This is a genomic window from Maribacter algicola (assembly GCF_003933245.1).
GTDB classification, from domain to species: domain Bacteria; phylum Bacteroidota; class Bacteroidia; order Flavobacteriales; family Flavobacteriaceae; genus Maribacter; species Maribacter algicola.
The window spans coordinates 115,344-1,038,089 of record NZ_QUSX01000002.1; the positions used below are offsets into that span (position 1 = coordinate 115,344).

823 protein-coding genes, 4 tRNA genes, 1 other RNA gene, 3 pseudogenes and 1 riboswitch (2 of these 832 running past the window's edge) are annotated in these 922,746 nt (G+C 40.9%); of the genes and pseudogenes, 451 read left to right on the top strand and 380 right to left on the bottom strand.

Annotated elements, in window-relative coordinates; all coding sequences use genetic code 11:
- A protein-coding gene (locus DZC72_RS09675) for a tetratricopeptide repeat-containing sensor histidine kinase (RefSeq protein ID WP_125222738.1) crosses the window boundary here: on the bottom strand, window positions 1–64 show its start. Its footprint begins 1,868 nt before the window's first position; only the first 64 of its 1,932 coding nucleotides appear in the window; its start codon is at window positions 62–64; its stop codon lies off the left edge, out of view.
- Between the two features lie 227 nt (window positions 65–291).
- Entirely contained in the window at window positions 292–1,629 is a 1,338-nt protein-coding gene (locus DZC72_RS09680) for a DUF1593 domain-containing protein (RefSeq protein WP_243641711.1), read from the bottom strand.
- A gap of 229 nt (window positions 1,630–1,858) precedes the next feature.
- Between DZC72_RS09680 and DZC72_RS09685 the strand changes: the two genes are divergently transcribed.
- The 4 genes from DZC72_RS09685 to DZC72_RS09700 all read left to right on the top strand — a co-directional run bounded on the left by DZC72_RS09685 (window position 1,859) and on the right by DZC72_RS09700 (window position 5,347).
- Window positions 1,859–2,446, top strand: coding sequence for a DUF4202 domain-containing protein (locus DZC72_RS09685; protein WP_125222739.1), 588 nt, complete (start codon window positions 1,859–1,861; stop codon window positions 2,444–2,446).
- 20 nt (window positions 2,447–2,466) lie between these two features.
- A complete protein-coding gene (locus DZC72_RS09690) occupies window positions 2,467–3,051 on the top strand; it encodes a precorrin-2 dehydrogenase/sirohydrochlorin ferrochelatase family protein (RefSeq protein ID WP_125222740.1) in 585 nt (194 codons plus the stop codon).
- Window positions 3,048–3,416 (top strand): DUF7009 family protein, encoded by a 369-nt coding sequence (locus tag DZC72_RS09695; RefSeq protein ID WP_125222741.1) that lies wholly within the window; start codon window positions 3,048–3,050, stop codon window positions 3,414–3,416. Before DZC72_RS09690 ends, DZC72_RS09695 begins: the two co-directional genes overlap by 4 nt.
- Window positions 3,417–3,478: 62 nt before the next feature.
- A complete protein-coding gene (locus DZC72_RS09700) occupies window positions 3,479–5,347 on the top strand; it encodes a feruloyl-CoA synthase (protein ID WP_125222742.1) in 1,869 nt (622 codons plus the stop codon).
- A 507-nt stretch (window positions 5,348–5,854) separates the two neighbouring features.
- Here the strand turns inward: DZC72_RS09700 and DZC72_RS09705 are convergent.
- Window positions 5,855–6,556: a MopE-related protein gene (locus DZC72_RS09705; protein ID WP_125222743.1), complete on the bottom strand. Its 702-nt coding sequence runs from the start codon at window positions 6,554–6,556 to the stop codon at window positions 5,855–5,857.
- A gap of 457 nt (window positions 6,557–7,013) precedes the next feature.
- Between DZC72_RS09705 and DZC72_RS09710 the strand changes: the two genes are divergently transcribed.
- From DZC72_RS09710 to DZC72_RS09725, 4 genes are all read left to right on the top strand, one after another.
- Window positions 7,014–8,441: a DUF1593 domain-containing protein gene (locus tag DZC72_RS09710; protein WP_125222744.1), complete on the top strand. Its 1,428-nt coding sequence runs from the start codon at window positions 7,014–7,016 to the stop codon at window positions 8,439–8,441.
- Window positions 8,442–9,122: 681 nt separating this feature from the next.
- Complete coding sequence (locus DZC72_RS09715) at window positions 9,123–10,397, top strand: ribonucleotide-diphosphate reductase subunit beta (protein ID WP_125222745.1); 1,275 nt, start codon at window positions 9,123–9,125, stop codon at window positions 10,395–10,397.
- Window position 10,398: 1 nt separating this feature from the next.
- Complete coding sequence (locus DZC72_RS09720; protein ID WP_125222746.1) at window positions 10,399–12,204, top strand: ribonucleoside-diphosphate reductase subunit alpha; 1,806 nt, start codon at window positions 10,399–10,401, stop codon at window positions 12,202–12,204.
- A gap of 204 nt (window positions 12,205–12,408) precedes the next feature.
- Entirely contained in the window at window positions 12,409–13,239 is an 831-nt protein-coding gene (locus DZC72_RS09725) for a DMT family transporter (protein ID WP_262707263.1), read from the top strand.
- A gap of 15 nt (window positions 13,240–13,254) precedes the next feature.
- On the opposite strand, the gene DZC72_RS09730 is transcribed toward DZC72_RS09725, so the two are convergent.
- Window positions 13,255–13,446 (bottom strand): hypothetical protein, encoded by a 192-nt coding sequence (locus DZC72_RS09730; protein WP_125222747.1) that lies wholly within the window; start codon window positions 13,444–13,446, stop codon window positions 13,255–13,257.
- A 262-nt stretch (window positions 13,447–13,708) separates the two neighbouring features.
- Between DZC72_RS09730 and DZC72_RS09735 the strand changes: the two genes are divergently transcribed.
- The 6 genes from DZC72_RS09735 to DZC72_RS09760 all read left to right on the top strand — a co-directional run bounded on the left by DZC72_RS09735 (window position 13,709) and on the right by DZC72_RS09760 (window position 22,304).
- Window positions 13,709–14,962, top strand: coding sequence for a PD40 domain-containing protein (locus DZC72_RS09735; RefSeq protein ID WP_125222748.1), 1,254 nt, complete (start codon window positions 13,709–13,711; stop codon window positions 14,960–14,962).
- Between the two features lie 129 nt (window positions 14,963–15,091).
- Window positions 15,092–16,804, top strand: coding sequence for a PorP/SprF family type IX secretion system membrane protein (locus DZC72_RS09740; protein ID WP_125222749.1), 1,713 nt, complete (start codon window positions 15,092–15,094; stop codon window positions 16,802–16,804).
- 627 nt (window positions 16,805–17,431) lie between these two features.
- On the top strand, window positions 17,432–18,052 hold the full coding sequence (locus DZC72_RS09745) for a response regulator transcription factor (RefSeq protein WP_125222750.1): 621 nt from the start codon (window positions 17,432–17,434) through the stop codon (window positions 18,050–18,052).
- A 264-nt stretch (window positions 18,053–18,316) separates the two neighbouring features.
- Entirely contained in the window at window positions 18,317–19,804 is a 1,488-nt protein-coding gene (locus tag DZC72_RS09750; protein WP_125222751.1) for a xylulokinase, read from the top strand.
- Between the two features lie 10 nt (window positions 19,805–19,814).
- Complete coding sequence (xylA, locus tag DZC72_RS09755) at window positions 19,815–21,131, top strand: xylose isomerase (protein WP_125222752.1); 1,317 nt, start codon at window positions 19,815–19,817, stop codon at window positions 21,129–21,131.
- A gap of 156 nt (window positions 21,132–21,287) precedes the next feature.
- Window positions 21,288–22,304 (top strand): LacI family DNA-binding transcriptional regulator, encoded by a 1,017-nt coding sequence (locus DZC72_RS09760; protein ID WP_125222753.1) that lies wholly within the window; start codon window positions 21,288–21,290, stop codon window positions 22,302–22,304.
- Here the strand turns inward: DZC72_RS09760 and DZC72_RS09765 are convergent, their stop codons facing one another.
- Entirely contained in the window at window positions 22,305–23,684 is a 1,380-nt protein-coding gene (locus DZC72_RS09765; RefSeq protein WP_125222754.1) for a Gfo/Idh/MocA family protein, read from the bottom strand.
- A 144-nt stretch (window positions 23,685–23,828) separates the two neighbouring features.
- On the opposite strand from DZC72_RS09765, the gene DZC72_RS09770 reads away from it, so the two are divergent.
- From DZC72_RS09770 to DZC72_RS09790, 5 genes are all read left to right on the top strand, one after another.
- A complete protein-coding gene (locus tag DZC72_RS09770; protein WP_125222755.1) occupies window positions 23,829–25,205 on the top strand; it encodes a sialate O-acetylesterase in 1,377 nt (458 codons plus the stop codon).
- Between the two features lie 142 nt (window positions 25,206–25,347).
- Complete coding sequence (locus DZC72_RS09775; protein WP_125222756.1) at window positions 25,348–27,069, top strand: GMC family oxidoreductase; 1,722 nt, start codon at window positions 25,348–25,350, stop codon at window positions 27,067–27,069.
- Between the two features lie 4 nt (window positions 27,070–27,073).
- A complete protein-coding gene (locus DZC72_RS09780) occupies window positions 27,074–27,796 on the top strand; it encodes a gluconate 2-dehydrogenase subunit 3 family protein (protein ID WP_125222757.1) in 723 nt (240 codons plus the stop codon).
- A 10-nt stretch (window positions 27,797–27,806) separates the two neighbouring features.
- Window positions 27,807–28,625 carry a sugar phosphate isomerase/epimerase family protein gene (locus tag DZC72_RS09785; RefSeq protein ID WP_125222758.1) on the top strand — a complete coding sequence of 273 codons (819 nt, stop codon included), beginning with the start codon at window positions 27,807–27,809 and terminating at the stop codon, window positions 28,623–28,625.
- Between the two features lie 98 nt (window positions 28,626–28,723).
- Window positions 28,724–30,349 (top strand): sulfatase family protein, encoded by a 1,626-nt coding sequence (locus DZC72_RS09790; protein ID WP_125222759.1) that lies wholly within the window; start codon window positions 28,724–28,726, stop codon window positions 30,347–30,349.
- A 28-nt stretch (window positions 30,350–30,377) separates the two neighbouring features.
- Here the strand turns inward: DZC72_RS09790 and DZC72_RS09795 are convergent, their stop codons facing one another.
- From DZC72_RS09795 to DZC72_RS09805, 3 genes are read right to left on the bottom strand one after another with little or no spacing between them, the layout of a single operon-like run.
- The gene (locus DZC72_RS09795; protein WP_125222760.1) at window positions 30,378–31,367 is read right to left on the bottom strand and encodes a sugar phosphate isomerase/epimerase family protein; all 990 of its coding nucleotides are present in this window, start codon (window positions 31,365–31,367) and stop codon (window positions 30,378–30,380) included.
- Window positions 31,368–31,405: 38 nt separating this feature from the next.
- A complete protein-coding gene (locus tag DZC72_RS09800; RefSeq protein ID WP_125222761.1) occupies window positions 31,406–33,190 on the bottom strand; it encodes an arylsulfatase in 1,785 nt (594 codons plus the stop codon).
- 6 nt (window positions 33,191–33,196) lie between these two features.
- Entirely contained in the window at window positions 33,197–34,318 is a 1,122-nt protein-coding gene (locus DZC72_RS09805) for a glycoside hydrolase family 130 protein (RefSeq protein WP_125222762.1), read from the bottom strand.
- Window positions 34,319–34,465: 147 nt separating this feature from the next.
- Between DZC72_RS09805 and DZC72_RS09810 the strand changes: the two genes are divergently transcribed.
- The 3 genes from DZC72_RS09810 to DZC72_RS09820 all read left to right on the top strand — a co-directional run bounded on the left by DZC72_RS09810 (window position 34,466) and on the right by DZC72_RS09820 (window position 36,397).
- A complete protein-coding gene (locus DZC72_RS09810) occupies window positions 34,466–35,188 on the top strand; it encodes a M15 family metallopeptidase (protein WP_125222763.1) in 723 nt (240 codons plus the stop codon).
- 50 nt (window positions 35,189–35,238) lie between these two features.
- Window positions 35,239–36,150, top strand: coding sequence for an alpha/beta hydrolase (locus tag DZC72_RS09815; protein ID WP_125222764.1), 912 nt, complete (start codon window positions 35,239–35,241; stop codon window positions 36,148–36,150).
- A 173-nt stretch (window positions 36,151–36,323) separates the two neighbouring features.
- Window positions 36,324–36,397, top strand: a tRNA-Pro gene (locus DZC72_RS09820).
- 407 nt (window positions 36,398–36,804) lie between these two features.
- On the opposite strand, the gene DZC72_RS09825 is transcribed toward DZC72_RS09820, so the two are convergent.
- On the bottom strand, window positions 36,805–37,605 hold the full coding sequence (locus DZC72_RS09825) for a membrane metalloprotease (RefSeq protein ID WP_243641712.1): 801 nt from the start codon (window positions 37,603–37,605) through the stop codon (window positions 36,805–36,807).
- A 496-nt stretch (window positions 37,606–38,101) separates the two neighbouring features.
- Between DZC72_RS09825 and DZC72_RS09830 the strand changes: the two genes are divergently transcribed.
- The 5 genes from DZC72_RS09830 (at window position 38,102) to DZC72_RS09850 (ending at window position 42,668) form a co-directional block, all read left to right on the top strand.
- The gene (locus DZC72_RS09830) at window positions 38,102–38,503 is read left to right on the top strand and encodes a response regulator (RefSeq protein WP_125222765.1); all 402 of its coding nucleotides are present in this window, start codon (window positions 38,102–38,104) and stop codon (window positions 38,501–38,503) included.
- Window positions 38,504–38,580: 77 nt separating this feature from the next.
- Window positions 38,581–39,123 carry a heme NO-binding domain-containing protein gene (locus DZC72_RS09835; protein WP_125222766.1) on the top strand — a complete coding sequence of 181 codons (543 nt, stop codon included), beginning with the start codon at window positions 38,581–38,583 and terminating at the stop codon, window positions 39,121–39,123.
- Window positions 39,116–41,494, top strand: coding sequence for a PAS domain S-box protein (locus DZC72_RS09840; RefSeq protein WP_125222767.1), 2,379 nt, complete (start codon window positions 39,116–39,118; stop codon window positions 41,492–41,494). Before DZC72_RS09835 ends, DZC72_RS09840 begins: the two co-directional genes overlap by 8 nt.
- A 140-nt stretch (window positions 41,495–41,634) precedes the next feature.
- Window positions 41,635–41,955: an Hpt domain-containing protein gene (locus tag DZC72_RS09845; protein ID WP_125222768.1), complete on the top strand. Its 321-nt coding sequence runs from the start codon at window positions 41,635–41,637 to the stop codon at window positions 41,953–41,955.
- Window positions 41,956–41,957: 2 nt separating this feature from the next.
- Window positions 41,958–42,668, top strand: a complete 711-nt coding sequence (locus DZC72_RS09850; RefSeq protein ID WP_125223701.1) for a LytR/AlgR family response regulator transcription factor — start codon at window positions 41,958–41,960, stop codon at window positions 42,666–42,668.
- A gap of 370 nt (window positions 42,669–43,038) precedes the next feature.
- On the opposite strand, the gene DZC72_RS09855 is transcribed toward DZC72_RS09850, so the two are convergent.
- The 7 genes from DZC72_RS09855 to DZC72_RS09880 all read right to left on the bottom strand — a co-directional run bounded on the left by DZC72_RS09855 (window position 43,039) and on the right by DZC72_RS09880 (window position 49,368).
- Window positions 43,039–43,878 (bottom strand): universal stress protein, encoded by an 840-nt coding sequence (locus DZC72_RS09855; protein WP_125222769.1) that lies wholly within the window; start codon window positions 43,876–43,878, stop codon window positions 43,039–43,041.
- Window positions 43,879–44,027: 149 nt separating this feature from the next.
- On the bottom strand, window positions 44,028–44,441 hold the full coding sequence (locus DZC72_RS09860) for a DUF6691 family protein (RefSeq protein ID WP_125222770.1): 414 nt from the start codon (window positions 44,439–44,441) through the stop codon (window positions 44,028–44,030).
- Between the two features lie 4 nt (window positions 44,442–44,445).
- On the bottom strand, window positions 44,446–45,003 hold the full coding sequence (locus DZC72_RS09865) for a YeeE/YedE family protein (protein ID WP_125222771.1): 558 nt from the start codon (window positions 45,001–45,003) through the stop codon (window positions 44,446–44,448).
- 224 nt (window positions 45,004–45,227) lie between these two features.
- Window positions 45,228–45,365, bottom strand: a complete 138-nt coding sequence (locus DZC72_RS17780) for a hypothetical protein (RefSeq protein ID WP_165776607.1) — start codon at window positions 45,363–45,365, stop codon at window positions 45,228–45,230.
- Window positions 45,366–45,394: 29 nt separating this feature from the next.
- A complete protein-coding gene (locus tag DZC72_RS09870) occupies window positions 45,395–46,849 on the bottom strand; it encodes an NAD(P)/FAD-dependent oxidoreductase (RefSeq protein ID WP_125222772.1) in 1,455 nt (484 codons plus the stop codon).
- Window positions 46,850–46,964: 115 nt separating this feature from the next.
- Complete coding sequence (gene cydB / locus DZC72_RS09875; protein ID WP_125222773.1) at window positions 46,965–48,002, bottom strand: cytochrome d ubiquinol oxidase subunit II; 1,038 nt, start codon at window positions 48,000–48,002, stop codon at window positions 46,965–46,967.
- A 10-nt stretch (window positions 48,003–48,012) separates the two neighbouring features.
- On the bottom strand, window positions 48,013–49,368 hold the full coding sequence (locus DZC72_RS09880) for a cytochrome ubiquinol oxidase subunit I (RefSeq protein WP_125222774.1): 1,356 nt from the start codon (window positions 49,366–49,368) through the stop codon (window positions 48,013–48,015).
- Window positions 49,369–49,632: 264 nt separating this feature from the next.
- On the opposite strand from DZC72_RS09880, the gene DZC72_RS09885 reads away from it, so the two are divergent.
- Both DZC72_RS09885 and DZC72_RS09890 read left to right on the top strand, forming a co-directional pair.
- The gene (locus tag DZC72_RS09885; protein ID WP_125222775.1) at window positions 49,633–50,010 is read left to right on the top strand and encodes a hypothetical protein; all 378 of its coding nucleotides are present in this window, start codon (window positions 49,633–49,635) and stop codon (window positions 50,008–50,010) included.
- A gap of 79 nt (window positions 50,011–50,089) precedes the next feature.
- Window positions 50,090–52,387 carry a TonB-dependent receptor gene (locus tag DZC72_RS09890; RefSeq protein ID WP_125222776.1) on the top strand — a complete coding sequence of 766 codons (2,298 nt, stop codon included), beginning with the start codon at window positions 50,090–50,092 and terminating at the stop codon, window positions 52,385–52,387.
- A 47-nt stretch (window positions 52,388–52,434) separates the two neighbouring features.
- Here the strand turns inward: DZC72_RS09890 and DZC72_RS09895 are convergent, their stop codons facing one another.
- Together DZC72_RS09895 and DZC72_RS09900 are read right to left on the bottom strand one after the other, a co-directional pair.
- Window positions 52,435–53,034: a class I SAM-dependent methyltransferase gene (locus tag DZC72_RS09895; RefSeq protein ID WP_125222777.1), complete on the bottom strand. Its 600-nt coding sequence runs from the start codon at window positions 53,032–53,034 to the stop codon at window positions 52,435–52,437.
- A 9-nt stretch (window positions 53,035–53,043) separates the two neighbouring features.
- Window positions 53,044–53,559 carry a DsrE family protein gene (locus DZC72_RS09900; protein ID WP_165869305.1) on the bottom strand — a complete coding sequence of 172 codons (516 nt, stop codon included), beginning with the start codon at window positions 53,557–53,559 and terminating at the stop codon, window positions 53,044–53,046.
- A 211-nt stretch (window positions 53,560–53,770) separates the two neighbouring features.
- On the opposite strand from DZC72_RS09900, the gene DZC72_RS09905 reads away from it, so the two are divergent.
- A complete protein-coding gene (locus DZC72_RS09905; protein WP_125222779.1) occupies window positions 53,771–54,811 on the top strand; it encodes a c-type cytochrome in 1,041 nt (346 codons plus the stop codon).
- Window positions 54,812–54,817: 6 nt separating this feature from the next.
- Window positions 54,818–56,155, top strand: coding sequence for an OprD family outer membrane porin (locus DZC72_RS09910; protein ID WP_125222780.1), 1,338 nt, complete (start codon window positions 54,818–54,820; stop codon window positions 56,153–56,155).
- Here the strand turns inward: DZC72_RS09910 and DZC72_RS09915 are convergent.
- The 3 genes from DZC72_RS09915 to DZC72_RS09925 all read right to left on the bottom strand — a co-directional run bounded on the left by DZC72_RS09915 (window position 56,152) and on the right by DZC72_RS09925 (window position 58,616).
- Window positions 56,152–56,769 (bottom strand): DUF2202 domain-containing protein, encoded by a 618-nt coding sequence (locus DZC72_RS09915; RefSeq protein ID WP_125222781.1) that lies wholly within the window; start codon window positions 56,767–56,769, stop codon window positions 56,152–56,154. The two genes, DZC72_RS09910 and DZC72_RS09915, sit on opposite strands and share 4 nt — an antisense overlap.
- A 179-nt stretch (window positions 56,770–56,948) precedes the next feature.
- On the bottom strand, window positions 56,949–58,256 hold the full coding sequence (locus DZC72_RS09920) for an NAD(P)/FAD-dependent oxidoreductase (RefSeq protein ID WP_125222782.1): 1,308 nt from the start codon (window positions 58,254–58,256) through the stop codon (window positions 56,949–56,951).
- Window positions 58,257–58,412: 156 nt separating this feature from the next.
- Window positions 58,413–58,616: a YgaP family membrane protein gene (locus tag DZC72_RS09925; RefSeq protein WP_099544558.1), complete on the bottom strand. Its 204-nt coding sequence runs from the start codon at window positions 58,614–58,616 to the stop codon at window positions 58,413–58,415.
- Window positions 58,617–58,819: 203 nt separating this feature from the next.
- On the opposite strand from DZC72_RS09925, the gene DZC72_RS09930 reads away from it, so the two are divergent.
- A complete protein-coding gene (locus DZC72_RS09930) occupies window positions 58,820–59,701 on the top strand; it encodes a sterol desaturase family protein (protein ID WP_125222783.1) in 882 nt (293 codons plus the stop codon).
- 249 nt (window positions 59,702–59,950) lie between these two features.
- Here the strand turns inward: DZC72_RS09930 and DZC72_RS09935 are convergent, their stop codons facing one another.
- From DZC72_RS09935 to DZC72_RS09980, 10 genes are all read right to left on the bottom strand, one after another.
- The gene (locus DZC72_RS09935) at window positions 59,951–60,961 is read right to left on the bottom strand and encodes a c-type heme family protein (protein ID WP_125222784.1); all 1,011 of its coding nucleotides are present in this window, start codon (window positions 60,959–60,961) and stop codon (window positions 59,951–59,953) included.
- Window positions 60,962–61,098: 137 nt separating this feature from the next.
- Window positions 61,099–61,365, bottom strand: a complete 267-nt coding sequence (locus DZC72_RS09940) for a heavy-metal-associated domain-containing protein (RefSeq protein WP_125222785.1) — start codon at window positions 61,363–61,365, stop codon at window positions 61,099–61,101.
- Window positions 61,366–61,389: 24 nt separating this feature from the next.
- Window positions 61,390–61,737, bottom strand: a complete 348-nt coding sequence (locus tag DZC72_RS09945) for a rhodanese-like domain-containing protein (protein WP_125222786.1) — start codon at window positions 61,735–61,737, stop codon at window positions 61,390–61,392.
- 373 nt (window positions 61,738–62,110) lie between these two features.
- Complete coding sequence (locus DZC72_RS09950; protein ID WP_125222787.1) at window positions 62,111–63,520, bottom strand: MBL fold metallo-hydrolase; 1,410 nt, start codon at window positions 63,518–63,520, stop codon at window positions 62,111–62,113.
- Between the two features lie 124 nt (window positions 63,521–63,644).
- The gene (locus tag DZC72_RS09955) at window positions 63,645–65,060 is read right to left on the bottom strand and encodes an MBL fold metallo-hydrolase (RefSeq protein ID WP_125222788.1); all 1,416 of its coding nucleotides are present in this window, start codon (window positions 65,058–65,060) and stop codon (window positions 63,645–63,647) included.
- Window positions 65,061–65,193: 133 nt separating this feature from the next.
- Window positions 65,194–66,006, bottom strand: a complete 813-nt coding sequence (locus tag DZC72_RS09960) for a sulfite exporter TauE/SafE family protein (RefSeq protein WP_125222789.1) — start codon at window positions 66,004–66,006, stop codon at window positions 65,194–65,196.
- Between the two features lie 71 nt (window positions 66,007–66,077).
- Window positions 66,078–66,710, bottom strand: coding sequence for a Crp/Fnr family transcriptional regulator (locus tag DZC72_RS09965; protein WP_125222790.1), 633 nt, complete (start codon window positions 66,708–66,710; stop codon window positions 66,078–66,080).
- An 8-nt stretch (window positions 66,711–66,718) separates the two neighbouring features.
- Window positions 66,719–67,108, bottom strand: coding sequence for a DUF983 domain-containing protein (locus DZC72_RS09970; protein WP_125222791.1), 390 nt, complete (start codon window positions 67,106–67,108; stop codon window positions 66,719–66,721).
- A gap of 138 nt (window positions 67,109–67,246) precedes the next feature.
- Entirely contained in the window at window positions 67,247–67,606 is a 360-nt protein-coding gene (locus DZC72_RS09975; RefSeq protein ID WP_125222792.1) for a DUF2200 domain-containing protein, read from the bottom strand.
- Between the two features lie 28 nt (window positions 67,607–67,634).
- On the bottom strand, window positions 67,635–68,435 hold the full coding sequence (locus DZC72_RS09980; RefSeq protein WP_207891741.1) for a 3-keto-disaccharide hydrolase: 801 nt from the start codon (window positions 68,433–68,435) through the stop codon (window positions 67,635–67,637).
- 268 nt (window positions 68,436–68,703) lie between these two features.
- Here DZC72_RS09980 and DZC72_RS09985 point away from each other — a divergent pair, with 268 nt between their 5' ends.
- The 3 genes from DZC72_RS09985 to DZC72_RS09995 are packed head-to-tail and all read left to right on the top strand — an operon-like array spanning window position 68,704 to window position 75,498.
- Complete coding sequence (locus DZC72_RS09985; RefSeq protein WP_125222793.1) at window positions 68,704–72,027, top strand: transglutaminase family protein; 3,324 nt, start codon at window positions 68,704–68,706, stop codon at window positions 72,025–72,027.
- Between the two features lie 13 nt (window positions 72,028–72,040).
- Window positions 72,041–74,605: a circularly permuted type 2 ATP-grasp protein gene (locus DZC72_RS09990; RefSeq protein WP_125222794.1), complete on the top strand. Its 2,565-nt coding sequence runs from the start codon at window positions 72,041–72,043 to the stop codon at window positions 74,603–74,605.
- Between the two features lie 2 nt (window positions 74,606–74,607).
- Complete coding sequence (locus DZC72_RS09995; protein WP_125222795.1) at window positions 74,608–75,498, top strand: transglutaminase family protein; 891 nt, start codon at window positions 74,608–74,610, stop codon at window positions 75,496–75,498.
- Here DZC72_RS09995 and DZC72_RS10000 read toward each other — a convergent pair.
- Window positions 75,495–76,379, bottom strand: coding sequence for a dienelactone hydrolase family protein (locus DZC72_RS10000; RefSeq protein ID WP_125222796.1), 885 nt, complete (start codon window positions 76,377–76,379; stop codon window positions 75,495–75,497). The genes DZC72_RS09995 and DZC72_RS10000 overlap by 4 nt on opposite strands.
- Before the next feature lie 12 nt (window positions 76,380–76,391).
- Window positions 76,392–77,258: an MBL fold metallo-hydrolase gene (locus DZC72_RS10005; protein WP_125222797.1), complete on the bottom strand. Its 867-nt coding sequence runs from the start codon at window positions 77,256–77,258 to the stop codon at window positions 76,392–76,394.
- A gap of 335 nt (window positions 77,259–77,593) precedes the next feature.
- Between DZC72_RS10005 and DZC72_RS10010 the strand changes: the two genes are divergently transcribed.
- The 4 genes from DZC72_RS10010 to DZC72_RS10025 all read left to right on the top strand — a co-directional run bounded on the left by DZC72_RS10010 (window position 77,594) and on the right by DZC72_RS10025 (window position 82,340).
- A complete protein-coding gene (locus tag DZC72_RS10010; protein ID WP_165869306.1) occupies window positions 77,594–78,157 on the top strand; it encodes a YceI family protein in 564 nt (187 codons plus the stop codon).
- Window positions 78,158–78,383: 226 nt separating this feature from the next.
- Window positions 78,384–80,417, top strand: a complete 2,034-nt coding sequence (locus DZC72_RS10015) for a transketolase family protein (RefSeq protein ID WP_125222798.1) — start codon at window positions 78,384–78,386, stop codon at window positions 80,415–80,417.
- Between the two features lie 12 nt (window positions 80,418–80,429).
- A complete protein-coding gene (gene fsa / locus DZC72_RS10020) occupies window positions 80,430–81,083 on the top strand; it encodes a fructose-6-phosphate aldolase (protein WP_099545192.1) in 654 nt (217 codons plus the stop codon).
- 129 nt (window positions 81,084–81,212) lie between these two features.
- Complete coding sequence (locus DZC72_RS10025; RefSeq protein ID WP_125222799.1) at window positions 81,213–82,340, top strand: formylglycine-generating enzyme family protein; 1,128 nt, start codon at window positions 81,213–81,215, stop codon at window positions 82,338–82,340.
- A gap of 6 nt (window positions 82,341–82,346) precedes the next feature.
- Here the strand turns inward: DZC72_RS10025 and DZC72_RS10030 are convergent, their stop codons facing one another.
- Complete coding sequence (locus DZC72_RS10030; RefSeq protein ID WP_125222800.1) at window positions 82,347–83,045, bottom strand: LytR/AlgR family response regulator transcription factor; 699 nt, start codon at window positions 83,043–83,045, stop codon at window positions 82,347–82,349.
- Window positions 83,046–83,238: 193 nt separating this feature from the next.
- On the opposite strand from DZC72_RS10030, the gene trxB reads away from it, so the two are divergent.
- On the top strand, window positions 83,239–84,222 hold the full coding sequence (gene trxB / locus DZC72_RS10035) for a thioredoxin-disulfide reductase (protein ID WP_125222801.1): 984 nt from the start codon (window positions 83,239–83,241) through the stop codon (window positions 84,220–84,222).
- Window positions 84,223–84,291: 69 nt separating this feature from the next.
- Here the strand turns inward: trxB and DZC72_RS10040 are convergent, their stop codons facing one another.
- The 8 genes from DZC72_RS10040 to DZC72_RS10075 form a co-directional block, all read right to left on the bottom strand.
- Complete coding sequence (locus DZC72_RS10040) at window positions 84,292–84,738, bottom strand: hypothetical protein (RefSeq protein WP_125222802.1); 447 nt, start codon at window positions 84,736–84,738, stop codon at window positions 84,292–84,294.
- 110 nt (window positions 84,739–84,848) lie between these two features.
- The gene (locus tag DZC72_RS10045) at window positions 84,849–85,898 is read right to left on the bottom strand and encodes a PLP-dependent aminotransferase family protein (RefSeq protein WP_125222803.1); all 1,050 of its coding nucleotides are present in this window, start codon (window positions 85,896–85,898) and stop codon (window positions 84,849–84,851) included.
- A gap of 5 nt (window positions 85,899–85,903) precedes the next feature.
- Window positions 85,904–86,914 carry a dipeptide epimerase gene (locus DZC72_RS10050; protein WP_125222804.1) on the bottom strand — a complete coding sequence of 337 codons (1,011 nt, stop codon included), beginning with the start codon at window positions 86,912–86,914 and terminating at the stop codon, window positions 85,904–85,906.
- A 126-nt stretch (window positions 86,915–87,040) separates the two neighbouring features.
- On the bottom strand, window positions 87,041–87,772 hold the full coding sequence (locus tag DZC72_RS10055; protein WP_125222805.1) for a head GIN domain-containing protein: 732 nt from the start codon (window positions 87,770–87,772) through the stop codon (window positions 87,041–87,043).
- A 115-nt stretch (window positions 87,773–87,887) separates the two neighbouring features.
- Window positions 87,888–89,708 carry a PspC domain-containing protein gene (locus DZC72_RS10060; protein ID WP_125222806.1) on the bottom strand — a complete coding sequence of 607 codons (1,821 nt, stop codon included), beginning with the start codon at window positions 89,706–89,708 and terminating at the stop codon, window positions 87,888–87,890.
- A 2-nt stretch (window positions 89,709–89,710) separates the two neighbouring features.
- Window positions 89,711–90,046, bottom strand: coding sequence for a PadR family transcriptional regulator (locus DZC72_RS10065; protein ID WP_125223704.1), 336 nt, complete (start codon window positions 90,044–90,046; stop codon window positions 89,711–89,713).
- 171 nt (window positions 90,047–90,217) lie between these two features.
- Window positions 90,218–90,670, bottom strand: coding sequence for a nuclear transport factor 2 family protein (locus DZC72_RS10070; protein WP_125222807.1), 453 nt, complete (start codon window positions 90,668–90,670; stop codon window positions 90,218–90,220).
- The gene (locus DZC72_RS10075) at window positions 90,670–91,152 is read right to left on the bottom strand and encodes a DUF4870 domain-containing protein (protein WP_125222808.1); all 483 of its coding nucleotides are present in this window, start codon (window positions 91,150–91,152) and stop codon (window positions 90,670–90,672) included. The genes DZC72_RS10070 and DZC72_RS10075 overlap by 1 nt, the downstream gene beginning before the upstream one ends.
- Window positions 91,153–91,344: 192 nt before the next feature.
- Between DZC72_RS10075 and DZC72_RS10080 the strand changes: the two genes are divergently transcribed.
- The 3 genes from DZC72_RS10080 (at window position 91,345) to DZC72_RS10090 (ending at window position 93,613) form a co-directional block, all read left to right on the top strand.
- Window positions 91,345–91,800, top strand: a complete 456-nt coding sequence (locus DZC72_RS10080) for a DUF4442 domain-containing protein (protein ID WP_125222809.1) — start codon at window positions 91,345–91,347, stop codon at window positions 91,798–91,800.
- A 155-nt stretch (window positions 91,801–91,955) separates the two neighbouring features.
- On the top strand, window positions 91,956–92,756 hold the full coding sequence (locus DZC72_RS10085) for a TIGR00266 family protein (RefSeq protein ID WP_125222810.1): 801 nt from the start codon (window positions 91,956–91,958) through the stop codon (window positions 92,754–92,756).
- Window positions 92,757–92,959: 203 nt separating this feature from the next.
- Entirely contained in the window at window positions 92,960–93,613 is a 654-nt protein-coding gene (locus DZC72_RS10090; protein ID WP_125222811.1) for a DUF2461 domain-containing protein, read from the top strand.
- A gap of 5 nt (window positions 93,614–93,618) precedes the next feature.
- On the opposite strand, the gene DZC72_RS10095 is transcribed toward DZC72_RS10090, so the two are convergent.
- Entirely contained in the window at window positions 93,619–95,187 is a 1,569-nt protein-coding gene (locus DZC72_RS10095; protein ID WP_125222812.1) for a M81 family metallopeptidase, read from the bottom strand.
- A gap of 114 nt (window positions 95,188–95,301) precedes the next feature.
- Between DZC72_RS10095 and DZC72_RS10100 the strand changes: the two genes are divergently transcribed.
- Window positions 95,302–97,002 (top strand): GMC oxidoreductase, encoded by a 1,701-nt coding sequence (locus DZC72_RS10100; RefSeq protein WP_125222813.1) that lies wholly within the window; start codon window positions 95,302–95,304, stop codon window positions 97,000–97,002.
- 4 nt (window positions 97,003–97,006) lie between these two features.
- Window positions 97,007–97,600, top strand: coding sequence for a gluconate 2-dehydrogenase subunit 3 family protein (locus DZC72_RS10105; protein ID WP_125222814.1), 594 nt, complete (start codon window positions 97,007–97,009; stop codon window positions 97,598–97,600).
- A gap of 27 nt (window positions 97,601–97,627) precedes the next feature.
- On the opposite strand, the gene DZC72_RS10110 is transcribed toward DZC72_RS10105, so the two are convergent.
- Genes DZC72_RS10110 through DZC72_RS10125 form a run of 4 tightly spaced genes read right to left on the bottom strand, consistent with a single transcriptional unit; the run spans window position 97,628 to window position 102,139 of the window.
- The gene (locus DZC72_RS10110) at window positions 97,628–97,981 is read right to left on the bottom strand and encodes a TIGR04076 family protein (protein ID WP_125222815.1); all 354 of its coding nucleotides are present in this window, start codon (window positions 97,979–97,981) and stop codon (window positions 97,628–97,630) included.
- The gene (locus tag DZC72_RS10115) at window positions 97,959–99,383 is read right to left on the bottom strand and encodes a Na+/H+ antiporter NhaC family protein (RefSeq protein ID WP_125222816.1); all 1,425 of its coding nucleotides are present in this window, start codon (window positions 99,381–99,383) and stop codon (window positions 97,959–97,961) included. Before DZC72_RS10115 ends, DZC72_RS10110 begins: the two co-directional genes overlap by 23 nt.
- Window positions 99,384–99,385: 2 nt before the next feature.
- A complete protein-coding gene (locus DZC72_RS10120) occupies window positions 99,386–100,429 on the bottom strand; it encodes an aldo/keto reductase (RefSeq protein ID WP_125222817.1) in 1,044 nt (347 codons plus the stop codon).
- 3 nt (window positions 100,430–100,432) lie between these two features.
- Complete coding sequence (locus DZC72_RS10125) at window positions 100,433–102,139, bottom strand: DUF885 family protein (RefSeq protein ID WP_125222818.1); 1,707 nt, start codon at window positions 102,137–102,139, stop codon at window positions 100,433–100,435.
- A gap of 73 nt (window positions 102,140–102,212) precedes the next feature.
- Here DZC72_RS10125 and DZC72_RS10130 point away from each other — a divergent pair, with 73 nt between their 5' ends.
- Window positions 102,213–102,806 carry an NUDIX domain-containing protein gene (locus DZC72_RS10130; protein ID WP_125222819.1) on the top strand — a complete coding sequence of 198 codons (594 nt, stop codon included), beginning with the start codon at window positions 102,213–102,215 and terminating at the stop codon, window positions 102,804–102,806.
- Window positions 102,807–102,912: 106 nt separating this feature from the next.
- Here the strand turns inward: DZC72_RS10130 and DZC72_RS10135 are convergent, their stop codons facing one another.
- Window positions 102,913–104,181, bottom strand: coding sequence for a D-alanyl-D-alanine carboxypeptidase/D-alanyl-D-alanine-endopeptidase (locus tag DZC72_RS10135; protein WP_125222820.1), 1,269 nt, complete (start codon window positions 104,179–104,181; stop codon window positions 102,913–102,915).
- Between the two features lie 185 nt (window positions 104,182–104,366).
- On the opposite strand from DZC72_RS10135, the gene DZC72_RS10140 reads away from it, so the two are divergent.
- Both DZC72_RS10140 and DZC72_RS10145 read left to right on the top strand, forming a co-directional pair.
- Window positions 104,367–104,564 carry a hypothetical protein gene (locus DZC72_RS10140; RefSeq protein WP_125222821.1) on the top strand — a complete coding sequence of 66 codons (198 nt, stop codon included), beginning with the start codon at window positions 104,367–104,369 and terminating at the stop codon, window positions 104,562–104,564.
- Window positions 104,565–104,645: 81 nt separating this feature from the next.
- Window positions 104,646–105,047, top strand: a complete 402-nt coding sequence (locus DZC72_RS10145) for a hypothetical protein (RefSeq protein ID WP_125222822.1) — start codon at window positions 104,646–104,648, stop codon at window positions 105,045–105,047.
- 1 nt (window position 105,048) lies between these two features.
- Here the strand turns inward: DZC72_RS10145 and DZC72_RS10150 are convergent, their stop codons facing one another.
- Complete coding sequence (locus DZC72_RS10150; protein ID WP_125222823.1) at window positions 105,049–105,987, bottom strand: LysR substrate-binding domain-containing protein; 939 nt, start codon at window positions 105,985–105,987, stop codon at window positions 105,049–105,051.
- A 122-nt stretch (window positions 105,988–106,109) separates the two neighbouring features.
- On the opposite strand from DZC72_RS10150, the gene DZC72_RS10155 reads away from it, so the two are divergent.
- A complete protein-coding gene (locus tag DZC72_RS10155; RefSeq protein ID WP_125222824.1) occupies window positions 106,110–106,589 on the top strand; it encodes a Dps family protein in 480 nt (159 codons plus the stop codon).
- A gap of 23 nt (window positions 106,590–106,612) precedes the next feature.
- Here DZC72_RS10155 and DZC72_RS10160 read toward each other — a convergent pair whose 3' ends face one another.
- Window positions 106,613–106,984 (bottom strand): iron chaperone, encoded by a 372-nt coding sequence (locus DZC72_RS10160; RefSeq protein WP_243641713.1) that lies wholly within the window; start codon window positions 106,982–106,984, stop codon window positions 106,613–106,615.
- Between the two features lie 87 nt (window positions 106,985–107,071).
- Window positions 107,072–107,491 (bottom strand): DUF2141 domain-containing protein, encoded by a 420-nt coding sequence (locus DZC72_RS10165; protein WP_125222825.1) that lies wholly within the window; start codon window positions 107,489–107,491, stop codon window positions 107,072–107,074.
- 216 nt (window positions 107,492–107,707) lie between these two features.
- On the opposite strand from DZC72_RS10165, the gene DZC72_RS10170 reads away from it, so the two are divergent.
- A complete protein-coding gene (locus tag DZC72_RS10170; RefSeq protein ID WP_125222826.1) occupies window positions 107,708–109,867 on the top strand; it encodes a TonB-dependent receptor in 2,160 nt (719 codons plus the stop codon).
- Here the strand turns inward: DZC72_RS10170 and DZC72_RS10175 are convergent.
- On the bottom strand, window positions 109,864–110,349 hold the full coding sequence (locus tag DZC72_RS10175; RefSeq protein WP_125222827.1) for a DoxX family membrane protein: 486 nt from the start codon (window positions 110,347–110,349) through the stop codon (window positions 109,864–109,866). The genes DZC72_RS10170 and DZC72_RS10175 overlap by 4 nt on opposite strands.
- Before the next feature lie 173 nt (window positions 110,350–110,522).
- Here DZC72_RS10175 and DZC72_RS10180 point away from each other — a divergent pair, with 173 nt between their 5' ends.
- Window positions 110,523–111,575, top strand: coding sequence for an NAD(P)-dependent alcohol dehydrogenase (locus tag DZC72_RS10180; protein ID WP_125222828.1), 1,053 nt, complete (start codon window positions 110,523–110,525; stop codon window positions 111,573–111,575).
- Between the two features lie 79 nt (window positions 111,576–111,654).
- Here the strand turns inward: DZC72_RS10180 and DZC72_RS10185 are convergent, their stop codons facing one another.
- The 3 genes from DZC72_RS10185 to DZC72_RS10195 form a co-directional block, all read right to left on the bottom strand.
- Window positions 111,655–112,557 carry a DUF4382 domain-containing protein gene (locus DZC72_RS10185; protein ID WP_125222829.1) on the bottom strand — a complete coding sequence of 301 codons (903 nt, stop codon included), beginning with the start codon at window positions 112,555–112,557 and terminating at the stop codon, window positions 111,655–111,657.
- 157 nt (window positions 112,558–112,714) lie between these two features.
- Window positions 112,715–114,079, bottom strand: coding sequence for a glycoside hydrolase family 113 (locus tag DZC72_RS10190; protein WP_125222830.1), 1,365 nt, complete (start codon window positions 114,077–114,079; stop codon window positions 112,715–112,717).
- 2 nt (window positions 114,080–114,081) lie between these two features.
- Window positions 114,082–114,687 carry an FMN-binding negative transcriptional regulator gene (locus DZC72_RS10195; protein WP_125222831.1) on the bottom strand — a complete coding sequence of 202 codons (606 nt, stop codon included), beginning with the start codon at window positions 114,685–114,687 and terminating at the stop codon, window positions 114,082–114,084.
- Window positions 114,688–114,791: 104 nt separating this feature from the next.
- Here DZC72_RS10195 and DZC72_RS10200 point away from each other — a divergent pair, with 104 nt between their 5' ends.
- From DZC72_RS10200 to DZC72_RS10240, 9 genes are all read left to right on the top strand, one after another.
- Window positions 114,792–115,622, top strand: a complete 831-nt coding sequence (locus DZC72_RS10200; RefSeq protein ID WP_125222832.1) for an alpha/beta fold hydrolase — start codon at window positions 114,792–114,794, stop codon at window positions 115,620–115,622.
- A 119-nt stretch (window positions 115,623–115,741) separates the two neighbouring features.
- Complete coding sequence (locus tag DZC72_RS10205; RefSeq protein ID WP_125222833.1) at window positions 115,742–116,269, top strand: DinB family protein; 528 nt, start codon at window positions 115,742–115,744, stop codon at window positions 116,267–116,269.
- A 135-nt stretch (window positions 116,270–116,404) separates the two neighbouring features.
- A complete protein-coding gene (locus DZC72_RS10210) occupies window positions 116,405–116,794 on the top strand; it encodes a hypothetical protein (protein ID WP_125222834.1) in 390 nt (129 codons plus the stop codon).
- Between the two features lie 192 nt (window positions 116,795–116,986).
- Entirely contained in the window at window positions 116,987–117,364 is a 378-nt protein-coding gene (locus DZC72_RS10215) for a DoxX family protein (protein WP_125222835.1), read from the top strand.
- A gap of 201 nt (window positions 117,365–117,565) precedes the next feature.
- Complete coding sequence (locus DZC72_RS10220) at window positions 117,566–118,912, top strand: amidohydrolase family protein (RefSeq protein ID WP_125222836.1); 1,347 nt, start codon at window positions 117,566–117,568, stop codon at window positions 118,910–118,912.
- Between the two features lie 236 nt (window positions 118,913–119,148).
- Complete coding sequence (locus DZC72_RS10225; protein ID WP_125222837.1) at window positions 119,149–119,694, top strand: DUF2975 domain-containing protein; 546 nt, start codon at window positions 119,149–119,151, stop codon at window positions 119,692–119,694.
- Between the two features lie 3 nt (window positions 119,695–119,697).
- The gene (locus tag DZC72_RS10230) at window positions 119,698–119,904 is read left to right on the top strand and encodes a helix-turn-helix domain-containing protein (RefSeq protein WP_125222838.1); all 207 of its coding nucleotides are present in this window, start codon (window positions 119,698–119,700) and stop codon (window positions 119,902–119,904) included.
- 333 nt (window positions 119,905–120,237) lie between these two features.
- Window positions 120,238–121,203, top strand: coding sequence for a hypothetical protein (locus tag DZC72_RS10235; protein WP_125222839.1), 966 nt, complete (start codon window positions 120,238–120,240; stop codon window positions 121,201–121,203).
- A gap of 210 nt (window positions 121,204–121,413) precedes the next feature.
- The gene (locus DZC72_RS10240) at window positions 121,414–121,866 is read left to right on the top strand and encodes a hypothetical protein (RefSeq protein WP_125222840.1); all 453 of its coding nucleotides are present in this window, start codon (window positions 121,414–121,416) and stop codon (window positions 121,864–121,866) included.
- A gap of 54 nt (window positions 121,867–121,920) precedes the next feature.
- Here DZC72_RS10240 and DZC72_RS10245 read toward each other — a convergent pair whose 3' ends face one another.
- Window positions 121,921–122,763 (bottom strand): endonuclease/exonuclease/phosphatase family protein, encoded by an 843-nt coding sequence (locus tag DZC72_RS10245; protein WP_394340639.1) that lies wholly within the window; start codon window positions 122,761–122,763, stop codon window positions 121,921–121,923.
- A 442-nt stretch (window positions 122,764–123,205) separates the two neighbouring features.
- Window positions 123,206–125,230 carry a S9 family peptidase gene (locus DZC72_RS10250; RefSeq protein ID WP_125222841.1) on the bottom strand — a complete coding sequence of 675 codons (2,025 nt, stop codon included), beginning with the start codon at window positions 125,228–125,230 and terminating at the stop codon, window positions 123,206–123,208.
- Window positions 125,231–125,401: 171 nt separating this feature from the next.
- On the opposite strand from DZC72_RS10250, the gene DZC72_RS10255 reads away from it, so the two are divergent.
- Together DZC72_RS10255 and DZC72_RS10260 are read left to right on the top strand one after the other, a co-directional pair.
- Complete coding sequence (locus DZC72_RS10255) at window positions 125,402–125,791, top strand: glyoxalase superfamily protein (protein ID WP_125222842.1); 390 nt, start codon at window positions 125,402–125,404, stop codon at window positions 125,789–125,791.
- 198 nt (window positions 125,792–125,989) lie between these two features.
- On the top strand, window positions 125,990–126,979 hold the full coding sequence (locus tag DZC72_RS10260) for an SDR family oxidoreductase (RefSeq protein ID WP_125222843.1): 990 nt from the start codon (window positions 125,990–125,992) through the stop codon (window positions 126,977–126,979).
- A gap of 17 nt (window positions 126,980–126,996) precedes the next feature.
- On the opposite strand, the gene DZC72_RS10265 is transcribed toward DZC72_RS10260, so the two are convergent.
- From DZC72_RS10265 to DZC72_RS10345, 17 genes are all read right to left on the bottom strand, one after another.
- Window positions 126,997–128,331 carry a YfcC family protein gene (locus DZC72_RS10265; protein WP_125222844.1) on the bottom strand — a complete coding sequence of 445 codons (1,335 nt, stop codon included), beginning with the start codon at window positions 128,329–128,331 and terminating at the stop codon, window positions 126,997–126,999.
- Between the two features lie 36 nt (window positions 128,332–128,367).
- The gene (locus tag DZC72_RS10270) at window positions 128,368–129,105 is read right to left on the bottom strand and encodes a DUF6090 family protein (protein ID WP_125222845.1); all 738 of its coding nucleotides are present in this window, start codon (window positions 129,103–129,105) and stop codon (window positions 128,368–128,370) included.
- A gap of 38 nt (window positions 129,106–129,143) precedes the next feature.
- A complete protein-coding gene (locus tag DZC72_RS10275; protein WP_125222846.1) occupies window positions 129,144–129,890 on the bottom strand; it encodes a DUF6090 family protein in 747 nt (248 codons plus the stop codon).
- The gene (locus tag DZC72_RS10280) at window positions 129,883–130,686 is read right to left on the bottom strand and encodes a DUF6090 family protein (protein WP_125222847.1); all 804 of its coding nucleotides are present in this window, start codon (window positions 130,684–130,686) and stop codon (window positions 129,883–129,885) included. The genes DZC72_RS10275 and DZC72_RS10280 overlap by 8 nt, the downstream gene beginning before the upstream one ends.
- Entirely contained in the window at window positions 130,683–131,432 is a 750-nt protein-coding gene (locus DZC72_RS10285) for a DUF6090 family protein (protein WP_125222848.1), read from the bottom strand. The genes DZC72_RS10280 and DZC72_RS10285 overlap by 4 nt, the downstream gene beginning before the upstream one ends.
- Window positions 131,429–132,142 (bottom strand): hypothetical protein, encoded by a 714-nt coding sequence (locus DZC72_RS10290; RefSeq protein ID WP_125222849.1) that lies wholly within the window; start codon window positions 132,140–132,142, stop codon window positions 131,429–131,431. The genes DZC72_RS10285 and DZC72_RS10290 overlap by 4 nt, the downstream gene beginning before the upstream one ends.
- A 704-nt stretch (window positions 132,143–132,846) precedes the next feature.
- Window positions 132,847–134,508, bottom strand: coding sequence for a PLAT/LH2 domain-containing protein (locus DZC72_RS10295; RefSeq protein ID WP_125222850.1), 1,662 nt, complete (start codon window positions 134,506–134,508; stop codon window positions 132,847–132,849).
- 164 nt (window positions 134,509–134,672) lie between these two features.
- The gene (locus DZC72_RS10300; protein WP_317127131.1) at window positions 134,673–135,401 is read right to left on the bottom strand and encodes a LytR/AlgR family response regulator transcription factor; all 729 of its coding nucleotides are present in this window, start codon (window positions 135,399–135,401) and stop codon (window positions 134,673–134,675) included.
- A gap of 12 nt (window positions 135,402–135,413) precedes the next feature.
- Window positions 135,414–137,357, bottom strand: coding sequence for a sensor histidine kinase (locus tag DZC72_RS10305; protein ID WP_207891742.1), 1,944 nt, complete (start codon window positions 137,355–137,357; stop codon window positions 135,414–135,416).
- Between the two features lie 145 nt (window positions 137,358–137,502).
- Window positions 137,503–138,501, bottom strand: coding sequence for a metallophosphoesterase family protein (locus tag DZC72_RS10310; RefSeq protein ID WP_125222852.1), 999 nt, complete (start codon window positions 138,499–138,501; stop codon window positions 137,503–137,505).
- A gap of 23 nt (window positions 138,502–138,524) precedes the next feature.
- Entirely contained in the window at window positions 138,525–140,021 is a 1,497-nt protein-coding gene (locus DZC72_RS10315; protein WP_125222853.1) for a M28 family peptidase, read from the bottom strand.
- Between the two features lie 34 nt (window positions 140,022–140,055).
- Entirely contained in the window at window positions 140,056–141,555 is a 1,500-nt protein-coding gene (locus tag DZC72_RS10320) for a serine hydrolase (RefSeq protein ID WP_125222854.1), read from the bottom strand.
- A gap of 17 nt (window positions 141,556–141,572) precedes the next feature.
- On the bottom strand, window positions 141,573–143,261 hold the full coding sequence (locus DZC72_RS10325; protein WP_243641715.1) for an N-acyl-D-amino-acid deacylase family protein: 1,689 nt from the start codon (window positions 143,259–143,261) through the stop codon (window positions 141,573–141,575).
- 145 nt (window positions 143,262–143,406) lie between these two features.
- Window positions 143,407–144,099, bottom strand: coding sequence for a Type 1 glutamine amidotransferase-like domain-containing protein (locus tag DZC72_RS10330; RefSeq protein ID WP_125222855.1), 693 nt, complete (start codon window positions 144,097–144,099; stop codon window positions 143,407–143,409).
- 156 nt (window positions 144,100–144,255) lie between these two features.
- A complete protein-coding gene (locus tag DZC72_RS10335; RefSeq protein ID WP_125222856.1) occupies window positions 144,256–145,572 on the bottom strand; it encodes a DEAD/DEAH box helicase in 1,317 nt (438 codons plus the stop codon).
- A 210-nt stretch (window positions 145,573–145,782) separates the two neighbouring features.
- The gene (locus DZC72_RS10340) at window positions 145,783–147,336 is read right to left on the bottom strand and encodes an NAD(P)/FAD-dependent oxidoreductase (RefSeq protein ID WP_125222857.1); all 1,554 of its coding nucleotides are present in this window, start codon (window positions 147,334–147,336) and stop codon (window positions 145,783–145,785) included.
- A 31-nt stretch (window positions 147,337–147,367) separates the two neighbouring features.
- On the bottom strand, window positions 147,368–148,237 hold the full coding sequence (locus tag DZC72_RS10345) for an AraC family transcriptional regulator (RefSeq protein ID WP_125222858.1): 870 nt from the start codon (window positions 148,235–148,237) through the stop codon (window positions 147,368–147,370).
- A gap of 174 nt (window positions 148,238–148,411) precedes the next feature.
- Here DZC72_RS10345 and DZC72_RS10350 point away from each other — a divergent pair, with 174 nt between their 5' ends.
- From DZC72_RS10350 to DZC72_RS10410, 13 genes are all read left to right on the top strand, one after another.
- A complete protein-coding gene (locus DZC72_RS10350) occupies window positions 148,412–151,915 on the top strand; it encodes a PVC-type heme-binding CxxCH protein (RefSeq protein ID WP_125222859.1) in 3,504 nt (1,167 codons plus the stop codon).
- Between the two features lie 24 nt (window positions 151,916–151,939).
- Window positions 151,940–152,797, top strand: coding sequence for a sugar phosphate isomerase/epimerase family protein (locus DZC72_RS10355; RefSeq protein WP_125222860.1), 858 nt, complete (start codon window positions 151,940–151,942; stop codon window positions 152,795–152,797).
- Window positions 152,798–152,808: 11 nt separating this feature from the next.
- Entirely contained in the window at window positions 152,809–153,936 is a 1,128-nt protein-coding gene (locus tag DZC72_RS10360) for a Gfo/Idh/MocA family oxidoreductase (RefSeq protein WP_125222861.1), read from the top strand.
- A gap of 172 nt (window positions 153,937–154,108) precedes the next feature.
- A complete protein-coding gene (locus tag DZC72_RS17785) occupies window positions 154,109–154,528 on the top strand; it encodes a DUF2141 domain-containing protein (protein WP_165869307.1) in 420 nt (139 codons plus the stop codon).
- A gap of 13 nt (window positions 154,529–154,541) precedes the next feature.
- Window positions 154,542–155,165 carry a hypothetical protein gene (locus tag DZC72_RS10370; protein ID WP_125222863.1) on the top strand — a complete coding sequence of 208 codons (624 nt, stop codon included), beginning with the start codon at window positions 154,542–154,544 and terminating at the stop codon, window positions 155,163–155,165.
- Window positions 155,166–155,174: 9 nt separating this feature from the next.
- Window positions 155,175–156,539 (top strand): 2TM domain-containing protein, encoded by a 1,365-nt coding sequence (locus DZC72_RS10375; RefSeq protein WP_125222864.1) that lies wholly within the window; start codon window positions 155,175–155,177, stop codon window positions 156,537–156,539.
- 206 nt (window positions 156,540–156,745) lie between these two features.
- Window positions 156,746–157,024, top strand: a complete 279-nt coding sequence (locus tag DZC72_RS10380; protein WP_125222865.1) for a 2TM domain-containing protein — start codon at window positions 156,746–156,748, stop codon at window positions 157,022–157,024.
- Window positions 157,025–157,072: 48 nt separating this feature from the next.
- Window positions 157,073–157,375: a 2TM domain-containing protein gene (locus tag DZC72_RS10385; RefSeq protein WP_125222866.1), complete on the top strand. Its 303-nt coding sequence runs from the start codon at window positions 157,073–157,075 to the stop codon at window positions 157,373–157,375.
- Window positions 157,375–157,710, top strand: coding sequence for a 2TM domain-containing protein (locus DZC72_RS10390; RefSeq protein WP_125222867.1), 336 nt, complete (start codon window positions 157,375–157,377; stop codon window positions 157,708–157,710). Before DZC72_RS10385 ends, DZC72_RS10390 begins: the two co-directional genes overlap by 1 nt.
- The gene (locus DZC72_RS10395; protein WP_125222868.1) at window positions 157,700–158,065 is read left to right on the top strand and encodes a 2TM domain-containing protein; all 366 of its coding nucleotides are present in this window, start codon (window positions 157,700–157,702) and stop codon (window positions 158,063–158,065) included. The genes DZC72_RS10390 and DZC72_RS10395 overlap by 11 nt, the downstream gene beginning before the upstream one ends.
- Window positions 158,065–158,403: a 2TM domain-containing protein gene (locus DZC72_RS10400; protein ID WP_125222869.1), complete on the top strand. Its 339-nt coding sequence runs from the start codon at window positions 158,065–158,067 to the stop codon at window positions 158,401–158,403. The genes DZC72_RS10395 and DZC72_RS10400 overlap by 1 nt, the downstream gene beginning before the upstream one ends.
- Before the next feature lies 1 nt (window position 158,404).
- Window positions 158,405–159,055 carry a DUF2306 domain-containing protein gene (locus DZC72_RS10405; RefSeq protein ID WP_125222870.1) on the top strand — a complete coding sequence of 217 codons (651 nt, stop codon included), beginning with the start codon at window positions 158,405–158,407 and terminating at the stop codon, window positions 159,053–159,055.
- Window position 159,056: 1 nt separating this feature from the next.
- A complete protein-coding gene (locus tag DZC72_RS10410; protein ID WP_125222871.1) occupies window positions 159,057–159,812 on the top strand; it encodes a LytR/AlgR family response regulator transcription factor in 756 nt (251 codons plus the stop codon).
- Between the two features lie 86 nt (window positions 159,813–159,898).
- Here the strand turns inward: DZC72_RS10410 and DZC72_RS10415 are convergent, their stop codons facing one another.
- A complete protein-coding gene (locus tag DZC72_RS10415; RefSeq protein WP_125222872.1) occupies window positions 159,899–161,092 on the bottom strand; it encodes an LETM1-related biofilm-associated protein in 1,194 nt (397 codons plus the stop codon).
- A 252-nt stretch (window positions 161,093–161,344) separates the two neighbouring features.
- Between DZC72_RS10415 and DZC72_RS10420 the strand changes: the two genes are divergently transcribed.
- The 3 genes from DZC72_RS10420 (at window position 161,345) to DZC72_RS10430 (ending at window position 164,210) form a co-directional block, all read left to right on the top strand.
- Window positions 161,345–162,055 carry a DUF4331 family protein gene (locus tag DZC72_RS10420; protein WP_125222873.1) on the top strand — a complete coding sequence of 237 codons (711 nt, stop codon included), beginning with the start codon at window positions 161,345–161,347 and terminating at the stop codon, window positions 162,053–162,055.
- Window positions 162,056–162,078: 23 nt separating this feature from the next.
- Window positions 162,079–162,849: a DUF4331 family protein gene (locus DZC72_RS10425; protein ID WP_243641716.1), complete on the top strand. Its 771-nt coding sequence runs from the start codon at window positions 162,079–162,081 to the stop codon at window positions 162,847–162,849.
- Window positions 162,850–162,932: 83 nt separating this feature from the next.
- Window positions 162,933–164,210 (top strand): tetratricopeptide repeat protein, encoded by a 1,278-nt coding sequence (locus tag DZC72_RS10430; RefSeq protein ID WP_125222874.1) that lies wholly within the window; start codon window positions 162,933–162,935, stop codon window positions 164,208–164,210.
- Between the two features lie 352 nt (window positions 164,211–164,562).
- Here the strand turns inward: DZC72_RS10430 and DZC72_RS10435 are convergent, their stop codons facing one another.
- Complete coding sequence (locus DZC72_RS10435) at window positions 164,563–166,812, bottom strand: efflux RND transporter permease subunit (protein WP_125222875.1); 2,250 nt, start codon at window positions 166,810–166,812, stop codon at window positions 164,563–164,565.
- Window positions 166,813–166,874: 62 nt separating this feature from the next.
- The gene (locus tag DZC72_RS10440) at window positions 166,875–167,663 is read right to left on the bottom strand and encodes a DUF547 domain-containing protein (protein WP_125222876.1); all 789 of its coding nucleotides are present in this window, start codon (window positions 167,661–167,663) and stop codon (window positions 166,875–166,877) included.
- Between the two features lie 188 nt (window positions 167,664–167,851).
- Here DZC72_RS10440 and DZC72_RS10445 point away from each other — a divergent pair, with 188 nt between their 5' ends.
- Together DZC72_RS10445 and DZC72_RS10450 are read left to right on the top strand one after the other, a co-directional pair.
- Window positions 167,852–168,553 (top strand): TIGR04283 family arsenosugar biosynthesis glycosyltransferase, encoded by a 702-nt coding sequence (locus DZC72_RS10445; protein ID WP_125222877.1) that lies wholly within the window; start codon window positions 167,852–167,854, stop codon window positions 168,551–168,553.
- The gene (locus DZC72_RS10450) at window positions 168,519–169,607 is read left to right on the top strand and encodes a VOC family protein (RefSeq protein WP_125222878.1); all 1,089 of its coding nucleotides are present in this window, start codon (window positions 168,519–168,521) and stop codon (window positions 169,605–169,607) included. The genes DZC72_RS10445 and DZC72_RS10450 overlap by 35 nt, the downstream gene beginning before the upstream one ends.
- A 102-nt stretch (window positions 169,608–169,709) precedes the next feature.
- On the opposite strand, the gene DZC72_RS10455 is transcribed toward DZC72_RS10450, so the two are convergent.
- The 7 genes from DZC72_RS10455 to DZC72_RS10485 form a co-directional block, all read right to left on the bottom strand.
- Window positions 169,710–169,895: a hypothetical protein gene (locus DZC72_RS10455; RefSeq protein ID WP_125222879.1), complete on the bottom strand. Its 186-nt coding sequence runs from the start codon at window positions 169,893–169,895 to the stop codon at window positions 169,710–169,712.
- A gap of 54 nt (window positions 169,896–169,949) precedes the next feature.
- A complete protein-coding gene (locus tag DZC72_RS10460) occupies window positions 169,950–170,750 on the bottom strand; it encodes an anti-sigma factor (protein WP_125222880.1) in 801 nt (266 codons plus the stop codon).
- Window positions 170,751–171,287: an RNA polymerase sigma factor gene (locus tag DZC72_RS10465; protein WP_125222881.1), complete on the bottom strand. Its 537-nt coding sequence runs from the start codon at window positions 171,285–171,287 to the stop codon at window positions 170,751–170,753. It abuts the gene before it with no gap.
- A gap of 73 nt (window positions 171,288–171,360) precedes the next feature.
- Window positions 171,361–171,951 (bottom strand): superoxide dismutase family protein, encoded by a 591-nt coding sequence (locus tag DZC72_RS10470; RefSeq protein ID WP_125222882.1) that lies wholly within the window; start codon window positions 171,949–171,951, stop codon window positions 171,361–171,363.
- A gap of 120 nt (window positions 171,952–172,071) precedes the next feature.
- Entirely contained in the window at window positions 172,072–172,776 is a 705-nt protein-coding gene (locus DZC72_RS10475) for a DUF2490 domain-containing protein (protein WP_125222883.1), read from the bottom strand.
- Between the two features lie 64 nt (window positions 172,777–172,840).
- Window positions 172,841–174,778 (bottom strand): S9 family peptidase, encoded by a 1,938-nt coding sequence (locus tag DZC72_RS10480; protein WP_125222884.1) that lies wholly within the window; start codon window positions 174,776–174,778, stop codon window positions 172,841–172,843.
- A gap of 152 nt (window positions 174,779–174,930) precedes the next feature.
- The gene (locus tag DZC72_RS10485; protein WP_125222885.1) at window positions 174,931–175,521 is read right to left on the bottom strand and encodes a methyltransferase domain-containing protein; all 591 of its coding nucleotides are present in this window, start codon (window positions 175,519–175,521) and stop codon (window positions 174,931–174,933) included.
- 127 nt (window positions 175,522–175,648) lie between these two features.
- On the opposite strand from DZC72_RS10485, the gene DZC72_RS10490 reads away from it, so the two are divergent.
- From DZC72_RS10490 to DZC72_RS10515, 5 genes and pseudogenes are all read left to right on the top strand, one after another.
- Window positions 175,649–178,891: a S41 family peptidase gene (locus DZC72_RS10490; protein ID WP_125222886.1), complete on the top strand. Its 3,243-nt coding sequence runs from the start codon at window positions 175,649–175,651 to the stop codon at window positions 178,889–178,891.
- A 143-nt stretch (window positions 178,892–179,034) separates the two neighbouring features.
- A complete protein-coding gene (gene arsN2, locus DZC72_RS10495; RefSeq protein ID WP_125222887.1) occupies window positions 179,035–179,451 on the top strand; it encodes an arsenic resistance N-acetyltransferase ArsN2 in 417 nt (138 codons plus the stop codon).
- A gap of 302 nt (window positions 179,452–179,753) precedes the next feature.
- A complete protein-coding gene (locus tag DZC72_RS10500) occupies window positions 179,754–180,290 on the top strand; it encodes a helix-turn-helix domain-containing protein (RefSeq protein ID WP_125222888.1) in 537 nt (178 codons plus the stop codon).
- A 114-nt stretch (window positions 180,291–180,404) separates the two neighbouring features.
- Window positions 180,405–182,078, top strand: a complete 1,674-nt coding sequence (locus DZC72_RS10505) for a serine hydrolase domain-containing protein (RefSeq protein WP_125222889.1) — start codon at window positions 180,405–180,407, stop codon at window positions 182,076–182,078.
- A gap of 317 nt (window positions 182,079–182,395) precedes the next feature.
- Window positions 182,396–183,396, top strand: a pseudogene (locus DZC72_RS10515) (serine hydrolase domain-containing protein).
- A gap of 235 nt (window positions 183,397–183,631) precedes the next feature.
- Here the strand turns inward: DZC72_RS10515 and DZC72_RS10520 are convergent.
- The 7 genes from DZC72_RS10520 to DZC72_RS10550 all read right to left on the bottom strand — a co-directional run bounded on the left by DZC72_RS10520 (window position 183,632) and on the right by DZC72_RS10550 (window position 191,339).
- Complete coding sequence (locus DZC72_RS10520; RefSeq protein WP_125222892.1) at window positions 183,632–184,564, bottom strand: hypothetical protein; 933 nt, start codon at window positions 184,562–184,564, stop codon at window positions 183,632–183,634.
- A 107-nt stretch (window positions 184,565–184,671) separates the two neighbouring features.
- Complete coding sequence (locus DZC72_RS10525) at window positions 184,672–185,334, bottom strand: class I SAM-dependent methyltransferase (protein ID WP_125222893.1); 663 nt, start codon at window positions 185,332–185,334, stop codon at window positions 184,672–184,674.
- Window positions 185,335–185,592: 258 nt separating this feature from the next.
- On the bottom strand, window positions 185,593–186,861 hold the full coding sequence (locus tag DZC72_RS10530; RefSeq protein WP_125222894.1) for a metal-dependent hydrolase family protein: 1,269 nt from the start codon (window positions 186,859–186,861) through the stop codon (window positions 185,593–185,595).
- Window positions 186,845–188,218 (bottom strand): amidohydrolase family protein, encoded by a 1,374-nt coding sequence (locus DZC72_RS10535; RefSeq protein WP_125222895.1) that lies wholly within the window; start codon window positions 188,216–188,218, stop codon window positions 186,845–186,847. The genes DZC72_RS10530 and DZC72_RS10535 overlap by 17 nt, the downstream gene beginning before the upstream one ends.
- A gap of 189 nt (window positions 188,219–188,407) precedes the next feature.
- Window positions 188,408–189,817: an amidohydrolase family protein gene (locus tag DZC72_RS10540; protein WP_125222896.1), complete on the bottom strand. Its 1,410-nt coding sequence runs from the start codon at window positions 189,815–189,817 to the stop codon at window positions 188,408–188,410.
- 38 nt (window positions 189,818–189,855) lie between these two features.
- On the bottom strand, window positions 189,856–190,623 hold the full coding sequence (locus tag DZC72_RS10545; RefSeq protein ID WP_125222897.1) for a CDP-alcohol phosphatidyltransferase family protein: 768 nt from the start codon (window positions 190,621–190,623) through the stop codon (window positions 189,856–189,858).
- A 134-nt stretch (window positions 190,624–190,757) separates the two neighbouring features.
- A complete protein-coding gene (locus tag DZC72_RS10550; RefSeq protein WP_125222898.1) occupies window positions 190,758–191,339 on the bottom strand; it encodes a YdeI/OmpD-associated family protein in 582 nt (193 codons plus the stop codon).
- Window positions 191,340–191,461: 122 nt separating this feature from the next.
- On the opposite strand from DZC72_RS10550, the gene DZC72_RS10555 reads away from it, so the two are divergent.
- Window positions 191,462–194,854, top strand: a complete 3,393-nt coding sequence (locus DZC72_RS10555; RefSeq protein WP_125222899.1) for a ThuA domain-containing protein — start codon at window positions 191,462–191,464, stop codon at window positions 194,852–194,854.
- A 72-nt stretch (window positions 194,855–194,926) separates the two neighbouring features.
- On the opposite strand, the gene DZC72_RS10560 is transcribed toward DZC72_RS10555, so the two are convergent.
- The 6 genes from DZC72_RS10560 to DZC72_RS10585 form a co-directional block, all read right to left on the bottom strand.
- The gene (locus DZC72_RS10560; protein ID WP_125222900.1) at window positions 194,927–195,388 is read right to left on the bottom strand and encodes a GAF domain-containing protein; all 462 of its coding nucleotides are present in this window, start codon (window positions 195,386–195,388) and stop codon (window positions 194,927–194,929) included.
- Between the two features lie 126 nt (window positions 195,389–195,514).
- Window positions 195,515–197,119 carry a M1 family metallopeptidase gene (locus DZC72_RS10565; RefSeq protein WP_125222901.1) on the bottom strand — a complete coding sequence of 535 codons (1,605 nt, stop codon included), beginning with the start codon at window positions 197,117–197,119 and terminating at the stop codon, window positions 195,515–195,517.
- A 9-nt stretch (window positions 197,120–197,128) separates the two neighbouring features.
- Window positions 197,129–198,460 (bottom strand): M28 family metallopeptidase, encoded by a 1,332-nt coding sequence (locus tag DZC72_RS10570; protein ID WP_125222902.1) that lies wholly within the window; start codon window positions 198,458–198,460, stop codon window positions 197,129–197,131.
- 39 nt (window positions 198,461–198,499) lie between these two features.
- Complete coding sequence (locus DZC72_RS10575; protein WP_125222903.1) at window positions 198,500–199,666, bottom strand: MFS transporter; 1,167 nt, start codon at window positions 199,664–199,666, stop codon at window positions 198,500–198,502.
- Between the two features lie 8 nt (window positions 199,667–199,674).
- Window positions 199,675–201,198, bottom strand: a complete 1,524-nt coding sequence (locus DZC72_RS10580) for a nuclear transport factor 2 family protein (RefSeq protein WP_125222904.1) — start codon at window positions 201,196–201,198, stop codon at window positions 199,675–199,677.
- Window positions 201,199–201,220: 22 nt separating this feature from the next.
- A complete protein-coding gene (locus DZC72_RS10585) occupies window positions 201,221–203,434 on the bottom strand; it encodes a bifunctional alpha,alpha-trehalose-phosphate synthase (UDP-forming)/trehalose-phosphatase (RefSeq protein WP_125222905.1) in 2,214 nt (737 codons plus the stop codon).
- 102 nt (window positions 203,435–203,536) lie between these two features.
- Between DZC72_RS10585 and DZC72_RS10590 the strand changes: the two genes are divergently transcribed.
- Complete coding sequence (locus DZC72_RS10590; protein ID WP_125222906.1) at window positions 203,537–205,342, top strand: glycoside hydrolase family 15 protein; 1,806 nt, start codon at window positions 203,537–203,539, stop codon at window positions 205,340–205,342.
- Here the strand turns inward: DZC72_RS10590 and DZC72_RS10595 are convergent.
- From DZC72_RS10595 to DZC72_RS10635, 9 genes are all read right to left on the bottom strand, one after another.
- A complete protein-coding gene (locus DZC72_RS10595; protein WP_125222907.1) occupies window positions 205,329–206,780 on the bottom strand; it encodes a pyridoxal phosphate-dependent decarboxylase family protein in 1,452 nt (483 codons plus the stop codon). The genes DZC72_RS10590 and DZC72_RS10595 overlap by 14 nt on opposite strands.
- A gap of 97 nt (window positions 206,781–206,877) precedes the next feature.
- A complete protein-coding gene (locus tag DZC72_RS10600) occupies window positions 206,878–208,278 on the bottom strand; it encodes a S8 family peptidase (protein ID WP_125222908.1) in 1,401 nt (466 codons plus the stop codon).
- A gap of 110 nt (window positions 208,279–208,388) precedes the next feature.
- Window positions 208,389–210,194 (bottom strand): acyl-CoA dehydrogenase family protein, encoded by a 1,806-nt coding sequence (locus tag DZC72_RS10605; protein ID WP_125222909.1) that lies wholly within the window; start codon window positions 210,192–210,194, stop codon window positions 208,389–208,391.
- A gap of 122 nt (window positions 210,195–210,316) precedes the next feature.
- Entirely contained in the window at window positions 210,317–211,507 is a 1,191-nt protein-coding gene (locus DZC72_RS10610) for an acetyl-CoA C-acyltransferase (RefSeq protein WP_125222910.1), read from the bottom strand.
- 2 nt (window positions 211,508–211,509) lie between these two features.
- Window positions 211,510–213,915 carry a 3-hydroxyacyl-CoA dehydrogenase/enoyl-CoA hydratase family protein gene (locus DZC72_RS10615; RefSeq protein WP_125222911.1) on the bottom strand — a complete coding sequence of 802 codons (2,406 nt, stop codon included), beginning with the start codon at window positions 213,913–213,915 and terminating at the stop codon, window positions 211,510–211,512.
- A 15-nt stretch (window positions 213,916–213,930) separates the two neighbouring features.
- The gene (locus tag DZC72_RS10620; RefSeq protein WP_125222912.1) at window positions 213,931–214,383 is read right to left on the bottom strand and encodes a MarR family winged helix-turn-helix transcriptional regulator; all 453 of its coding nucleotides are present in this window, start codon (window positions 214,381–214,383) and stop codon (window positions 213,931–213,933) included.
- 277 nt (window positions 214,384–214,660) lie between these two features.
- Window positions 214,661–216,433: an AMP-dependent synthetase/ligase gene (locus DZC72_RS10625; protein ID WP_125222913.1), complete on the bottom strand. Its 1,773-nt coding sequence runs from the start codon at window positions 216,431–216,433 to the stop codon at window positions 214,661–214,663.
- Between the two features lie 149 nt (window positions 216,434–216,582).
- Entirely contained in the window at window positions 216,583–220,275 is a 3,693-nt protein-coding gene (gene purL, locus DZC72_RS10630; RefSeq protein WP_125222914.1) for a phosphoribosylformylglycinamidine synthase, read from the bottom strand.
- A gap of 113 nt (window positions 220,276–220,388) precedes the next feature.
- Window positions 220,389–220,757 carry a hypothetical protein gene (locus DZC72_RS10635; RefSeq protein WP_125222915.1) on the bottom strand — a complete coding sequence of 123 codons (369 nt, stop codon included), beginning with the start codon at window positions 220,755–220,757 and terminating at the stop codon, window positions 220,389–220,391.
- A 164-nt stretch (window positions 220,758–220,921) separates the two neighbouring features.
- Here DZC72_RS10635 and DZC72_RS10640 point away from each other — a divergent pair, with 164 nt between their 5' ends.
- Both DZC72_RS10640 and DZC72_RS10645 read left to right on the top strand, forming a co-directional pair.
- Window positions 220,922–222,508: an amidohydrolase gene (locus DZC72_RS10640; protein ID WP_125222916.1), complete on the top strand. Its 1,587-nt coding sequence runs from the start codon at window positions 220,922–220,924 to the stop codon at window positions 222,506–222,508.
- Between the two features lie 104 nt (window positions 222,509–222,612).
- On the top strand, window positions 222,613–222,981 hold the full coding sequence (locus DZC72_RS10645) for a winged helix-turn-helix transcriptional regulator (protein ID WP_207891743.1): 369 nt from the start codon (window positions 222,613–222,615) through the stop codon (window positions 222,979–222,981).
- Here DZC72_RS10645 and DZC72_RS10650 read toward each other — a convergent pair.
- Complete coding sequence (locus DZC72_RS10650; RefSeq protein ID WP_125222917.1) at window positions 222,978–224,198, bottom strand: RsmB/NOP family class I SAM-dependent RNA methyltransferase; 1,221 nt, start codon at window positions 224,196–224,198, stop codon at window positions 222,978–222,980. The genes DZC72_RS10645 and DZC72_RS10650 overlap by 4 nt on opposite strands.
- A gap of 71 nt (window positions 224,199–224,269) precedes the next feature.
- Here DZC72_RS10650 and DZC72_RS10655 point away from each other — a divergent pair, with 71 nt between their 5' ends.
- Window positions 224,270–225,307, top strand: coding sequence for a WD40/YVTN/BNR-like repeat-containing protein (locus DZC72_RS10655; RefSeq protein WP_125222918.1), 1,038 nt, complete (start codon window positions 224,270–224,272; stop codon window positions 225,305–225,307).
- Window positions 225,308–225,355: 48 nt separating this feature from the next.
- Here DZC72_RS10655 and DZC72_RS10660 read toward each other — a convergent pair whose 3' ends face one another.
- The 7 genes from DZC72_RS10660 to DZC72_RS10690 all read right to left on the bottom strand — a co-directional run bounded on the left by DZC72_RS10660 (window position 225,356) and on the right by DZC72_RS10690 (window position 232,201).
- On the bottom strand, window positions 225,356–225,790 hold the full coding sequence (locus DZC72_RS10660) for a hypothetical protein (RefSeq protein ID WP_125222919.1): 435 nt from the start codon (window positions 225,788–225,790) through the stop codon (window positions 225,356–225,358).
- A complete protein-coding gene (locus tag DZC72_RS10665) occupies window positions 225,783–226,304 on the bottom strand; it encodes a hypothetical protein (protein WP_125222920.1) in 522 nt (173 codons plus the stop codon). Before DZC72_RS10665 ends, DZC72_RS10660 begins: the two co-directional genes overlap by 8 nt.
- 33 nt (window positions 226,305–226,337) lie before the next feature.
- Window positions 226,338–226,880: an RNA polymerase sigma factor gene (locus DZC72_RS10670; RefSeq protein ID WP_125222921.1), complete on the bottom strand. Its 543-nt coding sequence runs from the start codon at window positions 226,878–226,880 to the stop codon at window positions 226,338–226,340.
- A gap of 224 nt (window positions 226,881–227,104) precedes the next feature.
- Window positions 227,105–228,928, bottom strand: coding sequence for an ABC transporter ATP-binding protein (locus DZC72_RS10675; protein WP_125222922.1), 1,824 nt, complete (start codon window positions 228,926–228,928; stop codon window positions 227,105–227,107).
- Entirely contained in the window at window positions 228,928–230,637 is a 1,710-nt protein-coding gene (locus DZC72_RS10680) for a phospho-sugar mutase (RefSeq protein WP_125222923.1), read from the bottom strand. The genes DZC72_RS10675 and DZC72_RS10680 overlap by 1 nt, the downstream gene beginning before the upstream one ends.
- Before the next feature lie 30 nt (window positions 230,638–230,667).
- Entirely contained in the window at window positions 230,668–231,642 is a 975-nt protein-coding gene (locus DZC72_RS10685; protein ID WP_125222924.1) for a glycosyltransferase family 2 protein, read from the bottom strand.
- Window positions 231,643–231,682: 40 nt separating this feature from the next.
- Window positions 231,683–232,201 (bottom strand): DUF4199 domain-containing protein, encoded by a 519-nt coding sequence (locus DZC72_RS10690; RefSeq protein ID WP_125222925.1) that lies wholly within the window; start codon window positions 232,199–232,201, stop codon window positions 231,683–231,685.
- Between the two features lie 181 nt (window positions 232,202–232,382).
- Here DZC72_RS10690 and DZC72_RS10695 point away from each other — a divergent pair, with 181 nt between their 5' ends.
- The 3 genes from DZC72_RS10695 to mtaB all read left to right on the top strand — a co-directional run bounded on the left by DZC72_RS10695 (window position 232,383) and on the right by mtaB (window position 235,334).
- On the top strand, window positions 232,383–232,655 hold the full coding sequence (locus DZC72_RS10695; protein ID WP_125222926.1) for a type B 50S ribosomal protein L31: 273 nt from the start codon (window positions 232,383–232,385) through the stop codon (window positions 232,653–232,655).
- Between the two features lie 141 nt (window positions 232,656–232,796).
- The gene (locus tag DZC72_RS10700) at window positions 232,797–233,972 is read left to right on the top strand and encodes a GlmU family protein (protein WP_125222927.1); all 1,176 of its coding nucleotides are present in this window, start codon (window positions 232,797–232,799) and stop codon (window positions 233,970–233,972) included.
- A gap of 33 nt (window positions 233,973–234,005) precedes the next feature.
- Window positions 234,006–235,334, top strand: coding sequence for a tRNA (N(6)-L-threonylcarbamoyladenosine(37)-C(2))-methylthiotransferase MtaB (gene mtaB, locus DZC72_RS10705; RefSeq protein ID WP_125222928.1), 1,329 nt, complete (start codon window positions 234,006–234,008; stop codon window positions 235,332–235,334).
- Window positions 235,335–235,359: 25 nt separating this feature from the next.
- On the opposite strand, the gene DZC72_RS10710 is transcribed toward mtaB, so the two are convergent.
- Entirely contained in the window at window positions 235,360–235,653 is a 294-nt protein-coding gene (locus tag DZC72_RS10710; RefSeq protein ID WP_099546469.1) for a GNAT family N-acetyltransferase, read from the bottom strand.
- Window positions 235,654–235,799: 146 nt separating this feature from the next.
- On the opposite strand from DZC72_RS10710, the gene DZC72_RS10715 reads away from it, so the two are divergent.
- Both DZC72_RS10715 and DZC72_RS10720 read left to right on the top strand, forming a co-directional pair.
- Window positions 235,800–236,477 (top strand): alpha/beta fold hydrolase, encoded by a 678-nt coding sequence (locus tag DZC72_RS10715; RefSeq protein WP_394340640.1) that lies wholly within the window; start codon window positions 235,800–235,802, stop codon window positions 236,475–236,477.
- A 44-nt stretch (window positions 236,478–236,521) separates the two neighbouring features.
- Window positions 236,522–237,481 (top strand): lytic transglycosylase domain-containing protein, encoded by a 960-nt coding sequence (locus tag DZC72_RS10720; protein WP_125222929.1) that lies wholly within the window; start codon window positions 236,522–236,524, stop codon window positions 237,479–237,481.
- 12 nt (window positions 237,482–237,493) lie between these two features.
- Here the strand turns inward: DZC72_RS10720 and DZC72_RS10725 are convergent, their stop codons facing one another.
- Window positions 237,494–238,009, bottom strand: coding sequence for a DUF2892 domain-containing protein (locus tag DZC72_RS10725; protein ID WP_125222930.1), 516 nt, complete (start codon window positions 238,007–238,009; stop codon window positions 237,494–237,496).
- 243 nt (window positions 238,010–238,252) lie between these two features.
- Between DZC72_RS10725 and rpmH the strand changes: the two genes are divergently transcribed.
- Both rpmH and carB read left to right on the top strand, forming a co-directional pair.
- Window positions 238,253–238,414, top strand: coding sequence for a 50S ribosomal protein L34 (rpmH, locus tag DZC72_RS10730; protein ID WP_084696363.1), 162 nt, complete (start codon window positions 238,253–238,255; stop codon window positions 238,412–238,414).
- A gap of 103 nt (window positions 238,415–238,517) precedes the next feature.
- Complete coding sequence (gene carB / locus DZC72_RS10735; RefSeq protein WP_125222931.1) at window positions 238,518–241,370, top strand: carbamoyl-phosphate synthase large subunit; 2,853 nt, start codon at window positions 238,518–238,520, stop codon at window positions 241,368–241,370.
- Window positions 241,371–241,440: 70 nt separating this feature from the next.
- Here the strand turns inward: carB and DZC72_RS10740 are convergent, their stop codons facing one another.
- The 4 genes from DZC72_RS10740 to gndA form a co-directional block, all read right to left on the bottom strand.
- Entirely contained in the window at window positions 241,441–242,955 is a 1,515-nt protein-coding gene (locus DZC72_RS10740; protein ID WP_125222932.1) for an NADP-dependent isocitrate dehydrogenase, read from the bottom strand.
- A gap of 194 nt (window positions 242,956–243,149) precedes the next feature.
- Window positions 243,150–244,679 (bottom strand): M20/M25/M40 family metallo-hydrolase, encoded by a 1,530-nt coding sequence (locus DZC72_RS10745; RefSeq protein WP_125222933.1) that lies wholly within the window; start codon window positions 244,677–244,679, stop codon window positions 243,150–243,152.
- A gap of 174 nt (window positions 244,680–244,853) precedes the next feature.
- A complete protein-coding gene (locus DZC72_RS10750) occupies window positions 244,854–245,195 on the bottom strand; it encodes a GIY-YIG nuclease family protein (RefSeq protein ID WP_125222934.1) in 342 nt (113 codons plus the stop codon).
- A gap of 15 nt (window positions 245,196–245,210) precedes the next feature.
- Window positions 245,211–246,623, bottom strand: coding sequence for an NADP-dependent phosphogluconate dehydrogenase (gndA, locus tag DZC72_RS10755; protein ID WP_125222935.1), 1,413 nt, complete (start codon window positions 246,621–246,623; stop codon window positions 245,211–245,213).
- Window positions 246,624–246,755: 132 nt separating this feature from the next.
- Here gndA and zwf point away from each other — a divergent pair, with 132 nt between their 5' ends.
- Both zwf and pgl read left to right on the top strand, forming a co-directional pair.
- Complete coding sequence (gene zwf / locus DZC72_RS10760; RefSeq protein WP_243641717.1) at window positions 246,756–248,291, top strand: glucose-6-phosphate dehydrogenase; 1,536 nt, start codon at window positions 246,756–246,758, stop codon at window positions 248,289–248,291.
- 11 nt (window positions 248,292–248,302) lie between these two features.
- A complete protein-coding gene (pgl, locus tag DZC72_RS10765; protein WP_125222936.1) occupies window positions 248,303–249,016 on the top strand; it encodes a 6-phosphogluconolactonase in 714 nt (237 codons plus the stop codon).
- Here the strand turns inward: pgl and DZC72_RS10770 are convergent.
- The 6 genes from DZC72_RS10770 to DZC72_RS10795 form a co-directional block, all read right to left on the bottom strand.
- Window positions 249,013–249,561: an acyl-CoA thioesterase gene (locus DZC72_RS10770; protein ID WP_207891744.1), complete on the bottom strand. Its 549-nt coding sequence runs from the start codon at window positions 249,559–249,561 to the stop codon at window positions 249,013–249,015. The genes pgl and DZC72_RS10770 overlap by 4 nt on opposite strands.
- Entirely contained in the window at window positions 249,561–249,926 is a 366-nt protein-coding gene (locus tag DZC72_RS10775) for a 6-phosphogluconate dehydrogenase (protein WP_125222938.1), read from the bottom strand. The genes DZC72_RS10770 and DZC72_RS10775 overlap by 1 nt, the downstream gene beginning before the upstream one ends.
- An 11-nt stretch (window positions 249,927–249,937) precedes the next feature.
- Window positions 249,938–251,290, bottom strand: a complete 1,353-nt coding sequence (gene rmuC, locus DZC72_RS10780; protein ID WP_125222939.1) for a DNA recombination protein RmuC — start codon at window positions 251,288–251,290, stop codon at window positions 249,938–249,940.
- A gap of 117 nt (window positions 251,291–251,407) precedes the next feature.
- On the bottom strand, window positions 251,408–252,202 hold the full coding sequence (locus tag DZC72_RS10785) for an ABC transporter ATP-binding protein (RefSeq protein ID WP_125222940.1): 795 nt from the start codon (window positions 252,200–252,202) through the stop codon (window positions 251,408–251,410).
- Window position 252,203: 1 nt separating this feature from the next.
- Window positions 252,204–253,235: a FecCD family ABC transporter permease gene (locus tag DZC72_RS10790; RefSeq protein WP_125222941.1), complete on the bottom strand. Its 1,032-nt coding sequence runs from the start codon at window positions 253,233–253,235 to the stop codon at window positions 252,204–252,206.
- Window position 253,236: 1 nt separating this feature from the next.
- The gene (locus DZC72_RS10795; protein WP_125222942.1) at window positions 253,237–254,394 is read right to left on the bottom strand and encodes an ABC transporter substrate-binding protein; all 1,158 of its coding nucleotides are present in this window, start codon (window positions 254,392–254,394) and stop codon (window positions 253,237–253,239) included.
- A 214-nt stretch (window positions 254,395–254,608) separates the two neighbouring features.
- Window positions 254,609–254,825: riboswitch (cobalamin riboswitch) on the top strand.
- Window positions 254,826–254,895: 70 nt separating this feature from the next.
- On the opposite strand from DZC72_RS10795, the gene DZC72_RS10800 reads away from it, so the two are divergent.
- On the top strand, window positions 254,896–256,794 hold the full coding sequence (locus DZC72_RS10800) for a TonB-dependent receptor plug domain-containing protein (protein WP_125222943.1): 1,899 nt from the start codon (window positions 254,896–254,898) through the stop codon (window positions 256,792–256,794).
- A 50-nt stretch (window positions 256,795–256,844) separates the two neighbouring features.
- Here the strand turns inward: DZC72_RS10800 and DZC72_RS10805 are convergent, their stop codons facing one another.
- Window positions 256,845–258,317 carry a S41 family peptidase gene (locus DZC72_RS10805; protein WP_125222944.1) on the bottom strand — a complete coding sequence of 491 codons (1,473 nt, stop codon included), beginning with the start codon at window positions 258,315–258,317 and terminating at the stop codon, window positions 256,845–256,847.
- A gap of 22 nt (window positions 258,318–258,339) precedes the next feature.
- Complete coding sequence (locus DZC72_RS10810; RefSeq protein ID WP_125222945.1) at window positions 258,340–259,866, bottom strand: S41 family peptidase; 1,527 nt, start codon at window positions 259,864–259,866, stop codon at window positions 258,340–258,342.
- 204 nt (window positions 259,867–260,070) lie between these two features.
- Here DZC72_RS10810 and DZC72_RS10815 point away from each other — a divergent pair, with 204 nt between their 5' ends.
- The 6 genes from DZC72_RS10815 (at window position 260,071) to DZC72_RS10840 (ending at window position 263,814) form a co-directional block, all read left to right on the top strand.
- Window positions 260,071–260,583 (top strand): RNA polymerase sigma factor, encoded by a 513-nt coding sequence (locus DZC72_RS10815; protein WP_125222946.1) that lies wholly within the window; start codon window positions 260,071–260,073, stop codon window positions 260,581–260,583.
- Window positions 260,570–261,019 (top strand): hypothetical protein, encoded by a 450-nt coding sequence (locus DZC72_RS10820; RefSeq protein ID WP_125222947.1) that lies wholly within the window; start codon window positions 260,570–260,572, stop codon window positions 261,017–261,019. Before DZC72_RS10815 ends, DZC72_RS10820 begins: the two co-directional genes overlap by 14 nt.
- 76 nt (window positions 261,020–261,095) lie before the next feature.
- Window positions 261,096–261,644 (top strand): DUF4252 domain-containing protein, encoded by a 549-nt coding sequence (locus tag DZC72_RS10825; protein ID WP_125222948.1) that lies wholly within the window; start codon window positions 261,096–261,098, stop codon window positions 261,642–261,644.
- A gap of 32 nt (window positions 261,645–261,676) precedes the next feature.
- Entirely contained in the window at window positions 261,677–262,222 is a 546-nt protein-coding gene (locus DZC72_RS10830; RefSeq protein ID WP_125222949.1) for a DUF4252 domain-containing protein, read from the top strand.
- Window positions 262,223–262,314: 92 nt separating this feature from the next.
- A complete protein-coding gene (locus DZC72_RS10835; RefSeq protein WP_125222950.1) occupies window positions 262,315–262,854 on the top strand; it encodes a DUF4252 domain-containing protein in 540 nt (179 codons plus the stop codon).
- A gap of 156 nt (window positions 262,855–263,010) precedes the next feature.
- Complete coding sequence (locus tag DZC72_RS10840; protein ID WP_125222951.1) at window positions 263,011–263,814, top strand: mechanosensitive ion channel family protein; 804 nt, start codon at window positions 263,011–263,013, stop codon at window positions 263,812–263,814.
- 31 nt (window positions 263,815–263,845) lie between these two features.
- Here the strand turns inward: DZC72_RS10840 and purB are convergent, their stop codons facing one another.
- Both purB and DZC72_RS10850 read right to left on the bottom strand, forming a co-directional pair.
- The gene (gene purB / locus DZC72_RS10845) at window positions 263,846–265,189 is read right to left on the bottom strand and encodes an adenylosuccinate lyase (protein WP_125222952.1); all 1,344 of its coding nucleotides are present in this window, start codon (window positions 265,187–265,189) and stop codon (window positions 263,846–263,848) included.
- Between the two features lie 115 nt (window positions 265,190–265,304).
- Window positions 265,305–265,865 (bottom strand): adenylosuccinate lyase, encoded by a 561-nt coding sequence (locus tag DZC72_RS10850; RefSeq protein WP_125222953.1) that lies wholly within the window; start codon window positions 265,863–265,865, stop codon window positions 265,305–265,307.
- A 112-nt stretch (window positions 265,866–265,977) separates the two neighbouring features.
- Between DZC72_RS10850 and DZC72_RS10855 the strand changes: the two genes are divergently transcribed.
- Window positions 265,978–266,451, top strand: a complete 474-nt coding sequence (locus DZC72_RS10855; RefSeq protein ID WP_125222954.1) for a heme-binding domain-containing protein — start codon at window positions 265,978–265,980, stop codon at window positions 266,449–266,451.
- Here DZC72_RS10855 and DZC72_RS10860 read toward each other — a convergent pair.
- Entirely contained in the window at window positions 266,414–267,106 is a 693-nt protein-coding gene (locus DZC72_RS10860) for an SIR2 family NAD-dependent protein deacylase (RefSeq protein WP_125222955.1), read from the bottom strand. The two genes, DZC72_RS10855 and DZC72_RS10860, sit on opposite strands and share 38 nt — an antisense overlap.
- Window positions 267,107–267,151: 45 nt before the next feature.
- Between DZC72_RS10860 and DZC72_RS10865 the strand changes: the two genes are divergently transcribed.
- Both DZC72_RS10865 and DZC72_RS10870 read left to right on the top strand, forming a co-directional pair.
- Window positions 267,152–267,808, top strand: coding sequence for a TrmH family RNA methyltransferase (locus DZC72_RS10865; protein ID WP_125222956.1), 657 nt, complete (start codon window positions 267,152–267,154; stop codon window positions 267,806–267,808).
- A gap of 44 nt (window positions 267,809–267,852) precedes the next feature.
- Window positions 267,853–268,380 carry an SRPBCC family protein gene (locus DZC72_RS10870; protein ID WP_125222957.1) on the top strand — a complete coding sequence of 176 codons (528 nt, stop codon included), beginning with the start codon at window positions 267,853–267,855 and terminating at the stop codon, window positions 268,378–268,380.
- A gap of 7 nt (window positions 268,381–268,387) precedes the next feature.
- On the opposite strand, the gene DZC72_RS10875 is transcribed toward DZC72_RS10870, so the two are convergent.
- The 6 genes from DZC72_RS10875 to DZC72_RS10900 all read right to left on the bottom strand — a co-directional run bounded on the left by DZC72_RS10875 (window position 268,388) and on the right by DZC72_RS10900 (window position 274,991).
- Window positions 268,388–269,209 carry a metallophosphoesterase gene (locus DZC72_RS10875; protein ID WP_125222958.1) on the bottom strand — a complete coding sequence of 274 codons (822 nt, stop codon included), beginning with the start codon at window positions 269,207–269,209 and terminating at the stop codon, window positions 268,388–268,390.
- A 34-nt stretch (window positions 269,210–269,243) separates the two neighbouring features.
- Window positions 269,244–270,929: an alpha-amylase family glycosyl hydrolase gene (locus DZC72_RS10880; protein WP_125222959.1), complete on the bottom strand. Its 1,686-nt coding sequence runs from the start codon at window positions 270,927–270,929 to the stop codon at window positions 269,244–269,246.
- 51 nt (window positions 270,930–270,980) lie between these two features.
- Window positions 270,981–271,751, bottom strand: a complete 771-nt coding sequence (locus DZC72_RS10885; RefSeq protein WP_125222960.1) for a carboxypeptidase-like regulatory domain-containing protein — start codon at window positions 271,749–271,751, stop codon at window positions 270,981–270,983.
- 78 nt (window positions 271,752–271,829) lie between these two features.
- Window positions 271,830–273,611 (bottom strand): DEAD/DEAH box helicase, encoded by a 1,782-nt coding sequence (locus tag DZC72_RS10890; RefSeq protein WP_125222961.1) that lies wholly within the window; start codon window positions 273,609–273,611, stop codon window positions 271,830–271,832.
- Between the two features lie 161 nt (window positions 273,612–273,772).
- On the bottom strand, window positions 273,773–274,417 hold the full coding sequence (locus DZC72_RS10895) for a DUF4337 domain-containing protein (protein ID WP_125222962.1): 645 nt from the start codon (window positions 274,415–274,417) through the stop codon (window positions 273,773–273,775).
- On the bottom strand, window positions 274,404–274,991 hold the full coding sequence (locus DZC72_RS10900; RefSeq protein ID WP_125222963.1) for a non-canonical purine NTP diphosphatase: 588 nt from the start codon (window positions 274,989–274,991) through the stop codon (window positions 274,404–274,406). The genes DZC72_RS10895 and DZC72_RS10900 overlap by 14 nt, the downstream gene beginning before the upstream one ends.
- Window positions 274,992–275,165: 174 nt before the next feature.
- On the opposite strand from DZC72_RS10900, the gene DZC72_RS10905 reads away from it, so the two are divergent.
- From DZC72_RS10905 to serA, 5 genes are all read left to right on the top strand, one after another.
- Window positions 275,166–275,507 carry a methyltransferase family protein gene (locus tag DZC72_RS10905; RefSeq protein WP_317127137.1) on the top strand — a complete coding sequence of 114 codons (342 nt, stop codon included), beginning with the start codon at window positions 275,166–275,168 and terminating at the stop codon, window positions 275,505–275,507.
- A 91-nt stretch (window positions 275,508–275,598) separates the two neighbouring features.
- Window positions 275,599–276,204, top strand: coding sequence for a SatD family protein (locus tag DZC72_RS10910; protein WP_125222965.1), 606 nt, complete (start codon window positions 275,599–275,601; stop codon window positions 276,202–276,204).
- 2 nt (window positions 276,205–276,206) lie between these two features.
- Window positions 276,207–276,908 (top strand): DUF3307 domain-containing protein, encoded by a 702-nt coding sequence (locus tag DZC72_RS10915; RefSeq protein ID WP_125222966.1) that lies wholly within the window; start codon window positions 276,207–276,209, stop codon window positions 276,906–276,908.
- Window positions 276,909–276,914: 6 nt separating this feature from the next.
- Window positions 276,915–277,697 (top strand): alpha/beta fold hydrolase, encoded by a 783-nt coding sequence (locus DZC72_RS10920; RefSeq protein ID WP_125222967.1) that lies wholly within the window; start codon window positions 276,915–276,917, stop codon window positions 277,695–277,697.
- A gap of 157 nt (window positions 277,698–277,854) precedes the next feature.
- Entirely contained in the window at window positions 277,855–279,747 is a 1,893-nt protein-coding gene (gene serA, locus DZC72_RS10925; protein ID WP_125222968.1) for a phosphoglycerate dehydrogenase, read from the top strand.
- A 15-nt stretch (window positions 279,748–279,762) separates the two neighbouring features.
- Here the strand turns inward: serA and rlmH are convergent, their stop codons facing one another.
- Complete coding sequence (gene rlmH, locus DZC72_RS10930; RefSeq protein ID WP_125222969.1) at window positions 279,763–280,236, bottom strand: 23S rRNA (pseudouridine(1915)-N(3))-methyltransferase RlmH; 474 nt, start codon at window positions 280,234–280,236, stop codon at window positions 279,763–279,765.
- Window positions 280,237–280,299: 63 nt separating this feature from the next.
- On the opposite strand from rlmH, the gene nadC reads away from it, so the two are divergent.
- The 4 genes from nadC to priA are packed head-to-tail and all read left to right on the top strand — an operon-like array spanning window position 280,300 to window position 285,022.
- Window positions 280,300–281,157 carry a carboxylating nicotinate-nucleotide diphosphorylase gene (gene nadC / locus DZC72_RS10935; protein WP_125222970.1) on the top strand — a complete coding sequence of 286 codons (858 nt, stop codon included), beginning with the start codon at window positions 280,300–280,302 and terminating at the stop codon, window positions 281,155–281,157.
- Complete coding sequence (locus DZC72_RS10940) at window positions 281,158–282,126, top strand: YihY/virulence factor BrkB family protein (protein ID WP_125222971.1); 969 nt, start codon at window positions 281,158–281,160, stop codon at window positions 282,124–282,126.
- On the top strand, window positions 282,123–282,563 hold the full coding sequence (locus DZC72_RS10945) for a DUF2147 domain-containing protein (protein ID WP_125222972.1): 441 nt from the start codon (window positions 282,123–282,125) through the stop codon (window positions 282,561–282,563). The genes DZC72_RS10940 and DZC72_RS10945 overlap by 4 nt, the downstream gene beginning before the upstream one ends.
- 5 nt (window positions 282,564–282,568) lie before the next feature.
- Complete coding sequence (priA, locus tag DZC72_RS10950) at window positions 282,569–285,022, top strand: replication restart helicase PriA (protein ID WP_125222973.1); 2,454 nt, start codon at window positions 282,569–282,571, stop codon at window positions 285,020–285,022.
- A 53-nt stretch (window positions 285,023–285,075) separates the two neighbouring features.
- Here priA and DZC72_RS10955 read toward each other — a convergent pair whose 3' ends face one another.
- The gene (locus tag DZC72_RS10955; protein ID WP_125222974.1) at window positions 285,076–285,768 is read right to left on the bottom strand and encodes a LytR/AlgR family response regulator transcription factor; all 693 of its coding nucleotides are present in this window, start codon (window positions 285,766–285,768) and stop codon (window positions 285,076–285,078) included.
- A gap of 235 nt (window positions 285,769–286,003) precedes the next feature.
- Here DZC72_RS10955 and rpsF point away from each other — a divergent pair, with 235 nt between their 5' ends.
- The 5 genes from rpsF to hisS all read left to right on the top strand — a co-directional run bounded on the left by rpsF (window position 286,004) and on the right by hisS (window position 289,096).
- On the top strand, window positions 286,004–286,345 hold the full coding sequence (rpsF, locus tag DZC72_RS10960) for a 30S ribosomal protein S6 (RefSeq protein ID WP_099546515.1): 342 nt from the start codon (window positions 286,004–286,006) through the stop codon (window positions 286,343–286,345).
- 5 nt (window positions 286,346–286,350) lie between these two features.
- Window positions 286,351–286,647 carry a 30S ribosomal protein S18 gene (rpsR, locus tag DZC72_RS10965; protein ID WP_125222975.1) on the top strand — a complete coding sequence of 99 codons (297 nt, stop codon included), beginning with the start codon at window positions 286,351–286,353 and terminating at the stop codon, window positions 286,645–286,647.
- A gap of 12 nt (window positions 286,648–286,659) precedes the next feature.
- The gene (gene rplI, locus DZC72_RS10970; protein ID WP_125222976.1) at window positions 286,660–287,112 is read left to right on the top strand and encodes a 50S ribosomal protein L9; all 453 of its coding nucleotides are present in this window, start codon (window positions 286,660–286,662) and stop codon (window positions 287,110–287,112) included.
- A gap of 74 nt (window positions 287,113–287,186) precedes the next feature.
- Window positions 287,187–287,657, top strand: coding sequence for a DUF6495 family protein (locus DZC72_RS10975; protein WP_125222977.1), 471 nt, complete (start codon window positions 287,187–287,189; stop codon window positions 287,655–287,657).
- 62 nt (window positions 287,658–287,719) lie between these two features.
- On the top strand, window positions 287,720–289,096 hold the full coding sequence (hisS, locus tag DZC72_RS10980; RefSeq protein WP_125222978.1) for a histidine--tRNA ligase: 1,377 nt from the start codon (window positions 287,720–287,722) through the stop codon (window positions 289,094–289,096).
- Here the strand turns inward: hisS and DZC72_RS10985 are convergent.
- Together DZC72_RS10985 and DZC72_RS10990 are read right to left on the bottom strand one after the other, a co-directional pair.
- Complete coding sequence (locus tag DZC72_RS10985; protein WP_125222979.1) at window positions 289,080–289,637, bottom strand: NUDIX hydrolase; 558 nt, start codon at window positions 289,635–289,637, stop codon at window positions 289,080–289,082. The genes hisS and DZC72_RS10985 overlap by 17 nt on opposite strands.
- A 35-nt stretch (window positions 289,638–289,672) precedes the next feature.
- Window positions 289,673–290,761: a M42 family metallopeptidase gene (locus tag DZC72_RS10990; protein WP_125222980.1), complete on the bottom strand. Its 1,089-nt coding sequence runs from the start codon at window positions 290,759–290,761 to the stop codon at window positions 289,673–289,675.
- A gap of 215 nt (window positions 290,762–290,976) precedes the next feature.
- Between DZC72_RS10990 and DZC72_RS10995 the strand changes: the two genes are divergently transcribed.
- Window positions 290,977–291,654, top strand: coding sequence for a DUF4294 domain-containing protein (locus DZC72_RS10995; RefSeq protein ID WP_243641718.1), 678 nt, complete (start codon window positions 290,977–290,979; stop codon window positions 291,652–291,654).
- Here DZC72_RS10995 and DZC72_RS11000 read toward each other — a convergent pair.
- From DZC72_RS11000 to DZC72_RS11045, 10 genes are all read right to left on the bottom strand, one after another.
- The gene (locus DZC72_RS11000; protein WP_125222982.1) at window positions 291,651–291,890 is read right to left on the bottom strand and encodes a DUF6095 family protein; all 240 of its coding nucleotides are present in this window, start codon (window positions 291,888–291,890) and stop codon (window positions 291,651–291,653) included. The genes DZC72_RS10995 and DZC72_RS11000 overlap by 4 nt on opposite strands.
- A complete protein-coding gene (locus DZC72_RS11005) occupies window positions 291,887–292,741 on the bottom strand; it encodes a DUF4249 domain-containing protein (RefSeq protein WP_125222983.1) in 855 nt (284 codons plus the stop codon). The genes DZC72_RS11000 and DZC72_RS11005 overlap by 4 nt, the downstream gene beginning before the upstream one ends.
- A gap of 3 nt (window positions 292,742–292,744) precedes the next feature.
- A complete protein-coding gene (locus DZC72_RS11010; protein ID WP_125222984.1) occupies window positions 292,745–295,135 on the bottom strand; it encodes a TonB-dependent receptor in 2,391 nt (796 codons plus the stop codon).
- Between the two features lie 270 nt (window positions 295,136–295,405).
- Window positions 295,406–297,625, bottom strand: coding sequence for an NADP-dependent isocitrate dehydrogenase (locus tag DZC72_RS11015; protein WP_125222985.1), 2,220 nt, complete (start codon window positions 297,623–297,625; stop codon window positions 295,406–295,408).
- A 647-nt stretch (window positions 297,626–298,272) separates the two neighbouring features.
- Window positions 298,273–298,623 (bottom strand): 50S ribosomal protein L19, encoded by a 351-nt coding sequence (gene rplS, locus DZC72_RS11020; RefSeq protein WP_099546525.1) that lies wholly within the window; start codon window positions 298,621–298,623, stop codon window positions 298,273–298,275.
- 132 nt (window positions 298,624–298,755) lie between these two features.
- Window positions 298,756–299,430 carry a tRNA (guanosine(37)-N1)-methyltransferase TrmD gene (gene trmD / locus DZC72_RS11025; RefSeq protein ID WP_125222986.1) on the bottom strand — a complete coding sequence of 225 codons (675 nt, stop codon included), beginning with the start codon at window positions 299,428–299,430 and terminating at the stop codon, window positions 298,756–298,758.
- Window positions 299,431–299,443: 13 nt separating this feature from the next.
- On the bottom strand, window positions 299,444–299,884 hold the full coding sequence (locus DZC72_RS11030; RefSeq protein WP_125222987.1) for a GNAT family N-acetyltransferase: 441 nt from the start codon (window positions 299,882–299,884) through the stop codon (window positions 299,444–299,446).
- A 33-nt stretch (window positions 299,885–299,917) separates the two neighbouring features.
- Entirely contained in the window at window positions 299,918–300,538 is a 621-nt protein-coding gene (locus DZC72_RS11035) for a tRNA (guanine-N1)-methyltransferase (RefSeq protein ID WP_125222988.1), read from the bottom strand.
- Between the two features lie 133 nt (window positions 300,539–300,671).
- The gene (locus DZC72_RS11040; RefSeq protein ID WP_125222989.1) at window positions 300,672–302,120 is read right to left on the bottom strand and encodes a glyceraldehyde-3-phosphate dehydrogenase; all 1,449 of its coding nucleotides are present in this window, start codon (window positions 302,118–302,120) and stop codon (window positions 300,672–300,674) included.
- Window positions 302,121–302,235: 115 nt separating this feature from the next.
- Entirely contained in the window at window positions 302,236–303,633 is a 1,398-nt protein-coding gene (locus DZC72_RS11045; RefSeq protein WP_125222990.1) for a S1C family serine protease, read from the bottom strand.
- A 127-nt stretch (window positions 303,634–303,760) separates the two neighbouring features.
- Between DZC72_RS11045 and dapF the strand changes: the two genes are divergently transcribed.
- The 4 genes from dapF (at window position 303,761) to DZC72_RS11065 (ending at window position 306,873) form a co-directional block, all read left to right on the top strand.
- Window positions 303,761–304,537: a diaminopimelate epimerase gene (dapF, locus tag DZC72_RS11050; RefSeq protein WP_125222991.1), complete on the top strand. Its 777-nt coding sequence runs from the start codon at window positions 303,761–303,763 to the stop codon at window positions 304,535–304,537.
- On the top strand, window positions 304,531–305,055 hold the full coding sequence (locus tag DZC72_RS11055; protein ID WP_125222992.1) for a GNAT family N-acetyltransferase: 525 nt from the start codon (window positions 304,531–304,533) through the stop codon (window positions 305,053–305,055). The genes dapF and DZC72_RS11055 overlap by 7 nt, the downstream gene beginning before the upstream one ends.
- The gene (gene mltG / locus DZC72_RS11060) at window positions 305,055–306,098 is read left to right on the top strand and encodes an endolytic transglycosylase MltG (RefSeq protein ID WP_125222993.1); all 1,044 of its coding nucleotides are present in this window, start codon (window positions 305,055–305,057) and stop codon (window positions 306,096–306,098) included. Before DZC72_RS11055 ends, mltG begins: the two co-directional genes overlap by 1 nt.
- Before the next feature lie 145 nt (window positions 306,099–306,243).
- A complete protein-coding gene (locus DZC72_RS11065; protein WP_125222994.1) occupies window positions 306,244–306,873 on the top strand; it encodes a hypothetical protein in 630 nt (209 codons plus the stop codon).
- A 53-nt stretch (window positions 306,874–306,926) separates the two neighbouring features.
- Here DZC72_RS11065 and DZC72_RS11070 read toward each other — a convergent pair whose 3' ends face one another.
- Genes DZC72_RS11070 through dnaA form a run of 3 tightly spaced genes read right to left on the bottom strand, consistent with a single transcriptional unit; the run spans window position 306,927 to window position 309,538 of the window.
- Window positions 306,927–307,649, bottom strand: coding sequence for an SAM-dependent methyltransferase (locus DZC72_RS11070; RefSeq protein WP_125222995.1), 723 nt, complete (start codon window positions 307,647–307,649; stop codon window positions 306,927–306,929).
- Between the two features lie 6 nt (window positions 307,650–307,655).
- Window positions 307,656–308,108, bottom strand: coding sequence for a low molecular weight protein-tyrosine-phosphatase (locus DZC72_RS11075; RefSeq protein ID WP_125222996.1), 453 nt, complete (start codon window positions 308,106–308,108; stop codon window positions 307,656–307,658).
- Window positions 308,109–308,113: 5 nt separating this feature from the next.
- Entirely contained in the window at window positions 308,114–309,538 is a 1,425-nt protein-coding gene (gene dnaA, locus DZC72_RS11080) for a chromosomal replication initiator protein DnaA (RefSeq protein WP_125222997.1), read from the bottom strand.
- A gap of 205 nt (window positions 309,539–309,743) precedes the next feature.
- On the opposite strand from dnaA, the gene DZC72_RS11085 reads away from it, so the two are divergent.
- Window positions 309,744–310,139, top strand: coding sequence for an acyl-CoA thioesterase (locus DZC72_RS11085; protein ID WP_125222998.1), 396 nt, complete (start codon window positions 309,744–309,746; stop codon window positions 310,137–310,139).
- Window positions 310,140–310,142: 3 nt separating this feature from the next.
- On the opposite strand, the gene DZC72_RS11090 is transcribed toward DZC72_RS11085, so the two are convergent.
- Genes DZC72_RS11090 through ribD form a run of 4 tightly spaced genes read right to left on the bottom strand, consistent with a single transcriptional unit; the run spans window position 310,143 to window position 313,313 of the window.
- Window positions 310,143–310,766 carry an IMPACT family protein gene (locus DZC72_RS11090; RefSeq protein WP_125222999.1) on the bottom strand — a complete coding sequence of 208 codons (624 nt, stop codon included), beginning with the start codon at window positions 310,764–310,766 and terminating at the stop codon, window positions 310,143–310,145.
- A 9-nt stretch (window positions 310,767–310,775) separates the two neighbouring features.
- Window positions 310,776–311,666: a DMT family transporter gene (locus DZC72_RS11095; RefSeq protein ID WP_125223000.1), complete on the bottom strand. Its 891-nt coding sequence runs from the start codon at window positions 311,664–311,666 to the stop codon at window positions 310,776–310,778.
- On the bottom strand, window positions 311,666–312,268 hold the full coding sequence (locus DZC72_RS11100) for an HAD family hydrolase (RefSeq protein WP_125223001.1): 603 nt from the start codon (window positions 312,266–312,268) through the stop codon (window positions 311,666–311,668). The genes DZC72_RS11095 and DZC72_RS11100 overlap by 1 nt, the downstream gene beginning before the upstream one ends.
- Window positions 312,246–313,313 (bottom strand): bifunctional diaminohydroxyphosphoribosylaminopyrimidine deaminase/5-amino-6-(5-phosphoribosylamino)uracil reductase RibD, encoded by a 1,068-nt coding sequence (gene ribD, locus DZC72_RS11105; protein ID WP_125223002.1) that lies wholly within the window; start codon window positions 313,311–313,313, stop codon window positions 312,246–312,248. Before ribD ends, DZC72_RS11100 begins: the two co-directional genes overlap by 23 nt.
- 131 nt (window positions 313,314–313,444) lie before the next feature.
- Between ribD and DZC72_RS11110 the strand changes: the two genes are divergently transcribed.
- The 5 genes from DZC72_RS11110 to DZC72_RS11130 are packed head-to-tail and all read left to right on the top strand — an operon-like array spanning window position 313,445 to window position 318,336.
- The gene (locus DZC72_RS11110; RefSeq protein ID WP_125223003.1) at window positions 313,445–313,930 is read left to right on the top strand and encodes a GNAT family N-acetyltransferase; all 486 of its coding nucleotides are present in this window, start codon (window positions 313,445–313,447) and stop codon (window positions 313,928–313,930) included.
- A gap of 1 nt (window position 313,931) precedes the next feature.
- A complete protein-coding gene (gene prmC / locus DZC72_RS11115) occupies window positions 313,932–314,774 on the top strand; it encodes a peptide chain release factor N(5)-glutamine methyltransferase (RefSeq protein ID WP_125223004.1) in 843 nt (280 codons plus the stop codon).
- A gap of 8 nt (window positions 314,775–314,782) precedes the next feature.
- Entirely contained in the window at window positions 314,783–316,777 is a 1,995-nt protein-coding gene (gene ligA, locus DZC72_RS11120) for an NAD-dependent DNA ligase LigA (protein ID WP_125223005.1), read from the top strand.
- Between the two features lie 9 nt (window positions 316,778–316,786).
- Entirely contained in the window at window positions 316,787–318,025 is a 1,239-nt protein-coding gene (locus tag DZC72_RS11125) for a cation:proton antiporter (RefSeq protein ID WP_125223006.1), read from the top strand.
- The gene (locus DZC72_RS11130) at window positions 318,022–318,336 is read left to right on the top strand and encodes a hypothetical protein (protein WP_125223007.1); all 315 of its coding nucleotides are present in this window, start codon (window positions 318,022–318,024) and stop codon (window positions 318,334–318,336) included. Before DZC72_RS11125 ends, DZC72_RS11130 begins: the two co-directional genes overlap by 4 nt.
- A 34-nt stretch (window positions 318,337–318,370) precedes the next feature.
- On the opposite strand, the gene DZC72_RS11135 is transcribed toward DZC72_RS11130, so the two are convergent.
- From DZC72_RS11135 to DZC72_RS11210, 16 genes are all read right to left on the bottom strand, one after another.
- Window positions 318,371–318,895 carry a DUF421 domain-containing protein gene (locus DZC72_RS11135; protein WP_125223008.1) on the bottom strand — a complete coding sequence of 175 codons (525 nt, stop codon included), beginning with the start codon at window positions 318,893–318,895 and terminating at the stop codon, window positions 318,371–318,373.
- Between the two features lie 379 nt (window positions 318,896–319,274).
- Window positions 319,275–319,928: a DinB family protein gene (locus tag DZC72_RS11140; protein WP_125223009.1), complete on the bottom strand. Its 654-nt coding sequence runs from the start codon at window positions 319,926–319,928 to the stop codon at window positions 319,275–319,277.
- Between the two features lie 97 nt (window positions 319,929–320,025).
- Entirely contained in the window at window positions 320,026–320,634 is a 609-nt protein-coding gene (locus tag DZC72_RS11145) for an SET domain-containing protein (RefSeq protein WP_125223010.1), read from the bottom strand.
- A 362-nt stretch (window positions 320,635–320,996) separates the two neighbouring features.
- Entirely contained in the window at window positions 320,997–322,310 is a 1,314-nt protein-coding gene (locus DZC72_RS11150; protein ID WP_125223011.1) for a nuclear transport factor 2-like protein, read from the bottom strand.
- Window positions 322,303–323,634, bottom strand: a complete 1,332-nt coding sequence (locus DZC72_RS11155; protein ID WP_125223012.1) for an ADP-ribosylglycohydrolase family protein — start codon at window positions 323,632–323,634, stop codon at window positions 322,303–322,305. The genes DZC72_RS11150 and DZC72_RS11155 overlap by 8 nt, the downstream gene beginning before the upstream one ends.
- 357 nt (window positions 323,635–323,991) lie before the next feature.
- Window positions 323,992–324,876 (bottom strand): pirin family protein, encoded by an 885-nt coding sequence (locus tag DZC72_RS11160; RefSeq protein WP_125223013.1) that lies wholly within the window; start codon window positions 324,874–324,876, stop codon window positions 323,992–323,994.
- 293 nt (window positions 324,877–325,169) lie between these two features.
- Window positions 325,170–325,799, bottom strand: coding sequence for a GyrI-like domain-containing protein (locus tag DZC72_RS11165; protein WP_125223014.1), 630 nt, complete (start codon window positions 325,797–325,799; stop codon window positions 325,170–325,172).
- Window positions 325,800–325,920: 121 nt separating this feature from the next.
- Window positions 325,921–326,424, bottom strand: coding sequence for a hypothetical protein (locus DZC72_RS11170; RefSeq protein ID WP_125223015.1), 504 nt, complete (start codon window positions 326,422–326,424; stop codon window positions 325,921–325,923).
- A gap of 39 nt (window positions 326,425–326,463) precedes the next feature.
- Window positions 326,464–327,006: a DUF7010 family protein gene (locus DZC72_RS11175; protein ID WP_125223016.1), complete on the bottom strand. Its 543-nt coding sequence runs from the start codon at window positions 327,004–327,006 to the stop codon at window positions 326,464–326,466.
- 116 nt (window positions 327,007–327,122) lie between these two features.
- On the bottom strand, window positions 327,123–327,701 hold the full coding sequence (locus DZC72_RS11180; protein WP_125223017.1) for a DUF7010 family protein: 579 nt from the start codon (window positions 327,699–327,701) through the stop codon (window positions 327,123–327,125).
- Between the two features lie 122 nt (window positions 327,702–327,823).
- Window positions 327,824–328,345 (bottom strand): GNAT family N-acetyltransferase, encoded by a 522-nt coding sequence (locus DZC72_RS11185; protein WP_125223018.1) that lies wholly within the window; start codon window positions 328,343–328,345, stop codon window positions 327,824–327,826.
- Window positions 328,332–328,949 (bottom strand): DUF998 domain-containing protein, encoded by a 618-nt coding sequence (locus tag DZC72_RS11190; protein ID WP_125223019.1) that lies wholly within the window; start codon window positions 328,947–328,949, stop codon window positions 328,332–328,334. Before DZC72_RS11190 ends, DZC72_RS11185 begins: the two co-directional genes overlap by 14 nt.
- A 60-nt stretch (window positions 328,950–329,009) precedes the next feature.
- The gene (locus tag DZC72_RS11195; RefSeq protein ID WP_125223020.1) at window positions 329,010–329,585 is read right to left on the bottom strand and encodes a Crp/Fnr family transcriptional regulator; all 576 of its coding nucleotides are present in this window, start codon (window positions 329,583–329,585) and stop codon (window positions 329,010–329,012) included.
- A gap of 119 nt (window positions 329,586–329,704) precedes the next feature.
- Window positions 329,705–330,652 carry an alpha/beta fold hydrolase gene (locus tag DZC72_RS11200; RefSeq protein ID WP_125223021.1) on the bottom strand — a complete coding sequence of 316 codons (948 nt, stop codon included), beginning with the start codon at window positions 330,650–330,652 and terminating at the stop codon, window positions 329,705–329,707.
- Between the two features lie 125 nt (window positions 330,653–330,777).
- Window positions 330,778–331,134, bottom strand: a complete 357-nt coding sequence (locus DZC72_RS11205) for a hypothetical protein (RefSeq protein ID WP_125223022.1) — start codon at window positions 331,132–331,134, stop codon at window positions 330,778–330,780.
- A gap of 54 nt (window positions 331,135–331,188) precedes the next feature.
- Window positions 331,189–331,641 carry a hypothetical protein gene (locus DZC72_RS11210; protein ID WP_125223023.1) on the bottom strand — a complete coding sequence of 151 codons (453 nt, stop codon included), beginning with the start codon at window positions 331,639–331,641 and terminating at the stop codon, window positions 331,189–331,191.
- Between the two features lie 114 nt (window positions 331,642–331,755).
- Here DZC72_RS11210 and DZC72_RS18110 point away from each other — a divergent pair.
- A pseudogene (locus tag DZC72_RS18110) lies at window positions 331,756–331,866 on the top strand (IS110 family transposase); the annotation flags it as partial.
- A 378-nt stretch (window positions 331,867–332,244) separates the two neighbouring features.
- Here the strand turns inward: DZC72_RS18110 and DZC72_RS11215 are convergent.
- The 3 genes from DZC72_RS11215 to DZC72_RS11225 all read right to left on the bottom strand — a co-directional run bounded on the left by DZC72_RS11215 (window position 332,245) and on the right by DZC72_RS11225 (window position 336,617).
- Complete coding sequence (locus tag DZC72_RS11215) at window positions 332,245–332,883, bottom strand: hypothetical protein (protein ID WP_125223024.1); 639 nt, start codon at window positions 332,881–332,883, stop codon at window positions 332,245–332,247.
- Window positions 332,884–333,221: 338 nt separating this feature from the next.
- Window positions 333,222–335,438 carry an Ig-like domain-containing protein gene (locus DZC72_RS11220; protein WP_125223025.1) on the bottom strand — a complete coding sequence of 739 codons (2,217 nt, stop codon included), beginning with the start codon at window positions 335,436–335,438 and terminating at the stop codon, window positions 333,222–333,224.
- Window positions 335,439–335,801: 363 nt separating this feature from the next.
- Window positions 335,802–336,617 carry a DUF1853 family protein gene (locus DZC72_RS11225; protein WP_125223026.1) on the bottom strand — a complete coding sequence of 272 codons (816 nt, stop codon included), beginning with the start codon at window positions 336,615–336,617 and terminating at the stop codon, window positions 335,802–335,804.
- A 154-nt stretch (window positions 336,618–336,771) separates the two neighbouring features.
- On the opposite strand from DZC72_RS11225, the gene DZC72_RS18035 reads away from it, so the two are divergent.
- The 3 genes from DZC72_RS18035 to DZC72_RS11240 all read left to right on the top strand — a co-directional run bounded on the left by DZC72_RS18035 (window position 336,772) and on the right by DZC72_RS11240 (window position 339,724).
- Window positions 336,772–336,894: a hypothetical protein gene (locus tag DZC72_RS18035; RefSeq protein ID WP_262707264.1), complete on the top strand. Its 123-nt coding sequence runs from the start codon at window positions 336,772–336,774 to the stop codon at window positions 336,892–336,894.
- A gap of 40 nt (window positions 336,895–336,934) precedes the next feature.
- Entirely contained in the window at window positions 336,935–338,095 is a 1,161-nt protein-coding gene (locus tag DZC72_RS11235; protein ID WP_125223027.1) for a vWA domain-containing protein, read from the top strand.
- Window positions 338,096–338,254: 159 nt separating this feature from the next.
- Window positions 338,255–339,724: a MoxR family ATPase gene (locus DZC72_RS11240; RefSeq protein WP_125223028.1), complete on the top strand. Its 1,470-nt coding sequence runs from the start codon at window positions 338,255–338,257 to the stop codon at window positions 339,722–339,724.
- A gap of 56 nt (window positions 339,725–339,780) precedes the next feature.
- Here DZC72_RS11240 and DZC72_RS11245 read toward each other — a convergent pair whose 3' ends face one another.
- Both DZC72_RS11245 and DZC72_RS11250 read right to left on the bottom strand, forming a co-directional pair.
- Complete coding sequence (locus tag DZC72_RS11245; protein ID WP_125223029.1) at window positions 339,781–340,269, bottom strand: hypothetical protein; 489 nt, start codon at window positions 340,267–340,269, stop codon at window positions 339,781–339,783.
- A 137-nt stretch (window positions 340,270–340,406) separates the two neighbouring features.
- Window positions 340,407–340,844 (bottom strand): hypothetical protein, encoded by a 438-nt coding sequence (locus DZC72_RS11250; protein ID WP_125223030.1) that lies wholly within the window; start codon window positions 340,842–340,844, stop codon window positions 340,407–340,409.
- A gap of 88 nt (window positions 340,845–340,932) precedes the next feature.
- Here DZC72_RS11250 and truA point away from each other — a divergent pair, with 88 nt between their 5' ends.
- Together truA and corA are read left to right on the top strand one after the other, a co-directional pair.
- The gene (truA, locus tag DZC72_RS11255) at window positions 340,933–341,718 is read left to right on the top strand and encodes a tRNA pseudouridine(38-40) synthase TruA (RefSeq protein ID WP_125223031.1); all 786 of its coding nucleotides are present in this window, start codon (window positions 340,933–340,935) and stop codon (window positions 341,716–341,718) included.
- A gap of 42 nt (window positions 341,719–341,760) precedes the next feature.
- On the top strand, window positions 341,761–342,852 hold the full coding sequence (corA, locus tag DZC72_RS11260; protein ID WP_125223032.1) for a magnesium/cobalt transporter CorA: 1,092 nt from the start codon (window positions 341,761–341,763) through the stop codon (window positions 342,850–342,852).
- A 12-nt stretch (window positions 342,853–342,864) separates the two neighbouring features.
- On the opposite strand, the gene cysM is transcribed toward corA, so the two are convergent.
- Together cysM and epsC are read right to left on the bottom strand one after the other, a co-directional pair.
- Entirely contained in the window at window positions 342,865–343,749 is an 885-nt protein-coding gene (gene cysM / locus DZC72_RS11265; RefSeq protein ID WP_125223033.1) for a cysteine synthase CysM, read from the bottom strand.
- The gene (gene epsC / locus DZC72_RS11270) at window positions 343,742–344,533 is read right to left on the bottom strand and encodes a serine O-acetyltransferase EpsC (protein ID WP_099544967.1); all 792 of its coding nucleotides are present in this window, start codon (window positions 344,531–344,533) and stop codon (window positions 343,742–343,744) included. Before epsC ends, cysM begins: the two co-directional genes overlap by 8 nt.
- A gap of 93 nt (window positions 344,534–344,626) precedes the next feature.
- Here epsC and DZC72_RS11275 point away from each other — a divergent pair, with 93 nt between their 5' ends.
- Window positions 344,627–345,307, top strand: coding sequence for a DUF2461 domain-containing protein (locus DZC72_RS11275; protein ID WP_125223034.1), 681 nt, complete (start codon window positions 344,627–344,629; stop codon window positions 345,305–345,307).
- On the opposite strand, the gene DZC72_RS11280 is transcribed toward DZC72_RS11275, so the two are convergent.
- Window positions 345,299–345,706, bottom strand: coding sequence for a glyoxalase (locus DZC72_RS11280; protein WP_125223035.1), 408 nt, complete (start codon window positions 345,704–345,706; stop codon window positions 345,299–345,301). The genes DZC72_RS11275 and DZC72_RS11280 overlap by 9 nt on opposite strands.
- A gap of 382 nt (window positions 345,707–346,088) precedes the next feature.
- Here DZC72_RS11280 and DZC72_RS11285 point away from each other — a divergent pair, with 382 nt between their 5' ends.
- Entirely contained in the window at window positions 346,089–346,490 is a 402-nt protein-coding gene (locus DZC72_RS11285) for an acyl-CoA thioesterase (protein WP_099544960.1), read from the top strand.
- Window positions 346,491–346,494: 4 nt separating this feature from the next.
- Here the strand turns inward: DZC72_RS11285 and DZC72_RS11290 are convergent, their stop codons facing one another.
- Window positions 346,495–347,778: a dipeptidase gene (locus DZC72_RS11290; protein WP_125223036.1), complete on the bottom strand. Its 1,284-nt coding sequence runs from the start codon at window positions 347,776–347,778 to the stop codon at window positions 346,495–346,497.
- Window positions 347,779–347,919: 141 nt separating this feature from the next.
- On the opposite strand from DZC72_RS11290, the gene DZC72_RS11295 reads away from it, so the two are divergent.
- From DZC72_RS11295 to DZC72_RS11320, 6 genes are read left to right on the top strand one after another with little or no spacing between them, the layout of a single operon-like run.
- On the top strand, window positions 347,920–349,695 hold the full coding sequence (locus tag DZC72_RS11295) for a response regulator (protein WP_125223037.1): 1,776 nt from the start codon (window positions 347,920–347,922) through the stop codon (window positions 349,693–349,695).
- Window positions 349,695–350,060, top strand: coding sequence for a response regulator transcription factor (locus DZC72_RS11300; RefSeq protein ID WP_125223038.1), 366 nt, complete (start codon window positions 349,695–349,697; stop codon window positions 350,058–350,060). The genes DZC72_RS11295 and DZC72_RS11300 overlap by 1 nt, the downstream gene beginning before the upstream one ends.
- Window positions 350,061–350,100: 40 nt before the next feature.
- A complete protein-coding gene (locus tag DZC72_RS11305; RefSeq protein ID WP_125223039.1) occupies window positions 350,101–352,644 on the top strand; it encodes a HEAT repeat domain-containing protein in 2,544 nt (847 codons plus the stop codon).
- A complete protein-coding gene (locus tag DZC72_RS11310; RefSeq protein ID WP_125223040.1) occupies window positions 352,637–354,067 on the top strand; it encodes a glycosyltransferase family 2 protein in 1,431 nt (476 codons plus the stop codon). The genes DZC72_RS11305 and DZC72_RS11310 overlap by 8 nt, the downstream gene beginning before the upstream one ends.
- A gap of 2 nt (window positions 354,068–354,069) precedes the next feature.
- Window positions 354,070–356,454, top strand: coding sequence for a sulfatase-like hydrolase/transferase (locus DZC72_RS11315; protein WP_125223041.1), 2,385 nt, complete (start codon window positions 354,070–354,072; stop codon window positions 356,452–356,454).
- Window positions 356,451–357,668, top strand: a complete 1,218-nt coding sequence (locus tag DZC72_RS11320; RefSeq protein WP_125223042.1) for a YaiO family outer membrane beta-barrel protein — start codon at window positions 356,451–356,453, stop codon at window positions 357,666–357,668. The genes DZC72_RS11315 and DZC72_RS11320 overlap by 4 nt, the downstream gene beginning before the upstream one ends.
- A gap of 620 nt (window positions 357,669–358,288) precedes the next feature.
- On the opposite strand, the gene DZC72_RS11325 is transcribed toward DZC72_RS11320, so the two are convergent.
- Complete coding sequence (locus DZC72_RS11325) at window positions 358,289–359,152, bottom strand: sigma-70 family RNA polymerase sigma factor (protein WP_099544945.1); 864 nt, start codon at window positions 359,150–359,152, stop codon at window positions 358,289–358,291.
- Between the two features lie 175 nt (window positions 359,153–359,327).
- Here DZC72_RS11325 and DZC72_RS11330 point away from each other — a divergent pair, with 175 nt between their 5' ends.
- The 5 genes from DZC72_RS11330 to DZC72_RS11350 all read left to right on the top strand — a co-directional run bounded on the left by DZC72_RS11330 (window position 359,328) and on the right by DZC72_RS11350 (window position 366,125).
- Entirely contained in the window at window positions 359,328–359,837 is a 510-nt protein-coding gene (locus tag DZC72_RS11330; RefSeq protein ID WP_125223043.1) for a DUF6155 family protein, read from the top strand.
- An 11-nt stretch (window positions 359,838–359,848) separates the two neighbouring features.
- The gene (locus tag DZC72_RS11335; RefSeq protein ID WP_125223044.1) at window positions 359,849–360,778 is read left to right on the top strand and encodes a 2-hydroxyacid dehydrogenase; all 930 of its coding nucleotides are present in this window, start codon (window positions 359,849–359,851) and stop codon (window positions 360,776–360,778) included.
- Between the two features lie 125 nt (window positions 360,779–360,903).
- Window positions 360,904–362,415 (top strand): DEAD/DEAH box helicase, encoded by a 1,512-nt coding sequence (locus DZC72_RS11340; protein ID WP_125223045.1) that lies wholly within the window; start codon window positions 360,904–360,906, stop codon window positions 362,413–362,415.
- A gap of 245 nt (window positions 362,416–362,660) precedes the next feature.
- Window positions 362,661–364,862 (top strand): hypothetical protein, encoded by a 2,202-nt coding sequence (locus DZC72_RS11345; protein WP_125223046.1) that lies wholly within the window; start codon window positions 362,661–362,663, stop codon window positions 364,860–364,862.
- A gap of 24 nt (window positions 364,863–364,886) precedes the next feature.
- Window positions 364,887–366,125 carry a glycosyltransferase gene (locus tag DZC72_RS11350; RefSeq protein ID WP_125223047.1) on the top strand — a complete coding sequence of 413 codons (1,239 nt, stop codon included), beginning with the start codon at window positions 364,887–364,889 and terminating at the stop codon, window positions 366,123–366,125.
- A gap of 2 nt (window positions 366,126–366,127) precedes the next feature.
- On the opposite strand, the gene DZC72_RS11355 is transcribed toward DZC72_RS11350, so the two are convergent.
- A complete protein-coding gene (locus DZC72_RS11355; protein ID WP_125223048.1) occupies window positions 366,128–367,264 on the bottom strand; it encodes an amidohydrolase in 1,137 nt (378 codons plus the stop codon).
- A gap of 44 nt (window positions 367,265–367,308) precedes the next feature.
- The gene (locus DZC72_RS11360; RefSeq protein WP_125223049.1) at window positions 367,309–368,037 is read right to left on the bottom strand and encodes a phosphatase PAP2 family protein; all 729 of its coding nucleotides are present in this window, start codon (window positions 368,035–368,037) and stop codon (window positions 367,309–367,311) included.
- Between the two features lie 145 nt (window positions 368,038–368,182).
- Between DZC72_RS11360 and DZC72_RS11365 the strand changes: the two genes are divergently transcribed.
- A complete protein-coding gene (locus tag DZC72_RS11365) occupies window positions 368,183–369,025 on the top strand; it encodes a 1,4-dihydroxy-2-naphthoyl-CoA synthase (RefSeq protein ID WP_125223050.1) in 843 nt (280 codons plus the stop codon).
- A 245-nt stretch (window positions 369,026–369,270) separates the two neighbouring features.
- Here DZC72_RS11365 and DZC72_RS11370 read toward each other — a convergent pair whose 3' ends face one another.
- Window positions 369,271–370,605 carry a serine hydrolase domain-containing protein gene (locus tag DZC72_RS11370; protein WP_125223051.1) on the bottom strand — a complete coding sequence of 445 codons (1,335 nt, stop codon included), beginning with the start codon at window positions 370,603–370,605 and terminating at the stop codon, window positions 369,271–369,273.
- A 98-nt stretch (window positions 370,606–370,703) separates the two neighbouring features.
- On the opposite strand from DZC72_RS11370, the gene DZC72_RS11375 reads away from it, so the two are divergent.
- The 3 genes from DZC72_RS11375 (at window position 370,704) to DZC72_RS11385 (ending at window position 373,346) form a co-directional block, all read left to right on the top strand.
- Window positions 370,704–371,135 (top strand): 3D domain-containing protein, encoded by a 432-nt coding sequence (locus tag DZC72_RS11375; RefSeq protein ID WP_125223052.1) that lies wholly within the window; start codon window positions 370,704–370,706, stop codon window positions 371,133–371,135.
- Complete coding sequence (locus DZC72_RS11380; RefSeq protein WP_125223053.1) at window positions 371,132–371,785, top strand: peptidoglycan recognition protein family protein; 654 nt, start codon at window positions 371,132–371,134, stop codon at window positions 371,783–371,785. The genes DZC72_RS11375 and DZC72_RS11380 overlap by 4 nt, the downstream gene beginning before the upstream one ends.
- Window positions 371,786–371,876: 91 nt before the next feature.
- A complete protein-coding gene (locus DZC72_RS11385) occupies window positions 371,877–373,346 on the top strand; it encodes a M14 family metallopeptidase (RefSeq protein ID WP_125223054.1) in 1,470 nt (489 codons plus the stop codon).
- A gap of 1 nt (window position 373,347) precedes the next feature.
- Here the strand turns inward: DZC72_RS11385 and DZC72_RS17790 are convergent, their stop codons facing one another.
- The 3 genes from DZC72_RS17790 to DZC72_RS11395 all read right to left on the bottom strand — a co-directional run bounded on the left by DZC72_RS17790 (window position 373,348) and on the right by DZC72_RS11395 (window position 375,821).
- The gene (locus tag DZC72_RS17790) at window positions 373,348–373,515 is read right to left on the bottom strand and encodes a hypothetical protein (protein ID WP_165869311.1); all 168 of its coding nucleotides are present in this window, start codon (window positions 373,513–373,515) and stop codon (window positions 373,348–373,350) included.
- Window positions 373,516–373,689: 174 nt separating this feature from the next.
- Window positions 373,690–374,526, bottom strand: a complete 837-nt coding sequence (locus DZC72_RS11390; protein ID WP_125223055.1) for an OmpA/MotB family protein — start codon at window positions 374,524–374,526, stop codon at window positions 373,690–373,692.
- 203 nt (window positions 374,527–374,729) lie between these two features.
- The gene (locus DZC72_RS11395) at window positions 374,730–375,821 is read right to left on the bottom strand and encodes a vWA domain-containing protein (RefSeq protein ID WP_243641756.1); all 1,092 of its coding nucleotides are present in this window, start codon (window positions 375,819–375,821) and stop codon (window positions 374,730–374,732) included.
- A gap of 175 nt (window positions 375,822–375,996) precedes the next feature.
- On the opposite strand from DZC72_RS11395, the gene DZC72_RS11400 reads away from it, so the two are divergent.
- From DZC72_RS11400 to DZC72_RS11410, 3 genes are read left to right on the top strand one after another with little or no spacing between them, the layout of a single operon-like run.
- Window positions 375,997–377,004: an XdhC family protein gene (locus DZC72_RS11400; protein WP_125223056.1), complete on the top strand. Its 1,008-nt coding sequence runs from the start codon at window positions 375,997–375,999 to the stop codon at window positions 377,002–377,004.
- Window positions 377,001–377,618, top strand: coding sequence for a nucleotidyltransferase family protein (locus DZC72_RS11405; protein WP_125223057.1), 618 nt, complete (start codon window positions 377,001–377,003; stop codon window positions 377,616–377,618). Before DZC72_RS11400 ends, DZC72_RS11405 begins: the two co-directional genes overlap by 4 nt.
- Before the next feature lie 10 nt (window positions 377,619–377,628).
- Window positions 377,629–378,720, top strand: coding sequence for an amidohydrolase family protein (locus DZC72_RS11410; protein WP_125223058.1), 1,092 nt, complete (start codon window positions 377,629–377,631; stop codon window positions 378,718–378,720).
- Between the two features lie 4 nt (window positions 378,721–378,724).
- On the opposite strand, the gene DZC72_RS17795 is transcribed toward DZC72_RS11410, so the two are convergent.
- Window positions 378,725–378,862, bottom strand: coding sequence for a hypothetical protein (locus tag DZC72_RS17795; RefSeq protein ID WP_165869312.1), 138 nt, complete (start codon window positions 378,860–378,862; stop codon window positions 378,725–378,727).
- 144 nt (window positions 378,863–379,006) lie between these two features.
- Between DZC72_RS17795 and DZC72_RS11415 the strand changes: the two genes are divergently transcribed.
- The gene (locus DZC72_RS11415; RefSeq protein WP_125223059.1) at window positions 379,007–379,495 is read left to right on the top strand and encodes an RNA polymerase sigma factor; all 489 of its coding nucleotides are present in this window, start codon (window positions 379,007–379,009) and stop codon (window positions 379,493–379,495) included.
- A 4-nt stretch (window positions 379,496–379,499) separates the two neighbouring features.
- Entirely contained in the window at window positions 379,500–380,102 is a 603-nt protein-coding gene (locus tag DZC72_RS11420; protein WP_125223060.1) for a hypothetical protein, read from the top strand.
- Here DZC72_RS11420 and DZC72_RS11425 read toward each other — a convergent pair whose 3' ends face one another.
- A complete protein-coding gene (locus tag DZC72_RS11425) occupies window positions 380,103–380,732 on the bottom strand; it encodes a GntR family transcriptional regulator (protein ID WP_125223061.1) in 630 nt (209 codons plus the stop codon). It abuts the gene before it with no gap.
- Between the two features lie 282 nt (window positions 380,733–381,014).
- On the opposite strand from DZC72_RS11425, the gene DZC72_RS11430 reads away from it, so the two are divergent.
- From DZC72_RS11430 to DZC72_RS11440, 3 genes are all read left to right on the top strand, one after another.
- On the top strand, window positions 381,015–381,809 hold the full coding sequence (locus DZC72_RS11430) for a hypothetical protein (protein ID WP_125223062.1): 795 nt from the start codon (window positions 381,015–381,017) through the stop codon (window positions 381,807–381,809).
- Between the two features lie 1,345 nt (window positions 381,810–383,154).
- Entirely contained in the window at window positions 383,155–383,613 is a 459-nt protein-coding gene (locus DZC72_RS11435; RefSeq protein WP_099544926.1) for a cold-shock protein, read from the top strand.
- 18 nt (window positions 383,614–383,631) lie between these two features.
- A complete protein-coding gene (locus DZC72_RS11440; protein WP_125223063.1) occupies window positions 383,632–384,558 on the top strand; it encodes an EamA family transporter in 927 nt (308 codons plus the stop codon).
- Here DZC72_RS11440 and DZC72_RS11445 read toward each other — a convergent pair.
- Entirely contained in the window at window positions 384,529–385,137 is a 609-nt protein-coding gene (locus DZC72_RS11445; RefSeq protein ID WP_125223064.1) for a pseudouridine synthase, read from the bottom strand. The genes DZC72_RS11440 and DZC72_RS11445 overlap by 30 nt on opposite strands.
- A 210-nt stretch (window positions 385,138–385,347) precedes the next feature.
- Here DZC72_RS11445 and DZC72_RS11450 point away from each other — a divergent pair, with 210 nt between their 5' ends.
- Together DZC72_RS11450 and DZC72_RS11455 are read left to right on the top strand one after the other, a co-directional pair.
- Complete coding sequence (locus DZC72_RS11450; RefSeq protein WP_125223065.1) at window positions 385,348–386,901, top strand: DEAD/DEAH box helicase; 1,554 nt, start codon at window positions 385,348–385,350, stop codon at window positions 386,899–386,901.
- 63 nt (window positions 386,902–386,964) lie between these two features.
- Complete coding sequence (locus DZC72_RS11455) at window positions 386,965–388,212, top strand: NAD(P)/FAD-dependent oxidoreductase (protein ID WP_125223066.1); 1,248 nt, start codon at window positions 386,965–386,967, stop codon at window positions 388,210–388,212.
- A 3-nt stretch (window positions 388,213–388,215) separates the two neighbouring features.
- Here the strand turns inward: DZC72_RS11455 and DZC72_RS11460 are convergent, their stop codons facing one another.
- Window positions 388,216–390,393 (bottom strand): DUF5916 domain-containing protein, encoded by a 2,178-nt coding sequence (locus tag DZC72_RS11460; RefSeq protein ID WP_125223067.1) that lies wholly within the window; start codon window positions 390,391–390,393, stop codon window positions 388,216–388,218.
- A 275-nt stretch (window positions 390,394–390,668) separates the two neighbouring features.
- On the opposite strand from DZC72_RS11460, the gene DZC72_RS11465 reads away from it, so the two are divergent.
- Window positions 390,669–391,790: an alkene reductase gene (locus DZC72_RS11465; RefSeq protein ID WP_125223068.1), complete on the top strand. Its 1,122-nt coding sequence runs from the start codon at window positions 390,669–390,671 to the stop codon at window positions 391,788–391,790.
- Between the two features lie 34 nt (window positions 391,791–391,824).
- Window positions 391,825–392,241: an OsmC family protein gene (locus tag DZC72_RS11470; RefSeq protein ID WP_125223069.1), complete on the top strand. Its 417-nt coding sequence runs from the start codon at window positions 391,825–391,827 to the stop codon at window positions 392,239–392,241.
- 70 nt (window positions 392,242–392,311) lie between these two features.
- Here DZC72_RS11470 and DZC72_RS11475 read toward each other — a convergent pair whose 3' ends face one another.
- A complete protein-coding gene (locus DZC72_RS11475) occupies window positions 392,312–392,596 on the bottom strand; it encodes a hypothetical protein (RefSeq protein WP_125223070.1) in 285 nt (94 codons plus the stop codon).
- 202 nt (window positions 392,597–392,798) lie between these two features.
- Here DZC72_RS11475 and DZC72_RS11480 point away from each other — a divergent pair, with 202 nt between their 5' ends.
- From DZC72_RS11480 to DZC72_RS11525, 10 genes are all read left to right on the top strand, one after another.
- Entirely contained in the window at window positions 392,799–393,428 is a 630-nt protein-coding gene (locus DZC72_RS11480; RefSeq protein WP_125223071.1) for an SDR family oxidoreductase, read from the top strand.
- 150 nt (window positions 393,429–393,578) lie between these two features.
- Window positions 393,579–394,250 carry a ferredoxin reductase domain-containing protein gene (locus tag DZC72_RS11485; protein ID WP_125223072.1) on the top strand — a complete coding sequence of 224 codons (672 nt, stop codon included), beginning with the start codon at window positions 393,579–393,581 and terminating at the stop codon, window positions 394,248–394,250.
- A 278-nt stretch (window positions 394,251–394,528) separates the two neighbouring features.
- Entirely contained in the window at window positions 394,529–395,719 is a 1,191-nt protein-coding gene (locus DZC72_RS11490) for a PQQ-dependent sugar dehydrogenase (protein ID WP_125223073.1), read from the top strand.
- A 4-nt stretch (window positions 395,720–395,723) separates the two neighbouring features.
- On the top strand, window positions 395,724–396,572 hold the full coding sequence (locus DZC72_RS11495) for an aminotransferase class IV (RefSeq protein WP_125223074.1): 849 nt from the start codon (window positions 395,724–395,726) through the stop codon (window positions 396,570–396,572).
- Window positions 396,573–396,657: 85 nt separating this feature from the next.
- Complete coding sequence (locus tag DZC72_RS11500) at window positions 396,658–397,941, top strand: prolyl oligopeptidase family serine peptidase (protein ID WP_125223075.1); 1,284 nt, start codon at window positions 396,658–396,660, stop codon at window positions 397,939–397,941.
- Window positions 397,942–398,090: 149 nt separating this feature from the next.
- On the top strand, window positions 398,091–401,084 hold the full coding sequence (locus tag DZC72_RS11505) for a WD40/YVTN/BNR-like repeat-containing protein (RefSeq protein WP_125223076.1): 2,994 nt from the start codon (window positions 398,091–398,093) through the stop codon (window positions 401,082–401,084).
- A 31-nt stretch (window positions 401,085–401,115) separates the two neighbouring features.
- Window positions 401,116–402,390 carry an aminotransferase class V-fold PLP-dependent enzyme gene (locus DZC72_RS11510; protein WP_125223077.1) on the top strand — a complete coding sequence of 425 codons (1,275 nt, stop codon included), beginning with the start codon at window positions 401,116–401,118 and terminating at the stop codon, window positions 402,388–402,390.
- A 95-nt stretch (window positions 402,391–402,485) separates the two neighbouring features.
- On the top strand, window positions 402,486–404,399 hold the full coding sequence (locus DZC72_RS11515; RefSeq protein WP_125223078.1) for a hypothetical protein: 1,914 nt from the start codon (window positions 402,486–402,488) through the stop codon (window positions 404,397–404,399).
- Between the two features lie 2 nt (window positions 404,400–404,401).
- Window positions 404,402–405,232, top strand: coding sequence for a DUF2490 domain-containing protein (locus tag DZC72_RS11520; protein ID WP_125223079.1), 831 nt, complete (start codon window positions 404,402–404,404; stop codon window positions 405,230–405,232).
- A 33-nt stretch (window positions 405,233–405,265) separates the two neighbouring features.
- On the top strand, window positions 405,266–406,111 hold the full coding sequence (locus tag DZC72_RS11525) for an MORN repeat-containing protein (protein WP_125223080.1): 846 nt from the start codon (window positions 405,266–405,268) through the stop codon (window positions 406,109–406,111).
- A 12-nt stretch (window positions 406,112–406,123) separates the two neighbouring features.
- Here the strand turns inward: DZC72_RS11525 and DZC72_RS11530 are convergent, their stop codons facing one another.
- Window positions 406,124–406,990, bottom strand: coding sequence for a DUF808 domain-containing protein (locus DZC72_RS11530; protein ID WP_125223081.1), 867 nt, complete (start codon window positions 406,988–406,990; stop codon window positions 406,124–406,126).
- 339 nt (window positions 406,991–407,329) lie between these two features.
- Between DZC72_RS11530 and DZC72_RS11535 the strand changes: the two genes are divergently transcribed.
- From DZC72_RS11535 to DZC72_RS11570, 8 genes are all read left to right on the top strand, one after another.
- Entirely contained in the window at window positions 407,330–408,100 is a 771-nt protein-coding gene (locus DZC72_RS11535; RefSeq protein ID WP_125223082.1) for a 3-keto-disaccharide hydrolase, read from the top strand.
- 279 nt (window positions 408,101–408,379) lie between these two features.
- A complete protein-coding gene (gene ggt, locus DZC72_RS11540) occupies window positions 408,380–410,083 on the top strand; it encodes a gamma-glutamyltransferase (RefSeq protein ID WP_243641719.1) in 1,704 nt (567 codons plus the stop codon).
- Window positions 410,084–410,089: 6 nt separating this feature from the next.
- Window positions 410,090–410,818 (top strand): class I SAM-dependent methyltransferase, encoded by a 729-nt coding sequence (locus DZC72_RS11545; RefSeq protein ID WP_317127138.1) that lies wholly within the window; start codon window positions 410,090–410,092, stop codon window positions 410,816–410,818.
- A gap of 22 nt (window positions 410,819–410,840) precedes the next feature.
- Entirely contained in the window at window positions 410,841–411,749 is a 909-nt protein-coding gene (locus tag DZC72_RS11550) for a hypothetical protein (RefSeq protein WP_125223083.1), read from the top strand.
- 100 nt (window positions 411,750–411,849) lie between these two features.
- Window positions 411,850–412,626: a hypothetical protein gene (locus tag DZC72_RS11555; RefSeq protein WP_125223084.1), complete on the top strand. Its 777-nt coding sequence runs from the start codon at window positions 411,850–411,852 to the stop codon at window positions 412,624–412,626.
- Between the two features lie 565 nt (window positions 412,627–413,191).
- The gene (locus DZC72_RS11560; protein ID WP_317127139.1) at window positions 413,192–414,544 is read left to right on the top strand and encodes a sensor histidine kinase; all 1,353 of its coding nucleotides are present in this window, start codon (window positions 413,192–413,194) and stop codon (window positions 414,542–414,544) included.
- A gap of 95 nt (window positions 414,545–414,639) precedes the next feature.
- On the top strand, window positions 414,640–416,229 hold the full coding sequence (locus DZC72_RS11565; RefSeq protein WP_125223085.1) for an L-serine ammonia-lyase, iron-sulfur-dependent, subunit alpha: 1,590 nt from the start codon (window positions 414,640–414,642) through the stop codon (window positions 416,227–416,229).
- Between the two features lie 307 nt (window positions 416,230–416,536).
- The gene (locus DZC72_RS11570) at window positions 416,537–417,412 is read left to right on the top strand and encodes a sulfite exporter TauE/SafE family protein (protein ID WP_125223086.1); all 876 of its coding nucleotides are present in this window, start codon (window positions 416,537–416,539) and stop codon (window positions 417,410–417,412) included.
- A gap of 49 nt (window positions 417,413–417,461) precedes the next feature.
- Here the strand turns inward: DZC72_RS11570 and DZC72_RS11575 are convergent, their stop codons facing one another.
- The 5 genes from DZC72_RS11575 to DZC72_RS11595 form a co-directional block, all read right to left on the bottom strand.
- A complete protein-coding gene (locus DZC72_RS11575) occupies window positions 417,462–419,108 on the bottom strand; it encodes a M1 family metallopeptidase (RefSeq protein ID WP_125223087.1) in 1,647 nt (548 codons plus the stop codon).
- A gap of 29 nt (window positions 419,109–419,137) precedes the next feature.
- Window positions 419,138–420,589, bottom strand: a complete 1,452-nt coding sequence (locus tag DZC72_RS11580) for a M24 family metallopeptidase (RefSeq protein ID WP_125223088.1) — start codon at window positions 420,587–420,589, stop codon at window positions 419,138–419,140.
- Between the two features lie 208 nt (window positions 420,590–420,797).
- Complete coding sequence (locus DZC72_RS11585) at window positions 420,798–421,796, bottom strand: NADP-dependent oxidoreductase (protein WP_125223717.1); 999 nt, start codon at window positions 421,794–421,796, stop codon at window positions 420,798–420,800.
- 143 nt (window positions 421,797–421,939) lie between these two features.
- Window positions 421,940–423,337 carry an NAD-dependent succinate-semialdehyde dehydrogenase gene (locus DZC72_RS11590; RefSeq protein WP_125223089.1) on the bottom strand — a complete coding sequence of 466 codons (1,398 nt, stop codon included), beginning with the start codon at window positions 423,335–423,337 and terminating at the stop codon, window positions 421,940–421,942.
- Window positions 423,338–423,531: 194 nt separating this feature from the next.
- Complete coding sequence (locus DZC72_RS11595; protein ID WP_125223090.1) at window positions 423,532–424,272, bottom strand: SDR family oxidoreductase; 741 nt, start codon at window positions 424,270–424,272, stop codon at window positions 423,532–423,534.
- Between the two features lie 302 nt (window positions 424,273–424,574).
- Between DZC72_RS11595 and DZC72_RS11600 the strand changes: the two genes are divergently transcribed.
- From DZC72_RS11600 to DZC72_RS11625, 6 genes are all read left to right on the top strand, one after another.
- Window positions 424,575–427,223 (top strand): sensor histidine kinase, encoded by a 2,649-nt coding sequence (locus tag DZC72_RS11600; protein ID WP_125223091.1) that lies wholly within the window; start codon window positions 424,575–424,577, stop codon window positions 427,221–427,223.
- Window positions 427,216–429,495, top strand: coding sequence for a hypothetical protein (locus DZC72_RS11605; RefSeq protein WP_125223092.1), 2,280 nt, complete (start codon window positions 427,216–427,218; stop codon window positions 429,493–429,495). The genes DZC72_RS11600 and DZC72_RS11605 overlap by 8 nt, the downstream gene beginning before the upstream one ends.
- Window positions 429,485–430,654: a DNA cytosine methyltransferase gene (locus DZC72_RS11610; protein WP_125223093.1), complete on the top strand. Its 1,170-nt coding sequence runs from the start codon at window positions 429,485–429,487 to the stop codon at window positions 430,652–430,654. The genes DZC72_RS11605 and DZC72_RS11610 overlap by 11 nt, the downstream gene beginning before the upstream one ends.
- Complete coding sequence (locus DZC72_RS11615) at window positions 430,641–431,195, top strand: HNH endonuclease (protein ID WP_125223094.1); 555 nt, start codon at window positions 430,641–430,643, stop codon at window positions 431,193–431,195. Before DZC72_RS11610 ends, DZC72_RS11615 begins: the two co-directional genes overlap by 14 nt.
- A gap of 207 nt (window positions 431,196–431,402) precedes the next feature.
- Window positions 431,403–434,444: a WD40/YVTN/BNR-like repeat-containing protein gene (locus tag DZC72_RS11620; protein ID WP_243641720.1), complete on the top strand. Its 3,042-nt coding sequence runs from the start codon at window positions 431,403–431,405 to the stop codon at window positions 434,442–434,444.
- 87 nt (window positions 434,445–434,531) lie between these two features.
- Window positions 434,532–435,131, top strand: coding sequence for a DUF6642 family protein (locus DZC72_RS11625; RefSeq protein ID WP_125223095.1), 600 nt, complete (start codon window positions 434,532–434,534; stop codon window positions 435,129–435,131).
- A 52-nt stretch (window positions 435,132–435,183) separates the two neighbouring features.
- On the opposite strand, the gene DZC72_RS11630 is transcribed toward DZC72_RS11625, so the two are convergent.
- Window positions 435,184–435,849, bottom strand: coding sequence for a hypothetical protein (locus tag DZC72_RS11630; RefSeq protein WP_125223096.1), 666 nt, complete (start codon window positions 435,847–435,849; stop codon window positions 435,184–435,186).
- 75 nt (window positions 435,850–435,924) lie between these two features.
- Window positions 435,925–436,995, bottom strand: coding sequence for a serine hydrolase domain-containing protein (locus tag DZC72_RS11635; RefSeq protein ID WP_125223097.1), 1,071 nt, complete (start codon window positions 436,993–436,995; stop codon window positions 435,925–435,927).
- Between the two features lie 346 nt (window positions 436,996–437,341).
- On the opposite strand from DZC72_RS11635, the gene DZC72_RS11640 reads away from it, so the two are divergent.
- The 22 genes and pseudogenes from DZC72_RS11640 (at window position 437,342) to DZC72_RS11745 (ending at window position 464,176) form a co-directional block, all read left to right on the top strand.
- On the top strand, window positions 437,342–439,111 hold the full coding sequence (locus tag DZC72_RS11640; RefSeq protein WP_125223098.1) for a helix-turn-helix domain-containing protein: 1,770 nt from the start codon (window positions 437,342–437,344) through the stop codon (window positions 439,109–439,111).
- Window positions 439,112–439,211: 100 nt separating this feature from the next.
- Window positions 439,212–440,291 carry a serine hydrolase domain-containing protein gene (locus DZC72_RS11645; protein ID WP_125223099.1) on the top strand — a complete coding sequence of 360 codons (1,080 nt, stop codon included), beginning with the start codon at window positions 439,212–439,214 and terminating at the stop codon, window positions 440,289–440,291.
- Between the two features lie 21 nt (window positions 440,292–440,312).
- Window positions 440,313–440,771, top strand: a complete 459-nt coding sequence (locus DZC72_RS11650) for a hypothetical protein (protein WP_125223100.1) — start codon at window positions 440,313–440,315, stop codon at window positions 440,769–440,771.
- A gap of 25 nt (window positions 440,772–440,796) precedes the next feature.
- Window positions 440,797–441,669: an SDR family oxidoreductase gene (locus DZC72_RS11655; protein ID WP_125223101.1), complete on the top strand. Its 873-nt coding sequence runs from the start codon at window positions 440,797–440,799 to the stop codon at window positions 441,667–441,669.
- Window positions 441,666–442,052, top strand: a complete 387-nt coding sequence (locus DZC72_RS11660) for a hypothetical protein (RefSeq protein ID WP_125223102.1) — start codon at window positions 441,666–441,668, stop codon at window positions 442,050–442,052. Before DZC72_RS11655 ends, DZC72_RS11660 begins: the two co-directional genes overlap by 4 nt.
- Complete coding sequence (locus tag DZC72_RS11665; protein WP_125223103.1) at window positions 442,049–442,666, top strand: CatB-related O-acetyltransferase; 618 nt, start codon at window positions 442,049–442,051, stop codon at window positions 442,664–442,666. Before DZC72_RS11660 ends, DZC72_RS11665 begins: the two co-directional genes overlap by 4 nt.
- 216 nt (window positions 442,667–442,882) lie before the next feature.
- Window positions 442,883–443,527: a hypothetical protein gene (locus tag DZC72_RS11670; protein WP_125223104.1), complete on the top strand. Its 645-nt coding sequence runs from the start codon at window positions 442,883–442,885 to the stop codon at window positions 443,525–443,527.
- A gap of 92 nt (window positions 443,528–443,619) precedes the next feature.
- A complete protein-coding gene (locus DZC72_RS11675; RefSeq protein WP_125223105.1) occupies window positions 443,620–444,579 on the top strand; it encodes an alpha/beta fold hydrolase in 960 nt (319 codons plus the stop codon).
- A gap of 162 nt (window positions 444,580–444,741) precedes the next feature.
- Window positions 444,742–445,347 carry a hypothetical protein gene (locus DZC72_RS11680; RefSeq protein WP_125223106.1) on the top strand — a complete coding sequence of 202 codons (606 nt, stop codon included), beginning with the start codon at window positions 444,742–444,744 and terminating at the stop codon, window positions 445,345–445,347.
- Window positions 445,348–445,394: 47 nt separating this feature from the next.
- Window positions 445,395–446,534, top strand: a complete 1,140-nt coding sequence (locus DZC72_RS11685; RefSeq protein WP_125223107.1) for a serine hydrolase domain-containing protein — start codon at window positions 445,395–445,397, stop codon at window positions 446,532–446,534.
- A 116-nt stretch (window positions 446,535–446,650) separates the two neighbouring features.
- Window positions 446,651–447,538, top strand: a pseudogene (gene ypfJ, locus DZC72_RS11690) (KPN_02809 family neutral zinc metallopeptidase).
- A 264-nt stretch (window positions 447,539–447,802) separates the two neighbouring features.
- Entirely contained in the window at window positions 447,803–448,168 is a 366-nt protein-coding gene (locus DZC72_RS11695) for a DUF664 domain-containing protein (RefSeq protein ID WP_125223108.1), read from the top strand.
- Window positions 448,169–448,240: 72 nt separating this feature from the next.
- Window positions 448,241–449,050, top strand: a complete 810-nt coding sequence (locus tag DZC72_RS11700; RefSeq protein ID WP_125223109.1) for an ATP-binding protein — start codon at window positions 448,241–448,243, stop codon at window positions 449,048–449,050.
- Between the two features lie 354 nt (window positions 449,051–449,404).
- A complete protein-coding gene (locus DZC72_RS11705) occupies window positions 449,405–449,974 on the top strand; it encodes a DUF4255 domain-containing protein (protein ID WP_125223110.1) in 570 nt (189 codons plus the stop codon).
- Window positions 449,975–450,052: 78 nt separating this feature from the next.
- Complete coding sequence (locus DZC72_RS11710) at window positions 450,053–451,054, top strand: hypothetical protein (protein WP_165869313.1); 1,002 nt, start codon at window positions 450,053–450,055, stop codon at window positions 451,052–451,054.
- Between the two features lie 47 nt (window positions 451,055–451,101).
- Window positions 451,102–452,697, top strand: coding sequence for a phage tail sheath C-terminal domain-containing protein (locus DZC72_RS11715; protein ID WP_243641722.1), 1,596 nt, complete (start codon window positions 451,102–451,104; stop codon window positions 452,695–452,697).
- Between the two features lie 35 nt (window positions 452,698–452,732).
- Window positions 452,733–453,185: a phage tail protein gene (locus DZC72_RS11720; protein WP_125223113.1), complete on the top strand. Its 453-nt coding sequence runs from the start codon at window positions 452,733–452,735 to the stop codon at window positions 453,183–453,185.
- A 6-nt stretch (window positions 453,186–453,191) separates the two neighbouring features.
- Complete coding sequence (vgrG, locus tag DZC72_RS11725; RefSeq protein WP_125223114.1) at window positions 453,192–454,985, top strand: type VI secretion system tip protein VgrG; 1,794 nt, start codon at window positions 453,192–453,194, stop codon at window positions 454,983–454,985.
- 15 nt (window positions 454,986–455,000) lie between these two features.
- A complete protein-coding gene (locus DZC72_RS11730; RefSeq protein ID WP_125223115.1) occupies window positions 455,001–455,300 on the top strand; it encodes a PAAR domain-containing protein in 300 nt (99 codons plus the stop codon).
- A 4-nt stretch (window positions 455,301–455,304) separates the two neighbouring features.
- Entirely contained in the window at window positions 455,305–455,733 is a 429-nt protein-coding gene (locus tag DZC72_RS11735; protein WP_125223116.1) for a hypothetical protein, read from the top strand.
- 768 nt (window positions 455,734–456,501) lie between these two features.
- Window positions 456,502–460,896, top strand: coding sequence for a hypothetical protein (locus DZC72_RS11740; protein WP_125223117.1), 4,395 nt, complete (start codon window positions 456,502–456,504; stop codon window positions 460,894–460,896).
- A gap of 1,054 nt (window positions 460,897–461,950) precedes the next feature.
- Window positions 461,951–464,176 carry a carbohydrate binding family 9 domain-containing protein gene (locus DZC72_RS11745; RefSeq protein ID WP_243641723.1) on the top strand — a complete coding sequence of 742 codons (2,226 nt, stop codon included), beginning with the start codon at window positions 461,951–461,953 and terminating at the stop codon, window positions 464,174–464,176.
- Window positions 464,177–464,209: 33 nt separating this feature from the next.
- Here the strand turns inward: DZC72_RS11745 and DZC72_RS11750 are convergent, their stop codons facing one another.
- Together DZC72_RS11750 and DZC72_RS11755 are read right to left on the bottom strand one after the other, a co-directional pair.
- The gene (locus DZC72_RS11750; RefSeq protein WP_125223118.1) at window positions 464,210–467,344 is read right to left on the bottom strand and encodes a WD40/YVTN/BNR-like repeat-containing protein; all 3,135 of its coding nucleotides are present in this window, start codon (window positions 467,342–467,344) and stop codon (window positions 464,210–464,212) included.
- Between the two features lie 189 nt (window positions 467,345–467,533).
- Window positions 467,534–467,962: an FKBP-type peptidyl-prolyl cis-trans isomerase gene (locus DZC72_RS11755; protein ID WP_125223119.1), complete on the bottom strand. Its 429-nt coding sequence runs from the start codon at window positions 467,960–467,962 to the stop codon at window positions 467,534–467,536.
- A 268-nt stretch (window positions 467,963–468,230) separates the two neighbouring features.
- Between DZC72_RS11755 and DZC72_RS11760 the strand changes: the two genes are divergently transcribed.
- Window positions 468,231–469,739 (top strand): SMP-30/gluconolactonase/LRE family protein, encoded by a 1,509-nt coding sequence (locus DZC72_RS11760; RefSeq protein ID WP_125223120.1) that lies wholly within the window; start codon window positions 468,231–468,233, stop codon window positions 469,737–469,739.
- Between the two features lie 22 nt (window positions 469,740–469,761).
- On the opposite strand, the gene DZC72_RS11765 is transcribed toward DZC72_RS11760, so the two are convergent.
- A complete protein-coding gene (locus tag DZC72_RS11765) occupies window positions 469,762–470,331 on the bottom strand; it encodes a DUF4251 domain-containing protein (RefSeq protein ID WP_125223121.1) in 570 nt (189 codons plus the stop codon).
- Window positions 470,332–470,339: 8 nt separating this feature from the next.
- Complete coding sequence (locus DZC72_RS11770) at window positions 470,340–470,678, bottom strand: hypothetical protein (protein WP_125223122.1); 339 nt, start codon at window positions 470,676–470,678, stop codon at window positions 470,340–470,342.
- Between the two features lie 182 nt (window positions 470,679–470,860).
- On the opposite strand from DZC72_RS11770, the gene hpf reads away from it, so the two are divergent.
- Window positions 470,861–471,166 carry a ribosome hibernation-promoting factor, HPF/YfiA family gene (gene hpf, locus DZC72_RS11775; RefSeq protein WP_099546928.1) on the top strand — a complete coding sequence of 102 codons (306 nt, stop codon included), beginning with the start codon at window positions 470,861–470,863 and terminating at the stop codon, window positions 471,164–471,166.
- 87 nt (window positions 471,167–471,253) lie between these two features.
- On the opposite strand, the gene DZC72_RS11780 is transcribed toward hpf, so the two are convergent.
- Window positions 471,254–471,856, bottom strand: a complete 603-nt coding sequence (locus tag DZC72_RS11780; protein ID WP_125223123.1) for a nitroreductase family protein — start codon at window positions 471,854–471,856, stop codon at window positions 471,254–471,256.
- A 176-nt stretch (window positions 471,857–472,032) separates the two neighbouring features.
- Between DZC72_RS11780 and DZC72_RS11785 the strand changes: the two genes are divergently transcribed.
- Window positions 472,033–472,971, top strand: coding sequence for a TerC family protein (locus tag DZC72_RS11785; RefSeq protein ID WP_125223124.1), 939 nt, complete (start codon window positions 472,033–472,035; stop codon window positions 472,969–472,971).
- A gap of 124 nt (window positions 472,972–473,095) precedes the next feature.
- Here DZC72_RS11785 and DZC72_RS11790 read toward each other — a convergent pair whose 3' ends face one another.
- From DZC72_RS11790 to DZC72_RS11840, 11 genes are all read right to left on the bottom strand, one after another.
- Complete coding sequence (locus tag DZC72_RS11790; RefSeq protein ID WP_125223125.1) at window positions 473,096–473,536, bottom strand: hypothetical protein; 441 nt, start codon at window positions 473,534–473,536, stop codon at window positions 473,096–473,098.
- Between the two features lie 2 nt (window positions 473,537–473,538).
- Complete coding sequence (locus tag DZC72_RS11795) at window positions 473,539–473,793, bottom strand: acyl carrier protein (RefSeq protein WP_125223126.1); 255 nt, start codon at window positions 473,791–473,793, stop codon at window positions 473,539–473,541.
- A 15-nt stretch (window positions 473,794–473,808) separates the two neighbouring features.
- Window positions 473,809–475,083, bottom strand: a complete 1,275-nt coding sequence (locus DZC72_RS11800) for a beta-ketoacyl-[acyl-carrier-protein] synthase family protein (protein ID WP_125223127.1) — start codon at window positions 475,081–475,083, stop codon at window positions 473,809–473,811.
- On the bottom strand, window positions 475,076–475,525 hold the full coding sequence (locus DZC72_RS11805) for a 3-hydroxyacyl-ACP dehydratase FabZ family protein (RefSeq protein WP_125223128.1): 450 nt from the start codon (window positions 475,523–475,525) through the stop codon (window positions 475,076–475,078). The genes DZC72_RS11800 and DZC72_RS11805 overlap by 8 nt, the downstream gene beginning before the upstream one ends.
- Before the next feature lie 3 nt (window positions 475,526–475,528).
- Entirely contained in the window at window positions 475,529–476,308 is a 780-nt protein-coding gene (locus DZC72_RS11810) for an enoyl-ACP reductase FabI (RefSeq protein ID WP_207891745.1), read from the bottom strand.
- A 14-nt stretch (window positions 476,309–476,322) separates the two neighbouring features.
- Window positions 476,323–477,378, bottom strand: coding sequence for a type III polyketide synthase (locus DZC72_RS11815; RefSeq protein ID WP_125223130.1), 1,056 nt, complete (start codon window positions 477,376–477,378; stop codon window positions 476,323–476,325).
- Window positions 477,375–478,088: a methyltransferase domain-containing protein gene (locus DZC72_RS11820; RefSeq protein ID WP_125223131.1), complete on the bottom strand. Its 714-nt coding sequence runs from the start codon at window positions 478,086–478,088 to the stop codon at window positions 477,375–477,377. The genes DZC72_RS11815 and DZC72_RS11820 overlap by 4 nt, the downstream gene beginning before the upstream one ends.
- A complete protein-coding gene (locus DZC72_RS11825) occupies window positions 478,088–479,209 on the bottom strand; it encodes an NAD(P)/FAD-dependent oxidoreductase (protein ID WP_125223132.1) in 1,122 nt (373 codons plus the stop codon). The genes DZC72_RS11820 and DZC72_RS11825 overlap by 1 nt, the downstream gene beginning before the upstream one ends.
- Before the next feature lie 72 nt (window positions 479,210–479,281).
- On the bottom strand, window positions 479,282–479,977 hold the full coding sequence (locus DZC72_RS11830) for an OmpA family protein (protein ID WP_125223133.1): 696 nt from the start codon (window positions 479,975–479,977) through the stop codon (window positions 479,282–479,284).
- A 33-nt stretch (window positions 479,978–480,010) separates the two neighbouring features.
- Window positions 480,011–480,493 carry a lipocalin family protein gene (locus DZC72_RS11835; RefSeq protein WP_125223134.1) on the bottom strand — a complete coding sequence of 161 codons (483 nt, stop codon included), beginning with the start codon at window positions 480,491–480,493 and terminating at the stop codon, window positions 480,011–480,013.
- A gap of 144 nt (window positions 480,494–480,637) precedes the next feature.
- Window positions 480,638–482,614: an alpha-ketoacid dehydrogenase subunit alpha/beta gene (locus DZC72_RS11840; protein ID WP_243641724.1), complete on the bottom strand. Its 1,977-nt coding sequence runs from the start codon at window positions 482,612–482,614 to the stop codon at window positions 480,638–480,640.
- 124 nt (window positions 482,615–482,738) lie between these two features.
- Here DZC72_RS11840 and DZC72_RS11845 point away from each other — a divergent pair, with 124 nt between their 5' ends.
- The 5 genes from DZC72_RS11845 to DZC72_RS11865 all read left to right on the top strand — a co-directional run bounded on the left by DZC72_RS11845 (window position 482,739) and on the right by DZC72_RS11865 (window position 486,786).
- Complete coding sequence (locus DZC72_RS11845; RefSeq protein ID WP_125223135.1) at window positions 482,739–483,689, top strand: isopenicillin N synthase family dioxygenase; 951 nt, start codon at window positions 482,739–482,741, stop codon at window positions 483,687–483,689.
- A 2-nt stretch (window positions 483,690–483,691) separates the two neighbouring features.
- Complete coding sequence (locus DZC72_RS11850) at window positions 483,692–484,018, top strand: translation initiation factor (RefSeq protein WP_125223136.1); 327 nt, start codon at window positions 483,692–483,694, stop codon at window positions 484,016–484,018.
- Window positions 484,019–484,131: 113 nt separating this feature from the next.
- On the top strand, window positions 484,132–485,064 hold the full coding sequence (locus DZC72_RS11855; protein ID WP_125223137.1) for a DUF1835 domain-containing protein: 933 nt from the start codon (window positions 484,132–484,134) through the stop codon (window positions 485,062–485,064).
- Window position 485,065: 1 nt separating this feature from the next.
- The gene (locus DZC72_RS11860; RefSeq protein WP_125223138.1) at window positions 485,066–485,938 is read left to right on the top strand and encodes a nucleoside phosphorylase; all 873 of its coding nucleotides are present in this window, start codon (window positions 485,066–485,068) and stop codon (window positions 485,936–485,938) included.
- Window positions 485,935–486,786, top strand: a complete 852-nt coding sequence (locus DZC72_RS11865) for a substrate-binding domain-containing protein (RefSeq protein ID WP_125223139.1) — start codon at window positions 485,935–485,937, stop codon at window positions 486,784–486,786. Before DZC72_RS11860 ends, DZC72_RS11865 begins: the two co-directional genes overlap by 4 nt.
- Here the strand turns inward: DZC72_RS11865 and DZC72_RS11870 are convergent.
- Window positions 486,783–487,214 (bottom strand): response regulator, encoded by a 432-nt coding sequence (locus tag DZC72_RS11870; protein ID WP_125223140.1) that lies wholly within the window; start codon window positions 487,212–487,214, stop codon window positions 486,783–486,785. The two genes, DZC72_RS11865 and DZC72_RS11870, sit on opposite strands and share 4 nt — an antisense overlap.
- 58 nt (window positions 487,215–487,272) lie before the next feature.
- The gene (locus DZC72_RS11875; RefSeq protein ID WP_125223141.1) at window positions 487,273–487,938 is read right to left on the bottom strand and encodes a uracil-DNA glycosylase; all 666 of its coding nucleotides are present in this window, start codon (window positions 487,936–487,938) and stop codon (window positions 487,273–487,275) included.
- Between the two features lie 157 nt (window positions 487,939–488,095).
- Between DZC72_RS11875 and DZC72_RS11880 the strand changes: the two genes are divergently transcribed.
- Window positions 488,096–488,524: a hypothetical protein gene (locus DZC72_RS11880; protein ID WP_125223142.1), complete on the top strand. Its 429-nt coding sequence runs from the start codon at window positions 488,096–488,098 to the stop codon at window positions 488,522–488,524.
- A gap of 52 nt (window positions 488,525–488,576) precedes the next feature.
- On the opposite strand, the gene DZC72_RS11885 is transcribed toward DZC72_RS11880, so the two are convergent.
- A complete protein-coding gene (locus DZC72_RS11885) occupies window positions 488,577–489,644 on the bottom strand; it encodes a DUF6340 family protein (RefSeq protein ID WP_125223143.1) in 1,068 nt (355 codons plus the stop codon).
- Between the two features lie 175 nt (window positions 489,645–489,819).
- Here DZC72_RS11885 and DZC72_RS11890 point away from each other — a divergent pair, with 175 nt between their 5' ends.
- A complete protein-coding gene (locus tag DZC72_RS11890; RefSeq protein WP_125223721.1) occupies window positions 489,820–491,991 on the top strand; it encodes an endonuclease MutS2 in 2,172 nt (723 codons plus the stop codon).
- 289 nt (window positions 491,992–492,280) lie between these two features.
- Here the strand turns inward: DZC72_RS11890 and DZC72_RS11895 are convergent, their stop codons facing one another.
- Together DZC72_RS11895 and DZC72_RS11900 are read right to left on the bottom strand one after the other, a co-directional pair.
- Window positions 492,281–494,305, bottom strand: a complete 2,025-nt coding sequence (locus tag DZC72_RS11895) for a thiol-activated cytolysin family protein (RefSeq protein WP_125223144.1) — start codon at window positions 494,303–494,305, stop codon at window positions 492,281–492,283.
- Window positions 494,306–494,492: 187 nt separating this feature from the next.
- Window positions 494,493–496,085: a thiol-activated cytolysin family protein gene (locus DZC72_RS11900; protein WP_125223145.1), complete on the bottom strand. Its 1,593-nt coding sequence runs from the start codon at window positions 496,083–496,085 to the stop codon at window positions 494,493–494,495.
- A 310-nt stretch (window positions 496,086–496,395) separates the two neighbouring features.
- Here DZC72_RS11900 and DZC72_RS11905 point away from each other — a divergent pair, with 310 nt between their 5' ends.
- The 4 genes from DZC72_RS11905 (at window position 496,396) to DZC72_RS11920 (ending at window position 501,302) form a co-directional block, all read left to right on the top strand.
- Window positions 496,396–498,285: a tetratricopeptide repeat protein gene (locus DZC72_RS11905; protein ID WP_165869314.1), complete on the top strand. Its 1,890-nt coding sequence runs from the start codon at window positions 496,396–496,398 to the stop codon at window positions 498,283–498,285.
- On the top strand, window positions 498,285–500,006 hold the full coding sequence (locus DZC72_RS11910) for a tetratricopeptide repeat protein (protein ID WP_125223147.1): 1,722 nt from the start codon (window positions 498,285–498,287) through the stop codon (window positions 500,004–500,006). The genes DZC72_RS11905 and DZC72_RS11910 overlap by 1 nt, the downstream gene beginning before the upstream one ends.
- A gap of 40 nt (window positions 500,007–500,046) precedes the next feature.
- The gene (locus DZC72_RS11915) at window positions 500,047–500,451 is read left to right on the top strand and encodes a thiol-disulfide oxidoreductase DCC family protein (RefSeq protein WP_243641725.1); all 405 of its coding nucleotides are present in this window, start codon (window positions 500,047–500,049) and stop codon (window positions 500,449–500,451) included.
- 71 nt (window positions 500,452–500,522) lie between these two features.
- Window positions 500,523–501,302 (top strand): DUF1206 domain-containing protein, encoded by a 780-nt coding sequence (locus DZC72_RS11920; RefSeq protein ID WP_125223149.1) that lies wholly within the window; start codon window positions 500,523–500,525, stop codon window positions 501,300–501,302.
- Window positions 501,303–501,347: 45 nt separating this feature from the next.
- On the opposite strand, the gene DZC72_RS11925 is transcribed toward DZC72_RS11920, so the two are convergent.
- The 3 genes from DZC72_RS11925 to aroC form a co-directional block, all read right to left on the bottom strand.
- Window positions 501,348–502,520, bottom strand: coding sequence for a flavohemoglobin expression-modulating QEGLA motif protein (locus tag DZC72_RS11925; RefSeq protein ID WP_125223150.1), 1,173 nt, complete (start codon window positions 502,518–502,520; stop codon window positions 501,348–501,350).
- A gap of 188 nt (window positions 502,521–502,708) precedes the next feature.
- Window positions 502,709–504,034 carry a dicarboxylate/amino acid:cation symporter gene (locus DZC72_RS11930; RefSeq protein ID WP_125223151.1) on the bottom strand — a complete coding sequence of 442 codons (1,326 nt, stop codon included), beginning with the start codon at window positions 504,032–504,034 and terminating at the stop codon, window positions 502,709–502,711.
- Between the two features lie 59 nt (window positions 504,035–504,093).
- Window positions 504,094–505,158 carry a chorismate synthase gene (aroC, locus tag DZC72_RS11935; protein ID WP_125223152.1) on the bottom strand — a complete coding sequence of 355 codons (1,065 nt, stop codon included), beginning with the start codon at window positions 505,156–505,158 and terminating at the stop codon, window positions 504,094–504,096.
- Window positions 505,159–505,442: 284 nt separating this feature from the next.
- Here aroC and DZC72_RS11940 point away from each other — a divergent pair, with 284 nt between their 5' ends.
- Window positions 505,443–506,297 (top strand): UDP-2,3-diacylglucosamine diphosphatase, encoded by an 855-nt coding sequence (locus DZC72_RS11940; RefSeq protein ID WP_125223153.1) that lies wholly within the window; start codon window positions 505,443–505,445, stop codon window positions 506,295–506,297.
- Here the strand turns inward: DZC72_RS11940 and DZC72_RS11945 are convergent, their stop codons facing one another.
- Complete coding sequence (locus DZC72_RS11945; protein ID WP_125223154.1) at window positions 506,298–509,204, bottom strand: FAD-binding and (Fe-S)-binding domain-containing protein; 2,907 nt, start codon at window positions 509,202–509,204, stop codon at window positions 506,298–506,300. It lies immediately after the preceding gene.
- Between the two features lie 95 nt (window positions 509,205–509,299).
- On the opposite strand from DZC72_RS11945, the gene DZC72_RS11950 reads away from it, so the two are divergent.
- Both DZC72_RS11950 and DZC72_RS11955 read left to right on the top strand, forming a co-directional pair.
- Window positions 509,300–509,794, top strand: coding sequence for a hypothetical protein (locus DZC72_RS11950; protein WP_125223155.1), 495 nt, complete (start codon window positions 509,300–509,302; stop codon window positions 509,792–509,794).
- 105 nt (window positions 509,795–509,899) lie between these two features.
- Window positions 509,900–511,033: a TlpA disulfide reductase family protein gene (locus tag DZC72_RS11955; RefSeq protein ID WP_125223156.1), complete on the top strand. Its 1,134-nt coding sequence runs from the start codon at window positions 509,900–509,902 to the stop codon at window positions 511,031–511,033.
- 70 nt (window positions 511,034–511,103) lie between these two features.
- On the opposite strand, the gene DZC72_RS11960 is transcribed toward DZC72_RS11955, so the two are convergent.
- Window positions 511,104–512,756 carry an LVIVD repeat-containing protein gene (locus tag DZC72_RS11960; protein ID WP_125223157.1) on the bottom strand — a complete coding sequence of 551 codons (1,653 nt, stop codon included), beginning with the start codon at window positions 512,754–512,756 and terminating at the stop codon, window positions 511,104–511,106.
- 133 nt (window positions 512,757–512,889) lie between these two features.
- A complete protein-coding gene (locus DZC72_RS11965; RefSeq protein WP_125223158.1) occupies window positions 512,890–513,543 on the bottom strand; it encodes a rhomboid family intramembrane serine protease in 654 nt (217 codons plus the stop codon).
- 37 nt (window positions 513,544–513,580) lie between these two features.
- On the opposite strand from DZC72_RS11965, the gene DZC72_RS11970 reads away from it, so the two are divergent.
- The 3 genes from DZC72_RS11970 (at window position 513,581) to DZC72_RS17975 (ending at window position 515,578) form a co-directional block, all read left to right on the top strand.
- Window positions 513,581–514,498: a lysophospholipid acyltransferase family protein gene (locus DZC72_RS11970; protein WP_317127141.1), complete on the top strand. Its 918-nt coding sequence runs from the start codon at window positions 513,581–513,583 to the stop codon at window positions 514,496–514,498.
- A 90-nt stretch (window positions 514,499–514,588) separates the two neighbouring features.
- On the top strand, window positions 514,589–515,029 hold the full coding sequence (locus DZC72_RS17970) for a sterol desaturase family protein (RefSeq protein WP_243641726.1): 441 nt from the start codon (window positions 514,589–514,591) through the stop codon (window positions 515,027–515,029).
- Window positions 515,030–515,032: 3 nt separating this feature from the next.
- Entirely contained in the window at window positions 515,033–515,578 is a 546-nt protein-coding gene (locus DZC72_RS17975; protein WP_243641727.1) for a sterol desaturase family protein, read from the top strand.
- On the opposite strand, the gene glmM is transcribed toward DZC72_RS17975, so the two are convergent.
- Window positions 515,575–516,963: a phosphoglucosamine mutase gene (glmM, locus tag DZC72_RS11980; protein ID WP_125223159.1), complete on the bottom strand. Its 1,389-nt coding sequence runs from the start codon at window positions 516,961–516,963 to the stop codon at window positions 515,575–515,577. The two genes, DZC72_RS17975 and glmM, sit on opposite strands and share 4 nt — an antisense overlap.
- Window positions 516,964–517,056: 93 nt before the next feature.
- Between glmM and DZC72_RS11985 the strand changes: the two genes are divergently transcribed.
- The 4 genes from DZC72_RS11985 (at window position 517,057) to DZC72_RS12000 (ending at window position 520,806) form a co-directional block, all read left to right on the top strand.
- Window positions 517,057–517,662 (top strand): acyl carrier protein phosphodiesterase, encoded by a 606-nt coding sequence (locus DZC72_RS11985; RefSeq protein WP_125223160.1) that lies wholly within the window; start codon window positions 517,057–517,059, stop codon window positions 517,660–517,662.
- Between the two features lie 10 nt (window positions 517,663–517,672).
- Entirely contained in the window at window positions 517,673–519,358 is a 1,686-nt protein-coding gene (ggt, locus tag DZC72_RS11990) for a gamma-glutamyltransferase (protein WP_125223161.1), read from the top strand.
- Window positions 519,359–519,567: 209 nt separating this feature from the next.
- Window positions 519,568–520,275 (top strand): hypothetical protein, encoded by a 708-nt coding sequence (locus DZC72_RS11995; protein WP_125223162.1) that lies wholly within the window; start codon window positions 519,568–519,570, stop codon window positions 520,273–520,275.
- Window positions 520,276–520,377: 102 nt separating this feature from the next.
- Complete coding sequence (locus DZC72_RS12000; protein WP_125223163.1) at window positions 520,378–520,806, top strand: GNAT family N-acetyltransferase; 429 nt, start codon at window positions 520,378–520,380, stop codon at window positions 520,804–520,806.
- Between the two features lie 2 nt (window positions 520,807–520,808).
- On the opposite strand, the gene DZC72_RS12005 is transcribed toward DZC72_RS12000, so the two are convergent.
- Window positions 520,809–521,573 (bottom strand): XRE family transcriptional regulator, encoded by a 765-nt coding sequence (locus tag DZC72_RS12005; protein WP_125223164.1) that lies wholly within the window; start codon window positions 521,571–521,573, stop codon window positions 520,809–520,811.
- 99 nt (window positions 521,574–521,672) lie between these two features.
- On the opposite strand from DZC72_RS12005, the gene DZC72_RS12010 reads away from it, so the two are divergent.
- Together DZC72_RS12010 and DZC72_RS12015 are read left to right on the top strand one after the other, a co-directional pair.
- Window positions 521,673–522,932 carry a putative DNA modification/repair radical SAM protein gene (locus DZC72_RS12010; protein ID WP_125223165.1) on the top strand — a complete coding sequence of 420 codons (1,260 nt, stop codon included), beginning with the start codon at window positions 521,673–521,675 and terminating at the stop codon, window positions 522,930–522,932.
- 12 nt (window positions 522,933–522,944) lie between these two features.
- Window positions 522,945–523,718 (top strand): TIGR03915 family putative DNA repair protein, encoded by a 774-nt coding sequence (locus tag DZC72_RS12015; protein WP_125223166.1) that lies wholly within the window; start codon window positions 522,945–522,947, stop codon window positions 523,716–523,718.
- 9 nt (window positions 523,719–523,727) lie between these two features.
- Here the strand turns inward: DZC72_RS12015 and DZC72_RS12020 are convergent, their stop codons facing one another.
- Window positions 523,728–524,255: a hypothetical protein gene (locus tag DZC72_RS12020; RefSeq protein ID WP_125223167.1), complete on the bottom strand. Its 528-nt coding sequence runs from the start codon at window positions 524,253–524,255 to the stop codon at window positions 523,728–523,730.
- A gap of 154 nt (window positions 524,256–524,409) precedes the next feature.
- Here DZC72_RS12020 and DZC72_RS12025 point away from each other — a divergent pair, with 154 nt between their 5' ends.
- Window positions 524,410–525,462 (top strand): ThuA domain-containing protein, encoded by a 1,053-nt coding sequence (locus tag DZC72_RS12025; protein WP_125223168.1) that lies wholly within the window; start codon window positions 524,410–524,412, stop codon window positions 525,460–525,462.
- Between the two features lie 17 nt (window positions 525,463–525,479).
- On the opposite strand, the gene DZC72_RS12030 is transcribed toward DZC72_RS12025, so the two are convergent.
- Window positions 525,480–525,947 (bottom strand): nuclear transport factor 2 family protein, encoded by a 468-nt coding sequence (locus tag DZC72_RS12030; protein ID WP_125223169.1) that lies wholly within the window; start codon window positions 525,945–525,947, stop codon window positions 525,480–525,482.
- A 127-nt stretch (window positions 525,948–526,074) separates the two neighbouring features.
- On the opposite strand from DZC72_RS12030, the gene panB reads away from it, so the two are divergent.
- From panB to DZC72_RS12050, 4 genes are read left to right on the top strand one after another with little or no spacing between them, the layout of a single operon-like run.
- Entirely contained in the window at window positions 526,075–526,893 is an 819-nt protein-coding gene (gene panB / locus DZC72_RS12035; RefSeq protein ID WP_125223170.1) for a 3-methyl-2-oxobutanoate hydroxymethyltransferase, read from the top strand.
- A gap of 5 nt (window positions 526,894–526,898) precedes the next feature.
- Window positions 526,899–527,402 (top strand): signal peptidase II, encoded by a 504-nt coding sequence (lspA, locus tag DZC72_RS12040; protein WP_125223171.1) that lies wholly within the window; start codon window positions 526,899–526,901, stop codon window positions 527,400–527,402.
- 5 nt (window positions 527,403–527,407) lie between these two features.
- Window positions 527,408–528,112, top strand: coding sequence for an RluA family pseudouridine synthase (locus DZC72_RS12045; protein WP_125223172.1), 705 nt, complete (start codon window positions 527,408–527,410; stop codon window positions 528,110–528,112).
- A 34-nt stretch (window positions 528,113–528,146) separates the two neighbouring features.
- On the top strand, window positions 528,147–528,668 hold the full coding sequence (locus DZC72_RS12050; protein ID WP_243641728.1) for a DUF4252 domain-containing protein: 522 nt from the start codon (window positions 528,147–528,149) through the stop codon (window positions 528,666–528,668).
- On the opposite strand, the gene DZC72_RS12055 is transcribed toward DZC72_RS12050, so the two are convergent.
- The gene (locus tag DZC72_RS12055) at window positions 528,652–529,530 is read right to left on the bottom strand and encodes a DMT family transporter (RefSeq protein ID WP_243641729.1); all 879 of its coding nucleotides are present in this window, start codon (window positions 529,528–529,530) and stop codon (window positions 528,652–528,654) included. The two genes, DZC72_RS12050 and DZC72_RS12055, sit on opposite strands and share 17 nt — an antisense overlap.
- Before the next feature lie 6 nt (window positions 529,531–529,536).
- A complete protein-coding gene (locus DZC72_RS12060) occupies window positions 529,537–531,081 on the bottom strand; it encodes a hypothetical protein (protein ID WP_125223174.1) in 1,545 nt (514 codons plus the stop codon).
- 146 nt (window positions 531,082–531,227) lie between these two features.
- Between DZC72_RS12060 and DZC72_RS12065 the strand changes: the two genes are divergently transcribed.
- Both DZC72_RS12065 and leuB (DZC72_RS12070) read left to right on the top strand, forming a co-directional pair.
- Window positions 531,228–532,400 carry a 2-isopropylmalate synthase gene (locus DZC72_RS12065; RefSeq protein WP_125223175.1) on the top strand — a complete coding sequence of 391 codons (1,173 nt, stop codon included), beginning with the start codon at window positions 531,228–531,230 and terminating at the stop codon, window positions 532,398–532,400.
- Window positions 532,401–532,402: 2 nt separating this feature from the next.
- The gene (gene leuB / locus DZC72_RS12070; protein ID WP_125223176.1) at window positions 532,403–533,521 is read left to right on the top strand and encodes a 3-isopropylmalate dehydrogenase; all 1,119 of its coding nucleotides are present in this window, start codon (window positions 532,403–532,405) and stop codon (window positions 533,519–533,521) included.
- A gap of 13 nt (window positions 533,522–533,534) precedes the next feature.
- Here the strand turns inward: leuB (DZC72_RS12070) and DZC72_RS12075 are convergent, their stop codons facing one another.
- Window positions 533,535–534,758, bottom strand: a complete 1,224-nt coding sequence (locus DZC72_RS12075) for a peroxiredoxin family protein (protein ID WP_125223177.1) — start codon at window positions 534,756–534,758, stop codon at window positions 533,535–533,537.
- A gap of 125 nt (window positions 534,759–534,883) precedes the next feature.
- Here DZC72_RS12075 and pheT point away from each other — a divergent pair, with 125 nt between their 5' ends.
- Window positions 534,884–537,316, top strand: a complete 2,433-nt coding sequence (gene pheT / locus DZC72_RS12080) for a phenylalanine--tRNA ligase subunit beta (RefSeq protein WP_125223178.1) — start codon at window positions 534,884–534,886, stop codon at window positions 537,314–537,316.
- A 3-nt stretch (window positions 537,317–537,319) separates the two neighbouring features.
- On the opposite strand, the gene DZC72_RS12085 is transcribed toward pheT, so the two are convergent.
- On the bottom strand, window positions 537,320–537,892 hold the full coding sequence (locus DZC72_RS12085) for a fasciclin domain-containing protein (RefSeq protein WP_125223179.1): 573 nt from the start codon (window positions 537,890–537,892) through the stop codon (window positions 537,320–537,322).
- Window positions 537,893–538,099: 207 nt separating this feature from the next.
- Here DZC72_RS12085 and DZC72_RS12090 point away from each other — a divergent pair, with 207 nt between their 5' ends.
- Window positions 538,100–538,825: a hypothetical protein gene (locus tag DZC72_RS12090; protein ID WP_125223180.1), complete on the top strand. Its 726-nt coding sequence runs from the start codon at window positions 538,100–538,102 to the stop codon at window positions 538,823–538,825.
- Between the two features lie 5 nt (window positions 538,826–538,830).
- On the opposite strand, the gene DZC72_RS12095 is transcribed toward DZC72_RS12090, so the two are convergent.
- Both DZC72_RS12095 and DZC72_RS12100 read right to left on the bottom strand, forming a co-directional pair.
- Window positions 538,831–539,955 carry a hypothetical protein gene (locus tag DZC72_RS12095; RefSeq protein WP_125223181.1) on the bottom strand — a complete coding sequence of 375 codons (1,125 nt, stop codon included), beginning with the start codon at window positions 539,953–539,955 and terminating at the stop codon, window positions 538,831–538,833.
- A gap of 26 nt (window positions 539,956–539,981) precedes the next feature.
- Window positions 539,982–541,610 (bottom strand): ABC-F family ATP-binding cassette domain-containing protein, encoded by a 1,629-nt coding sequence (locus tag DZC72_RS12100; protein ID WP_125223182.1) that lies wholly within the window; start codon window positions 541,608–541,610, stop codon window positions 539,982–539,984.
- A gap of 180 nt (window positions 541,611–541,790) precedes the next feature.
- Between DZC72_RS12100 and DZC72_RS12105 the strand changes: the two genes are divergently transcribed.
- Window positions 541,791–543,176: a transaldolase gene (locus DZC72_RS12105; protein ID WP_125223183.1), complete on the top strand. Its 1,386-nt coding sequence runs from the start codon at window positions 541,791–541,793 to the stop codon at window positions 543,174–543,176.
- A gap of 25 nt (window positions 543,177–543,201) precedes the next feature.
- Here DZC72_RS12105 and DZC72_RS12110 read toward each other — a convergent pair whose 3' ends face one another.
- Together DZC72_RS12110 and ffs are read right to left on the bottom strand one after the other, a co-directional pair.
- Window positions 543,202–544,011: an SDR family oxidoreductase gene (locus tag DZC72_RS12110; protein WP_125223184.1), complete on the bottom strand. Its 810-nt coding sequence runs from the start codon at window positions 544,009–544,011 to the stop codon at window positions 543,202–543,204.
- A gap of 187 nt (window positions 544,012–544,198) precedes the next feature.
- An RNA gene (ffs, locus tag DZC72_RS12115) (signal recognition particle sRNA small type) lies at window positions 544,199–544,297 on the bottom strand.
- Between the two features lie 113 nt (window positions 544,298–544,410).
- Here ffs and DZC72_RS12120 point away from each other — a divergent pair.
- The 8 genes from DZC72_RS12120 to DZC72_RS12150 all read left to right on the top strand — a co-directional run bounded on the left by DZC72_RS12120 (window position 544,411) and on the right by DZC72_RS12150 (window position 552,487).
- Window positions 544,411–545,466 (top strand): glutaminyl-peptide cyclotransferase, encoded by a 1,056-nt coding sequence (locus DZC72_RS12120; RefSeq protein WP_125223185.1) that lies wholly within the window; start codon window positions 544,411–544,413, stop codon window positions 545,464–545,466.
- A gap of 1 nt (window position 545,467) precedes the next feature.
- Window positions 545,468–545,854, top strand: a complete 387-nt coding sequence (locus DZC72_RS12125; RefSeq protein WP_125223186.1) for an acyl-CoA thioesterase — start codon at window positions 545,468–545,470, stop codon at window positions 545,852–545,854.
- A gap of 113 nt (window positions 545,855–545,967) precedes the next feature.
- Window positions 545,968–547,509: a hypothetical protein gene (locus tag DZC72_RS12130; RefSeq protein WP_125223187.1), complete on the top strand. Its 1,542-nt coding sequence runs from the start codon at window positions 545,968–545,970 to the stop codon at window positions 547,507–547,509.
- A 143-nt stretch (window positions 547,510–547,652) separates the two neighbouring features.
- The gene (locus DZC72_RS12135; protein ID WP_125223188.1) at window positions 547,653–548,384 is read left to right on the top strand and encodes a LytR/AlgR family response regulator transcription factor; all 732 of its coding nucleotides are present in this window, start codon (window positions 547,653–547,655) and stop codon (window positions 548,382–548,384) included.
- A 146-nt stretch (window positions 548,385–548,530) separates the two neighbouring features.
- Window positions 548,531–548,707 carry a hypothetical protein gene (locus DZC72_RS17800; protein ID WP_165869315.1) on the top strand — a complete coding sequence of 59 codons (177 nt, stop codon included), beginning with the start codon at window positions 548,531–548,533 and terminating at the stop codon, window positions 548,705–548,707.
- 114 nt (window positions 548,708–548,821) lie between these two features.
- Window positions 548,822–550,897, top strand: a complete 2,076-nt coding sequence (locus DZC72_RS12140) for a tetratricopeptide repeat-containing sensor histidine kinase (RefSeq protein ID WP_125223189.1) — start codon at window positions 548,822–548,824, stop codon at window positions 550,895–550,897.
- Window positions 550,898–551,005: 108 nt separating this feature from the next.
- A complete protein-coding gene (locus DZC72_RS12145; RefSeq protein WP_125223190.1) occupies window positions 551,006–551,674 on the top strand; it encodes a response regulator in 669 nt (222 codons plus the stop codon).
- Between the two features lie 150 nt (window positions 551,675–551,824).
- Complete coding sequence (locus DZC72_RS12150) at window positions 551,825–552,487, top strand: hypothetical protein (protein WP_125223191.1); 663 nt, start codon at window positions 551,825–551,827, stop codon at window positions 552,485–552,487.
- On the opposite strand, the gene glyA is transcribed toward DZC72_RS12150, so the two are convergent.
- On the bottom strand, window positions 552,484–553,773 hold the full coding sequence (gene glyA, locus DZC72_RS12155; RefSeq protein ID WP_125223192.1) for a serine hydroxymethyltransferase: 1,290 nt from the start codon (window positions 553,771–553,773) through the stop codon (window positions 552,484–552,486). The two genes, DZC72_RS12150 and glyA, sit on opposite strands and share 4 nt — an antisense overlap.
- Before the next feature lie 257 nt (window positions 553,774–554,030).
- Between glyA and DZC72_RS12160 the strand changes: the two genes are divergently transcribed.
- Window positions 554,031–555,215, top strand: a complete 1,185-nt coding sequence (locus tag DZC72_RS12160; protein ID WP_125223193.1) for a hypothetical protein — start codon at window positions 554,031–554,033, stop codon at window positions 555,213–555,215.
- 31 nt (window positions 555,216–555,246) lie between these two features.
- Here the strand turns inward: DZC72_RS12160 and ytxJ are convergent, their stop codons facing one another.
- Window positions 555,247–555,648 (bottom strand): bacillithiol system redox-active protein YtxJ, encoded by a 402-nt coding sequence (ytxJ, locus tag DZC72_RS12165; RefSeq protein ID WP_125223194.1) that lies wholly within the window; start codon window positions 555,646–555,648, stop codon window positions 555,247–555,249.
- Window positions 555,649–555,806: 158 nt separating this feature from the next.
- Between ytxJ and clpB the strand changes: the two genes are divergently transcribed.
- Entirely contained in the window at window positions 555,807–558,407 is a 2,601-nt protein-coding gene (gene clpB, locus DZC72_RS12170; protein WP_125223195.1) for an ATP-dependent chaperone ClpB, read from the top strand.
- Between the two features lie 108 nt (window positions 558,408–558,515).
- Window positions 558,516–559,106, top strand: coding sequence for a TetR/AcrR family transcriptional regulator (locus tag DZC72_RS12175; RefSeq protein ID WP_125223196.1), 591 nt, complete (start codon window positions 558,516–558,518; stop codon window positions 559,104–559,106).
- 57 nt (window positions 559,107–559,163) lie between these two features.
- Here DZC72_RS12175 and DZC72_RS12180 read toward each other — a convergent pair whose 3' ends face one another.
- A complete protein-coding gene (locus DZC72_RS12180) occupies window positions 559,164–560,765 on the bottom strand; it encodes a PorP/SprF family type IX secretion system membrane protein (protein WP_125223197.1) in 1,602 nt (533 codons plus the stop codon).
- Between the two features lie 85 nt (window positions 560,766–560,850).
- Between DZC72_RS12180 and DZC72_RS12185 the strand changes: the two genes are divergently transcribed.
- Window positions 560,851–561,393, top strand: a complete 543-nt coding sequence (locus DZC72_RS12185; RefSeq protein WP_125223198.1) for a histidine phosphatase family protein — start codon at window positions 560,851–560,853, stop codon at window positions 561,391–561,393.
- Here DZC72_RS12185 and DZC72_RS12190 read toward each other — a convergent pair.
- Window positions 561,371–562,120 carry a DUF6503 family protein gene (locus tag DZC72_RS12190; RefSeq protein ID WP_125223199.1) on the bottom strand — a complete coding sequence of 250 codons (750 nt, stop codon included), beginning with the start codon at window positions 562,118–562,120 and terminating at the stop codon, window positions 561,371–561,373. The genes DZC72_RS12185 and DZC72_RS12190 overlap by 23 nt on opposite strands.
- 98 nt (window positions 562,121–562,218) lie before the next feature.
- Between DZC72_RS12190 and smpB the strand changes: the two genes are divergently transcribed.
- Window positions 562,219–562,680 (top strand): SsrA-binding protein SmpB, encoded by a 462-nt coding sequence (gene smpB / locus DZC72_RS12195; protein ID WP_099543144.1) that lies wholly within the window; start codon window positions 562,219–562,221, stop codon window positions 562,678–562,680.
- A 4-nt stretch (window positions 562,681–562,684) separates the two neighbouring features.
- Here the strand turns inward: smpB and DZC72_RS12200 are convergent, their stop codons facing one another.
- Window positions 562,685–563,326, bottom strand: a complete 642-nt coding sequence (locus tag DZC72_RS12200) for a protein-L-isoaspartate(D-aspartate) O-methyltransferase (RefSeq protein ID WP_125223200.1) — start codon at window positions 563,324–563,326, stop codon at window positions 562,685–562,687.
- Between the two features lie 140 nt (window positions 563,327–563,466).
- Between DZC72_RS12200 and DZC72_RS12205 the strand changes: the two genes are divergently transcribed.
- From DZC72_RS12205 to DZC72_RS12235, 7 genes are read left to right on the top strand one after another with little or no spacing between them, the layout of a single operon-like run.
- On the top strand, window positions 563,467–564,447 hold the full coding sequence (locus tag DZC72_RS12205; RefSeq protein ID WP_125223201.1) for a Gfo/Idh/MocA family protein: 981 nt from the start codon (window positions 563,467–563,469) through the stop codon (window positions 564,445–564,447).
- A gap of 45 nt (window positions 564,448–564,492) precedes the next feature.
- Window positions 564,493–565,380 (top strand): 3-hydroxyacyl-CoA dehydrogenase family protein, encoded by an 888-nt coding sequence (locus DZC72_RS12210; protein WP_125223202.1) that lies wholly within the window; start codon window positions 564,493–564,495, stop codon window positions 565,378–565,380.
- 5 nt (window positions 565,381–565,385) lie between these two features.
- Window positions 565,386–566,045 carry a YggS family pyridoxal phosphate-dependent enzyme gene (locus tag DZC72_RS12215; RefSeq protein ID WP_125223203.1) on the top strand — a complete coding sequence of 220 codons (660 nt, stop codon included), beginning with the start codon at window positions 565,386–565,388 and terminating at the stop codon, window positions 566,043–566,045.
- A 44-nt stretch (window positions 566,046–566,089) separates the two neighbouring features.
- A complete protein-coding gene (locus DZC72_RS12220; RefSeq protein ID WP_125223204.1) occupies window positions 566,090–567,451 on the top strand; it encodes an exonuclease domain-containing protein in 1,362 nt (453 codons plus the stop codon).
- Window positions 567,452–567,457: 6 nt separating this feature from the next.
- Window positions 567,458–568,318: an ion transporter gene (locus tag DZC72_RS12225; RefSeq protein ID WP_125223205.1), complete on the top strand. Its 861-nt coding sequence runs from the start codon at window positions 567,458–567,460 to the stop codon at window positions 568,316–568,318.
- On the top strand, window positions 568,311–569,234 hold the full coding sequence (miaA, locus tag DZC72_RS12230; protein WP_125223206.1) for a tRNA (adenosine(37)-N6)-dimethylallyltransferase MiaA: 924 nt from the start codon (window positions 568,311–568,313) through the stop codon (window positions 569,232–569,234). The genes DZC72_RS12225 and miaA overlap by 8 nt, the downstream gene beginning before the upstream one ends.
- Window positions 569,227–569,721 (top strand): gluconokinase, encoded by a 495-nt coding sequence (locus tag DZC72_RS12235; RefSeq protein ID WP_125223207.1) that lies wholly within the window; start codon window positions 569,227–569,229, stop codon window positions 569,719–569,721. The genes miaA and DZC72_RS12235 overlap by 8 nt, the downstream gene beginning before the upstream one ends.
- Before the next feature lie 45 nt (window positions 569,722–569,766).
- Here the strand turns inward: DZC72_RS12235 and DZC72_RS12240 are convergent, their stop codons facing one another.
- The 13 genes from DZC72_RS12240 to DZC72_RS12300 all read right to left on the bottom strand — a co-directional run bounded on the left by DZC72_RS12240 (window position 569,767) and on the right by DZC72_RS12300 (window position 582,366).
- Window positions 569,767–570,480: a response regulator transcription factor gene (locus DZC72_RS12240; protein ID WP_125223208.1), complete on the bottom strand. Its 714-nt coding sequence runs from the start codon at window positions 570,478–570,480 to the stop codon at window positions 569,767–569,769.
- Between the two features lie 5 nt (window positions 570,481–570,485).
- The gene (locus tag DZC72_RS12245; protein WP_125223209.1) at window positions 570,486–572,066 is read right to left on the bottom strand and encodes a sensor histidine kinase; all 1,581 of its coding nucleotides are present in this window, start codon (window positions 572,064–572,066) and stop codon (window positions 570,486–570,488) included.
- Window positions 572,067–572,139: 73 nt separating this feature from the next.
- The gene (gene coaE / locus DZC72_RS12250) at window positions 572,140–572,733 is read right to left on the bottom strand and encodes a dephospho-CoA kinase (RefSeq protein WP_125223210.1); all 594 of its coding nucleotides are present in this window, start codon (window positions 572,731–572,733) and stop codon (window positions 572,140–572,142) included.
- An 85-nt stretch (window positions 572,734–572,818) separates the two neighbouring features.
- Window positions 572,819–573,778, bottom strand: coding sequence for a CdaR family protein (locus tag DZC72_RS12255; protein WP_125223211.1), 960 nt, complete (start codon window positions 573,776–573,778; stop codon window positions 572,819–572,821).
- Window positions 573,775–574,791, bottom strand: a complete 1,017-nt coding sequence (locus DZC72_RS12260; RefSeq protein ID WP_125223212.1) for a glycosyltransferase — start codon at window positions 574,789–574,791, stop codon at window positions 573,775–573,777. Before DZC72_RS12260 ends, DZC72_RS12255 begins: the two co-directional genes overlap by 4 nt.
- 47 nt (window positions 574,792–574,838) lie before the next feature.
- Window positions 574,839–575,645 (bottom strand): enoyl-ACP reductase FabI, encoded by an 807-nt coding sequence (locus tag DZC72_RS12265; protein ID WP_125223213.1) that lies wholly within the window; start codon window positions 575,643–575,645, stop codon window positions 574,839–574,841.
- A gap of 74 nt (window positions 575,646–575,719) precedes the next feature.
- Window positions 575,720–577,372, bottom strand: coding sequence for a DNA repair protein RecN (gene recN / locus DZC72_RS12270; RefSeq protein WP_125223214.1), 1,653 nt, complete (start codon window positions 577,370–577,372; stop codon window positions 575,720–575,722).
- Between the two features lie 185 nt (window positions 577,373–577,557).
- Window positions 577,558–578,445 carry a type IX secretion system protein PorD gene (porD, locus tag DZC72_RS12275; protein ID WP_125223215.1) on the bottom strand — a complete coding sequence of 296 codons (888 nt, stop codon included), beginning with the start codon at window positions 578,443–578,445 and terminating at the stop codon, window positions 577,558–577,560.
- Window positions 578,438–579,643: a bifunctional phosphopantothenoylcysteine decarboxylase/phosphopantothenate--cysteine ligase CoaBC gene (gene coaBC, locus DZC72_RS12280; protein ID WP_125223216.1), complete on the bottom strand. Its 1,206-nt coding sequence runs from the start codon at window positions 579,641–579,643 to the stop codon at window positions 578,438–578,440. Before coaBC ends, porD begins: the two co-directional genes overlap by 8 nt.
- A gap of 5 nt (window positions 579,644–579,648) precedes the next feature.
- Window positions 579,649–579,981, bottom strand: coding sequence for a DNA-directed RNA polymerase subunit omega (locus DZC72_RS12285; RefSeq protein WP_394340648.1), 333 nt, complete (start codon window positions 579,979–579,981; stop codon window positions 579,649–579,651).
- A gap of 12 nt (window positions 579,982–579,993) precedes the next feature.
- Window positions 579,994–580,818, bottom strand: a complete 825-nt coding sequence (locus DZC72_RS12290) for an outer membrane protein assembly factor BamD (protein WP_243641730.1) — start codon at window positions 580,816–580,818, stop codon at window positions 579,994–579,996.
- A 122-nt stretch (window positions 580,819–580,940) separates the two neighbouring features.
- A complete protein-coding gene (dapA, locus tag DZC72_RS12295; RefSeq protein ID WP_125223219.1) occupies window positions 580,941–581,831 on the bottom strand; it encodes a 4-hydroxy-tetrahydrodipicolinate synthase in 891 nt (296 codons plus the stop codon).
- 1 nt (window position 581,832) lies between these two features.
- Window positions 581,833–582,366 carry a DUF6913 domain-containing protein gene (locus DZC72_RS12300; RefSeq protein ID WP_125223220.1) on the bottom strand — a complete coding sequence of 178 codons (534 nt, stop codon included), beginning with the start codon at window positions 582,364–582,366 and terminating at the stop codon, window positions 581,833–581,835.
- A 117-nt stretch (window positions 582,367–582,483) separates the two neighbouring features.
- On the opposite strand from DZC72_RS12300, the gene DZC72_RS12305 reads away from it, so the two are divergent.
- The 3 genes from DZC72_RS12305 (at window position 582,484) to DZC72_RS12315 (ending at window position 584,718) form a co-directional block, all read left to right on the top strand.
- Window positions 582,484–583,197 (top strand): 5'-nucleotidase C-terminal domain-containing protein, encoded by a 714-nt coding sequence (locus tag DZC72_RS12305; protein ID WP_243641731.1) that lies wholly within the window; start codon window positions 582,484–582,486, stop codon window positions 583,195–583,197.
- Window positions 583,198–583,346: 149 nt separating this feature from the next.
- Window positions 583,347–584,252 carry a metallophosphatase gene (locus tag DZC72_RS12310; RefSeq protein ID WP_125223222.1) on the top strand — a complete coding sequence of 302 codons (906 nt, stop codon included), beginning with the start codon at window positions 583,347–583,349 and terminating at the stop codon, window positions 584,250–584,252.
- Between the two features lie 4 nt (window positions 584,253–584,256).
- Entirely contained in the window at window positions 584,257–584,718 is a 462-nt protein-coding gene (locus DZC72_RS12315; RefSeq protein ID WP_125223223.1) for a GNAT family N-acetyltransferase, read from the top strand.
- Between the two features lie 36 nt (window positions 584,719–584,754).
- Here the strand turns inward: DZC72_RS12315 and DZC72_RS12320 are convergent, their stop codons facing one another.
- On the bottom strand, window positions 584,755–585,360 hold the full coding sequence (locus DZC72_RS12320) for an MCP four helix bundle domain-containing protein (protein WP_125223224.1): 606 nt from the start codon (window positions 585,358–585,360) through the stop codon (window positions 584,755–584,757).
- 293 nt (window positions 585,361–585,653) lie between these two features.
- Here DZC72_RS12320 and DZC72_RS12325 point away from each other — a divergent pair, with 293 nt between their 5' ends.
- Together DZC72_RS12325 and DZC72_RS12330 are read left to right on the top strand one after the other, a co-directional pair.
- Window positions 585,654–586,199 (top strand): pyridoxamine 5'-phosphate oxidase family protein, encoded by a 546-nt coding sequence (locus tag DZC72_RS12325; RefSeq protein WP_125223225.1) that lies wholly within the window; start codon window positions 585,654–585,656, stop codon window positions 586,197–586,199.
- Between the two features lie 36 nt (window positions 586,200–586,235).
- Complete coding sequence (locus DZC72_RS12330; RefSeq protein ID WP_125223226.1) at window positions 586,236–586,964, top strand: 3-keto-disaccharide hydrolase; 729 nt, start codon at window positions 586,236–586,238, stop codon at window positions 586,962–586,964.
- Window positions 586,965–586,978: 14 nt separating this feature from the next.
- On the opposite strand, the gene hisIE is transcribed toward DZC72_RS12330, so the two are convergent.
- The 20 genes from hisIE to DZC72_RS12430 all read right to left on the bottom strand — a co-directional run bounded on the left by hisIE (window position 586,979) and on the right by DZC72_RS12430 (window position 606,456).
- Entirely contained in the window at window positions 586,979–587,578 is a 600-nt protein-coding gene (gene hisIE / locus DZC72_RS12335) for a bifunctional phosphoribosyl-AMP cyclohydrolase/phosphoribosyl-ATP diphosphatase HisIE (RefSeq protein WP_125223227.1), read from the bottom strand.
- Between the two features lie 9 nt (window positions 587,579–587,587).
- Window positions 587,588–588,283: an aspartate/glutamate racemase family protein gene (locus DZC72_RS12340; protein ID WP_125223228.1), complete on the bottom strand. Its 696-nt coding sequence runs from the start codon at window positions 588,281–588,283 to the stop codon at window positions 587,588–587,590.
- A gap of 20 nt (window positions 588,284–588,303) precedes the next feature.
- Window positions 588,304–589,059, bottom strand: a complete 756-nt coding sequence (gene hisF, locus DZC72_RS12345) for an imidazole glycerol phosphate synthase subunit HisF (RefSeq protein WP_125223229.1) — start codon at window positions 589,057–589,059, stop codon at window positions 588,304–588,306.
- Window positions 589,060–589,083: 24 nt separating this feature from the next.
- On the bottom strand, window positions 589,084–589,599 hold the full coding sequence (locus DZC72_RS12350; RefSeq protein ID WP_125223230.1) for a DinB family protein: 516 nt from the start codon (window positions 589,597–589,599) through the stop codon (window positions 589,084–589,086).
- Window positions 589,592–590,371 carry a 1-(5-phosphoribosyl)-5-[(5-phosphoribosylamino)methylideneamino]imidazole-4-carboxamide isomerase gene (gene hisA, locus DZC72_RS12355; RefSeq protein WP_125223231.1) on the bottom strand — a complete coding sequence of 260 codons (780 nt, stop codon included), beginning with the start codon at window positions 590,369–590,371 and terminating at the stop codon, window positions 589,592–589,594. Before hisA ends, DZC72_RS12350 begins: the two co-directional genes overlap by 8 nt.
- 2 nt (window positions 590,372–590,373) lie before the next feature.
- A complete protein-coding gene (hisH, locus tag DZC72_RS12360) occupies window positions 590,374–590,967 on the bottom strand; it encodes an imidazole glycerol phosphate synthase subunit HisH (protein ID WP_125223232.1) in 594 nt (197 codons plus the stop codon).
- On the bottom strand, window positions 590,964–592,106 hold the full coding sequence (gene hisB / locus DZC72_RS12365) for a bifunctional histidinol-phosphatase/imidazoleglycerol-phosphate dehydratase HisB (protein WP_125223233.1): 1,143 nt from the start codon (window positions 592,104–592,106) through the stop codon (window positions 590,964–590,966). The genes hisH and hisB overlap by 4 nt, the downstream gene beginning before the upstream one ends.
- 2 nt (window positions 592,107–592,108) lie before the next feature.
- Entirely contained in the window at window positions 592,109–593,155 is a 1,047-nt protein-coding gene (gene hisC, locus DZC72_RS12370; protein WP_125223234.1) for a histidinol-phosphate transaminase, read from the bottom strand.
- Between the two features lies 1 nt (window position 593,156).
- A complete protein-coding gene (gene hisD, locus DZC72_RS12375; protein WP_125223235.1) occupies window positions 593,157–594,470 on the bottom strand; it encodes a histidinol dehydrogenase in 1,314 nt (437 codons plus the stop codon).
- 81 nt (window positions 594,471–594,551) lie between these two features.
- The gene (hisG, locus tag DZC72_RS12380; RefSeq protein WP_125223236.1) at window positions 594,552–595,409 is read right to left on the bottom strand and encodes an ATP phosphoribosyltransferase; all 858 of its coding nucleotides are present in this window, start codon (window positions 595,407–595,409) and stop codon (window positions 594,552–594,554) included.
- A 233-nt stretch (window positions 595,410–595,642) separates the two neighbouring features.
- A complete protein-coding gene (locus DZC72_RS12385) occupies window positions 595,643–596,458 on the bottom strand; it encodes a prohibitin family protein (RefSeq protein WP_099544620.1) in 816 nt (271 codons plus the stop codon).
- An 11-nt stretch (window positions 596,459–596,469) separates the two neighbouring features.
- Window positions 596,470–598,479, bottom strand: a complete 2,010-nt coding sequence (locus DZC72_RS12390) for a VWA domain-containing protein (RefSeq protein ID WP_125223237.1) — start codon at window positions 598,477–598,479, stop codon at window positions 596,470–596,472.
- 50 nt (window positions 598,480–598,529) lie between these two features.
- Window positions 598,530–599,279 (bottom strand): 3-oxoacyl-[acyl-carrier-protein] reductase, encoded by a 750-nt coding sequence (gene fabG / locus DZC72_RS12395; protein ID WP_099544618.1) that lies wholly within the window; start codon window positions 599,277–599,279, stop codon window positions 598,530–598,532.
- 96 nt (window positions 599,280–599,375) lie between these two features.
- Window positions 599,376–600,248 carry a succinate--CoA ligase subunit alpha gene (sucD, locus tag DZC72_RS12400; protein ID WP_125223238.1) on the bottom strand — a complete coding sequence of 291 codons (873 nt, stop codon included), beginning with the start codon at window positions 600,246–600,248 and terminating at the stop codon, window positions 599,376–599,378.
- A gap of 161 nt (window positions 600,249–600,409) precedes the next feature.
- The gene (locus DZC72_RS12405) at window positions 600,410–601,345 is read right to left on the bottom strand and encodes a UDP-3-O-(3-hydroxymyristoyl)glucosamine N-acyltransferase (RefSeq protein WP_125223239.1); all 936 of its coding nucleotides are present in this window, start codon (window positions 601,343–601,345) and stop codon (window positions 600,410–600,412) included.
- A 10-nt stretch (window positions 601,346–601,355) separates the two neighbouring features.
- A complete protein-coding gene (gene efp / locus DZC72_RS12410; protein WP_125223240.1) occupies window positions 601,356–601,922 on the bottom strand; it encodes an elongation factor P in 567 nt (188 codons plus the stop codon).
- A gap of 68 nt (window positions 601,923–601,990) precedes the next feature.
- Window positions 601,991–602,776: an acyl-ACP--UDP-N-acetylglucosamine O-acyltransferase gene (lpxA, locus tag DZC72_RS12415; RefSeq protein ID WP_099544614.1), complete on the bottom strand. Its 786-nt coding sequence runs from the start codon at window positions 602,774–602,776 to the stop codon at window positions 601,991–601,993.
- A gap of 10 nt (window positions 602,777–602,786) precedes the next feature.
- The gene (locus DZC72_RS12420; RefSeq protein WP_125223241.1) at window positions 602,787–604,184 is read right to left on the bottom strand and encodes a bifunctional UDP-3-O-[3-hydroxymyristoyl] N-acetylglucosamine deacetylase/3-hydroxyacyl-ACP dehydratase; all 1,398 of its coding nucleotides are present in this window, start codon (window positions 604,182–604,184) and stop codon (window positions 602,787–602,789) included.
- On the bottom strand, window positions 604,181–605,203 hold the full coding sequence (gene lpxD / locus DZC72_RS12425) for a UDP-3-O-(3-hydroxymyristoyl)glucosamine N-acyltransferase (protein ID WP_125223242.1): 1,023 nt from the start codon (window positions 605,201–605,203) through the stop codon (window positions 604,181–604,183). Before lpxD ends, DZC72_RS12420 begins: the two co-directional genes overlap by 4 nt.
- A gap of 23 nt (window positions 605,204–605,226) precedes the next feature.
- Window positions 605,227–606,456, bottom strand: a complete 1,230-nt coding sequence (locus DZC72_RS12430; RefSeq protein WP_125223243.1) for an HD domain-containing protein — start codon at window positions 606,454–606,456, stop codon at window positions 605,227–605,229.
- Between the two features lie 224 nt (window positions 606,457–606,680).
- Between DZC72_RS12430 and porX the strand changes: the two genes are divergently transcribed.
- The 6 genes from porX (at window position 606,681) to DZC72_RS12455 (ending at window position 611,487) form a co-directional block, all read left to right on the top strand.
- Window positions 606,681–608,225, top strand: a complete 1,545-nt coding sequence (porX, locus tag DZC72_RS12435) for a T9SS response regulator signal transducer PorX (protein WP_125223244.1) — start codon at window positions 606,681–606,683, stop codon at window positions 608,223–608,225.
- Between the two features lie 6 nt (window positions 608,226–608,231).
- A complete protein-coding gene (gene tsaE / locus DZC72_RS12440; protein ID WP_125223245.1) occupies window positions 608,232–608,645 on the top strand; it encodes a tRNA (adenosine(37)-N6)-threonylcarbamoyltransferase complex ATPase subunit type 1 TsaE in 414 nt (137 codons plus the stop codon).
- A 216-nt stretch (window positions 608,646–608,861) separates the two neighbouring features.
- Window positions 608,862–608,999 carry a hypothetical protein gene (locus tag DZC72_RS17805; protein WP_165869316.1) on the top strand — a complete coding sequence of 46 codons (138 nt, stop codon included), beginning with the start codon at window positions 608,862–608,864 and terminating at the stop codon, window positions 608,997–608,999.
- Between the two features lie 80 nt (window positions 609,000–609,079).
- Window positions 609,080–609,742 carry a hypothetical protein gene (locus DZC72_RS12445; protein WP_243641732.1) on the top strand — a complete coding sequence of 221 codons (663 nt, stop codon included), beginning with the start codon at window positions 609,080–609,082 and terminating at the stop codon, window positions 609,740–609,742.
- Between the two features lie 91 nt (window positions 609,743–609,833).
- Window positions 609,834–611,033, top strand: a complete 1,200-nt coding sequence (locus DZC72_RS12450) for an alanine dehydrogenase (protein ID WP_125223247.1) — start codon at window positions 609,834–609,836, stop codon at window positions 611,031–611,033.
- 70 nt (window positions 611,034–611,103) lie between these two features.
- A complete protein-coding gene (locus DZC72_RS12455) occupies window positions 611,104–611,487 on the top strand; it encodes a DUF4258 domain-containing protein (RefSeq protein WP_125223248.1) in 384 nt (127 codons plus the stop codon).
- Here the strand turns inward: DZC72_RS12455 and DZC72_RS12460 are convergent, their stop codons facing one another.
- Window positions 611,488–612,654: a proline dehydrogenase family protein gene (locus DZC72_RS12460; protein ID WP_125223249.1), complete on the bottom strand. Its 1,167-nt coding sequence runs from the start codon at window positions 612,652–612,654 to the stop codon at window positions 611,488–611,490.
- A gap of 119 nt (window positions 612,655–612,773) precedes the next feature.
- Here DZC72_RS12460 and aroB point away from each other — a divergent pair, with 119 nt between their 5' ends.
- Window positions 612,774–613,835 (top strand): 3-dehydroquinate synthase, encoded by a 1,062-nt coding sequence (gene aroB, locus DZC72_RS12465; RefSeq protein WP_125223250.1) that lies wholly within the window; start codon window positions 612,774–612,776, stop codon window positions 613,833–613,835.
- 109 nt (window positions 613,836–613,944) lie between these two features.
- A complete protein-coding gene (locus tag DZC72_RS12470) occupies window positions 613,945–614,283 on the top strand; it encodes a hypothetical protein (protein ID WP_125223251.1) in 339 nt (112 codons plus the stop codon).
- A gap of 1 nt (window position 614,284) precedes the next feature.
- Here the strand turns inward: DZC72_RS12470 and DZC72_RS12475 are convergent, their stop codons facing one another.
- From DZC72_RS12475 to DZC72_RS12485, 3 genes are all read right to left on the bottom strand, one after another.
- Window positions 614,285–614,800, bottom strand: coding sequence for a DinB family protein (locus DZC72_RS12475; protein ID WP_125223252.1), 516 nt, complete (start codon window positions 614,798–614,800; stop codon window positions 614,285–614,287).
- A gap of 75 nt (window positions 614,801–614,875) precedes the next feature.
- Window positions 614,876–615,355 (bottom strand): Lrp/AsnC family transcriptional regulator, encoded by a 480-nt coding sequence (locus tag DZC72_RS12480; RefSeq protein WP_027066901.1) that lies wholly within the window; start codon window positions 615,353–615,355, stop codon window positions 614,876–614,878.
- Between the two features lie 109 nt (window positions 615,356–615,464).
- The gene (locus DZC72_RS12485) at window positions 615,465–616,571 is read right to left on the bottom strand and encodes a M14 family metallopeptidase (protein WP_125223253.1); all 1,107 of its coding nucleotides are present in this window, start codon (window positions 616,569–616,571) and stop codon (window positions 615,465–615,467) included.
- 273 nt (window positions 616,572–616,844) lie between these two features.
- On the opposite strand from DZC72_RS12485, the gene DZC72_RS12490 reads away from it, so the two are divergent.
- Window positions 616,845–617,222: a hypothetical protein gene (locus DZC72_RS12490; protein WP_125223254.1), complete on the top strand. Its 378-nt coding sequence runs from the start codon at window positions 616,845–616,847 to the stop codon at window positions 617,220–617,222.
- 334 nt (window positions 617,223–617,556) lie between these two features.
- Window positions 617,557–619,023 (top strand): Gfo/Idh/MocA family protein, encoded by a 1,467-nt coding sequence (locus tag DZC72_RS12495; RefSeq protein ID WP_125223255.1) that lies wholly within the window; start codon window positions 617,557–617,559, stop codon window positions 619,021–619,023.
- A gap of 16 nt (window positions 619,024–619,039) precedes the next feature.
- On the opposite strand, the gene DZC72_RS12500 is transcribed toward DZC72_RS12495, so the two are convergent.
- From DZC72_RS12500 to DZC72_RS12525, 6 genes are all read right to left on the bottom strand, one after another.
- On the bottom strand, window positions 619,040–619,996 hold the full coding sequence (locus DZC72_RS12500) for a sterol desaturase family protein (protein WP_099544598.1): 957 nt from the start codon (window positions 619,994–619,996) through the stop codon (window positions 619,040–619,042).
- A gap of 96 nt (window positions 619,997–620,092) precedes the next feature.
- Window positions 620,093–620,527, bottom strand: coding sequence for a large-conductance mechanosensitive channel protein MscL (mscL, locus tag DZC72_RS12505; RefSeq protein WP_125223256.1), 435 nt, complete (start codon window positions 620,525–620,527; stop codon window positions 620,093–620,095).
- A gap of 12 nt (window positions 620,528–620,539) precedes the next feature.
- Window positions 620,540–623,224: a DNA gyrase/topoisomerase IV subunit A gene (locus tag DZC72_RS12510; RefSeq protein ID WP_125223257.1), complete on the bottom strand. Its 2,685-nt coding sequence runs from the start codon at window positions 623,222–623,224 to the stop codon at window positions 620,540–620,542.
- 23 nt (window positions 623,225–623,247) lie between these two features.
- Window positions 623,248–625,110: a DNA topoisomerase IV subunit B gene (locus tag DZC72_RS12515; RefSeq protein WP_125223258.1), complete on the bottom strand. Its 1,863-nt coding sequence runs from the start codon at window positions 625,108–625,110 to the stop codon at window positions 623,248–623,250.
- A gap of 299 nt (window positions 625,111–625,409) precedes the next feature.
- Complete coding sequence (gene ychF, locus DZC72_RS12520; protein WP_125223259.1) at window positions 625,410–626,504, bottom strand: redox-regulated ATPase YchF; 1,095 nt, start codon at window positions 626,502–626,504, stop codon at window positions 625,410–625,412.
- 157 nt (window positions 626,505–626,661) lie between these two features.
- Window positions 626,662–627,015, bottom strand: a complete 354-nt coding sequence (locus DZC72_RS12525; protein ID WP_125223260.1) for a 4Fe-4S dicluster domain-containing protein — start codon at window positions 627,013–627,015, stop codon at window positions 626,662–626,664.
- Window positions 627,016–627,144: 129 nt separating this feature from the next.
- Here DZC72_RS12525 and DZC72_RS12530 point away from each other — a divergent pair, with 129 nt between their 5' ends.
- The 9 genes from DZC72_RS12530 (at window position 627,145) to DZC72_RS12570 (ending at window position 635,281) form a co-directional block, all read left to right on the top strand.
- Complete coding sequence (locus DZC72_RS12530) at window positions 627,145–628,218, top strand: acyl-CoA reductase (RefSeq protein WP_125223261.1); 1,074 nt, start codon at window positions 627,145–627,147, stop codon at window positions 628,216–628,218.
- A gap of 61 nt (window positions 628,219–628,279) precedes the next feature.
- The gene (gene serC, locus DZC72_RS12535) at window positions 628,280–629,344 is read left to right on the top strand and encodes a 3-phosphoserine/phosphohydroxythreonine transaminase (RefSeq protein ID WP_125223262.1); all 1,065 of its coding nucleotides are present in this window, start codon (window positions 628,280–628,282) and stop codon (window positions 629,342–629,344) included.
- Window positions 629,345–629,348: 4 nt separating this feature from the next.
- On the top strand, window positions 629,349–630,299 hold the full coding sequence (locus DZC72_RS12540; RefSeq protein WP_125223263.1) for a D-2-hydroxyacid dehydrogenase: 951 nt from the start codon (window positions 629,349–629,351) through the stop codon (window positions 630,297–630,299).
- Between the two features lie 66 nt (window positions 630,300–630,365).
- On the top strand, window positions 630,366–630,998 hold the full coding sequence (locus DZC72_RS12545) for a DUF937 domain-containing protein (protein WP_125223264.1): 633 nt from the start codon (window positions 630,366–630,368) through the stop codon (window positions 630,996–630,998).
- A 67-nt stretch (window positions 630,999–631,065) separates the two neighbouring features.
- Window positions 631,066–631,533, top strand: a complete 468-nt coding sequence (locus DZC72_RS12550; RefSeq protein WP_243641733.1) for a DUF6146 family protein — start codon at window positions 631,066–631,068, stop codon at window positions 631,531–631,533.
- A gap of 30 nt (window positions 631,534–631,563) precedes the next feature.
- The gene (locus tag DZC72_RS12555; RefSeq protein WP_125223265.1) at window positions 631,564–631,884 is read left to right on the top strand and encodes a DUF6787 family protein; all 321 of its coding nucleotides are present in this window, start codon (window positions 631,564–631,566) and stop codon (window positions 631,882–631,884) included.
- A gap of 46 nt (window positions 631,885–631,930) precedes the next feature.
- Entirely contained in the window at window positions 631,931–632,233 is a 303-nt protein-coding gene (locus DZC72_RS12560; protein WP_125223266.1) for a hypothetical protein, read from the top strand.
- A 63-nt stretch (window positions 632,234–632,296) separates the two neighbouring features.
- On the top strand, window positions 632,297–634,690 hold the full coding sequence (locus DZC72_RS12565; protein WP_125223267.1) for a TonB-dependent receptor: 2,394 nt from the start codon (window positions 632,297–632,299) through the stop codon (window positions 634,688–634,690).
- Window positions 634,691–634,705: 15 nt separating this feature from the next.
- Window positions 634,706–635,281: a type 1 periplasmic binding fold superfamily protein gene (locus tag DZC72_RS12570; protein WP_243641734.1), complete on the top strand. Its 576-nt coding sequence runs from the start codon at window positions 634,706–634,708 to the stop codon at window positions 635,279–635,281.
- Between the two features lie 146 nt (window positions 635,282–635,427).
- On the opposite strand, the gene DZC72_RS12575 is transcribed toward DZC72_RS12570, so the two are convergent.
- From DZC72_RS12575 to folE, 4 genes are all read right to left on the bottom strand, one after another.
- The gene (locus DZC72_RS12575; RefSeq protein ID WP_125223268.1) at window positions 635,428–635,871 is read right to left on the bottom strand and encodes a monoheme cytochrome C; all 444 of its coding nucleotides are present in this window, start codon (window positions 635,869–635,871) and stop codon (window positions 635,428–635,430) included.
- 16 nt (window positions 635,872–635,887) lie between these two features.
- On the bottom strand, window positions 635,888–637,108 hold the full coding sequence (locus tag DZC72_RS12580) for a sulfite oxidase (RefSeq protein ID WP_125223269.1): 1,221 nt from the start codon (window positions 637,106–637,108) through the stop codon (window positions 635,888–635,890).
- Between the two features lie 50 nt (window positions 637,109–637,158).
- Window positions 637,159–637,458, bottom strand: a complete 300-nt coding sequence (locus DZC72_RS12585) for a hypothetical protein (RefSeq protein WP_125223270.1) — start codon at window positions 637,456–637,458, stop codon at window positions 637,159–637,161.
- A 208-nt stretch (window positions 637,459–637,666) separates the two neighbouring features.
- Window positions 637,667–638,266, bottom strand: a complete 600-nt coding sequence (gene folE / locus DZC72_RS12590) for a GTP cyclohydrolase I FolE (RefSeq protein WP_099546447.1) — start codon at window positions 638,264–638,266, stop codon at window positions 637,667–637,669.
- 207 nt (window positions 638,267–638,473) lie between these two features.
- Between folE and DZC72_RS12595 the strand changes: the two genes are divergently transcribed.
- The 3 genes from DZC72_RS12595 to DZC72_RS12605 are packed head-to-tail and all read left to right on the top strand — an operon-like array spanning window position 638,474 to window position 640,477.
- A complete protein-coding gene (locus tag DZC72_RS12595) occupies window positions 638,474–639,154 on the top strand; it encodes an ABC transporter ATP-binding protein (RefSeq protein WP_125223271.1) in 681 nt (226 codons plus the stop codon).
- A 4-nt stretch (window positions 639,155–639,158) separates the two neighbouring features.
- Window positions 639,159–639,713, top strand: a complete 555-nt coding sequence (locus DZC72_RS12600) for a CPBP family intramembrane glutamic endopeptidase (protein ID WP_165869317.1) — start codon at window positions 639,159–639,161, stop codon at window positions 639,711–639,713.
- Window positions 639,713–640,477: a TIGR02757 family protein gene (locus tag DZC72_RS12605; protein WP_125223273.1), complete on the top strand. Its 765-nt coding sequence runs from the start codon at window positions 639,713–639,715 to the stop codon at window positions 640,475–640,477. The genes DZC72_RS12600 and DZC72_RS12605 overlap by 1 nt, the downstream gene beginning before the upstream one ends.
- Here DZC72_RS12605 and DZC72_RS12610 read toward each other — a convergent pair.
- From DZC72_RS12610 to DZC72_RS12620, 3 genes are all read right to left on the bottom strand, one after another.
- On the bottom strand, window positions 640,474–642,303 hold the full coding sequence (locus DZC72_RS12610) for a cytochrome-c peroxidase (protein ID WP_125223274.1): 1,830 nt from the start codon (window positions 642,301–642,303) through the stop codon (window positions 640,474–640,476). The two genes, DZC72_RS12605 and DZC72_RS12610, sit on opposite strands and share 4 nt — an antisense overlap.
- Before the next feature lie 73 nt (window positions 642,304–642,376).
- A complete protein-coding gene (locus DZC72_RS12615; RefSeq protein WP_165869318.1) occupies window positions 642,377–643,999 on the bottom strand; it encodes an alkaline phosphatase PhoX in 1,623 nt (540 codons plus the stop codon).
- Window positions 644,000–644,159: 160 nt separating this feature from the next.
- Window positions 644,160–645,296: a Gfo/Idh/MocA family protein gene (locus tag DZC72_RS12620; protein ID WP_125223276.1), complete on the bottom strand. Its 1,137-nt coding sequence runs from the start codon at window positions 645,294–645,296 to the stop codon at window positions 644,160–644,162.
- Window positions 645,297–645,433: 137 nt separating this feature from the next.
- On the opposite strand from DZC72_RS12620, the gene DZC72_RS12625 reads away from it, so the two are divergent.
- A complete protein-coding gene (locus tag DZC72_RS12625) occupies window positions 645,434–646,924 on the top strand; it encodes a S10 family peptidase (protein WP_125223277.1) in 1,491 nt (496 codons plus the stop codon).
- Here DZC72_RS12625 and DZC72_RS12630 read toward each other — a convergent pair.
- Window positions 646,921–647,379 carry a hypothetical protein gene (locus DZC72_RS12630; protein ID WP_207891746.1) on the bottom strand — a complete coding sequence of 153 codons (459 nt, stop codon included), beginning with the start codon at window positions 647,377–647,379 and terminating at the stop codon, window positions 646,921–646,923. The genes DZC72_RS12625 and DZC72_RS12630 overlap by 4 nt on opposite strands.
- A 182-nt stretch (window positions 647,380–647,561) precedes the next feature.
- On the opposite strand from DZC72_RS12630, the gene DZC72_RS12635 reads away from it, so the two are divergent.
- The 3 genes from DZC72_RS12635 to DZC72_RS12645 are packed head-to-tail and all read left to right on the top strand — an operon-like array spanning window position 647,562 to window position 650,436.
- The gene (locus DZC72_RS12635) at window positions 647,562–648,029 is read left to right on the top strand and encodes a hypothetical protein (RefSeq protein WP_125223278.1); all 468 of its coding nucleotides are present in this window, start codon (window positions 647,562–647,564) and stop codon (window positions 648,027–648,029) included.
- A 7-nt stretch (window positions 648,030–648,036) separates the two neighbouring features.
- Complete coding sequence (locus DZC72_RS12640; RefSeq protein ID WP_125223279.1) at window positions 648,037–648,726, top strand: SGNH/GDSL hydrolase family protein; 690 nt, start codon at window positions 648,037–648,039, stop codon at window positions 648,724–648,726.
- Window positions 648,727–648,729: 3 nt separating this feature from the next.
- A complete protein-coding gene (locus tag DZC72_RS12645; protein WP_125223280.1) occupies window positions 648,730–650,436 on the top strand; it encodes a phytoene desaturase family protein in 1,707 nt (568 codons plus the stop codon).
- Here the strand turns inward: DZC72_RS12645 and DZC72_RS12650 are convergent.
- The gene (locus DZC72_RS12650; RefSeq protein WP_125223281.1) at window positions 650,433–651,305 is read right to left on the bottom strand and encodes a phytanoyl-CoA dioxygenase family protein; all 873 of its coding nucleotides are present in this window, start codon (window positions 651,303–651,305) and stop codon (window positions 650,433–650,435) included. The two genes, DZC72_RS12645 and DZC72_RS12650, sit on opposite strands and share 4 nt — an antisense overlap.
- Window positions 651,306–651,601: 296 nt before the next feature.
- Here DZC72_RS12650 and DZC72_RS17980 point away from each other — a divergent pair, with 296 nt between their 5' ends.
- Both DZC72_RS17980 and DZC72_RS12660 read left to right on the top strand, forming a co-directional pair.
- Window positions 651,602–651,814, top strand: a complete 213-nt coding sequence (locus DZC72_RS17980) for a Cif family virulence factor (RefSeq protein WP_243641735.1) — start codon at window positions 651,602–651,604, stop codon at window positions 651,812–651,814.
- Between the two features lie 53 nt (window positions 651,815–651,867).
- A complete protein-coding gene (locus DZC72_RS12660) occupies window positions 651,868–653,427 on the top strand; it encodes a M28 family peptidase (RefSeq protein ID WP_125223282.1) in 1,560 nt (519 codons plus the stop codon).
- A gap of 349 nt (window positions 653,428–653,776) precedes the next feature.
- Here the strand turns inward: DZC72_RS12660 and DZC72_RS12665 are convergent.
- Window positions 653,777–653,852: transfer RNA gene (locus DZC72_RS12665), tRNA-His, on the bottom strand.
- A gap of 340 nt (window positions 653,853–654,192) precedes the next feature.
- On the opposite strand from DZC72_RS12665, the gene DZC72_RS12670 reads away from it, so the two are divergent.
- Together DZC72_RS12670 and DZC72_RS12675 are read left to right on the top strand one after the other, a co-directional pair.
- Window positions 654,193–656,157: a tetratricopeptide repeat-containing sensor histidine kinase gene (locus tag DZC72_RS12670; RefSeq protein WP_125223283.1), complete on the top strand. Its 1,965-nt coding sequence runs from the start codon at window positions 654,193–654,195 to the stop codon at window positions 656,155–656,157.
- Between the two features lie 279 nt (window positions 656,158–656,436).
- Window positions 656,437–658,434, top strand: a complete 1,998-nt coding sequence (locus DZC72_RS12675; protein ID WP_125223284.1) for an ATP-binding protein — start codon at window positions 656,437–656,439, stop codon at window positions 658,432–658,434.
- Here the strand turns inward: DZC72_RS12675 and bshB1 are convergent.
- Complete coding sequence (bshB1, locus tag DZC72_RS12680; RefSeq protein WP_125223285.1) at window positions 658,431–659,147, bottom strand: bacillithiol biosynthesis deacetylase BshB1; 717 nt, start codon at window positions 659,145–659,147, stop codon at window positions 658,431–658,433. The genes DZC72_RS12675 and bshB1 overlap by 4 nt on opposite strands.
- A 27-nt stretch (window positions 659,148–659,174) precedes the next feature.
- The gene (locus DZC72_RS12685) at window positions 659,175–660,347 is read right to left on the bottom strand and encodes a trans-sulfuration enzyme family protein (protein WP_125223286.1); all 1,173 of its coding nucleotides are present in this window, start codon (window positions 660,345–660,347) and stop codon (window positions 659,175–659,177) included.
- 207 nt (window positions 660,348–660,554) lie between these two features.
- Here DZC72_RS12685 and DZC72_RS12690 point away from each other — a divergent pair, with 207 nt between their 5' ends.
- Window positions 660,555–661,841 carry a M14 family metallopeptidase gene (locus DZC72_RS12690; protein ID WP_125223287.1) on the top strand — a complete coding sequence of 429 codons (1,287 nt, stop codon included), beginning with the start codon at window positions 660,555–660,557 and terminating at the stop codon, window positions 661,839–661,841.
- A 41-nt stretch (window positions 661,842–661,882) separates the two neighbouring features.
- Here the strand turns inward: DZC72_RS12690 and ccsA are convergent, their stop codons facing one another.
- Window positions 661,883–665,068, bottom strand: coding sequence for a cytochrome c biogenesis protein CcsA (gene ccsA, locus DZC72_RS12695; protein ID WP_125223288.1), 3,186 nt, complete (start codon window positions 665,066–665,068; stop codon window positions 661,883–661,885).
- Window positions 665,069–665,205: 137 nt separating this feature from the next.
- Between ccsA and DZC72_RS12700 the strand changes: the two genes are divergently transcribed.
- The 8 genes from DZC72_RS12700 to galK all read left to right on the top strand — a co-directional run bounded on the left by DZC72_RS12700 (window position 665,206) and on the right by galK (window position 674,268).
- Complete coding sequence (locus DZC72_RS12700) at window positions 665,206–665,973, top strand: Rossmann-like and DUF2520 domain-containing protein (RefSeq protein WP_125223289.1); 768 nt, start codon at window positions 665,206–665,208, stop codon at window positions 665,971–665,973.
- Window positions 665,957–666,484, top strand: coding sequence for a KdsC family phosphatase (locus tag DZC72_RS12705; RefSeq protein ID WP_125223290.1), 528 nt, complete (start codon window positions 665,957–665,959; stop codon window positions 666,482–666,484). Before DZC72_RS12700 ends, DZC72_RS12705 begins: the two co-directional genes overlap by 17 nt.
- Before the next feature lie 2 nt (window positions 666,485–666,486).
- Window positions 666,487–667,074, top strand: coding sequence for a Maf family protein (locus DZC72_RS12710; protein WP_125223291.1), 588 nt, complete (start codon window positions 666,487–666,489; stop codon window positions 667,072–667,074).
- 35 nt (window positions 667,075–667,109) lie between these two features.
- The gene (locus DZC72_RS12715; RefSeq protein WP_125223292.1) at window positions 667,110–668,060 is read left to right on the top strand and encodes a septum formation inhibitor Maf; all 951 of its coding nucleotides are present in this window, start codon (window positions 667,110–667,112) and stop codon (window positions 668,058–668,060) included.
- Window positions 668,061–668,063: 3 nt separating this feature from the next.
- Entirely contained in the window at window positions 668,064–668,621 is a 558-nt protein-coding gene (locus tag DZC72_RS12720) for a mechanosensitive ion channel domain-containing protein (protein ID WP_125223293.1), read from the top strand.
- A gap of 85 nt (window positions 668,622–668,706) precedes the next feature.
- On the top strand, window positions 668,707–671,238 hold the full coding sequence (locus tag DZC72_RS12725) for a PIG-L family deacetylase (RefSeq protein WP_125223294.1): 2,532 nt from the start codon (window positions 668,707–668,709) through the stop codon (window positions 671,236–671,238).
- 111 nt (window positions 671,239–671,349) lie between these two features.
- A complete protein-coding gene (locus DZC72_RS12730) occupies window positions 671,350–673,083 on the top strand; it encodes a sodium:solute symporter (RefSeq protein ID WP_125223295.1) in 1,734 nt (577 codons plus the stop codon).
- A 27-nt stretch (window positions 673,084–673,110) separates the two neighbouring features.
- Window positions 673,111–674,268, top strand: coding sequence for a galactokinase (gene galK / locus DZC72_RS12735; protein WP_125223296.1), 1,158 nt, complete (start codon window positions 673,111–673,113; stop codon window positions 674,266–674,268).
- 242 nt (window positions 674,269–674,510) lie between these two features.
- Here galK and DZC72_RS12740 read toward each other — a convergent pair whose 3' ends face one another.
- A complete protein-coding gene (locus DZC72_RS12740) occupies window positions 674,511–675,353 on the bottom strand; it encodes a DUF2911 domain-containing protein (protein ID WP_125223297.1) in 843 nt (280 codons plus the stop codon).
- A gap of 88 nt (window positions 675,354–675,441) precedes the next feature.
- On the bottom strand, window positions 675,442–676,620 hold the full coding sequence (locus DZC72_RS12745) for a T9SS C-terminal target domain-containing protein (RefSeq protein ID WP_125223298.1): 1,179 nt from the start codon (window positions 676,618–676,620) through the stop codon (window positions 675,442–675,444).
- Between the two features lie 201 nt (window positions 676,621–676,821).
- On the opposite strand from DZC72_RS12745, the gene DZC72_RS12750 reads away from it, so the two are divergent.
- From DZC72_RS12750 to DZC72_RS12760, 3 genes are read left to right on the top strand one after another with little or no spacing between them, the layout of a single operon-like run.
- The gene (locus DZC72_RS12750) at window positions 676,822–677,319 is read left to right on the top strand and encodes an SRPBCC family protein (RefSeq protein WP_125223299.1); all 498 of its coding nucleotides are present in this window, start codon (window positions 676,822–676,824) and stop codon (window positions 677,317–677,319) included.
- Complete coding sequence (locus DZC72_RS12755; protein WP_125223300.1) at window positions 677,320–678,006, top strand: SDR family NAD(P)-dependent oxidoreductase; 687 nt, start codon at window positions 677,320–677,322, stop codon at window positions 678,004–678,006.
- On the top strand, window positions 678,007–679,323 hold the full coding sequence (locus DZC72_RS12760; protein ID WP_125223301.1) for a cryptochrome/photolyase family protein: 1,317 nt from the start codon (window positions 678,007–678,009) through the stop codon (window positions 679,321–679,323).
- On the opposite strand, the gene DZC72_RS12765 is transcribed toward DZC72_RS12760, so the two are convergent.
- Window positions 679,324–680,379 carry a DUF6340 family protein gene (locus tag DZC72_RS12765; protein ID WP_125223302.1) on the bottom strand — a complete coding sequence of 352 codons (1,056 nt, stop codon included), beginning with the start codon at window positions 680,377–680,379 and terminating at the stop codon, window positions 679,324–679,326.
- A 258-nt stretch (window positions 680,380–680,637) separates the two neighbouring features.
- Between DZC72_RS12765 and DZC72_RS12770 the strand changes: the two genes are divergently transcribed.
- From DZC72_RS12770 to DZC72_RS12790, 5 genes are read left to right on the top strand one after another with little or no spacing between them, the layout of a single operon-like run.
- Complete coding sequence (locus tag DZC72_RS12770) at window positions 680,638–682,065, top strand: amidohydrolase (protein ID WP_125223303.1); 1,428 nt, start codon at window positions 680,638–680,640, stop codon at window positions 682,063–682,065.
- Window positions 682,066–682,076: 11 nt separating this feature from the next.
- Window positions 682,077–682,241 carry a Lacal_2735 family protein gene (locus tag DZC72_RS12775; RefSeq protein WP_125223304.1) on the top strand — a complete coding sequence of 55 codons (165 nt, stop codon included), beginning with the start codon at window positions 682,077–682,079 and terminating at the stop codon, window positions 682,239–682,241.
- Between the two features lie 52 nt (window positions 682,242–682,293).
- Window positions 682,294–682,707: a VOC family protein gene (locus DZC72_RS12780; RefSeq protein WP_125223305.1), complete on the top strand. Its 414-nt coding sequence runs from the start codon at window positions 682,294–682,296 to the stop codon at window positions 682,705–682,707.
- A 52-nt stretch (window positions 682,708–682,759) separates the two neighbouring features.
- Window positions 682,760–683,164: a GNAT family N-acetyltransferase gene (locus DZC72_RS12785; protein WP_243641736.1), complete on the top strand. Its 405-nt coding sequence runs from the start codon at window positions 682,760–682,762 to the stop codon at window positions 683,162–683,164.
- 52 nt (window positions 683,165–683,216) lie between these two features.
- Window positions 683,217–684,221, top strand: a complete 1,005-nt coding sequence (locus DZC72_RS12790; protein WP_125223306.1) for a pirin family protein — start codon at window positions 683,217–683,219, stop codon at window positions 684,219–684,221.
- Window positions 684,222–684,226: 5 nt separating this feature from the next.
- On the opposite strand, the gene murA is transcribed toward DZC72_RS12790, so the two are convergent.
- The 3 genes from murA to DZC72_RS12805 form a co-directional block, all read right to left on the bottom strand.
- Entirely contained in the window at window positions 684,227–685,534 is a 1,308-nt protein-coding gene (gene murA, locus DZC72_RS12795; RefSeq protein ID WP_125223307.1) for a UDP-N-acetylglucosamine 1-carboxyvinyltransferase, read from the bottom strand.
- A gap of 15 nt (window positions 685,535–685,549) precedes the next feature.
- Window positions 685,550–686,200, bottom strand: a complete 651-nt coding sequence (locus DZC72_RS12800) for a DUF4290 domain-containing protein (protein ID WP_099546416.1) — start codon at window positions 686,198–686,200, stop codon at window positions 685,550–685,552.
- A gap of 82 nt (window positions 686,201–686,282) precedes the next feature.
- Window positions 686,283–686,570 carry a DUF493 family protein gene (locus tag DZC72_RS12805; RefSeq protein ID WP_125223308.1) on the bottom strand — a complete coding sequence of 96 codons (288 nt, stop codon included), beginning with the start codon at window positions 686,568–686,570 and terminating at the stop codon, window positions 686,283–686,285.
- Window positions 686,571–686,660: 90 nt separating this feature from the next.
- On the opposite strand from DZC72_RS12805, the gene DZC72_RS12810 reads away from it, so the two are divergent.
- The 5 genes from DZC72_RS12810 to DZC72_RS12830 all read left to right on the top strand — a co-directional run bounded on the left by DZC72_RS12810 (window position 686,661) and on the right by DZC72_RS12830 (window position 691,185).
- Entirely contained in the window at window positions 686,661–687,221 is a 561-nt protein-coding gene (locus tag DZC72_RS12810) for an AAA family ATPase (RefSeq protein ID WP_125223309.1), read from the top strand.
- Window positions 687,222–689,129, top strand: a complete 1,908-nt coding sequence (locus DZC72_RS12815; RefSeq protein ID WP_125223310.1) for a RecQ family ATP-dependent DNA helicase — start codon at window positions 687,222–687,224, stop codon at window positions 689,127–689,129.
- Window positions 689,117–690,064 (top strand): methionyl-tRNA formyltransferase, encoded by a 948-nt coding sequence (gene fmt / locus DZC72_RS12820; protein ID WP_125223311.1) that lies wholly within the window; start codon window positions 689,117–689,119, stop codon window positions 690,062–690,064. The genes DZC72_RS12815 and fmt overlap by 13 nt, the downstream gene beginning before the upstream one ends.
- Before the next feature lie 176 nt (window positions 690,065–690,240).
- Entirely contained in the window at window positions 690,241–690,513 is a 273-nt protein-coding gene (locus DZC72_RS12825) for an HU family DNA-binding protein (RefSeq protein ID WP_125223312.1), read from the top strand.
- A 111-nt stretch (window positions 690,514–690,624) separates the two neighbouring features.
- Window positions 690,625–691,185, top strand: a complete 561-nt coding sequence (locus DZC72_RS12830; RefSeq protein WP_125223313.1) for a YqgE/AlgH family protein — start codon at window positions 690,625–690,627, stop codon at window positions 691,183–691,185.
- Here DZC72_RS12830 and DZC72_RS12835 read toward each other — a convergent pair.
- Complete coding sequence (locus DZC72_RS12835; RefSeq protein ID WP_125223314.1) at window positions 691,182–692,027, bottom strand: aminotransferase class IV; 846 nt, start codon at window positions 692,025–692,027, stop codon at window positions 691,182–691,184. The genes DZC72_RS12830 and DZC72_RS12835 overlap by 4 nt on opposite strands.
- 52 nt (window positions 692,028–692,079) lie before the next feature.
- Entirely contained in the window at window positions 692,080–692,463 is a 384-nt protein-coding gene (locus tag DZC72_RS12840; RefSeq protein WP_125223315.1) for an START-like domain-containing protein, read from the bottom strand.
- A gap of 133 nt (window positions 692,464–692,596) precedes the next feature.
- Between DZC72_RS12840 and DZC72_RS12845 the strand changes: the two genes are divergently transcribed.
- Window positions 692,597–692,670, top strand: a tRNA-Met gene (locus tag DZC72_RS12845).
- Window positions 692,671–693,340: 670 nt separating this feature from the next.
- Here the strand turns inward: DZC72_RS12845 and DZC72_RS18115 are convergent.
- Complete coding sequence (locus tag DZC72_RS18115; protein ID WP_125223727.1) at window positions 693,341–693,613, bottom strand: helix-turn-helix transcriptional regulator; 273 nt, start codon at window positions 693,611–693,613, stop codon at window positions 693,341–693,343.
- A gap of 1,077 nt (window positions 693,614–694,690) precedes the next feature.
- On the opposite strand from DZC72_RS18115, the gene DZC72_RS12855 reads away from it, so the two are divergent.
- The 6 genes from DZC72_RS12855 (at window position 694,691) to DZC72_RS12880 (ending at window position 702,209) form a co-directional block, all read left to right on the top strand.
- Window positions 694,691–696,259, top strand: coding sequence for a sulfatase family protein (locus DZC72_RS12855; protein WP_394340650.1), 1,569 nt, complete (start codon window positions 694,691–694,693; stop codon window positions 696,257–696,259).
- Between the two features lie 33 nt (window positions 696,260–696,292).
- A complete protein-coding gene (locus DZC72_RS12860) occupies window positions 696,293–697,285 on the top strand; it encodes a TRAP transporter substrate-binding protein (protein ID WP_125223317.1) in 993 nt (330 codons plus the stop codon).
- A 4-nt stretch (window positions 697,286–697,289) separates the two neighbouring features.
- Window positions 697,290–697,757, top strand: coding sequence for a TRAP transporter small permease (locus DZC72_RS12865; RefSeq protein ID WP_125223318.1), 468 nt, complete (start codon window positions 697,290–697,292; stop codon window positions 697,755–697,757).
- Entirely contained in the window at window positions 697,754–699,028 is a 1,275-nt protein-coding gene (locus DZC72_RS12870; RefSeq protein WP_125223319.1) for a TRAP transporter large permease, read from the top strand. Before DZC72_RS12865 ends, DZC72_RS12870 begins: the two co-directional genes overlap by 4 nt.
- 346 nt (window positions 699,029–699,374) lie before the next feature.
- On the top strand, window positions 699,375–700,655 hold the full coding sequence (locus DZC72_RS12875; RefSeq protein WP_125223320.1) for a glycoside hydrolase family 117 protein: 1,281 nt from the start codon (window positions 699,375–699,377) through the stop codon (window positions 700,653–700,655).
- Window positions 700,656–700,790: 135 nt separating this feature from the next.
- The gene (locus DZC72_RS12880; RefSeq protein ID WP_125223321.1) at window positions 700,791–702,209 is read left to right on the top strand and encodes a sulfatase; all 1,419 of its coding nucleotides are present in this window, start codon (window positions 700,791–700,793) and stop codon (window positions 702,207–702,209) included.
- A 320-nt stretch (window positions 702,210–702,529) separates the two neighbouring features.
- Here DZC72_RS12880 and DZC72_RS12885 read toward each other — a convergent pair whose 3' ends face one another.
- Window positions 702,530–703,369 carry an AraC family transcriptional regulator gene (locus DZC72_RS12885; RefSeq protein WP_125223322.1) on the bottom strand — a complete coding sequence of 280 codons (840 nt, stop codon included), beginning with the start codon at window positions 703,367–703,369 and terminating at the stop codon, window positions 702,530–702,532.
- Between the two features lie 142 nt (window positions 703,370–703,511).
- Between DZC72_RS12885 and DZC72_RS12890 the strand changes: the two genes are divergently transcribed.
- The 16 genes from DZC72_RS12890 (at window position 703,512) to DZC72_RS12965 (ending at window position 722,044) form a co-directional block, all read left to right on the top strand.
- Entirely contained in the window at window positions 703,512–704,678 is a 1,167-nt protein-coding gene (locus DZC72_RS12890) for a cytochrome P450 (RefSeq protein ID WP_317127144.1), read from the top strand.
- Between the two features lie 5 nt (window positions 704,679–704,683).
- Window positions 704,684–704,992: a 2Fe-2S iron-sulfur cluster-binding protein gene (locus tag DZC72_RS12895; protein WP_125223323.1), complete on the top strand. Its 309-nt coding sequence runs from the start codon at window positions 704,684–704,686 to the stop codon at window positions 704,990–704,992.
- 6 nt (window positions 704,993–704,998) lie between these two features.
- Entirely contained in the window at window positions 704,999–706,255 is a 1,257-nt protein-coding gene (locus tag DZC72_RS12900) for an NAD(P)/FAD-dependent oxidoreductase (protein ID WP_125223324.1), read from the top strand.
- Between the two features lie 527 nt (window positions 706,256–706,782).
- Window positions 706,783–707,457: a bifunctional 4-hydroxy-2-oxoglutarate aldolase/2-dehydro-3-deoxy-phosphogluconate aldolase gene (locus DZC72_RS12905; RefSeq protein ID WP_207891747.1), complete on the top strand. Its 675-nt coding sequence runs from the start codon at window positions 706,783–706,785 to the stop codon at window positions 707,455–707,457.
- A gap of 50 nt (window positions 707,458–707,507) precedes the next feature.
- The gene (locus DZC72_RS12910; protein WP_125223325.1) at window positions 707,508–708,599 is read left to right on the top strand and encodes a sugar kinase; all 1,092 of its coding nucleotides are present in this window, start codon (window positions 707,508–707,510) and stop codon (window positions 708,597–708,599) included.
- Between the two features lie 159 nt (window positions 708,600–708,758).
- On the top strand, window positions 708,759–710,654 hold the full coding sequence (locus DZC72_RS12915; protein ID WP_125223326.1) for a sulfatase family protein: 1,896 nt from the start codon (window positions 708,759–708,761) through the stop codon (window positions 710,652–710,654).
- Between the two features lie 11 nt (window positions 710,655–710,665).
- Window positions 710,666–712,216, top strand: coding sequence for a sulfatase family protein (locus DZC72_RS12920; RefSeq protein WP_125223327.1), 1,551 nt, complete (start codon window positions 710,666–710,668; stop codon window positions 712,214–712,216).
- Between the two features lie 156 nt (window positions 712,217–712,372).
- Entirely contained in the window at window positions 712,373–713,167 is a 795-nt protein-coding gene (locus tag DZC72_RS12925; RefSeq protein WP_125223328.1) for an IclR family transcriptional regulator, read from the top strand.
- A gap of 279 nt (window positions 713,168–713,446) precedes the next feature.
- The gene (locus DZC72_RS12930) at window positions 713,447–714,154 is read left to right on the top strand and encodes a helix-turn-helix domain-containing protein (protein ID WP_125223329.1); all 708 of its coding nucleotides are present in this window, start codon (window positions 713,447–713,449) and stop codon (window positions 714,152–714,154) included.
- Between the two features lie 9 nt (window positions 714,155–714,163).
- Window positions 714,164–715,399 (top strand): glycoside hydrolase family 117 protein, encoded by a 1,236-nt coding sequence (locus tag DZC72_RS12935; RefSeq protein ID WP_125223330.1) that lies wholly within the window; start codon window positions 714,164–714,166, stop codon window positions 715,397–715,399.
- Window positions 715,400–715,426: 27 nt separating this feature from the next.
- Window positions 715,427–716,443 (top strand): zinc-dependent alcohol dehydrogenase, encoded by a 1,017-nt coding sequence (locus DZC72_RS12940; RefSeq protein ID WP_125223331.1) that lies wholly within the window; start codon window positions 715,427–715,429, stop codon window positions 716,441–716,443.
- A gap of 31 nt (window positions 716,444–716,474) precedes the next feature.
- On the top strand, window positions 716,475–717,239 hold the full coding sequence (locus tag DZC72_RS12945) for an SDR family oxidoreductase (protein ID WP_207891757.1): 765 nt from the start codon (window positions 716,475–716,477) through the stop codon (window positions 717,237–717,239).
- A gap of 73 nt (window positions 717,240–717,312) precedes the next feature.
- Window positions 717,313–718,767, top strand: a complete 1,455-nt coding sequence (gene aldA / locus DZC72_RS12950) for an aldehyde dehydrogenase (protein WP_125223333.1) — start codon at window positions 717,313–717,315, stop codon at window positions 718,765–718,767.
- The gene (locus DZC72_RS12955) at window positions 718,768–719,862 is read left to right on the top strand and encodes a mandelate racemase/muconate lactonizing enzyme family protein (RefSeq protein ID WP_125223334.1); all 1,095 of its coding nucleotides are present in this window, start codon (window positions 718,768–718,770) and stop codon (window positions 719,860–719,862) included.
- A 6-nt stretch (window positions 719,863–719,868) separates the two neighbouring features.
- Window positions 719,869–720,912: an aldose epimerase family protein gene (locus tag DZC72_RS12960; protein WP_125223335.1), complete on the top strand. Its 1,044-nt coding sequence runs from the start codon at window positions 719,869–719,871 to the stop codon at window positions 720,910–720,912.
- A gap of 112 nt (window positions 720,913–721,024) precedes the next feature.
- On the top strand, window positions 721,025–722,044 hold the full coding sequence (locus DZC72_RS12965) for an L-rhamnose/proton symporter RhaT (protein ID WP_125223336.1): 1,020 nt from the start codon (window positions 721,025–721,027) through the stop codon (window positions 722,042–722,044).
- Window positions 722,045–722,197: 153 nt separating this feature from the next.
- Here the strand turns inward: DZC72_RS12965 and DZC72_RS12970 are convergent, their stop codons facing one another.
- The 5 genes from DZC72_RS12970 to DZC72_RS12990 all read right to left on the bottom strand — a co-directional run bounded on the left by DZC72_RS12970 (window position 722,198) and on the right by DZC72_RS12990 (window position 734,370).
- Window positions 722,198–723,403 carry a DUF6786 family protein gene (locus DZC72_RS12970; RefSeq protein ID WP_125223337.1) on the bottom strand — a complete coding sequence of 402 codons (1,206 nt, stop codon included), beginning with the start codon at window positions 723,401–723,403 and terminating at the stop codon, window positions 722,198–722,200.
- A gap of 15 nt (window positions 723,404–723,418) precedes the next feature.
- Window positions 723,419–724,915: a sulfatase family protein gene (locus tag DZC72_RS12975; protein ID WP_125223338.1), complete on the bottom strand. Its 1,497-nt coding sequence runs from the start codon at window positions 724,913–724,915 to the stop codon at window positions 723,419–723,421.
- Window positions 724,916–725,002: 87 nt separating this feature from the next.
- On the bottom strand, window positions 725,003–729,235 hold the full coding sequence (locus tag DZC72_RS12980; RefSeq protein ID WP_125223339.1) for a hybrid sensor histidine kinase/response regulator transcription factor: 4,233 nt from the start codon (window positions 729,233–729,235) through the stop codon (window positions 725,003–725,005).
- A gap of 227 nt (window positions 729,236–729,462) precedes the next feature.
- On the bottom strand, window positions 729,463–731,211 hold the full coding sequence (locus DZC72_RS12985; protein WP_125223340.1) for a RagB/SusD family nutrient uptake outer membrane protein: 1,749 nt from the start codon (window positions 731,209–731,211) through the stop codon (window positions 729,463–729,465).
- Window positions 731,212–731,238: 27 nt separating this feature from the next.
- Window positions 731,239–734,370: a SusC/RagA family TonB-linked outer membrane protein gene (locus DZC72_RS12990; RefSeq protein ID WP_243641738.1), complete on the bottom strand. Its 3,132-nt coding sequence runs from the start codon at window positions 734,368–734,370 to the stop codon at window positions 731,239–731,241.
- A gap of 430 nt (window positions 734,371–734,800) precedes the next feature.
- Between DZC72_RS12990 and DZC72_RS12995 the strand changes: the two genes are divergently transcribed.
- From DZC72_RS12995 to DZC72_RS13015, 5 genes are all read left to right on the top strand, one after another.
- Window positions 734,801–738,145 (top strand): FG-GAP-like repeat-containing protein, encoded by a 3,345-nt coding sequence (locus tag DZC72_RS12995; protein WP_125223342.1) that lies wholly within the window; start codon window positions 734,801–734,803, stop codon window positions 738,143–738,145.
- A gap of 112 nt (window positions 738,146–738,257) precedes the next feature.
- A complete protein-coding gene (locus tag DZC72_RS13000; protein ID WP_125223343.1) occupies window positions 738,258–740,090 on the top strand; it encodes a CRTAC1 family protein in 1,833 nt (610 codons plus the stop codon).
- A gap of 51 nt (window positions 740,091–740,141) precedes the next feature.
- On the top strand, window positions 740,142–741,437 hold the full coding sequence (locus DZC72_RS13005; protein ID WP_243641739.1) for an MFS transporter: 1,296 nt from the start codon (window positions 740,142–740,144) through the stop codon (window positions 741,435–741,437).
- A 158-nt stretch (window positions 741,438–741,595) separates the two neighbouring features.
- Complete coding sequence (locus DZC72_RS13010) at window positions 741,596–742,759, top strand: mandelate racemase/muconate lactonizing enzyme family protein (RefSeq protein WP_125223344.1); 1,164 nt, start codon at window positions 741,596–741,598, stop codon at window positions 742,757–742,759.
- Between the two features lie 121 nt (window positions 742,760–742,880).
- The gene (locus DZC72_RS13015; RefSeq protein ID WP_165869319.1) at window positions 742,881–743,570 is read left to right on the top strand and encodes an SMP-30/gluconolactonase/LRE family protein; all 690 of its coding nucleotides are present in this window, start codon (window positions 742,881–742,883) and stop codon (window positions 743,568–743,570) included.
- A 72-nt stretch (window positions 743,571–743,642) separates the two neighbouring features.
- On the opposite strand, the gene DZC72_RS13020 is transcribed toward DZC72_RS13015, so the two are convergent.
- Window positions 743,643–743,909 (bottom strand): VOC family protein, encoded by a 267-nt coding sequence (locus tag DZC72_RS13020; protein WP_125223346.1) that lies wholly within the window; start codon window positions 743,907–743,909, stop codon window positions 743,643–743,645.
- Between the two features lie 72 nt (window positions 743,910–743,981).
- Here DZC72_RS13020 and DZC72_RS13025 point away from each other — a divergent pair, with 72 nt between their 5' ends.
- Window positions 743,982–744,257, top strand: a complete 276-nt coding sequence (locus tag DZC72_RS13025) for a transposase (RefSeq protein WP_125223347.1) — start codon at window positions 743,982–743,984, stop codon at window positions 744,255–744,257.
- Window positions 744,258–744,397: 140 nt separating this feature from the next.
- Window positions 744,398–745,096 carry an IS3 family transposase gene (locus DZC72_RS13030; RefSeq protein WP_125223348.1) on the top strand — a complete coding sequence of 233 codons (699 nt, stop codon included), beginning with the start codon at window positions 744,398–744,400 and terminating at the stop codon, window positions 745,094–745,096.
- A gap of 842 nt (window positions 745,097–745,938) precedes the next feature.
- On the opposite strand, the gene DZC72_RS13035 is transcribed toward DZC72_RS13030, so the two are convergent.
- The 4 genes from DZC72_RS13035 to gntA form a co-directional block, all read right to left on the bottom strand.
- On the bottom strand, window positions 745,939–746,370 hold the full coding sequence (locus tag DZC72_RS13035; RefSeq protein WP_165869320.1) for a response regulator: 432 nt from the start codon (window positions 746,368–746,370) through the stop codon (window positions 745,939–745,941).
- Window positions 746,371–746,390: 20 nt separating this feature from the next.
- Window positions 746,391–747,248 carry an SDR family oxidoreductase gene (locus DZC72_RS13040; RefSeq protein ID WP_125223350.1) on the bottom strand — a complete coding sequence of 286 codons (858 nt, stop codon included), beginning with the start codon at window positions 747,246–747,248 and terminating at the stop codon, window positions 746,391–746,393.
- 540 nt (window positions 747,249–747,788) lie between these two features.
- A complete protein-coding gene (locus tag DZC72_RS13050; RefSeq protein ID WP_125223352.1) occupies window positions 747,789–748,391 on the bottom strand; it encodes a DUF1989 domain-containing protein in 603 nt (200 codons plus the stop codon).
- A gap of 1 nt (window position 748,392) precedes the next feature.
- On the bottom strand, window positions 748,393–749,124 hold the full coding sequence (gene gntA / locus DZC72_RS13055) for a guanitoxin biosynthesis heme-dependent pre-guanitoxin N-hydroxylase GntA (protein WP_165869321.1): 732 nt from the start codon (window positions 749,122–749,124) through the stop codon (window positions 748,393–748,395).
- A gap of 347 nt (window positions 749,125–749,471) precedes the next feature.
- Between gntA and DZC72_RS13060 the strand changes: the two genes are divergently transcribed.
- Window positions 749,472–749,777, top strand: coding sequence for an alpha/beta fold hydrolase (locus tag DZC72_RS13060; protein WP_207891748.1), 306 nt, complete (start codon window positions 749,472–749,474; stop codon window positions 749,775–749,777).
- Window positions 749,778–750,068: 291 nt separating this feature from the next.
- On the opposite strand, the gene DZC72_RS13065 is transcribed toward DZC72_RS13060, so the two are convergent.
- The gene (locus DZC72_RS13065; protein ID WP_125223354.1) at window positions 750,069–750,749 is read right to left on the bottom strand and encodes a hypothetical protein; all 681 of its coding nucleotides are present in this window, start codon (window positions 750,747–750,749) and stop codon (window positions 750,069–750,071) included.
- Between the two features lie 380 nt (window positions 750,750–751,129).
- Here DZC72_RS13065 and DZC72_RS17810 point away from each other — a divergent pair, with 380 nt between their 5' ends.
- The 4 genes from DZC72_RS17810 (at window position 751,130) to DZC72_RS13080 (ending at window position 754,493) form a co-directional block, all read left to right on the top strand.
- Complete coding sequence (locus DZC72_RS17810) at window positions 751,130–751,288, top strand: hypothetical protein (protein ID WP_165869322.1); 159 nt, start codon at window positions 751,130–751,132, stop codon at window positions 751,286–751,288.
- A 20-nt stretch (window positions 751,289–751,308) separates the two neighbouring features.
- A complete protein-coding gene (locus DZC72_RS13070; RefSeq protein ID WP_125223355.1) occupies window positions 751,309–752,952 on the top strand; it encodes a tetratricopeptide repeat-containing sensor histidine kinase in 1,644 nt (547 codons plus the stop codon).
- Window positions 752,953–752,958: 6 nt separating this feature from the next.
- Window positions 752,959–753,624, top strand: coding sequence for a response regulator (locus tag DZC72_RS13075; protein ID WP_125223356.1), 666 nt, complete (start codon window positions 752,959–752,961; stop codon window positions 753,622–753,624).
- A gap of 170 nt (window positions 753,625–753,794) precedes the next feature.
- Entirely contained in the window at window positions 753,795–754,493 is a 699-nt protein-coding gene (locus DZC72_RS13080) for a hypothetical protein (protein ID WP_125223357.1), read from the top strand.
- On the opposite strand, the gene DZC72_RS13085 is transcribed toward DZC72_RS13080, so the two are convergent.
- Window positions 754,490–755,308, bottom strand: coding sequence for an endonuclease/exonuclease/phosphatase family protein (locus tag DZC72_RS13085; RefSeq protein ID WP_125223358.1), 819 nt, complete (start codon window positions 755,306–755,308; stop codon window positions 754,490–754,492). The genes DZC72_RS13080 and DZC72_RS13085 overlap by 4 nt on opposite strands.
- Before the next feature lie 367 nt (window positions 755,309–755,675).
- Here DZC72_RS13085 and DZC72_RS13090 point away from each other — a divergent pair, with 367 nt between their 5' ends.
- On the top strand, window positions 755,676–756,599 hold the full coding sequence (locus DZC72_RS13090; RefSeq protein ID WP_125223359.1) for a hypothetical protein: 924 nt from the start codon (window positions 755,676–755,678) through the stop codon (window positions 756,597–756,599).
- 53 nt (window positions 756,600–756,652) lie between these two features.
- Here the strand turns inward: DZC72_RS13090 and DZC72_RS17815 are convergent, their stop codons facing one another.
- Window positions 756,653–756,826 (bottom strand): hypothetical protein, encoded by a 174-nt coding sequence (locus DZC72_RS17815; RefSeq protein WP_165869323.1) that lies wholly within the window; start codon window positions 756,824–756,826, stop codon window positions 756,653–756,655.
- Between the two features lie 305 nt (window positions 756,827–757,131).
- Here DZC72_RS17815 and DZC72_RS13095 point away from each other — a divergent pair, with 305 nt between their 5' ends.
- The 27 genes from DZC72_RS13095 to DZC72_RS13220 all read left to right on the top strand — a co-directional run bounded on the left by DZC72_RS13095 (window position 757,132) and on the right by DZC72_RS13220 (window position 788,088).
- Entirely contained in the window at window positions 757,132–757,587 is a 456-nt protein-coding gene (locus tag DZC72_RS13095; protein WP_125223360.1) for a hypothetical protein, read from the top strand.
- 211 nt (window positions 757,588–757,798) lie between these two features.
- Complete coding sequence (locus DZC72_RS13100) at window positions 757,799–758,545, top strand: hypothetical protein (RefSeq protein WP_125223361.1); 747 nt, start codon at window positions 757,799–757,801, stop codon at window positions 758,543–758,545.
- Between the two features lie 161 nt (window positions 758,546–758,706).
- Window positions 758,707–758,985 carry a helix-turn-helix domain-containing protein gene (locus DZC72_RS13105; protein ID WP_125223362.1) on the top strand — a complete coding sequence of 93 codons (279 nt, stop codon included), beginning with the start codon at window positions 758,707–758,709 and terminating at the stop codon, window positions 758,983–758,985.
- A complete protein-coding gene (locus tag DZC72_RS13110; RefSeq protein WP_125223363.1) occupies window positions 758,982–762,242 on the top strand; it encodes a helicase-related protein in 3,261 nt (1,086 codons plus the stop codon). The genes DZC72_RS13105 and DZC72_RS13110 overlap by 4 nt, the downstream gene beginning before the upstream one ends.
- Window position 762,243: 1 nt before the next feature.
- The gene (locus DZC72_RS13115) at window positions 762,244–765,825 is read left to right on the top strand and encodes an Eco57I restriction-modification methylase domain-containing protein (protein WP_125223364.1); all 3,582 of its coding nucleotides are present in this window, start codon (window positions 762,244–762,246) and stop codon (window positions 765,823–765,825) included.
- Complete coding sequence (locus tag DZC72_RS13120) at window positions 765,822–767,762, top strand: ATP-binding protein (protein WP_125223365.1); 1,941 nt, start codon at window positions 765,822–765,824, stop codon at window positions 767,760–767,762. Before DZC72_RS13115 ends, DZC72_RS13120 begins: the two co-directional genes overlap by 4 nt.
- A gap of 609 nt (window positions 767,763–768,371) precedes the next feature.
- Entirely contained in the window at window positions 768,372–768,530 is a 159-nt protein-coding gene (locus DZC72_RS17820) for a hypothetical protein (RefSeq protein WP_165869324.1), read from the top strand.
- Window positions 768,531–768,568: 38 nt separating this feature from the next.
- Window positions 768,569–772,576, top strand: coding sequence for a hybrid sensor histidine kinase/response regulator transcription factor (locus tag DZC72_RS13125; protein WP_165869325.1), 4,008 nt, complete (start codon window positions 768,569–768,571; stop codon window positions 772,574–772,576).
- Between the two features lie 90 nt (window positions 772,577–772,666).
- Complete coding sequence (locus tag DZC72_RS13130) at window positions 772,667–773,542, top strand: helix-turn-helix domain-containing protein (protein ID WP_125223367.1); 876 nt, start codon at window positions 772,667–772,669, stop codon at window positions 773,540–773,542.
- 72 nt (window positions 773,543–773,614) lie between these two features.
- Window positions 773,615–774,193 carry a hypothetical protein gene (locus DZC72_RS13135; protein ID WP_125223368.1) on the top strand — a complete coding sequence of 193 codons (579 nt, stop codon included), beginning with the start codon at window positions 773,615–773,617 and terminating at the stop codon, window positions 774,191–774,193.
- A gap of 111 nt (window positions 774,194–774,304) precedes the next feature.
- A complete protein-coding gene (locus DZC72_RS17890) occupies window positions 774,305–774,904 on the top strand; it encodes a hypothetical protein (RefSeq protein ID WP_207891749.1) in 600 nt (199 codons plus the stop codon).
- Between the two features lie 190 nt (window positions 774,905–775,094).
- Entirely contained in the window at window positions 775,095–775,283 is a 189-nt protein-coding gene (locus DZC72_RS13145) for a hypothetical protein (protein WP_125223369.1), read from the top strand.
- A 74-nt stretch (window positions 775,284–775,357) separates the two neighbouring features.
- Window positions 775,358–775,987: an SIMPL domain-containing protein gene (locus DZC72_RS13150; RefSeq protein WP_125223370.1), complete on the top strand. Its 630-nt coding sequence runs from the start codon at window positions 775,358–775,360 to the stop codon at window positions 775,985–775,987.
- Between the two features lie 50 nt (window positions 775,988–776,037).
- Complete coding sequence (locus DZC72_RS13155) at window positions 776,038–776,751, top strand: hypothetical protein (RefSeq protein WP_125223371.1); 714 nt, start codon at window positions 776,038–776,040, stop codon at window positions 776,749–776,751.
- Window positions 776,752–776,991: 240 nt separating this feature from the next.
- On the top strand, window positions 776,992–777,315 hold the full coding sequence (locus DZC72_RS13160; RefSeq protein ID WP_207891750.1) for a helix-turn-helix domain-containing protein: 324 nt from the start codon (window positions 776,992–776,994) through the stop codon (window positions 777,313–777,315).
- Between the two features lie 490 nt (window positions 777,316–777,805).
- Window positions 777,806–778,993, top strand: a complete 1,188-nt coding sequence (locus DZC72_RS13165) for a serine hydrolase domain-containing protein (protein ID WP_125223372.1) — start codon at window positions 777,806–777,808, stop codon at window positions 778,991–778,993.
- A gap of 114 nt (window positions 778,994–779,107) precedes the next feature.
- Window positions 779,108–780,097, top strand: a complete 990-nt coding sequence (locus tag DZC72_RS13170) for an AraC family transcriptional regulator (protein WP_125223373.1) — start codon at window positions 779,108–779,110, stop codon at window positions 780,095–780,097.
- Between the two features lie 105 nt (window positions 780,098–780,202).
- The gene (locus DZC72_RS13175) at window positions 780,203–780,430 is read left to right on the top strand and encodes a hypothetical protein (RefSeq protein WP_125223374.1); all 228 of its coding nucleotides are present in this window, start codon (window positions 780,203–780,205) and stop codon (window positions 780,428–780,430) included.
- Window positions 780,431–780,546: 116 nt separating this feature from the next.
- Complete coding sequence (locus DZC72_RS13180; RefSeq protein WP_125223375.1) at window positions 780,547–781,041, top strand: anthrone oxygenase family protein; 495 nt, start codon at window positions 780,547–780,549, stop codon at window positions 781,039–781,041.
- 39 nt (window positions 781,042–781,080) lie between these two features.
- Window positions 781,081–781,485: a DUF5367 family protein gene (locus DZC72_RS13185; protein ID WP_125223376.1), complete on the top strand. Its 405-nt coding sequence runs from the start codon at window positions 781,081–781,083 to the stop codon at window positions 781,483–781,485.
- A gap of 62 nt (window positions 781,486–781,547) precedes the next feature.
- Complete coding sequence (locus DZC72_RS13190; RefSeq protein ID WP_125223377.1) at window positions 781,548–782,372, top strand: NmrA family NAD(P)-binding protein; 825 nt, start codon at window positions 781,548–781,550, stop codon at window positions 782,370–782,372.
- A gap of 25 nt (window positions 782,373–782,397) precedes the next feature.
- Window positions 782,398–784,080: a serine hydrolase domain-containing protein gene (locus tag DZC72_RS13195; RefSeq protein WP_165869326.1), complete on the top strand. Its 1,683-nt coding sequence runs from the start codon at window positions 782,398–782,400 to the stop codon at window positions 784,078–784,080.
- Entirely contained in the window at window positions 784,077–785,012 is a 936-nt protein-coding gene (locus tag DZC72_RS13200; RefSeq protein ID WP_125223379.1) for a TolB family protein, read from the top strand. Before DZC72_RS13195 ends, DZC72_RS13200 begins: the two co-directional genes overlap by 4 nt.
- A gap of 5 nt (window positions 785,013–785,017) precedes the next feature.
- Entirely contained in the window at window positions 785,018–785,473 is a 456-nt protein-coding gene (locus tag DZC72_RS13205; RefSeq protein ID WP_243641740.1) for a GNAT family N-acetyltransferase, read from the top strand.
- Window positions 785,474–785,839: 366 nt separating this feature from the next.
- A complete protein-coding gene (locus tag DZC72_RS13210) occupies window positions 785,840–786,385 on the top strand; it encodes a carboxymuconolactone decarboxylase family protein (protein WP_125223380.1) in 546 nt (181 codons plus the stop codon).
- Window positions 786,386–786,753: 368 nt separating this feature from the next.
- On the top strand, window positions 786,754–787,182 hold the full coding sequence (locus tag DZC72_RS13215) for a nuclear transport factor 2 family protein (RefSeq protein ID WP_125223381.1): 429 nt from the start codon (window positions 786,754–786,756) through the stop codon (window positions 787,180–787,182).
- An 18-nt stretch (window positions 787,183–787,200) separates the two neighbouring features.
- A complete protein-coding gene (locus tag DZC72_RS13220; RefSeq protein ID WP_125223382.1) occupies window positions 787,201–788,088 on the top strand; it encodes a helix-turn-helix domain-containing protein in 888 nt (295 codons plus the stop codon).
- A 690-nt stretch (window positions 788,089–788,778) separates the two neighbouring features.
- On the opposite strand, the gene DZC72_RS13225 is transcribed toward DZC72_RS13220, so the two are convergent.
- Window positions 788,779–788,964, bottom strand: coding sequence for a LytTR family DNA-binding domain-containing protein (locus DZC72_RS13225; protein WP_125223383.1), 186 nt, complete (start codon window positions 788,962–788,964; stop codon window positions 788,779–788,781).
- Window positions 788,965–789,072: 108 nt separating this feature from the next.
- Here DZC72_RS13225 and DZC72_RS17990 point away from each other — a divergent pair, with 108 nt between their 5' ends.
- The gene (locus DZC72_RS17990; RefSeq protein ID WP_243641741.1) at window positions 789,073–789,234 is read left to right on the top strand and encodes a hypothetical protein; all 162 of its coding nucleotides are present in this window, start codon (window positions 789,073–789,075) and stop codon (window positions 789,232–789,234) included.
- Between the two features lie 45 nt (window positions 789,235–789,279).
- Window positions 789,280–789,414, top strand: coding sequence for an N-6 DNA methylase (locus DZC72_RS17995; RefSeq protein WP_243641742.1), 135 nt, complete (start codon window positions 789,280–789,282; stop codon window positions 789,412–789,414).
- A 228-nt stretch (window positions 789,415–789,642) separates the two neighbouring features.
- Here the strand turns inward: DZC72_RS17995 and DZC72_RS13235 are convergent, their stop codons facing one another.
- Window positions 789,643–789,897, bottom strand: a complete 255-nt coding sequence (locus DZC72_RS13235; protein ID WP_125223384.1) for a hypothetical protein — start codon at window positions 789,895–789,897, stop codon at window positions 789,643–789,645.
- A gap of 271 nt (window positions 789,898–790,168) precedes the next feature.
- On the opposite strand from DZC72_RS13235, the gene DZC72_RS13240 reads away from it, so the two are divergent.
- The 9 genes from DZC72_RS13240 (at window position 790,169) to DZC72_RS13280 (ending at window position 805,011) form a co-directional block, all read left to right on the top strand.
- Window positions 790,169–791,071 carry a DnaJ C-terminal domain-containing protein gene (locus DZC72_RS13240; RefSeq protein ID WP_125223385.1) on the top strand — a complete coding sequence of 301 codons (903 nt, stop codon included), beginning with the start codon at window positions 790,169–790,171 and terminating at the stop codon, window positions 791,069–791,071.
- A gap of 9 nt (window positions 791,072–791,080) precedes the next feature.
- Window positions 791,081–791,371 (top strand): chaperone modulator CbpM, encoded by a 291-nt coding sequence (locus DZC72_RS13245; RefSeq protein ID WP_125223386.1) that lies wholly within the window; start codon window positions 791,081–791,083, stop codon window positions 791,369–791,371.
- A 251-nt stretch (window positions 791,372–791,622) separates the two neighbouring features.
- Window positions 791,623–793,071 carry a BLUF domain-containing protein gene (locus tag DZC72_RS13250; protein ID WP_125223387.1) on the top strand — a complete coding sequence of 483 codons (1,449 nt, stop codon included), beginning with the start codon at window positions 791,623–791,625 and terminating at the stop codon, window positions 793,069–793,071.
- A gap of 153 nt (window positions 793,072–793,224) precedes the next feature.
- Window positions 793,225–796,059, top strand: a complete 2,835-nt coding sequence (gene uvrA, locus DZC72_RS13255) for an excinuclease ABC subunit UvrA (RefSeq protein ID WP_125223388.1) — start codon at window positions 793,225–793,227, stop codon at window positions 796,057–796,059.
- Window positions 796,060–796,068: 9 nt separating this feature from the next.
- Complete coding sequence (locus DZC72_RS13260) at window positions 796,069–796,755, top strand: LOG family protein (RefSeq protein ID WP_125223389.1); 687 nt, start codon at window positions 796,069–796,071, stop codon at window positions 796,753–796,755.
- Window positions 796,756–796,813: 58 nt separating this feature from the next.
- Window positions 796,814–799,612: a M1 family aminopeptidase gene (locus DZC72_RS13265; RefSeq protein ID WP_243641743.1), complete on the top strand. Its 2,799-nt coding sequence runs from the start codon at window positions 796,814–796,816 to the stop codon at window positions 799,610–799,612.
- A 155-nt stretch (window positions 799,613–799,767) separates the two neighbouring features.
- Complete coding sequence (locus tag DZC72_RS13270; protein ID WP_125223390.1) at window positions 799,768–802,182, top strand: alpha-ketoacid dehydrogenase subunit alpha/beta; 2,415 nt, start codon at window positions 799,768–799,770, stop codon at window positions 802,180–802,182.
- Between the two features lie 149 nt (window positions 802,183–802,331).
- A complete protein-coding gene (locus DZC72_RS13275) occupies window positions 802,332–804,596 on the top strand; it encodes an aminotransferase class III-fold pyridoxal phosphate-dependent enzyme (RefSeq protein WP_243641744.1) in 2,265 nt (754 codons plus the stop codon).
- A gap of 52 nt (window positions 804,597–804,648) precedes the next feature.
- Complete coding sequence (locus tag DZC72_RS13280) at window positions 804,649–805,011, top strand: DoxX family protein (RefSeq protein WP_125223391.1); 363 nt, start codon at window positions 804,649–804,651, stop codon at window positions 805,009–805,011.
- On the opposite strand, the gene holA is transcribed toward DZC72_RS13280, so the two are convergent.
- Window positions 805,012–806,013 (bottom strand): DNA polymerase III subunit delta, encoded by a 1,002-nt coding sequence (gene holA / locus DZC72_RS13285; protein ID WP_125223392.1) that lies wholly within the window; start codon window positions 806,011–806,013, stop codon window positions 805,012–805,014. It abuts the gene before it with no gap.
- 26 nt (window positions 806,014–806,039) lie between these two features.
- On the opposite strand from holA, the gene DZC72_RS13290 reads away from it, so the two are divergent.
- From DZC72_RS13290 to DZC72_RS13300, 3 genes are all read left to right on the top strand, one after another.
- Window positions 806,040–806,486, top strand: a complete 447-nt coding sequence (locus DZC72_RS13290) for a type I restriction enzyme HsdR N-terminal domain-containing protein (protein ID WP_125223393.1) — start codon at window positions 806,040–806,042, stop codon at window positions 806,484–806,486.
- A 12-nt stretch (window positions 806,487–806,498) separates the two neighbouring features.
- On the top strand, window positions 806,499–807,503 hold the full coding sequence (locus tag DZC72_RS13295) for a glycosyltransferase family 2 protein (protein ID WP_125223394.1): 1,005 nt from the start codon (window positions 806,499–806,501) through the stop codon (window positions 807,501–807,503).
- A 93-nt stretch (window positions 807,504–807,596) separates the two neighbouring features.
- Complete coding sequence (locus tag DZC72_RS13300; protein WP_125223395.1) at window positions 807,597–808,454, top strand: OmpA family protein; 858 nt, start codon at window positions 807,597–807,599, stop codon at window positions 808,452–808,454.
- A 57-nt stretch (window positions 808,455–808,511) separates the two neighbouring features.
- Here DZC72_RS13300 and DZC72_RS13305 read toward each other — a convergent pair whose 3' ends face one another.
- Genes DZC72_RS13305 through DZC72_RS13320 form a run of 4 tightly spaced genes read right to left on the bottom strand, consistent with a single transcriptional unit; the run spans window position 808,512 to window position 812,617 of the window.
- Window positions 808,512–808,697: a hypothetical protein gene (locus tag DZC72_RS13305; protein ID WP_125223396.1), complete on the bottom strand. Its 186-nt coding sequence runs from the start codon at window positions 808,695–808,697 to the stop codon at window positions 808,512–808,514.
- 36 nt (window positions 808,698–808,733) lie between these two features.
- On the bottom strand, window positions 808,734–809,354 hold the full coding sequence (locus DZC72_RS13310; RefSeq protein ID WP_125223397.1) for an L-threonylcarbamoyladenylate synthase: 621 nt from the start codon (window positions 809,352–809,354) through the stop codon (window positions 808,734–808,736).
- Between the two features lie 9 nt (window positions 809,355–809,363).
- The gene (locus tag DZC72_RS13315) at window positions 809,364–810,248 is read right to left on the bottom strand and encodes a glycoside hydrolase family 16 protein (protein WP_243641745.1); all 885 of its coding nucleotides are present in this window, start codon (window positions 810,246–810,248) and stop codon (window positions 809,364–809,366) included.
- Between the two features lie 44 nt (window positions 810,249–810,292).
- Window positions 810,293–812,617: an ATP-dependent helicase gene (locus DZC72_RS13320; protein ID WP_125223398.1), complete on the bottom strand. Its 2,325-nt coding sequence runs from the start codon at window positions 812,615–812,617 to the stop codon at window positions 810,293–810,295.
- Between the two features lie 171 nt (window positions 812,618–812,788).
- On the opposite strand from DZC72_RS13320, the gene DZC72_RS13325 reads away from it, so the two are divergent.
- From DZC72_RS13325 to DZC72_RS13345, 5 genes are all read left to right on the top strand, one after another.
- Window positions 812,789–813,298, top strand: a complete 510-nt coding sequence (locus tag DZC72_RS13325) for a DsrE family protein (RefSeq protein WP_243641746.1) — start codon at window positions 812,789–812,791, stop codon at window positions 813,296–813,298.
- A 122-nt stretch (window positions 813,299–813,420) separates the two neighbouring features.
- Window positions 813,421–814,728 carry an amidohydrolase gene (locus tag DZC72_RS13330; RefSeq protein WP_125223399.1) on the top strand — a complete coding sequence of 436 codons (1,308 nt, stop codon included), beginning with the start codon at window positions 813,421–813,423 and terminating at the stop codon, window positions 814,726–814,728.
- Window positions 814,729–814,734: 6 nt separating this feature from the next.
- Window positions 814,735–816,288 carry an FMN-binding glutamate synthase family protein gene (locus tag DZC72_RS13335; RefSeq protein WP_125223400.1) on the top strand — a complete coding sequence of 518 codons (1,554 nt, stop codon included), beginning with the start codon at window positions 814,735–814,737 and terminating at the stop codon, window positions 816,286–816,288.
- Between the two features lie 13 nt (window positions 816,289–816,301).
- On the top strand, window positions 816,302–817,072 hold the full coding sequence (locus DZC72_RS13340) for a hypothetical protein (RefSeq protein WP_125223401.1): 771 nt from the start codon (window positions 816,302–816,304) through the stop codon (window positions 817,070–817,072).
- Window positions 817,073–817,165: 93 nt separating this feature from the next.
- A complete protein-coding gene (locus DZC72_RS13345) occupies window positions 817,166–817,684 on the top strand; it encodes a DUF7935 family protein (RefSeq protein WP_099543017.1) in 519 nt (172 codons plus the stop codon).
- A 185-nt stretch (window positions 817,685–817,869) separates the two neighbouring features.
- On the opposite strand, the gene DZC72_RS13350 is transcribed toward DZC72_RS13345, so the two are convergent.
- Both DZC72_RS13350 and DZC72_RS13355 read right to left on the bottom strand, forming a co-directional pair.
- Window positions 817,870–818,784: a patatin-like phospholipase family protein gene (locus tag DZC72_RS13350; protein ID WP_125223402.1), complete on the bottom strand. Its 915-nt coding sequence runs from the start codon at window positions 818,782–818,784 to the stop codon at window positions 817,870–817,872.
- Complete coding sequence (locus tag DZC72_RS13355) at window positions 818,781–820,871, bottom strand: M1 family metallopeptidase (RefSeq protein ID WP_125223403.1); 2,091 nt, start codon at window positions 820,869–820,871, stop codon at window positions 818,781–818,783. The genes DZC72_RS13350 and DZC72_RS13355 overlap by 4 nt, the downstream gene beginning before the upstream one ends.
- 81 nt (window positions 820,872–820,952) lie before the next feature.
- Between DZC72_RS13355 and recG the strand changes: the two genes are divergently transcribed.
- The 5 genes from recG to leuB (DZC72_RS13380) all read left to right on the top strand — a co-directional run bounded on the left by recG (window position 820,953) and on the right by leuB (DZC72_RS13380) (window position 828,025).
- Window positions 820,953–823,085 carry an ATP-dependent DNA helicase RecG gene (recG, locus tag DZC72_RS13360; RefSeq protein ID WP_125223404.1) on the top strand — a complete coding sequence of 711 codons (2,133 nt, stop codon included), beginning with the start codon at window positions 820,953–820,955 and terminating at the stop codon, window positions 823,083–823,085.
- Window positions 823,086–823,192: 107 nt separating this feature from the next.
- Entirely contained in the window at window positions 823,193–824,611 is a 1,419-nt protein-coding gene (gene leuC, locus DZC72_RS13365) for a 3-isopropylmalate dehydratase large subunit (protein ID WP_125223405.1), read from the top strand.
- A gap of 36 nt (window positions 824,612–824,647) precedes the next feature.
- Window positions 824,648–825,244: a 3-isopropylmalate dehydratase small subunit gene (gene leuD, locus DZC72_RS13370; RefSeq protein WP_125223406.1), complete on the top strand. Its 597-nt coding sequence runs from the start codon at window positions 824,648–824,650 to the stop codon at window positions 825,242–825,244.
- A 121-nt stretch (window positions 825,245–825,365) separates the two neighbouring features.
- Window positions 825,366–826,877: an alpha-isopropylmalate synthase regulatory domain-containing protein gene (locus DZC72_RS13375; protein WP_125223407.1), complete on the top strand. Its 1,512-nt coding sequence runs from the start codon at window positions 825,366–825,368 to the stop codon at window positions 826,875–826,877.
- 92 nt (window positions 826,878–826,969) lie between these two features.
- Window positions 826,970–828,025, top strand: a complete 1,056-nt coding sequence (gene leuB, locus DZC72_RS13380) for a 3-isopropylmalate dehydrogenase (RefSeq protein ID WP_125223408.1) — start codon at window positions 826,970–826,972, stop codon at window positions 828,023–828,025.
- 72 nt (window positions 828,026–828,097) lie between these two features.
- Here the strand turns inward: leuB (DZC72_RS13380) and DZC72_RS13385 are convergent, their stop codons facing one another.
- The 13 genes from DZC72_RS13385 to DZC72_RS13445 all read right to left on the bottom strand — a co-directional run bounded on the left by DZC72_RS13385 (window position 828,098) and on the right by DZC72_RS13445 (window position 843,886).
- Window positions 828,098–829,360, bottom strand: coding sequence for a serine hydrolase domain-containing protein (locus DZC72_RS13385; RefSeq protein WP_125223409.1), 1,263 nt, complete (start codon window positions 829,358–829,360; stop codon window positions 828,098–828,100).
- Between the two features lie 97 nt (window positions 829,361–829,457).
- Window positions 829,458–830,657, bottom strand: a complete 1,200-nt coding sequence (locus DZC72_RS13390) for an MFS transporter (protein WP_125223410.1) — start codon at window positions 830,655–830,657, stop codon at window positions 829,458–829,460.
- Window positions 830,658–830,965: 308 nt separating this feature from the next.
- Complete coding sequence (locus tag DZC72_RS13395; RefSeq protein WP_125223411.1) at window positions 830,966–832,558, bottom strand: NADP-dependent glyceraldehyde-3-phosphate dehydrogenase; 1,593 nt, start codon at window positions 832,556–832,558, stop codon at window positions 830,966–830,968.
- Window positions 832,559–832,568: 10 nt separating this feature from the next.
- Window positions 832,569–833,819 carry a threonine ammonia-lyase IlvA gene (gene ilvA / locus DZC72_RS13400; RefSeq protein WP_125223412.1) on the bottom strand — a complete coding sequence of 417 codons (1,251 nt, stop codon included), beginning with the start codon at window positions 833,817–833,819 and terminating at the stop codon, window positions 832,569–832,571.
- Between the two features lie 33 nt (window positions 833,820–833,852).
- On the bottom strand, window positions 833,853–835,328 hold the full coding sequence (gene ilvC, locus DZC72_RS13405) for a ketol-acid reductoisomerase (RefSeq protein ID WP_125223413.1): 1,476 nt from the start codon (window positions 835,326–835,328) through the stop codon (window positions 833,853–833,855).
- A 64-nt stretch (window positions 835,329–835,392) separates the two neighbouring features.
- Window positions 835,393–835,920 (bottom strand): acetolactate synthase small subunit, encoded by a 528-nt coding sequence (gene ilvN / locus DZC72_RS13410; protein WP_125223414.1) that lies wholly within the window; start codon window positions 835,918–835,920, stop codon window positions 835,393–835,395.
- Window positions 835,921–835,987: 67 nt separating this feature from the next.
- Complete coding sequence (locus DZC72_RS13415) at window positions 835,988–836,569, bottom strand: O-methyltransferase (RefSeq protein WP_125223415.1); 582 nt, start codon at window positions 836,567–836,569, stop codon at window positions 835,988–835,990.
- A 3-nt stretch (window positions 836,570–836,572) separates the two neighbouring features.
- Entirely contained in the window at window positions 836,573–838,306 is a 1,734-nt protein-coding gene (ilvB, locus tag DZC72_RS13420) for a biosynthetic-type acetolactate synthase large subunit (RefSeq protein ID WP_125223416.1), read from the bottom strand.
- 26 nt (window positions 838,307–838,332) lie between these two features.
- Entirely contained in the window at window positions 838,333–840,015 is a 1,683-nt protein-coding gene (gene ilvD / locus DZC72_RS13425; protein ID WP_125223417.1) for a dihydroxy-acid dehydratase, read from the bottom strand.
- Window positions 840,016–840,383: 368 nt separating this feature from the next.
- Window positions 840,384–841,223: a 5-oxoprolinase subunit C family protein gene (locus tag DZC72_RS13430; RefSeq protein ID WP_125223418.1), complete on the bottom strand. Its 840-nt coding sequence runs from the start codon at window positions 841,221–841,223 to the stop codon at window positions 840,384–840,386.
- Window positions 841,216–841,953, bottom strand: coding sequence for a 5-oxoprolinase subunit PxpB (pxpB, locus tag DZC72_RS13435; protein ID WP_125223419.1), 738 nt, complete (start codon window positions 841,951–841,953; stop codon window positions 841,216–841,218). The genes DZC72_RS13430 and pxpB overlap by 8 nt, the downstream gene beginning before the upstream one ends.
- Entirely contained in the window at window positions 841,950–842,693 is a 744-nt protein-coding gene (gene pxpA, locus DZC72_RS13440; RefSeq protein WP_125223420.1) for a 5-oxoprolinase subunit PxpA, read from the bottom strand. The genes pxpB and pxpA overlap by 4 nt, the downstream gene beginning before the upstream one ends.
- On the bottom strand, window positions 842,693–843,886 hold the full coding sequence (locus DZC72_RS13445; RefSeq protein WP_125223421.1) for an Nramp family divalent metal transporter: 1,194 nt from the start codon (window positions 843,884–843,886) through the stop codon (window positions 842,693–842,695). Before DZC72_RS13445 ends, pxpA begins: the two co-directional genes overlap by 1 nt.
- 221 nt (window positions 843,887–844,107) lie before the next feature.
- Between DZC72_RS13445 and DZC72_RS13450 the strand changes: the two genes are divergently transcribed.
- The 6 genes from DZC72_RS13450 to DZC72_RS13475 all read left to right on the top strand — a co-directional run bounded on the left by DZC72_RS13450 (window position 844,108) and on the right by DZC72_RS13475 (window position 848,317).
- Window positions 844,108–844,554, top strand: a complete 447-nt coding sequence (locus tag DZC72_RS13450) for a hypothetical protein (protein ID WP_125223422.1) — start codon at window positions 844,108–844,110, stop codon at window positions 844,552–844,554.
- An 11-nt stretch (window positions 844,555–844,565) separates the two neighbouring features.
- Window positions 844,566–845,129: a hypothetical protein gene (locus tag DZC72_RS13455; protein ID WP_125223423.1), complete on the top strand. Its 564-nt coding sequence runs from the start codon at window positions 844,566–844,568 to the stop codon at window positions 845,127–845,129.
- Window positions 845,130–845,293: 164 nt separating this feature from the next.
- Window positions 845,294–846,412 carry a pyridoxal phosphate-dependent aminotransferase gene (locus DZC72_RS13460; RefSeq protein ID WP_125223424.1) on the top strand — a complete coding sequence of 373 codons (1,119 nt, stop codon included), beginning with the start codon at window positions 845,294–845,296 and terminating at the stop codon, window positions 846,410–846,412.
- Between the two features lie 115 nt (window positions 846,413–846,527).
- A complete protein-coding gene (locus tag DZC72_RS13465; protein WP_125223425.1) occupies window positions 846,528–847,067 on the top strand; it encodes a Cif family virulence factor in 540 nt (179 codons plus the stop codon).
- 112 nt (window positions 847,068–847,179) lie between these two features.
- Window positions 847,180–847,608, top strand: coding sequence for a DUF6526 family protein (locus DZC72_RS13470; RefSeq protein WP_125223426.1), 429 nt, complete (start codon window positions 847,180–847,182; stop codon window positions 847,606–847,608).
- Between the two features lie 229 nt (window positions 847,609–847,837).
- Window positions 847,838–848,317: a hypothetical protein gene (locus tag DZC72_RS13475; RefSeq protein WP_125223427.1), complete on the top strand. Its 480-nt coding sequence runs from the start codon at window positions 847,838–847,840 to the stop codon at window positions 848,315–848,317.
- Window positions 848,318–848,564: 247 nt separating this feature from the next.
- Here DZC72_RS13475 and DZC72_RS13480 read toward each other — a convergent pair whose 3' ends face one another.
- From DZC72_RS13480 to DZC72_RS13530, 11 genes are all read right to left on the bottom strand, one after another.
- Entirely contained in the window at window positions 848,565–848,762 is a 198-nt protein-coding gene (locus DZC72_RS13480) for a hypothetical protein (RefSeq protein ID WP_125223428.1), read from the bottom strand.
- Window positions 848,763–848,908: 146 nt separating this feature from the next.
- Window positions 848,909–850,444, bottom strand: a complete 1,536-nt coding sequence (locus DZC72_RS13485) for a YifB family Mg chelatase-like AAA ATPase (RefSeq protein ID WP_125223429.1) — start codon at window positions 850,442–850,444, stop codon at window positions 848,909–848,911.
- Between the two features lie 48 nt (window positions 850,445–850,492).
- Window positions 850,493–852,280 carry a hypothetical protein gene (locus tag DZC72_RS13490; RefSeq protein WP_125223430.1) on the bottom strand — a complete coding sequence of 596 codons (1,788 nt, stop codon included), beginning with the start codon at window positions 852,278–852,280 and terminating at the stop codon, window positions 850,493–850,495.
- Between the two features lie 11 nt (window positions 852,281–852,291).
- Window positions 852,292–853,608 (bottom strand): DUF4249 family protein, encoded by a 1,317-nt coding sequence (locus DZC72_RS13495; protein ID WP_125223431.1) that lies wholly within the window; start codon window positions 853,606–853,608, stop codon window positions 852,292–852,294.
- Window positions 853,609–853,683: 75 nt separating this feature from the next.
- Window positions 853,684–854,922 carry a DUF4249 domain-containing protein gene (locus DZC72_RS13500; protein WP_165869327.1) on the bottom strand — a complete coding sequence of 413 codons (1,239 nt, stop codon included), beginning with the start codon at window positions 854,920–854,922 and terminating at the stop codon, window positions 853,684–853,686.
- Window positions 854,923–854,993: 71 nt separating this feature from the next.
- Window positions 854,994–857,777, bottom strand: coding sequence for a TonB-dependent receptor (locus tag DZC72_RS13505; RefSeq protein ID WP_125223433.1), 2,784 nt, complete (start codon window positions 857,775–857,777; stop codon window positions 854,994–854,996).
- 138 nt (window positions 857,778–857,915) lie between these two features.
- A complete protein-coding gene (locus DZC72_RS13510) occupies window positions 857,916–860,306 on the bottom strand; it encodes a penicillin acylase family protein (RefSeq protein ID WP_125223434.1) in 2,391 nt (796 codons plus the stop codon).
- 70 nt (window positions 860,307–860,376) lie between these two features.
- Entirely contained in the window at window positions 860,377–862,362 is a 1,986-nt protein-coding gene (locus DZC72_RS13515) for a protein-disulfide reductase DsbD family protein (protein ID WP_125223435.1), read from the bottom strand.
- A complete protein-coding gene (gene tilS / locus DZC72_RS13520; RefSeq protein WP_125223436.1) occupies window positions 862,359–863,663 on the bottom strand; it encodes a tRNA lysidine(34) synthetase TilS in 1,305 nt (434 codons plus the stop codon). Before tilS ends, DZC72_RS13515 begins: the two co-directional genes overlap by 4 nt.
- Window positions 863,664–863,699: 36 nt before the next feature.
- Window positions 863,700–865,001 (bottom strand): anthranilate synthase component I family protein, encoded by a 1,302-nt coding sequence (locus tag DZC72_RS13525; protein WP_125223437.1) that lies wholly within the window; start codon window positions 864,999–865,001, stop codon window positions 863,700–863,702.
- 5 nt (window positions 865,002–865,006) lie between these two features.
- Window positions 865,007–865,543 (bottom strand): NADPH-dependent FMN reductase, encoded by a 537-nt coding sequence (locus tag DZC72_RS13530; protein ID WP_125223438.1) that lies wholly within the window; start codon window positions 865,541–865,543, stop codon window positions 865,007–865,009.
- 131 nt (window positions 865,544–865,674) lie between these two features.
- Here DZC72_RS13530 and DZC72_RS13535 point away from each other — a divergent pair, with 131 nt between their 5' ends.
- Together DZC72_RS13535 and DZC72_RS13540 are read left to right on the top strand one after the other, a co-directional pair.
- A complete protein-coding gene (locus DZC72_RS13535) occupies window positions 865,675–866,859 on the top strand; it encodes a heparan-alpha-glucosaminide N-acetyltransferase domain-containing protein (protein ID WP_125223439.1) in 1,185 nt (394 codons plus the stop codon).
- 56 nt (window positions 866,860–866,915) lie between these two features.
- Window positions 866,916–867,146: a CDGSH iron-sulfur domain-containing protein gene (locus DZC72_RS13540; RefSeq protein WP_125223440.1), complete on the top strand. Its 231-nt coding sequence runs from the start codon at window positions 866,916–866,918 to the stop codon at window positions 867,144–867,146.
- 50 nt (window positions 867,147–867,196) lie between these two features.
- Here the strand turns inward: DZC72_RS13540 and lpdA are convergent, their stop codons facing one another.
- Both lpdA and DZC72_RS13550 read right to left on the bottom strand, forming a co-directional pair.
- Window positions 867,197–868,603 (bottom strand): dihydrolipoyl dehydrogenase, encoded by a 1,407-nt coding sequence (gene lpdA / locus DZC72_RS13545; protein ID WP_125223441.1) that lies wholly within the window; start codon window positions 868,601–868,603, stop codon window positions 867,197–867,199.
- 136 nt (window positions 868,604–868,739) lie between these two features.
- On the bottom strand, window positions 868,740–869,198 hold the full coding sequence (locus DZC72_RS13550) for an Lrp/AsnC family transcriptional regulator (RefSeq protein ID WP_125223442.1): 459 nt from the start codon (window positions 869,196–869,198) through the stop codon (window positions 868,740–868,742).
- A 154-nt stretch (window positions 869,199–869,352) separates the two neighbouring features.
- On the opposite strand from DZC72_RS13550, the gene DZC72_RS13555 reads away from it, so the two are divergent.
- The 8 genes from DZC72_RS13555 to ribB all read left to right on the top strand — a co-directional run bounded on the left by DZC72_RS13555 (window position 869,353) and on the right by ribB (window position 879,025).
- Window positions 869,353–870,573 carry an aminotransferase class I/II-fold pyridoxal phosphate-dependent enzyme gene (locus tag DZC72_RS13555; protein WP_125223443.1) on the top strand — a complete coding sequence of 407 codons (1,221 nt, stop codon included), beginning with the start codon at window positions 869,353–869,355 and terminating at the stop codon, window positions 870,571–870,573.
- A gap of 69 nt (window positions 870,574–870,642) precedes the next feature.
- Complete coding sequence (gene nhaC, locus DZC72_RS13560; RefSeq protein ID WP_125223444.1) at window positions 870,643–872,115, top strand: Na+/H+ antiporter NhaC; 1,473 nt, start codon at window positions 870,643–870,645, stop codon at window positions 872,113–872,115.
- Between the two features lie 172 nt (window positions 872,116–872,287).
- Entirely contained in the window at window positions 872,288–872,794 is a 507-nt protein-coding gene (gene tpx / locus DZC72_RS13565) for a thiol peroxidase (RefSeq protein WP_125223445.1), read from the top strand.
- A 10-nt stretch (window positions 872,795–872,804) separates the two neighbouring features.
- The gene (locus DZC72_RS13570; protein ID WP_099543173.1) at window positions 872,805–873,170 is read left to right on the top strand and encodes a diacylglycerol kinase; all 366 of its coding nucleotides are present in this window, start codon (window positions 872,805–872,807) and stop codon (window positions 873,168–873,170) included.
- 157 nt (window positions 873,171–873,327) lie between these two features.
- Entirely contained in the window at window positions 873,328–875,703 is a 2,376-nt protein-coding gene (locus tag DZC72_RS13575; protein WP_125223446.1) for an FtsK/SpoIIIE family DNA translocase, read from the top strand.
- 28 nt (window positions 875,704–875,731) lie between these two features.
- Window positions 875,732–876,376: a LolA family protein gene (locus DZC72_RS13580; RefSeq protein WP_125223447.1), complete on the top strand. Its 645-nt coding sequence runs from the start codon at window positions 875,732–875,734 to the stop codon at window positions 876,374–876,376.
- 74 nt (window positions 876,377–876,450) lie between these two features.
- The gene (locus DZC72_RS13585) at window positions 876,451–877,893 is read left to right on the top strand and encodes an LptF/LptG family permease (RefSeq protein WP_243641747.1); all 1,443 of its coding nucleotides are present in this window, start codon (window positions 876,451–876,453) and stop codon (window positions 877,891–877,893) included.
- Window positions 877,883–879,025, top strand: a complete 1,143-nt coding sequence (ribB, locus tag DZC72_RS13590; protein ID WP_125223449.1) for a 3,4-dihydroxy-2-butanone-4-phosphate synthase — start codon at window positions 877,883–877,885, stop codon at window positions 879,023–879,025. Before DZC72_RS13585 ends, ribB begins: the two co-directional genes overlap by 11 nt.
- 1 nt (window position 879,026) lies before the next feature.
- Here the strand turns inward: ribB and DZC72_RS13595 are convergent, their stop codons facing one another.
- Both DZC72_RS13595 and DZC72_RS13600 read right to left on the bottom strand, forming a co-directional pair.
- Window positions 879,027–880,226 (bottom strand): DegT/DnrJ/EryC1/StrS family aminotransferase, encoded by a 1,200-nt coding sequence (locus DZC72_RS13595; RefSeq protein WP_125223450.1) that lies wholly within the window; start codon window positions 880,224–880,226, stop codon window positions 879,027–879,029.
- Between the two features lie 26 nt (window positions 880,227–880,252).
- Window positions 880,253–880,603, bottom strand: a complete 351-nt coding sequence (locus DZC72_RS13600) for a pyruvate kinase (protein ID WP_125223451.1) — start codon at window positions 880,601–880,603, stop codon at window positions 880,253–880,255.
- A gap of 172 nt (window positions 880,604–880,775) precedes the next feature.
- Between DZC72_RS13600 and DZC72_RS13605 the strand changes: the two genes are divergently transcribed.
- The 7 genes from DZC72_RS13605 (at window position 880,776) to DZC72_RS13635 (ending at window position 889,766) form a co-directional block, all read left to right on the top strand.
- Window positions 880,776–881,174 (top strand): hypothetical protein, encoded by a 399-nt coding sequence (locus DZC72_RS13605; protein WP_125223452.1) that lies wholly within the window; start codon window positions 880,776–880,778, stop codon window positions 881,172–881,174.
- A 72-nt stretch (window positions 881,175–881,246) separates the two neighbouring features.
- Window positions 881,247–885,584 carry a CusA/CzcA family heavy metal efflux RND transporter gene (locus tag DZC72_RS13610; RefSeq protein ID WP_125223453.1) on the top strand — a complete coding sequence of 1,446 codons (4,338 nt, stop codon included), beginning with the start codon at window positions 881,247–881,249 and terminating at the stop codon, window positions 885,582–885,584.
- A 10-nt stretch (window positions 885,585–885,594) separates the two neighbouring features.
- Window positions 885,595–886,731: an efflux RND transporter periplasmic adaptor subunit gene (locus DZC72_RS13615; RefSeq protein ID WP_125223454.1), complete on the top strand. Its 1,137-nt coding sequence runs from the start codon at window positions 885,595–885,597 to the stop codon at window positions 886,729–886,731.
- A gap of 65 nt (window positions 886,732–886,796) precedes the next feature.
- Complete coding sequence (locus DZC72_RS13620; RefSeq protein WP_125223455.1) at window positions 886,797–887,240, top strand: thioredoxin family protein; 444 nt, start codon at window positions 886,797–886,799, stop codon at window positions 887,238–887,240.
- A 31-nt stretch (window positions 887,241–887,271) separates the two neighbouring features.
- The gene (locus DZC72_RS13625; RefSeq protein ID WP_125223736.1) at window positions 887,272–888,222 is read left to right on the top strand and encodes an FAD:protein FMN transferase; all 951 of its coding nucleotides are present in this window, start codon (window positions 887,272–887,274) and stop codon (window positions 888,220–888,222) included.
- Window positions 888,219–888,431 (top strand): DUF4266 domain-containing protein, encoded by a 213-nt coding sequence (locus DZC72_RS13630; RefSeq protein WP_125223456.1) that lies wholly within the window; start codon window positions 888,219–888,221, stop codon window positions 888,429–888,431. Before DZC72_RS13625 ends, DZC72_RS13630 begins: the two co-directional genes overlap by 4 nt.
- 24 nt (window positions 888,432–888,455) lie before the next feature.
- Window positions 888,456–889,766 (top strand): DUF3570 domain-containing protein, encoded by a 1,311-nt coding sequence (locus DZC72_RS13635; RefSeq protein ID WP_125223457.1) that lies wholly within the window; start codon window positions 888,456–888,458, stop codon window positions 889,764–889,766.
- 23 nt (window positions 889,767–889,789) lie between these two features.
- Here the strand turns inward: DZC72_RS13635 and DZC72_RS13640 are convergent, their stop codons facing one another.
- The 4 genes from DZC72_RS13640 to DZC72_RS13655 form a co-directional block, all read right to left on the bottom strand.
- The gene (locus tag DZC72_RS13640; protein WP_125223458.1) at window positions 889,790–891,097 is read right to left on the bottom strand and encodes a TolC family protein; all 1,308 of its coding nucleotides are present in this window, start codon (window positions 891,095–891,097) and stop codon (window positions 889,790–889,792) included.
- Between the two features lies 1 nt (window position 891,098).
- Window positions 891,099–894,179 (bottom strand): efflux RND transporter permease subunit, encoded by a 3,081-nt coding sequence (locus DZC72_RS13645; RefSeq protein WP_125223459.1) that lies wholly within the window; start codon window positions 894,177–894,179, stop codon window positions 891,099–891,101.
- Window positions 894,179–895,258, bottom strand: a complete 1,080-nt coding sequence (locus DZC72_RS13650) for an efflux RND transporter periplasmic adaptor subunit (protein WP_125223460.1) — start codon at window positions 895,256–895,258, stop codon at window positions 894,179–894,181. Before DZC72_RS13650 ends, DZC72_RS13645 begins: the two co-directional genes overlap by 1 nt.
- Before the next feature lie 404 nt (window positions 895,259–895,662).
- A complete protein-coding gene (locus tag DZC72_RS13655; protein ID WP_125223461.1) occupies window positions 895,663–896,154 on the bottom strand; it encodes a RidA family protein in 492 nt (163 codons plus the stop codon).
- A gap of 686 nt (window positions 896,155–896,840) precedes the next feature.
- Between DZC72_RS13655 and DZC72_RS13660 the strand changes: the two genes are divergently transcribed.
- A complete protein-coding gene (locus DZC72_RS13660) occupies window positions 896,841–897,179 on the top strand; it encodes a hypothetical protein (protein ID WP_125223462.1) in 339 nt (112 codons plus the stop codon).
- Between the two features lie 155 nt (window positions 897,180–897,334).
- On the opposite strand, the gene DZC72_RS13665 is transcribed toward DZC72_RS13660, so the two are convergent.
- The gene (locus tag DZC72_RS13665) at window positions 897,335–897,838 is read right to left on the bottom strand and encodes a carboxypeptidase-like regulatory domain-containing protein (protein WP_125223463.1); all 504 of its coding nucleotides are present in this window, start codon (window positions 897,836–897,838) and stop codon (window positions 897,335–897,337) included.
- A 297-nt stretch (window positions 897,839–898,135) separates the two neighbouring features.
- Window positions 898,136–898,220: transfer RNA gene (locus DZC72_RS13670), tRNA-Ser, on the bottom strand.
- Window positions 898,221–898,350: 130 nt separating this feature from the next.
- Here DZC72_RS13670 and DZC72_RS13675 point away from each other — a divergent pair.
- From DZC72_RS13675 to DZC72_RS13695, 5 genes are all read left to right on the top strand, one after another.
- Window positions 898,351–899,358 (top strand): glycosyltransferase family 2 protein, encoded by a 1,008-nt coding sequence (locus DZC72_RS13675; protein ID WP_125223464.1) that lies wholly within the window; start codon window positions 898,351–898,353, stop codon window positions 899,356–899,358.
- 181 nt (window positions 899,359–899,539) lie between these two features.
- Window positions 899,540–901,459, top strand: coding sequence for a BatA domain-containing protein (locus DZC72_RS13680; RefSeq protein ID WP_125223465.1), 1,920 nt, complete (start codon window positions 899,540–899,542; stop codon window positions 901,457–901,459).
- 7 nt (window positions 901,460–901,466) lie between these two features.
- Entirely contained in the window at window positions 901,467–902,726 is a 1,260-nt protein-coding gene (locus tag DZC72_RS13685; RefSeq protein ID WP_125223466.1) for a dihydroorotase, read from the top strand.
- Between the two features lie 4 nt (window positions 902,727–902,730).
- The gene (locus DZC72_RS13690) at window positions 902,731–903,057 is read left to right on the top strand and encodes a hypothetical protein (RefSeq protein WP_125223467.1); all 327 of its coding nucleotides are present in this window, start codon (window positions 902,731–902,733) and stop codon (window positions 903,055–903,057) included.
- A gap of 3 nt (window positions 903,058–903,060) precedes the next feature.
- Window positions 903,061–903,720 carry an alpha/beta hydrolase gene (locus tag DZC72_RS13695; protein WP_125223468.1) on the top strand — a complete coding sequence of 220 codons (660 nt, stop codon included), beginning with the start codon at window positions 903,061–903,063 and terminating at the stop codon, window positions 903,718–903,720.
- On the opposite strand, the gene DZC72_RS13700 is transcribed toward DZC72_RS13695, so the two are convergent.
- Complete coding sequence (locus tag DZC72_RS13700; RefSeq protein ID WP_125223469.1) at window positions 903,717–904,211, bottom strand: hydrolase; 495 nt, start codon at window positions 904,209–904,211, stop codon at window positions 903,717–903,719. The two genes, DZC72_RS13695 and DZC72_RS13700, sit on opposite strands and share 4 nt — an antisense overlap.
- 3 nt (window positions 904,212–904,214) lie before the next feature.
- Window positions 904,215–904,991 carry an MBL fold metallo-hydrolase gene (locus DZC72_RS13705; RefSeq protein ID WP_125223470.1) on the bottom strand — a complete coding sequence of 259 codons (777 nt, stop codon included), beginning with the start codon at window positions 904,989–904,991 and terminating at the stop codon, window positions 904,215–904,217.
- Window positions 904,992–905,157: 166 nt separating this feature from the next.
- Between DZC72_RS13705 and DZC72_RS13710 the strand changes: the two genes are divergently transcribed.
- Entirely contained in the window at window positions 905,158–906,636 is a 1,479-nt protein-coding gene (locus tag DZC72_RS13710; protein WP_125223471.1) for a nucleotidyl transferase family protein, read from the top strand.
- 265 nt (window positions 906,637–906,901) lie between these two features.
- Here the strand turns inward: DZC72_RS13710 and bcp are convergent, their stop codons facing one another.
- The gene (gene bcp / locus DZC72_RS13715) at window positions 906,902–907,354 is read right to left on the bottom strand and encodes a thioredoxin-dependent thiol peroxidase (RefSeq protein ID WP_125223472.1); all 453 of its coding nucleotides are present in this window, start codon (window positions 907,352–907,354) and stop codon (window positions 906,902–906,904) included.
- 53 nt (window positions 907,355–907,407) lie between these two features.
- On the opposite strand from bcp, the gene DZC72_RS13720 reads away from it, so the two are divergent.
- Entirely contained in the window at window positions 907,408–908,070 is a 663-nt protein-coding gene (locus DZC72_RS13720) for an endonuclease III domain-containing protein (RefSeq protein ID WP_125223473.1), read from the top strand.
- A 13-nt stretch (window positions 908,071–908,083) separates the two neighbouring features.
- On the opposite strand, the gene DZC72_RS17825 is transcribed toward DZC72_RS13720, so the two are convergent.
- The 3 genes from DZC72_RS17825 to DZC72_RS13730 form a co-directional block, all read right to left on the bottom strand.
- Window positions 908,084–908,227, bottom strand: coding sequence for a hypothetical protein (locus DZC72_RS17825; RefSeq protein WP_165776651.1), 144 nt, complete (start codon window positions 908,225–908,227; stop codon window positions 908,084–908,086).
- Window positions 908,228–908,298: 71 nt separating this feature from the next.
- Window positions 908,299–908,880: an RNA polymerase sigma factor gene (locus DZC72_RS13725; RefSeq protein ID WP_125223474.1), complete on the bottom strand. Its 582-nt coding sequence runs from the start codon at window positions 908,878–908,880 to the stop codon at window positions 908,299–908,301.
- Window positions 908,881–909,422: 542 nt separating this feature from the next.
- Window positions 909,423–910,004: a sigma-70 family RNA polymerase sigma factor gene (locus tag DZC72_RS13730; protein WP_099547221.1), complete on the bottom strand. Its 582-nt coding sequence runs from the start codon at window positions 910,002–910,004 to the stop codon at window positions 909,423–909,425.
- A 242-nt stretch (window positions 910,005–910,246) separates the two neighbouring features.
- Between DZC72_RS13730 and uvrA (DZC72_RS13735) the strand changes: the two genes are divergently transcribed.
- The 3 genes from uvrA (DZC72_RS13735) (at window position 910,247) to DZC72_RS13745 (ending at window position 915,649) form a co-directional block, all read left to right on the top strand.
- Window positions 910,247–913,027 carry an excinuclease ABC subunit UvrA gene (gene uvrA, locus DZC72_RS13735; protein ID WP_125223475.1) on the top strand — a complete coding sequence of 927 codons (2,781 nt, stop codon included), beginning with the start codon at window positions 910,247–910,249 and terminating at the stop codon, window positions 913,025–913,027.
- Between the two features lie 145 nt (window positions 913,028–913,172).
- On the top strand, window positions 913,173–914,369 hold the full coding sequence (locus DZC72_RS13740; protein ID WP_125223476.1) for a hypothetical protein: 1,197 nt from the start codon (window positions 913,173–913,175) through the stop codon (window positions 914,367–914,369).
- A gap of 188 nt (window positions 914,370–914,557) precedes the next feature.
- Window positions 914,558–915,649 (top strand): AI-2E family transporter, encoded by a 1,092-nt coding sequence (locus DZC72_RS13745; protein ID WP_317127157.1) that lies wholly within the window; start codon window positions 914,558–914,560, stop codon window positions 915,647–915,649.
- Window position 915,650: 1 nt separating this feature from the next.
- Here DZC72_RS13745 and DZC72_RS13750 read toward each other — a convergent pair whose 3' ends face one another.
- The 4 genes from DZC72_RS13750 to DZC72_RS13765 form a co-directional block, all read right to left on the bottom strand.
- A complete protein-coding gene (locus DZC72_RS13750) occupies window positions 915,651–917,108 on the bottom strand; it encodes an oligosaccharide flippase family protein (protein WP_125223478.1) in 1,458 nt (485 codons plus the stop codon).
- Between the two features lies 1 nt (window position 917,109).
- Window positions 917,110–918,381: a glycosyltransferase family 4 protein gene (locus tag DZC72_RS13755; protein WP_125223479.1), complete on the bottom strand. Its 1,272-nt coding sequence runs from the start codon at window positions 918,379–918,381 to the stop codon at window positions 917,110–917,112.
- A gap of 125 nt (window positions 918,382–918,506) precedes the next feature.
- Window positions 918,507–920,966, bottom strand: coding sequence for a YfhO family protein (locus DZC72_RS13760; RefSeq protein WP_125223480.1), 2,460 nt, complete (start codon window positions 920,964–920,966; stop codon window positions 918,507–918,509).
- A 28-nt stretch (window positions 920,967–920,994) separates the two neighbouring features.
- Window positions 920,995–921,258: a DUF4834 family protein gene (locus DZC72_RS13765; RefSeq protein ID WP_125223481.1), complete on the bottom strand. Its 264-nt coding sequence runs from the start codon at window positions 921,256–921,258 to the stop codon at window positions 920,995–920,997.
- 86 nt (window positions 921,259–921,344) lie between these two features.
- Between DZC72_RS13765 and DZC72_RS13770 the strand changes: the two genes are divergently transcribed.
- Window positions 921,345–922,430, top strand: a complete 1,086-nt coding sequence (locus DZC72_RS13770) for a transporter (protein ID WP_125223482.1) — start codon at window positions 921,345–921,347, stop codon at window positions 922,428–922,430.
- An 88-nt stretch (window positions 922,431–922,518) separates the two neighbouring features.
- Window positions 922,519–922,746: the 5' portion of a GTP cyclohydrolase gene (locus DZC72_RS13775; protein ID WP_125223483.1), read on the top strand. 891 nt of this gene lie beyond the right edge of the window; only the first 228 of its 1,119 coding nucleotides appear in the window; it begins with the start codon at window positions 922,519–922,521; its stop codon lies beyond the right edge, outside the window.

Sequence of the window (922,746 nt, forward strand, 5' to 3'; positions counted from 1 at the left end):
AAAGAATTAATAGGAAAACGAATTTCTTGGACCGTATTCCAGTTAGAAAACCACAAGTGTTCATATTTCCGGGGGATTTGTAGGAAATTATTTATAAGTGAACGGTTGCCCTTTTAAAATAGTATGTTCAACCGTTTAATATAAATAAATATTGTTTCGTTGCCCAAAAGAAACTCATTCGGACAAATTTGAAAAGTTAAATTTTTGGATTTTGAGCTACAATACAGAAACAATGACTCTTTAATATCGTGTCAATGCTGGAAACCCGGTTTCCTTACCCTCAATAATAATCTAATTGTGATACCCTTTTTTCGCAGTTGAAGGTATTTGTACAATGGCCAAATTATTTGTCATTTCGACCTCCGTATGGCCATCCCCAGCTTCCTCGTAACACCATGCTTTGGCGGTAACTGGATGATTGTCATTATCATTTGAAGAAACATGAAGGGTTGTACTTTCACCTGCCTTTGCAGCAATGGATAGCCCTTCCTTTATCTTAATTTCAGGGGCATGGTTGGCCTCCTCAAAGGGTTTTACACACCAATCTGTACGCGCTGCAAAATCTAATTGCAGGGCCTTTATCCATCGCGTTTGAGGGTAACTTTTGTCCATATTTCCGGTTTCTGGATTAAGGTCCGTCTCATTGCCCCCATCTTCATAGCGGTAAGGTTTTTTTTGGGAAAGCACAAAACGACCGCTCCAACCGCCTCTAGATGGGTCCCAGTAGTTGTTCAATCCTACGTCGACCAAGTGCAAAAATGCGGGAGTGTCACCTTCCGATATAAAGTCATATCTTGAGAAAATTCCTCTTTCAGTATTGATGATTTTTGAAATATCGCCCTCAAAATGGTTGGGGTCACCTTCTTGTTTTTGCCCATCCCCATAGGAATAATATCTTTTGAGAAGTGGTCCATGGTCGTTGATAAAATTAGCGCCCATAAAGCTTCCCTCGAGAAAAGGTTGCTGACTTTTGGGAACTACTTGTTTCCAAGGATAGGCAAAACACCAGAATTGGTTGGTATTGTAAAAAACCCTAATCTTTGGCCAATTGGGTCCTATATAGTTTTTGTAGGTGGCATCTTGGTCCATAATGGTATAAATAATGGCCTTTTCAGAGACTTTTTTCTTGATATCTTTCCAGTCCTGGGTGTCCTTGTAATCCTCCTCAATGGATTTTAAGGCCATGGCAATGGTATTAGTACCGCCCCATGCCTGTAAAAACAGCTCTCTATCGTCATCATCAAGCAACTTTTCTCGTATCAATTTTGAACCTAATGTGCGTAGGGCCATTTCCCCTTCAAAATCAATATTTCTTACTTTGACCAAACCCAATAGCTTCTGGGTCGCTGGGTAGTTCTTATCATGTAAGATCAAGTTTGGGTAGACCTTGGCATATTCTTCAAGTAATTCCTCTATCCATTGGGTTCCAGGCCATCGTAGGTCCGTATGGTCCTTCCCATAGATTTTTTTGGTCATCTCCATTTCCAAGGTGAATTTGGTCCCCTTACCATCTCCCTTCCAATGCCACATAGAGCTTGAGTACACCAAACCTTGGGTTTCAAATTCATTGGAGTAGAGGAGATATGTGATGAAAGTGTCCACATCATCAATTTCACCATCGGTAGTCAAGATGGTGCGTTTAGGTAGATCTTGGGATACTATAGGAGCAAGTATTGGTAGAAATAATATGATTGTTAAAAGTCGTTATATTTTTAAAAATTTGAAAGCTTAGATTACGAAAGCGGTATCGCATTAATTTATTCAAGTTTAAAATATAACCCGATAAGATAAACCAATAAACCAAGGGGATGGGAACATAGCTGTATCCAATATTGTATCTTAGTTTAAAAATTGACCCATGCCTACTTCGGACAAAACCTATAAGGCTTTTGAACTGTTTGATGAAGCGAACAAAAAAGACCCCAACAGGGAAACCTATCTGGGGAAAGAATATCCCAAAGAGGTTTTGTATTCGATTCGCATGACCGAAAAACTGAACGAATTTGCCCCGGAGGCATCGGAGGCATTACGTTTAACGGCGAGGGCGCAACACATTTGTAGATGGGAGATTCCTAGGGAATCCTATGAAATGAATCGGGAGGGATATTTGAGATGGCGACAGGATTTAAAGAAATTCCATGCCGAAAAAGCCTCAGAAATATTGGAGAAAGTTGGATATGATCCGGAAACGATCGACAAGGTGAAATTTCTGTTGGAAAAAAAGCAGCTGAAACGAAACGCGGAAACCCAAACATTGGAGGATGTCATTTGTTTGGTCTTTTTGGAATTCTATTTTGAACCGTTCGCCAAGGAACATCCGGAGGAAAAAGTGGTGGATATTTTACAAAAGACCTGGCGTAAAATGTCGGAAAAAGGACAGGAGGCTGCCTTAAGACTTCCTTTGTCCCAAAAATCAAGGAAGCTAGTGGAAAAGGCATTGTCATAAATAAGAATAAATGAGAGCACATGGAGCGAAATGAACTATATCCCATTTTTTTAAAGGTTTCCAACCTTAAAATATTGATTGTGGGCGGCGGTAATGTGGCCTTGGAGAAATTGACCTTTCTTTTAAAATCGAGTCCCAATGCGCAGGTGGAGATGGTTTCGCCCATGTTTAGGGAGGAGACCGTGCAATTGGCTAAAAGTGCAAACATAATCATGCATGAGGATACGTATAATCCCAATTTTTTGAACGGCAAGCATTTGGTGGTTGCCACAACGGATAACGTTGCCGTGAACGAGCAAGTGTACCATGATTGCAGGGAACGCAGTATTTTGGTGAATGTGGCGGACAACCCTCCATTCTGTGATTTTTATATGGGAGGTATCGTCACGAAGGGGAACGTAAAAGTGGCGATTTCCACGAATGGAAAATCGCCCACGACCGCCAAAAGACTCCGACAGTTTTTTGAGGACGTCATCCCCGAGAATATTGATGATTTGGTCAAAAACCTCAATGAATTCAGAAAGACCATCAAGGGCGATTTTGAGGAGAAAGTGGAGACGTTAAATGAATTTACCAAGGGTTTGGTTGAAAAGAAGAATAAATGAAAATCAGGATACAAGGAAATTCCATACGCTACCGTCTTACAAAAAGTGAAGTGGAAACGTTAGCCCTAAAAGGTTACTATCAGGAGGAAACACAATTTGGAGAGAAAAGTTTCACCTATGCCCTAAAAGCGGATACGAACGTCCAAGTGTTGAGTGTTGATTTTAAGTCGGATACTATTACCTTGTATCTGAACAAGACCAAAAGTTTGGAATGGCCAAATAATGAGATAGTGGGTTTTAGTTCGAAGCTAAAAACTTCAAAGGGCACCACCTTATCACTTTTGTTGGAGAAGGATTTTGTGTGTATGGACAATACCGTTGAAGACCAATCGGATAATTATCCAAACCCCAAATTGTCAAAATAGGACCTGATTTCCTATTTTTACCCCCTCTGGACCGTCAGGCAGATGGCCAATTCAATTACGTTATGAGCGAACAGACCTGGGTGACCGATAACATTCCCTATTTGGAGGTACCAACAATTGCCGTTGATATAGAGAGACAAGTCGGGGCAAAGGGTGTCCATTATCTGAAATCCAAAATTGCTTTGGGGCAGCACCCGGTAAAGACAACTGAACGTTTACAATATTGGGCACATACAACACCCAATGCCATTTTCTTGGCGCAACGCGCAGATGGTGGAGACTGGAGAACGCTTACCTATGTGGAAGCCTGGCAGAAAATTCAGGCAATCGCGCAGTATCTCTTGGATACCGTGACATCAAAAGACAGGCCAATTGCTCTATTTTCCGGCAATAGTATTGAACATGGACTATTGGCAATGGCCGCTATGCACATTGGTATACCTTATGCGCCCATTAGTCCCGCGTACTCTTTGAAATCGGACAGTTTTGATAAACTGAAGCATTGTTTGGACATTCTGGACCCCCAATTGATTTTTGTCCAAGATGGAAATGCTTATAAAAAGGCGTTGGATGGCATAGCCAGCAACACCCGGAATTCCCGATTGGTTTTTGTTGAAAATGGGATGCGGGATTCGGACAGATTCGAGGATATCGTAAAAACCAAACCGACACTAAACGTTGCCGAAGCCCACGATAAAATAGGTAGGGATACCTTGGCAAAGGTATTGTTCACCAGTGGTTCCACAGGGCTGCCAAAGGGGGTCATGAATACCCATGGAAATCTTACGGCAAATTGGCAGCAGATTACCCAGACTTTCCCTTTCGTACAGAACGGTGCCTTGCAATTAATGGATTGGTTGCCTTGGAACCATACCTTTGGTAGCAATCATAATTTTGGGCTGGTCATGTACAATGGAGGCTCCCTGTATATTGACGAGGGCAGCCCGACTCCCAAGGGCATATTGCAATCCATTAGAAATCTCAAGGAATTTGCACCAACGGTTTATTTCAATGTACCCAAAGGGTTTGAGGAGCTCATTCCCTTTTTAAATGCCGATGAAGCTTTACGGCAGACGTTCTTCTCCAGACTAAAGATGCTTTTTTATGCCGGAGCCAGTATTTCGCAAAAAGTCTGGGACGAACTTGAAAGGCTTTCCATACAAACTACGGGAAAGCGGATATTGATATCTTCCGGTTTTGGAATGACGGAATCTAGCCCGTCCGCCATGTTTTGTACCGCGTATGACAGCAAGGCCGGATTTTTGGGGGTGCCGGTTCCTGGCTTGGAAATGAAACTGGTCCCCATGGGGAATAGGTGGGAGGCAAGGTTCAAGGGACCCAATATCACTCCGGGCTACTGGAAAAATGAAGTCGCCACGACCCATGCTTTTGACCGAGAAGGATTTTATAAAACTTCGGAAGCTTTAAAATTCATTGATGAGCGTGACCCCAATTTAGGCATGCGCTACGATGGTAGGATAGCGGAAGATTTTAAATTAAGTACCGGAACTTGGGTCAATGTGGGGAATCTTCGAAAAAACATCATTGCGGAAGGCAATGGTTTGGTCAAGGATGTTGTCATTACGGGGCATGACAAGGATTTTGTGGGGGCCGTTTTATTTCTGAATGTAGGATATTGTTCGGATTTTTTGGGCAGCGGACTTCCAATAACCCTAAGTGAAGTAGCAAATTCTCTCCCAATAAGGGACTATTTACAAAGGATCGTAGATACCCTAGCACAAAAAAGTACCGGTAGTTCAACTAAAATAAAGCGTGCCTTAATTGCAGATTTTGAACTTTCACCTGAACAAGGGGAAATAACGGAAAAGGGATCCATCAATCAGTATGCCTTCTTAAAGCACAGAAGTTCCTTGGTGGCCAAACTATACGGGCACAACTTGGAACCCGGAATTTTGGAAACAAACTACTAGCGGACCAAGAATGTACCTCAGGTACTTTATGGCTCCTTATGTTTTTTGGCATGTCAGATTGAGTGATTTTCGATAGCAAATTGTATCGAGAACCGTATGCTGAACTAGAATATTCTATCCTAGATATGTGCCCGAAAGGAGAGCGGGCTAATTTTACGGGCAGTACCCGTAAAATTCATTGGGATTGAAAAATGTTACTTTCAACAACCAACAACTGTCACACTGTGCGGCCTGCCCTGTGCCTTTCGGCTATGCTCAAGGTAAACTTTGTCGAAGGGGAGTCGAGAACCTAAGAACACGTACAATCCAACCCTCCAACAATCCATCCGTGTTCCTTCGAGCGTCCAGGGGCTTCGCGAGAGAACTTAGAAACACGGAAAACTCGATAAACAAAAAAATCCCTTCTAAATCAGAAGGGATTTTTTTGTTTACCAGGTAACTACGCTAACTTAAATTTGGCAGTACCTTCATGTTAAAGTACCCGTTTCAGCTACGCACATACTTTATCTATTGTTTTTCGAGAACCGCCATAAGTAGGTTATCGCCATTGACTACTGTCAAAGTGGTTCCGCTCAGGCTTAGTGTCCAATTTGGGTTTGTAGTGCATGATGATAAGCGATTTAGATACACGCTATAAATTCCATCGCTACCGGAACGAAAATCCATTGACCACTTACAATCATCAAAATCAATACGTACCGTAGCAGCGCAATCTTCTATAGCCATATTAAAGGAAAAATTTGGGTTTTGGTAAAAGACACCTGACCAGTTTCCTATTAATTCCGCAGGAGAAGGTGTTTGGCAACAATCCTCATCCTCTGCATCTATAAGACCATCACAATCATCATCCACACCATTTCCGCAAATTTCCTCGGCTCCGGGATTCACCGCCGGGTCGGTATCGTCGCAATCGCCCATCTCTCCAAAACCACATTCATTAAAGGGTACGTAGCCATCACCGTCTTGATCATCCAATCGAACATCCCCATGACCTTCATGGGCAGACAATGCGTTAAGGTTTACGTTGATCATGTGCCAAGAATCATCTTCAACGGAATAGTGACATATATCAACTTTTCCTTTCTTAGCTTTCAGATTCGCCGGTGCGTTATTCAATGTGCCCTGCGTTTCCTCGTAAGTGGTGTTTTGGTCGCTTTCACAGCCTACTAGAAAAAGGACTGCAACAGCAAAAAATAGTATTCTTTTCATTTTATAAGGTTTATAGGATTATTATAGCCTAATACTAACGCTTCCAAGCCCATAAATGAAATGCATTAGGACGAACACCTCTAAATACTGTCCGAATGGCCGTTATTTTCTATCCGGGAGGGCGTAATACTAACCAATCCAACAGTATGGATTTATCACCTCGAGCAGCCTGCCCTGAGCGTGGACACTGAGCGTAGCCGAAGGGAGTCGAAGTGAAGTATAAGGGAACAACCAACAACCAACAACCAACAACCAATAACCAATAACCAATAACCAATAACCTACATCAACCCTCCCGAAATTGCACAAGGCGCTACGCCCATCCTCTTTTTCAGGCAAAGAAACAGTAACGCTATTAATTCGGTTTTGTTAACTTTAGCATCCATTGATAAAATCTAGACCAATAGAAGCAACCCTAAACGGGGTACATTTTCACTACACCGGTAACCTTATTCCTATGAAGATATTCTTGAGCTTAATTTCCTTTTATTTGCTCGTCAGTAATTCATTACTCGCCCAAACAACTCAAAAACAAAGAGTTATCATCCTAACGGATATTGAAGCGGATCCAGATGATACGCAGTCCTTGGTGCGCTTGCTGCTCTATTCCAATCAAATCGATATCCAAGGACTGGTGGCCACCACCTCCTGCTGGATGCAAAACAGAATAAATCCGGAGTCCATTGCCAGGGTGCTACGCGCGTATGGAGAAGTACAGCCCAACCTTTTAAAACACGAATCCGGCTATCCGGAATCGGAAGCCTTGTTATCCTTGATCAAAGAGGGACTTCCGGTGTACGGTATGAACGGTGTGGGCGACGGTAAAGATTCCGAGGGTTCAGATTGGATCATTAAGGTCTTGGAAGAAAAGGATGATCGCCCGTTATGGATTTCGGTTTGGGGCGGTGTAAATACCTTGGCGCAATCTCTACATAAAATAAAACAGACGAAAAGTAAAAGCGAAGCCAAGCGATTGGTCTCAAAACTGCGGGTATATACCATTTCCGATCAGGATGACAGCGGCCTTTGGATACGCAACACGTTTCCGGAGCTGTTTTATATCGTTTCCCCGGGAGATCACTATGCCTCGGCGACTTGGACGGGCATTAATAGCTATATCAACGGAATCGATAACAACACCATAAGTAATGCGTGGATCGCCGAAAATATTCAGCAGGACCATGGGCCTTTAGGTGCGGAATATCCCGATGTGGCCTGGGGCGTAGAAGGGGATACGCCCGCTTTTTTGTCCTTGATACCCAACGGGCTTAACGAACCCGAACGTCCGGATTGGGGGGCTTGGGGCGGCCGATATGCCCTCTACAAACCAGAATTTGACAAGACCAAAAAAGGAGGTTCTATCGTAACCATTGCTCCCGAAACCAGGGCTATTTGGACGAATGTCGATGATGCCTATACGCCTTATGTACCCCAAGAATATGGGCGGACCGTAAAAAGGGATACTGTTACCTTCAAGGATAATAAGGTCACCTTATGGCGATGGCGGGATGATTTTCAAAATGATTTTGCCGCCCGTATGGACTGGTGTTTCATGAACTATGAAGAAGCGAACCATCCGCCGGTCCCCGGGTTGACCCATCCGGAGGAGTTTACCGTAAAATCGGGCGAAGCTTTTAGTCTGGATGCTTTTAATTCTACCGACCCAGATGGGGATAACCTGAGTTATTTATGGTTTTACTATCCGGAGGAAAGCACGTATAAAAACGAAGTCAATTTAGGGGCGGAGAACGTCCATATCGTGAACCTTACGGCGCCCAAGGTTGATAAAAAGGAGACCCTGCATTTTATTTTGAAGCTCTCCGATAAAGGCAGCCCTTCCTTAACTAGATACAAGCGTGTTATCGTTACGGTGGTGCCTAAATAGCGGATGCGGCCACCTTCGCACTGGTGTAAGAGGTGTGCAAATTTTATCATATAAAGCATATACATTTTGCATACCTAATTATATGTTACATCTTGCCAATGGAACGAACCACTATGAACGACTCGTTTAAGTAGTTGAGACCCTAAATTGGTCGTAACGCTTACATAAGACACTAGACGGGAATCGCAAAGCACGTAGCCAACAATCAAACGCTGGAATTGACAAAAAAATTCCTTTTGGTCAAACCAATGTAGAGTGGATTTGTTTCTGTTCACCTAAAAAAATACACGAGGATTATTTTTATTTTCTTCGAATTTTAATCCATCCATTTGTTAAAATTTAGAAGTTCATCACGCATATTTCCCATGCTATTTGCCAGTAATTTAGTGGTCTAGCCTATCCTATCTTTTAGCCGTCTTTAGATCTTGATTCTTTCTTGAAGTTCAGGATGTTGATCAACCAAAAAAATGTAACCAAAGATGATTTATAACTTTATTTGTTTAATTTTAAATTATTGTAATACAAATACTTGCATATTATTTTCTAGTTCTGGTTTTTAGTTTTCATTTTTCATTGTTGATAAAAGTGTTGAAAAAGTTAAGAGGTTCATCCACTATGGAAGGGGTAAAAATTTGACCTTTATACCTCTCAAAATAGTTTCATTTTTAACCTTTTATTAACATGGAGATAACGGAAGTCATCAAAAGGGACTTTACTACCAAACCCTTTCAATTACACAAGATCACGAATGCAATTTTGAAGGCCATGACCGCTGTGGAATTAGGTGGTCCAGGTGATGCCGAAAAAATTTCCGATACCGTCTATGCGGCCCTTTTGGAAAGAAAGAAAGCGGATTCCGCTTACAAGCCAACGGTAGAGGAGGTACAGGATTTTGTAGAGAAAAAGTTAATGGAGGGTGGCTTTTTTGAAGTTGCCAAGGCATATATATTATATAGGAATGAACAGGCCCAAAAAAGGAAATCAAATATTTTTGAGAAGCGTATCAATCTAAAGCCTTATGAATATCCTGCTTTATACGAATATGTGCCGGCGATCAGGCATTCCTATTGGATTCATACGGAATTTAATTTCACAAGTGATATTCAGGATTTTAAGACCCGTCTCACAGATACGGAACGCAGTGCCATAAAGAATACCATGCTGGCCATTTCCCAGATAGAAGTGGCGGTAAAAAGCTTTTGGGGCGATATCTATCACAAAATGCCCAAACCTGAAATTGGTTCTGTAGGGGCCACTTTCGCCGAAAGTGAGGTAAGACACCATGATGCCTATTCCCATCTTTTGGAAATCCTTGGGTTGAACCAAGAGTTCAAGAACCTGAAGAAAAAGCCAGTTATTATGAAGCGCGTCCATTATTTAGAGACCGCCTTAAAAAATGCAAAAAGTGAGGACAATAAGGAATACGCAGAGTCCATTCTTCTATTTTCCCTGTTCATTGAACATGTATCCTTGTTTTCGCAGTTCTTGATCATCATGGCCTTCAACAAATACAAGAACATGCTAAAAGGTATTTCCAATGTAGTGGAGGCTACCTCCAAGGAGGAGCAGATACATGGGGATTTTGGTATCGATATTATCAACATCATCAAAGATGAGAACCCAGATTGGTTCGATGTGGAATACCACAGCATGGTTCAAGATATGTGTAAGGACGCTTTTGAGGCCGAAAGCGATATCATCGATTGGATTTTTGAAGCTGGAGAAATTGACTTTTTACCCAAGGTTCTGGTAAAAGAGTTCATAAAAAAGAGATTTAACGATTCCTTGGACAGTATAGGTATCGACAAAATATTTGAGGTAGATGAGAATCTTTTAGCCCAGACCGAGTGGTTTGACGATGAGATTATCGGTACCAAACATGGGGACTTTTTTGTAAAGAGATCCATTAACTACAGTAAAAGAACACAAAGTATAACCAGCGACGACTTATTTTAACATGAACGAGACAAAACTAAACCTACAAAACGAAGTAGTACAAGAAGGAAAAGTATTAAAGGGCTCTGACCAACTGGTGCAAGCCAGAAAAGAGGCAATAAAGAACTTGTCCGAAGGTAAGGGGCAAGGAAAGGGATTTGCCTGGTTGAACGACCATAGCCGAAATTTTTTGGCATCGGGTTACCTTACAAAAGGAGTTACCCCGGAGGAACGAATCCGTGAAATTGCGGATAGGGCAGAGGCTATCTTGAATATGCCAGGATTTTCCGATAAGTTCTACGGCTACATGAGCGAAGGCTTTTTCTCGTTGGCCTCTCCGGTGTGGTCGAACTTTGGTAAACAGAGAGGGCTTCCCATTAGTTGCTTTGGGTCGCACATCGATGACGATATGGGCAACATCCTTTACACCCAGTCTGAAGTGGGCATGATGTCCAAATTGGGTGGAGGAACTTCAGGTTATTTCGGAAAAATAAGACATCGTGGTGCCGAGGTAAAAAATAACGGTCAGGCTTCCGGTGCCGTCCATATCATGCAACTTTTTGAGAGTATGGTGGATGTGGTAAGCCAAGGGTCTGTGCGTCGCGGTAGGTTTTCCCCGTATTTACCCGTGGAACATCCGGATATTAAAGAATTTTTGGAAATAGGAACCGAAGGAAACCCCATTCAAGAGTTGACCCACGGAGTAACGGTTACCAACGAATGGATGCAGGAGATGGTAGACGGTGATACAGATAAGCGCGCCATATGGGCCAAAGTACTGCAGCGTAGGGGAGAAATGGGCTATCCTTATATTTTCTTTAAGGACAACGCCAACAACGGTGCAGCCGATGTATACAGGGATAAAAACCACCCTATTTACGCAAGTAATCTGTGTACGGAAATCATGTTGCCATCCAATGAAAATTGGTCCTTTGTATGTGTATTGTCCTCAGTGAACCTATTACACTATGATCAATGGAAAAATACCGATGCCGTGGAAACCATGGTCTATTTCTTGGATGCCGTGATTACGGAGTTCTGTGAAAAATTGGAGGTATACCGTGATTCCGATAGTAGGGAAGATCGTCAAACATTCCTTTTTATGGAACGTGCCTATAACTTTGCCAAGGATAACCGTGCCTTGGGGCTTGGGGTGTTAGGCTGGCACTCCTTATTACAGTCAAAAATGTTGGCGTTCGATAGTCAGGAGGCCTATAACCTGAACAGTGAAATATTCAAGACCATTAAGGAAAAGTCCTATAAGGCTTCCGAGGAATTGGCACAAAAATTTGGTGAGCCTCAAGTATTGAAAGGGTACGGTAGACGAAACGCCACGTTGAACGCAATCGCTCCAACAACCTCTTCAGCGTTCATATTGGGTCAAGTATCCCAAGGAATAGAGCCCATTTGGTCCAACACCTATGTCAAGGATATTGCCAAGGTGAAAACGACGATTAGAAATCCTTATTTGGAGGACTTATTGGAGGAGAAAGGCAAGAATACGACCGAAGTTTGGAGAAGTATCCGCGATTTTGATGGTTCCGTACAACACTTGGATTTCTTGACCGATGAGGAGAAGGCCGTATTTAAAACATACTCGGAAATAGACCAGATGGATATCATCTATCAGGCGGCCAATAGGCAAAACCATATTGACCAAGGTCAGTCCGTGAACATCATCGTCCATCCGGAAATGCCCGTCAAGGAAATCAACAAAATCCACGTAACTGCTTGGAAACTGGGATTGAAGTCGCTATACTATCAGCATAGTATGAACGCCGCCCAAAAATTCAAACAAAAGAAGGAATGTGCGAGTTGTGAAGCATAAATTTTTCAGATAGCAACATGTTGAAACTAAAAGACCTGCTCAAAAGCAGGTCTTTTTTTGTATACCAGGTAATTAAAATCAATTCGTCAAAAATTAAAACTTCGCAGAGCGGGAAGGCATAATCCTGTAAAATCTTGGAGAATACAGAGTTGTATATGTTATCCGGTTTCCTTCCCGTAACTTTGTAGAAAGTAAAACCAGCCTTTGAAGAAAGCCATCCTGTACATGGTAATAAGTACCTTCTCGTTCACCCTAATGAACGCGTTCGTAAAATACTTAAGCCATTTCCCCACGTTTGAAATCGTTTTTTTCAGGTCAATAGGCTCGCTTTTCTTGGCTACCTCCTACATTCTTATAAAAGGCATACCCATATTAGGGAACAACAAAAGACTCATGCTCTATAGGTCGTTTGCAGGCTTGATTGCAATGAGCCTTTTTTTTATGTCCTTAAAATATATTCCCGTGGGTACGGCCGTCTCCCTTAGATATATTGCCCCCATCTTTGCCACCTTTTTTGCGGTCTTCTGGTTGAAAGAAAAGTTGCGGGCGGTACAGTGGTTGCTTTTTTTGATAGCATTTTGTGGGGTCCTGGTCATAAAGGGTTTTGGGGATGCATTGGATACTACAGGTTTGTTACTCGTCTTAACGGCTTCGGTATTTAGTGGTATGGTCTATGTACTCATTCGTAAAATAGGTAAGGGAGACCATCCCCTGGTGGTTGTAAACTATTTTATGTTTACGGGTACCGTGGTTGGGGGCGTTTTGAGTATTCAAAATTTCACCCTTCCCCATGATGATGAATGGTTTTTGTTGTTGAGCCTCGGATTTTTTGGATTTTTTGGACAATTATTTATGACCAAAGCATTTCAAGTGGCCAAAACCAGCTTGGTAGCCCCTCTAAAATATATAGAGGTTATTTTTACACTGACCGTGGGTGTATTCTGGTTCGGGGATTATTATTCCTTTTTTAGTCTTTTGGGAATATTGATGATCATTGGCGCGTTGGTGGCCAATGTATTTGTTGGAAAACGATAGTCTATTAAGGAAAACTTATCTACCCGTCCTCGTATTTGCTATACTGTTGTTGATATCATTCATAGAATTCAGTACAGCGGTGGTAATTTCATTTTCTATTTCATGGGAATACTGTAGGAACAGTATAGCGGATACTATCAGCATGCATAGTACAATGACGTCCGTCATTAATTTTAGGTCGAGGCTATTTTTTGAGGAAGTGTTCATCTGTTTAAAGGTTTGGTTCCTATTAGGTCAATTTACAAATCTTTAACATAATTAACAAATAATTAAGAAAAATATCCTGCTCCAAATTGATGATGTCCTCCGATGAAATGAATTTCTAGGATGAACGGATAGAATTATTCGATGAAATACCTGAAATTTTAAGAAAAAAGCCAAAAACCTGTCAAAACCTATGAATTTTTAATAAGTGTTCAGTGGTAAGCATTTAGGAACTTTGTCATGTTGAACCCCAAAACCAAGTATTATGAGAAATACGCTAGCTTACAGAATGGTAATCGGGTGTAGCCTAATCATAGGTTCTTATACACTAAATGCCCAGGACGGTTTGGTGGTTTCCAATGGAACCCATCAATTGACCGAAACAGAAAAACGCCTCCAGAATTATGAGGATCTAAAGTCTTTGGGTTATTCTGAAGAGGAAATCTATCAAGATTTGGGTAATGCCCATTTTTTGTCACACAATTATGAAACCGCCTTGTTCTGGTATCAGAAATTGATTGAAATCAGCCCGGACGGTCAATTGGATAGTTCCTATCAGAAGCGCTATGATTATGCCCTATCAAAACTTGGTGATGCGGCAAAATCCGTGGAAGAGGACGAGAATTGGACGGAGCTTGTAAAGTCAGACTACCATATGACCGATGCTTCCTCAAAAACGGGGAACAAACTGTCTAGAAGGAAAAACTTTAAAGCGCTATCCATTAACCCAGAATATAGCACCGCATCCCTAGGCAATGAAATGTCGTATTTTTTGGAGCTACAGGAAAACCCCAAGGTAAAGGATTTTACCTATGAAAGCCCTGCCGTGTTGACCAAGGACGGGAAAACGGCCTACTTCAGCAAAGAGGTTTGGGTAAAACCAACAACGGGGATATTTTCAAAAAAACAAAAAGTTCATAGGATTTATAGGGCCGATAAGGTCAACGGGGAATGGAAATCCATTAAGGAACTGGCATTATGTCCCACGGAATACTCCGCCTTGCATCCGGCAATTTCCAAGGACGGCACGAGGCTATTCTTTGCTTCCAATATGCCAGGAACCTTTGGAGCGTTTGACATTTATGTCACTACCATAAAATCCAATGGTATCGTTGGTGTGGCCAAGAACTTGGGCACCAAAGTAAATACGGCAAAGAATGAAATGTATCCCAAGGTTATGGAAGGAAACACCTTGGTTTTTGCCTCTGAAGGCCATCAAGGATATGGTGGATTGGATGTCTTTATGGTAGAGGTCGAAAAAAGAAACGTAGGCTTGGCCATGAACATGGGCAGTTCCATAAACAGCCCAAGCGATGACTTTTCCATACAGTTTACCAACGGCCAAATGGGATATGTGATGTCCAACAGAGGTGGAAATGGCACCGCCCTGGAAATGGTCGCGTTCTCCTACTTTGGTGAAAATAATACCAAGAATGTTAGGGATTTCCACTTGATGGAAGCCATGAACACGGAAACAAGGACCCAATACTCAACATCGGTTTTTGAGGATGAAAATTAATTGGATATAATCCTTCCCCTAATTCCATGAAGAACTATACAAAGGAAGTTAACCCACATTCCTAGAATGTGATGTTAATACCCCCAATCCTTTGAAGATAATTTTACTCGAACGTTAAACCCTACTCAAATGAAATATATTCATAAAATATCGGCAAAAATAGGACTCCCCCTAATCCTATTCATGTTTATGGGAAGCCTAAATGTACTTGGACAAGAGACTGGAACCAATTTAAACTCCAGCAGTACCTATCATAACCAGTTGTTCTTTAATAGATATTTGATCAATCCAACCTTTTCCTTGGTAAGGGAGAACAAATCCTATCTAAATATTTTACATAGAAACCAGTATGCCACTTTTGATGACAACAGCCAGAACTACTTTTTAGGTTTCAGTAACATGTTAAACGATAGAACTGCCATAGGAATTGGTATTTACAGCCAATGGTCCGGTGTAGTACAGGAATTCGGTTTTAATGCCAATTATGCCACCGCGGTAAAACTTGGAAACAAAAGCACACTTACTTTTGGTTCGAATGTTACTTATTTCAATCAAGGATTGGATAAAAACCGAGTGGTAATTTCTGAAGCCGATCCAGAAATTACAGAATCCAGAAAAGAGAGTAAAATTGCCGTACAACCGGGAATCAACCTTTCCATAGGAAAATTCGACTTTGGACTGTATGCAGAGGATTTATTGCGCTACAACCAAACCACGGACGAGTTCCTTACCAATCTTTCCACACGAAGTGTTAAAGCATCCATGCAGTACACACATTCCTTTAATGCTGGTAGGGGATTGTTTGAAAATGCCCGTTTGATGCCTTTGGGCCAAGTGGGTAAAAACGAGGATGGAAGTATGTACTATTTAGGTTCCCTATTATTGGACTTGCCAAATTACGGATGGTTGCAGACAACCATAGACCAAGAGTATGGCATGTCTGCCGGAGTAGGGTTCAATTTCAGTAAAAAAATGTCCTTGGGATATTTAATAGAAAAGGATCTTTCCCAAAATGAATCGAACCTAGGTTGGAACCACGAGGTATCCTTGGCCTATAAGTTCAAGGATGAGGATATGTCAATTACCATTGCGGATCGTTCCAATGATAGTAAGATAGATGCCATTGTTCGCAACTATGAGGAGCAGATTGCCGATTTAATATCGGAAAGGGACAAAACAAGGAAAAAGGAAAAAAGGGAGGCGGAAAAAGAAGCAGCCAATAGAAACCTTGCTTCGGAACCCATTGAAAATGTGGACCCCACCGACTTGGCCTATCAAAACCGATTAATTCTAGATGAACTCATTCTGAGACAGGATTCCATTGAGGAAGCGCGAACGTTGGCCTTTGAAAAAAAGTTTGAGACCATTGTGAGACTATTACGTAACGATATCAAAAATAGTGTGGATTCCAACATTCAAAACTTCAAGTTGGAGGAAAGGACCATGATGGCCGCCAAGAAGATGGAGGAGGAGCATGCGCGTATGGCCGCTGAGGAGGATTTTGAAAAATATAACAAACTGCCCATTAAAATGTTGGGAAGCTCAGATATCTTGGGAGTAAAATCCGGGTATTACGTAATCGCCAATGTATACAGCAACAAAAAGTATTTGAACGCCTTCATGCAAAAATTAAAGGACCAAGGACTGGATGCCAAGCAGTTTTATAATAAGGAAAACGGTTTGTATTATGTCTATCTGGCGGATTACGATTACAAAAGCGAAGCACATAATGCCTATGTATCAAATTTGGGTGGCAAATACAATGATGAAAAGTGGATCATGCAGGTGGACGAGCATACGGCTACCGTATCCAACACTTTTGAGGATGGAGATTCGTATTAAGAAGATTAACAAAAATATAGTAAGGATTGCATACTAGAATCGATATATAAAAGTTTGAGTATTTCTATGTTTGAGTAAATTGTCGACAGAAGGAGGGGTAGTATCCGGGGGGATAACTGGGGCCCCTCCTTTTTATTTTTGACATCATATTTCGATGAAATACATCCAAATTGTGCATTTTAACGAAAAAATACAGGAGTTTATCAGGTATAGTTGTTAAAGAAGTATATTTCGGAAACAAACAGAAATAAACCATTCTTTAACCCCAAATCCCCCAGATTATGGATAAATTTTACCTACAGCTTGCTACCCACAAGCAATCCTTCTTAACGACAAGCCCAAAGCATTTGCTCAACGTGCTTTATTTTTTGAAATGTATTCTGAAACCTATTTGGCATGGACCGTTGCTTGACACAGGGCAACAACGCTGCTAAGACAATTTCGACCTACGCCTTTATTTTTTTCTTTTTTGATTCCAGATGTACCCAGTTTGGACAGGAAGTTCATTTATGGGCTATCCCAAAATAAAAAAGTAAATAACCGCCGTAGGCTACCCAGATTTTACCCAATTATTAACCCCCGGATTTGGTTTCCAAAAGAAACCGAACAGGACAATTTAACTTACTTATGAAAACTCAGGATTTAAAATTTATTATTGTAGAAAAAAACGAACATGAACATGTTAGCTATCTAAACTATCTAAAAGGAGTGGATGGTTTTCAACTTATGGGCATTTATACCTCCGCCAGCAAGGCCCTTAAGGATTTCAATAGAACCAGGCCCCATATCGTTTTAACGGAGGTCGATTTGCATGAGACCAATGGTTTGGATACCATTAAGCTATATCGGAAAAAAGACTGGAACGTAAAGGTGGTGATGATCAGTGAAAACAATGACTTCGAACTTATTAAAAAGAGTTTCAAAAAAGGAGCAAATGGCTATTTGACCAAACCCATGTCCGCAGATAAGTTTAGCCATGCACTGACCAGCGTCAGGGAGGAAGGAGCAACCATCAGTAACGACATCGTTAAACAGGTTGTGTCCAATTTCAATAGGAAATCCTATAGTTTCTTTTCGGAAAGAGAGAATCAAATCGTAGACTATTTATGCAATGGGGCAACCTATAAAATGATAGCTGACAAACTATTTGTTACTACCAGTGCCGTCAATTTTCACATTCAGAATATCTATCTAAAGTTGGACGTAAATTCAAAGTCCGAAGCGTTGAGCAAGCTTGAAAGTCTATAATACCTACTTATGCTTTGGGTAAAGGTCCTTGGAAACAAATCTGGTTTCCTTGGGCCTTTTTCTTTACGAAAAGGGTTTCGATAAATTTTCGTAATTCACGAAAAAATGTAAATATCTAAAAATCAAACTCATAATATTATAAAATGTTGGATTTTCATGGTTTTTAATTGATGTATTGTTAACTAAACTTCCTCCCTATATTCTTTAAGAAGCTAACTTATAGTACTTTTAGGAGACAAAAATCATGTAAAGCACTGTCTGCATATGTACTATTTAGGTTTGGATATTGGTAGTTCCTCAATAAAGATTGCATTGGTCGAAACTGACACTGGCAAAAGTGTAGGCGTTGTCCAGGAACCAGAGACCGAGATGTCCATGCTGGCAATAAAAAATGGGTGGGCAGAGCAAAATCCGGAAGATTGGTGGGGCCATGCCTGCCTTGGTATCAAAAGACTGATCAAAACCCACGATATTTCTTCGGAAGAAATTATCGGGATTGGTATTTCTTATCAAATGCACGGGTTGGTGGTTGTGGACGCGGACAACAAAGTACTGCGCAATTCCATTATCTGGTGCGATAGCCGGGCTGTACCAATCGGTCAGAAAGCTTTTGAAGTGATAGGCGAGGAAAAATGTTCGGAATATCTATTGAACTCTCCTTCTAATTTTACGGCCAGTAAGCTTAAATGGGTAAAGGACAATGAACCTGATATCTTTTCGAAAATCCATAAGTTCATGTTACCTGGGGATTATATAGCCATGCGGTTTTCAGGAAAAATAAATACGACGGTATCCGGACTTTCAGAAGGTATTTTTTGGGACTTTAAGAAAAAGGAAATAGCTTCTTTTTTAATGGACTATTACGGCTTAGATGCCAGTTTGGTACCTGATATTGTGGAGACTTTCGGTATACAATCACGCGTTGATGCAAAAGGGGCGTCTGAAAGTGGTTTACAAGTTGGGACTCCAATATTATATAGAGCTGGGGACCAACCCAACAATGCCTTGTCCTTAAATGTCTTTAATCCGGGCGAAGTAGCCGCTACCGGCGGTACATCCGGTGTGGTATATGCCGTTACCAATAGTCTTTCTGTCAAAGAAAGTGCCAGGGTGAATAATTTCGCGCACGTAAATTATAGTCCCGGAAACGACTCCAGGATAGGAAAGCTCCTTTGTATCAATGGCTCTGGGATTCAGTACCGATGGTTGCTTAATAATCTGGATGTAGCGTCCTATGACGAAATGAACAAATTAGCCGAAGAAGTTCCTGTAGGCTCTGATGGTGTGGTAATCATACCTTTTGGAAACGGTGCGGAACGGATGCTTAACAATCAGGAAGTTGGTACGAGGCTGTTGAACATTAACTTGAACAATCATGGCAAGGGGCATCTATGCAGGGCAGCCTTGGAAGGCATTGCCTTTTCATTTGTATACGGGATGGAAATTATGGAATCCGACGGTATAGAGGTCAATGTGATGCGGGCAGGAAACGACAACCTTTTTAGGTCAAAGATTTTTTCGGAAACCGTGGCCACACTAATTGGATATGATATTGAAATTTATAATACCACGGGTGCCATAGGAGCGGCCAGGGCAGGACTTTTAAAGGATGGCGATTATGAGGTTTTTGGAAAAGCTATCATAGAAAACGATTATATAATGACATTTAAGCCTTTAAGAAATAAGGCAGAATACCAAAGGGCGTATCAGCTTTGGAAGAAGGAATTGGAAATAACAATAAACTACATATAAATCAGTAATAATGGCAGAAAAAGTATATTTCAAAGGAATTGATGCAATTAAATTTGAAGGCAAGGATTCAGATAACCCTTTGGCGTTCAAATATTATAATCCTGAGCAAGTGGTGGCGGGAAAAACCATGCGAGAACATTTTAAATTTGCCATAGCCTATTGGCATACCTTCTGCGGCCAAGGGTCCGATCCATTTGGTCCGGGAACACAGAATTTTGAATGGGACCAATCTTCCGACCCTGTTCAGGCGGCAAAGGACAAGGCAGATGCGGCCTTTGAGTTTTTTGAGAAAATCGGTTTTGACTATTTCTGTTTTCATGATTTTGATCTTATTCAGGAGGGTCCCACTTTTTTGGAGTCGGAAAAAAGATTGAATACCATTGTAGACTACATTAAGGAAAAGCAGAAGGCTAGCGGCAAAAAATTACTATGGGGAACGGCAAACTGTTTCTCCAATCCGCGCTATATGAATGGTGCGGCGACCAACCCTGAATTTAATGTAGTGGCAAGGGCAGGTGCGCAAATAAAAATGGCTTTGGACGCTACCATGGAACTAAATGGTGAAAACTACGTATTCTGGGGCGGTAGGGAAGGTTATATGTCGCTTTTGAATTCCGATATGGGCCGCGAATTGGACCATATGGGACAATTCTTGACTATGTGCAGGGATTACGCCCGTGGGAAAGGATTTAAAGGGAATTTCTTTATAGAACCGAAACCGATGGAGCCCATGAAGCATCAATATGACTTTGATTCCGCAACTGCTATTGGTTTCCTGCGTGAATATGGATTGGAAAAGGATTTCAAGATCAATATCGAGGTAAACCACGCGACTTTGGCGCAGCATACCTTCCAACATGAATTGGCGGTTGCCGGAAAAGCCGGAATGTTGGGTAGTTTGGATGCAAACCGTGGCGATTATCAAAACGGATGGGATACGGACCAGTTTCCAAACAATATCCTAGAAACTACCGAGGCCATGTTGGTATTCTTGGAAGCAGGAGGCCTTCAAGGTGGCGGTATAAATTTTGACGCCAAGATCAGACGAAATTCTACGGATTTGGAAGATATATTCCTTGCCCATATTGGTGGGGCAGATACTTTTGCAAGAGCCCTTATTACAGCCGATAAAATAATAACCTCCTCTGCGTACTCAAGCTTGAGAAAAAAGAGGTACAGTTCCTTCGATTCAGGAAAAGGGAAGGATTTTGAGAACGGTAAATTGGACCTGAACGATTTGTATGCCATTGCCAAGGAGAACGGAGAATTACCTTTAATAAGCGGAAAGCAGGAGCTGTTTGAAAATATTATCAATCAGTATATATAATTCAAGGAATTTTTAATTTAAGAAGGTCTTGATATTCTTCAAGACCTTTTTAGTTTAATGTAAATTAACTCGGGGCAAGCACGCGAGACATTGAAAGATACATTTATTTAAATTTCTACGTATGCGTTTGAGCATCCAAATCTCGATTATCGAGCAATGAAGAAGATCACCCTTAAGGACATAGCGCTTTATTTTGATGTTTCTATATCTACGGTATCCAAGGCTGTAAATGATAGTCATGAGATAAGTAGGGAGCTAAAGCAACGCATTCAGGAGTATGCCAAGGCCCATCATTATAAACCGAACAAACTTGCCCTGAATCTTCTAAATAGGAGCACCAAGACCATTGGGGTCATCGTTCCCAATATTTTGAACTATTTTTTTGTTCAGGTTTTATACGGGATAGAAAAGGTTGCCAATGAAAACGGCTATAATATCATCAGTTGTATAAGTGATGAATCTTATGAGAAGGAGTCCAAAACCCTAGAGTTCTTGGACTCAGGTACCGTGGACGGATTGATTATTTCTTTGGCCGAGGAAACCCAGGTAAAGGAACGGATGGAAGGGCTGCGGGAAATCACGGAGAGTCAGATTCCATTGGTGTTGTTCGATAGGGTTTCCGATCTAATTGAGTGTGACAAGGTAATCGTAGATGATTTTGAAGCTGGGTATAAAACGACCAAATTTTTTTTCAATTTAGGATGTAGGAACGTTGCTTTTGTATCCCCAATTGGTAAATCGAGTGTTGGTAAACTACGGTTGTCTGGTTATAAGAAGGCCCTGGAAGAAGCCGGAATACCTTTTGATGAAAAGTTGGTAGTCAACTTTACCCCAAAAGATGACCTAGACCTACTCATGTCCTTTCTTTTGAACTATAAATCCATAGACGGAATCTTGGGATTGGACGAAATCACGGCGGTGAAAATTCTGCATATCGTAAAATCCCGGGGCTATAATGTACCCAAGGATGTTTCCATAGTTGGTTTCACGAACGGACAACTATCACAATACGTAACGCCATCACTGACCATGGTGAGTCAGCATGGGAAATTCATAGGGGAAAAGGCCGCGGAATTATTAATAAAACGCATCCAAAACCCCGATAGACCTTTCGAGACCAAAGTGGTAAAAACGAGCCTTTTGGTAAGGGACTCCACAAAAAAGTTGCAATAGCTATACCGTATCTGGATGTGGATGCTTCCATTGACCTCTATAAGCGCGCTGCAATTTATCGGTCGCCTCTTGGTCGTCAACAACAGACATGCTGCTTGGGTCATAAATCAATGGTCTACCTAAATCCATGGATAGGTTTGCCAAAATGCAACTTGCAGTGGAAATATGACCTTCCTCAATGTCGGCAACAGGTCTGGTTCCATTGGCAATAGCTTCTAAAAAGTTGATCATATGCCGTCTTGTGGCGGGTGCTGCATTTAATTCATTATCCTTTTCAACCAAATCTTCTGGATACTTTTCTTTTTCATACAATACATCAAAATGCACGGGTTCACCTTCTTTTCCATAGGGGATAAAATCGGCCTTCATGGTACTTCCTTTTAAAACACCTTTTTCCCCATAAATGATAAAGGCCCAAGGGTATTCCGGATCCGCAGGATTTCCCCAACTTCGATGTTGCCATATGCAGTTTATGCCATCATATTCAAAAACGGCGGTCTGGGTGTCTGATATGTTCGACTTTCCATCTTTTTGTACATAAATACCTCCTTCGGAACTAATTCGTTTGGGCCAGCCCAAATCCAACATCCATCGCACGGTATCCAGCATGTGCACGCACATATCGCCCATAATCCCGTTTCCATATTCCCTAAAGGTTCTCCACCATCTTCTGTGCGGAATTCCATCATAAGGTCGCCATGGTGCAGGTCCCGTCCACATTTCATAATCCAAAAAATCCGGCACAGGTTGTACGGGAGGGTTTCCATTGGCCCGCATGTGATAATAACAGCACATTTCAACATGGCCTATTTTTCCCAATAGTTCTTTATCCACAATTTGTTTCTTGGCATCTATCAAATGTGGTGTGCTTTTTCGTTGGGTGCCAACCTGTACTACTTTGTTATATTTTCTCGCAGCGGCCACCATAGCTTCTCCCTCAATGACATCCACACTTATTGGTTTTTGAACATAGACATGTGCACCCGCCTTGAGGGCATCAATGCACATTAGGGCATGCCAGTGGTCAGGAGTTCCAATCAGTACAATATCCAGTTTTTCCTTTTTTAGCATTTCCCTGTAATCAGAGTATAACTTTGGGACTTTTCCGTTTTTTTGCCTTTGCGAAACCAATTCTCCAACTTCGTTTAGAAAATTGGAATCTACATCACATAGGGAAACAACTTCTACGTTGGCGACCTGTATGAGTTTGAACAAATCACTGGTACCGTACCAACCAGTTCCAATGAGGGCCACTTTTTTTGGTTTTTCATCGGCAAAGAATTCAAAACCATAACTACCCATGGATGTCAGAAGGAGGGAAGCGGCTGAAGCACTTTTGATAAAATTTCTTCTCGCTAAAAACTGTTTATCGGTATTCATAATTAGTCGCTTAATAGTATTATGGAGTGAAAAAGTTTTTCGTAAGTTATCAGTTTAAACTTATAATTTGAAGCAAGTCCGTATAAAATTAATCTTTACATTATTAAATATTTATATTTGATTCGTTTAAATTAACAATTCATCATGAGGCGACTGTTTTTAATATTTTTTATATGTTGTGTTTCCGTTGTCAAGGCTGATATAACCCTTCCCAACATATTCTCTAGCAACATGGTCTTGCAAAGGGAATCTTCCGTTGACCTTTTTGGATGGGCTAATCCCGGGGAAGAATTTACCATTACTACCGGATGGGACAAAAAGGAACATTCCATAAAAACACCTATTACCGGAAAATGGAAATTATCCGTGGAAACGCTTGGTGCAGGAGGACCTTTTAGTATTCAATTTAAAGGAGGTTCCAACGAGATTCTTTTAGAGAATGTTCTAATTGGTGAAGTATGGCTATGTTCCGGGCAATCCAACATGGAATGGAGCGCCAATAGCGGTTTGGATAATAAAGAGGAAGCGATAGCCAATTCAGATAAACCAACAATTAGGCTATTTACCGTAGAAAAGAGAACGGCCGAGTATCCCCAAGATGATTTGGACGGGACGTGGCAGGTTTGTTCACCCGAAACCATGCCCGATTTCAGTGCCGTAGCTTATTTCTTTGCCGAACGCCTACAAGAGGAAATGGAGGTGCCCATTGGCTTGATAGACTCCTCTTGGGGAGCTTCCTGTGCCGAAGTCTGGACACCGGAGGAGGAGTTCGTTAAGAACCCGGCCCTACAAGAGTCCTACGGACTTATAAAGCCTAACCCTTGGGTCCCCATTGAAAAGTCGATTCTGTACAACGCCATGATTGCACCCTTAACGGACTTCAAAATAAGCGGTACACTTTGGTACCAAGGGGAATCCAATACGGCCAATGCCGAAACCTATGAAAACACCTTTGGCACGCTTATAAATTCTTGGCGAGATAAGTGGGGGTATGATTTTCCATTCTATTATGTGCAAATAGCTCCTTATAAGTATGGCAGGGAATATGAAGGCGGCATCGTTCGGGATCAACAAAGAAGGATCTTGTCACTTCCCAACACGGGTATGGCCATGACCAGTGATATTTGTACCGTGGACGATATTCATCCTAGAAATAAAAAGGATGTGGGTATCCGTTTGGCAAACATTGCCCTTAAACAACATTACAACGCTTTGGATACAACTGTCTATGGACCTGTGTTCGATAAGGCCGAAGCGATGGCAGATAAGGTAATGGTTCATTTTTTACATAATGAAGGGCTTACCGTAAAAGGAAAAAACCTGGAGCATTTCGAGGTATTGTCTCAGGATGGAATCTGGTATCCGGCAAAAGCGAAAATCAAGAATGGCATTGTAACGGTACAAGCAAAAGAGGTAAAGGAGCCAAAAAGGGTTCGATATGCTTATGGAAGCACGGAAATCGCCAATCTGTTCAATGCCCAAGGTTTGCCCGCTTCTACTTTTATAAGCACGGAGTTGTAATCCCAATTTAATAGTATTCCCAAGATTTTATGAATTAGGGTTAAAAACATCAGGATTCATGAATTTATACCTCCAATCCGTTAAATCGGCCATTAGATTTTGAATTATTCTTTAAATTGTACCATAAACCAAATACCAAGTTATGCAGATAAAAGAATCCTCCGAAGTGTATGATGTAATTATTGTAGGCTCAGGGGCCGGTGGTGGAATGGCCACCAAACAGTTAGCGGATGCAGGATTGAATGTAGCCGTTGTAGAAGCGGGTCCGTTTTTTGACCCCGCTGATCCAAAAACCATGACCCAATTAAAATGGCCATACGATTCGCCAAGAAGAGGGGCCGGTACGGATAGGGCCTTTGGTGAATGGGACCAGTCTTGGGGCGATTGGGAAGTTGAGGGCGAACCATATACCCATGAAGAAGGTACTGAATTTAAATGGTGGCGCGCTAGAATGCTTGGTGGGCGTACCAACCACTGGGGGCGTATTTCGCTTCGGTTTGGACCAAAGGATTTTAAGGGAAAATCCAGAGATGGTCTTGGGGATGATTGGCCCATAGGTTATGAGGACATTAAACCTTATTACGATAAATTGGATAAGTTGATCGGGGTTTTTGGAACCAAGGAAGGTAGGGAGAACGATCCTGATGGGTTTTTCCTTCCACCTCCTAAACCAAGATTACACGAATTATTCTACATAAATGGAGCCAAGAAAACCGGTATTCCTGTAATTCCCGGAAGACTTTCCATGTTGACCAAAAGAATCAACAACGAAAGGGGCGTATGCTTCTATTGTGGCCAATGTGGTCGCTCCTGTCAGGTTTATGCCGATTTCTCCGCAGGAAGTTGCCTCATCTTTCCGGCTCAAAAAAATGGAGGCAAGGTAAAACTCTTTGTCAATTGTATGGTGCGCGAAGTGACTACCAATGAGGAGGGCAAAGCGACGGGTGTTTCTTACATCAATAAGGAAGATAGAAAGGAATACAAATTAAAAGGTCGGGTGGTCGTTTTAGGGGCGTCTGCATGTAGTTCTGCGCGGATACTTCTTAATTCCAAAAGCAAACAACATCCCAATGGATTGGGCAATAGTAGTGATGTAGTGGGTAGGTATTTGCACGATTCCACCGGTGCTAGTGCTGCAGGTGTGATTCCTGGTTTATTGAACCGAAAGGTCTCCTACAATGAAGATGGCGTGGGAGGTATGCACGTTTATTCTCCATGGTGGGGAGACAATTCCAAACTGGATTTCCCAAGAGGATATCACATAGAGGTCTGGGGAGGTATGGGCCAACCCAATTACGGTTTCGGCTTTGATCCCAACGGCATGAATAAGTTTTTTGGTCTAAAGGTGGGAGGATATGGTGATAGTTTACGGGACGATGTGAAGAAATATTATGGATCGGTCATTGGCTTTGGAGGCCGCGGTGAGGCTATTGCCTTTAGGGAAAACCGATGCGAAATAGACCCCACCACCGTGGATAAATATGGTATTCCCGTACTGAAGTTCAATTATAAGCACTCACAGTATGAAATCAATCAAGCCAAGCACATGCAGGACACTTTTGAGGAGCTTATCCATAATATGGGCGGTATTCCGTTGAGTGAAAAACCTGGTAAGGACCAAAACTATGGACTCTTGGCGCCCGGTCAGATTATACATGAGGTGGGAACTACCCGTATGGGAGATGACCCAAAAACTTCGGTCACTAATAAATTCCAACAATTGCATGACTGTGATAATGTTTTCATTGTGGATGCAGGGCCGTTCGTTTCGCAAGCGGACAAAAACTGTACCTGGACCATTATGGCCTTATCTTGGAGGGCATCGGACTATATCATTGATCAATTGAAGAAACAAAATATTTAAGAATATGGACAGAAGAAAAAGTTTACAGACCTTAATTCTTGGTGGTGCCGCTGCCAGTTCCGGTTTGGTTTTCAATGCATGTAAAACGGACAAAACGGAAGCCGTAGACCAGGCGATCACGGAAAGTAGCGATAAATATTTTGGAAGGACACCTGAAGAGCTGGAACGTTTGGAAAAGCTTCAAGCAGAGCAACTGTTCAACGAACATGAAATGGAGACTATTGCTGCCTTAAGCGTAGTTATTCTTCCTCCAAAAGAGCCCCATGGTGGCCCAATAGAGGCAGGCGTTCCAGAGCTGGTGGAATTTATGGGCAAGGATATCCCTGAAATGGCTCCAACACTTCTGGGAGGTCTTATGTGGCTGGATCATAAAAGCAATACGGAGTTCGGCACCGAGTTCAAATCGGCCACCTTGGAGCAGAAAAAACAAATCTGTGATGCCATTTGCTGGCATGATACGGAGAAACCTTTGGATGAACAACCTTTGGAAATCCAGTTTTTCTACATGATGCGTGGCTTAACGGTAACAGGTTACTATACATCAAAAGTGGGAATTGCAGATTTAGGTTACAAGGGCAACCAGCCCAATGTCTGGGACGGGGTTCCACAGGATGTCTTGGATCAGCACGGCGTTGCGTACGACCCGGAATGGATTGCGAAATGTGTGGACCAAAGTAAACGAAATGAAATCGCGGAGTGGGACGATGAAGGCAATCTACTCACGTAAATAAAAGATAATGAAAAAGTATCTTACGCTACTGGTAATTGGCTGTATAGCTATCACTACGAATGCTCAGGAAGTCGGGTTGCAATTGTATAGCCTTAGAAATCAATTCAAAGACGATGTCCCAGGTACTTTGAAGCTTATCAATTCTTGGGGTATTTCAAAAATTGAAGGAGGTGGGACCTATGGCATGCCCATGGAAGACTTTCAAAAGCTTTTGAAAGACAACGATTTACAGGTTGTGAGCATTGGAGCGGATTTTACTGATTTGGAAAACAATGTGGAAAAAGTCATACAGAACGCCAAGGATTTTGGAGCGAAGTATGTCATGTGTGCATGGGTCCCTCATGACGGAAATAATTGGGGATTGGAAGAGACCAAACATGCCACGGATGTTTTCAATAGTGCCGGAAAGCGATTAAAGGAAGAAGGGCTTACTTTGGCCTACCATGCCCACGGTTATGAATTCAGGCCCTATGATGAGGGTACCTTCTTCGACTATATGGCCAAAAATGCCACCGATTTTACCTTTGAGCTCGATGTATATTGGGCGAAGCACGGCGGTGCAGATCCCGTGGCCCTCATGAAAAAGTATCCAGGGAAAATGACCTTGTTGCACCTAAAGGATATGGAACATGGGGTAAAGGGTAATAATACCGGTCATGAGGACGTGGAAACGAATGTGGTGCTGGGTACCGGTCAGGTGGATATTGCCGGAGTGGTGGCTGAAGCCAAAAAATTGGGTCTGGAATACATGTTCATTGAGGATGAATCAAGCCGAGTGGTGGAACAGGTTCCAGAAAGTTTAGAGTATTTGAAAAGTTTAAAGTAGTCCAAAATTAATAGATTGAGTTAAAGCCGTTCAATGGAAACTTTGAACGGCTTTTTGTTTGTAAAATCATATATTTATGGGAATATCGATTTAATTCTATGCCTCCTAAATATCTGATTACCCCTTTACTAGCTTTTTTATTTTTTGGTTGCGCCGATAAGGCAAAGGAAGATCCAAATATGGACTCCCATAACCTACCCAACATTGTTTGGTTGGTGGCGGAGGACCAATCCCCGGAATGGTTTCCCATGTATGGGGATTCTACGATTTCCTTGCCAAATTTGGAATCCCTTGCCAATGACGGGGTCGTATTTACGAATGCCGTCGCCCCGGTTCCCGTTTGTGCTCCTGCCCGAAGTGCCTTGATAACGGGCATGTATCCCACAACCTTGGGAACCCATAATATGCGGACGTATACACCTTGGCTGGCGGTTAATCAGCCAACATTGGACAGTTTACCCAGTTATTCCCCCATCGTTCCCGAAGGTGTAAAGATGTTTCCGGAATACTTACGAAAAATTGGATATTATACCGCCAATGGCCCCAAGGAGGATTACAATTTTGAAAAGACCGATGCCGCTTGGGACGAGAGCAGCGGGGAACGCCATTGGAGAAAACGAAAAGAAGGTCAGCCATTTTTTGCCGTTTTCAATTATTCGGTTTGTCATGAGTCCCAAATTTGGGCCAGGGGCAAGGATTCCCTTTTTGTCGACCCAAATGCATTGACTGTGCCAACCTACTTTCCGGATACCGATGTGGTACGTCATGATTTGGCAGTTAACTACAGCAATCTCAAAAGATTGGATAATCAGGCAGGAAAAATTTTGGACCAATTAAAGGAGGACGGATTGTATGAAAACACGATCATTTTCTTTTACGGGGACCATGGAGGGCCCTTTCCTCGTCATAAAAGGGCATTGTACGATACCGGGGTAAAAGTACCATTAATCATAAAATTCCCTAATAATAAAAATGCTGGAAACTATGATGACCGTTTGATAAGTTTTATCGATTATGCCCCAACACTACTTTCGCTAGCAGGTATTGAACCGCCAAAAGTCATGCAGGGCGTGGCACAGTTTGGTCAATATCAGGTTGAGAAAAAGCCAAAATATACATTTCACACATCGGATCGGTTTGATGAGATTTATGACCGATTACGCGCCGTTCGTAGCAAGCGTTTTAAATATATCAAAAGCTATAATACCCATTTGAGCCATGCTTTGCCAGTTTCGTATAGGGAGCAAATGCCGATGATGCAGGAATTACGAAAACTATTTGATGCCGATAAATTAAATGGAGAGCAAGCGGCTTGGTTACAACCGAATAAACCTGGGGAAGAACTGTACGACTTGCAAAAGGATCCATATGAACTGTACAACCTTGCAGGAAATCCGGATATGCGGGATACATTAACTTTCTACAGGAATATCCTGAACGAGTGGATTAGGGAAAGCAAGGATTTGGGCGATATACCAGAGCGGGAACTTATCGCCAAATGGCTTCCCGATGGAAAAGCAAAGCGTTTACCTCCCTTAGAAGTAGTAATGAAAGATTCCGTCCTCCAATTGATTTCCCCACAAAGGGACGCGACGATTGTCTGGAAAAATCCCCAAGATTCCATTTGGAATGTCTACACAAAACCATTACCCAAAGATTTGATTTTTGAGGCCAAAGCGGAACGGATTGGTTATCTGGATAGTGATGTTTTGAGAATAGAATAGGTTCGCTCTATTCAGTTCATAAGATTTGTTAATAATACCCTGCTTTTTGTAAGGCCGAACTCAATACCAAGACACTACTTTCAAAACTTTTTTTGAGCAAGGTATCGGCATCCATGGTATCCCAATAGCCTTTATTGAATAGTTCTACAGAAAATCCACCCCTAAATCCCGCTTCATACAGTTTTGGAATGATGGAATCGTACGGGCAAACCCCTACTCCGGGTAGAACACGGTCGGCATCCGTTAATTTATCATAGGAGGGTTCAGAGGGATAGTCGTTCATGTGCATTACGGGCAATTTGGCACCGTTGAGTACATCGACCGTATCCCAGGAATTTCCACCGCGGTGCACGTGATAGAAATCCAAAAGTAGGGATGCCTTGGGATGGCCCGTTGCTATAATGATCTGTGCACAGTCAGACACCTTATGCAAGGCCCCCATGCCCCAAAGTTCTAGGACAGGAATCACCCCGGTTTCCGCCTCCAAATCGAGAATAGCCCTATAACGTTCCGCATATTCGCCCATCTTGGAAGGTTCCAACTTGGAAATTCCCATAACGGGTGCCGCGATATGTTCGCCGCCCAATTCCTTTATGATCGTCATCTCCTTTCGGAGTTGTTCCAGGGCGTTCTTCCTTTTTTCAGGGTCATCACTGCACCATTCCGAAAAACCAATGATATTTTCGAGTTTCAGGTATCCGACCTGCAATTTTTCCTTTAAGGCTTGCGTGGTGCCGCCTTTTTCCAAATAAGCCATAACGTCGCGCATCCAAAGTTCTATACCATCAAACCCAGCGGCCGCTACCTTTTCAATCTGCACATCAACAGGTAACTTGTAAGCCATTAAGGTGGAAGTGTTTAGGCTTACCCTGAAAGGTAGGGAATGTTTGGGTTCCTTTGCACCCCAACCGGCCTCCGGTACAAAGGAATTGCCAAAGGCCAATCCTGATGAAGCCGAAACGGCGAATAGGGTTCCTGTTTTCAATAGGTTTCTGCGGGAAATATTGTTTGACGACATAAAAATGGTTTAAGTGAGCACAAAATAGAAAAAAGGATTCACTCTATGCGTTCAAAATGTAAGAGACGAACATCTGGACCTGTACTTTTTATTCGATCTAGTTTTAGGACTAGGGGCATTCTACCGGCATCCAATTCCAGTACGCCCAAATTCAACGGTTTAAAATCCTTTACATAGGATTCCATACGGGCTACCCTGTCGTTTTCCATGCCTTTGAGCGGCGGGTCGTAGACTTCTGAAATTGTGGTCTTTAAGGTTTTTTTTCCTTGTTGTAGCAGGATTTCGGTACCCTCATTTCCCTCCGGTAGGGTATAATATAAGGTAACCTGATATTTGCCCTTTTTCAAGGTTTCAATATCCCAGTAAATCGAATCCTTGATCTGGGTCCAATTCGTGAAGAACGTGTTGTTGGGGAATCGGTTACTTCGCTCAATTTCTCCCGTTGCCATTGCATCCCTGGCGGGTAGTTGGGTAAACTTAAAATTGGGATGGCCTAAGGTAAAAGGTCGGTCGTCGGTTTCCTTGGTGAGCGGCGGATATTTTGACAGCCATTTCAGTTTTTCTTGTAGCAACGAATCCTGAATTTTGGGTAGTTTTTCGGCAATATCCAATTTTTGTCCGGGGTCGTTTACCATATCGTACAATCGGTTTTCATCATCCAAACGGTATTTTTGGGATCTGAGACTGGTGCGACCGGCCCAGTGGTTGTAAATGATACGGTCCTTGTAGGCCGAATTTGGTTCGAAAATCCAAGGGGCAAGATTTACACCGTCGGCTTTAAATTCATTTTCGGATAAATCCAACAACCCCAATAGGGTAGGGGTAATATCTACGGACCCACCGATTCTGTCTACTCTGATACCCGGTTTGATATGGTCTTTCCATCGAATATAAAAGGGCGTTTTAACACCGCCTTCATCGGTTGCACCTTTCTTGCCCCGCAATCCCCCGTTCCACCGCCATCCATTGGGACCATTATCGGATAGATATATGACAATCGTGTTTCCCTCCAACCCAAGCGTTTTCAAATGCTCTGAAATCCGACCGACATTGACGTCAATATTTTCCACCATGGCCAAAGCGGCCCATGTAAATTGAGTGTCTTCCTCCTCTGGATTTTGGTAGGCCATGTTCAGTTCCTTGTCTTTAAATCGGTTCCAATACGCATCCGGTACCTGCATGGGACTATGGGGCGTATTCAAAGGAAGATAGACAAAGAAGGGTTCATTTTTGTGGGTTTGAATAAAGGAGATGGCATGATCGGTAAGGTCGTCTGCTAAAAAACCGTTTCCTCTAACCACTGCTCCGTTATGTTCCAACATAGGGCTAAAATAGTTGCCCCAGTGCCCCGAAGCGAATCCATAAAATTCATCAAAACCCCTAGCGTTGGGATGATATGGCGGTTGCATGCCGTTGTGCCATTTTCCAAAGGCGGCGGTTTTATATCCGTAGTTTTTTAAAATATCGGCAATTGTAGGAACCCCAATGTCCATCCGCTCTCCGCCTGCCGAGGTATCATGCACCCCAAGTCGGGTAAAGTATTTTCCAGTCAAAAGTTCCGCTCGGGTAGGGGAGCAGACAGGTTGTACAAAGAAATTGGTAAAGGACACCCCATTCCTGGCAATGGCATCGATATTAGGGGTGTTCAGATTGGTATTGCCATGAAAGCTCAAGTCGCCCCATCCTTGGTCATCTGCCATGATAAGGATTACATTAGGTCTCTGAACTTTTTTTTCAGAGGCATCCTGAGTCACTTCCTTACAATTGGTCAAAAGTAAAAGAAGCAAAATAACGGAGGTACCTATTTTTAAAATCCTGCACATGCCATATTATTCCTTAATCGCCAATCCCACCATGGAATCTGCCGTTCCATAATATAGAAACCATTGGTCCTTAAAATAGACCAATCCTTGAATAAAGGTGGTTCCAGCTTTGTACTGCCCGCTAACTTCATGTGGGAGACTGGGGCAAATGAAAGGAGTTTCGAGTCGTGCCAACAACTGGGAAGGATTGTCCTTGTCAAATAACACCTGGCCGCCGCAGTAGGTGCCTTCCGGATATTGGTCGGTTGCACCTTCCCCCGATAGATTCTTTCCGTTGTACAATAATAGAATACCATTTTCAGTAAATAAGGCTGGTGGCCCAGGTTCCGTTAAGTGACTATCGAATTCGTTCAAGGTCGGTTTAAAAACATGTAGCAGCTCCCCATTTTCATCGAGTAGGGGTGTCCAGTCTATGCCGTTTTCACTTTCGGCAAGGTTTACAAAAAGTTCCCCCCAATACATGAGGTATTTGCCATCGAATTTTTTTGCGATCAGGCGCCCATTGATTAGTTCGGTGACCACGGAACCGGATTTACTCCATATATCCAAGAATTTACCGTCGTAGGCCTTTTGAAATATGGGGCCATGGTTGGTCCAATTTTTCAAATCATCTGAAGACGCTACGGAAAGTCGGGCTACATCCTGGTTCCAACTAGTGTAGTACATTAGATACTTGCCATCAGGTGTTTCTACGATCCTTGGGTCTTCCATGCCCCCAGGATAATCCCATTTCTTGAATTCGTCATCTAATGGAAAAAAAACGGGTTCCGGGTATTTGGTAAAGTCGATTCCATTGGTGCTATAGGCCAGCCCAATTCTTGAAGTTCGTCCACCCAAGATAGCATCGGGGTTGTCCTCTGCTCTAAATAGCAGAAATACGGTATCGTTCTTTACAATGGCCCCAGGATTGAATACATCCGCTTTTTGCCATTGAACCTCATTCCCTGTCATCGGGTCCGTAAATACAAATGTAGAGTCCGGAATCATGATGGGGTTTTTATCGGCTTTTTCAAAACCCAGCATCCATTTGGATAGGGGTTCCGGTTCGTCTTGTTTTGTTTCGGTGGATTTGTTTTTACAACAGGTAAGCAAAGCAAGCAGTACTACGGGGAGAATTCTAGAAGACATGTTTTAGGTTTTTGTTTGACTGTGAGTTGTTAAGGTACTAATAATTCGATGTAGGCCGAAGGAACAATTTGGAAATCAGTTTTGAATACTTTGATCTTCTAGGAAGTTGATCTAAATAAATGTATTTTAAACTCCTCAAAACCGAAGATGAAACATTTTTTTTACAGCTTTGTTCTACTCTCTTTTTTATCCTGCAAAAATGGTGTAAAGTCCGAAAAGGAAGAAACATCCAACATAGTAGAAAAGAAGGAGGTTAAGGAAATCATCCAGGACGAAACAACAGAATCTCCACAAGTACATTTAAAGTCCTTTGATGGATTGGCGGATACCACCTTTATTCGTTTGGCGGACTTTAGTGATGATTTTGCCTATGACATGCGCTATGCCACTGAAAATAACTTCTTAAAGGCCAAGGTGTATGAATGTGCCGAATGCTACACCCGTGTAAAGACGGCCAAGGCGTTAATTGCCGCGAACAAGGACTTTATGGATAATGGAGTAAAAATAAAGTTTTACGATTGCTATCGACCAAACTCCGTGCAGTACAAAATGTGGAAGATCGTTCCCAATCCCCAATATGTGGCAAATCCTGTAAAGGGATCCATACACAATAAGGGAGGGGCCGTTGACATTACCTTGGTAAATATGGAGGGAGAAGAATTGGATATGGGAACCGATTTCGATTTTTTTGGTAAAAGGGCCTATCATGACAATATAGACCTTCCCCAAGAGATTCTGGACAACAGAAAGCTCCTTAAGGAAACCATGGAAAAACATGGATTTTGGTCCATTAGAACGGAATGGTGGCATTATAATCTTGCATCGGCATCCAACGAAAAAATAGCCGACTTTAAATGGGATTGCGAATAAATAATTCTAAAAACAATTGGACAAGACGGACAATAACCAATTTTAAACACATGAAAAATATATTTTATAGCGCCTTACTGTTTATGGCCTTAACAGTACAGTCTCAAGACACCATAATGCCTTTATGGCCCGATGGAAAAATTCCGAATCAACTAAAAACGGATGAAAAGGAAATCCATAAAAATGAAGGTATTTTAATAATCAGTAAGGTACAGAAACCTACCATAGAGGTATATCTGCCTTCACAAAGAAATGCTACGGGAGAAGCTATGCTGATATTTCCTGGTGGGGGCTACGCTGTTTTGGCCTATGATTGGGAAGGTAGGGATATCGCAAAGTTCTTGAATAGTAAGGGAATCGCAGGCATCGTTGTTAAATATAGACTTCCATCTGATGCTACCCAGACGGATAAGCAAAATGTTCCCTTAATAGATGCGCAAAGAGCCATGCGACTTGTTCGTTCCAAGGCCGAAGCATGGAACATAAAAAAGGATAAAATTGGGATTATAGGATTCTCTGCGGGCGGACATTTGGCTTCTACCCTGGGTACTCATTTTGACGAGAAGGTATATGCTATAGTAGACGAGGCGGATAATGAAAGTGCGCGCCCGGATTTTATGGCGTTGGGGTATCCTGTGATTACTTTTGGACTCAACACCCACGGTGGATCTAAGAAAAATTTAATTGGAGAAAACCCATCGGAAGCAATGGTGGAACACTTTTCCAATGAAAAGCACGTATCTTCTAATACGCCACCTACCTTCCTGATTCATGCTGCGGATGATGGGGCGGTACCTGTAGAAAACAGCTTATTGTTCTTTCAAGCCTTAAGGGATAACGGTGTCTTTGCTACCATGCATATTTATCCAAAGGGTGGACACGGTTTTTCGTTGGCTAGGAATGATAATCACTTGAGGGGCTGGACGGAGCGACTGTTTGAATGGATAGAAAGTCTACGTTAGGCTAAAATTTACAAAAAGATAGGGAGTAATCTATTTTACTTTTTTATTTTTGCCATCCAATTTCGGGATGTAGCCCTTCGACTGCGCTCAGGATAAACTGCACTACAGGATGTTCTAAGTCATTTGAAAAACTACGGGACCAACCCAAAAGTTGGTGTTTACTTATTGAAATTCGGGATGTAGCGCAGTCCGGTAGCGCACTCGGCTGGGGGTCGAGTGGTCGCAGGTTCAAATCCTGTCATCCCGACTTAATGTAAAAGTGAACTGTGAAAACAGTTCACTTTTTGCTTTCAAAGGGGTCCCAAACTAAATTTGTGTACGAATTTGAAAGCAAAAAGTACAGAGGCGTGAGCCTTCACTTTGTAATTTGCAATAGCGACGTAAAAGGATTCTGTAAATCCTACTAAATGGAAAACATCGATGTTTCTATTCCCAGTATTTGATGTAAAAAAATTCTGTAAACCCTGCTATTTCTAAAACATCCAAAGCTTTCTGTGTAATCAGTTTTATTCGGTTTTATGTTGTAATAAATTGATTTTAAGGCTTATAAAAACGGAGATTACAAATGTATTAATTGTAAGGCGTCGTAGAATGCATATAGTAACGATGAGTTACTTCAAAAAGTAATTTTAAAGGAAGCGTGCAAATGATAGGTCACTTCCCACCATTCGCCTGTAAATCAGCAATACAAAATGTATCCAAAGAGGGAATGGAACCTCCAGTTAACATGTTTAATAACCCTTCTCCTGTTTCGGCGGTCCAGAACATAAGACAGTTATCATCTGTACAATGCCTTCCATGCGCTGTATCTTGGTGATTCGTCTGCATATCTGTTCCTGCATTGACCAAACCAAGTAAGTGTCCTACCTCATGATTGACTACTACAGATTCTAAAGTGGTCAAACTTGGAGCCAACGGCTGGTTGCTAAATTCTCTAATGGTCTGCCCGAAGATTACAAAGGAGGTGTTTCGATAGGCCACACCTAGAACCGAACCGTTTTCCGTGTTTTGATCATACTCACCATCCAAGAATAATCCGCTAACCGTAATCGTTCCTTGCTCATTGAATTTACTACGATGGGTATCCTCTATATTTCTAATATCCTGTATGGAATATACTTCTTGGCTTTCGTTTTCAACCTGTCTTTGAACAATTTCAACACCCTGTGGTTTGTTCAAACGGGCTTCCAAGAAGTCCTTGAAATTAACCAAGGTTGAAGCGGTAGGTTGTAAATTGTCTACATACAGTATTTCCACAACCAACTTCTCAAAACTGTTGGATGATAAAAGGTCGTTTGCGGAATCCCCTACACCTTTTTTATTTGCGGAAGTGTCCACTTCTATAGGGTTTCCATTTTCATCTTCAACAACTACCGTGTTATTCTCCGAATCTTTTGAGCAGGAAATCGTTACAGCAAACAATAGGAGGAATAATTTTAGATTTTTAGTGTTCATAGAAATTGAATTAGCAGCGTAGACATATAAATAGCAGTTGTATTCCAAACGTGATTCATCCACTGAAATTGTATCTGTGTTCTAATTCAAAAAAGACAAAGAATCCCAGTCCCGGTCAGGTCACCATTAGATGTTCATCAGGTTGCAATGGTAAGATTTTAGGTTGGAACTTTTATAGAGCTAGGCAGGTCGTTGTTTATATTATCTTTTGGATAATAAGCGCCTAAATATTTTTTAAAGAATTCAGTTGCGTCCTTTATCTGGAATTTTTTAGGATAAGGTGGAAGGGCTGTTTTTAGGTATTCTCCATGGCATGCCATTCCTTAGTTACAACAATGATCCCATTGTAAACCAAATTTTCCATTAGCATGATTTTGTAGTTATGTTCGTCTATCTTTATTTTTCATTCATCTACAGTAAAATACCATCGGTCGAAAGCTATTCATAATTATGGTATCTTCATAGGATATTTGTTCGCTACGCTAAACATACACTTATGCACATTTTACTAATAGAAGATGATTCTATAGAAATCATGAAGTTGGAGCGCACCGTGAGTAAGCTAGAGGTAAATCATAAAATAACCCAAGCTAAAAATGGAGAGGAGGCGCTCCAGTTTCTTAATTCTGATAACAGGTTGCCCGATATTATTTTGTTGGACCTGAATATGCCCCGGATGAGCGGCATAGAGTTTCTGAAAATTCTTAAGGAAGATGATAAGTTACGTTATATACCAACCATCGTTCTTACAACATCGGAAAACAGGGTCGATTTATTGGAGTGCTATAAAGTAGGTATCGCAGGATACGTAATAAAGCCTCTAAAATATGAGGACTATGAGTATAAGCTTAAGCGCGTTCTTGAGTATTGGGACATCAATGAATTGGTCAAAGCCTAGTTAAAAAGACCATTTCACAACAAAATTTTAGCACCCTGTATTACTTTTCTTACTTTTAAACTGAATTAATCAGATACATGAAAGGAATTGTTTTTACAGAGTTCTTGGAAATGGTTGAGACCGCTTATGGTCTCGAGGTAGTCGACTCAATCATCGAAAAGTCCAACTTGCCTTCGGAAGGAATCTACACATCCGTTGCAACCTACGAATTTAATGAAATGGTCAGCCTTATTACGGAGTTAAGTAAAGAGGTTGACATTCCCCCCGGTGACTTAATATATACTTTTGGACATTACTTGTTTTCCAGTTTGGGCAATGCACATCCAGAGGTGATCCAGAATTATAACAGCCCTTTAGGACTTTTGTATTCTATAGAGGACCATATTCATGTCCATGTAAAAAAACTCTATCCGGATGCGGAACTGCCTTCTTTCAAAATTTTGGAAAAAACCGATAATTCACTTACCATGGTCTACACCTCTTCAAGAGGACTCTACCGCTTGGCCCATGGTCTTATAGAAAAAACCTTTGAACATTTTAATGGCAAGGCAGATGTTACCTATGAACTTATAAAGGAGAACGGAACGGAAGTCAAATTTAAGATTGTCCAATATGGATAACAAGGAGGTCCTACTTCTTAAAAAAGCCTTGGAGCGCCAAAAAAAAGCGCGCCAGCAGGCTGAGAGGATTCTTGAAAGTAAATCCAAGGAGCTTTATGACGTTACGCGTCACTTAAAAGAGACCAATACTAAGTTAGAGGGCCTTTTAAGTGAAAGAACATCTGAATTGGATGGAGTGTTTATGAACATTTTGGACCCTTATATATTAATGGATCTGCAGTTCAATGTTATCAATATGAACACTTCCGCGAAGGAACTGTTGCAAAAAGACCACACCAAAGAAAATGTAAATCTGGCACGTTTTGTACATCCAGATTTTCAACAGTATACCATGGAATCCATGCAATCCTTATTGGATGTGGGCACCCTTAAAAACTATAGGGCGAAAATAAGGATAGCCCATGATAGGGAGATTTGGGTTCAAATAAACGCCAGTCTCATTTTTAATAATAAAAGAAAACCAATTGCGGCCCAAGGGATAATTAGGGATATAACCGGGGAAATGGAAGTAAAGGAACTGTTGGCGGAACAGAAAAAGCAACTGGATATAATTGTTGAAAATTCTCCTTTGGGCATTCTATTGGCCAAGGATAATAGGATAATTAAGGCGAACAAAACTTTTATAGATATGTTGGGGTATTCCCATAATGAATTAAAGAATATTTCCTTGAAGGATATATCCGCCCCGGAAGAACAATCGGATTCATGTATGCTTCTCGATCAAATGAACGAAGGTATCTTGGAGGAGTTTACCGCCATAAAAAGATTCTTTAAAAAGGATGGGTCGTTCATTTTGACCAAGACCAGAATGAATGCCGTGACCAACCATCATGGGGAGATAAATTATCAGGTAGGGATTATTGAGGACATTTCAAAGGAGCGAAAGGCCGAAATGGAGTTGAAGGCATCTGAGAGTAGGCTTTCCACCTTAATTTCCAATCTGCATTCCGGTGTTTTGTTGGAGGATGAGGACCGAAGAATTGCGCTTACCAATAAAATGTTCTGCAATCTTTTCAGCATTCCCGCAAATCCTAATGATTTGAAAGGTGCGGATTGCAGTGAATCCGCTGAACAGAGCAAGATTTACTTTAAAAATCCCGACGCATTCGTAAAAAGAATAGAGGAAATACTTGAACAGAGGGAAACCGTTCTTTCTGACGAGCTTGAGTTGGTCGATGGTAGGGTGCTTGAACGGGACTATATTCCAATTTATAACGACGGCATCTACAAGGGACACCTTTGGGCATACCATGATGTGACCATCGGCAAAAATTATAAAAGGAATCTGGAGGCCCAAAGGGAGAAGTATAGCAGCATCATTGCAAATATGAACCTTGGTCTTGTGGAAGTGGACAATAACGATGTCATCCAAATGGTGAACCACAGTTTTTGCCAGATGAGCGGTTTTGAAGAACATGAACTTGTTGGCAAGGTGGCGAGCGAAGTAATTCACATTACCAATAAGGAGGTTATTTCCGCAAAAAATAAAACACGACTGGCCGGAGCATCTGATTCCTACGAAATTGAGGTGCAAAGAAAGGATGGTAGAAATAGACATTGGCTCATTAGCGGGGCACCAAGATATAATGAATCCGGTACCGTCATTGGATCTATAGGGATTCACTTGGATATTACGGACCAAAAGAATTTGGAGTTCCAAAAGGAAAAACTTTTAAAGGAATTGGAAATAAGCAATACAGGGTTACAGGAATACGCCCATATTGTTTCCCACGATTTAAAATCCCCTTTGAGAAGTATCAGTTCCTTGGCCACGTGGCTCAACGAGGATTATAAGGATGTTTTGGACGATGGGGGAAAGCAACAATTGCATTTGATGCAGGAAAAAGTAGCTTCCATGGATAAATTGATCCACGGCATCTTGGAATATTCTACCGCAAATAGTTCAGAATTGGATAATACCTGTGTAAACCTCAATGAGGTGATAACAGAGATACAGGAAGTCATATATATACCAGACCACGTGGAAATATGTGTGGCCCAAGACTTACCGACCATCATTGCCGATAGGACCAAAATGCATCAGCTTTTCCAAAATATCATAGGGAACGCCGTGGTACATATTGAAAAGGAAAAGGGCCTCGTAGAAGTATTCGCCCAAGATAAAAACGACTACTGGCAATTTACAGTAAAGGACAACGGCGTAGGAATCCCTAAAAAGTATCATGAGAAAATATTCAAGATATTCCAGTCTGTTGGGGAAAATCAAAGGTCAACAGGTATTGGTTTATCCATCGTTAAAAAAATCGTGGATAGATATGAAGGCGAAATATGGATAGAAAGTGAAATAGGGGAGGGAACCGAGTTCCATTTTACGCTGAAGAAGAATTTAAATAACCATAAGAAAGAATAAAGTATAGGCTACAAGCCGAAGAAAATTGCCTCATGAGTTCAAACATAGCAGTGTTCTATAGAACTCTTACAAAATTACACTTTGAATAAAACGAAAGAAAATAGAGGCGTCACTTTTCACCTTGCCTTTAAAGAAATTATATGCAGGAAAAACCTAATTTAAGCTATGTGGACCAATTGTCCGGCGATGATACCGAGTTTAAGAACTCCTTCATTTCCATTATAAAACAGGAATTTCCAAAGGAAATGGAGCTGTATTTGGATTGCGTGGACAAACAACTGACCAAACAGACCGCCGATATCGTTCATAAAATAAAACATAAGTTCAGTATTCTAAGTATGCAGGATTCTTATAGACTGGCCGTTGCCTATGAAATGGAACTCTTGGAAGGAAACACAACTTCAGAATCCGAATTCAAATCTGTATTGAAAATTATGGAGAACTACTTAAAAACCATTTGATGATGAATTGTATTATTATTGACGACGAAGCCGCAGCAAGGGCCGTAGTAAGGCAGTTATGTTCCAAAACACCTGAGCTGAATGTTATTGACGAGTTTGAAAATGCCATTGATGCCATCAAGTTTTTGAACCATCAAGATATCGATATCGTCTTTTTGGACATTCACATGCCAGGTTTTACAGGTGTTGACTTTGTGCAGACCTTAAAAAATCCCCCTAAAATTGTCCTAACCACTTCCGATACTGATTTTGGTATTGCTGCCTATGAATACGAGGCCATCGTGGATTATTTGGTCAAGCCTATAACACCTGAACGATTCGAAAAAAGTGTCCAAAAAATTATAAATGCTAAAAACTCCCGACAAAAAAATGTCAAACCTGAAGGGCCCGGACCTTCTGGGGACGAGGATTTGTACATCAACATAGACCGTCGTTTGATTAAATTGAAACTCGAAGAGATTTTGGTCATAGAGGCAAAAGGGGACTATATCGATATCAAGACGATTAAGGAACAATTTAGAGTACATACCACGTTAAAGAAAATCAAGGAAAAATTACCGGAGAAATTGTTCCTTCAAATACATCGTTCCTTCATCATAAATTTTACCAAGATTATTGATATTGAGGACAACAGTGTACTTATTGAAAAAAATGTTATTCCCATAAGCCGCTCCAACAGACCTGAACTCATGAGACGACTAAATTTATTATAGACGGTCCCCGTAGGTATTCAACCACCGGTCTACAGTATTGGGTGTTTTAACCTCAAAACCAATGGAATAGCTAAACCATGAACTAAATTTGTGGGTATAGTTATTAGTCGAACCTAAAATTATCACTCATGAAAAGTTCAATCTTGCTAGTACTTACTTTGAAGACTTTGGTAACCAGTTTAATTGGTGTTTTGCTTTCCGTGGTTTTTGCCGCCTCTTTTTCCATATTCGGTATTTTTTAGAAACTAAGTCTGCGGTTGTCTGTGGAAGGATACTTATAAGGAATTATGGGATTCTATTCCTATAAAATATTATAAAGTAAAATGGAAATAACGGATTCTTCAATACGGAACTGTGTTTCCTTAAATCTTTAAATCGATGTATGATTGATGGACATAATCGGGATTTTTATTTCTGATTCCATGGTTTTGATTACATCTTTATGGAATAATTTTTTGAAAATGGAATCCTCTTGCCGTTCCAATAAGACGACCATATTGGGATTTTCATTGCCTATGAACATCCGTAGGCCAAGGGGAACTGTTTCTGCTTTGATGACGTGAAAGGAAATATGATCTCCGTGCATTTTTTCATGCAGTATTTCGCTGAACCATTCCATTTGTTCTTCTCCTTTGGTATTTGTACCTGTATCCACATGGGCAATCTTTATGGAAACGTCCATGTTATTGAATAACTGCCCTAATTGGAAAATGGCCCGGGCATCCGCTTCCTCAAAGTCGGTTGCATAGACAAGGGACGTTATCGTTGAGAATACAAAACCATTTGGAACGATCAATAATTTAGAGTTTATATGTTTGAGCAGCCCATTGGCAATATTCCCTGAAAACAGCCCTCTTTTGGTATGTTCGTCCTTCATACCCACAATAACAAGATCACAGTCCAGATGTACGGTATACTCCAAAATGGTATCGGGAATTGAAACGCCAAATTCAGCCCTAGGGTGTATTTTTAATCCGTTCATTTTTTGGATCCCCTTTTCCGTATAGTAATTTACTAAATGCTGCAATTTCTCCGTTTTCAGGCTTCGTTGAATCTGCTTCTCCGTTTTAATGGTTCTTGCGGCAACCGGGGGAATGTCATAGACATAGAGCAATACCAATTGTGCATTTAGCTGCAGGGATAGTTTTTGGGCATATTGCAGGGTAGGAACGGAGTACACGCTGCAATCCGTCGCATATAGAATAGTCATCGGGCTATTTTTGGGTTCCCATGAAACTATCGAAAACAATTGGATTTAAGTATGATATAAATCATACTTAAACAATCCGTATTTGGTTAATTTAGAAGTTTCCTCTGTCCCTTAGTATTTCGGGAACATTCGCCATCCTTAAAGCGATATCAATGCGGTAATTTATCCTTTATCAAACCGTACAAAAAAGTACCGAAAATCGAGGCGATTATGACTACAATGATGGGAACATAACCTACGCCTACTAATGTAAACATAGGACCTGGGCAAGCACCGGCCAAGGCCCAACCCAATCCAAAAAGTATTCCACCGAACATATATCTGCTAAAACTCTTGGCCTTGGGTGGAATTTGTATAGTTTCCCCGTAAAATGATTTAATAGGCACTCTTTTTATCAGTTGCACCAATACAATTCCAATAATCACCGTAGAACCAATGATTCCGTACATATGGAAGGATTCGAACTTGAACATCTCATAGATCCTGAACCATGAGGCAGCTTCGGATTTGAACATGGTGATTCCAAATACGATTCCGATCAATAAATAGGACACTGTTCTCATACTTCTAAAATATTAGAGGGAAAATAAGGTGGATCATGGTCAAACCCCCGATAAAAAACCCGAAAACGGCAATCAGGGAAGGAAACTGAAGGTTGCTGAGGCCTGAAATAGCATGGCCAGAGGTGCAACCCCCAGCATAACGTGTTCCAAAGCCTACCAATATACCGCCTATGATCAATAGTCCAAGACTTTTGATATCGGTCAAGGCATTCATATCGAAAAGTTCCGTGGGCAAATAGGCCTTGCCCGCACTTTCAAATCCAAGTCCCTTAAGGTCCGTAACCGTATCCGGATTGATAGCAACGGCAGCATCCGTTGTCATAAAATGTGAACCAATAAAACCACCAATGATGGCGCCCAGAACAACAACTAGGTTCCAGCGTTGCGCCTTCCAATCGAATCTAAAAAAATCAGATGTCTTTCCTGCACCACAAATGGTGCACATGGTTCTAAGGTTGGATGACATTCCAAAATTCTTCCCCACCATCAAAAGCAGAAACATGACCAAGGCAATCATAGGCCCGGAGACATACCAGGGCCAGGGTTCATAAATCCAGTCCATATCAATTTTTAAGTCACAAATATATGACTTTGATCAGGTTTATGTATGTAACAATGGTTACATAGGTCTTAATCAGGTTTGAGAAGCCGTTTATTTAGCTTTTATAGAACACCATGGATTCTGAAAACATATTCTGAGCAAAAGTTCACTATAGCTTTAAACCGGTAATCAGACCATACAATTTTGACCGGATACAATGGATGGTACGGAAGTTTTTTGGGGGATTACGAGGCGTTTCTGGTTCCACCATGACCCCCGGCAACTATTACCAATATTTTTAGGCTTAGCCAGATGAACTTAAAAAACTGAATAATGGGGTTCATCATAAAGAAACGCTTTGATTTTGAAATTCGCTGTGTCATTATCGTTTTGTTTGGATTTTATGAAATTCTTATTCTGGAATGAGCCACCAAAAGGGTCTCATTTTAGCTTTGTAAAGAAATGCATAGTGTAGGGCAAGTTTTAGCCAATGACCTGCCAAACCAATTTCTCCAAAGGTTTTTTTCAATTGCCTGCCTTGGGTATCTGGGTATTTTTTGTAATCGGGCACAATGGGATAGGTGGTGATACTTATGCCACTGCCTTGGGTCATTCCGTATCCTGCTGAAGCAATGCAGGCCGCCCCCATGTTTCCTAGGGACCCTTTGTGGTGCAGTTCCTTCTTGCCATGGATGGTATCTATGATATTGTCCGCAACCAACTTTGCCGTAATTCCAGATGGCATTCCGGTTCTTGGTGGGGCAGGGGAAATAGCCGTTCCGTTTTTACTGACCCTAGGTTTTGAAATGGCATGGGGTGGCGCAAAGGCAATGCCCGGGGCAAATATATTTTTATAGGAAGGGTTTTGATAGGTTTCCGGCCAGTCCTGCACGCTCCATTCCTCGTAAGGTTTTGGTGTATAATCTGCATCCACAATCATAAAACCTTTGAATAGTTTCTCAGTAATATCATTGTCATTTTTATCATAGGCTTTGAACCCATGACCAGAAAAGGCAGGTATGAGCATCGCAAAATCATAGGTTTCTGATTTGAACTCACCTTCAAGATTTTCATAATGTGCGACCCCGTCTTCAATTTTGTTCACGCCTGCGCCCAATATCCATTTTATGCCGCGGTCCTCAAAAACCATTTCCACCATTTCATTGGATTTCATGATATTACTTCCATAGCTCAAAAGCATTCCGTCCATGCCAAAATCGCCCAATTTGGATTCATTGGATATCCAGACGATTTCTGCCATTTGCCGAACCTTATGCCGCCGGAGTTCTTGTTCCACATTTAAAATATATTCAAATGCTGCGCCTTGGCAGGTTGACTTTGCATGTCCGGTTCCAATTAAGATTTTGGCTTTTTTACCTTTTTTCATTTGTTGAATAAGGTCATCCAATGCATGCCAAGCATGTTCCGCATGGGAATAGGTACAAACGGAATATGCTTTGTTGGTGCCAGGGTTTAGTCCTTCGGTCATATCAAAAGCGAGCTTTGGACCGGTAGCGTTTATCAAATAGTCGTAAGTAACCTTTTCTTTTTGTCCCTTATTTTCTCCAACTATATATTCAATGCTTACAAAGGGCTTGTCGGTTTCCTCGTCGCCTTCCGGATAAAAGGTCGTTACCTTGGCCTGTTTATAGCGAATACCTTTTTTCTTATACAGAGGCTCAAGCGGAAACAGAATTTCCTTTGATTCCATTCTTCCAATTCCTACCCAGATATTGGAGGGAATCCATTGGTAATTGCTGTTTGGTGATATGACAACAACCTCATGTGCTTTTGACAATTTCCTTCGCAGGTGGGTCGCTGCCACGTGACCTGCAATACCGGCACCTAATACGACTATTTTGGACATGGATATAATTTTGTACTAAATTTAAAGCCTACTTTAATTACCCACAGTTACCAATGTTACACAAAAATAGAGCACCCAATTGGGTGCTCTTCGAAATACAGTTATCGCTCATACCTTAATAACTGGTATCGTCCAATTTTACCTTACCATGAAAGGTTTTGTATAAAAATAGAAAGTAGCCCGCTAATAGAGGCGCACCGATCAATACGATGGTCAGCATGATGCCCAATGATTTTTGTGAAGATGCCGCATTATATATAGTAACGCTATACTTTGGATCAATAGTTGATGGCAACAACACGGGATACAATTGAAAGGCTACCAGCATTAACAAAAATGCCATGATCAACGATGAAAAGACCAAGGCTTGAGAATATCGCTTTTTGGATACCAATCTGGGAACGTTGGCAACTGCCAAAAAAGCTAGAACTGGTAGTATAAAAAATATAGGCTGTTCCTTAAATTTATCGGTTACTCCATGTAGAAAAGTGAGCGTATATAATGAGGTAGTGGCAAAGCTTATGATAAAGAAAACCATACCCTTTTTTAAGAGGTAATTAAGTCTATCGTGCAGTTTGCCTTCGGTCTTCAATAACAGAAAGATTGCACCCTGTGTCATAAAAATGGATAGGGTGGTAAGGCCCGTCATCAGGGCATACGGATTTAAAAAGGTTAAAAAGATACCGCCCTTGTATACAAAATTCTCATGTAGTTCAAAACCTTGTAGAATGTTGCCTAGAACAACACCCAATAAAAAGCCTATCAGGGTGTTGGATACGAAATAAACGATATCCCATATTTTTCGCCACCATGTCATTTCTTCCGAGCTTCTAAATTTTATGGCTGCCGAACGCAGTACGAGCAGCATCAAGAATAACATAAAGGGAATGTACATGGCGGATAGCATGGTGGCATACATAACCGGAAAACCCGCGAACAAGGCACCCCCACCTATAATCAACCAGACCTGGTTGGCATCCCATAACGGGCCGATAGCATTTATCGCGATGCGCCTGCTCATATCTTTTTTAAAAAACAGATGCCATGCGCCTGCGCCGTAATCAAAACCTTCTAAAATTGCATAGCCGGAAAATAAAAGCCCAACGACCAAGTACCATAAGGTGGGATAATCAATACCTAAAATTGTTTCCATGATGTCGCTTTTACGTGTATTTTAAAAATTCGTTCGGATTTTTGGACTCTTCATAGGGTCCGTGTTTTATCTTTTTGTTCAAGGAGTACAAAAACAATAAAAACAAGATGGCATAAACGACTAAAAATAAAATCAGGGAGAAAAGAATTTGATTTGATGAAACTTCCTGTGAAAATGCCTCACTAGTTTTTAAGTGGCCATAGACCACCCAAGGTTGCCTTCCCATTTCAGCGGCAAACCAGCCCACTTGGTTGGCTATCTGTGGTAGCAAAACTGAAAACATGAAGATTCGCAACAGCCATTTTTTATCGAACAACGTCCCCCGCCACCATAAAAAGCTTGCATAAAGGGTCAACAAGATCAAAAACATTCCAATGGAGACCATGATATGGTAAAATTGAAATACCGCATTGACCTGTGTAGGTATTTCGTCCTTGGGAAAGGCATTCAAACCCTTTATGGGCGCCTCAAAATCCTGATGTACCAAATAGGACAATCCACCGGGAATCGCTAGACCGGTCACTTCTTGTTTTTCATTATTTACCCACCCCAATAAATATAGGTCAGCCGCTTTTGAAACATCATAATGACCTTCCATCGCGGCTAATTTAGCGGGTTGGTTTTTGGCGACGCCATCCGCAGAACTGTGTCCGGATACCAATTGCATTAGAGATATTATGGTCGCTATAAGCAATGAAATCTTGAATGCTTTTTTGGATATTTCAACGAACCTGCCCTTTAAAAGATAATAAGCATGTACACTTAGTACCATAAAGGCCCCTGCCAAAAATGCCCCTTGCCAAACATGAACAATTCTATCTATGCTCGAAGGATTAAAAACCATGGCCCAAAAATCTGTCACCTCTGCCCGGGCGTTGAGTCCTTCGCCTACAATATGATATCCCGCTGGGGTCTGTTGCCAACTATTTGCCACAACGATCCAAATTGCTGAAAACATGGAACCCAAAAAAACACCTATAGTAGAGATAAAATGGACTTTTGGTGAAACACGGTTCCAGCCAAAAATCAAAATACCCAAAAAGGTACTTTCCAGGCCAAAGGCGAACAAGCCCTCCGCTGCCAAGGCACTACCAAAAATATCTCCTACGTATTTAGAGTACACGGACCAGTTGGTGCCAAACTCAAACTCCATAATAATTCCCGTAGCCACACCAATTCCAAAAGTTATGGCGAATATTTTTAACCAAAAACGGGTGAGAACTTCGTATTGTTTGTTTCCTGTCTTAAGATAAAGACCTTCCAAAACAACCATGATCAGACCAATTCCTATGCTTAGCGGGGGATAAATATAATGGAATGCTACGGTGAAGGCGAATTGGATACGGGCGAGAATCTCTACATCCATAAGAAAAGTTTTTCCAAAAATATATACTGATCTAATGATACTTGGTAACCCTGGTTACATAAATTTTATTTTAACATTTGGTATCTGTTCCAAGTATTCCGCTGAAACATCCTTACAGGGCCTATACTCCTTCAGTCATTAATCTATTTTGACTATAAATATATTTGTGATTTCATGTGCTGATTAAGAAATGCCCAAGCATTTATAATTCATAATGTGACTTTAGTCACATTATGATAGTCTTTTACTAGCTAGATTTGCACCGTGAAAACAAAGGGTCTATTTATAGCTATTGTATTCTTGGCCATTACCATGACCAGTAGCCTCAAAATTGCAGCTACATTGGGATATTATGCCCTATTTACCCAGGACTTCATTGAACGCTATTGTGAAAACAAGGAAAGACCTGAATTGAAATGTGATGGTAAATGTACGCTCTCCAAAATGTTACAACAGAAAAAGCAGGAGGAAAACAAGCCCATAAATATAGATTGGCTCAAAACGGAGACGATACTCTTTTTAGGAAGCGTATGTTCCATTAAATTTGAAGCTTTTCCTATTAATAAAACAAACGGGTTTCTTCACACCGATTTATATCGTTTTCATTACATCCAAAAAATGATTATACCACCCTGGAATTAGGTTTCATTTACCATTCCCAGTTACCGGAGTACTTAAGACTCACGGTACATGTTCTATGTATAATTATTAAAGCTTAAAGATGAATCTTAAGTATTTTAGGTTGCTAGTGGCGTTGCTTCTGGTAAACCTTCTGAACGCGCAAAATTTTAAAGGTAAAATAGTATCCGAAAACACTAAGGAGGCACTGTCCGGGGCCCATATTCAAGTCAAAGAAGGGGAGGCCACTTACACCAATATGCATGGCGAATTCCAAATGCACTTGAAGCAAACAGGGCAAAAAATCATTATATCCTTTATGGGGTTTGAAACCAAGGAAATCCAAGTAAGCCCCTCGGACGAAATCATGGTAATTTCCTTACATGAAGCTCCCATACAAATCCAGGGCGTATTGGTAACCGGACACATTAAGAATGATCCCGCATTTACCATGGAATCCAATGACTATGTTAAGAAAATTGTACAACCAAGAAATGTGGCGGACCTATTCGCCGATGTCAATGGTTTTTCCTTGATAAAGCGGGGAAACTACGCCATCGATCCTAGTTATAGGGCTACGCAATATGAGCAGTTAAATGTTCAGTTTGATGGGGGAACCAAAGTCATGCATGCCTGTCCCAATAGAATGGACCCTATTACTACCCATGTCAATCCAGAGGAAATAGAAAAGATTGAAATCATTAAAGGACCCTATACGGTGCGTTATGGTGCCACTTTTGGAGGCGTAGTGAACATGGTGACCCAAAAACCATCGGCAAAGGATTTTGGATCAAGCGGACAAATAAATGCGGGCTATGAAAGTAACGGTGGCTCGATGGTTTCCTCGGCCAAAATTCAACAGGTCACTTCAAAATATGACATTGGCGGTACCGTTGGCTATAGGGTTTTTGGAAATTATAAGGATGGTGATGGTACGGAAATTCCTTCCGCTTTCAGAAGTCTGGAATACGGGTTTATAGCGGGTTATAATTTTAGTGAGAAACAAAGATTGCAGGTCAATTGGAGACAATCATATGGCAGGGACGTCTTACATGCCGGTCTTCCCATGGATACGGACGAAGATAACAGCAGCATGCTTTCCTTGGACTACGGGCTTACTGGCATGGATGGATTGGTAAAGGATATAACCGCTAAGGCCTATTATAGCTATGTGGACCATATTATGTCCAATACCAACAGGCCCTCTTTTATGATGACGGAAGCCCTTTCCGAAATCGATGCTACCACGGCCGGTGGTAAAATGGAGTTTAAACTCGTGCCCAATAATAGACTTTCGTTATATACAGGTTTGGATGTGTTGCATATTGCCCGTGATGGGGCCCGTACCCGTTTGGTGAAACGGAATATGATGGGACCTTTGCCCATGCCCATGGAATTTGTGGACAAAGTTTGGCAGGATTCCTATATTAACGACCTTGGTGTTTTCACTGAAAGCAAGTACCTGATAACTTCCAATACGATTTGGACCGCAGGTATGCGGTACGATAACGTAACCTCTGAAATTAAAGATCCGGAGTCCGATTTTGCAGCCTTATATCCTGATTTGGATAAACGTACAGAACATAATATCAGTGCCACGACCTCTTTAAAATATGCCCCTACAACGGAATTTATTATGGAGGTGGCCTACGGTAGGGGCGTGAGATCTGCCAATATGATAGAACGTGTCATCAATCATTTTACGGTGGGGCAGGACCCTTTTGAATATATAGGAAACCCCAATTTGGATGCCGAAGTGAACAACCAGTTCGAACTTGGGTTTAAAGGGAAATTGCCCTTTTCCGATACCCACACTAACAGCTTCAATTACAGTACTTCTTTTTATTACTCGGTATATGAAAATTATATTGTTCCCATTATTGACGAATCCCAGACCCGAAAATTTATGCCTGCCAATGAACCCGTTAATCCCAAGGTCTTCCGTAATTTGGACAATGCCTATAAAACGGGGTTTGAGCTCATGGCCGGACTGGATTTTTGGACCAATTTCAATTTCAACACGCAACTGGCCTATGTATACGCCAAAAACAAGGACTTGAACGAATCCCTACCCTTGGTGCCCCCGTTGACGACGAGGATTAGATTGGGGTACGAGACGGAGAAATTTTGGGCAAATGCCAATTATACCATTACTTCCAAACAGGAGGACATTGCCCCGTCTTTTGGGGAACAGGTTACGCCCGGTTATGAAGTGTTGGATATCCGTCTAGGAGTTATACCTATCAAGAACGTTTCCTTGGGAGTAGCCGTACTGAACTTGTTCGATGCCACGTACAACAATCATTTGAACTTTACCTTTAATAACCAGGCAGATTTTGGAAGGGTGCCAATCAATGATCCTGGTAGAAATTTCTCTGCATTTTTGCAGTATAAATTCTAGATCAGTTTCCAGGCAATCCAATTATAACTTTTAATAAAGGGGCTAATTCAGTTAGCCCCTTTTGTACCTGTAAACCTTATTACACTAGCCTCACCTACATGATAAAGCCCTTCCTTTAAGTAGGTGGTCAATTCCTCCAGGTAGGAAAATGATATCCCCTTAAATTCTTCTTTAATTTCTGCGAGGGTAAAAAGCATCTCCAAGTTCTTGGGTCCGCCAGAGGCCTTCCCCAATTGGGATTTTGCAAATGCCTCAAAAATCACCGTTCCTCCAGGTTTTAAAAATGTGATGAGGTGTTGATGGGCCTTTAGCCTGATTTCCTTTGGAAAATGGACATAACTGAATCCAAGGACATCAAACTGTTTTGCGGAAGTATAGTCCAAAACATCGGATATCTGATAATCCACATCAAAACCAAACGGAGCGATTAAGTCGAGGGCTTTTTTTCGGGCGGATTCGCTATAATCAAAACAACTTGTTTCCCAACCTTTTTGTAGGGCATACAGGGCGTTTCTTCCCTCGCCTTCGGCAGGGAGCAAAAGGGAACCTGGCTCCAAAATATCTAATTCCTGTTTAAAGAATTGGTTTGGCTCGGTGCCATATGCAAAGGATTCCTCAGCATATCTCTGGTTCCAAAAATCCTTCATTCGAAAATATTAAGGCATCAAGGCGTAGCCCTGCAACTGATAATTGGCAAGAACGGTCATCGCGGATAGGGCCAATTCCGTATTTGGGTTGAGGTCTTCCGCCATGATATTTCGGGCAGCCGTGGCCTGTGCACAGACAAAAAGTTCCACCCCGTACTCTTTCAATAATTTCAACAACTCCGTATTTGGATTGGCCTTGCTGTACATTTCTTGGTGTTTGGTATCGTTCAATGTGGCAAAAGTGGCAGCTCCATGAAGCGCGGCAACTATATGGACCTTATTCGATGGTATGTCAGCGGACCCCAACATGTTGATGACCCTTGCAATTTTCCACAAACCCTTGTTTACACCGTCCATTTCAGAATCACTCGTAATATCAAAAACCAATTTGTATTCCAAGGAGGCATCGGGCTGTACGGCCACATTCTTGAAATTCTTGATTTTGCCATAACCTGTGATAATGGGCGTTTCCCATTCCTGTGCCGTGGAAATGGCCATACATAAAATGGCGGTAAGTAAGCTCATTGTTGATCTCATATTGTACATGTCTTTTTTTGATTTCATTGACTGGTTTCAAGTTGATGGATGACGGCTCACTGCTCGTTCCATCGATAAATTTCTCGATAAGTTTACGAAAATATCGTTTCTTTTTGGGTTTATTTGTAACAATTGTTACTGTGTTTTCTAGAGTCGAGTACTAATTTCGTTGGTCTTTTAAAAGTTTGTACACCAAGTTATGGAGCATTTTGGATATTTGGTAAGACGTCTTTTCTGGCTCTTTGCTACAGTTCTCATCTTGGTTACCCTACTTTTTATTACACTTTTGACCTATCGACCCGGACCTTCGGAAACCACCAACTCCCTTCTTGTGGAAGAAAAGGCGGAGGAATGGTATCCTAAGGATGTAGTAGACGCTTTGGCCAATGGTAGTATGCCCCCCCAAGTGAAGAAGGGTTTTTTATTTGTTTCGGAAACGCCCGGTCAAATGGGTCCTCAGGCTGATGCCCCAAACAAAAGATTTACCGGGAATAATCTCACTTGTACCAACTGTCATTTGCAATTTGGGACCCAGGCGGGCTCTGGATCATGGGTGGGAGTAGCAAATCGGTTTCCCCAATTTGGAGGAAGGGCCAATGCTTTGGGCGATTTAAAAGATCGTATCAATGGGTGCATGGAGCGTAGTATGGACGGTAAGAAGTTGCCCAAAGATTCCGAGGAAATGCTGGCCATTGTCGCTTACATGGAGTGGTTGGGTGAAGACTTGCCCAAAGAAAAGGAAAACGAGTATAAAGGATATCCAAAAATAAAAATTCCGGAAGAGAGGGTTGATTTGGATAGAGGAAAATTGGTGTATGATAAGGAGTGCCTGGTTTGTCACGGAGCCGACGGTCAGGGAATTAAAAAACCCGATGCCTCCAAGGGGTATCTATATCCACCTCTTTGGGGCGCGGATAGTTTTAACAATGGCGCAGGCATGCACCGGGTGATTACGGCCGCTGAATTCATTAAGAGCAATATGCCCTTTGGATTGGCCACCTATAAAAATCCAAAACTTACGGATGAAGAGGCCTATCATGTAGCCGGTTATATCAACAGTTTTGACCGACCCATAAAAGCGAATACAGAGGCGGACTATCCCGATAAAAAACTAAAGCCAGTATCCACATCCTACGGACCATGGGTAGACGATTTTCCCCTGGAACAGCACAAGTTCGGTCCCTTCCAGCCCATTATGGAATATTACAAAAGGAACTATAATATAGAAAAGTCCAAATAAGGGTACATGAGAAAATTTTGTCTTTTATTGTTAGTACCCATTTTAGTGTGTTCCCAAGATAGGACCAAGACCAAAGTATATGGAAGCTTTTCCGGACAATGGCGGAATTATTTTATGCATACATCCAATAAAGGTGGGTTGAAGGATTTTAGTGCCTTGTCCACAGGAGGTCATTTGAAATACACATTGAATTTGGGAAGTCGTTTTACCCTTGGCACCGCAGTCTATAATTCCACAAATATGGGACTTCAGGATTTGACCGTTCCCGATGGCGTCACAGGAAGGTTAAGTAGGTATGAGGAGGGTCAGTTTGACAGATTGGACCTGGAAAACGATGCCGTTTTTATCCTCGGGGAATTGTATGTGGACTATCGGAATGAAAAAAACCGATTCACTCTGGGACGAATGAAAATCAATACGCCCTTGATCAATCCCCAGGATGGCAGGATGATCCCTACATTGGTACAAGGATTTTGGTACAGGCACCAACAAAGCTCACAGAATACCTTTCAATTGGGGGTGCTCAATGAAATAGCCCCACGTTCTACGGGTGGTTTTTTCAACATCGGTGAGAGTATTGGCACCTATCCGGTAGGAAGGTCCGTTTTTGGTTCAGAAAGTCTGTATGGCGGGAATACGGAATCGGATTTTATCCTCATTTTTAATTCCGATGTAAAACTGACCGAAAACCTACAAATGGATGTTTGGAATTACTATGTGGACAATGTATTCAATACGGTTTATGTAAAGCCCAGTCTCCGTTTGAATGAAAAATGGTTGTTGGAGGCGGAATGGTTGCACCAAAACAGGGTAGGGAACGGGGGAAATGCATTGCAGGAATTTAGGTATTTCGCCAAGTCCTCCTCTGATATTATCGGTCTGCAATGGCGCTTTACAGCCCAGAAAACCCACCTTTCCTTAGGGTATGATTACATATTGCCCCGCGGACAGTTCCTATTCCCACGGGAGTGGGGCAGGGAAGACCTTTTCAGTTTCCAAAAAAGGGAACGTAGCGAGGGTACCGCCAACAATCATGCGCTCGTATTTACCTATGATGATACCTTTGCGCTTTTAAGGGAAAAGATGGATGTCAGGACCATCTTCAGTTTGGGAAGGCACTGGAAGCCAACCGTCACAGATGCTGAAACCAACAAGTATGCGATGCCGGATTACACCCATGTGAACTTGGACCTTTTTTTTAATATAAAAGGGTTAAGGAATTTAAAACCAGAACTTTTGGTCACAAGTAAAATCGGCAATGGGGACATTCCTGACAATCCCAATTTTGTCTTTAACAAGGTGGATATGCTCCATGTGGATTTTATCCTCAACTACAATTTTTAATTACAGCGTTCATTGCTACTTTCTAAAATGTTGAGGTATTCTTCCATGGATAAATATTGAGGAGTATAGTTACCGCCCATTTGATTAATCGCACCTACAAAAGCTCTTAGATGATTTCTTGAACCACACTGTAAGCTTTCGAAAACATTTAAAATATCACCGTTCGAAATCGATTGCATTTGGTCTTCAAGATCGACAATATCCAAATCCTCAATGGTAGCACCAATGAGTAGTGCATTCAATTGTGATTTGCTTCCGTCTATAACGAATTGGTTGTATAGTCCTTGAAGCTCCTCATTCATAAATTCCCCTTCCGGTAAGCTGGAATATGTTAGGTTGTAACGTTCTATTAGAATGGATACCGCATTTACATGGGATTGTTCACTTTTTTGGATATTCAAAAATTGATTAATACCCCACAATTCACCTAAATAGGTGTAGGTATCCAAGGCCAATTTTTCTTCTTCTACCATAAAAATTAAAGCATTCTCTTCTGTTTTTGATAGGGAATCATTAATTACGGCATTGTTTTCTTCTTTATCGCAGGAGGTTGCCAATAATAACAGGACAACACTCACTAAACCTGATAAGCAGTTCTTTCTAAAACCTTTCATGACATTTTTTTATTTATTTCATGAAATTCTTGAATTTGAGGGAGGATTACTGTGACTAGGGTTGCATAACAGCTTATTTATGAATTTTTTAGCATTTTTTTATTGCCCTATATAAATTAAAAAATTCCCTAGGTGTTTTGCCTAAGGAATTAATTTGAGTTAGTTAAAATTCAGTTTTTTTAAACGTCTTGGCCTTTCATCATCTTGTTCCAGTATAAATAAGGGAGTCCGTATTTTTTTAGCATCCATAGTCTCCAATGCTCTTTGGAGGAATCAAAAACCAACATCTGTTTTAATTTGGGATCCGGTGTAAAATTGTTGTTATAGTCAAATTCTGCCAAGACCATCTTACCATAATCGGTTACTAAGGGACAGGAAGAATATCCATTGTAGGCTTTTGAGCCCATGGATTTTGTTTTAATCAGTTTATCGATGTTATCCACAACTATGGGAACTTGTTTGCGAATGGCAGCTCCGGTTTTTGCCGTTGGTAAGGCCGCTACATCACCCAATCCAAAAATATTGGGATATTTGGTATGCTGCATGGTTTTATGGTCTACATCCAACCATCCGGCATCGTTCACCAAAACAGAATTTTTGACAAATTCAGGAGCAACGGAAGGGGGAGCGGTATGCAACATATCGTAATGGATACCGTATCGGTTTCCGTCTACGGTTACCTTAACGTCCTTGTAGTTGTATTGGAAGGAGTCGTCCAAAAGCCTGTCATCGTCCTCACCGGCCATCACCACACAACCACCTGCAGTGATATCCTTTCCAAGCTCGTACCAAGCGATTTTTTTGTCTCCATCCACGGCCACCAATTTATGGTAAAACCGCAGATTGATATCCTTTCTATCCACAACTTCCATTAATGTTTTGGCCACTTCCTTAACCCCAAATATGACCGTTCCACTGGTTGCAAAAACGACATCGGTTTTGTCCCTTACACCACTTTTTCTAAAATGGCTTTCCGCTAGATACATTATTTTTTGTGGAGCCCCACCGCATTTGATCGGGGTTGTAGGCTGGGTAAACAGGGCAGTTCCTCCCTTAAAGTTTTTGATTACGTTCCAAGTGTGTTTCGGATCCGTATAATTACTGCACACCACACCTTTGTCCATGGCCTCTCCTAGACCTGGAACCAAGCTATAATCGTAGGCCAATCCTGGAACCACTACTAAATAGTCGTAGGATATATCCCCTTGGGTAGCCGTATGTACTATATTATTTTCAGGATCGAACCCTGTCGCCTTGTCCTTGATCCATGTAGCTTCCTTGGGCATAACGGTCGACATGGGTCTAGCGGTTTTGTCAAAATCATAGGTGCCTGCACCTACCAAGGTCCATGCCGGCTGGTAATAATGGGTGTCAGATGGTTCAATGACCGCTACATCCCTGAGTTTTTTTTGCTTTATCAATTGCGATGCCACCATGATTCCGGCCGTTCCCCCTCCAATAACAAGTATTTGATGATGTGAGCTCATTCTTAAGTTTTTTTGTTCAACTTGTTAAATATATAGGGTAATTTTTATGAATTGTGTAACATTGGTTACAGAACCATGAATTAATATGATATTGATCATAAAAAAGCCGATCCCTACCAAAGGAACCGGCCTAAAATCCATTGTTGATATTGGGAATTACTTTGTTTTGCAGGTATTAATTCCGAAGAGTGTATACAGCGGACAAAAACTGATGAAACTGGTCAATAGAAAAATGGCGGCCAAGGCCATCAATACATAGGCCAATGTTCCTCCAATGACATTGAAGTAATACAAGGCAAAAACTGCCAATGCGATTATGATTCGGATGGTTTTATCCGCACTACCCATATTTTTTTTCATGATAAAAAGATTAATTGGTTATTACTATTACTAAAAGGGCAATAAATTATGTAAGTTGCCGCTTCTTACTTTACAATTTGGTTGTTAATACGTTATGTGCCAAAATGAACTACAATATAGTGATATTGTCACTATAGTTCTGTAACTAAAGTTACCAAACCTTATGCTGCAAGGAACTATCTTTGAAAATGTAAACAAAGGCGATGGAATATTTAAAGGCTTTTTACAATTCTTTTTTGGGCACCCTAAACTGGACTTGGAAATCCATATTATTTGAGGTGCCCTGGTATACGAACTTTTTTTGGGGTCTTATCTTGATATCCTTGGTAGTTTGGGCATTGGAAATTGCCTTTCCCTGGCGTAAGGAACAAGGGATCTTCAGGAAGGACTTTTGGTTGGATGCCTTTTATATGTTTTTCAACTTTTTCCTTTTTGCGATTGTTGTCAGTGGTGTTTATAAGATACTTCAATTGTTTTTTGCTGATATGGGAATTACGGCCAAAAGTTTGGCCTTAATTGATTTTACGGCTTGGCCCTCTTGGACCCAATTGTTGGTTTTCTTTTTGATATTGGATTTTGTCCAGTGGTTTACACATATTCTTTTACACCGGTTTGAGGTGCTTTGGAATTTCCATAAGGTACACCACAGTGTAAAGGAAATGGGGTTCGCCGCACATTTGCGCTACCATTGGATGGAAAACATCCTATACAAACCTTTAAAGACTTTTGGGGTGATGATCTTGGGCGGTTTTGAGCCGGAACAAGCGTATATCGTCCATTTTTTTGCCATAGCTATTGGGCATCTGAACCACTCAAATATCAAGATTACCTGGGGACCTTTGAAATATCTTTTGAACAATCCGGTAATGCATCTGTACCACCACGCCTACAACCTGCCATCGGATAAGCGATATGGTGTCAATTTCGGAATCAGTTTAAGTCTGTGGGATTATATTTTTAAGACCCATTATATTCCGGAGGATAGCGGTACAGTCAAATTAGGATACCCGGGCGATGAGGATATGCCACAGGATTTTATTGGCCAGAATATTTCTGGCTTCGGATTACATAAAAAGAAATCTTGACAAATGACGTTTCAGAAGTAGGTGAAAACTTTTCCAGACTTCGATATTTAAATAACAAGTATCAAATCTCAAGCAATTAAATGAAATTTTGAAAAAAAGTTATCTGCTGATAACCTTCATTTTTCCATTTAGGCCGAAGAATAAGTAAAGCTTGTTCCGGGTCAATATCATTTAAATCAGGATAAACTTTATTGAAGTAAGGGCTGTTTTAAGCTTATGAATATTTAATTGGGTTTAATTCTGAATACCCTAATTATTCGTATTTTCCAAAACGATACTCCATATTCCCCGTACTTCATTGGTGGAATAGCCGGTTGCGGCATCACTAGGGTAGCGTTCCCTCAGGATGGAGACTACCTCAGTGGCAATATCCTCGCCTGGTTTTCCGTGACATTTTAAGCACATATCGTTGGTAACGATAGGGTAGTAGAATTGCGTTTTGTCGCCGTTCTCGATTACTATAGGTTCGTAGTCCTCTTTTGCACCGATTTTTTCCTTGAAATAGGCGATTTGTTCCATTTCTTGGGAGTTTGCCTTATTTAGGGGATTTCGGGCCTTTTCCGATACCCTTTTAATTTTGGCCCCATGCACTGTTGCCATGCTGTCCGTTAACGGATAGGCCCTTTCATTGCAAAACTTCAATGCGGCGACCGGACCTTCTTTTTGCATTGAGCCCATAAGGTTTTTACCCAACACCTTTTGGGTACTTTGGGCCATTTCCAATCCTAGTTGTTTAATGGATTTTTCTGCAGGTTCGGCGCCATTATGGAAGACCTTTCCTTGTTGTTGATAATCACCCTTTCCGCCGTGGCCTTTCTCCCAATGTTCCTTGAAGCAGTCCGGCTCTTCTATTTTAAATTCATAGATGTAATCCGATAGGAGTCGTATTTCTTCTTCCTTGTAAGGTTGATAGGGCATAACCCCGAACCTTTTTAGGGCACCCTTCATTTTGCCTTTCTCAAGGCTAGGTTTTTCAACAAACTTCCAAATGGCATTGGCGAATTCCTCCTTGTTGGGGTTGTCCATGAGGTATCTTGCCTTAATGGCCACCATTGGAGGGGCGATGCGGGCATTCTCGCTGGCATCGGGACCATGACAGACATAACATTTTGCTTCCAAGAGTTCCTTACCCCTTAAAGCTTCTTGTTGGGTAAAAGCTGGTTTTTCTATTGCTACCTGGGAAATCGATTTTTCAGTTTCCCCTGAATTTTTGCAGCTTGCCAAAAATATAAGCGGGATTATCAATAGGATTTTTTTCATCGGTTTGGATTTTTTGAATTAAATCGGCTTGTACCAGTGCCATCGATTTTTGTGGGGAGACTAAAAACTTCCTTATGTTGATATGGGTAATGGTCAGTCCAATTGAAACATCGGCCTCGAAATACCATTTTAAAGCGCTATTTCATTTTGCCAGTAGCACAGCTCAAATAGGAAATTAACTTGGCCGCTGTGGTGTTTTCCATATCTACGGATGGGTACCCTATTTTTTGAAGTTTCTCCTTAACTTTTAGGGCATCCTCCAAATCCTGATATACAAAGGAAACCGAAGAGTTTTCAACATCTACGGCTACGTCCGATATATTTTCCAATTCCGACACTTTGTTAACGATCGTTTTTGCGCAGCCCCCACATTTAAGGTTCTGAACTATGAGCGTTGTTTTCATAAATATATCGATTTTATGGCCCGGTTAATTCCAGGCATTATAACCTCCCCGTAAGTCATATATTTGGTTAAAACCCATGGCTACAAGCTTGCGGGCCGCTTTTTGGCTTCTTGCCCCAGATCGGCAATACACATACACAGGTTTGGTCTTATCCATTTTTTCAAAGGCCACTTTGAAGTTCGAGGCATTGAAAAAATCGATATTGATGGCTTTTTTGATATGGCCTCCATTGTATTCCGAGGGTGTTCTTACATCCACCAATTGTACTTTAGGGCCGCTAATGGCCGTTGCATAGTCGGTTTTGTCCAAAATGACAATGTTTCCCGTTTCGGTAGTATTTTTGGAACCAAATAGTGCGCTTAGAAATGACATGTTTTTAGAATTTTAAAGTGAGTACTTTTAAAAGGAGACAGACTTTTTGGCCTGTCTCCTTTAAACAACCAACCAATTAAAAACAATCCGATCAATACCTATCCCTAAATACCGATCGATGTTGTTACTACGGCCTTTTTACCATAGTACCGTAAAGGTAGCATGTGTATTGGCCACCTACAGTAACTATGGTTACATAAGCGAAAAATTCCTGAAAAAGAGAAATGTAGGATCTACGGGATAAAAAAGACCCACAAAAATTATCGAATGAACTCTTTCCATGGGTCTCTAATTAACTAAAAATTAAAGCTAATGTATTTGATTTTCTAACGTTTAAATTTTATTAATGCTCGATTAATCAAATTACCAAGTTTTATAAGGTAGATGGGCAAACATATTCGGAAACCGGTATTCCTGCCTCATTGATGGCCTTAAAACCACCTTTTACATCGATTAAATTATGTATGCCCCTACTTTTAAGTATGGAAGCGGCGATCATGCTCCTATAACCTCCGGCACAATGTACGTAAAAGGTTTCCTTTTCAGGAAATTCGGATAGGTGATCGTTCAAATAATCCAAGGGCGTGTTATACGCTTCCAGCACATGTTCTGATAGGTATTCACTACTTTTTCGTACATCGAATACGGGTGCATTGTCGTTTTCCAGTTCATTTTTCAATTCTACAGCATCCACCTGACTTACGGTATCATATTCCATGGAGGCCTTTTTCCAGGCCTCGAATCCACCTTCCAAGTATCCTAGGGTATTGTCAAAACCTACTCGGGACAATCTGGTTACGGCTTCCTCTTCCAGTCCTTTTGGGGCGACCAATAAAATGGGTTGTTGCACATCTGCTATCAAGGCACCTACCCAAGGTGCAAAGCTACCATCGAGACCTATGAATATGGACCTAGGGATGTGTCCTTTGGCAAAATCGGCAGCATTACGCACATCCAGTACAATGGCGCCGGTTTCATTCGCGGCCACTTCAAAGGCTTTTGGTGACAAGGCCCTAGTGCCCCTTTCAAGCACCTGTTCTATATCCTCATAACCCTCTTTATTCATTTTTACGTTCAGAGGGAAGTATTGTGGTGGTGGCAACAAACCGTCCGTAACTTCTTTTATAAATTCCTCTTTGGTCATATCCGCGCGTAGGGCATAGTTCATTTTTTTCTGGTTGCCAAGGGTATCCACGGTTTCCTTCATCATATTCTTTCCACAGGCGGAACCTGCCCCGTGTGCGGGATAAACGATAACATCATCGGCAAGGGGCATTATTTTCTCCCGAAGGCTATCGTATAGAAATCCGGCAAGGTCTTTTTCTGTCAAAACACCCATTTTTTGCGCGAGGTCAGGTCTGCCAACATCACCCAGGAACAAGGTGTCGCCACTAAAAATGGCATGATCCTTTCCATCTTTGTCCTTTAAAAGATAGGTGGTACTTTCCATGGTATGCCCCGGAGTATGAAGTACCTTTATGGTTACCTCGCCCAGTTTGAATTCCTGATTGTCCTCTGCTATTATCGCTTCAAAATTGGGATTGGCGTTGGGACCAAAAACAATGGGCGCCCCCGTCTCTTTGGCCAACGTAACGTGACCGCTCACAAAGTCGGCATGAAAATGTGTCTCAAAAATATACTTGATCTTAGCATCATCCAGTTTGGCCCTGTTGATATAAGGCTTTACCTCCCTTAAAGGGTCGATGATAGCAACTTCACCTTTACTTTCTATATAATAGGCTCCCTGGGCCAGGCAACCTGTGTAAATCTGTTCTACTTTCATACAAACACAGTTTTTAATTGAACACAAAACTACTAATTGCAATTTACTAAAACAGTAACATAAGTTACATTTCACCCAATCAAAAAAGCCCCTTTATAGGGGCTTTATCTTTAATCTAACCAGATTATAACATAGTGGACGGACACACATAATCCGATTTTGGAAGTTTTGTTTTGGAAAGATCTGCAAAACCACCCTCTACGTCCGCAAAATCCTGCCATCCGCGTTGTTTCAGAATGGATGCGGCAATCATACTTCTATAGCCACCGGCGCAATGCAGGACAAAAGTGGTGTCCTTTGGAAATTCTGCCAAATGTTGGTTTATTTCATTAAGCGGGATGTTGATGGCACCAAGGAGATGCTCGGAATCAAATTCGCTTTTTTTGCGAACGTCTATAATCAATGGCCTTTCATCTTTCATAGCTTTTTCCAGTTCCGCGGCCGAAATGCGATTGACCATTTCAAATTCCTTACCGGAGTCCTTCCAAGCCTCAAAGCCCCCCTTCAAAAAGCCCACGGTGTTGTCATAGCCCACCCTGGATAAGCGGGTAATGGCCTCTTCCTCTTTTCCATCGTAGGTCACCAGAAGAATTTCCTGTTTAATATCCGGAATCATTTCACCTACCCATTGGGCAAAACTTCCTTCCAAACCTATATTGATACTGTTGGGTATAAAGCCCTTTGCAAAATCGGCCGCATCCCGCGTATCGAGTACCAAAGCTCCGGTTTCATTGGCCACGGCTTCAAACGCCTCGGGGGAGTAGGGTGTAGTGGCCCTGTCCATGATATTGTCCAGACTCTCGTATCCTTTAATGTTCATTAAAACATTTTTGGGAAAATAGCCGGGTGGTGTGGTTAGTCCAGTAAGCAATTCCTTGATGAATTCCTCTTTGGTCATATCTGCTCGAAGGGCATAATTTACTTTTTTTTGATTCCCTAACGTATCAGTAGTTTCCTTGCTCATCATTTTGCCACAAGCGGAACCAGCTCCATGGTTGGGATATACAATCAGTTCGTCGCTCAATGGCATGATTTTGTTTCGAAGGGAATCGAATAGATGTCCCGCCAATTTTTCCTCGGTCAATTCCGATACCACATGCTGTGCCAAATCAGGTCTGCCCACATCTCCAATAAACAAGGTGTCGCCAGTGATAATTCCATGTTCGTTTCCTTTTTCATCAATTAGTAAATAGGTAGTACTTTCCATAGTATGTCCCGGTGTGTGGATTACCTTTACCTTGTAGTCACCAACCTCAAAAATTTGACCGTCTTCCGCGGTAATCGCTTCATAGGCAGGTTTGGCTCCCGGTCCAAACACGATTTTTGCTCCGGCTTTTTTCTGGAGGTCCAAGTGCCCGCTGACAAAATCCGCATGGAAATGGGTCTCAAAAACATATTTGATCTCGGCGTTGTCCTTTTTTGCCCGATCCAAATAAGGCTGAACTTCACGTAGTGGGTCAAATACGGCAGCTTCGCCTTTGCTTTCAATATAATATGCCGCATGTGCCAAGCACCCTGTATAAATTTGTTCTACTTTCATAATCGCTGATTTTAATGGTTCAATTATTTAAAAGTACCCATTCCAAAAAATGTATACAGTTACTTATGTTACATAAGGAATACAAAAACCCTGATGAATGGGGGAAAGGCTTTAAATTTGCGGAAAGTGTGATTTATGGAATGGAAAAAAACTCCATATAAAAAATGAAAACGGCCATTACCAGTATAAAATATCCGAAGCCCTTCTTTAATTTATTGCCATCGATGTAGTTTCCAATATAACTACCAATGAAAATTCCTAAAAAAGAGAGACCGGTGAACAGGAGAAGGAAGGACCAGTTGATTTCCATGGTCAAGGCATCCCCCAAGAAAAAGCCCATCAAGGATTTTACCGCAATAATTATCAAAGAGGTGCCCACGGCGACCTTCATTTCTACATTGGCCAAAATGACCAGGGCCGGAATGATCAAAAAACCTCCGCCAGCACCAATTAATCCGGTAATGCCTCCAACCAGCAGGCCTTCGGCCAAGATGAGCGGGTAGTTATATTTAACCTCTCCACCTACTTTTTTAGGGACTTCCTTTTTTGTTCTTAACATAGAGTATGCGGCCGGTATCATCAAGAAGGCGAACAGCCCGAACATACCCATACGGCGGGTAAATTGAAAACCGCCCATTTCAAATAAAACGTCGGGTAATACGGGAACTAGATAATGTCTAACCAAGCTTACCCCAACAATGGCCGGTATGCCAAACACAAGGGCAGTCCTCCAATCAACATAGCCCTTAAGGTGTTGTTTCCATCCGCCCACAAGGGCACTGGCCCCAACTATAAAAAGCGAATAGGCCGTGGCCACTTTTTCATTTACGGAAAAAAGGTAGGCGAGAACGGGTACAGCCAAAATGGAACCGCCACCACCAATAAGGCCTAAGGATATTCCAATGATCAATGCGCTGATGTAACCAAATATGTGGAGTACTTCCATGTGGGTTTTTTAATTATAGCGCGAAGCTATGACACCCATGGAAGCCTTGCAGTAACTTTGGTTACAAAGGATTATAAATCCAAAATTTTTATGTAGTTGCGGTGTAATTCAATGGAACCCATCTGTTCCAGCTTTTTTAGCAGTCTGGAAATCACCACCCTGGAACTATGCAGTTCATAAGCTATTTCTTGGTGGGTATTGTGAATAATGTCGCCCTTATTGATCCTGGCTTTTTCCTTAAGGTAATTGATCAGGCGGGCATCCATTTTATCAAATGCAATGCTATCCAAGGTACTCAACAGTTCGTTCAATCGTTCATGATAGCTGTTAAAAACAAAATTTCGCCAAGATTTATATTTAACGGTCCATTCCTCCATTTTTTGCATGGGAACCATAATTAGTTTGCTATCGGTTTCCGTTATTGCCCTAATTTCACTTTTTGAATCGCCCATGCAGCAGGCCATAGTCATGGAACACGTATCTCCTTTTTCCAGATAATACAATAACAATTCATCGCCGTCATTATCTTCTCGAAGGATTTTGATGGCTCCAGAAATTAAAAGGGGCATTCCTTTGATATAGTCGCCAATTTCGATGAGTTTGTATCCTTCTGGAACCTCTTTAAAGGTGCCTACCTGTGCGATTTCATTGATGAGGTCCTTTTCAAAGATAGTCCCATAGCTTTCTGTAAGTTCCTGTATCATGTACGAAATTATTTAACTTTCTCGGCAATTTCCTTATTATAGTGGAAGAAGAAATTCGCCCAAATCAACTTTGATACGGCCGCAATCCATGGCATGGCCAATACCAATACGCCTACGATAGCCCCAAAAATTCCAAGAATACTTAAATCCAGGCCAAATAACAACGTAAGAACATAAACCGCCACGGCTACCGCTACGCCCACAGCATAGGAAACATACATGCTTCCGTAATAAAAACTGGGTTCTATACTGTATTTTAGATTACATTTTGGACAGTTCTCCTTTACTTTGTTGAAGTTACTCAATTTATAGGGATTAGCCTCCAAAAAGGCCCCTTCATGGCATCTTGGGCATTTTAAAAAAAGAATACTGTACAATTTGGAACCTTTGCCGAACATACCTTGAATTTTGGGACAAAAATAAAATTTCTTAACGATTATCTGGGTAACTATTGTTACAGAGGTTTTCTATTTCAATTTTATATTAGCTGAAGCCTTGAATTTCATCTGGTTACTTTTTGTTGTAAAAGGACCCATTTATTGCCGTAAAATTTTTTCCATGGATTTTCCTTTGGCCAATTCGTCTATCAGTTTATCCAAGTAGCGTACTTTCCGTATGAGCTCGTCCTCTATATCTTCAACTCTGTGCCCACAAATGACCCCGGTTATTTTGGAAACATTTGGATTGAGTCTGGGAGCTTCTTCGAAAAAGGCCTCAAAGTTTATCTTATTCGAAATTATTTTGTCCAATGAAGCCTTATCATACCCTGTCAACCAGAAAATAATGGTGTCAACTTCTTTCCTTGTTCTACCCTTTTTTTCTGCTTTTGTTACATAATGGGGATATACCCCTGCGAAGGTCATGGTATAGATGCGATGTTTTTTAGGTTCGGACATTGGCGGTAATTTATTTATATTAAGCGAATTACAGTTCCCTAAGCCATATATTTCTAAAACTGATGGGTTCACTGGGATCCCCATGGGCCTGAAGACGAATAGGGGAAGCACCATGCTTTCTATAACTTGGTGGACCTATCCAAGGTGTTATGCCTTTTAATTCATAATTGTTTTGTACTAGAACACCATTGTGCAGGGCGGTAACGCTGGCGGGTGATGCTACACTGCCATCTTCATTAAAACGAGGGGCTCTCCAGACGATATCATAGGTCTGCCATTCACCCGGTGCCTTTGCGGCATTGGCCAAGGGAATGGACTGTTTGTACATAGAGCCCACTTGTCCATTTACGTATGTTTCGTTATTGTAATTGTCCAATATTTGGATTTCATATCCCTCCTCGAACAACCCGCTTTCATCAAGGCCTAAATAGGCTAAAAAAATACCGCTATTTCCCCTGCTTTGTCCCTCGCCCGTTATATCCTTGGGGATTTGATATTCCAAATGGAGTTGGTAGTCCATGTATGTATCCTTTGTGGTAAGACTACCGGCTTTTTTGTCAACGGTCAAGATACCGTCGACTACTTTCCAGGATTCTGGATTTTTGGGATTGTCATAGGTCCACTTGCCCAAATCGGTTCCATCAAAAAGGATAAGGGCATCCGATGGTGCCTCCCCAAAAAAATTCCCGGGAACCACTTTGGGAGGAACAGGTTGGTAGACCTCCGTTTTTTGGGATTCCTTATACATTTTTTCCCAGTCTGGTTCCTGGGCAAAACCCACTATGGAAAATGATAAAGTGGTTACGGTAAGCGCTAATGTTGTTTTCACAAATGTAATTTTTTAGGTTATTTTAAATACGTTCCTTCGGTCGTCATGAATTCAAAATAATGATAAAGGCAACAATTTGGGTTTACAAGATAACCATTCCGGATTTTAACAAGGGTGTATTATTTTAACTTCTGCTATTCGAATTATGATTAATTCAAAAAAAATCCCGAGAACTAGGATTTGGATAAAAATATCAAGGAAACAGTCTTTAAAACCTATAATTGACAATTAAGTTTCTATCTTAGTTAGGCTTGAAATATTTGAATTTATGGCTTTAAAAGTTGCGATCAAACATAGTACCCGATATAAATACGACAGGAGGGTTAATCTTTCTCCCCACATATTCCGGTTAAGACCCGCTCCACATAGCAGAACACCTATTGAAGCGTATTCCATCAAGATAAAGCCTGAAAACCATTTTTTCAATTGGCAACAAGATCCCTTTGGGAATTATCTGGCCCGCTTGGTCTTTCCAGAAAAAACGGACGAGCTTTCCGTTGATGTAGAAATCATTGCGGATATGAAGACCATCAATCCCTTCGATTTTTTCGTTGAGGAATCGGTCGAAAATTTTCCTTTCACCTATAAACCTGAACTTAAAAAGGAACTATTGCCCTATCTCGAAATTACTGAGAATGGACCTATGCTGCAGGAATGGTTGTCCACAATTGACAGAACCCCCAGACGCAGTATCGATTTTTTGACCAGTCTTAATCAAGGCCTTTACAAGTATCTGAACTACACGATCCGTATGGAACCCGGGGTACAGACTTGTGAGGAAACCTTGGACAGAAAATTGGGTTCCTGTAGGGATTTTGCATGGCTCCTTGTTCAGACTCTGAGGCATTTGGGCTTGGCAGCTCGTTTTGTTTCGGGGTATTTGGTACAGTTAAAGGCCGATGAAAAATCGTTGGATGGTCCCTCTGGCCCCGAAGAGGATTTCACAGATCTCCACGCCTGGGCGGAGGTATATCTACCCGGAGCGGGCTGGATAGGCTTGGATGCCACTTCCGGTCTATTGGCGGGGGAAGGCCATATCCCGCTCGCCTGTACGCCATCCTTTGAGAGTGCTGCACCTGTGTATGGTCTCACCGACCCCTGCGAAACCCAATTTGAGTTTGAGAATTCCGTAACCCGAATTTTTGAATCCCCCCGCGTAACCAAGCCGTACACGGAAGAACAGTGGCGGGTCATATATGATTTAGGGTTTAAGGTAGAGGAGGAGTTGGAACAAAATGATGTGCGCTTAACTATGGGGGGTGAACCCACATTTGTTTCCATAGATGATATGGAATCCGAGGAATGGAATACGGCCGCGGATGGGGATCATAAGCGTCAATTGGCAAGTTCGTTGTCCCAGCGCTTATTGGAAGTATTTGGCAAGGGAGGCATGTTGCACCATGCCCAGGGAAAGTGGTATCCGGGAGAACCCTTGCCCAGATGGTTGATCGGTATCCATTGGCGAAAGGATGGGGAGACCGTTTGGAAGAATACGGAGCTATTGGCGTCTTTTACCAAAGAATACAAGCTCCCGGAAAATATTACCTCTGAATTTTTAGAAACCTTGGCAGATTTTTTGAAATGTCCAAAGAACTCCATTACTCCAGCCTATGAAGATGCCTTTTATTTTCTGTGGGAAGAAAGAAAATTACCTGTTGATATTGATCCCAAGGAGTATAATGAAAAGGATACTGCCTTGCGAAAAAAGCTTAGTGAAGTTTTGGAACAAGGGGTTGGTAAAACAGTAGGACATGTAATGCCCTTGAACAAAAAGGGTGATCGATGGATAACCAATACGTGGGAATTTAGGGGCACTCATCTGTTCTTAAGCCCAGGGAACTCGCCCATTGGATTGCGCTTGCCCTTGGAGTCGTTGCCAAAGCATCCTGATGTTCCATCAGAACCTACGGCGGAACCCGAACTCTTTGAACCCAAACCATCCTTAAAACCGTATGCCGCTGATTTGAAGGAACGTATGGATGGTAATTTCAATCATGAAACTAAAAATCAGCCCTATGTGAGAACGGCCATCTGCGCAGAAGTTCGGGACTCAAAACTGTTCTTGTTCTTGCCCCCGTTGGATCGTGCTGATGATTTTTTGGATCTCGTTGCCAGTATTGAAGCGACGGCCAGGGAATTGCAAGTGCCCGTTATTCTGGAGGGCTATGAACCTCCAAGGGACAACCGCTTGGAAGTATTAAAAGTGACTCCCGATCCCGGTGTTATAGAGGTCAATGTGCATCCCGCCGCTAATTGGAAAGAACTGACGGAGAATACCCTAAAACTGTACGAGGAGGCCAAGAAATCGCGTTTGGGTACGGAAAAATTTATGTTGGATGGTAAACATACGGGAACTGGAGGGGGGAATCATGTAACCCTGGGAGGAACTACGCCTGCGGATAGTCCGCTATTGCGAAATCCACAATTGTTGCGGAGCTTACTGACCTTTTGGCAACATCATCCAGGGCTTTCCTACCTCTTTTCCGGAGCGTTCATTGGCCCCACGAGTCAGGCACCAAGGGTGGACGAGGCGCGCTTGGAAAATTTGTACGAGTTGGAAATCGCCTTTTCCCAAATTCCAGAGGACAAGGAAGTGCCATTTTGGTTGACAGACCGACTCTTCAGGCATTTATTGACCGATATTACGGGAAATACCCACAGGGCGGAATTCTGTATCGATAAACTATACTCCCCGGATTCTTCCTCAGGTAGGTTAGGCATTTTGGAACTACGTGCCTTTGACATGCCGCCACACGCCCAAATGAGCCTCATGCAGATGTTGCTGGTGCGTACCTTGGTGTCCTGGTTTTGGAAAAAACCGTATAAACATGACTTGGTACGATGGGGCACGGAACTGCATGATAAATTCCTGTTGGAACATTATGTAAAGGAGGATATCAAAGACATTGTAGATCAATTGAACGATGCTGGCTACCCTTTTAAATTGGATTGGTTCGACCCGTTTTTCGAGTTCCGTTTTCCCCTTTACGGCATGGTAGAAATCAACGGAATACAATTGGAACTGCGAATGGCTATTGAGCCTTGGAACGTTTTGGGAGAAGAGATGTCCGGCAGGGGAACGGCACGGTATGTGGATTCCTCCTTGGAACGGGTTCAGGTAAAATTGAAGAACTTTACTGAACAACGTTACACCCTAACATGCAATGGCATAAAGGTAGAATTGAGTCCAACTGGAACCAAAGGGGAATATGTTGCAGGTGTGCGGTTCAAGGCGTGGCAACCTTGGTCCGCCCTTCATCCCACCATAGGTGTGGATACCCCTCTGGTTTTCGATATAGTGGATGATTGGAACAAAAAATCTATCGGGGGCTGTACCTATTTTGTTTCCCATCCGGGAGGACGTTCTTACGATACTTATCCCGTGAATAGTTATGAGGCTGAGTCCAGAAGAATCAACCGTTTTTGGGAGTTTGGACATACCCAAGGAGAGGTAACACCGATAGAAATGACTCCTTCAACAAATTTTGCAGGTAGAATTGTACAACCTAAGGTTGCTTCGAATACTTTTGCCTATAAGGAGATACCCATAAATCCTGAATATCCTCATGTAACGGATTTAAGAAAGAAGTAATTAGCAGAATTTAATGTCAATAACTACGAAGGCGAGCTGGTTAAATACCTACACTACCAAATTTGGAAACGATGAGTTGTTTAACGCGAACAATGATGTAAAGGCCTATTGGAAAAAACTGTTCACCGGTTTTGATAAATTAGGAGAAAATGCACTTTCTGGACGCCAGAAGGATATTGATTGGTTGCTGTTGGAAAATGGGGTCACCTACAATGTATATAATGATCCCCAAGGAATGCATAGGCCTTGGAACCTGAATGTGGTTCCCCTGGTAATGCATCTAAACGAATGGCAAAATGTGGAGGCCGGACTAAAGCAACGGGCCGAGCTATTGAACCTGGTACTTAAGGATGCCTATGGCGACCGAAGGTTGATAAAGGACGGAATCATACCTCATGAAATAATTTATGGGCATAGAGGTTTTCTTCGTCAATGCGATGGAATCGAATATAATACCGATAAGCTTCTTTCTATATATGCGGCCGATTTGGCGCGGGGAACGGACGGACGTTTATGGGTGGTGAACGATAGGACCGAAGCACCCTCTGGTATGGGTTATGCACTCGAAAACCGATCCACTACCAGTAGGACGCTTCCAGAAATGTACGCAAAGATGAACGTCACCCGTTTATCTGCCTTTTTTAAGGAATTCCATCAAATGTTGATCGATGCCGCACCCCGTAAAAAAGACAACCCCAATATCGTTATCTTAACCCCGGGTTCACACAATGAAACCTATTTTGAACACGCCTACTTGGCTTCCTTCTTGGGATACCCACTGGTACAGGGAAATGATTTGGTGGTTCGCGATGGGTTCCTATGGATGAAATCCCTCCAAGGTTTAAAAAGGATCGATGTGGTGTTGAGACGGGTAGACGATGCTTTTTCAGACCCATTGGAGCTTAGGGAGGATTCCCATTTAGGTGTTGCGGGACTTCTGGATGTAGTCCGAAGAAAAAATGTATCGGTCATTAATCCTGTAGGAAGTGGTGTAATCGAAAATCCCGGTTTGATACCTTTCATGCACGCCATTGCCAAATATTTTTTAAACGAAGAATTGATCCTACCACAAATCGCATCCTGGTGGTGCGGGCAGGAAAAGGAAAAGAATTATGTGCTCAACAACCTTTCCAATTTGGTGGTAAAGCGTATCGATAGGACCAACAGGGAAAGTATCTACTTTGGCAAGTTTTTGAACGACAGGGACTTGGAATCTCTAAAGGCGCAGATATTGGAAAGACCTTATAGGTTTGTGGCCCAAGAACAGATCAATTTTTCTACTGCCCCAAATTTATCGGGGAACATTTTGGAACCTAGGAATGTGGTTACGCGCGCCTTTTCCATTGCTTCGGGCGACCAATACAATGTTATGCCAGGAGGATTGGTGCGAGTAGCTCCGGATAGTAAAACCGTACGTGTATCCAATCAAAGGGGAGGAACCAGTAAGGATTTTTGGGTGGTTGAAGATCAGGTTGTTAGAGAGGATAAAAATAAGAACTGGGAACAGAAGTCGGCCATTGCCATATCCGGTTTGGACGATTTGCCCAGTTTAACGGCGGAAAATCTTTTTTGGGCCGGTCGCTATGTGGGCCGTACCTTGGTAAATGCCCGGTTTATCAGAACGGTGATGCGCCAAATGGCCATGGTTCAAAATAGGGATGAAAAACCGGAGGCCCTAAAACTTCAGGTTCTATTAAAAACGGTAACCCACTTAACGGGCACTTATCCCGGCTTCACCGAAAAAAACAAGGAAGGGCATCCTGCTATGGATAGTCCCTATGAAGAAATGCTTTCCGTCATACGGGATAAAAATAGGGTAGGTAGTTTGGCCCACACAATTGGCATGTTCAGTCATTCCTATTATTCCATTCGAAACCTATGGTCCTCGGATATGTGGCGGGTCTTTGAGAATATCCAAAAACTATGGCAAAATTTCCAGGAGGAGGAAAATCCTTCCATTTTGAGAATACTTAAAGTTCTTAATCAATTAATAACCCAATTGATTGCCTTCATGGGGCTTATTGAGGAAAGTATTATGGTGAAACAAGGACTTTTACTTTACTTCATTGGTCTGCAATTGGAACAAAGCATGTTGACCATAACAAAGTGTCGTTCCCTGTTGGCCATAAAATATGATCCACAAGTAGAATATGATCTATTGGAATATCTACTTACCAGCCATGAAAGTTTGAATATCTATAGATACAGTTATCGTTCCCATATTCAATTGGAGCATGTGCTGGATTTGGTGATTTTGGATGTGGAATATGCCAGATCCCTCACCTTTATGATCAAAAGACTGCAAAAGGATATAGCTAGATTGCCGCATTCCAGAAAAGATCAGCAATTGACTAGTTACCAGAAATACGTTTTTAGTGTATTTTCCAAGTTGCGCCTATCCGAGTCTTCCAAATTGTGTATGACCAAGTCAAAGAACGATGTGGTAAGGGAAGATCTGGATACCCTGCTTGGCGAGCTATCGGATCTGTTGTATAAAACCTCCCAATCCTTAACGGGTACCTATTTTAACCACACGGATAGACAAACCCAAATGTTCACCCAGTCTTTTCCAATTTGACCATGGTTTTTAACGTAACACATACCACAACCTATAAATACAACGCCCCGGTCAATTACTGCCATAATATTGCCACGTTACGGCCAAGAAAGTCGGAAGGACAGGAGTTATTGGACTACAAAATCAACATTAGTCCCAAACCCGCCGAGATTACCGAGCGCATCGATTTTTTTGGGAATTACATCACCCGATTTTCCATACAAGCGGAGCACGATACGCTTAAGGTAACTACCAAGAGTAAGATTATAAGGCATTATGGGGCCATTTATGATTCCTTTTTTTCTGATGCCTGTAGAAAAATTACCATGAACGAGGCACTTCATGCCTTGAGCGGCAATGATCCTATCGTTATGGATGCCAAACAGTTTGTTTTGGAATCTATATTCATACGACGTACCGATAAGAATATCAAGGAATATGCAGAGCGTTCATTTAAGGGAGATCGGTCCGTTTTTGATGCCTCACATGAACTAATGCAGCGAATTTATACTGATTTTGATTTTGTCTCAGGTTTTACAAGTATTTCCACGCCTGTGGAAGAGGTTATGAAAGAGAAAAAGGGAGTTTGCCAGGATTTCGCCCAAATTGCCATTGCCTGTATACGATCTGTTGGGCTACCAGCTCGCTATGTAAGCGGATATATAGAGACACTTCCACCACCCGGCAAAGAAAAACTTGTAGGTGCGGACGCTTCCCATGCATGGTTCTCCGTCTTCATTCCTGGTTTTGGATGGGTGGATTTTGACCCTACAAACAACCAAATTCCCAAGGACCAACATATTGTGGTGGGGTGGGGTAGGGACTATTATGACGTACCACCTTTAAAGGGAGTGGTCTATGGTAGTGGAAAAAGCAAGCTTAAAGTTTCCGTAGATATTTCCCGTTTCGATTAGGACAAATGTTTATTAAAAAAATCTATGGTCCTTTTCCAAGCCAATTCGGCCGCCTCCCTATCATATCTGGGCGTAGTATCATTATGGAAGCCATGATTTGCATTTTCATAGATAAACGCCTCATATTTTTTACCATGTTTCTTTAAGGCCGTTTCATAAGCCGGCCAACCTTCATTGACCCGCTTATCCAATTCCCCAAAGTGTAGCAATAAAGGTGCATTTATTTTATCGATATCTTCCGTGGGCTGACCTCCGTAGAATGGTACAGCGGCACCAAGGTCCGGTACCTTTACGGCCATCATATTTGAAATCCATCCGCCAAAACAGAAGCCAACAACCCCTACTTTTCCATTGCATTCCGGATGGTTTTTAAGGTACTCAAAGGCAGCGATAAAATCTTCCAACATTCCATCCCTGTCCCGTTTTCTTTGTAGTTCCCTGCCATCATCGTCATTACCGGGATAACCGCCCAATGGAGTAAGGGCATCCGGGGCTAAGGAGATGAATCCAGCCAATCCGGCCCGTCTGCCAACATCCTCAATATGGGGGTTCAAGCCCCTGTTTTCATGTACGACTACGATACCGGGGAGTTGTTCTTTTGCATCGGCCGGTCTAGAAAGCAGTGCCTTTATGGAACCACCACCTTTAGGTGAATCGTAATTAATGTATTCCGATTTTAAATTGGGGTCATCGGCCTGTATCTGAATTTTCTTAACGTAATCCGGAGATATAAAACCCAGCAAGGAGGATACCGTAATGCCACCCACGGCATAGATAGATAGCTTGTCTAGGAACAGTCTTCTGCTCACCCTGTTGTGGGCATAGTCGTCATATAGGTCAAATACCTCCTGTTTGATGTCTTCTTTGCGTAACTCTTTCATATTACTAAGTTTTTAATCGGCAGATTTGTAAATGAATTCCACAATTCTGTCTGCATTGATGAAGCCTTGTCCGTGGGATTCGTCCCATTCTTTGGAAATTCCCATTTTTTGGACCTCCTCCAAAGATTTTCCAGAATCTCTGGCTTCCTTGATACGTTCCCTTAAAGTAATCAAAATTTCCGTATACTCCTTTAAATCGGACTTAGAGGAAACTGCCCCGTGACCAGGGATGATTTTAGTTTCGTCATCAATAAGTTCCAAAGCCATTTTTGTATTGGATATCAACCCATCAATATCGCCACCAGAACCCAAATCGATATAAGGGTAGCGACCACTAAAAAAGTTGTCTCCCATATGGATAACATTGTCATTGGGAAAGTAATAATATGTGTCCCCATCAGTATGGGCAGGATTAACATGCATGGCATGCACACTTTTTCCATTTTTTAGGTATAAGGTCATTTTGTCGTTAAAGGTAACCACGGGCCAGGCTTCCTTGGGCTGGGGTTCTTCGGCTCTCGCCATACGCTCTCTTACGTTTTCATGTGCAATGATTATGGCCCCGGCATTCGCCAAATTTTCATTGCCACCCGTATGATCGCCGTGCATATGTGTGTTGAGCACAAAATTGATAGGCTTGTCCGTTATCGTTTGGACATGGGCGACAATTTTTTCCGTAAGAGGGCCAAATTGATCATCGATGAGATAGGCGGCATCCTGTCCAATGGCTAGGCCAATGTTGCCCCCGGCACCAAAAAGTACGTAAACGTTTTCGGTCAGTTTTTCCGAAGTAATTTCAACATCGCTAAAATCACGTTGCGCATGTGCAATCGGGAAACAAAGTAAAAATACCATCAAGGAATGTTTAATTTTTTTCATAATATTTTGAAGGGTTTATGGGATATTTGCTTATTCTGTCATCTTAGGAAAACAATCGGACGATCACGGTTAAAAAATTGGACTATTTAAACTCATATTGATGGATGCACAAACTTCACAAATACTGATACATCATCCCTAAAGTTACTATTTTAAAATTGAAGTTTTACAGGTATAAATCCCATCTTTTTAGGTAGGATTGGGTTTTGGTTAAAATGTTGGTTACTAGTAGCATTAAAATATTTTCTTATGAAAATTTTAACATATTTCCATTAAACCATTGATAGAGTGCGTGGTCTTAAATAGATAATTAAATTAACAACTAACATTTATTGATGATGAAAACAACACTATCCTTGGTAGCCCTATTTTTTTGCTCCCTACTTGCTGCTCAGTCCACTTGGACGGCGGACAAAGCGCACTCAAAAATCGGTTTTGAAGTTACACACCTTTTGATTTCGTCCGTAGACGGAAATTTTGACGAATTTGATATTTCCGCTACTGCCGGCGATACTTTTATGAACCCCTCTTTTGATGTAACCATAAATACAGCCAGTATAGATACTGATAATGAAAAAAGGGATGGTCATTTAAAAAGTGCCGATTTCTTTGATGCAGAAGCACATCCAACCATTACCTTTAAAAGTAAGTCTGTTGAAAAAACAGGAGATACTACTTTTGATTTGACTGGAGACCTTACCATGCGTGGGGTTACCAAAACGGTTACTTTGAAAGGGAAGGTCAATGGAGTTATCACGGACCAACGTAGTCAAAAACTAAAGGCGGGATTAAAGCTGACCGGAACTCTTGATAGAACGGAATATGGTGTTGGAGAAGCGAGTGCAGCCATTGGAAACGAGGTAGATCTCGTTATCAATTTGGAAATGGCCCAACAATAAACTTGCCCACGTACTTTAGAAAACCCACTTTCTGTGGGTTTTTTTATGGCCAAGTTTCAGGGTAGTGATGTCAAAAAAAAATACAATTTTCAACAGTGATTATTTAGTTTTTAATATACACCCAGTAATTGTGATATATGGAATATTAATTTTAAATAGCGCTCCAAATGGGGTATCTTTGCGACGAAAAGATTAAAAGTAAATATTCAAACAACCTTTTTAATACATGAACCAACAAATAGATCAATTGGCAGCGGATAATATTAGGGCATTGGCCGTGGCCATGGTGGAAAAGGCAAATTCAGGACACCCGGGAGGACCTATGGGTGGGGCAGATTTCATGCATATATTGTATTCAGAATTCTTTAATTACGATCCTGCGGATATGCATTGGCCGTTCCGTGACCGATTTTTTATGGATGCTGGTCACCTCTCCACCTTGATGTACGCACAATATTATTTGTTGGGAAACTACAAAAAGGAGGATATTGCAAATTTTAGGCAATGGGAGTCGGTAACACCGGGACATCCCGAAGTAGATGTGGCCAGAGGTGTAGAAAATACCTCCGGACCTTTGGGACAAGGACATACTATGGGCGTTGGTGCCGCCATTGCGGCAAAATTCCTTCAGGCCCGTTTTGGGGATTGGATGAATCATAAGATTTATGGATTTATTTCTGATGGTGGTGTTCAAGAGGAAATTTCACAAGGTGCCGGGCGTATTGCGGGGCATTTAGGCCTGAACAATTTCATTATGTTCTACGATGCCAACGATGTGCAGCTTTCATCCAAGACCGATGAAGTAACCTCTGAGGATACGGCCAAAAAATACGAAGCTTGGGGTTGGAAAGTGGTGACCATTGACGGTCATGACCATGATCAAATTAGAAAGGCCCTTTCAGATGCCAATGCCGAGACCGAGAAGCCAACGCTGATAATTGGCCATACTATCATGGGCAAAGGTTGTGTTACCGCAAATGGCGAATCCTATGAAGGGCATACGGAACTGCATGGTAAACCTATAGGCGATACGGGTGCCGATTACGAAATGACCCTTAAAAACTTGGGAGCGGACGTTGATAATCCCTTTGACATTTTTAGGAACGTGGCCGAGTTTTATGAGGATGTTCTTGGAAGAAAAAGAGCGGCTGCTCATGCCAAGAAAAAGGAAATCGATGCCTGGAGGGCTGAGAACATGGAGCTTTCCAGCAAATTGGATAGCTTTTTCGATGGTAAGCTGCCCGAGTTGGATTTTGGTTCCATCGCCCAGAAGGAGGGTCAAGCTACAAGGGCCGCGTCGTCCAATGTTTTGGCCTATTTAGCGGAAAACGTGGAAAATATGATTGTTTCCTCTGCAGATTTATCCAATAGTGATAAAACAGATGGTTTTCTAAAAAAGACGACCATTCTTAAGAAGGGAGATTTCTCCGGTGCTTTTTTACAGGCCGGGGTAGCTGAGTTGACCATGGCTGCCATTGCCAACGGAATTGCCCTTCATGGAGGAATTATTCCCGTAGTAGCTACGTTCTTTGTATTCTCGGATTATATGAAGCCGGCAATTCGTTTGAGTGCTATCCAGGAATTACCGGTAAAATTTGTTTGGACCCACGATGCCTTTAGGGTTGGGGAGGATGGTCCCACGCACCAACCTATTGAACAGGAAGCGCAGATACGTCTGTTGGAAAAATTGAAAAACCACAGTCATGAGCAAAGCTTTGTTGCCTTGCGCCCAGCGGATTCCCAAGAAACCAATGTGGCTTGGAAAATGGCCATGGAAAATAAAAAAACTCCTACGGGACTAATACTGTCCAGACAGAATATAAAAGATGTGCCCGCGCAATCCGGTAATCGCTATGAAGAAGCATTGGGTGCGGAAAAAGGTGGATATCTGGTACAGGAAGTCAATGATCCAGATATTATCCTGATTGCCAATGGTTCAGAAGTATCTACTTTAGTGGATGCATCAAAGCTTTTGAAGGAAAAGAAAGGGCTTAAAGTCAATATAGCCTCGATTCCATCCGAAGGAATTTTTAGACAGCAATCAAAGGAATATCAGGAAAAAGTCATTCCCGGAAATAAACCTGTTTTTGGATTGACTGCCGGTTTACCCGTTAATCTTGAAGGTTTGGCAGGTCCCAATGGTAAGGTGTTTGGTCTTGAACACTTTGGATATTCCGCTCCGGCGACGGTTTTGGACGAAAAATTTGGTTTTACCGGAGATCAGGTATATACGGAAGTAATAGAATTTTTAAACAAGTAAAACAGAAAGAAAATGAAATTTTTTATAGATACAGCAAACTTAGATGAAATAAGGGAGGCCCAGGATATGGGGGTATTGGATGGTGTTACCACAAACCCTTCCCTAATGGCCAAAGAAGGAATTACAGGTGCCGAAAATATTCTCAATCACTACAAAAAAATATGTGATTTGGTAGACGGACATGTAAGTGCCGAGGTCATTTCAACGGATTTTGACGGAATGGTCGAGGAAGGAGAGAAATTGGCGGCTTTAAATCCACAAATTGTCGTTAAGCTTCCTATGATAGCCGATGGTGTAAAAGCGTGTAAGTATTTTTCGGACAAGGGAATCAAGACCAATGTAACCTTGGTATTCTCTGCCGGACAGGCCTTACTGGCCGCAAAAGCGGGAGCTACCTACGTTTCCCCATTCATTGGCCGTTTGGACGATATTTCCACGGATGGCCTAGGTTTGATATCGGACATTCGATTGATCTATGATAACTATGGTTTCGAGACAGAAATATTGGCAGCATCCGTAAGGCACGTAATGCACGTGTTGGATTGTGCCAAAATAGGGGCAGATGTAATGACCGGTCCTTTGTCCGCCATTAAGGGCTTATTAAAACATCCTTTGACAGATAGTGGTTTGGCCAAGTTCCTTGAGGATTATAAGAAAGGTAATTAGAGTTTTTGTTCTAATTGTGAAAAATGGACACCTGGCTTTGCTAGGTGTTTTTTGTTTGATTTAATAAGGTAGTGCTATTGTCATCCCACGGCAGAATATGTAGTTTTACGGAAGATTAATACATTTGAGATGCAGAAATTCTTCAAAGTTTATATCCCGATAGTAATCGCACTAATTCTGACTGGATGCAAAGAGGAGGTAAAAAAGCCTGCAGACAGCCCAATAAAGGAAAATGAACCTTCCTCTATCGCCGTAACAACCGCAAGTATACTGAAAGAAAAGCCCAAAAATCTTGCCGCTCCAGAGGGGATGGTTTGGATTCCTGGTGGGGAGCTAAAACAAGGTGCCGTTCCCCAGGACAAGATGGCCATGCAGCATGAAAAGCCGGCCATAGATGTTTTGGTCGATGGATTTTTTATGGACATCACAGAAGTTACCAATGCCCAATTCAAAAAATTCGTTGCCGAAACGGGCTACATCACTACTGCGGAACGGGCCATTGATTGGGAAGAATTAAAAAAGCAGGTGCCGGAAGGCACGGAGAAACCCCATGATTCGGTTTTGCAGCCAGGTGCGTTGACCTTCAAAAAAACAAAAACGTCCGTACCCAATCTATATGATTTTTCACAATGGTGGCATTGGACAATAGGTGCGGATTGGAGGCATCCCAATGGACCCGATAGTTCCATTGAGGGAAAGGACGACTATCCGGTGGTACAAATATCCTTTGAGGATGCTTTGGCCTATTGCGAATGGGCCGGAAGACGCTTACCTACAGAGGCCGAGTGGGAGTTGGCCGCAAGGGCGGGGAAGAAGGGTACCACATTTTTTTGGGGAGATGATATTTCGGTTCTTCAACAAAGGGCGAATACTTGGGAAGGTGAATTTCCCGTTACAAACACCAAAACGGATGGATTTGAATTAAGGGCCCCTGTAAAGTCGTATTCACCTAACGAATATGGATTGTACGATATGGCAGGTAATGTATGGGAGTGGACAAGTGATTGGTACAACAACAATTATTATAAGGAAGTTAACACTACGGGTGAAGTTCAAAAAAATCCCCAGGGCGCTACAATCCCCTTTACCCCCAATAACCCCTATGCCAAGGAAAAGGTCATTAAAGGAGGATCCTTTCTTTGTAGCGCGTCCTACTGTGCCAGTTATCGCGTTTCCGCCAGAATGGGCTCCAGTATGGATTCCTCCTTGGAACATACAGGATTTAGAACAGTTGCCACCGTAGCTATGCTCGAATAGTCGTAACTAGTTCAATAAATTTAACTTTTTGTCCAAAGCCAGATTGTTATTTCTTCTCATAGGCAGTTTTTTGTCCTTCACTTGGACATGCCTATGATTGTAAAACTCTATTTTTTCTATATTCACAATATAGGACTTATGTATCCGTAGGAATTTGTCTTGGGGCAGTTTTTCCATAAAGGCCTTCATGGACGAAAGAACAATGAGTATCTTATCTGGTGTGACGATTTTAACATAGTCCCCCAACGCTTCCACCCAAAGTATGTTTTTCAAATATAACCGTACTTCCCTTAAATTGCTTCGTACCAGTATGCAGTTATCGTCGATCTTATTATTTCTTGACAAATTGATTTTGTACATAACCTTATCAATCGCTTTGTTGAATCGCTCAATAGAAAATGGTTTCAACAAATAATCGTCAACATTATAATCGAACGCCTTGGTAGCATGGTCCGAATTGGCCGTTGTTATAATCTTAAATAGATTTTGATTAAGACTTTTTAAAACCTCAAATCCGTTGATATCCGGTAATCCAATGTCTAGAAATAAAAGATCTACTTGGTTTTCTTTCAAATAATCCAAAGCTTCTTTTCCAATTCTAAACGTTTTTGTAAGCTCAAGATAGGGGTTCATTTTGATGCTTTTTTCCAATATATTGATATGGGTTTGGGAATCCTCCACTATGGTACAACGTAACTTTTTCATATTACTTTCAAATAGGTTTCTGAACTACCTACGAGGTTTCGATGCCATGGTTCACTTTTTCATTTGGAAGGCTGTTTTAACATAGGTTTTCATACATTGATACAGTTGTAGTCTGTGAAAACTTTTAATAACTTCGATGTAAGTTTGTTATCCAAAAACCTACTTTTGTAAAACAATATGAAAGCGTAATACTATGTCGGAAGTAATAGAGCGAGTGAAAACATTGATTATAGGATCCGGTCCTGCCGGATACACAGCTGCCATCTATGCGGCTAGAGCAGACTTGAAACCAGTTTTGTACACTGGCTTGGAGCCGGGCGGACAACTTACCACTACTACCGAGGTGGATAATTTTCCCGGATATCCTGAAGGTATAGACGGCCCCACTATGATGGTGCAATTGCAGCAACAAGCGGAGCGTTTTGGAACAGATGTACGAATCGGGATGGTTACCAAAGCGGAATTTGGTAAAAAGGAGGGTGATATTCACAAAATTACTGTGGACCATGAAAAGCAAATAGAAGCTGAAACCGTGATAATCTCGACCGGAGCTTCGGCCAAGTATTTGAATATTCCAAGTGAACAAAGATTACGAGGAGGCGGAGTTTCCGCCTGTGCGGTTTGTGACGGTTTTTTCTATAAAGGACAGGATGTGGCCATTGTAGGTGCAGGGGATACCGCTGCAGAAGAAGCCTCCTATTTGGCAAATATTTGTAATAAGGTTACTATGTTGGTCAGAAAGGACCATATGAGAGCATCGAAAGCTATGCAGCACAGGGTTCAGAGCCTTAAGAATATCGAGATAAAATATAATACTGAAGTTGACGAAGTTTTAGGCGACCAAGTGGTTGAGGGTCTTAGAATGGTGAACAACCAAACAGGGGAAAAAGAAGAGATTGCTATCACCGGATTGTTCATTGCCATCGGTCATAAACCTAATACGGATATTTTCAAAGGACAGTTGGATATGGACGAAACGGGTTATATCATAACTAAAGGTAAATCCACGAAAACCAATATTCCAGGTGTATTTGCTTCAGGTGACGCTCAGGATAAAGAATATAGACAGGCTGTAACGGCTGCGGGAACTGGTTGTATGGCTGCCTTGGATGCCGAACGTTATTTGGCCACTATAGGTTCTATAAAGGAGACTATAGCGGATAATTACAACATTTAAATAAATTATATAGAATGAAAAAGCGCCTCTTTTGAGGCGCTTTTTTTATGGTGTCAAAGTGCTAGTATTTTAATCGATTCGAATATAATTTTCTGCGTATACCCTATTTCCGTCGTCGTCCAAGGTTATCTGGCTGTAATTGTTTTCTTCCAATACTAGTTCAAACTTAAATACTTTAACGGTGTCCTGTACTTTCATCATCTCGGCGGAAGCAAATTCCAACCGTTCTTCCAGCTCGTTTTCCGTATTGGTGTAAGATCCATAGCCGAACCATTCCACTGGATCGTCAGGTGAATAGCGCGTCCACATTACTTTGCCCTTGCTGTAAATTTTTACTTGTCGGTAACCGTTTACGTTCAGTAAGGTATCGGAAACACCTTGTTCATCATAATTATATCTGTTGATAAGCTCCCAGGTTCCCTCTAAGGAATTCCGGGTTTGCAGTTTTGTGGAGGTAATACTGGTAAGGGTAACCAATAAAAACATCAAAAAAACCGACCCAATTATTTTTTTCATGGCCAAATTATTTAATGGTTATTAATACCATAAAAGATACAAATAATATTAATAATTTAACAAAATTTATATATAATATTTATGAAATTATCAGTATGATATCAATCTTTCTAATGTCTAAAATTGTTGAGGACATCTGTTAAGAAATCGATATCCGAACTACGATGTGATGCTGAAAGAACAATTCGGCTCATGGTTTCTGAATTTTCCTTTGGATAGTTGAAGTTGGTAACTATGATTTGATTTTTTTTCAAAAATTCGACCAATTCAGAATTCATAAAGGTAAAAGTAGGGTGTCCTTTCATATACCTATAATGCTTCAAAGTTTCCATTTTTTCCAAAAAATAGTCTAGGTTGGTATGGAGGTTCCTTCTTCTTTCCGAATAGATGGGGGCCGCTTCCAAGAATGTGGCCATGGCAGCGGGACTTGCGGGACTGGCGCCCCAGTAAAATGCGGTGTTTTCCATTTGTAGCAGGTCTTCCCTGTTTCCAAAAATGGCCCCCGCCTGTATACCGAAGCCCTTTCCCAAGGAGCAACACACGAATATCTTTTTGGGATTCAGTGACTGTAGGGAGCGATAGACACCGCTGCCGTTTTTTCCAATTATTCCAATGCCATGGGAATCGTCCGCCACTAAAATAATTTCGTTTAGTGGAAGGATTTTTAAACTTTCAAAATTGGGAAAACTACCACCTGAAAAGTCTATGGCATCCATAAAGAGCACCGGCGTTTTTGAATTTGGTTCGTTCAGGTAATTCCGCAGAGCTATATTCAAGCTAGCGTAGGTCACATAATTCTTGACCTTATTTCTAAATAAGGCCGAATGTGTGTTGGGGGCAAAAAAGGGCTTGTAGGATTTTTTATGGATATAGTCCGATAAAAACTGTCCCGCCAAATATCCGGAGGATTGTGTGATACAGGCTTCACTGCCCACCAAATCGGCCAAATAGTCCTCTGCCAACTCAAAGACGGAAAACCGTACGTTCGATTTTCTGGAAGCACTGTAATTGGTACCGTATTTTCTAATGTTTTGTATAAAGAGCTCTTGAAAGGGGGCATAATCCTGAAGCCCTAGATAGGAAGTGCCTCCAAAGTACAGGTACTTTTGTCCCTCATAAATAAGTTCCCTCCCAGGGAAAGAATCGATAAAAAATGCCATAGAATTTATATCAGCGTTACGCCACTACCGGCCAGTTCTGGAAAGATTACCTTTCCGTTCTCCTGTATCTCGACCCCTTTGGCAATATCCTTCTTTAAAAGTAGGGCACCATCCATGTCAACGTAGTCCAATTGAGGCAACAATTGGGCAATTGCCGATATACCCACAGTGGATTCTGTCATGCAGCCTACCATTACCTTTAGGCCTAGCTCCTTTCCTTTTCTTATCATACGCAGGGCAGGGGTAAGGCCACCACACTTCGTAAGCTTAATGTTGATTCCGTTAAAATGCATGGCGCATTTTTCCACATCTGCTTCAACAATACAACTTTCGTCGGCTATAATAGGCAGTACGCTTTGATGCACTACCTTTTCCATACCTTCCCAATCATCTGCCTTTAAGGGTTGTTCCAAGAACTCTACACCCAATTCTTTTAATAGCGGGGCATTCTGTATCGTTTCTTCAGCGGTCCAAGCACAATTGGCATCGATCCTAAAAATAGCATCCGTATGTGTTCTTAGTTCCCTTACAATGGCCACATCGTCTTCCGTTCCCAATTTGATTTTATAGATGGGCCATGGCATTTCTATCATTTTTGAGACCATTTCATCAACAGGTGCAATACCAATGGTGTAATTGGTAAGCGGATACCGGTCTTTTTGGGTCCCCCAAAGTTCATATAATGGTTTTCCTTTCAATTTTCCATAAAGGTCATGGGCGGCCAAATCCATGGCACACAATGCAAAATTGGAGAGGCCTTTGGCTTTTAGGAAATCGTGAAATGTAACTGGATCACTAAAATCGTACGCCTCTATTTCCTTTTGTACGGCCTCAATCTCGGACATCATGCTTTCCACGGTTATTTTGTAATACGGATTGCTTGTGGCTTCACCAAACCCTGTATGCCCGTTTAGGTTCAATCCAACAATCAAGGTGTCCTGAAAATCATGGGATTCCCTAGAAATACTAAAGGTGTGCCGTAAGGCCAATGTATGCTTTTGTAGCTGTATCTGCATGAATTAAAACTTTCTACTAAGATGCAAAAGACCATTCAGGATTCCAAAACCAAATCGGTAGAAATACAAAGAAAAACCCATTGATTTTTCAATGGGTTCGTAGATTGAAAGGTTATTGATATACCCTTAATATTTATGCACGCTACCGGAAACCGATTTGTTCTTTTTAACCGTTGGATCGCCCTTGTAGGAAATGTTTCCCCCGCTACTGGCATCCGCTGTAAGAAGATCGGACACATTAACGCTAATATTGGATCCGCTGCTGGCCTCCGCACGGCACTCCTCGGTAACGAGGTCCTTTGCCCTAATGTTGGCACCGCTGCTCCCATCCACATATACTTCCTTGGCATTTCCGGTGATTTCGATATTGGCACCACTGCTCGCGTCAATTTCCAAGTGATCGGCGTTTACCTCAATGTTCAAAATGGAACCGCTACTGGAGTCAACATTAATGTTATCTCCAGCTATCCGGTTTTGAGAGGTCAAGTGTGCCCCGCTGGAACTTTCCAAAGAGGTAATGGTAGGTAAGGAAACAAACACCTTTTTGGTGGCCCTTCCGATGTTCTCTATGGCATGGATTTTCAGTTTTCCATTTCGGATATCGGTTCCGATGAGGTCAATGATATTTTCATCCCCTTCTACGGAAATGGAATAGTCCGACGCCTGTGTTACATAGACCTGTATACCTTCCGAAGCATGTACTACATTGAAATCTTCCGTTACTTCCCTGGTTTCTTCCACTACTACGCCGTTACCGGCCTTTCCCGTTCCAAAGTCCCCAAAGTTAACGTCGAAGCCACAGGAGCTTAGGAAAAGTGCAAGAACAAATGCGATGGTTACTCTAACTAGTGTTGTCATGATGGTCGTTTTTAGATTGTTGTTTTTGATGATGTAAAATTGTATTATTTGTAAGTCTTGTTTAAATGTTTTCTACCGAGTTGTCGTTTTCCCTTCCCGAATCGTAATTACCCCGTTAATTTTGTGATATCGTCTTTCGCATGGTGGTATCGCCGTCCTGGGCCTTGATATCAATGGTGCTGTCATTTGCATCGATATTTATATCCACCTTTTCGTCATCGTTGTCCTTTGCATTGATCCGCACACCGTTTTCATCGATTTTCATTTTGAAGTATTCACCATTCGTGTCATTGATATTGATGTCAATACCTTCCTCATTGATGCGTACCCTATTGTTGGAATCTTCATCATATTCCATTTCGGCGGGGCAATCCAAGCACTTTAGCTCATTGTCACTCCCCATTTCCCAGGTATATCCGTCCAAATCGTTGGTATCCCTATCAGTATCCGCCCTCATGACCCAGCTGCGGCCTTCTCCACGATCATAGGTGAGGACGGTCCCTATTGGAACAAATAGATTTACCCTAACTTCCTGATCATTGAACTTGCTGTTTCCAGGAATCTGTAGATAATTGTTGAATATAATCCCGTTACCTTGTAGGGTGTAATCATATTCGATGGCCTCTGCAGTTTCCTTGGCCCGTGCAAAAGACGGTCCGTTGGCTTCTTTGCGAATTTCGACCCTAAAAATGGTATCGGTGGATTTTCTAATCCTGAACCTAACATCTTCAGATACTAAAATTTTTTCGCCGTTATCATCATGGGTAATGATCATATTGCCCATATGCATTTCACGGTCCCTGTTGTAATCAAAAGTAGCCAAGCTTATATTCAAAGTATCAACAGGGCTTTCAAAGTATATTTCCCTTTCCGATGTGGTACTGCCGGAGTATGCATGAGCCGCAGCTTCCCTTACTCCGAATATGACCAATAATATGATGGATATCAACCAAAGTCCCAAAAGACTGAACTTGGCAATATTCCCAATGGATTTTAGATTGTTAACCAAAATCTTCAAACCAAAATAGAGAAGGAAAAAGAACGGGATTCCTATAGCGAAAAAGGCCAATAGGGAAACCAACCAGATGGGCATGTTGCTGGAGTTGATTACGTTGTAGAAGTCTATTCCCGGTACGTTGACCATATCCAGGATACCTACGGAAATCAATCCTACGAATAAACCGATCAAGGTTGAGGCACCTATAATGATCAGTAAGATGCCTATAAATTTTCCAAAGATTTTGAAAAGGAACATGATAATGTCCCCAAGCGTATCAAAAAATGTCTTTCCTCCTTTTTTGACGGTATTGCCTACTTTTTCGTAGTCAACACTTTTTACACGATCCGCAACGTCCTCAAAACCCTCTTTGACTTTACGCTCAATATTGCTAATATTTACGGCCTCACCACGCATGTCCAGTTTTTGGGCCGTAGTGGTTGCTTCCGGAATCAATATCCAAAGCAGACCGTAAAGTAAAATAAATCCACCACCTGATCCTATGGTCAAGAAGACCCAAAGAATACGGATCCATAACGGATCTATTCCAAGATAGTGTGCCAGACCGGAAGAAACCCCTGCAACATATTTTTGCTCTGTATCGCGGTACAATTTCTTTACCCGTGGGGCCGGGCCCGTGGTCTTCGTTTTTGGTTCGTCTTCAAAAATATCTTCATCAACCATGTAGTCTTCTGGTTGCCCCATGATGGCAATTACCTCGTCTACTTGTTTCTGGGTGATTACTTGTCTTTCGTTCTCCAATTTTTCGTAAAAGAGTTCGGCAATCCTGGCTTCGATATCGGCCAAAATCTCGTCACTCCCAGGCGTATTGGCAAAGGAGCGTTTCACACTTTCCAAATACCTACGCATTTTGTTGTACGCATCTTCGTCTATATGGAAGAGCGTATTCGCTAGATTTATATTTACTGTCTTGTTCATTGTTAGCTGTTTTTTGTGTTGGTTACCAGATTGGTGGCTTTTCTCAATTCATCCCAGGTAGAATCCAATTCCTTCAGGAAAAGTTTACCGGTTTCAGTTAGGGTATAGTATTTTCTTGGTGGTCCAGATGTGGATTCTTCCCAACGATAATTGAGAAGACCTGCATTTTTTAACCGAGTCAATAGCGGGTAAATGGTTCCTTCCACTACCAGCATTTTGGCGTCTTTAAGCGTATCTAGGATTTCAGAGGCGTACTTGTCTTGTCCGTTCAAAATGGACAGGATGCAGTACTCTAGAACTCCCTTACGCATTTGCGCTTTTGTATTTTCTACATTCATAATGTCTGTTTTCTTTTTATGCGGCCACCTACCATGGGGAGATTGCTCTGTCCGCTTTGTTGTGGTCTGCATGGATTAACGGTTCGTTTTTTGATCGATGAATAAACATCCTTGATTGATTTTTGATTGATTAGTAAACTCCTAAGGGTGTGATGAATACCCTTTTTTATTTTAATGTAAACTTATAACCCTGTGCATGAGCCAACGGTCGTTTGTCTTTTTCCATATGGAAATAAATTTTGATGGTTTGGATACGGCATTGGGTTCCTCCTTGTTAAAAAAACTATGTAGGCCTATCTGCACCGCCCCAAAACCGGGAATGTCGTGGACTTCCACACTTTCTTCAACTAGGTTTCGGGTTACTTTTCCACAAATATTTTTTTTGATACTTTCCAAAAGTGCAACCTTGTCCGTGGCCAACCCTCCCTTGTCATGATAAAATTCCAAGTCTTCATCATAGAATGCTTCTTGTGTATCCATATCACATTCATTATAAGCGGTGAAGTAGGTCTTGTCCAGTTCCAAAATGGTCTTGTATAATTCAGAGTCTTTGGAGACCTGTCCAAATGCCAAGCTGGAAAAGAAGGCAACCACGACGTATATGATAATTTTTAATAGGGTCATTATTTAATGAATTTTATGGTTAGGGGGTATTGAAACGTTTGTCCTTCGTTGGTTCTTATGGTCGCCAAAATGGTGTAGACAATGTTCACTACGAACAATGCTCCTTGGAGTAGTCCGGAAATCCCCACAGGCAACAACCAAGTCCCAAACCTAAAATCGTCACTATCTATGTGAAAGTTTAGACGGTTCCAGTTGTTCAAATGGCCAAAACCCAAAAAGTCAAAATCAAAAATATTTGGAAAAAAACCAATGAAAAAAGGAATACTGATTATTCCAAGGATTATAGAATAGAGTAGGAGGCTGATTTGAAAATTGAGGGCCTGTTTTCCGTTATGATCTACAAACTCATATTCTTTTTTATTGGCCGTCCATAAAATCAATGGCACAATAAAATTCCCGAACGGAACAAAGAATTTAGAGAACGTACTCGCATGTATCAATGCGGATAAATTTCTTTCGTGTTTGGATAATGATTCTGTCATGGCTCGTTCTTTGATTGATGAAATATTAGCTACTGTGCTTTAACGATATACATTGATAGCATAATAACTTACTATGCAAATATATATCTAAAAGAAGGTACTATGCAACACATAGTACTAATATTTAACATTATATTAACATTTTAAGATATTGATTTTTATCAATACATTTAAGAAATAAATAGAACGAAAATGGCCGTTAGTACTAGTAAATTCAATACGTTTACTTTTTTTAAGTTACCTTCTGCCTGGTGGTGCGGCGTACGTTTGAGACATTTGGACCAACAGAAAGCTGTTGTGACCGTAAAACACAAATGGTTCAATCAAAATCCTTTTAATTCCATGTTTTGGGCCGTTCAAGGAATGGCCGCAGAACTTTCTACAGGGGCCATGATGATCGATCAGATCAATGCAACGGGCAAGAAAATCTCAATGCTTGTTGCCAATAATAAGGCCAATTTTTCTAAAAAGGCCACGGGAGAAATCACCTTTACCTGTGAGGACGGACATTTAATAAAGGATGCATTGGAGAGAACTATGGCCACGGGTGAGGGGCAAACAGTTTGGATGAAATCAGTAGGTATCAATACCGATGGGGTAGTGGTAAGTACTTTTCATTTTGAGTGGACGGTAAAGTTGAAGCAATAGATTGAAAGCTTCTTGCTTTATATGCTTTGTAGTTAGTTTAAGAATCCCCACATAATTATTTTAATAATGTTCATTGAGCTTTCTATCGAGTACCTTCTGTAACAAATCCTTATAATTAACAACAAATATCTATCAACAAAAAACAAATCAAAAAAATGAATGCACACGAAATAGATTACGAGATTTTTGGCGAGGAAATGCAATATGTGGAGATAGAGCTAGACCCCCAAGAGGCCGTTGTGGCCGAGGCCGGAAGCTTTATGATGATGGACACCAATATTAAAATGAATACTATTTTTGGGGATGGGAGCAATCAGGACAACAGCGTATTGGGAAAGATTTTCTCCGCAGGAAAACGTATGCTTACCGGCGAAAGTCTTTTTATGACGGCCTTTCTTAATATTGGGCAAGGCAAAAAGAAGGTGAGTTTTGCATCGCCCTATCCTGGAAAAATTGTTCCTATAGATTTATCAGAACTCGGAGGAAGGTTCATTTGTCAAAAGGATGCCTTTCTCTGTGCGGCCAAAGGCGTATCCGTCGGCATTGAATTTTCAAAAAGACTGGGTCGCGGACTCTTTGGTGGTGAAGGTTTCATCATGCAGAAACTGGAGGGAGATGGAATGACTTTTGTTCATGCAGGAGGTACTTTGGCCAAAAAGACTTTGGGACCTGGGGAGGTTTTGAAAGTAGATACGGGTTGTATAGTTGGTTTTACCAAGGATGTGGATTATGATATAGAATTTATTGGCGGTATACGAAATACGGTGTTTGGCGGCGAAGGACTCTTTTTTGCTTCCCTGCGTGGCCCTGGAACGGTTTATATACAATCCTTGCCTTTTAGCCGATTGGCTGGTCGTGTTTGGGCGGCTGCGCCCAGAGGCGGTGGTAAGGATAAAGGAGAGGGTAGTATTCTAGGTGGTCTTGGCGATTTGTTGGACGGCGATAATAGATTCTAAAGGTCAAATATAACCTCAAGAATCAAGTTGAAGTTCAAGTTTTTTGAGTTTAGAATTCAGAGGGTTGAGTGCAGGGTTGTTTGTTTGAGCGGTTGGCAATTAACAATAAACAAATATAAATTCGTGAATGGCGTTCAGCGCATGGCGCTTAGCCAAAATGCCAACAATCAACAACTAACAACGAAGAACTAACAACGAAACAAGTGGATTTCAAAAACCTAATAACCTTCCTAGAAGAACTTAATAAAAACAACAACAAAGAGTGGATGGATGCCCATAGAAAGTGGTACCATTCGGTCAGGGATGAGTTCATTGATTGGCTCGATGTGTTGAATACGCATTTGTTGAAAGTATATGATGCGTATTACGATACCCCTGGCAAAAAGGGAATCAACAGAATTAACAACAACCTTTTATACCATCCAAACCGACCCATTTATAAAGATCATTTTGGGGCCGGTTTGGACAAAAGACCCAATACGGGCGATTTTTACATTGAAATCGGTTTGGAGGAATCCATGTTCGCCGGTGGTCTTTGGCGACCAGATCCCAAAAGATTGGCCAGTATTCGTGATGCCATTGATTATAATGGGGAGGAACTAAAAGCCATTCTTGAAAAACCATCTTTTAGAAAGACTTTCGGTGGTCTAGTTGAGGATGTAACATTGACAAGGCCTCCAAAAGGTTTTTCTGATGACCATCCCCATATCGATTTGCTCAAGCAGAAAACCTTTGCCGTTATGGTAAAATTTGACAATGAGGAACTGTTCCAACCTAATTTTAACGAAAAGGTTTTCGAGATTTATCGGGAAATGTTACCCTTTAGAGCTTATTTAAACCAAGCGATTTCGGTGTAAAACCCCTATTCATTAGAGGCTGGAATCAATCTTGCGCTTAAGTCCGGAGTTGCCATATCGGCATCCAATGGAAACATTGGCCGTTTGATATTCTGATACCCCAATCGTTCCAAATCTTGGTCCACCCCCCCAGGAGTTAGTGCCATGATCCAATCCCCACGCATATCGTATAATTCCGGTACCAAATAACCGATTTTAACCACGATAATATCTGATTCTGTAGGCTTTAGTCCCAAATTCGTAAAATCGCTTTTATGGTGATACGGCTTTCGTTTTTTGGTTACGATGACGTGAACACTTCCTACTTTTACTACCACTTCCACTTCGGCGTCACGGTCTCCTTCCTGAATCGCTTCTATGGTCCCGGAAAGCTCCAAAGGCGGAGCAAATCGATTATCCACTGCAGATCCCGCTTTACCAGTAATCGTACCGCCAACACCAACTTCCAGAGCTTTTTCCACAAGTTCCGGTCCCGGGATGGAGGCATAAATCAAAGTTGGCCCGTCTCCCGATTTAAATTCGGGTCGCTGTAAGATTTTATCCAAGGTCCAAGTAACATCCCCTGCGCCACCTGCCGTTGGGTTATCGCCCATATCGCTTATTATATAAGGTTTTTTGTCACTTTCAAGCGCCAATTTCAGGCTCTCTTCCAAAGTTCCCACGGGGGCTACAAATTCAAATTCGTGCCGAACGTCCCAAAAGGCCTTCGCCAATTTTTCAGCACCCATAGTAACCTTTTCCTTATCGTCACCCGTAACCATGACCACGGCATGGTTTCTGGGTTCATCCGCCCAGGCATAACCGATCCAGATTGCGGCATCTATGACGCCTTCTTGGTCTGCGACTTCAGGAACTTTGGCATATAGACTTTTACCGGGCTCGATACGGGTGCTTGTTTTTTCCCCTGGCAGCAAAATAGGAACGGGAATCCATGCCTTGTATGCAGGTTTTCCTTTACCATTTTCCAAGCGTTCCAAAAGGAGACGTATGGAACGCTCTTTAGATTCCAAAGCATCCTCATGCGGAGCCATGCGATAACAGGTTATCAAATCACTATGTTTAGCCAGCCTTTCTGAAACGTTCCCATGGAGATCCATAGAGGTCGAAATCAACACATCGGGTCCCACAACTTCTCTTATACGCTTGATTAAATCACCTTCGGCGTCCTCAAGTCCCACAACGCTCATGGCCCCGTGGATATCAAAGAAGAGTCCGTCGTAGGGCATGTTCTCCTTAAGCATTTTCAAGGTTTTTTCTACCATGGATTCATAAGCCTCTCTCGTAACAATACCTCCTGGAAGGGATTTTCCCAACAAGGTAGGCACCCACTCCGCACGTTTACGTATATCACTATCGGCATCAAAAAAAGAATATCTTCCAAAAATAGAATCTCCTATTCTAGCATGAAAAGCGGCTTCCTCGGTTTGTGCCGGGGAAAATGTACTGGATTCAATGCCTAAACCGGCAATGGCGATTTTTGGTAGCTCTTTTTGTTCTGTTTTCTCTTCGGACTGATTTTTGCACCCAAGAAAACTAAAAAGGGAAAGGACAAATAAGAGGACAATTTTTTTCATAAGGGTATCTTAAGTTTCGTTAAAAATACTACTAATTTTTGTTTGATGGATGGGCATTCTCTTGTCATATCCTCGAATAACCCTATCTTTATTGGGTTAATTTTATAATTTTTTATGGCCAATTTCAATATAGACGCAAAAAAGGACATGACCTACGATGCCATAGTGGTAGGATCAGGAATCAGTGGTGGATGGGCCGCAAAGGAACTTTGTGAAAAAGGGCTTAAAACCCTGGTTCTTGAACGAGGCCCCATAGTGGAGCATGTAGTGGATTACCCCACCATGAATTGGGATCCTTGGGACATGGAATACCGCGGCGGTCTTACTCCTGAAGAAAAAAAGAAGCATTACAAGAACATCCGTTCAGGATGGGTGGGCAAGGATACCGAACATTTTTGGGCGGATGATGAAGCCAATCCTTATACGGAAGAGAAGCCATTTTTATGGTTGAGGGGTCACCAAATGGGAGGTAAATCCCTTCTTTGGGGTAAACAGACGTATCGTTGGAGCGATTTGGACTTTGAGGCCAATGCAAAAGATGGCCACGGTGTAGACTGGCCTATACGATACAAGGATATTGAACCTTGGTACACCTACGTGGAGAAATTTGCGGGAATTAGTGGGGAAGCCTTAGGATTACCACAATTGCCCGATAGCCATTTTCTTCCTCCCATGGAACTGAACTGTGTTGAAAAACATGTGAAGGAACGAATCGAGAAGAATTTTGAAGGTAGAAACATGATTATTGGTAGGGTCGCCCATTTGACCCAGCCCCATAATGGAAGGGGACAGTGTCAAAACCGTAATAGATGTAGTAGGGGATGTCCTTATGGGGCCTACTTCAGTAGTAATGCGGTAACCTTGCCAGCGGCTAACGCCACAGGAAATTTGACCATTAGGCCATATTCAATTGTGCAAGAAGTTATTTATGATGATGCCAAAGGGAAGGCCACGGGAGTTCGTATCATTGATGCGGAAACGAATGAGGTAATCGACTATTCTTCCAAGATTATTTTCGTGAATGCATCGGCACTTAGTACGGCACATATACTTATGAATTCTACCTCAAAACGTTTTGAGAACGGTTTGGGTAATGATAGCGGAGAATTGGGCCATAACTTAATGGATCATACCTACAGGGTTGGTGCCATAGGCAAGGTTGATGGTTTTGAGGATAAATACTACAAGGGAAGAAGACCTAATGGTATCTACATCCCCAGATATTGGAATATCGACGAGAAGTCCAAGTCCGATAAATTTCTACGTGGATTTGGCTATCAAGGGGGCGGATATCGTGGAGGCAACCCGGCAAACGAGGAATCTTTTGGGGCCGCCTTTAAGGACAGTATCCTAAAACCTGGAGGATGGGAATTCTTCATTACCGGTTTTGCGGAATGTTTACCGTATCATGACAACAAAATCAGTCTTAATAAAGATGTGTTGGACAAATGGGGACAACCTACCTTGACCATAGATGCCGAGTTTAAGGAAAATGAAAAGGCCTTGAACAAGCAGATTCAAGAGGACGCGGTTGAAATGTTGGAAACAGCCGGACTCAAAGATGTGATGGGCTTTGATAAGGAACACCCGCCAGGATATGGGGTACATGAAATGGGAACTGCAAGAATGGGTAGGGACCCAAAAACGTCCGTTTTGAACGGATTCAATCAAGTACATGCTGCAAAAAATGTGTTCGTCACCGATGGTGCCTGTATGACCTCTTCCTCATGTGTCAACCCATCATTGACTTATATGGCCCTTACGGCAAGAGCGGCAGATCATGCAGTATCCGAATTGAAAAAATTTAATATCTAAGAACATGGATAGAAGAAAAGCACTTAAGAAAGCGGGCCTATTGGCAGGGGCAACGATTGCGATGCCCTCTCTTTTTTCCCTTTTACAATCTTGTAAAAATGAAACAAGGCTGGATTGGCAACCTGAGTTCTTTACCGAGGACGAAGCCAAGACCATTTCCGCTTTAATAGATACTATTTTACCAACTACCGATACCCCTGGTGGATTGGATGTAAAGGCCGATATGTTCATAGACAAAGTTGTTGCCCAAACGTATGATGCCGAAGGACAACAAAATATGCGCAATGCGATTGCCGAGTTTAATGCTTCCTGTAAGGGAAAATATGGAGCTATTTTTCCGGAACTAAGTGATGCCGACAAAACGGCCGTGCTGAAAGAGGCAGAAGCGAGCTCTCCAAAGTTCAATCCCGGTGTTTGGGGAACTACGGTTGGGGACCAACAACCAGTAGGATTTTACAGATCTTTGAAATCCATGGCTATTTGGGCTTATTTTACATCTGAGGAAATGGGCGAGAATGTATTGAGCTATGACCCCATTCCAGGAACGTTTGAGCCTTGCAAGCCACTATCTGAAGTTGGAAACCGCTGGAGTCTGTAGGATTAGCTGCTTTGTACTTTTCAGGCATTATTTTTCCCATTTAATTGGGCTCACATCGTCATGATTTAAAACCCTTAGATTATCACGGTCGATTCGCATGATAAGTTTGCATTCCGGATCGGGGCAGACCACACGAGCGTCGGTTTCCATCCAGTCGGCCGGATGATTTTTTCGTTGTTTGGCGGGTAACAGGGGTAGGGTGGATTGTAGGGCATACAAACAAAAATCGGCGGTATCCGGCAAGGATAATTTTCCACCTTTTAGGTGAAATTTATCGCTGACTTTCATATTACATGTGCAGTTACCGCTAATGCTCTCAACGACCACGGTTAAATCATAGAGTTCAAACTGATCATCCCTAAGTTTTGTATCTTTTTTCATCGTTATCTTTTCTTTCGTTAAACTTTCCCCAGCCAAAAATTAAGGTTATTACAGTCATGATCAAAAGACCCCATGACATGAAATTAAACAAACCTACTTCCAAGGGACTCACTTGCGGAATATCATATTCTTGGCCCGTTTTCGTCATGTTCGCCATTAATATTACAGGAATGAAATAAGGTATTATAAAGGGGAATATACAGGCAATCAAACTCAAGAGATTGGCGCGTCGTATTTTAGATACTCCCAATCGTTCGCCCGTTTTTTTTGTAAAGTCGGCCACCATTAAAATAGCGACAATGCTGTGGGTAGTCAATAACACGGCCATACTCATGACCGTAACGATCCAACCTTCGGCATGCTTTTCGGTTTTTGCTTGGGCAGTGGCAAAATCTACCAAACGGTTCATAAGTCCACTGGCCTTTAACGTTGCTACCAGACCCATTAAGAGTATGGTAAAAAAACTGAGTCCAACGGCCCTGTTGATTCCATCGATAATAAAACTTTTGGTGGTGAAATTTTCGATATCCAGGGCAATGACCTTATCGAATGGTAAAAGTCCAAATACTAGACTCAAAACTGTTCCGAAAAGTAACCCAAATAAGAGTCCGTGCAAAAGGTGTTTTCCTTTCAGGAAAAGATAGATGATGAATGCGGGCACCAATAACATAGGGAGTCCTTTTGGATTGCCCAACCCACCTATATCAGCAATACTTGATGTACCTACGTTGTTGTAGGCCATAACGCTATAGGAGACCAAAGCAAACAATGCTGCAGGAAAAACATATTTCAATCGGCTTTTTATGGTAGGGCCAATTTTAGCATCTTGGCTTAGGGCGCTGGCAATGGTCGTGTCCGAAATAGGAGCAATAAAATCCCCAAACGTGGCTCCGCCAATAATGGCCCCTGCCAAGGAAGGTAAATGTGCCCCTAAAACACCGCCAGTAGGGTAGAGTAGTGGACTACAAATCAATATGGTAGCGAAACTTGAACCCGTAGACAAAGAAACGATACAACAAATGATGAACGTAGCGATAATAAAACCTGGGCCCGAAAGTTTTACCTGATCGGTAAGCCAGATCAAGGCTTCCACAAAACCCGTAAGTGTCAAAAGGACTCCTATAATAGATGCCAAGATCCAAGCGGTGATCATGATCATCACTATTTTTTGGGACATTCCAGCAATCACGACTTCGGAAAATGCGGTTCGGTCCTTACAAAGCAAAAGACCTAAACCTAAGGCCAATATTAAAATGGGCCAAAATCCACGTTCATCCGGAGCACCGGAGAGGGCAATGCCAATCACTCCGGAAACGAAAACGAAAAAGGGCAACAAGGTCCCTAAGGTGCCACCATAGAATTCAATTTTTGGAAGGGCTTCCTGTGTTTCGTCAAGTTTCAAACTTAGTCTTCGTTAAGGTTATATTTCATGATGGAACCATGTTTGCCGGTCTTATCGCGTTCCAATTCATAAAAGGGCCCGTTGGGGCCTTTGCGTCGGGAAACAACAGATTCTATTTTGACAAGGTCATTCTGGTTTAAGGTAAAACTGTCCAATCTCTGTAGACTTTCTAGATGATTACGGTTTCTTGCACCAACGATGATACCACCCACCATTGGCTTTTGTAAAATATAGTTACAAGCAACTTCGGCGATACCTACCTGATATTGGTCGGCAATCGTTCTAAGCACCTGAAGTACCTCTTGAAAAAGGTCATAACCTCCAAATTCATCAATAATCAATCTGTATTTGGTCAGGGAACGATTTTCATAAGGGGGTACAGGGTCCGGAGCGTTCAGATAACGGTCACTTAGGAACCCACCTGCCACGGTGCCGTAGCAGAGATAGGGAATGTTGTGTTCTTTGGCCAGTGCGGTCATATCCTTTTCAACACGCTGATCCAGTACGGAATATTGCACTTGATTGGATGCAATGGTTACACCGGCATCCAGCATTTCCTGAATGTGCTTCGTATCAAAATTGGTAACCCCTAGAAATCGTATTTTTCCGCTTTTTTGCAATTCCGAAAGGTGCACAGCAGTTTCTAAGTATTTTGGGAATTGATAATCCCACCAAGCGAATTGTACCAAATCCAGTTGTTCTACACCAAGGCGTTTAAGCGAACGGTCAATTATCCGAATCGTATCCTCCTTCTTGAGCGTTGCCAGGGCATTATAGTCCGGAACATATTTAGTGTGCACTTGAATCGGTAACAATTCTCCCGAACGAAATTCATCTTTATATTTTTTTCTGAACTTGCCGATGAGTTCTTCTACCCCTGTGTAAATATCCGCACAATCGAACGTGGTTATACCTGCTTTTACGAAGTGTCGCATATCGGCCAAGGCCTGTTCTTCCGAGATATTCCCGTGACCTCCCGCCAAGTGCCATCCCCCTTTAATCACCCTTGAAATGGTATATCCGGGTTGTAATTCTATTCGTTTCATGGATTAATTGGGGCTTGTATTATTTAAAATGTCATAAAATTCTTCAATGGGTATAGGTCCTGCCTTCATAATGGTATCCATAAAATATTTCAAATCGAAATTGTCGCCCAAGCGTTCCTTTTCGGTTTTTAGTAATTGAGTGAATTGGGCACCTCCCAAAAAGTAGGAGGTAAGCTGCAAGGGGCTGTTTATGATTCGTCCCCAAAGACTTTTGGCGAACTGTGGTGCCAATAAGGAGGTTTCTGTCGAGAATTCTAAAACTTGATCTTGGTTCCAGCCGTTACAATGCACTTGTACGGACGTGTAAGCCCTATTTGCATTTTCCAGGCGTTTACGCAAGTGTGCCAAAAGGGTCAGTTTATTTTCAGCTTCCCACCCGGCATCCAATAGCACTTTTTCTGTAAACGTGGCCCAACCCTCAATGAAAATACCATAGGGGAAAAGCAACCTTAGGCTATGCGGAGTTTCCCGACTGATTTTTAATTGCATGTAATGCCCTGGGAAAAGTTCATGGATAACGATCATGCGGTTAAAGGGCTTGTTGAACGAGGCCCAAAAATCCACCTGTTCCTGTTGGGGGAGGGTATCTGGAATGGAAGGCAAATTGAGCGTGGTCATGGGATTGGGGTCGAATGGCGGCGCACTCGCCACCCAGCCGATACGTGCTGCGGGACCGGCGCTCTCAGGGGCCGTTTTAATACGTAAGGTCTGATTTTGGGGTAGGGTGGCAATATTGTTTTTTTGAATGAAAGCGACGGCACTATCGGCCAGTTGTTGCCAAAATTGAAGGTAATCGGCACTGTTCAAGGGAGCGTCCTTTTCCATATCGGCCAAGGCCAAATCAATTATTTCCAGGTCATTTTTTGGAAGGTTTTTAGTTCGATACGTTTCTAGAAGGTATTGTTTTGATACTTGAGCCATTAAATCACGAACCGTCCCAATTTCGTTCAAGGCCATTTCGGCCAATTCGGTTGAAGTTAAATCGCTGTCCGTGTACAATTTTAACCTTCGATCATATTCCTGTTTTCCTAGAATGGATGTCTTAGGTAACGTGTTGTCCTCAAATTTTTCCAGCGCAAATGCCTTTAAGGATTCCATACTTTGTATAGCGGAATCCATCGCAGGGCATTCCCTTGAAATTGAATTCGGACCTCTATTTTTGAAGTCATGCTGAGTCAGATAGGTAAGGGATTTTGATAAATTTTCGAGGCCTTGTTCCAAATCTTCTTTTGAAATGTATTTTAGACTTTTTTGCGCAGCCGATGCCAATTTTTCCATAAATACAAACCGATTGCAAATTAGGTCATCTTTCTCATGGTCCAGAAGATAATCGGCTTTTATGACCGTTGGGATTGCATCCGAAATAAGTTCCGCGTACAAATTGAGAGAATTGGTATGCTTGCTTAGGTTCTTCCACGTATCAACTTCAGACTGTGCCTGAACCCTTAGTAATCTCCCGTCAATAGGGTCAATTTGGGCATTGGGTTGGGTAAGTAAGGTTAGAATTTGTTCGTTGAATTCCAGCCATTTGTCAATCGTATTTTCTGATAGGTCTTCATAATGAAATACAGAAGGCCGCATACCCGCTTCCAGTGCCTGGGAAGGGTAAAATGCCTTCCAAGCTGAAATATATTGTTCGCCCAAGTCTTGGGCTGAGGTGGAGAAGGTTAACAAGAAAAAAAGCAGCCAATGGCCAACATAGGTCTTCATACCTTTTCATATAGGTTTGGTCTTGCTGGGAAAGATAGCAATTTATGGGGATAATCTTCGTTAAATTTAGAGCATGGAAAACGGTAGAATTAAAAATATAAAACGACAGATTCTTTCTGATAATTGGTACACCCTTAACAAATATACTTTTGAATATCAAAAGTTTGATGGTAGCTGGGAAGTTCAAAAACGGGAATCTTATGACTGTGGCGATGGGGCGGCCGTACTTTTGTACAATACCCGGAAAGGAACCGTGGTGCTTACCCGTCAATTTAGAATGCCCACGTATGTAAATGAGAATACGGATGGAATGATGGTGGAGGTATGTGCGGGTCTATTGGACGGACTTACGCCCAAAGAGTGTATTTTAAAGGAAATATTGGAAGAAACCGGGTATCAGCTAACGGAAGTGAAACAGGTATTGGTCACGTATATGTGTCCGGGTTCCGTAACCCAGAAGCTCTATTTGTTCATTGGGGAATATCAAGACGCTATGAAGGTTGAATCAGGAGGCGGTGCGGACGATGAAACGGAAAATATCGAAGTTTTGGAAATGCCCTTTGAAAATGCATTGCAGATGATGGTTAGTGGTGCAATCCGTGATGCCAAGACCGTGATGCTGTTGCAATATGCGCAGATCAATAAGCTGATAGAAGTTAATAGTTAGTTTTATTACCTACAACCAACAACCAACAACCAACAACCAACAATCAACAACCAACAACCAACAACCAACATCCAACAACGAACAACGAACAACCAACAACGAACATCTAATACCCCTCCCGTAGTGCCTCAAAAATAGTTTGCATTCGCTCTTTTACTTCGGATGGGGAGTGTCTAAAGTGATTGTTCATAAAACTAAAAATCAATAAACGGCCTTTTTTCGTCCTGAGATAGCCGCTCAGACAATAATTATTGCTAAGACTTCCCGACTTTGCAAAGATGTAGGGCGCTTCCTTTCCACCATACCACGAGTCCAAGGTACCCGAAACTCCGCCAGCTGGAAAAATACTAAAAAGCCGTTCTTCTGGAACTTCTTGATACATTTCATTTAACACATACACCATGGATTTGGGTGTAAACAGGTTGTATCTTGATAATCCCGAACCGTCAACCCACCTAGGATGTTGTGGAAGGTCCTTCAATTGGTTTTTTAAGATATGGTTTCGGGCATTTTCCGAGTTCAGGGTATCCGTCAATATTCCAGATGCCACTATCAGCAGTTGTTCGGCAATGAAATTATCGCTTTCATGCATCAATCTAACATATAGGGAATCCATCTCGATTCCGTAGAGGGTTTCTTTCTTGCCCTGGGGCATTTTATCGACTAGGGCGACCGAATTTGAAAACAGTCGCTCCAAAATGTTTTTGATGGTGTGTGCGTCCGTTTTATAGGGAATTTCCAAGGTATCCCTTTCTGTAGAATCAAAATAGAAAGTGTTCTTGTCTTTTTCACGGTTCCATGTATTTTGAACCTGTACCACACTGTCTTTAAAATAATCCGGGGAAACTTTGAAATTTGGTGTTTGTTGGATTAAGACTGTATTTCCAAAAAGAGGGAAAGCACTTCGCTCCGGGGAATAATACCACGCAAAATCGTCCCATGACCAACCCTGACCCATGGGGGTATCCTGAAAATTGGCATGTGAGAATGCCAGATTGCTACTCTTTTTTAGAAAGGAATAGGTCGTGCTGTCCTGTAGATAATGGTGCAAAAAGGAAGGATCGCCAGTTCCCTCAAAAAATAGGGTATCGTTTTTTTGAAGATAATTAAGTGCGGGTGCCTTTTTTGGCAATGTTTTTAGGGCCGTGTACAAGGTGAAAATCTTGGTATTACTTGCCGGCGTAAAATATTTATCGCCGTTGTAATCATAAAGCGTATCCTTGGAGCTTGGATCTAGTACCACAAACCCGGTAAATTGGTTATCGAAAAAAGGGGAATCCAAGATTGTACCAATCGCTTTTTCCGTTCTTTTTTTAACGCTGGCGCAACCAAACACAAGGGCTGACAGTAGGAACAGAAGGATAGTTTTTTGCATGTAACTCTATTGTATTTTGTTGTTAACCAATGTTCTAGGATTTTATTTTCGGTTTTCGTAAATTTTGTCAAATCAAATCCTGAAGCGATTTAACACTTTTTAGTCGTTTTTAACTTTTTGACTACAATATTATATTCGCTTTGGGGTTTAAATTTACACAACAACTAATTTAAAAACGTGTTTAGATGAAAAGAACAATGTTGGAGTATAGTAAGACGGTACTCCAAAAGGTTAGTTTTGATGCCAAATTGTTTTATAAGGAGCTTAAAAAGGCCCTTGAGAGATTGCTACCGGAGGAAGTAGCTGAATTAAAGGTCTGGTTGGAAACCTTCGTGGTCGATAAACCGGAACTTAGACCAAGTTTAACGTACCTTAATAAATAAGTAAAAGCCACTGGGAAGTGGCTTTTTTCGTTTTGTGATGCAACCATTTTTAAATTTTGGTATCTTTTCTAAAAAAGTTCCATGAAATACTTTCTTCCATTCATTTTGTTCTTTGCTTTTGTAGGTTGCGATAATGATTCCAATGAAATTAACCCTACCGAAAGCAAGATTCTTGGTAGTTGGAAAATGGTGCGTCAACAGTACAGTATTGGTGGACCGCCCTTTTGGGAAGAGGTGCTTGATGGTGAAATCCTTGAATTCCAAAAGAACTTCGTTTTTAAAGTAGTGAAAGATAATTCTGAGTCGGGCATAGGGATCTTTGACCTGCGAAACGATTCCCTCATAAGAACGTTTTCCAACGATACTGATAGCATTAAGTATATCTCGCAGATTCAATTGAAGGGAAATAAAATGCTGCTTATCCCGGTTAGCCCCAATAGATGTATAGAAGGATGTTCCTTCGAGTATCTGAAAATGGAATGAATTACTTAGTAAGGGGACTAATGATTTTCACGTCCTGAAAGGCAATTGCACCTCTTACAACTGAGGAAATAACATCCCTCAATGCCTCCGTAATCTGGATTTTGAGTTCACTTTTATGATAGATTAAACTTACTTCCCGGGCCGGCGAGGGCTCCTTGAAGTATTTGAGATTTTGCTTTTTATCGGCTTCCAATTCCAATGTATTTAGGAAGGGCAGAAGGGTCATGCCAAGGCCTTCGTTGGAAAGATTGATCAAGGTCTCAAAACTTCCACTCTGCAATTGAAAGTGGTCGCCTCCTAGTTTCTTTGGAGCCTTACAAAGATTTAAAACACCTTCCCTAAAACAATGCCCGTCCTGTAATAATAGGATATCCGAAACGTCAAGATCTTCTACCTCAAGTGTGGAAAAAGTACCCAATCTATGGTTTTTTGGAACGTAACCAACAAATGGCTCATAATACAAAGGCCTTTCTATGATGGTGTCCACCTCCAAGGGTGTGGCAGCAATGGCGGCATCCAAGTGACCGTCCTGTAGGTTATCAATAAGGTTTTCCGTGTTTTGTTCCTTGATGATGAGATTTACTTTGGGATATTTGTTGATAAATGTTTTTAGGAACATGGGTAAAAGGGTGGGCATGATGGTAGGAATGATTCCCAAAGTGTAATCACCCCCAATATAGCCTTTTTCCTGATCTACAATATCCTTTATCCTGTTGGCTTCGTTTACGATATTCTTTGCTTGGGCTACAATTTTTTGGCCTACTTCGGTGACCGTAATCGGTTTTTTTCCACGGTCAAATATTTGTACATCCAATTCATCCTCAAGCTTTTGAACCTGCATACTTAAAGTAGGTTGGGTCACAAAGCTTTTCTCTGCAGCCAAGGTGAAGTTTTGATATTCGGCGACTGCCAATACGTATCTTAATTGGGTAATTGTCATGCTAATGATTTTAATGATAAAGGTATTAAAACTATCAATATTATTTATGACTATCGTCATTTTTATTCAATATCTTTATACTTAGTATTGCAATCAATAACTTAATATATAAATAAACAGATATGAAATTAAATAGTATAGGCTTAGAAACCGACAAATCCGAAGAGATTAGTAAGGACTTAAATTTGCTTTTGGCCAATTTTCAAAGGTATTATCAAAACTTACGTGGAATACATTGGAATATTAAGGGTAAAAGATTCTTTGACTTGCACTTAAAGTTTGAAGAGTTATACACCGACGCAAACGCTAAAGTAGATATGCTGGCAGAGCGTATATTAACCTTGGGCGGTGTTCCTATGCATACTTTCGAGGACTACATTGATATGGCCTCGGTACCGGTAGGCAAGAATATTACCAAGGATGATGAAGCAATTCGGTTGATTGTCAATTCGTTAAAGGAATTGCTAACCATAGAAAGAGGTATTCTAAAAGTCTCGGGCGAGGCCGATGACGAAGGAACTAATTCCATGATGAGCGACTTCATTACGGAACAGGAAAAAACGGTTTGGATGATGAAGGCTTGGCTTGCAGAAGATATTTAATGGATATAAAGCCTGCGAAATGGTCAGTTACTAAGTTCCCGAACTTTATAACTGACCATTTTTTTTATGAGCCCCAAAGGAAGTTTTTCGTCAAAGGGAAACTGAACGGAACCTTTCCCTTTCTTGTAGCCTGCCAATTCCGTCTCAAATGCCGCATGTGCGGAAGGGGTGGCATAAAACCCAAAATGCTTCTTCTGGGCCGCGAAGTATACCAAAGGCTTCCCGTTCAGTTTGTACGCCGGCATTCCATAACTTATTCCTTCCACGGCCTTCGGAGCGGTTTCTTTGACCAGTTTCTGCAGTACCCGCAATTGCTCCTGTATTTCCATAGGGAAATGGGCAACATAGCCCTCAAAATCGGAAGCCTTGATCATGGTCGGCATAGGAAGGTGCATCTAGGTTATCGATTTAAAATTAGGAAATTCATTCCATAAAAAAGACCTCCAAATGGAAGTCTTTTTGTTTATGATCGCTGTTTTATTTTAGAACCGTATCCTGAATTCCAAATCGGTATCGGCTACTTCAAATTTGGAACCATCAAAACTTGGTGGGCCAAAGGTCATTTCTCCCGTGGTGGCATAGCTTTCCTTGGGCATGCCGGTAGGTTCAAAATCCATTCGTTGGTTTCCGTTGGCATCGTGCATCAACATTAAGGCAAAAGTTCCCGGTTCCACATCTGAAAATGTGAGGGTCACTTCCCCGGTTGTGGCATCCACACTTTGGTTCTGGATGCCGGCTCCTTTCATAAAGGTATCGGCAGTATGCAGGGAGCCAATGATTTGACCTTCGTTGGACAATACGTTCTCAATGGTTACGGTTACGTTGACGCCCTTTTTTTCTTGGGCATACCCAGTCAATACACTTGTTAGTACCAATCCTAAAATAATTCCTAAATTTTTCATGTTTGCGGTTTTAAAAGTTATTCGATGTCCCAAAATTGCGGTATATCACAACCACAAAAAAAACACATCTACCCAATTGTGGAATTTTTGGAGTGAGTTGTAACACTGCTTTTCGACTTCAATTCAGGGGACTTATTCCACAATTCGGTCAGCCTAAATTTGACATCCATTTCTCTTGGTGGAGTTTTGCTCCGTAATCAATCGGAATAAAATACCATGAGAATTTTCTATCAGTTTATATTTATTTGTTTTACCACGGCCACCTATGCACAAACTGTTGTTTCTGGGGTGGTGCTGGATACTAGGAACCATCCTATAGAAGGGGCCAATGTCTATTTGGAAGGCACCTATGATGGTGCCTCTACGGATGCCCATGGAAATTTCAGCTTTGAGACCACGGAAACCGGTACTCAAAACTTGTTGGTTTCCATGCTTTCCTTTGAACCTTTTTCACAAGCAGGGGATGTTTCCTATTTTAAGGACCTTAAGATAACTTTATATGAGGCGTTAAACGAATTAACGGGCGTTACCTTGACCGCTGGAAGTTTTCAAGCAGGTGATAATTCAAAGGTGTCCGTTTTAAAACCACTGGATATCGTCACAACGGCCGGGGCGGCAGGCGATTTTGTGGCCGCATTACAGACCCTTCCAGGTACCAGTACGGTAAATGAGGATGGTAGGTTGTTCGTTAGGGGAGGGGCTGCCGGTGAGACCCAAGTATTTATTGACGGTCTACGGGTTTTTCAACCTTTCAATGCTACTGCGAACAACATTCCCACTCGGGGCAGATTCTCTCCTTTTTTGTTCAAGGGGATAACCTTTAGTACCGGAGGGTATTCCGCTGAATATGGCCAGGCCCTTTCGAGTGTCCTTTTGCTGAATACAACGGATATCCCAGAACAGGAAAAAACGGATATTTCCCTTATGTCCGTAGGTGGAGGATTAGGGCATACGGAAATATGGGGCCAAGAATCCCTAAGTGTGAATGCCAATTATATAAACTTGGCCCCCTATCAGGTGTTGGTTCCTTCCAATCAGGACATGCGGTGGAACAAACCTTTTGAATCCATTTCTGGGGAGGCGGTTTTTCGAAGCATGGGGGACAAAAGTATGTTCAAGCTCTATACAGGATTCAATCATTCCAGTTTGGACATCGCGCAGGCCGATATCAATTTTGAGGAATTTGTGCCCTTTAGTCTGCAAAACAACAACTTGTACCTGAACGCTTCTTACAAGCATTTTTTCGATAAGGAATGGACGCTTGGCACGGGCGCCAGTATCTCCAATGATACCAACGATGTCAATGTATTGAACAACGACATAGATTCCCGTGAGATGGCCCTTCACCTTAAGGTCAAAATGGGCAAGAATTTTACAAATAGACTGCAATTGAATTTTGGTACGGAATATTTTGTACAAGACTTTGATGAAACGTTCCGCAGTGCCGGAATAGATCCTTTCCCTTATGGTTTTACCGATGGATTATGGGCTGGTTTTGCAGAAACCGATGTTTATTTTAGCAATCGGTTTGCCATGAAACTCGGGGGACGAATGGAACATAGCATGCTTTTGGGGCAGACAACGCTATCACCCCGACTTTCATTGGCCTATAAAAGTGGGGATAAGGGACAGTTTTCCTTGGCTTATGGGGATTTCTATCAAAACCCTTGGGCGGAATACTTGAAATTTGACCAAAACCTGGAATCGGAAAAAACGTCGCACTACATTTTAAACTATCAATATTTGGATAACGGGAAAACCTTTAGGGCAGAGGGGTATTATAAGAATTATGACGGATTGGTGAAGTTCGATACGGATATGCCCCAATTCAATTCCGTCTTCAACAACAATGGCGGTGGCTATGCAGCGGGACTGGACCTTTTCTGGCGGGACAATAAAAGTTTTGACAATCTCGATTATTGGGTGTCATATTCCTTTTTGGACACGGAACGGGATTATCGAAATTTTAGGGAAAGGGCCACACCAAACTTTGCGCCAAAGCACAGCTTTTCCCTGGTCACCAAATATTGGGTCGAAGATTGGCGTTCCCAAGTGGGTTTTTCCTATAATTTTGGTTCTGGAAGGCCCTATAACGATCCCAATAAGACCGAATTTTTAAGTGAAAGGACAAAATCCTTCAATAACTTGAGCATCAATTGGGCCTACCTACTGTCCCAACAAAAAATCCTGTATTTTTCAATCAGCAATGTGGCAGGATTCAATAATGTCCACGGATATCAATATGCGGATTCGCCCAATGATATTGGTGCTTTTGAAAGACGTACCATACGGCCCAATGCCGATAGCTTCTTTTTTGTAGGCTTCTTTTGGACCATCAGCCAGGATAACAAAAGCAACCAGTTGAACAATCTTTAATTGACATAACGTTTTGCTATATAATAATCCAAGCTGAATTTACCCGCCCCGAAGCCCATGTAGAAAAAACTCACACAAAAGAAGATAAAAACGGGCAAAATATCCCAAGAGCCGTCCCATTTGCGGACAAATATACCCATAGCCATAGTTAGGAACACAAAAAACGACGTAACGCGGGTATTTAGCCCCAGAATGAGCAATAAGCCACCCACTGCTTCCATAAATCCAATTGACCAAGCAAAAAGGTTAGGCATAACGTCGAAGGGATAGCCCTGATATGCTATGTGGTTAACAAATTCCTTAGATACTTCAAACCAAGATAAATCCATGCTATCTGGTGTCCAAGGGGTGCCAAATTTGTTTGGTGCGTATATGAATGACAGAGAATAGCCTGTTAAAATCCTAGGCACCAATAGTATTAGGTTGGGTAAATGACCACTAACCTCAAAAGGTCTTATAATTATCTTGAAATAATACTCCATGGAAATAAAATATCATGAGAATTATGTGATTCACAGGTTAGTGCTCCTTGAAATTAGCAAATAGCAACATTCTATCCAATTTTATATTTAGAAAGAGTCAGGTTTTTATTCAAATTCGTCAAAGAATACTAGAGAATTTTTTCAACTTTAGAAAATAATTTAAAAAAGTAAAAATGACAGCTATAAAAGCCTATGCCGCTGCCTCCAAGGAAGCGGATCTTAAACCTTTGAATATTGAGAGAAGGAGTACAAGATCAGACGATGTTAAAATTGACATTCTATACTGTGGGGTGTGTCATAGTGATTTACATCAGGTACGGAATGATTGGAAAAATTCCATATATCCGGTCGTGCCCGGTCATGAAATCATTGGTAAGGTGTTGGAAGTAGGCAGCAATGTATCGGATTTTAAAGAAGGTGATTTGGTTGGCGTAGGCTGTTTGGTTGATTCATGTAAGACCTGTGGTGCTTGCAAAGACGATTTGGAACAATTTTGCGAAAATGGGGCCACCTTTACCTACAACGGCGAGGACAAACATTTGGGCGGGCATACCTTTGGTGGCTATTCCGAAAGCATTGTGGTCGATAAGGATTTTGTCTTGCGGATTCCTGAAAATTTGGATGCCAAAGCAGCCGCTCCTTTGCTCTGTGCAGGTATTACCACGTATTCGCCATTGGCGCATTGGGGCGTAAAAGAGGGTGACAAGGTTGGCGTAATCGGTTTAGGAGGTTTGGGACATATGGGAATTAAGTTTGCCCATGCCATGGGAGCCCATACGGTCATGATTACAACCTCTCCGGATAAAAGCAGCGATGCCAAAAAATTAGGAGCCGATGAAGTCCTTATTTCCAAAAACGAGGACGACATGAAAAAACATGCCGGAAGTTTTGATTTTCTATTGAATACCATTCCTGTAGGACACGATATGAATCCGTATGCCAATCTTTTAAAAAGGGATGCCACGATGGTCATTGTTGGTGCAGTGGAGCCTCTGGACCCCTTGCATGGTGGAAGTTTAATAATGGGTAGAAAGCGTATTGCCGGATCTTTGATCGGGGGTATTAAGGAAACCCAAGAGATGCTCGACTTTTGTGGGGAGCATGATGTAGTGTGCGATATTGAAATGATCAACATCCAAGATATAAATGAGGCCTATGACCGTCTTCAAAAATCGGATGTGAAATATCGATTCGTTATCGATATGAAATCGCTTAAGGAAAGTTGATTCTGGAAAGGAGCATACGGAAATAATAAAGACGGTCATTGACCGTCTTTTTATTTTATCCCATGCAAACTGAAGGTGTTTAATTACCTTCGTCTACTATTGGCTCCGCTGCCAACAGAAAATCCTGAACCGTGCTGTTGGCAGCATTTATATCTGCGGATAGGGTATCGCTTTGAACATAGGTCTCCAAACCTGCAGTGGTTCTGTAGCTACCGGCCGGAATTCCCATAATCATATAGTTTCCATCTATATCGGAAAAGGTCGTCAATGTATCGGTTTCATTGAATATCTCAACCAATGCACCTTCCAGTCCCAAAGGAGTTTCTTCCACGAGTGTTGAAACGTTGCCTTTAAGGGTTCCTGCCTTAGATATATTTGATGCTTTGATCACCGGTTTGAAGTTAAACCCGTTAATACCTCCGGCTATTTTTGTGTTTCCTTTGGCTACAAAGGATTTACTTACATCAAAATCCAATAATAGATCTGCTGATAAACCACCCACCACGGTTAGTCCCGGATTGATAAAAACCTTGATACCCGTCTGATCTCCACTTGGCACTTTGAGTTCATATTCAGTGCCATCCTTTAGAACTACGTTTACTCCTTTAACATAGACCCTAACCAAATCATAGGTACCGGCAGGAACATCCAAATTGGCCATGTTAGCCGTTGTTCCATTCACCAAGGTCAAAAGGTTTAAGGGAATTTCCTCTTCCATCAATACGATAAAAGGAGAGGACAATTCCTCAGAATCCTCCACTAGACTTTGATCATCATCAGATACCCTCGTACCTTCCTTCAACCGGGCATCGATTTTAAAAACTGTTACGTTAGCCTCAGCCACTTGATCAAAAGGAAAGGGGGCATCGACCATTTGTACACGTAGCCTTCCCGTTCCATCCATGTTTGGAGAGTCATCTGAACAACTAGTAGCTAAAAATAGGGTACATGCGAGTAGGGTGAAAAAAAGATTTGTTTTCATTTTAAAATGTTTTTTATGGTTCCCAAAGAATCAGGGAACCTTGTTATTTTAAAAAGTTGGGCGCTGCGAAATTGCAAAAAAATGAAGATAGAAACGATAAAGAAATCACAAATTCGACGAACTGCATGTGTCCAAAACCGAAAAAATACTGACTCTTTCAGTTATTGGGGCTGGTGCCGAACCACTTGGCAATCACATTTTCGGCAGGTTTGTAACGGGGAGAGAAATCAAGATCGGTTTTTGCACTTTCTGAAGTGGTCCTATTTTGCCATTCCCAGATATAAATGCCCGCAAACCAAGGTTTGTCCCAATTTTTTTTGAACATGGCCTCATAGGCCAGTTGCTGGGTCCGGTCCGATTTCTTCATGGTATACTTATTAAAATAAGAACCCCATTCCCATGGTTTTATGGTAGCATCCGGGGTGCTTTTATAGCCCACTTCCGTAAAAAGAATGGGCTTGTCATACTTTTCATGTATATCCTCCAAAGCGGTCAAATGTCTGTCCCAGCCTTTTTCAATGCTTTCCAAAGTGGGGTGTTCCTCTTTCGTAAGAGGAAAATAGGCTTGTATGCCAATGTAGTCGAGTTGGTCCCAAAAAGCGATATGTTCATATTCGTCGTGCCAGTTGGCAGCGTAGGTGAGTTTGCCATCATACATGGAACGAATTTCCGAAATGAGTAATCGCCATTTTTCGGGTTGTTTTTTTATTGAGGTCTTTAGTTCCGTTCCCACACAGAATAGTTCCGTGTTCGTTTCTTGGGCTATTTTGGCGTACTTGAGCATGTTCTTGCGGTAACTTTCAAACCATAGGTCCCAAGCCTCGTCATCCTTTAATTGGATGTTTGCCCGCCAACCTTCCATCATCCACAAATGGGGTTTTAAATGCACGTGCAGCCCGTTTTTATGTAGGTCGTTGATAGCCCTCACGATGCTGGAATCCCTTCGGCTGTAGGTTTCCATGGATTCCGGAACGTCCATCTGGGAGGTTTTTTCGTTTTCCTGATGTAAAAACGGAATGACCGCAACCCATTCCACATTGGCCCTGATCAAGTTGTTTATCGCTTCGGTATTGTCGTCCGACCAACCAAAAACGCTGGCTCCCCTGTGCTTTTGGTCACTTTCATAATAGTGATTTGCCTTTCCCGATGTGTTCATGGCGCCATGGTCCCATTGAAAATCGTGCCCCTCGTTGGCATTGATGAAGACCACGGTCTTAAATCCTACGATCAAAAGTACTATGGGCAATATAAAACGTAGTGAAAACTGTCGCCATGCCGTAGCGCTTCCCTTTTTTTGTCCCACTTTTATAAAATGTACGATTACAAAATAAAGTAGGCCAAAAAGTATAAAAAGAACATGAAAACCTATGAGGATGAACTTGCGGGAAGCCAGTTCAAAGAAAAAGATGATATATTCAGAAAGGCTTTCATTTCTCCTGGTAAACCGGACTAGGAAATACACAAAAGTTGCTGCCCATAGGACTAGGTACAGCAAAACCAAATGTATACCACGCTTTTGCATTATTACTTCTTTTTTTCCATTTCAACCGCAATTGCCCTGGCACCCGCATCACGTTCCTTAAGCTCAGTTATAATCTTGGCATGGTCCTTTACCCTTCCCTGTGATAGTTTGTAGGTAGCCTGGATATCCGTTATCCTTATCTTAAATCCCACAACGCCCCTGATCTGAGACATGGTTTTATCGGACATGTCGTGCAATGAAATGGGATGTTTGGAATCCTTTTCATATTTGTCCACCAGCTTGTGCATGGAAGCCAACACTTCATCTTCCGACAAAATTCGAATATTTCCGTATACATGCACTGCGATATAGTTCCAAGTGGGTACTTCCTCATCGGTATACCAAGAGGAGGAAACATAACTGTGCGGCCCGTTAAAAATGCAAAGTACTTCATCACTGCCGTTAAAACTTTTCCATTGCGGATTGGCTTTGGAGATATGGCTGAACAAAAAATCGGTTCCATGCGTATCAGTGACCAATTCCAAAGGAATATGGGTGGCCCAAGGTTTTCCATCGACCTGATTCACCAAAATACCAAAACCGTTGTTTTTGATAAAATCCTTCACTTGGGAAATGTCCTCGTTTTTATAGTGGTTGGGCGTATACATGGTATAAAGTTAGTAAAACATCAATTCAGGCAAGAATCAAATTAAAAGCGTCAAGGTGTTTGGCAAAGGAAAGGTAAATTCAATGGAACTTAAAAAAAATTAAAATGCCATTTATAACAAATAAGAAAGGAAAGGAAGCCGTTGATATCTTCTATGAGGACTACGGAGAAGGACAACCGGTTATTTTAATTCACGGATGGCCCCTGAGCAGAAAATCCTGGGAACAGCAAGTATGGAAAATTGTACAAGAAGGATATCGATGTATATCCTATGATCGTAGGGGATTTGGAATATCCTCGGCACCATGGGGCGACTACGATTATTCCGCACTGGCGAGCGATCTAGATACTCTTATTGAAGGCCTGGAATTGGATAATGTTGTTATTGTTGGATTCTCCATGGGAGGTGGCGAAGTAGTCCGATATTTAACGGATTATGGAAGCGGTAAAATCGCCAAAGCGGCCCTAATCAGCTCCATCATTCCATTGGTAAAGAAAAAGGAGGACAATCCTCACGGTGTACCGGAAAATGTATTGGATAACATTAAGGATGCCCTGCAAAAGGATCGGGTAGGGTTTTTAAAAACCTTCCATACCGGTTTCTACAACTACGATGATAATAAAAACAAGGTGAGCGAGGGCCAATTGGAGTATGATTTTATCATTGCCTCCCACGCCTCCCCAAGAGCTACGATTCAAACGGCATTGGCCTGGATGCATACCGATTTTAGACCAGAGCTGAAGAACGTGGATGTACCTACCTTAATCGTCCACGGAGATGCAGATGAAACTGTACCTATCGAAACCTCTGCAGAACAGGCGGCCAAGGGAATAAAGGACAATACCTATGAAGTGATTAAAGGAGCTCCCCATGGTTTGAATATTACGCATTCTAAGGAGTTGAACGATATATTGATTTCTTTTTTGAAGAACTAAAATTTATAGAAAAGAAGAAGTAAAAAGGGCCTTTTAAAAAGGCTCTTTTTTTGTTAGTGGAATTAAGTAATTTATACTTAATTAATAGTTTGAATAAATTTGATTACAAAATATAAAACATGACCGAAGTAGAAATCCTCAAAAAGCAGACGATGTCGGCCTATGAATGGACAAACAAACTCATAGCCTCCGTTCCTTCCGATAAGTGGGAAATCATCCCGGAAGCTTTAGGTTCAAATCTTAGTTGGCAAATAGGGCATCACATTATAAGCATATATTTCCATTCCATCATGACCACGGTAGGGCACCTTCCGGAACTTCTTGAAAAGCTGGATTTAAGGTTGTATACCAAACTTTGTGGTTATGGCACCTTTGCCCAAGAAATGAAGGGAGCTTGGACCCCAGATGCCCTTACGTCCGATTTACAACGCATGCAAGATACATCCTTGGAGGTCATCAACTCGTTGTCGGAATCCGACCTGTGGCAACCCGTAGAACCGACCAAAGTGCCGCACCCCGTGGCCAAGACCAAGTTTGAAGCCATCGATTGGAACATAAAACACACCATGTGGCATTGTGGACAAATGGCGACCATCAAGAGATTGGTGGATAAACCGTACGACTACGGACTTCAAAAGCGGGTTTGAAACTTCAAAACCTTTCGGTGTCTTTGCTCCCCCATATACCGGTAATACCGAGTTCTTACAATTGATAATAATAAATTCGCTATTTTAAGTGGTGTTTTTTAGAACTTAGTTGTTTTATCATAAAGCGACCATCCCATGAAAAAAATATACCTGTTGTTTTTGGTACCCTTTTTATTCTCTTTTCAGTGTGAGGATGAAATTGATCCCCTTTATAGCTCGGAATTTTACATTCAAAACAATTCAAGTATCCAACTAATTTGGTTAAATGTTGATATGGAAGAAATTCCTATTGAGAGTATGTCGGACCAGTTTATTGGTGTTTCCACAGATAAGGATTTTCTTGTACCCCCATCCAAAACATTGGCTTTTAATGCCATTACCCTTTATAAAAAAGAAAGGTCCGGAGACCTTACCATGGTCTACTTGCAGCGGCCCATTGAGGATAATTTATGGAGCTTTGATAAATTATCCCAGTATGAAGGCATATACCAATTGATAATAACGAATGCTTCTCTAGCCCCGTAATCCCACGTTAAGGACTATTCTTTGAGTTCGATTATTTGCCTAATTGATAGTATTGATGCGAGAATTCTGGGGTTGAAACCTTTTCACATCTTTTTTTCTTAAAATTCAAAAACACAGGTAATTGGTGTGAAAAATTTCGGGCCAACGTATTACAATCTGGATTATATTTGGATACAACCTAAAACCAATACCATGGCATCTACAAAAACCAACAAAATTGTCTTTTGGACCACTACAATTATTATTTTTTTAATGGAAGGGGTCATGCCCGCATTGACCTTCCAGACAGAACTCGCCAAAGAGGGCATACGACATTTGGGCTACCCGGAGTATTTTGGTAATGCCTTGGTCGTTTTTAAGGTATTGGGTGCCTTGGCATTGATCATTCCACAAGTACCAAAGCGCATCAAGGAATGGGCCTATGCCGGTTTTGCGTTCGACTTTATATTTGCCAGTATCAGCCATTTTGCGGTAGATGGGATGGATTTCCAGTCCTTTTTCCCTTTAATAATTTTGGGAATACTCATCGCCTCTTACCTGTCCCTTCATAAACTACAAAAAACCGACTAAGTAAAACTTTGGGTATTCTGTCACTAAGCAGTTTTTCCTGAGTACAGTAGAAGGCGCTCGAAGGGGAGGCGATACCCACATAGTTTCCCGTTTTCTTGCCCAAAACAATTTTTTGTGAGAAATTTAGGGGACTTCCCCCTTACAGAAGAATAAGTACACTTACATCTTCTCAAAATTAGTACCGGTTCTAATATATTAATTATGAGACACCTATCATTTCTAGTATTGGTCTTTTGTCTGGCTGCATGCAATTCCAGCAAGTTGGATCAATTGTCTTTGGTTATTTCAAATGTGAATCTGATTGATGGAACGGGCATGCCCATGAAAGCAAATGTTTCCATTGGTATTCGAGATGGTAAAATAGTTGTCATTGATTCCGTACTTAATCATAACGCAGAGAGAGAAATAGATGCCTCTGGAAAATATCTCATTCCTGGATTATTTGATTGTCACGTCCACACCACGGATTTTAAAAGTGATTTTTCCAAATATGTGCACTATGGTATAACATCCGTATTCATCACCGGTGGAAGTTTATGCACTAATCAATATTATGCCAGTATGCGTTCTTTTGGCAATCAGGACACGTTACCAGCGCCCATAGTATTTCATACAAGTCAACATTTTACCTTGGAGGGTAGGCACCCGTTGAAAACATATAAAGGAAACTGGGAAGATGGTAAATCAGTTTTCCTACTTAAAGACACGCTTCAAATAGAAAATTTGATAAAAGAGGTAACCCGGTACCCCATTGTTGGAATTAAGCTTACAATTGAAGATGGACCCCATCCTCCTTGGGTGGAGCGAATGCCGCAAGCTTTCATCAACAAGGTTCAGAAAGAGGCAATGAATAACGATACAGAGGTTTTTGCCCATGTTAGTGACAATATGGAACTTGAAATGGCCATGGATGCGGGTATTCAAAACATTGTTCATTGGACAGGCATAGATATTGATTTTCAAAGAGATACGGTTCTTTTGGAAAAATTGTACCAGGTGAGGCCGTCCTTTATTACCACATTGATGATAGATAAGGGTTTCTTATATCCTTTGTATCCAGAATGGGTAGCCGACCTTCGGCATGAAAATGTATTTGATGAAGCATATTTTGAAAATGTGAACAAACCAGAGTTTTTGGCACGTGCCAATGAAAATATGGGATTTTGGAGAGACTATTTTCAGAAGGATGATGTACAGTTGGAGGATATTGCCCGCTTTCAGGTCGATGATATAAAAGTCTTGTATAAAAGCGGTATACAGTTCGCTTTGGGTACCGATACCGGCTTTTTTGTAATGCCAGGATATAGCTTGCACGAAGAAATGCAACTCTTTGAATTGGGAGGGATGGATCAATTGGATATTATCAAAATGGCTACCTCCAACGCCGCTGAAATGATGCATGCCCAGGATAGTTTAGGAACGATCGAAATTGGAAAAATAGCCAATATGGTGTTGTTGGACAGAAATCCATTGAAAGAGATTCGCAATACATTGGCCATTAATACCGTCATCAAAAGAGGAAAGGTGCAAAAACGAATTGAAAAATAAGTCGAACGATATATGATTTAAATAATTACGCAAGAATTGGTACCTCAGTAGCTTTTTGAAATAGGCGCTTGAGCGGAGCCTAAGTAAAAGCGAACCCACATGTTTCCCCTTTTCACAGCCAAGACCCAAATCTAGCTCAAAATAATATCATTATTAATATTTATCATAAAGTGAAAATTATTTATTGTTTATCAATAAATAATTATCTAATTTTATTCCATCTAATAATATTAATCATGAAAACACGGGTTAAAGCAAATAATCTCATATTTAAAGGTTTGAAAATCATTTCTTGGGTAATCTTTGTGGGGCTATCGGTGGAAGCAGGAGGCCTGCTCGTCAATTTTATTTTTAGTCTTGTCCGGCCAGAATTTATCCAGAACCTTTATCAGAAACTGGATCTGAGTCAGTTATATCAAAATAGTAAGTGGGCTTTTTTTGGAATGTATGGATTTGTACTGACCATATCCATTTTAAAGGCGGTCCTATTCTACCAGGTTGTTTTATTGGTAACTAAAATTGACCTGTCCAAACCGTTCAATAGTTGGGTTTCCAAACAAATTCTTAAAATTAGCTATTATACCCTCTCCATTGGATTATTAAGTTTTATTGCGAGGCAGTTGGCAAAGGACTTGGGACACAATGGTTTTGTTTTGAATCAGTTGGAGGCGTTCTGGGCAGATAGTCAGGCATTCATTTTAATGGCGGCTGTTATTTATGTTATTGGAACAATATTTTCCAAAGGAGTGGAGTATCAAGAAGAACTGGAAGAAACGGTATAGATTATGGCAATTATTGTAAACTTGGATGTAATGATGGCAAAGCGAAAAATGTCGCTCAATGATTTGTCCGAAAGGGTCAATATTACCTTGGCAAATCTTTCAAAACTTAAAACGGGAAAGGTAAGGGCCATTCGATTTAGTACCTTGGAAGCTGTGTGCGAGGCCTTGGATTGCCAACCCGGTGATTTATTGGAATACTCCAAGGAATAAACGACCCAAATTAATCAAAGTATCTGCAGGGCGTTAAATATTTGATGCCCGAAGTGCCTGCCCTGTACCTTTCGAAAATGCTCAAGGGAAACTAAAGTCGAAGGGGCATCGCTCTCGGTGGTTGAGCAGCCTGCCCTGAGCCTTTCGGCTACGCTCAAGATAAACTAAAGTCGAAGGGGAGTCGAAACCATATCTCTGGAAAGCGATGTCACACATATTTCCCCATTTCCTTGCCTAACTCATTTTTTTGTAGGATTTTTAATTCACTTCCCCTGAAATTTAATAGGTGTAATTGTACACATATCCAATTATTGGAAATAAGCTGAAAAAAATATGAGCGAATATTTAGCCTATATAAAATACGAAGGAGAACTCGTCAAAGATGGATACTTGGATGCTCGAAAATCAGCGGAAATTCTAATTGGAATTGATGAAGTAATCCGCTTTTTCTTATTTCAAGAGCATAAGAATTCCTCTAAACTGGATATTGAAATTCCAATTAGAGTAGAAAAAGGAAGTTGGATGGCATTAATTCCACCTGACTTTTCATCATGGATTCTTGCTGCTCTTGGTGGTCTTGTAACTGCATACGGAGCGACTGCATTAAATACAATCGCAAAAAACGATTTTAAAAATGTTACATCTAAGGACATTGCTAAGAAAATTGTCAAGGGTATTAAATGGACAATTGAAATTATAAAACACCTGAAAAAGAAAAAGGTTAAACAATTTCCAGATGCTAAAATAAAATTAGAACAAGGAATTCAAATGGTCGGAATCACAAATGAGAACGGAGATATACTTTATGTTCCATTGGAATATTTAGAGTTATACACAAAAGTTCCCGAGAAACTATTAGATAAACTGACCAAGCAAATTGAGGAAGAAAGAGAATTAGAAATTGATTTCAGTAATGAAAACAAAGGCGATAAAGACGACACAGGTTCGCCTGCTAAAATAACGTACGGTCAAAAATCATTGTTCTACGAGGATAAAGACGAAGACGATATTTTGTTTCCCGAACTTAAACACGGAACGTATATTGAATTACAAGGTCATTTAACAAGAGGAAACGAAAAAACGAATACGCTTGGATTTGAATATGAAAATCACATTTTGACTTGTATTCCTTATGAAGGTAGTATTAGAAGTGAAAAGCAAACATTGTTTTCAAATTGCACAATAAAAGGTTATGTCGATAGATTGTCTAAAGATGGAACTTTTAAAGAAAAAAGACCAATAATTAGATACTTGGAAATTGAAAATAACGATGAAGAGAAACCAAACCTATTTGGATAAAAGCCAGCAGGTAACAATGTATAACCGCAATTACGGCGGATTCGACTACGTCCGAATGCACTCGGAATAGCTAAAGTTTTTGCCAAATTTAAAATTAACGCATATTAACCGGTAACTGAAGGTTTTACGAGACAGTTCGGTGTAAAACAGACCTCAAATTTTTTAAAAAACATTAGAATTAAGGCGATTAGAATTAAAAAAAACGAAATCATGAAAAAGATTTTTTTTGTATTGCTATTTGTGTCCATACCAACACTTCTATCCGCTCAATTAAATGATAACGGAAAATCGAGCAATAACTCGATCAAAGGAAAAGTGTCTCCAGAATTCAAAAATACTTTGATGTATTATTCTCATATTCCATATAGCCCATATGGTATTAAGTATTCATATTGTAAATCTTGGGGATTTTACATAAGTGCAACATACGATTTTGAGACGGTGGATGGTGATGCATTTCTAAATGCTGGCGTCGTTAAATCTATTACTGATAAACTACGTGGTTATCTTGGCTCAGGTTATAATCCTCTTTGGGATGAGGCCAGCGTAGAAACTGGGGTGACTTTCGTTTTTGGAAATTTTGCTTTGGATACAGGAGGAGGATTTAACTTTGTTGAACCTGAATATAGTTACATAAATTTAGGGGTTGGATTTAATTTCTAACCGATAGTTGCACCTAAAACATTGTATTGAAAATCCTTAATTTTATATCCACATTCATTCCATCCCCAACTCCGCCAACACAGGCAAATGATCCGAGATATGCATGTTATTTTTCATACGGTCATCAATATGGAGATAGCTTTCCACCTCTAGATTCTCCACAAAAATATAGTCGATACGCCGGTCCAACACCATATTTGGGTCAAACCCATTAAAGGTGCCCGTAGGGCCGTAAAATGGTTGTTGTGTCGCGTGCTGGGCGTCTGTCATCCCTGCTTGCATCAACTGTATGGGTTCGGAGTCTGGCTCCAGGTTAAAATCCCCCGTCACCACCACGGGCAGGTTTTGGGTATTTACCGCCTTGATCTGTTGTAAGATGAGGTTTACGCTCTGTTTTCGGGCTTCGGTGCCTATATGGTCAAAATGGGTATTGAATACATAGAGTTCCTTGCCCGTACTTTTTTCTTTAAAGAGTCCGTAGGTACAAATCCTTTCCAAGGCAGCATCCCAACCCTTGGAAACCTTTTCCGGGGTGGGGGACAACCAAAAAGTGTTGGTACGTAATAGTTCAAAATATTGACTATTGTATAAAATAGGGGAGTACTCGCCCTTTTGTTTGCCATCGTCCCGGCCCACACCTATATAAGCGTAGTTTGGGAGCTGTTGGTCCAGATATGCCAATTGGTGGTGCAAGACCTCCTGCATGCCCACAAATTGGGGGCCATAGTGCTGCACGAGCCGCACCATGGCCTCCTTTCTAAAATTCCAGTTGTTTACGGTATCGTTGACGTTGTCATACTTGATGTTGTAGGACATCACCTTAAACTCTTGTGCGGAAAGGCCGTTGACCAATACTGCCAGTAAAATCGTGCAGTATAATTTATTCAATATTACCATCTGTTTATTATCTGGTTAAAGGTTATAACACTGCTCCCGACAACTATCGGGATGTATTGCGGTTACTTTTAGTTTTCATAAACTTTTCAGCGTATTTGTCATTTCGAACGTAGTGAGAAATCTCATTACAAATGTGACATAATTAGATTCCTCGTCGCCCTGACGCTTTGGTCAGGGCTTTGTCGGAATGACTTACACTCAAAAAAGAACTTCATTCTTTCTAATAAAAAGCTATGTATTAAAAAATTCATGTTGGTTTATTTTCTGTAAGCTTTTCAGCGTATTTGTCATTTCGAACGTAGTGAGAAATCTCCTTTTAAATGTAATACCATGAGATTCCTCGTCGCCCTGATGATTTGGTCAGGGCTCTGTCGGAATGACTTGCTCTCAAAAAAGAACTTCATTCTTTTAAGTAAGACAAGGATTTAAAATCCATAGCCGTTTATTCCGTTTTGTATTTGTTGAACCATGCCAATACCGAGGCGATTTTAGCGACCAAATTACTGGGTCGATTCGCGATGCCATGTCCTGCGCCGGGAATACGTACCATGGCGGTTTCCACGCCTTCCAGTTTTAGGGCGGTGTAGAATTGCTCGGATTCCGCAATAGGAGTCCTATAATCTTCCTCGCCCGTCAGCAGCATGGTGGGCGTGGTCACATTCGCGACGTAGTTCAGCGGCGAACGTCTAAAATAGTTCTCAGGGTCTTCCCAAGGTTTCTTCCCAAACCAGTATTTGGAGAAGAAAGCGGCCCCATCGGCATAGAGCACAAAGCTTGTCCAGTTGATAACGGGCTTGGCCACCACGGCGGCCTTAAAACGGTCCGTTTTGCCCACGATCCACGCCGTAAGCACTCCACCACCGCTACCTCCGGTAACAAATAGGTTATTGGTATCCACATAGCCTTTTCCGATCACGGCATCCACGCCGCTCATGAGATCCTCATAATCATGGTTGGGATAATCGTGGTGGATGAGGTTGCCAAATTCGGCCCCGTAACTGGTACTCCCACGCGGATTTGAATACAACACCACGTAACCTGCTGCGGCATAGGCCTGAATCTCGGCACTGTATACGGAACCATAACTTTGGAAAGGTCCGCCGTGGATTTCCAGGATAAAGGGATATTTTTTGTTCGGGTCAAAATTAGGTGGGGTTACGATCCATCCTTGTATTTTTCGGTCGTCAAAAGAGGAATTCCACCAGATTTCCTCCACTTCGCCCACATTACGGAAAGAAAACAGGTCATCGTTTAAAAAGGTGAGTCGTTGGCTTCCTTTTTTATCGGCCACGGCCAGATCGGACGGATGTTGTGTACCACCCAAGGTATAGGCAAACTTGCCGTTGTTGGACACGGTAAAGTCGGCCTGATTGTAGGGCCTGCCCAGGGAAAGTCCGCCAAGTCCTTCGGCGATGGTCGTAACCTTTCCATACAAGGTGATGTGGCCTATTTTGGAATCTCCTTCGGAATCATACTGAAAATAGAGTCCTTTCCCGTCCGAAGCCCATTGTACATTGCCAATATCACGATCAAAATCCGCCGAAAGCAATTGGGAATTGCTACCATCGGCATTCATTACATACAATTGGGTCAATTCATAGCCCTGAAAGGTATCATCATTCCCCGTATAGGCAATTTTTCTACCGTCGGGGGAAAGTGTGGGAGAACCATCGGGACCAAAGCGGTCCGTCAGTGCGGTTACGCTATTATCGTTAAGGTCTAATTTGTAGACTTCGCTGTTTGCGGGTTCAAAATCTGATTCAGGATGAAAATTGGCGGAGAAATACAGGCTTTTGCCATCGTTGGACCAAACAGGCGCACCGTGGTCAAATTCGGCTGTGGTCAGTTGCTTGGGCGTGCCTCCATTGACCGATAATATAAATAGTTGGTCATTCCCACTTTTGATATATCCCTGTCCATCACCACGGTAGTTGAGTTTGTCAATATAGGTAGGGGGGGTGTTCCATTTGGCACCTTCGGGCTTGGCGGGCATTTTGACAAGGGATTCGTCCGTTGCGGGCACGAACATATTGAAGGCCACATAACGGTCATCTTGCGACCAGCTTACGGCTCCGGGTGCCATAGGCGTATTGGTCAGTGGTGCGGTTTCTTTGGTGTCCAACCACATGAGGTAGAGTTTCATCTTGTCGTCCGCCATATTGGATTTAAAGATGATTTTTTTACCGTCGTGCGACCATCTAGGATAGTAATCGTTCTGGTTCCCGGTTGTTAACGGTCGGTTTTGGCTGCCGTCAAAATTTACGATCCAGAGATTGGATAGGTTTTTGTCCGTCATAATGTCCTTAAAGTTCCGCACATAGATGATTTTGGAGCCATCCGGCGATATCTGGGGATCTGATACAAACTCGTAATTAAAGATATCCGTAAGTTCGAGGTTGGTTTTGGTCTGTGCCGATACGGTCGTTACACAGAGGAGAAAGGCGATGATGCCGATACAATTCTTCATAGGGTGGTGCTTGTTTAGTTTGAGCCATGAATTTACGGATTTTGTCTTTAAGAGTTATTAGCTCTAAGTTAATAGTTATAAGTTGCAAGAAATTATAACGGTGAATGAATCACGAACCCACCAACCGCTAGTTCATTAATTACTAACTACTATTTTACTTACCTTAAGGCTATGAAAGAGAAAATACATTTACATCAAATACATCCGGTGCTTCCCGTATGGGACGTTTTGGATGCGTTGGACTTTTATGTAAACCGATTGGGATTCCGGATCGCCTTTGCGGACGATTCCAAAAATCCCAAGTATGCAGGCATCATTCGGGACGATGTGGAGATACACTTGCAGTGGCACGATAAAAAAGATTGGGATTTTGATATCGACCGGCCCATGTTGCGGATTGTCACCCAAAATATTGAAGGACTGTACGATGAATATGCCGAAAAGGATGTGTTCCACTCCCATACTTTGTTACGGGAAACGGCTTGGGGAACGAAGGAATTCGCATTCTACGATCCATTTAAAAATGGCCTGACTTTTTATCGGGATACGCCGAGTATGTAGCAATTTAATTAGAGGTTGGTCATTTAGTTGATAATTTGTCCATTCAAGTATTTTTTCTGGGCTTCGACAACGCTCAGCATTACAGAAAAAACTCGAACTTACGGTTTTGTGAGTGATTGATATTAAGTTGAACAAAGAGTTGAATTTTATTACATAACTGATTGATAATAAGTATTTAAATTAAATAAAAATATTAGAATGAAAGTATTATTTATTGGGGGAACGGGAAATATCAGTACCCCTTCCAGTCGTTTGGCCGTTTCAAAGGGAATGGAGTTGTACCTACTGAACAGAGGCAAGTCCAAAGTAGACATAGCAGGTGCCCATTCCATCATTGGCGACATCAACAAACCTGCATCGTTGTCTGAATTAAAAAAGCACGAATGGGACGTGGTAGTGAACTGGATCGCCTTTACCCCGGCGGATATTGCCCGTGATCTGGACCTGTTCTCAGGAAAAACGAAACAGTATATCTTTATCAGTTCGGCCTCATGCTATCAGACCCCATTGACCTATCCGGTCATTACGGAATCCACTCCGCTAAGTAATAACCTGTGGGACTATTCCAATAATAAAATAAGATGTGAGGAACTGTTGACCAAGGCCTACCAAGAGCAGGGCTTTCCCATGACCATCGTAAGGCCCTCGCATACCTACAACACCATGACGCCCTTGGCCATAGGTGGGTTCGACAAGTACAATACGATAGACCGTATTCTTAAGGGAAAGGAAATCATTGTACACGGCGATGGAACTTCCTTATGGACAGTTACCCATGCGGACGATTTTGCCAAGGGATTTGTTGGGCTTTTGGGACTCAGCACGGCCGTTGGTCACGCCTTTCATATTACTTCGGATGAGGTCCTCAGTTGGAACATGATCTATAAAATAACCGCAGAGGCACTGGGCAAAGAGGCGAATATCGTTCATATTGCTTCCGATTTTATTTGCCAGATAGAACCTTCCTTTACCGGGAGTTTATTAGCAGACAAGAGTGAAAGTGTACTTTTCGACAATACCAAGATTAAGACTTTTGTGCCAGGCTTCAAGGCGACTATTCCCTATTCCGAAGGAATCAAGCGTACCTTAAAATGGCTACAGGAAAAGCCGGAACGGCAATGGATAGACCCGGACACTGAGGCGAAAATCGAAAATGTACTAAGGGCCTATAAATCCATTGGAGGCTAAAGAAAATGTCAGCACCTTTAGTTATACCCAATGTGGACAGCCGTTAAAATACTGATGGCTCCTATAAGTAACATGATTACCGTAGGTTTCCAGGCAAATCGGAACCATTTGTTATACGGAATTCCGCAAATGGCCAAAATAGCCATCAATGCCCCGTTTGTGGGAACTATCATGTCGCCCATAATGGCGCCATATTGGTAGGCCAGTACACATGTCTGTCTCGAAATCCCGATCAAATCCGAAAGCGGAACCAAAATGGGCATGGTCAAAATGGCCTGCCCGGAATAACTGGGGATGGGAAAATGTAAAATGGAATGGGCGACCATCATCAACACTCCGGAGACAGAGGCCGATAGGTATTGTAGGGGACCAAATAGTCCATATACAATGGAATCGATAATCATACCTTCTTTAAGGACCATGGAAATACTGTTTGCCAAGCCGATGATCATGGCCGCAAAGATCATTTCCTTAAATCCGTTGACATAGGCTTCTCCTGTACCGTTCACACCCAATTTTCCCAGAAGACCGGAGACCACGCCCAAGGTAAAAAAGGAGGCGGACATTTCCATAAAGCCCCAATCCAGCTGTAGAAGCCCATACATGACGATGATAAACGTTAAACCTAATAGGGTGAGAATGATCTTGGAATTAAGGGACATTTTTTCGTGGGGAGTGGATACTTCAACTTTTTCCATCCTGTTTTTGGTATTATAGCGGATCAGGTAGATGACCCAAACTAAAAAGGCAATCCCGAGAACTACCAGTCGGTAACCGCTTCCCGAAAGTAAAGGGACACCTGCTTCCTGTTGAGCTATAATAACACCAAACGGGTTTGAGGGACTAAATGAACTGCCCAACACCGTGGATCCGTAGCTCATATATATGGTTGTATAGGTGTTGAAGCCCAAACTTTTTCCAAAAATGAGCAATACGGGCATCATGGCAATCACTTCCTCTTGCATGCCAATACTGACCCCTGCTGCCGTAAACAGTAAGGAGACGATGAATAATGATAAACCTTCCCTTCCCTTCAATACCTTGACCAGTCTATTCAGCCCTTGGGACAGGGCCCCCGTTTTTTCGATAACATAGAAACATCCGCCCAATAATAAGATCAATACAATGACATCGGCTCTGTCTGCAATACCCCTGGGGATGGTCAACATCACCTCAAAAGCCGATAAATGCTTGCCTTGCGCTTCTTCATAAGAATCACTGACCACCCTGGTAATTCCGGAAGCTTCATCCGTAATACGTTCATAGCTGCCCTGGGGCACCACGAAGGTAAGTACCCAGGCGAACAGTATCGCGCCGATAATAATGACAAAGGCATTGGGAAAACTTTTCATGGGTTTAGTGGTTTATTTTTTTCGGCGCCGTATGCTTTATTCTACGGTGGTTTCGTTCAAAATTTTCTGTATTAATATTTTGGCTTGCGAATAGGCAATTTCAGACTCTTTAAGGACATAGAGTTTGTCATCGATATAGTTTTCAAATTGAATATTTTGGAGCAACAGTGCATTGTCCATTTGAAGCTGGGAGGGTTCGTATGGAAAGGCATCGGATTGTGTATCGATGTTTCTAAGCGAACCATGTTCCCGAATATATTCGATCAAATTGATATTCGTTTTTTCGGTTTGATCCATCGTTTCCTGTAATTCCTTAAAAAATCGGGACCAATTGAACAATAGAATTTTAAGTTCCGTATTGTTCAATTTTGAGAGTCCGCCAGAGTTTTGCAGGTCGTTCAAAACAAATTCACTGGGCTTCCAGGAAGGACTTTCTATGACATGGTGCAAAAGGCTGTCTATTTGGTCGGTTTCTTTAAAACCCTCTTCCTTGAACTTTCCAAAAATGGTTTCCGTAGCCAAAATGGTGCGTTTCAAAATGGTGTTTATGGAATCCAAGTCCCTCAAATTTTCCTGGAATTCAGTATTTAGATTTTGCACGGTGATTTTTTCCCGATTATTCTCCAAACGTTCCTCATTCCAGTTATTTATTTGGAGAGCAATCAAAATACCGATGACTACGAGTATAATCTCGCCAATAGCATACTTCAAGTATTTACTGGTTTTGCCCTCTTCTAAAAGGTTTTGACGAATTTTACGGAAGAATTTAATCATTGGTAAAAAATTTTATAGATGGTGTTTTGCAAATCATATTAATTGGAATTTTTGTTTTTTAAGTATTCCTCTATTTTATGGTATAAAAGGGAAGACTCTTTTTTTAATCTCTCTAGCCGGCTCAATGTTGAATAAACGTAGGTTAATTCTCTATTGGTGAGTTCATAAAATTCATCTTTTCGCATCTTTTTCAAGAGAATAGGAATTTCATCACTATTGATATTGTCACGAGATTTTGGATTGTACACCTTATAAGAATTTATAAAATGCGGGTAACCACTTTGTAAATTTGATGCATAACTGGATAAAAAATCTATATTGAGATAGTAATCCACTATTTGTTCACGGATGTCTTGATTAGTGATCAGACTAATATTTCCAGTGCTTACCAACTCCTTGTACGTTCTGGAGTTTGGGGTTATTGTACCAATACCATAAATACCACCATATGAAATATCGTTTATGAATGATATAGTATCAAGGGGTACTATGCCATCTAAATAATAGTTTTTCGCTTTCGTTAGTCCTTCTATTTTTTTTCCAACGTTTGTAAACCAACTTCTTTCGAAATATAGGGAGTCCGATTTTACGTCTTCTTTTAGATTCTTAAGATAGCTGATTTCTAAATTTTTGCTTTTTCGTTCCTCGTTCCAATTATTAATCTGCAACGCAATAAGGATACCTATGACTACAAGGACAATTTCGCCAATAGCATACTTCAAGTATTTACTGGTTTTGCCCTCTTCTAAAAGGTTTTGACGAATTTTACGGAAGAATTTAATCATTGTTTATGCCTTCTAATAACATATTTAGATTCTCAAGTTGTACCATGGTAGACATTAAATCATTTTTTTTACCTTCCTCATTGCCAATTAAATAGCGCAAATCATTTTTTAGACTTTCATCTTTAAGCAATACTTCAACAATCGATTTGGCGTAATTATGGTCCAGTTGTATATTACATTCCTCTGGTAGCTTGGGGAAGTAACTATTTCCGGTTTTTACATAAGTATCTCCACAGGCTGATCTAATCTTTGCCTGAACGTCATCAGGCATTTTTCCTCTTAGATTCTTTCTATAGGTGTTTTCAAGTATAGCAACACCAGATTCTGACCACTCAATATCATAATATCTAATTAATGCGGTCTTTATACTATCGTTTTGGATGAGGTTGATTTGACCTGAAGCAATTAACTCCTGATAGGTTGATGACGCAGAATAAGGGTCTAGAAGCTGGCTAGCCTGATACATATCTACAAGATTGGCAACAGGATCAGGATTAGCATAGGAAGAATTTTCAAAAACGGCGACAGCAGATTTGGCATGTTCACTAACCTGTTTGGAATAGTTTAAAGTGGCTTCAATAATTAATTTTTCTTCCCCAACATCATCTAAAAGACGCTCATAGTATTGAAATTCTAAATCCTTGTTGAGACGATCTTGGTTCCAATTATTGATCTGCAGGGCAATCAAAATACCGATGACCACCAATACAATCTCGCCAACGGCATAAAGCAGGTATTTTGAAAACCTGTTTTCCTGAAGTAGCTTTTGTCGGATTTTTCTAAAGAATTTTATCATTTTATTGCAGGTTTGGTTTCCTGAAGAATTTCTTCAATCAACATTTCCGTTTCATCCAACCTATCCATTATATTTTGATGCAGCCATAAGGAATTATCCAACAAATTTTCAAATTCCACTTTCTGAAACAAGGGATAGTAGACCGGTTTCACCTTGGATTTCCCAGACCATGGATAATGGGCGTTACTGTCCATTTCCCTAAATGAAATATAAGGTAACAAAAAGGGCAAAAGATGTTCATTGTTCCAGGCGTCCAATTTGTCAAAACGTGTTTGCCTAATTTCAGATAGTGAATTCCAGTGGTATAAAAGTGAGGTGATGGAATCGTTTTCAAAAAGGTTAAGACGTCCGTTTTGCACGATATTGTTTACCGAATTGTTGGCAAATGCCAGTTCGTTAGAGGGAAAGGATTCAAAAAATAGGCTGTCTAAATTATGATTTGCGAGCTCTTCTTTTGTGGCACCGATCAAACCAATCAATTTACTGGAAGATTTTATGGCCCTTTGTTCTTCAAGCCTAAAATTCTCTACCAGTTTTTTATTGGTTTTGAACTCTACATGTAGTTTAGAAAGTAAAGCTTTTTTTTCGATATTGTTGATTCGGTCCTGGTTCCAATTATTGATCTGTAAGGCAATCAAAATACCGATGACCACTAGTACAATCTCGCCAACGGCATAGAGTAGGTATTTGGAAAACCTGTTTTCTTTTACCAGTTGTTGACGAATTTTACGGAAGAATTTAATCATATATCCTTGCTTTTGATATAATTCCTAATTTCCGAAATCTTATCCATGGCTTCTTGAATTCTTCGAACACTACCTTCCCGATTATCCTGATACAGTTTAATCAAGGTTACGGAAGATGGTTTTGTATAGAAGTCTTTGGCGTCAATGGGTTGGCAGGATATGCGCCATTGAAAATCCTTGAAATCCGATTTTATTACTGGAATCCAATCAATATTGAAGGAACTTTCAACATCATTTAGTGATTGGTCTACATTGTACAGGCTCTCATCATAATAGGATATTAGTTCTTGCTGGATGTTATTATCTGAAATGATTTCAATACCCTTGGCCTTTAAAACTTCAAAAGCGCTTGATTTTGATTTAAACCTTTCGAAACAGACGATTTTTCCAAGCCAATTACTTAAGCTATCGTTATAATTTCCGGCAGAGACTTGTACAAGTAGCCGGTCTGTAGTCGTAATGGCCTCTTGCGCTTTTTGTAGCTCAATGGATAATGCCAGCGAATCACTTTGTAGGTTCTTATCTATTAAAAACAGTATCTCCTCTTCGTTCTGTTTTCTTTTTTGTTGGTCGTTCCAATTATCCAGTTGCAACGCTATTAAAATACCGATAACCACTAGTAAGATTTCCCCAATCGCATAGAGCAGGTATTTGGAAAACCTGTTTTCTTTAAGTAGCTGCTGACGGAATTTTCTAAAGAATTTGATCATTTGTCAAGTTTGGTGCTTTAATATTTTCGTATTTGGCATTAGATTAAGGCAACGGATATACCTAATAAAAATGTAAAAACAAAAAGTTTGGTTTTCAGTACTACGTGAAAATTTTGGAAAACTGAGATTCCAGAAAATAAGGGATATACTAACAAAAAATCTTGATGGGTATTCACGCGAGGTGTCAATAAACATTAGGAATTTGATTGGTTTCATCAATTTAACAGGTCTTTGTCTGTACTGGTAACTCTTAAAGATATTGAAATAAGTTGATTTAGAATACCAACAGGTTCAAAGGGAAATCTGAAATTAATTTCGGGTTATGCCTTAGTAGTTTTAAAAAAGAAACAGGCAGATGAAGTTTGGCGGCAACTATAGTTTAATTGATAAAATATAAACACAGGTCATACGGTTCAACCATGAATTGCCAAAGGTAAATTCTCTTTCTACATTTTCACCTACCCGTTCCTAACTCATTTTGTTCTTGGGTTTCTACCAGCCTTCGGTATGCAAATACCGAGTTTAATATACTTCTGTTGGACTGTAATGCGTTTTAGTTGAATATCAAAAAAAATACTTGAATTAAACGGTGTTACTTATATTATAAGCGGGCCTATGTCTAATACAACGTACATTTTATGAAAGCCCGGTAAAACATTTGGAATGTTTTACCGAGTATTTCAATACCTGTCAATTAATCAATACTATTCCAATTTCCAAAGTGCGGACGCCCAATTGTTTTCTATAGGTCCTACCTCTATTTTACCATTTTGGTTATGAATGTATTGGTCTGGTTTCCATTTATTCTGAATTCTAACCCAACCACTATGTGCAGGAATTATTTTCCACTGACCGCTCCACCAATTCGGTTGAATGGGACCAACTTCAATTGCGCCATTTTGGTTATGGATGAATTCTTCCGGTTTCCATTTGTTTTGAATGGTTACCCAGCCACCCGCCACGGGATTAATTTTCCATTGACTGCTCCACCAGTTAGGTTGTATCTCCCCTTGTTCTATTTTTCCGTTCTCGTTGTGGATATAGTTTTTCTTATACCAATTGTTTTGTATACAAACAAAATCATTTATCAAATCAACATCAGAATTTACCACAGGTGTTAATGCTGGTGTTGAAGTTGTAGTTGGTATTGAGACCGTTTGTTGGGTATTAGTGCTTGGTGTGGGAGGCGTATTTGGAATTGGAAGTGTAGTTGTTGATGTTTCCTGTTGTACAATTGGATTTGAAACAGGTGCAATATAACAAGGGTCTGAACTATCCAGAAGGGCACGACTTGCCAAGGTTGGTCCGTCTGGCATAGTGCTTAGGGACCTTCCAGATTCAATCCATAGTTCTTTAAAGGTAGGACAGTTGGTGCAATCGCCATTGGCCTTATCGTCTACCGCCCTGAAAACATATTTATCCATTTTGTCCTTCAATAAGACCGTCCCCTCTGATTTTTCATATCTGATATCTTCATTGAATCCATTTTCAAAGGTTCCAAAAACAATTACTTTTTGCTGCGGAATTCTATAGAAGGTAGCACTGCACTTTTCTCCAATGAAAACATCTTCTTTTTCCAACAAAGTTTCTTTTTGTTGAAGTCGCTCTTTTGCCTTATCGAAAGAATCTGAAACTTCACCAGCATAGGAAGCCTTAACATCTGTTTCCGGTATGACAATACCATCCCCAAAACTTGTAGAAACCTCTATGGCCCAGGCATTTTTGGTGGTTACATTACTGGAAGTGGTTTCGGTAAAAGACTCAGAATCCTTGATCGAAACTTTCTCAGAAGAGTTTTGACTTTCTCTTGCTGAAAATAATATGTAGGAATATATCTTTCTTTCATCGATAGCTATTTTATCCGAGCCCTCTTTGACTATTGGAGATTTTTTAAATTGTTGTGCGCGTAGTTTTGTTATTGTTTCTGGCCCATTATTAAAAATAGGAGTATGGGAAAAAGTAGTAATCTTACCTGGGTACAATGGATTTTCGACCTTGATCCATTCCATTTTCCAATTATCAACGCTTAATCCACCGCCTCGGGGTTTTATTCTAATATCGGTTATAATTCCAATATCAATTTGAGAATATAGCGTAAATGTATTTATTTGGTTGGGTTCAAAATCATCCACGTTTGGGTTGTCCATTAAAACATAATCTTCAATAGCTCCTTTTGAGCCAATAAGTAAAATGGTAATGTCGGCATTAGTTCCTTTCCAACCGGTTTTCACCTTTACGGTATACGTATATTCTGCTTTTGCAAAGCCCGGCAGTAATAGGAACGCTACAAATATTGGGAGGACGTGTTTTAAGGTAGGTCCAAAAATCTTGCAATTGATTTTAGTAAGGCTTTTTAATTTTTTCATAACTCTAGTGTTTTGTGGTTATTTTATCTTATCAGTCAGTAAGTAACTATAATCAGAATAATAACACTAGTGGGTTAGGATGGAGAAGATGCTTTTTTGTCCGAACCTCTTCTTTTATTTATCGAAAGGATTGTTAGGAATCAAAGGATGAGGAAAGAGAAGGTCTAAATGGTTTGTAAACGCTTCATTAATTCTTCCCGTAGCGTTTTGCTAATGGGAATGGCTTTTTTTGAAATTACAACGTGACTATTGGCAACTTCATCAACTTGGGCAATATTGATGATGAACGATCTGTGTATTCTTAAAAAATGTTCGTCTGGTAGTTTTTCGTCCATATCCTTCAAGGTCATAACCAATAGGTATTCCTTTCCTTTGGAATGGATTCTGCAATAGTTTCGTTCGGCTTCAATGTAGAGGATATCTTGAATTACCACTTTTACCATCTTTTCGTGGTGCCTTACAAAAATACTATCACTCAGGATATAAGGTGAGGACGCGCCTCCCGTTTCTTTCTCCAAAACCTGCTCTTTTTGAATTTGGTTTATCGTCAATTCTACGGCGCGCTGCAAGTCCAGTTTTTTGTAAGGTTTTGAAATGAAAGCATAGGGTTTGGTCGCCTTGGCCCTGTTAAAATGAGCTTCATCCGCATTTGCGGTCAAGTAAATAATAGGAATTGGATACTCTTTTTGCATTTCTATGGCAGTCTCAATACCATCAAGTTTCCCCTTAAGATTAATATCGAGCAATACCAAATCAGGTTGGTTCTCATTGATATGTATAAGCGCTTCTTCGCCGCGGGGAATGATTCCGGTAACCTCATACCCCAATGTACTCAGCTGCAAGGAAATATTTGCACCGATGATCATTTCATCCTCAACGATCAATATTTTCATTGGTTGTTCCATTTATGCCGCTCTGTCCATTTTAAATTCAAAGGAAACGGTAGTGCCTTTTCCTATTTCTTCTTGTATACTTCCATTGAGCTGCTGCGTCAACAATTGAATCAATTGCGTCCCAAAACCCGTGCCCTTAGCCGGTTGGTCTGAAATTTTCCCTATGCCGTTATCGGTGACCTTAAGTCTCAGGGTGCGGCTATCCGTTCTAGAGAGAATAATTTCAATTTGCCCTTTCGTGTTTTCCGGAAAGGCATATTTAAGGGCGTTCGTCAATAATTCGTTTACTATGAGCCCAATGGGTACGGCCGTGTCTACATCCAATTCCAAATTATCCATAGCGCAGGTAATTTTTACTTTATCCTCTGCATTAAAAGTATCTAAAATACCTTCCCCTAGGTTCATAAAATAATCTCTCATTTCAATACTTCCCAAATTTGTGCCTTGATATAACTTCTGATGAATTATTCCCATGGATTGTACTCGATTTTGACTGGCAATCATAGCATCCTTGGTAGCGGAATCCTCTAATTGGGCAGATTGGAGAGAAATAAGACTTTTTACCATTTCCAGATTGTTCTTCACACGATGGTGGATTTCTTTAAGTAGAAGCTCGTTCTCCGCATTTTTTGCCAAAATCAGTACGTTAGCTTTTCGGCTTCTGCGAAGGAAAAAGAATACAAGACCTAATAACACTAAAAGTAAGGCCCCTATGGCCATACTTAAATTTTGAACACGTGTTTTCTGTTCCAATAAAATTGATTGCGCTGCTAAGGCTTCATCCTTTTTACCGGTCTCATATTTAATCAAGGCTTCGCTCTCCAAATTGGCAATTTGTTCTTCATGGATTTTATCCCGAATCTTTCTTGATTTTTCAAAATAATATAGGGCCATTTCCGAATTGTTTAGATTGCGATAACAGTCCGCAATTTGCTCATATAGCGGCCAAATACGCTCGTTTTCATCATCTTCATACGCTTTAATGCCAATAAGTAAATTCTCGAGGGCCAAACCATATTTTCCTTGAAGTCGATAAGTGTTGCCAATTTCGGTTCGGTACGTAGCTGATCTTTCCTCTCCAATTTCTGCTACACAAAGCTCCCAAGCTTTGGTGTAATCCTTTAATGCTTGATCGTAATCCTTTGTTGCTATAGAAACATCTCCCCTATAAGAATACGCACGAACAAGGACAAAGACTTCGTCCTGTGCTTTGGTTTTTACTATATTGATACAATTGTCAGCAGCTTGATATGCGTTGTCAAATTGTCCTAATCTTATATATCCTTTGATAAGATCAAAATGTGCAACGGCTATGGATGTGTGGTCATTCGCCTTTTTGAAAAGGTTAATAGCCTGTTTTGCGTATTTGATGGATTCCAAGGGTTTGTCCATTTCTCCCAACAATACGCCTAAAACCCGATATACGGCGGCCATGCCTTGCTCGTCGTCCAGTTCCTCATAAATTTCCAAAGCTTTAAAAAGAAACTCTTGGGAAGTACGCTGGGAATTTTTCCTGAGATAATCGATGGCAAGGGTTCTATAAGTTGCCGCTATCTTCTTTTTATTCCCCGTCAATTTATAATACTCCAAGCTTTTTTCGCCGTGATAGATGGTGGAGTCCTGAGGAAAAATTCCATGATATCCGTACCAATTTGCCATTTCTTCATGAACTTCTGCAATTTTCAGTACATCTTCATGTTTTAGGGCTCTTTTTAAAACAGTCAAACCAATTTTCTGATAGGTGTCAATGTTTGTATTCTGCTCACTTCGCATCCATGATAACACTGAATCTATAGGAAGAGCAAGCAAGCTATCTACCTCTTTATTAGCCTCGGACGCTGTTTGAGCATTGGTAAATGCGGCATTGCAAAATAGTATCAGGAAAAATATGCAATTCTTTGATAGCCATGTATTGCTAGTCCTATTTTGAATCTTATCATAAGGAAAAACACTCATAAACAAACCTTTTGGTTGGTAAAAGGAAAATAAAGTTTGATTTTGATTTTTATCAAAATACATCAAATTTTCAATATAATAGGTCTTTGGTTGACATAAGCATTCGATAATGCCAATAGTGGGCAGGTTTTAATGAACTCTTACTTCAATGTATCAGCGCACCGCTTTTTGGCAATTCCCCTTTCTTGTTCAGGATTCCATCCATTTTCAAATGGGTTATTTTAGGTTCCTTAGCCATTCGAACCAAGGAAATATGATCAAAGGACATTGAATCTTGGGCGTTCTGTCCGCCGCCCGTGGTGCCCAAAATAATGTAATCGCGATTCTTCCGAATTCGGTGCGAAAAGGAATGGATATGGCCATTGATTACGGTATAGGGTCTATCGGCCAAAAGATTTTCCAAGGGATTCAAACCCTTTTCATCTTCCCGTTGCCATAGCGGTTTGTGCATAAGTACAAACGTCCATTTAACATCAGGGTTTTCTTCCAGAACCTTTTTGAAATATTCAAATTGTTCCAAACCCATACCACCTAGTTGACGCTCCTGCATGCTATAATATTCCGTCTCCTCATACACGCCTTTTATTTCCCCGGCGATGACTTTGAGGGCTTTTGCACGTGCCTCGTAGATTTCCATCATCCGTTTTTCCTCATAATCCTCGGAATCCATCATGAGGAAGAGCACATTATCGTACAGAAAATGATAGTATCTGGGACCAAAACGTTGCTTCCAAATGCTACGCATCGTGGGGTTGGTAAGGTCATGGTTGCCACCCAGATGGAAGAAGGGCATTTTTAATTTTGACGTCCTGTTTTCAAAGGAGTTCCATTCTTTGGCCAATTGCAAAGTATCCTCCGTTCCGCCATCGATGAGGTCGCCCACACTCAGGACAAAGGTTGGGTCCAAGGCATTTAATTGTTCTACGGCAGCAATGTACACCCCGTCGCGTTCACCCCCGTTTAAATCCGAAATAATGGCAAAGGTAAAGTCGTCTTCCGTGGGCTCAAAAATAGCACTGGTCCATGGAGTAGGTCCTTCGACAATGGTGTGCTCAAAAATGGATTTATCTGTTTTTGCGTTGTGCTTCTTGCAACTGGAAAGTACAAGGAGCATAACAATCGTCCGAATCAGATAGCTTTTCATAAAAATGCGATTGTGGTAACTATTTAGTTTTTTAAAGGGGCCTCAGGAACTTTACCGTACAATACATTCGCATCGGCTTCATATTTGTCCCCCTTTATCCAATAAGGCCTTTCCGGGTCGTTGGCAATGGACCGTCCTGAAAGGATATACCCTTGGTAGAACTTCACCAAATAATCATAATCAATACTATCAGCCTCATCCGTGGCTTGGTGGTAGTATTTGTTGATCTCATCATCAAAGGCATCAAAACCAGTGGAGTAGGTGGGGGCGGGAATGCCTACTTTAGCAAAACTTACATTATCACTTCGGTCAAAAAGGCCTTGTTCAGGCGCAGGATCATCAATAGCCTTTAGCCCAAAGGTGGCAGCACCGTCAACAATGTGTTTTTTAGCAGTTGTTCTATCCAGTCCAATTACGGTTGCCAAACTAGTATTGTTGTACCCACCACCGTCGGTATTAAAACCATAAACGATTTGCTCTAAGGGAAATATGGGGTTTTGTACATAGTACTGACTGCCCAAAAGGCCTTTTTCTTCCCCGGTAAAAAATATAAAAAAGGCAGAGCGTTTTGTAGGATACTTTCCAATATTTTCTGCCATGCTTAAGACAGCGGTGGTTCCAATAGCGTTATCACGTGCGCCATTGTAAATACTATCTCCTTCTGTATTTGGCGTACCGATGCCCACATGGTCATAGTGCGCCGAGTACATGATGTATTCGTCCTTTAGTTTTGGGTCAGTACCTTCCATAAAGCCTATAACATTTTGCGTAATAAGGGTCGTCTCTTTAATACCATCGGTTTCAATGGAATAGGAACCTTTGGATTTCATCAATGCATCCAATTGTTCCGCCGAGGTATTCACCCAGAGATGTAAAAATTCGTTCGTAGGATTTTCAGGGTCTTCCGGGTCGGGAATCTTTACACTTTCTCCCATAAAATGTGAAATACGTGACCACCAATCTTCTTCAAGCAAGGTCATTTCTATTAGTCCGATAGCCCCATTGGCAATGGCCAATTCCTGCTTCTGCTTATGGGCCATATAGGTCGCCCTAGCATCATAGGCTTCCGCAGTTCCAGCCCTAACAATTATGAGTTTTCCTGTAACATCTTTGCCCTTGTAATCTTCGGCCTGACCAAATCCTAGAAATACGGCCTCCCCGGAAAGTGAGGTGGCCTTGGCGTTCACTGCAATAGTATGTGGATAATCCGCCCCATTAATAGAAACCTTGAGCATGTTGGGTGGTGCTGTTTGTAATAGGCTAAATGTTTGATAATAGGAATTGCCATTGGCGGGATGAGGTTTTACTCCGTAACCACGTAAGGTATTTGCCAAATAGGATGCTGCGATCTTTAGTTCTGGAGAGCCCGTGGCGCGCCCTTTAAGGACATCGTCGGCCAGAAAATAGATATGACCTTCAATTTCGTTTTTATCAACGGTTTGCTCGGCGATTTCAGCATCTGTTTGAGCGGACAATACACTTGAGAAGACAAGCGCAATTAGTAGTGTATAGTTTTTCATTTCGTTGTTTTTTGTATCGACTGATATTTTAAATTTATTTCTCTTTTGTAAATTTTTCCCCCATAATGTGAAACTGACTGATTTTACCTGCCTCGTTGATGTCAAAATTCACTTTTGATTTCTCGTAAAACCGGGAGTCCTTATTGGTGATAAAAGTATCATAGTGCCAATGTTCTAAGCTATAGGTTATAAAGTCATTAAAGTTCATCTGCAGTTGACCTTTGAGCATGGTCACTTGGGCGTTGCCTAACATGTTGTTCGTGTACGTGCCTTCGTACTCTGCCAAAGACAAACTTGGTTGAGTATTTTTTACCCGTTCGTCTTTGTCTCTCTTGAAATTCTCAATTCGTTTATCCTTAAAACCTTCATACAAATTGAAAACCTCGGTATGCCAATCGCGGCTGTCATCGTCAAAGGCATAGAGGTCCAACGCCTTATAAAGAATGGCATGTCGTAATTCTGCATGGTCTAGATTGGCAAACACATAGACGGCCGTATTTTTATCGTGCATGATTCCAGCAATGGCCACCAACCCGAAGAGACTCCCGGTATGAAAATCCAACTTATGTCCTTTATAGTCCTGTTGAAACCATCCCAGACCATAGGTATTCCAATTAGGTTTGGTGAGGGCATTGGTAGGGTAGATTCCAGTGGTTCCCAAGAAGGAATGGGGCTCGAACAGTTTTTTAAAGGTTTTGGGTTGAACAAGCGTGTCCAACTTATACACACCATCATTCACTAAAAATGTTAAGTAATTGGAGATATCATGAGCCGTGGAACATATCATCCCGGCCGGACCAATTTGGTCCGAGAATCCGTAATCTACCTCAACCATGCCGTCCTCATAATCGTTCAAATAAGGTGTTACGTAGTTGCCCGTTTTAAAGATATTTGCGGCGATGGCCTGTGTACGGGTCATCTCCAAAGGATCAAAAATGCGTTCCTGTACAAATTCGTGCCAAGGTTTTCCGCTGGCCGCTGCAATTACCTCTCCTGCTACTGCGTACATAATATTCTGGTAGGTAAATCCGCCGCGTAACGGAGAGGTTTTTTCTGCAAACCGAAAGTGTTGTATCGTTTCTTTAGTACTAAGACTGTCTAGTGTCCATAGGGCATCGGCATTGCCGATACCTAGATTGTGGGTCAATAAATCCTTTACCTGGGCGTCATCGGTAATATAGCTATCCGACAATTTGAAATAGGGTACATAGTCCGTTACCTTATCATCCCATTCCAATTTGCCATCATCCACCAACATCCCCATGGCAATCGCTACAACGGCTTTCGTAGTTGAGGCCATGTTGAACAAGGTATTTTCATCAATCGGCTCTTTGGTCTCTAAGTTTTTGACCCCATAGGTTTTTTGAAATACCACTTCACCATCTTTAACCACAATGGCAGCCAACCCAGGTACCTTCCAATCGTTCATGCCCTGAACGATCATGGCATCCAGTTTTTTGTTGTTGGCCTTTTTTTGGGCGGAAACCATTTGAGAACAGCATCCAATTAGGAATACTACTATTAATTTTTTCATTTAGTTGGTTTTTGAATTTAGTTATGGCCTTTCCATCCCGGTCCGCGTACCACCCTGCCTGGCGTGGCGCCGGTATGTTCGCCATCTTTCAAAACTTGTTCGCCATTCACGAACACATGTACCATACCTTCGGCAAATTGGTGGGGTTCATCAAATGTAGATTTGTCGATAATGGTTTTGGAATCAAAAATGGCCAAATCCGCAAAATGGCCCACTTGCAAAAAGCCCCGTTTTTTGAGCTTTAAATTGGTGGCCGGGAGGCCGCTTAGCTTATAAATGGCCTCTTCCAAGGGAATTACTTTTTCCTCCCTCACGTATTTGCCCAGGAGTCTAGCCACATTGCCGTAGGCTCTAGGGTGAGGGCTGTAATTGGTGAACGGTTCTACTGGTGCAATACTTGCTGCGTCCGATCCAAAACTCATGTAGGGCAGGGCTATCTGTTTTTTCACATTCTCTTCGGACATTAGAAAATAGACCGTACCTACACGGCTACTGTCCTGAACGACCAGGTCAATAGCGGTTTCTTCCGGACTTGTACCCCGTAATTTTGCAACCTCTCCCAAGGTTTTGCCCGTAAGGTACCTAAGACTATCATTTCTAAAATCATTTAAAATAAGTTTTTCAGGACTACCGGCAGCAAAATAAAGGTTCTCCCAACCATCCCCTTTAGCCTTCATTTCTTCAATTACTTTTTTACGGATAGCCGGGTCTTGCAAGCGTTCGGCCCATTTTCCATAACCACCTTCCTGAACCCAAGGAGGCATAGAAGCGTCTAAACCGGTGGCTCCTGCTGTATAATTATACATATCTGTAGTAATTTTCAGTCCGGTAGAACGAGCTGAGTCTATTTTGGCAATTGCAGATTCCCATTTCTCCCAATTGTCTTTTCCGCCAGCTTTTAAATGATAGATTTCCGCAGGAATATTCGCTTCTTTTGCAATTAGTATCAATTCATCAATTGCTTCCAACCAATAGTCGCCCTCACTGCGCATATGTGATATATACATACCATCATAGGCTGATGCGACCTTGCACAATTCAATCAGCTCTTCGATATCCGCATAAAAAGCAGGAGCATAAATCAATGAAGAACCAATACCCATAGCTCCCTCTTCCATGGCTGTTTTCGCCAAGGCTTTCATATTTTCCAATTCGGCAGGGGTGGGAGGGCGGTTAGCTTCCCCTAGTTCATGAACACGTAAAGTGGTAGCACCTACGAAGGAAGCCACATTGGGAGCAATGCCTCGTTTTTCTAAAAATTCTAAATATTCCCCAAGCGTTGTCCATTCTATAGGATATTTGACATCTTTTTGGCTACTTTGCTCTTGTTGGCGCATTTTATCGCTTAACGGACCCATAGACCAACCTTCACCCATAACCTCTAAAGTGACTCCTTGACGAATATCACTTTCTGATTTTCCATCAACAATAAGAGATTCGGTAGCCCAGCTAAGCATGTTGATGAAGCCAGGGGCAACGGTTAATCCGGTGGCATCTATCTCTTGTAGGCCTTTGGCATTTTCCAGGTTTCCGATTGCGGCAATAGTATCTGCATTAATGCCGATGTCGCCCATGAATATGGGCTGACTAGTACCATCTGCGATTTGACCATTTTTGATGAGGATATCAAAGGTTTCTTGATTGGAACATCCAATCATGCAGAAAATCAATAGTACATAGGGAAGAAGGTTTGAAAGGATTTTCACAGTTGGTTGGTTTGGTTTTCCCTAAATGTAAGAAATAAATTGGTGGTCAATTTATTAAATTGATCTGTAACAAAGCAGAAAAGCCAAAAACTTAAAACCTGAAGCTTTTTTTATTGATTTGATAATAAATGAGCGCAGTAGTTTTTTATCCGATTACCTTGGATTCCAATCGCTCTTCCTTGATCGAACAATTTTTTGAATAGACATAATAGCTATGATTCCGCTCATCCAAAGAAACGGAAGTATGCACTTCTTCGTTGATAAAATGAATGGCCGAGCGGTCGTCACAGGCGTAGCCGTCGCTAAGCTTACCAGAGCGAATATTATTGTGATACAAAGGACGTCTTGAAGTTTCAGAATTGTAATGCGGACAATGGCTTTTGTCAATGAAAGACATCCCGTTTACTATACTAAGTTCCTTAGGTCTTGAATCCGTAGTACCCGCATTGAACCAACAGAGTGAGCCCGCACTGCCACCACCCATGACCACCCCAGTATCATAGGCCTTTTTGAGGGCTATGTCTATACCTTGGGCCTTCCAAATGGCCAACATGTTCAAAGTGTTGCCACCGCCAACCACAATGGCATCCATTTTTTGGATGATTTCCTCAAAGCTTTCTTTTTGGTCGTAGGAATTGATCCAAACGCTCATAACATAGGGTACAACATCGATTTGGGAACAGACCTCATAAAAAGACTTTATATACTCTGGATCTTCTCCACTGGCCGTGGGAATAAAACAAAGATTGGGGGTTTCCTTACCGGTAGCTTTGGCCATATAGTTCAAAAAGGGAACCGTATGCCTTCCACTACCATAAACGAGTAACTGTCTTTTCATTTGGAGCGTTTATAATTTCAAAGATACACAGATGATTTACAAACTGTAAAAACCGACAGTTTTACTCGATAATCAAGATTTAAATGCTCTGACGGGTGCGTCCAAACCTAATGTAAAGGTTGTTTTCAATACCCCGTGGGCTTACTCCGAGGTGGTTCACTGGGAATCCGAATTTCTATGCCCCTTAGGTTTACTACCCCTAAACTTGGATGTACCGGAGCTATTCCTATTCTTGTTCCGGTTTCTATTTCGGTTCCTATTATTGTTTTGATTGGTTTGTGAAGTTTTGTTCGGTTTCTGACGTACAGGCTGTGCGTCCTTTTCGGTCTCGGAATCATCATCCACAAATTGATGTTCCGGCATACGTGGAACGGGCTGTTTGATCAGTTTTTCTATATCTCGAAGATAAGGACGTTCCTCCTTGTCACAAAACGACAATGCAATTCCGCTGGCACTGGCCCTTCCGGTTCTTCCTATTCTGTGTACGTAGGTCTCAGAAACATTGGGAAGGTCATAATTTATCACCAATGAAAGTTCGTCCACATCAATGCCCCTTGCCGCAATATCGGTAGCAATCAAAACCATTAATTTACCGTCCTTAAAATCCCCCAAGGCCTTCTGCCTTGCGGTCTGGGATTTGTTCCCATGTATGGCCGCCGATTTGATACCGGCCTGCGATAATTTTTTTACAATTTTATTGGCACCATGCTTTGTCCTGGAAAATACCAATACCGAATCTTTGGGGCGTTCCTGGAGCAGATGTGTCAACAGTTTTGGCTTGTTCTTTTTACTCACAAAATAGACGCCTTGCTCCACCTTTTCGGCAGTGGCCTGTTGAGGTTTAATGGTTACGCGTTCAAAATCGCCTAACATAGCCTTGGAAAGTTCCACGATATCTTGGGGCATCGTGGCAGAAAAAAATAGCGATTGCCTTTTTGGGGGCAATTTGGCGATGATCTTTTTTACATCGTGGATGAAGCCCATATCCAACATTTGGTCCGCTTCGTCCAACACAACAAATTCTAGATCCTTAAAAGTGATATACCCCTGGTTCATTAAGTCCAATAGCCTACCTGGTGTGGCAACGAGGATGTCCACGCCACTTTTTAGGGCATTTACTTGTTTACCTTGTTTTACACCACCAAAAATCACGGTGTTTTTGAGTCCTGTGTATTTGCCATAGGCCGTAATACTTTCCCCAATCTGTATGGCCAATTCCCGTGTTGGGGTCACGATCAAGGCCTTGACCTTTCTGCTGTTATCCCTCAGGCTTATTCCCTCGTAAAGATGATGTAAGATAGGAATACTAAAGGCTGCTGTCTTACCGGTGCCCGTTTGGGCAACTCCTAGTAAGTCTTTCCTTTTAAGTAAAATGGGAATCGCTTGTTCTTGAATGGGAGTGGGGTGTGTGTACCCTTCTTTTTGTAAGGCCTCCAAAATAGGTTCTGCAAGGCCAAGTTCTTTAAATGTCATTTATTTTAAATAAGTGGCAAAGGTAGGGTTATTTGTGTTAGTGCGATTGCTGGTTGTTCGTTATTGGTTGTTCGTTGTTAGTTGTTCGTTGCTAGTTGCTCGTTGATTGATGTTGGTTTGGGGGTATTCAACCTATTTAATTTAAATTCTGAACTTTAACTTGAGTTTGAACTTGCGCTTGGACTTTGAACTCCGAACTTGAACTTCCCTTCAAAGCCCCACAACGGCAGCTTCGGCACAGCGTTCCCCGTCCATGGCCGCTGAAACGATACCCCCTGCAAAACCACCACCTTCACCACAGGGGAAGAGTCCCTTTATTTGAACATGTTCCAAAGTTTTGGTTCTTGGGATGGTAACGGGGGAAGAGGTTCTAGATTCTACGCCAACGATATTTGCCTCTGCAGTGTAATAGCCATGCATTTTTTCTCCGAAGGCCTTGAATCCTGTTCGAAGGCGACTTCCAATAAGTTTGGGTAGCAGGGAATGCAAGGGTGCGGATTTTAAACCAGGCTGGTAGGAAGTCGGGTTTAAATCAGTAGAAAGTCGTCCTTCAACAAAGTCCGTCAGTCGCTGCGCCGGTGCTGTCTGTGTCCTTCCCCCTGACGTAAAGGCCAAGCGCTCCAAGTCCTTTTGATATTCAAGTCCTTTTAATGCCCCAAAGTGTTCGTATTTGGGAATGTCCTTGTCCACATTAATCTCCACCACAATGCCCGAATTGGCAAAGAGGTTGTTGCGTTTGGATGGGGACATCCCATTCACCACAACTTCACCTGGGGCGGTCGCAGCCGGTACTATGAAGCCACCGGGACACATACAGAACGAATACACTCCACGGCCTTTCACTTGTTCCACCAAACTGTAGGAGGCAGCGGGTAGTAAAGTATTCCTGTGACCGGAACAATGGTATTGAATACTGTCGATGATTTCTTGGGGATGTTCCACCCGTACACCCATCGCATAGCTCTTCGCCTCCAAGGCAACTTTCTTTTTGTGGAGTAGTTCAAAAATGTCTCGAGCGGAATGTCCGGTGGCCAGAATGACCCGTTCCACCGCTATTTCACTTTCGTTTTGTAATACAATGGATTTTAATCGGTTGTCCCTAATGTTGAAATCGGTGACCCTAGTATTAAAATGGACTTCGCCCCCAAATTTCAAGATGGTTTCCCGCATGTTCTGAACGATTTTAGGCAATTTGTTCGTACCGATATGCGGATGCGCATCCACGAGGATATCTTCCTTAGCACCGTGATGGACAAGGCTTTCGAAGATACGTCTTACATCACCGCGTTTTAAGCTACGGGTATAGAGCTTACCGTCCGAATAGGTACCCGCACCACCTTCGCCAAAACAGTAATTGGAATCCTCGCCTACTACATGGTCTTGATTGATGGCCTTGAGGTCACGTCTTCTGTCCTGTACATTTTTGCCACGTTCAAAAACAATAGGTTTAAAACCAAGTTCCAGACAACGCAGGGCCGCCCACATGCCTGCGGGTCCAAATCCTATGATATGGATGGCTTTGGCCTTGGAAACATCTTGATAGTCAAATGTATATTCGGTTTTATCCAAGGTTTCGCCCTTCATGTAAACCGCCAGTTTATAATTAAAGTAAATGGTGGGCTTACGAGCGTCTATGGATTTCCGAAGGATTTTAAAGGTAAATTCACTGGCGGGCAGCCCCAAATGAAGGGCAATTTTTTGCTCGAGCATATTTTCAACCTCCGCTTCCTCTAGGCTGAGCCGCACCTGAATATTTCTGATCATGATGGCAAAATTACTCCAAAGAAATGGATACTTAGTGCGGTGCGAATTCCTTTTTGTAAGCCGAAGGTGTTCTACGGGTGATGGACTTAAATTGTTTGTTAAAGTTGGATAGGGTCTGAAAACCGCTTGAATAACAGGCCTGGGAAGCGTTCATCTTTTCTTCCAATAGCAATTTGCATGCATGCCCGATTCGTATTTCACTAACAAACTCTGAAAAGGTTTTGTTGGCATGTACCTTAAAATAGCGGCTAAAAGAAGTAGGCGTCATATTGGTCAATTGCGCCAATTCATCCAATGAAATTTTATTTCGAAAATTTTTCATGACGTAGGCGTATACGGTATTCATGCGTTCCGTATCTCCTTGCTTTAAGGAATTAATGTATCCCGGACTCGCCAAGAACTCTATTTCCTTGGTTTCGCTCATTAGGTTTAAAATCCTTAATAGCCCAAGCACGCTTTCCAAACCTTCCAGTTTTACTAGGTTTTGCATACCCCGTTGAACTTCCTGTGCGGTTTTTCCCTTGATCAAAATTCCCCTGACGCTTTTTTCTAAGAGCTGTTTTAGTTTAAGGCCTTCTTCCTTTTGCAATAGGTTTTCCCCAATAGCATTTCCATTAAAATAAACTACAATACCTTCAGAATACGCATCTTGTCTATTTTTTTGTGACTCAACATCGCTTCTCCATAAATGGGGCAAGTTTGGACCGGTAAAGGTGATTTCCCCCTCTTTATACGGCCGTATACTGTCCCCAATAAACTGTGTGCCCCTACCTTTCACGACCATAAATAACTGGTACTCGGGATGAAAATGCCAATTGGGGTCGAACAAGGGTTGTTTTAAACGCTTGGTTAACAAGGCATGGGTTTTAGGGATAGGGGATTTTTCTAACGCTAATTTCAAACTTCGATTTGGTTAAGAGATTTGGTTTTAACGAAAACAGAACACTTATTTATCAGTAAAAATACTGTTTTGTTTTTAAACATGACAAAATACAGTCAGTATGAGACAAATGAAAGGAATTTAATGTGTCAAATTATGATTAAAATTGGTACTTAATTTAATATCTGGCATTTTATGAAGACGTTTTATAAGATTTGTGCAGTATTTTTTGGTGTTTTTATACTGATAACAAGTTGCAAATCGGAAAAGAAGGAAAAGGCATATAAGGACGATGCTCCCCGAAGAATAGAAATGTTATTTCTAGGGCATTCCATTGAACATCACAATTCTGGTGCTTACTTTCCCATATTGGCTTCGGCTTTAACCAAAGAAGGCATCAATATTACGTACACGGAAGATGTAAACGACTTAAATCCAGAGGAATTATCGCTTTACGATGGACTGATAATTTATGCCAATCACGAAGAAATAACAGATGCACAGGAAAAAGCCTTGTTGGATTATGTTCGGGAAGGCCATGCATTTATTCCTATTCATTCGGCCAGTTTTTGTTTTAAAAATTCACCGGAATATATAGACTTGGTCGGGGCTCAGTTCATGAGTCACGAGACGGGCACCTTCACGGCTGAAATTGTAGATAAGGAGCATCCGATCACAAAGGATTTAAAACCTTTTGAAACATGGGATGAAACCTACGTACACGATAAAATTGCGGATGATATTCACGTTTTAATGGAACATGTGGAGGGCGACCATAGGGAACCATGGACCTGGGTTAAGAATTATGGGGAAGGAAAAGTGTTCTACACGGCATACGGACACGACGAGCGCACTTGGAACAACCCTGGTTTCCAAAATTTGGTCAAGGAGGGAATTCTTTGGGCCGTTCCGGAAAATGCAAAAGAGAATTGGATGGCTTTCGCTACCGATATTCCTACCTTGAAATATGAGGATAGGGAAAATATTCCTAATTACGAGAAAAGGGACCCCGCTCCTAAGTACCAATTACCCTTATCCCCTGAAGAATCCCAGAAATTCATTCAGGTGCCCGCTGGCTTTGAAGTCGAATTATTTGCATCGGAGCCGGATATCATTAACCCTATTGCCATGAACTGGGATGAAAAAGGCCGGCTTTGGGTGATTGAAACGGTGGATTACCCAAATACAGTACGAAACGATGATAGTATAGGTGATGATAAAGTAAAAATTCTAGAGGATACTGATGGTGATGGTAAGGCCGATAAGGTAACAGTCTTTGCGGATAAACTGAACATCCCTACCAGTTTTGCTTTTTACGATGGCGGTATCGTAGTCTCCCAAGCACCGGAATTCATCTTTTTAAAGGATACGAACGGGGACGACAAGGCAGACGTTCGGGAGACCCTAATAGAAGGCTGGGGTACTTTTGACACGCATGCAGGTCCTTCCAATTTACAGTATGGTATAGACAATCAATTGTATGGGGTAGTTGGCTATTCCGGATTTGAAGGCAAGATTTTTGGACAGGATTTTAAATTCAACCAAAACGTGTATAGGTTCAATCCTAAAAAAAGCACCTTTGAAGTATTGACTAACACCTCCAATAATACGTGGGGATTGGGATTGACCGAGGATAATTCAATCTTCGCATCCACCGCAAACAATACGCACAGCGTTTTTGTGGGCATTCCCAATGCCAATTTCACCCATGTTAAAGGGATTGGTACGGATGGTAGTGCCAAAATAGACGGTCACTATGAGATGCAACCTATTACCCCCAATTACAGACAGGTCGATGTTTTTGGTGGCTTTACCGCCGCTGCCGGACATCATTTTTACACCGCTAGAGAATATCCAAAGAAATATTGGAACAAGATAGCGTTTGTGTGCGAGCCCACGGGGGGCTTGGTGCACCAAGCAAGAATCGTAAAGGATGGCGCAGGATATGTAGAGGAAGATGCCGGTAATCTTTTTGCGTCAGCCGATGAATGGTCTTCCCCAGTGGAAGCCAAAGTGGGTCCGGATGGTGTGGTCTGGGTCGCGGACTGGTACAATTTTATCGTGCAGCACAATCCCACCCCAAATAAGGATAGGGGCGGTTACGATGCAGAAAACGGGGATGGAAATGCTTATGTGAATCCATTACGTGATAAGTCCCACGGAAGAATATATAGGATAGTTCCCAAGTACGTTTATGACTATGAACCGATGCAATTGTCCAAGGAAGACCCAGATGCTTTAATAGAGGCCCTGAGTAACGATAATCAATTTTGGAGATTGACCGCTCAACGGCTTTTGGTGGAACGAGGAGAAACAGATGTTTTGAACGACCTGTATAAGTTGGCGAATACAAAAGAGGTTGACAGCGAAGGCTTGAATAATGCTGCGTTACATGCACTTTGGACAATTGATGGCCTAGGTGCATTGGAATCGGATAGTAATGCCCTAGGGGTTGTGAAAGGAGCACTGTACCATAAGGCTGCCGGCGTTCGTAAAGCGGCCATTCAGTTATTGCCCCGAAATGATGATTCTGACGATGCCTTGTTCAAGGCGAATACCCTGAACGATCGCGAACCGAATGTACAGCTAGAGGCGCTGCTTTATTTTTCGGAAAGGCCGTCCTCACAAAAGGTAGGTTCTTTGCTATATGATCTTGGCAGAAACGAAGCTGTTCTAAACGATGAATGGATGTTCAAAGGCATATATGCTGCAGCTGCCCAACATAGTGATGGGTTTTTAAACGCCTTTACAAAGGACAACCCAACGTATAAAATGCCTGAAACAACTACCAGTGATATGGGATCAATGGATTACAGTGATTCGGATTGGGAGATTATGGATTTACCGCAATACATAGAGGATGCAGGATTGGATATAGACGGGGTCATCTGGTTTAGAAAGGAAATCTCTTTACCATCCTCGGCTGCGGGTAAAGTAGGTACAATTTCCTTGGGTCCCGTTGATGATTCCGATGTAACCTATATCAACGGAACCGAAGTTGGAAGTATGGCGGCCAGCTATAAATCCATGCGAAGTTATGATATCCCAAAAGGGGTTTTAAGAGCAGGGAAAAATGTAATAGCCGTACGTGTTGATGATACGGGGGGTGAAGGCGGAATTTATGGTAGAAGTTGGTCAATGAACATCAGGGTTGGTGAAGAACGGTACTCATTGGCCGGACCATGGAAGTATAAAGTGGAAAAGAATTATTCCAACAAGATTGTAAAAACATATACAGAAGCGGATTTGGCCGTATTGCTCATGAAGAATTATGGAAGTGAAGGTGGTGTTTCTGCCGATATGACTGATGAAGATTTTTCCAATGCGAAAAAAATCGTTATAAAAACAATAACGAACGAGATGAAATACGATGTTACCAAGTTTGAAGTGAATGCTGGTGAACAGGTGGAATTGATATTGGAAAACCCTGATTTTATGCAGCATAACCTCATTATAACCAAACCTGGTAAAAAGGAAGTGGTAGGTGCAGCAGCGGATAAAATGGCAGCGGACCCAGATGCGGCGGAACTCTTTTACATTCCACAGACTGATGATGTATTGTTTGCAACTCCGTTGTTAAATCCAAACGACACCTATTCGTTGAAATTCACGGCACCAACAACGCCCGGTGAATACCCGTTTATATGTACGTTCCCTGGTCACTGGAGAATCATGCAAGGGGTAATGGTCGTAAAATAGTATCCAAGATTTAGAATGGGAAGTATGAAGAACAAGATAAATTTTGGTGTAAGTACGTGGCTTTGGCAATCGCCCTTTACTACGGAATCGATATCGTTATTTCCTAAAATCAAGGCCATGGGTTTTGATGTTGTGGAAATTCCCGTCGAGGCCCCTGCTTTAATTGACGTAAAAATTGTAAAACAAGCTTTGGACGCAAATGGCCTTGAACCAACCATATGTATCGTTTTTGGAGATGATAAGGATTTGACCTCTGAAGATAAGAGCCTGCACAAAAATTGTTTTGAACATGCGGAACAGTGTTTTTCCTTAGCTTCAGAGCTTGGTGTATGTTTTGTCGCGGGCCCGTTATATGCGGCGGTAGGGAAGGCACGGTTGGCCCCTGCCGACAAAAAAAAACGGGAATGGGAACGTTCCGTTTCCAATCTTAGGAAGCTTTCGGCCATCGGTAAAAACCATGGTCTTGAAATTGCCTTGGAACCGCTGAACCGATTTGAATCGGACTTAATCAACACCACAGAGGACGTGGTACGCCTCTTGGATGCCATCAATGAGGACAACATGAAAATCATTCTGGACAGTTTTCACATGACCATTGAGGAACGGGATATTCGCAAGGCCATTAATTTGGCCGGTGATAGATTGATTCATGTTCAGGTATCCGAAAACCACCGGGGGATTCCCGGCACGGGTTTGACACCTTGGGCCGAATTCGCAAAAGGATTAGAGGACGTGGATTATGCAGGGGCCTTGGTCATTGAAAGCTTTACCCCGGAAATACCGGAATTGGCCGCAGCCGTAAATATTTGGAAAAAACTGGCGGACACACAGGATGCATTTGCATCTGAAGGATTGAAATTTTTAAAGAATACGTTTAAGTAAAATTGAAAAATATGAGTACAAAGAAAGTGAAGGTAGCCATCATCGGTTTGGGTTTTGGTGCAGAATTTATTCCTATATATCAAAAGCACCCTAATGCGAATTTAGTAGCCCTCTGCCAACGAAGCGAGGCCAAATTGAACGAATTGGCGGACGCCTTTGGAATCGACAAGAGATATACCTCTTATGAGGAATTGCTTAAAGACCCAGAAATTGATGCCGTGCATATCAATACACCGATACCAAACCATGGGGAACAATCCATTAAGGCTTTAAAAGCCGGCAAGCACGTGGCCTGTACGGTACCTATGGCCACCACGGTTGAGGAATGTGCCGAAATTGTTCGACTGACCCAGGAAACCGGACTTACCTATATGATGATGGAAACGGTGGTCTATGCCCGGGAATTCTTATATATGAAAGAGCTCTATGAAAATGGGGAGTTGGGCAAGGTTCAATTTTTAAAGGCAAGTCACCAACAGGATATGGACGGATGGCCCAATTACTGGCCCGGATTGCCACCTATGCACTACGCAACGCATTGTGTGGGACCTGTATTGGCGTTGACCAAAGGCGAAGCGGAATATGTTTCCTGTTTTGGTTCGGGTACAATAAGGGAGGAATTGATCAAAGAATACAATTCGCCGTATGCCGTGGAAACCACCCATATAAAATTCAGGAATTCCGATTTGAGCGCGCAGGTATATCGGTCCCTTTTTGATGTGGCACGGCAGTACCGCGAGAGTTTTGAAGTCTATGGTTCCAAAAAATCAGTGGAATGGCCCTTGATAGAGGGAAAACCATTGGTAGTACATACCGCAAAAAAACCGGAACCCGAAATTCCGGAAGAGATTGAAAGTCCAGATTACGCCAAATTGTTGCCCAAGGAAATCCAACATTTTACTACCCAAGGGGTTTATGATTCCGAGGAGAATGAACATTTGTCCTTTACCCAAGGAGCGGGTCATGGCGGTTCGCATCCGCACTTGGTGCATGAATTTGTGGAGGCCTTGGTCGAAGATCGTTCACCTTATCCCAATGCCAAGCAATCGGCCAATATCACATGTGTCGGGATTTTGGCACATGAATCGGCACAACAGGGTGGGGCCATCATTAAATTGCCGGAGTTTACGCTTTCTTAGCCTTGGGTTATCGAATAGAGGACCGATGGAAACATCGGTCTTTTTTATTGAAATCATCCTTAATTGTCGAATAATTTACATTCCAGTATGTAAAATCTACAATTGGGTAATACTTTTTATAAATTGCGGCATCGTTCCAGGAAATTTGAACAGCAAATTAATGTTTGACCCAATGAAATGTCTTTTTACCATTTTAGGTTTTTTTTGGTTAACCCTTGGAGCGGCACAAACCGCCGCCATGGGTACTATTGAACTGGAGATTACCGGAATGGAGAATGACGAAGGCCAGATGTTGGTGGGACTTTACAATTCTGAGGAAGGTTGGTTGCTAAAGCCTTTTAGGGGAGCTTTCGGTAAAATAGCCAATGGTGTCACCACGGTTATTTTCAGGGATATTCCAGAGGGCGTATACGCCATTTCCGTGTTTCATGATAAGGACAACGACGGAAAGCTCAACAGGCTTTTTGGACTTCCTACGGAACGTTTTGGAGCCTCCAACAACGCACCTTCAAGATTTGGTCCCCCTAGATGGCGGGACGCAAAATTTCAGCTATTGGGTGGAACATTGAAACATTCAATTCAAATTCACTAAAAAGCTGTTCAAAATGAAGAAATTTATCGCACTGCTCATGGTAGTGTTCACTACCAGTGCCTGGTCACAAGACCAATTTACAAAGGGAATGCAAAAGGCCTTTGCCCTTTGGGGGGAAGGAAAGTCCATGGAAGCCTCTAATTTGTTCGAAAGAATAAGCAATGCAGAGCAAGACAATTGGCTGCCCTATTATTATGTAGCACAAATCAATACCATCAACTCTTTTGGCGAAAAGGACGAAAAAAAATTGAGACAACAATTGGAAAAGGCCCAGGAATTTCTGGACATCGCCAAGCGTATATCGCCCAACAACCCAGAAATCATGGTGCAACAGGCCATGACATATACAGCGTGGATTGCATACGATGGGGCAACGTATGGGATGACCCATTCAGGAAAGGTGGTTGCCCTTTATACCGAAGCGCTTAAAATTGCACCGGATAACCCTCGGGTAGTATTTTCAAAAGCGGAATGGGACATGGGTGCCGCTGCCTATTTTGGGCAGGATACCGCTCCGTTCTGCAAAGATGTGGAACGCTCGTTGGAACTTTTTACTAACTTTAAACCAGAAGGGCCCTTTTACCCCAATTGGGGTGAGGATAGGGCGAAAGAGACCCTTACGGGGTGTAAAGGATAATGTTTCACTATGGATGCATCAAAAGATTTGGAACGTGATGTTAAGCCTTCCTTTGAAACCATCAAGAAGGTTCTTAAGATAAGCCTATACATAACCCTAGGTATCTCCTCCGTTAATATATTTTTCGCTTTTCAAAATGGGTTCATTTGGCAAAATGAATTGGAGGATGTAGCCATAACCTTTGTATATGCCCTTACAATTACCGCGTGCAACATCTATTACAACGACTACCTTTCCCAAAAGTTTAGTTGGGAGACCCAAACCCAAAAACGACTTTGGTTTGGTGCGATCGGGTCTATTTTATTGACCGTACTTTCATACGGCCTTGCCAGAATCTTCGTGGAGGTAGGTTATTTTGGGAATAGTTTCCTGGATTTCTTTAAGAACGAGAATTATGGTACCTATATCTACACATTACTAATCGCCATTTTGGTTTCTTCAATTTTGCATGCATTTTACTTTTATAAGGCATTGCAGGATAGTAAGGTAAAGGAGCAAAAGGTCATAGCGGGGACGGCATCGGCAAAGTTCGATGCTTTGAAGAACCAATTAGATCCCCACTTTCTATTCAATAGCTTGAATGTGCTGACAAGTTTAATAGAGGAGGATCCAAACCAAGCCCAAAAATTCACCACTTCGCTTTCCAAAGTGTATCGGTATGTCTTGGAACAAAAAAATAAGGACCTGGTATCAGTTGATGAGGAATTACAATTCGCCAATACCTATGTAAAGCTTTTGAAAATGCGATTTGAGGACAGTATTATTCTGGATATACCTGAAAACGCAACCAATCCTGAAGCTAAAATCGTGCCACTGTCCTTGCAGTTATTGCTCGAAAATGCCGTCAAACATAATATAGTGAACAGTGCCAAGCCCCTCTATATAAAAATTTTCGAGGAAGACGGAAACTTAAAAGTGACCAATAACCTTCAGGAAAAGCAAGTGGTCAAGAAAAGCAGTGGGGTGGGCTTACAGAATATTCAACAGCGTTATGAGCTATTGAGCAACCGCAAAATGGAAATCCATAAAACCGACGGTAATTTTACCGTTGAACTTCCCATGTTGACCCAAAAAGTTTCCGTTGTGGAGACCCAGGAGGAATTCATCGAGGACAAACGCTATCAAAAGGCGAAGGAGAAAGTGGAAAATATCAAAGGCTTCTACGTAAACCTTATAGCCTATTGCATCGTAATTCCATTTATGGTCTATTTGAACCATAAGACCACAAGTTTTCCCTGGGTGATATTTCCGGTAGTCGGTTGGGGTTTTGGTCTGTTGACCCACGGTATGGAGGCCTTTGGCTATCACCCTATCTGGGGGAAACGTTGGGAAGAGCGCAAGCTCAAGGAGCTTATGGACAAGGATGATTTCTGATGGTTTCCTTGACGGATGCCTTCTTACTTCCAAGGAAATCTCCTTTTAATAGACATCGTTTTCCATCCCTACCGCTTCGGATGACAGTTTATCCTTCAAATTGTACAATTGGGTAAACCACTTTTTCAAAACCCCTGATATTCCCTGAAATTTGATGTATTAATAAAAAATAACCGGAAGGAATACCTTCCATAAAAGAAAGAATCATGGAAAATACAAGCGATTACAGATACCGAAGGGCCAAGGAAAAAGTGTCCGAAATCAAAGGTTTTTATGGCAATTTATTGGCGTATTGCCTCGTCATTCCGTTTTTGATTTGGATCAACTATCAGACTACCAGTTTTCCCTGGGCCTTCTTTCCCGCTTTTGGCTGGGGTCTAGGATTGTTGGGCCATGCGGCCAATGCCTTTGACTATAACCCTTTTTTTGGAAAGGACTGGGAACAAAGAAAATTGGAGGAGTTTATGAAAAACGACGAACTTTAAAGAAAACGATACCTTTAAGGTAAATGAAGAATCAACAAACGCAACGTCATGAATAACAGAGATCAAGAATCAAAATACTTTAGGGCCAAGGAACGGGTGGAAAACATAAAAAAGTTCTATACAAGTGCACTTTCCTATGTCATCTTCATTGGCTTTTTGGCCGGCCTAAATTATTGGATAGACGAATGGGAATATCCGTGGTTTTTGTGGGCCGCTTTCGGGTGGGGCATAGGGCTGGTTTTCCAAGGAGTAAAAGCTTTTGGATTTAACCCGATCCTGGGAAAGAATTGGGAAGAACGTAAAATTAACGAACTGATGCGGGAAGAGGAGGAACAAACAAAATGGAAATAATGGAAAGAGATCAAAATAAATTGGAACGTGCCAAGGAAAGGTTAGAGGAACTTAAAGGTTTTTATTGGCATTTGGCATCTTATATTGGTGTTAACAGCTTTATAAGCATTTCCACCATTATTGGAAGAATGAATAACGGAGCCGATTTTTTGGAAGTACTGGACTTTGGAACCTTTGCAGTATGGATCTTTTGGGGAATCGGATTATTTTTCCACGGCATGAAGGTGTTTTCTTATAATCCAATTTTTTCAAAGGAATGGGAGAAACGACAGATTCAGAAATATATGGAACAGGATAAGCGTGAAGCGGAAAAATTCGGTAGGCATGGAAGATAGTTTAAAACAATCGGAGAAATATAAAAAGGCCCAGAGACAGGTCCGGCAAATCAAAAAGTTTTATGGACATTTAAGGGTATATATCATTATAAACGCTCTGTTGATAATGGTAAAATTAAACCTGTTCAATTGGTTCAAAGGGGAATATGATTGGATGCAGGACCCAAACTTTAGTGGTTGGGTAAGTTGGAACGTTATAGGGACTCCCGTCCTTTGGGGAATTGGTCTATTGGGGCATGCAATCTATGTTTTTAGGTTTAAATCGAAATCATGGGAGGAACTAAAACCAACATTCATCAAGAATTGGGAGAAAAGGCAATTGGAAAAATTTTTGAAAGAAGACAATAAAGACTAATGGAAGCTATGGGAGATGGTAAAAATGCGAGATTGAAAAGAGCCAAAAAACGGGTAAAGAAAATAAAGGGATTTTATACCCATCTCACAGTGTATCTACTGATAAATTCTGCCCTTTTGCTTATCAAAATTGTTGGTAACGCCCACTACGGCGAAAGCTTTATGGGACCGGTATTGCACTTTAGTACGTTCGGAACCTGGTTATTTTGGGGAATTGGCCTTTTTTTTCATGGAGTGAAGGTTTTCTATGGACGTACGCTATTTTCAAATAAATGGGAGGCACGTCAGCTGGAAAAATTTTTGGAAGAGGAAAGGGGAAATTCGGAAAAACATTTATGACATGGAAAACTTTATAACCCTGCTTATTTACATACATGCTTTTTTTGGAGGTCTGGCCCTCTTGGCCGGTTCTTTAGCCATAGCTTCAAGAAAAGGGAAATCGCTGCATAAGGCCAGCGGGCGACTTTTTTATCATTGCATGTTGGCCTCAGCGATTGTGGCCTTGATCATTTCAGTGTTACCAGGTCATGAAAATGCATTTTTATTTGCAATAGGTATGTTTAGCTGCTATTTGTTGCTGGCGGGGTACCGTGGCCTAAGGTTTAAGAATAGTACAATGAATTTAAAATTGGATAAGCTTATTTCCTTGTCTGTCGTGTTAGTAGGTCTCTGTATGGTGTTTATGCCACTGGTTTTTAACCATGGTCTTCATATTGTTTTGCTACTATTTGGGTCCGCTGCAATTATTTTCGGGATTCGGGATTTGAGAATTTTCAATAAACCTGAATCCTTGAGGGAAAATTGGTTGCGGATTCACATAGGTAAAATGACAGGTGCCTATATAGCATCCTTTTCAGCTTTTTTGGTAGTAAATCAATTTTTTCATCCATTGGTAAATTGGCTATTACCAAGTATATTGGGCAGTATATTTATTGCCTATTGGATTCGAAAATCGAACCACAAAAAGAAGTTAGAAACAGAAATATCGTAAGATGAACGTAATTATCATAGAGGACGAAAAACCGGCGGCCAGAAGACTGGGCAGGCTATTAGGGGAATTGGAGGTGGCCGTTTCCACCATGTTGCATTCTGTGGAGGAATCCATTGCATGGTTTCAAGAAAACGAACATCCCGACCTTATTTTTTTGGATATTCAGTTGTCCGATGGGCTGTCTTTTGAAATTTTCGACGTGGTCGATGTAAAAAGCGCTATTATCTTTACGACCGCCTATGATGAATATGCCCTACAGGCCTTCAAGCTCAATAGTATCGATTATTTGCTCAAGCCTATTGATGATGAGGAATTGGAAAGTGCCGTAAAAAAGTATCGAAGCCTAAAGCCCGAGTCCAAAAAATTGAGTTTGGATTTTGAGGATATCAAAAAGCTTTTGGTGAACCCCTTGGAGAGGGAGTACAAAAAACGGTTTACCGTGAGGGTAGGACAGCATTTAAAAATCATAAACGCCGATGATGTGGAATGCTTTTATAGTGAGAACAAAGGCACCTACGCGGCTACTTCAGACGGAAGAAACTATTTATTGGATACCACCCTTGAAAACTTGGAAGAAGAACTGAAACCCGATACTTTCTTCAGGGTAAGCCGCAAGTTCTACGTAAACATCAATTTTATAAAGGATATTATATCCTATACCAATTCCCGCTTGCAAATTAAGTTACATTCCTTTTCTGAACAGGAAATTATCGTGAGTAGGGAACGGGTCAAGGACTTTAAGTTGTGGTTGGAGTAGTGGGATGGTTTATAGTTCAAAGTTCAAAGTAATGAGTTAAAAGTTAAGTGCAAAAAGGAATAAGTTTTTTTCCCAACAACCAACAACTACTCCTCATTTTCCACCCGGTTTTCATCAAAGGCAGACGGTAATAATTTGGGTATCAACTTGATAAATATCGGAAGCAAAATAGCCCCACCGGGGAGCAAAAAAATAGCCAGAGAGGGTATGCTTTTAAAAATATCCAATAATTGGGACTGAACCTTTTTCTTTTCTTCTTTCGTAAGGTCCCTGACCGTAGATTTTGAAAGTAAGGCCACCAGTTCCGCACTTTCTGAAAGTTCTTTGTGCAAACGTTTCCTGTTCCTAAGGATGAGCCTGTTCACAAGTTTGGACATACTGTCATAGAACTGTATGGCCATATTTTGTTCCTGTAAAAACGGGATGGTATCCTTATTGGAATGTATAAAATTGGATACATGTGCCAAGGACCCCTGTATAATTTCCGCATCCAATTTTAAGTCCTTTCCTAAATCGTATATAAATTCGGATTCCAGGTAATCCAAGGAGTGGTCTTCCCATACGGTAAGGCAGGCAAGATAGAATAGATACCTATTTTCCCATACGTCTTGATTAACAACAAGTTTTTTTCTGTAGGTCCCATCGAATTTCTTTGAGTCGCTATTGATAAAAGTGAGGGAGGAAGCCAGCAATTGGGCCAATTTTTCGTCTTTTTTGTTTTTCTGCTTTGAATTTAAGGCATGGTAGGTAATGTTGATGGCCAAATATTCCAACAGTTGTGCATGTTTCTTGATTCCCTTCACTTGTAACAAATATCTTCTGAAAAGCAGGGCATCCAGGAATAAAAGGGAATTCGTTATGGAACCATTGAAGGTTTTGCTTATGATATTATCCTCCAAATAGATGCGGGAATCCAGGATTTTCTCGAGCTTTGATGAGGTTTTATTTCCTGTGAATAGCTTCCCCAAAAATGAAACCTTGTTCACCTCCAAGGTCTCGTAAAACTTGAATATCTCCTTTAAAAATAATTCAAAATCAGCACTTTGCGTTTCTATTTTAAAAGTGAAATATAAGGTGGTCAGTAAGTTAATCTTGGCTTTTTCATCTTCGGAAAGGGCATGTTCCGGCGATATGAAATCAGGATATCCGGCATTGATACCGTAAACGAATCCTGTGTTTTTCAAATCCTCGAACAGAATTTCAAAGGTATCGTATTTCCCTTCGTGGTTTTTGACCAACGATCCAAACTTATCTATCCAGCCCTTAGCGGATGGGTTCATGTCCTAGTTTTTGAAAAGGCAAAGGTAGCCAATTGCGTATTCAGAATACTTCTCAAAATTGTTATACAGATGACATTTTAATATGGATTAGCACTATTACTGTTCAACTATCGTGGCTGGTGGTTTTTTGACAATTCAACGGAATGTAAGAAGCCCCGAAATATCGTATTAACAAAAATTTAACATTTGGAACAAAACCCATTTGCATCTCCTCCGTAGGTAGGGATGATTCTAATCTAAAAAACAATAACAATGAAAAAGACAAAACTTTTAATGGGCCTCGGAGCTTTGGCATTTGTGTCGGCAATACTGGTGGCGGCAGATCACATCGATGCTCCGGATTCCATGGGAACCACTGCGGACATAGCGGATTTTTATGCTTTTGAACCTTCGGAAGGTTCAGACAATACGGTATTTGCCGTGGACCTTCAATCCAACGTACTGCCAGATTTGGCATACGGCACGTTTGATGAAAATGTGTTGACCGAAATTAATATCGATACTAATGGGGATTTAGTTGAAGACCTGGTTATACAAGCGATTCCTAGGGATGGAAAAATGTATTTCTTTGGGCCGGTTGCTCCAGCCGCTACTGGAATCAGTGGTCAAGTTATGGTGGACAGCCCTTTGGGTTCCGTTGATATTTCTTCCCATGTAGCCATCGTGGAAACTACTCCAGATGGTGTTTCCTTGTTTGCAGGGCCAAGACAGGACGCTTTCTTTTTTGACTTTTTCCAGTTCAATGCCGTTATAGGCGGAATGGCTCCGGGAGGATTTAAACCCGCGGGTGACCCTAATTCGACCGATGATGACGATACCACTGCTGTAGATACTTTTGATGGCGCCAACACTATGTCCATAGTAATAGAAATACCCAATACTATGCTCGGGGAAACTACCGCTACAAATGCCTTGGGCCTTAACGTCTATAAGACGTGGGTTACAACAAATGCCAAACAATAATTAACGAACTAAAAGATAAACAGATGAAACTAGAAAATATAAAATACGTATTCCTATCATTTTGCGCAATGACCGTTTTGGCATCCTGTAACAATGACGATGATTTTACCCCACCTATGGCGATGGCTACTTGTAATGATGGCATGATGAACGGTGATGAAACCGGAGTGGACTGTGGTGGATCATGTACCCCTTGTGAGGATGGAATGGCACCCATGATGCCTGACTTTTCTGGGACCTATACCCAGATTGATTTTATGGGAAGACCTGGAATAAATACGGTATTAAGTGCTGATGATGAAACAAAAAACGCACATAATAGGGCCATACCTTCTGAGATGGGAGCCATGTTTCAGGCCGGTTTTCAAGCCAGATTGGAGGCTTACCACGATGTATATGCCAATTTATTGGGTGCAAACCCAGATGACGTTAACTACGAACCCAATATACTTGGTCTGGATGCCGCCACACTAACGGGGTATTTAGCGGCAGATGTTCTTGAAGTGGCTCCGGATTTGCCCACTACGTATTTTAATCCGGGAACGGATAATGACATGGATGGAAGGATTTTGGTGCCGGATGGAGATGAGGTGGCATTGACAGGAAGGACCCCACAGGATGATGTCATCGATATTTCATTGATTTTACTCTTCGGGGGTATGGAAGGTGACCGATTTAGCGGTCAAGATACCGATATGGATGGAACTCCGGATTTACCACGATTAACATCCGATGGTGTTGGACTTACCGCCGATGTTTCCACAACATTCCCTTATTTGGGAGCTCCTGAATAAAGACTATGAAAAAGAGGAGCAAAGGGGGAGTCTAATACCTCCCCCTTTTATCTAAACGCTTGAAACACTCCTAAAAACACAAAATGAAACCTTACATACCTATATTGGCTCTTTTTCTCATATTCTCCTGTAAAAATGGGGAACATGATATCGTGGCCCATGCAGATGATTACAATAAATTTTTAACCGCTGTACCCACCAAGACCACTTCAAAATATTTTGAACTTTGGAATGGAAAGATAAGACCGGATAGCATGCAGCTTACCAGTTTTGGTATTGTTGGCGGGGAGTACAGCAGATATTTTAAGGAAACCGGTGATATAACCTATTTAAAAAAGGCGGAGCAGAGCCTTACAAAAGCGGTTGAAATTGCGTCTATCGGTAGGGCAGGATATAGAAGGTCCTTGGCACGAAATTATATTTCCCAGCATCGGTTTAAGGAGGCCTTGGTGATGGCTACCGAAGCTAGAAAGTTGGGTGCTGACCCAAAGGAAAGTCAGTTCCTGCTTTTTGATGTCCACATGGAATTGGGAAATTATGGGTTGGCGGAGAAATATCTGGACAGTACAAAAAACCTTAAGGATTTTGGATATCTAATCAGATTGGCCAAATGGAACGATTATAAGGGCGACTTGGATGCGACCATTACCTTTATGGAAAAAGCGAAAACCATTGCCTTGGAATCCAAAAATGAAGCCTTGACTTTATGGAGTTTGACCAATTTGGCCGATTACTATGGGCACGCCGGGAGATTGAAAGATTCCTACGAACACTATTTAAATGCTTTGGAAATCGACCCCAAAAATGCCTATGCCAAAAAGGGTATTGCCTGGATTATTTTTTCTAACGACAAAAATCCGGAGGAAGCCTTAAGAATCCTTGATTCGGTCACCATGACGTATAACGCTCCGGATTATTATTTATTAAAGGCCGAAATAGCAGACTATATGGGAAACGACCTTGTCCGACTCAAAAATTTAAACGAATATTTTCAACGCGTGGAGAATCCGTCCTATGGAGGTATGTACAATCTCTACAATTTGGGATTATATATTGATGAGACTAAAGAATATGAAAAGGCCTTGAAATTGGCAAAACAAGAGGTCCAGAATAGACCAAGTCCAGAGTCCTATAGTTGGTTAGCGTATACCCATTTAAAAATAGGAGAAAAGGATAGAGCCAAGGAATTGATGGATGCTTACGTAGTGAACAAAACCTACGAGCCTGCTTTGTTATATCATGTTGCAGCGGTGTACAAAGCCCATCACGATGTTCAGAAAGTTCAGGAAATAAAGAATGAACTTATCGGGGCGATCTATGAGCTAGGTCCCCTAATGGAAAAGCAAATTCAGGACTTGTAATTGGTAAATTCAATTTTCATTTTCAGTTTGTTTTCAGTTGGATTGTTTTGTTGAAATCGCCATGGCGCTATGTCATGGCGTTTTTTGATATGCATTTCATCGAAAAGTTACCCAATTTTAACAATGGATAGGATGAAATGTATATATTTATCGATGAAATACATTCAATATCTATTTTAATAGCCCCAAAACTTTAAAATAGTATACGAATTTAACCGAACCAAACCTTTTAAAATTCACGTGTTATGGAATACCTACTCTTTTCTTTGTGGATTGCAATCATGGTCATTATGCTCGGAAAAACCATTTTGGCACATCGTTCACTCAAAAAAATGCTTGATAGGAAATAAAACTACGCTTCCCTAATCAGTTTTCGAATTAGCACCGGTAATAGCAGTAAATCCAGTACCAAGGCCGTTACCAAGGTTACACTTATAATCAAACCTATGGTGATACTGGGCTGATGAATGGAAAACAGCATGACCATGAATCCGAAAAAAAGGATGATTGTAGTAATGACAAGTGCCCTCCCGGTATGGGCGAAAGTCTTTTCCAATGCTTCCTCTTGGGTAAGCCCTTGGCTTATCCCTAACTTATATTTGCCTAAAAAATGTATCGTATCGTCTACGGCAATGCCAAAAACAATAGCGAATACCACTGATAAGGAGGCTTCCAAAGGTATGTTCAGAAACCCTAGGACACTTCCCGCAAAAAGAATGGGAAGTATATTAGGGATGAGGGAAATTAGGAACATTTTAAAATTTCTAAAAACAAGAACCATTAACAGACCAATAAGAAGGAGTCCGTAGAACAGTCCCTCCAATAGACTGCTCCGTATATACTCAGAGTTTTTGTCCAGCAACATACTTTTCCCGGTAACCTTGACCTCTATTTTGGTCGTGTCCAACTTCGTTTGGGCGAAATTTTCAATCTTTTCATATACCAATTTCAAATTGTCCGTACCAATATCCTGTAATCTTCCATTTATACGCGCCATGCTCCCATCGACATTGACGAAACGCTCCAGCTCCTTTCTTCCCAATCTACGGATATCCTTCTTGTACTTCTCAAAAACCGATGCGTTCTTAGGCATGGTCAGAAAATCAGACTTATTGACATTGTTCGCCTTGTGCAGAATTTTAAATGGTAAATTCGAGGATTGTAGGTTTCCTATGGAAGGCACCGTTTTGAGGTAATCCATCAATTTTTCAATTTCCATGGCTACCTGATAATCCAGCACGGAGAAATTGTTTTGGGCCATTACCGCAATTTCCAATGGCCTAAATCCGGCATAATTTTTCTGAAAAAAATCAAAATCGGAGGCGATTTCACTTTTATTGGGGAGGGTTCTTTTAAACTCATAATTGGTGCTTACCAAACTGATGCCCCAGAAGCACAGACCTGCAAAGACCACGGTGCCAAACAATATAGCCTTTGGATGTATTTTGGTAAAGTGATTGATGGCCAAGAGATAGTTCACCCATTTTTTGGAAACACTTTTCTTTCCCAAGAGTACTTTTTTAGGAAGACTGACCAAAAGGGAGCCCGTGAAGAAAATTACGGTGATATAGGCCACAATTACACCAATGGCGGCATTGATACCAAATTCCTGGATACTCACGAGTCGGGACGATAAAAGGGTAACAAATCCTACCGCGGTGGTTACTGACGTGAGCAAGGTGGTAAGTCCTACTTCGCTCAAAGATGATTTTATGGCCGTATACCTTTCCGCTCCAGATTGAATTTTGCGTATAAAACTGTCCGTAATATGGATAACATCCGAAGTACCCACAATGAGCATCAGTACGGGATAAAAAGCCGCCATGGCATTGAGTTCCTTGCCCCAAAGTGCCAATATGCCCATAAATAGTAAAAGAGATAGACTTATAGAGGCCATGGAAATTAAAACCAAGGGCAAACTTCTGTAGACCAGTAGGAGTATGATCAACACCAAAATAGCTGCTATGACACTGGTTTTGAGCACTTCACTTTTTTGCATATCCACAATGGCCTCCAAAAAAAAGGCCCTGCCCAAAATATGGTACTCTTCTAATTCATGTGTTTTTAAGGAAGTCCTAATTTGAGATAACAGGAGTTCACTTTGTTCATAGTTTAGGTCATCCAAGGTTCTTAGTGCCACGACCATGGAGGTACCATTTTCATCGATGAGGGAGTTGATGAATAATGCGTCTTCCTTTATTTTTTCCCAATCCTTGGCGTAGGCCATACTATCTTCAATATGGATGATGGGTAGGGTAGTATAGCCAAAGGAGGTTTTAAGCGGGTAGGATAGCGAGGTTAACGAAGCACTTTCCGTGACGTAATCAAAATCCTTACTTGCATCTGAAAACGCATTGAATCTGTTCAAAAACCCCGGTTCAAAAACAGTTGGATCTTGTTCTATGGCAATCAATAGGAAATTATCATCGGTACCGAATTCCTCCACAAACCCTTTATAGAATTCAAGGTCCTGATCTTCTTCGGGAAAAAATTGACTGAAGTCGAATGTAAACTTTAGATTTGGGAGTAAAGAAGCTGCAAAAATCCCTAGTCCAACAAATAAAATGATACAAATTTTTTTTACCAGGGATAGGTGGTTCATAAAGTGAATCTACTGCATGGGCAGAACAAAGGCAACCGGGTTTGTTCTTATTTTGTCTAAAATTAGAGGTTTACAAAATTATCCAATTTTAAGGTCCAATCATAATTTTTATAGTCGATATCAATGCCTTTTGTGGTAGGGATAAGTTTTTGGTGCTTCAGGATGTCCTTTACTCCGTCAACCCCGCCAAAATCCCCTCGGAACCAACTAAAAAGGGCCGTTACCAGTACCTTTTTCTCATCTATATTGTAATCCGTGGTTCTTTCAAGATACCTAGCGGTTCCCTTGCCAAATTGCTCGTCCAATCGCTCCCATTCATAAATGGCCACTGGCGGACAGTCCAACGCACCACAATTGAGGGCAAAATGAATACGGTAATCCGGCTCATCAACTCGTAATCTTTTTTCAAATTCGCCCGGAAAAATTTTTCCAACAAATCCCAATCCATACTCCCATTGGGATTTTCTAATGATACCGTGCTCAATTTTTTCAAAGGATATTGTTTCCCCAGCAATATGAATTTGATCTTTTTTAAAGAATTCGCTTCGATCTTGATACAAATCCGGATTTTTTTGAAGGATTACTTGGATATAGGCATTGTAGATATTTACCCAAAAGGCCAATTTTTTATCGTTAGTATCCAGCTTTTTTTCCAGTACATCTATAGTGGTGCTTGATAAAATATCCTGAATTTCTTGGGTATTTTCATTGTTTTTTATTCTATGGAGAAACTGCTCTGAAAGTTCGTTGAAATCAATTTTCTCTTTTGGGGATTGGGCTTGTGCGTTACCCTCTTTACATCCTAAAAATAGGACTATCAATAAACTATATATATATTTTAATCGAATCATACTTATCTTTTTAACATATACGTAACCGAATATGTTAGGGTTTTAAAGTAGGTCGTAAAAAATCTTTAAACTTTCAGATATTATTTCTAGAATTGTAATGCTTATTTAAAACCTTTCGCAATCTATTTCCGTAGATTTAGCACATCACTATATTAAATTACATTTTAGGGAATGATGTTTTTGCTTTTATGATCAGTATAATTATCCCAGCACATAAGGAAGCCGAGAATATTGACTTTTTAGTTCGAAAACTATCAGGTTTAAAAAAGAAGGAACCCTTCGAAATATTGGTGGCGCTTTCTCCTGAAAGCCATGCTAATTTTTGCAATGAAACCCTAGAAAATGCTATTGTTCTCAAGTGCTATAAGAAAGGTAGGGCATCACAGATGAACGAGGCGGCAAGAACAGCGAAGGGAGATGTCTTGGCATTTTTACACGCCGATGTGAGACCGCCTGAAACCTTTCTACTCGATATTCGAAGAACTATAGAGAAAGACTATGATGCCGGATTCTTTTCGTATAGGTTTGACAAGGAAAGCCTGCCATTGCGCATCAATTCCTATTTCACCGGCAAGGACGGTATTTTTACGGGAGGCGGTGACCAATGCCTTTTTATCAAGGCAGAACTTTTCAATAGTTTAGGGCAATTTGATGAAACCCAAGTACTGATGGAGGATTTTGAGTTTTTTAAACGCATAAAAAAGCATGGCCTTAGATATAAAATTGTGAAAAACAACCTTATTGTATCCGCTAGGAAATACGATTCCAACTCCTATTTAAGAGTGAACCTATCCAATTTACTGTTGGTAGTGCTATTTAAAATGGGATATTCCAGCCAAAAGTTAAAGACCATACATGATAAACTCATCAAAACGCCCTATAACACCTGATATAATCAATGGCATTCAGCAAGTAGGAATTGGTGTATCCGACACCAAGGCTGTTTTCAATTGGTACAGAAAGCATCTGGGGTTTGATATATTGTTATTTAAGGACGAAGCCCCGGCAACCCTTATGACCAAATACACACAAGACGAGGTCTGTCATAGAAACGCCTATCTATCCTTGAATTTGCATGGAGGCGGGGGATTGGAAATATGGCAATTTACAAGTAGGATACCTGAGAAACCGAAAACCCCTGTTATTTTGGGAGACTTGGGAATCAATGCCATGAAGCTGAGAACCATGAATATTGCCACAAGTTTTGAGGCACTTGAAAAACTGAATTTGCCCTACCAAACGGATATTGTGACCAATACGTTGGGAATCTCTTCCTTTTACTTCCAAGATCCTTGGGACAACTTGGTTGAGGTTGTAGAGGATGGGTATCGTTTTGCTAGAACAAAACAAAGAATTGGAGGTGTTATGGGAGTCGTTATAGGCGTTTCCCACATTCCGGATTCCATCAGGTTTTATAAGGAATTGTTGGGGTATGGTAACGTGCTCAGCGAAGAGACCGTAAAACTTCCTTTACATACCAACCGCCAAAAGTTTGGTTTATACAGAAAGGTGGTGCTTCAACATTCCCGACCTAACTTTGGCGGCTTTGGAGCGCTTTTGGGCCCTACACAGATTGAGCTATTGCAAGCCTTGGATAGAGACCCCGTTACCATATTTGAAAATAGGTTGTGGGGAGATCTGGGATATATTCATCTATGCTTTGACATTCATGGTATGGAAAAACTTAGACAACGGGCTGCGAATCTTAACTATCCATTTACGGTAGATAGTGCCAATAGTTTTGATATGGGCGATGCTGCCGGGCATTTTAGTTATGTAGAAGACCCGGACGGAACCTTGATAGAATTTGTGGAAACTCATAAGGTTCCCATATATAAACCCTTGGGATTGTACTTGAACCTAAAAAACAGGAATCCCACCAAACCCTTACCAAAATGGGTGGTAAAGACTCTGGGCTTTCACAGGATATCCAAGGATATTTAGTCCTAATTTACTCGATAATCGCGATTTAATTGCTCCCACCATTAGGTTGAAACTTCATGTAAAGTTTCTTTTCAATGCCTCGTGGGCTCGCTCTAAGGTTGTTTACTCTTTCCCTTTTGTTGTTCGGATCAATCCAATTCCCGAAAAGAAGAAGATAGCGCCCAATACGGCATATACAATTAAGGCTTTTGTAGTTCCTGCACTATTGCCGAATAATATAGCGGCATATACCAAACCACCAATGCCTAGCAATGTGAGAATGGTCCCGAAGAGTTTCTTTAAATCCATGGTGGAAAAATAGTAAATTTTCTAGTATTTAAAAGCTGTTTGGAATCGATTTATTTAGGATGTGGAGACAACACCCAAGGCATATAATTGCTCTAAAGTAGGGGATTCGCTACCTCCTGCAGGTTCCAAGGTTATACCAAAGGCCTCGGAATCGTTAGGGTTGTTTAACGCGAATACCTTGTTGTCATCTGTGGAAAAGTCTTCCAATAATCCCATACTTGTAGGAGTCAGGGGAGAAAGTTTTAACGACCATACCTGATAGACAAAACCATCGGGGGGTTCAGGTAGACCTTGGGCGTCTATAAATACTTTTTTTTCTTGCTTGTTCCAATAGGCCTTGGCGTAGGAGGACGGTGATACTTCTTGTCCACCTAAGGGGATTACGGAAATATCCTTGTCTCTTAAGGTGTTTAGTAAGTCCTGGGTTTTTTCCAGGGAAGCATCGGAATCGGCAATTTGTTGTTCCAATTCCTGATTTTGTTGTTCTACGAGCTGAATTTCAGATTTTAGACTCTCATTTTGAGTATAGACCCAGAATAGGCCAATGGCCAATAAAACAGAAGCGGCCCAACCTAAATAAGATGTCCAATTGGAAGTTTCCTTTTTCAATGGAATTACTTTGGAATGGGATTCCAGATTACGCAGTTTAGGTTCGAGCGTATCAAAAGAATACGGATTAATGGTGCTAATTCTTCGAGTCAATTCCATAAGTGCATTCTCAATGGCTAGTATTTCAGCCTTAATTTCAGGATACTCCTCCGCATAGGCAGCGATCTCCAGATTTTCCTTTTCTGTGAGAACCCCGGCCACGTAAAGTTCCAATATCCCAGACGCTATGTATTCTTGAACATTCATTTATTTGACTATCATGTTTTCCCTTAGTTTGGAAAGACAGCTTCTGTTTCTTGTCTTTACGGTTCCTACGGGTATGGCCAATTCCTCGGCAACCTCTTTTTGTGTATATCCTCTAAAATAAAGCAGTTCAATGATTTGAACACATTTTTTCTTAAGACTCTGTATCAACATCTTAAGACCTTTTGTGTCGATAGTAGCATTACTTTCATCCTCCCTACTTTCCAAAACACTTACGAAGTAGTCCGCGGAAAGGTTCTTTTTTTCATTTTTATACGACTTACTGCGTATTTCATCGATGGCCGCATTCCGTGCGATATTCAAAATCCACGTAAAAAACCTTCCTTTTGATACATTATAGCTACTGGAATTATTCCAAATCTTTACAAAAACATCCTGACAGATTTCTTGGGAGCGGCTTTCGTTCTTAACAATCGTGTTAATGACCCCGCAAATATTTTTGGAGTACATACCATAAAGTGTTTCAAAAGCCGAAGCATCTTTCTTTTGAAATCGCTCTACTAAAAGGTCTAACTGCATAGGGCCGAATTTAACGATTAAAATTAAAAAAAGCCACCCCTATGGATGGCTTTTATTCATACTATTTTTAGCGTTATTGTATAATTCCTGTACAACTGACACGGGCTCCGGCAGCACCGCTCGGCTGACTTGTGAAATCATCCGCGCCTTGATGTACGATTACGGCCTTACCTAAAATATTTTTGTTTTCGTCAGCACATCCCATGCACCATTCAGAGGTTGAAAATTCAACGGTAGCGTTGCCTTTGGCATCTGCCATAAAATTGCCAATATCACCTTTGTGATATCCTTCGCTGGCACCCCATTTACCATGTGGTTCATTGGTTGGGTTCCAGTGCCCCCCTGCCGATGTTCCGTCTGCGGCGGAACAATCTGCGGTTTGGTGGATGTGGATAGCATGTTCCCCTTCGGACAGGCCTGAGAAGGTCGCCATCATTTTAACTTCGCCATCTTCTTCGGTAAAGGTCACTTCACCTTGCACACCACTATCACTCTTGGGCTCCATCATAAATTTAACGGTTTCAACTTCTTCCTCTTGAGTCATCTCCTCCATGGTCTCTTCCATTTCATCGGCAGCTTCATTGGACTCTTTTTTTACTTCTTTACAATTTATGACCGCAAATAAAGCCAGTGCGGCCAACGGAAATTTTATCACTCTTTTCATCTATTTAGGTATTAAAGTTTTCTACTTGTTAAAATTAAGAAATTCCTAGCGCTATATGAACTCATACGCCAATCATTTTAACAGTATTCAGAAGAATAACGGTATTGGGACTAAATCACCCTATTTAAATAGCTTGCGCAAGTCCGGATTATAAAAAACGGCCACTTGTAATCGATCATAATTGACCGTCCTAAAATGATTTTTAAGATACCCGGCTTGAACGCTTAGATTATTGGTCACATTGAGTCCTACCGCTGCATACAATCGGTTTTGATCAAATGCCTCGTTTTGTAAATTGATGAAAATTTCATCGTAGAAATTCAAAAAGAAGATATCCGTCAAGGGTACGGTCATTTGCAACCGGTATCGGGCGCGGTGTTGTGTGCTTTTTGTATTCAGGTCGCTGTCCGTTATAAATCGCTGCTCTAGACGGTATCTATGTTCAAACAGCAATTCCCAGACCTTGTTCTTCAAAATAAACTGCTCAAAAATTCGATTTTCCGAGATATTGTCGGAGGCTTGTCCGCCCAAATCGATTAAAGCGGCTTCAAAGGAGGTTGGGTCAGTTTTAATATAGGCGTACCCCGCCGTAGCAATGGCATTGTCATCAATGTGATAATTAAGCCCGGTCCGTAGCAACAATTGGTTAAAGTTTTTGGCCTGTTCAAAATAACGTAGCTGTGCTTCGGTATGAATGCTCCATTTTTCGGCAATTTGGTTGGTTCCAAAGTACATATGCCAGCTTCCCAGTTTGTCCTCCCCGTTTACCTGGGCCTGCGCCGTTATGGAAATTAGGGTAAATATCGTTAAAAGTAACCTCCTCATATGTTGTAGAATTCCTTTTGATTTCAATTGATTATGGTAATAGTATGATTAATAGACCTTCATTTTATAAATCGTTTCCCATGGGTTCCCCATCTTTTATGGGAGTGCCTTTATCGCCTTTCAAATAGACATCTAGAAAATGAAGTACACGACTATACGCTTCTATCTGGTTTTCCTTTTTTACGAATCCATGTCCTTCGTCCTCAAAAAGCACATATTCCACCGGAACTCCATTTTTTTTGACCCCGGCAACAATCTCGTCCGACTCTACCTGAAGCACTCTGGGGTCCTTGGATCCTTGCAGTACAATAAGCGGTTTGGTCACCTTATCCGTATGGAACAAGGGTGAAATGGCCTTGAGACGTACGGAATCCGCACTATTGGGATCACCCAGTTCCAAATACAGCGCGTCCTTGAAAGATTGCCACCAGGGCGGAATGCTTCGTAAAGTCCTGATCCAGTTGGTCACCCCAAAAAGATTCACACCTACGGCAAACTCCTCTGGAGTATAGGTCAATGCAGCCATGGTCATATACCCCCCGTAGGAACCGCCAATGATTCCTATTTTTTCGGCATCTATTACCGGTTGGGAGGCCAGCCAATTCTTGCCTTCCACACAGTCCTTAAGATCCTTGTCGCCATGGTTTAAATCGTCCATTTTATAAAAGGATTTTCCATAGCCACTACTTCCACGGTTGTTAACGGCCAAAACAGCATAACCATGATTGACCAAATACTGGATAAAAGAACTGAAATTTTGTCTGGATTGCCCTCCCGGACCTCCATGTACCCAAACCAAAGCTGGTACTTTGCTATCTGCCGAAGCCTGTTTAGGCTTGTAGTAAATGGCCGGAATTTCCAATCCGTCAAAGGATTTATATCGAACCACTTCGGCCGTAACCAAGTCGTCCTGGTCTATTTCTGGATTCAGCACATGGGTCAATTGTTTGACTTCTTTGGTTTCCAAATTATAGACATATAAATTGCTTGGGGTTTGTGAGCCTCCTGCATACAAACGCATCCATTTTTCGTCATCGGAGAAACCTACATTGGTGATATCCATATTGGGGAAGGAGGGAAGTTCAATGTTTTTCCCTGTATCTTTTTCCATTACCTCAATGGTATTCTTTGCATCTTCGTTTATATACGTTACTTGATAGGTGCCATTTTCCGTAAAATAGCTTCCCATAATATCCCAATCGCGCTCCATGACCTTGGTTCGTTCCCCCGTTGCAATATCGTATTTCATCAAATAGGAAAACTCGTTGCCCAAATCGGTTGTATAGAAAAGGGCACTGTTGTCCGTTGAAAAATCCTGACTGCTGTTCGCACTCTGCTCGGTATTGATTTGGGTCTGGGTCTTGGCCTGTAAATCATATAAAAACAGGTTAGAATCGTTAGTGTTTATGGATTTTGAGAGTGAAAGATACTTTTTGTCATCACTCAAGTTTCCAATATCGTACCCTTCATCATTTTGATAAATCAATTTTGGCGTATAGTCCAGAAAATCCATCTGGTACAAGTCCATAAACCGCGAATCCCTTTTGTTGGAAGTAAAAAAGAAACTTTTCTTGTCCTCCGCCCAAGAATGGAAGCCGGCCCTGGCCCCTTCATCTGGGGTAAGATCGGTAACGCTGCCATTGAGGTTTCTAATGAATATGTGATAGATTTCATCACCATTGCCGTCCATGCTAAATAGCATACGCTCGTCCTTGGGAAAATAGGAAATAGCGAATACCGAAGAACTATCTGATTGGGTTATGGGCATCATTTCACCTCCGTCAACTGGAACTGTATACATATTATAAATTCCGGAACGGTTGCTGGAAATTAACAGCTTTGAATTATCGGGCGAAAAACTTCCGCCACTTATGGCCTCGTTATCCATCATTTGTTCAATGGTGTAGGACTTTATCTTTTGTGTCTTGACAGTCTGTTGTGGTTTATTTTTGCAGCTCCACATTAGCGATGCAACTACTAAAAGCGATACAATTCTTTTCATGGGATGTGTTTTTAGGTTGATGGACAATATGTTTTAAGCATGGGGGCTATTAATTGAATAGACTTGTTTAAAGATAAGGCAAAAGTGTGGGAGCTCGAACCGGAACTTGGTTCAACTTAGCTTTATGGGAAAAAGTAAATTACCAAGGAAGGCTATTTTTTCTCAAATATCCCAAAAAGTTCGTTTCCCTGTCGTTGTGGAATGGAGTTGTAACAGGGTTTAAAAGTGATGATTTTAAAATAAGGCTCCAAATAGCTGATATATAACTCCTTATTACCGCCAAAAGGGCGTTTTTCCATATTGTCCGTCAGGGGGAAATTAAACCAGACGCCGGCCAAAATACCTTTGGGTTTTAGCAATCGATGCATTTGCCTCGCATAATTGCTTCGGTTCTCATCGGTAGGGACAAGGGAGCAAAAGAAGGTCTGCTCCAGAATCAGGTCATATGCTCCTTTGTGCGTAAAAAAATCCTCATTTAAAAGTTGAGCTTCGGGAAATTGAGGATTTCTTTTTTTGAAACTTTTCATCGGCACATCAGAAATATCCAACACATGAACATTTTTAAATCCATGCCTATACAGATATTCTCCCTCATATGCATTGCCGGCACCAGGTATAAGAATGGCCATTTGTTTATCGTTCAGTTGATCTGCAAATTCCATGATAGGGGTGGAAGGATGGCCAATGTTCCAGCCGGTTTCACCGGTTTCATAGCGTTGGTTCCAATAGGTCTTTTCATCCATGGTATAGCGTTATTGGATGCTAAAGTAGGAACAATTTGAAATACCATCCTGTATTCTCTACCGGATATACAAATTTTGATTCCGTTCATACACTTTTTACTTATCTTGGCCCGATTAAATTCCAAGCATGAAAAACCATCTGTCCATTTTTATACTATCGTTCGTTTTTACCCTAGGTGCAGTCGCTCAAGAGCATCCTAAATGGCTTCGCTATCCCGCCATTTCACCAGATGGCAATACCATTGCCTTTACCTATAAAGGGGATATTTACCGGGTGCCCAAGAACGGTGGTGTGGCCCAACAGCTCACCTTTCATAAGGCCCATGATTACAATGTGGTTTGGAGCAAGGACGGGGACTCTTTGGCCTTTGCCTCCAACCGCTTTGGGAATTTTGATGTGTATGTCATGGACGCGAAAGGGGGCGAGGCAACACGGTTGACCTTCCATAGCAACGATGAGACTCCCTATTCATTTTCAGCGGATGATAAAAGTGTCATTTTTGGGGCGGCAAGACAGGATGATGTGAAACATCGCCAATATCCCATGGGACAACAACCTGAGCTATACAGTGTTCCCGTAAATGGGGGGCGTATCGACCAAGTTCTCACCGTGCCTGCGGAAGATGTACAAGTGAATGCTGCAGGAACTTTGATGGTCTATCACGATAAAAAAGGCTATGAAAATACGTTTCGGAAACATCATACATCTGCCATTACAAGAGATATTTGGAAATATGATACGGAGAGTGGCGAACATACCATGCTAACCACTTATAAAGGGGAAGATAGAAACCCAGTCTTTGGTGTGGACGGTAAATCCATATACTATTTGAGCGAGGAGAGCGGCACCTTTAATGTGCATAAACTTAGTTTGGATGCCACGGCTTCCAACGAGCAGCTGACCCAATTTAAAACGCATCCTGTACGTTTCTTGAGCATCGGAAACGGAACCATGGTCTTTGGTTATGATGGGGAACTCTATACTTTTGAGGAGGGTAGCGAACCGCATAAAGTGGATATCATCGTCCGTACACAATCCGCAGATAATACTGTGGAATATGTGTCCATCAACGGCGGGGTGAGGGAAATGGATATTTCGCCCAACGGAAAGGAAATCGCCTTTATAAGCCGTGGGGAGGTTTTTTCCACGTCGGTAGACGGTAGTATGACCAAACGACTCACGAATACACCAGAACAGGAACGTTTTGTGAAATTCATGTCAGATGGAAGTGCGATTGCATACGCCAGCGAGCGAGATGGTAAATGGTCCATTTTTAAGACTGTTAAGCAACGTGCCGAGGAACCTTACTTTTTTGCATCGACCTTGGTGCAGGAAGATACTTTGGTGACCGATAGTACCGATGTCTACCTTCCGGAATTTTCACCCGATGGTAACCTAATAGCCTATATCGAAGGTCGTAGAACCTTGAAAGTCAAAAATTTAAAAACAAAAGAAACCGTAACCCTATTGACGCCCAAGGAATTGTACCATTTCTCGGACGGCGACAAATACTATCAATGGAGCCCGGACAGCAAATGGCTTTTGGTGGATTGGGGCGTTACCTTGAGCAACAGTGAGATTTTACTGATTTCTTCGGATGGAAAGACCCGAAAAAACCTCACCGAAAGCGGGTATTACGACATGCAGCCCAAATGGATTGGGGAGGGCAACCAAATTATTTGGTTCTCCAACAGAAACGGACTAAAAAGTTATGCCACCAGTGGGCAATCGGAATTCGATGTGTATACCATGTTCCTTACCCAGGATGCCTGGGACAAGTTCAACCTATCCAAGGATGAGTATGATTTGATGAAGTTGATCGAGGAAGGCGATAAAAAGGAAGAGGATAAGGCGAAGGATGACGACGATAAAAAGAAAAAGAAGAAGGACGAAGACACTAAGGAGGAACCCGTTAAACCGCTCAAATTCGATTTGGAGGGCACTGAGGATAGAAAAAACCGACTCACCATTCATTCCTCCAAGTTGAGCGATGCGGTATTGTCCAAGGATGGTGAAAAACTTTACTACCTTACCCGGTTTGAGGAAGATCTGGACCTTTGGGAAACCGAAATCCGTACCAAGGAGACCAAAAAACTCTTGACCCTAGGTGCAAAATCAGGTGGCTTACAATGGGACAAAAAGCAGGAAAACCTCTATCTGTTGGCCGATGGTAGCATTTCAAAAATCGATGTAAAGGCCGGGAAGAAGGAGCCGGTAAAATTGAAATCGGAAATGGTATTGGATGCCGATGCCGAGCGCCAGTATATGTTCGACCATATTTGGTTGCGCACCAATGGTATTTTCTACCATTCCAACTTCCACGGTATCGATTGGACCGCTATGCGAACCGAATATGAAAAATACCTGCCTTTTATTGGAAATGACTATGAGTTTGCGGAGATGATCTCGGAACTGTTGGGCGAGCTCAATGTATCCCACGCAGGGGGCAGGTACAGCGATTCGATCGACAATGGCGACGAGACGGCCTCCTTGGGCATTTTTATGGATTACGACCATACCGGAAACGGAATAAAGATTGCCGAGGTTATCAAGGGCGGACCTTTGGACAAGGCCGGTTTCAATTTAAAGCCGGGGATGATTATCGAAAAAATAAACGGGGAAACCATACAGTCCAATCGGGATGTAGCCAGTTATTTGAACCGCAAGGAAGGTGAATTTATGCTGTTGGATGTGGTTGGGGAGAATACTGGTCGCAAACAGATTACCGTAAAACCCATTTCCCTTAATGAGGAAGCCGGACTCCTATACGACCGTTGGGTGGAAATCAACGAAAAGGAAGTAAAGGAGAAAAGTAAGGGCACCTTGGGCTATGTCCATATTCCCGGTATGAGTGACGGACCTTACCGCTCCATTTACGAGGAAATGATGGGCAAGTTTTTTGATAAAAAGGGCGTGATTGTGGATACCCGTTTTAACGGCGGGGGCGACTTGGTGGCAGATTTGGCCATGTTCTTTACAGGAGAGGCCTTTTTGTCCTATGAGACGGAAGATCGCGTGGTAGGAGGAGAGCCTACCTCCCGATGGACGAAACCTACACTGGCAATGTACAACGAGTCCATGTACAGTGACGGTTCCTGCTTTGCCAGTGGCTATACCGAATTGAAAATTGGTACTACAGTGGGGATGCCCGTTCCCGGAACCTGTAGCTTTGCCGGTTGGGAACGTTTGCCCAACGGCGGCGTTTGGGGCGTAGTGCCCGTAAGTGCCAAGAATAAGGCCGGGGAGTGGATGGAGAATAATGAAACCGACCCGGATATCCTCATTAAGAATCAACCCGAGGTCATTTCCAAAGGGCGGGATGAGCAATTGGAAAAATCCATTGAGGTGTTGATGGGGCAGTTGAAGTAGCGAGGTTGAAGTTCAGCGTAAAATTATGTCATAATGTGTGGAGGATTGCAAAACGATGAGTCCATCGAAACCTAATTAAAATCAAAAATGGCTGCCAAAATAATACATATAAATCACGAACTTTCTTTTTCAAAACCCGTACTATGAATCCAATGACCGACCTAAAGTCTATACAGGAACTGTTGAAAGCGAACTACCTTCCATTCGAAGATTTGGTTGAATCCAAGGTGGCCTTTTTGACCAAGGAAAAAAATGGTGAACTCATAGGGTGCATTGGCATCGAAAAATATGATGCGGATGGATTGCTGCGTTCCTTGGCAGTCGCCGATGCCCATAAAGGAAAAGGTATTGGAAAGCAGTTGTTGGATGAACTTTGTGAGTCCAGTAAACAAGAGGGGATACATCGATTACACCTTTTGACCACTACGGCCGATGCCTATTTTACACGTTATGGTTTTAACGTAACGGAACGGTCCACCGCTCCTACGGCCATCCTAGGAACTACCGAATTCTCTGAAATTTGCCCTTCCAGTTCCGTGTATATGGTGAAGGAACTTTAATTCTATCCCTATACCTCCCATTATCGTGTCATTCTGAGTGAAGCACCTCGGAACGAATAATCTATTGCTAGTTCACTGCTCTTAACTAAGTCTTTTTGGATACTTTTTCGGCAATGGAAAAAGTATCGGAAAGAATACCTGACCCTCCCCGTTCCGTTAAAGCTAAACGTTGGCATTTATTTCCCCTTTCTCTTGCCGAAACCAATTATTTGCAGGATTTTTAGGGTACTCCTCCTAAAATAGAAATATAGTAACTTGTTACTATATACAGTTGTTGTGTGTTATATAATTTCTAAGATAGTATGCCTGGATTAAAAGAATACAGAAAGAACTTAAACTTAACTCAGGAAGAACTTTCAATAAAATCTGGAATATCATTGCGCACCATTCAACGTGTTGAATCCGGCATAGACCCTAAAGGATATACCCTTAAGGCTTTAGCAAAGGCTTTGGAAATTGATGAACTAGGCCTACTAACAAATAAACCCACAAACGATCGGCTAAACTTAGAATTAATCAACTACATTAATTTATCGACTTTAATTGTTGTATTTCTTCCCATTATATGTTTCTCTGTGCCTTTAATTATAACATTTACCAAAAAACAATTTAATAAAATAACAAAACAGATCATATCTATTCAGATGATATGGAGTTTAATTATGATCACCATTTACTTAATCGGAAATATTATCAATTTGGGGGCATTAGGGAGAGATGTTTTTATAGGGTTTTTATATGTACTCATCTTGTTAAACATAATATTGGTGGTTAGGAATAGCATTGAACTTATGAGAAACAAAAGACTCTATATCAAACTAAAATCAAGCATTATATAGCCCTATTGATGATTGACGCCCAATTGGCGAGTTTTTGGCGGGCGTTTTTTACAGTTAATGTTCATATAATTACAGACTTTTACTTCATCATTTTTTATTATAAAATCTTTACAAATGAAAGTAAAAGTTATCTGTTTAATTATACTTAATCTATTCCTTTATTCTCAGCGAAGCTACGGTCAACAACAGCAGGTACAAGAAATTGATAGCCTTTTTCACTCTTGGAATCAAAATGGTCATCCGGGAGGAGTGGTTACAATAATTAAGGATGGTAAGACATTTTTTTCCAAGGCGTATGGATTAGCCAATATAGAATATGATGTACTTAATTCAATAGGTACAGTTTTTAATATAGCATCCATTTCAAAACAGTTTACAGCAATGGGAATTGTTTTGTTGGAAGAACAGAATAAGTTAAACTATAAAGACGATGTTAGAAAATACTTACCAGAATTGCCTGACTTTGGAACCACTATTACCATACGTCAACTTTTGCAACATACTAGCGGGCTAAGAGATATTCACGGTCTTTTGGGACTAGCAGGTTGGAGAAGCAATGATTTAGAGACTAACGAAGATCTCTATAGAATTATTAAAAACCAGAAAGAGCTTAATTTTAGACCAGAAGAAGAATTCTTATACTGCAATACTGGCTATATTCTTTTGGCTAAAATCATTGAAAATATTTCTGAATTACCGTTCGATAAGTATATGAAGAAATTTGTATTTGACCCTTTGGGCATGAGAAATACTTATGTCGAAACTCAAGTTAATCGAACGGTTTCAAATAATGCAACATCGTACTATTCATATCCTAATTTTGATAGAGCAATAGAATATTGGGGATATTATGGTGCTGGTAATATGCATTCCAATACAAAGGATCTCGGTCTATGGCTTCAAAATTTCGTTTCTCCCCAGAAAAATTGGGAAGCAGCTTTTAACTCATTGCTAACTACATCCCCTCTCAAAAATGGTTTTAAAACAAACTATGGTTTTGGTGTGCGAATTGAAAAATCCTTAGGTAAAAAAGTAATCCAACATGGAGGGGCTGTCGGTGGCTTCAGAGGAATAGTAAGAACATATCCTGAAGAAAATCTTCATATTATAATACTTACAAATTTTTCAGAAAGTAGAATTGGTTCTAAGATCAATACTATATCACGAATTATTCTAGAGAAACAAGAAGAAACACAGATAAACAATTCGAGTGAAGAATCTTTAATAAATACCAAACCGATTAATTTGGCAATTCAAGAAAATAAAGAAGTTGAAGGTATTTACTGGAGTAATTCAGAGAAATCTGGACGAAAAATCTATGTTAAGAATGATACACTTCGTTATGCAAGTTCTGAATCAAACGAATGGGCCTTGGTTCCGTTGGGGGATAAAGTATTCCAAATGATACACCCATATTCTCAACTCATTCTAGTTGAGTTTAATGGTAGCGGGCAAATGACTGTTAAAGCGGGAAATGATATGCCTGGCTTTTTCAATTTAATCCAGTCTGACATCAATACTAATACAGACGGTCTAAATATGCTTATTGGCAAATACTATAGTGATGAACTAAAAGCTATATATTCAATTTCATTAAGGGAAGGCAAATTATTCATTGATCACGCAAGACATGGAAGAATAGAACTTACACAACTATACAATGACAAATTTTCTGGAGTATGGCCAATTAATATTATTGAATTTGAACGGAATAAAGACGGAAAGGTGGAAGGTTTAAGAATATCAAATGGCCGTACAAGAAATGTCTGGTTTAAAAAAATGCAGTAGTTAATATACAACACACAACATTAACTAAACGTCATGGCTTTTAGGTAGGCCCCTCCTGCTGCCTAAGTTCTAAAGTTTTATACCTTTACTCCCAGACGGAAGAACACGCCTTGCAGGCGGACCGCATCGTCCGCTTAGTAAGAGCGTTCTCAGCAAGCAAGACAATCCCTATTTAGAAATGAAAGAAATAATTATAATGTTAATCTTAATCTTTTTTTATTAATACAATTTATTGTACGACTAACGATTCTACCTCAATAAAATTGACTGAAGAACTTGAAAAAATATACGCAAGAGAATATATTAATGGATTCTCTGTGGCTATTGTAAATCAAGATGGCATTCTATATGAAAAAGGGTTTGGATACTCTGACATTAAAACAAACAAGAAATACACTAATAATACACTTCAGAACATTGCTTCTATTTCCAAAACTTTTATTGGTATTACATTACTAAAGCTCAAGAGCTTGGAAAACTTAACTTAGACGACCCTATAAACAAACACTCGCCATTCGAAGTATGTAATCCACATTTCCCTTATGAACAAATTACAATACGACAATTGGCAACTCACACATCTAGTATTAAAGACCCCTCTAGTTATGAGAAGAATGGATATATTTTAAAAGAAGTAGAGAATAAGGAAGCTAAAGTAAATAGCAATTTTCGTTCACATAGTAAAAAAATGGTCCTAAATGAATTTCTAAAGAATATTTTAAGTGAAGATGGAAAATGGCATAAGAAAAATAATTTTTTAAAGACAAAGCCGGGAGCAATATTTGAGTATTCAAATGTTGCCGCAGGATTAGCCGCCTTGGTAATAGAAAAGGCAACCAATCAATCATTTAACGAATTTACCAACGAGCATATTCTTACACCTTTAGGAATGTCCAATTCTGGTTGGTCATTTACTGAAGTAGATTTTTCAAAACATTCTAAATTATACAAAGACAAAGAAACCGAATTAGCTTTTTATCAATCGGTTAATTATCCTGATGGTGGTTTAATTACTACTTCAAATGATTTAGGGAAATACTTTACCGAACTAATTGCAGGTAATAATGGTAATGTTAGCATCTTAATTAAGCAAAGTGATAGGGAACTAATTAGACCACAACTGACTGATAAAAATTATAATGAAAGAAATGAAAGTGCTTATAATGACGAATATAATATGGGTGTTTTTATTGGTATTTCAGCGCAGGGACAAATAGGTCATACAGGTGGTGACCCAGGAGTCGCAACCAATATGTTTTTCAACACTGAAACTAAAATGAGAAAACTTTTGATTGTCAATACCTACCTTAAAAAATAAGGAATAAAGGAATTTATAGATATATGGAAAATATTACAAGAATATGAAACTAAATTATAAGCAAGCTGGTAACAAGGTTAACCGTTGCACAAGCCTGTGATTTTCAAAATACAGATTGAATACAATCCCCTTTAAGGGGCTTTTTACTTTTATGCTCAGAAGTTGCGGTCCGGAATTCGAGGCTTCATTATAACCTAGAAAAACGCTCAAACTACAATGATAATGAGTATTGCCCTTAATTCTGAGATAAAAGTCGCTCTTTTTGTTTGTTTATAAAAGAGATGGATTTGCCGGCTCCGGGTGCTTGATTACAATACCAGATGTCTACAAAAGTACCTTGAGATACTATGTAACTGTTCCCAGTTTCTTCATCAACAGCTACAAACTCAAATGTACCGGACAATAATTGGTTGGTTCGGTCAATTTTTGAAAATTGAATTTTAGCGGTAGGGGAGATATCGCCACCAAGTTCTTGGGAATCACAATCTACAACTAAAACATAGGCGCCGATTACCTCAAAGCCGCCTGTGAATAGGTTTGCGCCATTACTTCCACTGTATTCCACATCGGTTTCAAGGTCATCAAAGCCTAGGTTGCTCGATGCAAGTGTTATGGTAAGTCCCCGTTGGTTGCGTTGGTCTATGGGTGTTGTAGGGTCGGGACCATCCCCACCAATGATTCCGAGGGTGAATGCATCGTCGTTTTCTTCATATACAGCACCTGCCAGTATTCCAGTGGATTCAAATGATACCCCATTGATAGTAGAAGTTATGGTACCGTTATTCAGTTGCTGCGAACATTCGTTGGACGATTCACTATCTCCCGTATCGTCAAAAACAGCGTCCTCGTTCTCACATGGTTCCGTAGGATTCGGATTTATATCTCCGTTGTTGGTATCGTCATCCCCCGTGCCATTTTCTTCCTCGCCGGAATTTGTGTTGCCTTCTTCGGTGCCCTCATCTCCCACTGTTTCCCCCGTTGTATCATCGCTACTTTCCTCATCGCTGCTGGAATCGTTATTGCTGGATTCTTCCTCTTCGTCATTGTTACTAGAATTATCTTTGGAAGGGTTTTCAAGCACATTAGGATTGGGAGTATCCGTATCCGAATCACACTGAATAAAAATAAAAGCTAAAAAAAGAAGTAGGAGGTAGGCTGGTTTTTTCATTTTTCCGTATAGTATCGGTTAAAATATAAAATAGAAAACCAATTGGATACGGATTTCCGTAAAAAGACCTTTTTTTGGATGTACTGTATTGATTTTGAGATATTTTCCTACATAATAGTATATAAATTGGTGCTAACCACCCCTTTTCCTGAGGTTGAAGGAACAGCAACTAACTCCTTGGCTTTCTTAACCTTTAATAGAAAGGGTGGTGCCAACAAATCCACCCCGCTCTGCTTTTTGAGTCGGATGCCCTGTCCGGAGATTATATCAACGTTGGGTTCAAAATCACCTTCGGGTAGGTGTTCCGTTACCAGTACGTACGTGTAGTTTGATAGTTTTTTGACTATCGCCTTTATTTCCTCATTGGAAAGGTGTTGCAAAACCTGCCGCAAGATGATGCAGTCGGCTTGGGGAAGGCCATCCTTGGCAATGTCCAAACAGTGAAAGCTTACCTGCTCCAAAGCATTGTTCTTTTTATGCCAAGTGATGAGGTCTTCCACGATATCTATGGCGATATATTCCCGGGAGTATGGTACAAGTCGTTTACCAATAGTAAAATCCCCACACCCCAAATCGCAAACCGTTAATTGGGGGTGGAAGGAGCGTAAAAAATGGGTAACCGCTTTGAGATAGGGTTCCACCATTGCTTGATCGTGCGACCCATCACCACTGTAAAATTCGCCAGGCTTCCCACCCCAAAGGTTTTGATTGTAAATCTGCTCCATCACGGCTTTTGTGGGCCATGGTTTTTTAGCTTTTTTGGTGGGCATGGGAGGTTGGTTGTTAGATTTCTAGTGAGTTAGTGAAATAGTGAGTTAGTGAGTTAGTGAAATAGTGAGTTAGTGAATTAGTGAAATAGTGAGTTAGTGAAATAGTGAAATTGTGAGTTGGTGAGTTGGTGAGATAGTGAGATAGTGAGATAGTGAATTAGTTGTTTTTAAGTCTAACGTCTCAAATCTAACTTTTCACTCTTCACTTTTAATTCTGCACTCTTCACTCTTCACTCTTAATTCTGCACTCTTCACTCTTCAGTCTGCATTCAAAACAACGTACCCATCCTTCATCACAAAAGTGGTCTTGCGCATGGCACGAATATCATTTAAGGGATTTCCCTGTACAGCAATGATATCGGCCAAAAACCCTTTTTTTAATTGTCCCAGTTGGTCCAAATGGAACATAGCAGCATTGCCGCTGGTTGCGGATACTAGGACGTCCTTGGGTCGCATCCCATATTCGACCATCAATTCCATTTCCCGATAGTTTTCGCCATGGGTAAAGACACCTACATCCCCTCCAAAAACAATCTGTACTCCTGATTCGAGGGCCAGCTTAAATGATTGTTTCTTTTGGGTAATACGTTCCGGTTCGGGGTCCTTCACTTTGTTCCATCCGCGGTATTGGGTAATGGCATCCCCTGCGGCCAGGGTAGGGCATAAGCCGATTCCTTTTTCCTTCATCATTTTGAAAATCTCAAGAGTGCCACCATCTCCGTGTTCTATGGTTTCCACACCACCCATAATGGCCCGTTTCATACCTTCCGGTGTACTGGCATGGGCTACCACATATTTCCCAGCACTTTTGGCGGTCGCTACCATGGCATCGATTTCCTCCTGTAAGAAGGTGGGCTGGGAATCCGCTCCGGGCGTCCAACGGTAGTCGGCATAGATTTTTATCAAGTCAGCTCCGTTGCCCATTTGCGTTCGTACGGTTTTAATAGCCTCTTCCTTTCCGCTAACCGGCTCTGCTCCCAAGGGAACTGTGACACCATCGTGAAATCCTTTGGGCCCGTATGCCCCTGTGGCCACAATGGCCGGACCTGCCACCAACATTCTTGGACCTACAATGATTCCCTCCTCAATGGTCTTTTTTAAATAGACGTCTGTATATCCTGCACCCTCGGCGCCTAAATCCCGCGTAGTAGTGATACCTGCCATCAATGTGTTTTTGGCATGAACCGAACCCCGGATGGCCCGTTCTACCGGCGATTCCTTGAGCACTTGGTCGTTCCAGTCGGTTTCGTTGTATGGATGTAATAACAAGTGGGAATGGCCCTCGATGATACCAGGCATTAAGGTGGTGCCGGACAATTCGATTTCTTGGGTCCCTCTTGGTTTTTTTAAATCCTGACCGTTTCCTACATACGTAATTTGGTTATTCTCTACCAAAACGACCCAATTCTCATGGACATCAGTACCATCGAAGATACGGTCGGGTTTCAACAAGGTCTGGGCGGAAGTATTCAATAAACATCCGAATAGTAATACCCAAAGGGAAACAAGTTTAATTCTTTGCTGCATGTTGTGCAATTTCATTTAGTTTTTCCTGAATCATTTCCTTGGACAAGAACTGTCCTCTCACAATAACACCTTCATTTTGTTGTAAGGCCGATAGACTTTCTAAAGGATTTCCATTAAGCAGTATCAAATCTGCCCAAAACCCTTCTTTGACCTGACCGTAGTCATCTTCTGCCTTAAAGAATACCGCGGGATTTACCGTACCGGATTGAATGATTTTCAACGGTGTCATACCTGCGCTCTTCATACCGGCCATTTCATGATGAATGGAAAATCCGGGGACATTAAAAAGCTGAGGAGCGTCCGAACCCAACAAAATACCCTGACCGTTTGCCTGAAGTTTTTTAATAAGTTGCCTTCGGATGGCGTCGAACTGCTGCCATTGTGCTTCCGTAAAACTTTCGTCCTCCATATAGCTATTCTTGGTTTTACGCCAATTCTCCAAGGTAGTTTTGGGCATGTATTTCATTTCGGGCTGACTAAGTAATTCATCTGCCGAAATTGGGGCGAACCATCTTTCAAATAGACTTTGTGTGGGTACGATCCAAACCCTGTTCGCTTTGGAAAGCGTAACCAGTTCGTCAATTTTGGTGGTATCGGCCAAAGGGGTAAATGCATATCCAAAGAATCCATTATCGCTTGGTTTTACATTGGCAGATTTCGGAACGAGTCCCTCTAGAAACCCGTCCACATGGTCAATGGAGGCATATTTGCTTTCCAAAGCATGGCGAATACCAACATCTACGGGAACGTGGCCGGCAAAAGGAATGCCTACGCTGTTGGCGGTCTCCACCACTTGGTCAAACACCTCCCGTTGTATGCCCGGATGTATCTTTAAAAAATCGTAACCGTCTTTTTGATATTGCGTTACCTTTTCAATGGCTTCCTCCTTTGAGGTTACTGAGTTCCCATTTAAAGAAGGACTTGAAGTATAAATCCTTGGACTTACTAAATTTCCATTTGCGGCCTTCTCCCTTAATTCCAAGTGTATTGGATTTCCAAGCATTCCTCGGATAGTCGTTACGCCGTTGGACAGGTACAAAAACAAGGTTTCGTTTATTCGCTCCTCACCGACTTCAGGAGGGGGGATATGGGCGTGCATTTCTGCGAGTCCGGGCATCAGGTATTTTCCGGACCCGTTGATTACTGTTTTAAAAAGTGCCGTGTCCACCGCTTTTTGGGAGATGGAACGTATCCGACCTGAATCGATAACCACATAACTGTTTTTCAAAACCGAACCGTTCGTGACATCGATAATGGAAATATCGGAAATTAGGATATCCTTTTTGGTCTCGATTTGATTTCCATCGTTACAGGCAATCAAAAAAGTCAGAAATACAAACAAAAGTGTTGTTTTCATCTGTTTATTTTTATTGTTATTAATAGATCAGATGCAATTATTCACATCATTTTATTTACATAGGTGTTCATGAATCTTCGATTTCGCCAATAACCATTTACTCACGAAGCTTGTCTATTTTTAAAACAGGTGTTCGTGAACCCTTGGTTTCAGTGGGTATCAAGACTTGTTATGGCTCATTTCATACCATTAATTGGGTATTAGTTGTTCCAAGGATTCCTTGGTAAATTTTTCACCGTGTTTAAACACCATAAATATTTTTTGGGTGTTCTGAATATTTTCAAGGGGATTGTTATCCAAAATCACGATATCGGCCACTTTGCCGGATTCCAAGGTTCCGTAGTCCGACTCTTGTTTTAGAAATTTGGCCCCGTTATAGGCCGAAGCCTTTAAGGCATCCAATGGAGATATGCCCGCATCTACCATGGCCTCCATTTCCTTATGGAGGGATATTCCGGGATAAGTATAGCTGTTAAAAGCACCACTATCAGATCCTGCCAATAGGGAAACCCCATTTTGGTTTAGGGTCCATGCCAATTTTTTGAAAAAGGTGTCCAACTCCTTTCGGTCCTGTATCGCCTTTTCAGAAGTATTTTTAGCCCGATTGATGCGCCCTTCATAGGTCTTGATAATTCCGGGAGCCATATATTTTAAATATGTGTCCTCGCTATGGTCCACCTCGTCCAAGTAACTAAGGGTATGCCCAATATGAAGTGTTGGCACCACAAACACATTTTTTTGTTTTAGGTGCTCATATGTTTGCTTGGCCACAGAATCATCATAAGTGGATTGCAGTATAGGCATGGCATCCCAAAAACCCATCTTGTTGTTTTGAAGTTGTTCGGTAACTGCGTCTTCTTGTGAGGAACAACCTTTCATGATGTAATACAGATGTTCCACAGCATCGATGCCTGCATCTATGGTGGATTCCAACGTAGCGGTAAAGGGCATGTGTCCGGAGGTAATCAATCCTCTTTTTTCCGCAGCGCGAATCGTATTGAGGTAGTTTTCTCCGGAAATCTTACTGTCATAGATTTTGACAAAATCGGTTGGGATGGCTTCGAGAGAATCTAATGCCTTTTCTATATCCGCCTCCTTTTCTACTTCCAAAGAACCGGCCCAAGTTGCCCCGGGACCATCTATTTTGGGTCCGGAGGTAAAGATAGTAGGTCCAACCATATCATTGTTTTCAATAGCCTTTTTCCATTGCATGACGGATGTGGTCAGGTCGCCGCCGGCATCCCGTACGGTGGTGATTCCATTGGCGATGAAGAGTTCTAAAAAGCGTTTGTTGGCATCAATTAGGGAGTCGCCCCCGCGAAAATGTACGTGGTTGTCCCAAAATCCGGGTAAAATGAATTTTCCGGTGGCGTCTACCACATTTTTTGCGGTGGAGTTTTCATCGGCTTTATCATAGGACACTTCGGCAATGCGCCCATCGGAAATATAAATATCACCCACGTTGACGGAGCCATCTTCCAAGTTTATGATATTTCCCCCCTTTAAAAGGGTATCATAGGAAACCTTTTTTTCTGCTTCACAGTTTATCAACAGCAAAAACAACATTGCGATACCTAAAAAGGAAAATCCGTATCTCATCAGCTAAAAAATAAATTGAGTACGGAAGGTAAAAAGAATTAGCGATTCAGTACTTGCCTAATCAGGATAAATATGAATATCATGATGGAATAGCCTATGAAAAAGGGAATGATATACTGTTGCCAGCCCAACGTAAACATGAGACCAATAAGCAATAGTTGAAAGCCCAATCCAAATGAGGAAACCGCAGTCATAAACCAATTTGGAAAGGCTTTGCCTTTGGCGGCATTTTTATCCAATCTGTAGATAATGGAATCAAAAGTACCATAGCACAAGGAGTATATCTTAAACATGGAGTTTACCGTTTTCTGACTTTCCCCTTTTAGCGCATTGGGGCTTTTATTTTCAAAAACCCGACTCGTGGTATCCCCATTATGCCTGTTCCGTAAAATCACATAGTAGTAATTGTAGAGGGTGCCCTGTAATTGAAGACAGATAAAGGATATTACCGTTAGCAGTAAAGAACCATCGGTAACGTACCAGATAGTCAAGAACAAGATCAGGTTTAAGACAATATCAGATATGGAATCTAAATACCTTCCCGTATGTGAAGGTGTATTTTTGGCCCTCGCCAATTCTCCATCGGCGGCATCTAAAATTGATTTTAGAATTAAAAACAGAAACGCCAATCCGTAATATTCATTGAGCAGGAGTACTATTGCGGTTAAACCGCTTACAAAGAATGCAACCGTAATATGAACAGGGGTTAGGGAGGTTGTTTTTATTGCTTGGACCAGTTGAAAGGCAACTGATCTTCCGTAATCCGATAGATCTAAAAAACGATGTTCTTCGGGTAATTTGGACATTTTGATTGTATCTGATTGAAATGTCAATAACGGGAACACGCTAGCTTGTCATATCAAACAAATACACGGCAAAAATAGGGCTTTATTCGGTTTAATCGATAATACAAGTGCTTATATGAGAAAAGTAAATGGTGTTACCTTCCACCTCCGTTTCTATATTTAATATTTTCATGGCAATGCTGTAATATTTCGTTGATGCGTTTTTGTCTTGTTTCATCGCGCTTTGCTTGATTCAACCAATAGAGATAACTCTTTTGTTGCCCTCTGGTGAAGTTCTGGAAGTTTTTGAAAGCCTGTTCATTGTTATCGAATGCGGATTGTAAGTCCTCAGGTACCTTACCCGTTTCCACATCGTCCAAGGCACTCCATGATCCGTTTTGCTTGGCTATCCGAATGGATTCTAGTCCGGTTTTATGCATTAATCCTTCTGCCTTAAGCTTTTTTATGTAGTCCTTATTGACCTTGCTCCATACGCTTTTAGGTTTTCTCGGACAGAAATACTGTCTTCTTTTACCATCGCCCAAACTTTTTACTGTGCTATCGATCCATCCGTAACAAAGGGCTACTTTTACGGCTTCCTCCCAGCGCATACTGTCGTTGGCATGTGCAACCTTGAAAAATATCAAGTAAATTCCGGAATGCTTATCATGGTTAATGTGTAACCATTCCCTAAATTCCGTATCATTTTTGAAATAGAGCTCTGGTATTTTTGACATATAATCTTTTTTCAGTGTTAAATTGTGTTTAAAATACAATTTTAGTCTATAAACAATTGGTTCATAAGCTAGCGAAACCTATTTTTGAGGCTTATTAAACCGACAAACAACAAAATTTACGTATGAAAAAAGTTTTTAATGCGCTGCTTTTGGGCTTTGCGCTTATTATTGTCTCATGTGGTGGCAATAAACGTGAAGGGGAACCTAAGGTCTTGGTATTCTCCAAAACCATGGGTTTTAAACACGCATCTATACCTGCAGGAATTGCCGCACTGCAAAAGATGGGACAAGAAAACGGTTTTGCCGTTGATACGACCAAAAATGCGGATATGTTTACGGATGATAACCTAAAACAATATTCTGCGGTGGTTTTCTTAAGCACTACAGGTAATGTTCTAGATCAATTCCAGGAAGCCGCCTTTGAGCGTTATATCCAAGCAGGTGGTGGTTACGTGGGTATACATGCCGCTGCCGATACCGAATATGATTGGGGCTGGTACAACGATCTTGCGGGAGCCCAGTTCTTGAGCCACCCTAGTGGAACACCCAATGCAGATTTCATCATCAAGGACAAAAACTTTATCGCTACGGAGTTTTTTACGGATAGTGTTTGGAACAGGGACGATGAGCTTTATAATTATAAAAATATAAATCCGGATGTAAATGTCTTAATGACGTTGGACGAATCTACCTATGAAGGCGGTCAGAATGGGGATTTTCACCCTATTGCTTGGTACCACGATTTTGATGGAGGCCGTGCCTTTTATACTGGGGGCGGACATACGGATGAAAGCTTTTCGGAGGAACTATTTTTAAAACATGTGTTGGGCGGAATCAAATACGCCATTGGGGAAAATGAATTGTTGGATTATTCCAAGGTAAAATCTCAAATCCCTCCGGATACGGATAGATTTTCCAAGGTTATATTGTCCGAAGGTCAGTTTTTTGAACCGACGGAAATGGCCGTATTGCCCAATAATGATGTGTTAATTGCACAGAGAAGGGGTGAAATAATGCTTTATGATGATGAGACCAAAGAATTAAAGGAAGTAGCCAAATTGGATGTCTATTGGAAAACCTTGGAAACCCCGGGGGTTAATGCAGAGGAAGGTGTAATGGGTTTGCAGAAAGATCCTGATTATGCCAATAACAATTGGATTTATGTGTATTATGCCCCTACTGGCGACAAATGGGTAAATCGTCTGTCCCGTTTTAAGTATGCCGACGGCAATTTTGATTTAGATTCGGAACAGATAATTTTGGATGTAGATTCACAACGAGAAATTTGTTGTCATACAGGTGGTTCCATCGCCTTTGGTCCTGATAATCTTCTTTACCTATCTACGGGGGACAACTCCACGCCATTTAACGAAAAGGGAGAAAAATATGTGAACAACGGTTTTGCGCCATTGAACGATACGCCAGGGCATGAGCAGTACGATGCTAGAAGGAGTTCAGGGAACACCAATGACCTTCGTGGAAAAATCCTAAGGATAAAGGTGAACGAGGATGGTAGCTACGATATCCCTGAAGGAAACCTTTTCCCTATGGGAACCGAAAAGACAAGGCCTGAAATTTATACCATGGGACATAGAAATCCTTATAGAATATCCGTGGATGTAAAACGCGGCTATGTTTATTGGGGCGATGTTGGACCCGATGCAAGGGTGGATAGTTTGAAAACGAGGGGTCCAAGAGGATATGACGAAATGAACCAGGCACGTCAGCCTGGTAACTTTGGTTGGCCATTGTTCATTGGTGACAACTATGCCTACAAGGAATACAATTATGAAACGGGGGAAACCGGAGAAGCATTTGATCCACAAAAACCGATGAATACCTCTAGAAACAATACGGGATTAACGGAATTGCCACCGGCGATGCCAGCTTATGTTTTTTACCCTTATGATGAATCCAGTCAGTTTCCTCAAACGACTACTGGTGGTAGAAACGCCATGGCAGGTCCCACCTATTATTCTGATTTGTATACCGGCGAGGACAAATTACCCGACTATTATGATGGTAAAGTGATTATCTATGATTGGATGCGTGGCTGGATGTTTGCGGTGCATTTGAAGGAAGATGGTAGTTTTAATAAAATGGAACCCTTTGCGCCAGAAGTGAAATTGAACAACCTTATAGATATGGAGATGAGTCCTGATGGAAGGGTATATCTTTTGGAATACGGTAGTGGTTGGTTTTCCCAAAATGCCAACTCAGGGTTGTCCTATATTGAATTTAATGGTGGAAACAGACCTCCTGTCATTGATAATATGATTGTCGAGACGACAGCGGGAAAAACACCACTTGCCATTAATGCTTCCGTTGTTGCCAGCGACAGGGAAGGAGACAACATAACCTATACATGGGACTTTGGTAACGGAGAAACCAAGGAAACTACGGAACCCAACGTTAGCTACACCTATACAGATGCGGGGGCGTATAACTTGAGCGTTACCGTTGGGGATGACAAAGGAGAATCCGCAGTGAGTGAAAGTACCGGGATTGTTGCCGGTAATTCCAGACCTGAGGTAACCATTAACCTAAATGGAGGTACTCCGGCCTTTTATTTACCTGGCCAAAAAATAGCGTATGAGGTGAGCGTAACCGACCCTGATGGTGGAACGGTGGATGAAAGTAATGTCTTCGTGAGTGTGGACTATCTGGAAGGGTTGGACAAAGTGACCATGAATTTAGGGCACCAACAGGTATCGGCAGCCGTTACAGGTAAGGCCCTTGCGCAGTCCATGGATTGTAAGACCTGTCATAAGGAAGCGGAAGCATCCATAGGACCAAACTATATGGACGTTGCCCAAAAGTATAAGAATAGAAGAGATGCCTTGAGTTATTTACAAACAAGGATAAAAACCGGAGGTAACGGTGTATGGGGCGAGGTAACCATGCCCGCGCACCCTAAAATCACCAGTGATGAAACAAGACAGATCGCTCTGTATATCCTATCCTTGGCAGGAGACCAAAAAGAGGAAAAGTCACTTCCTTTAAAGGGTACTATCACAGCAGAAGCTTCGGCTCCAGGAAATATGTTGGTGCTGACTGCCAGTTTCACGGATGATGGTGCAGAAGGTACCATTCCATTAACAGGCTCCAAGTCTGTTGCTATTCCAAGTAGCACAATCCAGCTGACCGAGGATATGAAAACCAGCAATATGCAGGCCATGAAATTTGGCGGTATGGACCTTATGCTCTTGAATGGCGCTGCGGGATGGTTGGAATTGAAAGACACTTCGCTTAAAGGAGTGAATGCCTTAGTACTCAATGCAGGTTGGCAAAGCCCTCCTAATTTGAGTTATACCTTTCAGATCCATGAGAACACCCCAGATGGTCCTGTTGTTGGTGAAGGAACCATGCCGGCCCAAACCGGAGGTCAGGGAACACAGGTCAATGTTCCTATCACGGGGACTGTTTCTGGCAATGGACCTTTTTATGTGACCTACAAGGCAGAAGAAGGTAAGGAACCCTCTATGGTTGCATTAACGGGCGCTATGTTCAATTAAGTTAATACGGACCTATTATACTAAAAGCCCGCTTGATGCGGGCTTTTTCAATTTATTAATAGGATTCACTATTTAACTAATTTTCTGGCAAATGGCCTCTCCAATCCCCATTAAGGAAGCTATTTCTTCTTCTGTGAAATCATAGGACACGGGTTTTGCTATTCCGATAGTACCATATAATTTTCCTTCATGTATCAATGGTGCGGCAAGCGACCCTTCTACTTTGGTCTCTTTTGCGGCTGGTCTGGCTACGCCAGACTCATCGGTTTGCAGGTTGCACATTTCTACGGGTTTCATACGTTCCGCGGCGATACCCGCCATACCTTTGCCTATGGGAATAGCCGAGACTTTCGGTAACAAAAAGTCGGGAATACCTTTTTGGGCCTTCAACTCCAGAATGGAGGTTCCTGATTTTAAAAAATGCAAAGTACCTGTAGAGCAACCGAAATGGCCAATAGTCTCTTCTAAAATACTTTGCCAATCGATGGGATTTTTTTCAAGTTGTGCCGATATTTTTTCGGGGATGTTATTCATGTTGATCAATAGAAATTTAAAATAATGATTTGCTATTTCCTCTAAAGATGGGCAATTTAGGGATATTATCAGTTTTCATATTATGATATTTGTCAGCTACCCCTGATATGACCTTAGGCCTTTTACTTATACTTTTTTAACTTCCACGTAAAAATTTGGGTCCACTTGTATGTCGTTCCCTTTAAGTGATTTTTGCTGCCACTCTGTGGTAGGGGTAATCCAATCAGTCTTTCCGGCCATCTCAACCTTTAAGGGCATTTTAAACCCATCGATGACATTGGTAAATCGGTATTTTAGCTTGCCGTTCTTGATTTCATATTCAAAAACTGGAATGTTCGCCGTTCTTAAATATTGATCAAAAAAGGAGGTGAAATCAGCCGATACCTGATTGTCCAAATAAGCTTCAATCTGTTTGGATGTTACTGTTTGATGATAAAACGTTTCGTTCAAACCTCGTAAGGTTGCCCGCCATTTTTCATCATCGTCCATGATTTGCCTAAGGGTGTGCAGGATGTTCGCCCCTTTGTTGTACATATCGCCGGACCCGGATTTATTAACATCATAAGGGCCAATGAGCGGTCGGTCATTTCTGATATTTTTTCGGATTCCAAGTAAATATTCCGCTGCAGCTTCCTTGCCATAGTAATATTCAATAAACAGGCTTTCTGAATACATGGTAAAACCTTCATGCACCCACATATCGGCGATATCTTTGTAAGTAATATTGTTTGCGAACCATTCATGTCCTGCTTCGTGGATGATGATGTAATCGAACTTCAATCCCCAACCGGTGCCCGAAAGATCGCTGCCTAAGTAGCCATTTCCATACTGGTTTCCGTAGGTTACGGAACTTTGGTGTTCCATACCCAAATAAGGGACTTCCACCAATTTGAAAGAGTCCTCATAAAATGGGTAAGGACCAAACCAATGCTCAAAGGCTTCCATCATTTGGGGAGCCTGTTTGAACTGCTCCTTGGCTTTTTCCAGATTGTCCCTTAATACGTAGTAATCCATATCCAAAGTGCCTTTTTCGCCATCATAGGTCTCCCCAAAATACACATAATCACCAATATTTACGTTCACCCCATAGTTGTTAATGGGATTGGATACGAACCAGTGGTAGGTATTGGTATTTTCATCTATTGAACGCAACCTACCGTTGGATACGTTCATTAGTCCCTTAGGTACCTTTACACTCATAAGCATACTATCCACTTCGTCGTACATATGGTCTTTGTTGGGCCACCAAACACTGGCTCCAAGTCCCTGACAGGAGGTGGCCACAAAGTGTTTCCCGTTTTCGTCCTCTTTCCAGGAAAAACCACCATCCCAGGGAGCTCTAACAGCTTCTTTGGGATGCCCGGAATAATGCACGACGATTTCATTGTAATCACCTTCTTTTTGTGCTTTTTCTAGTTTTACAAAATGGGCATTGCCCTTGCTATCGAATTCCAGTTTTTTACCGTCTTGGGTAATTTTTTCAATGATAAGTGGTGGTTGAAGGTCTACTTGCAATACCTGATTTGCATCCAAAACTTTGTAGCGAATGGTATTGGTGCCCGATATAAATTTATCATCCGGTTTAACCTCAATATCCAGATGATAGTAATTGAGGTCCCACCAAGCTCGTTCCGGAGTTATGCTGCCTCTAAGGGTATCTTGTTCCGTAAAATCTTGGGCCTTAATATGTAAGGTAGTCAGGATAACGGTAATCATTAAAAGTTTTTTCATTAGTCCCAATTATCTAAAAATTCCGTTTGGAAATACGACCGGACTTTCAAATCCGTTTTCACCTACCGCGGACAGACCAAAGAAAAAATTATCAATAACGATTCCTTCCAATGTAAATTCGGTAACGTCACCTACATATCTACTGTAATCCCAAGTGGGTGAGGTCGTATCCCTCCAGTAGATTTTGTATCCTTTGGCTCCATCTACCCTGCTCCATTGGAATTTGGCCGATGGTTCAACAATACCACCAATTTTTACTTCTTTAGGTGCCGGTGGTGCCCAAGCCAAGGAAGCCAGGTTAATCGCATTTACAGCGGTTAGTTTTGCCGCGTAGTCAAAGTTTACATGTTCTAGGACATCCCCATATTCAATGCCGTCTTCCACCCGAATATCCTGATGTTGCTGGGTGTAATTTTCGTGCGCCTCCATGATTCGTATTCCCGCAAAACCAGCGTCGTTAAAGGGCCTGTGATGTCCTCCACGGCCAAAACGATCCAAACGATAAATCATCATGGGATTCATTTCGGGCATATAGGTCTTTACATTCTTATGCACATATCTAGCCAATTGTCTTGAAATACCATCGACTTCACCTCCATAAAACCGTCTTGCCCTGCGTTGCTCTTCCGTTTCATTGGGAGGTACGGGTTCGGAAAAAATTCGGAAATCCACATTGCTTACTACTCCATCCACACCTTTGATATTTCCAATCATATCGTTATTAAAAATCCCAATGATTTCCCATCCTTGATCTTTGGCGTATTGCGCCACGCCGCCGCCGCCAAAAAGACCTTGTTCCTCACCGGAAAGACCCATATAGATAATGCTGTTTTCAAATGTGTATTTTGAAAGTACCCGTGCTGCTTCCAAGGTTCCGGCCATACCGCTGGCATTGTCGTTGGCTCCAGGTGAATCGTCCGTAAAATTGGTAGGGTCGCTTACCCGACTATCAATATCGCCGCTCATAATAATGTATCTATTGGGGTATTTGCTTCCTTTTTGAATGGCCAAGACATTCACGACTTCCACATCATGCACAATGCGTTGATTGGCGCCCTTTTTGACCAAGTCTTTTTGATAAAAAACGTTCAAACAACCGTTACAGGCCTGGGAAGTTTTCTCAAATTCAGACTTTATCCAGCGTCTTGCCGCACCTATGCCACGGGTTTGTGAGACTGTATCGCTTAAGGTATGTCGGGTGCCAAAATTGGCCAATTTGGTGATATCGTTTTCTATGCGTTCCGCAGAAACGGCATCAATAATATCATAGATGCGTTGGTCCGTTTGCGCTGATAATGTAAGGGTTATGGTCAAAAGACCCAGAAGTAGCCATTTTTTCATATTCGGTTTCATTTGAAGTGTCTCTAAAAGTATTAAAAATTAATCTTTTTCAAGGCGTATAAGATGCCAAACTCCCAACGCCGGACCCAATGTCAACACCATGAATAAAAAGTTTGCACTTGTGATGGTCTGCATGTAGTTTAAGAGTTGAATACTAAAAATGGTAATGGCAAAGCCGATGCAGGTTGCTAGGGTAAGCGCCGTACCTTTGATTTCGCCCATAGCCGATGCAGCCACTAGTTTTGATAGTTGTGGGGAATCTGCGGTAACGGCCAAACCCCATATACACCATGCCGATAGGAATAGTATGGGAGGCAGCATGAAAAAAACCGGGGAGATTAGGCAACATAGGCCCGATATCGTAAGAGACGTTAAGGCTACCTTACGGCTTCCTATTTTTTCCGATATCAAACCACCAAGGGCACACGACAGTCCACCAAGGGCAATTACAATCCCTGTCCAGAGGGGTACCGAAAAGTCCATACCAGTTTTCGTATTATAATATGCAATCGCAAAGGGCGTAAAGGCCCAAAAGGCGTACAACTCCCACATGTGTCCAAAATAGCCAAAAGCGACCTTCTTAAAATTTACCATGCCAAAGAGTTGGGGACCAATGGATAGATCAAGTTTTTTGCTAGGGGTTCTATAGGGTCCGTTGGGAACCAGAAAATTAATTGCCAATCCACCCATAAAGGTCATTGCCGTAGTTATTTTTATGACGGTGTTCGCCTCATGGCCCCAACTATTGGCCTTGATAAAAAATGGAAATGCGGTACCCAAGACCAAGGCACCTACCAAATACCCTAAAGCCTTGCCCAATCCTTTTTCATAGTAATCTGCCGCAATCTTCATTCCCACGGGATAAATACCTGCAAGAAAAAAACCAGTGCCAAACCTCGTTAGAAGAATCGTCCATTTGGTCATAGATTCTTGAAGCAATGCAAAATTGCAGAGTGCCGCCAATAGGGCACAGACCATAAATACCTTGGAAGGCGGAAACCTATCTGCTACCATCAATAATGCAAAAAGCAGCGTGCCCAGAATGAATCCCAATTGTACGGAGGATAATACCCAGCCCATAATATCTTCACCCAACCCTGTTTTCAAGATAAGTTCATCGATGATTGTATTACCGGCAAACCATGGGGAGGTACATGCAAATTGGGCAATTATTATGGTTGGAAGGATATGTGGTTTTTGCTTCAACCTCAGATTTACTTTAGGAAAGTGACTTTGGATATTTTCTCATTTTCAACTTCGTAAATAGCTACGGCGGAAAACGTATTGCCATTGGCCGTTACCTCCTCTTCGTCTATCACTTTGTTGCCTATGACGATTCTGTTTTTGATTTCGCAATGCAGGTCTGGTGTGGAGGTGAAAAATTCGGTGTAGCCCTTACGCATTTCCTCTGGTCCATCTGTAGTTAGGTTTTTTGGGAAGTTGTAGAGTTTTACATCGTCAGTATACGTTGCCATAAATGCATCGATATCTCTTTTATTATAGGCATCCACCTGTTCTTGGACAACACTTTCGGGGATGGATTCCGACCCATTGTCAAAAATAAATGTCATGCTAGAAATTCGGTCGGCGACTTCATATATTGCCACTTGCTTAGAAATACTTCCGTCTCCCGTAACTATTTCATGGTCGATTACAAAATTTCCCATGGTAATCCTATTTGCGACCTCTACATCATATTTCTTATTATCCGGGGACAGGCTCCCATAGTTCTCCCGCATTTTTTGATGCCCGATATAAAGGGTGTCCGCCGGAAAATTTTGAACTACCACGTTTTCACTATAACAATTGACGAAGGCATCCAAATCCCCCGAATTATAGGATTCCACCTGTTTTTGAACGATTTTGTATTTGGGGTCCTCGCTTACGAATGCCAATATTTGACCATCCGGACTAATGGCCAGTCTTGATATTTTAGGTATTTCCAATTTATCAAATGTGTGCAGGAGTTTCCAGGAGCCCTTCTTTTTGTAATCGTAACCCAACAAATTGTTTTCGTACGCCGTAAGCAAGGTTCCTTCTTTTGTCCAACTTACATCTTCAAATGAGCCAGGAAGCGTCACGATATATTCCGTAGCCCCGGAAATAGGATTCAGGGATTTTACCAAGGTTGTATCATTTTCTTTTGAAATATAACTGATCAGCTCCGTTTGGGGAATCTTGTGCAGCGACCTGCCTACACTTTTCTGTATAGTGTAGAGGGTATTATCCTTTATGTTTACGATCACCAAATCCATTCGGTTTTCAACCAAGACCGTGCATACTATGACATGGTCGTTGTACCACACATGATATCCAACTTTTAAATTGGCAATAAGTTCTTTATACTTTCCAGTCTTAAAATCATACCTATACAATCTTTGTAATCCATCATCGTCTAATCTGATGGCCGAAATATCCTCTTGGTCCAATATTCTCAAAGGTGAATATTCACCTCCCTTTGGAGTACTGTTGATCCACGATTTTGATTCGGAATTAATATTGTAAAGGGCTATATCGGTCTGTCCGTTTCGGGTGGAAGCAAGTAGAATTCGGTCGTCATCGTAGAAGGAAGGTTGATTGTCGTAGCCTTCATTGTTAGAAATGTTTTTGGGATTCCCGATTTTTAAAGTTCCCTCGTTCCATTCCAAATCGGCCAGAAACACTTCTGTGCTAGGCTGGGAATAGCTTTTTAAAGAAAAAAATAAAAAGAGTACCGAGAGGAATAATAACCGATTCATTCGTTTAGCATAGAGTTCCAAATTAATGCATGTCAGCAAATCGGCCTAAAATATCCCTAACATTTTTGGTACTGTCTACAAAATACTTGGCGTGGGTTTTTTGTCTTCCCACTTTGACCGTAATGGAATCTTCCGGGAGTTCCTGGAACATAAACTCATCCGTCCAGTCATCGCCTATGGCAAAAACAAAATCATATTCATGTTCCGCAAATACGCGCATGGAGGCCCTTCCCTTGTTTACATTGCTACTCTTGATTTCCATAACCTTATTTCCGTTTAAAACGCTCAAGTCGTCATTCGCAATCAAACTGGTCAATACTGTATTCAATTCCACGGCCCTCTTTTGGCCAAAATCGGGATCGGTATTTCTATAATGCCATGCCAAGGAATAATTCTTTTCTTCGATAAAACTTCCCGGAGTCCTATCCACAAAGGAATCCAAGACCGGATGAATTTTCTCCATCCAATCCTTTTTGACCTTTTCCAGCATTCTAAAGTCTTCTCCATTTTGGGAAATCCAAACCCCATGCTCGACTATCATGTTGTACCCTTTATGCTTGAACCACTTGGTAAAGGTTTCTTTGTCCCTTCCGCTGATTAGATACATATCCGTATTTTCCTGGGCGGAAATTTCATCCAATAATCTGAATAGATCTTCATCAGGACTGGCCTTCTGAGGGTCTTTATGAAAGCCGGCCAAAGTGCCGTCATAATCTAGAAAAACAAGGCGTCTTTTGGCCGACTTATATTTTTTCATGACGGTGTTCATTAAATCTACCGAAAGCTTTCTGGATATATAGGTGAGGTCCTTTTCTTTTTGATTTAATAGGGAGGTCATGAAATCATTGGCCCATTTCTCCACGTTATAACGCTCCAGGCGTTTTTGAAGAATTGAATTACGCTGCTGTTGTTCCTCTTTGGGCATATTGATGGCCTTGTCCAAGGTGTCCGCAATTTCCTCGAAGTTATTAGGGTTTATTAGGAGGGATTCATTCATTTCATTGGCAGAACCTGCCATTTCACTTAAAATAAGTACCCCTGTCTTATCGGTTCGTGTTGCAATATACTCTTTGGCTACCAAGTTCATACCATCCCGAATAGGGGTTAACCAGGCAATATCACAGGTCGTATACAGGTCGATGAGGTTATCAAAGGGCATAGATCTATAAAAATACCAAATAGGGGTCCAGCTTACGGTAGAAAGTTCCCCATTGATTCGGCCTACGAGCTCATCGATTTCTTTTTTCAGCAGTTGGTATTGTGGGACATTGGAACGAGAAGGTACAGCCAAAATAATCAAACGTACCTTCTCTTTGTATTGTGGGTACTTATTTAAAAAATATTCAAAGGCATTCAAGCGCTTGGCAATTCCCTTGGTATAGTCCAATCGGTCTATGGAAAGGAAGAATTTCGCATCGGGAGTAGATTCTTTATGGGTATCCAATCTTTTTTGAAGCTCGGATTTTTGGGATTCATCGCGTTGCGCATGTTCCTTAGCTGCCTCGTTGAATTTTTTATAATCGATTCCCATGGGAAAGGAATCCACTTTTATCACCCTATCATCCAAATAAATATCGTTAAAACTGACCTCAAGGCCCAAAAGCCTTCGGACCGAGCTTAAAAAGTGTCTTTCGTAATCATAGGTGTGAAAACCAATTAAATCGGAACCTAAGAGACCTTCCAATACTTCCATCCTCCAAGGTAGTGTTCTAAATATTTCAAAGGAAGGGAAGGGGATATGTAGGAAGAAACCAATTGAAACATTGGGACGTTTTGCCCTGACCATTTGCGGCACCAGCATCAATTGATAATCATGTACCCATATAACATCGTCATCTCCCGCTTTTTCTAAAATAGCATCGGCAAATTTCTGGTTTACAGTTTTATAGATTTCCCAGCTCTCCCATTCAAACTCGGAATACTCCAAAAAGTAATGGAAGAGGGGCCACACTGTTCTATTGCTAAATCCATAGTAAAAGCCGTCTACTTCTTTTTGGGTAAGTTTTACCTTGGAGGAACCATGCTCGGCCAAGGCATCGTCTATTTGTGATTCCAATTCTTCGGGTGTTTCCTCATCGGTGAGACCGCTCCAACCAATCCAAAGGCTATCTCCACCTGAGTGGACCGATTTCATGCCGGTGGCAAGTCCGCCCACACTAGGTATTGCCGTAATGGTTCCATTGCTGATTTGTAATTGTACCGGGAGTCTATTTGAGATAATGATAGTTTTGGCCATAAATAGCAAGTTTTGCTTTGAAATGAATTTAATTTCTCTCAATTTCGGGAAAAAGATGGGCAATAGCAATTGAATGCCCAAATGAATCAAGATTTTTAGGGAATGAATAACTTAGACTACGGAATAATAGGAAATTGTAGAAGTGCTGCATTAGTATCAAAAAGAGGCTCCATAGATTGGTGCTGTTTGCCTGAATTTGACTCTTCATCGTTATTTGCAAAGTTACTGGATGAGGAAAAGGGAGGTAGTTTTGAAATTCTGGTAGATGATTCCTATATCATAGAGCAGCGTTATAAAAAGCATACCGCTGTTTTAATAACCAAATTCTCTTGTGGAGACGACGTTTTTGAAATTCGCGATTTTATGCCCCGCTACAGGAAGGCTGAAGGCGGTTATAATTCACCTCCCGAGCTAATCAGATACATTAAACATGTAAGCGGTAAACCTAAGTTTAAGGTATGCTTTAACCCCAAATTGGAATATGCCCATGGTAAAACGGATACCTATGTCAAAAAGAACTTTGTAGTAAGTCTTACCCATGGAGAAAAGTTCGATACCTGTTTTCTGTATACCTCATTTAATAAAAATGCCGTAGTTGATGGAAGGGAATTGGAGATAACAGAGGACGGCTATTTTCTATTGGGGTATAACGAAAAATTGTTCCAACCTACGGTTCGAAAGATGTACACCGAATTGGAACGAACCAAGGTGTATTGGTTGAATTGGAGCAGTAAGACTCCTAACTATAGAAAGTACAATTCCCAAATCAGTAGAAGTGCCATCACCCTTAAACTCTTGACCTATGACAAATCGGGAGCGGTTCTGGCCGCAGCCACGACCTCGTTACCGGAAACGATAGGGGAGGTCCGTAACTGGGATTACCGTTTTTGCTGGATACGGGATGCTTCCATGGCCATTAAGGTGATCGGTGAACTGGGGCATAGGAATGTTGCCAAGAGATATCTGCAATTTATCGTAGATCTCATTCCAGATAAGGATGAGAAACTACAGATTATGTATGGCATTAACAAGGAGAAAAAGTTAACGGAACGTACCTTGGACCATTTAGCGGGCTATAAAGGTTCCAAACCGGTACGAATTGGGAATGCGGCCTACAAACAACGGCAAAATGATATCTATGGCATTTTGATGGATGTTATTTATGAGCAACTTTCAAAGTATAGTAATGATACGGAAAACGGTGAGGATTTATGGGGCATTACCAAAGGAATCGTATGGATCGTTTCCCATCACTGGAAGGAGGCGGATAAGGGTATTTGGGAATTTAGGACAGAGGATAGACACTTTACTTTTTCAAAAGTATTGTGTTGGGTCGCCATTGATAGGGCCATCAAGGTAGCCAGATTGTTCAGAAAGACCCATAAACTGGAAAAATGGACTCAATTGGAGCAGGAGATTAAAAACGATATCCACGCCAATGCTTGGAATCCGGAAGTCAACGCCTTTACCCAATCCTATGGTTCACCGGATATGGATGCTTCGGTCCTGTTGATGGAATCCTACGGATTTATCCATGCCAAAGATCCTAAGTTCGTAAGTACGGTACATGCTGTTGAACGGGAACTTAGTAATGATGGTTTATTATATCGATATAAAAATGAAGATGACTTTGGCCTGCCCTCTTCCTCATTTACCATTTGCACTTTTTGGTTTATCAACAGCCTTTTCAAAATAGGGGAAACGGAAAAGGCGATGAAGCACTTTGACACCCTTTTGTCCTACAGTAATCATTTAGGTCTCTTTAGTGAAGATATTGATTTTAAGACCAAAAGATTGCTTGGTAATTTTCCCCAAGCCTATTCACATTTGGCCTTAATTGAATGTGCCATTAACTTTTCCAGACAGGAAAGCGAGGAGCAAGTAATGGCATCGATTAACAAACTGTAGTTTTAGAGGAAACCGATTTCTCTGCCAATGAAACTATCTTGTCCAGCAGTTTTTGAAAATGGTCCGTTGTGGTGAAAGGGTTCATTACTGTGACCCGTAAATAGTGCCAACCGCGTAACTTGGTCTGCACTATGTAGAATTCACCATCTTCCAATAGTTGGTGCCGTATTTTGGCATTTAATTCGTTCAATTGTATTTGTGACAAATTTGAATCGACAAATCGAAAACATACAATATTGGCCATAGGCGTTACGGCCAAATGAAATGAAGCGTGATGTTCAATTATATCACCAAAGGATGCACCCATATCATACAATTGGGTTACGTAGGCATCAAAAACCGCTTCGCCATAGTATTTGAGCATAGTATACCAATGGATGCTCATCATGGTCTTTGTACATTCAAAGGTTCTCTTCCCTGAATTGTACCAATCCTCATGGTCTGAATCTGTGAGGAGATAGTCCGCCTTTTGGCTAAAGGTGGCATTGGCATACATTCCATTTTTTAGGAGTAGGGCAGTGGTTATCGTTGGCAACATCATCATTTTGTGTCCGTCAATTACCACAGAATCGGCATTTTCGATTCCTTTAAGGGTGTGTTTGTATTTTTTTGAGAAAATCCCCGCACCACCATGGGCACCGTCCACATGGAACCACACGTTGTATTTTTTTGCAAATTGACCAATAGCTTTAAGATTATCGAACATTCCCGTTGCCGTGGAAGGAGCACTTCCCACAATGGCAAAGATGGTAATTCCCTTTGCTTTGGCTTCTTTATATTTTTCTTCCAAAACGGATATATCCATTTGGAAGGATTCGCCACACGGAATTTTTATGATGCCTTTTTCGCCCAAGCCCATAATTCTGGCCGCTCTGTCCACACAGTAATGAGCTTCCTCGCTCACCATAATACCTAGAGCACTGCTCGTTCCTGCATTCCAAACATCTTCGTTCAATATAGCTTTTCGCGCCGTTAAGAGCGCTGTGAGATTCGCCAAGGTCCCGCCGGAGGTCAGAAAACCTCGGGCATCGGCATTCCAACCTATCCGTTCACATAGTAAATCTGTTACCACACGTTCAATGGCACTTGGTGACATACCCATTTCATAGACGGCCATCCCATTATTTAAAAGAGAACTGATCATACCCGTTAATGCTGTTATGGGAGCAGCGGGACTCACCTGATGTCCTATGTAGTGGGGATGGTGTACATAGGTTGTACGCTCTGTTATCGTCTTAAAAAGGTCGTTTTCATCACCATTCTTCAAAAAATCCTTCCAGAACTTCAGTTCTTCTTCTGGATCGTTCCAATTAATGGCTTTTTCCGACTTTTCATTTAGTTTATCATCCAAATGGGCTGTTAGCTCATCAATTAACTGATAGCCCCTTTTTTGAAAATTCAAAGGGGAATAAACTTTAGCAAGGAGATTTTTATCCATGAGTTAAATGTAATTTGTTCCCTTCAGTCTCACAATATCAAGTTCAAAAAAAGGCCGTTCAACTTGAACGGCCTTTTTAATAAATTTAATATTCAGGCTATTCGGTTACAGCTCGGTAAGCATTTACCCTACCTTCGCCGTGATAGAGACTTACTCCGTTGCCATCTATTTTATCAGCTGTATTCACCAATTTTTTGGTAACTTCATGTGGCGCCATGGATCCTCCATTTTTTCCGATTATCAAAGCTGCTACACCAGCCACATGTGGTGAGGCCATACTAGTTCCCGCACTAAAGAAATAACCTCCAGGACTGGTACTCAAAACCATATCATAAAACCAAAAATCACTTGGGCTATCAAAATCCCCTCCAGGTGCAGAAACGGTAATATGGCTTTTCCCGTAATCCGTGTAGCTTGCTGGAAGATCTAGATCACCAGTTGGGTTTTCAATCCAACTTAAAGGAGCGGTGGCGGATACAGAAATAACATTATTTAGACTCGCCGGCAAACCTATAGCTGAACCGTTTCCATCAAAATTGGAACCGCCATTTCCAGCGGAAACAACAACAGTTACTCCATTTTTATAAGCAAAATCTATCGCTCGTTGTTGTGCAATCCTAATTTCCGATATTAGTTTTCCAGGTACTTTAATGACGGAACCATCTTCAAGAGTAATGAATCCATTTTTATTAAAAACGGCTCCTAGGCTCATATTGATAACGTCTGAATCTATCAAGGTCGCATAGACAATACCTGCATTAATGCTACTAAATGGGCCGGAGCCAGAGTATTCCGATAACACTTTTACGGCTACAATTTCAGCGTTGGGAGCAACACCAATTACTCCGATGCCGTTATCCGCAGCTGCGATAGTACCTGCAACGTGGCTACCATGATTGAAAAAGGAACCTTCTCTTACGTTCCAATCTTCACCTGGGATGAACGATGCACTTAAACTGGTATTTAAATTGGCGGACAAATCCTCGTGTTCGGCATCTATACCGGAATCCAATACTGCTACACGCACACCTGTTCCAGTTTGTCCTGTATTCCAAGCCTCTGGAGCATCAATGGCGTCCATTCCCCATAGTAATGGAAAATAAAGTTCATCACTACCTATACTAAGTGGGGAAGCTTGAGGATATAAATCAGGGGTTATCCATTGTACATTCAAATCAGGAACAATAGACCTTACATCACTTAAGCTACTAATTTTTGAGTTAATTTTTTCAGTAGAGCTTATAACCGCCACTCCAATTTCCGGTATGGAAGATTTTAGTGTCGCTCCCATACTTTCCAATTCAGCTAAAAATCCATCAGGAATCTCCTCGCTTTTCAAAATTACCATGAAGTCCTTTTTGAAACTGGCTTTGGCCGAAATGGCCTTTAATTCCTCGGTTTCATTAGTTTCAAATTCCGATGTACAGGAAGCTAAAATAGTTGCTCCAAGGATGATTGACCAAATGGTCTTTCTGTTCATTAAATACATTTTTTTCATTTTCAGTTTTAATTTTAGTTAGTGGCCTTAAGTTAAATAAATATTAAATTAAAACCGCTCCATTTGGAGCGGTTTTTCTTCTGTCTAACAAAACAAAAGGGCAATCTGAATTAGTCAAAGGTGTAACCCTGATCTGCAGCAACTTTATCCGCAATTTGTGTACGTAAAGCCACTACATTTGGGTTATTGGTATATTTTGTAAAACGTTTAAGCCCCATGAGCATCATACGTTGCTCATCACCTTCGGCAAAGGAAACAATAGCTTCCTTCCCTTTCTGAATGACGATTTCCGTAGCTCGATACAAATAGAGTTTGGACATGGCAATTTGTGTCGCCTGTGCCTCCTCGCCAAAACGTTTTGCATTTTTTTCGGTTCTTAATAATGCCGACTCCGCAAGATAGACTTGTATCAATATATCCGATGCGGCCATCAATAATTGCTGATGCTCCTCAAGGTCAGGACCAAATTTCTGAACGGCACTACCGGCAACCATCAAGAATACTTTTTTCAATCGTTTTAATAAATCCTTTTCCTCGGCGAACAATTCTGAAAAATCCGGCGTGTCAAAAGAAGGTATGCCCATAAGTTCCTCACCAACCGCTGTGGCGGGTCCCAAAAGGTCTACATGACCTTTCATGGCCTTTTTGATCAGCATGCCCACGGAAAGCATACGATTTATTTCATTGGTACCTTCGTAGATTCTTGCAATCCGTGCATCACGCCAAGCGGATTCCATAGGAGTATCGGCACTGAAGCCCATTCCTCCAAAAATCTGTATACCCTCATCCGTAGTATGCTGAACATGTTCGGAAACCGCTACTTTTAAAATGGAACATTCTATTGCATATTCCTCCACACCTTTAAGTTCTGCCTCTTGATGGGAATTACCTTCTGCTTCCCGAATGGCGATTCTATCCTCTATATTCTTGGCTGCGCGATAACAAGCGGATTCATCCACATAGGCATTGGTGGCCATATCCGCAATCTTTGCCTTAATGGCGCCAAAGCTAATAATCGGTACTTTGAACTGGATTCGTTCATTGGCATATTTTGTGGCCTCGTTTATGACCCGTCTTTGGGCCTCCAAACAAGCAGCTGCCAGTTTAATACGGCCAACGTTCAAGGCGTTCATGGCAATTTTAAAGCCGTTTCCGCGCTCTGATAACATATTTTCAACGGGCACCTTGGTTTCATTAAAGAATACCTGACGGGTAGAGGAGGAGTGGATGCCCAGTTTTTTCTCCTCGTCCCCTAATGTGATACCATTACTTGGGTCATTTTCAACAATAAAACCGGTGATGTTCTTATCGTCCCCTATTCTGGCAAAAACGATGAAAAGATTGCAGAATCCGGCATTGGAAATCCACATTTTTTGTCCTGTGATGCTATAATATTTCCCGTCATCGGATAGTACCGCTTTTGTTTTACCAGAGTTGGCATCCGATCCCGCGCCTGGTTCCGTTAAACAATAGGCGCCGAACCATTCTCCCGTGGCTAATTTTGGTACGTACTTCTGTTTTTGCTCTTCCGTTCCATATAGGGTTATTGGCATAGTACCGATACCGGTATGAGCTCCAAAGGCCGTGCTGAAAGATCCAGTAGCTCCGGATATATAATCGCATACCAACATGGTTGAGACGAAGCCCATGCCCATTCCATCGTATTTTTCCGGAACGGCGATGCTCAAGAGCCCCAGTTCACCAGCTTCGCGCATGCACTCTTCCGTATAGGCATAGTCCTTTTTTTCAAAACGCTCCCAATGTGCCCAAAGCTTGCGATCAACAAACTCTTTGGTGCTTTCGCGCATCATTTTTTGCTCTTCGTTGAGGTCTTCTAATGTGAAAATGTCTTCACAATCCGTTTCCTTTACCAGAAATTGACCACCTCTTAGTATTTCTTTATCTTTTGTTTCCATAAGCCTCTCCCAATCTCTCCAAAGGAGAGAAAAATGTCAGGTAATTTTATTAGTTAAACAATTTTTATCTATTTCGATTCCCAAATAAGTCTCACCCTTTGGTGGAGATTTAGCGGGTTTTTTTAATTCAAAAACTCATAAATGCCCGCGGCACCTTGACCGGTACCCACGCACATGGTGACCATACCGTATTTGCCCTGCATATTCCTTTTACGCATTTCATCAAAAAGCTGAACCGATAGTTTTGCCCCAGTACAGCCTAACGGGTGGCCTAATGCAATGGCCCCGCCGTTTACGTTTACGATATCAGGATTTAACTTCAATTCTCGTATCACGGCAATGGATTGTGATGCAAAGGCTTCGTTCAATTCAATTAATTCTACATCTTCCTGTTTTAAACCGGCCTGTTTCAAGGCTTTGGGTACTGCAGCTACCGGACCAATACCCATAATTCTTGGAGGAACACCGGCCGCAGCATAGTTTACCAATCGTGCAATGGGCTCCAAGTTCAGTTCTTTTACCATTTCCTCGCTCATGACCATGACGAAGGCGGCTCCGTCACTCATCTGGGACGAGTTTCCGGCTGTCACACTTCCATCTGCAGCAAATACAGGACGTAATTTTGCCAATGCTTCCAATGAAGTTCCTTTTCGAGGACCTTCATCCTTGGTTACCGTATATTTTTTAGTGGCTTTTTTTCCATTTTCATCCACATAGGTTTGCTCGACTTCAATGGGAACGATTTGGTCTTGAAACCGATTTTCCGCTTGGGCCTTTAAGGCTTTCATATGGGAATTATAGGCAAACTCATCTTGGTCCTCCCTTGAGACTTTAAATTCCCTGGCAACGGCCTCAGCGGTATTTCCCATGCCCCAATAGTAGTCTTCGTGTCCGGATTTTACCAAATCATAGTTGAGTTCGGTCTTATATCCGGTCATGGGTACGGCACTCATACTTTCCGCACCTCCAGCAATGATGCAATCTGCCATTCCCGATTGGATTTTGGCCGTGGCAATCCCTATGGTTTCTATCCCGGAAGAACAAAAACGGTTGACCGTAACTCCTGGAACATCGACTATGTCCAAGCCCATGAGTGAAATCAGCCTTGCCATATTGAGTCCTTGTGATCCTTCAGGCATAGCGTTGCCTACAATGACATCATCGATTCTTTTTTTGTCGAGACCGGGTAATTCCTTCATCATATATTGGATGGTCTCTGCTGCCAGTTCATCCGTTCTTTTGAATCGGAATACGCCTTTGGGCGCCTTTCCTACCGCGGTTCTATATCCTTTTACTATGTATGCTGTTCTCATTTTTAATTTCTTAGTGGTTTACCAGTTTTTAACATGTGTTGAATACGTTCCAAGGTTTTTCTTTCGGTACAAAGGGAAAGGAAGGCTTCACGTTCCAAATCCAACAAGTACTGTTCAGTAACCATGGTTGGTTCCGATAAATCCCCACCCGCCATGACATAAGCTAGCTTGTTGGCGATTTTTTTATCGTGTTCACTAATATAATGGCTGGCCTCCATGGAATCCGTTCCCACTAGGAACATGCCCAAAGCTTGTTTGCCTAATACTTTTACGTCTTTTCTCTTTGTTGGTTGTGTGTAGCCGGATTCCGCCATTAACTTGGCATATTCCTTAGCGGTCGCTATTTGTCGGTCTTTGTTCACCACCACAATATCCTTTCCATGCTGAAGGATGCCCAAATCGTAAGCCTCATAGGCAGAAGTCGATACCTTGGCCATTCCAATGGTCAGGAAATATTCCTGCAGAACGTTCAATTCCACATCACCTTTTCTGAAGGAATCAGATGCTCTCATGGCAAACTCCTTGGATCCGCCACCGCCTGGAATAACACCCACACCAAATTCCACAAGACCAATGTATGTCTCCGCAGCTGCTACGACCTTATCCGCGTGTAGCGACAATTCACAGCCACCTCCTAAGGTCATGCCATGAGGTGCAGAAACAGTAGGTATGGCAGAATAACGCATGCGCATCATTGTGTCCTGGAACATTTTTATGGCCATGTTCAGCTCATCATACTCTTGTTCAACGGCCATCATAAAAATCATTCCTATATTGGCCCCGACAGAGAAATTTGCGGCCTGGTTACCAATAACCAGTCCTTGAAAGTCCTTTTCGGCTAGGTCGATGGCTTTATTTAGTCCGGCCAAAACATCGCCGCCAATCGTGTTCATTTTGGACTGGAACTCGCAATTAAGGATTCCATCCCCCAAATCTTCTATTACGACACCGCTATTTTTGAAAACTTCTTTACTTTTTCTGATATTATCTAAAATGATAAAGGCATCCTGACCGGGAACCTTGACCATTTCTTTTTTGGGAATATCATAATAATAGGTGTTGCCTTCCTTCACACTGTAAAAGGAATTAATTCCTGATTCCTTCATTTCATGCACCCAAGTAGCCGCCGTTTGGTTTTCGGAGGCAATGAAATCAAGACCTTTGTCCAAGCCTACGGCATCCCAAATTTGGAATGGGCCGTGTTCCCATCCAAATCCGGCTTTCATGGCATCGTCTATCTTATATAATTCGTCCGATATCTCTGGAATACGGTGTGAAACGTAGGCGAACAACTGCCCAAAACTCTTTCGGTAAAATTCTCCTGCCTTATCTTTTCCGGATACCAAAATCGGGAATCTGTCCACCACCTTGTCTATGGTCTTGGTCAATTCCAAAGTTCCGAATTTTGCACTTTTCTTGGACCGATAGTCCATCGTGTTTAAGTCCAAGGTCAAAATTTCACTTTTGCCTTTATCATCCTGTACTTTTTTGTAAAAACCTTGGCCCGTTTTGCTGCCTAGCCATTTATTTTCCATCATTGTCTTGATGAAATCCGGGAGGGCAAAAAGTTCGTGTCTCTCGTCCTTCTTACAATTTTCCGAAATTCCATTTGCAACGTGTACCAAAGTGTCTAGGCCTACTACGTCCACTGTTCTAAAAGTGGCGGATTTTGGTCGGCCGATTACCGGCCCCGTCAATTTATCCACTTCCTCTACTGTCATGTCCAATTCCTTAACCATATGGAAAAGACTTTGGATACTGAAGATACCCACCCTGTTCCCAATAAATGCGGGTGTATCTTTTGCGATTACGGAGGTTTTTCCCAAGAACCTTTCCCCGTATCCATTTAGAAATTCCAATACTTCTGGAAGTGTCTTTGGTCCCGGGATAATCTCAAAAAGTTTTAAATATCGGGCTGGGTTAAAAAAGTGGGTGCCGCAAAAGTGCTTTTGAAAATCCTCACTTCTTCCTTCGCTCATAAATTTTATGGGAATCCCTGAAGTATTCGAGGTAATAAGCGTTCCCGGAGTACGGTACTTTTCAAGGTTTTCAAAAACTTGCTTTTTGATGTCCAAACGCTCCACAACCACCTCAATAATCCAATCGACTTTACCTACCTTGGAAATATCGTCCTCTAAATTTCCGGTGGTAATTCTATCGGCGAACTTTTGATGGTAAATGGGGGAGGGCTTCGATTTTAATGCCGATGCCAAGGAGTCGTTCACCAATCTGTTGCGAACTGCTTTGTCCTCCAAGGTAAGTCCTTTTGCCTTTTCCACGTCATTAAGTTCCCTTGGAACAATATCCAAGAGTAAAACTTCCACTCCAATATTGGCAAAATGACAAGCGATACCGCTTCCCATAATGCCCGAACCAATGACTGCTACTTTTTTAATATGTTTGTTCATTTCACTAAAGATGTATTATTTAGTTGATGCGTTTTTTATGTAAATCTTTTTATCCACTATGAGTTTATTGATAGTCTCGGTTACTTCAAAGAAGTGCTTTAACTTTTCTTCAGATACATGGTTTTTGACCACTTCGTTAAATCTCAATACTACATCTTTAGAATCCTTTCTTTTTTCCAGTCCGTAATTCGTTAGGTGGATCAACACGCCACGGCCGTCAGAGGGATTCGGTTTTCTCTCGATCATACCTTTTTCTTCCATACTTTTTAATATTCTGGATAAACTCGTGGCTTCCATTCCCATTTTTGGACCCAAAGAAGTAGAAGGTGTACCCGTTTTGGGGTCAATGCTCAATAAAGTAAAGCCAATAGCCATTGTAGTTTCAAAGTTTTTTGCTTCCTCATTGTACATTCTAGCTACTGCCTGCCAAGTAGCACGAAGGGCGTAATCAATGGTAACTTCCTTCATAAGGTTTTTAGTTGGTTACCAAATATATAAAAATTTATTATGCATGCATAATAAATTTATGAAAATGTTTTTTTCTAGCGGTGTAAATTCTTGTCTCTAAAAAACAATGTTTTAGAACTATTCCTAAGTACGGTTTTACAATTCGTTTCTCATCAAAGAATTGACGGTCAGCATCATTACTATGTATATTAGACTAATTAAGGATGGAACGAAGTAATTCAGTTTCATTTCTTCCATTTTTTTTAAATGGTCAAACCAAAGTTGATTTCTTTCTTGACTATTGATGTCCGTAAATTTCGTTATACAGGTCAATGTACTTTTCCTTAACGATTTTCCTTCTTAGTTTCATGGTAGGGGTGAGGTGTCCGCCTTCAATGCTCCAAACATCTGGTGTAAGCTTAAATTGTTTTACTTTTTCCCATTTGGCGAACTGCTCATTGGCCAAGTCCACCTCGGTCTGGTATTGTTCCAACACCACAGGATTTAGTATGATATCCGAATTCTCTGGAATGGTCAATCCTTTTTTTGCGGCCCAATCGTGGAGGTAGGCAAAATCTGGTTGAATCAGTGCTGCGGGCATTTTTTCTCCTTCGCCCACTACCATGATCTGTTCTATGAATCGGGATTGTTTGAATCGGTTTTCCAATAATTGCGGTGCCACATACTTACCCCCGGAGGTTTTGAACATTTCCTTTTTTCGGTCCGTAATCCGTAGAAAACCATCGGCATCTATTTCACCAATGTCACCTGTATGGAAATAGCCATTTTTCAATACTTCATCGGTTTTTTCAGGTTCCTTGTAATAGCCCAACATTACATTGGGACCTTTGCAAAGAATTTCGCCGTCGTCCGCAATTTTCACTTCTACCTTATCGATGATTTTGCCCACGGAACCAATTTTCCATCCACCTCCTTTTTCCTGGTTAACCGAAATCACCGGCGAGGTTTCCGTAAGTCCGTATCCTTCCATTACAGGAATTCCGGCCGCTCCAAACACTCGGCTCAACCTTGGTTGAAGGGCGGCACTTCCTGAAACCATGGTCGTAAGATTACCACCAAGTCCTTCTTGCCATTTGCTGAATATTAATTTTCTGGCTAATTTTAGCTGTTGTTCGTACCACCAACCATTGGCACCATAGGGTTCAAACTTAAGTCCTATCGATACCGCCCAAAAGAAGATCTTTTTCTTTATACCTGTCAAAGCGCTTCCCTTTGCGATAATGGCGTCATAGACTTTTTCCAATAATCTTGGCACGACCGTCATTACGTTTGGTCTTACCTCCTTTATATTGTCACTTATTTTATCCAAGCCTTCGGCAAAGTGGATTTCTATACTACAATATTGGTATAGGTATAAAATCATCCGTTCAAAAATGTGGCAGACCGGCAGAAAGCTCAAGGCGCTGGCCCCTGCATTGAAGGGTACCCTTTTTTCACTCGCTATCACATTGGAAACAATATTGTCATGGGACAGCATGACCCCCTTGGGCCTTCCAGTGGTTCCAGAGGTATATATTAAGGTAGCCAAGTCATGGGCATTGACCTGTTCCTTGCGCTTGTCCACTTCTGGTTGGTTGGTGTCGTCTTTCCCCAAGTCCAATACTATCTGCCAATTGTCACAATCTTTTAGGGTATCGAAACTATAGACACCTTTCAAGTGTTTTAGTTCCGGTTTTATGGTATTTACCTTGGTCAACACTTCTGCACAGGAAACAAAACAATAGGTTGCCTCGGAATGGTTCAAAACGTATTCGTAGTCCTCTTCCGAAATGGTGGGGTAAATGGGTACCGTTTGCGCGCCCAACTGCAAAATGCCAATATCCATAATGTTCCACTCTGTGCGATTGGTCATGGAGATAATCGCAATTTTATCATTAGGTTGTACCCCAAGTCTCAATAATCCCCTACTTATGGTATTTGCTTTTTTAATGTATTCCTTCGTGGAGGTAGTCATCCATTTTCCATCGTATTTGGTGACCAGTGATTTTTCCAAAGGATGGTTTTCCAATTGATAATAAGGAAAATCGAATAGGCGGGTAACTTTTTGCATAGTCTTTTTATAAAACTTTCTTGCAAAATAGTGAAAGAACTCGGTATTCTAAATAGACTATCTTAAAATTACTTGTTAATAACTGTGAATATGGTAAAACAAAAGGGGCTTTTTTTAAAGGCCCCTTCAAGAATTTATTATTATTTCCCTTATTTATTACTAGTTACCCACTTCCTTGCATTCACAAAAGCCTCCAGCCAAGGGGAAACTTCATCCTTTCTATCAGTTGGATAGTAGGCCCAGTTCCACGGAAAGGTAGAACGCTCAATATGCGGCATGGTCACCAAATGCCTGCCCGATTTATCACAAAGCATGGCCGTATTGAAATCGCTGCCATTAGGGTTCGCGGGATAGCCTTCATACCCATATTTTGCAACAATGGTATACTCGCTTTCGTTTTTCGGTAATTTAAACTTGCCCTCTCCATGGGAAATCCAAACGCCCAAGGTGCTGCCCGCCAAAGTGGATAGCATGACAGAGTTGTTCTCTTCAATCTTTACAGAGGTGAAATTGCTTTCATGTTTATGGGAGTCATTATAGGTCATTTTTCCATGTACATCGTGCTCCGGATTTATCAAATCCAATTCCATAAACAATTGGCATCCGTTGCAGATTCCAACGGATAAGGTATCTGGCCTGGCAAAAAAGTCCTTGATGACCTTATTTGCCTTTTCATTGTATTTGATCGCTCCCGCCCAACCTTTGGCACTTCCCAGAACATCGGAATTTGAAAAGCCTCCTACAGCTCCTAAAAATTGGATGTCCTCCAAGGTTTCCCTGCCTGAAATTAAATCGGTCATGTGAACGTCCTTCACATCGAATCCGGCCAAATACATGGCATTGGCCATTTCACGCTCGGAATTGCTTCCTTTTTCCCGAAGAATTGCCGCTTTTGGCCTGGTCTCTCCTTCGGCCAGGTTTCGGCTAGGAAGTTTGATGGGCCCTGAATTCGGAAATGTATAATTCAACGGTTGGTGCTTATAATTTTCATATCGTTCCATGGCAAGTCCGTTGGCCGTTTGTTTGTTGTCCAACAAATAAGAGGTCTTGAACCAAGTATCACGTAACGATGCAATGTTCAATCCCATTTCCATACCGCCATTTTTAATGGTCAGTTCTGGAGTATCGGTCACCGTTCCTATTTTCTTTACGTCGATATTGGCATCGACCAATAATTTTTCTACTAGGTTATCCCGAAGCTGGAATACAATTCCCGCATTCTCGGAAAACAGCAGTTTTATAGTGTCTGCTTCCCCCAAATCGGTCAGGTCCAATTCAGCTCCCAAATGGGTATCGGCAAAACACATTTCCAACAATGTGGTAATAAGCCCGCCCGACGCAACATCATGACCTGCAAGGATTTGCTCGTTTTGAATCAAGGTTTGTATCAGGTCGAAAACCGATTTAAAATAATCGTCATTCTGAATGGTAGGAGCTTCAGAACCAAGGGAATTGCGTACTTGGGCAAACGAAGAACCACCTAGTTTATAAGCGTCCCTGGAAAGGTTGATGTAGTAAATGGAACCCCCATTTTTTTGCAATACAGGCTCCACTACCTTTTTGATATCGTTGCAACTTGCGGCTGCCGATATAACTACGGTGCCCGGTGCGATTACATCCCCATCCTTGTATTTTTGTTTCATGGAAAGTGAGTCCTTGCCAGTAGGAACGTTGATTCCCAGTGCGATTGAAAAGTCAGAAACTGCCTGTACGGCTTGGTAGAGTCGGGCATCTTCACCTTCATTTTTACAGGGCCACATCCAGTTTGCGGATAGGGAAATCGACTTTAATCCGTCTTTCAAAGGGGCCCAGATGATGTTGGTCAAAGCTTCGGCTATACTATTTTTACTACCTGCGGACGGATCGATCAATCCTGAAATAGGGGAGTGGCCTATGCTTGTGGCTATACCTTCTTTCCCTTTAAAGTCCAGGGCCATTACACCTACATTGTTAAGAGGTAATTGCAAGGGACCGGCACATTGTTGTTTTGCAACACGGCCTCCTACGCAACGGTCCACCTTGTTGGTCAACCAATCTTTGCATGCCACGGCCTCCAATTGCAGTAATTGGTCTAGATATTCATGAAAATGTTCCAGTGCATATTCAGGCTCTTTGTAGGATCTTTTTATGGAAGTATCCACCATGGTCGTTTTTGGGGAGCTTCCAAAAATATCAGCTAACTGCACGTCCATAGGTTTGGCTCCCGTAGTATTGGATTCAAAGGTAAAGCGATTATCACCGGTTACATCGCCAACCTCGTACATTGGAGAGCGTTCGCGATCGGCAATCCTTTTTAAAAGAGCCGCATTTTCTTGTCCGATGACGAGTCCCATGCGTTCCTGGGATTCATTCCCGATGAGTTCCTTGGCTGAAAGTGTGGGGTCGCCTACGGGCAATTTGTCCAAGTCTATCTTGCCACCGGTTTCTTCCACCAATTCCGATAGACAATTCAAATGGCCTCCGGCACCGTGGTCGTGAATGGAAACGATAGTATTCTGATCACTTTCCACCATACCTCGAATAGCGTTGGCGGCACGTTTTTGCATCTCTGGATTGGAACGTTGTACGGCATTCAATTCGATGGCGGAACTAAACTCACCCGTATCCGCGCTAGATACAGCGGCCCCGCCCATACCTATCCTGTAATTGTCACCACCAAGAATGACAATTTTATCCCCTTTGTTAGGAGTGTCTTTCAAGGCCTGTTCCGCTTTTCCATAGCCGATTCCACCGGCTTGCATGATTACCTTGTCATAGCCTAATCTCCTGGCTTCCGCTCCAAGGACCGAATCTTTTTCATCGTGTTCGAATGTGAGGACGGAACCCGCAATTAGCGGTTGCCCGAACTTATTTCCAAAATCCGATGCCCCATTGGAAGCCTTTATCAAAATGTCCATAGGGGTTTGGTATAGCCATTTTCGTTCGGGCATGGCTTGTTCCCATTTCCTATCATTTTCGAGCCTTGAAAGTGCCGTCATGTAAACTGCCGTTCCTGCCAAAGGAAGAGAACCCTTACCACCGGCCAAGCGGTCCCTAATTTCCCCTCCGGAACCTGTGGCCGCACCGTTGAAGGGCTCTACCGTCGTTGGAAAATTGTGGGTTTCGGCTTTTATAGATAATACGGATTCAAATTCTCGCTCCTCGTAGAAATCGGGTTTATCAGCCGATTTCGGGGCGAATTGTATCGCTTTCGGGCCTTTTAAAAAAGCCACGTTGTCCTTGTAGGCCGATACAATATCGTTCGGGTTTTCCTGGCTCGTCTTTTTTATCAGCTTGAAAAGGCTAGATGGCATTTCCTTGCCATCGATTATAAAAGTGCCATTGAATATTTTATGCCGACAATGTTCAGAGTTTACCTGACTAAAACCGAATACCTCTGAATCCGTCAATTTCCTTCCCATTTTCTTGGAAAGACCTTCCAAATAGGCGACTTCCTCATCGCTCAAGGCCAAACCTTCCTTTTGGTTATAACCGGCAATATCGGCTATTTCCAAAATAGGTTCTGGAAGTATGTTGATATCATAGATAGCCTGACCTATGCCCTTGTACTTTTGGGAAAGCATAGGGTCAAAATCGGAAAAATCCTCGGACACGGCGTTGAATTCCTCGATCCTAAGAATGCCCGGAATGCCCATATTTTGGGTTATTTCCACGGCATTGGTGCTCCAGGGTGTAATCATGGCCGCACGGGGTCCAACAAAAAAGGCGTCCAGCGACGCCACATTTATTTTGGGTTGGTTTCCAAACAACCATGTTAATTTCTGTTCATTTTCCAGCGTAATCTCCTGGGTGGTTTGGACGGCAAAAATCTTGGCTGTCGGATTTCCAAAAAAGTGAATCATATAGGTACGTTTCTTTTGCAAAATGGAAAATGCAAAATTACGATTTTAACCCTAATTTCCTGTATAGTTATAGGGACAGTTTTCAACTGAAATTGTTGATAGATTGACAAATTTTAGGGATTTTCTTCAAAATAAATCAAGGTTGTATCCTGTTGTATATCAATACGCATCAAATCCAAGAAAGAAATTCCGTTGCTATAGTATCCTCCCACAGTTTCAATTGTTTCTCCATCCGCTTTGTTATAAATCAATACATAACTCCCATCGGTCTTAGCGTTCTCAATTATTAGAAATCCGGTTATGGATTCTTTAGGTCTCAAAAGTTCGAAAATCAGACTATCTGTGTTTTCAGAAGTTTTTACAACTATATTGGAAATGTCTTCTTTGGAATTATTGATGATTTTTACATCAATGCCATTCTCAAGGAATAAAACGCAAGAAAACAGTAGGGAGCATAATACGATAATGGGAATTTTTCTCATTTTGCTATTAGGTATCCTTAAAATTATCTCATTTTTCGTTTTTAAAACTTTTAAAAAATGAAATTTCAACCTTCTAAATAATAATCCTTTAAATATTGGTATTGGCTAAAACCTTCAATTTAATAATTCACTACCTTTTACGAACTAAATCAAAATCGACCAAAATGACAAAAAGACTATTCACGTTCGTCATGTGCCTTTCCTGTGCCATGCTGACCTTCGCCCAGAAAAAGTATTCCAAAAAACAGATTGAAAAGTTTAAATCGGAGGCCAATGACCTTATCGAAACCGATAAAAAAATGGCCCAGGTCATGGTGGACAAGATCTTTAGTTTTGCCGAGCTTGGCTTTCAAGAAGAGGAATCTTCCAAATACCTTACCGGGGTATTGCAGGAAAATGGGTTTGAAATTGAACATTCCTTGTCCGGCATTCCCACCTCATGGTTCGCGAAATGGAGCAACGGGGAAGGCCCTGTTATCGCTTTGGGCAGCGATGTGGACTGTATTCCAAAGGCATCCCAATATCCTGGAGTGGCTTATCACAAACCCATCGTTGAGGGAGCGCCAGGACACGGTGAAGGCCACAATGCCGGAATTCCCTTGAATATCATGTCGGCCCTGGCCGTAAAGGAAATCATGGAAAAGGAAAATATCGGGGGAACCTTGATTCTTTGGCCAGGTATCGCAGAAGAACTGGTTGCCGCAAAAGCTTGGTATGTGCGAGATGGTCTTTTTGATGATATCGACATGTGTATTTTTACCCATGTGGGTAATAATCTCGGCGTTTCCTATGGACCTACTAGAGGTACCGGGCTTATTTCCGTAGAGTATTCCTTTGAAGGTGAGGCAGCACATTCCGCCGGTTCCCCATGGCGCGGAAGAAGTGCACTGGATGCTGCGGAGTTGATGAACATTGCCTGGAATTATAAGAGGGAACACTTGCATCCCTTGAAAAGATCACATTCCATCTTTACCGATGCGGGTGATCAGCCCAACGTAGTTCCTTCCAAGGCTGCTATTTGGTTTTATTTTAGAGATATTAAGTACGAAGGTATCATGGAAATGTATGATCTGGCCAATGACATGGCCAAAGGAGCTGCATTGATGACGGGTACTACCATGAGCTCTAAAGTACTGGGAACTGCGTGGCCAAGACATTATAACAAGGTCATTGCGGAAACCATGTACGATAATATCAAGCAAGTGGGACTTCCGCAATGGTCAGAAGCCGACCAAACCTTGGCCAAGGCCGTACAAACAGAGGTTGGTTCCGAAAAAATAGAAGGTTTGCCCCTAGAATTGGATCCATTAGGACTTCCAGTAGAAGAGCCTGTAAGTGGCGGGTCTGACGATATTGGCGATATTTCGTGGAAAGTACCTACCGTGACCATGCGCTTTCCTTCCAATATTCCGGGATTGCAGGGACATCATTGGAGCAATGCAATCGCCATGGCTACTCCAATTGCTCACAAGGGTGTAGTTGCCGGGGCTAAGGCGGAAGCCATGACCATCTTGGATTTTTTAACGAAGCCCGAACTTCTTGAAGGTGCTTGGGATTATTTTAAAAATGTGCAACAAAAGGAAACTACGTATAAGCCTATGATTGCTGAAACTGATATGCCTCCGATCTATTTGAACACGGATAAGCAAGGTCAGTTTAGGGATGAATTGCAAAAGTATTATTACGATGAAACCAAATTTGACAGCTATTTGGAACAATTGGGGGTTGAATATCCCACCCTTAAGGAATAGAAAATATTAGGAATAATTAGTGAAGAACATCGGTCTATAATTTAGACCGATGTTTTATATTTGGGTCCTATCTAAGAAAAGTTTACTGCTTAATTAAACTAGTTTTGAACAATCCATCCGAATATTGCCCCGTAGCTTCTTGTATGGAAGAAATAGGAAGTAAGTGGAAGCCGATTATACTCTACAGGGTTTCTATGGGAATCAACCGATTCTCAACGCTTCTTAAGAATATTGAAGGTATCAACAAACAAATGTTGAGCAAACAGTTAAAGGAATTGGAGAAATCCGAAATCCTGGAACGCAAGATGTTTGCTGAAATCCCACCACGTGTCGAATATTCGATTACGGCCAAAGGCAAAACTTTGATGCCGGTCGTTCAAGCCATGAAAAAATGGGGACAAAAACCTAACGAGAAACCATCCGGCAAAAAACCCGATACTAAAGGAGACCAACAGTTGCCTTTGTTCGGCTAAGCAGTGGGATCTTTTTGCAACAAGGCCATATAAAAGCCGTCAAATCCGCTTTTTGAAGCGTATATTTTCTTATCGGTAACCATTGAGAATTTACTTCCTTCTTCAGACGCTAAAAAGGACTTTACCTGTTCTACATTTTCTTGAGGCAGGATAGAACAAGTGGCATAAACCAGTTTCCCACCTGGTTTAACAATCTTACTATAACTTCTAAGGATTTCCTGCTGGGTTTTGGTGATTTTGTCCAAAAAATCCGGCTGTAGTTTCCACTTGGTATCCGGGTTTCTACGGATAACCCCAAGCCCGGTGCAGGGAGCATCGATAAGAACCCTATCTGCACTATCATATAACTTCTTGTAAACCTTGGAAGAGGTAATCTCCCTTGGTTCAATATTATGCGCCCCGTTTCTTCGGGCGCGTCTTTTTAGCTCTTTTAGTTTACTTCCATAGATATCCATGGAAATAAGCTGCCCTTTGTTTTCCATCAATGCGGCCAAATGAAGGGATTTTCCACCAGCACCTGCACAGGTGTCAACCACACGTTGCCCAGGTTGAACATCTAAAAGCTCCGCTACCAATTGGGAGGAGGCATCCTGAACCTCAAAAAGTCCGTCCTTAAAACTTTGGGTAACAAATACATTGGCCCGCTCGGGGAGTCTAAGGGCCAGTGGATATCCTTTAATGGGTTCGGTAACGATACCTTCATCCAAAAGCGATTTGCGAAGCTTTTCCTTAGTGGTTTTTAAGGTGTTCGTTCTTAGAATGACATCGGCAGGTTCATTGAGTTTGGCAATCTCCGCGGTCCATAACTTTTCGCCCAAGGCTTTTTCACAAAGGGTATCCATCCAATCTGGAATGGCTTCCCTGTATTTTCTAATTTTGGATAATTCGTCAAAACGTCCTTTTATGCGTCTTTCCGGGGTGGGTTCCAATTGTTTCCAATCCGGTAGTTTAATTCCGCTCAATACGGCCCACACGGCCCACATGCGAAATAGATCGGGCCGACTAAAAGGGGCCTTTACTTCAGCAATTTCGGCATATAACCTTTTGTAACGAACCATTTCGTAGGTGGTTTCGGCGATAAAACCTCTATCACGGGAACCCCAGCGTTTGTCAAACTTTAAGACCTTTTGAACGACCTTGTCCGCATATTCACCTTCATTGAATATCAAGTTCAAAGCATCTATTACGGCAAACACCAAGTTTCTGTGCAATCTCATTATAAAAAATTAAGGGTGCAAAGGTATTGTTTTAGAGTGGATTCCATTTATTTTTGAGAAACTTTGTACCAATGCGCCTTTTCACTGTTCTATTTTTCTTATGCTGTATTTCCATTTCATGCAGTGACCAGATCAAACCCCAATTGTTTACAAGTGTTGCCGTAGAGGATGTCTTTGAAGATTCGGTCAGTATTCGGGCCATCGAATTTTTAGATTCGAATACCTTGGCCTTTGCAGGAAGTGGGGGAATTTACGGAACTGTAGATGTTCCCTCTGGAAAAGTACGGACGAATATCATGAAGTATGACAGCCTAATCCCTTCCTTTAGGGCCGTAGCGCATACGAATTCCGATTTTTTCATGCTTTCCATAGGAAGTCCGGCTCTTCTATATAAAACAGGTGAACGTGGTAAAATGGAATTGGTATACACTGAAGTTGGCGAAAGTGTATTTTATGATGCCATGATGTTTTGGAACGATTTGGAAGGTTTGGCCGTGGGGGATACCGTTGACGGGTGTTTGAGTATCATTATAACAAGGGATGGCGGACAAACCTGGAAGAAGATATCATGTGACCAACTTCCTAAGGGGCAGGAAGGAGAAGGTGCCTTTGCTGCGAGCAATACCAACATTGAAATAATGGGGGATCGGGCTTGGATAGCCACAACTACCGGCAAAATCTATCATTCGACGGATAAGGGCAAAACATGGGAAATTATTACTACCCCAATGGAGAATGACTTAGACACACAAGGTATTTATTCCATTGATTTTTATGACCAAGATTTGGGGATTGCCATAGGAGGTGATTATACCCGGCCCGAAGTAAATCGGGGAAATAAAATGAAAACTTTGGATGGTGGGGTCACTTGGAGCCTAATAGCGGATGGTCAAGATCCAGGGTATAAAAGTTGTATCCAATTTGTTCCAAATTCAAATGGAAAGGGTATTGTGGCCATTGGATTTACCGGGATTTCCTACTCGTCTGACAGTGGTGACCATTGGCAGCGACTAAGTGATGAGGGGTTTTATACTTTTCGTTTTTTTAATGATAGTATTGCCTTCGCTGCGGGCAAAAATCGTATTGCCAAACTAACTTTTAGGAACTAAAAAAAGGAGCTATTTAGCTCCTTTTTAAGTTCATCTTTAAGTCCACCATTAGCGACCTCCCTTATTTTGACGGTATTGCTTGATCAACTGCCGTTTAAAGTCCTCTTCGGAGCGCATTAATAACAAGGTCTTTTTTGCAGAAATTACCTTACTGATCTTATTTAGGAAATTCTTTTCCAGTTCTTCTTCCTCTTCCTCTATTTTAAGATAGGACGACAATAAATTTTGGGCCTCTTCCTCGTTTAGACTTCCTACGTCCTTTAGTTTGCTTTTGATTTCTACCCATTGTTTATGGCGTAGTTCATGTCTTTCTTTCTCATACTCATTGTAAACGGGCCAGAAATCCTGTGCCTCTTGGCTGGAAAGTTCCAAGTGTTCCGTTAAGTAGGCTACCTTAAGAGCCTTAATCTTTTCCCTCGATTTGTCTTGGGCAAAAGTTGCGGTCGTAAACAATATCAATACGGCTATGAGTAGTCTATTCATTGTTTTTTAAATTTAATTCTTCAAAATCCTCTACGTTTTCATTGAGATAATCCAAAAGGTTATCCTCTGTCAATTGCGGTTGTACAAAGTCATTAATTTCATAAGTGTCAACAGGGAGTACTTCAGCAATTTCATCACTTGATAGACCTAGTTCGGTATCTTCAAAATAGGCTTCAATTTCAGAATTGGCCAAATCCGTAAAACTCAAGGTGTCGTCATTGTTCCAATTAATGCCAACGGCTAAAACCAAAAGGGCTGCAATGGCGGCGGCGATAGCCAAAAACTTCTTATAGGAATACAGTGGGATAACTTTGGGCGACGATTTCTCCTGTTCTATAATGGCCGTCAATTGTGCCTGCAATTGCTCAAAATAAGATTCAGGAACACTGAAACCATCGTTTTTAGGAATACCTGAGTCCTCTTTAAAGATCCTGTCTTTAAGTTTATCCTCAAAGCTATTAAAATAGCCTTTGGGGATATTGAACGAATTTTTATCTGTATTCTTACTTTTCATCGTATTACTATGACTCCCAATTGTTTAAATGGTTTAATCTTCTTTGAGAAAACTTTCAATCTTTTTTACCGCCAAATGGTACGAAGCTTTTAATCCGCCTACCGATGTATCCAAGATTTCCGATATTTCAGCATACTTTAGTTCTTCAAAATACTTCATATTGAAAATCAGTTTTTGTTTTTCCGGTAGGGTAGCAATGGCCCTTTGTAGCTTTAACTGAATTTCATCCCCTTCAAAATATACATCGGCCTGCAAATTTTGTACCATGCGTTCTTGATATTCCCCATCCGAAACTCCCAGTTTGAGACTTTTTTGTTTTAAAAAACTAAGGGCTTCATTGGTGGCTATTCTATACATCCAGGAAAACAGCTTACTCTCGCCTTTAAATCCCTCAATATTGCGATACACTTTAATGAAGGTATTTTGCAATACATCGTCAGCATCATCATGGTTCAAGACAATTCTTCGGATGTGCCAATATAGCCGTTCCTTGTAGTTGCTTACAAGCGTTTCAAAGGCGGTGGACTGCGTCTCCTTTGCCTTTAATTCCTTTATTAAGGTTTCTTCTGCAATCAACCGAATTTGTTTTGTTTGGTAATTGGACTACTAATTTATGAAAAGGTTTAGTTTGTTAGGAGTTAGGAGTTAGGAGTTAGGAGTTAGGGGTTAAGTGAAATAGTGAGATGGTGTTTAAGTGAAAAATGAAAAGTGAAAATTGAGAAATGAAAAATGTAGATTTTATCAACAACCAACAACCAACAACCAACAACCAACAACCAACAACCAACAACCAACAACCATTAACCCAGCGACTGCATTTCGACCAACTTATTGTACGTCCCCTTTTTGCTTAAAAGTTGCTCATGGGTACCTTGCTCCACGATTTCTCCTTTGTTCAATACTACAATAGTGTTAGCGTTCTGGATGGTGGAAAGTCGGTGTGCAATTACGATGGAAGTTCTGTTCTTCATCATTTTTTCCAAAGCGTCCTGCACCAAGCGTTCGCTCTCGGTATCCAAGGCGGATGTTGCCTCGTCCAAAATCATAATGGGCGGATTCTTCAATACGGCCCTAGCGATGGAAAGGCGTTGCTTTTGTCCTCCACTCAATTTGTTACCACTGTCCCCAATGTTTGTTTCGTATCCTTGGGGCAGTTCCATTATAAAATCGTGGGCATTGGCTATTTTTGCGGCTTCAGCAATTTCTTCGTCCGATGCATTTTCTTTTCCCAAGCCAATGTTGTTTTTCACCGTGTCATTGAATAATATGGAGTCTTGTGTAACGAGTCCCATCAACCCTCTCAATGATTTTTTGGAAAGGTCTTTTATGTTGATGCCATCAATGTTAATATCCCCTTCGTTTACGTCATAAAACCTGGTCACTAAATTGGCAATGGTACTTTTCCCACTACCGGATTGTCCCACTAGGGCAACCGTGGAACCTTTGGGTACGGTAAGGTCAAAGTTCTTCAATATATATTCGTCTTCATATTTGAAGGATATATTTTTTAGATTGATTTCTTGATTAAAATCGGTCTTAACAACCGGGGTTTCTATTTCAGAAATTGGATTTTCAGTTTCCAATATTTCCAAGACACGCTCTGCGGCGGCATTTCCTTTTTTGACGCCGTAGGAAGCTTTGCTGATAGCCTTTGCGGGAGTAAGAATATTGTAGGCCAAACCCATATATGCAATAAAGGAGGAGGCATCCAAAGTCTTGTCTATCAATACCATTTTACCCCCAAACCAAAGTAGTACGCCAATAACCAAAATACCCAGAAACTCACCGGTTGGGGAAGCTAAATTTTGTCGATTTAGTAAGGAATTACTAAAGTTGAAAAAACGTTGGGTTGAACTGGAAAAAGTTTTATAGAACCTGGATTCCGAGTTAAACGCCTTAATCACTCGCAATCCTCCCAAGGTTTCTTCGATTATTGACAAAAACTCCCCTTGCTCCCGCTGTACGTTATCCGATTGTCGTTTTAAGGATTTACCAATTTTAGAAATGATCATACCTGCAATCGGAATGAAAATAAACACGAACAGGGTAAGTTTAAAGCTAATACCGAACATAATCAGGATGGTAAAAAGAATCGTAAGTGGTTCACGTACGATCAACTCCAAAATGGATAGGAAGGAATGCTGAATTTCCAAAACATCCGAAGTTATCCTTGCAATGACATCACCTTTTCTTTTTTCGGAATAATAGGAGATAGGTAGTTCCACCACTTTTTCGTACATCCTATTTCTAATATCCTTCAAAACACCATTTCTCAAGAAGGTAATAAAGAACATCGCCAAGTAATTAAAAAGATTCTTGAAAAGAAAAAGAATCAATACCAGCCCAATTACCAGTACCAAACCCTTCATTTCATCATCCCCGGAATAGGCGGTTACTCTATAATTGATATATTCCTGGAGGTAATCCTTTAAATGACCTAAATCCTCATATTTAGGCGCTTCAAAGACTTGTTTGGTCTTATCGAAAAGAACATCCAACATGGGAATCAACGCCGCAAAGGAAAGGGCACTGAAGAGGGCATATAGTACGTTGAAAAAAATATTCAGATATCCGTATTTGCGATATGGTTTCGCAAAGCGAAGAATCTTTTTGAAATAATCCATTAACCTAAATTAAGCTCGCTTACAATGCTTTTGATTTTTGCATCCAACTGAGCGGAAACAGCTTTAAAGTTTTCTGCTTTGTCTAACCTTGTGTTCGTACTGATATAAAATTTCACCTTGGGTTCCGTACCACTAGGTCTTGCGGCAATGCGGGTACCATCTTCGGTTTCATATATCAATACGTTGGATTTTGGAATGTCTATCGCTTTCTCTTCCCCCGTCAATACATTTTTGGCCATGGATGTGTTGTAATCCTCTATCCATTTGACCTTGGATCCTGCAACGGATTCCACAGGATTTTCCTTAAAGTCCTTTAACATCTGCTTGATTTCTTCAGCACCACTCATTCCCTTTTTGGTAAGGGATATTAGGTGTTCCTTGTAAAATCCATAATCTACGTAGCAATCAATCAGGTCTTTAAAAAAGGAACTGCCATTGGCTTTCGCTTGGGTAGCAATTTCACAGGCCAATAGGGTGGAAGTAACGGCATCCTTGTCCCGTACAAAATCGCCTACCATGTAGCCGAAACTTTCTTCCCCGCCACCAAGAAATTCGGATTCCGGAAAATCCTTTATCATCTTACCGATCCATTTAAATCCGGTCAAGGAGGTCTTATATTCAACACCATAGGCATCTGCCATGGCCTTTACCATGGGAGTGGATACTATGGTTGTGGCCGTGAACTCATTTCCTTTAAAACCTTGTTTTTTTCTATTCTCCAAGAGAAACTTGGTCATCATGACCATGGCTTGGTTTCCATTAACGATTTGCATCTCGCCGTCCAAATTACGAACCGCTATGCCCAATCTATCACTATCAGGGTCGGTACCTACCACCATGTCCGCACCAATTTCCTCAGCCTTTTTTATGGCCATGGATAATGCTTCGGGTTCTTCTGGGTTGGGCGATTGTACCGTTGGAAAGGAACCATCCGGTTTGGCCTGTTCCTCAATAATAGTTACATTTTCATACCCAGCTCTTTTTAATACTTCCGGAATAGCTGTTATGGATGTTCCATGAAGTGAGGTAAAGACAATTTTAAAGTCATTTTTGCCTTTTGCGTTGACACTTCCATTTTTCACCGATGCTTCAAAAAAAGCTTCGTCCACCTCCTTGTCAATGATCTTGATAAGGCTTTCGTTGGCCTTAAAGTTGATGTCCTCAAAACTGAGACTATTGATTTCAGCAATGATTTCACCATCCTGAGGGGGGACAATTTGTCCGCCATCCGTCCAATATACCTTATACCCGTTGTATTCTGGTGGATTATGGGATGCGGTGAGTACGATACCGGCATGACATTTTAGATGCCTTACCGCAAATGATAATTCCGGCGTGGTACGTAGTTCCGAAAATAGATTCACATGGATTCCGTTCGCCGAAAAAACTTCGGCGACCGTTCTGGCCAATGTATCGCTATTATGCCGGCAATCGTACGCAATGACCACTTTAATATCCTCCCCTTCATAAACTTTTTTCAAATAATTACTTAGTCCCTGCGTGCTTTTGCCAAGAGTATATTTGTTAATGCGATTGGTTCCAACGCCCATGACGCCTCTCATACCACCAGTTCCAAATTCCATATTTTTATAAAAACGGTCCTTTAGCTCCTCGGTGTCATTGTCGATAAGGTGCTGTATTTCTTCCTTCACCTTCGGGTCAAAAAAGTCTGTGAGCCAACTTTTGGCGGTATCAAGGATCTTATCCATGTATAATTTTTTTAATTGTGATATCTAAATTTACAAAGAATATTGTGTTTGTTCCGTGTTCAAATTCAATTCTTCGGAAATATGGTAACGCGGTTCATTTCTTTTGGATCGTGTAATGATTTCCCCTATAAATCCGGCCAAGAACAACTGGGTGCCAATGACCATGGATACCAGTGAAATATAGAATTCCGGCCTATCCGTAATCAATCGACCATAGGGGTTTAAAAAAAGTTTATCGATTCCTAAATAGAGGGCGAAACCGAAACCTATAATGAACATCAAAACTCCCAAGGCGCCGAAAAGATGCATGGGGCGTTTTCCAAAACGGGAAACGAACCAAATGGTGATCAAATCCAAAAAGCCATTAATAAAACGTTCCATACCAAATTTGGTCTTTCCGTATTTTCTGGCCTGGTGCTTTACTACTTTTTCTCCGATTTTATTGAACCCTGCATTTTTTGCCAAAACTGGGATGTATCGGTGCATTTCACCCGATACTTCTATGTTTTTTATTACCGATTTGTTGTAGGCCTTCAATCCGCAATTGAAATCATGTAGTTTTACGCCTGATGTTTTTTTTGCAGCCCAGTTAAAAAGTTTGGAAGGTAGGTTTTTAAATATAAGGGAGTCGTAGCGTTTCTTTTTCCAACCAGAGATTAAATCGTATTCCTTGGATTGAATAAGTTGGTATAATTCTGGAATTTCCTCTGGATTGTCCTGCAAATCCGCGTCCATGGTGATGACGACATCCCCTTTAGCAGCCTTAAATCCTGCATGTAGCGCTTGTGATTTCCCGAAGTTTTTAAGAAACCGAATTCCTTTAACATGGGAATTTAGTTCTGAAAGTTGCGAAATAATATTCCAAGATTCGTCCGTGCTACCATCATCAACGAATAGTATTTCATAAGAAAAATGATTGGATTGCATCACGGATACAATCCAATCATGAAGTTCTTTGAGGGATTCTTCCTCGTTCAGTAAGGGAATAACTATGGATAGTTGCATTGATTACTTCAGGAATTCCCTTCAAAAATACAAATTAGTTCTATTCTTCCTGTTTTTTTAGAATAAGCCCGGAAATAAGCGAGATTATAAAACCAAAAAAGAGACTAAATACAAGTCCAAAAACTATTTGCATCGTTGGAGTCGAGAATTTTTTGCCCATTTCCATTTGAGCGTCTATCTGTTCTGGAGTCATTGAGGTGGTCTCCGTTAGTTGATTTCTTTGAAATTCCATTGCCTTATTCATCATATCAGGATCAATTACATTGGCCATCAATTGATTAAAAATAATTCCAATAATTCCGGCTATGAGGCTAACCCCAACACCTACTTTAAGGGCTTGGGCAAAGGACATAAAACCACCATTTGCCTTTTTAAATTGAATCATGGCCAAGACTATACCGGCAATTGAAAGGGCTAAGCTGATTAACATAACCGCGATGCCTCCTTGGTAATGCATATCCGCAGAATAAAGCATAATACCAAAGATTATGCTTATACCTCCAAGTATGGCGCCATAGGTTAAGGCAAACTGCCCAGTTTTTGGTTTATTTTCTTCCATTGTTTTTAAGTTTTAAAAGTTGATTACGTTATAAGTATATTGGCAAATAAAAATGTTACAGAAAAGCTACAATTTATTTTCTGTTTTTTCTAATTAATAAATTGGCAATTCTAATAAATTGACTAAATTTGCACCCTTAAAATAAGTGCCCGTTGGAATGGGTACGGTAAAGATTTTAAAAATGAGAAAAGGAATACACCCAGAAAATTATAGATTGGTAGCCTTCAAGGACATGTCCAATGACGATGTGTTCATTACCAAATCTACAGCGGATACAAAAGAAACTTTAGAAGTTGATGGCGTTGAATATCCATTGATAAAATTGGAGATTTCAAGAACGTCACATCCATTCTACACAGGAAAGGCCAAATTTTTGGATACGGCTGGTAGAATTGATAAGTTCAAGAACAAATACAAGAAATTCTCTAAATCTGAAACGAAAGAAGAGGAATAGGATTGCTATTATTCTCAATATAATCGACGCCTCCAAAATTTGGAGGCGTTTTTCGTTGGATGCTATCTATTTTTTTAGTCATTTAGACCGGATTGGGGTAGGTTGTCCTAGTCTATTGATTAATTTTGAAAAAAAATATCCATGAACTACATTCTTTTTGATGGTCCGGTCAGGGAACATCTTCTTCCTTTCACATTTACAAGGCCTGTGGCCGAGGTGCGGTTGGGAATCATGACCATAAAGGAAAAATGGGAAGCATATTTAAAAACATCCATTAGTTATAAAACAGAAGATTATCTAAGCATAAAGTTTCCGATGGTCTTGAAGTTAGATAACGTGTTCCTCAATGGAAGTATACTGCCAGATGCTTTTCTCCTTGATCAAGTTAAAGCACTTAAGGAGTCGGAAGTATTGCAAAAAGAGGATATTATCATTGCTTACAGGTCCAACAAAGTGAATGAAAGTAACGACTGGGGTCAGTTCAATGTGGTGGAATATGAAAAGGAACTTTTTCAAATTAGGAACACTTGGGATATTTTTTCTCTAAATGAAAGGGCACTTCAAGAGGATTTTGATTTTTTAACTAAAGGAAGGGAAAGTCAGCCCATTTCCAAAACAAATAGTCTAATTTGTCCGGAACGGATATTTTTGGAAGAAGGGGCCAAGGTGGAGCATAGCATTTTAAACGCCACGGAGGGACCCATTTATATTGGTAGGCATGCGGAAATATGGGAGGGTAGCCTTATCCGTGGCGGATTGGCACTTTGTGACCATGCCATTATTAAAATGGGAGGAAAGCTCTATGGCGCAACGACCATAGGACCCCATTCGAAGGTTTGTGGCGAGGTGAGCAATTCGGTTATTTTTGGATACTCGAGCAAAGGCCACGAAGGATATTTAGGAAATGCGGTACTTGGGGAATGGTGCAATATTGGGGCAGACTCAAATAACTCCAACCTTAAGAACAATTATGCAAAGGTGCGTTTATGGAACTATGCCACGGAAAAGTTTGAGCAGACTGGCTTGCAATTTTGTGGATTGATGATGGGGGACCATAGTAAAACGGCCATTAATACGATGTTTAACACGGGTACGGTCATCGGTGTGAATTCTAATATATATGTTCCTGGATTTCCAAGAAATTTTGTGCCAAGTTTTAGTTGGGGAGGTGCCTCCGGGTTTTCCTCCTATTTGCCTGCAAAGGCATTTGAAGCCGCCAAGATTATGATGGCAAGAAGAGGGGTTGAGTTTACCGATGCGGATGCCACTATATTGAACCATGTCTTTGAAATCACTAAAAAGTGGCGCAATTACTGAATATGAATTTGCAGGGATTGGAATTCTGATGTTATGAAAAAAAAGGTCGCATTTTATACGTTGGGCTGTAAGCTTAATTTTTCCGAAACTTCTACCATTGCCAGAAGCTTGGTGAAAGAAGGTTTTGACAGGGTCGGTTTTGATGAAATGGCGGATATGTATGTCATCAATACCTGTTCTGTGACTGAAAATGCCGACAAAAAATTTAAAACCATTGTAAAGCAGGCGCAAAAATCCAACCCTCAGGCATTCATTGCGGCCATTGGCTGTTATGCCCAATTAAAACCGGAAGAACTTATCGCCGTTGATGGTGTGGACCTTGTTCTAGGTGCTACTGAAAAATTCAATATAGCTGATTATGTAAACGACCTGTCCAAGAACGACATGGGAGAAGTACATTCCTGTGAAATTCAGGAAGCCGACTTTTATGTGGGAAGTTACGCGATAGGGGATAGGACTAGGGCATTTTTAAAAGTACAGGATGGTTGCGATTATAAATGTACCTATTGTACCATTCCCTTAGCCAGGGGAATTTCCAGAAGCGATTCGCTAGAAAATGTCTTGAAGAATGCAAAAGAAATTGCAGCACAGGATATTAAGGAAATCGTTTTGACGGGAGTCAATATTGGCGACTACGGTAAAGGAGAGTTTGGTAATAAAAAGCATGAACATACTTTCCTGGATTTAGTTAAGGCCCTGGATACCGTAGATGGTATTCACAGGTTACGGATTTCTTCCATCGAACCGAATCTCTTAAAAAACGAAACGATTGATTTTGTGGCCCAAAGCGATCGTTTTGTACCCCATTTTCATATCCCATTACAAAGTGGTAGCGATGCTTTGTTGAAGTTGATGAAGCGAAGGTACCTCACCAATCTGTATATAGATCGTGTTCAAAAAATAAAAGAGATCATTCCCAATTGTTGTATTGGGGTAGATGTCATTGTTGGGTTTCCAGGGGAGACCGATGAACATTTCTTGGAGACCTATCATTTTTTGAATGAATTGGATATTTCCTATTTACATGTCTTTACCTATTCGGAGAGGGACAATACGGAAGCTGCAAATATGGATGGGGTTGTACCCAAAAAGGTCAGGAACAAACGCAGCAAAATGCTCAGGGCCTTATCGGTTAAAAAAAGAAGGGCATTTTACGAGAGTCAGTTGGGAGCAGAGCTGGAAGTACTTTTTGAAGGGGAGAACAAGGAGGGCTATATCCATGGATTTACTGAAAACTATGTAAAAGTAAAAACGCCTTGGAATCCAAACTTGGTAAATACATTACATAAAATAAAACTTAAGGAAATTGCAGAGGACGGACTTGTAACCATGGAATTTGTTAATTCTCCCGTAATAGCATAAAAAAAGCTCCCGAAAGGAGCTTTAATTAGATTCTGATGCCTACCGGCAACATTTCCTTGTACTGTCTGTTCTTTCGTAAGAATCCCGCTATTTGGGGACTTGTAGGAACCACCCTTAAATTTTGTTCTTGAATGTGGTGGAGAACGGATTTAATAAAGTCTTCCTTGAAACCTTCTAGGTCTATTTCTTCAGGAACTACTAGCTTTGTTAAAAAGACTTTTCTTTCTTGGGAGGAGTACTCAATTTTAGCAAGTTGGCCGTTTACTGTTGCTTCAAATTGGCGCAAGAAAGCATTGTCCTTAATGATAACATTGTTCATATAGTTGAATTTAGTGTTTGGTTTAGGCAAAAAAATTACGACGTTCCCCAATCGTAATTCAATCATACTTCTTTATCTGTTGATGTCTTAAGTTATCAACAACAATTGTTCAAAACTAGCTAAAAATTCCCTAAATTCCTATTTTTATGCCATTTGCTTTTATGCAGGATACAAAGACCCATGTCTATTTTATGCCAGGAATGGCCGCAAGCCATTCCATTTTTGAATTTATTAAACTACCGGAAGAAAAATTCCAGATGCATTTTCTAGATTGGTTTGTTCCTGAAAAAGGGCAGTCGCTAGAATCCTATGCTAAGGAGATGCTGCAGCGAATTGAGCATGTAAATCCTATCCTTTTAGGGGTTTCCTTGGGCGGTATTCTAGTTCAGGAGATGGCCAAGCACCTATCCGTAAAAAAAATAATCATCGTTTCCAGTGTAAAGTTGAAAAGTGAGTTACCTAGACGGATGCTATTTGCGAGATATACCCAGGTACATAAATTACTGCCCACTGGTTTGGTGAACAATGTGGAACTTTTGGCAAAATATGCCTTTGGTGAAACCGTAGTGAAAAGATTGGAGCTTTACGAAAAATACCTTTCTATTAGGGACAAACGATATATCGATTGGTGTATTGATCAAATGGTAAATTGGAATCAAACGAAATACCCTGCTAATCTGGTACATATCCATGGGAATAAAGATGCTGTTTTTCCAATAGCCAATATTAATGATTGTAAAGTATTAAAAAACGGTACACATACTATGATTATCCATAGGGCAAAATGGTTTAATGAGCACCTTCCCACAATTATTTTGGATTAACCTAGTTCTATTTATACCTTTGATTACACTTAAACGGTTTACATATGAAACTCTTAAAGAATATTTTGATGTTTTGCGGTGTCCTTTTTATTGTTGGCACCTTGATTTTTGCAACTACATCCACAGAATTGGTCGGCACGGATAATAAAACTACCATTGCCAACGATACCATTGAAAAAAATGTGGCTGCAGAGTATCGTATCTCATCCATTGATATTCCTTCTGATTTAAATTTTGCCGGAGAATTGGTGCCACAAGAGGACCCGGAAATTATGGAGCGTGTAGATCGTGAATTTTTGGTAAATACATACTGGCAGTCCAATGCATTGCTTTTAATGAAAAGGGCCCATAAGTATTTCCCGGTTATTGAGCCCATCTTGGCTAAAAATGGTATTCCCGATGATTTTAAATATTTGGCGGTTGCAGAAAGCGGGTTGACAAATGTGGTTTCCCCCGCAGGTGCTACAGGATTTTGGCAGATAATGAGGGAAACTGGACGCGAATATGGTCTTGAAGTCAACTCCAATGTAGATGAAAGATATCATTTGGAGAAGTCGACGGAAGTTGCCTGTAGATATCTCAACAGGTGGAAGGAAAAATATGGAAGTTGGTCTTTGACAGCTGCGGCTTACAACGCAGGCCCAGGTTCCATTAATAAATTCATGGGGATTCAGCAAGTAGACAATTATTGGGATTTATTATTAGGGGATGAAACTGGTAGATATGTCTTTAGGATTTTGGCCATTAAAGAAATCTTGTCAAATCCTGAGAAATATGGATTCCATTTAGACGAGGAGGATTACTACACAGCTGTACCTACCTTTACCGTTGAAATTAATGAACCCGTTGCCAGTTTTGCAGATTTTGCCCAGCAATATGAAATCAATTACAAAATCTTGAAACGCCACAATCCATGGCTTCGTGAGCCGCACTTGAACAATAGCTCAGGTAAAAAATATGCCATTGAAATTCCAAACAAAGGATATTATAAGGAAACCAAGTAACGAAGAAACTTTTTAGATTTTCTTCATTTGCTGCTGCATCATTCGAATTTGTTCGGTAAGCATATTGTTCTTGTCCAATTTTTTTGCTTCGTTCAATAAGGTGGTGGCCTCCCTTTTTCTTCGTTTCTGCATGGATATTCCGGCAAGGCTCAATTTGGCCATGGCCACGTCGTAATCCATAGTCAATCCCAACTTAAGAGCTTTTCGAAAGTACTTTTCGGCCTGTGTAAGGTTGGTCTGCGAATATATGATGCCGTGTAGATAATTATAGTACCCCTGTTGTTTGGTAGTCAAGGCACTTTTTGGATTTTTTATTTTGGAGAGCCATTTTTCAGTTCCGGCCAAGTCCTGTTTTCTCATTCTAAGAAAGGCCAGTAGGATAATTTCATTTCTAAAATAAAGAAAGACAAAGATTAGGGACAAAAGGATTAGAAATATCCCATTGCCTATATTTCCCTCTATGAACTGGTATATTGCATACGCTATGATAAGACCTGCAATGACGAGTTTTAAGTTTTTGTTGAACATTGTTAATTTGATTAAAGTACGTTTTGGTTGCCTGTAAAATACAATTTTTAAGGCGGTATACCCATGGAATTTGGTTCGGGCAAAATTAGGGAAAACCTAGCTTTCGGAAAGAATGGATTTATTAAAATTTTTTTTTGTTACTACTTGCCAAAGAAAAAACTCTTTGTATATTTGCACCCGGTTTTATCGATGCATTAAACGGTACTTCAATAAAGACATTCATATAGATTTAAAATATAGGCGATGAGCAAGAGAACATTTCAACCATCTAAGAGAAAGAGAAAAAACAAACACGGTTTCCGTGAGCGTATGGCTTCCGTTAATGGAAGAAAGGTTCTTGCCAGAAGAAGGGCAAAAGGTAGAAAAAAACTAACCGTTTCCTCTGAACCACGTCACAAAAAGTAATGACTTGTAGATAACTTTTAAAAAAAGGTGCTGCTTCTTTAAGTTCAGCACCTTTTTTTTGACCTAATTTTGAAATTTTAGATAACGAGAAACTAGTATTGGAATGCCTAAAAGAAAAGATTTAAATTCAATTTTGATTATTGGTTCCGGACCTATTATTATTGGTCAGGCTTGTGAGTTCGATTATGCGGGAAGTCAGTCACTTCGTTCTTTGAGGGAGGACGGCATAGAGACTATTTTGATAAATAGTAACCCTGCCACGATTATGACAGACCCTTCCATGGCAGATCATGTATACTTGAAACCCCTGACTACAAAATCAATTGTTGAAATCTTAAAGGCACATCCACAAATAGACGCAGTATTGCCTACCATGGGCGGACAGACAGCTTTGAACCTTTGTATCGAAGCGGACAAAAAAGGTATCTGGGAAGATTTTGGTGTAGAGCTTATCGGTGTGGATATCGATGCAATTAATATTACGGAGGATCGTGAAAAGTTCCGTGAACTGATGTTGAAAATTGGAGTGGGCATGGCACCACAGGCAACGGCAACGTCCTTTCTAAAAGGAAAGGAAATTGCCCAGCAATTTGGTTTTCCCTTGGTAATTAGGGCATCCTATACCTTAGGTGGGGCAGGAGCCTCTATCGTATATAGACCCGAGGACTTTGATGACCTATTGAGCCATGGACTCGAAATTTCCCCAATTCATGAGGTGATGATCGATAAGGCCTTGATGGGTTGGAAAGAATATGAATTGGAGCTGTTGCGGGACAAGAACGATAATGTGGTCATCATCTGTACCATTGAAAATATGGATCCCATGGGAATCCATACAGGCGATTCCATCACCGTAGCGCCTGCCATGACACTTTCGGATAGGACCTTCCAAAGAATGCGGGACATGGCTATCAAAATGATGCGCAGCATCGGGGATTTTGAGGGCGGTTGTAACGTTCAGTTTGCCGTGAGTCCGGACGAAAAGGAAGATATCATAGCCATCGAAATCAACCCAAGGGTTTCTAGATCTTCGGCCTTGGCTTCCAAAGCGACTGGATACCCCATCGCAAAGGTCGCCACGAAATTGGCCATAGGGTATAGTCTGGACGAGTTGGAGAATCAGATTACAAAATCCACATCGGCCTTGTTCGAACCTACATTGGATTATGTTATCGTGAAAATTCCAAGATGGAACTTTGATAAGTTCGAGGGATCAGACCGCACGTTAGGTCTACAGATGAAATCTGTTGGCGAGGTCATGGGTATTGGACGTTCGTTTCAAGAAGCCTTACATAAGGCTACACAGTCCCTTGAAATCAAGCGAAACGGTCTTGGGGCCGATGGGAAGGGATATAAGGATTATGACCAGATTATCAGCAAATTGACAAGCCCTAGCTGGGATAGGGTATTCGTAATCTATGATGCCATTCAAATGGGAATTCCATTGAGTAGGATTCATGAGATTACCAAAATAGATATGTGGTTCCTCAAGCAATACGAGGAACTCTATCAGCTTGAAAAGGAAATATCAAAATATACCATTGCGACCTTATCCAAGGAATTGTTGTTGGAAGCCAAGCAAAAAGGTTTTGCGGATAGGCAGATTGCCCATATGTTGGATTGTTACGAAAGTGAGGTCTACAACAAGCGTACGGAACTTAATGTAAATAGGGTGTACAAACTGGTGGATACCTGCGCGGCCGAGTTCAAGGCCATGACACCGTATTACTATTCCACTTTTGAGGAGGAAATAGAGAAACCGGATGGTACCCGATATGTGGAGAATGACAGCGTGGTCACAGATAGGAAGAAAATAGTGGTGTTGGGCTCAGGTCCAAACCGAATCGGGCAGGGGATAGAGTTCGATTATTGCTGTGTGCACGGTGTGTTGGCTGCTGCCGAATGTGGTTATGAGACCATAATGATCAACTGTAACCCTGAGACAGTTTCAACCGATTTCGATACAGCTGATAAACTTTATTTTGAACCTGTTTTCTGGGAACATATTTACGACATTATCAGACATGAAAAACCGGAAGGGGTAATCGTGCAATTGGGCGGTCAAACGGCATTGAAATTGGCCGAAAAGCTTTCCAAATACGGCATTAAAATTATAGGCACGAGTTTTGAATCCCTGGATTTGGCTGAGGACAGGGGAAGCTTCTCCGAACTTCTTAAAAAGAACAATATTCCGTACCCTAGGTTTGGGGTGGCGGAGACGGCCGAAGAAGCTTTGACGCTAGCGGATGAACTGGATTTTCCATTATTGGTAAGACCATCCTATGTTTTAGGAGGTCAGGGTATGAAAATCGTCATCAACAAGGAGGAATTGGAAGCGCATGTGGTGGACCTGCTTCGGAAAATCCCAAATAACAAATTATTATTGGACCATTATTTGGACGGAGCCATTGAAGCGGAGGCAGATGCCATTTGTGATGGAAAGGATGTATATATCATCGGTATTATGGAGCATATTGAACCCTGCGGAATTCATTCCGGGGACTCTAATGCTACCTTACCTCCATTTAATCTGGGCGAATTTGTAATGCAGCAGATAAAGGATCATACTAAAAAAATCGCTTTGGCCCTAAATACGGTCGGTCTTATAAACATACAATTTGCGATAAAGGACGATATCGTGTACATCATTGAAGCGAATCCCCGTGCTTCTAGAACGGTACCTTTCATCGCAAAAGCCTACAAAGAGCCGTATGTGAATTATGCGACCAAAGTTATGTTGGGCGAAAAGAAAATAAAGGATTTTGACTTTAAGCCTCATTTGGAAGGCTATGCCATAAAACAGCCAGTTTTTTCATTCAACAAGTTCCCCAACGTAAACAAAAACTTAGGGCCCGAAATGAAGAGTACCGGCGAAAGCATCCTGTTCATTGATAGCTTAAAGGACGATGAGTTTTACAACTTATATGCAAGAAGGAAGATGTATTTGAGTAAATAAAATGCGCTAAAAGGCCAAAATACAAAAACCCATACCTTTTCGGGTATGGGTTTTTCTATAGTACTACCATTTACTCACCCTGTCCCAAGGAGAAACCGCGTTGTCCATCAAATTCATATAGGTTTTCCGTTTTTATTACGTCGTATCCATTTTGGAATAGTTTGGATAGGAGGGCTATTACCTGTTCGTATTCTACGGAGGTATATTTAGGTTCCTTTGTATCAGTATTGGATGTATTCGATACAAAACGGCATCTCCAGTGATCTGTACAATATGTTTCCTTAAGTCCCTCGGGAAACACTTTTACGCCCCTATTGGTAATCATTTTAAGCTTCAAATTGTGGGAATTTATTTTGGTTAATCCTTCACCAATGATTTCTGGATCTTCCCCTTTCCAATCGATAAAAACATCTACGCCCACAAGTTGTTTCGTCGCTTCTTTTCTTTTGTAATTAGGGATTTCAATTTTGCCCGTGCCTTTGGATAACGTGCTAGCGGGTAAGTTTTTGGGAGTTTTTCCAAGGCGTTCAATTACAGCGTCCGCGAACTCTTCGGTTCCTACTAATTTCTTGCTAATCTCACTTTGGTATATGTCTCCTGTATGAATCCCGTCCTCCAAGGTGGTCAACCAGGCATTTTTGATGGTATCGGCCACTTCGGTCTGCCCGATATGGGCCAGCATGAGAATCGCGGCATTCAATAAACCGGATGGATTGGCAATCTTTTGACCGGCAATATCTGGGGCAGATCCATGAATCGCTTCGAACATCGCCACCTTTCTTCCAATATTTGCGGAGCCGGCCATCCCAACGGAGCCACCTATTTCGGCAACAATATCAGAAATAATATCCCCGTAAAGGTTAGAAGTAACGATGACATCGTATTCTTCCGGTACGGTAGCTAATTTTGCAGAGCCTATATCAATTATCTGGGAGTTACTTTCAATCTCAGGATATTCCGCGGCAATTTCCTTAAAAACAGTATGAAAAAGTCCGTCTGTAAGTTTCATGATATTGTCCTTGACCATACATGTCACCTTCTTTCGATTATATGCTTTCGCATATTCAAAGGCGTACCGTACGATTTTCTCGCAACCGGGCCTTGTAATCAATTTTAAGCATTGCACCACATCATCCGTTTGTCTGTGTTCTATACCGGCGTAAAGATCCTCCTCATTTTCTCGAATAACAACGACATCCATATTTGGAAAATGGGTCTTTACGTAGGGGTGTAAGGTACTAACCGGTCTTACATTTGCAAAAAGACCAAGGGACTTTCTAAGAGTAACGTTCAAGCTTTTATATCCTTTCCCCTGAGGCGTGGTAATTGGGGCCTTAAGGATAACACTATTTTTGGAAATAGCCTCCCAAGCGGCATCGCTTATTCCGGCACTGTTGCCGGATAAATAAACCTGTTCTCCTATTTCAATGGTTTCGGTTTCAATATTTGCCTTGGCCTCCTTTAAGATTCTTAAAGTGGCTTTCATGATTTCCGGGCCTATACCGTCTCCTTCGGCAATAACTATTTTTGTTGTCTTGCCGAATAGAAATTTTTTCTCGGATGCTACTAAAGGATTGTTTTTCATCTGTATTGCTTTGAATTTAGAGCAAAGATCTTAAAACAAAACCATAAATTTTTATTTATATTTAATATGATATAGATTAATTATTTTTATACATAAAAGCTTAATCCCCTCTTTCATAGCCCCCTAGAGCTATTGCCCCTACTATAAAATTTGGCCATTTTTTCCAAGATGTTAAGCGATAGGACCTTTGGTATTTACAACTCTTGATTTAAAATGGCTATCATCGTTTGTATTCCCTCCCGGTAATTTCCCAACCGTAAGTTTTCATTAGGGCTGTGCTGATTGTTATCCCTATTCACGGTAGGAACGGTAACCGCAGGAATACCTAAGGTGGTGACGAAGGGTGAAATGGGAATGGAACCCCCGCTCATACGAATGCGTATAGGTGTTTCTCCAAAAGCATTTTCCAGGGCCTTGGTCAGCCATACCCCAACCTCGGAATTAAAATCGGTTCGAAATGATTGATAGGAAATTTCATGGATAACGGTAGCGATTTTTGGATGTTGCAAACGCTCTCCCCTTGTCGGTTCACGATCAATGACCACATATCCTTGGGATTTAATATGATCCTTGATCAATGTAATCAATCGTTCCGGGTCCGACTCCAAGACCAATCTCACGTCCAATTCTGCCACGGCGTGATCCGGAACGATCGTTCTTACCTTTTCATACACCCAGCCGGATTGTATCCCCCTGATATTCAAAGAAGGATATTGAATGGCTTCCTGATAGTAACTTCCTACTTTATCCGTTTCCGCAATCTGCAGTCTTTCCATAATCTGTTTTTCGTCATCGGGTACGGCCTTCAATATTTTTTCAGTTGCACCATCGATTTCTATCCCCTCATAAAAACCCTTTATGGTAACGCGTCCTTCATCGTCTTTCATAGAAGCTAGTAATTTGGAAAGGCGAAGTGCCGGATTTGGCGCATAATTTCCAAAATGCCCGCTATGCTGGGGGACAATTGGACCATAGGTCGTTACTTGTAGGGTTGCGATTCCCCTTGCTCCAAACGTCAATGTAGGTCTATTGGTAATATGTCTAGGGCCATCAAAAATGATCAACATATCTGCAGAAAGTTGTTCCTTGTTGCGCAAGACGGCTTCTGGAAGCTGTGGTGAACCCAGCTCTTCCTCAAAATCCATGATGACCTTAATATTATAGTTGGGCGATATGCCGTTTTCATTTGCGGCATCAAGTGCCGTTAAAAACATGGAGACGGGACCTTTTGCGTCGCTTGCAGAACGTGCGAACACGCGCCAATCATCTTGATAGTCCTTGATAGATTCCCAAGAAATGGGCTCCCATTCTCCTGAGTTGTTCAATTTCTTTAGCGTTGGAACATATGGGCTCTGTTGGAACCATTTTGTGGAATCCACGGGTTGTCCGTCAACTTGTAAATAAACAAGAACTGTTTTTTTGGCCTTTCTATGTTTTCGTTCGGCCAATAACAACGGAACGCTGGGAGTTTCCAAACGCTGGGTGGAAAACCCTCTATTTTCGAAGGCATTTTCGCACCATTGTATATTTTTTTCAATATCATCCTTGAAAAAGGCATCGTTGGGTATGCTCAACAGCTCCTTTAACATGGGAAAGGAAGTTAAGGTATATTGTTGGGCCAGTTCCTTTATTTCATCTCTTTGCAGTTTTTGACCGAATTGCCTTTTTGGGATTAGGAAAAGAACCAGAAAAAAAAGTGCGGTAATGCGAGCTAACTTGGACATATGGTGATTTTTCATGAAAAATACGTAAAACGTAGCTTGTAGTGCATCGGCACAAAGAGCATTTTTAATATCAAGTGCCATTAAAATCCCTACAGTGAATTTTGAATTAGTAAGAAAAAGAAAGTATCTAAGGGTTAGGATTAACCCGAAGTGCTAATTTGATTGAAAATGAAATCAATTAAACCATACCGCATACTTCTTACGCCGAAGTTCCAAGGCAAGTATGCGTTCCATTTTCAAGGCATCTTCTTTATTATCAAAAGGTTTTATGTGATTGTAAAGGCTGCCACGAAGATATAGGCCATATTTTTTTACGATACGGGAAGAAATATCCACGCCTTTATTACTTAAAACACCGTTTTTGTGCTGTTCAAAGCGCTCTTTGGGTGTTTTGCTCGTCATCCCTACATACAAACATTCCAGGATACCATTGAACTGCGGATTGGCTTCACGGAACTTTCTATTTTCAGTAAACACTTTCTTGTGAAGTTCTACTACGTAAATGCTGTAAGGCATATTTAAAATAACGAATTACTCCTGTTCCCATTCCGTATGAAAAATACCCTCCCTATCCAAACGCTCATAGGTATGCGACCCAAAATAATCCCGTTGCGCCTGTATCAAGTTTAGGGGCAACCTGCTTGAGGTATAGGCATCAAAATAGGTAAGGGAATTTGAAAGTCCGGGCAAAGGAATGCCATTTTTAGCACCAAATGCGACCAACTCCCTCGCCGAATTCACGGTGCCCTGCACCTTTTCAACGAAAGTTGCCGATAACAAAAGATTTGGTAAGGAAGGATTTGCCTCAAAAGCTTCCGAAATGTCCGCCAAAAGACCAGCCCTAATAATGCAGCCGGCCCGCCATATTTTAGCGATTTGGGCCAAATTTAGATTGTACTCATATTCCTTGGAAGCATCGGCCAATTGATGTAGTCCCTGGGCATAGGTGATGATGAAGGAAAAATACAATGCTTCTTCGGTCATCTTTTTCATTGCGGTCTTGTCCATTTGTTGAACCGCGGGGCGGTCATAGAGGTTATCGGCCTCGATTCGCTCATCCTTTAAAGCGGAAATTTCGCGCATACTTACCGCAATATCTATGGATGGAACAGGTATACCCAAATCCATTGCGTTCTGACTGGTCCATTTGCCGGTTCCTTTTTGCTTCGCCTTGTCCAAAATTTTATCCACCAGTCTTCCATCACCCAAATTGTCCACCTGCAAGAATATTTCCGAGGTGATTTCCACCAAAAAGGATTGCAGGCGCCCCTTGTTCCAAGTATCAAAGGTTTGGTGAAGTTCGTCGTTATTATAATCCGCACCTTTTTTTAGTACATCATATATTTCGGAAGTTAACTGCATTAATCCGTATTCAATACCGTTATGAACCATTTTCACATAGTTTCCGGCCGATTTTGGACCCAAATAAGCTACGCAAGGTTCCCCATGATATTTTGCCGCAACGGCCTCAAATATCGGTTTTACGTGCTGATAGGCCTCCCTGTTTCCACCTGGCATGATGCTTGGGCCTTTTCTGGCTCCCTTGGCGCCACCTGAAACGCCGGCACCGAAGAAATTAATGCCTTTTTTGGATAGGTATGCTTCCCGTCGGTCCGTATCTGTATAAAAGGAATTACCTCCATCAATAATCAAATCGCCTTCATCCAAATTGGGAAGAAGTGATTCAATGACCATATCCACAATCTTGCCAGCGGGTACCAACAGCATTATTTTTCTGGGGATGGCGAGCGCTTCCAAGAAAATCTTGCTATCCGTTGAGGCATTCACTTTGCTGATATCTCCACCTTCCTCAATGAGGGCATTTACCTTCTCCGGGTCCAAATCATTGCCATAAGCCGTAAATCCATTGTCCGATACGTTCAAAATAAAATTACGCCCCATAACGCCAAGCCCCACCATTCCAAAATCATATTTCATATCCATAAAATGTTATTTCCTGATAACTCCTTCATTTCAAAAGTAAGTGAAAAATATCTATAATTCCCTGCATATTCAAACCAACTCATTGGTATTGGCCACAGTTTTCGATACTTTTAGGCTTAAAATATAAAATTGATGAGGAGGAAAACTGAAAATCAAATGTTGGTCATTTTTGGTGCTTCGGGGGACCTGACCGCAAGGAAATTGGTGCCGGCATTGTACAGCCTGTACGTTGAAGGCCAATTGCCCGAGCATTTTGTTGTGTTGGGAACGAGCAGAAGTGATATGACCGATGCGGATTTTCGAAACCAAGTTGTAATAGAAAGTGACTATTTAAAGGAAAAGTTGAAAAATTCTGACGAAGCCAAAACCAAGAAGTTTGCGGAAATGTTTTTCTATCAAGACCTTGGTGAATCCTATGATGTGGATTATTCCCCTTTGAGAAAACGGGTAGGCCAATTGAACGATGAAAAGAGAACACAGGGTAATATTATGTATTATTTATCCACTCCTCCAAGGCTTTACGAAACCATTGCCAAAAACTTAGCGGAGGCTGGTCTTAGCACTCAAAACAATGGATGGAAACGTTTGATAGTCGAGAAACCCTTTGGTTATAGCCTGGAGACCGCCAAAGCTTTGAACCAAGGGCTTCAGGAGCATTTTAAGGAATCCCAGATTTATCGTATAGACCATTATTTGGGAAAGGAAACTGTGCAAAACCTATTAGTGACCCGTTTTTCCAACAGTATCTTCGAACCCTTGTGGAACAGAAATTATATTAAACATATAGAGATTACGAATGCCGAAAGTGTAGGGGTCGAAAAACGCGGTGGATACTACGATAAGTCTGGGGCATTACGGGATATGTTTCAGAATCATTTGCTACAAATAGTATCATTAATTGTCATGGAACCTCCCATTGGCGACAAGGCGGAAGAAATTAGGGACGAGAAGGTAAAAGCTTTGAAATCCCTACGCGTTATGAGGGACGAAAAGATTTTGCATGACCACACGATCCGTGCCCAGTATATGGCCTCTAATATTCAGGGAAAAAAAGTAAAGGGCTACAGGGAAGAAGAGGGTGTAGATCCTGAATCGACTACCGAAACCTATGCGGCTATCAAATTTTATGTTGATAATTGGCGGTGGAAGGATATTCCCTTTTACGTACGAACGGCTAAAAGAATGCCTACAAAGGTAACCGAAGTGGTCATTCATTTTAAGACACCGCACCATCAAATATTTAAAGATTCGGGTATACATAATAAGGATAATAAGCTGATTATAAGGATTCAGCCTGATGAGGGGATCCTTATAAAGTTTGGGGTAAAGGTCCCGGGCCAAGGGTTTAAAGTGGAGCGCGCCAATTTGGATTTTTACTATTCCAGTTTGATGGAAACCCATGTAATGGAGGCCTACGAACGATTGCTACTTGATGCCATGCAAGGTGATGCTACCTTGTATGCCAGAGCCGATGAAGTGGAAGCCGCGTGGGAATTCGTTGACCCTATTTTGGACTATTGGCAGCACGGTAAAGATGTGCGTATGTATGGCTACCCTTCCGGTACTTGGGGACCAAAAAACTCCGATGACCTAATAGAAGGGGAAGGCTACTGGCGCAATCCAGGAGAAAACCTTACTGACGATGAAAATTATTGTGTGCTTTGCTAATCAATTGAAGTATGGAAATGAAGATTTATACCGATAAAAATGAAGTTGCCCTGGAATTCTCAAAATATTTGGCCAATTTCATTGGGCAACGAGATAAAGTACATATCGCCCTTTCCGGGGGAAGTACCCCAAAAATAGTTTTTGATGAATTGTCGACCTCTTTTGTGGGGCAAATCGATTGGCATAAGGTACATCTCTATTGGGGCGATGAACGTTGTGTGCCGCCAACGGATGCCGAGAGCAATTTTAAGATGACCGAGGAGCATCTTTTGTCCAAAATTGATATCCCTGAGGAAAATATTCATCGGATTATTGGTGAAAATAACCCCAAAGAGGAAGCGCATCGCTATTCAAATTTGCTTGAAGAAAAATTGCCCATAGTTGAAGCAACACCCCAATTTGACCTCGTTATTTTAGGGATGGGAAATGACGGGCATACGGCCTCTATATTTCCACATGAAATACACTTATGGGACTCCATGGCAAATTGCGAAGTGGCCATTCATCCGGATTCCGGACAACGCAGGGTCACGATTACCGGAAAAATAATTAACCATGCAAGGGCAGTGGCCTTTTTGGTTACGGGGGCCGGAAAGTCAGAAAAAGTGAGGATTATAACCCAAAGGGAATCGGGATACGAAGCATATCCAGCATCTTTGGTAAACCCAAGTTCTAATGAATTGGTATGGTTTTTAGACGAAGATGCAGCTTCGGAAATTTCTTAGGAACTTAGGACTACTTTACAGTTCTCGTTTTCCAGTTCCGCCAAGTATTTGTCCGCATTGAATTTATAGGATTCAAATTTGGTGTCGCGCTCTTTCGCTTCTAATTTTCTGTATTTGCTTCGGGCGAATCGTCTGACCCCTTGTTTGTCGCTAACGATCAATCCGGGCACGGGTACGCTATTCCCGTTTTCGTCCTTGGCAACCATGGTAAAATAGGAGGAGTTGCAGTGCCTTTTTTCTCCGGTGGTAATATTTTCTGAATCGACCCGAACACCCACCACCATGGAGGTTTTTCCCGTATAATTGATGGAAGCCCTCAAGGTTACCAATTCCCCAACATCGATGGGATTCAAAAAATCCACCCGGTTGACCGATGCTGTTACACAATAACGTTGCGAGTGTTTGGATGCACAGGCAAATGCAATTTGATCCATTAAATTCAGTATGTGGCCTCCATGTACCTTTCCACCAAAATTGGAGTGGGAGGGTAGCATGAGCTCCGTAATGGATACCTGGGAGTCCTTGACACTTTTAAATTCCTGCATCACTTCCTAAAATGTGGAGACTGCTCCTGTTGAACCTGGGTTATGAAGTATTTGGTGTCGCCCAGCCAAAAGAAGGTGGCATAGCGTTCCGTATAATTTACTTTTACATACTGACCTTGGTATTCTTTCAGCTTTTCGATTACCTCCTTATCCTTGTCCAATACAGAAAAAGAGAAAATCTGAGCCCCTGAAATTCCCTGACTAATTTCGCCTTCCCAAGTTTTTACCAATACTCCCTTATGACTGATTTTAATCAGTTCCCCAGAACGCACACCTTCACTGTAGGGAATAAAGTAGATAAAGGCGTAAATGAGAGCAAGTAGCACCGCACACCCCCCAAGAAAAAGAAATAATATTCTTTTCATATTTATTCTATTTATAAGTTTAGTCTAGGCTCTTGCTCCTCCTCAAAATCATCTTCCTTGGCTCTTTTGAGAATAGGTTCCGGAAGCGATTTTTTGGCCTTGGCGCCCATTTTTTTCAGTTTTTCAATACTGGTTATGATATTGCCACGACCCTCGAACAATTTGTTCATGGCACCCTTGTATTCAGATTTTGCCTCATCCATTTTCTTGCCCACTTTTGTAAGATCGTTCACAAATCCTTCAAACTTGTCATATAGCGCTCCTGCCTGTTTGGCGATTTCAATGGCGTTTCGTTGTTGTTTTTCATTGTTCCACATACTGTCTATGGTACGTAAGGTAGCCAATAAAGTAGATGGTGTCACAATAACGATATTTTGTTCAAATGCTTTGTTGTACAAGGTGTTATCGTTGTTTATTGCAATGGCAAAAGCAGGTTCAATAGGAACGAACATCAAAACAAAATCCGGACTTTCCATTTCATAGAGGTCCTCGTATTTTTTGGCGGACAACTGGTCCACATGCCTTCTCAACGAATTAATATGATCTTTTAGGAATTTTTCCTGGAACTCTTCATCGGCATTGATATAACGTTCATAGTCCGTTAAGGAAACCTTGGAATCGACAACCATCTTTTTGCCGTCCGGTAGGTTGATAATGACATCTGGCATGACTCTGGATCCGTCTTCTCGCGTAAAGCTCTGTTGTACGCTATACTCGCGGTCCTTTTCGAGTCCGGATTTCTCCAGAACGCGTTCCAACACCAATTCGCCCCAGTTCCCTTGCATTTTACTGTCCCCCTTGAGTGCTTTGGTAAGGTTCTCCGCTTCTTGGGTGATCTTTAGGTTTTGGGTCTGCAAGTTCAGCAATTGTTCTTTAAGTGCGGAATGTATGCTGATGTTCTCCTTCTGACTTTCCTCTACCTTTTTTTCGAAAAGTTGTATTTTTTCGTTGAGGGGACTTAATATGTTCCTAATGTTTTTCTCATTTCGTTCCGTAAATTTCAGGCTTTTTTCCTCTAGGATTTTATTTGCCAAATTCTCGAACTCCTTGGTGAATTTTTCCTGTAGTCTTTCCACTTCCTCCTTTTGTTCTGAATTCTTCAAATGCAGATTTTCCAAATCAGCCTGATAGCGTACGATTTGATTGCCCAACCGCTCTTTTTCCGACCGGAGTTCCTCCCGCTCGTTCTCAAGGGTCAGGTATTTATTTTCCAATTGCGTCCTGGCAAGTTCCAACTGTCTGTTTTCTTCCTCCAATTTGCTGTGATTGGATTTGGTCTTCAAATTTTGGATATAATGCCCTAAAAAGAACCCTATTGCCAAACAAAGTAGGGATATGATGATATAAAGTAGCGTCTCGTTCATTTTAAAAACTCAGATTCTAACCAAAGGTAAATCAACTTTACTATTCAAAGACCAATGGCCTAGTTTTGTTAGGAGCTTTGGACGATTTTATTCTCCATTTTGCAGTAAAGATACAGGTTACTTCTGAATTCGGAAAGTGCCTGTATTGGCATCAAATTGTACGGTATCCGAAGGAAATAATCTTTCAAACGAGGCACTTTCAATCAGTTTGCATGGCGCATCAAAAGGATTTAAGCTTCCATCAAGAATTAAAATTTTATCACACATCTGAATGGCCATTTCAATCTCATGGGTGGTGAACAAAATGGTCTTTTGGGTGCTATGCGCTATCGATTTTAGAAGCTTCAAAATTGCAACCTTGTGAAAAAGATCTAAATGGGTCGTAGGTTCGTCGAGCAGAATGATATCGGTGTCCTGTGCCAAGGCCCTTGCAATCATTACGCGTTGTAATTGTCCGTCGCTCAATTCATGGCATTTTTTGTCCCTTAGGTCCTTGAGCTCGAGCAGCTCAATGGCTTCAATTATTTTTCCACTGTCAATGGGGTTTAAACTGCCAATCCAATTGGTGTAGGGTTGTCTTCCCAAGGCTACCAATTCTTGGACGGTCAAGTTTTTGGATGCTACGGTTTCCGTGAGGACAACACTGATTCTCTGGGCTAATTGATTGGGCTTCATTTCCCACATGGAGGTCCCATCTATACATACGTTTCCCTCTAGCGGTGGTTGAAGATTTCCAAGCGTTCTCAACAAGGTCGATTTTCCAATTCCATTTATCCCAACTATGGCCGTACACTCCCCCTTATCTAAAGAGAAGGAAAGGTTTTTACACACATCCTTTTTATGATAGCCAATGGACAAACCCCTTACTTCCAGAACCGGCTTAGCTTCCCGTATGTTTTTCTTATCCTCCAATTTAAAAAATCATTTTTCTTTTTCGCATTAATAGCCAAATAACTACCGGTGCCCCTATAATACTGGTTATGGCATTAATAGGCAGAACCGCTGCCTGACCGGGTAATTGGGCTAGAACATCGCATAATAATAGTATACAACTACCATAAATAAGTACGGCTGGAACCAAAATCTTGTGGTCCGTTGTATTGAAAATCTGACGGGTCAAATGGGGTACGGCCAACCCGATGAAAGCGATTGGACCCGTGAACGCGGTAATACTTCCCGCCAATATTCCGGTAGCAACAATGATTATGTAGCGTGATGTTCTAAGGTTTATTCCTAAACTTTGCGCGTAATTTTCACCCAATAAATAACCGTTCAAGGATTTTACCGTACGTATGCATAAAAGTACGCCCACAAAAACCATCGTACTTAAAATGCCCAATTGTGACCATGAAAGTCCGCCCACACTCCCAAAAGTCCAAAAAACATACTGTTGTAACTTTTCTGAACTGGTGAGGTATGAAAGTACGCTTACCACAGCGGCCGTAATGCTTCCAAACATCAAGCCTATGATAAGCAAGGCCATGGTGTCCTTGACCCGTGTTGCCATGCCAATGACCAGAAACAAGACCAAAAAACTTCCCAAGCTGGAGGCAATGGCAAGGGTGATATCGTTAACATAGGTATCGGACAAAACTCCTCCCAACAAGGAAATTCCCATAATCAGTAGCGCGGCTCCTAGACTGGCCCCGGAACTAATACCAAGAACAAAAGGTCCCGCCAGCGGATTTCTAAATAAGGTTTGCATGAGCAACCCGCTTAAGGCCAATCCTGCACCTGCCAAAAGCGCCGTTAGTGCCTTAGGAATCCTATAGCTCCAGATAATATACTCCCAAGAGGGGTTATTGAGTTCCATTCCAACAAGGGCTTTTAGGGTATCCAAAAAGGATATACTAACGGAACCTAGACTTATATTCACCAAAAAACAAAGGAAAAGTATGGCAATCAATAGCGAAAAATGAAGCGTATATGTTCTTGTTTGACTCAATTTATTCCAAAGGAGTAAAGAAAAATAGTTCGTGATCTGGTAGTAAATGTGGGTGAAAAATATGAATGAGGTCCTTGAGTACAAGATCGGGTCTTTGAGGGGCCAGCTCATAATAAAGCACTCCCCCCGTGGCACCCTTGGTTTTTGAAAAGGTAAATATTTTTCGATTTTGTAGGGCATCGAACTGCGCGTAATGTTCACTGGCATTCGTTAATTCCATATAGCTTGTATATTGGGCAGGGGCAATCCAGAAATCGGCATTTTTTCCTTTTTCCAAAACACTTTCCCAACTCAAGGAGAGACTCCCGGTCCCTGGAGTATCAGCCCATAGATAGTCGGCATTGGCATCATGGATAAACTTTGCTGCCCAACTTTCCCCGCCGGGTAAATACCAAACATCCTTGTACATGGCCCCGCTTATAACAGAAGGAGCTGTTTCTGCCGTTTTTGCAATATTTACGGCATTGTGGTAATCCTGTGCTATTTTTGAAAAAATTTGTTCGGCCTCGTGTTCCTTTCCAAAAAAGGGAGCAAAAAACTTGATCCATTCCGCTTTTCCCAATGGACTTTCTTCAGTCCAATCCCCATTGTAAACTACGGGTATATTGGCTTGTTCTAGGGTATTGTAAGTTTTGTTTTGGGCATTTATACTAAAACCAACCACCAATTCTGGCCGAAGTTCCAGCACCATTTCAGTATTTAGGGATTCATTGTTGCCCAATTCCTGTATTTTCCCGGCATCTATTAGGTCTCTGGCATACTTTGAAGATATATACTTCGTATCTGGAAATCCGATAAGTTTATCCAATACACCCAAGGATTCTAGCGCTGGAATGTGTGTTGTGGACGTGACTACCAAATTGGATATTGGGGTCCCTATGATGGCATCGTACGCATTTTTGTCCAACGTTATCGTTGAAAGCCGGTCCTTGGGAACCAAGGCATATGTAAATTTGGACTCGGCATTTGGCCAAGGGGAGGTAATTTTGAGCACTGTAATATCTGGACCTGATTTTTCCATGGTAAAGCCCTTTGCGTATTGAATGGGGACTCCCACCGTATTCTTTGCCCCTTGCGATGCTTTTGGAGTTTCCTTACAACCCCAAAAACATAACAGAGCAACACTATATGCGATTTTAATCGATTTCAATGGGGTCATGACGTTTTAACCAAAATATCGCTGCAAGGTAACAAAAGTCACTTTCTATTTCTACCGAGGATAGTAGCTTTGATGAAAATTCGACTCATGAGGGGATCTTCGAACACCATAATCTATGTCATTGCCGGTATTATTCTATTGCATTTTATTATCGGTTTTATTTGGTTGGCGATTAAAATGGGAAAGAAAAACCACAAATAAATAAATTAGTTTTATTTTCGTCCCGAATTTTGGTTCAATAATCCGTTTTTTACGGACTATTGATTAAAAGGGAATCCCGTGTGAATCCGGAACTGTTCCCGCAACTGTAAGCTAGGCCGATGTATTCGGTACGTTTCGAAATCTACAAACCACTGTTCCAACAGATGTTGGGACGGGAAGGTATTCAAAACGATGCAAGTCAGGAGACCTGCCAAATTCAAACAACTAATGTTAAACTTTCGGGATAAAGGTTTACGTATGGGGACAGACATACTATTCGCTCGAACAAGAGATTAAAAAATGTACAAAAATTTGGTAGGCTTTGGAGCCATGGCTTTGCTGTGCGCCAAAGCGATTGCCCAAGAAGGGCAACCCCTTGGTTACGATCAAAGGGAAAAGGACTCCGTTCAGATTGAGGAATTGGACGAAGTAGTGGTCAGTGACTCCCGTTTTTCACTAAAGCGGGAAAACTCCGGTAAAACGGTCATTAAAATTTCAGCGGCAGAACTGGAAAGAAATCAAGGTCGTACCCTTGCCGAAGTCATCAACACCAAAAGCGGTCTGGAGATTAATGGAACCCGAAGTTTTGCGGGACAAAACCTTTCCGTATTTGCCAGGGGAGGTAACAACCGTCAGGTATTGGTAATCATAAATGGTATCCAGGTCTCTGACCCTTCCAATGTAAATGCGGAATATGACCTGCGTTTATTGAACCTTGCCCAGATCGAAAGTATTGAAATCGTAAAGGGTGCGGCCAGTACGTTGTATGGGAATTCAGCGGCAACGGCGGTAATCAATATTACGACAAAAGAGGCCGATGCCGAAGGATTGAAGCTAGAGGCGGTTTCCAATTGGGGAACCAACCAGTCCCAAGGGGACAGGACCAATACCATTTCCGAGGTATCAAACAATGTAACCATTTCAGGTAAAAGGAAAGGACTTACGTTTTTGGCCTCTGGCGGACATCAATTTACCGATGGACTTTCGGCAGCCATTGGGGAAGAGGCCGATGCTTTATCCAGAATTGACGGAAATTTTAAGGTGGGCTACCAATTTTCAAAAAAACTAAAATCGGAGGCATCGGCTTTTTATACCAAGCTGAAGTCCGATTTTGATAATGGTTTTCCAGTTGAAGATGCCGATTTTCATTTCAATAGCGAACAATCCCGCTTTGGATTGGCTACTACGTACACCTATGGCAATGGAAGCCTACATTTGAATACCGCCTTCAATCAAATTACAAGAGAATTTGTATCGGATTTTCCCAATTCCTTCGATTCAGAATCCTTCGTACTGGATGTATTCAACAAATACACTTTTAAAGAGCGGTTTTATACCATCTTTGGCTTGAATTTGGTAGAAGGCAAAACAGTTTTTTCAGAAACGGTGTCCGCGAGAAACTTGGACCCCTATTTCAACCTTGTTTATATTAGCGATTTTGGTCTGAACCTGAACGCTGGTGCCCGATGGAACAATCACAACGAATATGGTTCGCATTGGATCTATAATCTGAATCCTTCCTATCGCGTAAAATGGGACGAGGGGTATTTAAAGTTTTTGGGTTCTTATGCCACCTCATACATTGCCCCTAATTTGTCGCAGTTGTACGGTCCTTTTGGGGCCAATACCGATTTGCGATCTGAAGAAAACTCGACGTTGGAGGGTGGTATGGAAATAAGACTTTCAGAAAAGTTTAGATTCAATACCGTTTATTTTAATCGGTTGGAAGAAGGAAGAATCGAGTATGTGGTGATTGATCCTGATACTTTTGAAAGTAAGTACCAGAATAGGGAAGGAACAAATAGGGTAGAAGGGATAGAAGTAGAAGTAGCGGCAACACTTTTGGACAATGTACAGTTAAATGCCAACTACACATTTACCAATTTGGATACTGATGTAGCCTTGCGGATTCCCAAGCATAAATGGAATGCCCAACTTGCGTATACCTTTAATCAAGGAACCTATATTTCCTTAAATTATCAACACCTATCCAATCGACTGGATACCGATTTTAATACGTTCACGGATGTGGATTTAGCAGCTTATGGACTTTTGAATGTAACCGCCCAACATAGAATCAGTGAACATGTGCAATTGTATGCCTCCTTAGATAATTTATTCAATGAGGATTATGTGGAACTATTAAACTATACGACCAGAGGGAGAAATTTTAGGATAGGCCTGCGTTTGCGACTATAGTCATTAAAAAAGGCGACCATTTTGGTCGCCTTTTTATCATAGAATTAATTTTAATTTAATGACAAATCCAATTCGTAAACCGTATCGTCAATCATTTTGTCCTTGAACGGACTATACATTTTCGAACTGGATAATATCTCGATCGGGTTTTCTACCGTAAAATCCCTTTTGCCGGTAGCTCCCGTAATTTCTTGAATGGCCCTGGCCAACAATGGCTCGTTAATGTCACCTAAAATTCCTAGATTGCTATAGTCTTCCTTTAAAGGTATATCGGGCATTAATCCATCGGTATAGTCAAAAAAGCCATCTGCGTTTTCATTTCTTCCCAGAAGAGGTTGAATGGCCCATTGATTGTCAGGGTTAATTTTGTTAACCCTAGAAGGAGTATATAAATAGGAATTTTCACGATCGTCGACCAGCGTTGTGGAAAATTCGTTCTTTCCCCTGGTAACATCTCCTATGATAACCACATCGATATAAGGTTCCAAACTATTAATGAGCAATTCACTTGCGGATGCAGAACTTGCCGAGGTAAGTACGTACAGTTTGTTAAGTCCCAAAGGCTCTATGGTATTGCTTCCCACCCTATCCGTAAAATAGACTTCGAGCTGACTTTCCGATAGTTGATCTTGTATTTTTTCGTTATATCGCTTTCTTAGAAATAGATTTTCCGTATTGGTGTCGTAGATCATACTGGCCAATATCCGGGTGGTGTTTACCGATCCACCGGGGTTATAGCGTAAATCCACGATCAGTTCCGTAATACCCAAGTTTTTTAGTCCCAAGATAGCGTTGTAGAGGTCATCGTCATACTCATTGGTAAATTGGTTGTACATAAGATAACCAATTGTTATTCCATTAATCTCAAAGGACTTGGAAATGAAAATCGGATTTTCAGCAAGTGCAGCTTCCTTGGTAAGGCTGACCTCTCTATCACTCTGTACCACATCCCCGTTTGAAAAATCGGCCATGTTCAGCACATAGGTATTATTTTCACCAAATAGCAAATCCGCAAAATTATTGATGGTCAAGGTTGTTCCGTTAACACCCGTAAATAGGTCGCCCCGCTCAATATCCTTGGTTGCTGCATCTGAATTTGGTATTATATAGCGTACGTATCCAAAGACCTCTTCGCTATTGGCTTTTCTAACTAGTCCAAATTCTAGACCATTGCTTCGTGAAATACCTGCCAATGAGTTTGTAAGTTCCCTATAATCTGAATTATAAAAGCTGAACCTGTCCTCAATATAGAGCAATTTATTGTCGAAAAATGCTCCGGGGTCCTCTACGGATTGTAAAAACTCCGTATAACTTTCAGAGTCTGTGAATCTGTTATCGCCTAAATCCGGAACATCTGCTTGCCAAAAGTACCAGAAATTCATGGCCTTCCACATGAAATTCTGAACAGGAACATTGGCACTGGGAAGCGGGTCTACTGTTTTTGGTACCGATAATTCATCATCCTTGGAACAGGACAACAACCCAATAAATATAAATAGGGGTAATAAATTTTTAACTTTCATACTAGATAGAACTAGAAACAGCTTATTTTATTTCTTTCAATACACTTTTGGTGCCCACTTTTAAACCGTTTAATATAAGCGCAGTGTTGCGTTCATCGTAAAGTTTGGAGCTAGAGATAAGATTTGCGGGCATATTTACCTTAAAGCTCCTTTTTGCGCCAACACCTGTAATTTCCTGAATGGCCCTAGCCAATAAGGGTTCGTTGACATCACCCAAGGTTCCTAAATTGGTCACATCTTCTTCCAACTCAATATCCGGAATCAACCCATCCGCATAATCCGAAAAACCGGCGCTATTTTCTACCCTGCTTACTATAGGCTGAAGGGCCCATTGATTTTCAGGATTAATTTGATTTTCGCGTTCCGGATCGTAAAAGTTTCCATTTTCAGGATCGTCCACAAAAGTTATGGAACCTTGGTTTTTTCCTACGGTAGTAGTTCCTATATGCACTACGTTCATGTATGGTTCTAAACCAACCATGACCAATTCACTGGCCGAAGCAGATGCCTCAGTTGCAAGAATGTAGACTGTATTCAGATTTAAGGAATTTAAGGCGGCATTCGAATTCCCATTTTCCGTTCCTGTAGTGGCAACAAAATTGTTATCCAATTCTCCAGGCTCAAATAAAGCTTGGACTTTATCATTGTATCTAGTCCTAAAAATCAAGTCGCTCGTATTGGTACCATAGATTAGACTGGCTAGTATTTGTGCCGTGGTTCCTCTACCTCCGGAATTGTATCGTAAATCTAAAACAAGATCAGTTACATTTTGACCTTTAAAATCGGCAAAAACATTGTTCAGGGCCTCTCCGGAGCCAGGAGTGAAAGAATTGTACATTAAGTACCCAATTCTCTTATCACCAATATTCAGAACCGTATTCACCAATATTGGATCCTCGACCAGACCTTCTTGCTTCGTTAGCGTAACGTCAATTCCATTAGGACTAATGGTGTTATTCTCTATGGATGCCATATTGAGGGTGTAGGTATCGTTTTCCCCAAATAATAAATCTATGTAGTTGTTGACATTAAGCTCCGTTCCATTGACTCCTATGAAATAATCACCTCTTTTTATGTCCGTTGTTGAAGCGTCTGAATCTTTTATCACATATTCCACGAACCCAAAAACATCATCAGAGTCTCCAATCCTGGAAAGTCCAAATTCCAGACCATTACTTTTAGATATTCCGGAAAGAAAATTAGTCAGTTCCTTGTAATCGTCACTATAAAAAGTGAAACGGTCTTCGGTGAAAAGTAACTCGTCCAACAAAAAGTTTTCTGGATCGGGATGGGATGCTAAATATGTTTCGTATTCCAATTGAGTTGCGAATCTGTTATCCGCTAAGACTGGAACATTGGCTTGCCAAAAATAGTAAGCGTTCAATGTCTGCCACATGAAATCCTGTACCTGAATATCAACTTCCTCTTCAACTACTTCTTCTTCAACTATTTCCTCCTGTTCTTCTTCTATGACTGGAGAATCGTCATTTTTATTACAGGATTCTGTAAGTATGCCAATAAAAATTAAAAATAAAATGTATTTTTTCATAACAGTTTTTTTAAAAGCGCTACAATTACTATACCAAGGAAAGTCAAGTAAAGGAAAAGCACAAAAGCAATTTTTAATATCAGTCTAAAGCCCCTAAATTTACTTACATAGGCGGAAAAAAAAAACTTATTGTAACAAAAATCGTTGAATATCGTCTTCCATATAGAAAGCCTTAGCAAGGTATTTTGAACAACGAAACCAAAAATGAAACAAGCTGAATTTTTAAATGTGGTAATGCCCTTTAAGGATAAGTTGTACCGATTGGCAAAGCGCCTATTGGTATCCAGTGAAGAGGCCGAAGATGCCACTCAGGAAATTTTGCTGAAGTTATGGACCAAGAAAAAGGCGATGGAATCTTACAATAATGTAGAAGCATTCGCAATGACCATGACCAAGAATTTTTGTCTTGACAGATTAAAGTCGAAACAGGCAAGCAACTTGAAACTGGTGCATAGCAATTACGGGGAAGAAGGAAGTTCATCCCTTCAAAGGCAGGTAGAGGCTAGGGACAGTCTCAGTTGGGTTGAAAAGATAATGGATGAATTGCCGGAGCAGCAAAAAATGGTACTCCAACTGAGGGATGTAGAGCAATATGAATTTGAAGAAATAGAGGAACTTTTAGGGATGAAACCAACAGCCGTGCGCGTCGCTCTATCAAGGGCAAGAAAAACAGTTAGGGAGAAATTAATACAAAAACATAGTTATGGAATTGGATAAAATAGAAAAATTAGTAGAAAGGTATTTCGAGGCCACCACTACCGTAGTCGAAGAAGAAATCCTAAGGGAATACTTTTCAAGGGAAGATATACCGGTACATTTAGAACAATATGCTCCCATGTTCCAATATTTTACCGTTGCCAAGGAGGAACGTTATACAAAAAAACTTGCGTTAACCCGGAAACCCAAAGGCATGGTACGTAACCTTTACAAATGGGCATCCGTGGCGGCAGTGGCAGTTTTTTTCATAGGGTTCTACTTTTATAATCCAAGTTCAAAACCTGCATCCTTGGCAGATGAATACACCCCAGAGGAAATTGCCTCTGCACAGGAAGCTTTGTCCCTACTGGCCATTAACTTTAATAAGGGAACGGAACAACTCTACCATTTGGAAGAGTTTCAAAAGAATACCAATAAATTTTTAACAAAAGAGTAGTAATAATTAAAATGAAGTTTTTAAACGAGTTAGCTTAAACATTAACAATTAGAATAGAATGATAAATCAAAAAAATATGAAAAAGCTATTATTTATAGGTAGCTTGGCATTAGCACCCTATTTTTCCTCGGCCCAGGATATATTCGACAAATACGAGGACAATGACAAGGTAACCTTCGTGGCCATGCAACCCAAAATGTTCCAAATGCTTGGAAAAATGAGCGTAAACTCAGATGATCCAGAAGCCAAGGAATTCTTCGAATTGGTAAACTCCATAACGAGTTTTAAGGTAATTACTACAGATGACGCTGCAATTTCAAAGGATGTGGATAGCTGGGTGGCCAACAGATTAAAAAGCTCCTCATTTGAGGAACTGATGCGCGTACGGGACGGGGACAGTAATGTCAAGTTCTATGTTAAGGAAGGAAAGGATGATGACCATGTAAAGGAATTATTAATGTTCGTTACAGGTATGAAGGACATAGATATCAATGGCAAAAAACTGGAAACCGTATTGCTTTCCCTTACAGGGGACATCAATTTGAAATCGGTTTCAAAACTTACAGATAAAATGGACTTACCGGGTGGAGACCAATTGGGCAAGGCCAGCAAAAAGAGTAATTAATATCAATCATAAACAATCATAAAACAACAGTCATGAGAAAATTAACAGTAGTATTATTAGTAGCCATTTTACCGTTATTAGGATTTTCACAGTCTATTTTCGACAAATACGAGAATATGGACCATGTAGGTTCGGTAATCGTAAACAAGGGAATGATAGATTTGGTTTCCAAAATTGGAGCATTGGATGACGACGATGAAGCAAGGGAATTTATTGAGGTCGCTAAAGGACTTCAAGGAGTAAAGGTGTTTATGACCGAGGATGAAGGCGTTTCCCTCGATATGTCAAAAACCGTTAAGCAATATTTGAAAAGTTCAAAATTGGAAGAATTGATGCGGGTAAAGGACAAGGACGTTAACGTTAAGTTCTACGTTAAAAACGGTAAGAACGAAAACCATGTAACGGAATTGCTAATGTTCGTTTCCGGAATGGAGAACGTTGAGATTGGACACAACGGGCGAAAGCTGGAAACAGTCTTGGTAAGCCTTACAGGCGATATCGATTTGGACAAAATTGGTTCCCTTACCAATAAAATGGACCTTCCCAAAGATTTGAACAAGGCGGGTGGCAGAAAATAATTTCGGTAAATAAAACTAGTAGAAGGTGGACTTTTTAGTTCGCCTTTTCCCAGTTTCATGTAAATCAATTTAATCTAATAAAATCGATAGTTTTGAAACAATTTAGAAATACCATACTGATACTTCTGGTAACAATCGTTACCAGTTGTTCCTCCACACAGAGCTTGCAGGAGTATTATATCGATAATACGGAAAATCCAAATTTTCTACATTTGGATGTGCCAACCAGCATTTTGAAGTTGGACGAGGCGGATTTGACGGAATCTCAAAAGACAGCTTTATCCTCCTTAAAAAAATTGAATATTCTGGCCTTCAAAAAGACCAATGAAAATACGCCACAGTATATTGCTGAGAAGCAACAGGTAAAGGCCATTCTCTCAAACAGCATTTATACGGAGTTGATGAAGATGAATACCGAATTTGGTAGGGCCACTGTCAAGTATCTAGGTGATGATAATGCCATTGACGAGGTAATCATTTATGGTGACAATGATGAAAAGGGATTTGCACTAATTCGGGTTTTGGGCAATGATATGAATCCAGCCCATTTTGTTCAGCTTTTGCAAGCGGTTCAAAAGTCGGATTACAAAGGTGAGGGACTTGGTGCCCTTGGAGATTTTCTAAAAGGATAAAGGTATCTTTTTATGGAACAAAGTCCCGTCTAGGCTAGGCCTAGACGGGACTTTTCATTTTTAATCCATTGCTTTCCAATAAATTAATTGTGACCTTCTGCGTATATTGGGGTCATAATAGTAGTAGAATATTAACCGTTAAACCAGTATACTAGTATGGAAAATTTATCAATGGAAGCTATTATGGGTTATGTAGAGACCTATGCAGTTCCAATTCTCACCGCAATCTTAACGTTCATTATTGGATCTTGGATAATTAAACGAATAATAAAGGCGCTAAGTAAGGTAATGGCCAAAGGAACTTATGATGAATCTCTCCAGAAGTTTCTAATGAATTTAGTCTCCTGGGCACTGAAAATATTTTTAATTCTTTTAGTTATTTCCCAGTTGGGAGTAGATGTTACTACGTTTGCAGCAGTAATTGCAGCCGCCGGTTTGGCCGTTGGTCTTGCCTTACAGGGCTCCTTGTCAAATTTCGCGGGAGGTGTGCTTATCATGATTTTTAAGCCCTACAAGATTGGTGATCTGATCGAGGCCCAAGGTGTGTTGGGTTCCGTGAAGGAAATTGAAATATTTACTACTAAACTGATAACCCCTCAAAATAAGCTGGCAATTGTTCCCAATGGAGCCATGGCCAATGGCAATATAATAAATTATACCGCCGAGGGTAAAATGCGCGTTGACACCGTTGTTGGGGTTGACTATGGTTCCGATATTAAAAAGACCAAGGAGGTTTTGTTGGAAATGTTGAAAGCTAATCCAAAGGTTTTGGATGAACCCGCACCTTCTGTTAATGTGGAGGAATTGGCGGATAGCTCCGTAAATCTCGCCGTTAGGCCCTATTGCAAACCAGAAGATTATTGGGATGTGTATTTTGCTACTATCGAAGGAACCAAGGAAGCGCTAGATAAAGCCGGAATCGAAATTCCATATCCGCACGAAGTGCAGATCAACAAATAACAAAAAAAGGGCCGATTAAATCGGCCCTTTTTTATATTCCGGTATAATTACTTGGGGTAATTTGCTTTAATTCTGATTTAATTTCAGAAGAAACATCCAAGGTATCAATGAAAGAGGCAATGGATGCCTGATTGATCTTTTCATTGGTTCTTGTCAGTCCTTTTAATGCCTCATAGGGATTTGGATACCCTTCCCTTCTTAAAATGGTCTGTATGGCCTCAGCAACAACGGCCCAATTGTTTTCAAGGTCCTGCTCGAATTTCTCCTTGTTCAGTAGTAATTTATTAAGACCTTTTAGAGTGGAAAGAAAAGCTATTATTGTATGCGCAAACGGTACACCCACGTTCCTTAGAACCGTACTATCGGTCAAATCGCGTTGCAATCTGGAAACGGGCAGTTTTGCCGATAAGTGTTCAAACAAGGCATTTGCAATTCCTAGATTGCCTTCGGAGTTCTCGAAATCTATTGGGTTTACTTTATGGGGCATAGCGGAGGAGCCTACTTCCCCGGCCTTTATTTTTTGTTTGAAATAATCCATGGAAACATAGGTCCAAAAATCACGGTCCAAATCAAGGATAATGTTGTTGATTCGTTTTAGGGTGTCGAACAAAGCCGCCATATGGTCGTAGTGCTCGATCTGGGTAGTGGGGAAAGAATGATGAAGGCCTAATTTTTCCTGAACGAATTTTTCTCCAAATGCCTTCCAGTCTATGCTTGGATAGGCAACTTTGTGTGCGTTGTAATTTCCAGTAGCACCACCAAATTTAGCGGCACTTGGTATATCGTTCAAGAGGTTGAACTGTTCCTTCAAGCGTACCGCAAAGACCTTTATTTCCTTGCCCAAACGGGTTGGGGAAGCGGGTTGACCGTGTGTCCTGGCCAACATAGGCACATCTGCCCATTCTTCGGATAGGTCTTCCAACTTTTTTAGAACATTTAGATATTCTGGGACGTAGATATCGTTTATGGCCTCTTTGATAGAAAGTGGAATTGCGGTGTTGTTTATGTCCTGTGAGGTAAGACCAAAGTGAATAAACTCCTTATATTCAGAAATACCAAGTTTATCAAAGGCCTTTTTTATGAAATATTCCACTGCTTTGACGTCATGGTTGGTGGTTTTTTCAATTTCCTTTATTTCCAACGCATCTTGCTCATCAAAATTCAGATAAATATTCCGAAGTACCGTAAACTTTGATGTAACGAACGATGCGAGCTGTGGCAACGGAATTTCACATAACGCGATAAAATACTCAATTTCAACCCTGACCCTATATTTGATCAAAGCTTCCTCAGAAAAATAAGGAGCCAGATTTTCTACTTTTTTACGGTATCTGCCATCAATAGGAGAGATGGCATTCAGAGCATTAAAAGCCATAATGTGTTTGTTAAATGAAAATGGCAAAGATATCGAATAGTACTAGAGTTTAAAACTGTTCTTTCATCTAAAATTCGCTAATTCGTTCTCCTTGAACTTTTAGGCTTTGCGGATTCTATTTAAGTTTTTTAAGTACCATTCTGGCCCTTGCCTTATAGGCTGCACTCCCATTGGAATAATTTTGTTCCAGAACCATTTTTAATTCTGGATGAATCCAACCATATTCGGTGCCCAATAAATACAGACTTGTCATAGAATAGGCTTTTGCGGCCACTTTGTGTTCTCCAATGAGCCAATCGAAACATGAAGAGGTGATTTTTTCAATGTGAGCTTCTGTAATTTGCTGTCTTACAATTATTTCTTTCTTAGAGAAATAACTTTCCATTAAAAGTTCACAGACCTTGGCAACCGGTCGTACGGACGAATCCAGTTCAACTTTACCTATGACTTCCGTAAATGAATCGAGATATGGAAGGATAATGTTCAATTGTTTTCGGGCAACAGCATCTAAAATCCAAGCGGCCTTGGAAGATACAGGGTCTTTTGTTAGCTTTATGATTTCCAATAAGGTCGGTATTAATTTGGGGTTCATTTGAACCTTTTTGGCCATTTCTGTTCGTTTGTCGCGGGAATGGTCCACATTGTTTAAGGATACATAAAGCTCTTGCCTGTTCATGATGCTTAAAACTAATAATTAGATTACTCAAATGGAATGCGCATAGCAAATTTTTGTACTTATCAGGAATATTATGGCCAAATTGCATTTGACTTATTAAAACTACAAATTGATGAAAATTTTTAAAAAAATATTGATAGGGCTATTGGTGGTTTTCATAGCCATTCAATTCTACAGACCGCAGAAGAATGTTTCGACGGAAAACGATACCGCTTCCTTTATGCAAGAAACGAACCCTCCCGAAGAAGTACGTACCATACTTAAAACTACCTGTTTTGACTGCCATAGCAACAATACGGTGTATCCATGGTACAACAATATCGCTCCTGTCTCTTTTTGGTTGGCAAATCATATTGAGGAAGGAAAATCCGAGTTGAATTTTTCCGAATGGGCAACGTATTCGGATAAAAAAAAGGATCATAAGCTAGAGGAGCTTTATGAAGAAACCGAAAAGAGGGCGATGCCACTAAAGGAATACACCTGGACCCACGAGGAGGCAAGACTTACACAGGCCCAAATTGATGCTGTAGTAAAATGGGCCAAGGACACTAGGTCACTTTATGAATTAGGGAATCAACCAAAGTAGGAACACCTTCTACGGCTGTTTTAGGGATTACCCTGAGATTTTCAATGCTACCCTCTTGAATGGAAGGTCTAGGGTCAATAAAATAAATGGGAGTGCCATCTTTGATAAAATTGATGAGGCTAGCTGCAGGATATACTTGCATGGATGTTCCAATAATAATTAAAATATCGGCGTTTTGTGTAATGTTGATGGCCGTGTTCAACATGGGAACCGCTTCGCCGAACCAAACAATGTGGGGTCTTAGCTGGTATCCATCTTCGCAAACATCTCCAAGTAAAATATCATCCCTGCGCAATTCAATATTGGACTCGTTACCTACACTCCTCGCCTTTAAAAGTTCTCCATGTAAATGCAATACTTGCGCGCTTCCGGCCCTTTCATGCAGGTCGTCCACGTTCTGGGTTACAATTTGTACGTGGTAATGCCGTTCTAATTTTACCAATGCCCTATGGGCGTCATTGGGGTCTACGGTCAATAATTGTCTTCTGCGCTGATTATAAAATTCCAAAACCAGTTCAGGGTTTCTCTCAAATGCCTGCGGGGTCGCCACTTCCATCACATCATGTCCCTCCCACAATCCATCCGCATCCCTAAAGGTTTTTAGTCCACTTTCGGCACTCATTCCGGCACCCGTCAAAACCACAACGTTCTTCATAAACTCGCTTTGTTTCAAAAATATAGATTTTATTATCTTGGTTACATGGTAGATATGGAACTTTTGAACTATTTGGAAAATTTTATTTCCGAGGAAAGAAGGGAGCGATTTATATCGATTTTAGAAAGCCGAACGAACTTTATCACTGTCGCAATCGAAGATGTTTATCAAATGCACAATACCAGTGCCGTAATTCGCAGTTGTGAATCTTTTGGGGTTCAGAAAGCACACCTTATAGAAGGTAGATTTGGTAAGCGTTTGGATAAAAAAATTGCCATGGGGGCACAGCAATGGGTCGATTTACATAGGTATTCCTCCTCTTCAGAAGCCATTTCCACCTTAAGAAAACAAGGGTATAAAATTGTAGCGACCAGTCCACATGCAGATAGTTCACTTTTGACCGATTTTCAAATGGATTCACCTATTGCACTGTTCTTTGGTACCGAAAAGGAAGGTCTAAGTAAGGAGGTCATGGATAAAGCCGATATGTTCTTGAAAATACCCATGGTAGGTTTTACCGAAAGTCTTAATATTTCGGTTTCGGCCGCGATAATTCTACAAGATTTGACAACTAAGCTTAGGAACAGCAATTCGCCTTGGCGGTTGTCCGAAGAAGAAATTCTTGAAAAACGATTGGATTGGACCAAAAAATCAATAAAGAGTATCGAGGAAATTCTGATAAGATTTAACCTTCAAAAATAGATTTTATACGAAATTAGAATGGCAACCAACTAAATGAATAACAAATGACTACTGTAATTTATATCCTAGCAGCCATAATTGTCCTGATTATCCTTTTTGCGGTAATTGCACCCAAAACTTATGATGTTTCAAGAAGTATTGAAATCAATTGTTCTAATGAAAAAGTTTGGCCCTATCTAAAATTTCTGGAAAAGCAACGGGAATGGTCACCATGGTCCAAAAAAGACCCAGGTATGGATACCAAACTTACCGGAACCGATGGGGAAGTTGGGGCCATTAGTTATTGGAACGGAAACAAGGAAGTAGGGGAGGGCGAACAGGAAATTACCAAGATAGTGGAAGGAGAAAGAGCAGAAGGACAGCTCCGTTTTTTAAAGCCCATGAAATCGGTGTCCGATTGTTATCTAGTACTTGAAGAAAAATCACCAAAGGCTAGTAGAGTAACATGGGGTTTTAAAGGTAAAAGTGCATTTCCATTTAGTATTATGATGTTGTTCTTGAGTATGGACAAGATGGTGGGAAAGGATTTCGAAGAGGGTTTACAGACATTAAAGTCTAAAATGGAGAGCTAATTTTATTTTAGACATAAAAAATTGAAGCTTCGGCCCTTGCCCAGAAACGTATAGGCAAAATAGTGGTCCCAATTCCTTTTGATACATACATGGGAATATCACCAGTTTTGTACCATCCCTTTAGGTACCTTCCGCTTCCACCAGGTTTATAAAGCTCCCTTCCAAAAAATGTGATCTGACCGCCATGGGTATGTCCGGATAGGATACATTTTATATTGATTTTAAATGAGTTGTTTAGCCGTGCTATAGTATCACTGTATTGAGGGCAATGGTTTAAAACTATGGTGTCTGTATTTTTATCATCAATGGTTGATATGGTATGGACAAAGTCCGCATTACCACCTATGAAATCATCGATTCCCAAAAAGTGTAAAGTTCTATTTCCCTTCCTTATCCCAAAACTTTCATTGATTAACAGCACCCCGTTATGTTTAGCTATAACTTGTCTAAACGCATCCAAAGGTATACGGCCACTATATTCCTTGTTACCGTAGATGAAGATTTTTAGTACAGAATCATCGAACTGGTTTAAATATTCATCCAACAGGTCCAAACGTGTTTTTCTCGTAATGGTGTCTCCCGTAAATAAAATGGCATCTGGTTTAAGTTTATCAACTTTTTCCGCTATGGAGGTAAGACCGTAATGTAAACCTCTTAGATGTAAATCTGAAAGTTGTACCAATTTGATTTTTTCTTCATGGCCATTTGAAAGGTCAAATTCCGTCCAGTGAATGATATATTTTTCAAACCAGAACGCATCTAGGGCAATTAGACCACTTAAACCCAATATTGAATTAAATAGCCTCTTAAAAAATGTCCTTCGTTTCATTAAAATCCTTCTTCTAACCTTTCTGATAGGACACTTATTCCCGCAATTCCAAGAGGGAAATATCGTAATCGTTGTCCAATACAACCTTACCGTTTTCTACGGTTACCTCGGTTTGGGAGTAGGCATCGAACAGTTTTGTACCATCCCCAAAAAAACCTTTCACCCAAATGGATTTTTCACCGTCTGGCAAGTCCAGGGCAATGACCACCTTATCCTTTACATCCCCGTTCATATAGGTTCTTCCAAAGGTGTAGGGTGATTTGGACAATCTGCGATGTCTACCGGCGCCAACCGCCAAGTGTTCCCTTCTAAATTTCCCAAGTTTTCTCCAATGGTCCAAAATATCTTTGGTCGACTCCTTATCCAAATCTTCCCAGTTCATAAAGGAACGCAACGTGGCATCACCTTGGGTACTGTCTATGACCAAACTCCTGGCCGTTTCATCACCGTAATAAATTTGGGAAGCCCCTGGAGTAAGCAAGAGTACATTGGCCGCTCTTTTAGGTTCCTTTCTATCCTTGTCAAATGGACTTCCGTCGTCATGGGAGGTTAGATAGTTAAGCGCGCTTTTACCCTTTAATTTAGTTCTCAATAGTCTACTGTATTTTGAAAAAATAGAGTCATATTCCTTGGAGGCATCATTCTTTAACTCAAAATTGATAAGGCTTTTGAAACCATGGTCGAAATAGTCCACTTTTTTGTCGCCAAAATCATACTCTCTTCCGCCTGAAATACCATAGCCATAGACCTCGCCCACCATGTAGAAAGGGTTATCGTCCAAAACGGCATCGGGGTGCTTTCGTTTCCAGGTTTCAAAGGCATAGGATGCCTCCCTATATAATTCTGTCCATACATTCTCGTTCACATGTTTCACGGTATCTACCCTAAAACCATCTATACCAAGTTCGTGGACGTAATCGGTCAGCCATTTTATGATATAAAATCTTGGGGACCTGGGATAACCCGTTCTTTCAAAAAACAATTGGAGCTCGTCCAGCTCAGTGCTCAATCGTCCTTCCTTTTTCCATTTGGCCAAAAGATGGTCCGGTAATTCCACGGATTCATCAGAAAGTGTTCTTACATCCGGTAAATTGTTGACCAAAGTACAATTGGTAGTGTTTTCATAATTCGTAAACTCACAGGTAGGTTCCCTAATAACCCATTCATCCGGCCATGCGGGATCCTCTTCCGTAATAGGCCCGGTGTGGTTGACCACTACATCCATTAAAACCCGTATACCATGGTCGTGCGCTTTTTTTACCAAATCTGCCAAATCCTGTTTTGTTCCAAAATTGGAATCCAGGGCCGTCCAATCCTTGGCCCAATACCCATGGTAGCCATAGGTATTTCCTGTACCTTCATCCGTATCGCCATGAATTTGTTCCACAACCGGGGTAAACCATATGGCGTTTACGCCCAGTTCATCAAAATACCCTTCCTCTATTTTTTCCGATATACCTTGAATGTCCCCACCCATGAATCCCCTGAGCTTTCCGGTAGGATTGTCCCTATTGAAATTCACGTCGTTATCTGGATTTGCATTGTTGAAACGATCGGTCAACAAGAAATAAATATTGGCCCCTTCCCAGGCAAAAGGAAGGTCTTTGTTTAAAACACTGTCCTTTTTAATTATGGGTTCCTTTGCAACTTCTTTTCGATCTAGCTTGCATGAGAGACCAAAGAACAACAAAAAAAGAAGGATAATACTGGAATATTTCATGTGCATTTTACGTTTGGTTAAAGCTATAAAATGCAGATGGAAGGCTAAAATTTATTTTTTCCTATTTAGGACCTTGAATTCCTCGTAACAACTACTAATGGCATCCAAGATCTGGAGATCGTTGGCGGTGGTAATGAAGGATTGCGAATAATTGCAATTGTTTAGGATGTCTTGGATATCCATTTTTTCGAGTTGAAGCAGTTCTACCAGGGTTTCCCTATCAAACTTGGAGGCCAACAGGTCCCTGATCCTATCATCCTCCTTCATCTGCCTTAATTTTCGCATCTGATTGGGCCTCTTGCCGAAAAGGTTTCTGAGTAAATCAGCCGGATTTAAAATGGCGCCCAGAACTTTGGTTACCGCACTGGGATTTTTATTTCCACCCTCGTATCCTACCGATAGACCGGATATACTGTACTGATAAGCATTATTTATGGGAAGATTTTTAACATCGATTTCCAAATAGCCGGTAAGCTGATATGGCCTAACGATAACCTCCTCTAGGGCATAGGCCAACTCCGTAAGGGCAATCTCCGTGTTCTCAAATTTGAACATATCGTTCGTTACCCTAATTTTTTGGGATTTAAAACCAAGGTAGGAAAAAAACAGGGTGTCATTTACAGCTGCGGTAATGGAGAATTCACCTTTCTCATTGGTAATGGTTCCCACCACCTGATTCAGGTTGACAACGTGTACGCTCTCCATAGGAAGATTTGATTGCGCGTTTTTAACGATGGCTTTTATAGTGCTGGTTTCAGTGCCCTCTTGGGCTAAACCAATCAGGCTAAAAAAACAAAATAGTCCTATAAAAAAAATGCGCATAAAACTGTCTCTTCAAATATGAAAGGTACAAACAAAATAAAAAAATACGCCGAAGCGTATTTTTTAATATACAATTAACTAAAAGAAATCACCTTTTCTTTTTTTACTTCTTCGCTTTCCGGAGTTAGGACTACTGGAACTTCCTCGATCTCTTCCTTTGCCTCGGCCTTTGTCGTCGCCCCTGAAACTATTTTTTCTTTTTCCCTTGTCTTTTCCTCCCTTACTTCGACGGTTGCCGCCGCCACCGCCGGGGTTTTTGGAAACTTCAACATTCACAAAACGGCCATCGACCTTAAATTCGGTAAAAGTGCTAAGAATTTGTTCGGTAACCGCCGCTTCCGTATTAAAGAACGAAAAACTTTCCTTTACATCTACTTTATAAACATCTTCCTTTCCTAGGCCAACCGTATCACGGATGAAGTCCTTTAGGGACATCCAGTCATAACCATCTTTCTCCCCAACGTTGATAAAATAGCGAACCGAACCATTACCATTATCCGAGTAGGAGACCCTACCATCATCATTGGACCTTTCGGAGGATGAATTTAAATCTTTGGTTTTATTATAGTAATTGAAAAACCTGGTGAATTCTACGGAAACAATTTTTTTGATAAGGTCTTCACGATCTATACCTTTTAAAACATCATTGATAGCCGGTAAATAGCTGTCAATCTCAGGGTTTATTTTCGTATCCTTTATTTTATTGGCAAGGTGATATAATTGTATCTCACAGATTTCTATACCTGTAGGAATATTTTTCTGAATAAAATCCTGTTTTATCTTATTTTCAATGGCCTTAATTTTGCGTAGCTCGCTACGTGTAATGATGACCATGGATATTCCCGATTTTCCAGCTCTGCCCGTCCTGCCACTTCTATGGGTATAGGTCTCTATTTCATCTGGCAACTGGTAGTTGATGACGTGGGTAATATCATCCACGTCGATTCCCCTGGCGGCCACATCGGTGGCGACCAACATTTGGATCTGTTTTTTTCTAAAGGCGTTCATGACCAAATCTCGCTGATTTTGGCTTAGGTCCCCATGCAAAGCACCGGCGTTGTACCCATCCTCAATCAATTTTTCGGCCACTTTTTGTGTATCCCTTTTGGTTCTGCAGAAAACTACGGAAAATATGTCCGGATTGGTATCAGCCAATCTTTTTAGCGCAGGATATCGATCCCTACCGCTTACGACGTAATATTCGTGCTGCACGGTGGTCGCCCCAGAGTTTTTTGTGCCTACCGTTATTTCCTGTGGGGAATGCATAAACTTTTTGGCGATTATAGCAACCTCCTTAGGCATGGTTGCAGAGAACAGCCAGGTAGATTTATCGTTGGGTGTATTTGAAAGAATGTCCTGAATATCTTCAAAAAAGCCCATGTTGAGCATTTCATCTGCCTCGTCCAGAATGCAATAATCGATTTTTGTAATATCTACAAGACCCCTGCTGATCATGTCCTTCATCCTACCTGGGGTGGCCACTACAATTTGGGCCCCTCTTTTGATCTGTCTGGCCTGTTCCGTAATACTGGCACCACCGTAGATGGCAACTACGCTTATATTACGTTCATACTTGGAATAGAGTTGCAGTTCGTTGGTAATCTGCAAGCAAAGTTCCCTTGTAGGGGAGAGGATCAACCCTTGGGTCGTACGGCTGTTTCCGTCAATTTTTTGAATAAGGGGAAATCCAAAAGCGGCGGTTTTTCCAGTACCTGTTTGGGCCAAGGCTACCAGGTCCGTATCACTTTCCAATAAAATGGGGATTGCTTTTTCCTGTACTTCGGATGGGGTCTCAAAACCCAAATCCGCGACAGCATCCAATAAGGACTTATCGAGTCCTAATGCTTCAAATTTTGTCATAATGTGTTATATACTTAATCGCAAATAAGAATGCTGCTTAGAGGGATTATCCTATATAACCTATTTAGACTCGGCGCAACACATGCTATACTAGCGGCGTTATTTAAAGCGGCAAAGGTACTGCTAATTAATGAGATGGTATAATAAATCTTTTTCCCATTTTAAGGTGCTAGACTATATCCGTAAATTGATAGCATAATGCCAATGATACCGGTAACTATCATACAAATGATGAAGGACTTTTGTAGCAGTGGATTGTCATAAATAATAATACAGACGGCACCCAATACGATACTTATTTGAAAGAAAAGCATGCCAAGATCGAATTTTTTGGTAGCAAAATCATACTCCTCCGCAAGCGCTTCCCATTCGTTAATGCCAACAATCTTCCCCATTTCCCCGTCCATGTCTTGGGCCCAGGCATCTTTGGGAATGTTTGAAGATCCTAATAAGATTTCCGTTTTTTCTGATTCATACTTTTTTATTTGGTTTTGTACGTTTGTTATTTTGGCCAGTATGTTGCCCATATTTTCCTGTTGTACAATGCCTGTTTCTTTCAAGGCCTGTAAATAGTCCAACTCACTCTCCTTAAGACTTTCCTTGATGCTTTTGGACTGGTACCAGCTGGAGTAGTTCACAACTTTGTTATGGGCTATCATCATTTCCTCTTCCAGTTCTCCATTTATCATTTGGGATATGGCCATTAGAGCCGCAAAAAAAGCAATTAGGACACCTCCAATGGCTTCTGCCCTTTCAGAAGCCACAGAAACTTCAACGGTATCTGTATTTTTTTTAGTTTGTAGCATGGTGTGTGTTTAAATGGGTTATTAGTTTGGAAAAGGCCTTGCCCCTGTGGCCTATTTCGTTCTTTATTTCCAATGGAAGTTCTGCAAACGTTTCCTTATATCCATTTGGTCTAAATATGGGGTCGTAGCCAAAACCTTGGCTTCCTTGTTTGGTATCTATTATTTCCCCTTCAACGGATCCTTCAAAAAAAAGGGTTTTCCCATCCAAATTCAATGCAATTACGGTGGTGAAGCAAGCGGAGCGATTTACTTTGCCCTTGAGGTTTCTTAACAACTTGTCCATGTTGGCATTGGCATCATTTTCTTCACCCGCATATCTTGCGGAATAGACGCCAGGTTCACCATTCAATGCGTGTACGAATAACCCTGTATCGTCTGCAAAGCAGGATATGTTATATTTATTATATATGTAATCCGTCTTTAGTTTTGCATTGCCCTCCAAGGTTTTTGCAGTTTCGGGAATGGCTTCGGTAATACCCAAATCGTTTAGTGAAACCAATTCTATGCCACTAGGTAGTAATTGTTGTACCTCTCTTACTTTGTTTTGGTTGTGCGTGGCAAATACAAGTTTCATTTTAGAACTATTTAATCATCTGAACTATGGGGCAATGAGCGTCAAAAATAGTAATTTTATACAATGGAGTTAAAAGTGCCCCCTGTACTGGTTTTTTTGAGTTTTGCGATTGTGATGTATCTGGTAAGTGTGTTTTTACCAGTGGGTTTTTTTAATTTCTTCGGACGTTTTATTTTGGCAAAGATACTACTGTTGTGCGCCGGGCTCATAGGTTTGGTTTCCCTCTTCCAGTTTTTTAGGAATAAGACCACTGTAGACCCCATGAATCCTGAAAAAGTAAACCAACTTGTGACCTCCGGACTTTATAAATATTCCAGAAACCCAATGTACTTGGCCTTATTGATGGTTTTGCTCGCTTTGGGACTTTATCTGGGTAATGCCTTCAATACCCTTGTCGCCGCCGGTTTCGTTGGGTATATGAATCGGTTTCAGATCATCCCTGAAGAAAGGATTCTCCTGGCACGGTTTGGAAAGGACTTTAAGTCATATCAAATTGCTACACGAAGGTGGTTCTAATGAGGCCAGTTGATTATTGGAATAATTAACATCCAAAAATATTATCTATTTAGCTTATAAATTAATATATTAGCTTTTTAAATAATACATTATGATAGCGATAATCACTGGAGATATCATAAACTCGGAAGGGCATCATTCTTCTGAATGGGTCGATATCTTAAAAGGATACTTTGCGCGTTTTGGTCCCTCGCCCATGAACTGGGAAATTTATAGGGGGGACGAGTTTCAATTAAAGGTGACGAAGGATAACGCCTTATTAACGGCTATTAGCATAAAGGCACTCATAAAATCCGTTAAGGATTTGGATGTGCGAATGGGAATTGGAATAGGTCTGGAAACGTATATAGGTTCCGGGGTAAGTGAATCCAACGGTCCGGCCTATCAGCGTTCGGGGCGTAAATTGGAATCCATCAAAGATGGAAAGGTGAATCTCAGTATCGCCACTGGAAATGAATTTTATGACCGCACCCTAAATTTGATGCTCCAATTGTCTTTGGATTTTATGGATGATTGGAGTGTAGTATCGGCAGAGATTATGGCACTGGTCTTGGATAACCAAACGGCATCCCAAAAGGAAATAGCTAAAAAACTGGGCATAAAACAATCTGCGGTTAGCCAAAGATTAAAAAGAGCCCGATTGCATTTGGTTCTGGACTTGTTGGAATATTATCAAAAGGTAATAAAGGAAATTTGACCATGCAGTTATTCGTAAAATTGTTATTGGTACATTTTATAGGAGATTTTATGCTGCAACCTACCAAGTGGGTCATTCATAAAGAAGCCAACAAAGCAGGCTCCAAATACCTGTATCTTCATGTACTTGTTCATTTTGGTTTATATATGCTCGTGCTTTGGGATATACAAAAGTGGTGGCTTGCCCTTATTTTATCCATTAGTCATCTTTTTATCGACATGGCCAAACTTTATGTAAACCCACTGTTCAAAAACAAAAGCATCCCATTTTTCCTAGATCAAGTTTTGCACTTGGTGGCCATATATATTTGTGTGTATTACCCACAACTGTATGAACACACCTTAAGCCTGTTTGCTGGGTTGGATTGGCCACTTGTTTTGGCTATCGTATTTGTAACCTCCCCATCGGCAATAATAATGGGCAAGCTCTTGGAAGGTATGTCAACCCAAATAAATACGGACCATAAGTCGCTTCCAAATGCCGGTAAATACATTGGAATTATAGAAAGATTGTTCGTTTTGACCTTTATAATAATAGGGAGGTGGGAAGCTATTGGCCTTTTGATTACGGCAAAATCCGTCTTCAGATTCAATGACCTCAAGGAAAGCAATAGTAGAAAACTGACGGAGTATATTTTAATTGGAACCTTGGTAAGCTTTGGACTGGCTATTTTGACGGGGTTATTATACACAAGCTATACTTAATTTGAAATGAAAAACTTCCTCCTACTATCTTTTGCTTTTGTCCTTTGTGTTTCAAAGATATCCGTACAAACCAACATTTTCAAATCCTTTGACGGAACCCAAATTAGTTACACCGATGAAGGTTTTGGGGAGCCCGTACTTTTATTGCATGGATTTTTAAGCTCTGGAAAATCATGGGACAATACCCAGCTAAAAGAAGACTTGTTATCCAAGGGATATAGGGTTATTATTCCCGATTTAAGAGGGTGCGGGCAATCAGATAAGCCCCAAGATGAATCCTCCTATCAAAATAATGCAGAGGTGAAAGATATAAAATTACTGATGAGCCATCTAAACGCTAAAAAGTATAATGCCGTTGGCTATTCAAGGGGCAGTATTGTTTTGGCGGAACTCCTTACGGAAGATACAAGAATCAAAAAGGCGGTATTAGGCGGAATGGGTATCGATTTTACAAATCCAAACTGGGCTAGGAGATTGGCTTTTGCCAATGCCTTTAACGGAGAAGTTTCTGAAATAACCCAAGGAGCGGTAGACTATGCAAAATCGATAGATGCCGATTTTAGATCTCTCCATCTACAACAAAAATATCAACCTGTTACCTCCAAAGAAGAACTGCGTAAAGTACAGGTGAAAATTTTGGTTGTCGCTGGGGATAGGGATTTGGACAACGGAAATCCAGAAGCGCTGAGCAATGTGTTCAAAAGATCCAAATTCGCGATTGTGCCTGGAGATCACAATAGTTCCTGGAAAACACGGGAATTTTCAGATGAAATACTCAAGTTTTTATAATTGTGCCAGTCCGGCATACAAAGAGGTGTTTTTATAATTAATTCAATCCAGCTTCTTTTTGTTTAAATTTTCATCGGGCTATACAAACGTCCGATTTAATTTTTACTTTTGCCACTTGATTTTGAATACTTCTTTATAGCTTATTAAGCTTCTCAAAATGGTTGCATCAGGTAGAAAATATGTTTTTGATTTTGACAGTACCTTAACGAGGGTCGAGGCACTGGACGTCCTTGCGGAAATGACCCTGGAAGGTAAATCCAATAGGGAAGAAATTGTTAGCGAGATTCAACGGATTACCAATTTGGGAATTGACGGGGATATTTCCTTTACGGAGTCCTTGGAACGTCGTTTGCAGTTATTGGATGCTAACAAGGACGACCTTGAAAGACTTGTGGCCGAGTTGCGGCAAAAAATTTCCAAGTCCATAGCGGCCAACAAGGAGTTTTTTGAAAATTATGCCGAGGATATCTATGTGATTTCCTGCGGCTTCAAGGAGTTTATAGATCCCATAGTAAAGGAGTACAATATCCCATCGAATAGGGTGTATGCGAATACCTTCAAGTTTGATGAGAATGGAAATATTGTTGGGTTTGATGAGAAAAATGTACTCTCACAACACAACGGAAAAATAGAATGCCTTAAACAAATGGACTTGGACGGTGAAGTCCAGGTCATTGGTGATGGCTATAGTGATTACGTAATGCGGGAAGCTGGCATTGCACATAAATTTTTCGCGTACACGGAAAACGTGCACCGAGAAAAAGCGGCAATGAATGCGGACCACGTTGCACCTAACTTAGATGAATTTTTATTCGTGAACGATTTGCCAAGAAATATCTCATACCCAAAGAACAGAATTAAGATCCTTTTATTGGAAAATGTGCATACCAATGCTTTCGATAGCCTTTCCAGCGAAGGATTTTCGGTGGAACTGTTAAAACATAGCCTATCGGAGGAAGAACTTATGGAGAAAATTAAGGATGTCCATGTATTGGGTATCCGATCAAAGACCCAGGTTACACAAAAGGTATTGGACGCCGCCGAAAAGTTATTGGTCGTAGGTGCATTCTGTATCGGTACTACTCAAATAGACTTGGAGTATGCCAAGAAAAAGGGTGTCGTAGTTTTTAATGCCCCTTATAGTAATACACGGTCTGTGGTAGAATTGGCCATTGGAGAAATTATTATGCTAATGCGCAGTGTTTTTGCCCGAAGTGCGGAGCTTCACAACGGACAATGGCAAAAAACCGCTGCGGGATCCAGGGAGGTTCGTGGCAAGAACCTAGGTATTGTTGGTTACGGTAATATTGGTAAACAGCTCTCCGTTTTGGCGGAAGCCATGGGGATGAAAGTCTATTATTATGACGTAAACGATCAATTGGCCCTAGGTAATGCGATAAAGTGTAGCACCTTGGAAGATTTGTTGAACGTTTCCGATGTAATCACACTTCACGTAGATGATAACAAGGCCAACAAAAATTTCATTGGGGAACGTGAAATCAACCAGATGAAGAAAGGGGCCATGCTTATAAATCTTTCTAGAGGTTTTGTGGTGGATATCGATGCTTTGGCGGACGGACTTGAAAGTGGTAAAATTGGAGGTGCTGCAGTGGATGTATACCCTGAAGAACCCAGTAGTAATGGTGACTTTAAAACCAGACTTCAAGGCTTTCCAAATGTCATTTTAACCCCTCATGTTGGGGGTAGTACGGAAGAGGCGCAAAGGGATATTGCAGACTTTGTACCCAACAAGATTATGGACTACATCAATTCTGGGAATACTGTTGATGCAGTGAACTTTCCAAATATTAGACTTCCTAAACAAAATAAAGCCCATAGATTTCTGCATATCCATAAGAATGTTCCTGGTATTATGGCCAAGATTAATAAAGTATTGGCCAAGTACGAGCTCAACATTTCCAGTCAATACCTTTCTACGGATAGTGAAGTGGGATATGTGATTACTGATTTGGATAAGGAATACAACAAGGATGTCATCAAGGCTTTGAAAAAGGTAGAAAATACTATTAAGTTCAGGGTTCTTTATTAAGTTTTTGTTTTTAGACTATTGATGGTGGTATGGTTCGTTTCTTAGTATGGTAAAGGCCCTGTAAAGTTGTTCTATAAAGAATAATCGCACCATTTGATGGGAGAAGGTCATTTTGGAGAGGCTTATCTTCCCCAATGATTTTTTATGTATTTCTTCGCTGAACCCATACGGACCGCCTATTAAAAACACTAGCTGCTTCAGGCCGGAGTTCATTTTCTTTTGTAAATAATTGGAAAACTCTACGGATGAATGCTGTTTACCATTTTCATCCAAGAGAATCAGTACGTCTGTACTGGAAAGTGATTTAAGAATCAGTTCGCCTTCCTTGATTTTTTGCTGGTCCTCGGATAGGCTTTTTGTCTTTTTTAAGTCGGGGATAATTTCCATTTCAAATTTAACGTAATGGTTTAGACGTTGGTGATAGATGGAAATTAGCTTTTGCAATTCTTTGCTATCGGTTTTTCCTATGGCCAGTAGTTTTATCGTCATATTTCAAAAGTAAATCAAATTCCCAAAATGGATTCGTATTTTAGCGTGAAGCAATAGAAGTATATGATTTCACAAGAGCAGTTCGAAAAGGAATTGGAGGGAATAATTGCGAATGCAATTAGGGAGGATGTAGGCGATGGCGACCATAGTTCCTTGGCATGTATTCCGGCCAATGCCCAAGGCAGGGCTAAATTATTGGTCAAGGACGAAGGGATTATCGCCGGGATTGATTTTGCAAACATGGTCTTCAAGTATGTGGACAAGGACATGGTATTTGAAAAGATCATGGAGGATGGGGCAAAAGTAAAATATGGCGATATTGCCTTTTACGTGGAAGGAAGTTCACGTAGTATATTGATGGCGGAGCGTCTCGTTTTGAATGCGATGCAGCGTATGAGTGCCATAGCCACCAAGACAAGGTCTTTTGTGGATCTTTTGGAAGGTACAAAGACCAAAATTCTGGATACCCGAAAAACAACTCCTGGCATTAGGGCTTTGGAGAAGTGGGCAGTTCAAATTGGAGGAGGGGAAAATCACCGTTTCGCGCTCTATGATATGATTATGCTTAAAGACAATCATATTGACTTCGCAGGTGGAATTACAAAGGCAATCGATAAGACCAAAGCCTATTTGCAGAAGACGGAAAGGGATTTAAAAATAATAGTGGAAGCGCGGGATTTGGATGAAATAAAGGAAATTTTAAAATCGGACGGGGTATACCGTATTCTTATCGATAATTTTAATTATGAGGATACTAGGGAAGCGGTACAGCTCATTGGCGATACCTGTCTTACCGAATCATCGGGCGGAATTACCGAGGAAACCATCCGGCACTATGCTGAATGTGGCGTGGATTATATTTCTTCTGGAGCACTCACGCATTCAGTTTACAATATGGACCTTAGTTTAAAAGCTGTCTAGATGTCCTTAGAGGTCGAAGAAAAACTTGAAAAAATTCCCATTATCAATAAGGTCGTACGTTTGTTAAAGACAATCAAATTGCCTGGACTTGAAGGACTATCCCTTTACGATCTTTTGGAAATGTATATTAATGGGATAGTGCAAGGGGCCTTGTCCTCCCGTGCCAGTGCCATTTCCTTCAGTCTTTTTATGGCATTGTTTCCGCTCTTGATTTTTATGGTGACTCTGGTACCGTTCTTGGTGGATTACATTAGTATCCAAAATGAAAATTTTGAATTACAGTTTCAGCTTTTTTTGGAATCTTTTTTGCCCAATGCCACGGGAGATTATTTTGGGGATGTTTTCAGGCAAATAAAGGATCAGAAGCGAGGCGGCCTGCTTTCCTCCGCTTTTTTACTTTCCATATTCCTGGTTGCAAATGGGGTGAATTCCATTTTTGGAGGCTTTGAGACGAGCTATCACATTGAACTCAAACGAAATTTTTTCAGGCAGTACCTTTATGCCCTAATGGTGGGTCTCATTCTGGCCATACTCATCATAGTAGGTTTTGTGGCCTATATTTATTTTGAGTTTTATGTGCTGGGATATTTAACGGAATTCGCTGCAAGGCAGGGGGGGTACGTTTTGGATGAAGATGAAATTATAGGAGTACAAATTGCAAAAGTGCTGTTTTTTATAGTACTATCGTATTTTACCACGGCAATTCTGTACTATTTTGGGACTAGGGAGGGTAAACAGGCACGATTTTTTTCAATTGGGGCATTGGTTACCACAGTTTTGTTTTTATTGACGTCCTACCTGTTCGGAATTTACGTTGAAAAATTTGCAAGATATAACGAACTCTATGGTGCCTTGGGGGGATTATTGATTTTAATGGTCTACATATGGTTAAATTCCAATATCTTGCTACTTGGGTTTGAGCTGAATGCATCGCTAAATTCCTTACGTAAACTAAGCAAGAAAGAATGATACAATTGAGAGTAGTACTAGTATTCCTATTTTTTTTAAGCGGTATTCATTTATTGACAGCCCAGACCGTGTTTGGAAAATGGAAAACTATCGATGATCGAACTGGAAAACCTAAGGGAATAATCAATATATATAAGAAAGACGGACAAATGTACGGGTATGTAGAAAAAATTCTTGAGGAGGGAAAAGAGGATATGGTCTGTATTAAATGCGAAGGAGAGCTAAAGGACGAGCCCATTGTGGGCATGGAAATAATAAAGGAAGGGGAGCAGCATGATGACGGGGAATGGAAGGGAAAACACCTTTTTGATCCGGAGCAAGCCATGACGTTCCGCTTTAGAATTTGGCTAAATCCAGATAACAAAGATGAATTAAAGGTCCGTGGGTATTTGGCGTTTTTATACAGGACCCAAACGTGGATCAGGGTGGAAGGATAATTTTTATGGAGTATTTTGTCAACGTCATACTGCCCATTCCCCTGGAGCGGCAATTTACTTACAGCGTTACTTCAGATGAAGCGGATTTTTTAAGTCCTGGTATGCGGGTGGCTGTGCCGTTCGGAAAGTCAAAAATATATACGGCCCTCGTTCTTACTATTCACAATTTCCCACCAAATGCGTACGAGGCCAAGGAAATAGACCAGATTTTGGATGAAGTTCCCTTGGTAAATCAACTACAACTTAGGCATTGGGAATGGATCGCTAATTACTACATGTGCACGCTGGGCGAGGTGATGCGCAGTGCTTTACCTTCTGCATTTTTGCTGGAAAGCGAGACCTTAATATTAAGAAACGACTCTACCCATGTGGATGAATCCCAATTAAAGGATGATGAGTTTTTGGTTTTTGAGGCATTGCAGCACCAATCCACCTTGAAGGTGCATGAAGTATCGGCAATAGTGGAACGTAAAAATGTGCTTCCGGTATTAAACCGACTTTTGGAGAAAAACATTATTTATTTAAAAGAAGAAGTATACGAACAGTACAAGCCAAAACTTGTAAAGTATGTAAAGTTGGGTAAAGACTATTTGTTCGATACCGCCTTGGAAGCTTTACTGGAAAGTCTTACAAGGGCCCCAAAACAAAGTCAGGTGGTACTTTCCTTGTTCCAATTACAGGGAAATAGTAAAAAACCGATTTCCATAACGGATTTGGAAAAGTACAGCAATGCCTCAAAATCGGTCATCGGTTCATTGGTAGATAAGGGAATTTTGGAGGAATATCATATTCGAATGGACCGTGTCCGTTTTGAGGGAGAAGAAAATTCTGAAGTTAAAAGTCTGAATGAATATCAATTACAGGCCTTGGCCAATATTAAAAGATCTTTTGAAGAAGATAAGGTAACCTTGTTAAAAGGGGTTACGTCATCGGGTAAAACGGAAGTGTACGTGCAATTGATCAGTGAATATCTTGAGAAGGGCAAACAGATACTATATTTATTGCCCGAAATCGCACTCACCACCCAATTGATTTCTAGGTTACAGGATTATTTTGGTGAACGTATTTCGGTGTTTCATTCCAAATACAACATTCAGGAGCGGGTAGAGGTATGGAACAACGTATTAATAGGGGCTCAAAAAGCTCAAATTGTGATCGGGGCACGATCATCCTTGTTTTTGCCATTTGACAATTTGGGATTGATTATAGTGGATGAGGAACACGAGGGGTCCTTCAAGCAATTTGATCCTGCACCGCGATATCATGCAAGGGATGCGGCCATTGTTCTTGCAAACCTGCATAAGGCCAATATTCTTTTGGGTTCTGCCACGCCCAGTATTGAAAGTTATTATAATGCAAAGCGGGGAAAATATGGCTACGCCGAAATAAACAGGCGTTTTGGTAATGTGCTCATGCCCGATATGGAATTGGTTGATTTTAAGGAGGCGCTTCGCAAAAAAAGGGTTAAGGGCCATTTTTCCGAACGATTATTGGAGGAAATTGAAGAAAGCCTGGGTAATGGTGAGCAAATCATACTTTTTCAAAACAGAAGGGGCTTTGCCCCGGTTCTAGAGTGTTTGACTTGTGGCCATACGCCCCAATGCTCCAATTGTGACGTTACCTTGACCTACCATCAATATAAAAACCAACTTCGGTGTCACTATTGCAGTTACCATACAGCCCTACCGGATAGCTGTGCCGCCTGCGGTAGTCCAGAACTGGATACTAAGGGATTTGGTACGGAACAAGTGGAGGAAGAGGTGAAAAAGCTTTTTCCAGAAGCCAAGGTAGGAAGAATGGATTTGGATACCACCCGGGGCAAACATGCGTATGAAAAAATCATCACTTCCTTTGAACAACAGGAGCTGGACATATTGGTGGGCACCCAAATGCTCACAAAGGGGCTGGATTTTAGGAACGTAAGTTTGGTAGGGGTTATGAACGCTGATTCGCTTCTTAATTTCCCGGATTTTAGAGCTCATGAAAGAACATTTCAAATGTTGACCCAGGTATCGGGTAGGGCAGGACGGACCCAAAAAAGAGGTAAGGTGATTATTCAAACCTATAATCCGTATCATCAAATCCTGAAACAAGTAACCACTGGAGACTATGAAACCATGTTCACCGAACAGATTTATGAAAGGGAGCAGTATAAGTATCCGCCTTTAAATCGGATAATAAAAATAACCTTTAAACACAAAAACTATAATACGCTCAATGAGGCCACAGAGTGGTTTAGCGGGGCCCTGAGAACTCATTTTGGAGGGACGGTATTGGGTCCTGAATATCCACCCATCTCGAGAATACGAAATCAGTATTTAAAAAATATACTGGTCAAGATCGATAAAAGCGAATCCTTGGGAAAAACAAAAAAAAATATCAAAAGAATTGAGAAAACATTTAAATCCGTGAGTCTGTTTAGAAGCGTACGGGTCATTTACAATGTGGACTACATATAAAAAAACCGCCTTTGGGCGGTTTTATAAATGTATTCTTATTTCATAAGCAACTTTTAAACATTGCTTAGGGCTTCGGCCAATTCCGTTTTGTTGTTTCTACTTAAAGGAATCGAACGACCACTCACTTCAACATTTTTACTGTTGAATTTTTCAACTTTTTCCAGGTTCACGATATAGGACTTGTGAATTCTTAGGAATTTATCTTCCGGTAATTGCTTTTCAAAAGATTTCATTGTTGATAAAATTACAATGTTGGCTTCATCGGTTACCAATTTGATATAATCTCCAAGAGCCTCGATCCATTTAATATCGTTTAGGATGACTTTTCTTTTCTTCAGGTTACTTTTAACGAAGATATGCTCCTCGTCTTCGTTCACTCTGTGCATTTGCTCGTATTTGGCAACCGCTCTTTTTACGGAAGCATCAAAACGGGCCATTGTAATGGGTTTGTGCAAATAGTCCGTTACATCGTAATCGAAGGCCTTAAGGGCATAATCCGGTTTACCGGTTATCAAAATTACTTGGGGACTGTTGTCCAGGGATTCAAGTAGGTCGAATCCGGTTATAATAGGCATTTCAACGTCTAAAAAGATCAAATCGATTTCATTGTTCTTAATGCCGTTTTTGGCTTCGATGGCGTTGCTGTACTCTGCCACCATAGCTAGGTTTGGGTGGTTGTTTACCAACTTGGCGACCGCCATACGCTGCATGGACGAATCGTCAACGATAATACTTCTTAACTTCATAAGGGCTGATTTGTGGGGTTAAATCATCGACAAATTACCGAAAAAACACGGTCAACTGCAACAAAAGATGTAAACAATGCTTTTCTTATTGTATAGATGGCAATGATCATAAGTTATTAAGATTTGGTTTATACTTTTTAAAATTTTCTTCCTAGCTATAACGAAGAATTTCTTCATTTCTTATAATTATTGAAAAAAAGTATCTATTTTTGCACTCCTTTTAAATAAATATAATATGAACCATTACGAAACTGTTTTCATTTTAAATCCCGTTCTATCTGATGTACAGATAGAGGAAACAGTTAAGAAATTCGAGGATTTCTTAATTAACAATGGCGCCAAAATGGTAGCCAAGGAGAATTGGGGCCTAAAAAAATTGGCCTATCCGATCCAAAATAAAAAAAGTGGTTTTTACCACTTGTTCGAATTTACTAGCACCGGTGAGGTCGTTATGCCTTACGAGCAGGAGTTTAGGAGAGATGAACGCGTCATGCGCTTTTTGACCGTAAAATTGGACAAACATGCCGTCGCGTGGGCAGAAAAGAGAAGAACAAGAAACAAAACTGCTAAAGCTTAAGTACTATGTCAACATTACAACAACAGGCAAAAGGAAAAAAAGATGGGGAGATAAGATATCTTACCCCGTTAAACATAGAGACCAACTCAAAAAAGAAATATTGTAGGTTCAAGAAATCCGGTATCAAATATATTGATTACAAGGATGCCGACTTTCTAATGAAATTGGTGAACGAGCAAGGTAAGTTATTACCCAGAAGACTTACAGGTACTTCCTTGAAGTATCAACGAAAAGTAGCTCAGGCGGTGAAGAGAGCTCGTCATTTGGCGCTAATGCCATATGTTGGTGATTTATTAAAATAAAAGAAAAGAATCATGGAGCTTATATTAAAGGAAGACGTAGAAAATTTAGGTTTTAAAGATGACTTGGTTAGCGTTAAGAACGGATACGGTAGAAACTACCTTATTCCTCAGGGCTTAGCGACCATGGCAACTCCTTCGGCTAAAAAAGTTTTGGCCGAAACCTTAAAGCAGAGAGCCCACAAAGAAAAGAAAGTTGTGGATGCCGCTAAGAAAACTGCTGAGGCCCTTAAGGCCTTGGACTTGAAAATTGCTGCAAAGGCCGGTGCCGGCGACAAATTGTTCGGTTCAGTAACCAATGCTGATTTGGCGGATGCAATTGAAAAGGAAGGACATACAATCGATAAGAAGTTCATTAGCATTCAAGGTGGTTCCGTTAAAAGAACCGGACCCTACAATGCCCAGATCCGACTTCACAGAGAGGTCGTTGTTGATTTTCCTTTTGAGGTTGTGGCAGAGCAGAACTAATACGATTATAAATTTGTACATAAGCCTTTCAGGAAACTGAAGGGCTTATTTGTTTCATGCCTTTAAATACAAGAATGAAATACACCAGACTTACAAAGGAACAACTGGAAGAGCTTCATCCTGAATTCATTAACTTTCTGGCAACGCAGTCAATCGATAAGATCGAATGGGACGAAATCAAGAAAAATAAACCCAAAGTAGCGGAAGAGGAATTGGATATATTCAGCGATTTGGTATGGGAAGGAGTACTGACAAAAGTTACCTTCTTGGAGAATATTTCAGACCAAGAAATGCATCTATTCCATTTGACCGATAAGGAAATGAAACTCATTGCGGTAAAAGTTTTGAATCCGGAGATAGATTTGACCACCAAGGTCGGTTTTGATTGGTTCAAAAAGAATTGGCAATCTGATTTTGTGGATTATATGACCGCATCCAAGGCCTATACGGACGACCCCAATAAAGATAAATTTGAATTAATCAAACAAGGGGCCATAATTACCAAAGGAGAATTATATCAGTGGTTTGATAAAGTAATAGGATAACACGATATTTGTTGCACTTATAATACTACCGAAAAAAAAGGGCATTTTACATTATAAATCCAATGGCACAAAAACCTTCCATACCCAAAGGAACCCGCGATTTTACACCCTCCGAAGTTGTAAAGCGGAACTATATTTTTGATGTAGTCAAAAGACATTTTCAAACCTTTGGTTTTCAACCTATTGAAACTCCTTCCTTCGAAAATTCAGAAACCTTGATGGGCAAATATGGGGATGAGGGCGACCGACTCATTTTTAAGATTTTGAATTCGGGAGACTTTTTGAATAAGGTCAATGACGAATTATATAGTTCAAAGGATTCTAATAAAATAACTTCAAGTATTTCTGAAAAAGCCTTACGCTATGATTTAACAGTACCTTTTGCCCGATACGTGGTCATGCACCAGAACGAACTGGACTTTCCGTTTAAACGTTACCAGATACAGCCGGTATGGCGTGCGGACAGGCCTCAAAAAGGAAGGTTTAGGGAATTCTATCAATGTGATGCTGATGTGGTTGGTTCAGATTCACTGCTACAGGAAGTAGAACTGATTCAACTTTACGATACTGTGTTTGCCGACTTAAAATTGGAAGGTGTTACCATTAAATTGAACAACCGTAAAATTCTTGCAGGCATTGCCGAAGTCATTGGAGCTAAGGATTTGTTGATCGATTTTACAGTAGCATTGGATAAACTGAACAAGATTGGGGAAGATGGTGTAAAAAAGGAAATGCTTTCTAAAGGTATTTCGCAATCTGCTATTGAAAAAGCATCGCCCTTGTTCAACCTTAAAGGTAGCAATACGGACCAGTTGAATAAATTGGATGCCTTATTGGTCAACTCCCAAGAAGGCAAAAAAGGTGTGGATGAACTTCGGTTTATTATGGAGACCATTACTAGCTTAGGTTTGCAATCCGCAAAGTTGGTCGTTGATGTTACTTTGGCCCGTGGACTCAATTATTATACAGGGGCCATTTTTGAAGTGGCAGCACCGGAAGGCGTTTCTATGGGATCGATCGGTGGTGGTGGCAGATATGACGACCTTACCGGAATCTTCGGACTACCCAATGTTAGCGGAGTAGGTATTTCCTTTGGCCTGGACAGAATCTATTTGGTTATGGAGGAGTTGAGACTTTTCCCTGAATCCATAGATCGTTCATTGGATGTACTGTGTTTAAATTTTGGTGCCAAGGAAGGTTTGGCGGCTTTAAAACTTACCACGGTTTTACGAAAACATGGAATTAAGGCGGATATCTATCCATCCGATGCTAAACTGAACAAACAGTTTAAATATGCCAATAATAGGAACGTACCCTACGTGGTTCTTTTGGGCGAGGAGGAGCTAATAAATAGCTCTTTTGTGGTTAAGAATATGCAAAGTGGTGATCAAAAAACATACTCTTTGTCCGATACCCAGCAATTTATAGATTCGCTCTGAACGTTTTTTCCAAGGCTTCGATAATCGTAGAGTAATACTCTTTTGTATGGGGTACATACTTGTCCGTTCCTAAACCTAAAACTTCCTCCCTAAATTGGATTATAGGCAGCAAAGCCAGAGATTCTACTTCGCTTTCCTGCTCTTTTAGTTTTTCCAGGGATACCCTTAATTCACATAGGAAGGTATGATGGAATTCACAATCGATCAAGCTTTCAGAGTGTTTTTGAACCGACTTGAACACTCCAATCTTCTGTAAATCTGATGGTCTTATTTTAAGACCTATTTCCTCGGATACCTCCCGGACCGCCGATTTTTCAATTGATTCACCAGCACCAATATGTCCTGCTACCGAAACGTCCCAAAGTAGGGGGTAGGTGTCCTTTTGCCGACCCCTTTGTTGAATCAAAACCTGACCATCCGACGTGTAAAACCAAACATGCACCGTGGGGTGAAAAAATCCCTCACGGTGCGCTTCAGATTTCATACGGGAAACTCCCAAAGGATTTCCTTGGTTGTCTAGAATATCTACGAGTTCGTCCATATAAAAATAAACCCGCCAATGGGCGGGTTTTATTATTAATCAAAATAACTGAAGGTTTCACCTTCTTTAATGGTTAAAAGCGTTTCGTAAATAAGCCGTATCACGTTTTCCACATCGTCCTTGTGGACCATTTCCACAGTGGTGTGCATATAGCGTAGGGGCAAGGAAATCAACGCGGACGCAACTCCTCCATTACTATAGGCAAACGCATCTGTATCGGTACCCGTCATTCTGGAAGCCGCCAATCTTTGGAAAGGTATCTTTTTTGCTTCGGCGGTTTCAATAATACGTTCCCTAAGTTTGTTCTGTACCGCAGGCGCATAGGAAATGACGGGACCGGCACCTATTTCTGTGTGGCCCTGGGTCTTTTTCTCAATCATCGGAGTGGTCGTATCATGGCAAACATCCGTTACAATGGCGATATTCGGTTTAATGGTCTGGGTAATCATTTCCGCACCACGTAAACCAATCTCCTCCTGAACCGAATTGGTAATGTATAATCCAAAAGGAAGTTTATGTTTGTTTTCATGTAATAGCCTGGCAACCTCGGCAACCATAAATCCTCCTGCACGGTTATCTATGGCCCTGCAAACGAACTTATCACCGTTCAATACTTGAAAGGTATCCGGGTAGGTGATTACGCAACCTACGTGGACTCCCATTTTTTCTACCTCTTCCTTGTCCTTTGCCCCTATATCAATAAAGATATTATCCAATTTGGGCGGTTCTTCCTTATCGTTTTTTCGGGTGTGTATTGCGGGCCATCCAAAAACTCCTTTAACAATACCGTTCTTGGTGTGTATATTCACCCATTTACTGGGAGCTATCTGATGGTCACTGCCTCCGTTTCTGATCACATAAAGAAGCCCGTTATCCGTAATATAATTAACGTACCACGATATTTCATCAGAATGGCCTTCTATGACGACCTTATATTTTGATTCGGGATTAATGACCCCTACGGCAGTTCCATACGTATCGGTAATAAAAGTGTCTACATAAGGTTTTAAATAGTCCATCCAAAGCTTTTGTCCTTCCCATTCATAACCGGTAGGTGCCGCGTTGTTTAGATACTCTTCAAAAAAATCCAATGATTTTTTGGTAATGATAGTTTTGTTCGCCATATATATTTTTTTAACTCAAAAATCAAGATTCTAACTTTCAAAGTCGCATAAACACTTCAAATTAAGTATTCGAAATTATAAGTAAATCCTACTTTGTAAAGTTGTCTACAAACTTAACAATATTCACTTGTTTTTAATAATATGCTCAATCAATTATCGTTAATTTTGGCAAGGCTTTTGTACAAATAATGGCTATGATAAGGAATAGTTTTTTAATGTTTGTTTTCCTGATGTTCTTTGTAAAAACAGAAGGACAGGTAGAAGAGCAGGAACTGGATTCGATTTCTGAGCAATTGATCATACTGGCAGGAGATTCTATAGTTCAGAGTTCCATTTCCTTGGAAGAGGCCTATGTCTTTGGTAAACTTCAATTTTCCTCCTATGACGATAAACTGAGGTATTACATCTTACGGCGTAAGACCCATAAGGTTTATCCATATGCCAAATTGGCTGCAGAGCGTTTGGTGGAACTGAATGACAGCCTTGCAACGATCACAAAAACCAGAAAGCGTAAAAAATATACTCGAAAGGTTCAAAAGTATATTGAAGAAGAGTTTTCGGAAGAGTTAAAAAAGCTGACCAGAACGGAGGGGCAGATTTTGGTGAAATTGATATACAGACAAACGGGCACCACGGCTTTCGATTTGGTAAAGGAACTAAGAAATGGTTGGAGGGCATTTTGGTACAATACAACGGCAAAGCTTTTTAAAATAAGTATTAAAGAGGAGTTCCATCCTGATGAAATAGAGGAGGATTATCTTATAGAGGACATTCTGCAAAGGGCTTTTTCAGCCGGGCAATTGGAAAGACAGGAAACGGTTTTGGATTACGATTATAATAAACTTTACAATAAGTGGAAAAAGCCGGTTGTGAAGAATCACCCAAGCAATTAGTTTTTCGGTTTTCCCTTACCTCCAAAAAGAGCGTCAACTATCGTTTGGATACCTTTAAAACCGGAATAAATGGCATACATGGCCAATATCAATCCAATGACTAGGATGGGCCAATAAAGGGGATGTTCCTCGTTTTTAAAGGCTTGCCAAATAACGATAGGGGCCAAAAACATTAAAAATACGGTGAGGGCCAACTTTTTTATGCCCTGTACCATCATTTCCTTGTCCGTTCTCATTCTATCGTAATGGTATTTTTATATTCCTGTACCACGGCAAAATATCCTAGAGGAAAATTGTTCGTTTGTCCAATGGATTCAAGATCTTCAGGATTCTCAACGCCAGTCACGTTAAAGATATTTCCCCTTACTGTAGCCGCCGGAGTTTGAAAGGGGCCTTGGTCCCCACCTGCTTGAACAATAATTTGATTCATATAATTAAAGAAGGATTCATCTGCTCCCAATATACTAATGGTCATTTCTTGTCCAGGTTCAACTTCATCATAAAAGTAGGAAAACTCAAACCGCTGTCCTTGATAGAATTCATCTTCGGTAACCAGAAATTCGTTAAATCCAAAATCAAAAATGTAAAAATCGTCACGTGTACCATTATCGATGAAACTCAATATGATCTCAGTTTCCTCACCTGTGAATAGGGTTTGCTCTCCTTGTTCCAAGGTTTCTATTTCCGAAGTGGGTACAAATCTAGTTTTGGCATAGTAACGCTCACTATTGAAATTTATAAATAGCGCCAATTGTCCCGATGTAAAAAAGGATGTACTCCTTGCGGCTTCATATATTCCCGGGGATACTTCTTCCAAGATGATGTCATTACTTTCCAAGGGATCATTCGATATAAAATCAAGATTCCTAATAATTACCTCAGCATTGGAAACAGGGTCGAGATCCTCAAAAAATGAGCTGGTTAGGTTAAGTTTTATTTGAGCAGTGGATACAGATACCGATGTGTCCAATTTGATTATAGCATCAGCCGATAGACGCGGAGACTCCAAGGGTAAATCGACTTCTATCACATCTTCACAGGATTGTAGAAAGGTTATGGCCAATAAGCAATAAAAAAATCTTTGCATTACTTATAGTTTAAAATTATAGGTTACTGCGGGAACGATTCCGAAGATAGAAGTTCTAACCGCTTCGTTTGCCCCAGTATCGTCATTTCTTCTGAAATTGATGGAAGCGGCATTTCTTCTGTTGTAAACGTTGTAAATACTAAAAACCCATTCCCCTTTTATTTTTCTGTTTTTGTTCTTTCTTGGGGTGAGACTCGCTGAAATATCCAATCGGTTATAATCAGGCAATCGCTGCTCATTTCTTTGTCCATAATAAGGTACCGTGAGTCCTTGAAACTCAAATTGCCCCACTGGATAATTGGTAGGTTGTCCCGTTTGGTAGACAAAATTGGTGTTAAAGCTCCATTTGTCGTTTAAATCATAACTTGCAAATAAGGAAATATCGTGCGTCTTATCAAATGGGGTATTGTACCATTTTCCATTATTAATACCTGTCTCTACAGTATTTGTTCCGCTTATAGACCTACCAGGAGTTCGCTGTTCTGATTTGGATAGGGTATAGGATAACCATCCCTGAAATTTACCTTCATTTTTTCGGAATAAAAGTTCAAGTCCGTAGGCCCTTGCTTCTCCATTTAAAATAACCTGCTCTATTGAATTGTTGGCAATTAGGTTAGCCCCATCAATGTAGTCAATTCTATTTTGCACATCTTTATAAAAGACTTCGGTTTCCAGACTATAGTCATCGTTTTTGAAGCTTTTGAAATAGCCCAATGCGTATTGGTCCAGTAATTGGGGTTTTACAAATGGACCGCTGGGTGTCCAAACATCCAAAGGAGTAGGGGAGGCGGTATTTGATAAAAGGTGCAAATATTGGGCTAAACGTGTGTAGCTCGTTTTTATGGAGCTATCCTCCGTTAAGGTATAGGACATTGATACTCTAGGTTCCCAATTTGTGAATTTTGCTAGACTTTCATTTCTCCCGGGTGTGGCAACCGAAATAGGGTCCGCTTCCTGATAAATGGATAAAAGTGGATCAAAATTTACCGGGTTATTATTTGCATAAACATTAATTTCATCTTGCCCCAATCGATTAAAATAGCTGAATCTAAGTCCATAACCCAAGCTAAGATTATCCGTTAACCGATGTTCTAAATCCACATAGGCCGCAAATTCATTAGCATATTTTTGAATTAATTGTTCCTCTAGAATCCCTGAGTTCTCATTACTGGGTTCTATTTTACCGGGATTGAATTGGTAGTATATATTATTCAAGCCATAATTGACCTGTAATTTGTCGTTCAGGTAATGTTTTAGGTCATATTTCACATTGAAATTCCGGATGCCGGAGTTCCAATTGAAGCCCACAAAGTCCAACTTTAACCCATAGTAGTAATCGGAATAAATCAAGGAGAGGTTGGAGAATAACTTATCCGAAAAAAGATGGTTCCATCTAAAGTTACCTACCGCATTTCCGTAGGTATTTACGAAGCTATCGCTAATGCCAAATACATCCCTACCGAAATATCCGGAAAGAAGGATATTGTTATTTTCATTTATTCTGTAATTGAGTTTGGTATTCAAATCATAGAAATAGGCCGTATTGTCCAAATCGAACAAGGGAAGGAACAAATGGGCATACGAAGCCCTTCCTCCAATGAGAAATGCGGCTTTGTCCTTTATAATGGGACCCTCCAAAAGCAGCCGACTCGCCACGGCACCGATCCCGCCGTTCATTTTAAATTCCTTGCTATTCCCTTCTTTTTGGAAAATATCCAAAACAGATGATACCCTGCCGCCATACCTGGCGGGAATACCTCCTTTGTACAATTTGATATCCTTAATGGCGTCTGGGTTGAACACAGAAAAAAAGCCGAATAGGTGGGAAGAATTAAAAATGATCGCTTCATCCAAAAGAATCAAATTTTGGTCGACCGAACCTCCCCTAACATTAAAACCCGATGCACCTTCGCCAGCATTGGTGACTCCTGGCAACAACAAAATGGACTTTATCACATCGGCTTCTCCAAGGATTACGGGGATTTTTTTTATCGTTCCAACAGTAAGCGTATTTACGCTCATTTGAGGTTTTCTAATATCCAATTTTTCGGAGTTTTCAGTAACTACAACTTCTTGAAGCTGCTCCGCTTCCTCTGAAAGCTGAAAATCCATTTTCAAATCCTTTTCCAAGGAAATGTCCTCAACAATATCACTAAATCCCAAATAGCTTATTACCACTTGGTATTTCCCTTTGGGTAAGGTGATGGAGTAAAAGCCATATTCGTTCGTAGTAACGCCACTTCCCAAGCTTGGAAAGGCTATTGTAACACCAATTAAGGTCTCGTTGCTGGAATCCTCCGTAATTACGCCGCTCAAGGTGAATTTTTCCTGTGCGGAAACACATATGATAAAGCAAGAACAAAGAAACAGAAATAGCCAAAGAGGCTTGTTCATAGAAGTTTTTTCCAAAAATAACTAGAATTACGTAACCAATTTGAAGGTTAACTATATTTTATACAATTTCTGGCTTTAGGCATGGGTCAAAATTTACAAAGTTCATTTGTGTTCGTACCTCCATTTAAGTTTATTAATGTTTCAAGTATTTCTCTACAATAATCATAAGAAGGGGGATAGAAAGAATCAATAATAAAATTTTTATTTGAATGTATATTACACTAAAAAAAGCCTCCACTTTGGAGGCTTTTGAACAGTTTAACATGGAACTTATATCGTATCCAAAATTTTATTCAAGGTATCACTCGGCCGCATTGCAATGGATTCCAAATTTGGATTTGGTTTATAATAACCCCCAATGTCCTGTGGACTTCCTTGCGCGTCCATCAATTCATTTAAAATCTGTTCTTCCTTCTCCTGAATTTGTGCATCCACTTTTGAAAAAAGAAATTTTAACTCTGTGTCCTTATCCTGATTTGCCAAGGCCTCCGCCCAATACTTGGCCAAGTAAAAATGACTTCCCCTAGTATCCAACTCTTTCACTTTTCTGGAGGGTGATTTATCGTTTAGTAAGAACTTTTCAGTAGCGGCATCCAAAGCATCGGCCAAAATCTTGGCTTTTGGATTCTTATTTTTTTCCCCATAAAACTCCAATGAAACTCCAAGAGCCAAAAACTCACCTAAGGAGTCCCACCTGAGATGGCCTTCCTCCAAAAATTGCTCTACATGTTTTGGGGCGGAACCACCGGCGCCCGTCTCAAATAATCCACCTCCGTTCATCAAAGGCACAATGGATAGCATTTTGGCACTGGTACCTACTTCAAGAATGGGAAATAAATCCGTTAAGTAATCCCTAAGTACGTTCCCAGAAACAGAGATGGTATCCTTTCCTGCTTTAATACGATTAAGCGTGTATTGTGTAGCTTTTTCAGGAGACATAATCTGAATATCCAATCCATCTGTATCCTGTTGTGGTAGGTACTGATTAACTTTTTTTATCAGTTCTCTATCATGAGCCCTATTTTCATCCAACCAGAAAATTGCAGGATCGTTTGTTGCCCTTGCCCTGGAAACTGCAAGCTTTATCCAGTCTTCGATAGGGGCGTCCTTTACTTGACACATACGCCAAATATCCCCTTGTTCTACTGCATGCTCCAACAAAACTTTGCCTGTATTCAAATCAATTACCTGTACGGTTCCAGCTTCTTGAATTTCAAATGTTTTGTCATGAGAACCGTATTCCTCAGCTTTTTGCGCCATTAAACCTACATTGGGAACGGTACCCATGGTAGTTGGATCAAATGCTCCGTGTTCTTTACAAAAATCTATGGTAGCGGAATAAATACCTGCATAACTACTGTCCGGGATTACGGCCTTGGTATCCTGTGCTTTACCTTCTGAATTCCACATTTTACCGGAATTACGAATCATCGCTGGCATAGATGCATCGATAATGATATCACTGGGCACATGAAGGTTGGTAATCCCCTTATCGGAATTGACCATGGCCAAAGAGGGGCCTTTTTCAAGTTCTGAAACAATTTGACCCTCGATTTCCGCTTTTTGCTCAGCAGGTAATTTATCCAATTTATTATACAAAACCTCTAGACCGTCATTTGGATTTACCCCAATTTTTTCAAATGTGTCCGCATTTTTTTCAAAAACAGGTTTTAGCACGGTCTCTACCACGTGTCCAAAGATGATGGGGTCTGAGACCTTCATCATGGTTGCCTTTAGATGCACGGAGAATAAGACTCCTTTTTCCTTGGCGTCTTGCACCTGTTCCTTTAAAAAGGCCAACAGTGCTTTTTTGCTCATAACAGTGGCATCAATGATTTCACCGTTTTGCAAGGATAATTTTTCTTTTAAAACTTTCTTTGTTCCACTTTCGGATTGTTGAACTATTTGTATCTCCGTGGCGGATTGAATCGTTAGTGATTTCTCATTGGATTTAAAATCACCATGTGACATGGTGGCCACATGGGTTTTGGAATCAGAAGACCAGGCACCCATGGAATGTGGATTCTTTTTCGCATAATTCTTTACTGCTCTTGGAGCACGTCTATCGGAATTTCCTTCCCTTAATACTGGGTTTACGGCACTCCCTTTTATTTTATCAAATTTGGCCTTAATTTCCTTTTCGTCGTCAGTCTTTGGTTCATCTGGGTAATCAGGTATTTTATATCCTTTTGATTGTAACTCCGCTATAGCCTCCTTCAATTGAGGAATTGAAGCACTGATATTGGGCAGTTTTATAATATTGGCCTCAGGTTGTTTAGCAAGCTCTCCCAACACGTCCAAATCATTGGGAACTTGTTGCTCTTTGGTTAAATATTCAGGAAAAACAGCAGCTATTCTCCCAGCTAAGGAGATATCTTTCGTCTCAATATCAACTCCCGAAGTCTTTGTAAAAGCTTTGACAATAGGTAGGAATGAGGCCGTTGCTAGTGCCGGTGCTTCATCGGTTTTGGTATAGTAAATTTTGGACATTCGTATTTTTTTTAGTTCAAGCGGTGCAAATATACAATTTTATCTAGCCTAAATAGGGGGGTAGTTACTGAATATTTAAGGCCTTTTGAGAAGCTTTGTGAAATAACAAAAGCCATATCAAAGTACTTATACCTTGACATGGCTTTTTAGAAATAGCTTACAGACATGTTGTTCTAAAATTAATTAGAACTGCAACCCTTGATTGCTTCTGCGTCACTAAATCAACGTTTGAAATGTGTTTCAATCTAAATTCTATAATCAAGCATTTACTCTACACTTCGTTTATGTTGCCTTAGCATTTGAATATTAAAACTATGAAAGTATTAATTTTCAATGCCCACATAGGTAATAAAAGCGACAGCCATTATTCCCAATGTTCATCTTGATAAATGATTCCCTAGAAAAAATCTATCTTGATTAAGCAACAATATAAAGAACGTAAACTTTATAGTGATGGGGAGGTTACTACTATCTACCTCAGCGTTCTCCCTTTAATCACACATAAATATAACAAAAAAATCCATATGAAAGCTATTTTTCCAACTAATTAATAATGAACAATTTATGAACTAGGGGTTTTAACAATTGTTCATAAAAAAACACCGAGATAAATTCGGTGTTTTTTTTATGTGATTTAAAAGTAAAAACTAAGATCTTACCTCTTTAATTCTTGCTTTTTTACCTGTCAAACCTCTAAAGTAGTAAATACGTGATCTACGAACTTTACCTTTTTTGTTAACCTCGATTTTTTGTAGAGCAGGTAAATTGATTGGGAAAATTCTTTCCACACCAACCGTTCCGGACATTTTACGAATTGTAAATGTTTCTGTAGCTCCGGTTCCCCTTCTTTGAATTACCACTCCCTTAAAAAACTGGGTACGTGTTTTTTCACCTTCCTTAATTTCGTAATACACCGTAATAGTATCACCCGCTGAAAATTTTGGAAACTCCTTTTTTGTTACAAACTCGTCCTGTACAAACTTTATTAATGATTCCATTTTAATCTTACTATTGGAATTAAATCAAATCAACTTTCACGATTTTCGTCAGAGGTTGAATTAACAGGGTGCAAAAATACTTCGAAAATTAACATCTACAAATATTTTAATCTTTTTATTTTACTTGATCCTCTATTGCAAAAGATCAGGCCTTAATTTCTCCGTTCGTTCGAGAGCTTTTTCCTCCCGCCATTGCTCTATTTTTCCAAAATTTCCGCTTAATAGAATTTCTGGGACTTTTACTCCTTTGTATTCCGCTGGTCTTGTGTACACGGGAGGAGCCAATAAACCGTCTTGAAAACTATCCGTCAGGGCCGATGTTTCATCATTAAGTACGCCTGGGAGCAGTCTAATTATAGTATCGCAAAGGACTGCAGCCCCTAATTCCCCACCGGATAATACATAATCGCCAATGGATATTTCCTTGGTTATCAACAAATCCCGTACGCGTTGATCTACTCCTTTATAATGTCCGCAAAGAATTATTATATTTTCAAGTAGGGAGAGACTATTCGCCATTTTCTGATTAAGTGTACTTCCATCCGGAGTCATATAAATGACCTCATCATAGTTCCTTTGCGATTTTAGCTGGGAAATACATTTATCTATAGGCTCTATCATCATAACCATTCCGGCCCCTCCTCCAAATTGATAATCATCTACTTGATTGTAACTATTGTCCGTATAGTCCCTTAAATTATGAAGGTGTACTTCTACCAAACCTTTATCAATGGCTCTTTTTAAAATAGATGCCTCGAACGGACTTTTAAGCAATTCCGGCAAAACGGTAATGATATCAATTCGCATTGGAACAACTGATTTATTTCGCGGGCCAAAAGTAGTGAAAACAGTGCGAATCCCTCGTCCAACCCAATTTTTCGTATAGTTTTTGTGCGGGATTGTCTGTTGCGGTCTCTAAAGCCAAGCCTTTGTATTGGTTTTTTCTACAGTATTCTTGGGCATTTTTTAAAAGAGAGCTGCCAACACCTAAATTCCTATAATTTCGGTTTACATAAATATCGTTCAGAATGAGGGTCGATTCAAGGGATACCGATGAAAATGAAAAATAAAGTTGTAAAAACCCGACTGGTATATACTCTTTAAAAGCAACAAATATGATGGATTCCTTGTGTTGAAATCGTGCTTCTAAAAAAACTTTCGCCCTATTCAAATCAGATGCTTGACCATAGAAAACCCTATATTGATCAAATAATGGAACTATAAGTTCCAAATCTGTGATATGGGCCTGTCTTACAATCATTATTAAAAAAAGCTCCCAAATGGGAGCTTAAAATTATTTCGCTTTCTTTTGTTTATTGAGCTCGTCCTGTAGCTTTCTACTAATTTTCTGTTCGCGTTCCAAAGCCCGTCTTCTATGATCCTCATATTCAACTTCCAATTCGGCAAGGTTCTGCTTGGCTTCTTGGGTCAGGATATTACTGCTTCTAAATTTATAAACAAACAAACCCAATAAGATAAACAGACCAGCAATAATGGTCCACAATATAATATTATAAGTCCCTTTGGATACTGAGAGGCCTAAAAAGGACATACTATCCTTTTCCTCCGTAACTGCGGCTAAATTCGTTGTGGTTTCCTCAAGTTTTTTGTTTATAGAGCTAATGGTTGTTTCATGCTCCGAAATCGTAGAATTAAGTTCAGCTATTCTTTTGTTAAAGGCTTTTAAGGAGTCAAGGACGTTTTCCCGTAATTTGTAGAGGTTTGTTTCCCTAACTACTTCATAACGTACTCCATCTGCACGGTAATTTCCGGACTTTTTGGTGACATATTCAAATTGACTTCCAATAGGACCACTGTCCAGGGATAGAGATTCATCATCTTCTGAATCCTGTGCAAAACTTACACTGGCAGTAAGTAGGACCGCCAGAAAAAATAATAACCTTGAAATTTTCATTCGTATTTAAATTTCCGTTAAAAACTGATTTAGAGAAGACTAAAGTAATTTAATAAAATCAAATGATGTAAAACCTCAGTCTTTAATTAATAGGTACGTAAAATCTTTCGAAAAGGATGTTTTGTACCGTTGTTTAATAATAGGTATAACGTCTTACTTTGGCAATATATTTTGCAAGTCGCATTACCTGTTGGGAATATCCAAATTCGTTATCATACCAAATATACAGTACCAAATTCTTGCCATTGTCAGAAACGATTGTGGCCTCACTATCGTAAACGGCGGGTGCAACAGATCCCACAATGTCCGATGAGACCAATTCCTTGCTTAGGCTATATTTTATTTGCTCCACCAAGTCGCCCTCGAGCGCGTATTTTTTTACAATGGTATTAATGCCTTCCAAAGAAGTCTTGTTTTTGATATCTAGATTAAGAATTGCCAAAGACCCGTTGGGGACAGGGACCCTAATTGCATTGGAAGTCAACTTGCCCTTTAGGTTGGGCAGGGCCTTAGTCACTGCTTGGCCAGCACCAGTTTCCGTAATAACCATATTCAGTGCCGCAGCCCTCCCTCGGCGATATTTATCATGCATATTATCCACAAGGTTTTGGTCGTTCGTATAGGCATGTATGGTTTCCAAATGTCCTTTTTTTATACCAATGGAATCGTCAATGACCTTTAGTATGGGAGTAATTGCGTTTGTTGTGCAGGAAGCTGCGGAAAATATATGAGTCGTATCTGGGTCATAGTCCAAATGGTTTACCCCGTGTACTATATTTGGTATCTCTTTGCCAGGTGCTGTTAAAAGTACCTTGGAAACACCTTGGGCCCTTAAATGTCTGGATAACTGGGTCTGATCCCTATAGGCCCCGGTATTATCAATTACAAGGGCATCGGATATTTCATATTGGGTGTAGTCTATTTCCTCTGGGACTTTGGCGCTAATTATTTGAACAGTTGTGCCATTGATCAAGAGGGTGTTGTCCTTGGCATTTACGGTAACCGTTCCCGTGAAATTACCATGAACGGAATCCGTTCTCAAAAGACTGGCTCTTTTTTCCAATATGTCTTCATCTAGGACCCCTCGTACAACAATGGCCCGCAATCGCATTTGATTGCCTTTTCCCGTTTTAGACATGAGTTCTCTTGCCAATAACCGACCAATTCTACCAAAACCATACAGAATGACATCCTTTGGTTTAATGCTTTTATAATCCGTTGCCGATTTAAGTTTATCGATAACAAAGGCTTTCACGTTATTAAAATTGTTATCATCGGAATGGTATTCATAGGTCAATTTACCTATATCCAATTTGGCCGGTGGCAACTTTAGGTCATTGATGGCTCTAAGGATTTCAACGGAATCAAATATGGAAATGGGCTTTTGCACAAACTCGCCGGCATACTCGTGCAACCGAATTATATCGCTTACATTTCGATCTATTAACGGGTTTTTAAATAGGACAATTTCTATGGACCTATCATACCATAAGTCGCTGATAATCTTTATAAACTCCGTCGTGGCCTTTCTTCTATCAGCTTGGAAAGCCAGTTCTTTTTCAAAGGATATTTTACGAGACATATTGGTTTGTTGTTATATAAGATCTCAAAATTATGCCTTTTGTGAAGATTTGTAACAACTATAAATGAAAAAAGCATCCATTTAGGGTGGATGCTTTCCAAACTTTAAATTTGAGTTATTGAAAAATTAAGCGTTCTCTTTCGCCTTTTTCATTAAGCATGGTGATAATAGTTTTTCCATACCTAGAAATGGCGCCAAAGGCCGTGTCCGCATCCGAAATATCCTTAATATCCTTTTCATCTACTTTAACGATGACCTTGCCTTCTAGCCCATAGCCCCGGTAACGCTCCGGTACTCCTGTAATTTTCACCCCGTTTTTTGTTCTAAATCTCTTTTGATCGTCCTTGGTCAGATTCTTTACTTCCATTCCCATAGCAGGTACTATCAATAATTGCCTTTCCTTTAAAATCACGGGTATGGTCAATAGTTCTTGATTTCTTTCAACGGTAACATTAATAGTATCATTGGGCCTTTTGGTACCCAAATAGCCTGTAAGGTCCGGATACTTGTGTATGTCTATTTGATCGACCTTTTTAATGATATCGCCCAATTCCAATCCTGCATCATCAGCACCGGATTCTTCCTCTATGCTTTCAATATATACCCCATCTATGTTATTTATGCCTCTTTCTATGGCATCCCGCGTATCCACGGGGGCAGGACTTATACCCATAAACGCCTTTCTAACGTTTCCATATTCCATGATATCGTTCACGACTTTCTTTGCGATATTGCTGGGTACCGCAAAGGAATACCCCACGTAAGATCCTGTTTGCGACGATATGGCCGTATTAATGCCAATCAAATCTCCGTTGGTATTTACCAAAGCACCTCCGGAGTTTCCTGGATTTACAGCGGCATCTGTCTGAATGAAGGATTGATTGGAACGGGTGTCCAAACTTCTGGCCTTGGCACTTACGATTCCCGCAGTGACTGTAGATGTCAAATTAAACGGATTTCCAACGGCCAATACCCATTCCCCAATTTTTGTATTATCAGAATCTCCAAAGGCCAAGTAAGGTAGTTTGTCCTCCGTGTTTATTTTGATTAGGGCAATGTCCGAGTTTGGATCGGTACCCACCAATTCCGCTTCAAAGGTCTGGTTGTTGTTCAAGGTTACCTGTAGCTGCGTTGCGTTGGCTATAACATGATTGTTGGTCACTATGTAACCATCTTGGGATATAATGACCCCGGATCCTGTTCCCACTTGGGGGGTTACGGTACCTCCGGATCCGTAAAAAAAATCGAAGACACTACTTCTTCGAGCGCTTAAAGTAAGGTTTTTTACGTGGACAACGGAATTTACGGTACGTTCGGCAGCATTTGTGAAATCAACTTCATTTATTCCAGAGCCTAAAGCCGAAGTTGGCGAATAATTAGTGCTAAAAATGGGTTGTGAATCATTGGAAGTTACAATGGCGTAGTTGGGTTTCTCAAAGAAAAACTTGTAGGCACCTAATGTTATGACACCGGCAAAGATGGAAACGAGTAAAAGTCCTCCAATTCTCTTCATAATCTATACTGTTTTAACCTTTTAAGGGTAAAATTACATCATTTCCATTTTTTTGGTAATGGTTTAACGACTTTTTAACTGCAAGGATGCCTCAATTTAATCCTATCTTTGTGGTTTAATTTAGGTTATGACCACTACATTTTATAAGTATCAAGGGACTGGTAACGACTTTATAATGATTGACAATCGGTCATTATTTTTTCCTAAGGAGGATCAAAACCTTGTAGCTTTTTTATGTTCCAGGAGATTTGGGATTGGGGCCGACGGACTTATTCTTCTTGAAAATGATGCATCCCTGGATTTTAAAATGGTGTATTACAATTCTGATGGCAAGGAGGGAAGTATGTGTGGAAATGGTGGAAGGTGTATTGTTGCTTTTGCAAAGTTCTTGGGCATTATAAATAAGACAACGGAATTCATGGCCGTGGACGGGCCCCATTCCGCATCGGTCAACGAAAATACCGTACGTCTAAAAATGCAGGACGTAGAGGAACTGAAAAGTAAACCAAATGCCTTGTACTTGAATACGGGCTCGCCCCATCACGTACAAATCGTATCAGGTCTTGAAAAGTTCAACGTTGCCAAGGAGGGTTCCAAAATAAGGTACGGTATTTATGGGGAATCGGGAAGCAATATCAATTTTGTGGAACAAGTAACCGAGGATACCTTTAGGGTAAGAACCTACGAGCGGGGAGTGGAGGATGAGACACTTTCATGTGGTACGGGAGTAACGGCCGTTGCACTGGCAATGCATTATTTGGGAAAATTAAAGGATAATTTTGCACACATAATCGCTTTGGGAGGTCAGTTAAAAGTCGAATTTGATTTTGAAAACAATACCTATTGCAAAGTCCATTTAAATGGAGAGGCCAAGCAGGTTTTTAAAGGTGAAATTTCATGGTAAGCCTTCAAGGAAAAAGTATTAAGTTAAGGGCCTTGGAAACAGGGGACTTGGATTTGCTTTTCGAACTGGAGAACCATCCTACGGTTTGGGAAATAAGTGGTACCATTGCACCTTATTCCAGAGATGTCTTAAAACTATACCTGGAAAATGCCCACAGGGATATTTATGATGTAAAACAATTGCGTTTGGTGATCTGTACCTTGGACAATGAAGCCATCGGCCTTATAGACCTTTTCGATTTCGACCCAAAAAACAAGCGGGCCGGGGTTGGTATCGTTATTTCTGAAGAAGGGAAAAGAAACAAGGGTATTGGTACGGAGGCCCTTGAAATATTATGTAGGTATGCTTTTAAGACCTTGGGTCTGCAACAGCTATACGCCAATATTTTGGAAGAAAACTACAGTAGCCTTCATCTGTTTAAAAAATTGGGCTTTGAACTGGTAGGAACCAAAAGGGATTGGATATTTACCGAAGGCGTTTTTAAAAACGAATTATTATTTCAAAAGATTTTTAGATAATGTACATCAAAAAAATTGTAGTCGCCATATTGATCTTCGGGCTAATCGGGGCCGGTGTATTTGCCTATAGAGTTTATAGCACTTTTTTTACTCCAAATACCAGCTTTAATAACAAGGAGGCTTTTGTTTATATAGGTTCTAACGACTCCTTTGCAGATGTTAAGGAACAGCTCGCGCCACTTTTGACCGATATTCCATCTTTTCAAAAAGCTGCAGAGAGGAAGGGATATGCATCCAATATTAGGGGTGGGAAATACCGCATTTCAAAAGGTATGACCAATAACGACATTATCAACAATCTAAGGGTAAACAACATCCCCGTAAGGGTATCCTTCAACAATCAGGAAAATATAGCCTCCTTGGCGGGCAGGATTTCCGAGCAAATAGAGGCGGATAGCCTTAGTCTTTTGAAGGTATTTAATGATACCGAGTTTCTGGGTGAGAACGGTTTTGATCAAGAAACTAAATTGGCCTTGTACATACCCAATAGCTACGAATTTTTTTGGAACACTTCTGCGGAAGAATTCCGGGACCGTATGCTAAAGGAGTATAAACGCTTTTGGAACGAGGATAGGATTGCTAAGGCCAAGGCCCAAGGAATGTCTCCCAATGAGGTGGTTTCTTTGGCCGCTATTGTCCATAAAGAAACTGCCAAGGTGGACGAAAGGCCACGTGTTGCCGGTGTCTATTTAAACCGATTAAGATCAGGTATGCTCTTACAGGCGGATCCTACGGTAATCTATGCCATTAAAAAGGTAACCGGAAATTACGATACCATTATTAAAAGGGTATTGTACAAGGATTTGGAAATGGATTCGCCGTACAATACGTATAAATACGGAGGTGTTCCTCCCGGACCCATTACCATGCCCGATATTAGTGCGGTTGACGCTGTCCTAAACCCTGAAAAACATAATTACTACTATTTTGTGGCCAATGTAAAGAACTTTGGTTACCATATGTTTGCCGAGAATATTGCACAGCATAACCGAAATAAGGCACAATACATCCGCTGGCTTAACGAACAGAAAATCAATAGGTAGGCTCTTATCGTTATTTTAAGACATGTTAACTAAAAGTGTATATTTTTAACAAAATCTTCCCAGTTTACGTTTTTAACATAATTAACTTTGCCCCAGAAATTTAAGCAAGCGATTTTATAGCTGTAAGTCTTAAGAAAAACACTTTATGAAAAGATGGATATTGTTCTCTTGTCCTCTTATCGTGATTTTTATTTTTTCGAGTTTCAGTTTTAGGCTTTACAATGTTGAAGTTCCTGAAGCTTTAAAAGTAAAAGAACCCCCTCCGTTTTTGTTCCCCCAGGACAAAGCTTATTTTGAAAAAATGAATGTACGACCACCCTTCTTGGGGAGCAGGTACATCGGATTTAAGGAAGCCTTGGCTTTCAAGGAGTCTCAAGGCAGTTATTCGGCTGTAAATTCTTTCGGATATTTGGGTAAATACCAATTCGGCGTCAATACGTTGGCCCTAGTAGGTGTATACGACTCGATTCACTTTTTGGAAAACCCTGCCTTGCAGGAGGAAGTCTTCGAAAAGAATATCGCCCGAAACAAATGGATCCTAAGAAAGGATATCCAGCGATTTGTGGGCAAACGTATCAATGGCATCGAAGTAACCGAGTCTGGTATCGTGGCTGCTGCCCATCTGGCGGGACCTGGAAATGTGAAACAGTATTTACGCACCTTTGGTAAGACAGATGTTACGGACGGTTATGGAACTACGATCGCGACGTATTTGAAGATATTTTCAGGATTTGACATCACTATGATTAAACCTATAAAAAACCCAAGAATATAAAATACTATTATATATGAAAATGGAAAAGCCTTGGCAGTAATGTCAAGGTTTTTTTATGCCTGAATGATAAAAATTGTTGGGCGTTTATGTAGGTCTACCTGTTCAAATTTCCATTGAGAGGCGGGCTTGGTCCTAATAAATTCTGTGGTAAGGGTAATGTCACATGCTATGCAAATTCTGGTATTACCGGAGACCGTTTTTAAAAGCTCTTCCAACAGCTTATTGTTTCTGTAGGGTGTTTCTATGAAAATTTGGGATTGGTTTTCTTCCTTGGATTTTCTTTCCAAGGTCTTTATTTGTTTTTTTCTTTCTGAGCCTTCAATCGCCAAATAACCATTGAAAGCAAAATTTTGCCCGTTCATGCCACTGGCCATAAGGGCAAGTATGATAGAGGATGGTCCAACCAACGGAACCACTTGTATGTTCCTCTCATGGGCAATTTTTACGACGGCGGCCCCTGGATCTGCAATTCCTGGGCACCCGGCTTCGGACAATATGCCCACATCATATCCTTCCGAGCATGGGTTCAAAAAACTTGGTATCTCAGACGCTTCTGTGAACTTGTTGAGAGGAAAAAGGGTCAAGGAGGGTTGTGATTTTCTGGGCGAAACTTTCTTTATAAAATGTCGCGCCGTCTTTTCGTTCTCAACAATGTAGATATTTATTTCTTCGATCGCCCGTTTAATGGAAATGGGAAGTACTTCCAATGGGGGAATTTCTCCTAGGGTAGAGGGAATTAAATAGAGTTTGCCTTTTTTTGATATTTGGTCCGCCATTGTTCTTTAGGATAATTTTTTGGCTATTGTTTCACACGCCGCGTCTATCATGTGAAAAACCTTTTCGAAACCATCGACCGAATCATAATAAGGATCGGGCACCTCTAGCTCCCCATTGTTTGTTTCACTTAGCAATAATTTGACCTTGGCCGCTTGCTCTTCATTTCTGCTCAAGCCAATTATGTTGCTATAATTGCTTTTATCCATGGCATAAATGATGTCAAAATCTTCCAAATCCTTCGCCTTAAGCTTTCTGCATACTTGATGACTGATGTCGATACCGTATTTTTTGGCAATTGCAATGGACCTGTGATCGGGTGGATTTCCAATATGATATCCTCCCGTACCTGCAGAATCTATATATACTGTAGCGGTGTCAACCTTGCTTTTTAGAATACCCTCGGCCAATGGCGACCTGCAGATATTTCCAAGGCAAACCATCAAAACTTTGGTCTTCATCAAATTCAGGAGAATTTTTTGGTAAGGTCTTCTATGTATTTGCGAAACTGCTTATCCGTTTCGGCAAGATTATCCACGGTCTTACATGCATGTAAGACGGTAGCGTGGTCCCTTTTGCCAATTTGCGAACCAATGCTCGCCAAAGAGGCCTTTGTGAATTTTTTGGCAAAGAACATGGCCAATTGCCTCGCCTGCACAATATGTCTTTTTCTTGTTTTGGATTGTAATGTAGCAACGTCCATTTCAAAGTAATCGGAGACTACCTTTTGTATATAATCAATGGATACCTCTCTTTTGGTGTTCTTTACGAACTTCTCAACTACTTGTTGCGCCAATTCAATGGTAACTTCCCGTTTGTTTAGGGTAGATTGTGCAATAAGGGAAATAATTGCACCTTCCAGTTCCCTGATATTGGTCTTAATGTGTTTGGCCACATAATCAATGATATCATCGGGCATTTCCACACCATCCCTATATAGTTTGTTCTTTAGGATGGAAATTCGGGTTTCATAATCCGGACTTTGTAATTCTGCCGACAATCCCCATTTAAAGCGGGAAAGTAGTCGTTGCTCGAAGTCCTGCATATCCACTGGAGCCTTATCCGAAGTTAAAATGACCTGTTTGCCATTTTGATGGAGATGATTGAAGATATGGAAAAACACATCCTGGGTTCCCGATTTGCCGGAAAGGAATTGTACGTCGTCAATAATCAACACATCTATCAACTGATAGAAATGGATAAAATCGTTTCGGGTATTTTTCTTGACGGATTCTATGTACTGTTGGGTGAATTTTTCCGCCGAAATATATAATACGGTACGTTCTGGATATTTGTCCTTTATTTCAACCCCAATGGCATGCGCCAAATGGGTCTTTCCCAAACCAACGCCCCCAAAAACCAACAAGGGGTTAAAGGATGTGCCTCCCGGTTTGTTGGCTACGGCCATACCTGCCGAGCGAGCCAAGCGATTGGAATCACCTTCTAAAAAATTATCGAAATTATAGTTAGGGTTTAACTGGGATTCAATTTTAATATTCCTAATGCCCGGAATTACGAAAGGATTTCGTAGTTCCGGATTTTTGGACTTTATGGGAACGTCCATTTCCTGGGGACTCATATTGCCCCTATTGGAACTGGGTATTTTTTCAGTGAAAGGTTCTTTGTTGCCATAGGTATTTTCCATCTTAATAATGTATACCAATTTGGCAGTTTCACCAAGCTGTTTCGTTAAGGCTACTTTAAGTAATTTCACGTAATGCTCTTCCAGCCACTCGTAAAAAAATTTACTTGGAACTTGTATACTTAACGCATTATTGGAAAGCTTAATAGGCTTTATAGGTTCAAACCAAGTTTTGAATGCCTGCGGTTGGATGTTATCCTTGATAAATACCAAACAATTTTTCCATACGGAATCGGCAGTAACATTCATAATAATTAAAGCTCTTGTTATTGGTTAGTTTAAAGCGAACAAATTCAAAAAATAGAGACAGTTATATTAGCTCTGTAAGGTGGACAAATATGTGAACAAAAATTCTAAAAAAAAAATCAATACCTATTGAATTTGAGCTTTTTTTTCCTCATGTTCGTTGCCTACCAACGGGGGCTTTAAATATATAGTTTTTAATTATAAATCTATGGGGTTTAACGAAATTTCTTTTCGAGTAAGATATGGGGAAACAGATCAAATGGGCGTTGTGTATTATGGTAACTATGCGCAATATCTTGAGATGGGAAGGGTTGAGTGGCTAAGGTCCCTGGGGCTTTCCTACAAATGGATGGAGGAGCATGGGGTCATGCTTCCAGTTATTTCCCTTAAAATAGAATATAAAAATCCTGCACGATATGACGACCTCATAACGGTCCGTACCCAACTAAAAAACAAACCGTCCGTACGTATAGAATTTGACTATGTTATACTGAACAAGGATGGTGAAATTTTGATCGAGGCGAACACCGTTTTGGTGTTCATGGACGCTTATAAGAAAAAGCCTATAAAGTGTCCCGATTATATTCTGGAAAAACTGTTATAATTCTTACTTTTTTAAATCAGGCAATTGGACGGAAACTTTATGATGGGCTTTCAATTGTTCCAAAATGCCGGGTAGTAGATCTTTTTGAACCGAAACATGTATTTCACAATCCAGATGCAGCTTTTGGGAAAGTATTTCCAATTGGTTCTTTTTAATGAACCTCATGACGGTATCCATTTCCGCATATTCAAATGTCATCGATAATTCCTCCGTTAAAACTTTTTCCGATATCACTGAATTTTCCAATGCCAACTTGGCCGTCTCCCTATAAGCGGTCATCAAACCGCCTACACCCAATTTTGTACCTCCAAAAATACGGGCTACAGCTACCAACACATTGGTTACCTCAAAGGATTGGATTTGACCATAAATAGGTAGTCCTGCAGAATTGTTAGGCTCCCCATCATCATTTGCCCTATATTGAACGTCCATAATTCCTAATTGCCAAGCATAGCACACGTGGTTTGCCGTGGGGTGAAGTTTACGAAGTTCTTCAAGTATCGTTTTCACCTCTTCTTCGGTAGTTATAGGAAAGGTATATCCAAAGAACTTGCTTTTCTTTTCCTTAAACAATACTTCCCCTGAAGGTTTGTCCGTAGTCTTGAATCTAGTGATTTTGGAATCCATTGCGTGTGATTATCCGAACACCATTTTTTGAATTGTATTACCTAGCGCTACCAAAACAATACTGACAATGGCCAGGCCTATGCCTATCCAATTTTTGCCACTAATCCTTTCTTTGAACAAAAATATACCAAGCAATGTAGAAAGCATTACAATAGCAACGTTATTGATCGTAAATATTGAAGCACTATTTAAGGTTTCACTATCTAATGCCTTCATTAAAAAGTATATGGAAAAAAAATTCGGGACCCCCAAACAGATACCTCCAATGACATTCTTAGAATTTATTTGTAAGCCGCCTTTAAAAGATTTCAACAAAATGAACAAAATCCCACAGGATGCTGCCGATCCAAATACCACGGCTGAAAACAAAGGGAATTCCTCTTCAGGTACGGATACCTGTTGGGCGTATTTTATGCTCGTGTCTATGATGCCGGAACCAATAAATACAGCTACGGGCAACAATAGGAGGTACCTGTGATTGACTACATTCTTCTTTCGCATGGTGGCCAGGTATACCGCCACCAAGGCCAAAAGGATGCCCAAAATTTCAAAAGAGCCAAGGCGCTCCCCATACATCCACATGCCGAAAACAACGGGTATCGCCAATGACATCTTCGTTGCTACGGATGCCGCGGAAACCCCCACTTTTTGTGAAGTGGCCGCCATAAGATTGAAAACAACAATGAACAGTACGCCCAAAAGAATCGTTCCAAAAAACCAAGGTTGTTCAATGACCTTTGTAAATTCAATGTTACCAGTATAGAAATAGATTCCTACGGAACACGCAACAAAGTAATTGACAATAATGGCATAAAGTGTCTGTATCCTGAATTTGGTGTAAAGTTTAAAAATCACAAAGATCAGACTGGATGCTAGAACGCTCAGTGCCAAATATTCCATTACAGCTTTTTGTTTAGCTCAACAATATCCTCTTTCCCGACTAGAAGGTTCCAACATCGTATCCCTAATTTTTGCGCACTATCCGTATTTGCCTTGGTGTCGTCAATAAAAAGTGTTTCCTCTGGAACTAGCGAATTTTCGTTCAATACGTATTCGTAAATATTGGTATTGGGCTTGCGCATCTTAATCTGTTGGGACAAATAGAAGCCTTCGAAACAATTTCTGAAACGCTCAAAACGTTCCAGGCCCATGGTCCTTTTTACATATTCGATGTGAATATCGTTCGTATTGCTCAATAAAAATAAACGGTAGGTTTTTTTTGTCTTTAATTCCTCTATAAATTCCAATCGATATTCCGGAAAATCAAGCAGGATAGAATTCCAGGCATCCACTAAATCGGTTTTAGCGGCTTTCGGATACATTTCCTTTAGGCCTGCCAAAAAATCTATGGATGACATATGGCCCATTTCATACTCCTTGCAGAGGCGGTCCAAAGCATCGGTATATTCGGTATAGCCAAAAGCTTCCATATTTTTAAACACTGCTGGCTTGTCCAGGTTGATGAAGATATCGCCAAAATCAAATATGATATTTTTTATCATTCCGGATTATTTTTAAATGGTCGTTTAAAATGTATTTTTCTCGCACTAGTTCTCCTTGCAAGATAGGGGCTTTTATTCCTTTTTTAAAGACGTTTTTTCCAACAAAAATCCTTGCTTCGTCCCACAGGTTTTCATCGATAAAACTTTGAATAGTTTTGGCTCCACCTTCCACAAGAACACTTAGTATATTCCTTTCAAATAGATTTTTAGACACCTCTAAAACATAATTACTTAAACTTTCAATATACTGTAATTCAATATTTTTTATTATTTTATTTTGATTTTCACTTGAAGTAAAAATAATTGTGGGTTGTTTCCCATCCAAAACATGTAAACCATTTGGTATTTTACGATTTTTATCGATTATGAGTCGGATCGGCGCCCTTCCTTTCCATAGTCTTGTGTCTAGTTTCGGATTGTCTTCCAGTACGGTATTGGTTCCCACCAAAATGGCCTGTTCCTCACCGCGCCATCTATGGACCAATTGTCTGGAATAGGTGTTGGTAATCCAATAAGGTTCGGGTTTGGAATTTCGATGTTCCTTGATGGGTGCAATAAAACTGTCTGAAGTTTCGGCCCACTTCAGGATTATGTACGGGCGTTTTTGTTCATGAAATGTTAGAAATCGCCTGTGGTGTTCCCTGCATTCTTTTTCCAAAACCCCAATAGTGACTGAGCATCCGGCCTTTTCAAGGATTTCTATGCCATTACCGGCAACTTTCTCATGTGGGTCCCTTACTCCTATGACCACCTTGGGAATCTTGTTTTCAACAATTAAATTGGCACAGGGTGGTGTTTTTCCATAATGGGAGCAAGGCTCCAGGGTTACGTATAGGATAGATTTTGATAGCAAAGTTTTGTTCTTTACGGAACGAATGGCGTTTACTTCAGCATGGGCCCCGCCATAGGGGCTGGTATAGCCTTCCCCTATAATACGGTCGTTATGGACAATGACGGCACCTACGGAAGGATTGGGTGCTGTGGTGCCTATTCCATTTTTGGCAATTTCAAGGCAACGCCGCATGTATTTTTCATTCACAGACATCAAGGGGTTGGGGTTGATTGAGTCCGTACCCGCAGGATACGGCTTGTTGAAAACTGTTTTTTAGGTTTTTGCCCATTTCATGTATCTTCACCAATCAAAAATAGTACTTTAAAGCCTATTATTTAAAAGCAATGCAAGAGGTTGTAATACGGGAGATAAGACCCTCCGATAATGATGAAGTGGCGCGTGTCGTGCGCGAGGTTTTAGTGGAAATGGGTGTTCCTAAAGTGGGTACCGCCTATGCAGATGCGGCCTTGGACCAAATGTACGAGACCTATAATGTGCCCAGGGCAACGTACTTCGTCATTGATGACGGCGGTAAAATCATTGGTTGTGCCGGTGTTGCCCAGTTGGAAAACTATGATGGTAACGTTTGTGAGCTTCAAAAAATGTATTTTTTAAAGGCTGCCCGTGGACGTGGTTTGGGTGCAAAAATGATGGAGACCTGTTTGGAACGCGCACGGGAATTCGGTTTTGAGAAATGTTATTTGGAAACCATGCCTTACATGGAAGACGCCCAAAAACTTTATAAAAAGTCCGGTTTCGAATATATCGATGCGCCCATGGGAAATACGGGGCATTATTCCTGTCCCGTTTGGATGCTGAAGACTTTGTAATATGTTGCTTAGTGAATTAAAAAAGATTTTTCACAAAGAACTGGACGCCCTGTACGGCAAAGAGGAGGTTTCCAGTTTTTTTTATTTGCTGATTGAGGATTATTTGTGCCTGGAGCGATTTGTCCTTGTCATTCAGCCAGACTTGCGAATTCAAAAGCATGAGGAACCAAAAATGTTCGAGGCATTGTCACAATTGAAAGAGCATCGCCCCATTCAACATATAATCGGGTCGGCGCACTTTATGGGTATGGACTTCAAGGTGGGTCCGCAGGTGCTGATACCTCGTCCGGAGACAGAGGAATTGGTTCGTTGGGTGTTGGCTGATGTAGATAAACAAGCCAATCTGGATATTTTGGACATGGGAACGGGGAGTGGTTGTATTGCCATCGGCCTTGCCAAATCCTTGAAAAATGCAAATGTTCAGGCTCTCGATATTTCAGAAGAGGCGCTTGAAATCGCCCGTGAAAATGCCCTTAAAAACGAGGTGGAAGTTCATTTTTTCAAGGCCGATATGTTGGATTTTTATAGTGAACTTTCATTTGATATAATAATATCCAATCCTCCTTATATCAGGAAGTTGGAAAAAAATAAAATGAATAAAAATGTTCTATTGTTCGAACCTGAGTCCGCACTCTTTGTCTCCAATGAGGACCCATTGATTTTTTATAGGGGAGTCGCCGATTTTGCATCGAAACATCTAAAACCAAACGGTATGTTGTACCTGGAAATCAATCAGTATTTGGGTACGGAAACATGTCGTTTGCTTCATACTTATGATTTTAGTGAAATTGAATTACGAAAGGATATGTACGGGAATGACCGCATGATAAAAGCTAAACTATAATACAAAATATGGACGTCGAATCTACCATCAAGGACTTAAGGGAGGAGCTAAGGGACCATAATTATAATTACTACGTTCTGGACAACCCTACGATTACCGACTTTGAGTTTGATATGAAGTTAAAGGAGCTTCAGGATTTGGAAGCTAAGCACCCCGAGTTTTATGATGAAAGTTCGCCTACCATCCGCGTGGGGGGCATGGTCACGAAGCATTTTGAAACCGTTGTGCACGAGCATCGTATGTATTCCTTGGATAATTCCTATTCCAAGGAGGATCTGGAGGATTGGGAAAAAAGAATCCAACGGAATTTAGGGGATGCCCCTGTCTCATATACTTGTGAACTTAAGTATGATGGGGCCTCCATCAGTATTACCTATGAAAACGGAAAATTACTAAGAGCGGTGACCCGGGGAGACGGTTTTCAAGGCGATGATGTTACTACCAACATAAAAACCATAAAGTCGGTACCCTTGCAATTGAAAGGGGATTATCCGGACAAGTTTGATATACGGGGGGAAATCATACTGCCGTTTGATGGTTTTGCCAAGATGAACGAGGAGCGGATCGCCAACGGGGAAGAACCGTATATGAATCCAAGGAACACGGCTTCGGGCAGTTTAAAATTACAGGATAGCTCTTTAGTGGCGCAACGACCTTTGGAGTGTCTGTTGTACAGTATCGTTGGAAGGAATACCGGCATAAGCACCCAGTTTGAAATGTTGGAAAAGGCGAGGGAATGGGGTTTTAAGGTGCCTACAGTGGCGAAATTGTGCCATAGTACACAAGAAGTAATGGAATTTGTTGAATACTGGGACGTAAACCGACACAGTTTGCCTTACGAAACGGACGGCGTAGTGGTGAAGGTCAACAATCTCCAACATCAGGAGGAACTGGGGTATACCGCCAAGTCCCCAAGATGGGCCATGGCCTATAAATTCAAGGCGGAGCAGGTTTACACCGTATTGAACGAAATCACCTATCAAGTGGGGCGCACTGGGGCCATAACCCCCGTGGCCAACCTGCAGCCCGTTTTGTTGGCAGGAACGACCGTCAAACGGGCCTCCCTGCACAATGCCGACCAGATTGAAAAATTGGATATTAGGGAAGGGGATACCGTTTTTGTCGAAAAAGGCGGGGAAATCATTCCTAAGATTATTGGGGTGGATTTAGCTAAACGGCCAGCAGATTCCAAACCGACGGAATACATCATGGAATGCCCCGAGTGCCACACCGCTCTGATGCGAACTCCAGGAGATGCGAAACACTACTGCCCCAACGAATACGGTTGTCCGCCACAAATTACGGGTAGGATCCAGCATTATATTTCCAGAAAGGCCATGGATATCGAAGGTTTGGGCGGAGAAACGGTGGAGTTGCTCTTTAAGGAAGGCCTGATCAATGATTATGCGGATTTGTACGACCTTACCAAAGAGCAATTGTTGCCATTGGAGCGGATGGCGGAGAAATCCGCAGAAAATTTGGTCCAGGGGGTTGCGGATTCCGTTAAGGTGCCTTTTGAACGGGTTTTGTTCGCCTTGGGCATTCGCTATGTGGGTGAGACCGTTGCCAAGAAATTGGCGAAAGCCTATAAATCGGTCGACGCGCTGATGGTGGCTACCAAGGAGGAACTGGTTTCAGTGGACGAAATTGGCGACCGGATTGCGGAAAGCGTGGTGGATTTTTTCCAAAACCCAAAGAACTTGGATGCCATAAGTCGCTTGAGGCAAAAAGGGGTGCAATTGGAACTATCGGCAGAAAAGCTCGAAAACCAAACCGATGTTTTGAAAGGTGCTACCTTCGTAGTTTCGGGCGTATTTGAAACCGTGAGTAGGGACGAGCTTAAAAAATTGATAGAAGACAATGGGGGCAAGGTGGGTTCCTCAATATCCTCCAAAACGGGTTATTTGATTGCTGGGGACAAAATGGGGCCCAGCAAAAGGACCAAGGCTGAGTCTTTGGGCATACCTATAATCACGGAACAGGAATTTTTAGTAATGATTTAAATAAAGTGTATGGATTATTTTATTATCAGTGCAGTACTAGTTTTTATTTCGGCAATTTTTGGATATATCAATGTCCGATTTTTAAAGTTGCCCAACACTATTGGACTGATGCTAATAACCATTGTGTTTACCTTGGCCGTTTTTGTTATTGGCTATGTGGACGATACGCTGTTGAATGCCGAAAGGTATATTATTTCCAAAATCGATTTTAAGACCGTGCTCTTGGATATCATGCTAAGCTTTCTGCTTTTTGCCGGTGCCCTGCATACTAACTTTGAGCAATTGAAAGTACAGAGATGGCCTATTTTGGTATTTTCCACGCTGGGCGTTTTGGTATCGACCTTTTTGGTAGGGACGATAATGTTCTATTTGTTGAAAATGACCCCTATGCAAGTGGATTATATACATTGTTTACTTTTTGGGGCACTCATTTCCCCAACCGATCCTATCGCCGTTTTGGGAATCTTGAAACAAGCTGGAGCTCCCAAAAAATTGGAAACCAAGATTGTAGGCGAGTCCCTGTTCAACGATGGGGTAGGGGTAGTCGTGTTTTTGACGATTTTTAAAATGGCCTCCTCAGGTGGGTCACCAGTAGAACCCATCGAAATTTTGGAGCTTTTTGGTGTTGAAGTAATCGGTGGTATTCTTTGGGGATTATTGATTGGTTGGATTACGTACCGAATGATGCGAAGTATAGATGATTATGATATTGAGGTCATTATTACGCTTGCCGCGGTAATGATGGGTACGGTGGTGGCCCAAAAGTTACATCTTTCCGCACCGTTGGCCATGGTAACGGCAGGCTTGGTCGTGGGGAACGATACGGTGCGAAATTCGGCCATGTCCGAAACCACTGAAACCTATGTGGACAAGTTTTGGGAGCTGTTGGATATTTTGTTGAACACCTTATTATTTGTACTAATAGGTATGGAGATGTTGGTCATCAGTTTTGAAACGAGTTACATTGTGGCCGGCTTGATTGCTATCCCCATAGTTCTAGGTTGTCGCTATTTGAGCTTGCTTATGCCTATTAAATTTTTTGAAAAAAAATTGGATTTTGTTCCGGGTACCAGTTTGGTCATGACTTGGGGCGGACTGCGGGGAGGTATTTCCATTGCCTTGGCTTTGGGGCTTACCCAAGATATGAATAGGGACCTATTTTTGGTCATCACCTATGTGGTCGTGGTCTTTTCCATCATCGCCCAAGGTTTAACCGTTGGTAGTCTGGTAAAACGCGTTGCAAAATGATACCCAAGGATTACGCCGAATTTGAAGTAACTTTATCAGGTTCCCAACCACCGCCTGATTGGCCAGAAGGGCTTAAGTCCCTTTGGTTCGATGCCAAGGGTGACTGGGAGGCTTCCCATGACATTGCCCAAGATATGCATAATCAGCTGGGCAGTTGGATCCATGCCTATCTACACCGCAAGGAAGGCGACCGGTTCAATGCCGGTTATTGGTATAGAAAAGCGCAAAGAGACTTTCCAGAGATATCTTTACGGGAGGAATTAAAGAATTTGGTGGAGTTTATTATTATAAACGCTAATTCGAATATTTGAATCTTATCCAATAATTACGGGTGCAATCTGTCCATTAGGGTGTTTTCCTGACTCCTTCTAAAATATCAGAACTTAAGTTCACCATATCATCTGAAGTATGAAGAACAGAGATATCTCCGGTGGACTCTAGTACAACAGCCTTCACCTGTTTATAGTCTAGTACATTCGCTTCTCTTAATTTTGCCACTAATTGTTTTTTTTCTATTCTGGCATGTTTTAGATTCTTGTAAAGAATTTTGTTTCCATCCATCAATAGTAATGGTTTGTTAGAAATTAAAGAACCGAATTTTGGATAAGCTTTCTGTAAGAAGGAAAAAACAAAAGTTAACAGAAGTAGACTTGCAATAGCCACGGATCCATGAACAATAGTAGTACTGGACGTTAAAGTTGATGAAATAATACTACCGATAGCGACGGTAAAGGCAAAATCGTATGCCGTAAATTTGGCGAATGACCTAAGTCCTACCATTCTAGTTACCATGATTATTACGATAAAAATTAAAAGGCTTCCAATAAAGGTTTCCCAAAGAGGGTCTTTGATATTATATATCCATTCCATTTTTTACTTTTTATGACTCAATTAATACGCTGAACTTGGCAGTTGTCAAAACATCTATAAAAGATATTCCTAAACTCAAATTATTGGGAAAATACTCAATACCCAGTGAGTCCAGGTGGGCAAATAATAAATTAAGTAGCTTTAAAGCTTACAGGTTATTTCTGGGTAAGTTAATTTCTCATGTGAATCCATATACATCGGACTTATAAGTTTGTCGACGCGTGAGTTTTGAATTCTTGGTAATATATAGATTTAGTGCTATTTAAATTAACAATGTCCAGTATGGTTTACTTAACACGCTAATATTTAGTATTTTACAATCTATTTCTATTCTATTTCAGTTACGAAAGAAAAAATAATATATACCAAAACACAGTAGTTATAAGGTATTGTGCTTCGAATATCCTGGAGGTTGAATCCCCTTCATCCGTAAATAGCTTATTGCCTGCGCCCTGTGGTGGACGGTATGGTTTTCGGCCCGAAGTATAAGGTCTAGGTGGGTATGGCCCTCTAAATACCAAGGTTTTACCTTGTCCTTTCCTTTTTTTAAAAAGGCATCGGATAACTCTTTCAAATTTGTTAAAACAAAATCATAGGTTTCATGGAGATAGGCAACTATTAATTCCTTGTTTTGCTCCGGACTCCGTTTTTGTAGACTATCGGCATTAAAAACACTTAAAGGGTCCGGCATTTCCAAAAAGAAAGGCGCTTCTTTTAGGGTATTAAAATCGGCATAGGTCTTTTCATCCTTCAACACACCAATGAACATGTTATTCGTATACCCGATATGTAAAAAATGCTGGGCAAAGCTCATTTGTGCCGGACTGGGCCTGAATTCCAAGTCCTCTAAGGGCATAGTGTCCAAAACGGATAGCGTATAGCTTTTGGATTTTTCCCATCGGTTTATCAAAATATTAGCAATACTGGAATCTTCTTTTTCCAATTTTGGCATTTTGGTGGCAAGAAGCGTCAGCGGACTTAATCCCAACCATCCCAGCAAAAGTCTTCTTTTTATATTTGGTTTTAATTTCATACCATTTTAAAAATAAAAGGGGTCTTGTTTCAATTAAACTTCAATATAGCCCATTTAAAACGGATAACGACCCAATGGGCCCTTCTTTTGCCTTTGTTTACTTGGAAGCTACGGCCGTCTTTTCAGTATCAAAATAGTTGGAAAGAATCGAGGCCAAGGCCTCCTCGCCGTTTAGAATACGTTCTATTTTATTTAATGTTCTTGCTGGTAGCACCGGTTCCAAAGGTTGGTTCACTTTCTTTATTCTGTGAAATACCTTTTTAATCTTGTTGTCCCAGACTTTGTGGTATTTTATAAGGTCGTCCGGATACACCGTCTTTCTTTTGGTTCCTTCATTGATACCTCTAAACGGGCTCGTAATATTCAAATACCCATAATCATCGGTCAATTGTTCTCCGGGCTGGATATCCCTGATGGCAATCTCAAAATCATAGGCCGTAGTAAGGCAGTTGGAATTGAAACTATGGTTTACATACCTACCATGGTCCCAACAAAGGACTAGGTTTCCGTTACTATTTCGGTAGGTATAGGTGTCCAAAATTTCCTGATAGAGCGGTTCCATATTTTGAAAATCCAAGGGACTGAATTCTCTATCGAGTTTATCCAGTACCCAAGTTATGGTGCCTGCGGGTATTAGTTGGGTGGCCACAACTCCGTAGCCTACTTCGTTGCTTATAAATCGTAATTCGGTATGCGGGTGAATCATTATATAGATAGGTTTAAGTCTCTCTTTATGAGTTGGTTATAATAAACAAGTCACTACCAAACCCCATTCGGATTAAAAATTAAAATTAGATTATTTCTTAATACAAATACAGGAATTAATTTTATTTGCAAAGGGCATTTTTGCCTTTTTTGTAAAGTCTTTTGTTGTTTTATTTTATCCCCACGGAGCTTCGATATCCATCGAAGCGACGAGGAATCTAACCTAATCCTGGATTTCTTACATTCCTTACAGTCGACTTCGACTCCCATTCGACTGCGCTCAGGGCAGGTCGCCCAGTCAGACAGGTTAGAAATGACACTTGACTATAAGGTTCGACATGAAAAAGTCCTTACTTAAAACGACTATCTAGCATAACGCTGAAAGAATTCCTCGGTATCCTTAATATCCTCCAATCGTAGCATCCAGCAAACCTCGGAAAGGTCCGAAAAGTCCAGTCCATCCTCTGAAACAGCTTCATTGTTATAACGCCAGTCCTTGCCATTGTATTGATGGGATAGTTTAACGGCCAACTCCCAAACGGATTTCAATTTGGGGTCTTTTAATTCTTCCTGCCATTGTGTGTAACCGGGCGTACGGAAACCTGGGGTACCATTGCCAACGGCATTGCCATCGGGGATTTTGTGATAATCAGTCTGTTGTTTGGCAAAGTCCAATAGCTCAGGGCTGGTCACTTCCTCGTTCCAATCGCTGTGCTGTACAATGTGAATTCTATTTCTAGTTTCTAACTCCGTAAGTTTTGTTTGAAGGGCCTTTACCAGTTTGGCGGAGAAGTCCGACTGACCTGCTTCGGCAATCCAGATATCACCCTGGGCCTCCAGCGTTGTCATTGCCTTTTTGGCCACTACCTCTACAGCGGCTTCCATACGATTATGGGCATCGGTCCAGTTGGTACCAAAAGCTTTTTGAAAGAGGTCATTGGGCGGTACATAAAGCCCATCTTGAATTCCATACGATCCGGCCACCGCGTGGTAGTTTACATGCATAAAGTTGGGGTGGGACATAAGCGTTAACAGTCCGGCTGCAGCATGCAGGTCGTCCACATCGGTTTTACAGTCAAAATGCATTAGCAATAAATCCTTCCCCAAATCAAATCGGGGCCGATTTTGATACAGTTCCAGTGCCTTCAGGTATTTTTTTCCGCCTTCTTCGGTCTGGTCGTTCAGAAAGTCATTGAGTTCCGGATGCGCTTCGTTGATGAAGGTGAGCAGTCGGGTCCTATTGTTTCCAAAAGTTTCATCATCAAAATCCACGTATTCTGTCCGGACCTTGATAATCTTACCATCTGCAATGGTGATATAATAGTCGCTTACAAATGGCTTTTCATTTAAAAATTGGATACGGGTGTCCAATTTAGAAGCCCGGGCCTTTACCGTACCGTTTTCTTCTTGAACGATATCCAATACCTCATAGGTTGGGTCAAAAACAGCGTCCCAATTCAATAGTTCTTCGTAGTCTTCATGGGAATATGTGGAAGTATAATCCCCTTCCTCGGTTACAAGGCTATCCGCCAATAAATTCGGGATTTGGGCATAGTTTGAGGTATTCAGCATCTCGAAATACTGTTTTGCAAGTTCCTCAGGTGCTATTTTTTCCTCTTGTTTACAGGAAGTAAATCCTAGGGCGAAAAGGGCCAATAAAATAATTGTTCTATTCATCTTTGTTGTTTAAGGGGATTGTCCAAACATTTTTTTCAAGGTCGATGCTACCGCCCATTTGTTCTTGAATGACCTTCTCCGTGATGCGAAGTCCTTTTTCGGCCATTTCTTCAAAGGTATCGATTCCATCGTTGGGAAAATTTTGTCGGGTTCTGTGGATATTGAATTTATTGGAGAATTGCTTATCAAAGGCCTTCTCCACACCTTCTTTACCCAACATAAGACCCAGCATGCCGCCCCAAGTAGCCGTGGGATTGTCCGAATCCCAACCCGTGAGCACCCCAATTTTAATGGTTTCCTTTAAATCTCCTTCGCCATAGAATAGACTGACCAAACTAGCGGCAAAATTGATACCTGCGGCAAAACATCCGTTGCAATATAAATTTTGGGAGGTGATGTCATATCCGTCCAATTGATGTACCTGATATCGTTCATAAATGGAATCCCGGGTTTGTTCCCAAGGAATCCCGGAGTTGTATAAGTCAAGGACATAGTCGTACATTTTGGCGGGGTACTCGCCATTTGGCAACCCTTCCCGGGCCTTTTGGGCCATATTTTTTATGCGTTGGGGCCTATTTTGCTCGGAGGGACTTGCGGCGAGGGAATACATGGTAACATAAAACTGTGAAATATCCTCGGCTTCTTCACGGGCCACGGTGCGTATGGGAAGGTCCGCGAGTTTGTTCGCTATATCCGGTCGGGCAGGGGCGAAGAGTCCGAAAATTTCTGTTGTAAGCTGTGCATCGATCATTTCAAAATGTTCGTTGCGTTGCGGACTGCCCGTTTCTGGAGGTAAAACCCCTTCCTGCATCAAGTCAAAGGCTTTTTGATTGGAGACCCATAGATAGTTTTCCTCTTCCGGGCGAATATGGGTTAACCATCCGTCCCGTATTTGTTCCGGACTCAATATGCTGGTATTGTTCACGCCTAGCAGATGCTGATACATATATTCAATGTCCGTATCATCGTCGGCGCCCCAGATTTCCGTGGTGTCCCGAAAAACAAAATCGATGTTGGGGGATAGGTCGCTTGGTTCTCCATTGGAAAAAATACTGGGTTGGTCCGGTTTGCCCCAATCGTCTCGGGTATAGAAATCCCCGGTTTTAATTTCACCGATGTTCCCAATCTTGTCCATCTCCGTGACGAGCCCCGTCCAATTGGCAATGCATTGTGCCAACCAAAATCCGTAGAGCTGGTCTTTGTACATATCCCTGGATATGGTTATGTTTTCTGTTTCCTTAGGGGAAGCTGTTTCTTTGGTGTCATTTTTACAACCCAAAATGAATATAGAGAGGATGACAAGGCAAATTACCTTTGGTTTCATTAAGGAGGTTTTAATCAGGTTGATTATTCCTTAAAAATAGGGGATAGTAGTTGATTTGGCAACTTGGATTTTTTGGATTTCTTACCCTCCTTGAAATCGACTTCGATTCCCATACCACTTTGCTCAGGGCAGGTCGCTCAGTCTGACAGGTGCGAAACGATTCTTTGTTTGTTTTTGTCATTCCATCAGAGCTCCGATGGATAACGGGGCGACGAGGAATTTATTTCTGGTTCTTTAGATTTCTCACGCTCTTCCTAGGTTCAAAAAATTAGTATGTTTTTCACACTATTATAATACTTAAATATAGTCTGATTGGTTTGAAACGAAAATGTATAACTAGAGACGGGCGCAATCGCCTTACTTCAACCGCATTTCAGGAAACGGAATATAGGTATCATCGCCAGGAACTTTGGGGAATTTCTTGTCCATCCAGTCCTGTTTTTGCTGTTTTAGTTTTTCCCGGTCAGACGATACAAAGTTCCACAATAAATAATGTTCCCGTCCCAAGGGCTTCCCCCCGAACAACAACAACTGCGTGTTCTCCTTCACGTTAATGTCGCAGTGGTCCTCTGTTTTGGATATCAGCATTTGGCCGGCCTTGATTTCCGAATCTTTTTCGTAAACACTGCCAGTGACCACCACAATGGCGATTTCGCCTTCCAGTTCCCCATTGATTTTAATGGTCTTTTCTTCCGGACTTTCAACTTTAAGCATGAACAAGGGCGAATAAACTTTTAGGGGCGATTTGCGGCCGTAGCCTTCGCCCGCCACCAAGGTATATTTGGTGTTCCCTTCTTCCCAAATGGGTAAGTCCTCTTTTGGAACGAACTGAAAATTAGGTTCCATCTCCTCCAATTCCTTGGGCAAGGCCACCCACACCTGATAACCGTGCATGGTAAATGTAGCATCTGTTCGTAAATGGGGTGGAGTACGCTCCGTATGGGTTACGGCCTTGCCGGATGTCATGAAACCTACATCCCCTCGGGTAATAATTTTGTCTGCGCCTGTACTATCCTTGTGGGCTATTTCGCCTTCAAACAAGTAGGTCAAGGTACTTAGACCGGTGTGAGGATGTTGGTCCACGTCCATATAGATGCCTTTTCCCAAGGTAGCGGGCCCCATATGATCAATGAAGGTAAAGGGACCTACTTGTCGCTTTTTACGGATGGGCAGGAGTCGGCCTACGGTAAATTGGCCAATATCCGCCGGTTTTTCATCTACGAGAATCTGATTGTTTGTCATGGGTTTTGAGGATTTCGATTGTCGGCATGACCTTATTTGAAATTATTTTGCCGACCATTCCCTTGAAATATAGCAAAAAATCAACTTTGGACGATGCTATATTTTTCTTAAAAAACATCCTTTGAAGGAAGAAAAAATAGGTCGTCACGGTTTTGCATCGACAATCAAAAAAAATTGAGCCCCCGTTTTCCAAAACTTGAAATTTTTTCTTTTTGAATTGTTTTTCGCCGCCTTTCTGAAAAAGAGCTAAAGCAGTACAACTACTACGGAACGGCTTTCTTTCAAATTTATACTTAATTTTTCTCTACCTGAAATCGCAATACCGTTTTTAGTTTTTCTGGGGCCGTCTTTCGGGCATCGGTAAGATAGATTTCCTTATGAATTTTGGAAATTCGTTCAAATCCCTGCGCAACCGTATATTTCTGCATGATTTCAAAACTTGTTGGTTCCGTATCATAACTCCCCAAATGCAACATTTGAACACAGGTACCTTCCTTAATAGTCTCGAATCTAACCAAATCCAATAAGACATGCGGCTTTTTCTCCTTGGTACGTTGCAACACGAGTTCGAAGAACTTTTGGTCGACGAAATCGGGCTGACGGATCATCAGCTTAAAAACAAGATCGTCCTTATTTAGGGTGCCCGTAAAGTTCTTTTTTGCCTCATCATTGATATCCCACACGCCTTCCAATGGATAAACCGTACAATCAAAATAGTCCCTAGGTGCCAATCCTGTTTTATAGCTCATTTTTACTGCATAGGAAAGGGCGTACAAAACGCTGATATATTCCGAAAAAAAGGCACTGTTTGGATTTCCCTCACCTTCTATCGTAAAGTAACTGAAATCAGGGATATCTAATATTTGGGGCCTGTTTTGTGGGAGATAAATTTCTTTCTCCTTTTTTCTCCATTCGTGTTTCATGGTACAATTGTTTAATTGGGTCAAAATTAAGAGGCATTTGTGACATCCCCTTGTCAGCAGGTTTAATTCAAGAACAAAATATGAACCACCGGTTTAATCCGGATACGGCTGTAGCGCACTATTAATCAGCTACCGTTTCGCTTCTTTTTGCCAATTTTCTTCTTAGAAAACGTACCCAAAAATTCCATGGGGTTCTTTTGGTTTGTTCAGAACACTGGTTTTCCAGTTTGTCAAAACTGTCTTCAATAAGGGCATTGTGCAGGGACCGAATGCCCAAAATCCACAGCCAAGTCGCTTTACCGATAGTTCTCATGGCAATCGTGTGTTTAATTTCGGTGGCTTCCCCACCCAGGGCTTTCAATTCAAATGTATGGCTGCCATGGAATCCCTGGGGCCTGGAAAACCGAAACTGGATCATTTCATCAGGGTCATATTTTTCCACCGTATACCGAATGGGGCCATGGCCGCCTTTGGACCCCACCTTCAATCCTTCCTTGAATTTCATGGCGGGCCATTTTTCATAGGGCCATATCCTGTCATCTGTAGTAGAAAGTGTTTTTAGGAGTGCGGCCACCTCTTGTTTGGGAAGGGGGAGGATGCGTTTATGGACGTTCAGGACTCTCAAAGTATTCCAGGATAGTGGGATTGGTTATTATAAATATGTTCATTCGATTCTTGGTCTTTTACTTAAAATGAACAATGTAATCAGATAAATCAAAACGATGCTGAAAGGAATTGCCACAAATCGATGTTCTGGAAAAAGATACCAAAGCGCAAGCACCAGCACGGTTCTGGTCAATGTATGAAAGATGCCGCACCAGTGTTTAATGATCCAGGAAAACGGTAACCACATCAATCCCGTCAAAATACCAACGGACATGGGCAGGGAGGTGTAATCTAAAAGGAAAAATGGGATGGCGATGGAATATACGAGAATCGCCTGGCCGGCCGTGTAAAGAAATAGGGTGTCGAACTCATTTTTGGGCTTTGTTTTGTCCAGGAAGTTTTCGCCCGTGAACTTTGATAGGAACAAACCTAGGTAGACGATGCTTCCAGTTCCTATAAAAATGGCCCAAACCGCCATAAAATCCGAAAAAAATAACCCGACCAGCCCAATGATGGTCCAAACAAAGAGCCCGGCCAAAGGCGTGGCCAAAAATTTTTGATTGGCAAATTCAATGCGTTGTTCTTCAAGTGTTCTGTTCATGACCTATCTTTTATTATTTGTACTCGGCCTTTTATTTCTTTCGATTTCCCCGTGATACCCAAATTCTATGGTTTTATCGAAATTTAATTAAAATCTATTCGATTTACAGGAGTAATTTAAATTTGGGCAATATTTGGTTTCACATCTAGCCTTTTTCTTCGATTAACAATCAACAACCAAAAGGACAACATTGTCAAACAACCTACCATAAAAAGCGGCACATAGAACATTTGTGCAGGGTTCACATTCATGGCGACGACCAAAGCTCCAGCGGAAATGATACCGGCGAAAATAGCATAGCCTATTTCATCATAAAACCAAGCATAAGGGAAGAAGTGGGCTCCCGTTATAATGACATAGGTCATCACGAAATAATCCGGATTGTCCTTTAGTACAAAGAACAAAAAGGGAAAATAGAAGAGCTGGGCAACATTGAGCCACATGCCCAAGGGCTGTAAGGGGTTTGTTTTGGTATTCCATTGGGTCTTTAGGATTTTGGATAATAAAAATGCCAATGGCAACATAATCATACCTATATAAAAGGTATGGATACTTTTAGCAAAGGGTTCTATGGGCAACGTCCATATATAGGCAATGATACTCCAAATAATGGAGGCTGAAATGATAAAATCAATACCACTTTTGGCATTGATAGCCAATTCCAATTTAAGTGCTTTTAAATCCTGCTTTTTCATGATGATTCTGAATTGATTATGAAATAAAAGTAACTTTTGACGAAAGGAATTCAATTTTTAACCTACCCAGTTGTGTGATTTTTGGGATGGAGTGTTGGATTTTTGTAACGATCAATTAAATGTTACATTAATCCTTTAAAATCTTCCCGCCTTATGCCGTAAATCAATTCACCAAGATATTCTCCGTTCTTGTAGACTGTTCTGGGTAATTTCGCTTCCATCGTAAAGCCCGCTTTTACAAGACATTTTTGTGAGGCGCGATTATATTCAAAGGGTCTAGCAAAAATTCTTTCAATATCAAACCTCTTAAATCCAATAGATAACATTTCCAGAATGACTTTGGTAATGATTCCCTGTCCCCAAAAAGGTTCGGCCAGCCAATAGCCAATTTCGGCATTTTTCCTATAAATATCTTGTTGTAAATGAAGACCTATGGAGCCCACGGCCGTATTTTGGATTTCAATGGCGTAAATAATATCGTACTGGCTCCTATTGGCAGACGCAATAAAGGATTCAGCATCGGCTTTGGTATAGGGAAAAGGAAACTTATCCGTCAAATATTTGGCAATGTTCTCATTGTTGGCAAAGCGTGCCAAGTTATCTACATCGGTAGCTCTCCAGGGACGAAGGTTAAACGGCTTCATATTTCGTGTTGGGATTTTTATATAAGGTATATGCAGCAATACAAATCCATGAAAAATAGAGCAAAAAGACAATCCGTTGTCCAACGGCAGGATATTCGATAAATACAAATGGCCATACTCCAATACCTATGGTAAGCCACGTTAAAAGCAATAGCGGCTTTACCACGCTTTTCCATTTCACGGTTTTTTTCATGGGTTTGGGATAGGTAAAGGCGCCTATGAGAAAAAATAGATAACTCCCCATACTGCCCACGCTATGGAGTAGCATGATGGTGGACTGCCTATTTTCAAAATCGCCTGGAAATATTCCCGAAATGGCCATAAATACCCCACTTAAAAATATACCGTATAACGGTAGTTTACTTCCAATCTCCTGAACAATGCTTCTGTATAGACCTACAGAAAAAACAGCAATAAGAAGACCGGGTACTATATAGCCAAAAATATTCCAAATCCATTTATTTGGAGCGTCTAGGGAACCTAGTTCGCTAACGGCCTTCGTTAGAAAGCTATATTCAGTCCTCTGATTGGCCATTATAAAATAGGTTGTCCAGAAAATAGCAGGTGCAAGAAAACCTATGAGCGCATACTTTTTGTTTGTCATAATTTAAACTTTCAACATTGCTAAGTTACCCATGTATGGGTTTCGTGCATTTGACTTAAATCAAAAAGTTCCCTTTGCGGCACGTACCCTGCTCAATGTTTCTTGGCTCATTCCCAAATACGAGGCCAACATGCCTAGGGGCACTCTATACAGTTTATGTTTGGAGGTCTTTTGGAAAAACCCATATCTTTCCAAGGCCGTGTGAAATTGTATCGATATGATCCGTTCCGATTGCTGTAGGAAGTAGTTTGAAATTAGCATTCGCCCAAAGCGTTCCATCTCTGGGAAATCCTTAAAGCACCTTTCGAGGTCCTGAATATGGATACCTATCAATTCCGATGTTTCCAAGGCCTCTATATAGCAATTGTCAGGAACATTCTTCATAAAGCTATAAATAGAGGTAATCCACTCGTTTTCCGCACAAAAATTGTCCGTTACTTCCTTTTTGCCCTTCTTGTAGAAAACACGTAGGAGTCCCGCTTCAATAAAATAGGTGTATTCACAAACCCGCCCTGGCCTGTGTAGAAAGCCACCTTTTTCCAATGTATTGGGTTTTGAAATTTGCGTTAATCTGTCTTGCAATGCGTTGGATAGGGGAATAAATTTCTTAATATGTGTTATTAGGGAATGGGACATTTTTTAAAACTAAGTTTTAAATGCGTTGGCATAGTTCAAGGATTACCAAGGTGGATTTTATAATACAACCAATTGATTCTACTTTAATTACTAAAAATTTATTAACTGGTTATTTTATTTTAATATTTATTTTTTAAAAACGCACCCATTTTTTCATTTACCACTTCCGCTTGGTCGATGGATAAAAAATGCCCGGCGTTTTGAATAATTTCACCCTTCCCTTTTGGAAGGGAATTGGCAATTTCGACCGTTTTTTCGGTATTGATCATATCGTCATCACCAATCAGCACCAATAAGGGCATTTGCAAGGATTCCAATTCGTCATTCGAAAAAGGTCGCATGCTGGTGACAAACTTATTTTCTGATTCCAGATCCAATCCTAGTTTGTACTGTTTTAAATAAGCATCACTAATATTATCCACATTTTCGGACAAACTTTCCAAACTTTGTGCTATTTGTTTCTCCTTGGAAGCCAGTAAGGTGACAATGTTTTTCAATAAATCCATACTGGGTTTGATCCAGGTAAAGGTTTGGGCCGGACTCAATAAAATAAGGCTTTTGATCTTGTTTTGATTTTTTAGTGCCAAGGTAACCGCCAACCAACCACCTCGGGACGCGCCAATTAAATGGTATTCGTCCAAATCCAAAACATATAAAACCTCCTCATACCAATCCGTTACCTTTTCTACGCTTTCCAAATCATTGTACAAATAGGATTTTCCGGGTTCTAAAATGAAGTCAATGGCAAACACCCTGTGGTTCTCGCTAAGAGATTCAATATTTGGATACCACATGGTAGAACTGGCATTCATTCCATGAAGCAAAACCACGGGTTCTGCATTTTTAGGACCGCTCACGATAACATGGGCAATGCCATTCGTCGTGGTGATGTATAACTCTTCAAAGGATACATCCCATAAGTTTAGGGTTTTGTCATAGGCTTTATAGTAGGCCGCCTTGGAAGGTGAGGGATTGGTGATGTACTCCGGTACTTTTTTGTACGCGGCATATTTGTCGGCACAATTCGTGAATAAAAGGAGAGCGGCAAGCAAGTATAACAGTCTCATACCATCATTTAAAATAAGGGGATAATATAGTATAAAAAATCTTCTGAAACCTAGGATGCTATTACCGTATAGCAATCAATTGTTGCATTAAGGATCTCATACGCCAAGTTTGGCCTAAAAGTTTCCTATTCTATTATTTTCTCATAATCGACACTTGCTTTTGCCAAGTCTTCCGGATTGGGGTCCAAATACAATTCATACCCCTTTAAAAGTTTCACTTTTTTGGTTTCGCCTTTTTCAATGGGTATTTCCTCTATGACGTTTTCAGTTTGTTGGATTCTGATAGTAAAGGGCCTATCCCCAATATTTTTGACAATGCCATAGCAATCCTCGCCGTAAAAGGGATTAATTGTTGCGTCCTGACCGGTACCTTTCCCGGTCATGATCATACTTTGGGAAGGTTCCAATATGAATTCTGTCTGGGCCCTTGCTTCAAAATAAAGTAAGGACAGTAAACAGACTGCTATAATTGATTTTTTCATTTTATTTTTGATATCTAATTAAAATTTAACCGCATAAGCATGAGGCACGCGTTACTAATGGTTAACAGTTTTCTTCTCTTTAAACAACAATGAAATCCAAGATACGATTAATGTAAGTATTGCTCCAATTCCAATCCCATAGCTCAACCACCAAAACCACCGCATGGCAAGTTGACCACCCTGAAAGATTGTTCTTTCCGAAAAAGTGGAAGAAAGATTGCCAGAAAGTACATAGGATATTGGAACCCAAAGAATGCCCAACAGTAGTATTATTTTCAAGAATCTTGATAGAATTCCATTGAATTTGCTCGAAGGCTCTCTGAGGTCTTTGAAGCCCCAATAGATAGTAAAGGGTAATGAAATCATACCAATCCAAGTTATGAAGGTTCCCAAAGGAATTTCATTGTTTTTATCCAGAGCGATTGTAAGTAACGGGGAACCGGTAACCAAAAGGATGATTACACTCAAAGTCGAAAATAGACCACTGAAAAAATATAGCTTTCTCATATTCATTTTTGTACTTGTTGCCAGAAAGGACTTCGTTAAACAACGGTTTTACCTCGAGCAGCACGTTAGTTGCCCCTTCCTTTTAAAGGCCCGGGCAAGATGCTCGCGGCAGGGAAGGGGAAAAGCAAGAAACTTGCATTGATTGCTGTGTCGAACAAGTTGTTGAAACAGGCATTTGCGATTGCCAAATCCCGGCTGCCCTACGATGAGAATTATGTATCATAATTGAACTAAAAAGACTTATTTTTTAACTCAGTTCTTTGTTGTCATTAGTTTTTTACTATAAAGAATCTCCACTTCAGCTGAATCACAAACTGTAATCAGGTCCTCACCTTTAAAATCCTTGAGTCTTTCTATACACTTTTCAAATGTCGATTCCTTGTAGTAACTGTCTTGACCTACTTTTAGTCCAATTTAGGGTGTAAAGTCTCCAATAATTAGGTTTTTTTAGAGCAATATAACCTTCGTTTGATTTAAAGTCATATGTTAGAGCATAATAATTTGTCACTAAAATTCTATTGCCAGTATTGTTGATTACGGTGGCAACATTTTTGATGCCGTCTTTCACTATATAATGTCATTATTTCGTGGGTTTATGAAAGTTTAACGTAAAAGGCACTTTTCTAAACTAGAAATCTCATTATTCGTTATTTTCTCCAAACTTATTTTAGGAAAATTATTGTCAAAAAATGTGTTTAAAGCTTCTATTGTTTCTACATCTTCTGCTTTCACAACTAAAATTGGCGATTTTTCGGAAACCAAATCATTTTTACGTTCCCTAAATGTATAGTATGAATATTGCTTGTCAACATTTTGAACAATTCGGTAAATGTTGTTGATATTTATTCTAGTTGTTTTTAGGCCTACCAAGGTTTTGGTCTGAATTAATCCCTTTTCTTTATTGAAAATTAATTCTTTTTTGAACCAAAAAGGAAGAGTTATCATCACTAACCCATGTACAATTGCGCTCAATAATACGATTGAACCGATAGTAACAAGTCCATCAGAATCATTCTCGATATTAAAAATTATCGTTAATCCAATAATGTGTAATACTAGGCTAATAATTAAGACTAAATATGTATAACTAACATTTTTTTTCAATTCTGTTCTAGAGAATATTGATTTGTGATTATTGGATTTTTTTTCGTCGAATTTATACTCCTTATCTATCTCTTTTAGTAATTGGGAATCTGTAAACTTTTTGTGTTTCTCCTTTTTTTCGATAATAAAAAATTTCATTCAGATTAGGTTTATTTAAATTAATGGCAACGTCTGAGCTAAGCGTAGTGCTGAGGCAAGGAAACTTTTCGTTTCCGTCCGAGCACGAAGCTAAAGCTTATTGTTTTGATTTATTTTTCTGCTCTAAAGCTAAATCCATAAGATTTAGCGACATCATAAATATACTCACACCTTTCAGTTTTGCCCTAAAGTCCGCATTACGTTTAGGTTTTGTTGTACTTAGTGCTTTCTGGACAGTTGGTCTCCTAGTAAAACAAGTACGAACAGAATTCTCCAGATATCAAATTTAGTTGGCAATTCCTTTTAATAATCCTCTCCGGTATGAATTTATTACCTACTTAATCCAATAAAAAATGAGGTGCTTTTTGGTAATATCCCGGTACAGTTGATTTGAATTTAGATTCCATTACTGGTGACACTAAATATGAGTGACGATTATCTTTGATAACCTTATATAGGTATTCGTCATATGAGTTTATATTTTCATAGCGTTTTATCTCAACCTGTTGTACCTCCATATTCCCCTGTTCATACAATTCATAAAATCCCCATGTTTTTATTTCTTCAGGAATTTTTGGAAGTTTGATGTTTTCTGTCTTTTGACTATCAAAAACCAGGCTCCAACGATAACTTATATTTAGTCCTCCTATAACCACATATGGGTCACTATTAATAAAAACCTTTCCAACAGTATGGTCCAATCCATTTTTAATTACTTCAATTTCGTTATTTGAATAAGAATAATCTATTGACCAATCTAAAGTATGAAATGACGGTGCAAGCTCCCCGGTTCGTTCTGTGTAATAGTCATTAATTCTAACATTGTACTTATAATTAGTAAAAATAGAATTGAAATAATAAGGTATTCCCTCTAATCCCTGATAACCATATCCATGTCCGTCAATACGGTGGTAAATATTGTTTTGAAAATCATCATTGCTAAAATAACCCGCAATCCAGTAAGATGATGATTCAAACGTATCTCCATTGCCTAGAATGGGTTGATAGAATCTTTTTTCTACATTCTGATTTGTAAATAGCTGTGGCGTGAAAACAAAATCCGACGGTATATCCCAATCAGCAACATAATAACTATATTCATTCAAAGTCAAATTAACTTGAGGAACATAAATGAACTCAGAATTTACGGCGCTTGTCGTACTTCTCCTTCTATCTATGCTAAACTCTTCTGTTTCGCTATAGAAACTACCCCCATATCCAAAACCTTCAGAATTCAATGAAATAATATCTTGAGAATCGAAACCTTGAGCTGGAAACTTTATCGGATTCGTAGGGCTGTAGTCAAATCGCGGATAAGTTTTAAAATTGATTTCTCCTAAAGTGGATGGGGTTAAATTTTGAAGTGTTGTAAATTCACTTGAATTACCAAATGCACCTGTGCTATATTCACCTATGGTGAGCATAAATTCCGAATTAGGGCTAATCTCTTCTATAGTTCGCAGTGTTATCTTATCGGTATCTTGCATAACTCTTTTACTGTCAAGTAGATTGCCTTCTGCATCGGAAGCAAAAACGTAAATTCTTGCCAATTGTGGGTCGTAAAAATTAGAAGGGAAATTCAAAGTAATTAACCTTCGATATATTTCGATTGGAATAATTAATTCGGACATATTATCTAAACTATCTGTAGCTATAATCTTTATTGAATTGGCACCTGTTCCGAATAAGTTAGGGTCGAAGTCAAAGCTATAGTCTGTCTGATTTGCTAAAGAAACTATGATAGAATCTCCTAAAAACACTTTCAAAGAATCTACCTCAGAATATAAATCATTTACATTTGGGCTAATTGTTATAAGGCTATCTATTATTTGATTTTCAACCAATGATTCAATTGTTATTTCAGGTCCAGTGTTATCAGAAATAAAGGCTACTTCGAATGTACCGAGATTTTCGCCGGAGTCTAAAGCCTCTATTTTTAAAACGTTTTCGCCATCAGTAAGGTTATTGGTATTAATGTTAATTGATAAATTATCAAGTGGTAGGTCAATCAACAGCTCATTGTTTAAAAAAGCCTTTACGGAAGTCAATTCTTGATTATCCATTACATCAAAAGTTACAGTATTGGTGTCTCCATTAATTACTGCTCCAGCGGATAGGTTAACCCCAGTTATCGTTGGTTTCTCGTTGTCTACATTGATAATTGTGTTCTTTGATTCTGAATTACCGGATTTATCCGTAACAACTACCTTCAAAATATAATCTTTAAATGTATTTGTTTTACCTGTTTTAGAAGCTAAAGAAGAAACATCTACGATTATGGAATATGGCGCACTAGTGTCTTCACCCACTTTTTCGTCGTCTATAAAAGCTTCTACTTTGGAAATACCGCCTGCATCTTGGGCGTTAATATTGATTTCTATTTGATTGCTTACAACAATTGGAATAGCAGATGAATTATTGTTGAAACCGGCAATTGAAAAATTGAAGGTTGGCGCCGTTACATCTGGTTCAGCAGTAGGGTTTGACGATTCTTTTGAACACGAATATGTAAAGATAAAAGTAATCGTTAAAAGTGCTAGAATTGATTTTTTCATGAAAAAATAATAGGTTTGGTTTTCAGCTGTTGTAATTGGTTCGTAAGTTGATTTGATTTCAAACTATTGCTTTAAAAACGAGATACAGGCCTTTTTATTTTAAAAAAGAAAATAGGCAACTCAATACCCTTTATCAATAGAGTATATGCTTTTGGAAATAGCACTTGGAATTCTTATGATTATTCACAAAAACATTATGTGAATAATATTTTCTTTTCAGCATTAAGTACAACAATTGTATAAACGTACCTTGGTACGTTTATTTCTATTTTGTGCGTAACAAGATACTTCTTTCCAACCATTGGAAAAATACAGGGAATCCCTGTGTTATTTAGAGTTATCAACAATAGCATCAGAAAAACCCTACCACCAGGCCACAAAGCATTTGTCAATCGTGTCAGTCCCTTTTTTGACCCAAAGCATGGGGGCGTTTTGTTTGAGCAGACGCATATTCACTTCCAAAAGGGTTTCGTACTGGGACATCCAGGCCACACCATCACTAGGCGCCACCACCCATTCCGTTTTATAGGGTATATAGAATTGATAGTTTTTAAAGGCCTCTGATTGCAAATCCGCCAAACGTAACCAATAGCCTACAATACAATGTGGATTTAAGGGTCGGATATTGATTGCCTTGCTTTGACAAGGCTCGAACAATTGGGCCTTGTAACAGGCTTGGTGCTGGATGTTTTCGTTTGGGATGCCTTTTTCGGCCAATGTTTTTTTTCCCGCCGGACTATGCAACAGGGTAAACTGCTCGTTCTTTATTTTCTCCATTTTGGTAAAGAACATGTCCCGTCGGTTGGGGCCCATCAATTGGTGGATGCGTTCGGATATTTGGGGGTCGATGATATAGAATTTATAGGTCAGCTCCAAATGGATGATCTGTCCCGTAGCCGTTTCCCGAAGGATATAATCGATTTCCCCTAAAGTCTGTTTTCCTTGCCGTACAGGTTCATTGTATAATAAGACTTCATAGGCTGGGGAGGCTTCCAATAATTGTTTGCACACATGCTCCATTTGATGTCCTAACCGTATCTTTTGGGGAATGGGAGTGGGGGTGAAGTGGGTCAAATCGATTTGAGGAAATTCAAATTGGCGAATACCGAATTGCGTCTTGGTCCACAAGGATGGGGTTTGCAGGAATCCGGCGATTTGTCTGTTTAAATGGGAGGACACTTTTTTAGTTCAGAGTTAAGAGTTCAAAGTTAGGAGTTTCAGGTTTCAGGTTTCTTGTTTCAAGTTAATAGTTAATACTCAAATACTAAATCACAAATTCCAACAACGAACAACCAACAACGAACAGCTATAAACGAAAAGCGAAAAATTAAAAGTGAAAAATGTAGATTTTACCAACAACCAACAACCAACAACCAACAACCATCAACCAACAACGCTTGCCCTGAGCGGAGCCGAAGGGAACAACGAATTACCAACAATCGTTAACATTTCCTAAAAAGCATTCACATCACGTCCAAATATGTTAATTTTATAGTATGGCTATGAATACAAGAAAAGGATTCCGTTTTGTGCCCTATGAAGCACCGGAACAATCTCCTTTCGACAAACTTTTTGATATTTTTCAGGAACTCATTACCCATACTTCGGGCGATTTTGACGAGGCCATCGATTGGCTGCGGGAATTGGACAAGGAATATGAACTTACGGACGAAAACTATACGATCGAAGACTTTATAGAAGATCTTAAGGCGAAAGGATACATTCGGGAAGAATTTGAGGACGGTGGTGGTGAAATGGGGGAAGATGGCGAGGATGGCGAAGGCTCCGGCGGTGGAAATATCTCCATTACGGCCAAAATGGAGCGCATTATTCGTCAGCGCGCATTGGACCAAATTTTTGGGAAACTAAAACGTAGCGGGGCGGGAAATCACAAAACGGGCAAATCCGGACAGGGAGATGAACATACCGGTGATTTTAGGGAATACCGTTATGGCGACGGTCTGGAACATATTTCCATGACCGAGAGTCTTAAAAACGCCCAAGTGAACCACGGTATAGGTAGTTTTAACCTAAGCGAGGAAGATCTGGTCGTAGAGGACACCCAATACAAGGCCCAGATGAGTACTATTTTGATGATAGACATCAGTCACAGTATGATTCTCTATGGCGAAGACCGCATTACCCCCGCCAAAAAGGTGGCCATGGCACTATCGGAACTAATCACCACTCGATATCCCAAGGATACCTTGGATATTTTGGTCTTCGGGAACGATGCTTGGCCCATACCTATAAAGGATTTGCCCTATTTGAAAGTCGGGCCCTACCACACCAATACGGTGGCAGGATTGCAGTTGGCCATGGATATGCTTCGCCGAAAGCGGAACACGAACAAGCAGATTTTTATGATTACCGATGGGAAGCCCAGCTGCCTGCGCATGCCCGATGGAACCTATTATAAAAACAGTGTGGGCTTGGACGACTATATTGTGGAAAAATGTTACAATATGGCCCGGCAGGCCCGCAAACTCCATATCCCCATTACCACGTTCATGATTGCGCAAGACCCTTATCTGATGCAGTTTATCCGTCACTTTACCGAAGCGAACAAGGGCAAAGCCTTCTTTACGGGATTAAAGGGACTGGGTGAAATGATATTTGAGGATTATGAGTCGAACCGAAGGAAAAAGTTGCGTTAGTTAAAAGTTAAGAGTTAAAGGTGAAAAGTTATAAGTGGTCAGTTTTCAGTGTACTGTAATTAGTGACCAATTAACAATTATGTGTATGGGGTAGAGCGTTTAGCGAGAAGCGACCTCTAACAACCAACAACCAACAACGAAAAAAGAACAAAAAGAAATATGAGCTTGAATTATAAGGAAATTAAAACATTGGGTGCCTTAAAAAAGGCAGGATATCAATCCAAAAGGATAAAGGACGAACTTAGAGACAACCTGAGAGAGCATATAAAGTCGGGAGCGGAAACCTTTACAGGGGTTTGGGGTTATGAGGATTCCGTAATTCCGGAACTGGAACGGGCGATTCTTTCCCGTCACAATATCAACCTCTTGGGACTTCGCGGACAGGCAAAAACCCGATTGGCCCGTTTGATGGTAAATTTGTTGGACGATTACATTCCCGTGGTGGAGGGTTCGGAAATCAATGACGATCCCATGGCGCCCATGTCCCGCTACGCAAAAGAACTGATTGCCGAGAAAGGGGATGACACCCCAATTGCTTGGTTACCCAAAAGTGAGCGGTTTTATGAGAAATTGGCCACACCAGATGTTACCGTGGCCGATTTGATTGGGGATGTAGACCCAATAAAGGCTGCGAACCTAAAACTTTCCTATGCGGATGATAGGGTCATCCATTTCGGGATGATACCCAGGGCCAATCGATGTATTTTCGTGATTAATGAGTTGCCCGATTTACAGGCGCGCATCCAGGTTTCCCTGTTCAATATTTTGGAGGAGGGCGATATACAGATAAGGGGATTTAAACTCAGATTGCCCTTGGACATCCAGTTCGTGTTTACGGCAAATCCTGAGGATTATACCAATCGGGGAAGTATCGTGACACCGTTAAAGGACCGTATCGGTTCCCAAATCCTGACGCACTATCCCTACGATATTGAAACCGCCCGAAAAATTACCGAGCAAGAGGCCAATTTAGACCAAAGACAATCCGAGGCGGTATATGTTCCAGACTTGGCCAAGGATTTATTGGAGCAGATCAGTTTTGAGGCTAGGAACAGTGAGTATGTAGATGCCAAGAGCGGTGTCAGTGCCCGTACGAGCATTACCGCTTTTGAAAATTTGTTGAGTACTGCCGAACGAAGGGCCTTATTGACAGGTGCGGAAAGCACCACTGTGCGGTTGAGCGATTTTCTTGGAGTGATTCCTGCAATTACTGGAAAAATAGAATTGGTTTACGAAGGTGAGCAGGAAGGCGCTGATGTGGTGGCCGAAATCCTGATTGATGAAGCGGTCAAGTCCCTTTTTCCAGAGTATTTCCCCAAGATTAATAAACTACAGCGCAAGGATGAGGAGACGCCCTATGACGAGCTTTTACATTGGTTTTTTCAGGGGGAAGGCTTTGAACTGATAGATGATTTTACGGATGAAGAATACAAAAGGGCCTTGGACGGCATTCCGCCACTGAATCAAGTGGTGAAAACCCATCAGCCAGACTACCCAAAGGAGGATGTTTATTTTTTAAAGGAACTTTTGTTATGGGGTTTGGTATCTCATAAAAAACTCAACAAGCATCGGTTCTCGGAAGGCTACCAGTTCAAAGATCTGTACAGCAGTTTTCTTAAGGACATATAAAAAAATCCCTTCCGGTATTGGAAGGGATTTTTAGTTTGAATGGTTATGATTATTTCCTAAGAGTTCCAAGTGTCTATATGCTGGTTTCTGTCATCAAATATATACGTGCCCACCAATTGCTTGCGATAACTATAGGTAAGGAACGTCATGCCGAACAACATTGTATATAGTACAAACATTAAGATTCCAATGGGAAGAAAGGTCACCGGAATCAAATGGTTTTCATAATCACTATAGGATAACAGCGTAATTAAAGTCTCAATAATTTTAAATAGGTAGACCAGGCTGATGATGTAAAGTACGTATTCCAAATTTCGCATGGGAACATCGCTCAACTCCCTTTCCTTAATTTTAAACCACATCACGTATAAAAAAACGAGATGTACCAAGGAAAGGATTGGGAAAATATAATTGTCCACCTTAAAAAAGTAGAACTTGTTCGTGTAAAGTCCGTAAAAACTGAACACATTGAGTAGAACGATACTGATCAAGGATAAAAGTAGCGTAAGCTTCCAAGAAAAAACCCTTTTTATGGTACTGAGCATATTTGATCTTTCGGTTTTGAATATGATTGATTCCTTATAAAACGGATACAACTTTGGTTTATTCTAAAAACTCGATGAACGGTACGTTCTTCTTTTAAAAGAAAAATTTAAACTTTAATATTTACATTTTCAAAACTTTATGAAATCCATTTTTTAGCTATGGCCTTGTTGGAGAATACAATTAGGGCTATGGCGATGACCAAGATCATAATGGGCATTATCATCGCATTTGGCCCATAGACTTCAAAAGTATCGCTCATAAAAAAGTTATAGGTCATTTGTCCCAAAAGCCCAAGCAAGGAAATAACGAATAACGGCTTGGCCCATTTTTTCCGTAGAAGGAGGAAAATACATGCAATGGTACCGCCCCAAACGGCGATCGCAAAGGCTGCAGTAACCCATGCGGGTTGGTTTTCATAGAGATTTCGCTCCGCTTCGCTCATAGTGGCAAGTACTTCATCGGACATAAAGGCCTGTCCAATATAGGCCATCGCTCCGGCCAAATTCCATAATAGGGCCAAAACGCTTACGATCCAAAACCAGGTAGGTGGTTTTATTTTAGTTTCAGTTGTCATAATTATTGGTTTTGATTAGTTGTGTTTAAATTACAAAAAAGTTGTTAGCAATGAACGATCCTTCTTATTTTAGACCCATTCTCCAAAAATGAAAAGAACCCGTTACTATTACCTAATACGCATCCAATATTTAGGATTTAGATACAGCGGATGGCAAAAACAGCCTGGCCGAAAGACTGTTGAAGGCATGTTGGAAAAAACATTCAAACACGTACTTCCGGATGCCAAGTTCAAAATTTTGGGTTCCGGACGTACCGATTCCAAGGTTTCCGCCTTGGATGGCGTTTTTGAATTGTTTTTGGACGATACGCCCTTGCCCAATTTCGAAACCTTTTTACCTATCTTTAATAGAAACCTTCCACCGGATATTCGTGCATCGGATATAAAATCCGTTTCCAAGGATTTCAATATCATCAAAAACAGCAAATCCAAGGAATACGTATACTTATTTTCCTACGGGGAAAAGAACCATCCCTTTTGTGCGCCTTTTCTTTACAATGTCATTGAAAACCTTAACATTTCATTGATGAAGGAGGTCGCAGCTTATTTTGTGGGTACGCACGACTTTTCTACGTACACAGCCCGATTAAAACCCAATACACAGGTTATACGAACCGTAGACTATTGTGAAATTTTGGAAAACGACCTAATATACGGTTCTTTTTTTCCCAATGAGAGTTATAAACTTGTGGTTAGGGGACAAGGGTTTATGCGCTACCAAATTAGAATGATCATGGGCGCCTTGATCCAATTGGGAAAGGGCGAACTTGGGAAGCAGGACATTCTGGATTCCCTAAATCCCGATATAAAATTAAGATTGACTACCGTAGCCCCTGGCTCAGGACTCTTATTGAACGAGGTAAAATTCGATTGATACGACTTAGGGCTTTTGACTATATTTAAACAAATTTCCGGTATGGTGAAAAGAAAAATTGGATTGCCCAAAAGAAAGAAAAAGGTATCGCGTGTTCGGGAAAAAGTAGGTGCCGCCCCGGGAACGGTCAGTTATCTGGGTACCAAGGAGAAGTCGGAAAGTCTCGTATTCGTTACCACCTACGATTCAGAAGAGGTAGAGACCAAGGAACATAAACGATTGGAAGATATCCTCCAATATCAAAAGGACCCACGAACATCTTGGATCAATGTTATTGGCATTACGGATGTACGTTTTATAGAGGAATTGGGGCAGGGTTTCGCCTTGAACAACCTCCTTTTGGAGGATGCCGTGGATACGGACCAACGTGCAAAAATCGACGAATATGATGGTTATATTTTTGGGGTTTTTAAAATGCTCTATTTGAACGAAAACGATGAAATTGTTCCGGAACACATGGCCATGGTGCTTATGGCGAACTCCGTGCTGGTGTTTCAGGAAGTCAAGGATGATGTTTTCAACGGGGTGCGGAATAGAATAAACTCAAAATCCGGACGTATACGGAGTCGAGGTGCAGATTATTTGTTCTTCGCACTCTTGGATGCCATTATCGACAATTATTTTTTGGTTCTGGAGCAAATTAATCACCGTATTGAACTCTTGGAGGATGAAGTCTATGCCGACCCAAAACCGGAGGTGGCCCACCAGATACAACTGTTAAAGAAAGAGGTATTGAAAATACGACGCTGGATCTTCCCCGTAAAGGAGTTGGTGAGCAGGCTCATCGATTCTGAAAGCCCCCTGATCAAACACGATACCAAATTATTTCTACGGGACGCTTTGGACCACTCCCTGGAAATAAACGAAACACTACAGATCTACAGGGAGATGAGTATGAGCCTTATGGAAATGTACATGAGTAACATGAGCAATAAAATGAACGAGGTGATGAAGGTTTTGACCATTATGGCGTCCATTTTCATTCCACTGACCTTTATTGCGGGCATCTATGGTATGAATTTCGAACATATGCCGGAACTCCAATATAAATATGGGTATTATGTAGTTTGGGCCGTGATGGTCCTGCTTTTCATCGGGATGATGGTCTATTTCAAACGAAAGGATTGGCTGTAGCGGATTTTCCGATCAATCGAACAGATCCGAGGAAAGATAGCGGTCTCCCCGATCGCACACGATGGACACGATAACACCGTTTTCCAATTGCTCGGCCAAACGAAGTGCCACCGTAGCCGCCCCTCCAGAACTCATACCGGAAAAAATGCCCTCTTCCTTGGCCAATCGTTTTGCCATTTCCACCGCTTCGGCCTCACTGACTTCCATCACCGTATCCACTTTGGAGGCATCGAATATTTTGGGCAAATATTCCTTGGGCCATTTGCGTATTCCCGGGATTTTTGAATTGTCCGTAGGTTGTACCCCTACAATCTGAACATCCTTGTTCCTTTCTTTTAGGAAGGTTGAAGTTCCCATAATCGTGCCCGTAGTGCCCATGGCAGAAACAAAGTGGGTGACTTTCCCTTGGGTGTCCTTCCAAATTTCGGGTCCGGTGGTTTTGTAATGCGCCTTCCAATTGTCATCGTTGGCAAATTGGTTGATCATGACGAATCCTTCTTCCTTTACTTTGTTTTCGGCATAATCACGGGCACCCTCAATACCCACATCGGAAGGAGTGAGGGTGACTTTGGCCCCATAAGCGCGCATGGTCTGTACGCGTTCCTTGGTGGAATTTTCGGGCATGACCAGTTCAATATCCAACCCATATACCCCTGCGATCATGGCCAGGGCAATGCCCGTGTTTCCACTGGTGGCTTCAATAAGTTTATCCGTAGGTTTTAGGGTGCCGCTATCCAGTCCGCTTTTAATCATATTGTACGCCGCTCTGTCCTTTACGCTACCACCTGGATTATGGCCTTCCATTTTAAAGTACAGTTTTACGTTGGGATTGGTATTCAATACCCGGGATTCCACCAACGGGGTATTTCCTATAAGGTCAATAATGGAATTAGACATCGGTCTGGGTTTTTATTTTTATTTCAGGCGAATGGTACACCGTGCTATTGGGAGGTACAGAAGCCGTTAACCAGGCATTCCCGCCAATAATGCTATTGGCCCCTATAACGGTATTTCCCCCTAAAATGGTGGCATTGGCATAGATGGTCACATTGTCTTCAATGGTGGGATGTCTTTTGGTCTGCTGCAAGTGTTTGGCAACGTACAGTCCGCCCAAGGTCACACCCTGATAGATTTTTACGTGGTTCTTGATAATGGCCGTTTCACCAATGACGACGCCCGTACCATGGTCTATATGGAAGGAATCCCCAATTTGGGCCCCTGGATTGATATCCACACCGGTTTGGCGATGGGCATATTCCGTCATTAATCGGGGTACCAAGGGAAAACCAATGGTATATAGCTCATGGGCGAGCCTATAAATGGCAATCGCATAAAAGCCAGGGTAGGCCATATAGACCTCCTCAATGGATAGGGAAGCGGGATCACAATTTACGGTGGCTTCCGCATCAAGATTCAATTTCTCTAGAATGGCCGGGAGCTTTTGTACGTAATTGCCCCAAATTTTTTTGCACGGTTTTTGACATTCCCAACAGGCCAAATCGACCAGATTATCGAATTGGGCCTCAAGTTTGTCCAAATTTTCCGATACAGGGGTTTCTATGTCGAACAAGGTGTAGAACAGCAGGTCCGTAAAGGTTTCGGTATCCTTTTTCAGACGAAAACGTAAATTGGGCTGCTTCTTATGAAGGTTTATCTTCTCAACGATGGATGGGTGGCTCATCAACTTGGTTTATCTTTCAAAATTAACCATTAATTCAAAAGGTCTTTCCAGCAAATGGTTAACTTTAGCTTAAAATCACAATACTGTAGTCGTATGTCACAAACCGTAATTACTAAAAATACCCTCGATTTTTTGAACCAGCTGAAGAAGAACAACAATAGGGATTGGTTCGAGGATAACAAAAAGCGATTCAAAGAGCAACAGGTAGGGGTCAAAAAGTTTTTTCAGGAGGTTATGGAAAAACTGAACACGCACGACAAAATAGAGCGGATGAAGATGTTCAGGATTTATAGGGATATCCGGTTTTCAAAGGACAAAACACCGTATAAGTTCAATTTCTCAGCCTCTTATACCAGAATGGGCGCCGAAAGAAGGGGCGGTTATTATGTGCATATCCAACCGGAGGGCAGCTTTATAGCCACGGGGTTTTGGAATCCTGAAAAGGAGGATTTGCATAGGATACGAAAAGAGTTCGAGGTAGATGCCATTGAATTCAGGAGCATAATGGAAAATCACGACTTTCAAAAAATATGGGGAAATCTGGAAGGCGAGGAGCTAAAAACAGCGCCAAAGGGTTTTGACAAGGAAGATCCTAACATAGACCTTATCAGAAGGAAACAGTATATATTCATGAGAAAGTTTACCGATCAGGAGGTACTCTCGCCCAATTTTCTGGATACCATCAACGAATCCTTTATGGCCATCCGTCCATTTTTTGATTTGATGAGCAACATCCTGACGACCGATTTAAATGGGGAATCCTTGTTAGACTAGTACCTTGTCCTCAAAATATTGGATCTGGTCTTGAAGCCTTTTGATGACCATATTCATCATTCTTTTGTTCAGGGCCGATGAGTTTTTGATATAGGCTTCGTATTCCTCCAAGGTAAACTGACCGATAATCATTCCTTTTAAAGAATTCCGGAATTTGATATCCTTTTGGATGGCATTGATTACATAGTTCAACCTGTTCTCCAAACTTAGAGTATAGAAGGAATTCTTGCCTTTCACGATATAATTTTGAAAGGAAGCCAGCAACAAACCGTTTTGTAGTTTGATTACCGGGCGTAACGTTTCGTTTTGAAAACGTTCCTCATCGCTCATATTCGGGAGAATTTTTGCTGAAGGAATTTCGGGACGAATCTGAAGCAACTTTTGGGACCTGTCGTTCATTTTGTGCGGTTTTTATAAAGGTAGCGATTAAAGTCTGCATGCACTTAAGTTGGGGTATTAGTTTTTAACGGGGTTATAAACAATACTTTTAAATGTTGATTTTTAAAACTTTAGAATACCTAGGCCCCATATTTGCCTATAATCGGTATAAGTACTGATAAATTGCCTTATGGAATAGGGTCAAGGCCAATAGTATGTTAAAATAAGTAATGGCATGGCGCTTAAAACAGCGATTATGCTAAAATCCGACCTGGTTTTTTGATGATTACTTAGAACGGCGGCACAACATTTTACACCTTCATAAATCGTTCTGTTAAATATGGTTTAGGGTCATAATCTCTTTGTTTTTTCGTTATAATTTTGACCTATAAAACAATACGATATGAGATTCCATACTAGAAAATTGGTAAAGCCGGAAGACCTGAATTCCAACGGAACGTTGTTTGGTGGAAAAGTATTGGCCTGGATTGATGAGGAAGCCGCCCTATATAGTATTATACAACTGGAAAACAGTAAGATAGTCACCAAATATATGTCTGAAATCAATTTCATGAGCGCCGCCAAACAGGGCGACATCGTTGAGATTGGCGTACAGGTCGTAAAGTTTGGCAAAACTTCGCTAACCTTGAACTGTGAAGTTCGTAATAAGATGAACCACGAGACCATTGTCACCGTGGACAATATAATCATGGTAAACCTTGGGGATGATGGAAAACCCGCCCCTCATGGTAAAACAAAGATCGAATTCGTTAAGGACCGATTGGCAGCTTCGGAGACTTCCTAAAAAATTAGGACATGGTCTTGGCGACAGCCTGTACTTGGTCCAGTACCCGTAGGAGATTTCCGCTCCAGAGTTTGGCGATTTCTTCTTCGGTGTATCCACGTTTTACAAGTTCCAAGGTAACATTGAAGGTTTCCGAAGCATCGGACCACCCATCAATTCCGCCACCGCCGTCAAAATCGGAGCTAATACCCACGTGGTCTATACCTATCAATTTCACCATGTAATCGATATGGTCCACAAAGTCCGCAACATTGACAGCTTCAGGGGCATCCTTCCTACTTTTGACCAGTTCTTGTCCCATTTGGGTGACCTTGGGGTAATTCTCCATAAACACGGCCCTTTGCTCGTCCGTAAGGCTTCTAAATTGAGAACGTTCGTACCATTCAATACCTAGGGAGTCGGCAATCTGCTCGTACACTTCTTTCATATAAGCGGCCCGGGCCTCGTGCTTTTCGGTATTTAGATAGGAACTGAAAGCAACGGTTTGCACCACCCCGCCGTTTTCCTTCATCAGCATCAACTGTTCATCATCCAGATTTCGACTGTGATCGCAGAGTGCCCTTGCCGAGGAATGGGATGCGATTATCGGGGCCTTGGACAAGGCGATCATTTGCTTCATTGCTTCTTTGGACGGATGGGAAACGTCCACCATTATTCCAAGTCTATTCATCTCTTTTACAGCCCTTTTACCTAATTCACTTAAACCATTATGTAACCAAATGGAATCAGCTTCGCCCGTGTTGGAATCGCTGAATTGACTATGTCCATTATGGGCCAATGAAACGTATCTGGCCCCAAGTTCATGATAGCGTTCAAATTCCGTTAAATCCTCTCCCATGGGATAGGCATTCTCAACCCCGATCATGGCCACTTTTTTTCCTTCGGCATGGATACGCCTTACATCTTCAGATGTCAGTGCCAGATTTATTTTATCAGGTGCTATCTCTTCGCAAAGTCTATGGATGGCATCAAATTTGGCCATCGCGTTCTCCTTTCCTTTGGTATATCCTTCCGCCGTTAAGGTATCTTGGCCCGTGTAAACGATCAACCATGCAACATCCAGGCCGCCTTCCTCCATTTTGGGCAGATTTATCTGTGTGTTAAGGCGTTGGGTATAGTTTATACTGTCCGTAAAGTTCGCCACATTGATATCATCATGCGTATCCAGCGTAATGACATTTTCATGGATTCTCATGGCTTTTTCTTCCAATGATTCCACCGCCATTGGTTTTTCCTCTTTACAGGCCATTACGGCCAAAACGCCCAGAATATAAATGTATCGCTTCATTTTGTAAGATTTTATACCTACAAATAAAGGCCATTCACAACAAAAAAGGAAGCCTAGGAAACATTTAATTGTGGTTAGGGCATGAAAGGGTCAATTTTAGATTCTGAAAACTAAGAAAGACCTAAAATCTACGACCCATTCATGGACGGTGTACAAACAGAAAACTTACTGAATCAATTAAAACATTTGGAATCAAGCCTTTCCAGCTTTTCATTTGAATCGCTAAATGCAAATGAGGCCGCTTCGTTGAAGAGTTCCTTTAAGGCATTTTCTCACCTATTGGAGGAAAAAATCCAAAATCCAAATGATCCCATTCCCATCATTAAAAAAAACAATAACTCTAAGGGGGAAGGTAATGCAGCGGAGGCCCACGCTAAGGATAACAAGTTCATTGCGCATATCAGCCACGAAATACGAACTCCATTGAACGGAATCATAGGTTTCACCAATCTCTTGCGAGAGGACGGCCTCAACGAAAGCCAATCCAAAAAAGTAGACGCCATATATATGGCCTCACAGAACTTAATGGAGATAATCAATGAAGTTTTGGAATATTCAAAGCTCTCTTCGGGCATGGAGGATTTTATGTCTGTCGATTTCAATTTACATGCCTTGATAAACGATGTTATTTTTCTGTGCCAGACCTTGTTGGTGGATCGGAACGTGGATTTGCAATTGAAAATAGACGCTAAAGTTCCAGGGATTTTGGTGGGAGACCCTTCAAGATTGTCCCAAATACTTCTAAACCTAATGGGGAACGCCATAAAATTTGTGGAGAAGGGATTCATTCGGTTAGGGATTACTCTTTTGGAACAGGACCAAGAGGATTTCAAGCTGCAATTTTCAGTGGAGGATTCTGGCATTGGCATGTCCAAAGAGCAGCTTGGTGATGTATTCAAATGCTTTAAACAGGCCAATGGGAATATTTATCAAAAATATGGTGGCACGGGCCTTGGACTTTGTATTGTAAAGGAATTAGTGGAAAGGCAGGGAGGTGAAATATCCGTAGAAAGCTTTTTGGGTAAAGGATCAACCTTCAAGTTCACCATCCCATATAGAAAGGGAAATTCCAAGAACATTCCCCTAAAATCTTCCGGAAAGGTTACGGCCGTTAAGGGAAAAGAAGTGCTTAACGGTACCAAAATTTTGGTTTTCGAGGACAATCCCTTGAACCAGCACCTAATCAAGGAACAATTGGACAAGTGGGGTTGCAGGGTTTACGTAACCTCCAATGTGGACAACGGTTTGGGGATATTGAGGACCCAGCAAATCGATTTGATCTTGATGGACCTGAAAATGCCCGGACTAAACGGTTTTCAAATAACCGAAATCATAAGAGGAGATGCGCATATGGAACAAGTGCCCATCATTGCCGTAAGCGCGGATTATACCGCGACGGATGAAGAGAAATGCATTGCTTCCGGTATCAATGACTTTTTATTGAAACCCTATACCTTGGACGAATTGCTGAAAAAGCTTTTAAAGGCCATAAACCAAACCGCTCTTTCAAAAAATAGTAAGGACCTGTTGCGTAGGAGCGTAATTACAGGAAAGGCTTCTGCCGCAGTCGACCTATTAGGAGTTTTGGAAGATTGTTGTGGCGAAATCAGCGTTCTGGAAGAACTCATACGTTTGTTCAAACAAAATGTATATGAGTTTATAGGTACGGTAAAAATCAATATCAAACAGAACAACCTCAAGGAAATAGGCTTTGCGGCCCATAAATTAAAGGCAGGTATCAAAATGCTGCAACTGGAAAATCTGGTGAGTATTGTGATGGATATGCAGACGTATAGTGAGGAAGGCAACGAAATAAAGCTTCGTGCCCTCTTCGATGAATTCCTTATACGGTATCCTAAGTATGAAAAGGAGATCGATACATCCCTTTCCATACTAAAAACGCAAAAGGAAGACTGATGATGAACGTATTATTGGCGGATGACGATGATTTACTGGCGTCCCTTTTAGGGTTTAGGCTTAAAAAGGGTGGGTATAGCGTACACCATACCTCCAACGGCAAGGAGGTTAAGGAGTATTTAAAAACCAATAGACCCGATATCATCGTGAGCGATATTATGATGCCCTATTTTTCTGGAATCGAATTGATCAATTATGTACGAAAGGACCTTTCCCTGGATACGCCAATAATCATTATTTCCTCTGCAGGTAATGAAGAAAATGTATTAAGTGCCTTTGAATTAGGTGCGAACGATTTTATCTCGAAGCCCTTTAGTCCATCGGAATTAATGGTCCGGTTGGCACGTGAACTAAAAAAAACATAAATCTATAGTCATAGTCCCCCAGAACTATAAAATAACGACCTTGATTTCAAGCCCCAAAATCCCAACGGATTTGTTGTGGGGTTTGTCCTCTTTTTTTATAGGGCTGGCCGTGGTATACCTAATATCCGTGTTCTACTTTAGGAACAAGATTACGAGGGAAGCCCAAAAAATAAGGGAGAAGAAAAAGGAACTTTCGCCTATAGTCAGTGAGTTTTTGTTCTATGACGAAAATGGGGACAAGATCGAGAAGATAAACTATATAGGGCTAAAAATTGAAGTACGGGAGCTGATCAAACATGCCTTCGACCGCAAGGTACTTACTGAAATCCTGATGGATTTACGAAAAGATGTTTCCGGATCTACGCGAAAGGAATTATTCCATATTTATCAGGATTTGGGATTACATGAAGATGCCTTTAAAAATTTAAAAAGTTGGCGTTGGGAAATCATATCCAAGGGAATTTTCGAGTTGACCCAAATGCACGTGGAGGAGGCCTACAAGCCCATTACCCGTTTTATCAATGACAGGCGTCCTACGGTAAGAAAACAAGCCGAAATAGCGGTGGTAAGCCTTAAAAGAGAAGGTATCACTTTCTTTTTGGACCATACCAAATACAAAATATCCGAATGGCAACAATTGAAGCTTCTGGATGTGGTTAGAAACCAGGAGGATTATATTGCGCCGCCATTTAGGCTTTGGTTGACCTCAAAAAACAACCATGTAGTGCTTTTTGCCCTAAGGCTTATAAAACATTACAACCAAAATGACGCCAACAGTTCCTTGATTACTTTGGTAAACCATAAAAGTAATTATATCAAGCGAGAGGCCATTCACTGCATCAAGGAATTCAATATTACAGAGGCACTGCCCGTTTTGAAATCGGTTTTTGATAAAAATAGTACTGATATACGGATGCATATTCTGGATGCCATAGCTGAAATTGGAAGTGAGGCCGACCTTTCATTTTTGGAAAATATAGAAGGAGAAAACTATAGTTTCATGGTGAAGAACAAGGCCGTTAGGGCTATAAATACCATAAAACCGGAAGCTATTCTTCCAACCAAGGACATTGAAAGCGGAGCCGACAAACTGAAACCGGCAAAAGCATCGGAGGAAAACACTCTAGAGGTTGTTAAAACCGATGTGACGGAGGCATCCCAAGAAGAAAAGGATAACCAGGAATCCAATATGAACGCTTCGGAGCCCAATCAGGAATTGATAGATACAGCATTGGGTGTATTTTTCGAGGCCGATGCAGATCCGTTGGAAAAGCAAAGTTTGGAGCCTTGGAAGGAAGCGATTGAACTGGATGGAGTCGATATCGTGGATTCCAACAATGCTTTGGAATTGACCGACGAAGAGATTGCATTTTTACCATTGATAATCGACCCGGAAACAGAAACGTTGCCAACCTCCACCAAAGGCTATGGGAAGACCTTACCGGAAATAGAGGTAATCTTTGAGGAATTGAAACCTAAAAGAACCCCGGTGGACTTTGATTACAGTTTTTTGCCATTCGTTGTAGAGCCCCAGAAGGAACCAATAAGAAATATTGCAACGATACCTGTGGTATTTGAAGAGGTGTTGGCCATGGAGGAAGAAAGAACCGTGGATATCGCAACGCTGGATGTGGAATATGAGCCGGTCGTGGCCGTTCAAAAGGAGAAGCCTGTAGACATCCTATCCCTACATGTTGAATATGAGGAGGTAATTGCTCCGGAAGATGCTACGACCTCCGAAGCGTTTCCAGTGGATTTGCTCGATTTTTCGGATTTGAACCTATCGGAAGTAAAAAGCATGGAACATGTAGAGGGGCAAAAGGATGCAGTATTGGATTATATAGACTGGCCCGTGGATTTCGAACTTCTGTTCCAAGAGCAAACAGGGGACCAAAAGGGGGAATTTGAGGAGCAGGAATTCAACGAAAATAGGGTATCCCTTGACGCAATAATCCCCAAACCAAAATTCCATAAGGAATTGGAGACAATGGCACTTCTCGAAAATATAGAGGAACTGGGCGATGAAAGGGAAATTCCATTTCTGAAATCCTTAATGGAAACCGAAAGTTCCCCTGCTGTTTTAGAGAGAATTGGAAGTGTTTTGGACCATTTTGTTACCGTTTACAAAAAGCAGGATGTACCAAATAATTTAGAACCCGAAAAGGAATACAGTGTTTTTGAGGAATTGATTTACAAAGGTGATTTGGAGACAAGATTATTTTTATTGAATGAAATTGCACAATTGGGGGATGCCAAGGAACTGCCTTTACTCCATACCCTTGTTTCTGATAAAAACAAGCTTATAAGGGAGACCGCGCTAAAGGTTCTTCATGCACTACAGAACCGGTTGGAGGAAGCTGCTTTGGCATTGGGTAGTCACAATGACAATGCTTCCATTTCCATTGAAGAAATCATAAAAAAGGACGACCCAGATTTCTTCAAATTGAACTTTGAACCAACGGGGACGACAGAAAAAACGGAGGAAAGAAAATACAAAGGACCTTCAAATCCCGGGGATAGGAATACCCTCTTCGATCATCTTTGCACTATGTCCACCAAATTTTATAACAAAAAGAATGGCTAACGGGTTTCTGGACATATTGATGGAGTATATAAACATCGTTTTCTTCGTGTTTACGGTGGTCCTGTTCTCCATGTTTTCCATCATGGGCTATTTGTCCACCAGAAACTCTATTCACTATAGGAACAAAAATAGTTTTGGGGACATGTCCAAGCTGATGGCCTCTCCCTTGGCCCCCAGCATTACCATCATTGCGCCCGCTTACAATGAAGGACTTACCATTGTGGAAAATATACGCTCGCTTATGTCCTTGCGGTATGTAAACTACGAAGTCATGGTGGTCAACGATGGAAGTAAGGACGATACCTTGCAAAAAATGATCGAGGCTTACGATCTCTATAAAATTGACCAGGAAATAGACCCGGATTGGAAGAACAAGCCTATTAGGGGTATCTATAAATCCCCCCATAAGGCCTTTTCCAAATTAACGGTCATTGATAAGGAGAACGGCGGAAAATCAGATGCATTGAACACGGGGATGGCCCTTTCCACCAATCAATATGTGGGCTGCATCGATGTGGACTGTCTGTTATTGCCGGATGCGCTTTTGCATGTAGTGAAGTCTTTCTATCAACGGTCCGAAAAACAGGTAATTGCGGTTGGCGGTGTTATCCGTGTGGCAAATTCCTGTATCATCCAAGGGGGACAATTGGAGGAAATTCGCTTGCCCACCAACTGGCTTGCCCGTTTTCAATTGTTGGAATACACGCGCTCCTTCATTTTAGGTAGAATGGCATGGGGCCGTATAGACAGCTTGTTGATCATCTCCGGGGCCTTTGGTTTTTTTGACCGTGAAATCGCGTTGGAAGTAGGGGGGTATGATACCAATACCGTTGGAGAGGATATGGAAATCGTATTTAAGATGCGTCGCTATATGCATGAGCGCAAAATACCTTACACGGTGGAATATATCCCGGACCCCTTATGTTGGACCGAAGTGCCGGAGGACCCAAAAATTCTGATCAATCAGAGAGACAGATGGGCGAGGGGAAACCTCGAGACCCTTTTCAAGCATAAAGACATGTTCTTCAATCCTAAGTTTGGTAGGTTGGGCATGCTCAGTTACCCCTATTGGTTCTTTTACGAATGGATGGCCCCGCTGCTGGAGTTTTTCGGCTTTTTTACCATTATCCTTTTTTATTGGTTGGGCATTTTGAATTGGGATTTCTTTTTGGCCATTACTGCGGCCGTTTACGTTTTTTCAATTATGTTTTCGTTTTACGCCATACTATGGGACGTGTATTCCTATAATGAGTATAAGAAAACAAAGGACATCCTCATTTTGATGTTTTGTGCTATCGTAGAACCCGTAACCTTTCATCCATTGGTGGTATGGTCTGCGGTACGGGGTAATTATAAAAAATTGTTCAAGATTAAGTCGGGTTGGGGATCTCAGGTCCGAAAAGGATTTGCAAAAGCTAGTTGACCATGTTGGAATACAGGGAAGAACATATCGAAAGCAAGGAGCGTAAACTGCGGGATTTTATTCCTGTGGTACTTACCTTCTTTGTTGGTTTGGCCGTTCTTTCCATCTATCAAAACACCATGCTATATTCCATGGGTGTATTGGACAGTATTTTCAATAGTAGTTTCTTCCTGTACTTATTGCACCATTTGGGGTTTGCTTCGGTCATTTCGCTTTTTTTGGCCTTCGTTTTCAATCTCTTGGAGAACAAAAGACCGGGCCTTGGTCTTAGGACCGTTAAAATTACCATACCCATTTTGTTGGTACTGGAGGCCGTTCTCATTACCTATTACATTCAGAATTTTGAACCGTTGGGTTCGGATATTTTTGGATTGTTCAGCACTAAGGAAATACGCTTTTCCCTATTGCAGGCTTCCATGGCATCCCTCATTACGGGGGGCGTCTGTTTTATTTGTTACAAATACATTGCCTCCCTGTATACGGTTATCAGTAGAATGTATCCGCTTACAATAGTGTTTTTCAGTATTTTCCTTGCCACCTTATATTCGGATAAAAAGCCGGTCAACGAAAACAAGACCCAGTATTTGGCAGAACACCTGACCGAGCGCCTCCTGCAATGGGAAAGTTACGAAGGTGCGGAGGAATATCCGTTGTTAAGGCCATTTAAAAAGGAAACAGGACTCTCCGCCTATTTTCGAACGATGGATTCCTTACCACATATTAAGATTATTCTGATAGACGGTTTGGGAAATGATTTCGTAAACGGATGCTTCACGGATTTTATGCCTCATTTACAGGGATTGAAATTACGGTCTTTGAGCTGGAGGAATTTTTTGAGCAATACAGGTGAAAGTCATGCCTCCTTTCCAACGGTCATTGGTTCTTTACCCTTTGGGGAATCCGGATTTACGACGCTTCCAGATTTCACATTTAGAAACACCTTGTACAGTGTTTTAAAGGACAATGGCTATGCAACAAGTTTTAGTTATGGGGGAAATACTGCATTGTTCAATATGGATCGGTTTTTGGAAGAGGAAAAAGTGGACCTGATTTTTGACCGAAACAACTTCGGAAATGAATTCAGGCTACAAGAGGAGGACGCGGCAGGTATTACCCTAGGATACCCTGATGGGGCCTTGTTTTCCAATTTCCAAAAAAATGCAAAGAAGTTCCATGGACCAAAGCTCGATGTATTTATGACCTTGAGCACCAAAGCCCCCTTCCACATACCCAATATTGACAAATACAGGGATAGGGTAGTCCAAATAGCGGAAAAATCCAATTTGAATGGTTCGGCCCAAAGATTTGTAAGACGCAATGAAGCATTATTTTCCAGTTTTGTATATGCCGATGAAGTTTTGGCTGAATTCATGGAAATGGAGCGTTCGTCTTCACATTTTTCCAATACCATCTATATAATAACGGGAAGCCACCAGCTTTCTGAAATTTCACAGGATAACCCTTTGGCCAAATATCGGGTTCCTTTATTGATTTTCAGTCCCTTATTGAAATCCCCCGGCGAGATGGAAAAAGTGGCTTCCCATGCAGATATAGCGCCCAGCCTGCTCGCTTTACTTTCTGCAAATAGACCCATTAAGGTTCCGGGTCAATTGGGTTTCCTAGGAGACGATCTGGTGAAACAGTTCGCCAAGAAGGGCGATAGACAGATACCTTTATTGAGGAGTGCCTATAAAATGCATGATTTCATCGTGGACGATTTTTTCTATTCCGATGGCGATATCTACCAATTGGACCAAAATTTAATCCTAAGGGAATTGAAGGATGGGAATACGACCGTTGTGGAAGCCATCGAACAAAAGTTTGAAAACTTTAAATCCATCAATCGCTATGTGACCACAAAGAATAGGATAATACCACGATCATTGTCGCTGATCGAAGATAGAAAGCCCAAATTTTCAAAGGAGGAAATGATTTGGATTGAAAGTGTTTTTAACGGAAAGGATTTTGACAATGCCTATTCAAACGCAAAGCACTTGGCGTTCCAAAAGGATTATGGTAGGGCGCTTTTGTTGTGTGAATATATTCTGAGCGAAATTCCCAGGCACGCGGATACTGAAATTCTTGTTGGAAGAATACATGCATGGAAAGGGGACTATGATAAGGCCATAGAAATACTGAACCGGGTTATTAAAAAGTATCCCAAGTACGGGGATGCCTATTGTGCGCTAATGGATGCTTATTTCTGGTCCGGGCAAAATGGCGGTACATATGAAATTCAACGATTATCGCGGAAAAATGGAGTACAGGATAAAATTTTGGACGAAAAATTCAAAAGGTCCATTGCACTGATCGTCAATAAGGAAGAAGAGGAAGGAGCCCAGACCATGCAGCAAAAAACCGTAGAACAAGTTTCTAAAAGAAAATGATAAAAAGGCTTCTTCTAATATTTCTAGTATTGATTACCCTTCATTCCATAGGGCAGGAAACCAGCTATTCCGGCGATCCGGATGCGTCCTTCTTTAAGGCCAGGGATTTGGCCTTTGCGGGCAATAGGGCATCGGCTAGGGATACCCTAAAAAGGATCCTTGACAAATATCCGGATTATACGGATGTTCGAAACTTGTTGGCAAAAACCTACAGTTGGGATGAAGAATACGATGCTGCCAGATTGGAATTCAACAGGGTTACTAGTAAGGAACGAAAAAATTCAGAGGCTTGGATCGGTTCCATAAAGAACGAACAGTATGCCAAAAACTACCTTATCGCCTTGGGCCTGGCAAACAAAGCCTTGATGTATTTGCCAGAAAACCAAGAACTGGCAGTACTCAACCAGGACATCGTGCAACAAATAGAGGACCAACAACTTTTACAGAATAGGCTAAAGGACACAAAACTGGAAGATGAAAGTACCCAAGCTTTCACTGTCTATACAGAAGCCGAGGTCTTTGACAGGGAATTGGACCCAATGTACTACGGCGGCTTGGAATATCAAAAAAAGACGAAATGGGGGGTTCTTATACCAAGGCTTAATTATAATCGTAGATTTAACATCAATGGAGTACAGGCAGAAGTGGATGCCTATCCTAGATTTTCAAAATCCTTGAGTGGCTATTTGAACTATGGATATTCCGGGGACCCTATTTTTCCGAAACACAGAATGGGAGGGGAGTTGGTAAAAGAGTTGCCTAAGGCCATGGAAGCTTCTTTGGGTTTCCGGCATTTGGTTTTTGAACAGGATGCCGCCACTATCCTTACGGGAACCTTTGGACTGTATCGGGGGAATTATTATGCCGTCCTTAGACCTTATATGGTGCCGGACGCCAGAAAGGGCCTTGGTATTTCCGGAAATCTGTTGGTTCGTAAATACTTGAAGGATGGAAACAATTATTGGGGCGTAAACCTAGTATATGGCTTCGATACGGAATTGAACCAATTCATCGTCAACGGACAGTTATTGGCGGAAACCTTGTTGTATCTGGAATCACAAAGGCTACGATTGGAATATCAGTTTACCAATAAAAAGGGTAATAATCAATACAAGGCCAATCTGGGGGTAAACCGACAAGAATTGGCCTTTAGCTCCGGAAGTTTCTTTGTATCGGTTACCGCAGGAATCGCATATCAGGTGAAATTCCGTTGAACCATTATAAATAATCGACGAACGGAATGTGTTCCAGCCCAAGTAGAATGGGGGTTTGCGACAACATAAAAACATCAGACCTATAATAACTGTATTTTTTACAACATAAATGGACGGGTTTACCACAATTAATTGTCAAAAAAGCAAGTAGCAGCTACTTTTAGACCATACTTAAAGAGTAACCAAATCGAAATTATAAACCTAAAAATCCCCAAACATGCTTTACGATACCTACGGTGAAGAATACTTGGTTTTTCTTCAGGAACTAAATGAAATTCTTAGCCTAAATGAATTAGCGGAATTGGATTATATGTAATTGAAAGCCCCTTAACCTTAAAATTAAACAGTATGGCAAATCAAGGCAACGACAACGCGTCCTATCATAATTTTATTGAAAGTTTGAACAATATTCTTGTAGACTCTAACATCAACAAGCTAACATATTCTTAGTGTATATTGTGTACTATTAAAAAAACGCCTTCATTTTTTGAGGGCGTTTTTTTATTGTTATAAATCAAGCGCAAACTATAATACACAACCAAAGGGTCGTAACAACATTACGTAGGCATACGATGGGTTCTTTTCCCTTGGTCCATTGGCCATGAGGGTATTTTGATGATTTATCCCAGATAGGTCTTTAAAAGTTTGCTTCTTGAATTATGACGTAATTTTCTGATCGCTTTTTCCCTGATCTGTCGTACGCGTTCCCTAGTCAGATCAAACGTATGACCAATCTCAGCAAGGGTCATGGATTGTTGGTCGCCAATACCGTAATAGAGTTTAACTACGTCCGCCTCCCTGGGGGAAAGGGTTTCCAAGGCCCTATTGATTTCCGTATTTAAGGATTGTTGTAATAAATGGTTGTCAGGTCTTGGGGATTCCCCTGACCTTAGCACGTCATACAGGTTTGAATCCTCACCTTCACGTAACGGGGCATCCATGGATACATGTCTTCCTGAATTCTTCAAGGATTGTTTGACCTCCGTTACGGTCATCTCGAGTTCTTTGGCGATTTCCTCCGCGGATGGTGGACGTTCATGCGTCTGTTCCAAATAGGAAAATGTCTTTTTTATCTTATTGATGGAACCTATTTTGTTCAAAGGCAATCTAACCACCCTGGACTGTTCTGCCAAGGCCTGTAGAATTGATTGTCTGATCCACCAAACGGCATAGGAAATAAATTTGAACCCACGGGTTTCGTCAAATCGCTTTGCCGCTTTAACCAATCCTAAGTTTCCTTCATTGATCAAATCGGGCAATTTTAAACCTTGGTTCTGATATTGTTTTGCTACGGATACCACAAAACGTAGGTTCGCGGTCGTCAATTTTTCCAAGGCCACTTGATCGCCTTCGCGTATTCTTTGGGCCAGTTCTACTTCTTCGTTTGCTGTTATTAGATCAATCTTACTGATATCCTGCAAGTATTTGTCCAATGATTTTGATTCGCGATTGGTTACCTGCTTGATAATCTTTAGTTGCCTCATGTATGTGTGTATTTATTTATTTAATGTTTGTCCAAGTTCTCATAATACATTTTTATTACGTCTTTTCCAAAGGGAAACCTATAATGTTTTCAAAAATTTGTTAGCTATACCGTAAATTATCAAGGATTTAGGTCGTTGTTCCAACAAAGCTTATTTTTGATGTAATTGACCTATTATGAGCAAAAGGGCGTTGAAAACGTATTTGTCCGGATTAAAGAAAAAGGAGCTTGAGGAGCAGATTATGGAACTGTATGACAAGTTTCCGTCTGTAAAGACCTACTATGATTTCGCCTTTAACCCTAAGGAGGACAAATTGATACAGGAGGCCAAGACCAAAATTTCCAACGAGTATTTTCCTGTCAAAAGAAAACGTCCCAAGGCTAGGAGGTCGGTCGCCCAAAAGTATATCAAACATTTTATCAAACTGGGCGTGGACAGTGCCATGGTAGCGGACCTTATGTGCTATAACCTAGAAATTGCGCAAACATTTTCAATGGAGCGGAACGTTCCGGATGCCTTTTATAAAAGTATGCTGAATTCTTTTTCGGAGATGACTACTTTTATTTCCCAACATGGTATTTTGGAGGAATTTAAGGAGCGAATCATTACGATTTATAATCATACACAGTCCAAGAATTGGCTTTATGGGGAAGAATTTTCAAAGGCCTTGGATATATTGGACTAAATCAAAACATTATGGCGATAGTAATCATTAGACAGGACGCAAAAATTGAGGCTTGGAAAAAGGCCCTGAAGGAAAGAAATCCATCGATCGAAGTGTATAGTTATCTGGAAGACCATCCTAAGGAAAAAATTACCATGGCCCTAATTTGGAAACACCCCCAAGGAAGTTTGGCCCCATATCCCAATTTAAAATGCATTGCCTCTGCTGGGGCCGGAGTGGATTATATTTTCGAGGATGCGCTGGCTCCGTCCACTGTTCCCATTACCAGGGTAGTAGACCCGTATTTGGCCAGCGACATGTCTGAACATGTACTGGCCGTAATCCTTGCTGAGTTGAAAAATTTCAATACATACAAACTGCAACAGGTAGCGAGCGAATGGAACCCCAGGATTTACAGAAGGATTAAGGATGTAAGGGTGGGAATCATGGGCCTTGGGGAATTGGGTGCATTGACGGCAAATGATTTAGTAAAATTTGGGTTTACCGTTCAGGGATGGTCCAGAAGCAAAAAGAAATTGAAAAATGTGGAAACGTTCGCGGGGAAAAGTGAACTGGAAGCCTTTCTTTCGATGACGGAAATACTGGTCTGTCTTTTGCCCTTGACCCCAGAAACGGAAGGAATCCTCAACAAGGATGTGTTTTCAAAATTACCAAAGGATGCCTATGTCATCAATGTGGCCAGGGGCGGACATGTAGTAGACCGCGATCTGCTGGAAGCTTTGGACAGGGAACATCTGTCCGGTGCCTGTCTGGATGTATACCACCAAGAACCATTGCCCAAGGAACATCCTTTTTGGACACACCCTAAAATATTTATGACCCCACATTATGCAAGTGTATCCGATACCGATTCCGTAGTCCCCCAAATTCTGGAAAATTATGACCGACTTAGAAAAGGAAAGGAACTTCTAAACACTGTAAATATAAAGAAAGGCTATTAACATGTATAGTTCATAAATTCTTTATGGAATACAGGCCCCTGCGGAATTTATATTTTAATTACCGATAAAAATCCTCTAATTTTAAGGTTTCGAAATTTTAACCTAACTAAAATTTTCTTGCCTTTTTGAAATCCACAAAAGACACAACTGAAAAAACATTGTACGGTTATCAGGAGGAAGACCTTAAGAAAATATTCGAATATCTTGAGGATAATCCAGATAATTCCAATCTCTTATACCAGTTGCCAACCGGTGGTGGAAAGACCGTCATTTTTTCCGAAATAGCAAGAAGGTACATAGAAAAAACAGGGAAAAAGGTCGTTGTGCTTACGCATCGCATAGAACTTAGCCACCAAACTTCCAAAATGTTGGGCGGTTTTGGTGTAAACAATAAAATCATCAATAGCGATGTAAAGGAATTAAGGGACCAGGACGATTTCAAGTGTTTTGTAGCGATGGTCGAGACCTTGAACAACCGGTTACAGGAGGATAAGGTAGAAATCAATAATATAGGGCTGGTCATCATTGATGAGGCCCATTACAATTCCTTTAGAAAACTATTTAAATACTTTGATAAATCCGTAATTCTTGGTGTAACCGCCACCCCTTTGAGCTCCAATATTAAGCTTCCCATGAAGGATAACTACAAAAAGTTGATCATAGGGGAGTCCATAGAATCCCTGATTGGGAAGAAGTTTTTGGCCAAGGCCAATATGTTCAATTATGACGTAAGCCTCCAAAGCTTGAAGTTGGGTATTAATGGGGATTATACCGTAAAGTCCTCGGACGAGCTTTATGGCAACCATAGTATGCTGGGCAAATTGATGAATGCCTACCAAGAAATCGCAAAAGGGACCAAAACTCTGATTTTTAACAATGGCATCAACACGTCCAGATATGTGTACGATCTCTTTAAAAAGGCCGGTTATAACATCAGGCATTTAGACAATAAAAACAATGCTTCGGAGCGGAGGGAAATCCTTAAATGGTTCCGGGAAACCCCAGATGCCATATTGACCTCCGTGAGTATTCTTACCACGGGTTTCGATGAGCCATCCGTTGAGACCATCATTTTGAATAGGGCAACCCGCTCGTTGACCCTTTATTTTCAAATGATCGGTAGGGGCTCCAGATATTTGCCCCATAAGGAAGAGTTCAATGTGATAGATATGGGTAACAATATTGCCCGTTTTGGTATGTGGGACGCCAAGATAGATTGGCAGGAAATTTTTCATTTCCCTGATTTCTTTCTGGAGAACATCAAAAACGATGAGGAAATCGAGCGGGAGTTCGTTTATGAAATGCCACAGGAACTTAGGGACGAATTTGCAAAGTCCGAAAATATCGAATTCGACATTAAGGAAGAATACAAGAAGAGTTTTGCCAATGGCGAAAAATCCAAATTGGTCCTGGAAAAAAGTATAGAGCAGCATGCCAAAATCTGTGTTGAAAATGCGGAGGACGTTTTTGATGCCCGTATCCTTGCCAAAAAATTGAAGGAGGAAATCCGGTATCGGGTGCGGCAATATTCCTATTGCATTATGAACAATACCAAGAATTACAAAGAGTGGTTGGAGGAAGACTACGAACGCAAGCTTCGGTCAAAAATATCCAAGATGTTCGCCGCCAAAATGTAATCCCATTAATTACTGCATTTCTCTCGGCTTTCCTTTGGTTGGTAAATGGGCATATTTCCTAATTTGTCAAAGTTTAGGCTTTCTAAACGAACCTGGTGTGTTTCTAGGTTTTTCAGCTAGAAATTCTTGATATGTTGTTGTAAAAAGTCCAAAAATTTGAGGTATCCCTAAAAATTGACCAAAACAGTTCATAATTGAAGGGAGTTGGTTAATTTAAGGGTGTAAAGAAACTCCAACCAGTTCGAATGAAAAACCGTCAGCTTCTCCTCACTTTTATCCCAACTATAATTCTTACTGGGATTTATGGCTACCATTTCTTAACAGGTCTTCCGCCCATATTGATGATGCTTCTTGCCATTTTTAGTGGAATCTTGGTACAGATACTCTTTTACTTATTGTTCAAATTGATCCAGTTTGTTTTCAAAGGAATTGACGCCATTTATATTTTGGTCGTTTTGAGCGGAGTTTCCACCTTGGTTGCCCTAAAAATCTTCGGGTTTGGTTGGCCGGATGTCCTGTATTATGCCTTGGCTGGTACCGCATTGCTCGTAATCGTTTGTCTGTGGTGGTTTTTACGTACGAAATCCTTGTTTTCGTTTTTGACGCTGTCCTTTGTTTGCATCGGTTTGGGTTATGGGATTTATTTACTGGCGAATCCTGGGTCGGAACCCTATCAAAATGATTTTCCAAAATTTTCCATGGGAAAAGGGTATCAAACCTTAAAGGAAATTGGTGTTGAAAATCCGGCATCCCAAGGTAATTTCCAGGTAGATGCCTTTACTTATGGCAGTGGTTCGGATAAAAAAAGAACCGAATATGCACAAGATGTTCGGTTTATTACCCCAACCGTGGATGCATCACTATTATTGCCTGAATGGACGGGGAAAAAGAAAAAATGGCGGGAGCAATTCTGGGGATTCGGGGTAACCGAGTTCCCCTTGAATGGAAGGGTCTACATGCCGCAGGGCGACGGACCTTTTCCGCTTGCGCTTGTTGTTCATGGAAATCATAGCATGATTGATTATTCAGACGATGGCTATGGCTATTTAGGGAACCTGTTGGCCAGTAGGGGCATAATTACCGTCTCTATCGATGAGAACTTTGTCAACGGGCATTGGTCCGGCGATTTTAGGGGTAAGGAAATGCCCGTTAGGGCCTGGCTCCTGTTGAAGCATTTGGAACAATGGCAACAGTGGAACAATGATTCGGCGCACGAACTTTCAGGAAAGGTCGATATGGAAAATATCATGCTCATGGGACACTCCAGAGGTGGGGAGGCCGTAACCATAGCAGGGGGTTATAACCGACTCCCCGTTTTTCCGGACAATGCCAAGGTCCCCTTCGATTTTAATTTCAACATCAAGGGCATTGTATCCATTGCGCCTACGGACTATAGGTATGATCGTAAGATAGTTTTAAAGGATGTCAACTATTTGAGCCTGCAAGGGTCCTATGATTCGGATGAAGCCAGTTTTTGGGGTCTCCGGCCGTATCGGAGATTACAGTTTACGGATTCCGTGAGTCGGTTTAAAGCTGGGGTATATGTCCATCATGCCAATCACGGGCAGTTCAATTCCACATGGGGAAAATCTGATTTTGGTGCACCCATGAAATGGTTGTTGAACCTAAAACCACTTTTGATGGCTGAAGAACAGCAGCAGGTGGCCCAAGTATACATTAGTGCTTTTGCGGAGTCCGTCCTAAAGGGGAACGACACCTACCTGCCCATTTTTAAAAACTCGGCATTCGCCAAGGATTGGTTGCCAGATGAATATGTAATGACCCATTTTGAAGGGTCGGATTTTGTGATGCTGGTAGGTTTTGAAGAGGACATTGATATTACGACCGTATCGGATAGCATTTCAATAACAGGGCACTACTTGAATCTTTGGAAGGAGCAAGGCCTAACGACGCGCGACAAGGGGCAACAGGACAACAATGCAGTCATTTTGGGGTGGAATATGACGGATAGTATATCTACCGATACAAAACCGACCTACCAAATAAATTCGGACAACCTGTTTTGGAGGGATTCTGTACAAAGTGTACAGTTATCCATAGGCAGTGGTGACCCCAAGTGGTTGAAATCGGAATCCAAAGAAACCGTTGAGGGAGGAGATAAAAATGATGACACAAATTTGGAATATGATTTCAGTCTGGTGTTGGAGGATAGTTTGGGCCGTACCGCTACCATTAAAATAAGCGATGTCAAAAATATCATTCCACCGCTAAAATCGAAATTCACCAAGTTCGAGTTTTTGGATAAGGATATGATTGGTGACCCTTGGGAAGTGCAATTGCAGACCTTCCATATCCCGATTTCCAAGTTTGGAAAAAATGCATCGGATTTCGACCCTACCGCAGTAAAACACATTCGGTTTGTTTTTGACCAAAGTCCCAAAGGTGTGGTGGTTGTGGACGATATTGGGTACAATCCATTGAAATAAATACTTCCTATATATTGCATGGAAATGAAATCCAAAAGACTTTTGGTTATTGGTCTTACATGGCCCGAGCCTACGGCTACCGCTGCGGGCGTACGGATGGTTCAATTACTCGAAATATTTAAAAAGTATGAATTTGAGACTACTTTTGTTTCCACTGCCTCAAATACGGAACATTCCCAAGATTTGGAAGCCATGGGAATTGCAACACATTCCATAAAACTGAACGATGCTTCCTTTGATTCCTTTATAGAAAACCTCCAGCCCGATATCGTTCTGTTCGACCGATTTCTGACCGAGGAACAGTTTGGGTGGCGCGTGGCGGAGCATTGTCCGCACGCCTTGCGGATTTTGGATTCCGAGGATTTACATTCATTGCGGCACGCAAGGGAGAACTGTTTTAAAAAGGGCATACCCTTTACCGAAGCGCATTGGTTGCAATACGATAGGACCAAAAGGGAATTGGCCAGTATTTTGCGAAGCGACCTTACCTTAATCATTTCAAGTTTTGAAATGGAACTTTTGCAACGGGCGGTGAGGCTTGATACATCACTTTTATGGCATCTTCCGTTTATGTACACTGCCATTTCACAACAGAACGATTGGCCGGAATTTGAGGCACGAATGGATTTTCTTTTTATCGGCGGTGGATTGCATGCGCCCAATGTGGATGCTATAAAACATTTGGAGCAAGAAATCTGGCCAAATATCCACGCCCGAATATCGGATGCCAAATGCTACATTTATGGGGCCTATCTGCCCGATGCGGTCAATAAGCTGCATAATCCCAAAAAAGGATTTTATGTACGTGGACGTGCCCGTAGCGTTTCCGAAGTAATGAAAATGGCAAAGGTTTGTCTGGCCCCGCTGAGATTTGGTGCGGGTATCAAGGGGAAATTGATGGATGCCATGTTGAACGGTACACCAAGCATCACCACGGGGATTGGGGCTGAAGGGATGCACGGAGAAATGAACTGGAATGGTTTTATTACTTATTCCCAAGACGATTTTATAGATAAGGCCATTGAACTTTATACTAATAAAACATGTTGGCAAAAGGCACAGGACAATGGCATAAATATTATCAATAAACTGTACCACAAACCTCGTTTGGAAATGCTTTTTATGGATAGGATAAAAGAGATTATGGGGGATTTGGAAACCCACCGAGCCCAAAATATCATGGGCCGAATTTTGGAGCACCATACCTTGCAAAGCACCAAATATCTGTCCAAATGGATCGAGGAGAAAAATAGGAAAGAGTAAATTTAATTTTTTAGTACTTCAAGGATTATGGATTTGAACATTGCCATTCCTGTTGAAATCAGCGCATCGGGAAAATCATAGTCGGCATGGTGTAGTGAAGGGGTATTTTCTCCAGCTCCAATACCGAACATCGTAGCCTTATATTTTTTCGAAAACCAGCCAAAATCCTCCCCAAACGAAAACGGTATCGATTTTTCAATAACATTAAAATTGTTTTTACGGGCGACTTTGGTCACCAAATCAACGCCTTGGGAATCATTTAAACTTGCGGGAAAGTGTTCAAACCAGTCCAATGTAGATTTGATGGAATGCGATTGACTCATGTGGGATGCAATGTTTTCTATTTCTTTCTTCAAGGTCTTCATCGTTTCAGGATGCCAGGTCCGTACCGTGTAATGAAGCTCCCCAAGTGCAGGGGATATGCCATAGGACTTTTCACCCATTTGCATGTAAATGGGGGTCAGTATTTTATAATTGGTGTCAGTAGGGTCTTTAACGTTTATGGCATCAAAACTGTGAATTGCTTCGGCCAAGACATATGCGGGATTTATGCCATTCTCAGGTTCTGAGGCATGGGATTCTTTCCCTTTTAGGTACAAGGCGAAACTTAGAACCTCAGCCGAAAATCCCTTTTTGGGAACAAGTACGGAATGTAAGGGATATCCGGGAATATTGTGCAAGGCAAAAACATACTCAACATTCAAAGTTTGGAACCTGGTATCCGCTAAAATTTGGGAAGCACCTTTTCCTGTCTCCTCGGCAGGTTGGAAGAGCAACACAATTGTTCCCTCTTTAAAGTGCGGTTCCGCTACCCATAGGGCCAATCCGGCTACAATGGCCATGTGGCCGTCGTGTCCGCATTTGTGGGATATCCCATGATTTTTAGAACGATGATTAAATTGATTTTTTTCCTCAATGGGCAGAGCGTCCAATTCGCATCGAATGGCAATAACAGGACCATCCGAAGAAAACTCATATACCACTGCCAGACCGTTTCCTCCTAAACCTTCTAAAATTCGAGTGGGTCGGCTGTTTTGCGATATAAATGCCTTGATTCTTTCCGCAGTTTGCGACTCATTTCCGGATAATTCTGGGAATTTATGAAGTTCCTTTCTAATCGATATAAGTTTGTCCAGCATGCTAAATTATTTACCTGGGTAGATCAGTATAAAAAACAAGTATATTAAACCTCTGGGTCCCTTCTAAAAATCTGGATGACATCAAAAATAAGAATACAGAAGACTACCCAAATAAATCCCGCAATAAAACCTCCCGCAACATCCGACGGAAAATGGACTCCGAGATAAATCCTACTGATCCCTATACTCAAGATCAACAAGGCAAAAAGGAGCATTATAGCATACCGTAGCCCTCTATGGATTCTTAATTTGGATATGAGGTAAATTAAAAACCCAAAAAAGGCCATGGCCCCCATGGCATGACCGCTTGGATAGCTCAAGGTCTCAACGGTGACCAAATGTTCTATGCCCGGCCTGGCACGGTCCACAAATCGTTTTAGGGCCATATTTGAAAGGGTGGCAAGCACGAGTACCACCACCGACTGAAGCACGTATTTCCAACTTTTAATAATGCGCCAGGATAGTATTACAAAAAGTACTAAAACGATTAGGTATCCCGTTACATCCCCTATATCGGTTACGAACTTAAAAAAAGCTGTTAAGGATGGATTTCTGAATGAAATGATATAATCCGTGATGGTGGCATCGTATCGGGCAAGAGTGTCCGTTTTTAGGGTTTCCGTAAGTTCTATGAAAAGGTTAATGCCCCCTACCACGAGTACCAAGGCAATGATTACGGTAATAAAGTAGGGCAAACGGGAATCTTCCGAATGAAATTTTTCAGATAAAAACTGACGTACCGATGTTATAATTCTGGAGACCGTTTTCTTCATTGACAATTTTCTATGATACACCTAATTTAAGGCTATTATTAGATTTCTATGAATATAAATGGTACGGATACTAACTCATTTCATTTCCATTTGGCAGACTTCCTTAGGAACATCTATCTTTGACTTTAAATTAAATTGTTTTGAAATGCAAGTAGCTGAATGGAAAACCGCCTTGGAATTTGAGGATATTACCTATAAAAAAAGTAACGGGGTCGCCCGAATTGCCTTCAACCGACCCAATGTTCGTAATGCCTTCAGGCCCCATACAACCAGTGAATTGATAAAGGCTTTTTATGATGCCCAAGAAGACACTTCAATTGGCGTAGTACTACTTTCTGCGGAGGGGCCTTCTACTAAGGATGGTATTTGGTCCTTTTGCAGCGGGGGAGACCAAAAGGCAAGGGGAGAGAAGGGCTATGTGGGTGCCGATGGGCAACACCGACTCAACATTCTGGAAGTACAGCGTATGATCCGGTTTATGCCAAAAGTTGTCATTGCGGTAGTTCCAGGTTGGGCCGTGGGCGGCGGACATAGCCTGCATGTGGTCTGTGATATGACCTTGGCCAGTAAGGAACACGCTATTTTTAAACAGACCGATGCAGATGTTACCAGTTTTGATGCCGGATATGGTTCCGCTTATTTGGCCAAGATGGTAGGTCAAAAAAAGGCCCGTGAGATTTTCTTTTTAGGAAGGAACTATTCCGCACAGGAGGCTTTTGAAATGGGCATGGTCAATGCCGTGGTTACCCATTCAGAATTGGAGGATACAGCTTATGAATGGGCGCAGGAGATTTTACAGAAATCCCCCACCTCAATCAAAATGCTCAAATTTGCCATGAACCTTACGGATGATGGCATGGTAGGACAACAGGTATTTGCCGGGGAAGCTACCCGCTTGGCCTATATGACCGAGGAAGCCAAGGAAGGCCGTAATGCCTTTTTGGAAAAAAGAAAGCCCAACTTTGGGAAGAACAATTGGTTGCCTTAATTGAGGGCATAATCTGTTTGGGGACTGTTAAAAACTAAAAAGAGCCCAATCAGCGAAGACCGGACTCTTTTACGAGAACACTATATGAAAATGAAAAAAATTTATTCGTTTTATTAACACTGTAAAAGTAGCTAGGAAGGCGGTTTATTGGAAACTATTGTTGTCTCCCAAGGCAAAATTGTGGTCAACCAATGGAATCTTGTAGTCCGGTTGAAAAATCGTACAATTATTTAGAGAAAAACGGCCTATTCAATGGTTTTTAGGATATCGGAAATCAAGGTATTGAACTGCTCGTCCGACTGTTCCTCGAGTCCGGTCCGTACAATGACCACGTCCTTTGACGGAATGATAAACACGCGTTGCCCTTGAAATCCATTAGCGGAATATAGGTCCCGTGGCAGATCCGGGTATTTTCCTTCTGCGTTCAACCAAAAATGGGCACCGTAGGTGCCCTTGGAATTTTCCGTGGGTTTGGTGATGTAGTCCACCCAACTATCGGCGAAGATTCGGTCACCGTTCCAATCGCCCCTGTGTAGGTACAGGAGTCCGAACTTGGCCCAATCCCGCGTGGTGGCCCATCCGTAGGAGGAGCCAACGAAGTTACCCTCTAAATCGGTCTCTATCAGCATGGAGTACATGCCCATTCTATCAATAAGTTTGGAATAGGGAAAGTTCAGGTATTCCTGATGGGTAGAAAATTGTTTTCTCAAAATTCCAGATAGTAGATTACTGGTACCCGAGGAATAGTTCCATAGTTCCGTGGGCGGGGCAATGACCTCATTTTTGGCTTGAGCCATGGTCATGTCTGAATCGAGGAACAACATTTTGGTGACATCGGAGATTTTAAAGTAATCCTCGTCCCAGGCCAATCCGCTTTGCATTCGCAGTAAATGGTCCAGCGTTATTTGTGATTTTGGCCCATCGGTATTATAAAGCGCTTGAAAAGGGCGATACTTCAAGGAAATCCTATTCTCATATTCCAAAATGCCGTACAGGGTTCCCAGAATACTTTTGGTCATGGACCAGCCCAAAATTTTGGTATCCTTGGTAAATCGGTTACTATATTTTTCCCCTATAATGTGGTCTTTGTACACCACCAATAGGCTTCTGGTCTTTTGAACTGAATCCTGCATGGCCCGTGTTAAGGTAAATTCCAGCGCATCATAATCCACATTGGCCATCAGCGTATCCTTGTCTCCCTGGTTCCCGTAGGGAAAGGGTAGGGTGTCCCTTTTTTGGTTTCGTTCCGGGACTATGGAAAAGTTGTGTTTTTGATGCTCGGTATTGGTCAGAACGGCTCCCAGCCCTTCTTTGTAGACGGCTGTTCTTTCCATGAGCCCGAATACGGAAGCACTGGCTGATTTTTTTCCCGTATCCACTTCCGCATTCGCCAGATTTATTAAGGGCATATCGTGGTCAACCGTATTCACGAAATAAGCGTCCCTTTGTGCGAGAAATACGTTGGATGCCAAATTTTTGGAGGCATAACCGGAAATGAGGTTTAGTTTGGGATAATTGATGTAGCCGAATATAAGAAGTCCGACCAACAGGAGGGCAAAGGCCCATTTAAGTTTTTTCATATTCCATCTATTGGCTTCTAATTTAGAGAAAAAGGTTTATATCGGTTGTATTAACAAAAAGGGATAATTAGTATATTCCATCCTAATTTTTGAAAGTCATGCATCGAATTCTGGGACTTCTCATACTTTTTGTTAGTATCGGATGTGATGAACGGTCCAATTTAGAGGAGAATTATGATTGGATTCCCCTGAAGGTTACGGCCACGGCCTACAATTCCTTTCCTGGACAGACATCCTATGAACATCCGGAGATAACCGCTTGGGGAGACTCCATTAAACCTGGGGTAAAGTGGATTGCCGTTTCACGCGATCTTTTAAGAAAGGGATTAAGGCACAATACCTTGGTGAAAATCGATACTTTTGAAGGAATCTATATCGTAAAGGATAAAATGCATCCCAGATGGCGCAATAGAATCGATATTTACATGGGGGAGGACCGACAAAAAGCCAAGGAATGGGGCAGACGAAAGGTAGAAATTCAATATGCGGTCAAAAAAGTAAAGGACACCATAAACGAAATTCAAAAATGAAGTTTATAAAAGCAGTTGCCATTTTTGTATGCCTGACATCTTGCTCGGTGACCCGTACCATTGTGGACAAGCCCATAACCTTTGATACCGAGCGAAGGATTTTGACCTTGGAATATATGCAGGACCGTTACGGATTGGTAAAGGAATCCCCGGATATCGTACCGAAAATGATCGTGCTGCATTGGACCGTAATCCCAACGTTTGAAAAATCGTTCAGTGCCTTTGACCCTCCAACCTTGCCCAATTCCAGACCTGATATCAATGCTGCCGGGGCCCTTAACGTCTCCTCCCATTTTATGGTGGACCGTGATGGTACCATATTTAGACTAATGCCCGAAACGACGATGGCCAGGCACGTCATAGGGTTGAACCATTGTGCCATAGGCGTTGAAAATGTAGGGGGTGATACTGGGCAACCCCTTACCAAGGCACAGTTAAAATCTAATATATGGCTCGTACGTTATTTGGCCGATAAATACGATATAGAATATTTGATAGGGCATTATGAATACACCAAATTCGAAAACCATCCCCTGTGGTTGGAACAAGATGAAGGCTACAGGACACAGAAGTCCGACCCGGGAACGGATTTTATGGAAAATGTTAGAAACGCCGTAAAGGACTTGAACTTTAAATCCATACCTGAATGAAACCCTCATCGAGGGATTTGTTATGGCATGTTAAATACCAGTAAAAAAAGTAAATATTTAATAAACAAAACATTAACCTAATTTAAAACACATGAAGAAATTTCATTGTTTAAGTATTGCCTTTCTGATCCTGACAATTTTTACCAGCCATGCGCAGGATATTACCGAACAATTGTACGAGACCTATGAAAAATATAAGGAACCCACACTTGGGAAAAGAAGAATAAAGCACGCCGATTTGCAGCCTTTGTTGGAGAAATTCAGAAGGAATCCAAAGTTCAAGGTAAATAGGGTGGGGACGTCTATAGGGGGGAAATCGCTCTCTTTGGTCAGTATTGGGAGCGGTGACACCGATGTTTTTTTATGGTCCCAAATGCATGGGGACGAACCCACGGCAACCCAAGCTATTTTTGATATCCTTAATTTTTTCGACAGTACCGATTTTGAGGAAGAAAAAGAAGCGATGCTATCCAACCTGACCATTCACTTTCTGCCCATGCTCAATCCGGATGGGGCGGAACTTTTTCAAAGGCGAAACCTTTTGGGAATCGATATCAATCGGGATGCTCTTCGTTTGCAGTCGCCCGAGGGACTGACCTTGAAAAGGGTGAGGGACAGTCTGGAGGCCGATTTCGGTTTCAACTTGCACGATCAAAGTACATACTACAATGCGGAACGGACGGAGAAACCTGCTACAATTTCCTATTTGGCCCCGGCTTTTAACTACGAAAAAAATATTAACGAGGTGCGCGGGAATGCCATGAAAATCATTGTTTTCATGAACAACATCCTTCAAAAATACGCTCCAGGACAAGTGGGAAGGTATAACGATGCCTTTGAGCCTAGGGCTTTTGGAGACAACATCCAAAAATGGGGTACCAGTACCATTTTGATTGAATCGGGTGGGTATCCTGAAGACCCGGAAAAACAGGAAATAAGAAAGTTGAACTATGTCTCCATTTTATCGGCCATTTATACCATAGCCAAGGAAAATTTCAAGGAAATCGATATCTCGGAATATGAAAAAATACCAGAAAACGACCGGATGTTGTTCGACCTAAAGATTATAGGGGCGACTTACAATCTCATGGGGGATTCCTATGTCCTGGATTTGGGAATCAATCAAGTGGAGGTTGATTATGAGGACCATGATAAATTTTGGTACAGCAGCAGGATTTGGGACCAAGGGGATTTATCCACTTATTATGGTTATGAGACCTTGGATGCCACGGGTCATGAAATTGTTCCTGCGAACGTATATGCTAAATCAGTTTCCACTATGGTGGATGCAAAAAAGTTGGATGCTAAAAAATTGTTATCCGAAGGGTATGGCTACCTTAAAGTAACCAATATTCCGTTGAAAGAATTGAATTCGCCCATACCCTTACATGTGGTAGGTGAGAATTTCAAGGCTCCCGACTTACAGCTGCAACCGGGCATCAACCCTACTTTTTTCCTTAAAAAGGAAGGAAAGTACACCCATGCGGTCATAAACGGCTTTTTGATTGATTTGAGTGCCGATGACATCAGTATTCCCAACGCCATGATTTTTAGAAAGTAATCTAGTAACCAAATTGTACATTCAGATAATGACCATGTTTTAGCAGAAGATATAACATGGTGAACAATATGGCTACAATTGCGGAAAATATGAGTAAAACCAGACTTTTAATAGGGTTGGGTAATATGCCCAGGGCACTTTTCCAATAGATTTCTTTGAGTACATCCATGACATTTATTTTTTAGATTAAACATATACATAGCCTTTAGGATGTGTAAGTTTTGTATTCTTTGGGGTTGTTATAATATATAAACAATTAGTAGACCACAAAACCCTACTTTACTTTATTGATATAAAAAAGGGTGGCCAAAGCCACCCTTAATATTATTCATTCTAACATTTTTTAGTCAATGCTGGCCGTATCGGCATCCATCAAGGCAAAGAATTTGTCCAAATTTGGAAGGATAACGATTTTTGTCCTTCTGTTTTTGGCCATGTTTTCCTTACTATCGTTTTCTACCAAAGGAAGGTAGCTACTTCTACCCGCAGCAATCAATTGCTTTGGGTTTACATCATATTTGTTCTGTAGCTCGCGAACTATTGATGTTGCTCTTTTCACACTTAGGTCCCAGTTATCCTCGAATAAAGGAGTGTTAATAGTTCTTGAATCCGTATGGCCTTCTACCATAACTTCCATGCTGGGTTCGGAATTGATGACATCGGCCAATTTTTTAAGAACGTTGTCCGCTTTGTTGCTAACCCTATATCCAGCCGTGTTGAACAACAATTCGTCTGAGATGTTGATCATTACTACCGTTTTGTCGATGCTTACATCAATATCTTCTCCTTCATCGGCAATGGATTGTTTCAATTTATAAGAAACCGCTAGGTTCATTGAATCCTGTAAAGTCTTGGCTTCGGCAAGTTTGGCGGGGTCAACATTTTCCAAGGTTTTTCTCATGTTCGCCTTGGTATTGTTGCTCATTACGGCAACATCGTCTACCGTAGTATACTGACTGTCATTGATTTCCTTTAGGGAATTTATTTTGGAGTTGTACTCTTCTACACGGGCCTCAATTTTGGCCATTTTTGTTTCCAACTCTTCTTTTTCTACCTGGGTCTTGGTCAATCTACTTTGAGTTTGCGCCAAGTTATCTTCTAAGGCCACATATTTCTTTTTAGAAACACAGGAAGATAAAAGTACTATGGATGCTACTCCGATAATTGATAATTTTTTCATTTCAAGCGTGTATTTAGTTAATAATCTTTCATTACCATCTACGGGAAATTTTTAAAAATGGATGTTTTAAGTTTATCTGATTTCCGAAATATATAGGGTTAGATATCTCTTAACTATCTGATAAAAAGAGTCTTAATTGAGTCAATGATAGCCAAAAAAAAGAGGCAGTAAATGCCTCTTTTAAAATCAATCGGTATATTTTTTTATTCGCAACCTCCGGTAAATCCTTTGGCGTTGAACTTGGTCTGAACGGCACCTTGTCTACTGCCTGTATTTACTTCGATGGCCAAATTGTTTTCTCCACTTCCATCACGTTTTGGGCTACAATATTCGAACAGATAGAAGCTATTGGCGCGCTCCGAAACCTTTTCGGAAATCTCGTTAAAGGTATCTTCCAAATCATCCTTGTTACTCGCAAATACACTGGAAGTCTTTCCTATGTCCATCAATACCTGTGTATCGATTTCGCTGCCCAATCCAATACTAAAGAAGGAAATATTGGAATTGGCGTCGTTCACTTTTTTAAGGGCGGCCTCTTCGGTAAACCTGGAGGCTTGGTCCGTACCATCGGTAAAGATGACAACGGATGCAGCGCCTATTTTATCCCCAGTAGTTGTTTTATTGATGATATCCGTAGCGATATCCGTAGATTTTATTACCGCACCATACAAATCCGTGGAAGGATCGGAACTAATGTTGTCCGTAATTCCATTTATAGAATTGATTAGTTCATCCTTTGAAGAGGTAAGTTCGTTCAGTAAATGAAGTTCGTCTTCCCCATCGAACCAATAAATTGCCATTTTGAAGGAATCAGATTCGGCATTGGGCATAACGTTGTCCACAAAACTGGCACTGGCCATTTTAAGTTCTTGTAGACTGCTCTCCAAAACACTGTTGCTCAAATCCAGCACCAAAAGGGCGTTATTGGAGAAAATCTGTGAATTTGGGGAAATCCGCGCAAAGGACTCCGACGTGGAAATCGTATTGAAACAATCGTCGTTCCTACCTTGTTCGTAAATGGTAAATTGCTCTGCCGTTAAACCGGGCACTGGATTTCCGTTGGTGTCGGAAACCCTAAAAAAGATGGAGACCTTACCGGGTAGGGTCGTATACTGTTCTTGGATGGATAACACCAATTCGCCTTCATCCAAACCTAAACAATCGTCTACAGGGACTCCTTTTCCTAGGCCATCCCCAAAATTAAGGTCTAAGTTTACATCGTCATCGGCATTACCACAGGAAACAAACAGGGAAATCGCGCATAAAATTCCAAAGGTTCTTGAGAACAAATTCATATAGTTGTACATTTTGAGTTCAAGAAGCAGAACGTTCTTTCCGTCCATAAATTATGATTGAATAAAAAAATTATGTTAAAGAATGTTAAAGAAACTAGGAAGCCTTTAAAAAACAGGTGGGAATAGGTAATTTTCACCAAGATGTGGGTAAAAGCATATCCACAAAAATTGTAGGATGACGCACGAGCTGAAAAAAATATTCCGGGAGTATCACCACTTACGGGCCCGGGGCCTTAAAACGGTATTGGCAAGTGTGGTGGCCTTGGATGGATCTTCATATAGAAGACCCGGGGTCCGTATGCTGATTTGTGAGGACGGTACCATGGTGGGGGCTGTCAGTGGTGGATGTGTGGAGAAAGAAGTGCTATTTCAGGCCGCAAGCGTTTTTAAGTCCGGCATACCAAAAATGATGACCTATGACGGTAGGTTCCGACTGGGTTGTGAGGGAATCCTGTATATTCTAATAGAACCCTTTCAACCTAACCAATCGCTTTTGGAGGACTTTGATCAGGCGATAAAATCAAGAACCCCTTTTAAAATTACTTCCTTTTACGTTAAGGAATATGGGGAACATGCCAATATCGGTTCCACGTTTTTATTTGGTGAAAAACCGATTGCTCTGGGTGCAGAACCCGATTCAAGTGAACGTTCAACATACGAACAGACCCTAAAACCGTGTTATAAACTGGCCATTGTGGGCGGTGAGCACGATGCGGTAAAACTATCCAAAATCGCCCTGGAAATGGGATGGGAGGTTTCTGTAAGTGTGGTACCTGCGGAGGGGAAGACACTAGCCGATTTCCCCGGTATCGATGAACTTTGGAACGTGGAACCCATGGATTTGCCCGTTGAAAAAATCGATGATCAAACGGCCTTGGTGTTAATGACGCACAGTTACGTGAAGGATTTAAAATACCTACATGCGGTAAAGGCTTGTAAACCCATGTATTTTGGCCTTTTGGGGCCTTCCAAAAGACGGGAAAGACTCTTCAATGAGTACATCGATTTGTATCCTGATGAGGACTATGCTTTTTTTGAGAGCATTCATGGACCTGCAGGAATCAATATAGGTGCCGAAGCCCCGGAGGAAATCGCCATTGCCATACTTTCGGAGATTTTGGCGGTGATACGAAACCAGGAACCCATCATGTTGAAGGACAAAAAAGAAGGCATCCATAATTGAAATCGCACCAAAACATAGGGGTCGTATTATTGGCAGCGGGGCAATCCAGTCGGATGCAGAATATCAAGCAATTATTGCAATGGAAAGGTACTTTTTTATTGCAATATGTACTCCGTACCTTGGAGGAAACAAAGCCAGCAAAAATTAGTGTAGTATTGGGAGCCAACGCATCAAAAATAAAAGGGCGTTTGGTGATAGATGCAAATAGTACGGAAATCATTGAAAACCCAACTTGGAAAAACGGTTTGGGAAACAGTATTTCGGTAGGAGTCCGCCATATTCTAGCTTCCGATGTCCCACCAAAGGGCATCCTTATCTGTCTAGCCGATCAGCCCTTGGTCACCCCAGACTATTTAAACCGAATGTTGCTTGAATTCTCAACCCAAAACGTTTCCATCGTAGCCAGTAACTATGGAAAAAAATTGGGCGTTCCGGCAATTTTTGGACCGGATTTGTATGATACGCTCCTAAGGCTGGACTCCGATTATGGGGCCCGGGACATACTGGATTCCTACACATCCGTCACCCTGGGCTTGGATGCCCAAGGGTTTTTGGCCGATATCGATACTCCGGAAGTCTATCAAAAAATTTACAACGAAAATCACGACCAATAAATCCTTTTTTATGAACAAACTGTATACCCTTATAGCCACTGCCGCTTTCATTGTTACCTTACCCCAAGATATTTTTGCTCAGGAAATGAGTTTTGAGGAATACAACCCTACCTCGACCCTAGTAGTTCCCGGCAAGGAGATAAATCGGGCAAAATTTCGATTTATAGACGTCCACAGCCATCAAAGGGACATGTCCGTCGAAAAATTGGGCAGCCTGTTAAAAGATATGGAATCCCTGAACGAGGGAATTATGGTAAACCTGAGTGGTGGTTCCGGTGAAAGTCTCAAGGAGAAGGTCGATAATATCCAGAAAAGCTATCCCAATAGGTTCGTTGTCTTTGCCAATGTCGATTTTGAAGGAGCGGATGGTGCCGAATGGGGTCAAAGGGCCGCCGCACAATTAGAGGCGGATATCAAAAATGGGGCAAAGGGACTCAAGGTCTTTAAAAGTCTAGGACTTCGCAATACCGATGCATCCGGGAACAGATTGGCCATTGATGACCCCCGTTTGGACCCTATTTGGGCCAAATGTGCGGAAATGGGCGTACCCGTTTTGATCCATGCAGCTGACCCTAAGTCTTTTTGGGACGATATGGATAGCGATAACGAGCGATGGCTGGAACTAAAAACGCATCCCAGAAGAAAAAGATCCAATACCGATCCGGCACCTTGGGAGCAAATCATTCAGGAACAACACAACGTTTTCAAAAGACATCCCAAAACAAAATTTATCAATGCCCACATGGGCTGGCATGCGAACAATTTGGAAAAACTGGGCAAATTGCTGGATGAGATGCCCAATATGAACGTGGGAATATCAGCGGTGATTGCAGAATTGGGTCGGCAACCACAGAATGCCAGGAAGTTCTTTATTAAATATCAGAATAGGATACTTTTTGGAAAGGACAGTTGGAACCCGGATGAATTCCCCACTTATTTTAGGGTGCTGGAAAGCAACGATGAATACTTTCCCTATTACAAGAAATACCATGCCTTTTGGGCCATGTACGGTTTAAACCTACCGGACGAGGTGCTTAAAAAAGTATATTATGAAAATGCCCTGAATTTGATTCCAGGGTTGGATAGATCTCTGTTTGAATAAGGGTCTACAGGTCGGCTTCGATATCTTTTTGTGGAAGCTTTTCAACATCTTGAAAAACTCCACAGGAGATTTCCCTTTTTACCAAGGAGGCCGACTTCTTCCTTTTGGTCAGCGCCTCAATTTCTTTGTTCAAATACTGCATGATTGGATGTTTTTCAAAGGAAACGAATCCCTTTTTTATTTGTTGTATCCCAGCAAATTAAATCCAATCCAAAAAAGTTTTTTGCCCCGTTATGTGATTTTTTTGACACATTGCATACCTATAGGGAAATGAAGAAAAACTTGAATGGGGAATAGCGATGCTTTTGCGGAGGTTATACGGGAACATCAGGGGTTACTTTACAAAGTTTCCGCTATCTACACAAATAATGAACAGGATCGGGAGGATTTGTTTCAGGAAATCGTCTATCAGCTTTGGAAGTATTTTGACAGTTTTAGGAACGAATCCAAGATCAGTACTTGGATGTATCGGGTGGCGATGAACACGGCCATTACTCATTTGAAGAAATCAAAACGCATCCCAAAATCGGAACCCATCAAGGAATCCCTGGTTAGTATGGCGGAGGGCACTGACGACCTTTTTCAGGAACGCGTGCGATTGTTACATCGGCAGATTGAAAAAATGAATTCCTTGGAAAAGGGTATCATGCTGCTCTTGTTGGAGGGAAAATCGTATCAGGAAATATCCGAGATTACCGGATTGAATACCTCTAATGTAGGAACAAGAATATCCCGCATCAAGGAAAAACTTAGAAAAAACATGGTAAAATCATAAGCAGATGGAATTGGAAGAATTACAGGCGAATTGGATGGCCATGAGCCAGGAATTGGAAAAGCAAAAAAAATTAACGAACGAAATCATCTTAAAAATGACACGGAACAACTATCGGAACAAATTCAGCAAACTCAACAATTACGAGAATGTAGGGGCCATTATATGCTATATATTGGCAGGGTTTATAATTTTTAATTTCTGGAAACTGGATACCTTGTACCTAAAGCTTTCTGGAGTATTTACACTAGCTTTTTTAACGATTTTGCCCACCTTGGTGTTGCGTGCATTGCATAGGATAAAAAACCTCGATATCCTTACTAAATCGTACAGGGAAAACCTCATAGCCTATACTAAGGAAAAAAAACGACTCCTAAAACTTCAGCAAATTGCCATTGCCGTGAGCTTTATTTCCCTACTGTTCTCGCCGGCCTTGGCCTTAAAGCTGCTCAGGGACAAGACACTGATCCTTTCGGAAATGAAACCTGAACAGATAATAGCCATAGTATTTGTTATCGTTCTTATGGTTTTTGTAAGCCGATGGGGCTATAGAAGTTATAAAAAGGTAACGAATTCTGCCGAAGCCCTGTTGGAGGATTTGGAAGCATGATTATTCCGTCAATTTCTTTTGGATATAATTGAGGATCAACATCCAGTTCATTTTTAATAGGAGGGAGGCGGTGGGCACGTTGTCATCGGCAATGGCAGAAATTATGGCCTCATGCTGATTGTCGGATTTATTGTAAAAGGAATCGTCAGAAGTAAAGGCTCGCTCGTAAAAGAATATTCGGGTTCGTAAATCTTGCAGGATTTTTAACGCCAGTTCGTTTTCGTACCCTTTGGTAAGCAGGTGATGAAATTCCAAATCGGCCTGAATCCGGCTAATGGCATCTTGGGCATTTTCGAATACATCCTGTTGCTTTCTAAGCGCGTCGATATGATTCCTATTGAATTCCGAGTTTTCAATGGCCATAACCTCTAAGCTGGCGACCAGTCCGTAGAGGTCCTCGGCTTCCTTAACATCAAGCTCCGCAATGATAAATCCCCTGTTAGGTACCGCTTTAATGATATGGGACTGCTGTAGTTGGGTCAATGCCTCCCGTATTGGGGTCACACTAACTCCTAATTCCCTGGAAAGGGCGGCCAAGTTGATGGTCTTACCTATTTGCAGCTTCCCTTGCTTCATTTGAAAAAGCAGGTAATCCCGTACCTGGTCCCTAAGATTTATTTTTTGAATCATTTTCAAATTTAATATATCGTATATGATTTTAACTCGGTTTTTGGGTTTCTAGTATATAGTTTTAAGTCGGCTGCCCGAAATTATTCGTTGAAATGCACGGTTTGCGTGCTCTTAAACCATACTATTTGTTGTGGTTGCACGTTTTTATGATTGTAATAAGTAACCCTTTAAACAAATCAAAAAAGTAAATAGCATGAAATGAACCATAACAAGTCTTAATACCTGTCTAGATGGTTTATGGTGAATTGCATCTAACCTTTTAAAAACAATTAAAATAAACAGATGAAAATTTTGAAAAACACGTTGAAGAATTTAAGTCTTTTGGCCACTGTCCTGATATTAGGGTACAGTTGTAGCGATGATGCCGAAAAGGACAATAATGACATAGTACTTTCACAAGCCGACTTGGAGGCGGTGCTGGAAACGGACGATATTGTAGGCGGTATCGATGTGGCCTTGTTTGAACTTTATAATAATAACGGTAGCACGGGGAAAACCCTGTTGAACGAGTGTTATAGTGCCCAGTATACGGATACGGGATATGTAGCTACATTTAACAATTGTGTCCTGAATGGCACCGAGAATATTAACGGCACTTTGACGGTAACCTATGACACCGATGGCGAGCAAGGTTCATTTTCCGCTAGCTATGTCGACTTTTACGTAGGCGAAATCAAAATCAATGGAACCAGATCATATCAGTTAAGTGCCAATTCTGAAGGAAATAGTGTTTCATTTTCGGTAACTAGCAACCTTACGGTTGAAATGGCCGATGGCTCTTTAATTTCCGACGAAGGCGAAAGGTCTTTTACCCTTACCTTTGGTGATTCGCTTGAATCGACTACCTATAGCATTGCTGGAACCTGGACCGTTGTTTACGAAGGAAATACGTACAACGTTACGGTAAATGCTCCGTTGACAAGTAGTGTTAACTGTGGGTATGTAGCCGCCGGGGATATGACCGTTTCCAAAAATGGCCTTACCGTAAATGTAGATTTTGGCGATAGTACGTGTGATAACGTTGCCACCATAACCTACCCAAATGGGGTGGTAGAGGAGATTACTTTGCGTGACTAAAAGATTTGCCCTTACAATGGCAAACTAAAAAAAAAGGATAAGATTGATGAGGTCTTATCCTTTTTTATTTTCTGTATACTCTAAACCAAAGCTATGACTTCCTTGGCAGCTACCCAACGGACTTTACCTTTGGTAAGCCTTTTCGCTTCGGTTATTGATTGTCTGATAAAAGTTCTCATGTTGTTCGTTTTTGTCCCGAAATGAATCGGGAGCTGATTGATGATTAATTGATTGATGAATTCCGGATTAATGGGTATGGTTTCTAACCTCGGCCCATTGCACGCGTTTACTGTTTCTAAAATTGCTGAAGAATGAATGTCTTCTGGCTTCCGTTGGTGATTGTCTGATAAAAGTTCTCATGCTGTTCGTTTTTTATGTCCCGAAATGAATCGGGAGCTGATTGATGATTAATTGATTGATGAATTCCGGATTAATAGGTATGGTTTCTAACCTCGGCCCATTGCACGCGTTTACTGTTTCTAAAATTGCTAAAGAAGGAATATCTTCTAGCTTCCGTAGGTGATTGTCTGATAAAAGTTCTCATGTTGTTCGTTTTTTTTATGTCCCGAAATGAATCGGGAGCTGATTGATGATTAATTGATTGATGAATTCCGGATTAATGGGTATGGTTTCTAACCTCGGCCCATTGCACGCGTTTACTGTTTCTAAAATTGCTGAAGAATGAATGTCTTCTGGCTTCCGTTGGTGATTGTCTGATAAAAGTTCTCATGCTGTTCGTTTTTTATGTCCCGAAATGAATCGGGAGCTGATTGATGATTAATTGATTGATGAATTCCGGATTAATAGGTATGGTTTCTAACCTCGGCCCACTGCACCCGTTTACTGTTCCTGAAATTGCTGAAGAATGAATGTCTTCTAGCTTCCGTTGGCGATTGTTTGATAAAAGTTCTCATGTTGTTCGTTTTTTTATACCGATATGCATCGGGTTGATTAATTGATGATTTAATGTTCTAACTATTAACAAGTAATTGTTATATCTAGAAGACGAGAAGGTATTCTTTTTGTTACAGTACTATGTAATAAAAGGTACTAAATATAAAATAGCAATCAATAACTATTTGATAATAAGTAATTTATAAAAGTGTTAAAATTATTTTAATTTCTTAAATCAATTTTTTCGGCAATTATCAAATAATTTGGAAAGCAAATCGTACTTTATTAAACATACAGTATCTTTGTCCTTTATATAAAGAAAAGAGTAGAATCTTGCTCCGACAAAAACGAATCCTTTGTGCTAGCCCTCGTCCATGTCATTTCGTAAAAGTCAAACTTGAACTTCTGTTCTTTATGTATTTAAAATAAATTAGAAACATTAAAATTACGAATGGCAAAATCACAGCAAACTTTTAATAAAACTGAGAAAGTAAAAAAAAGACTAAAGAAACGGGAAGATAAGCAGAAGAAGAAAGACGCACGGAAACAAGCTTCCAAGGAAAAGGGATCTACAGGTATTCCGCTCGCCTATGTTGACTATAATGGAAACTTGGTCGATTCTCCACCGGACCCGTCGATGAAGGTGGAAATTGAGGTAGAGGACATTATATTGGGAATCCCCAAAAAAGAAGAGGGCGATGAAGAGGAATTTGATCCCGTTAGAAATGGTAAGGTTTCTTTCTTTGATTCTTCAAAAGGGTTTGGATTTATCATTGATTCTGAAAATAATGAGAAGTACTTCGTGCATGTAAGCGGGCTTATCGATGAAATTTTTGAAAACGATAAGGTTTCCTTTGAGCTTGAAAAGGGAATGAAGGGAATGAACGCAGTAAGGGTCAAGAGGCTTTAATATAGCTTATTTCTTCAGATGATCTTGGCAAAACGTAATACACTAGTCATACTATTGGCGTTCTTCGCCATCTATGTCATCTGGGGTTCTACCTATTTATTGAACAAGATTGCGGTAACCGAGTTGCCGGCTTTTATGTTGGCCGGTATTCGGTTTGTTACCGCGGGATGTCTTATTTTTTTAATTGCCAAATTTTTAAAAATACCCCTTAGAGTTACCAGAAAACAGCTTTTCAACGCCGTTATAGCCGGGTTTCTATTTCTTACATTTGGAAATGGCGTGGTGGTATGGGCTCTTAAATTCGTTGATAGTGGGTTTGCCGCACTTGAAATTTCCGCACAACCCCTTGTGGTATTACTACTTATGAGGATACTTCAAGGTAAGCGTATACAACCCATGTCCTTGGTAGGTGTGGGACTGGGTATGATAGGGATCTATCTTTTGGTGAGTCAGAAACAGATTATTTCACAAGAAGGAGCGTTTCTTGGAATGATCCTTATTTTCTTTTGTATGCTTAGTTGGGCCTATGGAAGTCTTTTCGTTGGTAAGGCGGACTTACCGCCCAATTACTTCGTAAATACGGGTTATCAGATGGTTACTGGAGGTATTTTACTCTTTGTAATCAGTGCTATCATAGGCGAGGAGTGGATTTCGCCCGTAAATTGGACGGTGCCCGTACTATGGTCTATGATACTTTTGGTCTTATTTGGAAGTATTGTCGCCTTCACGGCGTTTAATTATTTGCTAAAAGTGGTATCCCCGGAAAAGGTAGCTACCTCTTCCTATGTAAATCCCATAATCGCGATGATTTTAGGATGGTACTTTTTAAACGAGCAAATAACTTATCAATCCGCTATTGCCGCTTTGGTGCTGCTCACGGGCGTCTATTTTATCAATACGAAAAAAAGGCTGACTCTATTTTCTAGATTCACCTCCAAACAATAGAGTAGGTAAATCAGGTAGGTCTTGCACGGAGCCTTCTTTTAACCCATTTAATGCAATGGGGCCAACACGCACCCGTACCAATCTAATCGTAGGATATCCAACGGCTGCGGTCATTTTGCGTACCTGTCGAAATTTGCCCTCGGTTAAAACAATCTTGATCCATGAAGTTGGTCTATGAAGGCCGATACGAAGTTTGGGACTTGCTTCGGGCAGGGTAGGGGCCTCGTCCAATTTTTCGATTTTATAGGGTTTGGCAAAATAATTCTTTCCAAAAATCCCAATAGTAACGCCCGCTGCAAGTTTTTCTATGGTTTTTTGGTCAATGATACCGTCCAGCTGCACCCAATATTCCTTTTCAATCCCCGCATTATTGATATAGTCGGTCAATTTTCCATCGGTAGTCATCAATAAAAGGCCTTCAGATTTTTCGTCTAACCTTCCAATGGGCATGGTTCCTTGGGGAAAGTCATAAAGTTCTGTCAGGAATCTCTTTTTGCGCAATTGTCTTGCTTCACCCGATGTCATCTGACTCAATACCCCAACAGGTTTGTATATTTTAAAATGGGAATGGTCGTTCATTCGTGATGGGGTAGCTTCATAAATTGATTCATTAAATTTAAGTTCAATTGTCCTGTATTTGAAAATTCCCTCTTTTGGAAGCTTTTGGATTGCATTAGAAAAACCCTCTATGAGGGTTTCATTGGTCGGAAAGATACCCTTTTTATCCCATGAATTAGTATTAGGCCATTGAAGGTGTTACCTTTGCACCCTTCAAGGAAAAAGGATTACATGCAAGAGACCGTATACGAACTGCAGGAAAAAAAGACAGATAAAGAGCTTTATAGTTATCAGCAGGGTGCCATCCAACAAATTTTCGAAAAGTTCGATAACGAACGAGATGATTACCACTTATTATATCAATTACCTACAGGAGGTGGTAAGACCGTAATTTTCTCCGAAATTGTTCGCCAGTACTTAAAGAACCATAATAAAAAGGTTTTGGTCATGACCCATAGGGTGGAGCTTTGTAACCAAACTTCGGACATGCTTACCAGTTTTGGGGTGGTGAACAAAGTAGTGAACAGCAAGGCCAATCTTGACGATCAGGAAAAGTACAGCTGTTATGTGGCCATGGTGGAAACCTTGAACAATAGGCTTAATGATGATAAATTGGATATTTCCGATGTGGGGCTGGTCATTATCGATGAGGCCCACTACAATTCCTTTACCAAGTTATTCAAGTTTTTTGAAGGTTCCTTTATCCTTGGGGTTACAGCGACCCCTTTGAGCTCCAACAAGGAAACCCCCATGAACGGAAATTATGATGAACTCATACCGGGGGAATCCATTGAAAACCTTATTAAAAACGACTTTTTGGCCAAGGCCGAAACCTATCAATACGATATGGGCCTGACCTCCTTGGAAGTCGGCTCCAATGGGGATTATACCGTAAAATCCTCGGCAGACCTCTATACGAGTCCGGCCATGCTCAACAAGCTTTTGGAAGCCTATACCAAGCACTCGAAGGATAAAAAAACACTGATTTTCAATAATGGTATTGAAACTTCCATTCAGGTGTATTATACCTTCAGGAATGCCGGGTTGCCCATTATGCATTTGGATAATACGGCCACAAAAAAGCAGCGGAAACAAATCTTAAAATGGTTCAAGGAAACACCTAACGCCATTTTGACGTCGGTAAGTATTCTTACCACGGGATTTGACGAACCCACCATTGAAAGTATTATCCTTAACAGGGCCACCAAATCCTTGACCCTATATTATCAGATGATCGGTAGGGGCTCTAGGGTATTGAACAACAAATCGAAATTTACGGTCATTGACTTAGGCAACAATATATACCGATTTGGACCTTGGGGTGCCGACTTGGATTGGGAGGCGATCTTTAAATCTCCTAATTACTACATAGACAAGATCCGTGATGATGAGGACATCGAGGCTGATTTTAAGCATGACCTGTCAGACGACATCAAAGAGGAATTCAAGAACTCCAAAGAAACCTATTTCGATATCAGGGAGACCTATGAACAGGCAACGTTTGCGGGAGAATCCTCAAAAGTCGTTTTGGAAAGGTCTATAGAACAACATGCCTATATCTGTATTGAAAATAGCGAGGATGTGTACGATGCCATTGCCTTGGCCAAATTGTTGAAGGAGGATATTGACAATCGTATCCATGTCTACGCCAAGTGTATCAGTAAAAGTACCCACAATTTCCTGAGCTGGTTAAAGGACGACTACCAAAAGAAATTGAATACCTATTTACGGGAAAACTTTGATTCTGTTTTTGAGGATATTCATGGTCATCCGCCAGAGGACTAATCATCTATATATTTTTATAATAAGCTTCTTAAGTACGCACTTTTCGTTTCCTATCTTTACCCTATGGAAAAGAAATCTACTAAAATTGCCATTATTGGTGCAGGAATCAGTGGTTTGATTGCAGCCATTACACTGGAAAAAGAAGGATACGCTCCCACAATTTATGAAGCGACGGACGCCATGGGCGGTCGCGTAAAAACGGATATTCTGGAAGGATATCAGTTAGACCACGGTTTTCAGGTGTTGTTGGATGCCTACCCCATGGCCCAAAAGTATTTGGACTATGGACAGCTGGAATTACAAAAATTTCTACCTGGAGCACAGGTTTTCCATAGGGGAAAAAGCTCCGTCATCGGTGACCCGCTTCGCAACCTTAGTCTTTTAATTCCTACGCTGACCTCTGGTATCGGTACTTTTGGGGACAAGCTAAAAGTGTTGAAATTAAATGCATTGTTGAAGGAAAAAACCTTGGAGGGAATTTTTGAGGAACCGGAAACTTCTACACTAGAGTATCTAAAATCCTTTAATTTTTCAGAAGAAATAATCAACCAATTTTTCAAGCCCTTTTTTTCCGGTATCTTTTTGGAACCTAATTTGGCTACATCCTCAAGGATGTTTCAGTTCGTTTATAAAATGTTCGGCGCAGGACTGGCCGTATTGCCCAAAGCAGGAATTGGTGCTATACCCAATCAATTAAAACAAAAATTAAAGGCCACAAAATTCATTTTTAATTGTCCCGTAGAAAGTTGTACGGATGAAAAAATCACCTTGTCCGATGGTAAAACGGCATTTTTCGATTATAAGATTATCGCTGCCGATGCCTCGCCGTTAGTGCCAAATTTGCGCAAGCAGCATTTGGATTGGCATACATCGGACACGTTATACTTTACGACAGAGCACAGAAAAATCAATAAACCACTCATCGGTTTGATTGCTGACCAAAAGGCATTGATCAATAATATCTTTTTCCATACTGCACTGGAAACAGAACAAAATGGAGCAGCGGAATTGCTTTCCGTTACCGTTGTAAAGGAGCATGATTTAACCGAATATCAATTGGTACAGCGGGTAAAGGAGGACTTGGAAAAATTCTGTGGAATTACTACCGATCGCTATATAAAACACTATAGTATTAAGAAGGCTTTGCCTAAGTTAACCGATATCAGGTATTCGTTAATGCCTTCTGAAACCCGAATTACGGAAAACATGTTTTTAGCGGGTGACTATCTATTAAATGGCTCCTTGAACGCCGCTATGATTTCTGGGGAAATGGCGGCTAAAGGTGTTTTGGAGGTTATTGAAAAGCGATAGGCATTAGTTGTTCAACCAGTATGTAAACTTTATCGTTAATCCCCAGTTCCTTGTTTCAAAAGGGGTTACAAAATAGTTGTTGGTATAAACCAAGAACAGATCTGAAGCTGGACTATAGCGCCACTGAAACCTGGAATTCAAGTTCATATTGCCTGTCTGTTCATTGTACTGGACCAAATTTGCAAAAAAGATCTTATTGGTAAAAGTGATGTCCGCCTCAGCACCGATCAACCAAAATTCATTGGTGTTCCAAGGTGCGGGGAGATCGATGTGATTGTAGTTCAGATTCGCGCTTAAACTTACATAAGGTTGAAACCGGTATCCAAGTTCGCTAGTCAAGCTGGTGCGATTTCCATCCTGATAATACCCACCCAAACGTCCCCCTAAGGAATAGGTAAACAAGCTTTGGGGTTTGGACTGATATTCCCAACCAAAGGCGTTCCACTGGTGTTTTGTTCCCGTTGCCAAGTCGGCTATTCCCAATCGGGTGGGATCAAAGGGGTCCAACAGTTCTACATAATCATCGGATATAAAGAAGAAGGCATTGCTTCTATTTCGGAATTCAAAATTATAGGTCATATAGCTTAAATGGTCCGTTTCCCTGAAAGCTTCATTAAAGAAATAGGAAATGTTCAGTTCCGGTCCATGGCTTACTAAGGGTCCACCTTTTGGAAAGAACAAGTGTCCCAGTTTGCCGGAAAAATTCACATAATTTCTTCTGGGCACATAACCAACCTCAGTGGTATAATCGTTACTGACCCATTCCTGCTGGACCCTCCAGAGCCATTTTCTGCTACTATACTGTAGGTGGGCCCCTTGTGCAATCCCTCGGCTATTTTCATCGGGCGCGAGCGACTTTAATAAAAAGGCCTTTCCGTTCCAAATGTTATTGGAGGACGCCAAGTTGTACTCCATTCCCAAGTTCCGATTGTATTTTGCAAATTGCTGATTGATGGAGTCGTTTTCCGACGGATAATTGATGGACTGCTTGTTTACGACCATAAGCCCAATATTACTTCGTCCAAAGACTTTACGCTGTAACGAAAGCACCCCAAAATTCTGACTAGGCAAACCGGTTTCATCCACAGATGCAGTCTGCATATCCATGAGCCCCATGCGCCATTTGTCATTCAAGTTGCCACTGACACGGGCACCTGCCTGTATGGGGACACCTAAACCAATACGTCTGGAAAAAAAAGGTCGTATCGTCTCATATCCAAAATTTGCAAAAAGGTCGCCATTCTCCAAGAAGAATTGTCGTCGCTCAGGAAAGAAAAGTTCAAATCGGTCCAAGTTGGTCACTTGTCGGTCTACCTCAACTTGTGAAAAATCGGGATTTACGGTAAGGTCCAGATTTAGTGAAGACGTGAGGCTAAACTTGACATCACCTCCAAATTTACCATTGGTCTTGCTATCTTCATTGGCCTCCAAATCCCTGTTAACCTCTCCCAAAACATAGGGTATAATGGAAAAATTGGTTCCTGGGGCAGGAGGTGGGGCATCCCAAACCAAGGTGCCCGTATAGGCAAGGGCCGCTGTAGGAAATTGCCGTGGAATAGGGGTCCAGCTCGACTTTTCGCTGGATTTTAGATCTAACCGACTAAAATTAATGCCCCATTCGGTAACGCCCGCTTCATAGCGAATGGATTTAAAGGGAACGGCCATTTCAAAAACCCATTTATCGTCATCACGGGTGACCTCGGATATCCATTTACTGTCCCAGTTCAAATCGATTCTGGAACCATCGAACATGGTACCGTCCCATTGTGCACCATAGGCATTGGACCCAAATGAAAACCCTGTTGTCTGATTGTTGAACGGATCCATGAAGAGCAAAAAGTTATCGTTTTGGCCAAAGGAAAAATCCCTTCTAAGAGATTCAACAAAATAATTGGCTTCGGTAGCATTGTAGAAAGTGGCCAATAGGTATAGATTCTTATCGTCATAGGTCATTTTTATGGCAGATTGTTCATTGGCCAAACCATCGTCCATGGGTAGGACCCTGTAGAAATCTTTGGCGACTTCGGCATCCTGCCAGGCCCTGTCGTCCCCAATTCCATCAATTTCTACAGGAAAATTCGTCTTTTTGATGTGCAAACGGTAATTACCGTTCTTTTTCTGTGCTTGCATAATATGGGCACATAAAAGAAAGCACACAAGAGCGCATATGTTAATTTTCATTGAGTTTAAGTTGGTGCTGCAACTTACTTAAATTTTTAAAGGATACTTTTCCATGAGACAAAAAATAAGCTAAAATTCATGTAAACCATATTCCAAACGTTTTCAAGTAGCTTTAAAATAAACATAGAAGATTTGAGTAGGTAATACCTACTGGGCAAAGAGAATGTCTTTCCTAGAAATTCCCCAAAACCGATTTTGTTACAGATACAATTTTAGCCATAAGAGCTAAGGATATTCCGCTATTCAATGGAACTTTGTTAAAACAAAAAAATTGTATGAAAGAACAAGCACTATTAGAGCCTTATAAAGTAAGTAATCTATCCTTGAAAAACAGGGTAGTAATGGCACCAATGACCCGTAGCCGGGCAGCCAATGAGGATAAAAAACCTGAAAAGGGACTTCACGATATTTATTATAAACAAAGAGCGTCCGCCGGACTCATAATTACCGAAGGATCACAAGTGTCCGAAGAAGCGGTAGGCTATATAAATACACCTGGAATACACACTGAAGATCAGGTAGAGGGTTGGAAGCAGGTAACCCAGGCCGTTCATGAAAAAAATGGTACTATCTTCATTCAGTTATGGCATGTGGGCAGAATGTCCCACCCTGATTTCCATGGTGGAGATTTGCCACTGGCGCCTTCGGCAATTAACCCAGAAGCACAATCCTATACCCCAGAAGGTTTTAAGGATACGGTAACGCCGAAGGCCATGACCAAAGAAGATATTGCCAAAACAATCGAGGATTTTAAAAATGCTGCCCAGAATGCCGTAAAGGCGGGATTTGATGGCGTTGAAATCCACTCTTCAAACGGGTATCTTTTTCACCAATTTTTTAATGCAACATCGAACATGAGAACGGATGAATATGGCGGTAGCATCGAGAATAGGGCACGATTCTTTTTTGAAGTTTTGGATGAAGTCAAAAAGGTTATTCCCGAATCTAAGATTGGCGCACGCTTTAATCCGTCTTTAAATGGAATGTTTGGAATGACCATGGATGAGGAAACCATTCCAACTTTTGAGTATATCATTAAAAAATTGGATCATGAATATGACCTTGCTTATATACATCTTTCGGAGCCTTTTAATGATGTCTCAGATATCCCATTTGCGGTTGAGAACATAGCGGAACATTTTAGACCCATGTATAATGGCACTTTAATGATAAACGGTGGTTTTGACCAGGAATCTGGAAATAAAGTCATCGAAAGTGGAAATGCCGACTTGGTCTCTTTTGGGAAATTGTATGTATCCAACCCCGATTTAGTGGAACGGTTTAAAAATGATTGGGATATGGCCGACTGGGACGAAGATACTTTTTATACTCCCGGGAAGGAGGGTTATATAGACTATGAAACCCACAAGCAAGAAGAGTCTGTTCAGAAAAAATAATTAAACTAAAAATTGATAATTAAAAAAAGATAGAATGAATTTTACACGAAATGCGAAAGCACAATGGAAAGGGAGTGGAAAAAAAGGACACGGAACATTAACGACGGATAGTACCGTTTTGGAAAATACCCAATACTCCTTCAATACGAGATTTGAGGATGGAAAAGGTACCAATCCGGAAGAGCTCATTGGAGCGGCACACGCGGGATGCTTTGCCATGCAATTGAGTTTTTTGCTTGGTGAAGCCGATTATACGCCCAATACGCTTGACGTTAGTGCCAAGGTATCCTTTAAGGATGGTGAGATTGTAAAAGTGACCTTGGATTTAAAGGGTGATGTACCTGAAATTGAGGCTTCGGAATTTAAAGAGATTGCTACAAAGGCAAAGGATGTTTGTCCCATTTCCAAACTATTGGATACGGAAATCGTACTAAATGCCAGTTTAGCATAGAAACAAAAAACACATTGCAAAGAAAAAGCAGCCATCTAGGCTGCTTTTTTTATATCGTAAATTCAAAAGTCTATCTGATATGGTCCCTGTTTCGTTCTAAATCCTCATTTCCTGAACCTCCCTGACTGTACAGTTGATTTTCTTCGTCCTTAACCATTTTCTTCGTTTTGTCTTTGGGTAGATTCCGTCCCGGAATATCCAAATCTGAACCTGCAAAATCCACATCTTTTTCTCTTTCCTTTAATTGTTGGTCATCACCTTGATCGGTTCTCGAATTTTTTGTTTTTTCTCCCAAAGCGTTCATATCCTCTTTAGTAATATCTGAATTATAGGTTTTCTCTTTTTGATTGCTCATATTCTAAATTTTAGATTAATATGTTTCTAAAAGGTAGCGGTTTTATTACCGTTGGATTGACCTATATCCAAGATAATTAGGCTTTTTTCAAAATTTTGTCTAGAAATCATTCTATTGGGATTAGAGCTAATAATAACTCTATATAAGGTAAGGTCCATCATTGTATCTACCTATCTTTCTTTAAATGAAAAAAGAAAACACTATGGAAAATATTTTAGTAGCAGGTGCCAATGGAACCACAGGAAAAAAAGTAGTTCATTTATTAAAGGCATCCCAATATTTTAATCCTGTTGCTATGGTTCGCAAGAAGGAACAATTGGCACAATTTGAAAAAGACGGTATAGATACGGTGTTAGGTGATTTGGAGGAAGATATCACACATACCGTCGCAAATATTGATAAAGTCATTTTTGCCGCGGGCTCAGGAGGTGAAAAAGTGGTAGCTGTAGACCAAGAAGGAGCCAAGAGATTAATCGATGCATCTAAGAATGCAAACGTAAAAAGATTTGTAATGTTAAGTTCCATGGGAGCTGACAATCCGGAGGTAGCCGAAGATCTCAAAGAGTATTTACAAGCAAAACATAATGCGGACGAATACTTAAAATCGACGGATTTACATTATATGATTGTTCGGCCCGGTTCATTGACCAATGAAACGGGAACAGGAAAAATCAGTTTAAAAAGGCATTTTGGAAAGCATGGTTCCATTACCCGTGACGATGTGGCCCAAACCTTGGTTCATGCCTTACATGAAGACGCAGGAACCAACGAAACGTTTGAAATTTTGGAAGGCGATACCTTGATCGGAAAAGCGTTGGATTCGGTTTCCTAGATGATTTTCACATGATTAAAATTTTTTAGGTACCTGATAATTAATTCTTTAAATCGTTGAAAATCTTTAGTTTACTAAAACAAATCCCTCGATAAGGGTCTCATTTATAGAACCAAAAAAAATAGAGCAAATAGAAAAAGACAAAAGAAGATGGCACATAAAATAAATATTCAAGATATAGGATTTATAAGACATAACGTACTCCAAATACAAACGGACAGACCTTCGGGATATGATTTTACACCAGGTCAAGCTTGCGAAATGTCCATTGACCAACCCAAATGGAAAGAAGAAAAACGACCCTTTACATTTACCAGTTTACCAGATGATGGTTTCTTACAGTTTACCATCAAAGTGTATCCGGACCACGATGGAGTTACCGATCAATTACAGACATTGGAACAGGGAGATTCGCTGTTGATAAGTGATTCGTGGGGAGCAATTTCCTATCAAGGACCCGGAATTTTCTTGGCCGGTGGGGCAGGAGTTACCCCATTTATCGCAATTATCAAGGATTTGGCCAGAAAAGGAAATTTAAAAGGCAACAAATTGATCTTTGGTAATCAAAGGGAGCGTGATATTATTCTTCAATCTGATTTTGAAAGGTGGCTGGGAAAAGATTTTATCAATATACTTTCCGATGAACATAGCAGCAAGTTTCCCCATGGTACCATAGACAAGGAATTTATAAAAAGCAATACTGAGAATCTTGACAAAAAGTTTTACCTCTGCGGACCACCTCCAATGATGGATAGTGTGTATAATGCCTTGTTGGAATTGGATGTTCCAAAAAAGAATATTATTACAGAAGATTTTGATTGAACGCAGAATAATCGCATCGAAAAAGGAATTCACGTTTTAATAATAGCATGTGGAAACAGTAACCGGTGAGAACAAATAATTTTTTTTGAACCGAGCAATTTGAAGGATTGGTACTTTCAAAAAAACCAAAATTAAAAGCTAAAAGCCGAACAGGTTTTTAGCTTTTGATTTTTAAAACCTTACCGGAAGGATAATTCCCTTTTCTGAGCAATAGGAATGGTTGAAAATCTTTCAATATGTAAGGATGCTTCAGTATCTTAGCGGTAAACGGAAATACAATGAAAAACAAAATATCACTTTTAAAGATTACCTGTGCCGCTGCACTAGCATTCAGCATATTTTCCTGTAAGGAAACCAAAAAGGAGGAAAGTACTGATGTCAAGGAGGAAGTACCCATGGATAGTACGGACTTGGCATTAATAGATCTTAATTTACCCGATGGTTTTGAGATAAAGGTATATGCCAGGGGAGTGGATGGTGCACGTTCCATGGCCATAGGACCTGACGGGACACTGTTTGTCGGAACCAGAAACGAGAACACCGTATACGCTATACAGGACAAAGATGGGGACTATAAGGCCGAAACGGTCATGGTGCTCGATACTATGGAGGTTCCCAACGGAATTGCCATGCGAAACGGCGACCTGTATGTTGCCCAGGTAGGTAGTCTATGGAAATACCCCAATATTGAAAGCCAGTTGGGCGGTACATTGAGCAAGGAATTGGTCTATGATGATTATCCAACGGAATTCCATCACGGTTGGAAATATATTGCCTTTGGACCTGATGATAAATTATATGTTCCAGTAGGAGCGCCCTGTAATATATGTGATTCGACCGTGGTAGACGAACGTTTTGCCACCATCACCAGAATGGACCCTGATGGCAGTAATCGTGAAATTTATGCCCACGGCGTGCGTAATTCCGTTGGCTTTACCTGGGACGATAATGGCGAAATGTGGTTTACGGACAATGGTAGAGATATGTTGGGCGATGATATTCCTCCCTGTGAATTGAATCATGTTACGGAGGCCGGTCAGCATTTTGGTTACCCTTTCTGTCATGGAGGTACCGTGAAGGACCCTGAATTTGGTGATCAACGTCCTTGTTCGGATTTTGTGCCACCTGCAAAAGCCTTGGGTGCACATGTGGCACCGTTGGCGGTTAAATTTAAATCGGGAAATATGTTTCCATCTACCTATAATGGAAAAGCATTTATTGCCGAGCATGGTTCATGGAACCGAAGTAAAAAGGTAGGTTATAGAATTATGTTGGCCGATATAGAAAATGGTGAAGTAAAGAGTACAGAGCCCTTTATTGATGGGTGGTTGAATGACGAGACTCAGAAGGTAACAGGCAGACCCGTTGATTTATTGTGGTTAAAAGATGGGTCTTTGTTGATATCCGATGATTACGGCGATGCCATTTACAGGGTGACCTATTCCAATACGCAAGTAGCTGCTAAATAAAACAATGTCAAAATATCCCGATAAAGTATATCTGAACGGAGAAATTCTACCCTCTGAAATGGCCCAAGTATCGGTCTTTGACAGAGGGTTCATTTTTGGTGACGGTATCTATGAGGCCATGGCCCAAATAAATGGAGCCTTTTTCTATGAAGAGGCGCATTTGAGTCGGCTTGAAGAGGGACTTGCCAAAATCGGAATCCAATATGACGTCAGTCGGATTCCAAAGGAAATCAATCGCTTGTTACAGGCTACCGGATTAATCGGTAAGGATTGTTTCCTATACATACAAATTACTCGTGGGGTAGCTCCCAGGCAACATTCCTTTCCAAGAGACATAGACCCAACTGTATTTATGTACGCCTTGCCCAAGGTGCTACCGGATATTAATACGATACATGCCAAGGTAATCACCAGTGAAGATTTTAGGTGGTCCCGATGCGATATTAAAATGACCTCGCTATTGGGCAACGTTATGCTCAATGAGGAGGCCATGCAGCATGAGTGTTTTGAAACGGTATTATGTCGGAACGGCGTGGTTACGGAAGCATCTCATTGCAATGTATTTTTTGTAAAAGACAATATGGTCTACACCCATCCTGCAAACGAGTACATCTTAAATGGCATTACCAGATTGGTGGTAATCCAACTTTGTGGGGAACTGGGCTTAGAATTGAAGGAAGAGGCTATCGGGGTGGATGAGATTTACCAAATGGACGAGGCCTTCCTTACTGGTACGAGCACCCAAATAGCTTCCATACAGCAAATAAACGATCATTATTACTATACCGATTCTACTGTTGGCCCTATTACCCAAAAATTGCAGAGAGCTTTCCATCGCTTAAAAGATAATTGAATTAAAGTCTTCAATAATCGCTTGGCAAAATGGTTTTGTATATTCGAGGGAATCGCTTACTTTAAAGGATTAAACCAACTTAAGTATGAAACGATTTTACCTTATTTTTTTCGCCCTTCTGATTGTTCCATTTTTATCAACGTCCGCACAAAGCACTATGGATGGCACCTATACCGTAGTTATAGACGCCTATGATTGGGGACCCGGTGTTAATAAGGTGATTATACGAAAACCGAACACTGAAGATAGGCTGAGCCATAACGATTTTGAGGTAAAGGTCGTACGGAGTAAGGAAAATGTTGAAATGCGACCTAGTGAGGCCGAAGGAATAAGAAAGGTACTCTACGCCTACCCATCAAATGCGGATGGTGACCGCGATGAAAATGGATTATTTACCACTTTGGTGTTATTGGTGGCGCCCAATGACCCGTTAAGTTCACCCATTAAATACTATCGTAGCAGTAATGGAAGGGCCAGTAACCAATGGATAGACTATAAATTGACCGTTACCCATGTGCCTTCGGGAACTAAATGGAACAAAGAAGGAAGAAGGATAATCCCCGATTTGGATATTTTCCATTTAAACGGAAGCTTCAGCCATAAAGATATCGACCTTACCTATGGAAGTTTTACGCCGGAAGGAGATGGAATGGTTCCGTTGATCATTTGGCTACATGGAGGCGGCGAAGGAGGTACAGATGCCAGTATTCCGTTGATTGCCAATAAAGCGACCAATTATGCCTCCGAAGAAATTCAGGAAATTTTCAAAGGCGCTTATGTATTGGCCCCACAGACCCCAACCTTTTGGATGCAAAGTGAATCTGGGGAATATACACGGGGGAACACCAATGATATCTATAACGAAGCCTTGATGGCCTTGATCACGGATTTTGTAAAGAAAAATCCGAAAATAGATTCAGATAGAATCTATATTGGAGGGTGTTCCAATGGGGGATATATGAGTCTAAAACTTCTATTAAACCATCCCGATTATTTTGCCGCCGGCTATATTAGTGCTCTGGCCTATCACAATGAATATATATCCGATGAACAGTTGAACAGCATCAAAAATATTCCGATATGGTTTGTACATTCCAAGGATGACACGACCACGATTCCCGAAGAAACGGTAATTCCTTTATATGAAAGACTGGTGGACGCTGGAGCGCCCAACGTACATCTTTCCCTTTACGACCATGTCATTGACTTAAATGGGATGTATGGTGGAGAGGATTATCATTTTCCGGGCCATTGGTCCTGGATTTATTCCCATGATAATGACGCCGACTTTGATTATGACGGCACCCCGGTCCTAATCGACAGCAGGCCCGTTACGATTATGGAGTGGTTGGCACAACAGCACAAATAACAATTTGAAGCATATCCCGATGGATTATCGGAATTTTTGCATATCCTACGCCAAAGAATTTCGATAATTCGAAAAATTCATTTTGGGAATTGGTAAACTTCGAGTATTGCGTAACTTTAGGCAAAACCAACATTCAAATACCATTTGTTATGAAAGGGCTATCGCTATCCACTATTTTCCTTTTTTTAGGAGTTACCGTTTTTTCCCAAAACTTTGACGCTTTCCAATACCGCACGATCGGGCCCAATAGGGGCGGAAGGGTCACCACCGTGACGGGAACGCCCATGCTTCCGGGTACATTTTATTTAGGTGCTTCCGGGGCCGGGGTCTGGAAAACCGAGGACTACGGAACTACATGGGATAATGTTTCGGACGGATTTTTTAAGACACCGTCCATAGGGGCTATTGAAGTGGCCCAGAACGACCCGAATATCGTCTATGTGGGTACGGGTTCGGATGGTATCCGAAGTAATATCATCAGCGGAAAAGGGGTCTATAAATCAATCGACGCTGGAAAAACCTGGACCCACATCGGGTTGGAAAATGTCGGACAGATCGGTGCCGTTGAAATCGACCCTACCAACAGCAACATTGTATGGGTAGCTGCCATAGGAAATGCCTTCAAACCCAATGAGGAACGCGGTATTTACAAAACTATGGATGGCGGAAATACTTGGGAAAGGGTACTTTTTATTTCCAATGAAACAGGTTTTGCCGATCTGGAACTTTTACCTGGTAACCCCAACGTTGTCTATGCTGCCGCATGGAAGGCGCAAAGAACACCTTGGACGATTATTTCAGGTGGAGAAAATAAAGAAGGGGGTATCTACAAATCCTTCAACGGAGGTAAGGATTGGGTTAAATTGGAAGAAGGACTGCCAAAAGGCCTCATCGGAAAAATAGATTTGGCCGTTTCACCTACCAACTCTAGTATTCTGTACGCGGTTATAGAGGCTCCGGGCAAGGAAGGTGGCGTCTATAAATCTGTAGACCAGGGAAAAACCTTTACCCAAACCTCCAGCAATGAAGGCTTGGTCAATAGGCCCTTTTATTATACCAATATCGAATTGGACCCAACCAACCCAGATATTGTTTACTCCAATGCAAATCCGCTCTTAAAATCGGTTGATGGCGGTAAGACCTGGAAACGGATGAGCGTTCCGCATGGCGATAACCATGATATTTGGTTAAATCCCAATAATCCGGATTTATTGATCCAATGTAATGACGGAGGGGCCAATATTTCCCACAATGGGGGTAAAACATGGTCAACACAGTTCAATCAGCCAACGGCGGAAATCTATCAAGTGGCTGTGGACGACCAATATCCCTACTGGGTCTATGGGGCACAGCAGGACAACACCACCATAGCTATCCCGAGTACGGCGCCGACAGCCAGTGGGCCACAAGGTACACAGATCATGATGGATGTTGGCGGCTGTGAAACAGGTCCCGCCATCCCAAAACCTGGTGACCCTAATGTGGTGTACAACAATTGTAAAGGTCGGTTTAGCGTATTTAATAAGATAACTGGAACGGATCGGGAGTATTCCATTGGAGCCTCCAATATTTACGGACATAATCCAAAAGACTTAAAATACAGGTTCCAAAGGGTAGCACCCATTCATGTCTCTCCCCATGATCCGGATGTAGTCTATATGGGTTCTCAATATCTTCATAAAACGAGGAACAACGGTCAAATTTGGCAAACCATTTCCCCAGATTTAACGGCCAATGAAGATGATAAGCAAGTAATTTCAGGAAGTCCCATTACCCGTGATATTACAGGGGAAGAATATTATAGCACGCTTTATTCCATAAGGGAATCAAAAATCAAACCTGGTCTTATTTGGACGGGGTCAAATGACGGTGTTATTTCCGTCACTCAAGATGGCGGACAGACCTGGGCCAATGTCACTCCCAAAAAAATGCCAAAAGGGGGTAGGGTGGAATCTGTAGAGCCATCGCAATTTGACGAAGCCAAAGCATATATTACGGTAGATCGACATCTATTGGGCGATACTACGCCATACATATATAAAACCGATGATTATGGTAAAAATTGGACCTTGATCACTACGGAAAGTAACGGAATACCATCGGATTATACCGCAAGGGTCCTTAGGGAGGATCCAAAGATGTCAGGATTACTGTATGCTGGAACCGAATTTGGTATGTTCATTTCCTTCAACGACGGCGAGACCTGGAAGGCGTTTCAGCAGAACTTACCTGTTACCCCTATAACGGATATTATTATAAATCGAGGCGATTTGGTCTTAAGTACCATGGGACGAGGATTCTGGATTTTGGACAATATAAGTGCCCTCAGGGATTCAAAAATTACCACTTTAGCCGATGTGCCAGTGTTATTCAAACCCGAAGATACCTATAGGTATAGAACACCTAGGGGATCTGGGGATTTTCCAAACTATCCTTCGACAAGTGTAAGCATTGATTATTATTTTCCCAAGGAACTTAAAAGTGGGGTTTCTTTGGAGATTTTCAATTCCGAAGGGAAATCGGTTTCTAAGATCGTTAGCGATTCCACCCAATTAAAATCGACCAAGGAACAGGTGGAGGATATGGGGCTCAGTATGGTATTTGAGTATGTGGATACCAAGTTGGAAACCAAAAAGGGCATCAACCGTTTTGAGTGGGACTTACGTGAAAAAGGCGCGTGGAATAGCAACAAGAGCCGTAGCTACAAAAACGGTCCTATGGTTCCACCTGGTTCCTATACGGCTAAATTGACCGTTGATGGGAAAACCTTGGAACAGCCATTTCAAATTCTGATGGATCCAAGATTAGAACAAGAAGGTGTTTCCCTGGAAACCATTAAGGAACAATTGGCACTTCAAAATAAAGTAAATCAGCTCTTATCTGAGGCAAGAAAATTCCAGTCGGACCTGGAGAAGAAAATAAAGGAAACCAAGAACAAGGAAGAAAAGGAAAAATTGGAAAATGTACTGAAAACAATCAAAAATGATGAAGGGGCCTATCCCCAGCAAATGATGGTCGCACAAATTTCCTATCTCTCCAATATCATCGGCGGGTCCGATAAGAAACCCGGTAACGAGGAAATAGAACGATTTAAGGAATTACAGGAGCAATTCGATCAGACCAAACGGCAAGTCGATTTATGATGGAATACCAAAACTAACCAACCGAAGTATTATGTCGCATCGAAGAAAATTTCTCAAGCAGGGGGCCATGGCCGTTCTTTCGGCTCCACTTATGTCCTTCGACTCCAAAAAGGAATGGTCACTTGATGTTTTAAAAACGGATGTTTATGATGAGGCCTATTGGAAATCGATTCGAAAACAATTCCCGTTAAAGGATGGTCAGACCTATTTCAATAACGGCACCATGGGTCCAACACCGGGTTACGTTCTGGATAAAATGATGCATCACATGTTGCATTACAATGTGGAGGCTGCTACCATAGACTATAAAAACAATTCCGGTCCCATGCTTTTGAGCGGCTATTTTCCTTACGAGGAACTGAGAACCAAACTGGCGCAAATCATCCATTGTGATTTCAAGGAAATATCATTGATACAGAATGCAACCTTTGGTATGAACTACGTGGGTATGGGGCTACACCTTGAAAAGGGGGATGAGCTCATAAATACCAATCAAGAACATGGTGGCGGTTTTGGTGTTTGGCAATTGCTGGCAAAGCGCAAGGGGTGTGTTTACAAGCAAGCCACCTTGCCAGAACCTGCCAACAATCCGCAAGAAATCGTGGACGCTATATTCAAGCAGGTAACCAAAAAAACCAAGGTAATTGCCATTCCCCATATGGTATCAGGATTTGGTACGGTCATGCCCGTAAAGGAAATATGCCAGGAAGCTAGAAAAAGAGGGATTTTTACGGTCTTGGATGGGGCCCAATGTGTGGGCCAAATTCCCGTGGATGTCAAGGACATTGGTTGCGACGCCTATTATTCCAGTTTGCACAAATGGTTGCTCGCCCCTGCCGGGAGTGGGCTTTTGTATATAAACAAGGAAATTGCGGAAAATATTTGGTCCACTATTGCCAGTTACAATTGGGACAATCAGGAAGACCATGGCTTCCGTTTGATGCAAAACGGAACGGGTAACGCCGGACTTCTAGCGGGCTATGAGGCGGCGGTCGATTTCTTCAATACCATTGGTGCGGAAAATTGGTTGGGACGCATCAAGGAATTGGGCATGTACTTGCGCGATGGATTAAAACAAATGCCCCATGTGACGATTTATTCCTCTACCAATGAAGAAATGGCTGCAGGCATCACTACCTACGGAGTTGCTGGAATATCAGGGCCTGACTTGCAACAAACCATGTGGGACCGGGAACGGTTACAGCCTAGGTCGGTCGGTGAAAAAATGATCCGCCATTCCGTCCATATCTATAATTCCAAAGAAGAAATAGACCGTGCGCTTCATGTTTTGGAAAGCCTAGGTTAATCCTTTTGCACGATTTTTTAACCCCAAAAGGCTCATCTTGAACCTAATACCCTTTTTATAATCCGTAAGTCTTTCTTAAATGCTATTTTTGCCGCATGTATAGGTTTAGATTCAAAAGGTTCACATTCTTTTTCGTATTATTTTTTCAGTTGGTGCTGATTGCACAGGAAAGAAGCGAATATGAAGGCCCGTTTCAAATAGGGAAATATACGGGCAATGCACGTTATCAATATGTTGTCTTGGAAACGGATACCGTGTTGGACGGCCCCTTTTTATTTCAAAAGTCGAATTTGGAGACCTTATTGAAAGAGCAGGACTCTTCCTTTACGATCAAGGGTAGTTTTAATAAAGCTGTGGCGAATGGCCCGTGGCAATTTCAATTTGGTAAATACACTTCGGACAGTAAGAGCGAGGTGGTGGATTTTGAATACCGGATATTGGTCAGTGGAACCCAGGAAACCGCTAGTGGCGTTTTATCTGAAGGTGTACCCAATGGAACTTGGGAGATAAGTATTCAGGAAGTAGAAAATTCCGAAGTGACGAAAATCCGATTTAAAAGTGAATTCAACTTTGATAAGGGCGTCCCCCAACAAAGCTTCAAGATTGAAAGCGATAGTAGTGCCCTGGTGGGTAGGTTTTTGAGAAATGGCCTCGCGCACGACGCATGGACTAGCTATGGAAGCAATGCCTTGGAAGTGGATGAGATTTGGCATTTTGAAGAAGGGTTTTTGAAAAAAATTGACCTTTATAACAAGGAAGAAGAAATCCTGGTCTTTGATACGGAAGCAACTCAGTACGAAACAATTCCCCTGGACAACCGATTCCTGATACTTTTGCGATATTACTTGCAGGATGACATCGGCCAGGGCAACACCATAAGCTTGTTGTCCAAAAACAGGGAAGAATACGAAAAAATCAATGGCATACTTACCAATCTGGGGTCTCCATCCTTTGGGACAAATATCAAGGTGAAGGTTCCATTATTTGCCTTGGACAGTCTTCAAAAAAGGACTTTGGAGGATATTGCCCATAATTTGAATAGAGCAACAGAACTATCAAAAACCATACGTTCCAACAGTCACCTCAATATTATCCGAAGAACGGATACCGATGCACAATACTGGTATTCGGTTACCGAAAAATTGGTATCGGAATTCCTCCGCCCCTTGGAATCCTATGTGGATCTTTACCAAAATCAAATTTTTGAATTTGTAAATCCATCCACCGTTGAAGGACGCATCTTTCCGGCCGGTATTCCAGATAAGAGCATCGAGGTGAAGGTCGGCAAAGAACCATTTGAACTGCCCGATGCAGATACTTTCAAATTTGAAGGAAGTGGTCTCAAATCCATGGAGCAAATAAGTCTTTACGCTTATAAAAGTATGGAATATATCATGGTGCAGCTATCGGATAAGTTATCGGATGATGTTCAAATACAATCCTTAAAAGAATTGGAAAACGACCTTATTTCCCTAAATACAGGTATCGAAGCTCAAATCGATACCCTTTCGCCCAGGCTTCTGGAAGATTATGGGGATGCCTTCAAAAATTTGGATGATACCGCCAATTGGAAACTTGCCACCTATGCAGAAATCTCCAATCCGAGTGAAAAATTGGGTTTTGGAGAGAATCTTAAATCCTGTTTGGATGACCTAAACTCCCTGATTACCCTTCTTTCCAATTTCCCCGAAAAGATGAAAGAAATAAAGGCACTCTACACAGACGATATCTGGAATCCTTTCATGGCGACGGTCATGGAAGAAGAAGTTAAAAAGCGCATCGTGGAAGCATATACGGACATTTTAATCCCCCATTTTATCAAGAGTTTATCGGAGACAGAGGATTGTGAACGGATTGCCTTGATAAAGGAACAGATCATCTACACCAATAATCGAATGGTGGATTTGAGGAATCTTGAAACCCGAAAATTAGAACGAAAGCTTAAAAGGGTACAAACCGCTGAAGAGGTCTTGAAGCTATTGCAACAACAAACTCCCAAAGAAGATTAGGCATGAAGAAAAGTAATTTCGACTTTTTGGGATGTTTTGTTTTCGTCTTGGCGATGGTTTCCTTTACCTACGGGCAGGAAACGGAACCCGTGGTCCTTCCCGAAGCGTCAAAATATAAAGAGCCCGTGTCCAAAGTGTGGTTCAACACGTATGGGAACATTAGGATCGGTAAGCGTTTTTTTTGGGACGCCCAGACCCATTTTAGGTTTGAGGAAACTGTGAATACGCCCTTCATTGGGCAGATCGCACAGATTTATAACCGACACGCCATTGGCTATATCTATGATAAAAAAACCAATTTTAGTTTGGGTGGTGTAGTGCGCATCAATTTCAATACCGATGAGGAATCCACGGACCGAAACGTGGTACCGGAGTGGCGAATATGGCATCAATACCAGTTTGCCATGCCGCTATATTCGGCGATGCTGTACCACAGGATACGAATCGAGCATCGATGGACGCAGGGGTTTGCGGAAAACAGCGAGTATATTTTCAGAAATCGATGGCGATATATGTTTCGCGCAAAAATTCCCTTGAACGATACAAAATTAAAACCCAAGACCTATTACATTTCCCCAGAAGCGGAACTTATCATGCAAAGTGGCAAAGCCGTGGTGGCAAGCCCTATGGAGGATCTGCGTTTAACGACTACCTTGGGCTACATAGCCACCCCTAGGCTCACTTTTGCTGCAGGGCTTATGTATTCGCAAGGACAGGACCGCATATTTGCCGGGGATTATAAACAAGGTTGGACCTTGCGGTTCCATATGTACTTTTCCCCGGATTTTAGACGGATAAAAAACAAACTTCCCGAAATCCATATGACGGATTAGACCGTAAGTACTTTTGTACCAAACGCATTGACTATGAAGTCTAAAAAAGTACTCTTTTTCGTGGCCATGGCCCTTCCTCTTTTGGGTTTTATGCTGTTGCTCTATAAATCGGTCCAACTACAAAATCAAATCAGCCAATTACAGGAAGAAAAGGAAGTCATTATGAACAATCTGGAGGATTTTGAGCGCTTGGCCCAAATGGATTCCCTGTTGTTGCAAGGAGATTATGAATCCGCCATTAAATCCTATAGCGATTCCATCAATAGGAACAAGGAAATTAAAATGGGCATCCCCTTGAGGATCGCACTAGCTGAAAAGTTGCTCAATCAAAATAAGAACCCTAATTTATTCAAGGATAGTAGCCAATTAAATACCGACAGTCTAAATACCGATGTCCTATTCGAAGAAGCCCATCTACGACAATTCGACTCCCTCAGTTTTGATCTTGAAAAGACGAAGCTTCAACTGGAGCGCGTAAAAAGGCAACTCCAACAAAAATCCTTTGGAGAATACCTGACGTTTAAGAGCAGGAAAGGAAACCAGTTACATTACATTGGTCAGGTAAAGGACGGAAAGGCCCAAGGTTATGGTATTGCGCTATTGGATACGGGTAGTAGGTATGAGGGAAATTGGAAGGACAACCAGCGCCATGGACAGGGTACCTTTTATTGGCCGGACGGTGAATATTATTCCGGCGAGTTCGAGAACGATTTTCGTAACGGTTTTGGCACCTATTTTTGGCCCAACGGCGAAAAGTATGCCGGTCAGTGGAAGGAGGACAAACGAAGTGGTTCCGGTAAATTTTTCGATTCCGAAGGCGATGTGTTGGCCAGCGGGGAGTGGAACGAGGATAAGTTGGTGGAAATCAACGATAGGTAAGTGTGATAGGACCTATTTTTTAAAGATTTTCTTGATTCCTTTAACCAGCAACAGCACTACAAAACCCACAACAAGTCCAATAGCGAATTCTACCAATATGGAGGGAACATTGGGCAGCACGTCGTGTAAAAAGGGAACGTTATGTACAAAAATACCCCCGGAAACCAATAAAAGCGCAATCGTTCCAATGACCGCAAGCGACTTGATTACTACAGGAAGGGCATTTACAAAAAACCGACCTACTTTATCGGAAAAACTATTTTCCTGTTCATTCAAATTGATAAGTCGCACCCCAAACTCGTCCATACGCACGATCAAGGCTACGATTCCGTAAACCCCCACAGTAGCTAAAAGAGCAACTACGGATACAACTATAATCTGCGTGGTAAGCGGCTCTTTAATGACCGTACCCAAGGCGATGATGACAATCTCCACTGACAAAATAAAATCCGTTAGTATGGCGGATTTTATCTTTTCCTTTTCCAACTCCAGGATATCCTTTTTACTGGGGGCTTCCTTCTGTATGGTGAGGGCCTCGTGGTGATGGGGGAAAAAGAACTCATGTATTTTCTCGGCACCTTCGTAGGCCAAATAGAGTCCCCCAAGTATCAGGATAATAGTTACCGCTACTGGCAGGAAGGCACTCAACAAAAAGGCAATGGGAAGAATGATAAGCTTGTTGAGTAAGGAACCCTTGGTAATCGCCCAAAGCACGGGGATTTCGCGTTTGGAAACAAAACCGGAAGCCTTTTCCGCATTTACGGCCAAATCGTCCCCCAAAATACCCGCAGTTTTCTTGGTCGCTATTTTACTCATAGATGCTACGTCATCCAATAAGGTAGCTACGTCATCCAATACTGCAAAAAATCCTGATGCCATTCAAAAAAGTTTATGGTAAAAATAAGATAAGAAAGCAATATAGATGGACGCTTTTAGATTAAAAAGTGTTACTATTTAGCATTAATAGGAGCCTTGGCACAAGAAGCATTTAATCCATGACATGGGATTTTCAAAATTTAAATGCGTAATTCGGCAAATTAAATTTCTTTAAAATATTCATAGACAACTCTCCTGTACAAAATTAGTTTTCAAAACCAATAATATACTTTTATGTACCTTCTTATAATTTTGGTTACTTTAGAAAACTTTTGGGTATGGCAACCCAATAAAGTGCACCAACGAAAGTATGTAATTCAAAATGACCAAATAACCACTTTTATGAAACGTATTCCACTTAGTTTATTATGCTGTATACTATTGGTTTTTTCCTGTAAGCAACAAGACAAAAAGAAATTCCAAATTGAACGCTCCAAGGAGCTCGCTATCAAAAATAAGGTGCACAACAAATTGATGGATATCGAAAAAGAGCAGGGGTGGAGGTTGCTTTTTGATGGTGAGACATTGAATGGTTGGCATTTGTTCAACAATCCGGATTCTACCCGCTATTCCGCATGGGAAGTGAAGGAAGGAACCATTTACTGCAATGCTACCGATGAAAGCAAAGTATTCGGAGATTTAGTGACCGATACCGAATTTGAAAACTACGAGCTTATGTTTGAGTGGCAGATGGGCCTTCGAGGAAATGGAGGGGTTTTTATCAACGTTCAGGAATCCCCTGAATATAAGGCAACCTATGAGACCGGACCGGAATATCAGCTTTTGGAACCGGAACATATGGATACGGATACACCCTTGAAAAGACCCGGTTGCCTTTGGGGCCTTTCCTCCCAATTGAATACGGTCGAAGCCAAACCTACCGGACAATGGAACTCCGCCAAAATAGTACAACAAGATGGCCAGATTCAATTTTATCTTAATGGAATTCTTACGGCAGAAGCGGATTTAACTTCCGCGGAATGGACCAACATGGTGGCAGCGTCCAATTTTAAGGACCGACCCGCATTTGGTAAGGCCACCAAAGGAAAGATTGCCCTCCAGAACTGGTATTTTGAATCGTGGTTCAGGAATATGAAAATTAGGGAACTGTAGAACAAACCGATGGCCATTTCCCTGCCATCTGCAACCGATTTAAGTCAATATGTCATTCCAAGGTTGTTTTTTCATTTGAGTCAGCCATTTGTACCCTGTTTTTTTCTTAAACTAACGAAGGATGAACGCTGAAAAAGACTTCTCGAACCTCTCCTATAAATAATTCCCCACATCATTTCAATTTTAAACTTTTTCCGAAGTGCCACAAGAATTCAGGCTTCTATCGCTATCTTTAAAGGAATAAACCAACTATTTCCCGAATATAAATTCTCTTGAAAAATGAAAATGAAATTTGTACCCGTATTTATTGGCCTATTTACTTTAGGGACCCTATTGAATGCCCAAGACCGTCTGACCGGTGAAACCTTTACCACTCGCTCTGAAATTTTAGCCCGAAACGGTATGGCGGCGACCAGTCAGCCTTTGGCCACCCAAGCGGCCTTGGATATCCTTAAAAAAGGTGGTAGCGCAATGGATGCGGCAATCGCCGCTAATGCGGTACTTGGATTGGTAGAACCGGCAAGCTGTGGTATTGGCGGCGATATCTTCGCCATTGTTTGGTCGGCCAAGGAACAAAAATTGTATGGTTTCAATGGGAGTGGCAGATCACCAAAATCTCTCTCCATCGATTATTTTATGGATAATGGTATGAAATACGTACCCTTTTATGGACCTCTGCCTGTCTCGGTGCCGGGCTGCGTGGATGGTTGGTTCCAACTCCATAAAAAATTCGGAAAAATACCCATGAAAGATATCTTGAAACCCGCCATTGACTATGGCAACAATGGCTTTCCGGTATCCGAGGTTATCGCCTATGAAATGGTTTCGAACTATGAATCGGTTCAAGACCAACCCGGTTTTGCGGACACCTATATGCCAAAGGGTCGTCCGCCCATAAAAGGCGAGGTATTTGTAAATACTGATTTGGCAAATACCTACCAGCTTATTGCCAAGGAAGGGCGCGATGCCTTTTATAAGGGTTCTATTGCCAAAACCATTGATAACTATATGAAAAAGCATGGGGGATTTCTAAGCTATGAAGATTTGGCTAGCCATACCTCCAACTGGGTAGAGCCGGTGTCCGTGAATTATAGGGGGTATGATGTATGGGAACTTCCGCCCAACGGACAGGGTACCGCGGCCCTGCAGATGTTGAACATCCTCGAAGGGTACGATATCGCCAAAATGGGATTCGGTACTACCGAATACCTACATGTGCTCACCGAAGCGAAAAAACTGGCTTATGAAGACCGGGCCAAATTCTATGCGGACCCTGAATTCAACAGAATACCTTTTGAAACTCTTTTGTCCGATGACTATGCTGCACAACGCAGGAAGCTTATAAAAATGGATAAAGCGGCCGATACCTATCCCGCCGGGGATATGGAAATTGAAACAGGGAATACGACGTATTTGACCGTAGCCGATAAGGACGGCAATATGGTATCCTTGATACAGAGTATTTATTCCGAATTTGCCTCTGGCATGGTGCCGGACGGTTTGGGTTTTGTACTTCAAAACCGGGGACAAATGTTCAATGTTCAGGATAAGACCCATGCCAATGCCTTGGAACCGGGGAAACGTCCCTTTCATACCATTATCCCTGCTTTCATTACCAAGGATGGAAAACCTTCGGTAAGTTTTGGTCTTATGGGCGGGGCAGTGCAGCCACAAGGGCATGCCCAAATTGTAGTAAACGTTGTTGATTTTGGAATGAATTTACAGGAAGCCGGAGATGCACCAAGAATGCGACACACAGGCAGTTCACAACCTACAGGGTCCAAAATGACCAATGGGGGCACCTTGAATCTGGAGACGGGTTTTGCACCTGAAACCCTAAGGGAACTACGAAAAAAAGGACATCGTATAGGCTTTGGAGTAGGGATGTATGGAGGTTATCAGGCGATTGGAGTCGATTTGGAAAACAAGGTGTACACAGGCGCGTCGGAGTCGCGTAAGGACGGTCAGGCAGCGGGATATTAAATCGGAATGATGAAAATAAGAAGTAAGGTAACCAACATTCTCCTATGCATCGGATTACTTATAGTTTGCTCGTGTAAAGGGCAAAACCAGGATGCTACCGGGGATTATGTTTATAAAAAGGGCGACCCAAACGGTATCGGTAAATGGTATAAGGGACGTGAAATAGCCTATGTGATGGGATACCAAGGCATGTCCTGGTTGGAACGTTCGGAACGGGAGGAAGAGGAGAATACTTCCAAACTACTAAAAAATATGAATATAAACCTAGGGGATACCATTGCGGATATTGGCGCTGGTTCCGGCTATCACGTGTTTAAAATGGCACCTATGGTCGACTATGGATTGGTATATGCTGTAGATATTCAGCCTGAAATGTTGGCCGCCATGGAGGCCAAAAAGAAGGAAGGGAATTCAAAGAATATAATGCTGGTCCAAGGAAACGAGAAATCCGTGAACCTTCCTGAAAGTTCCGTAGACAAGGTTTTGCTTGTGGATGTGTACCACGAGTTCAATTATCCGCTGGAAATGATACAATCCATTAAAAAAGCGATGCGACCGGAAGCCGAATTGTATCTTATCGAATACAGGGGCGAGGATGCCTCCGTGCCCATCAAGGAACTCCATAAAATGACCGAGGCACAAGCGGTAACCGAAATGAAAGCTGCGGGATTACGATTAAAAAAGAACATTGGTAATCTTCCATGGCAGCACTGTATGGTATTTGTGAAGGACTAGTAATTAGAATCGTTGGCCAAAAATGATCCGCATTTCGTTATCCATAGAGCTAGGGAAGTACTGTAATTGTTTAAGAGGTATAGTTGCTATTGGATTGGTTATGACTGGTTGTTCCTCTTCAAAAAAGGTCAAAGAAAAAGTAAATCTTGCCGTACCTGAGGAGAATCTTGTGATTAAAAAAGAAAATAACAAACAAGAAAATCCTTATGGCTGGAGCTATGTATTGGACGACCATGGATATATCAACCTCCCTACTAAAGATATGACCGTTCGCATTTCCGGTTCCAAAGACTCGCTTATACGGCACAAAAAATTTGATTTATCCAATTTGATTGAAGCAACTGAGAATGAAGGGCCAAAAAGTCCTGTTGCTCTCAAAATTTTAGAAAACTATATCAATAGCGAGAATAAGGAACCCAATGGTCATTGTCTGGCTGTAAGTAAGAATCGATTTGAACAGGCTTATAAGGAGATTCACGGCCATTCCATTTATGAGGATTTACCGGAATATATGGGCACAGCTATGTATACTCCAAAACAGGTCTACAATTTACTCTATGTATCTGCTTCCGATACAAAAAAGGGCTGGAAAAGCCTGCCGGAAGCATACAGAGGCAAGGGAAACGCGGGGGCCGTGGCGTACGCTGGCATGGGAACTCTGGTCGATACCAAGGGTGTTTGGTCTGGAGATTTACAACCTGGGGCCCTGATGCAGGTTTGGCGGTTTCAAAAGGACTATGAAAAAGTGGTAAAGGGTGTCGATGTGAAGAAATTGGACCCTTACGGTCATTCCTTCATTTTCATCGGTTACGTAAGGAACGATAAAAATGAGATTGAAGGCCTCAAGATTGCCGATCAAGGATTTCAAAGTTACCGGCCATTAATACCTAGGGATTATGAAGTTTGGTGGGGTGTCAACCTGAGTATTTGAGGTTTTCTGGCATATGTTCTGATAATTAACGATATTAAAGTACTTTATTGATATGTCCTACGTTACTATTTTAGAGTTGCACCTTGGAATCTGAACAATCATGTTTGTTATTTCGCTCATACTTTCCAGCTTTCTTTTAATTTCTCCATTGGCTACAGCGGGAAATGAGGAGGATTTTTCCTTTGTCAATGAAAAGACATGGCCAAATGTCATTAAGCAAGGCGACAATCGAGAGAAGACAACATTTTGGGTAGACCCAGATAGTCTAGCGGTTTCCTACATAGATACCAAATTGGCAGCCAAGGCACTACGGTTACGATTGCGGGAAGATCTTAGGAACGGTATTATTTCTTTTGACCAGGTTAAAAAGGACTTCACCGATCAGTTGGTCAAAGAAATTATTCCGCATTGGTATGGGACTCCCTGGAGTTTTGGGGGACATACATCGGTACCTAACCAAGGTGAAATTGCATGCGGCTATTTTATTTCAACTACTTTGCGTGATATGGACATGAAGCTTAACCGATATACCTTGGCACAAAAATCACCTATTGACGAAGCTAAAATGATTAGTTGTGGCTCTGATATTCTTAGTGTGGTTCAAGAAACACCGGAGAAAGCTTTTGAAGAGATTGATCGTTTAACTCAGGAAGGTCTCTATTTCATAGGTTTTGATGAAGGCCACGTGGGCTATCTTTTAAAAAGGGACGGTGAATTATTTTTAATTCATTCCAACTATTTTTCTCCGGTATCGGTGTGTATGGAAAAGCTAGAAGAATCTCGCGTATTTAATCGTTTTACTAGCTTTCATCTTGTTGATATTTCACATAATGAGGCCCTTTTAAAACGTTGGTTGGAGAATGGTGCTATTTTGTAAAAACTAGCGCCATACATTAAAAAAAGGACATCAAATTCACACGTTTATAATCATCTTCAAAGAACCGATTTTATTGCCATATGCATTGCTTTTGGAACAATGTTTGGTTCTATAGTCAGGATGCAAACTTCATAAACTATGTAAGGTGAGAGTACGTTTGCTAGAAAGGGAGAGGATAATTATTCCATAAAATTCTGAAAATAAGACCCGCTATAAAAGTCCGCTGAAATAATCGTAAATTCATACACTACAAAATCAGTTGACACAATGAAGATTTCCCAGCTATGTGCTCTTGCTACTGTATACTTCTTTTTGCCTGCAATACTCAGAAAAAGGACAAAAAGGACGAAAAGGCAATCGCCAAAAATAATAGCACTAAAGTAGTTACTGCCGATATTGAAAAAGGAATAAAAGCCATGGTAAGGTTCTCACCCCTCTGTTAGGAGGCAAAAAAGGCACTGGCGCCGTCCCTCTTTTTTCAATGCCTTTTTAGACAATAATATGCTGGTAATTAAGTTAAATTCATGTAAGAATCAACGGACAAGGATTTCATCCTCCCAATAGCATGAAAGAAGAACATACAGGCCCTACGGATAAAAAGTCCCAGGTGGTGACCATGACCTTTGGTGGGGTACCGGGTGAGGACCAACTGGAAAAGGACAAGATCATAGAACGCCAGCTGCGTTTTCAAAACCTGTTGATGAGCATCTCCACCCAGTATATTAACGCAGATGTCTCGGACATTGATAGGCTCATCCAAAAATCCCTACAACAGATTGGAGAGTTTGTAGAGGCGGACCGCAGCTATATCTTCTCCTATGACTTTACCGCCAACACCACCAGCAACACCTATGAATGGTGTGCACAAGGTATTGAGGCTGAGATACACAATCTACAGGATATTCCGGTGGATTTCATCCCACAGTGGTTGCAGGCGCACCGCAAGGGCAGGCCCTTTTATGTGGAAGATGTTTCCAAACTGCCCAAGGATGGGGAGTTTGGGCTACGCGCTATCTTGGAGCCTCAGGGCATCAAGAGTTTGATCACCATCCCCGAGATAAAAAATAATGAGCTCATTGGCTTTATAGGGTTTGATTCTGTACGGAAGATAAACCAATACTCCCAGAATGAACAGGACATCCTCTTTGTCTATGCGAACATGCTAGTGAACGTTTTGTTGCGGAAGGAAAGCGAGGAGCGTATTGCCGAGCAAGAGGCCAAAAAGGAGGAACTGTTGCAACACCTCTCCAAACAGAACCAGGAACTGAACGAATACGCCCATGCAGTCTCCCATGACCTCAAGGCGCCATTGATCAATATCTATACCCTGATTACCTGGTTTTTGGACGACCATAAAACCACCTTAACGGAAAGTGCCCTTAAGCCCCTCTACCAAGTACAGCAGCATGTGGAAAAGATGGACCATCTCATCAAGGGCATCTTGGACTATGCCACCATAGACAAACTTACCACCGCCGATCGAGAAATCGACCTCAAGGCCCTTTTGGATGATGTACTGGATACGCTTTTGGTGCCCGCGCACGTAAAAATCCATTTGCAGGACCATTGGCCCCCTATCATGGGCAACGATTGGAGTTTGAAGCAACTGTTCCAGAACCTGATCCAGAATGCCATTAAGTACAATGACAAGGCAGTGGGCGAAATTACTGTTGGGGCCACGGATATTGAGGGAGGCCTTGAGTTCTTTGTAAGGGACAATGGCATGGGTATCCACCCAGACCATTTTGAACGGATTTTCCAAGTGTTCACCAAATTGGACCATAACAACGCCTCTTCTGGCATAGGGCTGTCCATCGTAAAAAAAATTGTGCATCACTACAAGGGCAACATACGGTTGCATAGTGAAGAGGGCAGGGGCACTACCTTTTACTTTACGTTACCCGCCGCATTGGTTTAGCCTGTAACGGTTTCTACATTCTTTTTTTCCATAGTGGGAAATTTCCGTTTATCTTTATAAACACTTGATTTGCAAACCTTCTAAGGAAACTCCGCATGAAAACATACCCAAGTATATTCAATGACGTAATCGGCCCTGTGATGCGAGGCCCTTCAAGTTCCCATTGCGCGGCATCGCTTCGGATAGGAAGACTTTGCCTCGATTTAATGGATGGCGATATTAAAGAGGTCGATATTGAGTTCGACCCCAATGGTTCCTTGGCCACGACCCATAAAGGTCAAGGGTCGGACATGGGTCTGTTCGGGGGATTTATGGGCTGGGAAGCGGATGATGAACGTTTGCCCAATTACTTGCAGGCCATTGACGAAGCCGGGATTAAGGTGAACATAACGATCCATCCTATAGGTGCCACGCATCCAAATACGTATAAGATTACCTTAAAAAACGCTCGGGAAACACGAAAAGTGACGGCAATTTCTACAGGAGGAGGCATGATCGAGGTGCTGGAAATAGATGGGGCCCACGTTTCAATGGCCGGGGATTTTTTTCAGACCTTGATCTATTGTACATCGCCTTCAGCGATTATCTCTCAGGTTGAAAATTCCTTTGCTTGTGACGAAATCGCCTTTCGGGAAGGAGACCACAATTTCATCGAAATAAAGGCAAATCAGTTTATTCCAAAAGACCTGGAGGCATCCCTTTTGGAGTTGAACGAGGTACTTTTTATCAAAAAATTGCATCCGGTACTTCCGGTACTGGCCCGTAAAGACCTCAAGGTTCCCTTTATCACTTGCAATGAAATGTTGGACTATAATGCCGATAAAAATCTTGAGTTATGGGAGTTGGCCCTGGCTTATGAAAGTATGCGCGGCCATATATCCGAGGATGAAGTATTTGATAAAATGCGTTCCATCGTAAAAATTATGAAAAATGCCATAGCCCTTGGACTAAAAGGAACCGAATATGCCGATCGCATCCTTGGCCCGCAATCCCTGACATTTCAGGAAAGGATGGACGGAAAAAAATTGGTGGAGGGCGATGTGCTGAACCAAGTAATTCTCTATACCTCTGCCATGATGGAGGTAAAAAGTTCCATGGGGGTAATTGTTGCGGCCCCAACGGCAGGATCCTGTGGGGCATTGCCTGGAGCAATTTTGGGCATTGGAAAAATATTGGGACTTTCAGAGGATGAACTGGTAAAGGGAATGTTGGCCGCCGGGATGATCGGGGTCTTCATTGCCGCACATGCCACCTTTGCTGCGGAAGTTGGCGGTTGCATGGCAGAGTGTGGTTCGGGGTCCGGGATGGCGGCCGCAGGTATCGTCGTCTTAAAAGGAGGGTCATTGCAACAATCCCTCTCAGCAGCTTCCATGGCCCTACAATCCAGCTTGGGCATGGTGTGCGATATGATCGCCGATCGCGTGGAAGCACCTTGCCTAAATAGAAACGTCATGGCCGCCACGAATGCCATTTCCTGTGCAAATATGGCCTTATCCGACTACAACCACCTTATCCCGTTGGATGAAGTTATCGAAACCATGAAAAAGGTAGGCGATGCCATGCCCAATACCCTATGCTGCACGGGTCTAGGGGGACTGGCCATTACAAAAACGGCCAAGGAAATCGAAGCGAAGTTGGCAAATGGGGAGTTGAATACGAACAAAACCTTTTTTAAAGTATGTTAGATATTATTCCATTAAACCGTCGAGAATTTTGAATCTGTCACCCTGATAAAAGGGTCAGTTCGAGTGATTTTTCGCAATGCAATGAAGAAAAATTGTATCGAGAACCTTATTAAGGCCCTAAGAAGCCTGCCCTGAGCGAAGACGATGGGTTCTCGATACACTTGATTTTCGATGGAAGTATTCGAAAATCAACCACTCGAAGGGATACTTTTTGTGTAAAGTTTTTAAAATGTACAACGGGTTCCATTATCCATTTTTAAAAGTGTTCACTGCATATCAATGGGTCTAGGTCTTAAATAAATATATCATGATTACAGTACTCTGGGTGTCTTTGGCGGCTTTAGGGATTTGGTTTTCCATTGTCTTGGCAAGGGATTTTTGGGCTCATAGAACCTCCTTGGAGGATAGTAGCTGGCTAAAGACGTCCGTTATTGGTTTTGTGGTCAATTTTTTTGACGTTTTAGGTATTGGTGCCTTTGCACCGCAAACGGCCCTATTAAAATTCACGAAACAAACGAAGGACAAGCATATTCCGGGAACCATGAACGTGGCCAATACGTTGCCCGTACTTTTTCAGGCATTGATTTTTATTACCATTATCGAAGTGGAGCCTATCACCCTAGTGACCATGTTCATTTCGGCGGGATTGGGGGCTGTTTTAGGTGCGGGCATCGTTGCCAAGATGTCCGAAAAAAAGATACGGTTGGTGATGGGGTTTGCCCTTTTGGTCACGGCCTTTTTTATAATGGCCACGAGCCTGGATTGGATTCAGGGCGGGGGAGAGGCCATAGGGCTCACCGGCACAAAATTGGTCATTGCCCTTATCGCGAACTTTGGTCTGGGGGCATTGATGACGGCCGGCATTGGTCTGTATGCTCCTTGTATGGCTTTGGTATTTGCCTTGGGAATGTCGCCCCAAGTGGCTTTTCCCATCATGATGGGCTCTTGCGCTTTCTTGATGCCTCCTGCCTCGGTACGATTTATTCGGGAAAGGGCCTATAACAGAAAGGCGGCCGTTGCCATGGCCATTCCGGGCATCGTGGCTGTGGGCCTTGCGGCCTTTGTGGTTAAATCATTGTCCTTGGATGTACTGCGATGGGTCGTCATTGTGGTCATACTCTACACTTCCGGCGTAATGCTCTATGGAGGTTTTACCCATAGGGAAAACGTAGATTCAGATTAAATTTAAAGCACGTTGCGTTTCAGGATCTGAGACAATCTGTCGCGCCTATTTATTTTTTGGAAAAATCGGCTTCCATGAGTACCCAGTAATTGGGGTCGAGCACTACCTTTTCCGGCGTAAAATCTATCGGAAATGTGAAGGTGTCCGATTGTTTGTCGACCGATATCGTTTTGATGACCTGTTGTTTATCCGAAGTACCATAAATACCGATTTCCAAAGGCATTTTAAAGAGGCTGCCATCTTTTTGTACTTGGTCTAGCCGGACTTTCACCGCCTTATTTTTTGCATCAAACTGCCAAGTGCCCTCCAATTGCAAGGTACCGGGTTTGTACAACCATTGATTAAAAAAAGCTTCAAGGTCCATTCCCGATGCTTCTTCCATCTCCCGCCTAAAATCTTCGGTGGTAGCATTCAAATCCTTGTATTTCGCATAATAGGACCGAATCCCTTTCCAAAACACCTCCGTGCCCACAACGCCCCGCAACATATGCAAGATCCAACTGCCCTTTTGATAGGTCTGTATCGTGGTCACTTGGGACATATCGGATAAATTATCATGCACGATGCGGTAGTCCGGGTGCTTTTCATAAAATACATCTACCGTCTTTTTACTTTTTTCCAATCCGCTTAAAAAGGCGTCACGGCCGTACTGGTGTTCAATGAAGAGCAAGGTGAAATAGGTAGCGAAGCCTTCGCTCAGCCACACATCGTCCCAATCATACTCCGTTACGGCATTCCCAAACCATTGATGGGCAATCTCATGGATGACCACATTGCGCCATCGCTCGTTTCTGTCGCCCACAACGGAGTTTTCGCTGTAGAGAATGGCCGAAGCCGCTTCCATACCGCCACTGACGCTGTTGGACTGTATATTGGCCAATTTTTCATAGGAAAAAGGACCAATGCGATCACTATAAAACTCCAAGGCACTTTTGGTGGGAATGGCAAAGTCATAAAAACCTGCGTCCCTATCCTGTGGGTACACCCATGTCTCGATGGATTTTCCGTCGAATGTATCCACGTACTGGACCGCAAACCTGGCAACCCCCAAAACATAAAGCCAGGAGGCGATGGGGACCGACTGCCTCCAATGGGTCAACCGATGGCCATTGGCCATATCCCGCTCCTCGATTTTTACCCCGTTGGAAACTACCTGATAATGCGAGGGTGCGGTAACGACAAACTCACAGGTAGCCTTGTCATAGGGGTGGTCTATGGTGGCCAGCCAATGCCTTCCCTTATCGGGCCAGTTATCACTGAAAAAGGTGCGATCCCCATATTTGTTATCGGCTATTTTAAGGCCCGAAGCCGGAACTCCCTTATAATGTATCGTATAGCTCGTGCGTTGGTCCTTTGTAGAGGGCTCTGGTAGCTGAATGAGTAGGACATCATTTTCATGGGTATATTGCAAGGGTGTTCCATGGGACCATACCCCGGTTACTTCCATACCCTTATTGCCTAATTTTTCGGAAACATTGACCAGGTCAAGCCGTAGGCGCGTTTCGCCCGCCGCCAAGTAGCGGATGTCAACCGTCTCTTTACAGACGATCTCGTCAGAAGTATCGGATAGCTTTATCTCGAACCTATAGTTTAGGGCATCGATATTCGGATTTTTGGGATAGGTGTCCGTCAAAGCAAAAGCCCCGCACCACGTCAGGGTCATAAAAATCAGTGCAAACAGTCTATTTCTTTTCATGGTTCCTAAGTTCGGCAATTGGAAAAAAATTAATTTTTAAAAGGGATTTCTACGGGCGGATGATATTCCGTCAGCCCTTTTTCCTTCATCGTCTTTTCAACGGCCTCAATGGAGGAAGGCACAAAGGCACTTAGGTTTTCAACCCCATCCTCGGTCACCAGGGCCACATCCTCAATACGAATGTACAGGCGTTCTTCCGGAATCCATATCATCGGGTCAATGGTGAAGACCATGCCGGCCCGTAAGGGAACCCCCCGCACAATGCCCACATCATGCACCGCCATCCCTACAGGGTGTTGAAAATGCCCCCTAAATTGAATGCCCGCTTGGACCGCTTTCAGGTGATGCGGTTTCACGAATTGCTTTCCCTTGATATATTGGGTCATATCCTCGGCGGCCCGATCCAAAACCTCATTCGAGGTTACGCCCGGTTTTATATATTTAAAAAGGGCATCCCTGTAGGCAACGATGAAATTGTACAAGGCCTCTTGGGCCTTGTCAAATTTCCCATTTACCGGCCAAATACGGGTTACGTCACTGGTGTAATACCGATAATCCGGCGCGTAATCCATCAAAACGAGGTCCCCTTCCTCAAGCACATCGGTCTTATGGAAATAATGGCCCATATAGGCATTGGTACCGCCCTCTATGATGGATGCGTAGCCATCACCACGGGCCCCGTGCAGATGAAAGACATATTTGGCCGCGGCATCCAACTGATATTCATAGATACCGGGTGCCGTGGAACGCATCGCTTCCATGATGCCAAGCCCTGCAATTTGCGTCGCCTTTCGTATGACCGCAATTTCTGCGGGACTTTTTATGAGTCGCATTTCGTCCAGTATGGGGGAAAGGTCCCGAATCTGGAATTGGGGAAACTGTGCCGTTATTTTTTGCACAAAAAGCGCCTCCTTGGTAGGATTCCCGTCCCAAGGGTCCGCAGCGGCACGCGCCTGTCCGTACAGAAGTTCATCCCGACTATCGTTTCCTGTCTCGGCCGGACTTAAGGGCGTATACAATTCGGGTGCGTTGGCTTTGATGAGTCCGGTGCGCAGTAGATCGGCGGCCAGAAATTCATAGCCTTTTACCCGGTTTACTCCGGTAAGCTCCTTAACGAGCGCTTCATCCTCGGCGGACAGTATTTTTCCTTGGCTCTCCTCACGGCCTACATCCCTGTGGGGCAGATACAAGGTTACCTGGTTATTTTTTCCGTTCAGGAGGAGATAGACATGGTCCGTTTCCAAACCTGTCAAGTAATAAAAGGTGTTGGACTGTCTAAACACGCTAAAACCGGGCCTTCCGCTGGACCCTTGTATGAGGGCGATTGCATTTGGGCCTATCGTTTTCAGGATATGGGCCCGCCTTTGGGTAAATTCCTCAATTGAAAAATCGGTTTGATAGTTGTGCTTTTCCTGTGCCCATGCGGGTGTGAGGGCTAAAAGGAGCAAGATGAGGGCCGTGGCCGTTCCAGTGGTTTTCATGTGGTGGTTTTTAGGTTGAGGCGCGGGCTGGGTGCGCCTTATGGCTTTGGAAGATACAGATAATTCCTGTTGTATGGATTGCAGGGTTAAAGAATGTCATATGCCGATGGATACAGGCCGCTTGGGGTGTCATTGCGAGGCACCTCGACTTACTTCGACTACGCTCACTACAGGCCGCTCGGTATAGGTTGCTCAGGGAGACAGGTGATTAGACCTTTACAATCATTTTTCCTTTTTTCTTGCCGGCCATCATGTCCAAAAAGGCCTGAGGTGTATTTTCAAATCCTTCTACGATCGTTTCCCGGTAGGTCAACTTTCCCTCCTTCAACCAAGTTGATAATTGCTCCATGGCCTCCGGAAATTTATCGGAGTAATTGGAAACGATAAAGCCCTGCATCAAGGCACTGTTTTTGATCAAAAAAGGCTGTACGCTCACCCCGGTCGGCGTTTCGGTATTGTTATAGACCGCTATCGCCCCACAATTGATCGTCCTGGCGAACTTGTTGATGCTGAATAATACGGCATCGGAAATTTCCCCGCCTACGTTGTCAAAATAGATATCTACACCGTTGGGAGCGACCTCCTTAATGGCAGCTTTCATATCGTCAGTAGTTTTATAATTGATGCCTCGGTCAAAACCGAATTCGGAGGTCAACAATTCCACCTTTTCGTCAGAACCGGCAATCCCAATGACCGTAAGGCCCAAGATTTTACCGATTTGACCCACAACACTACCTACGGCACCTGCGGCCCCGGAAACGATCAAGGTTTCTCCTTTTTTCGGTTTGCCGATTTCATGCAAACCCAAATAGGCTGTTAATCCCGTCATCCCCACAATACCCAAATAAGCACTCAAGAGCGCTTTATCTGGGTCCACTTTTTGCAGGTTTTCTCCGTTGGAAACCTGTACCGTTTTCCAATCCAATCGGTCCCTTACAAAATCACCTTTTGTAAAATTCTCATTTTTAGAATCAATAACCTCTGCGATGATGCCCGAATTGATGGGTTTGCCCACCTCGAATGGTGGAACGTAGGATTTGGCATCGCTCATCCGTCCCCGTAAATAAGGGTCCACGGAAATGTACTTGGTTTCCAAAAGCACTTCCCCGTCCTTTATCATGAGGTTGTTTTCGGATTCCGTAAGTTCAAAATTGTCCAGGGTAGGGGCCCCAACCGGACGTTTTTTTAAGTGTATCGTTTGTATCATCATGTTATTTTAAGTTCCTAATGTAATTTCTTCCTTTAAAGATACGCGGTTTGTCGTGTCTGTAGTATGAAAATTAGGGGCAACCGTCCTGATTACCCCTTACTTTCGTCACTATTTTTTACAGACTAACGGTATCATTTTCCTTATGCTTCACTAATCATAATAGACTTCGCATTTACGAATTCCTTCATTCCGAATCCTCCATGTTCGCGTCCGTAACCCGAATTTTTAACACCTCCAAATGGCATGTTGGGTTCAGCCAGGCCAAAGGAGTTGATAAAGACCATGCCGGTATCAAAGTATTTACTTGCCATTTCCACGGCGGTGTCCACATCTTTGGAGAAAATGCCACCTCCGAGTCCGAATCGGCTATCGTTGGCAATGCGCATGGCATCCTCGTTATCTTTCGCCTTTATCAATGAGGCTACCGGGCCGAACAACTCATCGTCATACGCCGGTTGTCCTTCGGTAACGTGGGCCAAAACCGTGGCTGGATAATAATAGCCCTCCCCATCGGGCAGTTTCCCACCGCATAGGATTTCGGCGCCGTTCGCTACGCTCTTTTGTACCTGCTCGTGCAATTTTTCCCGTAAGTCCTTCCTTGCCATCGGGCCTAAATCCGTTTCCGAATCGGTGGGGTCGCCCAACTTCAGTGCCTTCATGCCTTTTACGAATTTTTCCCGAAACTCGTCATAGACCGCTTCCGTCGCAATAAAGCGTTTGGCGGCAATACAGGTTTCGCCATTGTTATAGATACGTCCTTGGATGCATTTTTCCACAGCCAGATCGATATCGGCATCGTCCAAAATAAGATAGGCATCGTTACTACCCAGTTCCAAAACCATTTTCTTCAGTTCGCCACCGGCTTTTTTCCCGATTTTCTTTCCGGCACCCGGACTCCCCGTTAAGGTCACACCTCGCACCAATTCGTGCTCTATGATGGTGTCCGATTGATCGTGGGAAATCACCAACACACTGAACAGTCCTTCGGGTAATCCCGCCGTATCGAATATGGATTTCAGGAGCTTGGCAGTTCCGGTCACATTTTCGGCATGTTTCAGTAACACACTGTTCCCCGCCATCAAATTGGCGATGGTATAGCGAATGACCTGATAGGCTGGATAGTTCCAAGGTTGAATCCCATAAATAACGCCCAAAGGCGCGTAGGTGATGATACCTCTGCCTCCATCGGAAATTTCGCGTTCCTCACTTTTGAGTGCCTCCGGTGCATTCTTGGCGGAAAAGCTACAGATGGCACTGCATAGGTCCACTTCCTGTTCGCTTTGCGTCAGGAGTTTCCCCATTTCGGAGGTCATCATGTCCGCCAGTTCCTTTTTATAGTTCTGTAGTTCTTCCCCAATGGCGGAAATGATTTTGCCCCGTTCCTCCACGGATTTGAACCGCCATTTTTTAAAGGCTTCGTGGGATTTTTGAATGGTGTCGGCCACCTGTGCATCCGTCATCAAGGTATGCGTAGTGAGCGGCTTCCCGTTTGCGGGATTGATCGTTTTAAATGTTTTATCTGTTATTGTCGTTGCCATTACTTTCTGTTTTTTTTAAGTGAATTGTATATCCGTAAACCGTCATAAACGAATGTTTCCTCGATCGCAGTCGAGAGGTCATTAAACCTAAAACCTTTAAAATGAGGTCTCGCATCTCGACTGCGCTCGATGTGACAGCTCGACCTGACATTCAAGTTGTAATTATGAAGAATCCCGGACATTCATTTAGTGAATTACTGTTGTTCGCTGGGTACCAGGTACACATCGTTGATGTTTACACGCTCCGGTTGGGAGAGGGCGTAGTAAATGGCATCTGCAATATCCTCGGCTTCCAAGGTTTCCATTTTTTGCATTTCCTTCATTTTCTCCATAATATCTTCATCGGTAATGGTATCCGTCAAATTCGTAGCGACCGCACCGGGCTCAATGGAGGTGACGTTGATGCCATATTTAGGCGCGAGTTCTTGGCGCAGCCCTTCGGAAAACATCTTTACTGCGGCCTTTGTGGCGCAATAGACCGCTCCGCCCGGAAAATATCGGTGTGCCGCCATGGACGATATGTTGATGATATGCCCGTCTTTATTGGCCTTTAACTCAGGTAGTACCGCGGCCACGCCGTTGAGTACGCCCTTAATGTTCACGTCCACCATTTTTTCCCATTCATCCGTCTTCAGTTTTTCTACAAAGGAGAGGGGCATCAGACCGGCATTGTTGATCAGGGCGTTTACCGTTCCAAATGTCAATTTCGCTTTGGAAACCGCATTTTCAAAGTCCTTCATTTTGGTGACATCCCCGGCCACGACCAAGGCTTCCCCACCTTTGGCTTCAATGGCCTTTTTTAAATCGTTAAGTTCATCTTCACTACGGGCCATAAGGACCACTTTGGCGCCGTGTTCCGCCAATTTATGGGCGGCGGCTTTTCCGATGCCGCTTGAGGCTCCGGTTACGAGTATTACCTTGTTTTCTAAATTCATCGTGTTCTTTTTTTGTTTCCCTTCAATATAGGAGCTAGGGACGGATTTCCTTGATCCTAACGAATAGCGGATTGACGGGTTCGCTATGGAGCGCGCTTTATGGTTTTTAGGGTTAAGGGGGATGGGTTGGGCAAAGGGGATCTTGGGTGTTATAATGAACTTAAAATGTGCCTGGAACACATTACAATAGGATTAATGGGGGTGTAAATGTATGTTAAATGAATCACATTTAAAATTCTTACATAATTATGGCATTAATGTTTAGATTTGTTTGATATCAAATTTAAGAGTAAAACAAATTAATGAAATTCACCTACAATCCAAGGATTATCAGGCATTTAGGATATGAGCTGATTACTTCTAATGAAGTTGCAATAACTGAGCTTATCAAAAATTCTTATGATGCAAACTCTTCAAAAGTTTCACTGCAGTTTTTGACCTCTTATGATAAACTCGATACCACAAGATTACTAAATAAAATCCCTAATAAATTAAATGAACGCTTAGCTAAAATTAATCCTGAAAGTCTTGTATTAGTTGAAGATATCGGAGTTGGAATGACCAAAGATGTTTTAATCAAAGGATTTTTTGAAGTCGGATCAACCTTAAAAAAAGACCAAAAGAATAATGAGGATCAAGGTGCTAACATTATTCTTGGTGACAAAGGAATTGGTAGGTTAGCTTCTCAGAAAATTGCCCCAAAACTCATCGTGGAAACTTCAGCGGAGAATAGCAATCAAATTGTTTATGTTGAAATTGATTGGGAGAAATTTATATCAAGTAAAGATTTTGATGCACCTGAAGAAGAAATCGATTTAGGGACAACTATTTCTAGTGGATACACAAGACTATGGCTTCTTGGTACTAAGGAACAACCAATTGTAATTCAACAATATTTTGAAGAAAGAGAAAACTACGAATACGATGTTTTCGGAAATATTACTAAAAGTTTAGGAAAGTATCTTCAAATAAAGGATGAGTTACAAACTGCTCTTGGATTTTTGTATTCGCCGTTTGAGGAAAAGAAATCTGTAGTTGATATTGAGTTGTCAACCGACGGAAAGACCATAATGTTGGATTTTAATTATCAGGCATTAAAGGTTGCTGAGACAATTCATGAATTTGATAGTGAAATTATCTATGATGATGATCATAAACCAATAGATTTAAAAATTAATTTGAGTTTACAACTAAGGCCTTGGTTTATTGAAAGAATTCATCACCGTGAATTAGGGTCTGTACTCTATCAAGACTGGAAAAGACCATCTACGGAATATAAAAAGCTCTTAGATAAATATGAAGACCGTTATAGTCAGAATTTAAAGAATACACTCTTACTTACTCAAATTTTCCCATCATGGAACAAAAAAAGAAAGGGAGCTTTATCTGAAAATTTTGTTGATGCCATTTTGAAAATAGCACCAATAAAATGTAAAATTTATACATTTAAAAGAGATAATACTCTCATGAGCATTGCAAGACAATCTGCTGTGGATAACGGATATGTCGAAAATACTGTTAGAACAAATTATGATATTCGTCCATTTTTATCTGCTCATAATGGAATCAAACTATATCGGAATTCATACCGAGTAGGAACGATTGGAAATAGGGATAATGATTGGCTAGAACTACAACAAAAAAGAACTTCTGGGCAACAGTTTTATAGATTTGAATTAGGAAATGTAATTGGGTTCATTCAGATTAATGATAAAAAACAGAAGTATATATACGAAACCAGTTCTAGAGAACATCTCACTCAAAATTTATATGTCGATTCACTTCAAGTAACTTTAACTGAACTTCTCGAAATATTTTCACCAAACTATACCAAAACAGCAGTAGAATTAACTAAAAACTTTCTTGATCAGGAAGGTTGGTTGCCTAAAAATAATGAAAAAGAAATAGAGCAGGAAATCGACAAATCGAAAGAGGTACTAAAAGCAGCAAGATTGAATTTAACCGCTATTCAGCAGGCAATTACTGCAATTAAGGACAAAATTGAATTAGACACGGAAGAAAAAATCAATTCTGTTAAAAAAGTATTTCGAAATCTAGAACCAATTGCTTTAAACTTTGAGGAAAATCTTGATGATACTGAAAGATCATTGAAAAGTGCAAACCAACTATTGGAAATTGCTAAACAAGAACAAGTAAGGGTAAAAACAGAAGCTTACAATAATTATAAACTTATGGCCAATGGGTTGGTTACTGAAATAATTACTCATGAGCTCCACTCTCTTCTTAGCAGCTCTGAGGAGGAGGGTGTCGTTTATGACAGGCACTTTAAAGTAATAGAAAAGTATTTCCTGGATACTGAGCTATATGAGCTTAATAAGTCGCATTTTCTGCCAATTAAAAAGAAATTTGAACATCTATTTAAAAAAATGGGTGATTTAGATAAGTTTTATTCTTTTTTAGATAAAACCTTTATTACAAATGACGGAAGTAGAATATTGATTCCTACGGAAGTAAAAGGTGAACTAAAGCTTATTGTTGAAAGATTCAAATTTCGATTGAATAGGCATAATGTGCGAGTAGAACTTTCGTCGCTTAATAATGTTTGGGAGGTGCCAAAAGGAGCTCTACTGCATGTTTTTTACAACTTAATTGACAACTCGATTTATTGGATTCGACAACGACAAAGGATGGAGAGATTAGATGCTAGGTACAAAAGAGAAGGTACAGATTTAATAGATATCAAAACAACTTCGTCAACTACAATACACTTTAGCGATACTGGCATTGGAATAGATGATAAACTTCAACACACTTTGTTTAATGAACTTGTTTCCGGTAAAGAAAATGGTAGAGGTATGGGTTTGTATATCGTGAGACAATTCCTAAAATCATTTGGAGGTAATATCGAATTATTACCAAAGAGAAATATTTATGGAAATAGATATATTTTTGAAATAAGCATAAATCAGCTTACAAACGAGAATGAGTAGGTTAGCCGAACTTATAAAGTCTCTTAGAGCATTCACGATTCTCATTGTCGAGAATGAATTTGAGTATGTTACAAACCCCAATGAAATACTTGGGAAAAGCTGTTTTCTGAAACCGGAGACTATTACTGAAATTGTCAGCTCTGTTAATTCGCAAGGGCACGAAGACTTGGCAGAACACCTGAATAAATTCTTTTATGCTTGGAATAAAATTGAAAACCACGAGTTTCAATTATTGGAAACTATGGGTGTAGAATATCTGGATAGGTACTTGGAAAAAATAAATCAGCGCATATTAAAGCCTGAATTTTTAGAAATATTCAATAACATTATTGAACAAGATACAAATCATTCTTTTAAATCTATTTTTCTCAAACATGGTATTTTCATTGATGAGACTGTTCCTAAGTATAGAAAAATTTTAGCTGAAATTCACTCGATTCCAAATTGTAAAATTTTAATATACAAGCAAAATCCAGCCGAGGAGTTTTGGCCGACTTTTAAAAATGAAATTGAACAATCCGTTTTAGATACTAAAAGCAATTTTTGTCTTTCAATTATTGATAAAAGTCTTGGAGGAGGCGGAAATGAAGGTAAAGAACTAATTCAAAGATTAGTAGAGGAGCATAAAAACGATGATAGGTTTAAACATATTTGCTGTCTTTATACATCCTTAGCAGCTGAAAACAAGTTGGAATGTTTTGATGATTATTTTGTTCAAGAAGTTTCAAAAAGCAAAGAAAATGAAACTGATAATATAGCATACGTACTAGCACAATCTGCATATGCTGAAGTTTTTAATTCTTTAAAAGTAAAGACAATCAAAAGTGCAGAGGATACTCTTCAGATTGTTCTTAAAAACCAGAAAAATATAAAATATATTGTGGATAAATCTCAGGATGAGGGTATTCCTGCCTATGACACAATAAAAAATTGGTATGGCTTGTCTGTCCAAAATTCTTTCGATTTAAAAGAATTAAAGGATTTTCGATTTATTGCTAGTCTTGCCTCATTTTTCAAAAAGGAATTTTTAGAAAATCATCCCTCGTTATCCGAGGTGAGTGAAGAGCTCAGGCAGTTAAACACTTATGAGTTATTTGATAATAATATCAACAAAAAATATTTACCAATTGCTCCAGGGGACATTTGGGAGTCAGGTGGGAATTATTATATCCTTATAGGGCAGCTCTGTGATTTACTCTTGCGAAAGAAGAATAATAATAGAAATGCCAGGATTGGTGAACTATTTAAGCTAGAATTTGGTAGAAATGACTCACAAAAATATAAATATGATGTCATACTTAATTCAGGCAAAAAAAATATTCATATCGATAATTTTTATGACGAATTAAATGACAAGTATGAAACACTTAAAATTGATATTTCTACACCAAATATTTTTTTTGCAGACCTAGAAGTTCTAGATCTTTGCATGTTTAATTCGAGTGGTAAGTGTGAAATTGATATTAAACAAAAGTTGACAGAGGACATTAAATTAGTCCTATCCTCTAACAAAGACGATTATTATAATAAACTAAAAAATAAATACAGCAATATTGGAATATCAAAAATCAGACAAATAGCGAGTGCTTTAGAATTGAACAATCCTCTTGATTTTTCTATTATAAATTTTCAAGTAAACCAGGGTGTTATATCGCATGGTATCCGCAGAGTTTGTCGATTGAAAGGAAGATACTATGATTCCTTATATAATAATTACCTAAATCATAGAGGAAGAATTGATTTAAATCTCATAGACAATGTTGAGGAGGAAGTAACATCAATAAAATTAACTTTTTCTCTCATAAATGATCCCGCATCAGAGTTAACAGTTGATAATTTTAATTTGTGGAAATCTAAAAGAGAAGTCTATTTAAATTTGGAAGAATTAAAAACTTCATTTCCGTTGTATTCGGAATTGTTTTCCAAATGCAAAGTTGAAAAACTTGAATCTTCAAATACTACCCAATTCATTCTTACGAAAGAATCTGATAGTGAGTATACGTTGATGTTTAAGTATCATTTTGGAGAAAATGACTACGTTCAAAAAAAGGAGTTTAGCTTTAAAGATTTGTTTAAAGAAAGTAAACCCATAGGGAATGACAAGTTTATGGTTAAAGGAAAACAAGAAAAAGAATCTTTTTTGAACGAAGAAGGTCATGCCACACGGAAAATTACAATTGAAGAGCTCAAACTTGGTATCATAGTTTTTGATAAAGGAGCAGTTATTAGCCTATCAAATGGTTTATTAATTAAAGAAAAGTATGAAGAATAAAACATTTGAAATATTATCGCTTTTTTCTGGTGGAGGATTTCTTGACTTAGGATTTATTAATCAGGGTTTTGAAATCTCAGAAGCAGTCGAAATTAACCCTTATTTTATTGAAGCTTATAATTATGGACTAGAGAGTTATTTTAATAATTCCAATAATAAATATTTAAGACAAGGACTAGTTAAGCATAACAAAATCAATAAGCCTATCGATGCGTCATGTAGGAAAGAACAAAAAAGGTTAGAAAAAAGCCATGCCAATGTGACGGGTATAATAGGGGGGCCACCTTGCCAAGATTATTCTGTAGGGGGAAATAATGGAGGGATAGAAGGAGAAAGAGGTAAATTGATAAACAGCTATTTGAGTATAGTCAAAAAAATAAAACCTGATTTTTTATTTTTTGAAAATGTTGAGGGTTTGTATAAAACTATAAAACATAGAAAAGCATTCGACGAGTTCGTTGTAAATATAGAGAAGAATGGCTATGTGGTTTGGCATGACATATTTAACGTGTTGGAATATGGTTATCCACAAGATCGCCCAAGGATTGCGTTAGTAGCCTTCAAAAAGAAAATAGTCAAATCCTTGGTTAAGGCCGGCCAGGTAATGGAAAAGGATAATTTTAAATTAAAACATAAACAAACGGATAATTTGGTTTTTCGTTGGCCAAAACCAAAATATAAAAACCCGAAAAGTTTCGATTGGCCAAAGAAATGGAAGTTTGGAAATGATAAATCCATTTACGAATTGAATGGGCATGAGGAGCTCAGTGTAAATTATATTTTTAAAGATTTAGACGATACTTTCCCAAATCAAACTGAACATTTTAATCCCAAATCAAAACGTTTTAAGGATGTAGAGGAAGGAGATACCAATCGCAAATCATTTAAGAGACTACATAGATTTAGATATAGCCCAACTGTCGCCTATGGTAATAATGAGGTTCATTTACACCCTACTCAAGCTAGGCGGTTGACTGTAAGAGAAGGCTTGAGATTACAAACTGTACCAGATGAATACATTCTACCACCAGAAATGCCTTTAACACCAAAATTCAAATTAATTAGTAACGGTGTACCAACTGCAAGTGCAGAATTAATAGCTAAAGAAATACGTCGCACTTTAATTAACTTCCTAAGCCTAAATAATGGCAATTTATAATACTTCTTCAGATTCGGCAAATACCGCAATAAGAGCTTTTTTGACAAAAGTTGGGGAGTACTATTGGGGAAAAAGTTTTAATACAGGTTCAGGGAAGTCAAAAAAAATATTTCAACAAATTAAAGAAAAGGTGTTTGAGAATAAATGTGCCTACTGTGGAAATAAAGCATTCAAACTTCAAATAGAACATTTAATCATGTTCAACAGAACACAATATGGTTTACACCATCCAGGAAATATAGTGCCAGCATGTCAATCTTGTAATAAACGAAGAAGAGATGATTCGAGTAATTATTTAAATTGGGAAGAACATTTAGAACAAATTTGCAGAGAAAATAATGATTTAAATTCATTTTTCGAAAGAAAGAAAAAAATTCAATATCATATGCAAAAAGGAGAATTTAAGTATCCTGAACTGAATGAAGCTGAAAAACATGCAATTCGCGTAATTGCGAATTCTTTATACGAAAATATCAAGACAGAAAGTGATAAGGCCCTTAAAATGTATCAAGAATTAGATAGTGCTTTCGTAAAACGTTAGATTTATAACTATCCAAGTGCTTCAAGCCTAAGATAATTTTGATAATAGCTTAAAATTGTTTTAAAAGTATTCGTAAAATCTACTTCTTCAACTCGGCTAAAACAATAGATGCATGCTAGTACATCCACCATAGAAAAGTAGTATCTTTTGAAGGTATAGCGCCAATGCCTTATACACCTAAGAAAAACCATTTTATAAACTACCACCATGAAACCAACCACCCTAAAAACCTTCTTTTTCACCCTTTGCCTTTTGGCCGCTTTTGCGTCCCAAGCACAAGTAGACCCATCCTATTATCAAGATCTGGAATACAGGATGATCGGGCCCTTCCGTGGCGGGAGGACCGTAGGTGCGGTGGGCGTCCCTTCCCAACCCAATGTCTTCTTTATTGGGGTAAACAATGGCGGGGTATGGAAAACACATGATTATGGCCGTACCTGGAACCCCATTTTTGATGACGCCCCTACAGGTTCCGTGGGGGATTTGGCGGTTTCGCCCTCGGACCCCAATATCATGTATGTCGGTACCGGCGAAGGCCTGCACCGGCCGGACCTTGCCGTGGGGGATGGCATCTATAAATCCACCAATGGCGGTGAAAGTTGGGAGTATATCGGTTTGGAAGATGTACAACAGGTGAGTCGGGTCATTGTACACCCCACCAATCCGGATATCGTCTATGTGGCCGGTTTGGGACATCCGTACGGGGCCAACGAAATGCGGGGCATTTTTAAGTCGGTAGACGGCGGAAAAACATGGAAAAAGACCTTATATCTAAATTCAACCACCGGTTCAACGCAAATTGAAATGGACCCTAACGATGCAAATATTTTATTTGCGGCCATGTGGGAACACCTGGAAGGCCCTTGGGAGAACGCCAAATTTTCCGGTCCTAACAGCGGACTCTACAAATCCACGGATGGCGGGGAAACCTGGCGAAAAATAGAAAAAGGGTTACCCGGAGCGGAAGAAGGTCTGGGCAGGGTAGGGGTGGCGCTATCGGCCAGCAATTCCAAACGCCTCTATGCCACGGTGGATGCCCAAGAAAAGGGCGGGGTGTATACCAGTGCCGATGCCGGTGAAAGCTGGAGCCTGGTCACCACGGAAAACCGATTGTGGGGCCGGGGGAGCGACTTCGCCGAAATAAAGGTGCATCCCAAGGATGAAAATACAGTGTTTGTAGGCAATATTGCCTCCTACAAATCCGTAGATGGCGGTAAAACGTGGACCTCCATCAAAGGTGCCCCGGGCGGGGACGATTACCATAGGATATGGATCAATCCCCTGCATCCGGAAATCATGCTGTTTGCCGCCGATCAAGGTGCGGTAATCACGGTCAATGGGGGAGACACGTGGAGTTCTTGGTACAACCAGCCCACGTCACAATTGTACCATGTGACGACGGACAACCAATTTCCGTATTGGGTGTACGGAGGCCAACAGGAAAGTGGCGCCATTGGCATTGCCAGTAGGAGCAATGGGGGACAAATCTCGTTCCGGGAATTTGTAGGCGTAGGTGCCGATGAATATGCCTATGTGGCCCCGGACCCTTTGGATAATAACATCGTGTATGGGGGTCGGGTGATTCGATTCAATAAAAAAACGGGGCAATCGCAATATGTGGGTCCCGAAGTATTACGTTCCCGGGATTTCCGATACCTACGTACGATGCCTTTATTGTTTCATCCGGCCGATGATAGCATGTTGTTATTCGGTACGAATGTGATTTGGAAAACCCATAACGGGGGACAGCATTGGGAACAGATCAGTGGCGACCTCACCAGAGCCCAACCCGAAGTGCCCGCCAGCGTTGGGGATTACAAAACCGAGGCAATGGAAAACATGCCGCAGCGTGCCATCGTGTATGCCATTGGCCCTTCGCCCTTGGATAAAGATATTATTTGGGCCGGTACGGACGACGGACTCATTCATATGACTCGGGACGGGGGCAACACCTGGACCGACGTAACACCGACCTCGATTACTTCCTGGGATAAAATTTCACAGATCGATGCGGGGCATTTTGATGCGGGAACCGCTTATGTGGCCGTAAATGCGATTCGGAAGGACGATATGCAACCCCATATCTACAAGACCCACGACTTTGGGGAAACCTGGGAGGAGGTCGTTACGGGGATGAATCCCTCCGGACCGGTCAACGTGGTGCGGGAGGACCCGAAACAAAAAGGTTTGCTGTTTGCCGGAACGGAGCGTGAGGTCTATTTTTCGGCCGATGACGGGGCATCATGGCAATCGCTCCGAATGAACATGCCCGCATCTTCCATTCGGGATTTGGTGGTGCATGAAAACGATCTGGTCATTGGTACCCACGGTCGCTCCATTTGGATCTTGGACGATTTTAGTCCGCTGCGGGAATTGGCAAGTCTATCCGACCAAAACGCCTATTTATTTTCGCCCAGCGATGCCTATCGGGTTCGGTTCAATATGTTTAGCGACACGCCACTGCCTCCGGAAGAACCTACGGGACAGAATCCGCCGGATGGCGCCCTTATCGATTATTATTTGGGTGCCGATGCCCAAAAGGTGGAACTCAACATCTTGGATTCGAAAGGGGAATTGGTCAACAGCTTTTCCAATGCCGATAGTGCGGAAGTGTTGGATACGACCCAAATGCAGCATCCCACGTATTGGATACGTCCGTTCAAAGGATTGTCCGGCGAGCCCGGCCACCACCGTTTTGTTTGGAATCTACGGTATAAAGAACCTCAGGGCGCCAATCGTGCCTTTGCCATAGCCGCGGTACAATATGATACCCCCAGCGGACCCGAAGGGCCTTTTGTAGCGCCGGGAACGTATACCGTCCAACTGAAGGTGGATGGGGAGATGCTAGAAAAAAGCATCACCGTAAAACTGGACCCACGCTCCGAAATGAGCGAGGAAGCCTTGGGCCTTCAAACCGACCTGTCCCTGCAAACTTATACCGATTATGGGAAACTGCAGGGGATTCGGGAAGCGATAGATGCCAGCTCGGCAAAGGGCAAAAAGAAGGAAAAGCTGCTGGCCTTTCGAGGCGAGAGAGCCCCTGAGGATGGCGATTTGATCTATGGCAGTATCTATGCTACAGAACTGGAGGATGAAACGCTTGTCGGACTCCAATCCAAATTACTCTTTCTTTTGAACGTGCTACAGAAAACCGATGCCCGACCCACGGTCGCCACGCAGGAAGCCGCAAGACAGTTACATACACGTGTAGGGGAGATGGTAGCCCTTTGGGAATCGAAGTACAAATAAGTCGGCAAGGAAGCCGTTAAACGTTAAAAATCATAAAAATCCTTGGCTTGATTTGGTGTTTTTTTACTTTGGCGGAAACCTTCAAATGTGCTAGCGAAAAGACGACAATTACCCCAAAAACCTACGAACGATACCGAACGGTTTATTTACTGTTTGGAAGCGGTCGATGCTATTGAAACGGACACGGTTACGGAAGTACAAAAAAATCTCGAGCAACTGGCCATACAGTATGGCGTGGCGAGTATCTATCAAACCTGTGATACCATTGAAGGGCTGGAAGATAGTCTCAATGCCCTCGTCATGGACGACCACCATTTTAAGGATTATGAAATCATCTATCTGGTGATGACAGGGGAGGCCAATAGTGTTTGTTTAAATGGCTACTACTATTCCTTACAGGAAATCGCGGAAGTGTTCGAGGGACGGCTACGTGGGAAAATCTTGCATTTTTCCAATGCAAAAGTGCTCGACCTGGACGAGGAGGAAGCCCAGTATTTTTTGGATATCACCAATGCCAAGGCGGTTTCCGGTTATGGCAATGCATTTGACGGAATAAGCAGCTCCCACCTAGATAAGGCCTTCTTTAACCTGTTTAAGGAGGAAGATGATATGTTCGAGGTGGTGGAAGAACTGCATCGCAGGCATTACGATGCCTGTAAGATCCTGGATTTTAGGTTGTATTATTAATACCAGGTAGTGATATCTTATCCCTGGTATTTCAAGCGATTTACTGGTTTCCTTAGTTTTCCTTGCGCTCCCTGCGGTCGTCCCGGCGTTCGCGACGGTCTTCCCGCAGTTCGTCTTTATCCTCCCTAAGTTCCTCTTGGGTCTCCAACAGGTCATTGTTCATGGTAGTGATAAACTTTTCGAGAATGCCGTTTCCAAGCGTCTCATCGGCTTTGGCGCTTTCGTGTAGGGCCTTTTGGTTTTCCAATCGGACTTCTAATTCGTTACGGTCGGCTACATCGTCCCGTTTGTCGCGTCGGTCGTCGCGGGTATTCCTTCGGTCGCGGCGTATATCCCGTCTGTCATCCCGAGTGCCTTCGAACGTTCTGCGATTGCTTCTATTCTCCCTTCGGTTGGTTCCCTTTTCCAAGGAACTTTGCACGACTTCCCGCTTTGCCCGGGCTACTTTTCCCTCGGTCTGTTGGATTTCCCGCTCCATGGCGTTTAGTATTCCCTGCCGATACTTTTGGGCCAGTTTCGTATCGCCAATTTCAAGGGCCGTCTGGAATTCCAAAACATCGGCTTTAAAGCTTTCCAATTCTTTGGTGTCACGTTCCAATTGCGCGCTCCCCATCTTAATCTGTCGGTGGTCCTGAACAGTTTCCTTGGTATTCTGTGCCGAGGCAAAAAGGGTCGTTACTAGTATAAGGGTCGCAGCAAGGTATTTATTTGTTTTCATTGTTTTTATTTTATCGGTGTAACCTGTTTATATATTCTATTTTTTAAATACGGTAAGTTGTAATGGAGTAGGGGGTTAATTGATTACTGCATTGATCTTCTCCCAAAGCGCATTGTCAAATCCCGATACCGCGAAATTGGGATTTTCCGGATCCGAAGCATTGCCCATACGTATCACCACCATTTTTTTAGTGGGATCCACGTAGATACGTTGATCCTTGGCGCCCATGGCCGCTACCATGTCGGAAGGAGCATTGGGAACCAAGGAACCCTGATACACGTTTTGTTGGCTAGGAACCATATACTGGGTTTTTCCGTTCAACCACCAAAGATACCCGTAAGACGGATTTATATTTTGGGAGGAGGTCACACATTCCGTAAAAAAGGAGGTGTCGATGATCTGCTCCCCGTCCCATACGCCGTTATTAAGGCTCAACAGCCCAAACCTGGCCATACTTCGGGTAGTGCTATGGAAAATGGTAAAGATCGCACCTTCGTTCCAAAACCCGTCCATGCCAATTTTCGACTTAAGATTGGCGTTGAAGTAGGTTTCAAAATCGGATGCACTGGATTCCGCGACCACATCCATCAATTTTTGAAAAACGTTGCCATAGGCCCATCGGGAACCGGCATCGGCCACATAAGTAAGGTTGGATTTTACGACCAATTGCTTGGTATCGTCAATGCCCGAGGTCATCGTGAGCAGATTCCGTACGGTAATCAGATTTTCCTTTTCCAGGTCCATATTGGTCCAGTTTTCCCCTAAATAGTCGGACACCTTGTTATCGATATCGATTAGTCCGTTTTGCTGTGCGATTCCCGTGGTGGCGGACACCAAGGTCTTTCCGGCACTGTTCCATTCCCAAGGCTCTTGGGCCGTATGGCCGTCAAAATATTCCTCCATAACGATCCTGCCGTTGACAAGGATCATAAAGGATTTGGAATTGGTCTGGATGAGAAAGTCTTTTAAGGCGTCTATTTGGGACTCGTCCCATTGCAAACTGCTGGGCGTTGTGGTTTCCCACGTACTTCCAATGGGTGGAAAATACATGGTTGGGTCGGGTTCCTCAATGGGTCCATCGTCCGAAGTTGAACAGCCTACCACAATACTCAGTAGTAGTACCAAAAACAAATATGGATATTTCATAGCCTTCTTTTATAATTGCTGTTGCTTCAATGTCTCGCTTCCGAATTTCTAGATGCATTTTTCAAGCATATCCCTAAAAATCCTTATGGGAATAACGAGTTAGAAGCAATAGCTATAACGTTTGGACGTTCGGTTTGTTGTATGGGGTCTAGGGTGATTTCTCCAAAAATTTTAGGGGCAAAGTGGGTATTAGTTACGACCCTTACATTGTGCTAAGAGTTATTGAAAAACTGGTTAGGTGAGCACAAGCCAACGGGTAGAAGGGTAGTACATGTGATAAGGTTAATACATAGTTAACCTATTAAAATTTATATTTTTTATTTTTACGTCCATCAATTTTTCCTTGATGACCCAAAAATCGATAGCCGTACTTCCTTTTGTCAATATGAGCAATGATATTGACAATGACTATTTCTGTGATGGGATTACCGAGGAAATCATCAATGCACTCACAAAAATCAACGAGCTTAAGGTAATTGCCCGCACCTCCTCTTTTGCCTTTAAGGGAAAGGATATTGATATTCGGGAAATAGGAGGGCAATTGGGCGTCAACACAGTTCTTGAGGGAAGTATTAAAAAATCCCGGGAACGGGTTAGGATAACGGCACAATTAATAGACGTTGCGGATGGAACGCATTATTGGTCCAAAAAGTTCGACAGGGAATTAACGGATATTTTTGATCTGGAAGATGAGATTAGCCTGGCCATTGCGGATGAAGTCCGTAACAATTTTGGACATTTTGAGGTGCAAGACCATTTAATAAAGCAACCCACCACCAATGTAAATGCCTATCAATTGTTCTTAAAAGGGCGTTCATTGCAATTAAAATGGACACCTGAAAGCCTTAACAAGGCCATAACCTATTATGATCAGGCCATTGCCTTGGATAAAAATTATGCGAAAGCCTATTATGCCAATTTACAATGCTATGGCTTATTGGCCATGTGGGGGTATATGCCCTACCAAGAAGCTATGGATTTGGCCATTGGCAATCTTTTGATCGCAAAAGAAATAGACACCTCCTTACCCGAATACCCACATTCCTTTGTGGGGAAGTTTTTTTGGGGGGAATGGGATTTCAAAAATGCGTACATTCATATCAATAAAGTCTTGGCCATTAATCCGAATCACATCGATGGGTTGGAAGCTATGGCGGAACTGTTCATTGCCCTTGGCTTTTTTGACGAAGCCTTAGTATATGCTAATAAACTCTTGGATGTAGACCCACTTTCGGCTAACAATCATTACACTTTTGCCCATATCTGCTATTATCAAGGTCAATTTGACAAAGCCTTGGAAGGTGTAAACTATGCCCTAACCCTTAATCCGGAATTGGCCTTAGCGCATCATTTAAAGTGTTTTTGTTTGATATGGCTAAACCAAGAACAGCAGTTTGAAGAATTTATAAAAGACACACCACTAGTCGAAGAGAAAAAATGGTTGTTCCGACTTATCAATGAAAAGCCTGTTGAAGTCCCGGAGGAAATTGTATCACGATGGACAGCTAGTGAAAGCAACGAAACCATGCTAGTTCCTTATGATTTGTATATTTTGAGTAATTCCAACCATAAAGCGTTAGGTTTTTCCCGTTTAAAGGAAATGACTGACCGCAGGCGTGGCCAAATCATCAATTACAGGCAAGAACCTTTTTTGAAACCCTTACACGGAATGGTAGGTTTTTCGGATTTGCACCATTCCAACCTGTGCCTTTCGGATATTACATCCCCCGTGGACGAGGAAGAAAAATCAACACCTACTATTTTGGATACTTCCCAAATAGAGGCCTTAAAAGAGGAACTGCTTACCTATTTTGAGGAAGAGGAACCTTTTCTGAATCCGCAATTGAGTTTAAAACTCGTGGCCGATGTCCTAGGGTTCAACACCAATAAAATATCCTACCTGATCAATACTGCCTTTGATCTAAATTTTAATGACTTTGTAAATTCATACCGCCTAAAACGTTTTAAATCCATTGCTCTGGACCCTAAAAACTCACATTTGACCATTCTTGGATTGGCCTATGACAGCGGTTTTAATTCTAAAAGCGTGTTCAATACCTATTTTAAAAAAATAGAAGGTATAACCCCTAGGGCTTGGATTAAGACCAATTCATGATTCATCTTCCTTAGTTCGTTTCAGATTATAATTCAGAACGATTGATTTGTACTTACCGTCAATCTTTGCATCAAAATTATAAATCAAAAAACGAACAATTATGACTACTCTACACAAATTCTTTCTCCCATTTCTAGTAATCACTGTACTACTTTTTACATCTTGCTCCAAGGAGGACGACACCACTTTACACAATCCCAACGACACGACACTCGAAAATGTTCTCACCGGTATCGGGTTTCAAGGATATGCCATTGTCACCAAAAACGGGAAGGACTTGGTACGCCAGGGTTTTGGATGGGCCAATCAAGACACGGAATCACCCCAAGGTGATAACCTAGGGTACCGAATAGGTTCGGTTACCAAAACACTTACTGCAGCGGCGGTAGTACAATTAAAACGTGACGGGTTGATCCAAAGCTTTGATCAAACCTTGGATGAATTTGATACGGAATTCCCGAATGGTGATCAAATTACCATTGCCCAGTTACTATCCCATCAATCCGGTATACCAGAGTATCAACTACTGGCTGAAGGTGCTTACGAACAAGGGGAAACCTTGGATGAAGGCACTATTTATGACCTTATCAAGGAATTGATCCTTGAAAATGGACTAGATTTTACACCAGGGTCCAACAAAGAGTATTGCAACTCAAACTATCTCATTGCAGCCTTGTTGGTCGAGCAGGTATCAGGGATGCCCTATCACGAATATGTGCAGCAGAAAATTTTCAATCCGTTGGGGATGTCAGAATCCTACAAAGGGACGGATGAGATTGACAGCGATACCCATGTACAGGGTTATTTGAACGGAAGTCCTAACAGTTCGTATCCTATGGACATCCCTTTTGGGGCAGGCGATTTCAGTAGTACGCCAAGCGATATGGAAACTTGGACCAATGCCGTAAAAACGGATTGGTTTACCGAAGCTGAAAGGACAGAAATATTTGCCAAAGATGTTCCAAGTGGCTATGTGGATTTTGGCTTGGGATGGTTTACCACACAAGAGGGCAGTACCACCATGTACTGGCACGGTGGCGATATTAATGGCTATTGGAGTATGATCGGTTTTATACCGGAATATGATGCTACGATTGTACTGTTAAGTAATCAGCAAGACGATACGGGAACGCAGCGCAACACCATTATAGAACACCTATTGACCACAGCGTTTAATTAAAAACATTTCAATTATAGAGACATGAAAAAATTAGTAGTATTATTTGCCTTGTATGTATTTTGTACAAATCCAGTTTTTAGTCAGCAAGACTATGAAGTTAAGGTCATAACAAGTGTAGAATCTATTGTTTCCAGCGGATTGGGCCGATCACGTATGCTTTCTTCCAACGATGATAGGGACTACAAAGAATTCACTTCTGAGCAAACAGAAGACGACAATACCCGGAATACCTCAAAGAGAAAGGACATTAGGGTCAAAAACTTTGAGGAAACGAAACTGTTGAACTTTTACAATTTGGGCGGAATACGCTTTCAAAATATTGTAGCGAACGATGCCTTGATTTCATCAAAACTGACGGACATGCTTACTGAAGGTTGGGATCTGGTATTCGTAACCAGTGCCGTGGAAAGTGACGCAGGCAGAAATGACGATAATGGGATTTTTATAACCCGATATATTTTTAAAAGAAAACTGGACTGAAAAACCCTTTAAATCTTTATTAGTGATGAAACATACCAACGTATTATTGGCAGGCGCTACGGGCTATTTGGGTGGTTTCTTTTTGAAAGTCCTCATTGAAAGGAAAAATCAAGTCGTAGCCATTGTGCGCAATCCCGATAGCTTGCAAAATGACCATGAGAATTATTTGGAAATAAAGCAGGCCCAAGTAACACGACCTGAAACCTTACGGGATATCTGTAAGGGCATTCACACTGTTATTTCTACCGTGGGCATCACCAGGCAGAAAGACGGTCTTACCTACATGAATGTAGATTATCAGGCCAATATGAATTTGTTGGAAGAAGCTAAAAAGGCGGGTGTAAAGCACTTTGTGTATGTGTCCGCCATTAACGGAGACAAAAACCGCCATCTAAAAATCCTTGAAGCCAAGGAAAAGTTTGTGGATACTTTGAAAGCTTCGGGATTGCATTATACCATCGTACGGCCGAATGGTTTTTTCTCGGATATGAAGGATTTTTTAGAAATGGCGAAATCGGGACGTGTTTATTTGTTCGGTTCTGGCCATCAAAAATTCAATCCTATCCATGGCGATGACCTGGCAAGGGCCATTTTAGCTACCTTGGATGATAGTAACAAAGAACTGACTATTGGAGGTCCGGATGTTTTAAGCTTGAATGAAATAAGTGAACTTGCACTAAAAACCTTGAACAAGCCCGTTAAAATGGTGCATTTGCCGGATTGGTCCAGAAAACTGACCATTTGGTTTTTGCGAACTTTTACCAGTGTCAAAACCTATGGACCCATCGAATTTTTTCTCACCTTAATGGCAGAGGATTGTATTGCCCCCTGTTTTGGGACCCATCATTTGGAGGATTTTTACAAGGAAGTAGTTCAAAACAATATCGAACCAAAATGAAAAAAATAAACATTTTTGGAAGAACTGCGCTGGGTATTGTAATGGCCTACGTTCTATTTCACATACTGATTTTATTGCAACTCATCCCATCCCATGTGGTTTGGGGAGGAAAAATAATGGAACCCAAAACGATCCTAATTTTAGAATGGGTAGCACTTTTGGTTATGCTGTTTTTAGGCAGTTTGATTTTAATGAAAGCCAAAGTAATTCGCTGGAAATGGCAAGAGAAAACCCTAAATAGATGGTTATTGGTGTTTTCCGTATATTTTGTGCTCAATACCCTTGGTAATTTACTGGCGGAAACTATTTTTGAAAAAGCGCAAGCCCTGCTTACCCTTATTTTAGCGCTAAGTTTATTTAAAATGGCCAAACGTTATCCATGAAAGCTCCTGACCTAAATACCCGCTTCCCCTTACCAAACTACGATATGCTTTGTTTTCTGAAAAACATTGTTACAAATCCGAATATCATTGTTGGGGATTATACCTATTACGATGATTTTGAAGATGTTGCCAACTTTGAAAAAAACGTAAAATACCATTTTGATTTTATTGGGGACAAGCTCATCATTGGGAAGTTCTGTATGATCGCCTCCGGTGCTACGTTTATTATGAACGGGGGCAATCATTTAACAGAAGCTACATCGGCATATCCTTTTGCCATTTTTGGGGGTGCATGGCAAAACGCCATGGAGGGCAAAGACTATCCTACAAAAGGGGATACCATTATCGGCAATGATGTTTGGATAGGTCACGGGGCAACGATCATGCCGGGAGTGCATATTGGCGATGGAGCAATCATTGCCACAAAGGCGGTGGTTACAAAAAATGTAGCGCCTTACACCATTGTGGGTGGTAATCCTGCAAAACCAATTAAAAAACGCTTCTCCGAGGCTACCATTTCCAGGTTGTTGGAACTACAATGGTGGAATTGGGATATAGAAAAAATCACCCAAAATCTAGGGAAACTCACCAGTAATCCAGAAGCGTTGTTTTAAAAACTTACATGGTATGTTCCAGACGGCTTAACACTGAAAATGTTAAGCCTTTTTTTGTGCATCTAATTTTTCTTTTCCCGATACAAAAACCTAAAAAAAGAAGGGAAAACAAAAAGGTTTGGAATCATAATTCAGGACGATACGCCTTCCCATGTACAGTTTCTTTGCCTCATCAATTCATTACAAATCAAAAACGAAAATTAAAAACACATTACAATGAAAAAACTATTCATCATCGGTCTGACACTTTGTACGTTAAGTGTTTTTGCTCAAAGTAACAAGGAGTCTATATTGAGTAATGATTCCGATTATACCTACAGGGTGAGCTTTCCTGCCATCATACTAGGTAATATTGGTAAAGGAGGCGAAAGAACCAATACACAACATATTGAGCTTCATGTGAAGCGCGAATTGGATTCCAAAAACATCATCGGTGTAAAATTCGCTACTTGGAGATTGTTTCAGCCCATGGGCATACAGTGGTGGGATGGACTATTGGATAAAATAGATTCCGAAAGTGAATTCTATCCCGGCTACCTACGTGAAACGGGTATTGGGATTTCATACCAACGCATGCTCTGGAAAGGATTGTTCGCTACGGTAGAAGTGCTACCGCAATACAAAACCTATCTAGACCTGAACAATGAAAAAATAGCCAACGGATTCAAGCTCTACACGTCTTACCATTTGGGTTATCATATTGCTTTCGGAAAAAAGAAGCGCCTTTTTATTGAGCCCCAGGTCCATTTTCAAAATTGGATGTTCGATACCAATACCCCGGACGCCTTTAAACAATTGGACAATAAATGGAAATCCTATTTCCTGTTTGAACCGAATCTGTACGTTGGAATCAAATTTTAAAGACAATCCCAAAGTGATACAGTCCTCTATGGGGCATCAAGTAAGACTTTGGATTATAGTGACTTAACGAACATTTTTTTAGCTATAACATCATGAAATATCTATTAGCAGTAATTTGTATTGCGCTATCCGCTACTTTATTCGCGAAGAGTCCTAGGCTGGATTCAACACGTGTGGATACCACCCAATTTGTGAAAATTGGGGGCAGTAAGCAATTCATCAGTATAAAAGGGAATAAAAGCAAGCCCCTTATGCTGTATTTACATGGTGGACCTGGAGCGGCGAGCTCATCCCACAGGGAACAAATCACCCATATTCTGGAAGAACATTTCTTGGTGGTCCATTGGGACCAAAGAGGGTCAGGAAAATCGACGCTCGGTAATTTAAAAGCGCCCACCCTTTCGATTATGATACAAGATGCCGAGGACATCTTGGAATATCTATTGGAAACGTTTCAAAAAGACAAAATGATAGTGGTAGCCAATTCTTGGGGAACCGTTTTAGGGTTCCATTTGGCATCAAAATATCCAAATAAAATAACCTCATTGGTGGCCATTAGTCCCGTAATAGATAATCAAAAAAGTCAAAACGCGACCCAAGCCAAACTGATAAAACACTACAGGGCACGGAACAATAAGGAGGCCATTGGGCAACTTAAAGCTGTACATATACCTTATGAAAATGTTGAGGATATGGCAGTTCAATTTAAATGGATCAGTGATTTCAAGGGAACTCCCATTCCAGAAAATGAATTTGGTCAATACATGAAATTCTTTAAAGAATGGGAGCCACAATGGATGCCCCTTTATAAAGAACTGTATAGCATTAAGGCATTAAAGCATCGAACCCTTTTTAAAATTCCCGTATATGTATTCATAGGGGAGGATGATCTGACCACCGGTTTTGAACTCACCCAAAAATTTTATAAAAAACTAGAAGCACCCAAAAAGCAACTTTTTCGGCTGAAAAATGTGGGTCATCAAATACCGATGTACAAATCGGTAGAAATGCAAAACTTGATATATAATGTTATGGCGAAGGCCAACAAGTAATCAATCCAAAGTAAAAGGAATAGTTAGGTTTCAAATTATAATTCAAGACGATTTGCTTGAATAGGTACCCCAACTTTGTAACATCATTTTAAAACAATCAAAAAACGAACAATCATGAAAACAAAGATTCACGAATACCTATTAAAATTAAATAACAAAGGCATGAGTAAAACAATCAAAAAACAAATGGTATTAAAAATGGCTTTTATCGCCTTTGCATTATTATCAACTACAACATACGCGCAAAACACAAATTCTGAAACAACAACACAAAGGGATGGTTTCATCTTCGAATTCGTAGCAGGTGGAGGCATAATCGGTATAGAAGATAGTGCTGGTAATCAAACGTTTGACAAAGCTCAGGGGACGGTTGTTTTTCCAGATTTAAAGTTCGGCCACATGTTGAACGATAATCTGGCCATTACGGTCTCTTTACCAGGAAACATATACGAATTTCAGGACAATGACAGGCATTTTGGAGGCATTATACCGTCCCTGCAATATTGGGTAAAAGACCGATGGTGGATTCATGGAGGTTTAGGCTTGGCCATAGATTCACCGGCACTCTATGACATTAAGGACAACGAAAATGATGATTGGAATTTTGGATGTGCCGTGATGGCCAGCACGGGCTATGAAATCTACAAAAAGAATAATTTTGCGCTGAACGTTCAGTCCAAACTAGTGATGGGCAGGGCATTTTTAGCAGGAGATGCACATAGGGACGCAGTAAGCCTTAACATCGGGTTAGGGTTCAGTTGGTTCTAATAAAGGACTATTTTAAATGAAGTATCTTACATAAAGAAAGCAATTAAATGAAAAATAAGGTAATACGGACCATAGTGCTCTTTGTTTCCATATGGACTTTTGGTCAGCAAACCGCACCTCAAAAGATTGCGGAATTATTTTCGACCGAATTGGAAAAGGAACCTATCAAAAGTGCTCTTCTGCACGTCTATTCCAAATCCAGAGGGATTGATGTTCAGTTGGCGGAAAGTACGAGGGATTCTGGAAATGCTATAACGATCAATAATCCATTTTACACGGCCAGTATTACCAAAATGTTCACCGCTACCGCCGTAGGCATGTTAAAGGACCAAAAGAAGCTGAATTTTGAGGATAAGATTGCCCAATACCTGCCAAAATCACTGGTTGAAAAGCTGCACGTATTGGATGGAAAGGACTACTCAAAAGACATTACCATCGCCCATCTTTTACAACATACATCGGGGCTGCCGGATTATTTTACGGATAAAACCGTAGATGGTAGTCCCAAGATCATCAATCAATTGTTGATGGATACGGATAAGTCGTGGTCACCCGAGGAAATGATTCGTTTTAGCAAAGAAAAGATGAAACCTCATTTTGTACCGGGTGATGGCTATCAGTACACAGATACGGAATATGTGCTGTTGGCATTGTTGGTAGAAAAGGTAAGCGGCCTTTCCTTGGATGAGTTTTTTAAACAGCATATTTTTCAGCCCTTGGGGATGGGGTCTTCCTATATCAATTTAAAATCATCATCGCTGAAGAATGAACGGCCCATCGCTAAGTTTTATGTAGGCGAAACGGAATTATCATCCTATAAAAGTTTAAGTGCCGATTGGGGTGGGGGAGGTTTGGTATCCACAACCCAAGACCTGATCACCTTTCTTGAAGCCTATAACACGAATAAACTGGTAAAAAAGAATACATGCCAGGAGATGCAACAATGGGTCAATGAAACGGTTGGCATGGAATACGGTTATGGGATACGAAAGGTATCTTTCAAAAATCTTTTTGATGATGACACAAACTTGGAAGTAATGGGGCATACCGGTAGTACTGCATCGTTTTTATGGTATTGTCCCCAATTGGATACCTATATAGCTGGGACCTTGAACCAACTGGAAGCGTCCAAAGGCACCCTGAATTTGGTTTACGCTATTCTTAAGATATTAGAAAACCAGCAATAGAAGCTTTTATATTCAATCAATTTTTAGGGCGAAAAAATCTCTCCTTAGTTGAATTTCCCTCAGGGAATAATGGCCAAATTCTTTTTATATGATTTAATTATTTAAAAATCAACCGTATGAAATGGCAAGGTAGGCGTCAAATTCAAATGTCGGTGACCAAAAAGGTCGGTCCAGTTACGATAAGGGTTTTGGTGGATTTAGTCCGAATTTGCTCGGTCCGATAATTAGACTTATTCTCTAAGGTAGGTTTGATCATTGTTGGGCTGTTCCTTGTATTTTCATTTGTTACGGGAAATAATCCGTTGACCCTGATCAGTAATTTACTTAGTGTTGGGGTAACGCAATCCGCTCCTTCAGGGAATTATGAAGGTACTACCGAAGAAAATAAACTGGCGGACTTAAGTGCGGTTGTTCTCACCAGTACTGAAGATGTTTGGAACAACACCTTGGGAAATTACAGGGCATCAACCTTGGTGTTATTTTCGGGATATGTATCCTCCGCCCCTGGTTCCGTATCCAGTGCCAACGGTCCGTTTTACCGTCCAGGGGATGAAAAGTTATACCTAGACCTTAGTTTTTTTGAGGAAATGGAACGCCAATTGAACGCTCCTGGTGATTTCGCGCAAGCTTACGTCATTGCCCACGAAGTAGGACGCCATATTCAGAAGTTAACGGGGATTAGCGATAAAATTGATAGACTCAGAGGTCAATTAAGCAAGACCGAGTTCAATAAATATTCCGTCCCCTTGGAGTTACAGGCCGATTTTCTGGCCGGGGTGTGGGCCAATCGTTCTAAACAGCTGATGGAGAGCGGTGACCTTCAAGAAGCCTTGAATGCAGCGCATGCCATTGAGGATGACCGTCTACAAAAGCAATCTTCGGGTAGGGTAGTACCCGATTCCTTTACCCATGGCACTTCTGAACAACATATGCGCTGGTTTAAAAAAGGCTATGAAACCGGGGATATTTCCCAAGGGGATATCTTTAGCGCAGAGTCACTTTAGCGCATTCTTTTTATAAATTAAAGCCTCCCCTTGAGCTACCTATGCCAATTGGAGTCAAGGTAAGCTGAAGGATAGGAGAGGAGTAGCATTTCTATGTAACGCAATAGTATGGAAGCGACCATACTGTGTTAAAACCGTGTCAAAAGGATTGATAATCATGGATATGGGTAGGTAATCGATTACCTTCTGCAATATTTTTAAATAACCAGAAATGGTACGTTTAAAAAGTGATCCATATCCATTTACTAATTCGAAAATGACACTATGAAACCCTTGAAAACCAGAATCAGCCTTTTACTTTTATTATTACCGATGGTGTTGTTGAACGCACAAGGGGAATTAAAATCGGTTGAGGGTTACTCGCCAAACATTGGTAGCATGGTCTATATGCTGGAAGACCTAAAAGACCGTATTACCGAACAGGTAAAGGACTTGGATCAAACCCAAACCGATTTCCGATATGATGCCCAAGCGAACAGTATTGGGGCCTTGATCATGCATTTGATTTCGACGGAATCCTATTATCAAGTAGCAACCTTGGAGGGTAGGGAATGGACGGAAGCGGAGCTTGCAAGCCTTGGTATTGCGGGTGAATTGAATGCAATAAACTGCGTGTGGAATGGTAAATAACTATGAAGTTAATATTTCCAGAGAAATATATTCAATTGGAAAAACACTACATTAGAAAACCATTTTTCCATAATGTATAAATCAAAATATAATCCAAACTTTCCAGCAAAACGAATTACAACCTCTCAAGAATGGGAGGATCTGGTGCTAGCAGATCATCTACTGAACGGGCTTGAAGAGATTAAGGCATACACCCAATATGGGAAGCTATTAAAAAATGACCATCAATTTGGTAAAAAAATAAAACCTGGCTTTAAGGTCTTGTTCACCGGCCCACCAGGCACAGGCAAAACCCTTACTGCTACACTACTCGGGAAATCCTGCGGTATGGACGTTTACCGAGTCGACCTTTCCATGGTGGTCTCCAAATACATTGGCGAAACCGAAAAAAACCTATCCAAAGTGTTCTACCTTGCCGAAAACAAGGATTGGATCCTTTTCTTTGATGAGGCCCATGCACTCTTCGGCAAACGAAGTAATTCTGCAGACTCCCATGATCGCTATGCCAATCAGGTAGTATCCTTTTTATTGAAGCGAATGGAGGATTTTCATGGTCTAGTGATACTCTGTTCCAATTTTAAAAAGAACATTGACGAGGCTTTTTTTAGAAGATTCCAATTAGTTCTTGATTTTGAGGTTCCCAATGCCCACCAAAGATATATGTTATGGCAAAAATCAAAAACCAAAGAATTTGAATACGAAGAAGCCGTTGATATAGATTTTTTGGCAGAAGAATACGAACTTACCGCTGCCTCTATAATCAATATTCTTCATTATAGCATTTTAAAATGCCTCGGCAGAAACGATACGATTATAAAATTAAAAGATATTGAAGCAGGATTGAAAATTGAAAAAATTAAAGAAGGTAAAAGTATTTTCTAATTTTTATTTGAGCAATTCAGGTCAAGTTCTTCCTTTAATCGCTCATCACCTATTCTAAAACAAGCATTTTTAGAGGAATTAAATTCCATCCAAAACGTCAAATCAAAATTGCCGTTACCGAGTTAATGGAGTTTTTGATTATTTGATATAAAAAATCTATTAATTTCTTTACAAGGTTAAAATATAGTTAATAAAATAGTTAAAATTGTTAACATCTATTTAAATCGCAATACCCCAATCATCCTATTTAATTTCTAAATTCAAAAAGATATAGATTGGAGGCTTCGATAACATATTTTTGGCAGAACGCTTGACAGTATCCAATGCTCATTTGTATCGATAATTAAGGTTTTAATGATACATACAGCATTAGAGTATATTAAGAACATCCTAAACGAACGATTCAATAATAAGCAAAGTTCAAAAGACTTAGTTGACCTTTCAAATATTTTCAATATGGATGGTTCTCTGGCGAAAAAAACCGACGATAAAATAGTTTTTTTCCTTCTTGGGCTAAATGAAGAGAGAGTCCTGAAAAATACTCAAAACCGCACTATTGCTGCTGGCCAAAGTTCTTTGACTAAAAAACAGGCACCGTTGTATTTGAATTTTCAAATTATGTTCTGTGCAAATTTTAGTGAAGGGAATTACGTAGAGGGCTTAAACTATCTCTCAAATATCATTCGCTTTTTTCATACATACCCCAAAATAAATCCTCCAGCGCAAAAGGGGAAAGAGGATTCAATAGGCAAATTAACATTTGAACTTTGCAATTTGGATTACAGTGAATTAAGCAATGTCTGGTCCGCTGTTGGGGGCAAATTAATGCCTTCATTGATTTATAAAGTCGGAATGTTAGTATTTGAAGACACAGGTAGGACTGGTGAAACCCCGTCTATTCAAAGTACTGAAAGTATACTGTAGCATAGGTTTGGATAACATAGAGAACAACGTTTTCCACGCCTTACCCTACTAACAAATAAATTTGAAGTAATTCAAAATATGGGACAATCTTATTTATACCTTTTGTCACTAGAGTTCAGGCATAGTTATTTTAAGGACGGCATGTTTAAAAAACTACATTGTTCTTTCGATTCTGAAACGCAACACTTAATCAAAAACTTGGGCCTTATAATAAAGCCCTATCCCGGAGGAGTTCATTTTTTGACCCAAGATCCAGAATTGCTTTTTTCATCACCTGAAAGTAAATCGTTGAGGATATTCCTAGAATGCAATGACCCCTTATATATCAATTATTCATCGCTGCCCGAATATAGTCCAACGCATACCGTTTTATATTTCAACAATCTTAACCCCGTACAGAATACTGACAATTCAACATTCCTTCTTCATGCAGAAAAGAACGTAGGAAAAAAAAATGTCTTTAGAATAAGTGGGGGTAAAATAGTCTTCAAAACCTACAAAGAGGGAGGCAGATATCATTTTGAGGATTCTTTGGGAAACGATATTTCAAATCTTTTAGAAATAAAGCAGATTGGTAGCGATTGGCACCTATTATCCGGCCAATATAATGGGGCCATCCATATAATGGCAAATGGGGAGGAAAGTGAGCGAATTTACGCCAACCCTAAACCTGTTTGGAGAAAACCCTTGGCCATTGTGGAGCTTTATCTGCCCACATTGTACAAAAATTTCAAACAAGAGGAAAAATTGGAGTATCTCTTGAACTTTCATACAGTTAAAACAAAATGGAAATATATTATTGTTAGCCCATTGTATAAAGACCTAAAAAGTCCCACTATTTTAAATGGAAAAAAAACTACGGTTTTTGAGTCTTTACCAAAAAAAGATAATGATGAAAAAGGGTACCATACATTTCAATCCATAGATGAACTGCCTCTTTTAGAGTATTCAGAAGACTACTTCTCCCTAGTCAGTGTGGATCATTCCGGGGCCATTATCAAAGCTTTACCTAGGGCGTCACCTGAACAACTTGTCTATGATGACGACAAAAAAACCATGTATTCACACATTTTTATATAAACAACTAATTATTAATTATTATCGCTAAGAATTATAAAACGCCGGGAGTGTATATCGAAGAGTTAAATGCTTTTCCAGGTACAGTAGTGGAAGTCGCTACGGCTGTACCTGCTTTTATAGGATACACTGAAAAGGCATCGGACAATGGTAAATCCTTATTGAACCGACCCGTTCGAATTAACACGATGCAGGAATTCCACGAACGTTTTGGCATGGCATTCAGTCCAAAATTCAAACTGACCAGGACGACTGACAAACTTACCGATAGTTCTCCCCCGCACCACATGAATATTGGTCAGAATCAAAATTTGACCATTGAATTTGAAACGGATAACCATGATCTTATTTTCTATAATAGTTTAAGACTTTTTTATTTAAATGGAGGAAGTGCCTGTTACATTGTTTCCGTGGGATTGTTTGACGCGAATGATGGGGTCAAAATTGACGGTAGTGAACTGGTATCTGGCTTGGAACCGCTCAGAAAGGAACAGGAACCCACCATGATCATAATTCCGGAAGCGGTAAAATTGGGCGAGAAATGTTATGATCTATACAAACAAGCACTCAAGCACTGTTCTGATATGCAAAGCCGATTTGCAATTGTTGACGTTTTTGATGGGGACTGGTCAGAATTTAAGGGAGGGGATAATCCAAAAGTCCAAGTTTTTAGGGAGAAAATTGGCAGTGAATTTCTTGATTATGCAGCCGCCTATTATCCTTGGCTGCATACTAACATCGTTAGTGACAGGGAGGTAACCTTTATGAATTTTGGTAAAACTGCTGGAGAGGCATTAAACAAATTGAAAGAGTTAATGCCTGATGAAGAAAAGACAGCACTTGACATTATTGAGACCTACCCCAAAGAAGATTCTGAAATACAGACGAAATTCAACGAGCAAAAATCCGAGGACGAAAAAGCAGAATTTGAAAAACTGGACGAGAAGAGCAAAAAAAAACATCTGGAGAAGTACACAAAAAAACTACAGAACAACTTACATCTAGGTCTCTGGGAAACAAGCCCAACGTACAAAAACATTCTTTCCAAACTTAGGGAAGTACTAAACTTACTTCCTCCATCCGCAGCCCTGGCTGGCGTTTATACGAAGGTAGACCAGAACAGGGGCGTATGGAAATCACCTGCCAATATAAGCCTTAACGGGGTAATAAAACCATCCACGACCATTTCCCATGAGGACCAGGAACTGTTGAATGTGGATGCCATTGGTGGCAAATCCATCAATGCCATTAGAACCTTTCCCGGTCTAGGCACCTTGGTTTGGGGTGGAAGAACGTTGGACGGCAATAGTTTGGACTGGCGGTACATTAATGTAAGACGTACCATGATCATGCTGGAACAATCCATAAAACTGGCATTAAGAGCTTATGTATTTGAGCCAAACGATGCCAATACCTGGGTGACGGTCAAGAGCATGATCACCAACTTTTTGACGGATAAATGGAAACAGGGCGCTTTGGCAGGGGCTTCCCCAGAAGATGCCTTTGAAGTGCAGATTGGCCTTGGTACGACCATGACAAGCGTAGATATCCTGGAAGGCAGGATGTTGATCACCATAAAACTTGCCATAGTTGGACCGGCAGAATTCATCGTGGTCACCTTTAAACAGCAAATGCAAAAATCATAAAAAAAATATTTAAAATCCTATAAAATCAAATCATTATGGCAGGAGAAGCACAAGACAAAAACTGGCCACTACCTAAGTTCTACTTTATGGTAGATTGGGGAAGCACCACCAACATCCCCTTTCAAGAAGTCAACGGCCTGGATATTGAGGCACAGCCCATTAATTATAGACATGGCAACAGCCCTATTTTTTCGGAAATCAGGATGCCCGGACTCGTAAAAAATAGCAACGTTACCTTGAAAAAAGGGGTGTTTGCAAAGGACAATACCTTTTGGGATTGGTACGACAAAATAAAAATGAATACCATAGAACGTCAAAACGTAGTAATCAAATTGTTGGACGAAGGTGGCAACACTACCATGACATGGACATTGAGCAATGCATGGCCAACAAAAATAAGTTCGACAGAATTAAAATCCGATGGTAGTGAGGTCGCGATTGAAAGCATAGAAATCGCCCATGAAGGATTAACAATTGCTAACGGATAAAAACCAATGGCAGAAATTCTACAACAAACAGACAGTATAATAGATTTCGATATTCTAATTAATGGCAAGAAGATAAAAGATACGGTAAAGGTTCAAGAAATATCAATTGACATGGAAGTCAATAGAATTACTTCAGCTACAATTATTGTTCAAGATGGAGGGGCAATTGGTGTTGTTGACCAGCCCTTTACAAATAGTGAGGGCGCAGACTTTATTCCTGGCACTGAGATTGAAATATCACTTGGTAATATTGACAAAACAGAAAAAGTTTTTAAAGGCATTATTGTTTCGCAACGACTCAAAGTTAAAGGAGATAAATCTCAACTTACCGTGAAATGCAAAGACAAGGCGGTAAGTATGTCTAAAGGTCGTTACAATGCCATTTTTCAAAATAAAAAAGATTCGGATGCCATTAAAGATATTATTTCTAAATATGGATTAGATTTTGAAATGGATGCTACATCGCAAGAGCATCCGGTATTAATGCAATACAACTGCTCAGATTGGGACTACCTTTTAAATAGAGCCGAAGCCAATAATATGCTTGTTAACACCTATCAAAACAAGCTTTATATTATAAAAAATGACTTTAATGGTCCAGCTAAATTTGAAATTAAATCATCGCAAATAGTAATTGATATTGACCTTAGTCTAGAATCTGAGAATATACCAACAGAATATAATATGGCTTCATGGAATCCGGACACGCAAGAAATTGTTTCAACCTCATTAAGAGTTAACGATTCTTTGGGTCAAGGCAATTTAAGCGCTACAGAATTATCAGAAAACTTGTCTAAATCTTCTCATATTTATTCATCAAATTTTATTGAAAAAGAAGAAATGAAAACATGGCTGGAGTCGCGAGCAGATGCGGCTGTACTACAAAAAATTCAAGGTAAAATTACTATTCCAGGAAGCAACAGGATTATTGCTGGCGATATAATCATACTTTCAGAATTTAGTACCCGATTTAACGGAAAAGCCTTTATTTCAAAAGTAACCCATAGCTTACAAAATGGAGTGTGGGTTACTGAACTTACTGTTGGAAAATCAGCGAAATCACATGCATCTTTTCCTGATGTTGAAGATATGGGAGCTTCAGGATTAATACCAGCCTTAAAAGGGACACAGATTGCTATAGTTAAACAAATAATTGAAGATCCAAATAATAATTATCGTGTCTTAGTGACCTTGCCAGCATTTACAGGAACTGGCCAAGAGGAGGGTATCTGGGCGAGAATGGCATTTCCTTATGCTTCCGCTGACGCCGGTTTTTTTTTCTTTCCTGAGATAGATGACGAAGTATTGGTACATTTTATAAACAACGACCCCCGTTTTCCCGTAATAACTGGGTCGCTCTATAGTACAAAGAACAAACCCAAGGAAACACCGGATGACAAGAACCAGTTCAAGGCCATTCATTCCAAATCGGGAATCAGCATTAGGTTTGATGACGATGAAAAAGTATTGGTATTCGAGACACCGGACGGAAACTCATGTACCTTGAACGATAAGGAAAAGAGTATCACCTTAAAAGACCTCTCCGGAAACAGCATAACCCTGAACGATGGTGGGATTCTAATAGATAGCATCAAGGATGTTAAGCTTGGTGCCCAAGGGGATGTTCAAATTTCCGCTACCGGTTCAATAGATCTTAAAGCCAATGGAGATGTTAAAAGCGATGGTACCAATATCCAGTTCAACGCAAAATCTGGTTTTACCGCCAAAGGCAATGCATCCGCGGAAATTTCCGCCTCTGGGCAGACTACCGTTAAAGGCGCAATGGTCATGATAAATTAACTAAAAAAACAATATATGCCACCAGCAGCAAGAATAACAGATATGCACGTTTGCCCTATGGTCACTCCAGGCCTGCCACCCATTCCACATGTTGGTGGACCCCTAATTGGCCCCGGGGTTCCTACCGTTCTGATTGGCAATATGCCGGCAGCGGTATTGGGAGACAATGCGACCTGTGTTGGGCCTCCAGACTCGATTGTCAAAGGATCAGGAACCGTAATGATCGGGGGGAAACCAGCTGCCAGAATGGGCGATACAACGGCCCATGGTGGAAGCATCGTACTTGGGTGTCCAACGGTGATGATAGGAGGATAGGCAAATGGAACTTAAAACTAAACCTATCGCCGCAGATGGAAAATGGCACAATGTTTTTGAAAACTCATTGACAGGATTAAAAGCATTTGAAATAATGGCATCGGCCAAAAGCGAATTACGGGATGGTAGATATTGTTTACTTCACGCTGTTGCAATAAGTACATTTGGCAATTCACGATCTAATATTTCGAAGACCTGTGCATACTATGGAAGATGGTGGAATAAAATTAGTATAAGATGGGAATCAAGGGAAAATGCAATAGAAACACCTGAAAACGAAAAATGGTGGCATAACTTGCCTTTGGTTAGGGGCCAAGTCAAAGGCAAAAAAAATCCGTTCGAGTACAATCTGCAAATAAAGACAGTAAGTTATTATGGGGATAACAAATTTATAAATGTCGCGATTTCCGTGCTCTATGATGAAAATCCTTAAACTGATAATACGATGCCAAATTATATGCTTTAAAAATCTGACGAAAAGGTTCTGAAAAATTTACTGGCAGACAGTTTCTCATAAATTGCATATTTCAATATAGCTAAAAGGTTTTGCTTTTTTTGGCGCTTGCCAAGCGGCTGGGAATTGCGTATAAAATAAAAAGCCTGAGCATTTTGATTTTATGAAAGCAATAAGCTGTTGGCCGAGCGGTTATTTTACATAACCCGTGCCAAAAGAAATTAGCCAGTGGCTGATTGCTTTTGGCAGCGAGATGTAGCGGTGGACTTTCATTGACAATACAATTTGCCAGCCGCATCAACTTCAAGTATCATGAATAATTATGACTTCCAGATGTTTTCAACATTCTAGTAAAACGGCTTTGACATAATATCGGTGCCGATATAATTCGCTTACGCGAAGTTATATCTAATATTATTTCAAATACGCTGTATGCGCCGTTTTACGACATATACCAATCTGTACTATAATGTACCGCGTTATGTAACTTGAGCTTTGGTAAAAGCGAAAGTTTGTAAAGGACTCCCTGAAAAATTTCTTCTCAAAATCTTCTTTAAAAAAGGTAATGGAACACTTTTTTCACTGCCCGAAGGGTAGGGGAATGGGTGTGGAATGGGGTTAAACGCAAATGCTATAAGATAGACTCTAGTCTTTTGTAAATTTTTACTTGTTAAAATTCAATACCTTGTATTTTGTTAATAGGTATATCTTTTGGCCTTTTAATACTGATTAGATTTTTAAAAAAATATGCAGGAAACACCTATATCGGATAAGCACATGTCCATTTTAAGGAAAGATTATGCCAACCCTTTTTCCAAGAGATTTGATTTTAAAAAAATTGCTGATGAGATTGGAGAGGACAATAGCGAAAAGGAAGAGGAGGTACTTACATTTATTGTTATCTGTAACCAAACCTTTACAGAGATAAATGAACATTTTTCTCAGGTGTTCTCCGATTTGAACCTAACTAAAAATGAGTTAATAGAATTTTTGTTTAAAGCAATAAATAAGAACTCACTCGATTTAGCTCCAATGATTGTGGAGCAGATGTTTGACAACAAAAAAACTGCATACCATATTGGTGATTTTAATTTTACTAAATTTTTATTTAAGAATGGAAATGAAGGGTCTGTTCAACAGGTGTTTGAATTGGGTGGAGACATTTTAAACGTCTTGTTGTCCGCTGTAAATAATTACAGAATAAATATAGACCAGATTTTCCCTAGAGAAACGATTGGAGAAGAAAAATTAGGCAGGATATTTAGCTATCTATGGAATCCCGCCAATATTCTTTTAAATATGCAATCTGCATATAGAGTTTTAATTTTTGAAAATGGTGAAATAGAAGACAATGATAATTTTGAGTCTTTAAAAATTACAACAGGTAATAAATGGTTAAGAATTCTTAGGCAAACTTCCGAGATTAGGTCTGAAAGTAACTTAAGTGAGTACCTATACCCATTGCTTGAATTATACAAACGAGTTAATCCAAATAAAGTTGGAATTAAGAACTACAAATCAATAAATGGGTTAATCAATTTAACAACCACCAAAAAAAATGAGTCGAATAGTAGGGCACTTGCTGACGCTAGTTTAATGAGTAGGTATTATCATTACCAAACAGAAAAACTAAATTATTACAATGACTTAACCCTAAGTGAAATAAATGAGATATTAATACACATTGTGGACTTTGTGAGTTTTATCTATTTGCAGTCTGTAGAAAAAGGAAACAATAATTCTATTTATGATGCACCTTCTCAAATAAAAAAAAACCATCTAATTGAATACTTGATAGAATGTACAGGTTATGGAAAAGAAGTAATCGATAAAGTCATATTATCACTTTCCTCTAAAAGTAAAGCCCCAAACTTATGGAGAAAACCATTCTATGAAATAGGTGATAATTTATTCTTTTCTATTGTATCACTTAACGCTCCTAATTATTCAATCCTATACGAGGGAATCCTGAATGAAGCAGGATATTTAACAAAGAAGAATGAGCTCTTGTTAATCAAAACCATAGAAGAAGAGCTAGACTCAGAAAAAATAGAATTTAAATTTAATAAAGTCGATTTTGAAGAATTAGGAGAAGACCCCAATGATTATGATAACAATTTAATATACGAATTAAACGATTATTACATTTTTATTCAAACAAAGAGTTTAACTCATCCTTTTGAATCCCATGAAATAGATGCTGCAATTTCTGAAATAGCTGAATCGACTTTTCAAATTTTAGAAAAACTAGAATTCTTATCTAAGAAAGTCATAGACAAACCTATTCTACCTCTCATTCTTTCAAATTATAACACATTTACATCTTTAAGTATCAACAATATAGTAATCATTGATTTGCAATTATTGAAGAATTACTTTATTACGGGCAGCTTTCGGAGGGGTCAAATAAGTTTTGAAAAAGAGATAAGGGTACAACGGGAATATGCTAAAATTGAATATTACAAAGGAGAAAAAGAATTCAATAATAACTTTCTGAATTTTATAGTTAACCCACCTCCATTGTCAACGATATATGAAAGATTATGTTGGAAAGAAAGTGTTATAACACCACCTAAATTCCATCCCAAAATAACAATAGAATCTATTGACCAAATAAGCGCAGATGACACGATTTACAACCACTTGAGTGTTCTAGAGAACGCACTTAACAACAAATATTACTATGACCGTGATAGTAGAACCAAAGAATTATATGATAGTTCTATTTCTTATTCCTTGACAAATGTTTTACATCTTATTGCTTTTGGAGACCATGAATTGTCAAAAACCAAAATTGATTTATATCACATTCTAAAGAAATATAGGATAGAAGGTTTCGGACATATTTTGATTAGTTTAAATGATGCAATTAAGAATATCTCTTATTCGAAAATAAAGAAGGACAAAACATTTAACATAGTAGCATTTGATGAAAAGGATGTCGCGATAAACCTATTTTCAAAAATTTTTGAAGATAACCAATCTTCTAAGCAGATTCGTTTAAATGGCTATGAAATCAGAAAAGGGCTATTCTCCAAGAATGAAGAGAAGCAGTTGGTTTCATTAGCTCTATCAGCGCTTTCGACACTTGGGCCTCATGAAATTAGTGATGACCAATTCGAAGGTTATTTTTTACAACTTGCTATAATTAAAGGGCTTAAAACGAAGTATCAACTAGATTTTGAGTTCTATTCTGCTTGTGATAATTTAATTGACACGCTAAACTTTAATAACAAATATCAGAGAGCAAGAAATTTTGCTGAAGAAATATTAACGATAGCTATTGACGAAAATAACCACCATTTCGGGTGGGGTATTTTATTTAGATGCTTTACATATCAAAGTAGTGTTTTTGAAGCAAGTATTTATGGAGCGTTGTACTTCACATCGTTATCTAGAGTTGGGGTGATGAAGTATTCAATTATTACTGAACTTTTATACAACGCGTTAAAATACTTTAGAAACTTTAGGTTATATGATATGTTGGAAGATATTAATAATGTTATAAGCGAAATCAGGTTAAAAAAATACGATGAACAAAAATTTAAGCTTAGCTATTACTTAAGTTCAATACAGATAATTAAAAATAAGCCGGAAATTTTTAATGAATCATTACATTATTTGGAGGAAAACCTTAAGGATATTATCTCATTTGATGACAAAGGAACTTTGCCTTGGCTTAATTACTTATATAATGTAAAGAGGTATAAAGATGCTGGGTTCGATGAATTTAATAAACCAATTGAAGAATATATTCAAAGATTGGAATCTTCAACGGATTCGGATAAAGTTGAGAAATTAAAATCAAATCATTTTGGTGATAAGGCAAGTAATAAAATAAAATTAATCAATTCCTTAATTGGAGTTTTTGAAACTAATATAGTTGGTGATTTTAAGTTTGAGGTTAAGCACTTAGAAGTACGAATTAATATTCTATTACCAGAAGCGATAAAAGACAATGATATTGACAGCATATTACTTTCAGGGATTGTGATTAATGACAATAGCCTTACCTACAATAATAAATATTACTCAAAAGATGAGGTCGTAAAAATTACTCCAGGGTCAAATAAAGAGTTAGAGAATAAATTAAATAATTATAAAGATTTTATAATCAATTCTATTATCGTTAAGGATAATCAGCTGTTTGTTTGGTTGTTTAATATTCATAAAAGGGTATATGTTTTGACTATTAACAGTAAAAAGGATATTCATTTTAAAGAACTGAGTGAATGGAATTACGACCTAATGAACAAGTGGATAAAATCTAAAGAGAAGTTTTATTTTGACTCCAGTCAGTATTTTGATATTGGTGAACAAGAATCAAAATATTCAGAGATTTTAAATGACCTGAGCTTTTCAAACCTAAAACTCCAAAGTGATTTTGATGAAATCTTGTTTACTAGTAGTATTGAACTTTCCGAATTTCCAACTAATTTAATTGTGAACAATGAAAACTTTATTAGTGTACAAACTTCAATTACAAATGTTATTTCCTTAGAATGGTATATTCAAAAAGGCAACGAAGTTGTTTTAAAAAATGACTTCAGCTCAACAGCTTGGATACCAATAGACGATGGCGACATTCCAATCAATTTAAGCTTTAGCAAATTTCAACCTGTTTTGAAAGAGCATGGTACTGAAATACTTACTTCTCGAAATATCTTAGAACAAATAAAAACTGACGTTAATATCTTTTTAGCACACGGTGAACTTGGTTTTAAAAGTTTTAAAGGTATTTATACTAATCATGATTCTGAAAGTGCAATTCTTTATCCAAAAGAATTATTTGGAAAAGGTGAAATTGCAATTCTTTTCATATGTAATTCAGGGGTTTCTAATGAAGACTTTTTTGCTAACGGAGTTACTTCGCTATGTTACGATATACTGGATTTAGGGTACAAAGCAGTAGTTGCTCCTTTTTGGAGATTGGAAACTACGATTCCATCTTATTGGTATGAAGAATTTATTAAATCTTTTAAAGGAGGTTGTAAGCTATCAAACGCAGTACATTTAGCCAATTTATCATTAGCAGAGTACAAAGAAGGAATTTCAACTGGTTTTGTAGCTCCCGAAGGCAGGTTGGCTATGCATATTTATGGTAATCCAAATATTACAATAGCACAAGGAAAAATTAGTTAGTTGGATTTAGCCCAGGAAAACAGTCTCAAAATTTGCGTGAAAATCGGTAGACGCGGCTGCGAGAAGAAAATGCGGGCCAGTAGGGGAGTGAATTTGTGGTTAACACAAAGAGCCATTGCCCTGGGCTTTGTGTTGGGGCATAAAATGCCCAAATAGCGAAGCTATTGAGACACAAAGGGCGTGTGGAAGCATATTTTCTTCTTGAATTTTTGCTTCTTTTGTTTCAAGACAAAAGAAAAAAGAAATGAACCTAGGCTCAATTTCTATTTGACATAATGTTATAAGTGCTCAAAAAAAAGTTGCAATCAGGGGAGTATGCGAGCAAGTGCTAAGAATTTTGCTCGAAGGGAAAATTTTAGCTTTTGCGACAAGCTAACGAAAAGCCTATGAAATTTTTCTTTTCCAAATTCACAATTAAACCAAAGGTTTCAACAAATACGAAAAGCTGAGCTTTTAATGGCCCTGGCCAAGTGGCTGAGAATTGCGTATAAAAATAAATGCAAGGTCATTTACTTTTTATGAAAGCAATATGCTGTTGGCCGAGCGGCTATTTTACATAACGGCAAATTATGAGTACAAATAAATGCTGTGCACAGCACACCGCTTAAAAAAGTTTCTTGTATAGCGCAAACGCAAATTTTATTCTTTGTAGAATTTCTCCGCGATATTTTACATAATAGAATTATGACTTACGAATATAAACAAGCCTTTCAGTAAAACGGCTTTGACATAATATCGGTACCGATATAATTCGCTTACGCGAAGTTATATCTGATATTATTTCAAATACGCTGTATACGCCGTTTTACACAACTAACATATTTGTATCATAATTTATATTATGTAAAATAGAATATTCTAAACTCAATAGCCAGCATATTCTATCTCCGGTAGAATTTTAGACGATATGAAGTGCTGGCCATACAATTGCAAATCTCCTTCTCACCTTTCGTCTAAAGCCTTTTCCTAGAAATAATGTACCCCAGCGGTGAATTTTTAAAAGCATTTCAATAAAAAAGAAATGTATATTTATTCCACCAATTACCAAACTAATATGACATCCCATCCATTTCAACAATTGCTTTTAGGCGTTGTATTGTTTTGTTGTGCTGCCGGCTTTTCACAAACCACCCCAAAAAACCAGCAATTTAACCGTCCGTTTTACCAAGCGACCTTTTTGGAAACCGAGCCCGTCGTAGACGGCGAAATCCGCAACGAAGCACTTTGGGAGTCGGTTCCCTTGGCCCCGGACCTCATTCAGATAAAACCCTCTTTTGGCGCTCCTGTGTCCGAAAAAACGGAAATTCGTGTCGCTTATAGCAATACCACCTTTTATGTAGCCGTCGTCTGCTATGATACGGAACCTGATAAAATTGTAGTCTCCGATTCCCGCCGCGATGCGGATCTTAATGACGAAGACAGTTTTCTCTTTATCATCGATACCTATAACGACCAGCAAAACGGCTTCCTCTTTGGCACCAATGCCCAAGGCATGGAATACGACGCACAGATCAACAACGAAGGCAAGGGAAATAATAATGCCAATCGCCAACAGGGTGGCGTTATTGGGGGTACAAACCTCAATTGGGACGCTACCTGGTCCGTAAGGACACAATTAGGCGACTACGGCTGGAGTGCCGAGTTCGCCATTCCCCTACGTTCCCTACGGTTCGCGTCAGGGGAAGCCAAAACATGGGGCCTAAATTTTCAACGGAACATCAGCAAAAACACCGAAATCGCCTACTGGACCTCCCTCCCATTGGGTTTCGACCTCAAACGGCTGGCCTTGGCGGGTAAATTGACCGGACTCAATCTAAAAAATCCGGGGAATCTCAAGTTAATTCCCTATGCCTTGGTACAGGGTATCAACGACCAGTCCGTCTCTCCCAGCGAACAGGAACTCGACGCTGAAGTGGGCATGGACATCAAATACAGCATTACCCCTAGCGTGACCCTCGACCTTACCTACAATACGGATTTTGCCCAAGTGGAAGTAGACGATGAACAGGTGAACCTCGACCGTTTCAACCTTTTTTTCCCCGAAAAACGGGCCTTTTTCCTTGAAAATGCCGGTCAGTTTTCGGTGGGAAGCCCCGGGGAAGTCGACCTGTTCTTTAGTCGGCGTATCGGTTTGGGTCAGGATGGTAGTATCGTACCTATCATCGGTGGAGCCCGGGTCTCTGGGAAAGTCGGCCAGACCAATGTGGGCTTGCTCAGCATGTTTACGGAGGATGTGGCATCGGCGGGTATTACGGAAAACAATTTCTCCGTGGCGCGTGTCAACCACAATTTTGGGAATTCCCGAAGTTCCTTGGGAGGTATTTTCGTAAACCGACAAGGTTTGGCGGGACTCGACGATGATTTTAACCGTGTATACGCAGTGGATGGGAAATGGGGCATCGGTAATAAGGCGGAGGTGAACGGTTTTTTTGCGAAGAGCGTTACCCCTAGCATTAACGGGCAGGACCATGCCTTTAAACTGTTGGCCAATTATGAATGGGACGGTTGGAACCTGAATGCGGGCTATACCGAGGTCGCCCCCGGATTCAATCCTGAAGTCGGCTTCCTACAGCGAACCGCCTTCAAAAAGCCGGAGTTGTTGATCTTTAAAGCACATCGGATGAAAGGAAACGGAAGTTTCTTGGAAATGCGCCCTCATCTCTCCTACCGTGGCTATTGGAACTTTGATAACGAGCAGGTTACGGGATTTCTGCATGTGGATAACCATTGGGTATGGCGCAGCGGCTTTGAGATCCATACCGGTATCAATTTCACCCAGGAACGCGTGTTCGCCCCGTTCAATATCTCCAATGTAACGGTGCCTATTGGGGAGTATAAAAATGAGGAATTACAATTTGTGTTGATTACCAACCCTAACAACGCCTTTTCGGTCAGTACCCGAACCTTTATTGGCGGTTATTTCAACGGAATGCGCTATTCCAACAGTGGTACGGCAAACTTTAGGGTCGGGAACAAATTTGTGTCCTCCCTAACCATGAGCCACAACGATATTCAGCTGGAAACCGGAAATACAACGGCCCTCGTGGGCGGACTACGGTTGGCCTACAGTTTTACTCCGCGCATCTTTTTGCAGAGCTTGATCCAGCGTAATAATGTATCCGAGATTACCTCGGTAAATGCCCGGTTTGGATGGCTTCAAAGTGCCAATACCGGACTGTTCGTGGTATTCAATATCGTGAAGGACGACAATCCATTGGACTTTTTGGACAACCAGACCTTGACCATTAAATACACCCACCGTTTTGATGTTTTGAAGTAGTTCATGGCATTTGTATCGTCGTTTGAGTACTTACTAGGGTTTTGGCCAGTACAGTTCGGGAAGCCCGGCCTCACGTAACTGGGTATTCATCTGGGGTAATTCTTTTTGTTTAATGTCCGATAACCTTGTTTTCAATGCGGCCCACTGCCCTAAATAATCTTTACTTACATCGCGCACGCCCGGTGTCATGGGCAAATTGCCTTTGTCGATGCTATTTAGAAAATCCTTGAATTTGATAAGCAAACGAGCCTCGAACATATAATTGCTCTGAAAGGTACGCATCTCTTTTTGTAGAATGCCTTCGATCCAGGTTTCGATGAGGGTATCCAGCTCCTTCCCTTTCTGTTTCAATGTTTCATCCGTGGTCATTTTTAAAACTAGGTGCAGCTGCTCTTGTACCATGCGTACATCGCGTACCCCTTTGGCCATTTCGGTGGCTCCTTGGTAGATGGTTTTTGAAATGGCATCCCGCTCTTTGTAGGCCTCTTCCACATTAGGAATACTATTCTTCAATCTGGGGTCTATATCGATGTTAAACTCCTGAAGATGGACCTTGTCCCCTACGGTCAACCGTACCGTATACGCTCCTGGGGGAGCATTGTAGGCCGTTAGGTCCCTATTGGTGGTATAGAGTTCGGTAAGACAATCGAACCTGCCAATTTTCATATTCCATTGATAGCGATGTGTTCCTACCTGCTTTTTCAATTGGGGTTTAATCAGGGTATCACAGCCAATGGGTGTGGTATTGGTCCTTTCCGAGTGGACCACTTCCCCATTTTTGTCCCTGATTTCCAAGGATAGGGTGGTTTCCTTTGGCACTTCCTTATTCAATACGTAATGGATTTGAAGTCCTGGCGGTGGATTTTCGCCATATCCTCCATCTGTACTATAGGCAACGGATAACTCCGTAAATACATCCCTAGGATCGTACAAATAGGAATCCGCTTGCGCCACCTTCTCCGAAATTTGATGTAAAGGGGTCAAATCGTCCAAAATCCAGAGTGCCCTTCCCTGTGTGGCAACGACCAGGTCCTTGCGTTTTACCCTAAGATCCGTAATGGGTACTTCCGGTAAGTTATTCTGCAAGGGCAACCACTTGCCGCCATCATCAAAGGAGACAAAGACGCCCGTTTCGGTACCGGCATATAACAGACCCCTACGGTCCGGATCTTCACGTACAGTGCGGGCAAAGGTATCCTCCGGTATTCCGTTTACAATTTTCTCCCAAGTGGCACCGTAGTCGTTCGTCTTAAAGATATACGGGGTAAAATCGTTCAGTTTGTATCCCGTTACGGCAATATAGGCAGTAGCGGGATCATGGGGCGAAGGTTCCACCACGTTGATGATGCTTTCCTTTAAACCCTTTGGGGTTACATTGGTCCAGGTCTCCCCACCATCCCGTGTCAGGTGTACAAGCCCGTCATCGGAGCCTACCCAAATGACGCCTTCTGCCAAGGGGGATTCCTCTATATTGAATAAATTATTGTAACTCTCTGCCGTTATCTGTTCGTTACTGATGGGCTCTCCTCCCTTTCCCTGATGTTCCTTGTCATTTCGGGTAAGGTCTTCGCTCATGACTTTCCAAGTAACCCCCCTATCGGTAGATTTCATGACGTATTGAGAGCCGTAATAAATAACGGATGGGTTGTGCGGCGACACAATAACAGGGCCGTTCCAGTTGGCACGGTATTTTAAATTTTTGGGCTGTTCCCCTGTTACCCGAGTTGGATACGGCATTACCATCCGTGTATTATCGATATCCCGGTCCCACTCCACGAAATTACTGGCGAAATAGGTAGAATAGACATAACGGGGATTGTCAGGATCTACTGCCACCGTGGAGGATTCCCCAGCGCGCATCACGTCCCAATGCATTTCCCCTATTCCGTCGTCCATAACCCTACTGTCTATGGCAATGGTGCTATTGTCCTGCTGCCCCGAGTATACGCGGTACGGATAACCGTTATCCGTAATGACCCTATAAAACTGGCCAGTGGGCTGATTATTGAGGGTTGACCATGTCTTTCCGCCATTATAAGTCACAGAAGCTCCACCATCATTGGCATTGATCATAATTTCGCTATTATTAGGATTGATCCAAAGATCATGATGGTCCACATGACTCCAAGGATATCCTTTAAATGTTTTACCACCATCAATAGACTTCATGGCGGAGCTGTTCATGACCCAAACTTCGTCTTCATCATTTGGGTCGGCGATGATATGCATATAGTACCAGGAACGGGCATAGGTGCCGGCATCGTTGGTGGTCTGTTTAAAGGATTCCCCTCCATCCTCGGAACGGTAGACCCCGGCCTTATCCCCAAGAGCGTCTATGGCAATGTATACGATATTGGGATTGGCAGGGGAAATGGCAACACCCATTTTTCCCTTTAGTTCCGGTAGGCCTTTGGTAATTTCTCTCCAATTTTTACCCCCATCCGTTGTTTTATAAATTCGGCTGCCCGGTCCCCCACTATGCACGATCCACGGTTTGCGATGAAAATCCCAGGAAGCCACCATCATGATATTTGGATTACTGGCGTCTACTGTCATATCAACAATCCCCGAATCTTCGTTTACGAACAGAATTTTTTCCCAAGTGTTTCCGCCATCTTCGGATAGGTAAATACCTCTTTCCGGATTGGGTCCCCAAGGATTGCCCTGCGCGGCCACATATACTTTATTGGGATTTTTAGGATGGACATACACATCGCTAATGTGGCGTGTCTTTTCAAGTCCCATGTGTTTCCAAGTCTTTCCGGCGTCAGTCGACTTATATAGACCGTCCCCGTGGGAAGTCTTTACGCCCCGCACGGGAGATTCGCCCGTACCCACGTAGATGATATTGGGGTCAGAAGGTGCAACTGTAATGTCGCCAATGCCCGTTGTATTGAAAAACCCGTCTGAAATATTGTTCCAGGTAGTACCTCCATCAGTGGTTTTCCAGACGCCACCGCCGGTGGCACCCATGTAATATGTAAAAATATCATCAGGTATACCCGTTACCGTAGTGGACCTGCCCCCCCTAAACGGACCAATGTTCCTATATGCCATGGATTCGTATAGCGTTTCTGAAATTTGTGGTGTAGTATTTTGTCGGCGTTGTGCTTGGACGTTACCTAAAACGGCTATAATACCTAGAAAGGCATAGAATGATTTTTTCATAGGAACAAAGTGTAAGGTTATTTGGTTATTTTGATTTTGACAATCTGGTGCATAGACTTTAAATCTTCTTGAGCTCCCGATGCCTATCAAATATAAAGGATATTTCTACAAAGCCTATAAACCACTGACTATAAACCAAAAAAAACCGCCTATGTAGGACGGTTTTTCAGTTCCAATGATTAGAATATATTACTTTATTTCTACCAGTTCCAATTCAAAGGTCAGGTCCTCTCCGGCTAACGGATGGTTTCCATCTACGATAATATCGTTTTCATTCACCTCGGCAACCCGCAGTTGTCGCTCCGTGCCATCGGCATTCGTCGCTACCAAGCCCATGTTTACTTCAGGTTTCATATCCTCAGGTAAATTTGATTTAGGCACACTTTGAAAAAGTTCCCGCCTCTTTTCACCATAGGCCTCTTCCTTAGGGATGACGATTGTTTTCTTTTCTTTGGGTGCCATATCCATCAATCCCTTTTCAAAACCAGGAATCAAGCTGCCCTGTCCTAACTTCACCTCCAAGGGTTCCCTATTTAAGGAGCTATCAAATACCTGTCCGTTTTCCAATTTACCCGTGTAATGTACGCGTACGACATCACCTGCTTTTACTTTGCTCATTTTAAGAGTTTCTATATTAGTATTTCAATGAACGGCAAAGGTAGGATTCTCACTAGTGAATGACGAATAATTGGCAAAAACAAGGTTTTTTTCACGGTTTTTTAACGAAAAGCATATCAAATCTTTTTAGAATCTCATCATTTTACCCACTTTTTGGCCGATTTATATTTATTTACCGATAGAAATCATACTGTTTTTGTAATTGTATAATCCGTATATTTAGGGGTTTCCCCTGTTCTAATTGAGTCGAAAGACCTAAACCAACGTTATGAAAACAACTTTCTTCCTACTTATTTTTCTATTATTCTTTCCTTTCGTTCAAATATCGGCACAACACACCATGGGTATTTTTGACCGAACTACCGCTGTAGGTGATCCAAAAGTAAAGGGAAAGGCCACTTATGATGTGGTAAACCAAACTTATACCATTACCGGTGCAGGTACCAATATGTGGTTTGGCACTGATGAATTCCAATATTTATGGACTACCCTGCAAGGTGATTTTATCCTACGAACTACCGTTCATTTTAATGGCAAGGGCAAGGACCCCCACCGAAAAGCCGGATGGATTGTGAAAAACAGTTTGGACGGTAACTCCAAACATGTGAATGCCAGCACACATGGGGACGGGCTCACCTCTTTACAATATAGGGCCTCTATTGGTGGCCTTACAAAGGAAGTAAAATCGGCCGACACCTACCCTGCCATTATCCAATTGGAAAGACGGGGTACCACTTATATCATGTCCTCCGCGGCCTTTGGGGAGGAATTTACCCAAGTCGAACTTATTGACATGGACATGGACAACGAGGTATATGTGGGACTCTATGTATGTTCCCATAATCCATCTGTCCTAGAGAGTGCCACGTTTAGCAATGTTCGTATTATCAAGCCGGTTGACCCGGAATTTACACCGTATCGGGATTATATAGGCAGTAATCTGGAGATTATGGATGTGGAAACGGGACATCGGGAAATACTGTACCAATCGGCACATTCCATACAGGCACCCAATTGGACCCCAGACGGGAAACGACTTATCTACAACTCTAAAGGGCACCTCTACAACTACGACTTGGGTTCGCATCAAATTACCCCATTAAATACCGGTTTTGCCGTAAACAACAACAACGACCATGTCCTCACCTTTGATGGGACCCTGCTCGGCATCAGTAATCACAACCAAGAGGATAATGGGACTAGCGCTCTGTATTATTTACCGAGCCAAGGCGATTCACTGCCAGTAATGGTAACGAAACCCGGTGTGGGTGCTTCCTACTTCCATGGCTGGTCTCCGGACAACAAGAAAATGCTTTTCACGGGGAACAGAAATGGTTCATATAATATTTTTTCCATCGATATCAAAAATGGCAAGGAAACACAACTTACGGACTTCACCACCCTGGACGACGGTCCGGAATATAGCCCGGACGGAAAGTATATATATTTTAACTCGGTCCGTTCTGGAAACATGCAGCTATATCGTATGAAGAAAAATGGCAAGGACCAGGAACAATTGACCTTTGATGAATATAATAACTGGTTTCCCCATATAAGTCCGGACCAAAAATGGATTGTTTTTATTTCCTTTCCCAAGGATATCAATCCTAACGACCATCCTTTTTACAAGCATTGTATGCTACGCATAATGCCTTATGAGGGTGGAAAACCAAAGGTACTAGCAAATGTTTATGGAGGTCAAGGCACCATCAACGTACCCAGTTGGTCACCTGACAGCAAAAAAATAGCCTTTGTTACCAATACGGGCAATTATTAAATAGCATATTGATTATATTAATCTAAAATGTTTCCGCACTATCGTCCTTCAAGGCTTGGATATCGCCCAAATAGCGTATGGGAAAGCGTTGCGAACTATTTATGATGACCGTTGCCTTTTTATTGGGAAATATGCTAAGGGTGACTTGATAGGTTTCCAGTTTTTCGGTTATCGTAAAGGTAATCAGTACTTCGTTTTTGGAATCGTTATAATCCTCCTTATAACGTGTGGGGATACCATTAAAGGAAATCCCCGTATTACTGTCATACCCCCCTCCCATTTGACGTTCGCCAAAATAGGGAAGGTCGGCCTCAATACTATCTCCCATAACTTTAAGATAACTATTGTTTCCTTGAAGAAGTATGTTTGAAATGTTGCCCCCTGTTGGCCATAGTCCACTATTAGCTACTGCCGAAACCCCATTGGTCATGGTAGGGTTTGCGGTATCTGCCAAAAACGTATACGATTTATTCTTGATAAAATCCTTAAAGGAAGCTATTTGTTCTGGGGTATAACTCACTTTGGAAGCACTACTACATCCCACCAATAGGATTACTACAACTATAAACTGTATATGTATGAAGATTTTCATCCATTAAATTATAAAGTTGGGTGCAGTATGCCCATATATTGTTGTACCTCGTCCTCCAAAGTTCGTGTTTCCATCAAATAGTTTTTTATCATCTCTACTTGATTACCTATAAGTTTGCCTCTTCTTCGGGCCATGGTAGATAGTTCAATATATCGGTTCAAAAGGGTTTCTATGGCGTCCGTGAGCTGTCGTTTTAATTCGAACTGCCGTAGTGTGGTGGGTTCAAAGAGATAGGAATCCAATTTTCGCTTCCATTGTAACAAATCCTTGTAACTTCGGTCCAGCCAAACCAAGCATGAATTATTATCCATAACGTTCGTGGTAATTCTGAAGGTTTCTCTAGTCATGGTGTTAATTTTTAAGGATTTTTCATACAATAATTTACGAAATTAATTCCAAATCCTTATATGATAATCATCAGTATTTACGTTTTAACCTTTATTTAATTTAGCATTCATATTTAATTAAATACAGCACCTGAAACATCCGGGAATTTTGTAATTTAAACCAAACAATTAATTTGAAGCTTATGAACATCAATTTTGAGTACGACGACGTAAAGGCCAGCAACCGATTGGAGATAATGGCCGCCAAAAAACTGGAGAAACTGTTGGACAAATTTGATTTTATAGTACGGGCGGATGTCTTCTTTAAAAAGGAGAATACCAGCTCCCCGGATACCGGAAAAATATGTAATATACGTTTGAGCGCCCCCGGTCCTAGGCTTTTTGCCGATGCCAGTACCGGAAGCTTTGAAGCCTCCATTTCAAAATCCGTAGAAGAACTTCAAAGACAATTGCAGAAGCGAAAGGATAAAATGCAAACGCATCATTGATTTAGCATGAGGTATCTCTGCTAGCAAAAATGGCCGAAAACCAAATAGAGGATTTCGGCCATTTTTATTGGTGTATTAATAGTTTTATTACTTCCATGCACCTTCAAAGGCGAAATCGGTCTGTGGGATACGGGTTCTTTCAGCCCTTTCCTGTTCCCTCAGGTCTTCCGGAATATCATTTAAATTTCCTCCATAAAAGCCAGCGGCAATCGCCGTGGCGATATGGTACCCTTCCGGAACGTTGAAAATCTCGTGGGCCTTCTTCCAGTCCACACCGGCCATGTGGTGTAATCCTATCCCCATATATTCTGCCTGTACGGTCATATTTCCTAACGATAGCCCTAAATCATGTAAAGCGTGAAAGTTTTCTGTACCTTCCTCCGTATTCTTTTTATATCCGGCCAACATTAAAAATGGAGCGTTTCCTGCCCATTTTTGATTGAATTCGCTTAGGCATTCCATGATTTTGTCATACCCCTCTGTACCTTTATGTGCAAAAATAAAGCGCCAAGGCTGGCGGTTGTAGGAACTGGCGGACCATCTTACAGATTCGAAAAGTCGGTTCACATCCTTTTCCGTCAGCTTCTGATCACTAAATATTCTTGGGCTATACCTTTGTTTCAGCAAGGGATAGATTTGATAATCATTTTTAGCAATATTGTCCAATTGTAACTGTTCTACTGTCGTCATTATTTTGTTTTGTGATTTTATGTGTACTTAAAAGTAAGGTTACCCGGACCAATTCCTTTGTGCTTATGCTTAAAATATTAACTTGAATCCTTCTCCATTTTTTATGGCCTCATATGACATTAATCAATGGAGAAGATATCATAATTTAGTACCTTCGACCGCTTTAATGACATTGTATGTTAGTTTGGATTATTTTTCTTGCCTGTATTCTAGTTTTTCTTGCCCTGGATCTAGGTGTATTCCATAAGCACGATCACGTTATAAAGTCTAAGGAAGCTGGGATATGGACAGCGGTATGGGTGACCATAGCGTTGGCCTTCAGCGGTGTGATTTATTGGTTGTTTTCCAATGGAATGATGGAGAATCCTACCGGCCTCACCGCGAACGACGCCGTATTAAAATATATCACCGGATACTTGATCGAATTGTCGCTGAGTGTGGATAATGTTTTTGTGATTGCTGTTATTTTTTCCTCGTTCAAGATTCCGCCCGTATTTCAGCATCGAGTCCTTTTTTGGGGAATCTTGGGGGCCATAGTTTTTAGGGCCTTGATGATTTTCTTTGGGGTGGCCTTGATTACGAAGTTTGATTGGATCATTTATGTTTTTGGCGTTTTCTTGTTGTATACCGCCTTTAAAATGCTCAGAGGCGATGATGAGGATTTTCATCCTGAAAAGTCCTTCGTTTTTAGAAATCTTAAAAAACTATATCCAATTACCTCTGAAATAAACGGACACGACTTTTTTATCAAGAAAATGGGAGTTAGGGCCGCCACTCCCCTATTCGTAGCACTCCTCGTAATTGAACTGACCGATATTCTTTTCGCGTTGGATAGTATTCCGGCCATTTTAGCAATTACCGCAGACCCCTTTTTGGTTTTCAGTTCCAATATCCTGGCCATCCTTGGACTGCGTTCCATGTATTTTTTGATCTCCCGTATGTTGGAAAAGTTCCGATATATCAACTACAGTTTGGTGGTCATCCTAGCGTTTGTAGGTTTGAAAATGCTCTTCTCCCACTACGTGCATTTGCCCGAATGGGTTTCTCTTACCGTGATTTCGGTATCCTTGATCGGTGGAATTTTAGCTTCTCTTTACATTACTGAAAAGGAATGATAATTAAAGTAATTGGTAATTGGTAGGCGCTTGGGAAATTTAAAAATTCCAAATACCAAAATCCAATTGTCTTTTTAAAGCTACTTGGTCCATTGACTTGGTCGTTGGATAGGATTTGAAATCATTACCTATTTTCGAAAGCTTTTGGAAAGATTCGGTCATAGATTTTCCCTACCAACCAATTTCCAGCAGGAAAATAGAGTGCGAAGAACAGTGCCATTGCCAGTGCAAACGTGCGTCCACCAAAAAATTGGTCCAATAGGTTATTTGGATATGCATAGGAGGTTTGCAGGGCATACCCACCAAACTCCAAAAATCCCATGGCAACAAGGCCGTACGCATATTGTTCATGAAAGGGTCTGTCCCTAAGCAAGAGTGAAATGGGTACCATAAAAAGTATGTAACAAGTGATTACCTGCCACCAATAGGTAAAGCGGGCGATTTCCATCACGGTACCGAACCAATTCATCCCCAGGCCCCAAATGAGGTATACCGAACAGTATATTATTAATAGTCTTTTATCCACATTGAACTGCTTCTTTGCATATTGAAGAAAGCTTTCCATGATTACTTAGCATTTAACTTTTTGTCTATGATTTGTAGGGCATCCTGAACGGTCTGCATTTGGTCCATATCCTCATTCTCCAGGCGAATGTCAAAGGCATCCTCCACATCTAGTATAATGTCCACTAAATTGGCCGAATTGATGTTCAATTCCGATATAAAATTACTACTTGGCTGGATATCGTCTATCGATACATCGTCTGGCAGATATACTTTCACAATTTCCTTCAGTTTTTGGTATTTTTCTTTTTCTTGCATTTTTGAAAATTTGTTCTAACGATTCAAGGAACTAAAAATAACACACGCATTGACATCGCCAAAACCAAAACTGGCCTTTGCAATAATTTTAGGACGAAAAGGAATCGTTTTTTTTGGAATTTTATGTTCTTCAATGATTTTGGTTATCTCGGGATGTACATCTTCACAATTCACGTTCCCAAAGATTACGCCTTCTTCCAATTGAAGAATGCTCCCAACGCATTCAATACTTCCGGCAGCCGATATACAATGTCCTATCATCCCCTTAAAGGAATTGATATATGGAAAGCTATCCCCTTTTAACCCCAATGCCTTGCTCCAATTGGAAATTTCCAAGGCATCTTTTGTTGTTGCCGTCAAATGACCGTTGATTGCATCAATGTCCTTGGGTTTAATGTCCGTATTTTGAACGGCCCTCTCTATACATCGTTGTACCGCCTCGCTATTAGGGGCGGTCATGGATCCTTCACCTACCTGTCCGCCACTATTAACTTCGCCTCCCAAAACTTCCGCATATATTTTGGCACCCCGTTTTAGGGCACTTTCCAAGGATTCTATAACCAAGGCCCCGGCCCCACTACCGGGCACAAACCCCTGGGCCGTTGCGCTCATGGGCCTGCTGGCGGCACTGGGATTTTCGTTATAATCTCTGGGAAGAATGCGCATAGCATCGAATCCACCCCAAATATAGGGTCCGCTATCACTACAACTGCCACTTAAAATTACTTCGGCCTTTCCAGATGCTATGCGATCGTATGCCATAAGAATGCTTTCGGTGCCGGTGGTACAGGCAGAGGAATTGGAGGTTACCTGATTCCCGCAGCCAAGCATCCCTCCTAAATAGGCACTGATACCACTTGTCATGGTCTGTACAACGGTAGTACTGCCTAATCGCCGTACCTCCTTGTTGTCCACTTGGTAAATGGCATCCCTAAACTTGTCAGCCCCGGACATGCCCGTACCAAAAATAATACCGTGGTCCCAGTTGGGACTGCTGCCAGAATTGGGCTCCAGGCCGGCATCCGCCCAGGCGTCCCTACCTGCAATAATGCCATACACCAGTCCCGATGCATTTAGCCCCCGTAATTGCAAGGGCGATAAATAACGTTCGAGAAGTTTATCCTTGATAAGGGGTTCGCCGGCAATCTGACAGCCAAATTCCAAGGCCTTTAATTTGGATTGAAAGCGTATGCCGCTTATTCCATCATGGAGCGCTTTGGTAAAATCTGCAAGACCTACGCCATTTGGGGCACAAACGCCCAAACCTGTGACAACGACCCTTCTACCCATCGTTCGAAACTTTTAGCATTCCGGATAAGGTACCTTTGCAAACCAAATCCTTGTTGGAATTGTACATCTTGACCTCGCATTTTAATTTTTGAAATCGAAAGTATAATTTACGCGAAATCACGGTCACGGTTTCCCCCGGAAACACGGGTTGTAAGAACTCCATTTCAGAACTGCTCATACCAATTTGTACATTGGACGCTTCCAACTTCGCTGCCCCAACCAAAAAAATGCCCAGACAGACCAGGCCAATTTGTGCACAGCACTCGGTCAATATAACGCCCGGGGTAACGGGATTCCCTTTGAAATGCCCCTTATAAAAATCTAGTCCGTTACTGAAATTAAAGGAACCCTTGGCCCCATCCTCCGTGACTTCCAATATTTCATCCACGAACAAAAAGGGTTTTGCGTATGGTAGTCGTGCTAGGATCTCTTTTTGTTTCATAACTTAAACCAAACTTTCCCCGCCATCCACCTTAATAATTGTACCCGTGATCCATTTGGCCTCTTCCGTAGTCATTAGGTAAACCGCATTCGCCACATCTTCTGGGGTAGTTAAACGGCCTTGGGGATTACGTTTTAAGGCATGTTGTAGGAGCTTTTCATATCCGGGAATCATTGCCAGAGACTTGGTCTGCGTAACCCCGGCCTGTAAACAGTTCGCCTTAATACCCACAGGTGCAAATTCCAGGGCAATATTCCTTGTTAAGGCCTCCAAGGCCACTTTCGCCACAGAAACCGCCCCATATCCGGGCATGACCCTTGTGTTCCCTTCACTGGTAAAGGCAATGATTCTGGCATCCTCATGAAATAAGTTCCTTTCGTGTAATTCCTTGGTCCAATCATAGAGACTGAGGGCCATGGCCTCAAAAGTTATTTCAATATCTTGATGCGTAAGCACAGACATATCTTTGGCATGCATAGGTTTAAGGTTTCCCTTGGCAATACTATGGACCAAAACCTTGATTTTGTGGCCTTCTGGAAGCAGGGTCTCTATATCCGTCAGCAATTCTTGACGCTTTTCAGCGTTGATGGCATCTTTATTAAATGCTTTGAACAAGACACCTTCGGCAGAAATTTCCATGAATTCGATTTCTATGGAATCCATGTTCGTTCTTCGGTCCCTGTGCACGACCACGATATGAAAACCATGCCGAGCCAATTTTTTAGCGGTTGCGAGGCCCAACCCATTACTACCTCCCAATATCAATGCCCAATCTTTGCTCATGCTATTTTGACTATTTACCATTCCAAAAGTACCCGTTGAGCCGAAAAACCGGGACCAAAACTAAGTACCATCCCCTGTTCCCCTTCGGATATATTTCTATCCATAAATCGTTTTAATACATACAGTACGGTTACACTGCTCATGTTCCCATATAAGCGTAATACCTCACGGGTATCATCTATATTCTTTCCCAAACTACCAAAAAGTTCCTCAACGGTCTGGACGATTTTACGCCCACCCGGATGAAAAATCAGATGGTTCACATTTTCGATTCCACTCCCATGCTTTTCAAGAAAGGGATGGACGATATCAGGAAAGAATTTGGCAATCGTTTCTGGGACCGCCTGGTCCAAAATCATTTTGAGTCCCGTATTGACAAGGTCGAACCCCATAAGGTGCGTCGAATTCCTAAAATGAAACATTTCTTCGCCTAGAATTGCCGGTCCCGGTGCTTCCGCTTCGGAAGAGAGCAGTACACAGGCGGCCCCGTCACCAAAAATGGCCGCGCTCACCATGTTGGCCATGGAGTAATCGTCCAATTGAAATGTGGCCGTGGGACACTCAACCGCCACCAATGCTATGCGCTTGTTGGGGTTACTTTTTAAAAAGTTGTGGGCATAGATCAATCCCGATACACCCGCCGCGCATCCCATTTCCGTTACAGGAAGTCGCACCACATCCTGACGCAGTTCCAGTTCATTGATCAAATAGGCGTCCAAGGATGGAATCATGATTCCCGTGCAGCTTACCGTAATGATGTAATCCAAGGAATCCGAGGACCAACCTGCGCTGTTCAAAGCTGATCTTAGGGCCTCGCTTCCCAATTTTTTGGAAGCTTGGGCATAGAGTCTATTTTTTTCCTCGAAGGATGTTTCCGTAAACACCTCATGTACAGGCATGATACCGTAACGTCTATCCACGGCCGCACCCTCAAAGATTTTCACCACTTTTCGTCGAAACCGCTCATCTTGATCTCGTAGCCACTCGTTAACAAAGGGAAGGATATCCTTGGTCTTGCTAGAAAATGAGGGCAGGGCTTTGGAAACGGTCACTATTTTGGTTCTATTCATATATTTTCCTCTCTTTTTCTAAGGATCCATCGGTACCTAAAAGCCCATTTCCACGAAATTTGATGGTCTACCCCAGGCACTTGGTCGGAAAAGGTTAGCAATTCTTTCTTTTTAAACCCCTTTAAAATGGATATTAGGCCATCATGTTTAGCAGTGGAGCTATGAATAAAAATAACACTAAACAACTTAAAAAGATAATAGGCCCATAAACTTCTATGCAAATCATTAATAATAACACCGATTCGGGCCATTTTAACAAACCTTTCCAAGAAAAGTGGAATTTTGGCACTGCTAAAATGGTGAAGGGTCAACGTAGTGATTACAATGTCCACCTCCAATGCTTCCAAAAGAAATACATCCTTTTCCAAGTACATTATTTCAGGAAATGAGCTGGATTTTTTCCTGGCGATTTCCAAGGCCTCTCCATTTAGGTCGAGTCCAATGAATTGGATGGTAATATTCGCCCTTCTAGCTCTCAAGGCCAGTTTTCTTAAGATATCCCCATCGGAACAGCCAATATCCAAAATCGTATACGATTCCTTTTTGTTTTCTTGAATCAGCTTAAATACCGCATTTGAGGTGATATGTACTCCACCCAATAGTCTGTTGACCCTATTGATATCTTCCAAGAGTACTTCCAGTTCCATTGGTGAACCTTGAAAATTATCCAAGAGCTCCATTTGACTACTTCTGACCGATATATCCATCATTATGATACTATTTTTCCGTGTGTTTTTGTAATCATTTTTTGGAGCAATGTTTCAGATTGTGCAAGTGTTGAAATTCCCCAATGCAATATTTGTGGTTTCAATAGTAATCTTTGAAAAATACGTCCGTAGCCCAGTCTATCTTTGAAGTTTTGGTTCCAAGACTTTTTATAGGCTTTTTCCAAATCACTTCGCTTTTGATGTTGCCCATTAAAAAAATCGTGGACGCATTCTGAAACCAGTTTTCCTGAATGAATGGCCATTGCCATTCCGTTGCCGCATAACGGGTGTATCAATCCCGCAGTATCCCCGCACATCAATATATGGTTTACCACGGGTTCCTTGGATTCAAAGGATATTTGGCCAATGCTTAGGGAATCTTCAAAAACGGGTTCAGCCTTCCTTAAAAAATCCCTCAAATGAGGGTTTTGGGACACAATCCGCACATTGAATGCCGATACATCCTTAAACTCCTTGAATACTTCATACCGGGCCAAATAACAAAAATTGACATGCCCACTCTCCGTCTTGGAAAGTCCCCCGTAACCACCTATAAAATTATGGAGTGCCACAAGATCATCGGGAAATTCGGAACAGGAATAATGCGCTTTTAGGGCCAACCAATCGTTCTTTTTTTGGATAAAGGAACGGTTTAAGGTCTTATCAAGCCCAGACCGTTTTCCGTAGGCGCCAATTACTATAGGAGCTTTGACCGACCTTTCTCGGCTTACCACGGTAAACCCTTTTCCATCAAACCGAATGTCCGAAACCTTTTCAAAATAAAAAGTAACGTTTCTTTGTTGGACATTTTTGTATAAAAGATTATCGAGGGCATACCTGCTAATTCCCATCCCACCCAAAGGTAATTCGCATTCCGCTTTTTTTCCTTGAATGCTGCTAATTTCGAATCTGGTAATCGCCTTACCACCGGCGGCAAACAGGTTTATTCCCAATGCCTCTAGATACGGTATGATTTCATTGGAAAGATACTCGCCGCAGACTTTATGGTGCGGATAGGGAACGGTTTCGAACACAGCGATATCATACCCATGGCGGGAAAGTGCCATGGCCGCCGTAAGGCCGGCCAAACCTCCCCCTACAATACCTATTTGATGTTCGTTCACTTGTTGAAGTTACGTAAACAAAAAAAAATCCCTGCACAAGGCAGGGATTAAATTTTTGATACTAAACAAAATCTAACCTTTTGTTTGTTGTACGGCTTCCTCCTTCAATTCTTCGCTCGCAACGATGGCCAGCTCAACCCTTCTGTTCTGGGTTTTACCTTCAACGGTATTGTTGTCGCCAACGGGTTGGTTTTCACCATACCACTTGGTCGTAAACCTTGTAGGATCAATGCCTTTGGCTATCAAATAATTGGTAACTGAGGTTGCCCGTTGCTTGGAGAGGTTCATATTGTACTCGTCCGATCCCGCACTATCGGTATGGCCTTCTACCAATATATTGGATTTAGGGTATTCCTTGAAAATACCGGCCAATTTATCCAAAGTGCTTGCAGAAGTTCCTTTTACATCGGATTTATTCGTATCAAAATAAACACCAGCGTCTTGGTTGAAGGTCACGTTGATACCCTCGCCAACACGCTTCACTTCTGCACCAGGTATTTCCTCCTCGATGCGTTCCGCCTGTCTATCCATTCTATTACCGATATATCCACCGGCAGCACCTCCTATTGCCGCACCTAAAATGGCCCCAAGTGCGGTATTGTTTCCGTTTCCGACATTATTTCCAATAACACCTCCAATTACGGCACCTCCTACGGCACCAATTGCAGCACCTTTTTGGGTCTTGTTGGCATTTTTTACCGTACTACAGCTCATGACCATGGCCAAGGTCAGAACATAACTTGTATTTCTTAATAATCTTGATTTCATTTTATTGTATTTATTGTATTTATTGTTGGGGATTTATTTCTTCGTAAAACTGTATACCACGGTCACAGGGGCACCATCCACCTGGACATTGGATTTTAAGGTCATCGTATTTTCCGTAAGATTTTCAATATTGAGTCGGTATCCTAAACCTCCGGATATGTCCTTGTTCTTTTCGTCAATGAACTTAAACTGTAATTGGCTGTTATAGTTTTCCGCTCGCTCCACAACGGACCATCGGATGTACCTATCCCCACCGTTACAAAGGGTGGATGGAGAAATCGTATACCTCCCGGTACTATTATTGTCCCTAAAGAACCATTCGCTTCCTTCTAGGCAGATATCCTCTACATCGTTGAATAATACAGCCTTAAAATTTCCGGTATTGTTTTCAAAAGAGACATCGTTCAAGGACCAGGTACCGCTAAGCAGATTGCGCTTTGATCGGGCATCCTTGGAAATGGAACAAGAGGCCAACAAAATTGCTAATACCCCTGTAAGAGCTATTACTTTCTTCATAAATTTCTTTGTTTTAGATTACCCTATATACGGTGTCAACCTTACTTTTGGATGTGTTACGGGTAATGCCGATTTAATTACTACAAAGATTGGGCAAAGCTGGAAAATAGGTTCGCCCGTTTCGAATTATTGTTGACGGAAACACTAAAACGATAGCAAATCCAAAAGCGCCTGTTCGAACCTGGACCTGGAAAGGTACTGTTGTTCCAAGCTGGTATTGAAAGGTATGGGAGTGTCCAAGCTTGCCACCCTTGTAACGGGACCGTCCAAGTACCGGAAACAATTTTCCATAACCAAGGCGGAAATATCGCTGGCGATACCACCAAATAGGCTGTCCTCCTGTAAAATAATTAGTTTCCCCGTCTTTTCCACGGAGGCATAAATGGCATCGGTATCCAAAGGCTGTAAGGTTCTAAGATCTAGAAGGTCCGCACTGATATCCGAATGCTTGTCCAAGGTTTCCAAGGCCCAGTGCACCCCTGCCCCATAAGTAACAATGGTTATATCCCCACCGGATTTTAATAGGTTTGCTTTTCCAAAGGGTACGGTGAAAGGGTTGACGGGTACATCTTCATAAATGCTGCGATACAAACCTTTATGCTCAAAATATAATACCGGATTGGGATCTTCTATGGCCGTTGCCAAGAGTCCCTTGGCGTCTGAAGGAAACGCGGGATATACCACCTTTAATCCGGGTGTTTTTGTAAACCAGGCTTCGTTAGTCTGTGAATGGAAGGGACCGGCACTAACCCCGCCCCCACAGGGCATTCGAATGACTACATCGGCCTTTTCGCCCCATCGGTAGTGGCTTTTGGCCAAATAATTGACGATGGGATTAAAGCCACTACTGGCAAAATCCGCAAATTGCATTTCTACGACTGATTTCATCCCATTAATGGATAAGCCCATGGCCGTGGAAACGATTGCCGATTCACAAATGGGCGTATTACGCACACGCTCCTTTCCAAAAGCCTCTACAAAACCGTCCGTAATTTTAAACACTCCTCCGTATTCCGCTACATCCTGACCCATAATGACCAGATTGTTATGTTTTTCCATGGCCGATTTCAACCCTTGCGAAATAGCATCTACAAAGCGGATATTCCGTTTATGAATCAAGGGCGCAACTTCCTTGTAATCAAAATCTTGATACACATCATGTAATTCATGACTTAAAATGGCTGAAATGGATTCCTCTTGAAACGCTCTTTGAAGGTTTTCTTCAATTTCTAGGGCAATTTCCCCCCGGTACGATACATCCATGTCTTCGTTCAACAGGCCGGTTTCAATTAAATGTTTGGCATAGTTATCCAATGGATCTTTGGCCGCCCAGGTTTCCATGAGTTCCTCGGGAACATACTTGGTTCCACTGGCTTCCTCGTGTCCCCGCATTCTGAACGTTTTGAACTCCAACAAAACGGGTCGCGGGTTCTTTCGAATGTCGTTGGATAATTCGTTTACCTTAGCGTATACCTCTAGAATATTATTGCCATCGATTACGTGCGATTCCATACCGTAGCCTATACCCTTATCCGCAATATGCTCGCAGCGATATTGTTCGTTTGTAGGTGTGGATAGGCCATATCCATTATTTTCCACGCAGAAAATTACGGGTAAATCCCACACGGCGGCCACATTCAATGCTTCATGGAAATCACCCTCACTGGTCGCTCCTTCTCCCGTAAAGACGGCCGTCACGCTTTTTTCTTTGCGTAATTTATGGGCCAAGGCAATACCGTCTGCCACACCCAGTTGCGGTCCTAGGTGCGATATCATCCCTATTATCTTGAATTCCTGGGTGCCAAAATGGAAACTACGGTCCCTACCTTTGGTAAAACCTCCCATTTTGCCCTGCCATTGAGAGAAAAGTCGGTGTAGGGGAATTTTCCTTGTGGTAAAAACTCCCAAATTACGATGCATGGGAAGAATATATTCGTTCGTTTTCAAGGCTGAGGCCACGCCTACGGAAATCGCTTCCTGCCCAATACCGCTGAACCATTTGGAAATCTTTCCCTGTCGCAATAGGATCAACATCTTCTCCTCGATCATGCGAGGTTTCAGCATGGCGCGGTACAATTCCAATTTAACATCATCAGCTACCTCAAAACCTTTAAAATCCATAGTGGGAACGTTAGTTTTTATTTGGGTTTAAATGTAACAAAAATCGAATCATCTTGTTGTGTTTATAACAGAATGCGTGTACGCAATAATTTGTAGCTTTGTACTATATTTTAAAAATTTTCCAATGAGTTTAGTGCCAAGTGTTGATTTAAAGGATTTTTTGTCCGATGACCCAAAAAGAAAACAAAAGTTTGTGGAAGAAATTGGGGGAGCTTTTGAAAATATTGGATTTGTAGCATTAAGCGGGCATTTTTTATCCGATAAGTTAGTGGAAGACCTTTATTCCGAAATCAAAAAATTCTTCAACCTTCCTCAAGAAATAAAGGATACCTATGAAATTGAGGGTATTGGTGGCCAGCGCGGGTATACCTCTTTTGGAAAGGAACATGCCAAAGGGAAAAAGGAAGGCGATCTTAAGGAATTTTGGCATTTTGGTCAGTATGTGGAAGATGATATCAAGTTGAAAGAGGAATATCCTGACAATGTTATTGTTGAGGAACTCCCAAAATTCAATGAAGTGGGCAAAGAGACCTATAAAATGTTGGAGAAAACGGCACAATATGTGCTTAGGGCTTTGGCCATACATCTTGATTTAAAAGAGGATTACTTCGATGAATACATAAGGAACGGGAATTCCATTTTAAGGCCCATACACTACCCTCCTATTACTACGGAACCCAAAAATGCCGTTCGAGCGGCTGCGCACGGGGATATCAATTTAATTACTTTATTAATGGGCGCCCATGGCAAGGGTTTACAAGTGCAAAACCATAATGGTGAATGGGTTGATGCCATTGCCAGGCCTGATGAGCTTATGATCAATGTGGGCGATATGCTCTCCAGATTGTCCAACAACAAACTGAAATCCACTATACACCAAGTAGTAAACCCTCCACGGGAATTATGGGGTACTTCCCGCTACTCCGTTCCGTTTTTTATGCACCCAATAAGTGAAATGCCATTGAATTGTTTAGAAAATTGTATAGATCTAGAACATCCTAAATTGTACGAGGACATCACGGCGGGAGAATTTCTCCATGAACGCTTGATCGAGTTGGGACTGATAAAAAAGTAGTTATGGACCTAAGAGACCAACTTAAAAACTTGTTCCCGGACCATGAACCTGAGGAATCCCCAGAAAAAGGGGAAAAAAGCGACCTCTGGCTTCAGGAAAGTCCCATGATATGTAAGTACGAGAAACGCAAGGGTAAACCCATCACCATAATCGAAGGCTATACAGGTGCGGATACCGACTTTAAAAAGTTAGCCAAGGAACTAAAAACAAAGCTTAGCGTTGGGGGAAGCTTTAAAAATGACCAAATAATTATACAGGGGGATTATAGGGACAAAATTATGGAAATCTTAAAGGAAAAGGGCTTTAACGTTAAAAGAGTCGGAGGTTAAAATCTTATATAATGCGTTTATAACAAATAGGTTGCGTCTTTTTCTGTTAAAATCTTTTGTTTTTTTACTTTAAACCGTACTTTTAACTGTTCAACCTAAACCACTATCAGAAAATGAGTTCCCTTCTACACATCACCAATGGAGACGCATTTACGGAACGTCTTAAGAAGTTGAATCTAAAAGGCGACATCATCACATGGCGTGAGATGCTTTGCGAGGGTAAGACGCTTACAACCGTTGGAAGCGAATCCTTTTGGAAGACCAGGTTTGAATTTTTACACAAAAACTATAAGGTTTCCAAATCTTGGTTTATAGAAAAAACTCTTAAGGAATATCGGTCTCTCTGCAATCATAAGCAACAGGACCAGATTGTTCTTTGGTTTGAGTATGATCTGTTTTGTCAGGTCAATATGCTTGCGGTCATTAGTTGGTTGTTGACCAACCGAAGATATGCCCAAATTTCCTTGGTCTGCAGTGGGAAGGAGGATGATTCCGATAAGTTATATGCACTGAATGAACTTTCGGACGAGCAGCTATTAGATCTATACGAGAATAAAGTAGTGCTTAACCAGGACGATGTGGAATATGCGGACTACGTATGGCAGCTGTATTGCAGTAACAATCCCATTCGGTTGGAAAACCTGACGGATTTCAACGATTATAACTTTGCCTATCTAGGCGATGCGGTCAAAACACATTTAAAACGTTTTCCTAGTATTGCCAACGGTCTAAACGAGATGGAAAATAACATTTTGCAATTGGCCATCGATAAAAAACCTAAGTCCAAAAGCGAATTTTTGGCTACCATCCTAAACAACCAAGGAAACCTTGGTTTTGGAGATTCACAATATGAAAGGGCCTTACAAAGGTTAAAACCATTGTTTTCTTCCTTAAACCCTGTGCGGTTGACCAAAAAAGGGAAGGAAATTCTCGACGGACAGACCAGCTATTACTCCTGTATTCAGGATAATGATGTTTATTTGGGAGGTGCCTTGAAATACGATTTTCTTTACAATACAGAGTCTAATAGGATCTTAAAACTCTAAAATGCGCTTAAGCCCATCCGAGCTTATCTTAAATGCCGATGGCAGCATTTACCATCTCAATTTATTAGCAGAAGATATTGCAGATACCATAATCACAGTGGGAGATCCCGACCGTGTGGTGGAGGTTTCACGCCATTTTGATTCCATAGAAATAAAAAAGGGAAAACGGGAGTTTCTAACCCATACAGGCTTTCTCAAAGGAAAACGAATTAGTGTGATCTCCACGGGAATAGGAACGGATAATATCGATATTGTTCTAAATGAATTGGATGCCCTAGTCAATATTGATTTTGCCACTAGGAAGGTTCGGGAAAATCGTATACGATTAAAATTTATCCGAATTGGCACCTCTGGTGCCATCCAAGCAGATATACCGATAGATTCTTGGATATTGACGGAGTTGGCAATCGGTTTTGACGGACTCTTGCATTTTTACAAAAATGAGCTTTCGGACTTCAAGGAAATGGAGGATGAATTTATCCGCCAGACTGCTTGGTCTTCCAAAAAATCCAGGCCATATATCATAAAATATGATAAACAATTGGCCAAAAAATTTAAATCAAATCGTATACGATTAGGAATAACAACCACGAATACAGGTTTTTATGGTCCCCAAGGTAGAAGTTTAAGGTTATCTCCAAATGTGGATGATTTCGTTCAGGTTATGGCTAATTTTCAGTACCAAAATAGATATATTACAAACTTGGAAATGGAAACATCTGGAATCTATGCACTCTCAAAATTGCTGGGTCACCAAGCGATTTCCTTAAGTTGTATCCTAGCCAATAGGGCAACGGGGGAATTTTCCAAAAATCCGCAAGCATCGGTACAAGAACTGATTACCTTTGCACTTCAAAAAATAACATCGGATTGAAAACTGTCAAAATAGTAGGCGTACCGGAACATTTTAACCTTCCATGGCATTTGGCCCTAGAAGAAGGTGCGTTTGAAGACCGTGGCATCGATTTACAATGGGAGGATATTCCCGAAGGTACCGGGAGAATGTGCCAACTCTTGGCCGAGAACAAGACCGATCTGGCCATTATTCTTACCGAAGGTATTGTCAAAAGTATTTCTGAAGGAAATCAGGTTAAGATTGTTCAGGAATATATCGCCTCTCCCCTGCTCTGGGGCGTTCACGTATCGGCTAAAAGCGATTTTAAAAATATAAGCGATTTAAGAGGCGCAAAGGCGGCCATTAGTAGATTTGGTAGTGGAAGTCATTTGATGGCCTTTGTGCAGGCCCAAAACGAGGGATGGGACCCAAATACCTTGCAGTTTGAAGTCATTGACAACTTGGATGGCGCCATTAAAGGTTTGAGCGATGGTACGGCCGATTATTTTATGTGGGAACATTTCACCACGAAACCCATCGTGGACGACGGTGTTTTCAGAAGATTGGGGGATTGTCCCACACCTTGGCCCTGTTTTATGTTGGTAGCCACTGAAAAATTCCTTCAAGAAAACAAAACACTGATGGCGCACATTGTGGAAATTATCAATGTTTATACAGTGGAGTTTAAGAACATACCCAGTATCGATAGGACCCTAGCCAATAGATACGGACAAAAATTGGAGGACATCCAGACTTGGTTGTCCTTGACATCCTGGAGTCAAAAACAGTTGGATTCCGGTGTCCTTGAAAGCGTACTTATCACGCTCAAGCAACTCAAATTAATCGAGAAGGCGTTACCGTTAAATCATTATTTGGAAGATATTTAAACAATTTCCTTTAGATTAAAATGCTTTTCAATGAGTTTTTTGAACGTACTATCCGAAAGCGGTTTTTGTGCATAATCCAGAATATGGGGGTTTGCCGCTGCCCGCTCTTTATCCTGAGGGTTGTCGCTAACGGTAACCAAAACGATTGTTAATTGTTTTTTCAATTCCTGGGGCACTTGTTCCTCGTACATTCGCATGAAATCCCAACCGTCCTTAACGGGCATTCTTAGGTCCAACATGACCATACAGGGCAATGATAACTTTTCCAACCCCCTGTTCATAATGAAATCCAAGCCTTCCTGACCATTAAGGGCCGTGTTTATCTCTATATCAAGGCCTAGTTTATTTATAAAAATGGAATGAAGAAAATTGCTGGATTCGTCATCGTCTATCAGCAATATGGAATTTAACTGATCAAATTTATTCATGGTGTAAACGTTTTATTCAGAAAAATAAGAAAATTCCTATTTCAAATAAAACTAAAACCTACCAATCTATGGTTTTATTGCCCATATCCCATAAAATTTTATTGCATTGTGAAAAATGTCGGTTCCCGAACCAATATCCCCTATTGGCACTTAAAGGGGAAGGGTGACCCGATGTTAGTATCCGATGCCTTTTCCCATCTATCAGGCTAGCTTTTTTCTTCGCAAATCCTCCCCATAACAAAAAGACCACGTTTTCCTTACTTGCGGATATTTTTTCGATAACGCTGTTCGTAAAGGTTTCCCAACCTTTTCCTTGATGACTACCCGCTTGATGTGCTCGAACGGTAAGGGTGGCGTTGAGTAATAGAACCCCTTGGTCCGCCCACCGTTCCAAATTACCGCTGGTTGGATAAGGTTTTTTTAAGTCCGACTCAATTTCCTTGAAAATATTGACCAAGGAAGGAGGATGGGGAATTCCGTCCGCCACCGAAAAACAAAGTCCGTTGGCCTGTCCCGGTCCGTGGTAAGGGTCTTGCCCCAGGATAACGACCTTGGTAGCCTCAAACGGGCAATGGTCAAAGGCTGCAAATATATCGGAGCCCTTTGGATAGCACCTGTTTTGTGTATATTCCCGTTTAACAAATTCCGTCAGCTTTTTAAAATAGGGTTTTTCAAATTCAGGTTGTAGTTGCGATTTCCAACCCGATTCCATTTGTACGTCCATATGTGCGTTTATCTACTTTTTACAAAGCTAGGCGTATATTCCTTGAAGGGCAAGCCAAGGGTGTTTGATTGCGATATAATCATTGGATTTCAAAATTTCTACTTGACAAAGAACAATCTAGATATTAAATTTGTAACTCATTAATATCATGTTTGTTATGAAGAAATACTTTGTAGTGAAAACGGTATTAATCGCCCTAATTGCCGTTTTCTTCTCTTTTGATGTTTCGGGCCAGACGCTGTATGCCCTTAAAATCAACGGTAAAATACGTTCCGAAGCCGTGGACATCACCGCTAAATACCAGCCCCGTTTGGTTATGGGCATGGACCAGGCCCTGGAATTTCAAGGAACTGTGGCCAAATTCTTGGTGAAGCGGAAGGCCATTGAGGAGGATGAAACCCTTTCTCCAATGGCCAAATACGAGCTCTTAAAGCAGCTCTCGAGCAAGGAGACCATGGCCATGGCCGATGTGCTGGAATCCTATCGCTTTCAAGAATACATGCGCATCAAGCCGCAAATCCAACCTATTTTGGAACCTACGAGAGAACAAGAGGATATATGGGCCGCAACTTCCGAGGCAAACTGAGTTAGGGCGGGTTATTTTCTGAATTTAATAGTTCTGAAGAGATTAAGACGTTTTATTCCAGGAAGCCCACTTCTTGAAATTGTTGTTGCACCAATACGTTTTTGGTGATACGTCTTTGGAGGCTTTTAAGATAATCGGTATTAAAGGCTTTGCTCTTAATGTCGATGGATTTTTCGGCCCATTGTAACGCCATATCCAGATTTCCCTGATACTCTTTTAGTACGGCCAAGTTGTAACTTGCCTTGCTTCCTAAATTGGTATCCGCATCCAAAACCAAAGGCGATAATTCTTGTATGGCCAAATTTATTTTGCCCTCTTGAATAAGTCGGTCAGATTTAATCAGCCTGTCATTGCCCTTGGCAAAGTAGGTTCTTTTCAGAATACGCTCTGTTGGCAACAATCTTTGGCCATAGGTCTTACCGGTATTTTTACTTAACCTTAGAGCGTCCCGTCTCCGGTTTTCCATATTCTCAAAGGCATCCACAACGTCGTTCCCACTTGAAGAAGTGACCAGTTCATCGTTTGTAATGATTTCATCCAGCAATATTCTATTTTTGGGGTCAAAGATGCGCCATCCATTCTCAATTAAGGTTTCCATAGTAATTTGCTTTCCCTCGCTTTCTTCTTGCATGCGTAAGAGGTCCGTTTGTTGAAAGCTGGTTTTTTTAACTTTCAGTTTGGTATCTACCTCAAAATATGCCAGGGCAAAAATGGCATCCACGCCAATTTCGTCACAAAGACTGGCAATTTCTTGCCATGTATCGGCATTTAATTGGGTATCGCTAAGGCTTTGGGCTATATTGGCGTGTTGGATCATAAGTACATTCTCGAACCTCTGATCTTTTAAAAGCGCATCAAAGAGACCCTCCATACTGGCCTCCGTTCCATGTATGCCCAACCATTTTTCATCCTGAGCGGCAATGCTTGCCAAACCACCTTTCTTTTTTCGTTTTTCTAAGTACGGCTTAGTCGCATCGATGATACCAATCGTCTTAATTTGATTGGTTATGGTAACCGGAGAGGGTTCTTGGACCAGGATCGATAATTCTTTGGTTGTGGAACATGCCATGAATAAAGAAACGACAATTATGATTATAAAAATGTTTGTATTATATCTCATAGTTTTAAATCTAAATGAATGATTTTTTATGCTAATAGCTTGAAAATCTTATGACTATAACAAAAAATCCTCGAAAATATTGTAATAAAAACCTGAAAGCCTTGTGAACATTGGCTTGGGCGACTTTTTCTATATCGAGACCAATAGCTACCTTTACCGCGAGCTAATGCGATATATGGCCAATATTCATTCAAAAACATTACAGGACCTTGAGTTTCCTAAAGTTTTACAGCAGGTTTCCGCCCGTTGCAATACGGTTTTAGGGAAGGAAGCGGCCTTGGAAATTGCCCCCTTGAACGATGCTCCACAAATGGCGCATTCCTTGGGAATGACATCAGAGTATCTTTCTTCCATAGTAAGCGAGAACAGTATCCCAAACCATGGTTTTGATAGCATAAACGGGGAGTTGCGCCTTTTGAAAGTTGAAAACACTACGTTGGAGCTTCAAGGTTTCAAGCGAATCGCCAGTATTTGCGAAACGGTGTTAGCCCATCAGAAATTTTTCAAAAAATTCCAGGAGTACTATCCCCTGCTGCATGATTTTGCCTTGGAATTGGAACCCAATAAAGAGATTCCGGAACTTATAAATGGTGTTATAGACCGATTTGGCGAGGTAAAGGACAATGCCTCCGAGGACCTATTACGTATTCGTAGGCAAATGAACCAAGTCCGTGGCAAGATTAGCCAAAGCTTTGGTGCTGCGCTGTCCATGTACCAATCTTCGGACTACCTGGATGAAATACGGGAGTCGGTCGTTGAAAACCGACGCGTATTGGCGGTAAAGGCCATGTACCGTAAAAAGGTGCGCGGTGCGGTCATGGGAACTTCCAAGACCGGTAGCATCGTTTATATTGAACCCGAAGCCGCTTTAAAGTACAGTCGGGAACTGAACAATCTGGAGTTTGACGAAAAGGAGGAGATTCAACGGATCTTGAACCGACTCACGAATCAAATTAGGCCATTTAGAGCTCTTTTAAGCGATTATCAGGAATATCTGACCCAGATAGACGTTACTGCCGCAAAAGCGAAGTATGCGCAGGATATCAATGCCCTACTGCCAAAATTGAACAAGGAGCGACGATTGTATTTACGGGACGCTTTTCATCCCCTACTTTTTCTGAGCAATAAAAGAAAGGGAGAAAAAACCTTTCCCCAAACCATAGAACTGCATTCAGAGAACCGTATTATTGTGATTTCCGGACCCAACGCTGGAGGCAAAAGTATCACCCTTAAGACCATTGGGCTATTGCAGGTAATGCTGCAGAGCGGACTTTTGATTCCGGTGCACGAACGAAGCGAGGTCTGTTTTTTCGACAAAATATTAACCGATATTGGTGACAATCAATCCATTGAAAATCACTTAAGTACGTACAGTTACCGACTCAAAAACATGAACCAGTTCCTAAAGCGGTGTAATGAAAGTACCTTGTTCCTGATCGATGAGTTTGGAACCGGTAGTGACCCGGAATTGGGTGGTGCCTTGGCGGAAACCTTTTTGGAAGTGTTTTATGAACGGGGCTCTTACGGAGTCATTACGACCCATTATGCCAATTTGAAAGCTTTGGCCAATGAACTGCCACACGCCACCAATGCCAATATGCTTTTTGACAGCAAGACCTTGGAACCAACATTCCAGTTGATCTTGGGTCAGGCAGGAAGCTCCTTTACCTTTGAGGTGGCACAAAAGAATGGCATCCCCTACTCACTTATCAACAGGGCTAAAAAGAAAATCGAGCGTGGTAAGGTCAGGTTCGATGCAACCATCGCCAAACTTCAGAAAGAACGCAGTAAAATGGCGGAAACAGGCTCCAAGCTTAAAGAAGAAGAATCCAAGGCCCGTGAAGAGGCGGAACGATTGGAAAAATTGAATGCCAAGATAAAGTCCAAATTGGAAAACTACCAGGAGTTGTACGACCATGACCAGCGTATGATCCAGTTGGGCAACAAAGTAAATATTGCTGCGGACAAATATTTCCAGAACAACAAAAAGAGACCCTTGATATCCGAATTACTTAGGATTGTTGAGACCGAAAATAGCAAACGCAAGAAGAAATCGGCTGAAGAGGCTAAAAAGGAGCGGGCCAAAAAGGCCGAGGTAGCGCAAGAAGTCCAAAAAGAAGTGCAGGTCATCCGGGAGAAAAAGAAGGTAGAAAAGAAAAAGGCCATCCAAAAGGAGAAAAGCAAACCCAGACCCGTTTTTAAGGTGGGCGATCGGGTACGAATGTTGGACGGTAAGGCAGTAGGAACCATTGATTCCATCGAGAAAGGAAAGGCAATAGTCAATTATGGCATGTTTACCACGAACGTAAGTGTGGACCAGTTGGATTTGGTTGAAAAGTCGAAATAGAGATTGATTACCAAGTACATATATTAAATCGTATACGATTTAGTACGATGCAGCACCCTGAAATTCTTTAAAAATCAACCGACACCAAGTTGTTGAATCGCAACTTTAGGTGCCGACTGATTTAAAATTCATTGTCCAATTGTTTTTTGACCCTTTGAAACTTTTCATTTACTATGATCGCTTTTTTACTGTACTGAATTCACCTTTGCCAAAGTAAGGTAAAGCTCTAAATGAATCACATCTAAATCAATCTAAGGCCAAGCAACCCCAGTATTTTTTTTCTTATCGTTTAGTATAAAAGATAGGGGCCTGCTACCAATTGTTTGTCCATATTTGCAATAAAGAACTTATCCCCTTCCAAATTGAAATAGATTTGTTGAAGGATGCCTCGCTCCACTTCCAAGGCACATGCCGCACCCACTTCTTCAAAAGGAAATTCATTTCTGGAAATATCCCTTAAGTCAAAAATATCTGTCCAAAAATAGTCTGCAGATCGGTTTACGACCCTTACATCCCGTCCTGCCCATCGGTTTGACCGTCCTTTTTCAAAAAAGTCTTGATAGTCGCTGTATGAAAATTCATCCGTGGGATCGGTTTGGTTGGCCCTTCCCGTATATGCGGCAGCTTCCACTCCCGATTCTAAAAATGGCGCTGTTTCCCCAGGAGCGGATGCTACCTGCCAAAAAGGATTTATTTCAGTTATTATGGGTTCCCCCGTAACGCTGCTTGTAAAGGGTCTAACTGGGGCCTCCGTTGGAAAGGCATCCGGGGCATTTGACCCGAAAGTATTGTTGTTCACATGGATTTCATAACTAGTACCCGATGAATTAAAGAAATACAGGGTGCCACTAGCACTTTCGGCAAACGCCGCCGAAACTGCATCCGCATTAAGAGCGGGTAACAATCCGTCAGTATCCTTTATACCTGATTTTTGGGAAATCTGACCTGTTATGGCGTTCAACCACACATACTCCGTGCCCGCCCCATTAAAGACGATTATAAGGCCATTCCTAAAAAAACAAGCAGCACCTACTCCGTCTTCAAACAGATTGACCAAAGGCCTAAAGTTTTCGGGTGGTAAAGCTCCATCGATGGTACATGAATTTTGTTCATAGGTTAAATTAAGGGATATTCCGGCCCTTCTGTCAGGTTCATTGATACTTCTAACTTCATACCCCAATGGCTGTGCAAAAGATAATAAGGCAGGCTCTGAAAGATGTGCTTCAAGTTCAGACAGGGTAATAGTTCCAACCCTTTCAACAGGGCCTTGGGAGTTGGCAGACTGTAAAATTACTTTTAAGCTTAAATCCTCCAAATCGTTTAGGGCCGTAGTATTTAATGTTCCTTGGGTTGTACCATTAAATGAACTAAAAGCTTGCGCTATGGTTTCTTGGGCGGTGTTGGCAAATGTACTTGTTTCAATTACAATAGTAAATCGACGACCATAATTTACTTTTGCAACATATGCTGCTGGATTAGATTCCGATACATACTGATTTAGGTCGCTTGGTTTTACCGAGGCTTCAAAATAACCTTCCTTATTCAATGGCAAATCATAGTTAATAGTGTAGAAATCTTGCTGAATGGATATTAAAAAGGTCGAATTCTCGAATGTTTCGGGAATTCCTAGCCCGTTATTCAATTGGGTATTATATATTTCTTCGGTGAGGCCCACCTCGAAGGCAATCTGTTCCAATGAAGATATTTGCTTCAATTTGTTGGTGTATTGACCAGGCGATGGATTATTTTGTGCCAATAGTTCCGTTCGAGCCAAAGCAACCTGTGTAGGATTAAACTCGTCAATGGATACCGTTCCCAATAATGTTTGTGCACTATTGCTTATGGATAGGGTTCCTCCTGACCTCGTTAATGGTATTGAGGTTGGTATTCCTGTTTCCAAGCTATTACCTTGAATAAAGCTCCCGCTATAAAGAGCGGTGGCAATTTCACCGTAGATAGGGAATAGCGTTTCACTTTTTGAACTTTCAATGGTGTAATTGGAACAGCCATAACGAACATCTTCCATGTTATTATTAAATAGTTGACGAACCAGTTTACTTTCTACGGTCATAACACTTAAGGTGTCTGAAGCATTATTATTGCTGACATTTGTCAATGCACCCACTTTTAGGATATCTGCAAAACTGACTTCCTTTTCTGTATCAGGTTCCTGTGTTGGTTCCTCTTCTTGTGTTTCATTGGGTATCTCTACCCCTGCATCATCACTTTGGCTACATCCCAGGCCAATAATTAGGATTATGGATATGGATATGCGCGTAAATCGGGCAACTCCGGAGTTATTATGTTTTTTCATTTTTTCTGGATTTTGGTTCTTTTATCAATGTATTTGCATTTGATATAAATGCCTTAAAATGGTTATGTTCGAAGAATGACCGGGATTAAGAAATTCCTTAATAGCATTAAAAGCCATCGTCAAAAAACAGCCGACACCAAGTTGTTGAATCGCAACTTTAGGTGCCGACTGAAATTACAAGAACTGATTATTTCGTACGAACAACCTTAAAGTGGGCGGTAATACCTGCATTAAAGTCTAAGGAAAAGTCCTTTTCAATTCCAATTTCGAGCAAATCTAGCTTAACGCTATCGAATCGAGACCCTAGGTTGGCGTTTCCAAAAATTCCATTATAATCATATAGCTGCCCAGAGAATTCTATTTGATCAATGGCCATGTTCGGGCGATACGGTTTGAAGGTATAGGAACCCTCTGAAACGGGAATATCGTAGTCTTTATCATTTTGAACGTCTACAAAGTTGCTGGATGACCTACTCCATCCCGGACCGTCGTCCAATCCGTTGTTGTTGGCATCCAAATAACCGTTACCAACCTTCATTCTCATCCTAAGGCTACCGTTTACCTCGGTATCCGAAGGTTGGGTACCGGTAATTTTGTCGATGGTTACCTGGTACTCCGGATAAGCCAAATCACAATCTCGAATTTGATATTCTGTAGCCAATACTACCTTTGCAACTGGAAAGCCTTCTTTAACATAGTTCAGTTTATAAGCCAGTGGTGCCCCTGGGGAATCCTTTGAATAATTTCCACCTTCAGATATAAAATTATATACTTCTCCTGGACCATTGATAGCTTGGACAGCTCCATCTCCCGACCCTCCTATAATAAGTGCCTGAATGTTGGATGAATTAATAATGTTTTGATATTCAACATCAATAGTTCCATCAGTAGAACCTACCGAAGCATCAAATGCATTTTTAACATCAGTAATACTAAAATTTGACTCTACTGTATACAATACCATTCTACCGTACTGAACGGAGGAAACATAAACTGGACTAGTTGAACCCAGGACATTTACATCGGGTAAATCTGTAAATAGATCTGATGGTGATTTTCCGGGTGTATCTACATCCAAGGTGTAATATCTCTGAATAAATTTCAAGACAAAGGTGTTTTTATACGTTGAATTACTAAAATCCAAAGTGTTAGACACTTTTTTACCGACCCCTCGGTAATTGACACCAACGGAAGCCTCCAAATGTTGTGCGGAATGAACTTCCTCTATTTCCAAGTTAATTGCCGCCGCAGTTGCCCCGTTTACTTCTTGGTTTAACAAATCAGCTATACCTTGTCTAACATTGGATAATTTATCTGGATCCTCAATGGTTACCTTGACGTTGGCAATATTCTGTAAAGATGCCGAAATGGTAATCGGCGCTCTTGCTCCGCTAATGCGTTGGTATTCCCCCGTAGGTATGGTCTCTCCTTTTAATAAGGCACCCGGATAAATTACATCGGTAGTTGGATCCAAAGTAAACATTTCATTAAATCCAGGGGCTCCCTTGTAGGTTTTCGTTGTGCATTCTAAAGTTGAATCTTCTGTATCGCGCTCCGGGTCACTACTATCCGTTTCGACAACTGGTGTTTCCTCTGGTTGATCAAAAGAATTTAAATTAGTTACTGAATTGTTAAATTCTACAGCAACTTCGACCGTGAAGTTAGGTTCACTGGGTTCCTCTATGACTTCATCCTTGCTACAACTATTAACAGCGACTAAAATAAGACCTAGTGCAACTGCATACTTACCTGTTTTGAAAGTTGATTGTTTTGTTTTCATAATTTTTTGGTTTTAAAGATTCAACACCTCAAAACTACCTTCAAATCAATCCCTTACCTAATTATGTCCATGGACAAAGTATGGACAACAATAACAATAATGGGCTTTGAGTACGATGGACAACGATTGGAATGCAATGTGCAGGTATGTAATTAAATAATTGATAATCAATATATTATAAATTTATTCATCACTAAAATAAAACACATATACATGGACAACTCATGGACAATGGTCATTTTGGGCGTAACGTTGACAAGTAGTTGTTGCCGATATTATTAATATCTTAGAATGGACCAACATGATAAATATGAAATCAAGCTATCATTCTTTAATTGCTATTTACCTGTTTTTGTTTTGCCATACAATTTTCCGTGGTCAAGAAGATAAAACAGTAGATAGCCTAAAATTTGTTGTATCAAGTAATTCGGATATCGCTGAAAAGATTAAGGCATACGACTTACTTTTTGAGCTTTTCATTTATAATGACACTGAAAAGGCTTTGGAATTTACAAAGGATCTCGATTCGGTAGCCAATAAAGTAAACAACCCGGAAGGTATTATTAGAAGCACCCTGAATCTTGGCTATTATTATTACGTTGAGGAAAAAATGGATAGTGCCGAGCTCTATCTTCGAAGAACGCTGGATTTGTCAAAGGGAAAAGAAGTAAAAGACATTGTACTTGCGGCACTGGACAATTTATCGCTGGTAGAGGCCCATAAGGGAAATTATATCATTTCAAACCAAATATTGGACTCACTTGGCGGACTTTATTTGGTCGATGGAAATTACCTCAGATACGGTGTCACTATAAATAACATTGCTGCCAACCATTATGACCAAGGGAACTACCTCACGGCCATGGAAGGATACCAAAAGGCCTTGAAGGTCTTGGATACGATACAAGATGAGCCTTACAGAAAAGCAGATGTTCTCAGAAACATAGGTAAATTGAACACGCGTCAAGGTCAGTTAGATAGTGCTTTGGATTATTTGAACCAGGCCTTGGAGATTTATCTTGAAATAGGTGATAATCTCTATGCGGCCTCCACTTTTATTGATATTGGTTCTGTACATTCTGACCTTGGCGATTACACCAAAGCGATTGAGTTTTATGAAAAGGGCTTGAAAATAGGCGATGAAAACAACCAAGGTAGCGTTTCTGTATTGGCGTTGGGCAATATAGGGATTGCCTATTTGGAACAAGAAAACTATCTTAAAGCAATTGGATTTTTGGAAAAGAGTTTAAACTATAAAGGTTCGGATTTATCGGATATTAACAAAACAATTTACCTGTATCAAATAGGTAAGTGTTATACAAATTTAAAAAAATACGAACTGGCTTCACAATACCTAGATAGTTCTATAACCATTGCAACGAACCAAAGTATTGGGAATGAATTATTAAATGCCTTGGAATTAAAATCGATCAACAATGAAGAAAAAGGTGATTTAAAAAATGCATTAGTGAATATTAGACTATCCAACAAACTAAAGGACAGTCTTTTTTCTTTAGAAAATTCGAATAAAATAAAGGAACTCCAAACTATATATGAAACCGAAAAAAAAGAAGCGGAAATCGCATTGCAGCATGAAGAAATCAAAACCTTAAACGAAAAATCGCGTGCCGATAATTTAAAAAAAGGTCTGTATGCTGGTGGAATGGCCTCAGCCCTTGCCGTTTCCGGATTGTTGTTCTTTGGTTTTAGACAACGTATTAAAAAGAACCGTATCGCCCGCGAAAAGCAAGAAGAAATCTATAAGCAGGAAATTGAACACAAAAAGAAAGAACTGACCAGCCAGACCCTGCACTTGGTTCAAAAGAACACCTTTATCCAAGAGCTCATGGAAAACTTGGAAAACATTAAAAACTCCCCGGAGAAATTCAAGATGGAATTCCGCCGTATCGTCATGTTGTTGAAGAAAGAAAATGCTTCGGATAAAGACTGGGAGGTCTTTAAAAGTTATTTTGCGGATGTCCATAATGACTTTGACCAAAAACTAAAGACCATCTATCCGGATATTTCCGAAAAGGAGATTCGCTTGGCGGCCTTTCTTCGCATGAACTTGACCACGAAGGAAATCGCTGCAACGCTGAATGTTTTACCGGATAGTATCTTAAAATCCAAGTACCGACTCAAAAAGAAATTGGGTCTGGACAAGGAGACCGATTTAAATCAATTTTTAAATACGTTATAATGCGATTTTTTACAATTCTATTCCTAACGCTTCCATTAGCATCAACTATTGCCCAGAACGATAGGACGGTAAGATTTGACAGCATGGCTTTAGAAGGTCAAATAATGCGTTACCAAGAAACTGTAGAGATTAATTTAAAAGATGCCAAAGGTATCATTGACAGCCTCAAACTCATTGCGATTCAACAGGAGGAAATCTATTTTGAGGCAAAGGCATATCAACTATTGGGGCATTATTTTTATCTAAAATCCGACTTTCAAAACTCCATCGATAACTGTGAAAAGGCTTTGGACTTATTGGAAAGTCTGAAAATTGAAGGTCCCATACCTAACATACTTAACCAATTGGGTATCTCACAGAGATATTTAAGCCAATACGACGAGGCCTTAAAATCACATCAAAAGGCAGCCGAAATTAATGAGAGAATAAATGGAGACCCAATTGATTTGGCAAGAAGTTATTTGAACATGGGTAATCTGATGTTCGATGTAAAAAATTTGGAGGCTTCCAATAAGTACTATCTCCAAAGTGAAGAAATTTGTATAAAATATGGATTGAACGAATTTATCCCTAAATGTTGGGGAAACCTCGCTGCAAATTACCGCTATGAAGGACAGTATGAAAAAGCCCTTGAATATCACCTTAAAAGCATTGCCTTATTTGAAAAAAATCCAAGTATTGCGCTAACACGGGAATACAATAATATAGGTGCGGTCTATGATGATTTGGAAGATTTTAATGTGGCAAAATCATATTATTCAAAAGCATTAATGCATTCTGAAAAATACGGGGAACCACAATTAATAGGGCTAATTTATAGAAATCTTGGGGAAATAGCCATGGTCGAGAAAGACTATGCACTAGCGGAAGAATACATTCAAAAATCAATGGACATTGCCAAAAACACCCAAAATATAGAGCGATTAATACGGGGGTATGGAAAGATGGCCGAAATTAAAGCAGCTACCAACGATTTCAAAAGTGCCTATGAGTACAAATTAAAATATAATCACTTGTATGATAGTCTCAAGGGAATTGAAGTAGCGGAAAGGATAAACAATCTTGAAATCAAATATCAAACTGAAAAAAAAGAAGCGGAAATCGCCTTGCAAGGAGAAGAAATTAAAATCTTAAACCAAAAGGTTGAAATTAGTAATCTGAAAAAAGGGCTTTACGCAGGAGGTATGTTCTCTACCCTTGCCCTCTTCGGACTTTCCATTTTTGGCTATCGCCAACGTATTAAAAAGAACCGGATCGCCAGGGAAAAACAAGAAGCCATCTACCAACAGGAAATCCTGCACAAACAAAAGGAACTGGCTAGCCAGACCCTGCACTTGGTTCAAAAGAACACCTTTATCCAAGAGCTCATGGAAAACTTGGAAAACATTAAAAACTCACCGGAGAAATTCAAAATGGAATTCAGGCGTATCGTGATGCTGCTGAAAAAAGAAAATGCTTCTGACAAGGACTGGGAAGTCTTCAAAAGCTATTTCGCCGATGTCCATAACGACTTCGACCAAAAATTAAAGACCATCTATCCGGATATTTCCGAAAAGGAAATCCGCTTGGCGGCCTTCCTTCGCATGAACCTCACCACCAAGGAAATCGCCGCTACCCTGAATGTTTTACCGGACAGCATTTTAAAGTCCAAATACCGACTTAAAAAGAAATTGGGCTTGGACAAAGAAACCGATTTAAACCAGTTTTTAAATACATTGTAACCCTCTAGGACTTGTATTAAAGCTGCACTATCTTTGTATCGTGAAAGCGACTAAAAAAATAATACTATTCGATGGTGTCTGCAATGTTTGTAATTCATTCGTACAGTTTGTAATCAAGAGAGACCATAACGATGTTTTTCAATTTACATCCTTACAGAGCGACATAGGCATAAGACTCCTGAACGAAAGAAATATTGAATCCCAAACGATGGATTCTGTTGTATTGATAGACCCTGGTGTGGCCTTTTATATAAAATCCGATGCTGCATTGGAAGTGGGTAAGTCCTTGAAAGGGTATCACACAGTTTCCAAGATTTTATATTTGATTCCCAGTAAAATACGAGATATCGTATACGATTTAATTGCCCGAAATCGCTACACTTGGTTCGGTAAAAAGAACGAATGTATGGTACCAACACCAGAGATTAAGTCGAAATTCCTATAAATATTTCGATAGGATCAACAACCATAGCTTCCAAGTCACTGCTGTTGAATTTTTTTTTAAATCTTGTGGTTATGGATGATAAAATAAAGAAAGCTGCAAGAACAGGATTCGCGGCAAAAGGCCTCGTTTATGTAATAACCGGTATTTTAGCCTTTTTGGCAGCCTTTAATCTTGGGGGGCAGAAAGCTGGAAAGTTGGAAGTAATCGATTTTTTGGAAAATCAACCTTTTGGAAAGATAATTCTAGTGGCCCTGGGCCTTGGTCTTTGTAGTTACGCACTTTGGCGCTTCATTCAAAGCGTTCAGGATCCAGAACATATAGGGAATGACGGCAAAGGCATCGTTAAGCGCATTAGCTTTTTTATCAGTGGATTAATTTATATGGGACTTGGTTTTTACTCTATTATTAAAGGATTTTCTCAACCTTCAGGCGGTGGAGGAAGCACGGCTTCTATGATACCAACAGAATATCAACAATATATTTTTCTTGCCGTAGGGATATGTCTTGCAGGTAAAAGCATCTATCAGTTCATTAAAGCATATAAAGGGTCGTTTACATCAAAATTTGATCTCAAAGCATTGTCAGATAATAAGAAGCGTAAATTCATAAAAAATATGGGTTATGCAGGTCTAACGGCACGAGGTATTTTAGTGGGTATTATTGCTTATTTCTTTATCACTGCTGGCTTTTCACTAAGTACCAGTAATAGTGGCATGAAGGGAACGGAGAGTGCATTTTCCTTTTTACAGCAAAATTCTTCGGGACCTTGGTTAATGGGACTAGTCGCGGCTGGACTGGCCTGTTATGGTATCTATATGTTTACCATGGTTCGATATCGCTCTTTTAGATAATGGTTCCAGACTATTTCAACAACAATTTTAATTGTTACGAATAGCCTATTTAAGATTATTCAATATAAAATCCAGGGTTCTATTTTCATTTTTATTGGTCTGAAAGGCAAAATTTTCATAACTATTTGGAAAGGTTAATCCTACCTTTAATGTATGTTCTATAAGTTCTTCCCAATCCAATGAAACCTTTCCGGACAACAATATGTCCATGGATTTCTGTTGCTGATATCGCTTATAAATTTTACGTAGTCCGCTTAAATACAATCTGTCTTTGGTAAAGCCTCCACCTCTATGTGCCCTTAATGTAATCGAAAAGGCGGCATCCCGATCTAGTTTGTAATGGGAATGTATCAAATCAAAGGTATCGGCAAAAGTATATCCCTTGATCAAGCTGTCCGATGCCAACACCCGATGCGCCAATTCCTTCAAGCGCCTTAATGTCAATGCCCCGCTCATGTATTCACTAAAAACGGCCAATCCTTCTTGGGTCTCCATGTTTTTGGGAAATCCATTGGAAAAAATCTTTAAAGGTTGTTTTTGGGCATTGAAGGTGGTCACCATGTGTACACCTATTTCATGGTTTGCCAAGGTCAAAAGTTGATTTTTACTGAACTTGGTATTTTTCTTTATCAATAGTGTTTTGGTGGCATTGCTAACCATGGCATCGGCAGCAATGCTCGTGGAATACTTTATATTCAAAGGAAAATAATACCTACTTGCAAAATCCTCAAAGTATTCCTTTGCATCCGCTGGGGTGTAAATCTTTTCCATGTCTGGAGCTATATCTTCATCGGTAAAATGAAGGATATACTTGGCATTTTCTACATCCTTTTCCGTTGGGGACCCATATACCCGGAGCGAGTTGTAATGGAACCGGTTCTTTTGGCCAATGGTTTGGATACACTGCACCATGTTGGAATAGTAGTAGATTATTTCCTGATAAGCTACCCGTAATTTCTCGTCCTTAATGCGTTCCAAACGTTGTGAAAAGAACAGCCGATGTAATTTATAGGGGTCGAACTTTAGTTTTGGATACCTAAACTCCGGATTTTGGGTGTATTTGGAGGCAAAAAATGAATGCTTTTCCTTTTCGATATTTAAGGGATTTACATAGCTCAAAAGCTCTATGCTCTTTATCAGTCGATCAAGATTCCCATCAATTTCGAATACGTATGGATAATCCTTAACGAGTTTTTCCATCGTTGGTTGTTGTCTCATTTTAGTCCGATTCGGGTAAATTTTGTTGTTTTTATGGGTACGCCGTAAGCGACCTCCATACCTTATTCAATTGTACTTTTGGCTAAAAGCTTAAAACTAACACCTAACAGTTTTTGTGCTTGAATTTGATTTAGAATTTGTGTTTTAATTGTGCTTGAAGTTGAACTTGATGCTTGAACTTCCCCTCCCTATTTCACTTTATCGTAATTATCGTCCCAATTCTTCACTTTTGGTTTTCCTAGTTTTCCAACGGATTTGGCGACCATCATTGCCACGGTTGCATCGCCCGTAACGTTGACAACGGTTCGGCACATGTCCAAAGGTCTGTCCACGGCAAAAATCAAGGCAAGGCCAATGGCCAACTTGTCTTGGGGAAAGCCAATGGATTCCAGAACAATCACCAACATGACCATCCCCGCCCCAGGTACCGCTGCGGAACCTATAGAAGCTAGCAAAGCCGTTAAAACTATGGTCAACTGGTTTGCCAATGTAAGATCAAAGGCCAATGCTTGTGCAATAAAAACGGCTGCGACACCCTGGTATAAACTGGTGCCATCCATATTTATAGTGGCCCCTACTGGCAATACAAAACTGGATACTTCCTTATCAACCCCAATGTGCTCCTCTACCCTTTCCATGGTTACCGGCAATGTCGCCGCGCTGGAACTTGTGGAAAAGGCCAATAATTGTGCCGGACTCATTTTGCTCAAAAATGTTAATGGATTATATCTTGTAAACGTTGATACGATAATCGAATAAAATACGATCATCAAAGCCAGTCCCAAAACTACAACTCCAGCATACTTTAAGAGCGCCAAGAGAAGTTCAGGATCACTGGAGGAAACAACCACCCCGGCCAATAAGGCAAATACGGCGTAAGGTGCGGAGAGCATGATCAAATCCACCATTTTAAGGACGACATCGTTCAGGGAGTCAAAAAACTTTTTGAGGGGCTTGGCATCCTTTTCACCAATCAACAGCATGGAAATACCTAAAAATATGGCAAAGAAAATAACCTGTAGCATCAAGCTGTTATCCGTCATGGCGGCGAGGGCGTTATCTGGAACCATATCCTCCAAAAACTGCAGTGGGCCCGCGTCTTTTTGACGGGAGGCTTCCTCCATCTTTGAAGTGACACCGCTATCGTTGGCGTAGGTATCGGTCAATTTCCTAATAGTTTCTTCGGATATACCCTCCCCAGGTTTTAAAAGATTTACCAATACCAAGCCAATGGTAATGGCAACAACTGTTGTGGCTATATAGATAATGATAGTGCGCAGACCAATATTTCGAAATTTGGAAATATCCTTTAAATCAGAAATACCTTTGATTAATGAGGCCAGGATAAGGGGTATCGCGATTAATTTTAACAGTTTCACGAAGATTGTGCCAAAGGGCTGTATCCAATCCCCAACAAAATCCTTTCCCCAAGAGACTTGGGTCATCAAGAAACCAAAAAGAATGCCCAAGAGCATTCCTATCAATATTTGCCAGTGCAATTCGAGTTTACGCATTTGTTATACTTTTGGCTCAAGATACCAAATAGAAAGCAGACACGCTATACCCCTAAAGATTAAATTTTATTTGTTCTGGTGAGCAGCATATAATCCGCCAGGACCAATGCGGTCATGGCTTCAACTATAGGAACGGCCCTAGGTACTACACAGGGATCGTGCCTTCCCTTTCCCTGAGTTTTCACTATATTTCCTCCCTTGTCTATGGTCTCATACCCTTGTATGACCGTGGCAACAGGCTTAAAGGCAACATTAAAATAGATGTCCATACCATTGCTGATGCCCCCTTGGACGCCCCCACTGTGGTTGGACTTCGTTGAACCATCAGTGTTAAAGGGGTCATTGTGCTCGCTACCCTTCATGGTCACCCCTTCAAACCCACTCCCATATTCAAAACCTTTTACGGCATTTATGGATAACATGGCCTTTCCCAATGCTGCATGAAGTTTATCAAAAACAGGTTCTCCCAAGCCAACCGGTACATTCTTGGCCACACAGGTAATTACCCCGCCTATGGTATCTCCCTCTTTTTTTATCTTTCTTATATAATCCTCCATTTTTGAGGCCATCTCTTGATCGGGACATCTAACCATATTATCTTCGGCAGAATGCAAATCCAACTCCAAATAACTCTTCTCCATTTTAAGCCGGCCGACTTGTGAAACAAAGGCGTTGATTTCGATTCCCTTTAAAAATTGTTTGGCAATGGCTCCGGCCACTACCCTACTGGCGGTCTCACGGGCAGAACTCCTACCACCGCCCCTGTAGTCCCTAAACCCATACTTCTGATCGTAGACATAGTCTGCATGTGAAGGCCTATAAGAATCCTTAATATGGCCATAATCCTGGGATTTCTGGTTGGTATTGTGAATAGCGAAACCTATGGGAGTACCTGTAGTCTCGCCCTCGAATACGCCGGAATAAAACTCGACCGAATCCGGTTCCTTTCGTTGCGTCACAATAGCGGATTGGCCAGGTTTTCGCCTGTCCAAGTCCTTTTGTATCAATGCCAAGTCCAACGTAATACCGGCTGGACAACCGTCCAGAACCCCACCAATGGCCTTACCGTGAGATTCACCAAAGGTCGTTACCCTAAAAATATTTCCAAAGGAATTGCCAGCCATAATCGTTTTTGATAATTGATACCTGCAAATGTAAATTTTAAATGCTTTACGGAAAAATATACGACTTCCTTAAACTTAAATTAACCTATTTTTTTGGCAGATAATGATAATTTAACGGTATCCTCATCAATTGATGATACAACGGTTAGTCATCCTATATACCATTAGGTTTAATTTTGTGGTAGTTTATGGAAAGAGACTCCCAGAAGTATTTTGTATTGAATTCTAAATATTCTAGACTTGGAAGTGATTGAGTATTGGAATATTGAGCTAAATCTAAATTTGTGAAAAAAAGAAAGTTGGAAATTGCCGTTATTTCGGACGTGCATCTAGGTACGTATGATACCTATGCCGATGAACTTCTGGCCTACTTGTGCAGTATCCAGCCCAAAATTCTTATACTTAACGGTGACATCATCGATATCTGGCAGTTTAAGAAAAGTTACTTTCCCACCTCCCATTTGAACGTTATCAATAGAATTGTTTCCATGGCCTCCAAGGGCACTGAGGTCCATTATATTAAAGGAAACCACGATGTTGCACCCAAAACCCTTGCCAATATATCCTTGGGAAACATAAAATTCTCACGCAAGCTGGTCTTGAACTTGGACGGCAAAAGAACCTGGTTTTTTCATGGTGATGTTTTTGATATTCCATGGATCGATGGCAAAAAGGTAGCAAAGCTTGGGAGTTTTGGTTTCAGTGTGTTGATAAATCTCAACAGACTGAATAACTGGTTCTTAAAAAAACTGCGTAAGGAAAAGTATTCGTTGGTGAAAAAAATCAAGCAGGACGAGAAAAAGTCCGAAAGGTATATTTCAAACTTTGAGAAAACTGTCATCAATGTAGCCATGCACCATCGATTCGACGCTGTCGTTTGTGGTCATATACACACACCCAAAAAAGAGCTAATTGAAAAGCGTAACGCCAGGGTAACCTATCTCAACTCCGGCGATTGGGTGGAAAACCTTACAGCCTTGGAATACTCTTTAAAGCGCTGGAAAATGTACCATTACAAAAACGATAAGCTGTCCCCTTTTTTTATGGACGAAGCTTTAAAGGAGATGAACCTCGATCAGCTTATCGCTTCCATTGAGCTAAAGGAAGAGCAAAAAAAGATTTCACCCCCACAAGCCTGATTATTTTAGGGCCTTCGCCAGTATGCTTACCGGGTGTTGGGCTATTCTTTTTGTACCATCGAATATTTGATGCCTGCAACTGGTACCGTTTGCTGCGATAATGGTGTCCGGTGCCGAATTGTTTATGGCAGGAAACAGTTTCAATCCCCCTACTTTCATACTGGTCTCGTAATGCTCCTCCTCGTAACCAAAGGAACCTGCCATACCACAGCAACCAGAAGGTATTATGGTAACCTTGTAATTTTTTGGCAGATTGAGGATGTCAAAAGTCACTTTTTGGTTGCTCAACGCCTTTTGATGACAATGGTTATGAATTTTGACATCGGCGGAATCCTCTGTAAACATAGATGCATCTAGTCTCCCTTCTTGAATCTCCCTGGCCAAAAATTCCTCTATTAATAAACTATTGTTTGCAACACTTTCTGATACTTCCCGATTTTTGCTGAGACGCTTGTACTCATCCCTAAAAGACAAAATGGCCGACGGTTCCAAACCAAGTACGGGCCATCCTCGCGAAGCAAAATCAAACAACTTTTCGGAATTCTTTTCTGCCAATTTTTTGGCCTGTTTCAAAAAACCCTTGGATAGGAAGGTCCTACCGCTTTCCGCGTAAAAGAGCTCCACTTCATAACCAAGGCCAACCAAAAGATCAATGGCATCCCTACCTACCTCTATATCCAAAAACTTAGTAAATTCATCTATATATAGTACTACTTTCTTATAATTCCTATTCTTTTGTTTATTAGCGCTTTGTAAGTATTTATTGAAATTAAAGCTATACACTTTTGGTAACTGTCTTTCCTGGGCAACCCCTGATACCTTTTTGAGGATTCCGCCTAGAAATTTTGACTTATATACCGCATTGGTCAATCCGGGTACCGCACTGCCCAATTCATTCAAACGGGTATTGTAGGCAAACAGTTTTCCACGTATAGGGTATCCGTTAGATTCTTGATACTGATACAAAAACTCTGCTTTCAAGGTAGCTACATCAACATTGCTAGGGCACTCGCTGGCACAGGCCTTACAGCTAAGGCACAAATCGAATACCTCTTTGAGTTCTTTGCTGTCAAAAGCGTTGGCTTTGTTAGGGTTCGTTAAAAATTCCCGCAGGGCGTTGGCCCTCCCCCTTGTCGTGTCCTTTTCATTTTTAGTTACGTGATAACTGGGACACATGGCACCATTCATGACATGTGTTTTTCTGCAATCCCCGCTACCATTGCATTTTTCGGCAGCTTTTAATATGCCCTCACTATCCGAAAAATCCATCAAAGTCTTGATTTCGGGTTCTACCCTGTCAATCTCATACCGAAAGGATTCATCCATAGGATAGGCGTCCACGATCTTCCCCGGGTTGAAAATGTTATGCGGGTCAAAATAGGATTTAATTCGTTTTAGCAGTTCGTAATTCTTTTCCCCGATCATGAGTGGCAAAAATTCCGCCCGTACAATTCCATCACCATGCTCTCCACTAAAGGAGCCTTTGTATTTCTTTGTGAGTTTGGCGACATCCGTGGTGATTTGCCTAAAAAGGGCCACATCAGGCGATTTTTTAAGATTGAGAATAGGTCTTAAATGTAGTTCCCCTGCCCCCGCATGGGCATAATAAACGGCACTTTGTCCGTACCCTTTCATAATTTGCGTGAATTCACCAATGAAGTCCTTTAAATCTTCTACGGCAACCGCGGTATCCTCGATACAGGCCACTGCTTTCATATCCCCCACAATATTACCCAACAGCCCCAAACCGGCTTTACGGAGTTCTATGGCCTTGTTAATATTTTCACCGAACAATACAGGGCTGGCGTAGCTTAAGCCCGATGATTCAATGGTCGCCATTAGTTTATTGACTTCTGTATCTAAGGCTTTTTCATCATCGGCACTAACCTGCAACATCAATAGGGCGGCGGGGTCTCCTTCTACAAAGAATCTATTGGCCAATTGTGACCTATTGTTTTTGGTACAATCCAAAATGACTTTGTCCATCATTTCACACAGTTGCAAGGAGTGTCCCATGACAGGAACGACATCCATTAAGCAGTCCTCCAAGGTATGATAATGGGTCACGATCATTGCCGATAGTTTGGGGGGTAAATCATCTAGTTGCAAGGTGATTTCCGTGGTGAATGCAAGGGTGCCCTCGCTGCCACAAAGCAGTTCACCCAAATTCAATGTGGGTTTTTCTCCTCCGCATATTTTGGATTTTAAAAGTTCGTCAACCGCGTATCCCGTATTTCTTCTATGGATGGAAGGCTTCGGAAATTCTTTAATAATCTCGTTACTTATATCATTATTTACCAGTTCTTTAGTTATGTTCTTATAAATAAAAGCTTCAAGTGAGTTCAATTGCTCGATTTCTGATATTTCTGAAGTTGTCCTTGCCTTAAATTCCGCCTCACTCCCATCCGAAAGAATCGTTTTTAGGGAAACAATTTTGTCCCTGGTAACCCCATATTGAATGGATGTGGTACCCGATGAATTGTTGCCTACCATCCCGCCTATCATACATCGGTTTGAGGTGGAGGTATTGGGACCAAAGAAAAGACCGAACGGTTTTAAATAAAGGTTCAGCTCGTCCCTAATGACTCCGGGCTGTACGGTGACCTGTTTTTTGTCCTGATCCAATTGTATTATTTCCGTGAAATATCGTGACACATCCACTACAATACCATCTCCTACACATTGACCGGCGAGCGAGGTGCCGGCGGTTCTGGGAATAAGCCCAATTTTATGCTCCGTGGCAAACGTGATTAATTTTTTGATATCGTCCTTAGACCGGGGAAATGCTACGGCCAACGGGATTTTGCGATAAACCGAGGCATCCGTGGCGTACAAGGTTTTGTACAGATCATCTATTTGGAGTTCTCCTTCCAACTCCTTTTGTAAATGGGATAATAATAAATTCAAGGTAGCACAATTTTGACAGCTAAATTAAGTTTTATTGTGTGAGCAACATACACAAGAATGTTGCTTTTTGTTATTAATCAAAAAATCTAGAATACATGAAAGTCTTAAAAATTTTATTCTTTTTCTCATTAGTTGGAACCGTTTCAATGAACGCTCAAGAAATTTCTGAACACGCCCTTGGATTGCGCTTGGGTGATAGTGATGGTTTTGGGGCTGAAATTTCTTATCAGAAATCCATCGGCAGAAGCAACCGTGTGGAGTTTGACCTGGGTTGGAGAGATAGTAGAACCTATGATGCTTTTAAATTGGCCGCACTTTACCAATGGGTAAGACCTATTGAAGGTGGGTTTAATTGGTATTATGGTGTAGGTGGCGGTTTAGGAAGTGTGGACTTTCCCAATATCCCCGGCTTTGATGATGAAGGCGGACTCTTCGTTTTTGCCGCTGGTGATATAGGTGTGGAGTATAAATTTGATATTCCTTTGTTGTTATCATTGGATTTTAGGCCGGAAATTGGCGTAATTGGATACGATGGTTTCTCCGATAATTTTGATTTCGATATTGGGCTTGGTGTACGCTACACCTTTTAAAGGCAAAACCTCGAATAATTTAAAAAGGCCCTTCAAGATATTTTTGAAGGGCCTTTTTTTATCCTATGGGATAATAGTACATTTGTTTTTTACTAAAAATAGAATATGAGAAGTTTATTGTTTTTTTCGCTATGTGCCATGGCACTAAGTAGTTGTAACCAAGCAAAGGATGGCTACACCATCAATGGGTCCTTACGGGGAGATTTGGAAGATGGAACTCAAGTTTTTTTAAAGACCATAGGTGAGGGAAATCAACCTGTAGAAGTGGACACCACTACCATTACGCAGGGTAAATTTGAATTTTCTGGGATAGCGGAGAAACCGGAGCTATATTACATTTTTGTGGATAAGGTCAAAGGCTATACCGCCGTGATTCTTGAAAATGGCGATATTGATTTTGAGGCTTCCATTGATAGCCTTGGCTTTGCAGAAATTGGAGGAACGCCACAAAATGACTCCTTCTCTAATTACATGGAAGAATCCCGAAAAATTTCACTTCGGCAGAAGTCTATTCAAGAGGACTTGCAACGAGCCACAACCTCGGGGGGAAGTCCTGAAAGCATCGCAGCATTAAGAGACGAAATGCAGGAACTCATTGAGGAATACCAAGGGTTTGAAACGAAATTTGTTTCGGAGAATCCCAATGCCTTGATTTCCGCATTGCTTTTGGAGCGGTCCATAAGTACAAAGACCATTGAATCATCCAAAGCACAGGAACTATATGATGCTTTTTCGGCTGAAATCAAGGATTCCAAACCGGGACAACGAATTTTGGATTTGTTGGAACGGCTTAAAGCATCCGAAGAAGCCGATAAGAATACCTCCATTGGTGCAACGGCACCCAATTTCTCAGGTCCAAATCCCAATGGGGAAACCTTGGAGCTCAAAAATTTATTGGGAAAGGCTACCTTGGTGGATTTTTGGGCCGCTTGGTGCCGACCTTGCAGGGCCGAAAACCCAAATATTGTTTCGGTTTATAAAAAATACCATGATAAGGGCTTGAACATCGTTGGAGTTTCTTTGGATAGAACAGCAGATGCTTGGAAAAAAGCCATTGAGGACGACGGATTGGATTGGAACCATATCTCCAATATAGCCTATTTTGACGATGAGATAGCCAAGCTATACAATGTTGACGCCATTCCGGCGGCATTTCTGTTGGATGAAAATGGTGTTATCGTTGCCAAAAATTTACGTGGCCCTGCCTTGGAACAGAAGGTGGCTGAACTACTGAACTAAAGAATTTTTTATACAAATAAGAAAGGCCAAACAATGATGTTTGGCCTTTTTTTATTTTCTGGTTTTGTTTTTAAAACTTGTCCTTGACATCCAAAAACGTGCCAGTTACGGTCGTTTCACCAGTTCTGTTTACGGTACCAAAGATGTTCACTGCGTTGTTTTCGCCAATGAATTCGATAGATGCTCCATCTTCCAAATTCAAATCCCCGTAAATGGTAAGGTTACCCTCTATTCTAAGAGTAGCACCTGATTTTACGGTTACATCACCTCTTCTAGAGTTTCTGGCCACAGCCAGATGTCCGTTCATCTCAAATAGCGCATTTTCGTGTATCACCAGTTGATTTCTTACTGTCCATGAACCACACAGTAAAAGTTCACCATAAACATCAAAATCAAAAAAACGTTTTGAGCCTCTATAGCTTTCGATAGATCCTGGGCCAACATTCAAATTTGAACTGCCCGAGTATCCACTTAAGTTGGAGCATCTAGCCACCAAACTTTCATCAGGTCTATTCAATTTGATGATCTGCAACCCCTCTAAGCCCGAGGCGGCGAAAATATAATCGTCTTTGGAAGTCACAAAGTTGATGGAGCCTTCCAATTGGATGATACCCACCAAACTGGTATCGGCATTTTCCTTGTCTTCGGATAGGCAAAGTCCCGCACCACCATTTGCCATTAATAATACATTTTCATTGGTGGCCACCGCGTTTGTAACGACATCTGCATCGTCCACGGTTTCAGGGTTTAATAAAATAGGAATGTATTCCACAAAGTCACCCGTACTTCCATTATACACTCCCGCTCCTTTCGAACCTTCGGAAACAATAACGTTCTCTCCGTAAAAATCAAGTGTTCTTTTGGTATTTACTCCAAAATCGGAATCTATCGAAATGTCCTTGATAGTGTTCAGGCTCTGGTCCAAAATGGAAACACCGGCACTTGCGTCCAACACGGCAATATTGGATTCGTTTGCTGCTACGGCCCTTAAATCGGCATACGGAGCTTCTACAACCGTACTTAAATCTGATTTGTTATATACCCTAACAAATCCCTCTTGGCCACTAGTAACGATTACTTTATCTGATACTACTTCAACATCCGTAGCATTGTAGCCATCTTGGAATCCATAGGTTATGCCTGCATCCAAATCAAAACGACCATCCGGTGCGTAGATTTTGGCCACAAAGGAATTAGCTGTTGCCGTAACCGAAAGCTCGGAATCTACACCCCCCGCCAAATATACATAGCCATTATCATAAGCAATGGCGTTTAGGTCGGCATTCGTATAGTACAATCTAGATGTAACCCTTGGGTTTCTTGGGTTTTTTACATTGATGATATCCACGGCCCCCACAAAACTGGCATCCACCGTGTTATAGGATACATAGGCATAGTCCCCATCTACTACTACATGGGATGCTGTTAGGTTCTCGCCTCCCTGAAAGGAAGGGACATCTACCTGCGCCACCAAGGTCAAGGGATAGTCGCCTGCAGGCTGTGCTTTTGCGCTGGAGGCGTATTTACCTGTAATGGTAGCTTCGTCCAAGATATCGAGTACGCCGGCTTTGTCATATATAACACTATTCTCTAAAAGTGTTTCGTTGGACTCCAACCTTAAATTGTCCTTATTATTGGGATCTTCATATACGGTTGTTTCATCGCTACAGGAAAAGAACAGTGCAGTTATTGCAGTGATTAAAATGGGGAATCTTCTTAACATCGGTAAAGGATTTGGTTTTTATTCAGTCCCTTAACAACGAACCGACCCCCTTTTCCTTATGATTTCACTGTGTTTTTCGATAAACTGCAAGAAAAAAACTATAAAAAGAAATTTATTGTAGGAATAATATTACTTAATTCAATTTTCCCAATTTAGCCAGCACAAAAAGTAGAATAATGGGTATTGCCAATAATATGACCATAAGCGTATCTGTTCCCAGAAGACTGGGCATGAAAATGAGCGTAATCAAATAACCACCTACCGCACCACCAAAGTGAGCAGTATGCCCAATATTGCCCAAACGGCTTTTCATACCATAGATGGAATACAACAAATACCCAATGCCCAGCACATAGGCCGGAATAGGTATGGGAATGAACATGAGGTAAAGACTATCATTTGGTTGCAGCAGTATAGCCGAGTAGAGAATTCCAGTTACGGCACCACTGGCTCCAACAGCACTGTAGTAAGGTTCGTCCTTATGGAACAACAAGGCTAAAAGACTACCTGCCAAAAGGCTTATAAAGTAAATGATAATGAATTTACCCTGACCAAACCAACCAATGACCACATCGGCAAAAAAATACAAGGTGAACATATTGAAAAATAAATGGGCAATGTCCACATGTAAAAAGCCCGATGTAAGCATTCTTTCCTTTTGACCACTTTTTATGGCGCCAATACTGAATTTATATCGGTCAAAAAAATAAGTATCATTAAAGCCTTTGAGGGAAACCATGATGTTCGCCGCAATAACGGCTATGGTGGCGATGTCCAGGTTGTACATATAAATTCATTATTAATGCTTTCAAATATAGCTATATTTGCCCAGTATAATAGAAGGCATGCAACTACTGGTTTTTATTTTGACATATCCCTTTTTATGGATAATCTCCGTATTGCCGCACCGACTTTTCTATGGTTTTTCCGATGTTGTGTTCTTTCTGGTCTATAAGGTCATAGGTTATAGGCGTAGGGTTGTACAAGATAATCTCAATTTGGTATTTCCTGACAAAGACCCTGAAGAAATTCACAGAATAGAAAAGGAATTCTACAGACATATGTGCGATATGTTCTTGGAAATGATAAAGTACATGAATCTAAGCAAGGAACAGATCAAAAGGAAATACAATGTACTTAACATTGAAGTAATCAATGAAATTGAGAAAAAGCGAAGCATCCTGGTAGTCTGCTCGCACTATGCCAATTGGGAATGGAACGTTAGCATGAACAATTATGTAAAGGCAAAAGGCTACGCCGTCTATCAAAAAATTGGGAATAAGTATTTTGACAGATTCATCAAAAAAGTACGGAGTCGTTGGAACACGACCTTGATTACGCAGCAACAAACGGTTAAAACGGTGGTCAAGGATAAGCGAGATGGCATTATAGGAATTTTTGGTATGGTCAGCGACCAATCCCCTCAGGCCCACAGGGCACAATATTGGTCGGAATTTATGGGGATTAAAGTCCCCATTTTTAACGGAGCTGAAACAATGGCCCGAAAGTTAGGACTTGCAGTTGTTTTTCTGAAGGTCAGTAAAGTGAAACGGGGCTACTACCAGGCGGAATTTATCCCCATTACCGAAAACGGCAAGTATACCGAGGAAAACGAGATTACCGAAGCCTTCCTTAGATTGACGGAAAAACAGATAAACGAAAGGCCGGAACACTATTTATGGACCCACAAAAGATGGAAACACAGAGGCAAAACTCCCGCGTCTTTTGCCAAGGTCTCTTAACTATCCTCACTTCTCCGGATACAACCATCTACATTTCAGTATTTTATATTTTAATATTTATTGATACTTTAGTTGAAATACTAAAATTGCATGGAGGTATTAGATACGCTTTACAATGAAATCATTGGATTTTTAGGCATTTCCCAAGCTTGGGAAATTATTAAAACAGGTGATTATAGTTCCTTTAGAACTTTTGAGGGCATACAAAGCCTTATTTTTCCAATTATACCTTTGTTGGTATTGTTGGAGTTCATTCTGGGGCTGGTTTATAAAAAGCCACAGACCAAGGTCTATAAGGTAAATTTTCTTATTTATGTTTTTAACCGATTCGTCGGTAGGTTTATCGCCATTGCTATGGTTACCCTTTGTATTGGATGGTTTGAACCCTATGCCTTGATCAATACGGGCCCTACTTGGTATTGGTTTATCTATGCCTATATTGTTTGGGAATTCGGACACTTTATCTATCACTTTTTAGGTCATAAAGTCCGATTGTTTTGGTGCCTTCATGCCACGCATCATACCCCTTAGGACATGAATCTTTCCGTAACCTATGCCCATTTTTTTCTGGAAGCGCCCTATGCGGATGTCATTAGAACCACGGTTTGTCTGCTTTTAGGCGTGGAACCTGTCATGTTGTTCCTGATTATGTTCATTGACGGAACCTACGGTGCTTTTATTCATGTGGGCGAAAATATGATTAAGGACGCTAGATTCGGGTTTTTGAACAAAATCATGCTAACGCCCTCCCACCATAGGGTGCATCATGCCCGAAACCCGCTATATATGGACACCAATTTCTGTAATCTATTAAATATCTGGGACCGGGTTTTTGGTACTTACCAAGAAGAACAACCTGATACCAAGCCTGAGTATGGCATTACCCGAAAAGTAAACAGCGGTAGTTTTATAGATGTATATTTTGGAGAAATCATTGCCTTGGCCAAGGACGTTTTTCACGCACCAGGAATAAAGAACAAATTGGCCTATATTTTTATGCCCCCTGGATGGAGCCACACAGGGGAACATAAAACCTCAAAAATTGTCCGTGCGAATTATTTGGCGAATAAGTCGGCCTAAATACCAGCGATTTCCTTGATTTCTAGTATGATGCTATCAGCAAGGGAATCCGCATCATCCTGACTTTTCGCTTCGGTATAAATTCTAATGATGGGTTCCGTATTCGATTTTCTCAGGTGCACCCAATTTTCAGGAAAGTCGATTTTTACACCATCAATAGTGGAAATTTCTTCATTTTTATATTTGTCGGCCATCTCACGTAAGATTCCATCTACATCAAGTCCTGGCGTAAGCTCAATTTTCTTTTTGCTCATAAAATAGCTGGGGTAGCTGGCCCTCAATTCTGCGACTGTTCCACCTTTTTCGGCCATCAACATCAGAAACAAAGCGGTGCCTACCAAAGCATCACGTCCATAATGACTATCTGGGTAAATGATACCACCGTTTCCTTCCCCGCCAATAATGGCATTATTCGCTTTCATTTTTGTCACTACGTTTACTTCGCCCACAGCTGCCGCTTCATATGTGCCTCCATGTTTTTCGGTAATATCCCTTAAAGCTCTGGAGGACGAGAGATTAGAAACCGTATTTCCTTTGGTTTTGCCCAAAACATAATCGGCACAGGCCACTAAGGTATACTCTTCCCCAAACATCTCCCCGTCATTGCTTATAAACGCCAATCGGTCAACATCAGGATCTACAACAATACCAAAATCGGCTTTTTCCTCCACGACCTTTTTACAGATATCGCCTAAATGCTCTTTTAAAGGCTCTGGATTATGGGGAAAATGGCCGGTTGGGTCACAATACAATTTCACCACTTCAACCCCCAATTCATGCAACAGTTTGGGAATGGCAATGCCTCCCGTGGAATTGACACCATCGACCACGACCTTAAATTTTGCTTTCTTAATAACATCTGCATCCACCAAGGATAGATTTAATACTTCGTCAATATGTATGTCTATATAACTATCATTTTTAATGATCTCCCCTAAATCGTCTACTTCGGAAAAATCGAAATCTTCCCGTTCGGCAATTTCCAAAATTTTGGCACCTTGGGCAGCATCCAAAAATTCGCCCCGCTCGTTCAGTAATTTAAGGGCGTTCCATTGTTTTGGATTGTGGCTTGCGGTAAGGATAATACCGCCATCTGCATTTTCCAAAGGCACGGCTATTTCAACCGTAGGGGTTGTGGAAAGATCTAGGTCAATGACATCGATGCCAAGTCCCACAAGGGTTGAAACGACCAAATTCTGTATCATTTCCCCAGATAGCCGGGCATCCCTGCCTATAACTACCTTCAATTTTTCCTTTTTGGAGTAGTCCTTTAGCCATATGCCATAGGATGCCGCAAATTTTACCGCATCAATGGGTGTTAGGTTATCTCCTGGTTTTCCTCCTATGGTGCCTCGTATTCCTGAAATCGATTTGATTAGTGTCATATTTGAAGTAAGTTTTTGCAAATATAAAGGGTTAGGGTTATTTGAAAGTTCTTCAATTCGTAAATTCGACTTTTATAGAAAAATATCGGCCCATTGAACTTTTTAGCACATATTTACCTTTCATTTAACGATAAAGATATTACCATTGGCAATTTTATTGCGGATAGTATACGGGGCAATAAATACAAACACCTACCCCCTCGAATTCAACAAGGTATTTTGTTGCACAGGGCAATAGATACTTTTACGGATGCCCACAATATACCCAAAATTAGCAGCAAACGGCTCCACAAGAATTATAGCCATTACAGCCGGGTAATCGTGGATATATTTTACGACCATTTTTTGGCAAAGAATTGGTCCGTATATTCTGATGTGCCCCTTGAATTGTTCGTTGACAATTTTTATGATTCCTTGGAAGAATACTATCATTTCCTACCGGATAGCACAAAGCATATGATGCCGTATATGATTGCCGACAATTGGTTGCTCAATTACTCCAACATGGAAGGAATAGCCAAAGTACTGACAGGCATGAACCGAAGGACCCAAAATAAATCCAAGATGAATTTTGCCATTCTGGACCTGGAACAAAACTATGATGATTTTGAAGAAGAGTTTACCCAATTTTTTGAGGAATTGGTTATCTTTTCCAAACAGAAATACATCTCCTTAAAACTTGTAAAAAACCAGCTTTAAACCAGAACACATGAAAAAATATTTCTTACTTCTATTCGCTTTTATTGTATTCGTTCACTGTAAAAAGGCTTCAGTAGTACCTACAGGATTGGTCACTGAAAAAGCCATGGTGGTTTCCGCGCGGGAAGAGGCCTCTAAAATTGGGGTGGAAATTATGAAGAAGGGAGGTAATGCCTTTGATGCTATGGTAGCCACAGAAATGGCCTTGGTTGTGGCCTATCCTTTTGCCGGTAATCTGGGCGGTGGCGGATTTATGGTTTATAGAAAGGCCAACGGCGATGTTGGTGGCTTGGATTATAGGGAAAAAGCTCCCCTTGCGGGCCATAAGGATATGTATTTGGATTCTTTGGGCAATGTCATCCCCAATATGAGCACGGTGGGTGCCACAGCTGTTGGGGTGCCTGGTACCGTGGCCGGGATTATTGAGGTGCATAAAAAATTTGGGTCATTACCGTTAGAAGAAATATTCGAACCCGTTATCGCATTGGCGGAAAAAGGGGTATCGGTAACGGTAAATCAGGAAAAAAGATTGGCAAGCCAGCGTGACAAGTTTATTGAAGTAAATGGTGACAGTACAAAGTTTGCCCAAGTATTCAAGGAAGGCGATATCATACAATACCCGGCCTTGGCCAATACCATGCGCCGAATTGCAAAAAACGGGAGGGACGGCTTTTACAAAGGGGAAACCGCCCAAAAACTGGCGGCCTTTATCCAAGAAAAAGGAGGTTTTATTACTGAGGAAGACTTGGAAAAATATGAGGCGGTATGGAGACAACCCATTGTATTCAAATATAAGGACCTTCGGATAGTTTCCATGAGCCCACCTAGCAGCGGAGGGGTTACCATCAATCAAATCTTTAAAATGATAGAGCCTTATGAGCTGTCGGATTTTGGACATAACTCGGCAAAGACCATTCAGTTGTTTACCGAAGCTTCAAGAAGGGCCTATGCGGACCGGAATTATTATTTGGGTGATCCGGATTTTGTGGACATTCCGTTGGATGTATTGTTGAGCGATTCCTATTTAAAGGAGCGTATGCAGAATTTCTCCTTTGACAAGGCCACCAAATCCTCCGAAGTTGAAAGAGGCAATGTTGAAATCGTAGAAAGTATGGAAACAACGCACTATTCCATCGTAGATGCAGAAGGTAATGCCGTCTCCGTAACCACAACCTTAAATGGAGCTTACGGCTCCAAGCTGTATTCGGACGAATTGGGCTTTTTTCTAAATAACGAAATGGACGACTTTAGTGCGAAACCAGGAGTTCCCAATATGTTTGGACTCATCGGTGCCGAAGCAAATAGCATAGCCCCTGAAAAACGCATGTTGAGCAGTATGACCCCTACGATTGTGGAAAAGGACGGAAAACTTTGGATGGTAGTCGGTACACCAGGCGGTTCCACAATTATTACGGCCGTGGCCCAAACGATCCTAAACGCCTATGAGTTTGATATGAGCATGCAGGACGCAGTAAATGCCCCACGTTTTCACCATCAATGGTTGCCAGATATGGTCATTTTTGAGCCGGACGGTTTTCCCGATACCTTAAAGGAAGAAATGAAAGCAAAAGGGTATATTATCAATGAAGACCGTACGCCGATTATAGGCAAGGTTGATGCCATTAAGGTATTGCCCGATGGCAAATTGGAAGGTGGTGCCGATAAACGTGGAGATGACGCTGCAGTAGGGTTTTAAACTCAAGTTCAAGCACAAGTTCAAGTTCAAATTTCAATCTCAAGATGTATTAAGTAACAAGTGCAAAGTGAAAAGTTAGAATGTAGAACTGATAATTTTAGATGTTATAATTGATTAGAACCTGAAACCTGAAACTTTTAAAATAGTCAACAACCAACTACCAAAATGAACAACCAACAGCTAACAGCTAACAGCGAAAAATAAAAAGTATGCTTAAAAAATTATTGAAAATTCTGGGGATTATCGTTTTGGTACTTGTCATCGCCTTTGGAGTTCTTTACGCCATTTACAACGAGCCGTTGCCTGAGGGGCGGTCGGGTCCGGATGCGGATGCCTTGGCTGAAAAAATGCTCACTTCCTTGAACCATGAGTTGTATAAAAATACGCGGTTTCTCGAATGGTCTTTTAGAAACGAGTCCCATTTTTATAAATGGGACCGCCAATTGAGAAAAGCCGAGGTACAGTGGGATGCCTACCGCGTAGAATTGGATTTGATCAATACCAGTTCGAGTATTGCGTTTAAAAATGGGGAACGGCTAAATGCAAATGAAAATGAAGATTTTGTAGCCGATGCCATAGCCATGTTCAATAATGATTCCTTTTGGTTGGTAGCACCTTATAAGGTTTTTGATTCCGGGACCCAAAGACAGGTCGTTACTTTAGAGGATGGCTCGGATGGTCTCTTGGTGACCTACAATAGTGGTGGTACAACACCAGGTGATTCTTATTTATGGGTGTTACAACCCAGTGGTTTCCCAAAAAGTTTAAAAATGTGGGTCAAGATCATTCCTATTGGTGGTGTGGAGGCCACGTGGGATGAATGGTTGGTCACCGAAAGTGGCGCTTTTCTCCCCAAGTCCCATGTAATGGGTCCGCTGGAACTTTCCATGGGGAATGTAAGAGGGTATAATCGATAATTAAAGTACAAATTTAAGTTCAAGATAGTTTGAGTCCATAGTGAAAAGTGGAAAATGTAGATTTTACCAACAACCAAGAACAAACATCCAATAGCCAAAACAATGGAAATAAAACTCCTATCTAAGAACGACGTAACTGAAAGCCTACAAGAACAACTTTCAATATTATACCTGCAACTCAATTCCGAAATACGACAACTTTCCTTGGAAAATATTCTTAAGGAAGAGGAATATATAGATGTTGCGGTGTGCTTGGAGAATAAAGAACTTATCGGGATTGCAATGATGGCGAATTATAAGGTGGTATCGGGGTATAAAGGAATGATAGAGGATGTGATCGTTTCCGACAACCATCGGGGAAAGGGAATCGGTAGGAAATTAATGGAAACACTTTTGCAACAGGCCGAAAAAAGACAACTGAATGATGTGCTCCTTTTCAGCGGGCATCATAGAAAGGCCGCTATCGGTCTATATAAAAGTCTAGGTTTTACCTTAAAGAACAGCGGGCTATACATTAAGAAATACCACTAGGCTTACACTTTTTTAACGTGCTGTAATTGGTCTTTAAGCTCCTGCATGGATTCCTGCAGCTGTTTGAGCAGTCCATTATCCGTAGTGGCGTCTACATTGAAGGTAATTTTACTGCTCACTTCCCAAATTTCCTGGATCAAAAAAGGTTTGATATCATAAGGTGGATACGATTCGTTCAAGGAAACCAAGGTAATGTTATTGGAATTGGGCCTTTTCTCGATTTTCTTAACCATCACGGAATCTTGCAAGACCACCACATACATTTTATTGGCGCTCACATGGTCAATATGCTCTATGGCCCTTGCCAACACCCATTCGCCTGGACGCAAATTGGGTAACATACTATCCCCTTCTACCTGAAATCCACGATAGGTGGCATTCCGGAACTCCGGTATGGGCAAATCGAATGCCGGCAATTGCTGGTACCAACTCGTATCTGAAATATTTTGGGGATAACCCGCCGCGGCCTTCGCGTTCACCAGTACCATATTGTCTCTATCCGCACTATCCACGGTAACCACTTTTGGAATGACACTCGTTTGGGAGGTTTCCAAATATTGATTATCGCTTTCCCCGAACAACCACAGTGGATTGATCTTAAACTGTTTAAGAAGTTCAGAAACCACCTTTCCGGATAATTTCGTCCTTCCCCGTTCAATATCGGCAGTGGTGTTCTTTACACCGAGTATCTCTGCAAACTCGGCCTGGGTGTAGCCTAATTCCCTCCGAACATCGGTAAATCTTTTGAGTGTCAATTCATTTTCCATATCCAAATATAGTCAATATGGATTATTTCCAAAATAAAATATGGATTATTTCCATAATTAGGATTATTTCCATAATTTTGGAATAATTACCAAATTGCTATGGATTTTAATCGAATCAAGGAAAAATTAAATATTCTGGCCGATGCCGCCAAGTATGATGTTTCCTGCTCCAGTAGCGGAAGCAATCGGAAAAACACGAATAAGGGACTAGGAAATGCCAGTAACGGAATTTGCCATAGTTATTCTGAGGACGGACGCTGCATTTCTCTTTTGAAAATCCTGCTTACCAACCACTGCATTTACGATTGCGCCTATTGCGTTACCCGTAAAAGCAACGATATAAAAAGGGCAGCCTTTAAAATCCAGGAAGTGGTGGACCTTACCATCAACTTTTACAGGAGGAACTACATAGAAGGGCTTTTTTTGAGTTCCGGAATTTTTAAGGATCCGGATTATACCATGGAACGTTTGATCGCCGTGGCTAAGAAACTGCGTTTGGAGGAGAATTTCAACGGCTATATTCATTTAAAGTCGATTCCCGGGGCCAGTGACGAACTTATGTATGAGGCCGGATTGTATGCTGACCGATTGTCGGTCAATATTGAAATCCCCACAGTATCCGGCCTTAAACTATTGGCACCGGATAAAAAGCACGAGGATTTTGCCAAACCGATGCTAAAGGTCAAAAATGAAATTATCCGATTTAAAGAAGAACGTAAACTCCTAAAAAGTACTCCTAAATATGCTCCTGCGGGACAGAGCACCCAAATGATCGTAGGCGCTACGGGAGAATCGGATAAGGATGTGATGTACTCCGCAACGCATTTTTACAAGAACTTTCACATGAAAAGGGTCTACTATTCAGGTTATGTGCCGGTAAGCAATGATAGCCGACTTCCCTCCATAGGTACGCAGGTGCCCATGCTCAGGGAAAATAGGCTGTACCAGACCGATTGGCTATTGCGGTTTTATGGTTTCTCCGTGCAGGAACTGCTCAATGCAGAGTATCCCAATCTGGATATGGATGTGGACCCAAAATTAAGCTGGGCCTTACGGAATCTGCAACACTTTCCAGTAGATGTTAACAAGGCGGAAATGTCTGTTTTGGCACGTATTCCAGGAGTGGGAATGACCTCGGTCCATAAAATTATGAAGGCCCGTAAATTCCGAAAATTGGATTGGGACCATCTTAAAAAAATGGGGGTGGCCCTCAACAGGGCAAAGTATTTTATCCTGTGTGATTCCCGCCATTGGGAGCGTAGGGATTTGGACCCGCAACGTATTAAAGGATTGATTTTAAGTACATCCTACGGAAAATATAGACCTCAGTATTCCAATCAATTATCACTTTTCAATTAAAAGAGTAGCCTCATGACAACAACAAAAACATTTATTTATGATGGTAGCTTTAACGGTTTTTTGACCGCCGTATTCGCAGGGTTCGAACAAAAATTGCCTTTTGCCGATATCCAAAAGGAACGTTTGGCGCAGAACGGACTTTTCTCCGAAACGGAGACCATTTTCACCAATATCGAATTGGCCAAAAGGGTTTGGAACGGTATAAAAAACCGAAGTAATATAGCCATCAAGAACATTTACTTTTCCTTTCTAAGTGGGGAAAGGAATATGGAGCCCCTACTCTATCAATACATCCGAAAAATAATGGGTTCCAAATACGTTGCATCCGACTTCTCCGATGCCTGCATTTTAAAAATCAGTCAGACGGCCCAAAAGGTACATAGGGAAAAGCACCGTATGGAGGCATTTGTTCGGTTTCAATTGACAAAGGACGGTATTTATTTTGCCAATATTGAACCTGATTTTGATGTACTCCCTTTGATTTCCAAACACTTTAAGGAGCGCTATGCGGACCAACCCTGGATTATTTATGACCTAAAGCGCAACTATGGTCTGTATTACGATCTTCATGGCGTTGAAATCATTACAATGGACCTTTCCAACGGTTTTGGCAACAGTATCCAAAAAAGTGCCGCAATGACGAACGAAGAGTATGACTATCAAGATTTGTGGAACAATTATTTCAAGAGTACCAATATCAAATCCCGTATCAACAAAAAACTACATACCCAACATATACCTAAGCGATACTGGAAATATTTGAGTGAAAAGAAGGAGGCGGTATAGTATGATTTATTAGTTGGATTTTTCGCCCACAAATTGGTCGCTCTTATTTTTGAACAGCACGTTAAAAGTCGTTAAACTACCATAGATGCGGGTAATATATTGTTGCAGATCTACTTTTTCCTGATCGTCCAGATTTTTACTGGCATTTATTTTTTGTTCCATGACCCGTATACGGTCACGCACCATCACTATTTTGTGAAAAAAGGTGTCAATTGGTATTTCCTTATTGCTCAAACTGGAATCACTTGGTTCCAAAACTAGGTTGCCACCTTTCCATTTATCGGCAATGGCTACCTGTTCGGTAACATCGCTCCATCTTTTTAAAATCGACATCAATGAGGTCTCCACTTCTAAAAAGCTTACCGTATCCACGTCGTTTTCCAGTGCCTCGATTACTTCAAAATCATCATTGATTTCGATGGTCTCCAAGCCTTTGTCCATAAAAGTTACCCAATAGTGTTTTGAAGAGATGTTGGTTACCACCCCCATTCCAAATTCCGCGTGCTTAATGCGCGACCCAATTCCTAATAATTGCATATGTATTGTTTGATTTAAAAGCTAAGGTAGTACCTCTATTAATTTTCGCCAAGTAAAAAATTGGGCGATGACACTAGTATATAGACCGAAAGCACTTCTGTTGTGAATATGAAGAACTTCCATTACTTTTAAGCTCAACACAACCTAATAGATCATGAAACGATTATTTTTCCCTATGTTGATTGCTTTCTTGGCATTCGCATGTAAGCAAGAAGCTAAACAAAACGAAACTATTGAGGAAATGGCCCCTACTAAATTAAAAGCCTTGATTTTGGATGGGCAGAACAATCATTATGTCTGGCCTAAGACCACCATGATGATGAAGGATTACCTAGAGGAAACCAATCTTTTTGAAGTGGACATCCATCGGATGGATTCCGTTTGGTTGGGTATAAAGTACAATGAATCCCGACCTGAACCCTACACTTCCTTTATCGAAAAATACCCTTTGGATTCTACCAAATACGGCGTTTCCCATCAGCCGATACAATCATCTCACTTCTCTTTCGATTTTGAAAAATACGATGTCATAATTTCCAATTTAGGTGCGGATTCCCCGCTATGGCCGGAAACTACAAGAACCAATTTTGAAAAGTACATCGCCAACGGTGGTGGTTTGGTCGTTGTGCATGCCGCCAATAATGCTTGGGGCGAATGGAACGAATTCAATAAAATGATTGCACTGGGGGCTTGGGGCGGTCGTAATGAAAGTACAGGTCCATACGTCTATTATAATAAGTCAGGAGAATTAGTGCACGATGAAGCTGAAGGTGTTTGCGGCTCCCATGGACCCGAATATGAATTCCCTGTTACGACACGTGCACCGGAACATCCCATAATGAAGGGCCTTCCTACCACATGGATGCATACTCAGGATGAATTGTACGAACGCATGCGCGGCCCTTTTGAGAATGCCACCATTCTAGCAACCGCTTTCGCCGATGTTGAACGAAATGCCCCGCCTTGGAATCCAAAGGTAAAAGGTCTGGGCCAAAATGTGCCGATGTTAATGGCTATTGACTATGGTAAAGGCAGGGTTTTTCACACTACTTTGGGACATTTTGATTATTCGATGGAATGTGTCGGGTTTATAACCACTCTGCAACGAGGTACAGAATGGGCGGCAACAGGTGGGGTGACTCAGGAAATACCAGCAGATTTCCCTACGGAGAATAGTACTTCAGCTAGAAAATGGAGGATTGATTAAAACGGATGTAGGATGAATTAGTTTGTCTGGCCTTCACAGCCTTCCCTTCTTCGGGTATCTATCAAATAAATAATCTTCCAAGCTCCATCAAGTTTCACCATCTGAAAGGAATTGACTCCGCAATGGCTAAAGGAATCGTTTACCCAAAATTCGTAAGGCGTCCACGCATTTGCCATGGCCCCGTCCACTTGAATGGAATAATCCAAAAGTTTTTCGTTGAACGCAACGGAATCCGGAATGCTTATTATGGACTTAACCAGGTCGCTGTAATTTTCCCTCCTAAGAATGGTTTCGCCCTTCTTTCCTGTGCCAATGGTCTGCAGCACAATATCAGGAGTGACCAAGGTTTTCAATCCTACAGAATCCTGGGCATGGAAAGCGGTAAAGAATTTATCTACGGTCGCTTTCACCGCCTCGGCTTCCGAGGTTTGTGCCAAGGAAAATAAGGAGGTAAAAATCAAAAAAGTTGTTATAGTGCTTTTCAAGATGGAGTGGTTTAATGAAATCTAAAAATAGCGATATATTCGAAAATCCTTGATTTTTTTTTGAAAATCCTCCAAAAGTTTAATCTCGGCAAAACTCATTACTTTTGCTGGGACTAAATAAAATTATATGTCTACTGCAAAAAAGGAATACAAAAGGATAACGGTAAAATCGCTGGTCGAAATGAAAAGCAATGGGGAAAAAATATCTATGCTTACGGCCTACGACTACTCCATGGCAAAAATAGTGGATGCGGCCATGGTCGACGTTATTCTGGTGGGCGATTCCGCTAGCAATGTCATGGCGGGACATGAAACTACCTTGCCCATTACCTTGGACCAAATGATATATCATGCTTCATCGGTTATCCGGGCAGTAGAAAGGGCTTTGGTGGTTGTGGACCTGCCTTTTGGTAGTTATCAAAGTGACCCAAAAGAAGCCTTGCGCTCTGCCATAAGAATCATGAAGGAAAGTGGTGCCCATGCCGTAAAAGTGGAAGGCGGATTGGAAATAAAGGAATCCGTAAAGCGTATTTTGGCAGCAGGAATCCCGGTCATGGGCCATTTAGGACTTACACCGCAGTCCATTTATAAATTTGGGACATACACGGTAAGGGCCAAAGAAGAAGAGGAGGCCCAAAAGTTGATGGAGGATGCCGCCATGTTGGAAAAACTGGGTTGTTTTAGTATTGTATTGGAAAAAATTCCGGCCAATCTGACCAAAAAAGTTTCGGAACAATTGACCATCCCCACCATTGGTATTGGTGGCGGGAAATATGCCGATGGACAAGTGTTGGTCGTACATGACCTTTTAGGTATGACCCACGAGTTTAATCCAAGGTTTTTAAGACGTTATATGAACCTTTACGAGGAAATGGGCAATGCCATTTCAAATTACGTACAGGACGTCAAAAGCATGGATTTTCCAAACGACGACGAACAATACTGATTTTGATGAAACCAAGTAGAAAAATACTTTTTAGTCGGTTTTTAATTATAACGTTAGTCCTACTCAATATAGGTTGTGACCAAGTCTCCAAAAAGGTGGTACGTGAAAATATTTCATATCAGGAATATATACCTTTGATAAAAGATCATTTTATCCTTACCAATGTGGAGAATACCGGGGCCATGTTGGGATTTGGGGCGAACTTCCCTCCTGTCCTAAAACGTATTTTGTTTCAAGCACTCCCGTTAATCGTACTTCTGATCTTATTATACAGGATGCTGACTAAAATCCACACCAACAAATGGATGAGCTTGGCTTTTGCCTTTGTAATTGGAGGAGGTATTGGAAACCTAATCGATAGGATTGCCCTGGGATCGGTAACGGATTTCTTCCAAATTAGGTTGGGCTTTTTTAAAACAGGTATTTTCAACATGGCCGATGTGGCCGTAACTACAGGGGTTCTTCTTATCTTGTTTTTAGGTCTTTTTGGTAAAAGAATTACCATTTAAGGCGTATGGGCTCTTCTGAAAAGATATTGTCAACCCCCAAAAACCTACAAGTTTTATTTGAGGACAATCACCTTATCATTATCAACAAAAGACCCGGAGATATCGTTCAAGGGGATAAAACAGGAGATAAGCCCCTGAGCGAAGTGGTAAAGGAATACCTGAAGGAGAAATATAATAAACCCGGCAATGTTTATTTAGGGGTCGTACATCGGTTGGATAGGCCAACATCGGGATTAGTGGTTTTTGCAAAAACATCCAAGGCACTGCCAAGATTGAATAAAATATTTGCCGAGAAGAATGTTAAAAAGACCTATTGGGCCGTAGTAAAGGAAGTACCCCCTAAAAAGGAGGATACCTTGGTGCATTGGCTCAAAAGGAATCCGAAGCAAAACAAATCCTTCGCCTACGAGAAGGAAATTCCCGATAGTAAAAAAGCGATTCTCGATTACCGGATACTTAAGGAACTTAACACTTTTTTTCTTTTGGAAATCGATTTGAAAACCGGTCGGCACCATCAAATTCGCTCGCAATTGGCTGCCATTAACTGCCCCATAAAAGGGGATTTGAAATATGGTTTTCCCCGAAGTAATAAAGATGCAAGCATACATTTACATGCACGTAGACTTGAAATTGTCCATCCCGTAAAAAACGAAACTTTAACTATTTTAGCTCCTTTGCCTACAGATCCAGTTTGGGATGCCTGTTCATAATTTTTGTACATTCGATTTTCTAAACACCATAACCATGTACAAGAAAATCAGTATACTTTTCTGCTTTGCCCTATTTTATAATTGTGGCACCTACAACTCCATAGACACGTTTTATAATGCCCATAAAAACGATGCCCAAGTAACGGCGGTAAGGGTACCCCAATTTATGTTGAAATTGATAAGTGGTATTTCCCCAGAAATGCAGTCCCTTATTGGAAACACGAGGGATTTGAGATATATGAAGTTTCCCAGTACAACGCCCGCTAGAACCCAATTTTTAAATCAGCAAATGAACGGGATTACCGGTAATTCCTTTATTGAGGTTTATAGAAAAAACGACGATTTAAAACGTAACGTGGTATCCATTCGTGAAAAAAGGAACAGTGTCAAGGAGATCCTCATTTATAATAACAACGCCGAATCGGGCTCTTTTTTGTATTTTAATGGGGATTTCGACCCAATAAAAGTTCGTGAGATGGCCCAGAACAATGAGTTTGAAACGTTGGGTAACAACGTAATCAATGAATTTGCCCCGGGCATCAATCCAGAGAATTGACCTCTTGCTTCGTGGAGGCTCGAAAACTTTCTATAACAACGGAACTTAATATCAGCGCTCCCCCAAAAAGGGTCGTAGCCTTTGGGATTTCATTCAAAAATAGGGCTCCGATTAGAATCCCATAAATAGGCTGGACACTGCTTAAAATGCTTACGGTTGTGATACTGAAATGTTTGAATGTCATGAGAAAGAGACTATGGCCAATGGCCGTGGTTAGGACCCCTAGGGCCAAAAGCCCTTCCCACTGACCCAAGATTTCCTTTGGAGTGGTAAAAAACAAAGCTGGTAACATCAAAATCGTAATCGTCCCCGTTTGATAGACCATTAAAGTGGTACCCTGGTATTTTTCCACCTTCAGTTTTAATATAATATTCCGTAAGGCATAGGATACGGCCGAGACCAAACCCATTAAAATGGCCAGCGTATTGGAATCCCGTAAATTGAAATTGGGGCTTAGAAAATAAATGCCCAACAGAACCAGCCCACCAAGAAGTAGGTGCATTTTTTGTAGTCTGGATTTCAACAAAATCGGCTCCAAAAAGGCAGTAATGACAGGATATGTAAATAATGACAACATGCCAATGGCAACATTGGACCATTGCAGGGCATAAAAGTAAAACAACCAATGGGCGGCCATCAATACACCGGTCACGAGTATCAATGGGATGTCCCCATTTTTGACCTTCAACGAGATATTTCGCCACCTACAGAAAAGAATCAACAGGAGGAAAGCAATAATTCCCCGTACTCCTGTAATGACGGGAACTGGTAAATCCACAAACCTTCCCAATGGTCCCGAAGTGGCAATAAAGAGCATTGCCAGATTGATTTCCAATAAATGGGAAGCATGTGAACGGTTCATCTGGGCTTACCTTGTCTGTTTTAGGGCTTTTTCCCGAATGATTTCGGAAACAGGCTTGTTTTCCAGATGACTTTCTAGCCAAGAAATAATATCCAAATAAAGGAATGACCGCTTTTCATAAGGATGGTCCTCATACTTTTTAAGTTCCGTATGTAATTTTTCGAACTCTCCCCTTAGTTCATTGGGGTAGATATTACCCAGGTTCCTTAAAAACTTGATCATTTCTTTTTGAACGGCATGCATATCGTTCATCTTAAGTAAAAACTTATAGGTACTTTTTAATTGGACTTCCAAATGATAGTCCATGCCTGCTTCATAATGTGCCACCAAACTCAACACCCTGGCAAAGCACATAAGGTCTTCGCGCATCTTTAGGTTTTTGTTGTTGATGATTTTTTTTAGGTATACAATACATGTTTTATTGTCTCCAATTCCAAAATATAGACATGCAATCTTGTAGTACAAAACCATTACATGGTGGGCATCTATTCTATCCTTGTGCTTGGTAATGCCATATTCTATAATTTTTACCAGGTACATTCCCTTTTCAAAAGTACCTTCGAGAAAATGAAGATTCAGCTTATTGGCATTTAGATACAAAAAGGCCAAGGAATTGATGTTATCGTTCTGTGGAAAGTCCTTCTCTTGTAAAACCACTTCCATTTTTTGTAGCGTTTCCTTGAATTGGGAACTATACTTTACATAGAACAAGGATTCCAGCAGGTAATGGTTTCCTTTTAAGAAGAAAACCGGGTTTAAATAGATCATTTCCTTGTAATCATAGAAAAGATCCACCCACTTGCTGGCGTATTTGTAGGATGATAGGAAATCCTGGGTAAGGAAACTATACCATAAATGTGCCTTGTATAACCATAATTTCTCCCTAAAACCTAAGGTTTCAACATCGACTTTGGGTAACTGTTTTGAAAAATAATGCTTTACTTTTTGGAGGTCCTCATCACTACGAACGTAACCAACTTTTAGCATCATGCTATATAGCTGCAAGGATAAGTTGGAAAGCTTACTGGTAATGACGTTCTGGCCAGATAAATCCTTTGCTTGGATGGCAAGCTCATCCGCACGATCCGGAATACTACGCGTAATGTACTGCGTCTCGATGATTTTTTCAAATTCGACAATTTCATAGGCGATATTCTTCTCCTCATTCTCTATCGCCGTTGATTTTGCTTTGTCCAGAATTTTAAGACTCTGCTTGTACAATCCCTTTTGATATAGAATGGTAGCAAAATCCAGTTGCTCCCGTATTTGAATCCTAATGTTTTGATTGACGGGATTGAGGCGAAGGCTTACAAGAATTTGCTTATACAAATGAGCTTTAAGATTGGAAAGCTGTGCCTTTTTAACTATTCCGCTGGAAAGTATTACCTTTTCATCATAACGCTTAATTTTGTCAAGTAGATTGAATAGTGCTAGGAACTTTGCGTCGGTATTTACGCCCAAACGGCCTACATATAGTTTAAATTGTCGCTTTTCCGATTTGGAAAGCGATTTTACCAAAACGAACAACGCATCTTTATGAGCATTTGTCATCGTAATAATATATATTTAAATTATTGTAAATCAATAGCTTGATATTATCGAAAAGTATATTAACGTTGTAAATGTCCTAACAAAATTTGCTTTTTTCGTTATCGGCGTTATATATTCGTTTAACTTGCTAAAACTACATAAATATAATGAGCAAAGATATAGTACAAATTTTTGATACTACACTTAGGGATGGAGAGCAGGTTCCAGGTTGCAAATTGGACATGGAGCAAAAGTTAGTGATAGCTGAAAGGTTGGATGAACTTGGTGTAAATATTATAGAGGCAGGATTTCCAATTTCTAGTCCGGGTGATTTCAAATCGGTTGAAAGCATTGCAAAATTAGTCAAGAACGCTACGGTCTGTGGTCTTACCAGGGCAGTCAAAAAAGATATTGAAGTAGCTGCGGAAGCCCTTAAATATGCAAAAAAACCAAGGATACATACGGGAATAGGCACATCGGATTCCCACATAAAACATAAATTTAATTCCAATAGGGATGCCATAATTGAAAGAGCGGTCGAGGCCGTTGGCTATGCAAAGAAGTTTGTGGAGGATATTGAGTTTTATGCCGAGGATGCCGGTAGAACGGACAATGAATTCTTGGCGAGGGTCTGCGAAGCGGTTATTAAGGCCGGGGCAACTGTGCTAAACATTCCAGATACCACGGGGTACTGCCTTCCAGAGGAATATGGTGCCAAAATGAAATATTTAAAGGAAAACGTAAAAGGTATAGAGAAGGCCATTCTTTCCTGCCATTGCCACAACGATCTTGGTTTGGCTACGGCCAATTCCATAGCTGGGGTAATCAATGGAGCTAGACAAATAGAGTGTACTATCAATGGAATTGGAGAACGTGCAGGCAACACTTCTTTAGAGGAAGTTGTAATGATAATGAGGCAACACCCTAGCCTAAACCTGGACACCACCATCAATAGCCAGTTGCTTTATGATACCAGTAAAATGGTTTCAAACAAAATGGGAATGGTGGTCCAACCCAATAAGGCCATTGTTGGAGCCAACGCCTTTGCCCATAGCTCAGGAATTCACCAAGACGGCGTTATAAAAAACAGGGAAACCTATGAAATTATTGATCCTGCGGAGGTTGGTGTCACGGAATCTTCCATTGTTCTGACCGCTAGAAGTGGCAGGGCCGCCCTAGCCTATCGTGCAAAACTGGTAGGTTACGAATTGACCAAAACCCAATTGGATAAGGTATATGACCAATTCCTAAATTTTGCGGATAGGAAAAAGGAAATTCTTGATGCCGATATCCATGATATTATCGAGGCAAGCAACGTAAACCTTCAAAGTATACCGTAAGCATGCATTTGGAAATAGCCGTACTGGGAGGCGATGGTATTGGCCCGGAAGTCGTAGCCCAATCCCTGAAGTGTTTACGTTCTGTTGAAGAAACTTTTGGACATACCTTCAAATTTAAAAAAGCGCTCATTGGTGCTGAAGCTATTGATAAAAAGGGCAAACCTCTTCCGGAGGACACCTTAAAGATTTGTAAAAATTCAGATGCTATCTTATTTGGAGCCATTGGAATGCCAAAATATGATGGCAACCCAGATTCTAAAATTTGGCCAGAACAAGGTCTATTGAAGCTGCGAAAGGAATTAGATCTTTTTGCGAATATTAGGCCAGTGAAAGTATTTCCTGCATTAATAAAGCAATCCCCTTTGAACAAAAAGTTGATTAAAGATACGGACCTTGTCATCTACAGGGAATTATCCGGAGGCATTTATTATGGAAACAAATCAATGGATTCAGGTACCAATATTGCTACGGATACCTGTTCCTATTCAGAGGATGAAATCAGTAGAATAACCCATTTGGCTTTTAAAGCGGCCAAAAATAGAAGAAAGAAGGTTACTTTGGTAGATAAGGCCAACGTACTTGAAACTTCCCGTTTGTGGAGAAGGGTGGTCACTTCCATTGCAAAGAGTTATCCTGAAATTGAACTGGAAACACTTTTTATAGACAACGCGGCGGTCCAAATGATTCTCAATCCCTCACAGTTCGATGTAATCCTAACCGACAATATGTTTGGGGATATTTTATCCGATCAAGGAAGTGTCCTTGCAGGTTCCATTGGCTTGCTTCCCTCAGCTTCCGTGGGCGCCGAATATGCCATGTTCGAACCTATTCACGGTTCCTATCCAGATGCCAAGGATAAGAACATAGCGAATCCTGTAGCGGCCATTCTAAGTGCCGGAATGTTGTTACAGCACTTTAAGCTCAATGAAGAGGCCGATGCATTGGTAGCAGCGGTGCTAAAATCGTTCTCTAAAAAAATCGTTACCCCAGATATTATGGGAAGTAGTAAATACGGTACCAATTATGTGGGCGACTTTATTGCGGACAATATAATGGAAATGGACGATAACTTCAATATGAACGATGAGAATATTGACTTGGGCAAATCTACCATCATTTAATTCCAAACCTGCCCTATTCGGTCAATAATTCTTGTAGAAAGCTATTGAATTCCGTTTTAAATTCCTCGTATTTATTTCCCGTTGCGGGACCATTGAATCCCGTGTGTATTTTCCGCACTGCCCCTTTTTTATCCACGAAAATGGTTGTTGGATAGGAAAGTACATGGTTCAACATAGGCAATTTCTGCTGGGCCTTTTCCTTGTCATAGCTTCCGTATTGTGCCAATAAGATTGGGTAGGATATGCCAATTTTATCCTTAAGCCTTTGAATACTCTGCAAAGCGCGTTCTTTTGTTTTCGCCTGCTCAAATGCGAGTGCGATAATTGCCAAATCCTCATTTTTATGGTTTTGTAGATAGTCGACAAGGAATTTTGATTCATCTAGACAGTTGGGGCACCATGAACCCATTAGCTGCACAATGACAACCTTATTTTGAAAAGCGGGGTCTGACAGGGATATTTCTTCCCCATCCAAATTGGGAAAGGAAAAATCGAAACGATCATATCCCTCTTTTATAAACGTCAGGGAATCCGGACTAGGGAGTTCATAGTTTTCGTTTCTCAAGGCAACAAAAAGTTCCTTGAAATGATTTCCCGAATAAAAAGTTCCGTTCATGGAACTGTCAGTAACCTTTGCCTGAAACAGGAAAGCGTGCGCCCCATCAAAGGCGGATATCTTTAAGGAATCCTTGTCCATGACACCTTCTAAATATCGATAGTCCCCTGTGGTCGTTCTAAAGGTTCCAGAAACGATTCCATCCTTTTGGGTAAAGATGCCCTTACCCATATAACTATCCTCAGTTACTGGACTGAATTCGGTTTCCCAAATACCGCTAACATCTGTAAGGCTAGTCTCTACATTGGAAAATCGTTGTTCGATTCCAAACTCGGCTTCAAAGGGAACCATTCTTTCCAAACTCTCTATCACAAACACGCCTTGCATCGATTCATTAGTCAGCTTGGCGGCAATATAACCCTCAAATACCGGTGCCTTGATCAGTATGGAGTCTCCTTCAATGGTAATTTCATCCACCAATATAGTTTCCTCCCCGTTTAATATTTTTATTTGGTGTGTGTCACTTCCGGTCTTTTTCAATTCAAAATTAAAGGGCAATATTTGATTATCCTTCACAGTCAGTCTGGCTTGCCAAACACCTTCTTTGGGCTGGTTCATTTTGTCTTTTGGCACACAAGCAAAAAACAGCAACATTAAAATGGGAATAAAGGCTTTTCTCATAATTTCTGGATTCTTATACGAATTAACAACTTAAATATTTCATTTTAAAATTAAGGAGAAAACAAACCGCCCGCTGTTGAATGTCTTGGGGCATTGTTTTATCTTTGGCTGCTTAAAATAGACTGATGAAAATTTCTTACAACTGGCTTAAACAGTTTATCAATATAGATTGGAGCTCCCAAAAAACGGGAGAGCTTTTAACAGATTTAGGACTGGAAGTTGAGGGTATTGAACCTTTTGAATCCGTGAAGGGAGGACTGGAAGGTGTTGTTGTTGGACATGTACTTAGCTGTGAACAACATCCCAATGCAGACCGTCTAAAGGTTACCACGGTCGATTTGGGTAACGGAGCTCCAGTACAAATCGTGTGTGGAGCCCCCAATGTAGCAAAGGGACAAAAAGTGCCCGTAGCTACTATTGGTACTACGCTCTATACCAAGGAAGGAGAAGCTTGGAAGATAAAAAAAGGAAAAATTCGGGGCGAGGAAAGCCATGGAATGATTTGTGCCGAGGACGAATTGGGACTTGGTGAGAGTCATGATGGTATAATGGTTTTGGAGGCCAGCTTAAAACCGGGCACGCTTGTATCTGAGTTGTTCAACGTAGAGCGTGATGAAGTTTTTGAGATTGGGCTTACGCCAAACAGGGCGGATGCCATGAGTCATTTTGGCGTGGCAAGAGATCTCAAGGCAGGGTTGAAGCAAAAGGAAATCAATAAGGAATTGATAACACCTCCCGTGAGCCATTTTAATGTTTCCAACAGATCTCTGAAAATTGATGTTGACGTAAAGAACAATAGCTTGGCACCTAGATATTGTGGTGTTACCATTAGCAATATTATTGTGCAACCCTCACCAGATTGGCTTAAAAATAGGTTAAGGGCCATTGGTCTAACCCCCAAGAACAATGTGGTGGATGCTACTAACTATGTTTTACACGAATTGGGTCAGCCCTTACATGCCTTTGATGCCAATAAAATCAAAGGGGGGAAAATAGAGGTGAAAACCTTGCCAAGAGGAACAAAATTCACGACCCTAGATGGTGTTGAGAGGGAATTGCACGAGGAGGACCTAATGATTTGCGATACCGAAAAGCCCATGTGCATTGCAGGGGTTTTTGGTGGAATACATTCCGGTGTGACGGAACACACCACCGCAATATTTTTGGAAAGTGCCTATTTTAATCCGGTATCCATTAGAAAAACAGCCAAAAGGCACGGACTTAATACAGATGCTTCCTTTAGGTTCGAAAGAGGAATAGACATCGAAAACGTTGAGTACAGTCTAAAGCGTGCCGCGTTGTTGATAAAGGAAATTGCGGGAGGCGATATCACCTCTGACATTGTCGATCTTTATTCCAAAAAACATAAGGATTTTGAAGTGTTTCTGGCTTTCGAAAAAATTAATAAGTTAATTGGACAAAATATATCACAGGATACCATTAAGTCTATTTTGACCTCTCTGGATATTAAGGTAAGGAATGTCACGGAGGCCGGTATGGGACTTACGGTTCCTTCCTATCGGGTAGACGTACAGCGACAAGTAGATGTAATTGAAGAAATTCTACGAGTCTATGGATACAACAATATTGACTACAGTGAAAAATTAAATGCATCGGTAGCATCCACAACTCCCTTTGAAGATTATAAGATTCAACATATCATTGGTGACTTGTTGGCATCCAGGGGGTATTTTGAAACACTTACCAATAGTTTGACATCTCCAACCTTCGATAAGCTTTTGGAAGGGGAAATAAGGACCAAAAAACATGTTACCATACTGAACCCGTTAAGTGGGGAACTTTCGGTTTTAAGAAAATCATCCCTATTTACTGCATTGGAAGCGGCCTGTTTCAATATTAATAGGAAACGTCAGAACTTGAAGTTGTTCGAGTTTGGCAAAACCTATTATGAAGAAAATGACCACCGTATTGAAGAAAAATATCTTGGCGTCTTATTGAGCGGGGAAGCCAACGAGAATACTTGGACGGAACCTTCTAAAGGCACGGATTTCTTTCAATTAAAATCCATGGTGGATACCATACTGGAACGTTTGGGTATTTTAGACATTACTAGTGCACCGGATGAATCCCTATTATTTTCTGAGGGTATATCCTATAAAAAAAATGGAGGGGATGTATTGGTCTCCTTTGGAATTGTAAAAAAGGATTTCACCAAACACTTTGACATTAAACAACAGGTTTTCTATGCCGATTTTAAATGGGACGCTATTTTATATAGTTTGAACAAAAACGGGATTATTTTCAAGGAAATTTCCAAATACCCTGAAGTTAAAAGAGATTTTGCATTATTACTGGATAATTTTATCACCTTCAAGGAAGTCTATGACCTAGGTTTTAGAACGGAGCGAAAATTTTTGACGCACATAAATTTATTCGATGTGTACCAAGGTAAAAACTTACCGGAGGGTAAAAAATCATACGCCGTAAGCTTTACACTAAAAGATAGAAATGGTACCTTGACGGACACGCAAATCGACAAAATTATGTCGAAACTCCAAAGTAGCTACGAAAAGGAATTGCTGGCAGAACTTAGATAATGATTAAAATAAGCTGAGAGGGAAAAATACACTGTCTATTTCATGTATTACCCCATTGAGCTGCTTTGAATCGGCATTTACAATTTTTGCCTGATTCCCTTTAGGGTCCGTAAGTACGATATCAATGCCGTTCATGGTAGCTGTAATTTTTTCGCCTAAAATGGTAGTAAAGGAAGCTTCCCCATTACCACGGCACATTGCCCTTAACATTTTGCTGGCAGAGATATTGCCCGCAATAATATGATAGGACATAATGGCCTTTAACTTCTCTTTATTATCGGGATTTATTAGCCATTCATTCGTAACTTCTGATAGTTTCTCAAAAGCTGCATTGGAGGGTGCAAAGACCGTAAATTGACCATCATAATCCAAAAGGCAATCCAAATCAGAAGCTTTTAAAATAGATAGCAACATGCTGTGGCTTTCCGTCTTTTCAGTACTATGTAATATGGAATTTAGTTTTGGACTTACATTGGATATCAGGTTGTCATGCGCATCTGATTGAGACTTTTGAGCGGTACATAAAAGTGAAAATAGCACTACTGCGAAAGACACGGGGGATGTCCAATTTTTCATATTCAAGGTTCTTCGGTTTGGGGTAATTTCGTTAATCGATGAATGGTCAACATTCAGTGACAATATACAATCTTGATGCTAATTGAATCCTATTTAAAATATGACAAATATTATATTTAACAAATATTTAACAAATAACTAAATTTACAAGCTTTACATAAAATTTAATTATTGTCTAACTTTGAAAGAGTTGCTAAAAAAGAAAATATGCTATTTAAAAAAACAAATCTCCTGGACAAGTTACACCTGGAAAAGGACAGACACCTAAGAAATGGTGATAATGTACTTGAAGAAGTAAAGAATATTTTTGCCGAGCTCGATAAAAATTATTCTAGAATTGATAAAAATCTTGCGGAGTCCTCTGAAAAACCAAGGGTAAATATATTTAATTTCGACAAATTGGATACAGAAAGAATTTTTCATATAGATCAAATTAAAAAGGTCTGTATCGATTACCGACTTAGGTTTTTGGATACCAAATACTTTAAGAGCGAAATTCCCGTAGAGGCCTTTTCCAAGATTGGAAAACTGGAAAAGGAGCACAATACCGAATTAAAAGGTTTTAAAATTATTGCACCCTCCAAGCTTTTTAAGTTGGAGGATAAGGACGACCCAATTTTGTTCGCTCCTATGGGCAATGGGTATTATTATTTGATTCACAAATGGGGCAAGGATTTACATCCGTTAAGGAAACTAATGATGTGGCCTTTTAAGAATGTAGGTAACCTTATTTTCGTTATCGTTTTGCTAAGCTATTTGACAACATTGCTAATTCCCAACGGACTTTTTTCAAAATCGAGTTCCATAGCACAATTTGGTATTCTGTTTTTCTTTATTTTCAAAAGTATCGTAGCGGTTACCATATTTTATGGCTTTGCCTTGGGTAAAAATTTTAGCCCTGCTATTTGGAACAGCAAATATTATAACGCTTAGTTCGGTTATTGAACAAGGATTGCCATTGGGATACCATACAATTCTATAGCATCTATATATGCAAAATCTGGTGACGGGTTCAATCGTAATATCCCTCCAGAATTGCTGTCACGCTTTTTGTACCCTACTAGAATGAATCGGTTCTTTTCGTCATACCCTATGGCCGTTGCAGTTTGTATATTTAGTTCTGATGTCAGTTCCGTCTCGGATAAAAAGTTTTCGAAATAGTACAACGTAGCCAAATTGGATTGAAAATCGTACACAGCGGGAATTTCGTCATTTGATTCGTCCTCTGTACCCAATATATAATACATTTTTCCACTGGAGTCGAAAATGTTGTAAGTGGCCGAATAGAGACTTGGACGGAGCGTTTCTCCATATTGGGTATAAACTCCCTCAAAGGACATACTGTTTAACGAGGTGTGAAGTTCCGGGTAGCTTATGACGATATTACCCTCTGGATTCTTAAAAATTTTCTTTGCATTAAATCCTATAAGTTTCTCATAAATTATAGATTGCCCATCAATATCAATAACACTTATCCCATTTTCATCCGATATTTCATCATCATTCGTAAGTACAAATAGTCTCCCGTTACTTGGAACAACAGAAATTGGTTTTAGGCCTATTTCTATATCCACAGGACTTTCAACATCGGTTATATTGATGATCCTAACATAATGGGAATCCGATTTGCCCACTTCACTTTTAATAAAGCTTAGGAAAACATGGGTATTATCGTGTGCGATGGCCGTAATATTTAAATCACATGCATTGGGATTCAAAAAAGTTTCTATCAATTGATACATACCGCTATCAAAGTTGAACCTTAAAATCCGTCCCTTACAGTCCGATGTGACTTCAAAAAAACTAAATGAATTTGCATCGGCATACGAAATATTCGTAGAAGGAAATGGAGGAAAATCCAAATCATTGTTTTTTGGAACCATTCCATTCTCTGAGGTCTGGAGACTTTGCGTGGTCAAAACACCGTTTTGATCCATCAAAAGGGTATAATCTGCTTTAATAGATATTGGGGGCTCATTCTCTTGGGGCTCCTTGTCGGATTTACTGCATGCGACCAAGAAAGCCATCAGCAATATTCCGACCTTGTAGGTGTAGGTCTTCATGATGTATGGATTTGGGTTATACTTCCTTACACAGGAACAGCATACATCTTGCCCCTCTGTTCCTTTAATGCCTTATCTGACATATACTCATCAAACGTGGAATACCGGTCAATGTTGCCTTTGGGTGTCAATTCTATAATCCTGTTGGCCACGGTCTGCGCAAATTCGTGGTCATGAGTAGTAAAAAGTACCGTTCCTTTAAAATTCTTTAGGGAATTATTGAATGCCGTAATACTTTCCAGATCTAAATGGTTCGTAGGTTCATCCAACATGAGTACATTGGCTCGTAGCATCATCATCCTACTTAACATACACCTAACTTTTTCACCCCCGGAAAGTACGGTACACTTTTTTAGGGCTTCCTCGCCGCTGAACAACATTTTACCCAAAAAGCCCCTAATGTATACCTCTTCGCGCTCTTCCTCTGTCTTTGCCCATTGTCTCAACCAATCCACGAGGTTTATATTTTGGGTGAAAAAACTGGAATTGTCCGCAGGTAAATATGATTGTGTGGTAGTGACTCCCCAATTGTAATTACCATCATCCGCTTTTTTATTTCCGTTGATGATTTCATAAAAGGCGGTGGTTGCCCTAGAATCCCTTGAAATAACGGCTATTTTATCTCCTTTTGCCAGATTGATATTAACATTGTCAAACAACAGTTCACCTTCCTCTGTAGTGGCTTTTAGCCGCTCCACATTCAATATTTGGTCACCGGCCTCACGTTCCCTTTCAAAAATAATGGCAGGGTATCTTCTACTTGATGGTTTAATATCATCAACTTTAAGTTTGGAAAGCATTTTCTTCCTTGAAGTTGCCTGTTTGCTCTTTGCAACGTTCGCACTAAAACGCATAATAAATTCTTGCAATTCCTTGGCCTTCTCTTCTGCCTTCTTATTTTGTTGGGCCCTTTGTCTTGCAGCAAGTTGGCTACTTTCATACCAGAAGGTGTAGTTACCTGAATATAGGTTCAATTTGCCAAAATCAATATCCCCAATGTGGGTACATACCGTGTCCAGGAAGTGGCGGTCATGCGATACCACTATGACCGTATTTTCATAATCGGCCAAAAAGTTCTCTAGCCAATTGATGGTTTCGTAATCCAAATCGTTGGTAGGCTCATCCATAATCAGTACATCAGGGGAACCAAAAAGTGCTTGGGCCAAAAGGACCCTTACCTTTAGTTTGGAATCTAAATCTGACATCAAAGTAAAGTGCAAATCTTCACCAATGCCCAAGTTGGACAACAAGGCGGCCGCGTCACTATCAGCATTCCATCCGTTCATTTCTTCGAACTGCACCTGTAACTCCCCTATCCTATCGGCATTCTTATCATTGTAATCCGCATACAAGGCATCGATTTCCTTCTTAATCTGATACAAAGGTTTGTTTCCCTTAACCACTGTCTCCAATACGGTAAATTCATCGGAAGCATTGTGATCCTGTTCTAAAATAGACATACGCTTTCCCGGTTCCAAATGCACGTGACCCGATGTAGGATCTAGTTGACCTGAGAGTATTTTCAAGAAGGTGGACTTTCCCGCCCCGTTGGCCCCAATAATACCGTAGCAGTTGCCTTCTGTAAAAGTCACGTTTACTTCATCAAACAAAACCCTTTTGCCAAATTGTACTGATAGATTGGATACAGATAACATAATGCTCATTTTAAAAATCCGTGCAAAAATACTGAAATTAATAGGCGAAAACCAACAAACATTGAACATCATCCCAGATTATGTTCCGTATAACCTAAACCATTAATTTTTAACTAGCTATTAACAGATATCGAATAGGCGTATCCTTATTTTTGATCTTAAATGTTGCCCATTTTGTGTATGGATAAACTTTTACCTATTGCACTTTCTTTAGCTCTAGTAGCTTGTAATTCCCCCGTAAATACAGACAAAGGTGTGTTTTTTGCCGGGGAAATTGTAAATCCTACCAGTGAATACGTAGTATTGTATAAAGGTAGTAGCGCATTGGACTCCGCCAAATTGGATGAAAATAATCGATTTTCCTTCCAATTGGACAAAGTCGATGATGGACTTTATCATTTCAACCATAATCCAGAACAACAATATGTGTATTTGGAAAAAGGGGACAGTGTCTGGATCCGACTGAATACCCTATATTTTGATGAGTCCTTGGTTTTCTCGGGAACCAATGAAGAATTGAACAATTTTTTATTGGAAATCTTCCTTGAGGATGAAGAGGTGGAACAACTGATGTATTCCGATCTTTTTCAATTGGAAATTGATGATTTCTCGGCAAAAGTTGAAGACCTTAGAAAGGAAAAACTTGAGGAACTTGAAGAACTAAACAAGGAATCCAAATTAACGGATACTGCCTTTGAAATTGCCAAGGCCAGTATTAATTATACGTTTTATAAATTTAAAGAAGTCTATCCTTTTAAGCACAGGGGAACCTTAAAGGAACAAGAACTACATGAATTTCCGAAATCTTTTTATGCTTACAGAGATGGAATTGACTACAATAACAAAAACTTGATTTATCTGAGACCCTATTATGATTTTATGAAATCCCACCTTGGCAATCTTTCTTACATGACCTGTTCCAATTCTTGTGGTAAGGAGAACGGTATTGCCCACAACCAGTTGCATTTTAACCAACACAAGTTAGCTTTGATTGATAGCTTGGTTGGTGAAAAAGAACTTAGGGACAACCTTTTTAGAAATGTTGCCTTTAATTATCTTTTACGTGAACACGATGTGGATAGTAATAGGGTATTTATAAATGAATTTCAAAGAATATCGGGAAACAATAGGCATATAGAGGAAATTCAGCGATTGTATGAGGGTATCAGCAATATCCAGCCCAATAGTCCAGTACCAAATATCGAGGTGATATCCATGTCTGATTCCTTGATTTCGCTCCCTTCTCTTAGTAAAAACAAAAAGGCAGTCTTTTATTTTTGGTCCGGTACGGATAAAAATCATTACGAAAGCATTTTTAGTCGCGTAAAGGAATTAAAAAGTGAAAAACCGGAGTACGAATACATCGGTATAAATTTTAAAACCGAACCCAATAATTGGAAGACGATAGTCAATAAATTTGAATTCGATGCCCACAGTCAATTTCGAACGGATGATTATCACAAACTCACAGAAACGTTCATTCTCTACCCTATGAACAAATGTGTCATTACAAATGATGCATTAATAGTAGATGCTTTCTCCAATATATATTGGAACAATCATTAAAAAAATTAATCTTTATTTTATATCCTTAATTTTTGCTATGATTCATGAGTAGCTTCTCGAACCAGGTATCCGGAAGGATACTTTTCAAAGTTGTGGATACTTTTTGCATAAATGCCCCCACCTTATAGTGAACTTTTGGCTTTTTGGTATTTATTATCTCCAAAATTTTTTTGGCCACATCTTCAGGGTCTCCTCCCATATCAACATCTTGATTTATTGAATTGAGTATTTTTTCGTAGGGTATCCTATAGGGAGAGTTCTCGTTTATGGGCGCATGGTAACGACCTGCGGCAATATTGGTGGCAAAATCTCCCGGAGCCAAGCAGGTGCATTCAACCCCAAAATCTTTGGTTTCCATCCTAAGACTTTCCGTGATTAATTCAAGTGCTCCTTTGGTGGCGGAGTAAATACCACGATAGGGCAATCCCATATAACCCGCTATGGAGGTTATATTGATGATCAAACCTGATTTTTGCTTGCGCATCTGAGGCAACGAAGCCTTGATCAAATTAAGTGGCCCCATGAAATTGGTTTCAAGGGCATTCGATATTTCATTATTGGGGGTTTCCTCTAAAGGTCCGGTAATTCCAACTCCAGCATTATTGATCAGGATGTCCAATCTACCTACTTTTTTTAATAATTCATCTATGGCATTGTTTACGGATTCAGGGTTTCTAACATCCATTTCCAATAATTCGAACCCCTCAAAATTCGGATATTTTTTTAAATCTCTAGTTGTGCCATAGACCTTAAACCCATATTTGGTTAAATAGTTTCCTATGGACTTTCCAATTCCGGATGAGCCTCCACTGATTAGTACGATTTTTGAATTCATGTTCCAAAAGTAAGCGATGGAAATCGTATTTTAAAAATCTAATGACGTATATATTTGGAATGGCATTCGAATTCTCCCGATACGATAAGCGGTATTTGAATGATTCAAAACTTGCTTTGAAATCAAAACTGACTTCTTCCGAATGCATCTAGGTAATGGCCAAAGTTTAAAAACTATAAGGCACAAAAAAAGGCAAGCTACCTACATCGCACCGCTACGACCGTATACCCTTGCTGCGTTCCCACCCTGGGGGATTCTACAGGAGCTGGTCGTGTAGGACTTGCCAGCGCAAATATACAACCTTTTAAATGTTTGGCAATCCTTTTTAGATTCTAAATTTTATGGATTAACTTGCCGACTACCTAAATTAGCTATCAAATTTTTAGCATGTTATTTCAAATGAAGATTTTTAGAATTCCCTTGGCCTTCGTGGTTCTTATGTTATTTTTTTCATGTGGAAGCGGCAACCAAAAGCCCTCTTCACTTTTTAGTATTGAACTAGCCGATAATGCCAAACAAGTAAACCAAAATGATAAATTGGGTGTTTCCTTGAAAAACATCAAAAACAAGGAAATTGAAAGTGTGACATATAGTATTGATGGTCAAGAGCTAGTACTAGTGAACGATGAATTGGATTTTTCAATTCCCAAGTTGGGCAACAAAGTCTTGAAGGCAAGCATTACCTATGAGGGAAATACTGTTGAGGTAACAAGAAATATAAAAGTATTGGCTTCCCGTGCCCCGGATATTTATACCTATACCATTCTAAACGAATATCCCCATGACCCAAATGCATATACACAAGGATTGGAGTTTCATAAGGACACCTTATATGAAGGTACTGGAAAAAACGGACGCTCTTTTTTGAGGAAATTCGATTACAGAACTGGCAAGGTGTATCAACAGATCGATTTGGACGAAACCTATTTTGGGGAGGGCATTACAATTTTAGGGGATAAAATCTACCAACTTACGTGGCGAAGCGGGATGGGCTTTATTTACGACCTAAAAAACATGAAAAAACTGGATAACTTTCAATATGGTAAAAGTAAGGAAGGCTGGGGACTTGCGAACGATGGGGAAAAACTCTATAAAAGTGACGGAACGGACAAAATTTGGATTTTAAATCCAGAAACCTTGGTAGAAGAAGACCATATAGAAATTGCTACGAACAAATCGCTCTTTGCGGATACTAATGAATTGGAATATGTAGATGGTAAAATTTATGCCAATGTGTACCAAAAACCAGGTGTAATGATTATCAACGCTAAAAGTGGGGCCATTGAGGGCGTTATCAATTTTGGTGGTTTAAGTGAAAAAGTGGCCAAGACCGAAAACTGGGTTGACACCGAGAATGTACTAAACGGCATTGCCTATCATCCTGAACGTAAGTCCTTTTTTGTAACTGGGAAGGATTGGGACAAAATTTTCGAGGTCCAAATTCAAAAAAAATAAAATGTCCTATACCAAACAAATCGAGGTTACCTTAGAGGATTTGGATGATCTTAATCATGTAAACAATGTAAGGTATGTGCAATGGATACAGGATATTTCCAAGGAGCATTGGAAAAAAAATGCTCCTATCGAGATTCAAGAACAAGTTATTTGGGTAGTTTTAAAACACACCATTGAGTATAAGTCACCTGCCTTCCTTAAAGATCCAATTCATATTTCTACCTATATTGAAAAAAGTAAGGGTGCTATTTCTACGCGCATTGTAGAAATATTCCATAAAATAACAAATACGCTTCTTGTACGTTCAAATACTGAATGGTGTCTTTTAAATAAGGATACAAAAAAGCCTATGCGGATTTCAGAGGATATTCAGAAGCTGTTTTCTTAAATCTTGATAAAAGTATTGAATATCAAATCATTAGGGTGACCTTTTAATGTAAGTGAATAGACCCATTTATGGTAGAAAGGTTAAACACCAACCAGTTTACATAATTTGATTGCATGAAATTAAAATTTTCCCTTACATCCATTTTAATCATTTTGGTGCTTTGGGGAAGCTCGTGCAGAAAGGATTTTGAATTTGCCAATAGTGCAGGCCACCTGTCCTTTTCAAAGGACACCGTTTACTTGGATACGGTTTTTAGCAGTATTGGAAGCAGTACCTATTCCCTTAAGGTTTATAATACTACCAAGGATGATGTCCTAATACCATCCATACGGCTTAGAAATGGCCAAGAAAGTTATTATCGATTGAATGTCGATGGTAAGGCAGGCAATATTTTTGAGGACATTCCCTTATACGCGGAAGACAGTTTATTCATTTTTGTTGAAACCAATATTACGCTATTACCGGACGAACCATCCCAATTGCTCTATACAGACGCCATTCAATTCGATAATGACATTTATTTACAGGAGGTGGAACTTGTTACCTTGGTCAAGGATGCCGTTTTTCTGTACCCATCTAAGGATGCCAACGGAAAAATGGAAAATGTCTTATTGTATACCAGAGAGGATGGTTCCGAAGTATTTGTGGAAGGTTTCGATTTAAAGGATGACCAACTCCATTTTGACAACCAGAGACCATACGTGATATATGGTTATGCCTCGGTACCTCATAATGCAAAACTAACTATAGATGCCGGTGCCAGGGTTCATTTTCATCGTAATTCCGGACTCTTGGTGAAACCCAATGCCTCCTTACTAGTGAACGGAAACTTTAGCAATGACCAAGAAGCATTGGAAGGTGAGGTCATATTCGAAGGCGATAGACTTGAACCAAGCTTTTCCAATATCCCAGGACAGTGGGGAGCCTTGTTCGTTGCAAAGGGAAGTACCGGCAATAGTGTAAACCACCTCACCATCAAAAATGCGGAAATAGGTCTTTATGTTGAAGGGGACATGGAAGCGGAAACCACTACTTTGGAGATTGCCAACAGTCAGATACATAATAGTGCCATCCATAATTTATGGGCCAAATCGGCTACTCTAAATGCCCAAAATCTTCTCCTGGGAAGCTCAGGGAGCTCTTCCTTCTATGGGGAATTAGGTGGCAGGTATGAGTTCACACATACAACCATAGCCAATTATTGGACCAATGGCTTTAGAAATGGTAGGGCATTAAATTTGCGCAATTTTGGAAAATTTGGTGCAGACGAAGGCGTTGATTTGGTAAAGGCAGATTTTAAAAATTGTATTATCGGCGGCAACTCCATGTCAGAACTCATGCTTTTATCGAATCAAAACAACATTTTTAACTATAGCTTTCAGAATTGCCTTATCAAATACAGTGCGTCTGGGTCGGAATCGTCCAGTAATGCTTTATATGATTTCGATGGGCCAGCTTTCGAAAACATTTTATTAAACGGTGACCCTGATTTTTTTGATCCGAAGCAAAATGATTTTAGGATTGGGCTTGATTCCGATGCAATCAATAAAGGTAGTATCCCATTTGCCCGACAAGTGCCTTTTGATTTACTGAATAGGGAAAGGATTTCCGCTCCGGATTTGGGCGTTTATCAAGCCACGCCTAAGTTGGAGTAGTATATATCTTATATTAATCTCAGAAATATCTTTCAAAATCAATTAATTAGAAAAAAATAATATAATAACCTCCATTTTTATAAGGTTTTCCTAGTTCAAAGACTTTTAGCGTATTAGTAAATTGCGACAGAACTCTATGGATTTTGGAATATTCGTACGTAATTATCGATTCTGATGCTGTTTCCAACTTACAATTAACCACGTTTTTGGAAGCATATGGTGACTTTACGTGTTCGGGATTTGCTAAAAATCCTGATGACGGACTGAACCATATTCTTAAATACACTCCAGATTTGGTTTTTATCAATTTGGACCAAAAAGCACAACCTCTTTTCCAAATGGTGGTTGAAATGCACCAATATCTCTTGGAAATCCCCATGGTCATAGGCATTTCTAAATCCAAGAAATATGCCTACGATGCTATTAAAAATGGATTTTTTGATTACTGGTTATTGCCGTTTAATGAGTTCGACATAAGAAAGTCCTTGTTAAAACTAAGGAAAAGAAATCCAAAGGTCAAGGAACCTACTACTATCTGCCTAAAGTCCTACAATGATTTTCAGTATTTGAATACAGCGGATATTCTTTACCTGCAGGCCGACAATAATACCACAGAATTTTTTATGAGGGATGGAACCGTAGTGAACGCATTCAAGACCTTAAAAACTTTTGAAAACAAATTGCCCCAAAACTTTATTCGCATCCACCAAAGCTACATCGTCAACACGGACTATGTATCAAGAATCAATTTTGGCAAAAATATCTGTGCCTTAAAAGAAATTGAGAAAAACCTGCCCTTCTCAAAATCCTACAAGGATAAAATGGATCAACTAAAGAAAATCCTTTCCAAAAACAGTGTATCCTCCCTAAATTGACCAAATTCTCTCAAAACCTGTTCAAATACTCACAGAATAGGGCAATCCACTAACTACTAGCAAATCAGGGTTTTAATTTCTCTTAAGTCTATTACTTTGGTAACGTAATAAAAAAAGAAACACCATAAATTTAAAACCTTACAAAAATGAAGAAAATAGTTAGTATTGCCGCAGTAGCCATCATGGCATTAGGATTAACCACCTATGTAGTTGAAAACACTGCAAATGAGTTTGACTTTATGAAAGATTTCAGTACTATGTTGGCCTGTGATGGTTGTTCTTCCCAAGAGGATAGAAGGGATCCTCCTTACGGGAAAGCTTAATTCAATTTACCTATTTACATACAATTACTATAAATATTTGGGACGCCCTGCAATAAATGTTAGGGCGTTTTGTTATCTTGTAAGTATTCAGTTACAAAGCGAAAATTATAAGGATTGAAAAAGTATTTAATTTTAATCATCCTTTGCGGTACTCCTTTTTCTTCATTAAGATCGCAATTGGTCCCAAAAGAAGATATTGCACTTCAAAAAGAAGTGGAGGCGAAAATAAAAAGTGCTATTAATGATTCCTTAAGTTATCTACAAAAGAAAGCCGACCTCCAAAACGCTTTTGATTTACTTAGTACAATCAAAAGCGATAGTCTCCAGCTTCGGTTGTTATCCAATCTTTCTTACTACATCGAGCCGCAAGATTCTGCTTTTTTTAGAGAAGTCAATGCAACTACAAGGCACCTTGCTATAAAAAGCAAAGATTCCTTAGCATTGGCCAACGCTTATTGGGATTTAGGTTTTCATTATAGCAGAAACTCTAGTAAGGATAGTTCATTTTACAGTTATTCCGAAGCACAAAAAATTTATGAGGAATTGGGAAATAAATTTTTATCAGCACGGATGTATTATAATATGGCAAGACATCAACAGGAAATTCGAGACTATGTAGGAAGTGAAGCAAATACTATAGCCGCCATTGAAAGACTAAAACCTTTAAAGAAATACAGGGAACTTTATAATTCCTATAATACTTTGGCTATTAATTCCCAAGCTCTCGGCGAATATGACCAAGCAATTAAATACTATGATCAAGCTTTATTTTTTTTACAAAAAATTGAAGACCATGATTATTATTTAATACTAGAAAATATAAACAATAGAGGTATGGTCTACATTGATTTGGGCGACTATCATAAAGCATTGGAAAATTTCGAAGATAATTTAAACCAAAGAAATATTTTATCAGAGAATACCACTCTATATGCCAAAACCTTAAATAATATAGCCACTACCAAAATAAAGCTAAATGACACTTTGGGTGTAAACAAGCTTATAGAAGAATCCATTTTGTTAAGGGATAGTATTCAGGATAAAAGAGGCTTGGCATCCTCCTATTTTGCCAAAGCGGAATATCATTTGTTCAATAAAGATACCCTAAAAGCAATTGGAAGTGCTGAGAGGGCTATTGCATTGGCAAAGGAAAGTTTAAGCAATGAGCGTCTCTTGGAAACCTATACCTTTTTGGCCAAAATTGACAATAAGAATGCTTCCAAATATGCTCAAAAGTACATTGCCCTAAACGATAGCATTGTCATGGAAGAACGTCAGGCACGTAATAAATTTGCCCGTATTCGTTTTGAAACGGATGAATTTATCGCCCAAAATGAACAACTGGAGGAAGAGACGGCTATTCTGGCCAAGCAGAAGCAGATTTGGTCAGGAGTGGCATTGGGCTTTTTCCTTTTGGGAATATCGGTCTATACCATTATAAACCAAAGGGCCAAAAACCAAAAACTTATGTTTGCCCAACAACAACAAGCAAACAACCAAGAGATCTTTAACCTTATGCTAACCCAAAAACAAAAAGTGGACGAGGTGAAAAGGTTGGAGCAAAAAAGGATTTCAGAGGAGCTCCATGACGGCGTTCTTGGAAAAATGTTGGGGGCTAGAATGGTATTGACAGGTCTCAACAAAAAAACGGGGCAGGAAGCCATTGAGGCCAGAATGGAGGCCATAAAGGCACTAAAAAATGTGGAAGAGGAAGTAAGGTCCATATCCCATGAACTAAGCCATAGTGCCTATCAGAAAATTAACAACTTTATCAATTCCGTAGAAGATTTGTTGGGTTCTGCCAAGGAAAATTCCAAATTAATTACTACATTCAATTATGACGAGGATGAGGATTATGACGCACTTAAAGGTGAAATCAAGATCAATCTATATCGTATGATACAGGAATGTCTTCAAAATGCGATAAAACATTCCCATGGGAAGAATTTCTTTGTTGATTTTCAGAGATTTGATAATACCCTCAAGGTGGCGATGGGAGATGATGGAATGGGATTTGATATGGAAAGGGAACGAAAGGGAATTGGAATGCGAAATATAAGTTCACGGATAGAAAAACTGAACGGGACTTGGCAAATGCAATCAGAACCTCAAGGAGGAACTACCATAACCCTGGAAATTCCGTTGCATTTTATGGATTCCAACACCAATACCGCCTTGCAACGTGTGTAAACCAAAATCCCGGATAAGAAGGTTAGTATTTGGCACATAATATATAATTTTGCCTTACAGGAAAATGAATGGCCATCCTGTCTATGAAATAATGTAAATAACAAGCAAATGAAGACGGTTAGGATATTAGCGGTGGATGATCATGAAATGACGACCTTGGGATATAAATATATCCTTGAGGATGCCGATTTTGAGGATTTTTCAGTGAAAGTGGAAATAGCGAAAAGCTATGACAAGGGAAAGGAAAAAATTGAATACTCGGCGCGAAGCTTAGCTTTTGATATTATCCTATTGGATATCCAACTATTTCCCGCCGAATCCAAAGATCCAAGATCTGGCGTGGATTTAGGTAAATTGGCCAGGGAAATTGTTCCAGACTCAAAGATTGTTTTTATGTCCTCTTTCAGTGACAGTTACCGTATCAACAATATTTTTAAGGCCGTAAACCCTGACGGTTATATGGTAAAGTCGGAAATTGATGAAATGTCGCTTAGAACGATGGTTGATACCGTAGTTAAAAAACCTCCCTATTATACCGCCAGTGCTTTGGGTGCCGTTCGCAGGAGAATGGCCAGCAATATAGATATCGATGAACAGGACCAAAAGATTTTGTATTATCTGTCCTTAGGAACCAATACACGAGACATAGCACCTCTTATAGCTTCGGCCAATACGACCGTAGAGGCAAGAAAAAGGCAGTTAAAGGCAATTTTTGGTGTAAAGAATGGCAATGACCTAGCACTTATACAAGAAGCAAAGAAGAGAGGTTTCCTTTAATCCAAAAATATTATTATTACAACTATTTAAAAATCAGTATTTTGTAAATTCTGTTTTTAAAATATAATAATATCCTCCAAAATTCTAAGGTTTTCCTAGGTCTTGTGAATTCCCATTAAGGCTATCTTTATAATAAAAGAATTGTAAGGAATGCTTTTCAAATTTCACAATTACCAACCCATCGAACTAATAAACACAAAGTCAGAAGAGAAGATTTTTGGCTTAGATGATTTTAAGAAATCCCTTGAGTTGGGTTACTTTTCCAAAGTTACTATCAAAAATGCCAAGTATGGTAACCAAAAAATGGATTTGGTTTTGGAGCTCGACTGTCCATTAAACCTTATAGATGTTCTAGGACATTTTAATAAGGGACTTTGGGGTTCCACGGACATCAATGTTTCCACGCTTACAAAAAGTTTTGGTCTATTGACAACTCAAAATAGGACATTGGAAATTGATATTAATGAAATCACCCTGTATTTAAACGATACCAACATAATTATCAAAAACATTTACAGGAATAGTATCCCAGAACAATTCAATACTATCATGACTGAAATTGCAAGGCAATATGTTTCAATTACCAAGGGATTGACAGAACAGCCCGAAGAAATCTTCGTCCCTGTTTTTGAAGACAATCTTAGCAGTGCGCATACTTTTCATGAAAATCAAAAATCCCCAAATGCCTCCGCTTATAAGGAATATTGGGGAATTTATATGGAATCCGAAGTAGACGGATTGATTTTTGATGTTCAGAAGAATAAATTTATCCCTGCAAATCTCGATTACAATTTGTTTGACGAGAACAACTAGGCCTTAACGGTCATTTCATTAAATATGGCCCTGTCTCCCATCATGGCGTTGACACTCTTCTTTACATCGGCAATTAGTTGAGAATCTTCAGGATTCGTCAATACTTTATCGATAAATTCCACCACGGTCTTCATATCCTCTTCCAATAATCCCCTTGTCGTAATCGCGGCGGTACCAAATCGAATGCCAGAAGTAACAAAAGGTGATTTGTCATCAAATGGAACCATGTTTTTGTTCGCCGTAATATCGGCCAGAACTAGCGCTTTTTCCGCATCTTTCCCTGTTATACCCTTGTTTCGTAGATCGATCAACATCATGTGGTTGTCCGTTCCTCCAGAAATGATATTATAGTCCTTGGCAACAAAAGCCTTGGCCATGGCATCAGCATTCTTCTTGACCTGTTGCATGTAAATCCCAAATTCTTCCGTAAGTGCTTCCCCAAAAGCAACCGCCTTCGCCGCAATAATATGCTCCAAGGGGCCTCCCTGATTTCCAGGGAAAACGGCCAAATCCAACAAGGCGGACATTTTTCTTAAGCTACCGTTTTTAAGTTTGATTCCGAAGGGATTGTCAAAATCCTTTCCCATCAAAATCAAACCTCCCCTTGGCCCTCTTAGGGTTTTATGGGTAGTGGTGGTCACAATATGGCAATGAGGAATAGGATCATTTAGCAATCCTTTGGCAATCAAACCGGCAGGATGCGAAATGTCGGCCAACAACAAGGCGTTTACACTATCCGCAATTTCCCGAAACCTTTTGAAATCCATATCGCGAGAATATGCAGAAGCCCCCGCTATTATAAGTTTTGGTCGCTCCTTAGTTGCTATTTCCTGAATTTTATCATAGTCCAGCGTTCCCGTTTTTTCATCTACCCCATAAAAAACAGGATTGTACAATTTACCTGAAAAATTTACTGGTGATCCATGGGTAAGATGGCCACCATGGGCCAGGTCAAATCCCAAAATGGTGTCACCAGCCTCTAAGCAAGCATGGTATACGGATGCATTCGCCTGGGAACCTGAATGTGGTTGTACATTGGCATACTCCGCTCCAAAAAGTGCTTTGGCACGATCAATGGCCAATTGTTCTACTTCGTCGACCACTTCGCATCCTCCATAATAACGCTTCCCTGGATAACCCTCGGCATATTTGTTCGTTAAAACAGAACCAGCAGCTTCCATTACCTGCGGACTTACAAAATTCTCGGAAGCTATCAATTCTATTCCGTTCGTCTGACGCCTTCTCTCCGCTTCTATGAGCTTAAATATTCGAGTATCCCTTTCCATGTATGTAATTAATTTAATTCTTTTGCAAAAGTACAATTTGCCCTAATTCCTAGTACTATAAAATGACGGGTATCCAGATAATTTTATTAAACAAGCGTTAATAACTGTCAAGATTTTGTCTTTTTTTAAACACAAATATGGGACAAAAGTGTATTTCACCCTATTTACACTATTCTTCATCCTTTTCCGTTATGTAAGGGAATATTTCTGGCATAGCTATTGGAATAGCTCAAATGGAAACCCTTAAAGTTCTAGTTATGAAAAAAATTCTACTTCTTGGCATCCTTGTGTTCATATACTCCTGTAGTGGCGTTAAAAGAACGCAAGAGGCATTGAATTCAGGGAATTATAATGCAGCCATAAACAAAGCAATCTTAAACATTGCGGAAAACAAAACCAAAAAAAGCAATCAGGCCTTTATCGTTCTTTTGGAGGAAGCCTACCAAAAAAATACGGAGAGAGAACTTCAAAATATTAAGTTTCTAAAAAAGGACGGTAATTCCGCAAATTATGAAACTATTTATGAATCGTATGTAACCTTGAAGGAAATCCAGCAAAGAATCCGACCCTTATTACCATTATACATAATGGATGAGGGAAGGGATGCACGGTTCAATTTCAATAATTATGATTCTGATATTATTGCCGCAAAGGAAAATCTATCGGAATTCCTTTATAATAATGCCTTGGGTCTTTTGCAAAATGCTCGTTATAAAAATGAATATAGGAGTGCCTATGATGATTTGAAGTATCTAGAGGAAATCAACCCAAACTATCGGGATACCAAAAACAAAATGGACGAGGCCTATCAAAAAGGATTGGATTATGTAGTGGTTGAGATGGTCAACAATACGGATAAAGTAATACCAAAACGACTGGAAGACGAGTTGTTGAACCTCAATACCTATGGATTGAACAATCTTTGGACCGAATACCATACCAACAGGTTGGCGAACATCGACTATGATTATTTAATGGAGGTTTCCTTTCAAAATATCAACATTTCCCCGGAACAGGTAAATGAAAAACAGATAATCAAGGAAAAACAGATCAAGGATGGCTATCAGTACGTAGAAGATCAGAATGGTAACATTGTTAAGGACAGCCTGGGCAACAATATTAAAGTGGACAAGTTTAAAACCGTGCGATGCGATTTTTATCAATTCACACAGTTCAAGAGCGCTCAGGTAGTTGGAGTGGTTAATTTTACGGATCTAAGAAAGCAACAGCAAATTAATCAATATCCCTTGGCCAGTGAATTCGTTTTTGAGCACATATTCGCCAATTACAATGGGGACAAACGTGCGTTGGACAATGATTTATTGCCTTTCTTGCAAGCTGCAAGGGTTCCCTTTCCAACGAATGAGCAAATGGTCTACGACGCGGGAGAGGATTTAAAGAACAATTTAAAAACCATTCTTACCAGACAAAACTTTAACTAAAAGATAAACTCCGCAAATATGCGGAGTTTTTTTATACATACCGCTCCAGTTTTATTTCCGATATGCCCCCATGGGAATCATGGGCTACCACTACCCCATTCTTAATAATCAATAGCTGGGGCGACTGATGCATCACTTGAAATGCTTCGGCCACTTTATTGGATACCTCGCGGTGCGCATGCAAATCCAAAAAGTAAAAATCCATTTGGGAAAATTCAAGACCATAGGAAGAATTAAACATATTTAAAACCATTCTACTCACGCCACATGTGGTGGAATGCTTGAATATGGCCTGTGGCCTTGTTTTTGAATTTTCTGCCAATACATCTAGCTGATCTTTATTCTCAAGAGAAATCCACGGTATATCCTTACCACCTTCAGAATTTCCATTTCCATTCTCATTTTTACCAAAAAAATTACCAAATAATCCCATACTCCGCTAACTTTAAATAACGCTATACATATTTTTCTAACACTGACTTAATGTCTTGAAAATATTGAACTTACCAGACATTTTGTCTTGTTCATTCAATTGGTAGGATTGTTGCCTATTTCCTTACAAAAGTAATATTCAAAATAAAAGTAATCCTTATGAACTTTAATAATTTCACTATAAAATCACAGGAGGCCCTACAGCAGGCCCAGGTAATTGCCCAATCATTGGGACATCAGCAAATTGAGAACGAACACTTATTTAAAGCCATTGCAGAGGTCGAGGAAAACGTTGTTCCATTTATATTCAAAAAATTGGGACTCAATGCCAACCTTATTAAGCAGATTTTGGAAAAGGAACTCAATTCCTTTCCCAAGGTCCAAGGTGGAGACATCATGCTTTCCAGGGAGGCGGGTAAATCGGTAAACGAGGCCTCTATAATCGCAAAAAATATGGGCGATGAATATGTTTCCATAGAACACCTACTCTTGGCCATTTTTAAATCAAAAAGTAAAATCGCCCAAATCTTAAAAGATCAAGGGGTAACCGAGAAAAATCTTGTTGCCGCTATCAATGATCTGAGAAAAGGCTCCAATGTGACCTCCCAAAGTGCGGAGGAAACATATAATTCGTTGAATAAATATGCCAAAAATCTTAATGAATTGGCAGATAGCGGTAAACTGGACCCGGTTATAGGAAGGGATGAAGAGATTAGAAGGGTACTACAAATTCTATCCAGAAGAACCAAGAACAACCCCATGCTAGTAGGTGAACCAGGAGTTGGTAAAACCGCTATTGCTGAAGGTCTGGCCCACAGAATCGTTCAAGGCGACATCCCTGAAAACCTAAAGGACAAGGTTATTTATTCCTTGGATATGGGTGCCCTGATCGCAGGTGCCAAATACAAAGGGGAATTTGAGGAACGATTAAAGGCCGTTATTAAGGAAGTGACAAGTGCGGATGGTAATATCATATTGTTTATTGACGAAATCCATACATTAGTAGGAGCCGGCGGCGGTCAAGGCGCCATGGATGCCGCCAATATTTTAAAACCCGCTTTGGCGAGGGGCGAACTTAGGGCCATTGGAGCCACGACTTTGGATGAGTATCAAAAATACTTTGAAAAGGACAAGGCCTTGGAACGTCGTTTTCAAAAGGTTGTAGTGGATCAGCCCGACACGGAAAGTGCCATTTCCATACTTAGGGGAATCAAGGAGCGGTACGAGACCCATCATAAGGTGCGTATTAAGGATGAAGCGGTCATCGCTGCCGTGGAATTGTCCCAACGCTATATTACCAATAGGTTTTTACCCGATAAAGCAATCGACCTCATGGACGAGGCTGCTGCCAAATTACGAATGGAGATTAATTCCAAACCCGAGGAGCTTGATGTTCTAGATCGTAAAATCATGCAGTTGGAAATTGAAATTGAGGCGATAAAAAGGGAGAACGACCATTCCAAACTTAAGTCCCTAAATTTGGAATTGGCCAATGTGAAAGAAGAACGTAACGAGATTTTTGCCAAATGGGAAACTGAAAAATCCGTGGTGGACAATATCCAAAAGACCAAAATGGATATCGAAAACTACAAGGCGGAAGCGGAACGAGCCGAGCGAAACGGGGATTATGGTAAAGTGGCGGAAATAAGATATGGTAAAATCAAGGATGCCCAAGAGAACTTGGCAAAACTACAGGAGGAACTGGCTCAGCAACAGGATGCCGGAACACTCATTAAAGAAGAGGTGACCAGCGAAGATATTGCGGAAGTAGTAGCAAAATGGACCGGAATACCTGTTACCAAAATGCTACAAAGCGAAAGGGAAAAATTACTGAATCTAGAAAATGTATTGCACAAGAGGGTCGTTGGTCAGGATGAAGCTATCCAAGCGGTTTCAGATGCCATTAGAAGAAGTAGGGCAGGTTTGCAAGATATGAAAAAACCTATAGGTTCCTTTCTGTTCCTGGGTACCACGGGTGTTGGTAAAACTGAGTTGGCAAAAACCCTGGCTTCCTACTTGTTCGACGATGAAAATGCAATGACCCGTATAGATATGAGCGAGTATCAGGAAAGGCATTCCGTAAGTAGATTGGTTGGTGCCCCTCCAGGATATGTAGGTTATGACGAAGGAGGTCAACTGACCGAAGCCGTGAGAAGACGCCCCTACTCCGTTGTTTTGCTGGATGAAATTGAAAAGGCGCATCCAGATACATTCAATATTCTGCTACAGGTTTTGGATGAGGGAAGGTTGACGGATAATAAGGGACGTGTTGCCGATTTCAAGAACACCATTATCATTATGACCAGTAATATGGGTAGTCAGATCATACAGGAGAAGTTTGAAAATTCAACTGATATACACAGTGCATCGGAGGCGGCAAGGGTTGAAGTTTTGGGATTATTACATAAAATGATTCGGCCTGAATTCTTGAACAGAATCGATGACATCATTATGTTCACCCCACTTACCAAAGATGATATCAGGGAAATTGTAAAACTACAATTGGCCGGATTAAAGAAAATGCTGGATAAGCAAAACATTACCTTAGATGCTACCGATGAGGCAATAGACTTTTTGGCGAGACGAGGCTATGAACCACAGTTTGGGGCAAGGCCTGTAAAACGTACCATACAAAAGGAGGTATTGAACAACATGTCTAAGGAACTATTAAGTGGTAAAATCAAATCAGATAGCGTCATTCTCTTGGATGCTTTTGATGACGAATTGGTATTCAGAAACCAAAATGATTTGGTGGTATAAACGAACTGTTGCTTTGAGAAACGCCCTAAAAAATTTTTAGGGCGTTTTTTTATCGACAAGATATACCATACAGTATAGTTTTTTTATCTTCGTATAAAATAGACTCAAATGTCCACCAAAGCTGAAAAAACCACTGCCTACATCATTGAAACGGTAGCTCCTGTATTCAACAAACACGGTTATATAGGTACCAGTATGAGCGACCTTACGGACGCTACGGGGTTAACAAAGGGGGCGATTTATGGTAATTTTGAAAATAAGGAAGCCTTAGCACTATCAGCTTTTGAACACAATAGCAAGCTATTGTTGCAGGCTTTGGACGATGCCCTAAACGTTTCTGGGTCTACCATGGACAAACTAAAAAGTCTCATGGATTTCTATAAGAAATATGATGTATTTACACTTCCATTAGGGGGATGTCCGGTACTTAATGTAGGAATAGATTCGCAACATAATAACAAGTTGCTGGCGGCGGCGGCAAAGGAGACCATAAAAGAAATTGAAGGAAAAATCGCCTTGGTCTTGGAAAATGGCGTCAATAAAGGTGAAATAAAAATTCCTGTGTCTCCGCTACAGTTTGCCAAACAGTTGTTTACAATGATTCAGGGTGCCGTTGCCATGTCTACCATTACGATAGACCGGAAGTATTTATTGAATACAATGACCTATCTGGAAGTATTGGTGAAGCGGGAACTATAGTATTCCATTGATAGCATACTTCCTTCCTGATTATAATACTTGCATCCCTTTTTTATATTATTCTCCTACTACCCTAAAAATCCACGTTTTATCCAGATACTTTCCTCCAAAATTGGAATCTCGTGCTGCCCTTGCCTCGGAAATGGAATCATATCTGGCCAAAAAGACATAGTTATATTTGTTCGTCTCTCTATAGAATGATCCAGGATTAAGTCCCTTCTTCTGTAAATCTGCCATAAAGGCATCAAAGTAGCGTTTTGTGCCGAAAACGTTGGCAATCAAATAATAACCGGGTTCCAAAGAACCTTGTTTGGACACTTCCTCATATCGCTCCCCTTTTTCAGGTGTAACCACTTCTTTTCTGGCTGCTTCGACCTCGGCCAATTTTACCTGGGCCAAGGAATCTTGTTTCTTTTCTCGTTCCAATGCCAAGGCTTCCTCTATGGCCCTATTAGCGGCATTGGTAGAATCGATTTTCCTTTGTCGTTCCCTAGCCTGTATCTCTGCCAAGGCTTCCCCTTGCCTCGCCTGCGCTAAAGAATCCCGTTTTCTTTGGGCTTCGTTTTTAGTGGCTTCCATGGCTAATTGCTCTAATCTGGATGCTTCTCGTATGGAATCCTTTTGTCTTTGACGTTCGACTTTGGCCAAACGCTCCTGTTCCTTTTCCGCTTCACGCTGCGCCAATTTTTCGGCCCGGCTCAATTCTTGTTCCATAGGCTCTTCAACAATAAGCTCCTCCTGCGGATATCGATCTTCAGAAGACAACGGCCCCAATTTATAAGAGGTTACCAATTCAAATGTTGGATCTGTACCGTTAAGGTCATTTGACACACCAAATTCGACTAATGCACCTAGAGAAAATCGTTTAAAAAAACGTCCTCCAGCACCTCCTGAAATTCCGTAGAAACTATTGTATCCTAGTTGGGTCCAAAACTTATTTGTACTTAACAATGTTGAAATTCCTAATTGAGAATCAAAACCTGGTATGGATTTATAGTACAACGAGGGCCTTAATACGGAGTTCTCATCTGAAGTAAGGATACCAATTGGAAAATCATAACTGGCCAAGGCCAGGAAAATACGTCCATCTGAACTGGTGTTTCTTTCGTTGGTACTGATATTGTAATCCATTAGGTTCTCAGAAGAAAGTCCCAAACTAAATTTATCCAATCTAAAATTGATACCCGGTGCCATCTGTACGATGAAATCATCGGTTATTTCCGTTTGTATTGGATTGGGTATGAAAAAACGCTGATCTGCCAGTTTTTGCTGAAACCCTAAAATATTGACCCCCACACCAAGACTTGCGCGATCGCTCAATTGTATATTATAGGCATAGTTTAGAACAATCCCCGTGTTAATAAAGATTTCCGTATTCTGCTGAAAAAATCCCAGTCCAACGCTGGAAAGGTCGTTCAGTCTATGGGAATAATTAAAGAAAAGACTCGTAGGATCCGCGTCAAAGGTCTGCCATTGCCACCTGGACCAAAAGGCAACCGAGGAAGGGTTGTTCCTGTCCAGTGAAAATGCAGGATTGAGCAGACTGGAATTGTATTCCGTCAAGTTGTGTTGCCTGTAGTCGCTGGGAAGTTCAACATCCTGAGCCTTTACACTAACAACTACAAGTACAATAAGAAGTGCCCCACAAAATTTATTCATATGCAAAAAAACAAAAAATAGCGGTGTAACGTACTATTTTAAAGTAAATTTAGTTCTGTATTAAAGTAAAATGTATCGCTAAAGCATGAAACTACTAAAGATTTTCCCATTTTGTTTTATTCTATTCCTTCTTTCCTGTAAAGAGGAGAAACCGACCGAGATTTCAGGTGCCACCCCAGATATTTCAACTTTTTATTTTATACGGCATGCGGAAAAGGACAGGACAGATCCAGATGATCCAGACCCGGAACTCAACCAAAAAGGGCTTGGCAGGGCCATGCACTGGGCCGAAATTTTAAACGAGGTTGATTTGGATGCCATTTATTCCACAAATTTCAACAGAACCTCCATGACGGCTGCACCAATATCGGTTAAAAAAAATATCGATGTGCAATATTATGACCCTAGAATCTTGGACCTAGAACAATTTAAAAAGGACAACCTTAATAAAAATGTCCTTGTTGTTGGGCATAGCAATACTACCCCAGAATTTGTCAACCTCTTGTTAGGTGAAGATACATATACTCAAATATCCGATGATGAAAACGGAACATTGTTCATTGTGAAAATCGTTAATGGGGTGGCAACAAGCACTAGATTGGTGTTTAATTGTAATTGTCCCGATTAACCTGTACGTTTTTAAGTTCTATATTGGAAAGAAGTTCCAGTCCGTCGTTTACATATAGACTGTCGATTTTATAAATCGAACTATTTTCAATTTTTGGTTTGTAATTTTTATAATCCACGAAACGTATATCGCCCACATACCTTTCATTATATGCTTCCCGAAAGCGTTGTCCTCCCCCGTTTACATGAAATTCATACGCCAAATAATCAGGTTTAAACGTCTCAGTGTTGAACCAATACACGTAGACGTCGTCAAAATCATCTCCTCCGCCTTCCTCCCTAAAGGTAACCTTTACCTTGTAGTAAGTTTTATCTTTGATATCTACTATTTCCATGAATTCCTTTTGGACCGCACTGTCATTTAAACCAAAGGGCAAGTAGGCAAAATAATGAACGGAATTTACGGAATTAGCATATTTATTCGCCGTGGTATCGGCCAATGCTATAAGACTATCGTTTACGAATCGATTAAATCCTGATGGACCTTTTCTATCTAGGATAACTGCGGTATCGTTTCTAATGATTCGTTCCAGAACCTTGATGGAACCTTTTGATTTTGAGGTATAATGGATATCCCTAAAATCGAAATCCACATTTGAATCCTTATAATTCTTGCCACCACTCACTTCAATGCTTCTGTTCACTATTTCTTGGACATTTGGTGCTTTTTCCTTTGACTCACAAGCGATTAGGATAATGAAAACAAGTATTATATAAATTCTTTGCATGGAATACTTTCTTTGTTTAATCGTTAGTACATGGGAATCATTACAAAATAAATGCTTTAAATCATTATATCCCTTAAATGTGTTTATTTTTGTCACCAATGCAGAAGAACATCAACATTAAGAATAAAAGGGCTCGTTTTGAGTACGAGCTGTTGGAAACCTTTACGGCAGGACTCGTGCTTGCCGGCACGGAAATTAAATCCATTAGATATGGAAAGGCTTCTATTTCAGAAAGCTTTTGCGAGTTTAACGATCGTGATGAGCTTTTTGTAATCAACATGCAAATTGACGAATATTCGCATGCTTCCCACTTTAACCATAAACCAAAAGCGGAACGTAAACTGTTATTGAACAAAAGGGAATTAAGAAAATTACACAAAGAGGTAAAGACAACGGGACTCACCATCGTTCCCCTAACACTGTTCATCAACGACCGCGGATTGGCCAAAATGCAAATAGCACTTGCCAAGGGTAAAAAACTTTATGATAAGAGAGAAACCATAAAGGATAGGGATAATAAACGGAATCTAGACCGAATCAAAAAAAGCTTTAACGCCTAAGGTTTTAGTTCTTATCCTCCAATAAGGGCACAAACCTAAAGGACCCATATTCCGTTTTCTTGAATTCCTTCTCAGAAGTCCTTTCAAAAAGCGTCATTATTTGCTCTTCAAAACCAACAGGTATTACCAACCTTCCTCCTACTTTCAATTGGGACATTAAGGCCTTAGGAACTTCAGGTGCTCCCGCGGTTACGATAATCCGGTCAAAGGGCGCTTCTTCGGGCAGACCTTTATAACCATCGCCAAAAATGAACTTCTTTGGTCTGTATCCCATTTTTTTAAAGAATAGACTCGTTTTTTTAAAAAGTTCCAACTGTCTTTCAATGGTAAAGACCTTCACCTTGCACTTTAACAAAACCGCCGTCTGGTAACCACTGCCGGTGCCTATTTCCAAAACACTAAGATTTGGTTCCAGTTGCAACAGCTCCGTTTGAAACGCAACGGTATAGGGCTGGGAAATGGTTTGGTCCGCAGCAATGGGAAATGCCTTATCCTGATACGCGTGACCTTCAAAACTACTGTCCATAAAAAAATGTCTTGGCACCTCCCTAATGGCATCCAGGACGATTTTATTGGAAATGCCCTTTTCTATCAGCAACTCTGCCAATTGATTGCGCATGCCTCTGTGTTTATATGTGTCCTTCAATTCTAGATTGGTTTGGTTCCCAAATTTATAAAACAATGTTATAGAAAAGAAACCTACAAAAAAAGTAAATATGAAAATTGGAATTTGCATTCCTGCCTAAACTTATAAACTATGTGTATTTTTGATAAAAAAGGAATAGCATGCTCAAAGTTGGGGTCTTAGGGGCCGGTCATTTAGGAAAAATTCATTTACGCTTGCTCAATCAGTCCGAAAAATATGAACTGATAGGTTTTTATGATGCCGATATCATAAACGGTAAAAAGGTGGCCGCTGAATTTGGATATACTTATTTTGACAATATCAATGATTTAATTGACGCCGTTGACGTTGTCGATATCGTAACGCCTACCCTATCCCATTATGAATGTGCCAAAAAGGCCATGGAAAAGGCCAGGCATGTCTTTATTGAAAAACCCATTACCAATACCTTGGAAGAAGCGGAAAACCTATTGATGTTAGAGCACAAATATAAGGTAAAGGGACAGGTTGGCCACGTAGAACGTTTTAATCCGGCTTTTACTGCAGTTAGGGAATCCATCAACCAGCCAATGTTCATCGAAACGCACCGATTGGCCGAATTCAATCCGCGCGGTACCGATGTACCCGTAGTTTTGGATTTGATGATACATGACATTGATGCCATTTTGAGCGTTGTAAAATCAAAAGTAGTCGGTATAAAGGCAAGCGGGGTATCCGTTTTAAGCCAATCACCGGATATTGCCAATGCGCGATTGGAATTTGAGAATGGCTGTGTGGCCAATCTTACCGCCAGTAGGATAAGTCTTAAAAACATGCGCAAATCACGATTCTTCCAAAAGGACGCCTACATTTCTGTCGATTTTTTGGAGAAAAAAGTGGAAGTCGTAAGGATGAAGGACGCCCCTGCAATAGCCGGTGATTTTGATATGATCCTTCAAAATGCGGAAGGTGTAAAAAAACAGATTTATTTTGAAAACCCTTCCATTACGGAAAACAATGCCATTTTGGACGAGTTGGAATCCTTCGCGGAGTCCATCCTTGAAGATAGCATACCTATGGTTACGCTAGAACAAGGAACCGAGGCATTGAAAGTGGCTCTACAGATTATAGCCGCTTTTGAAAACAAATCGGTTTTAAATTAAACAAGTGCCATAAATATAATTTTTAATTTTTCATTACTCTTACATATGAAGAATATTGCGGTCATAGGAGCGGGAACCATGGGAAACGGTATTGCCCATGTATTTGCCCAAAACGGTTACTGGGTAAACCTTATAGACCTAAATGAAGATGCTCTAAAAAACGGGATTTCCAATATTTCCAAGAACCTGGACAGGATGATTTCCAAAGGTGCCATTCAGGAGGAGGACAAGAAGGCCACCCTGAATAACATAACGACATTCACCGATTTAAAAAATGGGGTTGGCGAGGTCGACCTAGTGGTGGAAGCTGCATCCGAAAACCTGAATATAAAGATGAATATCTTTAAGGATTTGGATGCGTTCTGTAAACCTTCAGTGATCTTGGCCACCAATACCTCCTCAATTTCTATTACACAGATCGCTTCAGTGACTTCTAGACCTTCAAAGGTTATCGGGATGCATTTTATGAACCCCGTTCCCATTATGAAACTCGTGGAGATTATTCGTGGATATAATACGTCTGACGAGACTACGAAAAAAATCATGGAACTCGCAAGAAAATTGGGTAAGACGGCAACGGAGGTCAACGACTACCCAGGATTTGTAGCCAATAGAATCTTGATGCCCATGATCAACGAAGCAATCGAGACCTTGCATCACAGTGTAGCCGGTGTCCAGGAAATAGATACGGTCATGAAATTGGGAATGGCCCACCCCATGGGCCCCCTTCAGCTGGCAGATTTTATAGGTTTAGACGTTTGCCTATCCATTCTACAAGTTTTGTACGATGGTTTCAAAAATCCCAAATACGCCCCCTCCCCGCTTCTTGTCAACATGGTTACGGCGGGAAAATTGGGTGTAAAGTCCGGGGAGGGATTTTATGATTATGCTGAAAGCAAAAAAGCCGAAACCGTTTCTAACCAGTTTAAATGAACCCTATGTCCATCGCGGAAAATCTCAAAGCAATTAAAAAAGAAATTCCTGAAAACATAACCTTGGTGGCCGTTTCCAAAACCAAGCCCGTGTCCGATATTATGGAAGCTTACAACATTGGGCAAAGGGTATTTGGGGAAAATAAGGTGCAGGAAATGACCGAAAAATGGGAAGAAATGCCCAAGGATATCCAATGGCATATGATTGGACACCTGCAACGCAACAAGGTAAAGTACATGGCCGCATTTGTAGCCCTGATCCACGGTGTGGACAGTCTTAAATTGTTAAAGGAAATTGATAAGCAGGGAAAGAAAAACAATCGGGCAATTCCGTGCCTTTTGCAAGTGCATATAGCGGAGGAAGATACTAAATTTGGTTTCGATGCCCATGAACTAAAGGAACTAATCGACAATCCAGAGTTTAAGAAACTTGATAATGTATCCATAGAAGGACTAATGGGAATGGCCACTTTTACAGATAATCAGGATCAAATAAGACGGGAATTTAAGAACTTGAATGGGCTATTCCAAGACCTTAAGAATAGCCTGCCACACCTTTCCGTTCTTTCCATGGGTATGAGCGGTGACTATACAATTGCCATTGAGGAAGGCAGTACCATGGTGCGTATAGGAAGTAGTATCTTTGGAAAGCGGAATTATAACTAAAAACGGAATTTTGCCGCATTTTAAAATTAGATCGATAAAAATTTATGTACGCTATACTTGATATAGAAACTACGGGTGGAAAATTTAATGAAGAGGGCATCACGGAAATTGCGATACATAAGTTCGATGGCCACCAAGTAGTTGATTCGTTTATCAGTCTTATAAATCCGGAAAAGGAAATACAACCTTTTGTCGTAAATCTTACGGGCATAAACAACAAAATGCTCCGCACGGCACCAAAATTTCATGAGGTAGCCAAAAGAATCGTCGAAATTACGCAAGACACCGTTCTTGTTGCCCATAACGCGCAGTTCGACTATAGGATTCTGCGGACGGAATTCAGAAGATTGGGCTATGATTTTGAAAGAAAGAGCCTTTGTACGGTAGATTTGTCCAAAGCGCTTTTGCCCGATGCGGAATCTTACAGTTTAGGAAAATTGGTACGGTCATTGGGGATACCAGTGAGTGACCGCCATAGGGCCAATGGCGATGCTTTGGCTACCGTAAAACTGTTCAAACTATTATTGGCAAAGGATACTGAAAAAACCATAATTCAGGATGTCATAAGGAAGGAGGGACATGGTGAACTTTCAGAGAAACAACTGGACATCGTGCAAAGTATGCCTAACGAAACCGGGGTCTTTTATATGCATAACAAGGATGGGGACGTCATTTATCTAAGTAAAAGCACGGATATCAAAAAAAAGGTGAACCAATTGTTTACCAAATCCGGGGACCGCGCCAGAAAGCTGACCAAAGAGACAAGGAAGGTCACCTATGAGAAAACGGGAAGTGAGCTGGTGGCACTTTTAAAGGAGCATCAGGAACTTTTAAAAAACAGGCCCAAATACAGTCCCGTCCCTAGAAAAAGAATGTTCTCCCATTCATTATGTCTTTCAAAAAATGAATTTGGATACTTGGAACTAAAACCGACTATCCTAAGCAAGTGTTCCGATCCTTGGGGATATTTCAACGGGGAATTCAGTGCGAAAAACCATTTGTATAAAATTACCCGTGAATTCCTATTATGTGATAAGGTCAACGGCATTAGCGAGGCAAGGGGGAATTGTTCCAACTATAAAGAGGGCAATTGCAATGGGGCATGCATACAAAAGGAAACAACAGGGAATTATAATGAACGGGTCATGGAGGCCTTGCAAAAATATAGCCTAAAGAACAAGGATGTCCTATTGGTTGATAAAGGCCGCGAATTGGGCGAAAATTCAGTAATACTTATCAGGAAAGGATCTCTGGTAGGGGTAGGTTATTATGATCTAAACCATCAAATAAATAATATTCATATATTAGAAACCTTGATTACCCCTATGAACGCCACCCATAATGCCAACTTTATTATAGAATCCTATCTTAGAAAGAAAAAAATAAATAAAACCATTGCGTTGTAAATAGCATTGAGCAAGGAGCAAAAAAATACAAGTTGGAAACATAAGCTACATGAGATAATTTATGAAGCAGATACCCCAATGGGTAAGTGGTTCGATATTATTCTGATTATCCTTATACTTTTCAGTGTACTTCTCATTATGTTGGAAAGTGTGAAAAGTATTGATACGGAATATCATTTGACACTTTTGACCCTTGAGTGGATCATAACCATTTTCTTTACCATAGAATATATTGCAAGAATTATATGTATTCAAAAACCTAGTAAGTATATCTTTAGTTTTTATGGGATTATAGATTTTTTATCCACCATTCCCTTGTATCTCTCCTATATTTTGGCAGGCTCCCAAGTATTGCTTGCGGTGCGAGCGTTCAGGTTGTTACGGGTTTTTAGGATTTTGAAACTGGTTCAGTTTTTAGGGGAAGCCTCACAATTGAAAAGTGCCTTGAAGGCAAGTAGTGCCAAGATAACTGTATTTTTATTTGCAGTGCTGATACTGTCCGTAATGTTGGGTACCTTGATGTATCTTGTAGAGGGAGATGAGGCAGGTTTCACCAGTATACCCATGAGTATTTACTGGACCATTGTAACCCTGACTACCGTGGGTTATGGTGACATTGCCCCAATAACGCCTCAGGGTCAATTCATTGCAACCATAATAATGCTATTGGGTTATGGTGTTATTGCTGTACCCACTGGAATGGTCACCGTGGAATTTGGGAAACGATTCAAGGCCTTAAAAACAGGCGAAGAGCATGTAGAGAAATTCGTCCATGTGAATACCCAGGCCTGTCCGGTTTGTGCCAAGGAAGGTCACAGGGACGATGCCAGTCATTGCTATAACTGTGGAAGTTTGCTAAATGTGTAGTAAAGTCCTTATTTCCATAATCGGACCCACAGCCATAGGAAAAACAAAACTGGCCATACTTTTGGCAAATCATTTCAAGACGGAAATTATTTCTGCAGACTCAAGACAGTTTTTCAAAGAAATGGCGATTGGTACGGCAGTACCATCCACATGGGAACTTTCACGTGCAGTGCATCATTTCATACAACACAAAAGTATCCACGAACCCTATTCTGTGGGCGATTTTGAAAAAGATGCCCTCAACACATTGGAAGGGTTGTTTCAAAACCATAACATAGTCGTTATGGTTGGTGGTAGTGGCCTCTATGTTGACGCCGTTACAACAGGACTGGATTCCTTTCCAAAAGTGGACAGTGGTATCCGTGAAACACTCAACAAAGAATTGATGGATAACGATATTGAAATCCTTCAGTCGAAACTCAAGGTACTAGATCCCTCTTATTATGAAAAAGTAGATCTTCAAAATCCACATCGCTTAATCAGGGCCTTGGAAATCTGTATTGGTACCGGTAAATCGTATTCCAGCTTTTTAAACAAACCAAAAGGGCAAAGAAATTTTAAGGTATTATCCATAGGTTTGAAAGCCGATAGGAAAGTAATTTATGATAGAATAAACGAACGCGTCGATATTATGATGAAGGACGGATTACTGTCCGAAGTACGATCGCTCCTTGATAAGCGGGATTTGAATGCCTTGCAAACCGTTGGTTATAAAGAGCTTTTTGAGTATTTCAATGGAAATTGGACCTTGGATTTTGCCGTTTCCGAGATTAAAAAAAATACCCGAAGGTTCGCAAAAAGACAAACTACTTGGTTTAAGAAAAACCCTAATACCCTTTGGATAGCATACAACTATCTTGAAAATGAAATGATAGCCCAAATTGAAGAAGCAGTAGGAGAATTACAAAATGAATGAAGCAAAGATTATATACGTGATGGGCGTTTCCGGTTGTGGAAAATCTACTATCGGGAAATTATTAGCGGAAAAATTGGGATATTCCTTTTACGATGGCGACCATTACCATCCAAAAGCCAACATAGACAAAATGAGCAAGGGCATACCTTTGGATGACAACGATCGTACAGGTTGGCTGGAAACTTTGAATGATCTAGGAAAGAAGCACCAGAAAAAGGGTGCTGTCATTGTATGTTCTGCCTTAAAATCCAAGTATAGGGAAATCTTGAGGGCAGGTATTGAGGAAACGACCATTTTTCTGTTCTTGAAAGGTACTTTGGAAGTCATTGGCCATCGGCTTAGTTTAAGAAAAGGGCATTTTATGCCAAAGGAATTGCTCGAATCCCAATTTATGACATTGGAAGAACCTGAAAATGCCCTCGTGGTATCCATTGAACATAGTCCCGAAGAAATCGTTGATCGGGTTATAGCCCTATTAGAAAACTAAAAAAGCACCTATAAAGGTGCCTTTTTTAGTTACTGTGCAATAGCATTACTCGTCCTCAGATTTTATAACCAAACGGAAGCCTTCGCCATGGATGTTCAAAATCTCTACACTATCGTCCCGTTTTAGGTATTTTCTAAGTTTGGCAATATACACATCCATGCTTCGGGAAGTGAAATAGTTGTCATCCCTCCAAATTTTTGTGAGGGCCAACTCCCTGGGCATCAAATCGTTTTCATGAAGGGCCAAGAGACGTAGAAGCTCATTTTCCTTGGGGGATAATTTAATGGATTCTTCATCCTTATATTTTAAAAACCTTAGTTTTGAATTTAGGTGAAAACCTCCAATTTCAAATTCAAACTTCTTGCTTTCGGCCAAACTACTGGAAGCCTTTCTTTGAAGTATCGCCTTAAGTTTCATCAATAGCACCTCAGAATCAAAAGGTTTGTTTAGATAATCATCTGCACCTGCCTTATATCCTTTTAGTACATCCTCCTTCATGGTCTTCGCGGTCAAGAAAACGATAGGAACATTTTCATTTTTCTCCCGTATTTCTTTCGCCAAAGTAAATCCGTCCTTATAGGGCATCATAACATCCAGAATACAAATATCAAAATTGTCCTTTTTAAATTTCTCGAACCCTTCCATACCATTCTTGGCCAAGGTTACATCGAAATCGTTCATGGATAGATAGTCCTTAAGGACAATTCCAAAATTTGGGTCATCTTCTACTAAAAGTATCTTTTTATTTACTGTTTCCATAATTTTTAAATTAAAGGGAGTTTAATGTAGAAAGTGCTTCCTTTATCTTTTTCACTTTCCGCGTATACTTCCCCTTGATGATCATCTACTATTTTTTTTACGTAGGCCAATCCTAGCCCGTGGCCTTTAACATTATGAATATCTCCTGTATGTTCTCTATAGAACTTCTCAAAAACTCTCTTTAATACAGCTTTGCTCATTCCCGGACCTTGGTCCTGTACCTTTATCACAATGTTGTTTTTAACTACTTCCGTGTAGACATCTATCTTGGGGGCATCGATCGAGTATTTTATTGCGTTGTCCAAAATATTGACTATCACATTGGTAAAATGCATTTCATTGGCCAAGACTTCAGATCGGTGTGCATCTAAATGTGTTTCAATATAACCGCCCCTATCCTGCACAATGAGCTCCACGTGGGTAATCGCATCATTTATTATATCGTGGGCATCTACCCTATCCTTACTGATATCCAATTGGTTTTTCTCCAATTTGGATATGCGCAATACATTTTCTACTTGGGCATGCATACGTTTGTTCTCGTCCCGAATCATCTGTAAATAGCGCGAAACCTTTTCCTGGTCCCCAATTATTTTAGGGTTTCTTATGGCTTCCACCGCTAGGTTGATTGTTGCAATGGGGGTCTTGAACTCGTGCGTCATATTATTGATAAAGTCCGACTTAATCTCCGATATCTGTTTTTGCCTGATAAGTTGGTATATCGCCCCGGAATATGCAATGACAATTATCAGGGTAAACAAAAGTGATAATAAGGCCAAACCTAATATAGACTGTAACAAAAAGCGCTTTTTCTTTGGGAAGGAAACCAATAGATCAAAATTGGATATCCCATCAAGATCGGTAAACAGTGGGGATTTATAGATATTCGCTTCGGAATATTTGAATTTTCGGGATTTCAACTTTGTCGGTAGACCATTGCTGTACACCCCATATTCAAAAGCTATATCAACGCCCCTATCCTGCAATTCACGTTGCACCAACAATTCTATCTCCTGTTTTGAAACCCTTTTGTGTATAGGCACTCTTTTGGCATAGGTCGTGAACAAATCTTCCATGGCGATTTTATCAACATCCCTAAGTCCCCCAATCTTTTCTATTCTTTGAATAGGCGTCAACCTAAGGGCCTTACCGTCAATATCATAATCCTCCCTAAAGATCGATGTGGTTCGCTTGCTTGTATAGTTTTTGATGAAAGTGGTATCGCCCACTTCACCGTTATCAAAGAACGTTGACGAAATTCCGTAATCTTCTTCTAGGATACCATGTTCATATAACAATATCTCATTGGAATTGACATCCCTGTCTATGAAAAAGAAATTTCTAAATTGGGTCTCCTTCAATTCCCCGATGCTATCCTTTGCATACAGATACCTATCGAAGTAATTTTTCTTCTCCCGCTCCTCTATCTGATTGGTAACACTGTTGAGCGCCTCAGAAACAACATTCGAAAATTGTTCCTCTTTGTTCTCAACGGATTTTTTTATCCAAATGCTTTGAATAAAAATCAACCCTACCAGAGAAAGGCTCATTAGAACTACCAAGAGAACAAATAACCTCTTATTCATTATAATGTTAAAATTAATTATTTACAGGGAAGGCCTGAGTACGTTTAACCAAACCTTAACACAAATGTTAAAATTAGATGTCCTTAGTAAAATCAAGGAGAACGCGATGTACCTCTGCCACCTTTTCATTTGTTTCTTTCAGGTCGATATTTTCAATGACAAAGTCCGCCAAGGGTAACTTCTCCACATCGTCCAATTGATTCTGCATTCTTGCCACGATATCCTCACGGGTACTTTGGTCTCGGTTTAAAATGCGGTCTATCCTATATTCCATGGGAGCGGTCACCAATACGACCTTGTCGTAAAATTCTTGTGCATTATTTTCAAACAACAAGGCCGTTTCCTGAATCACATAAGGATAATCCTGTGCCTTACACCATTTCTTAAAATGTTTTCGAACCGCAGGATGTACAATTTCGTTAAGCTTTTTTAGCATATCCGTATTCTTAAAAACCGATTTAGCAATGTAGGATCGATTCAAATCTCCGTCCAGATAGGCCAATTCCCCAAACAGGTCGATCAGTTCTCTTTGGATCGTTTTGGAGGAATGCATAAGTTTCTTGGCTTCCACATCTGAATTGTATACGGGAACCCCTAATTTTTCGAACATCCTTGCAACGGTTGTCTTTCCACTTCCAATGCCTCCCGTAAGACCAATTATTTTCATTGTTTATGCGTCATTTATGCCCAAGAAACTGGTACGCCCATGCATTATTTTTAATCCTCCGTGCCAAGTGCTTTTCATGGTTGTTTCATTCCCTTTTCAATATGAATTCAACCTCTTTGGTCTTCAGGATGGCGTTGTTGATTTTTTCTGGCTTCTCCTTCAATATCAAGGATAATACATTTTGGTTGCGTTCCCCTACTTGACCATAATCTGCAACTACCATAAAATCATCTGGCGAAATATCCTTAAGAATATCCAATTTAGCCTGACAGACTACTTGAACAACATCTGGGAACATTCTCACCTTTACACTGTCCGGAAGGTTGAAAATGGTTACGGGCACATCAAATACCTGTTCCGAAAAGCGATATACCTTACCCGTAATCGTTACCTGGAAAGGTTCAAAATTGGTTTCGACCAGCTCCCTCGATTTCACCAAGGTAAGCTTTTGTGAGAAATCGGCATCTAGGTTCAACAACTCTACATAGGACGTATGGACACTTTGCACGGTATCTATCTGATTTTTTGGTCCTTTTATAAGGATCATTTTCGGTTCAATGACCAAAGAATCCATTAAGGCGTGGTTTTTTGCTAACGTAATATTAAGCCTAGGTATAACAGGTACTTCTTTCGATTGTAGCGGTGTAAATTCAACAAAAATGGTATCGTTGTCCATTTCCAGCAGCTCCATATCGCTTGATAACTGTGCTTGAACCTGTTTTTTGTAAACCGACGGCGGTATAAAATAACGGCCGTTTCTTTTTCGTACTTCAGCAAGGTTTATCTGTATATTTTTCTTTCTTATGCCAAAACCTATAAATTGAAATCCTACGGCCCTAAGACTTACCTGTAATTGATTTTTTTGGGTTTTTTCCAACAGAAAATCCCGTGGCACGTTCACGTAATTTAAATGGAAATAAGTTGTCCCCACAAACGTTTGTGCAAGATTGTTTACGAACCATGCCAGAAAGGAGAAAAACAAAAAGACCAGGAATACCTTGACCTTTCTCTTTTTTAAAGCTGTTTTAATCCTATCTAAAATCACGATTTGTCCTTAGTTTGAAAAAACAATTTTGGAAATATTGCCTCCGGTGTGCTTTTACTAAATGTAGTATAAATAGTGGACTTCAAAAAACCAAAACCGTAGCCCAAAAATTGGACCAGCGTAGCAAAAAGTGCCATAATGGAAATTTTGATACTTTTCGTTTTTATTAAGGCATCCAATAACAAGGCTGAAAAATAAAGAACAAAACAGATAAAGGGTGTCTTAAAACCCAAAAAGATGAACCCAATGGAAATCAACAAGGTAACTATGAATATGGTAGGGAACCAATAAGTCAATTTGGCCGTGGACGGATGCCATCTATTCAATATGGGCCTTACCATTCCAAATTTTTTCACTTGCATGTAAAATTTGTTCCAGTCGATCCTTCGTTTATGGTACACAAAGGCTTCGGGTATCAATTTGGTTTCATATCCCTTTTCCCAAATACGAATTGTCAGGTCTGGATCCTCGCCCGGATGGATGTTCCCGTACCCGCCGGTTTTTTCAAAAGCTTCCTTGGATATGCCCATATTAAAACTTCTGGGCTGGAATTTGTTTATGGCGTCTTTTCGTCCTCGTATTCCTCCTGTAGTCAAAAAGGAGGTCATGGCATAGTTGATAGCCTTTTGAACATCGCTAAAGGAAGGGTGGGCCGCATCTGGACCGCCAAAACAATGTACAAATTCCTTGGTTAGGCTCTTTTCTATTTCATCCAAGTACTGGGAAGGCAGAATGCAATCCGAATCCAAGACAATAAAGTAATTGCCTTGGGCATTTTTCATTCCAAAATTGCGGGAATCTCCTGGTCCTGAATTGGGTTTTTGGTAGTAAGAAATATGTAACCTATTGCGGTACAAATCTACCACTTCCTTGGCGGGTATTGTGGAACCGTCTTCTACGATCACCACCTCAAAATCCTTGGAATAGGTCTGTAATAAAAGACTTTCCAAGAGTTCTTCAATTTCATTGGGTCTGTTAAATACTGGAATTATAAACGAGAATGACACATTCATTTCAAACTTTCAAGTAATTAAAGCCCCAGAAATCCCTGATTACCCTTTTAGAATTTGTCTATGACTTCCTGACTGACCCCGGTGTTGGAAAAACCGCCGTCATGGAATAGGTTCTGCATGGTCACTTTTCTGGTAAGGTCAGAAAACAAGGTAATGGTATAGTCGGCACAATCTTGGGCGGTCGCATTGCCCAAGGGCGACATTTTCTCAGCATAGTTGATAAAACCGTCAAATCCTTTGATTCCTTGTCCCGCAGTAGTGGCTGTCGGCGATTGGGAAATCGTGTTTACTCGTACCTTTTTCTCCTTTCCAAAGAAGTATCCAAAACTACGTGCCACGGATTCCAGATAGGCCTTGTTATCTGCCATGTCGTTATAATCAGGAAAGGTACGTTGTGCGGCCATATAGGTTAAGGCTACAATACTGCCCCATTCGTTCATGGCATCATTTTTATATAAGGATTGCATTACTTTATGAAAGGAAAGTGCGGAAACATCCCATCCCTTGGCCGTAAAATCATAATTCTCATCCGTATAGGACCTTCCTTTACGCACATTTACGGACATCCCAATGGAATGTAGTACAAAATCCAACTTGCCACCCAAAATCTCCATGGACTTGGTGACCAAATTCGCCAAATCTTCTTCATTGGTAGCGTCTGCAGGAATGATTTCAGAACCCGTCTTTTCGGCCAATTCCTTGATCTGGCCCATTCTCATGGCTATAGGCGCATTGGTAAGCACAAAAGTTCCGCCTTCCTCATGGACCCGTACCGCGGTTTTCCAGGCGATTGAATTTTCATCCAACGCACCAAATATGATTCCTCTTTTTCCTTTTAATAGATTATACCCCATGATTATTGGTTCTTAGTGTTTTTAATGTCTCAAAGATATTTAAAATATGCCAATTGGATTTTAGGCAACGACAATTAATTTAACAATTGTCTGGCATGGGCCAAGGCGGATTCAGACACTTCGTTGCCCCCTAACATCTGGGCCAGTTCCACTACGCGCTCATCATTGGAGAGTTTTCGCATATTGGTTTGGGTACCTTCTGAAGTATCGGTCTTAAATACCTTAAAATGGTGGTTTCCCTTGGAAGCGACCTGTGGAAGGTGCGTAATGGAGAATACCTGCATGTCCTTGCTCATTTCTTTCATGATATCTGCCATTCTATTTGAAATTTCCCCGGATACGCCCGTATCTATTTCATCGAACATAATGGTGGGCAGTTTTTCATATTTCGCCAATATGGCCTTAATTATTAGCATGATCCTGGAAAGCTCCCCTCCCGATGCTACTTTTTTTAGTTCGCCATAATCGCTGCCTTTGTTGGCGGTAAACAAAAAGGAAAGTTCATCCATACCATTGCCCTTAAAGGTATCCACACTTTCCAGTTGGATATGAAATGAGGCACTTGGCATTCCCAAGTGTGCCAAATCCTGTTCCAATTGTTGTTTCAAACTGGGAATAACAGCGTTTCTTTTTTCCCTTAGTACGAGTGCCTGTTCCTCCAAAGCCGATTCCAGATCCTGAAGCTCCCTGGTTTTAATCGCTATTTTTTCATCTAAATGGGCCGTTTCAAATGCCTTTTGGGAAAGTTCCTCCCTGATTTTGATCAATTCCAATATCTCTGAAACCCCGTGTTTTTTCTGTAGGTTGTACAACGATTGCAACTTGGCGCTGGTTTCTTCCAAAAGTTCCGGATTGGATTCAATGTTATCTTGAAAGGCCTGAAGCTCGGTATTGATGTCGTCCATTTCAATATATACGGATTGGATGCGCTGGTACAGGCTTTCGTATTGTTTACCAAATCCAGAAAGTCTGGATAGAGTACCTTTCAATTCGGATAAAAGCGATGTAAGGCCAATCTGCTCGTCGTTCATCAATTGATCCCCCTTGGAAAGTTCCTCCATAATCAACTCCACATTGTTCAGTTGCTCGTATTGCTCCTCCAATTCCTCCAAAATGCCTTCCTTTAAGGGAGCTGCTTCCAATTCTGTTAAGAGAAAATCGTTATAATCCTGTTCCTTTAAGGCATTGTTCTGAAAATCAATTAAATCCTCGAGCTGCTTTTTTGTTGAGCTATAGGTGGTGAGGGTCTTTCTAAAGTCCTGAAGACGGACCTTATTATCTGCCAAAGCATCTATCAATTTTAACTGAAAATCATTTTCGGTCAATCTCAGTGTCTGATGCTGGGAATGTATATCGATCAAGCGTTCACCTAGTTGTGTCAATACATCCAAAGTTACCGGTGTATCGTTAATAAAGGCACGGGATTTTCCGCTGGGCAAAATTTCCCGCCTAATGACCGTGGTGTCCTCATAATCCAAATCGTTCTCTTTAAAAAAAGACTGTAAACCGTAGTCCTTGATCTGAAAATAGGCTTCAATGACGCATTTACGTTCCTTATCACGCAGCGATGATAAATCGGCCCTCTTTCCCAACACCAAGGATAGGCCTCCCAAAAAGATAGATTTACCCGCACCCGTTTCTCCGGTAATAATGGTAAAACCCGCGTCCAGACTCACCTCTAAACTATCGATCAGCGCGTAATTGTCTATGGAAAGATTGGTCAACAAAACTGTAAAAATTTAAATAATCAAAGGTAATCTATTTCAGGTATCAAATTCAAGCTCAAATTTAAATGCAAGAATCAGGTTCAATTTGGTTGTTGGCTGTTCGTTGTTAGATGGAAATAAAAACGGAAGTACAAGAATCAAGTCCGTATTAACCCACTAATCTACTAGCTTCCAAATCACTAATTTCAATACTTGATTTCGTTCCAGGTGCTGGAATACAAAGGGGCAATTTTGTTGAGGGTCTCCTTCAGCTTCACGATATCCACCTTGGGACCATCGGAGAAAATATTCTGGATTTCTTCGGATTTTGCATCGAAAAAAGTCTGTATCAAAAAAGCATTGGGCCTTCTATTGATCATGGTCTGGAATAGGTTCATGGTACCGGCTATAATCTGTTTTCCGGTACTATTGTTATCCGCCAAAATGTCCAATCCCTTTCTGTGATAATTGTACATGGCCACCCGGTACTCCTTGTAGGTATTGGAAAGTAGGTTGTCTACCAATTCAAACCTGCTACGATCCGTGGTTTGCGTCCAACCAGAATAATTACTCCCCTGTGCCTGGGTCACGATGCTTTGTGCCTTTCTATAGAAATCGGTGCCACCTTCCAAAGAGAACGTATCGGCGTCCAGCCCTAAAATGACATAGACATAATAGGCCACCACGGCCACTAGGTTTGATTCAAACACGTTTTCGTTAAAGACCAGGGGCTGAAACTCAATATATTGAAAGTTCAATTGGTTGTCCTTATAGTTGAATACCGGACTTTCATAGGATGTATTGTAAACGGGTCTTGAGGACTGTATTTGAATGGTACCGCTAAAACGATCCGATTCATAATCCGTGATCGTGATGAACATTTGGGCATTGACCCGTTCATTTTCCTTATATACCCTATTCGTCCACTTGTTCTTGTTCACAAAATCGCTCAAGGAGCGTTCCAAGGTCTTAAATATTTGCTGATTGGTCTGTGAAACCTGATCGGAGTTTATGGTTACCGTACAGTTCAATTCCTGTGCACGAAGCGAAACTAAGGTGAAAACTAGAAGTAGAACTGGAAACAGTTTACGCATAACGTATTTTAACAATTTCATTTAGGATGTCCTTGGCAACAGCGGCCTTGGTTTTTAGTTCAAACGTCTGGATTGCCAAATTGGTATCCAAGAAGGTAATTTTATTGGTATTGCCCCCAAATCCAGCTCCTGTATCGTTAAGTGAATTCAGCACAATGGCATCCAGGTTCTTGCGTTTGAGCTTGACTTTGGCATTCTCAAGTTCATTTTCCGTTTCCAAGGCAAAGCCCACCAGATATTGGTTTTTTTTCTCCTGACCGAAGGTATAGAGGATATCCCTGTTTTTTACCAGATCGATTTGCAGCTCGTTAACGGATTTTTTAATTTTTTGTTCAGCCCTAACCTTGGGTTTGTAATCCGCAACAGCTGCGGCGCAGATGACGATATCCGCATCGGCATAATGCCCGTAGGCAGCCTCATACATGTCATCCGCAGAAACGACCCGTATCAATTGTATCCTATCATTTTCAACATCGTATTTTGAGGGCCCCGATACCAAAACCACATTCGCACCCAGCGCTGCTGCCGCCCTAGCCAATTCAAATCCCATTAGTCCGGAGGAATGATTTCCAATGAACCTTACGGGATCTATGGCCTCGTAGGTAGGCCCACCAGTAATCAGGACTTTTTTTCCATTTAGAGGCAGTCCTTCCAATAGATAATTATTGATAAATGCGACAATGTCTTCCGGCTCCGCCATTCTTCCTTCCCCGTGCAGACCACTTGCCAATTCGCCCGAGGTAGCGGGTATCATAATATTCCCGAAGGATCCCAAGGCCTTAAAGGATTTTTTTGTAGTGGGGTGTTGGTACATGTCCAGGTCCATTGCCGGGGCATAGAAGACCGGACACTTGGCAGAAAGGTAGCATGCCAACAATAGATTATCCGCAGCACCATTGGCCATTTTGGATAAGGTATTGGCCGTTGCCGGGGCAATCAGCATCAAATCCGCCCAAAGGCCCAAGGCCACATGGTTGTTCCAATCCGTGGTATTGTTTTCGACCTTTACAAAATTGGAAACTACCGGATTTTTGGAGAGGGTAGCCAGGGTCAAAGGGGAAACAAAAGAACTGGCGCTATCGGAAAGTACTATCTTCACGTTAGCGCCAGATTTTATCAATAAACGGACGAGAAAGGTTGTTTTATAGGCTGCTATCCCTCCGGTAATGCCTAAAAGGATGTTTTTGCCGCCCAACATATACCTTATGCGTCTTTCTCCGTATTTCTGTGATAGATTTTATCTTTCAACCACTCTTCTACGGCCAATGCATGTGGTTTGGGAAGTTTTTCGTAGAACTTGGAAACCTCAATTTGTTCCTTGTTCTCAAAAACCTCCTCCAAGCTATCGCTGTAGGTGGCGAACTCTTCCAATTTTTCCAACAATTCCTTTTTTATTTCGGAATTGATCTGCACAGCACGCTTGGCCGTTATGGAAATCGCCTCATAAATATTATTGGTAGGGGCATCAAATTCATTTCGATTGATGGTTACCGTTGAAACAGGCGCTTTGGAGCTTTTTAAATCGTTCATATTCATAATGAAAACTAGTTATTTAGATTCTTCTATTGTATTGAATTTCAGTAATTCCCTGTTGATCCGCTCCAATAGCTGCGCGGATTCCTTTTCATATTTGGTGCTGGGATATTGCTTTTTTAAGGTCTGATAGGCTTCCATGGCTTCAGTGAGACGTTCCTCTTGAAGGCTTTCAAAACTATTCATCGCCAAATGGGTCAGGGCTTGTACCTTTACAAAATAGGCATCCTCCCTGAATATGGAGCCTGGAAAATCCGAAATGAAATTATCGCTTGCGGCAATGGCGGATTTCAACATGTCATAATTAAATTCTCCCAGCTTGTTATACTGCTTTAATATCTCAAACGCCTTTTTCTCCTTTTTTCTTGTAAGCTCCTGTGCCATGGCATTGGCTTCGGCAAAAAATTCAGACTCCGAATACGTGTTAATAAAGTTCTGCAGTTTTAGGAGTGCCTTGTCCGTATCTGTCTGGTCCAAGGAATAGGTAGGGGAAAGCTCGTAATAGCTTTTTGCCCCTAAAAAGGTTGCTTCGGCCAGCTTGTCACTTTTGGGATAGGATTTTATGAAACGCTCAAATTGATAACCTGCCATATTATAGTCCCCGCGCTTGAAATAACTATCGGCCAAAAAGAACATAACCCGCTCCCCTTGGGGCTTGCCCACATATTTGGGTGCTATTTGCTCGAATAGTCGGTTGGCACGCTTGAAGTCCTTCTCCTCGTAGAATTTTTCGGCCATATCATACTTGGCCTTTAAATCCTCGTTCTTGAGTACTTTTTGGTACTCGCTACAGGATTGTAGAACCATTAGAAACAGCCCTAAAACAAAAAAATGTCTCATTCTAAAAAACATTTTGCAAAATTAGTGATTATCAACGGATTTAAAAAACATTTTTAATCTGTCAAAAATAAGGGCATTCAAGGTTACAATCACTTCATTTGGCATGGATTTAACGAAGCGTTCTAAGCGGGGATTTTGGTAAGGGAAGCGATAAAGTTGGCGATTTTATTCTTTAGCCCCGGGGTGGCCTCCAACAACGGCAATCGTACGGACGCCCTGCAAATGCCCAGAATCTCGAATATGGCCTTGATGCCGGCTGGATTCCCCTCCTCAAAAATAAGGCTCATACCCTCCTGCATCATATAATGCAGCTCGTAGGCTTCTTCACTGTTGCCGTCCATACCCAAACCTACCATTTGTGAAAATGCTGATGGCAATCCCTGGGCGATTACGGAAATCACCCCTTCCCCACCAGCCAATATGGTGGGCAAAGCCGTAATATCGTCCCCTGAAAGTACCAAAAATCCATCCGGCCTTTGCTCTATCAACTCCATGACCTGAACCATATTCCCACTGGCCTCCTTGATGGCTACGATATTGGAAAAATCACGTGCTAATCTCAGGGTTGTAGCGGGTAGCATGTTACTACCGGTCCTCCCGGGCACATTATACAGTATGATTGGCAAGGGAGAAGCTTCCGCGATTGCCTTGAAATGTTGGTAAATCCCTTCTTGGGTAGGTCTGTTATAGTAGGGCGAAACCGAAAGAACGGCATCAAAATGGGAGAGATCCGTAGCCTGGATTTCCTCGATGATGGCCGCAGTATTGTTCCCTCCAATGCCAATGACCACCGGAAGCCTTCCACTATTGGCCTCCAAAATGGTGTCCATGACCACTTGTTTTTCATGTTTGGTAAGCGTAACGGATTCTGCCGTAGTTCCCAAAGCCACCAGATAGTCCACGCCACCATCAATATTAAAGGATACGATATCCGCCAAAGCGTCCACATCCACCTGGCCCTCCGTCGTAAACGGGGTTATCAGCGCCACTCCTGTTCCCTTTAATTTTTCCATGCTAAATTTCCTTAAAAACGCTTAAATATTTTTTCAATTCTTGTTTGAACGTTTTAAAATCGGATATCGGGGTATTCAAGATAAGATCATTGTAAGTAGGGCCCACCGACCCAAAACCTACTTTGATTCTTGCCTTTGTCCTAACGGACATAAGGTTTAACAACAGGTTGTTATCATCATAGTAGTTCACCAATAAATCGTATTCCCTGTTCAAGAACTCCAACGCGTAGCTATTCTGAATCTCACCGTTCCATCCCAAATCCTTATTGGAAAATATGGGTGTGGAATAGGGAGAATTTTTGTCATAATAACTTTTATAGCCAATGATTTTTACCGCATTGGGCCTTAAAGAGAAATCTTCCAAAAATTGATAGAACATGTCAGAGGTATCAAACTTGTCCAAATCTACAATACAACCCAAAGAACGTATCCCTTTCTCACGGGTACTTACATACCCCGGTTTTTCCAGCTCCTGCTTAATAAATTTAAGTCCGGAATTCTGTTTAAACTTGTCCTTAATTCCTTTTAAAAACATGTATTTTTACATTTCTACAAATGTAAATAATATCCGTTCAACTGTATGGCGAAGTTAAAACACTTTGAATGTTTAAAAATACAACATTTTGTTATATTTATAACTTTTGTTGGAGTTGTGTCCTGTCATCAATCCTCCAGTACCTTGCTAAAAATCAGCGGAAAGCAGGTAGTGGTCGATAGTACCTATGTCCCTGTGGATTCCATTTCTGAATATATACTTCCTTACCATGAGCATGTGGAGTCGGTTTTGGACAGTACTTTGGCCTATGCCCCATGGGACATTAGCAAAGTGGACGGTACCTACAACACCAGTGCAGGAAATCTTATGGCGGATATCATTCTGAAACAGGCAGCCCCCATTTTTAAAAGCCGATCCGGTAAGGATCTAGATTTTGTGTTGTTGAACCATGGCGGAATCCGTTCCAATATATCAAAGGGAAATGTATCCGCACGTACGGCTTTTGAGGTCATGCCCTTTGAGAACTCTACCGTAGTTGTGGAATTAACCGGGAAATCTGTCAAGGAAATGCTAGCCTATCTCATCAAATCAAAAAGGGCACATCCCGTAGCTGGCATACAATTGGTTTTAGACAAGGACGACCGCATTCAATCCCTTAAGATTGGAGGCAAGCCCTTTGATGAAAACAGAAACTATTATGTGGCCACATCAGACTATTTAGTGTCCGGAGGTGATAATATGGTGTTTTTTAAGGATGCCTTGGAAGTGACGGACATCGATTATAAGATTCGGAGTGCCATGATCGATTATTTTACTAAGGTGGATACACTTTCGCCCAAGGTAGATTTAAGATATTATAAGGTGGAATGAATGTTGGATTTTGGTAGTTAGTGAACTAGCTATTAATGAACTAGTGGGTGAAAATAGACTTGATACTTATACGTGTATTTGGTATTTTCATCTTAAAATGTACAACCAACAACCAACAACTAAATTGAACTTGATTTTTGAACTTAATAATGGATAGAAGACAATTTGTTTCACGAACGGTGGCTGGGTCGGTAATGGTATCGGCAGGGGGGCTTTGCCTTAATTCCTGTACGGACAGAAAAAAACACCTGACCGTCCTGCACACCAATGACGTGCATAGCCACATTGACCCCTTTCCCTTGGACCATGCAGACTTTCCTGGATTGGGAGGGCTTGCCCGTAGGGCGGGTTTGGTGCAAAGCATACGGGAAGAAAATCCCAATACCCTGCTTTTGGATGCCGGCGATATTTTTCAGGGTACCCCCTATTTTAATTTTTACGGCGGCGAACTGGAGTTCAAGCTGATGAGCAAATTAAAATATGATGCTACCACTATTGGGAACCATGACTTTGACAACGGCATTGATGGCCTTTTGGCCCAGCTCCCCTATGCCAGTTTTGATTTTCTCATCGCCAATTATGATTTTTCCAATACGGTCTTGGACGGTTACACAAAACCTTATAAAACCTATATACGGGATGGTATCAAAGTGGGCATTTATGGTCTTGGTATTAAACTGACAGGATTGGTGACCAAAAAATTGTACAAGGAAACCGAATATCTGGATCCCTATGAAATAGCTTCTGACATGGAAACCCGGTTAAGGGTAACTGAAAAATGTGATGTGGTTATTTGCCTCTCCCATTTGGGCTATAGCTACGAAAACGAAAATAGACCGGATGACCTCACCCTGGCCCAGCGAACTAGGTATACCGATTTAATCATTGGCGGCCATACCCACACCTTTTTGGAACGCCCCACCATAGTGAAAAATGCTAGCGGACGTGACATTTTAGTTAATCAAGTGGGTTGTTTTGGTGTGAACCTGGGCAGGATCGATTTTTATTTTGATGCCGATGGTCCTACTGCCCAAGGCATCACTATATCCGTTTAAGTAAATGAAACAGGAAGGATTTCTTAGAACGGATTCCAGGAACGGCGACTTTCAGAAGTTGGTGCAGTTATTGGATGCGGATTTGGCCGAGCGCGATGGTGAGGAAACTGCCTTTTATTCCCAATATAACGGTATTTCCCAGCTAAGGCACTGTATAGTCTATTGGGTAGATGGCGTTGCGGTAGGCTGCGGGGCCTTTAAACGTTTTGATGAACAAAGTGTGGAGGTAAAGCGAATGTACGTGGACCCCAAAATGAGGGGCAAGGGTATTGCCTCCAAAATTTTGAAGACCCTTGAGGCGTGGGCACGCGAACTTGGTTTTACAAATATCGTACTGGAAACAGGGCTTCGGCAACCGGAAGCCATCGGTCTTTATAAAAAAAACGGTTATGCCGTAACGGCCAATTACCCTCCCTACGTAGGCGTGGAGAATAGTGTGTGCTTCAAGAAGAAAATTGGACAATAAAAAATTAGGAATTTAAACACTACCCCGTTTCTAAACCTACCTCTCCTCACTTTTCTTGGGATCATATATAACAATTATCTGAATTAGTATGGCGAGAACAATCAGCACATATATTTCAAGTTGGGTAAACAATTCTACGGTATCCACAGCTTTTTTACTGATGTTCATTTGACGGTTACCTTCGCTTAACTGAATTTGTGAAAGGTCATATAGATTTTCATTGATATCATCAATACTTGATTGAAGAAGTTCCTCTTGTGTCTTCCCAGATTCAACAAATTTCGCTTCTTGAGCTTCTAGTTCCACAAGATTACCCTTGAGTTCGCCAAAGACTTTTGCTTCTTCTTTGGTCAATTTGGTTTCTTGATATCGAAGAATCAAATTTTGAATCTTGTCATCTATCACCATGGCCCTGTCTTTGTAAAAAGTGGAGTCCTTCCGTACCATAGCAAGCTCCTTTTCCTGAATATATCTGGCTATTTCATAAATGATATCCTTTACTACCAGACGATCCTCATAGATTGAGGTGACGGAATTCCTAACCCTTAAAAAATTATTTCGGTCAATGAGATTTGTGGCTATGATCAGTACAAAAATCATTAATATACCCAAAACCCATTTAATCTTGTTCAGTATCGACATTTCCAATCCTTTTAAGAGTTATAATTTAAAAATACAAAACGATTATGAATTATATCAGCTTTTAAACATCCTAGAAATTAATTTGATAACACTTAACCAATTTTATTGTTGGGAGTTTGTTTTTTATATAAATACAAACAGCAATGATAGTTATACTTCCATAAACGACCAGCATTTTCACAATGAAGCAGTGAAAGTTTTACAATAATGCATTCTAAAAAGGAATTCATGCATAAAAACAGAAATTAATTTAATCCTTAAATTTCAAGTCTTAAAAAAAATAGAAAAACCATATGGGAAAAAAGTTACCAGGAATAGGTTCCGAACAAAGGGCGTTTATAGAAAATCAGCATATATTCTTCGTGGGGACAGCTGCTTCCGATGGACGTGTAAACGTATCCCCAAAAGGAACCGATAGCCTGAGGGTAATCCATGAGAATAAAGTAGTTTGGTTAAACTTGACCGGGAGCGGTAACGAAACGGCTGCGCATCTTATTAAAAACAATAGAATGACTATCTTGTTCTGTGCTTTTGAAGGGAAACCCATGATTTTAAGGCTTTATGGAAATGCAGCAATTTTCCACAAGCGTGATGAAGGATTTAAAAAATATGCCCATTTATTTCCCCCAAATGCGGGAGCCAGACAAATTATAGAAATGCAGGTGGATTTGGTCCAAACGTCCTGTGGCTTTGCCGTGCCTTTTATGGATTACAGAGAGGAACGCACCACCTTAAACCTCTGGGCTGAAAAGCAAGGTGAGGAAAACATAATGGAATATTGGAAAAACAAGAACACCCAAAGTATTGACGGATTCGAGACGAGGATTTTAGAAGAATAAGCTACAAGATATTTAATACCTAAACGACCAACAAAAATGAAAAAATTATTAAGCATTGTATTAATTTTTGGCCTGGTATGTTCTTGTGATTCCAACAAAAAGAAATCCGTACTCAAAGCTGAGCCCCAAGATCAGAGTGATTGGGTAGTCATTTTCGATGGAACATCGACCAGTGCCCTAAGAGGGTACGGAATGGACGAATTTCCCCAAGAAATCTGGTATGTTGAAAATGGAGCTTTAATTGCCAATCCAGATACCACCAATAGGGACCTAATCACAAAAGAGCGTTTTAAGGACTTTGAATTGGAGTATGAGTGGGCCGTGGACACAGCAGCCAATTCCGGTGTATTCTTTCATATGCAGGAAGACTTGACCATGGAATCTGGTAATGGGAACAGTCCCAATTGGTTGGACAATTATGAACTACAAATCTTGGATGATGAAAATTTTTATGACACCCTCGCCGTGCGGTCTGCTGGTTCCTTATATGATTTAATCAAACCTGTAAACAAGGAATTAAAACCTATTGGAAACTTTAATAGGGCCAAGCTAATTCATAATAATGGGCATGTTGAGCATTGGTTGAACGGAAAAAAAATTATTGATTTTACCATGGACAGTCCGGAAATGAGGGAATTGCTGGGGCAAAGCAAGTTCAAGGAAAATCCAGAGTTTCATTCAGATAAGGAAGGCCACATTATGTTTCAACACCATGGGCAACGGGTATATTTCAAGAATATTAGGGTAAGGCGACTTGAACCTTAGAAATTTTTTTCAGCTTACTTTTTTCGCTTCATCAACTCGGATTCAATATCCTTCAAGGTAAATCCTTTCGCCTGTAATAGAATCAAATAGTGAAAAAGCAAATCGGCACTTTCGTAAAGAAACAGGTCATCCTTATCATCCATGGCCTCTATAACGGTTTCAACAGCCTCCTCCCCTACTTTTTGGGCAATTTTGTTGATGCCCTTTTCAAAAAGGGATGCCACATAAGAGGCATCGCCTTTGGCCGCTTTCCTACGTTGCGCAATCGTATTTTCCAATTCTGAAAAGAAACCAAAACTAGAAGTATTTTCCTCGTTCCAACAGGTATCGCTTCCGGTATGGCAGGTAGGTCCAACCGGATTGACATAAATCAAAAGCGTGTCGTTATCACAATCGTTCTTAATGCTCACCACGTGCAGAAAATTTCCGCTTTCCTCGCCTTTGGTCCACAGACGTTCCTTGGTTCGGCTATAAAAAGTAACTTTTCCACTTTCTTGGGTCTTTTGCAAGGCTTCTTCGTTCATATAGCCCAACATGAGCACATTTTTTGTTCTGGCATCTTGGATGATGGCAGGAACAAGTCCGTCCGTATTCTTTTTAAAATCAGCTTTCATGTGATATTTCTATTTGGCCAGTGCAAATTTCACGGCCTCATTTGCATGTATTTGTGTCGTATCAAAGGTAGGAATATTGCAATGTTCCTGTTGTATTAACAGCGGGATTTCCGTGCAGCCTAAAATTACTCCTTGTGCCCCAAGTTCTTCCGCTTTACCTATAATGGCTTGGTACTCCTTTCTGGAATCAGGCAAGATTATCCCTTTTGCGAGTTGCGTGTAAATGATGTTATGAACCAACTCTTGGTCCGTTTCACTGGGAACCATGGTCGTTATTCCAAATTGATTCTTCAGGATATCCTTATAAAAATCAAGCGCCATGGTGTATTTGGTACCCAACAAGAGAACTTTGTCCAATCCTTGGGTTACAATGGACTCCCCAGTGGCTTCCGCTATATGCAATAGTGGTATACTGGTACTTTCCTTGATGCTGTCCGCACAAAGATGCATGGTGTTGGCACCGATTAGAATAATCTCTGCCCCTGCATTTTCCAATCGCTTTCCAATTTCCGCAAAGTCGGTATTCAATGATTCCCAATCTCCCCTACTTTGCTTTTCGGATATTTCTTGAAAATCGACTGACTCCAGTATTAACTTACAGGAATGCGATTCGCCAAGGGCTTTATTCACGGCTTCGTTTAAATACCGATAATATAATTGCGTGGATTGCCACGTGATACCACCAATTAGTCCAATTTTTTTCATCGATTCTTTATTGCTTGATTCTAAATCCTAACTGGGATTCCCTGTTTGTTTAATTCCTTCTTTAAATCCTTAATGTTTATTTCTTTAAAATGAAATACACTGGCGGCCAAGGCTGCATCGGCCTTCCCTTCTTTAAAAGTATCTGTGAAATGATGCATCGTTCCAGCACCACCCGAAGCAATTATAGGAATATTAAGTTCATTGGACAACCGGGCCAACGCCTTATTGGCAAAGCCATCCTTGGTGCCATCATGATCCATGGAGGTAAACAAAATTTCCCCGGCTCCACGTTCTTCCACTTCCTTTGCCCATTCAAACAACTTACGTTTCGTGGGGACCTTTCCGCCAACTAAATGCACAGTCCATTCTCCTTCTATCTGTTTGGCATCGATTGCCACAACGATGCATTGGGAGCCGAATTTGGCCACCAGGTCGTTGATCAATTGGGGATTCTTAACTGCGGAGGAATTTATGGACACCTTATCCGCTCCATTCTGAAGCAAAATATCTACGTCCTCCACAGAGGATATTCCACCACCTACCGTAAAGGGAATACTCACCTTTTCGGCTACATGGTACACCAAATCCGCCAAGGTTTTCCTTTTTTGCTCCGTTGCAGAAATATCCAAGAAAACCAACTCATCGGCACCTTCCATGCTATAGATTTCCGCTAATTCCACAGGGTCTCCCGCATCTCTTAAATCTACAAAATTGACGCCCTTTACGGTTCTTCCGTCCTTGATGTCCAAACAGGGTATGATTCTTTTTGCAAGCATTCTTATCGATTGTAAAGCGTGACGTTATCCATTTTTAGTATTCAAATCCATTCCATCATAAAAACCTAGATCCTTATCCCTCAAAAGCTTTACCCAAAAAGCAATTTGGCCCGTGTGGTAGGAAAAATGTTCCACCGCATGCAGAATGACTCCTACCCCGGAAAAGGAAAAACCTTGAACGGAACGAATCTTGACCATTTGCTCCGGCTTGGTGTCAAAAATGACCCTTTTGGCATCATCCACCGTATTCTCCAATTTTTTAATCAATTCCTCCTTGGTAAGCCCATCTTTGGTTTGAAACTCGGCATCCCTATTACGCACATCGTCCACTTCACCCAAAGAAGAAATAATGTATTGGGTCATATTTCCACATAGGTGAAGGATAAGGTTCCCGATACTGTTGAGGGAATCATTTGGTTTTTTCCAAATTTCGTTATCGGTTACGTTTCCAAGACTTTTTTTGATCATCCGTGTACTTTCGTCCATGCGGAACAGGGCATTTTTGACCAGCTCCTCTATTAATTGTGCTTCCTTATCCATGTTTCAATATAAAATCCTCCAATTGTTTCAACGTAATTCGATTTTCATATATGGCCTTACCAATTATAGTCCCCTCACAGCCCAGTTCCGCCAGTTTTGGAAGCTCGTCAAAAGTTGAAATTCCACCTGAAGCAATTAACTTTATGGGATTTTCCGGTGACGTTTCCCCAATTATTTTTTCATAGAGTTGAAACGAGGGTCCTTGCAGCATTCCGTCCTTGGAAATATCGGTACAGATCACATAGCGAATACCTTTCTTTTGATATTCCTGAATAAAAGGAATAAGGTCTTCGGTCGATTCTTCCTGCCATCCGGAAACAGCCACTTTTTCTTCCATGGCATCGGCTCCAAGAATTATTCTTTCCGACCCATGTTCATTCAGCCAACCAAGAAATACTTCCCTGTTTTTTACCGCTATGCTTCCACCGGTAATTTGACTGGCACCACTTTCAAAGGCGATTCTCAAATCATCATCTGTTTTTAAGCCACCACCAAAATCGATTTTCAAATTGGTATTTGTGGCTATTTGTTCCAAAACTTTATGGTTTACGATATGCTTGGATTTTGCTCCATCCAAATCTACCAAATGCAGGTGTTGTATACCATGGGCCTCAAACTCCTTGGCAACTTCCAAAGGATTTTCATTATAGATTTTCTTGGTATCATAATCTCCTTTGGAGAGACGCACACACTTACCTTCTATGATATCTATGGCTGGGATTATCCGAAGCCCCTTAGCTCCCAAAGGGGGGATACTGTTTTCAATTTCCATTTTTATAGTGCTAGAAAGTTTCTCAATATGTTCGCTCCATAATCCCCGGATTTCTCCGGATGGAATTGGGTGCCATAAAAATTATCCTTTTGAAGTGCGGCGCTGTAGTCCCACCCATAGGTACATTGAGCAATCGTTTCCTTGCACAACGGAGCATAAAAGCTGTGCACCAGATACACATAATCCTCTTGAAGCCCCATAAATAAGTCTGATCCTAAATGTTCTATTTTATTCCATCCTATTTGGGGTATTTTTATGGTGCCTGTTGGGCTTTGCGGAACGAATCTTTTTACATCAACATCAAAGATACCTAGGCCATTCGTATTGCCTTCTTCTGAACCGTTGCACATCAACTGCATTCCCAAACAGATACCCAAAACCGGTTGGGTAAGATTGGGAATCAATTGGTCCAATTGGCTTTCCCTTAGTTTTTTCATTGCACTACTGGCCTCTCCTACCCCTGGGAAGATAACTTTGTCCGCATTTTGTATTTCATCTGCATCATTGCTTAGAAAAGCATCGTACCCCAACCTTTTTATAGCAAATTTGATACTTTGGATGTTTCCTGCTCCATAATTTATTATAACTATTTTCATAACACGCCCTTCGTAGATGGTAGGACCATTTTTTCAACGTCCCGCTTTACCGCCATTTTTATACTCTTTGCAAAGGCCTTGAAAATAGCCTCAATTTTATGGTGTTCATTGGTACCTTCGGCCTTAATATTTAGGTTGGCCTTGGCACCGTCCGAAAAGGATTTAAAAAAATGATGGAACATCTCCGTAGGCATGTCCCCGATTTTTTCACGTTTAAATTTGGCATCCCAAACTAACCAATTCCTACCTCCAAAGTCGATGGCTACCTGTGCCAAACAATCGTCCATAGGCAAACAAAACCCATACCGCTCGATACCCAATTTGTTACCCAAAGCTCGATAAAAAACTTCCCCTAAGGCAATACCTGTATCCTCAATGGTATGGTGTTCGTCTACTTCCAAGTCCCCTTTTACTTTAATTTTCAGGTCCATTTGTCCGTGACGCGCCAATTGGTCCAACATATGGTCAAAAAACGCCAGTCCAGTATTGATATCGCTTTTTCCCGTACCATCCAAATTCAACTCGATAAGGATATCCGTTTCGTTGGTTTTACGATGTGTAGAAGCCGTTCTATCCTTCAGTTTTAAGAACTCATAGATTTTTTCCCAATCGTTGCTTTCCAAGGCAATGTAGGAATCAAGTTCTTCTCGTTTCACCGTAATTTCGCCGGTGCCCAGATGAGTTTCGTCATTGATGAAGATACCTTTGGCACCCAAATTCTTAGCGAGTTCCATATCTGTTAATCGGTCGCCAATAACAAAGGAATTTTTAAGGTCGTAATCGTTGGAGAAATATTCAGTAAGGAGTCCGGTACCCGGTTTTCTGGTATTGGCGTTTTCATGGGGAAAGGTGCGGTCCAGGAATACTTTATCGAAAACCACGCCTTCATTTTCAAAGGATTTAAGAATGAAATTATGAACGGGCCAAAAGGTTTCTTCCGGGAAGGAATCGGTTCCCAAGCCGTCCTGATTGGTAATCATAACGAGTTCATAATCCAGTTCCTTGGCGATTTTACCTAGAAAAGTAAAGGCCTTTGGAAAGAAAATCATTTTTTCAAAAGCGTCGATCTGTTCGTCCGCAGTTTCCTTAATGATCGTACCGTCACGATCTATAAATAGGACTCTTTTTTTATTTTCCATGTTTAGGACAATTCTTTTAAAGATTCAATTAATTTTTCGTTTTCCCTATGTGTCCCCACCGTAAATCTCAATGTGTTTTCACAAAGGGGCTGGGTAGTTCTATTTCTAATGACAATCCCTTTCTCCAACAATTGTCCATATCTGAGCGACGCATCATCCACTCTAGCAAGAATAAAATTGGCATCGGTTGGATATACTTGTTCTACAAATTGAATGGTTTTTAACGATTGTTCCAATACCCTTCTTTCTTTAAGGATATTTTCAACTTCTTTGTTAATTTCCTCCAGATTCAATACCCTTTCCAATGCCCGTTGTTGGGTCAATTCATTGACATTATAGGGCGGTTTTATTTTGTTCAATACCGATATTATTTCTTCCGAAGCAATACAAATTCCTAAGCGAATTCCAGCCATTCCATAGGCCTTGGAGAGCGTTTGCGTTACCACCAAATTGGGGTATTCAGATAATTTGGAAACCCAACTTTCCTCAGAAGAAAAATCAATATAGGCCTCGTCGATGACCACCAGACCCTGAAAGGACTGTAATAAAAATTCTATGCTTTCCGCCGCAAAACTATTCCCGGTGGGGTTGTTGGGAGTGCAGAGAAATAATAATTTAGTACGTGTATCCACGTTTTTCAAAATGGACGCTACATTCGGCTGAAAATCATCCATTAACAATACTTCCCTGTTCTCGACCACATTGATATCAGCCAAAACCTTATACATACCGTATGTAGGTGGTAGGGTAATAATGTTGTCTACCTTAGGTTCACAAAAAGCTCTGTAAAGGAGATCTAGTACTTCGTCACTTCCATTACCCAAGAGTATATTTTCCTGTCTGATACCTTTATGTTGGGCCAGGATGGACTTTAAACTTCTTTGTTGGGGGTCGGGATATCGATTGACACCATTCTGAAAAGGGTTTTCATTGGCATCCAAAAAAATCATTTCCGAACCATCCGACACATATTCGTCCCGTGCAGAGGAATAGGGTTTTAGACCTTTTAAGTTTTGACGGATCAAATTATTTAAATCGAACATTTTCATATTAAGATTTCTCGACTTCACTGGAAATGACACTATTTATTTCATTCAATCGTAAGGTTACCGCATTTTTATGTGCCTGCAACCCTTCGGCCTCCGCCATTAGTTCTATCGCTTTGCCAATGTTTTGAATGCCTTTTTGGGTTATTTTCTGAAACGTCATACTCTTCATAAAACTATCAAGGTTTACCCCACTGTACTGCTTTGCATATCCATTGGTAGGCAGTGTATGGTTGGTGCCCGAAGCATAGTCGCCAGCACTCTCCGGAGTATAGTTCCCAACAAATACTGACCCGGCATTCTCCACATTTTCAATAAAAAAGTCCTCTTCTTCGGCACAGATAATATAATGTTCGGGTCCATATTCATTGATCAAATCAACTGCCGTTTTTTTATCATTAACATAGATGAGTTTGCTATTTTTTATAGCCTTTTGGGCGATTTCCTTTCTTGGTAAATCCACCATTTGAATTTCTACTTCAACTTCAACTTTATCCAACAGGTCCTTTGAGATAGAGACTAAAATCACTTGGCTATCCACACCGTGTTCGGCCTGGCTCAACAAGTCAGAGGCTACAAAAGCTGGGTTTGCAGAACCATCCGCAAAAACCAAGAGCTCACTGGGTCCTGCCGGCATATCAATGGCCACCCCATATTTAGTCGCTATTTGCTTGGCAACCGTAACGTATTGGTTGCCCGGACCAAAAATCTTATACACATGTGGAACCGACTCCGTTCCAAATGTCATTCCCGCAATGGCTTGGATACCCCCTACTTTAAAAATTTTGGTAACCCCACAAAGTGCTGCCGTATACAAAATAGCAGGATTTACTTTTCCTTCCTTGTTTGGGGGAGTACAAAGTACTATTTCCTTGCATCCGGCCAATTTAGCAGGGATCGCCAACATGAGAATGGTAGAAAACAAGGGCGCAGTACCTCCAGGTATGTATAGACCTACTTTTTGAATTGGTCGTTTTTCTTGCCAACAATCCACCCCAGGTGCAGTTGTTACGAAAACTCTTTCCGTTTTTTGGGCCTTGTGGAATTCTTCGATATTGCTTTTGGCCAGTTGAATGGCTTTTTTCAATTCCTTCGAAACATGCAGACTCGCTTGATCTACTTCCTCTTGGGTCACCCCTAGGGTGTACAAAGAAACTCCGTCAAACTTCTCCGTATACGTTTTCAAAATGGAATCCCCTCCTTTTTTTACTTCGGCAAAAACAGTATCCACAATATCCTCAATGTCGGACACGGTCTGCGTTGGTCGTTTAAGTATAGTGGACCACGATTCTCTACTAGGGTTATAAATCTTGTTCATTTCTTAAATAGCAATTAGCCCTTGGCTAATAATTAATAATAATGTTAGGCGAATAGCAAAAAGCTAACAGCCAATAGCCTTTTATAAAACCATCTTCTCAATAGGACAAACCAAAATACCTTCAGCACCGGCCTTCTTCAATTCATCAATTACCTCCCAAAAAGTATCCTTATCTATTACCGTATGAACCGAGCTCCACCCCTCTTCTGCCAATGGCAACACAGTTGGGCTGCGCATTCCTGGTAATAACTTCAGTATTTCCTGTAACTTCTCGTTTGGGGCGTTTAATAGTACGTATTTTGATTTCCTGGCCCTTAGGACGGATTGTATCCTAAACTGTAGTCTTTTAAGCAAAGCTTTGCGTTCCTCCGAGATTTGGGGCGACACAGCCAATACAGCTTCACTGGTCAACATTACTTCTACCTCCTTCAAATTATTCTTGAACAGCGTACTGCCACTAGATACGATGTCACAGATGGCATCAGCCAAGCCAATATTTGGGGCTATCTCCACAGAACCATTTATGATGTGTAGATCTGCACGAACCCCTTTTTTCTTTAAATAATTGGTAACAGTATTGGGGTATGATGTAGCAATGCGTTTTCCTTCAAAATCCTGAACGGATTTATACTTGACCGACTTAGGTACCGCCAAGGACACCTTGCATTTTGAAAAACCAAGTTTTTCCGCAATGGAAATGTCGGCTCCCTTTTCTATCAATACGTTTTCACCAATGATGGCAACATCCACCACACCGTCCCTCAAATACTGGGGAATATCACCATTACGTAGGTAAAACACTTCCATGGGAAAGTTTCGGCTAGAGGCTTTTAACTGATCTTTCCCATTGTCAATGGAAATACCACAGTCCTTTAGAATCTGAAGGGAGTCTTCATTGAGTCTTCCCGATTTTTGAATAGCAATCCTAATCTTTGTCATTATCGATTTTTAATTTTAGTTGGCAAATATTATCAGAGCCAAAAACAAAACCCGTTTGATTGCTCAAACGGGTTTTAAAATATGTTTGTAATACTACAATACATTTTTACCTCGCTTGAGAGCAAGTATAAAAATGATGATGTGTATTATTGTTTTTTCTCATTTCGATGTAAAAATAAAATTTAATTTTCTTGTGTAAAAGAATATTTTTGAAAAATAACAATTTAAACAAATTAGTTATTTCCTAGAATTAAGGGCAATCCGGATTCTCCCCCACCTATTACGATAACCTTGGCGTTTGGAGATTCTGACATACGAAGCGTAGCATCTATTCCCTTATCCCTTAAAATTTGATCGTTCAATGACGCACTCAAAATCCTATTGGCATCTGCCTTACCCTGTGCCTCAATCCTAACTTTTTCGGCTTCCTTTTCTGCCGTAATCAATCGAAACTCATATTCCAACGACTCTTGTTCCTGCTTTAATTTACGCTCTATGGCGTCTTTTATAGTGGGAGGAAGCGTTACATCACGTACCAAGATTTCATTTAACTGAATGTACTCATCGTTTACAATTTTTTTGGTTTCTTCAAAGATTTCCATTTGAATGGCATCCCTTTTACTTGAATAAAGCTGTTCCGGAGTATAACGGCCAACTACCGATCTTGCGGCAGATCGTATGGTAGGCAATAAAACGCGTTGTACATAATCCTCTCCCTTTTGCTGATGCAATTTACCCAGGTCGTCGTATTTGGGCTGAAACCAGGCGGACGCATCCAACTTGATATCCAATCCATTGCTAGAAAGCACGTTCATTTTTTCGAACACCTCCTGTTGCCGAACTTCGTATATAAAAACCTTGTTCCATGGGGCAACTAGGTGAAATCCTTCACCCATAGGCGGCTGGTCCGTTACGACCCCGTTACCAAAAGTTTTGTAAAGTACACCCGCTTCTCCGGAACCTATGGTCACGGCAGACTTGGATATTAAGATAACCAACACTATAAAAATGAATATTGCCGGTAAGGCAATTTTTGGTAATTTGTCCATTATAAATTTGTTTAGATTAAACCGTTATACTTTCTGAGGAACCACTCCAATGTGAAGGCCAAAATGATAATGGCCAATAGTATCCTGTAATCTATCAAAGATACGATATTTTCAACGCTTTTCTGTATGGGAACATAGTTGTTATTGGCACTTATATCGTTTATCAGAACATCTATTTGGTCCGGAAAATAGGAAGAGCCTCCTGTATTGTCGGCCAACAATGCCATTTTTTTGTAATCACTTGAAACAAATTGTTTCTCAAGGTCGAAATCTGAAATAACAAAGCTTCCCTTTTTAGCAATTTCTTCGCCTACAACTTCTACCAAAAACTCATAGTCTCCAGGGGCCAGGTCGCTTAGATCCGCTTCATAGTACCCATTCTTGATGGCCATAGACCGTGAAGTTGAACGCCCACTATCCAAATGCGTCAAGGTGATGTTCAAGATGGCATTTGGGTCGAACAAATAAGCTTTGTCAAAATAGGTAGCCGTAATTATCGCGGCATTGCTACCTTCGTACAAACTATTGTATTCCAAGTTTAGCCTTTCCTTTTTTGCACTTCCGGAAAGATATCTTACCAGTGTACCCAAAAAACCATCGAAATTGGAAAACTCTCCCGTATTGCGGTAGGTTTGTGCCCTCCATCTCCAAATATCCGTACCTACCCAGAGTCCCTTTTTCCATGAATCGTTTTCAAAGACACTGAGCATTGGTGAATTAATATTCACGCCCTTTATTTCCGAATCCATTAACACATCGAATGGGGAATTGATTACTAAGGGACCGGCATCGCTCGTTAAGGGAGGAAAACTATCGGTATCAAAATTGGAAATGTCAAAATTGGAAAAACCTACATTCAGTCGACCGAACACTTCCTGTGCCGGATAACCTAACTCAACCTCAAAATCGTCCTGAACCTGGTTGAGAAAGCTAAAGTCTGTATTGACACCTGTAATGATCAAGTAGTTGGATTTTTTGTTCTTGATGTATTGGAAAATGGAATTGAAACTTCTGGTGGGTTCATAAAGGAAAAAAATATCCATTTCTTCCAACTCATTGGTCGGGGAATTTGGTTTTAGTACATAGACTTTGCGCTGTTCATTACTTTCTATGGCCTTTTTGAATGCGCCCAAATCAGGATGTAGTACCTCAGAAACAATCCCAACATTTGTCTTTTCATCAATGACTTCCACAGTGGTCTCACGTGTATTATTAATGACATTCCTTTCTGAAGGTAATACTGAAGCGCTAACTAGTATTCGTTTTAGTCCTACACTACTAGCATCGATAAGGGTATTTACAGTCTGAAAATTTTTGGATTCCGATAAATTTAGATTATCGGAAAAGACAATTGTATTGCCAATTTTAACATCAATCTTCGTTGTTATTTCCCCACTTCCATGATATCTAACATAGGTTTCCAAGGGAAATCTATTGTTTAGGAAGGCATAAGTGTTGGTAATTACAGGGCCCAATGCCAAATCCCTATAGGCCGTGGTATCGCCAACGGTTACGGTGTAAATGACTTTGTTTTTTCCCTTAGTATAGGTATAGTCCCTTCCAACATTCTGGTTTCCATCAGAAATAAGAAGCATTGCACCCTGTTTTCGTCTGAACGCCTCATTTATATTCGAAATAGGTAGGTGAATATTGGTCAATTTATCCGTAAAGGATAGACTGTCCATGGGCTTTACGTCTTCTCCAAAGACAAAATGATTTATTGAAAACCTATCTTTAAGTCCTTCAGCATTATCAAGCTTGGACAAAATGGATTTGATCTCGCTTTCATTGTTTTTTACCGATGAGGAATTGTCTACCAAGACATTCAAAACCGGATTTTCTATAGTAAACGTGGTGTTGGAAAATTGTGGATTGATAAGTAAAAGTAAAATCCCAAATACCCCAAAAAACCGTAAAATTGCCAAGTAAATTGATAATTTGGCCCTTTCATATTGAAGCAGTGCCACCAAAATAGCCACCAGGGCGGCTAAAATAATAAGTAGGACTGTTTCAGTTCGCATTAATTGAAATTGTATTGATGACTTTTAGAAGTCCATAAGTATAGGAATACCTAGGTTAACATACCACCATCCACATTAAGGACTTGTCCGGTGACATAGGCCGATAAATCCGATGCAAAGAACAGGCATGCGTTAGCAATATCCTCTGTGGTTCCCCCTCGTTTCAAGGGAATCCCATCCCGCCAACCTTGGACCGTTTTTTCATCCAGCTTTTCCGTCATTTCAGTTTCTATGAAACCTGGGGCGATGGCATTGCATCGAATATTTCTGGAACCAAGTTCCAATGCGACCGATTTTGTAAACCCGATCATACCAGCTTTGGAAGCTGCGTAATTGGTCTGCCCGGCATTTCCTTTCACCCCTACCACACTGCTCATATTGATAATAGACCCTTTTCGTTGTTTTAGGAAGGTACGCTGTGTGGCCTTGGTCATGTTGAAGACGGATTTTAGGTTGATGTCCATCACTGAATCAAAATCCTCTTCGGACATACGCATCAACAAATTATCCTTTGTAATACCCGCATTGTTTATTAGAACATCGATTACCCCATCAAAATCCTTCAACACCTCTGTTACAAGTGTTTCGGCCTCGGCGTAGCTTGCCGCATTACTTTTATACGCTTTCGCTTTTACACCTAGCCCACTAAGCTCTTTTTCCAATTCCAATGCAGGAGTTTCGCTAGAACTATAGGTAAATGCTATGTTGGCACCATGTTGGGCAAATACTTTGGCTATTCCCTTTCCAATGCCACGACTGGCACCGGTTATGATTACATTTTTTCCTTCTAAAAGTTTCATTTAATAGTTATTTCTATGGTCGTTCATCAAATATAAGTATATAGGCGAAAAAAAATCCCGCAAAAACGGGATTTTACTATAGATTTTAAGTGAGTTTTATGACATTACTTCTTTTACCTTAACACCTATCTCGGCAGGGGAATCCACTACATGAATACCATGTTCCCGCATTATCTTCTTTTTGGCCTGGGCCGTATCGTCACTTCCACCCACAATGGCTCCCGCATGTCCCATGGTTCTACCTGCTGGGGCGGTTTCACCTGCTATAAAGCCAACAATCGGCTTTTTGCTACCACTCTCCTTATACCATTTTGCGGCATCAGCTTCCAACTGACCACCAATTTCACCAATCATTACCACGCACTCGGTTTCTGGGTCGTTAATCAAAAGCTCAACCGCTTCCTTGGTCGTTGTTCCAATAATCGGGTCACCTCCAATACCTATGGCCGTGGTGATTCCCAATCCCTGTCTTACCACTTGATCAGCGGCCTCATAGGTAAGCGTGCCTGACTTAGAAACGATTCCAATAGTCCCTTTCTTAAATACGAAACCTGGCATGATACCTACCTTGGCCTCTCCAGGCGTAATGACACCTGGGCAGTTTGGGCCAATCAACCTACAGTTCCTGTCCTTCACATAGTTGGCAGCAATGACCATATCTGCGACGGGTATGCCTTCGGTAATGGTAATAATAACTTTGATTCCAGCATCGGCGGCTTCCATAATGGCATCGGCGGCGAAGGCAGGTGGAACAAAAATGATGGAAGTATCTGCACCTACTTTTTCAACAGCTTCGCTAACGGTATTAAAAACAGGTTTTCCCAAATGCTCTTGGCCACCCTTTCCCGGAGTTACTCCTCCAACGATATTGGTGCCATATTCTATCATTTGCTCGGCATGAAAAGTACCTTCACTTCCTGTAAATCCCTGTACAATTATTTTGGAATCCTTGTTTACTAAAACACTCATACTGCTGTTTGGTTTTTATTGGCACCGTCAATGGGTAAATACCAGTTGACTTGCCTAGAAATTAAAAATAGTTCCTTGCGAATGCCTCGTAGGCTAGCCCCGAGGTAGAATTCTTTTGCAAAAATATATGATTGACAAAGAATACTAAAGTATTCCGCTTCTTATTTATCCTCAAGTTTTTTTAATATTTCTGGAATTCTTTTAGTGTAAGCCAATTGTTTGAGCTTTTCCCTTGATTCTTCTATAGGAGTTCCAAAATAGCTTTTACCTCCCGCAACCGATTTGGTAACTCCTGTCTGTCCCATAATAACCGCCTTTTTTCCTATTGTAATGCCACTATTGGTCCCAACTTGGCCCCAAAGGGTCACTTCATCTTCAATGACCACGCAACCTGCAATACCCGTTTGGGAAGCTATCAAACACTTTTTGCCTATAACGGTATCATGACCTACATGTACTTGATTGTCCAACTTGCTACCTTCGCCTATGGTCGTGTCGCCGGTAACGCCCCTATCTATGGTGCACAGTGCTCCAAGGTCCACATTGTCCTCTAGAACGACCCTTCCTCCTGATAGTAATTTATCAAAACCCTCTGGCCTATTTTTATAGTAGAAGGCATCGGACCCAAGCACGGTACCAGCATGGATAGTAACTCCGTTCCCAATGATACAATTGTCATAAATGCTCACGTTGGAATGGATCACACAATTGTTGCCAATGGTGACGTTGTTTCCAATAAATACATTAGGTTGTATCACGGTATTTTTTCCAATTTTGGCCGAATTGGATATCGTTCTGACCGAAGCAACAAAGGGACTAAAATACTGGGTGAGTTTGTTGAAATCCCTGAAAGGATCATCTGAAATCAAAAGGGCCTTGCCCGATGGGCAATCTACCTCTTTATTGATAAGAATCACCGTAGCATTGGAATTCAAGGCCTTATCATAATACTTTGGATGATCTACAAATACGATATCCCCTTGTTCCACCACATGGATTTCGTTCATGCCCATCACAGGAAAATCTGAATCACCAACATAGTCGGTTTGTATGATTTCTGAAATCTGTTTAAGGGTGAATGTAGTTGGAAATTTCAAGGACGTCGTTTTATTCTTTTACGCGTTCCATATAGGAACCGCTGGAGGTATCGATTTTAATTTTATCGCCCTCGTTAATGAATAAGGGTACATTTACCTCGGCACCCGTTTCAACCTTTGCAGGCTTCGTAGCGTTGGTGGCCGTATTTCCCTTTACACCAGGTTCCGTATACGTTACTTCCAAAACTACACTGGCAGGCATTTCCACGGATAAGGGCATGCTATCCTCCGTATTGAACATGATCTTTACGACTTCACCCTCCTTCAAAAGTCCCGGAGCGTCAAGAGCACCCTCTGATAACGTAAGCTGGTTGTAGTCCTCCGTATTCATAAAATGATAAGTCTCCCCTTCTGCATACAAAAATTGATAGGAGCGTGTCTCCACACGCACGTCCTCAATCTTGTGACCTGCGGAGAACGTGTTGTCCAAAACTTTTCCGGTAGTAACGCTCTTAAGTTTCGTTCTTACAAAGGCTGGGCCCTTGCCTGGTTTAACATGCAAAAATTCGATAATCTTATAAATATCGTTATTGTATCTAATGCACAATCCTTTTCTAATATCCGATGTAGATGCCATTCTTATTTACTTAAAATGATTTATGTTAAACTACTATTTAAAAACAAGTAGCTGCAAAATTAAGGTAATTAACTATTACTGAAATACCCTTTCATGATTCCTCGTTGGGAATCCCTAATAAACTGCAGTATTTCGTCCCGCTCCGGAGTTGCCTCCATCTCTGCTTCCAAAATTTGGACCGCCTGGGTGTTGTTGTAATTTTTCTGATATAGAATTCTATAGATATTCTGAATCTCCCTTATTTTTTCCGATTGGTATCCTCTCCGCCTAAGTCCAACGGAATTTATACCTACATAGGAAAGTGGCTCCCTGGCCGCTTTTACATACGGTGGCACATCCTTTCTAACCAGCGATCCCCCTGTAACAAAGGCGTGCTGCCCTACCGATACGAATTGATGTACAGCAACCAAACCGGCCAAAATGACGTTGTCGCCAATAGTCACATGTCCCGCTAGAGTAGAATTATTCGAAAAAATACAATTATTTCCTACCAAACAATCGTGGGCGACATGGCAATAGGCCATGATAAGACAATTTTTCCCAATGACCGTTTTCATACGGTCAGAAGTTCCTTTATGGATAGTGGCACACTCCCTTATGGTGGTTCCGTTTCCTATGACCACGGTTGTTTCCTCGCCTTTATACTTTAAGTCTTGCGGAGGTGCGGAAATGACGGCACCAGGAAAAATGTTGCAATTTTTTCCAATTCTTGCCCCCTCCATGATGGTGACATTGGAACCGATCCATGTACCTTCACCAATCGTTACATTGTTGTGTATGGTGGTAAACGGTTCAATTACTACGTTCTTTGCAATCTTTGCGCCTGGATGGACGTATGCCAGCGGCTGATTCATATAGTTTCGATTATTTTGATTTTACGATTTGGGCCATCAGTTCCGCCTCCGAAACCAATTTATCATTAGCATAGGCATAAGCTTGCATATGACAGATACCTCTTCTTATGGGCGAGATTAAATCGCACTTAAAAATTAAGGTATCCCCGGGAAGTACCGGCCTTTTAAACTTCACATTGTCCATTTTCATGAAGAACGTCAAATAATTTTCAGGGTCCGGTACGGTACTCAAGACCAAGATCCCTCCCGTTTGGGCCATTGCCTCCACTTGTAAAACTCCCGGCATAACGGGTGCTCCCGGAAAATGCCCCACAAAGAAAGGTTCGTTCATGGTAACGTTTTTCACACCTACGACATGTGAATCCGATAACTCCAAGATTTTATCGACCAACAAAAATGGTGGCCTATGTGGCAACATCTTCATGATTTGAGTGACATCCATTAAAGGAGTTTGGCTCAGATCATATTTGGGCACATTGTTTCTTTTCTCCAACTTTATGATTTTGGATAACTTTTTAGCGAACTGGGTGTTTACAAAATGGCCCGGTTTGTTGGCAATTACCTTTCCCCTGATTCTCATACCTGCAAGTGCCAAATCACCAACCACGTCCAAAAGCTTGTGACGTGCGGCCTCATTGGGTTGATGCAAGGTTAGGTTGTCCAGTATTCCATTGGGCTTAACGGATAGTTTCTCTTTGTTGAAGGCCTTTTCCAGTTTTTTCATGGTTGCCTCTGAAATTTCCTTGTCAACGTAGACGATGGCATTGTTCAAATCACCTCCTTTGATCAGTCCGTTTTCCAAAAGCATTTCAAGCTCGTGCAAAAAACTAAAGGTACGTGCTGCAGAAATCTCCTTTTTAAAATCGGATATTTTTTCAAGAGTAGCGTTTTGGGTACCCAATACCTTAGTCCCAAAATCCACCATGGTGGTCACTTGATACTCATCTGCGGGTATTACGGTAATTTCGCTACCGCTGGATTCATCCTTATACGTCAATACCTCCTTTACCACATATTCTTCCCGCAATGCTTCTTGTTCCACAATGCCTGCCTTTTCAAGAGCCGCTACAAAGAACTTTGCGGAACCGTCCATAATGGGAGGTTCTGGAGAATCCAACTCTATGAGGACATTGTCAATTTCAAGACCTACGAGGGCGGCCAATACATGTTCTGAAGTATGGATTTTCACCCCATTCTTTTCAAGATTGGTGCCTCGCTGGGTGTTTACCACATAATTGGCATCGGCCTCAATGATCGGTTCCCCTTCAAGGTCTACACGCTTAAATTTATAGCCATGGTCTTCAGGAGCGGGAACAAATTTTATGGTTACGTTCTCTCCTGTATGCAAACCAACACCGGTAAGGGAAACCTCTTCCCCAATGGTGCGTTGTTTTTCGTTTGTGTTCATCGTCGATCCTTATTTTCCAAGTTGTCGATTCTGTTAATTATTTTAGGTAAGTTTTTAAAGTGTACGTAGGATTTATTGAAGTCACCATAATTAAGGGCTGGCGATCCCTGTAGGACTTCGTTGTCCTTTACATTTCTTCCTATTCCGGACTGTGCCTGAATCTTGACATTATTGCCAATAACAATATGTCCCACGATTCCAACTTGTCCCCCTATCATGCAATGCTTTCCTATCTTGGTGGAACCTGCTACTCCGGTTTGGGCCGCAATCACGGTATGTTCCCCTATTTCCACATTATGGGCAATCTGAATTTGATTGTCCAACTTTACACCTTTTCTCAATATGGTAGAACCTAAGGTGGCCCTATCGATCGTAGTGCCTGCCCCAACATCCACATTGTCCTCAAGAATAACGTTTCCCGTTTGAGGCACCTTGCTGAATTCTCCATTGGAATTTGGGGTGAAACCAAAACCATCGGCACCTATAATAACACCACTGTGAACTACACAATTATTACCGATGATACTTTCCGAATAAATCTTCGCCCCGGCAAAAACTACCACATTATCACCAATTCTCACATTGTCGCCAATATAGACGTTCGGATAGATTTTCACATTATTCCCAATGACTACGTTGCTGCCTATATAGGAAAAGGCTCCTAAATATAATCCATCCCCAAATGTTGCGGAATCCGATTTAAAAACCGGTTGCTCAATACCAATCTTATTATTTTTTACCTGGTTGTAGTACTCCAGTAATTTAGAGAATGATTTGTAGGCGTCCTCAACCTTAATTAGGGTGGTTTCCAAATGTTGTTCCGGAATGAAATCCTTGTTTACAATGGTAATGGAAGCTCTTGTTTTGTAAATATGGGCCGTGTACTTTGGGTTGGCCAAAAAGGTCAAAGAGCCCTTTTCACCCTCCTCGATTTTGGCCAATTTATGAACGGCTATCTCTGGATTTCCATGGACTTCACCCTCTAAAATACCCGCAATTTGACCTGCTGTAAACACCATGGGCACAAATGTAAGAAAAATTGTTATACGGCCTCTTTAGGGTAACAGATATAATATTTGATGACAGTTTTTGACAGGGCTTTAATATTCAAGTGGTCCGAAAGTTTTGCCACATCTACGATTTTACCATTTTTTCGTAATATGTGGATGTTTTGGCTTTCCTGATTGTAGGCCCTATTCTCGATTTCTCCCGTAAAAAAGAAATAGGAGATTTCATCGTCCGTAGTTAGCCCTAACAACGCCCCTACCTTTTCTTTCTTTTTGGATAATTTCTCCTTCTTAATGGGTTCTTTCTTTACCTTTATGTGCAAGAGTTTTCTATTGATGAGCATTTTGCAAAGTGTGGCCAATACTCTATCCTCGGCGTCCTGCCAGTTTTTTATGGCCGAAAGGATATCAACGTCATCCAGTTTGGAGAACAATTCAAGAACCTTGGCGTCAAAGTTCTCAAGATGTATATCGTTTTGTAGAAAAAACAGCAATGGCGTACTACCAAATAGGTTTACGCCATTATTGATTAAAAATCGGGCCCTTTTCAAAATACTGATCAGTATCTGTTCCGCTACTACCCCTGTTTTATGTAGATACACCTGCCAATACATAAAACGGCGGGCCATTAAAAACTTTTCCACGGAATAAATCCCCTTCTCCTCCACTACGAGATTACCGTCTACCACATTCAACATGGTGATGAGCCTATCGGCATTGGTATTCCCTTCAGAAACCCCGGTATAGAAACTATCCCGCTTTAGATAGTCCAATCGGTCCATATCCAGCTGGCTTGAAACCAATTGATTCAAAAACTTCTTGGGATGTTTCCTAGTAAATATTGAAATGGCCCCATCCAACTCACCTTTAAAAACAACATTCAGTTCTTTCATGAATTGCATCGATATATACTCGTGGCTCAGCCCGTTTACGATACTATGTTCCATGGCATGTGAAAATGGTCCATGACCTATATCGTGTAAAAGAATCGCCCCCAAAAGTCCCTTCTCGTCCGCCTCCGAAATATCCACCCCTTTATAGCGAAGTACTTGTATCGATTTTTGCATAAGGTACATGCTACCCAAGGCATGGTGAAACCGGGTATGGTGTGCACCCGGATATACCAAATAAGAAAGCCCCATTTGGGAAATTCTACGCAATCTCTGAAAATACGGATGAGCAATCAGGTCAAAAATCAAATCACTGGGTATACTAATAAATCCGTAAATTGGATCGTTGAATATGGTAAGCTTGTTGGGTTTCATTTAACACAAAGAAATTACATCTGATTTTCAAAGTTATGCAAATAAATGAGGTAATACCTCGTGTTTAGAATAGAGATCTGAGATGTGAGATGTGAGACTTGGGATAGAAGATGTGAGACTTGAGGTATTCAATACCAACAACGAAAAACGAACTGTCACCCTGAGCACAGTCGAAGGGAACCAGTCACGAATTACGAGCAGCGATAAACGTTTAAGAATATTGGATGAACAAAATAAAAATTCTTTGGGTAGATGATGAAGTGGATCTCTTAAAGCCTCACATTCTCTTTCTACAAAATAAAAATTATGAAGTGATTACCTGCCAAAGCGGACAAGAAGCTTTAGAAGAACTCGAAAAGACACGCGTGGATATCGTTTTTTTGGACGAAAATATGCCCGGCATTTCCGGACTTGAAACCCTGAGCGAAATCAAGGTCATCGATTCCTCCTTGCCCGTGGTGATGATTACCAAAAGTGAGGAAGAATTTATTATGGAAGAAGCCATTGGTTCAAAAATCGCCGATTACCTTATAAAGCCGGTAAACCCCAATCAAATACTGCTCTCGCTGAAAAAGAGCCTGGACCATTCTAGATTGGTATCGGAAAAGACAACCAGTAACTATCAGCAGGAATTTCGGAAAATTGCTATGAACCTTTCCATGGTCAATTCCTTTGAGGAATGGACGGAGCTTTATAAAAAACTGATTTATTGGGAGCTTCAACTGGAGCAAATTGAGGATAGCGGTATGTTCGAGATTTTGGAATCCCAAAAAATAGAGGCCAACAATCAATTTGGAAAGTTCATCGATAAAAATTACGAAGATTGGTTCCATGGTGCAGAAGCCCCCGTAATGTCCCATACCCTTTTTAAAAATTGGATAGCCCCAGAAATAAAGGAAGGAAAAACACTGTTGATCGTTGTGGACAATCTGCGATACGACCAATGGTATTCCTTTGAGGACACGGTAGGTTCCTTTTACAAAAAGACCAAGGAAAAGTCCTATTATAGTATTTTGCCCACGGCCACCCAGTATGCACGAAATGCGATATTTTCTGGACTTACCTCATTGGATATGGAGAAAAAATATCCAGATTGGTGGAAGAACGATACGGATGAAGGAGGCAAAAACCTTTATGAAGATAAATTTTTGGAGGCGCAATTGAAGCGATTGGGACTCGATTTAAAATGGGAATACCACAAAATTAGTAGTCTAAAGCAGGGAAAACACTTATCACAGAATTTCAAATCCCAAAAAGACAACGATCTTACGGTGATTGTCTACAATTTTGTGGACATGCTCTCCCACTCCAAAACGGAGATGGAAGTTATTAAGGAATTGGCTTCCAATGACAAGGCATACCGATCACTTACCCAGAGTTGGTTCAAGAATTCCCCTCTATTGGAAATTATTCAGCAAGCCCAGCAATTGGGCATGAAATTGATTATAACAACGGACCATGGCACTATCAATGTAAAATCCCCATCCAAGGTCATTGGGGATCGGGATACGAGTTTAAACCTGCGCTACAAAACGGGCCGGAGTCTAAGTTATGAGGAAAAGGATGTCTTCGCTGCCAAGGATCCCAAAAGTATTTTCCTGCCCAACATCAACGTAAGTAGTTCCTTTATTTTTGCCAAGAACGACCTATTCTTTGCCTATCCCAACAATTACAACCATTACGTAAGTTATTACAGGAATACTTACCAACATGGGGGTGTTTCTTTGGAAGAAATGATCGTTCCTTTTGTAGTTTTGGAACCCAAATAGTCTTCAATGGAACTGGTTTATAAAGAAAGTGACATTCAAGAAATCTCGAAATCAATTTTGAAGGAAGTTGCTTTAAAAACATTTGCCTTCTATGCCCCCATGGGTGCCGGAAAAACTACCTTGATCAAAGCCCTTGTCAAGGAGTTGGGAGCTGTGGATGAAGTAAGCAGTCCTACCTTTGGACTGGTCAATGAATATGCGGATGGTGAAGGAAATCTTATTGCTTACCATTTTGATTTTTACCGACTGAAGGATGAAATGGAAGCCTTGGATTTTGGGTTGGAGGATTATTTTAACACGGATGCCTATATTTTTATGGAATGGCCCGAAAAGATTCCTTCACTTTTACCTGAGAATTTGGTATCCTTAAAAATTGAAATTCTGGATGCGACAACCAGAAGACTAACATCATTTGGATAGGTGCCAACTAGAATCACCTCTGTTTTCTGAAATAAACCACGTCGTCTAGAGAAGGATTTTATTGTATTTTTTCGATGAAACACATTGAAATCGATAAAATGTACATTTTTCACGTTGAAATACGCAATTTTAACGTTTAAACGCATTATGTTTGTCCATTTTTTCTTACGTTTGCACTAGAACAAGTAGAGTACTAACTAAAAACCCCTAATGAAAATGAAAAACAAAAGAACTTTTTTGGCCTCTTTGGCTTTAGGATTTTTCTTGTTGGCTATGACGGCCCCAATTATAACTCCTGATGATGCTACTGTTAGCGTTGATAGGTCAAAAATAAGAGTGCCAGGCAGACAGTAACACTTTTTTATTGTAGACTCAATAATTAATGAATTTAGTCGTTGTCATAATGTTAGATGTTATTCGCATTAATGGCAAAGATGAAAAATTACAAAAGATTAAGGGCTAGGAAGAGAATCCTTTTGGAGTCTTCTATAGCCTTTTTTATTGTTTTATCTCCCTTTATTTTTAAAGCGCATGTTTATTTTCCGCAGACGGCGACTTTTAGAATTGATTTTTTGGGTATTGAAATCAAGGATAACGGGTTTGAAGATGTAAATACTTATGTCTGGTTTTTGGTTGGAAAGATTGTTCCATTATACTTGTTAATCTTATGGTTTCTTTCTTCAAGGGATTGGTGGTACCATATTATTCTAATTCCCATAGCAATGTATGCTTTCCAATTGTTTGAAGTATTATTTATCAATGATGAAGCAGTTGATACTGCCAACTTGTTATGGCTTTTACCAATCTGTATGATCGTTATTCCTTTTGTCTATTTCATCAGAATTAAGTTATATGATAAATACGTCCATGGTATCGATTTGGAGGCTATGGAAGCGGAATTGGAGGAATTAAAGGAAAAAAATATTTCCGATGGGTATACATCGAATATCAAAAATGACATAGAAGATACCAAGGATGAATTAAATCAAGAGTCACTTGCGGAGGAAATAGACAGAAAACTTTCTACCGATAGTATCGAGCAAGGTCTAAAAATATTCCAAGAGAAACTTCAAAACTGGTTCCATTTTAAATTCTAATAAGGTCTTTCCAAAACTTTGCAAAGGGTCATTTATCTAAAAATCGTACATTTGATTTAGGACTAAAAAGTCCTTTTTTAGATACCCTTATATGAACCAACCTAGCTCTCCTTTTAGTAAACAGCAACTACTGCCGCAAGAGGAAACCCTGGAAGTCCTTAGACAAAAAGGGGAACTATTTATTGGTATACCCAAGGAGAACCAATACCAAGAAAAACGTATTTGCCTAACCCCAGACGCAGTAAACGCCATTACATCCAACGGACACAGGGTTCTACTGGAATCAGGTGCTGGTGAAGGGGCCAACTTTACTGACAAGGATTATGTGGATGCCGGTGGTGAAATTACAAGGGACACAAAAAAAGTGTTCTCCTGTCCGTTACTATTAAAAGTAGAGCCCCCCACCCTTTCAGAGATTGCCATGATACACCCACAAACAACGGTGATATCGGCCTTGCAAATCAAAACACAAAACAAAGGTTACTTTGAGGAGTTGGCCAAAAAAAGAATTACGGCCATTGCGTTTGAATACATCCGCGATGAAGATGGCAAATATCCCGCAGTACGGTCATTAAGTGAAATTGCCGGAACGGCTTCCGTTCTTATTGCTGCAGAACTCATGGCGGCGACCAACAAAGGAAATGGACTCATGTTTGGCAACATAAGTGGGGTACCACCTGCGGAAGTGGTCATCATTGGTGCCGGAACCGTTGGGGAATATGCCGCACGATCGGCCATAGGACTTGGGGCCAATGTGAAGATTTTCGATAATTCAATAACCAGGCTGCGAAATATTCAGACCAATCTTAAACAAACCGTTTATACTTCCACGATTCAACCTAAAAATCTTTTAAAGGCCTTAAAACGCTGTGATGTGGCCATTGGAGCTACCAGAGGTAAAGGTAGGTCTCCCATAATCGTTACGAGTACCATGGTGGAACACATGAAAAAAGGAGCGGTCATTATCGATGTGAGTATTGATACGGGCGGCTGTTTTGAAACTAGTGAGATTACCAACCATAATAAACCCACTATAGAGAAATCTGGTGTACTCCACTACGGAGTGCCCAATATACCCTCAAGGTATCCAAAAACGGCTTCGGTTTCCATCAGTAATATTTTCACCCCGTATCTACTAAAAATCGGTGAGGACGGAGGTTTGGAAAACTCGCTTCGCTTTGACAAGGGGCTTCGTAACGGACTCTATATGTACCATGGTATACTAACCAATAAATCTGTTGGGGATTGGTTCGACCTCTCCTATAGCGATATCAACTTCCTAATTTTTTAGAAATAGGACTCCTTGCTTTCGACATCCGCATTAAACCGTTAATTTTACCCTCTAATTTTTAATATGTATCATGTCTTTTTTAAAGCGATTGGGATTTTATTTGGGCGGACTTGCCATCGGGATTGTTTTCTTGGCAATGTTTCTTCGGAAAAAATCGGATGAAACAGGAGTCAGTTTTTGCTATTTCCCCAACTGTAGGACCTTAAAGGACATTCGGTCCAAATCATTATATTATTCAAACGAGGTAGAAAGACAACTAGCGGAAAAGGAATTGGATAGTTTGGATATCGTTTATCTGCTCACTGAAGGGGATGTGGATTTCTCTGCAAGCAACACCAAAAGTTCTCCTTGTAAATCTTACTTCATTGAAGGTGATAAAGGGGATTTAAAATTGGAAGCTTGGGTTAAGAACTGTCCTGATAAGGCCAGTATTGAATCGGTCTCTATTAAATAACTAGATTTTTCTCCGTTTACGTTCCTTCTTCAACAAGGAAAGTTCCCTACTTGTTTGCCCCGCTACCGAAGTGTTCTCCTCCGCCCTGCGGATCAAATAGGGCATAACGTCCCTAACCGGTCCAAAGGGAAGGTATTTTGCCACATTATAACCATGGGCAGCGAGGTTAAAGGAAATATGGTCGCTCATTCCGTAAAGTTGTCCAAACCAAATGTCCTTGTGATTGTTATCCACTTTCTTTTCCTTCATCAACTGCATTAGCTTATAACAGCTATTTTCATTATGTGTTCCTGAAAATATGGACATTACCTCCAAATTTTCGAGCATATAGGCGATAGTGGCATCAAAATTTTCGTCGGTAGCCGCTTTTGACTCGCAAATAGGGCTTGGGTATCCCTTTTCCCTGGCCCGCTCATTTTCCTTTTCCATATAGGCGCCACGAACTACCTTGATTCCGATCTTAAATCCTTCCTTGTCAGCACGTTCGTGCAAATCCTTTAAATACGGTAACCTATCCCATCTATAGGTCTGCAAAGTATTAAAGACAATCGCTTTCTTCTTGTTGTATTTGCGCATCATGTCCTCGGCAAGCTGGTCGGCTGCATCTTGCATCCAGCTTTCTTCCCCATCTATCAACAAAGAGACATCCAGGTCATGCGCCTTTTTGCACACTTTATCAAATCTATTGATGACCCGTTGCCATTCGGCCTCTTCCTTTTCTGATAATTTCCCTCCTTCGCTTATCTTTTGGTATAGGGCAAATCTTCCAAATCCGGATGGTTTGAACACGGCAAACGGAATGGCATCCTTTTCCTTGACAAAATCCAAGATTTTCAAGATCATTTCCGTGGCGTTGTCAAAAGGGTCTTCTTCATCCTTGCCCTCCACCGAGTAATCCAAAACGGAGCATACCCCCTTTTCGAACATTTTGTCCACAACCGGCATGCAGTCGGCTTCATTGACACCTCCGCAAAAATGATCGAAGACCGTGGCCCTAATAAGACCCTCTACAGGAAGATGGGCCTTAATGGCAAAATTGGTCATTGCCGTCCCTATCTTTACAAGTGGCTCATTGGCAATCATCTTAAAGAGAAAATAGGCCCGTTCCAGTTCAGAATCCGTCTTTAAGGAAAAAGCGGTTGCCGTATTCTCAAAAATAGCATCCATATGCAGACAATTATTAAGGCATCAAAGATAAAGACAGGATTTATATTCTATTGATTAAAATAACCATTATTTTGCGCTCTTAAATTAAAGTTTTTTGGTCGATATATAATTTAGGTTCCATGCAGTCCATAGTATCAGATTCTTATTCGGTCCATTTCGACAAAATGGCATTTGAGGTTCTAAATTCACACTTAGCTTCCCATAACTACTCCACTATTTTTGTTTTGGTGGACGAGAACACCCATGAATTGTGTTTGCCGCAATTTATGTCTGAAATTGCAGGGGAGTATACTTTTGAAATCATTGAAATAGAATCAGGGGAAATCAACAAAACCATAGAAACTTGTGTAGGTGTTTGGGAAGCGCTTTCCGAACTTGGTGCGGACCGAAAGAGTCTCATGATCAATCTGGGCGGAGGAGTCTTGACGGATCTTGGGGGGTTTGTGGCCTCTACCTTTAAAAGAGGGATTCACTTTATAAACGTACCTACTACCCTTTTGTCCATGGTTGATGCTTCCGTTGGAGGAAAAACGGGTGTTGATCTTGGGCCCTTGAAAAACCAGATTGGGGTCATCAATCAGCCGGAAATGGTTTTGATAGTATCGGAATTCCTGGAAACATTGAATGAAAGACAGATTACCAGTGGCTTTGCAGAAATGCTCAAACATGGTCTTATTGGAGATTCGGATTATTGGGAATCGCTAAAAGAGGTACGTTCCATCAACGAATTAAAAAATCATATTTTTCCTTCCGTAGAATTTAAGAACAAGGTAGTGCTACAGGACCCTACCGAACAAAACATTCGTAAAATCTTAAATTACGGACATACCTTGGGGCATGCCATAGAGTCCTACTTTTTGGAAAATGTAAACAAGGAAACCTTGCTACATGGCGAGGCTATTGCCATAGGAATGATTACGGAGGGATACCTTTCGTACAGGATTACCGGATTGTCCCATGAGCAGCTGGAGGATATAAAAACCACCTTTTTGAAGTACTACAAAAAAATTGAATTTACCGAAAAGGATATCACGGCTATTCTTGAACTTTTGAAGTATGACAAAAAGAATTCACACGGAAACATCAATTTTGTCCTCTTAAATCGTATTGGTAAAGCCCAAATTGATGTAACCATTTCTCCCGATTTATTTAAGCAAGCCTTTGCATACTACATGGAATAAAATTTTCATATACTAAAACCACTGTTTCACAACTCTTTACATTTATGCGTTGATTAAATAATTAGTTTAGGTCAAGAATAAAATAAAACCGCAACTAACCTAAACTATTATGATCAGACGACTTATCGACTACAAAAAATTAGACCATCGGCTTGCTTCCCTGTTAATCGAAAAATATCCCTATGGCTATGGTGATGAAGACATTATCGTATTCAAAAATGCCCATGGCGAATTTGTGGAAGCCGTAGAACTTAGAACAGAGGATACGCTGTACTTGGTTAAGATCAGCAAAAGTCTTTCAAATTTCATTGCCAACTTTGAAGATGCCATAGAAAAGGAACTTGAAAGTAAAACTCCCGAAGAAGTAATGCGGGAAGAAGAAGAAATCATTCCTGAAATGGAGATGAACTATGAATCCGATGAGGATGCGTATTCAGAGTATGATTAGTCTATGAATATTTTTCCATTAGGATATTGGCGTGATACTTTTGGTGCCCGCTAATGGCAAAACCCAATGCGGCGACACTCCACATAATTCCACTTGCAGTCCCCACCCGACCCAATTGGGCATTTCCCAAATTTTTGAACAGGGTGATGGTAGCATTGCGAACGGCCAAGTAGTCCTCAAGGATATCCTCTTTGGTCCTATTGAGACTATTGCTTTCAAAAATGTATGCATCCTGATCAAAACCGGGCAATTCAACCTTGTCGTTTCTTGAAAACCGGAAGGCCCTATATTGGAAAATACGCTCCGTATCAATGATATGGATCAATACCTCGGCAACGGTCCATTTATTTTCGCCATAGGCATAGCCAAGTTGCTCCAAGGGAAGGTCCTTTACATAATCTAGAAACCACTCCTTTCCTTCATAAAAGGCATCCATAAGATTAACGTCTTCCAACGTATTTATATACGTATCATAAAAGTTGGAAGTACCAAAATCCGGTAATTCTGATTTTCTCATACTTTTTGGCCCAGGGTTACGTCAAAAAAGCCCAATCAAAAATTGATTGGGCCCTGCAATATCGTAAAAAATAAACTAAAGTTCGTTAAAAATGGTGTGCATCAACCGTTTCTTGTCATTGAAACTTTCTTCCAAGGAAATCATGGTCTCCGTTCTACTGATACCATCGATATCATCAATCTTGAAAATGATGTTTTTGGCGTGTGTGGTATCCTTTGCCCTGATTTTACAGAAGATATTAAACTTCCCCGTGGTAATGTGCGCAATGGTAACGTTTGGAATCTGGTTCAAACGTTCAAGCACAAATTTGGTCTGATGCGTTTTTTCCAAGAATATACCCACATAGGCAATGAAAGCATAGCCAAGTTTAACATAATCCAACGTAAGCGATGAACCTTTAATAATTCCGGCTTCCTCCATTTTCTTCACCCTCACATGTACAGTTCCTGCGGAAATTAAAAGTTTTTTTGCAATATCGGTAAAAGGTGTTCTGGTGTTATCGATTAACATATCCAGAATTTGGTGGTCAATTTCGTCTAATTTAACTTTACCCATAGTTGATTAATTTTATGCAAAAATAAAAAATATTAAAAAGAATTATAAAGATTATTACGTTTTTATACGAAAATCGTAATGTCCGTAAACCTAACCAAAATTAATCTTACTATTTTATCAATTCAGGGATTTTTTGGGAACTCAACCATTGCATGTCTTCCTTATTAAGACAATCCACTGTTTTGTGCCCAAAATATTGACCTGTCCGGAAGCCTTTTTCAGCAATGAAAGGAACGAATATTATTCTATTTTTTGTCAATATTTCCTTGTAAATCAAGGAGATACAATCATTTTCCCGCAAAGATTTATCCAAGACATAGGCATTTTCCAAAAGGATATCTACATATAATTTGTTGTTTTCCGGGATTTTATAATAGTCCTCCAGAGGATAGTTGTTCATCCGCTCATGGGCTATGGTATCTATAGCCTTATAAAGGGATTTGAAAATATATTCACGCGTCTTTTCCCTTTGGTAATCTTCGTGATAATGACCTGCTTCAAAAAGAATGGTGGGAATTCCTTCCATTTGAAATGCATCTCCAACACAATTTGGATTAAAAGAATCATCAAACCGACCAACTTGACCTGGTATCAATTTTTGCAGCTCATAATCCATGGCCGCGATAATGTTCATGGCGACACTTCTGGATGATGAGTTGTTTCGTCCTTCATCAAAAGAAGGAGCCAAAAAAGATACCGTTGCGGGTCTTTCTTTTTTGCCCACGTTGAAAATGGTCCGTTGATCATGAAGATTAAAACAATAGTTAGGACTAAAATCTTCAAATGTTTTTCTTAGCACTTGGCTCTCAGGTTGACTTTTTTTCTGGGCATCCCTATTTAGGTCGATTTGATTTGCATTGAATCTGGTGTACGCATTTGCGCCATCCGGATTAAGAATGGGAATTATTTTTAAGGTCACTTTTCCCAAAAGTTCGCTGGCCAACGACGATTCGTTCTTTAGAAAACTGAGCAAATCAAGTGCCGCTTTGGTCGTAGTGGATTCATTTCCATGCATTTGAGACCACATAAAAACGCGTTTTGCTCCATGGCCAACGCTTATTCCATAAATGGGTCTTTCTTCAACGGAGCGCCCTAATACCTCCAAATGAAATGGGTCGTCCAAGGAATTTAGGAATCCTTCAATATGTGTGTTGGTTACATACCTGCCTTCAACGGTAGTCACTTTATAATTCAAATAATTAGTGTAGTCCCACATACGTTTGTACTAATTGGGCGAAAATAATATAATCTTGTAACATACCCCCATACTTTGTGGAATCCTCTTCAATATGCGTTTTCTAAACGTATTTAGTACCTATAGAGCTAATAGGTAAAATTCAAAAGTGGACAATAGCCAGAAAACAAGTTTAGTTATTGGATACAATAACAAGAGGTTCCAATAAAAGCCATACAAACTTTAACAAAAGTTTTGGCAGTCTTACTGGTTTTCCAAGAATTGGGAAACGCCAATTTTATTTAAATTGCAGCCATGTTGAAAAAAGTGTTTTTTGTTGTATTTGCATCAATTTCCCTAATATCTTGTTATACCCCCAATAGGGATTGTCAAGCATATAAAACCGGCGAGTTTCTTTTCAATTATAGCATTGGAGATTCCCTTAAGCAAGGGCGGTTTGTAAGAGGGTATAATTATAGTATAGATTATTATGACAATAAGATCGACAGTGCGTCCATTCGCTGGCTCAATGATTGTGAGTTCGTCTTACAGGATTTAAAAAGCAAAGTAGGCATTCACTATAAAATTATAGGGACAACCGATACCTCCTATACCTTTGAATACAAAAATGCGGTAAAAGATCCCAATAGAAAGAATGTTGTAAAAATTGGTACTGCTTATAGGGTTCAGTAAAGAATCAAGAATCAATAATAAAGTACAATCTTAAATACAAGTATCAATTTGAGTACCAAAAACGGGTATATTCAAAATAATAATTAAATCTATAATTATTTCACCCTTCCACTCCCGTAGAAATCTACTTTTTCAATACTTCACATCTTCACTATTTCACCGGGACATTTGGTAAAATTCGTTCTTAACTGTATAGTCTGAGTTTAAAGAAATTAAAATTCTTGAATTTTAAGTAGTATTGTCAATAGAAAGGAGTTTTGATGGATTCACACCAAAATTAATTAGTACCTTGAGGAATAGGTAACTAAAAAATGAAAACACGTATTTAATCAAGATGAAAAAATCAAACAAAAAAAAGCATTCAATCAGCCGGAGGGACTTTGTTAAGAAAAGTGCATTGGCCTCCTCTATTTTCATTGTTCCTAGAAACGTACTAGGAGGTCCTGGATTTATTTCACCTAGTGACCAACTGAACCTTGCGGCCATTGGCTCTGGCGGTAAAGGGTTCAGTGATATCACCAATGCTTCCGTAAATGGCAGGGAACGTGTGGTAGCACTTTGTGATGTCGATTTTACGGGATCCGCTTCCAAGGCCGTGGAGTCCTTTCCAAAGGCAAAACTTTTTGATGATTTCAGGGAGATGCTGGACAAGAAAAAAAATATTGATGCCGTAACTATATCAACACCAGATCACGTGCATGGTCCAGCCGCAAAATATGCCATGGAAAGAGGTATCCATGTGTATGTTCAAAAACCTATGACCCATAATATCAAGGAAGCCAGAAAACTAACCCAAATGGCACGTGATAATAAAATTGTTAGCCAAATGGGAAATCAAGGAGGTTCCAATCCCTTATTGGGGATGGTCCAAAAATGGATCGACGATGACAAAATAGGTGCCATCAATAAAGTTCAAATTTGGACGAACAGACCTGTGTGGCCACAAGGTATTCAAATGCCAAAGGCCGATGCCAGCCTAAAACCAAAAGACTTGAATTGGGACCTTTGGTTGGGACCTGCCGAGGAACGACCTTATATTCCCAATTTGCACCCTTTCAATTGGAGAGGCTGGTGGGATTTTGGAACAGGTGCACTAGGAGATGTTGGCTGCCATTTGGTTGATATTCCTTTTAGGACCTTAAATTTAAAATATCCAACGGCCGCAGAATGTAGTGTGGGTTCCGTATATACGCAAATGTGGACACCGGACTATTATCCAGAAGGATGCCCCCCTTCTTCGTTTATTACGCTAAATTTCGATGCAACTGCGAAAACAAAATCACCCATTGAAATGACATGGAGCGACGGCGGTATCAGACCGGCACATCCAGATATCATTCCCGCCAATGACGATATAGGTGGAAAGAACAGTGCCAATGGGGTACTTATTATTGGAGAAAAAGGAATCATATCAACCAATATCAATGATAGTTCCCCATTGATGCCAAAATTGTATCTAAACGATGGTACAACGGAATTTGGACCAGAAGTAGAAGAAAATCTTGAACCGGAATATGGGCACCAACGTAAATGGGTGGACGCCTGTAAAGCCGGATTTGGAAGTGAGGAACACTTATCCTTAACATCTTCCTTCGATTATGCCGGCCCAATGACGGAAACAGTGCTAATGGGTAATCTAGCTATTAGAAGCTACATGCTCCGCAAGGAAAATGAACAAGGGCAAATGGACTTTTTTGCACGCAAGAAGTTGTTATGGGATGGCGAAAACATGCGTATTACCAATTTAGAAGAGGCCAATCAGTTTGTAGGCAGAACCTACAGGGAAGGTTGGGAAGTATAATCTATATTTTTGGAAATCAATTAGGTCTATTAAAGACTACCTCTGGGTTGGCGTTCCTTTGCGCTTCAAATAGCCGTTGTTGTTGTTTTACGGTCATCGTACTACCATCGTGGCTCCAACCCGGAGGTCCAAAAATATACATGAATTTATGTGACCACTTGTCGGACTTTTTTACATCGTTCCAAATATCCTTGAACTCATGGGTTAGTATAACTAACGGGTTATAGGAATTTGGAGCATGAATAACCCCAAATTTCACATCAATATCATCATCGAGTTCCTTCCACGTGCCAAACATTTTGTCAAAAATGTTCAAGAATCCACCGTGGTTTTTATCCAAATATTCCACATTCTGTGAGTGGTGCACTTGGTGCATGGTATGCGTATTGAAAATTTTTTCTATCCAACCCATTTTAGGCACATACTTACTATGTAACTGGAATTGCCAAAACGATTCTATGGCAAGGCAGAATATTACCACTTCCACGGGAAAACCCACAGCGGGCATCCACATATAGAAAAACGGCTTATACAATAGGGTAAACCACCCATTTCTGATGGCCGTCCCTAAATTAAAATGGTCCGATGAATGGTGCACTATATGCGCGGCCCAAAGAATCCTAATTTCGTGATTTGCCCTATGAAACCAGTAATAGGTAAAATCATCAGCGAGCTGGCAAAGTAGAAATATATACCACTCATAGCCAAAGGACTTATACCCCATGATGTTCATCCTAACTCCATCTACCATAGGATTAAACAGTTCATAGGTGAAATTAAAGACGACGATCAATACCGTAACCTTGATCAAGGGGCCCAATATAGCCGATCCAATTCCCATGGCCCCACTAGCCATTAGATCTTTCCAGACGTAAAGTTCCTTATCGCCATGGGTATGACTATATGTTAATTCCAATAAGATAAAAGCTATAAAACAGGGTACGCCGTAAATCAGGGGGTTCGTTAAATCCATTTATTTTTATGATTTCGCCAAATATAATTAGAAAAGGTTCTTATGAAACCTAAATAGAATAATTCATTTCTATTAAACTATAAATAAATCAAAAAATTAACGTTGTTGCTGATTTTTTAAAATGGAATTCTGCTCCTTCATGAGACTTTCCAAATTGGACAAAAGCTCAATGTTTTTTGGGGTAGCAACTTCAGCATTGGCTGGGTCTTCTGATTTTTCCTTAAACTTATTTATGAATTTGAGCATCATAAAAATGGTGAAGGCGATAATGCCAAAGTCTATGATTACCTCTAAAAACTCACCATATCCTATTGCGACTTCTTCCATATTTTCCATGCCCTCTCTTAGAATCCATTTTTTGTTTCGAAGATTGACGTCATCCGTCATTAGCGATAAGGGTGGCATAATAACCTTTTTTACCAGGATATTCACCACTTCATTGAAGGCTGAACCGATAATAATACCGATGGCCATATCGATCATATTACCCTTTACCGCAAAATTTTTGAACTCCTTAAAAAGATCTTTCATTTCCTTTCAAATTTAAAACAGGGTAATCTGTCCTTCTTCTCCCTCATTATCCAACGGTTCATTTTGACTAGTGGTACCATTACCTTGTTTTCCTTCCATTTCCGAAGAAATATTCTCTTCATCCACAACTTCTATTTCTTCCGCGTCTTCAGGTTCTTTCTCCTCAAAGGGAAGAGGCTCCAGCAAGTTAATATTCTTTACCTTTTCAGTAGTCAATTGATTGCCCATGGCCTTAATTCCCTTAACCGAAATAAAATCCTCCAGTTCCACCCTGAGGTTTTCCTTTGCCTCCTTGCCCCTTGGTTTTGGAAACTCTACCTCTACGACTGGTAACCAATCTGTAGAAACGATTTCCAAATAGGATTTGGGATGTTCCGTAATAAAGGTTTCCTCCTTATTTTCGTTTTCAACATGGAACCTTTTTACATAAAAACGTTCCTTTTCCCCCTCCCAATAGATGGCCGAGATTGGTTTATTGGGGTTGTATTTTTCCAGAACGACCATGTCCTCGTCAAAATGGGAGGTCAGAACGGGCTGAATGGTTTTTACAACGCCTTTTTGGGTAATAATCAACAATAAATCATCGCCCTTAAATTCCCCTATCAATTCTCCTCTACCGTCTACGTTCAACCTTCTAACCACATCATCAAACCAAATCTTTCTGGGTTTTAAGGTGGAAACGCCTTTTTCCTTCAGCTCTATGCGCTTCACGGAATATTTGGTGACAATATTCCCTTTGGAAGTTCGGCCTTTAATAATGACATCGGCAAAATCGATATCCCACTTCAGTTTTTTGATGCTTCCAGCCTGCCGCAAATTAACGGTAACGACTTCCGCTTCCCCGTTTGGATTGGCGGAAAAATACAGTACTTGGGAATTGGGGGTTCCGGCGGTCAAATCATAGCTTTTGTCCCTAGTAATGGAAGTGACATTGAATCTCTTAATGTAGGAGGCGCCACCTTTACCATCTTTATAAATCATATTATATATAGTGCGCTTGTCCTTTTTCTTAAAAACGGCTACGTGGATAATGTTTTTACCAACAAATGTCTTGGCGTCTACCTTGGTTACCTGCATGGAACCATCCCTTGTAAATACTATTATATCGTCAATATCGCTACAGTCGGTTACATACTCATCCCGCTTTAGGGAAGTTCCCACAAAGCCTTCCTCCCTGTTCACATACAGCTTGGTGTTTCTAATGACTACTTTTGTGGCCTCAATGTCATCGAATATGCGAATCTCAGATTTTCTTTCCTTGTCCTTTCCGTAAGTGGTCTTCAAGTTCTTAAAATAATCAATGGCATACTCCACCAAATGTTCCAAGTGATGCTTTACTTGGGCTATTTTGTCCTCAAGGCTTTCCAAATGTTGTTGAGCCTTTTCCAAATCGAATTTGGAAATACGCTTTATTCTAATTTCTGTTAGGCGAACTATATCCTCTTCGGTAACGGGGCGGCGTAAGTGTGTCGTGTATGGTTTCAAACCTTTGTCAATAGCCGCAATCACACCTTCCCACGTTTCTTCTTCCTCAATATCCCTATAGATTCTGTTCTCAATGAAAATTCTTTCCAGCGAAGCGAAGTGCCATTGCTCTTCCAGTTCGGAAAGTTGAATTTCCAACTCCTTTTTCAACAAATCAACCGTAGCATCCGTTGAACGTTTCAGCATTTCGGTCACCCCTATAAATAATGGCTTATTGTCCTCTATAATACAACCCAACGGGGAAATGGAGGATTCGCAGGCAGTAAAGGCATACAGTGCGTCTATCGTTTTGTCCGGTGATATCCCAGAGGGCAGATGCACCAATATTTCGACTTCCGCGGCCGTATTGTCCTCAATTTTCTTGATCTTGATTTTGCCCTTGTCATTTGCCTTAAGAATGGAATCAATCAAGGTAGAAGTATTGGTTCCATAGGGTATTTCATTGATGACCAAGGTGTTTTTGTCCAATTGCGATATTCTGGCCCGCACCCGAATCTTTCCTCCCCGTAAACCGTCATTGTAATTACTTACATCGATAATACCTGCCGTAGGAAAATCTGGAAACAACGTAAACCGTTTTCCTTTTAGGTGTTTAATGGAAGCATCTATCAGCTCATTGAAATTATGGGGCAAGATTTTGGTCGAAAGGCCTACGGCGATCCCTTCCGCTCCTTGTGCCAATAATAACGGGAATTTTACGGGCAGGTTAACCGGTTCCTTTTTCCGTCCATCATAACTTAATTGCCACTCTGTAATCTTTGGGCTGTATACTACTTCGAGTGCAAATTTGGACAATCTGGCCTCAATGTATCGGGAAGCGGCCGCACTATCTCCAGTATGTATATTTCCCCAGTTTCCTTGGGTATCGATTAATAAATCCTTTTGGCCCAATTGCACCATGGCATCGGCAATACTGGCATCCCCATGGGGATGATACTGCATGGTATGTCCAACAACATTAGCGACCTTGTTGTATCTACCGTCATCCAATTCCTTGAGCGAATGCATGATTCGCCGTTGAACAGGTTTAAAACCATCCTCAATGGCGGGTACGGCACGTTCCAAAATAACGTAGGAAGCATAGTCTAGAAACCAATCCTTGTACATTCCAGTAACCCGCGTAAGGGCCTCGGACGAATCGTCTTTTATTGGCTGTTGACCTTCCGATAGGTTATCGTGCTGTCCTTCGTTCAATTCTTCATTTTCTTCCATTCAGAAGCAATCGTATTTCAAGTTTATTTTTGATTTTCCTCGATCAGGTCAATCTCTACTTTCAAATTCTCTATGATAAATTCCTGTCTGTCCGGTGTGTTCTTACCCATATAAAAATTCAACAATTCCTCAATTGACATGGCTTTGTCGAGCATTACAGGCTCCAGACGAATATCGTCCCCAATGAAATGTTGGAACTCACCAGGAGAAATCTCGCCCAATCCCTTAAATCGCGTTATCTCAGGTTTCCCGGATAGCTTTTGGATAGCCGCCCTTCTTTCCTCATCACTGTAACAATAAATGGTTTCCTTTTTATTGCGCACCCTGAACAATGGGGTCTGTAATATATATAGGTGGTTTTCCTTGATCAATTCTGGAAAGAACTGCAGAAAAAAGGTAATGAGCAATAAACGAATATGCATCCCGTCAACATCCGCATCGGTAGCAATAACTATATTGTTATACCTAAGGTCTTCCATGGACTCTTCAATGTTCAAGGCCGCCTGCAGCAAATTGAATTCCTCATTTTCATACACTATTTTCTTGGACATACCGTAGGAATTGAGCGGCTTCCCACGAAGACTGAATACGGCCTGGGTATTCACGTCCCGGGATTTTGTTATGGAACCGGATGCCGAATCTCCCTCTGTTATGAACAAGGTGCTTTCCAATCTTCGGTCATTTTTCATATCCCCCAAATGCACCCTGCAATCCCGTAATTTTTTGTTGTGAAGACTTGCCTTTTTAGCTCGGTCCCTGGCCAATTTTCGTATGCCTGAAAGTTCCTTCCGTTCTTTTTCGGCCATGATAATCTTCCTTTGAAGCTTATCCGCTGTTTCCGGATTCTTGTGCAAATAGTTATCCAACTGCGTGCCTAAAAAGTCGTTAATGTAGGTTCTCACCGTTGGAAAATCACCGCCCATATCCGTGGAGCCCAATTTCGTCTTGGTCTGACTTTCAAATACAGGTTCCATGACCTTTATAGAAATTGCAGAAATGATGGATTTCCGAATATCTGAAGGGTCGTAATTTTTTCCGTAAAAATCCCGAATCGTCTTTACAATGGCTTCCCTGAAAGCTGCTTGGTGGGTTCCCCCTTGCGTTGTGTGCTGGCCGTTTACAAAAGAATGGTACTCCTCGCTATATTGGGTCTTACTGTGGGTTATGGCTACCTCTATGTCCTCTCCTTTTAGATGGATAACGGGATAGAGCATATCATCCATGTTATTATTATCCTCCAATAAATCCTTTAGGCCATTTTCCGAGTGGAATTTCTCACCATTAAAAACGATGGTAAGACCCGGATTTAGGTACACGTAGTTCTTGAGCATGCGTTCCACGTACTCGTTACGGTACTTGTAATTTTTGAAAATACTTTCGTCTGGAACGAACGTGACTTTGGTTCCCTTCCTTTTTGTGGTATCCTCAGGACCTTCCTCTTTGTCCAGATTACCAAAACTGAATTGTGCGGTCTTTACCTGATTGTCCCTCGAGGACTGGACCTCAAAAAAACTGGAAAGTGCGTTTACCGCTTTGGTTCCTACACCGTTTAACCCTACCGATTTTTTAAACGCACGGCTGTCATATTTGCCGCCGGTGTTCATTTTGGAAACAACGTCCACCACCTTTCCCAAAGGTATGCCCCTACCGTAATCCCGAACCTTAACGGTCTTGTCCTTGATGGTAATCTCAATGGTCTTTCCGGCACCCATCACGAACTCGTCGATACAGTTATCGATGACTTCCTTGAGCAAAATATAGATTCCGTCGTCCGCTGAAGAACCGTCCCCCAATTTTCCGATGTACATACCGGGTCTTAATCGGATGTGTTCCTTCCAATCGAGCGAGCGTATATTATCTTCGGTATACTGAGATTCTTGGGACATTTAACTAAAATTTATGAAAGTGATGCTAAAGATAGCCAGACTCCCATAAAGATAAAACCCCTGTAGCTTAAAGTAATTAACAATAGATGGCCCTGTATTGTTGATAGTAAAGCCACTTTAGCCTCAAAAGTTGGAATTTGAAACAGATGCTGTTTATCAAACTAAAATTTGCAATTCACCCATGCTGATGTGTAACGTGGAAAATTGAAGCCTTCCTATTGATAAACCAACCAATGAAGCCAAATATAAGAAGGGTTTTACGCTAAATTTAGGATTTCCCCTTTGAGGGTTAGAGGGCTTTACACGTTGAATCTAAAGTGCATCACATCGCCATCCTTAACGATATATTCCTTGCCTTCCACACGCATTTTACCCGCTTCCTTAACCTTTGCCTCGCTACCAAATTTCACGTAGTCATCATAGGCAATCACTTCGGCACGGATGAAGCCTTTTTCAAAATCGGAATGGATAACCCCCGCCGCTTGAGGTGCGGTAGCGCCCACGGGAATGGTCCATGCCCGTACTTCCTTGACCCCTGCCGTAAAGTAAGTTTCAAGATTTAGGAGTCGGTATGCACCACGTATCAACTTGGCCGACCCTGGCTCTTCCAAACCAAGGTCTTCCAAAAACATCTGGCGTTCCTCATAGGTTTCCAATTCCGTGATATCGGCCTCCGTACCTACGGCTAGGAAAATCACTTCTGCATTCTCGTTGGCAACGGTTTCCTTTACTTTTTCCACGTAGGCATTTCCTGTAGATGCCGACTCCTCGTCTACGTTACAAACGTACATAACAGGTTTGTCCGTTATAAACTGAAGCGGTTTTACGAATTCTATCCTATCCTCCTTTGAAATATCGATGGCCCTAACGGAAATACCGGATTCCAAGCCATTCTTTATGGCCATCAAAACCGCCTCCTCCTTTTGTGCTTCCTTATTTCCAGTCTTAGCGGCTCTTTTAACTTTTTCCAATTTCTTGTCCACGGTTTCCAAATCCTTCAGTTGAAGCTCCATGTCAATGGTTTCCTTATCCCGAATAGGATTTACGCTACCATCTACATGAACGATGTTGTCATTGTCAAAGCACCTCAATACGTGAAGGATGGCATCGGTCTCACGGATATTTCCCAAAAATTGGTTTCCAAGACCTTCGCCTTTACTGGCCCCTTTGACTAAGCCAGCTATATCTACAATCTCCACGGTAGCAGGTACAACTCGCTCAGGTTTTACCAGTTCCTCCAGTTTTTCCAATCGTGAATCGGGCACGTTTACAACGCCAATATTGGGTTCTATGGTACAAAATGGGAAATTGGCACTTTGTGCCTTCGCGTTGGACAAACAATTAAAAAGGGTCGATTTTCCCACATTGGGCAATCCCACGATTCCTGCTTTCATTTTTTCTGAGGTTAGGTACTAGACGTAAAAAGCTAGACTGTTATTTTCGGCCGCAAATATAACTCTTACTTGGCTATTAATCATATCAAATAAAAAACCCGAACGCCGTTCGGGTATATCAATTGAATATCGTTTATGATCTAAACCGATTTTCCGATTAATCTTCCGGATGCATAAAGGCCTGTTTGGCCAACAGCGTTTCTTCGGATTCCACATGGTCCTCATCGGGCACACAACAATCCACAGGACATACGGCGGCACATTGGGGCTCTTCATGGAAGCCCATACATTCCGTACACTTATCCGGTGCTATGTAATAGACTTCATCGCTAATGGGTTCCTGGGCATCATCAGCGTTTACCGCCTTGCCATTTGGCAATACAACGTCACCCTTCAGAGAAGTACCATCCCCATAGCGCCATTCATCGGCACCTTCATATATTGCAGTATTGGGACATTCCGGTTCGCAAGCCCCACAGTTTATACATTCGTCTGTTATTATTATAGCCATAATTTAATTTTTATTTAATATGGATTCAAAAATTAAAACCATCTTTGGGTACTTCTGTCCCGCACTTTTTCAATTCAGAATCTTACTTTTGCACAAAAGTAAACCCTAGTAAACTTGTATACAAATATAATGGCAGAACAACCAGAAACTATAAAAGCTTTTGTTAAACTCGGAGAATTTTTGGGTGATTACTGCCAATTTGCCAAAGGGAACCTTGAATTTAATGAAGACCAAATTAAGTGGTTGCATAAACTGGATGATTTGGTGGCAAGGGCTGCGAGTCATAACGGTTGGTTCACCCAGGGAAATATTTTATACGCTTTTGAACAATGGTCCACCGCATTGAAAACCGATAACTTAAAAAAATGGTTGGACCAATACGATATTCAAAATTCCAACCCAATGACCGTAGCCATTATTATGGCAGGCAATATTCCCTTGGTTGGATTTCATGATTTTTTATCGGTTTTGGTGACAGGAAACAAGGCGCTTGTAAAGTTATCCAGCAATGATAAAATTTTGTTGCCCTTTTTTACCGAATATCTAACAACGCTGGAACCCCTACTTTTAGGGTATATAAAATTTTCGGATGAAATCCTGACCGATTATGATGCGGTAATCGCTACGGGAAGCAACAATACCGCCCGCTATTTCGAGTATTATTTCGGCAAAAAACCGAACATTATTCGAAAAAACAGGAACTCCGTAGCGATTATTCATGGTGACGAAACACCCGAAACTCTTTCGCTTTTGGGCGAGGATATTTTCCGATATTACGGGCTTGGATGTAGAAGCGTATCCAAAATCATGGTTCCCCGGGGATATGATTTTGACAACTTCTACAAAGCCGTTTACTCATTTAAGGATATCATTGACGAGAACAAGTACGCCAATAACTACGACTATAACAAAGCGGTTTATCTTATGAGCGAATTCAAGTTTTTGGATAACGGTTTTCTTTTATTGAAAGAGGATGCAGGTTATGCCTCGCCCATAGCTTCCCTTTTTTATCAATATTATGATTCCAAGGAGTATTTGGATGAGACCTTAAAAAGGGATGCAGATAAAATCCAGTGTATTGTTTCTTCCAGACCCAGAAGAGACCACATTGCCTTTGGTGATTCGCAAAAACCAGCGCTTTGGGACTATGCGGATGGCGTGGACACTGTTGAATTCCTGTTAAAAATATCCAACAATAATTGAATCTATCTTTATTCTAAATCAATAGAAATTTCTGACCTTTATCCCCTTAATCAATTAAAAAATGCAAAAACATAATTTTAGTGCCGGACCATGTGTTCTTCCGAGAGAAGTCCTTCTTAAAGCTTCTGAGGCTGTAATGGATTTTAACGGTTCTGGACTATCGTTAATAGAAATCTCCCACCGTAGTAAGGATTTTGTGGCCGTCATGGATCGTGCCCGATCCCTCGTTTTGGAACTATTGAATCTTGAAGGAAAGGGATACCATGCCCTATTCCTACAAGGGGGTGCCAGCATGGAGTTTTTAATGGTTGCCTATAACCTTCTAGAAACGAAGGCAGGTTATCTAAATACGGGCACTTGGAGCGATAAAGCAATAAAAGAGGCCAAACTCTTTGGAGAAGTGGTAGAAGTAGGATCTTCCAAGGACGAGAACTTCAACTACATCCCAAAGGGCTATGCTGTTCCTTCCGGATTGGATTATTTGCACCTTACTTCCAATAATACCATATTCGGTACCCAGTTTAAAAAATTTCCTACGACAGACGCACCTTTGGTCTGTGATATGAGTTCCGATATTTTCTCAAGGGTGCTGGACTTTTCAAAGTTCGATTTGATTTACGCAGGAGCGCAAAAAAACATGGGTCCTGCCGGAACTACCTTGGTTGTTGTGAAGGAGGAAATATTGGGTAAGGTATCTAGAAAAATACCTTCCATGTTGAACTATAAAATTCATATCGACAAAGAAAGCATGTACAACACTCCGCCTGTATTTGCAGTGTATACTTCCATGCTCACCTTGGAGTGGCTAAAAAACCTTGGAGGAATCGCCGCCATTGAGCAAATAAATGAGAAAAAAGCACAGTTGCTTTATTCTGAAATCGACTTGAATCCCGTATTCGAGGGATATGCCAATAAAAACGACCGTTCCATTATGAATGCCACCTTCAACCTAACGGAGGAAGGACTTAAGGATACTTTTGAAGCTATGTTGAAAGAAGCCGGAATCAATGGCCTTAACGGACACCGATCAGTTGGTGGATACAGAGCCAGTATGTACAATGCGTTATCTCTAGAGAGCGTTGGCGTCCTAGTGGATGTAATGAGCGAAATGGAACGCAAAGCATAACAAAATGAAGATATTGGCGAACGATGGAATATCCGATAAGGGTATTTCTCTTCTTGAAAATAAAGGATTTAAAGTAATTACAACGCATGTTGCCCAAGAGCAGCTAGGAAACTATATAAACCAGAACGATGTCACCTGTCTTTTGGTTCGAAGTGCCACCAAGGTGGATAGAAACTTAATCGATGCCTGTCCCAAGCTAAAGCTTATTGGCCGTGGTGGCGTAGGTATGGACAATATAGATGTGGAATATGCCCAGAAAAAGGGCATTCAAGTAATAAATACGCCATCTGCGTCCTCACTATCCGTGGCGGAATTGGTATTTGCCCATCTATATGGAGGCGTTCGTTTTTTATACGATGCCAATAGAAATATGCCTTTAGAGGGGGATAGCAAGTTCAAACAGCTAAAAAAAACCTACGGAAACGGGAAGGAGCTTGCCGGTAAGACTTTGGGCATTATAGGTTTTGGCCGGATAGGTCAGGCGGTAGCCAAATTGGCCTTGGGTGCTGGAATGAAAGTAATTTTCTTTGACCCCTTGTTGGACGACGTTTCTTTGACCCTCTCCTTTTTTGATGGACAATCCGTGACATTCAATCTAAAAAAAACGGATAAGGACCAATTGTTAAAAGTGTCCGACTTTATTACCGTTCACGTTCCTGCACAGAAAAATTACGTTTTGGGCAGCAGGGAATTTGAATTGATGAAAGATGGTGTAGGTATCATCAATGCGGCCAGAGGTGGCGTTATTGATGAAGTTGCCCTCGTGGATGCTTTGGAAAGCAATAAGGTCTCCTTTGCAGGGATGGACGTGTACGAGTCGGAACCCCAACCTGAAATTAGGATACTAATGCATCCAAAAATATCCTTGACACCACACATTGGAGGCGCTACAAACGAAGCACAGGACAGGATAGGAATTGAGTTGGCGGAACAAATAATTTATCATTTTAAATAGTGTTTTTTTGCAACTTTTTTGAACTCTTTTTGTACATTACCATCAGAACATTAAATTAACTATAAAATGGCAGGATTATTAGACTTATTGAATAGCCCAATAGGCAAGCAATTAATTAGCGGTGTCGCCGGACAGACCAATCAACCGGAAAATAAAACGGCCGATGTACTTAGCATGGCCATGCCACTTATTTTGGGTGCCATGAAAAAAAATGTAAAATCCCCAAATGGCGCGGAAGGTTTGATGAGTGCCTTGAACAACAAACACGACGGTAGTATTTTGGACAATCTGGGAGGACTGTTCCAAGGAGGTGTGGATGATTCCGTAATTAATGACGGGGCCGGTATCCTTGGCCATGTTTTTGGTGGCAAACAACCACAGGTAGAAAATGCGCTAAGCCAAAAATCCGGTCTTGATGCGGGTACTATAAGCCAAATCCTTAAAATAGCGGCTCCTATAGTGATGGGTTACTTGGGAAGAGAAACTTCCCAAAACAGGGTGAACGATTCTAATGGAATGAATGCACTTTTGGGAAGTATGCTTGGAGGTCAGCCACAACAAAACCAAAGTCTTATTACAACGCTTTTGGATGCGGATGGGGACGGAAGCATTTTGGACGACGTAGCGGGAATGGTTATGGGCAGTAATAAAAAGAAGGGCGGACTTGGTGGTCTCTTGGGAGGTCTCTTTGGTAGATAGTTCCTTTTAACCTTATTTAACGTAAGCCGTTTGAATAATCAAACGGCTTTTTTGTACCTTAAGCTTTATGAAAAGGAAAATTTTAAAAATATCATCTAGTATCGTAGGAATGATAGGGCTATGCCTTTTCCTTATACACTGTGGAGCTTCAAGAGAAGTTCTTTCCATTTCTGATCAAGAAAGAAAAGCCTTTGATGCGACTGAGGGTGACACCGTTAGAATAGCCAACGAGGAAACAGAGTATGAAATTATAATTATTGACCCTGGTTTTTATACCTGGTTGAATTCCATTGCAAGACCAGAAGGATATTATTCCCAATCCTTTTTGGAAAACAGGAATATTCTTATGGTCATGGAATGGAATAGAAGGGTCTTACAACCTGGACAGTTCAATCCAAATTTATATGAGCTGCAAATCGATTATAAATCGGAAATTGATTACGGATATGAAGTGAATTATAAACTGTACAATTATTTCATTTATTTCCAACGCAAGTATAATCAAAGACTAGGTCCTTTTTTACCTAGGATATAGGCTTTATCTTTGTGATCGAAAAATGGACAGATGCAGAGATTAAAACAGCGTTGGGGAATAGAAAATAATCTTCAACTCATTATTATATTCTTCGTTTTTGCAATAACCGGGTCTTCTTCGGTCTATGTTGCCAAACCTTTTTTAGATTTAATTGGTCTCCAGCAAGAAAATTTCCCCGAAACTTGGTGGAGTACCATAGCATATTGGACATTACGTATTCTTCTGATATTCCCATTTTACCAAGTGCTTTTGGTGGTCTATGGATGGATTTTTGGACAGTTTAAGTTCTTTTGGACCTTTGAAAAAAAGATGCTCAAAAGAATGGGGTTGGGTTTTTTGTTTAAGGGTTAAGTTTTATTTAACAATTATTATTGGAGCATTTACTAGTTTTGTAACTATGAGAGGTAGGTTATTTACATATCTGGCAGCTTTTGCTCTTTTCACCCTGATGCTATTCAAGGTGACATCCTTTCATATTTACACACATCAGGATAGTTCAGACAAAATCGAGAACTGTGAAACCTGTTACTTTTCCTTTCAGAATCAAAAAATTGATTTTAAGGTCGTTTCGGTTCTTCTCTTGGCAATAGTCGTTCTGGTTCCTGTGAGTAAGAAAATTTTGGTGGAGACAACTTCACTTCAGGCGTCCCCATCTATACACTTCAAACTCTTTGGGAGACCTCCCCCAATAGTGCGCTAATTTCTGTCCTTTAGAATCGATGTAAAGTTTATATCGATCAAAATTTAGCGTAAACACTCTTTAATGAAGTATTATTTAATACTACTTGTCGTATTTATGGGCATTAGTTTAAAGGCCCAGGATTGTAATTCCATTTTAGTGGGAGAAGTCTATGATTTTCATGATAACCGTCCACTAACGGGAGCTATCATTTCAATTACGGGTATGGACCGGACTACCATTTCCAAGGAAGATGGAAAGTTCAGTTTTAGAAACCTATGTAATGGTGTTATGGAATTGGAGGTCTCGCATCCTTCGTGTACCACGAAATTTGTGATAATTACCATCAGCGGGGATACCTTTGAAAAGGTTTTTTTAGAACATCATCTGGAAGAATTGAAAGAGGTTAAGGTTGTAGGTAATACTCCCAAAAACACGAATTCTGGTCAGGAGGAACAATTATCCCTGAGGGATATTGAGCGGAGCAGTGGTAACAGCCTTGGAGATGCCTTGAAGAAAATTGCAGGTGTATCTACCTTGAATACAGGGGGCAACATTGTAAAACCTGTGATACAGGGGTTGAACGGCAGTAGAATTTTAATACTCAACAACAACGTACGCATGCAGGACATGGAATGGGGAGATGAGCACGCGCCTAATGTGGATATTAATGCCAATCAAGGGATAAGCGTTATCAAAGGTGCCGCTGCCCTCGAATACGGTGGTGATGCCGTTGGAGGTGTGATTGTTTTAGATCCTTTGCCCATTGTAAGAAAAGATACGCTTTTTGGAAAGACACAAATGAACCTCTTTTCAAATGGTCGTGGCGGAAATATTACCAGTATGCTTACCAAATCCTATAACTCCGGTCTATTTGTAAAAGCGCAAGGGTCCTATAAGCTTTTGGGTGATTTGGAAGCACCGGATTATGTGTTGTCCAATACGGGGATACGTCAAATGGGTATTTCTTTGAATGTTGGCAAAAGAGATTTTGTGCAAGGCTGGGAAGCGTATTATTCCTTCTTCGATACCGAAATTGGAATTCTTAGGGCTTCTCATATTGGTAATGTGGATGACCTGATTCAATCCATCAATAATGAACGTCCAAATGTCATTAACGACTTTACCTATGATATTGCGAGGCCCAATCAAGAGGTTTCCCACCATCTTGCAAAACTGAATTACTACCGCAGAGTTGAAGGTTTTGGAAAGTGGACCATACAATATGATTTTCAGAAAAACCGTAGGTTCGAATATGATATTCGGGTAGGTGACGATGCGGATAAGGCATCCTTGGACCTGCAACTGACTACCCATTCCGTTTTAGCGGACCTCAAGTTCGATGCAAGGGAGGGCTTTGACCTAAAGGTAGGTGTTTTGGGAAGGTATCAAAACAATTTTGCCAATCCTGCAACTGGTGTCAGAAGGCTCATACCAGATTATGATAAATATGATCTTGGGGCATATGGAGTTGCCGAGTATCACCTAAATGATTCTTGGACCATAGATGGAGGTTTACGCTATGATTTCAATAGGATAAACGCCAAAAAGTTTTATCGCAGCTCTAGATGGGAAGAAAGAGGCTATGACCAGGATTTCGGAGAAATTGTAATTGAGGATTTGGGAACTCAACTCCTTACCAATCCAATATTCAATTTTCACAATTTTTCCGGTAGTACTGGCCTTAATTATGAAATGGACGGCGAAAACTTGTTGAGGGTGAACTATGTCTATTCCCAAAGGTCGCCCAATCCATCTGAACTCTTCAGTGACGGACTCCATCATTCAGCTGCAAGAATTGAATTGGGAGATTTACGTATACAGAGTGAAAAATCGTCAAAGATTTCGATTTCGTTGGAAAGAAATTCCTTGGAATGGGGATATACCCTTGCACCTTATTTGAACAGGATTAACGATTTCATCATCTTGGAACCAACCGGTGCAGAATTTACCATTAGGGGCGCCTTCCCTGTTTGGTCATACAGGCAAACAAACGCTTCATTGATTGGTTTTGACGCATCTATTTTTAAAAATTGGAACAATAATATACGTACGGAACATAAATTTTCTTGGGTTCGCGGTACCGATACCAAAACCGATATCCCATTGATAAATATTCCGGCGGCAAACTTGAACAATAGTATTGAATTTAAAATTCCAGCATGGAATAACTTTACGTTTGGCATGGAAAGTCGATTTGTTTTTGAACAAAAAAGATTTCCCCCAAACATTACCGTATTCTCTCCTGAACAGCAACAAGATGTACTTTTGGCCATCAATACACCACCGCCGGCCTATCATCTACTCGACCTTAACGCGGAAACATCCTTCTCGCTTAAGAACGATAATGATTTAACCTTAGGGCTGGGTGCAACCAACCTATTAAATACTTCCTACCGGGATTATTTGAACAGGTTACGATATTTTGTTGATGATATGGGAAGAAATATTAATCTAAGAATCATTTATCATTATTAATAAAAATAAACAACTATGAATACAATTAAATTAAAAATGCAAAACAGTTCGCTCAAATCGATTCTAGTCCTATGCTTTATGGCATTTGGCTTTATGTCATGTGACAATGACGACGATAATCCAGCGCCCATTGACGAGGAAGAGGTCATAACCACAATGAACGTTAGATTGACGGCTTCTGGTAGCCCTGTAACTTTAAGGTCCCAAGATTTGGACGGTGATGGGCCCAATCCTCCAGAAATTACGGTTTCAGGAAACTTGGTTGCAAATACCACCTATAATGGGAGTATCGAGCTATTGAACGAGACGGAAACTCCCGCGGAGGATATCACTGTGGAAGTTGAAGAAGAAGATGAAGAACATCAATTCTTTTTTACGGCTACAGGTGCGATTACGAGTGTTGATTACGATGACGAGGATGGTGATGGAAACCCGGTCGGTCTGAGTTTTACCTTGACTACGGGTGATGCGGGGAGCGGAACCCTACAAATTACCTTACGTCATGAACCCAAAAAGCCAAATGATGGAACTTTGGCCGATGCGGGCGGGGAAACAGATATCGTTCAAACCTTCACTTTGGTAGTGGAGTAAAGCGTCCCTTTAATTCGTCGATATTTTAAATTCTATATATACTATTAAAATTGTTCAAGTTGTAAAAAAGTCTTTCCTATTCAATGGAAAGACTTTTTTCATTTTGACCATTGAACAAACAGATATTTGAGAAATGCTAATTGGAATTATTTTGTATCCAAGGGATACCATTCAATGTCCGTTAGGGCCGCTCTCCTACCTTTTTTAAAAGTGGGATAGTTTGTAGTGAGATAATCTACAATAATCTTTTGATTTTCTCCCAAATCCCAAAGCCCTTGTGTTTCCTGCATCCACCGTATGGTTGCGTTCCACTGTTCCTTGCCCATTCTATTTTGAATGATCAATTTTGAGGAATGACAGGTCGTACAATTGGTAATGACCTCCTGTAGGCCCACGGCATCCACTAAACCCGTTCTAACATGCACTCCTTCAACAATAAGGTCCGGGTTTTCAACTTTTGGCTCTACTTCAACCAAATGGGTACCACCTGTACTCTTTATTTCCGATTCATTTAAAAAGAAAAAAATCGCGCCTATCAACAAAAGTAATAGACCTGCAATGGACAAATATATAGTTAGCTGTTTTTTCATTTTTACTTAAAAAGGGCTATACCACTTTTACGGCAATCCTATGACAGGCATTATTAAGATACCCTTTGGGATTCCATCCTGGAAGGACCATAGGCTGTTTATTTCCTTCACTGTCCGTTGCCCTTGCCCATACTTCATAATACCCTTTCTTTGTGAATTTTAAGTTGCTTTCAAAACGTTGCCAAGCCAATCGGTTAACTGGCCGACTTAATGAACATTTTTGCCAAGAAGACCCAAAGTCTATGGAAAATTCCATTTCTGAAACCTCAAGTTCTCCGGCCCAAGCATGTCCCGATATGTGAAAATTAGAGCCTAGCTCTATGATGGCCCCTGATTTGGGATAGGTTATCAAGGATTTTACGGGCATGGATTCAATGATGCACATATTCTCATCCGGCACTTCTTCACCCGGAGCCACCGTTTCACAGGGAACCCTATAGGAATCACCTCCCATTTTTTCCCCATCGTGGATTTTATTTCTAACACTGATCCTTTGTATCCACTTACCTGAAACGGAAGCCGGCCAACCCCCAGCAACCAGTCTTAGGGGAAAACCGTGGGCCAAAGGAATGTCTTCCCCATTCATCTCAAAAGCCAATAGGGTTTCATTTTGAAGGGCCTTTAACATGGGAACACCCCTTGAAATGGGTTCTTTGGAGGGGTTTCTGCTTAGATGTATATCAGCACCATGATATCCTATATAAACTGCATCTGATTTTATACCTACATCCTCTAACACATCACGCAATCTCACGCCGGTCCATTCGGCGCAGGATACGGCCCCTACGGTCCATTGGTTGCCCTTGGCGGGGGGATCGAATTCACTTCTTCCGTTTCCGCCACATTCCAATGTCAATTGATAAGTATACCTTTTGAATTTTGATTTTAAATCCTGTATAGCATATGATTTCTCTTGTTTAACAGATTCGCCATCTATGGTCAAAACCCAATTTTTGGCATCAATATTCTCAGGAATAATCCCATTATTCCTAATGAACATATACTTGTTGGGAGTGACCGCATCATTGAGAAGATGAGCCATTGCCTCCATATTCCATGGCTTATCGTTGAGCAGGACCATTTCAGGGTCCTTGTTGAACATTTTAAAGGGATTTGGGTCTTGAAAGGCCAATGGAACATAATCCGGAGGCATGAAATGCCTGAAAACGATATCGGTTAATACTACGGTGGAAAGGCCACCTAGACCCGCTTTTTTGACAAAATTTCTTCTTTTCAAGATGATTGGATTTGCTCCTAAAGTTACATCTTTTGAAAATTAGGAAGAAATTATGCCTCTATCGTTTTTTGTTTCTTGGCAGACTTGAATACGTAGGTATAAAACCACATGATGGTAAACGTTGGTATTACGTCCAAACCTGGAATGATTTCTTCAATAAAGGTTATTATACCTGCGGCCTGACCAATTTTTCCCTTGTACATTCGAGTCATCAACCAACCGGACAATGGGGCCCAAATAATATCGGAAAACTCACCTACGAAGGGTATGGCAAAGGACAGCATTCCTATAGCGTCGAACAGCAATCCCAGGAACAATTGCCTATATTTTTTATCAGTAGTTTTTGACATGTTATAAATTTAAAAAACCTACTCAAAAGAACAATAACAATGCCAAAATACTGAAAGAAAATTGAATATCCGTTTCAAAACATTTACCAAGGGAACCTCAGGCAACTTCAAGAGTCAATTTTATAAATCCTTTTTTTTACTCCCCACGAATGACGCTACCAAAATAAGGAATAGGGCAATCGTGGGAAGAACTACCAAGGATGTCCAATTAAGACAAATCTGAGCTTATCAATTTCAAGAACTCGTTTCGGGTCTCTATTTTTTCAAATTGCCCTCTAAAACCAGAGGTTGTGGTTACGGAATTCTGTTTTTGCACCCCTCGCATCATCATACACATATGGGAAGCCTCGATTACCACGGCAACACCTTTTGGCTGTAAGGTATTATTGATGCATTCCAAAATATCATGGGTCAGACGTTCCTGCACCTGTAATCTGCGTGCAAATACATCCACGATTCTAGGGATTTTACTAAGTCCAACTATATGTCCGTTTGGTATATAGGCAACGTGTGCCTTGCCAAAAAATGGTAACATATGATGCTCGCACAAGGAATATAGCTCAATATCCTTTATGATGACCATATCATCATAATCTTCCTTGAACATGGCCCCTCTCAAGATTTCCTCTGCGTCCTGTTTATAGCCTTGGGTCAAGAATAACATGGCTTTTGCCGCTCTTTCCGGGGTTTTTAAAAGTCCTTCCCTGCTTTTGTCCTCCCCTATTTCATCAATGACCGATGCAAATTTTTCTTTGATTCCATCGGTTATTTCCATATTGTATTCCTCTAAATTTCTGTATGGAGCCATTTATTTTGTTTAAGTAAGTGAATATTTTATTGAACAAAAATATTCATTGTGTTTTCAATACAAGCCAATATATCGTTAAAATTCGAAATCAACAATCAAATAAATCATCCGTCGAAGCAATCAAAATTCCAATAGCAGTAGAAAGGACTCATGGATTTTTTTATCTGAACCCCATTCTTTAATTTCACCAGTTCATTAAACCATGATATGATCAAAGCCACAAACATCCATAAATATTATGGGGAATTGGAAGTACTGAAGGGTGTTGACCTCCACATAAAACAAGGGGAAATCGTTTCCATTGTTGGTGCTTCGGGTGCTGGAAAGACGACACTTTTACAAATTCTGGGCACTTTGGATGTCCTTTCAAATACCAATGACGGGACGTTATTTGTAAACGGAACGGAGACGACCAAATTATCTGACAAGGAGTTGGCCAAGTTTAGAAATGAGCACATTGGTTTTATTTTTCAATTCCATCAACTATTGCCGGAGTTTACGGCGGTGGAAAATGTATGTCTACCTGCATTCATAAAAAAGATGCCCAAAGGGGAGGCCGAAAAAAAAGCCAAGGAGCTGCTTGATTTTTTAGGACTATCCCATCGCTATGACCATAAGCCCTCAGAACTTTCCGGTGGAGAACAGCAAAGAGTGGCAGTGGCCCGCGCACTGATAAATAATCCCTCTATCATTTTTGCCGATGAACCCAGCGGAAACTTGGACTCTGAAAGTGCCGACAATCTTCACAATTTGTTTTTTGAACTTCGCGAAAAATTCGGGCAGACATTTGTAATTGTCACCCACAACGAGGAACTCGCAGAAATGGCCGATAGAAAATTGACCATGGTCGATGGTAAAATTATTGATAAAGAGGTCATACTTTCCTGAAACCATGCTAGAGGAGATTGTTCTGTTTTTAAAAAAACCGGTTTACAAAGAAGAGGCTTCCACGAGTATACATAGGAAACTCATATATATTGTCAAATTGGCAATACTTGCCATTTCCCTCAGTGTGGTTCTGAGCCTCCTTATTGGTTTAATGGAGTCCATCTTTGGCCTTGAGCTAGGGAAACATGCCATGGACGATTTTCTTGAAAACTACCCCATAATCTACCTTTTACTGTTCGCTGTGATCGGTGCGCCTCTTATAGAGGAATTACTGTTCCGGGGACCTATGGTTTGGTTCAGACAATCAAAATTTTTCCCGATTGCCTTTTATGTCCTGACGGCCGGATTTGGTTTTCTGCATATCTCAAATTACGAGATGAGTCCACAAAATCTGTTGCTATCGCCCATTCTAGTGGCACCCCAATTGGCTGCGGGATTGTTACTTGGGTTCACTAGGGTGAAATTCGGGCTATTATATTCCATCCTCTTGCATGCACTATATAACTTAATTCTTGTCGGTCCCATTTTTGTGTTCAAACTCTTAGATATCCCTATGTAATGAACAAAAAGGAACTAAAAGAGTTTTTAGACCAAAAGGTCATCGAATATAACAATCCCAAGTTTTTGGAATCCGATCCCATTCAAATCCCCCATCGGTATAACAAAAAGGAGGACATAGAGATCAGTGGTTTTTTAACGGCGACCATTGCTTGGGGAAATCGCAAAAGTATAATAAACAATGCCCAAAAGATGATGCATCTTTTGGACGATAGCCCTCATGACTTCGTGCTGAACCACACAGAAGCGGATCTGGAAACTATGCAAGACTTTGTCCATAGGACCTTCAATGGCACTGACCTTTCTTACTTTATTAGGAGCCTCAAGCACATCTTTAACAACTACAATGGGCTCGAAGGGATTTTTACCCAAAATCAGGGTAAAACCTCTTTGCAACCCACCATTTCAGTTTTTAAAGAACACTTCTTTGAACTCCCGTTTGAGAGACGTACGGCAAAACATGTGTCCGACCCCTTGAAAGGTTCAGCGGCAAAACGTATCAATATGTACCTACGTTGGATGGTACGTAGTGCCAATACCCATGTCGATTTTGGGCTGTGGAAAGGTATCCCGGCCTCTAAATTGTCCTGCCCTTTGGACGTACATTCCGGCAATGTGGCCCGGAAACTTCAAGTACTCAAACGCAAACAGAATGATGCCAAGGCCTTGGAGGAACTGGACAGGAATCTAAGAAAGTTGGATCCTACCGACCCCGTAAAATATGATTTCGCTCTTTTTGGTTTGGGTGTGTTTGAAAAGTTTTAGTTCAGGCTTTCAAATTCCTTATCGGTCAGGGTTTTTAAGAATGCGATAATGGCCTTTGATTCGTTGTCCGTCAACCCCTGGGAATCAGGAGGAAGGGTCTGATTGGGAACATCAAGTCCCATTCCCTGACCGCCGCCCACATTATAAAAAGTAATGACATCTTCCAGGTTGTCGTACACGCCATTATGCATGTAGGGCGCGGTCACTTCACTATTTCGTACGGTAGATGTTTTAAAAAAATTACGTTTCTCTGCCACCTTATATGGAAAATATTGTCCCATATCCTCATCCAATTCCGGGTGGTCAAAATCATCGGTTTTTGGTACCCCTAAATTTTCAAATTCGGTTTCCATGTATTTGGGAGGAACCGTACCATTGAAAGCCGGGGGGAAATGACATGTGGCGCATGCAGCCTTGCCCATAAAAAGATTGAAACCTTCTATTTCCTCGTCCGTAAGTGATGCTTCCAAATCCTGCATATTTCTGTCAAATTTGGAATCGAAAGGAGCCAAGCTTCGTATGTACGTCGCAATGGCGTTACGTACATTCAGGTCGGAAATGGTACCCTTGTACAACGAATCGAACTGAACCTTATAATCGGCATTCGCTTGAACTTTTTGCTCCAAAAGTTTTAAATCGATATGAAACTCGTCCTCATTGTTCGCTACGTTTACGATTTGATCCTCGAGACCATCCGAACGACCATCGTAAAAGAACGAGGTTTGATAGGCTGCGTAACTTAACGTAGGGGTGTTTCGTTGAAGCTCTTTATTGTTAATGCCGATTGCTATTTTCCGTCCGTCCGAAAAGGCTTTCTCCTTTATATGACAAGAAGCACAGCTTATGGTTCCGGTACTTGACAAAGAGGGGTCGTTGAAGAGTTTTCTCCCCAATTCAATACGATCCTGGGTCATTTGCGGATCCCGTTGTTCCGAAAACATTTTCATATTGAAAAAGTCTTTATTGAACAGATTGGCAACGGAAGGATTTAAAGTGCGGGACGTGTTCATGGAAATCCCCCAATCGCTGGCAGTCAAATGGATTAATTTCAATTGTTTGTTGGTGTGATCTTTTAAAAAGGCGTATCGGTCAAAACTGTCAAAATCGGAAGCATTTAAATCCTTTATCGTTAAGGCGATTTCGGTCTTCCAATGCTCATAGAGGGATTTGTCGTTGAAGGCATTTTCATAAATATCGATAACCTTGGCAAGGGTTTCGTAATTGTATACCGCTTCTTTCATGGAATTTGACAACATGGGGGAATCAAAGCCTGAAATGCCCTTGGTCGCAATGTTTACCACGGCATCACGAATCATCTTGAGGTGATGTCGATCTCTTTGATTGATCAGGATATGATTCTTTCTAACAAAAGGTATGCGCACCTTTAAGTATTCCAATATGGTATTTAATTCCTTGTTGGAAAAGCCTTCTTCGGCAAACAAAAGTTCCTCCAAAACTTGAAAACTTTTCGGGTGAAGCACCTTAATATCCTGATAATCGTCTATTTCTACCTTTACTAGGTTTGGTGCGTTCATGGAAAGGTAATTTTCATAATCATAAGCGATGAGCATGGGCTCTGCCCTCTTATACCATTCTCTAGACTTTAAAAATAATTCCCGATTGGCCTCTATTGAGTTTAAGGTGTCCATTTGCGAAATAAACTGCGCCGTGCTATCCAAAGTAGTGAAGTAATGCGCTCGTATGGATTCATTAAATACGGATTCCATGTCATTTGAAGCCAACAATTTAGGTTCCTTATCCTCTTTGCATGAAATCATCAACACAAATGTGGTACCCATAATCAATCCTAAATCTTTTATTCCCATATTCGTTTGATTTTTAGAATAGATAAAAGGGTTTCTTTTCGAAGAAACCCTTTTTTAAAATTTTTAAGTCCGATTATCTAGGTAAGCCTGTTACTTTAAAAAGGAAGGAACCTTCCAAGGTAGCACTGGATTCATCGATGGCCGTTGGATCCACAAACTTCAATCCGTCCGCACGAACAGCAGTTTCAGGAGTCGTACTGAAATTCCATCCATGTACCTGTGCACCGCCCATAAAGGTTGGCTCGGAAGCACCAATTACATCGGTCACATCGATTAGACCAGTTATTTCCCACATATCGGTAGTAGTTCCCAAACCTAATCCTGCCGCAACGGTCTGGTTACACTCCATGACCTCTACAAAGGCACCGGTATTCAAATCCAATTGCCATAATTTTGCAAATCCGGAAATATCGGCATTCAAAGAAGCATAACCATTGGGGTCTTCTTGGATATAGGCATAGTTTTCGGTTACCAAAATATTATCTGGAGAATGCATTCCATCACCCTTTCCGCCTTCCAAATCACCATCCACCACAACGGTCAATTTCGCGTCACCGGTAGGATTATCTGGATTGAGTTCCAATTTATATACCCTACCAAATCCGGTCCCTCTCAAGTTAAGGTCTGGGTTATCGCCCCGTATCCTTCCGGTGGCATTGAAATAAACTTCTCTGTTGGCCTGGGCAGAACCCTTTCTCCAGTCAATATCCTCAATTCGCTGAAAGCCTATCGCAGATGAATCGATGGCCTCTTGGTTCAATTCGGCCAAGGTCCTTTCCGTAACTTCTACCCATTCAACATCATACTCGATATCTTCGGCCATTCCCATTTCAAACAATTGTCCACCTGCACCAGGTGCGGATTCCACAGGGTTTTTCCCTCTCAACACATATAATTTCCCACCATACAAATCTCCTCTAGAACCTACGTACATTCCAAAATGTGCTTGTGGATAGGTATTATTACTATCATCATCTCCCATAAACACAACGGTTTGGGACGGATAGGCATCCTTACCGATCACCACGGCATTTTCCGTGGACCACTCGCCCATAGCAGGAAGTCTTTCGGCCTCTACCCTATTTTCCACGGCTCTAAAAGGATTTACTTTGTAGACGCCTTTGGCGTTTCCTCCCCATTCACCGCCGGAAAGGTACAAAGGCCCAAATCCATGTTCCTCAACGGTTACCGAAGAACCTGAACACATAGCTGTAAAGGCAGTGGCGGTTGAATTGACGATGTAATCCCCTTCCATGGGCTCTAAATTCGAGTTCATTCGGATTCGGGCAATGGAATAATCGGCCTCCAAATTGTTGATAAATGCGTACGTACCATCTCCATAGGGATACAAAGCGGCACCGTCCATATAAGAACCATATACAAAGGTGGAATCCGATGCTAAGATATCAGCGGAAGAAAGAATCATTTTTAGATTGGCGGAACTTGCAAAAGAACCTTTCAATTCAAAAACATCATCAGGCACTACAGAACTGGTCAAAGGTACCATTTCCTCAATGGTAAGGTCCTGTCCGTCCTCTCCGTCCTGACCATCTACCCCATCCCTTCCGTCAACACCGTCGATGCCGTCACGACCGTCCATACCATCGAGCCCGTCCTCCGGATTACAACTAACGGCCGCAATCCCAAGCAGGGAAAGCGCACAGATTTTAAACAATACATTTTTTGATTTTTTCATTTTCGTTACAGTTTTCAGGTTATGAATAGTCCAAAACTATAACGAGTACCTTGTTATAAGGTGTCCTTAAAATTAGGAATGTATTACGATTAGTTTTCCTAAATGTTAGGGCTTTAATTTAATGTAAATTCACCGTTTATAAATTCATTGTAAGTTGGTTTTAGCCCACGATGCCCATGTTGCCCAAATCCAGCATTTGTTTTTTTCCGCCTTCCGCAATAGACCTGTAGATAGCCTCCACAATGATCATGTCCCTCTTCCCCATTTCCCCAGGGGCCACATTTGGTGTTCCCATGAGTATGTGTTTGACAAAATCGTCCATTTGAAGAGCCTGCTGCCTTTGATGTGGAAAACTGATGACGTTTCCGTTGGATGTTCTACCGCTGATGGGCCCATAGCTATGGGCAGGATCCAATTCAAACCAACCATTGCTGCAATGTGATTTTAGCCTGTTTCCATTGGCATTATGGGAGGTCATCATATGGGCGACGGCATCATTGGGAAATTCGAATTGGGCCGTTATGGTTTCGTCCGTATCCTTAAAATAATCGGGTCTGGTACTAAATTCCTGTGCCGAAACCGATGAAGGGTTTGACCCACAACCGTAAATACTGGTCTGTATGGAATAAACGCCCATGTTCATCAAGGCACCTCCACCGGATAATTCCTTATTTAGTCGCCATTGATCCGGATTCCCATTGGAAATATATCCTGCATCCGAAGAAACAAAATGAACATCCCCAAATGTCTTTTCGGCTACATATTTTTTTACTTCCTTCGTGTACGGGTCGGATTGCATTCTATATCCAACAGATAACTTTACGCCCGCTTTGTTACAGGCATCAATGATAGCATCGCATTCGGCAACATTTAAGGCCATAGGTTTCTCACAAATTACATGTTTACCTGCCTTCGCGGCACGAATACTAAAATCCGCATGCATACTGTTAGGAAGTACCACATAAACGATATCAATCGCTTCGTTGTTTGCGATACTATCAAAATTTTCATAGTTAAAGGTGTTCTCCTTTGGTATTGCATATTTTTCTTGCCAGATTTTTTCCTTTTCACGGGTCCCAGTAACGATTCCCGCCAAGTAGCAGTGTTCAGTATCCTGCAATGAAGGTGCCAATTGATATGTGCTATAACTTCCAAGCCCAACCAAAGCGATACCCAATTTTTTATTTAGTGCTTTTGTACTTTGGCCACAGGCCAAACTCGTGCCTCCCAACAAGGTACTTGCGGCAATTCCCTTTCCAAGGGTTATTCCAAAGTCGCGTCTCGTAAATATTTTCATTTTAAAAGAATATTAAAATAGTGTATCAATTTGATACACTCTTAAATATAATAAGAATTAAATTGAATTTTAGAACGGATTAAGAAATAGAATTATCTATATAATGGTTATTTTTAGGAGACTAATTCAAACTACATATGAAACGATTATTTTTACCCACCATCCTAATTGTATTATTTTATTTTCAATCCAACGCCCAAGGCAGGGAACTTCCAGTAGACACTGTAGTAACTACCCAACACAGTGTAGTGATCAACGGAACCTCCATAGACTACACCGCAAAGACGGGCACCCAACCTGTATGGGACGAAAATGGCGATCCGATCGCTTCCCTGCACTATACCTATTACACCCGTAACAATGTAAAGGACCGTGCCGCCAGACCCTTATTGATTTCTTTCAATGGTGGACCGGGTTCCGGTTCCGTATGGATGCATTTGGCTTATACCGGCCCACGCATACTGAACATAGATGATGAGGGGTATCCCGTACAACCTTATGGAGTTAAGGAAAACCCTTATTCCGTGTTGGATGTTACCGATGTGGTCTATGTCAATCCCGCGAACACTGGTTATTCCAGAACGATTCCTGAATCTGGCGAGAAAGTGGACCGTAAAAAGTTTTTTGGAATCAATGCCGATATAAAATACCTAGCCGAATGGCTCAACACCTTTGTCACCCGAAACAATAGATGGCGCTCGCCAAAGTACCTTATTGGGGAAAGTTACGGTGGACCCCGGGTCATGGGGCTTTCCCTGGAATTGCAGAATGCACAATGGATGTACTTGAACGGGGTGATTTTGGTTTCACCGGCAGACTATAAGATTATTAGAAATTCGGGGCCAGTTGCCGAGGCTATGAACCTGCCTTATTATACGGCAGCTGCATGGCATCATAAAGCTTTACCTTCGGCATTGCAAAACAAGGATTTACTTGAAATTTTACCGGAATCTGAGGAATATACCATCAACACCTTGATTCCTGCCTTGGCAAAAGGTGGGTTTATTCCAAATACCGAAAGAACAGCCGTTGCCGAAAAAATGGCCTATTACTCCGGATTGGAAGCGAAAGATATTCTGGACCAGAATTTGTCCGTTCCAACATCCTTCTTTTGGAAAAATCTTTTAAAGGAAAAAGGAGGATATACCGTTGGGCGATTGGACTCGAGGTATTTGGGAATGGACAAACAGTTAATGGGCATGCAACCCGATTATAATTCCGAAATAACTTCATGGCTACATAGCTTTACCCCTGCCATTAATTATTACTTGCAGGAAGAGCTTAAATTCAAGACCGATATTAAATACAATATGTTCGGCCCTGTACGTCCTTGGGACAACTCTGATGAGAATACGAGGGAAAATTTAAGACAGGCCATGGCGCAAAATCCATACTTGAACGTATTGGTACAATCAGGCTATTATGATGGCGCTACCACCTATTTTAATGCAAAGTATCTAATGTGGCAAGTGGACCCAAGTGGCAGAATGAAAGACCGCTTTAGTTTTAAGGGCTATCGCTCCGGTCATATGATGTACCTTCGTAAGGAGGACTTACAAAAAGCTAATGATGACATTCGTGAATTCATAAAAAACACGCAAGCAAACGGCAAAAGTGCAAAATACTAGTATTCGCCGCTGAGAACACTTGGCGAAATTGCCAAAACGGAAAGCGAGGTAGCTGGGGAAATGGAATCCATTGGAAAATGATCATGTTCAATTTTAAATCCAATGGCCTCTCTATAAAGTTGCGCTCGCTTTCTTTTTTTCTTTTGTTTGAAAACATCGATGGTGACACCTACACTAACACCACCAAGGACGGTTGCCAATAGATCGGAATTGTCCCAACCACCATATTGGTTTTGATCGATGCCCTCTTTTGCCAAGCCTATGAGCAAACTTCCACCAACAGATCCAGCAAAGGTCCATGCCCTATTTCCATCCGAAATCTGGTTCGCCAAACCTGCACCAACCATACCAAAAAGGTTACCGCCCACAAAATGAAGTACCTTGTCCTCACCAATTTGGGAGTATCCTTTTACTGCAAAGAATATTACAAGGCAAAATAACAATACTGTTCTCATACCACGCAAATATATTGAAAGCATTGGTTTGTTGCAGTTTTTTATCAGATAATCAAAATGTAAATACTTCCCCAAGGCTCCACAAATCATCATTGACCTTACTAGTATACCAAAAGATATCCCTAAGCACTTTACCCAAAAACTTTAGTTTAAAATAGTATCTTAGGGCTTTATTCAACGTCTTGGAGATCAAAAGCTATTTAAGGACAAATAAAATTATTCATCTGGCATTGTTGGCCGGTGTTTCGGTTTTTCTTCTACTTTCCTATCTAGGTTCAGGGCAATTTAATGCCAAAATGGATGATTCAAATCCATTTTTATACCTCGTTCCCATTGTGGCAATCGCTGGTTATTTTGGGAGTCAGTTTATTTTTAGAAATCAGATTTCTGCCATGGAAAAAACAATGCCATTGGAGGAAAAATTGAAAAGATACCAGTCCGCATCGATCGTTAAATATGCCTTATTGGAAGGTCCCGCTTTTTTGGCCATAGTCGCGTATAATACATCCGGTAATGCCTTGCCTTTGGTCATAGCCGTGTGTTTGGTCCTGTACTTGGCCGTTCAACGGCCAAACCTACAAAAGCTCTTGGATACGCTTCCTTTGACATCGGACGAAAAAAGAAAACTTCAACACAATCACAATCAATAACATACAAATGAAAAATTTCAAGGTTTTGCTTATGGGAATTCTTGCCACTTTTTTATCCCAGCACACGGTTTTAGCTCAGGATTGGGCCAACTTAAAAATGTTCCAAGAGGCCAATGGATCTTTGGAAGCCCCCAAAGAAAATGAAGATAGGGTCGTTTTCATGGGCAATTCCATCACCATTGGTTGGCTGAATTCCAGACCGGAATTCTTCGAGGGAAAACCGTATGTGAACAGGGGCATTAGTGGACAGACGACGCCCCAGATGCTGATTCGCTTTCGGCAGGATGTGGTGGACCTTCATCCAAAGGTGGTGGTCATCCTTGCCGGAACCAATGATATTGCCGGGAACACGGGACCGTCCACCTTGGAAATGATCATGGACAACATCAAGGGCATGGCAGAAATTGCACACGCCAATGATATTAAAGTGGTATTGTCATCTACATTGCCAGCGTATGATTATCCTTGGAAACCAGGGATGGAACCCGCCGGAAAAATAGTGGCACTTAACAAAATGATAAAGGCCTATGCCTACGAAAAAGGGCATGTCTATCTTGATTATTTCTCGCAAATGGCGGATGAACGCAACGGATTGCCAAAAAAATATGCAGATGATGAGGTCCACCCCACCGTTGAAGGATATAAGGTCATGGAGCCTTTGGTGGAGGAAGCCATTGAGAAAGCCTTGAAAAAATAGCCCTTGAAAAAAAAGGATTTACAAGAGGATATATCGACCCAAAACTGGGACAGCATCATCATAGGTTCAGGTGCTGGGGGGCTAACCACTGCTTTATGCCTTGCAAGGGCCGGACAGAAAGTCCTATTGTTGGAACAACACGAAGTACCCGGTGGATGGTGCCATAGCTTTTATTTGGAGGGACACCGGTTTACACCGGGTGTACATTACATCGGGTTAGTAGGTGAAGGTGAATCTACTAGTAATTTGTACAAAGGTTTGGGCATTGCCAATGATTTGGTGTTTTTTAGGATGAATCCCGATGCTTATGAACATGTTCGTATTGGAAACCACCGATTTGATTTTCCCGATAATCCAGAAGAACTTGAAAACCGATTGATTAACAGATTTCCGAAGGAAAAAAAAGGAATCAAAAAATACCTAAAGCAAATCCGACTTGCAAGCGAGGAACTCTACTCGTTACCCTACATAAAGGGTTTTTGGAAAAAATTGACCATTCCGTACAGAACCCGGCATTTTGGAAGATACGGTTTGTTCAGTTTAAAAAGGGTCATTAATTGGCATATCAAAGACCCACTTTTAAAAAATGTCCTAAATATTCAATGCGGCGACCACGGGGTTCAGCCGAGGAAGGCCGCATTTATTTTGCATGCGGCTTTAATGTACCACTATTTTAAGGGTGGTTATTATCCCATGGGTGGCGGTGGGGCCTTGGTAAAATCCATGACCAATAAATTCAAGGGGTATGGTGGTGTTCTAAAAACTTCCACATCCGTTAAAAAAATACTGATTGAAGGAAAAAAAACAAAAAAGGCCACCGGCGTCGAATTACAGGACGGTAGGCAAATTTTCGCGAGGCATATCGTTTCAAATGCCGATGTTGGTATCACATATAATCAGCTTATAGGAAGGCAACATCTTAGTCAGAAACTAAGAAAAAAACTTGAAAAAACCAAGTACTCGTGCACTTCACTCATGTTGTTTTTGACAGTGGATATGGACGTACGAAAAGCCGGGTTGGACTCTGGTAATATTTGGGTCCTACCCGATATGGACATGGACGATTACTATGATAGCATTATGAAATCAGACCTTCAAAAGGTTGAATTTTTCAAGGCGCTTTTCGTGAGCTGCACTACCTTAAAAGACCCTACAAGCTTTGATGGAAAACACCATTGTTTGGAGGTCATCACTTTTATAGACTACAAAACATTTGAGCCATTTACGGAGGAAAGAGAAGAACGCTCGGAAAAATATCTCCAGTATAAGGCGGAACTCACCCAAAAAATGATTTTAGGTTTGGAAAAAGTGGTTCCAAACATCAGCAATCACATAGTACACCAGGAATTAGGAACCCCAATAACCAATGAATATTACATCAATACCACAAGGGGTAATGTGTACGGAACGGAAAAAAGTTTAAAGCACATTGGTCCTTTTGCATACAAATCCAAAAGTGAGATCGAAAACCTCTATTTTTGCGGTGCGAGTATTTTATCGCATGGAGTAGCCGGAGCAAGTCATTCTGGGGTAAACACGGCAGCTGTAATTTTAGGGTGCCACGCCGATGAACTAAAGGAACCCCAAGAAGGACAGGAACTACTTATTTTGGAGGCCGAAGACACCCCCGATAACTACCCAGAGGAAATACAAAAGAAAATCAAGCTAAGACAAAAAAGGACCCAAGAAAAATCTAAAAGCTTGGCTTAACCAAAAAGCAACGGGAAAAACTTGCCTTCCATCTTCCGGCCTTTGGGAATTGGCGGTACTCCTTTTAAGAGTTCATCATCGGTATTGCTGACAGTACCATCGGCAAAAACATTCAGCACAAAGGCCCTTCGAGGCCTATCCGATTTATTTTCATAGGAACCATGTACCATTAAGGGGTGATGAAACGTGGCAAACCCTTTTTTTAAGGGAATGGGTACGGGATTAAATTCCTTCCGTTGATCTTCTGTTAGATAATCCAAAAGTCCTTCCATATTCCCGGCCAGTTCCGGAGCATCGAGCAATCCCCAATTGTGGCTTTTTGGAACATAATATAAACATCCATTTTCTTCGGTCGCGTCATCGAGACCTGTCCAACAGGTAAGATGTTGCATGGCTACGGTACGGGTCCAGTAGGAATAATCCTGATGCCAGGCCACCACCCCACCATGTTTTGCAGGTTTGTAAAAAAGCTGGTCATGCCAAAAACGGACAGCCCTGTTTCCTAATAGCTGGTAAGCCGCCATTACAAAGGCCGGATTCCAAAGTACATCATGAAAACCTTCGGTAATTCTCCAATGTCCCAAGGAATGGAACAAAACGGAATCCTGATCCTTGGATTCATTACTATGAAATTCATAGAAAAGGGAATGTGCGGGATGTTTGGGATCCATAAGTTCATCCAGTTCCCCTCGCAATTGCCCTATCTGTACTTCGTCCAAAAGCTTGATCCCGGAGACATATCCAAATTCCTTGTAATGTTCCAATTGGTCTTCCGTCAATTTATAGGCTTCCCATGCATCCGGTGTTTTTGGGAATTTAAAAAGTTCTGAAACGAGCGAATGAAGCTCTGCCAAATCCCTAATTCGCATTGGTCAAAATTAAATGTGTTTACCTCTAAAGATACTGAATTCTGTTTTCTATATTGAATTGGAAAACCAACAAGTATGAAGTATTTATTTCTTACCATTATGGTATGTCTATTTGTGTCCTGTTAGGAGCACAGGAACGATGTCGAGGATAAAGCCCAAATCAAAAGGATTTTAAACGACCAACAAGTTAGTTGGTCCAATGGGGATATTGAAGGATTTATGTCCGGATATTGGAAAAGCGATTCCCTAAAGTTCTATAGTGGCGCCAAACTATAGCTAAAGGATGGTAAAAAACATTGGACAACTATAATTTGCGCTATCCTACCAAATCCCATACGGGCAAGCTGCAATTTAAAATTGCGGTGATTTCCAAAATTAATGAAGATGTGTATTGGGTCATGGGCGAATACCATATAACCAGGGAAGTTGGAGATGCAAAGGGAACGTTTCTCATTATTTTCAAAAGAATTGATGGGGTATGGAAAATAATTTCGGATTCATCTTGTTGAACATACCGAATATCCCACTTTTCCTTATTTTTGAACAATCTGAAAATAGAAACATGAAAAAAATTGTTTGGATAGTTGCAGGGCTACTTCTGGCCTGTAACTCCTCCCAAAAAACGGTGACCAAGGAAGCGGCTGCCAATGCAACTGTTGACCCAAAGGTTTATGCAGAAACCATTACCGAAGCCGAATTAAAAGAACATCTGTATGTTTATGCCTCCGATGAATTTGAAGGCCGGGAAACTGGACAACCCGGACAAAAAAAGGCAATTGCCTACTTAAAGGCAGAATACGAGAATTTGGAGATCCCGCCCGCTCAGTCAAATGGGGAATATTTTCAGAAGGTTCCCATTGAAATTAGCAATATACCGGTTGGAAAATTACGTGTTAACAATTCCGATTTTCTTTTGGGGGAACATGTACTTACCTTTTCAAGAGCCCAATCTGAAAACAATGAAATCGTTTATGTGGGATATGGTATCGAGGATGAAAATTATTCGGATTACCAAGGTGTGGACATTGCCGGCAAATTGGTTTTGATGAAAACCGGGGAACCTATTAATACGAATGGCACCTACACTATTTCTGGCACCTCTGAAAAATCGATTTGGAGCAATATGTCGGAATCACTTGGAAAGCGTTTCCAATTGGCCGAGGATAAGGGGGCCATTGGCGTACTTTATTATGATGCCGACAACTACCCAAGATTTAAAAGTCGATTCGACTATATGCGAAACAATAGCAATGGCCGGATGAGCTTAAAAAATGGAGAAGCCGACAGTTTTTCAAGTCTGTTCATCGATGGCATTTTGGCAAAGGAGCTTTTACCAACCATTGAATCGGACCACGCACCTAAGAAAATAGAGGCTAGAGTGACTTTGGATTTTGAAAGTTCCAATGAGGAGGTCGATTCCGAAAATGTGGTAGCGTTCATTCAAGGCGCCGATAAACCAAATGAATACATCATCATTTCTTCCCATTTGGACCATATAGGAATTACCCCTGAGGGAGAAATCAACAATGGCGCGGACGACGATGGTTCTGGAACCGTGGCCCTTCTGGAAATAGCAGAAGCGTTCAAAAAAGCAAAAGATGCCGGAAACGGACCAAGAAGATCCATAGTATTCCTACACGTAACCGGCGAGGAAAAGGGGCTTTTGGGATCTGAATATTATACCGATGTAGAACCTATCTTCCCATTGGAACAAACCGTGGCAAATCTGAACATAGACATGGTGGGAAGAATTGACCCGAAGCGCGACGGGGACAGAAATTATGTTTATCTGATAGGTTCCGATAAATTGAGTACCGAGCTCCACGAACTTTCCGAGGAGGTAAACTCAAAATATACGCAACTGGAATTGGATTATACCTATAACGATGAAAACGACCCCAATCGTTTCTATTATAGAAGCGATCATTACAATTTTGCCAAAAACAACATCCCTATTATTTTCTATTTCAATGGCACGCATGACGATTATCATAGGCCCGGCGACACTCCCGATAAAATTAACTATGACCTTTTAGAGAACAGAACAAGACTGATTTTTTACACGGCATGGGAATTGGCGAATAGGGCGAATCCTGTAACTGTGGATAAAGCAGCGGACTGAAAGCATGAAAAACGTTTATTAATTAGGCCGATCAAAGTATCGGCTTTTTTTATTTAAAAATGGGTTTCCCAAGTTTTTTGGTGCTCATTGGTTGATATTTTGGAACTACACCCAATAGGAAATCGGGCGATTATGGGCTCGGTAATGGATTACAGCTCTTTACTATGAAAAAGAAAAAAGCCTCAAACAAAAGAGTAAGGGGCTAAATTTAGTCGCTTTGGGGTGGAGACGGATTCACCTCGACCGGAATCAATGGATTCCTTGCTCGGCACAGGCTTCTCACCCTACATCTAGGACACAAAAAAGCCCCGGACACATCATGTACAGGGCAAGTTTAAAATGCTTTTTTGGGTGGAAGACCGGGTTCGAACCGGCGACCTCTGGAACCACAATCCAGCGCTCTAACCAGCTGAGCTACAACCACCATTTGTAAGCGGTGGCAAAGGTAATTTTTTTTCTTTTACTATTCAAAAGAAAATACCCCTAAATGAATGGGCAATAATGGTTAAATTTAAAAGAAAAAAATAATTAAGAATTTTAGTTAGCTACATGTTTTTCAAACAAAAGCTCCGTAGGCTCAAATCCTATTGAAAAACTTATCTGGCCTAATATTCGTGCCTAGAGGATTTCAAGAACGGACTGGTTAATTATGGCCGTTGAAAGTCCATCCAACCATGAAACCTTTTTCAATAGTTAAAAAAAAATGATATTAATTGAGCGATAAAAAAATATTTTAACTTAACCGAATCGGTTGAATATTTTGGAATGAATAACTCAAAAACAATTTTAATTACCCTACTTTTTGTTGTGATATCCTTAGGCATTTTTGCACAACAAACACCATCCATACTTAAAGACACTGTTTATATATTAGAACTTAATAGAAAAGCGGAAGATCTTAGATACAGGAAATCTGATTCGATACAAATACTTGCAACCCAGGCCTTAGAGCTAAGTAAAGAGATCAATTATGAAAAGGGTATCCTGTACGCTACCTACAATCTGGCCAGTCATGAACTATATCAAGGGAATAGCACAAAATCTTTGGAAATAAATTCAAAAATTTCAAGGGACCCCAATTTAAACAAGTATCCGGATTTAGGCATCAAGATATATAATGATATTGCTCAAGCCTACTTCATAAAATCAGAACATCCTAAGGCCTATGAAAATTTCTTGATGGCCAACTATTTGGCTGAACGTACCCAAAACAGTAATGAGCTTGTTAGGATAAACAATAATTTAGGGACGATGTTCCTCTTACTTGGCGATTATGACGAATCAATGTTTTACTATGATATCGCTAGGCAATTGATTGTCCAAGAAACGCCCAACCATATCCAAGGTATCATCCTCTCCAACCTTGGTTATCTAAATATGAGAAAAAATAATTTGGAAAAGGCCAAAGATTATTTACGTCAGGGGCTTGAACTTGCAAGAAAAACTAACTTTTCAACAATCATTGCTTTTAATTATTTGACCATGGGCGAAGTATATGGTCTAGGTAAGGAGTATAATGAAGCACTGGAATTCTACGGAAAGGCTGAAAAGGAATATCAGTCCAACGGAGATAAAAAAGGTATATCGGATTTATATTTTGGACTCGCTACAGTTCATTTTTCACTTGGGAATTACCCAGTTTCCAAAGAATTTGTCCTCAAGAGTATGGATTTTTATAAATCCTTCAAATTAAGGACAGGTTTGGAAAAGTGTTCCCGCCTTCTTTATAAAATAGCTAAGTATGAAAATGATTTCGATAGCTCCTTAAAATATTTGGAAAGTGCGGAGGCCTATTCGGACTCCATTTCCAAGGAACAGAATAAGACCAACATTGCCATGCTTAAGGCAAAACTGACCTTTGAAGAGGAAAGAAATAAACTTGAAGAAAAAAATCTGGCCACTATAAACAAGCAAAAAAAATATATTGGTTGGTCTTTGGCCTCACTTGTATTGGCCATCATCATTATTTTTCTAATTCAGAAGTCTAGTAAAAAAAGAAAAAAAATCAACGCAATCCTTGCTGAAAACCAGCAACAATTACATCAGACCAATCAAACCAAGGATAAATTATTTTCTATTGTGGGACATGACCTAAGGGGGCCTATAATTTCCTTGAAGGGGCTACTCGATATTTCCTTAAACGAAGAAAATGGTGAAACTCAGTTTAAAAAATTTGGACCAAAATTACAGAAGGATCTAGAACATATTCATTTTACTTTGGACAACCTTTTGAATTGGGGCCAAACACAAATGAAAGGTTCAAGAATTGAACCCATGAACGTTTTGATAAAGAAGGAAATTGATCAAATCACCCAACTTTTTAATGATAATTTAAAAAGTAAAAAAATTATATTATCCAATTCACTAAATATAGATTTTTGCGTACTTATGGATTTGAACCATTTCAAAATCGTATTTAGAAATCTGATAAGCAATGCCATAAAATTTACCCATGAAGGTGGAAAAATATCCATTGAAGGCGAAATTTTTGAGGAACATTTAATTATCCAGGTAAAGGACAGCGGCGTAGGCATTAGCCCTTACGATATTAAAAAAATTTGGGACTATAAAGAGCATTTATCGACCTTTGGAACAAATGCAGAAAAAGGAACAGGACTGGGCTTAATGCTTTGTAAGGAAATGGTCGAAAACAATAAGGGGTCCATCAAAGTAGAAAGTGTTATCGATGAAGGTACCACATTCCATATTACTTTACCTCGCTGTACATAAATACAACTTCAGAGGCATACCTTTATATACCTTCCATTATAGAATAATATTACTTATATAGTTAATTTTACAACTCACTTCGTCGATGAATTACACAAATCATGGACAAAACACACAAAAATCAGCAGTTCACAACAATTTTTAAGCCATGTCATAAAGGCATAGTAAATTCACGGTTTGTATGAGCAGTTTCAGGTGATTCATAAATTAAAAAACTTTATAAACCATATTCCAAAGGCATTCCATAAAATAGGAATGCTATTGTTGTGCCTTCATTCAATGTACGGAACATTTGCACAACTATCCTTCAAAGACTCCCTACAAGTTGAAATTTCAAAATTTCAAAACTCCTCCAAAGAGGATACGGAATATATAGATTTATTGTTGGATTTAGGGCTTGAGCAACGCTATTTCAACCAGGATAGCCTTAAACTCTTATCCGATGAAGGGCTAGAACTAAGTGAGAAAATAAACTATGCCAACGGAATGGCAAATGCATATTTTGGCTTGGGCACCTTTTATTCGGATAAAGGAAAATATGATGAATCCCTGAACAACCTTCAAAAAGCCTTGGAAATTAGTATCAAGGAACAGGACGATACCTTGAGATTAATCATACTGAGCAACATAGGTACACAATATGACTACAAAGGCGATTATGATCTTGCCCTAGGAGAATTTCTAAAATGCTTGGAGTTAGCGGAAGATTTGGATAATCAAGAAATGCTATCCGTCATTAACGAGAACATAGCAAATCTATATGTCACCCAAAAGGATTTTGACGAGGGTATGTTCTATTATGAAAAAGTAAAGAAAATCAACGAAAAAATTGGAGACCCGGTAATCATTGCCGAAACCATGAGCAATATGGCTTCTGCCTATGCCGAAATGGGCAAATTGGAACTGGCCATGTTTACTATAAATAGTGCAATTAAAACTTTTGAAGAAAACAGGATTACGGATTGGTTGGCATACGCCTATCAAGTGAAAGGAAAAGTATACCTAAAACAACAAAAAAATAAATGGGCCCTGTACTGGTATGCACAAAGTGAACTTCTGCACGGGCAATTAGATGATCTTAGGGAAGAAATACAACTTTTAACAGGTATTGCAGAAGCCCAACTAAACTTAGGGAACGACAGCATTTCCAAAATATATGCCCAACAGGCATATGACTTCTCTAAAAAAATAGATGCTATTTCTGGTATTGAGGAAGGTGCCAAACTCTTATATAAAATAAACAAGAATAACGGGGACTTCAAAAAGGCCCTGGAGTTCCATGAAATATTTAAAGAAGTTTCCGGTAAGATTTCAAGGAAGGAAAGTCAGAAGGGACTTACCATGCTCAAAACCAAAATAGACTATGAAAGGCAGAAGGAACAGTTGATAGAGGAAAATGAGAAAGCCCTGGCCAAGCAGAAAAACTATGTCTATACTACCTTGATTATCCTGGTAATTTTTCTTTTTATAACCCTATTGGTAAAACGAAATGCGAAAATTCAAAAGAAGTTGAACAAGGAACTTATTCGCAAGCAGGAAGATCTGGAAAGAAAGGAAAAATATTTGCATGATGTCAACCAGACAAAAAACAAACTTTTTTCCATTATTGGTCACGACCTTCGAGGCCCCATTGGTGCCTTCCAAGGGCTGATTAAATTATTTAAGGAAGGTGAGATGACCAAAGATGAGTTTATTGGTTTTGTTCCTAAATTGAAATCGGATATTGACAATATAGCGTTTACCCTTAACAATTTACTTTCTTGGGGCCAGACCCAAATGAATGGTGCCATGACCAAACCTGGCGTAACTTCAATCGAAAGCATAGTAAATGAGAACATCGCGCTTCTCTCGGAGGTCGCAAATAACAAATCCATTAAACTAATCAATCGCATTGAACCTCAAACACTTACTTGGTGCGATAGTGACCAAATAGATATAGTAATCAGAAATTTGATGAGCAATGCCATTAAATTCACACCTGAAAATGGGATAGTCACTATTGGAGCGGTAGAAAAAACGAAACAATGGGAGATTTATGTTCGTGATAACGGTGTGGGGATGAACGAGGAGACATTGTCTAAAATTTTTAACCATTCCGGTACTCATTCCACCTATGGTACAAATGATGAAAAAGGAACCGGTCTAGGTCTTTCGCTCTGCAAGGAAATGGTTGAAAAAAACCACGGAATCATCTGGGTGAACAGCGCAATCAACAAAGGATCCAGTTTTTATTTCACCATTCCCAAAGCCCAAAAAGAATACAAAAAAACGGCCTAAAGCAGGGAATCAAGAGAATCTACGGCCATCATACGCTCAACCGTAAAACCTTCGGCATAATCCACCCCGATCAATCTACCCAAATCCTGAGCCCTGTACCGCACACTTTCAATAAAAGTTTTGCTACTTATGGGTGTTTCCGGCTCTTTACTATTTGGGTCATGGAATTGGGAGGAATACGCTAAAATAGCTTCGGTCTTCTTCTCTATAAATTGGCTTATATCCACTGCAAAATCAGGTGTAAGGTTTTTCCATTGAATATAGTGATAAACCAATTTTGGACGCCATTTTTCTTGTTGTTTGCCATCCACCTTGGTCGCTATCTTGACAAGTCCACTCAAGAAACATGCATGACTGACCAATTCACTTCCTTTGGCATGGTCTATATGACGATCGTTTACGGCATTGCATAATACAATATTGGGTTGGTATTTCCTTATCATTTTAATGACTTCCAATTGATGTTTTTCATCGTTCACAAAAAAACCATCTCTAAAACCCAAGTTCTCCCGTACGGCGACCCCTAAAATATTTTTGGAATTCTCAGCCTCCTTGTCCCTGATTTCGGCAGAACCCCTTGTACCCAGTTCTCCTCTGGTCAAATCTATGATACCTATTTTTTTTCCTAGGGCTATTTCTTTGGCTATGGTTCCTCCAGCCCCTAATTCTGCATCGTCTGGATGTGCCCCAAATACCAATATATCTAATTTCATTGAAAGGGTTTTAAAGTTGTTCAGAGATTATATGTTTGCGCTGATCCTATTTTTTACTATTTTCAAGGCACTTTCAATATCGACAATCAAATCTTCCACTTCCTCGATACCTACTGAAAAACGGATCAATCCGTCCTTGATGCCTTGTTCTTCCCGTACCTCTGGACTCATTAAGGCATGACTTGTTTTTGTAGGGGACAACACCGTGCTCTCTACCCCTGCCAGACTCATTGAGGATTTAATCAATTCTAAGGATTTTTGAAAGAGGGAAGCATCCAAATAGGGCTTCAACTCAAAAGAGAGCATTCCCCCAAAACCTTTCATCTGCCTTTTGGCAAGTTCATGGTCCCTATGGGAAGCCAAGCCTGGATAATAAACAGCATCAATATCATTGTGGGTTTCCAAATATTTGGCCATTAGTAGGGCATTCTCGTTTTGGGCCCTTACTCTTAGTGCCATGGTCTTGATACTTCGCTCCAATAACCAAACCGTGTAATCACTTAGGCTACCGCCAAAGTTTTTGGCCAAATGGAATATTCTGTTCATGTGTTCCTGAGTGGAAGCAACGGCGCCAGCACAAATATCCGAATGTCCTCCCATGTATTTTGTGGCGCTATGGATGACCACATCGATACCAAAGTCGATAGGGTTTTGGTTTACCGGACTTGCAAAGGTATTATCGATCATAGAAACAATGCCATGCCTTTTAGCGACCGCTGCCACTCCTTCGATATCGGTTATAGTCAGTAAAGGGTTTGATGGCGTTTCAATATAGATGACCTTGGTGTTTTTGTGAATTTTTTCCTCAAAATCCTTCGGTTCCCAGCCATGGGTGAAGGAATAAGCTATACCATATTTATCGAACTCTTCGGTTACCAAGTTGTAAGTTCCGCCGTAAAGTGTTTGTTGCAAAACCACGTGGTCCCCTGCCCTTAGGAATGCCATCAAGGCGGTACTAACCGCTGCCATCCCACTACCAAATATCAAGGCCGCCTCCGCATGTTCCAACGCGGCAATTTTCTTACAGAGTCCTTCTTGGTTGGGGGTATTAAAATATCGGGGATATCGTTTTACGTCCACGTCGTCAAAAGCGTATGAAGTGCTCATATACAATGGGGAAACTGCACCCTTATGTACAGTATCCTCCAATTCGCCCACATGGGTACAAATAGTATTTAAACCTTTTCTTTTATTATCCATCACTTAGAATTAAATGAATTGCTAAAGTTACGAAATGAACCTGAATCTAAATCGATACAGTTTATTCTCCTACTCAAAATCAAAACTACTCCTTGTAACACTTTAAGCCAAAACAGGTTATTATACCTTGGTTCGGTTTTTTTAAAATACCTTTCAACTAAGAATAAAATCATCTATTTTTCCAATTATTCTCAACATCAAGCCACTATGAAATATAAAATACTTCATCTTGTTCTTTTAGGATGCATTATATCAGCCTGTAAAAATACCTTGAGCACTGTTCCTAAAAAATCACCAACAGGATATCAAGGCCAAGGGGCCAGTCCAATTGTACCTACCGTAAACAAACCGGTACAAAAACAATGGAAAGGCATCTGGTCCTTGGATGACCAAACCTATTTTTCGAACGATTTTGATGGTGCCCGATTGAACGGCGTTGCCGAAGATGGCAATGACCATTATACCATTTGGATTACGGCGGAAAACACCCCAATTAATGTAAGCCCATGGTATTCCTTTAAGGTATGGACGGGTAAGCCTAGGAAAATTACCATCAAATTATCTTATCAGGATTCCAGGAGTAGGTACTATCCCAAAATTAGTGACGATGGAAAGCATTTTAAGGCCTTGGACAGCGTTAAATTTAAGATTATTAATCCGGGTGAAGGGGATTTTGGAATCAAGGCAGCCCCAGAATTTGTAGAAATAACCATAGATATTGATAACGAGCCTGTTTGGATTTCCGCCCAGGAATTATATACGTCCAAAAGGGTACGGGAATGGGTGGATTCCCTTTCGGTCAAATCTTTTGTTTCAAACCATGAGATTGGAAGAACCCATGAAAATAGGTCCATGCAACTTATAGAAATAAAAGAATACCCAAACACCAAAAAGGCCTTAATGATTATTTCCAGACAGCATCCCCCAGAAGTGACCGGCTTTTTGGTCATGAAATCCTTTATGGAAACAATTTCCGGGGATACGGAACAAGCCAAGAATTTCAGGAAAAAATATGCTGTCTTTGCGGTACCCCTAATGAACCCAGATGGCGTGGACAATGGCCATTGGCGTCATAATATGGGCGGAATCGATTTGAATCGCGATTGGGAGAATTTTAACCAGCCAGAAACGAAAAGTGTTCGTGACTTTTTAAACAAAAAAAGTGATGAGGGTTATGAATTTGTCTTTGGGGCCGATTTCCATTCCACTTGGGACGATATCTACTATCCCATTGATAGTACGGTCATCGGGCAAAAGGGTAAGATCGTGTACGACTGGATCGAAAGTATAACAAACCGACTGCCACAAAAAAATACCAATATAGCTCCATCCGATAAAATTAGGCCCACCATGGTTTCCAGAAACTATTTTTATGTACACCATGGCATGCCGGCCATCGTTTTTGAATTGGGTGATAATACGCCCAGAGATTTTCTCAAGGAGAAAGGAAAGGTTGCCGCTGAGGAGATAATGCGGTTGTTGTTGGAATACTAGGCCTTAAGCTTAAAGCCTAAAGCTTACAGCATTTGGCAAAATCAACTCTTCACATAATTCACCCGATACCTCCAATAACTCAATGCTCCCAAAACCAATACGCCTGCAACCGTATACCACACAAAAGTTGGCGTGATTACCTGTGCCCCGCTTGCATAACTGTGGAGTCCCACCAAATAAAAATTCACACCAAAATAGGTCATCATAATACTTCCAAAGGCAACTACACTCATAAAGTTGAAGGTCCATCTTCCTCGTAGGCCAGGTACCAACCGAGTATGTATTACAAAGGCATATACCATGATAGATATCAAGGCCCACGTTTCCTTGGGGTCCCATCCCCAATAACGGCCCCAACTTTCATTCGCCCATTGCCCCCCCAAAAAGTTGCCAATAGTCAGCATGATCAAACCTACCGTTAATGAAATCTCATTGATAATGGTAAGTTCCTTCAAATTGATTTCCATGCGTTCCTTGTTCTTCTTGTTCGTCAACAGAATCAATATAAGGGAAACAATACCCAAGATCATTCCAACCGTTAAAGGCCCATAACTTCCAACAATTACTGCCACATGTATCATTAACCAATAGCTATCCAACACGGGAACCAAATTGGCAATGGAAGGATCGACCCAACTTTGGTGGGCAATCCATAATAACATGGAGGTTACAAATGCGGAAGCCGCAATGGTCATGTCACTTTTTCTTCCAAACAGCAACCCCATGCCCATAGTTGCCCAAGAGACATACAAAATACTTTCATAGGCATCGCTCCATGGGGCATGACCGGAGATATACCATCTTAAAATCAATCCCGCGGTATGCCAAATGAAAAACAAATAAATGACTCCTTTGAAAAAGTAGACCCCAATTCTCCAGATGGAACGATCCTTAAAGATTTGAAATACAAGGATGAAAAAGAATAGGACCCCTACCAGGGCATAGTACTGATAAAGTCTATTGAAAATATTGAGCTTATTATAAATAACTTCGGTATTGATTTTTCTTTCGGAAGGTAAGACCTCGCTACCATTATTTACCTGATTTTGCTTGAAAGCCGCAAGGAGTCGGTCCGCCTCGCCATAGTCACCTGTCTGCTGCGCCTTATTCAAGGTCATCAAATAGTATGGCATGGCATTCTTTACAAAATTGGCATACAGGGAATCCTGGATCTGAATCTGTCCCCCGCGATATTCCACCGCGGAAATCCATTTGTTGTTTTCATCGTTCAACAAGGGAAAAATTTTCACTATATCCTGGCCTAAAGCCTGATTCAATAGGCTCAATCGGATATTGGCATCCTTAAAATCCTGTTGAAATTTGTTGGGATTGTTAGTAGCCGTTGCCTCTCTTAAGTACGGCTCCAGTTTATAATTTCCCTCTTTATTGAAAAAATCCGTAGCCTTTACATATTTCTGACCCAAGGGCACACCAATAATGTTCCTTATGCTATCATTTTGGGCTTTTTTGTCCAAAGCAATGAATTCCGCATTATACCAAACTGCGGGGTTCATGATCATGGAAAGAAAAATCTGATCGGAACTATACCCTAAATAGGTGTCCTTTAGGCTCAATTTCCTTAGAAGTTCAGAGGAAAAGGTATTGATCGGTTTCATTCTTCCACCTTCATCCTGAATGACCAATTTCCCGAATTTATCCGCATGCTCCTTGGCAACGATAGAAGATGTAATGAGCGAATCTATTTGTTGCTGTGTAGGTGCTTGGGTATGGTCGTGACCATCGTCCGCAGTGTGCTCCTGGGCTTGTATGGAGGTTGAAAGTCCAATTAGCAAAACGAGGGAAACGAGTATTTTTCTCTTTTTATCTTTCAATTTGTCCAAGGACTGGGCTAAATCCTTGAATCTGGTCTTACCAAAGAACATGATTCCCATTAATCCTATATACAATAAAAAGTAGCCTATGTAGGTTATCCATGTTCCCCAAAAGTCATGGTTTACTGAAAGTCTGGTTCCTTTCTCGTCCGGATCAAAACTGGCTTGAAAAAATCGGTACCCTTTGTGGTCCAAAATGTGGTTCATATAAATATCGTAATCAAAAGGCCTTTCATCCTTTATGGTCACTTTGCTCATAAAAGAGGCGTAGGCGTTTTCCGTTCCGGGATACTTTTCTGCAATAAAATCGTTGAGCTGTATGGCAAAGGGTAGCTCATAAATCTTAGAACCATAACGCAAAGCGAAATCCAATCCACCCACGTTAAATTTGTCGCTGAACTGGGTCTGCCCCTTACTTCCCAACACCTTTACTTCCTTGGTTTCACCATTACTCGATACGGAAAGTACAAGCGCATCCATATCAAATTCCATTTTTTCAGCTTCGGGTATTTCTACAATGCCAAAGGTGCCCTGCACCAAGGAATCAGGGATTACAAATTGCATATTGGCCGTATTGTAGAGCGAACGCAGTTGTAGTTTTTGTATACTGTCTTGGACCAATTGTCCTTGAAACTGGTCCGCCATACGCATAAAACTCCCTTGAAACGGAGAGGATATGCGGTATTCGGGCCCATCGGTAAAAATATTAATAGCACCTTCGGTCTCATTGTTCAAGGAAAACAAAACACCGTGGATGCTCATGACCTTGCCATTCTCCAAAAAATGTTCATGACGTTGTCCATCGCCCGCTTCCACAATTTTAAGGAAGGTGTTTCCGGAGGTACCGGGTATCAGCCCTTCCTTGGCACCTTCTATAAAATCCACATAGGAAATGGTAAATTCCTGCCCATTAAAATCTCCGGTCCAAGGTAGATTGGATTTTAATGCTTCTGGTGTCACGATCAGATCGTCCTCCAAAGTTTTTCTACGTGGCTCCCCATTTATTTCCCCTTCCACAAATGCAGTTAAATAGGTCTTATCGGAAAAAAATACATTTTCAGTGGCTCCTTCCCTAATGGGCATCATGCCTTCATAGCTGATATATCGGGTCACAAAAGCACCTATGATGATGAGAATCCAGGACAGATGCAGCACAAGAACGGGCCACTTTTCCTTTCTTAATAGTCGGTACCTTGAAATATTACCAATGAAATTAATAACAAAAAAGACCATGATGACTTCAAACCATGTAGCGTTGTATATCCAGATACGGGCTGTTTCAGTACTGTACCAACTTTCGATGAACGTACCAAATGCCATAGCTACAGCAAATACAATAATCAATACGGACATTAAACGGGTGGAGAAGAAAATTTTCCTTAACAGATCTGTCATGTAGAAAGACAATGGTTATCAGCTTGCAAAAATACGTCCTTTTACACTTTAATTAAAGAATGCATATTGATAATAGTGTAAGGGAAATGTTAATTTTATCCATGATTCCTACACGCAATTCTTCGTATTTTCGTCAAATGATTTCAATTGTCATTTTAGGTACCGGCAACGTGGCCCAAAATTTAGCCGAATGCTTTCATGGCATTCCGGAAATAGACCTTGTTGGCATCATAGGACGAACGGAAACATCCTTGCACGTTTTTGGGAATAAATACCAAGTTTCCAAGGATTGGACAAACTTGCCCCAGGCTGACGTTTACATAATAGCCGTAAAGGACGATGCCATAGGCGATGTTTCCAATAAAATGCATGTGGATGGGTTGGTGGTGCATACTTCTGGCAGCGTTGCTTTAGATGTTCTATCCAAACATACAAAAAGAGGCGTATTCTATCCCCTACAGACGTTTACGGCGGGGAAAATCCTGGATTTTAAATCAATTCCCCTATGCCTGGAAACAAATGATGACGAAAACAAGCGACTTTTAGGGACCTTAGCGGAAAAAATAAGTGCCAACGTTCATTTCATAGATTCCGAAAAAAGAAAAATCCTTCACTTGGCGGCCGTTTTTGTAAATAACTTTACAAATTACATGTACACGATCGCAAGTGAAATTTGCGGGGAACATCAATTGAATTTTTCTATGTTGTTTCCCTTGATCGAAGAAACCGCGGCCAAGATTGAGAGCATGTCGCCAAAAGAGGCTCAAACGGGTCCGGCCAAACGCAACGATTTAAAGACCTTACACGGACATCTCAGATTATTAAAGAATGAAAAACACAAGACCATATATACATTATTGAGCAATGCGATAAAAGCAGCAAACGAACATGAAGAAAAGTTATAAGGAATATTTAAAGGATATTACCACATTCATTTTTGATGTTGACGGGGTTTTAACGGACGGTAGCGTTCTGGTAACCACTACTGGGGAAATGCTACGAAAAATGAGTGTCAAGGACGGGTATGCCTTAAAGGTTGCCATTGACAAAGGTTATAATATATGTATCATCACTGGCGGTACCAACGAGGGCGTTAAAAAACGCTTGCAAGGTTTGGGCATTACGGATTTTTACATGGGATCCCATCATAAGATAGACGCCTTGGAAGAGTACTTGGACATCTATGGCATCGACCCAAAAAATGTACTTTATATGGGCGATGACATACCAGATATACCTCCTCTTAAGAAGGTAGGTGTGGCTTCCTGTCCCCAAAATGCGGTGCCCGAAGTTAGGGCCATCTGCGACTACATCTCGCACATCAATGGCGGTTCTGGCTGTGCCAGGGACGTTATTGAACAGGTATTGAAGGTCCGTGGGGACTGGATGGAAAATTTTAGCGCTGCCAACGATTGAGAATGCTACTGGAAAAACTCAAGGACCATACATTGATATTGGCCTCAGGATCTCCCAGAAGAAAACAATTCTTTGAGGAGATGGGCCTGCCTTTTGAAATTCGACTAAAACCGGTGGAGGAAGTGTACCCCAAGCACCTTAGGGGTGCCGAGATATCCGACTATCTTTCAAAATTAAAGGCCTCGGCCTTTCATGGTACGCTGAATCCAAAGGAAATTTTGATAACTTCGGATACCGTAGTATGGCATAGAAACACCTCGTTGGCCAAAGCGGCCAATGCTAGGGAAGCCCATGAAATGATTGCCAAATTATCTGGTGATTGGCATGAAGTCATTACATCGGTTTGCTTTAGCACCGTCGGGCAACAAATAATTAAAAATTGCATTACCAAAGTCAAGTTCAAGAACTTGACCGTTGCCGAAATCGATTATTACATCACGCACTTTGCCCCTTATGATAAGGCCGGCGCCTATGGCATCCAAGAATGGATCGGCCTTATTGGCATCGTTGAAATCCAAGGATCCTACACCAATGTAGTGGGTTTACCTACCCAATTGGTCTATGAAACACTTTTAGACATGGTTGGCTAGTGGATTTTGATTAATTTTAGTCAAAAGAACTTGCTATGTTTAAAAAATGGTTGACCCTGGAAGTATCGGTTATTCTTTTTGCTGCCGCTTGTACGGTATTTCAGTCTTGCAATTCCAAAGAATCCACCAATAAAAATGAAGATATCGCCTCCATAAAAAAGGAGCCTGAAATCCCACGGAAAAATCTACCTCAAGAATTTAAGGAGTATTGGTATTCCGGCACGGCCGAAATCACTTCCTATGAATTGGAGCAGGCCCGTTATGGAGAAATTCGTATGGGCAAGGCTGTAATGATCTATGTTACGGAACCTTTCCTGAAAGAAAAACAGGTCAAAGCGGACAATGCCTCGGCAGATAATATTCCCGTCCTAAAGCTGAACGCCACAAAGAAATACCTGACCGGTATCTACCCCTACTCCATCATGACCAGCAGTTTCTATCCGGTTTATGACAACCAGCACGCGCTAAAGGTTAGCTTTTCCGCACAGGAATGGTGTGGTCACGTATATGCCCAAATTAATAATAAGGAAGACTTTCAGGTAACCTCACATTCCTATTTTGAATCGGAGGCCGACCAAGATTTCAGCCTTAAAAAAACGATTTTGGAAAACGAACTCTGGAACAAACTAAAAATAAGTCCTGAAGATTTGCCCCAAGGAACCGTTCAAATAATACCATCCTTGGAATTTGTAAGATTGAGCCACAAGGAGCTAAAAGCCTACGATGCGGAAGCGACCCTAACAAATGCAGGGGACACTTACACCTATGAAATCAAGTATCCGGAACTGGAAAGAACTCTTTCCATAACCTTTAGCAATACTTTTCCATACAGTATCGAAAGCTGGTCTGAAATCACTAAAAGCGGATTTGGCCCAAATGCTCAACTACTTACTTCAAAAGCCAAAAAAATCAAAACCATAAATACCCCTTATTGGCAACAAAATGATAATAAGGACCTATATTTGCGCGACAGTTTAGGCCTATAATCTATGGAAGGTTTTATTGAAGATCATAAGAGCAGTCTCCTATTTAGTCTTGTCCTTTTTGTAATAATCATTATCCTAAAAATTATTTTTACCTCCATTGTAAGAAAGGTAGGTAAATTAAGTGATTTTAATCCTGTTAGGATCAACTTGATCATCAAGTACATTAACATAGTACTTATCGCGATGGCCTTTATTACACTTACCTTCATTTGGGGTGTAGACTACAAAGACTTGGGTGTATTACTTTCCTCCGTTTTTGCCGTAATTGGAGTAGCACTTTTTGCCCAATGGTCCATATTAAGCAATATTACGGCTGGCGTAATAATCTTCTTTTCATTCCCCTTTAAAATTGGCAATACCATACGAATTTTGGATAAGGAAATATTGGATGCCGATAACCCGGAGCGGGAGGTTTTTGTCATCGAAGACATTAAGCCATTTCACCTTCATTTGAGAAGGGCGAATGGGGAAATAATTACTTATCCCAATAACTTGGTGCTACAAAAAGGGGTAGTATTAGTATCGACCTATAGAAGTGAGGAAGTTTCTGAGGACGAATAACTGGGAAGTCTGTTAAAGAAGTCGTAAAATCCCTACTTGGGCATGCAATCTTTTTATCTTTGAAATTAGACCAAAAACCAATACCATGCGCCGTTTTGCCATTTCTATACTTACGTGTTTTCTTTTAGTAAGCCCTTCATTTGCACAAACGCCGAAAAATCATTCACCAGCCGATATTTATCATGAGATTCAAAAACTGAATTTTTTAGGCACGGCCCTATATATTGCGGCACACCCGGATGATGAAAATACAAGGCTCATCTCCTACCTCTCAAACCATGTCCATGCCAGGACAGGATACCTCTCCTTGACAAGGGGAGATGGCGGTCAGAATTTAATAGGGCCAGAACTTAGGGAGTTGTTGGGCGTATTACGTACCCAAGAGTTATTGGCGGCAAGAAGAGTGGACGGTGGCGAGCAACTTTTTACGAGAGCGGTGGATTTTGGTTATTCAAAAAACCCTAAGGAAACATTGGGAATTTGGGACAAGGATTTGATTTTGGGCGATGTAGTAACGGCCATCCGCAAATTTAAACCCGATGTTATCGTTAACCGATTCGATCATAGAAGTCCGGGTACCACCCACGGTCATCATACTGCCTCCGCCATGCTAAGTGTAGAAGCCTTTGATTTGGCCAATGACCCCAAGGCATTTTCGGACCGATTGGAAAATACCGATACTTGGCAACCCAAACGCTTGTTTTTTAATACATCTTGGTGGTTTTATGGAAGTCAGGAAAAATTTGAGCAGGCCGATAAATCCAAACTTTTGAATGTGGACATTGGCACCTACTACCCCATGTTGGGCATGTCCAACAATGAAATTGCGGCTATGGCCAGTAGCCAGCACCTTTGTCAAGGCTTTGGAAGACTCAGTTCACGCGGATCAGAAGAGGAATATCTAGAACTATTGAAAGGTGATATGCCCCAAAACAACTCCGACTTGTTCGAAGGAATCAATACCACCTGGACAAGGGTTGCAGGGGGAAAGGAAATAGGCGCTATCCTGGACAAGGTGGAAGCCGAATTTAATTTCAAAGACCCTTCCGTTCATTTGTCCGATTTGGTGAAAGCCTATCATCTCCTGCAAAAAATTACCGATGACCACTGGAAGGAGCTTAAATCCAAAGAGCTTAGGGCCATCATCGAAGAGGTAGGCGGATTGCATCTTGAAGCTTTTACAGCTCAGGGATATTCCAATCCGGGAGCCCCCATTTCCCTAAATTTGGAAGCGGTAAATAGGAGCAACAAAAAAATCATGCTAGAATCTGTTTACATAAATGATGCGATTATATTAAATGAACCCGTAAGCTTGAAGGACAACAAGTTGTTTCAAAAAGAGATTAAGTTCAACATTCCAGAATCCACCAACTATACCGGTCCTTATTGGCTGATGGAAAAAGGAACCTTGGGCACCTACAAAGTAACGGATAGGGAATTGATAGGTAAACCGGAAAGCCCAAGGGCATTTACAGCAACCTTTCATTTGAGCTTTGATGGCGTCAAGATTTCGATTACAAAGGATGTATTGTATAAATATGGACGACCTGACAAAGGGGAAATCTATCAGCCTTTTGAAATTGTACCCAAGGCCACTTCCATGCTAAAGGACAAAGTCATTATTTTCTCGGATGGTACTGCCAAGCAAATACCGGTGACCGTAAAGGCGCATAAGGACAATGTAAAAGGAATGGTAAAACTAAGGATCGGCCAGGATTGGATTCTTGATATACCGGCACAAGCTTTCAATATCGAAAAGAAGGGGGACGAGCAGACGCTCTTTTTTACTTTATCACCTCCAGCTTCGGAAGACGAAGCCTATATGACCTCCCTAGTGGAAGTGGATGGTGAAGAAAACTCAAAAGAACTGGTAACCATTGCCTATGATCATATTCCAACACAGACCGTATTAATGCCATCTGAAGCCAAAGTGGTTCGGTTGGATATCCAAAAAGCCGGACAGCATATTGGATATATCATGGGTGCAGGTGATGATGTCCCCACCAGTTTGGAACAAATTGGGTTTACCGTCCATACGGTGCTTCCGGAAGAAATCACGGAAAATTCTTTGGATAAATATGACGCCGTAGTTCTTGGTATTCGGGCCTATAACGTGGTCAATGAACTTAGCTTTAAACAAAGGTATATCCTTGATTACGCCAAAAACGGAGGTACCGTAATCGTTCAGTATAACACTGCAGGTAGATGGGCAGACCAATTTGAGAACATTGCGCCGTATGAGCTTCAAATTTCAAGGGATCGTGTTACCAATGAAAATTCTGAGGTAAAAATTATCGCGGAAGACCATGATTTGGTAAATTACCCTAACAAAATCACTACAGATGATTTCAAGGGTTGGGTTCAGGAACGGGGGCTATACTTTCCCAATAAATGGAGTAAGGAATTTATCCCCATTCTGGAAATGAAGGATGAAGGTGAGAAAGCCACAAAAGGAAGCCTATTGATAGCTCCTTATGGAGAAGGTCACTATATTTACACTGGATTGAGCTTTTTTAGGGAACTTCCGGCGGGTGTTCCCGGGGCTTATAAATTATTTTCGAACATGCTATCCGTTGGGAAGGATAACTTGTCAAAAAAGAAACAGATCAAAGGATGAGCCAGGACAAAGACGAACATAAAAGCTGGAAGCGCGAGTATTCGTTGGTTCTAATTTTAAATCTCATCTATATTTTTGTTTTTTACCTCATAATGACTTCATACAATTAGAATGGGCGCACTAGACTGGACAATTCTTTGTGGAACCCTATTATTCATTGTTTCGTACGGGGTATGGAAGACTAAGGGTAGCGCAAATGTCGATGACTATGTAAAAGGAGGTAATGAGGCCCAATGGTGGACCATAGGTCTTTCAGTAATGGCTACACAGGCCAGTGCCATAACCTTCCTATCCACTCCTGGTCAAGCCTTTCATGATGGAATGGGCTTCGTTCAGTTTTATTTTGGTCTTCCCCTTGCCATGATCATTATTTGCTTGGTCTTTGTGCCTATTTATCATAGAATGAAGGTGTATACCGCCTATGAGTTTTTGGAGGGTAGATTCGATTTAAAAACCCGTTCCCTAGCGGCAATTCTATTTTTGTTACAACGGGGCCTTGCGGCAGGTATAACGATTTTTGCACCCTCCATTATCCTTTCGGCAGTGTTGGGGTGGGATTTGGGCACTTTAAACGTCATAATTGGTACTCTGGTCATTATCTATACAGTTTCTGGGGGTACCAATGCGGTCAGCGTTACCCAAAAGCAGCAAATGTTCATTATCATGACCGGAATGTTTGTGGCATTCTTCTTTATTTTAGGATTTCTTCCATCGGACATCACCTTTTCAAAAGCATTAAAAATTGCCGGCGCCAGTAATAAGCTGGATATACTGGATTTTAGTATGAACACAAAAAGCAGGTATACGTTTTGGAGTGGGATTACGGGCGGACTGTTTTTGGCACTCGCCTATTTTGGGACCGATCAAAGCCAAGTACAGCGCTATTTGTCGGGTAAATCCATCAGGGAGAGCCAGCTAGGTTTGGTATTCAATGCCATCTTTAAAATCCCCATGCAGTTTTTTATCCTTTTGGTAGGCGTAATGGTATTTGTTTTTTATCAGTATAATCCATCCCCCCTAAATTTTAATCCAGCCGCAACATCGGCCGTGATGGATTCAGAATACTCCGAAGATTATAAAATTCTACAGGAAGGACAAGTTGCCTTGGAGGCGGAAAAACGCATCGCCCAAAATCAGTTTTCCGCTGCCTTGGATATTAAGGAATACACAGCGGTACAGGAGGCCAAACAACAAATTATTCGCATAAACCAAAAAGATAGTACTAACAGGATTGCCGCAAAAGCACTGATTTCACGGGCCGATGAATCCATTGAAACCAATGACAAGGATTATGTGTTCATCCACTTTATTCTCAATAATCTTCCAAAGGGATTGATTGGTCTTTTATTGGCGGTGATTCTATCCGCGGCCATGTCATCAACGGCATCGGAACTCAATGCCTTAGGAACCATTACGGCCCTGGATTTATACAAAAGAAATAAGAAGGGTTCCTTTACCGAAAAGCATTACGTGCGAGCCTCCAAGGCATTTACTTTGGTATGGGGCGTTATTGCCATATTGATCGCCTGTATTGCCAATCTTTTTGACAACCTTATACAATTGGTGAATATTATTGGTAGTATCTTTTATGGTAATGTATTAGGAATTTTCCTTTTGGCCTTTTTCTTCAAATTTGTAAAGGGCAATGCGGTATTTTTTGCCGCCATAATCACACAGATTATTATATGCATCATTTATTATAACCTAATACATATTTATCCCGCGGGCGAAGAAAAATTGGGATATCTATGGTTAAACTTTTATGGTGCGGCATTAGTAATAATTATGTCTATTGTATTTGAAGCTTTTGATAGAATGTTGAGCAAACCGCCATCTCAAGTATAACCAGTGATTGACCAATACTACATTCCCATGATTTCAGACGACATTAAAAGTTCGTTTATATCGAATTACAAAAAGAAACCACTCTTGGTTAAAGCTCCAGGCAGAATCAATTTAATAGGCGAACATACCGACTATAATATGGGCGTCGTTTTACCCGCTTCCATAGAAAAAGCGATTTATTTCGCCATTCAAAAAAATGAAAGTGGTTCAATAAATATTGAAACTTTTCTGACGGATGCCGAAAAAATAGAATTCGATTTAAACGGAAACCACAAACCTTTCACGTCTTTCTGGGGAAATTACTTCAAAGCTATTATGGAGATTTTAATAGCGAAGGGATATTCCCTGGAAGGTTTCGATTGTGTTTTTGGGGGGGACATACCTATCGGAGCCGGGCTTTCCTCCTCTGCTGCCCTATGTTGTGGGTTTATTTTTGGGGTTTCTGAAATTTTGGAATTATCCATAAGTAAAGAGGAAATTGCGCTGATTGCCCAATCTGCCGAGCACAAGATTGGGCTTAATTGCGGATTGATGGACCAATATGCAGTGCTATTTGGCAAACAACGAAACGCACTTTTTCTGGATTGTAGGGATTTGACCCATGATTTTGTTCCAATCAATTTAAATGGTTTCAGTTGGGTACTAATCAATTCGAATATAAAACATAACCTTGCAGTGGATTCCGAATACAATAAACGGAGGGCTTCCTGTGAAACGGTTGTATCTAAGGTTAATGATATAATTAAACCCGTGACTTCATTGCGGGATGTAACGCATGAAAATCTTGAAAAAATAAAAAAGGAAGTTAGCCCCACAGATTATAAGCGAGCAAAATATATCCTGGAAGAGAATGAAAGAGTCTTTAAAATGATAGCAGCACTAAAATCAGGTAATGCACATATTGTAGGAACTATTCTTTTTGAGGGCCATTGGGCGATGTCCAATGAATATGAAATCACGACTCCCGAACTAGATTATTTAGTTAAAATAGGGGAAGGATTGGAGGGTGTTCTTGGATCTAGGATGATGGGCGGTGGATTTGGAGGCTGCACGATAAACCTACTTAAAACGGACCAGTTGGTATCGTCCTTGGAAGCAATAAAGGAAGCCTATTACACGGAGACCCAGATTACATGTGAAACTTACCCGCTTGAAATTGGGGATGGAGTGCATCTGTTGAAGTAAAGTTTAGGAAAAACCTATTAGGTATTGATATCTAGTTTTCCTGACGCCGCAAAAAGGAATTATACCCCGAGGCTTGCCTCGAAGTTAAATGTTTGTTTCCTGCGAATGTCTCATTGGCTTGACCCGAAGAAGTTTCCTTTAAATTTCAAGGCAAGCCTAGCTGCAATCGCCCCTACTATCTGAGCCAAAAAAACCCGGAATGCACAATACATTTCGGGCTTTTATAAGAAGTTACAAGATTCTTAAGCTCCCCATTCCTTTAAGGAATCCTCATTCATCTTTACATAATCTGCATTGCCGGCTTCCTTCGCTTTTGCCAATGATTTTTTAGCTGCCTCGATCGCACCTTTTTTGTCACCTGCTTTGGCAAGAATCAAGGATTGTTGTCTTAATTGCCAATACGCTGGATTCTCCGTCATTGCCATAGCGGTATCCATCCATTCTTTTGCCTTCTTTATATCCTTGTCTTCACTCAAATAGTAAACGGCAGCAGCGTAATAGTCACCAGCTCCCGGTCCGGACATAATCTTGTCTATACTTGTCATTACCGCAGCGTCCGTAGGAACTTCAATGGGAACCCCCACATATACCTGTTCCCACATAATACCCAAATTGGCACCGGTAGAAGTAAGGTCATCAATAGTAATGGTAAAAGTTTCAATAGGCATTTCTATGGGATAAACCGGTACGGTCGCCTTTGCGACTACCTTGCTCTCCTCCCAATTTGATGGTACTCCGCCTCCATTGGTATCGGTATAGAAAAAGACTTCCCACTCCTTTGCACCCGGCTTTGTAAATATTGAATAGGTTCCCGCCTTTACCACACTACCGGCAATGGTCACGTCCGTGTCAAACGAAATCGTTGTGTAGGCATTGGCACCCGTTCTCCACAACTTACCAAAGGGAACTAAATCCCCAAATACTTTTCTCCCACGCATGGAAGGTCTGGAATAATCCACGACAACTTCTGTCAATCCAACCATTTGGACCAATTTGGAAGAGGGACTTGGGGCCGGAGTATTAATTTGGGCCTCAAGGGATAAGGAAGCCACAATGGCCAATAAAAAGAGTATTACTTTGTTCATAGTTAATTGATTTATTTAGTTTTAACAAAACTAGGTATAAACCAAAATCCCATTTGTTAAGAAAGTCCTAAATAACCAAGGATATAATCTAATAGAGTGCGAAGGGTACAGAAATGGTTCCCGTATTCAAATAAGCCGCGAAATAAAAAATACCGGGTCCAAAGACATTTCTTGAAATAACACCGGATGTACTGACTTCTTCCTTTGAAATCCATACAAGTCTTCCCGATGCATCAAAAATGGCACTTCCAAAAACCGTATTGGGGGTTTGAATTTCATACAGAAACGAACCGAAATTCATATCCTTATAGATGATAATCGTCTCTTCCTGTTCGTTTTCGATGGGTTCTTTAGGTGTTTCTGGTTTTTCTGGGGTTTCGGGAGTTTCCGGTTCTTCCTCCGGAAACTCAGGGTTTGGGAACTGCAATTTAAAGAGCCTTGCCTCACTTGTAATACTAGGGGTTTGCCTGGAAAAGAATTCTGAAGTAATATAGAAGTCGGTCGAATTGATTTGGGTGATACCTTCCGTTTGTACGAACTGTAGGCCAATATCAAACCTTTCAGCTTCCCCATTAAATAGGTTCGTGCTATCTGAACCGCTAAATTTAATTAGAAAGGGTGTTAAAATGGACGAATACCCCAGAAGGTACAATTCAGATTTTGAACTATTATAAACCGCGTCCGTAACAAGTCCTACTTCGTTTATAGAATCTATTCGAGTGGCTGTGTGATTTCCTATGGTTTTTGGAATTGCATAGGCCACGGAACCTAGACTCTGCCATTGTTTTGTAAAAACAACCAGTGTGTTATCCAAAGATATAAAGGCTTCGGCATCCCAATCTGAATTTCCGGTATCGCTGTAATCTACCTGATCTTCATAGCTGAATTCGATAACTTCCGCCTGTACCTGGTCAGATGCCAAGTAGTCAGATTTTTCAATTCGGTAGATGACCAAATCCGTTCTTGTTCCTACATTATTGCCAAAATCACCAATGTAAATATAGGTCGCATCCTGAGCCAATGCCTCCCAATCCTTATTTTCGGCATTGGTAATGGTAATGCGTCTGGTTATGGCCAAGGAAGTCGTATCCATCTCATAAAGCACAGGTTCATTCCCGGAATCGTTATGGGTAATCAAGCGATCATTAAAAAAAAGAAGACCTGAAGTTTCGTTTATCTCAGTATCCAGAACGCCCACTACAGATACGGTTTGCTGCGCCTTTAGAACGGAAACAATAAGAAATAGAAAAGCCGTAACATATTTCATGGCAAAACTCACATTCAATGGAAAATTACAAAATCCTTTTCTTAGGTCATATAATTAACTCCTTTTAACCTTTTAAGCGTATTATTCTTCGATAAACATTCATTTTAGCATTCCTTGGCCCATGTATAAAGTTTAAGTTTTGTTTAACCTGTTTAATTTATCTTTAAACAAAAATTAAATATCTTTGTTAAAATTTTTGATATGAAGCTGTATCAATTGAAATCAAAACAATATCTATCCATAAGCACTAGGGAAGCCTGGGATTTCCTTTCGGATCCGGCAAATTTAGCCCTAATTACACCAGAACACATGGGTTTTGATATCCTTGATGGGGCGGATAGAAAAATGTTTCCTGGTCAAATTATTCAATATTATGTGAAACCATTTCCTGGTTATACCACCAAATGGGTGACGGAGATAACCCAGGTCCAACAGGGAAGTTACTTTGTGGACGAACAGCGTTTTGGACCATACAGCTTATGGCATCACAAACATTTTATAAACGAAATTGAGGGTGGCGTAGCAATGGAGGACATTATTGATTATAAATTACCATTTGGCATTTTGGGCCAAATCGCACACCCAATTTTGGTAAAAAAGCAATTAGAGCAAATATTTAAGTATAGGGAGCAAAAATTGAACACACTTTTTGGTAATATTCCAGAAATGAAAAATACCCTCGAATTTAAAACTATATAAATGAAAACAATATTACTTATTGGTGGATCCCACGGTATAGGACTGGATGTAATAGACCAATTAAAGGAAACCCATAAATTGATCGTTGCTTCCAGAACGGAACTTCCTGAAACTCATAAAAGTATTACCCATATCCAATTTGACGCCATAGAGGATGTTCTAAATTCTGACGATATTCCTGAGCTTGACGGATTTGTCTACTGTCCCGGAAGTATCAACCTGAAGCCTTTTAAGATGATGAGCCTAGAAACCTTTGAGAACGATATGGAAATCAATTTTTTCGGTTTGATAAGGGTCGTGAAAACTATAATTGCCAAGATGAAAGAAGATTCAAGTATGGTTTTCTTCAGTACCGTGGCCGTTTCCAATGGAATGCCCTTCCACACCAGTGTAGCTTCGGCAAAAGGTGCCATTGAAGGGTTCGCAAAATCTTTAGCCGCGGAATATGCACCAAAAATTAGGGTGAACGTCGTGGCACCTTCCCTTGTCGATACCCCATTGGCAAGCCGATTGCTGAATAACGACAAAAAAATGGAATCCATGGGCGAAAGACATCCCTTAAAGAGAGTAGGTACCCCAGAAGATATTGGTAATATCGTTTCCTTTCTTTTAAGCGAAAAAAGTTCTTGGATGACCGGACAAGTCATTGGTGTTGACGGAGGAATTTCCACCTTAAACCTAAGTTAAATGTCCAAAAGCAAACTCAATATTTTTTGGTTCAGAAGGGATTTAAGATTGGACGATAATGTCGGTTTTTTAGCGGCATTGAAAGGCGAACACCAAGTATTGCCCATTTTTATCTTCGACACCAATATACTTTCCAAATTGCCCGAAAAGGATGCGAGGGTAACCTTCATTTTTGAAACCTTGCAAAAAATAAGGAGCGAACTTCAAGATGCATGGAACAGTTCTTTGGCAATATATTCTGGAACGCCAAAAAATATATTCAAAGAGCTTATTGATACGTACGATATTCAATGCGTGTATACGAACAGGGATTACGAGCCCTATGCCCGGGAAAGGGATGCGGAAATCGAAAAGCTATTAGGAGACAAGGATATAGCCTTCCACACTTTTAAGGACCAGGTTATTTTTGAAAAATCTGAAGTAATGAAAGACGACGGTGACCCGTATGTGGTATATACGCCTTATAAGAACAAGTGGAAAGAAGTCTTTGACAAGGACAAGGATTTGGAAATTCATTATACCCACGGCTTTCTGGATAACCTGATTGATAATACAAGACTTCCAAACCTATCGTTGAGCGATTTGGGTTTTAAAAAATCGGATATCGAGGTACCTGATTATACGGTTACCCCTACCCTAATCAACAATTATGAAGATACTCGAAACTTTCCCGCTATGGAGAACGGCACCTCACGGTTGGGCCCCCATTTGAGGTTTGGGACGGCATCGGTAAGAAAAATGATGAAAAAAGCCATTCATGAGGAGAACGAGGTGTTTTGGAGCGAATTGATTTGGCGCGAATTTTTCATGCAAATACTTTGGCATTTTCCTCATACCAAGGATAAAGCTTTTAAGCCGAAATATGACCGCATAGAATGGCGCAACAATGAAGATGAATTTGAAAAATGGAAAAAGGGAGTAACGGGTTATGCCCTTGTAGATGCCGGAATGCGGGAACTCAATTCAACGGGATTCATGCACAATAGGGTACGGATGCTCGTTGCAAGTTTCCTTTGTAAACACTTATTGATCGATTGGCGCTGGGGAGAAGCCTATTTTGCTGAAAAACTCCTGGATTATGAGATGAGTTCCAACGTAGGAAATTGGCAATGGGCCGCAGGAAGTGGCGTGGATGCAGCCCCTTACTTTAGGATATTCAACCCCATGACACAAGTGGATAAGTTCGACAAGGAAAGGGAATATATCAACAAATGGGTTCCAGAACTGCAAGAATTAACCTATCCGGACAAAATGGTGGACCATAAAATGGCTAGGGAGCGCTGCTTGGAAACCTACAAAGAAGCGCTTAACAATTGATTATCTGGAAAGCTGATCGAACGTGGCTTCCAATTCTTGCTTTTCGGCTATTCTTCTTCTTAGGATTTTTACGTAGTCCAAGGCCAATCTTGTTTCAAAATCGGAATATGAAGTGGAAGCAAATTCCAAAGCTTTTTCCAAATCGCCATTGATTTCATTGATGATCGCCATATTATAATGGGCCCTTCCGGCAATTTTAGGTTTTCTGTTATCCAGTTCAGCGGCCCATAAATCGGCAGCACCGTCCCAATTGCCCGTTCTCGCCCGTCGCATCGCTATTTTGAAATTATTGGTGCCCCGCACAAAATAATCCCTAGCCACCCTTACGTTTATCGGCCTCGTTAAAAGTCCGTAATCCACACCAATGGTATTGCTTATTTGCAGTACACCTTCCTTTCTGCCTACAATCGCCTCAAATGCTTTGGCAGGGTTGATGCCTTCCCCTACTGAAGTAAGGAAATCATTAAAGATATACTGATCCAAAATAGTATTTGTAGTTGGATCGTATACCCTCCAGCCGTTTTCAATTAATGTATTTAGGGTCAATCTATGACCTGGAATACCCATATTGATACCAAGGTTGTTGGGCAGGTTTACCGTGGTTAATTCATAATTGGGAGTTGTGTCCGTATCATAGAACTCCAAGGAAAAAAGGAGGTCTACACCATGTGTACGACAAATTTCTTCCACAACATTGGTAGGTAACGCCGCAGGAAAGACACCGAGCCCCTTTCGCTGATCATCAACATCCGTAATGTTGATTACCTCAAACCTTCCATCCCTACTTAATTCATCCAAAAGGCCCTGAATGGCATATTCCGCACCTTCTTTATCCAAATTTCGCCCTTCCAAGGACAATACTTTGTCCAGTTTGTCAAGTTTGTTGTTTTCTTCGGATGGAATGCTCCGGTTGATGATACCAATTCTGGAAACATTCGAAGGAATGGCTATCCTTGGTGCCTGAGTTACTCCCATGGTCAACCTGTTGGTAGAACTACAGGAACTATTGATAATAAAAGTTCCACAAAGAAGGAATAGAAAGATAGAATTTTTCATACTGGTACAATTTTGGGGCCCGATAGGTTGAGATATAACGAAAAACAAGGCCGTTAAGTATATCTTCCTAATAAGTATATGGAAAGGAACTTTTGAATTTGCCCCAATATGCCAGACCGGAACATAAAAATTTAGCATACCACGTAATTATCAACTTCCTTTAAACCTTTTAAAGCCCTATATTTACGATGCAATCGAATCCTATTTCGAAATATATTATTTGAAAAACGAATATCCACACCACGAAAACCATTCAAGATGAAAAATTTAGTACTTCTAGTATGCTTTTTAGGTCTTTTAAACACTGTGCAGGGCCAGAAAATGAGCAAGGAAAAAAAGGCCATTATCGCTTCCGTAGAAAAACATAAAGAGCAACTTATCAAAATTAGTGATTCCATTTGGGCACTTGCGGAAACCGCCTTCGAGGAAACCGAATCCTCTAGAATCCTAGCGGATTATGCTGAAAAAAATGGGTTGAACGTAACCAGGGGTGTTGCCAACATTCCCACTGCCTTTACGGCAACCTATGGTTCCGGCAAACCGGTAATAAGTATTTTGGGCGAATTTGACGCCTTGCCAGGGATATCGCAAAAGACCATCCCAGAAAAGTCCGCATTAAAGGAGGGTGCCGCTGGTCATGGATGCGGTCATAACATGTTCGGTACGGCAAGTTTGGGAGCGGCCATTGCCATTAAGGAATTGATGGAGTTAGGAAAAATACAAGGTACCGTTAAGTTTTTGGGAACTCCGGCAGAGGAAAAGTACTTTGCCAAGGTTTGGATGGTAGAAGCCGGTCTGTGGGACGATGTGGACGTAAATGTAAGTTGGCATCCTTCCTCAGGAATCGAAGCCGATGTTCAAACCGGACTTTCCCTTATCGATTTTATTGTAGAATTCCATGGGCAGACCGCGCATGCATCCATGGACCCTTGGAACGGAAAAAGCGCATCAGATGCCTTGGAATTGTATACTACCGGGATAAATTATTATAGGGAGCATATTCTCCCCACATCAAGGATCCACTATCATATACAGGATGGTGGACAAGTAGTGAACGTGGTTCCTGACTATGCCAAACTTTGGGTGCGGGTACGTGACCCAAAAAGGTCCAAGATGTTGCCTACCTACGAACGTGTAAAGGCAATGGCGGAAGGTGCGGCCATCATGGCAGATGTGGACTACAAAATAACATTGGTATCGGGTATTTACGAAACCTTGGTAAACAGGACAGGTGGGGAAATCATGCAGTCAAATCTCGAACTTTTAGGACCAATAAGCTATACAGAAGCGGAAGAAAGTTTTGGAAGGGCCATTCAAAAGGCCACCGGAAAACCTGAAGTTGGCATGGATGGCAAGGTACATCCCCTAAAAGAAACCGAAGAGAATCCCGGGGGCGGTTCCACGGATGTGGGCGACGTGAGCTGGAATGTACCCAACATAAATCTTGGAGTTACCGTAGCACCAAAAGATACACCTTGGCACTCATGGGCTGTGGTAGCCTGTGGTGGTATGTCCATTGGTCACAAAGGAATGGTTTATGCCGCCAAGGCGATGGGCATGACCATGTTAGATCTTTTTGAAAATCCAAAAATGGTAGATGCCGTTAAGGAAGAATTTAAGACTAGAAAAGGAAATGAAGTATACGAAGCTATGATAGATGGGCCACCACCTATTGGGAAAAATTAAATTAAATTGCTATGTTCGGATTATTTAAAAGAAAAACTGAAAAGGAAAAACTCACCGATGAATATCAAAAACTACTAAAAGAGGCTTTTGACTTATCGAAAACAAACAGAAAGGCAAGTGATGATAAATATGCAAAAGCGGACCAAATCCAAAAACAATTGGAGGCAATGGATTAAGGTTAAAAAATTGGTTTTTGTAACACTTACCTTCCTCCTTCTGCAACATTCCATGAATTCTCAGGAGGATGCGTCTCCCAGTTTTGATTTTAAATACGACCATTATTCGCTCATTGTAAAGGATTTGGAAAAAACCGGTGCTTTCTACAAAGACATCCTTCGGCTCAAGGAAATTCCGCATCCTTCAGCCACCTCAGGATTTAGATGGTTCATAATCAATGGAAATTCGCAGTTGCATTTGATTCAAAAGGAAAGCGTTGCCATGAAACACAGCAAAAGTGTCCATTTATGTTTGGCTACACAAAAGTTGGACGATTTTGTTGCCTATTTGACGGAGAAGGAGGTTCCTTATTCAGATTGGCCGGGCAAACCCAATGCCATTACCTTAAGAGCCGATGGCGTTCGGCAAATTTATGTTCAAGATCCAGAGAACAATTGGGTTGAAATCAATACCGCCAAACATTAAGAATGATGCAAGCAACGTTATCTTTCAGGATGAACACTAAATCCATAGGGTATTGCGCATCGTAAATATTTCGGCGGAAACTACGTGGCCCATAAGACATAGGGTAATGTGGCCAGATTTTCCACTCGATTTTGTCAAACTAAAAAATGATGGTGACGGAAAGCACTTCGGTATATTTACCAATGGTAAAATCGTAAGCTGCATATCTGTCTTTATAGAAAGTGATTCCGCACAATTTAGAAAACTGGCGACACAACCGGAATACCAAAGAAAGGGTTATGCCGCCTTATTGATCAAGCATGTCATCCAAATTTGTCGCCAAATGCAGGTCAAAAGGATTTGGTGCAATGCCAGGATAGACAAAACCCATTTTTATGAAAATTTTGGACTGACCAAAACCAATGAGTTTTTTATAAAGGCAGATTTGGAATTCGTAGTGATGGAATGTATTTTGTAAAGAAGTAGCACTGCCGTAATTTTGATGCACGTACGGAACAAAATTTAAGTTAATGAGCAATGTTATAGTAAGAAAATTTCCGCTTGGTCCCCAATGGCAGACCCAAGATCCCTTTTTGTTCTGCGTCCATCATTTGGACCATTTTCCAGAAGGCACTTCTGATTTAGGTCCGGATCCTGAATTATTAAAGGGAAGGCCCTTGGGTAGTGATTTTAATCCAAATCAGGATTGGCGGATGTACCACGGTCAGACCATACCGGGATTCCCGGCACATCCTCACGTAGGTTTTGAGACAGTGACCGTGGTCAATCAAGGTTTCTGTGATCATTCCGATTCCTTAGGGGCGGCAGGGCGTTTTGGTCTAGGTGACACCCAGTGGATGACAGCGGGCAGCGGGGTACAACATTCCGAAATGTTTCCGTTATTGAATACTGATAAGCAGAATACCTTGGAACTTTTTCAAATTTGGTTGAATCTACCCAAAAAATCCAAATTTGCCGATCCTCATTTTAAGATGTTTTGGCATGAGGAAATCCCTAGGATAGAGACTGAAAATGCTACCATAACCGTTATTGCCGGTAACTTTAAGGAAACGTTGGCGCTTGACCCACCCCCAGACTCCTGGGCATCAGAGCCAGAAAACAAGGTTGCCATCTGGAACATACATATCAAAGCGAATGGCGAACTGAGTCTTCCAAAGGCAGAAAAGAACATTAATCGAAGTATTTATTTTTATGAAGGGGATGAAATTACCTTAGGCAGCGAAATACTTATACAAAACTATGGGGCCGATGTAGACCCTACGGCCGAAATTAGTATCAAGGCCGGGTCACATAGCGCCAAGATTTTAGTGCTGCAGGGGGCTCCCATTGAAGAACCTGTAGCTCAACAAGGTCCGTTTGTTATGACGACAAGGGATGAATTGCAAAAGGCATTTTCACAATTTCGATTGACGCAATTCGGGGGATGGCCCTGGCCCTATCCGGACAATGTGCATCCTGCCGAAAAAGGTCGGTTTGCCAAGTACCCGGATGGAACGATTGTTGAAAAATCCTAACAGGATTAGATTCTATCTATTTTAGCACCGATAGCCCGCAGTCTTACGTCTATATTCTCATACCCCCTATCGATTTGTTCAATATTATGGATAATCGAAGTCCCTTTTGCGGAAAGAGCCGCAATCAATAAGGAGACACCTGCCCTAATATCTGGAGAGGTCATGGTGGTCGCTTTCAAGGTAGACTTAAAATTATGTCCCATCACGGCCGCCCTATGCGGGTCACAAAGGATAATCTTGGCGCCCATATCCAATAGTTTATCTACGAAGAACAATCGGCTTTCGAACATTTTTTGATGAATGATCACTTCCCCTTTGGCCTGTATGGCTACCACCAAAATAATACTGAGCAGGTCTGGTGTCAGTCCTGGCCATGGGGCATCGGCAATGGTCAAAATAGATCCATCGATATAATTCTGGATTTCATATCCGTTTGTATGCTTAGGAATATAAATATCATCCCCTCTACGTTCTAGTTGTATACCCAGTTTTCTGAAAACCGTGGGTATCTGTCCCAAATCGTCCCAACTTACATTTTTTATGGTAAGCTCGCTTTTGGTCATGGCGGCAAGGCCGATCCAGCTTCCGATCTCGATCATGTCAGGCAGCATGGTATGTTCCGTTCCCCCCAGTGTTTCCACACCATCAATGACCAACAAGTTGGAACCAACACCTGATATTTTGGCGCCCATCCTAATGAGCATTTTACAGAGCTGTTGTAGATAAGGCTCACAAGCGGCGTTATAAATAGTCGTTTGACCTTTAGCCAAGACAGCGGCCATAAGAATATTGGCTGTACCGGTAACCGAGGCCTCATCCAGCAACATATAGGTACCCTTGAGTTCCTTGGCCTCTACCCCATAAAAATATTCTTCCCGGTTGTATCTAAATTTGGCCCCTAGCTTTATAAAGCCTTCAAAATGGGTATCCAAACGTCTTCTCCCAATTTTATCCCCACCAGGTTTGGGTATATAACCCTTGCCAAATCTGGCCAATAAAGGACCAACCAACATTATGGAACCTCGAAGGCTCCGTCCATCTTTTTTAAATTGGTCTGATTGCAAATAATCCAGATTGATATCGTCTGCCTTAAAGGTGTAAGAACCCTTGCCCTTCTTTTGAATCTTGACACCAAGGTCTTCCAAAAGGGATATCAATTTGTTTACATCGACAATATCTGGGATGTTGTTTATAGTAACTTTTTCAGATGTCAAAAGGACGGCACACAAAATCTGCAATGCTTCGTTCTTTGCACCTTGTGGTGTTATCTCACCGGAGAGGGGGTGACCACCTTCGATCTTAAATGTTCCCATCTTTAAAATGGAAGTTTAGTAGCGTTTTTTACCGCGATTATTAGTTCTATTCTTTTTACCGGCGTTTGACCTAGGAGTTTTAGCGACCTTGTTCTTAAGGAATTGCCCACTGTCCGTAAGGTTTTCGCCTTTAGCGGCAAGATCTATCTCGCCATTGCTGAGCTCATACAAATGATTGAATATGGCGGTATCGTCCACAACTTCCTTATTCCAGTTGAGGTAGCACTTTTTCATATGATTGGCGATAGCATATTCCAAACCGGAACGCTTATCCCCTTTTTCCCACTGAACGGCAACATCGATCATACGTTTGATATTGTTCCCATAGAATCGGTATTTGGGAAAGTTTTGTGGATAGTCCAAAGGTTCAGGGCGCTTCTGTAGCATTTCCTTTGATGTAATGGGAAAAGGTGATTCCACGTCCAGTTTAAAATCGGACATGATAAATAGCTGGTCCCACAGTTTATGTTGGAAGTCCGGTACGTCGCGCAAATGGGGCTGTAAGTTGCCCATAACACTGATAATTGAGTTCGCCACGCGATTACGCTCGGCCGTATCTTCAATACTTACGGCATAATCCACCATTTTTTGAAAATGCCTACCATATTCAGGAATAATCAATTGGGGACGCTCTGTATTGTATTCGAGGTTATTTACTAAATCCAAATTGGGAAAATTATCTTTAATAGTCTGAAGAAGTATTCTCTTAACGCCTGCAAATTAATAAAATTATTGGTGAAATACTATTTTACAACGAGATTACACCCTCTATGGCACCTACTTCCTTGTATTTGGCTATGACTTCATCTGGGTTCTTTAAGTTAACCGTAATCGACACACTAGTATATTTTCCTTTCTTGGACTTTTTGGATTCGATTACCGCCCCCATATTATCGAATATTTTGTGGATGGCCTTAATTTTTTCTTGGTCTGACAACACAATGAACTTATACAGGTAATTGGAAGGCCATGAACTTGTGGCCGTTAACTGATCTTTTAATTTACTGTAAAACGCATCAGAATTCTTTTCCGCCATTACTTCATTTTTTTTACAAAGATACGGGGAAATGCCTAGTTTTTTAATACCTAAGGTTTCCGTATTTTTACAGGATAAATCTATTTTTTTTTGGACTTCAAAAGGATTGTTATAACAGGCGCCCCTGGCACTGGAAAAACTTCGGTAATAAGATCTTTGGAAAATTCAGGGTACTATTGTTTCCATGAAATTATTCGAACCATGACCCTTGAGGCAAAAAAAAATCAAGAACCAAATATAATTCTTAGCAATCCCATTGATTTTGTGGACGATTCACTTTCCTTTAACCGCGCTCTTTTACAAGGTAGATTGAACCATTTTAAAGAAGCCGAAAACGTAGAAAGGGAACTACTTTTTTATGATCGAGGAATGCCGGATGTCCTAGCCTATATGGATTATTTTGGACAGGCCTATGACACGGCGTTTAAGGATGCTTGCAAAAACAATCGGTATGACCAAGTGTTCATCCTACCCCCATGGGAAGAAATCTATGTACAAGACAATGAACGGTTAGAGAGCTACCCCCAAGCTGTAGACTTACACATCCATCTTGAGGAGACCTATCGCTCCTTGGAATATGATATTCTAGAAGTGCCTTTTGGAAGCGTAGCGGAACGATTGAATTTTATATTAAAACGGACAAAGGGATAAGTGAGCCTGGAACCACATAAAGTACTAAGGGAATATTGGGGCTATCCTCAATTCAAGGGCCCTCAAGCGTATATTATAGATTCAATCATGAACGGTAGGGACGTTTTGGCGTTAATGCCCACTGGAGGAGGAAAGTCCATCTGTTTTCAAGTGCCCACCATGGCAACCGATGGTATCTGCATTGTTATTTCCCCTTTGATTTCATTGATTCAAAACCAAGTATCCCAATTAAAAAGTCTTGGAATAAAGGCCATAGGGATGACCGGAAGCCTGAAATTTGAAGAAGTCAATGATATCCTAGACAATTGCGTGTATGGTGGTTATAAGTTTTTATATGTGTCCCCGGAACGCTTGGAGCAAGAGATGGTCCAAGAGCGGATCCGCCAGATGGACGTTAATTTTTTTGTGGTGGACGAGGCGCATTGTATTTCGCAATGGGGACACGATTTTCGTCCGGCGTACCTAAAATGTCAGCTTTTAAGGGAACTACACCCCGAAGTCCCCATGATTGCCTTGACAGCAACGGCCACCCAAAAAGTCGTAACGGATATAGTTGAACAATTGGAATTAATAAACCCTTTAATTGAAAAGCAATCCTTTTCACGAAAAAATATATCCTTTAAGGTAGACACCCATGAAGACAAGCGATTTCAATTAAGGCACTATTGTAAACAACTTAAAAGTAGCGGAATCGTGTATACCCGGTCACGCAAGGTGACGGAGGAAATAAGTACCTATTTAACTAAAAGCGGCATTTCAGCAACCTTTTACCATGGAGGGATTCCAGAAAAGGATAAAAGGGACAAATTGAAAAGTTGGCTACAAAATGAAATTAAGGTCATGGTAGCGACCAACGCCTTTGGAATGGGTATTGACAAACCGGATGTTTCCCTGGTCGTACATTATCAGATACCGGATTGTATCGAGAATTATTTTCAGGAAGCCGGAAGGGCCGGAAGGAACGGTGAGATGGCAGAGGCCATTTTATTTACCAATAAGACGGATGAAGAACTTGCAAGAAAGCAGTTTCTTAGTGTCTTGCCTGATGTTGCCATGGTAAAGTTCATCTATAGGAAATTGAGCAATTATTTTCAAATCGCCTACGGCGAGGGAAGCAATGAGGCTTTCCGTCTAAATTTCAATGAGTTCTGTGATGTATATCAGTTAAACACCCTAATTACGTACAATACACTAAAAATACTCGATAGAAATTCTGTCATCGCCCTATCAGAATCTTTCAATCGCATGTCCAGTGTGCAATTTATATGTTCCAAGGATTCGCTTTTGGAATACTTGAAAACGAATAGCTTTTTGGACGATAGTGTAAAATTGATATTGAGGACCTATGGTGGAATTTTTGAAAACCATACGGTAATAAACACCTTTAATTTGGCCAAAAAACTGAATTATCCCGAAAAAAAGGTATTGGAGCACCTTGAAATTCTTGATAAGGATGAAATAATTGAATACCATGCATCACACAGTGACCTGGAACTAACCTTTTTAGTACCAAGGGAAGATGACCAGACCATCAACCGGTTTGCAAAAAACATACAGGAACAGAACCAATTGAAAAAGGCCCAGGTCGAGGCAATGCTGCAATATATAGACACAGATAAGGTATGTAGAGGCAAACAATTATTGCAATATTTTGGTGAGAAAGATTTACTGCCGTGTGGTATTTGCGATGTGTGTTTACAAAAAAAGGATCGAAGGGACGAATTAATGGATTTGAAACATAGGACGATTGGTTTGCTTAAAAACAGGGAAGCTTCCTCAAGATCATTAGTAACTTTGCTAAAATGCAATCCAGATTCCTTGTTGATGATCCTACAAGAGTTACTGGAAGACGGCGTTGTCATGATTAACGACAAAAATGAATATAAAATCATCTCATGCGAGAATTAAGAATTGTTTTTATGGGGACCCCGGATTTTGCCGTGGGGATCTTGGATACCATCGTTAAAGCCAACCATACCATTGTGGGCGTGGTAACGGCCCCGGATAAACCTTCTGGGCGCGGAAGAAAATTGAATGAATCCGCAGTAAAAAAATATGCCATGGCAAATGGCCTTCCTATCTTACAACCCACCAATCTAAAAAGCGAAGCCTTTTTAAAGGATTTAAAGGATTTGAACGCCAACCTTCAGGTAGTAGTTGCTTTTAGAATGCTGCCCAAGGCGGTTTGGCAAATGCCTAAATTAGGGACATTTAACCTTCATGCGTCCCTGTTGCCAGATTACAGGGGTGCGGCTCCTATCAATTGGGCCATCATCAATGGGGAAACAAAGACCGGGGTGACCACTTTTTTGATAGATGAAAAAATAGATACTGGTGCCATCATACTTCAAAAGGAAACAGAAATCCATGCCGATGAGGACGCGGGTTCCTTACATGACAGATTAATGGTACTGGGTGCCAATGCCGTTCTAGAAACACTGGATAGGATCGCCAACGGTAATTTAGGTTCCAAGGTACAGGAAAATACCGGCGATTTAAAAGTGGCCCATAAAATACATAGGGATACATGTAAAATCGACTGGAACCTTCCCATGGACGACATTTATAATATGATTAGGGGGCTTAGCCCCTACCCCGCCGCATGGAGTACTCTAACCGATGAAGGGGAGCCGTTGGATATAAAAATATATAAGGTTTCCAAAGAAAAGAAAGCGCACGATTTTAAGATCGGGACGTTGATTGTTGACAAAAAGGAACTAAAGGTCGCCGTTAAGAATGGGTTCTTGAATTTGTTGGAAATACAGCTTCAAGGGAAAAGAAAAATGAATGTTGTTGACCTATTGAACGGACTTAATCTATCACAAAATGCCAAAATTGGCTGAAGCCCCGTCCCTATTGGGATGGCTGAAGAAGTAAAAAAAGCCTTACTTTATCAACAAACCTCTTGAGTTATCAACAAAATAAGGGATTTGCCCCTGATTTACTTGTGTTGGTCGTAAATCCATATAAATTTGTTCTAGGTTTAAAATTTTTTAACAACAATTAATTTAATCAGATTATGAACAAAACAGAATTGATCGATGCAATGGCAGCAGACGCGGGCATCACTAAAGCAGCGGCTAAAAAGTCATTGGAGTCTTTCTTAGGAAATGTTGAAGGTGCTCTTAAAAAGGGCAATAGAGTTTCTCTAGTTGGTTTCGGGTCTTGGTCCGTTTCCAAAAGAAATGCAAGAGAAGGTAGAAACCCATCTACTGGAAAAACTATCCAAATCGCGGCTAAAAACGTTGTTAAGTTTAAGGCAGGTTCTGAGCTAAGCGATGCAGTAAATTAATTAATCGCAAGATTATCATATTAAAAGGCACTTCTTAAGTGCCTTTTTTTGTTTTCTATTTGGTTAATTAACAGGAATTGTATTATTTTAGATAATATCAGGTAGCTAAAAATGGTCCATTTGAAGCCAAATAAAGGTAAGTTGTTAATTGCAGAACCTTCGTTGACCGGAGACGTTTCATTTAATAGATCTGTGGTGTTATTGGCAGAACATAATGAAGAGGGTTCGGTTGGTTTTATTCTGAACAAGCCTCTAGAGTATCAAATTAGCGATCTTATATCTGAAATCTCCAAGCCATTTCAAGTCTATAATGGCGGGCCCGTTGAGCAGGACAATCTATATTTTATACATAAGGTGCCGCATTTGATTGATAATAGTGTGGAAATATCCGATGGTATATACTGGGGCGGGGATTTTGATAAAACCGTCGACCTTATAAATAATCATATCATTTCCGAAGACGATATCAGATTTTTTCTAGGCTACTCAGGATGGTCGTCCCTTCAGTTGGACAAAGAACTTTTGTCCAAGTCTTGGATCGTCGTCAAAAACGAATACCAAAGTCAAATCATCAAAAAATCGTCCGGGGCTTTTTGGAAGGAAAAAATGTTGGAACTAGGTGGGGATTATCTTCTATGGTCCAATGCCCCAGAAAACCCTAGTCTTAATTAAACAACCAAACGGGCAATGGCATTCAATCTTCCCACAAGCTTTTTTGCAATTTCATAATTGAACTCCTTCTTGCGATATTTGGTCACTGGAATAATGCCGCTGATGGTATTGGTAATAAAAATTTCATCTGCCTTTTGAAGTTCAAAAGGAGAAATGCTTTCCTCCACAACATTTAGATGTTCATCATCCTTCAATATAGAAATCAATTTCTTTCGAATAATACCATCCAAACAACCATCCTTTAGGGGTGGTGTCTTTATCGTATTCCCGGAAACCAAGAATAAATTTCCGTTGATGGCCTCTACTACCGATTTTTCAAGGTTCAACAACAAACAATTCGCATAATCATTCTCCTTGGCATAAATTCCTGCAACCACAGGTAGGACCTTATTGTTCGTTTTTAAATTGGAGAGCATGTCCTTATTCACAAAGAAGTCCTTAAAAAGTTCAACTTCATAAGGTAATCCGTCCAGAACGTAAAACGGGGTTTCTAATTTTTTGGCACTCACCAGGTAGGAAGTATCATTGGTTTTTGGCGTATATAGCCCCCCATTATTTCTAAACACGGAAAAGCGGATTCTATGTGCTTGGGCATTTTCGTTCGCCAGCGTGGTCCTTTTGATTTCATCTTCAAAAAATTCCATCGTAAAATTCATGGGGATTTCCATACGTAAAATCCGCATGGAAGACATGAGTCTAAAATAATGATCTTCAAGAAAATAAATATGGCCATTTACGACTCGAATAGTCTCAAAAAGAGCATCACCGTATAAAAAACCACGATTGTCCTGATTAAAAATAGTATCGTGATCCCTATACAGTTCACCATTAAAATTTATCATAAAAAAAGGCCTTTAAATTAAAGGCCCAAAGATACGGTTTACTAGGGGAATTTTATTTTGAACCAAGTACCTGCTTTAAATCGGATATTTGATTTTCCCATAACATTTTTGCCTCGTCAACTTCGTCTTCCTCCGCAAAATCGGTAATGAACAAGGAAACGTCCTTTGTTATTTCGTCCACAATGATTTTCATTTCAAAATATGATCCATCGTCACTTTCGGCCCAAGAAAATCGTACAAATTCATCTGATTTCCTTTTAAGTAGTTTGGCCTCTTCTTCAGAACCGTCCCAAATGAATATATATTTTTCACCCCTGGAATTGACATTATCGGCAAACCACTCTGAAAGTCCAGAGGGAGTCACCAAATATTGGTACAACAACTGGGGGGAGGATTGTATAACGTATTCTATCTCAAATTTAATTTTATCGCTCATTCGATCATCTTTATGCGCCCAATATATATATTTCTACATGATTAAAAAATAAAAGAAGCTTATTATTTTTTAGCCTACTAATGTTGATGAACAAAAAATTAAACTCTATATTTGCAGCCGCAAAAAATGCCATGGCGAGGTAGCTCAGCTGGTTAGAGCGTCGGATTCATAACCCGGAGGCCGAGGGTTCAAGTCCCTCTCTCGCTACAAATTAAGCCGTTGACAATGAATTACTTACATTCATGGTAAACGGTTTATTTTTTTGGTGATTACCGTATACGGTAGCGTATGCGGTTACTAATTAAATCATATAAAATACTGTTATTCTGCACTTTACAAATCTAAAACCGTCGGGTTTATAATTTTAAGTTAAATATAAATTTACCATAATTACCCTAATTTTGAATTTTCGGTAAAACGGGATAAACATGTACTAAATTAAGACCTCACTACATAGCTCATGAGGGGATATAGACCCCAAGGCGTATATCAAAATGTATGACAATAGCCCTGATTCCCTAGTTATGACCGGTACCTAAATATGGGAGGAAATCAAGATTAGTACAATTTTGGTGCCTTTTGACACCCTTTTTGTCGGGGTGGCAGAGTTAGAACCGTAGGCCACATTCAATTGAAAATCAAATCATTACAACAATTTTTATAAAAAAGGACACGTGTAAGGCCATGTCTATCAGCGTTTTGACGCTTTCGTAACTTAAATTTATGAAAAGAGTATCAAAACAGTATGAATTGATTTGAATTTAATTTTTCCACGACAGACATTCTTGTATAAAATTAAACGCTAATCATTAGCAGTAAGACTGAACTAAATATGCCTTAAATAATGTGCTATTCAAAGTGTCATAAATCGTTCGTTTTACAGAACAACCTGAAACATTTTTCGATACGCCCTTGGTGTCATGCCAGTGAGTTTCAGAAAACTGGAATTAAATCTGCTAATGGAATTGAAACCGGACTCATAGGCAATGAAAGTAATTGGATCCAAAGTGATGGAAAGTCTTCTTTGCACGAATAATACCCGTTGCTGAACGAGGTAATTGGATAAAGATTTGTCATAGGTCCTTTTAAAAATGGTATTTGCATAATCCGGGTGAATCCCAACGGCATGGGCTACATCAGCAACTTTGATGGGTTATGTGAAGTTTTGAGCTATGAATATGGCCATTTGCTCGACCAAGTTAATAGGGGGCGGTTCTATCTTTGGCTCCGATTCTGGCTGGCACCTGAACAAAAAAAGGAGAATGGACACCTCATAACGGGCGGGTAAGCAAAACAACCACTGATGGAAAAGTACTTTTCGATATCGGTCATCCGCAGACCATAAGGATTTCTCAACCTAGCGACCCATTTAGGCCAACCGAGTTAGCTATTGGTTCAACTAAGGATTGCTACATGACAGATGGCTACGGAATGGATCATATCATTTAGTACAAAAAGAGAGGTGAATACATACGACATTGGGGAGGGAAAGAAAATTTGGTTTTGGATTCAAATTACAACCTCTCAAATGCTCATGGGTTACGATTGGTTATCGCGATAAAGTTGATCTTATACTGGTATGTGCATTAACAAACAATCAATCTTTCAAATTCTTTACATTGAATGGCGAATATATAAGAACACGCTATTTGCCTAATATGGAGGTATGTTGACCGGTTATTGATTAGGTGAATTTATATGCCGGAGTTTGCTGGTCTCATATATGAGAGGGAAAGGACTATATTTTCGATAAAGGTTTTGTAACCACTCAAAGCAATAACCAAGTGGTATCGAACTAAGACGGGGAAGTGCCAAAGTATAAGAATGGGAAGCTTAAGTAAATGTTACAATGTGAAAAAGCGGTTTTTAACCACAGGCATGACGTGTTCGGCGATAAAGATAAAACCTGTATGTCGGTCAATGGATTGCGCCCCAAACGCCCCTCAGGTAAAATTGAAGCGGGTCTAGCTTTCAAATTAGGCCTATTAATCAAGGACAATCGAACAAAACGTTTTGTTCGATTGAGGAACCTATCAAAGACTCATTTGTCATGGAAAATGGTTAGGTTTTACCCTTATCTTAGGATTACATTAGGTATTTTTAACACTAAAAATAGCGTAACATGACCTATTTGAAAAAATTATTTCCTTTACTTTTTTTATTCCATTTAGTTTCTTGCGGTGAGCAGGTAAAGACAGCTCTTCAAAAACCAAATATCATTTATATTATGTCAGATGATCACACCACCCAAGGTTTTGGAATCTATGGAAGTCGGTTGGCAGGTTTGAACCCTACACCCAATCTAGATAAGTTGGCCAAAGAAGGGATGATTTTTGATAATGCCTTCGTGAACAATGCGATTTGTGTTCCTAGTCGAGCGGCAATCATAACTGGCCAACGAGCACAAACCAATGGAGTACTAGATTTAGAGGGTACCATTGCTCCTGAGAAGCAATACTTCCCAAAGGAAATGAAAAAATTGGGCTACCAGACGGCTATTGTTGGAAAGTGGCACTTACATCATGAGCCCGCTGCTTTCGATTATTATCAGGTATTACCTGGTCAGGGAAAATATTATGACCCCGAGTTCAGGGTTCAAGGAGAAAAATTATGGCCTAAAAATGTGGTTCAAACAAAAGGACATTCCTCTGATATGATAATGGACGCAACTTTGGACTACCTTAAAAATAAAAGAGACAAAGACCAACCTTTTTTCCTGATGCACCACTTTAAAGCTCCGCACGATGATTTTGAGTATGCACCACGATATGAGAATTACTTAGCGGATACTTTTATTCCCGAACCTGAAAGCCTGTATGAAATCGGAAATCACGGCTCAGTGGCAGTACGTGGAAAAAATGATTCTTTGACTAGAATTATCGGTTCTTCTGTCTCACACAGAAATGTCATCCGAAATCAGGCAATGAATATTTACTGGAATGACAGCACCATCTACAAGCAATATAGAAATGCGAAGGACATTGGTCAAGAAGAGTTGGTAAAATGGGAAATGGATGCAGCAGAAAAAGAATATACTAGTAAAGTATATCAAGATTACCTTAAGAAATACCTGCGTTGTGTAAAAGGTGTCGACGATAATATCAAGCGTTTGTTGGATTATCTGGAAACAGAAGGGCTTCTTGAAAACACAATAATCGTCTATACAGGAGACCAAGGTTTTATGCTCGGTGAACATGATTATATCGATAAACGTTGGATGTACGACGAATCGATGCGTATGCCATTTTTCGTTCGCTATCCTGAAAAAATTAAAGCGGGAAGTCGTACTGATGCCATAATTAATAATACTGATTTCGCACCTACAATTATTGAATTGGCAGGCGGTACCACTCCCGAATATATGCAGGGCAAAAGTTTTAAATCGATTCTAGAAACGGGAACTGAACCCGAAGATTGGCAAAAAGCCACCTACTATCGGTATTGGATGCACTTGGCGCATAGGCATCAAAATCCCGCGCACTTTGGCATCCGTACCAAAGATTACAAATTGATCTTTTACTACGGAAAATATTGGGTCAATACCGATGACCCTAATGTAGTTTGGAACAAAGAAAGTTGGGGTAATGATTTTAGCAACCATACTCCCCCGGCCTGGGAATTTTATGACTTAAACAAAGACCCCAAAGAAATGAACAATACGTACAACAAACCTGAAAACAGGGCAATAATCGACGACTTGAAAAAGCAATTATTCACGATGCGTGAAGATTTAAATGAAACGGATGCCAACTATCCGCATATTCAAAAAGTTATCGATGAATATTGGGATAAATAAAAATTGATAACTTCGAGAAAAGGCAAATCGTTCATGCGAGACGTTAAATTCCATTTTTATCTTCCATTCCTATGGACCATTCTCATCTTGGGTTTCGTTTCATGTAAGCCTGCCAATGAACCTGAGTTTTTATTTCGCGCTGCCCTGATTCCCAGTGAAGATCATACATGGACGAAAGCCTTTATTTATTTTGGTGAAATTCTCGAAGAGCGTTCTAACGGAAGAATCAAGGTTGAAGTGTACCCATCTGAACAACTGGCCAAAGAAATGGAGGCGATTCGGCTCATTAAAACCGAAGTGATCGATATGACCACCACGGGTTCAACGCTCAGTAACTGGAACGAAATCCTGGTTTTTTGTGAACTGCCCTTCTTATTCAAAGACAGTACTGAAATGAAGCGGGTGGTCAATGGTTTTCTCGGCAAAAGAATCGAGGAAGAAATGATTCAAAAAGAAGGTTTACGACCATTGGGTTATTTTATGAGGGGAAACAGGCATTTGACCTCAAACCGTCCGATAAGACATCCTGATGATTTAAAAGGCCTGATTACACGTGTGCCCAATGTACCCTCTTTTGTGACTGCTTGGAGAATCTTAGGGGCCAAACCAACACCAATGGCCTTATCTGAGGTTTTTACTTCTTTACAACAAGGCACAATTGAGGCACAGGAAAACCCTTTTGCCATGATAAAAAATATGGGATTTGCCGAGGTACAACAATATTTGAACCTTACAAGTCATGTAGTAAGTTGGGTATATCCAGTAATTGGCGAGAAGCAATTTCAAAAATTACCAACGGATCTTAAAGAAATTTTCTTGAATGCCGCAGAAAATATGATTGAATATGAGCACCGGATGTTTCTAGAAAATGAGAAAAAAGTGCAAGAAGAATTAAAAGCTAAAGGAATGGAGTTTATCGAAGTGGACAAGGAGGCCTTCGTCCAAAAATCCGAAAAAGGTATTTATAATAGCCTTACCCCTGAAATGCAAGAGGTATATCATCAAATCAGGGTGCAATTAAAATAACGATATGATTTTGAACAGAGCTATTGGTAGATTTCTAAAAATGGGAACTTTATGGGCGACCCTGGGCTTTTTAGGTGCTGTTTTACTGCAGATTTTTGCTCGCTTTTTTCTCGAAAGTGCCCCGTCATGGACAGAGGAAGCTTCGCGTTTGTTCTTTGTCTATGCGATTTCCTTTGCTTCTGGCCTCGCATTAAAAAGCAATTACTTTGTTTTCCTTGATACCTTCTATAATAAGTTCAATCGGAAATTTAAAAAGGTGCTGACCCTGCTAGTTCCGATATGTACTTTTTTGATGTTTTTGGTGGTCTTGATCTACACGGTGCCGCTTATCAGGTTGGGCATGGGAGAAAAATCACCTAGTCTGGAGTTTCCTATGGCCTTTGCATTTTTCAGCATGGCAATTATGGCCCTATCGCTTTGTTATTACTCCTTGAAAGAAATTAATTCACTCCTAAAAAACCGCAAGCGATGATCTGGATTTTGGTGGTCATATTTGTTGCTTGTTTGGTCTTGCGATATCCCATTGCCTTTGCATTGGGATTATCGTGTCTGGTATACCTAGTTTTAAAAGGAACGCCATTGATCGTAGTACCCGCAAAAATGTATTCCGGCATTGATATTTTTGTGTTATTGAGCATTCCTGGTTTTATTTTGGCGGGCAACCTGATGAACCAAGGTGGTCTTACCGCAAAAATAATCACCTTTTGCAATCATTTGTTGGGCCATATACGGGGTGGACTCTCTTTGGTCAATGTTGGCGCCTCCATGCTTTTTGCCGGAATATCGGGCACTGCCATATCAGATACCGCAAGTTTGGGATCAATTATGATTCCTGCAATGAAAAAGGAAGGTTACGATGCTGATTTTTCTTGCGCCATTACAGCGGCCTCATCTACCGTGGGGCCTATCATCCCCCCAAGTGTACCCATGATTATTGCGGCAACCTTGAGTGGATTGTCGGTTGGGAAACTATTTTTGGCAGGGGCACTACCAGGGTTATTGTTAGGGGTTGGGTTGATGTTAGTTGCCTATGTTATCGCTGTGAAAAAAAAATACCCAAAACATGCAAGAAGCAGCTTTTCCCAAGTTGCCCATGGGTTCGTTGACACTTTTTGGTCACTGTTAATGACCTTTATTATTCTTTTCGGTATTATTGGCGGCATATTTACCCCTACAGAAGCTTCTGTAATCGCCGTTATTTACGCCCTTATCATTGGAAGGTTTGTTTATGGAAAATTGAATTTTAAAAATGTACAAGTCGTATTACTTGATTCTATAAAGACCTCGTCCTCACTAATGATACTCGTGGGATTTGCTAACCTTTTCGGTTGGATTTTAATAACCGAACAAATACCCCAGACCATTTCAAGCGAGATTTTAGGTTTTAGCTCGAATAAGTATGTCGTATTGCTGCTGATCAATCTGCTGCTTATCGTGGTCGGCACGTTTATGGAAACGATTGCCGCCTTACTTATACTTTTCCCCATTTTATTAAAGGTGGCCCTGGCTGTTGATGTAGATCCCTTACATTTTGCCGTAATCGCGGTTTTAAACTTAATTATTGGGCTTACCACACCACCGGTAGGCGTCTGTCTTTTTGTAGCATCCAGCATCGGAAAAGTATCCATTGGAAAAGTGAGTAAAGCCGGATTTCCATTTTTGATGGTAAGTTTCTTGGTATTGATATTGGTTACGCTAATTCCTGAAATCTCTCTTTTTCTCCCTAATTTATTTATAGATTGAACCTTAAAGTGATTCTAATAGGAATAACGTCAACACATAACGGTTGCCCCAGAAAAAGAAGCTGTTCATTTTTTGTCTAGTTTCATAAGATTCACCTGCATGGAGAGTTGTTTATATTTAAATTATACGTAGAGACAAAGTTAAATTACCCATGCCGGAATGATAATCAATTCAAACTATTAAAATTATAAGACAAAAAAAATCATCGGTTGATTGGTTTGCCATATAGGTCTTTATCATGATAACACGCAAATTTTCGAAATAAGTAAGATTTGGCACAATCCAAAGGTGTATTTTTAACAATGTTCTAGCACAAAAAAAAGCGTAAGCCTCTTAAAACCACCACATGAATAAGCCAATTGAGTTTCTTTTGATATGCACCTTGATTCTGTTTTCTTGCAAGCAGGAAAAAGACTTACCTAAAGAAGAAAATATCAAAAACCAAAAGGGATTTCCATTTCACTTACCCGATAAAAAGCCAAACAGAGCCATGAGCGCGGCAATGGAACGCATCTATACCGATTACCCCTCACCCCGACCTGAGAAAAACGAATTGTTCAGTCAGTTTAAATATACCAAACTCGAGGGTTTTGATTATAATGACCATGACGGTACCATATCACGGCGTGACCCATCTAAGACTATTTTCCATAATGGAAAGTATTATGTCTGGTACACCCATCGCGAAACTCCTGTTCCACCAGTTGGCATTCCCAACGCGCATAAATCAAATGATACAATTCCGTCATCGGATTGGGATTTGGCGGACATTTACTATGCGACCTCCGAAGACGGTTTTACTTGGGAAGAACAAGGCGTGGCAATACCAAGACCACCTGCTCCCAACGTTGGTCATCGGTCGGTTACCACTACCGATATTTTAGAATGGAAAGGGAAATACTATTTATACTATCAGGCCTTTTCGGTAGCATCGGGAAAGAACGGGGGCGACGATTGCCCGGTTGCGGTTTCCTATGCCGATTCCCCTGATGGTCCGTGGACACCCACCAACCAAATCGTTATTCCCAATGGTGCTGAAGGCGAATGGGACATGAATTCCATTCACGACCCTTATCCGCTTATCCATAATGGTAAAATTTATATTTATTATAAATCCGATTTTGGGGAAAGACCTGACCTGGTAAGAATGCAAGGCTTGGCAATTGCAGACAATCCTTTGGGGCCGTTTACCAAACATCCTTTGAATCCCTTAATAACCTCAGGACATGAAACATCCCTTTTTCCTTTTAAAAAAGGTGTCGCCGCTTTGGTTTATAAAGATGGCCCCGAACACAATACGGTGCAATATGCAGAAGATTGGGTGAATTTTGAAATAGCTTCCATAACTGAATTAATGCCCTATGCCGCTGCACCACATGTACCTGATGCTTTTACCAATACAAAAGACGGACGGGGAATTACTTGGGGATTGGCCCATTTCATTAACGTCACCAACGACTGGGACAAGTTCAGTTCTAAATTGGTGCGTTTTGATTGCGACCTCAGTCAGGATGTTCATGACCCTGAAATGAAACAACATCGAGTGAATCATGCGCCGGATGTCTATTATAGGCAAGGCCTGAGCGAAAAACAAAAAGAAGCTCGAAGCAAGAAAAGTTCGGAATAAGCAAGAAAGAGCCAAATATTAACCTTGAATATTTATGCGTATTCATTTAGGGTTAAAATAAAGCTAGTACAAGATAATTGATGCAAATCAGCCTGTTCGGATTAAGAGTATTCTTGAATCAATAGAGACTAAAAAATGAAAAAGCTATTAATCATATTTCTAGCAGTTTATATCCCTTTAGGATGTTCTGCACAGCAACAAACTACTTCGGAAACCAAAAAACAACCCAACATCATTTTACTTTTTGCGGATGATGCTGGATATGCCGATTTTGGTTTTCAGGGTAGTAAAGAAATGATAACTCCTAATTTGGACAAATTAGCTTCCGAAGGCGTTCGCTTTACGCAGGCCTATGTGACGCATCCAACTTGTGGTCCTTCAAGAGCAGGACTAATTACGGGTAAATCGCAATATCGTTTTGGGTATGAGGAGAACAATGTCCCAACCTATATGAGCGAAGTTTCGGCAGTCGATGGAACTGAAATGGGCCTCCCCGTTGAGGAGGTTACCGTGGCAGATTACCTGAAAAAACAAGGCTATGCCACTGCAATTTATGGGAAATGGCATTTAGGTGGAGCGGACAGGTTCCATCCAACAAAAAGAGGATTTGATGAGTTCTACGGATTTCGTGGTGGCGCTCGGAGTTACTTTGAATATACGGAAGAACCAAAAGACCATATGAATAAAATGGAACGTGGTTTTGGCAATTTCGAAGAACACAAAGGGTATCTAACCGATGCCTTGGCGGATGAATCCTTACTGTTCATTAAAAAAAATGCAAAAGCGAATAAACCGTTTTTTGCATTTCTTTCCTTCAATGCGGTGCATACCCCCATGGATGCCAAACCAGAAGATTTGGCTAAATTTCCAGAATTGACCGGTAAGCGGAAAATCGTGGCCGCGATGAGTCTGGCTTTGGATAGAGCTGTGGGTAAAGTATTGGATAAACTCAAGGAGTTGGGAATAGATAATAATACTATAGTGGTTTTTACCAATGACAACGGGGGTCCTACAGATGCGAATGCATCAAGTAATCTTCCATTAAGTGGCATAAAGGCGACCCACTTGGAAGGCGGCATACGAGTTCCTTTTCTCATGAAGTGGCCTGGGAAGCTTACTCCAAATACAACCTATACGAAACCGATATGCACTTTCGATTTGCTGCCAACTTTTTACATGGCAGCTGGCGGCAACACCACTGATATAAAAGATATTGACGGAGTGGATTTGCTTCCCTATATAAATGGACAGAATAAAGAACGCCCCCATGAAACGTTATTTTGGAAACGAGATGCACGAGCCGCGATGCGCAAAGGAGATTGGAAGTTAATACGATTTCCTGACCGACCAGCAGAACTCTTTTATCTTCCAGATGATGAAGCAGAATTAAACAATTTGGCGGCTGCCGAACCAGAGCGTTATTTGAAAATGTATAAAGAATTATTCGCTTGGGAGACCACTCTTGAACGCCCTCGCTGGCTACTCAAAAAAGAATACGAAAGGCGTGATGTGGAACGAATGGATAAGCATTGGCCCATAAAGGATTCGCAATAAACTATATATGGTAATCCAATATCCTATAAAATAATTCTTCTTGGTTCGGTACTGTGTACCTAAATTCTCAGATGGTACTTAAATAGAAAGAGGAGTTCCATAAAATTTTGTGCGAACTTTAGTTCGTAAAATCGTGATGCTTTACTTGGCACTATTTAGGGAAACCCTAAAAATTAGGTTACTTAAAATTCTACTTTCGTATCAAGTTCGCATAAAGAGTATGAATTAAAATGGCCAATCAAATCCTTGAATAGAAATACAAATCGATTTAAAGTGGTGAAAGCGCATGAAATGAATTTGCATGGAAAAAGTGTTTTAATTCAATACTTTCGGTATCTTTTCCGATACACCAACGGGGAGCTTCCCTTGAACTTATTGAATTGTTTATAAAAAAAAGGCAAAGACTCGTATCCACAGGTATAACCAATTTGCGAAACGGAGTAATCGGTATCCAAGAGCATTCGAACCGCCATATTGATACGATATTCGTTTAAGAAAGTAAAAAAAGAACGCCCCATCATTTTGACAAAGAAGCGAGAAAATGATTGTTCTGACATATTGACCAAATCGGCCAATTCTTTGAGAAAGATTTTTCTTTGGTAATTATTGGCTACAAAATCGTGCGTTTTTGACATGCGACTCCCATGCTCGGTGGGCAGGTCGTTCATGAAACTTGACGCTGAAATAGTTTCATAAGAACATTTTGAAAGCTGGGTTAAAAGCTGTAGAAGTTGCATATACAATTCAGAACCCTCAAGAAACGGCAAATTTTGAAGTAATGGTAAAAGTCTGGCTGAATCCTTTTTGTCGAACAAAATTCCCTTCGAAGCCTGCCGTAACATGTCAAAAACAGCGTCCAGTTCGGGTACTTTCGAAAAAATTCCTTTGTTCCATTGCACTACAATAGACTTTGATTCTTTTTCACTGGTATTGATATTTTTCCAACAATGGGGAAGGTTCGAATGAAGCAAGACCAACTCACCTGGTTCATAGGGTCCCACAAAGTCCCCTATCAACTTTGTTCCGACACTTTCTTCGATATAGGTCAGTTCGTGTTGTGGATGAAAGTGCCAAGGGGTTTCAAAATTGGGTGCTTCATATTGAAATCCAAGAATAGATTTTTCTTTTCCTAAAGGAATAGCTTCTAATATAGGATTCATATGCTATTTAATACTTAATCCATAAAAATACGCTTTATATTAACATAATAGTTTACTTATATGATGATATAGTATATTTCTAGAATGTAAATTTTTATTTTTTTTGTTAAAGAAAAAATTTAGGCTACCTATAAATGATCATATGATGGAAAAATATGAACTGCTCGACCCGTTTGAAAAAGCACGTTTGGAAAAGGGGTTTGAAGAGATGGACGACCAAGAAGACCCGGTCAAAATGATACTGCGCCATAAGGACGTTCGAAAAACGGCGCATAATTATAAAACCTTTACATCTGCCGCAGTACCGGGTCGCATAGTCGTTCCCTCAGAGATCAACATTCGAAAAACACGTCAGATACCTTTCGAACTAGACCCACCGGTTCATGGTGTTTATAGGGCTTTGATTGAGCCTTGGTTCAAGAGACCGTTGCAAGAGGAATATACTGAAAAACTGACCGCTCAAATCGCCGAATTGGTTGAGGAAACGTTAATTAGAGACCAGGTTGAGGTGATTGAAGAGTTCGCCCTTATTTTACAATCTCGGGCATTGACGTTATTGTTGAATATTCCTTTCAAAGAAGCCGAAACATGGATTTCTTGGGGAACGCATGTTTTCCGAAGTGAAGACACTGCCTTAGACGGAGATAAGGCCAATATTCTTTATAAGTATATTGATGGTCAAATCGAAAAAGCGATCGAAAACCCTAGTGAAGATTTGTACTCTTTGCTTTTGGCTTCAGAAGTCGACGGAAAAAAATTGACTAAAGAAGAAGTCAAAGGAGTCATGGTATTAACCTTTGCAGGAGGGCGCGATACCATTATCAATGCCGTTACTAATGCAATTGTATATTTATCGGGGCATCAAGAATCTTTAGAGCGCTTTCGAAAAGAACCCGAAATTATCGGGAAGGCGGTTGAAGAAATGATTCGCTATTTTTCCCCATTAACGCAAATAGGTCGCGTGGTAACCGAAGATACATATGTGTGTGAGCATGCCGTAAAAGCAGATACTCGAGTTTCACTTTGTTGGGCATCTGCAAACCGTGATGCCTCGGTTTTTGAAAATCCGAATCAAATAGTCGTTGACCGAAAAATAAATCCACATGTAGGATTTGGCTTTAGTCATCACAATTGTCTAGGTGCTTCACATGCGCGACAGATCATGCGGGTTTTATTGGGCACGTTGGCCAAAAAAGTAGAAAGCATTGAACTGTTTGACTTTAAAGAAAATATCGAAGAACTAGGAGAAATAAAACGAAAAGTAGGTTACGATTATCTGAATGCAAAATTTAACCGATTAACAAAATAAGAAGAATGGCAAAAATCACCTTTATTACCAGTGATAATGAAACAATTGAATTAGAGGGTACCTCAGGCTCCGTAATGGAATTAGCGGTCGAACACAATGTAAAAGGAATCGATGGCGATTGTGGCGGTGTATGTTCTTGTGCCACCTGCCATGTTCATGTAAAACCTGAGGATATGACAAAAACAGGACCGGCAAGCGAAACCGAAACCGATATGTTGGAACTCGATGACAATGCTGATGAATACAGTCGTCTTTGTTGTCAACTTGAAATTGGCGACTCTCTTGACGGTGTGGTTTTGAAAGTTGCCAAATAGTTTTTGATGTCCGATAATTTAAAGAGTCAGGATATATGTGTGGTTGTTGGCGCAAGCCATGCCGGTGTCAACTTTGCCTTCGCCCTACGTCAGGACGGTTGGGATGGTCAAATCATTATGTACGATGCAGACCCCGAATTGCCATATCACAGACCTCCTTTGTCGAAAACCTATTTGACGGATGACCGAGGTATGTCCGCCACACCTTTGAAATCCAAAGAAAGTTACGAACGCGATAACATTAAGTTGCATCTGAATACGAAGATAGCTTCCATTGATGTTACTGCAAAAGAATTAAAATTGAGTGATGGTTCGGTTCAAACCTACGACAAGTTGGTTTTAGCTACGGGAGCTCGACCGATTATGCCACCGATTCCAGGCTTTGATACCGCCAAAAATGTTTTTCGCCTTAGAACAGCTGCCGATGTAGAAGGCATCCGAAAAGCTCTAGGAAAAAATCCAAAGAAAAAAGTGGTGGTTATTGGAGGAGGATATATAGGTTTGGAGATTGCGGCCTCCCTAAAAAAGTTAGGTTCGGATGTTACCATTTTGGAAAGAGAAGAACGGATTTTAGCCCGTGTGACCGCTCCTGAAATATCGTATTTCTTTCATGAGCTGCATGTCAAAAATGGGGTTGAAGTTTTGACTGGAAAAAATATTAGCTCTTTAGAAATTGATAATGATTACCATAAAATAGTTTGTTCTGATGGATTATCTTATCCTGCGGATATTATAATTATTGGCGTTGGAATTTTAGTCAATACGGAACTCGCAGAAAAAGCCGGACTCACTATCCAAAACGGAATCAAAGTAGATTCCACGGCAAAAGCCAGTAATGAAAGTATTTATGCTATTGGCGATTGTACCTTTCATCACAATCCACATTATGATAGATTCGTTCGATTAGAGTCCGTTCAAAATGCTGTTGACCAAGCGAAAGTCGCCGCGGCGGCCATTTGTGGAAAAGAGGTAGTCTATAATGCCATACCGTGGTTTTGGTCTGACCAATACAACATAAAATTACAGATTGTGGGGCTTTCGAATGGTTATGACAATATAGTTATCCGAACCGAAGAAAAAGAACAACCTTGCTTTTCAATTTGGTATTTTAACGGAGACAGGCTTTTGTCGGTAGACGCCATAAATAATTCCAGGGCTTATGTAGTTGCAACGAAGTTTATTAAATCGAATCAACGTTTAGATAAATTAAAATTAGCTAATTCTTCTATAGAACTTAAGCCCAATAATTTTATGGAAGTATAATTCTGCGAAGGTTAAAAATACATCCTATTACTGACGAAATGGTTAGAGTATTTAACTAAATTTTATAGAGAACACACCAAAAAACTCATTTTTATACTTTTGATTTCTTGTGGTAACAATACTTGGGTAACCTATTTTTTTCCCTGACATGAAAGACGATGAAACTTCAATTAAAATTTTCGGAAAGAGAGGTTCTAAGTTCTGTATTGGTAAAAAGGGTCAACCGATTTCACGTGGGTGGGAATTGGCAATTAACAAAGAATTTGAACTAATATACTGTTTCAAAGGTTAAGGAATGTGAATCGTCGGGAATTATGTTCCTAACTTTCAAATGGGTAATTAGTATTGGTTGGTCGAAGGCGACTTCATATTTAGTTTTGGGTGATTTTCCGGTCAAAAAACGAATATCGATGGCGCTTTAGGTATTTTCAAGTCAAAAGGGGGTAAGATTCAGTTTTTGTTGAGTAATGAAAGTAGCTAAATCATGATTTGGTAATAAATTTGTAATTGAAAACTAAAATACAGGTATGCAACCAATCGAACAAAAGGCGATGTCGCCAAAATTAATTCAAAAATTAGATGATGCAGCTATCATTGCCGTTCTTATTGTCGACGAAGTAAAACATGCAGTTCCATTGGCTAAAGCACTTCTTAAAGGTGGTGTGGATAGTATAGAACTAACACTTCGTACTCCAGCGGCTTTGGATGCTGCCAAAGCGATCAAAAAGGAAGTCCCGGAAATTACGTTGGGTTTTGGAACGGTTTTGACCATTGACCAAGTGAAAGCGGTGGTGGAAGTAGGCGCGGATTTTGCCGTTTCACCAGGTTGCAATCCGAAGATAATTGCCGAAGCGAGAAGACAAGGATTGGATTTCGCTCCAGGAATAATGACCCCGACCGATATTGAAATAGCCGTTGAACAGGGTTGTCGCATTTTAAAGTTTTTCCCGGCTCAAACCTCTGGCGGAATGAAACATTTGGAAAGCATGTCGGCTCCCTACAACCATTTGGGATTAAAATTTATTCCCCTCGGTGGGTGCAGCTTAGAGAATGCGGGCTCTTATCTCCAATCTCCTTTAATCACTGCGATAGGCGGCACATGGATTGCCAAAAGGTCTTTGATACAATCGGAAGACTGGGAGACCATAACCAACAACGCAAAAGAAATTCGAACATTGATTAATCAAATACAGGGCAAATAAAATAGTTACCTCAATCAAATACCAATTCCATAAAAAACATAGAATAGAAAATGAAAAAAGTCGTAACCTTTGGAGAAATAATGGGCCGTTTCGCCTCCCCGGGAAATTTGCGTTTAAGACAAACACGGGAATTTGAAGTTACCTATGCAGGCGCCGAAGCCAGCGTAGCAACCTCTATCTGTAACTTTGGGGGTAAAGCCCGCTACATTACAGCACTGCCAAAACATGCCCTGGCAGAAGCTACGATGGACTCCGTTCGAGCGGTCGGTATCGACACCGATTTCATAGTACGCACGGATGAAGGCCGCCTCGGCCTCTACTTTTTGGAGACGGGCGCCAATCAGCGGCCGAGCAATGTGGTATATGATCGTGCCGATTCTGCCATATCGATTACTCCTGCGAGTGCCTATGATTGGGATAATATTTTCAAGGATGCGCAATGGTTGCATTTGAGTGGTATTACCCCTGCCCTATCCAAAACTGCAGCCGAGGCCACCTTGGTTGCGGCTCAAAAAGCAAAAGAGGCAGGAGCTTCGGTTTCCATTGATTTAAATTTTAGGGGAAAGCTTTGGAATTGGGATTCGAATTATTCGGCCAAAGATTTGGCCCAAAAGACCATGCGCGAAATTTTGCCTTTCATCGATGTGGTGGTAGGAAATGAAGAAGACTGCCATGACGTATTGGGAATACAAGCGGGTGATACCGATGTACATTCCGGAACTCTTGATACTTCGAGATACCCAGATGTGGCACGCCAAGTAATTGAGCAATTTCCGAATGTGAGTAAAGTTGCTATTACGCTTCGGGAAAGTCTTTCCGCAAGCCATAACAATTGGGGAGCGATGCTTTTTGATGCAGCTACCGATTCACCATTTTTCGCACCGTTGGACGAAGATGGAAATTACAATCCGTATCAAATAAAGAACATCGTCGACCGTGTTGGCGGTGGAGATTCCTTTGCCGGCGGATTGATTTTTGCACTGACCACTCCCGAACTACACAAAAAGACACAAACTGCGGTCAACTATGCAGTGGCAGCGTCTTGCTTAAAGCATTCTATAAAGGGAGATTTCAATTATTCCACACGCGCGGAAGTAGAACGATTAATGGGCGGTAATGCTTCGGGACGTGTAGTGAGATAAAGTTTAGACTTATTATAAAAGTAAAGTCAGGATTGTCTAAACGGCAATCCTTATTTGTTTTAAGTCATCTGTCAAGTATACAGATTATGTACGCACAAATACGTAATTTAAGGGAGCTGAAATTATATTTGGATTAATCGGAATTTGAGCACGAACTATATGAGACATTTTAAAGTACCATTATTAAGTTTTGTTTTGCTTTTTTCTTTGAGCACTTTTATTGCCTGTAAAGAAGAATCAAAGATTACGGCAAAAGAACAAAAAACGCCGAATATCGTATGGCTTGTCAGCGAGGATAATTCAAAGCACTTTCTGAAATTATATGAAGAAGGTGGGGCACCGATGCCGAATATCGAAGCTTTAGCCGAAAAGGGAATCGTCTTTAACAATGCTTTTTCGAATGCGCCGGTATGTTCAGTGGCTAGAAGCACAATCATTTCAGGCTGTTACGCTCCGCGAGTTGGAACGCAATACCATCGCAGAATGAAATTCGCTCCACTGCCGGATGGTCTCAAAATGTTTCCGGAATATCTTCGAGCGGCGGGATACTATACTTCGAACAATGCAAAGGAAGATTACAATTTTGTAAAATCCGACAGTGTCTGGGACGACTCTTCAAGAGAAGCTACCTACAAGAATCGAAAGGCAGGGCAACCCTTTTTTCACGTACAGAATTTTGGGGCTACCCATGAAGGTCAATTGCATTTTTCAAAAAATCAAATGGATAGTATGTCCACTAGAACTTCGACTGAAAATGTTCCGCTATTTCCCTATCATCCTGACACACCAACTTTTCGATATACAAATGCCTACTATCGCGATTTAAATCAAAAAGTGGATGCTGAAATCGGGGAATTTATCAATCAATTGGAAGAAGATGGACTTATGGAAAACACCATTGTGTTCTATTACGGCGATCATGGCGGTGTCTTACCCAGAAGCAAAGGATACATTTATGAGAGTGGTCTGAATGTGCCTATGGTAGTGTATGTCCCAGAAAAATGGAAACATTTATCCCCGTTAAAAATGGGAACCAGAACCGATGCTTTTGTTCAATTTATTGATTTGGCCCCAACGGTCTTGAATCTTGCAGGAGTCGAGGTTCCAGAACAAATTGATGGCAAGGCCTTTCTTGGGGAAACCGTAAGCAATGAAAATCCTGCTGGGAGAAATACAACATTCGGCTATGCGGACCGCTTTGATGAAAAATATGATCTGGCGCGTTCCATCCGAAAAGGAAAATACAAGTACATCAGAAATTACCAACCGTTTACTATTGATGGTCTTTTTAATTTTTATCGATACAAAATGTTGGCCTATAAAGAATGGCAGCAACTCTTTGATGAAGGAAAGTTAAATGAAGCGCAAGAACAGTTTTTCAAGGCGCGATCTCCCGAAGCATTATACGATATGGAAAATGACCCACACGAAATTCATAATTTGGCGGCTGAGCCATCTCATCAATCAACTTTGTTGGAACTGCGTTCAAATTTGCAGCAACAAGTTAAGTCAATGCCCGATTTAAGTTTTTACCCGGAGCCTTATTTCATTGAGGCGGGACTCTCCAATCCGGTTGTATTTGGTCAGGAAAACAAAATTGAGATTGCTGAATTGATTGATATTGCTGATTTGAGTCTAAAACTTTTCGATGAGGCTAAAATGGATATCGAAAACGCTTTGAATTCTGACGACCCTTGGAAAAGATATTGGGGTTTGATTGTGTGCAGTTCTTTTGGAAAAGAATCCTATCCGTTTTTCAAGATGGGCGTGCAGCTTTCCAAATACGATAAGAACAACTTGGTTCGAATAAGGGCCGCCGAATTTTTAATGCTACATGAGCAGAACGTGCCAAATGACCTGTTGCTGGAAATAATAAAAAATGCCAAATCCGAAACCGAGACCAATTTAATTCTGAACAGTATAGCATTGATCGAAACGGTTCGGCCTGGTTTTGAAATCAATATCCCAAAATCGATATTTCCGCCGGAATGGCTTGAAAAAGAAGGCGATTTGGTCCGAAGACGCATCGAATTTATCAACGAGAACAAAATATAAGCTAGATAATTATGAGGAAATTTTATTACTACGTAACTGCTTACATTCTTTTATTTGCATCTTGTAAAGAACAGCAAAAAACTGTTACCACATCCGAAGAAAAAGTAAAACCGAATATCGTTATCATTTACGCGGATGACCTCGGTTATGGTGAACTCGGTGCTTATGGTGCTACCGAATTAAAGACGCCCAATCTAGATAAATTGGCAAATGGTGGTATGCGGTTTACGAATGGGTATGCTACCTCAGCTACTTGTACACCTAGCAGATATGCATTATTGACCGGAGTTTATCCTTGGCGCAATAAAAGCGCGAAAATACTTCCGGGGACGGCACCTTTGATAATCGACACTGCGCAAATTACAATCCCCAAAATGTTGAAAAAGCAGGGCTATCACACAGGTATTGTTGGAAAATGGCATTTAGGTTTGGGAACTGGAAATGTTAATTGGAACGAACGTATTAGCCCTGGCCCTAATGAGGTTGGTTTCGATTACAGCCATATTTTAGCCGCTACGCAGGATAGGGTTCCAACGGTATACATTGAGAATGGACATGTGGTGAACCTTGACCCAAATGACCCGATTGAAGTCAATTACAAAGAAAACTTTGAAGGAGAGCCAACGGGCTTGGAAAATCCTGAACTATTGAAAATGAAATGGCATCATGGGCATAACAATAGCATTGTAAACGGCATTCCCCGTATCGGATTTATGAAAGGTGGTGAAGCAGCCAAATGGGTAGATGAAGATATGGCAGACTACTTTTTGGCAGATGCCCAAGACTATGTCAAAAAACACAAAGACGAACCATTTTTCCTATACTATGCTTTGCAACAACCGCACGTGCCACGAACACCTAATGCTCGCTTTGTCGGTTCTTCCGGAATGGGTCCAAGAGGAGATGTCATTGTTGAAGCGGACTGGATGGTAGGCGAGTTTGTTAAAACCTTGGAATCGGAAGGATTGTTGGGAAACACGCTTATTGTTTTTTCAAGTGATAACGGACCTGTAGTAAATGATGGATACTATGATGATTCAGAAGAAAAACTAGGAAATCACAAACCTGCAGGTGCCCTCAGAGGAGGTAAATATAGTCTGTTCGAAGCTGGAACACGGGTTCCGTTCTTCACCTATTGGAAAGGTAAAATCAGTCCAGGAGTATCCGATGCCATGGTCTCCCAATTGGACTTATTTTCATCGCTAGCTGCCTTGGTCGATAGTGGCGAAAGTACTGAAGATAGCATGGAATTATTGGATTTGTTCCTTGGTAAAAGTACTGCTGGACGCGATGAAATGGTCATCGAAGCCACCTCACGAACCGCATTTCGAAAAGGCGATTGGGCGATGATACCACCCTACGAAGGTCCTGCGATTAACAAACAAGTCAACATTGAATTAGCGAATTCCGATGAATATCTTTTGTACAATTTAAAGGAAGATATTGGTCAGCAAAATAATCTTGCCAAAAGCAATCCAGAAAAACTTCAAGAAATGATTGCAGCTTATGAAGCCATTCGTGGTACTGAAAATTTAAAAATAGAACAGCTTAAGTTGAAGTAATTCCATAGAATTCAAGTAGCTATTTTTAAGTTTTAAAAAGTGTAATAAGACTGTTAATTACCAGACATCTATTAAATGTGCTTGGCTTCTTTGATGCTTTGCATATTTCTGAGGTAACATAAATAATGTTAAATTAGCCGGCATTAAAGATACCTGATGAACAAAGCGAAAGAAAATTTGAAGTCTAACTATAATGTTCCTAATCTAGAAAGAGCATTGTTGATAATGGAACTGCTCTCTACCCAACCTAAAGGTTTGACCTTGGCCGAAATCATGAAAAACCTTTCCGTAACGAAATCCAGCGCTTTCCGTATTGTCAGTACCTTGATATTCAAAAATTACCTTCAGAAAAATGAAACCACTAAGAAAATAACGCTGACCAGAAAAATGCTCACCTTGGGGGTATCTTCAATGAACGAGCAAAGCATCGTAGAGAATTCGATCGACGTAATGCGCGCTCTGAGGGATAAGACGAAAGAGTCCGTAATGTTAGGTATCATTTTGGGATCAAAAGGCACTATTTTAGAACAAGTGCCATCTACCTATCCAGTAAAACTTTTTGTTGAACCAGGCACACAGTTCGACCTCCACAGTTCTGTTGGTGGTAAATGTATATTAGCATTTCTTCCTGACGAGGAACGGAATAAAATCCTGAAAAACCAAAAACTGACTAAGTTTACCAAAAATACAATTGTCTCGAAAAAGGACCTTGTTACCAATCTTCAGGAGGTAAGGGAGAAAGGGTATGCCATTGATAATGGAGAAGACATTCAAGGCATCAATTGTGTCGGAGCACCCATTTTTGATGAGCAGGGACATCCCATAGCCGCACTATGGATTACAGGACCTGATGGAAGACTGCCTGCCGAGCAATTTGCATCGAACGGTGCGATCGTAATTAAATATGCGATGAGAATTTCGGCAAAAATCGGTTATCTGTCACAAGTGTAGATGAACATACTAGTCCATATCTTGGCCTTTTTTCGTCTATAACGAAGCTTCTCGATCCAAACTGTTTAACATCTAAAGAGTAAATAGTGTAAATGAGGTAAGCAATAAATTGCTTACCTCCCCTGCCGTGACTTAAACGGAAAAGGATAATCTGAATTATATCGATTTTACACTCTATTTTTTAGAAGATTCCCAATGTAAAACAATAAAATACATCTAATTCCATATTGGAAGTTATTTTTTTATATATTTGGTTCATATAGGAAACTATTTTCATATATGAACCAAATAAATAAATACAGCTTTGGAAGCGCCGATACTTCCGTTATGACAGCTAGCCAAAGGTTACAACCTACGTTGGAAGAACTTCAACTAGAAATAAATTATATTGACTATGGCGAGCATCTTATTAATATTCACTGTGGTATTCCCGAAGAATTAGATGACTCGCCAGAAGTCTCGAATTCTTTATATGATTTGGATGGTGAAACTGATATTCAGCCCGATGCCATTTTTTTTTCAAAAAAGATAAGTATAAAGTTGTCGAAGGAAGACATCCAAAAACTTATTCTTTCGGTTGATGCCCTGCATGGTTCCAACGAGTTCAAAACGACAATCTCTTCAGGGATAAGCATATCGAATTCAATGGAAAATGATTTTCTGGATAAAATATTTAATCTTATAGAAGACAATATGTCTAACGATAACTATTGGGTTGATAATTTATCGTACGATATGAATGTTAGCCGATCTACCTTATTTAGAAAGCTCAAAAATTTGACAGGACAGGCACCCCAAGCTTTCATGAAAAAAATACGATTGGAGCGCGCATTACATTTATTGGAAATGGGACAGTTGCGCATTGCGGAGGTCGCCTACCAAGTTGGTTTTTCAGACCCCAATTATTTTAGTAAATGTTTTCGGAAGTTGTTTGGGAAATCTCCATCAAGTTTCATGGCCAGAAGTAAAAATTTATATTTACCCTAAAATAGAATCATGAATTACGCTATTAAAAAACTAAGTTTTATTTTGAATCTCTCCATTATATTTCTTCTACTATCTTGTGTTTCTTCGTCCGATTCGGAAACAACAGAGATAAGTTCCGATTCGGAAAGTACAAGTATAAGTGATGAACAAATAGACCATCTCGGTATTACAAATCCGGAGTATTTAAGTGCAGCTTCCAAGCGCGCGCTGAAATGGCCGACAGATTTAGGTAACGAATGGTTCATTCAATTTGACCAGCTTCAACCCCTAAAAGGGGATCTGGCTTACGAAGAAGGCGTGGTCAGGCGAGACCCAAGTGCCATTATAAGGGAAAATGGTAAGTATTATGTATGGTATACCAGAAGTACGGGACCAACACAAGGTTTTGGTGGCGATATCGAAAATGATAAAGTTTTTCCTTGGGATCGCTGTGATATTTGGTATGCCACTTCTGAAGATGGATGGACATGGAAAGAAGAAGGTCTTGCCGTGGCACGGGGAGAAAAAGGTGCTTATGACGATCGTTCGGTTTTCACTGTGGAAATCATGAAGTGGGAAGATAAATATTACCTCTGCTACCAGGCGGTCAAATCTCCTTACAATGTGCGGGTTAAAAATACAGTTGGTTTAGCATGGTCAGATTCGCCGAACGGACCTTGGACGAAAAGCGAAGAACCTATATTGCGCCCGGCGGATAATGGAATTTGGAAAGGCGAGGAACAGAATCGCTTTATGGTAGAAAAGAAAGGTGATTTTGATAGCCATAAGGTACATGACCCATGCATCCTACCTTATAAAGGAAAGTTCTATCTCTATTACAAAGGTGAACAAATGGGTGAGGCAATCACTTTTGGTGGAAGACAAATTCGTCACGGGGTCGCTATTGCGGACAAACCTGAAGGGCCTTATGTAAAATCCAAATATAACCCCATTAGTAACAGTGGACACGAAATATGTGTTTGGCCTTACAACGGTGGAATCGCCTCGCTGATTACTACAGATGGGCCAGAGAAAAACACGATTCAATGGGCACCTGACGGAATCAATTTTGAGATTATGTCCGTAATTCCGGGGGTAAATGCACATGCAATCGGCTTGAATCGAACTGCGGATACGGAAAAAGAACCAACCGAAATTCTGCGTTGGGGCTTGACCCATGTTTATAATAGTGCTGATTACCAAAGTATCATGAGGTTCTCTTCAAGAAGAAAAACCACTCATGTAGCCAAAGGCGAAAAAAAATAAGGAAATAAGATTCATAATTCAAGAATAATGAAAGCAACCATTTACGAGGGAAAAAAGACTTTTTCGGTAGTTGAAAAAGAAGTCGAAGACCCTGCTAGCGATGAAGTTAGAATTAAGGTAGCATACAGCGGAGTTTGCGGAACCGATGTTCATATTTACCATGGTATGATGGACAAACGCGTAAGCATTCCCGTGACTATTGGCCATGAAATGTCAGGCACCATTGATGCAATTGGGGATGGGGTCTCAGGGTTTTCAGTTGGTCAAAAAGTGGTGGTACGACCTTTGGATGATAGAGGTGTAAAACCCTCGGACAAAGGTTTCAACCATATTTGTGAAGATTTAAAGTTCATTGGAATCGACAGCCCTGGATCCATGCAGCAATATTGGAATGTTCCGGCCTTTACACTTCATAAATTGAAAGATGAAACGGATTTAAAATTAGCCGCTTTGATAGAGCCTCTTTCAGTTGCCGTGCACGATGTACGATTAAGCGAACTTCAGGCTGACGAAACAGCTGTTGTATTGGGAGGAGGTCCCATCGGACTCTTAGTCGCCATGGTCGCAAAGGAAACTGGTGCCAAGGTAATTGTCTCGGAGGTCAACGAAAATCGAATTGCAAAAGCAAAAGAATTGGGGTTAAATGCGGTAAATCCGTTGAAATTGGATTTGGTGGAATATGTCAAAGAACAAACCGAGGGCCGCAGAGCCGATGTGGTTTTTGAAGTTGCTGGCGTTCAGCCTGCATTAGATGTAATGACCGAAGTAGCTGGAATTAGAGGACGGATTTTAATGGTAGCCATCCATGGGCAAAAGAAAGAAATCGACCTGTTTAAATTCTTTTGGAAAGAACTGAAACTCATTGGGGCACGTGTTTATGAGAAAGAAGACTATGAAAGAGCCATTGAACTTATAACAAAGAATGAACTTCCTTTTGAAGAGATGATAACCGACGTGCAACCTTTAAGCAATATTCAAAATGTTTTCGAAAATATAGATAATAATCCCGATGGAATGAAAGTATTGATGGATTGTCAGGCTTAATATTAAAACACAACAACAGAACACAATGAGCATATTGAATCAATTTAGCCTAAAAGGAAAAACAGCCTTGGTGACAGGATGTAAAAGAGGAATCGGTAAAGGTATGGCCGTTGCATTAGCAGAAGCTGGGGCAGATATTATCGGCGTGAGTGCATCTTTAGAACTGCATGGAAGTATAGTAGAACAAGAAGTCGAAGGTATCGGCCGTAAGTTCAAGGCTTATCAGTGCGATTTTGGAAATCGCGATTCCCTTTATGCATTTATTAAACAGGTAAAAGATGATTTTCCTAAAATCGATATTCTGGTAAATAATGCGGGCACTATTCTAAGAGCCCCGGCGGTAGAGCATTCCGATGAATATTGGGATAAGGTTATCGAAGTGAATCAAACAGCACAGTTTGTGCTGACTCGTGAACTCGGTAAAGAAATGGTGGCTAGAGGAGCTGGTAAAATCGTTTTTACCGCCTCCCTACTCACCTTCCAAGGTGGAATCACGGTTCCAGGTTATGCGGCCAGTAAAGGTGCGATAGGTCAAATGACCATGGCCTTTGCCAACGAATGGGCGGGCAAGGGTGTAAACGTAAATGCCATTGCACCGGGATATATCAGTACAGATAATACCGAAGCCCTACGAAACAATCTAGAACGAAACGAGGCCATTTTAGCACGAATTCCGGCAGGTCGTTGGGGGCAACCAGAAGATTTTCAAGGACCTATCGTCTTCCTTTGTTCGGAAGCTTCAAACTACATGCACGGTGGTACGATGCTTGTCGATGGGGGTTGGATGGGACGATAACTCGGTTTCCATTTTGAAGATACGAAGTAGGATATAGTTAGAAATATCAAATCAAATTCATAATTAGAGCATTATGGCAGATATAAAGGAATATCAATTATTCATAGACGGAAAATGGATTACATCAACTTCTGGTGAAACCATAGACGTGGTCAATCCGTCCACAGAAGAAATCGTGGCACGAGTACAAAACGGAACGGTGGAGGAAGCACAAATGGCCTTAGAAGCGGCAGAACTTGCCCAAAAATCATGGAAAAAATTACCAGCACGTCAACGTGCTGAAATACTATACAAATTGGTTGATGAGATTAAGGCGAATGCCGATGCATTGGCCGAGCTTTTGGTCAAGGAACAAGGCAAACTCTTGAAGGTTGCCAAAATGGAAGTAGCGGTAACGGCTTCCTTTATTGAATATGCTTGCGAAGGAGCGCGCCGAATTGAAGGAGATATTATTCCTTCGGACAATCCCAATGAACAAATCTGGATTCAAAAGATACCCCGTGGCGTTGTCGTGGCAATTACAGCTTGGAATTTCCCATTGGCATTGGCCGGTCGCAAAATAGGCCCTGCATTAGTTGCAGGAAATACGGTGGTCATCAAGCCTACTTCAGAAACTCCCTTGGCAACTTTAGAACTTGGAAATTTGGCTAAAAAAGCAGGGCTTCCTGATGGAGTACTAAACATACTCACAGGGCCAGGCAGGGCTATGGGTAATGCCCTTGTGGAAAATCCTATTACAAAAATGGTCACCATGACCGGGTCTACTCCAGTAGGGCAACAAATTGCGCGGAACGCCGCTCAAAATCTAACACATGTACAATTGGAATTGGGGGGAAAGGCACCCTTCATTGTCTTCGAAGATGCCGATATTGATGCTGCCGTGGATGCCGCTTTGCATTCCCGTTTTGACAATTGCGGACAAGTATGCACCTGTAACGAAAGAATGTATGTGCACGAAGAAATCTATGATACGTTTATGGAAAAATTCATTGCCAAGACCAAAGCCCTAAAAGTGGGTGACCCCATGATGGAAGAAACAGATATGGGACCAAAAGTCAACGCATCCGAATTAAAACATATGGAGCATTTGGTTGAAGTGAGTTTGAAAGAGGGAGCAACACTTGCTACCGGTGGTAAACGCCCAGAAGGTTCTCAATTTGAAAAGGGGTATTGGTTTGAACCAACCGTTCTTACAGATGTTACTCAAGATATGACCATTGTTCACGAAGAATCATTCGGACCTATCTTACCAGTCTTGAAATTTAAGACTTTTGATGAAGTAGTTGGTTACGCCAATGATTGTGAATATGGCTTGGCGGCTATGGTGTTCACCAATGATATGAATACCATTATGAAATGTAATGACGAACTCGAATATGGAGAAATCTATGTAAATCGAGGTCATGGTGAACAGCACCAAGGTTTTCATAACGGATATAAATTATCGGGAAGCGGAGGTGAAGATGGCAAATACGGCTTCGAACAATACTTGGAGAAAAAGACCTTTTATATCAGACACAAAGCCTAAATGGGTTCACGAATAAAGACCATTGACTGTACCTTGTTCAGGGTGCCATTGCCTGAGGTAATGAACGATGCCAAACACGGCGACCATACCCATTTTGAATTGGTAACAACCACCGTCACTTTGGATGATGGCACTCATGGAACGGGTTACACCTATACGGGAGGCAAGGGCGGCCATTCTATAAAAGCAATGGTCGACCATGACATTGCTCCTGCCTTGATTGGAAAAAATGGCGACGATATTGACGGAATTTATGATTTCATGGAATGGCACATGCACTATGTGGGTCGTGGCGGAATCGTTTCATTTGCGGTTTCCACCATTGATATTGCCCTGTGGGATATCAAGTGCAAAAAAGCAAATCAACCCCTGTGGAAAATGGCAGGTGGTGCTGGAAATACCTGCAAAGCCTATTGCGGGGGAATCGATTTACAGTTTCCCATTCCGAAGTTGTTGAAAAATATGGAAGGCTATTTGGCCGCAGGATTTAATGCCGTTAAGATAAAAATCGGTCGCGAAAACCTTGATGAGGATATTGAGCGCATCAAAGCAGTTCGCGAATATATTGGTCCAGATGTGACCTTTATGGTCGATGCCAATTATTCGATGACTGTGGATAAGGCCATTGAAGCTATCGAAAAGTTTCGACAATATGATATCACTTGGTTCGAAGAGCCGATTATTCCCGATAACTATAAAGGATTTGCCAAAATAGCCGATGCCACGGGTTTTCCTTTGGCAATGGGAGAAAACCTGCATACCATTCATGAGTTTGAATATGCTATGGAACAGGCAAAACTATCTTACGTGCAACCCGACGCTTCCAATTGCGGCGGAATAACAGGTTGGTTGAAAGCAGCTCGATTGGCCAACGAGTATAATATTCCTGCTTGCTCTCATGGAATGCAGGAATTGCATGTGAGTTTGGTCTCGGCGCAACCGAATTCCGGATGGCTAGAGGTACATAGTTTCCCGATTGACCAATATACCAAAAGACCTTTGGTCGTTGAAAATCATCGAGCGGTGGCCCCAGATACTTCTGGTATCGGAGTCGAATTTGATTGGAAAAAATTGAATCCCTACAAACAAAAATAAAAGTTGATGCGGACTACACAAACCCATTTCGGCGAACATAACGGCAAAGAAGTCCAACTATATACCTTGCAAAACGACAACGGTATGTCGGTCAAAATTTCCAATTACGGAGCTACGATTACTTCCATAATTGTCCCCAACAAGAATGGGGAAGTTGCAGAGGTCGTATGTGGTTTTGACACTTTCGATAGTTATTTCTCTGATGCATATCAAGCAAATGCGCCCTATTTTGGAGGTACTGTGGGCCGTTATTGCTCGCAAATCAAAGATGCCAAGTTTAGCCTAAATGGACAAGTGTACGAATTGGCAAAAATTGTAGGCGAGAATAATCTTCACGGGGGAAAAGTTGGTTTTGACAAGAAAATATGGAACGTAAAATCTTATGATGAAAACGTTTCACAAATCGAAATGACGTTACAAAGCAAACACTTGGAAGAAGGATTTCCTGGAAACGTGGACGTGTCTGTTACATTTTCGTTGACCAACGATAACGAAATCCGAATGGATTATCAGGCGACCACAGATGCGGATACGCCCTTTACCATTACCAACCATACCTACTTCAATTTATCCGGATTTTCAGATAATGTAGAGCAGCATACGGCGCAGGTTCATTCTGGCACAAAACAGGTTTGGGATGCAACCGGAGCCGCAACGGGAGAAAATGTTTCGGTTGAAGGTAAACCAGACGACTTGCGAGAAGGAAAAGTAATCGGAGAGGTGCATCAAGCAATGGACGATGGTTTCGAACATTTCTATCTCTTCGAAGAAAAGGGGTTCGAGCTCGAAAAAGTAGTGGAAATCAGGGAACCGACAAGTGGCAGAGCATTGGAAGTCTCCACGACGGAGCCTGGGATGCTCTTCTATACGGGAAAATATACTTCCGATGAACTCAAACGCGAATCAGGATTACAATATGGAAAGTATCGCGGATTCTGTTGCGAGGCACATCGATATGCAAACGGGCCCAACATTCCCGATTCTCCAAAAAGTATCCTTAGAAAAGGTGAAAAATATGAAAGTACAACCATTTTCAAATTCAAATGGTAACCCTTAACCGAACTGTCATTTCGAGCGGAGTCGAGAACAAACAACGACCAATTCTGACGGCATCTCGACTCCGCTCGATGTGACAGGATAAAAACAATAAAATTTAGAAACCATGACCACAGGAATATTTTTAGCCATTATCGCAGGTTTGATGCTCGGCCTTTATGCCCTTCCCGAAAAATTCACAACGGACTTTAAATATGAAAATACGTGGAGTCTTTTCTTTTTGTTGACCATGTTCGTCGTACCGATAATCGCTTCGGTAACGTTGATTGACGGTTTTTCCGATGTCTTCGGAAATATGCCCACCGATATCTGGATAAAGATGGGACTGACCAGTTTCCTCTGGGGTATAGGGGTAATGATGTGGAGCAAGGCCATCAACCATATCGGACTTTCACTAGGATTTTCACTTTTCATCGGAACGGTTATTTTGGTTGGTTCGCTGTTGCCCTTTGTGGTTGACGGCCTTCCCCCGAGCAATGTCTTGACCTTCATTTTAATAGGTATCGTAATCGTTCTTATTGGTGTAATCCTAAATGGAAAGGCAGGTCTAATACGTGAGAAAGATGAGGCTGGCCAAGAACAAGCGGAAACTACTGAAAAGAAAGGCTCTGTGGCGGCGGGAATCCTAATTGCTGTAATCGGCGGGCTATTAGCTACCGGTTTTAGTTATGCCAATGCGGCGGGTGCTCCGTATCTGACAGATGCTTTGAAATCTTATAATAACGCGGATTGGATTACGGGAGTTGCAGTAATGTTCCCCATATTCATCAGCGGTGGCATTGTCATGACTGCATACTTTTTATGGCAGTTGAGTGCAAAAAAAGCGTGGGGTGATTTTAGGACTTCGGCATTCGCAAAGAATTTCTTTTTGATTTTGATTATGGCCGTTTTCCATTATGCGGCCTCTGCACTTTTTGGTTACGCCGCCTCGAAATTAGGTGCTTCTGGTAACACTGTCGGCTATGCGATTTTCAACACTTCGGCGGTTGCAACGGCCATTGTGAGCGGACTGATTACGAAAGAATGGGTAAAAGCTTCGTCTAAAGCTAGAATGGCTCTTTATGGCGGTCTAGCCTGTATGATTACGGGCATTATTATAATCGCCTACAGTAAAAGCCTCGCCTGAAATAAATATATAAGTATTTATTGAAAATAAAGGAGGGAATTTTGTCCAAGCTCAAAACAATATTTAGTTTGTTTAATAAGTTTTGTGTCCCTTTCGAAAATTCACTTCATCAGACATTGAATAGGATAAGAAATATTTCAAGTAAACTTGTTTCTAAAAAATTACCCGATTCGATAACTTAACGCCTAGAATGGCTTCTGCTATGGCATCTAAATAAACCTCGTCTCCTTCAAAATGATAGGTTTTACTAACGTGTGTCTGAACCGCACCGACTTCAAGTTCTTTGGCACTTGAAGAACTCTCTAATTCATAAAATGGACCAAATGGCCCAGCCGTTGCGATAGTGCCATCGTTGAATATGTTTATCACATCGCCACCATAAGGGTCTATTTGTTCGGTTTTTTGAGAATTCATGTATAGCGGACTATCATCAAAAGTAAATTCAACAATCGTAAGCAGATTCATTTCAGGGGAATAGCTTCCAAAAACCGGAATGGTATTTTCTGGAAGTATTCCTATTTTATTCAAATAATTTGCATCGGCTTTGTAGTAGACAACTCTATCTTTGATTTGCATTCTTGAATCATACAACGGCGTAAAATAGTTTGTAACGCCTTCTATCCGACCTCTGGTTGGAATAATCGCAACCGTGTTATCGGTAGGAATTATGCATCCCAAAATCCAAATAGAAATGAGACCCTTTTCTTTAGACCATTTCTCTGAACCGACATTGGTTATTTTGGTTTCAGTCTCAAAACCAACATACGATATATTTTCAGTCAATGAAATAGCTAGGTTTTCTTCAATCTTCTTTTTTTCCATGATGGAAACGCTTCTTCTCACCTCAATATCAAAAACAAAATCTTGATAGTTCTTAATTTTCATGCACCCTTCACTTGTTACCTTTTTTTTACTTTTCGAGAGAACCTTGAAACTTAAAGTGTCCAGGTCGGGAGCCATCCGCATATGTTCATCTTCGAAGGTTGAGCCCTTTTTAAAGAACACGTTGTACTTTCCGTACTGTGGTCCAAACCACATTCGATCTTCTCCTCCCAAACCACTGAATTGTATCTTAAAACTACCGTCTAAAATAGCTTTCCTTTTGAACCAACCGTAACTTTTTCCCTTTAATCCCTTGGAGCTACTTGTGAATACACGGCCTTGTAGGTTACCAGAAACGGCTACCATGGCGTTCTCGGTTTGAAGCACATGAATATCGTTTATGTTCTTTAGTATGTCAAGGTCGGCCTCAAAAGAACCGGATTTCAATTTAGGTTGGCAGCCAGTTAATAGAACCGTCAGGCAAAATATAAAAAAGGAATCTTTCGAAATCAGAATGGTGCTTCTCAGTTTGGTCATTTTAAGGAAAAAGTATTACTCAAAATCAGGATTGGTCAAAGTTTTACCCGACAAAAGCGCGTTCATATATACTTCCTTCGATGGCCTTGGTCGAATACGGTACTTGGTCGGTAATCCGGTATCCCTAATAAAATCATCAGGGGTGCGGGCCAGTGGGAGTGTATCATTTGTCAATTCACGCATTCGATTTAACCTTGAACGCATGTCCGATAGCACTTCTTTGTGAGCATCGCTCTCAGCAAGATTGTTCAACTCGTGAGGGTCTGCCAAAATATTGTAGAGTTCTTCATTGGGTCTTGGCGTTATAAAACACCCCATTTGGGCTTCGTTCAAATTACCTTTCTCCCGCTCACTTATCATGCTTTTCCAAGTCAAGTCCCTAATGATATCCGCGGAAGGGGTGTTGGGTAAATCGGGGTAGAAATTCTTTATATACTTGTATTTATTTGTCCGGATGGCTCTCGTATAATCTTCGAAATCATGAAAATGATCTTCAGCATAAATCTCATCTCGTATAGGTTCTGCCTCTTCGTTTAGGAGTGCGGTAAAATTCAATCCCTCAAATTCAGGCAATGGCCTCAACCCGGCAATTTTCATAAAAGTCGGTGCAATATCTATCGAGCTTATTAAATTATCACTTCTACTGCCTGCTTTGATTTTAGCGGGCCATTTAATAATCCATGGGGTTTTAATTCCCCCTTCGTAGAGGGTGGTTTTATCTCTAGGAAAGGCTCTGCCATTATCTGTGATAAATAAAATCATCGTGTTGTCACTAACGCCTTGCCTTTTCAATTCTGAAACGACCTTGCCGACGTAATCGTCGAGTCGGCTAATTTCGTCATAGTACAAAGCGTAGTCCTTTCTAACTTTTTCCTTATCAGGATGATAAGGCGGTAAAATTACATCTTCCGGATTGTGAGGGTTATCAATACTATTTTCATAGAAAGGCCTATGTGCATCAAAGGATGCCAACCACGTAAAAAATGGTTTGTCCTTGTCCCTGCTTCGAAGTAATTTGACCCAATCGTCACAACCACTTCCATCGCCAACCAAGCGACGATCAAGGCCGCTAGGGGCATCTTTCCATTGCATTTCATAAATGGTATCAAAATCGTCATCGACAGATTGCCCTAAGTGATGTTTTCCCGCCAAACCTGTCCAATATCCCGAATTTTGTAGCTCTTTTACAAATGTTTTTTTTCCATCGGGGAGGGGCCATGCGAGTTGTTCGGCATCGGTATTATGCGGGTACAATCCACTAATGATGCTCGTTCTACTGGGACTGCAAGAGCTGGTCGTCAAAAAGGCCTGGGTAAAAAGCATCCCGTCTTTTGCCAATTGATCTATATTCGGAGTTCGCACTACATGGTTCCCGTAGGCACCGACATCATTCCAATTGACATCATCCGCGATGATAAATACGATATTGGGTCTATTTTTTGAGATTGGCTCCTTTTTTTCTTGGCAGGAAAAAATGAGTCCAATGATTAGACAACTATATATGGTCTTCATTTTCATTTTAATCGACATATAAACTCGGTCACACTTGACTCGGAAGAATTTGATTGAAAGTACGTCCTGCCTAGATGTGCAATGTGTTTAAACTTCACTTTTTGAAAGATACCTTGACGGAGCCTCGCCAAACTGCTTACGAAAACACTTTCCAAAATAATTGGGGTCGTTAAAACCTACTTTGTAACTGACTTCGGCAATACTTAGTTCTCCCTGTTCCAATAGCTGTGCTGCTCTTTGTAAACGTATCATTCGTATAAAATCGTTCGGGGGTTGGCCCGTTAGTTTTTTAAGTCTTCTGAAAAAAGTCGATCGGCTTGTATGCATATCATCGACCAATTGCTCGATTTGATAATTTTCATTGCTCATTTGTTCTTCCATGAGTTCCATTATTCTATCTAAAAACTTTTTATCCTCAGAATCCAGAACAACTTCCTTTGGGGTCAGTTGCTCCTTTGTCATGAATCGAAGCCGAATAGATTCCCAAGACTCTATAAGCTTATCAACTGTGATAGACAACAGCTTCATTTTAAAGGGTTTCGGAATATAGGCATCGGCTCCCGACTCAATTCCTTCAATTCTATGTTCAACGGAATTCAAGGCGGTAAGCAAGATTATCGGGATATGTTTGGTTCGGATATTGGATTTGAGCCGATCGCAAAACTCGATTCCATCCATTTCCGGCATTAGCACATCACTAATAATTAGATCTGGCAATTCTTGTAGAACTATTTTTAGGCCAATCTTACCGGTATCGGCTTCCAAGACGTGGTATTTTTTATGCAATCCGTTTTTGACCAAAGACCTAATATCTTCGTTGTCATCTACGACCAGTACCGATTTCTTTTTAAGATGGACTTTCTTCTTGGCTTTTTCGGATTCATTCAATGTTACCTTCGACACCAATGAAACGGTCTGCTTTTCAGGTTCTGAAAATGCTGCTATTTCTTCTGGCAATAAATGTTCCCTCCCCGTAGGAAGCTTCAATATGAACCTGGATCCTTCTCCCATTTTTGAATCTACCTCTACACTTCCATAATGCAAGTCCATCAAATCTTTGGTGATAGCCAATCCAATACCTGAACCCGATTTGGAAGCAGTTTCAGCAGTTTTATTTACCTGATAGAATCGTTCAAAAATGTGAGGCTGCTGATCATGGGGTATGCCTGGGCCATTATCCTCAATTTCAATACAGACATATTCAGATTTTATTTCGCCACCCTTAATATAAATAGTTGAGTTGTCTTTCGGACTAAATAGACGCACGATGATGTTCCCGCCTTCATCTGTGAACTTTACGGCATTGGAAATCAAATTATTCAGCACTTTTTCCAGTTTGTCCCAATCGAACCATATGTCGAAGGCATATAATTGACTTTCAAAAACCAAATCTATATTTTTCTTTGATGCCAATGCCTTGAAGGAAAATGTTATCTCCCTAACAAAATGAACAATATTCGATTTGGTCGCCACCAATTTGGTTTCGCCTACTTCGATTTTTCTGAACTCCATCAATTGATTGACTAACCGTAAGAGGTAGTCCGCATTTCTTTGCATGACACCCAACTTCTTTCGCAACGAGTTGCTAATATCAAGCTCCTCCAAAATCTCTTCCAGCGGATTCATTATGAGCGTAATCGGGGTTTTAAAATCATGTGAAATATTCGTGAAAAATTGAAGCTTGAGCTTATTGGCCTTTTCAATTTCGTGTTGCACTTTGATGGCTGTTCTTTCCTTGGCCTTTAGATGAAAATAGGACCTGATTCCAAGAAAAATAAGTGTCAAGGCCAAGGCATACAGCAAGAACGCCCATCCCGTCATCCAAAATGGTGGTGAAATACTGAACTTCAGGCTTGCTGGTGTTTCGTTCCAAATACCATCGTTATTGGCAGCTTTTACTTTAAATGCATATTCTCCCGGTGACAGATTGGTATAGTGGGCAAATGATGTTTCTTTTGAATTATGCCAATCATCATCAAATCCCTCAAGCTTATATGAAAATCGGTTTTTTTCAGGTGCGGCAAAATGAAGAGCGGCAAATTCAAAAGTAAGTGCACTCTCATCATGATACAGAACAATTTCTTCCCCATTTAAGGTAGATAGCGACCGATTCAAAAGGACACGGCCATTGATTTTTTGGCCCACATTAACTGTTTCATTTTTTATTTTGAAGGTAGTTATCTTAGGGATGGCGGGAATGGTATTATCCTTTAGATTATTGGGATGAAATATATTCAATCCCTTAAAACCGCCGAAAAAGAGATAACCGTCTTCATTTTTAAAGTAGGCATTCTTTCTAAAATTGTTGCCTTGTAACCCATCTTCCTTATTGATATTTTTAAAGACTTCCGTTTTAGGGTCAAAACTAGAAACGCCATTGTCAGTGCTTATCCATAATTTGCCATCTTCATCTTCAAGGATTCCGTAAATGGCGTCGTTGGCCAGTCCGTCATCCTCCGTGTAATTTTTAAATTTTGGTTGTCCGTCGGCGGTTTCCGAAAGTTGCATTTTATTCAAACCTCCTCCGAAAGTACCGATCCAGTAGTTGCCGTTTTTATCTTCATGTATGGAAAAGACCGAGTTATGGCTAAGGGAATTTGAGTTTTCAGGATCGTGCTGGTAAGAAATAAAAGTATCTCGCTGACCATTTTTTCCTGGAACCACCAAATTCAGACCCCCTTGCAAAGTGCCTACCCAAATATTCCCTTTACTATCTTCATAAAGACAACTGATTTCACTGCCACTTATGCTGCCTTCTTTATCTTGATTCGCTAAATAGTATTCCGCCTCTGAAAAATCGAACAATTTGCTATTTGGAAGTTTTCTCTTTTTCCACTTTACCAAACCCTCGACAAAAGAACCGAACCATAAGTTGCCTTCACTGTCTTCTAGGGAAGAAAAAACCTCAATCATTTCATTGAATCCATTTTGATGAAAGACGGCTTTCTTTGTTTTTGGATCTACCGTCATATGGGTAATACCATCTGCACCGCTTACCCAATAATCATCGTCCTGATCATTCAAAATGGACCAAATAGGTTGTTGAATAGCCTTTTCAGTGCGGGCCCATTCATTGTTAAGATAGTAGTGTCTAAAGCTTGGCTCTTCAAAATTCCCACTGGTGAAATCAATATGATTGAGGCCATTTTCCGAGCCTACCCAAATCGAATTCTGCCCGCCCTGAATAATTGCATTGACCGACGGGTTACTCAGGGAATTTTTCGATAAGACATTCTTCCTTAAAAAGGCTATATCTTTTTTTTCCAGATCACATTTGTTCAATCCACCTTCTTCGGTACCGACCCATAGTACATTAAAACGATCTACCAATACAGTTTCTACTTTCGTACTGCTTAAGCTTTGGGTATCCAACACATCGGGCGCATAAAGTTTATACACGCCGTTTTGAGAATTGAACCAATAGAGGCCCACACCATGTATTCCCAACCATAGATTGTCTCCTGAGGCCTGATTGATGGCTATCAAACCTCCGTATTCCGCCTTATCAGTAAGTTCAAGGTCGAAATCAAATTTTTTGAAGTTGGTTTGTTCAGGGGAATCGAAATTTTCAGGATGTTCTATACAGAAGAGCAAAAGCCCTTCCAAACCAATCCATAATCTGCTTTTCCTGTCCAAAAACAGTGATTTTACACTTTCATTCAGTACATCAAACTGGATAAACCCATTTTCGGAATCCTTTTTCATCTTGTTCACACCATTGACCGTACCCACCCATAAATTTCCTTCACCATCTTTGGTAATGGAATGAATTTGATTGCTATTGATACTTGAAGCGATATTGGGTTGATGTAGGTAACGCTCCGGTTTCTCTCCAGTTATGTCAGAGCCTTTGAAGTGATAAAGCCCGGAATGTAAAGTGCCAACCCAGAGCGACCCATCTTCTTCAGGGTAAATGGCACTGATTCGCTTGTCTCTTAATACAGTCGGGAAAGTTGTAAACGTCTCGGTAATCTGATTGAACTTGCTAAGGCCACTTCCAGTTCCTATAAGAATATTGCCCGATGAATCCAATTCTAACTCATAAACGGAGTTATTAATAAGACTATTGGGATTATTGGCCTCGTGTCTATATATCGTGAAAGTCTTACCATCATATTTATAAAGACCGTTCGGCGTGGCCATCCACAAATATCCCTCCCTGTCTTGAAGCACCTTCATCACAGAACTTTGTGAAAGGCCCTTATCATCGATGAAGTGTTCAAATTTTAAATCGGGAGGTTGGCCGAAAATCGGTATAATAAGTAGCAGTGTGCTAATGAAGCAAAAGTTTCTAAGACAAAAATTAATTGCTTTTTTCATTTAATGTTGAATTTCTCCTACCTCACTTAAATATACCAATCTATTTCAAATAGTATGTTCATTTAGATTGGTAAATTCCGTTCATATTTGTGGAGATATCAGTCTTGCCATTATTGAACTTCAGAATTAAATTTTCACATAAATTATAAAAAAAAGCGGCCCAACTAAGGGCCGCTCTCAAACTAACTCAACAAAAACTTAATAGAGATTACTCTATTATGTTATTATCAATACGATGGATCTTGGGTCAATATTCCCGGTTGTAAATCGATTTGTGTCTGAGGAACTGGAAAGTGATCGTCTTGGCCTGGTGTATATGCCGCCCCTTGCAACCAAGGTAACTTGCCATTAGAGAGTTCGGATTGTAGGTATTGCGGAATAACCTCATCATCGATACCCCAACGCACGAGGTCTTGAAAACGCATTCCTTCAAGGGCGAACTCCAGTCGCATTTCATGATATATTGCCTTTCGTGCATAATCTTGATTAGGAAATGAAGCATACAATCCAAGATTATAGTTCGCTGCAGGTTGATTTTCATCGATGTCCAATACAAAACCGCTTTCAAAGGTGGTGTTGTTGACTTTGCCCATTACAAGATCATCTTGTGCTCTCTCCCGTATCATATTGACCATGTTCTTGGCGGTCTCCAAATCATTTTCCTCAGCTGCGACTTCGGCTCTCCATAAAATAACATGGCTCAATCTAAACAAGCGCCAGTTGTTGCCATTTAAACCTGCAGACCAAGTGGGGCTCGAAATGGAAATGGTTTTGAAATTTCTTTTGTAGAACATGATTTTCTTGTTCAAGAAAGGTCCCATGCCCGCCTGATCTAACATCCAATCGCTACCTGACATTGGCCCCCAGTCTAAAAATGGAATACCTCTACGCCCAATGGTCCAATCAACCCTAGGGTCCAAGGCGACATCGGTAGGAGTAAAGGGTTCTGTGTCCAGTAGACCATAGTCTTCCAAGAGCAGATCATCTTGAAAAGTGTCCAATAGCGGCAAACCATCAGCATCAACTTTAAAAGCATTGAAAAGGTCAAAAGAAGGCGCGCTGTAAGCACAACACAGACCTACATCCGCTCCTCTTGGAAACAATGTTCTATGATCAATTCCGGAATTTGCATCCCCTGCACCGTCATTTACGGTATATTGAACCTCAAAAATGCTCTCGGCGTTATTCTGTTTTTCTTCGTCAAAGTTGTCGTAAAAATGGTCCATAAGTGTAAATGGTCCATTGTTGATGATATCATCCAAAAGGGGCTTAGCTTCTGCGAACTCTTGCTGAAATAAATGAACTCGTGCCTTTAAGGCTTTCGCTGCCCAACGTGAAGCGCGGCCTATTTCCGGATCTTCGTCCATATTATTATCTATGCCCCATTGCAAGTCCGCTTCAATATCGTCCCAAATCTCACGATCATTGGCGACTTCCCTTGCTACCATATCTTCTGTGATATAGGGAACTTTTTCAATTTTTGAACGCAATTGAAAATAGTACCATGCCCTTAGCCACCTTGCTTCAGCCTCTAACTGAGTTGCTCTGGCAGCATCGATATTTTCACTTGCTTGGCGTAATATTTTCAGAGCATCGTTAGCTCTGGCAACTCCATCAAAATTGGCGATCCAAAGTTCATCTACCCAAGGATTGGCGGCATCCACCTCATACCTTTCAATCAGGTTGATTGGCGACCATCCACCGGTTTGATCCCCACGGTGCATATCATCAGATGTTACATCGCCCCAAACCCAGTTTGTGGCCGAAGCGCCTCCCGTACCACCGACTTCTCCTGCGGCATAACCATCAATTCTCGAGTACGCCCCAATAAGCAATAGATCCACCCCATTTTCATTAGCTAAAGTGGCCTCACTAACTGCCCCTTTTGGTTTTTCCTCCAAAAATTCCTTGCTACATGCACCTAGAAGCAGCATTATGGCACTTAGAATTCCGATTGTAAAATGTGTTTTTTTCATCTTTCTCAATTTTATTTTTCAAACAATTTATAATTTAATATCTAGACCCAATATGATTTGCCTCGGGGCTGGCCAATTGCCTCTGTCGAGGCCTCGGTCAATTTCATTGTCAACAAAAATCTCCGCATCTAAACCAGAATAATCACTAATAGTAAATAAATTGGTTCCCATGACATAAACGCGCATCGATGAAATGTCTAAATCATTCAATATTTTATCAGGTAAGTTAAAGCCAATTTGAGCATTTTGCAATCGGATGAAGGATGCATCTTCCACCAAATCTGAATGCGTATTTTGTTCAAAACTTGTTTGGGATGAAGCTTTTGGCAGTACGGCATCTGCATTGTTGGCCAAGAAAGGGCTTCCCCATGATCGAAATAGCCTATCGGCACTTTTTGGACCCTGAAATAAACCGTACCTGGTGAAACGATTATAGTAGTTGATCGCATCGTTGCCCTGACTGGTATACAGACTTGCTGTGAAATCAAAGTTCTTGTATTCCAACCTTAGGTTCAATCCAGCTGTAAAATCCGGATTTGGATTACCGATATAGGTTCTGTCATCGGGCGTGATTTCTCCATCACCATCAACGTCACGAATGATAAGATTTCCAGGTTGGTTATAATCCCCATTCGGTGCGTGACCGTCAGCTTCCGCCTGTGATTGGAAAATGCCATCGACAATGTAGCCGAAGAATTCAGGAAACGCTGTACCCGTCTCTGCCCTCGTATAACGTTGTGCACGTTGTTCGCTTCCAACAATGAACTCATCTTCATTGTCGGATAACCGAGTAATTTGATTTCTATACTGGGAAAAGATAAGGCCAACCGTATATTTGAAATCGCCATCATCTGAGCCTCCGCCTCTGTAACTTAGCTCGAGATCAATACCCTTGTTTTCCATATCCCCTATATTTACAGATGGCGCGTTAGCAATACCTTCCACTGCGGGTATGGCAACGGGAAATAGCATATCAGAGGTATCCTTGCTCCAAACATCCAGAGTCATATTAACTCGATTGAACAAGGTAGCGTCTACTGCAAAGTTGGTCGATGTGGTGGTCTCCCATTTCGCATCGGGATTACCGATAGCGGTTGTTTGGACTCCTTGGATTATGGTGCCATCCGCACCCCCAATACCATAGAACGACGCTCCTAAATCGGAACCAAACGTAGAAAAGCCATTGTAGTTACCGATTTGGTCGTTCCCAGATTGTCCCCAACCAGCTCTTAATTTTAAGTAGCTTAACCAACTGCTATCGGCCAAGAAATTTTCCCGAGAGACAACCCATCCACCTGATACGGCCGGAAAATTACCCCATCTATTGTTCGATCCGAATCTTGATGATCCATCACGCCGAATAGTAGCCTCCAACATGTATTTATCATCGTATGAATAATACGCCCGACCAAAATAGGAGTTGAGCGCCCATGCTGCTGCGGCCGAACCATTCGTTTGATTGTCGGAACCTGAACTCAATTGAAAAAAATCGTCGTCCGTTGAAATAAAACCTTCTCTCCCCGCATTTATTTGATCAAATTCAAAGCGTGTAGCCTCCGTTCCCAATAACAGCTCAAAATTATGGAGCTCATTGAATGTTTTGCTATAGTTTATGGTATTCGTCCAGTTCCAAGTCAGGTTTTTACCTCTGGTCTCATTCAAGGTACTGCCCGTTGTACCATTGGTATTTTCCGGGTCGGCAAATCTTGGATCGAAATTGGAATACCAGCTGGTATTGTAGCCAAAGAGGGTTTTAACTGCAATATTTTTTATTGGTTTTACCTCAACATAAAAATTACCAGTAGCATTTATCGTGGTTCTCTTATCTTTTCGTTCCCGAAAATTGTTTCCCAAGGGGTTTGGCCCATCATTCAAGCCGCCTCCGACTATACCTCCGGCAAAGTTGCCTGCAATATCACGTACAGGAATTAATGGGCTTGTTTCTACAATAGTATTAAAATCTGCCGTATTACCTTTTGATTCAGTTAAAGTAACTCCCAAGCGTTGTCCAATTTTCAACCAGTCTTTAACTTGAGAATCGGCATTTGCTCGAAAGGCATATCTGTCGAATGAATTGTATCGCAAGACGCCCTCTTCCTTAAAGTAGTTACCACTTAAGGCGTAGGTCGTTTTTTCAGATCCTCCGGTTACGGAAAGAGTGACATCGGTTATAGGCGCTGGCTGATAAAGCTCTTTAAGCCAATCGGTACCTTCTTGATTAGTCAACGTTATTGGATAATCACGTTCAACATATAAAGAAGGATCAGTAGAAGGATCTCCTATAGACGCACCATTTGGAAACAAATAGTCATTGACCGTAGTGCCCTGAATATTATTCGGGTCAAAATTGAAATGTGCACTGTTCGGAGCAATACCATCATTTGTTTGTTCTAACCAAATCTGCTGGCCAATCAGTACAGGATCCGTGACCAAGTCATATCTTGAGTTTGCCGTACCAATTCCTGTTCTTACGTTGAGCTCTACTTTGGCTTTCTGTCCTGTTCTACCCGTTTTCGTGGTAATCAGAACGACACCGTTGGCTCCTCTAGCTCCATATATGGCAGTTGATGAGGCATCTTTAAGTACTTGCATGGATTCTATTTGGTTGGTAGGGGGTAGTTGCGCCCCGAAAACACCATCGACCACATATAAAGGCCCGTTACCATTGATAGTACCCAAACCTCGAATTCTAACCTGAGCCTGAACACCAGGCCTCGCAGAAGAAACTACGGTAACTCCAGATGCACTACCTTGTAAAGCCCTCGTCGCATCGCCTGCAGACTGTTGCTCAATATACTGAGTATTTACCGAACTAACAGCTCCGGTTACATCACTTCGTTTTCGCGAACCATACCCAATTATGACCACCTCGTCCAAGGCGGCTGCATCTGGAAATAATTGCACCGCTATTGTCGTTTGACCATCTACGGGTATTTCTTTCGAAGCAAAGCCTGTGTACGAGACCACCAATATGGCATCACTCGCAGTTTCGATGGAAAAATTTCCATCAAAATCGGCGACTACGCCTTTGGTTGTCCCTTTAATCAAAATATTGGCCCCAATAAGTGGCGCGTTTAAATCGTCTGTTACAGTACCACTTACAGTGACTGTCTGTGCGTAAGACAATGAAGTAAAACAGATAAAAGTAAATAAGGACATAATGCCCCTTTTACTTTTATGAATTTTTTTTCGAAAATGGTTTTTAAACATAATAGGATGAGTTTTTAGTTTGTTAGTAATTCAAGTTCAAATGTTTTTTAAAATTTTAGATGAAAATCATGTAAAGCAAGATTCTATTAAAAGCGGCAAAAACAGCAACAATCCAAAAAAAGAACAATAATTATAAGGTCAATGGTAAATGATGAGCATTATTAAGGAATATCTAATCAACAGTAATTTATTTTGTCTTTTTCACAATAGTAAGTATTTCAGTTGGCTTATATTGTCATTGTAAAGGATGCTCAGATTATTTACGAAGGCAGTGCAAACAGGACATTAGCCTTGTTCATCTACTTTACCTTAAACGTTTAGAATAACTTAGATGTTGAGTTATTTTTGAGTTAATTTTATGAAATAGAACCTTATATCAATGAACAAAAATCACTTAATCTTTAAATATTTTCTTTTTTTTGTAATGCTGACGAGTTCATGTTCCAATGAAAAAACAATTCCATTAAAAAGTAGTGATAAGCATTTTACATTGGTCGATTACAAGCACTCGGGACTGAATTTTCAGAATACCTTAATTGAGACCGATAAGGACAATCATTTATTGAATGAGAAATTTGTTAATGGTGCGGGTGTGGCCATAGGCGATATCAATAATGATGGATTACCTGATATTTTTTTCACGGGTAACCAAGTTCATGACAGATTATATCTAAACCTGGGGAATTTACAATTTCAAGATATCACTGAGAAAAGTGGTATCATGAAAACGGACACTTGGTCAACTGGCGTGACTTTCGCTGATATTAATAATGATGGACATCAGGATATTTATATCTGTAAAAGCGCAAGGAACAAATTAGAAAATAGTCCGAATTTACTTTACCTGAATAATGGTGACTTGACCTTTTCGGAAGCAGGAAAATCGAACAACATCGCAGATTCCGGTTTTTCAGTTCAAGCCAATTTCTTTGATTTTGATAAAGATGGTGCCTTGGATATGTATTTGGTCAATCAACCCCCAAGTTACGGCAACCGTAAAGGCGGTAAAACCCCACTTAAAAATGCAGACCCAAGATATAGTGATAAACTATTCAAGAATTTAGGCGGGTCGAAGGGTTTTGTCGAAATCTCGAATGCGGCGGGAACAAAGAATTTGGCTCATGGCCTTTCGGCGACCATAGGGGATATCAATAATGATCTCTGGACGGATGTATATATAACCAACGACTACGACCGTCCTGATTTTATGTATTTAAACACCGCTGACGGCAAGTTCAAAGAAGTACTTAAAAAGACTTTTAAGCATACGTCCAATTTTAGCATGGGCAGTGATATTGCCGACTATGATAACGACGGCAACCTTGATATCATGGTCGTTGATATGGTGGCAGAAGATCATAAGCGAATCAAGACTAATATGGGGGGTATGAATCCCGAAGATTTCTGGGCAATCGTGAAAGAGGGTGGTCACTATCAATATATGTTCAACACTCTTCAGCGAAATAATGGTAATGGTACTTTTAGTGATTTAGCACAACTTGGAGGAGTTTCAAATACAGATTGGAGCTGGGGACCGTTGTTTGCTGACTTTGATAATGATGGTTTTAAGGATGTTTTCGTTACAAATGGGATCAAAAGAAATATGCGATATAGTGATGTAAATAATAAATATGAAATTCTTTTGGACAGTCTTGAAATAGTTGCAAAGCAAAAAAATAGAAGATTCCAAGATATTGTGGATGTTTTGGCTTTGGCAAAAATGGCTCCAGAAGATAAGATCAATAATTATATGTTCAAAAACAACGGGGATCTAACGTTTACCAAAGTCATCAAAGATTGGGGTTTTGAACTCCCCTCGTTATCCAATGGAGCAGCGTATGCCGATTTAGATTCGGATGGGGATTTGGATCTCGTTGTAAACAATATAAATGAAAAGGCATTTCTGTACAGGAACAATACCCGCGAAAGAAATTTAGGCAACTATATACGGCTAGAACTTAGGCGCGAAAACAACAAACCAATTTACGGTACACGTATTTCTTTATTTAAAGACGAGACCTTTTGGCAGACCATAGAGCTTACGAATACAAGAGGGTATTTATCTAAAAGTGAGGATGTCGCCCACTTCGGACTTGGTAATATTGAAAAAATCGAAAAAATAGATATTCAATGGCCAGATGGAACATTTCAATCTTTAAATGATGTGAAAGCTAATCAACAACTCACTATTGATCAAGAAGTCTCAGGTAAAATTAATCCTGCATTGCTTACTAAAGAAAGTGATTATTTATTTGCTGATATTACTAAGAAAGCGGGTCTGCACCATAGACATAAGGAAAATGAATTTGATGACTATAGCAAAGAGGTTCTACTGCCACATAAAATGTCCACTTTCGGGCCTTCAATTGCAGTTGGTGATGTGAATGGTGATGGGTTAGACGACTTCTACACCGGTGGCTCAGCTGGCTTTTCAGGTACGTTGTTTCTTCAAAGTGATAGCGATGGATTCGAAGAAGTAAAAGAAGGTGCTTGGTCCGCTGATAAATCCTCTGAAGACATGGGAAGCACTTTTTTGGATATCGACCTCGATGGCGATTTGGATCTTTTGGTCGTAAGCGGTGGCAATGAGTTCTTGCCAAACGCTAAAGAACTTCAAGATCGAATCTATATAAATAATGGCAACGGTGTTTTTAAGAAGGATGTACATCGAATTCCAAAAGATCGGATTAGTGGATCCATTGTAGAAAAGGCCGATTTTGATAATGACGGCGACCTGGACGTTTTTATTGGAGGAAGATTAGTACCGGGCAACTATCCAAAACCGGCAAATAGCAAATTGTTGGAAAATAGGAATGGATTTCTGGTAGATATAACTGAAACCACTGCCCCGGAATTAAGAGCCGTTGGCATGGTGACCTCCGCGACTTGGGTCGATATTAATCTTGATAAAAGATTAGACCTTGTCATGGTCGGTGAGTGGATGCCGGTTACTACCTTTATTCAGGACGAAAATGGTACTTTTTCAATACATAAATTAGAAGGTCTTCAAGATACAGAAGGCTGGTATTACAAGGTAATACACCAAGATATGGATGGCGACGGAGATCAAGACCTTATTGTTGGTAATTTGGGATTGAACTATAAATATAAAGCATCGAATGAAACTCCTTTCGAGGTATATAATTATGACTTTGATAATAACGGCACCAGTGATATCGTATTAAGTTATTATGAACACGGTACATTGTTCCCTATTCGCGGTCGGTCTTGCTCCATACAGCAAATACCTTCCTTAAATAAAAAGTTCCCAACGTATGAGTCCTTTGGAGAGGCTGATTTACAGGATATTTATGGTGACGATTTAGACAAGGCCCTTCACTTAAAAGCAAAAACCTTTGCCTCTTACTATATTGAAAATGTAGATGGCAAGTCGTTTAGAAAGCATGAACTGCCTAAATTGGCCCAAGTATCGAGCATCAATAATATTATCGCAAAAGACTTTGATAGAGATGGAGAACTGGATCTTTTGATATCAGGTAATCTTTACGCCTCTGAAATCGAAACTCCTAGAAATGATGCTGGTATTGGTTTGTTTCTAAAGGGTGACGGGTTAGGAAATTTTGAAGTGATAACAGTAGCTGAGAGTGGTTTTTTTGCCCCTCATGATGCTAAGGATATGAAACCAATTATTGTTAATGGCAAAGAAGCCATCCTAGTTGCTAATAATGATTACTTTATGCAATTGTTTTCCCTTTTACCCTAATCGACTGTGAACAATAAAAACGTACAAATGAACAAATTCTCTTTGTCCAAAAAATAGAATCCCGCTTTTTTTGGAATAAATTGAGCCATGTAATTCACTAGGCACGGGCCGAATGCAAAAATACTACGTTAAGCTTATTATCATTTTCTTGTTCCTCCATTTTTTAATGAGCGGCCATATTCTTTGTGCCCAACAATTTTCAGAGACGAACGTTCGAATATTATCCGAAATGGGAGGTAATTTTGGAAATGCAGTTGCCGACTATGATCAAGATGGTGATATAGATATTTTTATTGTAGCCTATAATTCGTTTCAACCTGATAAACCCAAAACATGGAGTCGTTTATTGAACAACCGTGGCGGTTGGTTTGAAGATGTGACGATTGAAGCCGGTTTTGGCAATCAGCATTCGAACGCTGATGGCAAGGATGTGAAATTGGGGGTGTCTTGGGTCGACTATGATAATGATGGTTTTCTCGATTTATTGCTGGCCCATCAAGACGGTACTCAGCTGTACCGCAACATGGGCAATGATACTTTTTCAGATGTAACCTCAAAAGCCAATATTGTTCCCTGTCAAGGTTGTAGCAGTTCAAGCGGTCTTTGGTGGGACTATGATAATGACGGAGATCTCGCTCTTTATCTCAATTATTTAACCGTTCCTAACCGCCTTTTCAATAATCAAGGTGATGGTACTTATACCGAAATTGAAGGTGCTTTAAATCTTGACAATCCGTCCAGAACATGGTCCTCCTTGCCAATAGATGCCAATAGTGATGGATGGATGGATATTTACGTAGTAAATGACTTCGGATTAGGTCGATTTTATCTAAATCAAGAGGGAGAAGATTTCGTCGACTTCACAGAGGAGTATAACCTAGTCAATAATGGTGACGGAATGGGTTCATCAATCGGCGATTACAATAATGATGGTTATTTTGACATCTACATAACCAATATAGCAGAATCCATTCTTAACCCTTTGTTCATGGGTTCCGAAAGTGGAATTTTTGAAAATAGACAAGAACAAGAGAAAGTAGGAAATGGTCACTTCAGTTGGGGCAACAAATTTTTTGACGCCGATAACGACGGTGATGAGGATTTGTATATCGTCAATGGTCAAACCAATTTGCAATATAATAATGTCTTTTTTAAAAACCTTCGTATTGAAGGTGAGGAAAGATTCGAGAATTGGTCCGTTAGGTCAGGTGCCTATGGAAATGCAAATGGCATAGGGGCAGAAGTTTTTGATTTCTACAAAAATGGGGATTTGGATATCCTAGTGAGCAACCAAGGTGACAACCCGCCTTACCTCTACAAGAATGAAACCGCAAACCCGAACGCTTGGCTAAAGGTACATTTAGAGGGAACAATATCTAATAGAAGCGCATTGGGTGCTATATTAAAAGTTGCTTCGGAAGGACATTTCAAGCATCGATTTCATCATGGGTCTACTATGATGGGGCAAAGCCTTAATAAGGTTCATTTTGGATTGGGCAAAACACAAAAGGTCGATAGTTTGATTATCTCTTGGCCAAGTGGGCTTGAAGAGACCATATATGATATAGCGGTGAATCAAAGTATCAAAATCATTGAAGGGCAAAATATGGTTGAAGGCGACCTCTATGTAGCCAATGAAGTACCTGTTGAAGAGGAAATCGTTGTGATTGCTGAAGAATCTTCCATGAGAATCTATCCCAATCCATTTACACAGTCGATTACCTTCGATATTAAAATGGAAGAAGGTGATGAAGTTGACGTTACGATTTATTCCATGCGTGGTTTAAAGGTTTACGAACATCAAGAAAAAGCAGGAAATCCATCAGAGTGGACATGTAACTGGAATGGCCTAACCAATTCTGGGGTAAAAGCACAATTGGGCATGTATCTGTATCGAATTCAGACCGCAGGTCGAGTTTGGATGGGGAAATTAATGCTGAGATGATTGACTGACGCATATAAAACCAGTATCAATTTTCCGTTTAAAAAATAAAATGTGACGAAATCCAACCCAACCAAGAAAATAGGCAAGAAACGTTATAACATCCTTGCGATGATATTTGTAACGGTCGTAATAAACTACCTCGATCGAACCAATATCTCGATTGCAGCGGCAGCCCTAAAGGAAGATTTGGGAATAAATGCCATACAGATGGGTTATATTTTTTCGGCCTTTGGTTGGACCTATTCTATATTACAAATTCCGGGAGGCATTGTGGCCGATAAGGTAAAATCAAGAATATTATATCCTGTAATTATGGCTTTATGGTCAATTGCTACATTGATCCAGGGAATGGTGAATTCTTTTGCCGCCCTGCTGGGACTTAGAGCCAGTATTGGAATGTTCGAGGCACCATCCTACCCGACCAACAACTTAATAGTTACACGATGGTTTCCTGAAAATGAAAGGGCTTCGGCCATCGCGACATATACCTCAGGTCAATTTTTAGGCATGGCACTGCTTTTGCCGGTTCTAACACTGATACAAGATGCTTTGGGTTGGCGAGGTCTATTTATTGTTTCCGGAATAATTGGTTTGGTCTGGGCTGCGGTTTGGTATATTTTCTATAGAGACCCTCAAAATCATAATCGAATCGGTTCTTCCGAATTAAAGCACATAGAAGAAGGTGGTGGATTGGTTGCTGCTAAAGTAAAAAATAATACCGACAAATTCGAATGGAATGACTTGGCGAATGCCTTCAAATACCGAAAACTTTGGGGTATGTATCTTGGTCAGTTTTGTTTGGGCGCAACTACCATTTTCTTCTTAACCTGGTTCCCAACATATTTGGTGGAATTCCGAGGGTTGGATTTTATAAAATCCGGCTTCTATGCATCAGTTCCATATCTAGCAGCTTTTTTAGGGGTTTTGTTGGCCGGATTTACATCTGATTTCCTGATCAAAAAGGGATATTCATCCGAAGTTGCTCGAAAGGCACCCATCATTACCGGTATGTTACTTTCCATTGCGATTATAGGTGCCAATTATACGGTTGACACAACCTTGATAATCGTGTTTTTATCTATAGCTTTTTTCGGAAACGGTCTTGCGAGTATTGCATGGATATTCGTTTCACTTATTGCCCCAAAAAAGAATATTGGACTTATCGGAGGTACCTTTAACTTCATCGGTGGGTTGTCGGCGGTCATCGTACCTATTGTAATTGGCTATTTGGTGCAAGATGGAGACTTTAGTCCTGCCCTCTTCTTTATAGGGGCCATGGCCTTATTGGGCTTGATCTGCTATATTTTTATAGTGGGTAAGGTAGAACGTATTGTTCCCAAGGAATAAAGCGATGGACCAAATTAATATAAAAGTTTCTTACTTTTCATGAAAAGTGAATAACATCGAAGCAAGCCCTCAAGGCATTAGAAGGTAAATTAACATTGATTTCGACTCAAGTTTCGGAGCATTTTAAATCTCGATTATCGAGTAAATAAATGGCAGCTATGAAAATAACAGATATAAAGACCTATCCTATCAATATCGAGGGTGGCGGAGCTCATTTAGTCATAAAAGTTGAGACCGATTCGGGCCTCTATGGATGGGGTTGTTCGGGACTGACAGGTCGCGAACTTGCAGTTGTTGGGCTCATTAAACATTTTAGAGGTTTCCTAATAGGAAGAGATCCGAGGCAGATCGGGGCTATTTGGCAAGAGCTATATCGAGGCCAATATTTTGAGGGCGGAAGGGTGATTACCGCAGCGATTTCTGGTATTGATATTGCTTTGTATGATATCAAGGGGAAGGCCTTGGGAGTGCCGGTCTATGAACTTTTAGGAGGTAAGCAGCGCGATTTTGTAGAATGTTTTGCTTCTATACGCTTCACGACGAAGGAAGAGCTTTTAGACTATTCCACGACCTGTGTAAAGGAAGGTTGGAAGGTTTTAAGATTGGCCCCGGCCGAATTTGAATCCCAAGAAGATAAGAGTAGGTTTGAACCGAGGGAGTCCATAGCCAAACTTTCAAACTGGATTACCGAATTACGGAAAGAAGTAGGTTCGGATATTATCATTGGTGTGGATTACCATACACGATTGAATGTTGCTGAAACCTATTCGTTCATGAAACGAATGCCACGTGGTACCATCGATTTTTTAGAGGAACCCATTCGTGACCAAAATCCTGAGGCATATCAAGCCTTGCGAGATATGGTCAGAGTACCTTTTGCCATCGGAGAGGAATTTTCAAGTAAGTGGGAGTTTATGCCCTTTTTGGAAAATAACATTGCACAATATGCGCGAATCGATGTTTGTAATGTAGGAGGATTGACAGAAGCTATGAAAGTGGCTGCAATGGCGGAAACACACTATGTTGACTTGATGCCGCATAACCCATTGGGTCCGATTTGCACGGCGGCTAGTATTCATCTTGCCGCAGCCTGCCCTAATTTCAGTTATTTAGAAGAAGTAAACACTCCTGCACAATACATGGGAACTGACGCTCCTGAATTTTATCCCGTTCGCCCCCAGTTAGATGGACCTCGATATTGTATATCAGATACACCAGGATTGGGAGTAGAGTTCAATGAAAAACTGGCGCAAGAGCGAGAATTCAACATGATCGATATTCCTCGTCTTTATCGAGATGATGGTTCATTGACGAACTGGTAGTTAAATAATGAATCGATTCACAACGAATAAGAATGATAATATGAAAGTCGTTTTGGCTGCTTTCGGAATACTTTTAGTTCTCGCCTCATGTAACGAAGGAAATAAAGGTATCATAAAGCCAATGAAAAACCATAAAGAAAAAAGCGATTTTCAACCTGCGCTTTCCATAGAATATTTTGATGAATCTGCTAAAAAAATAATTAGCCCCAATACCTCTGTAAAGAAACTTGCCCACGGCTTTTCTTGGACAGAGGGCCCGGTTTGGATAGAGCAAGGCAACTACCTTTTATTTTCCGATATTCCCAACAACAAGGTATACAAACTCAACGCCCAAAACGATACGATACTTTACCTAAATCCTTCTGGATGCTCCGCTTCTAACTTTACCGGAAAAGAGTCAGGATCCAATGGGTTATTACTAAACAATTTTGGGGAATTGGTACTTTTACAACACGGAGATCGTATGATCTCTAAAATGGATGCTCCCTTAAATAATCCCAGCGAAAACTACATACCACTAGTCCCTCACTATGAAAACAGGAAACTCAATAGCCCTAATGATGGTGTTTTTGACTCGTTGGGAAACCTCTACTTTACTGATCCACCCTATGGACTGCCCAATGGATTAGAAGATAGGAAGAAAGAGCTTCCTTTTCAAGGCGTATATTGCTTGCTGGTTTCAGGAGAATTATTATTGGACAAGGATCTGAAATATCCCAATGGAATAGGAATTTCACCAGATGGCCGTACATTGTCTTCGAATATTTTATACAAAAAACTTATCACTGATTTAATCGTAATTCTTTTATAAAACTATAAGCATCAAAGAATTATTGAATTATATTAAACTTTAAATTGAATCAAAGGTGAATCTATAATTGCATTAATCCTTTCTCGAGGTAACCCTTATGTAATATCCATCGGGATCAATCAATCTAAAATCAGTAAGCCCCCACGGTCTATCATTTATTTCGGCATGTAATGGGTAACCGCTTTGCTTAACGCGCTGATAAACAGCTAATATATTATCAACTTCTAAGACAATTTCTACACCGATACCACGGCGTGAATCACTTTCCTTTAATTTTAAAAAATGGTCCTCCGGCAACTTAGCCTCAGGTCCTATTCCTATAATCACAGAACCACTCATAACTTGCTGATAGGATTTATGTAGATACCCCAAAAATTAGGGCAGTAAGTTTAATCATTAAATTTACTGAATATGACACGAAGAAAGTTTACCCCGAAGTTCAAGACCAAAGTGGTATTGGAAGCCTTTAAGGAGCGGCATAGCCTTGCCGAGCTTGCCCAGAAGTACGAGATTCACCCGACCCAGATCAGCGCATGGAAGCGCGACTTCCTCGATGGGGCCGAGCAGGTATTCGAATCGGGCAAGAAGGATGCCCGCAGCGAGGCCGAAAGGGAGAAGGACAAACTTCTAATGGCCATAGGCCAGTTGAAGGTCGAGAACGATTTTTTAAAGGACGCCTTGCGCTGAGACCACTCTCCGAACGCAGAAAAATGATACGCAAGGGTCATTCCAAGATGAACATTGTAAAACAATGCGAAACATTGTCGGTCCATCGTTCCGGGCTGTACTATAAGCCCAGGGGCGAGACCGAACTGAACCTGTAGCTCATGCGGGAGATGGACGAACATTATCTCCACCACCCTTTCAAAGGGGCCAAGCGGATGCACATCTGGCTGACCAGGGACAAAGGCTATAAAGTGAGCAGAAACCGGATCGAACGGCTCTATTACAAGGTAATGGGGCTTAGGGCAGTCCTTCCGGGAAAACATACCTCCCGTAGGTGCAAGGACCACAAAACTTATCCCTACCTCCTCAGGAACCTGACCATCGAGCGTCCAAACCAGGTATGGGCCACAGATATCACCTATATCCCCATGCAACAGGGATATCTTTATCTGGTGGCCATTATCGACCTGCACAGCCGCTATGTCCTGAACTGGAGCGTGTCCAATTCCATGGATGCCCAATGGTGCAGGGAAGCATTGGAAGAGGCCATAGGTGAGCACGGGACACCGGAGATCCTCAATACGGACCAGGGGAGCCAGTTCACCGCGGAGGAGTTCGCCAATTATGTTTTGGGTCAGGGAATACGCCTGAGCATGGACGGTAAGGGAAGGGCCACGGACAATGCCTTTATCGAAAGGCTCTGGAGGAACCTAAAGTATGAGAAAATCTATCTGAACCCGCCAAGGGATGGTATGGACCTTTATCTGTTATTGGCAGAGTACTTTGATTATTACAACCATGAAAGAAGACACCAGTCCATTGACTATGAACCCATTGATCTATTTAAAAGAGCGGCTTGATAATTATATTAGTTTTGTACAGAACCTGTCCTAAAAATCGGGGTATCTACAAACCTCTAACCAATCTTCTTTAATATAGTGCACATTACAAATATTATTAGGAGAATTTATAGAAGTTCAATATTTTTATAAAGTAAACCGTATACGCTACCGTATACGGTTTACACTAAAACAGTAAAAATAAATTTAATAATTACTTGTTTTTCAATAAGTTGAAATTGTAGAAAATAGCGGTTAAAGTTCATAACCCGGAGGCCGAGGGTTCAAGTCCCTCTCTCGCTACAAGGTGAAAACCTTTATAAATCAACGGTTTGTGAGCACACAAACCGTTTTTTTTGTCCATGATTTCCCACCTTTTACAATAGGAATACGAAAAAGCATAGGTTTATCGCATGAGTATTTGTTTGCCCAAACGAAAATATTCACTGGTCGTATGGATTTCTGGCCTAAGAGCATACTTTCACAAAATGGCTATCATGCATAAAGAATTCCCCAATAAATTATTGAGAGATTCATTTGGTACATCTAAATTTTGAAGAAAGGGGCTATTTTAGAGGGACTATACATTAAGACTGTATGCGGGTCCAGACAATATGTTTGATAAATATTATGAATCTATGTTAGAGGAATACATACACGATGTCAAAGCCGAATAGAATGAATACGATAATTTATCGCTTGAATTGCATCATTAGCGAAGAGCATTGGCAAGTCATAAATTTGGTGCGAATGCCCAACGCTGAGAAAATTGCCTTAAAGGACTCCTAAATAAAAATTTGGGGTTGGTGTGCCACAAAAATAAAATCCCGGATGTATCGGGATCTTATTTCAATACTTTATATTTAAACATAATTAATTATGGAAGTACCCCACAAATTATTACTTTTTATAGAACATATAGTTCTCTCAAGAGCAGTGACCAAAATCTCAAATTCACTTGGTTTATGCAAGTAGCGATTGGCACCTAGTCTAAATAATGACGAGATATAATCTAAGTTATAAACCCCAGAATATAATACTATGGGAACTTCATCCAAATCGGATTGTGCCCTCAATTGTTTTAGAGTTTCCTCCCCGTTCATTTTCCTCATATGCAAATCTAGAAAAATGACATTGGGTTTTTGAGAGTCACTTTTCAAATACTCTAAAAGGTCCATCCCACTATTAAAAAACTTGATCTTTACTTCAGGATGTGACTCCCAAACTGCTTCTGCAAAAAGCTGCTGGTCCTCCATATCGTCATCTGCCATAAAAAGCCAAAAATTATCCTCCATGTTCATCTAAAATTCAACCATTATCCTCCAATAATTTCACCTCCATTGATATGTAATATCTGACCTGTTATATAACTACTGTCCTCCCCAGCAAGGTAGACATAGGCCGGCCCCACCTCTGCTGGTTGTCCAGGTCGCCCTAAAGGAACATCTTGCCCAAAATTTTCCAGGTCCTCTCCAGAAAAGGTTGCAGGAATTAAAGGAGTCCATATAGGTCCCGGTGCAACACCGTTTACTCGAATACCTTTTTTGGCTAAGGATTTTGACAAACTGCGTGTGAAAGAAACTATGGCACCTTTAGTACTCGCATAGTCGATCAAATGCTCCGAGCCCCTGTAAGCTGTCACGGACGTTGTATTTATTATGGTATCCCCTGCTTTCAAATGTTGCATAGCTTCCTGAGTCAAATAGAAATAAGGAAAAATATTCGTTTCAAACGTTGCTTTTAGATTCGAAACTTGAATTTTTTCAATATCGTTTGTGGGAAATTGGATTGCAGCATTATTGACTAAGCAGTTTAATTTACCAAATTTGTGTATGGTAGATTCAATGACCTTTTTACAGAACATTTCCTGCTTAATGTCTCCTTTTAATAACAAACATTCCCTTCCCTCCTGCTCTACTTCTAATTTTGTCTGCCTGGCATCCGTATCTTCCTCCAAATAAACTATGACGACATCCGCACCTTCCCGTGCAAAGTGCAAGGCCACACTTTTCCCAATTCCACTATCCCCGCCAGTTATTATGGCAATTTTATCCTGAAGCTTATTACTGCCTTGATACGATTCCCGTATACTTATGGGTTGCGGATCCATTATTCCCTGAATACCAGGTTGCTTATCTTGTTCCTTAATTTCTGATACTTCTACTTCTTTCATAAGTTCCAAATTTTTAAGCTGCTAATTTTCTACATTCCAACTCACATATTTTGCACGATTCGGCACAAACTTTACAATGGTGATGGTCATGTGCGCCACATTGCTCAGCACACCATTTACACACCTCTGCACACAGTAATACCTGCTCCTTGACAAAAGGGCTTTTAGACATTAAAAATTTCATTGTACTAAGGCAGACCTCCGCACATTGTATACAACACTTTGGACAATCGTTCATGCTATCCTTACCCAACATTTGATAAAGGCAATCCTGACAATCCATATAACATTCCTGACAACTTTCAATACAAGCCAAATATCTCGATTTCATAATCTAAAATTTTAAATAAAAATTGTTAACTAATTGAATTTAATAGGCTTACAAATAATAATTTTGCTCAATACTTAAAATTAGGGATGGTAAAACGATAGAGAACCAAGAAATTTTGATTGGACACTAATTGTCATTGGACCCTTAGAATTTACCCTGTAATTATTTGATTATATACTATTGGAAATCTATGTATAACCCATCCATATTTATACACCTGCTGTAACCTTATCAATACTATATTCAATATTTTTAAAAGAGTATCCGTTTGAAGCTCCCGCCGAACATGCCGTAAGACCAATTATTAAATCCATACAGGCTTTAAATACCACAAAATCTCCTGGCTTTGCTATAGGTTTTTGAACGGAAATAGTCATGTCCTCTGCTATTTGTACATTCATAAAAATATTGAAGGCCGTAGGAATCAAGGCCCTTTCAATATTGTACTTTTCCAATGCATTTTGAAGGTTATCGGCACAAGTGGGACATTCTCCATCAATATTATAGAAATGTTTCATCGTTTGCTTACAACATGGGGCCAATAGAAAATCATGCAGACCACAAGTATCTTCCACAATTTCAAGCATTGGATTACTTTGATTACTGTAAAGTTTACTACCCTGGGTCAATCGTAAAGTTTCTTCAAAGTCCAAAGTTTTCCCATTACTCAAAAATTCCATTTTATCTAAAGCATTGTGTGCTGTCATATCAGCGACCTGTTCACCCAGTGGACAGGATACCTTTAACAGTTCACCTTTATTTAATAAGAATGCGGTTCCTGATTGTGGCGGAATATTTATCACCTTTCCCATCTTACAAACTATTTTTAAAAGGACACTCCCAATTACTGCCAACTTTTCTACCCGAATATTGAGGTGCTTCGAGTCCTTCCCCAAAATCACTAAGCATTGGATTTACAGAGCCGCTAAATTCCAAATCGTTCTTTCTTACCAAATCTTGAATCTTTTTATATCTACCTTTTTCGCGAAGCCATTCGAATTGCTCGTGTAAATTGAAGGCAAGGGAGACATAGTTAAATCTTCTTGATTTTCTTGAACTATTGGGGTGCATACCTACAATATAGAAAGCGTGTTCCCCAAACGAATAAGAGAAGTTATTACTTGTGGGGTCATCACTAACCTCAGCACACCATTCATGATTTTTTTTATCTATCAGGTTCAAATTGGTTAGAAGATTCCACATAGATCTTTCAAAATCTTCTTCCGTCTCATAGCTATCATATCTAAAAATTGCGATATAGGTCATGAACATACTAGGCTTCCTCTTCATTTCCGTTATATACCGACTAAGTCCACAGGCTAATTCTTTTGCGGTCCTCCAACAATCCATTTTATCGAAGACCCCTAAGGCATATGACTTGGAATTTATTGAGGTTTGTGCCCCAATGCATGGATATCCCTCTTGCAAGACGAAATCCCTTAGATTATTTAGTTCTACGCCATATTCTTTAAGAGTCTGGGGTTCAGTATCTTTTTCACTTAAATATGTACAAGCTCGTTCATAAACATTTAAAACATTTTCCATAATCATTTATCATTTAAATTTCACGTTAGGTTAAAAATCTAAATGAAAATAAAAGCGGTATAGCCAATGAATTGACTCAAAAAACTAGGATATTGATGCAACACTTATTCGATCAAATTTTTACTCAATACAGTTCAATATCAAATAGTTGCATTGCTTTTTAATACGCAATGAAAACAATTGCCTCATTGGGTGACAGAAATATTTATAATCTAAAAAGCCATTAATTAATACAGAGGATATCCGGTAGATGTAATGACTTGATTTAGATGTGTCTAGTCATTAATATATCCTTTAAGAGCTACCCCAATATTTTTACAAATGGTCAAGCCTACATCAAAAGAGCAATGGACGTTCTTTTCTTTGAATACGATGATTTTGCTTTAAGATATATGTCAAATACATTTCAGCACTGCAACATGGATTTCTCACCACTACCTTTAATTAGCAAGGATTTAGCAAAAAATATAAAAACACCCATCACCCTGTTCGCTGCTGAAAAGGATATTATTTTTACCGGTAAAAAAATGATTAAGAGAGCCGCTCAAATACTTCCTTCTTTGGAAGAAGCTGTTTTATTGGAAGGATCTAAACATGTTCCTAATGCCAGCGATTTTAAAAAAATAGAAAGTAGCATAATAGATAAAGTCTAAATTATTGCAAAGCACTTTCCTAAAAGTTGCCACTTGAATCATCCTATTTAAGTCAAGCATTTTAATCCAAAAGACAATTCACTTTGTCCTGGTGACGAACGAGAATATATCGTCAAAGGATAACAGTTTTGGAAACGGTAACCATGTCGTTAAATTCTAAAAAACTAGATGATTTTCAAGGAGCACAAGGATGCCTACAGACCCAAAGGTAAAAGAATCTCTAGTTGACACCCTTTCCAATGATACTTACCATAAGGCAGGGCATCTTATCCACATACTTACACTATTACCCTAATTGACAAACGAACTGGACTTATAGCTGTGATTGGGCACATACTTGTCAATAATATAGGGTGTAACTGCCTTTAACGTCTTTTTGTGAACGGGATGAAGTCCCGGAGCAGTGAAAAATTCAATCGTATCATCATCCAATTTGTAATACCAATAGCGTGGTTTTCCTGTCTCCTCATTAAAAAAAAGTGTACTTGCTTTTACCGCCTCTTTTTTCATTCGTTCCATCCTAAACGTATCCAAGGGTTCCACCTCATTTCGTTGGGAAGACGAACAACCTACCTTCACATACTCGTTACCCGTCCACGTCATACACCTTTGGTCAAAAATTTGGAAGTATATCAATGCCACCAATAGCAATAGTAAGCTGACTCCAATCAATAATTTCCAAGTCTTCCCCCCTCTTTGAAGTCCCTCTCCCATTTTCCTTTTCCCCAAATAATCGGAATAGGATAAATACCCCAGATATCTACATAACTCGTCTACGGTATTTTCGGACTGTTTAGAGTTCTCCCCATTATTTTCAATGTACTTTCCATACAATCGTTCCAATGTCTTGTAACTGAGATTGCAGGAATCCGCTACATGATTGCATAAGGCGTTTTTTGAGTCATTGACGGAAGTCTCTTTGGCCTTCTCAAATACCTTTTCGACAATTTCTTTAACCTTGGAATCCTTCATATCCCTAAAATTACATTAATAATTAGTCTTTCCATAATTTCCAATTCCTCTGGAAACGTCCGTTTTCATTGGTGTCCAAAACAAGTCAAAAACTTGTCCAAGGTTTGTCTAAGCTTTTACCCCCTATCCTTCATTTCTTTGGTTCAGATTGATTGCAGCCATCGTTAGCTACCATGGCAACCTCGAGAATCAATCGCCCGGAAATCTAATATGCGGTTGGTCTAGACCCGATTGAGAAGTAGGTTCAACATTGCCGCATTTAGATTTCTACTTCTCAAAAACCGGGAGACGTCCCTTCATTTTCTAGGCGGTATAGGACCGCGGATTTAACTGAGTATTCACTCGGACAGCCTTTGGTATGTCCAAAAATTAAAACAAAAATGAAACGGATTTATATAACAATTTTTACGGTTATCCTCAATGGGATGTTATTTTCATGCGACCCTGATAATTTGGTTCAAGAGGGAATACAAGTGGAAGCTTGCTGCGGCGATGGTGAAGATGTTCCACCACCTCCCCCACCTCCGGGAGATCAATAATTAATTTATACATTAGAGGAATGGGATTTAAAAAGATTTCATTCCTCTTCTTTATGATGGTGGCGGTGAATTGCGTTATCGCCCAAAGTGCGATTGATAGTTCCTCTTATTATTACAAGGCAATTTTAGCGCCACAGACCTCCGAACATCTTCCCATGGGGATTCAATATTATAAGAAGCAACTGGAACTGCACGAAAAACAGAAGGACACCATACATTCAATAAGCGTTTTAAGATTGCTTGCCATAGGGGAATTTAAGATTGGCAATATTTATGACAGTGAAACGTACATTGTTGAGGCCTTACAACTTGTAAAGGCCAACTCCTTTGCAGATACATTGGTAAACGCAAAAATTGGATTGTATAATCAATTGGGCAGGGTATACCGTTCCCAATTAAATTTTGACGAAGCCATGAAAGCCTTCAATGAGGCGCTTGGAGTTGCCCCCACGATAAAGGATAGTATTGTACCCCTTAATAACAAAGCCAATATTTTCAAAGACCTTGAAAAATATGATGATGCTGCTAAAATCTATGCCTTTTTGGCGGAAAAAAGCCGCATTTTGAACGATAGTATTCAATGGGCCTTGGCCCTTGACAATCTTGGAGCGGTTCAATCCCAGCTAAAGGATGACGGAGCCTTGGATAACCTGATCAAGGCAAAGGAAATCTGGAAAAATAAAAACTATTTGACCGGCCTGTATTCCAGCTTCAAAAACCTTTCTTATTATTTTAAGGATGCAGGTGATGATATAACCTCCAAAAGCTATGCCGATAGTGCCTACGCGGTTGCCCAGAAAATAAACAGCAGCACCTATACGATGGATGCGCTTTCCCTCTACCTACAACAAAGTAATGACCCAAAAATAGTAGCGTACAAAATGTTGAAGGATAGCATCGAAATTGCTAAAACCATCTCCGAAAATAAAAACGCCTATGCCAAATACAATTTGGCCGAAGAACAAAAAAAGACCGAAGCTTCCAATCTGTTAAGGGAAATTGAAAGAAGAAAACGGATACAGTACCAGGCAATGGTGACCATTGCGTTGGTATTACTGGTGGCTTCCTTCTTCGTTTACCGGTATCGGTATAAAAAAATGAAGGTGGAGGAAGTATACAAAACGGAATCCAGAATATCCAAAAAGGTCCATGATGAAGTAGCCAATGATATGTACAGGGTTATGGCCCGTTTGGAAATGGCTGAAAATAACAAGGAAGAAACCCTGGACAGACTCGAAAAAATCTATTTGAAAACCAGGAATATTTCCAAGGAAACGGGAACGGTCGATGTTGGCCCCAACTTTGGCCTTGACCTTCATGATATGCTCCTTGGATATAAAAATCAAAGAGTAAGCGTGGTGACCGTTAATCTGAACAAAATACACTGGGATCAATATTCGGACATAAAAAAGGTGGGGATATATAGGCTGCTACAAGAACTCATGACCAATATGGGCAAACATAGCAAGGCTAGCTCGGTTGCGATTTCCTTTGAGGGTAAAAAGAAGAAACTTCAAATAAAATATAGTGATAATGGCATTGGATGTACGCTTAAAAAGACCGGCGGACTTCAAAATGCGGAAAACCGTATTAATTCATTGAACGGAAACATTAGTTTTGAAACGAGCCCTGGCAATGGCTTTAAGGCAAACATTTTAGTTTAGCGACGTATGTTCAAAAAGGTTTTGATAGCGGAAGATATGGAAGACATCAACAAAGGTGTCTTTACCATGCTCAACGAGCTTGGAATCCAAGAGGTACAACAGGTGCAATATTGTGATGATGCCTACTTGCGGATTCAAAAAGCGTATTTGGACCAAAACCCTTTCGATTTATTGATTACCGATCTTTCGTTCAGGGAAGACTACCGTACCCAAAAATATCCCAACGGGCCCGACCTCATTGAAAGGATACGACAAGATGACCGCGACATGAGAATTATTGTGTACAGCATTGAGGATAAAATTCAGGTGGTAAAGAAACTTTTCTACACCTACAGCATCAATGGGTATGTGTGCAAGACCCGTAGGGGCTTAAAAAATCTATCAAGTGCCATTACCCATGTCTTGGAAGGAAAAAACTATGTATCACCAGAGGTTGACAGTGCGCTTTCCGTACATTCCAATCTGGATATCAATGATTATGACATTGCCCTTCTGAGCCATCTGTCCCAGGGCATGTCGCAAGAAGAAATAAGCGATTACTACAAAAAGAACAACATTTCCCCGGCAAGCCTAAGTTCCATTGAAAAACGATTGAACAAACTACGGGTCGACTTCAATGCCAACAATGCCATTCAACTCATTGCCATTGTAAAGGATTTGGGCCTTATTTAGTTTCAAAACTTTAAATTTTTGATGCCTTACGGGATTCCGTAAGGCAGTTTTTATTTATCTCTCTAGGTTTACGCCCAATATATTTTACACTAACCCATGGCCTGCTTGCCAATGAAGTATTCGGGGGAAACGCTGACTTGGTAGGTAAGGCCTTTTAACCTTATTTATATATGAAAACGTCACTTATTCTTTGCTCATGTGCTTTACTCGCCCTTTCTAGTTGTTCAACAACAAAGACAATAAAGTTCTCTGAAAAACAAAATGATGTATACACTACCGAGAATCTCAAGGAATTTTTAAAGAAAAACAAAAATCCCAAGGTCGTTTTGAGAGTGCCAGAGGTATCCATTAATACAACTACTCAAGAAAATATTGACTACTTATATAACTCCATTGAAAACCAATTGCTTTCTAGTGGTTTTGTTGTCCGGGATAGACAATTATTCAATCAAATTATAGAAAATGAAAGCAATAACGTCGATTATGAAAAATTAAAAGAAAAATCCGATACCGATTTAATTATTGAGCTTACCAAATTAGATCCTAGTATACTATATGAAACCAACCAATTCTATGATAAAAAGAATCGGGTAAGGACCGAAAAAGAAGGTATTCATGAGAGATACGGTGCTTCAGTCGAATTTAAGGTTGTTTCTATTGAAAATAACGAATATGCCGGTATGTATAAATTAAATTATACCCCATGTACTTATGGATGTATTGTATCACAATCTTTCAAGGACTTAAGAAAGGAGTTGAAGGACAAGAAAAAAAAGGAGGCCGAACCCTATGAAGGTGTTGAAAAGGATGTTTTGGAGGAATTCATTAAAGATGCAACGATTAAACTAGTAAATGAAATGAGGTACTAGTTTGCATTAAGTAGACTGAAACTTAAATAAACAGGCAAATGGTCCGATAATTTCCTGGAGTCCTCCAGATTCTCACACACTTTTACAAAATCGATGACGCTACCCTTTTCTTTTCGTACCCCTCTATAAAAAATATTGTCTATGGGGTAGTTCAAATAGTTGTGCCCGTCGCAGGCATGCTTTAAGGTAGTGGGCTGATTGGAAATGGCCGCTTTAAAATCAAGGCCTTTAATTTCATCAAAGACAGCTTCCTTTTCATCCACATTAAAATCCCCGGCCAAAATAATGGGGTGATAGGAATCGTTCTTCGCCAAATATGCTGAAATAGCGGCTATTTCCGCTTCTGGGTTATTGTCGTGCGGACGGGAATGAAAATTGAGAACGGTCACTTTTTCTCCATCCAAATAGAAATCCAAATAAAAGGGTTCCCTATCCACCAGATACACCAAATCCTTGATCAGCGCTCCCCTATTCTTGATTTTTATATGTCTGGTTTTCCAAATAAAGGCATATCGCTCGGTCACGTACTTTGAGCTGTTGGTGGGGTCACTGATTACGTAGTCCCATTGGGCACCCTTTCTGTTTAAAATATCAGACAATTTGGCCACTGCCTGGGCACCCCCATACCCGGCCACTACCTCCTGAATGGCCAGGATATCCGCATCACGGACAATCTCGGCGATCTGTTCCAATTCTGCACTATTCTTGGATTTTCCAAAGTCCCGAATATTCCAGGAAACCAGGCTTATGGATTCTTGGGAATGGATTCCAAAATGGACTAACACTAGGAAAATTAAGGAAAAGAACCGCTTCATATGTTTTAAAATTTCAATCGAAAATAACCAATATTCATTTTGGCGTTTACGGGTACCCGTAACATTGAAACCAGTATTTCTATTAATTTTATATCGAGTTAATAAGATGGATAATTTGTTGCGGTCCGTTAAATAGTACGAGATTATCAAAAATCATACGTCACAACGTAATCTAAAATTGGGTTTTAATTTAATTCTAAATTCATTAAAAATCCTTTAGATTAGGTTTTTATATCTAGGAATTTGTGTACTAATACATATATCTAATTGTTGGCAACAAACTGGTAACAAAAAATAGCGAAACATTAGTCAATTGTAAAAAACAAACAGAATGAAATCCGTCAAATTTAGTTGCAAATTTTTAGTTATGGTTTTCACAACATTGCCGTTGGCGATGTGTACAACTGATGACACTCTTACCAGTCAAGAAGAATCGGCTAAATTAGTTGAGCTTGAAAGTGTTCGATCAATGTCTCCGCACAATGCCTGCAATGGGTTCACTCTAAACAAAGTTATAAACGATACATGGATTGAGGAAAACTATCCCAATGTAAACCTAACACTGGGATCTGCAGGTAGTAATTCCCGAATCTTGGGAGAATTTGGGGCCAGTGATGCCGATTCCGAACTGGAATTCAGAATGGTTATTGCCCGAAAAAAAACGATTGACAAAAACAAAGAATCTTTCTCCAATGTAATTTACAGAAGCGATGGAAGATACAATGTATTGGACGCTGTAATGACCCAAACCGATTACTATTTTTATAAAAAAGGAGGAGGAACCCTTTTTATTACGCAAGACAAAAAGTATAAAACGGAGCGTTATACTTTTGGAAATAGATATGTAGAAGGTTTTGCTTTTTCCTCTGCTGCCCAATTTGCTTCAGATGGCAACAACCCTAAAGGTATAATTGACAAGGATGAAAGATCTATTTATTTTACGGAGGATGATGTTTTTTCGGCTGATGAAACCCAAACTATACCAATGTATTTATTTGTAGACTATAGAATGCTTATACAGTTACGTTTTCTTATTAGAAATGGTGCGCGTGATGTAAGTTTTATTGGATTGGATGCTGTTGGAACAGAAGTACCAATTAACCTAACAAGTGATTCTGATCTGATTGCTCTATCTGAAGAATTTGAGTCCAAAAATATTGAAACACTCATTTTTACGGCAAAAGCGGACTATCGAATAGATTATTTTAGAGGAATCATATTCTCCAATGAATCTGATGACAGTGAAATTCACTATATCGAATATAAATATGGTGAACCAATTTATAATTAGAAAATAACAGACTACTCCGTTTTTTTTTTGAGTATTAGGTTTGTAAATTGATTTTATATGGTAACAAAAAGCCATTGTATAACAGTTTCTGCCATGAATTCCAATTCCGCACTATTCTTAGACTTTCCAAAGTCCCGTATGTTCCAAGAAACCAGGCGTATGGATTCCTGGGAATGGATGCCATAATGGACCAGCACTAGAAAAATTAAGGATAAGAGCCGTTTCATGGATTTTAATATTTCAATTGAAAATAACCAAAATTCATTTGCTCAGTTACGGGAATCCGTAATTCTGAAACTAGTATTTCTTCTAATTTTCCATTGAGTTAATAAGATGGATAATTTGACGCGGGTTCGCCAGTAGTTTTAATATGATTAAAAAATATACTTCAAAATGAAATCTAAAATTTATTTTTAATCTAATCCTAAATTCAGTAATAATTCTCTGATTTAGTTTTACCAAAAAAGGGACATTTTTAATTATTCACATATCTGATTGTTACCATTTATTTTAAAACAACTTACCAGTATTTATGAAAATTCCAACTCTATTTTTACTCCTTTTGTTTACTTCAAACGTAATATTAGGACAGGAAAGCACAATTAATTTACCTAAAGCAATTATTAATAAGAATTTGACTGCATATACAATCTCGTCCTATACTACAAAAAACGGGAACAAATCAAAAACAAAAATGAATAATCCAAGTTTGAAAAACCCTTATCATATTTATATAAAGTCTGGTGAAAATAGTGGCTCAATAAGAATAAATAATAAAAACACGATTGAAGATTTCAATTTACCATTTTCGTACATATATAAAATAGATGAATCTAATGACATGATTGTGTATGAGTTTTTATCTCCAGATAGTCCTTATGCAGCAAGGTATTTCGTTGTAAACGACTCAAACGACATGTTGTTGATAACTTACTTTAAAAACGAAAACAACTCAGAGACGGTAATGTACACTATCGCAAAAAACTAAAATATTAGACTCGTCAATAAAACACAATCTAAACGTAGATAAACTTTTTATCTGGTCTGTGGAAATCGACACTAAGCGGGTGAAAAAATTATATTAGGAATTACCAATCTGAACGAAAAAAAATCGAAATAAAAGGCAGCCGAAACGAAAAGTTTTTAGTTTCCGTTTTACGCCAAGCCCAACATTTGTAGGGCAGTTAAAAAAGAAACCATTGAACATTAACTGGAACATATCACAAACAGACATTGAAAAAGTAAAAAAGGTAATAATAGACAATGAAAATGCTCTTTTACGAGCTAGACGTTTAAGAAATGTTGAAAAGCGAAATATTGTTATTGAAAAGGACATTGTTATTAAAACGATGCTGATGTGTCTTCTCACTTCACAACAACGTTCGGGACCAAATTCAAAGGTTGGACAATTTCTTAAACTTGACCCACTTCCTATTACAAGTGAAATATTGGAAGTCACTAGAAATATAGAAAAATTTTTAAAGGATACGTTGGTTCAAAATAGTCTTACAAGATATGTGAATAGGATTAGTTTCTTTTTTGCTTCAAACTACAAGAAGATTGTAGAAAGTAATTGGGCAATAGTCGGTGATCTTGAAATTCTAAAAATCTCTGACTCAAAAATCAGCGAGAGAAAGGTTGCAGACAATTTTGCCAAATATTTTGACGGATTTGGACCGAAACAGTCAAGGAACTTTCTTCAAGCACTAGGGTTGACAAAATATGAAATCCCCATCGACTCAAGAATTACCACTTGGTTAAATGATTTTGGTTTTCCAATAATGTTAACTTCTTCACCACTTGGAAACAATGGTTATTATCATTTTGTTTCGGACGGAATTCAAAAACTTTGTGAGAAAGCTGAAATTTATCCATGTCTTTTGGACGCAGCAATCTTTTCTAGTTTTGACAATAATGAATGGACAGAAGAAAACATAATATTTTAATTAAAAAAAAAATCCAACGGAACCATGAGAAAATTTGGTTTTACCAACCCGTAGGACCAACCCAGAAAAACCAAAAGAGCTAAAATTTCCCCTTCCCGCTAAAAGGAAAATTCAATACTAATATCTACTTTTGACAAAATCGTCTAAACGAATATTTCACAATGGATTCATTTGGAGAATACCTAAGGGAGCAGAGAGAAAACATAGGATTGCCACTGAGAAAAGTCGCTGCTGAACTGGACATAGACACCTCGATTCTAAGCAAGATTGAACGTAACGAAAGAGAAGCAACAAAGGAGATGTTACCCATATTCTCGAAAGTCCTCATAAGGGACTTGAAAGAAGTAGAAGTGAAATTCATAGTTCATTCCATCATGTCACAATTCTCTGAATTGAAGTTTATAAAAGATGGTTTGAATGAAACACTGAAAAGTCTATGAGCACTAAGTTTTTCACCAATGAAGACAAGAACACACTTCTAAACAAATTAGAAGGTGTATTCAAGCATAAGAATATCCACTTCTTTGATGCACTTGTTGGTTATTTCCGTGCTTCGGGTTATTTCCAAATCAAAGATTTTGTTGAGAAAGCGACTGAAATCAGAATTCTTGTGGGAATTAACATTGATCATCTTGTTTTTGAAGCTAATCAACAGGGATTACTATTTGATGCCAATGCGGAAAAAGCACAAGAAGAATTTTTCAATGAAGTAAAAAAGAACATTCAAGAAGCCGAGTATGATAGAAAAGTTGAAGAAGGAATGCTTCAACTAATAAGAGATATTGTTTCCGGAAAAGTCAAAATCAAGGTACATCCGAAACAAAATATTCATGCTAAGATTTACATTTTTAGGGAGAAGACTAAACATGACCATGGTTATGGTTCTGTAATTACAGGATCAAGTAACTTGACTGACGCAGGGTTAGGTAAGAATTTTGAATTCAATGTAGAGCTAAGAGACAATTCGGACATTGAATTTGCTGCCCAGACATTCGAAAAGTTATGGGAAGAATCTGTGCCTATCGACACTGACTACATCGAGAAACTTCAAAAAGATACTTACCTAAATGAAGATTATAAACCTTACGAGATTTACCTCAAATTCTTAATTGAATATTTTGGAAAGAGTATTGAATTTGACCCCAATTCAATATCAGATTTACCGAGAGGATTTAAACGCCTTTCATATCAGGTGGATGCAGTAAATGACGGTTATGCCAAGATGGTAAAGCACAATGGCTTTTTCTTGGCGGATGTGGTTGGTTTGGGTAAGACAATCGTTGCCACGCTCATTGCTAAAAAATACTTCTACTCAAACGGATTTCCTGAACACCGCTCTAGAACATTAATCATTGTACCACCTGCACTGAAAGAAAACTGGTCCGAAACCATAGACAAGTTCAATCTGGACAATGTTAAAATCATTACCAATGGAAGTTTGCACAAACTCACAAGTTTAGAACGCTATGACCTTATCATAGTAGATGAAGCTCACAAGTTTCGTTCAGATACAGCCACTATGTACAATGAACTGCAAAAGATTTGCAAAACAACTACAAAGAGAGTTTTACCAGACGGCACAAGAGTTCCAAAGAGAGTGATTCTAATTTCTGCAACTCCACTAAATAACAAGCCAGAGGATATTGCAAATCTTGTCTATCTATTTCAGGATAGCAAAAATTCAAGTCTTGAGGTTGGGAATCTTCAACACTTTTTTAGAAACCAAATTGATGCTTATAAAAAGCTCAAGAATGAACCAGATGTTGAAGTAGTCAAAACTGGAGTAAAGCGTATTTACGAAAGAATTCGGACTAAAATCATTGAACCATTAACTGTACGTAGAACACGAACAGATTTGATGGCACATGAATTATATTCAGAAGACTTGAAAAAGCAGGGTATAAATTTCCCTGCTGTACGACAACCGGAGAAAATCCTTTATGAGCTTGAGCCTCATCTGGAAGACTTGTACGACAGAACAATTTTTGTTTTAAGCCATAAAACTCAAGGCCTAAAATATTTCCGTTATCAGGCAATCAGATTTTTAAAACCTCATAAAAAAGAGAAGTACAAACAAGCAGACATGATTTCTGAGCAATTGGCCAAAATCATGAAAACCATGTTAGTCAAGCGAATTGACAGTAGTTTCTATGCTTTCAAACAGTCATTGTTTCGTTTCTTCAGAGCTACAGAGGCAATGATTACCATGTTTGAAAATGGCAAAATATACATCGCCCCTAATCTTCCTGTTTCAGATATGATCAATGAAGGGCAAGAAGAGGAATTACTTGAACTTATCATTGAAAAATCAATTGAAGATCCAACAATCGACATTTGTGAACCTGATGATTTTGAATACGACTTTCTGCCTGGGTTAAAGCATGATTACGAGTTGCTTAAACAACTCAACAAAGAATGGCAAGGCGTTAAAGACGATCCCAAATTGGACGTCTTCGTTGATTACTTGAAGAACAGGCTTCTTGAAAAAAAGATAAACCCAGAATCCAAATTAGTGGTTTTTTCTGAAAGCAAGGAAACTACGCACTACTTGATGGAAGAGCTTCCAAAGCATATTCCAGAGCGTATTATTTCTGTGGATAGCAAAACCAGAAAAGACAGAATGCCTAGCATCAGAAAAAACTTTGATGCCAATCTTCCGAAAAAGGAGCAAGAAAACAAGTTTGACATTATTCTGACCACTGAAGTACTTGCAGAAGGTGTCAATCTGCACAGATCGAATGTTATTGTCAATTACGATACCCCTTGGAACTCAACTCGACTAATGCAGCGAATTGGACGGGTAAACAGAATTGGTTCGACTGCTAAACAAGTGTATGTTTTCAATTTTTACCCAACGGCTAAAGTCAACAACGACATCGAGTTGGAAAAAAAGGCAATAATGAAACTACAAGCTTTCCACGCTGCGCTCGGAGAAGACAGTCAGATTTATTCGCCTGATGAAGAAACTGAAACATTTGGTCTTTTTGACCAAACCATAGAAGAGGAAAAGGATGAAAAGTTGGTATATCTAATGATGATTCGAGATATCAAAGAGGAAACTCCCGGCTTGTTCAAGAAAATCAAGAATATGCCACTTCGGGCAAGAGTGGGAAGGACGGATAGCGAATTGGATAAATCAACTATTTGCTACATCAAAGACCAAAAGCGTGACGCGTTTGTCAAAGTGGATAAAAAAGGAGAAACTGAAGAATTAACTTTTTTGGAAACTGTGAAAATATTTGAAGCTGAACCAGTAGAAAAGGGAATCAAAATTCACGACCAGCATCATGAACAAGTGCAAACAGGCATTTCACTTTTCACTGATTTGATTGAAGCTGAAAAAGCTCGTGACAAGAAAGTTGATGTTACTCAAGGCCCAAATGAAAAACGAGCAATATCGTATTTAGACGCCATGCTTGACTTGCCTTTCACCAATGAACAAGAAAGAGGCTTGATCATAAAAGCCAAAGAAGCCATTCGTCAAGGTCGCTTTCAAAGATTACAACGAGATATCAATAAACTGAAACGAGCGGTTAATAAGTCACCTTTAAAACCAGCAATTATTCTTGAGAAGATTATTGAAATACTAAAAAGCTATCCATTACAGACGATACAAGATGAGGATGGAGACGTGAAACCAAAATTGAAAAAATCATTGAATCCTGAAATCATCATTTCAGAAAGCTTTGTGAAATAAAATGAGAGAAAAGGACTTAAAACGGATACTTCAACAACCATACAGTTTCGATAACTGGAAAGAGTTGTTACCTATGTTTTTTAAAAAGGTGCAATACTTCTCTCAGGCTCAAACTTTATTTGATGAGCACGAAAAAGTAGTTCAAGGGAAGCAGATAGGACGAATCACTTTAGATGATGATAAGTCTTTAGCCATTTTTGATGTGGAAGTAACCAACAATGTGGTAATTGCCCGAAACCGAAAGGAGCTACGGGACATTGCCATCAAACACATTGATCAGGACATTACACATGGTGCAATTGTCTTTTTCCACAATCCTACCCAAAAGGATTACCGTTTCTCTTTTATCGCCAAATGGTCAGCCTTGGATATGGAAACCGGGGAATTCAAAAAAGGTGAAACCAAACCCAAGCGTTACACTTATCTGCTAGGCTCAAATGAAGCTTGTACCACAGCAGCAAAAAGACTCCTGACTTTAATCCCAAAGAAAGAAGCAGGCAAAGCCACTATAAAAGAGTTGCAGCAAGTATTCTCTGTGGAGGCTCTGAATCGCGAGTTTTTCAAGTCCTATAGAATCCATTATGAAAAATTCTGGAAATATCTGGCTGAATCAAAATGGCGTGACCAGCTGATAGATACAGAAAAAGAAGAGATTGAAAAGCAAGAAAAAGCCATTCGAGATTTCGTAAAGAAATTACTTGGAAGAATTGTATTCCTGCACTTTCTTCAAAAGAAAGGTTGGATGGGTTGTTCGTCTCAATCGAACGAATGGTTGGATGGCGAGAAACGTTTCATGCAGTTGCTCTTTGAAGAATTTAACCAGAAAGATCGTTTTCATAGCCAATGCCTTACAAAACTCTTTTTCGAAACTCTGAATACCAAACGCCCGAATGGCAAATTTCACATTGATGGACTAGTTGGAAAATTGAACGGCTCACATGTCCCCTATTTAAATGGTGGGTTGTTCGAACCTGAAAAAAATAAAGCAACCCTCAAAGTTGATTTTCCTATTCAATATTTTGAAGAGCTGCTGGAATTCTTTGAACAGTACAATTTCACCATTGACGAAAACAGCCCCGATGACCACGAAGTAGGTATTGACCCGGAAATGCTCGGACACATCTTTGAAAACCTGCTGGAAGAAAACCGTGAAAAAGGTGCATTCTATACGCCAAAAGAAATTGTACAATACATGTGTCAGGAAAGTCTGATCCAATACCTGTATAATCATTTTGGGAAACGGCAAGACATTGACGAGTTCATTCGACAACATTCGGTTTCACCATTCCTGGCAGAACGTGACAATGCTACAAAAGCCAATCAGCTATTGGACAACATCAAAGTCTGCGACCCTGCGATTGGTTCAGGCGCTTTTCCCATTGGTATGATGCAGGAAATCTATGATGCCAAACGCTTTATTTACCCTTACCTCAAAACAAATCAGCCTTTCAACCCGGCAGCCACCAAAAAGAACATTATTCAAAATTCCATTTATGGCGTGGATATTGAAAAAGGTGCTGTAGACATTGCCCAACTCCGTTTTTGGCTGGCATTGGTAGTGGAAGAAGTAAACCCTCATCCCCTTCCGAATTTGGACTACAAGATCATGCAGGGTAACAGTCTGCTTGAACAATATGAAGGCATTGACCTAAGCAAAACCGCTTTGATGGAAGCGCCAACAGCCAAGAATATTACTTTGTTTGAAGAGCCCGAAACCGAATACGGCTTTAGTGAAGAAAAGCGAGAGAGTATCAAGCAACTAGTGAAAGACTACTTTAAAGAAGAAGAAAAAGAAGAAAAAGCCCGCATCCATAAAGCCATTGATCGCATTGTGCTGGACCATATAGATAAATCTCTAGAAGGATTTGAAAACCAACTGCTTATTGAAATAGCCACATTCAAAAAGAGATATAATAGCAAAACAGAACAGCTATCTGATAGTCAGAAAACTCAATACGACAAAAAAAGCAAAGAACTTAAAGAAATTGCCAAACGCCAGCAGCAACTAGAAAACAAAGGCAAAGCCCGTCAAAATCTGCTCAAATTTGAAGAAACAGACGAACGCCCATATTTCCTGTGGCATCTCTACTTTATGAATGTGTTTGAGCAAGGCGGTTTTGATGTAATGATTGGCAATCCGCCTTATATCCAGATTCAAAAGATGGATGATGCCAACTTATATGAGGAAGTTGGTTTCGATACTTTTAGTAGGCGTGGTGATATATATTGTTTATTCTATGAAAAGGGTTTTGATTTATTGAATGATGATGGCACTTTGACTTACATCACTTCCAACAAATGGATGAGAGGTGGTTATGGGAAATCCTTGCGGAAGTTCTTTTCGGAAACCAACACACTTAAAATTCTTGATCTTGGCCCTGGAATATTTCACTCAGCAACAGTGGACACGAATATCTATGTAGGGAAAAACAATGGTTTTGAAAATAATGTCAAAGGTATAGCAGTTGGAAACCGTTTTGAATTGGCTCAACTAGATAATGATGATTTACTGCCGCTTGATGATGTAGGTGAAGATGCCTGGGTTGTCTTAAGCCCCGCAGATTTGAAGATTAGAAACTTTTTAGTAGAAAAAGGTCTCGCACTAAGGGATTGGAAGGTAAAAATAAATTTTGGCATTAAAACCGGCTTTAATGAGGCTTTTATTATCGATGAGATAAAGAAGGATGAACTATTTTCAGAACACTCTTCATCGAAGGATATCGTAATGCCGCTATTACAAGGTAGGGACATTGTAAAATTTGTAACAGAATGGCAGAATCGGTGGATAATTCTTGCTAGTTATGGTTCAAACGAATTCCTTGAAGAAAAGTATCCTGCAGTATTTTATCATTTGTTTTCATATAAATCCAAACTGGAAAAAAGAGGTCAATGCACAAATAAAGGAGGACAAGGTCAACATCACTGGTTAGAATTAGATAACAATCCGTCAGTAAATTACCTGAATCAATTCAAAGAGGAAAAAATAATTTGGAAACGGGTTGGCTCTATTATGCGCTTTGCCTATTCAGATGAAGAAATCTATTGCCTTGACAGCACCTGTATTGCCACCGGAGAGAAAATCAAATACCTAACGGCCGTTTTAAATTCCAAAACTGGGCTTTATCAGCTATTCAAGACTTCACCCCAAACAGGAACGGGAGATCAAATAATAAGTGTACAGGCATTGGAGCCTATGTTAGTCCCTTATCCAGATGACAATACGGAATCGACATTCAATAAACTTGTAGACTATATTCTTTTCATAAGAAAGGAGAAAGAACCCGTATTTGAATCAAAATCCAATGAAGACCTTTCCTTCCGATTTGAAGAAATCATAGACATGATGGTTTACGAAATCTACTTCACTGAAGAGATGAAAGCCAAGGAATTGGATGTCTTACAGTTCATCAATGAAAACACATTTCCCAATATTTCGGAAATGAGTCCCGAGGAGAAAAAAGCGACTATACAAAAGGTGTATTACGAGTTACAGCAAAAGGACAACCCCATTCGGAACCGAATTTTGGTTTCGGAAAGCCGGAGTGAAATCATTAGAAGAATAAATGAAGTAACCGGTTCATGAAACTACACGAACTCCATATCCAGAACTTTAAGTTCTTCCCCAAGCATGACCCTAAAAGCCCGCTTTTAAAAATTGGCGGTAAGAACTTGCTCATTTATGGAGAAAACGGCAGTGGTAAGTCCACTATTTATTGGGCGATATATACTTTACTGGAAAGTGCTTTTAAAGATGGCAATGATGGCAAACAGAAAATCAAAGAGTACTTTACCAAAGGCCATGAAAAAGGCTTAGTCAATATACACACCACAACTGCCCAATCTCAAAAGCCATACGTCAAAGCGGTTCTTGATGATGGTGCGGGTAACCAAAAAGAGTATTTGATAAATGGCGAAGATGCCACCATAACAGCTATTCAAGGTAATTCTGATGTGCGTGAAAGCGGCATGGCCAGTGATTTTATAAACTATCGAGTTTTATTCCGTTTGCATCATGTCAAACATTCCAAGGATAATAATCTGTTCGGCTGGTTTGAAGATGAAATTTTTCCGTACATAATTATTGACCGCATCAGCCGAGTGAATAGTCTTGGAGATGTTTATAAAGACATAAAACAAGGTCCAAAGAAGGTTAAGGACTTTGATGAACCAGATACTGAGGTTTATCCGAATCAAGCTATGCGGCTTCATCCAGAAGATGCAGTAAAGAAAAATTACAAGAAGTATCAGGCGTATGAGCGAAAGCTTAAGAAGTTCAACAGAAAGTTTAAGGGGTACTTGCGAGAACGAGTAATCAGAGCAAACGAAATTCTTCAAAACGATTTTGGTCAAAACTTTGAAATTAAACTGGATTACGAACCCGCAAGAGCTTCAATAACTGCTGACAAACTGAATTGGGCCGACCCAAAAGTTATACTCAAAATTCCGAGATATGAAGGCCGTAGAAATGTGGTGAAACGCGCACATTCTTTTTTGAATGAAGCCAAATGGACGAGCATTGGTTTGAGCATTCGCTTTGCAATTCTGGAAGACTGGACAAACCGTCCCAACACAGCCGAGCTCAAACTCTTGACCATTGATGACATGCTTCTGAGTTTAGATATGAGCAACCGGGATGTGGTTCTTAATCTACTTCTCAATCGATACAGTGCAGATTATCAACTCTTAATGATGACGCATGATCGGTCCTTCTATGAATTTGCGAAACGAAAAATTGAGACCTCTGGAAAAAAGGGAGGCTGGCTTGTCCTGGAAATGTATCAGGATAATTTGGCAAAGCGTGCTCAACCTTATTTTAAACCTCTGAAAACAAGTCTTCAAACTGCAGAAGACTACTTTAAACAACACGATTACCCAGCATGTTCAATTTACCTTAGAAAGGAAATTGAAAGATGTCTTACTAACCTACTTCCACCAAAATACAGGAAAGTTCCAAGCAGAGATGATGTAAATGTTTTGGTTGACGCTAAACTCAATGATATGCTTCTCAATCTGGAAGCCTATTGTATTGAAGACGGAATTGACTATTCTGAACTTTCTGACTTAAAGACCTTCAAAGATGCTTTACTGAACCCACTTGCTCATAATGACCTAGATACACCTTTGTTCAGAGATGAACTAAAAAAGCTAATGAAAGCAATCTCAATTCTTGAAAAAAAAGACAGAGCTAGACCGTTTCATAGGAGCAACAAAAACATGAATTTCAATCTAACTAAACCAGACGGCAGTTACTTTTCGGTGAGGATGAAATCTAAGGAACAAGTTATGCTGCTTGAGGAAGAAGGTAAACCTCCAAGAATTTCCGTTTTCTCCAAATGCAAAGTATCGGGCATTGACAACAATGGAACTGTCACGAATTATGAAGAAAATTTTGATACGCTAAAGGAAGTATACAACGATATGTGCACTCGATTTGGAATTGGAACTCAGCAAGACATTTCGAGAAAATTTGACTATGACGGAAAGACTTTTGATCAGAAAATAGCGGAAATGGGACTATGAAGCCAACCCTTCGCAACCATACACATTGCCAAGTCGCTAGAGAACAACGCTTCTGCAAAAGTTGAGTAAATAGTTTCTGCCCAATACCCCACCAATCATTTCATGTCGTTCCACTACACACACTTCGGACTAAACATAGTGGTGTCCTATGCATCAGTTTAAATAGCGAACAACAGGATGTATTAGGTCCCATTAACAAAGCTCCAACCTATTGTAAAGCCCCGTAACCCCTTCAAGGACAAAATTTTTCCCTATTTTTAGGCTTCCCCCATTTTTAATCCCATCCAACTTGTATACACTGGAACTACGAAGACCTAATCAATTAAAAAGCGCATATGAATAATTTTGTTTGATTAGGTTATTTAACCTAACAGGTAAGCTGTAGTAAAACTTCAGAAACCAACCACCTCCCCACTACCCCACAAATCATTTCGCCGGTTCAACCATACACAGCCAAACAAAAAAGCGATACGGATAAAAATTTAACCCACCGCTAAACCAATTTTCAAACAAGAAATATCGCATATCGCGATATGCGATATTTATCCATAAATGATTGATTTCCTTTAAGTTGTCTACTAATATCGCATTTTGCAATACTAGATATTTATGGAAAAAGGCAATTTACAGCACACGAAATCATGGGAAATTGTGGTGTTGGTAAAAAGGCATTCCCTAGGGATTCAAATGGAGTCATCGGGAAGTACAGGGATACATTGGTCAGAAATTGGTAGGGCTCTTAAAAGAGCTACCCATTTAAAATACTAAAATTGACCGGTTACCGGTTCTACCGATAAATGCTACTTTTGATACAAACAACCTTTAAAGTTCAATTGCTCAGTAAGATTGGAAAGATCATAAGGGATAGTAGGCCACTTGTATATCAATGCTATTGGGTACCATTGCTTTTTTGGTTCACCACGGGCCATGTATTGGGCCAACAGCAGATATCTTTTAGAAATATCTCGGTAAAGGATGGACTTTCCCAAAACAGCGTAGTGGATATCACACAGGATAGTCTCGGCTATCTTTGGATTGCCACCCAAGATGGGCTCAATAGATTTGATGGGCAGGAGTTCCAACATTTTGCTTTTCAATTTGAAGATATTACCAGGCCAAACTACAGTAATTTGGGATATCTCTATACGGACAAACAAGGTGGGTTATGGGTCCTGCCCCAGGACGGGAAATTGAGAAAGTATGCGCCACTCCATTCCCAATTCAACATATATGAAGAACTGGAGAACGCCCACACCGTATATCAAGATGACAACAATACCTTTTGGGTGGGTACCGATCAAGGTCAAATTTTCAAAAAACATGCGGATTCCACACGATTTGAAAATTTTGAAATCGACACAAACCCAATAAGCAGCAGGATACGGCAATTTTTACAACTGGAACAAGACTTTTTATGGGTGTTGACAGACCACCAATGTATTTTGTTCAATACAAGAACCGGAAAAGTCCAGTTTGAACTGAGTAGCCCCAAAGCTGAAAATGGTACCGCGGTAACTTTTAGTAAAATAGTTCCCAAACCGGAAAGCGGCCTCTGGGTAAGCACCTTCGGGAAGGGATTGTATGAAATTGAACATACCTTACAGAGTGTCTCACTGGAACGGGTTACTACATTTTCCGTACCTGAGGACTTGAATATTTTAGACATGTTGCTAGATTCAAAAGATAGGCTTTGGATCGGCACGTATGGAAAAGGGTTGTTTCTAGTAGATGGAAATGCAGTTCGACACTTTATGCCCGACAAAAATGACGAAAGGACGATTCATTATAAGGATATACTTTCCATTTATGAGGACTATCTAGGGGTTCTTTGGTTTGGTACCGATGGGTCCGGCGTATCGTACTACGACGAATATCTTGAAAAATTCAACGTAGTTACCAATGACCAGACACCCAACGATATAAACGTTGACGTGGTAAGGGCAATCACGACAGATGCCGATGGAAATTTTTGGATCGGCACCTCTGGCCATGGTCTTACCAAATACAATCCTAAATTAGGGCAATGGGCAAGTTTTACGACCCAAAATAGCCATCTCACTTCCGATAGGATCATGAGCCTATGCTATGATGGGGACAACAGGTTATGGATCGGGACCCAAGAAGGGGGCCTATGGATTATGGATGCCAATGGCGAACTAAGAAAGGTGACCTCGGTGAATGCAAATACCATTTGGGTGATCTTTGAGGACAAATGGGACAGGTTATGGGTGGGTACGCAAGATCAAGGATTATTTCAGTTAGATGAAAATGGCAAGGTAGTCTCACAGTATCATACTGCTTCTGAAAAGCATCCTTTAACAAGCAATAACATCCGTGCAATATTCAATGATTCCAAAGGAAACCTTTGGGTAGGCACCGAGGACCAGGGGGTCATGTATCTCAATTTTGAGGAAGGCCAAACAGAAATAATCAACGCAGTGAACGATAGGCCCCATCTCTCCACAAATGCCATAAAATCAGTATACCTTGAAAATGATAGATGGTTATGGGTGGGCACTAATGGAAAAGGTATCGATGTACTCGATCTAAAGGAAAGGACAACGAAAAACTACAACCTTGAAAAAGGACTCCCCAATAATGTGGTCTACTCCCTTTTACCGGACCGGCAAAACAACATTTGGATCAGTACCAACAAGGGCATCGCCAAACTTACTCCCTCCAAAAACCATGTTGAACCCCCCTTGGTCGTTCCTTATGACAATTATGATGGCCTTGCGACGGAGTTTAATACCGGTGCTTGGCATATTTCCAAGGATCATCAATTATTTTTTGGCGGTTTGGAAGGTTTCTATTGGTTTGATCCCGCTACCATTAAAATAAACCTAAATCTTCCAAAGACCCAGATTACCCAGTTTTCAATTTTTGACCAACCCACCGCAATGGCAGAGGGAACCCATTTACCATATGACCAGAACACCTTGTCCTTTTCCTTTTCCAGCATGCAATTTTCTTTACCGGAAAAAAACGAGTATCAATATAGATTGATCGATTATGACAAAGATTGGATATACTCCGGCAATAAGAACTATGCGCGTTATCCAAAACTGCCCCCTGGCAACTATACCTTTCAGGTTAAATCCAGTAATTATGATAGAGTCTGGGGACCGGACATTGCCTCCTTTGCCTTCACCATTGACCCTCCTTGGTACTGGAATAGCTTTTCCCAAATTGTGTATTTAATACTCTTCGCATTGTTGTTGTTTACCATATACGCCTATACCAAGTCACGATGGAGGATTCAGACCGATCTAAAATTACAGGAAGCGGAAGCAGACCGACTTAAAAAGTTGCATGACTTTAGATCCAAATTATACATGAATATCGCCCATGAATTTAAAACACCCCTTACGTTGGTTTCCGCTCCCTTGGAAGAGATGATGGCAGACGAGGGAAAACGTATCAAGTCTTCGGACAACTTGAGTTTTGTGAGTCGGAATTTAAATAGGCTGACCAAATTGGTAGATCAGCTCTTACAGTTGGGCAGTCTGGAAGAGGGCAAACTAAAAAAAATGGCGATTTACGGTGATATTACCCTTTTTCTTAGAACCTTGATTGCCTCCTACCAGCCGCAGGCCAAAGAAGCCAATGTCGCCATCAATTCCAAAATAAAGCAAATGCCCTTTTCTTGGTATGACGAGGATATGTTGGAAAAAACCGTGGGCAACTTGATAACAAACGCGCTGAAATATGCCCCAAAAAACACGGAGTGTACCATTTTCGGCACCCATGAAGAGGGTTTCTTGGTCTTACAGGTTCAGAACAAAATTTCTGAAAGCATCGCAACCGAAAAACTTTTTGAGCGCTTTTACCAAGAGAACCATGAGAAGGAGGGAATGGGTATCGGTCTTGCTTTGGTCAAAGAGCTTGTCGATTGGTTCAATGGTGCTATTTCGGTAAAAACCAACTCGGACAACATTAGTTTCCTACTAAAAATTGATGTCAGAAAAAATGCCTTCAAAGACGATGAGCGAGCAGAGATCGCACCGTTTGAAAAAATGGCGGACCCGAACATCGGCCATGAAAAAAATGGGGAAATCAACAAAATCCTCTTGGTCGAAGACGACAGGGAAACAAGAAATTATATCTCGAGTGTTCTTGAACCGGAATATCAGATCATCCCGGCCAAAAATGGGATGGAAGGTTTTGACAAGGCGGTAAAACACCTTCCAGATGTAATCATTTCAGATATTAAAATGCCCATTCTAGACGGGATTGCCCTTTGTAACCAACTAAAATCCGATCAACGCACTAGCCATATCCCATTAATCATGCTCACGGCAAGTTCAGATGCCTCGCAGGAGTTAAAGGCATTGAAAGTAGGTGCCGATGACTATATTTCCAAGCCTTTCAAGACTCAAATTCTAGTGCAAAGAATTCGGAACATGGCCCATATGAAAGTGCTTTGGGCCAACAGGTATAAAGAAAGCTATATTGTAGGCCCAACCGATATCACCGTCCCGCCCGTAGAACATCAATTTTTGAACAAGCTTCAACTTATTCTGGACAAACATCTGACCGACCCATCCTTGAGCTCTCCTAAATTATGTGAGCTAATGGGGTTAAGCCGTATGCAACTGCATCGAAAATTACAAAGTTATACAGGTCTTTCAACCACGGCCTTCCTTCGTTCGCAACGGCTAAAACTAGCCACGGATCTCTTAAAACAAGGTTCGTTGAACGTGAACGAGGTCGCTTATATGGTCGGCTTCAATTCTCCCGGTTATTTTATGAAATGCTTTAAAGAGCAATTTCAAATGACCCCTACCGAGTTTGTGGCGTCCTTAAACGGATAAAAGGCCAACCTGTTACATATGTAAGGTTATTTGATACATAACTACAGTTCTTGCTGAACAGGCCGTCATAGTTTTACCCCAAAAACTATCATGGAAAAGTTTACCTGTACAATCGATGAAATAAGGGCTATCAGCTTTTTTTCAACTTCCCTGTACTTAAAGGAATCCGTAGAGGAGGTTCTTTGGGACATCACTAAAAATGTCATCCACCAACTTGGTTTTGTTGACTGTGTTATCTATACCATGGATTATGATACCATGCAACTTACCCAAAGTGCGGCCTATGGTATAAAAAACCCATGTTCACATCAAATATACAACCAGATCAGATTGAACCTTGGGGAAGGTATCGTGGGTAGTATCGCCCAATCGAAAAAACCGGAAATCATTATGGATACCTCCAAGGATTCCAGATATATCGTAGACGACAGGAATAGGCTATCTGAAATCTGTGTCCCCATTATGGTCAACAATAAGCTATTTGGCGTGATTGATGCCGAACATCCCGATAAAATGTTTTTCAATGAAAAGCATCTTTATCTCTTGACCATCATCGCTTCACTCTGTGCCCAAAAAATCAAAGAACTACAATTAAAATCACGAAAACCCTTTAAAAGGGCCAACCAATATTTCAAGAAATTGGAAGCCTTGATGCATTCTAAAAAAATCTACCGAAACCCCTATTTGAGCCTGACCACTACCGCAGATATACTAGGCATTTCACCATGTTACCTTTCCAGTATGGTGAACAGTATCTTGAACAAAAGCTTTATCGATTTTGTGAACGAGTATCGGATTTGCGATGTGAAAAGAAATTTAAATGCACAGACTTTCGAACATTACACCATTGTTTCGGTCGGACTTGAAGCGGGCTTCAATTCAAAATCCGCATTTTATTCGGCATTCAAAAAACATACGGGCCTTACGCCCTTGGAGTACAAAAACCGCCACTGCGTTATGTCCTGATTTTTTTAAAGTGAAAGATTCGGGAGTTTTATCCTTTTATCACTTGTTAGCTTGGCCAAAAAAACAAAAATCATGAAATCATCAAAAATTTTGGGTTTAATCTTATTGGCCCTAGTCCTTTTTTCTACTTCATGTACCAAAAGCGAGGAAAGCCCGATCGAAGAAAATATTGACGGAACCTATTTACAATTTTCAACGACTACAGGTAACGAGCAGAACGATATAGTACTGTATTCCAATTGGGTGAAAACCGAATTTCCGCAATCCAGCAATTCTGGAAGTGTACAATGGCATCTACCCTATATACCAAACGAACTCCTGAACCTGGACCAAGATGTGGTATTGATATTTGCCAAAAGAAACCACCTGTTCCAATTACCAATGACCGCCCCTACATCAAATGAACATTATACCACGGATTTTGGCAAATATGCAAAAGGGGTGCTGGCCTCAATCAGGGTATATGCCTTTAATTGGCAGACCGAGCCCTTGAACGACATTTTTTTTGGCGCAAACACAGAGGCCATGTTTCGGGTTGTGATAGTACCGGGCCAAAAGATGTTCGAACTCAGCGCAACCAATTCAAATACTATTGAAAGCTTCACTTATGAGGAGTTGGCAAGTAGGTTCAATATACCCGACGGATTATAGCATTCTCAAATGCGATCAAGGTTGTCCGGTTTCTTTTACATCTAAATTTCTTGGACACCCTTGCCTTAAATGTCAAGTAATTTGGTCATCAAATCTTAAATCTTTATAAATATGAAAACAAGAATTTTTTCAAGTAAACTATTGATAATAGGTGCGGTAATACTATTGTGGTCATGCTCTGCGGAGGATGGTGAGGACGGCGCCATTGGCCCTCAAGGACCCCAAGGTGAGCAAGGTATTGCAGGCCCACAAGGTGAACAGGGCGAACAAGGCGAACAGGGAGAACCTGGCACTGCCAACGTCATCTATTCAGATTGGATTCCTCGCGATTTCGAAACTGCAGTAGCCGCCGAGACCAACCAACAGGTATTGACCACGCTCAGCATTATTGACTTCAACTTAACCGAAGATGTGATGCTTGTGTTTGGAAGAAGAGAGGTTAATGCAATTGTTTCGGAGATAAACCAATTGCCATACGTTCTCGCCTCCCAAAGCGAGTTCTATGGGTTTGAAGTGTCCAGCTTCAATGGTGGCAGTACTTTGAGCGTTGAAGCAGCAACACTTGATGGTGGTACTAACTTGTTTACTTTTTTCGATGATTTTCGATATATCATAATTCCAGGAGGTATGCCATCTACAGGAAAGTCTACGATTGACTATACCAAAATGACCTATGAAGAAATTCAAGAGCGTTTTAACATTCCAGAATAGTAGGCTTTTAGTTCCCCCAAATTCTAAATCATGAAAAAAGTATTGGCCATTTACTTGTACCTATTTAATACTGTTGTTGGAGGGGTGTCATCAAAATGATAATAGCCCGGTTGCAAGAACATTTGATTTTTTGGAAGTTACCGCCGGCGCAATCATTGTGGAGGTTAATCCTATACTAAGTCGGGGACCCATGATTTTCGGCAAAAATAAGACCATTTATAATCTATATCTAGGAAAAGGACCCCATTTGAATGTGCCCTTCTCCAGTGGCATTGCCGCAACTTCATTTCAAATCAATAGCCATCTTTACTTAAATACTGATAATTATTGGAAAGTAATCGCAAAAGATGAAAATGGAAACGAAGCATATCCAAATTAATATACGCCCCATGACGACTAGATAAAGTCAGGGTAGAAATACTAAACTGTCAGTTTTATTTAACTATAAGAGACATGAAAATCGTTGAACTTCTTTTTTTTACAATATTGCTTTTGCCGTTAGCCTTACCCGCCCAACAAGAGCAGTCTGTCATTACGGTAAGTGGTTATGCACTGCATAAAGATCCTACACCGACCTACAAGGCAATAATGTCTTTGGGGAATCTTTATTCGAGCCTTCCCTCTGACATAATATCCTTAAAAGCTATGCAAGAGCAGTACCGTGAGGCTTTGGAGGCCAAAGGTATTGCATGGTCGGCCTTAAAAGAAAACCCATACGACTTTGGTTACGAGACCTTGGGCTATGAGAACCAAGGTATCATATACAGCTACGAGACCACTTCGGCCTCTGATATGAAAAAATTTATGCAAGTCAAAACCCATGGTGTACAACGGTTGAATATCATAGCAGTTTTTACAATTGATTCTGAAGAGGGCAAGGGTTTGACCAAGGAAGCCTTACGAAACGCCCATGAAAAAGCCCAAACTATAGCCAACGCAATGGGTAAAGAACTAGGTCCCGTTCAAACCGTTGAGGACTTTAACGGAAAATGGGGAGAAAATATTGAGACCACACTTTATTATGATAAAGATCCCGCCGTTCACCATTATACCCTTTCGGTGACCTATTTGATGTGGGAATAAAAAGAAAAACTCGCAACGAAAAAGTCATGAATTACAAAAACAGAATACACTTGAAAAGCATTTATCTGAAGCTTTTGTTGGCTTTCGGATTTTTTATATTAACCAATTGCAGCACTGATGATTCACGAGAAAGAATCAGCGTTTCCTATGCGTTCGACACCTATGAAACGGTCTTCTGGTCAATTGGTCAGACCACGGCACCTGAAGTCAACTGGCAAGGTGAGGTTGGCACTTTTTTGTTGAAAGACCCCGTTGAAGGGCTGGCAATAGATAATTCTACTGGAATTATTTCATGGGATAAATCGTTGGGTATAGGTAGCCACCCTATTTCAGTGATTGCAATGAACCCTAGGGGATCTGCTGAGGTTGCGCTGACCATTGAAAGCACTTTGGCCCCGAGTAGTTGGCGCGGTGGACAAAACAATAATCCCGAAGAAAGTAACATGATTTTAATTGCGGCAAATAGACAACTTGAATTTTTTGAGGATGGCTCGCTGCAAATTGAGATTTTGGGACAAGAGGGTTCTGAAGGTGTTGGGGTATGGTCAATAGAAGATGATTCCATTGAGATTCATCTTTGTACGTACTGCCCAAATGAGAATCCCTTTGATATTCCACAATCAGACGAACACACTTTTTATACTGGTAAAATAAGAACCTTTGGGACTGATGGGGCAAGTATTTCAGGAAAATGGTACATTATTAGGTTCAACCCGGACTCTACCACCCTTAGGGGCCAATTTGTTTTTAGTGTAGGAGATTGATTTATTAAACACCAGTTATTATAAAAATTTTGACAATCAAATACCTATTACTATTCTTGACCGTTTTGCTTTGCTCTTGCTCGATTGAGGAAGTTAATGTTAAACCCCAATACTGACGTTTCCTCCAATAAATTTGAACAACCTCGGCGATGTGGTTGCGTTTGGTAAAAATTTATCGGGAACAAATAAAAGTCCTGCTATTGAGTACTTTGTAGCTCAAGCGAAGGAACCGGTAATTTCATGTTCTTCAGGATAGAGTCACACTACCGAACAAAACATTCCGCGAGCGATTATGCGGATATGCTGGCGATTACACCCAAGGCCTTATCAAAACTTACCAAATCGCACTTTAATAAAACGTTGACCGACTTAATATCCAAACGCATTATTATAGAAGCCAAAAGGGAACTTTATCTTACCAATAAAACGGTAAAAGAAATTGCCTATGAACTAGGTTATAACGACGAATATTACTTTAGTCGATTTTTTAAGAAAAATGCTGAGGTATCCCCTCAAATTTATAGGGAAACCGTGGGTTTTGACCGAGCCGCCGAGAGTACTTAAGGATTCATACTTTAAAAACCTTATTCGACACCAAAAAATTGAATGATAGAAATTCACACGGGCATTGTCATATTAAATCTCATAAAAAGCCGGAAATTATATTCTTTGTTGGGTTCAAATCATTTATTTTAGGATAGTTTTAAAAGTTAAATCAGAGCACACGCTGCCGCATACGATTTAAGCAAAAAAGTGAAGGTCAACCTCTGGGAAGCCTTGTAAATACTGGGTTTATATCCAATTCATAACCCGGAAGCCGAGGGTTCAAGTCCCTATCTCGCTACTATTTGAAAATCATTCAAAACTTGCGGTTTAGTTCACCTAAACCGCTTTATTTATGCCCTAGGTTACAGATAACCAAAATACCGTCCAACCAATTGAACAATGATGACCCAAAGAATATTTTTTCACTATTTTTAGGCTTCCCCCATTTTTAATCCCATCCAGCTTGTATACACTGGAACTACGAAGACCTAATTAATTAAAAGAGAATATGAAGAATCTTGTCTTAGTAGGGTGTTTAATTTTACTAGTAAGCTGTAGTAAAACTTCAGAAACTAAGGACACCCCAACCACCCAAACGGAAAACCCTGGTAGCACCACGGATACCGTTCCCGAGGAACCTGAGGGAGAACCCGTAACCGAAGAAGAAACGGTAGCGGAAGAGCCCATCAGTTTTGAGAATTTTGAAGCCCAGATCACTTCCTTTATGGAAACCTATCAAGTGCCCGGGCTCCAGGTCGCCATCACCAAGGACGAACAATTGGTATATGCACAGTCCTTTGGGTTTTCAGATGTAGAAAATCAAATTCCCGTTGCGGACAATTCCCTGTTCAGGATTGCGAGTATCTCAAAACCCATCACCTTTATCAGCATGCTCAAACTCAGTGAGGATGGTCAAGTATCCCTGGGTGGCAAGGTATTTGGGGAATCGGGCATATTGGGTACGGAATATGGGGCACTCCCCTACTCCCCGGGCGTACTGGACATTTCCGTAAACGACCTCATCGAGCATAGGTCCGGTTGGACCAACGACCCCTACGACATTATGTTCGACGACCCCAGCCTATCCTACCAGGAACTTTTTTCTGAAATGATCGATAACCGCAGGATAGACGAGACACCAACCTATTATTACCTCAATTTTGGATACGCAGTTTTGGGCAGGGTTGTTGAAAAGGTAAGCAATGTATCCTATGAAGCCTATGTTCAGGAAAACGTTCTTGCCCCTATGGGCATTACGGAAATGAAGATTGGCGGGAACACATTGGATGAAAGACTAGAAAATGAGGTGGTCTACTATCCCAGTACGGAAGGTGCCTTTAGCCCCTACGACATGAATGTCACCAGAATGGATGCCCATGGTGGGTGGATCGCTTCCGCAACGGATTTGGCAAGGTTCATTGTCCATATTGACCGCAGACCCAATGTGCAGGATATTCTACCAACTAACAGATTAAATCGGCCGTATTTTAATTTCTTCAATTGGGTCCATACCGGGTCGCTTCCGGGAACCTCCTCTATCATGAGCAGACATAACGATACCTTCAATTACACCGTGTTAATGAACAAACGGAGCACAAACTATGAGGCCATCTTAAATGCCGTTCAATCCGTCATCAACAACGAGATCGATACCAGAACCAAATGGCCCAATGTGGACTTGTTTGAGGAAGAATAAGCCAAAAAAGCAGAGATACATTCCGTTGGCCTAAATGAAATAGAAGGTGGATGTCCCTTAAAATGCTAAAAATTAATACTATTGTAGATCTCAAGGATTTGGTGAACTATACTAATGAAATATTTCTCTGTTCGTCTTTATAAAAAAATACTTAACTGCGCCATCGCGGAAGGTTTGAATAGGGCGGATATTGAAGATTTACCCATTTCCATTGAAGATGCCGATGATTTAAAATTTGTATCCGCTGATGAATATTTAAGGGCTCACGAGTTGCTTGATAAAAAACTAAGCCCAGGTTTTGCCATAAGGGTTGGGGCGCAAATGAAAATGGATGATTATGGTGTCTTAGGGTTATCATGGAGAACCTGTTCAAAGTTGAGCGAGATTTTTGATCGCAGCGAGCGATACTTTAAGTTACTCTCCAATACCTATCATTGGGAAGTCCAGAATGGAGGGGAGATTTCTCATATAATTCTCAATAGGGATGCAACAAGAAGAGGTATGCAACTGTCCTCCGAAGCTAGTTTAGCGGCTACGGTAGTCGTCACACAGGCGATGTCTGAAAAAGTGTTGTCTCCCATAGAAGTATGCTTTAAACATGACCCTCCCAAAGATTTGAGCAGCTTCAATGAAGCATTTAAGTGTAAAATACATTTCAACCAACCTAAATACTCAATTAGCTATAGCACGGCTGATCTAAATCTAAGAACCGCCAAGGCGGACGCCAGTATTAATGCATATCTCTTAAAACAAGTTGATGAGGAGACTAAAGGTATCAAGATTGCGGGTAATAAGTTTGTAAGGGATGTTGAAGCACTTATCAAAGATGCACTCCCCACTGGTATTCCAAGCATTCACCATATAAGTGATCTTACGGCCATGAGCAATAGGACACTTACCAGAAGACTATCCGAAGCGGGCGTCACCTATCGTGATTTGGTAAAAAAAACCCAAGAACATCTTGCAAAGGAAATGTTAAGCGATAATGCCTACAACATTGGAGAAATTGCATTTTTAACAGGTTTCTCAGAGCAGAGTGCATTTAATCGGGCATTTAAGAAATGGACTGACCTTACTCCTACAGAATTCCGCAAAAATAGCTAGAACCCCATTTTGGCGTAAACTGTCAAATCGTTGTCGTGAAGTGTCAAAAAAATCTTTTGAACGCTACGCACCTTTGTATCATCAAATTAACGATTCGATAAAAGGATGACAACACTAGTAAAACATGCAATCATATTCCTTCTGACGATTAGTACCAGTTCAACGGACCAAAATGCATTGGTCGATGTAAACAACCTAGGCGAAGCGTATCCTCTTAAGAATACAAAAGAACAAGCATTTCAAGTCTTGGAGAACAAATGCAATGTCTGTCACCACACAAGAAACAAGAAATGCGTGTTTACCCCCAAAAAATATGGATACTTGGGCCACTGATATTTATATGCAGGTCTTTATAAAGAAAAGAATGCCCAAGGGTAAGAAAATAAAACTCACCTCCAACGAGTATCAAGACTTATTAACCTGGATATCATCTCCTAAAACAAATCAAAATGGAAGTAAACTTTAAAATTATCGTTTGGATGCTGGGCATCTTATTTACCGGATTAACGGCAGGTCTGTGTTTCACATGGTCCAATGCTATAACACCGGGTATTGGCAGATTGGATGACTACGGCTTCTTACAATCGTTCCAAGCCATGAACCAAGCCATTATCAACCCTAGTTTTCTAATCGTCTTTTTTGGCCCGGTGATTCTGCTGTTCGTCAATGCATTTTTGTATCGCAGCGCACATCCGGCCACCTTTTGGTCCTTTATGCTGGCGGCTGTGCTGTTTTTCCTGGGCATTAGTCTGGTAACGATTTTCAAAAATGTCCCGCTAAATGAACTATTGGATAAAACCGTGCTGGAGAAAGCCACCCCACTGGAGTTGGCAGATTTGCGAAAAACCTTCGAAGAGCCTTGGAACAAGTGGCATACGGTCAGGACAGTTTGTGCTACGTTCTCTTTCATCTTATTGCTTACAGGAATTATAGTCAACAAATAAATATCATATCAACTATCATCAATCAAAAAACGAGCGATCATGAAACTAATTAGAACTATTGGCTTTGGGATATTAATTTGGATAATTGGAGTGAATTTATATGCACTATCCTTTTATCTCCCCATTCTGGAGGATACAGAAAAACAGGCCAACATTTGGCTATCCATAATCATTATTCCCGTGGTTTGGTTTTGTTCCAAACTGTATTTTAAAAAGGGTGTCACTCTCCACGGTCTATGGGCAGGGCTCATTTTCTTTGGTGTTTCGGCAATTCTGGATGCGCTGATCACCGTGCCGTTTACCGTATTGCCCTATGGCGGTACCTATGCCGATTTCTTTATCGACTTCGGCTTTTGGTTCATTGGCCTGGAGTTTATGGCCACCACCTATGTTTACTGGCATGCCAAGGTGCGTAGCAAAATAAGCATCGGAAATTATCAATGAAAATCATCAAAAATTTCAATCACCTAAAACGCAATTAATATCAATTTTTAAAACGAACACACATGAAAACAGAGAACATTTTAGTAATTGGAGGATCCGGCAAAACGGGTCGTCGCGTAGCAGAAAATTTAATGCAAGTTGGGCATAATGTTAGGATTGTCGGAAGAAAAACAACCCCAGCTTTTGACTGGGAAAATCCTGAGACCTATGATGATGCCCTAAAGGACATGGACAGGGCCTATATCGTGTACTATCCAGATCTGGCCGTTCCAGGCTCCAGGGATGCCATCACAACACTTACCGAAAAGGCTCTAGAAGCAGGATTGGAAAAGGTGGTCCTACTTTCCGGTAAAGGAGAATCCGAAGCGGAAGCCTGTGAAGAAATCGTAGCCAACTCCGGACTCAACTATACCCTTGTGAGGGCTTCCTGGTTCAACCAAAATTTCAGCGAAGGAGCCTTTCTAGATTTTATTTTGAAGGGGACCGTGGCATTGCCCATGCCAAAGGCAAAGATTCCTTTTGTGGACGTCAACGATATAGCCGATGTGGTTTCAAAAGTGCTGTTAGATGATTCCTATAATGGGCGGACCATAACCGTTACCGGACCTCAAAAAAGAACCTTTAAAGAGGTCGTTGGCATCATGGCCGAGGCATCCAAAAAACAGATTCAATTTGTGCCCATATCTATAGACGAATTTAAGGATGGTATGCGAAAAGCAGGTCTGCCCGATTCCTATGTGTGGTTGTTTGGGTATTTATTTAAAGAAGTATTAGGAAATCCAGAAAACCAGGAAATTTCCGATGATGTTGCGAAAGTACTTGGTAGACCTGCCATAGATTTTGAAACCTTTGCTTTTAAAACTGCAGAAACCGGAGTTTGGAATTAAGTCTAAAATAATAGATATGTGTAAAATGTTCAAACGAATAATGGCCATGCTACTCGCTTTATTTGCTGCGATTGTATCTGCTCAAAATAATAATGAGCAAATCAATATTCACCATATAGCAACTAAAATCGATAGCCTTTTAAGTAATAATAATGAAAAGGAACCAGGTATTGCAATTGGTCTTGTAAAGGACAATGAATTGATATATGAAAAGTACTTTGGATTGGCGAATCTTGATTATCAGATACCGATTCAGAAAAAGACTTCCTTTCATGTGGCCTCAGTTTCAAAACAGTTTACAGCATTTGCCATTCTTTTGCTTGAAAATGAAGGAAAATTGTCTTTGGAGGATGATATTAGAAACTATCTTCCTGAGATGTATGACTTTGAGCCTACAATTACCATTAGTCATTTGCTAAATCACACAAGTGGCCTGAAAGACAAGTATAATCTACTACGCCTATCTGGCTGGACGCTCGATGATGTGATCACCAATGAACAGGTATTGAAGCTTATTTTTAATCAAGAGACGTTGAACTTCAAACCAAACGACAAGCACATGTACAGCAATGCCAACTATGCATTGTTGGCGGAAATCGTAGCGCGTGTATCAAAGATGTCCTTTGCAGAATTTGCGCATCAGCGCATTTTTAAGCCCCTGCACATGTATGATTCAAAATTTGTAGATCAAAAAGGACAGGTGGTTAAAAACAAAAGTCTTTCCTATTTCAAAGTAGATTCAAGGTATGTTGAAGACCTGTTTAATAACTTCAGTGTTGGTGCTACCAATCTAAACACGACTATCACAGATTTGAGTAAATGGGCCATTAATTATGACACAAAAAAAGTAGGCAACGAAGCCATTTTTAAAAAAATGCAAACCTTACAGCATTTGAATAATGGGGAAACCTATGAGTATGCAAATGGTTTGTTCATTAATAACTATAAAGGGTTCAAACGTTTTGAACATAGTGGCCAAGATGCTAGTTATCAAGCTTATTTGGCAACTTTTCCAGAATTGAATCTCAGTGTGATTTTCACCAATACCAATGGTGAAATCAATGGTGCTAGAATGGTGTATGACATCATGGACTTTTGTCTGGAACAATATTTCATTGAAGAAACCACCCAAAAGTCTTCTGTGGAAAAATTGACACATCAAAAACCAATATCAAAAAAACCTGAGGAGCTACTACGCTATGAAGGTCATTATTGGGATGAAGAAGACAGTTATTCAAGAGAGGTAAAAATAGAAAATGACACCTTACGCTTCATTACCAAAAATGGCAATACTGCCTTAGTGCCCGTGGGTGAGCATGATTTTGAAATTGATATTGATGACTATGTGGGCATCTCCTTTGCAAACAACCAGATGATCATCACACTGGAGGATGGCTATCAGATATATACGGAAAAATATATTCCTGCCCATTACGATGCAACCACCCTTGAGGAATTTACGGGAAGGTATTACAGTTCTGAGTTAAATGCCTATTACTCGTTTTTTATTGAAGAAGACCAGCTAGTCGCAAAACACACAAGATTGGGGGACTTTCCATTAAAAGCGATTAAAAATGACTATTTCAAGGGTAACAAAGGATCTTTTCTAAAAGTAGTCTTTGTAAGAAACTCGTCTAATGAGGTGATAGGCTTTGAAGTATCGAGCAGCAGGGCGAAAAATGTGTATTTTACCAAATTGAAATCATGAAAGCTGTCAAAGTAACTTTTCTATTCTTACTGTTTCTTTTGTTTTCTTGTAAAAAAGAAAGCCCATCAAATTTAACATTGTTGGATGCGAATACTCCCACAGATACTCCTTTGATTTTTGGCAATGGAATTATCTCTACAAACAACTATGAGTTTGCGGTAACCTTTACTCCAGAAATGGACGAGCTCTATTTTACCCGAAGAAAACCAAATGCGGATAATGAAATTTACACTATGAAATTAGTTGACGGCAAGTGGTCCAACCCAGAGCCCGCATTATTCACAGCAACCGAAGGATGGGATTTTGAGCCCCATATTAGTCCAAATGGAGATACACTATATTTTGGTAGCACAAGACCCCTACCCGACGCTACTAAATCAAATGGACTGCACCAGTGGTACAGTAAAAAAGAAGTAAATGGATGGAGTTCCCCATTACCGATGGAGAACCCATTCATGGATAGATCTGTCATTATGTACCTCACGTCCTCAGAGAATGGAAATCTATACTTTACCACGGGAGAAAAGGGGGATAAACCAGAAGATTGGGTTATCTATAAATCGGTTTTGGAAGATGGTCAATATAAAAGTATCGATAGAATGGGACAGAAAATTAATGCCACTGGTAAATGGATAGCCCATTCATACATTGCTCCGGATGAAAGCTATTTGATTTATGATTTTAAAAGTGATTTGGGATTTGGTGATAGTGATTTATACATCAGCTTTAATAAAAACGGGGAATGGACAGTACCTCTGAACTTAGGTCCGAAAATAAATACAGAAAAAACCGAGATGACACCAAGCGTTTCACCAGATGGTAACTTTTTATTTTTCCATAGAGGGAGCAAAGATGATGGTAATATTTATTGGGTGGATTTCAAACAGATCAAAGCAAGAATGGAGAAGAACCTTACTGTCAACAAACACTAGGTAAAATGATAAAATTCAGAAAAGCGAACATCAAGGACGTTTTGAGCATTGTACAGTTGATTGCTGACGATGTTCTTGGCAGCAAACGTGAAAACTTCACCACCCCATTACCCAAAAATTATTACGATGCATTTGAACGCATCAATGATGATTCAAATCAAGAACTCACTGTTGTTATCGACGATAAAGATGAAGTTGTTGGAGTATTTCAAATGACATTTATCCCCTATTTGACATACCAAGGAGGCATTAGAGCACAAATGGAAGGGGTTAGGGTTCACAAGGGACAACGTAATCAGGGGATTGGGAAAAGCATATTTCAATGGGCCATCCAAAGAGCGAAAGAACGTAAGGCCCACCTATTACAGCTGACCACCGACAAAAATCGGCCTGATGCCATTCGTTTTTATAAGTCCCTAGGATTCAAGCCAAGCCATGTAGGCATGAAAATGCATCTTTAACCGTTCTTAATTGATGCCTCTATAAGCTAAAAAAAATCCTTTAAAGAAATTCTTTAATTGGGAGTTTTGCCCGATAACTTCTATTTACAATTCAATTTGAACTATGCACTCACCAATTGACATTCCTATTAATCAGTGAATTGAATTTTACAATTATAGCCAAGGAAACCTTTGAATAGTTTACCTCATTTTCTGACTTTCAATTAAACCATGGTTGTGAATTATCAAGCATAGAAACAGAATTGTCCAACTTTAGAGTACGGGGAAAATCATCCATTCATTGGCGAAAATCGTCCATTTTAAACAATACCCTTCTTCCCCAACTTTGCAATGTCAATAATGACGAACAATTTTAATTTTTATCTCATGGAGAATGTAACTGCAACGGAATTTAAGGTTCCAACACGGGAAGATGTAGCTCCCATCAATCAAGGAATTTTTGACAATCTAAACAAGGCTTTGGGCTTTGTACCGAATCTATATGCTACCATAGCCTATTCGGAAAATGGTCTAAAACGATTTTTGGACTACCAGAACGCAAAGACCTCTTTGAACAACAAAGAAAAAGAAGCCGTAAACCTGGTTGTAAGTCAGGTCAACGAATGTGTTTACTGCCAAAGTGCCCATACAGTTTTGGGTAAGATGAACGGCTTTAATGATGCTCAATTATTGGACATTAGAAAGGGAAGAAGCGACAATCCCAAATTGGATGCCCTAGTGAAATTGGCAGCCGATATTACCTTGAACCGCGGTAAGGCAAAAAACGAAACCGTTGAAGACTTTTTTGCCCAAGGATACACAAAGGAAAATCTTGTAGACGTCATTTTACAGGTAAGTGATAAAACGGCCATGAACTACTTGCACAATCTAACCAAGGTGCCCGTAGATTTCCCCTTGGCAGAAACCTTATAAAATATATGGGAAGTACACATTTGTCTGGTGTACTTCCCATTAAATTTCTAAAATCATCAAAAATGAAAGCATTAAAAAATATGCACTATTTATTCAAGAAAAATCCTGTTCTTACCAAAAGTAAAACTCGGGAATTTGTGTGTCCAAATTGCTGGGGAAGACAGGAATATGGTGGCGAATATTACAAAACCCAAAAAAAGGACCATCCTTCAGTTATGGAACAAAGGAAGGGATGGGTTAGATCCTACGCAGAGCGAAATTTAAAAGGTATGTATCCTAAATACAACATGCCAAAAAAGGCATGCAACGTATGCTTCCAAAGTTATCCTATTAATTGAATCATTTGAACATCAAAACGCTACAAAGAAATGGCAACAGAAATTGAAATCACCAAGAAATATCCCTTACCTCCATTTAACGAGGAAACCGCAAAAATAAAAGTTCAAATGGCGGAAGATGCCTGGAACAGTAAAGATCCTGTTAAAGTGTCCCAAGCGTACACAGTCGATTCCGAATGGAGAAATAGAACACAATTCATCAATGGAAGAAAAGAGATTGTTGAATTCCTGACCCAAAAATGGAAATCCGAAAAGCACTATAAGCTAAAAAAAGAGTTATGGGGTTTTAAGGAAAATAGAATGGCCGTTAGATTTGAGTATGAATTTCAAGATAAATACGACCAATGGTATAGAGCCTATGGAAATGAACTTTGGGAATTTGATGAAAATGGTTTTATGCAGAAAAGATTTGCTAGTATCAATGACCTAAAAATCGAAGAAAACGAAAGAAAACTATAATAAAACCTTCAACCAATTGTGATACCGATAAACAACTATACCCTCATTGAACCAAACTCCGGGAATTTAGCGCTTAAAATCCAACCTTTTGAAATGGAAAATCCTTTTGAGGATACCCAAAGACTGAACCATTATTCCCTTATTTGGATTCAAAAAGGCAGGGGTATACTAACCTCTGAGTTCCATGAATATGAATTTCATGAGAATATGTTGTTGTCCTTTTCGCCCTACCAACCTTTTGCCTTCAAATCTACCGAAGGTCCTACGGGCATCGTTGTCCAATTCCATCCCGATTTTTTCTGTATACACAAGCATCATCAAGAAGTCGCCTGTCATGGCGTATTGTTCAATAATATCTATGACACGCCCTTTGTCCTAGTGGATGGGAAAACCGCAACGAACTTCGAAATTATCATTGAACAACTCAAGGAGGAAATCAAGAAGTCTGATCTGGCCCAATACGAACTATTGATTTCTTATTTAAAAATTTTTTTGATTACGGCATCAAGGCTTAAAAGGGAGCAACAGTCTGCAAAGGAAGAAGCCACTATCAGCAAACAGGAACCTTTTATCCTACAGAACTTAAAGAACTATATAGAGTCACATTACAGAACAAAACATTCCGCGAGCGATTATGCGGATATGCTGGCGATTACTCCCAAGGCCTTATCAAAACTTACCAAATCGCACTTTAATAAAACGTTGACCGACTTAATATCCGAACGCATTATTATAGAAGCCAAAAGGGAACTTTATCTTACCAATAAAACGGTAAAAGAAATTGCCTATGAACTAGGTTATAACGACGAATATTACTTTAGTCGATTTTTTAAGAAAAATGCTGAGGTATCCCCTCAAATTTATAGGGAAACCGTGGGTTTTGACCGAGCCGCGGCGAGTACTTAAGGATTCATACTTTAAAAACCTTATTCGACACCAAAAAATTGAATGATAGAAATTCACACGGGCATTGTCATATTAAATCTCATAAAAAGCCGGAAATTATATTCTTTGTTGGGTTCAAATCATCTATTTTAGGATAGTTTTAAAAGTTGAATCAGAGCACACGCTGCCGCATACGATTTAAGCGAAAAAATGAAGGTTAACCTCTAGGAAGCCCTGTTAATTATGGGTTTATATCGAATTCATAACCCGGAAGCCGAGGGTTCAAGTCCCTATCTCGCTACAAATTAAAACCGTTGATATTGAATTGTTTATACTCAATATCAACGGTTTATTTTTTTTGGTGATTACCGTATACGTTAGCGTATGCGGTTACTAAAAAAATTATATAAAACCCTGTTATTATGAAAGTTACAAATCGAGAACCTTCGAGTTTATATTGTTTTAGTTAACTATAAATTTACCATGACTACCCTAATTTTGAATTATCGGTAAAACGGGATAAACATTTGTTAGTTAAGACTATACCACGTAGCTCATGAGGGGAGCTATCCCTAACGAGTTCATCGAATCAAAATGAATGAAAATAGCTCGAATTCTCTTGTTATGACCGGTACCCAAATACGGGAGGAGGGCAAAGCTTGTACAACGAATTAATTTTATAAGAACCAAGAATAACTTATCCTATTTGATTTATTTAAACAGCAACATGGACTCCAGGATACCGTTTATTTCATTCCTTTTTTGCCTTGACACGGGAATTTCCCTATCATCTTTCATCATCATGGTGTCCCCGTCCCTTTTCCAGATGCCCTTGACAAATTGGGGGTTGATCAAATGGGATTGGTGCACACGCAGGAAGCCATAGTCCTGTAACATTTCCTCAATCTCCTTCAGTGTCCGACAAATGAGCACCTTGTTCCCGCCATCAAAGAAGAGTCTCTATTGAAATTGGGCTATCTCTTCAAACACGCTTAACTATTTTCTATGCTGGTATCAAAAGGAAATACCGATATAGAAAGTGAAAGCAACTATATTCTGGAAGACCTTAAATCTGTACTCAATCACATCGAGCAAAGTAACTTGGGAACGGAATCTGAAGAGGATTTCAATGCACTCTTCGAGGACTTGGATCTCAACTATACATAAATTGGCAGAACGGTAGTAGCGCGTAATGAGATCATTGTAAAGATTTTGACGTACCTAGACAAGATCGATTTCAAATTGGAAGAAATAGAATCAGATGTGTTGGGTGATTCCTATAAATACCTGATTGCAAAATTTGCCGCTGGTGCGGGCAAAACGGCAGGGGAATTTTATACGCACTAACAGGTTTCGAAGATTCTGGCCAAGGTGGTCACCACGGGAAAGACGAAAATACATTCTGTGTATGAGCCCACCCTTGCTATAAAAAAAGCCAAATCCACTGCTAAAAGGCTTCAAACTTGAAAAGATTTAGAGGAAGACTGAAATGGAAGAAGAAAATGGTTCAACCCTTTTCTCAATAATTTTTTGATGCTTAAGGAAGGTATTTTACGTTAAAATACTTTAAAGGAATTACTTTAGTTCAGCTTGCTCCTCCAGTTTAGAAATTTCCGTTACTGTAGATTTTAGTAAGGTTTTCAACTGCTGCTTTTTAATTTTACAATCGACACCGTGCAAATCGAATTTACATCTATGTAACATTCTACGACAATACTCCAATCGAGTAGCTACGGGCAATTTTGATATAGCCTTGTCATATATATCGTCCAGTTGGGCCAAGGGCATGGGTCCAGAGTTCAAAAACCTAAAATATCTAAATATGCGCATGGAAACGGTACCTAACAACTTACTTTTACTGCAACAATAAGCCTGCCAATCTCATTTGCATACATGATATTTTTAATGAATTTTCAAAATTTACGCGCTAAACGTTCCTTTATTGGGAAACGTGCCCACGCTTCCATTATATATCTTGAGTATTCGATTACATGACAAGAATCTAAACAACGAAATGCTCTTCACAAAAAATGCTTTTAGGCACTTAGAATCCATACAATTTGAGTAACTTGAACGAAGGAAAAGACCAGGTACCCAGTATATGAATTTTATAGATTATTATGAGGTTTTAGGATTGGACAAATCTGCTACCGAGAAGGAAATAAAGTCAGCCTACAGGAAACTGGCCCGAAAACATCATCCGGACCTCAACCCAAACAATACGGAAGCCGAAGAAAAGTTCAAGAAGATCAACGAGGCCCATGAAGTTTTAAGCGATCCTGAAAAAAGAAAAAAATACGACCAATACGGAGAGGATTGGCAACATGCGGAGGAGTTTGAGAAAGCCAAATCCCAAAGGCAGGGAAGGCCATCCGGTGGCGGTTACAATGAATATACCTACGCTAGCGGCCAGGACAGTGATTTTTCAGACTTCTTTGAATCGATGTTTGGTGGTGGAGGCGGATTTGGAAGACAACAGGGCAGGGCAAAGTACAGGGGACAGGATTATAACGCAGAGCTCCGTCTGAATCTTTCCGAGGTCATAGAAACCCATAAGCGTACCTTGACCGTAAACGGCAGGAACATTCGCATTACGATTCCCGCAGGAATTGAAGACGGACAAACCATTAAAATAAAGGGCTATGGAGGTGACGGAATATCTGGCGGCCCCAAAGGAGACCTTTACATAACATTCTCCATTTTTAATGACACTACCTTCAAAAGAGAGGGTGACAATCTGTATAAAACCATTGAAATACCCCTGATAAAAGCAGTATTAGGGGGAGAAATAGTGGTTGAAACCTTAACGGGAAAGGTAAAATTAAACGTAAAGCGGGGCACCCAAAATGGTGCTACCGTCAAACTCAAAGGGAAAGGGTTCCCAAAATATAAAAAAGATGGATTTGGCGACTTATTCATTTCCTTTAGCCCTAAGATACCGGAAAATCTGTCTACGGAACAGGAAAACCTTTTTAGGGAACTTGAAAAGTCGGGCCTTAAATAAAATACCATTATGAAAGCTACATTCATACATATTGAAGAATTCTGTACCCACCATAACATAGAGGTTTCGTTGGTTCATCAGCTTGTGGAGCTCGAAATACTTACCCTTGAAAAAGCGGATAATAGGGAAGTCATCGAGTTAAACGAACTGCCAAAACTGGAAAGAATGGTACGTCTTCACCAAGAATTGGAAATTAACCCGCAAGGACTACAAGCCATTGACCATTTGTTAGGGCAGGTTTCAAATCTTCAGGAGGAAGTGCTTAGACTTCGCAGAAGACTGAACAGGTTCGAAAAGTAACCCTTACGTCCAAGTTTACACGTTGGCCTTCCATTTTATTTGTCACATTAAAAATCTTTAACTCATGTGGTTTTTTTTTACGAATCAGAGCGAATCGCTCACCTATGATATCGTATGGCCTGCACAAATCCATTGCCCCATAAAAACCATGCGAGGTTAACGATATCAGGGTCTAGGAAATATTTAATACAGTCAATAACAAAAAATATTTTTAAATTTAACATTTATAAGGCGACCTATTAAAAACCTCTATGCTCCACATAAATTTTGAACATCCTTTTGATCAATTGCGGAAATTGGCACTCAACCTTGGTGCGGATTTTAAGGAATATCAGGATTCAGCTGTTTTAACTTTGGACAATGCTTTGGGCAAGGGCCATGTCACTACATATAGTGTCTTTGAAGGACTGAATGTAAGAATTTACGATATAACCTTTACTGAGGATCTTAACATATCCAAAATGGAGCAAGACCCCTCCATCATCTACTTTCTATATTGTGTAAAAGGTCATTTTTTTCACAGATTTGAAGACCAGGAAAACCCTAATAAAATTCACCCAAGACAAAACGTAATCTTTTCCAGTGCCGCAGAGACTCCCAATATTGTCACCTTCCCCGCCAAGGTCCACTTAAAGCTCAGTGCCATATTCGTTAGGGAAAAAGTTGGTGTCGCAAATTCCAGAAGAAAAACGATTTTGGAATCGGCTTTAGAGGAGATTACAAGTTTTATTCAAAAGGACAAGCCCTTCAGCTATTATGGGGAAATAAGTCCGTTAACTTCAAAATACGCCAACATTCTTATAGAAAACAATCGAATGGATGCCGTAGGTAAATTATTGGTAGAAGGTGCCGTAATAAATACCTTGGCCTCCCAAGTGGAGCATCATGACGCGGACAAGGATGACGTTCAAATTGGATTCCCGCTCTCCAATGCTGAAATCCTCAAGATATCTGAAGTAGCGGAACATATTGCGGAACACATTGACCAATCCTTGAATATTGACCATCTTTCAAAGTTTTTCAGTTTGTCACCAAAAAAACTTCAGGCTGGTTTTAGGCATCTATTTGGGGAAAGCCTGGGCAATTTTATCACACATTTGCGACTGGAAAAGGGAAAGGAGCTTTTACAACATTCGGACTTGACGATTTCGGAGGTATGCTACAAAATAGGCTTTTCTAGCAGAAGCTATTTCTCAAAGACCTTTTCGGAAAGATTCGGACTCTTGCCCAGCAAATTCAAAAGTTCCCTCTCCTCGGATAATCTGATTTATGAACTTACCTATAAATCCACCATGTCAGATACTATACAAATTTCAGATATTGAGGATATCATCGATGAGGCAACCGAAACCAATAAGGAAAACAACATCACCGGGTGTCTTGTTTGCCAAGACAACAACTTCTTTCAATTTTTGGAAGGCCCAAAATCCAACGTGCTCCTTGTTTACGAAAAGATAAAAAAGGACCCAAGGCACTATGACCTGGAGGTACTTACCCGCAAGGTCAATTCGCACCGCTTTTTTCCAAATTGGAGTATGGCCTTACTTTCGGATAAGGATGCGTTGGACCATACATTTAAAAACAGGACCATCAATTTAAATTTGGATACTGCCGGTATTCTTGGCAAGGAAAATGTAAGCATTAGCAGCACCGTTTTTTGGAGACGTGTCCTGAATATGATAAAAGTTTCCAAGTCCTAGTTGAACCTCCATAGCAATGTTTGGGGCCATTCTTTTCCAGGTTCTGTTCAATGAGCAGAAACCAATATTTAAATCCTGATTTGACTAAATATAAATGTCGACCGGTTCTTGTTTCGGTATCAAAATCGTAATTTCGCAACTTTGTCAATTGCTATGATCCACTACGAAGAGAATATTGAGGTAAAGGGCGCGCGCGTTCATAATCTCAAAAACATCGATGTTACCATTCCCAGGGAAAAGCTGGTCGTCATAACCGGCCTTTCTGGAAGCGGAAAATCCTCACTGGCGTTTGATACGATCTATGCCGAAGGACAACGCAGGTATATCGAAACCTTTTCAGCCTATGCCCGACAGTTTTTGGGTGGGCTGGAACGGCCGGATGTTGACAAGATAGACGGTCTATCTCCCGTAATCGCCATAGAACAGAAAACCACCTCCAAATCCCCCAGGTCTACCGTTGGGACAATAACGGAAGTCTACGATTTCCTGCGATTGCTTTTTGCCCGTGCCAGTGACGCCCATAGTTACAATACCGGTGAGAAAATGGTGAGTTACAGTGATGATCAAATAAGAGCGCTCATCATGGAAACCTATGACGGAAAGAAAATCAATATCCTTGCTCCTATCATAAAATCTAGAAAGGGACATTACAGGGAATTGTTCGAGCAAATTGCTAAACAGGGCTTCGTGAAAGTTCGAGTGGATGGTGAAATCAAGGACATCGTAAAGGGTATGAAGGTAGACCGATACAAGACCCATGACATTGAAATAGTCATAGACAGGCTTAAGGTCCAACATAGCGAAGATTTACAGAAACGATTGGCGGAAACCATCAATACGGCCATGTATAGCGGTGATAATGTTTTGATGGTCCTCGAGGAGGGGTCACAAGTCCCAAGGTATTTTAGTAGGGATTTAATGTGCCCAACCACCGGTATCTCCTACCCTAAGCCAGAACCCAATACATTTTCGTTCAACTCCCCAAAGGGCATGTGCCCCAATTGTAATGGGCTGGGACATATCTATGAGGTAAACGAGGACAAAATATTTCCGAATAAAAAACTATCCATTAAAAATGGTGCCATAGCACCCCTTGGTGAGTACAAAAAATCGTGGGCCTTCAAGCAAATAGAAACCATTGCGCAGCGATTTAATTTTGAACTGACGGACCCCGTGGAAAATATCCCCCAGGAGGCCATTGCAATTTTGCTCAATGGTGGCAATGAAAGTTTTGAGGTGGACTCTAAGACCTTGGGCGTAAAAAGGACCTATAAAATCGATTACGAAGGTATTTCCAACTTTATAAAGAACCAGTTCGAGCAAGCGGAATCGACCTCCATAAAGCGATGGGCCAAAGATTACATGGATAAAATCCAATGTCCTACCTGCGATGGCGCAAGGCTAAAAAAGGAATCCCTGTATTTTAAAATCGATGATCGAAACATTGCGGAACTTGCCAATATGGATATTGCTGAGTTGTCAACTTTTTTTGAAGGTCTGGAAAAGACCCTGGAAGGCAACCAATTGAAGATTGCGGAGGAAATCATCAAGGAAATCCGGACCCGGATTCGGTTTCTTTTGGACGTAGGACTGGACTACCTTTCCCTGAACCGTAGCTCAAAATCATTGTCCGGAGGCGAGGCTCAAAGGATTCGCTTGGCCACCCAAATAGGCTCCCAATTGGTAGGTGTACTGTATATTTTGGACGAACCCAGTATTGGCCTACATCAACGGGACAATGCCCGATTGATAAAATCCCTGGAATCCTTAAGGGACATAGGAAACTCAGTCATCGTGGTGGAACACGATAGGGATATGATCGAACGGGCGGACCATGTGATCGACATAGGCCCCAAAGCCGGTAAGCATGGTGGGGAAATTATTTCCCAAGGTGACCCAAAAGACCTAAAAAAACATCATACCCTTACGGCCGATTACATTACGGGTGTAAAGGAAATAAGGGTGCCTAAAAAACGAAGAAAGGGCAACGGTGAGAAAATTGTACTATCAGGCTGTACGGGCAACAATCTAAAAAACATCACCGTAGAATTTCCCTTAGGAAAAATGATCGGGGTTACAGGGGTATCAGGTAGTGGAAAATCCACCTTGATCAATGAGACACTTTACCCCATCATGAACGCCCATTACTTTAACGGGGTCAAAAAACCCATGCCCTATAAAAAAATTACGGGACTCGAGCATGTAGACAAGGTCATCGACATAAACCAATCCCCTATCGGCCGAACACCAAGATCCAATCCCGCTACCTACACGGGTGTATTCAGCGAAATTCGTTCCCTGTTCACAAAAACCCCGGAAGCCTCCATACGAGGTTACAAACCAGGTAGGTTTAGTTTCAACGTGAAGGGAGGAAGGTGCGAAACCTGTCAAGGGGGAGGCTTACGGGTCATCGAGATGAATTTTCTGCCGGACGTTTACGTGGAATGTGAGACATGTAACGGCAAACGTTTTAATAGGGAGACTTTGGAAATCAGGTACAAGGGCAAATCCATATCAGATGTCTTGGAAATGACCATAAACGAAGCCGTCGATTTCTTTGAGGCGATCCCCAAGATCTATAGAAAACTTAAAACCATCCAAAATGTAGGATTGGGCTATATTTCATTGGGCCAACAGTCCACGACATTATCAGGCGGGGAAGCGCAACGCATAAAATTGGCAACCGAACTTTCAAAAAGGGATACGGGAAATACGTTTTATATTCTGGACGAACCCACTACGGGCCTTCATTTTGAGGATATTAGGGTTTTAATGGAAGTTTTGGACAAACTTGTGAATAAAGGAAATACCGTTTTGGTCATTGAACACAATCTGGATGTAATAAAAATGGTAGACCACGTTATTGATATAGGATACGAGGGTGGTCGAACGGGCGGTCAATTAATTGCAGCGGGGACCCCGGAAGATATTTGTAAGGTCGAAGGCAGTTATACGGCAGAGTTTTTGAAGAAAGAATTAAAATTATAAGGCATACACATGAGAAACGAAAAACACCACAAGGGGTGGAACGAGATCAAGACGAACGATTCCTGGGCCATATTCAAGATTATGGGCGAATTCGTGAACGGTTTTGAAAAAATGAGCAAAATAGGACCGTGCGTATCCATATTTGGATCGGCAAGGACCAAGGATGATAATAAATACTATCAACTTGCCGTAAACGTTTCCAAAAAAATAGCGGAAGCAGGCTACGGCATTATCACTGGAGGCGGTCCGGGCATTATGGAGGCCGGCAACCGAGGAGCGCATTTGGCAGGTGGAACTTCCGTAGGACTCAACATAGACCTTCCGTTTGAACAACATGACAATCCATATATCGATGAGGATAAAAGCTTGGATTTTGACTATTTCTTTGTACGTAAGGTCATGTTCGTCAAATATTCCCAAGGATTTGTAGTCATGCCGGGAGGTTTTGGCACCTTGGATGAATTATTCGAGGCCATCACCTTGATCCAAACGAACAAAATAGGTAAATTTCCAATTATCCTAGTAGGAAGTGAGTTTTGGACAGGTCTGTTCGATTGGATAAAAAATACGATGCTATCCTTTGGAAATATAAGTGCGGAAGACCTAGACCTGATTAAAATCGTGGATACTGAGGATGAGGTCGTGGAAATTATCGATGCCTTCTACAAAGGCCATACCCTAAGCCCCAATTTTTAGTTTGAAATTGAAAGGGACATCACGGATAAATACATCAATACTTACCTTGCTATGTTGTGTGGCGAACTGGGTAGCCTATGCACAATACGAAACGAATCTAACCGTGAAGCTAAATGATTTTACCAAAGAGTTGGACATAAAGCAAGAGTTCAACTACTACAACGACTCCAACTATAACCTGGGAATCATTTATTTTAATGACTGGGCACATGCCTACTCAAACAAAAATACGGGGCTAGCAAAAAGATTTGCCCAAGAATTCAAAAGAAGCCTGCACTTTGCAAAAAAAAGTGAACGGGGCTATACTACCATCATCAGTGCCGTAGATGGAGAATATGAAGGTCTTGAATGGGAAAGGACAGATGAGTTTGATATCATAAAATTCAGGTTGAACAAACCTTTACCGCCCCGGGAATCGGTAAAAATAATCATTACTTATAAAGTCCAGCTTCCACCTAACAAATATACGGACTATGGGTACGACAACCAGGGCAATTACTACCTCAAGGATTGGTACCTAACCCCCGCCGTATACGATGGAAAATGGCATCTGTACTCCAATAAGAATTTGGAAGACCTGTATACCAACATGACCAAAACCACCATTGATTTTACATTTCCAAAAGGTCGTTTTTTAAATTCCAATTTCAAGGAAGCCAATAGAACGGAAATGGGCAATAGCCAGCGGGTAAATCTTGTTGCCGAAAATCAAAAAAGCGCTGAAATCTTCTTAACGGTCCAGAATCTCTTTACGACCCACATTACCCCGGAAATGAAAGTGGTGACGAGCATTTCCGCACCCAGATATGATCCTATAGAACAAGGAATATCAATTAACAGAATTACGGATTTCATTGAGAGAAAACTAGGAAAGTATCCCCATGAAAAACTATTGGTAAGTGAATTGGACTACAACAAAGACCCCCTTTACGGCATCAATCAGCTACCTTCCTTTATCAGACCGTACGAACAAAAGTTTCAGTTTGAAATGAAGTTCTTAAAAACGGCCCTGAACGGTATTCTTGAGGAGACCTTGTTTTTGAACCCCAGAAAGGAACAGTGGCTCAACAGTGCCATTGCCAACTACCTCATGATCGAGTATGTTGATGAATTTTATCCCGATCAAAAATTGTTGGGCAACCTTTCGCGTATCTGGGGTGTTAGAAGTTTCAATTTGGCCAAAATGGAATTTAATGAACAATATCCATTTCTGTACAATTTAACGGCACGGAAAAATTTGGACCAAGCGCTCACTACCCCTAACGATTCCTTGATCAAATTCAACCAGAAAATTGCCAATAAATATAAGGCCGGACTGGGATTGGCCTACCTAGCAAATTATATTGGAAAGGAAAAAGTAGACCAGAGCATAAAGACATTTTTTGAGTATTACCAATTAAATAAGGTAAAGATCCTTGATTTTGAATCCATCCTAAAAAGATCCACCGAAAAGGATATCAATTGGTTTTTTAGTGAATACGTATCAACGGACAGAAAGATAGATTTCAAGATAAAAAAGGTTGATAAATCCCAAGACTCCTTGGAGGTAACCATAAAGAACAAGGAGGGAACCAATGTGCCCATAAGTATGTTTGGGTTAAAAAACGACACCGTGGTCTCCAAATACTGGTTCAAGGATATTGAGTCCTTGGAAACCTTTACCATACCCAACAACCAGGAAAATCGGTTAGTGCTCAATTACGATCAAAAGATACCGGAATTCAACCAACGGGACAATTGGAAATCCCTGAAAGGTTTTTTATCCAGTAACAAGAAATTAAAGTTCACTTTTTTCAAGGATTCGGAGAACCCGTATTACAATCAGGTTTTTTATGTGCCAGTCCTAAATTTCAACATTTACGATGGTTGGGTACCGGGCATGCGGCTTTACAACAAAACCCTGTTGGAACGCCCATTTATATATGATTTTGCCCCCTCCTACTCCTTTAGAGAAAACGCCTTTGTAGGGTACGGAAAGTTCAGTTATCGTAAATACCTGAGCAAGAGCGGACTCTACGTTGCCAATTATTCCTTGGGAGGTTCCACATCGCACTTCAATGTGAATTCCAGGTATACTTCCATAACGCCCGCGTTGAGCTTTGGATGGCGGCCCGAGGACCTTATTTCCAATAAAAGACAGGTTTTATCATTTAGGTTTGTGAACATTCTAAGGGACTTTGACGAAAGTCTGATCGACTTGGCCAACGACCCTGATAACCCGGATTACAGCGTATTCAATATCCGATACTTGAATAGGGACAACGATATTCTTGATTATAAATCGTGGTTCCTCGACTTTCAATTGGCCGGAAAGTTCAGCAAACTTTCCTTTGAATACGAATACAGAAAATTGTTCGAGAGCAATAGGCAATTTAATTTTAGATTTTTTGCCGGAAAGTTCTTAAGCAATAATACCAATTCCAATTTTTTCAGCTTTGCACTGGACCGCCCAACGGATTACTTGTTCGATTACAGTTATTTGGGCCGTTCAGAAGATACCGGCATCTACAGCCAACAGATAATAATCGCGGAGGGAGGTTTCAAGTCCTTTTTGGACGAGCGTTACCGGTTTTCCGATAATTGGATGGCCACCGTAAATACCAGCTTTAATCTGTGGAAATGGATAGAATTGTATGGTGACGCAGGATTAGTTAAAAACAATGGCCTCAGTGAAAAGTTTGTATATGATTCCGGTGTGCGCCTTAATTTGGTCACGGATTATTTTGAACTTTATTTTCCCTTGTATTCCAACAACGGGTGGGAAATTTCACAACCGGATTACGGTGAAAAAATACGTTTTATCATTACTGTAAGTCCAAAAACCCTGACGGGCCTATTTACAAGAAAATGGTTTTGAATTGGGAATTTTCAATGAATTGCCCTCCTAGCCCAATTCTACTGAGAATTTCACAAAATATTCAATTTCAAATAACATTTTCGCAACGGATAATGCGTAAACCGGATTGCTAAAACGATTTCAATTCGGTATTTTTGTGAAAATTCGAAAAATACATGAAGGTTTCTTCCAAAACTAGCACTGATATATCATTTGAAGATTTTAAGGAACAGATTATAAATGACTATAAAATTGCTTTTTTAAGTAGGACTTGTAGCCTACTTGGGAGAAAAGAGGTGCTTACGGGCAAGGCCAAATTCGGAATCTTTGGGGATGGAAAGGAACTTCCCCAATTGGCCATGGCGAAATCCTTTCAAAATGGTGATTTTAGAAGTGGATATTACCGGGACCAAACCTTCATGATGGCCATAGGCCTACTAAAACCCAAGGACTTTTTTCACGGACTCTATGCCACTACAGATATCCAAAAAGAGCCCATGAGCGCTGGCAGACAGATGGGTGGACACTTTGGTACCTATAGCCTTAACGAGGATGGTAGCTGGAAAGACCTTACAAAACAGAAAAACAGTAGCGCAGACATTTCATGCACCGCTGGTCAGATGCCCAGGTTGTTAGGATTGGCGCAAGCCTCCAAAGTGTATAGGGAACTGGATGGTCTTGATAGCTCCAAATTTTCAGACAATGGAAACGAGGTAGCCTGGGGCACCATTGGCAATGCAAGTACCAGTGAAGGAATGTTCTGGGAAACCATCAATGCGGCCGGGGTATTGCAGGTTCCCATGGTCTTGAGTATCTGGGACGATGAGTACGGGATTTCCGTTCCGGCGAAATACCACACCACAAAAGAGGATATTTCAAAGGTGCTATCCGGATTCCAAAGGGACGATAACAACAAAGGTGTCGAGATTCTCAAGGTCAAAGGATGGGACTACACCGCCTTGATGCACACATATGAAAATGCTGCCGATATTGCCAGGCAGGAGCACGTTCCCGTCATCATCCATGTAACGGAACTTACGCAACCACAGGGGCATTCCACATCGGGTTCCCACGAAAGGTATAAAGATGATGAACGCCTGACCTGGGAGCGTGAAAACGATTGTAACAAAAGGTTTAGGGAGTGGATATTGGAATCTGGCATTGCCGATGAGGAAGAACTTTCCAATCTGGAAAAGCAAATAAAAAGAACCGTTCGTGAAGCCAAAAAAGAAGCTTGGACGGAATATCTTCAGGAGCATCTAACTTTAAAAAAGACGTTGGTCCAGTTGCTCAATGATGCCTCAAATTCAAGTTCCAACAAGAATTTTATATCAAAAATAAAGAATGACCTTATAGCCGTTGACGAGCCCGTTAAAAAGGATTTGGCCGTAGCTGCCAGAAAGGCCTTACGGTACCTCTTGGGTGATAATTCCAAGGAACGTCAAAATTTGGCAAATTGGCTCAACAATTTCCTTTTGGAATCGCAACCCAAATTCAGTTCCCATCTTTACAGTGAAAATGACAACAGGGCAACCAAAATAAAGGCGATACCACCTTCCTATGATGCCTCAAAGGAAGAGAAAATAGATGGTCGGGTGCTTTTACGGGACAATTTTGATAAATTATTTGAAAAGTATCCCCATGCGCTGGTCTTTGGTGAGGACACAGGGGCCATTGGCGATGTGAACCAGGGACTAGAAGGGTTACAGGCCAAGTATGGGAAAATTCGCGTGGCCGATACAGGTATCAGGGAGACCACCATTATCGGTCAGGGTATAGGAATGGCCTTGAGAGGCTTACGTCCTATCGCGGAAATTCAATATCTGGATTACATATTTTATGCACTTGCCACTTTAACGGACGACCTGGCAAGTCTTTTGTATAGAACCTATGGAAAGCAAAAGGCTCCTCTCATCATTAGAACACGCGGTCATCGTTTGGAAGGAATATGGCATTCAGGATCGGAAATGGGCGGATTGATCCATGTTTTGCGGGGTATTTATATCTTGGCCCCAAGAAATATGACCCAGGCGGCAGGCTTCTATAACACCCTTATGAAAAGCGATGAACCCGCCTTGGTTATTGAAAGCCTCAACGGATATCGTTTAAAGGAACGTAAACCTACGAACCTGGGTGAATTCTGCACACCCATTGGTGTTGTTGAAAAAGTGAAGGAAGGTTCAGACATTACAATAGTCTCCTATGGTTCCACCCTACGCATTGTAGAGCAAGCAGCCAAGGAATTATTGGAAGTAGGTATCGATGCCGAAATTATTGATGCCCAAACGTTGCTGCCTTTTGATATTCATGCGGATACGGTAAAAAGTGTGCAAAAAACTAACCGATTATTGGTCATCGATGAAGATGTACCCGGCGGCTGTTCCTCGTACCTATTGACGGAAATCATCGAAAAACAGGGAGCGTACAGGTATCTTGACAGTGCCCCCCAGACCCTTACTGCCAAGGCTCACAGACCTGCGTACGGCAGCGATGGCGATTATTTTAGCAAACCCAATGTGGAGGACGTTTTTGAAAAGGTATATGCTATTATGAACGAAGCGAATCCTCAGGATTTCCCACGTTTGCTATAATTTAAAATGCCAAAATTTTATCCAACCGTGGTCCGTTTACAAAGCGACCAACTCGTCATTCCATTATGGCAACTCCATCTAAAATTGGCTATATTCTTTAGTATCTTTCCAATCGGAATATAATATTAGGACAATCTAAACAGTACACAATGGAGGAATGGCAAAAATCGATGGCAAAGGTTCTTCAACATCATTTTGATATTTCCAAACCATCTATATCCGGCATGGAAGGATATGAAAGCCAAAATTTTAAAATTGTATCGCAAGACAATTCTTATGTCCTGAAAGTGTACGAAGCTACCCCCTCCAATAAAGCTGAAATCGATGGGGAATCGAACATTTTGATGCAGCTCCAAGAATTGCATCGATACGATTTTCCTTTGCCCCTAAAATCGAAAAATGGAACCTATTGGATAGAAGAAGATGATACCCTATACCGATTGCTGACATATGTTGAGGGTGAATTTTTAGGCGACATTTCCCATAGTGCAACCTTGGCCTATGAATTGGGTGCTTTTTTGGCGGAAATGGACACCATAACCATCCCTATGTACGACGCCCCTACCATGGCAAAGCAAACGCCTTGGGATCTTCGGCATTTCTACAAAAATGAAAAGCTCATAACATATATTCCCGACCCCAAGCATCGGAGTTTGGTGGAATATTTCTTTTTACAGTTTAAAGAAAATGTAATTCCGCAGCAAGGGCGATTACGAATGGGAATCGTTCATAACGATGCGAATGAATGGAACGTGTTGACCAGAAACAATTCCATATCGGGCATTATAGACTTTGGGGATATGTGCTACACTTGGAGCATTAATGAACTGGCTGTGGCACTCACCTACTACATGATGGAAAAGGAACATCCCATGGAGTATGCCGTCGCGCTTATTAAAGGCTACCACTCCATTAGGCCGCTTGAAACAATAGAGTTGGACGTTCTTTATTATTTGATATCCGCCCGTTTGTGCACCAGTGTCTGCAATTCGGCCTATGCCAAAAAGCAAAATCCCAATTCAGAATACATAATCGTCAGCGAGAAACCGGCTTGGAAACTATTGCACCGTTGGCTCACCATACATCCAATAGCTGCGAACAATGCCTTTAGAAAGGCTACCGGTTTTCCACCAATACCAACGAACACCTTAGAAAAGCAGCTGGAACTTAGAAAAAATTTCATAAGCAGTTCCTTGTCGCTAAGTTACAAGGAACCCATACATATGGTGCGATCGGCGTTCCAGTATATGTACGATGCCAAAGGAAACACAATTTTGGATGCCTATAACAATATCATGCTGGTGGGGCACTGTCACCCAAAAGTTGTAGAGGCCGGACAGCGCACATTCGCCAGGCTGAACACCAACACCCGCTATGTATATAACGAGCTACAGTCCTATAGCGAGAAATTGTTGTCGAAATTCCCTGATTCCCTGAACAAGATCTTTTTTGTGAATTCTGGAAGTGCCGCAAGCGATCTGGCCATACGCTTGGCCCAAACACATACCCAAAAAAACAAGATCATGGTCATGGAACATGGATACCATGGCAATACTCGCATGGGTGTAGATATCAGCCATTATAAATACCAACACCAAGGAGGCGCGGGAAAAAAGGAATATATCCTGGAAGCGCCCATGCCCAAGATTTTTGGTTCTGGTTTTGATACCGAAGCAGATGCCTGCACACATTTTGTTGTGAAAACACAGTCAGAAATAGAAAAATATAGATCGGAAATTGGTGCGTTCATTGCGGAACCTATTATTGGGTGCGGAGGGCAGGTACCGCTACCCAAAGACTACCTAAGGCACATCTATCCAAAAATACGTGCGCAGGGTGGGGTATGCATTAGCGATGAAGTCCAGGTAGGCTTCGGAAGGCTAGGCAAGTACTTTTGGGGCTTTCAGATGTACGATGTCATTCCCGATATTGTGATTTTAGGAAAACCCATGGGGAATGGGCATCCCATAGGCGCAGTCATCACCACTCGTGAAATTGCCCAAAGCTTTGAAAACGGATTGGAATTTTTTAGTTCATTTGGGGGCAATCCTGTATCCTGTGCAATTGGAGAGGCCGTATTGGATGTCATCCAGGAAGAGCAATTGGATGGGCAAGCCCAACAAACAGGATCTTATTTAAAAGGTCTTTTGGCAGATTTAGGCAAACGGTTTCCAGAGCTGTCCGATGTGCGGGGCGAAGGTCTGTTCCTAGGAGTGGAAATTACAGACGAAAACAACCAGCCTGATAAGAAACGTGCCCATTATCTAAAAAATGGATTGAGAAATAGCAATATACTCATTGGAACGGATGGCCCAGAGGATAATGTATTGAAGATAAAGCCTCCTTTATATTTTAACAGGGATAATTGCAATATGCTCATAAGCCATATGGAAATGCTTTTACGGAAAAAATAATTTATCTACCTTTAGATGAATTAATCAACTAAATAAAAATATTTCCCCCCAAATGAAAGATATAGGTCTTGCCTTTTTCAGAATTGCTGTTTCTGCCATGATGATAACCCATGGTCTTCCTAAATTTCAAAAATTGATAACTGGGAACTTTGAGTTTGGTGACCCCATTGGAATTGGTGCCGCCCCATCTTTGTTCCTTGCGGTCATTGGAGAGTTTATCTGCCCCATTCTAGTAATTATTGGTTTTAAGACCCGTTTTGCGGCTATACCCACAGCTATCACTATGGCGGTTGCAGGTTTTATAGCACATGCCGCAGATCCTTTTGGCACAAAGGAAAAAGCATTGTTATACTTGGTAGCGTTCATTACCATCGCATTATTGGGACCTGGGAAATTCAGTATTGACAAGAAGTAATCAAAGAATCTTATACAAAAGTTCCTTTAAGAGGTCCGCTTGGTCAATATTTGAAGCATTCACACCCTTTCCCTTAAGGTCCAGCTCCCGCAGGCAACCTATGATCTGGCTCACCCTTTTCATGGGGAAGTTTTTTGCCGCCGTTTGATATTCACCCACAAAATAGGGATTGATTTTTAGTACACTGGCCACGTTTTTGGGCGAGTGGTCATTTAGACCATGGTATTGCAATAATTGTGCAAAAAAGCTATGTAATAGCGTTATGGTAAGCACAAAGGGATTGTCCTTGGGATTCTGCGCAAAGTAATTCACAATTTTGGTCGCCTTCAATATGTTGCGTTCACCAATGGCCTTTTTTAGTTCAAAATTGTTGTAATCCTTGCTTATTCCAATGTATTGTTCAATATCGTCCGGTGTAATTTCTTTTTTTTGGGGAATGGCCAATTTTAGCTTTTCCAGTTCATTGTGTATTCTTCCCAAATCCGTGCCCAAATATTCAACCAACATAATGGCGGCCTTATGGGAAATGGAGTAACCACCGGAAACCAAGGTTTTTCGCAACCATTCAGAAACTTGGTTCTCATAAAGTTTGTTGCTCTCAAAGACGACGCCGTTCTTCTTTATGAGCTTATAAAGGGTTTTTCTTTTGTCGAGTTTCTTGTATTTATAGCAGAAAACCAGCACCGTGCTCATTTGGGGATTTTGGGCATAGGGGCTCAGATTTTCGATGGTTCTGGACAAATGCTGGGCCTCTTTGACAATGACGACTTGTCTTTCGGCCATCATGGGGAACCGCTTTGCATTTCCAACGATATCCTCTACGGAAACGTCCCTTCCGTACAAGACCATTTGGTTGAAACCCTTTTCCTCTTCCGTTAAGACCTTGTCAGCTATATAGGATGCTATCTTGTCAATAAAGTAGGCTTCCTCCCCAAATAGGAAATAGATGGGTTTTATATTTCCTTGCTTTATGTCATTTACGATTTGTAGTGCTTCGTCCATTCGGAAAAAATCATCAATTTTGTACCATGCAGCCGCTTAACTTTCCCAAGTATGACTTTAGGTTCAAAAGTAGTCAAAATTCGGCCCTTATTTTTGACATGGTCCGCAAAAAGTTTGTGGTGCTCACACCTGAAGAATGGGTTAGGCAGCATGTACTTACGTTTCTAACCCTGGAAAAAAAATATCCGCTAAGCCATATAAACGTTGAAAAACAGATCATCTATAACGGATTAAGGAAAAGGTATGATATCGTCATCTTTAACCCTAACGGAACCATCCATTTATTGGTCGAGTGTAAGGCGCCACATATCAACATTTCCCAAACCACCTTTGATCAAATTGCCCAATATAATTTTAAGCTAAATGCCTCCTATTTGATGGTTACCAATGGATTGGAACATTACATGTGCCAAATGAATTTCCAGGAGGAAAAATATAAGTTTTTAAAGGAGATTCCTGAATTTAGCCGTTAATTTGCAACCGTTTTGAAGATTGCCATTGTAATACTTAATTGGAACGGGGAGGTGCTCCTGGAACGCTATTTGCCATCGGTCGTAAAATATTCCGAAGGACTTGCGGATATTTATGTTGCCGATAATGCGTCTACTGACGGTTCCGTCGAATTTCTAAAACAGCATTATCCAAACATCCAAATAGTTCAAAACAGTGCGAACGGTGGATTCGCCAAAGGCTATAACGATGCATTAAGAAAAGTACAGGCCGATATCTACTGTCTATTGAATTCCGATGTAGAGGTCTCAAAAGACTGGCTTACGCCCGTTATCGAATTTTTCATTGAACGTTCCGATGCCGCCATTGTCCAACCAAAAATATTGGATCTATTAAAAAGGGATTATTTTGAGTATGCGGGAGCGGCCGGAGGATTCATAGACCAATTGGGATATCCGTTTTGTAGGGGAAGGATCTTCCAAAGTCTTGAAAAAGACCAAGGGCAGTACGATGATGTGAGAGAAATTTTTTGGGCCACAGGTGCCTGTATGTTTGTACGTTCCAAGGTATATTGGAAATTGGAAGGCTTTGACCCCGATTACTTTGCGCATCAGGAAGAGGTTGATTTTTGCTGGAGGGCCAAAAACCAAGGATACAAGGTGTTTTATTTGGGTGCTTCCAAGGTGTACCATCTTGGTGGATCTACATTGAGCAATATGAACCCAAGAAAAACCTATCTTAACTTTAGGAATTCACTTTTTTCAATAACAAAAAATCTTCCAAGAAGAAAGGCACTATGTATTATTGCCGTTCGGTTGTTATTGGATGGCATTGCTGCAATGCGCTTTGTCATTCAATTCAGATTCAAGCATTGTTGGGCCATATTACGGGCACATCTAAGTTTTTATCGTAAGTTTAGGGGTATGTACAAAAAGCGTGAAAAAGCTAAATTCATATTAAAATATTATATTGTTAAATCCATAGTATGGTCTTACTTCGTAAATGGAATAAAGAATTTTAACATTTTAGTAAAAGATTAACTAATAACCGCTTTAAACGATTGTCAAAAACTATAATTTTGATTCCGTTTAAGTAAATAAGTAAATAACAAACATTAAATATAGTAAGCAATTATGAAAAAAATCGTTTTAGGCTGTCTTGGAGTAACGCTATTATTGTCTTCCTGTGTTTCACAGAAGAAATATGCCGATCTTGAGGCGAAACAAAAAGAGACCCAAGATTTATTGAATTCAGCAACCGTGAAGTTGAACGATTGTTTGGAAGAAAAGGCCACTGCCTCATCAAGGCTTCAAACCTTGGAAGATCAAAATGCCTTTTTGAAAGCCAATAATCAGGAGTTGATCAATAACATGGGCAACCTAACGACCTTGACCACCAAAGGTGCCGAGAATTTAGAGAAATCCTTAGAGAGTTTAAAAGAGAAAGACCTAACAATCCGTAAGCTGAACGATGCCATTACCAGAAGGGACTCAGTAAACCTTTCCTTGGTACAGAGCTTAAAAGGAGTTTTGGGCAATTTGGATGACGAGGATATTGAAATCAGCGTAGAAAAAGGTGTTGTTTTCGTATCTATTTCCGATAAACTATTATTCAGCAGCGGAAGCTACAACGTAACCAATAGAGCTAAGGAAGTTCTTGGGAAAGTAGCCAAAGTAGTTAACAACAAGCCTGATTTTGAGTTTATGGTAGAAGGCCATACCGATGATGTACCTTACAGAAGTGGCGTCTTGTTGGACAACTGGGACCTAAGTGTGAAAAGAGCTACTGCGGTAGTTAGAATACTGCAAAACGATTTTGGTGTTGATCCCAAACGTATGACCGCTGCGGGTAGGGCTGAATACGTTCCTGTTTCCCAAACTGAGAAATCCAAGAACAGAAGAACAAGAATCGTTGTGCTTCCAAAAATCGATCAGTTCTATAGCATGATCGAAGAGGGAATGAAAGATCCTGCTATCAATGGTGGAAGATAATTCTTCCCTTCAAAGTATATTTAAAAAGCGGCTCAAATGGGCCGCTTTTTTTATTCCTTATTTTTTCGTCGTTTTCAGATAATCGAATAAAACCAAAACGAACAACCCGGTCCAAATAAGGCGATAGGCCCAAATATTTACTTCAAAACCAAAAAACTGACCCGTATCGCCCATCCCAAAGAAACTATAGACTACGGTGAGTATAGCTATAGCCATTCCGATAATTAGTATTGTTTTTCTCATTTCTCAATTTCGTCGGTTTATATTATAAGTTATATCCTAAATAATATCAATACCCCCTTTTCCTTCCCTGATGACCTCTGGAAAGCCTGTGGACAAATCAATGATGGTAGAGGCCACATTCCCTCCATATCCTCCATCGATCACAACATCCACCAAATTATCCCACTTTTCATAGATCAGTTCTGGATCCGTAGTGTATTCCAAAACATCATCATCATCCCGAATGGAAGTTGAAACAATGGGATTTCCCAAACCTTGTACCAAGGCCCTGGCAATGTTATTGTCCGGTACCCGTATTCCCACGGTCTTCTTCTTTTTAAAGTCTTTGGGCAAGTTGTTGTTCCCAGGTAAAATAAAGGTATAGGGTCCGGGTAAAGCCCTTTTTAGAATCTTAAAAGTGGCCGTATCAATTTGTCGGGCATAATCGGAAAGATTGCTTAGATCCGCACAAATAAAGGACCAGTTGGCCTTCGCCAATTTTATTCCCTTAATACGGGCAATTTTTTCAAGGGCCCTTGAATTGGTTATGTCACAACCCAGACCGTAGACCGTATCCGTAGGATATATAACCAGTCCCCCTTTTCGCAATACCTGTACCACCTTGGCAATCTCTCTGGGATTGGGGTTCTCCTCATATATTCTTATAAGTTCGGCCATGTAATTCTATTATTTCTGATATACCCTTACATAATCTACTTCCATAACCGCTGGAAAAATAGTGTTGTCCACACCTTCAAGTCCGCCCCAATTTCCACCTACGGCAATATTCATCAAAAAATAAAAAGGCTTTGAAAAGGGCCAATTATCCGAATTGGAATTCGCCGGTCTTATGAAGTTCAGTTGCACGTTTTCCGCAGTGTCTATATAGAACTTCATGTATTTATCCGTCCAAAGGACGCCATAGGTGTGAAATTCTTCCTCTATGGTTTCCATTGGTACGGGTCCAGAAGTAATCTGGGTGCCCTTTACATGATTGTTTGCTGTACTGTGAATAGAAAAATGGACCTCGTTTGGGCTGTAGCTCACATATTCCATAATATCAATTTCGCCACAGGCTGGCCATCCAACGGAATTTATATCGTAGCCCAACATCCAAAGAGCCGGCCAAATTCCCTTTCCTTTATACTCGGGAATTTTAGCGCGAATCTCCATTTTACCATACCTGAATTCCTTTTTGCTATTTAATCTCGCGGAAGTATAATTACTCCCATCAAAGGTCTCTTTTTTGGCAATGATCTTTAAAGTGCCATCGCCAACTTCCACATTGCCCTCGCTGATATAATTTTGAAGTTCATTGTTTCCCCAACCGTGATTCCCGGTTTCAAGCTTCCAGTTTTCAGCGGAAAGTGCCGTACCATCGAATTCATCGCTCCAAACCAATTGTGCATCGTCCCAATAATCGGGAGCAAAGACATCTTCTATAGTAGGGGGAGTTTCAAAATTTTCAGGAAGAATACTTTCCAATGGCTCTTCTGCTACGGAAGAACTTTGACAAGATGCCATCAAAAAAGAAAAGGTGATAAACGGAATGGACAATCTATATTTTTTCATCGGTAAAGAAATTTATACCAATTTAGTGATTTAAGCTTTAACCGTTATAGGACCTCCAATTTTGCAAACCTAAGAAGTAGTTTTTTTACATCGCCTTGATCAAACTTGATTTCCGCCTTGCGGTCATTCCCTACCCCTTCTATCTTAAGGACCTTGCCCCTTCCGAATCTGGAGTGGTTAACCAAGACTCCTTCTTCCAGGCCTGGGTCGATCCTATTGGTGTTCCCTACAGGTTGTGAAAGTTCAGGTTTGATCTTCCTTAATTTTTTAAGTTGGCTTATGTTCGGTCGATCTATACCGGGAGGAGTTCCGCTTACAGGCTTCGTTTGTCGTAATCTACTTTTGTCCACCTCGCCAAATATGTCGGCATCGATCATGGACTTGTATCGATATCCACCATCCAAAGGAGTTAGGTTCTCTACATACTGCTCATCGATTTCCTCCAAAAATCGGCTAGGTTCCGCATCTATCAATTTTCCCCATCGATATCGGTTTTGTGTATAGGTCAAGTACGCCTGTTTTTCGGCACGGGTCAAGGCCACATAAAAAAGCCTTCGCTCCTCCTCCAACTCACTTCTCGTATTCATGCTCATCCCTGAAGGGAAAAGATCCTCCTCCATCCCTACGATATATACATATGGAAACTCCAGCCCTTTGGCAAGGTGAATGGTCATGAGGGCAACACGGTCGTCATCGCCCGTATCGTTATCCAAATCCGTCGCCAAGGCCACGTCCTCTAAAAATTCGCTCAGCCCTCCGGTCGCATCCGCAATTTCCTTTTGCCCTTCCACAAAGTCCTTGATACCGTTGAGCAACTCCTCTATATTTTCCATACGGGCAATACCTTCTGGGGTACCGTCCTTTTTAAATTCCAGTAAGAGTCCGGTCTTCTTGGCTACATGCTCAGCCAAGGTAAAGGCATCGGTCCCCTCGTTCATGATTTGAAAGCTTTTGACCATGGTAACAAAATCCTCCAATTTCCTTTTAGTACCAGAATTTATTTTCAAGTCTATTTTGGAAATGTTCTCCATGACCTCGAACATGGAACGCCCGTAATGATTTGCAGCAACCACCAACTTATCAATAGTTGTTTGTCCTATGCCACGCGCCGGAAAATTGATGACCCGTTTTAAGGCTTCCTCGTCCTTTTGGTTGATGACCAACCTGAGATAGGACAAAACGTCCTTGATTTCCTTGCGTTGATAAAAGGATAGTCCGCCGTAGATCCTATACGGAATATCTCTTTTACGCAAGGCATCCTCAATGGCCCGGGATTGGGAGTTGGTACGGTACAAAACGGCAAATTCCCCATTGGACATTTGGTTCTGCATTTTATGGTCCCAAATGGAATTGGCCACAAAGCGACCCTCCTCCGCATCGGTAATGCTTCTATGTATTTTTATGGCCGCACCATCGTCGTTGGCCGTCCAGACGTTTTTCTCCAGTTGATTTTTGTTCTTGGCAATGATGGAATTGGCAGCATTCACGATATTTTTTGTGGACCGATAATTCTGCTCCAATCGGTACATGCCCACATTGTCATAATCCCTTTGGAAATTGAGGATATTACTGATGTTGGCGCCCCTAAAGGAATAAATACTTTGGGCATCGTCACCCACTACACAAATATTCTGAAAACGATCTGCCAGGGCCCGCACGATCAAGTATTGTGAATGGTTGGTATCCTGATACTCGTCTACCAAAATATACCGGAAGCGGTCTTGATATTTTAAGAGTACATCGGGAAAACGGGTCAGCAATTCGTTGGTCCTTAAAAGCAGGTCGTCAAAATCCATCGCCCCGGCCTTAAAACATCGGTCTACATAATTCTGGTAAATATCCCCGATTCTCGGCCGCTTGGCCATGGCATCGGCCTCCATAAGTTCAGGATTATTGAAATAGGCCTTTACGGTAATGAGGCTGTTCTTAAAGGAGGAGATTCGGTTTTGAACCTGTTTGTACTTGTAGATGTCCTTATCCAACCCCATTTCTTTGATAATGGAGGCGATCAAGCGTTGCGAGTCCTGGGTATCATAAATCGTGAAATTACTGGGAAAACCAAGTTTGTCCCCATCGTACCGCAATAATTTGGCAAATACTGAGTGAAAGGTACCCATCCAAAGGTTTTTGGTTTCCGATACCCCTACAATTTCGGAAATCCGCTTTTTCATTTCTCTTGCCGCCTTGTTGGTAAAGGTCAGGGCCAGGATATTGAAGGCATCCACACCCTGCCCCATTAAATGGGCTATGCGATAGGTAAGCACCCTTGTCTTTCCGGAACCTGCACCGGCAATCACCATTAGAGGCCCATCCTTGTGCAAAACAGGGGCTTTTTGGGCATCATTCAATTCATCTATAAAAGAACTCAACGTAGTAATTTTTTAGAGTGTGAATTTAGCCATTATTGCACGATACAGGAAATGTTGTTTTTTAGATTTATAAACAATGTGGTAAGCCGTTTGTTCCTTTTTAAATATATTTAACCCATATATATACTTTACATGATGGGCGGACTAAAATTCTCGGGATTTTTACTTTTAATGATTTTCGGAACACAATGCTTAAATGCCCAAAATAAAAGTAGCGGGCCTATTATAACCGACTTTGGGCAGGTCTGGAAAATAGAGAATCAAGACTATACATTGGATACCTCCAAAACCTTTAAAGCCGTGTTCGACATCATGACCTCGCCCGATGATTTGAACCAAGTGAACCCCTCTATAGAAACCGCCGCCCGTTTTTTGAACATGCACGGGCAGAACGGAATTCCCTTGGAGCAATTGAAGGTGGCCTTGGTCGTTCACAATAAAGCTTCCAAGGATGTTATTTCATCAGACGCATATCAGAAGAAATTCGGAACCAAAAATCCCAACGAAGCTTTGTTAAAAGCACTAATGGCCGCCAATGCGGATGTCATTTTCTGTGGACAATCTTCCGTATCCAGGGGGGTCCCAAAAGAAGAATTAATTGACGGTGTGCAACTGTCCTTAAGCGCCATGACCGCATTGATTCAATTGCAGGACGATAATTATAGGCTGATCAAATTTTAAACATACATGATACAATATGCCATAATAACTCTTGAAAATCAGCAAGATGATCCGTGGCAAATTGCAAACCCATGCCTAGAAAAACCGAAGCATGACCTTTTACGAACAATAAAAATTATCAAATGAAAAAACTAGGATTACTTACTTTTCTATGCTGCGGATTGACGGTGTTCGCCCAAAAATCGATGGAAAAGGATTTTAGCGCCATTGAAGACAAAGTTATCGAATGGAGAAGGTATTTCCATGAACACCCGGAATTGTCAAATAGGGAATTTGAAACAGCTGAAAAAATAGCCGATCATTTGAAAAGTCTTGGAATAGAGGTACAGACCGGTGTGGCCCATACAGGTGTGGTGGGCATTTTAAAAGGGAACAAACCTGGGAAAGTGGTGGCACTTAGAGCCGATATAGATGCCTTGCCCGTAACCGAGCGAAATGACCTTCCTTTTAAAAGCAATGTAACATCTGAATATTTAGGAAGCGAAGTGGGCGTGATGCATGCTTGCGGACACGATACCCACATTGCCATTCTTATGGGCGTAGCCGAAGTCCTGTCCAAAAACAAGGATAGAATCAAAGGTACCGTTAAATTCATATTTCAACCCGCAGAGGAAGGAGCTCCTCCAGGTGAGGAAGGTGGTGCCGCTTTGATGATCAAGGAAGGTGTTTTACAAAATCCAGATGTGGATGCCATCTTTGGGTTGCACATCAATTCCCAAACCCCTGTAGGTATGATCAGATATAAGTCGGGAGGTACCATGGCGGCCGCACAACGGTTCGTAATCAATGTAAAAGGAAAACAGAGCCATGGCTCACAACCTTGGTCCGGCGTGGATCCCATTTTAATAAGCGCCAAGATTATAGATGGCCTGCAAACAATCATCAGCCGGGAAATGAACCTTACCAATGAGGCTGCCGTAATTACGGTGGGAAAGATCACTTCTGGGGTTAGGAATAACATCATTCCAGAAAGTGCGGAAATCGTTGGTACCATCCGGACCTTGGATTATGATATGCAAAAACAATTGAACAGAAGAATGAAGGAAATGGTACAATCCATCGCAGAGGCCTACCGTGGGGAGGCCACTACGGAGATTGCCTCAGGAACGGCCATCACCTATAACAATCCAGAATTGGTTTCCCAAATGATACCGACCATGAAAGCCGTTGCCGGAAAGGAAAACGTTGTGGTCGCCAAGGCCGTTACGGGTGCGGAGGACTTCTCGTTCTATCAAGAAAAAGTGCCCGGATTCTTTTTCTTTTTGGGTGGTATGACTCCAGGGACCAAGGAATCCTTTCCTCATCACACCCCAGATTTCAGGATTGATGACAGTGGTTTGTTATTGGGCGTAAAAACCCTTACTGCCATGAGTCTGGATTACCTGAACAGCGATAAAACCCCAAGATTGGAAAATCAACCAAAAGGATAATTATCAATGGCTTACCAGATTGTATTACTTGCCATTATTCCATGGTGGGTATGGATTATTATTTTCTTGGCCTTAGTGGCCCTTTGGGATATTTTCATTCAGAGGAAGCATACCATTAAACACAATTATCCCATTGTAGGCCATTTAAGATATTGGCTGGAAAGTATCGGCCCGGAAATGCGCCAATATTTTGTGGCTAATAACCGTGAAGAGCTGCCCTTTAATAGGATTGAACGTGGTTGGATCTATGCATCCGCCAAAAAAGAGAACAATTACGAGGGATTTGGTACGGATCGGGACATTTATGCCCATCAACATGTTTTTATCAAAAATAGCATGATGGCCTATAAGGTTCCACAAGGCCACCCCAACGAACTGGACCCCACTTTTATTCCATGCGCAAAAGTTATGGGAGCTTTCCACAAACGAAAAAGACCATACAGGCCAGCGAGCGTCATTAATGTTTCGGCCATGAGCTTTGGATCTTTATCGGCTGCAGCGGTAGAGGCCATGAACATTGGCGTTAAAAAATGTGGCGCCTACCATAATACGGGTGAAGGCGGACTTTCCCCGTATCACAAGCAAGGTGGTGATGTCATTTTTCATTTCGGTACCGGATATTTTGGCGTTAGAACTCCGGATGGAAATTTTTCCATGGAAAAAATGAAAAAGCTTGTTGATGATAATCCCTGTATAAAAGCTATTGAAATAAAACTGTCCCAAGGTGCCAAACCGGGGAAGGGAGGTGTTTTGCCCGGAGCGAAAATCACCCATGAATTGGCCGATATAAGAGGGGTTGAAGTGGGAAAGGATGTGCTATCCCCTGCAACCCATAAGGCATTCTCCTCAGTACCAGAACTCATGGCCCTCATTGAGCAAATTGCCGATGAAACCGGATTGCCTGTTGGTATTAAGGCGGCCATTGGAAAACTGGACCAATGGGAAGAATTGGCCAACCTGATGCTAAAAACTGGAAAAGGACCCGATTTTATTACCGTAGATGGTGGTGAAGGTGGTACGGGCGCTGCGCCTCCCTCCTTCGCCGATCATGTGTCCCTACCATGGGTGTACGGCTTCTCCAGTGTATACAAGGTTTTTCTTGACAGAAAATTGACGGACAGGATCCTTTTCATAGGAAGTGGCAAACTAGGCTTCCCCGCCAAAGCGGCCATGGCCTTTGCTATGGGGATAGATTGTATCAATGTGGCACGTGAGGCCATGATGAGCATTGGTTGCATCCAGGCCCAGGTATGTCACACCAACAGGTGTCCCACGGGTATTGCCACACAGAACAAATGGCTTCAGAATGGTATTGACGTCCCATTAAAGTCGGATCGATTGGCCCAATATTTCAGAACCTTCCGAAAGGAATTTTTGGAAATTACCCATGCGTCGGGATACGAACATCCCTGTCAATTTACCATGGACGATGTACAGGTAAACCTAGATGACAACGAATTGAACAAAAGCCTTGCCTATGCATACGGATATAATAAACCCAAAGTACCCTTTAATGGTGTTCAGGAATTAAAAGACTGTTCGTATCTTGGCGGCAAATAAAATGCAAGTATCCATGAAGAAAATGTTACCCCTTTTGATCTTTACTTTTTGTTTTATCGGGATGATGAATGCCCAGAAAAAAAGTGAGCTTATTGAGCAGAACCAAGAATTAAAATATCGTTTGGATTCCATAACGCGCCTAATTTCCACGGCACAGTCGAGTCAAAAAAGAAGTGAAATCAAGGCGGAGGAATTGCAATCCCAAGTAACCGAATTACAGGATGCTAACGCTACCTTGCTCAAAAACTTGAACAGTTTTGCGGCCCTATCCAGCCAAAATTCCGAAAATATAAACAAGACCTTGGCCACCTTGGAGCGCAAGGAAGCTCAACTAAGAGGCATTGTGGACGGTGTGGCCAGCAATGACTCCACGGCCATTGTGATATTGACCAATGCCAAGCAAACGTTGGGCGAGAATGCCAAGGTACAGGTGAGTAATGGTTCCGTGATTATCTCAGAGAAATTGGATTTCTATTTTGCGGATGGATTGGGTTCCAAGGTTCAGGAATCGGCCAAGCCCTGGTTGGAAAAAATTTCGAAAATCATTGCCGCAAATCCAAAATCCGCGATTACAGTATCCGGATTGAGTATGACCGGCGAATTGGATATAGCACTCGCACAAGCTTCTTCCTTAGCACAGATGCTTATAAAGGATTACGGTATAGAAGGTTCCAAGGTTAGTGCCAAAGGAATGGATGGAGGACTACGGGAAGCACTACAAATTGAAATCCATCCGGACTACAAATCCTTCTATGCAACCGCTAAGGACGATATAAAAAACTAAAATTGCATTTCATCGATCAAGTCATATACTAATTGACAAAACTGGTCGTTAAAGAGTCATGAATAATGAACTAACCAGTTTAAAATTATAAGAATGACTTCGGATCAAATTTTTCAACTTTTTGCTTATTTATTGCCATCGATCGTAACTGGTGCCATTGCTTTCTATTTCTTTAGGATGCACACCAACAATGAAGAAGGAAGAAGACGTTTTTTATTGCACAAGGATTCCCAGAAGGACACATTACCCATTCGCTTGCAGGCCTATGAACGTATGGCCCTGTTTTTGGAGCGGATTGCCATTCCCAGTTTGGTAGTTCGTGTAGCACCAAAAAGTCAGGATAAGGATGCCTATGAAAATTTATTGATTAAAAGCATTGAAACGGAATTCGATCACAACCTTACCCAACAAATCTATATGACGGATGAATGTTGGAACATTATCAAGGCTGCCAAAAACGCTACCGTTCAAATGATACGAAAAGCGGCAATGAGCCAATCTGAAACCGCCGATAAACTTCGTGAGGATATCCTGAACGATACCATGGAAAAGGCTTCCCCATCCGCTACCGCCCTATCCTTTGTAAAAAAGGAAATTGGGGAATTGTGGTAGTTAGGAGTTAGTTGTTGGTTGTTGGTTGTTCCCTTCGACTACGCTCAGGGCCAGGGTTGTTAGTAAAATCTACATTTTTCACTTTTTATTTTTCACTCCAAACTTGAAACTTCAAACCTGAAACTAACAAGCAAACAGAACGCAGCGTCTATCTAAAAGCGTTTAGCGAATAGCGAATAGCGCAACTACTCATTCTCATTGGGTTCAATAGGGTTGGTTTCCTCATTCTTATTTTTGGCATAGAGATAGCCGCGCTTCCACCAAAGGGTCATTTTCTTTTTATCGAAAATCAAGGAATTGGTAGTTAAGATTGTGGGCGTATAATAAAGGTTAATGATGGCATTGTTCTGATTGGCAACAAATTTTCCAATTCGTATGTTTTGGGATTCGATTCGGTCAAAAACAAAACTCATCATAGAAGTTAAAAGCTCAAAGGGGTTTCTGGAAGGCATTCGGTTTAAATAATTGACTTCCGTGTGGAGCACCACTACATCAACTTCCGTTGCGCCTCTTTTTATAGCCTCTTCAATAGGGACGATACTTCCCAATCCGCCATCGGCATATTCACAGCCCTCCTTTCTCACCAAACTCATAAACGGGGTATAATTGGCCGAAATCCATATCCAATCACAAAAATCCTCGTAGGAACAATCTTTTATTGATTTGTATTCGACTTGGTTCAGGGAAAGGTTACTGACCGTAATGACCACATCTGACATACCATTTTTGAGCTTATTGAATTCTGTTTTTGTAAGACTAGTACCAATAAGCTGACGTAAATTTTCACTCTCACCAAAGGTTTTTTTACCCTTAATAAAATTACGGAGTACGTTCCAGTGATCGATACCAATTTCATCACTCCCATGTTTTTTCTTGATTACAAAAGGGCAATTGTTGAAAATGCTATTTTGGGTGACATTCGAATAGATTCGCTTTATTTTCTCTATCTTACCTAAGGCCAAATGGGAAATCAATAAACTCCCCGTAGAGGTACCCACAAAGATGTCATAGGTTTTACCGGCATCTTTAATTAAAAACTGGGCCACGCCTCCGGCAAATGCCCCCTTGCTTCCTCCTCCTGAAATGACCAAAGCCCTCATGGTAATTCTATTTTGGTTTTTAAATAACGTACATCCGATGGTTTTAGTTGCATGGCTACAGAGACAATCTGTTGTTTTAGGTTTTCGTTCGTAAGCATTTCGTCCAGTAAATTTCTTACAAACATTCTGAACTGCCATGAATGGTGGTCCGTTGCCAAAATCAATTGCCTTAAAACTTCCCTATTGACAGCATTTATTTGATATAAATATTGAAAGGCACTTTGCCGGATTTCCGGATTATAGATTTCATGGGTATAAGAAATCAATTCTTCCAGATAATTTGCCTTCTCCACCGTTTTATAGTCGGGAGTCACCAAAGCCAAGGTCAGCCATAAAAGACGGACATTTTTATTGGGTAGGCCCACTACATCTTCAAGTTTATTCAAATACCCAACCCGATTTTCAGGAAAAGCCTCCCATAACTTAAAAAGCGTATATTCTTTGGTAACGTAACTTTTATCCTGCAAAAACGACTCAAAATACATTCTTAATTCCGGTGTAGCATTTGGAATGGACATGGCCAACGCCCGTCTTACTTTCAGAGAGGATTCATTTTGAAAGATTTTTTTCAATGTTGCATCTGGAATTTGGTTTTGGAATTCAGAAATCAAATGCGATTTCAATGGTGCCGGCGTCTCCTTATTCCATATCCACATTAATTTTTCATCGTCCAAAACAGCTGATGAATGCATTTGATCTTGTAAAAAAAAGTAGTTTTTCAGACTTTCATTTTTACTTGCCAAATATGCCTTTGCGTCGTCCCAAGGAAATTCGGTTGAAACCAACCAACCGGCTTTATAATCTTCTAAATTTTGATGTGATGCCACTTCCATCTCCGTTAAAAAATCAGTGACGGTTACACTTTTATAGGCATACTTTCCCAAATAGGATTTGATTCCCCTTTTAAAAGCTTCGTCCCCCACTTCTTCCCGAAGCATCACCAAGGCCCATGCTCCCTTTTCATAAAAAGTAAGACTACTTGCTTTGGGATTCAGTAAACTTTCCCCTCTACCTTCCTCCGAAATTTCCTTTAATTGTTCTGCGGTATCATACAGTTTCCAATAAAAATAATCATCACCGAATAATTGCTTTTCGGCCAGGTAGGCATAATAGGTAGCAAAGCCCTCATGAAGCCAGTGGTGGTTGCCATCCTTTTCGGTAACGAGGTTTCCAAACCATTGGTGGGCCATTTCATGGGCATTGATATTGACATAATTACGATCAATAAATGCCGTGGAATCTATGACATAGGCATCGGAAAAAATAGTAGCACCTGTATTTTCCATTCCCGCATAGAGAAAATCATGAACCGGTACCTGTTTGTAATTCTGCCAGGGATAGGCTACCCCAATTTCATTTTCGAAAAAATCCAAAATCTCCTTCGTGTATCGGTACGTAGGTTCGACCTTTAAACTATCCTTCGGATAGAAATAATTTTCGATAGGCACTCCACTTTCAGATGTCAACTCCTGTTTATTATATTTTCCAATGGCAAAGGCCAATAAATAGCTGCTCATAGGGTTTTCCATAGAAAAGGAATAAACTGGATTTTTTACGGGTCCTGGAGTATACGAATTAAATTTGCCATTGGTAACCACTCGAAAGGGTAAGTCTACTTGTACATTCATATTAAATACTACCTTCTCTTCCATATCATCAAAACTAGGTAACCAATAACTGGTATATTTTCCCTGACCTTGGGTCCAGACTTGGTCATTGTCTGGATTATCGTCCTCAAGTCCTATAAAATAGACCGTCTGTTTAGGAGCACATGAATATTGGATAAAAATTTTGTGGTCAACTCCCTTTTTAAACTTCTTTTTAATTACCAATCTTTTTCCATCATAATTCCATTTGACTCTTTTATCATCCAATTTCACTTTTTCAAAATCCATATTCTTGGCATCTAGCCATACGGAATCCACATTTTGAAGGACATGAAAATCATAAAAGACCTTTCCGGCAATGCTTTCTTTGGACAGGTTTGGAGTAATTACTATCGTCGCCTTTATAAAATCTACCTTGTCCTGATGCTGGGAAAAAGCGGACAGACCAAGGAACATAAATAAAAACCAAACCCGATTCATAACCATAAACAATCAATTCTTGGACCAAATTAACGCTTTTCCTGTATTGCAGTTACAGATGGGAAGTCCTAATTTAGTCGGATGAATGCCGGATTCCTTCAAACGCCTATTGTGTATCTCAAAGGTGTAGGCCCCAACCGGGCCGAAACCCTACAAAGTGAATTGGGTATTCATGTCTATCAGGATCTCTTAAACCTGTTTCCCAATAGGTACATTGACAAGACCCAATATTATAAAATAGGCCAGCTGCAGAAAAGTAATGCGGAGGTTCAAATTGTGGGCAAAATCATCCATCTAAAGACCGTGGAACAAAAACGCGGTACCAGATTGGTTGCCAAATTTGTGGACGATACCGGAGAAATAGAACTAGTGTGGTTCCGGGGACAAAAATGGATCAGGGAAAATCTAAAGCTGAATACACCGTATGTAATTTTTGGAAAGTGCAATTGGTTTAACGGTAGTTTTTCTATGCCCCACCCGGAGATGGAGCTCCTTTCAGAACATGAAAAGAGTCTTAGAATCCATATGCAACCGGTGTATCCCTCAACGGAAAAATTGAGCAATAAGGGCATTACAAATCGCGTATTGGGCAAACTGGTACAACAGCTTTTTGTGGAAACAAAAGGAAAATTTTCAGAAACCTTATCCGATAAAATTTTATATGAATTAAAACTGATTCCGAAGAGCGAGGCACTTTTCAATATTCACTTTCCCAAGAATCAAGAATTATTGGCAAAAGCCCAATTCCGATTGAAATTCGAGGAGCTTTTTTACCTGCAACTACAGTTGATTGCTAAAAACATGCTCCACAAGCAGAAAATCAAAGGCTTCAATTTTGATCAAGTAGGCACCCTGTTCAATGATTTTTATGCCAACCATTTGCCTTTTGAACTTACAGATGCCCAAAAAAGGGTACTCAAGGAAATAAGGGCCGACTTGGGCAGCAATGCCCAAATGAACCGACTGTTGCAGGGTGATGTTGGTTCTGGCAAAACCATCGTAGCCGTAATGACCATTTTATTGGCCATAGACAACGGCTTTCAGGCCTGTTTGGTAGCCCCCACCGAGATATTGGCCAATCAGCATTATAACGGCATCAAGGAATTGTTAGCAGGAACCGGGGTAACTTGTGAGCTTTTGACGGGTTCGGTCAAAAAAACGGCCCGAAAACCAATACATGAACAACTGGAGAATGGGGAACTCCATATTCTTATCGGGACACATGCCGTGCTAGAGGACAAGGTAATATTCAAGAACCTAGGTTTAGCGATAATTGATGAACAGCATCGGTTTGGTGTGGCGCAACGTTCCAAGTTGTGGCATAAGGGGAGTCCAAGAAATGGGGAGGTTGGAGGGGCTACTCCACCACACATTTTGGTCATGACGGCAACACCCATTCCACGTACCTTGGCCATGAGCCTTTATGGGGATTTGGATATTTCGGTAATCGACGAATTACCGCCGGGAAGGAAACCTATAAAAACCGTACACCGATATGACTCTAACCGTTTAAAAGTGTTTCAGTTCATTCGGGATGAAATTAGAAAAGGACGACAAGTGTATGTCGTCTACCCTTTAATCCAGGAATCCGAAGCATTGGACTATAAGGACCTGATGGATGGTTATGAAAGTATTGTTCGTGATTTTCCACAACCTGAATATCAAATTTCCATAGTCCATGGGCAAATGAAACCTGAGGATAAGGATTACGAAATGGAGCGCTTTGTGAAAGGAGAAACCCAAATTATGGTTGCTACCACGGTCATTGAGGTCGGTGTAAATGTTCCCAATGCCTCCGTCATGATCATAGAAAGTGCGGAACGCTTTGGGCTATCACAACTGCATCAATTGCGTGGTAGAGTGGGTAGAGGAGCCGACCAAAGTTTTTGTATTCTAATGACAAGCTATAAGCTAAGTTCCGAAGCCAAGACCCGATTGGAAACCATGGTACAAACCAATGATGGATTTGAAATAGCGGAGGTAGATTTAAAACTTCGAGGTCCAGGAGATATTTTGGGAACACAACAAAGTGGCATGCTAAACCTTAAAATTGCCGATATCGTCAAGGACAATACAATTTTAAAATCAGCGAGATATTTTGCCATGCAATTATTGAAAGACGACCCTTCTTTAGAAAAACCGGAAAATTTGGTAATTAGACATTTCTATGCCGAATTGGTAAGGTTCAAAAATATCTGGAATTATATTAGTTGATGGCCATTTTTAACAGATTTCAATTTTGAACATCGTAATTTAAACATGTCCCAATTTCCTAAAAATCCTTGTTTTTAATACTTTTACACTCTTACATTATAAAGATTATGAGCGCAACAAAAACGTTATTTGATAAGGTGTGGGATTCCCACGTAGTACATAAAATTGAGAACGGTCCAGATGTCCTGTTCATCGACCGTCACATGATTCATGAAGTAACGAGCCCTGTAGCCTTCCTGGGCCTAAAAAACAGAGGTATCGGTGTTTTATATAATGAAAGAACTTTTGCAACAGCGGATCACAATACGCCAACAATCAACCAACACTTGCCTGTAGCGGACCCTCTTTCCGCAAACCAATTGAAAATGCTGGAGGAAAACGCCAATGAACACGGTATTTCTTACTGGGGATTGGGTCATGAAAAGAATGGAATCGTTCACGTTGTTGGACCGGAATATGGTATTACCCAACCTGGGGCAACCATTGTATGTGGGGATTCCCATACTTCTACTCACGGTGCATTTGGAGCTATAGCCTTTGGTATAGGTACATCTGAGGTGGAAATGGTTTTGGCCACACAGTGTATCATGCAGCCCAAACCAAAAAGAATGCGTATCAATATCAACGGTGAACTCAGTAAAGGGGTAACCCCAAAAGATGTCGCATTGTTCATAATTAGTCAATTGACAACTTCAGGGGCTACCGGATATTTTGTGGAATATGCTGGGGATATCTTCCGAAATATGAGTATGGAAGGAAGAATGACCGTGTGTAACCTAAGTATAGAAATGGGTGCACGTGGTGGTATGATTGCACCAGATGAAAAAACTTTTGAATACATAAAAGGTCGCGAGTTCACACCCTCTGGTGAGGCTTGGGACAAGGCCATGGCCTACTGGGAAACCTTATATACCGATGCCGATGCAATCTTCGATAAAGAACTTACATTTGATGGTTCATTGATCGAACCAATGATTACATACGGTACAAATCCAGGTATGGGTATGGGAATCTCCAAAGATATACCTTTGGCTACGGCTACCCAAGGTGGGACCAGCAGCTATAAAAAGTCCTTGGAATATATGAAGTTCAATGAAGGAGAAAGTATGATGGGAAAAACCATCGATTATGTGTTCCTGGGAAGTTGTACGAACGGAAGAATAGAGGACTTTAGGGCATTCACTTCTTTGGTCAAGGGTAGAAAAAAGGCGGACAACGTCACTGCCTGGTTGGTGCCTGGCTCCCATAAGGTAGAAGCGGCCATTAAGGAAGAAGGTTTATTGGACATTTTAACAGAAGCTGGTTTTGAACTGAGGGAACCTGGGTGTTCCGCATGTTTGGCCATGAACGAGGATAAAATTCCTGCAGGAAAATTGGCCGTGAGTACTTCAAACAGGAATTTTGAGGGTAGACAGGGCCCAGGTGCCAGAACAATTCTTGCAAGTCCGCTGGTTGCTGCCGCAGCTGCCGTAACCGGTAAGGTCACAGATCCCAGGGAATTGATGGAAGAGGTTGCTATACTCTAGTTCACTAACCAATAACACACTAACAACTATTATAAAATGGCATACGATAAATTCAACATATTAACATCAACAGCAGTTCCGTTACCCATAGAGAATGTGGATACGGACCAAATTATTCCAGCCAGATTCTTAAAGGCCACGGAAAGAAAGGGCTTTGGAGATAACCTTTTTAGGGATTGGAGATACAATCAGGACAATAGTCCTAAAAAGGATTTTGTACTGAACGATCCTACCTACAGTGGTAAAATATTGGTCGGAGGTAAAAACTTTGGCTCGGGATCATCCCGAGAGCATGCCGCTTGGGCCGTCTATGATTACGGATTCAGATGCGTAGTATCTAGTTTCTTTGCCGATATCTTTAGAAATAACTGTTTAAATATTGGGGTGCTTCCGGTTCAGGTAAGTGCGGCGTTCTTGCAAAAAATATTTGATGCCATTGAAGCTGACCCAAAAACTCATTTAGAGATTAGTTTACCAGAGCAAAAAATCACCTTGTTGACGACAGGTGAAAGCGAAAGCTTTGAGATAAACGGATATAAGAAAAACAACATGATGAACGGATTTGATGATATCGATTACTTGTTGAACATTAAAAAGGACATTGAGACGTTCGCGGCCAACACACCACTCTAATTATAATCCAGAACTTTAGGATGAAACCGATATGTTCAAAATAATATACAGGATGAATAGTCCGACATTATTTTTAACATCAAAGGTTACATGTGACCATTGAAAATCAATAGAAAAACACATGAAAAGAATGTTGGAAATTATGGATACCACCTTAAGGGATGGTGAACAAACCTCTGGAGTATCCTTTTCTGCCTCGGAAAAACTTACCTTGGCCAAATTGCTTTTGGAAGAACTCAAGGTAGACCGTATTGAGGTGGCCTCTGCCCGTGTTTCTGAAGGTGAATTGCAGGCAGTACAACAAATTACAAAATGGGCAAAACCTAATAATTACTTGGATAAAGTGGAGGTTTTGACTTTCGTTGATGATGGGGTCTCTTTGGAATGGATGGAAAAAGCGGGCGCCATTTCACAAAATTTATTGACAAAAGGCTCTCTAAACCATTTAACATATCAGTTAAAAAAAACACCGGTACAGCATTTTAAAGAAATTGGTGAAATTTTTAAGGCAGCTTCAAAAAGAGGTTTTATCAATAACATTTATCTGGAGGACTGGAGCAATGGTATGCGAAATTCCAAGGAATACGTTTTTCAGTTTCTGGACTTTCTTTCCACACAACCCATAAAGAGGCTATTGTTGCCTGATACCTTAGGTGTACTGACTTACAACGAGACCTATGACTATATTTCTGAAATCGTTCAAAAATATCCGGATTTACATATAGATTTTCATGGCCATAATGATTACGACCTAGGGGTAGCCAATATCATGGAGGCCGTTAAAGCCGGTTGCCATGGTCTGCATTTGACCATTAATGGTATGGGCGAAAGGGCAGGTAATGCGCCAATGGCCAGTGCTATCGCGGTAATAAACGATTTTTTGCCCGGAGTACAAATAAACCTTAACGAAAAGGCGCTTTATAAAGTCAGTAAATTGGTTTCTGCCTTTACAGGGATCAGTATACCATCGAACAAGCCTATTGTAGGAGACAATGTTTTCACCCAGACCGCCGGAATCCATGCGGATGGCGATAGTAAAAAGAACCTATATTTCAGCGATTTGATGCCCGAGCGTTTTGGAAGGAAACGTAAGTACGCCTTGGGTAAAATGTCCGGAAAGGCCAATATTCAAAAAAACCTGCAGGAGTTGGGGCTTACCCTAAATAATGATGACCTCAAAAAGGTTACGGCAAGAATCATTGAATTGGGGGATAAAAAGGAACGAGTCACTAAAGACGACCTACCCTATATCATTTCCGATGTCTTAGATACGGATTACCAACAAAAGGTCTTTGTAAAATCCTATGTATTGACCCATTCCAAGGGGTTACGTCCCTCCACTACCCTATCCCTTGAAATTGATGGAAAGACTTTTGAGGAAAATGCCTCTGGGGACGGTCAATACGACGCTTTCATGAATGCCTTGAGAAAAATATACAAATCCCAAAATATGGTATTGCCAAGATTGACGGATTATGCCGTGAGAATACCGCCAGGAAGTGCTTCGGATGCACTGTGTGAAACGGTCATTACCTGGGATATTGACGGGAAGGAATTTACATCTCGTGGTCTGGATTCGGATCAAACGGTATCGGCTATAAAGGCTACGGAAAAAATGTTGAATCTTATATAGTTATAAGTTTATCGCTATAAGATTTGAGACAGAAGATTTGAGATTTGATCAACTTAAAACTTTAAACTAAGAACTAGAAACTAAAAACAAATATGAAACTAAACATAGCACTATTGGCGGGAGACGGAATAGGCCCGGAAGTTATAGATCAAGCAGTAAAAGTGTGTGATGCCATTGCAAGTAAATACGAACATGAAATAACCTGGAAACCAGCATTGACCGGTGCAGCTGCCATTGATGCGGTTGGCGAACCGTATCCAGACGAAACCCATGAAATCTGTGCCGGTTCAGATGCGGTACTATTCGGTGCCATAGGCCATCCAAGATTTGACAACGATCCTACGGCGAAGGTCCGCCCAGAACAGGGACTATTAAAAATGAGACAGAAATTAGGGTTGTTTGCCAATGTGCGTCCTACATTTACTTTTCCTTCTTTGATAGATAAATCCCCTTTGAAAAGAGATAGAATCGAAGGTACCGACCTTATAATTCTCCGTGAACTCACCGGGGGTATTTACTTTGGGGAAAGAGGAAGAAAGGATGATAATCATACAGCCTTTGACACCATGACCTATCAAAGGTTCGAAATTGAGCGATTGGCCAAAAAAGGATTTGAAATGGCCATGAAGCGTTCCAAAAAACTGTGTTGTGTGGATAAGGCCAATGTATTAGAATCTTCCAGATTGTGGAGGGAGACCGTACAGGCGATGGAAAAGGACTATCCGGAAGTTGAAGTTTCCTATGAGTTTGTGGACGCTACGGCCATGCGTTTAATCCAATGGCCCAAAGGATATGATGTAATCATTACCGCCAATCTTTTTGGGGACATTTTAACCGATGAGGCATCCGTAATATCAGGTTCTATGGGATTAATGCCGTCGTCTTCCGTAGGTAGCAAAGTATCATTGTACGAACCAATTCATGGTTCCTATCCGCAAGCTGCCGGTAAGGATATCGCAAACCCATTGGCAACAGTTTTGTCAGCAGCCATGATGTTTGAGGATCTGGAATTGACGAAGGAAGCCGAAGAAATCAGAAGGGTGGTCAATAAATCCTTGGCCGAGGGTATCGTGACGGAAGATTTGGCCGAAGGTGGCAAGTCTTATAAAACCAGTGAGGTTGGGGATTGGCTGGCCAAAAGTATCTAAACAAATCATATTCAAAAATAAAAAACCCTCAACAGTATATTGAGGGTTTTCATTTGAATATCACTTACACAATTATAAGCTCGCCAAAGCATCGGGTGATAGTTCATATATATGTTTAACAATGGCCCTTAGGTCCGGTATAACATGTTTTGCCAAACCTGAATGGTTGTTCATAAGTACACAAATACCCAAATCTGCATCCGGGAATAGGGCAATTTCATTTCTGTAACTATTGACACTGCCTCCATGATGTACTATGGTTTCCTCTTTATTGGTTGTTTCATTCTTCATTGTGTGGATTCTCCATCCAAAAGCATAAGCTGATTTTAAGTGTCCTTCCCAACGTTGATAATACTTATTGTTCTCGTTCAATTCGATAAAAGGCTCAAAAGCTTTTTCCAAGTTACTTTTTGCCATAACGGAAGTATTATGTCCCAATAAAAAGCGCATCCATTTACCCATATCATCTGCACTGGCATCGATGCCGCCCGCAGCCACAGCGTTATAATAATTGTCCTTTAACGGCAAAATTCGCCAACTATTGCCACTTCTTACGTGGGGCTCTGCAATATTCCCCATTTTTAAAAAAGACGCATGGTCCATTGATGTACGTGACATACCCAAAGGACCAAAAAAATGTTGTATCAACAATGAATTGATATTTTGGCTTGTTGCCCGCAACATCACTTCCTGCGAAAGAGCGAACATGGCATTTTGATAACTATATTGAACTCCTGGCTCACTAAGAGGTTCCACTTCCCTAAATTGCACGGCAATTTTATCCATTGCCAAACCTGCTTCCACCAAATTCGTATAGCTGTGATACGGAGCCCCTGAAGTATGGGAGAGTAAATGGGCGATTTTTATTCCCCTGGTATTTGTACTATCCCCAAAAACAAATTCAGGTAGATAATCGGTAACCTTGTCCATAAAATCAAATGCACCTTCCTCCACTAATTTTGCAGCCAAAACACCCGTAAATCCTTTGGATAAAGACCCTAAACGAAAAACTGTTTCCGCATTAACCGGAGTACCTTTATCATTATTGCGTTTTCCAAATCCTTCTGCCAATATGATGGAATCTCCTTTGACAATACTCACACCGGCCCCAGCTATTTCCCCAAATTTTAACGCCTCGTTAAAGTATTGATTGATAGCCAGTTTCAAAGCCCTCTTTCGGGAAGCATATATTTTGGCTTCCTTTTGCATGGCCATCCGTTGTTGAAATTCCTCTGGAGAAACCTCTTCGACTTTCGTATCTATGGTCGCAGCGGAAAAAACAAAAAGAATAAGCACCAAAAATAAGGAGCCAAAAACAAGTTTAAATCGATACACTTTGGAAAATGGTTTAAGTATAACTTCTAACGCAGAAATTAGAAATTCATTACGGCCAAAATCATAAAGTTGTGAAAATACTGAATTCCGATGTCAACTAAGAACTTAAAGCCACTTCACTTGATTTTCTTAGTCTTTGTTTTCGGTATAGAAATATGGCCACTGCCAATATAACCCCAGAAGCGGCCAAGATTCCCCCAACCAAACTAGAGTAAATTACATCAAATCCAAAGACCATGGGCAACCCAGCTAGGTAGGCCCCCGATGCATTTCCCATGTTAAAAGCGCTCTGGTTCATGGAAGAACCCAACATTTCGGAACCCTTGGCCGTATTTATAATGGCCATTTGAATGGGAGTGGAAACCGTAAAGGCAATGGCGCCAATTAAAAAGGTAAAAACCATAAGCATATACGGATTGGTAGCAATAAACATGTTGATGACCAATACCACGGACATCACGGACAAACTGATGATTACGGCCTTTAAGGGAGAAAATAGCTCGGCCATTTTCGCTCCCACAAAATTCCCAAGCACCATTCCCAATCCAGCGAGCATCATGGCATACCCTACATAGTGATCATCCAGTCCGGCTACATCGGTAATCAAAGGCGCAATATAACTGTACCATGCAAAAAATCCTCCCGTACCAATGGTCGTAAGGGCAATCATGGCCCATAACTGCTTATTTTTTAAAGCGTCCGACAACTTTACTTGGGGAGTATTGCCAGAGGCCTCCATTCGGGGCATCCAAAACTGCAAGGTTGTCAACGTCAATACACCGATAATGCCCACCAAAAAGAAAGAGGTGCTCCAACCAAATTCCTGACCAATATACGTTCCCACTGGAACTCCAATGACGTTCGCCACCGTTAATCCTGAAAACATTATGGCAATCGCTTGTGCCGATTTTCCATTTTTTGCCAATTTCATGGCTACAACAGCTCCAATCCCAAAAAATGCACCATGGGGTATCCCCGATAAAAATCGCAGTACCAGCAGGATACCATAATTGGAGGCTAGACCGGATAGGGAATTGAATACGGTAAACCATATCATTAAGAGAAACAGCATTCGTTTTGGCGATAGTTTCGAACCTAAACTTGTCAACAAAGGAGCTCCAACTACGACACCAAAGGCATAGGCCGCAATAAAATGCCCTGCCTGGGAAATTGTAATGTCCAGGGCCGTGGACACTTCCGTAAGTATACCCATAATCACGAACTCTGTAAGCCCAATGCCGAACCCCCCTATGGCCAAGGAGAAAAGTGCTTTTTTGTTCGTCCGTTCTAAATTCATATTAATCTCATTCGTTTTAGCGATACAAAATTAGGGAACTTACTCGCCAAAAATCATTAGTGCATTATCCTATTTATGTTCAATATTAACTCAATCCCTTAACAAATTGTTAGTTATTGATAAAATGCCATATTTCCATGTATAACTTAATAAAAAAAGAGGCTGTCTAAAAAGTCATTTCCACTGTCAGTTCGAGCGGAGTCGAGAATTTCAACATTTTGGTTTTTAACGTATCTCGACTGCGCTCGATGTGACTTATGAATAGAGTTGTGACTTTTTTGACAGCCTCTTAATTCTGTTATTTAATCTTAAAGAATGTAATCCGTACTCACAAAATTCGAAACTTTCGCTTCTAATAATTGCTGTACGGTTTCAGTATTCAAGTCGTTATCCTTAAAAGCTACAAAAGTACGTATGGAAAATGAGCGAAGGGCATCGTGTACACTAAGTGTGGCTTGCGCGGAATCCTTTCTTCCCGTGAACGGATATACATCTGGACCTCTTTGGCAAGAGCTGTTCAGGTTTACCCTGCAAACCAAGTTAACCAATGTATCGATCAATGGGGAAAGTGTATACACATCCTTACCAAAAAGGCTTACTTGTTGGCCGTAGTTGCTTTCGGCCATATCGTCCAAAGGTTCTTCAATATCTAAAAAGGACAATACAGGAATAATAGGTCCAAATTGCTCTTCCTGATAAACACGCATATCCTTTGTCACTGGATAGAGCACCGCTGGCCAAATGTAATTATCAAAATGCTTCCCACCTTTTTTATTCAAAATCTTGGCCCCTTTGGCAACGGCATCATCTATGAGTTCCTGAATGTAAGCCGGTTTATCGGGTTCTGGCAAGGGTGTCAATTTTACCCCATCGTCCCATGGGTTTCCAAACTTCAGTTTATCCACTTCTTCGGTAAATTTCTTAAGGAAATTTTCCCGTACATCCTCATGAACATAGATGACCTTCAAAGCCGTACACCGCTGACCATTAAAAGATAGGGTGCCTGCCAAACATTCGTTGATGGTCAGGTCCATATCCGCATCGGGTAAAATGATAGCCGGGTTTTTGGCCTCCAGCCCCAATACTAATCTCAATCGGTTGCTTTTGGGATGCTGATCTTGTAGAGCATTTGCAGATTTACTGTTGCCTATCAAGGCCAAAACGTCCACTTTTCCTGTTTGCATGATTGGTGCGGCAACTGTACGTCCCCTACCAAAAAGGATGTTTACTACGCCTTTGGGAAAACAGGCTTGGAAAGCTTCCAACAATGGGGTAATCAAAAGAACCCCATGTTTAGCGGGTTTAAATATGGTGGTATTCCCCATAATAATGGCAGGAATCAATAGGGCAAATGTCTCGTTCAGTGGATAGTTATAGGGTCCCAAACAGAGCACTACGCCCAAGGGTCCGCGCTTTATATGTGCATAAACCCCATCATGTTTCTGGAATTTGGCCGCATTTCTATCCAGGTTCTTATAGTCCTCAATGGTGTCCTCCACATATTCGACTGTTCTATCGAACTCCTTTTGGGAATCTGGCAGGGATTTTCCAATTTCCCACATAAGATACTTTACAACGATATCCCTTTTGGTTTTCATATGTTTCACAAAATTCTCCATACAGATGATTCTGTCGCGCACGTGCATGGTTGGCCAAACACCCTGACCTCTATCATAGGCCTTTAGTGCCGCATTTAAGGCTTCCAATGCCTGCGGTTCCTGTAAATCCGGAACACTTCCCAATAAAGTGGGGCTATATTCCTGGGTGGATGAAATGGTGGAATATACATTGGTCATGGGACCCGACCACTCCGTTAATTTTCCATCTATTAAAAATTTGGTCTGATGTATAGGTTCTTCGATTGCAAATTTCTTAGGTATGTTGATGTTACTTTTGCTCATAGTTTCAATTTTATACTAAATATTGAAATAAATCCGGTTTGTCGTTAATATAATCCCCAAAAAAATTATTGGCCTTCATGCGTTCCATCAAAGGCTTTAAATCCTCTGGATTTTTCAGTTCGATTCCCACAACGGCCGGAGCATTTTCCTTGCTGGATTTTTTGGAATACTCAAAATGCGTAATATCATCCGTTGGCCCTAAAATTTCAGCAACAAATTGCTTAAGGGCTCCTGGTCTTTGGGGAAATCTTACGATTAAATAGTGTTTTAATTTGCCATATAAAAGGGCGCGCTCCTTTATTTCCGCTGTTCTGGTAATATCATTATTGCTACCACTGACGATGCACACAATATTCTTTCCTTTTATCTCCTCTTCATAGGTATCCAAAGCCGCAATACTCAATGCGCCCGCGGGTTCCACCACAATTGCATCCCTATTGTACAAATCTAGAATAGTTTGACAAACCTTCCCTTCATGTACCGTTACGATATCGTAAAGATGTTCCTTGCAAATGGCAAAAGTGAGGTCGCCAACCTTTTTTACCGCGGCCCCATCGATAAACTTATCGATATGTTCCAATTCTGTATTCCGATTTTTCTTTATGGATGTTTTCATGGAGGGTGCCCCAAGGGGTTCCACACCAAGAATTTTGGTCTGTGGCGAAAGATTTTTAAAAACAGCAGAAAGTCCAGATGCCAATCCACCCCCACCAATGGCCACAAATATATAATCTATAGGTTCTTGGGTTTGTTCCAAAAGCTCCAAACCAACCGTACCCTGGCCCTCGATAACCTTGGGGTCGTCAAAAGGATGTATAAATGTTTTGTTTCGCTCCATGCAGTATTTCATGGCAGCATTGAAGGAATCATCGAATGTATCGCCCTCCAAAACCACGGTCACCCATTCCTCACCGAACATCTGTGTTTGTTCCACCTTTTGCCTAGGCGTGACGGAGGGCATATAGATCGTTGCCTCTATTTTTAAATGCTTACAGGCAAAGGCCACACCTTGCGCATGGTTGCCGGCACTGGCACAAACTACACCATTTTTACGTTCTTCTTGGGAAAGTGAATTGATTTTGTTATAGGCTCCCCTGATCTTGTAGGATCTAACCCGTTGAAGGTCTTCCCTTTTCAAATATATGTTTGCACCAAATTGTTTTGACAAACGTATACTGGTAGTAAGCGGCGTTACCTCCGATACTTGCCGAATGGTCAACGCCGCTTTTTCTATATCCTCTACCTTTGGGAAATACTCCATACGATGAACGGTAAAGGTCTGATTTATCAAGTATTAAACAATAGGTTTCATAGCGGTCATAGATTCCCTTAGTCTGGCTCCAACCACTTCAACTGGGTGTTCCCGTAATTTTTTGTTTACGGCGATAAGCTTCGCATTGTCCACCCCATTGCCCTTGCTTTCACCATAATGTTTTCCAATAACATCGGTGTCTATATTTTTCATAAAGTCGGCCAACAAAGGTTTACATGCATGATCGAACAAGTAACAGCCGTATTCCGCCGTGTCTGAAATAACTCGGTTCATTTCGAATAGTTTTTTTCTAGCGATGGTGTTGGCAATCAACGGTGTTTCATGCAAGGATTCATAATACGCGGATTCGCCAATGATACCGGATTCGGTCATGGACTCATAGGCCAATTCCACACCGGCGCGCACCATGGCCACCATCAAAACGCCATTGTCATAATATTCCTGTTCAGAAATTGAAACGTCCCCGGCAGGTGTTTTCTCAAAAGCCGTTTCCCCTGTTTCTGCCCTCCAGGTCAATAGGTTCTTATCATCGTTCGCCCAGTCCTCCATCATGGTCTTCGAGAAATGACCGGTCATAATATCGTCCATATGCTTTTGGAACAAAGGCCGCATGATATCCTTTAATTCTTCGGAAAGTTCAAAGGCCTTTATTTTGGCGGGATTGGACAAACGGTCCATCATGTTGGTAATCCCCCCGTATTTCATACCCTCCGTAATAGTTTCCCATCCGTATTGAATCAATTTGGAAGCATAACCGGGTTCGATTCCCTTTTCAATCATTTTGTCGAAACAAAGAATGGAACCTGTTTGTAACAAACCACAAAGGATGGTCTGCTCACCCATTAAATCGGACTTTACCTCCGCAACGAAGGAAGATTCCAACACACCGGCCTTGTGACCACCTGTGGCGGCGGCATAGGCTTTGGCCTGTTCCAGTCCCTTACCCTCTGGATCGTTCTCCGGATGTACGGCAATTAAGGTAGGAACCCCAAAACCCCTTTTATATTCCTCACGTACTTCAGAACCAGGACTCTTGGGTGCGACCATGATCACCGTAAGATCCTCTCGGATTTTTGTTCCCTCTTCAACGATATTGAATCCATGGGAATAGGACAAGGTGGCGCCTTTCTTCATCAAAGGCATGACGGCTCCTACTACTTGGGTATGTTGCTTGTCCGGGGTAAGGTTGATGACCAAATCTGCACTAGGAATCAATTCCTCATAGGTTCCAACCGTGAAACCGTTCTCAGAGGCATTGAGGTATGATTGTCTCTTTTCCTTAATGGCGGCATCCCTCAGTGCATAAGCGATATCCAATCCGGAATCCCTCATGTTCAATCCTTGGTTCAAGCCTTGGGCACCGCAGCCTACAATTACAATTTTCTTTCCTTTTAACGCAGTTACGCCATCGGAAAATTCCGAGGCATCCATAAATCTACATTTTCCCAATTGAGTCAATTGGTCTCGTAACGATAGCGTATTAAAGTAGTTTGACATTTTATTTCTCGTTTTTAAGTGTGATTTTTCCCTAAGGGATTTGATTAATTAGTTTTCAAATGTATTAATTGTGCTGAAACTCTTTCAATAAAGAAGTAATCTGCATTTCATCCTTGGTCACTGATATTCTGCCAGAACGTACAAATTGCATGATACCAAAAGGTTTCAATTGTTCGTACATTTCGTCGATCTCGAACCTTCTACCGCTTTTTGCCAAAACGAAAAACTCCCTTGAAACGGTGACTATCTGCGAATTGCTTTCTTTAATGATGTTCTGGATTTGGCGCTCATCGAACAATAGGTTGGATGCGATTTTAAAAAGGGCCGATTCCTGATAAATGGTTTCATCATCTGTATGGTAAAAGGCCTTTATGACCTCTATCTGTTTTTCGATTTGCCCTACGATATTGTGCACCCATTTCTCAGTAGTGTGAACCACTATGGTAAATTTGGACACTTGGTCAATTTCTGATTTGGATACGTTCAAACTTTCAATATTGATATGTCTTTTTAAAAATATCCCCGATATCCTATTGAGTAACCCTACATTATTTTCGGAATATACCGATATGGTAAACCATTCATTTTTCATCTTTTAACCCAAAATTCATTGCCACTTTTTGTGGCGGTTAATTATTAAATGGACCTATAGTCCTTCCTTATCTTGTTTTCACGGCCAATACGATACCCGTTGACCAGCTCATTTTCGTTACATTTAGATCCTCCCTATTTTCCAAATACGCAACCAGTTCGGCTACATTTTTTTCATGTCCTTGGGGCCAATTTGGCTGTGCCAACATATCGTCAACTACATAAAAACCACCTACTTTCAACAATGCCAAGGCTTCTTCCAATTGGTCATATTTTCCGGGCCATGCATCGGCAAAAATGAGGTCGAACTTTTCACCATCGTAACTATTAATCCATTCCGCTCCGTCCTTACAAACAATCTCTACCCGATCATCCGCTCCAAAGAAAGATGCTGCGATTTCAATCAAATCAGCATCATTGTCTACGGTTATCAATTTTGATTTGGCATCCAACCCATCGATCATCCAGGATAAACTCAACCCTATACCCGTTCCCAGTTCCAAGAACCTCCCTTTGGGTTTGGAGCTGACCAAGGTTTTTAACAAGGTGCCGACATATACATCAGAGGACATGGTAAATCCAAACTCATCGCATTTATCCTGTATCGCACTATACACCTTTGGGAAATCCTGTACGTTGGAATGGTCCATAGACTATTTCAATCTGATTTCGGATACCGCCGCACCGGATGGTATCATTGGGAAAACGTTATCTTCCTTCTCTACCTTTACCTCCAAGAAATATGGGTTTTTTGAAGCCATCATCTCTTGAACGGTACTCTTTAAATCCTTTCTTTCGGTTACTCTTTTTGCCTCAATATGATAGCCTTCCGCGATTTTTACAAAATCTGGATTGGTCATTACCGTAGAGGCATATCGTCGGTCAAAGAACAATTCCTGCCACTGGCGAACCATTCCCAAATGGTCGTTGTTCAACACCACGATCTTCACCGGAACGTTATGTTGAAAAATCACCCCTAGTTCCTGAATGGTCATTTGATACCCACCATCGCCTATAATGGCAACAACCTCCCTATCCATGGCACCCATTTTGGCCCCGATTGCTGCGGGAAGGGCAAAGCCCATAGTTCCCAGTCCACCTGAGGTAATGTTGCTTTTGGATTGTTTGAATTTTGCATATCTGCAACCAATCATCTGGTGTTGACCTACATCAGTAACGATGACCGCATTTTGGTCCGAAGCCAAGTTTATTTCCTCGATGACCTCGCCCATGGTAAGACCTTGCTTGGTAGGATAAATGTCATTTTTTATAACCGTATCATATTCTATTTGGTACTTCTCGGCGAACAGCTGAAGCCATTCTTTGTGTGAATTTGGGTTTATCAATGGTAATATCAAACCTAAAGTTTCCTTGGAATTTCCAAGAACGGCGACGTCTGCGTGGACATTTTTATTGACCTCGGCAGGATCAATCTCAAAATGGATCACTTTTGCCTGCTTTGCATAATCTTCCAAACGTCCTGTGACCCTATCGTCAAAGCGCATTCCTATAGCAATCAACACATCACACTCATTCGTCAAAATGTTGGGACCGTAATTTCCGTGCATTCCCACCATACCCACGTTCATAGGGTGATCGGTATCCAAGGCCGATGCGCCCATAATGGTCCAAGCAGCGGGAATCCCCGCTTTCTCAACCAATTGCTTAAGCTCTTCCTCAGCCTTGCCAAGAATGACGCCCTGGCCCCAAACGATGAATGGTTTTTTAGCGTTATTGATCAAATCCGCCGCCTGCTTTAAGGCCTCAGGATTTGGTTTTGGCGCAGGCTTGTAACTTCTTACCCCAGTACATTTTGTATAACTGAACTCCAGTTCATCAAACTGAGCATTTTTGGTAATATCGACCAACACCGGACCTGGGCGACCGGATTTAGCAATATAAAAGGCTTTTGCCATGATTTCCGGAATTTCGGAAGCCTTGGTCACTTGATAGTTCCATTTTGTGACAGGTGTTGAAATACCAATGATATCCGTTTCCTGAAAGGCATCGGAGCCCAATAAATGTCTTGGCACCTGACCTGTAATGCATACCAAGGGCGTAGAATCTATCTGTGCATCTGCCAATCCGGTGACCAAATTAGTAGCACCTGGACCCGAGGTGGCCATGGCAACACCTACCCTACCCGAAACACGGGCATATCCCTGGGCAGCATGGGTCGCTCCTTGCTCATGTCTTGTTAGGATATGCGTTAGCTTATCCTGAAACTTATATAGTTCGTCATAGACAGGCATAATGGCCCCACCAGGATAGCCGTAGATTAAATCGACCCCTTCGGCCAACAAACAATGGATAATGGCTTCCGCCCCACTGATCTTAACCGATTTTTGCTGTTGCTGAACTGTCTTTTTTTCTTTCAATGTTTCCATATCAAACAATTAGAAATACCCCTAATTTAAAATTCATCGGTAACACAGCCTTTGGCTGCAGACGACACACTTTTGGCGTATTTGTATAACATTCCTCTTTTGGCCTTTAATTCTGGAGCCACCCACTTTGATCTTCTCGCTTCCAATTCGGCATTGGAGATTTCAATATCAATGGTATTGTTCACGGCGTCAATGGAAATAATATCCCCATTCTCCACCAATGCGATGTTCCCTCCAACCTGCGCTTCCGGCGAAACATGGCCCACAACAAATCCGTGCGATCCACCAGAAAAACGGCCATCCGTAATCAAAGCGACATCCTTGCCCAATCCGGCTCCCATGATGGAAGAGGTAGGTTTCAACATTTCCGGCATTCCGGGTGCACCTTTTGGCCCTTCGTAGCGAATGATCACCACATCGCCTTTTTTCACTTTCCCGTTCTTGATACCTTCGTTCACGGCCGTTTCGCTATCAAAAACATTAGCGGTTCCTCTAAAGGATAGTCCTTCTTTGCCCGTAATCTTGGCGACCGCGCCTTCCGTAGCCAAATTCCCGAACAAAATACGTATATGTCCTGTTTCCTTAATGGGATTGTCCAACGTATGTACGATTGACTGTCCCTCTATCAAATTAGGAACATCCTTCAAATTCTCAGCAAGCGTTTTACCGGTAACCGTCAAACAATCACCATGCAACATATTATTATCCAACATGTATTTTAAAACCCCGGGAATACCACCTACTCCATGGAGGTCTTCCATGGAATACTTTCCACTTGGTTTTAAATCGGCCAACAACGGTGTATTGTCACTGATTTTCTTGAAGTCCTCCAAGGTGAATTCTATCTGGGCGGCCTTGGCAATCGCCAAAAAGTGGAGCACGGCATTTGTAGAGCCCCCTAGAACGGTTACCAATCTAAATGCGTTCTCCAAGGATTTTCTGGAAACGATATCCGATGGTTTTATGTCTTTCTCCAATAATAGTCGCAAAGCCTCTCCAGCCTTAACGGACTCTTGCTCCTTTAGGTTGCCATCACTTATGGCCGGATTGGAAGAATTGAAGGGTAACGACATTCCCAAGGCCTCAATGGCCGATGCCATGGTATTGGCCGTGTACATACCACCACAGGCGCCCGCACCGGGACATGCCTTGTGTATGACTTCCTTATATTCCTCTTCATCGATATTTCCGGCAACTTTTTGTCCGTAAGCTTCAAAAGCGGAAATAATATCCAACTTTCTGCCATTATGACAACCTGAAGCGATAGTTCCCCCATAAACCAATATAGAAGGTCGGTTCAAACGCAACATGGCCATAAGGGCACCCGGCATATTCTTATCACAACCTACCACAGTTATCAATCCGTCATAGGCCATAGCTTCCACGACCGTTTCCATGGAATCTGCGATGATATCCCTTGAGACCAACGAATAACGCATACCCGGTGTTCCATTGGCAATTCCGTCACTAACGCCGATGGTATTGAATATCAAGCCCACCAATCCTGCATTGTCCGCGCCCTTTTTTACATGAACGGCCAAATCATTCAAGTGCATGTTACATGGATTTCCCTCGTAACCGGTACTGGCTATTCCGATCAAAGGTTTTTTTAAATCATCATCTGTTAGGCCAATGGCATGTAACATGGCCTGTGCCGCTGGCAATGTTGGGTCTTGGGTTACACTTTTACTGTACTTGTTCAATTCCATTTTTTCGTCTTCTTGCGTAAATTTATAGTTGGCTCATATCAAAGATATAAGTTTAAAATGCGTTCAATTTTTATCCTGTAATCTTGGTTCAAATTCAATTTTACCAAAATTGATTTAATAAACTGTATTTCAATAACTTAGTATTTGTATTTATACCATATTCATTACTTTGGGATTACAGGTAATAGAATAAAAAAAACCTGTATCGGATGGCTCTGATACAGGTTTTTACGTCAATGAAAAATCTATATCATTCCCTGTTGGAAATAATGACGATTTCACTGACTATAATGCTTTTCATAATCATAGGGCAATAGTACGTAAATTTTTTGCAAGGCAAAAACATAGTTTTAAAAACGGATCAAAAATTAAATAAACTTAAAGGAAATGGTATTGCCCTCCCTTTTTTGGGCCAGCACTGAAATGGATTTGTCCGAAAGTTGTAGAATTCTTGGATACCCCCCTGTGGTCTGTCCGTCCTTCATAAGAACTATCAATTTTCCTGCGGGAGTGAATTGAACGGTCCCGGGCAAGGTAGCTGAAGTCAATATACTATGTTGATGCCCCTCCAAGGTTTCGGATAATTGGTAGGCCATTCTGTTATTTTCCTTGGACACCGTAAATTCCTTTGAAAACAGGTGTTCCAATTGTCTATCGGTCAACAAATCGAATTCAGGGGCCTTATAGACCTCCAAAACCGTTTCGTCCAATAAACTATCTGCTTTGAGTTCTGAAATTTTGGGGGTAAATCCTTGATGTTCCTCATAGCGAACTTCCTCACCATCCTCCAATCTATTTTTATCCGTTATGGGTACGTAAAAAGAACGGCTACCTAAAATTTCCTTTGACCTGAAACCTCCCTTAATCGCCAAATAGGCTCTGAAGCCCTTTTTAAAACTTCCGTAAGTCAAAACATCCCCGGCCTTCACCTGGTATACCTTATAATTTTGGATAGGCCTATTGTTCAAAGTAACGGAAATCAAGGCCCCTCCCAACACGATGGAGGTTTCCTTTTTAAATAACAATTTGGGACCTGTCATGGTAATCTCAAGGACGGCGCTTCGATTGTCGTTTTCCAATAAGGTATTGGCTTTATAAACCGATTGTTGGTCCATGCACCCCGAAACGGGAACACCTTTCTTCCTGTGGTGAAACCGACCCAAATCCTGTACACTCGTGAAAAATCCCGATTTTAATACCTTAAGCATCCAATAGTACTTTTTCTGGTTTGTAAATTCCTACCTCGGCCTCTATTTTATGGAGTTCATACTCGCCCAAGGAAACTTTTTGAAACTGTATTTTGTCACCAACATTGACAAAACAGGGATTTTTTTTATTCCTATCGAACAAAGGTATCGGGCAATTGCCAATGATGTTCCAACCACCGGGGGATTCCTGCGGATAGATGCCCGTTTGCCTTCCGGCTATACCAACGGACCCTTTTTTCACTTTTAATCTGGGGGTCGGCTTTCTGGGAATTTCCAATTCTTGGGGCACACCTCCCAAGTACATAAAACCTGGGACAAATCCTATTCCATATACCGTATAAACGGATTCCGTATGAAGTTTAATGATATCGTCTGTACCCATTCCTAAACGATTTGCTACTTCGTCCAAATCGATGCCAAAAGCCTTGTCATAACTTACCGGTAATTTCCAAAGCACCTTTTCCCTGGCAACGCCACCTTTGGACCGCTCATACCACTCCTTTATGCTTTGACTGAATTCTGGAAAATCGATTTCAAGTTTTGGATGTACCAATAAAAGCGAATTATAAGCGGATATAGTTTCCCACTCCCTTTCATTTAAACAATCCCTTATTAGAAAGTCTTCGAAATCCAGGATACTCTCCAAAATCGTTTCGCTTACCTCGTTTGGCCATTCGATCAATATCGCGTGCCTTCCATAGGGCTTCAATGAAATTGGGGGATGGATCATTTTTTTAAGGCTATGTGGTGTTTTGGTAATTCCTTCGAAATATACGTTAATATTTGCAAAGCTTCCGGGGTGTCCCCATGTATGCAATAGGTATCTGCCTTTATCCCATTAAATGTATTGGCTACTGTCCTGACCTTATGCTCCGTAACCATATGAAGCACATGTTCCAGTACCTCAACCGGTTTTGTAATAAGTGCGTTTGGAAGTGACCTTGACACCAGGCTTAGATCTTCATTATAATTTCTATCAGCAAAAGCCTCTACCATTATTTTAAACCCTTGCTTTAATGCCAATCTTTCAATAACCGAATTAAAAGGTACAAACAAATTCAATTTGTTTTTATACGGCTCAATAGTTTCTAAAAACAATTGTGCCAATTCCTCATTTTTGGCCAAATCATTATATAGCGCTCCATGGGGTTTTATATGCCCAAGTGCAACAACTTCTCCCGAACATATGAACTCTAATGCACCTATCTGTGAGGCGATACTTTGGGACAATTCCGTAGCATCCATAGAAAGGGATTTTCGGCCAAAATTCTCTTTATCCGGATACGAGGGATGTGCCCCGATACCTACGCCATACCTCTTGGCCAAGCGCACGGTAGTTATCATGGAATCCCGATCACCGGTATGACCCCCACAGGCAATGTTGCAACTGGAAATATAAGGAAACAATTGGGCCTCGTTCGCAACTCCCTCACCTACATCACAATTGATATCAATAGAATATATCTTCATTATAGCACTTCCAAAACCTTTAAAATACTCTTTATCCCTAAGAATACAGCCAAAATAACAATGGAAATCCCCATTAGGTTTTGAAGGGCGGTATTCCTATTATCTCCCATCAAGGTACTTCTATTGACCACCCATAACAGAAAAATGGCAATTACGGGCAGCAGGATTCCGTTGGCAATTTGCGCAAATTTGATTACTTCAATAGGTTTGATATCAAAGGAAAGAAAAAATACGCCCAAGCCCAAAATGACCATCCAAACCATTCTAAACTTGGCGTCTTTTAGTCCGTTCTTCCAACCAAAACAATTGGCGGCCACATAGGCCGCGGCCAAGGGTGCCGTTATGGCCGATGTCACCCCAGCGGCAAAAAGACCCATGCCCATGAAGTATCGGGCACTTGTTCCATACAGGGGTTCCAAGGCCTTGGCCATGTCCATCACGTTATGGACCTCCTTCAAATCTACCGATGCCGCGGCTACAATAATGCACATGGAAACGATTCCTCCCAATAGTATGGATACGTAGGTATCGCGCTTCGCTAGGTTCAAATCTTTTTTAGACTTCCATTTCTCACTTACCAAGGAGGCGTGTAAAAAGAGATTGTATGGTACTACGGTAGTGCCTACCAAGGCAATTACGGTGAGGATATTTTCATTGTCCACCTTTGGAATAAAGAGTCCTTGCAATACCATCATCATATTAGGCTTTGTGAGTAGGGCGGTGATTACAAAGGAAAGGCTCATAAGAATTACCAAGGAGATAAAGACCTTTTCCAAAACCTTATAATTACCAATATATAAAAGGATGAAGGCCAGAAAACCGATTATAACAGGATAGTATCCTGCCTGGGAAATCCCGAACAATGCCTCCAGACCCAAGGCACCGCCTCCAATGTTTCCCGCTTCATAGGCAGCATTGCCAATGACAATGGCCGAAAGGATAATCCCAACCACCATCATTCTAACATATTTATGGGCCAATTCCTGCTTGATTACTTCTGCCAATCCCTTTTGGGTGATGATGCCCAATCTGGCCGACATTTCCTGCAATACCATGGTTGCCAAAACCGAAAGCAACATGGCCCACAAGAGGGCATATCCAAATGAAACCCCGGCCAACGTACAGGCGGTTACCGTTCCCGGACCAATGAAGGCGGCCGCGACGAGGACTCCAGGACCCATTTTTTTAAACATACGGTAAAAAAATTTCGGTTTTGCTAAAGATAGCTTCAATTATCCTAAAAATCTCCCTTTAAAAAAATAGTAGTTCACAACAATTTTAACATTTCAAAATGCCGTTTATCTAAAAAAATGTCATTCGTCTAAAATCCGGATGTCATACATCGATTGTTGATACTAAACCTAAAAATTCATTGTTATTATTACCCCAAACCTAAATAAACTTAACCTACTTAATGACTTGCTTAGAATGTAACAAAGAGCTTGGATATCTTGATCACAAGAGTGCCATAGAGAGCGTGGGCGTGGAGTTATGCTCCCATCATCAGGAACTGATAAAGGTGTTGATCCAACGGAACAATACGCCCTTGGAAGCTATTCAATTATACTATGGCCTCAAAGAGGCAGGTGTACAGGGAATGCTTGAATGGTGGGATGGTAAGAAATCAGTCGATATTGCCATCTCCCGTGTAAAATTGAACATTGAAATAGACTGCGGATATGATAAAATGACGGAGGAACAGGCCATCAACAATTTGGAAGAGGCCATGCATTCCTTTAAAAATGGCTTTACCACCATACGCATACCCCATATCTTGGTGCGTTACTATTTGAACGAAACCATCAAGAACATTATGGGAATCATGGAAGGACTAAAGGCAAACATAAAAGTAATCAACTAAAAAACTTCGTTATGAGCACACCCAACAAAACCTTAAAAACTCCGCTTAGAGTGGCCTTGGCCTGTTTAATCGTTGGAATGCTATCGCGTATTGTCAATTGGCCCTACGCCGGAGGTATTATTTTTGTCTCCTTTTTCGCAATTTTGATACTCTACGCTATTCGGTTTTCCAGAAAGAATCCAAAAAAATCGGTAGATTATATCAAAATGGTACTTGTCCTTTTTTGGACTACCAACGGGCTGCTCCGTATTCTGGATTTTCCTAACACGGTCATCTTTCAGATAGGCACGGCACTCTGTTTTATTGTATGGTTCGCCATGGAAGGAACGGCCTATTTTATGGATCAAGACCGAAAATCGACAAACACCATTCTTGAGATCGGATGGAATTTTGCCATGGTCGTTGGGGTTCTGACCATCATTGCCGGTGGACTGATGCAACTTTTAAAATGGGAATTCGCCATCCCCACCCTTACGACTGGACTCACCATCGTGACCGCTTATATTCTCAAGGATATCTTTAATTCCGAAAAGAAGGAGAAAAAGGACAACAACAACGAGGAATTTCAGTTGTAGCTGAAAACCTACAAACAACTATTCTTTTATAAAAACCCCTTTTTTAAGTCGCTTTGGAACTAGAAATCATTGGCGATTGAAATTGTAGGTTAACCTTCATTAATTTATTCTCGATTATCGAGTAACCCCATCTTTTTGTACCTTTTAGGAAAAATCCAAAAGGTATGAATCACATAGACAGAAGAAACTGGCTAAAGACCTTTGCCCTTGGCGGAGGACTAACTATGTTGGGCGGTGCCAACACCTTGGCATTTGCAAACCCTACAAGTAAACCTAGCAATGCTTTGTTGGATGTTGCCAAGCTGAACAGCAACGAAAACCCCTTTGGCCCTTCCCCAAAAGTTAGGGCGGCCATAACCGCTGCTTTTGATAACGCCTGTCGGTATCCCTCCATGGTCTTTAGGCCACTATTGGAAAAAATTGCGGAGACCGAGGGTGTTTCCACGGACCATATCGTAGTAACCGGTGGTTCTACGGAAGGACTCAAGGCCGTGGGTCTTACCTACGGACTCAACGGAGGGGAACTTATCGCTGCCGACCCTACCTTCCAGTCCATGATGACCTATGCCGAAAACTTTGGCGCCTATGTACACCGGGTTCCCGTGGACGAGAACATGCAGCACGATTTGAAGGAGATGGAAAACCGAATCAACGGTAAGACCCGACTCATTTTTATCTGTAACCCCAACAATCCTACCGGAACCCTATTGGATAAAAACGACCTGAAATCCTTTTGTGAACGCACTAGTGAAACAGCTATGGTCTTTAGCGATGAGGCCTATTATGATTTTATCACCGAACCGGATTACCCTTCCATGGTGACCTTGGTTAAGGAGGGCAAGAACGTCATCGTTTCCAAGACCTTTTCCAAGGTTTACGGACTTGCGGGTATGCGAATCGGGTATTTGGTAGCCCGCCCGGATATTGCAAAGCGATTACAAAAAAGCGTGATGGCCATGACCAATGTGCTGGCCATTGAAGCCGCAAAGCATGCCTTGGACGACGATGAATTTTACAAATTTAGCGTTGCTAAAAACATGGAGGGCAAACAGGCCATTTACAAAACCTTGGATGATTTGGAATTGTCCTATATAAAATCACACACCAATTTTGTCTTCTTTAAAACCGGTAGGCCCATCCGAGAGATGATGGCCGCTATGGAAAAAGAAAATGTATTGATCGGAAGGCCCTTCCCCCCATTTAATGAATGGGCCCGTATCAGCACCGGCACCATGGAAGATATGACGGCTTTTGATAAAGGGCTTAAGAGGGTGATGGGGTAAGTTTCAAATTTTCTTGAATTTGAAGTTTCCTTCATTATAGAACTGACTCTGGCCACCAGGTGCAAACTGGCGGTAGCGTGGGAAACTGCTAATAGATACTAAAATTAAACCACATATGAAAAAAAATCAACTATTTCTTAGCCTAGTGCTTATGCTAAGTGTTGCTACCACCTATTCAAATAGCACTGACCATACTTTGGTGGGTATGATGAAAATTTCCAACGATTCACTGAGAATCGCGGAATTGGATTCCTTTTGGACCGAGGTTTCCAGAACCGTACGGGAAGGTGATTTTGAAGGTTATAAAGCCACGTATCATGAGGATGCCGTTGTTGTATTCACTACCCGTGAAAACAAATCATCTATTTCTATTACAAAAGCGCTTTCAAATTGGAAGCAAGATTTCATTGACACCAAGGCGGGAAAAACAAAGAATACGGTGGAATTCCGTTTTTCACAGCGTGTGGGTGATGAAAACACGGCGCATGAAACAGGAATTTTTGGTTTCCAATCCAATGATGGTAGTGGCAAAACAGCTCCAAAACAATTCGTGCACTTTGAAGCCCTACTCGTTAAAAACGATAATGGTTGGCTCATGGTCATGGAATACCAAAAATCCAAGGCCACCGAAGAAGAGTGGGCATTGTTGGAATAATGCCCCAAATGGCACTTATCGCAATTTAATGCTCGATGGAAGAACCAACACTAGTTACAAAAACGCAAAAGCTTGGTTGCTAAATTTGAACATCCTTAAATCAAACTAAAAAATGAAAGAACAGAATTTTAAAAATCATGGTAAACTTGTAAAAGGGTTCCATGGACTCTTGTTTCTAGCTATGCTAGCCTTATTATTTGGGGCTATAAGCAATCTTATTCACACCAGTAGGGACAACCTTTATGTAGCATCTTTAGTAGTGCTTATCGCTGTTATATTTTTAATTATGGCATGGTATGTACGTAGTTTTCCCTTAAAAGCACAGGATAGGGCCATAAAAGCTGAAGAAAATTTGAGGTATTATGTACTCACGGGCAAATTATTCCCAAGAGAACTGACAGTATCCCAAATTATAGCGTTACGTTTTGCAAGCGATGCCGAGTTCTTACCCTTAGTAGAAAAAGCTTTAAATGAAAACTTGACCAATAAAGAAATTAAAAAACGCATAAAAAATTGGCGGGCAGATAATTACAGGGTTTAAACGGTGAATATCATCATGTAGAAACCAAGCTGTTATTTGAATGGCGTATGCCACTTACTGTTGACGGCACGAGCAGAAAGATGCTCGCGCTAGCTGGGGACTGACTGTGGCCTCCAGTTAAAAACTGGCAGTAGCGAGGATTGCTTCGAAGTTGTAAACCAGGAAGGGCAAGATTTTTATTTAAAAATCATTTTGAACCTTCTATAATGCAAACAAATAATATCAATTTATGGATTGGCAAATAATCGAAAAATCATTACTTAATAGTGTTTGGGGTGTAATTTTACTTGGTGCTTTGGGTAGTTTCTTATTTTGGGGTATCTTAAATTTAGTAGGGAGAGCAAATAAAGGTGTAAAGAATTTGTGGATTTTTTACAGGGAAGGCAGAGAAAAACTTTTTTTTAAATTAAAAGAAAATGATTTGAGATTTGAATATTTTAAATACACATCAAGCCGATTTAGAATTCATTTTGTAACAATCCCAGTTTTGATGGTTCTTAATTATGTAATCGCTATTTTTCTTGATTTGTTCAATAAGCAGGAGGCTTTTTTATTCGAGGCAAAAGACACCTTTATAGAATATACTAATATGTTTTTGACCATAATCTTTGGGCTTACTGCTTTGATTAACATGTTCAATGACTCTATGATTAAAAGAGTATATAAAGCTAAAATTGGAGAACAAACAGAAAATGAAGAAGATTACTAAAAAATCTTTTCAAATCCCGATAGCGGAAATGTTTTCGATGCTATTCATTCCCATTCCTGCCATGAAGTAGTTGAAGCAGTGAAGAATCTCTCAACTTGTGAATAGATACTTCGTTTCACTCAGTATGACAAAAGAGCCCTTGTAATTTATTCTCTGGTGAAATTCGGCCCTTAAAAGATTGTCTTTGTCATTCTGAACGGAGCTAGGCGAAGTGAAGAATCTATTTTACGCTCTCTACTCCCAATTACTATAGGTGTTTATTGTAAGTAACCGTTCCTTTAACAGATACTTCGTTTTGCTCCCTATGACAAAAGGAACCGGGCAGAAAATACAGATACTTCGCTATGCTCAGTATGACAAAAAACCGTTTATTTAGACCCGGAAAATTGTCTTTGTCATTCTGAACGGAGCTAGGGGGCAGTGAAGAATCTGTTGTATTCTCCATACTCTCAATTCTGACCAAAATTTTTATTGCGAGTAACCGTTTCCATAACGGATACTTCGCTGCGCTCCCTATGACAAAAAGAACCTTGCACACCGCACATAAAACCAGAAACTAGAAACTTACAACTAGAAACTTAAAACTAAGTATCACCCCAACCAACCTTCTCTATCCAAACTACGATACTGAATCGCTTCAGAAATATGGTTGCCGTTGATATCGGTGGCATCATCCAAGTCGGCAATGGTACGGGCCACTTTTAAAATGCGGTCATAAGCACGGGCAGAAAGATTGAGTCGCTCCATGGCGTTTTTCAACAAGGATTTTGAAGCCTCATCCAATTTGCAGAACTCGCGAATCTGTTTTGTGTTCATCTGCGCATTGTAATGCACGTTTTCTAACTCTTGGAATCGTTCGGTCTGTAGTTCCCTTGCAGCCGTAACCCGTTTACGGATTTCCACACTGCTCTCCCCTTTACGGTCCTCGGAGAGCTTTTCAAAGGGTACGGGGGTCACTTCAATATGGATATCGATTCGGTCCAACAAGGGTCCGGAAATCTTGCTCAGATAACGTTGCATTTCTGCGGGGGAAGAAGTTACGGGAGCATCAGGATCGTTGAAATACCCACCCGGACTGGGGTTCATACTGGCTACCAACATAAAACTACTGGGATAGGTTACTGTGAATTTCGCCCGGGAAATGGTCACTTCCCTGTCCTCCAACGGCTGACGCATTACTTCCAAAACGCCGCGTTTGAATTCCGGCAGTTCGTCCAAAAATAAAACCCCGTTGTGGGAAAGCGAAATCTCCCCAGGTTGTGGGTAGGCCCCACCCCCTACCAAGGCAACATCTGAAATCGTGTGATGTGGACTTCGAAATGGGCGTTGGCTCATAAGACCCATGTTCTTAATCTTCCCCACCACACTATGGATTTTGGTCGTTTCCAAGGCTTCGTGCAGGGTCATTGGCGGTAAAATGGAAGGCAATCGTTTGGCCAACATAGTCTTTCCCGCACCCGGAGGCCCAATTAAAATGATATTGTGTCCGCCCGCAGCGGCGATTTCCATACAGCGCTTGATACTTTCCTGACCCTTGACATCGGAAAAATCGAATTCAGGAAAATCCAAACTTTTGTAAAACTCCTCCCGCGTATCAATGATGGTCTGCTCAAGCGGTGTACCCTTATCAAAAAAGTCCATGACCTGTTTGATGTTATCGACTCCAAATACTTTTAGATTTCCAACAATAGCAGCTTCTTTGGCATTTTCGGCAGGAAGGATAAAACCTTCAAAACCCTCTTCCTGGGCCTTTATGGCAATGGGCAAGGCTCCTTTTATGGGCTGTAAACTACCATCCAAGGAAAGCTCGCCCATGATTATATATTTCTCAATGGCTTCGGACTCTATTTGCCCAGATGCTGCCAAAATCCCCAAGGCCAAAGTAAGGTCGTAGGCGGAGCCCTCTTTACGAAGGTCGGCAGGAGCCATATTGATTGTAATCTTTTTTCCGGGAATTTTGTAGCCATTGTTCTGGAGTGCGGCAGCAATCCTATAGTTGCTTTCCTTAATGGCATTATCGGGCAATCCTACCAGATGGTAGCCAATTCCCTTGTCAATATTTACTTCAACGGTAATGGTAGTGGCCTCCACGCCAAAAACGGCACTGCCATAAACTTTGGTTAGCATTTAATCTTCGTTTGTGCTAAAAATAAGGGATTTTGACGAATACTTCCCTTATTGATTGGGTTTTATAACCGTGATTTCCTTTACTACCGTAATGGGTTTGCCATAGGTGGTAAATCCATTCAATATTACTTCAAAAATGCCCTCGACATCCGACGTGAAAAACTCAAAATTATAGTTGCTAGCCTCCACTTTTACATGTGGTTCCCATAAAAGCAGTCCTCTGTAATCCGGAATCCTTGAGAAATCCATTACTTCATCATCGTAATCCTGTTTGAAATAATTTTTCTTGGCAACGGGAAGTTTCAGAGGAATCGCCACGGAATTTCCATAGGTATGTTCTTCAAGATAATCCCCTTCAAAGGTTTCAATGGTCATCATTCCTTGGTATTGTTTCCCTCCCAAGACAAACTGGTCGCGAACAAGGCTTATTTTTTCGATTTTACGTGCATCAAAGGACTTTATGTTTTCGTGATTGGGTATAAAGACACCATCTATAAGTACTATGGCAGGAAAACTATTAAACTCTTCGTTATAAGTCTCGAAATCCTGCGATATCTTGATATAATCGGGATCTTTGCCCCCCGACCTGTACCCGGCAAACTTGACGACTTCAACCAAGGTTTCCCCAAACGTTGGAAATCTAGTGAATTCATCCAAGAAAACTTCCTCAGGGAGTCCACCATCAAAAGGGTCGATGGGGTCACTCGCTATAATGGAATCGGGTTTTGCGGTAAAGAACTGATTCTCCAATTGATTTAAAACACTTCTTTCCTTGATATACGGCGCATAGGAATCTGACAAAGTAAACTTGGAAAAATCAATATTGTAAAGATCCAAATCGGCTACCGCTCCCTTTTTTATGGAATACATCTTATTTTCCTCCTCAATTTGTGCCAAGGCCAGCGTATTCTTGTATTCCTTGTTCAAATACGTATAAAAATTACCTTGTGTATCCGTTTGGGCGAATTTCAAAATAAATTCCTTTCCGGGAATGGAGATGATTACAGGAATGTCCTTGACCGGTTTATCCGTTGAACTGTCATAAACAGCACCATAAAACAACTCACCTCGTTGCTCCGGTAGGAAAATGGAATCACCCACTTTTTGTTTTATTTGTTTATCTGCATTGAAGAAATCCTTGGCATATTGGGTGGCGTTTAAATATGGTCTGACGGGTATCTCCTCCTTCCTTTTGACTTTTAGGGTATAAATTCCATAACCAGAAGGGCCTTTGTAGTTGTTTACCGATAAACGAACTTTTTCCCTGGTCCCATAAATTTCCTTTTCTAGCCGGACCGACACTGTAGCCGAATCCATTAGTCCAGCTGGAAAATTTTCGGTTTTTAAATTGGCTGTATTAGTTTCCTCGCTAGGATCAGTCAATATGGCGGACTGATCGGTCAAGTAAGGGTTTATAACGACAATATCATCCGTATACACTTGATCTAGTCCACCATTTCGCATCCATTGGGTATAGGCCAGTAACTTGTACCTGCCGGACGGTATATCGGTTCTCACAAAAAAATCACCTTGAGCAAGTCCTTTATCCAAATTTAGCTTGTGTTCGAATATTTTTTCTTTTTCCTCATTCACCAGTACTACATAACCAACCCGACTGATGTTCGTAGGATTGTTGTTTTGGGCATTGAAGCAATAAAAGGCATAATACAAATACTCCCCTGAGAATACCAGGGGGCCTGTATGGTCCACATAAGCCTTTTCTTGAGGAAGCTGTTGTAGACTTAAAAGCTCGCTGCCGTCCTTAATCACATACTGCCCCGAAACGCCAAAGCAGCAGCAAGCCAGAATTAAATTCAAAAAAAGTATTTTTCGCATTGTTGTTTATTTTAATCGATCCAAAAATCCGGTTTTACATTACTTCCCAGTAAGGTACAATCACCACAAATCCTAGGAACATAAACGTATTCACTGGGACATGGACCTATATTTTCCGTATTTGGACCTGCATAACTGATAAGCCCCAAATTAACTTGTTCTATAATCGATTGTGGACATGGGTTGGGGCCCTGCATTCCCGTAAAACAATAGGAAACATGGGATTCATTGGTGGATTGCTCCAAACAGTTAAAAACATAGGGAGGTAAATCTCTGTCCGGGAAAAAGTCCATATAATCAAAAAAGATTCTTTCCTTGGATACCGAAACCACATCGAAGAAACCTATCACCCTATCCCCGTCCCCATTGGCCGGGGAGATGTTCCCCTCGATAAAACCAGGCTGTACCTGGGAAAAAACATTTCCCGACTGACTGAAGTTCCTCAGTTTCTCATAAAACCCGAAGGACTCACTACCCGTGACCATCTGGGTCACTTCTATACTGTAGCGGTGCGAAATCATAAATTCGTCCTGATTTAGAAATCGTATCATGTACCTATTCAAACCAGTACCATCCACGGTATTGTTTTCCGCAAGTATAATACTATTGGAAACCTGGTTCCCATAACAGACCTGCTGTTCGGTCTCACGCGGTACTATTTCCAGGTCATAGGTGGGTACGGGAAGTGCGCAAGGGTCATAATTGGATAGTTTAAAATCGCTTTCGTCCCAAAAGGGGGCAATGATCTTATAGGTCTCATCATAACTAAACCTTAAATTGTTGACCGATCCCGAAGCCTGACCGTTGTCAATAAAAATCCCGATTCCTTCCACACCATCATTGTTGGTCATCCTCTCGGCATATAACTGGTCGACGTCCAAAAAACCTTCAATGGCCATAGGTTGCGAAGTATACGTTTTCCCATCGGAAGTAAAAATATTCAGGGTATAGCTCTGGCCCTCTACTGCCGCAAAAGGTTCTACAGATTCATATATGCCCGGACTTATTTCATCGAAATTGTATGCGGTGCCTATAGAGTTCTCTACAGATACGCGGGCGTTCCGCTCATATTTCACTAAATCCCTATCAATGTCCCTCTCTGGGGTAAAAGGATTAAAAGTAGAATCTATCTGGGTATCCAATATGGTGTCCATCCTACTTAGGTTAACCCGATGATTCTTAAACTCATTCGTAATCGTCGCTTCGACCACCAAAATGTCCAGTACCCCTGCATTGTTTTCAAGGCCCAGGTCCACTTCTTCCGTACAGCATACCGTAAAAAGACCTATGAAAACCAAAAAAATGTAAAAACGTTTGTTCTTATACATTAATTCAAATTTAGAATTTAAGCAATTTAGAATTCGGTTCAAAAATTAGTGCTCTAATCATCTTCCATTCATCAATTAATCAATCCAAAAATCCGGTTTTTCATAGCTTCCAAAAGTTCCACAATCCACACATCCCAGGGGCTTCACTAAAAACGGAGCTAGACCACCCAGTGGGCTTCCTTCGCTAAGGAGATTTTCAAAATCGTCATTATCCGCATGGTAAGCATAAAGACCTGCCAAAATACCTTCTATTAATGGGGAACTATTGGTTCCATCAATAACAAAACCACCTCCTTCGGCTGGAGTTAAATGAAACCCCCTAGGATAAAGGGCAGGTGCTCCCGTAGCACAATTCATAAAGTAAGGTGGTAGTTCTTCATCTGGGAAAAAGTCCCTATAATTTAAAAACAACCTTTTTTCACTGTAAGAACTCAATTCAAAGTATCCAAAAACCAACGTTACATCAGAATTTTGAACTTGTATGTTACCTTCCAAACGACCGGTTTGTACATTGCTAAAAATACTTTCTAAACTAGAAAAACTGTTCAATGTTTCAAAGAAGGCCCTTGCATTGATATCGTGGTGGTATTGCTTGACCAAAATACTGTACCTATGTGAAATTATGGGATTGTCCTTTGCTATAAACCGAACAACGAAATCATCCAACCCACCCGACAGCAAATCTTCCGTAGATGAAAGGATAATGTCCCTTGAAGCACTATTTCCGTAACAGATATTTACAGGTTCCGTACGCCCAGCTATGGTAACTTCCCAACCATCGCCATCATTGATGTCATAATCTATTTCATCCCAATCAAAGGGGTTTGGATAGGGTGCAACAATTTGATAAGTTTCTTCAAATTCAAATCTAAAGTAACCAGATTGGTCGGGAATACCCCCATTGTCCAACAGGATCGCCAATCCATCCGAGCTAAATCCATTAAGCCTCCCTTCGGCACGCAAGTCTACGATGGGTACTTTGTTTGGCAACCTTACTTCTTCGGACATATACCTAACCCCATCTCTTGTGATTATTTCGAGCTTATATATACTACTGCTTTTTAAGGATAAGTTTCCCTCATTGGTATAATTTCCAGGTGCAATTTCCTGAAAACCGATACGCCCACCCATTTCATCAATTATAGCCACCAAGGCTCCCTTTTCAGGCGATGGTTCTGAATCCTCCAAAGCAAAGGTTCTCGATAGAAAAATTGTTTGCTTACCATTCCAATCTGTAATCCTAGCATCCACGACTAAATACCCCTCTAAAACGTCGGTTATATTTTCAATTTCAAAATCATCAATACAGGCCATTAGACAACAACAAAGCCAGCAAAAAGAAACCAACTTCCATTTATTTGTATTGCGCCTTCTCAACATAGTCCTTAAAACTTAAAATTATAAGTGATAGATGGTATAGGGATAGCAAATATGGAACTTTGCAAGGCCTTTACCTCACCATTTTCTGTCACAAAGAATACCGAATAGGGATTGTTCCTTCCCAAGACATTATATACCGATATGGTCACAAAACTATGGGCGAGTTTGTTTTTCTTATGATTCCCTTCGATATTCAGCCCTAAATCCAACCTATAAAAATCCGGAATACGGAATTCGTTCCTGTCACTAAAAGCAACAAAATCGGCATTGTTAAAACGAAAAGTACCTATGGGATAGGTAACGGGCCTACCCGTCTGATACACAAAGTTTGCCGATAGGCTATACCTTCTGGTAATACGATAATTGGTGATAACACTTACATCATGGGGCCTATCAAAATTCGACGGGAAAAATTCGCCGTTATTGATACGCTCTTCGCTGAATTCACTATCAAAACGATATAATGATCTGGAATAGGTATAACTAAGCCACCCATTTAGATCACCCCTATTTTTCTTTGCCAAAAACTCCACTCCATAAGCTTTGCCATCCCCTTGCAGTACTTCGGTCTCTACGTTCTCGTTTAGAAATAGGTCGGCCCCCGTTTTAAAGTCCAACACATTGTCCATGCCCTTATAATATCCTTCCAAGCTCAATTCATATTCGTTTTCCTTGAAGTTTTTGTAAAGTCCCAAAGAAGCTTGATACCCTGTCTGGGGAGCAATATTCAAATCAGAAAGTTTCCAGGTGTCGATTGGGGAAACCGTAGTATTATTGGAAAGTGTATGTAGGAATTGATACGAATTATTAAAACTGGCCTTGATTGAAAAATCCGGTGTAAAAAGATATCTGGCTGAAAACCTTGCTTCCGGTCCACCGTATGTCTTTATAATTTCTGCCCCATCATAAGAAATTGTTTCTTGGGCAGTGGACTCGTTCTTTGGAAAACCCTCTTGATAGTTTCGTTGTGTACCCGGACCCAAAGCGGCAAAAAAGGCATACCTCACTCCCAAATCGAATAATAATTTATCGTTCAATTTGAATTCATCTCCCAAAAACAGTGCGCCCTCCACAGCTTGTTCCTTATCAATTCTTATTGTGCTAACATTTGATTCATTCCCGTCTGGACGTATACTTCCAGGGTTGACCGAATAATATTTGGCAGAAATTCCATAATCCAGCGTATTTCTTTCATTCAGTAAGGTTCTAAATTTATATTTGAACTCGGTTTCATTAATACTATAATCCAAGTTGAAATCGGTATTCGCCTGTCCGTCAAAATCGATTCCAAAACCATAATTACTATTGCCCAACACCATGGCCGTTGTGGTCCTCTCGCCCATTTTTCTGTCCCATCTCAACGAAAACAACCTGTTATCATAATTGTATAACGAATCCGAGGTTATACTAAAGGCGTCCTTACTATAATACGCCGTTGCCTTTACCTCGTTATTGTCATTGATTTTATGGTGATATTTTACGATTCCATCAAAAAAACTGGCATTGCTATTATTCAAGGAAGGCTCGTCCAAAGAGCGCAAAATCCAATCGGCATAGGCACCACGTCCTCCAACCACAAGAGAGGATTTTTCCTTGACTATAGGAATCTCAAGTGCAAAATTACCGGTAACCGGACCTATAGAACCTTCTCCTGCCAGCTTCTCCACATTGCCGTTTTTGGTACGTATATCAAATACGGAGGAAAGTCGCCCCCCGAATTCCACGGGCATAGCACCCTTATAAATATCCACACCCTTGGTGGTAAATGGATTCAAAGCTTGAAAAATACCGAAAAAGTGTTGTGGATTGTAAATGACCGCATCATCTAAAAGTACCAGATTTTGGTCCGTTTTACCTCCGCGGACGTTTAAACCGGTTGCACCCTCCCCTGCCGAAGAAATACCTGGAAGTGCCTTTGCCACTTGTAAAATATCACGCTCTCCCAATACCAGGGGTATGTTTTTGGAAGCCTCGGAATCTATCTGTTCACTTCCAGTATCGGCATCTTCAACGTTCCTTGCCGCGTCTGCCTGAACCACAACCTCATCCAATTGTTGGAGGCCTTCTTCCAATAACAACTCCAAATTCCCATCATTGTACATGATTACTTCACGCTCCGTAGAAGCTATACCCATGGCCCTTACTACCAAAATATTATAGCCCGATGGTAATTGGATTGAAAAGTTTCCATTGCTGTCCGTTATTACAAAACTATCTGCATTCTTAACACGGATGGTCAAATCCGGAACAGGTTCACCTGTAACCGAGTTTATGGCCTTTCCTGATAGCGTATACTCCAGTTGCAGGTTATTGGGATCTGACTTTCCAATCCGCACAACGGGATATCTTTTGGCGGTTGACCGTACCTCTTCATTATAAAAAGTGGGAGGCGGGGCATTTGACCTTTGCCCAATTGAACTGTCCCCCTCTTCTTTTGTTGAATCCTTAAAAAATCCATCGGGCAATTCATCATAAATAATGGCATTTTTGATAATGAATATCCGTTTATCATCTTCTTTTATGTAGTAATTATATGCAGAGGATTCCAAAATTATATCAAGTACTTCGCTTATTTCCAAAGCATTGAAACTTAAGTTTACCTTTTCTTCTTTCATCCTATCATCCAAGAAAAAGAAGCGATAATCGGTTTTTGATTCAATGTCCAGAAGGGCATCCTTTAGCGGAATATTGGTGTAGTTTCCAGAAATGTTGGTTGATTCCTGGCCTATCAAAATATTGAATGAGAAAACAACTGTAGACAAGACAGAAATAAGTTTGGTACTTTTCATAGTGGTGGTTGTCCACTAAAAATAACAAAAATCCTTATAGGAGCACAAAATAAAGGCTACTTCTCATAGGGAATTAACGAATCGACAGAAATGGAGGTTTATACTTAAAGTAACTTCTTAATAGAAATTGACAAACTATTAATTTCTAAATATTAAAGTCGAGTTTGCAGTATTTTGAACCTCCTCCTTGTTCATCATCATCTTTCTAAATTTCCCCTTTACATACATCTCAGCCTGGTCCTTGTAATGTTCGCTGAATGGATTTCCGGATTGACCCGTGGGCAATATACTGATGCTATTTTCAACATCTGAGAAATCGACGATTCTTCTTGTCGATGGACCGGAACTAACTTTATACAGACCTGAACTATCGAAGGGAAAGCCCAAATTGTTGATGGTCTCCCTACTGCCATCGATCGGAAAAGGCCCTACATTGAAAAAAGAACGTAAAGCTTCCACCTGACCAATGGGATGGCCATGTTCCAAGGTATGCACTTTGTTCCAAGTCCAACTATCAATTGCAGGTCCCAAATCTGATTCTAAGGAAGCTATGGCCTCCATCAAGGACTTTTCTAAAATGTCACTTCTATTTTCTTTGGTATCGGAAGTTTTGACATCATCCCACCAAACTGAATTTTCAGTCTCAATTATAGGTGCAATGGTTCTCTTTAGCATGTGGGTCGATAACAATTGATCAAATAATTCCGTGCCCAATTCATCCTTGAATATATTTTCCAAAACTTGATATACCCAACGCGTGTAAATCGTTCCACCAATATTATCCAATGAATAGGTACCGTCCCAAGCTTTCAAAAGATCTAGAACTTCGATTTCCTTTTCCGTCAATTCCTTACTATTCAAAGAGTTAATTAGGTCTTTGGTAGTTTCCAAATGTACGGGGGAGTTCACATCCAAAATCATATTGGAAATGTCTTTCTTATCCCAATCGTTTTTTGGGTCCAACAATTGAACGATTCGCTTGGCCCTGTTTTCTGGCAGATAATACCCCGGATATAGCATTCCCGATATGGAATCCGGTTGGTTATTGGCCGAGTAGACGTAGTTCCATGGTGGGTTTACCGCTTGTGGATTCGCTTCGAATTTTAAAAATTCTCTTTTCTCGTTGGGCCTATTATCGGGTTCGTAGACCAATTTGGTATTGATACTATCCGGAACCTGCCATAGTTTGGCCGTGGCGAACCACCCAATATTCCCTTCTGCATCGCCATACATAATGTTTAGACCGGGTGCATGGATTTTTGGTAAGGCCAATATAAACTCGTTAAGATTCGTGGCATGGCTTATTTCGTAAAAAGCATCGACCACCGTATTTTCTTCCTGTGTATACACCCAATACATGGATATAGGGCGTTCTCCTTGGATTTGGTTCGCAATGCCATTTAAGATGGGGCCATGTACGGATTTTTTAAAAGTAAATTCAATAGCCACTGAATCCTTCACCTTGATGGTTTTGGTCACTTTTTCATAATTCGTCCAAGTACCGTTTAGTCGATACTGATCCGCATCATCAGGATTATTTTCCTCAAAGTAAAAATCTACATCATCATTTTCGAACATGGTCATCCCATAGGCGATATCACGATTGTGGCCTAGCACTGGAAAAGGAATACCGGCAATGTGATAGCCGTATTTTGAGTAGGTGGGCGTTTCTACATGGGCCTCGTACCAAACCGAAGGTTGTGCAAAGCCAATATGGGGATCGTTGGCAAAGATGACCTTCCCATTTTTTGTTTTTGGAGGAGCTAAGACCCAGCTGTTACTTCCTTCAAAAAGGGGAAGCTTTAATTTACCCAGCGCATCGGTCACCATGGCTGTAACGGAATTTCCTATGGAATCTTTAGAAGATTCTTTGTAGTTCCTTATCCAAACGGTGCTAGCATCGGAATGAATAGCCAAATCCTTTAAATACTCGGGCCCTAATTTATCCTTGATATTGCTCAATAATGGGTCGGTTTTATGCCCCATGGCAAAACTAAAGGCCATATAGCCCATGGTATTGTAGACATCGGTAATAGTAAACTTGTTCTTCTCAATACCGGTCAAATAGAACTCTATAGGGGTTGGACCTTCTTCCACAAACTGATTAAGTCCGTCCAAATAGGCATTGATAATGGAAACACCCGCACTATTGCCATCTAGTTTGGAGACTGCTTCCTTGGAGGCTTCATCAATTCCCAAGGAAAGAAAGAATTTATCCGTACCGATTAAATCCTTACCAAAGACTTCGGAGAGTCCACCGCTCCCAATTCTTCTTAGAAGTTCCATTTGCCAAAGTCTGTCCTGGGCATGTACATAGCCCAGTGCCCTAAAGGCATCTTCTTCGGATTGACCGTAAATATGGGGAACCCCATATTCATCAAAATACACTTGGACCTCGTTTTGAAGGTTCGGGAGTTTTTTTTCGCCCGCATAATCAGGCTTGTGCAGTTCTACAAATACGTACCCTGATATGACAATAAGGAGGATAAGGGCCAAAATAATGTACCCTATTTTCTTTGCTAGTTTCATGAATGTTCAAAAAAATACACCCGTAATTTAGGGTTAAATTTTTGAAGCCTGAAAGAGGTTTCAGAATTTATTAGGGAACGATGGAAAGTTCCCTTTTCTCAAAAGTCCTAAGCCCTTCCAATAGCCAATTTTTATACGTATCGGCATCCGTATTTTGAATGGATGTATTTAGTACTTCCAAGTCCGGTGACAACAACACATAAAAAGGCTGGGACACGGCATTAAAATTCACATCCTGGAAAGTTCCCCATTTTTGGGCAATGTTGCCTATGCGCTTTATCCGTCCGGAATCGTATTGAAAATTAAACTGTTCTTCCTCCGGTAGCTCCTTTCGGTCATCCACATATAGGGAGATAAGCACGTAGTCATTCTTTAGGATTTGATATACATCCGGCTCGCTCCAAACGTTCTCCTCCATTTTCCTACAGTTAACACATGCCCATCCCGTAAAGTCCAACAAAATAGGTTTTTCTTGTTCCTTGGCATAGGCCAATCCCGTTTCAAAGTCCTTAAAGCAGTCGATGCCCAGGGGACAATCGGATTCCTGCTCAAAAACACTATAAAATTCAGGCGGCGGAAAACCGCTCAATAGTTTAAGATTGGAAACTCCGGCAAGGCCCAATATCAGATATAAACTAAAAAGAGCACTTACAACCCCCACGGCAATCCTACCCTTTGACAATTTTCCTTTGGGTCCGTCATGTGGGAACCTGAAAATTCCAAAGAGGTATAGGGTTGTCAATATTCCTATTAGAATCCAAATTCCAATAAAAACCTCTCTTTTTAGGATTCCCCAATGTCCCACCAAATCGGCATTGGATAGGAATTTTAACGCTAGTGCAATTTCCAGAAAGCCCAGAACCACCTTAACCGTGGTCATCCATCCTCCAGATTTTGGAAGAGAATTCAACCAAGCCGGAAACAACGCAAATAAAGCAAATGGAAAGGCCAACGCCACGCCAAAACCGGTCATTCCCGCAGAAAGGTTGGTGGCCACATCACCTTCTGCCAAGGTGGTGCCCCCAAGAAGTCCGCCTAAAATGGGTCCTGTACAGGAAAAAGATACGATTGCCAAGGTTACGGCCATAAAGAAGATTCCCAAGGCACCACCTATCTTGGAGGATGCAGCGTCCATCTTATTGGCCCAGGAACTTGGCAAGGTCAACTCATAATAGCCAAAAAACGAGAAAGCAAAGAATATGAAAATGGCAAAAAAGGCCAAGTTTAGCCATACGTTTGTAGCAATAGTATTGAGAATCTGGGAATCTACAGAATCAAACAAATGAAAGGGCAGACTCAAAAGAAAATAGATCAGAACAATGAAAAAGCCATAGAGCAATGCATTGGCTATTCCTTTGGACTTTTTCTCCGAATGTTTGGTAAAAAAGGAAACCGTAAGCGGAATCATGGGGAATACACATGGTGTCAATAAAGCAATAAGTCCACCTAGAAATCCCAGACCGAAAATCACCCACAAATTGGAACCTGATCCAATATTTTCCTGACCCTGACTCAGCAAGGCCTTATTTTTTAGGTCCAGTTTCAGATTGGCCGTCAGCAGCTTACTTTTTTCGTCCAGCGCAACGGTTTCTGCCACCGCCTCAGAACCATCCAGGGAAAATATAAAGTCAATATCAGCGGGTATACAGACCTCTTTACAGACCTGATAAAACAGGTTGACTTTTATTTGATTTACATCCGGATTTAACAGCTTTATGCGTTGGGTAAAGATGGCTTCCTCCTTAAAAAAAGTTTCCTCCACCTCAAAAATGTCACTATACTCCTTTACGGTGGGACTCTCCTTTGCATCGCCCACCAAAGCGTAGTCCTTATCTACTTCAAAGAATTTGAATTCACTGGGTAAGGCACCTCCTTCATCGGTGAACTGGGAATACACATGCCAACCTTCGTGAATATCGCCTTTTATAATCAAATCAAATTCGGTGTCTGAAATTTTATTGACTTCGTGACTCCATATCACCGGGTTTTCATCACTCTGTGAAAAGCCCATAAATGGTAGGAACAGAATAATAAATGCTACTAGTATATTTCTCATTGTATTGCTATGCTTAATATCTGCTTTGTTGTATCCTTCACTTTAAATCGGTCATCTGCCCGCCTTCCTATTACCCAAACGATTTCACCGTTTGAGCAAAGCAACCATTGTTCCTTCTTGGCAAAAAGGTCCAATTTTTCGTCCTTGAAATACTTGGAAAGTTTCTTTTTTCCCTGCATTCCCAAAGGATAGAAATAGTCGCCTTCCTTCCATTTCCTTACTGCCAACGGAAACTTTAACGCATTTTTATCAACATAAATTATATTCCCGTGGTTATCCTTTTTTTCCGATACTTCCTGTATTTCCAAACCTATGGGAGCCTGAATCTCAGTTACACCTTCCTGAATCTCAAATTCCCCCGGCTCCTCCCCTTCATTTTTGCGCAAAATAAGATGATTTCGGTTTTTGAGCAGCACATAATTTTCAGCATAAATAGTCTTTCCACTTAGGGCATCCAGCAAAAGCAGGATATCGTTCCATTGCGTAAATCCGTACTCCTGAAATAAGCCATGCAAGTACCCTTCAATGGGTTGTAGATTTTTTAATTCCGATATCGAAATTTTCCAGTATTGATCATCTTTCTTAAAAAGTTCCCGCTTCACCCTTTTGAGTTCATTATTTGAAATTTCCCGGGTCTCCTTGAGGTAACCCAAAGTCCTTTCAAAATTATCCATAAAGTTGGGATGCAGCTCCTTGAGCTTGGGAACAATTTCCAATCGGATTTTGTTCCGTAGATATTTGGTATCGCAATTACTTTCATCTTCCCTCCATTCCAGGTTGGATTTTTGTGCATACTCTAAAATGCTTCGTCGCGTATACTTAAGCAAGGGACGTCTTATTTGGTTCGAAATTTCCGGAATGCCCGTTAAACCTTCTATCCCGGTGCCCCGTGAAAGGTTGATCAAAAAGGTTTCCAGGTTGTCATCTGCATGATGGGCAGTAACCAAAAAATCTATTCCGTGCTCCTCCATCAATCCCTTAAACCAATGATAGCGTAAGTCCCTAGCGGCCATTTGTACGGAAACGTTGTGGTTGTTCACATAGCCCATGGTATCAAAATGGGTCACATAAACAGGCTTACCCAACCGATGCCCCATTTCCTTCACAAAATACTCATCGCCATTACTTTCCGCGCCTCTCAATCTAAAATTACAATGTGCCAGAATGAAATCCATATGGTTTTGCTTGCATAGATAAGACAGCAGAACACTGTCCAACCCGCCACTACATGCCAATAAAAATTTATTTTTTAGCAGTTCTGGAAAGTTTTTGGAGATATGCGATTGAAAATCCTTGAGCATGGCACAAAGTTAACCAATTATGTATTTGGACCTTGTTTAAAGTTCCTCCAAGACCTGTCGCATGGCCTTAGCTTTTAAAAGACATTCCAAATATTCCTTTTCTGGATCCGATTTAGCCGTGATGGCACCTCCTACAGCATAGGAAAGATATTTATTGGTGCTATTGTAAAGGATACTTCTAATGACCACATTAAAATCAAAATCGCCATCAGGAGTAAAATAACCCACTGCCCCACTGTAAACGCTCCTCTTGAAGGATTCAACTTCTTCTATAACTTTCATAGCGGATACCTTGGGAGCCCCGGTCATGCTTCCCATTGGAAAACAACTTCGTATAATGTCCACCGGGTTTTCATGGTCACCTACTTCGCATGAAATGGTTGAAATCATTTGATGGACCTGCGGAAAAGAATATATTTTGCACAATTCCTCGACCTGAACGGTACCCTTCAAGGCATTCTTGGAAAGATCATTTCGAACCAAATCCACGATCATCACATTTTCAGATCGCTCCTTTTCATCCATACCCAATTTCCTTTTTAATGCTTCATCTTCATCGGGATTATGGGATCGGGCGGCCGTTCCCTTGATCGGTTGGGATATTATTTTGTTTCCTTCCTTTTTTAAAAATCGCTCAGGACTGGCACAGAGCGCATATTTATCCCATACTTTCATAAAGGTCGCAAAGGGAGGTTTTGAAATTTCATTCAACCTTTCATAAATGGACAAAGGATTCAAGTCCAACCCTTCGCAATAAAATTCCTGACAAAAATTTACCTCATAAATATCGCCATGATGGATATACCCCAATATCCGGTCCAATTTTTCAAAATACTCGTCCTTAAAAATGCGCATTCTTATGGATGGTCTTTCCTTTTTTTCGTGATGTGCAGGATGAGCCACATCGATGCCCAAAATAGTTTCAAAGTCCTTTTGTATTTCATCGGCTACGAAGTTCATATATAGGAAAGTGATTTCCGAACCCTTAATCTGAATGATTTTTTTAGGCTGAAAAAAGTATAGTTCCGGAAATTCCAACCCATCAAAATTATGGGAAACCAAATCTTCTACATCATTTTTTAAATCGTAGGAAAGATACCCGAATATCCAATCGTTCAGCTGTGATTGATACTCCTTTAAATTATCAAAAGCGTGATTATGGTCCGTTGAAATTCCCGTTAGCCCGTCCACGGCCAGGAGTACATCAAAGGAAGGATATGAATGATTGTGTTGGTTCGAGTCCAACCAGACAATTTCATCGAAATCATGTGTCCAACGGAGCAGACTTCTTTTGAATGATGCGATGTCCTCAACGGTATGAACAATCTGTTTCCTCAACAATCTTAGTGCAAGGATTTTAGAAAATCATTTAGTACTGATCGATGAGTATCGCCCAATTCGATATCCAGAATTCCTTTTTCCCTATCAAAATTTTCACCAAAACTAGGTAAGGAAAAAGTACCTATTACATGGGCACCAAACCTGGTAAAAAGTTTTTCGGATACTTCCAAAGCTCCAACAGCCCCTCTCTTACCTTTGGAGGTTGACATGAGCATGACCTTTTTGTCCCTAATAAAGTTCCTATCCAATCTGGACAGCCAATCCAAAAGATTTTTGAAATAAGCCGAAGGATAGCTATTATGTTCATTGACTGAAACAATAACCCCCTTTGAAAATTGAATGTCCCTTTTCATCTCGTTAAGGGAATTGGAAAACCCATGTTCTTTTTCATGATCCTCACTATACATGGGAAACGGGCAATTAGACATGTTCATGAGTCGTACTTCTTCTCCTTCGATCAGGGAGCACGTATATTTTACCAATTCAAAATTTATGGAAGTGGAAGAATTACTTCCGGCAAAAGCCAATATAAAGGACATAGTATACCTTATGAAGTTGAAGGACTAAAATAGTCCAAAAGCCATTGAGTTACCAGTAATTTATCTAATTTCGCAGCCTAAAAGATCCAATTCCACTGTAAATTAAGTATATAGGGTATTTAAGTTTCTTTATGGACAAACGCAGTACAAGGTTGTTTTTTATAGACGCTATTAGAGCTTGGGCCATTTTAATGATGCTCCAAGGGCATTTTATAGATGGGCTGCTGGACCCGATCCATCGAGATAGTTCCAATACCGTGTACGCTGTATGGAAATATTTTAGGGGGATAACGGCACCAGTATTTTTTACGGTTTCAGGATTTATATTCACCTATCTGCTGATAAAAGTTCCGCAGACAGGCTGGAAAAACCCCAGGGTAAAAAAAGGCATCAAAAGGGGATTGCAATTATTGTTCTTTGGCTATCTATTACGATCGAACCTTTTTGGGCTTTTCAAAGGTGAAATTTACAGCTCCTTTTATTTAGTGGATGTTCTGCATTGCATTGGGCTTTCGATTTTAAGTATCATTGCCATGTACCTCCTCACGACAAAATTGAAAAAATGGTTATTTCCGTTGGTTCTTCTGTCATGTACCCTAGTGCTCTTTATTTTTGAACCGGTATACAAGGGATTTGATTTTAATGGCCTCCCAATATGGCTTGCCAATTATTTCACAAAGGCCAATGGTTCTGTATTTACCATAATACCTTGGTTGGGTTATGCAACTATTGGTGCATCCATTTCAATTATTTTCTCAAGATTTAAGGAAAACAACTATTTATATCCTGTTGCTATACCCACGTTTACCTTAATAGGATTGGTATTGATGTGGCTTTCCTCCCCGATGTTTGACCTCTTGTACAGCATCACCGGCCTACAGTTGTTCTTTGATATTTCGTCCAATAATTATTTGTTTATTAGACTAGGGGATGTGTTGATAGTATTCTCCATTTTTATGCTATTTAGGCACTTTTTAACCAACAGAACAGGATTACGTCTTGGGCAAAGTACATTATCCATTTATATTATCCACTTCATAATCCTTTATGGAAGTTTTACCGGGTTTGGACTCTACCGCTTTTTCCATCATTCCTTGGACCCATGGCCGACAGTTTTGGGAGCCCTAGGTTTCATGTTGGCCTGTTCCTATTTAGCCCTAAAATTTGAGGACCATAAACCGTGGATAAAGGAAGGTTTCCATCGATTTATCTGTATTCTTAGACTTCAAACAGAACGCTTTGCCGTTGTAAGTTTTAATTTAATTAGAACGTTGACCTATCGATTGGTTCAGCTTTTTGGACTGCAAAAGAATTAGTGCTTCCTTTTTGGTATTGCTTTTTTCCCTTACCTTAACTAAAAAATTTTATAATTATGAGTGAGAAATCCTATAGCCCCATTGCCGTAGATTTAGAGAAGGACAGAAAATATGCGTGGTGCACCTGTAGCCATAGTAGCAATCAGCCATTTTGTGATGGTTCCCATAGGGCCCATAACAAACCACCTTCCTTGGGCTTTAGTGTTGAAGAGGACAAGAAAGCTTATTTATGCACTTGCAAGAAAACCGGAAATCCTCCCTATTGCGATGGGAGCCATAAAAACTAAGAGAGCAGCTGGAATAGCCGCTCTCTTAGTTTTATAAACCCAATGGCGGGTTAGATATGTAATGCGCGATCATCCGTTGCCGCTAAAGCTGCTTCCTTCACGGCTTCTGCATAGGTCGGGTGTGCGTGGCTCATTCTGGAAATATCTTCGGCCGAGGCTCTAAATTCCATTGCGGTTACTGCTTCCGTAATCAAATCGGCACAACGAGCCCCTATCATATGGACACCCAAAACCTCATCGGTTTTCTTATCGGCCAATATCTTTACGAATCCGTCTATGTCCATACTTGCACGGGCACGTCCTAAGGCTCTCATAGGAAATTGACCCACTTTATATTCCACTCCGGCATCCTTTAGTTCTTCTTCCGTTTTACCAACGGCAGCGACTTCCGGCCAAGTGTACACTACGCCCGGAATCAGGTTATAATCAATATGCGGCTTCTGACCTGCCAACTGTTCTGCTACCAAAGTACCCTCTTCTTCAGCTTTGTGGGCAAGCATCGCTCCTTTTACCACGTCACCAATTGCATATATATTGTCCACATTGGTTTTAAGATGTCCATCTACCTCAACTCGGCCCCTATCGTCCATTTTCACGCCGGCCGCTTCCAGATTCAAGCCATCAGTATATGGTTTTCTACCCACGGATACCAAACAGTAATCACCTTCAAAAACCACTTCCTCTCCTTTTTTATCATCAGCCTTAACCGTAATTGTATCTCCTTTACGTTCTACGGATTTTACCTTGTGCGAAAGAGCAAATTTGATTTTCTGTTTTTTCAGGACCTTCATGAGTTCCTTGGAAAGCGCTCCGTCCATTCCCGGAATAATTCTGTCCATATACTCTACCACGGTCACATCTGATCCCAGTCTGCTATAGACCTGACCAAGTTCCAAACCAATAACACCACCGCCAATAACGATCATGTGTTTTGGAATTTCCTTTAATTTCAATGCTTCGGTAGAGGTTATAATCCTTTCTTTATCAATCTTGATGAAAGGCAAACTGGCGGGTTTGGAACCTGTAGCTATGATGATATTTTTTGCCTCTATAGTTTCCGTTTTGCCATCATTCTTTTTGATATTGACATGGGTGGCATCCTTAAAGCTCCCAATACCTTCATAAACATCTATTTTATTTTTGTCCATCAAAAACTGGATACCCTTCGTAGTCTGATCTACCACACCTTGCTTTCTAGCAATCATCTGTTCCAAATTCACCTTGACCTCTCCCGGAATTTCAATGCCATGTTCCTCAAAATGGTTAATGGCATCGGCATAGTGGTGCGATGAATCCAACAAGGCTTTTGAAGGTATACACCCTACATTAAGGCATGTACCTCCCAAAGTTGGATATTTTTCTATAATCGCTGTTTTCATTCCTAGTTGGGCACATCTAATGGCCGCTACATATCCTCCTGGCCCAGAGCCAATAATGGCTACATCGTATTGATTCATAAATTTTAATTTTTACTCGCTTATCGAGATTTATTCTATTTCGACGCTAATGTCGATTTTCAGTTAAAGTTCTAAAAAATCCCATGGTCTTGACCCATGGTATTTTATCAACGTAAAATTACTGCTTTTTTGAATTTTAGAGGGGTATAACAGTAGAATGCTTTACTTCTTTTATAGTGAAGGAACTCTGTGTGCTCCCAATATGCGGAATCGCGGTCAATTTGGACACCATAAAATTCCTGTAATCCTCCATATCCCTTACATGTATTTTAAGAATATAATCGAAATCGCCGCTCAAATGATGGCACTCCACCACTTCATGAAGTTTGAGTATCTCCCGCTCAAAATGACGGATATTGTCCCGTGTATGCTGGACCAATTTTACATGGCAAAAGGCGGTAAAACCTTTGTCGACCTTGAATCTATCGATTAAGGCAACATAGGAGGTAATCACCTTGGCACGCTCCAATCTTTTAATACGCTCATAAACTGCTGTGGTAGAGAGCCCTAGACTATCTGCGTATTCCTTAGTGGTCTTTTTACAATCGGCCTGTAAAAGCCCCAATAATTTTTCATCGGTTTCATCAAACTTCATGTCCGAATTTTATTCTAAATATTAACACTCCTAACGTACAATTTAAAACTTTATTCTAAAATATGAACATTTATAGTTTTATATTCTATTAATATGTGTATCCATTGACAATTCATCTAATTATGTATAATTTCGATGATAAATCATTACAATTATGAGCCACAAAGAAGCTAACGATTTACAGGATTTACAATACTTTGGGGAATACGGTGGGGTCAATCCTTCCATATCAGATTCCTCCACCTATACTTTTCTATCCGCCAAAACCATGTTTGATACGTTTGAGGGCAATACAGAAGGCTGTTATTTATATAGTAGGCACTCCTCCCCTTCCAACCTATATTTAGGCGAAGCCTTGGCCGCATTGGAAGGCACGGAAACGGCGAACGTTACGGCTAGCGGAATGGGCGCTATTACGGCGGTCATCCTTCAACTATGTGATTCTGGTGACCACATCATAAGTAGCAGAACCATTTATGGTGGCACCTATGCATTCATGAAAAATTTCCTGAAAAAATTCAATATACATATTACCTTTTTGGATATCACGGACTTAGGTGCCGTGGCAGATGCCATAACCTCCAAAACCAAAATGATTTATTGTGAGAGTGTTAGCAATCCCTTATTGGAAGTGGCGGATATATCGGCACTCGCCAAAATCGCCAAAAAAAATGAAATGCCCCTCGTGGTCGACAATACTTTTTCCCCGCTTTCCATTACTCCCGCTAAGTTAGGAGCGGATATCGTTATACACAGCCTAACTAAATTTATCAACGGATCCAGTGACTGTGTGGCCGGGGCAATTTGTGGCACCAAAGAGTTCTGTCTTAGTCTTAAGGATGTAAACAACGGTGCCGGTATGCTTTTGGGAAGTACATTGGACAGTCTGCGAGGAGCTTCCATTCTCAAGAATATGCGTACCCTACACATCAGGATTAAAAAACATAGTGAAAATGCACAATTTTTGGCCGAAAAGTTTGAAGCCGATGGTTTAAGAGTGGTGTATCCGGGATTATCGTCGCACCCAGGTCATTTGATTATGGAGGATCAAATGAATCCTCAATATGGATATGGCGGACTCATGACTCTGGACGTAGGTTCCTTGGAAAATGCAAATGCCTTGATGGAAATGATGCAGGAAAGAAAGTTAGGTTATTTGGCAGTTAGCCTTGGATTCTACAAAACGTTGTTCAGCGCTCCGGGAACTTCCACATCCTCAGAGATACCCATGGAAGAACAAAAAGCCATGGGGCTTGGAGACGGACTTATCCGATTTTCCATAGGATTGGACGATGATATCCAAAGAACCTATACCCTGATGAAAAGGTGCATGTTGGATTTACAAATCCTTGAAAAGGATGCTATGGACGTATAACCGGATAGTTACAGGTTGCATAGCAATCCCATATATCGTAATATTACGGTATAACCAAAGGAAAAGTAAATGTCCGAACAAAATACCAACGAACATAGGGAGCAAGAACATATCGTAGCCAATAAGGAGCTTAATCTTTTGGAAGCCCTTATTCCGGTGGTTCTTTTAATGGCCATGTTGGCCTATAACATTTTCTTTGCCAATGGGGAGTGGTTCGGGGAATATTCCAACCAATTCATTTTATTGATAGGAGGTTTTTTCGCTGCTTTAGTTGGTTTTTTCAATAAAACTTCCTTCGCCACCATGGTTCAAGAGATTTGGGAAAATCTTAGGAGCGTATTCATTCCAATTATGATTTTGTTCTTGGTAGGTGCACTAGCGGGTACGTGGCTTGTAAGCGGAATCATTCCGGCCATGGTGTATTATGGATTAAAGGTTTTAAGTCCGTCCATATTTCTTCCGGCTTCAATTGTAATCGCCGCGATAATTTCCATCGCCACGGGTAGTTCTTGGACGACTTCAGCCACCGTGGGGATAGCGTTGGTAGGAATTGGAACTGCTTTGGGAATACCCACTGGCATGATAGCCGGTGCCGTTATTTCCGGAGCTTATTTTGGGGATAAGATGTCACCCTTGAGCGATACGACCAATTTGGCTCCCGCTATGGCCGGTACAGACTTGTTTACACATATCAATTATATGTTCTACACCACTGGTCCCACCATATTGATTACTTTAGTTACATTTTCCATAATCAGTTTAAACATTGATACCACGGGTAGCGCAGATGTTACCGGTTTGTTGAACACCATTGACCAAACCTTTAATATCAATCCCTATTTGTTCATTGTGCCTTTGGTCGTAATCGCATTGATCCTATTAAAGACCAAACCGCTTTTGTCCTTGGGAATTGGTGTCGTTTTAGCGGCCGTATTTGCCTTTATATTTCAGGTCGAAATCCTAAATGGACTTTCCGATTCAAAGTTTGGAGCGATTATTAATGCCATTTTGAGCGATACCTCTATTGTAACGGACAACGAAAAACTGAACGAGCTTTTTAGCTCAGGCGGAATGAAAGGGATGTTGTGGACCATATTCCTCATTTGTTGCGCAATGGTTTTTGGCGGTATTATGGATGGCATAGGTGCTTTATCCAGAATCACCCAATCATTGTTATCCGTGGCCAAAACCGTTTTTGGGCTATTTGCCAGTACGGTTTTAAGCTGTATAGGTCTAAACGTTATAGCTAGCGACCAATACCTTGCCTTGGTCATCCCAGGTAAAATGTTCAAAAAGGCCTATGAGGATAAAGGTTTGGCTCCCGAAAACTTAAGTCGGACGCTAGAAGACTCGGGGACTGTTACCTCGGTCCTTATACCATGGAATACCTGCGGGGCCTATCAATCCAGTGTACTGGGCGTTGGGGTTGGGGAATATTTCATGTTCGCCATATTCAATTGGTTAAGTCCTATTACCACCTTGGTTTATGCTGCCTTTGGACTTAAAATAAGACAACTTGCCCAGAAAAATAACATAGGGTAAGAAATCAGGTTACCGCTTAACCAAAATTGACCCTTCACTACGAAGGACTTATTCACTTCCTTTTGCTGCGGAGTAATTAGTTAAGTAGATGTAAGACGGATTGTTTATTATAAAAACCTTTCCATATCCTCTAATATTTTATAATTTCACGTTCCAATTAAAAACACATACTATGGCTACCGTAACACTAAAAGGAACTGAAATACATACTCTAGGAAGTTTACCCAATGAAGGCAGTAAAGCACCTGATTTCCAATTAACTAAAAATGATTTATCATCCGTGAAACTTTCTGATTATGAAGGTTCAAGATTGGTTTTGAATATTTTCCCTAGTGTGGATACGGGAACATGTGCACAGTCCGTAAGGCAATTTAATGAGGAAGCAGCGGAATTGGATAATACCATAGTTTTGTGCATATCCAAAGATCTACCTTTCGCCCAGGCCCGTTTTTGTGGCGCCGAAGGAATTAAGAACGTAGAAATGCTATCCGATTTTAGGGACGGTAATTTTGGCAGGGCCTATAATTTGGAATTTACGGATGGCCCTTTGGCATCTCTTCATTCTAGGGCTGTAGTCGTTCTAGATGAAAATGGAACCGTTTTGTACACGGAGCAAGTTCCAGAAATTGTGGACGAACCTAACTACAAGGCAGCCCTTGAGGCTTTGATGGATTCCTAAATTAGGCAAAATGCCCAAAGAATCCTTTCTGGTAAATAGAATAAAAAGTATAGGTTTCGCCCTTCGCGGCGCACTTTTATTGATACGTACGGAAGCTAGTATAAAAATCCAAGTCTTTATCACGTTGGTAATGACGGCAGCGGGTTTTTATTTTGAGATTTCCAATACGGAATGGATTCTACAGATATTCGCTATTGCCCTAGTTTTGGGTATTGAGGGTTTAAACACCGCCGTGGAGAAAATTTCAGATTATGTACAACCTGAATATGACAAAAAAATCGGACTGATTAAGGATATCTCCGCAGGAGCTGTCATGTTGGTATCCATAGCGGCGAGCATTGTAGGTTGCATAATTTATCTTCCTAAAATTTTTTAAAAATAATTGCAAGAGGCCTTAGGGGGTAAATTTGTATTTTTGCCCCCAAAGTAAATTACCTCAGGGCAGGCCCATGAGGAATTCATTTGAAACTAATTTTTAATTTTGAGGCAAGCCTAGGGGTAATATACCTTTTGGCGTTGCCATTAAAGTGTACATGGCAAAAAAGGCATCCAAATCAAAGCCAAAGGCAACATCTACAAAAAAGAAGAATCCCTTCATGATTTCCAAGAAGAACAAAATTATTTTGGGAAGTCTTCTCGTGCTCTTTAGTATTGCCCTGTTCTTTTCGTTTGTTTCTTTTTATTTTACTTGGGAGGATGATCAGAGTTTGTTGACCGAGTTTAAGAACAGGAACGAGGAGGCCAAAAACCTGCTCAATAAATTCGGTGCCAGCATAAGCCACTTCTTTGTGTACAAAGGATTTGGAATCGCCACGTTGATAATCCCCTTTTTGCTATGCCTAACGGGAATTTACATGTTCCTAGGATTGGACAAAAAAGGGTTGGCCAAAAAATGGATCTGGGGACTATTGTTCTTGGTCTGGTTTTCCATCGCCTTTGGTTTCTTTGCCGTTGAAAGTCCCTTGCTTGGGGGTCTTGTTGGATACGAAATGAACGATTTTCTTCAAGATTATACTGGTAAAATTGGTGTGTTGTTGCTATTGGTTTTTGGCTTGGTATTTATTTTGGTACGTCTTTTTGATGTAACTCCGGAGGGCGTGGCCGAATTTTTTAAGTCGAAACGAAATGAACTGTCTGCCGACTTTAAACGTTCCAAAACCAGCGATGACCCTGAATATATTGAGGATGAAATAACGGTAAGCAATGAAGATGAGTCGCAAGTATTGGTCGATACCTATACCCACAAGGAAGAAATACCGCACTTGGCCAAAGACGAGGATGACTTTAAGGTAACGGTTCCCAAGGAAGAAGAGGAGGAACTGGCCATGGAAGTGGAGCAAATTGTTGAGGAACCTGAAGAAATCGATATTCTGGCCAGTAAATTGGTAGATGATTTTGGGGAATTCGACCCTACCCTGGAGCTTGGTAATTACAAATTTCCTACCATCGATTTGTTGGATGCCCATGGTGTATCCGGGGGTATTACCATTAATCAGGAAGAACTTGAGGAAAACAAGGATAAAATTGTTGAAACCCTCAAGAACTATAAAATAGGAATCGCACAGATCAAGGCCACCATTGGCCCTACCGTAACCCTATATGAAATTGTTCCCGATGCAGGTATCCGAATTTCAAAGATCAAGAACCTCGAGGACGATATTGCCTTGTCCTTGGCAGCTCTGGGGATAAGGATCATTGCCCCTATTCCCGGGAAGGGAACCATCGGGATAGAAGTACCCAATAAAAATGCAACGGTAGTCTCCATGCGATCCGTTATCGCTTCAAGCAAGTTTCAAAAAGCTGAAATGGAATTACCCATCGCTTTTGGAAAGACTATTAGTAATGAAACTTTTGTGGTGGACCTGGCAAAAATGCCCCACCTATTGATGGCAGGTGCCACAGGTCAAGGTAAATCGGTAGGACTCAACGCCGTCCTTACTTCCCTATTGTATAAAAAACATCCGGCCGAGGTTAAGTTCATTTTGGTAGATCCAAAAAAAGTGGAGCTTACCCTGTACAATAAAATCGAACGCCATTTCTTGGCCAAACTACCCGATTCTGAGGAAGCCATCATCACGGATAATACCAAGGTTATCAATACGCTCAATTCCTTGTGTATCGAAATGGACAACAGATACGAACTGCTGAAATTGGCCATGGTACGGAACCTAAAAGAATACAATACAAAGTTCAAGGCCCGTAAATTGAACCCGAACGATGGTCATAAATATTTGCCTTACATCGTTTTGGTCATCGATGAGTTCGCAGACCTTATCATGACGGCAGGTAAGGAAGTGGAAACACCCATTGCCAGATTGGCACAGTTGGCTCGTGCCATAGGTATACATCTCATCGTGGCTACGCAAAGACCGTCAGTGAACGTTATTACTGGTATCATCAAGGCGAACTTTCCTGCAAGGATTGCTTTCCGTGTAACGTCTAAGATAGATTCCAGAACCATTTTGGATGCCCAAGGAGCCGATCAATTGATAGGACGTGGGGATATGCTGTATACACAAGGAAACGATGTTACCCGTATACAATGTGCCTTTGTAGACACCCCCGAAGTTGCGAAGATTACGGAATATATTGGCTCACAGCGAGCATATCCGGAAGCACATGAGTTACCGGAATATGTTGGTGAAGATTCTGGCACGAGTGTTGATTATGATATCAAGGACAGGGATAAAATGTTCAGGGAAGCGGCAGAGGTCATCGTAATTGCCCAGCAAGGTTCCGCCTCGCTAATTCAACGAAAGTTAAAGCTTGGCTACAACCGGGCCGGACGTATAATCGATCAATTGGAAGCTGCGGGCATTGTTGGCCCCTTTGAAGGAAGTAAGGCAAGGCAGGTGCTCATCCCAGATATGGCATCCCTGCAACAATTATTGGATAATGAAAGCCTATAATGGGCAGTAAAATTTTAAACTAAAAGAAATGCAAAAAATAGTATTGGTATTCGCGCTTGTTTTTACTACAACCATTTTAAGCGCCCAAACGCCAGAAAAAGCAAAAGCACTTTTGGACGAAGTATACAACAGAGTAAAAAGCTACGACAACATTTTCGTGGACTTTAAGTTCGACTTAAAGAATGCCGAGGCTGGCATCAATCAGGAAACCAGGGGCGACGTAACCCTCGCAGGAGATAAATACGTCTTTAATTATCTCGGCTCAAAACAACTCTATGATGGTAAAAAGGTATATACCATTGTTCCGGAAAACGAAGAGGTGACCATTGAGGACCAATCCAACGAGGAAGATGCCATGACACCATCAAAAATGTTGACCTTTTACAAGCAAGGCCACAATTATGAGTGGGACATCCTTCAAAATGTACAGGGCAGGAAAATCCAGTATGTAAAATTGACGCCCATCGACTCCAACACCGAAATCAAATCCCGATTGTTGGGAATCGATATGGGCACAAAACATATCTACAGACTTATTGAGACAGGAAAGAACGGTACAAAGACCACTATTACTGTTAATTCTTTTAAAACAAATCAGCCATTATCGGCGACCTTGTTTACTTTTGACGAAGCTAAATATAAGGATGATGGCTATTACATTTTAAGAAATTAATCCCCTTGAGAATATTAGACCGGTATATATTATCCAGGTTTACCTTTAATTTTGTCAGTTCGTTTGTAATATTGATGTTCATCTTCATATTCCAAACGATTTGGCTTTTTATAGATGATTTGGCCGGTAAAGGTCTGGATATTATCATTATAGGTAAATTTCTTTTCTACCTGATGCCAGATCTTACGGAGAAAGTACTACCGCTCACCGTGCTACTCTCTTCCATTTTAACCTTTGGGGCCTTTGCGGAAAATTATGAGTTCGCGGCCATGAAAGCTTCGGGCATCTCGCTTCAAAGAGCCATGTTGAGCTTGATCGTTTTTGTGACCTTGTTAGGAGGGATCACCTTCTTTTTTGCAAATTCCGTTATCCCCTTATCACAACGTAAAATTTACAATCTTAGAAAAAACATCGCCAAGGTAAAACCTGCGGCGGTAGTTGCCGAAGGCGTTTTTAGTGATTTTGAGGGCATGAACATAAAGGTCGATGAAAAATATGGTGACAATGATCGATACCTTAGAAATGTAATCATCCACAAAAAAAATGACAGGAGCCAAAACAATGTGGTCATAAAATCAAAACAGGGGGAATTGGTGAGTAGTGAAGATTCTGATATTGTGAAGCTCATTCTAACAGATGGCCATTATTACGATGATATAGACTCTAAAAAGAACAAGCTGAAGTATCCCCATGCCAAGGCAGATTTCGATACCTATATCATGAATATTGAAATTCCAGAGTTGAACAATGAAGATTTAGAGGCGGAGCAAGATATTAGTACGGATAAAATGAAGAATATTTCCCGATTAAAAAAGGATATAGATTCCCTTAGAAATGATAATTACAACATTGTAAGGGCCTTTTCAAAAAGTATTGGAAATAGAATGGGAATGTTTCAACCGTTAGATCCCAGTGATACTTCGAAAACAAAAACACCCTTACAGGTAACCCAGGATTCCATACGGCAAATAAAGCTGGCCAAGCTTAAAAACAATCCTGCGCGCCAAGATTCCATAAAGCAGGATATTTTCCATATATTCCCCTTCTACCTCCAAATGCAAATCGTGAATTCTGCAAAAAATGCCACAACCAATGTCCTAAATTCTGTAAAAGGCAAAAGGGAGGAAATGCAAAAAAGGTATAAAATATATAACATGCACATACTTTCCATGCATAACAAATATGCATTGGCTTTTTCGTGTATCATCCTATTTTTTGTAGGCGCGCCCTTAGGGGCCATCATCCGTAAAGGGGGATTGGGTCTTCCCATGGTAATTGCAATTGTATTATTTTTGGTCTATTATTTTATTGGGGTGTTTGCCGGTAATTATGCCAAGGAAGGGAACATTCATCCAATGTTGGGCGCTTGGCTTTCCACGTTGATCATGTTGCCCTTAAGTATCATACTCACCAAAAGGGCTACGGAGGACAAAGGTTTGATGAGCTTTGGAGTCGTAACGGATTTCTTCAAAAACCTAATAAAAAAAATTAAGAAAAATGGAAATCATGACAGCTAATCTTACGGATGAGGTAAAGTTAAATACGATAGAGGAAGCTATTGAGGATATCAGAAATGGCAAGGTAATCATCGTTGTGGATGATGAAAACCGTGAGAACGAAGGTGATTTTTTAGCGGCAGCCGAATTGACAACCCCAGAGACCATAAACTTTATGGCCACACATGGTAGAGGCCTCATCTGTGCGCCATTGACCGAAGGCAGATGCGAGTATCTTGGTCTGCATCGTATGGTAAACAACAATACAGATCCTTTAGAAACCGCGTTTACCGTTTCCATTGATTTACGGGGGCAAGGGGTTACAACCGGTATCTCCGCATCCGATCGGGCTAAAACTGTGTGCGCCCTCACCGATGACAGCATCAAGTCCCATGATTTTGCAAGACCTGGACATATATTTCCTTTAGTTGCCAAGGAAGGGGGAGTACTGAGGAGGACCGGACATACGGAGGCGGCCATAGATTTTGCCCGCTTGGCGGGATTAAAACCTGCAGGGGTCATCGTTGAAATCATGAACGAAGATGGAAGTATGGCCAGACTCCCACAATTAATGGAAGTTGCCAAAAGGTTCGACTTAAAAATCGTTTCCATAGAGGATTTGGTAGCCTATAGAATGGAGCACGATAGCCTCATCCAAAAAGAACTTGATTTTCCAATTACCACAAGGTTTGGAGAATACAGGCTTAGGGCTTACAAACAAACTACCAATAATCACATTCATCTCGCCTTAACAAAAGGTTCCTGGGGCCTAGGGGATAAGGTGCTTACCAGAATCAATTCAACCTTGGTGAACAATGACATTCTTGGCACCCTTACCAATAACGTAGATTCACAATTGGAAAATATGTTCAACGCCATTGACCAAGAAGGAAAAGGCGCCATAGTTTTTATCAATCAGGATGTTGAGTCCATGAATATTTTAAACCGACTTTCAGAATTAAAGGAACTTCAGAAACAAGGAATTTACAAAGCGCCAAAAATAGAAATGGACGCCAAGGATTTTGGAATAGGCGCACAGATTCTTCATGATCTCGAAATTTCAAAACTGCGATTGCTCACAAACAGCCAACAGACCAAGAGAGTGGGTATGGTGGGCTATGGATTGGAAATAGTGGAGTATGTAAACTACTGAGCTAGCTTTTAAGAACGTCTCTAATAATGGTTGCCATTTTATTTGCCCTTTCTTGAACCTCCGTTTCGGCCCAGCTTAATTTGATCAGACAGGAAATGGTCCGCCCTATCCATGAGTCGGATACAGAGAAATTAGTTTTGGAATAATCAGGTAAGTTTTTTTGAACTTCTTCGGGTAATCTACCTAAGGAAGTTAAATTGATGAGATGCTCCCATTTTCTGTAATAATGCCAGTTATTGTCGTACCAATAAAAACAGGCGTCTACGCCCCCATCACCAAATGCCAGGTGCGCTTTTCTGGTAATGTCTTCCGTCGGTAGGAAAAAATTCAAAAAAGAATAATTCTGAACGCCCCCCATAGGAATCCTCCTAAACGTAACCCCATCAATATTTTTAAGGGCTTCAAAAATAATGTTATAATTTTTTTCCTGTATACCCACAAATTCATCAAGACGTGCAATCTGGGCACAACCTACAGCCGCGTTCAGTTCAGAGATTCGGTAGTTATACCCCAAAAAAGGATGGGATTCCGCACCTCTATTGGAGCCCACGTGATCATGTCCGTGATCTGAATAATGGTCGGCATTTTTATAAAAATCGGGATTGTTGGTAATCATTGCACCTCCTTCCCCGCAGGTAATTGTTTTTACATAATCGAAAGAAAAGCAACCTAAATCCCCGTAACTTCCCAAGGGTTTGCCTTCAAAACTTCCCCCAATAGCTTGGCAAGCGTCTTCCAATAATATCAAGTTATGAATATCACAGAGGGTCTTTAACGCATTTAAATCAGCCATGGAGCCGCACATATGCACAGGCATGACTACTCTGGTTTTTGGAGTGATGGCATTTTCCACGGCCAATGGGCTAAGAGTCAACGTATCGTCAACATCGACCAATATGGGTACTGCACCAATAGCAAGTACCGACTCAAAACTGGCAACAAATGTAAATGTGGGCAGAATAACCTCATCCCCTGCCCCAACACCTGCACTTGCCAAGGCTACCGTTAGGGCAGCGGTACCACTACTAACTACCTGGGCATGTTTGACCTGCATTCTATGGCACAAAGCTGCTTCCAACTCTTTGGCCTTCCAATGTCCATTGCGGGGGCCATCAAATCCATAACGCATCAAGACCCCAGTTTCCAAGACGTCTTGTACATTTTGTTTTTCCTTTTCCCCAAATAGTTCAAAACCGGGCATAGTAAATATTTAAATTGAGAAGATACTTATTTTCCTTTGGATGTAAAGCGACGATAAATTTCCAGTTTGTCCTCATTGGTAAACTCGTGTTCCTTGAACCAATCATGGGCCGCAATTTTTTCATTCTCGATCTGGGCCTTTCTAATAGCGTCCAAAGATACCAAATGCCAGTGGGCACCCTTTTTTCTGGATTCGGAATAGCCAATATCCTCCGTAATATATGAAGTCTTTGGCTGGTTTATTAACCGGACACCATTTTTTAATATCGCCAAGGTCTTGGTCAAGGCAACAACCTCAGAAAATGAGTAACGCACAAAATCGGTAAATCCATTTTGCTTTGTATTGTACACCTTATCGCCCACTTTTAACTTTTCCATGCGTTTAAAGTTTGCAAAAATACTTGTTGAAAGTAGTTTTCACCTAGGAATACCTGTTCGAATTATCAACATTGTTCAATTCTGCAGTCCACCTCCTTTCTTAAATTTAGACTGATTCCATTTAATATATTGGTATTCATATTTTTAAAGTCTTTCATTAACTTTGATCCTGGTGAACAAAATATTTTCCATAGTACTTTCCTTTGTAATTCTATTACAAAGTGTTGGACTCCATTCGGACGATTTAGCCCAAATTGATGAGTTCATTGAACACGCCAAATTTCATAGTGAACAATATGGCGACAATGTCTTGGTCTTTATCTCAAAACATTATGGTGAATTGAAAGCGGCACACGAAAGGGAGCATCAGGAAGAAAAGAAAGATCATGAAAAATTACCTTTTCAGCATCATTGTCACTTAAGTTCCATTGTAGCCTATACTAACAATCCATTAGATTCCGAATTGGAAAGTCCTATAATCACAGAATTTAAAGCTGCACATTTCTTTTACCAAGCACCTTTTTCATCTTCTCATACAAAAGGGTTGCTCCAGCCGCCCCGGCACTCATAAGATTAATCAAGTTAAACGCTAATTCCGGATTACAGGATTCGGACAATTTCAATGTTGATTATTTTATGACATATGCTTTCACATATTATTAATTTCAGTATAAAGAACAAGTTTATAGTCCTACTATTTACATGTTTTATCATAGGTTTTGGAATTTATTCCCTTTCAAAAATTCCCATAGGTGCCGTTCCTGATGTAACAAATAACCAAGTTCAGGTCATTACGACCTCAAGAAATCTTTCCACCCAGGATATTGAACAATTTATTACCTATCCCGTGGAGTTGGAAATGGCCAATTTACCCGGTGTAAAGGAAATAAGGTCCGTTTCAAAATTTGGGCTTTCCGTGGTTACCATCGTTTTTGAGGATGACATGGGCACTTATTTGCCAAGACAGTTAATTGCCGAAAAAATAAAATCGGCCTCGGAAAAAATTCCCTCCAATTTTGGTTCTCCAGAAATGGGCCCCATTACTACGGGATTGGGTGAAATATACCAGTATATTCTTGATGTTAAGCCAGAATATAAAGACCAATATACCGCAGAGGATCTACGGACCATACAGGATTGGATCGTAAAAAGACAACTCTCTGGAATACCAGGTGTCGTTGAAGTTAATACTTGGGGCGGCTTTTTAAAACAGTATGAAGTGGCCATAAATACGGAGAAACTCAATGCCATGAACATTAGTTCCCAAGAGGTATTTAAAGCTGTGGAATCCAACAATAGCGTAGCCGGTGGCGGATATATCGAAAAGGTAAACCAAGCATTTTTTATTAGGGGTGAAGGTCTTGTCAGTTCCCTTAAGGATATAGAAAACATCGTCGTTAAAAATGACGGCGAGGTTCCTGTTTATATCAAGGATGTTGCCACGGTAGGCTTTGGAAATGCAATCCGTTTTGGTGCCATTACCGGAAATGGAGAAGGCGAAAAAGTTTTGGGCCAGGTAATGATGCTTAAGGATGCCAATTCCAAAAAGGTCATTGAAGCGGTAAAGGAACGTGTTGCGAACATTTCAAAATCCCTGCCTGAAGGCGTATATATCAATGCATTTCTAGATCGAAGTGAACTCATTGCCAAAACTACCTTTACTGTGACGGAAAACCTGATTCTGGGATGTTTGATCGTAATTTTTGTGGTCGTACTACTGCTTGGAAATTTCCGATCCGGTCTTGTGGTGGCCTCCGTTATTCCCTTATGCCTGCTTTTCGCCCTTTCGCTCATGTATATCTTTGGCGTGGATGCGAATTTGATGAGTTTGGGAGCCATTGATTTTGGGATCATTATTGACGGTGCCGTGATCATCGTGGAGTTTATCGCCTTCAATGTAACCAAGAAACGGGCGGAACTAGAAGGGCTGACCAAAAGCGAACAACAGGAGCTTAGGGATGGAATAACCTATACCGGTGCCACCAAAATGATGAACTCCGCCATATTTGGGCAGCTCATCATCCTTATCGTCTTCATTCCCATCCTATCCTTGAGTGGTGTAGAAGGCAAGATGTTCAAGCCTATGGCATTGACCTTTAGTTTTGCCTTGATCGGTGCCATGCTATTGTGCTTTACCTATGTACCGGTGGTGTCATCGCTCTTTTTAAAACCCTCCAAGTCCACGGACAAAAATATTTCCGTTCGCTTGATGAATTGGTTGACCAAAAAGTACGATCCTATTATTGACTGGGCATTACGCAGTAAAAAATTGGTGCTAGGTATTGCCGCGGCGTTGTTGGCGATTGCCGTTTCCCTTTATATGTCCATGGGAGGTGAATTTGTCCCCACTTTGGACGAAGGGGATTTTGTAATTCAACCCGTGCTAAAAACAGGTACTTCCCTAAGCAACACGGTCGAAATCACCACAGAGATAGAACGTATATTGCTGGATCAGTTTCCCGAAGTTAAACAAGTGGTTACAAGGATCGGTGCGGCAGAAGTTCCCACAGACCCCATGTCCATGGAGGAAAGTGATGTGATTATCATACTAAATCCAAAAAGTGAATGGACTTCCGCAGAATCCAAGGATGAACTGGCCGATAAATTCAAAGAGGCCTTGTCCATAATACCGGGTATGGAGGTTGAATTTACACAACCCATCGAAATGCGTTTCAATGAACTGATTACAGGGGTTCGTGCCGATATTGCCATCAAGATATTTGGTGAAAATTTGGACATTCTTGCTAAAAAAGGAAAAGAAATAGGAGACTTGATCCAAAATGTCCCCGGTGCAGCGGATATATCGGTGGAAAAGATAGCGGGACTTCCTGAAATGAACGTAAAATACAATCGGTCTAAAATTGCCAGATACGGTCTCAACATCCAGGAATTGAATGACATGATTTCTATGGGGTTTGCGGGTAAGACAGCAGGCAGCGTTTTTGAAGGCGAAAAAAGATTTGATCTGGTCGTTAGGCTAGACAGTAAAAAACGTCAGGATATCGATAACCTAAAGAACCTATATGTGGACCTTAACACTGGTGGCAAAATCCCTTTGAGCGAATTGGCGGAAATCACCTACCAAAAAGGTGCGGCCAAGATATCCAGGGACGATACAAGAAGACGGATTGTTGTAGGAATTAACGTGCGTAACAGGGATTTGCAATCCGTTGTGGACGACGTACGAAAACTGATCGATAAAAATGTAAAACTTCCCGTAGGCTATTCCATTACCTATGGGGGACAGTTTGAAAATCTGCAAAGTGCCAAAGCAAGATTGATGATTGCGGTACCTATTGCCTTGATCTTAATTTTCATTCTACTTTACTTTGCTTTTAAATCGGTTAAGGAAGCCTTAATGATTTATTCCGCCATTCCATTGGCGGCCGTAGGCGGCATACTATTATTGTGGGCGAGAGGTTTGCCTTTTAGTATTTCTGCCGGGGTAGGTTTTATTGCCTTGTTCGGCATTGCTGTACTGAATGGAATCGTACTGATCGAACATTTTAAGGAATTGAAAGCCTCGGGCAAATTTGAAGACATGAACGATTTAATCAAAGAAGGTGCCAAGGACAGGCTTAGGGCGGTTCTGCTGACCGCTTCGGCCGCGGCCCTAGGTTTTCTTCCCATGGCCATTTCTACCAACGCAGGGGCCGAAGTACAACGCCCCCTGGCTACTGTTGTCATAGGCGGACTCATTACCGCGACCATTTTGACCCTTGTGGTGTTACCAGTTTTGTATTCCTACCTGAGCGGTCATATCGAGAAAAAAAGTATGGGCCTTTCAAAACAAACCAATCTTATTATAGGTCTTTTGGTCCTTTTTGGGTCATTCCAAGTGAAAGCCCAGGAACCGCCCAAGAATTTGGAGGCATTGATACCCATGGCGATTGAAAACAATGCGGGTCTAAAGGCACATCAATTGGGTATGGAAGCAACGGATGCCTTTGTGAACAGTGCCTTTGATTTTGAAAAAACGGATGTGTACTACTCCTATGACGAAAACAATTTGGCCCTTAACAATTTGCCATTGAAAGTCTTTGGCGTTGCCCAAAGTTTTAGTTTCCCCACGGTTTATTTTTCAAAAAGAAGGGTGAACAAGGAGTTATACAATGTTGCTAAAAGCACGTATGATATCCAAACCAAGAACTTGGAAAAACAGGTAGTTTCCGGATATTTTGAATATCAGGTCGCGCGGGAAATGGCCGATGTACTTCAACTATTGGACAGTCTATACGGAAACTTTTCCCAGATGGCCAACAGACGTTTTGAACTGGGTGAGACCAATTATCTCGAGAAGATCACCGCAACCTCAAAGCAACGGCAAATCCAACTAAAATATGCCGAGACGGAACGGAATGTGGAAATCAGCTATCAGAATTTGATGAAGATCATCCAGTCCCAGGACAGCATCGTTATTGCCGAAGCTCCCCAATTAAAGGTTCCCCTGAAGTCTGTAGCCATTGCATCGATTCCGGAAATCTCCTTTTATCAAAATCAAATAGATTTAAAACAGGCCCAAAAGAATCTGGAAAACCAGCAATTGCTCCCTGACATTGGCGTGGAATATTTTCAAGGCACCAACGACAGAATCAGCGGGAACCTGCATGGTTACCAGTTAGGTCTTAAGATTCCCTTGTTTTTTGGGGGAAAGGCCTCACGGATAAAATCGGCAAAAATTGCCGAACAAAGTGCCGAGGCCGCCTATACGGATTTTGAGATACAGCTTCAAACAAAATTGACCACTTTAAAAAAGCAACTTCAGGTGCTTTCCAAATCCTTGGAATACTATGAAAATGAGGGTAGCCTTTTATCGGACGAAATTTTAAAAATGGCCAATAGTAGCTTCCAAAATGGGGAAATCGACTTTTACCAATACATACAAAGTCTTGAAAGCGCTTACGACGTAAAACTAGAATATCTTAATAAACTTAAAGAATATAATTCCACGGTAATTGCCATCAATTACTTAACCTTATAAACAGAATACCATGAAATCATATATATATTATTTTCTAACATTGGCGCTTCTAGCGGGCGTCATAGGATGTGGCGAAAAAAGCAGTACCAACGAAACTTCGGCAGAAGCTGGAACCTCCTCTTTTATAGAAGTAACGCAGGCACAATATGACCAACTGGGCATGGAATTGGGTACCATCCAAGAAAAATCCTTTCCAATCAGGGTAAGTGTCAATGGCATGATAGACGTACCGCCAGAAAACAGGGCGGTTCTAACTGCGACCATGGGGGGATATATTAGAACGACTCCCTTTTTGATCGGTGATAAAGTGAGCAAGGGGCAGACGTTGGTGACCTTGGAAAATCCGGAATTCGTGAACCTGCAGCAACAGTATTTGGAGGTAAACGAGCAACTTACCTTTTTAAAGGCAGAGTATGAAAGACACAAAATTATGTCCGATGAAAATATTACCTCTCAAAAGAATTTTTTGAAATCGGAGAGTGATTATAAATCCGCTGTAGCCCGGCATACAGGTTTGGAAAGGCAATTGACCATGCTCAACATCTCACCAGAACAGGTGAAAAACGGCACTATTGTGTCTTCGGTTTCCATTAAGGCGCCTATTTCCGGTAGTATTACCAAAGTGAATGTTTCCAGGGGCGCGTATGTTTCGCCGGCGTCCTCCATTATGGAAATCATCAATAACGATCATGTGCATTTGGAACTATCGGTTTTTGAAAAGGATATTATGAAAGTGAAAAAAGGTCAAAGGATTACCTTTAAAATACCGGAAGCCTCAGGCGATACTTTTAATGCGGAAGTACATTTGGTAGGCACTTCCATTGATGAAAATAGGACCATCAAAGTACATGGTCATTTGAAGGACGAGGACAAGGAAAATTTCCTAACCGGAATGTTCGTGGAAGCCCAGATCATAACAGATGATATCCAGGCAAAGGCATTGCCCAGCGAGGCGATCGTAACTATTGACGATACGGCCAATGTTCTGGTTCTCGAAAAAAAGGAAGGGAATACATATTATTTTTCACAAAAAGAAGTTACCATAGAAGAAGAGCATGACGGTTTTACGATCCTACAGGAAACGGAAAGTTTTGCGCCAAAATCACAATTTTTGACCAAAGGAACCTATAACCTGATCGGAGTCTAATTTGTTAAGATAGAAATTGAATGCTTTTGGAATACTTATTGAACAAGGCATAAATAAAAAAAGTAATGAATTGTAAGATAAACTTGTTGGCTATTGTTTTCCTTTTAGGAATAGCAACCACATTTGCCCAAGAATGGCATAAGGATTTTACTGAAGCACAGCAAATCGCAAAAGATGGGCACAAGCCGATTATCTTGGTTTTTCAAGGTTCAGATTGGTGCGCTCCGTGTATTAAATTGGATCGGGAAGTTTGGAGTACGGAAGAATTTAAATCCTATGCCAGGGATCATTATGTCATGTTACAGGCGGACTTTCCCAGAAAGAAGCAGAATGCCCTGCCGAAAGAACAAGCTGAGGCAAATGCCAAACTTGCCGAGAAATACAATAAAAACGGAATCTTCCCTTTTGTAGTCGTTTTGGACGAGCAGGGAAAGGTGAAGGGTGAGACCAGTTACAAAAAAATGAATCCCAAGGAATATATGCATCTTTTGGATTCCTTTACCGAATAATTTGAGGAAGTACATTTTCATAGGGGTTTTGATGATATCCACCGTGATTTTTTCGCAGCGGAACTATCAGCGCACCCTTAAATTGATGGGAAGTAGGTTTGACCTTACGGTCGTTGCCAATGATTCCACTACTGCCAATAGCTATATGGACCTGGCCGTCAATGAGATTACCCGCATCGAAAAGCTGATATCCTCCTGGGATCCCAATTCCAGAACATCGGAAATTAACAAAAATGCCGGTATCAAACCTGTTAAGGTGGAATCTGAACTGTATGAATTAATCAAAAGGGCCCTAGGGATTTCCAAATTAACGGATGGTGCCTTTGATATCAGTTATGCCTCTATGGACCGCATCTGGAAATTCGATGGTAGCATGAAAACAATGCCTTCCGAGGAGGAAATAAAATCTTCCGTTGCCAAGGTGGGTTTTCAGAATATCATTTTAGATTCCGTAGAGCAAACCGTTTTTCTAAAACTTCCCGGAATGAAAATAGGTTTTGGGGCCATTGGAAAGGGATATGCGGCGGATAAAGCGAGACAAATGTTGACGGATATGGGCGTTCCTGCAGGCATCATAAATGCCTCTGGGGATATGAATACTTGGGGAAAACAGACCAATGGGGAATCCTGGAAAGTGGCCATTACCAATCCCATGAACAAAAACAAGGTCTTTGCTCTGTTGCCCATTACGGACGGTGCCGTGGTCACCTCCGGTGACTATGAACGCTATGTTACCTTTAACGGCAAACGCTATGCCCATATCATCGACCCCAGAACGGGGCATCCAGCAACGGGAATCATAAGTGTAACCGTTTTTGCGCCCAAAGCGGAATTGGCAGATGCCTTGGCCACCTCCGTTTTTGTGATGGGAAAGGAGATTGGATTGGATAGGATCAATCAACTGCCCAAAGTGGAATGTATCATCATCGATGAAAAAGGAAACATTTCAAAATCCAGTAATATTGAAATAGACAAACTATGATAAAAAAATTGCTAGTATTGACCATCATGGCCATTTCCTTTGGTAGTTGTACGGTGCTTAAGGAATACGAAAAGGTCAACATCAACGACCCGGATATGATCTTGGCCGAAAAACCCTGTGACCGCAATGTGACGACCATGCATTCCTATAGGGAAGCCGCGGCAGGCGGCAACGGCGGAAAAACCGGCGGAGGCTGTGGCTGCAACTAACCTATTGAAAACAAGTACTTGTCCATGACATTTTTCAGAAACTATTTTGCCCTTTTCTTGGGATTACTTGGGAGTATCGCTCTTGCCCAGGACGACCAAAACGATACCCAATATAAAAAAAGAGTATTGGAAACTACGGAGGTTGACTTCCTTTCCAGCTACTACTCACAGGATGGCGACAATGCCGCCGTAAGTGGGGGTATTGGTACCGAACAACTTACAGATGCCACGGGAACTTTTGTGGTATCCATTCCTTTAAATGATGATGATATACTCACCATAGATGCGGGGGTTTCCGCGTATACCTCGGCGTCGTCCAGTAATATAGATCCCTTTGACGGCGGTCGGCGAGCCGACCCATTCGTGGCAAGTTCCGGTGCGTCAAGCGGCGATGTTTGGGTCAACCTTACGGGATCCTATACGCATAGTTCGGATGACCGAAATAATATCGTTTCCGGTATGCTGTCCGTATCCTCGGAATATGATTATTTCTCCTTGGGATTCGGTGGAAGCTATTCCAGACTTTTTAACGAAAAGAATACGGAAGTTAGTGTAAAGGCCAATGTATACCTGGATTCTTGGAATACCATTTACCCATTTGAATTAAGGGCTTTTGGAGCCAATGGTATTGGTTTCTTTAGGCCTACGGAGATTACGGGAAATGTCAATTACAATCCCAATTTCACCGAGTTCGATAAAACCAACAGGAATTCCTATTCCTTGGGACTGGGTTTCTCACAGATACTGCACAGAAATCTTCAAGGCTCTTTGGCCTTGGATGTGGTTCAACAGCAGGGCCTATTGTCCACCCCGTTCCAAAGGGTCTATTTTAGCGACGTGGCCGATTCCTTCATTGAGGATTTTCAGTTGGCCGATGATGTGGAAAGACTTCCCGATACCCGAACCAAAATTGCCCTAGGCGGAAGATTGAACTGGTTCGTAAACGAATTGATAACCGTTCGTACCTTTTACCGATACTATTTTGACGATTGGGGCATCAATTCGCATACGGCCAGCGTAGAAGTCCCGGTAAAGATTTCAGATAAATTTACCCTGTACCCGTCCTATCGTTTTTATAATCAAACGGCGGCCGACTACTTTGGTCCCTATGAAACCCATCTATCGACCCAGGAATTTTATACCTCGGACTATGATCTGTCCAAATACAACGCGAACCAACTGGGCTTTGGGGCTTCCTACACCGATATTTTTGCCCAATTGCACATTTGGGAATTCGGCCTAAAGGGCATCGACCTTAAATTTTACAAATACGATCGGGATACTACGTTTCGCTCCTACATCATAACGGCAGGATTTAAGTTTGTAATGGACTAATCCTGAACAATTCGCCGGATTATCTAAATCGTTAGATTTCCGGCCAGTTGTTTTAAGATAATTTCGGAAAGTTTAGCCTGAAACTTGGCATTGCTGAAGCGCACCTTGGCATTGATATAGTTCAACTGGGCCGTCCTAAATTCGATGGTGGGGATAATCCCGATCCTGTACTTTTCCACAGTGATATCCAAATTCTCCTTGGCAATGGCCTCATTATTGCCTTCGAGCTCTATCAAACTCACATTGGTAAGATACGTCTGGTAGGTAGTTCCCAGTGTTGCCAATAAATCCTGTTCCTGTTGCGCGATGGCAACTTCGGCATTCTCGATCTGCAACTTCCCTATCTTCTCGTCCCTATTTTGGTTGAACCCGTCAAATAGATTCAACGTAGCACCAAAACCATAGCTGAAACCTTTGGAATTGGAGGACACAATGAAACCCAAGCTTGATTCTGACTCGCTAATGATATATCCCGTGGTTGCGGTGATGGTAGGCAACCTAGCGGCCTTGATCTGCTTTAATTCCAGCTCGGAAATTCGTTTGCTGATCTGAGAGGCCAATAATTGTGGGTTTTCGCTCAGGACCATTGTTTGAAGTTCGTCCAAAAGCAAGGATTCGTCCACAAAAATTTCCGGGGCCACCTCAAAATCGGTTTCCAGGTCACGCGCCAATTGTTGGTTTAGCCGAATCTTGGTATTGGCATACAATTCCTTTTGGCGCTGCATCAAGGTTTCATCTGTATTAAGGTCCACTTGGGCGTTCAATACTTCCAATTTGGAGGCTTTGCCTATGGTAAACCGATTTTGGGCCAATTCCAGCCGCTGTTTGGAAATAAGTATCGTACTGTCCAAAGCGGTAAGTTGCTGCTGCTGCTGTACCAGGTCGTAATAGGTGATCATCACGGCGCCTACCGTTGACAATATGACCTGTTTCAATTCCGCATCCCCCAACTTTTTGTTTTCCTTCAACTGCTCATAATTCGCGAACATCCTTAGCCCGTCAAAAAGGGTCCAATCCAAGGCCACACCATAGTTCAGGTTGTTATTAACGGCGTTGTCCAGTTCCTGTACGGTACCGTCCAAACGTACCTGGGACAGGTTTGTAGTTCTATTATTGTCCGTAATACTTGCCTGCACGGAAGGTAGCATACCCGCATATCCGGGACTTACCCCATATTCATCAATTTTCAAGTCATTTGAGGCGGTGATGATCTGGAAATTGTTTTCCAAAGCCAGCTTTACGGTTTCATCAATGGTCAACACCTCTTGTGCGGTAATCAAAAAAACGTTCAAAAAAATAACTAATGAACTTAAAAGTATTCGGTATGGCATTTTAATACGTTTCTAAAACTTTGAACTCTGGCCGCTCCACCCTATCCTTCGACCATAAATAATACAGGGCCGGAATCACGAACAAGGTAAGAACCAACGAAAACATTGTTCCCCCAATAATGACGACTCCCATACCTATTCTACTGGTAGAGGCCGCTCCAAGTGACAAGGCAATGGGCAATGCCCCAAGGGCGATGGTCAAACTAGTCATTAAAATAGGTCTCAATCGAGATTCAGAAGCCTTAAAGATGGCTTCGTGTTTGGACATGCCCTGTTCCCTAAGTTGGTTGGCAAACTCCACAATCAATATCCCGTTTTTGGTAACCAATCCTATCAACATGATGGTCCCTATTTGACTAAAAATGTTCCAAGACTGACCAAAAAGCCACAGGGAAAACATGGCACCGGCAACAGCCATGGGCACGGTGAGTATGATAATAAAGGGATCTATAAAACTTTCGAATTGTGCGGCCAAAATCAGAAATATGAGCAATAGGGCCAGGCCAAAGGCAAAGAGCGTGTTGGAACTACTTTCCACAAAATCCCGGGACTCCCCGCCCAAATCGGTTGTGAAGGTTTCATCCAAGACTTTGTCCTTAATGGCTTCCATGGCCTCGATTCCGTCATTGATGGTTTTACCGGGTGCCAAATTCGCTGATACGGTGGCCGACATGTATCGGTTATTATGGTACAATTGTGGCGGACTGCTGTGCTCTACAGTTTCCACCAGATTATCCAACTGAATCAATAATCCAGCGTCGTTCTTTACGAAAATAGAGGTCAAATCCACGGGCGCATCTCGGTCCTTTTTGTCGAACTGACCAATGACCTGATACTGCTTTCCGTTCATTAAAAAGTACCCGAAACGTTGGCCGCTCAAGGACAATTGCAGGGTCTGGGCCACATCGCGAACCGAAACACCCAAAGTCTCCGCCTTTTCCCGATTGATGTTCACATAAATCTCCGGTTTATCGAACTTTAGGTTTACGTCCACAAAGGAAAAGGTCTCATCCTGCTCCGCCTCCGCCATGAATTCCGGAATCCTTTCCTCCAGCTTTTCGAAATTCTGTGCCTGGATAATAAATTGAATGGGAGGACCGCCCCTTCTGTTCACGGAAATGGTAGGCCTTTCGGATACATTGGACTTTCCGCCCACATAGGCCTTGGCCCATCTACCCAAATCCTCTGCAATTTCATGTTGGGAACGTTCCCTTTCACTGGGATCTACAAGGGCGATATTTGCCCTTCCGCTATTGACGGAGGAAGATCCAAAACCCGGGGATGTCAAAACCAGACTCACCTTTTTTTCCGGTATGGAATCATTGATCAGTTCAGTGATATCGGTCATCAATCGGTCCATATATTCATAGGAAGATCCTTCTGGTGCGGTCACGTTCAAGCGTACAAAGCTACGATCATCATAAGGAGCCGTTTCTTTTGGCAAAAGGATATAGAAGAGGGCTATGAGTCCCAAACATCCGATCAATATGGGAAAACTCAGCCATTTCCGTTTCATGAACCCTCGTAAGCCCTCCGCATAGGCTTCGTTCATTTTAATAAAATACTTTTCCGTGAAATGATAGAATTTGGACTGTTTCTGTTTTCCCGGTTTGATCAAGTAGGCATTGAGCATGGGGGTCAAGGAAAGCGACACAAAGGCCGATACCAGTACCGCCGCACCCAGCACCACCCCAAATTCCCTAAAAAGCCTTCCCACGAATCCTTCCAAAAATATCACCGGAAGGAAAACCGCCGCCAGGGTAATGGAAATGGATATAACCGCGAAGAAAATTTCGTTGGAGCCCTTTATGGCCGCCTCAATGGGGCTCATCCCCTCCTCCACTTTTTTATAAATATTCTCGGTGACCACGATACCATCATCCACCACAAGGCCCGTGGCCAGTACGATAGCCAACAGCGTAAGCACGTTGATGGAGAAACCAAACAACCACATGATAAAGAATGTGGCGATCAGGGAAACCGGAATATCGATCAAGGGCCGCAAAGCCATGGACCAGTTTCTAAAGAACAGGTAAATGACCAGGATTACCAGGATAATGGAAATCAGCAAGGTTTCCCCCACTTCGGTGACCGCGCGTTTTACAAAAACGGTGTCGTCGATGACCACATTGAGCTTAAAACCTTCGGGCAGGTCCTTTTTCAGTTTTTCGTATTCCTGATAGAAGGCCTCGGCAATTTCCAAATAGTTGGTACCTGGCTGGGGAATGACCGCTGTGGCGACCATTGGCTGGCCAGAATCGCTCATTTTGGTCTCCATGTTCTCACCTTCCAAGGTCGCCCTACCAATATCGCTAAGTCGGACCAATTTTTCGCCATCGGCCCTAATGATGATATTGTTGAACTCTTCCTCTGTTTGCAGGTTGCCAATGGTCTTCACCGCGAGCTCCGTATTGGCCCCGGTCAATTTCCCAGATGGCAATTCCACATTCTGCGCCAACAGGGCATTGCGAACGTCGGCCACCGTCAATCCATACGAGGCCAATTTTAAGGGATCTATCCACAAGCGCATGGCATACCTGCGCTGTCCCCAGATCTGCACACTGCTCACGCCCGGAATGGTCTCAATCCGTGGGGTAATGACATTTTCGGCATAGTCGGACAGCTCCAGGATATTCTTGTCATCACTTTGCACCGTCATGGAAAGGATACGTTGGGCATCGGCATCGGACTTGGAAACGACCGGCGGTGCATCCAGGTCATCGGGCAGACTGCGTACGGCCTGGGAAACCTTGTCCCGCACGTCATTTGCAGCATCCTCTAAGTTCTTATCGAGATTAAATTCGATACTTATGGAACTTGAACCCTGTACACTGGAAGAGGTAATGTTCCTAATACCATCGATGGAATTAATGGCCTTTTCCAGGGGTTCCGTAATCTGTGACTCGATGATATCCGCATTGGCACCGGCATAATTGGTGCGTACGGATACCTGTGCGGGGTCTATGGACGGGAACTCCCGTATCCCCAAATAGGTATAACCAATGATGCCGAACAAAACAATAGTAACGTTCATTACTATGGTAAGGACAGGTCTTTTTATGCTGAGTGTAGACAGGTTCATTATTCCGCTGGGTTTAATTCCTGTTCTTCTAGTTCAACGGTTACGGGTGCTCCGTTCTTTAGGGCCATCACCCCGTAGGTCAATACGGTATCCCCAACATGCAATCCGTTCAATACGCGAACTTCAGATCCCGTACGGGCACCGATTTCCACATCTACTTCCTTGGCCTTTCCATTTTCAGCCACAAAAATTTTCTTTCCGTTCTGTACGGGTATCAAGGCTTCGGAAGGGACCAACAGCGCATCCTCAACCGTTTGCAAGGGCAAGACCACATTGGCATAGGCCCCCGGGTACAACGTACCGTCCAAGTTATCCGCAATGGCCCGCATTCTGAGCGTCCTCGTGGCAATCTCTACTTCAGGTTCTATAGCGTAGATGGTGGCGGTATAGTCCTTGGCGGAATCGGAAGTCTTGAAGGTAAGGTTCGAGCCTTCCCGAATCTGGGAGGCATATTTTTCCGGAATGGAAAAGGTAATTTTAAGTTTGCTCGTATTCACCAATTTGGCAACGGGCGTGGTAGGTGTTACGTAAGTACCTACTGAAATGGAACGTAGTCCTATCGTTCCCGAAAAAGGGGCCCGAATAACCGTTTTGGAGAGTTGGGCGGAAATAAGGGATGTTTCTGCATTTGCCGATTTAAAATCCGCACTGGCGATGTCATATTCCTCCTGACTGATGGCCTGTTTTTCCAACAACAATTTGGCCCTTCGCTCATTTTCCGAAGCCAGCTTTTCAGCCGTTTTGGCCTTGGACAATTGCGCTTGTAGTTCCACATCGTCCACCCGAAACAACACTTGGCCCTGACCCACTTTACTGCCTTCCTGAAAGTTGATGCCCTTCACAATGCCAGAAACCTCGCTCCGAATCTCTATTTGTTCATTGGCCTCCAAGGTTCCGGAAAGCGAGATGTTATCATCGAATTTTCTGGGCGTCAGGACGATTCCCCGCACATTGGTTTTAGTAGCTTCCGGGGAAGGTTTTGATGTTTTTCCAATAGTTGCATTGGCATCGATACGATACATAATAAGGCTTCCCAAACCCACAGCGAGAAGTATATAGATAACATATTTAAATTTCATGGTGTAAACCTGGTAGTTTGATTTTCTTGGTCCTTCAAAGCTAGGCCTAAAACCCTTTTTTTAAAAAAAGTTGTGTTTTATTTAACAGGTCTTAACACTTTCGTTTGAGGAAAAATGAAATGAAAAAGCCCGAATTTGAGTATTTGCTAAATAAAGGGGCACTAACGGATTGGAACTAGTCCCAGTAGCGGGACACAACACAGATGGCAAAACTATCTCCCCCGTCTGAATTGCTTTACCATACGATTGGATGAATACTTTAGTGGGGAACGAGCATAATGTTTGTGCCAGCGAGGGGCATTTATACAGAGCCTTTCGACTGACGCTCAAGACAGGCTAGGCGACGGAAAATCTATTGAAATTAGATTTCTCACAGTCATTTTATTTCGGTTCGAAATGACTTTTTATTTCCTTTCCACGACCGCTATCGCATCGATCTCCACCTTCCATTCCGGCAAACCCAAGGCCTGTACCCCCACCAAGGTGCTGGCGGGCATGTCCTTATCGCCCAAAAGCTGTTTGCGAACGGTTCTAAAAGTATCTAAATAGGCGGGTTGGTAATCCACGATATAGGTATTGTATTTGACCACATCATCAAAACTGGCGCCTGAATGTTCCAAGGTTTTTAAGAGCCCCTCCAACGCCTCCTTAAACTGACTTTCAAAATTAGGGCCCGTGCCCACTTGCCCTGAGATATGGATGGTTTTTATGCCGTTGGCTTCCACCACCACCGCTTGGGAATACCCGGGACCTGGGTCTATGTAGGATTTGGTGAGTTGGGTTCTGGCCCCCATAGATATCGGGGTTGGAGCTTGGGAATTGTCCGTTTCACCCGTGTTGGGTTGGCAGGAGATTACAAGCCCTAAGAGCATCATATAAGGCAATACATATTTCATTTGGATTCTTTTTTAGTTTGTTTTTTTGCGATGAGCTCCGTTTGTTTTCATACCGTTTCATTAGTCTGTTTTGTAGTGGAACCACGCGAAATGATTCGTGCGGTAGCGGGAGAAAGGCAAGAATTATAAATCCGTATAAATGTGAAACTGGTTTTTAACTTAGTTCTTTGTTGTAACACGTTTTATATTCTAATTCTACTTTTTTTAACTTATATAAATCTAATTGCCTTTTATAATAATTGAATTGTTTTGCCGAAAAACTTAAACAAAAAATAAAAGGTGTTAGTATGCCTAATTTTGATAATTCCACCGTATTTATTTGTAGACTTATAATATTCCAATTGTTAGCTTTTAAATAGAAAAAACAAAACCCAGTGATTCCCAAAAAGATTAAAATTAGAGAGATGAAGATTCTTAATTCCCATTTTTCCATTTCTTTTTTATAGAATCGGATATTCTTTTTTATTTCACTTTTTTTGGACATACAGTTGTTTAATCCTATTACAAAGATATTTTTCAACTGTTTGTAAATCAAGTGTTTTGCTGATGAGTTATTAACGTTGATTTGTAATATGTCAATATATTATAAATCAATTATACGTTAAGTACCTATAGTGCTGATATTTTGTATTTTTGAATAGGAATATAAATACTATATTCTAATAGTTGTAAATAACTTGTATAATATGAAACTTTATATAGTAAAAGGCATTGAAATTGATAGAAAAGAGTCAAACGATACAAATAAAAGAGTAGATAGTTTTATTGGTTATTATAGCAATCTCAAGGAATTATATAGTCAGTTTCAGCGTAAATCAATAAAATCGTATTCCTCTGTAGCAAGTAAAATTAATGATTCAAATTTCTACGTTACCTATGATTCTAAATTTTTGGTAGATGGGAAAATGATGAAGTTTCAACAAATTAGAATCCAAAGAGTTCAGGTAAACCAAACATATAATCAAATGAAATATGTAAATATTAGCCCTTTTATCGCTCAACAATTCAGTGATTTCAAATTTTAAGTAAGCCTTTGTGGTTTTAGAAATGTGTTACAACGGTTGGGCTATGATTTCGTAGCGACGTTTTCCTGCAGGAAATTGTCGGTTAGAAATCGGGCCCTGTTAAAGGTTAATGGTTTTAAATTTAGCGAAAATGCAGCAATGAATTATAACAGGGGTTAGCCACTGTTTTTATTTTTGAGTTTTTGTTTTAGCAACTCGATTTCTTTAGTCAGATTTTTTTCATCCATATAGATGATTAAACTGTCCGATTTTATTTCAAAATTTCTACTATACTTTTCAATCCAAGTTGATGAAATATAGGAATTCAGATTATCTGGGTCAGGGTAAAAAGGCTCATCAAAGTCAATTGATTCCGATTCCTTTTTTAATTTATTGTGTTGAAAACCTGAGTCAGATTCCAATTCAATCTCGAAAGGTTTATGATTGTCAAAAGTAATCCGAACTTGTGGAGAGTAACAAAATCCAGTCATTTCTCCAATGGTGAAATTACCGTTTTTGTCAGAAGTCGAAGTTAGATTTTTGTTGACCATTTCAATTTTCGCTCCACTTATAGGTTTGCCGATCTCTGATGAAATAATTTGCCCATTTACTTGAATCCAACAATCGCAAGAACATAGCAAAAGAGAAATTCCACTTAGTATTAAAAACTTGATTTTCATAGAGTTATAAAATAGTGGCTAACTTGTTAAAATTGATGTAAAATACATCTTTATACCTCCAATATAGGAATTAAACCGATGAAAGTGTTGATGTAAAGTGTCTTCAATTATTACTGCCTTTCGTAGTTAAGGCGGATGGGATTCACTGCATGCATCCCAAACAGGCAATCCCGGGCAAGCATGAAACCCTGCACAAACTACGTTTGTTGGGTTTTGTGTTTTGATCCGCTTGCAAAAGCATGCTTTTGACGCTACTTAAAACACAAAACCCGCAACTTTCGTTGCGGGTTTCTTTTGCGGAGAAAGAGGGATTCGAACCCCCGGAGGTGTGACCCTCAACAGTTTTCAAGACTGCCGCATTCGACCACTCTGCCATTTCTCCTAATGCGGGTGCAAATATAGAAAGGTTTTTACTTCTTTTAAAAACTTTTCTACTATTATTCGTATGTTTCCTTTTAATCCGACATTTGTTCCCTGGCACCGGATAAAATCCTTTTTATAACTTACCTCCCATGGTACACCCCTTGGTTAGCATCATCATCCCCTTTAAAAATACATCCGCCTATCTGGAGGAGTGCCTGAATTCCGTTCTGTCCCAAAGCTATTCCCATTGGGAAATAATCGCGGTGGACGATAACTCTACGGATGCAAGCCTTAAATTGGTGCAAGGCTTCGCACAAAAAGACACACGGATAAACGTATATCCAAATACAGGCAAAGGCGTTATACAGGCCTTACAAACGGCCTATGCCCATTGCCGCGGCTCCTTTATTACCCGAATGGATTCCGACGATATTATGACCCCAGACCGCCTACAGGTCATGACCAATTTGTTGTTGGAACATGGTGAGGGACATGTTGCCGTAGGACAAGTGAAGTATTTTTCGGACCGAGGTATTAGCGATGGTTACGATCGCTATGAAAAATGGCTGAACGGACTAACGGAGAAAGGAACGAATTTTACCGAAATTTACAAGGAATGTGTCATCCCCTCCCCCTGCTGGATGGTTTACCGGTCAGATTTTGAGGCCTGTGAAGGATTCAATCCCCAAAGATATCCAGAAGATTACGACCTTACCTTTCGGTTTTACGAAAAAGGACTCCACATTATCCCATGCGATAAAACCCTGCTGTATTGGAGGGACTATGACCACAGAACTTCGCGCACCAGCGAACATTACGCCCAAAACTATTTTTTGGACATAAAACTTCATTACTTCTTAAAATTAGATCATGATACCAACCGACCACTTGTGGTCTGGGGTGCCGGATTCAAGGGGAAAAGGATTGCCCAATCGCTCACCGAAAAGAATATTGAATTCTCATGGATCTGTGATAATCCAAAAAAAATTGGAAAGGAAATCTATGGCCATACCCTGCTTTCCTTCCAGGAACTCGACCACATTAAACATCCCCAAAGCATTATAACCGTTGCCAATGAGGAGGCACAAAAGGAAATTAGGGCCTTTTTTAAGCAAAGGACGATGCGTAATATGTTGGATTACTTCTTTTTATGTTGATACAGAGAGATGTTGGGCAATGCTCAGTGCATCCAGATTTTGCAATTTCAAACCAGACACCAAAGGAAATATTCCAAGGAAAATCAATTACACCCCACTCTGATAATTTGAACCTATACGGGGAACATAAAATGGGGAATATCAAGTCAAAATAAGTATCTTTGACCAATCACTTAAAGGAATGCAGTTTAAATATCCAGAACTTCTTTGGGCTCTTTTGTTACTGGCCATTCCCATAATCATTCACCTTTTTCAGCTTCGCCGTTTTAAGAAAACACCCTTTACCAATGTAAAATTGCTCAAAAAGGTCGTATCCGAATCCAGAAAGAGCAGTGTTCTGAAAAAGTGGCTCATTCTACTCGCTAGATTGGGCATTTTTGCAAGTTTGATCCTAGCCTTTGCCCAGCCCTTTAGTGCCAATGAGAATGCCCTTAAACCTCAGGAAACGGTCATATATCTAGACAATTCCTTTAGCATGCAGGCAAAATTGGACAACGGTACCCTATTGCAAAATATGGTGCAGGAACTTATTAGAACCGTACCCAAAAACAGCGCGTTTAGCCTATTCACCAATGATAAGGTTTTTGAGGACGTTGAAATTGCGGATATACAGAACGAGTTGATCGACCTCTCCCCTAGTACGAACCAATTGACCCTGGACCAGGTACTTTTAAAAAGCACTTCCATGTTCGATTCAGATCCGGCCTCCCTAAAAAGAACGGTACTTATTTCGGATTTTCAGGAACGGTTGGGACCTTTGCCAAAATTGGATGAAAACCCCAACGTCTATGTAATTCAACAGGTCCCTAAGGATTTGGTGAACGTTTCCATAGATTCCGTTTACATTTCGGATTCGGACACTGAGGTCATTGAACTCACCACCATACTGTCTTCGAACACAAGCCTTGAAACACACGCTGTTTCCCTTTACAACGGGGATGATTTAATCGCGAAAACATCGGCTGCCTTTAACGATTCAAGAATTGCATCGGTGACCTTTTCCATCCCTGCCAACGCCCCTATCGCCGGAAGGATTGTCATTTCGGATACGGGACTCCCCTACGATAATGAATTCTTTTTCAATTTGGAACGTCCTAAAAAAATCAAGGTGCTGGCAATTTCCAATGGGGATATCGACTTTTTAACTAGGATATACAATGCCAACGAATTTGATTTGACTTCCACCCCATTGGGCCAGGTAAACTATGGGGCCATAGAAGATTATGACCTGATAGTTTTAAATGAATTGGAAGAAATACCCACAGGTCTGGAAAATACGCTACGCACCTTTGTTGCCCAAGGAGGAACTTTTGTGGTAATCCCGGCGACTGTTATTGACCTTGCGTCCTATAATAGGTTCGCCACCTCCTTTTTCAACACCAACTATGGAGCGTATGTAGTACAAAAGGCGGCCATTTCCACTATTGCCTTTGAGCATCCCATTTTTAGGAATGTCTTCAATAAACGGGTAACCAATTTTCAATATCCAGAGGTTAACAGTTATTTCAGCCTACGTTCAGAGGGGCAAAACGTCCTGACTTTTCAAAACGGGAACGCATTTCTAATAGGCGGTGAGAATTCCTATTTCTTCTCTGCGGCATTGGATGGGGAAAATTCAAATTTCAAGAGTTCCCCCCTCATTGTGCCTACCTTTTATAACATTGCCCGCAACAGTCTAAAATTGCCCAAGCTATATCACACCTTGGGCAGATACGAAGAACTGGAAATACCTGTTTCCCTGCCCAAGGACCATATCCTAAAAATTGCGACCAATGCCTATGAATTCATCCCGCAGCAAATTTCCCTACCTAAAAAAGTCCAATTGACCTTTGATGAAAACCCAACTGAGGATGGTATTTTTCAAATTATGAACGGGGATGAAGTGTTAGGAAAAATCAGTTTTAACTTCGATCGCAAGGAGAGTGGGCTTAGGTATCAAGATATTGGCAATATTGAAAGCGACAGGGTTCTTGATTCAATTTTCAAATTTTTCGACGAGGTCCAAAAAACCAACAGCGTCAACGAATTTTGGAAATGGTTTGCTATTTTAGCACTGGTTTTTGTACTAACGGAATCCGCACTTCAAAGGTTCTTAAAATAACTCTTAGATGAACATACTTCTAAAATCGGTAAAGCTCATACATGGGAAATCCAAGGAATTCCACCTTAAGAAAAGAGATATTTTAATCAAGAACGGCATCATAGAAAAAATTGGAACCGATATTGATGCACCGTCCAAAGCAAAAATAATCGACCATAAAAATCTACATGTCTCCCTAGGATGGATAGATACCGGGGCAAGTTTTGGCGAACCGGGGTATGAGGAAAGAGAAACCATTACAAATGGTCTAGATACGGCAGCGCGGAGCGGGTTTACCGATGTAATTTTGAATCCCAACAGTTTTCCCCTCCCTGATAGTAGTTCCGATATTGTTTTCCTGAAAAATGCTGGAAAAGGCCATCTCACCAATATTCACCCTTTGGGTAACCTTACTGTAAACGGCGATGGGGAAACCCTGGCGGAACTGTATGACATGAAAAATGCGGGGGCCGTGGGGTTCTATGATTTCAAACATGCAGTCTCCAACCCCAACCTGCTGAAAATCGCCCTGCAATACGCACAAAACTTCAACGGCATGGTGCTATCCTTTCCCATGGACACCCATATTGCCGGAAAGGGAAACGTGAACGAAGGGACCGTTAGCACCAAACTTGGGTTAAAAGGAATTCCGGCCATGGCCGAAGAGCTTCAGGTTTCCAGGGACCTGTTCATTTTGGAATATACCGGGGGCAAACTGCATATCCCTACCATCAGTACCGCAGACTCCGTGAAACTAATAGCAGCGGCCAAGAAAAAGGGACTCCAGGTTACGTGCAGCGTAGCTGTTCACAACCTATTCCAAACGGACGAAGTGCTGGAGGGTTTTGAGAGCAACTACAAGGTCTTGCCGCCCTTACGGACTTCCAAGGATTGCAAAGAACTCATAAAAGCCGTTAAAAATGGCACCATCGATTTTGTGACCGCTGACCATACCCCCCTGAACATTGAGTTGAAAAAGGTGGAATTTGAGAATGCCGATTATGGCACCATAGGCCTGGAAAGTAGTTTTGGGGCCTTGAACCAGTTATTTACCTTGGAGGAAACGATTGATATACTCACCCGGGGCAGGGAACTATTCGGGATTGAAATTCCTGAATTTAAAGAAGGTGCCAAAGCAACCTTGACCCTATTCGACCCAGACCCGGAATATACCTTTACCGAAGCCCACATCGCCAGTAATTCAAAAAACAGTCTATTCTTGGGCCATACACTTAAGGGAACGGTGCTAGGTACGATTGCCAACGACCAAATCCACATAAATATCTAGAAGTATGGCAGAAAATGTAGTTGAAGGAAAAAACACGGCCATTATTTCCTATTTGACCCTCATTGGGGCCCTAATAGCCATTACCATGAATATGGAGCCCAAACATGACTTTGCAAGATTTCATATTAGGCAGGCCTTTGGCATCCACCTTTTGTTCCACGCTTTTGCCCTTTTTTCCAGTGTTTGGTACAACCAGTACGGCCTGTACGGACTTTATATCTGCTATTTGGCACTTTGGTTTTATGGGTTCTTGGGCGCCCTCAACAATAAAAAGCAAGGTGTACCTTTGTTAGGAACCTATTTTCAAAAATGGTTCACTTTTATCCAATAGATCATGACTACAGCCCCCTTATCGTTAGAACATATCATCAGACCTTCCTCCATCCAACAGGGCAAGGCTCCCGTATTGTTAATGTTACATGGGTACGGAAGCAATGAGGAAGACCTGTTTTCCTTTGCTGAGGAATTGCCCAGAGAGTATTGTATAATTTCCATTAGGGCACCGTATAAATTACAACCCTTTGGATACGCCTGGTATGCCATTCATTTTGATAATGAGCAAGGTAAATGGAGCGACGATGCACAAGCCATAGCATCCAGGGATAAAATTGTCGCCTTTATAGAAGAGGCATGTAAAGCCTATCAACTGGACCCAGAGGATGTTACCTTACTTGGTTTTAGCCAAGGGACCATTCTCAGTTATGCGGTTGCACTCTCCTACCCTGAAAAAATAAAAAGGGTCGTAGCCCTAAGCGGTTATTTAAACGAGAAAATTCTTAAAGAAGGGTATGCCGAAAAGGATTTCCAATCGCTAAAAATCTATGCCTCCCACGGGCAGGTAGACCAAGTGATACCTATAGCATGGGCCCAAAAGGCTCCTGAACTTCTGAACGAGCTAGGTATCGACCATGTATTTGAAGAATTTCCGGTGGGACACGGTGTGGCTCCCCAAAATTTTTATTCCCTTAAAAAGTGGTTGGAAGAAAACCGCTAGTTGCTTCTGGTATACAAAAGATGGTCCATAAGGGTAAAATCAACGCCCAGATCATCCTTTAGTTCGTACCGGATCAGGATTTCGCCCCAGTATTTTCCATCCGAAAAATCGGCTAAAATCCATTTGTGGTTCAGCACCTTGATTTTATTGATCTTAAAATCGTTCTGCATGCCCTCATAGGGTACCAACGGGTTATCTCCCTTGGATTCATTGGTTTCCAATAATTTATCGGAAATGTATCGGACAGGGTTCTCAAGTTCCAAATGGTCATAGTACGCCAAGGCATCATCGTTGTTTTCCAACGAGAAATACTGCAGCTCCAATATGCGCAGTTCCTTTTCCTGCAGAGAATCTTTCAAAGCGTCTACCTTGGTCTCCAAATTCTGGATTCTATTGGTGTTCACCTTGGACATTTTACTACCACTGACCGCTAGATAAAGACAAATTAATGCGGCAAAAAGAAATAGGTACAAATAAATATTCTTCTTCATATTTTATATCTCAATAGTAAGATTGTCATAGGCCAAATGTACATTTTCTGGAAGACTCTTTTCAACTTCGGCATGAAAACCCAATAAATGGCTTATATGGGTAAAATATGCTTTCTGTGGCCTCACTTTCGCCACAAAGGCCAGTGCCTCCTCCAAATTAAAATGGGAATGATGGGGCTCTATACGTAAGGCATTCACGACCAATACCTTGGTGCCTAGAATCTTTTCGAATTCTTCCTTTTCCACTGATTTTACATCGGTCAAATATGTAAAACCTCCAATGCGATAGCCAAAAACCTTTAGCCTGTTGTGCATTACTTGAATGGGAGATACCAACCGGTCGCCCACTTCAAATTCATGGTCCTTTTGAACATAATTGATTTCCACCGATGGTGCCCCCGGATATCTATCCTTGTCCTTAAATATATAATCAAATCGTTTTTTTAAGGATTTCACGACGCGCTTATGGGCGAAAATGGGAATATCCCCCTGTCTGAAAAAATATGGCCTAATGTCATCGATACCTGCCGTATGATCCGAGTGTTCATGGGTGAAAAGAATCCCGTCCAACCTATTTACTTGATTGATCAACATCTGCTGTCTAAAATCCGGACCACAATCGATCACATAGTTGTAGTCACCCCACGAAAGCAAAACCGAAACCCTAAGCCTTTTATCTCTAGCATCTCCACTCAAACAAACAGGGTGTTGACTACCTATGACCGGTACTCCTTGTGAAGTACCCGTTCCAAGAAAAGTAACCTTTAAGCCTTCTTCCATATTATTCAAATTTAATCCTTATTTAAGAAAATAGAGGCCTAAAATGGATTAAGCTTGTGCCAAAATGAATCGCCCGTGCGTAATTTAATGATAAGCGGTATTTTTTTGATTGGTTTGGCCATTAGGTTGCCCATTCTTTATAACTTTGTTGAAACAAATTAAAAGAATGGCCTCAGTTTTAAAGAGAGAAAGTGTTTTCGAGAATATCCCCTCGACCAAAGCCAAAACTTTAAGAATAAACCTTAATCCGGATATCTACGGAACCTTTGCCGAGATTGGGGCCGGACAGGAAACAGCCCGCCATTTCTTTAGGTCGGGAGGTGCATCGGGCACCATCGCTAAGGCCATGAGTGCCTATGACAAGGATTTTAGTGATGCCATTTACGGCGTTGAGGAAGACGGCCGGTATGTGACACAGGCCCGTTTGAAGACCATGCTCCAGTATGAAATGCAGTTGATGGAGGAAAGGATCAGCCGGGAGAAACACCCCAACAGGGTTTTCTTTTCCTATGCCAACACGGTTGCCACGATTGATTTTTCCAAACGCTATAAAGGCCATGGTTGGGTAGGTATCAGATATCAATTGGATCCAACGCAAAAAGAATACGACGAAATCGTATTGCACGTTCGTTTTAAGCAAAACGAAGCCAGGCTTCAACAAGAGACACTTGGTATTTTGGGTGTAAACTTAATTTATGGTGCCTTTTATAAGTACCACAAGCCTAAAAAAATGCTGAAATATCTATACGATCATATAGATAAGGATACCTTGGAAATAGACATGATCAATTTTTCAGGTCCCAATTTCAAGGATGTGGACAACCGTTTGATGAGTCTTCAATTGATTCGAAACGACATGACCGATGCCGTCATGTTTGGTCCGGACGGAAACAACCTATTACCGGCCGCCGTACTTTACAAAAAAAATATTTTGGCCTTGCGGGGTAGTTTTAGACCCGTTACCAAGGTGAATATGGACATGTTCCAAAAATCTTATGATATTTTTGTACGCGATCCACAGGTAGATCCAGAAAATAGTATCGTAATCTTTGAAATTACCCTTTCAAACTTAAAGGCATCTGGGGAAATTGACGAGGAGGATTTTATGGACCGTGCAGAATTACTATGTTCCCTAGGGCACTGCGTAATGATTTCCAAATTTCAGGAATATTACAAACTGGTAGAATATTTCAACAATTACACCAAAAATAGGATAGGTCTTACCATGGGGGTAAATAACCTAGTTGATATTTTTGATGAAAAATACTATCGCCATTTAAGCGGTGGCATTTTGGAGGCCTTTGGAAAACTGTTCTTCAAGGATCTTCAGGTGTATCTCTACCCCATGAAGAACCCAGATACCGGCCAAGTGATGACCAGTAACAACGTGAAGGTACATCCAAGGATGAAGGAGCTCTACAAGTTCTTCAAATACAATGGCAAGGTCATGGACATTATAGACTATGAACCGGATATCATGGATATTTTCTCCAGGGATGTACTGAGAAAAATTATGAACGGGGAAGATGGTTGGGAAGAAATGCTTCCGGAAGGTATTGCCGAAATCATCAAGGAAAAAAACCTGTTCAATAAAAAGGAACTTTCAAAACCGGAAGAAATTGAAAAGGAAATAGAAAAAAAATAACCGCTTAGAAAGACGGTTATTTTAAAAAGTTTCGGGGACATGGAAAGACTTGTAATAGTTCCGTTTTAACACCTCACAAGTAGCAAATTCCAAAATGATGAATTGGTAAAACGCCTACTTCTTATATCACCCAAGTTTTCAATAAATACCTTAAAAAAGAACCCCGTTTTTAGGAAGAAAGCTTTAAAAACGAGGTACTTATTTTAGAACCGGAATGTTGGCTCCGATTTATTTTGGGTTGGGCCTATTTTTGAAAGCCCCAATTCTAATCCAATAATTGGGCGGCGTGGTCCTTGGTCTTTACTTTGTCTATAACCTTGGAAACGATTCCTTCTTCATTGATTACGAAGGTTTTTCTATGGATACCATCATATTGCCTTCCCATAAACTTTTTTGGTCCCCAAACACCAAAAATATTAAGGACGGTATGGTCTTCATCTGCCAATAAAGGGAATGGAAAGTCATATTTGTTCTTGAAATTCGATTGTTGTTTCTGTGAGTCGGCACTCACACCAAGAATCTCATAACCAGCATCTTGCAAGGATTTATAGTTATCCCTTAAGTTACAAGCCTCTGCGGTACAACCAGGGGTATTTGCCTTTGGATAGAAAAAAACGATCAATTTCTTTCCACTATAATCGGATAAATTAATAGTATTGCCATCCTGATCTTTGGCTGAAAATTCTGGGACCTTATCCCCTTCCTTTAGTGTTTTCATAGTCAATTATCTTATTATTTTGTTCACTATTATTTTTATAAAATTAAACAAAAATGACGAAGGCAGAAAAGGTATCATACGCAATTTCCAAATTACAGGAACTATATCCAACCATTCCCGTTCCCTTGGAGCATAAAGATTCCTACACCCTATTGATTGCTGTGCTGATGTCCGCCCAAAGTACGGATGTGAGGGTCAATCAAATAACCCCACTGCTCTTTGAAAAAGCGGACAATCCCTTTGATATGGTTAAAATGAGCGTTGCCGAAATTAGGGAGATCATAAAGCCAGTGGGGTTATCACCCATGAAATCCAAAGGAATTCACGGACTTTCAGAAATTTTAATCGAAAAATATAATGGTGAGGTTCCCCAGGAAATCGAGCTACTTGAAGAACTACCCGCCGTTGGCCACAAGACCGCCAGTGTGGTGGTTTCACAGGCATTTGGAATTCCCGCATTCCCTGTAGATACGCATATCCATAGATTAATGTACCGTTGGGGGTTTTCAAACGGAAAAAACGTAGTCCAAACTGAAAAAGATGCTAAGAGACTATTTCCCAAAGAGTTATGGAACGATTTGCATCTCCAGATTATATGGTATGGCAGGGATTATTCGCCTGCCAGAGGTTGGGATTTGGACAAGGACATTATCACCAGGACCATTGGAAGAAAATCGGTCATCGATGAATACCTAAGAAAAAAAAAGACCCGCTAGGCGGGTCAGTATTTTAGTTTAAATAGGTTTCGAACTCCATGTCCTTGTACTTTACATCGTACAGTGCCTTTGAAAAACTTAAGAGAAAGTTGATTGTTTTTGGGCAAACTTTTTTAAACTCTGTTCTTTCCTGATAATTAGAGTAAATTTTTTCCATATTTCCATTGTTGTTACATTAAATTAACGCAACTAAAATGGAAATATTGTTTATCTATTTATTCTGACGTATCAATTCGTTAAAACGATGTTGTGTTTTTCAATTATTTTTCTAAGGTTGATAAGGGCATATCGCATTCTTCCAAGGGCGGTATTGATACTTACACCGGTATTTTCAGAAATTTCCTTGAAACTCATATCCTTGTAGATTCGCATGATTAAGACCTCCTTTTGGTCATCGGGCAATTCTTCGATCAATTCCCTTAAATCCGTATCGATCTGGTCTTTGATCAGTTGTTTTTCGGCATTCAACTTGTCATCACCAATTACAGAAAAAATATTAAAATCCTCGCTCCCCTCGAACATTGGCATCCTTTTGTTCTTCCTAAAGTGGTCAATGATCAGGTTGTGAGCAATTCGCATTACCCATGGCAAAAACTTGCCTTCTTCACTGTAATTACCTTTCTTCAGGGTTTTAATAACCTTAATAAAGGTATCCTGAAAAATATCCTCGGTGACATCCCTATCCAAAACTTTGGAATAAATAAAGCTTGTAATACGTTGATTATGTCTATGGATAAGAATCTCCAATGCTTTCTCATCGCCGCTGATGTAATCTCTTACTAGTTCTGAATCTTCAATCTGTAATTCCATATTAGTTACTTTCATTAGGTGACAGGGTGGGGATCCTGATTTTGGTTATTGATTAATTGTAATTAGTCGTTCAATTCTGATATAAAACTAGATAAATCGCACCCTGTAGGAAAAAGTATGTTGTAAAACCGCCTTTTTATGATGTGAAAGCCTAAAAACCTATTTTCTGTACAATAAATGCACATTTTATAAGTTCGCCGGTACCTAAGAAACGGTCCTGAAAAAATAGAAGATTGTTCGAACACCAGTGCTCTGGAAGGTTATCGATAAAAAAACCCCGGAGAAAATTTCCCCGGGGTTCTTATTGTTTGATAGAAAATATGCTTAGTTCAAGTTATTTTCAAATTTGATGCCTTTGGCTTCACTTATATTGAGAGATTTGGAGTAATCCAATAAAAACTTGATTGTTTCTGGTTTTGCGGATACTACTTTAGAGTTGTTTACTTTAGTTTGGTAAATTTTTTCCATATTACTTCCGTTTTGGTTACGGTTAAATAACGCCAACGGAACCAATATAGTAGATCCATTCGACCTGTTACCAATTAATTCGTTAAAACTATACTATTCGCCTCAACAAGCTTTCTTAGATTTATCAAGGCGTAGCGCATTCTTCCTAAAGCTGTATTGATACTTACGCCCGTATTTTCAGAAATTTCCTTAAAGCTCATATCCTTGTAAAGGCGCATTTCCAAAACCTCTTGCTGGTCTTCTGGAAGTTCCTTTATCATCCTTGCCAAATCCGTATCAATTTGTTCCTTGATCAATTGTTTTTCCGCGTTTAGCTTTTCATCGCCCATTAAGGAAAAAATACTGAAGGAATCCGTACCGTCGCACATGGGCATTCGATTGCTTTTTCTAAAGTGATCTATAATAAGGTTGTGTGCAATGCGCATCACCCAAGGCAAAAATTTGCCTTCTTCATTATAGGCACCTCGTTTGAGTGTACGTATAACCTTCATAAAGGTATCCTGAAAAATATCCTCGGTCAATTCACGGTCTCCTACCTTGGAGTAGATGAAGCCCGTTAAACGTGCATTGTGACGGTTGATAAGCACCTCAATGGCCCTTTCGTTACCGTTCATGTAGTATTTTACTAGCTGGGAATCTTCAAGTTCCTGTATCATAAGCCTTACTTTTGTGGGTTAAATTGGGGGTCCAAGTACCAAAATGGTCATAGGACATTTAAAACTTTTTTAACTTCAAAAGTAATTTTAGGCTATAGGCTCTTGCATTTATTGAAGCTCAAAGATATAAAAAAATAAATACTCCAAAAAAAATGTGAAAAAGTACTCGACGAAATGAGATTTGGGGCAAATGGATTTTAACCTAACGGTCAAGTCGTATCTTTGCAACTTTAATAACGCATATGATTACGATATCCCAAGTTGACCCCAAAAAAAACATCATTATCAAGGGCGCAAAGTTGCACAACCTAAAAAATATTGATGTTGTCATTCCTAGAAACAAGTTGGTGGTCATTACGGGCCTTTCAGGATCCGGAAAGTCAAGTTTGGCTTTCGATACACTTTTTGCCGAAGGACAAAGAAGGTATGTAGAAAGTCTTTCTTCCTATGCCAGACAATTCCTTGGAAAATTGGACAAACCAAAAGTCGATTATATAAAAGGTATTGCCCCTGCCATTGCCATTGAGCAAAAAGTAAATTCGACCAATCCAAGATCTACGGTGGGCACTACTACTGAAATCTATGATTATATAAAGCTCCTTTACGCCCGCATTGGGAGGACATTCTCTCCCATATCAGGTAATGAGGTAAAAAAAAATACCGTATCCGATGTCATTGAACACGTAAAGCAATTTGATACGGATACCAAATTATTGCTACTTGCCCCTGTTACCATACGCGATGACCGCGATGCATTAAAATCGCTTCAGTTATTTTCCAAACAGGGCTATGCTAGGATCAAATACCAAGGGAAAGTAATCAGAATAGACCAGGCCCCTGAAGATATAGGTAAAGAATTTGATCTTGTGGTGGATAGGATTATCACCAAGGACGATGAAGATTTTTACAATCGATTGGCGAATGCCGTGGACAATGCCTTTTTTGAAGGCAAAGGGCAATGTATCATCGAAGAGCTCTCTACATCTAAACAACGACTTTTCAGCAACAAATTTGATTTGGATGGAATGACCTTTTTGGAGCCTAATGTGCATCTCTTCAGTTTCAACAATCCCTATGGGGCCTGTCCAAAATGTGAAGGATACGGGGATGTAATTGGTATCGACGAAGATTTGGTAATACCCAATACAGCCCTCTCCATTTATGAAAATGCCGTTTTTCCCTGGCGGGGGGAAAGCATGGGGTGGTACCGCGACCAATTGGTCAATAGCGCCTATAAATTTGATTTTCCCATTCACAAACCATGGTTTGAACTATCGGAAGATCAAAAAAAATTGGTCTGGGATGGAAACAAGCACTTCATAGGGCTACACAAATTCTTTGAAACACTTGAAGAAAAAAGTTATAAAATTCAGAATAGGGTAATGCTTTCCCGCTACAGGGGAAAGACAAAATGTAACGTTTGCAATGGCAAAAGACTAAGACCGGAGACGGAATACGTGAAAATTGGTGGGAAATCCATTTCTGATCTAGTAGGCCTTCCTATTGAGCGCCTGATTCCCTTTTTCAACAATTTGGAACTTACCAAACACGATGCCAAAATAACGGACAGACTTTTGCTGGAAATCAATTCCCGTTTGGGTTTCTTGGACAAAGTGGGGCTCAATTACTTATCCTTGAACAGAAAGTCCAATACCTTATCCGGGGGAGAAAGCCAGCGAATTAACCTGGCCACCTCTTTGGGTAGTAGTCTCGTAGGTTCCATGTACATTCTAGATGAACCGAGTATTGGACTTCACCCAAAGGATACCGAAAACTTAATCGAAGTATTGCTTTCCCTAAGGGATTTAGGAAATACAGTCATTGTGGTGGAACATGACGAGGATATTATGAAAGCTGCGGACGAGGTTATCGATATTGGTCCGGAGGCCGGTACCCATGGGGGAAACATAGTTGCCCAAGGTACTTTAGAGGAAATCTTGAAATCCTCTTCACTTACAGCAAGCTATCTTAACGGAACCATGAATATTGAGATTCCCAAAGAGCGGCGTACTTCCAAGAATCATATAGAAATAATAGGTTGTAGGGCAAACAACCTCAAAAATATCAATGTTACTTTTCCATTGGATATGCTAACCGTAGTAACCGGTGTATCCGGCAGTGGAAAAAGTACCCTTGTAAAAAAACTATTGTACCCTATAATACTCAAAGAAACTGGAGGCTACGGCGAAAAGGCCGGTCAATTTAGTTCCGTCAATGGAAAATATAAGCACATAAAACATGTGGAGTTTGTGGACCAAAACCCCATTGGACGCTCTTCACGCTCCAACCCGGTTACCTATATAAAGGCCTATGATGAAATACGTACCCTTTTTGCGGGCCAGAAACTAAGCAAAATCAGGAATTACCAAGCAAAACATTTTTCATTCAATGTAGATGGAGGACGATGTGAGAAATGCAAAGGAGAAGGTGAAATCACCGTGGAGATGCAATTTATGGCCGATGTACACTTGGAATGTGATACCTGCAACGGAAAACGGTTTAAAAAGGACGTGTTGGAGGTTACTTTTAACGAAAGGAATATCGACGATATTCTCAATATGACCATCGACGATGCCATAGATTTCTTCGAAACAGGCTTACAAACCAAAATCGTTGCCAAATTGAAACCTTTGCAAGATGTGGGCTTGGGCTATGTAACCTTGGGGCAATCCTCCTCCACCCTATCCGGTGGTGAGGCACAACGTATCAAATTGGCCAGCTTTTTGGTAAAAGGCGCAACGAAGGACAAAGCACTTTTTATATTTGACGAACCCACGACAGGACTCCATTTTCATGACATTCAAAAACTCTTGAAATCCTTCAATGCCTTGATAAAAAAAGGGCATTCCATTGTGGTGATCGAGCACAATATTGAACTCATCAAGTGCGCGGACTACATCATCGATTTAGGACCGGGCGGTGGCGAAAACGGGGGGCAATTATTAGCCGAGGGCACACCTGAGGAAGTAGCAAAAAACTCCAGATCGTACACCGCAAAATATCTTTTAGAAAAATTGATCTAATCTAAAACTTTATTTTATTTAGAAGAATATATATTTAAATAATTGATTTTCAATTATTTAAATATATATTCTAATTTCTGGCACGCTCTTTGTTTTATGTAAGGCGAGTGTAAATAGTTGCACTTGAAATTTAAAACCTTATATCATGAAAAATTTAGTACTCCTTTTTACGGCGATGATTTTAGGCACTACAGGTGTCTTGGCCAACGGTACGGTAGAAGATAAGGTTGCAACGCGCAATGCTTATAGGTACAACAACTCATTTATTTTTGTTGAAAATGGCATTACGTTTTCAGTATACCCAGATGGGGAGTTCGACTTCTACATTGAGGATTATGTAACTGGAAGAAGAAACGGAATTACCTTCAACTCAGGGTATGATTATAGCCCTTACGCACAGTATGATGATTACGGTGCGGTAATCCAAGTGGAAAACGTTCCCATTTATTACGACTTCTATGGAAGGGTTAACCAGATAGGCGATGTAGATATTAGATATAGAAACAATAGGGTTCGTAGTGTAGGCGGCATGTTCGTTTTTTATGATAACAGAGGATTTTACGATTACCATACAGGTTTTATCAATATTTACAATCGACATTATGTGTATAGACCATTTCACGGGTTTTTCGTAAGACCTGCTATAGGATTCGCTCTGGTTTTCAACAGACCTTACAGAAGATTTTACACGCCAATAAGGTACACCTATTACAGACCTTATAAATTCAATACCCGTAGGGCTTATGTAAACATTGGCAGGGAACATAGATACAATCAAGTGAGACGCGAAAGGGCGAGTATCTATAGAAATGATAATAGGGTAGCCGTAAGGGAGAATTCCTATAGAGGTAACAAAAGTACGGCTTACAGAAAAAATGACGGAGTTCGTTCCAACAATAACACAGCAAGAAGAAGTGATGATTTTAAGTCTGGAAGAAGTGTAGCCTCTAGTAACAATGGCCGAAAAACGGATAATTCCGTAAGAAAATCCTCAAGTGTGAATAGAAGCAGTTCAACAACGGTAAGGCGCGGTAGTGATAATAATACGGTTAGAAGTAACGAAAAAAGAAAAGTGGTATCTACAAGGGAGGCAACCAAAACTCCACGAAGTACTACGGTAAAAAGAAGTACCACCACGTATGCATCACCTACTAACAGAAGTACAGCGAGCCGTAGTAACGAAAGTAGGACCGTCACCCAAAGAACCGTAAAAAGGACCGTTACACCTTCCAACAATAGGAGTACGGTCAGTAAATCGACAAGATCGGTCAGTAAAGCTCCCTCTAGAGGTACTACCCGAAGCAGTAATACAAGATCCGCTTCTAGAAGGAATTATGAATAATTAAGATAGTTTTTAGGTTGGTTAGTTTTTTAGCCCTGTAGTAGATACGTTTGCTACAGGGCTTTTTTTTTTGAGATTCCTATAGTTGGAATTGATAAAACTCCCTTTTGTTGAAAGGAATTTACGTATCCTTATTTTATTAGTGTCCCTTAGGATACTTATTGCAATTCGATTACATATTTATTCGTGTGCATCAATCTATCTGCAGGAAACCTAGTAAATTTCCAAAAATCCAATTTACAGGTATATTGAAAAAAATACATCCAAAACTAATCAGACAATTATTACTATTAATATTAATCCTATTTTTTGGCGGATTGATATTCGACTCTATGTTACCCTATATTTCAGGGGTTTTGGGAGCACTTACCTTATATGTCATCCTGAGAAAATGGATGAAAAAACTACATAAAACAGGGTTGGGAAAAAGGTGGTCCGCGATTACCCTAATCCTATTGGCCATCATTGGTATATGCATTCCCTTGTCCGGTGCCGTATACATGTTGGGATTCAAGATAGGAAACTTGGCCGATAAGTCAGAACAAGTAATCAGTGCTTTTAAGGAACAGGTTTTTGTGTTGGAAAAGTATTTGGATTATGACGTTTCCAACGCCATAGACCCCCAACAGGCATCAGGTTGGGTGACCGAAAACCTTTCTGGATTTGCAAGTAGTACCTTGAACGTAGTTATTTCTCTAGGGGTCCTGCTAATAATCCTTTATTACATGTTAATAAGTCCAAAGGAAATGAGGGATTCCTTGATGGAATATATTCCGCTAAGTAACAAGACCCTGGTTACCTTGGGCAATGAAATTGACAAGGTAGTACGCTCCAATGCCATTGCGATACCCTTAGTAGCCCTGGCACAGGGAATCATTGCACTTATTGGCTTTTTCATATTTGATATAGACAATCCTTGGTTTTGGTTCGTGATAGTCACCATTGGCTCTATGATTCCGTTTATTGGGACTTTTATTGGGATTTTCCCTGTATTTGTCTTAAGTCTCGCCAGCGGAAATGACTTTCAGGCGTGGGGAATATTAATTTACGGATTAGTCGTAGTAGGTTCTACGGACAATCTCATAAGACTCATGCTGCTTCAAAAACTGGATAGCATTCACCCACTAATAACCCTTATAGGAGTACTTTTGGGTATCCCACTCTTTGGATTTGTGGGATTGATTTTCGGTCCTCTTATCGTGAACCTATTCTTGATTTTGTTGAAAGTCTATAAAGGACAATACGGCGTACAAAAGAAGGACAAAGGCCGTCAGATTTGATTTATTTTCTACCTAGGTATTTATCAAGTATCGTATGGATATCCTCTGAAATCCGGAACTTATAAAGTACCATAAAATAAACCACCGTAATTAAAATACTCTTGACCCCAATATTTACGATTGGGTGAAATGAAAATGGTACTGAAGAAAAGACAATCGCCAAAGCTAATACCAACAAAAAGACTTTTAAGGTTTCCTTTGTGAAAGGCTGAAGCCCAAATTTTGATTTCACGTAATACAACTTTAACGAATTGTAGATGAAAAATGCCGAAAAACTGGCTATGGCCGCTCCCTGCAACCCAAATTTTGGAATCAACCATAGATTGAAACCAACGGCCATTAGGGCCAGCAGAACGCCAAAGAACAAAACAGATGTGTAGTACTTTGAATTGAACAAAATCGAATTGTTGTTGCCCAATAAGGAGTCATATACCTTTACAAGGCCAATCCAAAACACAATGATATAACCATCACTATAATCCGATGGCAAAATTCGATACAGATCTCCCAAATTCAACAGTATTAAAATCAGCAGCAGCCCAGAAACTATAAACAGGGTCAAAGAGCTTTTCCGATACAATCCGCCCAAAGACTTCAAATCATTTTTATTGATATACTCTGCCGTCATGGGGTAGGTTATCTGATGCATCGCCCTACTGGGCACAGCAATCACCGTGGCCATAAATCCGGCAACGGCATAATAGGCAACATTTTCAATGGGCAAATAATTATTGAGCATCACCTTGTCCACCTCCATAAGTACAATGGCGGTAGAGCCACCCAAGATAATCAAGGCACTATATTGAAGGATTTCCCGCCAATTAGGTGGTAGCACTGTCGTCAATTTTGGAAAACGAAGACGGTAGGCGTACAGCTTCATGATGGCCACTCTAAGGATATAAAAAACCACCAGGGCATTGATGAATTGGGGAACATCCAGAACCTGTAACCATAACAGAATCAATAATACGCTCTGTCCCACCCTACAGAAAATCTCTTTCATAAAATTTCCAAAGACCGATTTCATCCTGATCCTGGCCCAGGCATAAAATACCTCAAAATAGGCCATGGAAATCCCGATCAGGAATATTTGCCATATATAATCCCGTACTATGGGGTTTTCCTTGGAAAGCACCCCCCCAATGGCCTCATTGGCAAAAAAACTAAGGAAACCTATGGGTATAATGAACAGCAACGGTAGAAAGAGCATCATCCCCAAAAAGCCGTCCTGTTCCCTTTCCGTTTTAAAACTGCTATAAAACTTTACCAAACTGTTGGGGACACCAAAGGCTAGAATGGGCATGAGAACACCGGAAACGGAAAGAATCAATTGGACCAGCCCATAATGGTCCGGTTGCATAAAATTTGTATAGAGAAATAGTGTATTTAGCGCGCCAATGGCAAAACCAACGTAGGTTACGATGGTATTGTTCAAGGACTGTTTTAGTACGATACCCATCTTAAATATAATCCGCGAATTGCCTTGTTAGTTCCTGCCTACTGTAACGTTCAATATTGATAGCCGGAACCTTCAAGGAATTATTCTTATAGCGTTGAAACCAGTTTAAAAGTACACTTTTAAGCTCGGATTCGTTGGCATGATCAAAAAACTGTCCTGATGCCGTTTCAGAAATCATTTCGGCTACTTCCCAATGGGCCGGACCAATCCCCAGAATAGGCCTTTTGGCCCTCAAATATTCAAAAAACTTTCCCGGAATGATTCCAACAGTCTCCTTTGAATCGATTTCCACCAACAATAAGACCTGTGATTTTTGTTGAAAGGAAACCGCCTCTTCATGCGGTACGTACCCCAGGATACTTGCATATTCGCTTATCCCGAATTCGCTCAGGGAATCCAAGATATCCTGACCCACGACCCCCACAAAATTAAGTTGCAGGGAGTCTTTAAAGTCGGCATTTTCTTGAACCAATTCGCCTAGGACCTTCCAAAGATTAAGGGGGTTTCTTTTAGTAAGCATGGAGCCAATATGGGCGATGGTGAACTTTTGATCCAAGGATATGGACGTATTATCTTTCCAATCAAATCCATTGGTTATCACCCGTATTGGCCTAGGCGTAAGGGCTTGGAATTCTTCCTTCGTGGTTTTGCTTGTGACCACAATTTTATCGGCGGTATTTAAGACCTCTCGCTCTAGTTCCTTATGCTTTTTTTGTGCCGATGTCGTTAGCTTCAATTTTTGGTGATAGCCAATTGAGGTCCATGGATCCCTAAAATCGGCTATCCACTGAAGGCCCGACCGTTCTTTCAATTTTAGACCGATTAAATGCAGGCTATGCGGGGGGCCTGTAGTGATAATGGTTTCGATGCCTTCCTCTTTCAAAATAGGTCCCAAAAACCTTACCGAAGGATTCACCCAAAATTTCCGGGCATCGGGGATAAAAAAATTGCCCCGCACCCAAAGCATGATACGTTCCAATACGGACTGATTTTTTTCAGTAATGACTCCAGAACTTATTCGTTCGGTTTTGCTGCCGGATATCAATTTTGATAGTCCGTACGGTTCAAAGATTGTATGTTTTAGTATCTTAATATCCTTTGGCACATCAGCAAGCAAGGAGGTATCTAGTAAGGGATAATGTGGGTTTTCAGGGATATAGACAACAGGCTCTATACCATAGTCCCTAAAATATTTTACAAATTTTAGCCATCGCTGTACTCCAGGACCCCCCGCCGGAGGCCAGTAATACGTGATGACCAAAACCTTCTTCATCTATTTAAAGTTTTTCGTTCAAATGAAAATCTGGGGAATAAATGGTTCTAGTATGGATCGAACGTCCCGCATTCGCGTACTCCTGATAACTATCTGGATAATCATGTTGGTGGGTATACGAGAATTTAATTTGATGTTTGCACATTTTCTTCGGTCCCTTCTTCTTTTTTCGTTCGCCAAAAAGAGTACCCAATGCCTCCCATAAGTACCAAGCCCAACAAAATGGTACTTGCTAAGCTAATCGTGCTTCCTTGCTTAACGACTTCGGGTTCAAATTTGAACTCGATGATATGTTCTCCTTGGGGCACCCGCACGGCCCTTAACACGTAGTTTACCTTAAAATGGTCGGTTCGTTCGCCATCCAAATAGGCATTCCAACCATGGGGATAATACATCTCACTGAACACTACGATACCGGCATTTGGGTTGCTCGATGAATAGGTCAGATGGTTGGGTTCATAATCAGTTAATTGAATCGTGGCGGTAGAATCCACTTGAAAATCAAAACGGTTGATGTTGGTTATTTTTTGCGAATTAAACACCGCTACACTTTTGGTGTCCAGACTATCCAAAGCGAGTATCTCTTCGTTGGCAGAATTTACAGGCTTCAATTCCTTAACAAACCAAGCGTTTCCGTTGGCATCAGGGTTTTGAATGGGAAATATGTTTCCTTCCTGATCTTGCCGAATCACGTATTTAATATTCAACATATTGAAAACGGAAAGATTCCCTTTATAGATATGGAATTCATATAGATCTTGCATCCCTGCGGGTTTGGCAGCATGATAACCCGTGATGCTTTGATGAAAATAAGCCGTTTTAGCGGAATCAAAACCATCGGTCTGGTCAAAAACCCTGTACACCCCATCGTCTTCCATGATGAGTTTGTCTGCTTCCGAAGCTTGAAAAGGTTCCAGCATTCTTCGCTTCGAAACAAAATTATCGGCATTCACATATCTTAGGTTCACTCCTACCAGATCGAAAACCACAAGTAGCCCAATTCCTAAAACTACTAGATTTTCCTTAAGTTTTCCCTTAAGGTAAAACCAGACCAATCCAGCGGTTAATAACACATACACCAAAGATCTAACGAGGTCATTCGTGTACACGGCCTTACGGTCTAATTTTAGCATTTCTGGGAGTTCCTCCAAACCTGTCATCCGTAATCGTTCATCTGATGGCCCCGTAAAATCGAACATTCCCTTGACCAGGAATAATAAAATTCCCAGACCAAGAACTACGGCACCGGCGTATTTTAGGGAATTCAGTTTATCGGCCTGAGGTACTTTAGAGGAAAAGATTTTTTTCAAGGTCAAGATGGCCAAGAGGGGCGCGCAAAGTTCCAATACAATTTGTATGGATGAAACGGCCCTGAACTTATCATACAACGGAAAATAATCGATCATAAAGTTTGTGAGCCCACTGAAATTCTTTCCCCATGAAAGCATCAAAGACAACAAAACCCCGAACAACAACCACCACTTATGCTTCCCTTTGACCAAGAACAATCCCAAAATGAACAGAAAGAATATAATGGCTCCAATGTATGCAGGACCAGATGTTCCAGGTTGTTCACCCCAATATAAAGGAATACCGCTCACAAAATCCAAGGCACTGGATCTGGGCAGTCCTTTGTCTATCAAATAGTTGAAGGATTTGGAGTCCTCTCCCAAGTTTTCCTGGCTTGCTCCACCAAATAGTCGGGGTACGAACAAGTTTAAGGATTCTGCAATCCCATAACTCCATTGGGTTATATACTCTTTACTTAAGCCGTTAGTACTTTGCTTAGGAGAACCATCTGGGTTGATGGTCAGTTCACTTTTGCCGCGAGTACTCCAATCCGCATATTCCTTAGTGGCCAACAGACTGGTAGCATTCGCTGCAATGCCAAGGCCTACGGCAGCGACCAAAATTCCAACGGAGATAAAATAATGCTTTAATTCCTTTCGCTTTATAGCATCCACCAAATAGGCTATGCCCAAAACCAACACCAAAAGCATAAAGTAATAGGTCATTTGGTAGTGGTTGGCCACTATTTCTAGGGCCATTCCCAAGGCCGCTACCAAAAACCCGGATAGATATTTTTTTCTGAACACCAATATAATACCAGCCAAAAGGATGGGCAAGTATGCCAATGCATGGGCCTTTGCGTTATGACCTGCTCCAATGATAATGATCAAATACGTGGAAAAACCAAAGGCCAAAGCACCTAAAATCGCGAGTTTATAATCGACCTTTAAACAACAAAGCAGGATATAGAAACCTATAAAGTAAAGAAACAAATAATCGGCGGGCCTGGGTAAAAATCGAATAAGCCTATCCAATTTCTTGACGTAATTGTGTGGATAATTTGCCCCTAATTGATAGGTGGGCATCCCACCAAAAGCACTATTGGTCCAATAAGGCTCTGTTTCGGTTCTTTTTCGAAAGTCATTTTGCTCTTTGGCCATGCCCGTATATTGGGCAATATCATTTTGAAAAATCACCTTTCCTTGAAGAACAGGGTGGAAATAAGCTAGGGCAGCTATTATAAAAAATACGGTTACAAAAAAATGGGTGAAAAAGAATTTTAGACCTTTCTTCATGTTCCGGTGGTTGGTTAGACAAAGATAGCTAGTCTATTTCTTCAAAATCGATATATTCCCCAACTTTTTCGGAATTGTTATTTTTCTTGGTCGATTTCTTATTGATGATAACATCACCTACCTTTTCTTCCTTTTGATTGGAATCCGGATGGAATCCCTCAAACGTCTTTCGAAAATGTGATTCCGTCTTTTTGGCCGCATAATTCAATATTTGTGGCGCAAACATCCTTACCAAAATTTTTAGCAGGTAGTACACCAAAATAATTACCAATATTGCCTTTAAAAATGCCATTTATTTGGATTACGATATATCAAAAATACAATTCTCACGTTGTATAACTAGATTCAAAGTATTAAAATAATTATAAAGTCGTTTCCATGGGTAAGCCCTTTATTACCAAAAGAATCCTATTTCAATTTATAATTCTGTTGCTCGTGCCACTATCGGTCATGTCCCAATATACGGATGTAATAAATTCCAACAGGCCCGGACTCTCCGTTAGTGCCTATGCCGTTGGTAAAAATGTGGTACAAGTGGAAATGGGTCTTTTTTACGAACAGAGCGACCATACCCTATTGAATACACAATCCGATCTGTGGGGAACAAACTTTTCGTTACGATACGGGCTTTTTTTTGAACGTTTGGAGCTCAATTATGAAGGCACTTTTCAAGATCAGGATATTATCTATGATTTCTTTGACCTTAAGGCCAAAAGAAGGGATTTCTCCAGAAATAGATTGGGATTGAAATATTTACTCTACGACCCTTATAAAAATCCGGAGCGCAATAAACCCAATCTATATAGTTGGCGCGCCAACCACAAATTTCAATTAAAGAACCTTTTGCCAGCGGTCTCCCTGTATGCCGGTGCCAATTTCGTTTTGGAAGACAACCCATATTACCCAGGAGAACCAACGGTTTCACCTAGGGTTATGTTGGCCACCCAAAGTAGGATGACTCCAAGAATGGTAATGATTACAAATACCGCTTATGACAGAATTGGAACAGATGATCCCGAGCTGAGTTACTTAATATCCATTTCCCATGCCTTTAGAAATCCCAAATGGAGTGCATTTTTAGAGCATCAAGGGATACAAAGCGATAGATATTCAGATCTATTATTAAGGGGAGGTGTTGCGTACTTGTTGAATGAGAGAATGCAAGTGGACCTTGGACTTGGCGCAAGTTTTAAAAATACACCTTCCAGGGTTTTTGTAAGTGCCGGTGGATCCTATAGATTCGATTTTCACAAAGATACCCTTGTTCCCATAGATGATCAAAAAGCAAATGAAAATGGAGGTGCAATTAAGAAAAACTCCATGAAAAAGGAGCAGCGGAAAAATAGAAAGACCAAGGGAAGGGGTGCGGAAGATATAGATTTAGGTCCTTCCAAAAAACAATTGAGAAAACTCAAAAAGGCCCAAAAACAAGGAAATAGTAATGACAGTGAAATAGATTTTTAAGGAAATATTGTCACGGCTCACTTTTAACTACTCCCTATTTTTCGGTATTGATTAATATTCCTAATATTGATGCTTCTAAGAAGCATCGATGATTAAACTAAAAGAGGTTGCCAATACGAAAGAGCTCAAGCAATTCGTTACCTTTCCTTTTTCACTTTATAAGGATTCGAAATATTGGGTCCCCCCCATAATCAAAGACGAACTTGACTCGTTCAACAAGGATATAAATCCGGTGTTTAAAGATGCGGATGCCCGGTTTTTTCTGGCTTATAAGGAACGTACCTTAGTGGGCAGGGTGGCCGCTATTATCAACCGA

What these genes read in the sequence shown, in the direction of transcription:
- DZC72_RS09685 (WP_125222739.1), top strand. Translation starts at nt 1,859, where the DNA reads ATGCCTACTTCGGACAAAACCTATAAGGCTTTTGAACTGTTTGATGAA.
- DZC72_RS09690 (WP_125222740.1), top strand. Translation starts at nt 2,467, where the DNA reads ATGGAGCGAAATGAACTATATCCCATTTTTTTAAAGGTTTCCAACCTT.
- DZC72_RS09695 (WP_125222741.1), top strand. Translation starts at nt 3,048, where the DNA reads ATGAAAATCAGGATACAAGGAAATTCCATACGCTACCGTCTTACAAAA.
- DZC72_RS09700 (WP_125222742.1), top strand. Translation starts at nt 3,479, where the DNA reads ATGAGCGAACAGACCTGGGTGACCGATAACATTCCCTATTTGGAGGTA.
- DZC72_RS09705 (WP_125222743.1), bottom strand. Translation starts at nt 6,556, where the DNA reads ATGAAAAGAATACTATTTTTTGCTGTTGCAGTCCTTTTTCTAGTAGGC.
- DZC72_RS09710 (WP_125222744.1), top strand. Translation starts at nt 7,014, where the DNA reads ATGAAGATATTCTTGAGCTTAATTTCCTTTTATTTGCTCGTCAGTAAT.
- DZC72_RS09715 (WP_125222745.1), top strand. Translation starts at nt 9,123, where the DNA reads ATGGAGATAACGGAAGTCATCAAAAGGGACTTTACTACCAAACCCTTT.
- DZC72_RS09720 (WP_125222746.1), top strand. Translation starts at nt 10,399, where the DNA reads ATGAACGAGACAAAACTAAACCTACAAAACGAAGTAGTACAAGAAGGA.
- DZC72_RS09730 (WP_125222747.1), bottom strand. Translation starts at nt 13,446, where the DNA reads ATGAACACTTCCTCAAAAAATAGCCTCGACCTAAAATTAATGACGGAC.
- DZC72_RS09735 (WP_125222748.1), top strand. Translation starts at nt 13,709, where the DNA reads ATGAGAAATACGCTAGCTTACAGAATGGTAATCGGGTGTAGCCTAATC.
- DZC72_RS09740 (WP_125222749.1), top strand. Translation starts at nt 15,092, where the DNA reads ATGAAATATATTCATAAAATATCGGCAAAAATAGGACTCCCCCTAATC.
- DZC72_RS09745 (WP_125222750.1), top strand. Translation starts at nt 17,432, where the DNA reads ATGAAAACTCAGGATTTAAAATTTATTATTGTAGAAAAAAACGAACAT.
- DZC72_RS09750 (WP_125222751.1), top strand. Translation starts at nt 18,317, where the DNA reads ATGTACTATTTAGGTTTGGATATTGGTAGTTCCTCAATAAAGATTGCA.
- xylA (WP_125222752.1), top strand. Translation starts at nt 19,815, where the DNA reads ATGGCAGAAAAAGTATATTTCAAAGGAATTGATGCAATTAAATTTGAA.
- DZC72_RS09760 (WP_125222753.1), top strand. Translation starts at nt 21,288, where the DNA reads ATGAAGAAGATCACCCTTAAGGACATAGCGCTTTATTTTGATGTTTCT.
- DZC72_RS09765 (WP_125222754.1), bottom strand. Translation starts at nt 23,684, where the DNA reads ATGAATACCGATAAACAGTTTTTAGCGAGAAGAAATTTTATCAAAAGT.
- DZC72_RS09770 (WP_125222755.1), top strand. Translation starts at nt 23,829, where the DNA reads ATGAGGCGACTGTTTTTAATATTTTTTATATGTTGTGTTTCCGTTGTC.
- DZC72_RS09775 (WP_125222756.1), top strand. Translation starts at nt 25,348, where the DNA reads ATGCAGATAAAAGAATCCTCCGAAGTGTATGATGTAATTATTGTAGGC.
- DZC72_RS09780 (WP_125222757.1), top strand. Translation starts at nt 27,074, where the DNA reads ATGGACAGAAGAAAAAGTTTACAGACCTTAATTCTTGGTGGTGCCGCT.
- DZC72_RS09785 (WP_125222758.1), top strand. Translation starts at nt 27,807, where the DNA reads ATGAAAAAGTATCTTACGCTACTGGTAATTGGCTGTATAGCTATCACT.
- DZC72_RS09790 (WP_125222759.1), top strand. Translation starts at nt 28,724, where the DNA reads ATGCCTCCTAAATATCTGATTACCCCTTTACTAGCTTTTTTATTTTTT.
- DZC72_RS09795 (WP_125222760.1), bottom strand. Translation starts at nt 31,367, where the DNA reads ATGTCGTCAAACAATATTTCCCGCAGAAACCTATTGAAAACAGGAACC.
- DZC72_RS09800 (WP_125222761.1), bottom strand. Translation starts at nt 33,190, where the DNA reads ATGTGCAGGATTTTAAAAATAGGTACCTCCGTTATTTTGCTTCTTTTA.
- DZC72_RS09805 (WP_125222762.1), bottom strand. Translation starts at nt 34,318, where the DNA reads ATGTCTTCTAGAATTCTCCCCGTAGTACTGCTTGCTTTGCTTACCTGT.
- DZC72_RS09810 (WP_125222763.1), top strand. Translation starts at nt 34,466, where the DNA reads ATGAAACATTTTTTTTACAGCTTTGTTCTACTCTCTTTTTTATCCTGC.
- DZC72_RS09815 (WP_125222764.1), top strand. Translation starts at nt 35,239, where the DNA reads ATGAAAAATATATTTTATAGCGCCTTACTGTTTATGGCCTTAACAGTA.
- DZC72_RS09825 (WP_243641712.1), bottom strand. Translation starts at nt 37,605, where the DNA reads ATGAACACTAAAAATCTAAAATTATTCCTCCTATTGTTTGCTGTAACG.
- DZC72_RS09830 (WP_125222765.1), top strand. Translation starts at nt 38,102, where the DNA reads ATGCACATTTTACTAATAGAAGATGATTCTATAGAAATCATGAAGTTG.
- DZC72_RS09835 (WP_125222766.1), top strand. Translation starts at nt 38,581, where the DNA reads ATGAAAGGAATTGTTTTTACAGAGTTCTTGGAAATGGTTGAGACCGCT.
- DZC72_RS09840 (WP_125222767.1), top strand. Translation starts at nt 39,116, where the DNA reads ATGGATAACAAGGAGGTCCTACTTCTTAAAAAAGCCTTGGAGCGCCAA.
- DZC72_RS09845 (WP_125222768.1), top strand. Translation starts at nt 41,635, where the DNA reads ATGCAGGAAAAACCTAATTTAAGCTATGTGGACCAATTGTCCGGCGAT.
- DZC72_RS09850 (WP_125223701.1), top strand. Translation starts at nt 41,958, where the DNA reads ATGAATTGTATTATTATTGACGACGAAGCCGCAGCAAGGGCCGTAGTA.
- DZC72_RS09855 (WP_125222769.1), bottom strand. Translation starts at nt 43,878, where the DNA reads ATGACTATTCTATATGCGACGGATTGCAGCGTGTACTCCGTTCCTACC.
- DZC72_RS09860 (WP_125222770.1), bottom strand. Translation starts at nt 44,441, where the DNA reads ATGAGAACAGTGTCCTATTTATTGATCGGAATCGTATTTGGAATCACC.
- DZC72_RS09865 (WP_125222771.1), bottom strand. Translation starts at nt 45,003, where the DNA reads ATGGACTGGATTTATGAACCCTGGCCCTGGTATGTCTCCGGGCCTATG.
- DZC72_RS17780 (WP_165776607.1), bottom strand. Translation starts at nt 45,365, where the DNA reads ATGACACAGCGAATTTCAAAATCAAAGCGTTTCTTTATGATGAACCCC.
- DZC72_RS09870 (WP_125222772.1), bottom strand. Translation starts at nt 46,849, where the DNA reads ATGTCCAAAATAGTCGTATTAGGTGCCGGTATTGCAGGTCACGTGGCA.
- cydB (WP_125222773.1), bottom strand. Translation starts at nt 48,002, where the DNA reads ATGGAAACAATTTTAGGTATTGATTATCCCACCTTATGGTACTTGGTC.
- DZC72_RS09880 (WP_125222774.1), bottom strand. Translation starts at nt 49,368, where the DNA reads ATGGATGTAGAGATTCTCGCCCGTATCCAATTCGCCTTCACCGTAGCA.
- DZC72_RS09890 (WP_125222776.1), top strand. Translation starts at nt 50,090, where the DNA reads ATGAATCTTAAGTATTTTAGGTTGCTAGTGGCGTTGCTTCTGGTAAAC.
- DZC72_RS09895 (WP_125222777.1), bottom strand. Translation starts at nt 53,034, where the DNA reads ATGAAGGATTTTTGGAACCAGAGATATGCTGAGGAATCCTTTGCATAT.
- DZC72_RS09900 (WP_165869305.1), bottom strand. Translation starts at nt 53,559, where the DNA reads ATGAGCTTACTTACCGCCATTTTATGTATGGCCATTTCCACGGCACAG.
- DZC72_RS09905 (WP_125222779.1), top strand. Translation starts at nt 53,771, where the DNA reads ATGGAGCATTTTGGATATTTGGTAAGACGTCTTTTCTGGCTCTTTGCT.
- DZC72_RS09910 (WP_125222780.1), top strand. Translation starts at nt 54,818, where the DNA reads ATGAGAAAATTTTGTCTTTTATTGTTAGTACCCATTTTAGTGTGTTCC.
- DZC72_RS09915 (WP_125222781.1), bottom strand. Translation starts at nt 56,769, where the DNA reads ATGAAAGGTTTTAGAAAGAACTGCTTATCAGGTTTAGTGAGTGTTGTC.
- DZC72_RS09920 (WP_125222782.1), bottom strand. Translation starts at nt 58,256, where the DNA reads ATGAGCTCACATCATCAAATACTTGTTATTGGAGGGGGAACGGCCGGA.
- DZC72_RS09925 (WP_099544558.1), bottom strand. Translation starts at nt 58,616, where the DNA reads ATGAAAAAAAATATGGGTAGTGCGGATAAAACCATCCGAATCATAATC.
- DZC72_RS09930 (WP_125222783.1), top strand. Translation starts at nt 58,820, where the DNA reads ATGGAATATTTAAAGGCTTTTTACAATTCTTTTTTGGGCACCCTAAAC.
- DZC72_RS09935 (WP_125222784.1), bottom strand. Translation starts at nt 60,961, where the DNA reads ATGAAAAAAATCCTATTGATAATCCCGCTTATATTTTTGGCAAGCTGC.
- DZC72_RS09940 (WP_125222785.1), bottom strand. Translation starts at nt 61,365, where the DNA reads ATGAAAACAACGCTCATAGTTCAGAACCTTAAATGTGGGGGCTGCGCA.
- DZC72_RS09945 (WP_125222786.1), bottom strand. Translation starts at nt 61,737, where the DNA reads ATGTCATTTCTAAGCGCACTATTTGGTTCCAAAAATACTACCGAAACG.
- DZC72_RS09950 (WP_125222787.1), bottom strand. Translation starts at nt 63,520, where the DNA reads ATGAAAGTAGAACAGATTTACACAGGTTGCCTGGCCCAGGGAGCCTAT.
- DZC72_RS09955 (WP_125222788.1), bottom strand. Translation starts at nt 65,060, where the DNA reads ATGAAAGTAGAACAAATTTATACAGGGTGCTTGGCACATGCGGCATAT.
- DZC72_RS09960 (WP_125222789.1), bottom strand. Translation starts at nt 66,006, where the DNA reads ATGGAAGTACTCCACATATTTGGTTACATCAGCGCATTGATCATTGGA.
- DZC72_RS09965 (WP_125222790.1), bottom strand. Translation starts at nt 66,710, where the DNA reads ATGATACAGGAACTTACAGAAAGCTATGGGACTATCTTTGAAAAGGAC.
- DZC72_RS09970 (WP_125222791.1), bottom strand. Translation starts at nt 67,108, where the DNA reads ATGTTCGGCAAAGGTTCCAAATTGTACAGTATTCTTTTTTTAAAATGC.
- DZC72_RS09975 (WP_125222792.1), bottom strand. Translation starts at nt 67,606, where the DNA reads ATGTCCGAACCTAAAAAACATCGCATCTATACCATGACCTTCGCAGGG.
- DZC72_RS09985 (WP_125222793.1), top strand. Translation starts at nt 68,704, where the DNA reads ATGGCTTTAAAAGTTGCGATCAAACATAGTACCCGATATAAATACGAC.
- DZC72_RS09990 (WP_125222794.1), top strand. Translation starts at nt 72,041, where the DNA reads ATGTCAATAACTACGAAGGCGAGCTGGTTAAATACCTACACTACCAAA.
- DZC72_RS09995 (WP_125222795.1), top strand. Translation starts at nt 74,608, where the DNA reads ATGGTTTTTAACGTAACACATACCACAACCTATAAATACAACGCCCCG.
- DZC72_RS10000 (WP_125222796.1), bottom strand. Translation starts at nt 76,379, where the DNA reads ATGAAAGAGTTACGCAAAGAAGACATCAAACAGGAGGTATTTGACCTA.
- DZC72_RS10005 (WP_125222797.1), bottom strand. Translation starts at nt 77,258, where the DNA reads ATGAAAAAAATTAAACATTCCTTGATGGTATTTTTACTTTGTTTCCCG.
- DZC72_RS10010 (WP_165869306.1), top strand. Translation starts at nt 77,594, where the DNA reads ATGATGAAAACAACACTATCCTTGGTAGCCCTATTTTTTTGCTCCCTA.
- DZC72_RS10015 (WP_125222798.1), top strand. Translation starts at nt 78,384, where the DNA reads ATGAACCAACAAATAGATCAATTGGCAGCGGATAATATTAGGGCATTG.
- fsa (WP_099545192.1), top strand. Translation starts at nt 80,430, where the DNA reads ATGAAATTTTTTATAGATACAGCAAACTTAGATGAAATAAGGGAGGCC.
- DZC72_RS10025 (WP_125222799.1), top strand. Translation starts at nt 81,213, where the DNA reads ATGCAGAAATTCTTCAAAGTTTATATCCCGATAGTAATCGCACTAATT.
- DZC72_RS10030 (WP_125222800.1), bottom strand. Translation starts at nt 83,045, where the DNA reads ATGAAAAAGTTACGTTGTACCATAGTGGAGGATTCCCAAACCCATATC.
- trxB (WP_125222801.1), top strand. Translation starts at nt 83,239, where the DNA reads ATGTCGGAAGTAATAGAGCGAGTGAAAACATTGATTATAGGATCCGGT.
- DZC72_RS10040 (WP_125222802.1), bottom strand. Translation starts at nt 84,738, where the DNA reads ATGAAAAAAATAATTGGGTCGGTTTTTTTGATGTTTTTATTGGTTACC.
- DZC72_RS10045 (WP_125222803.1), bottom strand. Translation starts at nt 85,898, where the DNA reads ATGGCATTTTTTATCGATTCTTTCCCTGGGAGGGAACTTATTTATGAG.
- DZC72_RS10050 (WP_125222804.1), bottom strand. Translation starts at nt 86,914, where the DNA reads ATGCAGATACAGCTACAAAAGCATACATTGGCCTTACGGCACACCTTT.
- DZC72_RS10055 (WP_125222805.1), bottom strand. Translation starts at nt 87,772, where the DNA reads ATGACAACACTAGTTAGAGTAACCATCGCATTTGTTCTTGCACTTTTC.
- DZC72_RS10060 (WP_125222806.1), bottom strand. Translation starts at nt 89,708, where the DNA reads ATGAACAAGACAGTAAATATAAATCTAGCGAATACGCTCTTCCATATA.
- DZC72_RS10065 (WP_125223704.1), bottom strand. Translation starts at nt 90,046, where the DNA reads ATGAATGTAGAAAATACAAAAGCGCAAATGCGTAAGGGAGTTCTAGAG.
- DZC72_RS10070 (WP_125222807.1), bottom strand. Translation starts at nt 90,670, where the DNA reads ATGACCCTATTAAAAATTATCATATACGTCGTGGTTGCCTTCTTTTCC.
- DZC72_RS10075 (WP_125222808.1), bottom strand. Translation starts at nt 91,152, where the DNA reads ATGACAGAATCATTATCCAAACACGAAAGAAATTTATCCGCATTGATA.
- DZC72_RS10080 (WP_125222809.1), top strand. Translation starts at nt 91,345, where the DNA reads ATGGCCGTTAGTACTAGTAAATTCAATACGTTTACTTTTTTTAAGTTA.
- DZC72_RS10085 (WP_125222810.1), top strand. Translation starts at nt 91,956, where the DNA reads ATGAATGCACACGAAATAGATTACGAGATTTTTGGCGAGGAAATGCAA.
- DZC72_RS10095 (WP_125222812.1), bottom strand. Translation starts at nt 95,187, where the DNA reads ATGAAAAAAATTGTCCTCTTATTTGTCCTTTCCCTTTTTAGTTTTCTT.
- DZC72_RS10100 (WP_125222813.1), top strand. Translation starts at nt 95,302, where the DNA reads ATGGCCAATTTCAATATAGACGCAAAAAAGGACATGACCTACGATGCC.
- DZC72_RS10105 (WP_125222814.1), top strand. Translation starts at nt 97,007, where the DNA reads ATGGATAGAAGAAAAGCACTTAAGAAAGCGGGCCTATTGGCAGGGGCA.
- DZC72_RS10110 (WP_125222815.1), bottom strand. Translation starts at nt 97,981, where the DNA reads ATGAAAAAAGATACAAAACTTAGGGATGATCAGTTTGAACTCTATGAT.
- DZC72_RS10120 (WP_125222817.1), bottom strand. Translation starts at nt 100,429, where the DNA reads ATGAAACGAATAGAATTACAACCCGGATATACCATTTCAAGGGTGATT.
- DZC72_RS10125 (WP_125222818.1), bottom strand. Translation starts at nt 102,139, where the DNA reads ATGAAGACCTATGTTGGCCATTGGCTGCTTTTTTTCTTGTTAACCTTC.
- DZC72_RS10130 (WP_125222819.1), top strand. Translation starts at nt 102,213, where the DNA reads ATGGAAAACGGTAGAATTAAAAATATAAAACGACAGATTCTTTCTGAT.
- DZC72_RS10135 (WP_125222820.1), bottom strand. Translation starts at nt 104,181, where the DNA reads ATGCAAAAAACTATCCTTCTGTTCCTACTGTCAGCCCTTGTGTTTGGT.
- DZC72_RS10140 (WP_125222821.1), top strand. Translation starts at nt 104,367, where the DNA reads ATGAAAAGAACAATGTTGGAGTATAGTAAGACGGTACTCCAAAAGGTT.
- DZC72_RS10145 (WP_125222822.1), top strand. Translation starts at nt 104,646, where the DNA reads ATGAAATACTTTCTTCCATTCATTTTGTTCTTTGCTTTTGTAGGTTGC.
- DZC72_RS10150 (WP_125222823.1), bottom strand. Translation starts at nt 105,987, where the DNA reads ATGACAATTACCCAATTAAGATACGTATTGGCAGTCGCCGAATATCAA.
- DZC72_RS10155 (WP_125222824.1), top strand. Translation starts at nt 106,110, where the DNA reads ATGAAATTAAATAGTATAGGCTTAGAAACCGACAAATCCGAAGAGATT.
- DZC72_RS10160 (WP_243641713.1), bottom strand. Translation starts at nt 106,984, where the DNA reads ATGCACCTTCCTATGCCGACCATGATCAAGGCTTCCGATTTTGAGGGC.
- DZC72_RS10165 (WP_125222825.1), bottom strand. Translation starts at nt 107,491, where the DNA reads ATGAAAAATTTAGGAATTATTTTAGGATTGGTACTAACAAGTGTATTG.
- DZC72_RS10170 (WP_125222826.1), top strand. Translation starts at nt 107,708, where the DNA reads ATGAGAATTTTCTATCAGTTTATATTTATTTGTTTTACCACGGCCACC.
- DZC72_RS10175 (WP_125222827.1), bottom strand. Translation starts at nt 110,349, where the DNA reads ATGGAGTATTATTTCAAGATAATTATAAGACCTTTTGAGGTTAGTGGT.
- DZC72_RS10180 (WP_125222828.1), top strand. Translation starts at nt 110,523, where the DNA reads ATGACAGCTATAAAAGCCTATGCCGCTGCCTCCAAGGAAGCGGATCTT.
- DZC72_RS10185 (WP_125222829.1), bottom strand. Translation starts at nt 112,557, where the DNA reads ATGAAAACAAATCTTTTTTTCACCCTACTCGCATGTACCCTATTTTTA.
- DZC72_RS10190 (WP_125222830.1), bottom strand. Translation starts at nt 114,079, where the DNA reads ATGCAAAAGCGTGGTATACATTTGGTTTTGCTGTACCTAGTCCTATGG.
- DZC72_RS10195 (WP_125222831.1), bottom strand. Translation starts at nt 114,687, where the DNA reads ATGTATACGCCCAACCACTATAAAAACGAGGACATTTCCCAAGTGAAG.
- DZC72_RS10200 (WP_125222832.1), top strand. Translation starts at nt 114,792, where the DNA reads ATGCCATTTATAACAAATAAGAAAGGAAAGGAAGCCGTTGATATCTTC.
- DZC72_RS10205 (WP_125222833.1), top strand. Translation starts at nt 115,742, where the DNA reads ATGACCGAAGTAGAAATCCTCAAAAAGCAGACGATGTCGGCCTATGAA.
- DZC72_RS10210 (WP_125222834.1), top strand. Translation starts at nt 116,405, where the DNA reads ATGAAAAAAATATACCTGTTGTTTTTGGTACCCTTTTTATTCTCTTTT.
- DZC72_RS10215 (WP_125222835.1), top strand. Translation starts at nt 116,987, where the DNA reads ATGGCATCTACAAAAACCAACAAAATTGTCTTTTGGACCACTACAATT.
- DZC72_RS10220 (WP_125222836.1), top strand. Translation starts at nt 117,566, where the DNA reads ATGAGACACCTATCATTTCTAGTATTGGTCTTTTGTCTGGCTGCATGC.
- DZC72_RS10225 (WP_125222837.1), top strand. Translation starts at nt 119,149, where the DNA reads ATGAAAACACGGGTTAAAGCAAATAATCTCATATTTAAAGGTTTGAAA.
- DZC72_RS10230 (WP_125222838.1), top strand. Translation starts at nt 119,698, where the DNA reads ATGGCAATTATTGTAAACTTGGATGTAATGATGGCAAAGCGAAAAATG.
- DZC72_RS10235 (WP_125222839.1), top strand. Translation starts at nt 120,238, where the DNA reads ATGAGCGAATATTTAGCCTATATAAAATACGAAGGAGAACTCGTCAAA.
- DZC72_RS10240 (WP_125222840.1), top strand. Translation starts at nt 121,414, where the DNA reads ATGAAAAAGATTTTTTTTGTATTGCTATTTGTGTCCATACCAACACTT.
- DZC72_RS10245 (WP_394340639.1), bottom strand. Translation starts at nt 122,763, where the DNA reads ATGGTAATATTGAATAAATTATACTGCACGATTTTACTGGCAGTATTG.
- DZC72_RS10250 (WP_125222841.1), bottom strand. Translation starts at nt 125,230, where the DNA reads ATGAAGAATTGTATCGGCATCATCGCCTTTCTCCTCTGTGTAACGACC.
- DZC72_RS10255 (WP_125222842.1), top strand. Translation starts at nt 125,402, where the DNA reads ATGAAAGAGAAAATACATTTACATCAAATACATCCGGTGCTTCCCGTA.
- DZC72_RS10260 (WP_125222843.1), top strand. Translation starts at nt 125,990, where the DNA reads ATGAAAGTATTATTTATTGGGGGAACGGGAAATATCAGTACCCCTTCC.
- DZC72_RS10265 (WP_125222844.1), bottom strand. Translation starts at nt 128,331, where the DNA reads ATGAAAAGTTTTCCCAATGCCTTTGTCATTATTATCGGCGCGATACTG.
- DZC72_RS10270 (WP_125222845.1), bottom strand. Translation starts at nt 129,105, where the DNA reads ATGATTAAATTCTTCCGTAAAATTCGTCAAAACCTTTTAGAAGAGGGC.
- DZC72_RS10275 (WP_125222846.1), bottom strand. Translation starts at nt 129,890, where the DNA reads ATGATTAAATTCTTCCGTAAAATTCGTCAAAACCTTTTAGAAGAGGGC.
- DZC72_RS10280 (WP_125222847.1), bottom strand. Translation starts at nt 130,686, where the DNA reads ATGATAAAATTCTTTAGAAAAATCCGACAAAAGCTACTTCAGGAAAAC.
- DZC72_RS10285 (WP_125222848.1), bottom strand. Translation starts at nt 131,432, where the DNA reads ATGATTAAATTCTTCCGTAAAATTCGTCAACAACTGGTAAAAGAAAAC.
- DZC72_RS10290 (WP_125222849.1), bottom strand. Translation starts at nt 132,142, where the DNA reads ATGATCAAATTCTTTAGAAAATTCCGTCAGCAGCTACTTAAAGAAAAC.
- DZC72_RS10295 (WP_125222850.1), bottom strand. Translation starts at nt 134,508, where the DNA reads ATGAAAAAATTAAAAAGCCTTACTAAAATCAATTGCAAGATTTTTGGA.
- DZC72_RS10300 (WP_317127131.1), bottom strand. Translation starts at nt 135,401, where the DNA reads ATGAAAATATTGATCGTTGAGGATGAAATGATCATCGGTGCAAATATT.
- DZC72_RS10305 (WP_207891742.1), bottom strand. Translation starts at nt 137,357, where the DNA reads ATGAGTGTTTTTCCTTATGATAAGATTCAAAATAGGACTAGCAATACA.
- DZC72_RS10310 (WP_125222852.1), bottom strand. Translation starts at nt 138,501, where the DNA reads ATGAAAAGCTATCTGATTCGGACGATTGTTATGCTCCTTGTACTTTCC.
- DZC72_RS10315 (WP_125222853.1), bottom strand. Translation starts at nt 140,021, where the DNA reads ATGAAAAACTATACACTACTAATTGCGCTTGTCTTCTCAAGTGTATTG.
- DZC72_RS10320 (WP_125222854.1), bottom strand. Translation starts at nt 141,555, where the DNA reads ATGAAAAAATTAATAGTAGTATTCCTAATTGGATGCTGTTCTCAAATG.
- DZC72_RS10330 (WP_125222855.1), bottom strand. Translation starts at nt 144,099, where the DNA reads ATGAAAAGACAGTTACTCGTTTATGGTAGTGGAAGGCATACGGTTCCC.
- DZC72_RS10335 (WP_125222856.1), bottom strand. Translation starts at nt 145,572, where the DNA reads ATGACATTTAAAGAACTTGGCCTTGCAGAACCTATTTTGGAGGCCTTA.
- DZC72_RS10340 (WP_125222857.1), bottom strand. Translation starts at nt 147,336, where the DNA reads ATGATCAGAAATATTCAGGTGCGGCTCAGCCTAGAGGAAGCGGAGGTT.
- DZC72_RS10350 (WP_125222859.1), top strand. Translation starts at nt 148,412, where the DNA reads ATGAAGACGTTTTATAAGATTTGTGCAGTATTTTTTGGTGTTTTTATA.
- DZC72_RS10355 (WP_125222860.1), top strand. Translation starts at nt 151,940, where the DNA reads ATGAAGAACAAGATAAATTTTGGTGTAAGTACGTGGCTTTGGCAATCG.
- DZC72_RS10360 (WP_125222861.1), top strand. Translation starts at nt 152,809, where the DNA reads ATGAGTACAAAGAAAGTGAAGGTAGCCATCATCGGTTTGGGTTTTGGT.
- DZC72_RS17785 (WP_165869307.1), top strand. Translation starts at nt 154,109, where the DNA reads ATGAAATGTCTTTTTACCATTTTAGGTTTTTTTTGGTTAACCCTTGGA.
- DZC72_RS10370 (WP_125222863.1), top strand. Translation starts at nt 154,542, where the DNA reads ATGAAGAAATTTATCGCACTGCTCATGGTAGTGTTCACTACCAGTGCC.
- DZC72_RS10375 (WP_125222864.1), top strand. Translation starts at nt 155,175, where the DNA reads ATGGATGCATCAAAAGATTTGGAACGTGATGTTAAGCCTTCCTTTGAA.
- DZC72_RS10380 (WP_125222865.1), top strand. Translation starts at nt 156,746, where the DNA reads ATGGAAAATACAAGCGATTACAGATACCGAAGGGCCAAGGAAAAAGTG.
- DZC72_RS10385 (WP_125222866.1), top strand. Translation starts at nt 157,073, where the DNA reads ATGAATAACAGAGATCAAGAATCAAAATACTTTAGGGCCAAGGAACGG.
- DZC72_RS10390 (WP_125222867.1), top strand. Translation starts at nt 157,375, where the DNA reads ATGGAAAGAGATCAAAATAAATTGGAACGTGCCAAGGAAAGGTTAGAG.
- DZC72_RS10395 (WP_125222868.1), top strand. Translation starts at nt 157,700, where the DNA reads ATGGAAGATAGTTTAAAACAATCGGAGAAATATAAAAAGGCCCAGAGA.
- DZC72_RS10400 (WP_125222869.1), top strand. Translation starts at nt 158,065, where the DNA reads ATGGAAGCTATGGGAGATGGTAAAAATGCGAGATTGAAAAGAGCCAAA.
- DZC72_RS10405 (WP_125222870.1), top strand. Translation starts at nt 158,405, where the DNA reads ATGGAAAACTTTATAACCCTGCTTATTTACATACATGCTTTTTTTGGA.
- DZC72_RS10410 (WP_125222871.1), top strand. Translation starts at nt 159,057, where the DNA reads ATGAACGTAATTATCATAGAGGACGAAAAACCGGCGGCCAGAAGACTG.
- DZC72_RS10415 (WP_125222872.1), bottom strand. Translation starts at nt 161,092, where the DNA reads ATGAACCCATCCGCTAAGGGCTGGATAGATAAGTTTGGATCGTTGGTC.
- DZC72_RS10420 (WP_125222873.1), top strand. Translation starts at nt 161,345, where the DNA reads ATGAAAAAGACAAAACTTTTAATGGGCCTCGGAGCTTTGGCATTTGTG.
- DZC72_RS10425 (WP_243641716.1), top strand. Translation starts at nt 162,079, where the DNA reads ATGAAACTAGAAAATATAAAATACGTATTCCTATCATTTTGCGCAATG.
- DZC72_RS10430 (WP_125222874.1), top strand. Translation starts at nt 162,933, where the DNA reads ATGAAACCTTACATACCTATATTGGCTCTTTTTCTCATATTCTCCTGT.
- DZC72_RS10435 (WP_125222875.1), bottom strand. Translation starts at nt 166,812, where the DNA reads ATGAACCACCTATCCCTGGTAAAAAAAATTTGTATCATTTTATTTGTT.
- DZC72_RS10440 (WP_125222876.1), bottom strand. Translation starts at nt 167,663, where the DNA reads ATGATTCGATTAAAATATATATATAGTTTATTGATAGTCCTATTTTTA.
- DZC72_RS10445 (WP_125222877.1), top strand. Translation starts at nt 167,852, where the DNA reads ATGATCAGTATAATTATCCCAGCACATAAGGAAGCCGAGAATATTGAC.
- DZC72_RS10450 (WP_125222878.1), top strand. Translation starts at nt 168,519, where the DNA reads ATGATAAACTCATCAAAACGCCCTATAACACCTGATATAATCAATGGC.
- DZC72_RS10455 (WP_125222879.1), bottom strand. Translation starts at nt 169,895, where the DNA reads ATGGATTTAAAGAAACTCTTCGGGACCATTCTCACATTGCTAGGCATT.
- DZC72_RS10460 (WP_125222880.1), bottom strand. Translation starts at nt 170,750, where the DNA reads ATGAATGTTCAAGAATACATAGCGTCTGGGATATTGGAACTTTACGTG.
- DZC72_RS10465 (WP_125222881.1), bottom strand. Translation starts at nt 171,287, where the DNA reads ATGCAGTTAGACCTTTTAGTAGAGCGATTTCAAAAGAAAGATGCTTCG.
- DZC72_RS10470 (WP_125222882.1), bottom strand. Translation starts at nt 171,951, where the DNA reads ATGAAAAGAGTGATAAAATTTCCGTTGGCCGCACTGGCTTTATTTGCG.
- DZC72_RS10475 (WP_125222883.1), bottom strand. Translation starts at nt 172,776, where the DNA reads ATGAGGAGGTTACTTTTAACGATATTTACCCTAATTTCCATAACGGCG.
- DZC72_RS10480 (WP_125222884.1), bottom strand. Translation starts at nt 174,778, where the DNA reads ATGAAAAGAATTGTATCGCTTTTAGTAGTTGCATCGCTAATGTGGAGC.
- DZC72_RS10485 (WP_125222885.1), bottom strand. Translation starts at nt 175,521, where the DNA reads ATGGATGAAAAGACCTATTGGAACCAACGCTATGAAACCGGTGAAACC.
- DZC72_RS10490 (WP_125222886.1), top strand. Translation starts at nt 175,649, where the DNA reads ATGAAAAACCATCTGTCCATTTTTATACTATCGTTCGTTTTTACCCTA.
- arsN2 (WP_125222887.1), top strand. Translation starts at nt 179,035, where the DNA reads ATGAATCCAATGACCGACCTAAAGTCTATACAGGAACTGTTGAAAGCG.
- DZC72_RS10500 (WP_125222888.1), top strand. Translation starts at nt 179,754, where the DNA reads ATGCCTGGATTAAAAGAATACAGAAAGAACTTAAACTTAACTCAGGAA.
- DZC72_RS10505 (WP_125222889.1), top strand. Translation starts at nt 180,405, where the DNA reads ATGAAAGTAAAAGTTATCTGTTTAATTATACTTAATCTATTCCTTTAT.
- DZC72_RS10520 (WP_125222892.1), bottom strand. Translation starts at nt 184,564, where the DNA reads ATGAAAAAACCAGCCTACCTCCTACTTCTTTTTTTAGCTTTTATTTTT.
- DZC72_RS10525 (WP_125222893.1), bottom strand. Translation starts at nt 185,334, where the DNA reads ATGCCCACCAAAAAAGCTAAAAAACCATGGCCCACAAAAGCCGTGATG.
- DZC72_RS10530 (WP_125222894.1), bottom strand. Translation starts at nt 186,861, where the DNA reads ATGCAGCAAAGAATTAAACTTGTTTCCCTTTGGGTATTACTATTCGGA.
- DZC72_RS10535 (WP_125222895.1), bottom strand. Translation starts at nt 188,218, where the DNA reads ATGAAAACAACACTTTTGTTTGTATTTCTGACTTTTTTGATTGCCTGT.
- DZC72_RS10540 (WP_125222896.1), bottom strand. Translation starts at nt 189,817, where the DNA reads ATGAGATACGGATTTTCCTTTTTAGGTATCGCAATGTTGTTTTTGCTG.
- DZC72_RS10545 (WP_125222897.1), bottom strand. Translation starts at nt 190,623, where the DNA reads ATGTCCAAATTACCCGAAGAACATCGTTTTTTAGATCTATCGGATTAC.
- DZC72_RS10550 (WP_125222898.1), bottom strand. Translation starts at nt 191,339, where the DNA reads ATGTCAAAAATACCAGAGCTCTATTTCAAAAATGATACGGAATTTAGG.
- DZC72_RS10555 (WP_125222899.1), top strand. Translation starts at nt 191,462, where the DNA reads ATGAAAAAAGTTTTTAATGCGCTGCTTTTGGGCTTTGCGCTTATTATT.
- DZC72_RS10560 (WP_125222900.1), bottom strand. Translation starts at nt 195,388, where the DNA reads ATGAATAACATCCCCGAAAAAATATCGGCACAACTTGAAAAAAATCCC.
- DZC72_RS10565 (WP_125222901.1), bottom strand. Translation starts at nt 197,119, where the DNA reads ATGAAAAAACTTTTAATGATTACCGTTATCCTGACTACCTTACATATT.
- DZC72_RS10570 (WP_125222902.1), bottom strand. Translation starts at nt 198,460, where the DNA reads ATGAAAAAATGGCTACTTCTGGGTCTTTTGACCATAACCCTTACATTA.
- DZC72_RS10580 (WP_125222904.1), bottom strand. Translation starts at nt 201,198, where the DNA reads ATGAATCGGTTATTATTCCTCTCGGTACTCTTTTTATTTTTTTCTTTA.
- DZC72_RS10585 (WP_125222905.1), bottom strand. Translation starts at nt 203,434, where the DNA reads ATGGCCAAAACTATCATTATCTCAAATAGACTCCCGGTACAATTACAA.
- DZC72_RS10590 (WP_125222906.1), top strand. Translation starts at nt 203,537, where the DNA reads ATGAATAACTTAGACTACGGAATAATAGGAAATTGTAGAAGTGCTGCA.
- DZC72_RS10595 (WP_125222907.1), bottom strand. Translation starts at nt 206,780, where the DNA reads ATGGATAAAAATCTCCTTGCTAAAGTTTATTCCCCTTTGAATTTTCAA.
- DZC72_RS10600 (WP_125222908.1), bottom strand. Translation starts at nt 208,278, where the DNA reads ATGAAAAAAATGTATTTAATGAACAGAAAGACCATTTGGTCAATCATC.
- DZC72_RS10605 (WP_125222909.1), bottom strand. Translation starts at nt 210,194, where the DNA reads ATGGAAACAAAAGATAAAGAAATACTAAGAGGTGGTCAATTTCTGGTA.
- DZC72_RS10610 (WP_125222910.1), bottom strand. Translation starts at nt 211,507, where the DNA reads ATGAGAACAGCATACATAGTAAAAGGATATAGAACCGCGGTAGGAAAG.
- DZC72_RS10615 (WP_125222911.1), bottom strand. Translation starts at nt 213,915, where the DNA reads ATGAACAAACATATTAAAAAAGTAGCAGTCATTGGTTCGGGCATTATG.
- DZC72_RS10620 (WP_125222912.1), bottom strand. Translation starts at nt 214,383, where the DNA reads ATGAAGGAAGTTACCATTGATTACGCCCTTCGTGCTACTTGGCAGGCA.
- DZC72_RS10625 (WP_125222913.1), bottom strand. Translation starts at nt 216,433, where the DNA reads ATGCAAAAAGTTACCCGCCTATTCGATTTTCCTTATTATCAATTGGAA.
- purL (WP_125222914.1), bottom strand. Translation starts at nt 220,275, where the DNA reads ATGATTCACTTTTTTGGAAATCCGACAGCCAAGATTTTTGCCGTCCAA.
- DZC72_RS10635 (WP_125222915.1), bottom strand. Translation starts at nt 220,757, where the DNA reads ATGAGAAAAATTCCCATTATCGTATTATGCTCCCTACTGTTTTCTTGC.
- DZC72_RS10640 (WP_125222916.1), top strand. Translation starts at nt 220,922, where the DNA reads ATGACAAAAAGACTATTCACGTTCGTCATGTGCCTTTCCTGTGCCATG.
- DZC72_RS10650 (WP_125222917.1), bottom strand. Translation starts at nt 224,198, where the DNA reads ATGAGATTGCACAGAAACTTGGTGTTTGCCGTAATAGATGCTTTGAAC.
- DZC72_RS10655 (WP_125222918.1), top strand. Translation starts at nt 224,270, where the DNA reads ATGCGCCTTTTCACTGTTCTATTTTTCTTATGCTGTATTTCCATTTCA.
- DZC72_RS10660 (WP_125222919.1), bottom strand. Translation starts at nt 225,790, where the DNA reads ATGAATAGACTACTCATAGCCGTATTGATATTGTTTACGACCGCAACT.
- DZC72_RS10665 (WP_125222920.1), bottom strand. Translation starts at nt 226,304, where the DNA reads ATGAAAAGTAAGAATACAGATAAAAATTCGTTCAATATCCCCAAAGGC.
- DZC72_RS10675 (WP_125222922.1), bottom strand. Translation starts at nt 228,928, where the DNA reads ATGGATTATTTCAAAAAGATTCTTCGCTTTGCGAAACCATATCGCAAA.
- DZC72_RS10680 (WP_125222923.1), bottom strand. Translation starts at nt 230,637, where the DNA reads ATGGATAAGATCCTTGATACCGCCAAAAGTTGGCTCACAGACTTTTTT.
- DZC72_RS10685 (WP_125222924.1), bottom strand. Translation starts at nt 231,642, where the DNA reads ATGCAACTATCCATAGTTATTCCCTTACTGAACGAGGAAGAATCCCTC.
- DZC72_RS10690 (WP_125222925.1), bottom strand. Translation starts at nt 232,201, where the DNA reads ATGGAAGAAAATAAACCAAAAACTGGGCAGTTTGCCTTAACCTATGGC.
- DZC72_RS10695 (WP_125222926.1), top strand. Translation starts at nt 232,383, where the DNA reads ATGAGAAAAGGAATACACCCAGAAAATTATAGATTGGTAGCCTTCAAG.
- DZC72_RS10700 (WP_125222927.1), top strand. Translation starts at nt 232,797, where the DNA reads ATGAACTACATTCTTTTTGATGGTCCGGTCAGGGAACATCTTCTTCCT.
- mtaB (WP_125222928.1), top strand. Translation starts at nt 234,006, where the DNA reads ATGAAAAAAAAGGTCGCATTTTATACGTTGGGCTGTAAGCTTAATTTT.
- DZC72_RS10710 (WP_099546469.1), bottom strand. Translation starts at nt 235,653, where the DNA reads ATGAACAATGTTATCATTAAGGACAATGCTTTCTTGCGCCAATTTGAA.
- DZC72_RS10715 (WP_394340640.1), top strand. Translation starts at nt 235,800, where the DNA reads ATGCCATTTGCTTTTATGCAGGATACAAAGACCCATGTCTATTTTATG.
- DZC72_RS10720 (WP_125222929.1), top strand. Translation starts at nt 236,522, where the DNA reads ATGAAACTCTTAAAGAATATTTTGATGTTTTGCGGTGTCCTTTTTATT.
- DZC72_RS10725 (WP_125222930.1), bottom strand. Translation starts at nt 238,009, where the DNA reads ATGTTCAACAAAAACTTAAAACTCGTCATTGCAGGTCTTATCATAGCG.
- rpmH (WP_084696363.1), top strand. Translation starts at nt 238,253, where the DNA reads ATGAGCAAGAGAACATTTCAACCATCTAAGAGAAAGAGAAAAAACAAA.
- carB (WP_125222931.1), top strand. Translation starts at nt 238,518, where the DNA reads ATGCCTAAAAGAAAAGATTTAAATTCAATTTTGATTATTGGTTCCGGA.
- DZC72_RS10740 (WP_125222932.1), bottom strand. Translation starts at nt 242,955, where the DNA reads ATGAAAAACAATCCTTTAGTAGCATCCGAGAAAAAATTTCTATTCGGC.
- DZC72_RS10745 (WP_125222933.1), bottom strand. Translation starts at nt 244,679, where the DNA reads ATGTCCAAGTTAGCTCGCATTACCGCACTTTTTTTTCTGGTTCTTTTC.
- DZC72_RS10750 (WP_125222934.1), bottom strand. Translation starts at nt 245,195, where the DNA reads ATGCCTTACAGCATTTACGTAGTAGAACTTCACAAGAAAGTGTTTACT.
- gndA (WP_125222935.1), bottom strand. Translation starts at nt 246,623, where the DNA reads ATGGATATGAAATATGATTTTGGAATGGTGGGGCTTGGCGTTATGGGG.
- zwf (WP_243641717.1), top strand. Translation starts at nt 246,756, where the DNA reads ATGAGGAGGAAAACTGAAAATCAAATGTTGGTCATTTTTGGTGCTTCG.
- pgl (WP_125222936.1), top strand. Translation starts at nt 248,303, where the DNA reads ATGGAAATGAAGATTTATACCGATAAAAATGAAGTTGCCCTGGAATTC.
- DZC72_RS10770 (WP_207891744.1), bottom strand. Translation starts at nt 249,561, where the DNA reads ATGCAGGAATTTAAAAGTGTCAAGGACTCCCAGGTATCCATTACGGAG.
- DZC72_RS10775 (WP_125222938.1), bottom strand. Translation starts at nt 249,926, where the DNA reads ATGAAAAGAATATTATTTCTTTTTCTTGGGGGGTGTGCGGTGCTACTT.
- rmuC (WP_125222939.1), bottom strand. Translation starts at nt 251,290, where the DNA reads ATGAACGAGACGCTACTTTATATCATCATATCCCTACTTTGTTTGGCA.
- DZC72_RS10795 (WP_125222942.1), bottom strand. Translation starts at nt 254,394, where the DNA reads ATGACCCCATTGAAATCGATTAAAATCGCATATAGTGTTGCTCTGTTA.
- DZC72_RS10800 (WP_125222943.1), top strand. Translation starts at nt 254,896, where the DNA reads ATGTACAAAAATTTGGTAGGCTTTGGAGCCATGGCTTTGCTGTGCGCC.
- DZC72_RS10805 (WP_125222944.1), bottom strand. Translation starts at nt 258,317, where the DNA reads ATGAAAGTTAAAAATTTATTACCCCTATTTATATTTATTGGGTTGTTG.
- DZC72_RS10810 (WP_125222945.1), bottom strand. Translation starts at nt 259,866, where the DNA reads ATGAAAAAATACATTTTATTTTTAATTTTTATTGGCATACTTACAGAA.
- DZC72_RS10815 (WP_125222946.1), top strand. Translation starts at nt 260,071, where the DNA reads ATGAAACAAGCTGAATTTTTAAATGTGGTAATGCCCTTTAAGGATAAG.
- DZC72_RS10820 (WP_125222947.1), top strand. Translation starts at nt 260,570, where the DNA reads ATGGAATTGGATAAAATAGAAAAATTAGTAGAAAGGTATTTCGAGGCC.
- DZC72_RS10825 (WP_125222948.1), top strand. Translation starts at nt 261,096, where the DNA reads ATGAAAAAGCTATTATTTATAGGTAGCTTGGCATTAGCACCCTATTTT.
- DZC72_RS10830 (WP_125222949.1), top strand. Translation starts at nt 261,677, where the DNA reads ATGAGAAAATTAACAGTAGTATTATTAGTAGCCATTTTACCGTTATTA.
- DZC72_RS10840 (WP_125222951.1), top strand. Translation starts at nt 263,011, where the DNA reads ATGGAAAATTTATCAATGGAAGCTATTATGGGTTATGTAGAGACCTAT.
- purB (WP_125222952.1), bottom strand. Translation starts at nt 265,189, where the DNA reads ATGGCTTTTAATGCTCTGAATGCCATCTCTCCTATTGATGGCAGATAC.
- DZC72_RS10850 (WP_125222953.1), bottom strand. Translation starts at nt 265,865, where the DNA reads ATGAACAGGCAAGAGCTTTATGTATCCTTAAACAATGTGGACCATTCC.
- DZC72_RS10855 (WP_125222954.1), top strand. Translation starts at nt 265,978, where the DNA reads ATGAAAATTTTTAAAAAAATATTGATAGGGCTATTGGTGGTTTTCATA.
- DZC72_RS10860 (WP_125222955.1), bottom strand. Translation starts at nt 267,106, where the DNA reads ATGAAGAACGTTGTGGTTTTGACGGGTGCCGGAATGAGTGCCGAAAGT.
- DZC72_RS10865 (WP_125222956.1), top strand. Translation starts at nt 267,152, where the DNA reads ATGGTAGATATGGAACTTTTGAACTATTTGGAAAATTTTATTTCCGAG.
- DZC72_RS10870 (WP_125222957.1), top strand. Translation starts at nt 267,853, where the DNA reads ATGACTACTGTAATTTATATCCTAGCAGCCATAATTGTCCTGATTATC.
- DZC72_RS10875 (WP_125222958.1), bottom strand. Translation starts at nt 269,209, where the DNA reads ATGAAACGAAGGACATTTTTTAAGAGGCTATTTAATTCAATATTGGGT.
- DZC72_RS10880 (WP_125222959.1), bottom strand. Translation starts at nt 270,929, where the DNA reads ATGAAATATTCCAGTATTATCCTTCTTTTTTTGTTGTTCTTTGGTCTC.
- DZC72_RS10885 (WP_125222960.1), bottom strand. Translation starts at nt 271,751, where the DNA reads ATGCGCATTTTTTTTATAGGACTATTTTGTTTTTTTAGCCTGATTGGT.
- DZC72_RS10890 (WP_125222961.1), bottom strand. Translation starts at nt 273,611, where the DNA reads ATGACAAAATTTGAAGCATTAGGACTCGATAAGTCCTTATTGGATGCT.
- DZC72_RS10895 (WP_125222962.1), bottom strand. Translation starts at nt 274,417, where the DNA reads ATGCTACAAACTAAAAAAAATACAGATACCGTTGAAGTTTCTGTGGCT.
- DZC72_RS10900 (WP_125222963.1), bottom strand. Translation starts at nt 274,991, where the DNA reads ATGAAACTTGTATTTGCCACGCACAACCAAAACAAAGTAAGAGAGGTA.
- DZC72_RS10910 (WP_125222965.1), top strand. Translation starts at nt 275,599, where the DNA reads ATGATAGCGATAATCACTGGAGATATCATAAACTCGGAAGGGCATCAT.
- DZC72_RS10915 (WP_125222966.1), top strand. Translation starts at nt 276,207, where the DNA reads ATGCAGTTATTCGTAAAATTGTTATTGGTACATTTTATAGGAGATTTT.
- DZC72_RS10920 (WP_125222967.1), top strand. Translation starts at nt 276,915, where the DNA reads ATGAAAAACTTCCTCCTACTATCTTTTGCTTTTGTCCTTTGTGTTTCA.
- serA (WP_125222968.1), top strand. Translation starts at nt 277,855, where the DNA reads ATGGTTGCATCAGGTAGAAAATATGTTTTTGATTTTGACAGTACCTTA.
- rlmH (WP_125222969.1), bottom strand. Translation starts at nt 280,236, where the DNA reads ATGACGATAAAACTACTGGCCATAGGAAAAACCGATAGCAAAGAATTG.
- nadC (WP_125222970.1), top strand. Translation starts at nt 280,300, where the DNA reads ATGATTTCACAAGAGCAGTTCGAAAAGGAATTGGAGGGAATAATTGCG.
- DZC72_RS10940 (WP_125222971.1), top strand. Translation starts at nt 281,158, where the DNA reads ATGTCCTTAGAGGTCGAAGAAAAACTTGAAAAAATTCCCATTATCAAT.
- DZC72_RS10945 (WP_125222972.1), top strand. Translation starts at nt 282,123, where the DNA reads ATGATACAATTGAGAGTAGTACTAGTATTCCTATTTTTTTTAAGCGGT.
- priA (WP_125222973.1), top strand. Translation starts at nt 282,569, where the DNA reads ATGGAGTATTTTGTCAACGTCATACTGCCCATTCCCCTGGAGCGGCAA.
- DZC72_RS10955 (WP_125222974.1), bottom strand. Translation starts at nt 285,768, where the DNA reads ATGAAGTTAAGAAGTATTATCGTTGACGATTCGTCCATGCAGCGTATG.
- rpsF (WP_099546515.1), top strand. Translation starts at nt 286,004, where the DNA reads ATGAACCATTACGAAACTGTTTTCATTTTAAATCCCGTTCTATCTGAT.
- rpsR (WP_125222975.1), top strand. Translation starts at nt 286,351, where the DNA reads ATGTCAACATTACAACAACAGGCAAAAGGAAAAAAAGATGGGGAGATA.
- rplI (WP_125222976.1), top strand. Translation starts at nt 286,660, where the DNA reads ATGGAGCTTATATTAAAGGAAGACGTAGAAAATTTAGGTTTTAAAGAT.
- DZC72_RS10975 (WP_125222977.1), top strand. Translation starts at nt 287,187, where the DNA reads ATGAAATACACCAGACTTACAAAGGAACAACTGGAAGAGCTTCATCCT.
- hisS (WP_125222978.1), top strand. Translation starts at nt 287,720, where the DNA reads ATGGCACAAAAACCTTCCATACCCAAAGGAACCCGCGATTTTACACCC.
- DZC72_RS10985 (WP_125222979.1), bottom strand. Translation starts at nt 289,637, where the DNA reads ATGGACGAACTCGTAGATATTCTAGACAACCAAGGAAATCCTTTGGGA.
- DZC72_RS10990 (WP_125222980.1), bottom strand. Translation starts at nt 290,761, where the DNA reads ATGGCGAACAAAACTATCATTACCAAAAAATCATTGGATTTTTTTGAA.
- DZC72_RS10995 (WP_243641718.1), top strand. Translation starts at nt 290,977, where the DNA reads ATGTTTGTTTTCCTGATGTTCTTTGTAAAAACAGAAGGACAGGTAGAA.
- DZC72_RS11000 (WP_125222982.1), bottom strand. Translation starts at nt 291,890, where the DNA reads ATGAGAACGGACAAGGAAATGATGGTACAGGGCATAAAAAAGTTGGCC.
- DZC72_RS11005 (WP_125222983.1), bottom strand. Translation starts at nt 292,741, where the DNA reads ATGCAAAGATTTTTTTATTGCTTATTGGCCATAACCTTTCTACAATCC.
- DZC72_RS11010 (WP_125222984.1), bottom strand. Translation starts at nt 295,135, where the DNA reads ATGAACAAGCCTCTTTGGCTATTTCTGTTTCTTTGTTCTTGCTTTATC.
- DZC72_RS11015 (WP_125222985.1), bottom strand. Translation starts at nt 297,625, where the DNA reads ATGTCCAAAATTTACTATACCAAAACCGATGAAGCACCGGCACTAGCA.
- rplS (WP_099546525.1), bottom strand. Translation starts at nt 298,623, where the DNA reads ATGGAATCATTAATAAAGTTTGTACAGGACGAGTTTGTAACAAAAAAG.
- trmD (WP_125222986.1), bottom strand. Translation starts at nt 299,430, where the DNA reads ATGCGAATTGATATCATTACCGTTTTGCCGGAATTGCTTAAAAGTCCG.
- DZC72_RS11030 (WP_125222987.1), bottom strand. Translation starts at nt 299,884, where the DNA reads ATGATTGTAAGACAGGCCCATATCACAGATTTGGAACTTATAGTTCCA.
- DZC72_RS11035 (WP_125222988.1), bottom strand. Translation starts at nt 300,538, where the DNA reads ATGAAAATTTCAAGGTTATTATTTTTTCTGGCGGTCCTACTTACTGCC.
- DZC72_RS11040 (WP_125222989.1), bottom strand. Translation starts at nt 302,120, where the DNA reads ATGTCTCGTAAAATATCCTTTGAAAAAGAACTGGCTTTCCAAGCTGAT.
- DZC72_RS11045 (WP_125222990.1), bottom strand. Translation starts at nt 303,633, where the DNA reads ATGAAGAGAATTGGAGGACTTTTACTCGTTTCCATCTTTGCCGGTGTC.
- dapF (WP_125222991.1), top strand. Translation starts at nt 303,761, where the DNA reads ATGACCACTACATTTTATAAGTATCAAGGGACTGGTAACGACTTTATA.
- DZC72_RS11055 (WP_125222992.1), top strand. Translation starts at nt 304,531, where the DNA reads ATGGTAAGCCTTCAAGGAAAAAGTATTAAGTTAAGGGCCTTGGAAACA.
- mltG (WP_125222993.1), top strand. Translation starts at nt 305,055, where the DNA reads ATGTACATCAAAAAAATTGTAGTCGCCATATTGATCTTCGGGCTAATC.
- DZC72_RS11065 (WP_125222994.1), top strand. Translation starts at nt 306,244, where the DNA reads ATGAAAAGATGGATATTGTTCTCTTGTCCTCTTATCGTGATTTTTATT.
- DZC72_RS11070 (WP_125222995.1), bottom strand. Translation starts at nt 307,649, where the DNA reads ATGGCGGACCAAATATCAAAAAAAGGCAAACTCTATTTAATTCCCTCT.
- DZC72_RS11075 (WP_125222996.1), bottom strand. Translation starts at nt 308,108, where the DNA reads ATGAAGACCAAAGTTTTGATGGTTTGCCTTGGAAATATCTGCAGGTCG.
- dnaA (WP_125222997.1), bottom strand. Translation starts at nt 309,538, where the DNA reads ATGAATGTTACTGCCGATTCCGTATGGAAAAATTGTTTGGTATTTATC.
- DZC72_RS11085 (WP_125222998.1), top strand. Translation starts at nt 309,744, where the DNA reads ATGGGGTTTAACGAAATTTCTTTTCGAGTAAGATATGGGGAAACAGAT.
- DZC72_RS11090 (WP_125222999.1), bottom strand. Translation starts at nt 310,766, where the DNA reads ATGGATTCCAAAATCACTAGATTCAAGACTACGGACAAACCTTCAGGG.
- DZC72_RS11095 (WP_125223000.1), bottom strand. Translation starts at nt 311,666, where the DNA reads ATGGAATATTTGGCACTGAGCGTTCTAGCATCCAGTCTGATCTTTGTG.
- DZC72_RS11100 (WP_125223001.1), bottom strand. Translation starts at nt 312,268, where the DNA reads ATGATAAAAAATATCATATTTGATTTTGGCGATATCTTCATCAACCTG.
- ribD (WP_125223002.1), bottom strand. Translation starts at nt 313,313, where the DNA reads ATGTCTGTGAATGAAAAATACATGCGGCGTTGCCTTGAAATTGCCAAA.
- DZC72_RS11110 (WP_125223003.1), top strand. Translation starts at nt 313,445, where the DNA reads ATGCAAGAGGTTGTAATACGGGAGATAAGACCCTCCGATAATGATGAA.
- prmC (WP_125223004.1), top strand. Translation starts at nt 313,932, where the DNA reads ATGTTGCTTAGTGAATTAAAAAAGATTTTTCACAAAGAACTGGACGCC.
- ligA (WP_125223005.1), top strand. Translation starts at nt 314,783, where the DNA reads ATGGACGTCGAATCTACCATCAAGGACTTAAGGGAGGAGCTAAGGGAC.
- DZC72_RS11125 (WP_125223006.1), top strand. Translation starts at nt 316,787, where the DNA reads ATGGATTATTTTATTATCAGTGCAGTACTAGTTTTTATTTCGGCAATT.
- DZC72_RS11130 (WP_125223007.1), top strand. Translation starts at nt 318,022, where the DNA reads ATGATACCCAAGGATTACGCCGAATTTGAAGTAACTTTATCAGGTTCC.
- DZC72_RS11135 (WP_125223008.1), bottom strand. Translation starts at nt 318,895, where the DNA reads ATGGAATGGATATATAATATCAAAGACCCTCTTTGGGAAACCTTTATT.
- DZC72_RS11140 (WP_125223009.1), bottom strand. Translation starts at nt 319,928, where the DNA reads ATGAAATTAAAACCAAATATAAAAAGAAGACTTTTGCTGGGATGGTTG.
- DZC72_RS11145 (WP_125223010.1), bottom strand. Translation starts at nt 320,634, where the DNA reads ATGATTCACCCGCATACCGAATTACGATTTATAAGCAACGAAGTAGGC.
- DZC72_RS11150 (WP_125223011.1), bottom strand. Translation starts at nt 322,310, where the DNA reads ATGAATAGAACAATTATTTTATTGGCCCTTTTCGCCCTAGGATTTACT.
- DZC72_RS11155 (WP_125223012.1), bottom strand. Translation starts at nt 323,634, where the DNA reads ATGAAACCAAAGGTAATTTGCCTTGTCATCCTCTCTATATTCATTTTG.
- DZC72_RS11160 (WP_125223013.1), bottom strand. Translation starts at nt 324,876, where the DNA reads ATGACAAACAATCAGATTCTCGTAGATGAAAAACCGGCGGATATTGGC.
- DZC72_RS11165 (WP_125223014.1), bottom strand. Translation starts at nt 325,799, where the DNA reads ATGAAACACGAATGGAGAAAAAAGGAGAAAGAAATTTATCTCCCACAA.
- DZC72_RS11175 (WP_125223016.1), bottom strand. Translation starts at nt 327,006, where the DNA reads ATGAACAGAACACTTGAAGAACAACGCATTGAATTTGCCAATCAAAAA.
- DZC72_RS11180 (WP_125223017.1), bottom strand. Translation starts at nt 327,701, where the DNA reads ATGAAAAAGCAGGATTTAAAAGCACTTAAATTGGAATTGGCTATCAAT.
- DZC72_RS11185 (WP_125223018.1), bottom strand. Translation starts at nt 328,345, where the DNA reads ATGAAGCCGTTTAACCTTCGTCCCTGGAGAGCTACCGATGTAGATAAC.
- DZC72_RS11190 (WP_125223019.1), bottom strand. Translation starts at nt 328,949, where the DNA reads ATGACAAACAAAAAGTATGCGCTCATAGGTTTTCTTGCACCTGCTATT.
- DZC72_RS11195 (WP_125223020.1), bottom strand. Translation starts at nt 329,585, where the DNA reads ATGTCCCATTCCCTAATAACACATATTAAGAAATTTATTCCCCTATCC.
- DZC72_RS11200 (WP_125223021.1), bottom strand. Translation starts at nt 330,652, where the DNA reads ATGAGACTGTTATACTTGCTTGCCGCTCTCCTTTTATTCACGAATTGT.
- DZC72_RS11205 (WP_125223022.1), bottom strand. Translation starts at nt 331,134, where the DNA reads ATGAAAAAATCAATTATAGCAGTCTGTTTACTGTCCTTACTTTATTTT.
- DZC72_RS11210 (WP_125223023.1), bottom strand. Translation starts at nt 331,641, where the DNA reads ATGAGAAAGCTATATTTTTTCAGTGGTCTATTTTCGACTTTGAGTGTA.
- DZC72_RS11215 (WP_125223024.1), bottom strand. Translation starts at nt 332,883, where the DNA reads ATGAAATTTTTTATTATCGAAAAAAAGGAGAAACACAAAAAGTTTACA.
- DZC72_RS11220 (WP_125223025.1), bottom strand. Translation starts at nt 335,438, where the DNA reads ATGAAAAAATCAATTCTAGCACTTTTAACGATTACTTTTATCTTTACA.
- DZC72_RS11235 (WP_125223027.1), top strand. Translation starts at nt 336,935, where the DNA reads ATGGCTATGAATACAAGAAAAGGATTCCGTTTTGTGCCCTATGAAGCA.
- DZC72_RS11240 (WP_125223028.1), top strand. Translation starts at nt 338,255, where the DNA reads ATGAGCTTGAATTATAAGGAAATTAAAACATTGGGTGCCTTAAAAAAG.
- DZC72_RS11245 (WP_125223029.1), bottom strand. Translation starts at nt 340,269, where the DNA reads ATGCTCAGTACCATAAAAAGGGTTTTTTCTTGGAAGCTTACGCTACTT.
- DZC72_RS11250 (WP_125223030.1), bottom strand. Translation starts at nt 340,844, where the DNA reads ATGACAACTGAAACTAAAATAAAACCACCTACCTGGTTTTGGATCGTA.
- truA (WP_125223031.1), top strand. Translation starts at nt 340,933, where the DNA reads ATGAAAAGAACCCGTTACTATTACCTAATACGCATCCAATATTTAGGA.
- corA (WP_125223032.1), top strand. Translation starts at nt 341,761, where the DNA reads ATGGTGAAAAGAAAAATTGGATTGCCCAAAAGAAAGAAAAAGGTATCG.
- cysM (WP_125223033.1), bottom strand. Translation starts at nt 343,749, where the DNA reads ATGTCTAATTCCATTATTGACCTTATAGGAAATACCCCGTTGGTGGAA.
- epsC (WP_099544967.1), bottom strand. Translation starts at nt 344,533, where the DNA reads ATGAGCCACCCATCCATCGTTGAGAAGATAAACCTTCATAAGAAGCAG.
- DZC72_RS11275 (WP_125223034.1), top strand. Translation starts at nt 344,627, where the DNA reads ATGTCACAAACCGTAATTACTAAAAATACCCTCGATTTTTTGAACCAG.
- DZC72_RS11280 (WP_125223035.1), bottom strand. Translation starts at nt 345,706, where the DNA reads ATGAACGACAGGTCCCAAAAGTTGCTTCAGATTCGTCCCGAAATTCCT.
- DZC72_RS11285 (WP_099544960.1), top strand. Translation starts at nt 346,089, where the DNA reads ATGAGATTCCATACTAGAAAATTGGTAAAGCCGGAAGACCTGAATTCC.
- DZC72_RS11290 (WP_125223036.1), bottom strand. Translation starts at nt 347,778, where the DNA reads ATGAAGCGATACATTTATATTCTGGGCGTTTTGGCCGTAATGGCCTGT.
- DZC72_RS11295 (WP_125223037.1), top strand. Translation starts at nt 347,920, where the DNA reads ATGGACGGTGTACAAACAGAAAACTTACTGAATCAATTAAAACATTTG.
- DZC72_RS11300 (WP_125223038.1), top strand. Translation starts at nt 349,695, where the DNA reads ATGATGAACGTATTATTGGCGGATGACGATGATTTACTGGCGTCCCTT.
- DZC72_RS11310 (WP_125223040.1), top strand. Translation starts at nt 352,637, where the DNA reads ATGGCTAACGGGTTTCTGGACATATTGATGGAGTATATAAACATCGTT.
- DZC72_RS11315 (WP_125223041.1), top strand. Translation starts at nt 354,070, where the DNA reads ATGTTGGAATACAGGGAAGAACATATCGAAAGCAAGGAGCGTAAACTG.
- DZC72_RS11320 (WP_125223042.1), top strand. Translation starts at nt 356,451, where the DNA reads ATGATAAAAAGGCTTCTTCTAATATTTCTAGTATTGATTACCCTTCAT.
- DZC72_RS11325 (WP_099544945.1), bottom strand. Translation starts at nt 359,152, where the DNA reads ATGAGGCAACTAAAGATTATCAAGCAGGTAACCAATCGCGAATCAAAA.
- DZC72_RS11330 (WP_125223043.1), top strand. Translation starts at nt 359,328, where the DNA reads ATGAGCAAAAGGGCGTTGAAAACGTATTTGTCCGGATTAAAGAAAAAG.
- DZC72_RS11335 (WP_125223044.1), top strand. Translation starts at nt 359,849, where the DNA reads ATGGCGATAGTAATCATTAGACAGGACGCAAAAATTGAGGCTTGGAAA.
- DZC72_RS11345 (WP_125223046.1), top strand. Translation starts at nt 362,661, where the DNA reads ATGAAAAACCGTCAGCTTCTCCTCACTTTTATCCCAACTATAATTCTT.
- DZC72_RS11350 (WP_125223047.1), top strand. Translation starts at nt 364,887, where the DNA reads ATGAAATCCAAAAGACTTTTGGTTATTGGTCTTACATGGCCCGAGCCT.
- DZC72_RS11355 (WP_125223048.1), bottom strand. Translation starts at nt 367,264, where the DNA reads ATGCTGGACAAACTTATATCGATTAGAAAGGAACTTCATAAATTCCCA.
- DZC72_RS11360 (WP_125223049.1), bottom strand. Translation starts at nt 368,037, where the DNA reads ATGAAGAAAACGGTCTCCAGAATTATAACATCGGTACGTCAGTTTTTA.
- DZC72_RS11365 (WP_125223050.1), top strand. Translation starts at nt 368,183, where the DNA reads ATGCAAGTAGCTGAATGGAAAACCGCCTTGGAATTTGAGGATATTACC.
- DZC72_RS11370 (WP_125223051.1), bottom strand. Translation starts at nt 370,605, where the DNA reads ATGAAAAAACTTAAATGGGCCTTTGCCCTCCTGTTGGTCGGACTTCTT.
- DZC72_RS11375 (WP_125223052.1), top strand. Translation starts at nt 370,704, where the DNA reads ATGCATCGAATTCTGGGACTTCTCATACTTTTTGTTAGTATCGGATGT.
- DZC72_RS11380 (WP_125223053.1), top strand. Translation starts at nt 371,132, where the DNA reads ATGAAGTTTATAAAAGCAGTTGCCATTTTTGTATGCCTGACATCTTGC.
- DZC72_RS11385 (WP_125223054.1), top strand. Translation starts at nt 371,877, where the DNA reads ATGAAGAAATTTCATTGTTTAAGTATTGCCTTTCTGATCCTGACAATT.
- DZC72_RS17790 (WP_165869311.1), bottom strand. Translation starts at nt 373,515, where the DNA reads ATGGATGTACTCAAAGAAATCTATTGGAAAAGTGCCCTGGGCATATTA.
- DZC72_RS11390 (WP_125223055.1), bottom strand. Translation starts at nt 374,526, where the DNA reads ATGAAAAAATTATCAATTATCGGAGTAGCATCCATAGTACTTTTATCT.
- DZC72_RS11395 (WP_243641756.1), bottom strand. Translation starts at nt 375,821, where the DNA reads ATGAATTTGTTCTCAAGAACCTTTGGAATTTTATGCGCGATTTCCCTG.
- DZC72_RS11400 (WP_125223056.1), top strand. Translation starts at nt 375,997, where the DNA reads ATGACGCACGAGCTGAAAAAAATATTCCGGGAGTATCACCACTTACGG.
- DZC72_RS11410 (WP_125223058.1), top strand. Translation starts at nt 377,629, where the DNA reads ATGAACAAACTGTATACCCTTATAGCCACTGCCGCTTTCATTGTTACC.
- DZC72_RS17795 (WP_165869312.1), bottom strand. Translation starts at nt 378,862, where the DNA reads ATGCAGTATTTGAACAAAGAAATTGAGGCGCTGACCAAAAGGAAGAAG.
- DZC72_RS11415 (WP_125223059.1), top strand. Translation starts at nt 379,007, where the DNA reads ATGGGGAATAGCGATGCTTTTGCGGAGGTTATACGGGAACATCAGGGG.
- DZC72_RS11420 (WP_125223060.1), top strand. Translation starts at nt 379,500, where the DNA reads ATGGAATTGGAAGAATTACAGGCGAATTGGATGGCCATGAGCCAGGAA.
- DZC72_RS11425 (WP_125223061.1), bottom strand. Translation starts at nt 380,732, where the DNA reads ATGATTCAAAAAATAAATCTTAGGGACCAGGTACGGGATTACCTGCTT.
- DZC72_RS11430 (WP_125223062.1), top strand. Translation starts at nt 381,015, where the DNA reads ATGAAAATTTTGAAAAACACGTTGAAGAATTTAAGTCTTTTGGCCACT.
- DZC72_RS11435 (WP_099544926.1), top strand. Translation starts at nt 383,155, where the DNA reads ATGGCAAAATCACAGCAAACTTTTAATAAAACTGAGAAAGTAAAAAAA.
- DZC72_RS11440 (WP_125223063.1), top strand. Translation starts at nt 383,632, where the DNA reads ATGATCTTGGCAAAACGTAATACACTAGTCATACTATTGGCGTTCTTC.
- DZC72_RS11445 (WP_125223064.1), bottom strand. Translation starts at nt 385,137, where the DNA reads ATGAACGACCATTCCCATTTTAAAATATACAAACCTGTTGGGGTATTG.
- DZC72_RS11450 (WP_125223065.1), top strand. Translation starts at nt 385,348, where the DNA reads ATGCAAGAGACCGTATACGAACTGCAGGAAAAAAAGACAGATAAAGAG.
- DZC72_RS11455 (WP_125223066.1), top strand. Translation starts at nt 386,965, where the DNA reads ATGGAAAAGAAATCTACTAAAATTGCCATTATTGGTGCAGGAATCAGT.
- DZC72_RS11460 (WP_125223067.1), bottom strand. Translation starts at nt 390,393, where the DNA reads ATGAAAATTAACATATGCGCTCTTGTGTGCTTTCTTTTATGTGCCCAT.
- DZC72_RS11465 (WP_125223068.1), top strand. Translation starts at nt 390,669, where the DNA reads ATGAAAGAACAAGCACTATTAGAGCCTTATAAAGTAAGTAATCTATCC.
- DZC72_RS11470 (WP_125223069.1), top strand. Translation starts at nt 391,825, where the DNA reads ATGAATTTTACACGAAATGCGAAAGCACAATGGAAAGGGAGTGGAAAA.
- DZC72_RS11475 (WP_125223070.1), bottom strand. Translation starts at nt 392,596, where the DNA reads ATGAGCAATCAAAAAGAGAAAACCTATAATTCAGATATTACTAAAGAG.
- DZC72_RS11480 (WP_125223071.1), top strand. Translation starts at nt 392,799, where the DNA reads ATGGAAAATATTTTAGTAGCAGGTGCCAATGGAACCACAGGAAAAAAA.
- DZC72_RS11485 (WP_125223072.1), top strand. Translation starts at nt 393,579, where the DNA reads ATGGCACATAAAATAAATATTCAAGATATAGGATTTATAAGACATAAC.
- DZC72_RS11490 (WP_125223073.1), top strand. Translation starts at nt 394,529, where the DNA reads ATGAAAAACAAAATATCACTTTTAAAGATTACCTGTGCCGCTGCACTA.
- DZC72_RS11495 (WP_125223074.1), top strand. Translation starts at nt 395,724, where the DNA reads ATGTCAAAATATCCCGATAAAGTATATCTGAACGGAGAAATTCTACCC.
- DZC72_RS11500 (WP_125223075.1), top strand. Translation starts at nt 396,658, where the DNA reads ATGAAACGATTTTACCTTATTTTTTTCGCCCTTCTGATTGTTCCATTT.
- DZC72_RS11505 (WP_125223076.1), top strand. Translation starts at nt 398,091, where the DNA reads ATGAAAGGGCTATCGCTATCCACTATTTTCCTTTTTTTAGGAGTTACC.
- DZC72_RS11510 (WP_125223077.1), top strand. Translation starts at nt 401,116, where the DNA reads ATGTCGCATCGAAGAAAATTTCTCAAGCAGGGGGCCATGGCCGTTCTT.
- DZC72_RS11515 (WP_125223078.1), top strand. Translation starts at nt 402,486, where the DNA reads ATGTATAGGTTTAGATTCAAAAGGTTCACATTCTTTTTCGTATTATTT.
- DZC72_RS11520 (WP_125223079.1), top strand. Translation starts at nt 404,402, where the DNA reads ATGAAGAAAAGTAATTTCGACTTTTTGGGATGTTTTGTTTTCGTCTTG.
- DZC72_RS11525 (WP_125223080.1), top strand. Translation starts at nt 405,266, where the DNA reads ATGAAGTCTAAAAAAGTACTCTTTTTCGTGGCCATGGCCCTTCCTCTT.
- DZC72_RS11530 (WP_125223081.1), bottom strand. Translation starts at nt 406,990, where the DNA reads ATGGCATCAGGATTTTTTGCAGTATTGGATGACGTAGCTACCTTATTG.
- DZC72_RS11535 (WP_125223082.1), top strand. Translation starts at nt 407,330, where the DNA reads ATGAAACGTATTCCACTTAGTTTATTATGCTGTATACTATTGGTTTTT.
- ggt (WP_243641719.1), top strand. Translation starts at nt 408,380, where the DNA reads ATGAAAATGAAATTTGTACCCGTATTTATTGGCCTATTTACTTTAGGG.
- DZC72_RS11545 (WP_317127138.1), top strand. Translation starts at nt 410,090, where the DNA reads ATGATGAAAATAAGAAGTAAGGTAACCAACATTCTCCTATGCATCGGA.
- DZC72_RS11550 (WP_125223083.1), top strand. Translation starts at nt 410,841, where the DNA reads ATGATCCGCATTTCGTTATCCATAGAGCTAGGGAAGTACTGTAATTGT.
- DZC72_RS11555 (WP_125223084.1), top strand. Translation starts at nt 411,850, where the DNA reads ATGTTTGTTATTTCGCTCATACTTTCCAGCTTTCTTTTAATTTCTCCA.
- DZC72_RS11560 (WP_317127139.1), top strand. Translation starts at nt 413,192, where the DNA reads ATGAAAGAAGAACATACAGGCCCTACGGATAAAAAGTCCCAGGTGGTG.
- DZC72_RS11565 (WP_125223085.1), top strand. Translation starts at nt 414,640, where the DNA reads ATGAAAACATACCCAAGTATATTCAATGACGTAATCGGCCCTGTGATG.
- DZC72_RS11570 (WP_125223086.1), top strand. Translation starts at nt 416,537, where the DNA reads ATGATTACAGTACTCTGGGTGTCTTTGGCGGCTTTAGGGATTTGGTTT.
- DZC72_RS11575 (WP_125223087.1), bottom strand. Translation starts at nt 419,108, where the DNA reads ATGAAAAGAAATAGACTGTTTGCACTGATTTTTATGACCCTGACGTGG.
- DZC72_RS11580 (WP_125223088.1), bottom strand. Translation starts at nt 420,589, where the DNA reads ATGAAAACCACTGGAACGGCCACGGCCCTCATCTTGCTCCTTTTAGCC.
- DZC72_RS11585 (WP_125223717.1), bottom strand. Translation starts at nt 421,796, where the DNA reads ATGATACAAACGATACACTTAAAAAAACGTCCGGTTGGGGCCCCTACC.
- DZC72_RS11590 (WP_125223089.1), bottom strand. Translation starts at nt 423,337, where the DNA reads ATGGCAACGACAATAACAGATAAAACATTTAAAACGATCAATCCCGCA.
- DZC72_RS11595 (WP_125223090.1), bottom strand. Translation starts at nt 424,272, where the DNA reads ATGAATTTAGAAAACAAGGTAATACTCGTAACCGGAGCCTCAAGCGGC.
- DZC72_RS11600 (WP_125223091.1), top strand. Translation starts at nt 424,575, where the DNA reads ATGAAATTCACCTACAATCCAAGGATTATCAGGCATTTAGGATATGAG.
- DZC72_RS11605 (WP_125223092.1), top strand. Translation starts at nt 427,216, where the DNA reads ATGAGTAGGTTAGCCGAACTTATAAAGTCTCTTAGAGCATTCACGATT.
- DZC72_RS11610 (WP_125223093.1), top strand. Translation starts at nt 429,485, where the DNA reads ATGAAGAATAAAACATTTGAAATATTATCGCTTTTTTCTGGTGGAGGA.
- DZC72_RS11615 (WP_125223094.1), top strand. Translation starts at nt 430,641, where the DNA reads ATGGCAATTTATAATACTTCTTCAGATTCGGCAAATACCGCAATAAGA.
- DZC72_RS11620 (WP_243641720.1), top strand. Translation starts at nt 431,403, where the DNA reads ATGAAACCAACCACCCTAAAAACCTTCTTTTTCACCCTTTGCCTTTTG.
- DZC72_RS11630 (WP_125223096.1), bottom strand. Translation starts at nt 435,849, where the DNA reads ATGAAAACAAATAAATACCTTGCTGCGACCCTTATACTAGTAACGACC.
- DZC72_RS11635 (WP_125223097.1), bottom strand. Translation starts at nt 436,995, where the DNA reads ATGAAATATCCATATTTGTTTTTGGTACTACTACTGAGTATTGTGGTA.
- DZC72_RS11640 (WP_125223098.1), top strand. Translation starts at nt 437,342, where the DNA reads ATGACCCAAAAATCGATAGCCGTACTTCCTTTTGTCAATATGAGCAAT.
- DZC72_RS11645 (WP_125223099.1), top strand. Translation starts at nt 439,212, where the DNA reads ATGACTACTCTACACAAATTCTTTCTCCCATTTCTAGTAATCACTGTA.
- DZC72_RS11650 (WP_125223100.1), top strand. Translation starts at nt 440,313, where the DNA reads ATGAAAAAATTAGTAGTATTATTTGCCTTGTATGTATTTTGTACAAAT.
- DZC72_RS11655 (WP_125223101.1), top strand. Translation starts at nt 440,797, where the DNA reads ATGAAACATACCAACGTATTATTGGCAGGCGCTACGGGCTATTTGGGT.
- DZC72_RS11660 (WP_125223102.1), top strand. Translation starts at nt 441,666, where the DNA reads ATGAAAAAAATAAACATTTTTGGAAGAACTGCGCTGGGTATTGTAATG.
- DZC72_RS11665 (WP_125223103.1), top strand. Translation starts at nt 442,049, where the DNA reads ATGAAAGCTCCTGACCTAAATACCCGCTTCCCCTTACCAAACTACGAT.
- DZC72_RS11670 (WP_125223104.1), top strand. Translation starts at nt 442,883, where the DNA reads ATGAAAAAACTATTCATCATCGGTCTGACACTTTGTACGTTAAGTGTT.
- DZC72_RS11675 (WP_125223105.1), top strand. Translation starts at nt 443,620, where the DNA reads ATGAAATATCTATTAGCAGTAATTTGTATTGCGCTATCCGCTACTTTA.
- DZC72_RS11680 (WP_125223106.1), top strand. Translation starts at nt 444,742, where the DNA reads ATGAGTAAAACAATCAAAAAACAAATGGTATTAAAAATGGCTTTTATC.
- DZC72_RS11685 (WP_125223107.1), top strand. Translation starts at nt 445,395, where the DNA reads ATGAAAAATAAGGTAATACGGACCATAGTGCTCTTTGTTTCCATATGG.
- DZC72_RS11695 (WP_125223108.1), top strand. Translation starts at nt 447,803, where the DNA reads ATGAAACCCTTGAAAACCAGAATCAGCCTTTTACTTTTATTATTACCG.
- DZC72_RS11700 (WP_125223109.1), top strand. Translation starts at nt 448,241, where the DNA reads ATGTATAAATCAAAATATAATCCAAACTTTCCAGCAAAACGAATTACA.
- DZC72_RS11705 (WP_125223110.1), top strand. Translation starts at nt 449,405, where the DNA reads ATGATACATACAGCATTAGAGTATATTAAGAACATCCTAAACGAACGA.
- DZC72_RS11710 (WP_165869313.1), top strand. Translation starts at nt 450,053, where the DNA reads ATGGGACAATCTTATTTATACCTTTTGTCACTAGAGTTCAGGCATAGT.
- DZC72_RS11720 (WP_125223113.1), top strand. Translation starts at nt 452,733, where the DNA reads ATGGCAGGAGAAGCACAAGACAAAAACTGGCCACTACCTAAGTTCTAC.
- vgrG (WP_125223114.1), top strand. Translation starts at nt 453,192, where the DNA reads ATGGCAGAAATTCTACAACAAACAGACAGTATAATAGATTTCGATATT.
- DZC72_RS11730 (WP_125223115.1), top strand. Translation starts at nt 455,001, where the DNA reads ATGCCACCAGCAGCAAGAATAACAGATATGCACGTTTGCCCTATGGTC.
- DZC72_RS11735 (WP_125223116.1), top strand. Translation starts at nt 455,305, where the DNA reads ATGGAACTTAAAACTAAACCTATCGCCGCAGATGGAAAATGGCACAAT.
- DZC72_RS11740 (WP_125223117.1), top strand. Translation starts at nt 456,502, where the DNA reads ATGCAGGAAACACCTATATCGGATAAGCACATGTCCATTTTAAGGAAA.
- DZC72_RS11745 (WP_243641723.1), top strand. Translation starts at nt 461,951, where the DNA reads ATGACATCCCATCCATTTCAACAATTGCTTTTAGGCGTTGTATTGTTT.
- DZC72_RS11750 (WP_125223118.1), bottom strand. Translation starts at nt 467,344, where the DNA reads ATGAAAAAATCATTCTATGCCTTTCTAGGTATTATAGCCGTTTTAGGT.
- DZC72_RS11755 (WP_125223119.1), bottom strand. Translation starts at nt 467,962, where the DNA reads ATGAGCAAAGTAAAAGCAGGTGATGTCGTACGCGTACATTACACGGGT.
- DZC72_RS11760 (WP_125223120.1), top strand. Translation starts at nt 468,231, where the DNA reads ATGAAAACAACTTTCTTCCTACTTATTTTTCTATTATTCTTTCCTTTC.
- DZC72_RS11765 (WP_125223121.1), bottom strand. Translation starts at nt 470,331, where the DNA reads ATGAAAATCTTCATACATATACAGTTTATAGTTGTAGTAATCCTATTG.
- DZC72_RS11770 (WP_125223122.1), bottom strand. Translation starts at nt 470,678, where the DNA reads ATGACTAGAGAAACCTTCAGAATTACCACGAACGTTATGGATAATAAT.
- hpf (WP_099546928.1), top strand. Translation starts at nt 470,861, where the DNA reads ATGAACATCAATTTTGAGTACGACGACGTAAAGGCCAGCAACCGATTG.
- DZC72_RS11780 (WP_125223123.1), bottom strand. Translation starts at nt 471,856, where the DNA reads ATGACGACAGTAGAACAGTTACAATTGGACAATATTGCTAAAAATGAT.
- DZC72_RS11785 (WP_125223124.1), top strand. Translation starts at nt 472,033, where the DNA reads ATGTTAGTTTGGATTATTTTTCTTGCCTGTATTCTAGTTTTTCTTGCC.
- DZC72_RS11790 (WP_125223125.1), bottom strand. Translation starts at nt 473,536, where the DNA reads ATGGAAAGCTTTCTTCAATATGCAAAGAAGCAGTTCAATGTGGATAAA.
- DZC72_RS11795 (WP_125223126.1), bottom strand. Translation starts at nt 473,793, where the DNA reads ATGCAAGAAAAAGAAAAATACCAAAAACTGAAGGAAATTGTGAAAGTA.
- DZC72_RS11800 (WP_125223127.1), bottom strand. Translation starts at nt 475,083, where the DNA reads ATGGGTAGAAGGGTCGTTGTCACAGGTTTGGGCGTTTGTGCCCCAAAT.
- DZC72_RS11805 (WP_125223128.1), bottom strand. Translation starts at nt 475,525, where the DNA reads ATGAAACAAAAAGAGATCCTAGCACGACTACCATACGCAAAACCCTTT.
- DZC72_RS11810 (WP_207891745.1), bottom strand. Translation starts at nt 476,308, where the DNA reads ATGAGCAAAGATTGGGCATTGATATTGGGAGGTAGTAATGGGTTGGGC.
- DZC72_RS11815 (WP_125223130.1), bottom strand. Translation starts at nt 477,378, where the DNA reads ATGAATAGAACCAAAATAGTGACCGTTTCCAAAGCCCTGCCCTCATTT.
- DZC72_RS11820 (WP_125223131.1), bottom strand. Translation starts at nt 478,088, where the DNA reads ATGATGGATATATCGGTCAGAAGTAGTCAAATGGAGCTCTTGGATAAT.
- DZC72_RS11830 (WP_125223133.1), bottom strand. Translation starts at nt 479,977, where the DNA reads ATGAAATCAAGATTATTAAGAAATACAAGTTATGTTCTGACCTTGGCC.
- DZC72_RS11835 (WP_125223134.1), bottom strand. Translation starts at nt 480,493, where the DNA reads ATGAAGAAAGTAATAGCTCTTACAGGGGTATTAGCAATTTTGTTGGCC.
- DZC72_RS11840 (WP_243641724.1), bottom strand. Translation starts at nt 482,614, where the DNA reads ATGGATTTTAAAGGTTTTGAGGTAGCTGATGATGTTAAATTGGAATTG.
- DZC72_RS11845 (WP_125223135.1), top strand. Translation starts at nt 482,739, where the DNA reads ATGAGTTTAGTGCCAAGTGTTGATTTAAAGGATTTTTTGTCCGATGAC.
- DZC72_RS11850 (WP_125223136.1), top strand. Translation starts at nt 483,692, where the DNA reads ATGGACCTAAGAGACCAACTTAAAAACTTGTTCCCGGACCATGAACCT.
- DZC72_RS11855 (WP_125223137.1), top strand. Translation starts at nt 484,132, where the DNA reads ATGAGTTCCCTTCTACACATCACCAATGGAGACGCATTTACGGAACGT.
- DZC72_RS11860 (WP_125223138.1), top strand. Translation starts at nt 485,066, where the DNA reads ATGCGCTTAAGCCCATCCGAGCTTATCTTAAATGCCGATGGCAGCATT.
- DZC72_RS11870 (WP_125223140.1), bottom strand. Translation starts at nt 487,214, where the DNA reads ATGAATAAATTTGATCAGTTAAATTCCATATTGCTGATAGACGATGAC.
- DZC72_RS11875 (WP_125223141.1), bottom strand. Translation starts at nt 487,938, where the DNA reads ATGGACGTACAAATGGAATCGGGTTGGAAATCGCAACTACAACCTGAA.
- DZC72_RS11880 (WP_125223142.1), top strand. Translation starts at nt 488,096, where the DNA reads ATGAAGAAATACTTTGTAGTGAAAACGGTATTAATCGCCCTAATTGCC.
- DZC72_RS11885 (WP_125223143.1), bottom strand. Translation starts at nt 489,644, where the DNA reads ATGAGATATAATACAAACATTTTTATAATCATAATTGTCGTTTCTTTA.
- DZC72_RS11890 (WP_125223721.1), top strand. Translation starts at nt 489,820, where the DNA reads ATGGCCAATATTCATTCAAAAACATTACAGGACCTTGAGTTTCCTAAA.
- DZC72_RS11895 (WP_125223144.1), bottom strand. Translation starts at nt 494,305, where the DNA reads ATGAAAAAACATAATAACTCCGGAGTTGCCCGATTTACGCGCATATCC.
- DZC72_RS11900 (WP_125223145.1), bottom strand. Translation starts at nt 496,085, where the DNA reads ATGAAAACAAAACAATCAACTTTCAAAACAGGTAAGTATGCAGTTGCA.
- DZC72_RS11905 (WP_165869314.1), top strand. Translation starts at nt 496,396, where the DNA reads ATGAAATCAAGCTATCATTCTTTAATTGCTATTTACCTGTTTTTGTTT.
- DZC72_RS11910 (WP_125223147.1), top strand. Translation starts at nt 498,285, where the DNA reads ATGCGATTTTTTACAATTCTATTCCTAACGCTTCCATTAGCATCAACT.
- DZC72_RS11920 (WP_125223149.1), top strand. Translation starts at nt 500,523, where the DNA reads ATGGATGATAAAATAAAGAAAGCTGCAAGAACAGGATTCGCGGCAAAA.
- DZC72_RS11925 (WP_125223150.1), bottom strand. Translation starts at nt 502,520, where the DNA reads ATGAGACAACAACCAACGATGGAAAAACTCGTTAAGGATTATCCATAC.
- DZC72_RS11930 (WP_125223151.1), bottom strand. Translation starts at nt 504,034, where the DNA reads ATGCGTAAACTCGAATTGCACTGGCAAATATTGATAGGAATGCTCTTG.
- aroC (WP_125223152.1), bottom strand. Translation starts at nt 505,158, where the DNA reads ATGGCTGGCAATTCCTTTGGAAATATTTTTAGGGTAACGACCTTTGGT.
- DZC72_RS11950 (WP_125223155.1), top strand. Translation starts at nt 509,300, where the DNA reads ATGAAAGTCTTAAAAATTTTATTCTTTTTCTCATTAGTTGGAACCGTT.
- DZC72_RS11955 (WP_125223156.1), top strand. Translation starts at nt 509,900, where the DNA reads ATGAGAAGTTTATTGTTTTTTTCGCTATGTGCCATGGCACTAAGTAGT.
- DZC72_RS11960 (WP_125223157.1), bottom strand. Translation starts at nt 512,756, where the DNA reads ATGTTAAGAAGATTCCCCATTTTAATCACTGCAATAACTGCACTGTTC.
- DZC72_RS11965 (WP_125223158.1), bottom strand. Translation starts at nt 513,543, where the DNA reads ATGTACAACCTGGACATCGCCACCATAGCCGTTATTGCGGCGAACATC.
- DZC72_RS17970 (WP_243641726.1), top strand. Translation starts at nt 514,589, where the DNA reads ATGGAGGTATTAGATACGCTTTACAATGAAATCATTGGATTTTTAGGC.
- DZC72_RS17975 (WP_243641727.1), top strand. Translation starts at nt 515,033, where the DNA reads ATGAATCTTTCCGTAACCTATGCCCATTTTTTTCTGGAAGCGCCCTAT.
- glmM (WP_125223159.1), bottom strand. Translation starts at nt 516,963, where the DNA reads ATGACACTAATCAAATCGATTTCAGGAATACGAGGCACCATAGGAGGA.
- ggt (WP_125223161.1), top strand. Translation starts at nt 517,673, where the DNA reads ATGAAAAAATATTTCTTACTTCTATTCGCTTTTATTGTATTCGTTCAC.
- DZC72_RS11995 (WP_125223162.1), top strand. Translation starts at nt 519,568, where the DNA reads ATGCTTAAAAAATTATTGAAAATTCTGGGGATTATCGTTTTGGTACTT.
- DZC72_RS12000 (WP_125223163.1), top strand. Translation starts at nt 520,378, where the DNA reads ATGGAAATAAAACTCCTATCTAAGAACGACGTAACTGAAAGCCTACAA.
- DZC72_RS12005 (WP_125223164.1), bottom strand. Translation starts at nt 521,573, where the DNA reads ATGGAAAATGAATTGACACTCAAAAGATTTACCGATGTTCGGAGGGAA.
- DZC72_RS12010 (WP_125223165.1), top strand. Translation starts at nt 521,673, where the DNA reads ATGGATTTTAATCGAATCAAGGAAAAATTAAATATTCTGGCCGATGCC.
- DZC72_RS12015 (WP_125223166.1), top strand. Translation starts at nt 522,945, where the DNA reads ATGACAACAACAAAAACATTTATTTATGATGGTAGCTTTAACGGTTTT.
- DZC72_RS12020 (WP_125223167.1), bottom strand. Translation starts at nt 524,255, where the DNA reads ATGCAATTATTAGGAATTGGGTCGCGCATTAAGCACGCGGAATTTGGA.
- DZC72_RS12025 (WP_125223168.1), top strand. Translation starts at nt 524,410, where the DNA reads ATGAAACGATTATTTTTCCCTATGTTGATTGCTTTCTTGGCATTCGCA.
- panB (WP_125223170.1), top strand. Translation starts at nt 526,075, where the DNA reads ATGTCTACTGCAAAAAAGGAATACAAAAGGATAACGGTAAAATCGCTG.
- lspA (WP_125223171.1), top strand. Translation starts at nt 526,899, where the DNA reads ATGAAACCAAGTAGAAAAATACTTTTTAGTCGGTTTTTAATTATAACG.
- DZC72_RS12045 (WP_125223172.1), top strand. Translation starts at nt 527,408, where the DNA reads ATGGGCTCTTCTGAAAAGATATTGTCAACCCCCAAAAACCTACAAGTT.
- DZC72_RS12050 (WP_243641728.1), top strand. Translation starts at nt 528,147, where the DNA reads ATGTACAAGAAAATCAGTATACTTTTCTGCTTTGCCCTATTTTATAAT.
- DZC72_RS12055 (WP_243641729.1), bottom strand. Translation starts at nt 529,530, where the DNA reads ATGAACCGTTCACATGCTTCCCATTTATTGGAAATCAATCTGGCAATG.
- DZC72_RS12060 (WP_125223174.1), bottom strand. Translation starts at nt 531,081, where the DNA reads ATGACAAATGCTCATAAAGATGCGTTGTTCGTTTTGGTAAAATCGCTT.
- DZC72_RS12065 (WP_125223175.1), top strand. Translation starts at nt 531,228, where the DNA reads ATGAGCAAAGATATAGTACAAATTTTTGATACTACACTTAGGGATGGA.
- leuB (WP_125223176.1), top strand. Translation starts at nt 532,403, where the DNA reads ATGCATTTGGAAATAGCCGTACTGGGAGGCGATGGTATTGGCCCGGAA.
- DZC72_RS12075 (WP_125223177.1), bottom strand. Translation starts at nt 534,758, where the DNA reads ATGAGAAAAGCCTTTATTCCCATTTTAATGTTGCTGTTTTTTGCTTGT.
- pheT (WP_125223178.1), top strand. Translation starts at nt 534,884, where the DNA reads ATGAAAATTTCTTACAACTGGCTTAAACAGTTTATCAATATAGATTGG.
- DZC72_RS12085 (WP_125223179.1), bottom strand. Translation starts at nt 537,892, where the DNA reads ATGAAAAATTGGACATCCCCCGTGTCTTTCGCAGTAGTGCTATTTTCA.
- DZC72_RS12090 (WP_125223180.1), top strand. Translation starts at nt 538,100, where the DNA reads ATGCTATTTAAAAAAACAAATCTCCTGGACAAGTTACACCTGGAAAAG.
- DZC72_RS12095 (WP_125223181.1), bottom strand. Translation starts at nt 539,955, where the DNA reads ATGAAGACCTACACCTACAAGGTCGGAATATTGCTGATGGCTTTCTTG.
- DZC72_RS12100 (WP_125223182.1), bottom strand. Translation starts at nt 541,610, where the DNA reads ATGTTATCTGTATCCAATCTATCAGTACAATTTGGCAAAAGGGTTTTG.
- DZC72_RS12105 (WP_125223183.1), top strand. Translation starts at nt 541,791, where the DNA reads ATGGATAAACTTTTACCTATTGCACTTTCTTTAGCTCTAGTAGCTTGT.
- DZC72_RS12110 (WP_125223184.1), bottom strand. Translation starts at nt 544,011, where the DNA reads ATGAATTCAAAAATCGTACTAATCAGTGGAGGCTCATCCGGAATTGGA.
- DZC72_RS12120 (WP_125223185.1), top strand. Translation starts at nt 544,411, where the DNA reads ATGAAGATTTTTAGAATTCCCTTGGCCTTCGTGGTTCTTATGTTATTT.
- DZC72_RS12125 (WP_125223186.1), top strand. Translation starts at nt 545,468, where the DNA reads ATGTCCTATACCAAACAAATCGAGGTTACCTTAGAGGATTTGGATGAT.
- DZC72_RS12130 (WP_125223187.1), top strand. Translation starts at nt 545,968, where the DNA reads ATGAAATTAAAATTTTCCCTTACATCCATTTTAATCATTTTGGTGCTT.
- DZC72_RS17800 (WP_165869315.1), top strand. Translation starts at nt 548,531, where the DNA reads ATGAAGAAAATAGTTAGTATTGCCGCAGTAGCCATCATGGCATTAGGA.
- DZC72_RS12145 (WP_125223190.1), top strand. Translation starts at nt 551,006, where the DNA reads ATGAAGACGGTTAGGATATTAGCGGTGGATGATCATGAAATGACGACC.
- DZC72_RS12150 (WP_125223191.1), top strand. Translation starts at nt 551,825, where the DNA reads ATGCTTTTCAAATTTCACAATTACCAACCCATCGAACTAATAAACACA.
- glyA (WP_125223192.1), bottom strand. Translation starts at nt 553,773, where the DNA reads ATGGAAAGGGATACTCGAATATTTAAGCTCATAGAAGCGGAGAGAAGG.
- DZC72_RS12160 (WP_125223193.1), top strand. Translation starts at nt 554,031, where the DNA reads ATGAAAAAAATTCTACTTCTTGGCATCCTTGTGTTCATATACTCCTGT.
- ytxJ (WP_125223194.1), bottom strand. Translation starts at nt 555,648, where the DNA reads ATGGGATTATTTGGTAATTTTTTTGGTAAAAATGAGAATGGAAATGGA.
- clpB (WP_125223195.1), top strand. Translation starts at nt 555,807, where the DNA reads ATGAACTTTAATAATTTCACTATAAAATCACAGGAGGCCCTACAGCAG.
- DZC72_RS12175 (WP_125223196.1), top strand. Translation starts at nt 558,516, where the DNA reads ATGTCCACCAAAGCTGAAAAAACCACTGCCTACATCATTGAAACGGTA.
- DZC72_RS12180 (WP_125223197.1), bottom strand. Translation starts at nt 560,765, where the DNA reads ATGAATAAATTTTGTGGGGCACTTCTTATTGTACTTGTAGTTGTTAGT.
- DZC72_RS12185 (WP_125223198.1), top strand. Translation starts at nt 560,851, where the DNA reads ATGAAACTACTAAAGATTTTCCCATTTTGTTTTATTCTATTCCTTCTT.
- DZC72_RS12190 (WP_125223199.1), bottom strand. Translation starts at nt 562,120, where the DNA reads ATGCAAAGAATTTATATAATACTTGTTTTCATTATCCTAATCGCTTGT.
- smpB (WP_099543144.1), top strand. Translation starts at nt 562,219, where the DNA reads ATGCAGAAGAACATCAACATTAAGAATAAAAGGGCTCGTTTTGAGTAC.
- DZC72_RS12205 (WP_125223201.1), top strand. Translation starts at nt 563,467, where the DNA reads ATGCTCAAAGTTGGGGTCTTAGGGGCCGGTCATTTAGGAAAAATTCAT.
- DZC72_RS12210 (WP_125223202.1), top strand. Translation starts at nt 564,493, where the DNA reads ATGAAGAATATTGCGGTCATAGGAGCGGGAACCATGGGAAACGGTATT.
- DZC72_RS12215 (WP_125223203.1), top strand. Translation starts at nt 565,386, where the DNA reads ATGTCCATCGCGGAAAATCTCAAAGCAATTAAAAAAGAAATTCCTGAA.
- DZC72_RS12220 (WP_125223204.1), top strand. Translation starts at nt 566,090, where the DNA reads ATGTACGCTATACTTGATATAGAAACTACGGGTGGAAAATTTAATGAA.
- miaA (WP_125223206.1), top strand. Translation starts at nt 568,311, where the DNA reads ATGTGTAGTAAAGTCCTTATTTCCATAATCGGACCCACAGCCATAGGA.
- DZC72_RS12235 (WP_125223207.1), top strand. Translation starts at nt 569,227, where the DNA reads ATGAATGAAGCAAAGATTATATACGTGATGGGCGTTTCCGGTTGTGGA.
- DZC72_RS12240 (WP_125223208.1), bottom strand. Translation starts at nt 570,480, where the DNA reads ATGGAAACAGTAAATAAAAAGATACTTTTAGTAGAAGATGACCCAAAT.
- DZC72_RS12245 (WP_125223209.1), bottom strand. Translation starts at nt 572,066, where the DNA reads ATGAATAAGAGGTTATTTGTTCTCTTGGTAGTTCTAATGAGCCTTTCT.
- coaE (WP_125223210.1), bottom strand. Translation starts at nt 572,733, where the DNA reads ATGAAAATAATTGGTCTTACGGGAGGCATTGGAAGTGGAAAGACAACC.
- DZC72_RS12260 (WP_125223212.1), bottom strand. Translation starts at nt 574,791, where the DNA reads ATGAATGTGTCATTCTCGTTTATAATTCCAGTATTTAACAGACCCAAT.
- DZC72_RS12265 (WP_125223213.1), bottom strand. Translation starts at nt 575,645, where the DNA reads ATGGGGTATAATCTATTAAAAGGAAAAAGAGGAATCATATTTGGTGCG.
- porD (WP_125223215.1), bottom strand. Translation starts at nt 578,445, where the DNA reads ATGCGTAAACTGTTTCCAGTTCTACTTCTAGTTTTCACCTTAGTTTCG.
- coaBC (WP_125223216.1), bottom strand. Translation starts at nt 579,643, where the DNA reads ATGTTGGGCGGCAAAAACATCCTTTTAGGCATTACCGGAGGGATAGCA.
- DZC72_RS12285 (WP_394340648.1), bottom strand. Translation starts at nt 579,981, where the DNA reads ATGAATATGAACGATTTAAAAAGCTCCAAAGCGCCTGTTTCAACGGTA.
- DZC72_RS12290 (WP_243641730.1), bottom strand. Translation starts at nt 580,818, where the DNA reads ATGAGACATTTTTTTGTTTTAGGGCTGTTTCTAATGGTTCTACAATCC.
- dapA (WP_125223219.1), bottom strand. Translation starts at nt 581,831, where the DNA reads ATGGAAAAATTAAAGGGAACAGGAGTGGCGCTGATAACCCCGTTTACG.
- DZC72_RS12300 (WP_125223220.1), bottom strand. Translation starts at nt 582,366, where the DNA reads ATGTTTTTAAAAGGAATTAAGGACAAGTTTAAACAGAATTCCGGACTT.
- DZC72_RS12310 (WP_125223222.1), top strand. Translation starts at nt 583,347, where the DNA reads ATGGATAGAAGACAATTTGTTTCACGAACGGTGGCTGGGTCGGTAATG.
- DZC72_RS12315 (WP_125223223.1), top strand. Translation starts at nt 584,257, where the DNA reads ATGAAACAGGAAGGATTTCTTAGAACGGATTCCAGGAACGGCGACTTT.
- DZC72_RS12320 (WP_125223224.1), bottom strand. Translation starts at nt 585,360, where the DNA reads ATGTCGATACTGAACAAGATTAAATGGGTTTTGGGTATATTAATGATT.
- DZC72_RS12325 (WP_125223225.1), top strand. Translation starts at nt 585,654, where the DNA reads ATGGGAAAAAAGTTACCAGGAATAGGTTCCGAACAAAGGGCGTTTATA.
- DZC72_RS12330 (WP_125223226.1), top strand. Translation starts at nt 586,236, where the DNA reads ATGAAAAAATTATTAAGCATTGTATTAATTTTTGGCCTGGTATGTTCT.
- hisIE (WP_125223227.1), bottom strand. Translation starts at nt 587,578, where the DNA reads ATGAAAGCTGATTTTAAAAAGAATACGGACGGACTTGTTCCTGCCATC.
- DZC72_RS12340 (WP_125223228.1), bottom strand. Translation starts at nt 588,283, where the DNA reads ATGAAAAAAATTGGACTAATTGGTGGTATCACGTGGCAATCCACGCAA.
- hisF (WP_125223229.1), bottom strand. Translation starts at nt 589,059, where the DNA reads ATGCTTGCAAAAAGAATCATACCCTGTTTGGACATCAAGGACGGAAGA.
- DZC72_RS12350 (WP_125223230.1), bottom strand. Translation starts at nt 589,599, where the DNA reads ATGGATAAGGAAGCACAATTAATAGAGGAGCTGGTCAAAAATGCCCTG.
- hisA (WP_125223231.1), bottom strand. Translation starts at nt 590,371, where the DNA reads ATGGAAATTGAAAACAGTATCCCCCCTTTGGGAGCTAAGGGGCTTCGG.
- hisH (WP_125223232.1), bottom strand. Translation starts at nt 590,967, where the DNA reads ATGAAAATAGTTATAATAAATTATGGAGCAGGAAACATCCAAAGTATC.
- hisB (WP_125223233.1), bottom strand. Translation starts at nt 592,106, where the DNA reads ATGGAAAATAAAAAAAGAGTCCTATTTATAGATCGTGACGGTACGATC.
- hisC (WP_125223234.1), bottom strand. Translation starts at nt 593,155, where the DNA reads ATGAAAATGTTCGATTTAAATAATTTGATCCGTCAAAACTTAAAAGGT.
- hisD (WP_125223235.1), bottom strand. Translation starts at nt 594,470, where the DNA reads ATGAACAAGATTTATAACCCTAGTAGAGAATCGTGGTCCACTATACTT.
- hisG (WP_125223236.1), bottom strand. Translation starts at nt 595,409, where the DNA reads ATGACAAAGATTAGGATTGCTATTCAAAAATCGGGAAGACTCAATGAA.
- DZC72_RS12385 (WP_099544620.1), bottom strand. Translation starts at nt 596,458, where the DNA reads ATGGACAAATTACCAAAAATTGCCTTACCGGCAATATTCATTTTTATA.
- DZC72_RS12390 (WP_125223237.1), bottom strand. Translation starts at nt 598,479, where the DNA reads ATGCGAACTGAAACAGTCCTACTTATTATTTTAGCCGCCCTGGTGGCT.
- fabG (WP_099544618.1), bottom strand. Translation starts at nt 599,279, where the DNA reads ATGAAACTTTTAGAAGGAAAAAATGTAATCATAACCGGTGCCAGTCGT.
- sucD (WP_125223238.1), bottom strand. Translation starts at nt 600,248, where the DNA reads ATGAGTGTTTTAGTAAACAAGGATTCCAAAATAATTGTACAGGGATTT.
- efp (WP_125223240.1), bottom strand. Translation starts at nt 601,922, where the DNA reads ATGGCATCTACATCGGATATTAGAAAAGGATTGTGCATTAGATACAAT.
- lpxA (WP_099544614.1), bottom strand. Translation starts at nt 602,776, where the DNA reads ATGAATCAGCCGCTGGCATACGTCCATCCAGGCGCAAAGATTGCAAAG.
- DZC72_RS12420 (WP_125223241.1), bottom strand. Translation starts at nt 604,184, where the DNA reads ATGAACACAAACGAAAAACAACGCACCATTGGGGAAGAGGTTTCCCTT.
- lpxD (WP_125223242.1), bottom strand. Translation starts at nt 605,203, where the DNA reads ATGGTGTTTACAGCAGGTCAAATTGCGGGTATTTTAGAGGGTGAAGTC.
- DZC72_RS12430 (WP_125223243.1), bottom strand. Translation starts at nt 606,456, where the DNA reads ATGAAACCCAACAAGCTTACCATATTCAACGATCCAATTTACGGATTT.
- porX (WP_125223244.1), top strand. Translation starts at nt 606,681, where the DNA reads ATGAACAAAATAAAAATTCTTTGGGTAGATGATGAAGTGGATCTCTTA.
- tsaE (WP_125223245.1), top strand. Translation starts at nt 608,232, where the DNA reads ATGGAACTGGTTTATAAAGAAAGTGACATTCAAGAAATCTCGAAATCA.
- DZC72_RS17805 (WP_165869316.1), top strand. Translation starts at nt 608,862, where the DNA reads ATGAAAAACAAAAGAACTTTTTTGGCCTCTTTGGCTTTAGGATTTTTC.
- DZC72_RS12445 (WP_243641732.1), top strand. Translation starts at nt 609,080, where the DNA reads ATGAAAAATTACAAAAGATTAAGGGCTAGGAAGAGAATCCTTTTGGAG.
- DZC72_RS12450 (WP_125223247.1), top strand. Translation starts at nt 609,834, where the DNA reads ATGAACCAACCTAGCTCTCCTTTTAGTAAACAGCAACTACTGCCGCAA.
- DZC72_RS12455 (WP_125223248.1), top strand. Translation starts at nt 611,104, where the DNA reads ATGTCTTTTTTAAAGCGATTGGGATTTTATTTGGGCGGACTTGCCATC.
- DZC72_RS12460 (WP_125223249.1), bottom strand. Translation starts at nt 612,654, where the DNA reads ATGGATGCTATTTTTGAGAATACGGCAACCGCTTTTTCCTTAAAGACG.
- aroB (WP_125223250.1), top strand. Translation starts at nt 612,774, where the DNA reads ATGCAGTCCATAGTATCAGATTCTTATTCGGTCCATTTCGACAAAATG.
- DZC72_RS12470 (WP_125223251.1), top strand. Translation starts at nt 613,945, where the DNA reads ATGATCAGACGACTTATCGACTACAAAAAATTAGACCATCGGCTTGCT.
- DZC72_RS12475 (WP_125223252.1), bottom strand. Translation starts at nt 614,800, where the DNA reads ATGAGAAAATCAGAATTACCGGATTTTGGTACTTCCAACTTTTATGAT.
- DZC72_RS12480 (WP_027066901.1), bottom strand. Translation starts at nt 615,355, where the DNA reads ATGGGTAAAGTTAAATTAGACGAAATTGACCACCAAATTCTGGATATG.
- DZC72_RS12485 (WP_125223253.1), bottom strand. Translation starts at nt 616,571, where the DNA reads ATGTGGGACTACACTAATTATTTGAATTATAAAGTGACTACCGTTGAA.
- DZC72_RS12490 (WP_125223254.1), top strand. Translation starts at nt 616,845, where the DNA reads ATGTTGAAAAAAGTGTTTTTTGTTGTATTTGCATCAATTTCCCTAATA.
- DZC72_RS12495 (WP_125223255.1), top strand. Translation starts at nt 617,557, where the DNA reads ATGAAAAAATCAAACAAAAAAAAGCATTCAATCAGCCGGAGGGACTTT.
- DZC72_RS12500 (WP_099544598.1), bottom strand. Translation starts at nt 619,996, where the DNA reads ATGGATTTAACGAACCCCCTGATTTACGGCGTACCCTGTTTTATAGCT.
- mscL (WP_125223256.1), bottom strand. Translation starts at nt 620,527, where the DNA reads ATGAAAGATCTTTTTAAGGAGTTCAAAAATTTTGCGGTAAAGGGTAAT.
- DZC72_RS12510 (WP_125223257.1), bottom strand. Translation starts at nt 623,224, where the DNA reads ATGGAAGAAAATGAAGAATTGAACGAAGGACAGCACGATAACCTATCG.
- DZC72_RS12515 (WP_125223258.1), bottom strand. Translation starts at nt 625,110, where the DNA reads ATGTCCCAAGAATCTCAGTATACCGAAGATAATATACGCTCGCTCGAT.
- ychF (WP_125223259.1), bottom strand. Translation starts at nt 626,504, where the DNA reads ATGAAAGCAGGAATCGTGGGATTGCCCAATGTGGGAAAATCGACCCTT.
- DZC72_RS12525 (WP_125223260.1), bottom strand. Translation starts at nt 627,015, where the DNA reads ATGGCTATAATAATAACAGACGAATGTATAAACTGTGGGGCTTGCGAA.
- DZC72_RS12530 (WP_125223261.1), top strand. Translation starts at nt 627,145, where the DNA reads ATGGCAGAACAACCAGAAACTATAAAAGCTTTTGTTAAACTCGGAGAA.
- serC (WP_125223262.1), top strand. Translation starts at nt 628,280, where the DNA reads ATGCAAAAACATAATTTTAGTGCCGGACCATGTGTTCTTCCGAGAGAA.
- DZC72_RS12540 (WP_125223263.1), top strand. Translation starts at nt 629,349, where the DNA reads ATGAAGATATTGGCGAACGATGGAATATCCGATAAGGGTATTTCTCTT.
- DZC72_RS12545 (WP_125223264.1), top strand. Translation starts at nt 630,366, where the DNA reads ATGGCAGGATTATTAGACTTATTGAATAGCCCAATAGGCAAGCAATTA.
- DZC72_RS12550 (WP_243641733.1), top strand. Translation starts at nt 631,066, where the DNA reads ATGAAAAGGAAAATTTTAAAAATATCATCTAGTATCGTAGGAATGATA.
- DZC72_RS12555 (WP_125223265.1), top strand. Translation starts at nt 631,564, where the DNA reads ATGCAGAGATTAAAACAGCGTTGGGGAATAGAAAATAATCTTCAACTC.
- DZC72_RS12560 (WP_125223266.1), top strand. Translation starts at nt 631,931, where the DNA reads ATGAGAGGTAGGTTATTTACATATCTGGCAGCTTTTGCTCTTTTCACC.
- DZC72_RS12565 (WP_125223267.1), top strand. Translation starts at nt 632,297, where the DNA reads ATGAAGTATTATTTAATACTACTTGTCGTATTTATGGGCATTAGTTTA.
- DZC72_RS12570 (WP_243641734.1), top strand. Translation starts at nt 634,706, where the DNA reads ATGAATACAATTAAATTAAAAATGCAAAACAGTTCGCTCAAATCGATT.
- DZC72_RS12575 (WP_125223268.1), bottom strand. Translation starts at nt 635,871, where the DNA reads ATGAAAAAACAGCTAACTATATATTTGTCCATTGCAGGTCTATTACTT.
- DZC72_RS12585 (WP_125223270.1), bottom strand. Translation starts at nt 637,458, where the DNA reads ATGTCAAAAACTACTGATAAAAAATATAGGCAATTGTTCCTGGGATTG.
- folE (WP_099546447.1), bottom strand. Translation starts at nt 638,266, where the DNA reads ATGGCTCCATACAGAAATTTAGAGGAATACAATATGGAAATAACCGAT.
- DZC72_RS12595 (WP_125223271.1), top strand. Translation starts at nt 638,474, where the DNA reads ATGATCAAAGCCACAAACATCCATAAATATTATGGGGAATTGGAAGTA.
- DZC72_RS12600 (WP_165869317.1), top strand. Translation starts at nt 639,159, where the DNA reads ATGCTAGAGGAGATTGTTCTGTTTTTAAAAAAACCGGTTTACAAAGAA.
- DZC72_RS12605 (WP_125223273.1), top strand. Translation starts at nt 639,713, where the DNA reads ATGAACAAAAAGGAACTAAAAGAGTTTTTAGACCAAAAGGTCATCGAA.
- DZC72_RS12610 (WP_125223274.1), bottom strand. Translation starts at nt 642,303, where the DNA reads ATGGGAATAAAAGATTTAGGATTGATTATGGGTACCACATTTGTGTTG.
- DZC72_RS12615 (WP_165869318.1), bottom strand. Translation starts at nt 643,999, where the DNA reads ATGAAAAAATCAAAAAATGTATTGTTTAAAATCTGTGCGCTTTCCCTG.
- DZC72_RS12620 (WP_125223276.1), bottom strand. Translation starts at nt 645,296, where the DNA reads ATGAAAATATTTACGAGACGCGACTTTGGAATAACCCTTGGAAAGGGA.
- DZC72_RS12625 (WP_125223277.1), top strand. Translation starts at nt 645,434, where the DNA reads ATGAAACGATTATTTTTACCCACCATCCTAATTGTATTATTTTATTTT.
- DZC72_RS12630 (WP_207891746.1), bottom strand. Translation starts at nt 647,379, where the DNA reads ATGAGAACAGTATTGTTATTTTGCCTTGTAATATTCTTTGCAGTAAAA.
- DZC72_RS12640 (WP_125223279.1), top strand. Translation starts at nt 648,037, where the DNA reads ATGAAAAATTTCAAGGTTTTGCTTATGGGAATTCTTGCCACTTTTTTA.
- DZC72_RS12650 (WP_125223281.1), bottom strand. Translation starts at nt 651,305, where the DNA reads ATGCGAATTAGGGATTTGGCAGAGCTTCATTCGCTCGTTTCAGAACTT.
- DZC72_RS12660 (WP_125223282.1), top strand. Translation starts at nt 651,868, where the DNA reads ATGAAAAAAATTGTTTGGATAGTTGCAGGGCTACTTCTGGCCTGTAAC.
- DZC72_RS12670 (WP_125223283.1), top strand. Translation starts at nt 654,193, where the DNA reads ATGAATAACTCAAAAACAATTTTAATTACCCTACTTTTTGTTGTGATA.
- DZC72_RS12675 (WP_125223284.1), top strand. Translation starts at nt 656,437, where the DNA reads ATGTACGGAACATTTGCACAACTATCCTTCAAAGACTCCCTACAAGTT.
- bshB1 (WP_125223285.1), bottom strand. Translation starts at nt 659,147, where the DNA reads ATGAAATTAGATATATTGGTATTTGGGGCACATCCAGACGATGCAGAA.
- DZC72_RS12685 (WP_125223286.1), bottom strand. Translation starts at nt 660,347, where the DNA reads ATGGATAATAAAAGAAAAGGTTTAAATACTATTTGTACCCATGTGGGC.
- DZC72_RS12690 (WP_125223287.1), top strand. Translation starts at nt 660,555, where the DNA reads ATGAAATATAAAATACTTCATCTTGTTCTTTTAGGATGCATTATATCA.
- ccsA (WP_125223288.1), bottom strand. Translation starts at nt 665,068, where the DNA reads ATGACAGATCTGTTAAGGAAAATTTTCTTCTCCACCCGTTTAATGTCC.
- DZC72_RS12700 (WP_125223289.1), top strand. Translation starts at nt 665,206, where the DNA reads ATGATTTCAATTGTCATTTTAGGTACCGGCAACGTGGCCCAAAATTTA.
- DZC72_RS12705 (WP_125223290.1), top strand. Translation starts at nt 665,957, where the DNA reads ATGAAGAAAAGTTATAAGGAATATTTAAAGGATATTACCACATTCATT.
- DZC72_RS12710 (WP_125223291.1), top strand. Translation starts at nt 666,487, where the DNA reads ATGCTACTGGAAAAACTCAAGGACCATACATTGATATTGGCCTCAGGA.
- DZC72_RS12715 (WP_125223292.1), top strand. Translation starts at nt 667,110, where the DNA reads ATGTTTAAAAAATGGTTGACCCTGGAAGTATCGGTTATTCTTTTTGCT.
- DZC72_RS12720 (WP_125223293.1), top strand. Translation starts at nt 668,064, where the DNA reads ATGGAAGGTTTTATTGAAGATCATAAGAGCAGTCTCCTATTTAGTCTT.
- DZC72_RS12725 (WP_125223294.1), top strand. Translation starts at nt 668,707, where the DNA reads ATGCGCCGTTTTGCCATTTCTATACTTACGTGTTTTCTTTTAGTAAGC.
- DZC72_RS12730 (WP_125223295.1), top strand. Translation starts at nt 671,350, where the DNA reads ATGGGCGCACTAGACTGGACAATTCTTTGTGGAACCCTATTATTCATT.
- galK (WP_125223296.1), top strand. Translation starts at nt 673,111, where the DNA reads ATGATTTCAGACGACATTAAAAGTTCGTTTATATCGAATTACAAAAAG.
- DZC72_RS12740 (WP_125223297.1), bottom strand. Translation starts at nt 675,353, where the DNA reads ATGAACAAAGTAATACTCTTTTTATTGGCCATTGTGGCTTCCTTATCC.
- DZC72_RS12745 (WP_125223298.1), bottom strand. Translation starts at nt 676,620, where the DNA reads ATGAAATATGTTACGGCTTTTCTATTTCTTATTGTTTCCGTTCTAAAG.
- DZC72_RS12750 (WP_125223299.1), top strand. Translation starts at nt 676,822, where the DNA reads ATGAAGCTGTATCAATTGAAATCAAAACAATATCTATCCATAAGCACT.
- DZC72_RS12755 (WP_125223300.1), top strand. Translation starts at nt 677,320, where the DNA reads ATGAAAACAATATTACTTATTGGTGGATCCCACGGTATAGGACTGGAT.
- DZC72_RS12760 (WP_125223301.1), top strand. Translation starts at nt 678,007, where the DNA reads ATGTCCAAAAGCAAACTCAATATTTTTTGGTTCAGAAGGGATTTAAGA.
- DZC72_RS12765 (WP_125223302.1), bottom strand. Translation starts at nt 680,379, where the DNA reads ATGAAAAATTCTATCTTTCTATTCCTTCTTTGTGGAACTTTTATTATC.
- DZC72_RS12770 (WP_125223303.1), top strand. Translation starts at nt 680,638, where the DNA reads ATGAAAAATTTAGTACTTCTAGTATGCTTTTTAGGTCTTTTAAACACT.
- DZC72_RS12775 (WP_125223304.1), top strand. Translation starts at nt 682,077, where the DNA reads ATGTTCGGATTATTTAAAAGAAAAACTGAAAAGGAAAAACTCACCGAT.
- DZC72_RS12780 (WP_125223305.1), top strand. Translation starts at nt 682,294, where the DNA reads ATGAATTCTCAGGAGGATGCGTCTCCCAGTTTTGATTTTAAATACGAC.
- DZC72_RS12790 (WP_125223306.1), top strand. Translation starts at nt 683,217, where the DNA reads ATGAGCAATGTTATAGTAAGAAAATTTCCGCTTGGTCCCCAATGGCAG.
- murA (WP_125223307.1), bottom strand. Translation starts at nt 685,534, where the DNA reads ATGGGAACATTTAAGATCGAAGGTGGTCACCCCCTCTCCGGTGAGATA.
- DZC72_RS12805 (WP_125223308.1), bottom strand. Translation starts at nt 686,570, where the DNA reads ATGGCGGAAAAGAATTCTGATGCGTTTTACAGTAAATTAAAAGATCAG.
- fmt (WP_125223311.1), top strand. Translation starts at nt 689,117, where the DNA reads ATGCGAGAATTAAGAATTGTTTTTATGGGGACCCCGGATTTTGCCGTG.
- DZC72_RS12825 (WP_125223312.1), top strand. Translation starts at nt 690,241, where the DNA reads ATGAACAAAACAGAATTGATCGATGCAATGGCAGCAGACGCGGGCATC.
- DZC72_RS12830 (WP_125223313.1), top strand. Translation starts at nt 690,625, where the DNA reads ATGGTCCATTTGAAGCCAAATAAAGGTAAGTTGTTAATTGCAGAACCT.
- DZC72_RS12835 (WP_125223314.1), bottom strand. Translation starts at nt 692,027, where the DNA reads ATGATAAATTTTAATGGTGAACTGTATAGGGATCACGATACTATTTTT.
- DZC72_RS12840 (WP_125223315.1), bottom strand. Translation starts at nt 692,463, where the DNA reads ATGAGCGATAAAATTAAATTTGAGATAGAATACGTTATACAATCCTCC.
- DZC72_RS12855 (WP_394340650.1), top strand. Translation starts at nt 694,691, where the DNA reads ATGTCAGATGATCACACCACCCAAGGTTTTGGAATCTATGGAAGTCGG.
- DZC72_RS12860 (WP_125223317.1), top strand. Translation starts at nt 696,293, where the DNA reads ATGCGAGACGTTAAATTCCATTTTTATCTTCCATTCCTATGGACCATT.
- DZC72_RS12865 (WP_125223318.1), top strand. Translation starts at nt 697,290, where the DNA reads ATGATTTTGAACAGAGCTATTGGTAGATTTCTAAAAATGGGAACTTTA.
- DZC72_RS12870 (WP_125223319.1), top strand. Translation starts at nt 697,754, where the DNA reads ATGATCTGGATTTTGGTGGTCATATTTGTTGCTTGTTTGGTCTTGCGA.
- DZC72_RS12875 (WP_125223320.1), top strand. Translation starts at nt 699,375, where the DNA reads ATGAATAAGCCAATTGAGTTTCTTTTGATATGCACCTTGATTCTGTTT.
- DZC72_RS12880 (WP_125223321.1), top strand. Translation starts at nt 700,791, where the DNA reads ATGAAAAAGCTATTAATCATATTTCTAGCAGTTTATATCCCTTTAGGA.
- DZC72_RS12885 (WP_125223322.1), bottom strand. Translation starts at nt 703,369, where the DNA reads ATGAATCCTATATTAGAAGCTATTCCTTTAGGAAAAGAAAAATCTATT.
- DZC72_RS12890 (WP_317127144.1), top strand. Translation starts at nt 703,512, where the DNA reads ATGATGGAAAAATATGAACTGCTCGACCCGTTTGAAAAAGCACGTTTG.
- DZC72_RS12895 (WP_125223323.1), top strand. Translation starts at nt 704,684, where the DNA reads ATGGCAAAAATCACCTTTATTACCAGTGATAATGAAACAATTGAATTA.
- DZC72_RS12900 (WP_125223324.1), top strand. Translation starts at nt 704,999, where the DNA reads ATGTCCGATAATTTAAAGAGTCAGGATATATGTGTGGTTGTTGGCGCA.
- DZC72_RS12905 (WP_207891747.1), top strand. Translation starts at nt 706,783, where the DNA reads ATGCAACCAATCGAACAAAAGGCGATGTCGCCAAAATTAATTCAAAAA.
- DZC72_RS12910 (WP_125223325.1), top strand. Translation starts at nt 707,508, where the DNA reads ATGAAAAAAGTCGTAACCTTTGGAGAAATAATGGGCCGTTTCGCCTCC.
- DZC72_RS12915 (WP_125223326.1), top strand. Translation starts at nt 708,759, where the DNA reads ATGAGACATTTTAAAGTACCATTATTAAGTTTTGTTTTGCTTTTTTCT.
- DZC72_RS12920 (WP_125223327.1), top strand. Translation starts at nt 710,666, where the DNA reads ATGAGGAAATTTTATTACTACGTAACTGCTTACATTCTTTTATTTGCA.
- DZC72_RS12925 (WP_125223328.1), top strand. Translation starts at nt 712,373, where the DNA reads ATGAACAAAGCGAAAGAAAATTTGAAGTCTAACTATAATGTTCCTAAT.
- DZC72_RS12930 (WP_125223329.1), top strand. Translation starts at nt 713,447, where the DNA reads ATGAACCAAATAAATAAATACAGCTTTGGAAGCGCCGATACTTCCGTT.
- DZC72_RS12935 (WP_125223330.1), top strand. Translation starts at nt 714,164, where the DNA reads ATGAATTACGCTATTAAAAAACTAAGTTTTATTTTGAATCTCTCCATT.
- DZC72_RS12940 (WP_125223331.1), top strand. Translation starts at nt 715,427, where the DNA reads ATGAAAGCAACCATTTACGAGGGAAAAAAGACTTTTTCGGTAGTTGAA.
- aldA (WP_125223333.1), top strand. Translation starts at nt 717,313, where the DNA reads ATGGCAGATATAAAGGAATATCAATTATTCATAGACGGAAAATGGATT.
- DZC72_RS12955 (WP_125223334.1), top strand. Translation starts at nt 718,768, where the DNA reads ATGGGTTCACGAATAAAGACCATTGACTGTACCTTGTTCAGGGTGCCA.
- DZC72_RS12960 (WP_125223335.1), top strand. Translation starts at nt 719,869, where the DNA reads ATGCGGACTACACAAACCCATTTCGGCGAACATAACGGCAAAGAAGTC.
- DZC72_RS12965 (WP_125223336.1), top strand. Translation starts at nt 721,025, where the DNA reads ATGACCACAGGAATATTTTTAGCCATTATCGCAGGTTTGATGCTCGGC.
- DZC72_RS12970 (WP_125223337.1), bottom strand. Translation starts at nt 723,403, where the DNA reads ATGACCAAACTGAGAAGCACCATTCTGATTTCGAAAGATTCCTTTTTT.
- DZC72_RS12975 (WP_125223338.1), bottom strand. Translation starts at nt 724,915, where the DNA reads ATGAAGACCATATATAGTTGTCTAATCATTGGACTCATTTTTTCCTGC.
- DZC72_RS12980 (WP_125223339.1), bottom strand. Translation starts at nt 729,235, where the DNA reads ATGAAAAAAGCAATTAATTTTTGTCTTAGAAACTTTTGCTTCATTAGC.
- DZC72_RS12985 (WP_125223340.1), bottom strand. Translation starts at nt 731,211, where the DNA reads ATGAAAAAAACACATTTTACAATCGGAATTCTAAGTGCCATAATGCTG.
- DZC72_RS12990 (WP_243641738.1), bottom strand. Translation starts at nt 734,370, where the DNA reads ATGTCCTTATTTACTTTTATCTGTTTTACTTCATTGTCTTACGCACAG.
- DZC72_RS12995 (WP_125223342.1), top strand. Translation starts at nt 734,801, where the DNA reads ATGAACAAAAATCACTTAATCTTTAAATATTTTCTTTTTTTTGTAATG.
- DZC72_RS13000 (WP_125223343.1), top strand. Translation starts at nt 738,258, where the DNA reads ATGCAAAAATACTACGTTAAGCTTATTATCATTTTCTTGTTCCTCCAT.
- DZC72_RS13010 (WP_125223344.1), top strand. Translation starts at nt 741,596, where the DNA reads ATGAAAATAACAGATATAAAGACCTATCCTATCAATATCGAGGGTGGC.
- DZC72_RS13015 (WP_165869319.1), top strand. Translation starts at nt 742,881, where the DNA reads ATGAAAAACCATAAAGAAAAAAGCGATTTTCAACCTGCGCTTTCCATA.
- DZC72_RS13020 (WP_125223346.1), bottom strand. Translation starts at nt 743,909, where the DNA reads ATGAGTGGTTCTGTGATTATAGGAATAGGACCTGAGGCTAAGTTGCCG.
- DZC72_RS13025 (WP_125223347.1), top strand. Translation starts at nt 743,982, where the DNA reads ATGACACGAAGAAAGTTTACCCCGAAGTTCAAGACCAAAGTGGTATTG.
- DZC72_RS13030 (WP_125223348.1), top strand. Translation starts at nt 744,398, where the DNA reads ATGCGGGAGATGGACGAACATTATCTCCACCACCCTTTCAAAGGGGCC.
- DZC72_RS13035 (WP_165869320.1), bottom strand. Translation starts at nt 746,370, where the DNA reads ATGGAGGATAATTTTTGGCTTTTTATGGCAGATGACGATATGGAGGAC.
- DZC72_RS13040 (WP_125223350.1), bottom strand. Translation starts at nt 747,248, where the DNA reads ATGAAAGAAGTAGAAGTATCAGAAATTAAGGAACAAGATAAGCAACCT.
- DZC72_RS13050 (WP_125223352.1), bottom strand. Translation starts at nt 748,391, where the DNA reads ATGGGAAAGGTGATAAATATTCCGCCACAATCAGGAACCGCATTCTTA.
- gntA (WP_165869321.1), bottom strand. Translation starts at nt 749,124, where the DNA reads ATGGAAAATGTTTTAAATGTTTATGAACGAGCTTGTACATATTTAAGT.
- DZC72_RS13060 (WP_207891748.1), top strand. Translation starts at nt 749,472, where the DNA reads ATGGACGTTCTTTTCTTTGAATACGATGATTTTGCTTTAAGATATATG.
- DZC72_RS13065 (WP_125223354.1), bottom strand. Translation starts at nt 750,749, where the DNA reads ATGAAGGATTCCAAGGTTAAAGAAATTGTCGAAAAGGTATTTGAGAAG.
- DZC72_RS17810 (WP_165869322.1), top strand. Translation starts at nt 751,130, where the DNA reads ATGAAACGGATTTATATAACAATTTTTACGGTTATCCTCAATGGGATG.
- DZC72_RS13070 (WP_125223355.1), top strand. Translation starts at nt 751,309, where the DNA reads ATGGGATTTAAAAAGATTTCATTCCTCTTCTTTATGATGGTGGCGGTG.
- DZC72_RS13075 (WP_125223356.1), top strand. Translation starts at nt 752,959, where the DNA reads ATGTTCAAAAAGGTTTTGATAGCGGAAGATATGGAAGACATCAACAAA.
- DZC72_RS13080 (WP_125223357.1), top strand. Translation starts at nt 753,795, where the DNA reads ATGAAAACGTCACTTATTCTTTGCTCATGTGCTTTACTCGCCCTTTCT.
- DZC72_RS13085 (WP_125223358.1), bottom strand. Translation starts at nt 755,308, where the DNA reads ATGAAGCGGTTCTTTTCCTTAATTTTCCTAGTGTTAGTCCATTTTGGA.
- DZC72_RS13090 (WP_125223359.1), top strand. Translation starts at nt 755,676, where the DNA reads ATGGTTTTCACAACATTGCCGTTGGCGATGTGTACAACTGATGACACT.
- DZC72_RS17815 (WP_165869323.1), bottom strand. Translation starts at nt 756,826, where the DNA reads ATGAAACGGCTCTTATCCTTAATTTTTCTAGTGCTGGTCCATTATGGC.
- DZC72_RS13095 (WP_125223360.1), top strand. Translation starts at nt 757,132, where the DNA reads ATGAAAATTCCAACTCTATTTTTACTCCTTTTGTTTACTTCAAACGTA.
- DZC72_RS13105 (WP_125223362.1), top strand. Translation starts at nt 758,707, where the DNA reads ATGGATTCATTTGGAGAATACCTAAGGGAGCAGAGAGAAAACATAGGA.
- DZC72_RS13110 (WP_125223363.1), top strand. Translation starts at nt 758,982, where the DNA reads ATGAGCACTAAGTTTTTCACCAATGAAGACAAGAACACACTTCTAAAC.
- DZC72_RS13115 (WP_125223364.1), top strand. Translation starts at nt 762,244, where the DNA reads ATGAGAGAAAAGGACTTAAAACGGATACTTCAACAACCATACAGTTTC.
- DZC72_RS13120 (WP_125223365.1), top strand. Translation starts at nt 765,822, where the DNA reads ATGAAACTACACGAACTCCATATCCAGAACTTTAAGTTCTTCCCCAAG.
- DZC72_RS17820 (WP_165869324.1), top strand. Translation starts at nt 768,372, where the DNA reads ATGGAAAAAGGCAATTTACAGCACACGAAATCATGGGAAATTGTGGTG.
- DZC72_RS13130 (WP_125223367.1), top strand. Translation starts at nt 772,667, where the DNA reads ATGGAAAAGTTTACCTGTACAATCGATGAAATAAGGGCTATCAGCTTT.
- DZC72_RS13135 (WP_125223368.1), top strand. Translation starts at nt 773,615, where the DNA reads ATGAAATCATCAAAAATTTTGGGTTTAATCTTATTGGCCCTAGTCCTT.
- DZC72_RS17890 (WP_207891749.1), top strand. Translation starts at nt 774,305, where the DNA reads ATGAAAACAAGAATTTTTTCAAGTAAACTATTGATAATAGGTGCGGTA.
- DZC72_RS13145 (WP_125223369.1), top strand. Translation starts at nt 775,095, where the DNA reads ATGATTTTCGGCAAAAATAAGACCATTTATAATCTATATCTAGGAAAA.
- DZC72_RS13150 (WP_125223370.1), top strand. Translation starts at nt 775,358, where the DNA reads ATGAAAATCGTTGAACTTCTTTTTTTTACAATATTGCTTTTGCCGTTA.
- DZC72_RS13160 (WP_207891750.1), top strand. Translation starts at nt 776,992, where the DNA reads ATGTTCTTCAGGATAGAGTCACACTACCGAACAAAACATTCCGCGAGC.
- DZC72_RS13165 (WP_125223372.1), top strand. Translation starts at nt 777,806, where the DNA reads ATGAAGAATCTTGTCTTAGTAGGGTGTTTAATTTTACTAGTAAGCTGT.
- DZC72_RS13170 (WP_125223373.1), top strand. Translation starts at nt 779,108, where the DNA reads ATGAAATATTTCTCTGTTCGTCTTTATAAAAAAATACTTAACTGCGCC.
- DZC72_RS13175 (WP_125223374.1), top strand. Translation starts at nt 780,203, where the DNA reads ATGACAACACTAGTAAAACATGCAATCATATTCCTTCTGACGATTAGT.
- DZC72_RS13180 (WP_125223375.1), top strand. Translation starts at nt 780,547, where the DNA reads ATGGAAGTAAACTTTAAAATTATCGTTTGGATGCTGGGCATCTTATTT.
- DZC72_RS13185 (WP_125223376.1), top strand. Translation starts at nt 781,081, where the DNA reads ATGAAACTAATTAGAACTATTGGCTTTGGGATATTAATTTGGATAATT.
- DZC72_RS13190 (WP_125223377.1), top strand. Translation starts at nt 781,548, where the DNA reads ATGAAAACAGAGAACATTTTAGTAATTGGAGGATCCGGCAAAACGGGT.
- DZC72_RS13195 (WP_165869326.1), top strand. Translation starts at nt 782,398, where the DNA reads ATGTTCAAACGAATAATGGCCATGCTACTCGCTTTATTTGCTGCGATT.
- DZC72_RS13200 (WP_125223379.1), top strand. Translation starts at nt 784,077, where the DNA reads ATGAAAGCTGTCAAAGTAACTTTTCTATTCTTACTGTTTCTTTTGTTT.
- DZC72_RS13205 (WP_243641740.1), top strand. Translation starts at nt 785,018, where the DNA reads ATGATAAAATTCAGAAAAGCGAACATCAAGGACGTTTTGAGCATTGTA.
- DZC72_RS13210 (WP_125223380.1), top strand. Translation starts at nt 785,840, where the DNA reads ATGGAGAATGTAACTGCAACGGAATTTAAGGTTCCAACACGGGAAGAT.
- DZC72_RS13215 (WP_125223381.1), top strand. Translation starts at nt 786,754, where the DNA reads ATGGCAACAGAAATTGAAATCACCAAGAAATATCCCTTACCTCCATTT.
- DZC72_RS13225 (WP_125223383.1), bottom strand. Translation starts at nt 788,964, where the DNA reads ATGTTACAGGACTATGGCTTCCTGCGTGTGCACCAATCCCATTTGATC.
- DZC72_RS17990 (WP_243641741.1), top strand. Translation starts at nt 789,073, where the DNA reads ATGCTGGTATCAAAAGGAAATACCGATATAGAAAGTGAAAGCAACTAT.
- DZC72_RS13235 (WP_125223384.1), bottom strand. Translation starts at nt 789,897, where the DNA reads ATGCGCATATTTAGATATTTTAGGTTTTTGAACTCTGGACCCATGCCC.
- DZC72_RS13240 (WP_125223385.1), top strand. Translation starts at nt 790,169, where the DNA reads ATGAATTTTATAGATTATTATGAGGTTTTAGGATTGGACAAATCTGCT.
- DZC72_RS13245 (WP_125223386.1), top strand. Translation starts at nt 791,081, where the DNA reads ATGAAAGCTACATTCATACATATTGAAGAATTCTGTACCCACCATAAC.
- DZC72_RS13250 (WP_125223387.1), top strand. Translation starts at nt 791,623, where the DNA reads ATGCTCCACATAAATTTTGAACATCCTTTTGATCAATTGCGGAAATTG.
- uvrA (WP_125223388.1), top strand. Translation starts at nt 793,225, where the DNA reads ATGATCCACTACGAAGAGAATATTGAGGTAAAGGGCGCGCGCGTTCAT.
- DZC72_RS13260 (WP_125223389.1), top strand. Translation starts at nt 796,069, where the DNA reads ATGAGAAACGAAAAACACCACAAGGGGTGGAACGAGATCAAGACGAAC.
- DZC72_RS13270 (WP_125223390.1), top strand. Translation starts at nt 799,768, where the DNA reads ATGAAGGTTTCTTCCAAAACTAGCACTGATATATCATTTGAAGATTTT.
- DZC72_RS13275 (WP_243641744.1), top strand. Translation starts at nt 802,332, where the DNA reads ATGGAGGAATGGCAAAAATCGATGGCAAAGGTTCTTCAACATCATTTT.
- DZC72_RS13280 (WP_125223391.1), top strand. Translation starts at nt 804,649, where the DNA reads ATGAAAGATATAGGTCTTGCCTTTTTCAGAATTGCTGTTTCTGCCATG.
- holA (WP_125223392.1), bottom strand. Translation starts at nt 806,013, where the DNA reads ATGGACGAAGCACTACAAATCGTAAATGACATAAAGCAAGGAAATATA.
- DZC72_RS13290 (WP_125223393.1), top strand. Translation starts at nt 806,040, where the DNA reads ATGCAGCCGCTTAACTTTCCCAAGTATGACTTTAGGTTCAAAAGTAGT.
- DZC72_RS13300 (WP_125223395.1), top strand. Translation starts at nt 807,597, where the DNA reads ATGAAAAAAATCGTTTTAGGCTGTCTTGGAGTAACGCTATTATTGTCT.
- DZC72_RS13305 (WP_125223396.1), bottom strand. Translation starts at nt 808,697, where the DNA reads ATGAGAAAAACAATACTAATTATCGGAATGGCTATAGCTATACTCACC.
- DZC72_RS13310 (WP_125223397.1), bottom strand. Translation starts at nt 809,354, where the DNA reads ATGGCCGAACTTATAAGAATATATGAGGAGAACCCCAATCCCAGAGAG.
- DZC72_RS13315 (WP_243641745.1), bottom strand. Translation starts at nt 810,248, where the DNA reads ATGAAAAAATATAGATTGTCCATTCCGTTTATCACCTTTTCTTTTTTG.
- DZC72_RS13325 (WP_243641746.1), top strand. Translation starts at nt 812,789, where the DNA reads ATGATTTTCGGAACACAATGCTTAAATGCCCAAAATAAAAGTAGCGGG.
- DZC72_RS13330 (WP_125223399.1), top strand. Translation starts at nt 813,421, where the DNA reads ATGAAAAAACTAGGATTACTTACTTTTCTATGCTGCGGATTGACGGTG.
- DZC72_RS13335 (WP_125223400.1), top strand. Translation starts at nt 814,735, where the DNA reads ATGGCTTACCAGATTGTATTACTTGCCATTATTCCATGGTGGGTATGG.
- DZC72_RS13340 (WP_125223401.1), top strand. Translation starts at nt 816,302, where the DNA reads ATGAAGAAAATGTTACCCCTTTTGATCTTTACTTTTTGTTTTATCGGG.
- DZC72_RS13345 (WP_099543017.1), top strand. Translation starts at nt 817,166, where the DNA reads ATGACTTCGGATCAAATTTTTCAACTTTTTGCTTATTTATTGCCATCG.
- DZC72_RS13350 (WP_125223402.1), bottom strand. Translation starts at nt 818,784, where the DNA reads ATGAGGGCTTTGGTCATTTCAGGAGGAGGAAGCAAGGGGGCATTTGCC.
- DZC72_RS13355 (WP_125223403.1), bottom strand. Translation starts at nt 820,871, where the DNA reads ATGAATCGGGTTTGGTTTTTATTTATGTTCCTTGGTCTGTCCGCTTTT.
- recG (WP_125223404.1), top strand. Translation starts at nt 820,953, where the DNA reads ATGAATGCCGGATTCCTTCAAACGCCTATTGTGTATCTCAAAGGTGTA.
- leuC (WP_125223405.1), top strand. Translation starts at nt 823,193, where the DNA reads ATGAGCGCAACAAAAACGTTATTTGATAAGGTGTGGGATTCCCACGTA.
- leuD (WP_125223406.1), top strand. Translation starts at nt 824,648, where the DNA reads ATGGCATACGATAAATTCAACATATTAACATCAACAGCAGTTCCGTTA.
- DZC72_RS13375 (WP_125223407.1), top strand. Translation starts at nt 825,366, where the DNA reads ATGAAAAGAATGTTGGAAATTATGGATACCACCTTAAGGGATGGTGAA.
- leuB (WP_125223408.1), top strand. Translation starts at nt 826,970, where the DNA reads ATGAAACTAAACATAGCACTATTGGCGGGAGACGGAATAGGCCCGGAA.
- DZC72_RS13390 (WP_125223410.1), bottom strand. Translation starts at nt 830,657, where the DNA reads ATGAATTTAGAACGGACGAACAAAAAAGCACTTTTCTCCTTGGCCATA.
- DZC72_RS13395 (WP_125223411.1), bottom strand. Translation starts at nt 832,558, where the DNA reads ATGAGCAAAAGTAACATCAACATACCTAAGAAATTTGCAATCGAAGAA.
- ilvA (WP_125223412.1), bottom strand. Translation starts at nt 833,819, where the DNA reads ATGGAGTATTTCCCAAAGGTAGAGGATATAGAAAAAGCGGCGTTGACC.
- ilvC (WP_125223413.1), bottom strand. Translation starts at nt 835,328, where the DNA reads ATGTCAAACTACTTTAATACGCTATCGTTACGAGACCAATTGACTCAA.
- ilvN (WP_125223414.1), bottom strand. Translation starts at nt 835,920, where the DNA reads ATGAAAAATGAATGGTTTACCATATCGGTATATTCCGAAAATAATGTA.
- DZC72_RS13415 (WP_125223415.1), bottom strand. Translation starts at nt 836,569, where the DNA reads ATGGACCATTCCAACGTACAGGATTTCCCAAAGGTGTATAGTGCGATA.
- ilvB (WP_125223416.1), bottom strand. Translation starts at nt 838,306, where the DNA reads ATGGAAACATTGAAAGAAAAAAAGACAGTTCAGCAACAGCAAAAATCG.
- ilvD (WP_125223417.1), bottom strand. Translation starts at nt 840,015, where the DNA reads ATGGAATTGAACAAGTACAGTAAAAGTGTAACCCAAGACCCAACATTG.
- DZC72_RS13430 (WP_125223418.1), bottom strand. Translation starts at nt 841,223, where the DNA reads ATGCTTAAGGTATTAAAATCGGGATTTTTCACGAGTGTACAGGATTTG.
- pxpB (WP_125223419.1), bottom strand. Translation starts at nt 841,953, where the DNA reads ATGATCCATCCCCCAATTTCATTGAAGCCCTATGGAAGGCACGCGATA.
- pxpA (WP_125223420.1), bottom strand. Translation starts at nt 842,693, where the DNA reads ATGAAGATATATTCTATTGATATCAATTGTGATGTAGGTGAGGGAGTT.
- DZC72_RS13445 (WP_125223421.1), bottom strand. Translation starts at nt 843,886, where the DNA reads ATGTTTAAAAAAATGGGTCCTGGAGTCCTCGTCGCGGCCGCCTTCATT.
- DZC72_RS13450 (WP_125223422.1), top strand. Translation starts at nt 844,108, where the DNA reads ATGACTTGCTTAGAATGTAACAAAGAGCTTGGATATCTTGATCACAAG.
- DZC72_RS13455 (WP_125223423.1), top strand. Translation starts at nt 844,566, where the DNA reads ATGAGCACACCCAACAAAACCTTAAAAACTCCGCTTAGAGTGGCCTTG.
- DZC72_RS13460 (WP_125223424.1), top strand. Translation starts at nt 845,294, where the DNA reads ATGAATCACATAGACAGAAGAAACTGGCTAAAGACCTTTGCCCTTGGC.
- DZC72_RS13465 (WP_125223425.1), top strand. Translation starts at nt 846,528, where the DNA reads ATGAAAAAAAATCAACTATTTCTTAGCCTAGTGCTTATGCTAAGTGTT.
- DZC72_RS13470 (WP_125223426.1), top strand. Translation starts at nt 847,180, where the DNA reads ATGAAAGAACAGAATTTTAAAAATCATGGTAAACTTGTAAAAGGGTTC.
- DZC72_RS13475 (WP_125223427.1), top strand. Translation starts at nt 847,838, where the DNA reads ATGGATTGGCAAATAATCGAAAAATCATTACTTAATAGTGTTTGGGGT.
- DZC72_RS13480 (WP_125223428.1), bottom strand. Translation starts at nt 848,762, where the DNA reads ATGGAGAATACAACAGATTCTTCACTGCCCCCTAGCTCCGTTCAGAAT.
- DZC72_RS13485 (WP_125223429.1), bottom strand. Translation starts at nt 850,444, where the DNA reads ATGCTAACCAAAGTTTATGGCAGTGCCGTTTTTGGCGTGGAGGCCACT.
- DZC72_RS13490 (WP_125223430.1), bottom strand. Translation starts at nt 852,280, where the DNA reads ATGCGAAAAATACTTTTTTTGAATTTAATTCTGGCTTGCTGCTGCTTT.
- DZC72_RS13495 (WP_125223431.1), bottom strand. Translation starts at nt 853,608, where the DNA reads ATGTATAAGAACAAACGTTTTTACATTTTTTTGGTTTTCATAGGTCTT.
- DZC72_RS13500 (WP_165869327.1), bottom strand. Translation starts at nt 854,922, where the DNA reads ATGGCCTGTATTGATGATTTTGAAATTGAAAATATAACCGACGTTTTA.
- DZC72_RS13505 (WP_125223433.1), bottom strand. Translation starts at nt 857,777, where the DNA reads ATGAAAAGTACCAAACTTATTTCTGTCTTGTCTACAGTTGTTTTCTCA.
- DZC72_RS13510 (WP_125223434.1), bottom strand. Translation starts at nt 860,306, where the DNA reads ATGAAACTAGCAAAGAAAATAGGGTACATTATTTTGGCCCTTATCCTC.
- DZC72_RS13515 (WP_125223435.1), bottom strand. Translation starts at nt 862,362, where the DNA reads ATGAGAAATATACTAGTAGCATTTATTATTCTGTTCCTACCATTTATG.
- tilS (WP_125223436.1), bottom strand. Translation starts at nt 863,663, where the DNA reads ATGCTCAAGGATTTTCAATCGCATATCTCCAAAAACTTTCCAGAACTG.
- DZC72_RS13530 (WP_125223438.1), bottom strand. Translation starts at nt 865,543, where the DNA reads ATGTCCTTTATATTGGCTTTTGCCGGAAGTAATTCTTCCACTTCCATA.
- DZC72_RS13535 (WP_125223439.1), top strand. Translation starts at nt 865,675, where the DNA reads ATGGACAAACGCAGTACAAGGTTGTTTTTTATAGACGCTATTAGAGCT.
- DZC72_RS13540 (WP_125223440.1), top strand. Translation starts at nt 866,916, where the DNA reads ATGAGTGAGAAATCCTATAGCCCCATTGCCGTAGATTTAGAGAAGGAC.
- lpdA (WP_125223441.1), bottom strand. Translation starts at nt 868,603, where the DNA reads ATGAATCAATACGATGTAGCCATTATTGGCTCTGGGCCAGGAGGATAT.
- DZC72_RS13550 (WP_125223442.1), bottom strand. Translation starts at nt 869,198, where the DNA reads ATGAAGTTTGATGAAACCGATGAAAAATTATTGGGGCTTTTACAGGCC.
- DZC72_RS13555 (WP_125223443.1), top strand. Translation starts at nt 869,353, where the DNA reads ATGAGCCACAAAGAAGCTAACGATTTACAGGATTTACAATACTTTGGG.
- nhaC (WP_125223444.1), top strand. Translation starts at nt 870,643, where the DNA reads ATGTCCGAACAAAATACCAACGAACATAGGGAGCAAGAACATATCGTA.
- tpx (WP_125223445.1), top strand. Translation starts at nt 872,288, where the DNA reads ATGGCTACCGTAACACTAAAAGGAACTGAAATACATACTCTAGGAAGT.
- DZC72_RS13570 (WP_099543173.1), top strand. Translation starts at nt 872,805, where the DNA reads ATGCCCAAAGAATCCTTTCTGGTAAATAGAATAAAAAGTATAGGTTTC.
- DZC72_RS13575 (WP_125223446.1), top strand. Translation starts at nt 873,328, where the DNA reads ATGGCAAAAAAGGCATCCAAATCAAAGCCAAAGGCAACATCTACAAAA.
- DZC72_RS13580 (WP_125223447.1), top strand. Translation starts at nt 875,732, where the DNA reads ATGCAAAAAATAGTATTGGTATTCGCGCTTGTTTTTACTACAACCATT.
- DZC72_RS13585 (WP_243641747.1), top strand. Translation starts at nt 876,451, where the DNA reads ATGTTCATCTTCATATTCCAAACGATTTGGCTTTTTATAGATGATTTG.
- ribB (WP_125223449.1), top strand. Translation starts at nt 877,883, where the DNA reads ATGACAGCTAATCTTACGGATGAGGTAAAGTTAAATACGATAGAGGAA.
- DZC72_RS13595 (WP_125223450.1), bottom strand. Translation starts at nt 880,226, where the DNA reads ATGCCCGGTTTTGAACTATTTGGGGAAAAGGAAAAACAAAATGTACAA.
- DZC72_RS13600 (WP_125223451.1), bottom strand. Translation starts at nt 880,603, where the DNA reads ATGGAAAAGTTAAAAGTGGGCGATAAGGTGTACAATACAAAGCAAAAT.
- DZC72_RS13610 (WP_125223453.1), top strand. Translation starts at nt 881,247, where the DNA reads ATGCTTTCACATATTATTAATTTCAGTATAAAGAACAAGTTTATAGTC.
- DZC72_RS13615 (WP_125223454.1), top strand. Translation starts at nt 885,595, where the DNA reads ATGAAATCATATATATATTATTTTCTAACATTGGCGCTTCTAGCGGGC.
- DZC72_RS13620 (WP_125223455.1), top strand. Translation starts at nt 886,797, where the DNA reads ATGAATTGTAAGATAAACTTGTTGGCTATTGTTTTCCTTTTAGGAATA.
- DZC72_RS13625 (WP_125223736.1), top strand. Translation starts at nt 887,272, where the DNA reads ATGATATCCACCGTGATTTTTTCGCAGCGGAACTATCAGCGCACCCTT.
- DZC72_RS13630 (WP_125223456.1), top strand. Translation starts at nt 888,219, where the DNA reads ATGATAAAAAAATTGCTAGTATTGACCATCATGGCCATTTCCTTTGGT.
- DZC72_RS13635 (WP_125223457.1), top strand. Translation starts at nt 888,456, where the DNA reads ATGACATTTTTCAGAAACTATTTTGCCCTTTTCTTGGGATTACTTGGG.
- DZC72_RS13640 (WP_125223458.1), bottom strand. Translation starts at nt 891,097, where the DNA reads ATGCCATACCGAATACTTTTAAGTTCATTAGTTATTTTTTTGAACGTT.
- DZC72_RS13645 (WP_125223459.1), bottom strand. Translation starts at nt 894,179, where the DNA reads ATGAACCTGTCTACACTCAGCATAAAAAGACCTGTCCTTACCATAGTA.
- DZC72_RS13650 (WP_125223460.1), bottom strand. Translation starts at nt 895,258, where the DNA reads ATGAAATTTAAATATGTTATCTATATACTTCTCGCTGTGGGTTTGGGA.
- DZC72_RS13655 (WP_125223461.1), bottom strand. Translation starts at nt 896,154, where the DNA reads ATGAAATATGTATTGCCTTATATGATGCTCTTAGGGCTTGTAATCTCC.
- DZC72_RS13660 (WP_125223462.1), top strand. Translation starts at nt 896,841, where the DNA reads ATGAAACTTTATATAGTAAAAGGCATTGAAATTGATAGAAAAGAGTCA.
- DZC72_RS13665 (WP_125223463.1), bottom strand. Translation starts at nt 897,838, where the DNA reads ATGAAAATCAAGTTTTTAATACTAAGTGGAATTTCTCTTTTGCTATGT.
- DZC72_RS13675 (WP_125223464.1), top strand. Translation starts at nt 898,351, where the DNA reads ATGGTACACCCCTTGGTTAGCATCATCATCCCCTTTAAAAATACATCC.
- DZC72_RS13680 (WP_125223465.1), top strand. Translation starts at nt 899,540, where the DNA reads ATGCAGTTTAAATATCCAGAACTTCTTTGGGCTCTTTTGTTACTGGCC.
- DZC72_RS13685 (WP_125223466.1), top strand. Translation starts at nt 901,467, where the DNA reads ATGAACATACTTCTAAAATCGGTAAAGCTCATACATGGGAAATCCAAG.
- DZC72_RS13690 (WP_125223467.1), top strand. Translation starts at nt 902,731, where the DNA reads ATGGCAGAAAATGTAGTTGAAGGAAAAAACACGGCCATTATTTCCTAT.
- DZC72_RS13695 (WP_125223468.1), top strand. Translation starts at nt 903,061, where the DNA reads ATGACTACAGCCCCCTTATCGTTAGAACATATCATCAGACCTTCCTCC.
- DZC72_RS13700 (WP_125223469.1), bottom strand. Translation starts at nt 904,211, where the DNA reads ATGAAGAAGAATATTTATTTGTACCTATTTCTTTTTGCCGCATTAATT.
- DZC72_RS13705 (WP_125223470.1), bottom strand. Translation starts at nt 904,991, where the DNA reads ATGGAAGAAGGCTTAAAGGTTACTTTTCTTGGAACGGGTACTTCACAA.
- DZC72_RS13710 (WP_125223471.1), top strand. Translation starts at nt 905,158, where the DNA reads ATGGCCTCAGTTTTAAAGAGAGAAAGTGTTTTCGAGAATATCCCCTCG.
- bcp (WP_125223472.1), bottom strand. Translation starts at nt 907,354, where the DNA reads ATGAAAACACTAAAGGAAGGGGATAAGGTCCCAGAATTTTCAGCCAAA.
- DZC72_RS13720 (WP_125223473.1), top strand. Translation starts at nt 907,408, where the DNA reads ATGACGAAGGCAGAAAAGGTATCATACGCAATTTCCAAATTACAGGAA.
- DZC72_RS17825 (WP_165776651.1), bottom strand. Translation starts at nt 908,227, where the DNA reads ATGGAAAAAATTTACTCTAATTATCAGGAAAGAACAGAGTTTAAAAAA.
- DZC72_RS13725 (WP_125223474.1), bottom strand. Translation starts at nt 908,880, where the DNA reads ATGGAATTACAGATTGAAGATTCAGAACTAGTAAGAGATTACATCAGC.
- DZC72_RS13730 (WP_099547221.1), bottom strand. Translation starts at nt 910,004, where the DNA reads ATGATACAGGAACTTGAAGATTCCCAGCTAGTAAAATACTACATGAAC.
- uvrA (WP_125223475.1), top strand. Translation starts at nt 910,247, where the DNA reads ATGATTACGATATCCCAAGTTGACCCCAAAAAAAACATCATTATCAAG.
- DZC72_RS13740 (WP_125223476.1), top strand. Translation starts at nt 913,173, where the DNA reads ATGAAAAATTTAGTACTCCTTTTTACGGCGATGATTTTAGGCACTACA.
- DZC72_RS13750 (WP_125223478.1), bottom strand. Translation starts at nt 917,108, where the DNA reads ATGGGTATCGTACTAAAACAGTCCTTGAACAATACCATCGTAACCTAC.
- DZC72_RS13755 (WP_125223479.1), bottom strand. Translation starts at nt 918,381, where the DNA reads ATGAAGAAGGTTTTGGTCATCACGTATTACTGGCCTCCGGCGGGGGGT.
- DZC72_RS13760 (WP_125223480.1), bottom strand. Translation starts at nt 920,966, where the DNA reads ATGAAGAAAGGTCTAAAATTCTTTTTCACCCATTTTTTTGTAACCGTA.
- DZC72_RS13765 (WP_125223481.1), bottom strand. Translation starts at nt 921,258, where the DNA reads ATGGCATTTTTAAAGGCAATATTGGTAATTATTTTGGTGTACTACCTG.
- DZC72_RS13770 (WP_125223482.1), top strand. Translation starts at nt 921,345, where the DNA reads ATGGGTAAGCCCTTTATTACCAAAAGAATCCTATTTCAATTTATAATT.